This window comes from Arthrobacter sp. NyZ413, from assembly GCF_049390645.1.
Classification (GTDB): Bacteria; Actinomycetota; Actinomycetes; order Actinomycetales; family Micrococcaceae; genus Arthrobacter.
The window spans coordinates 1650537-2573282 of sequence record NZ_CP155434.1; the positions used below are offsets into that span (position 1 = coordinate 1650537).

At 63.6% G+C, this 922746-nt stretch carries 842 protein-coding genes, 11 tRNA genes, 10 pseudogenes and 1 riboswitch (2 of these 864 running past the window's edge); of the genes and pseudogenes, 404 read left to right on the plus strand and 459 right to left on the minus strand.

Annotation, left to right across the window (positions count from 1 at the left end; translation table 11 throughout):
* From ABCW42_RS07750 to ABCW42_RS07760, 3 genes are all read left to right on the plus strand, one after another.
* On the plus strand, positions 1-688 hold the 3' portion of the coding sequence (locus ABCW42_RS07750) for a lysophospholipid acyltransferase family protein (protein ID WP_423184835.1). It extends 11 nt beyond the left edge of the window; the window shows 688 of its 699 coding nt (coding positions 12-699); the start codon falls outside the window, past its left edge; it ends in the stop codon at positions 686-688.
* 10 nt (positions 689-698) lie between these two features.
* A complete protein-coding gene (der, locus tag ABCW42_RS07755; RefSeq protein ID WP_133206925.1) occupies positions 699-2246 on the plus strand; it encodes a ribosome biogenesis GTPase Der in 1548 nt (515 codons plus the stop codon).
* A 127-nt stretch (positions 2247-2373) separates the two neighbouring features.
* A tRNA-Pro gene (locus ABCW42_RS07760) sits at positions 2374-2447 on the plus strand.
* A 62-nt stretch (positions 2448-2509) separates the two neighbouring features.
* Here ABCW42_RS07760 and ABCW42_RS07765 read toward each other — a convergent pair.
* A complete protein-coding gene (locus ABCW42_RS07765; RefSeq protein WP_423184294.1) occupies positions 2510-3754 on the minus strand; it encodes a tyrosine-type recombinase/integrase in 1245 nt (414 codons plus the stop codon).
* On the minus strand, positions 3744-4430 hold the full coding sequence (locus tag ABCW42_RS07770) for a helix-turn-helix domain-containing protein (RefSeq protein WP_423184295.1): 687 nt from the start codon (positions 4428-4430) through the stop codon (positions 3744-3746). The genes ABCW42_RS07765 and ABCW42_RS07770 overlap by 11 nt, the downstream gene beginning before the upstream one ends.
* A 73-nt stretch (positions 4431-4503) precedes the next feature.
* Between ABCW42_RS07770 and ABCW42_RS07775 the strand changes: the two genes are divergently transcribed.
* The 11 genes from ABCW42_RS07775 (at position 4504) to ABCW42_RS07825 (ending at position 12431) form a co-directional block, all read left to right on the plus strand.
* Complete coding sequence (locus ABCW42_RS07775; protein WP_423184296.1) at positions 4504-4779, plus strand: helix-turn-helix domain-containing protein; 276 nt, start codon at positions 4504-4506, stop codon at positions 4777-4779.
* Positions 4779-5030, plus strand: a complete 252-nt coding sequence (locus ABCW42_RS07780) for a hypothetical protein (protein WP_423184297.1) — start codon at positions 4779-4781, stop codon at positions 5028-5030. The genes ABCW42_RS07775 and ABCW42_RS07780 overlap by 1 nt, the downstream gene beginning before the upstream one ends.
* 106 nt (positions 5031-5136) lie before the next feature.
* On the plus strand, positions 5137-5430 hold the full coding sequence (locus tag ABCW42_RS07785; protein ID WP_423184298.1) for a hypothetical protein: 294 nt from the start codon (positions 5137-5139) through the stop codon (positions 5428-5430).
* Positions 5431-5518: 88 nt separating this feature from the next.
* Positions 5519-5785, plus strand: coding sequence for a hypothetical protein (locus tag ABCW42_RS07790; RefSeq protein WP_423184299.1), 267 nt, complete (start codon positions 5519-5521; stop codon positions 5783-5785).
* Complete coding sequence (locus ABCW42_RS07795) at positions 5782-7053, plus strand: DUF3631 domain-containing protein (protein ID WP_423184300.1); 1272 nt, start codon at positions 5782-5784, stop codon at positions 7051-7053. Before ABCW42_RS07790 ends, ABCW42_RS07795 begins: the two co-directional genes overlap by 4 nt.
* 202 nt (positions 7054-7255) lie before the next feature.
* Entirely contained in the window at positions 7256-7420 is a 165-nt protein-coding gene (locus ABCW42_RS07800; RefSeq protein WP_423184301.1) for a hypothetical protein, read from the plus strand.
* Entirely contained in the window at positions 7417-7632 is a 216-nt protein-coding gene (locus ABCW42_RS07805; RefSeq protein WP_423184302.1) for a hypothetical protein, read from the plus strand. Before ABCW42_RS07800 ends, ABCW42_RS07805 begins: the two co-directional genes overlap by 4 nt.
* A 113-nt stretch (positions 7633-7745) precedes the next feature.
* A complete protein-coding gene (locus tag ABCW42_RS07810; RefSeq protein ID WP_423184303.1) occupies positions 7746-7985 on the plus strand; it encodes a hypothetical protein in 240 nt (79 codons plus the stop codon).
* On the plus strand, positions 7982-8173 hold the full coding sequence (locus tag ABCW42_RS07815) for a hypothetical protein (protein ID WP_423184304.1): 192 nt from the start codon (positions 7982-7984) through the stop codon (positions 8171-8173). The genes ABCW42_RS07810 and ABCW42_RS07815 overlap by 4 nt, the downstream gene beginning before the upstream one ends.
* 298 nt (positions 8174-8471) lie before the next feature.
* Positions 8472-8789 (plus strand): P27 family phage terminase small subunit, encoded by a 318-nt coding sequence (locus tag ABCW42_RS07820; protein ID WP_423184305.1) that lies wholly within the window; start codon positions 8472-8474, stop codon positions 8787-8789.
* Positions 8790-9470: 681 nt separating this feature from the next.
* Complete coding sequence (locus ABCW42_RS07825) at positions 9471-12431, plus strand: phage tail tape measure protein (protein ID WP_423184306.1); 2961 nt, start codon at positions 9471-9473, stop codon at positions 12429-12431.
* An 18-nt stretch (positions 12432-12449) separates the two neighbouring features.
* On the opposite strand, the gene ABCW42_RS07830 is transcribed toward ABCW42_RS07825, so the two are convergent.
* The gene (locus tag ABCW42_RS07830) at positions 12450-12746 is read right to left on the minus strand and encodes a hypothetical protein (protein WP_423184307.1); all 297 of its coding nucleotides are present in this window, start codon (positions 12744-12746) and stop codon (positions 12450-12452) included.
* 171 nt (positions 12747-12917) lie between these two features.
* Here ABCW42_RS07830 and ABCW42_RS07835 point away from each other — a divergent pair, with 171 nt between their 5' ends.
* Both ABCW42_RS07835 and ABCW42_RS07840 read left to right on the plus strand, forming a co-directional pair.
* Positions 12918-15086, plus strand: a complete 2169-nt coding sequence (locus ABCW42_RS07835) for a hypothetical protein (RefSeq protein ID WP_423184308.1) — start codon at positions 12918-12920, stop codon at positions 15084-15086.
* Between the two features lie 10 nt (positions 15087-15096).
* Positions 15097-15576 carry a retropepsin-like aspartic protease gene (locus tag ABCW42_RS07840; protein ID WP_423184309.1) on the plus strand — a complete coding sequence of 160 codons (480 nt, stop codon included), beginning with the start codon at positions 15097-15099 and terminating at the stop codon, positions 15574-15576.
* 16 nt (positions 15577-15592) lie between these two features.
* On the opposite strand, the gene ABCW42_RS07845 is transcribed toward ABCW42_RS07840, so the two are convergent.
* From ABCW42_RS07845 to ABCW42_RS07855, 3 genes are all read right to left on the minus strand, one after another.
* Positions 15593-16012: a hypothetical protein gene (locus tag ABCW42_RS07845; protein ID WP_423184310.1), complete on the minus strand. Its 420-nt coding sequence runs from the start codon at positions 16010-16012 to the stop codon at positions 15593-15595.
* Positions 16013-16124: 112 nt separating this feature from the next.
* Positions 16125-16538: a hypothetical protein gene (locus tag ABCW42_RS07850; protein ID WP_423184311.1), complete on the minus strand. Its 414-nt coding sequence runs from the start codon at positions 16536-16538 to the stop codon at positions 16125-16127.
* Between the two features lie 545 nt (positions 16539-17083).
* The gene (locus ABCW42_RS07855) at positions 17084-17422 is read right to left on the minus strand and encodes a hypothetical protein (protein WP_423184312.1); all 339 of its coding nucleotides are present in this window, start codon (positions 17420-17422) and stop codon (positions 17084-17086) included.
* Positions 17423-17669: 247 nt separating this feature from the next.
* Here ABCW42_RS07855 and ABCW42_RS07860 point away from each other — a divergent pair, with 247 nt between their 5' ends.
* Positions 17670-17924: a helix-turn-helix domain-containing protein gene (locus ABCW42_RS07860; protein ID WP_423184313.1), complete on the plus strand. Its 255-nt coding sequence runs from the start codon at positions 17670-17672 to the stop codon at positions 17922-17924.
* 296 nt (positions 17925-18220) lie between these two features.
* Here the strand turns inward: ABCW42_RS07860 and ABCW42_RS07865 are convergent, their stop codons facing one another.
* Together ABCW42_RS07865 and ABCW42_RS07870 are read right to left on the minus strand one after the other, a co-directional pair.
* The gene (locus ABCW42_RS07865) at positions 18221-19351 is read right to left on the minus strand and encodes an IS1249 family transposase (RefSeq protein ID WP_423184314.1); all 1131 of its coding nucleotides are present in this window, start codon (positions 19349-19351) and stop codon (positions 18221-18223) included.
* A gap of 387 nt (positions 19352-19738) precedes the next feature.
* Positions 19739-20194 (minus strand): MarR family winged helix-turn-helix transcriptional regulator, encoded by a 456-nt coding sequence (locus ABCW42_RS07870; RefSeq protein ID WP_133206151.1) that lies wholly within the window; start codon positions 20192-20194, stop codon positions 19739-19741.
* A gap of 173 nt (positions 20195-20367) precedes the next feature.
* Here ABCW42_RS07870 and ABCW42_RS07875 point away from each other — a divergent pair, with 173 nt between their 5' ends.
* Positions 20368-21591: an MFS transporter gene (locus ABCW42_RS07875; protein WP_423184315.1), complete on the plus strand. Its 1224-nt coding sequence runs from the start codon at positions 20368-20370 to the stop codon at positions 21589-21591.
* A gap of 66 nt (positions 21592-21657) precedes the next feature.
* Here ABCW42_RS07875 and ABCW42_RS07880 read toward each other — a convergent pair whose 3' ends face one another.
* Positions 21658-22554, minus strand: coding sequence for a DNA-formamidopyrimidine glycosylase family protein (locus ABCW42_RS07880; protein ID WP_423184316.1), 897 nt, complete (start codon positions 22552-22554; stop codon positions 21658-21660).
* A gap of 164 nt (positions 22555-22718) precedes the next feature.
* On the opposite strand from ABCW42_RS07880, the gene gcvH reads away from it, so the two are divergent.
* The 5 genes from gcvH (at position 22719) to ABCW42_RS07905 (ending at position 25804) form a co-directional block, all read left to right on the plus strand.
* Positions 22719-23105 (plus strand): glycine cleavage system protein GcvH, encoded by a 387-nt coding sequence (gene gcvH, locus ABCW42_RS07885; protein ID WP_423184317.1) that lies wholly within the window; start codon positions 22719-22721, stop codon positions 23103-23105.
* 143 nt (positions 23106-23248) lie between these two features.
* Positions 23249-23728, plus strand: a complete 480-nt coding sequence (locus ABCW42_RS07890; protein WP_133206155.1) for an FHA domain-containing protein — start codon at positions 23249-23251, stop codon at positions 23726-23728.
* A 20-nt stretch (positions 23729-23748) separates the two neighbouring features.
* A complete protein-coding gene (locus ABCW42_RS07895; RefSeq protein WP_423184318.1) occupies positions 23749-24465 on the plus strand; it encodes a MerR family transcriptional regulator in 717 nt (238 codons plus the stop codon).
* Positions 24465-24968, plus strand: a complete 504-nt coding sequence (locus tag ABCW42_RS07900; protein ID WP_133206204.1) for a bifunctional nuclease family protein — start codon at positions 24465-24467, stop codon at positions 24966-24968. The genes ABCW42_RS07895 and ABCW42_RS07900 overlap by 1 nt, the downstream gene beginning before the upstream one ends.
* A 242-nt stretch (positions 24969-25210) precedes the next feature.
* A complete protein-coding gene (locus ABCW42_RS07905; protein WP_133206157.1) occupies positions 25211-25804 on the plus strand; it encodes a MerR family transcriptional regulator in 594 nt (197 codons plus the stop codon).
* A gap of 125 nt (positions 25805-25929) precedes the next feature.
* Here ABCW42_RS07905 and ABCW42_RS07910 read toward each other — a convergent pair whose 3' ends face one another.
* Positions 25930-26748 carry a ParA family protein gene (locus tag ABCW42_RS07910; protein ID WP_423184319.1) on the minus strand — a complete coding sequence of 273 codons (819 nt, stop codon included), beginning with the start codon at positions 26746-26748 and terminating at the stop codon, positions 25930-25932.
* Between the two features lie 313 nt (positions 26749-27061).
* Here ABCW42_RS07910 and ABCW42_RS07915 point away from each other — a divergent pair, with 313 nt between their 5' ends.
* The gene (locus tag ABCW42_RS07915) at positions 27062-30457 is read left to right on the plus strand and encodes a pyruvate carboxylase (protein WP_423184320.1); all 3396 of its coding nucleotides are present in this window, start codon (positions 27062-27064) and stop codon (positions 30455-30457) included.
* 82 nt (positions 30458-30539) lie between these two features.
* Here ABCW42_RS07915 and ABCW42_RS07920 read toward each other — a convergent pair whose 3' ends face one another.
* Positions 30540-32348 (minus strand): AMP-dependent synthetase/ligase, encoded by a 1809-nt coding sequence (locus ABCW42_RS07920; protein WP_423184321.1) that lies wholly within the window; start codon positions 32346-32348, stop codon positions 30540-30542.
* Between the two features lie 183 nt (positions 32349-32531).
* On the opposite strand from ABCW42_RS07920, the gene ABCW42_RS07925 reads away from it, so the two are divergent.
* A complete protein-coding gene (locus tag ABCW42_RS07925; protein WP_423184322.1) occupies positions 32532-33647 on the plus strand; it encodes an ROK family glucokinase in 1116 nt (371 codons plus the stop codon).
* A 26-nt stretch (positions 33648-33673) separates the two neighbouring features.
* On the opposite strand, the gene ABCW42_RS07930 is transcribed toward ABCW42_RS07925, so the two are convergent.
* Genes ABCW42_RS07930 through ABCW42_RS07940 form a run of 3 tightly spaced genes read right to left on the minus strand, consistent with a single transcriptional unit; the run spans position 33674 to position 35794 of the window.
* Positions 33674-34204: a hypothetical protein gene (locus ABCW42_RS07930; RefSeq protein ID WP_423184323.1), complete on the minus strand. Its 531-nt coding sequence runs from the start codon at positions 34202-34204 to the stop codon at positions 33674-33676.
* Complete coding sequence (locus tag ABCW42_RS07935) at positions 34197-35009, minus strand: alpha/beta hydrolase (RefSeq protein WP_423184324.1); 813 nt, start codon at positions 35007-35009, stop codon at positions 34197-34199. Before ABCW42_RS07935 ends, ABCW42_RS07930 begins: the two co-directional genes overlap by 8 nt.
* Positions 35006-35794 (minus strand): alpha/beta hydrolase, encoded by a 789-nt coding sequence (locus tag ABCW42_RS07940; RefSeq protein WP_423184325.1) that lies wholly within the window; start codon positions 35792-35794, stop codon positions 35006-35008. Before ABCW42_RS07940 ends, ABCW42_RS07935 begins: the two co-directional genes overlap by 4 nt.
* 101 nt (positions 35795-35895) lie before the next feature.
* Here ABCW42_RS07940 and ABCW42_RS07945 point away from each other — a divergent pair, with 101 nt between their 5' ends.
* Complete coding sequence (locus tag ABCW42_RS07945) at positions 35896-36705, plus strand: lysophospholipid acyltransferase family protein (protein ID WP_423184326.1); 810 nt, start codon at positions 35896-35898, stop codon at positions 36703-36705.
* A 73-nt stretch (positions 36706-36778) separates the two neighbouring features.
* A complete protein-coding gene (locus ABCW42_RS07950) occupies positions 36779-38194 on the plus strand; it encodes a class II 3-deoxy-7-phosphoheptulonate synthase (protein WP_423184327.1) in 1416 nt (471 codons plus the stop codon).
* Between the two features lie 102 nt (positions 38195-38296).
* Here ABCW42_RS07950 and pknB read toward each other — a convergent pair whose 3' ends face one another.
* Positions 38297-40360 carry a Stk1 family PASTA domain-containing Ser/Thr kinase gene (gene pknB / locus ABCW42_RS07955; protein WP_423184328.1) on the minus strand — a complete coding sequence of 688 codons (2064 nt, stop codon included), beginning with the start codon at positions 40358-40360 and terminating at the stop codon, positions 38297-38299.
* 74 nt (positions 40361-40434) lie between these two features.
* Complete coding sequence (locus ABCW42_RS07960; RefSeq protein ID WP_423184329.1) at positions 40435-41799, minus strand: LysM peptidoglycan-binding domain-containing protein; 1365 nt, start codon at positions 41797-41799, stop codon at positions 40435-40437.
* Here ABCW42_RS07960 and ABCW42_RS07965 point away from each other — a divergent pair.
* Together ABCW42_RS07965 and ABCW42_RS07970 are read left to right on the plus strand one after the other, a co-directional pair.
* Positions 41744-42064 carry a hypothetical protein gene (locus tag ABCW42_RS07965; protein ID WP_423184975.1) on the plus strand — a complete coding sequence of 107 codons (321 nt, stop codon included), beginning with the start codon at positions 41744-41746 and terminating at the stop codon, positions 42062-42064. The genes ABCW42_RS07960 and ABCW42_RS07965 overlap by 56 nt on opposite strands.
* On the plus strand, positions 42057-42410 hold the full coding sequence (locus ABCW42_RS07970) for an Rv2175c family DNA-binding protein (protein ID WP_423184330.1): 354 nt from the start codon (positions 42057-42059) through the stop codon (positions 42408-42410). The genes ABCW42_RS07965 and ABCW42_RS07970 overlap by 8 nt, the downstream gene beginning before the upstream one ends.
* Positions 42411-42523: 113 nt before the next feature.
* Here ABCW42_RS07970 and ABCW42_RS07975 read toward each other — a convergent pair whose 3' ends face one another.
* Together ABCW42_RS07975 and ABCW42_RS07980 are read right to left on the minus strand one after the other, a co-directional pair.
* A complete protein-coding gene (locus ABCW42_RS07975; protein ID WP_423184331.1) occupies positions 42524-43615 on the minus strand; it encodes a polyprenyl synthetase family protein in 1092 nt (363 codons plus the stop codon).
* Positions 43612-43899 carry a hypothetical protein gene (locus ABCW42_RS07980; protein ID WP_423184332.1) on the minus strand — a complete coding sequence of 96 codons (288 nt, stop codon included), beginning with the start codon at positions 43897-43899 and terminating at the stop codon, positions 43612-43614. Before ABCW42_RS07980 ends, ABCW42_RS07975 begins: the two co-directional genes overlap by 4 nt.
* Here ABCW42_RS07980 and ABCW42_RS07985 point away from each other — a divergent pair.
* The 24 genes from ABCW42_RS07985 to dnaE all read left to right on the plus strand — a co-directional run bounded on the left by ABCW42_RS07985 (position 43898) and on the right by dnaE (position 71302).
* Positions 43898-44143 carry a hypothetical protein gene (locus tag ABCW42_RS07985; RefSeq protein WP_423184333.1) on the plus strand — a complete coding sequence of 82 codons (246 nt, stop codon included), beginning with the start codon at positions 43898-43900 and terminating at the stop codon, positions 44141-44143. The two genes, ABCW42_RS07980 and ABCW42_RS07985, sit on opposite strands and share 2 nt — an antisense overlap.
* A 189-nt stretch (positions 44144-44332) precedes the next feature.
* On the plus strand, positions 44333-45535 hold the full coding sequence (dinB, locus tag ABCW42_RS07990; protein WP_423184836.1) for a DNA polymerase IV: 1203 nt from the start codon (positions 44333-44335) through the stop codon (positions 45533-45535).
* A gap of 236 nt (positions 45536-45771) precedes the next feature.
* Entirely contained in the window at positions 45772-46134 is a 363-nt protein-coding gene (locus ABCW42_RS07995; RefSeq protein WP_423184334.1) for a DUF3040 domain-containing protein, read from the plus strand.
* A 396-nt stretch (positions 46135-46530) separates the two neighbouring features.
* A complete protein-coding gene (gene mraZ / locus ABCW42_RS08000) occupies positions 46531-46962 on the plus strand; it encodes a division/cell wall cluster transcriptional repressor MraZ (RefSeq protein WP_423184335.1) in 432 nt (143 codons plus the stop codon).
* Positions 46963-47162: 200 nt separating this feature from the next.
* Positions 47163-48161: a 16S rRNA (cytosine(1402)-N(4))-methyltransferase RsmH gene (gene rsmH, locus ABCW42_RS08005; RefSeq protein ID WP_423184336.1), complete on the plus strand. Its 999-nt coding sequence runs from the start codon at positions 47163-47165 to the stop codon at positions 48159-48161.
* Entirely contained in the window at positions 48158-48850 is a 693-nt protein-coding gene (locus ABCW42_RS08010) for a hypothetical protein (protein ID WP_423184337.1), read from the plus strand. The genes rsmH and ABCW42_RS08010 overlap by 4 nt, the downstream gene beginning before the upstream one ends.
* Before the next feature lie 42 nt (positions 48851-48892).
* Positions 48893-50689, plus strand: a complete 1797-nt coding sequence (locus tag ABCW42_RS08015; protein ID WP_423184338.1) for a peptidoglycan D,D-transpeptidase FtsI family protein — start codon at positions 48893-48895, stop codon at positions 50687-50689.
* A gap of 118 nt (positions 50690-50807) precedes the next feature.
* Positions 50808-52451 carry a UDP-N-acetylmuramoyl-L-alanyl-D-glutamate--2,6-diaminopimelate ligase gene (locus ABCW42_RS08020; protein WP_423184339.1) on the plus strand — a complete coding sequence of 548 codons (1644 nt, stop codon included), beginning with the start codon at positions 50808-50810 and terminating at the stop codon, positions 52449-52451.
* 6 nt (positions 52452-52457) lie between these two features.
* A complete protein-coding gene (locus ABCW42_RS08025) occupies positions 52458-53948 on the plus strand; it encodes a UDP-N-acetylmuramoyl-tripeptide--D-alanyl-D-alanine ligase (RefSeq protein WP_423184340.1) in 1491 nt (496 codons plus the stop codon).
* The gene (mraY, locus tag ABCW42_RS08030) at positions 53945-55054 is read left to right on the plus strand and encodes a phospho-N-acetylmuramoyl-pentapeptide-transferase (protein WP_423184341.1); all 1110 of its coding nucleotides are present in this window, start codon (positions 53945-53947) and stop codon (positions 55052-55054) included. The genes ABCW42_RS08025 and mraY overlap by 4 nt, the downstream gene beginning before the upstream one ends.
* Complete coding sequence (gene murD, locus ABCW42_RS08035; protein ID WP_423184342.1) at positions 55036-56637, plus strand: UDP-N-acetylmuramoyl-L-alanine--D-glutamate ligase; 1602 nt, start codon at positions 55036-55038, stop codon at positions 56635-56637. Before mraY ends, murD begins: the two co-directional genes overlap by 19 nt.
* A gap of 2 nt (positions 56638-56639) precedes the next feature.
* Complete coding sequence (ftsW, locus tag ABCW42_RS08040) at positions 56640-57947, plus strand: putative lipid II flippase FtsW (RefSeq protein ID WP_423184343.1); 1308 nt, start codon at positions 56640-56642, stop codon at positions 57945-57947.
* A 6-nt stretch (positions 57948-57953) separates the two neighbouring features.
* Positions 57954-59060, plus strand: a complete 1107-nt coding sequence (gene murG, locus ABCW42_RS08045) for an undecaprenyldiphospho-muramoylpentapeptide beta-N-acetylglucosaminyltransferase (RefSeq protein WP_423184344.1) — start codon at positions 57954-57956, stop codon at positions 59058-59060.
* Positions 59057-60430: a UDP-N-acetylmuramate--L-alanine ligase gene (gene murC / locus ABCW42_RS08050; RefSeq protein WP_423184345.1), complete on the plus strand. Its 1374-nt coding sequence runs from the start codon at positions 59057-59059 to the stop codon at positions 60428-60430. Before murG ends, murC begins: the two co-directional genes overlap by 4 nt.
* Positions 60423-61262: a cell division protein FtsQ/DivIB gene (locus ABCW42_RS08055; protein ID WP_423184346.1), complete on the plus strand. Its 840-nt coding sequence runs from the start codon at positions 60423-60425 to the stop codon at positions 61260-61262. The genes murC and ABCW42_RS08055 overlap by 8 nt, the downstream gene beginning before the upstream one ends.
* A 196-nt stretch (positions 61263-61458) precedes the next feature.
* Entirely contained in the window at positions 61459-62688 is a 1230-nt protein-coding gene (gene ftsZ, locus ABCW42_RS08060) for a cell division protein FtsZ (protein WP_423184347.1), read from the plus strand.
* A 56-nt stretch (positions 62689-62744) separates the two neighbouring features.
* Positions 62745-63473 (plus strand): polyphenol oxidase family protein, encoded by a 729-nt coding sequence (locus ABCW42_RS08065; RefSeq protein ID WP_423184348.1) that lies wholly within the window; start codon positions 62745-62747, stop codon positions 63471-63473.
* The gene (locus ABCW42_RS08070) at positions 63466-64215 is read left to right on the plus strand and encodes a YggS family pyridoxal phosphate-dependent enzyme (protein ID WP_423184349.1); all 750 of its coding nucleotides are present in this window, start codon (positions 63466-63468) and stop codon (positions 64213-64215) included. The genes ABCW42_RS08065 and ABCW42_RS08070 overlap by 8 nt, the downstream gene beginning before the upstream one ends.
* Positions 64216-64304: 89 nt before the next feature.
* Entirely contained in the window at positions 64305-64835 is a 531-nt protein-coding gene (locus ABCW42_RS08075) for a cell division protein SepF (RefSeq protein ID WP_423184350.1), read from the plus strand.
* 100 nt (positions 64836-64935) lie between these two features.
* Positions 64936-65223 carry a YggT family protein gene (locus ABCW42_RS08080; protein WP_423184351.1) on the plus strand — a complete coding sequence of 96 codons (288 nt, stop codon included), beginning with the start codon at positions 64936-64938 and terminating at the stop codon, positions 65221-65223.
* Between the two features lie 165 nt (positions 65224-65388).
* Positions 65389-66066 carry a DivIVA domain-containing protein gene (locus tag ABCW42_RS08085; RefSeq protein WP_133206189.1) on the plus strand — a complete coding sequence of 226 codons (678 nt, stop codon included), beginning with the start codon at positions 65389-65391 and terminating at the stop codon, positions 66064-66066.
* Positions 66067-66158: 92 nt separating this feature from the next.
* Positions 66159-66782 (plus strand): signal peptidase II, encoded by a 624-nt coding sequence (lspA, locus tag ABCW42_RS08090; RefSeq protein WP_423184352.1) that lies wholly within the window; start codon positions 66159-66161, stop codon positions 66780-66782.
* Positions 66775-67701 (plus strand): RluA family pseudouridine synthase, encoded by a 927-nt coding sequence (locus tag ABCW42_RS08095; RefSeq protein ID WP_423184353.1) that lies wholly within the window; start codon positions 66775-66777, stop codon positions 67699-67701. Before lspA ends, ABCW42_RS08095 begins: the two co-directional genes overlap by 8 nt.
* Before the next feature lie 43 nt (positions 67702-67744).
* Positions 67745-71302 carry a DNA polymerase III subunit alpha gene (gene dnaE, locus ABCW42_RS08100; protein ID WP_423184354.1) on the plus strand — a complete coding sequence of 1186 codons (3558 nt, stop codon included), beginning with the start codon at positions 67745-67747 and terminating at the stop codon, positions 71300-71302.
* Between the two features lie 10 nt (positions 71303-71312).
* On the opposite strand, the gene ABCW42_RS08105 is transcribed toward dnaE, so the two are convergent.
* On the minus strand, positions 71313-71771 hold the full coding sequence (locus ABCW42_RS08105; protein WP_423184837.1) for a flavin reductase family protein: 459 nt from the start codon (positions 71769-71771) through the stop codon (positions 71313-71315).
* 169 nt (positions 71772-71940) lie between these two features.
* On the opposite strand from ABCW42_RS08105, the gene ABCW42_RS08110 reads away from it, so the two are divergent.
* The 3 genes from ABCW42_RS08110 (at position 71941) to nrdR (ending at position 74513) form a co-directional block, all read left to right on the plus strand.
* Positions 71941-72468, plus strand: coding sequence for a hypothetical protein (locus tag ABCW42_RS08110; protein WP_423184355.1), 528 nt, complete (start codon positions 71941-71943; stop codon positions 72466-72468).
* Positions 72469-72477: 9 nt separating this feature from the next.
* Positions 72478-73851 (plus strand): histidinol dehydrogenase, encoded by a 1374-nt coding sequence (gene hisD, locus ABCW42_RS08115; protein WP_423184356.1) that lies wholly within the window; start codon positions 72478-72480, stop codon positions 73849-73851.
* Positions 73852-74012: 161 nt separating this feature from the next.
* Positions 74013-74513: a transcriptional regulator NrdR gene (nrdR, locus tag ABCW42_RS08120; protein ID WP_423184357.1), complete on the plus strand. Its 501-nt coding sequence runs from the start codon at positions 74013-74015 to the stop codon at positions 74511-74513.
* 135 nt (positions 74514-74648) lie between these two features.
* Here the strand turns inward: nrdR and ppgK are convergent, their stop codons facing one another.
* Both ppgK and map read right to left on the minus strand, forming a co-directional pair.
* The gene (gene ppgK, locus ABCW42_RS08125; RefSeq protein ID WP_423184838.1) at positions 74649-75452 is read right to left on the minus strand and encodes a polyphosphate--glucose phosphotransferase; all 804 of its coding nucleotides are present in this window, start codon (positions 75450-75452) and stop codon (positions 74649-74651) included.
* 74 nt (positions 75453-75526) lie between these two features.
* Entirely contained in the window at positions 75527-76405 is an 879-nt protein-coding gene (map, locus tag ABCW42_RS08130; RefSeq protein ID WP_423184358.1) for a type I methionyl aminopeptidase, read from the minus strand.
* Positions 76406-76504: 99 nt separating this feature from the next.
* On the opposite strand from map, the gene ABCW42_RS08135 reads away from it, so the two are divergent.
* Positions 76505-76669 (plus strand): SPOR domain-containing protein, encoded by a 165-nt coding sequence (locus tag ABCW42_RS08135; protein ID WP_133206197.1) that lies wholly within the window; start codon positions 76505-76507, stop codon positions 76667-76669.
* A gap of 4 nt (positions 76670-76673) precedes the next feature.
* On the opposite strand, the gene panB is transcribed toward ABCW42_RS08135, so the two are convergent.
* The gene (gene panB / locus ABCW42_RS08140) at positions 76674-77576 is read right to left on the minus strand and encodes a 3-methyl-2-oxobutanoate hydroxymethyltransferase (protein WP_423184359.1); all 903 of its coding nucleotides are present in this window, start codon (positions 77574-77576) and stop codon (positions 76674-76676) included.
* 191 nt (positions 77577-77767) lie between these two features.
* On the opposite strand from panB, the gene glnA (ABCW42_RS08145) reads away from it, so the two are divergent.
* From glnA (ABCW42_RS08145) to ABCW42_RS08155, 3 genes are read left to right on the plus strand one after another with little or no spacing between them, the layout of a single operon-like run.
* Positions 77768-79108 (plus strand): type I glutamate--ammonia ligase, encoded by a 1341-nt coding sequence (gene glnA / locus ABCW42_RS08145; RefSeq protein ID WP_133206199.1) that lies wholly within the window; start codon positions 77768-77770, stop codon positions 79106-79108.
* Between the two features lie 9 nt (positions 79109-79117).
* Complete coding sequence (locus tag ABCW42_RS08150) at positions 79118-82129, plus strand: bifunctional [glutamine synthetase] adenylyltransferase/[glutamine synthetase]-adenylyl-L-tyrosine phosphorylase (RefSeq protein ID WP_423184360.1); 3012 nt, start codon at positions 79118-79120, stop codon at positions 82127-82129.
* Positions 82130-82147: 18 nt separating this feature from the next.
* Complete coding sequence (locus ABCW42_RS08155) at positions 82148-82690, plus strand: GNAT family N-acetyltransferase (protein WP_423184361.1); 543 nt, start codon at positions 82148-82150, stop codon at positions 82688-82690.
* Between the two features lie 70 nt (positions 82691-82760).
* Here the strand turns inward: ABCW42_RS08155 and glnA (ABCW42_RS08160) are convergent, their stop codons facing one another.
* Positions 82761-84185 (minus strand): type I glutamate--ammonia ligase, encoded by a 1425-nt coding sequence (glnA, locus tag ABCW42_RS08160; RefSeq protein ID WP_423184362.1) that lies wholly within the window; start codon positions 84183-84185, stop codon positions 82761-82763.
* Between the two features lie 316 nt (positions 84186-84501).
* On the opposite strand from glnA (ABCW42_RS08160), the gene ABCW42_RS08165 reads away from it, so the two are divergent.
* Positions 84502-84939 carry an RDD family protein gene (locus tag ABCW42_RS08165; RefSeq protein WP_423184363.1) on the plus strand — a complete coding sequence of 146 codons (438 nt, stop codon included), beginning with the start codon at positions 84502-84504 and terminating at the stop codon, positions 84937-84939.
* 98 nt (positions 84940-85037) lie between these two features.
* Here the strand turns inward: ABCW42_RS08165 and ABCW42_RS08170 are convergent, their stop codons facing one another.
* From ABCW42_RS08170 to lipB, 3 genes are all read right to left on the minus strand, one after another.
* On the minus strand, positions 85038-85802 hold the full coding sequence (locus tag ABCW42_RS08170; RefSeq protein ID WP_423184364.1) for a DUF4191 domain-containing protein: 765 nt from the start codon (positions 85800-85802) through the stop codon (positions 85038-85040).
* 153 nt (positions 85803-85955) lie between these two features.
* The gene (lipA, locus tag ABCW42_RS08175; protein WP_423184365.1) at positions 85956-86975 is read right to left on the minus strand and encodes a lipoyl synthase; all 1020 of its coding nucleotides are present in this window, start codon (positions 86973-86975) and stop codon (positions 85956-85958) included.
* Positions 86972-87640 (minus strand): lipoyl(octanoyl) transferase LipB, encoded by a 669-nt coding sequence (gene lipB, locus ABCW42_RS08180; protein WP_423184366.1) that lies wholly within the window; start codon positions 87638-87640, stop codon positions 86972-86974. The genes lipA and lipB overlap by 4 nt, the downstream gene beginning before the upstream one ends.
* A gap of 195 nt (positions 87641-87835) precedes the next feature.
* Here lipB and ABCW42_RS08185 point away from each other — a divergent pair, with 195 nt between their 5' ends.
* On the plus strand, positions 87836-89572 hold the full coding sequence (locus tag ABCW42_RS08185) for a serine/threonine-protein kinase (RefSeq protein WP_423184367.1): 1737 nt from the start codon (positions 87836-87838) through the stop codon (positions 89570-89572).
* Between the two features lie 13 nt (positions 89573-89585).
* On the opposite strand, the gene ABCW42_RS08190 is transcribed toward ABCW42_RS08185, so the two are convergent.
* Positions 89586-90485: a TIGR01777 family oxidoreductase gene (locus tag ABCW42_RS08190; protein ID WP_423184368.1), complete on the minus strand. Its 900-nt coding sequence runs from the start codon at positions 90483-90485 to the stop codon at positions 89586-89588.
* A gap of 83 nt (positions 90486-90568) precedes the next feature.
* On the opposite strand from ABCW42_RS08190, the gene ABCW42_RS08195 reads away from it, so the two are divergent.
* On the plus strand, positions 90569-94111 hold the full coding sequence (locus ABCW42_RS08195; RefSeq protein ID WP_423184369.1) for a S41 family peptidase: 3543 nt from the start codon (positions 90569-90571) through the stop codon (positions 94109-94111).
* A gap of 75 nt (positions 94112-94186) precedes the next feature.
* On the opposite strand, the gene ABCW42_RS08200 is transcribed toward ABCW42_RS08195, so the two are convergent.
* The 5 genes from ABCW42_RS08200 to ABCW42_RS08220 form a co-directional block, all read right to left on the minus strand.
* On the minus strand, positions 94187-94615 hold the full coding sequence (locus ABCW42_RS08200) for an OsmC family protein (protein ID WP_423184370.1): 429 nt from the start codon (positions 94613-94615) through the stop codon (positions 94187-94189).
* A 140-nt stretch (positions 94616-94755) separates the two neighbouring features.
* Positions 94756-95127 carry a hypothetical protein gene (locus ABCW42_RS08205; RefSeq protein WP_423184371.1) on the minus strand — a complete coding sequence of 124 codons (372 nt, stop codon included), beginning with the start codon at positions 95125-95127 and terminating at the stop codon, positions 94756-94758.
* A 122-nt stretch (positions 95128-95249) separates the two neighbouring features.
* Positions 95250-97016, minus strand: coding sequence for a 2-oxoglutarate dehydrogenase, E2 component, dihydrolipoamide succinyltransferase (sucB, locus tag ABCW42_RS08210; RefSeq protein ID WP_423184372.1), 1767 nt, complete (start codon positions 97014-97016; stop codon positions 95250-95252).
* A 107-nt stretch (positions 97017-97123) separates the two neighbouring features.
* Positions 97124-98506 (minus strand): dihydrolipoyl dehydrogenase, encoded by a 1383-nt coding sequence (gene lpdA / locus ABCW42_RS08215; protein WP_133202716.1) that lies wholly within the window; start codon positions 98504-98506, stop codon positions 97124-97126.
* A gap of 234 nt (positions 98507-98740) precedes the next feature.
* The gene (locus ABCW42_RS08220; protein ID WP_423184373.1) at positions 98741-100261 is read right to left on the minus strand and encodes a leucyl aminopeptidase; all 1521 of its coding nucleotides are present in this window, start codon (positions 100259-100261) and stop codon (positions 98741-98743) included.
* Between the two features lie 319 nt (positions 100262-100580).
* Between ABCW42_RS08220 and ABCW42_RS08225 the strand changes: the two genes are divergently transcribed.
* The 4 genes from ABCW42_RS08225 (at position 100581) to ABCW42_RS08240 (ending at position 105943) form a co-directional block, all read left to right on the plus strand.
* Positions 100581-101519 carry a proteasome assembly chaperone family protein gene (locus ABCW42_RS08225; RefSeq protein ID WP_423184374.1) on the plus strand — a complete coding sequence of 313 codons (939 nt, stop codon included), beginning with the start codon at positions 100581-100583 and terminating at the stop codon, positions 101517-101519.
* 35 nt (positions 101520-101554) lie between these two features.
* Positions 101555-102913 carry an MFS transporter gene (locus ABCW42_RS08230; protein ID WP_423184375.1) on the plus strand — a complete coding sequence of 453 codons (1359 nt, stop codon included), beginning with the start codon at positions 101555-101557 and terminating at the stop codon, positions 102911-102913.
* Positions 102914-103059: 146 nt separating this feature from the next.
* Positions 103060-104328 carry a DUF4192 domain-containing protein gene (locus ABCW42_RS08235; RefSeq protein WP_423184376.1) on the plus strand — a complete coding sequence of 423 codons (1269 nt, stop codon included), beginning with the start codon at positions 103060-103062 and terminating at the stop codon, positions 104326-104328.
* A gap of 298 nt (positions 104329-104626) precedes the next feature.
* Positions 104627-105943 carry an RNA polymerase sigma factor gene (locus tag ABCW42_RS08240; protein ID WP_423184377.1) on the plus strand — a complete coding sequence of 439 codons (1317 nt, stop codon included), beginning with the start codon at positions 104627-104629 and terminating at the stop codon, positions 105941-105943.
* Positions 105944-106260: 317 nt separating this feature from the next.
* Here ABCW42_RS08240 and ABCW42_RS08245 read toward each other — a convergent pair whose 3' ends face one another.
* Positions 106261-106482, minus strand: a complete 222-nt coding sequence (locus ABCW42_RS08245) for a DUF7455 domain-containing protein (protein ID WP_133202710.1) — start codon at positions 106480-106482, stop codon at positions 106261-106263.
* A gap of 222 nt (positions 106483-106704) precedes the next feature.
* On the opposite strand from ABCW42_RS08245, the gene ABCW42_RS08250 reads away from it, so the two are divergent.
* On the plus strand, positions 106705-108813 hold the full coding sequence (locus ABCW42_RS08250; protein WP_423184378.1) for a DNA gyrase/topoisomerase IV subunit B: 2109 nt from the start codon (positions 106705-106707) through the stop codon (positions 108811-108813).
* Between the two features lie 77 nt (positions 108814-108890).
* Here ABCW42_RS08250 and ABCW42_RS08255 read toward each other — a convergent pair whose 3' ends face one another.
* On the minus strand, positions 108891-109880 hold the full coding sequence (locus ABCW42_RS08255) for a M56 family metallopeptidase (RefSeq protein WP_423184379.1): 990 nt from the start codon (positions 109878-109880) through the stop codon (positions 108891-108893).
* 6 nt (positions 109881-109886) lie between these two features.
* The gene (locus ABCW42_RS08260) at positions 109887-110273 is read right to left on the minus strand and encodes a BlaI/MecI/CopY family transcriptional regulator (protein WP_423184380.1); all 387 of its coding nucleotides are present in this window, start codon (positions 110271-110273) and stop codon (positions 109887-109889) included.
* 274 nt (positions 110274-110547) lie between these two features.
* Here ABCW42_RS08260 and ABCW42_RS08265 point away from each other — a divergent pair, with 274 nt between their 5' ends.
* From ABCW42_RS08265 to cydD, 3 genes are read left to right on the plus strand one after another with little or no spacing between them, the layout of a single operon-like run.
* Positions 110548-112149, plus strand: coding sequence for a cytochrome ubiquinol oxidase subunit I (locus ABCW42_RS08265; protein WP_423184381.1), 1602 nt, complete (start codon positions 110548-110550; stop codon positions 112147-112149).
* A 20-nt stretch (positions 112150-112169) separates the two neighbouring features.
* On the plus strand, positions 112170-113261 hold the full coding sequence (cydB, locus tag ABCW42_RS08270; protein ID WP_423184382.1) for a cytochrome d ubiquinol oxidase subunit II: 1092 nt from the start codon (positions 112170-112172) through the stop codon (positions 113259-113261).
* A 3-nt stretch (positions 113262-113264) separates the two neighbouring features.
* The gene (gene cydD, locus ABCW42_RS08275) at positions 113265-116753 is read left to right on the plus strand and encodes a thiol reductant ABC exporter subunit CydD (RefSeq protein WP_423184383.1); all 3489 of its coding nucleotides are present in this window, start codon (positions 113265-113267) and stop codon (positions 116751-116753) included.
* A 4-nt stretch (positions 116754-116757) separates the two neighbouring features.
* Here the strand turns inward: cydD and ABCW42_RS08280 are convergent, their stop codons facing one another.
* On the minus strand, positions 116758-117840 hold the full coding sequence (locus ABCW42_RS08280) for an NAD(P)H-dependent flavin oxidoreductase (RefSeq protein WP_423184384.1): 1083 nt from the start codon (positions 117838-117840) through the stop codon (positions 116758-116760).
* An 8-nt stretch (positions 117841-117848) separates the two neighbouring features.
* A complete protein-coding gene (locus tag ABCW42_RS08285) occupies positions 117849-118367 on the minus strand; it encodes a DinB family protein (RefSeq protein WP_423184385.1) in 519 nt (172 codons plus the stop codon).
* Between the two features lie 125 nt (positions 118368-118492).
* On the opposite strand from ABCW42_RS08285, the gene ABCW42_RS08290 reads away from it, so the two are divergent.
* Positions 118493-118873 (plus strand): VOC family protein, encoded by a 381-nt coding sequence (locus tag ABCW42_RS08290; protein ID WP_423184386.1) that lies wholly within the window; start codon positions 118493-118495, stop codon positions 118871-118873.
* 15 nt (positions 118874-118888) lie between these two features.
* On the opposite strand, the gene ABCW42_RS08295 is transcribed toward ABCW42_RS08290, so the two are convergent.
* Positions 118889-121435: a DNA gyrase/topoisomerase IV subunit A gene (locus tag ABCW42_RS08295; RefSeq protein WP_423184387.1), complete on the minus strand. Its 2547-nt coding sequence runs from the start codon at positions 121433-121435 to the stop codon at positions 118889-118891.
* A 54-nt stretch (positions 121436-121489) separates the two neighbouring features.
* Between ABCW42_RS08295 and ABCW42_RS08300 the strand changes: the two genes are divergently transcribed.
* Genes ABCW42_RS08300 through ABCW42_RS08315 form a run of 4 tightly spaced genes read left to right on the plus strand, consistent with a single transcriptional unit; the run spans position 121490 to position 126885 of the window.
* Positions 121490-124183 carry a GNAT family N-acetyltransferase gene (locus tag ABCW42_RS08300; protein WP_423184388.1) on the plus strand — a complete coding sequence of 898 codons (2694 nt, stop codon included), beginning with the start codon at positions 121490-121492 and terminating at the stop codon, positions 124181-124183.
* Positions 124184-124227: 44 nt separating this feature from the next.
* Positions 124228-124956, plus strand: a complete 729-nt coding sequence (locus ABCW42_RS08305; protein ID WP_133202699.1) for a DUF5998 family protein — start codon at positions 124228-124230, stop codon at positions 124954-124956.
* Positions 124956-126182, plus strand: a complete 1227-nt coding sequence (locus ABCW42_RS08310) for an alkaline phosphatase family protein (protein WP_423184389.1) — start codon at positions 124956-124958, stop codon at positions 126180-126182. Before ABCW42_RS08305 ends, ABCW42_RS08310 begins: the two co-directional genes overlap by 1 nt.
* Entirely contained in the window at positions 126175-126885 is a 711-nt protein-coding gene (locus tag ABCW42_RS08315; protein ID WP_423184390.1) for a thymidine kinase, read from the plus strand. Before ABCW42_RS08310 ends, ABCW42_RS08315 begins: the two co-directional genes overlap by 8 nt.
* Positions 126886-126892: 7 nt before the next feature.
* On the opposite strand, the gene sepH is transcribed toward ABCW42_RS08315, so the two are convergent.
* A complete protein-coding gene (gene sepH / locus ABCW42_RS08320; RefSeq protein WP_423184391.1) occupies positions 126893-128431 on the minus strand; it encodes a septation protein SepH in 1539 nt (512 codons plus the stop codon).
* Between the two features lie 296 nt (positions 128432-128727).
* Between sepH and ABCW42_RS08325 the strand changes: the two genes are divergently transcribed.
* Complete coding sequence (locus tag ABCW42_RS08325; RefSeq protein WP_423184392.1) at positions 128728-129027, plus strand: DUF4193 domain-containing protein; 300 nt, start codon at positions 128728-128730, stop codon at positions 129025-129027.
* A gap of 14 nt (positions 129028-129041) precedes the next feature.
* Here the strand turns inward: ABCW42_RS08325 and ABCW42_RS08330 are convergent, their stop codons facing one another.
* Positions 129042-129539 carry a DUF3093 domain-containing protein gene (locus ABCW42_RS08330; protein ID WP_423184393.1) on the minus strand — a complete coding sequence of 166 codons (498 nt, stop codon included), beginning with the start codon at positions 129537-129539 and terminating at the stop codon, positions 129042-129044.
* Between the two features lie 96 nt (positions 129540-129635).
* Here ABCW42_RS08330 and dut point away from each other — a divergent pair, with 96 nt between their 5' ends.
* The 4 genes from dut to ABCW42_RS08350 all read left to right on the plus strand — a co-directional run bounded on the left by dut (position 129636) and on the right by ABCW42_RS08350 (position 132123).
* Entirely contained in the window at positions 129636-130148 is a 513-nt protein-coding gene (gene dut, locus ABCW42_RS08335; protein WP_423184394.1) for a dUTP diphosphatase, read from the plus strand.
* A gap of 109 nt (positions 130149-130257) precedes the next feature.
* Positions 130258-131001, plus strand: a complete 744-nt coding sequence (locus ABCW42_RS08340) for a DUF3710 domain-containing protein (RefSeq protein WP_423184395.1) — start codon at positions 130258-130260, stop codon at positions 130999-131001.
* On the plus strand, positions 130994-131347 hold the full coding sequence (locus ABCW42_RS08345; RefSeq protein WP_423184396.1) for a hypothetical protein: 354 nt from the start codon (positions 130994-130996) through the stop codon (positions 131345-131347). Before ABCW42_RS08340 ends, ABCW42_RS08345 begins: the two co-directional genes overlap by 8 nt.
* Entirely contained in the window at positions 131344-132123 is a 780-nt protein-coding gene (locus ABCW42_RS08350) for a DUF3159 domain-containing protein (RefSeq protein WP_423184397.1), read from the plus strand. The genes ABCW42_RS08345 and ABCW42_RS08350 overlap by 4 nt, the downstream gene beginning before the upstream one ends.
* Here ABCW42_RS08350 and ABCW42_RS08355 read toward each other — a convergent pair.
* Positions 132096-132824 (minus strand): potassium channel family protein, encoded by a 729-nt coding sequence (locus tag ABCW42_RS08355; RefSeq protein ID WP_423184398.1) that lies wholly within the window; start codon positions 132822-132824, stop codon positions 132096-132098. The genes ABCW42_RS08350 and ABCW42_RS08355 overlap by 28 nt on opposite strands.
* Positions 132821-133495 carry a potassium channel family protein gene (locus tag ABCW42_RS08360; protein WP_133202690.1) on the minus strand — a complete coding sequence of 225 codons (675 nt, stop codon included), beginning with the start codon at positions 133493-133495 and terminating at the stop codon, positions 132821-132823. The genes ABCW42_RS08355 and ABCW42_RS08360 overlap by 4 nt, the downstream gene beginning before the upstream one ends.
* A gap of 109 nt (positions 133496-133604) precedes the next feature.
* On the opposite strand from ABCW42_RS08360, the gene ABCW42_RS08365 reads away from it, so the two are divergent.
* From ABCW42_RS08365 to ABCW42_RS08400, 8 genes are all read left to right on the plus strand, one after another.
* Positions 133605-135581: an APC family permease gene (locus tag ABCW42_RS08365; protein ID WP_423184399.1), complete on the plus strand. Its 1977-nt coding sequence runs from the start codon at positions 133605-133607 to the stop codon at positions 135579-135581.
* Positions 135578-136966, plus strand: coding sequence for a class I SAM-dependent RNA methyltransferase (locus ABCW42_RS08370; RefSeq protein WP_423184400.1), 1389 nt, complete (start codon positions 135578-135580; stop codon positions 136964-136966). The genes ABCW42_RS08365 and ABCW42_RS08370 overlap by 4 nt, the downstream gene beginning before the upstream one ends.
* 143 nt (positions 136967-137109) lie before the next feature.
* Positions 137110-139923, plus strand: coding sequence for an aconitate hydratase (locus ABCW42_RS08375; protein ID WP_423184401.1), 2814 nt, complete (start codon positions 137110-137112; stop codon positions 139921-139923).
* A gap of 148 nt (positions 139924-140071) precedes the next feature.
* Positions 140072-142045 carry a 1-deoxy-D-xylulose-5-phosphate synthase gene (gene dxs, locus ABCW42_RS08380; protein ID WP_423184402.1) on the plus strand — a complete coding sequence of 658 codons (1974 nt, stop codon included), beginning with the start codon at positions 140072-140074 and terminating at the stop codon, positions 142043-142045.
* 32 nt (positions 142046-142077) lie between these two features.
* Positions 142078-142638, plus strand: coding sequence for a hypothetical protein (locus ABCW42_RS08385; RefSeq protein WP_423184403.1), 561 nt, complete (start codon positions 142078-142080; stop codon positions 142636-142638).
* A gap of 30 nt (positions 142639-142668) precedes the next feature.
* On the plus strand, positions 142669-142884 hold the full coding sequence (locus ABCW42_RS08390; RefSeq protein WP_423184404.1) for a hypothetical protein: 216 nt from the start codon (positions 142669-142671) through the stop codon (positions 142882-142884).
* Between the two features lie 39 nt (positions 142885-142923).
* Positions 142924-143901, plus strand: a complete 978-nt coding sequence (locus tag ABCW42_RS08395; RefSeq protein ID WP_423184405.1) for an aldo/keto reductase — start codon at positions 142924-142926, stop codon at positions 143899-143901.
* Entirely contained in the window at positions 143898-144968 is a 1071-nt protein-coding gene (locus tag ABCW42_RS08400; protein WP_423184406.1) for a nucleoside hydrolase, read from the plus strand. Before ABCW42_RS08395 ends, ABCW42_RS08400 begins: the two co-directional genes overlap by 4 nt.
* Before the next feature lie 43 nt (positions 144969-145011).
* Here the strand turns inward: ABCW42_RS08400 and ABCW42_RS08405 are convergent, their stop codons facing one another.
* The 9 genes from ABCW42_RS08405 to ABCW42_RS08445 form a co-directional block, all read right to left on the minus strand.
* Positions 145012-147162 (minus strand): 3-hydroxyacyl-CoA dehydrogenase NAD-binding domain-containing protein, encoded by a 2151-nt coding sequence (locus ABCW42_RS08405; RefSeq protein ID WP_423184407.1) that lies wholly within the window; start codon positions 147160-147162, stop codon positions 145012-145014.
* Positions 147159-148403: a thiolase family protein gene (locus ABCW42_RS08410; RefSeq protein ID WP_423184408.1), complete on the minus strand. Its 1245-nt coding sequence runs from the start codon at positions 148401-148403 to the stop codon at positions 147159-147161. Before ABCW42_RS08410 ends, ABCW42_RS08405 begins: the two co-directional genes overlap by 4 nt.
* 151 nt (positions 148404-148554) lie before the next feature.
* Complete coding sequence (locus ABCW42_RS08415) at positions 148555-149883, minus strand: HRDC domain-containing protein (RefSeq protein WP_423184409.1); 1329 nt, start codon at positions 149881-149883, stop codon at positions 148555-148557.
* Between the two features lie 69 nt (positions 149884-149952).
* Positions 149953-150621 carry a DUF3000 domain-containing protein gene (locus ABCW42_RS08420; protein WP_423184410.1) on the minus strand — a complete coding sequence of 223 codons (669 nt, stop codon included), beginning with the start codon at positions 150619-150621 and terminating at the stop codon, positions 149953-149955.
* A gap of 58 nt (positions 150622-150679) precedes the next feature.
* Entirely contained in the window at positions 150680-151792 is a 1113-nt protein-coding gene (locus ABCW42_RS08425; protein WP_423184411.1) for a threonine aldolase family protein, read from the minus strand.
* 9 nt (positions 151793-151801) lie between these two features.
* The gene (locus ABCW42_RS08430; RefSeq protein WP_423184412.1) at positions 151802-152599 is read right to left on the minus strand and encodes an SDR family NAD(P)-dependent oxidoreductase; all 798 of its coding nucleotides are present in this window, start codon (positions 152597-152599) and stop codon (positions 151802-151804) included.
* 2 nt (positions 152600-152601) lie between these two features.
* A complete protein-coding gene (locus ABCW42_RS08435) occupies positions 152602-153966 on the minus strand; it encodes a DUF6421 family protein (protein ID WP_423184413.1) in 1365 nt (454 codons plus the stop codon).
* Between the two features lie 175 nt (positions 153967-154141).
* Positions 154142-154633, minus strand: a complete 492-nt coding sequence (gene msrB / locus ABCW42_RS08440) for a peptide-methionine (R)-S-oxide reductase MsrB (RefSeq protein WP_423184414.1) — start codon at positions 154631-154633, stop codon at positions 154142-154144.
* Positions 154634-154646: 13 nt separating this feature from the next.
* Positions 154647-155138, minus strand: a complete 492-nt coding sequence (locus tag ABCW42_RS08445; protein WP_423184415.1) for a hypothetical protein — start codon at positions 155136-155138, stop codon at positions 154647-154649.
* Positions 155139-155296: 158 nt separating this feature from the next.
* Here ABCW42_RS08445 and ABCW42_RS08450 point away from each other — a divergent pair, with 158 nt between their 5' ends.
* Entirely contained in the window at positions 155297-156511 is a 1215-nt protein-coding gene (locus ABCW42_RS08450) for an alpha/beta hydrolase family protein (RefSeq protein ID WP_423184839.1), read from the plus strand.
* A 43-nt stretch (positions 156512-156554) separates the two neighbouring features.
* Here ABCW42_RS08450 and ybaK read toward each other — a convergent pair whose 3' ends face one another.
* From ybaK to ABCW42_RS08465, 3 genes are all read right to left on the minus strand, one after another.
* A complete protein-coding gene (gene ybaK / locus ABCW42_RS08455; protein ID WP_423184416.1) occupies positions 156555-157049 on the minus strand; it encodes a Cys-tRNA(Pro) deacylase in 495 nt (164 codons plus the stop codon).
* Between the two features lie 9 nt (positions 157050-157058).
* Positions 157059-157514: a SufE family protein gene (locus ABCW42_RS08460; RefSeq protein ID WP_205754078.1), complete on the minus strand. Its 456-nt coding sequence runs from the start codon at positions 157512-157514 to the stop codon at positions 157059-157061.
* A gap of 75 nt (positions 157515-157589) precedes the next feature.
* On the minus strand, positions 157590-158513 hold the full coding sequence (locus tag ABCW42_RS08465; protein WP_423184417.1) for a sulfurtransferase: 924 nt from the start codon (positions 158511-158513) through the stop codon (positions 157590-157592).
* A gap of 204 nt (positions 158514-158717) precedes the next feature.
* On the opposite strand from ABCW42_RS08465, the gene zapE reads away from it, so the two are divergent.
* Positions 158718-159755, plus strand: a complete 1038-nt coding sequence (gene zapE, locus ABCW42_RS08470) for a cell division protein ZapE (RefSeq protein ID WP_423184418.1) — start codon at positions 158718-158720, stop codon at positions 159753-159755.
* Between the two features lie 60 nt (positions 159756-159815).
* Here the strand turns inward: zapE and ABCW42_RS08475 are convergent, their stop codons facing one another.
* The 9 genes and pseudogenes from ABCW42_RS08475 to ABCW42_RS08515 all read right to left on the minus strand — a co-directional run bounded on the left by ABCW42_RS08475 (position 159816) and on the right by ABCW42_RS08515 (position 163841).
* Positions 159816-161030: a benzoate/H(+) symporter BenE family transporter gene (locus ABCW42_RS08475; RefSeq protein WP_423184419.1), complete on the minus strand. Its 1215-nt coding sequence runs from the start codon at positions 161028-161030 to the stop codon at positions 159816-159818.
* 160 nt (positions 161031-161190) lie between these two features.
* A pseudogene (locus ABCW42_RS08480) lies at positions 161191-161398 on the minus strand (antitoxin).
* Positions 161399-161501: 103 nt separating this feature from the next.
* Positions 161502-162910, minus strand: a pseudogene (locus tag ABCW42_RS08485) (amino acid permease).
* A 196-nt stretch (positions 162911-163106) separates the two neighbouring features.
* Positions 163107-163182: transfer RNA gene (locus ABCW42_RS08490), tRNA-Gly, on the minus strand.
* Positions 163183-163237: 55 nt separating this feature from the next.
* Positions 163238-163312 (minus strand) — tRNA-Val (locus ABCW42_RS08495).
* An 86-nt stretch (positions 163313-163398) separates the two neighbouring features.
* A tRNA-Gly gene (locus ABCW42_RS08500) sits at positions 163399-163471 on the minus strand.
* A 55-nt stretch (positions 163472-163526) separates the two neighbouring features.
* Positions 163527-163601, minus strand: a tRNA-Val gene (locus ABCW42_RS08505).
* Between the two features lie 40 nt (positions 163602-163641).
* Positions 163642-163712, minus strand: a tRNA-Cys gene (locus tag ABCW42_RS08510).
* Between the two features lie 56 nt (positions 163713-163768).
* Positions 163769-163841, minus strand: a tRNA-Gly gene (locus ABCW42_RS08515).
* Positions 163842-164103: 262 nt separating this feature from the next.
* Here ABCW42_RS08515 and ABCW42_RS08520 point away from each other — a divergent pair.
* Positions 164104-164178 (plus strand) — tRNA-Val (locus ABCW42_RS08520).
* 70 nt (positions 164179-164248) lie between these two features.
* On the opposite strand, the gene acs is transcribed toward ABCW42_RS08520, so the two are convergent.
* From acs to ABCW42_RS08535, 3 genes are all read right to left on the minus strand, one after another.
* The gene (gene acs, locus ABCW42_RS08525) at positions 164249-166228 is read right to left on the minus strand and encodes an acetate--CoA ligase (RefSeq protein ID WP_423184420.1); all 1980 of its coding nucleotides are present in this window, start codon (positions 166226-166228) and stop codon (positions 164249-164251) included.
* A 2-nt stretch (positions 166229-166230) separates the two neighbouring features.
* Positions 166231-166956 (minus strand): acetate uptake transporter, encoded by a 726-nt coding sequence (locus ABCW42_RS08530; RefSeq protein WP_423184421.1) that lies wholly within the window; start codon positions 166954-166956, stop codon positions 166231-166233.
* A 171-nt stretch (positions 166957-167127) separates the two neighbouring features.
* Positions 167128-168276, minus strand: a complete 1149-nt coding sequence (locus ABCW42_RS08535) for a diguanylate cyclase (RefSeq protein WP_423184422.1) — start codon at positions 168274-168276, stop codon at positions 167128-167130.
* Positions 168277-168428: 152 nt separating this feature from the next.
* On the opposite strand from ABCW42_RS08535, the gene ABCW42_RS08540 reads away from it, so the two are divergent.
* The 14 genes from ABCW42_RS08540 to hisF all read left to right on the plus strand — a co-directional run bounded on the left by ABCW42_RS08540 (position 168429) and on the right by hisF (position 180106).
* Positions 168429-169310: a cytochrome gene (locus tag ABCW42_RS08540; protein WP_423184423.1), complete on the plus strand. Its 882-nt coding sequence runs from the start codon at positions 168429-168431 to the stop codon at positions 169308-169310.
* Positions 169311-169361: 51 nt separating this feature from the next.
* The gene (gene def / locus ABCW42_RS08545) at positions 169362-169928 is read left to right on the plus strand and encodes a peptide deformylase (protein ID WP_423184424.1); all 567 of its coding nucleotides are present in this window, start codon (positions 169362-169364) and stop codon (positions 169926-169928) included.
* Complete coding sequence (gene fmt, locus ABCW42_RS08550) at positions 169925-170845, plus strand: methionyl-tRNA formyltransferase (protein ID WP_423184425.1); 921 nt, start codon at positions 169925-169927, stop codon at positions 170843-170845. The genes def and fmt overlap by 4 nt, the downstream gene beginning before the upstream one ends.
* A complete protein-coding gene (locus ABCW42_RS08555; protein ID WP_423184426.1) occupies positions 170842-172389 on the plus strand; it encodes an RsmB/NOP family class I SAM-dependent RNA methyltransferase in 1548 nt (515 codons plus the stop codon). The genes fmt and ABCW42_RS08555 overlap by 4 nt, the downstream gene beginning before the upstream one ends.
* Positions 172390-172471: 82 nt before the next feature.
* Positions 172472-173134, plus strand: coding sequence for a ribulose-phosphate 3-epimerase (rpe, locus tag ABCW42_RS08560; protein WP_133202661.1), 663 nt, complete (start codon positions 172472-172474; stop codon positions 173132-173134).
* Between the two features lie 81 nt (positions 173135-173215).
* A riboswitch (FMN riboswitch) is annotated at positions 173216-173370 on the plus strand.
* Positions 173371-173454: 84 nt separating this feature from the next.
* Complete coding sequence (gene pnuC, locus ABCW42_RS08565; RefSeq protein ID WP_423184427.1) at positions 173455-174153, plus strand: nicotinamide riboside transporter PnuC; 699 nt, start codon at positions 173455-173457, stop codon at positions 174151-174153.
* The gene (gene ribD / locus ABCW42_RS08570) at positions 174150-175298 is read left to right on the plus strand and encodes a bifunctional diaminohydroxyphosphoribosylaminopyrimidine deaminase/5-amino-6-(5-phosphoribosylamino)uracil reductase RibD (RefSeq protein WP_423184428.1); all 1149 of its coding nucleotides are present in this window, start codon (positions 174150-174152) and stop codon (positions 175296-175298) included. Before pnuC ends, ribD begins: the two co-directional genes overlap by 4 nt.
* The gene (locus tag ABCW42_RS08575) at positions 175298-175936 is read left to right on the plus strand and encodes a riboflavin synthase (RefSeq protein WP_423184429.1); all 639 of its coding nucleotides are present in this window, start codon (positions 175298-175300) and stop codon (positions 175934-175936) included. Before ribD ends, ABCW42_RS08575 begins: the two co-directional genes overlap by 1 nt.
* Positions 175937-176007: 71 nt before the next feature.
* Positions 176008-176628: a 3,4-dihydroxy-2-butanone-4-phosphate synthase gene (ribB, locus tag ABCW42_RS08580; protein WP_423184840.1), complete on the plus strand. Its 621-nt coding sequence runs from the start codon at positions 176008-176010 to the stop codon at positions 176626-176628.
* Positions 176625-177326 carry a GTP cyclohydrolase II gene (gene ribA / locus ABCW42_RS08585; RefSeq protein ID WP_423184430.1) on the plus strand — a complete coding sequence of 234 codons (702 nt, stop codon included), beginning with the start codon at positions 176625-176627 and terminating at the stop codon, positions 177324-177326. The genes ribB and ribA overlap by 4 nt, the downstream gene beginning before the upstream one ends.
* A 55-nt stretch (positions 177327-177381) precedes the next feature.
* A complete protein-coding gene (gene ribH / locus ABCW42_RS08590; protein WP_423184431.1) occupies positions 177382-177867 on the plus strand; it encodes a 6,7-dimethyl-8-ribityllumazine synthase in 486 nt (161 codons plus the stop codon).
* Between the two features lie 157 nt (positions 177868-178024).
* Entirely contained in the window at positions 178025-178288 is a 264-nt protein-coding gene (locus ABCW42_RS08595) for a phosphoribosyl-ATP diphosphatase (RefSeq protein WP_018778638.1), read from the plus strand.
* A gap of 117 nt (positions 178289-178405) precedes the next feature.
* On the plus strand, positions 178406-179266 hold the full coding sequence (gene hisG, locus ABCW42_RS08600; RefSeq protein ID WP_133202654.1) for an ATP phosphoribosyltransferase: 861 nt from the start codon (positions 178406-178408) through the stop codon (positions 179264-179266).
* A 63-nt stretch (positions 179267-179329) separates the two neighbouring features.
* Complete coding sequence (hisF, locus tag ABCW42_RS08605; RefSeq protein ID WP_423184432.1) at positions 179330-180106, plus strand: imidazole glycerol phosphate synthase subunit HisF; 777 nt, start codon at positions 179330-179332, stop codon at positions 180104-180106.
* A gap of 140 nt (positions 180107-180246) precedes the next feature.
* Here hisF and ABCW42_RS08610 read toward each other — a convergent pair whose 3' ends face one another.
* Entirely contained in the window at positions 180247-180891 is a 645-nt protein-coding gene (locus ABCW42_RS08610; RefSeq protein WP_133202743.1) for a TIGR03085 family metal-binding protein, read from the minus strand.
* 89 nt (positions 180892-180980) lie between these two features.
* On the opposite strand from ABCW42_RS08610, the gene hisI reads away from it, so the two are divergent.
* The 11 genes from hisI to pyk all read left to right on the plus strand — a co-directional run bounded on the left by hisI (position 180981) and on the right by pyk (position 196287).
* Entirely contained in the window at positions 180981-181421 is a 441-nt protein-coding gene (gene hisI, locus ABCW42_RS08615) for a phosphoribosyl-AMP cyclohydrolase (protein WP_423184433.1), read from the plus strand.
* Positions 181422-181479: 58 nt separating this feature from the next.
* Positions 181480-183060, plus strand: coding sequence for an anthranilate synthase component I (locus ABCW42_RS08620; protein WP_423184434.1), 1581 nt, complete (start codon positions 181480-181482; stop codon positions 183058-183060).
* A complete protein-coding gene (locus ABCW42_RS08625) occupies positions 183057-183662 on the plus strand; it encodes a Trp biosynthesis-associated membrane protein (protein WP_423184435.1) in 606 nt (201 codons plus the stop codon). Before ABCW42_RS08620 ends, ABCW42_RS08625 begins: the two co-directional genes overlap by 4 nt.
* Before the next feature lie 90 nt (positions 183663-183752).
* Positions 183753-184025, plus strand: a complete 273-nt coding sequence (locus tag ABCW42_RS08630; RefSeq protein ID WP_423184436.1) for an HGxxPAAW family protein — start codon at positions 183753-183755, stop codon at positions 184023-184025.
* 2 nt (positions 184026-184027) lie between these two features.
* Complete coding sequence (gene trpC / locus ABCW42_RS08635) at positions 184028-184846, plus strand: indole-3-glycerol phosphate synthase TrpC (RefSeq protein WP_423184437.1); 819 nt, start codon at positions 184028-184030, stop codon at positions 184844-184846.
* A 111-nt stretch (positions 184847-184957) separates the two neighbouring features.
* Positions 184958-186370: a tryptophan synthase subunit beta gene (gene trpB / locus ABCW42_RS08640; protein ID WP_423184438.1), complete on the plus strand. Its 1413-nt coding sequence runs from the start codon at positions 184958-184960 to the stop codon at positions 186368-186370.
* Entirely contained in the window at positions 186370-187194 is an 825-nt protein-coding gene (trpA, locus tag ABCW42_RS08645) for a tryptophan synthase subunit alpha (RefSeq protein WP_423184439.1), read from the plus strand. The genes trpB and trpA overlap by 1 nt, the downstream gene beginning before the upstream one ends.
* Before the next feature lie 19 nt (positions 187195-187213).
* Positions 187214-188401, plus strand: a complete 1188-nt coding sequence (lgt, locus tag ABCW42_RS08650) for a prolipoprotein diacylglyceryl transferase (RefSeq protein ID WP_423184440.1) — start codon at positions 187214-187216, stop codon at positions 188399-188401.
* A gap of 262 nt (positions 188402-188663) precedes the next feature.
* Entirely contained in the window at positions 188664-193277 is a 4614-nt protein-coding gene (gene gltB, locus ABCW42_RS08655) for a glutamate synthase large subunit (RefSeq protein WP_423184441.1), read from the plus strand.
* The gene (locus tag ABCW42_RS08660; RefSeq protein ID WP_423184442.1) at positions 193270-194727 is read left to right on the plus strand and encodes a glutamate synthase subunit beta; all 1458 of its coding nucleotides are present in this window, start codon (positions 193270-193272) and stop codon (positions 194725-194727) included. The genes gltB and ABCW42_RS08660 overlap by 8 nt, the downstream gene beginning before the upstream one ends.
* A 57-nt stretch (positions 194728-194784) precedes the next feature.
* Entirely contained in the window at positions 194785-196287 is a 1503-nt protein-coding gene (pyk, locus tag ABCW42_RS08665) for a pyruvate kinase (protein WP_423184443.1), read from the plus strand.
* A 262-nt stretch (positions 196288-196549) separates the two neighbouring features.
* Here pyk and ABCW42_RS08670 read toward each other — a convergent pair whose 3' ends face one another.
* Positions 196550-197155 carry an ANTAR domain-containing response regulator gene (locus ABCW42_RS08670; protein ID WP_133202642.1) on the minus strand — a complete coding sequence of 202 codons (606 nt, stop codon included), beginning with the start codon at positions 197153-197155 and terminating at the stop codon, positions 196550-196552.
* A 195-nt stretch (positions 197156-197350) separates the two neighbouring features.
* Between ABCW42_RS08670 and ABCW42_RS08675 the strand changes: the two genes are divergently transcribed.
* The 5 genes from ABCW42_RS08675 to ABCW42_RS08695 all read left to right on the plus strand — a co-directional run bounded on the left by ABCW42_RS08675 (position 197351) and on the right by ABCW42_RS08695 (position 202587).
* A tRNA-Leu gene (locus ABCW42_RS08675) sits at positions 197351-197432 on the plus strand.
* Positions 197433-198423: 991 nt separating this feature from the next.
* Positions 198424-199380 (plus strand): LysR family transcriptional regulator, encoded by a 957-nt coding sequence (locus ABCW42_RS08680; protein ID WP_423184444.1) that lies wholly within the window; start codon positions 198424-198426, stop codon positions 199378-199380.
* A gap of 179 nt (positions 199381-199559) precedes the next feature.
* Positions 199560-200240, plus strand: a complete 681-nt coding sequence (locus ABCW42_RS08685) for a 4-carboxy-4-hydroxy-2-oxoadipate aldolase/oxaloacetate decarboxylase (RefSeq protein WP_423184445.1) — start codon at positions 199560-199562, stop codon at positions 200238-200240.
* Between the two features lie 255 nt (positions 200241-200495).
* The gene (locus tag ABCW42_RS08690) at positions 200496-201824 is read left to right on the plus strand and encodes an MFS transporter (RefSeq protein WP_423184446.1); all 1329 of its coding nucleotides are present in this window, start codon (positions 200496-200498) and stop codon (positions 201822-201824) included.
* A gap of 94 nt (positions 201825-201918) precedes the next feature.
* Entirely contained in the window at positions 201919-202587 is a 669-nt protein-coding gene (locus tag ABCW42_RS08695) for an RraA family protein (RefSeq protein WP_423184447.1), read from the plus strand.
* A 124-nt stretch (positions 202588-202711) separates the two neighbouring features.
* Here ABCW42_RS08695 and ABCW42_RS08700 read toward each other — a convergent pair whose 3' ends face one another.
* From ABCW42_RS08700 to ABCW42_RS08750, 11 genes are all read right to left on the minus strand, one after another.
* Positions 202712-202993: an ArsR/SmtB family transcription factor gene (locus ABCW42_RS08700; RefSeq protein WP_423184448.1), complete on the minus strand. Its 282-nt coding sequence runs from the start codon at positions 202991-202993 to the stop codon at positions 202712-202714.
* Position 202994: 1 nt separating this feature from the next.
* Positions 202995-203840 carry an alpha/beta fold hydrolase gene (locus ABCW42_RS08705; protein WP_423184449.1) on the minus strand — a complete coding sequence of 282 codons (846 nt, stop codon included), beginning with the start codon at positions 203838-203840 and terminating at the stop codon, positions 202995-202997.
* Positions 203840-205036, minus strand: a complete 1197-nt coding sequence (locus ABCW42_RS08710) for a CaiB/BaiF CoA transferase family protein (RefSeq protein ID WP_423184450.1) — start codon at positions 205034-205036, stop codon at positions 203840-203842. The genes ABCW42_RS08705 and ABCW42_RS08710 overlap by 1 nt, the downstream gene beginning before the upstream one ends.
* 143 nt (positions 205037-205179) lie before the next feature.
* A complete protein-coding gene (locus ABCW42_RS08715) occupies positions 205180-206475 on the minus strand; it encodes an MFS transporter (protein ID WP_423184451.1) in 1296 nt (431 codons plus the stop codon).
* Between the two features lie 277 nt (positions 206476-206752).
* Entirely contained in the window at positions 206753-207640 is an 888-nt protein-coding gene (locus ABCW42_RS08720; protein WP_423184452.1) for a LysR family transcriptional regulator, read from the minus strand.
* Between the two features lie 144 nt (positions 207641-207784).
* Positions 207785-207994 carry a hypothetical protein gene (locus ABCW42_RS08725; RefSeq protein ID WP_423184453.1) on the minus strand — a complete coding sequence of 70 codons (210 nt, stop codon included), beginning with the start codon at positions 207992-207994 and terminating at the stop codon, positions 207785-207787.
* A 90-nt stretch (positions 207995-208084) separates the two neighbouring features.
* The gene (locus ABCW42_RS08730; protein WP_423184454.1) at positions 208085-208957 is read right to left on the minus strand and encodes an amino acid ABC transporter permease; all 873 of its coding nucleotides are present in this window, start codon (positions 208955-208957) and stop codon (positions 208085-208087) included.
* Positions 208954-209634 (minus strand): amino acid ABC transporter permease, encoded by a 681-nt coding sequence (locus tag ABCW42_RS08735; protein WP_423184455.1) that lies wholly within the window; start codon positions 209632-209634, stop codon positions 208954-208956. Before ABCW42_RS08735 ends, ABCW42_RS08730 begins: the two co-directional genes overlap by 4 nt.
* A 28-nt stretch (positions 209635-209662) precedes the next feature.
* Positions 209663-210508 carry a glutamate ABC transporter substrate-binding protein gene (locus ABCW42_RS08740; protein WP_423184456.1) on the minus strand — a complete coding sequence of 282 codons (846 nt, stop codon included), beginning with the start codon at positions 210506-210508 and terminating at the stop codon, positions 209663-209665.
* Positions 210509-210547: 39 nt separating this feature from the next.
* Positions 210548-211276, minus strand: a complete 729-nt coding sequence (locus ABCW42_RS08745) for an amino acid ABC transporter ATP-binding protein (RefSeq protein WP_423184841.1) — start codon at positions 211274-211276, stop codon at positions 210548-210550.
* Between the two features lie 69 nt (positions 211277-211345).
* On the minus strand, positions 211346-212023 hold the full coding sequence (locus tag ABCW42_RS08750; RefSeq protein ID WP_423184457.1) for a 4-carboxy-4-hydroxy-2-oxoadipate aldolase/oxaloacetate decarboxylase: 678 nt from the start codon (positions 212021-212023) through the stop codon (positions 211346-211348).
* Positions 212024-212472: 449 nt separating this feature from the next.
* Between ABCW42_RS08750 and ABCW42_RS08755 the strand changes: the two genes are divergently transcribed.
* Positions 212473-213618 (plus strand): pyridoxal phosphate-dependent aminotransferase, encoded by a 1146-nt coding sequence (locus ABCW42_RS08755; protein ID WP_423184458.1) that lies wholly within the window; start codon positions 212473-212475, stop codon positions 213616-213618.
* 128 nt (positions 213619-213746) lie between these two features.
* Positions 213747-214241, plus strand: coding sequence for a TetR/AcrR family transcriptional regulator (locus ABCW42_RS08760; RefSeq protein ID WP_423184459.1), 495 nt, complete (start codon positions 213747-213749; stop codon positions 214239-214241).
* A 122-nt stretch (positions 214242-214363) separates the two neighbouring features.
* Here the strand turns inward: ABCW42_RS08760 and ABCW42_RS08765 are convergent, their stop codons facing one another.
* From ABCW42_RS08765 to ABCW42_RS08795, 7 genes are all read right to left on the minus strand, one after another.
* The gene (locus ABCW42_RS08765) at positions 214364-215725 is read right to left on the minus strand and encodes an MFS transporter (RefSeq protein ID WP_423184460.1); all 1362 of its coding nucleotides are present in this window, start codon (positions 215723-215725) and stop codon (positions 214364-214366) included.
* Between the two features lie 316 nt (positions 215726-216041).
* Positions 216042-216743, minus strand: coding sequence for a GntR family transcriptional regulator (locus ABCW42_RS08770; RefSeq protein WP_423184461.1), 702 nt, complete (start codon positions 216741-216743; stop codon positions 216042-216044).
* A gap of 102 nt (positions 216744-216845) precedes the next feature.
* Complete coding sequence (locus ABCW42_RS08775; RefSeq protein WP_423184462.1) at positions 216846-217793, minus strand: TAXI family TRAP transporter solute-binding subunit; 948 nt, start codon at positions 217791-217793, stop codon at positions 216846-216848.
* Positions 217790-219292: a sensor histidine kinase gene (locus ABCW42_RS08780; RefSeq protein ID WP_423184463.1), complete on the minus strand. Its 1503-nt coding sequence runs from the start codon at positions 219290-219292 to the stop codon at positions 217790-217792. Before ABCW42_RS08780 ends, ABCW42_RS08775 begins: the two co-directional genes overlap by 4 nt.
* A 2-nt stretch (positions 219293-219294) precedes the next feature.
* Complete coding sequence (locus ABCW42_RS08785; RefSeq protein ID WP_423184464.1) at positions 219295-219951, minus strand: response regulator transcription factor; 657 nt, start codon at positions 219949-219951, stop codon at positions 219295-219297.
* A 107-nt stretch (positions 219952-220058) separates the two neighbouring features.
* Positions 220059-223250 (minus strand): 2-oxoglutarate dehydrogenase E1 component, encoded by a 3192-nt coding sequence (locus tag ABCW42_RS08790; RefSeq protein WP_423184465.1) that lies wholly within the window; start codon positions 223248-223250, stop codon positions 220059-220061.
* A gap of 96 nt (positions 223251-223346) precedes the next feature.
* Positions 223347-224507, minus strand: a complete 1161-nt coding sequence (locus ABCW42_RS08795; protein WP_423184466.1) for an acyl-CoA dehydrogenase family protein — start codon at positions 224505-224507, stop codon at positions 223347-223349.
* Between the two features lie 218 nt (positions 224508-224725).
* Here ABCW42_RS08795 and ABCW42_RS08800 point away from each other — a divergent pair, with 218 nt between their 5' ends.
* The 5 genes from ABCW42_RS08800 to ABCW42_RS08820 all read left to right on the plus strand — a co-directional run bounded on the left by ABCW42_RS08800 (position 224726) and on the right by ABCW42_RS08820 (position 231677).
* Positions 224726-225292 (plus strand): MaoC family dehydratase, encoded by a 567-nt coding sequence (locus ABCW42_RS08800; RefSeq protein ID WP_423184467.1) that lies wholly within the window; start codon positions 224726-224728, stop codon positions 225290-225292.
* A gap of 17 nt (positions 225293-225309) precedes the next feature.
* Positions 225310-226164, plus strand: coding sequence for an HpcH/HpaI aldolase/citrate lyase family protein (locus ABCW42_RS08805; protein ID WP_423184468.1), 855 nt, complete (start codon positions 225310-225312; stop codon positions 226162-226164).
* On the plus strand, positions 226157-226717 hold the full coding sequence (locus ABCW42_RS08810) for a CoA transferase (protein WP_423184469.1): 561 nt from the start codon (positions 226157-226159) through the stop codon (positions 226715-226717). Before ABCW42_RS08805 ends, ABCW42_RS08810 begins: the two co-directional genes overlap by 8 nt.
* Positions 226718-228811: 2094 nt before the next feature.
* Positions 228812-229738, plus strand: coding sequence for a GIY-YIG nuclease family protein (locus ABCW42_RS08815; RefSeq protein ID WP_423184470.1), 927 nt, complete (start codon positions 228812-228814; stop codon positions 229736-229738).
* 475 nt (positions 229739-230213) lie between these two features.
* Positions 230214-231677 (plus strand): HIRAN domain-containing protein, encoded by a 1464-nt coding sequence (locus tag ABCW42_RS08820; RefSeq protein ID WP_423184842.1) that lies wholly within the window; start codon positions 230214-230216, stop codon positions 231675-231677.
* Positions 231678-231750: 73 nt separating this feature from the next.
* Here the strand turns inward: ABCW42_RS08820 and ABCW42_RS08825 are convergent, their stop codons facing one another.
* A complete protein-coding gene (locus ABCW42_RS08825) occupies positions 231751-232323 on the minus strand; it encodes a DUF6036 family nucleotidyltransferase (RefSeq protein WP_423184471.1) in 573 nt (190 codons plus the stop codon).
* Positions 232320-232931, minus strand: a complete 612-nt coding sequence (locus tag ABCW42_RS08830) for a type II toxin-antitoxin system Y4mF family antitoxin (RefSeq protein WP_423184472.1) — start codon at positions 232929-232931, stop codon at positions 232320-232322. The genes ABCW42_RS08825 and ABCW42_RS08830 overlap by 4 nt, the downstream gene beginning before the upstream one ends.
* Before the next feature lie 549 nt (positions 232932-233480).
* On the opposite strand from ABCW42_RS08830, the gene ABCW42_RS08835 reads away from it, so the two are divergent.
* Both ABCW42_RS08835 and ABCW42_RS08840 read left to right on the plus strand, forming a co-directional pair.
* The gene (locus ABCW42_RS08835) at positions 233481-233609 is read left to right on the plus strand and encodes a hypothetical protein (RefSeq protein ID WP_423184473.1); all 129 of its coding nucleotides are present in this window, start codon (positions 233481-233483) and stop codon (positions 233607-233609) included.
* Positions 233610-234676: 1067 nt separating this feature from the next.
* Positions 234677-234973: a helix-turn-helix domain-containing protein gene (locus ABCW42_RS08840; protein ID WP_423184474.1), complete on the plus strand. Its 297-nt coding sequence runs from the start codon at positions 234677-234679 to the stop codon at positions 234971-234973.
* A gap of 56 nt (positions 234974-235029) precedes the next feature.
* Here the strand turns inward: ABCW42_RS08840 and ABCW42_RS08845 are convergent, their stop codons facing one another.
* The 3 genes from ABCW42_RS08845 to ABCW42_RS08855 are packed head-to-tail and all read right to left on the minus strand — an operon-like array spanning position 235030 to position 237734.
* A complete protein-coding gene (locus tag ABCW42_RS08845; protein WP_423184475.1) occupies positions 235030-235365 on the minus strand; it encodes an EthD family reductase in 336 nt (111 codons plus the stop codon).
* 9 nt (positions 235366-235374) lie between these two features.
* Positions 235375-236268 carry an arginase family protein gene (locus ABCW42_RS08850; protein WP_423184476.1) on the minus strand — a complete coding sequence of 298 codons (894 nt, stop codon included), beginning with the start codon at positions 236266-236268 and terminating at the stop codon, positions 235375-235377.
* Complete coding sequence (locus ABCW42_RS08855) at positions 236265-237734, minus strand: purine-cytosine permease family protein (protein WP_423184477.1); 1470 nt, start codon at positions 237732-237734, stop codon at positions 236265-236267. The genes ABCW42_RS08850 and ABCW42_RS08855 overlap by 4 nt, the downstream gene beginning before the upstream one ends.
* A 133-nt stretch (positions 237735-237867) precedes the next feature.
* Here ABCW42_RS08855 and ABCW42_RS08860 point away from each other — a divergent pair, with 133 nt between their 5' ends.
* The 3 genes from ABCW42_RS08860 to ABCW42_RS08870 all read left to right on the plus strand — a co-directional run bounded on the left by ABCW42_RS08860 (position 237868) and on the right by ABCW42_RS08870 (position 240762).
* Complete coding sequence (locus ABCW42_RS08860) at positions 237868-238848, plus strand: helix-turn-helix domain-containing protein (protein WP_423184478.1); 981 nt, start codon at positions 237868-237870, stop codon at positions 238846-238848.
* A gap of 115 nt (positions 238849-238963) precedes the next feature.
* On the plus strand, positions 238964-239710 hold the full coding sequence (locus ABCW42_RS08865; protein ID WP_423184479.1) for an SDR family NAD(P)-dependent oxidoreductase: 747 nt from the start codon (positions 238964-238966) through the stop codon (positions 239708-239710).
* Between the two features lie 11 nt (positions 239711-239721).
* Positions 239722-240762 carry an NADH:flavin oxidoreductase/NADH oxidase gene (locus tag ABCW42_RS08870; protein ID WP_423184480.1) on the plus strand — a complete coding sequence of 347 codons (1041 nt, stop codon included), beginning with the start codon at positions 239722-239724 and terminating at the stop codon, positions 240760-240762.
* A gap of 80 nt (positions 240763-240842) precedes the next feature.
* On the opposite strand, the gene ABCW42_RS08875 is transcribed toward ABCW42_RS08870, so the two are convergent.
* Complete coding sequence (locus ABCW42_RS08875) at positions 240843-241787, minus strand: helix-turn-helix domain-containing protein (RefSeq protein WP_423184481.1); 945 nt, start codon at positions 241785-241787, stop codon at positions 240843-240845.
* A 121-nt stretch (positions 241788-241908) separates the two neighbouring features.
* Between ABCW42_RS08875 and ABCW42_RS08880 the strand changes: the two genes are divergently transcribed.
* Positions 241909-242253, plus strand: a complete 345-nt coding sequence (locus ABCW42_RS08880; protein ID WP_423184482.1) for a hypothetical protein — start codon at positions 241909-241911, stop codon at positions 242251-242253.
* On the opposite strand, the gene ABCW42_RS08885 is transcribed toward ABCW42_RS08880, so the two are convergent.
* Both ABCW42_RS08885 and ABCW42_RS08890 read right to left on the minus strand, forming a co-directional pair.
* Positions 242237-242761, minus strand: a complete 525-nt coding sequence (locus ABCW42_RS08885) for a MarR family winged helix-turn-helix transcriptional regulator (protein WP_423184483.1) — start codon at positions 242759-242761, stop codon at positions 242237-242239. The genes ABCW42_RS08880 and ABCW42_RS08885 overlap by 17 nt on opposite strands.
* Before the next feature lie 87 nt (positions 242762-242848).
* Entirely contained in the window at positions 242849-243949 is a 1101-nt protein-coding gene (locus ABCW42_RS08890; protein ID WP_423184484.1) for an NADH:flavin oxidoreductase/NADH oxidase, read from the minus strand.
* Positions 243950-244185: 236 nt separating this feature from the next.
* Between ABCW42_RS08890 and ABCW42_RS08895 the strand changes: the two genes are divergently transcribed.
* From ABCW42_RS08895 to ABCW42_RS08930, 8 genes are all read left to right on the plus strand, one after another.
* Complete coding sequence (locus ABCW42_RS08895) at positions 244186-244695, plus strand: nuclear transport factor 2 family protein (protein ID WP_423184485.1); 510 nt, start codon at positions 244186-244188, stop codon at positions 244693-244695.
* A gap of 152 nt (positions 244696-244847) precedes the next feature.
* Entirely contained in the window at positions 244848-246425 is a 1578-nt protein-coding gene (locus ABCW42_RS08900) for a sugar ABC transporter ATP-binding protein (protein ID WP_423184486.1), read from the plus strand.
* Between the two features lie 50 nt (positions 246426-246475).
* Complete coding sequence (locus ABCW42_RS08905; RefSeq protein ID WP_423184487.1) at positions 246476-247501, plus strand: ABC transporter permease; 1026 nt, start codon at positions 246476-246478, stop codon at positions 247499-247501.
* A gap of 48 nt (positions 247502-247549) precedes the next feature.
* Entirely contained in the window at positions 247550-248665 is a 1116-nt protein-coding gene (locus ABCW42_RS08910) for a sugar ABC transporter substrate-binding protein (protein WP_423184488.1), read from the plus strand.
* 79 nt (positions 248666-248744) lie between these two features.
* Positions 248745-249500 carry an SDR family NAD(P)-dependent oxidoreductase gene (locus ABCW42_RS08915; RefSeq protein ID WP_423184489.1) on the plus strand — a complete coding sequence of 252 codons (756 nt, stop codon included), beginning with the start codon at positions 248745-248747 and terminating at the stop codon, positions 249498-249500.
* Between the two features lie 17 nt (positions 249501-249517).
* The gene (locus ABCW42_RS08920) at positions 249518-250021 is read left to right on the plus strand and encodes a nuclear transport factor 2 family protein (RefSeq protein WP_423184490.1); all 504 of its coding nucleotides are present in this window, start codon (positions 249518-249520) and stop codon (positions 250019-250021) included.
* Between the two features lie 41 nt (positions 250022-250062).
* Positions 250063-250902, plus strand: coding sequence for an NAD(P)H-binding protein (locus tag ABCW42_RS08925; protein ID WP_423184491.1), 840 nt, complete (start codon positions 250063-250065; stop codon positions 250900-250902).
* Positions 250899-251402: a nuclear transport factor 2 family protein gene (locus ABCW42_RS08930; protein WP_423184492.1), complete on the plus strand. Its 504-nt coding sequence runs from the start codon at positions 250899-250901 to the stop codon at positions 251400-251402. Before ABCW42_RS08925 ends, ABCW42_RS08930 begins: the two co-directional genes overlap by 4 nt.
* 267 nt (positions 251403-251669) lie before the next feature.
* Here the strand turns inward: ABCW42_RS08930 and ABCW42_RS08935 are convergent, their stop codons facing one another.
* Entirely contained in the window at positions 251670-253145 is a 1476-nt protein-coding gene (locus ABCW42_RS08935) for a glycosyltransferase family 87 protein (RefSeq protein ID WP_423184493.1), read from the minus strand.
* 112 nt (positions 253146-253257) lie between these two features.
* Between ABCW42_RS08935 and ABCW42_RS08940 the strand changes: the two genes are divergently transcribed.
* Positions 253258-254475, plus strand: a complete 1218-nt coding sequence (locus ABCW42_RS08940) for a molybdopterin-dependent oxidoreductase (protein ID WP_423184494.1) — start codon at positions 253258-253260, stop codon at positions 254473-254475.
* Complete coding sequence (locus ABCW42_RS08945) at positions 254475-254987, plus strand: hypothetical protein (RefSeq protein WP_423184495.1); 513 nt, start codon at positions 254475-254477, stop codon at positions 254985-254987. Before ABCW42_RS08940 ends, ABCW42_RS08945 begins: the two co-directional genes overlap by 1 nt.
* Here ABCW42_RS08945 and ABCW42_RS08950 read toward each other — a convergent pair.
* From ABCW42_RS08950 to ABCW42_RS08985, 8 genes are all read right to left on the minus strand, one after another.
* Positions 254948-255712: a methyltransferase domain-containing protein gene (locus ABCW42_RS08950; protein WP_423184496.1), complete on the minus strand. Its 765-nt coding sequence runs from the start codon at positions 255710-255712 to the stop codon at positions 254948-254950. The genes ABCW42_RS08945 and ABCW42_RS08950 overlap by 40 nt on opposite strands.
* Positions 255709-256416, minus strand: a complete 708-nt coding sequence (locus tag ABCW42_RS08955; RefSeq protein WP_423184497.1) for a TIGR04282 family arsenosugar biosynthesis glycosyltransferase — start codon at positions 256414-256416, stop codon at positions 255709-255711. Before ABCW42_RS08955 ends, ABCW42_RS08950 begins: the two co-directional genes overlap by 4 nt.
* Complete coding sequence (locus ABCW42_RS08960) at positions 256413-257234, minus strand: glycosyltransferase family 2 protein (protein ID WP_423184498.1); 822 nt, start codon at positions 257232-257234, stop codon at positions 256413-256415. Before ABCW42_RS08960 ends, ABCW42_RS08955 begins: the two co-directional genes overlap by 4 nt.
* Positions 257235-257312: 78 nt before the next feature.
* Positions 257313-258377, minus strand: coding sequence for an NAD-dependent epimerase/dehydratase family protein (locus ABCW42_RS08965; protein ID WP_423184499.1), 1065 nt, complete (start codon positions 258375-258377; stop codon positions 257313-257315).
* On the minus strand, positions 258374-259327 hold the full coding sequence (locus tag ABCW42_RS08970) for an MTAP family purine nucleoside phosphorylase (protein ID WP_423184500.1): 954 nt from the start codon (positions 259325-259327) through the stop codon (positions 258374-258376). Before ABCW42_RS08970 ends, ABCW42_RS08965 begins: the two co-directional genes overlap by 4 nt.
* A gap of 46 nt (positions 259328-259373) precedes the next feature.
* Positions 259374-259547 carry a hypothetical protein gene (locus ABCW42_RS08975; protein WP_423184501.1) on the minus strand — a complete coding sequence of 58 codons (174 nt, stop codon included), beginning with the start codon at positions 259545-259547 and terminating at the stop codon, positions 259374-259376.
* A 164-nt stretch (positions 259548-259711) separates the two neighbouring features.
* Positions 259712-262960: a fibronectin type III domain-containing protein gene (locus ABCW42_RS08980; protein ID WP_423184502.1), complete on the minus strand. Its 3249-nt coding sequence runs from the start codon at positions 262958-262960 to the stop codon at positions 259712-259714.
* Between the two features lie 560 nt (positions 262961-263520).
* A complete protein-coding gene (locus ABCW42_RS08985; RefSeq protein ID WP_423184503.1) occupies positions 263521-264018 on the minus strand; it encodes a hypothetical protein in 498 nt (165 codons plus the stop codon).
* Between the two features lie 210 nt (positions 264019-264228).
* Here ABCW42_RS08985 and ABCW42_RS08990 point away from each other — a divergent pair, with 210 nt between their 5' ends.
* Positions 264229-264480, plus strand: coding sequence for a hypothetical protein (locus tag ABCW42_RS08990; RefSeq protein WP_423184504.1), 252 nt, complete (start codon positions 264229-264231; stop codon positions 264478-264480).
* Between the two features lie 25 nt (positions 264481-264505).
* On the opposite strand, the gene ABCW42_RS08995 is transcribed toward ABCW42_RS08990, so the two are convergent.
* The 7 genes from ABCW42_RS08995 to ABCW42_RS09025 form a co-directional block, all read right to left on the minus strand.
* Entirely contained in the window at positions 264506-265231 is a 726-nt protein-coding gene (locus tag ABCW42_RS08995) for a potassium channel family protein (protein ID WP_423184505.1), read from the minus strand.
* 31 nt (positions 265232-265262) lie between these two features.
* On the minus strand, positions 265263-265958 hold the full coding sequence (locus ABCW42_RS09000; protein WP_423184506.1) for an AfsR/SARP family transcriptional regulator: 696 nt from the start codon (positions 265956-265958) through the stop codon (positions 265263-265265).
* Positions 265959-266141: 183 nt separating this feature from the next.
* Entirely contained in the window at positions 266142-266399 is a 258-nt protein-coding gene (locus ABCW42_RS09005; protein WP_423184507.1) for a hypothetical protein, read from the minus strand.
* 269 nt (positions 266400-266668) lie between these two features.
* Positions 266669-266983 carry a protealysin inhibitor emfourin gene (locus tag ABCW42_RS09010; RefSeq protein ID WP_423184508.1) on the minus strand — a complete coding sequence of 105 codons (315 nt, stop codon included), beginning with the start codon at positions 266981-266983 and terminating at the stop codon, positions 266669-266671.
* A gap of 7 nt (positions 266984-266990) precedes the next feature.
* Positions 266991-268037 (minus strand): M4 family metallopeptidase, encoded by a 1047-nt coding sequence (locus ABCW42_RS09015; RefSeq protein ID WP_423184509.1) that lies wholly within the window; start codon positions 268035-268037, stop codon positions 266991-266993.
* A 322-nt stretch (positions 268038-268359) separates the two neighbouring features.
* On the minus strand, positions 268360-269715 hold the full coding sequence (locus ABCW42_RS09020; protein WP_423184510.1) for an MFS transporter: 1356 nt from the start codon (positions 269713-269715) through the stop codon (positions 268360-268362).
* Positions 269712-270989: a lyase family protein gene (locus ABCW42_RS09025; protein ID WP_423184511.1), complete on the minus strand. Its 1278-nt coding sequence runs from the start codon at positions 270987-270989 to the stop codon at positions 269712-269714. The genes ABCW42_RS09020 and ABCW42_RS09025 overlap by 4 nt, the downstream gene beginning before the upstream one ends.
* Positions 270990-271162: 173 nt before the next feature.
* On the opposite strand from ABCW42_RS09025, the gene ABCW42_RS09030 reads away from it, so the two are divergent.
* Positions 271163-271927, plus strand: coding sequence for an IclR family transcriptional regulator (locus ABCW42_RS09030; RefSeq protein ID WP_423184512.1), 765 nt, complete (start codon positions 271163-271165; stop codon positions 271925-271927).
* Positions 271928-272127: 200 nt separating this feature from the next.
* Here ABCW42_RS09030 and ABCW42_RS09035 read toward each other — a convergent pair whose 3' ends face one another.
* Together ABCW42_RS09035 and ABCW42_RS09040 are read right to left on the minus strand one after the other, a co-directional pair.
* The gene (locus ABCW42_RS09035) at positions 272128-273231 is read right to left on the minus strand and encodes a hypothetical protein (RefSeq protein WP_423184513.1); all 1104 of its coding nucleotides are present in this window, start codon (positions 273229-273231) and stop codon (positions 272128-272130) included.
* Complete coding sequence (locus ABCW42_RS09040) at positions 273197-273631, minus strand: hypothetical protein (protein ID WP_423184514.1); 435 nt, start codon at positions 273629-273631, stop codon at positions 273197-273199. Before ABCW42_RS09040 ends, ABCW42_RS09035 begins: the two co-directional genes overlap by 35 nt.
* A gap of 602 nt (positions 273632-274233) precedes the next feature.
* Between ABCW42_RS09040 and ABCW42_RS09045 the strand changes: the two genes are divergently transcribed.
* On the plus strand, positions 274234-274875 hold the full coding sequence (locus ABCW42_RS09045; RefSeq protein ID WP_423184515.1) for a VC0807 family protein: 642 nt from the start codon (positions 274234-274236) through the stop codon (positions 274873-274875).
* Positions 274876-275158: 283 nt separating this feature from the next.
* On the opposite strand, the gene ABCW42_RS09050 is transcribed toward ABCW42_RS09045, so the two are convergent.
* On the minus strand, positions 275159-275422 hold the full coding sequence (locus ABCW42_RS09050; RefSeq protein WP_423184516.1) for an SHOCT domain-containing protein: 264 nt from the start codon (positions 275420-275422) through the stop codon (positions 275159-275161).
* Positions 275423-275937: 515 nt separating this feature from the next.
* On the opposite strand from ABCW42_RS09050, the gene ABCW42_RS09055 reads away from it, so the two are divergent.
* Positions 275938-276648, plus strand: a complete 711-nt coding sequence (locus ABCW42_RS09055; RefSeq protein WP_423184517.1) for a cytochrome b N-terminal domain-containing protein — start codon at positions 275938-275940, stop codon at positions 276646-276648.
* Entirely contained in the window at positions 276645-277598 is a 954-nt protein-coding gene (locus tag ABCW42_RS09060; RefSeq protein WP_423184518.1) for a hypothetical protein, read from the plus strand. The genes ABCW42_RS09055 and ABCW42_RS09060 overlap by 4 nt, the downstream gene beginning before the upstream one ends.
* Positions 277599-277731: 133 nt before the next feature.
* On the opposite strand, the pseudogene ABCW42_RS09065 reads toward ABCW42_RS09060, so the two are convergent.
* The 4 genes and pseudogenes from ABCW42_RS09065 to ABCW42_RS09080 all read right to left on the minus strand — a co-directional run.
* Positions 277732-277881, minus strand: a pseudogene (locus ABCW42_RS09065) (inorganic phosphate transporter); the annotation flags it as partial.
* A gap of 82 nt (positions 277882-277963) precedes the next feature.
* Complete coding sequence (locus ABCW42_RS09070; RefSeq protein ID WP_423184519.1) at positions 277964-279595, minus strand: ABC transporter permease; 1632 nt, start codon at positions 279593-279595, stop codon at positions 277964-277966.
* Positions 279592-280530, minus strand: coding sequence for an ATP-binding cassette domain-containing protein (locus tag ABCW42_RS09075; protein ID WP_423184520.1), 939 nt, complete (start codon positions 280528-280530; stop codon positions 279592-279594). The genes ABCW42_RS09070 and ABCW42_RS09075 overlap by 4 nt, the downstream gene beginning before the upstream one ends.
* Before the next feature lie 20 nt (positions 280531-280550).
* The gene (locus ABCW42_RS09080) at positions 280551-281411 is read right to left on the minus strand and encodes a universal stress protein (protein WP_423184521.1); all 861 of its coding nucleotides are present in this window, start codon (positions 281409-281411) and stop codon (positions 280551-280553) included.
* Between the two features lie 142 nt (positions 281412-281553).
* Between ABCW42_RS09080 and ABCW42_RS09085 the strand changes: the two genes are divergently transcribed.
* The 3 genes from ABCW42_RS09085 to ABCW42_RS09095 all read left to right on the plus strand — a co-directional run bounded on the left by ABCW42_RS09085 (position 281554) and on the right by ABCW42_RS09095 (position 284279).
* On the plus strand, positions 281554-282225 hold the full coding sequence (locus ABCW42_RS09085; protein WP_423184522.1) for a response regulator transcription factor: 672 nt from the start codon (positions 281554-281556) through the stop codon (positions 282223-282225).
* Complete coding sequence (locus ABCW42_RS09090; protein ID WP_423184523.1) at positions 282222-283505, plus strand: sensor histidine kinase; 1284 nt, start codon at positions 282222-282224, stop codon at positions 283503-283505. Before ABCW42_RS09085 ends, ABCW42_RS09090 begins: the two co-directional genes overlap by 4 nt.
* A 174-nt stretch (positions 283506-283679) precedes the next feature.
* The gene (locus ABCW42_RS09095; protein ID WP_423184524.1) at positions 283680-284279 is read left to right on the plus strand and encodes a pyridoxamine 5'-phosphate oxidase family protein; all 600 of its coding nucleotides are present in this window, start codon (positions 283680-283682) and stop codon (positions 284277-284279) included.
* On the opposite strand, the gene ABCW42_RS09100 is transcribed toward ABCW42_RS09095, so the two are convergent.
* On the minus strand, positions 284193-286646 hold the full coding sequence (locus ABCW42_RS09100) for an HAD-IC family P-type ATPase (protein ID WP_423184525.1): 2454 nt from the start codon (positions 286644-286646) through the stop codon (positions 284193-284195). The two genes, ABCW42_RS09095 and ABCW42_RS09100, sit on opposite strands and share 87 nt — an antisense overlap.
* A 9-nt stretch (positions 286647-286655) precedes the next feature.
* Complete coding sequence (locus tag ABCW42_RS09105) at positions 286656-289064, minus strand: phosphoketolase family protein (RefSeq protein WP_423184526.1); 2409 nt, start codon at positions 289062-289064, stop codon at positions 286656-286658.
* A 205-nt stretch (positions 289065-289269) separates the two neighbouring features.
* Here ABCW42_RS09105 and mgtA point away from each other — a divergent pair, with 205 nt between their 5' ends.
* Entirely contained in the window at positions 289270-291918 is a 2649-nt protein-coding gene (gene mgtA, locus ABCW42_RS09110) for a magnesium-translocating P-type ATPase (RefSeq protein ID WP_423184527.1), read from the plus strand.
* A 12-nt stretch (positions 291919-291930) separates the two neighbouring features.
* Here the strand turns inward: mgtA and ABCW42_RS09115 are convergent, their stop codons facing one another.
* A complete protein-coding gene (locus ABCW42_RS09115; protein WP_423184528.1) occupies positions 291931-293103 on the minus strand; it encodes an acetate/propionate family kinase in 1173 nt (390 codons plus the stop codon).
* 149 nt (positions 293104-293252) lie between these two features.
* On the opposite strand from ABCW42_RS09115, the gene ABCW42_RS09120 reads away from it, so the two are divergent.
* Entirely contained in the window at positions 293253-294110 is an 858-nt protein-coding gene (locus ABCW42_RS09120; protein WP_423184529.1) for a universal stress protein, read from the plus strand.
* Positions 294111-294187: 77 nt separating this feature from the next.
* Here the strand turns inward: ABCW42_RS09120 and ABCW42_RS09125 are convergent, their stop codons facing one another.
* From ABCW42_RS09125 to ABCW42_RS09140, 4 genes are all read right to left on the minus strand, one after another.
* Positions 294188-294724 carry a flavodoxin domain-containing protein gene (locus tag ABCW42_RS09125; protein ID WP_423184530.1) on the minus strand — a complete coding sequence of 179 codons (537 nt, stop codon included), beginning with the start codon at positions 294722-294724 and terminating at the stop codon, positions 294188-294190.
* Positions 294725-294981: 257 nt separating this feature from the next.
* Entirely contained in the window at positions 294982-296883 is a 1902-nt protein-coding gene (locus ABCW42_RS09130) for a heavy metal translocating P-type ATPase (RefSeq protein WP_423184531.1), read from the minus strand.
* An 80-nt stretch (positions 296884-296963) separates the two neighbouring features.
* A complete protein-coding gene (locus tag ABCW42_RS09135) occupies positions 296964-297428 on the minus strand; it encodes a pyridoxamine 5'-phosphate oxidase family protein (protein ID WP_423184532.1) in 465 nt (154 codons plus the stop codon).
* 61 nt (positions 297429-297489) lie between these two features.
* Positions 297490-297957, minus strand: a complete 468-nt coding sequence (locus tag ABCW42_RS09140) for a pyridoxamine 5'-phosphate oxidase family protein (RefSeq protein ID WP_423184533.1) — start codon at positions 297955-297957, stop codon at positions 297490-297492.
* Positions 297958-298136: 179 nt separating this feature from the next.
* Here ABCW42_RS09140 and ABCW42_RS09145 point away from each other — a divergent pair, with 179 nt between their 5' ends.
* A complete protein-coding gene (locus tag ABCW42_RS09145) occupies positions 298137-299855 on the plus strand; it encodes a GAF domain-containing protein (protein WP_423184534.1) in 1719 nt (572 codons plus the stop codon).
* Between the two features lie 17 nt (positions 299856-299872).
* Here ABCW42_RS09145 and ABCW42_RS09150 read toward each other — a convergent pair whose 3' ends face one another.
* Both ABCW42_RS09150 and ABCW42_RS09155 read right to left on the minus strand, forming a co-directional pair.
* On the minus strand, positions 299873-300559 hold the full coding sequence (locus tag ABCW42_RS09150) for a response regulator (protein WP_423184843.1): 687 nt from the start codon (positions 300557-300559) through the stop codon (positions 299873-299875).
* A gap of 260 nt (positions 300560-300819) precedes the next feature.
* Positions 300820-301434 (minus strand): response regulator, encoded by a 615-nt coding sequence (locus ABCW42_RS09155; protein ID WP_423184535.1) that lies wholly within the window; start codon positions 301432-301434, stop codon positions 300820-300822.
* 354 nt (positions 301435-301788) lie between these two features.
* Between ABCW42_RS09155 and ABCW42_RS09160 the strand changes: the two genes are divergently transcribed.
* The 6 genes and pseudogenes from ABCW42_RS09160 (at position 301789) to ABCW42_RS09185 (ending at position 309309) form a co-directional block, all read left to right on the plus strand.
* The gene (locus ABCW42_RS09160; RefSeq protein ID WP_423184536.1) at positions 301789-304395 is read left to right on the plus strand and encodes a PEP/pyruvate-binding domain-containing protein; all 2607 of its coding nucleotides are present in this window, start codon (positions 301789-301791) and stop codon (positions 304393-304395) included.
* Positions 304396-304651: 256 nt separating this feature from the next.
* Complete coding sequence (locus ABCW42_RS09165; protein WP_423184537.1) at positions 304652-305122, plus strand: universal stress protein; 471 nt, start codon at positions 304652-304654, stop codon at positions 305120-305122.
* A gap of 119 nt (positions 305123-305241) precedes the next feature.
* A pseudogene (gene ppsA, locus ABCW42_RS09170) lies at positions 305242-307535 on the plus strand (phosphoenolpyruvate synthase).
* Between the two features lie 185 nt (positions 307536-307720).
* On the plus strand, positions 307721-308155 hold the full coding sequence (locus ABCW42_RS09175; RefSeq protein ID WP_423184538.1) for an Hsp20/alpha crystallin family protein: 435 nt from the start codon (positions 307721-307723) through the stop codon (positions 308153-308155).
* Positions 308156-308307: 152 nt separating this feature from the next.
* A complete protein-coding gene (locus ABCW42_RS09180) occupies positions 308308-308772 on the plus strand; it encodes a pyridoxamine 5'-phosphate oxidase family protein (RefSeq protein ID WP_423184539.1) in 465 nt (154 codons plus the stop codon).
* Between the two features lie 111 nt (positions 308773-308883).
* Positions 308884-309309, plus strand: a complete 426-nt coding sequence (locus ABCW42_RS09185) for a pyridoxamine 5'-phosphate oxidase family protein (protein ID WP_423184540.1) — start codon at positions 308884-308886, stop codon at positions 309307-309309.
* Positions 309310-309414: 105 nt separating this feature from the next.
* Here the strand turns inward: ABCW42_RS09185 and ABCW42_RS09190 are convergent, their stop codons facing one another.
* Both ABCW42_RS09190 and ABCW42_RS09195 read right to left on the minus strand, forming a co-directional pair.
* Positions 309415-310167, minus strand: coding sequence for a glucose 1-dehydrogenase (locus ABCW42_RS09190; RefSeq protein WP_423184541.1), 753 nt, complete (start codon positions 310165-310167; stop codon positions 309415-309417).
* Between the two features lie 41 nt (positions 310168-310208).
* On the minus strand, positions 310209-310538 hold the full coding sequence (locus ABCW42_RS09195) for a DUF3040 domain-containing protein (RefSeq protein WP_423184542.1): 330 nt from the start codon (positions 310536-310538) through the stop codon (positions 310209-310211).
* A gap of 391 nt (positions 310539-310929) precedes the next feature.
* Here ABCW42_RS09195 and ABCW42_RS09200 point away from each other — a divergent pair, with 391 nt between their 5' ends.
* From ABCW42_RS09200 to ABCW42_RS09210, 3 genes are all read left to right on the plus strand, one after another.
* The gene (locus tag ABCW42_RS09200; protein ID WP_423184543.1) at positions 310930-311937 is read left to right on the plus strand and encodes a zinc-dependent alcohol dehydrogenase family protein; all 1008 of its coding nucleotides are present in this window, start codon (positions 310930-310932) and stop codon (positions 311935-311937) included.
* Positions 311938-311994: 57 nt separating this feature from the next.
* Positions 311995-312624, plus strand: coding sequence for an AAA family ATPase (locus ABCW42_RS09205; RefSeq protein WP_423184544.1), 630 nt, complete (start codon positions 311995-311997; stop codon positions 312622-312624).
* Positions 312625-312733: 109 nt separating this feature from the next.
* A complete protein-coding gene (locus ABCW42_RS09210; RefSeq protein ID WP_423184844.1) occupies positions 312734-313726 on the plus strand; it encodes a phosphate acyltransferase in 993 nt (330 codons plus the stop codon).
* Positions 313727-313902: 176 nt separating this feature from the next.
* Here the strand turns inward: ABCW42_RS09210 and ABCW42_RS09215 are convergent, their stop codons facing one another.
* The 4 genes from ABCW42_RS09215 to ABCW42_RS09230 form a co-directional block, all read right to left on the minus strand.
* Positions 313903-314772, minus strand: coding sequence for a universal stress protein (locus tag ABCW42_RS09215; RefSeq protein WP_423184545.1), 870 nt, complete (start codon positions 314770-314772; stop codon positions 313903-313905).
* 232 nt (positions 314773-315004) lie between these two features.
* Positions 315005-315889: a universal stress protein gene (locus ABCW42_RS09220; RefSeq protein WP_423184546.1), complete on the minus strand. Its 885-nt coding sequence runs from the start codon at positions 315887-315889 to the stop codon at positions 315005-315007.
* A 37-nt stretch (positions 315890-315926) separates the two neighbouring features.
* Complete coding sequence (locus ABCW42_RS09225; protein ID WP_423184547.1) at positions 315927-316370, minus strand: pyridoxamine 5'-phosphate oxidase family protein; 444 nt, start codon at positions 316368-316370, stop codon at positions 315927-315929.
* Positions 316371-316501: 131 nt separating this feature from the next.
* Positions 316502-317569: a zinc-dependent alcohol dehydrogenase family protein gene (locus ABCW42_RS09230; RefSeq protein ID WP_423184548.1), complete on the minus strand. Its 1068-nt coding sequence runs from the start codon at positions 317567-317569 to the stop codon at positions 316502-316504.
* Positions 317570-317884: 315 nt separating this feature from the next.
* On the opposite strand from ABCW42_RS09230, the gene ABCW42_RS09235 reads away from it, so the two are divergent.
* Positions 317885-319270, plus strand: a complete 1386-nt coding sequence (locus ABCW42_RS09235; protein ID WP_423184549.1) for an MBL fold metallo-hydrolase RNA specificity domain-containing protein — start codon at positions 317885-317887, stop codon at positions 319268-319270.
* Positions 319271-319408: 138 nt separating this feature from the next.
* Here ABCW42_RS09235 and ABCW42_RS09240 read toward each other — a convergent pair whose 3' ends face one another.
* The 6 genes from ABCW42_RS09240 to trxA form a co-directional block, all read right to left on the minus strand.
* Entirely contained in the window at positions 319409-319804 is a 396-nt protein-coding gene (locus ABCW42_RS09240) for a hypothetical protein (RefSeq protein WP_423184550.1), read from the minus strand.
* A gap of 179 nt (positions 319805-319983) precedes the next feature.
* Positions 319984-321654, minus strand: a complete 1671-nt coding sequence (locus ABCW42_RS09245) for a SulP family inorganic anion transporter (RefSeq protein WP_423184551.1) — start codon at positions 321652-321654, stop codon at positions 319984-319986.
* 35 nt (positions 321655-321689) lie between these two features.
* Positions 321690-322145 (minus strand): universal stress protein, encoded by a 456-nt coding sequence (locus tag ABCW42_RS09250; protein ID WP_423184552.1) that lies wholly within the window; start codon positions 322143-322145, stop codon positions 321690-321692.
* A 98-nt stretch (positions 322146-322243) separates the two neighbouring features.
* The gene (locus tag ABCW42_RS09255) at positions 322244-322666 is read right to left on the minus strand and encodes a hypothetical protein (protein WP_423184553.1); all 423 of its coding nucleotides are present in this window, start codon (positions 322664-322666) and stop codon (positions 322244-322246) included.
* 6 nt (positions 322667-322672) lie between these two features.
* A complete protein-coding gene (locus ABCW42_RS09260; RefSeq protein ID WP_423184554.1) occupies positions 322673-323143 on the minus strand; it encodes a pyridoxamine 5'-phosphate oxidase family protein in 471 nt (156 codons plus the stop codon).
* 62 nt (positions 323144-323205) lie between these two features.
* Positions 323206-323658, minus strand: a complete 453-nt coding sequence (gene trxA / locus ABCW42_RS09265) for a thioredoxin (RefSeq protein ID WP_423184555.1) — start codon at positions 323656-323658, stop codon at positions 323206-323208.
* Positions 323659-324219: 561 nt separating this feature from the next.
* On the opposite strand from trxA, the gene ABCW42_RS09270 reads away from it, so the two are divergent.
* The 3 genes from ABCW42_RS09270 to ABCW42_RS09280 all read left to right on the plus strand — a co-directional run bounded on the left by ABCW42_RS09270 (position 324220) and on the right by ABCW42_RS09280 (position 325877).
* On the plus strand, positions 324220-324582 hold the full coding sequence (locus ABCW42_RS09270; protein ID WP_423184556.1) for an SPW repeat domain-containing protein: 363 nt from the start codon (positions 324220-324222) through the stop codon (positions 324580-324582).
* Between the two features lie 165 nt (positions 324583-324747).
* Positions 324748-324909: a DUF3040 domain-containing protein gene (locus ABCW42_RS09275; RefSeq protein ID WP_423184557.1), complete on the plus strand. Its 162-nt coding sequence runs from the start codon at positions 324748-324750 to the stop codon at positions 324907-324909.
* A gap of 116 nt (positions 324910-325025) precedes the next feature.
* A complete protein-coding gene (locus ABCW42_RS09280) occupies positions 325026-325877 on the plus strand; it encodes a universal stress protein (protein WP_423184558.1) in 852 nt (283 codons plus the stop codon).
* A gap of 211 nt (positions 325878-326088) precedes the next feature.
* Here the strand turns inward: ABCW42_RS09280 and ABCW42_RS09285 are convergent, their stop codons facing one another.
* The 3 genes from ABCW42_RS09285 to ABCW42_RS09295 form a co-directional block, all read right to left on the minus strand.
* Positions 326089-326766: a hypothetical protein gene (locus tag ABCW42_RS09285; RefSeq protein WP_423184559.1), complete on the minus strand. Its 678-nt coding sequence runs from the start codon at positions 326764-326766 to the stop codon at positions 326089-326091.
* Between the two features lie 84 nt (positions 326767-326850).
* Complete coding sequence (locus ABCW42_RS09290; RefSeq protein WP_423184560.1) at positions 326851-327237, minus strand: hypothetical protein; 387 nt, start codon at positions 327235-327237, stop codon at positions 326851-326853.
* Positions 327234-327737 (minus strand): GyrI-like domain-containing protein, encoded by a 504-nt coding sequence (locus ABCW42_RS09295; protein ID WP_423184561.1) that lies wholly within the window; start codon positions 327735-327737, stop codon positions 327234-327236. Before ABCW42_RS09295 ends, ABCW42_RS09290 begins: the two co-directional genes overlap by 4 nt.
* 330 nt (positions 327738-328067) lie before the next feature.
* Between ABCW42_RS09295 and ABCW42_RS09300 the strand changes: the two genes are divergently transcribed.
* From ABCW42_RS09300 to ABCW42_RS09325, 6 genes are all read left to right on the plus strand, one after another.
* Complete coding sequence (locus ABCW42_RS09300) at positions 328068-328649, plus strand: hypothetical protein (protein ID WP_423184562.1); 582 nt, start codon at positions 328068-328070, stop codon at positions 328647-328649.
* Between the two features lie 341 nt (positions 328650-328990).
* Entirely contained in the window at positions 328991-330421 is a 1431-nt protein-coding gene (locus ABCW42_RS09305; RefSeq protein WP_423184563.1) for a ferredoxin reductase family protein, read from the plus strand.
* On the plus strand, positions 330418-330912 hold the full coding sequence (locus tag ABCW42_RS09310) for an FMN-binding protein (protein WP_423184564.1): 495 nt from the start codon (positions 330418-330420) through the stop codon (positions 330910-330912). The genes ABCW42_RS09305 and ABCW42_RS09310 overlap by 4 nt, the downstream gene beginning before the upstream one ends.
* A gap of 364 nt (positions 330913-331276) precedes the next feature.
* Complete coding sequence (locus tag ABCW42_RS09315; RefSeq protein ID WP_423184565.1) at positions 331277-331747, plus strand: DUF805 domain-containing protein; 471 nt, start codon at positions 331277-331279, stop codon at positions 331745-331747.
* 43 nt (positions 331748-331790) lie between these two features.
* Complete coding sequence (locus tag ABCW42_RS09320) at positions 331791-332336, plus strand: flavodoxin domain-containing protein (RefSeq protein WP_423184566.1); 546 nt, start codon at positions 331791-331793, stop codon at positions 332334-332336.
* A gap of 23 nt (positions 332337-332359) precedes the next feature.
* On the plus strand, positions 332360-332662 hold the full coding sequence (locus ABCW42_RS09325; protein WP_423184567.1) for a hypothetical protein: 303 nt from the start codon (positions 332360-332362) through the stop codon (positions 332660-332662).
* A gap of 425 nt (positions 332663-333087) precedes the next feature.
* Here ABCW42_RS09325 and ABCW42_RS09330 read toward each other — a convergent pair whose 3' ends face one another.
* Positions 333088-334953: a hypothetical protein gene (locus tag ABCW42_RS09330; protein WP_423184568.1), complete on the minus strand. Its 1866-nt coding sequence runs from the start codon at positions 334951-334953 to the stop codon at positions 333088-333090.
* A gap of 185 nt (positions 334954-335138) precedes the next feature.
* Positions 335139-336308 (minus strand): alkaline phosphatase family protein, encoded by a 1170-nt coding sequence (locus ABCW42_RS09335; protein WP_423184569.1) that lies wholly within the window; start codon positions 336306-336308, stop codon positions 335139-335141.
* Between the two features lie 203 nt (positions 336309-336511).
* On the opposite strand from ABCW42_RS09335, the gene ABCW42_RS09340 reads away from it, so the two are divergent.
* The gene (locus tag ABCW42_RS09340; RefSeq protein ID WP_423184570.1) at positions 336512-337444 is read left to right on the plus strand and encodes a glycoside hydrolase family 16 protein; all 933 of its coding nucleotides are present in this window, start codon (positions 336512-336514) and stop codon (positions 337442-337444) included.
* Positions 337445-337500: 56 nt separating this feature from the next.
* On the opposite strand, the gene ABCW42_RS09345 is transcribed toward ABCW42_RS09340, so the two are convergent.
* Genes ABCW42_RS09345 through ABCW42_RS09370 form a run of 6 tightly spaced genes read right to left on the minus strand, consistent with a single transcriptional unit; the run spans position 337501 to position 344917 of the window.
* Entirely contained in the window at positions 337501-337923 is a 423-nt protein-coding gene (locus ABCW42_RS09345) for a hypothetical protein (protein WP_423184571.1), read from the minus strand.
* On the minus strand, positions 337913-339808 hold the full coding sequence (locus tag ABCW42_RS09350) for a hypothetical protein (RefSeq protein ID WP_423184845.1): 1896 nt from the start codon (positions 339806-339808) through the stop codon (positions 337913-337915). The genes ABCW42_RS09345 and ABCW42_RS09350 overlap by 11 nt, the downstream gene beginning before the upstream one ends.
* On the minus strand, positions 339808-341955 hold the full coding sequence (locus ABCW42_RS09355; RefSeq protein ID WP_423184572.1) for a glycosyltransferase: 2148 nt from the start codon (positions 341953-341955) through the stop codon (positions 339808-339810). The genes ABCW42_RS09350 and ABCW42_RS09355 overlap by 1 nt, the downstream gene beginning before the upstream one ends.
* Complete coding sequence (locus tag ABCW42_RS09360) at positions 341952-343040, minus strand: hypothetical protein (RefSeq protein ID WP_423184573.1); 1089 nt, start codon at positions 343038-343040, stop codon at positions 341952-341954. Before ABCW42_RS09360 ends, ABCW42_RS09355 begins: the two co-directional genes overlap by 4 nt.
* The gene (locus ABCW42_RS09365) at positions 343033-344058 is read right to left on the minus strand and encodes a glycosyltransferase family 2 protein (RefSeq protein ID WP_423184574.1); all 1026 of its coding nucleotides are present in this window, start codon (positions 344056-344058) and stop codon (positions 343033-343035) included. The genes ABCW42_RS09360 and ABCW42_RS09365 overlap by 8 nt, the downstream gene beginning before the upstream one ends.
* On the minus strand, positions 344051-344917 hold the full coding sequence (locus ABCW42_RS09370) for a glycosyltransferase family 2 protein (protein WP_423184575.1): 867 nt from the start codon (positions 344915-344917) through the stop codon (positions 344051-344053). The genes ABCW42_RS09365 and ABCW42_RS09370 overlap by 8 nt, the downstream gene beginning before the upstream one ends.
* 456 nt (positions 344918-345373) lie before the next feature.
* Between ABCW42_RS09370 and ABCW42_RS09375 the strand changes: the two genes are divergently transcribed.
* Positions 345374-346180 (plus strand): AfsR/SARP family transcriptional regulator, encoded by an 807-nt coding sequence (locus ABCW42_RS09375; RefSeq protein ID WP_423184576.1) that lies wholly within the window; start codon positions 345374-345376, stop codon positions 346178-346180.
* Between the two features lie 9 nt (positions 346181-346189).
* Here ABCW42_RS09375 and ABCW42_RS09380 read toward each other — a convergent pair whose 3' ends face one another.
* The 4 genes from ABCW42_RS09380 to ABCW42_RS09395 are packed head-to-tail and all read right to left on the minus strand — an operon-like array spanning position 346190 to position 348953.
* The gene (locus ABCW42_RS09380) at positions 346190-347899 is read right to left on the minus strand and encodes an ABC1 kinase family protein (protein ID WP_423184577.1); all 1710 of its coding nucleotides are present in this window, start codon (positions 347897-347899) and stop codon (positions 346190-346192) included.
* Between the two features lie 4 nt (positions 347900-347903).
* Entirely contained in the window at positions 347904-348440 is a 537-nt protein-coding gene (locus tag ABCW42_RS09385; protein ID WP_423184578.1) for a PadR family transcriptional regulator, read from the minus strand.
* A complete protein-coding gene (locus ABCW42_RS09390; protein ID WP_423184846.1) occupies positions 348433-348699 on the minus strand; it encodes a hypothetical protein in 267 nt (88 codons plus the stop codon). The genes ABCW42_RS09385 and ABCW42_RS09390 overlap by 8 nt, the downstream gene beginning before the upstream one ends.
* 14 nt (positions 348700-348713) lie before the next feature.
* On the minus strand, positions 348714-348953 hold the full coding sequence (locus ABCW42_RS09395; RefSeq protein WP_423184579.1) for a fumarylacetoacetate hydrolase family protein: 240 nt from the start codon (positions 348951-348953) through the stop codon (positions 348714-348716).
* A 203-nt stretch (positions 348954-349156) separates the two neighbouring features.
* On the opposite strand from ABCW42_RS09395, the gene ABCW42_RS09400 reads away from it, so the two are divergent.
* Together ABCW42_RS09400 and ABCW42_RS09405 are read left to right on the plus strand one after the other, a co-directional pair.
* On the plus strand, positions 349157-350296 hold the full coding sequence (locus ABCW42_RS09400; protein ID WP_423184580.1) for an acyltransferase family protein: 1140 nt from the start codon (positions 349157-349159) through the stop codon (positions 350294-350296).
* Positions 350297-350536: 240 nt separating this feature from the next.
* The gene (locus ABCW42_RS09405) at positions 350537-350788 is read left to right on the plus strand and encodes a hypothetical protein (protein WP_423184581.1); all 252 of its coding nucleotides are present in this window, start codon (positions 350537-350539) and stop codon (positions 350786-350788) included.
* A gap of 383 nt (positions 350789-351171) precedes the next feature.
* On the opposite strand, the gene ABCW42_RS09410 is transcribed toward ABCW42_RS09405, so the two are convergent.
* The 7 genes from ABCW42_RS09410 to ABCW42_RS09440 form a co-directional block, all read right to left on the minus strand.
* The gene (locus ABCW42_RS09410) at positions 351172-352443 is read right to left on the minus strand and encodes an ABC transporter permease (protein WP_423184582.1); all 1272 of its coding nucleotides are present in this window, start codon (positions 352441-352443) and stop codon (positions 351172-351174) included.
* The gene (locus ABCW42_RS09415; RefSeq protein WP_423184583.1) at positions 352440-353369 is read right to left on the minus strand and encodes an ABC transporter ATP-binding protein; all 930 of its coding nucleotides are present in this window, start codon (positions 353367-353369) and stop codon (positions 352440-352442) included. Before ABCW42_RS09415 ends, ABCW42_RS09410 begins: the two co-directional genes overlap by 4 nt.
* 309 nt (positions 353370-353678) lie before the next feature.
* The gene (locus tag ABCW42_RS09420) at positions 353679-354209 is read right to left on the minus strand and encodes a hypothetical protein (RefSeq protein ID WP_423184584.1); all 531 of its coding nucleotides are present in this window, start codon (positions 354207-354209) and stop codon (positions 353679-353681) included.
* 363 nt (positions 354210-354572) lie between these two features.
* On the minus strand, positions 354573-355388 hold the full coding sequence (locus tag ABCW42_RS09425) for a hypothetical protein (protein WP_423184585.1): 816 nt from the start codon (positions 355386-355388) through the stop codon (positions 354573-354575).
* Between the two features lie 297 nt (positions 355389-355685).
* Positions 355686-357851 carry a bifunctional polysaccharide deacetylase/glycosyltransferase family 2 protein gene (locus ABCW42_RS09430; protein ID WP_423184847.1) on the minus strand — a complete coding sequence of 722 codons (2166 nt, stop codon included), beginning with the start codon at positions 357849-357851 and terminating at the stop codon, positions 355686-355688.
* Positions 357852-357853: 2 nt separating this feature from the next.
* Positions 357854-358372, minus strand: coding sequence for a hypothetical protein (locus ABCW42_RS09435; RefSeq protein ID WP_423184586.1), 519 nt, complete (start codon positions 358370-358372; stop codon positions 357854-357856).
* 61 nt (positions 358373-358433) lie between these two features.
* Entirely contained in the window at positions 358434-358652 is a 219-nt protein-coding gene (locus tag ABCW42_RS09440; RefSeq protein ID WP_423184587.1) for a hypothetical protein, read from the minus strand.
* A gap of 491 nt (positions 358653-359143) precedes the next feature.
* On the opposite strand from ABCW42_RS09440, the gene ABCW42_RS09445 reads away from it, so the two are divergent.
* Positions 359144-359872 (plus strand): GAF and ANTAR domain-containing protein, encoded by a 729-nt coding sequence (locus ABCW42_RS09445; RefSeq protein ID WP_423184588.1) that lies wholly within the window; start codon positions 359144-359146, stop codon positions 359870-359872.
* 9 nt (positions 359873-359881) lie between these two features.
* Here ABCW42_RS09445 and ABCW42_RS09450 read toward each other — a convergent pair whose 3' ends face one another.
* From ABCW42_RS09450 to ABCW42_RS09470, 5 genes are all read right to left on the minus strand, one after another.
* Positions 359882-360280, minus strand: coding sequence for an L-rhamnose mutarotase (locus tag ABCW42_RS09450; RefSeq protein WP_423184589.1), 399 nt, complete (start codon positions 360278-360280; stop codon positions 359882-359884).
* 209 nt (positions 360281-360489) lie between these two features.
* Complete coding sequence (locus tag ABCW42_RS09455; protein ID WP_423184590.1) at positions 360490-361431, minus strand: 2-hydroxyacid dehydrogenase; 942 nt, start codon at positions 361429-361431, stop codon at positions 360490-360492.
* Positions 361432-361561: 130 nt separating this feature from the next.
* Complete coding sequence (locus ABCW42_RS09460) at positions 361562-362311, minus strand: SDR family oxidoreductase (protein WP_423184591.1); 750 nt, start codon at positions 362309-362311, stop codon at positions 361562-361564.
* A gap of 101 nt (positions 362312-362412) precedes the next feature.
* Complete coding sequence (locus tag ABCW42_RS09465) at positions 362413-363801, minus strand: MFS transporter (protein ID WP_423184592.1); 1389 nt, start codon at positions 363799-363801, stop codon at positions 362413-362415.
* A 231-nt stretch (positions 363802-364032) separates the two neighbouring features.
* Positions 364033-364434 carry a MerR family transcriptional regulator gene (locus ABCW42_RS09470; RefSeq protein WP_423184593.1) on the minus strand — a complete coding sequence of 134 codons (402 nt, stop codon included), beginning with the start codon at positions 364432-364434 and terminating at the stop codon, positions 364033-364035.
* A gap of 178 nt (positions 364435-364612) precedes the next feature.
* On the opposite strand from ABCW42_RS09470, the gene ABCW42_RS09475 reads away from it, so the two are divergent.
* Positions 364613-366112, plus strand: a complete 1500-nt coding sequence (locus tag ABCW42_RS09475) for a SulP family inorganic anion transporter (protein ID WP_423184594.1) — start codon at positions 364613-364615, stop codon at positions 366110-366112.
* A 117-nt stretch (positions 366113-366229) separates the two neighbouring features.
* On the opposite strand, the gene ABCW42_RS09480 is transcribed toward ABCW42_RS09475, so the two are convergent.
* The 8 genes from ABCW42_RS09480 to ABCW42_RS09515 form a co-directional block, all read right to left on the minus strand.
* Positions 366230-367918, minus strand: coding sequence for an APC family permease (locus ABCW42_RS09480; protein ID WP_423184595.1), 1689 nt, complete (start codon positions 367916-367918; stop codon positions 366230-366232).
* A gap of 300 nt (positions 367919-368218) precedes the next feature.
* Positions 368219-369859 (minus strand): GMC family oxidoreductase, encoded by a 1641-nt coding sequence (locus ABCW42_RS09485; RefSeq protein WP_423184596.1) that lies wholly within the window; start codon positions 369857-369859, stop codon positions 368219-368221.
* On the minus strand, positions 369860-371356 hold the full coding sequence (locus tag ABCW42_RS09490; RefSeq protein ID WP_423184597.1) for an aldehyde dehydrogenase family protein: 1497 nt from the start codon (positions 371354-371356) through the stop codon (positions 369860-369862). It abuts the gene before it with no gap.
* The gene (locus ABCW42_RS09495; RefSeq protein ID WP_423184598.1) at positions 371353-371484 is read right to left on the minus strand and encodes a hypothetical protein; all 132 of its coding nucleotides are present in this window, start codon (positions 371482-371484) and stop codon (positions 371353-371355) included. Before ABCW42_RS09495 ends, ABCW42_RS09490 begins: the two co-directional genes overlap by 4 nt.
* A gap of 163 nt (positions 371485-371647) precedes the next feature.
* The gene (locus tag ABCW42_RS09500) at positions 371648-372238 is read right to left on the minus strand and encodes a TetR/AcrR family transcriptional regulator (RefSeq protein ID WP_423184599.1); all 591 of its coding nucleotides are present in this window, start codon (positions 372236-372238) and stop codon (positions 371648-371650) included.
* 155 nt (positions 372239-372393) lie between these two features.
* On the minus strand, positions 372394-373020 hold the full coding sequence (locus ABCW42_RS09505; RefSeq protein WP_423184600.1) for a TetR/AcrR family transcriptional regulator: 627 nt from the start codon (positions 373018-373020) through the stop codon (positions 372394-372396).
* 111 nt (positions 373021-373131) lie between these two features.
* Entirely contained in the window at positions 373132-373506 is a 375-nt protein-coding gene (locus ABCW42_RS09510) for an SPW repeat protein (RefSeq protein ID WP_423184601.1), read from the minus strand.
* A 96-nt stretch (positions 373507-373602) separates the two neighbouring features.
* Complete coding sequence (locus ABCW42_RS09515; RefSeq protein WP_423184602.1) at positions 373603-374022, minus strand: hypothetical protein; 420 nt, start codon at positions 374020-374022, stop codon at positions 373603-373605.
* A gap of 205 nt (positions 374023-374227) precedes the next feature.
* Between ABCW42_RS09515 and ABCW42_RS09520 the strand changes: the two genes are divergently transcribed.
* On the plus strand, positions 374228-374506 hold the full coding sequence (locus tag ABCW42_RS09520) for a putative quinol monooxygenase (RefSeq protein WP_423184603.1): 279 nt from the start codon (positions 374228-374230) through the stop codon (positions 374504-374506).
* A 74-nt stretch (positions 374507-374580) separates the two neighbouring features.
* Here the strand turns inward: ABCW42_RS09520 and ABCW42_RS09525 are convergent, their stop codons facing one another.
* The 7 genes from ABCW42_RS09525 to ABCW42_RS09555 form a co-directional block, all read right to left on the minus strand.
* Positions 374581-376467: an alpha-amylase family glycosyl hydrolase gene (locus ABCW42_RS09525; protein WP_423184848.1), complete on the minus strand. Its 1887-nt coding sequence runs from the start codon at positions 376465-376467 to the stop codon at positions 374581-374583.
* 187 nt (positions 376468-376654) lie between these two features.
* A complete protein-coding gene (locus ABCW42_RS09530) occupies positions 376655-377332 on the minus strand; it encodes a response regulator (RefSeq protein WP_423184604.1) in 678 nt (225 codons plus the stop codon).
* Entirely contained in the window at positions 377329-379983 is a 2655-nt protein-coding gene (locus ABCW42_RS09535) for a DUF4118 domain-containing protein (protein WP_423184605.1), read from the minus strand. Before ABCW42_RS09535 ends, ABCW42_RS09530 begins: the two co-directional genes overlap by 4 nt.
* A gap of 75 nt (positions 379984-380058) precedes the next feature.
* Positions 380059-380670 (minus strand): K(+)-transporting ATPase subunit C, encoded by a 612-nt coding sequence (gene kdpC / locus ABCW42_RS09540; RefSeq protein WP_423184606.1) that lies wholly within the window; start codon positions 380668-380670, stop codon positions 380059-380061.
* A 9-nt stretch (positions 380671-380679) separates the two neighbouring features.
* A complete protein-coding gene (gene kdpB, locus ABCW42_RS09545) occupies positions 380680-382815 on the minus strand; it encodes a potassium-transporting ATPase subunit KdpB (RefSeq protein WP_423184607.1) in 2136 nt (711 codons plus the stop codon).
* Complete coding sequence (gene kdpA / locus ABCW42_RS09550; protein ID WP_423184608.1) at positions 382812-384479, minus strand: potassium-transporting ATPase subunit KdpA; 1668 nt, start codon at positions 384477-384479, stop codon at positions 382812-382814. Before kdpA ends, kdpB begins: the two co-directional genes overlap by 4 nt.
* Positions 384480-384485: 6 nt before the next feature.
* Positions 384486-384584 (minus strand): potassium-transporting ATPase subunit F, encoded by a 99-nt coding sequence (locus ABCW42_RS09555; protein ID WP_423184609.1) that lies wholly within the window; start codon positions 384582-384584, stop codon positions 384486-384488.
* A gap of 410 nt (positions 384585-384994) precedes the next feature.
* Here ABCW42_RS09555 and ABCW42_RS09560 point away from each other — a divergent pair, with 410 nt between their 5' ends.
* A complete protein-coding gene (locus ABCW42_RS09560) occupies positions 384995-386971 on the plus strand; it encodes an amino acid transporter (protein ID WP_423184610.1) in 1977 nt (658 codons plus the stop codon).
* 672 nt (positions 386972-387643) lie between these two features.
* Here ABCW42_RS09560 and ABCW42_RS09565 read toward each other — a convergent pair.
* From ABCW42_RS09565 to ABCW42_RS09585, 5 genes are all read right to left on the minus strand, one after another.
* Positions 387644-389503 (minus strand): polysaccharide deacetylase family protein, encoded by a 1860-nt coding sequence (locus ABCW42_RS09565; RefSeq protein WP_423184611.1) that lies wholly within the window; start codon positions 389501-389503, stop codon positions 387644-387646.
* Between the two features lie 348 nt (positions 389504-389851).
* Positions 389852-390343 carry a hypothetical protein gene (locus tag ABCW42_RS09570; RefSeq protein ID WP_423184612.1) on the minus strand — a complete coding sequence of 164 codons (492 nt, stop codon included), beginning with the start codon at positions 390341-390343 and terminating at the stop codon, positions 389852-389854.
* A gap of 99 nt (positions 390344-390442) precedes the next feature.
* Positions 390443-390610 carry a hypothetical protein gene (locus ABCW42_RS09575; protein ID WP_423184613.1) on the minus strand — a complete coding sequence of 56 codons (168 nt, stop codon included), beginning with the start codon at positions 390608-390610 and terminating at the stop codon, positions 390443-390445.
* Between the two features lie 463 nt (positions 390611-391073).
* Positions 391074-392054: a LysR substrate-binding domain-containing protein gene (locus tag ABCW42_RS09580; RefSeq protein ID WP_423184614.1), complete on the minus strand. Its 981-nt coding sequence runs from the start codon at positions 392052-392054 to the stop codon at positions 391074-391076.
* Between the two features lie 142 nt (positions 392055-392196).
* A complete protein-coding gene (locus ABCW42_RS09585) occupies positions 392197-393594 on the minus strand; it encodes an MFS transporter (RefSeq protein WP_423184615.1) in 1398 nt (465 codons plus the stop codon).
* A gap of 377 nt (positions 393595-393971) precedes the next feature.
* Between ABCW42_RS09585 and ABCW42_RS09590 the strand changes: the two genes are divergently transcribed.
* Both ABCW42_RS09590 and ABCW42_RS09595 read left to right on the plus strand, forming a co-directional pair.
* Positions 393972-394235 carry a hypothetical protein gene (locus tag ABCW42_RS09590; protein WP_423184616.1) on the plus strand — a complete coding sequence of 88 codons (264 nt, stop codon included), beginning with the start codon at positions 393972-393974 and terminating at the stop codon, positions 394233-394235.
* A gap of 56 nt (positions 394236-394291) precedes the next feature.
* A complete protein-coding gene (locus tag ABCW42_RS09595; protein WP_423184617.1) occupies positions 394292-395263 on the plus strand; it encodes a 5'-3' exonuclease in 972 nt (323 codons plus the stop codon).
* 150 nt (positions 395264-395413) lie between these two features.
* Here the strand turns inward: ABCW42_RS09595 and ABCW42_RS09600 are convergent, their stop codons facing one another.
* Together ABCW42_RS09600 and ABCW42_RS09605 are read right to left on the minus strand one after the other, a co-directional pair.
* Positions 395414-395746 carry a cupin domain-containing protein gene (locus ABCW42_RS09600; RefSeq protein ID WP_423184618.1) on the minus strand — a complete coding sequence of 111 codons (333 nt, stop codon included), beginning with the start codon at positions 395744-395746 and terminating at the stop codon, positions 395414-395416.
* Positions 395747-395789: 43 nt separating this feature from the next.
* Entirely contained in the window at positions 395790-396038 is a 249-nt protein-coding gene (locus ABCW42_RS09605; protein ID WP_423184619.1) for a hypothetical protein, read from the minus strand.
* A gap of 312 nt (positions 396039-396350) precedes the next feature.
* Here ABCW42_RS09605 and ABCW42_RS09610 point away from each other — a divergent pair, with 312 nt between their 5' ends.
* Together ABCW42_RS09610 and ligD are read left to right on the plus strand one after the other, a co-directional pair.
* Positions 396351-397061 carry a hypothetical protein gene (locus tag ABCW42_RS09610; RefSeq protein WP_423184620.1) on the plus strand — a complete coding sequence of 237 codons (711 nt, stop codon included), beginning with the start codon at positions 396351-396353 and terminating at the stop codon, positions 397059-397061.
* A 186-nt stretch (positions 397062-397247) separates the two neighbouring features.
* The gene (ligD, locus tag ABCW42_RS09615) at positions 397248-398306 is read left to right on the plus strand and encodes a non-homologous end-joining DNA ligase (protein WP_423184621.1); all 1059 of its coding nucleotides are present in this window, start codon (positions 397248-397250) and stop codon (positions 398304-398306) included.
* A gap of 92 nt (positions 398307-398398) precedes the next feature.
* Here the strand turns inward: ligD and tal (ABCW42_RS09620) are convergent, their stop codons facing one another.
* The 3 genes from tal (ABCW42_RS09620) to ABCW42_RS09630 all read right to left on the minus strand — a co-directional run bounded on the left by tal (ABCW42_RS09620) (position 398399) and on the right by ABCW42_RS09630 (position 403325).
* Positions 398399-399520 (minus strand): transaldolase, encoded by a 1122-nt coding sequence (tal, locus tag ABCW42_RS09620; RefSeq protein ID WP_423184622.1) that lies wholly within the window; start codon positions 399518-399520, stop codon positions 398399-398401.
* 161 nt (positions 399521-399681) lie between these two features.
* Positions 399682-401358 carry an APC family permease gene (locus ABCW42_RS09625; protein WP_423184623.1) on the minus strand — a complete coding sequence of 559 codons (1677 nt, stop codon included), beginning with the start codon at positions 401356-401358 and terminating at the stop codon, positions 399682-399684.
* Entirely contained in the window at positions 401355-403325 is a 1971-nt protein-coding gene (locus ABCW42_RS09630; RefSeq protein WP_423182713.1) for a primary-amine oxidase, read from the minus strand. Before ABCW42_RS09630 ends, ABCW42_RS09625 begins: the two co-directional genes overlap by 4 nt.
* A 702-nt stretch (positions 403326-404027) precedes the next feature.
* On the opposite strand from ABCW42_RS09630, the gene fdh reads away from it, so the two are divergent.
* The 3 genes from fdh to nrfD all read left to right on the plus strand — a co-directional run bounded on the left by fdh (position 404028) and on the right by nrfD (position 409563).
* Complete coding sequence (gene fdh / locus ABCW42_RS09635; protein ID WP_423184624.1) at positions 404028-407363, plus strand: formate dehydrogenase; 3336 nt, start codon at positions 404028-404030, stop codon at positions 407361-407363.
* A 107-nt stretch (positions 407364-407470) separates the two neighbouring features.
* Complete coding sequence (locus ABCW42_RS09640) at positions 407471-408478, plus strand: 4Fe-4S dicluster domain-containing protein (protein ID WP_423184625.1); 1008 nt, start codon at positions 407471-407473, stop codon at positions 408476-408478.
* Positions 408475-409563, plus strand: a complete 1089-nt coding sequence (nrfD, locus tag ABCW42_RS09645) for an NrfD/PsrC family molybdoenzyme membrane anchor subunit (protein ID WP_423184626.1) — start codon at positions 408475-408477, stop codon at positions 409561-409563. Before ABCW42_RS09640 ends, nrfD begins: the two co-directional genes overlap by 4 nt.
* A 15-nt stretch (positions 409564-409578) precedes the next feature.
* On the opposite strand, the gene selD is transcribed toward nrfD, so the two are convergent.
* A complete protein-coding gene (selD, locus tag ABCW42_RS09650; RefSeq protein WP_423184849.1) occupies positions 409579-410574 on the minus strand; it encodes a selenide, water dikinase SelD in 996 nt (331 codons plus the stop codon).
* Positions 410575-410647: 73 nt separating this feature from the next.
* Between selD and ABCW42_RS09655 the strand changes: the two genes are divergently transcribed.
* The 3 genes from ABCW42_RS09655 to selB all read left to right on the plus strand — a co-directional run bounded on the left by ABCW42_RS09655 (position 410648) and on the right by selB (position 413911).
* Positions 410648-410742: transfer RNA gene (locus tag ABCW42_RS09655), tRNA-Sec, on the plus strand.
* Between the two features lie 37 nt (positions 410743-410779).
* Positions 410780-412111 (plus strand): L-seryl-tRNA(Sec) selenium transferase, encoded by a 1332-nt coding sequence (gene selA / locus ABCW42_RS09660; protein ID WP_423184627.1) that lies wholly within the window; start codon positions 410780-410782, stop codon positions 412109-412111.
* Between the two features lie 3 nt (positions 412112-412114).
* Positions 412115-413911, plus strand: a complete 1797-nt coding sequence (gene selB, locus ABCW42_RS09665) for a selenocysteine-specific translation elongation factor (protein ID WP_423184628.1) — start codon at positions 412115-412117, stop codon at positions 413909-413911.
* Positions 413912-413934: 23 nt separating this feature from the next.
* Here selB and ABCW42_RS09670 read toward each other — a convergent pair whose 3' ends face one another.
* Positions 413935-415446 carry an SLC13 family permease gene (locus ABCW42_RS09670; protein ID WP_423184629.1) on the minus strand — a complete coding sequence of 504 codons (1512 nt, stop codon included), beginning with the start codon at positions 415444-415446 and terminating at the stop codon, positions 413935-413937.
* Positions 415447-415791: 345 nt separating this feature from the next.
* On the opposite strand from ABCW42_RS09670, the gene ABCW42_RS09675 reads away from it, so the two are divergent.
* Complete coding sequence (locus ABCW42_RS09675) at positions 415792-417009, plus strand: amidohydrolase (protein ID WP_423184850.1); 1218 nt, start codon at positions 415792-415794, stop codon at positions 417007-417009.
* A gap of 70 nt (positions 417010-417079) precedes the next feature.
* Here the strand turns inward: ABCW42_RS09675 and ABCW42_RS09680 are convergent, their stop codons facing one another.
* Both ABCW42_RS09680 and ABCW42_RS09685 read right to left on the minus strand, forming a co-directional pair.
* Positions 417080-418099 (minus strand): sugar phosphate isomerase/epimerase family protein, encoded by a 1020-nt coding sequence (locus tag ABCW42_RS09680; RefSeq protein WP_423184630.1) that lies wholly within the window; start codon positions 418097-418099, stop codon positions 417080-417082.
* Positions 418096-419283 (minus strand): Gfo/Idh/MocA family protein, encoded by a 1188-nt coding sequence (locus ABCW42_RS09685; protein WP_423184631.1) that lies wholly within the window; start codon positions 419281-419283, stop codon positions 418096-418098. Before ABCW42_RS09685 ends, ABCW42_RS09680 begins: the two co-directional genes overlap by 4 nt.
* Positions 419284-419431: 148 nt before the next feature.
* On the opposite strand from ABCW42_RS09685, the gene ABCW42_RS09690 reads away from it, so the two are divergent.
* Complete coding sequence (locus ABCW42_RS09690) at positions 419432-420484, plus strand: LacI family DNA-binding transcriptional regulator (RefSeq protein ID WP_423184632.1); 1053 nt, start codon at positions 419432-419434, stop codon at positions 420482-420484.
* 84 nt (positions 420485-420568) lie between these two features.
* Here ABCW42_RS09690 and ABCW42_RS09695 read toward each other — a convergent pair whose 3' ends face one another.
* Genes ABCW42_RS09695 through ABCW42_RS09710 form a run of 4 tightly spaced genes read right to left on the minus strand, consistent with a single transcriptional unit; the run spans position 420569 to position 425159 of the window.
* Positions 420569-421006, minus strand: a complete 438-nt coding sequence (locus tag ABCW42_RS09695) for a VOC family protein (RefSeq protein WP_423184633.1) — start codon at positions 421004-421006, stop codon at positions 420569-420571.
* Positions 421003-421944, minus strand: coding sequence for a glucose-6-phosphate dehydrogenase assembly protein OpcA (locus ABCW42_RS09700; protein WP_423184634.1), 942 nt, complete (start codon positions 421942-421944; stop codon positions 421003-421005). Before ABCW42_RS09700 ends, ABCW42_RS09695 begins: the two co-directional genes overlap by 4 nt.
* The gene (zwf, locus tag ABCW42_RS09705) at positions 421941-423506 is read right to left on the minus strand and encodes a glucose-6-phosphate dehydrogenase (RefSeq protein ID WP_423181453.1); all 1566 of its coding nucleotides are present in this window, start codon (positions 423504-423506) and stop codon (positions 421941-421943) included. The genes ABCW42_RS09700 and zwf (ABCW42_RS09705) overlap by 4 nt, the downstream gene beginning before the upstream one ends.
* Positions 423507-423521: 15 nt before the next feature.
* Entirely contained in the window at positions 423522-425159 is a 1638-nt protein-coding gene (locus ABCW42_RS09710) for a glucose-6-phosphate isomerase (protein ID WP_423184635.1), read from the minus strand.
* Positions 425160-425683: 524 nt separating this feature from the next.
* Here ABCW42_RS09710 and ABCW42_RS09715 point away from each other — a divergent pair.
* From ABCW42_RS09715 to ABCW42_RS09725, 3 genes are all read left to right on the plus strand, one after another.
* Positions 425684-426178 carry a flavin reductase family protein gene (locus ABCW42_RS09715; protein WP_423184636.1) on the plus strand — a complete coding sequence of 165 codons (495 nt, stop codon included), beginning with the start codon at positions 425684-425686 and terminating at the stop codon, positions 426176-426178.
* Between the two features lie 605 nt (positions 426179-426783).
* Positions 426784-428019, plus strand: a complete 1236-nt coding sequence (locus tag ABCW42_RS09720; protein ID WP_423184637.1) for an MFS transporter — start codon at positions 426784-426786, stop codon at positions 428017-428019.
* Positions 428020-428027: 8 nt separating this feature from the next.
* Entirely contained in the window at positions 428028-428243 is a 216-nt protein-coding gene (locus tag ABCW42_RS09725) for a hypothetical protein (protein WP_423184638.1), read from the plus strand.
* 247 nt (positions 428244-428490) lie between these two features.
* On the opposite strand, the gene ABCW42_RS09730 is transcribed toward ABCW42_RS09725, so the two are convergent.
* On the minus strand, positions 428491-428637 hold the full coding sequence (locus tag ABCW42_RS09730; protein WP_423184639.1) for a hypothetical protein: 147 nt from the start codon (positions 428635-428637) through the stop codon (positions 428491-428493).
* Between the two features lie 303 nt (positions 428638-428940).
* On the opposite strand from ABCW42_RS09730, the gene ABCW42_RS09735 reads away from it, so the two are divergent.
* The 4 genes from ABCW42_RS09735 to ABCW42_RS09750 all read left to right on the plus strand — a co-directional run bounded on the left by ABCW42_RS09735 (position 428941) and on the right by ABCW42_RS09750 (position 434571).
* Positions 428941-429237 (plus strand): putative quinol monooxygenase, encoded by a 297-nt coding sequence (locus ABCW42_RS09735; RefSeq protein ID WP_423184640.1) that lies wholly within the window; start codon positions 428941-428943, stop codon positions 429235-429237.
* Between the two features lie 59 nt (positions 429238-429296).
* Positions 429297-430703, plus strand: coding sequence for an LLM class flavin-dependent oxidoreductase (locus ABCW42_RS09740; protein WP_423184641.1), 1407 nt, complete (start codon positions 429297-429299; stop codon positions 430701-430703).
* 114 nt (positions 430704-430817) lie between these two features.
* Positions 430818-433997 carry an ATP-binding protein gene (locus tag ABCW42_RS09745; protein ID WP_423184642.1) on the plus strand — a complete coding sequence of 1060 codons (3180 nt, stop codon included), beginning with the start codon at positions 430818-430820 and terminating at the stop codon, positions 433995-433997.
* Between the two features lie 85 nt (positions 433998-434082).
* Positions 434083-434571, plus strand: coding sequence for a riboflavin kinase (locus ABCW42_RS09750; protein WP_423184643.1), 489 nt, complete (start codon positions 434083-434085; stop codon positions 434569-434571).
* 39 nt (positions 434572-434610) lie between these two features.
* On the opposite strand, the gene ABCW42_RS09755 is transcribed toward ABCW42_RS09750, so the two are convergent.
* Positions 434611-435036: a MaoC family dehydratase gene (locus tag ABCW42_RS09755; protein WP_423184644.1), complete on the minus strand. Its 426-nt coding sequence runs from the start codon at positions 435034-435036 to the stop codon at positions 434611-434613.
* A 258-nt stretch (positions 435037-435294) separates the two neighbouring features.
* Between ABCW42_RS09755 and ABCW42_RS09760 the strand changes: the two genes are divergently transcribed.
* From ABCW42_RS09760 to ABCW42_RS09770, 3 genes are all read left to right on the plus strand, one after another.
* Positions 435295-435942: a GPR1/FUN34/YaaH family transporter gene (locus tag ABCW42_RS09760; RefSeq protein WP_423184645.1), complete on the plus strand. Its 648-nt coding sequence runs from the start codon at positions 435295-435297 to the stop codon at positions 435940-435942.
* Positions 435943-436078: 136 nt separating this feature from the next.
* Positions 436079-436384, plus strand: coding sequence for a hypothetical protein (locus tag ABCW42_RS09765; protein WP_423184646.1), 306 nt, complete (start codon positions 436079-436081; stop codon positions 436382-436384).
* Positions 436385-436496: 112 nt separating this feature from the next.
* The gene (locus tag ABCW42_RS09770; protein WP_423184647.1) at positions 436497-436802 is read left to right on the plus strand and encodes a hypothetical protein; all 306 of its coding nucleotides are present in this window, start codon (positions 436497-436499) and stop codon (positions 436800-436802) included.
* A gap of 72 nt (positions 436803-436874) precedes the next feature.
* Here ABCW42_RS09770 and ABCW42_RS09775 read toward each other — a convergent pair whose 3' ends face one another.
* From ABCW42_RS09775 to ABCW42_RS09800, 6 genes are all read right to left on the minus strand, one after another.
* On the minus strand, positions 436875-438062 hold the full coding sequence (locus ABCW42_RS09775) for a VWA domain-containing protein (RefSeq protein WP_423184648.1): 1188 nt from the start codon (positions 438060-438062) through the stop codon (positions 436875-436877).
* Positions 438059-440428 carry a DUF5682 family protein gene (locus ABCW42_RS09780; protein ID WP_423184649.1) on the minus strand — a complete coding sequence of 790 codons (2370 nt, stop codon included), beginning with the start codon at positions 440426-440428 and terminating at the stop codon, positions 438059-438061. Before ABCW42_RS09780 ends, ABCW42_RS09775 begins: the two co-directional genes overlap by 4 nt.
* Positions 440429-440431: 3 nt before the next feature.
* Positions 440432-441538, minus strand: coding sequence for an ATP-binding protein (locus ABCW42_RS09785; protein WP_423184650.1), 1107 nt, complete (start codon positions 441536-441538; stop codon positions 440432-440434).
* Entirely contained in the window at positions 441535-442977 is a 1443-nt protein-coding gene (locus ABCW42_RS09790; RefSeq protein WP_423184651.1) for a DUF5691 domain-containing protein, read from the minus strand. The genes ABCW42_RS09785 and ABCW42_RS09790 overlap by 4 nt, the downstream gene beginning before the upstream one ends.
* The gene (locus ABCW42_RS09795; protein WP_423184652.1) at positions 442974-444104 is read right to left on the minus strand and encodes an SWIM zinc finger family protein; all 1131 of its coding nucleotides are present in this window, start codon (positions 444102-444104) and stop codon (positions 442974-442976) included. The genes ABCW42_RS09790 and ABCW42_RS09795 overlap by 4 nt, the downstream gene beginning before the upstream one ends.
* A 270-nt stretch (positions 444105-444374) precedes the next feature.
* Positions 444375-444938: a TetR/AcrR family transcriptional regulator gene (locus tag ABCW42_RS09800; RefSeq protein ID WP_423184653.1), complete on the minus strand. Its 564-nt coding sequence runs from the start codon at positions 444936-444938 to the stop codon at positions 444375-444377.
* A gap of 79 nt (positions 444939-445017) precedes the next feature.
* On the opposite strand from ABCW42_RS09800, the gene ABCW42_RS09805 reads away from it, so the two are divergent.
* Positions 445018-445899, plus strand: a complete 882-nt coding sequence (locus tag ABCW42_RS09805; RefSeq protein WP_423184654.1) for an SDR family oxidoreductase — start codon at positions 445018-445020, stop codon at positions 445897-445899.
* Positions 445900-445938: 39 nt separating this feature from the next.
* On the opposite strand, the gene ABCW42_RS09810 is transcribed toward ABCW42_RS09805, so the two are convergent.
* From ABCW42_RS09810 to ABCW42_RS09820, 3 genes are all read right to left on the minus strand, one after another.
* Positions 445939-446292: a hypothetical protein gene (locus ABCW42_RS09810; protein WP_423184655.1), complete on the minus strand. Its 354-nt coding sequence runs from the start codon at positions 446290-446292 to the stop codon at positions 445939-445941.
* A 277-nt stretch (positions 446293-446569) separates the two neighbouring features.
* Positions 446570-446968 carry a CBU_0592 family membrane protein gene (locus tag ABCW42_RS09815; protein ID WP_423184656.1) on the minus strand — a complete coding sequence of 133 codons (399 nt, stop codon included), beginning with the start codon at positions 446966-446968 and terminating at the stop codon, positions 446570-446572.
* Positions 446969-447107: 139 nt separating this feature from the next.
* Positions 447108-448163 (minus strand): DNA polymerase IV, encoded by a 1056-nt coding sequence (locus tag ABCW42_RS09820; protein ID WP_423184851.1) that lies wholly within the window; start codon positions 448161-448163, stop codon positions 447108-447110.
* 196 nt (positions 448164-448359) lie between these two features.
* On the opposite strand from ABCW42_RS09820, the gene ABCW42_RS09825 reads away from it, so the two are divergent.
* Positions 448360-448833, plus strand: coding sequence for a DUF805 domain-containing protein (locus tag ABCW42_RS09825; protein WP_423184657.1), 474 nt, complete (start codon positions 448360-448362; stop codon positions 448831-448833).
* Between the two features lie 88 nt (positions 448834-448921).
* Here the strand turns inward: ABCW42_RS09825 and ABCW42_RS09830 are convergent, their stop codons facing one another.
* The 3 genes from ABCW42_RS09830 to ABCW42_RS09840 all read right to left on the minus strand — a co-directional run bounded on the left by ABCW42_RS09830 (position 448922) and on the right by ABCW42_RS09840 (position 451094).
* Entirely contained in the window at positions 448922-449950 is a 1029-nt protein-coding gene (locus tag ABCW42_RS09830) for a Gfo/Idh/MocA family protein (protein ID WP_423184658.1), read from the minus strand.
* Positions 449951-450038: 88 nt separating this feature from the next.
* Positions 450039-450860 carry a sulfurtransferase gene (locus tag ABCW42_RS09835; protein WP_423184659.1) on the minus strand — a complete coding sequence of 274 codons (822 nt, stop codon included), beginning with the start codon at positions 450858-450860 and terminating at the stop codon, positions 450039-450041.
* A 75-nt stretch (positions 450861-450935) separates the two neighbouring features.
* On the minus strand, positions 450936-451094 hold the full coding sequence (locus tag ABCW42_RS09840) for a DUF1059 domain-containing protein (RefSeq protein ID WP_423184660.1): 159 nt from the start codon (positions 451092-451094) through the stop codon (positions 450936-450938).
* Between the two features lie 64 nt (positions 451095-451158).
* Here ABCW42_RS09840 and ABCW42_RS09845 point away from each other — a divergent pair, with 64 nt between their 5' ends.
* The 3 genes from ABCW42_RS09845 to ABCW42_RS09855 all read left to right on the plus strand — a co-directional run bounded on the left by ABCW42_RS09845 (position 451159) and on the right by ABCW42_RS09855 (position 454473).
* Complete coding sequence (locus ABCW42_RS09845; RefSeq protein ID WP_423184661.1) at positions 451159-451911, plus strand: AfsR/SARP family transcriptional regulator; 753 nt, start codon at positions 451159-451161, stop codon at positions 451909-451911.
* A gap of 259 nt (positions 451912-452170) precedes the next feature.
* Complete coding sequence (locus ABCW42_RS09850) at positions 452171-452317, plus strand: hypothetical protein (protein WP_423184662.1); 147 nt, start codon at positions 452171-452173, stop codon at positions 452315-452317.
* Positions 452318-452652: 335 nt separating this feature from the next.
* The gene (locus ABCW42_RS09855; protein ID WP_423184663.1) at positions 452653-454473 is read left to right on the plus strand and encodes a glycoside hydrolase family 15 protein; all 1821 of its coding nucleotides are present in this window, start codon (positions 452653-452655) and stop codon (positions 454471-454473) included.
* A 15-nt stretch (positions 454474-454488) separates the two neighbouring features.
* Here the strand turns inward: ABCW42_RS09855 and ABCW42_RS09860 are convergent, their stop codons facing one another.
* From ABCW42_RS09860 to ABCW42_RS09875, 4 genes are all read right to left on the minus strand, one after another.
* Positions 454489-455031: an Hpt domain-containing protein gene (locus tag ABCW42_RS09860; protein ID WP_423184664.1), complete on the minus strand. Its 543-nt coding sequence runs from the start codon at positions 455029-455031 to the stop codon at positions 454489-454491.
* A 50-nt stretch (positions 455032-455081) separates the two neighbouring features.
* Entirely contained in the window at positions 455082-455729 is a 648-nt protein-coding gene (locus ABCW42_RS09865; RefSeq protein WP_423184665.1) for a signal peptidase I, read from the minus strand.
* Positions 455730-455983: 254 nt separating this feature from the next.
* A complete protein-coding gene (locus ABCW42_RS09870; protein ID WP_423184666.1) occupies positions 455984-457207 on the minus strand; it encodes an RNA polymerase sigma factor in 1224 nt (407 codons plus the stop codon).
* A complete protein-coding gene (locus ABCW42_RS09875) occupies positions 457204-457533 on the minus strand; it encodes a YciI family protein (RefSeq protein ID WP_423184667.1) in 330 nt (109 codons plus the stop codon). The genes ABCW42_RS09870 and ABCW42_RS09875 overlap by 4 nt, the downstream gene beginning before the upstream one ends.
* Before the next feature lie 221 nt (positions 457534-457754).
* Here ABCW42_RS09875 and ABCW42_RS09880 point away from each other — a divergent pair, with 221 nt between their 5' ends.
* From ABCW42_RS09880 to ABCW42_RS09895, 4 genes are all read left to right on the plus strand, one after another.
* The gene (locus ABCW42_RS09880; protein WP_423184668.1) at positions 457755-462569 is read left to right on the plus strand and encodes an NAD-glutamate dehydrogenase; all 4815 of its coding nucleotides are present in this window, start codon (positions 457755-457757) and stop codon (positions 462567-462569) included.
* 34 nt (positions 462570-462603) lie between these two features.
* Complete coding sequence (locus tag ABCW42_RS09885) at positions 462604-462957, plus strand: TraR/DksA family transcriptional regulator (protein WP_423184669.1); 354 nt, start codon at positions 462604-462606, stop codon at positions 462955-462957.
* 108 nt (positions 462958-463065) lie between these two features.
* The gene (locus ABCW42_RS09890) at positions 463066-464526 is read left to right on the plus strand and encodes an MFS transporter (RefSeq protein ID WP_423184670.1); all 1461 of its coding nucleotides are present in this window, start codon (positions 463066-463068) and stop codon (positions 464524-464526) included.
* 29 nt (positions 464527-464555) lie between these two features.
* Entirely contained in the window at positions 464556-467198 is a 2643-nt protein-coding gene (locus ABCW42_RS09895; RefSeq protein ID WP_423184671.1) for an ABC transporter, read from the plus strand.
* Positions 467199-467231: 33 nt separating this feature from the next.
* Here ABCW42_RS09895 and ABCW42_RS09900 read toward each other — a convergent pair whose 3' ends face one another.
* The 3 genes from ABCW42_RS09900 to ABCW42_RS09910 are packed head-to-tail and all read right to left on the minus strand — an operon-like array spanning position 467232 to position 469676.
* Positions 467232-468368: a Vms1/Ankzf1 family peptidyl-tRNA hydrolase gene (locus ABCW42_RS09900; protein WP_423184672.1), complete on the minus strand. Its 1137-nt coding sequence runs from the start codon at positions 468366-468368 to the stop codon at positions 467232-467234.
* The gene (locus ABCW42_RS09905; RefSeq protein WP_423184673.1) at positions 468365-468637 is read right to left on the minus strand and encodes a hypothetical protein; all 273 of its coding nucleotides are present in this window, start codon (positions 468635-468637) and stop codon (positions 468365-468367) included. The genes ABCW42_RS09900 and ABCW42_RS09905 overlap by 4 nt, the downstream gene beginning before the upstream one ends.
* 31 nt (positions 468638-468668) lie before the next feature.
* On the minus strand, positions 468669-469676 hold the full coding sequence (locus ABCW42_RS09910) for a DUF2795 domain-containing protein (protein WP_423184674.1): 1008 nt from the start codon (positions 469674-469676) through the stop codon (positions 468669-468671).
* A gap of 318 nt (positions 469677-469994) precedes the next feature.
* On the opposite strand from ABCW42_RS09910, the gene ABCW42_RS09915 reads away from it, so the two are divergent.
* Positions 469995-471293 carry an Nramp family divalent metal transporter gene (locus ABCW42_RS09915; RefSeq protein ID WP_423184675.1) on the plus strand — a complete coding sequence of 433 codons (1299 nt, stop codon included), beginning with the start codon at positions 469995-469997 and terminating at the stop codon, positions 471291-471293.
* A gap of 26 nt (positions 471294-471319) precedes the next feature.
* On the opposite strand, the gene ABCW42_RS09920 is transcribed toward ABCW42_RS09915, so the two are convergent.
* From ABCW42_RS09920 to ABCW42_RS09930, 3 genes are all read right to left on the minus strand, one after another.
* Positions 471320-471946 carry a dihydrofolate reductase family protein gene (locus ABCW42_RS09920; protein WP_423184676.1) on the minus strand — a complete coding sequence of 209 codons (627 nt, stop codon included), beginning with the start codon at positions 471944-471946 and terminating at the stop codon, positions 471320-471322.
* 32 nt (positions 471947-471978) lie between these two features.
* Complete coding sequence (locus ABCW42_RS09925) at positions 471979-473292, minus strand: alkaline phosphatase family protein (protein WP_423184677.1); 1314 nt, start codon at positions 473290-473292, stop codon at positions 471979-471981.
* 86 nt (positions 473293-473378) lie between these two features.
* Entirely contained in the window at positions 473379-473663 is a 285-nt protein-coding gene (locus tag ABCW42_RS09930; RefSeq protein WP_423184678.1) for a hypothetical protein, read from the minus strand.
* Positions 473664-473847: 184 nt separating this feature from the next.
* Here ABCW42_RS09930 and ABCW42_RS09935 point away from each other — a divergent pair, with 184 nt between their 5' ends.
* A complete protein-coding gene (locus tag ABCW42_RS09935) occupies positions 473848-475257 on the plus strand; it encodes an APC family permease (protein ID WP_423184679.1) in 1410 nt (469 codons plus the stop codon).
* A gap of 33 nt (positions 475258-475290) precedes the next feature.
* On the opposite strand, the gene ABCW42_RS09940 is transcribed toward ABCW42_RS09935, so the two are convergent.
* Both ABCW42_RS09940 and ABCW42_RS09945 read right to left on the minus strand, forming a co-directional pair.
* Positions 475291-476877 carry an AMP-binding protein gene (locus ABCW42_RS09940; protein WP_423184680.1) on the minus strand — a complete coding sequence of 529 codons (1587 nt, stop codon included), beginning with the start codon at positions 476875-476877 and terminating at the stop codon, positions 475291-475293.
* A 100-nt stretch (positions 476878-476977) separates the two neighbouring features.
* Complete coding sequence (locus ABCW42_RS09945; protein WP_423184681.1) at positions 476978-477556, minus strand: histidine phosphatase family protein; 579 nt, start codon at positions 477554-477556, stop codon at positions 476978-476980.
* Between the two features lie 162 nt (positions 477557-477718).
* Here ABCW42_RS09945 and ABCW42_RS09950 point away from each other — a divergent pair, with 162 nt between their 5' ends.
* Genes ABCW42_RS09950 through ABCW42_RS09960 form a run of 3 tightly spaced genes read left to right on the plus strand, consistent with a single transcriptional unit; the run spans position 477719 to position 480947 of the window.
* Positions 477719-478888 (plus strand): Gfo/Idh/MocA family protein, encoded by a 1170-nt coding sequence (locus ABCW42_RS09950; protein ID WP_423184682.1) that lies wholly within the window; start codon positions 477719-477721, stop codon positions 478886-478888.
* Positions 478888-480102, plus strand: coding sequence for a dihydrodipicolinate synthase family protein (locus ABCW42_RS09955; RefSeq protein ID WP_423184683.1), 1215 nt, complete (start codon positions 478888-478890; stop codon positions 480100-480102). The genes ABCW42_RS09950 and ABCW42_RS09955 overlap by 1 nt, the downstream gene beginning before the upstream one ends.
* Positions 480099-480947 carry a sugar phosphate isomerase/epimerase family protein gene (locus ABCW42_RS09960; protein WP_423184684.1) on the plus strand — a complete coding sequence of 283 codons (849 nt, stop codon included), beginning with the start codon at positions 480099-480101 and terminating at the stop codon, positions 480945-480947. The genes ABCW42_RS09955 and ABCW42_RS09960 overlap by 4 nt, the downstream gene beginning before the upstream one ends.
* A gap of 441 nt (positions 480948-481388) precedes the next feature.
* Here the strand turns inward: ABCW42_RS09960 and ABCW42_RS09965 are convergent, their stop codons facing one another.
* The 3 genes from ABCW42_RS09965 to ABCW42_RS09975 form a co-directional block, all read right to left on the minus strand.
* Entirely contained in the window at positions 481389-482783 is a 1395-nt protein-coding gene (locus ABCW42_RS09965; RefSeq protein WP_423184685.1) for an MFS transporter, read from the minus strand.
* Between the two features lie 314 nt (positions 482784-483097).
* Positions 483098-485200 (minus strand): DUF6807 family protein, encoded by a 2103-nt coding sequence (locus tag ABCW42_RS09970; protein WP_423184686.1) that lies wholly within the window; start codon positions 485198-485200, stop codon positions 483098-483100.
* A gap of 171 nt (positions 485201-485371) precedes the next feature.
* Positions 485372-486436: a LacI family DNA-binding transcriptional regulator gene (locus ABCW42_RS09975; protein ID WP_423184687.1), complete on the minus strand. Its 1065-nt coding sequence runs from the start codon at positions 486434-486436 to the stop codon at positions 485372-485374.
* A 158-nt stretch (positions 486437-486594) separates the two neighbouring features.
* Here ABCW42_RS09975 and ABCW42_RS09980 point away from each other — a divergent pair, with 158 nt between their 5' ends.
* Positions 486595-487140, plus strand: coding sequence for a methyltransferase family protein (locus ABCW42_RS09980; RefSeq protein WP_423184688.1), 546 nt, complete (start codon positions 486595-486597; stop codon positions 487138-487140).
* On the opposite strand, the gene ABCW42_RS09985 is transcribed toward ABCW42_RS09980, so the two are convergent.
* On the minus strand, positions 487141-487995 hold the full coding sequence (locus ABCW42_RS09985; protein ID WP_423184689.1) for a ribonuclease Z: 855 nt from the start codon (positions 487993-487995) through the stop codon (positions 487141-487143). It lies immediately after the preceding gene.
* Between the two features lie 125 nt (positions 487996-488120).
* Here ABCW42_RS09985 and moaA point away from each other — a divergent pair, with 125 nt between their 5' ends.
* Positions 488121-489164, plus strand: a complete 1044-nt coding sequence (moaA, locus tag ABCW42_RS09990; RefSeq protein ID WP_423184690.1) for a GTP 3',8-cyclase MoaA — start codon at positions 488121-488123, stop codon at positions 489162-489164.
* Between the two features lie 7 nt (positions 489165-489171).
* On the opposite strand, the gene ABCW42_RS09995 is transcribed toward moaA, so the two are convergent.
* The 9 genes from ABCW42_RS09995 to ABCW42_RS10035 form a co-directional block, all read right to left on the minus strand.
* Entirely contained in the window at positions 489172-489528 is a 357-nt protein-coding gene (locus ABCW42_RS09995) for a YegP family protein (protein WP_423184852.1), read from the minus strand.
* 218 nt (positions 489529-489746) lie between these two features.
* Positions 489747-490211, minus strand: a complete 465-nt coding sequence (locus ABCW42_RS10000) for a GatB/YqeY domain-containing protein (RefSeq protein ID WP_423184691.1) — start codon at positions 490209-490211, stop codon at positions 489747-489749.
* 17 nt (positions 490212-490228) lie between these two features.
* A complete protein-coding gene (locus ABCW42_RS10005) occupies positions 490229-492355 on the minus strand; it encodes an ABC transporter permease subunit (RefSeq protein WP_423184692.1) in 2127 nt (708 codons plus the stop codon).
* Positions 492356-492374: 19 nt separating this feature from the next.
* Positions 492375-493598 (minus strand): sugar ABC transporter substrate-binding protein, encoded by a 1224-nt coding sequence (locus ABCW42_RS10010; protein WP_423184693.1) that lies wholly within the window; start codon positions 493596-493598, stop codon positions 492375-492377.
* A 287-nt stretch (positions 493599-493885) separates the two neighbouring features.
* A complete protein-coding gene (locus ABCW42_RS10015; protein WP_423184694.1) occupies positions 493886-494470 on the minus strand; it encodes an HhH-GPD-type base excision DNA repair protein in 585 nt (194 codons plus the stop codon).
* Positions 494471-494487: 17 nt separating this feature from the next.
* A complete protein-coding gene (locus tag ABCW42_RS10020) occupies positions 494488-496647 on the minus strand; it encodes a glycogen debranching N-terminal domain-containing protein (RefSeq protein ID WP_423184695.1) in 2160 nt (719 codons plus the stop codon).
* A 126-nt stretch (positions 496648-496773) separates the two neighbouring features.
* The gene (locus ABCW42_RS10025) at positions 496774-497829 is read right to left on the minus strand and encodes a zinc-dependent alcohol dehydrogenase family protein (protein WP_423184696.1); all 1056 of its coding nucleotides are present in this window, start codon (positions 497827-497829) and stop codon (positions 496774-496776) included.
* A gap of 39 nt (positions 497830-497868) precedes the next feature.
* Positions 497869-498249 (minus strand): VOC family protein, encoded by a 381-nt coding sequence (locus ABCW42_RS10030; protein ID WP_423184697.1) that lies wholly within the window; start codon positions 498247-498249, stop codon positions 497869-497871.
* A 42-nt stretch (positions 498250-498291) separates the two neighbouring features.
* Positions 498292-498516 (minus strand): hypothetical protein, encoded by a 225-nt coding sequence (locus ABCW42_RS10035; protein WP_423184698.1) that lies wholly within the window; start codon positions 498514-498516, stop codon positions 498292-498294.
* A gap of 239 nt (positions 498517-498755) precedes the next feature.
* Here ABCW42_RS10035 and ABCW42_RS10040 point away from each other — a divergent pair, with 239 nt between their 5' ends.
* Genes ABCW42_RS10040 through ABCW42_RS10050 form a run of 3 tightly spaced genes read left to right on the plus strand, consistent with a single transcriptional unit; the run spans position 498756 to position 501840 of the window.
* A complete protein-coding gene (locus tag ABCW42_RS10040; protein ID WP_423184699.1) occupies positions 498756-499586 on the plus strand; it encodes an oxidoreductase in 831 nt (276 codons plus the stop codon).
* 36 nt (positions 499587-499622) lie between these two features.
* Positions 499623-500591, plus strand: a complete 969-nt coding sequence (locus ABCW42_RS10045) for an aldo/keto reductase (protein WP_423184700.1) — start codon at positions 499623-499625, stop codon at positions 500589-500591.
* A gap of 43 nt (positions 500592-500634) precedes the next feature.
* Complete coding sequence (locus tag ABCW42_RS10050; RefSeq protein ID WP_423184701.1) at positions 500635-501840, plus strand: low temperature requirement protein A; 1206 nt, start codon at positions 500635-500637, stop codon at positions 501838-501840.
* Here the strand turns inward: ABCW42_RS10050 and ABCW42_RS10055 are convergent.
* From ABCW42_RS10055 to ABCW42_RS10070, 4 genes are all read right to left on the minus strand, one after another.
* Entirely contained in the window at positions 501837-503246 is a 1410-nt protein-coding gene (locus ABCW42_RS10055; RefSeq protein WP_423184702.1) for an aldehyde dehydrogenase family protein, read from the minus strand. The two genes, ABCW42_RS10050 and ABCW42_RS10055, sit on opposite strands and share 4 nt — an antisense overlap.
* Positions 503247-503336: 90 nt before the next feature.
* Positions 503337-503867: a hypothetical protein gene (locus ABCW42_RS10060; RefSeq protein ID WP_423184703.1), complete on the minus strand. Its 531-nt coding sequence runs from the start codon at positions 503865-503867 to the stop codon at positions 503337-503339.
* A gap of 30 nt (positions 503868-503897) precedes the next feature.
* On the minus strand, positions 503898-505403 hold the full coding sequence (locus ABCW42_RS10065) for an APC family permease (protein ID WP_423184853.1): 1506 nt from the start codon (positions 505401-505403) through the stop codon (positions 503898-503900).
* A 2-nt stretch (positions 505404-505405) separates the two neighbouring features.
* Positions 505406-507322: a primary-amine oxidase gene (locus ABCW42_RS10070; protein WP_423184854.1), complete on the minus strand. Its 1917-nt coding sequence runs from the start codon at positions 507320-507322 to the stop codon at positions 505406-505408.
* 134 nt (positions 507323-507456) lie between these two features.
* Between ABCW42_RS10070 and ABCW42_RS10075 the strand changes: the two genes are divergently transcribed.
* Positions 507457-508068 (plus strand): TetR/AcrR family transcriptional regulator, encoded by a 612-nt coding sequence (locus ABCW42_RS10075; protein WP_423184704.1) that lies wholly within the window; start codon positions 507457-507459, stop codon positions 508066-508068.
* Between the two features lie 23 nt (positions 508069-508091).
* On the opposite strand, the gene ABCW42_RS10080 is transcribed toward ABCW42_RS10075, so the two are convergent.
* A complete protein-coding gene (locus ABCW42_RS10080; RefSeq protein WP_423184855.1) occupies positions 508092-509150 on the minus strand; it encodes a LacI family DNA-binding transcriptional regulator in 1059 nt (352 codons plus the stop codon).
* 101 nt (positions 509151-509251) lie between these two features.
* Between ABCW42_RS10080 and ABCW42_RS10085 the strand changes: the two genes are divergently transcribed.
* From ABCW42_RS10085 to ABCW42_RS10105, 5 genes are all read left to right on the plus strand, one after another.
* Positions 509252-509383, plus strand: coding sequence for a hypothetical protein (locus tag ABCW42_RS10085; RefSeq protein ID WP_423184705.1), 132 nt, complete (start codon positions 509252-509254; stop codon positions 509381-509383).
* Positions 509380-510546 carry an L-rhamnose isomerase gene (rhaI, locus tag ABCW42_RS10090; protein WP_423184706.1) on the plus strand — a complete coding sequence of 389 codons (1167 nt, stop codon included), beginning with the start codon at positions 509380-509382 and terminating at the stop codon, positions 510544-510546. Before ABCW42_RS10085 ends, rhaI begins: the two co-directional genes overlap by 4 nt.
* 3 nt (positions 510547-510549) lie before the next feature.
* A complete protein-coding gene (locus ABCW42_RS10095) occupies positions 510550-512583 on the plus strand; it encodes a bifunctional aldolase/short-chain dehydrogenase (RefSeq protein ID WP_423184707.1) in 2034 nt (677 codons plus the stop codon).
* A 56-nt stretch (positions 512584-512639) separates the two neighbouring features.
* The gene (locus tag ABCW42_RS10100; protein WP_423184856.1) at positions 512640-514100 is read left to right on the plus strand and encodes a rhamnulokinase; all 1461 of its coding nucleotides are present in this window, start codon (positions 512640-512642) and stop codon (positions 514098-514100) included.
* A gap of 116 nt (positions 514101-514216) precedes the next feature.
* Positions 514217-514654 (plus strand): hypothetical protein, encoded by a 438-nt coding sequence (locus tag ABCW42_RS10105; protein WP_423184708.1) that lies wholly within the window; start codon positions 514217-514219, stop codon positions 514652-514654.
* A gap of 37 nt (positions 514655-514691) precedes the next feature.
* Here ABCW42_RS10105 and ABCW42_RS10110 read toward each other — a convergent pair whose 3' ends face one another.
* From ABCW42_RS10110 to ABCW42_RS10125, 4 genes are all read right to left on the minus strand, one after another.
* A complete protein-coding gene (locus ABCW42_RS10110; RefSeq protein ID WP_423184709.1) occupies positions 514692-514940 on the minus strand; it encodes a hypothetical protein in 249 nt (82 codons plus the stop codon).
* Between the two features lie 140 nt (positions 514941-515080).
* Positions 515081-515443: a hypothetical protein gene (locus ABCW42_RS10115; RefSeq protein WP_423184710.1), complete on the minus strand. Its 363-nt coding sequence runs from the start codon at positions 515441-515443 to the stop codon at positions 515081-515083.
* Positions 515444-515518: 75 nt separating this feature from the next.
* Positions 515519-515980, minus strand: coding sequence for an Hsp20/alpha crystallin family protein (locus ABCW42_RS10120; RefSeq protein WP_423184711.1), 462 nt, complete (start codon positions 515978-515980; stop codon positions 515519-515521).
* A gap of 369 nt (positions 515981-516349) precedes the next feature.
* The gene (locus tag ABCW42_RS10125) at positions 516350-517033 is read right to left on the minus strand and encodes a hypothetical protein (protein ID WP_423184712.1); all 684 of its coding nucleotides are present in this window, start codon (positions 517031-517033) and stop codon (positions 516350-516352) included.
* 152 nt (positions 517034-517185) lie between these two features.
* On the opposite strand from ABCW42_RS10125, the gene ABCW42_RS10130 reads away from it, so the two are divergent.
* The 4 genes from ABCW42_RS10130 to ABCW42_RS10145 all read left to right on the plus strand — a co-directional run bounded on the left by ABCW42_RS10130 (position 517186) and on the right by ABCW42_RS10145 (position 519442).
* Positions 517186-517578: a nuclear transport factor 2 family protein gene (locus ABCW42_RS10130; RefSeq protein ID WP_423184713.1), complete on the plus strand. Its 393-nt coding sequence runs from the start codon at positions 517186-517188 to the stop codon at positions 517576-517578.
* A gap of 68 nt (positions 517579-517646) precedes the next feature.
* Entirely contained in the window at positions 517647-517955 is a 309-nt protein-coding gene (locus ABCW42_RS10135) for a hypothetical protein (RefSeq protein WP_133204259.1), read from the plus strand.
* Between the two features lie 77 nt (positions 517956-518032).
* Positions 518033-518380 carry a VOC family protein gene (locus tag ABCW42_RS10140; protein ID WP_423184714.1) on the plus strand — a complete coding sequence of 116 codons (348 nt, stop codon included), beginning with the start codon at positions 518033-518035 and terminating at the stop codon, positions 518378-518380.
* 51 nt (positions 518381-518431) lie between these two features.
* Positions 518432-519442 (plus strand): isopenicillin N synthase family dioxygenase, encoded by a 1011-nt coding sequence (locus ABCW42_RS10145; RefSeq protein ID WP_423184715.1) that lies wholly within the window; start codon positions 518432-518434, stop codon positions 519440-519442.
* A 44-nt stretch (positions 519443-519486) separates the two neighbouring features.
* Here ABCW42_RS10145 and ABCW42_RS10150 read toward each other — a convergent pair whose 3' ends face one another.
* The 15 genes from ABCW42_RS10150 to ABCW42_RS10220 all read right to left on the minus strand — a co-directional run bounded on the left by ABCW42_RS10150 (position 519487) and on the right by ABCW42_RS10220 (position 533847).
* The gene (locus ABCW42_RS10150) at positions 519487-520443 is read right to left on the minus strand and encodes a sugar kinase (RefSeq protein WP_423184716.1); all 957 of its coding nucleotides are present in this window, start codon (positions 520441-520443) and stop codon (positions 519487-519489) included.
* On the minus strand, positions 520440-521141 hold the full coding sequence (locus tag ABCW42_RS10155; protein ID WP_423184717.1) for a bifunctional 4-hydroxy-2-oxoglutarate aldolase/2-dehydro-3-deoxy-phosphogluconate aldolase: 702 nt from the start codon (positions 521139-521141) through the stop codon (positions 520440-520442). The genes ABCW42_RS10150 and ABCW42_RS10155 overlap by 4 nt, the downstream gene beginning before the upstream one ends.
* A gap of 14 nt (positions 521142-521155) precedes the next feature.
* Positions 521156-522541 (minus strand): MFS transporter, encoded by a 1386-nt coding sequence (locus ABCW42_RS10160; RefSeq protein ID WP_423184718.1) that lies wholly within the window; start codon positions 522539-522541, stop codon positions 521156-521158.
* 46 nt (positions 522542-522587) lie between these two features.
* Positions 522588-523649 carry an NAD(P)-dependent alcohol dehydrogenase gene (locus ABCW42_RS10165; protein ID WP_423184719.1) on the minus strand — a complete coding sequence of 354 codons (1062 nt, stop codon included), beginning with the start codon at positions 523647-523649 and terminating at the stop codon, positions 522588-522590.
* Positions 523646-525181, minus strand: a complete 1536-nt coding sequence (locus ABCW42_RS10170) for a mannitol dehydrogenase family protein (RefSeq protein ID WP_423184720.1) — start codon at positions 525179-525181, stop codon at positions 523646-523648. Before ABCW42_RS10170 ends, ABCW42_RS10165 begins: the two co-directional genes overlap by 4 nt.
* 2 nt (positions 525182-525183) lie before the next feature.
* Entirely contained in the window at positions 525184-526401 is a 1218-nt protein-coding gene (gene manD, locus ABCW42_RS10175) for a D-mannonate dehydratase ManD (protein ID WP_423184721.1), read from the minus strand.
* Complete coding sequence (locus tag ABCW42_RS10180; RefSeq protein ID WP_423184722.1) at positions 526398-527378, minus strand: 2-hydroxyacid dehydrogenase; 981 nt, start codon at positions 527376-527378, stop codon at positions 526398-526400. Before ABCW42_RS10180 ends, manD begins: the two co-directional genes overlap by 4 nt.
* 2 nt (positions 527379-527380) lie before the next feature.
* Entirely contained in the window at positions 527381-528370 is a 990-nt protein-coding gene (locus ABCW42_RS10185) for a LacI family DNA-binding transcriptional regulator (RefSeq protein ID WP_423184723.1), read from the minus strand.
* A 330-nt stretch (positions 528371-528700) separates the two neighbouring features.
* The gene (locus ABCW42_RS10190) at positions 528701-529054 is read right to left on the minus strand and encodes a YegP family protein (protein ID WP_423184724.1); all 354 of its coding nucleotides are present in this window, start codon (positions 529052-529054) and stop codon (positions 528701-528703) included.
* A 204-nt stretch (positions 529055-529258) separates the two neighbouring features.
* A complete protein-coding gene (locus tag ABCW42_RS10195; protein WP_423184725.1) occupies positions 529259-531151 on the minus strand; it encodes a transketolase in 1893 nt (630 codons plus the stop codon).
* 53 nt (positions 531152-531204) lie between these two features.
* Positions 531205-531471, minus strand: coding sequence for a GlsB/YeaQ/YmgE family stress response membrane protein (locus ABCW42_RS10200; protein ID WP_423184857.1), 267 nt, complete (start codon positions 531469-531471; stop codon positions 531205-531207).
* A gap of 349 nt (positions 531472-531820) precedes the next feature.
* On the minus strand, positions 531821-532555 hold the full coding sequence (locus tag ABCW42_RS10205) for an SRPBCC family protein (protein ID WP_423184726.1): 735 nt from the start codon (positions 532553-532555) through the stop codon (positions 531821-531823).
* Between the two features lie 57 nt (positions 532556-532612).
* Positions 532613-532999, minus strand: a complete 387-nt coding sequence (locus tag ABCW42_RS10210; protein ID WP_423184727.1) for a hypothetical protein — start codon at positions 532997-532999, stop codon at positions 532613-532615.
* A 72-nt stretch (positions 533000-533071) separates the two neighbouring features.
* Positions 533072-533632 carry a DUF6328 family protein gene (locus ABCW42_RS10215; protein WP_423184728.1) on the minus strand — a complete coding sequence of 187 codons (561 nt, stop codon included), beginning with the start codon at positions 533630-533632 and terminating at the stop codon, positions 533072-533074.
* Complete coding sequence (locus ABCW42_RS10220) at positions 533629-533847, minus strand: hypothetical protein (protein ID WP_423184729.1); 219 nt, start codon at positions 533845-533847, stop codon at positions 533629-533631. The genes ABCW42_RS10215 and ABCW42_RS10220 overlap by 4 nt, the downstream gene beginning before the upstream one ends.
* Positions 533848-533958: 111 nt before the next feature.
* Between ABCW42_RS10220 and ABCW42_RS10225 the strand changes: the two genes are divergently transcribed.
* Together ABCW42_RS10225 and ABCW42_RS10230 are read left to right on the plus strand one after the other, a co-directional pair.
* Entirely contained in the window at positions 533959-534939 is a 981-nt protein-coding gene (locus ABCW42_RS10225) for a cation diffusion facilitator family transporter (protein ID WP_423184730.1), read from the plus strand.
* A gap of 44 nt (positions 534940-534983) precedes the next feature.
* Positions 534984-535424, plus strand: a complete 441-nt coding sequence (locus tag ABCW42_RS10230; protein WP_423184731.1) for a hypothetical protein — start codon at positions 534984-534986, stop codon at positions 535422-535424.
* An 87-nt stretch (positions 535425-535511) separates the two neighbouring features.
* On the opposite strand, the gene ABCW42_RS10235 is transcribed toward ABCW42_RS10230, so the two are convergent.
* The 4 genes from ABCW42_RS10235 to ABCW42_RS10250 form a co-directional block, all read right to left on the minus strand.
* Entirely contained in the window at positions 535512-535769 is a 258-nt protein-coding gene (locus ABCW42_RS10235; protein ID WP_423184858.1) for a DUF6458 family protein, read from the minus strand.
* Between the two features lie 190 nt (positions 535770-535959).
* Complete coding sequence (locus ABCW42_RS10240) at positions 535960-536112, minus strand: hypothetical protein (protein WP_423184732.1); 153 nt, start codon at positions 536110-536112, stop codon at positions 535960-535962.
* Positions 536113-536207: 95 nt separating this feature from the next.
* Positions 536208-537074, minus strand: a complete 867-nt coding sequence (locus ABCW42_RS10245; RefSeq protein ID WP_423184733.1) for a class II glutamine amidotransferase — start codon at positions 537072-537074, stop codon at positions 536208-536210.
* A gap of 26 nt (positions 537075-537100) precedes the next feature.
* Positions 537101-538501 carry a glutamate decarboxylase gene (locus ABCW42_RS10250; RefSeq protein WP_423184859.1) on the minus strand — a complete coding sequence of 467 codons (1401 nt, stop codon included), beginning with the start codon at positions 538499-538501 and terminating at the stop codon, positions 537101-537103.
* A gap of 424 nt (positions 538502-538925) precedes the next feature.
* Here ABCW42_RS10250 and ABCW42_RS10255 point away from each other — a divergent pair, with 424 nt between their 5' ends.
* The 6 genes from ABCW42_RS10255 (at position 538926) to pdxS (ending at position 545557) form a co-directional block, all read left to right on the plus strand.
* Entirely contained in the window at positions 538926-540524 is a 1599-nt protein-coding gene (locus ABCW42_RS10255) for a S53 family peptidase (RefSeq protein WP_423184734.1), read from the plus strand.
* 107 nt (positions 540525-540631) lie between these two features.
* Entirely contained in the window at positions 540632-540913 is a 282-nt protein-coding gene (locus ABCW42_RS10260) for a YegP family protein (RefSeq protein ID WP_423184735.1), read from the plus strand.
* A 253-nt stretch (positions 540914-541166) separates the two neighbouring features.
* Positions 541167-543176: a threonine--tRNA ligase gene (gene thrS / locus ABCW42_RS10265; protein WP_423184736.1), complete on the plus strand. Its 2010-nt coding sequence runs from the start codon at positions 541167-541169 to the stop codon at positions 543174-543176.
* A gap of 30 nt (positions 543177-543206) precedes the next feature.
* A complete protein-coding gene (locus ABCW42_RS10270; protein WP_133204238.1) occupies positions 543207-543815 on the plus strand; it encodes an HIT family protein in 609 nt (202 codons plus the stop codon).
* On the plus strand, positions 543808-544437 hold the full coding sequence (gene pgsA / locus ABCW42_RS10275; RefSeq protein WP_423184737.1) for a phosphatidylinositol phosphate synthase: 630 nt from the start codon (positions 543808-543810) through the stop codon (positions 544435-544437). The genes ABCW42_RS10270 and pgsA overlap by 8 nt, the downstream gene beginning before the upstream one ends.
* A gap of 193 nt (positions 544438-544630) precedes the next feature.
* Positions 544631-545557 carry a pyridoxal 5'-phosphate synthase lyase subunit PdxS gene (pdxS, locus tag ABCW42_RS10280; protein ID WP_423184738.1) on the plus strand — a complete coding sequence of 309 codons (927 nt, stop codon included), beginning with the start codon at positions 544631-544633 and terminating at the stop codon, positions 545555-545557.
* 148 nt (positions 545558-545705) lie between these two features.
* On the opposite strand, the gene ABCW42_RS10285 is transcribed toward pdxS, so the two are convergent.
* Both ABCW42_RS10285 and ABCW42_RS10290 read right to left on the minus strand, forming a co-directional pair.
* Positions 545706-546458: a type 1 glutamine amidotransferase gene (locus tag ABCW42_RS10285; RefSeq protein WP_423184739.1), complete on the minus strand. Its 753-nt coding sequence runs from the start codon at positions 546456-546458 to the stop codon at positions 545706-545708.
* Positions 546455-547750, minus strand: a complete 1296-nt coding sequence (locus ABCW42_RS10290) for a MurT ligase domain-containing protein (protein ID WP_423184740.1) — start codon at positions 547748-547750, stop codon at positions 546455-546457. The genes ABCW42_RS10285 and ABCW42_RS10290 overlap by 4 nt, the downstream gene beginning before the upstream one ends.
* A 112-nt stretch (positions 547751-547862) precedes the next feature.
* Here ABCW42_RS10290 and pdxT point away from each other — a divergent pair, with 112 nt between their 5' ends.
* The 9 genes from pdxT to ABCW42_RS10335 all read left to right on the plus strand — a co-directional run bounded on the left by pdxT (position 547863) and on the right by ABCW42_RS10335 (position 557761).
* The gene (gene pdxT / locus ABCW42_RS10295) at positions 547863-548564 is read left to right on the plus strand and encodes a pyridoxal 5'-phosphate synthase glutaminase subunit PdxT (protein WP_423184741.1); all 702 of its coding nucleotides are present in this window, start codon (positions 547863-547865) and stop codon (positions 548562-548564) included.
* Between the two features lie 3 nt (positions 548565-548567).
* Entirely contained in the window at positions 548568-549326 is a 759-nt protein-coding gene (locus tag ABCW42_RS10300) for a YebC/PmpR family DNA-binding transcriptional regulator (protein ID WP_423184742.1), read from the plus strand.
* Between the two features lie 46 nt (positions 549327-549372).
* Positions 549373-549951, plus strand: coding sequence for a crossover junction endodeoxyribonuclease RuvC (ruvC, locus tag ABCW42_RS10305; RefSeq protein ID WP_423184743.1), 579 nt, complete (start codon positions 549373-549375; stop codon positions 549949-549951).
* A gap of 89 nt (positions 549952-550040) precedes the next feature.
* A complete protein-coding gene (gene ruvA, locus ABCW42_RS10310; protein WP_423184744.1) occupies positions 550041-550685 on the plus strand; it encodes a Holliday junction branch migration protein RuvA in 645 nt (214 codons plus the stop codon).
* Positions 550678-551772, plus strand: a complete 1095-nt coding sequence (ruvB, locus tag ABCW42_RS10315) for a Holliday junction branch migration DNA helicase RuvB (protein ID WP_423184745.1) — start codon at positions 550678-550680, stop codon at positions 551770-551772. The genes ruvA and ruvB overlap by 8 nt, the downstream gene beginning before the upstream one ends.
* Before the next feature lie 190 nt (positions 551773-551962).
* Positions 551963-552346: a preprotein translocase subunit YajC gene (gene yajC, locus ABCW42_RS10320; RefSeq protein WP_423184860.1), complete on the plus strand. Its 384-nt coding sequence runs from the start codon at positions 551963-551965 to the stop codon at positions 552344-552346.
* 106 nt (positions 552347-552452) lie between these two features.
* Positions 552453-554207, plus strand: a complete 1755-nt coding sequence (secD, locus tag ABCW42_RS10325; protein ID WP_423184746.1) for a protein translocase subunit SecD — start codon at positions 552453-552455, stop codon at positions 554205-554207.
* The gene (gene secF / locus ABCW42_RS10330; protein ID WP_423184747.1) at positions 554207-555220 is read left to right on the plus strand and encodes a protein translocase subunit SecF; all 1014 of its coding nucleotides are present in this window, start codon (positions 554207-554209) and stop codon (positions 555218-555220) included. The genes secD and secF overlap by 1 nt, the downstream gene beginning before the upstream one ends.
* Positions 555221-555367: 147 nt before the next feature.
* The gene (locus tag ABCW42_RS10335; RefSeq protein WP_423184861.1) at positions 555368-557761 is read left to right on the plus strand and encodes a RelA/SpoT family protein; all 2394 of its coding nucleotides are present in this window, start codon (positions 555368-555370) and stop codon (positions 557759-557761) included.
* 17 nt (positions 557762-557778) lie between these two features.
* On the opposite strand, the gene ABCW42_RS10340 is transcribed toward ABCW42_RS10335, so the two are convergent.
* The 3 genes from ABCW42_RS10340 to ABCW42_RS10350 form a co-directional block, all read right to left on the minus strand.
* Positions 557779-558393 (minus strand): hypothetical protein, encoded by a 615-nt coding sequence (locus ABCW42_RS10340; protein WP_423184748.1) that lies wholly within the window; start codon positions 558391-558393, stop codon positions 557779-557781.
* A gap of 100 nt (positions 558394-558493) precedes the next feature.
* Entirely contained in the window at positions 558494-559975 is a 1482-nt protein-coding gene (locus ABCW42_RS10345) for a DUF349 domain-containing protein (protein WP_423184749.1), read from the minus strand.
* A 63-nt stretch (positions 559976-560038) separates the two neighbouring features.
* On the minus strand, positions 560039-560854 hold the full coding sequence (locus tag ABCW42_RS10350) for a peptidylprolyl isomerase (RefSeq protein ID WP_423184750.1): 816 nt from the start codon (positions 560852-560854) through the stop codon (positions 560039-560041).
* Between the two features lie 205 nt (positions 560855-561059).
* On the opposite strand from ABCW42_RS10350, the gene hisS reads away from it, so the two are divergent.
* The 3 genes from hisS to ABCW42_RS10365 all read left to right on the plus strand — a co-directional run bounded on the left by hisS (position 561060) and on the right by ABCW42_RS10365 (position 565178).
* A complete protein-coding gene (hisS, locus tag ABCW42_RS10355) occupies positions 561060-562418 on the plus strand; it encodes a histidine--tRNA ligase (protein WP_423184751.1) in 1359 nt (452 codons plus the stop codon).
* A 117-nt stretch (positions 562419-562535) separates the two neighbouring features.
* Complete coding sequence (gene aspS / locus ABCW42_RS10360; RefSeq protein ID WP_423184752.1) at positions 562536-564326, plus strand: aspartate--tRNA ligase; 1791 nt, start codon at positions 562536-562538, stop codon at positions 564324-564326.
* 84 nt (positions 564327-564410) lie between these two features.
* A complete protein-coding gene (locus tag ABCW42_RS10365; protein ID WP_423184753.1) occupies positions 564411-565178 on the plus strand; it encodes a GNAT family N-acetyltransferase in 768 nt (255 codons plus the stop codon).
* Positions 565179-565201: 23 nt separating this feature from the next.
* Here the strand turns inward: ABCW42_RS10365 and ABCW42_RS10370 are convergent, their stop codons facing one another.
* Positions 565202-565909: an acVLRF1 family peptidyl-tRNA hydrolase gene (locus ABCW42_RS10370; protein WP_423184754.1), complete on the minus strand. Its 708-nt coding sequence runs from the start codon at positions 565907-565909 to the stop codon at positions 565202-565204.
* A 40-nt stretch (positions 565910-565949) separates the two neighbouring features.
* On the opposite strand from ABCW42_RS10370, the gene ABCW42_RS10375 reads away from it, so the two are divergent.
* The 27 genes from ABCW42_RS10375 (at position 565950) to ABCW42_RS10505 (ending at position 594992) form a co-directional block, all read left to right on the plus strand.
* The gene (locus ABCW42_RS10375) at positions 565950-567428 is read left to right on the plus strand and encodes a replication-associated recombination protein A (RefSeq protein ID WP_423184755.1); all 1479 of its coding nucleotides are present in this window, start codon (positions 565950-565952) and stop codon (positions 567426-567428) included.
* A gap of 171 nt (positions 567429-567599) precedes the next feature.
* Positions 567600-568226, plus strand: a complete 627-nt coding sequence (gene rpsD, locus ABCW42_RS10380; protein WP_133204218.1) for a 30S ribosomal protein S4 — start codon at positions 567600-567602, stop codon at positions 568224-568226.
* A gap of 145 nt (positions 568227-568371) precedes the next feature.
* Positions 568372-568746, plus strand: a complete 375-nt coding sequence (locus tag ABCW42_RS10385; RefSeq protein ID WP_423184756.1) for a DUF948 domain-containing protein — start codon at positions 568372-568374, stop codon at positions 568744-568746.
* 87 nt (positions 568747-568833) lie between these two features.
* On the plus strand, positions 568834-569046 hold the full coding sequence (locus ABCW42_RS10390) for a hypothetical protein (RefSeq protein WP_133204313.1): 213 nt from the start codon (positions 568834-568836) through the stop codon (positions 569044-569046).
* Positions 569047-569196: 150 nt separating this feature from the next.
* Positions 569197-571875 carry an alanine--tRNA ligase gene (gene alaS / locus ABCW42_RS10395; protein WP_423184757.1) on the plus strand — a complete coding sequence of 893 codons (2679 nt, stop codon included), beginning with the start codon at positions 569197-569199 and terminating at the stop codon, positions 571873-571875.
* A 2-nt stretch (positions 571876-571877) separates the two neighbouring features.
* Positions 571878-572468: a Holliday junction resolvase RuvX gene (gene ruvX, locus ABCW42_RS10400; RefSeq protein WP_423181187.1), complete on the plus strand. Its 591-nt coding sequence runs from the start codon at positions 571878-571880 to the stop codon at positions 572466-572468.
* Positions 572465-574195 carry an endolytic transglycosylase MltG gene (mltG, locus tag ABCW42_RS10405; RefSeq protein ID WP_423181188.1) on the plus strand — a complete coding sequence of 577 codons (1731 nt, stop codon included), beginning with the start codon at positions 572465-572467 and terminating at the stop codon, positions 574193-574195. Before ruvX ends, mltG begins: the two co-directional genes overlap by 4 nt.
* On the plus strand, positions 574192-575046 hold the full coding sequence (locus ABCW42_RS10410; protein WP_423181189.1) for a shikimate dehydrogenase: 855 nt from the start codon (positions 574192-574194) through the stop codon (positions 575044-575046). The genes mltG and ABCW42_RS10410 overlap by 4 nt, the downstream gene beginning before the upstream one ends.
* A 26-nt stretch (positions 575047-575072) precedes the next feature.
* A complete protein-coding gene (aroC, locus tag ABCW42_RS10415; protein WP_423181190.1) occupies positions 575073-576275 on the plus strand; it encodes a chorismate synthase in 1203 nt (400 codons plus the stop codon).
* A 53-nt stretch (positions 576276-576328) separates the two neighbouring features.
* Positions 576329-576838, plus strand: a complete 510-nt coding sequence (locus ABCW42_RS10420; RefSeq protein ID WP_423184862.1) for a shikimate kinase — start codon at positions 576329-576331, stop codon at positions 576836-576838.
* Positions 576835-577926, plus strand: coding sequence for a 3-dehydroquinate synthase (aroB, locus tag ABCW42_RS10425; RefSeq protein WP_423181191.1), 1092 nt, complete (start codon positions 576835-576837; stop codon positions 577924-577926). Before ABCW42_RS10420 ends, aroB begins: the two co-directional genes overlap by 4 nt.
* Entirely contained in the window at positions 577923-578444 is a 522-nt protein-coding gene (locus ABCW42_RS10430; protein WP_423181192.1) for a tetratricopeptide repeat protein, read from the plus strand. Before aroB ends, ABCW42_RS10430 begins: the two co-directional genes overlap by 4 nt.
* 178 nt (positions 578445-578622) lie before the next feature.
* On the plus strand, positions 578623-579186 hold the full coding sequence (gene efp / locus ABCW42_RS10435; protein WP_133204210.1) for an elongation factor P: 564 nt from the start codon (positions 578623-578625) through the stop codon (positions 579184-579186).
* Positions 579186-579596 (plus strand): transcription antitermination factor NusB, encoded by a 411-nt coding sequence (gene nusB, locus ABCW42_RS10440; RefSeq protein WP_423181193.1) that lies wholly within the window; start codon positions 579186-579188, stop codon positions 579594-579596. The genes efp and nusB overlap by 1 nt, the downstream gene beginning before the upstream one ends.
* A 194-nt stretch (positions 579597-579790) precedes the next feature.
* The gene (pyrR, locus tag ABCW42_RS10445; RefSeq protein WP_423181194.1) at positions 579791-580372 is read left to right on the plus strand and encodes a bifunctional pyr operon transcriptional regulator/uracil phosphoribosyltransferase PyrR; all 582 of its coding nucleotides are present in this window, start codon (positions 579791-579793) and stop codon (positions 580370-580372) included.
* Positions 580369-581397 carry an aspartate carbamoyltransferase catalytic subunit gene (locus ABCW42_RS10450; protein ID WP_423181195.1) on the plus strand — a complete coding sequence of 343 codons (1029 nt, stop codon included), beginning with the start codon at positions 580369-580371 and terminating at the stop codon, positions 581395-581397. The genes pyrR and ABCW42_RS10450 overlap by 4 nt, the downstream gene beginning before the upstream one ends.
* Positions 581397-582758: a dihydroorotase gene (locus ABCW42_RS10455; protein ID WP_423181196.1), complete on the plus strand. Its 1362-nt coding sequence runs from the start codon at positions 581397-581399 to the stop codon at positions 582756-582758. Before ABCW42_RS10450 ends, ABCW42_RS10455 begins: the two co-directional genes overlap by 1 nt.
* Positions 582758-583276, plus strand: a complete 519-nt coding sequence (locus tag ABCW42_RS10460; protein WP_423181197.1) for a hypothetical protein — start codon at positions 582758-582760, stop codon at positions 583274-583276. The genes ABCW42_RS10455 and ABCW42_RS10460 overlap by 1 nt, the downstream gene beginning before the upstream one ends.
* The gene (gene carA, locus ABCW42_RS10465) at positions 583257-584552 is read left to right on the plus strand and encodes a glutamine-hydrolyzing carbamoyl-phosphate synthase small subunit (protein WP_423181198.1); all 1296 of its coding nucleotides are present in this window, start codon (positions 583257-583259) and stop codon (positions 584550-584552) included. The genes ABCW42_RS10460 and carA overlap by 20 nt, the downstream gene beginning before the upstream one ends.
* Positions 584552-587860 (plus strand): carbamoyl-phosphate synthase large subunit, encoded by a 3309-nt coding sequence (carB, locus tag ABCW42_RS10470; protein ID WP_423181199.1) that lies wholly within the window; start codon positions 584552-584554, stop codon positions 587858-587860. Before carA ends, carB begins: the two co-directional genes overlap by 1 nt.
* Positions 587853-588719 (plus strand): orotidine-5'-phosphate decarboxylase, encoded by an 867-nt coding sequence (pyrF, locus tag ABCW42_RS10475; protein WP_423181200.1) that lies wholly within the window; start codon positions 587853-587855, stop codon positions 588717-588719. Before carB ends, pyrF begins: the two co-directional genes overlap by 8 nt.
* A 140-nt stretch (positions 588720-588859) precedes the next feature.
* Complete coding sequence (mihF, locus tag ABCW42_RS10480) at positions 588860-589186, plus strand: integration host factor, actinobacterial type (protein ID WP_423181201.1); 327 nt, start codon at positions 588860-588862, stop codon at positions 589184-589186.
* Between the two features lie 60 nt (positions 589187-589246).
* Positions 589247-589819, plus strand: coding sequence for a guanylate kinase (gmk, locus tag ABCW42_RS10485; RefSeq protein ID WP_423181202.1), 573 nt, complete (start codon positions 589247-589249; stop codon positions 589817-589819).
* 39 nt (positions 589820-589858) lie between these two features.
* A complete protein-coding gene (rpoZ, locus tag ABCW42_RS10490; protein WP_078109003.1) occupies positions 589859-590119 on the plus strand; it encodes a DNA-directed RNA polymerase subunit omega in 261 nt (86 codons plus the stop codon).
* A 26-nt stretch (positions 590120-590145) separates the two neighbouring features.
* On the plus strand, positions 590146-591399 hold the full coding sequence (gene coaBC / locus ABCW42_RS10495) for a bifunctional phosphopantothenoylcysteine decarboxylase/phosphopantothenate--cysteine ligase CoaBC (RefSeq protein WP_423181203.1): 1254 nt from the start codon (positions 590146-590148) through the stop codon (positions 591397-591399).
* 111 nt (positions 591400-591510) lie between these two features.
* On the plus strand, positions 591511-592740 hold the full coding sequence (gene metK, locus ABCW42_RS10500; protein WP_423181204.1) for a methionine adenosyltransferase: 1230 nt from the start codon (positions 591511-591513) through the stop codon (positions 592738-592740).
* A 119-nt stretch (positions 592741-592859) separates the two neighbouring features.
* Entirely contained in the window at positions 592860-594992 is a 2133-nt protein-coding gene (locus ABCW42_RS10505; protein WP_423181205.1) for a primosomal protein N', read from the plus strand.
* Positions 594993-594995: 3 nt separating this feature from the next.
* On the opposite strand, the gene ABCW42_RS10510 is transcribed toward ABCW42_RS10505, so the two are convergent.
* Genes ABCW42_RS10510 through ABCW42_RS10525 form a run of 4 tightly spaced genes read right to left on the minus strand, consistent with a single transcriptional unit; the run spans position 594996 to position 598934 of the window.
* The gene (locus ABCW42_RS10510; protein ID WP_423181206.1) at positions 594996-596081 is read right to left on the minus strand and encodes a glycosyltransferase family 4 protein; all 1086 of its coding nucleotides are present in this window, start codon (positions 596079-596081) and stop codon (positions 594996-594998) included.
* Positions 596078-597025, minus strand: coding sequence for an alpha/beta fold hydrolase (locus ABCW42_RS10515; RefSeq protein WP_423181207.1), 948 nt, complete (start codon positions 597023-597025; stop codon positions 596078-596080). Before ABCW42_RS10515 ends, ABCW42_RS10510 begins: the two co-directional genes overlap by 4 nt.
* A 10-nt stretch (positions 597026-597035) precedes the next feature.
* Positions 597036-597917, minus strand: a complete 882-nt coding sequence (locus ABCW42_RS10520) for an aldo/keto reductase (protein WP_423181208.1) — start codon at positions 597915-597917, stop codon at positions 597036-597038.
* 54 nt (positions 597918-597971) lie between these two features.
* Positions 597972-598934, minus strand: coding sequence for a sugar-binding transcriptional regulator (locus tag ABCW42_RS10525; RefSeq protein ID WP_423181209.1), 963 nt, complete (start codon positions 598932-598934; stop codon positions 597972-597974).
* A gap of 167 nt (positions 598935-599101) precedes the next feature.
* Here ABCW42_RS10525 and ABCW42_RS10530 point away from each other — a divergent pair, with 167 nt between their 5' ends.
* From ABCW42_RS10530 to ABCW42_RS10560, 7 genes are all read left to right on the plus strand, one after another.
* Positions 599102-600889, plus strand: coding sequence for a glycerol-3-phosphate dehydrogenase/oxidase (locus ABCW42_RS10530; RefSeq protein ID WP_423181210.1), 1788 nt, complete (start codon positions 599102-599104; stop codon positions 600887-600889).
* 174 nt (positions 600890-601063) lie between these two features.
* Complete coding sequence (locus tag ABCW42_RS10535; RefSeq protein ID WP_423181211.1) at positions 601064-601813, plus strand: MIP/aquaporin family protein; 750 nt, start codon at positions 601064-601066, stop codon at positions 601811-601813.
* 57 nt (positions 601814-601870) lie between these two features.
* Positions 601871-603385, plus strand: coding sequence for a glycerol kinase GlpK (glpK, locus tag ABCW42_RS10540; protein ID WP_423181212.1), 1515 nt, complete (start codon positions 601871-601873; stop codon positions 603383-603385).
* Positions 603386-603689: 304 nt separating this feature from the next.
* Positions 603690-606218: a leucine--tRNA ligase gene (leuS, locus tag ABCW42_RS10545; RefSeq protein WP_423184863.1), complete on the plus strand. Its 2529-nt coding sequence runs from the start codon at positions 603690-603692 to the stop codon at positions 606216-606218.
* A gap of 57 nt (positions 606219-606275) precedes the next feature.
* Entirely contained in the window at positions 606276-607298 is a 1023-nt protein-coding gene (locus tag ABCW42_RS10550) for a DegV family protein (RefSeq protein WP_423181213.1), read from the plus strand.
* A 111-nt stretch (positions 607299-607409) separates the two neighbouring features.
* Entirely contained in the window at positions 607410-608303 is an 894-nt protein-coding gene (locus tag ABCW42_RS10555) for a helix-hairpin-helix domain-containing protein (RefSeq protein WP_423181214.1), read from the plus strand.
* Between the two features lie 18 nt (positions 608304-608321).
* On the plus strand, positions 608322-610067 hold the full coding sequence (locus ABCW42_RS10560) for a ComEC/Rec2 family competence protein (protein WP_423181215.1): 1746 nt from the start codon (positions 608322-608324) through the stop codon (positions 610065-610067).
* A gap of 35 nt (positions 610068-610102) precedes the next feature.
* Here ABCW42_RS10560 and ABCW42_RS10565 read toward each other — a convergent pair whose 3' ends face one another.
* Together ABCW42_RS10565 and ABCW42_RS10570 are read right to left on the minus strand one after the other, a co-directional pair.
* Entirely contained in the window at positions 610103-610258 is a 156-nt protein-coding gene (locus tag ABCW42_RS10565) for a hypothetical protein (protein ID WP_423181216.1), read from the minus strand.
* A complete protein-coding gene (locus ABCW42_RS10570; protein WP_423181217.1) occupies positions 610255-610542 on the minus strand; it encodes a hypothetical protein in 288 nt (95 codons plus the stop codon). The genes ABCW42_RS10565 and ABCW42_RS10570 overlap by 4 nt, the downstream gene beginning before the upstream one ends.
* Positions 610543-610928: 386 nt before the next feature.
* Between ABCW42_RS10570 and ABCW42_RS10575 the strand changes: the two are divergent.
* The 3 genes and pseudogenes from ABCW42_RS10575 to ABCW42_RS10585 all read left to right on the plus strand — a co-directional run.
* Positions 610929-610985: pseudogene (locus tag ABCW42_RS10575) on the plus strand (hypothetical protein); the annotation flags it as partial.
* A 20-nt stretch (positions 610986-611005) separates the two neighbouring features.
* Positions 611006-611740, plus strand: a complete 735-nt coding sequence (locus tag ABCW42_RS10580) for a hypothetical protein (RefSeq protein ID WP_423184972.1) — start codon at positions 611006-611008, stop codon at positions 611738-611740.
* A gap of 34 nt (positions 611741-611774) precedes the next feature.
* A complete protein-coding gene (locus ABCW42_RS10585; protein WP_423181218.1) occupies positions 611775-612134 on the plus strand; it encodes a hypothetical protein in 360 nt (119 codons plus the stop codon).
* Positions 612135-612250: 116 nt separating this feature from the next.
* Here the strand turns inward: ABCW42_RS10585 and ABCW42_RS10590 are convergent, their stop codons facing one another.
* The 4 genes from ABCW42_RS10590 to ABCW42_RS10605 all read right to left on the minus strand — a co-directional run bounded on the left by ABCW42_RS10590 (position 612251) and on the right by ABCW42_RS10605 (position 615661).
* Positions 612251-612892 (minus strand): hypothetical protein, encoded by a 642-nt coding sequence (locus ABCW42_RS10590; RefSeq protein WP_423181219.1) that lies wholly within the window; start codon positions 612890-612892, stop codon positions 612251-612253.
* 572 nt (positions 612893-613464) lie between these two features.
* Positions 613465-613683, minus strand: a complete 219-nt coding sequence (locus ABCW42_RS10595; protein ID WP_423181220.1) for a DUF2283 domain-containing protein — start codon at positions 613681-613683, stop codon at positions 613465-613467.
* 1176 nt (positions 613684-614859) lie between these two features.
* Positions 614860-615192 carry a hypothetical protein gene (locus tag ABCW42_RS10600; RefSeq protein ID WP_423181221.1) on the minus strand — a complete coding sequence of 111 codons (333 nt, stop codon included), beginning with the start codon at positions 615190-615192 and terminating at the stop codon, positions 614860-614862.
* Between the two features lie 85 nt (positions 615193-615277).
* Entirely contained in the window at positions 615278-615661 is a 384-nt protein-coding gene (locus tag ABCW42_RS10605; protein WP_423181222.1) for a hypothetical protein, read from the minus strand.
* Between the two features lie 452 nt (positions 615662-616113).
* Between ABCW42_RS10605 and ABCW42_RS10610 the strand changes: the two genes are divergently transcribed.
* Positions 616114-616482, plus strand: a complete 369-nt coding sequence (locus ABCW42_RS10610) for a hypothetical protein (protein WP_423181223.1) — start codon at positions 616114-616116, stop codon at positions 616480-616482.
* Positions 616479-616760 (plus strand): putative quinol monooxygenase, encoded by a 282-nt coding sequence (locus tag ABCW42_RS10615; protein ID WP_423181224.1) that lies wholly within the window; start codon positions 616479-616481, stop codon positions 616758-616760. Before ABCW42_RS10610 ends, ABCW42_RS10615 begins: the two co-directional genes overlap by 4 nt.
* A 479-nt stretch (positions 616761-617239) precedes the next feature.
* Here ABCW42_RS10615 and ABCW42_RS10620 read toward each other — a convergent pair whose 3' ends face one another.
* Together ABCW42_RS10620 and ABCW42_RS10625 are read right to left on the minus strand one after the other, a co-directional pair.
* Positions 617240-618820: a molybdopterin-dependent oxidoreductase gene (locus ABCW42_RS10620; protein ID WP_423181225.1), complete on the minus strand. Its 1581-nt coding sequence runs from the start codon at positions 618818-618820 to the stop codon at positions 617240-617242.
* A gap of 234 nt (positions 618821-619054) precedes the next feature.
* Positions 619055-619729, minus strand: a complete 675-nt coding sequence (locus ABCW42_RS10625; protein ID WP_423181226.1) for a fasciclin domain-containing protein — start codon at positions 619727-619729, stop codon at positions 619055-619057.
* Positions 619730-620383: 654 nt separating this feature from the next.
* Here ABCW42_RS10625 and ABCW42_RS10630 point away from each other — a divergent pair.
* Positions 620384-621109, plus strand: coding sequence for an ANTAR domain-containing protein (locus tag ABCW42_RS10630; protein WP_423181227.1), 726 nt, complete (start codon positions 620384-620386; stop codon positions 621107-621109).
* 366 nt (positions 621110-621475) lie between these two features.
* On the opposite strand, the gene ABCW42_RS10635 is transcribed toward ABCW42_RS10630, so the two are convergent.
* Positions 621476-622177: a TetR/AcrR family transcriptional regulator C-terminal domain-containing protein gene (locus ABCW42_RS10635; protein ID WP_423181228.1), complete on the minus strand. Its 702-nt coding sequence runs from the start codon at positions 622175-622177 to the stop codon at positions 621476-621478.
* Between the two features lie 279 nt (positions 622178-622456).
* On the opposite strand from ABCW42_RS10635, the gene ABCW42_RS10640 reads away from it, so the two are divergent.
* From ABCW42_RS10640 to ABCW42_RS10655, 4 genes are all read left to right on the plus strand, one after another.
* A complete protein-coding gene (locus tag ABCW42_RS10640; protein ID WP_423181229.1) occupies positions 622457-622708 on the plus strand; it encodes a hypothetical protein in 252 nt (83 codons plus the stop codon).
* Positions 622709-623034: 326 nt separating this feature from the next.
* On the plus strand, positions 623035-623622 hold the full coding sequence (locus tag ABCW42_RS10645) for a molybdopterin-dependent oxidoreductase (protein WP_423181230.1): 588 nt from the start codon (positions 623035-623037) through the stop codon (positions 623620-623622).
* Positions 623573-624370, plus strand: coding sequence for a ferredoxin reductase (locus tag ABCW42_RS10650; RefSeq protein ID WP_423181231.1), 798 nt, complete (start codon positions 623573-623575; stop codon positions 624368-624370). The genes ABCW42_RS10645 and ABCW42_RS10650 overlap by 50 nt, the downstream gene beginning before the upstream one ends.
* Positions 624367-624699 (plus strand): DUF6510 family protein, encoded by a 333-nt coding sequence (locus ABCW42_RS10655; RefSeq protein ID WP_423181232.1) that lies wholly within the window; start codon positions 624367-624369, stop codon positions 624697-624699. Before ABCW42_RS10650 ends, ABCW42_RS10655 begins: the two co-directional genes overlap by 4 nt.
* Positions 624700-624730: 31 nt before the next feature.
* On the opposite strand, the gene ABCW42_RS10660 is transcribed toward ABCW42_RS10655, so the two are convergent.
* Both ABCW42_RS10660 and ABCW42_RS10665 read right to left on the minus strand, forming a co-directional pair.
* The gene (locus ABCW42_RS10660; protein WP_423181233.1) at positions 624731-625024 is read right to left on the minus strand and encodes a hypothetical protein; all 294 of its coding nucleotides are present in this window, start codon (positions 625022-625024) and stop codon (positions 624731-624733) included.
* Between the two features lie 197 nt (positions 625025-625221).
* Entirely contained in the window at positions 625222-626136 is a 915-nt protein-coding gene (locus ABCW42_RS10665; protein ID WP_423181234.1) for a LysM peptidoglycan-binding domain-containing protein, read from the minus strand.
* A 473-nt stretch (positions 626137-626609) separates the two neighbouring features.
* On the opposite strand from ABCW42_RS10665, the gene ABCW42_RS10670 reads away from it, so the two are divergent.
* A complete protein-coding gene (locus ABCW42_RS10670; protein WP_423184864.1) occupies positions 626610-627416 on the plus strand; it encodes a nuclease-related domain-containing protein in 807 nt (268 codons plus the stop codon).
* A 147-nt stretch (positions 627417-627563) separates the two neighbouring features.
* On the opposite strand, the gene ABCW42_RS10675 is transcribed toward ABCW42_RS10670, so the two are convergent.
* From ABCW42_RS10675 to ABCW42_RS10690, 4 genes are all read right to left on the minus strand, one after another.
* Complete coding sequence (locus tag ABCW42_RS10675) at positions 627564-627950, minus strand: hypothetical protein (protein ID WP_423181235.1); 387 nt, start codon at positions 627948-627950, stop codon at positions 627564-627566.
* 264 nt (positions 627951-628214) lie between these two features.
* Positions 628215-628682, minus strand: coding sequence for a hypothetical protein (locus tag ABCW42_RS10680; RefSeq protein ID WP_423181236.1), 468 nt, complete (start codon positions 628680-628682; stop codon positions 628215-628217).
* Between the two features lie 678 nt (positions 628683-629360).
* On the minus strand, positions 629361-630671 hold the full coding sequence (dctA, locus tag ABCW42_RS10685; RefSeq protein WP_423181237.1) for a C4-dicarboxylate transporter DctA: 1311 nt from the start codon (positions 630669-630671) through the stop codon (positions 629361-629363).
* 59 nt (positions 630672-630730) lie between these two features.
* Positions 630731-631867, minus strand: a complete 1137-nt coding sequence (locus ABCW42_RS10690) for a PrpF domain-containing protein (protein WP_423181238.1) — start codon at positions 631865-631867, stop codon at positions 630731-630733.
* Between the two features lie 132 nt (positions 631868-631999).
* Here ABCW42_RS10690 and ABCW42_RS10695 point away from each other — a divergent pair, with 132 nt between their 5' ends.
* The 3 genes from ABCW42_RS10695 (at position 632000) to ABCW42_RS10705 (ending at position 635809) form a co-directional block, all read left to right on the plus strand.
* Positions 632000-632932 (plus strand): LysR family transcriptional regulator, encoded by a 933-nt coding sequence (locus tag ABCW42_RS10695; RefSeq protein ID WP_423181239.1) that lies wholly within the window; start codon positions 632000-632002, stop codon positions 632930-632932.
* Positions 632933-633411: 479 nt separating this feature from the next.
* Complete coding sequence (locus ABCW42_RS10700) at positions 633412-634140, plus strand: DUF72 domain-containing protein (RefSeq protein WP_423181240.1); 729 nt, start codon at positions 633412-633414, stop codon at positions 634138-634140.
* Positions 634141-634735: 595 nt separating this feature from the next.
* Entirely contained in the window at positions 634736-635809 is a 1074-nt protein-coding gene (locus ABCW42_RS10705) for a DUF2235 domain-containing protein (RefSeq protein ID WP_423181241.1), read from the plus strand.
* A gap of 741 nt (positions 635810-636550) precedes the next feature.
* On the opposite strand, the gene ABCW42_RS10710 is transcribed toward ABCW42_RS10705, so the two are convergent.
* The 4 genes from ABCW42_RS10710 to ABCW42_RS10725 are packed head-to-tail and all read right to left on the minus strand — an operon-like array spanning position 636551 to position 639553.
* Entirely contained in the window at positions 636551-637393 is an 843-nt protein-coding gene (locus tag ABCW42_RS10710) for a substrate-binding periplasmic protein (RefSeq protein WP_423181242.1), read from the minus strand.
* A complete protein-coding gene (locus ABCW42_RS10715) occupies positions 637390-638100 on the minus strand; it encodes an amino acid ABC transporter permease (RefSeq protein ID WP_423181243.1) in 711 nt (236 codons plus the stop codon). Before ABCW42_RS10715 ends, ABCW42_RS10710 begins: the two co-directional genes overlap by 4 nt.
* On the minus strand, positions 638097-638753 hold the full coding sequence (locus ABCW42_RS10720) for an amino acid ABC transporter permease (RefSeq protein ID WP_423181244.1): 657 nt from the start codon (positions 638751-638753) through the stop codon (positions 638097-638099). The genes ABCW42_RS10715 and ABCW42_RS10720 overlap by 4 nt, the downstream gene beginning before the upstream one ends.
* Positions 638750-639553 (minus strand): amino acid ABC transporter ATP-binding protein, encoded by an 804-nt coding sequence (locus ABCW42_RS10725; RefSeq protein ID WP_423181245.1) that lies wholly within the window; start codon positions 639551-639553, stop codon positions 638750-638752. The genes ABCW42_RS10720 and ABCW42_RS10725 overlap by 4 nt, the downstream gene beginning before the upstream one ends.
* A gap of 355 nt (positions 639554-639908) precedes the next feature.
* Between ABCW42_RS10725 and ABCW42_RS10730 the strand changes: the two genes are divergently transcribed.
* On the plus strand, positions 639909-640292 hold the full coding sequence (locus tag ABCW42_RS10730; protein ID WP_423181246.1) for a RidA family protein: 384 nt from the start codon (positions 639909-639911) through the stop codon (positions 640290-640292).
* A gap of 189 nt (positions 640293-640481) precedes the next feature.
* On the opposite strand, the gene ABCW42_RS10735 is transcribed toward ABCW42_RS10730, so the two are convergent.
* The 5 genes from ABCW42_RS10735 to ABCW42_RS10755 are packed head-to-tail and all read right to left on the minus strand — an operon-like array spanning position 640482 to position 645322.
* On the minus strand, positions 640482-641321 hold the full coding sequence (locus tag ABCW42_RS10735) for a polysaccharide deacetylase family protein (RefSeq protein ID WP_423181247.1): 840 nt from the start codon (positions 641319-641321) through the stop codon (positions 640482-640484).
* A gap of 19 nt (positions 641322-641340) precedes the next feature.
* On the minus strand, positions 641341-642477 hold the full coding sequence (locus tag ABCW42_RS10740; RefSeq protein ID WP_423181248.1) for an acyl-CoA dehydrogenase family protein: 1137 nt from the start codon (positions 642475-642477) through the stop codon (positions 641341-641343).
* Positions 642458-643678: an NAD(P)/FAD-dependent oxidoreductase gene (locus ABCW42_RS10745; protein WP_423181249.1), complete on the minus strand. Its 1221-nt coding sequence runs from the start codon at positions 643676-643678 to the stop codon at positions 642458-642460. The genes ABCW42_RS10740 and ABCW42_RS10745 overlap by 20 nt, the downstream gene beginning before the upstream one ends.
* A 25-nt stretch (positions 643679-643703) precedes the next feature.
* Positions 643704-644465 carry an SDR family NAD(P)-dependent oxidoreductase gene (locus ABCW42_RS10750; protein ID WP_423181250.1) on the minus strand — a complete coding sequence of 254 codons (762 nt, stop codon included), beginning with the start codon at positions 644463-644465 and terminating at the stop codon, positions 643704-643706.
* The gene (locus ABCW42_RS10755; protein WP_423181251.1) at positions 644450-645322 is read right to left on the minus strand and encodes a citryl-CoA lyase; all 873 of its coding nucleotides are present in this window, start codon (positions 645320-645322) and stop codon (positions 644450-644452) included. Before ABCW42_RS10755 ends, ABCW42_RS10750 begins: the two co-directional genes overlap by 16 nt.
* Positions 645323-645449: 127 nt before the next feature.
* Between ABCW42_RS10755 and ABCW42_RS10760 the strand changes: the two genes are divergently transcribed.
* A complete protein-coding gene (locus tag ABCW42_RS10760) occupies positions 645450-647174 on the plus strand; it encodes a PucR family transcriptional regulator (protein ID WP_423181252.1) in 1725 nt (574 codons plus the stop codon).
* Positions 647175-647291: 117 nt separating this feature from the next.
* Here ABCW42_RS10760 and ABCW42_RS10765 read toward each other — a convergent pair whose 3' ends face one another.
* Genes ABCW42_RS10765 through ABCW42_RS10785 form a run of 5 tightly spaced genes read right to left on the minus strand, consistent with a single transcriptional unit; the run spans position 647292 to position 651675 of the window.
* Positions 647292-648347: an NAD(P)H-dependent flavin oxidoreductase gene (locus ABCW42_RS10765; RefSeq protein WP_423181253.1), complete on the minus strand. Its 1056-nt coding sequence runs from the start codon at positions 648345-648347 to the stop codon at positions 647292-647294.
* On the minus strand, positions 648344-648781 hold the full coding sequence (locus ABCW42_RS10770; protein WP_423181254.1) for an acyl-CoA thioesterase: 438 nt from the start codon (positions 648779-648781) through the stop codon (positions 648344-648346). The genes ABCW42_RS10765 and ABCW42_RS10770 overlap by 4 nt, the downstream gene beginning before the upstream one ends.
* Positions 648774-649688 (minus strand): nitrilase-related carbon-nitrogen hydrolase, encoded by a 915-nt coding sequence (locus ABCW42_RS10775; RefSeq protein ID WP_423181255.1) that lies wholly within the window; start codon positions 649686-649688, stop codon positions 648774-648776. The genes ABCW42_RS10770 and ABCW42_RS10775 overlap by 8 nt, the downstream gene beginning before the upstream one ends.
* A complete protein-coding gene (locus ABCW42_RS10780; RefSeq protein WP_423181256.1) occupies positions 649685-651235 on the minus strand; it encodes a class I adenylate-forming enzyme family protein in 1551 nt (516 codons plus the stop codon). The genes ABCW42_RS10775 and ABCW42_RS10780 overlap by 4 nt, the downstream gene beginning before the upstream one ends.
* The gene (locus ABCW42_RS10785) at positions 651205-651675 is read right to left on the minus strand and encodes a MaoC/PaaZ C-terminal domain-containing protein (RefSeq protein WP_423181257.1); all 471 of its coding nucleotides are present in this window, start codon (positions 651673-651675) and stop codon (positions 651205-651207) included. The genes ABCW42_RS10780 and ABCW42_RS10785 overlap by 31 nt, the downstream gene beginning before the upstream one ends.
* Before the next feature lie 261 nt (positions 651676-651936).
* On the opposite strand from ABCW42_RS10785, the gene ABCW42_RS10790 reads away from it, so the two are divergent.
* The 3 genes from ABCW42_RS10790 to ABCW42_RS10800 are packed head-to-tail and all read left to right on the plus strand — an operon-like array spanning position 651937 to position 654399.
* Complete coding sequence (locus ABCW42_RS10790) at positions 651937-652734, plus strand: aspartate/glutamate racemase family protein (protein WP_423181258.1); 798 nt, start codon at positions 651937-651939, stop codon at positions 652732-652734.
* Entirely contained in the window at positions 652735-653946 is a 1212-nt protein-coding gene (locus ABCW42_RS10795) for an NAD(P)/FAD-dependent oxidoreductase (RefSeq protein WP_423181259.1), read from the plus strand.
* Positions 653947-653979: 33 nt separating this feature from the next.
* On the plus strand, positions 653980-654399 hold the full coding sequence (locus ABCW42_RS10800; RefSeq protein WP_423181260.1) for an acyl-CoA thioesterase: 420 nt from the start codon (positions 653980-653982) through the stop codon (positions 654397-654399).
* A 451-nt stretch (positions 654400-654850) separates the two neighbouring features.
* Here the strand turns inward: ABCW42_RS10800 and ABCW42_RS10805 are convergent, their stop codons facing one another.
* From ABCW42_RS10805 to ABCW42_RS10830, 6 genes are all read right to left on the minus strand, one after another.
* A complete protein-coding gene (locus tag ABCW42_RS10805; protein WP_423181261.1) occupies positions 654851-656314 on the minus strand; it encodes an aminobutyraldehyde dehydrogenase in 1464 nt (487 codons plus the stop codon).
* Entirely contained in the window at positions 656311-657813 is a 1503-nt protein-coding gene (locus ABCW42_RS10810; RefSeq protein ID WP_423181262.1) for a GMC family oxidoreductase, read from the minus strand. Before ABCW42_RS10810 ends, ABCW42_RS10805 begins: the two co-directional genes overlap by 4 nt.
* Before the next feature lie 138 nt (positions 657814-657951).
* Complete coding sequence (locus tag ABCW42_RS10815) at positions 657952-658239, minus strand: hypothetical protein (protein ID WP_423181263.1); 288 nt, start codon at positions 658237-658239, stop codon at positions 657952-657954.
* A 562-nt stretch (positions 658240-658801) separates the two neighbouring features.
* Positions 658802-660163, minus strand: a complete 1362-nt coding sequence (locus tag ABCW42_RS10820) for an APC family permease (RefSeq protein ID WP_423181264.1) — start codon at positions 660161-660163, stop codon at positions 658802-658804.
* Positions 660164-661639: 1476 nt separating this feature from the next.
* Complete coding sequence (locus ABCW42_RS10825) at positions 661640-661900, minus strand: hypothetical protein (RefSeq protein WP_423181265.1); 261 nt, start codon at positions 661898-661900, stop codon at positions 661640-661642.
* A 102-nt stretch (positions 661901-662002) separates the two neighbouring features.
* Complete coding sequence (locus ABCW42_RS10830; protein ID WP_423181266.1) at positions 662003-662626, minus strand: TasA family protein; 624 nt, start codon at positions 662624-662626, stop codon at positions 662003-662005.
* Between the two features lie 228 nt (positions 662627-662854).
* Here ABCW42_RS10830 and ABCW42_RS10835 point away from each other — a divergent pair.
* Both ABCW42_RS10835 and ABCW42_RS10840 read left to right on the plus strand, forming a co-directional pair.
* A pseudogene (locus ABCW42_RS10835) lies at positions 662855-663133 on the plus strand (aldehyde dehydrogenase family protein); the annotation flags it as partial.
* Positions 663134-663216: 83 nt separating this feature from the next.
* On the plus strand, positions 663217-663537 hold the full coding sequence (locus ABCW42_RS10840) for an aldehyde dehydrogenase family protein (RefSeq protein WP_423181267.1): 321 nt from the start codon (positions 663217-663219) through the stop codon (positions 663535-663537).
* Here ABCW42_RS10840 and ABCW42_RS10845 read toward each other — a convergent pair.
* Positions 663513-663746 (minus strand): annotated as a pseudogene (locus ABCW42_RS10845) (DUF4193 family protein); the annotation flags it as partial. The gene ABCW42_RS10840 and the pseudogene ABCW42_RS10845 sit on opposite strands and share 25 nt — an antisense overlap.
* Positions 663747-664583: 837 nt before the next feature.
* Positions 664584-664946: a carboxymuconolactone decarboxylase family protein gene (locus ABCW42_RS10850; protein WP_423181268.1), complete on the minus strand. Its 363-nt coding sequence runs from the start codon at positions 664944-664946 to the stop codon at positions 664584-664586.
* A gap of 129 nt (positions 664947-665075) precedes the next feature.
* On the opposite strand from ABCW42_RS10850, the gene ABCW42_RS10855 reads away from it, so the two are divergent.
* The 7 genes and pseudogenes from ABCW42_RS10855 to ABCW42_RS10885 all read left to right on the plus strand — a co-directional run.
* The gene (locus ABCW42_RS10855) at positions 665076-665972 is read left to right on the plus strand and encodes a helix-turn-helix transcriptional regulator (protein WP_423181269.1); all 897 of its coding nucleotides are present in this window, start codon (positions 665076-665078) and stop codon (positions 665970-665972) included.
* Between the two features lie 2 nt (positions 665973-665974).
* On the plus strand, positions 665975-666961 hold the full coding sequence (locus ABCW42_RS10860; RefSeq protein ID WP_423181270.1) for an aldo/keto reductase: 987 nt from the start codon (positions 665975-665977) through the stop codon (positions 666959-666961).
* Positions 666962-666984: 23 nt separating this feature from the next.
* The gene (locus ABCW42_RS10865) at positions 666985-667419 is read left to right on the plus strand and encodes a cupin domain-containing protein (RefSeq protein WP_423181271.1); all 435 of its coding nucleotides are present in this window, start codon (positions 666985-666987) and stop codon (positions 667417-667419) included.
* Positions 667416-668273 (plus strand): aldo/keto reductase, encoded by an 858-nt coding sequence (locus tag ABCW42_RS10870; protein WP_423181272.1) that lies wholly within the window; start codon positions 667416-667418, stop codon positions 668271-668273. The genes ABCW42_RS10865 and ABCW42_RS10870 overlap by 4 nt, the downstream gene beginning before the upstream one ends.
* 19 nt (positions 668274-668292) lie before the next feature.
* The gene (locus tag ABCW42_RS10875) at positions 668293-668664 is read left to right on the plus strand and encodes a DUF2255 family protein (protein WP_423181273.1); all 372 of its coding nucleotides are present in this window, start codon (positions 668293-668295) and stop codon (positions 668662-668664) included.
* Positions 668665-668691: 27 nt separating this feature from the next.
* Positions 668692-669058, plus strand: a pseudogene (locus ABCW42_RS10880) (putative PEP-binding protein); the annotation flags it as partial.
* Between the two features lie 50 nt (positions 669059-669108).
* Positions 669109-669234 (plus strand): annotated as a pseudogene (locus ABCW42_RS10885) (HPr family phosphocarrier protein); the annotation flags it as partial.
* Positions 669235-669445: 211 nt separating this feature from the next.
* Here ABCW42_RS10885 and ABCW42_RS10890 read toward each other — a convergent pair.
* The 11 genes from ABCW42_RS10890 to ABCW42_RS10940 all read right to left on the minus strand — a co-directional run bounded on the left by ABCW42_RS10890 (position 669446) and on the right by ABCW42_RS10940 (position 682397).
* A complete protein-coding gene (locus ABCW42_RS10890; protein ID WP_423181274.1) occupies positions 669446-670837 on the minus strand; it encodes an MFS transporter in 1392 nt (463 codons plus the stop codon).
* Between the two features lie 282 nt (positions 670838-671119).
* Positions 671120-671524, minus strand: a complete 405-nt coding sequence (locus ABCW42_RS10895; protein WP_423181275.1) for an HAD family hydrolase — start codon at positions 671522-671524, stop codon at positions 671120-671122.
* Between the two features lie 274 nt (positions 671525-671798).
* On the minus strand, positions 671799-672998 hold the full coding sequence (locus ABCW42_RS10900; RefSeq protein ID WP_423181276.1) for an FAD-dependent monooxygenase: 1200 nt from the start codon (positions 672996-672998) through the stop codon (positions 671799-671801).
* Between the two features lie 5 nt (positions 672999-673003).
* Positions 673004-673126, minus strand: coding sequence for a hypothetical protein (locus ABCW42_RS10905; protein WP_423181277.1), 123 nt, complete (start codon positions 673124-673126; stop codon positions 673004-673006).
* A gap of 41 nt (positions 673127-673167) precedes the next feature.
* The gene (locus ABCW42_RS10910) at positions 673168-673485 is read right to left on the minus strand and encodes a hypothetical protein (RefSeq protein WP_423181278.1); all 318 of its coding nucleotides are present in this window, start codon (positions 673483-673485) and stop codon (positions 673168-673170) included.
* A gap of 113 nt (positions 673486-673598) precedes the next feature.
* Positions 673599-674357 (minus strand): SDR family NAD(P)-dependent oxidoreductase, encoded by a 759-nt coding sequence (locus tag ABCW42_RS10915; RefSeq protein ID WP_423181279.1) that lies wholly within the window; start codon positions 674355-674357, stop codon positions 673599-673601.
* A 307-nt stretch (positions 674358-674664) separates the two neighbouring features.
* Complete coding sequence (locus tag ABCW42_RS10920; protein WP_423184865.1) at positions 674665-676305, minus strand: thiamine pyrophosphate-dependent enzyme; 1641 nt, start codon at positions 676303-676305, stop codon at positions 674665-674667.
* A 159-nt stretch (positions 676306-676464) separates the two neighbouring features.
* On the minus strand, positions 676465-677982 hold the full coding sequence (locus tag ABCW42_RS10925) for an amino acid permease (protein WP_423181280.1): 1518 nt from the start codon (positions 677980-677982) through the stop codon (positions 676465-676467).
* Positions 677983-678079: 97 nt separating this feature from the next.
* A complete protein-coding gene (locus ABCW42_RS10930; RefSeq protein ID WP_423181281.1) occupies positions 678080-679012 on the minus strand; it encodes a glutaminase in 933 nt (310 codons plus the stop codon).
* Entirely contained in the window at positions 679009-680607 is a 1599-nt protein-coding gene (locus ABCW42_RS10935; RefSeq protein WP_423181282.1) for a PucR family transcriptional regulator, read from the minus strand. Before ABCW42_RS10935 ends, ABCW42_RS10930 begins: the two co-directional genes overlap by 4 nt.
* Positions 680608-680873: 266 nt before the next feature.
* Positions 680874-682397, minus strand: a complete 1524-nt coding sequence (locus ABCW42_RS10940; RefSeq protein ID WP_423181283.1) for an amino acid permease — start codon at positions 682395-682397, stop codon at positions 680874-680876.
* Positions 682398-683094: 697 nt separating this feature from the next.
* On the opposite strand from ABCW42_RS10940, the gene ABCW42_RS10945 reads away from it, so the two are divergent.
* Positions 683095-684192, plus strand: a complete 1098-nt coding sequence (locus tag ABCW42_RS10945) for a D-TA family PLP-dependent enzyme (RefSeq protein WP_423181284.1) — start codon at positions 683095-683097, stop codon at positions 684190-684192.
* A gap of 155 nt (positions 684193-684347) precedes the next feature.
* Here the strand turns inward: ABCW42_RS10945 and ABCW42_RS10950 are convergent, their stop codons facing one another.
* From ABCW42_RS10950 to ABCW42_RS10980, 7 genes are all read right to left on the minus strand, one after another.
* On the minus strand, positions 684348-685676 hold the full coding sequence (locus ABCW42_RS10950) for an MFS transporter (protein WP_423181285.1): 1329 nt from the start codon (positions 685674-685676) through the stop codon (positions 684348-684350).
* Positions 685677-685776: 100 nt separating this feature from the next.
* On the minus strand, positions 685777-686157 hold the full coding sequence (locus ABCW42_RS10955; protein WP_423181286.1) for a RidA family protein: 381 nt from the start codon (positions 686155-686157) through the stop codon (positions 685777-685779).
* Positions 686154-686888 (minus strand): hypothetical protein, encoded by a 735-nt coding sequence (locus tag ABCW42_RS10960; protein WP_423181287.1) that lies wholly within the window; start codon positions 686886-686888, stop codon positions 686154-686156. Before ABCW42_RS10960 ends, ABCW42_RS10955 begins: the two co-directional genes overlap by 4 nt.
* Positions 686881-687873, minus strand: coding sequence for a membrane dipeptidase (locus ABCW42_RS10965; protein WP_423181288.1), 993 nt, complete (start codon positions 687871-687873; stop codon positions 686881-686883). The genes ABCW42_RS10960 and ABCW42_RS10965 overlap by 8 nt, the downstream gene beginning before the upstream one ends.
* Positions 687870-689588 carry a hypothetical protein gene (locus ABCW42_RS10970; protein ID WP_423181289.1) on the minus strand — a complete coding sequence of 573 codons (1719 nt, stop codon included), beginning with the start codon at positions 689586-689588 and terminating at the stop codon, positions 687870-687872. Before ABCW42_RS10970 ends, ABCW42_RS10965 begins: the two co-directional genes overlap by 4 nt.
* Positions 689589-689590: 2 nt before the next feature.
* The gene (locus tag ABCW42_RS10975) at positions 689591-690862 is read right to left on the minus strand and encodes an aldehyde dehydrogenase family protein (protein WP_423184866.1); all 1272 of its coding nucleotides are present in this window, start codon (positions 690860-690862) and stop codon (positions 689591-689593) included.
* Positions 690781-691032, minus strand: coding sequence for a hypothetical protein (locus ABCW42_RS10980; RefSeq protein WP_423184973.1), 252 nt, complete (start codon positions 691030-691032; stop codon positions 690781-690783). The genes ABCW42_RS10975 and ABCW42_RS10980 overlap by 82 nt, the downstream gene beginning before the upstream one ends.
* A gap of 128 nt (positions 691033-691160) precedes the next feature.
* Between ABCW42_RS10980 and ABCW42_RS10985 the strand changes: the two genes are divergently transcribed.
* Entirely contained in the window at positions 691161-692066 is a 906-nt protein-coding gene (locus ABCW42_RS10985; protein ID WP_423181290.1) for a LysR family transcriptional regulator, read from the plus strand.
* A 154-nt stretch (positions 692067-692220) separates the two neighbouring features.
* Here the strand turns inward: ABCW42_RS10985 and ABCW42_RS10990 are convergent, their stop codons facing one another.
* The 3 genes from ABCW42_RS10990 to ABCW42_RS11000 form a co-directional block, all read right to left on the minus strand.
* Entirely contained in the window at positions 692221-692433 is a 213-nt protein-coding gene (locus ABCW42_RS10990; RefSeq protein ID WP_423181291.1) for a hypothetical protein, read from the minus strand.
* A 101-nt stretch (positions 692434-692534) separates the two neighbouring features.
* Positions 692535-693092 (minus strand): 2-oxo-4-hydroxy-4-carboxy-5-ureidoimidazoline decarboxylase, encoded by a 558-nt coding sequence (locus tag ABCW42_RS10995; protein ID WP_423181292.1) that lies wholly within the window; start codon positions 693090-693092, stop codon positions 692535-692537.
* Between the two features lie 440 nt (positions 693093-693532).
* Complete coding sequence (locus tag ABCW42_RS11000; protein WP_423181293.1) at positions 693533-694699, minus strand: cytochrome P450; 1167 nt, start codon at positions 694697-694699, stop codon at positions 693533-693535.
* A gap of 529 nt (positions 694700-695228) precedes the next feature.
* On the opposite strand from ABCW42_RS11000, the gene ABCW42_RS11005 reads away from it, so the two are divergent.
* The 3 genes from ABCW42_RS11005 (at position 695229) to ABCW42_RS11015 (ending at position 698186) form a co-directional block, all read left to right on the plus strand.
* Complete coding sequence (locus ABCW42_RS11005) at positions 695229-696326, plus strand: tyrosine-type recombinase/integrase (RefSeq protein ID WP_423181294.1); 1098 nt, start codon at positions 695229-695231, stop codon at positions 696324-696326.
* 5 nt (positions 696327-696331) lie between these two features.
* Positions 696332-696664 (plus strand): helix-turn-helix domain-containing protein, encoded by a 333-nt coding sequence (locus ABCW42_RS11010; protein WP_028275137.1) that lies wholly within the window; start codon positions 696332-696334, stop codon positions 696662-696664.
* A gap of 181 nt (positions 696665-696845) precedes the next feature.
* The gene (locus tag ABCW42_RS11015) at positions 696846-698186 is read left to right on the plus strand and encodes a hypothetical protein (RefSeq protein WP_423181295.1); all 1341 of its coding nucleotides are present in this window, start codon (positions 696846-696848) and stop codon (positions 698184-698186) included.
* 23 nt (positions 698187-698209) lie between these two features.
* Here the strand turns inward: ABCW42_RS11015 and ABCW42_RS11020 are convergent, their stop codons facing one another.
* The 8 genes from ABCW42_RS11020 to ABCW42_RS11055 all read right to left on the minus strand — a co-directional run bounded on the left by ABCW42_RS11020 (position 698210) and on the right by ABCW42_RS11055 (position 705160).
* Positions 698210-698857, minus strand: coding sequence for a hypothetical protein (locus ABCW42_RS11020; RefSeq protein ID WP_423181296.1), 648 nt, complete (start codon positions 698855-698857; stop codon positions 698210-698212).
* 357 nt (positions 698858-699214) lie between these two features.
* Positions 699215-700753 carry an amino acid permease gene (locus ABCW42_RS11025; protein WP_423181297.1) on the minus strand — a complete coding sequence of 513 codons (1539 nt, stop codon included), beginning with the start codon at positions 700751-700753 and terminating at the stop codon, positions 699215-699217.
* A 53-nt stretch (positions 700754-700806) separates the two neighbouring features.
* Positions 700807-701652 carry an alpha/beta fold hydrolase gene (locus ABCW42_RS11030; RefSeq protein ID WP_423181298.1) on the minus strand — a complete coding sequence of 282 codons (846 nt, stop codon included), beginning with the start codon at positions 701650-701652 and terminating at the stop codon, positions 700807-700809.
* A 52-nt stretch (positions 701653-701704) separates the two neighbouring features.
* Complete coding sequence (locus ABCW42_RS11035; protein WP_423181299.1) at positions 701705-701992, minus strand: hypothetical protein; 288 nt, start codon at positions 701990-701992, stop codon at positions 701705-701707.
* Positions 701989-703161 carry a pyridoxal phosphate-dependent aminotransferase gene (locus ABCW42_RS11040; RefSeq protein ID WP_423181300.1) on the minus strand — a complete coding sequence of 391 codons (1173 nt, stop codon included), beginning with the start codon at positions 703159-703161 and terminating at the stop codon, positions 701989-701991. The genes ABCW42_RS11035 and ABCW42_RS11040 overlap by 4 nt, the downstream gene beginning before the upstream one ends.
* Before the next feature lie 57 nt (positions 703162-703218).
* Positions 703219-703836, minus strand: a complete 618-nt coding sequence (locus ABCW42_RS11045; RefSeq protein ID WP_423181301.1) for an RraA family protein — start codon at positions 703834-703836, stop codon at positions 703219-703221.
* The gene (locus ABCW42_RS11050; protein WP_423181302.1) at positions 703833-704492 is read right to left on the minus strand and encodes an RraA family protein; all 660 of its coding nucleotides are present in this window, start codon (positions 704490-704492) and stop codon (positions 703833-703835) included. The genes ABCW42_RS11045 and ABCW42_RS11050 overlap by 4 nt, the downstream gene beginning before the upstream one ends.
* Entirely contained in the window at positions 704492-705160 is a 669-nt protein-coding gene (locus ABCW42_RS11055) for an RraA family protein (protein WP_423181303.1), read from the minus strand. Before ABCW42_RS11055 ends, ABCW42_RS11050 begins: the two co-directional genes overlap by 1 nt.
* A 237-nt stretch (positions 705161-705397) precedes the next feature.
* On the opposite strand from ABCW42_RS11055, the gene ABCW42_RS11060 reads away from it, so the two are divergent.
* Genes ABCW42_RS11060 through ABCW42_RS11070 form a run of 3 tightly spaced genes read left to right on the plus strand, consistent with a single transcriptional unit; the run spans position 705398 to position 707262 of the window.
* Positions 705398-706213, plus strand: a complete 816-nt coding sequence (locus tag ABCW42_RS11060; RefSeq protein WP_423181304.1) for an alpha/beta fold hydrolase — start codon at positions 705398-705400, stop codon at positions 706211-706213.
* Positions 706213-707121 (plus strand): LysR family transcriptional regulator, encoded by a 909-nt coding sequence (locus ABCW42_RS11065; RefSeq protein WP_423181305.1) that lies wholly within the window; start codon positions 706213-706215, stop codon positions 707119-707121. Before ABCW42_RS11060 ends, ABCW42_RS11065 begins: the two co-directional genes overlap by 1 nt.
* 39 nt (positions 707122-707160) lie before the next feature.
* On the plus strand, positions 707161-707262 hold the full coding sequence (locus tag ABCW42_RS11070; protein WP_350224076.1) for a hypothetical protein: 102 nt from the start codon (positions 707161-707163) through the stop codon (positions 707260-707262).
* Between the two features lie 62 nt (positions 707263-707324).
* On the opposite strand, the pseudogene ABCW42_RS11075 reads toward ABCW42_RS11070, so the two are convergent.
* A pseudogene (locus tag ABCW42_RS11075) lies at positions 707325-708491 on the minus strand (IS110 family transposase); the annotation flags it as partial.
* Positions 708492-708795: 304 nt separating this feature from the next.
* Here ABCW42_RS11075 and ABCW42_RS11080 point away from each other — a divergent pair.
* On the plus strand, positions 708796-709095 hold the full coding sequence (locus ABCW42_RS11080) for a hypothetical protein (RefSeq protein WP_423181306.1): 300 nt from the start codon (positions 708796-708798) through the stop codon (positions 709093-709095).
* A 182-nt stretch (positions 709096-709277) separates the two neighbouring features.
* On the opposite strand, the gene ABCW42_RS11085 is transcribed toward ABCW42_RS11080, so the two are convergent.
* Genes ABCW42_RS11085 through ABCW42_RS11100 form a run of 4 tightly spaced genes read right to left on the minus strand, consistent with a single transcriptional unit; the run spans position 709278 to position 714029 of the window.
* Complete coding sequence (locus ABCW42_RS11085; protein ID WP_423181307.1) at positions 709278-710138, minus strand: hypothetical protein; 861 nt, start codon at positions 710136-710138, stop codon at positions 709278-709280.
* The gene (locus tag ABCW42_RS11090; protein WP_423181308.1) at positions 710135-711163 is read right to left on the minus strand and encodes a TniB family NTP-binding protein; all 1029 of its coding nucleotides are present in this window, start codon (positions 711161-711163) and stop codon (positions 710135-710137) included. Before ABCW42_RS11090 ends, ABCW42_RS11085 begins: the two co-directional genes overlap by 4 nt.
* Positions 711154-713268, minus strand: a complete 2115-nt coding sequence (locus tag ABCW42_RS11095; protein WP_423181309.1) for a Mu transposase C-terminal domain-containing protein — start codon at positions 713266-713268, stop codon at positions 711154-711156. The genes ABCW42_RS11090 and ABCW42_RS11095 overlap by 10 nt, the downstream gene beginning before the upstream one ends.
* A complete protein-coding gene (locus ABCW42_RS11100; protein ID WP_423181310.1) occupies positions 713265-714029 on the minus strand; it encodes a TnsA-like heteromeric transposase endonuclease subunit in 765 nt (254 codons plus the stop codon). Before ABCW42_RS11100 ends, ABCW42_RS11095 begins: the two co-directional genes overlap by 4 nt.
* 491 nt (positions 714030-714520) lie before the next feature.
* Here ABCW42_RS11100 and ABCW42_RS11105 point away from each other — a divergent pair, with 491 nt between their 5' ends.
* From ABCW42_RS11105 to ABCW42_RS11115, 3 genes are all read left to right on the plus strand, one after another.
* A complete protein-coding gene (locus ABCW42_RS11105; protein WP_423181294.1) occupies positions 714521-715618 on the plus strand; it encodes a tyrosine-type recombinase/integrase in 1098 nt (365 codons plus the stop codon).
* Positions 715619-715623: 5 nt separating this feature from the next.
* Positions 715624-715956, plus strand: coding sequence for a helix-turn-helix domain-containing protein (locus ABCW42_RS11110; RefSeq protein WP_028275137.1), 333 nt, complete (start codon positions 715624-715626; stop codon positions 715954-715956).
* Between the two features lie 181 nt (positions 715957-716137).
* Entirely contained in the window at positions 716138-717478 is a 1341-nt protein-coding gene (locus tag ABCW42_RS11115; RefSeq protein WP_423181295.1) for a hypothetical protein, read from the plus strand.
* Positions 717479-717501: 23 nt separating this feature from the next.
* On the opposite strand, the gene ABCW42_RS11120 is transcribed toward ABCW42_RS11115, so the two are convergent.
* Complete coding sequence (locus ABCW42_RS11120; RefSeq protein WP_423181296.1) at positions 717502-718149, minus strand: hypothetical protein; 648 nt, start codon at positions 718147-718149, stop codon at positions 717502-717504.
* A 273-nt stretch (positions 718150-718422) separates the two neighbouring features.
* Between ABCW42_RS11120 and ABCW42_RS11125 the strand changes: the two genes are divergently transcribed.
* The 3 genes from ABCW42_RS11125 (at position 718423) to ABCW42_RS11135 (ending at position 722269) form a co-directional block, all read left to right on the plus strand.
* On the plus strand, positions 718423-719190 hold the full coding sequence (locus ABCW42_RS11125) for a TnsA-like heteromeric transposase endonuclease subunit (RefSeq protein WP_423181311.1): 768 nt from the start codon (positions 718423-718425) through the stop codon (positions 719188-719190).
* Complete coding sequence (locus tag ABCW42_RS11130) at positions 719187-721223, plus strand: Mu transposase C-terminal domain-containing protein (RefSeq protein ID WP_423181312.1); 2037 nt, start codon at positions 719187-719189, stop codon at positions 721221-721223. The genes ABCW42_RS11125 and ABCW42_RS11130 overlap by 4 nt, the downstream gene beginning before the upstream one ends.
* 158 nt (positions 721224-721381) lie before the next feature.
* The gene (locus ABCW42_RS11135) at positions 721382-722269 is read left to right on the plus strand and encodes a TniB family NTP-binding protein (protein WP_423181313.1); all 888 of its coding nucleotides are present in this window, start codon (positions 721382-721384) and stop codon (positions 722267-722269) included.
* Here ABCW42_RS11135 and ABCW42_RS11140 read toward each other — a convergent pair.
* Complete coding sequence (locus ABCW42_RS11140; protein WP_423181314.1) at positions 722188-722706, minus strand: hypothetical protein; 519 nt, start codon at positions 722704-722706, stop codon at positions 722188-722190. The two genes, ABCW42_RS11135 and ABCW42_RS11140, sit on opposite strands and share 82 nt — an antisense overlap.
* A gap of 59 nt (positions 722707-722765) precedes the next feature.
* Positions 722766-723356, minus strand: coding sequence for a TetR/AcrR family transcriptional regulator (locus ABCW42_RS11145; RefSeq protein WP_423181315.1), 591 nt, complete (start codon positions 723354-723356; stop codon positions 722766-722768).
* A 90-nt stretch (positions 723357-723446) separates the two neighbouring features.
* Here ABCW42_RS11145 and ABCW42_RS11150 point away from each other — a divergent pair, with 90 nt between their 5' ends.
* Positions 723447-724283 (plus strand): oxidoreductase, encoded by an 837-nt coding sequence (locus tag ABCW42_RS11150; protein ID WP_423181316.1) that lies wholly within the window; start codon positions 723447-723449, stop codon positions 724281-724283.
* A 519-nt stretch (positions 724284-724802) separates the two neighbouring features.
* Here the strand turns inward: ABCW42_RS11150 and ABCW42_RS11155 are convergent.
* A complete protein-coding gene (locus tag ABCW42_RS11155; protein ID WP_423181317.1) occupies positions 724803-725450 on the minus strand; it encodes an MBL fold metallo-hydrolase in 648 nt (215 codons plus the stop codon).
* 592 nt (positions 725451-726042) lie between these two features.
* On the opposite strand from ABCW42_RS11155, the gene ABCW42_RS11160 reads away from it, so the two are divergent.
* Positions 726043-727125, plus strand: a complete 1083-nt coding sequence (locus ABCW42_RS11160; RefSeq protein WP_423181318.1) for a hypothetical protein — start codon at positions 726043-726045, stop codon at positions 727123-727125.
* An 8-nt stretch (positions 727126-727133) separates the two neighbouring features.
* Here ABCW42_RS11160 and ABCW42_RS11165 read toward each other — a convergent pair whose 3' ends face one another.
* The 3 genes from ABCW42_RS11165 to ABCW42_RS11175 are packed head-to-tail and all read right to left on the minus strand — an operon-like array spanning position 727134 to position 731835.
* Positions 727134-728105, minus strand: a complete 972-nt coding sequence (locus ABCW42_RS11165) for an NAD-dependent epimerase/dehydratase family protein (protein WP_423181319.1) — start codon at positions 728103-728105, stop codon at positions 727134-727136.
* On the minus strand, positions 728102-730789 hold the full coding sequence (locus tag ABCW42_RS11170; protein ID WP_423181320.1) for an alpha/beta fold hydrolase: 2688 nt from the start codon (positions 730787-730789) through the stop codon (positions 728102-728104). The genes ABCW42_RS11165 and ABCW42_RS11170 overlap by 4 nt, the downstream gene beginning before the upstream one ends.
* Positions 730783-731835 (minus strand): 3-oxoacyl-ACP synthase III, encoded by a 1053-nt coding sequence (locus ABCW42_RS11175; protein WP_423181321.1) that lies wholly within the window; start codon positions 731833-731835, stop codon positions 730783-730785. Before ABCW42_RS11175 ends, ABCW42_RS11170 begins: the two co-directional genes overlap by 7 nt.
* 261 nt (positions 731836-732096) lie before the next feature.
* On the opposite strand from ABCW42_RS11175, the gene ABCW42_RS11180 reads away from it, so the two are divergent.
* Genes ABCW42_RS11180 through ABCW42_RS11190 form a run of 3 tightly spaced genes read left to right on the plus strand, consistent with a single transcriptional unit; the run spans position 732097 to position 735219 of the window.
* Positions 732097-733083: an ATP-binding cassette domain-containing protein gene (locus ABCW42_RS11180; protein WP_423181322.1), complete on the plus strand. Its 987-nt coding sequence runs from the start codon at positions 732097-732099 to the stop codon at positions 733081-733083.
* Positions 733080-734702 carry an ABC transporter permease gene (locus ABCW42_RS11185; RefSeq protein ID WP_423181323.1) on the plus strand — a complete coding sequence of 541 codons (1623 nt, stop codon included), beginning with the start codon at positions 733080-733082 and terminating at the stop codon, positions 734700-734702. Before ABCW42_RS11180 ends, ABCW42_RS11185 begins: the two co-directional genes overlap by 4 nt.
* A gap of 46 nt (positions 734703-734748) precedes the next feature.
* A complete protein-coding gene (locus ABCW42_RS11190; RefSeq protein ID WP_423181324.1) occupies positions 734749-735219 on the plus strand; it encodes a GbsR/MarR family transcriptional regulator in 471 nt (156 codons plus the stop codon).
* A gap of 1 nt (position 735220) precedes the next feature.
* Here ABCW42_RS11190 and ABCW42_RS11195 read toward each other — a convergent pair whose 3' ends face one another.
* Complete coding sequence (locus tag ABCW42_RS11195) at positions 735221-735853, minus strand: LysE family translocator (RefSeq protein ID WP_423181325.1); 633 nt, start codon at positions 735851-735853, stop codon at positions 735221-735223.
* Positions 735854-735964: 111 nt separating this feature from the next.
* Between ABCW42_RS11195 and ABCW42_RS11200 the strand changes: the two genes are divergently transcribed.
* Positions 735965-737497: an LCP family protein gene (locus ABCW42_RS11200; RefSeq protein ID WP_423181326.1), complete on the plus strand. Its 1533-nt coding sequence runs from the start codon at positions 735965-735967 to the stop codon at positions 737495-737497.
* 129 nt (positions 737498-737626) lie between these two features.
* Here ABCW42_RS11200 and ABCW42_RS11205 read toward each other — a convergent pair whose 3' ends face one another.
* The 3 genes from ABCW42_RS11205 to ABCW42_RS11215 all read right to left on the minus strand — a co-directional run bounded on the left by ABCW42_RS11205 (position 737627) and on the right by ABCW42_RS11215 (position 739103).
* Complete coding sequence (locus tag ABCW42_RS11205) at positions 737627-738046, minus strand: VOC family protein (protein WP_423181327.1); 420 nt, start codon at positions 738044-738046, stop codon at positions 737627-737629.
* Between the two features lie 108 nt (positions 738047-738154).
* Positions 738155-738628 (minus strand): VOC family protein, encoded by a 474-nt coding sequence (locus ABCW42_RS11210; RefSeq protein WP_423181328.1) that lies wholly within the window; start codon positions 738626-738628, stop codon positions 738155-738157.
* A gap of 103 nt (positions 738629-738731) precedes the next feature.
* Complete coding sequence (locus tag ABCW42_RS11215; protein ID WP_423181329.1) at positions 738732-739103, minus strand: VOC family protein; 372 nt, start codon at positions 739101-739103, stop codon at positions 738732-738734.
* Positions 739104-739246: 143 nt separating this feature from the next.
* On the opposite strand from ABCW42_RS11215, the gene ABCW42_RS11220 reads away from it, so the two are divergent.
* On the plus strand, positions 739247-739645 hold the full coding sequence (locus tag ABCW42_RS11220; protein WP_423181330.1) for a DUF3054 domain-containing protein: 399 nt from the start codon (positions 739247-739249) through the stop codon (positions 739643-739645).
* A gap of 59 nt (positions 739646-739704) precedes the next feature.
* Positions 739705-739986, plus strand: coding sequence for an Lrp/AsnC family transcriptional regulator (locus ABCW42_RS11225; RefSeq protein ID WP_423181331.1), 282 nt, complete (start codon positions 739705-739707; stop codon positions 739984-739986).
* Between the two features lie 34 nt (positions 739987-740020).
* On the opposite strand, the gene trpD is transcribed toward ABCW42_RS11225, so the two are convergent.
* Complete coding sequence (trpD, locus tag ABCW42_RS11230) at positions 740021-741079, minus strand: anthranilate phosphoribosyltransferase (protein ID WP_423181332.1); 1059 nt, start codon at positions 741077-741079, stop codon at positions 740021-740023.
* A 112-nt stretch (positions 741080-741191) separates the two neighbouring features.
* On the opposite strand from trpD, the gene ABCW42_RS11235 reads away from it, so the two are divergent.
* From ABCW42_RS11235 to ABCW42_RS11250, 4 genes are all read left to right on the plus strand, one after another.
* Positions 741192-741866 (plus strand): cytochrome c oxidase subunit 3, encoded by a 675-nt coding sequence (locus ABCW42_RS11235; RefSeq protein ID WP_205754216.1) that lies wholly within the window; start codon positions 741192-741194, stop codon positions 741864-741866.
* Positions 741867-741951: 85 nt separating this feature from the next.
* Positions 741952-742740 (plus strand): c-type cytochrome, encoded by a 789-nt coding sequence (locus ABCW42_RS11240; RefSeq protein ID WP_423181333.1) that lies wholly within the window; start codon positions 741952-741954, stop codon positions 742738-742740.
* A 99-nt stretch (positions 742741-742839) separates the two neighbouring features.
* On the plus strand, positions 742840-743910 hold the full coding sequence (locus tag ABCW42_RS11245) for a Rieske 2Fe-2S domain-containing protein (protein WP_423181334.1): 1071 nt from the start codon (positions 742840-742842) through the stop codon (positions 743908-743910).
* A complete protein-coding gene (locus ABCW42_RS11250; RefSeq protein ID WP_423181335.1) occupies positions 743888-745561 on the plus strand; it encodes a cytochrome b in 1674 nt (557 codons plus the stop codon). The genes ABCW42_RS11245 and ABCW42_RS11250 overlap by 23 nt, the downstream gene beginning before the upstream one ends.
* Positions 745562-745726: 165 nt before the next feature.
* On the opposite strand, the gene ABCW42_RS11255 is transcribed toward ABCW42_RS11250, so the two are convergent.
* A complete protein-coding gene (locus tag ABCW42_RS11255) occupies positions 745727-746518 on the minus strand; it encodes a GntR family transcriptional regulator (RefSeq protein WP_423181336.1) in 792 nt (263 codons plus the stop codon).
* A gap of 163 nt (positions 746519-746681) precedes the next feature.
* Here ABCW42_RS11255 and ABCW42_RS11260 point away from each other — a divergent pair, with 163 nt between their 5' ends.
* A complete protein-coding gene (locus ABCW42_RS11260) occupies positions 746682-746975 on the plus strand; it encodes an HPr family phosphocarrier protein (RefSeq protein WP_423181337.1) in 294 nt (97 codons plus the stop codon).
* A gap of 99 nt (positions 746976-747074) precedes the next feature.
* Here ABCW42_RS11260 and ABCW42_RS11265 read toward each other — a convergent pair whose 3' ends face one another.
* From ABCW42_RS11265 to ABCW42_RS11285, 5 genes are all read right to left on the minus strand, one after another.
* Positions 747075-747476 (minus strand): cytochrome c oxidase subunit 4, encoded by a 402-nt coding sequence (locus tag ABCW42_RS11265; RefSeq protein ID WP_423181338.1) that lies wholly within the window; start codon positions 747474-747476, stop codon positions 747075-747077.
* The gene (gene ctaD, locus ABCW42_RS11270) at positions 747473-749194 is read right to left on the minus strand and encodes a cytochrome c oxidase subunit I (RefSeq protein ID WP_423181339.1); all 1722 of its coding nucleotides are present in this window, start codon (positions 749192-749194) and stop codon (positions 747473-747475) included. The genes ABCW42_RS11265 and ctaD overlap by 4 nt, the downstream gene beginning before the upstream one ends.
* A gap of 10 nt (positions 749195-749204) precedes the next feature.
* A complete protein-coding gene (coxB, locus tag ABCW42_RS11275) occupies positions 749205-750077 on the minus strand; it encodes a cytochrome c oxidase subunit II (RefSeq protein WP_423181340.1) in 873 nt (290 codons plus the stop codon).
* 184 nt (positions 750078-750261) lie between these two features.
* Positions 750262-750648, minus strand: a complete 387-nt coding sequence (locus tag ABCW42_RS11280; protein WP_133205284.1) for a HesB/IscA family protein — start codon at positions 750646-750648, stop codon at positions 750262-750264.
* A 206-nt stretch (positions 750649-750854) separates the two neighbouring features.
* On the minus strand, positions 750855-752282 hold the full coding sequence (locus tag ABCW42_RS11285; RefSeq protein WP_423181341.1) for a dipeptidase: 1428 nt from the start codon (positions 752280-752282) through the stop codon (positions 750855-750857).
* Between the two features lie 120 nt (positions 752283-752402).
* Between ABCW42_RS11285 and ABCW42_RS11290 the strand changes: the two genes are divergently transcribed.
* Complete coding sequence (locus ABCW42_RS11290; RefSeq protein ID WP_423181342.1) at positions 752403-753002, plus strand: DUF3043 domain-containing protein; 600 nt, start codon at positions 752403-752405, stop codon at positions 753000-753002.
* Between the two features lie 99 nt (positions 753003-753101).
* Here the strand turns inward: ABCW42_RS11290 and ABCW42_RS11295 are convergent, their stop codons facing one another.
* Positions 753102-754169: a quinone-dependent dihydroorotate dehydrogenase gene (locus ABCW42_RS11295; protein ID WP_423181343.1), complete on the minus strand. Its 1068-nt coding sequence runs from the start codon at positions 754167-754169 to the stop codon at positions 753102-753104.
* A gap of 69 nt (positions 754170-754238) precedes the next feature.
* Between ABCW42_RS11295 and ABCW42_RS11300 the strand changes: the two genes are divergently transcribed.
* From ABCW42_RS11300 to ABCW42_RS11310, 3 genes are read left to right on the plus strand one after another with little or no spacing between them, the layout of a single operon-like run.
* Positions 754239-755918 (plus strand): FAD-binding dehydrogenase, encoded by a 1680-nt coding sequence (locus ABCW42_RS11300; RefSeq protein WP_423181344.1) that lies wholly within the window; start codon positions 754239-754241, stop codon positions 755916-755918.
* 9 nt (positions 755919-755927) lie between these two features.
* The gene (locus ABCW42_RS11305; protein ID WP_423181345.1) at positions 755928-756935 is read left to right on the plus strand and encodes an alpha/beta hydrolase; all 1008 of its coding nucleotides are present in this window, start codon (positions 755928-755930) and stop codon (positions 756933-756935) included.
* The gene (locus ABCW42_RS11310) at positions 756932-758005 is read left to right on the plus strand and encodes an alpha/beta hydrolase (protein ID WP_423181346.1); all 1074 of its coding nucleotides are present in this window, start codon (positions 756932-756934) and stop codon (positions 758003-758005) included. Before ABCW42_RS11305 ends, ABCW42_RS11310 begins: the two co-directional genes overlap by 4 nt.
* A gap of 62 nt (positions 758006-758067) precedes the next feature.
* Here the strand turns inward: ABCW42_RS11310 and ABCW42_RS11315 are convergent, their stop codons facing one another.
* From ABCW42_RS11315 to leuA, 3 genes are all read right to left on the minus strand, one after another.
* Positions 758068-758886, minus strand: a complete 819-nt coding sequence (locus ABCW42_RS11315) for an isoprenyl transferase (protein WP_423181347.1) — start codon at positions 758884-758886, stop codon at positions 758068-758070.
* A gap of 2 nt (positions 758887-758888) precedes the next feature.
* A complete protein-coding gene (gene recO, locus ABCW42_RS11320; protein WP_423181348.1) occupies positions 758889-759638 on the minus strand; it encodes a DNA repair protein RecO in 750 nt (249 codons plus the stop codon).
* 84 nt (positions 759639-759722) lie between these two features.
* Positions 759723-761462, minus strand: a complete 1740-nt coding sequence (gene leuA, locus ABCW42_RS11325) for a 2-isopropylmalate synthase (RefSeq protein ID WP_423181349.1) — start codon at positions 761460-761462, stop codon at positions 759723-759725.
* Positions 761463-761713: 251 nt separating this feature from the next.
* On the opposite strand from leuA, the gene ABCW42_RS11330 reads away from it, so the two are divergent.
* A complete protein-coding gene (locus tag ABCW42_RS11330; protein ID WP_423181350.1) occupies positions 761714-763666 on the plus strand; it encodes a M13 family metallopeptidase in 1953 nt (650 codons plus the stop codon).
* A 99-nt stretch (positions 763667-763765) separates the two neighbouring features.
* Here ABCW42_RS11330 and ABCW42_RS11335 read toward each other — a convergent pair whose 3' ends face one another.
* The 5 genes from ABCW42_RS11335 to ABCW42_RS11355 all read right to left on the minus strand — a co-directional run bounded on the left by ABCW42_RS11335 (position 763766) and on the right by ABCW42_RS11355 (position 769239).
* Positions 763766-765334 (minus strand): LCP family protein, encoded by a 1569-nt coding sequence (locus ABCW42_RS11335; RefSeq protein WP_423181351.1) that lies wholly within the window; start codon positions 765332-765334, stop codon positions 763766-763768.
* Between the two features lie 72 nt (positions 765335-765406).
* The gene (gene era / locus ABCW42_RS11340; RefSeq protein ID WP_423181352.1) at positions 765407-766369 is read right to left on the minus strand and encodes a GTPase Era; all 963 of its coding nucleotides are present in this window, start codon (positions 766367-766369) and stop codon (positions 765407-765409) included.
* Positions 766353-767684 (minus strand): hemolysin family protein, encoded by a 1332-nt coding sequence (locus ABCW42_RS11345; RefSeq protein WP_423181353.1) that lies wholly within the window; start codon positions 767682-767684, stop codon positions 766353-766355. Before ABCW42_RS11345 ends, era begins: the two co-directional genes overlap by 17 nt.
* On the minus strand, positions 767681-768154 hold the full coding sequence (ybeY, locus tag ABCW42_RS11350; RefSeq protein ID WP_133205270.1) for an rRNA maturation RNase YbeY: 474 nt from the start codon (positions 768152-768154) through the stop codon (positions 767681-767683). The genes ABCW42_RS11345 and ybeY overlap by 4 nt, the downstream gene beginning before the upstream one ends.
* Positions 768151-769239: a PhoH family protein gene (locus tag ABCW42_RS11355; protein ID WP_423181354.1), complete on the minus strand. Its 1089-nt coding sequence runs from the start codon at positions 769237-769239 to the stop codon at positions 768151-768153. The genes ybeY and ABCW42_RS11355 overlap by 4 nt, the downstream gene beginning before the upstream one ends.
* Positions 769240-769651: 412 nt before the next feature.
* Between ABCW42_RS11355 and ABCW42_RS11360 the strand changes: the two genes are divergently transcribed.
* Complete coding sequence (locus ABCW42_RS11360; protein WP_423181355.1) at positions 769652-770521, plus strand: GerMN domain-containing protein; 870 nt, start codon at positions 769652-769654, stop codon at positions 770519-770521.
* Between the two features lie 62 nt (positions 770522-770583).
* On the opposite strand, the gene ABCW42_RS11365 is transcribed toward ABCW42_RS11360, so the two are convergent.
* From ABCW42_RS11365 to hrcA, 3 genes are read right to left on the minus strand one after another with little or no spacing between them, the layout of a single operon-like run.
* On the minus strand, positions 770584-771360 hold the full coding sequence (locus ABCW42_RS11365) for a 16S rRNA (uracil(1498)-N(3))-methyltransferase (protein ID WP_423181356.1): 777 nt from the start codon (positions 771358-771360) through the stop codon (positions 770584-770586).
* 2 nt (positions 771361-771362) lie between these two features.
* Positions 771363-772493, minus strand: coding sequence for a molecular chaperone DnaJ (gene dnaJ, locus ABCW42_RS11370; protein ID WP_423184867.1), 1131 nt, complete (start codon positions 772491-772493; stop codon positions 771363-771365).
* A gap of 59 nt (positions 772494-772552) precedes the next feature.
* The gene (gene hrcA, locus ABCW42_RS11375; RefSeq protein WP_423181357.1) at positions 772553-773566 is read right to left on the minus strand and encodes a heat-inducible transcriptional repressor HrcA; all 1014 of its coding nucleotides are present in this window, start codon (positions 773564-773566) and stop codon (positions 772553-772555) included.
* A gap of 201 nt (positions 773567-773767) precedes the next feature.
* Between hrcA and ABCW42_RS11380 the strand changes: the two genes are divergently transcribed.
* Positions 773768-774628, plus strand: coding sequence for a DUF3097 domain-containing protein (locus ABCW42_RS11380; protein WP_423181358.1), 861 nt, complete (start codon positions 773768-773770; stop codon positions 774626-774628).
* 101 nt (positions 774629-774729) lie between these two features.
* Complete coding sequence (locus tag ABCW42_RS11385) at positions 774730-775143, plus strand: DUF4870 domain-containing protein (protein WP_423181359.1); 414 nt, start codon at positions 774730-774732, stop codon at positions 775141-775143.
* A gap of 62 nt (positions 775144-775205) precedes the next feature.
* Here the strand turns inward: ABCW42_RS11385 and hemW are convergent, their stop codons facing one another.
* Both hemW and lepA read right to left on the minus strand, forming a co-directional pair.
* Positions 775206-776435 (minus strand): radical SAM family heme chaperone HemW, encoded by a 1230-nt coding sequence (hemW, locus tag ABCW42_RS11390; RefSeq protein ID WP_423184868.1) that lies wholly within the window; start codon positions 776433-776435, stop codon positions 775206-775208.
* Between the two features lie 63 nt (positions 776436-776498).
* Positions 776499-778352 carry a translation elongation factor 4 gene (gene lepA, locus ABCW42_RS11395; protein WP_423181360.1) on the minus strand — a complete coding sequence of 618 codons (1854 nt, stop codon included), beginning with the start codon at positions 778350-778352 and terminating at the stop codon, positions 776499-776501.
* A gap of 146 nt (positions 778353-778498) precedes the next feature.
* On the opposite strand from lepA, the gene ABCW42_RS11400 reads away from it, so the two are divergent.
* Positions 778499-779038 carry a type II toxin-antitoxin system PemK/MazF family toxin gene (locus ABCW42_RS11400; protein ID WP_423181361.1) on the plus strand — a complete coding sequence of 180 codons (540 nt, stop codon included), beginning with the start codon at positions 778499-778501 and terminating at the stop codon, positions 779036-779038.
* 170 nt (positions 779039-779208) lie between these two features.
* The gene (gene rpsT / locus ABCW42_RS11405) at positions 779209-779469 is read left to right on the plus strand and encodes a 30S ribosomal protein S20 (protein ID WP_423181362.1); all 261 of its coding nucleotides are present in this window, start codon (positions 779209-779211) and stop codon (positions 779467-779469) included.
* Between the two features lie 145 nt (positions 779470-779614).
* Here the strand turns inward: rpsT and holA are convergent, their stop codons facing one another.
* Together holA and ABCW42_RS11415 are read right to left on the minus strand one after the other, a co-directional pair.
* A complete protein-coding gene (gene holA, locus ABCW42_RS11410) occupies positions 779615-780631 on the minus strand; it encodes a DNA polymerase III subunit delta (RefSeq protein ID WP_423181363.1) in 1017 nt (338 codons plus the stop codon).
* A 214-nt stretch (positions 780632-780845) separates the two neighbouring features.
* Complete coding sequence (locus ABCW42_RS11415) at positions 780846-781730, minus strand: MBL fold metallo-hydrolase (protein WP_423181364.1); 885 nt, start codon at positions 781728-781730, stop codon at positions 780846-780848.
* A 158-nt stretch (positions 781731-781888) separates the two neighbouring features.
* Between ABCW42_RS11415 and ABCW42_RS11420 the strand changes: the two genes are divergently transcribed.
* The 3 genes from ABCW42_RS11420 to ABCW42_RS11430 all read left to right on the plus strand — a co-directional run bounded on the left by ABCW42_RS11420 (position 781889) and on the right by ABCW42_RS11430 (position 784434).
* The gene (locus ABCW42_RS11420) at positions 781889-782476 is read left to right on the plus strand and encodes a TetR/AcrR family transcriptional regulator (RefSeq protein WP_423181365.1); all 588 of its coding nucleotides are present in this window, start codon (positions 781889-781891) and stop codon (positions 782474-782476) included.
* Between the two features lie 331 nt (positions 782477-782807).
* Positions 782808-783512, plus strand: a complete 705-nt coding sequence (locus ABCW42_RS11425; RefSeq protein WP_423181366.1) for a phosphatase PAP2 family protein — start codon at positions 782808-782810, stop codon at positions 783510-783512.
* A gap of 169 nt (positions 783513-783681) precedes the next feature.
* Positions 783682-784434, plus strand: coding sequence for a dienelactone hydrolase family protein (locus tag ABCW42_RS11430; protein ID WP_423181367.1), 753 nt, complete (start codon positions 783682-783684; stop codon positions 784432-784434).
* A 115-nt stretch (positions 784435-784549) separates the two neighbouring features.
* Here the strand turns inward: ABCW42_RS11430 and ABCW42_RS11435 are convergent, their stop codons facing one another.
* Positions 784550-785473 carry a LysR family transcriptional regulator gene (locus ABCW42_RS11435; RefSeq protein WP_423181368.1) on the minus strand — a complete coding sequence of 308 codons (924 nt, stop codon included), beginning with the start codon at positions 785471-785473 and terminating at the stop codon, positions 784550-784552.
* A gap of 198 nt (positions 785474-785671) precedes the next feature.
* Here ABCW42_RS11435 and ABCW42_RS11440 point away from each other — a divergent pair, with 198 nt between their 5' ends.
* From ABCW42_RS11440 to ABCW42_RS11470, 7 genes are all read left to right on the plus strand, one after another.
* Complete coding sequence (locus ABCW42_RS11440) at positions 785672-786025, plus strand: CBU_0592 family membrane protein (RefSeq protein ID WP_423181369.1); 354 nt, start codon at positions 785672-785674, stop codon at positions 786023-786025.
* Positions 786026-786176: 151 nt separating this feature from the next.
* Complete coding sequence (locus ABCW42_RS11445) at positions 786177-786593, plus strand: hypothetical protein (RefSeq protein ID WP_423181370.1); 417 nt, start codon at positions 786177-786179, stop codon at positions 786591-786593.
* A 167-nt stretch (positions 786594-786760) separates the two neighbouring features.
* The gene (bioB, locus tag ABCW42_RS11450; protein ID WP_423181371.1) at positions 786761-787786 is read left to right on the plus strand and encodes a biotin synthase BioB; all 1026 of its coding nucleotides are present in this window, start codon (positions 786761-786763) and stop codon (positions 787784-787786) included.
* A 217-nt stretch (positions 787787-788003) separates the two neighbouring features.
* Positions 788004-789329, plus strand: coding sequence for an adenosylmethionine--8-amino-7-oxononanoate transaminase (locus tag ABCW42_RS11455; RefSeq protein WP_423181372.1), 1326 nt, complete (start codon positions 788004-788006; stop codon positions 789327-789329).
* An 8-nt stretch (positions 789330-789337) separates the two neighbouring features.
* Positions 789338-790468 (plus strand): 8-amino-7-oxononanoate synthase, encoded by a 1131-nt coding sequence (locus ABCW42_RS11460; RefSeq protein WP_423184869.1) that lies wholly within the window; start codon positions 789338-789340, stop codon positions 790466-790468.
* Positions 790465-791148, plus strand: coding sequence for a dethiobiotin synthase (gene bioD / locus ABCW42_RS11465; RefSeq protein ID WP_423181373.1), 684 nt, complete (start codon positions 790465-790467; stop codon positions 791146-791148). The genes ABCW42_RS11460 and bioD overlap by 4 nt, the downstream gene beginning before the upstream one ends.
* Positions 791145-792302: a cytochrome P450 gene (locus tag ABCW42_RS11470; protein ID WP_423181374.1), complete on the plus strand. Its 1158-nt coding sequence runs from the start codon at positions 791145-791147 to the stop codon at positions 792300-792302. The genes bioD and ABCW42_RS11470 overlap by 4 nt, the downstream gene beginning before the upstream one ends.
* 132 nt (positions 792303-792434) lie before the next feature.
* Here the strand turns inward: ABCW42_RS11470 and hxlA are convergent, their stop codons facing one another.
* Complete coding sequence (hxlA, locus tag ABCW42_RS11475; protein WP_423181375.1) at positions 792435-793058, minus strand: 3-hexulose-6-phosphate synthase; 624 nt, start codon at positions 793056-793058, stop codon at positions 792435-792437.
* A 65-nt stretch (positions 793059-793123) separates the two neighbouring features.
* Positions 793124-793723, minus strand: coding sequence for a 6-phospho-3-hexuloisomerase (gene hxlB, locus ABCW42_RS11480; protein WP_423181376.1), 600 nt, complete (start codon positions 793721-793723; stop codon positions 793124-793126).
* Positions 793724-794400: 677 nt separating this feature from the next.
* On the opposite strand from hxlB, the gene ABCW42_RS11485 reads away from it, so the two are divergent.
* Positions 794401-796332 (plus strand): primary-amine oxidase, encoded by a 1932-nt coding sequence (locus ABCW42_RS11485; protein ID WP_423181377.1) that lies wholly within the window; start codon positions 794401-794403, stop codon positions 796330-796332.
* A 111-nt stretch (positions 796333-796443) separates the two neighbouring features.
* Positions 796444-797202, plus strand: a complete 759-nt coding sequence (locus tag ABCW42_RS11490) for a DUF5134 domain-containing protein (protein WP_423181378.1) — start codon at positions 796444-796446, stop codon at positions 797200-797202.
* Between the two features lie 206 nt (positions 797203-797408).
* Here ABCW42_RS11490 and ABCW42_RS11495 read toward each other — a convergent pair whose 3' ends face one another.
* The 5 genes from ABCW42_RS11495 to ABCW42_RS11515 form a co-directional block, all read right to left on the minus strand.
* A complete protein-coding gene (locus ABCW42_RS11495; RefSeq protein ID WP_423181379.1) occupies positions 797409-797555 on the minus strand; it encodes a hypothetical protein in 147 nt (48 codons plus the stop codon).
* A 332-nt stretch (positions 797556-797887) separates the two neighbouring features.
* Positions 797888-799114, minus strand: a complete 1227-nt coding sequence (locus ABCW42_RS11500) for an MFS transporter (RefSeq protein WP_423181380.1) — start codon at positions 799112-799114, stop codon at positions 797888-797890.
* An 83-nt stretch (positions 799115-799197) separates the two neighbouring features.
* Positions 799198-800670 (minus strand): aromatic amino acid ammonia-lyase, encoded by a 1473-nt coding sequence (locus tag ABCW42_RS11505; RefSeq protein ID WP_423181381.1) that lies wholly within the window; start codon positions 800668-800670, stop codon positions 799198-799200.
* Between the two features lie 190 nt (positions 800671-800860).
* Positions 800861-801541 carry an IclR family transcriptional regulator gene (locus ABCW42_RS11510; RefSeq protein ID WP_423181382.1) on the minus strand — a complete coding sequence of 227 codons (681 nt, stop codon included), beginning with the start codon at positions 801539-801541 and terminating at the stop codon, positions 800861-800863.
* A gap of 289 nt (positions 801542-801830) precedes the next feature.
* Positions 801831-802295 (minus strand): phage tail protein, encoded by a 465-nt coding sequence (locus ABCW42_RS11515; RefSeq protein WP_423181383.1) that lies wholly within the window; start codon positions 802293-802295, stop codon positions 801831-801833.
* 171 nt (positions 802296-802466) lie between these two features.
* On the opposite strand from ABCW42_RS11515, the gene ABCW42_RS11520 reads away from it, so the two are divergent.
* From ABCW42_RS11520 to ABCW42_RS11535, 4 genes are all read left to right on the plus strand, one after another.
* Positions 802467-803603, plus strand: a complete 1137-nt coding sequence (locus tag ABCW42_RS11520) for a type III polyketide synthase (protein WP_423181384.1) — start codon at positions 802467-802469, stop codon at positions 803601-803603.
* Positions 803603-804331, plus strand: a complete 729-nt coding sequence (locus tag ABCW42_RS11525; RefSeq protein ID WP_423184870.1) for a class I SAM-dependent methyltransferase — start codon at positions 803603-803605, stop codon at positions 804329-804331. The genes ABCW42_RS11520 and ABCW42_RS11525 overlap by 1 nt, the downstream gene beginning before the upstream one ends.
* Positions 804324-805466 (plus strand): FAD-dependent oxidoreductase, encoded by a 1143-nt coding sequence (locus tag ABCW42_RS11530; protein ID WP_423181385.1) that lies wholly within the window; start codon positions 804324-804326, stop codon positions 805464-805466. The genes ABCW42_RS11525 and ABCW42_RS11530 overlap by 8 nt, the downstream gene beginning before the upstream one ends.
* 82 nt (positions 805467-805548) lie before the next feature.
* Entirely contained in the window at positions 805549-806226 is a 678-nt protein-coding gene (locus ABCW42_RS11535; protein ID WP_423181386.1) for a peptide deformylase, read from the plus strand.
* A 23-nt stretch (positions 806227-806249) separates the two neighbouring features.
* Here ABCW42_RS11535 and ABCW42_RS11540 read toward each other — a convergent pair whose 3' ends face one another.
* A complete protein-coding gene (locus tag ABCW42_RS11540) occupies positions 806250-808271 on the minus strand; it encodes a S9 family peptidase (protein ID WP_423181387.1) in 2022 nt (673 codons plus the stop codon).
* Positions 808272-808339: 68 nt separating this feature from the next.
* Here ABCW42_RS11540 and ABCW42_RS11545 point away from each other — a divergent pair, with 68 nt between their 5' ends.
* The 4 genes from ABCW42_RS11545 to ABCW42_RS11560 all read left to right on the plus strand — a co-directional run bounded on the left by ABCW42_RS11545 (position 808340) and on the right by ABCW42_RS11560 (position 811527).
* The gene (locus ABCW42_RS11545) at positions 808340-809194 is read left to right on the plus strand and encodes a methyltransferase domain-containing protein (RefSeq protein WP_423181388.1); all 855 of its coding nucleotides are present in this window, start codon (positions 808340-808342) and stop codon (positions 809192-809194) included.
* 106 nt (positions 809195-809300) lie between these two features.
* Positions 809301-809762: an NfeD family protein gene (locus ABCW42_RS11550; RefSeq protein WP_423181389.1), complete on the plus strand. Its 462-nt coding sequence runs from the start codon at positions 809301-809303 to the stop codon at positions 809760-809762.
* 99 nt (positions 809763-809861) lie between these two features.
* Positions 809862-810914 carry an SPFH domain-containing protein gene (locus ABCW42_RS11555; RefSeq protein WP_423181390.1) on the plus strand — a complete coding sequence of 351 codons (1053 nt, stop codon included), beginning with the start codon at positions 809862-809864 and terminating at the stop codon, positions 810912-810914.
* A 265-nt stretch (positions 810915-811179) separates the two neighbouring features.
* Complete coding sequence (locus tag ABCW42_RS11560; protein ID WP_133205872.1) at positions 811180-811527, plus strand: RNA polymerase-binding protein RbpA; 348 nt, start codon at positions 811180-811182, stop codon at positions 811525-811527.
* A 103-nt stretch (positions 811528-811630) separates the two neighbouring features.
* Here ABCW42_RS11560 and ABCW42_RS11565 read toward each other — a convergent pair whose 3' ends face one another.
* The 18 genes from ABCW42_RS11565 to ABCW42_RS11650 all read right to left on the minus strand — a co-directional run bounded on the left by ABCW42_RS11565 (position 811631) and on the right by ABCW42_RS11650 (position 832511).
* The gene (locus ABCW42_RS11565; protein WP_423181391.1) at positions 811631-812377 is read right to left on the minus strand and encodes a polyprenol monophosphomannose synthase; all 747 of its coding nucleotides are present in this window, start codon (positions 812375-812377) and stop codon (positions 811631-811633) included.
* A gap of 443 nt (positions 812378-812820) precedes the next feature.
* Complete coding sequence (locus ABCW42_RS11570) at positions 812821-814482, minus strand: amidohydrolase (RefSeq protein WP_423181392.1); 1662 nt, start codon at positions 814480-814482, stop codon at positions 812821-812823.
* A gap of 31 nt (positions 814483-814513) precedes the next feature.
* Positions 814514-817411, minus strand: coding sequence for a DEAD/DEAH box helicase (locus ABCW42_RS11575; RefSeq protein WP_423181393.1), 2898 nt, complete (start codon positions 817409-817411; stop codon positions 814514-814516).
* Between the two features lie 24 nt (positions 817412-817435).
* The gene (gene tatC, locus ABCW42_RS11580) at positions 817436-818230 is read right to left on the minus strand and encodes a twin-arginine translocase subunit TatC (RefSeq protein ID WP_423181394.1); all 795 of its coding nucleotides are present in this window, start codon (positions 818228-818230) and stop codon (positions 817436-817438) included.
* A 62-nt stretch (positions 818231-818292) separates the two neighbouring features.
* Positions 818293-818553, minus strand: a complete 261-nt coding sequence (gene tatA, locus ABCW42_RS11585) for a Sec-independent protein translocase subunit TatA (RefSeq protein ID WP_423181395.1) — start codon at positions 818551-818553, stop codon at positions 818293-818295.
* A gap of 35 nt (positions 818554-818588) precedes the next feature.
* Positions 818589-818939, minus strand: a complete 351-nt coding sequence (locus tag ABCW42_RS11590; protein WP_423181396.1) for a hypothetical protein — start codon at positions 818937-818939, stop codon at positions 818589-818591.
* A gap of 9 nt (positions 818940-818948) precedes the next feature.
* Positions 818949-820952, minus strand: coding sequence for a helix-turn-helix transcriptional regulator (locus ABCW42_RS11595; protein WP_423181397.1), 2004 nt, complete (start codon positions 820950-820952; stop codon positions 818949-818951).
* Positions 820953-821047: 95 nt separating this feature from the next.
* Positions 821048-821443 (minus strand): FKBP-type peptidyl-prolyl cis-trans isomerase, encoded by a 396-nt coding sequence (locus ABCW42_RS11600; RefSeq protein ID WP_423181398.1) that lies wholly within the window; start codon positions 821441-821443, stop codon positions 821048-821050.
* 48 nt (positions 821444-821491) lie between these two features.
* Complete coding sequence (locus ABCW42_RS11605; protein ID WP_423181399.1) at positions 821492-822448, minus strand: FKBP-type peptidyl-prolyl cis-trans isomerase; 957 nt, start codon at positions 822446-822448, stop codon at positions 821492-821494.
* A gap of 109 nt (positions 822449-822557) precedes the next feature.
* Positions 822558-823922, minus strand: a complete 1365-nt coding sequence (gene pafA, locus ABCW42_RS11610) for a Pup--protein ligase (RefSeq protein ID WP_423181400.1) — start codon at positions 823920-823922, stop codon at positions 822558-822560.
* Position 823923: 1 nt separating this feature from the next.
* Positions 823924-824631: a proteasome subunit alpha gene (prcA, locus tag ABCW42_RS11615; protein WP_423181401.1), complete on the minus strand. Its 708-nt coding sequence runs from the start codon at positions 824629-824631 to the stop codon at positions 823924-823926.
* Between the two features lies 1 nt (position 824632).
* Entirely contained in the window at positions 824633-825442 is an 810-nt protein-coding gene (gene prcB, locus ABCW42_RS11620; RefSeq protein WP_423181402.1) for a proteasome subunit beta, read from the minus strand.
* A gap of 77 nt (positions 825443-825519) precedes the next feature.
* Positions 825520-825723 carry a ubiquitin-like protein Pup gene (locus ABCW42_RS11625; RefSeq protein WP_423181403.1) on the minus strand — a complete coding sequence of 68 codons (204 nt, stop codon included), beginning with the start codon at positions 825721-825723 and terminating at the stop codon, positions 825520-825522.
* A gap of 133 nt (positions 825724-825856) precedes the next feature.
* Entirely contained in the window at positions 825857-827473 is a 1617-nt protein-coding gene (dop, locus tag ABCW42_RS11630) for a depupylase/deamidase Dop (RefSeq protein WP_423184871.1), read from the minus strand.
* A 50-nt stretch (positions 827474-827523) separates the two neighbouring features.
* Positions 827524-829338 carry a proteasome ATPase gene (gene arc, locus ABCW42_RS11635; RefSeq protein ID WP_133205885.1) on the minus strand — a complete coding sequence of 605 codons (1815 nt, stop codon included), beginning with the start codon at positions 829336-829338 and terminating at the stop codon, positions 827524-827526.
* Between the two features lie 100 nt (positions 829339-829438).
* A complete protein-coding gene (locus ABCW42_RS11640; protein ID WP_423181404.1) occupies positions 829439-830491 on the minus strand; it encodes a tRNA (adenine-N1)-methyltransferase in 1053 nt (350 codons plus the stop codon).
* A 118-nt stretch (positions 830492-830609) separates the two neighbouring features.
* Complete coding sequence (locus ABCW42_RS11645) at positions 830610-831737, minus strand: site-2 protease family protein (protein ID WP_423184872.1); 1128 nt, start codon at positions 831735-831737, stop codon at positions 830610-830612.
* A 42-nt stretch (positions 831738-831779) separates the two neighbouring features.
* The gene (locus tag ABCW42_RS11650; RefSeq protein ID WP_423181405.1) at positions 831780-832511 is read right to left on the minus strand and encodes an HAD family hydrolase; all 732 of its coding nucleotides are present in this window, start codon (positions 832509-832511) and stop codon (positions 831780-831782) included.
* Between the two features lie 120 nt (positions 832512-832631).
* Here ABCW42_RS11650 and ABCW42_RS11655 point away from each other — a divergent pair, with 120 nt between their 5' ends.
* Positions 832632-833537: a PAC2 family protein gene (locus tag ABCW42_RS11655; protein WP_423181406.1), complete on the plus strand. Its 906-nt coding sequence runs from the start codon at positions 832632-832634 to the stop codon at positions 833535-833537.
* A 51-nt stretch (positions 833538-833588) separates the two neighbouring features.
* On the opposite strand, the gene mshC is transcribed toward ABCW42_RS11655, so the two are convergent.
* Positions 833589-834869, minus strand: coding sequence for a cysteine--1-D-myo-inosityl 2-amino-2-deoxy-alpha-D-glucopyranoside ligase (gene mshC, locus ABCW42_RS11660; RefSeq protein ID WP_423181407.1), 1281 nt, complete (start codon positions 834867-834869; stop codon positions 833589-833591).
* Between the two features lie 16 nt (positions 834870-834885).
* Positions 834886-835719, minus strand: a complete 834-nt coding sequence (locus tag ABCW42_RS11665; RefSeq protein WP_423181408.1) for an undecaprenyl-diphosphate phosphatase — start codon at positions 835717-835719, stop codon at positions 834886-834888.
* A 52-nt stretch (positions 835720-835771) separates the two neighbouring features.
* Between ABCW42_RS11665 and ABCW42_RS11670 the strand changes: the two genes are divergently transcribed.
* A complete protein-coding gene (locus ABCW42_RS11670; RefSeq protein WP_423181409.1) occupies positions 835772-836704 on the plus strand; it encodes an aldo/keto reductase in 933 nt (310 codons plus the stop codon).
* Positions 836705-836778: 74 nt separating this feature from the next.
* Here the strand turns inward: ABCW42_RS11670 and ABCW42_RS11675 are convergent, their stop codons facing one another.
* Positions 836779-837051 carry a hypothetical protein gene (locus ABCW42_RS11675; RefSeq protein ID WP_133205892.1) on the minus strand — a complete coding sequence of 91 codons (273 nt, stop codon included), beginning with the start codon at positions 837049-837051 and terminating at the stop codon, positions 836779-836781.
* Between the two features lie 39 nt (positions 837052-837090).
* Between ABCW42_RS11675 and ABCW42_RS11680 the strand changes: the two genes are divergently transcribed.
* On the plus strand, positions 837091-837324 hold the full coding sequence (locus ABCW42_RS11680) for a DUF5703 family protein (protein WP_133205893.1): 234 nt from the start codon (positions 837091-837093) through the stop codon (positions 837322-837324).
* Positions 837325-837367: 43 nt separating this feature from the next.
* Here ABCW42_RS11680 and ABCW42_RS11685 read toward each other — a convergent pair whose 3' ends face one another.
* Both ABCW42_RS11685 and ABCW42_RS11690 read right to left on the minus strand, forming a co-directional pair.
* Positions 837368-838525: an acyl-CoA dehydrogenase family protein gene (locus ABCW42_RS11685; protein ID WP_423181410.1), complete on the minus strand. Its 1158-nt coding sequence runs from the start codon at positions 838523-838525 to the stop codon at positions 837368-837370.
* A 48-nt stretch (positions 838526-838573) separates the two neighbouring features.
* Positions 838574-839878 (minus strand): M20/M25/M40 family metallo-hydrolase, encoded by a 1305-nt coding sequence (locus tag ABCW42_RS11690; protein WP_423181411.1) that lies wholly within the window; start codon positions 839876-839878, stop codon positions 838574-838576.
* 299 nt (positions 839879-840177) lie between these two features.
* Here ABCW42_RS11690 and ABCW42_RS11695 point away from each other — a divergent pair.
* A tRNA-Leu gene (locus ABCW42_RS11695) sits at positions 840178-840260 on the plus strand.
* A gap of 208 nt (positions 840261-840468) precedes the next feature.
* On the opposite strand, the gene ABCW42_RS11700 is transcribed toward ABCW42_RS11695, so the two are convergent.
* From ABCW42_RS11700 to ABCW42_RS11710, 3 genes are read right to left on the minus strand one after another with little or no spacing between them, the layout of a single operon-like run.
* The gene (locus ABCW42_RS11700; RefSeq protein ID WP_423181412.1) at positions 840469-841380 is read right to left on the minus strand and encodes a MaoC family dehydratase; all 912 of its coding nucleotides are present in this window, start codon (positions 841378-841380) and stop codon (positions 840469-840471) included.
* The gene (locus ABCW42_RS11705) at positions 841377-842729 is read right to left on the minus strand and encodes a 3-oxoacyl-ACP reductase (protein ID WP_423181413.1); all 1353 of its coding nucleotides are present in this window, start codon (positions 842727-842729) and stop codon (positions 841377-841379) included. The genes ABCW42_RS11700 and ABCW42_RS11705 overlap by 4 nt, the downstream gene beginning before the upstream one ends.
* Positions 842730-842734: 5 nt before the next feature.
* Entirely contained in the window at positions 842735-844105 is a 1371-nt protein-coding gene (locus tag ABCW42_RS11710) for an acetyl-CoA C-acetyltransferase (RefSeq protein WP_423181414.1), read from the minus strand.
* A 131-nt stretch (positions 844106-844236) separates the two neighbouring features.
* Here ABCW42_RS11710 and ABCW42_RS11715 point away from each other — a divergent pair, with 131 nt between their 5' ends.
* On the plus strand, positions 844237-844929 hold the full coding sequence (locus ABCW42_RS11715; protein WP_423184873.1) for a TetR/AcrR family transcriptional regulator: 693 nt from the start codon (positions 844237-844239) through the stop codon (positions 844927-844929).
* A 35-nt stretch (positions 844930-844964) separates the two neighbouring features.
* Positions 844965-847067, plus strand: a complete 2103-nt coding sequence (locus ABCW42_RS11720; protein ID WP_423181415.1) for an acyl-CoA dehydrogenase — start codon at positions 844965-844967, stop codon at positions 847065-847067.
* A gap of 142 nt (positions 847068-847209) precedes the next feature.
* Here the strand turns inward: ABCW42_RS11720 and glgA are convergent, their stop codons facing one another.
* Entirely contained in the window at positions 847210-848427 is a 1218-nt protein-coding gene (gene glgA, locus ABCW42_RS11725) for a glycogen synthase (protein WP_423181416.1), read from the minus strand.
* Between the two features lie 105 nt (positions 848428-848532).
* Here glgA and glgC point away from each other — a divergent pair, with 105 nt between their 5' ends.
* Positions 848533-849915, plus strand: coding sequence for a glucose-1-phosphate adenylyltransferase (gene glgC, locus ABCW42_RS11730; RefSeq protein ID WP_423181417.1), 1383 nt, complete (start codon positions 848533-848535; stop codon positions 849913-849915).
* 111 nt (positions 849916-850026) lie between these two features.
* A complete protein-coding gene (locus ABCW42_RS11735) occupies positions 850027-851478 on the plus strand; it encodes an SDR family NAD(P)-dependent oxidoreductase (RefSeq protein WP_423181418.1) in 1452 nt (483 codons plus the stop codon).
* 15 nt (positions 851479-851493) lie between these two features.
* Here ABCW42_RS11735 and ABCW42_RS11740 read toward each other — a convergent pair whose 3' ends face one another.
* The 3 genes from ABCW42_RS11740 to ABCW42_RS11750 form a co-directional block, all read right to left on the minus strand.
* Positions 851494-852345 carry a transglutaminase family protein gene (locus ABCW42_RS11740; protein WP_133205904.1) on the minus strand — a complete coding sequence of 284 codons (852 nt, stop codon included), beginning with the start codon at positions 852343-852345 and terminating at the stop codon, positions 851494-851496.
* Positions 852342-853268 (minus strand): alpha-E domain-containing protein, encoded by a 927-nt coding sequence (locus ABCW42_RS11745; RefSeq protein ID WP_423181419.1) that lies wholly within the window; start codon positions 853266-853268, stop codon positions 852342-852344. The genes ABCW42_RS11740 and ABCW42_RS11745 overlap by 4 nt, the downstream gene beginning before the upstream one ends.
* A gap of 72 nt (positions 853269-853340) precedes the next feature.
* A complete protein-coding gene (locus ABCW42_RS11750; protein ID WP_423181420.1) occupies positions 853341-854897 on the minus strand; it encodes a circularly permuted type 2 ATP-grasp protein in 1557 nt (518 codons plus the stop codon).
* A gap of 171 nt (positions 854898-855068) precedes the next feature.
* Between ABCW42_RS11750 and pepN the strand changes: the two genes are divergently transcribed.
* A complete protein-coding gene (gene pepN / locus ABCW42_RS11755) occupies positions 855069-857681 on the plus strand; it encodes an aminopeptidase N (protein WP_423181421.1) in 2613 nt (870 codons plus the stop codon).
* A 74-nt stretch (positions 857682-857755) separates the two neighbouring features.
* Here pepN and ABCW42_RS11760 read toward each other — a convergent pair whose 3' ends face one another.
* The 8 genes from ABCW42_RS11760 to ABCW42_RS11795 form a co-directional block, all read right to left on the minus strand.
* Positions 857756-858853 carry a lipoate--protein ligase family protein gene (locus ABCW42_RS11760; protein WP_423184874.1) on the minus strand — a complete coding sequence of 366 codons (1098 nt, stop codon included), beginning with the start codon at positions 858851-858853 and terminating at the stop codon, positions 857756-857758.
* Positions 858854-858931: 78 nt separating this feature from the next.
* Entirely contained in the window at positions 858932-859189 is a 258-nt protein-coding gene (locus tag ABCW42_RS11765; protein ID WP_009358283.1) for a type B 50S ribosomal protein L31, read from the minus strand.
* Between the two features lie 215 nt (positions 859190-859404).
* Complete coding sequence (locus ABCW42_RS11770; RefSeq protein WP_423181422.1) at positions 859405-859890, minus strand: hypothetical protein; 486 nt, start codon at positions 859888-859890, stop codon at positions 859405-859407.
* A gap of 120 nt (positions 859891-860010) precedes the next feature.
* The gene (locus ABCW42_RS11775) at positions 860011-861432 is read right to left on the minus strand and encodes an MFS transporter (RefSeq protein ID WP_423181423.1); all 1422 of its coding nucleotides are present in this window, start codon (positions 861430-861432) and stop codon (positions 860011-860013) included.
* Positions 861425-861865 (minus strand): MarR family winged helix-turn-helix transcriptional regulator, encoded by a 441-nt coding sequence (locus ABCW42_RS11780; RefSeq protein ID WP_423181424.1) that lies wholly within the window; start codon positions 861863-861865, stop codon positions 861425-861427. Before ABCW42_RS11780 ends, ABCW42_RS11775 begins: the two co-directional genes overlap by 8 nt.
* Before the next feature lie 90 nt (positions 861866-861955).
* Entirely contained in the window at positions 861956-862804 is an 849-nt protein-coding gene (locus ABCW42_RS11785) for a TrmH family RNA methyltransferase (protein WP_423181425.1), read from the minus strand.
* 7 nt (positions 862805-862811) lie between these two features.
* Positions 862812-863597 carry a sulfite exporter TauE/SafE family protein gene (locus ABCW42_RS11790; RefSeq protein WP_423181426.1) on the minus strand — a complete coding sequence of 262 codons (786 nt, stop codon included), beginning with the start codon at positions 863595-863597 and terminating at the stop codon, positions 862812-862814.
* Between the two features lie 30 nt (positions 863598-863627).
* Positions 863628-864413 (minus strand): ABC transporter ATP-binding protein, encoded by a 786-nt coding sequence (locus ABCW42_RS11795; protein ID WP_423181427.1) that lies wholly within the window; start codon positions 864411-864413, stop codon positions 863628-863630.
* A 125-nt stretch (positions 864414-864538) separates the two neighbouring features.
* Between ABCW42_RS11795 and serB the strand changes: the two genes are divergently transcribed.
* On the plus strand, positions 864539-865432 hold the full coding sequence (serB, locus tag ABCW42_RS11800; RefSeq protein WP_423181428.1) for a phosphoserine phosphatase SerB: 894 nt from the start codon (positions 864539-864541) through the stop codon (positions 865430-865432).
* Between the two features lie 86 nt (positions 865433-865518).
* Here serB and ABCW42_RS11805 read toward each other — a convergent pair whose 3' ends face one another.
* Entirely contained in the window at positions 865519-866268 is a 750-nt protein-coding gene (locus ABCW42_RS11805; protein ID WP_423181429.1) for an SDR family oxidoreductase, read from the minus strand.
* A gap of 158 nt (positions 866269-866426) precedes the next feature.
* The gene (locus ABCW42_RS11810; RefSeq protein WP_423181430.1) at positions 866427-867152 is read right to left on the minus strand and encodes a beta-ketoacyl-ACP reductase; all 726 of its coding nucleotides are present in this window, start codon (positions 867150-867152) and stop codon (positions 866427-866429) included.
* A gap of 175 nt (positions 867153-867327) precedes the next feature.
* Here ABCW42_RS11810 and ABCW42_RS11815 point away from each other — a divergent pair, with 175 nt between their 5' ends.
* The 5 genes from ABCW42_RS11815 to ABCW42_RS11835 all read left to right on the plus strand — a co-directional run bounded on the left by ABCW42_RS11815 (position 867328) and on the right by ABCW42_RS11835 (position 870009).
* The gene (locus ABCW42_RS11815; RefSeq protein ID WP_423181431.1) at positions 867328-867882 is read left to right on the plus strand and encodes a DUF3099 domain-containing protein; all 555 of its coding nucleotides are present in this window, start codon (positions 867328-867330) and stop codon (positions 867880-867882) included.
* The gene (locus ABCW42_RS11820) at positions 867879-868166 is read left to right on the plus strand and encodes a hypothetical protein (protein WP_423181432.1); all 288 of its coding nucleotides are present in this window, start codon (positions 867879-867881) and stop codon (positions 868164-868166) included. Before ABCW42_RS11815 ends, ABCW42_RS11820 begins: the two co-directional genes overlap by 4 nt.
* Entirely contained in the window at positions 868167-869021 is an 855-nt protein-coding gene (locus ABCW42_RS11825; protein ID WP_423181433.1) for an SURF1 family protein, read from the plus strand.
* Positions 869005-869490, plus strand: coding sequence for a YbaK/EbsC family protein (locus ABCW42_RS11830; protein WP_423181434.1), 486 nt, complete (start codon positions 869005-869007; stop codon positions 869488-869490). Before ABCW42_RS11825 ends, ABCW42_RS11830 begins: the two co-directional genes overlap by 17 nt.
* A 75-nt stretch (positions 869491-869565) precedes the next feature.
* A complete protein-coding gene (locus ABCW42_RS11835; RefSeq protein WP_423181435.1) occupies positions 869566-870009 on the plus strand; it encodes an SRPBCC domain-containing protein in 444 nt (147 codons plus the stop codon).
* Positions 870010-870038: 29 nt separating this feature from the next.
* Here the strand turns inward: ABCW42_RS11835 and abc-f are convergent, their stop codons facing one another.
* Positions 870039-871637: a ribosomal protection-like ABC-F family protein gene (gene abc-f / locus ABCW42_RS11840; RefSeq protein ID WP_423181436.1), complete on the minus strand. Its 1599-nt coding sequence runs from the start codon at positions 871635-871637 to the stop codon at positions 870039-870041.
* Between the two features lie 342 nt (positions 871638-871979).
* Between abc-f and ABCW42_RS11845 the strand changes: the two genes are divergently transcribed.
* Genes ABCW42_RS11845 through ABCW42_RS11855 form a run of 3 tightly spaced genes read left to right on the plus strand, consistent with a single transcriptional unit; the run spans position 871980 to position 874023 of the window.
* Positions 871980-872618 (plus strand): biotin transporter BioY, encoded by a 639-nt coding sequence (locus tag ABCW42_RS11845; RefSeq protein ID WP_423181437.1) that lies wholly within the window; start codon positions 871980-871982, stop codon positions 872616-872618.
* A 17-nt stretch (positions 872619-872635) separates the two neighbouring features.
* On the plus strand, positions 872636-873391 hold the full coding sequence (locus tag ABCW42_RS11850; RefSeq protein WP_423181438.1) for an energy-coupling factor ABC transporter ATP-binding protein: 756 nt from the start codon (positions 872636-872638) through the stop codon (positions 873389-873391).
* The gene (locus ABCW42_RS11855) at positions 873388-874023 is read left to right on the plus strand and encodes an energy-coupling factor transporter transmembrane component T family protein (protein ID WP_423181439.1); all 636 of its coding nucleotides are present in this window, start codon (positions 873388-873390) and stop codon (positions 874021-874023) included. Before ABCW42_RS11850 ends, ABCW42_RS11855 begins: the two co-directional genes overlap by 4 nt.
* 1 nt (position 874024) lies before the next feature.
* Here ABCW42_RS11855 and ABCW42_RS11860 read toward each other — a convergent pair whose 3' ends face one another.
* From ABCW42_RS11860 to ABCW42_RS11895, 8 genes are all read right to left on the minus strand, one after another.
* Positions 874025-875254, minus strand: a complete 1230-nt coding sequence (locus ABCW42_RS11860) for a thiolase family protein (protein ID WP_423181440.1) — start codon at positions 875252-875254, stop codon at positions 874025-874027.
* 4 nt (positions 875255-875258) lie between these two features.
* Positions 875259-876674 (minus strand): class I adenylate-forming enzyme family protein, encoded by a 1416-nt coding sequence (locus ABCW42_RS11865; RefSeq protein ID WP_423181441.1) that lies wholly within the window; start codon positions 876672-876674, stop codon positions 875259-875261.
* Between the two features lie 239 nt (positions 876675-876913).
* Complete coding sequence (locus ABCW42_RS11870; protein ID WP_133205929.1) at positions 876914-877246, minus strand: metal-sulfur cluster assembly factor; 333 nt, start codon at positions 877244-877246, stop codon at positions 876914-876916.
* Between the two features lie 14 nt (positions 877247-877260).
* The gene (sufC, locus tag ABCW42_RS11875) at positions 877261-878055 is read right to left on the minus strand and encodes a Fe-S cluster assembly ATPase SufC (protein ID WP_423181442.1); all 795 of its coding nucleotides are present in this window, start codon (positions 878053-878055) and stop codon (positions 877261-877263) included.
* A gap of 38 nt (positions 878056-878093) precedes the next feature.
* Complete coding sequence (locus tag ABCW42_RS11880) at positions 878094-878450, minus strand: non-heme iron oxygenase ferredoxin subunit (protein ID WP_423181443.1); 357 nt, start codon at positions 878448-878450, stop codon at positions 878094-878096.
* Between the two features lie 25 nt (positions 878451-878475).
* Positions 878476-879789, minus strand: a complete 1314-nt coding sequence (sufD, locus tag ABCW42_RS11885) for a Fe-S cluster assembly protein SufD (protein WP_423181444.1) — start codon at positions 879787-879789, stop codon at positions 878476-878478.
* Between the two features lie 2 nt (positions 879790-879791).
* The gene (gene sufB, locus ABCW42_RS11890; protein WP_423181445.1) at positions 879792-881267 is read right to left on the minus strand and encodes a Fe-S cluster assembly protein SufB; all 1476 of its coding nucleotides are present in this window, start codon (positions 881265-881267) and stop codon (positions 879792-879794) included.
* A gap of 11 nt (positions 881268-881278) precedes the next feature.
* The gene (locus ABCW42_RS11895) at positions 881279-882091 is read right to left on the minus strand and encodes a helix-turn-helix transcriptional regulator (protein WP_423181446.1); all 813 of its coding nucleotides are present in this window, start codon (positions 882089-882091) and stop codon (positions 881279-881281) included.
* Between the two features lie 108 nt (positions 882092-882199).
* Here ABCW42_RS11895 and ABCW42_RS11900 point away from each other — a divergent pair, with 108 nt between their 5' ends.
* Genes ABCW42_RS11900 through ABCW42_RS11910 form a run of 3 tightly spaced genes read left to right on the plus strand, consistent with a single transcriptional unit; the run spans position 882200 to position 884929 of the window.
* The gene (locus ABCW42_RS11900) at positions 882200-883165 is read left to right on the plus strand and encodes an ABC transporter ATP-binding protein (RefSeq protein WP_423181447.1); all 966 of its coding nucleotides are present in this window, start codon (positions 882200-882202) and stop codon (positions 883163-883165) included.
* A complete protein-coding gene (locus tag ABCW42_RS11905) occupies positions 883162-883938 on the plus strand; it encodes an ABC transporter permease (RefSeq protein ID WP_423181448.1) in 777 nt (258 codons plus the stop codon). Before ABCW42_RS11900 ends, ABCW42_RS11905 begins: the two co-directional genes overlap by 4 nt.
* Positions 883939-883984: 46 nt before the next feature.
* The gene (locus ABCW42_RS11910) at positions 883985-884929 is read left to right on the plus strand and encodes a COX15/CtaA family protein (RefSeq protein ID WP_423181449.1); all 945 of its coding nucleotides are present in this window, start codon (positions 883985-883987) and stop codon (positions 884927-884929) included.
* A 216-nt stretch (positions 884930-885145) separates the two neighbouring features.
* On the opposite strand, the gene ABCW42_RS11915 is transcribed toward ABCW42_RS11910, so the two are convergent.
* A complete protein-coding gene (locus tag ABCW42_RS11915; protein ID WP_423181450.1) occupies positions 885146-886108 on the minus strand; it encodes a heme o synthase in 963 nt (320 codons plus the stop codon).
* A 518-nt stretch (positions 886109-886626) separates the two neighbouring features.
* Between ABCW42_RS11915 and tkt the strand changes: the two genes are divergently transcribed.
* From tkt to pgl, 6 genes are read left to right on the plus strand one after another with little or no spacing between them, the layout of a single operon-like run.
* On the plus strand, positions 886627-888744 hold the full coding sequence (gene tkt, locus ABCW42_RS11920; protein WP_423184875.1) for a transketolase: 2118 nt from the start codon (positions 886627-886629) through the stop codon (positions 888742-888744).
* Positions 888745-888789: 45 nt separating this feature from the next.
* Positions 888790-889908 (plus strand): transaldolase, encoded by a 1119-nt coding sequence (gene tal, locus ABCW42_RS11925; RefSeq protein WP_423181451.1) that lies wholly within the window; start codon positions 888790-888792, stop codon positions 889906-889908.
* 5 nt (positions 889909-889913) lie between these two features.
* Positions 889914-891545, plus strand: a complete 1632-nt coding sequence (locus tag ABCW42_RS11930) for a glucose-6-phosphate isomerase (RefSeq protein ID WP_423181452.1) — start codon at positions 889914-889916, stop codon at positions 891543-891545.
* 15 nt (positions 891546-891560) lie between these two features.
* Complete coding sequence (gene zwf / locus ABCW42_RS11935; RefSeq protein ID WP_423181453.1) at positions 891561-893126, plus strand: glucose-6-phosphate dehydrogenase; 1566 nt, start codon at positions 891561-891563, stop codon at positions 893124-893126.
* Positions 893123-894046 (plus strand): glucose-6-phosphate dehydrogenase assembly protein OpcA, encoded by a 924-nt coding sequence (locus ABCW42_RS11940; RefSeq protein ID WP_423181454.1) that lies wholly within the window; start codon positions 893123-893125, stop codon positions 894044-894046. Before zwf (ABCW42_RS11935) ends, ABCW42_RS11940 begins: the two co-directional genes overlap by 4 nt.
* An 8-nt stretch (positions 894047-894054) precedes the next feature.
* A complete protein-coding gene (gene pgl / locus ABCW42_RS11945) occupies positions 894055-894873 on the plus strand; it encodes a 6-phosphogluconolactonase (protein ID WP_423181455.1) in 819 nt (272 codons plus the stop codon).
* Here the strand turns inward: pgl and ABCW42_RS11950 are convergent.
* The 16 genes from ABCW42_RS11950 to ABCW42_RS12025 all read right to left on the minus strand — a co-directional run bounded on the left by ABCW42_RS11950 (position 894826) and on the right by ABCW42_RS12025 (position 913529).
* The gene (locus ABCW42_RS11950) at positions 894826-895221 is read right to left on the minus strand and encodes an RNA polymerase-binding protein RbpA (protein WP_423181456.1); all 396 of its coding nucleotides are present in this window, start codon (positions 895219-895221) and stop codon (positions 894826-894828) included. The genes pgl and ABCW42_RS11950 overlap by 48 nt on opposite strands.
* A gap of 127 nt (positions 895222-895348) precedes the next feature.
* A complete protein-coding gene (gene secG / locus ABCW42_RS11955) occupies positions 895349-895606 on the minus strand; it encodes a preprotein translocase subunit SecG (RefSeq protein WP_423181457.1) in 258 nt (85 codons plus the stop codon).
* 45 nt (positions 895607-895651) lie between these two features.
* Positions 895652-896467, minus strand: a complete 816-nt coding sequence (gene tpiA, locus ABCW42_RS11960; protein ID WP_423181458.1) for a triose-phosphate isomerase — start codon at positions 896465-896467, stop codon at positions 895652-895654.
* An 84-nt stretch (positions 896468-896551) separates the two neighbouring features.
* Complete coding sequence (locus tag ABCW42_RS11965; RefSeq protein WP_423181459.1) at positions 896552-897778, minus strand: phosphoglycerate kinase; 1227 nt, start codon at positions 897776-897778, stop codon at positions 896552-896554.
* A 9-nt stretch (positions 897779-897787) separates the two neighbouring features.
* Complete coding sequence (gene gap, locus ABCW42_RS11970; protein ID WP_423181460.1) at positions 897788-898798, minus strand: type I glyceraldehyde-3-phosphate dehydrogenase; 1011 nt, start codon at positions 898796-898798, stop codon at positions 897788-897790.
* A 297-nt stretch (positions 898799-899095) separates the two neighbouring features.
* Complete coding sequence (locus ABCW42_RS11975) at positions 899096-899719, minus strand: superoxide dismutase (protein WP_423181461.1); 624 nt, start codon at positions 899717-899719, stop codon at positions 899096-899098.
* Positions 899720-899828: 109 nt separating this feature from the next.
* A complete protein-coding gene (whiA, locus tag ABCW42_RS11980; protein ID WP_423181462.1) occupies positions 899829-900809 on the minus strand; it encodes a DNA-binding protein WhiA in 981 nt (326 codons plus the stop codon).
* 9 nt (positions 900810-900818) lie between these two features.
* On the minus strand, positions 900819-901835 hold the full coding sequence (locus tag ABCW42_RS11985) for a gluconeogenesis factor YvcK family protein (protein ID WP_423181463.1): 1017 nt from the start codon (positions 901833-901835) through the stop codon (positions 900819-900821).
* On the minus strand, positions 901835-902758 hold the full coding sequence (rapZ, locus tag ABCW42_RS11990; RefSeq protein ID WP_423181464.1) for an RNase adapter RapZ: 924 nt from the start codon (positions 902756-902758) through the stop codon (positions 901835-901837). Before rapZ ends, ABCW42_RS11985 begins: the two co-directional genes overlap by 1 nt.
* A gap of 70 nt (positions 902759-902828) precedes the next feature.
* Complete coding sequence (gene uvrC / locus ABCW42_RS11995) at positions 902829-904871, minus strand: excinuclease ABC subunit UvrC (protein WP_423181465.1); 2043 nt, start codon at positions 904869-904871, stop codon at positions 902829-902831.
* Positions 904872-904979: 108 nt separating this feature from the next.
* The gene (locus ABCW42_RS12000) at positions 904980-905648 is read right to left on the minus strand and encodes a lysophospholipid acyltransferase family protein (RefSeq protein ID WP_423181466.1); all 669 of its coding nucleotides are present in this window, start codon (positions 905646-905648) and stop codon (positions 904980-904982) included.
* Positions 905635-906351 (minus strand): HAD hydrolase-like protein, encoded by a 717-nt coding sequence (locus tag ABCW42_RS12005; RefSeq protein ID WP_423181467.1) that lies wholly within the window; start codon positions 906349-906351, stop codon positions 905635-905637. Before ABCW42_RS12005 ends, ABCW42_RS12000 begins: the two co-directional genes overlap by 14 nt.
* A gap of 98 nt (positions 906352-906449) precedes the next feature.
* Positions 906450-909377 (minus strand): excinuclease ABC subunit UvrA, encoded by a 2928-nt coding sequence (gene uvrA, locus ABCW42_RS12010; RefSeq protein WP_423181468.1) that lies wholly within the window; start codon positions 909375-909377, stop codon positions 906450-906452.
* A gap of 65 nt (positions 909378-909442) precedes the next feature.
* Positions 909443-909823 (minus strand): GntR family transcriptional regulator, encoded by a 381-nt coding sequence (locus ABCW42_RS12015; protein ID WP_423181469.1) that lies wholly within the window; start codon positions 909821-909823, stop codon positions 909443-909445.
* Entirely contained in the window at positions 909820-911700 is a 1881-nt protein-coding gene (locus ABCW42_RS12020; protein ID WP_423184876.1) for an ABC transporter ATP-binding protein, read from the minus strand. The genes ABCW42_RS12015 and ABCW42_RS12020 overlap by 4 nt, the downstream gene beginning before the upstream one ends.
* An 89-nt stretch (positions 911701-911789) precedes the next feature.
* A complete protein-coding gene (locus ABCW42_RS12025) occupies positions 911790-913529 on the minus strand; it encodes an ABC transporter ATP-binding protein (RefSeq protein ID WP_423181470.1) in 1740 nt (579 codons plus the stop codon).
* Positions 913530-913790: 261 nt separating this feature from the next.
* On the opposite strand from ABCW42_RS12025, the gene ABCW42_RS12030 reads away from it, so the two are divergent.
* From ABCW42_RS12030 to ABCW42_RS12040, 3 genes are read left to right on the plus strand one after another with little or no spacing between them, the layout of a single operon-like run.
* Entirely contained in the window at positions 913791-916337 is a 2547-nt protein-coding gene (locus ABCW42_RS12030; protein WP_423181471.1) for a DEAD/DEAH box helicase, read from the plus strand.
* Between the two features lie 23 nt (positions 916338-916360).
* Positions 916361-916861 carry a GNAT family N-acetyltransferase gene (locus ABCW42_RS12035; RefSeq protein ID WP_423181472.1) on the plus strand — a complete coding sequence of 167 codons (501 nt, stop codon included), beginning with the start codon at positions 916361-916363 and terminating at the stop codon, positions 916859-916861.
* Complete coding sequence (locus ABCW42_RS12040) at positions 916812-918182, plus strand: alpha/beta fold hydrolase (RefSeq protein ID WP_423181473.1); 1371 nt, start codon at positions 916812-916814, stop codon at positions 918180-918182. The genes ABCW42_RS12035 and ABCW42_RS12040 overlap by 50 nt, the downstream gene beginning before the upstream one ends.
* A 120-nt stretch (positions 918183-918302) precedes the next feature.
* Here the strand turns inward: ABCW42_RS12040 and ABCW42_RS12045 are convergent, their stop codons facing one another.
* The 4 genes from ABCW42_RS12045 to coaE all read right to left on the minus strand — a co-directional run.
* Positions 918303-919337, minus strand: coding sequence for a TerC family protein (locus tag ABCW42_RS12045; RefSeq protein WP_423181474.1), 1035 nt, complete (start codon positions 919335-919337; stop codon positions 918303-918305).
* 139 nt (positions 919338-919476) lie between these two features.
* Positions 919477-921564 (minus strand): excinuclease ABC subunit UvrB, encoded by a 2088-nt coding sequence (uvrB, locus tag ABCW42_RS12050; RefSeq protein ID WP_423181475.1) that lies wholly within the window; start codon positions 921562-921564, stop codon positions 919477-919479.
* Positions 921565-921593: 29 nt separating this feature from the next.
* A complete protein-coding gene (locus tag ABCW42_RS12055; RefSeq protein ID WP_423181476.1) occupies positions 921594-921923 on the minus strand; it encodes a hypothetical protein in 330 nt (109 codons plus the stop codon).
* 9 nt (positions 921924-921932) lie between these two features.
* Positions 921933-922746 carry the 3' portion of a dephospho-CoA kinase gene (coaE, locus tag ABCW42_RS12060; protein WP_423181477.1) on the minus strand. 416 nt of this gene lie beyond the right edge of the window, so only the last 814 of its 1230 coding nucleotides appear in the window; its start codon lies beyond the right edge, outside the window; the stop codon is at positions 921933-921935.

The window sequence follows — 922746 nt, forward strand, 5'->3', positions numbered from 1 at the left end:
CCGGCCTGTGGGCTGGCTCCTTGACCATGCCGTGTACAGGACCGTCGTCACCGGTCGTTCCAACGTTCCCAGGTCCGGCCCGGTGATATTCGCGGGCAACCACATCAGCTACCTCGACGGCCCTGTGATGTTCGGCGCCGCCCCGCGGCCGATGCACGTCCTGGTCAAGAAGGAAATGTTCGCCGGGTTCCTTGGCCGCGTGCTCCGGGCTTCCGGGCAGTTGCCGATCGACAGGTCCGGGGACCGCGCGGCGCTCCAGCGCGCGAAGCAAGTGCTCGACGCCGGCCGTTGCGTAGGGATTCTTCCCGAAGGAACGCGGGGGAGTGGAGCCGTAGACAGTATCAGCAACGGGGTCGCCTGGCTCGCGATGGCTTCGGGAGCGACGGTGATTCCCGTTGCCATCCTGGGGACGCGGACCGGCGACGAACACCGGGATTCCATCCCGGAACTGAGGCGGCGCCTTCACGTCAGTTTCGGGGCGCCCCTCAGCGTGAACCGCAAACATGGCGAGCCAGGGCGTGTTTCAATGGACAGGGCGGCGGCTGAGATCCGCGCCGCGCTGGCTGGACATATCCAGGAAGCCGTCAGGACCACCGGTCGGCAGCTTCCCGGGGTGGTTTACGGCCCCCTCGCGCCAACGCAGCCCCGCCACCAGGAAGTAGCCGGGATCCCGGCAGATCACCACTAAGGAAAGTGCAATGAGCGATACGACTCACAAGTCCGGCAACATCGAAGCCGGCGACGACTACACGCCCAGCGGCACCGACCAGGTGGCTGAAAACCTCGCCGCCCTGGACGACGACGAAGCCGAGCTCCGCGCCGCGTCCCTTCGCGCAGGCCTGGACGACTACGACCTCGACGAGGACGACGCCGCGCTGCTGAGCGGACTCTACGACGACGAAGGAGAGGCCGGTCCACTCAAGCTCGATCCCGTCCTTGCGATCATCGGTCGCCCCAACGTCGGCAAGTCAACCCTCGTGAACCGTATCCTCGGACGCCGTGAGGCGGTCGTCGAGGACACGCCCGGCGTCACACGGGACCGCGTCATGTACTCGGCGCATTGGAACGGCCGCAACTTCACCATCGTGGACACCGGCGGATGGGAACATGACGCCAAGGGTATCCACGCACGCGTCGCCGATCAGGCCGAGATGGCCGTGGAACTCGCGGACGCGGTGCTATTCGTGGTTGATTCCGCGGTGGGCGCCACGGCAACGGACGAGCGCGTCATGAAGATGCTCCGCCGGTCCAAGAAGCCCGTCATCATGGTGGCCAACAAGGTTGACGACTTTGCACAGGAGGCCGATTCGGCCGCGCTGTGGGGCCTCGGTTTCGGCGAGCCCTACCCGGTGTCCGCGCTCCACGGCCGCGGTGTCGCCGATCTCCTTGACCATGTCATGGACACCCTCCCCGAGTTCTCGGCGGTGGAAAGCGTCGAGCGCTCAGGCGGTCCCCGTCGCATTGCCTTGATTGGCCGGCCGAACGTCGGCAAGTCCTCCTTGCTGAACAAGCTGGCAGGCACAGAACGCGTCGTCGTGGATACCCTTGCGGGCACGACGCGCGATCCCGTGGACGAGTTCATCGAACTCGGTGGACGCACGTGGAGGTTCGTCGACACCGCCGGCATCCGTCGTCGCCAGCACATGGCCCAAGGCGCGGACTTCTACGCATCACTCCGCACGCAAGCCGCGCTCGAGAAGGCGGAGGTCGCCGTCGTTCTCCTGGCTGTCGACGAAGTGCTCAGCGAGCAGGACGTCCGTATCCTCCAGCTCGCCATTGAGTCAGGCCGTGCCCTCGTCCTTGCGTTCAACAAGTGGGACCTGCTCGACGACGAACGCCGCCGCTACCTCGAACGGGAAATCGAGCAGGACCTGGCTCACGTGGAGTGGGCGCCGCGCGTCAACATCTCTGCCAAGACCGGTTGGCACAAGGACCGCCTGGTGCCCGCCCTCGACGTTGCCCTGGAAAGCTGGGACAAGCGCATTCCCACGGGACGCCTTAACGCGTTCCTTGGCGAACTGGTCGCCGCGCACCCGCACCCTGTCCGCGGCGGCAAGCAGCCCCGCATCCTCTTCGGCACGCAGGCATCCAGCCGCCCGCCGAAGTTCGTGCTGTTCACCACGGGCTTCCTCGACCCTGGATACCGTCGATTCATCACACGCAGGCTCCGTGAAACCTTTGGCTTCGACGGCACGCCGATCGAGGTCAGCATGCGTGTGCGTGAAAAGCGCGGCAAGAAGCGCTGATTGAGACGGGCATCACAGTCGACAAGGGCGAGGTTGTCATTGAGAGCCCCGAACATCGTGTAAGCTTTTTGAGGTGGTTCGGCCGGACTGCTTAGATGAGAATCTAGGCGGAGAACGGCGGAACTGACGGGCTGTAGCGCAGCTTGGTAGCGCACTTGACTGGGGGTCAAGGGGTCGCAGGTTCAAATCCTGTCAGCCCGACCGATAAAAACCGCTCTAACACTGGGAAGTAACCCCGTGTTGGGGCGGTTTTTCTTTTGCCCTCAGGTCGAAACCGGGGCTTGTGAGTGCAGTGTGTGTGCACCAGCCTTTTTTGCAGGCACCAACGCGGCGGCGTTCTCGGCTGCATTCCTGGACGCCGACCCGATCAGGTGCCCGTAGATGTCCGACGTGATGCTGATCGAACTGTGACCCAGACGCTTGGATACCACGGCGATATCCACCTCTGCCGCGATCATCAGTGAGGCGTGCTCGTGGCGCTGGCCCTTGAACGTCAGCTTCGGCAAACCTGCCTTCACTCGCAGGCTCTCAAACAGACGTGTCGCGTACTGAGGTTTCAGCGGTCGTCCGTCCTCCATCGTGAACACGTAGCCGCTGGGGGAGTAGGCCTCCTGCCCTGCCTCCTGTTCTTCCTGCTGCTTTATCTGCCACCCGATCAATGCGCCCGTGGCGCGGTCATCGAGGTCCACCGTGCGCTGGCCGGCATCCGTCTTGGTGCCCTTGTCCACAATCCGCCCATCGGCCTGGACTCTGTTGTTCCTCACTGCGATTGTCCGCGTGGGAAGGTCAACATCAGCCCAGCGCAGACCGATCAGCTCGCCGCGGCGCATGCCCGTGAACATTGCCAGCTCGAACAGCGCCCCGAGCCGGTGGGTAGCCGCCACGTCGAGGAAGTGACCGACCTGGGCAGGTTCCCACGCCTGTACCGGCTTCTTTTCCACCTTCGGCAACTCCAGCTCGGTGGCAGGGTTGTTCTCGATGCGCTGGGACCGCGCAGCGGCCCTCAGGGAGCCTTGCAGCACGGCAGCTATACGCCGAACCGTGACAGCCCCTCTACCGGCCCCTGAGAGGCCCCTGAGGAAGTCGTTGAGGTGGTAGCGACGGATGTCAGACAGCAGCATCCGGGACAGCTCAGTGCCCTTAATATCATTCTTGATATACCGGGCGTAGTTGTCGTAGGTGGTTGCCTCCAGGCCCTTGCCCGTCACCTTGTGACGCTCCAACCACCCGTCCAGGTAGTCCCCGTAACGCTCCGTTGACCGCTTCACATAGGTGCCCTGGTCCAAGGATCTGGCTACCTTGTTCCGGGCCTCGCGTGCGGCCTTCTGCGTCGGGAAACCAGCCTGCCTGACCTGCCGGCGCTTGCCTGTTGCCGGATCCACGCCCGCGGCCACGTAGAATCCCCACGTGCCGTGCTTGGGATCTTTCGCGAGCTGCGGGCACCTCGCCCCGTACTGCTTCTTGTTCTCATCTCGGCACCCGCAACGCCGGAAAATGTCATTCGCCACTCTCAATCCTTCCCTGTTCTGCCATCTGTCTGGCAATCGCCTCTGCTCTAGCCAACATTTCCTCTTTCCTTGCGGCACTGGCCCGCTGCCTTTCAACTTCCGGAACCTTTTCCCGATAGCGCTCCAGGCAGTCGAGCGCCGTTTCAACGTCGATCGGAATTTCACCTTCGAGCTCGCCTAGAAGATCTGCGGCCTGTTCCCACCCGACGATGCTCAACTCCGAACGTTTGTCATCCTTCGAAAACCGCTCTTCCAACACGAGTCTGAAGGCCGCTTGAACAACGACGCCTTCTAACTCCTGTCGGACTACGTCATATCTCACAGCCTGCTCACAGACAGATTCCACGATCAGTTCATACTCGTGACGGACCTGCTTTGAAATCTTGAGGATGGTTTCCGCTGCGGCGAGGTCGCGATGTGCGGAGGTGACTTCCTCGCTTGGGGCATAACCGCCCCACAGCTTTTCCACGGGGATTTTGAAGACCCTGGCGTAGGCCAACATCTCTTTGATGGTGGCTTTGCGCCCGCTCTTCTCCGTTTTCTGGATAGCGCTCGGGTGGATACGAATGCCCATCCCCATAAGTTTTTGTGCCAAGCCCTCGTAGGTCAGGCCGGCATCGGTTCGTAATCGTTCAAGGTTTACGGCAACCATCTCTTCGGGAGTCGGCAACGCCATCGGGGGCTCCTAACATCGGTTTTTCAGTTTCGGAAAAAGTCTAAGCGGAAACGGGTTGCACATCAAGGAAACCATGAGCTACTATCGGTATATCGATTACGGTAAACGAGTAACCCGAAAGAGGTTGAAGATGACCAGCTACTCACCAGAGGTCGAGCACATCCTCGGCAAAGCCACCGCAACGGTGGACGAGGTGGCCCTAATCATGGGTATTGGCCGCCGACAGGCCTACGAAGCCGTTAACCGCGGCGAAATCCCGTCGATTCGACTTGGGAACCGGATCCTGATCAGTACCCGCGTTATCAATCAGATCCTTGACCACGGAACAGTTTCCGCACTGGTGGCCTGATGTCCACCGTGGTCCGCAGCACGACTGGAACCGCGCCCATTGAGTTCGATCTCATCGGCCCCAACCAAGTTCTCATCCGGCGCGAAGACGCTTCGCAGCAGATCTACCGCGTTAGCGACCTGCTCGCGGCACTCAACGCCATCCCGCGGACAGCGGCAGAAATATGGTCGTCCGCCTACTGGCACGGCACCAGCCACCAGGGACCACTGAACGACGCCATAGTCGAAGCACGAAACCCCTACAGGATTTAGCTCAAACCAGAGTTAAAACAAAAGCGGTTCCAGATTGCTCACTCTGGCAAGTGAGAATCGGAACCGCCAAACAAATTGATTACCAAACCCGATAGGTCTCATCAAAATGTCTACTCACATCAGCGTAGCTGAACTCGATCCCGAAGTCCACGAAGAACAGAACGCAGTCCCAGACGGATACCAACTGAACTTCGACAGCACCGACCCAATTTGGGAAGGCCCAGCAACCGAAGGCGCTTGGGCGCGGTGGTACTACGACCGCGGCATAGTCGTTGAAGTTCTCATGAATAACGGGAACACGATGATCGCAGTGCCCATCGACAAAGCCAGAGAGCTTCACAGGAACCTTACCGGGATCCTCGAAGTCATGGGTGAACTCGAACCAGCATACGCAGCATGAAATCAGCCGGCGCGGAGATGAGCGCCCGCGCCGGCACCACCCAGGAACCAACCCCGAACGTCCACAACAGACCTTTAGGACAGCCCCTATGCTCGCGAACCCCGTGTTTCGCATCGACTTGGCAGACTACCCTGCCAACCGCTCCTACGACTTCACCGAACTTGAACGCCAAATGCGCTGGGCGCTCCAGTCGCTCCCCACAGGCGCAAACGTCCGCCTCATCGTCCACAAATACAAGCCAGCAGGTGAACTCAGTTGGCTGCGCACTGACCTGATTATTCAGATTGAGGCAACCGACCCAACCGTTATCGCGGAATGGATGTCGGCCCTGACCCCTAAGGCAGCCGCCGCATGAACAACAAGTTTGCGCCCCTTGCCGAAGACGAATACATGCCGGCTGATCCATTCCACCGGGTCTATCCCGTCGGTTCGTCGGTTCAGTCGGTTCCGTCGGTTCCGTCAGGTACCCCGGCGACGGAACCGGTAGCCGCAGTACTCCGCGACCTGAGGGCGCAATTCCAGCGATACGTCGCGGTGATGGATGACCTGGACCTGGACCTACTTACTCTGTGGACATTCCACACGCACCTTGCCTTTGAAACTTACTCAACCCCTCGCCTGCAACTAGATTCGACAATGCCGGGATCAGGGAAGACGACCGTCCTGGAACACCTTGCCCGGTACTGCCTGAACCCCATACAAGCGGCGTCCCTCTCGTCCCCAGCCCTACTCACCCGCATGCTGAATAACGGACTGCGGACAATCCTTATCGATGAGGTTGACCGCTCACTTGATCCCAAGAAGGACGGTGTAGGCGAACTCATCGCCGTCCTGAACTCTGGCTACAAGCGCGGCGCAACCCGCCCCGTACTTGTGCCAGACAAAGGGGGTGACTGGAAGGTGGCTGAGATGTCCACGTTCAGTCCCGTTGCAATGGCCGGCAATGCGCCGGCGCTGCCCGACGACACGAAGTCTCGATGCATCAGAGTCTTGCTCATGCCTGACCTCTACGGGGTTGTTGAATCCTCCGACTGGGAAGAAATCGAGGAAGACGCCCAAGCGCTAGCGGCGAGGATCAGCGATGCCGCGGATAGCGTCCGCGACTTCGTGAAGACAGTACGCCCGGAACTCCCGGAAGGGTGCATCGGACGTATCAAGGAACGATGGAACCCGCTCAAGCGCGTAGCTGCGGCTGCGTCCGCCGAGTGGGAAGCGGTGGCGGACAAACTCATCATCCGCGACATCGCGGAAGTTGAGATGGACAAGGAAGACGGCCTGACAAATCTTCCGCCAGCGGTCATCTTGCTTCAAGACATCGCGCAGATATGGGGCGCTGACCGTGTGTTCGTTGCAAGCACGATCATCGTTGACGAGTTGGTTGAGTACAACCCGGGAATGTGGGGGCAGTTCAGCGCCTACGGGAAGGTTTTGAGCGTGCAGCGATTCGGCAGGATGCTGGTCCAAGCATTCAAGATTCACTCAACCCGGCAGGGCGATTCAAAGCGCGGATACTTTCGGCACCAGTTCGATGTCGCTTTCCGTCGGATGGGACTGACACCCCCTCCGGGAACCGACGCGACCGACGGAACCGACGAACCGACGGCCTTCGGAGGTATTCGATGACTGACGCGGAACTTGCTGAGTATTGGAAACACCAAACGATCCACTGGCGGAACCTCGCGCTCAGGTATCACCAGGAACTCCTTGCCTCGAAGAACACCCCCGAGAAGCAGCACGGGCGCACCACACTTCACCGCGACCCCACCGGACACCAAGCCGCGGCAAACGTAGACCGCCAGCGCAAGAACAGAAAGGCAGGCCAACCATGGCCGGATACGACTACCAGCCACACACCATCGAACGCTGGGACTGGCCAGCCCAAGCAACCATCTGGCGGCAAAGAGCCGAACACGAAGCCCGGCGAGCTGCCTATTGGCAGGCCCGTTACGAAGCCACACAGCAACCCCACACGGCCACCGAGGACGCATGACCACGACGAAGGTATGGCCACGGCCAACAGCCCCAAAGTTCGTACTGACCGCAAAGCCTTGGACATGGCATTCCGGTGACGGGCAAGAACAAGGCGTCGCCGTAGTCCTCAAACCCAACTACCTTGTTCAATTCATGACCCCAGACCAGGCAATATCCCTCGCTGACGCCCTTGTGGATGCGGCAGAAACCAGCACAACAGAGGAAAAGTAAATGCCTCAGAAACACGACAAGGGGTGGCAGAAACGCCACGCCCGCAAACTCGCAGCCAGAATCGGCCGCACCAACAACCCAACCCGACGCCACAAGAAAGAAGTAGCCCCGCAATGACCGACATCAACATCCAACTGCAACCCAACGACGTCGCCTACAACAACAACCGACTGAACGACTTCTTCCGCGAACAAATCAACAAGCTCCCTACCGTGAACAACAACGGCAACGTCATCGACCCCAACGCGCCAGCCGACCACACGGAAGCACGCGCCGCGGAACAACGCATGCAAGACATCGCCCAAGCCACCCTGGAACACCGCGTGAAAGACACCCCGAGGACGCAACAATGAACGGCGCACAGAAGAAGCACACCGTACGCATCGTCCAGGTAGGCGCTCGTGTGCTCGCCGTCTGCTCCGCGTGCAACCCCGAAGTAATCACAGATGGGCCAAACCTCTCATGGGCAGTAGCCGCAGCAGCAAGGCACGCCAAAGAGACAGGCGGCGTATACACAGATCCGCGGCACCTCATCGCCTAACGATCAGGTAAGCGGAACAAGTAACGACACCATGCAGAGGCGGCTCGGTCACCCCCGTGCCCGAGCCGCCACCAGCCCCCCCCTACCCACAGCCGACACAGGGGGTGGGGGGTGGACCCCCTACGAGGGGCCGGATAGGGACGCGCCGGGGAGGGCAGTTTCCTGCGACGCACGCATGGCGCTCCATTTTTGGGTTCCCCGCCCCCCGGGTTGGTTGATTTCTAGGAGATTTTTGATGGGAAAAGTTAGAGCGCCGAACGGGTTGAACGCTCGCGGTAAGGCATTTTGGGCTCAGATCATGGAGGAAATCGAGCTGGATCCTGCTGAGCTTGAAGTGCTCAAGGAGGCGTGCAAGACGCTTGATGAGATTGATGCGTTGAAGGCAGCGGCTGACGAGTTGGGGCCGATGATCAAGGGCAGCACCGGCCAGATGGTAGTGAATCCGGCCCTGTTGGAGATCCGCCAAGCGAGGGCTGCTTTTGAACGGATGGTGAAGGCGATGGCCTTGCCGTCTGAGGAGGAAGATAACCGCCCTGCTTCGGAAGGGGCTATTTCTGCGGATGCGCGGAAAGCGGCTCAGGCTCGGTGGAGTCGTAGGGGCAGGCCACGTGGCTAGGTGGCGCAGGGAACGCGGGCCAGTCAGCGACGGGTACCCGGTTTCGATGATCCCGCATCATTTCCGCCCACCGGGCAAGTTCCGGTGCTTGATGGTTGAGACGGAGAACGGCAGGGTCTTCGACGCCGCGAAGTCCGCACGGCTAAGAGCTGATAACGAGGCTTGTTTGGCCTTCTGGCAAGAGTGGCGTGCCAAGCAGGGGTTCGGGGCCAACGATCCCCGGTACGGGGCGTTTGTTGACGATATTAAGAGACGTGCTCGTGAGGCTTTCGATAAGGACTGGGCGCGGAATGGCTAGGTGGCGGCAACGAGCCGCTCCCGTGGACGGAGATGTATTGCCGCGCGATTTGACGGTGCTTGGTGTTCGGGTTGCGAGCGTTGGCCTGTTCGATGCTTTCACCATTCGATGCCCTGATGGCCGGCTGGGGCTTGATCCGGCCTTGGCTGCGGTCCAGCAAGAGGAACAGCGGGAATACTCCCGGCTGCTGCGTTCTTGGTGCGGATCAAAGGGCATTGACATGGCTTTCCACGCACGTGACTCCCGATTCGAGGGACTCCTTGACCGGAGCCGGATGTTTTGGCGGCTCTGAGTCGGCCCAATAACTGAAGAGGAAGACCATTTAGTAGCCCGCTCAAGACGGGCTTTTTTGTGCCCGAAATCGGGCTGGAAGAAGGATTTTCATGGCGAACGACCATGTGATTGATGTCAAGGTCAGGGCAGACACCACTGACTTATCAAAAGGCCTGAACCAGGCTGGGCAGGAACTCAACAAGGCGGGTTCCGGGTTCTCGAAGTACGGGACGGACGCCGCCAGCGCGGCCAAGCAGACCGAGTCATTTGCGCAGAAGAACAAAGCTCATATGGAGTCCGTTGGTAAGGACGCCATGATCATGGGTGGCGCTCTCGTGGCTGGCATCGGTGTTGCTGTCGCCGCCTACTCCGAGTTTTCTTCACGCATGGCTCAGGTTCAGTCTTTGTCTCACGCTTCTGCGGCTGAGATGAGCGTCTTGGCTGATCAGGCACTCACCCTGGGCACAAACTTCGGGTTGTCCGCGAATGATGTTGCGGACGCTGAGATTGAACTGGTCAAGGCCGGTGTGTCGGTCAAGGACATGCTGGGCGGGGCGCTCCCGGGTGCCCTTGCGTTGGCTGCTGCCGGTCAGATCGACGTTGGGCAAGCCACTGAGATTGCCACCATTGCGCTTACCCAGTTCAACTTGCAGGGCAAGGACGTTCCACACGTCGCTGACCTGCTCGCCGCCGGTGCTGACAAGGCCCTTGGTGGCGTCAAAGAACTGGGGGACGGCCTCAAACAGGGCGGTCTTGTCGCCTCCCAGTTTGGCCTGTCGATTGACGACACAGTTGGTACCCTTTCGGCGTTCGCGAACGCCGGCCTGTTGGGATCCGATGCGGGTACGTCCATGAAGACGATGTTCCTGGCGCTCGCCTCGCCGTCGAAGCAAGCCGCTAACGCAATGGCTGAGGTTGGCATCAACGCCTATGACACCTCGGGCAAGTTCATCGGCGTGACCGAGCTGGCGGGCCAGTTGCATGACAAGCTCGGGAACCTTTCGGACGCTCAGCGTAACGCTGCCTTGTCTACGATCTTCGGTTCTGACGCCATGCGTGCGGCATCCGTTTTGATGAAGGAAGGCCGGGACGGGATCCAGAAGTGGATCAAAGACGTGAATGATCAGGGGTTCGCGGCCCAGCAGGCGGCGGGCAAGATGAACTCCCTCAACGGTGACTTCAAGAAGCTGCAAGCCGCTGTTGATACCGGCCTGATTCAGATGGGTGCCGCGTCGGACGGTTTCCTTCGCCCGGTCATTCAGAACGTCACGGAGGCTGTCAACGCGTTCAATAGTCTCCCGGAGCCAGTGAAGGCCGGTGGGTTGGCTGTCGCTGGCCTGACCGGTAGTGGGTTGCTGCTTGGCGGGATGCTGCTGACAACCATCCCGAAGGTCTACGAGACAGTGAAGGCCGTGCAAGCTTTGGAACAAGCCGCGCCACGCACCGCAAGCGCTTTGGGGACGATTGGCAAGGCTGCTGCTGCCGTGACAGCCGCTATGGCCGCTATCGGTGTCGCCAGCGCCGTCATGGACGCGAACAGCGCCCATGCCAAGAGCGCGGACGAGTCTGCCCAGTCCCTTTTGAAACTGAATCAAGCCGGGGCGCAGACGAAGGACATCTTCAACAAGGATTTCTTCGACAATGCGAACCGCAAGTTTGGGCTGTTCCAGGAAAGCGACATCAACGGCGTTGGTGAAGCTTTGAAACGGGTGAACTCGCTGAACTTTGGCGACACGCTGAACGACGCCTTGGGGTCAACCATCCTTCCCTTCGCGAACTATCAGGTGAAGGAGCTTCGCAAGTCGATCTCCGGGATTGACGATGCCATGTCGTCAATGGTGAATTCCGGTAGTCCCGAGGCGGCTGCGAACGGTTTCAAGCAGATCGCGGCTGAGGCCCAGAAACAGGGCGTATCCGTGGAGAACACGGCGAAGTCGTTCCCGCAGTACATGGATTCGCTGCGGAAGCTCGCCACGGGCATGCAGGTGTCCTTGACTGACCAGGAGTTGTTGAACTGGGCGCTGGGGCAGACTCCCGCGAAGATGTTGGCCGCACAGGCCTCGACTGAGGGTCAAGCGAAGATGGCCGAGGTTGCGAAGCAGGCTACCGAGGCCCAGGCGAAGGCCCTCGATGATCTGGGTATCAGCGCGAACGGAACGATTCTGAACCTCGACAAGCTTGTTACGTCGATGATCAACTCTGGCCTGATCAGCCTGTCTCAGCGGGACGCGATGCGGAACTTTGAGAAGTCCCTCGATGACCTTGACGCGAGCATTGCGCAGAACGGTAAGACGCTGGACATCACGACTGAGAAGGGCCGGAACAACCAGGCCGCGTTCGATGCCATCTCAAGCTCGGGGTTGAAGGCTGCTGAGGCGATGGCTAAGAACGGTTCGTCTCAGGAGGAAGTGCAGCAGCAGCTTCACAACACGTATGCGGATTTGATTGCTGCGGCTGGGAAGTTCGGTATCACGGGTGACGCGGCTGACACGATGGCCCGTCAGGTGTTGGGCATCCCCAAGGGCGTGAACATTGACACTGCGATCCAGAATTACGCCGATTCCATGGCGAAGCTCCAAGCCGTGAATGCCGCGGTCAACAGCATCACGAATTACAAGGAAGTCGCGATCCACGTGAACTACACGGAGTCTGGGACTGCTGTTCGTGACAGGGCAGCTGATGCTGGCTGGGCTGGGACGAGCGTTCAGGCTTCCGCGTCTGGTGGTGCTGTCTACGGTGCAGGGCCGAAGGGTGTTGACTCTGAGCGGTTCCTGCTGGCCCCCGGTGAGCACGTCCTGACAGACAAGGACGTGGACGCGATGGGCGGTCAAGAGGCTGTGTACGCGTTCCGTAAGCAACTCCACAACGGCGGGACGCGTCCCTTGTATGCGGCCCCGGCCCCAGCGGCCCCAGTGGTGGCTTCCGGAGCTAATGCGGGTGCTTTGCCTGACGTGAATGTCTTCATCGGGAATGAGGCGATTGATCCCCGTATGGTCCGTATAGCCGAGAACGTGTCAGGGGCAGCTCTCACTGCCGCGAATCGGGACGCAGGCCGGCGACCCTCCCGGTAGACCATGGGCCGGGGTGCGCTACCCGGCTTCGGTGGATGCAGTCTCCTCGGTTGCATTCACCGGCGCGTTGGCCACAAGGTAGTCAACCCCGGCGGCGAGGTTGTAGAGGCCGGTTGCGAGGGTGAGGGCACCCAGGATAAGCAGTCCGATCCCGGGTCCCAGCAGTGTCATGCCGGGATGCGTGGGCTGCGCGTACTGGCTCACGACTTCTGTTGCGTTCATGACCGCCCCAATCGGGGCCATGGTCACGCCGGCAATGACAGCGAGCGTACCAATAGCGAGATATACGGCTGACGAGCCTGGCTTTCTGTTCATGACCGAAATCATAAAGAGCTTCGGCCATGAATCAAATAGGGGAATCGCGAAAAAGGTACCGGCGAGTGCCGTTCCGCTTTCAACCCAAAAAATCCAAGTAGCACCACTCAATTCCGCCTATTTCGACGCATAATTTTCCACCCTACTAATGACTCAAAGGAGTCTTTTGTTATGACTGCATATGCAGACGGCCCCCTCGGGGGCACCCCACTCACCGCGGCCAATCTGAACCGTGACTTCAACGCCCGCCCCGCGAAGTGGGCGGCGAACACCCCTTATATTGGCGGGACTGACATTGCTATCAGCCCGTCCGGTGATCTTGTTTCGTGCACGGTTTCCCACACTTCGGGCACGTCGTATGACGCCATGAAATGGAAAGCGAATGCCCCATACGTGGACGTTGACGCCCAAAAGTTAGGATCCGACCCGGACGACACCCTTTCGTGGCAACGCGCGGTGAACATCGCGATTGTCTCAGGCGTAAAGCGCGTTTTGGGAAAGTCTCCTGTTTACAACTGTTCAGCACCGATCAACTTCGTCGGCGCTACAGGGCTCGTGATCGAAGGAGCCGGCATTGCCGCTACAGTCATCAACGCCTCCGGATCTTCCACCCCGATGGATGCGTTGTTCTACACGTCGGGCGCAGCTTCCGATGTGATCATCCAGCACATGACCATCAAGGGAACGACGGTTGACGATGTGACCGCGCCACGGCGGTCAAGGACTTTCACAGGACCGGGGCTGAACTCTGGAGTTGTCGCTTATGGCGATTTCAACCCGCACAATACGGGCGCGAGTGCTGTCCGCAACATCCGGCTTCGCCACCTCCGCATCCAAGGAACACGCGGCCTGCCGTTCCAGTTTGATGGCGTGCGAGGATATGCCCAAGCGATCGACGTTGAAACCGAGTTGACCATGGATGGCGGCTGGGTATCCTGCGAAACCGTAGTCTTCGATCAGCTTCGTTCCTACAAATCGGCTGACAACGGGTTCTCCATATCCCGCGACTGCAAGCGTGTCATCGGCGGAAGCGTCTACGTTGAATTGGCAGCCTATTACGGGCTATGGCTCTCCGGGTTCATCGTCAACAACGACACTACCGACCTCGGCCCAACGAACTTCATCGTAGACACCGTCAACGTGAAAAATGTTGGCCTCGGCGGCTTGAAACTAGACGATGCCCCAAGCAACGGGCGTATCAATAACGTGCTTGTGGACGGTGTATCCCGTGGCACCACAGACGGCCCATCTCCCGCTGGCGGCATCGGCGTCCTGATCGGCGGCTACCCATCAACCAGCAGGTCCGCGCCAACAAGCTTCGCGTCCCAAATCAGTATCGGCTCGATGCTGTTGATGAATTGCCAACGCGGTGGTGTGCTCGTGACCGGGGCGACAGATATTCATCTTGGCGACGTCCAGGTCATCAACGCCGGAAGCCAGTACAAGGAAGACGGGACGACCGTCATCTCATCCAGTGACAACACCCAGAACTTCGGTGTGTCTCTGGACTCGGCCAACCCGGGAACGGTCACCCGGCCATTCGTCAGGAACCTCCGTGTGGTCGATAACCGCGGCACACCGTATACAAACTTCCCGATCTATCTGACCGGAGCTGTCAGCCCCGGCTACGCCAATGTTTCCGCAGTGGGAGCCCGCCAAACGTTCTTCTCGGACAACATCACGGAAACCTTCAACGGGTCGAAGGTCTTTCAGCTCCAGGTGAAGGACGTCGGCGGCGCTACCGCTGGAAGTAGCGCCGCTACGGGCACCGTTCTCGGTTACGACTTCAACGGTGCCGCGGGTTCGACCCGGACGCACCGAATAAAGACCGCAGCGGTTGACAGGTGGGGCTTCGGAGGTGACGGCACATCAGAATCTGGGAGTAACGCCGGTACTGACTGGGTGCTCAACAGCTATGACGATTCCGGGGCTTCTCTTGCCACGCTTGTGCGCATGACCCGACTTGGAGCAGTGACTCTTGGCGTGACGGGGAAATCAATCACGATGAACGCCAAGATCGTCTCCGCTTCGTCATCGGTTACCGGTATCACCGCAGGCGCGCAGGCTTCTAGCGCCGCTGCCGGCGGTAATGGAGCGAATGACATCGCTGGCACGCTAAACGCCACGGCGGTTGCATCGCCATCCGCCGGAACGTTGGTAACCGTCACCTTCGGCACCGCCTACGCCACGACCCCGCACGTCGTACTGACCCCGCAGAATGCGGCCAGTGCCTCGTGCCAGCCGTACTTGACCCGATCCTCAACGGGATTTAGCATCGCCTGCGCCACAGCGCCCGGCGCCAGCGCTTCACTGTCCTTCGACTACCACGTGATCGGTTAGGTGCGGCTTGTTGTCAGACCAGCTTGCTAAGGTCGGATTTATGATAAACGCCGAGGGCTACTCCAAATCACCAGTTATTCGCGGAACGATTCAGAACGAAGGATGCTACGTTCAAGTCCAAGTCGGGCCGCTGGTGGAGGGGATGGGCGAGTCCCTTATCGAGCGGTCATATTCGGCCGTGGCGCTGATTGACACGGGCGCGGCAACTTCGATCATTTCGCGAAGAGCAGTTCAGGCCCTTGGTCTCACGCCGAGTGGTGTCTCCGGCATGACGACAGCCCACTCGAAGGGACTTCCAGTGGAAGCTCCTCACCATAGGGTCTGGGTTGTGTTCGAGAACGGTAGCGCAGTTGGAACTACCGCTGTCGAAGTGGACTTCGGCGCCCGAGACGATCTCCAATTCATGATCGGACGTGACGTTCTTGATTTCGGGAGGTTCGTATACCGAGGAAAACAGAATGAGTGGATCCTTGACTTTTCGGCTTCCTAGGAACCCCAGGTGACGTTTAGGGGCTCGGCGGGCTTTGGTAGTTGATCTGAATACCAGGGCCGCCAGTATCACTGATGGTGTTGGATGACATGTCCCATCCGCTGAAGTGCCCGCTGTTTTGCGGCCCTCCACCTGGAGTCGAGAGCTTAGCCATTTCCTCGGTGTGATGATCGACAATTTGGCGTAGCTCGTCGGTTGCCGATGCTAGCGCCATCTGGTCATTCCGGTACAGGCGGTACCCGCCCACGGCCAGAGCGATGCATACAACAAGGTTGGCGGCAATGAAAACGACGTACGGGGCCAGCTCGGCATGGTTTGCCCATGTCAAGATCCCAGGGATTCCGAGCAATCCGAACAGGCTGGACAGCCAGGCAACCGGTTTGTCGGCTATCGCTCGAAATCCGCATGGAAGGCTCAGTCGAAGGTACTTGATCATAGCCCAAGCATATGGGTCTATGAGACCGGTTAAGTGCGCACGGATAAGGCGTCTCACCCTTTCACATGTTAGGCGCCTTATCCCTGGTTAACGGTTCTTGGCAGCGGCCAGATTATGAAAGTGGAATTCGGGCCAGGGTTTGGAACAGTTCGTCATCTTCAGGCCCATCGGTGAGCGGCACGACAGAGTACAGTAAGTCCACGAATTCGGCTTCCGGCGCCACTTGCCCAAACCTGTAGTCGTGGAAGCTGTAAAGCCCGTTGCTGGTTGAGCTACCGCCCGGGTGCTCGTGCATATTGCCTAGCGAATCAACCAAACGGAAGGCTTGGAACTCATCTGAGGGTATTGGAGTTGCAGGGAATGCAATCAGGACCCTCGTCATTTTGTTCCAAATCTCAATGCTGGTCACATAACCGCGGGCCTGATGTCCCCCTGCACGTACGACGAACTCAGGATTCGGTACGACGATTGTCCTCTCGTGTACCAATGTCTGGGCGTCTTCTAGAAACTCCTCGACTTCGCTCATTTCTCCTCAATCTGTAGATGTCTCGAAGGGCACGATGCCCCTTCTCCAAGACCAGCAATTCAGCTCACTATATGTCGCGGGCCGACGTTCCACGTAAGATCCGATAAGCGCCCGTAGCCAATGCCGCGCGAGGCGTCGTATCCTTGCCTTCCTAGCAGTCAACATGAGGGGGCAACATCATGGCCGCGCAAGTCGAGTACCAGCTGCATAAAGCATCCGGAAATCAGCACTACTACTGGCGTGTCGTATCTACTGGCAATAACAAGGTGCTCGCAACCAGTGAGACATATTGGAACAGGGACGACGCCATACGAGCGGGAAACCTCGTTCGCTTGAACAGTGGATCCAACGCTGACTTCAAGGACCACACGTAGTAGGGCACACGAAAATACGCCCCCAGCGGTGACGGTGACTATTTGTCTTTGGGTCCCTGCTGGGGGATCGTAGTGCTATACGTGTCGACCACGGGGCCGCTACCGGCCCCGTGGTCGAGCGTTATCAGAGATACATTTTAGGCTTCTTGCCTTTGAGTGAATAACTATGCATCACTGATGGATCGTCCCACCCAGCTTGTCTTTCACCGCGTTCGCATCCCCGAGGGGTGCCTTAACTATCCAATTTGGGCCGACCACCATGACCGCATCAGGAGAGCCTTCCTGAATCTTGATCTGCCTGTCCCGGGCCGCGGTCGTGCCGTAAATGGCAGCCCAGCCGTGCATGCCGCATGTGCGGTATTCGCTTGAGCCATCAGAGAACTGTTGAAGGTCGCCTTCGCACTTCAGCCCGCTTGATTGAACGGCACTAATCAGGCCGTCCAGGTTGCGGTAAGTGGCGTCCTTCTCAACGGTTGCTGCGCCACATCCCGCCGTCATCATGATGACCAAGGCTGACGCCCCGGCCACCCCCAATATCTGTCTCATAGCGCCGATGATAGGGGAGCATTGGGCCGATTAAAAGAGTCCTGCATAGAAAACTGTTAATGAGACGATTTAGGAATCACTAAACTATTAGCCTGCTATGCGGTAGGATTGCTATATCAACCTTGGTTCGGTTGATGTTTCAGGCATTGGTTGGGGCGTTCACTCTGGAAGCAGGGTGGGCGCCCCTTCTGTGTTTCGATACGATTTGCTGATGGAAGAGCTACGCCTTCTCGACATGAAGCAACTGGCCCAGATGTTCAAGATCAGCCGCTCGCACGCGTACCGGCTCAAACAGGAACAGCAATGGCCACACGTCCTGCTCGGCACTCAGATCCGCTTCACCTTGGACGACGTTAGAGCCATCCAGGAAATGAACCATAAGCCCGCGAAGGATGCGCCACGCGGCCCACGCATCGGCACCGGGGCGACGAAGCGGCCACGCATACCCAAGCGGACTGACAGGTGAGTGCACTTGTGTGTGCACCCTGCCGGAAAGGCGCGAAAATCTGAGGATCCTGGAGGATACGCACTCTCCCTATATATAAGGTACGAGGCCACCATATCCACCCACCGGATAGTAGGGGATATGGTGGCCTCGTTACTGGGGGTCAAGGGGTCGCAGGTTCAAATCCTGTCAGCCCGACCGCAAGATACGGAAGTAACGTCCCGGAAACCTATCGGTTTCCGGGACGTTTGCGTTTAATGCCTGACGCCCCTGGAAATGAGGGTTATAGGACAAAACGTGTGTAAATCCCGGGCGCGTCATGTGCGGCCTGCCCATCCTTTGCGGGTCCAGAGGCCTTCTTCGGCGATGAGGCCGGTGCTGTAGAGCTCAGGGCCTGGGTTCTGTTCGGTCGGTGCCGTGGGTGTGGTCTTGGCGGGGCGGTAATGATTGGTCTTGATGAGTTTGGCCGGTGGCAGCGGCTGCTCGCTGTGGAGGTAGAGGTACCATTCGATCGCGCGTTTGCGGTGCTCTTCGCTCATTCCGGGGTGTGCTCGGAGGAGTAGTCGGAGTTGGGCGTTGGTGCCGCCTTCAATGCGTTTGGTGGTCGAGGCGATCTGAAGGCCTGCGAACTCGGTGCGCAGGTAGGTGAACAGCGTCCCGGCCTGGCTGAGTCGTTCCAGGAGCCGGTATGCCTTGCGGAGCCTGTCATGGGTGTACCACCAGGCCTGATTGGCCCTGACCCATCCCGGCACGACGGCGGTGCCGTTTCGGTAGGTGCGGGCTTTGACCAGGTGCCCGTGGCTCTGGTGCCAGTCATTGAGCCCGCCTAGCCACGCGGCGGCTTCGGACGCGGTGGTGATCCTCGTCAATGCCGGCCCGAGCCGCAGCAATGCCTTGCCTGCGTCGGTCCGGGGCCGGCCAGTCAGGTAGGTGCGGACATTGCGCTGGACGTGGACCAAGCAGCGTTGGACCGCGGTCTCACTCCAGCACTCGGACAGGGCTGCTGCGATTCCGGAGCCACCATCGGTAATCACGACGGTGGGGGCCGGGAACCGGCCGAGCAGGGCAGCCCACGCGGCCTTCTTTTCGGTGTCGCACCACTGCCAGCCGAGCACGTGATCCCCAGCGACAGCGATCAGGCAGCACCACGAGCCCACGTAGATCCCGTCGACCTGGATCTGGTCATGGATCTCGCCGGTGACCGGGATCTCCGGGGCGATGTTCCAGCACCACGAGGTGCGGCGCCGGAAGGACCTTGCCGTTCCGAAGGAGGTCGCGGATGACTGGCTCGACGTGCCCAGTAGCCAGTCCAGGAACGCGTCCAATTCCGCACGCCGGCTCACGTCAGGACGTTCACCCGAACGGCTCGCCCCGCATTCCAGGCACCGGTATCGCTGCTTGCCGGCAGCTGTCTTGCCGTTCCGAACCAGCGCACGACCACAAATCAAACACTCCAGAGATATGCAAGCACCCCAGCCACACTAAGCTTCAAAAGCTTAGCTACCTCTAATTTCCCGCGCGCTCACTGGGAAGCAAGCCCCTCCCATACACACGTTTTGTCCTATAACCCAAATGACGAGCGACACTGGAATTCCGGTGGCGTCAGTAGATCCGGGCGGCGTCAATCAAGAAGTGTGTCGTGTACGCGCACCGCAGATGCCGATCGCCAGAAACGAAGCAACGGTCCTATGCAACTCGAGTCCAGCGTGGTCAAAAAGGTCTGATGCGGTGCGCCCGCGACGCGCAAACTTCTCCGCGACGCGCGGAAGGACCCGCGACACAGGTATTCCGCCAGCGCCAGTCCATTTCCGCGTCGCAGGTCCTTTGGGGTGTCGTCAGGCGGAGTGAACGGCCTGCAGTGCGCCGAGTGCCTTGACCAAAGGCTCGAGCTCCGGGACCGATTCTGCGGCCGCCAGCGATTCCGCGAGTGTTTCGTCGTGCACGGGCCGGGCGGCAAGGAGGAGCTTCTGGCCGGCATCAGTGAGTTCGGTATAGATCCCGCGGCGGTCGTCGGCACATAGGATCCTGGTCAGCAGGGCGCGCTCCTCGAGCCTGTTCACCAGCCGCGTGGTTGCGCTGCTGGACAGGGCTGTCGCCCTGGCAAGCTGCTGCATCCTCATGTGCCAGCCGTCCTGCCGGCTGAGAGCGTCCAAAACGGTGTATTCGACCACTGAAAGCTCCACGGCCGACTGCAACGCCTTCTCGAGTGCCGTCTCGATGTTCCCGTGCAAGGCTGCCAGCGTCCGCCACCCCTGCGCCCGCACCTCAACGGCGTCGTCCTTGATGCCCATGTCCTGCGTATCTCCTGCCGGTCGATAAAGAAACCAGACGCATCGAAAAGTAGTTGCTTGCGCAATTACATGGCGTGTGCAACTATATATGCAGCGTCTGCAACTAATATTCTACGGCTCTCGGCGGCGCACTTCCACTCTTACGGGAATCCATCCCCCTCAAGGAGCACAACATGCCAGCAGGGTTGATCGCCCTAGCCCTCGGCGGGTTCGGTATCGGCCTGACCGAGTTCGTCATCATGGGCCTCTTGCCTGAGGTCGCGACAGAGTTCAATGTCAGTGAGGCCGCTGCCGGCTGGTTCATCACCGGCTACGCCCTGAGCGTCGTCGTCGGGGCCCTTCTTGTCACGGCCGCGGTGACCCGCTTGCCCCGGAAGCCAGTGCTGATCGGGCTCCTGGTCCTCTTCATCGCGGGCAACTTCCTCTGTGCGATCGCTGACAGCTACCCGGCCATGATCGTCGGTCGCGTCGTCGCCGCGCTTTGCCATGGAGCTTTCTTCGGCATTGGATCGGTGGTCGCGGCGGGCCTCGTGCCCGCGAACAAGAAGGCCGGAGCCATCGCGATCATGTTCACCGGCCTGACCGCCGCCAACGTTCTCGGAGTTCCGTTCGGGACCTTCCTTGGCCAGAACCTTGGCTGGCGTTCCACGTTCTGGGCCATCACCATCATCGGGGTCGCGGCCCTCGTGGGAATAGCCGTAATGGTTCCGCGGGCCAAGGACGACGCCGTCGCGAACAGCGTGCGCAGTGAGTTGCGGGCTTTTGCGTCGGGCCAAGTGTGGCTTTCCATCGTGGTCACGATCCTTGGCTTCGGCGGCATGTTCGGCGCCTTCACCTACATCGCCTTTACCTTGACTGATGTCTCGGGATTCGACCCCCACGCGGTGCCTTGGCTCCTGGTCCTTTTCGGTGCCGGCCTGTTCGTCGGGAACATCGCGGGCGGCAAAGCGGCGGACAAGTCCATCGACAAGGCGCTCGTGGCGATCCTTGCCGGCTTAGCGCTGGTCCTGGTGTTCTTCGCGCTCACCGCTGCCAGTCCCGTGGCTACGTTGTTTTCGCTGGCGCTCATGGGTGGCTTCGGATTCGCGACCGTTCCCGGATTGCAGATGCGCGTGATGCATTTTGCCGCGGCGGCACCAACCCTGGCCTCCGGGGCGAACATCGGAGCTTTCAACCTGGGCAATGCCCTGGGCGCCTGGTTGGGTGGCGTCACGATCAGCATGGGCTTGGGATACACCTCTCCCATTTGGGTAGGCGCCGCCATCACCATTTCCGCGTTGCTTGTCATGATCGGAGCCGCGTCAGCGGCCCGGCGCGGGGAAGCAGCGCGGTTGGCTACCGTGCACAAAGCAGCTCCCGACGTCGGACGCGATCCTGCCGCCGTACCGGCCCCCTGAGTGCCGGGCGCCTAAGGGAGACCTGCCGGAGCCCGCCGCAACTATCGCGGCGGGCTCCGTGTGCGCTCAGGCGACCTCGCGGGAACCGCGCTTGACCAGAACCTCGCCGTCGGTTTGGCAAGTAGGGCAGTACTGCAGTGAGGTCCCCACGAACGCAACCTCCCGGATGGTGTCCGAGCAGATGGGGCATGGCTCTCCCGTCCTTCCGTGGACACGCATGGAGGATTTCTTGGCAGCCTTCAATTCGCCGGGGTGCAGGCTCGTGAACTCCTGGACGGCGCCTGAGAGTATGTCTTTCATGGTCGTGTAGAGGAGTCGGAGCGCCTCTTGATCAAGCGAGGACGCGGCAACGACGGGGGACAGCTTCGCTGCGTGAAGGATTTCATCGCTGTAGGCGTTGCCGATTCCCGCAATGAGCTTCTGGTCCTTGAGGAGTCCCTTGACCTGCTGCCGGTGGGTGAAGAGTTTGCTGAACTCATCGATTCCGAAGGCGGGGTCGAGCGGTTCCGGACCCAGTTCGGCGATGCCCTTTACTTCAGTGGGGTCCTTGACGATGAATATGGTCAGTCCCTTCCAGGTGCCGGTATCGGCAAGTATGACCTGATAGCCCCGGTCGTCGTTCTCAAAGCCGAACCTGGCCGCAAAGTATCCGTCGGGGGAGGGGGCGTCCTCGCCTGGCTGCGTATCCGAGAACGTCAGCCAACCGGCCTTCGCGAAGTTGACCACCAAGAACAGTGGTCCCGGGTTGCCTGCTTCGGGGAGTCCGTCGGGCGCGATCCTTACGATGATGAACTTCCCTTGCCTGCCCACGGACTCGACCGTTCGCGCGATGAGCGATTCAAACGGGACAGCTGAAATCTTCAAGGCAAACTTTGACGGCAGGAGCGCGTCGGTGATCCTGGAACCGGATAGCCGCGCGTCAAGGAATGTAGCCAAGGCAGTGATTTCAGGCAGTTCCGGCATGATCGCGCTCCTTCGACGGCGTTGCGGGAATATGCGTTGCGGACCTCGCAACCCATCATCCCAGAGACCTGTGGGGAGCGGGACCGGATGTGCTTATACTTTCAGCGGTGGCCGGAAGCCCGGGCCGCCCTCGTGGTCCTTAACGTACCGATGAAAGGCGACTCATGAGCAACATTCCTGCCGATCTTTCCTACACAGCCGAACATGAATGGGTCAGTGCCCCCAATGCGGACGGCGTCGTGCGCGTCGGCATCACGGATTTCGCCCAGGACGCCCTCGGGGACGTCGTCTACGCCCAACTGCCCGAGCCGGGAACGACGATCAAGGGCAACGACGTCGTAGGCGAGGTTGAATCCACGAAAAGCGTGAGCGATATCTACGCTCCGGTCAGCGGCGAGGTCATCGCCCGCAACGAGGCCCTCGACACCGACTCCGCCTTGATCAACTCGGATCCGTACGGTGAAGGCTGGCTGTTCGAGGTCAAGCTTTCGGAAGCGGACGCCATCGAGTCTTTGCTCAGTGCATCAGAGTACGAACAACAGGTAGGCTAAAAGGTATCTGGCCCGCCAAGCTGGTTCTTCCTTTCCTGGGAGGGCGGCAGCGGCGGGCCAGCGGCCCGTTGTGGCCCGGGAGGACCGGGCAGATGCGTAGCCGGCGGTCGGGGACAACTGTCGGCGGATTGAGGAGGATTTCCATGGTTGGCGGCGAGCAGAACCAAGCCCAAGGCGAGTACGGTGCTGGAGAACAACCAACGTCGGAGACCACCTCAATCCACCTCACGCCGGTGCGCCACCACGATCAAGGTGTCCGCCCGTCCTTGGCACCCGAAGAGCGCGCAGCGGTAGAGGCACTGCCTCCTGGATCCGCGCTGTTGATTGCCCACAGCGGCCCGAACGCCGGGGCCCGGTTCCTCCTGGACTCGGACACTACGACGGCGGGCCGTCACCCGGACGCCGACATCTTCCTGGACGACGTCACGGTTTCGCGCAAGCACGTCCAGTTCCTGCGCACCCCCGAAGGGTTCGAAGTTGTTGACACGGGAAGCCTCAACGGCACCTACGTCAACCAGGACCGCGTGGACAATGTCCTGCTCAAGAACGGCAATGAGGTCCAGATCGGCAAGTTCCGACTCACCTACTACCTGAGCCCTGCCCGCGCAGCAGGCCAGGACTGATTCCGGGGACGCCTGTGGCAATGGCCCAGCCGGAACGGCGCGGACCGCAGGTCCTCAATATCGGGGAGGTCCTCGCCCAGCTCAGCGACGACTTTCCCTCGATGACGGCTTCCAAGATCCGGTTCCTGGAGGAAAAAGGACTGATCAATCCGAAGCGCACGCCGGCGGGATACCGCCAGTATGCGGAGAGCGACGTCGAGCGCTTGCGTTTCGTCCTGGCTCTCCAGCGGGACCAGTACCTTCCGCTCAAGGTGATCAAGGACTATTTGGACGCGATCGACCGCGGCGAACGTCCTGAAAACCTGCCGCCCGGGGTCACGGTGTCTCCGCGCATTGTTTCGGACGAACTTGCGGCCGAGCTGCAGGGGCGGGCCCGCGCATTGAGCGAGGAGCAGCTTCGGGCCGAATCCGGTGCCAGCGTTCCCCTGTTGCAGTCCCTCCTCAGCTTCGGGCTTATCAGCCACGTTAATGGCAGGTTCGACGAACACGCGCTGCAGGTGGCCCGGGCCTGCGTCCAGCTTGAGGGCCATGGATTGGAACCGCGGCACCTCCGGCCCTTCCAAGCCGCAGCCGATCGCGAGTTCGGCCTCGTAGAGCGGGTTGTGGCCCCTTTGACGTCCCGCAAGGACGCCGCATCGCAGTCGCGGGCCGCTGAAGCCGCCCGCGAAATCAGCGAACTCTGCCTTAGCCTGCACCGTGCCCTGGTGCAGGACCGGATCTCCCGTATGGACGCATGATGATTGAAGTCGAAATTGTCGGAGTCCGGATTGAGCTGCCCTCAAACCAGCCGCTTGTTCTCCTTCGCGAGATGCACGGCGAACGGCATGTGCCGATCTGGATCGGAACGCCTGAAGCCAGTGCGATTGCTTTGGCCCAGCAGGGCGTGGTCCCGCCGCGGCCGATGACCCATGACTTGCTGATCGACGTTGTCGAGTCCCTTGGGCACTCGATCATCAGCGTCAACATCGTGGCGGTGGAGGACAACATCTTCTATGGCCAGCTCCAGTTCGACGACGGAACCGTAGTAAGTTCGCGGGCTTCGGACGCGTTGGCTTTGGCGTTGCGGGCGAAGTGCCGGATCTGGTGTGCCGACGCCGTGATGGACGAAGCCGGGGTCAGGATTACCGAGCACGACGAAGGCGAAGAGGCCGAGCCGGGTCCGGACGTCGATGAAGAACGTGAGTTGCGGCGTTTCCGTGAGTTCCTGGACGACGTGGAGCCGGAAGACTTCGAAGGCTGACCCGCCGCTAAGGTTAAAGTGGAGGGTGAAAGTCTCGACACGATCCGAAAATGGTTCGCACGTCTTTGACCTGAGGCCCTTGCACGCCTAACGTCGAAGATATCAAGTTCCCGTTGCATCCAGGACCGCCGCGCGTCACACTGAAAGGTGCGCACGCGTTGAAATTACACGGTTGCTCTTTTCTGACCGTGTTGTGCGCCTCATGCAACATCCCCAGGGGAACTTCGGACAAGGAGGGTCACGTGAGTCCCAAAGGCGAAGCAGGCGAGCTACGGCAGGCCTCGGCTGGCATTGCCGTACCCGCAAGTGGTGCCCAGGGCCTGCTTTTCACCGAGGACCTTCCGGTCCTGGATGAAGATGCCGGCTACCGCGGTCCCACCGCTTGCAAGGCCGCGGGCATCACCTACCGTCAGTTGGACTACTGGGCCCGCACCGGACTTGTTGAGCCTGCAGTGCGCGGTGCCGCTGGCTCCGGCTCGCAGCGACTTTACGGTTTCCGGGACATCCTGGTCCTCAAAGTGGTCAAGCGACTCCTGGATACCGGCGTTTCCCTTCAGCAGATCCGCTCTGCGGTTGAGCACTTGCGTGAGCGCGGAGTGGAAGATCTGGCGCAGATTACGCTCATGAGCGATGGCGCAAGCGTCTATGAATGCACGTCGGCAGATGAAGTCATTGATCTCGTGCAGGGCGGCCAAGGCGTCTTCGGCATCGCAGTCGGCCGCGTGTGGCGCGAAGTCGAGGGGAGCCTCGCAGCCCTTCCCAGCGAACACGCGGTGGAGCAATCCTTTCCCGACGACGAGTTGAGCAAGCGCCGGTCTGCCCGCCGGACCGGCTGAACGCCGTCGTGATTTCCGCGCAGGATCCCGCGCAACACAAGACGTGAATGAAGCCGCCTTCTCCGGAAAGCGGCTTCATTGCGTTGGGCACGATTCAGGCTGGGAGCCTGGAAGGAGGAGACGGCTCAGCGTTGGCGGCGTTCGCGCGTACCGTTGTGGGCCGCGAGCATGTTTTCCAGGAGCGTGTCGAACAGCTTGGCGGTGTTCTTTGCGGAGTCGCCCGGCCAATGGTGCACGGCGTGGGCCGCGCCCTGGATCTGCTGCCAGTTCGCTTGTTCCGGAATGTGGGGAGCCAACAGCAGGTCCCCGAACATCGATTCCATCTCGGCGAGCCTGAAACTGTGCTCGGACGAAGTCGGCCTGACGCGGTTGGCGACGATGCCGCCGGGGGCCAATTTCGGTGCGAATTCCTGGCGGAACAACTGGATGGCGCGCATGGTGCGTTCGGTTCCGGCCACGGAGAACAGGCCAGGTTCGGCAACCAGGACCACACGGTCGCTGGCGCCCCACGCCATGCGGGTCAGTCCGTTGAGGGAGGGAGGGCAATCGACCAGGACCAGCTCGTACTGCTCAGCGGGTGCCAGGACCGAAGACAGCCGCCGGAGGTCGCGGCGGCCGAGGTCGGGCCGGTCGTAGATTCCGGTGTAGGCGGATCCGATCGCGACGTCGAGGGCAGAGGGTTCGCCGTTGCGGCGGGCGTGTTCTACCCAGCCGCTCGTAACGACGTTCTCGGGAAGCTTCGCTTTGCGGGGGTTCTTCAGCATGCGGCCGATGTCGAGCTGATCGCCGGCCTGGACGCCGAGGGCAGTGGTTGCGTCGGCGTGGGGGTCGAGGTCCACAACAAGGGTTGGGATGCCTGCAGTCAATGCGGCCGAGGCTAGCCCAGTGGTTACGGATGTTTTTCCTACGCCGCCCTTGAGGCTGCTGATGCTGACTACTTGCACTTGAAAACCCAAAACCTAACGCCGGTTACCGTGTCGCGGTGCTTCTGTTCCGATGAGGCCGGAACCGGGGCTCTGCCGCCGCCCTTCAACATCATATGTGGAGTCGCCGCAGATTCCCGCCTTATCCGCTCCGAGGGGCTTTGATCTCCGTTACTTCCCAAGTCCCATAGCACGTGTATCCGGGCCGTGCGCGAATGTACACTGCTCGTGACGATTCTCTATGTGACCGTCAACACAAAGATTTGTATTTGTGTGTGGAGGTCTTACACACTGTGACCACCGACCGTTACACCCGCAATGATGCAGGAGAAGCATGTTTTCCAAGATTCTGGTGGCTAATCGCGGCGAAATCGCGATCAGGGCCTTCCGCGCCGGCTACGAACTCGGCGCAAAAACGGTAGCGGTCTTCCCGCATGAGGATCGTAACTCGATCCATAGGCAGAAGGCCGATGAGGCGTACCTGATTGGCCAGCAAGGCCATCCGGTTCGTGCCTACCTGGATGTAGACGAAATTGTCCGCGTCGCCAAGGAAGCGGGTGCGGACGCGATCTATCCGGGCTATGGGTTCCTTTCGGAGAACCCGGACCTCGCCCGGGCAGCCCAGGAAGCGGGAATCACTTTCGTCGGCCCGCCGGCCGAAGTACTCGAGCTCGCGGGCAACAAGGTCGCTGCGCTTGAGGCCGCCCGCAAGGCAGGCGTACCGGTCCTGAAGTCGAGCGCGCCCTCCCGGGACGTCGACGAACTCATCGCTGCCGCGGACGAGATCGGCTTCCCCATCTTCGCCAAGGCTGTTGCCGGTGGCGGCGGTCGCGGCATGCGCCGCGTGGAAACCCGGGAAGAACTTCCGGAAGCCCTGCAGTCGGCAATGCGCGAAGCGGACGCGGCGTTCGGCGATCCCACGATGTTCCTCGAGCAGGCCGTGCTGCGCCCCCGTCACATCGAGGTCCAGATCCTGGCCGACGCCGAGGGCAACGTCATGCACCTCTTCGAGCGCGACTGTTCACTCCAGCGCCGACACCAGAAGGTCGTCGAAATCGCGCCGGCTCCCAACTTGGACGAATCCATCCGCCAGGCCCTGTACCGGGACGCCGTTGCCTTCGCCAAGGCACTCAACTACGTCAATGCCGGTACCGTTGAATTCCTCGTCGACACCGAAGGTGCCCGCGCCGGCCAGCACGTGTTCATCGAGATGAATCCGCGTATCCAGGTGGAGCACACGGTCACCGAAGAAATCACCGATGTGGACCTGGTCCAGGCCCAGATGCGCATCGCGTCGGGCGAGACCCTCGCGGACCTCGGCCTGAGCCAGGAGTCGGTCTCGGTCAAGGGCGCAGCCCTCCAGTGCCGCATCACCACTGAAGACCCCGCCAACGGCTTCCGCCCCGACGTTGGACGGATCACCGGTTACCGTTCCGCCGGTGGTGCGGGCGTGCGTCTCGACGGCGGTACGGTCTACTCGGGTGCCGAGATCAGCCCCCACTTCGACTCCATGCTGGTGAAGTTGACCTGCCGCGGACGTGACTACCCGGCCGCCGTCGCCCGTGCCCGCCGTGGCCTTGCCGAATTCCGGATCCGTGGCGTGTCCACCAACATTCCATTCCTGCAGGCGGTGCTCGCCGATCCGGACTTCATCGCCGGCAACGTAGCCACCGACTTCATCGACAAGCGTCCGGAACTCCTGAAGTCCCACGTCTCCGCGGACCGTGGAACCAAACTGCTCACCTGGCTCGCCGATGTCACTGTCAATAAGCCCAACGGCGAACTCAAAGTCCACACTGATCCGGCCATCAAGCTTCCGAAGATCACCGGTCCGGTCCCGAGCTCCGGCTCGCGGCAGAAACTGAAGGAACTGGGACCCGAAGGCTTCGCGAAGGCGCTTCGCGAGCAGCAGGCTGTGGCCGTCACGGACACCACGTTCCGCGACGCCCACCAGTCCCTCCTCGCCACACGCGTGCGCACCCGGGACCTCGTAGCGGCCGGCCCCGCAGTCACGGCGCTCCTCCCGGAACTCTTGTCCGTAGAAGCCTGGGGCGGCGCCACCTATGACGTCGCACTGCGCTTCCTTGGCGAAGACCCGTGGGAACGTTTGGCTGCGCTGCGCAAGGCGTTGCCCAACACGTGTATCCAGATGCTTCTGCGCGGCCGCAATACGGTCGGCTACACGCCGTACCCGGAAGAAGTGACAGAAGCTTTCGTCAACGAGGCGGCCGCCACCGGCATCGACATCTTCCGGATCTTCGACGCGCTCAACGACGTCAACCAGATGGCTCCCGCGATCCGCGCCGTGCGCGCCACGGGCACGGCAGTGGCTGAAGTCGCCCTGTGCTACACCGGCGATCTTCTTGATCCGAACGAGAAGCTGTACACGCTCGACTACTACCTGGACCTCGCCCAGAAGATCGTCGACGCCGGTGCCCACATCCTCGCCATCAAGGACATGGCCGGCCTTCTTCGCCCGGCCGCGGCAGCCAAGCTTGTGACGGCCCTGCGTGAGCGCTTCGACCTCCCGGTCCACTTGCACACCCACGACACCGCTGGCGGCCAGCTGGCCACCCTGCTGGCGGCCGTGGATGCCGGTGTGGACGCCGTAGATGTCGCCTCCGCATCACTCGCGGGAACCACCAGCCAGCCATCCGCATCCGCCCTTGTGGCCGCGTTGGCACACACTCCGCGCGATACCGGCCTGAGCTTGGCCAGCGTGAGCGCCCTGGAACCGTACTGGGAAGGCGTGCGCCGCGTCTACGCTCCGTTTGAATCCGGACTCCCGGGTCCCACCGGACGTGTGTACCAGCACGAGATCCCGGGCGGCCAGCTGTCCAACCTTCGCCAGCAGGCCATGGCTTTGGGACTCGGCGAACGCTTCGAGGCCATCGAAGACATGTACACCGCGGCGGACCGCATCCTGGGCCACCTCGTGAAGGTGACTCCTTCGTCCAAGGTGGTGGGCGACCTCGCCTTGCATCTTGTGGGAATCAACGCCGATCCGGCCGACTTCAACGAGAATCCGCAGAGCTACGATATCCCGGACTCCGTGATCGGCTTCCTGTCCGGCGAGCTGGGAGATCCTCCGGGAGGATGGCCGGAGCCGTTCCGGACCAAGGCCCTCCAAGGACGCAGCATCAAGGTCCGCGACGTGGAACTGAGCGCCGAGGATAGTGCGGCCCTCAAGGGCGATTCCAAGACGCGCCAGCGGACATTGAACCGCCTCCTCTTCGAGGGGCCCACCAAGGACTACCTCAAGAGCGTCGAAACCTACGGCAACTTGTCCGTGCTCGACACCCGCGACTACCTGTACGGTCTCCAGCTCGGGGCCGAGCACGTCATGGAGCTGGAAAAGGGCGTCCGCCTGATTGCCTCCCTCGAAGCTGTCTCGGAACCGGACGAAAAGGGCATGCGCACCGTGATGTGCAAGCTCAATGGACAGTCCCGTCCCGTGGTTGTCCGCGACAAGTCGGTTGTCAGCAACGTGAAGACCGCGGAGAAGGCCGACCCGTCCCAGCAGGGCCACGTCGCGGCTCCGTTCGCGGGCGCCGTCACCGTCACGGTGAAGCCCGGGGATGCCGTCAATGCCGGCGACACCGTTGCCACGATTGAGGCGATGAAGATGGAGGCTTCCATCACGACGCCGGTAGGCGGCACGGTCTCGCGCCTCGCCATCAACAAGGTGGAACAGGTCCAGGGCGGCGATTTGCTGATCGTCGTCGATTAGCGTGACGTCCCCGGCAGGGGACACAAAGGAGGGGTCTTGGGCTTCACAGCCCAAGACCCCTCCTTTTCGTTTGACGGCAGATTCAGGACGCTTTCGGAGCCGAGTACATTTCCTCGATCACGGCGTCGAAGTCTTTCAAGACCTGTGCCCGCTTGACCTTCAAGGACGGCGTCAGATGGCCGGACGACTCAGTGAAGTCCGCAGGGATGATCCGGAACGACTTAATCGCCTCGGCCTGGGAAACCGACTGGTTTGCGCGGTTGATCAGTTCCTGGACTGCCGCCCTGACTGTCGCGTTCTCCGTGGCGTCCTCGACGCTGGTGGATGTGGGAAGGCCGTGGCGCTCCAGCCAGCCCGGCAATGCTTCCTCGTCCAAGGTGACGAGGGCACCGATAAACGGCCTGTTGTCGCCGATCACCAGGACCTGGGAGACGAGGGTATCTGCCCGGATCTGATCTTCGAGGAGGGCCGGCACGACGTTCTTGCCGCTCGCCGTGACGATGATCTCCTTCTTGCGTCCTGTGATTTTCAGGAAGCCCTGTTGGTCCAGTTCGCCGATGTCGCCCGTACGGAACCACCCATCGACGAATGTGTCCGCGGCGAGGTCTTCCCGCTTGTAGTAGCCCTTCATGACGCAGACGCCCTTGGCGAGGATTTCGCCGTCGTCGGCAATCTTGACCGCGTTGCCGGGCAGCGGCGCCCCGACGGTGCCGATCTTGATCAGGGACGGGGTGTTGACGGAGATGGGCGCGGTGGTCTCGGTGAGTCCGTACCCTTCGAGGATCTGCAGTCCGATTCCGTGGAAGAAATGGCCCAGACGTTCGCCGAGGGGACCTCCGCCGGAAACGGCGTGGTGGACGTTTCCGCCCATCGCGGCACGCAGTTTTCCGTAAACGAGCCGGTCAAAGATCGCGTGCTTGAGCTTCAACGCGATTCCGACTGAACCCGCTTGCCGCGCCTTGGAGTATGAGATCGCCGTGTCCACGGCCCGGTGGAAGATGGCTCCCTTGCCGCCGTCTTCGGCCTTCGTGAGGGCCGAATTGAACACCTTTTCGAAGACGCGGGGGACGGCGAGGATGAACGATGGCTGGAAACTCTGCAGGTCCGACAGCAGGTTCTTGATATCCGGAGTATGCGCCACTTGGGCACCGGCCGCGACGGCCAACACAGAAATGAAGCGGGCAAACACGTGGGCCAACGGAAGGAACATGATGGTCTTGGCATTTTCGTTGACCACGTCCCCGAGTGAAGCCAACGCGTTCTCCGAGAGCTCCACGAAATTCCCGTGCGTGAGCTCGCACCCCTTCGGACGGCCGGTGGTGCCGGAGGTATAGATGATCGTGGCGACGTCGCTGAGGATGGCGCGGCTGCGGCGGCTTTCGAGCTCCTCGTCGCTGACGCCCGAGCCGGCGTTGCGCAGGGCGTCCAGTCCGTCCCCGAGCTGCCAGACGTTGGTCACGGCCTCAAGGCCTTCGGCTGTGACGGCCCGCCAGATGACGTCTTCGTGGTGGGCCGATTCGGCGAACGCCGCAACCGCTCCGGAATCGCCGAGGTTCCAAGCCACTTGGGACGGCGATGACGTTTCGTAGATCGGCACCGAAATTCCGCCGGCGAACCAGATGGCGAAGTCCACCAGCGACCAGTCATACCGTGTCCTGGACATGATGCCGACGCGATCTCCGGGCTCCACGCCATTGGCGATCAATCCCTTTGCCAGGGCGGAGACATCCTGGAGGAACTCGACCGCCCGGACGTCCTGCCATAGGCCCGCGGCGTCGAGGGTCGCGAACAGTGCAGGATTGGAAGGGTTGGCGGCCTGACGGATCACGAGGTCCGTGATGTTGGTTTCGGGGGCAACATTTACGAGGGGCGGAACACTGAATTCACGCACGATAGCTCCTTCGATATCAACAGACCATTGCGGGGCTGCTCTAACTCTATACGGCCCGGTCAGGGGTGTATCGCAGTTCACCGGCCAGAGTTACTGGTGAGTAACTTTACGGGAAGTGTCCTGTTCCTCAAAGAGGCCGGCGCCATGTCCTGACAAATGCCGCTCTCGGAATATGATGTCCACATGCCTCTCAACCCACCCAACGACCACACCCCATCAAGAGTTCGGGAGGTGTCCTGGCCGGGATCCGGATCGGCGCTCCGCCGCTTGGCCCGCAAGAACGGCGGCCAGCGCGGGGAGGCGGTTCCCTGGGCTGCGCGGCGCGCGCATCTCGGACGCCGGGGCCTGGCCATCGGGATCGACATTGGCGGAACCAAGGTGGCGGCGGGCGTTGTTGATCCCTCTGGCCAGGTTGTCGAGGAAGCACGGCGATCCACCCCCGGGAACGACGCGCGCGCCGTCGAACGGGTGATCGTCGAGCTCGTCCAGGAACTCGGAAGGAACCACAGGATCGCTTCCGTCGGGATCGGGGCCGCCGGCTGGATGGATCTCGACGGCGGCACGGTGCTGTTCAGTCCGCACCTCGCCTGGCGTAACGAGCCGCTGCGTGAAAACCTCCAGAGCCTCCTGCGGCGGCCCGTGCTGGTAACCAACGACGCCGATGCCGCCGCCTGGGCTGAATGGCGCTTTGGTGCCGGCCAGGGGGAGAGCCGCCTTGTCTGCATCACGCTCGGCACTGGTATCGGCGGGGCAATGGTCATGGACGGTCGGGTGGAACGCGGGCGCTTCGGTGTCGCGGGAGAATTCGGGCACCAGATTGTGGTCCCCGGCGGGCACCGCTGCGAATGCGGCAACCGGGGATGCTGGGAGCAATACGCGTCCGGCAACGCCCTCGGAAGGGAAGCCCGGGAGTTGGCGCTGCGGAACTCGCCGGTCGCCTACGAATTGCTGAAAGCAGCCGGTGGCTCCGCGGAGGACATCACCGGGATCACAGTGACTGAACGCGCGAAGGCCGGGGACGCGGCGTCGAAAGAACTCTTGGAGGAAGTCGGGCATTGGCTTGGACTGGGCCTCGCCAACCTCGCCGCCGCGCTGGATCCGGGAACGTTCGTCATCGGCGGGGGACTGTGCGACGCCGGTGAGCTCCTGGTCGGTCCTGCCCGCGCTTCATTCGCCCGCAACCTCACGGGCCGGGGTTTCCGGCCGACGGCCGACATCAAACTCGCCGCCCTCGGTCCCCGGGCGGGAATGATCGGCGCAGCCGACCTCTCCCGCGTCAGCGGCAGGATGCGTGGCTGACCCGAAGCCCGCGGTGCGGTGCCTGGTCAGACGCGTGCGCCGTCGTCGTTGTCGTCTTTTTCCTCGGGGAGCTTCATGATGAGGTACACCACCGAGCCGAGGAACGCCGCCAGGATGCCCATGACCGCGAGCAGCGGCGCGGAACGCCAGAACATGGCGGTGAACAGCAGCGCGATGGGTCCACCGACAGCGCCGAGCCACGCTAGCATGGTCATCGGTTCGGTACCGGCCAGGCTGGGAGGCTCTTCCGGTACGAAGCCGCCGTCGTCCTCTGCGCCGTAATCGCGCGGGCCCGCAGCTCCGCCGGCTTCCTCGTCCACGGACTTCGGCTCCTCGGCTGCCTGCCTGGACAATCCAAGCGGGTCGAAGTCCCTGAAGGAACGGGGCGCGGCGGAGTTCTGGTCCGGGCGGCGGCCAGCGGCGTCCTCGGGTGGCAGCGGCTCGTCCGGCGCCGTGGACGGCATCGATTCGAGGCGCGCTACGAGATCGAGCCAGACGGCGTCGTCGTCGTTATTGGCGCTCTGGTCCGCGGAGTCCGGCCCTGGCCTGTTATTCATGGCGTGAATCCCGGAGCTCGGAACCGGACGGGGAACGGCCGGCATCTGCGCCGATCCTGGCCATCGTCTTCTTGATGAATTCGGCGGAACCGCGGAAGATCTCCGGGGCGTCGTTGTCGAGGGTGGCAACGTGGTAGCTGTTTTCGAGGGCGGTGAATTCCAAAGGCGCAGTGACGCTTTCCTTCAGTTTCCTGATGCTGAGATCGGAAATGACGTGGTCCACGGTGGACCGGAAGACCCGGACGGGCGCGGAAATGCGGGGGAGGAGAGCCAGCGTGTCCTTGTACAGTTTCTTCAGTTCGTGGGCGGCCGCAACCGGAGTCCTCGGGTAGGCGCCCTCCTCGACGCCCGGCTTGCGGATGTCATTCGCAATGGCCGGCGTTGTTTTCATCACGTATTTGAGGGCGCCGACAATTGCTGACCGGGGGTCGTCGATGACCAGCCCGGGATTGACGACGACGGTACCGGCCACCGGGCGGGTGGCCGCGATCCGGAGGGCAAGTGTTCCGCCCATGGACAGGCCGGCGGCGAAGACGAAATCGCATTCGGACTGAAGCTCGAGATAGGCGGCATCGACTGCGTTGTGCCACTCTTGCCAGCGGCGCGTGGACATGTCTTGCCAGCTCGTCCCATGCCCCGGAAGAAGGGGCAAACGGACGGCGTACCCTTCGGCCGCTAGATACTCGGCCCAAGGGCGCATGCTGTGCGGACTGCCCGTGAAACCGTGGCTCATCACGACGCCGACGCGCGGGCCATCGCCGGTGGAAGTACTGGCGTAGGGCGAAGGATCAGGGAGAGTGTTCATGATGACTCCGAGGCTACTCTGTTGGCGGCATGCTGGAGGAAAAATCTGGAGGATTCGGCAAGTATTGTGGGTGCGTCCACGTCGAGGGTTGCAACATGCCCGCTGCGGGGCAACGTGACAACCTGGAAGTCCCGCGAACCGAGGCGGCGCCGGATCATGGACAACGAGCTCGGTGGCACCACGCTGTCCCGGGCCGACGCGAATAACAGCGTCGGGGCCGAGACCGCCGGCAGTGACCGGTAGCTGGACCGGAAGAGTTTCTTGAGTTCGTGCACGGCTGACAGCGGGGTCCGGGAGTAGTCGCCGTCGTCCGTGGGTGTCGCCGTCGGTTCCTGTTCCTCGACCGGGGCGGTGGTGCGCATGAAGTGCTTGAGCGCGCCGACGTAGCGGACACGGCGGTCGTAGAAACTGAGTCCGGGGTTGACCACGGCGACGCCGGAAACCGGATGCCTTGCGGCTACCCTCAGCGCCACCGCGCCGCCCATCGACAGGCCGGCGACAAAGCACGAAGCCGTCGTTTCGGCGAGGGCAAGGTAGCTCGATTCGAAGGCGCCATACCAGTCGTGCCAGCTGGTGCGGGCAAGGTCCTGCCAGTCCGTTCCATGGCCGGGCAACAAGGGGACGTCCACCGCAAAGCCCTGGTCAGCCAAATATTCGGCCCAGGGAAGCATGCTGAGCGGGCTGCCGGTGAAACCATGGCAAAGGGCTATTCCCGTACCGGCGTTGGGCCCGTGGCCCGGGTAGTGAAAAGGGCCGATGGCGCCCGCGACACCGCTTTCCGTCATGAGTACATCGTGTCACTGTTCGGGACATTTCTCACTGGAGTAGGGTGTCTTCTGGGCGCGGACGGGATGCCGCGCAGAGTCCGCCCGCGAGAGGAACCGACGTGTTCTATTGGGTCATGAAGCGGATCTTCCTGGGTCCGATCGTCAAATTGCTGTTCCGGCCGTGGATCAAAGGCCTCGACAATATTCCCCATGATGGTGCGGCGATTCTCGCGTCGAACCATTTGTCGTTTTCGGACTCGATTTTCATGCCCTTGATGGTGCCGCGGCCTGTGGTTTTCCTGGCCAAATCCGAATACTTCACCGGCACGGGGCTCAAGGGCAGGCTGACTGCGTTGTTCTTTCGGCTCACCAACCAGTTGCCGATGGACCGTTCCGGCGGCGCGGCATCGGAGTTGTCCCTTCAGGCTGGCAGGGACATCCTGACGGGAGGAGGGCTTCTGGGCATCTACCCGGAGGGAACACGCAGCCCGGACGCGCGGCTTTACCGCGGCAAGGTCGGGGTCGCCAAACTCGCGCTCCAAACACGGGTCCCCGTGGTTCCGGTGGCCATGATAGGAACCGAGAAGGTCCAGCCCATCGGCAAGAGGCTGCCCAACATCCGGCGCATCGGTATCATCTTCGGCCAACCCCTCGACTTCAGCCGCTATTACGGGCAGGAGGAGGACTACGCCGTTCAGCGGGCAGTCACCGATGAGGTCATGTACGAGCTCATGCGGCTCTCGGGGCAGGAATATGTGGACGAATACGCCGCCGTCGTCAAACAGCGGCTCGCGGGCCAAAGCACAACAGCGGTGTCCGCAAAGGAGCAGACTCGGGGCGGTACGGATTCGGCGGCCGGGCCCGTCCCGGCCGATGGCGCTCCGGCGGATTCCTTGCCGGACGACGACGGCGACACGCCGGTGCCGTAAGTGTGACGGCCTGCCCGTTGCTGGTTACGGGGGCCGTGCGCAGAACAGTGGACAAGGCAATTAGGCTTGGAGGGTGACTGAGTTATCCGCAAACCCCGCACCGCCTGTAATCAGCCCGCTGGCCAGCCCCATGACCAGCACCGCGCAAAGCGGCGCGGCAAACTATCCCGGCTTGGACGACTGGCGGCAATTGCCTATCTCGCAGCAACCCACGTGGTCCGATTCCGCCGTTTTTGACGCCTCGGTCAAGGAACTTTCCGTGCTTCCGCCGCTGGTTTTCGCAGGCGAAGTGGATGTCCTGCGTGAGCGCCTGGCCGCCGCGGCCCAGGGCAAGGCGTTCTTGCTGCAGGGCGGGGACTGTGCCGAGACGTTCGAGGACGCGACGGCGGACAAGATCAGTGCGCGCGTCCGCACCATCCTCCAAATGGCGGTGGTGCTCACTTATGGCGCCGCAATGCCTGTCATCAAGATGGGCCGCATGGCCGGGCAGTTCGCAAAGCCGCGGTCTTCGAACGATGAGACCCGCAACGGCGTGACGCTTCCCGCCTACCGGGGAGACATCGTCAACGGCTACGACTTCACCCCGGAGTCCCGCGCGCACGACGCCAGCCGCATGCTGAAGGCGTACCACACCTCGGCTTCCACCCTGAACCTTATCCGTGCTTTCACCCAGGGGGGCTTCGCCGATCTTCGCCTGGTCCACCTGTGGAACAAGGGCTTCACGGAGAACCCGGCCCATGCCCGTTACGAGTCCCTCGCCCGGGACATCGACCGTGCCATCAAATTCATGGATTCCTGCGGCGCCGACTTCGAAGCGCTCAAGCGAGTGGAGTTCTTCGCGAGCCACGAGGCATTGCTCCTGGACTACGAGCGCGCCTTGACCCGGATCGACTCCCGTACTGGACTTCCCTACGACACGTCGGGGCACTTCCTGTGGATCGGCGAGCGTACCCGCGAGCTCGACCACGCCCACGTAGACTTCCTGTCCCGTGTCCGGAACCCGATCGGCGTCAAGCTCGGTCCTGGCACAACGGGCGATGATGCGCTGCGGCTGATCGACAGGCTGGATCCGAACCGCGAACCGGGGCGGCTCACGTTCATCACCCGCATGGGTTCGAAGAACATCCGCGAGAAGCTGCCGGCCGTCGTCGAGAAGGTCACGGCGTCCGGCGCACAGGTTCTCTGGGTCACGGATCCGATGCACGGCAACACCGTCACCTCGCCGAATGGCTACAAAACCCGCAACTTCGACGACGTCGTGGACGAAGTGCGCGGCTTCTTCGAAGTCCACCACGGTTTGGGCACGGTCCCCGGTGGCTTGCACATGGAGATGACCGGCGATGACGTCGCTGAATGCCTCGGCGGTGCGGACCCGATCGACCAGGACGCGTTCCTCGACCGCTACGAGTCCGTGTGCGACCCCCGCTTGAACCACATGCAGTCCCTGGAGATGGCATTCCTGGTGGCTGGAGCCCTGGCGCGGCCATAAGGGACGCCACCCATAGTTCCAGCAGGCAATGGTGCCAACAGTAAAGGCGATCCGGAGGATTCCGGATCGCCTTTACTATTGGGCTTCCAAGGCATTGTGCTTCTACACCACCGTCAAGGTAACGGTGGATCCTTCCGGCGCGTCCCTGTCCACTGGGTTTTGGTCGCGTACTGTGCCGAAGAACCCGCCCAGGATGTTGTTGACCTTGACGTCGAAGCCGAGTGATTCCAACGCCTTCCGGGCGGCATCGGCCTGCTTGCCGATGTAGTTTGGAACGTGCACTTGCTTCGGACCCTTGGACAACGTGATCGTAACCGCCGCGCCGCGGGTGAGCGTTCCGTTGGCGGGGGACTGGCTAACTACCGACCCCGACGGGACTTTCTTGTCGAATACCGGGTCCGGGGCGATGGTCGCGGTCAGCCCGGCGTTGGTGATCGCTTGCACGGCGGCCTGCTGGTCCATGCCGCGGACGTCCGGCACGGGCAGGGGTTGCGGGCCCTTGGATACGGTCAACGACACCTGGGTACCGTGGCGTACCGACGTGTCCTGGGCGGGCGACTGCGAAACGATGGAGCCTGCCGGCACGGTATCGTCATACTGCTCCGTTACCTTGCCGAGCGTCATTTCGGCATTGCCCAAGGCGTTCTTGGCTTGGTCCAGCGTCAGGCCCGCCAAAGCCGGAAGCGGAAAAAGTTGCGGTCCCTTGGACACGAAAAGCGCCACCGGTTGGAATTTCCGCACGACCTGGCCCGAAGCCGGTTCGGTTCCTACAGCCAAGCCGGCTTGCACGTCGTCGTCGAACACATCCCTTGGTTCGGATTGGAAACCGGCGGTCCGAAGCAGTTGCTGGGCCTCGGCGACTGTCTTGTTCTTCGTGTCCGGAATAGTTCCGGGGGAACCGGGTCCCATGCCGAAGAACCATCCCGCGGCGCCGGCCAATATTGCGAGGACAATCACGACGACGATCCAGACGATGGCGCGGCGCCGGGGATTTCCTTCGCGCAAGGTCCGCGACGGAGTCGCCGCGGCACGCAGGCGGTCCTTTTCCTCTTGCCGGGCAATCCGCTTGAGGTCCCGTTTGCTTGGCAGCGCATCCTGCCGGTCCAATTCCCCGGTGTAAACCGCTGCGGGGGGCAAGGACGACGGCATCACCGTGGTCGGGTTGCGCTGCCCGGAGATGATATCGGTCGGGCGTCCGATCCTTTCCAAGGTCTCCGTGCGTCCGTCGTCGAAAGGAGCAACAATGGCGGTTGCCGCTGCGGTCCTCGGTTCCGCGTTCACGACGGCGGCCGCCGCGGCAGGCGGGTTGAGGTCCAATTGTGCGTCGCTCAGGGTTGTCCGGATGTGCCGCAATTCGGACAAAAGGGCCGAACCGTCCACCGGACGGTCGTCCGGCTCCTTGGCAGTACACCACTGGACAAGTTCGTCGACGTCGGCGGCGAGTCCGGGAACAGCGAGCGACGGCGGTGCGACCTCGGCGTTGACGTGCTGGTAGGCGACCTGGATGGGAACATCGCCGGCATAGGGCTGCTTGCCCGTGAGCATTTCGTAGAGCATGATGCCCGTGGAGTAGATGTCGCTCCGGGCGTCCGCGGGCTTCCCGAGGACCAGTTCGGGCGCCACGTAGGCGACCGTGCCGATCAGGGCGCCGGTGCTGGTGTTTGCGGTGACGGCCCGCGCGAGTCCGAAATCGCCGACCTTGATTCGACCGTCTTCGGCTATCAGCACATTTTCCGGCTTGATGTCGCGGTGTATCAGGCCTGCGGCATGGGCGGCCGCGACGCCTTCGATAACGGGGTCGATGAGTGCGAAAGCCAGCCGTGGGGGGAGCGCCTTCTTCTCGTTGAGGACATCGCGAAGGGTATGGCCCTTGATGTACTCCATGACAATGTAGGCAATGTGGCCGTCTTGTCCTTGGTCGAGGACACCGACCACATGCGGGTGGGACAGGCTGGCGGCGGCCCGGGCCTCGCGCTGGAGGCGATCGAGGAAATTCTGGTCGTTGGCCAAGTGGGGATGAAGTACTTTGAGCGCGACATCGCGGTCGAGCCGCTCGTCGGTGGCGAGGTACACGGTGGACATGCCACCGCCCGCAAGGCGTGAACGCACCAGGTAGCGCCCGTCCACGCGGGATCCGATGAGATGGTCCGAAACTTGTTGCTGCACCCTTCGATCCTAGTTGAGCAAAAAAGAACGGGCCCGAACCATCGATGGATCCGGACCCGTTTTTACAGCTGGAGTCAGCTGAACTTCTTTTGGAGTGCCTTGATCGAGGCGACGTACGCCTTCGTGTCGTCGTACATACCGTGCTTCTGGACTGAGTATTGGCCCTGGTAGTAGCCGGCGATTGCGTTGTCCTCGTCCTTGCTGGTGCTGACAAGGGCGCGGATGATCGCGATTCCGGCAGTGACGTTGTCATAGGGGTCGAGAAGGTTGAGCTTGCGGCCCACCAGATCCGAAGCCCACTCGCCGGAGGATGGAATCACCTGCATGGTGCCGATGGCGTTCGCGGGCGATACCGCGCGCTGGTTGAAACCGGATTCCTGGTAGGCGAACGCCATGGCCAGGGACGGATCGACGCCCATGCGCCGCGCCGTGTCCGCAACGATACCTTTCATCTGGGCTGTGCTCGGAACAGGTGAGGCGTTGAGCAAGGCCTTGTTCGCATTGGCGGAACTGACGACCGCCGCAGGGTAGGTGTAGCCGAGGAAGGTGCTGGGGACCAGCGGGGCGGCGGGAGCCGGGGCCTGCGCAGGGCCGGAGGCACCGGGGATGGCGAGCTTTTGCCCCGGGTAGATGATGGTGGACATAGACAGGTGGTTCGCCGAGAGGAGCGATGAAAGGGATACTCCGAGGCGTGAAGCGATGCCGCCCAGCGTGTCGCCCACCTTGATGGTGTACGCGCCCGGTCCGGCCGGGGCCGGTGCGGAAGGAGCAGGTGCCGCGGGGGTGGACGGCACCGACGCAGGTGCCAAGGTGATTCCGCCGTTGCCGCCGTTGAGCTTGATCTGCTGGCCGGGGTAGATGATCGACCTGCCGTCGAGGCCGTTCCATGCGAAGACATCGGACAGGGCCACGCCGTTGCGGGCGGCGATGGCGCTCAGGGTGTCGCCTGATTTGACCGTGTAGCTTCCCGACGACGGGCTTGCTGCCGGGGTCGCCGCGGCGGGGGTGATCGATGCCGGAGCGAGGGTTCCGGAGCCGCTCAGCTTGATCTGCTGGCCGGGGTAGATGATCGTGGTGGCCGTCAGGCCGTTGAGCTGGAGGACGGTGTCCGTATCAAGCCCGTAGCGGGCGGCGATACCGCTGACGGTGTCGCCGCGGACAATTGTGTACGTGTCAGGGACGCCAGGCGCCATTGGCTGCACCGACGTCGGAATGCTGGCGGCAACGGCCGAGGCCGGAATGACGTTGGCGGCAACGGAGGCCCGGGCTTCCATCGCGGCGGCCAGTGTAGCCGGGATGCGCTGGGGCTGGGGCGCCGGGAGGGCGGAAGCCGGTTGGGCAATCGCCAATGAGGAGAGCATGACGGCGGGCAGGGCCGCTGTAGTGGCCGCAATTATTGGCATGCTCGATGTCTTTTTGGGCGAGCGCAGCGTCGTCATGGGAGCAGTCCTCATCTCAGCAGCGGGTTTGGGGAAAGCCGCTGCTGCCAGTGATACCAGTGTTACTAAAGTGAACAGTGATCCAGTTGTTATCGATGGTACAGCTGATACAGGTGATACAAATGTGATCAATGCGAATCTCTCATACTTTTTGATTCCGCACAAGAAATCCCGGTTCGGGACAAATGGCGGTTCCAAATCCGACGGGACGGCAAACCGGCTAGGCGGGAAGTGCAAGCCCGTGGCAATCTTGTTTCGTGAGTAATGTAGAAAGCCTCGTTTCCGATTGGTTGCCGCTGCCCGACGTCGCAGAGCTGCTGAACGTTCCAATCACCAAAGTCCACGGTCTCTTGGATGAACGTGCTGTGGTCGCGGTAAGGGTCGGGGAGCGGAACATCCGTTCAATTCCCGCCCTTTTTATTCAGGATGGCCATGTCGTGGACAGCCTGAAGGGCACAATCGCCGTGCTGGGCGATGCCGGGTTTACGGATGAGGAGCTGGTTGGGTGGCTCTTCACCTCGGACGATTCGCTGGGCGGACGCCCCATTGATGCGTTGCGTGAGGGCCGCAAGACTGAAATCCGGCGCCGGGCGCAATCACTGGCCTGGTAGTTGGCACCCGGGCTAAACACGTTAAATACGGAGGTGGCGGCAGGAAACTGCCGCCGCCTTTTCATTTAACACAGGGCGGTCATTTTACTTTTCTTGTGTTGTTAGGCAAGAGTTCATGCCGCCCGGCTGACAGCCGCCTCTGCCAGTTGGCGCAGCGCCGTGAGCGGCAGCTCCGTCAGTGGAAGGCGCTCAAGCGCCTCGAAAGCTTGGTTGCTGAGTTCGTCGATCAGTGATTCGGTAGCGTCAAGGGCCCCGCATTCCACGATGATCCTCCTGAGTTCGGCCACTTCGGCCTCGCCCAGGTCCTGCCTGCCAAGCATCGTGTCCAGGTACGTCGAATCGGCTGGATCCGCCTGGTTGACTGCGTACCCGACCAGGACGGTCCGCTTGCCTTCCCGCAGGTCGTCGCCGGCAGGCTTCCCGGTGGTCCCGGGGTCGCCGAAGACGCCCAGGATGTCGTCGCGCAACTGGAAGGCTTCACCCAGCGGCAACGCGAAAGCGGAGTATCCCTGCAAGAGTTCATCGCTGGCACCAGCCAACGCACCGCCGAGTGCCAACGGGTGCTCGGTTGAGTACTTTGCCGACTTGAATCGGATGATGGATTGGGCCCGGTTCACGGCGCCGGCCCTGTCGCGGACGGGCCCGGCGACTTCCTCCAGGATGTCCAGGTACTGTCCGGCCATTACTTCCGCACGCATGAGGTTGAAGATCCGCCGCGCGGTGGTGCCGGAGGCCGCCCTCCTGCCAATCTGCGTGAACACCTCTTCGCTGAAGGACAAGCACAAATCCCCGGTAAGGATCGCGGCAGCGTGGCCGAACCGCTCACTGTCGAGCGCCCAGCCTTCGCTTTCGTGAAGTTGGCTGAAGCGCTTGTGGACGCTCGGACCTCCGCGCCGCGTATCCGAACGGTCGATGATGTCGTCATGGATCAAGGCCGCGGCTTGGAAGAGTTCCAAGGCACAGCCCGCCGTGATGATATCGGAGTGGGCGGGCTCGCCGCCGGCTCCGCGCCAGCCCCAGTAGCACATGAGCGCCCGAAGCCTCTTGCCGCCGGTCACCAGGCTGGTGATGGAACCCATAAGCGGGGCGACGTCGGGCGAGATAGTGGCCATGGTGCCTTGCTGCCCGCCCAGGAAGCCATGGAGGTTGGCTGCGACGTCGGAGACAAACTGGCCCTGTTCGGCACGAATGCTTCCTGCCGTCACTTGATGGACCCCGGTGCGACGTTTGCGCCGATGGTAAAGGTGGACTTCCCCGCGTTTTCGACCACTGAGATGTTTACTGTTTCACTGTCTCCGCGAAGGAAGTCCTTCGACCTGATGGTTCCCACCGTGCTGCCTGGAACTTCCTTGAAGCCTTGGGCCGTGAAGGCCGACGTATAGAAGGCCACGACGGCGTCGGCCGGCGCGGCGATGGTACCGACCAGCGCGACCGAGGCAGGAGAGCTGTTCTTGTCGAAGCTGCTGGATTCGACTGCGGCCTGCGGCATGAGAGGAATCAACTGCTGGGGGAAGCCCGGCACCAAGGACCCGACGGAAGCGGACGCCCCGGCCGTTGCAGAGGAAGAACTCGTGGCCTGGGGGCTTGCCGAAGGGCTCGAAGGCGAAGCCGATGTTGGTGCCGAAGACGCGGGCGCCGGTACTTCCGACGGAGCGCTGGAGGTCGGCATCCCCCCGCACGCGGAGAGGCTCAACGCGACCCCCACGGCCACTAATGCCAAGGTGGCGGGTTGAGGCTTTCCAAAGAGCTTCACAGGGATTTCCTCCTGGGGACGACGCCGGATGCTGCCTCCAGTTTAGGTGCCGGACGCAGCCTCCAGTTTATTCAGTACGGCGGCATAGGATTTCCATGTGAGACCACATGCGGAGGACAGCGGGCGCGGCGCCGGTCCCGACCCCGCAGCCCTCCCCGGCCCCGCCGCTTTGAGGGAGCTCAGGCGGACCAGCATCCTGCACGTAGACATGGATGCCTTTTTCGTCTCAGTCGAATTGCGCACACGTCCCGACTTGCGCGGGAAACCCGTGATCGTGGGCTTCCCCGGAGAGCGTTCCGTCGTGTTGTCCGCATCCTACGAGGCCCGCTCGACGGGCGTGAGGTCGGCCATGCCAATGGCGAACGCCATGCGGCTGTGTCCCGCGGCGATCATCATCGAACCCCGCCACGGCGTCTACTACGAGGTCTCACGGCAGCTGATGGGAATCTTCGAATCCATCACCGACCTCGTCGAGCCCTTGAGCGTGGATGAAGCGTTCCTGGACGTTGGCGGCGCGATCCGGAGGCTCGGGCCGCCGCTCGAGATCGGACACCTGATCCGACGCCGGGTTGCGAGCGAATTGGGGATTACCGCCTCCGTGGGAATCGCGGCAAACAAATTCGTGGCGAAGATCGCGTCCACGCGCTGCAAGCCGGACGGCATCCTCCTCATCGAGGCCGGGCAGACCTTGGCGTACTTGCACAGCCTTCCCGTCAGTGCCCTGTGGGGTGTCGGCGCGAAAACCGCAGACGTCCTTGCCAGGCTCGGTATCCGTACTGTGGCCGATGTCGCCGCCACCCCGCCCGCATACCTGAAGAAGGTCCTCGGAGCATCCGGGGAGCACGTCCACAGATTGTCCATGGGCATGGACCCGCGGCCAGTAACGCCAGTCCGCTTGGAAAAGAGCATCGGTTCGGAAGAGACGTTCTCGGTGGACACTTGGGACGATGCACTCCTGCACCGCGAATTGCTTCGGCTTTCGCACCGGACCGCCTCGCGTCTGAGAAATGCCGGCATGCTCGCCCGGACGGTCGCCTTGAAGCTCCGCTATGCGGATTTCTCGACGATCAGCCGCAGCAAGACCGTACAAACTCCAGTGGACAGCGCCCAGTTGATCTACCAAGTGGCAAGTCAATTGCTGGCCTCACTGGGGCAGCGGCCCATGAGCGTTCGCCTTGTTGGTGTCCGTGCTGAACAGCTTGAACCGGCCCAGCAGACTTCGTTGCAACTCAGCCTCGACCGCAGGGACGACAACTGGCGTTCCGCCGAGCAAGCACTCGACAAGGTGGCAGAGCGGTTCGGGAGCAAAACCGTCCTGCCGGCGCGCCTTCTCGAACCCCAACCCGGCCCTGACCGGCCGGAGGTCCCCTGACCCCCGGAACGGTGCCTCGTGCGGCCCCGGCGTGTCTTTCAGAACAGCGGCCAACAAACTATCCTAGAGATACACAGATTTAGACCGTCTGGATAAATTGCTCCGCCGTGTCTGTTCCGTGCGACCGAGTTCACAAGACGAGGTCTCCGGGAACCTTTTAACGGATTCGTCCGTTCAAGGGAACAGAGGCGACGGCCGTGGCGTATTCAGGCGCTGGCCGACTAAAGGAGGTCGCGATGCCCCTCTCGGAGCACGAACAGAAGCTTCTCGAGCAACTCGAAAAGCAACTGCATGAGGACGATCCAAAGTTTGCCAATTCAATGGGCTCGGACCCCATTCGCTCATGGTCCACCAGGCACATCGTTATTGGCGTTCTAGGCACTATCGTCGGAATCCTCTTGTTGTTGGTAGGTGTGTCCTTACAGAACATCTTCCTCGGTGTGTTGGGCTTCGTTGTCATGGGGGCCGGTGTTTACTTCGCAACCTTGAGAAGGGCTGCGGTCGGCAAGACGAAGAGCGCCAAACCCGGCAAGAGCCGGAACTCGTTCATGAGCAACCTCGAGGAGCGCTGGGACGAACGGCGCCGCGGCGAGGAATAATCCCGGCGACGACTCTTTGCAGGGACAATCCGACGGCCTCACGGTGAGCAGGTAGCCAAGACCTCCACAATCCTCCACCCCGCTCTCGTCACGAAGCGAAAAGACCCGAACTTCGGGTCTTTTCGCTTTTAACCCGCCTTTTGGCGGCGCTGGGCACCGTAGTCCGCCACTTCCGTGCCGCCGTCGCGCCCGCTACGGGGACAGGGCCGAAATGCCCTCCACTTCCACCCACTCCCGCAATGGCCTGTGTTTTCGCGCACCTGGGGGCGCAAGTGGGGTCGAAACACGCCGGATTGCGTTGACTGTGGGGGCTTGTGGAGTAAAGTGGAGCGCGTAAGAGGGTAGTGGCGGCATGGGGCAGTTGCAGGCACCTTTGACAGACGGGGCGGTGGACCAGTGTTTCTGGGTACACATTCGCCGCGGCTGGACGAGAAGGGCCGAATCATCCTCCCCGCCAAGTTCCGCGAGGAACTTGCTGACGGTTTGGTTCTCACCAGGGGCCAGGAGCGTTGCATCTACGTCTTCAGCCAGCGGGAATTCGAACGTATTCACGAGTCCATGCGGGAGGCCCCCATCTCCTCCAAGCAGTCGCGCGACTACATCCGGGTTTTCCTGTCTGGAGCCTCAGACGAGGTACCTGACAAGCAGGGGCGCGTGACGATTCCGCCGGCGCTCCGGACGTACGCAGGTCTCGATCGGGAATTGGCGGTCATTGGCGCCGGGACCCGGGCTGAGATCTGGGACGCCCACGCTTGGGAGGAATACCTGGCCGAGAAGGAAGCCGCTTTCTCGGAGACCGACGACGACAACCTCCCCGGTTTCATCTAGAAGCCGGACCCCGGAAGTACCACGGTTTCTTGGACGGGATCTCCAGCCGCCCATCGCAGTGTTTTCCTGGCTCACCTTCCCCGGAGCCAGGCGGACCCTGCGATAGGCGCGGATGGGGATCCGGCCCAAGAAGCCAGAATCCAACGCAAGAAACTTGACCGGCACACGAACCCAAACTGGCGAAGCACTGAGGAGGCCGCATGGATGAGCAAAGCACGCCCAAGCCGACCTCCGAGCGACATGTACCGGTACTGAAAGACCGGTGCATCAATTTGTTGGCACCAGGTTTCGAAGCAGCCCGCAGCCGTGGCGAAACCCCCGTAGCCATCGATGCGACGCTGGGGATGGGCGGGCACTCGGAAGCAATGCTCCAGCGCTTCCCGGACCTGCATCTCGTGGGGATCGACCGTGACGAGGAAGCCTTGGCGCTCGCAGGGGAGAGGCTGGCTCCTTTTGCGGCCCGGACTGATCTTGTCCATGCTGTGTACGACGAAATCGAAGACGTCCTTGACGATCTCGGTATCCCGGCTGTGCACGGCATCCTGATGGACCTTGGTGTGTCGTCCCTGCAATTGGATGAGCGGGAGCGCGGCTTCGCCTATTCCTACGACGCTCCGTTGGACATGCGGATGGACACCAGCCGCGGCCAGACTGCCGCTGACGTCGTCAACAACTATTCCGAGGAAGACCTTGTGCGGATTATCCGCGCATGGGGCGAAGAGAAGTTCGCGGGCAGGATCGCGAACCGCATCGTGTCGGCACGCGCCGCCAAGCCGTTCACAACCACCGGCGAACTGGTCGAGCAAATACGGGGCGTTGTCCCGGCCGCAGCGGCGAAGTCCGGCGGACACCCTGCGAAGCGCACGTTCCAGGCATTGCGGATCGAAGTCAACGAAGAGCTCGATGTCCTGGAAAGGGCCGTACCGGCTGCGCTCTCGGCCACGGCCATGGGAGGACGCGTAGTGGTGATGTCTTACCACTCGCTCGAGGACAAGATCGTCAAGTCCGTCTTTCAGTCCCGGTCCAAGTCCTCCGTGCCCCTGGGTTTTCCCGTGGAGCTGGAGGAGCACAAGCCGGAATTCAAGACCTTGACCAAAGGCACGGAAGTGCCGACGCCCGAAGAAATCGCCGAAAACCCGCGAGCCGCATCCGCCCGCCTGCGGGCCGTGGAACGCATCAAAGCGAGGAGAACAGCATGAGCACCGCCGCCGCGAAGAGCCTGCCCACCACGGTAGGCAACACCGCGCGTGCCCTGCCCGTCCCGGGTCCGGAACGCGAAACCCCCCGCAAGTCCCGGACCCCGCTCTCGCTCGTACGAAGCGCCCCCGGAAGGCGCCGGACTCCGTTTGTGGTCTTTTGCTTTGGCGTGCTCGCTGCAGCCTTGCTGACTGTGCTGGTGCTCAACATCTCCGTTTCCACCGCGCAGTACGACCTCGTGACGCTCAAGAACGACGCCGCGTCGCTGACTAAGCAGAACCAGGACCTGACGCAGCAGGTACAAAGCTTCCAGGCTCCCCAGAACCTGGCGGCCAAGGCCACGGCACTGGGAATGGTACCTTCCACGGTGACGGGCCAGATCGATTTGAACAGTTTGGCGGTCACAGGGAAGGCTACTCCCGCGGCGAAGGGGCAGGATCCCGGAGCCGTCATCCCGGCTCCTGCGCTCGGAGGCCAGCCGAGTGCAGTTCCTTCGGCACCCGCCAACGATTCGTTGGATACCCGCAAGCCCGCGGCGGCAACTGATCCGACGTCGAACCCGTCGAAGGCGCCGGCAACGCCGACAGCCCCCGCGGCAACGCCTGCGGCTCCCGCCGCTCCTGCGCCGCCGGCCGTGGACCTGCACGGTGGATCGGTCCCCGCTCCGCAGCAGAAGGTGCCCGGACAGTAGCGTCCACCCGACCTGACCAAGGGTAAACAGCGAGGATTCAACGTGGTGCAAAGTACCGGCAAATCGAAAATCAAGAGAACGCCGGCGGCGAAGAAGCGCCTGCGCATCGGCCTCGGCATCATGCTGACGTTGTTGCTCGTGGTGGGGGGAAAGTTGTTCCTCGTCCAAGGCCTGGACGTCGGCGGGATGGCTGAAGCCGCATACAAGAACCGATTGACCACCACCATCCTGCCGGCGGAGCGAGGCAAGATCCTGGACGCGAACGGCACTGTCCTTGCAAGCAGTGTGATCCGCTACAACATCGTGGTGGACCAGACCGTCAATACCAACACCTCGGATTTCTCGCGGTACAACGCCCAAACCCAGGGCATCGACAAGATTTCCCGCTCGCAAGGAATATCGGAACTCGCCAACGTCCTGGGCATGGACGTGAACCAAGTCACCCAGGCCGTCACCGGCGACAAGAAGTACAACATCATCGCCAAGGAAGTGAAGCCCGAGGTCGAAGACCAAGTTGCGCAACTCCACATTCCCGGCGTCGTGTCCGAAGGCACCAGCAAGCGGGTTTACCCCAACGGGAGCGTAGCCGGGGGAGTGATCGGCTTCCTCAAGGACGGCACCACCGGCCAGGCAGGGCTGGAGCAGACCCAGGATGACCAGCTGAAAGGCACTGACGGAAAACGTGTGTTCGAGATCGGCGCCGACGGCCTCCGCATCCCCGTGGCGACCGACCTGCTGACCCCCGCGGTCAACGGCAAAGACGTCAAGCTGACGCTCAACACGGATATCCAGTACTTTGCGCAGCAGGCCGTCCAGACCCAGGTCAACCAGCTCAACGCGGAGTGGGGTTCGATCGTCGTCGAGGACATCAAGACCGGGAACATCATCGCCATGGCGGACACGAACGCCCCCGACCCCAACGATCCCGGCAAAGTGGCAGCCGCGGACCGCGGCGTGCGATCGGTGACTGCGGCTTACGAGCCCGGTTCGGTGGAGAAGATGATCACGGCCGCGGCTGCGATCAATGAAGGCAAGTCCAGTCCGTTGGACACTTTCACGATTCCCCCTGCGGTCACTATCGATGGGCAAACCTTCACGGACGCATTCGACCACGGAACCGAACAGCGGACCCTTGCCGGCATCCTTGGCTATTCCATGAACACCGGCACGGTGATGGTAGGCAGCCGTTTGACCAAGCAGCAGCGCTTTGACTACCTCTCGCGGTTCGGCATCGGCCAGGCTCCGGACATCGGTTTGCCGGCCGAAACGACCGGCATCCTGGCCACGCCGGATCAATGGGACGAGCGCCAGCAATACACCGTGCTGTTCGGCCAGGGCGTCTCACAGTCCACCCTCCAGACTGTCCGGGCCTACCAGAGCGTAGCCAACGGCGGCGTGATGCTCCAGCCCCGGCTCATTGACGGCTACATCGGTGCCGACGGAGTCGAGCAGAAAGTGCCGGCCCGGGATTCCCGGCAGGTTGTCACCAAGGAGACCGCGCAACAGGTCCGGGACATCCTTGAGAGCAACGTCACTGAAGGCGAAGTGAAGGACGCCGCGATCGATGGCTACCGGGTAGGTGCCAAGACCGGCACGTCCCAGGCGCCCCGTGAGGACGGGCTGCCCGGCTTCGACGGTTACACCGCGTCCATCATTGGCATGGCCCCCATGGACGATCCCCGGTTCATCGTTGAAGTTGTCGTGCAGCGGCCGAAGGGCAGCATCTACGGCATTACGCAGGGCCCGATTTTCCGGTCTGTCATGGGCCAGGTCCTGCGTACCTACAACGTGCCGCCATCCACGGGAACCCCGGTGAGGTTCCCGCAGTACGCCAAGTAAGTCAGATTCGCCAAGTAAGCTTGTTGGGCATCTGTCCGGCCACACCACGATCCAATGCGCCGCTTCCGGGAGCGATAGTTCCTGCGCGGCCAGATTTACGAGCACCAACGGAGACCCCTTGTCAGAGCAGAATGACGACGTATCGATCCCCGCTGGGAATCCGCCGGCCGCGGACAAACCGGCGTTCCGCCCTGCAACGGTCGCGTCCGTTCCGCTGGCGGCCATTGCCGACAGCCTGGGGATCGTCCTGCCGGCAGACTCAGGCGACAACACCTCGGTAACCGGCGTCTCCCTCAACTCGCGCACGGTTGAACCCGGAGACCTCTATTTGGCATTGCCCGGCGCTGCCCGGCACGGAATCGACTTCGTCCAGGAGGCCGTTGACGCGGGGGCAGTTGCAATCCTGAGCGACGAGCACGGCGCCCGCCAGCTGGCGCTCAGCGATTCGCTTGCGGTTCCGGTGCTCGTCGTGGACGACCCGCGTGCCGCCGTCGGGCCTGTCGCTGCCCTCGTCTACCGCAGCCAGCCGGAGGATGGACCGTCTCCCACGCTTTTCGGTGTCACGGGAACAAATGGCAAGACGACCACAACCTACTTCATCAACTCGCTCCTCCGTTCGCTCGGCAAGACGCCGGGCCTGATCGGGACGATTGAGATTCTGGCTGGTGGAGCACCCATCCCGAGCCTCCTGACCACCCCGGAGTCCACGGACGTCCACGCGTTGCTCGCGCTCATGAGGGAACGCGGCTTGGAAGCGGCTTCGATGGAAGTCTCATCGCACGCGCTTTCCTTCCATCGTGTGGACGCGGTGACCTTCGACGTCGCGGGTTTCACCAACCTCACGCAGGACCACCTGGACCTCCACGGAAGCATGGAGGAATACTTCAGGACCAAAGCCGAACTCTTCACGAGTACGCGGGCGCGTTCCGCCGTCGTAACCGTCGACGACGAATGGGGACGGCGGCTCGCCGCGGAGGCCGGGATTCCGGTGACTACCTTGGCGGTTGCGCCCGGCACGGAAGCCGACTGGATTGTCGCGGCGGCCGCTCCGCGCGGACTTGGAACGGATTTCGAGTTGCGGAACAGCGATGGCACCGTCCTGCGCGTCCACACCGGCCTGCCCGGCGATTTCAACGTCGCCAACGCAGCCCTTGCGACCACCATGGTGCTCGCCTCCGGCGTCGACGTCCAAACGCTGCAGGATGCCCTGGACGCCTACGATCCATTCACCGTTTCCGTTCCCGGGCGGATGCAGCTGGTTTCGGACGCACCGGCGTCGGTGGTTGATTTCGCGCACAACCCGGACGCCCTCGCGAGGGCGCTCGAAGCAGTACGTTCGACGGAGCCGGATTCGCGTGTCATCGTTGTTTTCGGTGCCACCGGCCAGCGCGACCAAGGCAAACGGCCGACCATGGGCGCCATCGCCGCACGGCTTGCCGACGTCGTTATCGTCAGTGACGACGACCCGCACGACGAAGACGCGGCGACCATCCGTGCGGAGGTCCTTGCCGGAGCCCGCGCTGCCCACGAGAGCGAGCACCTCGCCTGCGAAATCCTTGAGGCGTACCCGCGGGATGCCGCCATCCGGCGCGCGGTGGAGCTCGCTACCGAGAAGGACACCATCCTGGTTGCCGGCCGCGGTCACGAGGTGTGGCAGGAAGTCAAGGGAGTCAACCTTGCCCTCGACGACCGGGTGGAGCTTCGTGCGGCCTTGACAGCCAGGGGATTCAAGGTTTCCACGAACGAGCGGATAGAGTCCTAGACCGAGATGATTGCACTAACAGCGGCGGAAATCGCCGATATCACCAAGGGCCGACTGGCGGCGGACCCGGGCATCGCTCCGGCGTCCGTGGTCACCGATTCCCGCGAGGTGGTTGCCGGATCGATGTATGTGGCCAAACCGGGGGAAAACGCCGACGGCCATGCCTACGTTGGCGCGGCATTCGCGCGCGGCGCCGTCCTGGCGCTCACTGAGCGTGAGGTCCTGGACGAGGGCGGGGTGCCGTATCCCACCGTCGTGGTTGAGGACGCCGTCCTCGCCATGGGTGCGCTGGCTGCGGAGTCCGTGCGGCGGATCCGTGCGGCCCGCGAAACCCGCGGCGAGCAGTTCACCGTCATCGGAATCACCGGTTCGGCAGGAAAGACCACCACCAAGGACCTGCTCGCGGGGATTCTCTCCCGGGCCGGCGCCACAGTGGCGCCGCAAGGTTCCTACAACGGTGAAATCGGTGTGCCGTTGACTGTCTTCGGTGCGGACTCCGGCACCCGCTTCCTCGTGATCGAAATGGGCGCGACGGGCATCGGCCACATTCAGTACCTCGCCGACATGGTCAAGCCGGATATCGGTGCGGTCCTTGGCGTGGGCACCGCTCACGCCGGCGAATTCGGTGGCGTGGAAAACATCGCCAAGGCGAAGGGCGAACTCGTCGAAGCGCTCGGTGAGGACGGCACCGCCGTCATCAACCTGGACGACGCCCGTGTAGCGGCCATGATCACGCGAACCCGTGCAAAGGTCCTGGGCACGACGGCGACCGGTTCCGCCGGCGCTGCCGTCGAGGCGAGGAACGCCGATATCAGCGAAAGCGGCCACCCGGAGTTCGACCTCGTCCTTCCCGACGGCGGTCCTTCCCACCCGGTGCGCAGCAAGCTCATCGGCGCACACCACGTCACCAACCTGTTGGCCGCCGCGGCGGCGGCTTTCGCGGCCGGTATTTCCGCGTCCGAAATCGCCACTTCCCTCAGCGAGCAGTCGCCCGCCAGCCGCTGGCGCATGGAACGCACGGAACGCGCGGACGGCGTCACCATCATCAACGACGCCTACAATGCAAACCCCGAATCGATGCGCGCGGCACTCCGGACGCTTGCCGACCTCGGCCACGGGCGCCGCACGTGGGCGGTCCTGGGGGCGATGCTGGAACTTGGCGAGGAGTCGATCCGCGAACACACCGCCGTAGGCACCCAGGTGGTCCGGCTCAACATTTCCAGGCTCGTCGTCGTAGGACGCGAAGCCCGGGCGCTCTATATTTCGGCAATCCAGGAAGGCTCCTGGGGCAACGAATGCAGCTTCACCGAGACAGCTGACGAAGCATACGAACTGCTTCAGGCCGAACTCCGGCCCGGCGACCTTGTCCTGTTCAAATCGTCGAACGGGATCGGACTTCGCCATTTGGGCGATCGGATAGCATTACCCCCACAAGCCGGGACAAGTGCGACCACCGCGGCTGAACCTGCCGCCAATGAAGGGAACGAGCTGCTGTGATTGCACTGTTGGTCGGCGCCGGCGTCGCCCTTTTGGTGGCGTTGATCGGCACCCCGCTCTTCATCCGCTTCCTCGTCACCAAGGGCTATGGCCAGTTCATCCGCGACGACGGACCCACCTCCCACCACACCAAGCGCGGAACTCCCACTATGGGCGGAACCGTGGTGGTCGCGGCCGTGCTGATCAGCTACGGCGTGACCCACCTGATCATGTGGATGATGAATCCCAGGTCGCCTGGGCCGTCCGCTTCGGGTCTCCTCCTGCTGTTCCTCATGGTGGGGATGGGATTCGTGGGCTTCCTGGATGACTACATCAAGATTTCGAAACAGCGCAGCCTTGGCCTCAACGCCAAAGCCAAGCTGATCCTGCAGGCCTTCGTCGGCATCGCCTTCGCCATCCTGGTACTGAACTTCCCGGACCCAAGCGGCATTACGCCTGCTTCCACGCACATTTCCCTGGTCCGGGACATCCCTTGGTTGAACCTGGCATTCGGCGGCACCATCCTTGGGGCGATCCTCTTCGTCATCTGGTCCAACTTGATTGTCACCGCTGCGACCAACGGCGTGAACCTGACGGACGGCCTGGATGGCTTGGCTGCCGGCGCATCCATCATGGTCTTCGGCGCGTACACGCTGATGGGAATCTGGCAGAACAACCAAGCTTGCGGTTCTCCGCGCGAGGCCGGAAGCGGCTGTTACACCGTGCGGGATCCGCTTGACCTGGCACTCCTCGCAGCGATCTGCAGTGCCGCGCTCGTGGGCTTCCTGTGGTGGAACACATCGCCGGCGAAGATCTTCATGGGGGACACCGGTTCCCTCGCGATCGGCGGAGCCGTAGCCGGGTTCGCCATCCTGTCCCGCACCGAGCTGTTGCTGGGCATCGTCGGAGGGCTGTTCGTCCTCATCACGCTCTCGGTGATTATCCAGGTGGGGTATTTCAAGATCAGCAAGGGCAAGCGCGTCTTCAAAATGGCACCGCTGCAACATCACTTCGAGCTCAAGGGCTGGCAGGAGATCACGGTGGTTGTCCGGTTCTGGATTCTCTGCGGACTGTTCGTAGCCGCGGGCCTCGGTATTTTCTATGCTGAATGGGTGGTGCTGCTATGAGTGAAAATCCGCAATCCAAGCCTTCGTCGAATGACCGGCTTAAGGACCTTGTCAGTTGGGACTCCGATTGGAAGGGCCTCCGCGTGGTGGTCACGGGCATCGGCGTCTCCGGATTCGCCGCCGCCGACACGCTGATTGAGCTGGGTGCCCGCGTGGTGGTCGTGGACGCCGCGACGAGCCCCAAGGCGCTCGCCCAAGCGGACACCTTGAAAATCGTCGGTGCCGCCGACGTCCTCCTTGGTGAAGAGGCAGTCAAGGTTCTTCCGCTTGTTGACGACGAGAAGGCCGAACTGGTGGTGACATCGCCCGGGTGGCGCCCGGACCAATCCCTTTTGGCAGCTGCGAAGCGTGCCCACGTTCCGGTGTGGGGCGACGTCGAACTCGCCTGGCGGGTGCGGGAGCGCAAGGGCCGCAAGACGGCTGACTGGCTCACGATCACCGGGACCAACGGCAAGACCACCACGGTCGGCATGACCGAGGCAATGCTCCAAGCAGCGGGACTGAAGGCGATCGCCGTCGGCAATGTCGGCACGCCCATCCTCGACGCCCTGCGCGATCCGGTGGAGTATGACGCGTTCGCTGTGGAGCTCTCCAGCTTCCAGCTGCACTGGAGCGAATCCTTGTCCCCGGTGGCGAGTGTGTGCCTGAACGTCGCTGAAGACCACGTCGACTGGCACGGCTCGTACCAGTCCTACCTGGCGGACAAGGCAAAGATCTACGAAAACACGCAAAAGGCGTGCATCTACAACGCCGAGCAGATCGAGACTGAACGGATGGTGGAAAACGCCGACGTCGTCGAGGGCTGCCGTGCCGTTGGCTTCACCACTGTGACTCCCGCTGTCAGCATGCTTGGCGTGGTTGAGGGACTTCTCGTGGACCGCGCGTTCATCGAGGAACGCCGTACTTCGGCGGAGGAGCTTGCCTCGTTGACGGACCTCGGTGCGGCTGCACCGCGCCACATGGTGGCGAACGCACTCGCCGCTGCGGCGCTTGTGCGGGCCTACGGAGTGGACAGTACGGCAGTGCGCGAAGGGCTCAGGAACTACCTCCCGGGCGACCACCGGATCCAGGCCGTGGCCAAGCAGGACGGCGTGCTCTGGATCAACGACTCCAAAGCGACCAATCCGCATGCTGCCGCGGCTGCGTTGTCGGCGTTCGAGAGTGTCGTGTGGATCGCCGGTGGGCTGTCCAAAGGCGTCAACTATGACGAAATCGTCAAAAACAACGCCAACAGGCTCAAGGCCGTGGTCCTGATCGGCACGGACACTTCGGACTTGGAAGCCTCCCTCAAGCGACACGCAGCGGATGTGCCCGTAATCGGGCAAGCGAAGGGCGACACTGAAAGGGTGGAGTCCGCCGATGCAGCCGGTGCCGCCGCGGAACAGTCACCGATTTTCGGCGACACTGTGATGGCACACGCTGTCCAGTCGGCAGCAAGGCTCGCCAAGTCCGGCGATACCGTGCTGATGGCCCCGGCGGCTGCCTCCATGGACCAGTTCACTTCCTACGCTCACCGTGGCGATGCTTTCATCCGGGCAGTGCGCGATCTTGTGGAAGGCCAGGCACAGACCACCGAGGAGTAACAATGGTCAGCACGCCCACGCGTACCGGTCCCGGGAAGTCCCGGTCCGGGGACGCAGCACCTGTTGGACGCGCGGCCGGCAATGCTCAACCCAGGAAGTTGATTTCCCGCCTTCGCAGCGGAGTTTCCGGTTTCTGGTCGACCCTCGAGGGATCGGGCAAGTCCCGGAGCAACTCGACGTATTACCTCGTCCTCGGCGCGTCCCTCGCGCTCACGGCGATCGGGATCATCATGGTCCTCTCCGCGTCCAGCGTCGAATCGATCGCTGCCGGCGAGTCGCCGTACTCGCTCGCCGCCAAGCAAGGCATGTTCGCGGGCTTGGGCATTGTCCTGATGCTTGTCCTTTCCAGGATCAACGTCGTGTGGCTGAAAAGGTTCGCATGGCCCGCAGTCATACTTGCCGTCGCTTTGCTGCTTCTCGTCCTCGTGATCGGCAAGAGGGTCCTGGGCAACCAGAACTGGATCGAGGTGGGCGGCTTCACTTTCCAGCCTTCGGAGTACGCCAAGTTCGCGCTCGTGCTGTGGATGGCCACCGTGCTGTCCGTCAAGGCGAAGCTCCTCGACAAGTGGACGCATGCCTTGGTGCCGATCGTCCCGGTCGCGGCCATCATCATTACCCTGATCGTCCTGGGGCACGACCTCGGTACCTCGTTGGTGGTCATGCTGATCATGGCTGCCGGATTGTTTTTCGGAGGGGTCAACCTCAAGCTCTTCGCGGCCGCCGGGGGATTGGCCGCCGCTGCCGCCTTGGTGCTGGCTCTCACGAGTGGAAACCGGATGTGCCGCATCACCGCCTGGATGGGGCAAGGCTGTACCGGCGCGTCGGACATCGGCTTCCAGAGCGAACAAGGACTGAGCGCCCTCGCGTCCGGCGGATGGCTGGGCGTCGGGCTCGGCCAGAGCCGCCAGAAGTACCAATGGATTCCGGAAGCGCACAACGACTTCATTTTCGCCGTGATCGGGGAAGAACTCGGCCTCGTGGGTACCCTGGTGGTCCTCGTGCTTTTCGCCTTGCTCGCCGTTGCCATCTACCGGATTGTCAGCCAGCAGGAAGACCTGTTCGCCCGCGTGCTCGGCGGCTCGATCATGGCATGGATGCTCGGCCAGGCTGCGATCAACATGGCCATGGTTGCCGGCCTGCTTCCGGTGATCGGCGTTCCGCTGCCATTCATCTCGTATGGCGGTTCGGCGCTGGTGATGTCCTTATGCGGCGTGGGCGTAGTGTTGTCCTTGGCCCGCGCCCAGATGGTCCCCGCCAAATCTTCCAAACCGCGCAGGTGGCCTGCGAAATTTGCACGAAAGCGTACATAGCACTCCATGAATTCCCAGCCCAAGCCATTGTCCGTGGTCCTCGCCGGGGGCGGGACCGCCGGACACATCAGCCCCTTGCTGGCCATCGCCGATGCCATCAAAGCACTACGGCCCGACGCCGCGATCCTTGCCGTGGGCACCCCCAACGGAATGGAAACCCGTCTCGTGCCCGCTGCCGGATATGAACTGGCAACTATCGACCGGGTCCCTTTTCCCCGGAAGCCCTCGTTGGACCTGGTGAAGTTGCCGGGCAGGCTCGCGAATGCCGTGAAGCAAGCCGGCCGGATCCTCGATGACGCCAAAGCGGATGTCCTGCTGGGCGTCGGCGGGTATGTCTGTACTCCGATGTACCTCGCGGCTTGGCGGAGGAAGATTCCGATCGTCATCCATGAGGCGAACACCCACCCCGGCCTGGCGAACCGCGTGGGTGCGATGTTCACCAAGCACGTCGCAGTCGCTTTTCCGGACACGCCGTTGCGTCACGCCCGGCATGTCGGCATGCCCATGCGCACCGCCATCGCAGCCCTCGACAGGGAGGCTGGCCGCGGACCCGCCAAGCAATTGCTCGGGCTGGATGCCGATCGTCCGGCGCTCATTGTCACCGGCGGTTCGTCCGGCGCCCAAAGCATCAACCGCACTATTGCAGGTGCCGTCACCGCCTTGGCGGACGCCGGGATCCAGACTTTGCACATCACCGGCCGTGGCAAGGCAGTGAAGAACGACGACGGTGCTCCACTTGCCGCCGACGGCTACCGCCAAGTGGAATACGTCGATGGCATGGAAAACGTGTACGCGGCCGCGGACGTGCTCCTCGCCCGCTCGGGGGCGGCGACGGTCAGCGAGGTCGCCGCCGTCGGACTCCCGGCGGTTTTTGTTCCTTTGCCCATCGGCAACGGCGAACAGGCCAAGAACGCTTCGGCGTTGGTCAATGCGGGCGCGGCCCTCCTTGTTGACGACGCCGCGTTGAGCGCCGAATGGATGCAATCCGAACTGATCCCCCTGCTCACGGACCAGGCCCGCCTCGCGGATATGGCCGACAAAGCACGCCGGCTTGGCGTGAGAAATGCCGATCAGCGGATGGCTGATCTTGTCTTGGAAGCGGTGTCCGAATGACCCAACCCGTTGTTGACCTCGAATCCCTCGGCCGGGTGCACTTCATCGGCATCGGCGGAGTGGGGATGTCGGCCGTCGCCCGTATCATGGTGGCCCGCGGCGTGACGGTGAGCGGTTCGGACGCCAAGGACTTGCCCGTCATGCGGGACCTGGAGTCCGCAGGCGCGCGGATCGCCGTCGGATATGCCGCATCGAACGTGGGCGACGCCCAGACTGTCGTCGCCGGTTCGGCCATCCGCGCCGATAACCCGGAACTCGAGGCGGCACGGGCGGCCGGCCTTCCGGTCCTGCACCGTTCCGAAGCCTTGGCCGCGACAATGGGCCAGGACCGGGTGGTAACCGTAGCCGGGACGCATGGAAAATCCACCACGACGTCAATGATCGCGGTCTTGCTGAAGGAAGCGGGCCTGGACCCGTCCTTCGCGATCGGCGCAAACGTTCCCTCCCTCGGAGTCAACGCCGCCCACGGCACCTCGGACATCTTCGTGGCCGAAGCGGACGAGTCGGACGGCTCCTTCCTCAATTACCGGCCGCTGCTTGCCGTCGTCACGAACGTTGAAGCCGACCACCTGGACTATTACGGGACGGCGGAAGCGGTTTTCGCCTCCTTCGACAAATTCGCCGCGCTCCTGCCGGCCAACGGTGCGTTGTTCGCTTGCGCGGACGACGGCGGCGCGAGGGCCCTCGCCGAGCGGACCCGTGCTGCGGGCAGCACCCGGGTGCTGACATACGGTACCGCCGACGACGCCGACATCCGACTTCACGACGACGGCCCGGGAGCCGTCTGGCTTAGCGTCGCCGGAGAACGGCACCGCCTGGAACTTAAGGTCCCCGGACGGCACAACGCACTCAACGCAGCCGCCGCCGTCGGGGTCGCCGTCGAACTCGGCGTGGCTCCCGGAGCGGCGGTGGCCGCCTTGGGCAAGTTCACAGGCGCCTCCCGCCGGTTCGAGTTCAAAGGGCAGGGGAGGGGGGTGCGCGTCTACGACGACTACGCCCACCACCCCACCGAGGTCCGGGCCGCATTGTCCGCCGCGCGTTCGGTGGCGGGCGACTCAAAGGTGCATGTGCTCTTCCAGCCCCATCTGTTCTCGCGGACGCGGGAGTTCGCCCAGGAATTCGCCGAAGCGCTCGGTGAAGCCGATACCGCGCTCGTCTTGGACATCTACCCCGCGCGCGAGGACCCGATTCCCGGGGTGACAAGCACACTCATTACGGAACGCCTCAAGACCGGCAGGCTGGTGGCCGGCGGGCAGGAGGCCCTGGACGCGGTCCTCGCTGCGGCCGGTGACGGCGACGTCGTGCTGACGGTCGGGGCCGGCGACGTCACGGCTTACGGGCCCCGAATCGTGGAGTTGTTGGGTGGCTGAAACCCGGAAGCCCACTTTCAAGCCGAAGGCCGGTTCGCGGCCGGGCGTCGTCAGCGCTGAACGGAGCGTTGACGAACCCGTCGTCGAACCGCCCAAGGAGGCTGGTCCGAAGGACAGCAACGTCCTCGTTTTTCCCGAGCCGAAGGGACGCAAGCGGCGCCGCACGGTATTGACCGTGCTCGCGGTCGTTGTGGTCCTGGTCGCGGGGATCATTGTGGCAACGATCTATTCTCCGGTGTTTGCCGTGCGCACAGTGACCGTGGACGGCGTCAAGATGCTCCAGCCGGTGGCCGTGCAGCAAGCCTTGGCTCCAATCAAAGGCAAACCCTTGCCGCAAATCAACGACGCCGAGATCGCCACCCTTCTCAAGCCGCTGGTCCAGGTGCGTTCGGTGACCACCGAGGCCCGTCCGCCGTCGGAACTCCGGGTCCATGTGGTCGAACGCGTGCCGGTGGCGCTCGTGAAGAACGGCGACGCGTACATGCTGGTCGACGTCGATGGCGTGCAGTTGGGTTCGACCCCCGATTCTTCCTCGGTGCCCTTGCCTATCATCGATGGCCAAGGCACCAACCCGGATCTCTTCAAGGCGATCACCGCCGTGCTGGCGACGTTGCCCTCCGACGTCTTGGCCAAGATGGCCAGCGCTTCGGCGACGTCACCTGACGCGGTCCAACTCAAGCTGAACGACGGGAAGACCGTAGTGTGGGGAAACGCGGACGAAAAGGAGTTGAAAGCGCGCGTCTTGGAAGCGTTGATCAAGGCCCCCGTGAATCCGAAAGTTCCCGTGAACGTCTACGATGTGAGTGTGCCGCGGCACCCGTTCACAAAGTAGCAATCAAGGTGTGAAGGGCTATTTTGGGTACTTTGGACGACACGCGGGAGCGGTCATTGAATGTACGATTCATAGCCCATACCGTCGCATAAGAGTTACTTGACATAACTATAACCTTCAACTAGAGGGTTAAGGTCCAAGAATTCAAGTTGGACTCGATCTGTTTCGAAATAGGACAAAGCAAGGGGCACGAAACGTGGCAGCACCGCAGAATTACTTGGCCGTCATCAAGGTCGTCGGCATCGGCGGCGGTGGCGTGAATGCAGTTAACCGAATGATTGAGGTCGGCCTTCGCGGCGTCGAGTTCATCGCCATCAATACCGATGCCCAGGCTTTGCTCATGAGTGACGCGGACGTCAAGCTCGACGTCGGACGCGAGCTCACCCGTGGCCTGGGTGCCGGCGCCAACCCCGACGTCGGACGCCAGGCCGCCGAGGACCACGCCGACGAAATCGAGGAAGTCCTTCGCGGGGCGGACATGGTCTTCGTGACGGCAGGCGAAGGTGGCGGAACCGGTACCGGCGGTGCCCCCGTCGTGGCCCGTATCGCGCGTTCGCTCGGCGCGTTGACGATCGGTGTGGTCACCCGGCCCTTCACCTTTGAAGGCCGCCGCCGTGCCGGCTCCGCAGAGGCGGGTATCGACGCCCTCCGCGATGAAGTCGACACCCTTATCGTCATCCCGAATGACCGCCTCCTGTCCATCAGCGACCGCAACGTCTCCGTCCTGGACGCTTTCCGTTCCGCTGACCAGGTCCTGCTTTCGGGTGTCCAAGGCATCACGGACCTCATCACGACCCCCGGCCTCATCAACCTCGACTTCGCCGACGTCAAGTCCGTCATGCAGGGTGCCGGTTCGGCGCTCATGGGCATCGGCTCGGCCCGTGGCGAAGACCGTGCGGTCAAGGCGGCGGAGCTCGCCATTGCATCGCCCTTGCTGGAAGCGTCCATCGACGGCGCCCACGGCGTGCTGCTGTCCATCCAGGGCGGCTCGGACCTGGGCCTGTTCGAAATCAACGAAGCCGCGCGGCTCGTTCAGGAAGTGGCCCACCCCGAAGCGAACATCATCTTCGGTGCGGTCATTGACGACGCTCTCGGCGACGAAGCCCGCGTGACCGTCATCGCTGCTGGATTCGACGACGTCAAGGCAACATCGCCGTCCATGAACCAGTCGTCCTCCCAACAGGGCCAGCACCAGGCGGCTGCGGCTCCCGAGCGTCCTGCTGCCGCGGCTGCGGCTCCCGCGTACCCGGCTCCGCAGCACGTGGGCGCCGGCGTGGGTGCCTCGGGCCTGAGCAATTGGGGCCAGCAGCGTCCTTCCGCGTTGCCCGCCGACTCAGGGTTCGACGTCGACCTTCCGGCCGTTGTCGAACCGGACCTGTCCGGCAGCCGCACCGACGACCTCGACGTGCCGGACTTCCTGAAGTAACAGACCTTCGTGAAGCAAGCAGCGGGTATCGGGTAGTCCAGGAGAGTCAGTAAGCAGTGTTTTGGTGGCGAAAAGAAGTGCGACCGGGCGTCTCGGTCGCCTTCTCGGATGCTGATGCGGGAAACCTCGCACTGCACGTCGCGGACGATCCCGACGACGTCGCGGTGCGCCGGGTCCGGCTGGAAGAAGCGGCCGGACTTGGCCGACGGCATTTCCAATACATGAACCAGGTTCATGGCAATGCCGTGGAGTTCATTCCGGCCGGGGGAGTGACGGATGGCGCTCCCACTGCGGACGCGTTGGTGTCGACCGGCCAGCCCCTCGCGGTCATGGTGGCCGACTGCGTCCCTGTCGTGCTGGTCGGTGACATGCCGGAAGGCGCCGATGGTTCGGACAGCAGCCCTCCGCCTCCTGTTCTTGCGGTTGTCCACGCCGGCAGGCCTGGAGTGGCCGCCGACGTCGTATCCGTCGCCGTCGCGGAGATGCGAAACCGAGGTGCCGCGCGGATCAGCGCGTGGCTTGGCCCTTCCATTTGCGGTAGGTGCTACGAAGTTCCGGAACAAATGCGCAAAGACGTTGCGGAGGTAGTTCCGGAGGCTTGGGCCACCACATCCTGGGGGACACCGGCGCTCGACCTGCCAGCAGGCGTCCGTGCCCAATTGCAGTCCCTCGGCGTCACGGTCGAGTATTCGGGGGATTGCACCCTTGAAACCGCCGGGCTCTTTTCCTACAGGCGCGAGGCCGGCACCGGTCGCTTCGCAGGCTTGGTGTGGACCCATGACTGAGCCAACGCCCGGCGTGGACTCCGTCGGCACCGATCCGAGGACTGCCGAACTTCGGGACCGGCTGGCCGCGGTCCGCCGGAGGATCGCCGAGGCAACCCGGGACGCGGGACGCGGGGATGAACCGCGGCTCATTGTCGTCAGCAAGTTCCACCCGGCCGCGGATGTGGTCCGGCTCGCCTCCCTCGGCGTCGCTGATCTGGGTGAAAACCGCGACCAAGAGGCCGGAGCGAAGGCCGCTGAGCTCTCCAACCTTGACCTGCGATGGCACTTCATCGGCCAATTGCAAAGCAACAAAGCGAAGTCCGTGGTGAAGTACGCGCATTCCGTGCAGTCCGTTGACCGCGTCCAGCTTGTGGCAGCCCTAGCGAAGGCGATCGAGCGCCGGCAGTCCGAGACCGGCCGTCCGGACCTTGAGTGCTTCATCCAGGTAAGTCTCCAGGACGACGGCGGTGAGCACCGCGGCGGTGCGGCACCGGCCGACGTCGGGCTTCTCGCCGACTCGATCGCTGCCGCAGCCGGCCTGCGGTTGGCAGGCGTGATGGCTGTCGCGCCACTTGGCGTGCCGCCGGAGGCCGCTTTTGACAAGCTTGCCGCTATTTCCGAAGAATTGCGCCGATCACATCCGGGCGCCGGGGCCATCTCGGCGGGGATGAGCCAGGACCTTGAAGCCGCTGTCAGATTTGGTGCGACACACCTGCGAATTGGCTCGGATATTCTCGGATCGCGTCCGCCCGTGGGGTAGCGTCAAAGTATTCGAAGCGACGGGCCGGGGTTTTCTGCTATGCCAAGTCACGGGCGGCCCGCCCACTGCAGACACGATAGGAGTCCAGCATGGCTGGCGCACTGCGCAAGACAATGGTTTATCTTGGGCTCGCCGATGGCGAAGATCACTACGAGTCTGAACAGCACGTGCAGCAAGTTGAAGAGGAACGGCCTGCAGAGAACGATCGCGAAGAGCGACGCGCCCCCGCACCTGTACGTGAAGTAGTTCGTGAAGTCCCCCCAGTCGCCGAAGAGGAATACCGCGCACCCGTGACACCTATCAAGCGTGCGGCATCGAGCCGTGAAGAAGCTTCAGGCCTGAAGCAGATCACCACAGTCCACCCGCGTTCCTACAACGACGCCAAGATCATCGGCGAAAGCTTCAGGGACGGCATCCCCGTGATCATGAACGTCACCGACATGGGAGAGGCAGACGCGAAGCGCCTCGTCGATTTCTCTGCTGGTTTGGTGTTCGGCCTGCACGGCAGTATCGAACGCGTCACCAACAAAGTCTTCCTGCTGTCGCCGTCATACGTTGAAGTCCTCGGTGACGACAAAAAGACCGCCGAGTCCCAAGCGTCGTTCTTCAACCAGAGCTAGTCCAGTTACAAAAGATGCCAGGCAGAGCGATCTGCCTGGCATCTGTGTTGCAATAGAGGGACCGACCGAACGTGGCGAACTAGGAGATCTGAGCTAAACCGTGGGCATTGTTTTCGGCCTTCTCTACATCGCACTGCTGCTTTTCCTGGTTTCCCTCGTCATCAGGCTCGTATACGACCTGGTGCAGATGTTTGCGCGCCAGTGGCGGCCGCGCGGCGCCGCCTTGGTGGCGGCACACGTGGTCTACTCCGTCACAGACCCGCCCTTGAAGCGAATTCGCCGGCTCATTCCGCCATTGCAGCTTGGGGGCATGTCGCTGGACCTGGCATTCCTGATTGTGTTCATCATCGTCGGCATTGCCATGGGATTCGTATACTCGCTGGCGTAGGCCTTCCACAAGGCTTTGCGGGCGCGGCCGTGACCCGGTTTGCGCGGCGCAAATCCTCCAAGCCAACACGATGGTGTTGAATTGGGGGAATCAGATGATATTTAGGTACCGTAGTTTTGAACGGCCGGAAGGCCTACTGACTAACTAGACCAACGAGGTGACCAGATGGCTTTGACGCCAGAAGACGTTGTCAACAAGCGCTTTCAGCCGACTAAGTTCCGCGAAGGCTACGACCAGGACGAGGTCGACGACTTCCTCGACGAGATCGTCGTCGAGCTGCGGCGTTTGAACCAGGAGAATGACGAGCTTCGCAAGAAGCTCGCCGAAGGTGGAAACGCTGTCCCCGCTGTAGCCGCACCGGCACCCGTTGTCGAGAAGGTTCCCGCCGCAGCCAAGGCCGAAAAGGAAGCTCAGGCAAAGGCGGAAGCCGAAGCGAAGGCAGCCGCCGAAGCCGAGAAGAAGAAGGCGCAGGCTCCGGCTCCCGCAGCGACCCCCGGCGTCGGTTCCCCCTCCGCCGAGTCCGCAGCCGGCCTCCTGGCCATGGCCCAGCAGATGCACGACAAGCACGTTTCCGATGGCCAGCAGCAGAAGGAAAAGATCATCGCCGAGGCGCAGATCGAAGCCTCGAGCCTTGTCAACGACGCGCAGGACAAGTCCCGCAAGATCCTTGGTGCCCTCGAACAGCAGCGCTCCGTCCTCGAACGCAAGGTAGAGCAGCTTCGCGGCTTCGAGCGCGACTACCGCTCGCGCCTGAAGGCATACATCGAAGGCCAGCTGCGTGACCTGGATGCCCGTGGCTCTGTTGCGGCCCCCGAGGTCGGCGAAGCAGCCGCAGAGGTCTAGCAAGTATTCTGAAAGCCGGTGGCTGGGGATTCCTCGGCCGCCGGCTTTCGCCTGTTAAGGCGCCAGAAGCCACGGCCACGAATGAAAGTACTATGAGCGAAGAACAATCAGACGGCACTGCAGAGCCAGTCCGCATCAAAGCCCACGTTTGGCGTCCGGCATTGCTATGGGTCTTCGCGGGCTTTGCCGTTTTCGCCTACGTCTTTGACCAACTGACCAAACTTTGGGTCACAAGCACCATGGTCGAGGGCGAGCGGCTCCCCGTGCTGCCGCCGCTCCTGCACTGGTACTACATCCGCAACTCCGGAGCGGCGTTTTCGATCGGCGAGAACGTCACGTGGGTTTTCACGATTGTCATGGCAGCTGTGTCCGTAGTGATCTTGTTCCAGTTGCGCCGGCTCGGCTCAGCCTGGTGGGCACTTGCCTTGGGCTTGCTGCTGGGCGGTGCCCTCGGAAACCTTACGGACCGGCTTTTCCGTGAACCGTCCTTTGCCATGGGCCACGTGGTGGACTTCATCCAACTGCCCAATTTCGCGATTTTCAATATTGCCGACTCCGCCGTCGTTTCCGGCGTCGTGATCATTTGCCTCCTGACCCTGCGGGGCATCGGGCTGGATGGTTCCCGCCACCATTCCGCCGCTGCTCCGGATTCCGCGGCTCCGGATTCTTCCGGGAGCTTGCCGGCCAAACGGGACGGAGAACCGGACGATGCCTGAGCGCTTCCTGGTACCTGAAGAGCTTGGCGGAGCCAGGGCGGACGCGGGACTGGCCAAACTCCTGGACATTTCGCGTTCGGCCGCTGCTGTCCTCATCGCCGAAGGCAATGTGATGGTGTCGGCAGCTGTGGTCGGAAAATCAGCGAAACTCGTTGCCGGTTCCGTCCTGGAAGTCACCGTTCCCGAACGCCGGGATCCCTTGGAAGTCGTGGAGGAAGTCGTGGAAGGCCTGAACATCCTGTTGGACGATGAGGACTTTGTCGTCATCGACAAGCCTGTTGGCGTGGCTGCGCACCCGTCGCCGGGCTGGGTGGGGCCCACCGTCGTCGGGGGCTTGGCCGGGGCCGGCTACCGGATCTCCACGTCCGGCGCGCCGGAGCGTGCCGGAATCGTGCATCGGCTCGACGTCGGAACGTCGGGAGTCATGGTGGTGGCCAAGAGCGAACACGCGTACGCGGTGCTCAAAAGGGCCTTCAAGGAACGCACTGTGGACAAGGTGTACCATGCTGTGGTCCAAGGCCTGCCGGACCCTCTCGAAGGAACCATTGATGCGCCTATCGGACGCCACCCGGGGCACGACTGGCGCTTCGCCGTCGTCGAGGACGGACGTCCGTCCGTGACGCACTACGAGGTCCTCGAAGCGTACGGCAAGGCGACCCTGGTGGAAGTTCACCTGGAAACCGGGAGGACGCATCAGATCCGGGTGCATTTTTCCGCCTTGCGGCATCCCTGCGCGGGCGACCTGACTTACGGGGCGGATCCCCGGCTTGCCGCCAACCTCGGACTCACCAGGCAGTGGCTACATGCTCGCCGCCTTGGCTTCAACCATCCACGTACGGGGGATTGGATTGAAGTTACCAGCCAGTACCCCGCGGATCTCCAGTTCGCGCTGGATCTCCTGGAAAGCGGCAACGCCTGATCAACACCCTGCGGCACAGGAAGGCTCCCGATAGACTGTCGTGGTGACTTCCAGCAATGACTCGTTCGTCCACCTCCACACCCACACCGAATATTCCATGCTGGATGGTGCTGCCCGGCTCACCGAATTGTTCGATGAAACCGAACGTCTGGGCATGCCCGCCCTCGCCACCACGGACCACGGGTACCTGTTCGGCGCCTTCGATTTCTGGAAGAAGGCTACCGACAAGGGCATCAAGCCCATCATCGGTGTGGAAGCGTATGTAACGCCCGGGACGGCGCGTGGGGACAAGGAACGCGTCCGTTGGGGCGACGAGAGCCAGCGCAAGGACGACGTCTCCGGTGGTGGTTCATACACCCACATGACGTTGCTGAGCTACAACAACGTGGGCATGCGCAACTTGTTCCGGGCATCGTCCATTGCCTCGCTTGATTCGGTGTTCGGAAAGTGGCCGCGCCTGGACCGGGAATTGCTGAACACCTATTCCGAGGGCCTGATCGCCACCACCGGCTGCCCTTCCGGTGAGGTGCAGACCCGGCTTCGCCTCGGCCAGTACCGTGAGGCCCTTGCTGCGGCCTCGGAGTTCCGCGACATCTTCGGCGCCGGGAACTATTACTGCGAACTGATGGACCACGGCCTGGACATCGAACGGCGGGTCACCGGCGACCTCCTGCGCCTGGCGAAAGAGCTCAACCTGCCGCTCGTCGCCACCAACGACCTCCACTACACCCACGAGCACGATGCCAAGGCGCATGAAGCCTTGTTGGCGATCCAGTCCGGTTCAACCCTCCTGGAACCGACCTACGATAACGGCGGGTCCCGCTTCGCGTTTTCCGGAAGCGGCTACTACTTGAAGTCCCCCCAGGAGATGCGGGAGTTGTTCCGCGACTATCCTGACGCGTGCGACAACACCTTGGCGATCGCCGAGCGCTGCGAAGTGTCCTTCAACACGGGGGCGAACTACATGCCCCGGTTCCCTTGCCCGCCGGGTGAGGACGAGACGTCGTGGCTCGTCAAGGAAGTGGCGAAGGGCCTCGACTACCGGTACCCCCAGGGCGTTCCGGACAAGGTGCGCAAGCAGGCCGACTATGAACTCGACGTCATCACGTCGATGGGATTCCCCGGCTACTTCCTGGTGGTTGCCGACTTCATCAACTGGGCGAAGAACAACGGCATCCGGGTAGGCCCGGGCCGTGGTTCCGGTGCGGGTTCCATGGTGGCGTACGCCATGCGCATCACCGACCTCGATCCTTTGGAACACGGCCTCATTTTCGAGCGGTTCCTCAACCCGGACCGTGTGTCCATGCCCGACTTCGACGTCGACTTCGACGATCGCCGCCGTTCCGAAGTGATCGACTACGTCACGCGGAAGTACGGCGACGAGCGCGTCGCGATGATTGTCACTTACGGCACCATCAAGACCAAGCAAGCGCTCAAGGACTCCTCGCGGGTCCTCGGGTATCCGTTCAGCATGGGCGAACAGCTCACCAAGGCGCTTCCGCCGGCGGTCATGGCGAAGGACATTCCGCTCGCGGACATCCAGAATCCCGAGGCGAAGCGCTACAGCGAAGCCGGAGATTTCCGCCAGCTCATCAGCACGGACCCCGAAGCCGCCAAGGTGTTCGAAACCGCGCTGGGCATCGAGGGCCTGAAGCGCCAGTGGGGCGTCCACGCCGCCGGCGTCATCATGTCCTCGGATCCCATCATCGACGTCATTCCGATCATGCGCCGCATCCAGGACGGCCAGGTCATCACGCAGTTCGACTACCCGACGTCTGAAGGCCTCGGGTTGATCAAGATGGACTTCCTCGGCCTGAGGAACCTGACGATCATTTCGGACGCCTTGGAAAACATCAAGATGAACCGCGGCGTGGACCTCGACCTCGAGAACCTGGCCTTGGACGATGCCGCGTCCTATGAACTCCTGGCCCGCGGCGACACCTTGGGTGTGTTCCAGCTCGACGGCGGCCCCATGCGGTCGTTGCTGAAGCTCATGAAGCCCGACAACTTCGAAGACATTTCGGCCGTGCTGGCTTTGTACCGTCCGGGTCCCATGGGTGCCAACGCGCATACGGACTACGCCCTCCGCAAGAACAAGATCCAGGACGTCATCCCGATCCACCCGGAGCTCGCTGAGCCGTTGGAAGACATCCTGGGCGGGACATTCGGCCTGATCGTGTACCAGGAACAGGTCATGGCCGTGGCCCAGAAACTGGCCGGCTACTCGCTTGGCCAAGCCGACATCCTGCGCCGTGCCATGGGTAAGAAGAAAAAGTCCGAACTGGACAAGCAGTTTGCCGGTTTCTCGCAAGGCATGCAGGACAACGGCTACTCCGCTGACGCCGTGAAAACCCTGTGGGACATCTTGCTCCCGTTCTCGGACTACGCCTTCAACAAGGCGCACTCGGCCGCGTACGGGGTGATCTCGTATTGGACGGCGTACCTGAAGGCGCACTACGCGCCGGAGTACATGGCGGCCCTGTTGACGTCGGTGGGCGATGACAAGGACAAGTCTGCGATCTACCTCAACGAGTGCCGCCGCATGGGCATCACCGTGCTTCCGCCGGACGTCAACGAGTCCAGCCTCAACTTCACGCCTGTGGGAAGCGATATCCGCTTCGGCATGGGCGCCATCCGCAACGTCGGCGTCAACGTGGTGGAGGCGATGGTGGCGGCCCGCGAGAGCGAAGGCGCCTACGGTTCGTTCAAGGACTTCCTCATGAAGGTGCCCGCCGTGGTCTGCAACAAGCGAACCATCGAATCCCTCATCAAGGCAGGGGCGTTCGACTCCCTCGGCCACCACCGCCGAGCCCTGGCGATGGTCCATGAGGAAGCCATCGACTCCGTGATCACCCTGAAGCGCAACGAAGCGATCGGACAGTTCGACCTCTTCGCCGGGATCGATGACCAGGAGCCGCAAGCCTCCTTGAGCACCGAGATCCCGGACCTGCCGGAGTGGGAAAAGAAGGACAAGCTCGCCTTTGAGCGGGACATGCTGGGGCTTTACGTCTCGGACCACCCCTTGCAGGGCCTCGAGGGCCTCTTGAGCCAGCATGCCGAGCAGTCCATCACCTCGATCCTTGGTGAAGACGGACCGCACGACGGCGCCATCGTCACCATTGCGGGCATGATCACCTCACTAAGCCGCAGGATCGCGAAAGCAAGCGGCAACGCTTATGCGCGGGCTGAAATCGAAGACCTCGGCGCGTCGATCGAGGTCATGTTCTTCGGCCAGGTCTATGGCCCGATCGCTTCGGTCCTGGCGGAAGACCTCATTGTCGTGGTCAAGGGCCGCCTGCAGCGGCGCGACGACGGCGCGGTGACTTTGAACTGCATGGAGCTTTCGGTTCCCGACCTGAGCGAGAGCACAAGCGGTCCGCTGGTCATCACGATGCCCACGTACAAGGCCACGGAAGCGGTCGTTACCGACCTCGGCGATGTCTTGAACACCCACCGGGGCAACTCGGAGGTAAGGCTGCATTTGCAGGGCGATTCGAAAGTGGAAGTCATGGGCTTGCCGGTGCACTTGCGCGTGAATCCGACGCCCTCGCTCTTCGGGGACCTGAAGGTGCTTCTGGGACCCACTTGCCTGGACGGGTGACCCGCCCGGGTCAGATTTCGTAGTCGAGCGGGACGGGTTGGCTGTAGGAACCGGAGTGGTAGAGAAGGGGAGTGTCGTCGTCGCCGACCAAGCCGTCGACAACTTCCACCACTACGATCGCGTTGTTCTCGAAGGACAGCCGCATCTGGATCTTGCCGATGAGCCAGCCCGCCACGTTCTTCAGGACCGGCACGTCGAAGGGACCCGGTTCCCAATGGTCGCCTTCGAACCGTTCCTGCGTGCGGGAAAACCGGTCGGCCAGTGCCTGGTTCTCGCGCCCGAGCATGTGCAATCCGATGTAGCTCGAATTGGCTATGGCCGGCCAGGAACTGGAACTGCGGGACATATTGAAGGTGAACCGTGGCGGCTCCGCGGACAAGGATGCCACCGACGTCGCTGTGAAGCCGAATGGTTTGCCGTCCAGGTTGGCAGTGATGATGGCGACTCCGGCGGCATGCCGACGGAACATTTGCTTGAACGTGGCTTCAAAAGCCGATCTGTCCAACGTCACTTTGACCGTTCTCCTGCATAGCCTTTTGCCATCAAATGGTATTAACGCCCGTGCCTTCAGCGTATTCCGCTGCTGCGCCGTGCGGCCGCGTATTGAGCGTCCGGAAACGTTTGTTAATGTTTGTGTCATGACCAAGCAGACACCAGACCTTCTTGAGTCCGCGCCAGCCACGGACAGCCGGGACCGTAAATGGTGGTTGTGGCTCGCGGTACCGGCGGCATCCGGGATCGCTCTGGGACTTGCTTGGTGGGTATTGGCCCCCGGTGGGCTCAACCTGGTCTCCGGAAACCACGCACTCGCGGATCCAACCGATTCCGATGGCCGGCTACCCCGCGACCTCGTCCTGGCCGGACTCTGCCTCCTTGCCGGCTGTTTCACGGCCATTCTCCTTGACGCCCGGATCCGCAAGCCGGGCCAAGGAGCGCGCGTCATACTGGCGGTAGTGGGCGGCCTCGTCGGCGCGCTCGTCGCCTGGCAAGTGGGCCTGCTCTCAGCGCAATGGTGGGGGCCGGCGGCCAACGGTTCCGACGGCTTCTCCCTGCGCGCGACGGCGGCCCTCCTGTTGTGGCCTGGTGCGACGGCCTTGGTCTCCTTCCTCCTGACTCTTTTCGGCCTGATGGGCAGGCAGCCGGAGGAACAGCGGGATGCCCCGTAAAATGGTCGGGTGACCATTTCTTCCGAGAACACGACCAACGCTGCTTCCCGCCCCGTGGACTTCCGCCGCATCGACCTGCGCGGACGCTCGCTCACCTTGGCCGAATTGCGTGCCGCTGTGCCGCGGGCCAAGCATCAGACGATGGCGGACGCCGAACAGAAGGTTCTGGACATCATTTCGGCCGTCCGTTCCCGGGGTTTTGCGGCATTGGGTGAATTGGCCCTGGCCTTCGACGGCGTTGAACAATCCCACCCGCGTGTGCCGGCCGCTGCCCTTGCCGACGCCTTGGAAAACCTGGATCCGGCCGTCCGTGCCGGCCTCGAGGAGTCCATCAGCCGCGCGCGGCGCTTCGCCGAAGGCCAAAAGCCCGCAAACGTCGATGTGCAATTGGGCGATGGCGCCGTCGTCAGCCAGAACTGGGTCCCAGTAGGCCGTGTTGGCCTGTACGTCCCGGGTGGCCTGGCGGTCTACCCTTCCTCCGTGATTATGAACGTAGTTCCCGCCCTTGCGGCGGGGGTGGCTTCGATCGCGCTCGCGTCGCCGCCGCAGAAGGAATTCGGCGGCTTGCCCCACCCCACGATCCTCGCGGCTGCGGCACTCCTGGGGATCGACGAGGTCTATGCCATCGGTGGCGCACAGGCCATTGCCTCGTTCGCCTACGGGATCCCCGGCGCCGACCATGAGTTGCCGATCGAACCCGTGGACGTCGTGACTGGTCCTGGGAACATCTTTGTTGCCACGGCAAAACGCCTGGTGAAGGGGGTCGTCGGAATCGACTCCGAAGCCGGCACCACTGAAATCGCCATCCTTGCTGACGCCTCGGCGCACCCCGCCCTCGTGGCCGCCGACCTGATCAGCCAGGCCGAGCACGATCCCAAAGCGGCATCTGTCTTGATCACGGACTCCGAGGAACTCGCCGCCAACGTCCAGCGTGAGCTGGCGTATCAGGTGGGAACCACGAAGCACGCCGAACGGGTCGCCACTGCCTTGTCCGGCCCCCAGTCCGGCGTCGTGTTGGTGGACGACGTGGACCAGGGCGTTGCGGTGTGCGACGCCTACGCTGCGGAGCACTTGGAAATCATGACGGCGGACGCAGCCGCTGTAGCTGCCAGGATACGCAATGCGGGTGCCATTTTCGTGGGGAACTACAGCCCGGTCAGCCTCGGGGACTACTGCGCGGGCTCGAACCACGTCCTGCCCACGAGCGGTACCGCTGCGTTCTCTTCGGGTCTCAACGTGACAACCTTCCTGCGCGCGGTCCAGGTGATCAACTACAGCAAGGATGCCCTTGAAGAGGTGAGCAAGCACATTGTGAGCCTCGCGGATGCCGAAGACCTTCCGGGTCACGGTGATGCCGTCAAGATCCGTTTCAGGGGAGCCTGAACCACTACATATTGGGTGGTCACCACTACATATAGTAATTACAGTCTTGGCATTAGGACTGGAATCGCCGTAAACTGGTGCCGGAAGTCATACTTCCGGCACTTTTGCGTCCGCGGCCGGTTCCGCAACAGCAGCGCCGGAACCGAGCAAGGGAGGCCAGCGTGTATTGTCCGTTCTGCCGTAACCCTGACTCGCGCGTTGTTGACAGCCGGATGGCCGAGGACGGGTCAGCCATCCGTCGTCGGCGTCAATGTCCTGAATGTGGACGCCGGTTTACCACTGTGGAGACCACCAGCCTGTCCGTGATCAAGCGTTCGGGCGTGGGGGAGCCGTTCAGCCGGATCAAGATCATCAACGGTGTCCGCAAGGCTTGCCAAGGCAGGCCGGTCACCGAAGACGACCTCGCCATGCTGGCGCAGGAAGTGGAAGAGAACATCCGTTCTTCCGGTGTAGCCGAAATCAATGCCCATGAGGTCGGGTTGGCTATCCTTGGGCCGCTCCAAAAGCTGGACGAAGTCGCCTATTTGCGTTTTGCCAGCGTCTACCAGGCCTTTGAGTCCTTGGAGGACTTCGAGGCCGCTATCTCGCTCCTTCGCCATGAGGCTGCCAGCGCGGCCAAGGGCGGCTCCAACGGCAAGAGCTCGGAAAAGAGCCCCATCTAGCTCCGGTGGTGGCAGCGGAGGGGAAGCCGCAACCACCACCGGCCTTCTTTCGCACCCGCCGCGGTTCGTTTCACCGCGTTGCCGGGTGCCGCCGTCGTACGTTGGATGACGACGACGGCCCGTTACGTTACCGTGCTACTTGGCGATCTTGTGGTGGAGCGCGATGTCGAGCGCAGCGCCCACGATCCCGGCGTCGTTCTTCAGCTCCGCCGTGACGATCGGCGTCAGAAGGGACAAGTGCGGGAAGTATTCATCCGAACGCTTCGAAATGCCTCCGCCGATGATGAAGAGTTCGGGGGAGAAGAGGAACTCGACGTGGGAGAGGTACCGCTGCAGCAATACGCTGTAGTCTTCCCAGCTCAGTCCGTCACGCTCGCGTGCGACGGCGGATGCTTTCGTCTCGGCGTCGTGGCCGTCGACTTCGAGGTGGCCGAGTTCCGCGTTCGGGACCAGTTGGCCGTTGAAGATGAACGCCGAACCGATGCCTGTGCCGAGGGTGATGACCAGGACGGTGCCGTCGACGCCTTCGCCGGCACCGTAGCGGGCCTCGGCGAGACCGGCCGCATCGGCGTCGTTGATGACCTTGACCGGCCGGTCCAATCGCTTGCTGAGCAGCGAATCGATATCAGTGTTGAGCCAGGACTTGTCCACGTTCGCGGCGGAACGCACCACGCCGTGCTGGATGATTCCGGGGAACGTCACGCCCACGGGAGATCCGGGGGCCGGCGCATCCGGCCGGGTGGACAAATCCTCGACGATCTGCGCGATGACCTCGGCGACAGCTTCCGGCGTGGACGGCTGCGGCGTCAGGATGCGAAGACGGTCGCCGACCAGCTTGCCCTTCTTGAGGTCGACGATGCCGCCCTTGATGCCGGTGCCACCAACATCAATGCCGATCAATGGTCCGTGCTTGTGAAACTTCTCATCCTTCTTGGTCAATGCGTTTCCGTTCATGGCAGGAGGGGTGGGCATGGTTCAGCAGGCTAATGCTGCCAAGTGACCTTCCGGGGTAGCTATGGAAGGGTCAGTATTTCGGCGCCGGTCTCGGTGACCAGCAGGGTGTGCTCAAATTGTGCAGTCCGCTTGTGGTCGCGGGTGACGACTGTCCAGTCATCGGGCCACATGTCCCATTCGACGGTGCCAAGGGTGAGCATCGGCTCGATTGTGAACACCATTCCCGCCTCGATCACAGTGTTGTACGCGGGCGCGGCGTCGTAGTGGGGAATGATCAGGCCGGTGTGGAATGCTTCCCCGACGCCATGGCCGGTGAAATCGCGGACCACGCCGTAGCCGAACCGTTTCGCATATGACTCGATCGCCCGGCCGATCACGTTGATCTCACGTCCGGGGGCCACCGCTTTGATGGCCCGGTTGAGCGATTCCTGTGTCCGTTCGACCAACAGGCGCGACTCCTCGTCCACATCCCCGACGAGGAAGGTGTAGTTGGTGTCGCCGTGGACGCCGTTGATATACGCCGTGATGTCGATGTTGATAATGTCGCCGTCCTGGACCACCGTGGTGTCCGGGATGCCGTGGCAGATGACCTCGTTGAGCGAGGAACATAACGACTTGGGGAAACCCCGGTACCCCAGCGTGGACGGGTAGGCATGGTTGTCGAGGAGGAACTCGTGCCCGATCCGGTCGAGCTGGTCCGTGGTCACTCCGGGGACAATGTGCTTCCCGACCTCGACAATCGCCTGTGCCGCGATCTTTCCGGCAATGCGGATCTTCTCGATGGTCTCGGACGATTTGACCTCGGAACCCGTGAACTTCGCCGGGCCCGGTTTGCCGACGTACTCCGGGCGCGGGATGGACGCGGGTACGTCCAGCCGCGGGCTGACGGTTCCTCGGGTAAGCGTGCCGGTGGGTGCGGTCGGAGCGGGAGAAGGCATAGATTGATCATATAAGGGACGCACGAGACGCAAGTAACAAAGGCGGCCAAGAGCCAAGTGGCGCGGCCTAGGTTACGGCGGGTGGGCTGAGGAGGAAAAGTGGCGGAGTACTGGTACAACGTCAAGACGCACCAGGTCGAAGAAGACGCGTTGTCTGATTGGACACAACTGATCGGACCCTACAAGACGCGCAAGGAAGCGGAAGAGGCCCTGGAAAAGGTCAAGGCCCGCAACGAAGCCTGGGATAAGGACGACGAGGACTAAGTCCTCAGAATGAGTGCTCCGGCCCGGGGAACTGGCCGGACCTGACGTCGTCGGCGTAGGACTTTGCCGCGTCGCTCAGTGTCGTCCGAAGGTCTGCGTATTGCTTGACGAATTTGGCCATCTTGCCACCGCGCAAGCCTGCCATGTCTTGCCAGACCAGGACCTGGCCGGTAGTTGCGTTGCCGGCGCCGATCCCGATCGTGGGGACATCGATCGCGGCGTCGACGGCGGCCGCAGTTTCCGCCGGGACCATTTCCATCAGGACCGAAAAGGCGCCCGCGTTGGCGAGGGCGACCGCGTCCTCGATGAGGCGGGCAGCGTCGTCACCGCGACCCTGGACCCGGTAACCGCCCAACGAGTGTTCGCTCTGCGGGGTGAAGCCAATGTGCGCCATCACCGGAATGCCCGCCTGGACCATTGCCCGGACAGTTCCGGCGTAGAAAGCGCCGCCTTCGATTTTCACTCCGTGGGCGAGGCCCTCCTTCAGGAACCTCACTCCAGTTGCTACGGCTTGTTCCGGTGATACCTCATAGCTGCCGAAAGGAAGGTCGGCCACAACCAGGGCCCGTTTGGCGGAGCGGGACACGGCACGGCACAACGGCAGAAGTTCGTCCACAGTTACCGGGAGGCTGGTTTCGTTGCCGAACACGTTGTTGGAGGCGGAATCGCCAACTAGCAGGACGTCGATGCCGGCTTGGTCGAAGATTTCAGCGGTGTACTGCTCGTAGGCGGTCAGCATCGCAAAGCGCTCGCCCTTGGCCTTGGCTTGCTGGAGGTGGTGCGTGCGAACCCTGGCAACGGGCTTTGGAGCGAGTGCGCCCGCCGGGTTTCCCGCCGTGGGTCCGGTCCCGTAAGGGGCAGGGACTTCTGAGGGCATGCTGGAATCGGAACTGTTGCTTGGGGCCATGAGTAGAGCGTATGCGGTGGCGGCCGTCCTAGCCACCGGAGCGAACGACGGCCGGGCATTTGTAAACGCTGTGTTACGCGGATCTGCTGTGCCGCCATTCCGGCCCAATGCTTAGTAGAGTGAATGCTGAGTTGCCGTCGGCGTTAATGCGTGAACCGACGGCCTGGACGTTGACCCGGAAAAGAGGCCCCATGGACCGCCAGCAAGAGTTCGTTCTGCGAACTATCGAAGAGCGTGATGTGCGCTTCGTACGCTTGTGGTTTACCGACGTCGTCGGTTCCCTGAAATCGGTCGCGCTGGCTCCCGCGGAAGTAGAAGGCGCCTTCGAAGAGGGTCTGGGTTTCGACGGTTCCGCTATTGAGGGACTCGCCCGCGTGTTCGAATCCGACATGTTGGCCCAGCCCGATCCCTCCACTTTCCAGATCCTGCCCTGGCGCGGTGAGACCGAGCAGACCTCCAGGATGTTCTGCGACATCCTCACTCCGGACGGCGAGCCATCCGCGGCCGATCCCCGGAATGTTCTTAAGCGCACGCTAGCCAAGGCGGCGGACATGGGGTTCACGTGCTACACGCACCCTGAGATCGAGTTCTACCTCTTGAAGTCCCAGGACCTCGATCCCAATGGCGTTCCCGTACCGGTCGACGAAGGCGGGTACTTCGACCACGTGCCCGGCGGCGTGGCCCAGGATTTCCGGCGTACCGCGGTCACCATGCTTGAGTCCGTGGGGATCTCCGTGGAGTTCAGCCACCACGAAGGTGGGCCGGGCCAGAACGAGATCGACCTTCGCTACGCGGACGCCCTCCAGACGGCGGACAACATCATGACGTTCCGCACGGTCATCAAGGAAGTGGCACTACAGCAAGGCACCTACGCCACCTTCATGCCAAAGCCCTTCACGGACCACCCGGGGTCCGGCATGCACACGCACTTCTCCTTGTTCGAAGGCGACACGAACGCCTTCTATGAAGCGGGGGCCGAGTTCCAGTTGTCACGCAGCGCCCGGCAATTCATTGCCGGCATCCTCCGGCACGCACCGGAATTCACTGCCGTCACCAACCAGTTCGTCAATTCGTACAAGCGGCTCTGGGGCGGCGGGGAAGCTCCGAGCTATTTGAGCTGGGGCCACAACAACCGCTCCGCGCTGGTCCGTGTTCCCCTGTACAAGCCGGGCAAGGGCCAGTCCGCCAGGATCGAATACCGTGGCATCGATTCGGCCACGAACCCCTATCTTGCTTACGCCGTGCTGCTTGGCGCCGGCCTTAAGGGCATCGAGGAAGGGTACGAGCTTCCCGCCGCCGCCGAAGACGACGTCTGGTCGCTGACCTCCGCTGAACGCAAGGCGATGGGCCACGCTCCGCTGCCGGCGAGCCTTCATGATGCCATCCGGGCCATGGAGGATTCGGAGCTTGTGGCAGACATCCTTGGCGAGCAGGTCTTCGACCACTTCCTGCGGAACAAGCGCGCGGAATGGCAGGACTACCGCCTCCAAGTCACGCCTTACGAGCTCAAGCGCAACCTCGGCATTCTCTAGACCGTGAGTGTGAGCCTGGCCCGCCGGCTCATCTCGGCCGGCTTCAGCGATCTTGAGAAGGGTGAGCGGTTCCTGGCTGCGCCTGAGCTCGAGGGCATTGAGCAGGAAACGATCTTTGCCGGCTTGCACCTCAGTGCCAACCCGGACACCGCACTCCAATCCCTCGTCCGGCTCATCGAGAAGCACCCAAGCCTCAGGCAACTGGCGGGGGAGGACACGGACCGGAGCGAGCCGCTTTACCGCTTGCTCGGGGCGTCGGAGGCTTTGGGGGAGTTCCTCATCCGGCATCCGGAACACCTGGACGTGTTCGACGTCCGTGCCAGTCCGGAGCCCATGCCGGCCGACGCCGGTGAGTTGAGGATGAAGCTGCTGCGTTCCGTCCAGGCCGACCCCAACTCGCCCCGGCCTGTTGCCGGAATGACAGGCGCGGCCGCGTACGCTGCCCTCCGGACGGCCTATCGGCGGGGCCTCACCGAGCTGGCCATCAAGGACTTGTGCGCAGCGAGCCCCCAGGACTTCATGCCCGCGGTGGGCGCCGAGCTGGCGGACCTCGCCGGCGCGGCGATCGAAGCCGCTTTGGCGGTAGCCAGGGCCGAAGCCGCCGGTTCCTTCGACGCCGCCGAAGTTGCCGCCGTCGGGCTCTCTGTCATTGGCATGGGCAAATGCGGCGCCCGCGAACTCAACTACATTTCCGACGTCGACGTCATCTACGTCATTGAAGCGCCCGGGCTCGAGGACGCCAGGGCGGCGACGATCGGAACGGTTCTGGCAGCCGGTATTTCCCGCGCCATTTCCTCGACCGGAACCGAACCCGGGCTGTGGGAAGTCGATGCGAACCTTCGACCCGAGGGGAAATCGGGTCCGCTGGTCCGGACCCTGCCGTCGCACTTGAGCTATTACGCGAAATGGGCTGAAAGCTGGGAATTCCAGGCGCTCCTCAAAGCACGGACCATCGCCGGCGACAAAGACCTCGGGGCACGCTACGAGCAGGCCGTCCAGCCCCTCGTCTGGGCTTCGGCGGGCAGGGAAGGCTTCGTGGAGTCCGTTCAAGCCATGCGGCGGCGGGTCACGAACAACATCGCGCCCGCCGAAGAACAGCGCCAAATCAAGCTGGGTCCCGGTGGGCTTCGCGATGTCGAATTCACAGTCCAGCTCTTGCAGCTCGTTCACGGCAAATCGGATGAGACATTGCGTTGCCGCGACACCACGTCTGCGATCTCTGCGTTGTCCGCGGGCGGTTACATTGGCAGGGTGGACGCTGCGGCCTTCGACGCGGCCTATCGGTACTTGCGTGTCCTGGAGCACCGAATCCAGTTGTTCCAGATGCGCCGCACACACTTGATGCCCACCAGCCAGGAGTCCTTGCGGTTCCTGGCCAAAGCGGTTCTCGGACCGTTTTCCACCGGCCGGCCGCACCCTGACGCCCTCGTGGAGACCTGGCAGAAAACCAAACGCTCAGTGCGGGAGCTTCACGACCGCATCTTCTACCGTCCACTCCTGAACACTGCCGCGAAGCTGAGCACCGAGGACGCCAAACTTACCCCGGAAGCAGCACAGGGGCGCCTCGCCGCACTCGGCTACCGCGACCCGCAGGGCGCAATGCGACACATTGAAGCGTTGACCGCGGGCGTGAGCCGCCGGGCCGCTTTGCAGCGGCAGCTTCTTCCCATCCTTCTCGGCTGGCTCGCCGAAGGCGTGGATCCCGACGCCGGCCTGCTCGCCTTCCGCCGGGTCAGCGAAGCCCTGGGCACCACCCACTGGTACCTCGGGATGCTACGCGACTCCCAGGCGGCGGCCGAGCGGCTTTGCCACATGCTCTCGAACTCCCGATTGATTGCCGACCTCTTGGAGGTTTCACCGGAATCCGTCGCCTGGCTGGGGACGGACAAGGACCTGATACCCCTTGGCTTCGAGGCCCAGTGGCAGGAAATCCAATCAAAGATGTCTCGCCACGCCGAGCCCGAGAACGCGATGCGGCTCATCCGGCTCATCCGCCGTCGCGAGATCCTCCGGATAGCCATCGCGGACAGCTCCGGGCTCGTCGAACAGGACGCAGTGGGGACCGCCCTGGCCGACGTCGACCGGGCGGCGGTTCTGGGCGCCCTCCACGTTGCCGAAGGCATCGTCTCCGCGGAAGGACCACTCAAGACCCAGGTGCTCGTAGTCGCGATGGGCAGGCAGGGAGGGCGCGAAATCGGCTACGGCTCGGACGCCGATGTCATGTATGTCCACCGGGCACTGCCGGGGGTGGGCGATGATGAAGCGCAGCAGCAAGCACGTGCCATCGTGGGACACATTTCCACGTTGCTGACCCAGCCCCTCAAACCGGCCATCCGGGCTGAGCGGGTCCTGACAGTGGACGCGGATCTTCGCCCTGAGGGGAAGAACGGCGCCATGGTCCGCTCCATCGAGTCTTACGCGGAGTATTACCGGCGGTGGTCGCTCATCTGGGAAGCGCAAGCGCTGCTGCGGGCACAACCTATGGCCGGGTCCGATGCCGTGGCGACGGCATTCCTCCGGCTCATCAATCCCATCCGCTACCCGGATTCGCTAGCCGACACCGATGTCCGGGAAATCCGTCGAATCAAAGCCCGGGTGGAATCCGAGAGATTGCCCCGTGGTGCCGATCCCGCGCGGCATGTGAAGCTTGGCAGGGGCGGACTGAGCGACGTTGAGTGGCTGGTGCAGTTGCTTCAACTTCAGCATGCAGCTAAGCACCCGCAACTCAGGACGACGTCAACCCTGGAAGCCCTTGACGCAATCCGCACCCTGGGACTCATACCGAAGGGCGAAGCAGCCCTGTTGCGCGAAGCGTGGCGCCTCGCTAGCCGGATCCGCTCAGCGAACGTCATTTGCACGGGCCGGTCTTCCGACGTCCTGCCGGCCTCGAGGCGGGACTTGGAATCGGTGGCCCGCTGGTGCGGCTACGCCCCCGGGCAGGCCCGAGTGTTCGAAGAAGACTACTTGCGTTTAAGTCGTCGGGCACGGGCGGTGTTCGAAAAGCAGTTCTACGGCCAGTGAAATCGCCAGGCACTGAGAATGGCTGAGATAGTGTGGCTGATTCCCCTGAAGGGCATTGACGACGATGCGCTAGCCATCAAGCTGGGCGAGGCCGCCAAGATGGAACTGGCTCCGGGCCAGGAAAGCTTCGTCGGCGACCCCTTCAAGATGATGTTCGCGGGCCTCCAGGATGACAGCCGGCAGCCGTACCTCATTGAGGCGGCCGGTGCTGCCGTCGGCGTCCTCACCTTGCAGTCGGGAGCCGCCACCCTCGCGGGGTGGCCCGACGACGGATCGGCCTGGTTGCTGCGGGGCTTCGTGATCGACCGTCGTCGCCAGGGGAGGGGCCTGGGCTCCGCAGCGGCGGCCGCCGCTGTCCGGGAATCGCTGAAGCTGACAGCCAGGCTGGGCGGCGGCCAGGCCGGCGTCGTACTCTCCGTCAACGAAGCGAATCCGGCAGCCCGTTCCGCGTACGAAAACGCCGGTTTCACCGAGACCGGCCGGTTCTTGGGCGGGTCCGCCGGACCACAGAGGACGATGTATCGGGCCTTCGAGGTTCCGAGGCGATCGGGCACCCGTTGAACGACTTAAACGGCAGTGGCTCCCACCGTTGGGTGGGAGCCACTGTTCGTGAACCGGCGGCGGTCAGGGACTAGACGCCGTAGTAGAGCTCGAACTCGTAGGGGTTCGGGCGCAAGGAGAGCGGGCGGATTTCGTTCTCGTACTTGTACTCGATCCAGGTGTCGATCAGGTCCTGGGTGAACACGCCACCGGCCTGGAGGAACTCGTTGTCCTCGCGCAGGGCATCGAGGGCTTCCTCAAGCGAACCCGGAGCCTTGGGGATGTCCTTGGCTTCCTCGGCGGGGAGCTCGTAGAGGTCCTTGTCGATCGGTGCCGGGGGTTCGATGCGGTTGCGGATGCCGTCGATGCCGGCCATGAGCTGTGCAGCGAAGGCCAGGTACGGGTTCGAGGCGGGGTCCGGAGCGCGGAACTCGATGCGCTTGGCCTTCGGGTTGGAACCGGTGATCGGGATGCGGATACCGGCAGAGCGGTTACCCTGCGAGTAAACCATGTTGACCGGAGCTTCGAAGCCCTTGACCAGGCGACGGTACGAGTTGACGGTCGGGTTGGTGAAGGCGAGGACTGCGCTGGAGTGCTTCAGCAGGCCGCCGATGTACCAACGCGCGGTGTCCGAAAGGCCGGCGTAACCCTTCTCGTCGTAGAACAGCGGCTCGCCGTTGCTCCACAGGGACTGGTGGCAGTGCATGCCCGAGCCGTTGTCACCGAAGATCGGCTTCGGCATGAAGGTTACCGACTTGCCGTATTCCCATGCGGTGTTCTTAATGACGTACTTGAACTTCTGCAGGTCGTCAGCAGCGTGCACCAGGGTGGTGAACTTGTAGTTGATCTCAGCCTGGCCGGCGGCACCGACTTCGTGGTGCGAACGCTCGACCTCGAGGCCTGCTTCGTCCAAGGCGATGCACATGGCGTCGCGGAGGTCGGCCTGGTGGTCAACCGGGGCAACCGGGAAGTAGCCACCCTTGAACGGGGTCTTGTAGCCGAGGTTGCCGCCTTCTTCTTCGCGGCTCGTGTTCCACGGAGCTTCAATGGAGTCGACCTTGTAGAAGGAACCCTGCGGGGAGGACTCAAACTGTACGTTGTCGAAAACGTAGAACTCGGCCTCGGGGGCGAAGAACGCGGTGTCCGCGATGCCGGTGGAAGCGAGGTAAGCCTCAGCCTTCTCGGCAACACCGCGGGGGTCGCGGTGGTAAGGATCGCCCGTACGCGGGTTCACGATGGAGAAGTTCAGGGCGAGGGTCTTCTCGACGCGGAAAGCATCGATGAAAGCCGTGGTGACGTCCGGGATGAGCTGCATGTCAGACTCTGCGATGCCCTGGAAACCGCGGATGGAGGATCCGTCAAAGAGCTGGCCGTTGACGAAGAAGTCAGCGTCGACGCTCTTGGCGGGCACGTTGAAGTGCTGCTGGACGCCCGGAAGATCGGTGAAGCGGATATCGACGAACTTAACGTCTTCGTCTTTGATGAACTTGAGGACTTCGTCCGCAGTCTTGAACATCTATGCTCCTATCGCATACAGGTAACGGGCACTCAGGCCGTCTGATCCAGCGCAAACCGGTGGCAGGAAAACAAAAAAGCATCCCTGTTGCGGTGGCTGGCAACTTTTACCACCCTAGGGAAAGGGGATTTCCCGGGGGTGTCAGTATTGTTTCGAGCAGGTTACAGAACCACCTGCGATGTTAACGCTACTGGTCTATCGCGTGGACGGTCCATGTCATTCCTCTATGTGGTCCTCGCCCGTGAAATCGGGCAATCAACTTGCCCCGGTCCAATGCACCGTCAAACCGGCCTTGGTGAGGCATTAAGCTTGAAATGTGGTAGATCGCAAAGACCTTGGTTCATGGCTTACAGGGCCGGACACATCCGGAATTTCCAAATATCCGGGGGAACGGCTTGGCTTGCCCGAATCGGGTCCGGGCTCCATGGCCCGCGCCGGCAGGCGGATCCTGGCGATCTGCATCGACTGGGTTGTCGCCCTGGTGATCAGCAACTTCGCGTTCGGCGGAAACCAGTGGGCCACGCTTGCAGTTTTTGCCGTAGAGCAAATCCTCCTTATCGGCACTCTTGGTTACAGCATCGGACACAGGGTTGCGGGAATCCACGTAGTGCGACTCGGCGGCTATCCTGCGGGTCCTCTGGCGGCATTCGTGAGGACGCTCCTGCTGTGCCTCGTGATCCCGGCCGTGGTTTTCGATCCCGACCAGCGCGGCCTTCACGACAAAGCCATGAACACGATCCTCATCCGCATGTAGTTCCGCGGGATAAGAGAACCGCCCGGTTCCCAAACGCCAGAAATGCTTTCTGGTCGGCTTGGGAACCGGGCGGTTTCTAGTTTGTTCGTGTGGATGCGTTAGCGTCCGCGGGCTGCCTTGCGGTCCGGGCGTGCCTTGTAGGGGTCGATGCCCTTCGGGATCGGGAGCCGCGTTCCGAGCGAGGAGATCCGCTTGCTGACTGCGCTGACTTCCGTTTTGGTGAGCTCGTTCTTGTACTTGTTCATGGTCTTTGCGATCTGGCTGATGGGCACCTGGCCTTCGCCGCGGCCACTCTCGATCACGTGGACAGTCACGTTCGGAAGGATGCGGGAAAGCTTCTTCCGCTCGGCCTCGGCGAGCGGCTTGACCCGGTGCGAAGGTCCCTCAGTCACCAGGACGACGCCGGGACGGCCGATTGCGCGGAAGACGGCGTCCTGGGTGCGCGGGTTGACGGCAACGGGCTGGTCTTCAGTGATCCAACCGCGGCGCAGGGTACCCAAGGCAGCACCGGAAGCGCCTGGCTGGTTCTCGATCTGGGCGAACGCGGCACGCTCTGCTCGGCGCGAGAGGATGAATACAGCTGCCAGCAAGCCCAAAGGAATGCCGATGATCAGGCCCGTGATCCAGTTGTTCAGGATGAGGCCGATAATAAGGCTGATTGCAACAACGCCGAGGAACGCCAGCAGCATGAGCCACTCGACAATCGGGTCATTGCGGCGGGTCATCTTGAAGACCTCGCCGATCTGCTTCAGCTGGCTCGGCTTCTTGGCCTTGGCTTCCTTGGGCTTGCGGGAAAACAAGCCGCGCTTGGGAGCGTCGGCAGCCGATGTTGTCGACTTGCTGGAATCAGGGGATTTCGCCATAGTTCCTTAATTCTACGTGATTTGCGACAAAGGACCGGACTCCGGATTTCTCCGGTATCCGGTCCTTTGACTGTGCTTTTGCAGGCGTCACGCGGCGGGCTGTTTATCCGCGCTTCTCTTATACATGCACCGCGCCCTTATACGGTCTTTGCCCTACGCTCCGTGGTTGAGGAGGGTGCGGGCTTCCTGGCGGGTGGTGCCGGAGTCCTGGATGCCGTCGGCGATGTGGGCAAGATGCGCGGGGATGTCGCGGCCTTTTTTGCGCATGGCGGTGGCCCAGAGGCGTCCGGCGCGGTAGGAGGAGCGCACGAGGGGTCCGGACATGACGCCGAGGAAGCCCAGTTCTTCGGCTTCGGTGGCGAGCTCGACGAATTCCTGGGGTTTGACCCAGCGGTCCACGGGCAGGTGGCGTTCGGAGGGGCGCAGGTACTGGGTGATGGTGATCAGGTCGCAGCCGGCCGCGTGCAGGTCCGCGAGGGCTTCGGAGATCTCGGCGCGGGTTTCGCCCATGCCCAGGATGAGGTTGGACTTGGTGACCATGCCCAGGTTGCGGCCCTGGGTGATGACGTCCAGGGAGCGGTCGTACCGGAACGCGGGGCGGATGCGTTTGAAGATGCGGGGCACGGTTTCGACGTTGTGCGCGAATACTTCGGGGGCGGAGTCGCAGATCGCGGCGATGTGCTCGGGGTTGCCGGAGAAGTCGGGGATGAGCAGTTCCACGCCGGTGCCGGGGTTCAGTTCGTGGATTTTGCGCACGGTTTCGGCGTAGAGCCAGACGCCTTCGTCTGCCAGGTCGTCGCGGGCGACGCCGGTGACGGTGGCGTAGCGCAGGTTCATGGCCTGGACGGAGCGGGCGACCTTGGTGGGTTCGAAGCGGTCCAGGGGGGAGGGTTTGCCGGTGTCGATCTGGCAGAAGTCGCAGCGGCGGGTGCATTCGGAGCCGCCGATCAGGAAGGTTGCTTCCTTGTCTTCCCAGCATTCGAAGATGTTCGGGCAGCCGGCTTCCTCGCACACGGTGTGCAGGCCTTCTTTTTTCACCAGGTTCTTCAGGCCCACGAATTCCGGGCCCATCTGGACCTTGGCCTTGATCCACTCGGGCTTGCGTTCAACCGGGACGGCCTTGTTGCGCTGCTCGACACGCAGCAACTTACGGCCTTCAGGTGCCAGGGTCACTGGATTGCTCCTTCGGGGCTGGAGACGAGTGCTTCTTCGTGCTTGTTGAACTCTTCTTTGAAGCGTTCAACAATATCGGCCGGGTTGATGGTCCGGCCGGTTTCGATGGACATGGTGGTGACGCTCGCGTCGGTGATGCCGCACGCGATGATTTGTGCGTAGGGGGCGAGGTCGTTGCTGCAGTTGATGGCCACTCCGTGCATCGTGACGCCGTCCAGGACGCGGATGCCGATCGCGGCGATCTTGCGGTCCGGGCCTTTGTCGTCGGCAAGGACCCATACGCCGGCCCTGCCCTTGACCCGCGTGGCCTTGATTCCGTAGTCCTCCATGATGGCGATCATGACTGCTTCGAGGCGCTCGACGTAATCGCGGATTCCGGCGCGGTTCTTCAGCTTGAGGATGGGATAGGCGATCAACTGCCCAGGCCCGTGCCACGTCAGCTTGCCGCCCCTGTCCACGGGCACCACGGGCGTGCCGTCAAACGGGCGTTCGTGGTCTTCCGTGAGCTTGCCGGCAGTGTAGACGGCAGCGTGCTCGAGGAGCAGGACAGTGCTGGGTTTCTCGCCGGCAACAACCTTGTTGTGGAGTTCGCGCTGGATGTCCCAGCCCTGCATGTAATCAACGAAATCCGGGGCAAGACCCAGCTGTGAAAACTCAAGAGTCATGGGCACAAGCTTAGACCCCGGTGGACGCAGGCCATGATTTTGTGGTCAAGCTCTCAGTCGTACTCGGCTGGATGGCGATCCTCGATCACGTCCTGTGGATAACTTCTGCGCCAATTCGGGAATTCCGGTATCTCTTGAGTCATGGATACTCTTTCGCCGGGGCCGAATAGCCAGGACCACGCAGGAAGCTCCTCAATGCCAGTGGATACGCCCCAGCCTGAAATACCCGGATTCGTCCTGGTCCGGGAACTGGGGCGGGGAGGCCATGCCACCGTCTGGCTCGCTATCCGGCAGCGTACGGGACAGAACGTCGCTGTGAAGTGCCCCTTGAGCGGATGGATGGAGCGCATGGATGGTTCGGAGCTGCCGGAAACCGAATCGCCGATGTCGCGGGAAGTAGGACTTCTGTCCCGGCTGGACCACGAGCACCTCGTGAAAGTGCATGGCACAGTGCAGCTGGCCGGGGCCTTCGACGGCGCTTTGGGCCTGGTCATGGACTACGCCGGTGGGGGTTCACTGGGCCAGCTGGTGTCCAGCAGGGGACGCTTGACCGTGGGGGAGACAGTGACGATCCTGGCTCCGATAGCGCAGGCCCTGTCATACCTTCATCGCCAGGGTTTGACCCATTCCGATGTCGCACCCGGAAACGTCCTCTTTACTGCCCAAGGCAAGCCGCTCTTGGCGGACCTGGGGATGTCCCGCATGTTGGGTGACGCCACCGGCGTTCCGGACGTGGTCACGCCTGGATTTTCAGATCCCGCCCCCTCTGCCGAAGGGCGCCCGGAGCTGGAACCCGAACGGGATACCTATGCCCTCGCCGCGCTTGGCTGGTATTGCCTCACGGGCTCCGCCCCGAATATTGCCGACAAGCGGCCACCGCTGACCCTGCTCGTGCCGGAGGTGCCCGCAGCGCTCTCGGCGGCTTTGGAGGCCGGCCTGCATCCGGACCGGCAGCAACGCCCCACAGCCGCAGAGTTGGGCGTCGCGGTGTATAGGAGTGCTGCCGCGATGCCGGTGGACTTGTCCAACTCGGTACACGAGACCGTGATTCCGGATCTGATAACGCGTCGGGCGACTTCGAACCGCGAGGGGGCTTGCCGCACGATGTACCGCAGTATCCGGACCCGACTTTCAGGACAACGAAGGAATCCGGCCCACACCCGGTTGACCCGTAAATCCCGGGACTCGGCCCCGGGCCGCCGGCCGTTCGGTCCGGAGGCAATGGGTCGCGGGGCACCTCGTCGTGGGGCACCTCGTCCTGCGGCACTGGGCCGGCGGGTAATGGGTCGTGTGGTACTGGGGCGGGGGGTGCTTGGCCTGGCGGTGCTGGTCGCGCTCGGGACGGCGACCCTGTGGTGGACGGGGGATAGGGGAACCGAGGCGGGGAATCCAGGGCAGGACCCGACGTCGGTCCCCGCCTCTTCGGAGCGACCCGCGGAGAAGCCGCTGCCGGATAACGGTTCGAGGAACAGCGACGGCCCGGCAGCAAGCGCCGGCCTGCCACACGGCATAATCGAACGGATTCGAGGGGAGGACCCTGTGGAAGCCCTCCGCGCCTTGTCGGAGGCCCGCGATGCGGCGTTCAGCACCGGAAGGGTCGAATTGCTCGAACACGTCAATGTGGAGGGCTCTGCCGCTGCCGCCGCGGACCGGAAGATCGCGGACGGGCTGGAGGGCGCGGGTCTGGTCCTTGCAGGATTTTCGTCGAGCCTGCCCTCCATCCAAGCGGAAAGTCCTCCCGTCCAGGATCGCGCAAACCTTGCCGTCACCGTGGAAACCTCCGCCTACGAGGAGCAGGACCGGGCAGGAAAAGCGGTGCGCTTGGTTCCGCCCGGCAAACGGCAAAATCTCAAAGTGGTGTTGGTCCGTGTATCGGGCGCGTGGCGCATCAGTGAGATCCTGGCCAGTGAGATCCTGGGCAAGGACTCATAGCTGGCTTCCGCGATTACTTGCTGTTGCCGGCCACCCAACGTGCAGCGTCCGCCAAGGCCGGATGCTGCCAGCTGAACCCGGAATCGGCCAGACGCGCCGGTTCCATGCGCTGGTTTGCGAGGACAAGTTCTTCAGCCAGATGGGCACCCAAGGCAAGCTTGAGGGCGGGCGCGGGAACCCGTAGGAAGGCCGGCCGGTGGAAGGCCGCGGCAAGCTGGGCGACGATCGCATTGACGTCCGCGCTTTCGGGAGCGCAAACATTGACCGGTCCTTCGATTGACGAGACGAGCAGGTGTTCGAGGGCGGCGACTTCATCCACGAGGGAGATCCACGGCCAGTATTGGCGGCCATTGCCCAAAGGCCCGCCCACGCCCCACTTGAGGAGGGGCAGGAGCGGCCCCAATGCTCCGCCGTCGGCGCTCAGTACGACGCCCGTCCGGGGAGTTACCACCCGAACCCCAGCGGGAGCCGTGTGGGCGGCAGCCTCCCAATCGACGCACAATGCCGCCAGCATCCCCTTGCCGGCTCCGGAATCCTCGCGAAGTTGAGTGATGCGTGAGCCACCGTAATATCCGGAAGCGGACTGGCTCAGGAAGGTGGTTGGCGGAGTATCCAGGCGTCCCATGGCAGCGGTCAGGGTCTTGGTGGCCAGCAAACGCGAATCCTTGATTTCCCGGATGCGCTCTTTCGTCCAACGACGGTCGCCTATGCCCGCGCCGGAGAGGTTGACGACGGCGTCGGCTCCGTCCAACACGGCCTCATCCAATCGTCCGGCAGCAGGATCCCAACTCGCTTCTCCCGGGTCCGCAGCCGGGCGGCGAACGAGCCGGACGACGTCGTGCCCCCGGGCAAGCAAGTGTCCGGACAACGCGGTCCCGATAAAACCCGAAGCACCCGACATCACGATTCGCATGCCTCATCTCATCATGGCGAGCGTCACTTCGGCACTCCGGCAGGCCTCAAAAGGCTTGCTTCTCCTTTGGTTATGATCAAACAATGACCTCCTCCAGCTACTTCCGTTTCCCGCACGTGCACGGTGATTTGATCACTTTCGTTGCCGAAGACGACGTTTGGATCGCGCCCGTGGCCGGAGGCCGCGCGTGGCGGATTTCAGCCCAGCAGTTGCCTGCCCGCAATCCGCGGTTCAGTCCGGACGGTACGAAGCTCGTCTGGACCACTGTTGCCGGCGCAGCACCCGAAGTGGTGGTGGCAGACGTCGACGGCGGCGGGTACCGGCAGTTGAGCTACTTCGGCCACAGCACTACTCGCGTCAAGGGATTCACGGCATCCGGGGATGTGGTTGTCACAACCGCGTTCGAACAGGCCGAAAGCCGGCACACGCACGCCTACGCGTTGCCCCTCGAGGGAGGTCCCGCCGTCGAACTTCCCTTCGGGCCCGTGGAGTCAGTGGCGTTCGGCCCGGAAGTGGGGGACGAGCGCCCGGTTGTCCTGGCAAGCGTCCTGTCCCGCGAACCTGCTTGGTGGAAGCGCTACCGTGGCGGCACGGCCGGAAAGCTGTGGATCGACGCCGATGGCAACGGCGAGTTTGCCCGCCTCCTCGCCGATGTCGACGGGAATCTCGCGGACCCGATGTGGGTGGGTGACCGTATCGCGTTCCTTTCGGACCACGAGGGCCATGGGAACCTTTACTCGGTTCGCCCGGACGGACAAGAGCTGCGCCGTCACACCGACCACGAAGATTTCTATGTACGCCATGCTGCGAGCGACGGTAAACGGGTCATTTTCGAGTCCGCCGGCGAGCTTTGGATGCTTCCCTCGCTGGATGCCGACGCCGAAGCGGAGCGTGTGGAGGTCACGCTTGGATCAGCGTCGCAGTCGCGCCGCCCGACCCCGCTCAAGGTGGCAACCCACCTTGGCGACGTGGTTCCCAACGCGGCTGGCTCGGCCAGCGCCGTGGAGTCCCACGGAACGATCCATTGGCTGCGTCACAAGGACGGGCCGTCGCGGGTCGTTGAAGCGACTCCCGGTGTGCGCGCACGGTTGCCGCGGCCCCTTGGCGACGGCAGGATCGCCTACGTAGCCGACCATGACGGCGTCGAGTCCATCTATGTCAAGAGGATCGTGCCGGGCGCCGCGCAAGCCGCGGCCGCTGCTGCTCCCCGGAAGTTCGTCGCCGGGCCCGTCGCCGGGCCGATCACCGGGCCTGGCGAGGGTGCACAGCAGGAAACGGGCGAGGCTTCCACGATCCCCCTGCCGCGGCCCGTTTCGGCCTCGGCAATCGCGGGCCAGGCGGCAAGCACTGTACCCCCGGAGACGCACTCGGCGCCCGAGTCGCAGCCCGACAACTCCACGGAGGCTCCCGCAGAGCGTGTGATCCCGGAACCGGCTGCAGCCACGGCGGATCCCGCGGATGAGGTGCGGATCGGATTCCCTAAGCCCGTCCGCGCAAGCACCCTCGAGGCCAGCCCTGACGGTCGATGGCTCGCTGTGGGGACCGCCTTCGGGGATGTCTACCTGGCGGACACGCTCGACGGTACCTTGGTGCCCGTCGTCAGCGTGGGGGACGGCAGTATCGAGAACGTAGCGTGGTCGCCCGATTCGCAATGGCTTGCCTGGTCCGAGCCTGTGACCTCCTTTGGTTCGCGCAGCAAACTGCGCCTGGCGAATGCGGGCCGGCCCAGCGACGTCGTCGATGTCACTGACGGAAGGTTCTGCGATGAATCGCCGGCCTTCACTCCTGACGGGAAATTCCTCGCGTTTCTGTCGAACCGCAGCTTTGACCCCGTCTATGACGGTCATGCCTTCGACCTGTCCTTCCCGAGCCCGATCAAGCCGTACCTCGTGGCTCTCGCGGCAGACACGCCTTCTCCGTTCGGTCCCGCGGTGGACCGCTTGGAAGAGGACGACGCCGGAGCTTCCGCCGACGGGAACGCCGACACCAGCGCTGTGGCACCGGTCCGGGTGGATCTGGACGGTTTGTCCCTGCGGGTAGTCAGCGTGCCGGTGCCGCAAGGAAATTACTCAGCGCTTTCGGCCACGCCGGGCGCGCTGTTGTGGCTCGACACCCCGCTCTCCGGCGTCACTGGCGATGGACGGGGAACAGTGCAGGATAAAGCGCCGGCGCCGTCCTTGGTCCGATACGACCTTTCGAAGCTGAAGCAGTCCACCTTGGTCACGGCACTCGAACGCTACCGCGTCTCCGGAGACGGCAAGAAGCTGGTCTATGTCAATGACAGGCAGGTAGTGGCGGTGCCCGCAGCTGCGAAGGCCGACGAGGACTCGGGCGATCTCGTCAAGGTTGAACTGAACCGCATCCGGGTCATCATGGATCCGCTGGCCGTCTGGGGCCAGGCATTCGACGAGGCGTGGCGGCTCCAGCGGGACTTCTTCTGGACCGCGGACATGGCAGGGCAGGATTGGGAATCGGTCTACCGGCGGTACCGTCCCGTCGTCGAACGCCTCGGCTCGCACGACGACCTGGTGGACCTCCTGTGGGAGCTCCACGGCGAACTCGGCACCTCGCACGCCTACGTGCGTCCGAAGGCCGTGGGTGAGCCCGGCAGCAACGGACAGGGCCGCCTGGGTGCCGACCTCACGTTCACGGACGCAGGATGGAAGATTTCGCGGGTCCTGGCCGGCGATACTTCGGACCCGTTGGCGAACTCGCCCCTCACACGGCCTGGAGCCGATGCGAAGGTGGGCGACGTCATCCTGGCGATCGACGGCGTCGGGCTCTCTGCGGAACGGACACCCGCCAAGCAGTTGGTCGGCGCCGCCGGCCGCACGGTGGAACTCACCATCCTGAACGGAACCGGACACGGCGCCGCGGCAGGCAAGCAGCGCCGGATCGCGGTGGTTCCCGTGAAGGACGAAGAACGCCTGCGCTACCAGGAATGGGTGCACGCGAACCGACGCACAGTGCGGGAAGCTTCGGACGGAAAGTTCGGATACCTGCATGTGCCGGACATGATGGCCAATGGTTGGGCGCAGCTCCACCGGGACCTCGATACTGAGACCGCCTTGGACGGGCTGATCGTGGATGTACGCCGCAACCGGGGTGGCCACACGTCCCAACTGGTGGCCGAATTGATCGGGCGCAAAGTGACAGGGTGGAGCATGCCGCGCGGCGAAAAGCCGCGCACTTATCCGCATCATGCGCCACGAGGACCGGTCATCGTCCTTGCCGACGAATTCGCCGGTTCGGACGGAGACATCATCACCCAGGTGTCCAAGCTGCGGGGGATCGGCCCCGTGATCGGTACACGCACCTGGGGCGGCGTCGTGGGCATTGACAACCGCTTCTCGCTCGCTGACGGCACCGGCGTGACCCAGCCGCGGTACGCCACCTGGTTCTCCGGCGGTATCGGCTGGAGCGTCGAGAACTTCGGGGTCGAACCCGATATCGAAGTAGTGTTCCCGCCCCACGCCTACGCAGCCGGCATCGATCCCCAGCTTGAATACGGCATCGGCGCCCTCAAGGAGATGGTCCAGGAATTGCCCACCGACCGGCCACCTTTGAGGCAGGGCTACCGTACGGTGCGCCCGGACGCCTTGCCGGCCCGGCCGCAGAACCGCTGATCCAGCGGTCCACATGAAAAATCCCCGCCATTCCGGAAGGAATGGCGGGGACTTCGTGCTTCTGGAGTTGTTCCGCTAGGAAGCGAGCGTTGCGTCCAAGGTGATCGGAGTTGCCTTCAACGCTGCGGAAACCGGGCAGTTGACCTTGGCGTCGTCAGCCAGCGACTGGAACTCTTCCTCGGTGACGCCGGCGATCTTGGCGACGAGGGTCAGGTGGATGCCGGTGATGCCTTCACCGGGCTGGAAGGTGACGTCGGCCTTGGTGTTGACCTCTTCCGGGGTGAAGCCAGCGCCCGCGACGCCGTTGCTGAACGCCATCGAGAAGCATGCGGAGTGTGCTGCCGCGATGAGTTCTTCCGGGCTGGTCTTGCCTTCTGCCGACTCTGCGCGAGCCTTCCACGTGACGTCGAACGTTCCGAGCCCGGAGCTGTCCAGGGACGTGTTGCCGGCGCCTTCGATCAGGTTGCCGTTCCATACGGTGTGTGCGGTGCGTGTTGTAGCCATGTCCACTCCTCAGCGTCGTTGCGAATCGGCATCCAGGTGCGGGATGCCACCGGGTTCAATCCTAGGGATTCGACGGCGGCCCTGCACGGCTTGTCCGCTCTCAGAGGATTATGACCGTAGGCTCGCCGGGTTGCCTGAAATTACTGCCAGATCGTGGCAATGGCGATGTTGATCAGGGCCAGTCCGCCAACGCCGTGGGCCAAACCGGTGGAGACTGCTTCGCCCTTCTTGACCTTGCGGGAGCCGATCACTGCCATCACGGCGACCGCTAGGCCGATGGCGAACTTGATGCCAAGCTTGACGTAGTCGGGTTCGTCGAAATGGGCCGGATCTTGATTGTGGAGCACCGGCAGGACACCCATCATGGCAATACCGGTGATCAGCTGGACGAAAGCGCCGTCGCGCTGGCGGGGATGGACGGTGGGTTGCTTCATCGTGGCGATCCAGTAACCCACGATCATGGCCGCGCCAACGATGTGCAGGAACAGCAGGACGCTAAAGAGAATACTCATGGCTTTAGCTTAGCCAGAATCTTCTACGTGCCGTAGCAAAGCCACGGCCGAACATGCGCAGACGAAAGGGGCGGGCCACGACGTTTCCCGTCGTGACCCGCCCCTCGTCATTGTCAAGCGGACTAGAGACCCAGGTCCGCTTCGAAGGCACCTTCCTCCAGGCGGGCCCGGAGGGTCTGCAGGAAGCGGCCTGCATCGGCGCCATCGACCAAGCGGTGGTCGTAGGTCAGCGAGAGGTACATCATGGAGCGGATGGCGATCGAGTCGTCACCGTTCTCGTCGGAGACCACGACGGGGCGCTTGACGATCGCACCCGTGCCCAGGATGCCCACCTGCGGCTGGTTGATGATCGGAGTGTCGAACAGCGCGCCCACGGAGCCGATGTTCGTGATGCTGAACGTTCCGCCGGACAGCTCGTCGGGACCGATCTTGCCCTGGCGGGTGCGGCCCGCGACGTCGGCAATCTTGCCGGCGAGGCCCGCGAGGTTCAGGTTTCCGGCGTCGGAGATGACGGGAACCAGAAGGCCCTTGTCGGTATCAACCGCAATCGCGAGGTGTTCCGCGTTGTGGTAGGTGATTTCCTGCTTGTCCTCGTCGTACGCCGCGTTCAGCTTGGGGTGCTGCTTCAGCGCTTCGGCAACAGCCTTGGCGATGAACGGCAGGAACGTGAGCTTGACGCCGTTCTGGGCTTCGAAGGTGCCCTTCGCCTTGAGGCGGAGCTTGGCGATCTTGGTCATGTCGACCTCGTGCACCTGGGTCAGCTGCGTCGAGGTTTCGAGGGATTCGCGCATGCGGCGGGCGATTACCTGGCGGATGCGCGGAGCCTTCTCCACGGTTCCGCGCAGCGAGGAAGCTGCGACGGGGGCTGCAGCCTTCGCCTGGGTCGCCTGGCCGGCCGGAGCGGCGGCGGGAGCCGCTGCTGCCTTCTTTGCCTCAGCGGCAGCCAGAACGTCCTGCTTGCGGATTCGACCGCCGACGCCGGTGCCTGTCACGGTGCTGATGTCCACACCGTTCTGGTTGGCGAGCTTGCGGACAATGGGCGTGACGTAACCGGACTCGGAGGAGGCCGAAGCAGCGGCAGGCGCGGCCGCGGGAGCCGGTGCTGCAGCTGCGGGAGCCGCGGCGGGGGCCGGTGCAGCCGGAGCCTGTGCAGCAGGAGCTACCGCGGGGGCTGCCGGCGCGGGAGCGGATGCTGCCGGTGCTGCCGGCGCGGGAGCGGATGCTGCCGGTGCTGCGGGAGCCGCTTCGGGTGCCGGCGCCGCAGCGGGGGATCCCGAGCCGATGACGGCGAGAACCGAGCCGACCTCGGCGGTATCGTCTTCGTTGACGCGGATTTCCAGAAGCGTTCCGGCTACCGGGGAAGGAATCTCGGTGTCTACCTTGTCCGTGGACACTTCGAGGAGTGGCTCGTCAACTTCGACAGTGTCGCCGACGGCCTTGAGCCAGCGGGTGACCGTGCCTTCGGTGACGCTTTCGCCGAGTGCAGGGAGGGTTACGTCGTGACCCTCGGCCGGAGCGGAAGCTGCGGCGGGAGCAGGGGCTGCCTCAGGTGCGGGAGCGGCTTCGGGTGCCGGTGCTGCTTCCGGGGCCGGTGCGGGGGCCGCAGGCGCTTCTTCGGCGGGTGCGGCTGCCGGAGCCGCAGCGCCGTTGCTGCCGCTGCCGATCCGAACCAGGGGAGCGCCGACCTCAGCGGTCTCGTCTTCGGCTACGAGGATTTCCTCGATGATGCCGGCGATCGGAGACGGGATTTCGGTGTCTACTTTGTCGGTGGAAACCTCGAGCAGGGGCTCGTCGACTTCCACTCGATCACCAACCTGCTTGAGCCAGCGAGTGACGGTGCCTTCGGTGACGCTTTCACCGAGGGCGGGCAAGTTAACGGATTCAGACATGTCGTCCCCGTTCTCCTTATTGATCTTTAGTGCGGATGAGTATTGCCTGCTGGGTCCTGTGCCCGCAGTTCGTGCGGGCACAGGACAGGTGTATCGAGTGCCGGAACCTAGCCGTGCAGCGGCTTGCCCGCGAGGGCAAGGTGGACTTCGCCGAGGGTCTCGTTCTGGGTCGGGTGCGCGTGGATGAACTGCGCGACGTCCTCCGGGTGTGCTTCCCAGTTGACGATGAGCTGCGCTTCACCGATCTGCTCGCCCATGCGGGACCCGATCATGTGGATGCCGACGACCGGACCGTCCTTCTGGCGGACAACCTTGACGATGCCGCCGGTGCCCAGGATGGAGCTCTTGCCGTTCCCGGCAAGGTTGTATTCCTGCGTCTGGACCTGGTCCTCGCCGAACTTTTCCTTGGCACCCTTTTCGGTGTAGCCGACGGTGGCGATTTCCGGCTCGCAGAAAGTGACCTTCGGGATGTTGACGTCTTCGACGACCACGGGCTTGAGGCCGGCGATCTCTTCGGCGACGAAAATGCCCTGCTGGTATCCGCGGTGGGCCAGCTGCACGCCGGGAACGATGTCGCCCACTGCGTAGATGTTGCCGACGCCGGTGTGCAGGCGCTCGTTGGTGATGACGAAGCCGCGGTCGATGGTGATGCCCGCTTCTTCGTAGCCAAGGTTCGCGGTGACCGGGCCGCGGCCGACGGCAACCAGGAGGAGGTCGGCTTCGAATGTCTGGCCGTCAACCAGGGTGACCTTGACGCCGTTCTCGTTCTGCTCGACGCCTTGGAAGAAGACGCCAGTGCTGAACTTGATGCCGCGCTTCTTGAAGGCGCGCTCCAGGTTCTTGACGATCGCCGCGTCTTCGTTGGGGACGAGGGAGGGCAGCCCCTCGACGATGGTGACGTCAACACCGAAGGACTTCCAGACAGAAGCGAATTCGACGCCGATCACGCCGCCGCCGAGGACGATGACGCTCTTGGGGATGTAGTCCATGGTGAGGGCTTCGTCGGAGGTGATCACGCGGCCGCCGATTTCCAGGCCAGGCAGGGAGCGTGAGTATGAGCCGGTGGCGAGGACGATGTTCTTGCCCTTGTAGGCAGTGCCGTTCACGACCACGGTGTCAGTGCCCTGCAGCTTGCCTTCGCCTTCGATGACCGTGATGCCCTTGGACTTGATGAGTCCCTGCAGGCCCTTGTACTTGCCGGCGACGATTCCGTCTTTGTAGGTGTTGACAGCGTTGATGTCGATGCTGTCGAGCGTGATGTTGACGCCGTACTTCGAGGCGTCACGTGCGTGGTCGGCCAGCTCGGCCGAGTGCAGGAGTGCCTTGGTGGGGATACACCCGTTGTGCAGGCAGGTACCGCCAAGCTTGGCCTTCTCAACGAGGCCGACGGTGAAGCCAAGCTGAACGGCACGCAGAGCTGTAGCGTAGCCGCCGCTGCCGCCGCCGAGTACCAGGATGTCGAATTCTTGCGCAGTTGCCTGATCGGCCACTAGGACGCTCCCTCGCGTGAGCGATGACACGCGGTTACGCGTCATCTGGTCTTGGAACTTGTACTGCCGCGATTATGTCAGCACCCAAGTTCCCTTGCATTTGTGACTACCGTGGTTCACCTTAGCGAACCACCTATCCATGCTCCACCCTGCCGAGGCTTTTGTGGGGCGCTTGTGGCCAGACTCACGTCGGACCGTGGGGCCGATCATGGACCGGCCCCTTTGCAGGCCGGTTCAGGCCGTCGCCAGGACGTCTTCGACGTACGCGAGCAGTGTTCTGACCGTACAGCCGGTCCCTTGCTTCGGTGTGTAGCCGTAGGCGCCGCCGTTGTTGAACGACGGACCGGCGATGTCCACGTGGGCCCAGGGGATTTGCTTGCCTTCGTTGTCCTTGCCCACGAACTCGCGCAGGAAGACCGCCGCGGTCATCATGCCGCCGTGGCGTTCGCCGATGTTGGCGATGTCGGCAACCTGGGAGTCCAGGCTCGCGCGCAGCTCTTCCGGAAGCGGCATCGGCCACACAAGTTCGCCTGCCCGGTCCGCGGCGGACTTGAGGGCGGCGGTTACGGAGTCCGACCCCATGACGCCCGCAGTGCGGTTGCCGAGTGCGATCAACTGGGCGCCGGTAAGCGTTGCGACGTCGATGATGGCGTCGGGTTGCTCAAGGCTCGCTGCCACAATCCCGTCGGCCATGACCAAGCGGCCTTCCGCGTCGGTGTTGAGGACTTCGACGGTCTTGCCGCCGTAGACGGTGAGGACGTCCGCGGGACGCTGGGCCGCGCCGGACGGCATGTTCTCCGCGATGCAGAGCCACGCGGTCACCTTGGCCGGCAGGCCAAGTCCCGCTACGGCCAGGACCGTATTAAGTACGACGGCGGCGCCCGCCATATCGCTCTTCATGTCGCCCATGCCGAGGGCCGGCTTAATCGAAATACCGCCGGTGTCGAACGTGATGCCCTTGCCCACGAGCGCGATCTTCTTGGTGGCCTTTGCGGGCGCATATTCCACCTTGACCAGTCGCGGCTGGCGGGTGGAGCCCTTTCCGACGCCGAGGATGCCGCCGAAGCCTTCCTTTTCGAGGCGCTTTTCGTCCCAGACGGTCACCTTGACCGGAAGGCCTTTGGCGAGTTCTTTGGCTGCATCGGCAAAGGACTCGGGGTACAGGTGGCTCGGCGGCTGGTTGACGAGGGTGCGCGTCGCGTTGACTGCGCGTCCAACGAGGAGCGCCCGGTCCAAGGCGGGCTGGACCGCGCTGCCATCGAACGCGGTGTAAATCCGGACCTTCCCGACCGGGTCCTTGAGGCCGTCCTTGCTCGAACGGTGCTCAGTGTAGGAATACGAACCAAGGGTGGCACCCTCGGCGACTGCCGCGACGTCGGCGAGGGACGCCGTCGGGAGCGCCAGCGTCACGGAGTCCAAGCCGGCCAGCTGGCGGACAGCGGATCCCGCCGCCCGGCGGAGGGCCTCTTCGGTGAGGGGCGCGTCGTCGGCGACTTTGCCGACGCCGGCCAGCACCAGTACTCCGGCGCCCGTCTCCGGAATGCCCGGGAGGCGGTGCACCTGGTCGGCGGCGCCCGTGATGCCGAGGATCGACAGCGACGCCGAGAGGGACTCCGCGTTTTTCGCGCTCAGCGGGTTCCTCAGCAGCATCGGCCCGTCAGCGCCCTGTCCGACGCCCACTACTAGTGCGTCGCTCGGCGACTTTTTCAGGTCCCGGGCAATCGTGCCAAGGGTAATGTCTGTAGTCTTCACCACGAGGATCCGTCCTCATTTCTCTCTGCATGGCTTTGCCGGGCTGCATGTTCGGCGCCCGGCCTGGTACCCCGCCGCCTGTCCGCTTGCGACAACGACGGCGGTTGCTTGGGTCCGCACACGGCGGCACGTCTCGATCGTAGTCTGTCCGCCGCCGCGGAAAGCAATTAAATGAGAGTTGCAGCACATAAGTGGCAGGAATGTGCGGCTGGCTTCCCGCGTTGTACCAATACATGGACCGTAGCCGGCCGCCCATGGCGCCTGCCGTGGCGTGCAGCCCCGCGATCCTCCTGGAATTTTGCAACTGCGAAAGGAACATGCCGTGTTTGAACGGATTTCCGGCTCACTCCTTGACCCTGAGTCGCTCTACGCGAGCAACATCGAGCTCTTCCACAGTCCCGAAACCAAGGGACTCAACATGCTCATGGGGTTCACCGGGTTCGCCGATGCCGGTCATGTAGTCCAGCAGATCAACCGGGAACTGCTGGATACCCTCGACGTCGAAACCGTGGCAGTGTTCGATGCCGACCAGCTCATCGACTACCGGACGCGGCGGCCGCACATCACCTTCGTCGAAGACCACCTGGAGGATTACAAGGCTCCGCAGTTGGCACTTTACAAATTGAGGGACGGCCTGGGTGAACCGTTCCTGCTGCTCGCCGGATTCGAACCCGACCTCCAGTGGGAGCGCTTCGCTCGGGCCGTCGTCGGGATCGTGGAAGAACTGGACGTCAACCTCGTCACGTGGATCCACTCCATCCCCATGCCGGTCCCGCACACCCGTCCCGTCGGCGTCACGGTCCATGGCAACCGCCCGGAACTGATCGAGGGTATTTCGACGTGGAAACCCACGGTGCAGGTTCCCTCGGCCATCGGCCACATCCTCGAACTGCGTCTCAGCGAAGCCCAGCGCAAGGTGGCCGGCTACGTCATCCACGTTCCGCATTACCTCGCCGACGCCGAGTACCCGCAGGCAGCCGTGGCCGGCCTCGAATATCTCGGTGCCGCAACATCGCTGATGCTGCCTACCGACCGCCTCCGAGAGGCGGGCAGGGAAGTCGGCCGGCAGATCGCCGAACAGGTCGAGGCGTCCGAGGACGTCCAGGAAGTGGTGTCGAAGCTGGAATCGCGGTACGACGACAAGGCAGAAGGGACAGTCCGCCGGTCGTTGCTCGCCGACGAAAACGATGAACTTCCCAACGCAGAGGACCTCGGAGCGGCGGTTGAGGCGTATCTCGCACGAAAAGATGCGCGTCCATAAAGCAGCTTTAATCGTCCTCCGGGCATAATGGAGGGGTGAACGCACCCCGCGCCTGGCTTATTTGGACGATTGGGGTGCTCGCCTATCTAGTGGCGGTCGCCCAGCGCACATCCTTTGGTGTTTCGGGACTTGAAGCAACTGAACGGTTCCATGCCAGCGCCGCCGCGATCTCCTTCTTCACGGTGCTGCAGTTGCTCGTTTACGCGGGGCTCCAGATCCCGGTCGGCCTCCTCGTGGACCGTTTCGGCTCGCGAGTGATGATTTCCTGCGGTGCCGTGCTGATGGGCCTCGGCCAGCTCCAATTGGCCTTCGCGGATGCCGTTCCAGGCGGAGTGCTCGGCAGGGTCTTCGTCGGGGCAGGCGACGCCATGACCTTCGTCTCGGTGATCCGGCTGGTGCCGATCTGGTTCGCTCCCGGCCGGGTCCCGCTCGTTACCCAGTTGACCGGCATGTCGGGCCAACTCGGCCAGCTCATCAGTGTGGTGCCGTTCGCGCTGGTCCTTCACACCGCCGGCTGGACCACGGCCTTCCTCTCGTTGAGCTCCTTGTCCGCGCTCGCCGTCGTGCTCGTGGTCGCCCTGCTGAGGGACGCTCCGCCGGGCCACCCGCCGCGTGAGAGTGCACAAGGACTCCGGGCGACCGGCGTGACCTTGGCGCGCGCTTGGCAGCAGCCCGGTACGCGGCTAGGCCTCTGGAGTCACTTCACAGTGCAGTTCAGCGGAAATGTCTTCGCCATGTCATGGGGCTACCCGTTCCTTGTCTCAGCGCAGGGCCTGAACGCAACCACGGTTTCCGCCCTGATGGGTTTGTTCGTGGTGACCAGCATTTTGGTGGGACCGCTATTCGGTACCTTCGTCGCACGGCACCCCATGCGGCGATCGGCCATGGTCCTCCTGATTGCGGCAGCGACCGCCATCGCGTGGGCCGCCGTTTTGCTGTTGCCCACACGGGCTCCTTTGTGGCTGTTGGCTCTCCTCGTGGTGGTCCTGGCGGTCGGCGGTCCGGGATCGATGATCGGCTTTGACTTCGCCCGGACCTTCAACCCCTCGCATCGGATCGGCACCGCGACCGGGATCGTCAACGTGGGTGGTTTCCTCGCGGCGCTCCTGACGATCTATTTGGTTGGCGTGATCCTCGACGTCCTCCACACGAGCGGTTTCTCGGGCGGGGAACTGTACGGACTGGCACCGTTCCGCATTGCCCTGAGCGTGCAGTTCCTGTTTTTGTTGGTAGGTGCCGTCCTGATTTTGGTGACACGTCGAAAGGTCCGCCGGCAGATGGCCGCCCAAGGCGTCCATGTACCTCCCTTGCTCGTTTCCTTGGCACAGCAGCGGCGACGCCGGGTCGAACTGCGTCGGGAACGTCTGGCAAAGCAGCGAAGCACTGCTCCGTAATTCGGACCAGCCGGTTTCCGGCTTCGACCACTCGACCGCGGGCGGCTGGTTCGCGCTTTTCCTCCACACCACGGAGATTGCTGACTTTGTCCACATAGGGCAGTCGGGGACTGCCGGCAATGTTGTTCGTTGCGGATGCTGGAGCCATGACAACAGACAACCGCGTTACCGTTGCCGGGGCCGAGGACATCCTGGGCTTCATTCCACATATTCTGGGGCGCTGGCCCAAGGAAAGCCTCGTGGCCCTTACTTTGCGGGGCCGCATACTCGGTGCCACACTTCGCGTGGACCTTCCGAGCGAAACTTCCGACGACCTACTCCAGGCTTACACGCGGAAGATCACTGAATACCTTGATTCCGACCACGAAGCTGACGGAGCACTCCTTGCGGTCTTTTCGGACGATGGCTGGAACGATGGCACGGTCGTCCGCCGCCATCGTCCGGTACTGGAAGCCCTCGAACTGAGCCTTGCCCGCAGTGGCCTGCCCTTGCGTGATGCCTGGCTGATCGGTGCCGATTTCTGGCGCAGCGCTTTTTGCAATGATGAGGAATGCTGCCCCTCTCCCGGACGGCCAGTGGATCAGATACGCGACAGCAGGCTCAACGCGGAGATGGTTTTCCGGGGCAGCAACGTGAACACACCCCCTCTCCAGGGGCCGGGGGAGCAGCCCGCGAATGATCCGGAGTTCATGGCGTTGGAAGAGGCAGCACTTGAGGCCATGATGAAAATCTGGCAGGACGAGAACGCCTTCGAAGATGTCCTGGATGCGTGGACGATTGTCCTCGATACCGGCGTTTCCGAACAGGTGGAAGCGGATGTTGCGGTGTTTCTTCGTGCGTCCCTGCGCGTTCCTGCCTGGCGTGATGCAGTAGTTGTCCTGGCCGCTGCCGGTAGGGGCGCGGCCCGTGGGGGTGCCCAGGCCTTCAGGTTCTTTCAGGACAAAGGCGAACGCGGCGAGCCGCTTGCGGTTCCTCCGGCACTGCGTCCCTCTCCGGCGTCGCCCGGGAATGCCCCTCGCACACCCGGAATGCCGCGCACCTCGACGGCGGCCCGCGGTCCGAAGCGGTCCCGTACGGTTGATATAGACGCATTGCGTTATGGAGAGGTGCTTCTGGGGGCATATCCCGAGAGCCCCTTGTGGCACCGTTTGACTGTTCTCGACCACGCTCTCTCGGTCCTTGCCAGGCATGGTGGTGGTGAGGCGCGGGCAGCTGCACTCACGCTCCGGGGCTGGATCCAGTGGTGCCGGGGCAGCGGCTCGTTCGCCGTCGAGTTCCTGTCGCAGGCTGACTTCGAACATCCCGGTTACCGTTTGGCTGAGCTTCTCAATGAAGTGGTGAGGCGTGGAACTGTATGCGGGTGGGCCAGGAAACGGGCCTCCGCATGGCCGAAGTTTGGTGGGGCCGTCGCATGACTGGCCGGCCCGCGGGCCCCGACCGACGATGAATCCAACGCGACACCGTTGCCCACAAGGCGGCCGCCAACGACGCCGGGAAGGCAAAACCGTGAGACAATGGATGCCGAGACCCGGTTGGGTCCGCGTTTTAAGTGTTCGAAGTTCTCTGTTTCAGGGAACAATAAGGCGTCACCGGGAGTTTTATCTAAAGACTTTGCGGTCGGCGATGGCACTTGATGGTGATCGCGGACTTGACAGGGTCATAGTGGTGTTACCCCCATGGTGATTCCACAGACCGCCGCTAGAAAGGTTTTCTGTGACCCCGTCTCCCGCCGAGAAGGAACCCGCCGCCCAGGCTGAATTGACCGCCGAAGAGAAGCAGGCGGCGACCACTGCAAAGCGTGCGGCAACGCGTGTTGCCGGAACTTCGTCTGCAGGTGCAGACAAGCCGGCACCCAAGAAGCGCGGGCCCAAGCCCGGCGCCAAGGCCGCTGCTGAAGCCGCCAACAAGTCGGCCGGCGTCGACGACGATTCCGAAGATGATGAGGACGTCGAGGAAGATTTCGACTCCGTCACTCCGGACGAAGCGGAACTCACCGAGGAAGTCGAAGAGGCCGACGACAGCGAAGAAACCAAGAAGCCGGCTGCCACCGGTTCCGGTTTCGTCTACTCCGACGCCGACGACGACGACGCTCCCGTCCAGCAGGTCATGTCGGCTGGCGCCACGGCGGACCCCGTCAAGGACTACCTGAAGCAGATCGGCAAGGTCGCCTTGTTGAACGCGGAGCAGGAAGTCGACCTCGCCCTCCGCATCGAGGCCGGTCTCTTCGCTGAAGAGAAGATCAACGCCGACGACGGCTCGATGGATGCCAAGCTCAAGCGCGAGCTGGAATTCATCATCCACGACGGCAAGCGGGCCAAGAACCACCTCCTCGAAGCCAACCTGCGCCTCGTGGTGTCCCTGGCCAAGCGCTACACCGGACGCGGAATGCTGTTCCTGGACCTCATCCAGGAAGGCAACCTTGGCCTGATCCGTGCGGTCGAGAAGTTCGACTACACCAAGGGCTTCAAGTTCTCCACCTACGCCACGTGGTGGATCCGCCAGGCCATTACCCGTGCCATGGCAGACCAGGCCCGCACCATCCGCATCCCCGTGCACATGGTGGAAGTCATCAACAAGCTGGCCCGCGTCCAGCGGCAGATGCTTCAGGACCTCGGCCGCGAACCTACGCCTGAGGAGCTTGCCCTCGAGCTGGACATGACACCTGAAAAGGTCGTTGAAGTCCAGAAGTACGGTCGTGAGCCCATCTCCCTGCACACCCCGCTTGGTGAAGACGGCGACTCCGAGTTCGGTGACCTCATCGAAGACTCCGAGGCCGTCGTTCCGGCCGACGCGGTGAGCTTCACCTTGCTTCAGGAGCAGTTGCACTCCGTTCTGGACACGCTTTCCGAGCGCGAAGCAGGCGTGGTTGCCATGCGCTTCGGCCTCACGGACGGCCAGCCGAAGACTTTAGACGAAATCGGCAAGGTCTACGGAGTCACCCGCGAACGTATTCGTCAGATCGAATCGAAGACGATGTCCAAGCTGCGCCACCCCTCGCGGTCGCAGGTTCTGCGGGACTACCTCGACTAAAGCAACACCGGCGCGTCCCCATGGGCATGCGTAGGTGATCCGGACCCCCGGACGAACTGAGAGCAATTCAGATCGTCCGGGGGTTCGTTGCGTCCAAGCGTTTATTGTGTCCGGGGGTTCGTTGGTTGCAGGGCCCCTTGCGCTGAGCCCGGCCCGGGGCGGCGCATCCAGCCATGGTGCTGCTTGCCTATAAAACGGCTTTCCCATGCAAAAGCGGCTGGACCCCCTCCATCCGGAGGGGGTCCAGCCGCTTGCTTCAAACCTGTCGCTGTGAAGTTGTGTCAGCCGGACATATCGTCCTGGCATGCCGCGGACGGCTAGTCTGCCAGGACGGCTTCCTTCTCCTGAAGGCGGCTGGTTTCGTCGTGCCAGTCCGAGGCCAGGGGACGCAGTTTGGCTTCAACTGCACGGGCGTGGTGGCCGCAGAAAAGCAGCTCACCGCCGGAGGACTCGAGTACAACGCGGACATATGCCTGGGCCCCGCAACGGTCGCACCGGTCGAGTGCATTCAGTGTGCGGTCTGCAACTGCTGTTGTCATGTTCGGCCTCCTTAGTAGTTCTGTGTACCCATATAACCAGCATTCGAACCAAAACCATGGCAAAGACGGGTCACGTTCGCTGTCCGCGTATCACATCTAGGTAACACGGGGAAGTGGCGTCCAGCACGGTTGGGAGTGGCAGCACGCCTCATGGTCTTCATGCCACTAACCTAGGAGGAGCTTTGTTCTACCCCTGTTACACCCCGAAGGAGCGCCCAGCCCGTGGCACCGAGTTCTGAATACAACGCCCGGCACCTTTCAGTCCTGGAAGGCCTGGAAGCGGTCCGCAAGCGCCCGGGCATGTATATCGGATCCACCGACTCGCGCGGCCTCATGCATTGCCTTTGGGAAATCATCGACAACTCGGTGGACGAAGCGCTTGCGGGATTCGGGCACGATATCCAGATCATCCTGCACGCGGACAACTCCGTGGAAATCCACGACGACGGCCGCGGCATTCCCGTGGACGTCGAACCGAAAACGGGACTCACCGGCGTCGAAGTGGTCTTCACCAAGCTGCACGCCGGCGGTAAGTTCGGCGGCGGGTCGTACACCGCGTCGGGCGGCCTCCACGGCGTCGGCGCTTCAGTGGTCAATGCCCTCTCGTCCCGGCTCGATGTGCAGGTGGACCGCGGAGGCAAGACCTACCAAATGTCGTTCCGGCGTGGCGAGCCGGGCCGGTTCAAGGACACGTCATCCAGGCCGGGCCCAAGTTCCGTGTTCGAACCGTTCGTCGAGAACTCTGTCCTCGACGTCGTCGGAAAGGCCAAGCGGGGCGTGACCGGAACCCGGATCCGGTACTGGGCGGACCGCCAGATCTTCACTCCAGACGCGAAGTTCTCCTACGAGGATCTGACAGCGCGTGCTCGCCAGACGTCGTTCCTGGTGCCCGGCCTCAAGCTCACGGTGCGCGATGAGCGCCGGCTTCCCGGCACTCCGGGAGAGGCGGGGCCGCACGAAGAGGTTTTCCATCACGATGGCGGCATTTCCGAGTTTGTCGACTTCCTTGCGGTCGACGCCGGAGTCACCGATGTCTGGCGCCTCCACGGTGCCGGTAAATTCAAGGAAACTGTTCCGGTGCTGGACGAAAACGGCCACAGCAAGATCGCCGACGTCGAACGCGACTGTGAAGTGGACATCGCCCTCCGGTGGGGGATCGGCTACGAAACCACTACGCGCAGCTTCGTCAACATCATTGCCACGCCCAAAGGCGGAACGCACCAGTCCGGCTTCGAACAAGCGCTCCTGAAAACGTTCCGCAAGGCAGTGGAAACCAATGCGCGCAAGCTCAAGGCCGGCAACGACAAGATCGAAAAGGACGACATCCTCGCCGGCCTGACTGCGGTCTTGACGGTCCGCTTGGCCGAACCCCAGTTCGAAGGCCAGACCAAGGAAATCCTGGGCACATCCGCCGTCAAGGGAATCGTCGCCAAGGTGGTCGAGGAAGAAATCACCGCCCGCCTGAACTCGGCCAACCGCAACGACAAAGCCCAGTCCACCCTCCTGCTCGAAAAAATCGTCAGCGAGATGAAGTCGCGCATCTCGGCCCGCGTCCACAAGGAGACGCAGCGCCGAAAGAATGCGCTCGAAACTTCGTCGATGCCCACCAAGCTGGCCGATTGCCGCACCGACGACGTCCAACGCTCCGAACTTTTCATCGTGGAAGGCGACTCGGCGCTCGGCACGGCCAAGCTGGCGCGCTCATCGGACTTCCAGGCGCTGCTGCCGATCCGAGGGAAAATCCTGAACGTGCAGAAAGCTTCCGTGGGGGACATGCTCTCCAATGCGGAGTGCGCCGCGCTCATCCAGGTGGTGGGCGCAGGTTCGGGCCGAAGCTTCGACATCGACGCCGCGCGCTATGGCAAGGTCATCCTGATGACGGATGCAGACGTCGACGGCGCGCACATCCGCACGCTGCTGCTCACCCTGTTCTTCCGGTACATGCGCCCGATGATCGATGAGGGCCGGGTTTACGCGGCTGTCCCGCCATTGCACCGTGTCGAGGTCATCAACGCCGGCCAGAAGGCCAACGAGATGATCTACACGTACTCCGAGGCCGAACTGCATGTCCTGCTCGCACGGCTTGCGAAGGAAGGCAAGCGGTACAAGGAACCCATCCAGCGCTACAAGGGCCTCGGCGAAATGGACGCGGAGCAATTGGCCGAAACCACGATGGATCCGCGGCACCGGACGCTTCGCAAGGTGGGGATCGAAAACGCGAAGCAAGCGGAGGAGATCTTCGACTTGCTCATGGGTTCCGATGTGGCGCCCCGCAAGGACTTCATCATCGCGGGAGCTTCGGAGCTCGACAGGGAACGCATCGACGCCTGAGCCGGGGAGGCCCTGAGCCCGGGATGCCCTGAGCCCGGAGGCTCGGAGGCCCGGAATCCGGGATGCCTGGGCTGGCCTCAGCCCAGCAGGCCGGGCACGATCAGCAGTCCGGTCGGTACTGCCAGCAGCATGGCCGAAGCCGCGAGCACCAAGGCGCGCAGTCCGGACGGAAGCGGGGGCTTGGGTGAGAGCAGGCGGCTGACGCGTGACGCCGTCGTACGCGGCGAGTCGGCACCGCCGGTTCCGCTCATGTTGCGGTCCCCAGGTTCCATGCCGCCGGCCCGGGATACGGGCAAGGCGGCCTCCGCGGGGCGGGCGGAGCCGCTCGCGACGATCGCGATCGCCTTGATGAGGGTTACTTTGCTCTCGGTGCGCAGCGCGGCGTCGTCGGCGAGCATCTCGATCAAGGAGTTGACGGCCACCTGGGCGAGCCGGGTGGTGGGGAACCACGGGAGTGCCTGGCGCCATGCGGCGAACGCCCAGAGCAAGAGGTCGTGCCGTTGGCTTAGATGGGCGTTTTCGTGGATCAGGACAGCCCGCAGTTCGTCGGGTTCCAGGGCCGCCATCAAGCCATCGGACAGAACGGTGACTGAGCGCGCACCACCGGGAAGGCAGTAGGCCACGGGGGAGTCGTGGTTGATTACCACCGTGCCCGGGCCGTCGTCGGACGGCGAGGCGAGAAGCATGAGGAGTTCCCGGTGGCGCCGCCGTTGCCGCTCAATCTTCACATAGGTCAGGAGAAGGGTGAAGATGAGGTGGGCGCCGAGGAGCGCCGCAGCGGACAAGGCGAACAGGTGCCAAAAACCAAGGGCCGTGGTGGGCTCATTGTGGAGCACGATGCCGGTGAGGGCTCGCAGGCCCGCAATGAGGTTGTCTCCGATTGGCTCAAGTCCGTAGACAAGCATTGCCCCGATCATCGAAAGGCCACCGGCAAGCGCGATCGCCTGCCACAGGACCATTGCCATGAACGGTGCCCGCGCCGGCCACTCCGCGCGCGACAACAGGACTGGAACCGGCCACGCCAGTACCAATGCAAGGACCGCCAAAAAATATGAGGTCCAAAACATGGGTGGTTAGTTTTTACCGAGCAGTTTGCGTAACGTGGCGGCTTCGCTTTCGCTGACGGAACCAATGAACCTGGCCAGCACCGCTTCGCGGTCCGGCGCGGATCCGAGTGCCTCATGCATGAGGTCGGCTGTGTGGTCCGCGCGGCTCGAAACGGCTTGGTAGCGGTGCGGGCGGGTGCCGCGCTCACGCTCCACGAGGCCCTTCTTCTCGAGGCGGGACAGGACGGTCAGGACCGTGGTGACCGCGAGGTCCTTGCCTTGGTGTCCTGCAATGCCGTCGGTGGCAGCAGAATCCTGTGCCAGGAGGTCGCGAAGTGTATTGGCTGTAGCAGCCTCCTGGCCTGCCCAGAGCAAGTCCATGACTGCCCGTTCCAGTTCACCAAGACTTGCCATCAATGCATCCCTTACTTTCCGCAAGTCCCGCTTTCTCCGCGGGCTGGAGGGAGTGCGACGATCCAACATTCCACGTTCAATCTACCGCTTTTCCGCCCGTGATTCTACGTGAGGTAGAACAAGGCGCCCGGCGTGTCGTTGCGGGTTTGCTACGCCGCTGGAAGAGTGGTGAAAACACTGCCCGGGGTTTGTTCTACACTGTGTAGAACAAATAGTTTCTACGCAATGTAGAAAATGGACGCCGCGAGCGGGCGGCGGAATGACGAGGACAGCCATGGACGCCTTGGAAATCGCACGTTGGCAATTTGGAATAACGACGGTTTACCACTTCATGATGGTGCCGTTGACAATCGGGTTGGGACTTGTCGTCGCGGTCATCCAGACCCTCTGGTACCGGACCGGCAAGGTCGAGTACCTCCGGATGACCAAGTTCTGGGGCAAGCTCTTCCTCATCAACTTCATCATGGGCGTCGCCACCGGCATCGTGCAGGAATTCCAGTTCGGTATGGCCTGGAGCGAGTACAGCCGCTTCGTTGGTGATGTCTTCGGGGCCCCCTTGGCGTTGGAGGCGCTCCTGGCGTTCTTCGTGGAGTCAACCTTCCTTGGGCTGTGGATTTTTGGTTGGAAGCAGCTCAAGCGCGGCGTCCACCTCGCGTGCCTTTGGATCGCCGTGATCGGTTCGTTCCTCTCCGCCTACTTCATCATCGTGGCCAACTCCTGGATGCAACACCCGGTGGGCGTGCAGATGGTCAACGGACGCCCCGTCATGACCGACGCGTGGGCGGTCTTCACCAACAACACAGCCCTGGTGGCCGTGCCCCACACCCTCTTCGGAGCCTTGGCGGTGGCCGGCGGATTCCTGCTGGGAATCGCCTGGTACCACTTGTGGCGGCGCCGCCACGACGGCATCGACACGGTGGACGCCGACGGCCGCGCGGTTGCGGGCGAAGCGAACATTCCCGGCCGGGACAAAGTGGATTACAAAGTGTGGATCCGCTCGCTCCGGATTGGCGCGGTGGTTGCCATGATCTCCTTCGCAGGAACTGCCGTCACCGGCGACCTGCAGGGAAAGCTGATGTTCCAACAGCAACCGATGAAAATGGCTGCGGCTGAAGCTGCTTGCCATGACGGCACCGGCTTCTCCGTCCTGAGCGTGGGCAACCTCGGCTCCAAGAACTGCAACGACATCGTCGCCGTCATCGAGGTTCCGGGCATCCTCTCGTTCCTGGCCAAGGGTGACTTCAACACCGAGGTCAAGGGCGTCAACAGCCTGTTGGACGAATACAAAGCCAAGTACGGCACTCACGTTCCGAACGATCCCATCTACGGCGACCGTGCCGGGCAGGAAATCCAGTACGTACCCGTCATGGAAGTGACCTACTGGGGCTTCCGGATGATGATCGGATTCGGTGGAATTGCCGCATTCGCCGCTTTGCTTGCCTTGTGGGTGACCCGCAAAGGCGTGGTGCCGGAGTCCCGCTGGCTTATGCGGCTGGCGGTCTTCGGGATCCTCGCCCCCTTCGGGGCCAACGCGGCCGGCTGGATCTTCACCGAAATGGGACGGCAACCGTTCGTGGTGGCACCCAACCCGGACGCCAGCGGCATCGACCAGGTCTTCATGTTCACCGCGGCCGCGGTTTCACCGGGCGTCTCCGCTGGCGAAATCATCACCTCACTGGTGGTCCTCGGTTCCATCTACGCCGTTCTCCTGGTGGTAGAAGTCCGGCTTTTGGTCAAGTACACAAGGGGCGGCGTGGCCTCCGCGATGCCTGAGCTCGCCGAAGCGCATGAAAGCAAGAAGAAGGACGACGACGGCACCCCGGGTGCCCCGGGCGAGCCCGGCGGTACCGACGACGTCCTGGCATTCGCCTACTAGGAAGCAGAGGGATCTTTCGAATGGAACTGTTGCCTACTATCTGGTTCATCGCCATCGCCGTCCTCTGGACGGGCTACCTCTTCCTTGAAGGTTTCGACCTCGGCGTCGGAATGCTGATGAAGCTGTTTGCCCGGAACAACACGGATCGGCGCGTGCTCCTCAACACGGTCGGTCCTGTGTGGGACGGGAACGAAGTCTGGCTGCTGACCGCCGGTGGCGCCACGTTCGCCGCGTTCCCGCGCTGGTATGCCTCGCTGTTCTCAACGCTGTATTTACCCCTCCTGATTGTCCTGGTGGCCTTGATCTTCCGGGCAGTAGCCTTCGAATACCGCGGCAAGGTGGACACGGAGCGGTGGCGCACAGTGTGGGACTGGGCTATCGCCCTGGGCTCGTTCGTCGCGGCCTTCGGTGTGGGGGCGGCCCTCGCGTTGACCACCACGGGCCTTCCGATCAACGCGAACGGCGACCGCCAGGGCGGTCCCTTCGCTTGGTTCAACGGTTACGCCGTACTCGGCGGCCTCGCTGTAGCGGCGTTCGCCCTGGCGCATGCATTGGCGTTCCTGGCCCTCAAGACCGACGGCGAGGTGCGGCACCGCGCGCGCCGCTGGTTCGTCCGCCTGGCACCGTTCGCACTTCTCCCGTTCCTTGCCTGGATGGTGGCTGTCCAACTGCTTTCGGGCAAGCCGTGGACATGGCTCCTCGTCGTCCTGGGAATCGTCGCCGCCGGCGCTGCCTGGGTCCTTGCCCGCCAGGGGTCCGAGGGCAAGGCCTTCGGAGCGCTCGGAGCGTTCCTGGTGTGCGGAACGGCGTCCATCTTTGGAGCGGCCTTCCCGGTGGTCATTCCCTCGACGCTCGACCCTGCCTTCGACCTCACCGTTTCCAATGCTTCGTCTTCCGCCTACACCCTGGGGCTCATGAGCGTCGTCGCGGCGATCGGCCTGCCGCTCGTGATCGCCTACCAGGCCTGGACCTACTGGGTGTTCCGGCGGCGGGTCAGCGCTGCGCACATTCCGGCTGCGCACGGCTTCCTTCCGGCGATTGCCGCCAAGGTACTGGTCGACAAGGGCGCACCAGGGGCTGCTGGCGGCGCCTCGGCCGGCTCTGCCGAGTAAGCCATGAAACCCGAACTGCCCGCCGGTCCGGCCACCCGATCCGCGCTGTACCTCCTCGGCCTGCTCTCGACTCTGAAGGCCCTATCCCTGATCCTGATCGCCCAGTCCATCGCAGGCATGCTGTCCGGACTGGCAACAGGCTCAACCGGCTGGCGGGAGGGCCTCATCTGGGGCGCTGCGGGTGCGGTCCTGCGATCCTTGACGGTGTGGGGCCAGGGCGTTGCGGCCCGACGGGCGGCGCTGGGGGTCAAGGAGGAGCTGCGCTCGCGGCTTCTTCAGCGCGCACTCGGCACCGGCGCTGCGGGCAGGGTGGGAGACGTGAACGACGGCGGCCTCGCGGTCCTCGCGACCCGCGGACTTGATGCGCTCGACAGCTATTACACGCAGTACCTGCCGGCCTTGGTCAATTGCGCGGCCGTGCCCCTGCTCCTGGGTGTGCGGATCCTCTTCGCTGACTGGGTCAGCGCAGTGGTGGTGGTCTTGACGCTGCCCCTGGTCCCGTTGTTCATGGTCCTGATCGGCCGCCACACCGAGGACCGCGTCCACGAAGCCCAAGCAACGCTGAGGAGGCTCTCGGGACACATCCTGGAGTTGGCCAAGGGGCTTCCCGTGCTGGTGGGATTGGGCCGTGCACGCGAACAGCGGCAAGCCCTCGAGGACCTCTCCGAGGAATACCGTTCACGGACCATGGGAACACTGAGGATCGCCTTCATGTCGGCCCTCGCCTTGGAGCTCATCGCCACGATCTCCGTGGCCGTGGTGGCTGTCTTCATCGGCGTCCGCCTCGTCGCCGGCGACATGGGGCTCGAAGCTGGAATGCTGGCCCTCATCCTGGCGCCGGATTGCTACCTTCCGCTGCGTGAGTTGGGGACCGCCCATCACGCCAGCGACGACGGACGAGAGGCACTGGGCGCCGCCAACTCGGTCTTGGACGCTCCGGCGGGACGGGAGCTCAGCTCTTCGGACAGCGGAAGCATGAGCCGGACGGACGGCGTCGTGGTCAGTGGACTATCGGTGACATACGCGGGGAGGGAGGTTGCCGCCGTCGGGCCCGTGGACTTCCATGCGCCGGCGGGGGAGATCACAGCCTTGGACGGCCGGAGCGGTTCCGGCAAGAGCACCATCCTGGGCGTCCTGGCGGGCACGATAGCCGACGGGCCGCAGGCCGGCATCAGCGGTTCCGTCGCGGGACTCGGCAGCGGCGCGGTCGCGTGGGTTCCGCAGCATCCGGTCATGGTTGCCGAGACGGTGCTCGATGAAGTGACCCTTTACCTCAATGGCGGCAGGACGGCGTTTGCGTCCGGGGACGGGCCGTCGACGCAAGAGCCCGGGCCGGCCGTCGCCATGGATTGCCTGCGGCGGGCAGCGGCGGACCACTTGGCCTCAAAGCATCCTGCCGAGCTGAGCCCTGGCGAATTGCGGCGAGTGGCCATCGCACGCGCTTTGGCGCGCCTCAACGCGGGCGCCACGATCCTGCTCCTCGATGAACCGACCGCGCACCTTGACCCCGCCTCCGCCGAGGCAATCCGGGAAACGCTCGAAGGGCTCCACGGAGCGGCTACCGTCATTCTGGTCGCTCACGACGCCGCCACGAGGAGGCTTGCCGACCACGTCGTGGAGCTCGACGGCGGTACGGCGAAAGCGGGCGGCGTTCGGGCTGCGGCAGGCAGCGGCCAGCCGGGCGCAAGCGATGACGCCGGCACATCCGCCAGCCCGAAGGGTAGCTCAGCCGACGAAACGCACCAGCGCGGTTCCCGGGCACGGCAAGGAGTCCCGTCGGCACTCGGCACCCTCGCCCGCGTGCTCGCTCCGGTACGCTACAAGTTCGGCGGAGCCGTGGCGATCGCGGCGCTCGCGTCCATGTTCGCTGTCGCCTTGTCCGGCCTCTCGGGCTGGCTGATCATCCGGGCAAGCGAGCAACCCCCCATCCTGTACTTGCTTGCCGCCATCGTGGGCGTGCGCTTCTTCGGCATCGGCCGGGCGGCACTGCGGTACTGTGAGCGGCTGCTCGTCCACGGCGCGGCCTTCGCCGCGATGACAAGGCTGCGCGGCGCACTGTGGGCGGCCCTGAGCGCGCGGGCGCTGTCCGTCCGCAGGCTCCTTCAAGGGGGCAACGTGCTCGGAGCAATAGTCGACGACGTCGACACCCTGCGCGATCTGCTGCCCCGCGTTGTAGTGCCGCCGCTTACCGCGCTCGTCGTCGCCGTGTCAGGCGTCGTAGCTACTGCGCTCCTGGTTCCCGAGGCGGTTCCAGCCGTAGTCGTCGCCGCGGTGATCGGCCTGGTGGTGGCCCCGGCGCTCGCCGTCCTGGCCGATCGAAATTCGGCCCGGGCAGAGCAGGGACTGCGATCCCTGGTCCTTCATGATGTTGCGTCAGCCCTCGACGCGCGTGCCGAGCTGAGCGCCAACGGGGTGGGCGGTGCGGTTCTGTCGTCGGTGACCAAGCGTGACAACGCCGCAACCGCGGCGGCGCAGCGTTCCGCGTGGGCAGAGGGCGTCGGCCAGGGCGCGACGGTGCTCGCTTGCACCCTCGCGGCCTTGGCGGCGGGCATGCTCGGCGCTTCCCCGGTGCAGTCCGGCAGCATCGCACCCGCGGTGCTCGCCGTCGTCGTGCTCTTGCAGTTGGCTCTCGTTGAGCCCTACGGCGCCGTGGTGTCGGCAGCCCGCCAGGCGCCCGCCCTGGTTTCGGTGCTGCGGCGCGTGGCTATCGTCGATACTCCGGCGCAGCCGGCCAGCGGTTCAGGTCCCGACGCCGGTGTGCTCGGCGGCGGCCTCATCGCCCTCACCGACCGCCCGGACGGCGCTCCTGGGCTGGTACTGGATTCCCTCGAAGCGTCGTGGCCGGGAAGCGGGCCGGTGTTCACCGGGCTGAGCGCCGACGCAGGTCCCGGGCGCTGGCTTTCCGTCACCGGTCCGTCCGGCTCGGGCAAGACTACGCTCTTGTCTGTCCTGCTGGGGTTCCTGCCGGCCTCTTCCGGGGCCGCGTACTTGAGCGGGAACGCTGCGTGGTGTCCGCAAGAAGCCCATCTCTTCGACTCCACGATCCGCGGTAACTTGCTGCTCGCACGCCCGGCCGGCCGCAAGCCGAACGAGGATGACATGTGGCAGGCCCTGGGCTCGGTGGGTCTTTCCGGACTGGTGAATGGGCTTCCCGCCGGGCTCGATAGCCGAATCGGTCCTTCCGGTTCGTTCCTCAGCGGGGGCGAGCGCCAACGGCTTGCCATGGCCCGCACGCTCCTGAGCGGGGCGACCGTGCTGCTCCTTGACGAGCCCACGGCGCATCTCGACGCCGAAGCCGCGAGCCTCCTGATGGCCGAACTTCGCCAAGGGCTTCGGCACGTCACAGTGGTCCTCGTGACGCACAACCCGGCGGACATCGGCCCTGACGACAACCGGCTCGACCTTGCCATATACAAGCCCGCGGCCGGCGAAAAAATCGCCGACGGCGACACTCACGTTCACGAGCTCACGGCTCCGGTGCGTTTGCCCTAGCCAATTAACTGCCGAGCCGCGCGAACACCTCGTCCACGGAGGTGACCAGGGTGTCCATCAACCCGCGTGCGTCGTCCTCCCGTATGAGCGGCGACGACTGTCCAGCCCAGAGCGACATCAGTTCAGGCACCCCCGCCGCCGTCGCGGCTGCCCGGAATTTGCCGGTGAGCCAATTCTGGACCGGGAAGGGTGCGTGCGCCCGGGGATCGGTGAGTTCGGACGTGACCCGGTTGGGGACGCCGCGAGCCAGGCGGCCACTGAAGGCCCGGGTCAAAACTGTATGGCCGGCGTCGGGACCGCGAAGTGCCTCACGGTGCACGGGACTCGCCGCGGACTGGCGCGTCGCGAGGAAAGCAGAGCCGATCTGGATAGCATCCGCGCCCAAAGTCAACGCGGCGGCTACCCCGCGGCCGTCGGAAATACCCCCGGCGGCGATCACGGGAACAGACACGGCATCCACAACCTGTGGCACAAGTGCCATGGTTCCCACAAGGGAGTCCTCCGGGGCACGCAGGAAGGAAACCCGGTGACCGCCGGCTTCCAGGCCGGTAGCAACGATTGCATCGACTCCGCCGGCGTCAAGCGCGACCGCCTCCTCCACCGTCGTCGCTGTTCCGACCACCACGATGCCATTCCGCCGTGCCTCTTCAATGACCGAGGAGGTTGGAACACCGAAGACAAAGCTCAACACGGCCGGTTCCGCGTCTATCGCGGCCTGGATCTGTTCAGCCGGGTCCGGAAGGTAGGTGGCCGGCTGGGTAGGAGGCTCTACGCCCACGAGCTCGAAATACGGCCGGAGGACGTCGACGTAGGCAGCGAAAGCAGCGGCATCCACTGCCGGCGGCACTTCGCCCTCGATCGGAAGCCAGATGTTCAATCCGAACGGCTTCCCTGTGGCCTCCCTGAGCTCGCGGGCCGTTTCGCTGATCCTTGCGGGCTCATATCCGTAGAGGCCATAGGAACCGAGTCCGCCGGCATTGCTGACTGTAGCCGTGAGCTCTATGGATGACAGGCCGCCGAACGGGCCAAGGACAATCGGCAGGTCGACGTTGAAAAGACGGGTTGCCCGCGTGTTCTTCCAAGGCATTGGTGCCCCTAACCGTCGACGTCGTGCAGGTGGTGAACGACGTCGTGCAGGAAGTACTGCGAGAACGTCAAGACGGTGAATGTGGAACCGTTGCTGCGTACACCGGTCCGGGGCCACTCGCTTTCCGAAACTCCCGCGAACGATGCCGCGATCTGTTCGCCTTCGGAAAGCAGTTGGGTGGAAACCTCTGCCGGGTCCGCGGCTGAGTAATTACCGTCGATCGCTGCCTTGTCCTGGTCCCAATCCGCGAAACGGGCATCCTCCTCACGCAGCATCAGGCCCAAGCGCTGGTCGAAGAGGGTGAAGACGTCCCGCACGTGGCACGCGTACTCCAACGGAGACCAGGTGTGCTCGTTCGGGCGGATGTCCACGTCTTGCCTGCGGAGTACAGCCCGCCAACGCGGCAGCATATTCAACACTGATCCCGGCACGGTCGCCGGGGTGACGGTGGCGGCGTCGAAGCCACATTCGGGGCAAGGCGTGGACAGGACCCAGGTCCAGTCTTTGTCATCGGGAATGATCGGCATGGAAGTAGTCTAGGACCCCGGTTGACGATCCTCTCCTGAGCCGGATGAGCATCCGCGACCCCATTACCACGCGAGGCATCAGGAGTAAAGTTAGGTGCTGGGGAAGCCTGGAAAGTGGGATTGCCATGATTAAGGATCTAAACGTCGCTGGAGTGCTCCCGGCCAGTGACCTCGCGCGCGCCCGCGATTTCTACCGGGACAAGCTCGGCCTCGAGCCTGAGAACCCAGAGGCCTCGGACAACCTGATGTACAAGTGCGCAAACGGAACTGCCTTCTTGCTCTACGAGACACCCAACGCCGGAACAGCGAAGAACACCCAATTGGGATGGCAGAGCACCGACCTTGACCAGGACATGGCCGACCTCAGGGCGCGCGGAGTCGTTTTCGAAGAATACGACTTCCCGGGCCTGAAGACCGAGAACGGCGTGGCCACCATGCCAAGCGGCGAAAGGGGAGCCTGGTTCCTCGATACCGAGGGAAATATCCTCAGCATCTCCACCATGTAGCTGGGGAAGCCGTCATCACTCGCTAGCGACGGCTTCGGAGTCATTTCCTTCGCCCCACGCCATGCTCGGTCCAATGGCCTCCACCGGCTGGGAGAGGGGAACGCCGGAGCCGTCCCGACGGCCATGCTCATGTGGGAGGGCCCGCGCCACTCCTGCGCTGGACGCCGCCTTCGCAGGTCCGTGGCCCACCCATCCGAGCAACAAGGTGTCTTCGCCCTTCAGGAAGCGGTGCGCACGCACCCCGCCTGTTGCACGGCCCTTCGCCGGGTACTCGTCGAACGGCGTGACTTTCGCCGTGCCCGGAGCCGTCCCCGGCAACGCCCCGTTGCTGCCTGCTATCGTCACGACGACGGCGGCAGGGTCGTCGGCGCGAACCACGCCGAAGTGGATTACGTCGTCGCCCGCGCCGAGCTTGATTCCCGCCATCCCGCCGGCGGTGCGGCCCTGCGGGCGGACCGCCGAAGCACCGAAGCGCAAAAGCTGGGCGGAGCGGGTCAAGAAGACGAGGTCGACGTCGTCATTCACCGCAGGCTCGACACCCAGCACGGCGTCGTTGTCCTTGAGCGAAATGATTTCCCAGTCCTCGCGGTTCAACGGATAGTCCGGCTGGACGCGCTTGACGACGCCTTGGACTGTCCCGATGGCCAGGATGGCATCCAGGGGGACAAGGGCGACCAGCGTCTCGCCCTTCAGCAGCGTGATGAAATCCCTCGCCGCCACGCCGCCGGCGAGGTTGGGCAGGCCGGACACTGGCGGCAATACCGGCATGTCCATGACCTGCACGCGCAGCATGCGGCCCAGGGAAGTGACCGCGCCGATCTCGCCCCGGGCGCTCGTCTTGACGACGGAGCGGTAGACATCGTGCTTGCTTCGCGGGCCGGATTCAGCGAGCGGCTCCTGGTGCGGAGTGCGGGCTATCTGCCCCGAGGTGCTCAGAATGGCCCAGCAAGGATCATCCGCGATTTCGAGGGGGAGGGCCGCAGCCTTGCCCTTGCCCGCAGGCACGGCGGCCGCCAGCGCCGCAGCAACGGTCGGGGAGACGGCCTCGGACTCGAGCAGGACGGTCCGGCGCGGGGTGCCGTATTTTTCGGCGATCTCTGCCAATTCTCCGGACACGAGTTCGCGCAGCAGGACATCGGACGCGAGGATCGCTTCGAGTTCTTCGATTTCGCGGCGCAGTTCTTCCTGCTCTTTTTCAAGTTCGATGCGCGAGTACTTGGTCAGCTGCCGCAGGCGGAGTTCGAGGATGTAATTCGCCTGGATTTCGGAGAGGTCATAGATGGACATCAGGCGTTCGCGGGCCGCGGACGCCTCGTCCGAGGACCGGATGATCTGGATGACTTCATCGATGTCCACGATTGCGACGAGCAAGCCCTCCACCAGGTGGAGGCGGTCCTTTTTCTTGCCAAGGCGGAACGCGGTGCGCCGGCGCACCACGGACAAGCGATGGTTGACATAGACCTGGAGGAGCTGGAGCAGGCCCAAAGTCTGCGGCTGGCCGTCCACCAGCGTGACGTTGTTGATGCCGAACGAATCTTCCATCGGCGTGAAGCGGTAGAGCTGTTGCAGGACCGCGTTGGGATTGAAGCCGTTCTTGATCTCGATCACGAGCCGGAGACCGTGCTTGCGGTCCGTCAGGTCGATGACGTCGCTGATGCCGCTGAGCTTCTTGGCATTGACGGCGTCCTTGATCTTCTCGATCACCTTTTCGGGGCCGACCATGTAGGGCAGTTCGGTGACCACGAGCCCGGTGCGGCGGGCCGTCAGTTGCTCGATCTCCGCTTTGGCCCGGGTCTTGAACGAACCACGTCCTGTGGCATACGCGTCCCGGATCCCGTCCAAACCGACGATGCGGCCGCCGGTCGGGAGATCCGGTCCCGGGACAAAACGCATGACGTCTTCCAGGGTGGCGTCGGGATTGGCAATGAGGTGCCGTGCGGCAGCGATGACCTCGACGAGGTTGTGGGGGGCCATGTTCGTGGCCATGCCCACCGCGATCCCGGTTGTTCCATTGACAAGCAGGTTGGGGAACGCCGCAGGAAGGACATCGGGCTGGGTGAGCTGGTTGTCGTAGTTGGGGACAAAGTCCACGACGTCTTCGTCGAGGTGCTCGGTCATTGTCAACGCCGCCGCTGCGAGCCGCGCTTCCGTGTAACGCGGTGCCGCCGGACCGTCGTCGAGCGAGCCGAAGTTGCCGTGCCCGTCGATCAAAGGCAAGCGAAGGGAAAAGTCCTGCGCCATGCGCACCATGGCGTCATAGATGGCGGCGTCGCCATGCGGGTGCAGCTTTCCCATGACTTCGCCCACCACGCGTGCACTCTTCACGTGCCCGCGGTCCGGACGCAGGCCCATGTCGCTCATCATGTAAAGGATGCGCCGCTGCACGGGCTTCAGGCCGTCGCGCGCATCGGGAAGCGCGCGCGAATAAATCACCGAATACGCGTACTCCAGGAAGGAGCCTTCCATTTCGGAAGTTACGTCGATATCGATGATGTTCTCAGTGAAGTCCCCGTCCACAGCCGGAGCCGTGCTTGTACGGGAAGGACTTTGGCTGCGTGCCATGGAGTCGGTGGATCCTTAAAACGTGTACTGCGGAAGTCTTAGTAGGCTAAGCCTATGGTGGATCAGCCTGGCGCCAGTGTATATCCGGAATATTGGGAGGCCGATGTCGTTCTCCGCGATGGCGGAACTGCCCACCTGCGGCCCATCTCCCCGGACGACGCCGACGCCCTCCAAGCATTCCACACCGCGCAGTCCGAGACCTCCATCTACATGCGCTTCTTCACTTTCAAGTCCAGGCTGACAAGCAAGGAACTACGCCGGTTCACCGAGGTGGACCATAAGGACCGCGTCGCTTTCGTCATCACGGTAGGCGGCGAAATCATCGGCGTCGGCCGTTACGACCGCTTGGACAATCCCACCGAAGCCGAAGTGGCCTTCAACATTTCCGACAACCAGCAGGGCCGCGGCATCGGCTCCATCCTCCTCGAACACCTCGCGGCGGCCGCGCGGGAGAACGGCATCCGCCGCTTCACCGCGGAGGTCCTGCCGGAAAACCGCAAAATGCTCAGGGTTTTCGCCGACGCCGGCTACGAACTCGCCCGCAAGTTCGACGACGGCGTCGTCAGCGTCGACTTCAACATCGACCCCACCGAAAAATCCCTCGCGGTCATGGAATCGCGGGAACACCGCGCGGAGGCGCGCAGCGTGCGCGACTTGCTGGCGCCGTCGTCGATCGCTGTTGTGGGGGCGAGCCGCCGCTGGGGGACAATAGGGCACCAATTGCTCGAACACATCCTCGAGGGCGGGTTCAAAGGCGCCGTCTACGCGGTCAACCCCGAGGCATTCGAACTGGCCGGAATGAAGTCCTTTGCCAGGATCGCCGATGTCCCGGGTCCGGTCCACCTTGCCGTCATCGCCGTCCCGTACGAAGAAGTGCCGCTCGTCGTTGACGAATGCGGTGCTGCCGGCGTCAAGGGCATCGTGGTCGCGACCGCGGGATACGCGGACGACGGCGAACAAGGCTTGCAGAGGCAACGCGCCTTGGTGCGCCGCGCCCGGTCCTTCGGGATGAGGGTGATCGGTCCGGAATCGCTCGGCATAGTCAACACAAATCCGGAGGTTTCCCTCAACGCTTCCATGGCACCGGGGCTTCCCCGCCGTGGGGGATTGGGCCTGTTTTCGCAATCCGCGGCAATCGGCGTCTCCGTGTATGCCGCGGCGATCCGCAGGGGCCTGGGCCTCTCTTCCTTCCTCTCGGCCGGAAACCGGGCCGACGTTTCCGGCAACGACGCCATGCAGTTCTGGGAAGACGATCCCGACACGGCCGCGGTGGGACTGTATTTGGAATCGATCGGCAACCCGCGCAAGTTTTCGCGGCTGGCGCGGCGGCTTTCACGCAGCAAGCCCGTCATTGTCGCCAAATCGGACGTCACGGGCCTCAGGCTTCCCCCGGGGCACGTGGTCAGGACAACGCAAGCGCCGGCCGCGGCCTTGGACGCGATGCTGCGCCAAGCCGGCGTCATCGCGGTCGAAACCATCGAACAACTCATGGACGTGGCCCAGATCGTTTCCAGCCAACCGTTGCCGAAAGGCCCGGCGCTCGCGGTTTACAGCAACTCCGCGGCATTTGGGAAGGTGGTTGCGGACAACGCAGCCCCCCATGGCCTCGTCGTTGACCGGATCGTGACTGACGCCGGGCTCGACTCCGGAAAATCCGTAGCCCGAGAGCGGTTGCGGAGAAGCCTCAGCGAGAACCTGGCGGAGCAATCGGTTGACGCGGTAGTGGCGGCGATGGTGCCTTCCCGCAGCCTCACCATGGAGGAGATCGCGCGGGTTCTTGCCGAGTGCGCAGCGGAGGCGGGAAAGCCCGTGGTGGCGGCTTTCACCGGAATCCTCGAGCCCTCGGTACAGCTGGATTGCCTGCTTGCGCCGGCGGGAGACTCCGGGCCGTCGCTACCGTGCTATTCGAGTGCCGGCAGTGCCGTGGCCGCTTTGGCTGCCGTGGTGCGCTACGCGAAGTGGCTTGACCGCGACCAAGGCATGTTCGTGGAACCGCGCGGCTGCGACCGCGAGGGAACGCGGGAGCAGATCGAGAGGCTCCTCGCATCGGTCCAGGGAGAACAACTTGTGCGGCTCGACGACGGCGAGTCGGCCGAACTGCTGGCGCGCTACGGCATTGCGGTGGTGCCGTCGGTCGTGTTCGGCGGCGACGATGACGCCGTGGCTGCCGCCGGGCGGCTTGGTTGGCCGGTGGTGCTCAAGACAACCGATCCTGCCCTGCGGCATCGCCTGGACTTGGGAGGCGTCCGCCTCGACATTGAAGACGCCGATTCCCTGCGGCGGGGGATCGCGCAGATGCGCAGGGCCCTTGAACCCTATGGCTCTCCTGCCATGGAAGTGCAGGCCATGGCGCCGGTAGGGCAGGCGTGCACCTTCCGTGCCATCGAGGATCCGCTCTTGGGCCCCGTGGTCTCGTTCGGCCTCGCGGGGGATGCGGTGAACTTGTTGGACGACTGGGCCCACCGGGTTCCGCCGCTGTCCGTGACCGACCTCCATGACTTCATCCGGGCACCCCGCGCGTCGCTGAAACTGTTCGGCTACCAAGGCCTTCCCGCCGTCGACGTCGCAGCCCTAGAGGACCTCGCGGCGCGGCTCGTCAAGCTCAAGGACGAACACCCCGAAATCGCGCTGGCGGAATTCAACCCGGTCCTGGCCGGTCCCCAAGGCGCCAAAATCCTCGCTGCAGAGGTGTGGATCGGAAACGCCGCCCAGCGCACTGACAGCGCCCGCCGGGCGATGCTTGGCTGACCACGCGGTTATGAAGTGCCCGGCCGATCTGTGAAAATGGGGTCATGAGCTCGAAGTCCCCGACGCCTCCGTCCGGCCCGGCTGCCACCGGGCACCATGCAGCACACAACCACAGCTCGCAGGGGCAGAGCCTGGACCAGGCACTTCAGCGCGCAGGGTTTTATCCCGTCCTCGTTGCGGACGTGGTCGCCGACGCATTGGACGGGCGGGACTGCCTCGCCCATCTTGTGCACCTGGAAACCCACTTCGACCGCGCCGAGGTCAGGCGCCACATCACGGTCCTGGTCCTTACCGAGGACATGCTGGTGATCACGCACGTCGACGACCAGCAACTGGACGAGGCCGGCGAACAGATTGTCGCCCAGATCTCCACTGAATCCGTGCCTGTCGCACAGATCCGCTCGGTTGTCTTGAGCTACATGTACGCGCAGCCGCAAAACTACACGCCAAGCGACCCCGTCAGGGAACTGACCCTCTCCATCGCCTGGTCCGGCGGCCAGCGCGTCGACGTCGGCCCCGCCAGTTGCGGCGACCCGCAATGCGAAGCCGACCACGGCTACACCGGCACTATTTCCCAGGAAGACATCGTGCTGCGGATAAGCTCGGAGGCCGATGGTCCCCGGGCTGTCCAGGACGCCAAGATCTTCGCGAGGGCTTTGCGGGCCGTCAACACCGGCACTCCCGCACCTTCAGCCCACACAGGCACCATTTCCGCGCCGCGGCTCCGTTCAGGCGTCTTTGGCAACCGGCAGAACCGGGGACACCAGCGCTGATGGCGAATCCGCACGCGGCACAGGAAGCCGCGCCAATCGAAGCCGCCATTTCCGAACTTCCCGCCGCGCCACTGTACGGCAGCAGGACAATTGGCGAGGTCCTGGGCAGCGCCGCCGCAAGCATGGGTGTGCCAGGCTTCCGGAACACGTTGGATTTGCCCTCTTCGCAGCGCGTCTGCGTCGTCCTGGCCGATGGATTGGGCCGTAACCTCCTCAAACAAAAGGCCGCCCACACCCCGTTCCTGAGGTCCATCGTGAATTCGGGTCAGGGGTCCGTTCCCGTGTGGCTCGACTCGGCGTTCCCCTCCACTACGGCGTCTTCCCTAGCCAGCCTCGGAACGGGGCGCACGCCCGGTGAACACGGAATGGTGGGGTACGACGTCCTGGATCCGGCCCAGGACAAGGTGGTCAATCTCCTCGGCAATTGGGATGCCGGCGTGGATCCCCTTGATTGGCAGCCGTTCCCGACGATCTTCGAACGGGTGGCCGCCGAAGCCGACGCGATCACTGTCAGCTTGCCGCAATTCGGCGACTCGCCCATGACGCGGGCGGCGCTTCGGGGAAGCCGTTTTGTGGGCGGCAACTCCTTGCATGCCCGCACGGCCGCGGCCGGGGAAGCCATGGCCGCCGGCTCGCGTTCCCTCATGTACTTCTACGTCAATGAGCTCGACAAGGCCGGGCACCGTTACGGTTGCCAGTCCGAGCGTTGGGAACACCAGCTCGAGGAAGTCGATTCAACAGTCAAGAGGCTCTCATCCTCGCTCCCCGCGGGCACCACCATCCTCCTCACGGGCGACCACGGGATGCTCGACGTTCCGGAGTCCCAGCGGATCGATTACTCGGCTGATGCCGCGCTCATCGCGGGAGTACGGCACACGGCGGGCGAACCACGCATGGTCCACCTTTACCTGGAACCTGATGCCGGCGAAGCGCATAGGGCGGCACTGATCGAAGCCTGGCGTGGCCGTTTCGGTGAGCGCATTTGGGCCTTCACCCGGGAGCAGGCAGTGGCCGCGGGATTGTTCGGCGCCGTGCGCCCGGAAGTCTTCCCCCGGATCGGTGACGTGATGATCGCCGCGAGGGACACCCTGGCGCTCTATGACGTCCGCCGCGTCCGCCCCACGGCCATGGAAGTCGTCGGCCAGCATGGATCGTTGACGAAGGCCGAGCGGGAGGTGCCGCTGATCTGCTTCCAGGCGGGGGGACGCAAAGGCAGCCGTGGCTGAACTGATCTTCTTTTCCGGAACCATGGACTGCGGAAAGTCCACCCTTGCGCTCCAGATGGACCACAACCACAAGGCGCGCGGCCGGGGCGGCGTCCGCTTCAGCCGCAATGACCGGGCTGGAGCTTCCGTGATCTCAAGCCGGCTTGGCCTCCAGACGGACGCCGTGGAAGTCGATGACACTACCGATTTTTGGGATGAGGTGGTCCGGCGCCGTACGAAGGGGCTCCGTGTTGACTACCTCATTTGCGACGAAGCCCAGTTCTATTCGCCGGTCCAGGTCGACCAGTTGGCCCGCGTCGTCGACGAGATGGACGTCGATGTATTCGCCTTCGGAATCACCTCGGACTTCCGGACAAAGTTGTTCCCCGGCTCGCAGCGCCTCGTCGAGCTCGCCGACAGGGTGCAGGTCCTGCAGGTCGAAGCGCTCTGCTGGTGCGGCCGCCGTGCCACCCACAACGCGCGCACCGTGGACGGCATTATGGTGGTTGAAGGCGAACAAGTAGTGGTGGGCGACGTCGCCATGGATGGCACCCCGAGCGAAGAGCCAGTGTTGGAAACGACGGCGCCCGTGGTCGGGTACGAGACGCTGTGCCGCCGCCACTACATGCGGCGCGTGACGGCGCACGGGGCGAACCTCATGGCGAGCCGGGACCAATTGCTGCCGTTCGACGTCGACGCCTGCCTATGGCGCGGAACGCATTGAACGCCGCTTAGTCTCCGCGGGTTCCGAAAACGATCTCGTCCCAGCTGGGAATGCTCGAGCGCTTGGGGCGTGACGGCTGGCGTTCTGCAGCCGGGGCATCGGAAGGGTCGTCGCCGTTGCTTGCGTCCGGCGTCGATGTCTCCGCGGAGTCGTGGTTAGTGGCAGGGGAGGCCTTCAGCCAGGAATCGCCAATCCCGCTGCGGGCAGTCCGGGCGTCGTCGCGCTCACGGCGGGAGGCGCCGCCCAGCAGTTCGTCCAGCCCTGCCCGCTGCGACGATTCCGGGGCTTCGTCGGCGTCGTGCGAAGGGGCTTCGTTGGCTTGCTTGTCCTGGGCCGGCTTTTCGTGGGCAGGCTTTTCGTGGGCGGATCGCCCGGCGGATTGGGCCGCGTCCTCGCGCTTTCCCCGCAAGACGGTCACGGGGCGCAGGGGACCCGGAATGACGGTGACTTCCCGGGTGTCGGTGCTGACGCCCTCATGCAGGTGCAAGGAATTGCCGTCATTGTCCTGATGCCGGGGTGCCAGGCTCAGCCTCGACAACATGGCTGCCCGTGCGTCGCGGCGGGTCTGCGCGGGGTCCGCCTGGGCGGGTTTGCCCGTCCCTGCATCGACAGGATCCTCCTCGGCCGCATCCTGGTCCGCGGCCGAGGTGTCCATAGCCGGCTTTTCCGAGGGTGTCTCGTCGTCGTCGGATCGCGGATGGGCTGCCGGCACCCCGCTGCTCAGGAGCAGGGCCAAAGCGTCATCGCTGTCCTCGTCAAGGCCCAGCCGCTGCCCGCGGCGCGAACGCAGCATGTCGAGGAGTCCGTCAGCCTCCCTCGAGGCCGCCGCGGCGGATGCAAGGGCGGTGGTCTCGGCGTCGACTTCGAAATCGAACGGACGATCCACGACGGCGGCGAGGCGCCTGGTGGGAACGGGTCCGTCCAGGGGCTCGAGCTCACTGAGCTGTTGCGCCCAGCGGTTGGCGTTATGGAGGGACTTGCGTGCCGGATTGAAGGTCCACATGGCCGGCGGTTCTTCGCCGATGCTTTCAAGCTCGCCCGGCTTGGTGTCAAAGCGCGCGACGACGGTCCACGTGCCGTCGGTGCGACGCCACGAATCCCATTCGACGGATGAAGAATCGATGCCGTGGGCAGTCAGGCGGTGCGCCACCATGGCACCAAGGCTTGCGGGTTCGTCGCCAAAAGCGGCACGGTACGCATCATGGCCGGGTGCGGGGGCTGCGACTTCGACCTTGCGGGCTTGCTCGGCGATGTATTCCCGTTCGGCGAGCACGGGGCCTTCGTAGCGTTGCACGTTGGCCAGGGGCATCCCGGACAGATCCGCGACTTCCGCCGCTGTTGCGCCGCTGCGGATGCGTGATTGGATATCGCGCGGAGACATGGCGACAGGAGTGATGGATGCGCGGGCGGCCACCTGGGCAGGCGTCCGGCTCGCGGCAACGCGCAGTGCCTCGTCGATCGGAAGCTGGAACATCTCGCCGCCGGTTCCGCTCAACAGGAGATGTCCGCCGTCATCATGGACGCCAACCAGCCGTAGATCCCGCATAAAACCCTCCACCATGGCATATCTGACATTCGAAACTCTGCCACCCGGTGGGGCCTTTTCCTACTAGGACAAAGGGCGTGCCGCGAATTTCCGCGATTTTCCGGTTGCCGGCCGGTGGAGGGGGCTCCACGGGCTCTGGACTTTCGCATCGGCCGGGAGGACAATCTGGCCGTTGCCGGGCACAAAAAGACAGCCTGCGACGTTACATCCTTAGATCGGAGCAGGCTCCGGTCTACCCGACTGCGGGCCCCCCAATCAACAGCAGCACCCACCAAGGGAGAACGAAGAAGAGAACCATGGCAACGGACTACGATGCCCCTCGGAAGACGGAAGAGGACGCCAGCGAGGACTCGATCGAGGAACTCAAGACGCGTCGGACCGAGAAGCAGTCATCGGCGGTCGACCTCGACGAGACCGATCTCGCCGATGCCTATGAACTTCCCGGTGCGGACCTGTCGAGCGAAGAGCTCCTGGTCCGCGTCCTGCCGGCACAGGCGGATGAGTTCACCTGCTACAGCTGCTTCCTCGTCAAGCACCGCTCACAGATAGCGCGGGAAAAGGACGGGCACCTTTACTGCAAGGAATGCGAAAGCTGAAGCGTGCCCAAGTCCTAGGCGGATGCCTTGTCCAAGAGGGCCTTCAAGAGATCATCGGGCCGGCGGGTGGAAGCGAGCCAGTAGGGAGTGCGGTCGGCGGGGTCGGTGATCTCGATCCGTACTACGGGGTCGATCCAGCCGCGGAGGCAAAGGTAGGCAAGCCCGTTCAGCCGGGTGCCGCGCTCTGCCGTGGCTTCGTCTTTGCGGAATGCCGCGACGGAGCCCACGAATTCCCGCTGGATGCTGGCACGGCCTACTTGGACAGTGTCCCTGTCCACGATGATCGACGGAGTGGACAACACCAGGAGTGAAGTCATGACCGCGAAAAGGACAATGGCGGCAATGATTCCGGCGGTGATGCTGATGGGCGCAAGGATGAGGATACCCGCGGAGGACAAGCAAACCACAACAATCCAGATCCACACAGACGGCCACAACTTCTCCGTGAACAGGGCGTCCGCTCCATTCGACGAATGGTTGGAGGCGGGTGCGGCTGGAATCGATTCAGGCATGCAACAAGCTTATCGGGAACGAGAGCCTCCCAATGACGCTTCCCCGCACCCGGCGGGAATCCGGACAGCAACCAGCGGACGATAGAATAAGGGACTGTGAGTCACGAGACAGCAGTAGCAAGCCCAGCAGCCCCCGCCGTCGACTACGGCGCCCCGACCCTCCAGGTCCAACTTAAAATGCTCGACGCCGGACTGGAAGTTCCGTCGTACGCGCACCCGGGCGACGCTGGAGCGGACCTCCGCGCACGAGTGGACGTCACGTTGGCTCCAGGGGAACGGAAGCTCGTCCCTACCGGTGTCTCGATCGCGTTGCCCAATGGATTCGTGGCCTTGATCCACCCGCGTTCGGGACTGGCCACCAAGCATGGACTCACGGTAGTCAACGCCCCCGGGACGGTGGATGCAGGGTACCGAGGTGAAATCTCCGTGACGCTTTTGAACACGGACCAAAACCACGCCATCGAGCTAAAGCGCGGCGATAGAATTGCACAAATGGTGATCCAGCGCGTCGAATATGCGCAGTTCGTCGCCGTGGAGGAACTTTCCGACACGGCGCGCGGCACCGGCGGCTTTGGATCCACAGGCGGCTTCGCGCCGCCCGCGAGTTAACCACGCCCTCGGCAATCGACCCGCAAGGAGCAGGTTGCCATGTTGTCCGCGCGTTACCGGGCGGCCTGCGGTTTACTGGGGGATGGACCACTACTAAGGAGACAAACCGATGCTTTTTGGGCGCGGAAAGAAGTCCAAGGCCAAGCAGCCCGAAGACAACGGTGCCGGTGACAACGGTGCTAAGGAGGCCGCCGAAACGGTTGAAAGCGGAGTTGCCAAGGGCGATTTCCGCCTGTCGAAGGGACCGCTGGATGCGAGCGAAATCGACAGCCACGACGGCTACGTGGATCTCGGTTCCCTGCTGATCGAACCTTCAGAGGGCCTTCAATTGCGGCTTGAGGTAGAGGAAGCAACCCAACGGGTTGTCGCGGTCACGATGGATCTCGATGGCTCAAGCCTCCAGCTCCAGGCGTTTGCCGCTCCCCGTTCGGAGGGCCTTTGGGACGAGATCCGCGAGCAGATCGGCCAGTCCGTCGCGAGCCAAGGCGGCGAGGTGGAAGAAGTCCCCGGCGCTTTCGGCACCGAACTCGTTGCCAAGCTTCCCACTGAAGCAGCCGACGGCGGCCGGGGATTCCGGGCTGCCAGGTTCATGGGAGTGGACGGACCCCGCTGGTTCCTTCGCGGCGTGATCGGTGGCCCGGCAGCCTTGGAGAAGGACGCCGCGCAAAACCTCGAAAGCCTCTTCCGCAAAGTGGTGGTCATCCGCGGTGAGAACCCGATGCCGCCACGCGAACTCCTCCAGCTGAGGTTGCCGAAGGATGCTGCCGTCCCCGGACAGCACGGCGTCCCGGAAGAAGCCCATGAGGAATTGCGGCGGCCTGAGCGCGGCCCGGAGATCACCCAGATTGGCTGACAAAGCGGCTCGCCCCCTGGCTGAGCAGGGCGGTTCGGTGCCCCGGCCATTGACCGACCTTCCGGCGCGGGGGAGGGTCGCCTGCATCGGCTTCATCGATTCGGTGACCTACGAGCCCGCCAGCGAGCAAGCCCACTTCTCGGCGATCGTCGTCGACCGGGTGGTGCACAGCGGCGAGGGCGGCCCTTTGGCCCGGTTGCGGGTCATCTGGCTCGGCCGCCGCAAAGTACCCGGAATCGAACCGGGGACAATACTTCGCCTTGAGGCAATGGTCACCGTCAGGGACGGAATGCCCACCATGTTCAACCCGCGTTATGAAATCCTCTCCAGGCAGGAGCATCAATGACCGTCTCCAACGGACCCGGTCCGCACGAACAACCTGCGCAGGAGCAACCTGGTCCGGACGATACGCGTGCCGCAACACCCAGCATTGCCGATCTCGCCGCGGGTTACGCGGAAAAGGCGGGCCTTCAGAGGAATGCCCACGGCCACGTGGATATCCTCAAATCCGCGGGCGGTGTCCAAGGCCTCGCCGAGAGCATCGTGCCGGGACTCGTGTTCCTGGTCGCCTTCATGGTGACGCGCGATCTTCCGGCTTCGCTGGTCGCAGCCCTTGCGGGAGCGGCCATCTTCACGGTGGTACGGCTGGTCCAACGCCGTCCGCTGACCCAGGCTCTTGCCGGGATTGCCGGCGTCGCCATTTCGGCGTGGCTCGCCAATACCACGGGGAAGGCGGAAGACTTCTACGTCCTTGGCTTTTACACGAACATTGCCTACATCGTCGCGATGGTGGTGTCCATTGCCGTCAAGTGGCCGATTGCCGGCCTGCTGTTCGGCTTCGTACGGAACGAGGGGTTCGACTGGCGCAAGGATGCCGAACGGCTCAGGGCTTACAGCATCGGTACCTGGGTGGTCATCGCGGTCCTGGCATTGCGGCTCGTTGTCCAGGTGCCGTTGTACTTCATGGGTGACGCGGGCTTGGCCGCGCTAGCCACCATGCGCCTGATCATGGGCGCCCCGTTGTACATCCTTGGCCTTTGGATTGCCTGGCTTCTGACCCGGCCGGCGCCGGGCCAGAAGCGGAACCGGGCGGTTCAGCCGTCGAATCCGTCGTCGGACTGATCCGCGTATTCTCCTTCGACCTCAACTGAGCCGTGGTCGGCGGCCGACGGCGCCAGGAGGGCCCTGAGGCTGTCTTCCGCCGCGATGGTGGTGACGAAGAACAATTCGTCGCCGCCGTCGATCACGTCGTCGCGGCTGGGCGTGATGGGGGCGTGGTCGCGCAAGATGGCCACGAGGGCAGAGTCTTCGGGCCATTCGATGTCTCCCACGGTGCTGCCGATGATGTGGGAGTCGTGCGGGACCGTGAATTCCACGAGCGAGGAGACGCCGGTCTGCAGGGTCAGCAGGCGGACGAGGTCGCCGATTTCCACGGCTTCCTCCACCAAGGCCGTCATGAGCTGGGGCGTGTTGACTGCGACGTCGACACCCCAGGAATCGTTGAACATCCAGTCGTTCTTGGGGTTGTTCACGCGGCCCACCGTCCGGCCAACGCCGAACTCGGTCTTTGCGAGCAAGGACACCACGAGGTTGACTTTGTCGTCACCGCTCGCGGAAACGACGACGTCGGCTTCGTCCAGTTTCGCTTCCTGCAGCGTGCTCAATTCACAGGCGTCGCCGACGAGCCAGCGGGCGCCCCGGAGGCCGCTGCGTCCGATGACCTCGGGCTTGAGGTCGATCAGCATGATTTCGTGGCCGTTGGCGAGCAGTTCCCGCGCGATCGATGAACCGACGCTGCCTGCTCCGACGATGACGACTTTCACTCAGACTCCTTGGCGGGTGCGCCGGCGAGGATGCGGGCCACCTCGTCGCTGCGGTCCAGATTCAACATGGCGTGGACGGTATCGCCTTCCTGGTACGAGGTTCCGGGCTGCGGCAGGACGCCTTCACCGAAACGCGTGAGGAATGCGATCCGGATTCCGGAAGCGGCTTCGATGGCTGCCAGGGACCTGCCGATCCAGCCGTCGTTCAGGTCCACTTCGGAAAGGACCAGGCGGCCCGAAGGCTCACGGTAGTCTCCGGCCAAGTGTTGTTCCGGAAGGATGCGCCGCAGCACCTGGTCCGCGCTCCAGCGGACGGCGGCGACCGTGGGGATGCCAAGGCGCTGGTAGATTTCGGCACGGCCGGGATCATAGATCCGGGCAACCACGTGCGAAACGTGGAACGTTTCGCGGGCAACGCGCGTGGCGAGGATGTTCGAGTTGTCACCGCTGGAGACCGCGGCGAAAGCGTACGCTTCCTCGCAACCGGCCTGCTTCAGGGTGTCGCGGTCAAAGCCGACGCCGGTCACCTTCCTGCCGGTGAATCCGCTGCGCAGGCGACGGAAGGCACGGTCGTCCTGGTCGATGATTGCCACGGAATGTCCCGCGTCTTCCAAGGTGTGCGCCAACGTTGCGCCCACGCGTCCGCAACCCATGATCACAAAGTGAGCCACGGTCTCTCCTTACACTGTTTATGCATGCCGCTCGGTAAGACTCTACCGGGGGAAGTCGCTGAAGGCAGTCCGCCATGACATCGCGTTCGATTCAGAGTAGCTTTGCGGAGTGCTGACAATTCTCAACGCTGTGAAGCGGGTGTTGGTGGGGCGGCCGTTCCGTAACGACCGGTTGTCCCATACGCTGCTTCCGAAACGCATTGCGCTGCCGATTTTCGCCTCGGACGCCTTGTCGTCGGTGGCATACGCCCCGGACGAGATCCTCTTGACGCTGGCTTTGGCCGGCGTCAGCGCGGTGTCCATCTCACCGCTGGTGGGCCTCGCCGTGATGGTGGTTCTCCTCACAGTCGTTGCATCGTACCGACAGAACGTCCACGCGTATCCTTCGGGTGGCGGCGACTACGAGATCGCGAACGTCAACCTTGGGAAGTTCGCGGGCCTGACCGTCGCCGCGGCGCTGCTTGTGGACTACGTCCTCACCGTGGCTGTGTCGATGTCTTCCGCGGCCGCCTACCTGACAACGGCCATTCCGGCGCTCCACGGGGAACAAGCGGCCATCGCAACAGTCGGCGTCATCATCCTCGCGCTTGTGAACCTGCGAGGCATCAAGGAAGCCGGCAATGTCTTCGCCGTTCCTACCTATATCTTCATGGTTTCCATCCTGGGCATGACGCTCGTGGGCATCTTCCAGGCCGTCACGGGCAACCTCGGCCAGGCTCCGTCGGCGGCCTTCACCATCGTTCCGCAAGAAGGCTTCGACCAAGGACTTGTCGGTTTGGCGGGAGGGTTCCTGCTGCTTCGGGCGTTTTCTTCGGGCGCGGCCGCCTTGACAGGTGTCGAAGCCATCAGCAATGGCGTGCCCAACTTCAAGAAGCCCAAGAGCAAGAATGCGGCCACCACTTTGCTGCTGCTGGGCGCCATCGCGTCAGCCATGCTCGCCGGCATCATCTACCTCGCCAATGCCACCAAGGTCCACATCGTGATGGACCCGGCAAAGGAGTTCCTCCTTAATGGGCTGCCGGTCCCCGAGGACTACATCCAGAACCCCGTCATCAGCCAGATCGCGCAGACCATCTTCGGAGCGGGTTCCATCCCGTTCTACATTGTGGTGGCCGCTACGGGCGTGATCCTCGTTTTTGCCTCCAACACGGCGTTCAACGGCTTCCCTGTGCTCGGCTCGATTCTGGCGCAGGACGGGTACTTGCCGCGCCAGTTGCGCACCCGCGGCGACCGGCTCGCATTCAGCAACGGCGTCCTTGCACTCGCCACGGGGGCCCTTGTCCTGATCATTTCCTTCAACGCCGATGTCACCAAGCTGATCCAGCTGTACATCGTTGGCGTCTTCATTTCCTTCACCATGAGCCAGTTGGGCATGGTCCGGCACTGGGGCCGCGAGCTCAAGCTTGCCCGGGACAAAGCCGTCCGCCGGAGGATCCTGAAGTCGCGCACCATCAACGGGCTCGGCTTCGGAATGACGGCGCTCGTGCTGACGATCGTGCTGATCACCAAGTTCGAACAAGGCGCCTGGATCGCGCTCCTGGCCATGTTCGTGCTGTTCCTCATCATGTGGAGCATCCGGGCCCACTACGACAATGTGGCCAAGGAACTCGCGGTGGACGAGGACTCCTCGCCGCGGGCGTTGCCTACCCGGGTCCACGCCGTTCTCCTGGTCTCCCATGTCCGCAAGCCGGTACTTAGGGCCCTGGCCTACGCGAGGGCGTCGCGGCCTTCCCGGCTCGATGCCATCATCGTGGACATCGACCACGAAGAAACGGCCCACACAGTCGAGGCGTGGGACAAGCTGGACATTCCCGTTCCGTTGACGGTCCTCGCCAGCCCGTACCGGGAAACAGTCACGCCCATCCTGGACTACGTCAAGAACATGAAGAGCGAATCCCCGCGGGACTTGATCGTTGTCTACATCCCTGAATATGTCGTGGGCAAGTGGTGGGAACAGCTTGTCCACAACCAGACCGCACTGCGCATCAAGGCCCGGCTCCACTTCGAGCCCGGCGTCATGGTGGCGAGCGTCCCGTGGCAATTGAAATCCTCCGAAGAAGCAAAGGCACTGCAGGACACCCAATGACCCACCCGAGCAGCACGGATTCCAGCCTGCCCGATTCCCAGGCCTCCACCGACCTCGTGGTCGACGTCGGCCCGATCGCCCATGGCGGCCACTTCGTCGCCAGGCACGAGGGACGGGTGATCTTCGTTCGCCACGCCGTTCCAGGGGAGAAGGTCAGGATCCGCCTCACCGATTCCGGCGAGGCGTCGCGTTTCTGGCGTGCCGACGTCGTCGAGGTCCTCGAAGCATCGCCGGACCGGACGCGCCATTTCTGGAGCCTCGCCGATTCCGTCGCGGCCTGGCGCAAGGGCGGTCCGCCCGTCGGCGGCGCCGAGCTGGGCCACGTGACGCTGCAGCGGCAGCGGCAACTCAAATCAGAAGTTCTCGCCGAACAGTTGAAGCGGCTTGCCGGCGTCGAACTCCACGTCGAGGTTGAAGCCGCCCGCGGCGGCGATCCAGTGCCCGACGACGGCGATCGCCTTGATGAGGCCGGCCTCGGATGGCGGACGCGCGCCAGCTTCGCGGTCACCCCCGAAGGCCGGTTGGGGATGCACGCCCACCGTTCCGACGTCGTCATTCCGGTGCACGAGATGCCGCTCGCGCTCCCCGCGATCAATGAGCTTCGGTTGTGGGACGTCGACCTGCGGGGGATTTCGAGGGTGGAGGTGGCGGCGCCCGCGAACGGGTCGCGCCCGCTCATCCTGCTCGCGCCGGAGCCGGGAACCGATGCCAAACGGCTCAACCGCATTCTGGCCCAGCTTCCGCATGACTCGTCAGTGGCGAGTTTCGATCCGGTGCGTGGCGAGGTGTTGCAGCTGCGGGGCCGCACCTGGGTCCAGGAATCGGCTGCCGGCCACGAGTACAGGGTTACGGGGGAAGGTTTCTGGCAGATCCACAAGGATGCCCCGGAGGCGTTGGTCGGGGCCGTGACCGGTTTCCTCAACGGTGGCGGGTACCTCGGTCCGGGATCGACTGTGGCTGATCTCTACGCCGGTGCCGGACTGTTTACCGCGCCGCTGGCGGAGGCCGTGGGCGTTACCGGCTCGGTCTTGTCAGTGGAGGGCTCGCCCGGCACGAGCCGCGATGCCCGAAAGAACCTGCACGGCGAACCCCACGTGGAAATCGTCCAAAGCAAGGTTGAACGGGTCCTTCGCCAGCGCCCGCGCACCTTCGATTCCCTGGTGATCGACCCGCCGCGGGCAGGGGCGGGCAAAGCGGTTGTCAGCCAGCTCATCGACTCCGGTCCACGTGCCATCGCGTATGTGTCGTGCGATCCCGCGTCCTTCGCACGTGATTTGGGCTACTTCCGCAACGGCGGCTGGCGGCTCGAATCGCTGCGGGCCTTCGACTTGTACCCGCATACGCATCATCTGGAGACTGTTGCGTTGCTGGTGCCTGCGGCATAGCCCACATACGATGGTGGTGAAGTTCCCATGTCGCGTTCCAGTTCTCCACCGACCGGCGGCATTTTGCTTAGCTTAGGCATACCTAACTAGCTAGCGGTCACCCGCGCGACAAAGATGAAAGCTGTTGCGAGAGGAGTCCTGCCATGAGCACTGTGGACAGCTTCGGTTCCAAAGGCGTACTGAATGTAGCCGGCACCGATTATGAAATTTTCCGGTTGAACTCCGTTGAAGGCGCAGACAGCCTTCCGTTCAGCCTCAAGGTATTGCTTGAAAACCTCCTGCGGACTGAAGATGGGGCCAATATCACGGCTGACCACGTCCGCGCCCTGGCCGGCTGGGACCCGGATGCCCAGCCCGACACCGAGATCCAGTTCACTCCCGCCCGCGTGATCATGCAGGACTTCACTGGTGTTCCCTGCGTCGTTGACCTCGCCACGATGCGCGAAGCCATCAAGGACCTTGGCGGCGACCCGAAGCGCGTCAACCCGTTGGCTCCCGCCGAGATGGTCATCGACCACTCCGTGCAGATCGATGTCTTCGGCAACTCCGGTGCGCTGGAGCGCAACATGGAGATCGAGTACCAGCGCAACGGCGAGCGGTACCAGTTCCTCCGCTGGGGCCAGACCGCATTTGACGACTTCAAGGTTGTCCCTCCGGGAACGGGCATTGTCCACCAGGTCAACATCGAATACCTGGCACGCACCATCATGACCCGCGAAGTGGACGGCGTCCTTCGCGCCTACCCCGATACCTGCGTCGGCACCGACTCCCACACCACCATGGTCAACGGCCTGGGTGTCCTCGGTTGGGGCGTTGGCGGCATCGAAGCCGAGGCTGCGATGCTTGGCCAGCCCGTGTCCATGCTGATTCCCCGCGTTGTCGGCTTCAAGCTTTCCGGTTCCATTCCGGCAGGCGCCACCGCTACCGACGTCGTCCTCACCATCACCGAGCAACTGCGCCAGCACGGCGTGGTCGGCAAGTTCGTGGAGTTCTACGGCGAAGGCGTCGCGGCCGTGCCTCTGGCAAACCGCGCGACCATCGGTAACATGAGCCCCGAATTCGGTTCCACGGCCGCCATGTTCCCGATCGACGATGTCACCCTCGAGTACCTGCGCCTGACCGGCCGCTCCGAGCAGAACGTCGCGCTCGTCGAGGCCTACGCGAAGGAACAGGGCCTGTGGCACGATGCTTCGCGCGAGATCAAGTTCTCCGAATACCTTGAGCTTGACCTGTCCACGGTTGTGCCGTCCATTTCCGGCCCGAAGCGTCCGCAGGACCGCATCATCCTGTCCGAGGCCAAGGCCCAGTTCCGGGACGACCTGCGCAACTACGTGAAGGAAGACCTGGCCGACGGCAGCCTGGACGAAGCGATCGACGAGAGCTTCCCGGCCTCCGATTCGCCGTCGTTCACCGCCACCGCGACCCACTTGTCCGACACCGCCCCGCACGCCCACGGGCCGAAGACCAACGGCCGTCCGTCGAACAAGGTCAGCGTCACCACGGCTGATGGCCGCGAGTTCGAGCTCGACCACGGTGCCGTGTCCATCGCATCGATCACCTCGTGCACGAACACCTCCAACCCCTCGGTCATGCTGGCCGCCGCGCTGCTCGCCCGCAACGCCGTGGACAAGGGCCTTACCTCGAAGCCTTGGGTCAAGACCTCGGTGGCTCCCGGTTCCAAGGTAGTGACTGACTACTACGAGAAGTCCGGCCTGACCCCTTACCTGGAGAAGCTCGGTTTCTACATCGTGGGTTACGGTTGCGCCACCTGCATCGGCAACTCCGGTCCGCTCGACGCCGAAATCTCCGAGGCCATCCAGGCCAACGACCTCTCGGTCACTGCTGTCCTGTCCGGTAACCGCAACTTCGAAGGCCGCATCAACCCGGACGTCAAGATGAACTACTTGGCTTCCCCGCCGCTGGTCATCGCGTACGCACTCGCCGGAACCATGGACTTCGACTTCGACGCCGATGCCCTGGGCCAGGACCAGGACGGCAACGACGTCTTCTTGAAGGACATCTGGCCGAACCCGGTGGAAGTCCAGAAGGTCATCGATTCCTCCATCGACAAGGAAATGTTTGCCCGCGGCTACGAAGGCGTCTTCGACGGCGACGACCGCTGGAAGGCACTCGACACCCCGGCCGGCGATACCTTCGCTTGGGATGACAAGTCCACGTACGTCCGGAAGCCCCCATACTTCGAAGGCATGAAGGCGCAGCCGGAGCCCGTTTCGGACATCACTGGTGCCCGCGTGCTCCTGAAGCTGGGAGACTCGGTCACCACCGACCACATCTCCCCGGCAGGCTCGTTCAAGTCGGACACCCCGGCCGGACAGTACCTCCTGGCCAATGGCGTAGAGCGCAAGGACTTCAACTCCTACGGTTCGCGCCGTGGTAACCACGAGGTCATGATTCGCGGCACCTTCGCGAACATCCGCATCAAGAACCAGTTGCTCGACGGCGTGGAGGGCGGCTTTACCCGCGACTTCACCCAGGCCGACGGGCCCCAGGCGTACGTCTACGACGCCGCGCAGAACTACCAGGCTGCCGGTACTCCGCTCGTTGTCCTCGCGGGCAAGGAGTACGGTTCCGGTTCGTCCCGCGACTGGGCTGCCAAGGGCACCGCGCTCCTTGGCGTGAAGGCTGTCATCGCCGAGAGCTATGAGCGTATCCACCGCTCCAACCTCATCGGAATGGGCGTCCTGCCGCTGCAGTTCCCGGCCGGCGAGTCTGCCGCGTCCCTTGGCCTGGCGGGCACCGAGACCTTCTCGGTCGAGGGTGTCACCGAGCTGAACAACGGCAACACCCCGCGGACCCTCAAGGTCACGGCAACCGCGGAAGACGGTACCGCCAAGTCCTTCGATGCCGTCCTGCGCATCGACACCCCGGGCGAAGCGGACTACTACCGCAACGGCGGTATCCTGCAGTACGTCCTGCGCCAGATCTCCTCGAAGTAGGGTTCGCAAGCGTAGTTTCGCCTGTGACAAGGCGATAGCCACAGCCCCGGCTGGTCTTTGACCGGCCGGGGCTGTAGCTTTGTCCGCGGCTTAGTGCGGCCAAGGCGCTAAAGTTGTATAGCACGTCAACAACCCTAAGGAGGGGCCGTTGGGACTTTTGGAGACAATCCGGAATCCGCAGGACCTAGGCAAACTGACCAACGAGCAGTTGGAGCAGCTTGCCGGCGAGATCAGGACTTTCCTCATCACCAACGTCGCTCAAACGGGTGGACACTTGGGCCCGAACCTCGGCGTGGTGGAACTCACCATGGCCATCCACAAGGTTTTCGATTCCCCCCGCGACAGCATTGTTTTTGACACCGGACACCAGTCGTACGTTCACAAGCTGCTGACCGGGCGTCAGGACTTCAGCACGCTACGGCAACAGGGCGGCTTGTCCGGATACCCGGATCGCGCCGAATCCGAGCATGACATCGTGGAAAGCTCCCACGCCTCGTCATCTCTGTCATGGGCGGACGGTATTTCCCGCGCAAGGCAACTGAAGGGCGAAAACGATCGCTGCGTCGTCGCCGTCGTGGGTGACGGGGCGTTGACGGGCGGCATGGCGTGGGAGGCCATCAACAACATCGCGGCGGACAAGCGCCGGCGCGTAGTCATCGTCGTCAACGACAACGGCCGCTCGTATGCGCCCACTGTCGGCGGACTGGCTGACTACCTCGCGTCGCTGCGGCCCACCATCGACTCTTTCCGTGCGACGCCCGCCTACGAGGTGGTGCTCGACTGGTGGAAGAAGAGGCTGCAGCAGGGCGGACCGATCGGCCAGTTCACCTACAAGAGCCTGCATGCCATGAAGAAAGGCATCAAGGACTGGTGGGCACCGCAGGGGATGTTCGAAGACCTTGGGATGAAGTACATCGGCCCGGTCGACGGCCATAACCTCAAAGCGCTTGAGCATGCCTTGTCCACGGCCCGGAACTATGGCGGCCCGGTGATTGTGCATGCCATGACCGAGAAGGGCCACGGCTACGCACCGGCCCTGGCCAACGAGGCAGACCAGTTCCATGCTGTGGGCGTCATCGATCCGGAGACCGGCGAGCCCACACAGGTTGGCGGCGCACGCTCGTGGACGTCGGTTTTCGCGGAAGAAATTGCCGATATCGCCGACGAACGCGAAGACATCGTGGGCATCACCGGGGCCATGCTGATTCCCGTGGGATTGCACACGTTCGCGGAACGGCACCCTAAGCGCGTCATCGACGTCGGAATCGCCGAACAACACGCCCTCACCTCAGCAGCAGGCATGGCGTTTGGCGGACTGCATCCCGTGGTCGCTATCTATGCGACCTTCCTCAACCGGGCGCTCGATCAGCTCCTCATGGATGTTGCCCTCCACAAAGCAGGCGTGACGGTTGTCCTGGACCGCGCCGGCGTCACCGGGCCGGACGGCGCCAGCCACCATGGCATGTGGGACATGGCGATGGTCCAGATCGTCCCCGGGCTGCATCTCGCCGCTCCACGCGACGCAAGCCGCTTGCGCGAGGAGCTTCGCGAAGCGGTCGCCATTTCCGATGCCCCCAGTGTGGTCCGCTTTTCGAAGGGCAGCGTCGGAAACGAGGTGGAGGCGATTGAGCGATTGTCCGACGGCGTCGATGTCCTGGCGCGTCGTCCGGCCGGATCCACGGAGAACGACGTCCTCATCGTCAGCGTTGGCGCGATGTCCGAGCTCGCTTTGGATGTTGCCGCCCGGCTCGGTTCGCAAGGCATCAGTTCCACAGTGGTGGATCCTCGCTGGGTCCTGCCCGTGCGCAAGTCGATCATCGCCCTCGCGGCGCGGCACCGCTTGGTTGTCTGCATCGAGGACGGCGTTCGTGCCGGGGGCATTGGTTCCCGGATCCGCCAGGAGATGCGCGCGGCCGGCGTGGACACCGCCCTCAACGAGGTGGGGCTTCCGGTCGAGTTCCTCGACCACGGAACCAGGAACGAAGTCCTTGAACGCGTCGGGCTTACCGCGCAACAAGTAGCGCACGACGTCGTCGCCCAGGTTCTGGGCACGAAGGTACCGTTTGCGCGTCCCCTGCCGGGACAGGAGCACCCGAGCACGGGCAGCCTCCCCAAGTTATGAGCCAGGATGCGATCGTCCAGGAAGGGAACCCGATGAGCGGAATTATCCGCACTTACAAGCGCGATGAGGATGCTGTCCTGCATTTTCGTGAGGCGTGGTACGACGACGAATTCAAACAGTTCGTCGTCAACCACGGGGTCGTCGGGCACCAGAGCCGCACCGAGGAATCCGACGTCGAGGACGATGACTCGGTGGAAGGCCTCATGGCGGCATTTGCGGCCCAGTGCGGAGAAGATGGCTATGCCGAGATTCCCGACGCAGAGCAGTTCTGGGTAGTCGCCCAGATCGCGCTGAAGACGAAGGACGGCACGGAGCGCGACCGCTACCTCGAACGGAAGGCGAAGGCTGCGTTGGCTAGTGAACTCGCGTGGCGGGGCCTTGGAGTGGTGGACCGTTCGGAAATCGCCGATTCAAAGCTCAACATCTTCTGCCTCTGCCCCGACGTGAACAAGGCGGTGAACGCCATCAAGGTCTGCATCCGCGGCGAGGACCTGGATTTCACCAAATTGAGCATCGCGGCTTCCCCGCATGGCGCCCCCGGTGAATTCAAAGTCAAGCATTCGCCGAAAACGGGTGCCGGCTTTACTCTCTAAGGACCACACCACTTCCTGGAAGGGACAACCATGGCTCCCAAGAGCAATTGGCCTGGCCACACTCCACTTCCGAAGGGTTTGTCCGCTCCCGCCCGTCGCGCGCTTGCCCATGAGGGCTTGGAAACCCTTGAACAGCTTGCAGAGTTCGGCGAGCAGCGGGTAGCGGCCCTGCATGGCATGGGTCCGAAAGTCATGGCCCAACTGCTGGAAGCCATGGAGGAAGCCGGAATTGCCTTCAGCTCATGAGCGGCGAGGCGGTTCCGGCCGGCGTTGTAGGGTGAATTCATGACTGAATATCGCCGCCTTGGACATTCCGGATTGACCGTCTCCGTTGTTGGCTTGGGGTGCAATAACCTCGGCCGCGCCAACACGGCAACAGAATCGCAGGAAGGCACGAACGCGGTAGTGCACGCGGCGCTGGACGCCGGCGTGACGCTTTTCGACGTCGCCGATGTCTACGGCCGCGAACCCGGCTTGAGCGAGGTCATGCTCGGGAAGGCGTTGAAGGGCCGCCGGGAAGACGCCATCGTGGCGACAAAATTCGGCATGGACATGCGCGGCGCCAACGGGAACGATTTCGGTGCCCGCGGATCCCGCCGCTACATCATCCAGGCGGTCGAGGCATCGCTGCGGCGCCTCGGGACCGAGTGGATCGACCTCTACCAGTACCACACGCCGGATCCCATGACGCCAGTGGAAGAGACCCTGGCCGCCCTTGACGAGCTCGTGTCCAGCGGGAAGGTCCGGTACATCGGCCATTCGAACCGGGCCGGGTGGCAAATCGCGGAAGCGGAGTACGTAGCGCGCATCCAGGGCGGGCCACGGTTCATTTCAACCCAGAACCACTACAACCTCCTGGATCGCCGCGCGGAACTTGAGGTATTGCCGGCAGCCCAGGCGTTCGGTCTCGGCGTCCTGCCGTACTTCCCCCTGGCCAACGGACTGCTCACGGGCAAGTACTCGCCCGGCAATGCTCCAGCGGGTTCGCGCTTGAGCCACACGCGGACCAACATGGTGGACGACGCCGACTGGGTACAGTTGGGCCGTTTCAGCCAGTTCGCGAAGGACCGGGGTTTGAGCGAATTGCAGGTGGCATTTTCCTGGTTGGCGGCACAGCCCGCGGTGTCCAGTGTGATCGCCGGAGCGACCCGACCGGAACAAATCCAAGAGAACGCGGATGCCGTGCGCTGGGTTCCGACGCCGGAAGAGCGCGCCGAGCTGGACGACATCTTCCCGGCATCGCCCAAGGTCGCTTTGTTTTGAGCGAAGAGAGGGCGACGGCGGCAAGCGGGCAAGCGGAGGCGGTCAGCCTCCTGGTGGATTGCGATACCGGCATCGACGACGCCCTGGCGTTGGCTTATTTGTGTAGCCTTCCGAACGTCGACCTCGTTGCGGTCAGCAGTACACCGGGGAACGTGGATGCTGAACAAGTGGCGCGGAACAACCTCGCGCTCCTTGAGCTGTGCGGCCGGCCCGGGGTTCCTGTGGCCATCGGTGCCCGGGCGCCCTTGCGGATCCCCTTGGTGACGACGCCGGAAACCCACGGTCCGTTCGGTATCGGTTACGCCGAGTTGCCGGAACCGCACGGACAGATCCAGGCCGTCGACGCCGTCGAACTCTGGATTGAAGCGGCCCGGTCGCGGCCGGGGGAGCTGACCGCACTCCTGACGGCGCCGCTCACCAATTTCGCCCTTGCCCTGCGCGCCGAGCCGATGCTGCCGGAACTGTTGCGCGGCGTCGTGATCATGGGCGGCAGCTACTTCTACCAGGGCAACACCACGCCCACCGCAGAGTGGAACACGCATGTCGACCCGGATGCGGCAGCCGAGGTGTTTGCTGCGTTTTCGGGTCTTCCGGAAGAGCGCCTGCCGGTTGTGTGCGCCTTGGAGAGCACTGAAAGGATCGAGCTGCGGCCGGAACACGTGGCGGCTTTGGCTGCGCGAGCCGGTTGTGAAGAACCGGAACTCGTGGCGCCGGAGCAAACGGAGGGGCGGCGCAGTAGGGCTTCCAACGAGCTCGTCAGGCACCTCAGCGACATGCTCCGGTTCTATTTCGAGTTCCATCGGCGCAACGGGCAAGGCTATGCTGCACATGTCCACGACTACTTCGCCGCGTCGGTCGCCGTCGGCACCGCGAGGTACCGGACGCGTACAGCGACGGTGCACGTGGAGACCGCATCGCCAAAGCTCATCGGTACCACTGTCGCCGATTTCCGCGGACTCTGGGGTGAGCCGCCCAATGCGCGCATCGTCGTGGAAAACCACCCGGCGGAGGCCTTTGACGAGCTGGTCCGATCGGTGGGCGGCCTTGGCCGTCGGCTGGATGCCTGAGGCCAAGGCCGCCGCGGGTCCGGTCGCTAGCTACTGACGGCGGCTAGGCAGGAACCGGGCGAGAGGCAACGCCCGGTGCGTGGAACCGCTTGCCGTTGATCCTTTCCGAAGCGCCAACCCGGTCCAGGTAAGGGGTGATCCCGCCGAGGAACATCGGCCACCCCGCACCGAGGATGACGCAAAGATCGACGTCCTCGGGACCGGCCACCACGCCTTCAGACAACATGAGGCCGATTTCCTGGGCCAAAGCGTCCTGGGTACGGCGCAGGACGTCCTCCGCCGTCGAGGGCGTGGTGCCGAAAGACATGAGGGACAGCGTCTCGGCAGGAATGACGGGCACCCCGTCCGGACCAGGGACCCAGAGTGTCTTCACGCCGTTGTCGATGAGTTTCTTCAGGTTCCCGGATATAGGGAACCGATCCCCGAAAGCGGCGTGGAGGGATTCCTGGACATGCTGGGCCACGGGCAGCCCCACCATCGCGCTCAGCGTGAACGGGCTCATGGGCAGGCCCATCGGGCGCAACGCCGAATCTGCGACGTCGGGCGGGGTCCCTTCATCGAAGGCCGCGATCACTTCGCCCATAAGCCGCAGCAGGATCCGGTTGACCACGAACGCGGGCGCGTCCTTGACCAGGACGGCCGTCTTCTTGAGCGCCCTAGCGAGTTCAAAAGCCGTGGCCAGCACGGCGTCGCCCGTTTGCGGAGCACGCACCACTTCCAGGAGCGGCATGACCGCGACGGGGTTGAAGAAGTGGAAGCCGAGCAACCGCTCCGGATGTCGGAGTCCGTCTGCCATCGCGGTGACCGAAAGCGATGAGGTGTTGGTGGCGAGGATGCATTCGGGGGAGACGATGGCTTCCACCTCGGCGAAGACCTGCTTCTTGACCGCGAGTTCTTCGAAGACAGCCTCGATGACGAAATCGGCGTCGGCGAACGCCTGCTTGGAAACAGAACCGCTGACGAGGGCCTTGGCCCGGTTGGCCGCATCCGCGCTGATTCGCTTCTTGCTGAGCAGTTTGTCCACTTCGGCATGGACGTAGCCGACGCCTTTGTCCACTCGTTCCTGGTCGATGTCCGTGATGACCACGGGGACTTGGAGCCGGCGCGCAAACAGCAACGCGAGCTGGCTCGCCATGAGGCCAGCCCCGACGACGCCGACCTTCGTGACCGGGCGTGCAAGCTTCCGGTCCGGTGCGCCGACGGGGCGCTTGGACCGTTTCTGCACGAGGTCCAGGAAAGCGTAGACCGTGGACCGGAATTCATCGCTTTGCATGAGCACGGCAAGCGTTTCGCATTCCAATGTTGCGGATTGCGCGCTGTTCATTGTCCGGTTGGCCTCAAGGATGTCCAGGACTTTCCCCGGCGCCGGCGAAGCATTCGACGTTTTGGCCTCGACGAACGCCCAGCCCGCCGCCACGGCTTGTGCCCACCGCTCCGCAACGGCCGGATCAGACGGATCCACGGCATTCTTCCGTTCCGGTGCGGTCTCGCCGGAGATCACTTTCGCGGCCCAGGCGATGGATTGCTCGAGGAAGTCCGCGGGCTCGAACATGGCGTCGGCGATTCCAAGCTGGAAAGCCTCGGGCCCGCTCAAGGTGCGGTTGTTGCTTAGCGGGTTCTCGATCATGACCTTGACCGCGTTCTCGGGCCCGATGAGCCGCGGAAGGATGTAGACGCCGCCCCAGCCTGGCACGAGGCCGAGGAATGCCTCCGGCAATCCGATGGCTCCGCCGCCGCTGGATACGGTGCGGTAGGTGGACTGCAGTGCGATCTCGAGCCCGCCGCCGAGGGCGAGGCCGTTGATGAAGGCGAAGCTGGGAACTCCCAGCCCGGCGAGCGTCCCATAGACATCGTGGCCAAGTTGCGCCATCCGTAGTCCGTCCTCGCGCTCTTCGAGCCTTTTGACCGCGGACAGATCGGCTCCGGCCACGAGGAAGTAGGGCTTGCCCGTCACGCCGACGCCCACGACCTCACCGCGCGTTGCGCGCTCTTTGAGGCCCTCGAGAAGGGTCCCGAGCTCGACGAGGGTGTTTGGTCCCAGCGTGGTGGGTTTTGTGTGGTCCAGGCCGTTATCCAGCGTGATCAAGGCGAATGTTCCTCCGCCTCCGGGCAATTCGATGTCCTGGAGGTAGGAGTGCGTCACGGTCTCGTCGGGGAACAATCGGGCCAGTTTCTGGAAGTCGGCGGCGCTCATGCTGTGGCTCCTGTGGTTTCGACGGCGGCGTAGTGCGGGTTCTCCCAGATGACCGTGGCACCCATGCCCAGGCCGACGCACATGGTAGTGATTCCGTAACGCACCGAGGGATCCTCCTCGAATTGGCGGGCGAGCTGGTTCATGAGCCGGACGCCGGATGATGCGAGGGGGTGACCGACGGCGATCGCGCCACCGTAGCGGTTCACGCGCGGATCGTCGTCGGCTATTCCGAAGTGGTCCAGGAAGCTCAAGACTTGGACCGCGAACGCCTCGTTGATTTCGATCAGGCCAATGTCCTCGATACCCAGCCCGGCGTTCTTGAGGGCCTTTTCAGTGGCGGGGACCGGTCCGATGCCCATGACTTCGGGTTCGACGCCGGCGAAGGCATAGGACACCAAACGCATTTTCACAGACAGCCCTAGTTCTTCGGCCGCTTCGGCGGACGCGAGGATGGCCGCCGTCGCGCCGTCATTCAAGCCCGCGGAGTTGCCCGCGGTGACGCGGCCATGGGGCCGGAAGGGGGTGCGCAGCTCCGCGAGGTCGGCCACGGTGGTTCCAGGCCGGGGTGGTTCATCCGCGGTGTTCAGGGTCCAGCCCTGGCCGGGCTTCATTGTGGCGACGGGAACGAGGTCCTGCTGGATCCGGCCGTTCCCGTATGCCGCGGCAAGTTTCCCTTGGGACGATGCCGCATAAGCGTCTGAGCGTTGCTTTGTGATGGCCGGGAAGCGGTCATGCAGGTTCTCCGCTGTATTGCCCATGTTCAAGGCAGTGGGATCCACTATGCGTTCGGACATGAAGCGCGGGTTAGGGTCGGCTCCTGCTCCCATGGGGTGGTTTCCCATGTGTTCTACGCCGCCGGCAATGACGACGTCGTACGCGCCGAAGGCGATGCCGCTCGCCGTCGTGGTGACTGCAGTCATGGCCCCGGCGCACATGCGGTCGATCGCGAAGCCGGGGACGCTGCGAGGCAGACCCGCGAGAAGCGCGGCGGTGCGTCCGATCGTGAGTCCTTGGTCGCCGGTCTGGGTGGTGGCCGCGATGGCGACTTCGTCGATGCGTTCGGCAGGCAGGGCAGGGTTGCGGCGCAGGAGGTCGCGGATGCACTTGACCACGAGGTCATCGGCGCGGGTGCCTGCGTAGATACCTTTCTCTCCCGCTTTGCCGAACGGAGTCCGGACGCCGTCAACGAAGACGACATCGCGAACAGTCCGCGGTGGCGCGCTGTTCCGGTTATGGCTCATGGGCGTGCTCCTCGTCAGGACGGGGTGACGGCATGCCAATACCGGCAGCCGCTGTCATGGACGCCATGTTACTCGCGGGTAACATATGCTGCAAGGATGCGGAGCGTATGGACACGGAGCGTATGGACACGGAGCGTGCGAGGCCTGGAAGTCAGCCTCTCGTCGCCTGGCTCCTGGACTCTTTGGGTGGCAGCGGTTGCGGATTCAGGGTCGCTTCCGTGATGATCGGCGCCGTGATGGCGATCTGCCATTCGCGCGCACCCAGTGCGCGCAGTTCCTCGGCCACGGATTCGACCGTGACGTCCAATGGCGGACGCCACAACACCCGCCGGAGATAGTCCGGAGTCAGGAGGTTCTCCACCGGAAGCTTGAGTTCGTCCGCGGCCGCCTGCAGCCGCGGACGAGCCGTTCCCAGGCGGGCTGCGGCGTCGGCATCGCGGTCCGCCCAGACGCGGGGCGGCGGGGGAGCGTTCGTGGGGAGGTGGAGCGGTGGGAGGTCATCGAGGGTTCGGGCAGTTGCGATGCAGCGCAACCAACGCGGCGCTTCCCGCTGGGCTGCCCGCCCGTGAAAGCCCTTCGTGGCGAGGAGTTGCGGAACAGTGGCAGGCATGGCCTTTGCCGCTGCAACCAACGCGGAATCGGGAATGAGCCTGCTTGGTGCGACGTCCCGCTTGCGCGCGAGCTGGTCGCGTTCGAACCACAGCTCCCGCACGGCAGCCAATTGGCGACGATCGCGGATCTGGTGCAGCCCGGAGGTCTTGCGCCACGGATCCACCCGTGGCGCGGGCAGCCCGGCTGCGAGGATTCCGGCGAACTCCTGCTCCGCGAACTCAAGCTTTCCGTCCTCTTCCAGGAGCTCGATGAGTTCCTCGCGCAGTTCGGCGAGGACTTCGACGTCGAGGGCCGCGTACCGGAGCCAGGGTTCAGGAAGGGGGCGGGTGGACCAGTCCGCCGCCGAGTGTTCCTTGGCCAGGCCAAAGCCCAGGAGCTGCTCGATGACGGCCGCGAGGCCGACACGGGGCAGGCCGGCCAAACGCGCGGCGAGTTCGGTGTCGAAGAGCTTGTCGGGCCACATCCCCAGCTCGGCCAGGCATGGAAGATCCTGCGTCGCGGCGTGCAGGATCCATTCGACGCCGTCAAGGGCGTCGTTGATGATGTGCAGGTCGTCAAACGGTTCGGGATCGATCAGCCAGGTTCCTGCGCCGTCGCGCCGGATCTGCACCAGGAAGGCGCGCTGGCCGTACCGGAATCCGGAGGCGCGCTCGGCGTCGACCCCGGCGGGGCCGCTGCCGGCGGCGATGGCGGCAGCGCACCGTTCGAGTCCGGACAACGTGTCGATCACGAGGGGTACGCCCTCTCGTGGCACATCCAAGTCGATGACCTCGGGAATCCGGCCTTCAAAGCCGTCCACGATGATGTGCGGTGCGGGATCAGCGGCCGGGTCGCCGGCCGTGGTTGGTTCCAGGTTTTCAGGGGTCATGGTGCCTTCAGTTTACCGACTCTGATCGCGGCCGGTCCGTGCGCGGGTTTCGAAGCCCCGCGCGGCGTGTCACGTCAGCCGCCGGTGCGGCAGCGGAGTGACACCCGGAGGCAGGGGAGGCAGCCCCGCGAACATGCACACCATGTCGCACCACGCCTCCAGGTGGGCCTGTGCATCCGAAGAGGCCGGGGTCCAGGAAGCACGGAGTTCGATGTCGATTGTCTCCGGCCGTTCGGCCAACGTCCCGAAGCTCTCGGAGAGGATGCGGGTGGCCGTTCCGCCGGCCGCCCGGTATTGCGCGGAGTGGTTTTCGAGGGCGTCCACCAACCACGTCCAGGCGACCGAACCGAGCATAGCGTCGTTGCCCATGTCGGCGTCCAATTGTGCTCGGATGTAAGTCACGATCCGGAACTCGCCGTCCCAGACGGCCGAGCCTTCCGGATCGTGCAGCAGGATGAACCTGCCGGTGGCGAGTTCTTCGTCGTCCTCGTCCCCGGCGCCCGAGGTACCCCGAAGATTCTCCTTGGAGAACGCCATCGCTGCCGGGCCGTGGACTGGGGTCCGGGCAGGTCGGGTTGAGCTGCTGAAGACTTCCGCGCCCAAGGCCACGGCGAAGGGTGCCAGGCGCGACGGTGCCGGTATTTCAGCAAGCTTCAACTCACTCCGGCACTGTGCTTTTCGTAGTGTTCCCAACGCATGCAAGAACTCCGCGGGAACTTGTGCAAGTCCGTTCACCATCGCAGATTATGTGTCCGGGGCGGCGAAACCATGAAGCCACGCCGCCCCGTCACATGCCCTATGCCCGGGCCAGTTCGCGCTTGATCGCGGCGACGAAATTGTCAATATCCTCTTCCGTGGTGTCGAACGAACACATCCAGCGCACTTCCCGGTTGGCTTCGTTCCAGTCATAGAACTTGAACGAGGAACGCAGCCGGTCGGCAACCCCGGCCGGCAGCACTGCGAACACGCCGTTCGATTCGGTGGCTTGAGTGGGTTCGACGCCGTCGATGGAATCCACCGCGGTCCGCAAGCGGGAAGCCATGGCGTTGGCATGCTGCGCCGAACTGAGCCACAGGCCCGACTCCAGGAGCGCGATGAACTGGGCCGAAATGAAACGCATCTTGGACGCCAGCTGCATGTTCATCTTGCGGAGGAAAGTCAGTCCATGGGCAGCTTCAGTGTTGAGTGCAACCACCACTTCACCGAACAGGAGCCCGTTCTTGGTCCCGCCGAAGGACAAAATGTCCACGCCGGCGTCGCGGGTGAAGTTCCGCAGGGGAACGCCGAGGTGGGCGGCCGCGTTCGCGAGCCGGGCGCCGTCCATGTGCAGCTTCATGCCCTTGGCGTGGATGTGGTCGGCGATCGCCCGCACTTCTTCGGGGGTGTAGCAGGTTCCGAGTTCCGTGGTTTGGGTGATGGACACCGCGAGCGGTTGTGCCCTGTGCTCGTCCCCCCAGCCCCACGCCTCACGGTCGATGAGTTCCGGGGTCAATTTTCCGTCCGGGGCAGGAACTTGGAGGAGCTTGATCCCGCCGATCCGTTCCGGGGCGCCGTTTTCGTCCATGTTGATGTGGGCCGTCGAAGCGCAGATCACGGCTCCCCAGCGCGGAAGCAGCGATTGCAAGGAAAGGACATTGGCCCCCGTGCCGTTGAAAACGGGGAAACACTCAATGCCAGTCCCGAAGTGCTGCTCCATGACTTCGTGGAGCCGTTCCGTGTACTGGTCCTCGCCGTAGGAAACCTGGTGGCCCCCGTTTGCCGCTGCCAGGGCGGCGAGGATTTCAGGGTGGACGCCCGAATAGTTGTCCGAGGCGAATCCGCGGACGGAAGGATCGTGAAGTCGACCCTTGGGTTCGGAATCGAGGGCGGCAGGGACTTCCTGAGTTGTGCTCGTCACTAGTTCATTCACGCTTTCAGTCTATTTCGCAAGGTGGAGGCGTTGTCCGTTCAGTTCCGCCGCCGGCTGGTCGAATAACCGGAGCGCCGCCGTCGCCAGTTCTTCGACGTCCGTGTATCCCGGGAACTTCCGTTCCGGGTGTTCTTGCCGCATGGCGTCGTCCACCAGCGCTTTGACGACAAACACGACGGCGGCACTGTGCTGTTCGGTACTGCTGTGCTGTTCGGTACTGCTGTGTTGTTCGGTACTGCTGTGTTGTTCGGTACTGCTGTGTTGTTCAATTCCCGGTCCGCCGGCCTGCGCGCGGTGGAATCCTTCGGCGACGGCCATGGTCCAGGTTTCCGCGGCTGCCTTGGCCGCGGCGTAACTGGCTGCTGCGGCGGTCGGTGCCGCGACCGTCGTCGAACTCACCATGGCGAGACGCCCCACGGGCGATGCCTCAAGGTCGCCATAGAACACGCGTGAGACGTTCCTCAGCGTGGTGACGTTGCTCTGTTCAAGCGCGTACCAGTCCTCGTCCGACTGGTCCTCGATTCCCGAAGCACCGCGCCATCCTCCGACCAAGTGGATGACGCCGTCGACCGATCCCGCAGAGCCCCTGACGGCCGCGGCCAGTTCACGCACCGAATCCAAGCTGCTGAGATCGAACGAAAGGGCCTCGACGCCGGGGCCGGCCTGCATTGCTGCCGCCTTGATGCGCACATCATCCGAACCTACGGTCGTGACCCGGTGCCCGGCGCGGGCGAACGCGCGGGCCACGGCGATGCCGGAGGCGGAACTGCCTCCCGTGATGAGGATGTTGAGCTTGTCCGCGGTCATGGTCACTCCGTCGTGCCCGTGATGCCGCTGGTGGATTCAATGACCGGCCGCATCTTCTTCTCGAGTGCTTCGTAGAACATTGAAAGGGGGAATTCGTCGTCGAGCACCTGGTCGGTGAGGCCCCGGGGCGGCCCGTCCAGGGGAAGCGCTGCCGGGCCTTTCGCCCACGTCGAGGCCGGGTGGGGAGTGACCGTCCCGGAAATGAGTTCGTAGGCCGCAAGCCAGTGCGCCGCCTTCGGGCGGTCGATCGAGCGCCAGTACAGTTCGTCGATCCGGGCGCCGAGTTCAATTACGACGTCGGCCGCTTCGTCCCAGTCGATGCTGAGTTTGCTGTCGGTCCAGTGCAGGACGTGATGCTGGTGCATCCAGGCGAAAAGGAGCTGGCCTCCCAGACCGTCGTAGTTGCGGACACGGTTGCCCGTGATGGCAAAGCGGAAAATGCGGTCGAAGATCACGGCGTACTGGACGAGCTTGGCGTGGCGGCGTGCATCAGCCGGCGCTTCGTCATCCTTTGAGATACGAACCGACTCGCGGAACGCCGTCAGGTCGCAGCGCAACTCTTCCAGCGAGTAGAGGAAGTACGGCATGCGCTGCTTGATCATGAAGGGATCGAACGGCAGGTCGCCGCGCATGTGCGTGCGGTCATGGATGAGGTCCCACATCACGAAGGTGCGTTCCGTGAGTTCCTGGTCATCAAGGAATTCGGCGGCCTCGGCCGGCAATTCGAGCGAAGTGGTTTCGGCGGCTGCCTTGAGGACGCGCCGGAAACGCGCGGCCTCCCGGTCCGCGAAGATCGCGCCCCACGTGAAGGCGGGCGTCCGGCGTACGGCAACTGTCTCGGGGAACAGCACGGCGGAGTTCGTGTCGTATCCCGGAGTGAAATCGAGGAACCGGATGGGGACGAACAGCTTGTTGGAGTACTCGCCGGCCTCCAGGCCCCCGATGAATTCGGGCCAGATCACCTCGATGAGGACAGCCTCCACGTAGCGGTTCGCGCTGCCGTTCTGCGTGTACATGGGGAACACGACAAGGTGCTGGAGCCCGTCTTCGCGGTTCTCCTGCGGTTGGAAGGCGAGCAACGAATCGAGGAAATCCGGGACGCCGAAACCGGCATCGCCCCACCGCCCGAAATCCTTGACCAGGAGATCGAGGTACGTCGCATCGTGCGGGAACGCGGGAGCGAGCCTCTTGATGGATTCCATGATGGTGCCCGTGTGTTCACGCGCGACCGCGTGGTGCGCCGGATCCTGGATGGAACCGTCTTGGCTTTGGAATTCCTGCAGTGCGGTGGCGGCGGACTTCAGGGCGAGCCAATCCCGGTTGTCCGACGTGATGCGCGGGCGGGCGATGGTTGCGGTGGTGGTCATCGTCGACGGTGCCTTTCCTCAAATTGTTGTTCTGAGGTGAGCGTAACAAGGGAACAGATGCCCTAATCCAAAAGTGGGTCGAGCATAAGAAACTGTTGCTCATGATGTTCCGGCGACGTCGGAAGGTCCAGCCGGAGGAAGGCTGGACCTTCCGGGGATGCGGCGTCGGGAAGCGCTACTGCCCCGCAGCCGTCTCGATCAACCGGAGGGACACCGAATTGATGCAATACCGCTGGTCAGTGGGCGTTCCGTAGCCTTCGCCCTCGAACACGTGGCCCAAGTGGGAATCGCAATTGGCGCAGCGGACCTCCACCCTTTCCATGCCCAACGTGCGGTCGTGCAAGTACCGGACCGTGCCTTCGGCCAGAGGCGCCCAGAACGACGGCCAGCCACAGTGCGAATCGAATTTCTCATTGCTTGTGAAGAGTTCCGCGCCGCATGCCCGGCACTGGTACACACCGGCCGTATGGGTGTCCCAATATTCCCCGGTGTACGGGCGTTCGGTGCCCGCCTGCCGAAGGACCTTGAACTCCTCGGGGGTAAGCTCCTCACGCCATTCGGCTTCGGTCTTTTCCACGCATTGCTTGTCCCGCGGCAAATCCTGGTGGGGAACGTCGGCCAGTGGATCCGCAGCTTCGAAGTACTTCCTGTTATCTGCAGTGCTCATGCTCTCTCAACGCTTACGAGTCGCCGATAAATCCCGAACCCGCATAAAGATGCAGGACCGGCAAGCCAAGCTGGTCCTGGGCCTTGTTGGCCCAGTCCGTGTGGAAGGTGTCGGCGATCGCATGCGGACGGGTGACCACCACAGCCTGTGCCGCGTCCAAAGCCTTGACCTTCGAGACCAAGCCGGCAACGGCGCCGCCGTCGACGATTTCCCCCGTCACGCCGCCACCGAGGCCGCCAAGCGCCGCCAGCGAAAGGGACAGCGCCTCCGCCGCGTGTGTCCGTTCCTTCTGCGGGTCCGGCGCCTGTGCAACCAGGTCCCGGAACGCCTTCGCCACTTCAAGCATCGACAGGTTCTCGAGGAAGTCCACTACGAGGTGCCGCTCCGTATTCGCGGGGACCAGGACAACCAAAGGCGCGTCGCCGTCGTCGAGCAATTTGGCAATATTGACGCGGTCTTCCGGGCCGAGGGGCTCTTCCGTAAGTATGACGATTGGATCACTCATGGCTACAGAGTAGACCTGAGTACGCCAAGTGGCACGCATGCCTGCACCGAGCACGCATCGGCACCGGGGACAATGGTGACATGGCATCCATTCCGCGAGTCGCACGGGTCCGGTCAACACCGGGCCTTGCTGCGCCGAACGACGTCGACCTCAAGAAAATGCCGCTGGCCAAGTGGGCCATCGCTGGAGTCGTCGTCGGCGGCGGGATCGCGGGGCTGCTCGGTGCCGGGTCTTCGGCGCTCGCCGCCTATTTCGCGCGGCGCATCATCACCCCCTCCGTGCGCGAATCCGACCAGGAAGTACTGGCGGTGGTACGCGGCGATACCGGGCTCCAGGTCATCCTCGCGGCCACTCCGGACACCACGGCAGACGGCATCTTCAGCTTGTTCTTCGCCGGTGGCAAGGGATTCGCCCGGATCGGCAGGATTACGTCCTATTCGCCTGCCGAGCGGACCGTGCAGCGGGAAGTCGAGGAGGTCTACAGCGGAGACCTCGCGACGGCGCGGCGTGGCTGGTGGAGCGGGGCGGTCTACGATTCCCCTGCCGCGCTCGGCCTCGAGTCGGAAGAGGTGCAGATCGACGTCGACGGCGGCAAGGCCCCCGCCTGGCTGGTCCGCTCCGAAGCCGGCAAGACAGCGAAGGTTTGGGCCATCATGGTCCACGGCCGCGGTGCCACGCGCCTTGAAGGTCTCCGCTCCCTGCGGATCGCGGGGGAACTGGGGCTCGACAGCCTGCTGATTTCCTACCGCAATGATGGGCTGGCGCCTTCCGCAAGCGACGGCCGCTACGGGCTCGGCTCAACTGAATGGCACGACGTCGATGCCGCCATCGATTTCGCCCTCGCCCAGGGTGCCCACGAGGTTGTCTTGTTCGGCTGGTCGATGGGCGGGGCGATCTGCCTGCAGACCTCGGACCTGTCCCGCAACCGGCACCTCATCCGCGCGATGGTCTTGGACGCCCCCGTGATCAATTGGGTCAACGTCCTCGCCCACCATGCGCACATCAACCGGATTCCCTACGCGGTGGGACGCTACGGGCAATTGATGCTCGGCCATCCGCTTGGCCGTCGCCTCACAGGGCTGGCCGCACCCGTCGATTTGAAGGCAATGGACTGGGATACCCGGGCGGTGGAGCTCAGGACCCCGACGTTGGTGATCCATAGCATCGACGACGAGTACGTTCCCTACGGCCCTTCGGCAAGCCTCGCCGCGAAGAACCCGGAAATGGTCACTTTCGAGCCTTTCCACGGGGCCAGGCACACCAAGGAATGGAACGTGGACCCGGAGAAGTGGGAACAGGTGGTACGGTCCTGGCTTGCCCCGCACCTACAGCCCCGGAGCGGTCCGCCATCGGTTGACGACTGCCAGCAGTGAGTCCAGTGGCACCGCCGGGCCGGAGTGATCAGGCCCGCGTTCCTTAGTGGTTGCTCCCGATCGGCGCGGTTTGTGCGCCAGTGAGCTTGATGAGATCGGCCGGAGCCAGTTCGATGTCCAGGCCGCGCCTTCCCCCGGACACGAGGACCGTGCCGAACGCCAAGGCTGATTCGTCCAGCACCGTAGGGGAGGACTGGCGCTGGCCCAACGGCGAAATGCCGCCCAGGACGTAACCGGTGCGCCGCTCGGCTGCCTTGGGTTCGGCCATGGCCGCCTTCTTCGACCCCAGGGCCGCGGCGATGGCCTTGAGGTCCAGTGTTCCGCTGACCGGAACGATCCCGACGGCGAGCTTTCCATCGACGTCAACCATCAGGGTCTTGAACACGCGGGCCGGATCGATTCCGAGGACCTCCGCGGCCTCAAGCCCGTAACTCGCTGCCGAAGGATCATGGGTGTAGGGGTGCAGCGTAAAAGGAACACCGGCCGCAGCCAGGACGGCTGTAGCCGGCGTTCCTTGCGAAGCCTGTTTCCTGGCCATCGTCGCCGTTCAGTTGAGCAGTCGGTCCGCCGCGGCGACCTTGCGTTTGATCCGTCCCAACATCGCCGTCATGCCGCGCATGCGCAGCGGAGTGATGGCTCGGGTCAGGCCAAGCAATTCCGGCATGTCGTCCGGAACCGCCAGGATCTCAGCCGCGGTAAGCCCATCGAGTCCTTCGTGCAGGACCCCGGCGAAACCGCGTGTGGTGGGTGCTTCGGGCGGTGCCTTGAAGAACAAACGGTAGGCGACGCCGTCGGCGTTCCTTTCCTGTTCGATCGTCAGGAACAGCGGCGATTGGCACTCGACAACCTGCTCGAGGAGTTCGGGGTGGTCCAGCAGTCGCTCGGGCAGCGCCGGGAGGCCCCGGGAGAACTCAAGCAGGAGTTGAAGGCGGTCCGGCTCCGTCAGTGCCTGGAAGTCATCGACAATTTCCGCCAGCGCGGCGGGCAAAGTATTGGTACTCATCACTTCCAGCTTACGCAGATCCGGGGCACTTAGTCCCCGGATCCCGTAATATGGCGAGGCCCTGGAGTCCGGGCCCTACTTTCCGACGAAGGCCGGGATGGAGCCGCGTTCGGCGCCCTTGGCGATCGGTACGCGCACGGCGTTGCCCCACTCGGTCCACGAACCGTCGTAGTTGCGGACGGTGTCGAAGCCGAGCAAGTACTTCAGGGCGAACCAGGTGTGGCTGGAACGCTCGCCGATGCGGCAGTACGCCACGACGTCGTCACCTTCGGTGAGGCCTGCTTCGCCAAGGTACAGGGCCTCCAGTTCGGCGCGGTTGCGGTACGTGCCGTCCTCGGCCGCGGCGCGGGCCCACGGAATGGATGCCGCGGTGGGGATGTGGCCGCCGCGGAGCGCGCCCTCTTCCGGGTAGGCCGGCATGTGCGTCCGCTGACCCGTGTACTCTTCCGGCGAGCGGACGTCGATCAGCGGCTTGCCCAAGTGAGCGAGGACGTCGTCCTTGAAAGCGCGGATCGGGGAGTCGTTGCGCTCGACGACGGGGTACTCGCCGGCCGAGGGCTGCGCGACGTCGGTGGTGATTTCCCGGCCTTCGGAGATCCACTTGTCACGGCCGCCATCCAGGAGCCGGACGTCCTCGTGGCCGAAGAGCGTGAAGACCCAGAGGGCGTAGGCGGCCCACCAGTTGGACTTGTCGCCGTAGATCACCACGGTGGTGTCGCGGGAGATGCCCTTGGCCGCTGCCAGCGCCGCGAAAGCTTCGCCGTCCACGTAGTCCCGGGTGACTTCGTCATTCAGGTCCGTGTGCCAGTCGATCTTGACCGCGCCGGGAATATGGCCGGTTTCGTACAGCAGGACATCTTCGTCGGATTCGACAACAACCAGATTGCCGTCATTAAGGGCACCGGCTTCAATAGCTGCGGCAAGCCATTCGGTAGACACAAGCCGCTCGGGGTGGGCATAAGCGGCGAACTTCTCGTTCTGTTCAACGGGGTAGGACATAGGTATGGCCTTTCACAGACAACGGTCGGCGCCGGGCCTTGGGCGTGTTCCGTTGCCCGGCATGAACCCCACATTATCGAGGCCGCAAAACTATCGCTTCCTGCGGTTCACATGGTGACATATGTCCTTCATCACGTGTCCGCCGGTGCTGTGGCATTGCCCGGTATTCTTGCTGGGGACTTACGACACGAAGAACGGACCACCTTGGTACAAATCGAACAGCTCGCAGCGCGAACCCCGGCGATCTCTGTGGATGAGATCCTCAAGGGTTTCCATCCTTCGCCGCGGTTCGGTGACGTCTCTTTCACGAGCTATCGGCCGGATCCGAACCAGCCGAGCCAAGCGGAAGCCGTCAAGGCTCTTGAGGCATTCGGGGCAACAGTCGGCTCAAGCGACGGCGAAGGGCTGTTCAAGCGTCTGTTCGGAAAGAAGGCCAGCGCACGGGCGGGCATATACCTCGACGGCGGATTCGGCGTCGGCAAGACGCACCTCCTCGCGTCGCTGTGGCACTCCGCTCCCGGGCCGAAGGCCTTCGGAACGTTCGTCGAGTACACCAACCTTGTGGGCGCGCTGTCCTTCCGCAAGACGGTTGAAGCGTTGAGCAGCTACAAATTGGTGTGCATCGACGAATTCGAGCTCGATGACCCGGGTGATACCGTGCTGATGTCCCGCCTCATGCGCGAACTCGCCGACGCCGGAGTGAAGCTCGCTGCCACGTCCAACACCCTGCCGGGTTCGTTGGGCGAAGGCCGTTTTGCCGCCGTCGATTTCCAGCGGGAAATCCAGGTCCTCGCGGACCAGTTCGACGTCGTCCGGATCGACGGCGAAGACTTCCGCCACCGCGGCTTGCCCGCCGCCCCTGCGCCATTGAAAACAGACGAACTGAAGCACCGCATGCAAGCGGAGTTCGACGGCCGGACCGTCGCCGTGGATGATTTCCGGGGCCTGATCGACCACCTGGCCGGCGTTCACCCCAGCCGTTACCGCAAGCTCATTGACGGGATCGACGGAGTGGTCTGGCGCGACGTCGAAACGATCACCGAGCAGGCCGTCGCCTTGAGGTTCGTGGTCCTTGCGGACCGTTTGTACGACAAAGACGTCCCGATCCTCGCCAGTGGAGTTCCGTTCGACAAGCTCTTCACCGAGGACATGATGACCGGCGGATACATGAAGAAGTACTTCCGCGCCGTCTCGCGCCTCACGGCGCTGGCGCGTGAAGGCCAAGTCCACGAACCGTCCTGAACACGAACCGTCTTGAACACGAACCGTCCTGAACACGAACCGTCCTGGGCGGCGCGGCTCCTAATTCAGTGATTCCCGGGGCTTGAGAACCTGGCGCACCAGTATTCCTGCGGCAAGTGCCCAGAACGCGGCACCGATTCCCCCGAAACTGAGGCCCGAGGCAGCCACCAGGAAGGTTACTGAGGCGCCGATCCGTTCCTCTGCGACCGCCAATGCCGACGCAATTGCCGAGGCCATTGTGCCCAGGAGGGCCAGGCCCGCCACTGCCTCCAAAAGGCCCGGGGGAGCGGCGGCGACGACGGTCACGAGGGCTGCGGAGAAGGCCGCGAGCACAAGGTACGCCAAGCCCGAGGTGAAGGCGGCGATCCAGCGGCGGCTCCTGTCCTCGCCCGCTTCGTCACCTGCCGCCAAAGCTGCACTCAACGCGGCAAGGTTGATCGCATGCCCGCCGAAGGGAGCACCAAGAACGGTGCCCGCACCGGTCACCAGCATGGACGGACGCCATGGGACGGTATAGCCGAACGACTTGAGTACAGCCGTTCCGGGAATGTTCTGGGACGCCATGGTCACCACGAACAGCGGCAACGCGATACCGGAGGCCGCGCCGAAGGTGAATGACGGCGTCGTCCAGTGCAGTTCCGGCAGGAGCCGGTTGGCAGGGATCGCCGCTCCATTGGCCACGATGTAGATCCCGATGACGCCAAGGGCCACTATGAGTGCCGCAGGCACCGACCAGCGCGGAGCGAACTTCATCATGATGAGCCAGCTCAGGATCACCGGGGCGACCAGCAGGGGAGCGGTGCCGAGGGCCTTGAATGGGGCAAGGCAGAGGGACAGCAGCACGCCGGCGAGCATCGCCTGTGCAAGCGCAGTCGGTATCATCTCCATCAGCCTGCCGAGGGGCGGAACAAGGCCGGTCAGGACGATCAGCACCCCGGCGATCAGGAAAGCGCCGACGGCGGCCGGCCATCCGCCGTCGGGCACTCCCGCGCTGGCGAGCAATGCGGCGCCCGGCGTCGACCACGCGAGCGTGACCGGAAGGCGGGAGCGCCACGAAAGCCATAGGACGCCGACCCCGAAGGTGAGTGTGAGCGCGAGGAGGCCGCTCGCTGCTTGCTCCTGCGACGCCCCGACAGCCTTGAGCCCGGCGAGTACTACGGCAAAGGAGGAAGTGAATCCGACCAGCGCCGTGACGATCCCGGCGACGAGGGGACGGGAGAGCTGAAGGGAATGCGACTCACGCGGTTGTCTTGTGTCAAGGGGTGACGCTGGCATAATCCCTCACGTTACCGGAGGTGCGGCACCGGCACCGGCCGGTTTAAACGCCGAGGGCACCGGCGTCGCCTCGCGGCGGGACCGGTGCCCCGTTGACGTTACTGTTCCAGGCGCTCAATCCGGAGAGTCCGGATATGGAGCCTCATCCGTGGAGGGAGCTTCAGGCCGAAGCCTTGCTTGCGTCACCTTCGAGGTTGCCCACGAAATCAGAAGCGGCACCTTGAACTGCACCTACTTGCCCGGCGAATTTTCTGCCGGACTCGTCGTCGATGAAATCTCCGACCTTATTCGATGCCGTCCTTGATGGCTTCTTCATTGCCGCCAATGAGGTCCTGAGCTTTGCCCTTCAGATCGTCAATTAATCCCACGGGCACCTCCCTTCAGTCGCGGAGCCAGTTCGCTCCTCCGTTTTCGATCCTAACTCCGGACCTCGGGGGTGCCAAGGCCTGCCCGGACGAAAGGCTTTCGCTATCAGGGAACCTGGTGCCGGGGACTACCCGGGTTCATGAGCGAATGTCGGCGGCCGTAGCTGAAGTAGATGGTCAGGCCGATGACCAGCCAGACGACGAACCGCAGCCAGGTCTCCCAATGTAGTTGGACCATGAGGAACCCGGAGGCGAGGACGCCGAAGGCCGGGACCACAGGCATGAGCGGCAGCCTGAAGGACCGCGGAGCCTCCGGTTTCGTGTAGCGGAAGACGATCACGGCGAGGCATACGACGACGAACGCGGCGAGGATGCCTATGTTGGTCAGGTCCGCGACGGCCTTGATGGGAAAGACGCCGGCGAGGCAGGCTGAGGCTATACCCGCGATCCAGGTGACGCGTTGCGGAGTGCCGTGCCGGTCCGTAGCGGCAAACCACCCGGGGAGCAGTCCGTCGCGGCTCATCGAGAACCAGACCCGCGTCACGCCCAGGAGGAACGTGAGCATGACGGTCAGGATCGAGAGCACCGCGAACACGGAAATAATTGTGGCGATTATCGGCAGGCCCACTCCGGTGAAGGCGGATGCGAACCCGGCCGTGGGGTTGATGTCCTTGTAGTTCTGCATGCCCGTCAGAACCAGCGTGGCCGCCACGTACAGGAGCATCGCGATGATGAGGGACAGCACGATCGCCTTGGGCATGTGCTTCTTGCCGTCGGTTGCTTCCTCGGCCGCAGTGCTCATCGCGTCATATCCGAACACCGCGAAGAAGACAGTTGCCGAGCCCGCGAGCACGGGGCCGAATCCGCTCGGCATGAACGGCGTGTAATTGTTCGTGTTGATGTAAAAGACGCCGAGGCCGATGATGAACAGGATCAAGGTGACCTTGATTGCCACGGCCACGAGTTCGAACCGGCCGAACGCCTTGGTCCCGCGGCTCAGGATCCACGTGACAAGCAAGCAGACAAGGATGGCCGGCAGGTTGATCACGCCGCCTTTGCCCTCGTCGGCAGTCGATGTCATCCAGGCGGGCATGTGTATCCCGATTCCGGACAGGAATGCGTCAAAGTAGCCGGAGATGCCGATCGCGACGACGGCGACGATCGCGGTGTACTCGAGCAGCAGGTCCCAGCCGATGAACCAGCCGATGATCTCGCCCAGGGCGACGTAGCCGTAAGTGTAGGCCGAACCGGCGCGGGGATCATTCCAGCAAACTCGGCGTAGGAGAGCGCCGCGGCGGCGGAGGCCAGGCCGGCGACCAGGAACGAGACCAGGACAGCCGGGCCGACGCCCGGAGTGTCCGTGCTTCCGTGGGCGACGAGGCCGGCGAGGGAGAAGATTCCGACGCCGATGATGCCGCCGACTCCGATGGCCGTCAGTTGCCATAGGCCGAGGCTTTTGAAAAGCCCGCTGTTCTTGCTTTCCTCCTCGATCTCGTCAATCGGCTTTTTCCGCATGATCGAACGGGCGAGCGTTTCGTGGTCCACGGGTACTCCTCCTCTCGGTGGGGGGGACCTGGATGTCTGAAGGTAAGTATGCGAGCTAAATCGCAAGGGAAACAGTGGTTTCTTTTATTGCGTGGCCCGAAAACGCAAAAGCGGCTGGAAATAAAAAAGCGGCTCCGGGGAGCCGCTGTGTAAAACGTGGATTTTATGGAGCGGACGACGAGATTCGAACTCGCGACATCCACCTTGGCAAGGTGGTGCTCTACCAGCTGAGCTACGTCCGCATGATGCCTGACCGGCTATTGCCGGGTGTGCATCAACAAGCAAGTTGCCTTGCTCTGGTGGGCGATACTGGGATCGAACCAGTGACCTCTTCCGTGTCAGGGAAGCGCGCTACCGCTGCGCCAATCGCCCCGATCCGGCTGATGTGGCCGGTCGGGTTCCGGATGCTTAAGGACCCGGTCTTGAAAAACGGCCCTGTGGTGGGCCGTAAACAAGCGAGCGGACGACGAGATTCGAACTCGCGACATCCACCTTGGCAAGGTGGTGCTCTACCAGCTGAGCTACGTCCGCATGATGCCTGACCGGCAATTGCCGGGTGTACATCAACAAGCAAGTTGCCTTGCTCTGGTGGGCGATACTGGGATCGAACCAGTGACCTCTTCCGTGTCAGGGAAGCGCGCTACCGCTGCGCCAATCGCCCAAAGCAAACCGGTATGGACCGGAAACCAAGGTTCTCACCGAGGTGGGTACGGGATTCGAACCCGTGTATACGGCTTTGCAGGCCGCTGCCTCGCCTCTCGGCCAACCCACCGTGTAAGCACGATTCCTGGTGGATCCAAGAAGTCCATGCCGTGACAGTGTCCTGCGAGCGGACGACGAGATTCGAACTCGCGACATCCACCTTGGCAAGGTGGTGCTCTACCAGCTGAGCTACGTCCGCATAGTCTTAGTTCGGCGACCTGTCCGCAGGGGGCATTCCGTCGCTTTCCGACGAGTAAAAACTCTATAGGAGGTTCCGGGAAACTCCAAATCGATTCTTCCGCGCGGGGTGGCGAGGGCTCGAGTTCCTTGCAATAGCGCGGATTTTTTGAGTTACACGTTTGTGATTCACCGCCATTCGTTGTCTGGTTTGCGCCCGCCGTTGTTCGTGCGTTTTCCCGATTTTTGAATTCCGGCCGGGGTCGGTTAGTCTTCTTGTGCACGGGCGATTGGCGCAGTGGTAGCGCGCTTCGTTCACACCGAAGAGGTCACTGGTTCGAACCCAGTATCGCCCACCAGGAAAAGAACCCCTCCAGTCGATATCGGCTGGAGGGGTTCTTTGCTTCCTGCCAGTGTCCGCGGCCCGGCCTATTGTCGACGTTCCGCATCGCCGGGCATGCCCGCCTTGATCCGGTCCATCACCGAGGAATCGGCGAGGGTGGTGACATCACCGATCGGCCGGTCCTGGGCTACGTCCTTAAGCAACCGTCGCATGATCTTCCCGGAGCGGGTCTTCGGCAGTTCCGGCACCACCATGATCTGGCGCGGTCGAGCGATCTTGCCGATTTCCTTCGCTACATGGTCGCGAAGCTCCTGGACAACCTCAGGTCCTCCGTCGCCCGCTTCGCTGCGCAGGATGACGAAGGCAACGATTGCCTGGCCGGTGGTTTCGTCGGCGGCCCCGATGACGGCGGCTTCCGCGACCTTCGCGTGGGAAACAAGGGCCGACTCGATTTCCGTCGTCGAAAGCCGGTGTCCGGCAACGTTCATCACGTCATCTACCCGGCCGAGGAGCCAAATATCCCCGTCTTCGTCCTTCTTCGCCCCGTCCCCCGCGAAATAGAGGCCTGGAAAGCGCGACCAGTAGGTATCGACGTAACGGTCGTCGTCGCCCCAGATGGTGCGCAGCATGGAGGGCCACGGTTCCCGTAGGACGAGGTAGCCCCCTGCCCCGTCAGGGACGGGGCTGCCGGCGTCGTCCACGACGTCGGCCACGATACCGGGAAGTGCCTTCATGGCGGCGCCCGGTTTGCCCGCCGTAACTCCGGGCAGGGGACTGACCAAGATGGCTCCCGTCTCTGTCTGCCACCATGTGTCCACCACCGGGGTCCGGTTGTGCCCGATGTTCTCGCGGTACCAGATGTATGCGGCGGGGTTGATCGGTTCGCCGACTGTGCCGATCAAGCGGAGGCTGCCGAGGTTGTACTTGGCCGGGATCTGTGCGCCCCACTTCATGAACGTGCGGATGGCAGTCGGGGCGCAGTAGAGGATCGAAACTTTGTATTTGTCCACGATTTCCCACCAGCGGCCCTGGTGGGGAGTATCCGGCGTGCCCTCGTACAACACGGAGGTGGCTCCGTTGGCCAGCGGCCCGTACACGATGTAACTGTGCCCGGTAACCCAGCCGATGTCCGCGGCGGTCCAGAAAATGTCCGATTCCGCCTTCAGGTCGAAGACGGCCCAGTGGGTATAGGCGCATTCGGTAAGGTAGCCGCCAGTCGTGTGGAGGATGCCTTTGGGCTTGCCCGTGGTCCCCGAGGTGTACATCACGTAGAGGGGATGTTCGGCGTCGAAATCTTCGGCATGGTGTTCGGTCGACGCTTGGTCCACCGAGTCGTGCCACCAGATGTCCCGGCCGGGCGTCCAATCGATGTCCTGCCCGGTGCGCCGGACCACCAGGACATTGCGGACATCGGGACAGTCCAGCAGGGCTTCGTCGACGGCGGATTTCAGCCCGACAACCTTTCCGCGGCGGTAGGCGCCATCGGACGTGACCACGACCCGCGCGTCGCAATCATGGATCCGTGTTCGGAGGGCATCCGCGGAGAATCCGCCGAAGACCACCGTGTGCGGGGCGCCGATCCGCGCGCACGCGAGCATTGCCACTACGGTCTCCGGAATCATGGGCATGTAGATAGCCACCCGGTCGCCGGCTTTGACCCCCAGGTCGGTCAGGGTGTTCGCGGCCTGGCAGACCATGTCCGTGAGCTGGGCGTAGGTGATCGTCCGGGTGTCTCCGCCCTCACCTTCGAAGTAGTAAGCCACTCTGTCGCCGCGCCCGGCCGCGACGTGCCGGTCCAGGCAGTTGGTGGCCGCGTTTAGCCTGCCTCCCACAAACCACTTGGCGAATGGCGGGTTGGACCAGTCCAGGACCTGCGTCCATTCGCGCGACCAGTCCAGCCGCCGTGCTTGTTGTGCCCAGAATGCCAGCCTGTCGCTCGCGGACGCTTCATAGTCCGACGACGTGGCGTTGGCTTGGGCTGCGAATCCGGCGTCCGGTGGAAAGCGCCGGTGTTCGTGCAGGAGGTTTGCGAGTGTCTCCTCGGAAGCGTCTGGTTGTGTGGCCATCCTTACCGACGCCCCACCGAAAGCACGGTTCGCTTGAAGGTGGAGTTTGCCACCACCGCGAGCGAGCAATACCAAGCAATGAGGGCGGTGATGATGCCCAGCCAGCCACCCAGCATGGTCAATCCGCTTGCAGCCGTGAATGCACCGATGAACAGGGCGATGAAAGTAAGTGTCAGGAAGACGAAGACGGCGAAGACGCCCATACTGACGCGCCAGGAAGCAATGGTCATGTATGCCGTGAAGATTGCCCAGCCGAGGAGATAGAGTCCGACCGCCTTGCCGGCGTCGGCGGCTGGAAGGTTCGCAGCCGTGAACTGGCTCAAGAACCAGAAGGACAACCAGAATGCGCCGTATGAACAGAAGGCCGTAGCGCCGAAGACGTTGCGGTTTGCGAATTCCCAGATGCCGGCTCCGAACTGGGCGATGCCGCCGTAGAACAGGGCTAGGCCGAGCACTACCGGTTCGTCCGCTTTGGGAATGAGTCCCGCGTTTATTGCGCTCAACACAAATGTGGTCATCGCAAAGGCACCCAGGCCAAGCGCCGCAGGATCGGCGAATGCAGGAACGATGCCTGCCTGTGCCGATGCCGTGTTGCTTTGTGCACGTGCCGCAGGATCGGCGCCTGCCTGTGCCGATGCTGTGTTGCCTTGTGTTGGTACGGGCGTTTCAGCCCTGCGACCGCTCCCTGCCGGGAAAGTTCCCGCTGCGGAAGTTGATTCGACACTCATGGTACGACTCCTTGGTCCGCACCAGCACCATCGCTGGTGACTTATACCAGAGTACACCTAGCTTCGCAAGGGAATACTTGTCGTAGGTTGTGGTAAAGGTCACTACACTATGTGACTCAAGTCACATACATTGTCGGCCGGCGATGGCCGTAAGCGGCCGTTCCGCAGGCATCACGCGCGCCGGCCCGCCCTCACCACGCGGTTCCTTCCGAGCGATTTTGCCTCATACAAAGCAGCGTCCGCGGCCGCGATCATCGTGGTGAGGTCGACGGCGTCGGCGGGACTTGAAGCGACTCCGTAGCTGACGGTCGGAAGCTGCATTTTGTCGAGGCTTTCTGTAGCTGCCAGGGCGCGGCTGATGTCGGCCGCGATGCTCTCGGCCCGTTCCTGCGTCGCTCCGGGCAGGAGCAGGATGAACTCTTCGCCGCCGTATCGACCGACGACGTCGGTGGCCCGCACGGATTCGGTACAGGCATCGGCAAACGCCTTCAGGGCGGCGTCGCCGGCCGCATGCCCGTAGACGTCGTTGATGGCCTTGAAGTGGTCAAGGTCGGCCAGGATCAAGGAGGCAATGGATCCCGTCGCCTGCAGGCGCTTCAATTCCTTGGCTGCGAGGTCAAGGAAGGTGCCGCGGTTGAGCAGGCCCGTGAGGTTGTCGCGGGCGGCGCGTTCGCTGAGCCCGTTGATCAGTTGGTCGTTGCTGAGCGCGGTCATGCTGAACGAGACAGCGACAAGCAGCACCAATGTGACCAGGCTTGCAATGGATGGGCCGAAGTACAGTCGGAAATCCGGTCCGGATTGTCCTTCCGCGAGAAACAGCACCCAGCGGCCGAAATAGTAGGTGGCGAGGAACCCGGCGGCGATGGCCATGGATTTGTGGACATGGGAGTAGCTGGAATCCAGGCGCCAAAGATCCAGTGAAGCAAGGCCGATTCCTACAGTCATGAACCCCAGGTACGCGAGTCCTCCGGACCAGGTGTTGGTGCCCGGTCTGTCCAAGAGCGAAGCGAACACCGTAACGGCGCAGGCGGCGGCGAGTTGCCATCGGGGTGCCGGGAGCATCCGCAGCGACCTCGCACCGGCCCAGACGCTGAATGCTCCTCCCACGAGCAGCGCGTTTCCGGACGGGTTCGCCCACACTTGGTGCGGCGTCCCGTTGAGTAGAAACGCGGAGTTCCCCGTGAGGAAGAACAGAAGGGCGATGCACCACCAGCCGTTGTAGGCCGATCGTGTTCGGCGGAAGGACGCGTAGAACAGCACCAGCAGGGTGAGAGCGACCACGCCAAGTGCAACTCGCAGCGTTGTTATATCGAGGACCATTATTCGCTCCCGTAGCCAAAGACGAGACCAATTATGGCATCGCTCGTCGAACAATGCGCCCCATCATTCACGACAGTCCCATTCGTTACACGCGCAGCGGCGGAGCAGTGGTCTGGCCGTTCACTGTCAGGGGTATGTGAAAGAGTTTTCCTATGACAGATCCACTGCTTGCCCATGCCACTGAGTACGGCCGGATGTATGCCCGGTCCACTTCGGAAACCTTCTCGGTGCCGTCCATCACCACGGTGATCGGGCAGCAGGCCCATGACCTGGACGGTTGGTTCGGTTACATGGGGGCCAGCAGCCTCGCGAAGGATCCGGAACTCCCGCAGCATCTTTCCAGTCCGGCGAAGATGCGGCAGGCGGTCAATAAAGCGGCCAAGGCAGCCGAAGCCTATCGGGACGATGCCGCCCGTCGCGGCGACCGGGTCCACGGCTATTGCGAGCAGGTCGCCCTTCGCGCGCTCGGACGTCCGCATCGGGTGGACGAAGCACGCGCCGAGCTCGTTTCGAACGGCGAGGAAGCCTTTGCCGCCCGGTTCGACGAGTGGTGGGAGTTGTATCGGGTTGAACCGATCGCACCGGAGATCACCGTATGGAACGCGAGCGTCGGCTACGCGGGTACCTTGGACCTCGTCGCCAAGATCGGCGGCCGTGTGTGCCTCATCGACTACAAGACCAAGGGAACCACGCGCGATGGAACCGTGAAGCCCCTCGACAACAAAGTGGTCATGCAGTTGGTGGCGGGCATGAAGGCGGAAGAGAGCCTTGTCGATCCCGTGGCAGGGGAGTGGGAACCTTGGCAATACGGAGAGAATCCGATCCTGCTTGCCGTAGCCATCGGTGAAACCGAAGTGCGTCCGCAACGGGCCAACCCGGATGTCCTCAAGCGTTACTGGTGGAAGTTCTGCGCCTTGAAGAGGGTGTGGGAAATGTCTGCCGACGTCTCCTCGGCGGGAACGGCCCTGCTCCCGGTTGCTCCGCCGTCGTACCCTGCCGCCGCCGCAGTGGCAGGCTCCACTAAACTGGCTTAGCTCCCTCGTTGCGGGGGATCGAAGTTTGCCGATCGTGAGGAAAGACAGCAGATGGCCATTTTGAGTATCCGTATCATCGGCGACCCCGTTCTCCGCACGGTTGCCGAGCCAGTCACGGAATTCGGACCTGAGCTGGCCAAACTCGTGTCGGACATGACCGAAACCATGGAAGACGTGGATGGCGCAGGCCTCGCGGCCCCCCAGATCGGTGTGAGCCAGAGGGTCTTCACCTACCGTATTGGCGGGGTGGAAGGCCACATCATCAACCCGGTTCTGGAGAACAGCGAAGAATTCCAACCGGACGAGGTGGAAGGCTGCCTCTCCATTCCGGGCCTGGCGTTCCCGGTCCGGCGTCACCAGACCACTCGGGCCACCGGCGTCGACCTCAACGGCAATCCGGTGTCCATCGAGGCGGAAGGCATGCTTGCGCGGTGCTTCCAGCATGAGACTGACCATCTCGACGGAATTCTCTTCACGGACCGTTTGGAAGGCGAGGACCGGAAAACCGCGTTGAGGGCGATCCGTGCAGCGGACTACCACTCAGTCACCGAACAAACCACGGCCAAGCGCGCCACGACAGTTGCGTCGAGTTTCGGCAGCTTCGGGGTTGCCGAGTGAGGGTGCTCTTCGCCGGCACTCCCGCGGTTGCCGTTCCATCGCTCGAGGCTTTGATCGGGGCCGGTTTTGACGTCGTTGCCGTGCTCACCAGGCCGGATGCGCCTACCGGCCGCAAGCGGATCATGACACCGTCTCCGGTTGCCGCGCGGGCATCGGAGCTCGGCATCGACCTCATCCATGCCTCAAAGGTGGATGCTGGCGTCACGGAGCGGATCGCCGGCTATCAGCCAGATGTTGCCGCGATAGTCGCATACGGCGGGCTCATTCCGAAGGCCGCACTCGGAGTGCCACGCCATGGCTGGATCAACCTCCACTTTTCCCTGCTTCCGGCTTGGCGGGGCGCGGCACCGGTGCAGCGCTCGGTCATCGCAGGTGACGACGTCACGGGTGCTGCGACCTTCCTCTTGGAGGAGGGCCTGGACACCGGGCCTGTTTTCGGCACCCTGACCGAAACCGTGCGTCCGGAAGACACCGCAGGTGATTTGTTGGAGCGGCTTTCGCTGAGTGGCGCTGTCTTGTTGAGCCAGACGCTCTCCGCCATCGACGCCGGCAAGGCGGCTCCCCAGCCCCAACAAGGTGACGTCTCACTCGCCCCGAAGCTGACGCTCGACGACGGCCGGCTCGACTGGAGGCAACCGGCCCTCGCGATCAACCGACGGTCCCGCGGTGTCACGCCGGAGCCGGGGGCGTGGACCATGCTGGATGGACAACGGGTCAAGCTGGAACCCGTGGCCATGCGCCCCGATGTCCGCGACCTCGCGCCGGGCCACCTCAGGGCTGAGGGCCGGAACGTTTTGGTCGGGACTGGATCCCACGCGGTGCAACTTGGCCGGATCCAGCCTGCGGGCAAGAAAATGATGCCGTCGGCCGATTGGGCCCGTGGTTTGGCAACACCGGAAAACGTGGAGTTTGAATGAATGAGTCAGGCCGGCGCGGCCCCAATACCGGCGGAAACCGTGGGGACGGCCACAACAGCCGCGGTGCCCGCGGCGAAAGCCATCGCAACGCCCAAGGACGCGAACGCAACCGGGGCCCCCAGCGCGGTTTCTCGGCCAATGCTCCGGCCCAGCGAACCCGCCGGGCCGATCCCGCGAGGCTGGTGGCGTTCGAGGTCCTTCGCGCAGTCGCCTCGGAGGATGCGTACGCGAACCTGGTCTTGCCCGCGCGGATCCGCCACCACCATCTGGACAAACGCGATGCCGGCTTTGCCACTGAACTGAGCTACGGGGCCCTGCGTGGCCAAGGCACGTACGACGCCGTGCTCGCGAGGTGCGTCGACCGTCCGCTCTCGAAGCTCGATCCCGCGATCCTGGATGCGCTCCGCCTTGGCGCGCATCAACTGCTTGCCATGCGCGTCCCCGCCCACGCCGCCTTGGACCAGACCGTCGGCCTGGCCCGTGCCGTCATCGGAGCCGGTCCGTCCTCCCTTATCAACGCCGTGCTGAGAAGGGTCAGCGCGAGGTCGTTGCCGGAGTGGCTCGATTACCTCCTGGAGGACGAATCGGACGAGACAAGAATTGCTTCGATCCGCCACGCCCATCCGGAATGGATCGTCCGGGCGCTGCGCCAGTCGCTGGTCGCCCATGGGCGCCCTGCAAACGAAATCACTGAATTGCTCGACGCCGACAACGCCGCCCCCGTGGTGAACCTCGTGGCTCTCCCGGGAATAGGCAACCTTGACGAAGCATTCGAAAACGGTGCCACGGCCGGCGAACTCGTCGCGGACTCCGCGTTGTCCAGCGGAGGCGACCTTGGCCGTATGTCATCCATCCGCGAAGGCACCACACGGGTCCAGGATGTCGGATCGCAGTTGGTCGCGCGCGCCGTCGTCGGAGTCGAGCTCGGATCCGCGACCGGGAAGGGCGAGAAGTGGCTGGACCTATGCGCCGGCCCCGGCGGCAAAGCCGCGCTCCTTGCCGCGCTGGCCCACCGGGAGGGGGCGACCCTCCTGGCCAATGAACCAGCAGAACACCGGGCGAAACTGGTCCGCCAGGCCCTCGGGGCCGTTCCCGGCGACACATGGACCGTTCGCGTCGGCGACGGGCGCGACGTCGGCAAGGAGCAGCCGGGGACGTTCGACCGGGTTCTCGTAGACGTTCCATGCAGCGGCCTCGGTGCGTTGCGACGCCGGCCTGAGTCGCGCTGGCGCCGGACGCCCAAGGACCTCGCCGATCTCGGTCCTTTGCAGCGTGAACTGCTCAACTCGGCCATCGACGCCGTGAAGCCAGGCGGGGTGGTGGCTTACGTCACCTGTTCGCCGCACCCGGCGGAGACCACCGCCGTCGTGGGCGATGTCTTGCGCAAACGGACCGACGTCGAACAGATCGACGCCGGAGCCGCCTTGGATGCCGTGAGCCTCACCGGTAGCCTCGGCGCCGGGCACGAGTTGTCAGCCCAACTTTGGCCGCACGTGCACAGTACGGACGCGATGTTCCTGGCCCTCCTGAGGAAGAAGCCGTAACCTTCAGCGGCCATCCCCGGCCGATAGCCGCCCGCGCCTAAGCTGGAACGGCGAGACCGACACCAACCCAGAGGGAACTGCCTTGACCCAGTGCTGCATCAACCCGAGCATCCTTTCCGCGGACTTCGTGAACCTGGAAGCCGAGCTGAAAAGGATCAGCAACGCCGACGCCGTGCACGTGGACGTGATGGACAACCATTTTGTCCCGAACCTGACACTCGGCCTGCCCGTCGTGGAACGGATCCAGGCGGTCAGTCCCGTTCCGCTGGATGCCCACCTGATGATCGCCGACGCCGACCGCTGGGCACCGTCCTACGCGGACGCTGGGGTGGCTTCGGTGACATTCCACGCTGAAGCTGCGATCGCTCCCGTCAAGCTCGCCCGCGAACTGCGCGCCCGCGGCTCGAAGGCGGGGATGGCGCTCCGCCCGGCCACGGCCGTGGAGCCGTATTTGGACATGCTCGGCGAACTGGACATGCTCCTCATCATGACGGTCGAGCCCGGCTTCGGGGGGCAGTCCTTCCTGGACATCACGTTGCCGAAAATCCGTCGGGCACGGGCTGCGATCGACGGATCCGGCATCGGCGTCGCATTGCAGGTCGATGGCGGCGTCACCGAGGAGACCATTGTCCGGGCGGCCGAGGCGGGAGCGAACGTCTTCGTCGCGGGCTCCGCCGTCTATGGCCATGACGACCCCGCCGCGGCTATTGACCGGCTGCGCGCGGCCGGCGTGGGCGCAATGTGACAATAATGACGCACAGGGCTGCAGCCAGGCGGGGGAATACATTGTCCGCGCCGCCGGTTGTGGCACAATAGCAAACACACATTACGTGCTCCGGGGTCGGTGTAATTCCGAACCGGCGGTGATAGTCCGCGACCCGCGAGCCATAGCGGTTCCTGCAAAGGAGCCGCGAAGGCGGACGGTTGAACTGGTGGAATTCCAGTACCGACAGTTAAAGTCTGGATGGGAGAAGCACGTACAGTCTTGGCTCGGCGCCTTGCGCGCCTAGTCCTAAGCTGTCGTACACCCCCGGAGCCATCGCGGCATTCGAGGGAAGGAACGGCATGGACTTTCTGCGATGGCTCTTCGAAGCACAGATTCCCGTTGGCGGATCTGTTTTGGTGCTTCGTGAAGTGCTAGGCAACATCTTCGGGCTCACCAGCGCCTTGGGCGGCATGCGCCGCAAAGTCTGGGCATGGCCTATCGGAATCGCGGGCAATCTGCTCCTGCTCACGGTCTTCCTCGGCAACGTCTTCGGTACGGCTTCTCCGGCAACCCTGTGGGGTCAGGCCGGACGGCAAGTCATGTTCATCGGTGTTGCCGTTTACGGCTGGTACCGCTGGAGGCAGGGCCTTCGATCGGCTTCCCAAAACCGGGCCATCGTGCCGGGCTGGGCGAGTCCGGCTGCCCGAATCCTTTTGGTGGCAGCCATGTTCGCCGGAACTGCGGCACTGACACCACTCTTCGCCTCACTGGGCTCCTATCCGCCAGTGTGGGCGGATGCCTGGACGTTCATGGGGTCGCTACTGGCCACCTACGGAATGGCGCGCGGTTGGACCGAGTTCTGGCTCATCTGGGTTGCCGTGGACATCGTTGGAGTGCCGCTCCTGTTCAGTGCGGGGTACTTCGCCAGCGCGTTCATGTACCTGTTTTACGGTTTCTTCACGCTGGCTGGATTCTTCGTCTGGTGGCGGGCTGATCGACGTGAACGCACATCGCGAACCGGTGGCCTCGAGCCGACACCGGCAGGAGCCATGCCATGAGCGAGTCCATTAACGTGGCCTTCTCAACAGCGGAATCAGAGGCCATGGAAGCCGCTCTGCACGTCGCGCTCAGGGGACACAGGGGTGCCAATCCGCTGGTCGGAGCCGTTGTGCTCGGAGCGGACGGGAAGCAGTTGGTCACGGGATACCACCGTGGCGCGGGCACCGCCCACGCCGAGGCGGACGCCATAAACAACGCGCAAGCAAAGGGCCTGGACCTTCGCGGCACCACCATGGTGGTCACCTTGGAGCCGTGCAACCACACCGGCAGGACCGGCCCTTGCGCGCGGGCCATTATCGACGCCGGAATCTCGCGTGTGGTCTACGCCGTCGACGATCCCCATGACCGTGCCGCCGGTGGTGCCCGCACGTTGCGGGCGGCCGGCGTCGACGTGCAGTCCGGCCTCGGCGCCGAGGAAGCCCACGCGCTGAACCGTGAGTGGTTTGCCGCGGTCGGAGCCAGGCGTCCGTTCGTTACGCTCCACATCGCCCAGACCCTCGATAGCAGGATTGCGGCCACGGACGGGACGAGCCAGTGGATCTCAAGCCCGGAATCCCTTGCCGACAACCATGGTTTGCGCAGGTTGATCGACGCGATCCTGGTAGGCACGGAAACAGTACGGGTGGACAACCCCCGCTTGACGGCCCGGGAACCCGACGGCCGGGAATCCGAAAGCCAGCCCCTTCGGGCGGTCATGGGATTGCGGGAAATTCCCGCCGATGCCGCAGTGCGCGGAACAGATGGAAAATTCGTCCATTTGCGCACCCGGGAGCCGGCGGAAGCCTTGGATCTGCTTTTCGCCGAGGGCGTCCGCCACGTCATGGTGGAGGGTGGATCCCGCATCCTCAGTGCGTTCCTCGCGGCCGGACTTGTGGACGAGATGATCATCTATCTCGCGCCGACCCTGCTGGGCTCAGGCAAAGCTGCCTTGGGGGACCTCGGAATTTCGACCCTGGCCGAAGCCCAGCACTGGACCTGGGACGACGCAGCCGGCGGCGCGGTCCATGCCCTGGGGCGGGACCTTCGCTTGCATCTGCGATCCGGACCAGTTGACGGAAACAACCCCGCGTGGACCACGTCCCGCGACCACAACAAGCCACTTCCGGGCAAGGATGCCACGGATTCCACCACAGGAGGACACTGATGTTTACCGGAATCGTTGCCGAACAAGGCACCGTCCTGTCCGTCGAACACGAGGGCGGGACGAGCGCGACCCTACGCCTGAAGGCACCGACCACCACGGAAGGCCTCGCGCTGGGCGGCTCCATCGCCGTCAACGGAGTATGCCTGACGGCCACGGAAATCGACGGCCAGGAATTCAGCGTCGACGTCATGGGCGAGACCCTCGTGCGCACCACTATCGGCGAACTCACCGCTGGCGACACAGTCAACCTTGAGCGCTGTGTCCAGGCCGGCGGCCGCTTGGACGGCCACGTCGTCCAAGGGCACGTGGACGGTGTGGGCGAGCTTCTCGAGCGTGAATCCCTCGGAAACTGGGACCGTCTTCGGTTCGGCGTCCCGGCCCCGTTGGCCCGCTACATCGCCGAAAAAGGATCGATCGCCGTCGACGGCGTTTCGCTCACCGTTACGGCAGTCAGCCCGGCGGCTGAAGCCAATCCGTGGTTTGAAGTGGGCCTCATTCCCACCACGCTGGATGAAACCGGGCTGGGCGCGAAAGCCGCAGGAGGCAGGGTAAACCTCGAAGTCGACGTCCTCGCCAAGTACACCGAGCGACTGCTGTCCTTCCGCCCGACCGCGCAGGCAGAGGAGGCCGGACTGTGAGCGCCGAACATAACCAGGGCACTACCGCGGTGCGTCAAGGCCTGGATCCCGTCCAAGCGGCCGTCCAGGCGATGGCCGCAGGACGACCCGTCATTGTGGTCGACAACGAGGACCGCGAGAACGAAGGCGACATCATCTTCGCCGCCGAGCATGCCACGCCGGCGCTGATGGGTTGGACGATCCGCTACAGCTCCGGTGTCATCTGTGTTCCCCTTGAGGGCGCCCGGGCCGACGCCCTCGCGCTTCCCCCAATGGTCTCGGTCAACGAGGACGCCAAAGGCACTGCCTACACTGTGTCTTGTGACGCGGCTATAGGAGTGAGCACCGGCATTTCGGCCACCGATCGGGCCTTGACGGCGCGGATCCTGGCCGATCCCAGCAGCACTCCGTCTTCCATCACCCGGCCCGGGCATATTTTTCCGCTTCGGGCCGTTAATGGGGGAGTGCGTGAACGTCCGGGGCACACGGAAGCGGCGGTTGACCTTTGCCGGCTTGCAGGCCTTGCCCCGGTGGGCGTGATCGCCGAGTTGGTGCACGACGACGGTGAAATGATGCGACTGGACAGCCTCCGGGAGTTCGCTGCCGAGCACGGGTGTCCTCTGATCTCGATTGAGGACCTCGTAGCTTACGTAGCGGCTTCGGAAGGCGGGGACCAGGCGGCAATTCCGGCAGTAGACGAGGAGCAGCGATGACCACATCGACAAAGCACGACGGCGGCAGCGCGACAGGTGCCCCCCATCCGGTGAGCGGTGGACCGGTAGTACAGTTGCCCACCGCTTTCGGCGAGTTCGTGGCCCAGGCATGGACCGACCTCGTAACCGGCGTCGAGCATTTGGCGGTCAGTTCTCCCGTCGCGCCCCGGGCAGGCAGGGCCCCCTTGGTGCGCTTGCACTCCGAATGCCTCACGGGCGACGTTTTCGGCTCCTACCGCTGCGATTGCGGCGAACAGCTCGCCTACGCGTTGGAGCTCATCGCCGAAGAAGGCGGCACCCTGCTCTACCTGCGCGGCCAGGAAGGGCGCGGCATCGGCCTGGCGAACAAGATCAAGGCCTACGCCCTCCAGGAGGCTGGATTCGACACCGTAGAAGCCAATGAACAATTGGGCCTCCCGGTCGATGCGCGTTGCTACAAGGCCGCCGCCCAGATCCTGGCCGAAATGGGCCTTCATGAGATCCGGCTCCTGAGCAACAACCCGGACAAGCAGAACCGGCTGGCCCAGGCAGGCGTGAAGGTTGTTGAGATGGTTCCCACCGAGGTTCCGTCCCGCGAACAGAACCTGCGCTACCTGCAAACCAAGAAGGACCGCATGGACCATCGCCTGACGCTTGGCGAAACCGAGCCCGCCGGCACCCATGCCAGTGGCACGACCTTTGATCACGAACAAGACTGAAGCGCATCCTCAAGACTGAGCTGCACTCCCACAACGAACGGACTATCGCACACCCATGAGCGGACACGGCGCCCCCACCATCGACTTGACCACCCTCAATCCGGAGGACACCCGAGAGCTTAAGCTCGCCATAGTGGCAGCCAGCTGGCATACCCAGATCATGGACGGGCTGCTGGACGGAGCCTTGCGCGCAGCGAAGGAAGCCGGCATCGCCGAGCCGACTGTGCTGCGCGTTCCGGGCTCCTTCGAGCTTCCCGTCGCCGCCGCACGCCTCGCCCCGCACTTTGATGCTGTTGTGGCGCTCGGGGTGGTCATCCGCGGTGGCACACCACACTTCGACTATGTGTGCCAGGCGGCGACGTCGGGCCTCACCGACGTGAGCGTTCGCACCGGCGTGCCGGTTGGCTTCGGAGTCCTCACCTGCGACAACGAACAGCAGGGCCTGGACCGCGCCGGTCTCGAGGGGTCCTCGGAAGACAAGGGTCATGAGGCAGTCACCGCCGCGCTTGCCACGGCCCTGACCCTCAAGCAATACAGCTAAGCGGTCGACGAAAGGGATGTGGCGGCCCCCGTTCGCGGCATCGCTACCACGTGCGAAGCATCGAGCCGGGAGGTTTATTGTGTGTTCGATCACATCCCTTTCGTCATTCAAAGTCCCGACAGGCGGTCATCTGCCCGGAGCAAGTAGGCTGTAGGGCGTGAAGAATTTCGAGACGCTGTTCGCCGAACTCAGCGAAAAGGCAGCGACCCGTCCGGCAGGCTCCCGCACCGTCGCCGAATTGGACTCCGGAATCCATGGCATCGGCAAGAAGGTCGTGGAAGAAGCAGCCGAAGTCTGGATGGCGGCAGAATACGAGTCCGATGAAGCCGCAGCCGAGGAAATTTCCCAGTTGCTTTACCACCTTCAGGTCCTGATGCTAGCCAAGGGTCTGAGCCTGGAAGACGTTTACAAGCATCTTTAGCCACGTCCGCCCTGCTGCGATCCACCATTGAAACAGGACCGTACGCAGGCCTCCAGCGTGGCCCGGAGCCCTTGATTGTTTGAAACTTCCCCTTCCATTCCCAAGAAAGACCCCATAATGCTGCGAGTAGCCGTCCCCAACAAGGGATCCCTATCAGAAGCCGCCTCCGCAATGCTGTCCGAGGCCGGATACCGCCAACGCCGCGATTCCCGCGAGCTGGTCATGGTGGATCCGGACAACGACATTGAGTTCTTCTTCCTCCGTCCCCGCGACATCGCGGTTTACGTTGGCCAAGGAACCCTCGACGTCGGCATCACTGGCCGCGACCTCCTGCTCGACGCGCAAGTCGAAGCCGAAGAGTTGCTTCCGCTCGGTTTTGCTGCCTCGACGTTCCGCTTCGCCGGCCCGGTCGGCGACTTCAGCGGCGTCGAGCAGCTCGAGGGCAAGCGCTTGGCGACCAGCTACGACGGCCTCCTGCGCGACTACCTCGCCGAGCGGGGTGTCAAAGCCAAGGTCGTCCGCCTCGACGGCGCCGTGGAATCGTCCGTCCGGCTCGGCGTCGCAGACGCGATTGCCGACGTCGTTGAGACCGGAAACACGCTGAAGGCAGCCGGCATGGAGATCTTCGGCGAGCCGATCCTGAAGTCCGAGGCCGTCCTGATCCGCCGCACTGGCGAGGGCGGCGCCGCGAATGGCACTGCTAAGGAAATCGACGTCCTCATCCGGCGCCTGCAAGGCGTTCTGGTAGCCCGCCAGTACGTGCTGATGGACTACGACATCCGCAAGGACCTGGTCGAGGAAGCGGCGTCATTGACGCCGGGCCTGGAGTCGCCCACTGTATCGCCCCTGCGCGACTCCGACTGGGTTGCGGTGCGCTCGATGGTGCCGAAGAAGGAGACCAACCGGATCATGGACGAGCTTTATGACCTCGGCGCACGAGCCATCCTGGTCAGCAGCATCCACGCCTGCCGCATCTGACCTGCCGGTTGGCGGCGGTGGGCCGCACCGCGAAGAACACACGAGACGAATCCAGGAGTAGCAATGGCTGTAGCAGTCCGGGTCATCCCATGCCTTGACGTCGACGCGGGCCGTGTGGTCAAGGGCATCAATTTCGAGGGCCTCCGTGACGCCGGCGATCCGGTTGAACTGGCCCATCGCTATGACAACGCGGGTGCCGACGAACTCACGTTCCTCGACGTCACCGCATCGTCCGGCAACCGGGAAACCACTTTCGACGTCGTCCGCCGAACCGCCGAAGAGGTCTTCATTCCGCTGACGGTCGGCGGGGGAGTACGCGGCGTCGCGGAGGTGGACAAGCTCCTTCGCTTCGGCGCGGACAAAGCCTCCATCAACACGGCGGCTGTTGCGCGTCCGGATGTCATTGACGAGATCACCAGGCACTTCGGTTCGCAGGTCCTCGTGCTGTCGGTGGATGCCAGGCGTACGCGGCCGGGCTCGGAGCCCACGGCATCGGGTTTTGAGGTGACCACCCACGGAGGCCGTCAAGGCACCGGGATCGACGCGATCGCCTGGGCCAAGGAAGCCGCTGACCGTGGAGTCGGGGAAATCCTCCTGAACTCAATTGACGCCGACGGCACCAAGGATGGTTTCGACCTTGAGCTCATCCGCCTCGTCCGGGCGACAGTCCGGATTCCGATCATCGCCTCCGGTGGCGCCGGGGAGCCAGCGCATTTCCCACCGGCAGTCGAGGCCGGGGCCGATGCGGTCCTGGCGGCCTCCGTGTTCCACTTTGGACCGGACGACATGATGGCCCAGGTCAAGGCCGCGATCCGCGGCGCGGGCTTCCTGGTCCGTTAGGCACCGTCCGTTCGGCAGTGTCCGTTAGGCACCGTCCGTTATGCACTGCCACACGAAACTGACCCGGTGTCCGGAGCCTCGAGGGGCTCCGGACACCGGGTCGGTTGACGTTTAAGGACCGGCTCCTGTTTGAAGGCTGCCTATAGTCCGACTTCGGCCGACTGGAGCAGCGCGACGGCGTCAGGCTGGCCTTCGAAGGTCACCAGGGCGTGGTGGGTGCGACCGTGGGCGTGCATCAACAGCTCACCCGGTTCGCCCACAATGGCGACAGACACTGGAGCGCGCTTGGCGACATGGCGTGGACCGGTGGGGCGGACCAGTACGATTCCGAGGTCAACGCCCCGGTAGAGGATAGCGGCGCGCTTGATCAGTTCATCCCACAGGGCGTCGGAGTATTCTTCGTCGAGCGCGCGCGGCGCCCAACGGTCTCCTGCGCGGCGGATGTCTTCCGTGTGCACGAAGTACTCGATCAGGTTGGAGGACTCGTCGAGGGCCTTGATTTTCAAGGGAGACAAAGGAGGCGGCCCGGAGCGGAAGGTGTTGACCAGCTCGGCGTAGTCTTCCGCGGTCTTGAGCTTACCGGCCAGTTTTGCCGTGGCTTTGTCGGAGGCCTTCGCGAGGCTCTTGACGAGCAGCCCGATGCCGACTGCGGCCTTCCGCTCCCGCAAGTACAGATGCGCCGCGAGATCCCGTGTGAGCCACCCTTCGCAGAGCGTGGGGGAGTCAGGTCCGGCCGCCAGGAGTGTTTCGGCCAGTACTTCGCGGGAGGGTTCGACGAAATGCATCACTTGTGAAACTAGCACGAGACGCGCTCTGTTGCGCACTGGAACCGCCGCTGAATTTCGGCTCTCGGAGAGGCACTAGACTTGATCTGATGTCTGAGCAGTCAACACCCCCAGTCGGTCACTCCGCCAGCACCCTTGCCGCGCCCTCGGCGGGGTCCGTCGTCGAATCCGGTAGTCCGCTCCCAGCGGAACTGGCCACCGCGCTGAAGCGCGACTCCGCCGGCCTTGTGGCGGCGATCATCCAGCAGTTCGACACCAATGAAGTCCTGATGCTGGGCTGGATGGACGATGAAGCCTTGCGCCGGACCCTGACCTCCGGGCGCGTTACCTTCTTCTCGCGCTCCCGGCAGGAGTACTGGCGCAAGGGGGACACCTCCGGGCACTTCCAGTACGTCAAGTCGGTGGCCTTGGACTGCGACGGCGATGCGCTCCTGGTGCGCGTCGACCAGGTCGGAGCCGCTTGCCACACTGGTACGCATACTTGTTTCGACGGCCGGAGCCTCGCAGCCGTAAAAGGCGAGCGGGACTAGAATCCAAAACCCGAAATTCACTCAGGCAGCACACAAGAAGAGGCGGAGAACACAAACCATGCAGGACCTTGGAATCATCACCCCGGGCCTGGAGGAGTTCCGCGAACTCGCCGCACACAACCGGGTCATTCCTGTCCGGCTCAGGGTACTGGCCGACGCCGAGACCCCCATCGGTCTTTACCGCAAGCTGGCGCAAGGCCAACCCGGAACCTTCCTCTTGGAATCGGCAGCGGTCGGTGGCGCCTGGTCGCGTTACTCGTTCATCGGAGCCCGTTCACGGGCCACGCTGACCAGCAAGGATGGCCAAGCGCACTGGATCGGCGAGCCGCCCGTCGGCGTGCCGGTGAATGGAAGTCCCGTGGACGCCGTCCGTGACACGGTCGCCGCTTTGCAGACCGACCGCTTCCCGGACTTGCCGCCCTTCACCTCGGGACTTGTCGGTTTCCTTGGGTGGGAAACGGTCCGGCACTGGGAGAAGCTGACGAGTCCGCCCGAGGACGACCTCCATTTGCCGGAGATCGCCTTGAACCTGGTCACGGACATGGCTGTCCACGACAACATGGACGGAACCGTTTTGTTGATCGCCAACGCGATCAATTTCGACAACAGTTCCGAGCGCGTGGACGAAGCCTGGCACGACGCCGTTGCCCGGGTTAAGCGGCTCCTCGACCAAGTCAGCACTCCGGTAAAACAGCCGGTCTCAGTGCTGCAGTCCGCCGCGCTCGACTTCGCGTCAAGCGTGCAGGAACGTTGGGATGAGCAGGAGTACTTGAACGCGATCGATCGCGGCAAGGAAGCGATCGTCGACGGCGAGGTGTTCCAGGTGGTTATCTCGCGCCGCTTCGAGATGGAGTGTTCCGCGGATCCGCTCGATGTCTACCGGGTGCTGCGCAACACAAACCCCAGCCCGTACATGTACTTGTTCCGTTTGGAAGATGCAGACGGCCGGGAATACACGATTGTCGGGTCTTCGCCTGAAGCCTTGGTCACCGTCACCGGCAACGAAGTGATCACGCACCCGATCGCCGGATCGCGGCCGCGTGGCAAGACAGTCGAAGCCGACAAAGCCCTGGCTTCCGAGCTGCTTGCCGACCAGAAGGAGCGCGCCGAGCACTTGATGCTCGTTGACCTCTCCCGGAACGACCTGTCCAAGGTCTGTGTTGCGGGCACAGTTGATGTCACGCAATTCATGGAAGTCGAGCGGTTCAGCCACATCATGCATTTGGTGTCCACCGTGGTGGGGGAGCTAGCCCCGGACGCCAAGGCGTACGACGTCTTGAAGGCGACCTTCCCGGCAGGCACCCTTTCAGGTGCGCCGAAGCCGCGCGCATTGCGACTCCTCGATGAACTCGAGCCGCACCGCCGAGGCATCTATGGCGGCGTGGTGGGGTACCTGGACTTCGCGGGCGACATGGACATGGCAATCGCCATCCGCTCGGCGCTTCTACGCGACGGCCGGGCGTACGTCCAGGCCGGCGGCGGAATTGTGGCTGATTCGCACAAGCCGACCGAGGCGCTGGAATCCGTCAACAAAGCTGCGGCACCCTTGCGTGCCGTACACACCGCGGGATCGCTCCACGATGTCTCACCGGAGTCAGTGTCCGCCGGTCCCGCCGACGACGGAGAACCTGCCTCGTGACTGCTGCCGGCCACCGCACCACCGCCGCCAAGCCCCCGCTGTGGGCACGCAAGGCCAACATTGTCTTGGCCCTGGCTCTTCTAGCCCTCGCCGTCGTCGGGACGACGACGCAAAGTTGGATCGACGTACGCCTCGACCCCGCGGCTGCGGCAAGCGCATACCTCCACGTACAAGGCAGTAAGGCAGCTACAGCTGTCACGGCCTTGGCGATCGTGGCCCTGGCCGGTGGCCTGGCGTCCTCGATTGCCGGAAAGGTGTCGCGTTGGGTCATAGCCGCGATCGTCGTGCTCGCCTCGGCGGGCATCGTTGTGGCCGCCGCCCTCGTGGTCGCCGGCCCCCTTGCCGCGGCCCAAGGAACTATCGCCGCAACCACCGGTATTTCAGGAGGACAGGCAGGGGCGTCTTTCACGGTCTTTCCTGTCCTGGCCCTTGTGGCCGCAGTTCTGCTGGCGTTGTTCGGGTGCCTTCTTCCTTTCGCTGGCCGCTATTGGAAGGGCCGCACCAAATACGACGTCGCGGGCCGGGCAGCCGCCGCGGGTTCCGGACCGGTCGACGAGATCGACAGTTGGGACCGCCTCTCGCGCGGAGAAGATCCTACGTAAGACTCATCCGCCCGTGACGTCGGACGATGTCCCGGGCGCCGCCAATAAATGGCAGAATGTAAGCAGTATTCATCCCGAGGAGATTTTCACATGAGCAAAACCACTGTGTCCGCGAGCAATGCCCCTGCGACCGAGGCGAGCCACGGCGACGCAATCGGCCACGGCAACAGCCCGGCAGCGTGGACCTGCGTGATTGTCATGCTGGTTGGCGCACTGGTTTGCGCCATCGCCTTTGTGATTGCCAGTACCCCCTTCTTCATTGGCGGAGCGGTGGTCATGGTGATCGGCTTGCTCGCGGGCTGGGCCATGCGCAAAGCCGGCTACGGCGTTGGCGGCAGCAAGCTGAAGAACGCCGGCCACTGACTGTGACTGTTCTGGATGACATCATCGTCGGTGTCAAGGAGGACATGGAGGCGCGCCGCCGCCTCGTCGGACTTGACGAACTGAAAGCGCGTGCGGCTGACACCGCGCCCGCACTGGACGCATGGGCCGCCTTGGGCGGCCCGTCGGCCAGCCGTGCCGATCTGAAGGTCATCGCAGAAATCAAGCGGCGCAGCCCGTCGAAGGGCGACCTCGCCAGCATCGCAGACCCTGCTGAACTTGCGCGGCAGTACGCCGACGGCGGTGCATCCGTGATCAGCGTCCTCACCGAAGAGCGGCGCTTCAATGGCTCCTTGGCGGACCTGGACACCGTGCGTGCCGCCGTCGGGATCCCGCTCCTGCGCAAGGACTTCACGGTCGATGAGTACCAGATCTGGGAGGCCCGTGCCCACGGTGCCGACCTCATCCTGCTGATTGTCGCCGCGCTTTCCGACGCGCAACTGCGGGAATTCAGCGTACTGAGCCACGAGCTCGGCATGAACGTGCTGGTGGAGACTCACACGCCCGAGGAAATCGAGCGCGCGGCCGCGGCCCAGGCACGGATCATCGGCGTGAACGTCCGCAACCTCAAGACGCTCGACGTCGACCGTTCGCTTTTTGCCTCGCTCTCCGGGAGCATCCCTCCCGGAGCGGTAGTGGTGGCGGAGTCCGGCGTGCGGAACGCCGACGACGTCGCGCACTACGCCGGTAACGGCGCCCACGCGATTCTGGTCGGCGAGGCGCTCGTGAGCGACGCCACCCCGCGGGAACGCATCAGTGAATTCAAGGCAGCCGGAGCCGCTGCCATGGCAGTCAGGACCTGAGACCAGCCAGATGTCTTGCAGCGAGGCCGGACCGACGATCGACATTACGGCCCGCTGCTGCCCTGCGGCTCCTGGAAAACTCAACTATCAACTGAACAGGACGGTGAACTGATGGTGGACGCGCCAACAGCGAACTCGGAAGAGAATGCGGCCGACGCATTCCTGCATGGCGGAGCCTCGCTGCGCAACGCGACTGGGCCGTACTTCGGCTCGTACGGTGGACGCTGGATGCCCGAGTCCCTCATCGCAGCCCTCGATGAAGTGCAGGACACCTTCGAGAAGGCAAAAGCCGATCCCGAGTTCCTCGCCCAGTTGAAGGACCTCAACAAGAACTACTCCGGCCGCCCGTCGCTACTCACGGAAGCGAAGCGCTTCTCCGAACATGCCGGCGGCGCGCGCATCTTCCTCAAGCGGGAAGACCTGAACCACACGGGATCCCACAAGATCAACAACGTGCTCGGCCAGGCGCTCCTCGCCAAACGGATGGGCAAGACCCGTGTCATCGCGGAAACCGGCGCCGGACAACATGGTGTGGCCAGCGCAACCGCGGCAGCTCTGCTCGGCCTGGAATGTGTTGTCTACATGGGAGCTGAGGACTGCCGTCGCCAAGCCCTCAACGTAGCCCGGATGCAGCTCCTCGGTGCGACTGTCGTTCCCGTCACCAACGGTTCGCAGACGCTGAAGGACGCCATCAATGACGCCCTGCGGGACTGGGTTTCCAACGTGGACACCACCCACTACCTTCTTGGCACGGCCGCGGGGGCACATCCGTTCCCGGCCATGGTCCGCTTCTTCCACGAGGTCATCGGCGATGAGGCACGCGCCCAGATCCTTGAGCAGACCGGAAAGCTCCCCGACGCCGTGTGCGCCTGCATCGGCGGCGGTTCCAACGCAATCGGGCTCTTCCACAGCTTCCTGGACGACGCCTCGGTGAAGATCTACGGCTTCGAAGCCGGCGGTGAAGGCGTCGAAACCGGCCGCCACGCCGCGGCCATTACGCTCGGACGCCCCGGCGTCCTGCATGGCGCCCGCTCGTACCTCATGCAGGACGAAGACGGCCAAACCATTGAATCGCATTCGATTTCCGCGGGTCTGGACTACCCGAGCGTCGGTCCGGAGCACTCGTACCTGGCGGACATAGGACGAGTCACCTACGAGCCCATCACGGATACCGAGGCCATGGACGCCTTCCGCCTGCTGTGCCGGACGGAAGGAATCATTCCCGCCATCGAGTCCTCGCACGCCCTCGCGGGAGCCATCAAGGTGGGCCACCGCCTCACCGAGGGCAAGGAGAACCCGGGCGACACGACCATTATCGTCAACCTATCCGGCCGCGGCGACAAGGACGTGGAGACAGCGGCGGCCTGGTTCGACATGCTCGACGAGGACGGAAACGTCAAGGGGACTACCCTTTCCACCCGCAAGCCCAAGGGGCCGACGGAGCGCGCTACCGGCGAGGCAAGCGCCACCAGCGACGAAGCAATCCCGGCGGAAGCCGAAGCGGCAGGCAAGGACCAGAACTGATGACTGAGCAGATCACAAGCAAGTCCGCGGCCGCCATCGACCGTGCCAAGGCGGAGGGCCGTGCTGCCCTGATCGGCTACTTGCCGGCCGGATACCCCGACGTCCAGTCCAGCATTGACGCCGGCATCGCGATGGCCCGGAACGGTGCGGACCTCATTGAGATCGGCATCCCGTATTCGGATCCAGTCATGGATGGTTCCGTCATTCAGGCCGCGACCACCGAGGCCATCGCCAACGGTTTCCGCGTGGCGAGCGTCTTTGATGTCGTGGCAGGCATTACCGCAGCCACCGATGCCGCCGTGCTGGTCATGACGTACTGGAACCCGGTGATGCGCATGGGTGTCGACGAGTTTTCCCGGAGGCTGGCCGAAGCCGGGGGAGCCGGGCTTATCACTCCCGACCTCATCCCGGATGAAGCCTCCGAGTGGTTTGCGGCTTCGGACAAATACGGACTGGATCGCGTCTTCCTCGTTGCCCCGTCGTCCACTCCGGAACGGCTTGCAATGACGGTGAAGGCGAGCCGCGGATTCGTTTACGCCGTTTCGATCATGGGCGTCACCGGTACCCGGGCATCCGTCAGCAGCAGCGCCGAGAAGGTCGTGGCGGACACGCATGCGGCAGGCGCCGAGCGGGTTTGCGTCGGACTTGGGGTGTCCAATGCGAACCATGTCCGTGAGATTGCCGCGTATGCGGATGGCGTCATCGTGGGAACCGCGTTGGTGGCGGCCATACGCGATGGCGGGGTTGACGCCGTCGCGCAGCTCACCAAGAACCTCAGCGCCGGCCTTGGCCGGGCGGCAGCTCAGAACACGACGCAAGCCTAGAAAAGGAAAAGCGTAGACCATGCAGAGCCTCCTCCACGCCGCGGCACTTGCTCCCATGAGCATTCCGAGCCCCTCATGGTCGGGATTCGATATTCCGCTGCCGTGGGGGAGCCTGCGCATCCACGCCTATGCGTTGTGCATCCTGCTCGGGATTGTTTTGGGGCTCTGGTTGACTGCCGTGCGCTGGAAGCGCCGGGGCACTCCCGAGGGAAGCTTGTGGGACATTGCCATCTGGGCGATCCCGTTCGGCATTGTGGGCGGCCGTCTTTACCACGTGTTTTCGTCTCCGGACGCCTACTTCGGTCCGGGTTTCAACGGCACGGGTGACCTGTCCCTGATTCCGCAGATCTGGCGTGGCGGCCTCGGTATTTGGGGCGCCGTGGTCTTGGGCGTGGTGGGTGCCTGGTTCGGCTGCCGTCGCTCGGGCGTGAAGCTCACTGCATTCCTGGACGCAGCTGCGCCCGGATTGCTGCTTGCCCAAGCAATCGGGCGCTGGGGCAACTGGTTCAACCAGGAACTCTTCGGTGGACCGACCACACTGCCTTGGGGCCTCAAGATTGACCCTTCGAGCCCTAATTTTCCGGCCGGCATGCCGAGCGACACCTTGTTCCACCCGACCTTCTTGTACGAATCGCTGTGGGACATCATCGGCGTCGTTATCCTCCTGGTTCTCGACCGCCGTTTCCATTTCCGTCGCGGCCGGCTTTTCTGGCTCTACGCGATCTACTACACGCTTGGCCGTGTCTGGATTGAAGCACTCCGCATCGACGACGCTGAACAGATCAACTTTTTCGGGATCACGGCGCGCCTCAACGTGTGGACGAGCATTATCGTCTTCGTCGCCGCGCTCATCATTTTCATCGCCTTGACCCTCCGGGGGCGGCCGGTACCGGATTCGGCCTACCTGACGGGCCGGGAACCAGCGGCTGCCGCGGTCGAAGAGGCACCTTCGAGCCAGGAAGACGATGAGAGAAACAGCACAATTGTGACCGACGAAACAGGCCATGATACGGACCCGCCTGTCTCGAATAGTGGTGCACATGGTAATCTCCCCAATAACCAAAGCGATCTGGGCCATTCTGCTGAGAGGACCGAAAAGACTGAGGAGTCAGATTCCGGCGACACGTCGGGCACCGACCCCCAATCTGCCGGCACCGCCGCAGGGAGTGCCTCCGGATCCGGGCCGGAAGCTGGTACCACCAAGTAGCCAGCGCTACGGCACAGGGGCACCGGGTTACCGCCCAGGGCCCCCGGCCACAGCGTCGTGGCATCCTTGGCAGTTCCCCGGCAGCACACAGAGGCTCCCGTGGTCAAGCCTGGGCCATAGGCATTCGTAACTGTTCGTTGGGTCTTGCCTGCTGGCCTACAATTTCAAGTAATTAGCGCTTTGTTGTGCCCGTCACACGGCAGACAAGGTGGGGCCAGCGTTGTCCCTTCCATTCGCACTATCTCGAGGAAGGACGTCTTCAATGACCCGTCTTCATAACCCAAGTTGGTCCGCCACAGACGAACCGCAGGGCGTTATCTCTCCATTCAAGCGCTTCGCCGCGCTCCCGGAAGGCCAGGGCCTCTACAACCCTGAGCAGGAAAAGGACGCATGCGGACTCGCGATCATTGCCACGCTGCGTGGCGAGCCCGGCTACGACATCGTTGAAGCGGCCCTGATTGCGCTGCGCAACCTTGAACACCGTGGAGCCGTGGGTGCTGACGAAGGCACCGGCGACGGTGCGGGCCTCCTCATGCAGGTTCCGGACGAGTTTTTCCGGGCTGTCACCGAGTTTGAACTGCCTGCCCCTGGACAGTACGCCGTGGGTACGGCGTTCCTGCCCGCTGAGACCCGCGAAGCAGAAACCGCCAAGGCCGGTATCGAGGCGCTTGCCGCTGACGAGGGCCTGACCGTCCTCGGCTGGCGCGAAGTTCCGGTGGTAGCCGACCTCGTCGGTGCCATGGCGCGTGCCTGCATGCCGTACTTCGCCCAGCCCTTCTTTGCTTCCTCCACGGGCGAAACGCTCGAGCGCAATGAGCTGGATTCCCGCGCTTGGCGCATCCGCAAGCGTGCCCAGAACAAGTTCGGTGTCTACTTCCCGTCCCTGTCGTCACGCACGATCGTGTATAAGGGCATGCTGACCACCGCGCAGCTGGAGCCGTTCTACCCGGATCTTTCGGACAAGCGCTTCAAGACCAAGCTGGCCATTGTCCACTCGCGCTTCTCCACGAACACCTTCCCTTCGTGGCCGCTCGCCCAGCCTTTCCGCACCATCGCCCACAACGGTGAAATCAACACCGTCAAGGGCAACCGCAACTGGATGCGCGCCCGCCAGTCCCAGCTCGCGAGCCCCCTGCTGGGTGACTCGCCGGAAGAGCTGTACCCGATTTGTACCCCGGGAGCCTCCGACTCTGCGTCATTCGACGAAGTCGCCGAGTTGCTCTGGCTTTCCGGCCGTCCTATCACCCACTCGATCATGATGATGATCCCCGAGGCCTGGGAAAACCACGCCACAATGGATCCTGCGCGCCGTGCCTTCTACGAGTACCACTCGCTGCTCATGGAACCGTGGGACGGCCCTGCCGCCGTGTCCTTCACCGACGGCAGCCTGGTCGGCGCGACGCTAGACCGCAATGGCCTGCGCCCTGGCCGGTACTGGATCACCGAGGACGGGCTGATCGTCTTCGCTTCCGAGGTGGGCGTGATCGACGTCGAACCCGCCAAGGTGGTCAAGAAGGGCCGCGTCTCTCCCGGCAAGATGTTCCTCGTGGACACCGAAGCCGGCCGCATCATTGACGACGCGGAGGTCAAGGCCGAAGTGGCCGCAGCCAACCCTTGGGCCGAGTGGCTCAAGGACAACCTGATTGACCTCAAGGATCTCCCGGAGCGTGAGCACGTGCTCCACACTGCGGCGTCCGTCAACATCCGCCAGCGGACTTTCGGCTACACCACGGAAGAGCTCAAGATCCTCCTCGGCCCTATGGCCCGTACCGGTGCCGAACCGCTTGGCGCCATGGGTTCCGACACCCCGGTGGCGGTGCTGTCCAAGCGACCGCGCTTGCTGTTCGACTACTTCGTCCAGTCTTTCGCGCAGGTTACCAACCCGCCTCTGGATGCTATCCGCGAAGAGCTCGTAACGTCGCTGACCTGCGCGATCGGTCCGAACGGCAACCTGCTCGACGTCGGACGAGTCCGCCAGCCGCAGGTTTCGCTGCCGTTCCCCGTGATCAACAACGACCAGCTCGCGAAGATCGCAAACATCGAGAACGCCGACGGCGACAAAGTGGCCATGAAGGTCCGTGGCCTGTACCGCCCCGAAGGCGGCGAGGCAGCCCTCCGTAGCCGGCTCACGGAAATCTGCGAGCAGGTTTCTGGTGCGATCAACCGTGGCGTTCAGTACATTGTGCTTTCCGACCGCGACTCCAACGCACAGTGGGCACCCATCCCGTCGCTCCTGCTGGTGAGTGCCGTGCACCACCATTTGCTGCGTAGCGCCAACCGCACCAAGACCGCCCTGGTGGTTGAGGCCGGCGACGTGCGCGAAACGCACCACGTGGCAGTGTTGATCGGGTTCGGCGCCGCCGCTGTGAACCCGTACCTGGCCATGGAGTCGGTCGAGCAGTTGATCAGCACCGGCGAAGTTGTCGGAGTGACCCCCGAAGACGGCGTCTACAACCTGATCAAGGGCCTCGGCAAGGGCGTCCTCAAGATCATGTCCAAGATGGGCATCTCCACTGTGGCTTCCTATACGGGTGCCCAGACGTTCGAGGCACTTGGCCTGTCCCAGGAATTGGTGGACGAATTCTTCTCCGGCACCCACTCCCAGTTGGGCGGCGTCGGCCTCGACGTCATCGCCGCCGAAGTTTCGGCGCGCCACCAGATGGCCTACCCGGACGGTGGCATCGAGCAGCCGCACCGTCCGCTGCTCGGCGGCGGTGAATACCAGTGGCGCCGCGACGGCGAGCCGCACCTGTTCAACCCGGAGACGGTCTTCCGCCTGCAGCATGCCACGCGGGAACGCCGTTACGACATCTTCAAGTCCTACACCAAGGGCATCGACGACCAGTCCGAGAACCTGATGACCCTTCGCGGCCTTCTCAAGTTCAAGGGCGGCATCCGCCCGGCCGTGCCGCTTGAAGAAGTCGAACCGGTGTCGAGCATCGTCAAGCGGTTCTCCACCGGCGCAATGAGCTACGGCTCCATCTCCAAGGAAGCCCACGAGACCCTCGCCATCGCCATGAACCGACTGGGCGCAAAGTCCAATACCGGTGAAGGCGGCGAGGACGTTGACCGCTTGCTGGACCCTGAGCGCCGCTCCGCCATCAAGCAGATCGCTTCCGGTCGTTTCGGGGTGACCAGCTTGTACCTGACCAACGCCGAGGACATCCAGATCAAGATGGCCCAGGGCGCCAAGCCCGGCGAAGGCGGCCAGCTCATGGCACAGAAGGTCTACCCCTGGGTAGCCCGGACCCGCCACTCTACCCCGGGCGTCGGGCTCATTTCCCCGCCCCCGCACCACGACATCTACTCGATCGAGGACCTCGCCCAGCTCATCTACGACGCCAAGCGGGCCAACCCCTCTGCCCGGGTTCACGTCAAGCTCGTTTCGGAAGTCGGGATCGGCACGGTGGCGTCCGGCGTCACGAAGGCGAAGGCCGACGTCGTGCTCGTTTCGGGGCACGACGGCGGAACCGGCGCCTCGCCGCTGAACTCGCTCAAGCACGCTGGTGTTCCGTGGGAGCTCGGCCTCGCCGAGACCCAGCAGACCCTCATGCTGAACGGGCTCCGCGACCGCGTCGTGGTCCAGGTTGACGGCCAGCTCAAGACCGGCCGCGACGTCGTTATCGCCGCGCTGCTGGGCGCCGAGGAATACGGTTTCGCGACCGCGCCCCTCGTTGTTTCCGGCTGCATCATGATGCGCGTCTGCCACCTCGACACCTGCCCTGTCGGCGTCGCCACCCAGAACCCCGAGCTGCGTGCGCGCTTCAACGGCAAGCCTGAGTTCGTGGTCAACTTCTTCGAGTTCCTCGCGGAGGAAGTGCGCGAACTCCTTGCCGAGCTCGGTTTCCGCAGCCTCGAAGAGGCAATCGGCCACGCCGAAGTGCTGGATACCCGCGGTGCAATCGATCACTGGAAGGCCGAAGGACTGGACCTCGATCCGATCCTGCACGGCCTCGAGTTCGACGACGACGTTCCGCTGCGCAACCTCACGGGCCAGAACCACGAGCTCGACAAGCACTTCGACCAGCGCCTCATCGGCATGGCCGCCGAGGCGCTGAGCGACCGCACGCCGGTGAAGATCTCCGTTGACGTCATCAACACGGACCGTTCCGTTGGAACAATGCTCGGACACGTCGTCACCAAGACGTTCGGTGTGGACGTGCTCGCGACGGACACGATCGACATCACGCTGAAGGGAACCGCAGGGCAGTCCCTCGGTGCGTTCCTTCCGGCCGGGATCACACTGCGCATGTTCGGCGACTCAAACGACTACGTCGGCAAGGGCCTTTCCGGCGGACGGATCATCGTGCGTCCGGACCGCAGCAACGTCTTCCAGGCGGAGCGCAATGTCATCGCCGGCAACGTGATCGGATACGGCGCGACGAGCGGCGAGATGTTCCTGCGCGGCCAGGTAGGCGAACGCTTCCTGGTGCGGAACTCAGGTGCGACGGCCGTCGTCGAAGGCATCGGTGACCACGGTTGCGAGTACATGACCGGTGGCCAGACGCTGATCATCGGCCGTACCGGCCGTAACTTCGGCGCCGGAATGTCCGGTGGCACAGCCTACGTGCTGGACCTCCAGCCCGCCCGGGTCAACAAGGAGGCACTGGATTCCGGTGACCTGCAGTTGCTGGAGCTCGACGCCGAAGACCGCGACATCGTCCACGGCCTGCTCGTCAAGCACGTCGAAGAAACCGAATCGGTCCTCGCGGGCCGCTTGCTGGAGAACTTCGATGACACGGCTGCCCGCATCACCAAAGTCCTGCCGCGCGATTACGCCGCAGTCCTGCAAACCCGTCTCGACGCCATCGAAGAGGGCCTTGACCCCGACGGCGAAGAAGTATGGTCTCGAATCCTGGAGGTAACCGGTGGCTGATCCACGCGGATTTCTGAAAGTCCGGCAGCGCGAGACGCAGCCACGCCGTCCCGTTCCCGTCCGCATCATGGACTGGAAGGAAGTCTACGAAGCGCAGGACAAGGGCGTGCTCAAGAGCCAGGCCGGGCGCTGCATGGACTGCGGCGTCCCGTTCTGCCACCAAGGCTGCCCGTTGGGCAACCTCATTCCTGAGTGGAACGACCTCATGTGGCGCGGTAAGGGCGAAGAAGCGATTGAACGCCTTCATGCCACGAACAACTTCCCGGAGTTCACGGGGCGCCTTTGCCCCGCACCCTGTGAAGCGTCCTGCGTCCTTGGCATCAACCAGCCTGCCGTGACCATCAAGCAGGTCGAGGTTTCGATCATTGACGACGCCTTCGAGAACGGCTGGGTCCAGCCGCTTCCGCCGACGCGTCTGTCAGGCAAGACGGTCGCCGTCGTCGGCTCGGGCCCCGCGGGCCTCGCAGCTGCCCAGCAGCTGACGCGCGTCGGCCACACGGTTGCCGTGTACGAGCGCGACGACAAGATCGGTGGATTGCTGCGCTACGGCATCCCCGACTTCAAGATGGAGAAGGAACAGGTCGACCGCCGCGTCGATCAGATGAAGGCCGAGGGCACCAGGTTCCGTACGGGTGTCGCCGTCGGAACCGACGTTACCTGGGAACAGCTGCGCCGCCGCTACGATTCCGTGGTGATCGCCACCGGCGCAACCGTGCCGCGCGACCTCCCCATTCCTGGCCGTGACCTCGACGGTATCCACTTCGCCATGGACTACCTGGTGCCGGCCAACCGCGTGGTTGCAGGCGAAACGGTGGAGGGCCAGATCGACGCGAGGGGCAAGCATGTTGTGATCCTCGGCGGCGGCGACACCGGAGCCGACTGCCTGGGAACCGCCCACCGCCACGGCGCGGCATCGGTCACCACCCTTGCGATCGGCAAGCAGCCGCCGCTTGAGCGTGCCTCCCACCAGCCTTGGCCCACGTTCCCGACACTGTTCGAAGTAGCCAGCGCCCACGAAGAAGGCGGCGTGCGGACCTACCTTGCTTCGACCGTGGAGTTCGTTGGCGAAGACGGCAAGTTGACCGGAGTCAAGGTTGCCGAGACGGAGTTCGTGGACGGTAAGCGTCTGCCGAAGGCCGGCACGGAGCGGATCATCCCGGCCGACCTCGTGTTCCTGTCACTCGGGTTCACCGGTGCGGAACCTTCGGGCATAACCGAGCAGGTCAACGCCGAATTCGATGGCCGCGGCAACGTGGCCCGCGACGGCTACTACATGACCAACACCGAGGGTGTGTTCGTGGCCGGCGACGCCGGACGTGGCCAATCCCTGATTGTGTGGGCGATCGCCGAAGGCCGCGCATGTGCCGCGGCCGTCGATAAGTACCTCATGGGCAGCACCATCCTGCCCGCGCCGGTGGCTCCCACCGACCGGGCAATCGCGGTCCTCTAAGGACCGGCGCACTACGCTTTCCCCACTCCAACAGCAGCACACTACTAGGGTAGGTATATGAGACGCGCAAAAATCGTGGCAACGTTCGGACCGGCAATCTCCAGTTTTGACAACACCCTCGCGGTGCTGGAAGCCGGCGTCGACGTCGCCCGCATGAACATGAGCCACGGCGACTACTCGGTCCACGACAACACGTACGAGAACGTCCGCAAGGCTTCCGCCCAGCTTCACAAGCCCGTTGCCATCATGGCCGACCTCCAAGGCCCCAAGATCCGCTTGGGCCGCTTCGTGGATGGTCCGCACGAGCTGTCGGTCGGCGATACCTTCACGATCACCACCGAGGACGTTCCGGGCACGAAGGACATCTGCTCCACCACGCTCAAGAGCCTGACCGAAGACGTCAACGTCGGCGACAGCCTGCTGATCGACGACGGCAAGGTCGCCTTGCGCGCCATCGAGGTCGACGACGTCAAGGTGGTCGCCACGGTGACTGTGGGCGGTTTTGTCTCGAACAACAAGGGCATCAACCTGCCCGGTGTCGCAGTCAACGTTCCCGCACTGAGCGAAAAGGACGAGGACGACCTCCGCTGGGCCCTCAAGCGCGGCGTGGACATGGTGGCGCTGTCCTTCGTCCGTGACGCCGCGGACATCACGCGTGTGCACGAGATCATGGACGAGGAAGGTCGCCGCGTCCCTGTCATCGCCAAGATCGAAAAGCCGCAGGCCGTGGACCAGCTCCACGAGATCATCGATGCCTTCGACGCCATCATGGTTGCCCGTGGCGACCTCGGCGTGGAACTTCCGCTCGAAGAGGTTCCGATCGTCCAGAAGCGCGCCATCGAACTGGCCCGTCGCTGGGCCAAGCCGGTCATCGTTGCCACCCAGGTCCTCGAGTCCATGATCGACAACCCGCGCCCGACCCGTGCAGAGGCATCCGACTGCGCCAACGCAGTGCTCGACGGTGCCGATGCAGTGATGCTGTCCGGCGAGACCAGTGTTGGAAAGTTCCCGATCGAGACAGTCAAGACGATGGCCCGGATCATCGAATCCACGGAAGAGCACGGCCTTGAGCGCGTCCCTCCGCTGGGGACCAAGCCCCGGACCCGCGGTGGCGCGATCACGCGTGCCGCCGTCGAAATCGCCGACCAGCTGGACGCGAAGTACATCTGTACCTTCACCCAGTCCGGTGACTCGGCCCGTCGCTTGTCGCGCCTGCGTCCCGTCAAGCCGGTGTTCGCTTTCACGCCGCTTGAGCACGTGTGGAACCAGCTTGCACTGACCTGGGGCATCCAGCCCGTCCTGGTCCCGATGGTCGGCCACACGGACGCCATGACTGCCCAGGTGGACCGCAGCCTCCTCGAGATGAAGATCGTGGACAACGGCGACCTCGTGGTCATCGCGGCCGGTTCCCCTCCAGGACAGGCCGGCTCCACCAACTCCCTCAAGGTGCACAAGGTTGGCGACCTCGCGGATACCTCCCGCGTGGAAGAAGCCGCATCCCGCAGGGAAAAGCTTGGCCCGTGGCCGGAAAAGAAGAAGAAGATCAAGGTCAAGTCCTGATCTCTTTCCTGAGACCGTGCATGGAAGGCTCCGCCGTTTGAACTGCTCCCGGAAGTTGGACTGAGAAATCAGTTCTGACTTTCGGGGAGCAGTTCAGTTTGGCGGGGCCTTCTTTGTTTGTTTTGCTTCGCGGGCATCCGGCCGTGGCCGCAGGCCGTAGGCCCTAGGCCGTAAGTCAACAGGCTTGGAGGCCGTGGCCTTGGTCGCGGGCAGCAAAAAGGCGCCCGCTTCGCGTGGAAGCGGACGCCTTTGGCAGCGAGTGCTAGTTGACCTGGTTGATGATGGTCTCCGCAACCTCGCGCATGCTGAGGCGACGGTCCATGGAGGTCTTCTGGATCCAGCGGAACGCTTCCGGCTCCGTAAGGCCCATCTTGGTGGTCAGGAGGCTCTTGGCGCGCTCCACAAGCTTGCGGGTGGCAAACTGCTCCTGGAGGTCCGAAACCTCGTTTTCAAGGGCTTTGATTTCCTCGTGGCGGGACAACGCGATCTCGATGGCCGGGATGAGATCCGCTGGCGTGAACGGCTTGACGACGTAAGCCATGGCGCCAGCGTCGCGTGCACGTTCCACGAGTTCCTTCTGGCTGAAGGCCGTCAGCAGGACAACCGGGGCAATCCGGGCCTTGACGATCTTCTCCGCTGCTGTGATGCCATCCATAACAGGCATCTTCACATCCATGAGGAGCAGGTCCGGCTTCAGTTCCTCTGCAAGCTGGACTGCCTTCTCTCCATTGTCGGCTTCTCCGACGACGTCAAAGCCTTCGCCCTTCAAGATCTCGATGATGTCCAGGCGGATGAGCGTCTCATCCTCTGCGACAACTACACGGCGGGCCGGCTGGGCTGCTGGCTTGGACTCCGTCTGTTCTGACACGGGATCTCCTTCAAGACGTACGGCGGGTTCAAAACCATCTTAGTTGTACCCGAACGTTGCATATGATTTGTTGCCCCGTGGGGCCGTTTCTGAATTTAGCCGAAGTCCATGTAGAGTAGTTTCGCGCACTGCGACAAGGAGCGGCGGGTTCTTCGAAGAGCCCGACGTAGGTTAGTTTTGTTCCAGTGTTTCCGCGCCCGAGTGGCGGAATTGGCAGACGCGCCGCACTCAAAATGCGGTATCGAAAGGTGTGTGGGTTCGAGTCCCACCTCGGGCACAGCATTCCCCCTCGTCAGAGGGGTTTTTGCTTTAACGTGTGTACAAAGCTTGTGGTGGCGTCCCTCTGACGCTAGGTTGGCGGGCTTTGGCCTGGCCGCCGCGGTGGCCTATTCAGGTGCGTGGGTGGCGGGTTCAGGGTCCTGGCTGGTGGGCCCTCCGCCTGCTCTGGGTGGGGTTTTGCGGTTCCTCGTTCCGGTTCTGTCTGGTTGGTCGTGGATGGCCAACACCGGTTCATGGTTCGGGGTTCCGGGTACGACATGACGAAACCGACTTTGGCGCGGAAGTCCCCTGGAGGGCTACTTCGAGTCCTGAGGGGGAGCTGTGCGTGTCGGTTTGTCCTGCCAAAGGGGGTGTGGACAGTGTCCACACTTACGTCTGCTTTATGGAAGTGCCGCGGTCGTTCGCACCTGGGCCTTTCAACGTGCATGCCCAATGGAGGTGCGGCTCGGAGCTACATGCGGTACTGCCCCGGGTCCTGTCGACGTCTTGACCTAGCGAGCTGATCCTCGTGAAAGGACTCTGGGAGGCCCGTGGCTTGCGCGAGCAGTACACCGACGACGCCACCCTGGGCGGCGACGCCTCGGACGTGCTGGCGGGATCGGCGAAATGACGGCGGCGTCGTTGCACGCGGTGTAGCTCACGCTCGACGGGTTGCTCGCGGACGTGATTAATCCAGGCAACGGGTTGCCCACGCCCGTGACGTCCAAAACTCGCCGCCTCCGCGGACCAGTTGCTCAGCTACGACAAATTGTGCGCGATGGTGGGGGATTCGCATTGCGCGGACTGGCAGGCGCACTGTCGGAAGTTCAGGGCATTTACCTCGTACTTGGTGCCGCGGGATGCGAATCCGACTTCGCGCTGCACAGCCGCCGCAGCCAGGGCTCCGCCGTGGGGATCTCGGCCATGACACCCGAGGGTGTGGGAAGTGTGTGGCGAGCTTACTCGGCGGAGGGTTCCTGCTCTGGGAGCTTTGTTGCACGATCATTAGTGTGAGCGGGATCGCCCGTACAATCCCGCCCGAAAGCAAGGAGTGCACTGTGCCGACACGGATCAGTTTCGCAAATCTCGAGGTCTTCCTGACTGTCGTACGCAGCCCGACGATCAGTCAGGCAGCGGAGAAGTTGAATATCGCTCAGCCAGCACTCAGCCAGCAACTTCGACTGCTCGAACGCAGACTCGGCGTGACCCTGTTTGAACGCGATGCACGACCATATCGGCTCACCGAGGCGGGGCTGCTGCTCAAAGACGAAGCGGAACAGTTGTTGTCCGACTTTAATGAGCTCGTCGAACGCCTTAGGGGAGTATCTACGGGAAAACGTGGCCGCCTTCGGATCGGCTTTACGCGATCCGCCATGTATGGAGTCCTGCCTTCCGCGGTCCGGGCGTTCACAGATTCGTACGGCGATGTGGAACTCCAGCTGCACGAGATCCTTACGGAAGATCAGCCAGAGGCCTTGCGATCCGGCCTCATTGATCTGGGAATCGGGCGGGATCCCTCAGCGTCTCCACAAATCGCACAGGAGGTCCTCCGGCGTGAGTCGCTTGTCGTTGCGGTTCCTCCAGGGCACCGGTTAGCAGAAAAAGAGCGAGTGCACTTCCCTGCACTTGATGGGGAAGCATTCATCTTGTTCCCCAAGAGGGAATCCGCCAACTTTCCCGCTCGAATCACGGCTCTCTGCCGAGAGGCAGGGTTCGTGCCGAACGTGGTGCATCAGGCGTTCGAAATCGATTCTGCGCTCGGTCTGGTCGCCGCAGGATTGGGTGTCACCCTTGTTACCGCCGGCCTCGCGGCCCACGGAAGATCGGACGTCCGCTTCCTGCCTCTCGACGACCTTCCCGCCGGGGCAGGCACGGAGCTGGTAGCACTCACAGTCCAAGGCTCCCGGCGCCCCTTGGTCGAGGCAATGCTCGCACAATTAAGAATGTCGCCGCCGTCGGGTTCATAAGCGCCAACGTATGAAAACAGTGAAATTCCATCTTGGACGGAGAGCCCAGCGGGGGGACACGATAGAAAGCATTCCGGGAACTTCCCTCCCCTCTAGGCGCGGCACCCTAAAGCTCATGTGCCGTGCAGGCAGACACCGTATTCAGAAGGAGACTAGGCATTTAGCCGATCCCAATGCCAATGACACAACAACACTCGGATCCGGCAACTGAAGCCGGGGCGATGGACGTCACCCAAGAACAGCTGCAACGCCTCCAAGAGCTTGGAACCGCCACCGTGTACGAGGCGCAGGGTCAGCGCGGATCCATCGCGTCGGAAATCCGGCCCATCGATCCGGCCATGAAGCTCATCGGGCCGGCTTTGACCGTGAACACCAAGCCTGGCGACAACCTCATGCTTCATCAGGCCGTTCTCATGGCAAGGGCCGGAGACGTCCTTGTCGTTGATGCCAAGGGATTTACTGACGCCGGTCCCTGGGGCGATGTCCTGACCCTTGCCGCCCAGCAGGCAGGCATCGCTGGACTAGTCATCGACGGCTCTGTCAGAGACTCTGAAGCCATCATAGACGCCGGCTTCCCGGTCTTCTCCCGGGGCATTTCCATCCGTGGAACCACCAAAGTCGATCCAGGCAAGGTGGGCGGGACCATCAACCTCGCCGGCACCCCGGTCGGGCGCGGCGACATCATCATCGGCGACCGCGATGGCCTCGTCGTCGTCAAATCGGGGGAGGTGCTCGAGTCACTGCAAAGGGCCGAAGCGCGGGAGGCAAAAGAGGAAGACTACCGGCGTCGTATCGCTGAAGGTGCCTCCACCGCCGAACTCCTTGGCCTGCTACCGATTCTGCAGCGATACGGATGGTAGCTGCTTTTGTTCAATCCAGCGGCTGCTCTCAATCTCACACAGCGCTTTCAAATAGAGAAGCAAGACACCGCAACAAGGGTTGAGCGGTTCGAGCACGGCATTCCTGCGTTGCTAACTTAACCCTCTCGCCTGGGCTAAGACGCCTAAATGCTTAGCCCATCCGGGGAACTCGACACTCCCTCCCCAAAATCTGATATTGCCCAGGGCAAGGACGCCCTCAAGACATAAAGAACAGCCAAAGGAGACTGATCTTCGATGACCATTTTCGCTTCGTCCGCTTCACCGACCCGACCTACCCGCGTTAGGTGGAAGGGGGGTGCCATTGTTTTCGTTCTTTGCTTCGTCGCCTACCTCGACCGGATCGCCTTCTCAGTATCAGCCAGCCCAATCATGAAGACGCTCGGCATCGATCCGGTCCAGTTCGGCGTGATCACTACCTTGTTCAACATCGGCTATTTCCTATGCCAAATTCCTGGCGGTATGTTGATTCGTCGCATCGGACCCCGGAAGGCGATGGCCCTTTCAATCCTGGCTTGGTCGATCTTCACGGCCTGCACCGGACTCGCGAACTCGTTCGTGATGCTGGCCATGACGAGGTTCCTGTTCGGAGCCGGAGAGGGTCCGGTGTTCACAGCCGCCAACAGTTTCTTTGCCAATTGGTTCCCGTCGCGTGAGCGGGGTAAGGCAAATTCGCTGATGAATGCCGGCGCGTTCCTCGCTCCTGCCCTAGGTGCCATGCTGCTCGTACCTGTCATCACGGCTTTAGGGTGGAATTCCCTGTTCTTCGTCTGCGCCGCCATCGGCGTTTTAGCGTGCGCTCTGTGGTACTTCTCCGTGTCCGACCGGCCTGAAAATAGCTCGAAACCGAACGAGTCCGAGCGCACGCTGATCAATGCAGACAGCGAGAACGCTGCCGAAGCCAATTCACGGGTGCCGTGGCGGATGTTCTTGAAGCAGCGGTCCTTCTGGACCATCGCCTTGGGATTTTTCGGCACACTGTGGACGATTCAATTCTTCATCTACTGGCTGCCCTTCTACCTTGAGGCGGAACGCCACGTTCCATTCGCCCAAGTCGGCGGCTACACGAGCATTTCTTTTGTCTGCATCACAATCAGCGTTCTCTTTGCCGGCGCTCTCAGCGACGCCATTTTGAAACGGACCGGGTCCCGGTTCCTTTCCCGCAACCTCGTCGCCATCGGGGGTCTGGTGCTAGCTGCGGCCTGCCTGGTCCTCAGCACAACTACCCAAAACCCTTTGGGAACGGTCCTGTGGTTGAGCGTTGCCCTCGGTGGAGCCGGTTTTGCCCAGACGTTGTCTTGGACCATGGCGACTGACATTGGCGGACCGTTCACGGCGACCGTGGGCAGTTGGATGAACACTTGGGGCTTTATTGCCGCAGCAATCGTTCCAACCGTGGCGCCGCTCATCGCAAAGCAATTCGGTTGGACCGAAGTGATCCTCCTCAACGCTGGGGTGATTGTCCTTGGCATCATCGGCATTGCACTGACGAAGACCAGCGAACCGCTCCTTTCGAGGCGGCAAAGCTCGCACATCTCCGCTCCGGAGGCCACATCAACCCGATGATCGAAGGACCTGCGTGCCTGGATGTGAGCCACTCAGGGAACCCGATGAGACCACACGCAGAATGCGTTTGGTAAGAACCAAAAGAAGGAAAACGATGAGCACCACAATTGCAGCCGATATTGTCACCCGGCTCGCGGCACTGCCGACCGCCACGATCTCCGACGCCCTGGACTCCCTTGGCATACAGGGCACCCTGTATGGGATTGCACCGTTGGCGTTTGATTTCCGCGCAGCCGGACCAGCCTTCACCGTGAGGTACGAACCGGCTCGAGAGGAGCGCGGCAGCGTCGGGGATTTTCTCGACGACGTTCCGCCAGGAGCAATCGTGCTCATCGACAACCAAGCCCGGACCGACGTCACTGTGTGGGGCGGCATTATGACCGAGATTGCAGCGGCCCGGGGGATAGCGGGCACAGTGATCAACGGCGTCTGCCGCGACGTGTCCACGTCCCTTCAACAGGCCTACCCTCTTTTCAGCCTCGGCCGGTATATGCGTACGGGTAAGGATCGAGTGCGGCTCGTATCTGTAGGATCTGGACTGACAATAAACGAAGTGCAGGTCTCACCGTCCGATATCATCTGCGGCGACGCCGATGGAGCACTGGCCGTTCCACACGCGTACGCAGAACGCATAGCCGATATCGCAGAGCGGATCGAGGAGATTGAGAGCAAAATCATCGCTGCGGTCAAGTCTGGATCCACGTTGGTTGGTGCACGCCGGGACTTTGGTTACCACGACTTACAATGGAAGAGTCATGAATGACGGCTGGAGCATGTTCGGGAACCCGTCGCACCCGTGCATCTTCGAAAGCCTGAGCAGCCGCTGAGCCCGATTCCTAAGCAGCAGCAGTTTCCAAGGCAGCGCTCATGTCGTAAGCTCCGACCCGCTATACGAGCTGCAGTGTCGACTTAATGGAAGACGGGATTGAGTAGATCCGGTTGCGTCCTTTGGGCTCTGAGGTAACCAGACCGAGTGCGTGGAGGTGGGCGAGGTGATTCGATGCCGTGCCCGGTGCAATGCGCAAGGCTTTCGCGATTTCCGACGGTGACCGGGGTCCTTGAAGCAGTGTTTTGAAGACTCTGCTACTCCCGGGGGAGGCAGCAAGTTTCATTCGTGCGTGGGATAGCACCGCATCCTCCTGGTCCCTTCTGACTTCGGGGTCGTTCATTCTAAATAGGGGCGTTGGCCAGGGAGCCGCGCAGCGCGTTCGCCTGAATCAACTCCACAAATCTTGCTTCAACCTCGGCGTTGATTTCGTGACCTAGCCCTGCCACTAAGTAGAGGTCAGAGCCTTCAATCTGTTCACTGATGATGATGCTGCCGTGGTAGTCGAGGAGTTGGTCGGCCTTGCCGTGCACAACGAGGGTAGGAATGTCGACCCTGGCGAGGAGATCGGTCCGTGACCGCGACCGGCCGATCGCGGTACGCTGCCTGCCGATGGCCTCGGCGTCGATGCCGCGGTCCCACATGATGCCTCCGAGCTCGCGAAGCCACTGGACGTCTCGTGGGAACCGGGTTGAAGCGCAGGCTTCCTCATTAATGAGGTAGATGTCTGCAGCCTCCTCACGCGTGGTCGGATTCGGGAGTGAATCGCGCACTTTGCGGAGGTCGGCCCCCCTGTTGTAGGTTCCGTACTCTGGGCTCGTGTATAGGAGGCCGAGGCTCAGAATGCGCTGACCATGGTCAATGGCCATCTCCTGGGCGATCATTCCGCCCATGGACTGGCCCACCACGTGCGCGGCAGGAATTCCGAGCGCGTCCAGGAACCCGACAGTGTCCAAGGCAAGGTCCCGGAGGTCGTATTCCACTCCGGGGAACTTTTGAGAGCCGCCAACGTCGCGGTTGTCTATCGCATAGACCCTGAAGTTCAGGCTTGCGAGGCGCTCCCTGAATCGGAGCCGCCATCCAATCAGCTGGGCGCCAGTTCCATTGAGGAGGATGAGCGGTTCCCCGCTTTCGGGGCCAATAACCTCGTAGGCGAGAGTCGTTCCGGTGGGGGTTGTTGCATGTGGCACTAGATTACTTCCATTTCGAGGGAGGGCTTGGGGTCGCCGGAGCGAGAATTAAGCTGCCGAGCGAAGCCGATTTCAGCCAGGATAGAGTCCGTGTGTTCGCCCAATGCGGGGACCGGATCAAGCCGAGCCTCAAATGACTGGAATCGGGCGGGCGGCGTCATCACGCGGACGGGACCGTGGGGCGAGCCCACGTTTCGCCACTTGTCGCGGGCAGCCAGTTGCGGATGGGCTGAGAACTCCGCCATGTCGCGTATTCTCGAGTTGGCTATTCCAGCATTTTCGAGTTCAGCGAGAACGTCTTCTGTGTGCCGGGTCCGGATCTTTTCGGCGATGATTCCGGTGAGTGCCGCAGTGTTTCGCACACGGTCGCTGTTGGTGACGAAACGGGGGTCGCTTGCGATGAATGGAGCGCCGAGTACACGTTCGCAAAAGCGGTGCCATTCGCGTTCGTTCTGGACGCCGAGGAAGACGGTCCCGTCGACCGTCTCAAACGGCCCATATGGTGCGATCGTCGCGTGGGCGGCACCGGTGCGGGGCTGCTGGATGCCACCATACTCGGCGTACAAATACGGCTGGGCCATCCACTCGCCGAGCGCCTCCAGCATGGATACTTCGATGATGTCCCCGAGGCCTGTATTTTCTCGGGCTAGGAGTGCGGTGAGGATTCCTGAGTAGGCGTACATTCCGGCGGATATGTCAGCAATGGAGATTCCAACCTTTGCCGGCTCGTCTTTGGTGCCCGTGACGCTCAGCAGCCCGGCCTCGCATTGAATCAGCAGATCGTAAGCCTTTTTGTCCTGGTAGGGGCCGCCGGATCCGTAGCCTGAGATGCTTGTGTAGATGAGCCGGGGGTTGAGCTCTAAGGCGTCGTGGGCGCCGATGCCGAGGCGGTCGACGGCGCCAGGGGCGAGGTTCTGGACGACCACGTCGGCGCGCAGGAGCAGCTGACGTGCCGCCTCGCGCCCGTGCTCGCTCTTTAGGTCCAGCACAATGCTTTCTTTGCTTCGGTTCAACCAAGTGAAGTAGCTCGATTGTCCGTAAACTGTGGTGTCGTAGTCCCGGGCGAAGTCGCCCGTGTCGCGTTCGACTTTGATCACCCGGGCGCCGAGGTCGGCCAATTGCCGTGTGGCGAACGGTGCTGCGACCGCCTGTTCAAAGGTGACGACGGTGATGCCGTCCAGAGGTTTGGCGTTCATAGTCTGGGAACTTATCCTGTCGGAGCGGGGGTGTGGGGCTTCCCGCTCAATGTTTTATTCTGTGCGACAGGGCTGCGCCGGTGGCTTCTTGCTTGGCTCCGGCGCAGCCTCGTGTCACGCGTGCTTGAGTGCTGGTGTCCTCGTCAGCGGATATTGCGGATCGGGATGACCGCTAGGCCTGCCAGGAAGGCAACGACAGTGCCGAAGATGAACAGGGATACGTATCCGCCGGCGAAGGTGATCAACAGACCGGCGATTGCCCCGGAGATCAACTGGGGAGCTCCGGTCGCAACCGATAGCAGACCCATATCTCGGCCCTCGCTGTCCCGGTTGGGCAGGACGAGAGACATGAGGGCGAAGTCGACCGCAAGATAGGAGCCTTTGAAGAAACCCACGAAGAAGGCGAAGACGACCATTGCGGTCCAAGTCGGAAAGAAGACCGGGATGAGGCTTGCCAGACCCATACCGACGGCAGCGATGCCAACAAACATCTTGCGGCGCTTGAAGACGTCTGCGAGCCAACCGGAAAGTGCCGCCGAACCGATCCAGGCAAGGGTGTTGATGGTCACCAGAATTCCGATGCCTACTGCTGCGCTCTGACCGGGAACGTTCTGGACGCCCACGCGGTCCTGAAGCGTGTACAGCAGGTAGCCGTTGATTACGAAGTAGGCAAGGTAGAGCAGGAAGCGGCTTGCGAAGGCATAACGGAAATTCACGTGTGAGAAGCCGCTGAAGAATTCGCCAACCCGTCGGATAACTGAGTGCTTCTCCTTCACAGGGCGGGGCTCGGTGTACGGACCTTCCGGAGCGAAAAAGACCAGAAACATTGTCGCCGCGACGAGGAAGGCCCCAAGGGAAATATAGGCGACTTCACGCGAGACCTGTGCCACGTAGTTGACGCCGAGAAGGATGCCTAGTGGCGTTCCCATGCCGATAACTGACGAAGCCAAACCTCGCCGGGCAATAGGGACACGGTCAGGCAGTATAGCAGCCCACACTCCCTGGTAGAAGTTCGCAGCGAACCACACTGCCGCGTAGACGATGGCCAGCGGCCACAGGAAGTTCATCAATCCCATGATGACCACGAGGATGGCACTTGTGATACCCGAGGCGAGCAGCCATGGCGAGCGGCGTCCGAACCGGCCACGGGTCCGGTCTGAAACGGCGCCGCCGATCGGTAGCGCGATCAACGAGGTGACGGCGGAGATTGCGGTAATGATCGCAAGGTTGGCCACTTTCTGCTTAGGGTCGATCTCTTGGACCTGAAGGGGGATCAGCACCTGCTGGATGCCTTGGTAAAGGGCATACATGCCGACAGTGGCAGGCAGGACGCCGGTCAGGAGACGGCCCATTCGGGTCTTCCCGGCCACTGTTGGCTCAAGCGGGGTGTCTGCTTCTGCGCGGGTGGCCAAGGTGGCCTCGGTTGTTTGATCGCTCATTATTGTTGTTCCTCGATTCGCTTCGTCATTGGACCGTTGAGGAAAGGCATCTAGCAGGGTCTTACCGGGGTGGTGGTAGCGAGATTATGGAGCACGATCCCAGGTTCGCGGGTGTTTGTCTTCGCGCCCATCTCTGCTTCTGAAACCTTCATTGGTCTTTGTTCGAGAGTAGGGGTGCGAGATTGTCAGGACAAATGATCATTTGGTATGGAACCATGCACAGCACGTATCTATAAGGGCAAATCCATGCAGGAGTAGGCGATCGGCGTATTCGACGTTATGTGAGTTGGCCCATTCGTGAGCGAACAAACTCGGCGAACCTCTTGACTGCCGGGTTCTGCATCTCTCCCTTTCGCCAGGCCAGGCCGATGGGACGCTCAGCGCCGTCGTCGGTCAGCGGGACGTATGCGACCTCGGGCCTCGGGGCGCCCTCTCTTGGTCGGGGGACGATGCCGACGCCGAGGCCCGCTGCTACGAGTCCTTCGATCGATGGGATTTCCATAGTCTCCAATGCCACGACGGGATGGAGCCCGTGAGCATCGTAGAGGGCGTCGATCAAGTGGCGCATGGCGAAATGCGAGCGTAGGGTCACTAGGGGTTCTCCCGCGGCGTCAGCTACTGAGATGGTCTCCCGGGCGGCGAGGGGATGGTTCGCCGGGACCGCCATGGTCAATGGTTCGACACGCAGTACGTGCCATCCAAGGTCGTCGGCATCGGGCCGGGGTCCTGTAATGGCCAGGTCGACGCGACCGCTTCTGAGATGGCCGACCATTTCGTGGGCCGCAGCCAGTTGGAGCTCGTAGCGGGCTTTAGGGGCAATGGAGCGGTAGCGGCGTATTATTTCCGGCGCGAACCAAACGGCCATCGAATGCAGGACAGCGAGGCGGATGATTCCGCTCTCGGGGTTGCGGAGTGCATCGATTTCCTTGGTTGCCCGGTCGAGGGATTGGAGACTTTCGCGGGAACGCTCCAGGAAGATCTTTCCGTATTCGTTGAGCCGAAGGCGACGCCCCGTGCGGTCGAAGAGTGGTGCGCCGACTTCGTTCTCCAGCCGCTGCAGAGCCCTGGTCAGTGTGGGCTGGGTGACGTTGAGCCTAGCGGCAGCCGCAGTGACGTTTTCGATTTCGGCGAGGGCCACGAACCAGCGCATTTCGTCTGTGTTCACACAGCTAATCCTACTCGACGTGTATAAAATGGGCCGGGTCCATGCGCTGTGTGTATGTGGCGCGCTTCGGACGGCGGGGCGTCTGGGTGGCTTCGGAACAGCGAGTCCGCCCACTTTGGATGCGACCGGGCGCCACGGCGCTCGTCAGGCGCGCCACCTTTGGGCAGGCGTCAGTTCAAGGACGAGTATCCAGTGGACAGGCTTGCCATTAACCGGAGGGATGAGCTCTCCCTGATGCAGGTAGCGGTACGGTTTGGGGTCGCCGTCGGGACGCCACCAGCCACTGGCGGGTGCATGGTGGCCGGTCAATGCGCTGACCGTAGGCGTGGTGGCGCTGGTAGGTGTGGGAACCACAGGGACTCCTTTCTAGACGGGGCGCGGCGGTAAGGCTCGACGGCGGCGCGCGCACCAAAAGTGGGAAGCGCCGCCGTCGACCGCGGAGACTTATAGGGCGGGTACGGCGACCTGCTGCTCCGACGCTTTGACGAGCGTCTTGCGTCCCTTGCGCAGCCTGTTTTCGGCGGTGATGGCGAATTGGGATAGGGCGAAGTTGATGGTGATCATGACGCCGGCTACGACGAGGAGTGCGGGGATGTAGTTGGAGTAGGCGGAGCCGGCTTGGATGCCCTGGCGGACTGCTTCGACATAAGTGATTTGGTAGCCGAGGGCGGTGTCTTTGAGGGCGACGACGAGTTGGGCGACGATTGGGGGAAGCATGGCAGTGATGGCCTGCGGAAGCAGGATCATGCGCATTGTTTGGCCATTGCCCAGGCCCAGGGCGATGGCTGCTTCGTTCTGGCCCTTTGGCAGGGCGTGGACGCCTGCTCTGACGATTTCGGCGATCACGGCGCCGTTGCAGAGGGTCAGTCCGGTGACGACGGCGGCCATCGCGAGCTGGGTGGAGGGGAAGAGGGAGTAGTTGGCGAAGACCTGGAAGCAGAAGATCATCAGAATCAGCAGGGGCATGGCGCGGAAGAATTCCACGATGGCGGTGCACGTGTGGCGGATCCATCGGGTGTGGGCCATGCGTCCGACGCCAAGCAGGATGCCGAGGGCGGTAGCGAGGACGACGGCCAGTGCGGCGGCCTGGAGGGTTCCGGTGATGCCGGGCAGCAGGTAGGTGCGCCACATGTCGGCGGTCAGAAAGGGCGCCCATTTCTCGGGGGCGAGCTGGCCTTTGCCAGCCAGGGCGGACAGGACCCATGCGGCGCCGGCCGCGAGGCCGGCGAGGCAGGCGGCGCTGATGATGAGGTTCAGGGCTTTGCCGCGGGGGCCGGGTTCGTCGTAGAGGTTTTTCAGTCCGGGTTTGGTGCTCATGTTCGTACCGCCAGTTTCTTGCTCATGTAGCTGAAGGCCGCGCCGGTGGGCAGGGTCAGGCACATGAAGCCAAGGGCGAAGATCAGCCCGACCACTATCAGTGCGGAGGTGTTTTCGATGACTTCCTTCATCAGTAGCGCCGCTTCGGCGACGCCGATGACCGAAGCCACGGTGGTGTTCTTGATCAGGGCGATTAGGATGCTGCCCAGCGGGCCGATCACGGCGCGGAAGGCCTGCGGCAGCACGATGTAGCGCAGTCCCTGGGTGAAGCCCAGGCCCAAGGACCGGGCGGCTTCGGACTGTCCCAGCGGGATGGTGTTGACCCCGGCGCGGATGGCTTCGCAGACGAACGTGGCGGTGTAGAGGCTGAAGGCGAGAACCGCCAGACGGAAGGAACTGTCTGTGATCGAGGTCGGGGACTTCGGATCAACCAGGGTGATGCCCAGCTGTTGGGCCAGGCCGAAGGACGCGAACAGCACCACTAGTGTCAGCGGGGTGTTCCTGACAATGTTCACGTAGACGGTCGCCATTGTGCGCAAAGCCCAGACCGGCGAGACCCGCATCGCGGCCAGCAGCGTGCCCAGCACCAATGACCCGACCGCGGATAACCCGGCAAGCTGGACTGTGCGAGCAAACGCCGTGACCAGCTGGCCACCATACTCTGTAAGAATTTCCATCAATCAACTCCGGATTCCTGAGGTGTTTTTAGTACCTGTTCACGGCAGGTGCCGCGGGCGGCTGGTATCCGGAGGGGCCGAGATTCTTTTCAAAGGCCTTGGCCCAGGATCCGTCCTTGATCATGTCCTCGATCGCGTCATTGATCTTGGCTCGGCCTGCGGTGTCGTCCTTCTTCAGCCCGATGCCGTAAGAGTCCTTGGTGAATGGCTTGCCAACGACCTTGAGCTTGCCCGCGTTAGTTGCGGCGTAGCCGGCAAGGACGATGTCGTCGGTACTGATGGCGTCAACGGCGCCGGACTTGAGCGCTTCCACACAGGCCGCGTTCGTGTCGTACTCCTGCAGTTGAACATCCTTGCTGTAGTTTTTCTTGATGTTCTGCGCTGGGACGGATCCTGCGGTCGAGCAGAGTTTCTTGCCGCTATTCAGGGATTCCGGACCCGTGATGTCGGTGGTGTCAGCCCGGACCAGCAAAGACTGTCCCACTGTCAGGTAGGGGCCGGCGAAACTGATTTTCTCCTTGCGGGCGTCGTTGATGGTGTAGGCGGCGACGATGTAGTCCACTTGGCCGTTCTGGATGAGGTTTTCGCGCTGCGCAGTGGGGGCTTCCTGCCACTTGATCCCGGATTCCGGGACCCCGAGCTTGCCGGCGACGTACTTGGCGACGTCGACATCGAAGCCGCTGAGGCTGCCGTCCGGGTTCTTCTGGCTGAGGCCGGGTCGGTCAAAGACAATACCAATGGTCAGTTGGCCGGCTTTCGCCTTGGCCTCCACACCTTTTGCTTCGCTGCTGGCCGCGCCGGCGCAACCGGTGGCGGCGCCCGCGACGATGAGTGCCACGGCGGGCAGGGCAACGAGGGACTTGAGTTTCATCATGGATTCTTTCTGCGCTACTGGGCGAATGGTTGCCACGAATCAGTGGCTGAGGATTTTGGACAGGAAGTCGCGGGCTCGTGCTGATGCGGGATTGGTGAAGAACTGTTCCGGTGTGGTGTCTTCCAGGATCTGGCCGTCGGCCATGAAGACGACGCGGTCAGCGGCGCGTCGGGCGAAGCCCATCTCGTGGGTGACGACCAGCATGGTCATTCCGCCTTTGGCCAGGGATGTCATGACGTCCAGGACCTCGGTGACCATTTCCGGGTCCAGGGCCGAGGTGGGTTCGTCGAAGAGCATGACTTTCGGTTCCATGGCCAGTGCCCTGGCAATGGCCACGCGTTGCTGCTGGCCGCCGGAGAGCTGTGCGGGGAGCTTGTCGGCCTGGTTGGCGATGCCCACCCGCTCCAGCAGGGCCATGGCCCGGTCGCGGGCTGCCACCTTGGAGATTTTGCGCACCTTCTGCGGTGCCAGCATCACGTTCTCCAATATGGTTTTGTGGGCGAACAGGTTGAACGACTGGAAGACCATGCCGACGTCGGCCCGGTATCGGGTGAGGGCCTTGCCTTCCTGGGGCAGTGCCTTACCGTCAATGGAGATCGACCCGGTATCGACGGTCTCCAGCCTGTTGATCGTCCGGCACAGCGTCGACTTGCCGGAGCCAGAGGGTCCAAGGACGACGACGACTTGGCCGCGGGCGATCCCAAGGTCAATGTCGCGCAGGACATGCAGGGGACCAAAGTGCTTGTTCACTCCCTGAATGGAGATCATGATGCTAGGCCCTCCTGTCTCGGCTTCGCGGTCGATGATCGTTTCCGGGTTCTGTGAAATAGTCATGGGTCACCATCCGTAGCGCTGAAGGGTTGGGAGCAATCCGAGGAGCTCGGCAGTGGAGACGCCGTCCATGATCCTGCGCCGGAACGCCTCTTCTTTGGCTTCCCGTTCTTCCGCCGACTGAAGTGTCTCGGCGACTTCGTCGGCCTTGACCACGACCAATCCGTCGCGGTCGCCAAGGATGATGTCTCCGCGCTGCACGGTGCTACCCGCAAGGTTGATGGCGCCGCCGATCGAGCCGGGGTCGACCTTGGTGGTCCCGCGAATGGAGATCCCTCGGGCGAAAACCGGGAAGTTCGCGTTGATGATCGCTTCGGAGTCGCGGATGGATCCGTCGATAACCAGCCCAGCGATTCCAGCGCGTTGGGCGGCCAGGGTGAGCACATCGCCCCAAGGGCCTGCGTCAGTGAATCCCTTTGCGTCTACCACCAACACGTCACCTGGCTTGGCCATGAGGACGGCCTGATGAAGCATAAGGTTGTCAGCCGGGGTGGTGTCCACCGTCAAAGCGGTGCCGACGACTTTCATGTCCGGGTGGATTGGCCGGATCTCCGAGGCGATGGATCCCCTTTGACCCTGGGCCTCGTAGACGGTCGCCGTTCCCAGCTTTAGCAAACGCTGAAACTGCTTGGTGTTAGCAACCCCGCTTGCCAGGGCGTCGTAGTGTTCCTGAGTTCTTGTCATTGGGATCGGCGCGATGCCTGGTCTCCTTCTGGTTTGCGACGGCGGACGGGAACCGGGGTCTGGCTGGGCGGCGTTGGGGTAATCCATGCCGCGGCGGCTGATGGCCGCAGGCTGCCGTCCTCCTCACATCGGTTGTTGATCCTTTGTTCGATGAGCGATCTGCGCATCATCCGGACTGTCTCCTTGGATTGGGTTTGGGCGAGACCCACACACTTCGTTGTGCCTTGCATCACACTAAAGCACATTGAGAGAGCACTCGCAAGTACGAGTTTGCTCGCAATATATTTACCAGTCAACGAAGATCTGGAGGATTTACGACGTCGAAACAATGGACCGCTTGCGGCAATACTGCCGAAATATCTCGACTGATCCGCGTTTTCCGTGCGGCCTTGCCAACTTGCGACTGCTGTCTTAGTTTAGGAGGGTATCCCCAAATATCTGGAGAAGCCTTGAACTTGTATCGCGCATCAGCAGCCATCGACCGCGTTGTCGCCACCTCCCTCCGTCCCGTCGGGGGAGCGGTGCCGATTGGGGCACTTTCCCTCTCGATGGGGGAGCCTGATTTTGATACCCCGCCCGAAATCGTCGAGTCCGCCGTCGAAGCACTCCATGGAGGCTGGACCCACTATGGGGATGTAAACGGTGACCCCGAGCTGCGGCAGCACATTGCTGACGAGGTTTCTTCGGTGTCCGGGAAGGCCGTGAGGCCGGAATCCGTCCTTGTGACACATGGTGGAACGGCGGGCATCACGGCGGCCATTTTGGCGACTGTCGATCCGGGAGAGCGGGTCGTCATTCCCGAACCCACCTATTCCCTTTATCCGGATGCCGTGCGGCTGGCAGGAGGCGTTCCGGCCTTCGTGCCCACGAAGCCTGACAACCAGCTTGATGTGCCCGCCGTGCTCGAGGCGGCCAAGGGCGCCCGATTAATCACACTCTGCAATCCGGTCAATCCCACCGGTGCCGTTTTCAGCAAGCGTTCGCTTGAGGAACTCGCCGAAGGGCTGGCAGGCACAGACACCTTGGTGTTGGTTGATGAGGCATACGCCCATCTTGTGTATGACGACACTTTCGTTTCGTCATTGACGATCGAGTCGTTGCAGGAACGCTTGGTCTATTGCCAGACTCTGTCCAAAACGTATGCGATGACGGGGTGGCGGATCGGCTACATCGTTGCGCCACCGGAGCTCATCGATTCGATCCGTGCCGTGCACAGGACCATGAACAGTGCAGTCAATGCCGCGGCGCAACGCGCATCGCTGAAGGCGCTCCAGCTGGGTCCGGGAATTTCCTCGAGCATGCTTGACGCTTACAGAGAGCGGCGGGACTACGTTGTGGAACGCCTGACGAACATCCCTGGAGTGGAGTTCACCGAGCCGAGGGGAGCGTTTTACGCCTTCTTCCGGTATCCCCAGGCCCTCCCGTCCCCTGAAATGCTGGACCGCTTCAAGGAATATGGGGTGATCTTGCGAGCTGGTAATGAGTATGGGCCTTCAGGGGAGGGGCACTTGAGGCTGTCCTTTGCCGCAGATCTCGATACCCTGAAGACGGCCCTTGATCGCATTGAACAAGGAATATTGGAGATACAGGGGTGACTGTCCTGGCTGCTGAACAGCTTTCAAGCCCGCCGTCCGTGCGGAGTCGTCGAGACACCGTCCGAAACAAACGGCGACTCCTCAATGCTGCCGGAGAACTTCTGCGTGAGGATCCGCAGAACGCTTCCATGCCTGCGATTGCGGAGAAGGCCCAGCTTTCAGTAGCCACCGCGTACCGTTATTTCCCGACATTGGAAGAGCTCCACAAGGAGTATCTGCACGGTGTCCTGGTGAACCTGCGCGACTTCAGCCTTGGTTCCCCATTGCACGGAAAAGCCCTGTTTGAGGATGTGGTGGCCCGCCACGTGAAACTGCTGGAGACCTACGGCCCGGCCATGATCCAACTCAGGTCCCGGGAAGGCTTCCTCACAAGGCTCCACCGTGGCGACGAAGTGATAGGTACGCTCCACGAGGCATGGGAGCGCCCCGTGCGGGAGGTTATTAGGGAGCTGGGACTCTCCGAGGGGCTTATTGAGTTCGCCCTCATGTTCTGCAACTCTCACTTTGATCCCCGCGAAGTGGACGACCTCTTGAAGAATCGCGGGGGCCTCAGCGAAGCCGCCACTATCAGGATGCTCGTCAACGCGTTTTACGGTGCCCTCAAAGGCATGGCCGAAAGCTAGGCGTTGAGTCCCCAAGGCGGCTGGTTCCGTGCCCTGCGAAGCCCACGGAACTGACCCGGATCTTTAACAGAACGAAGGGCGTCCCCCGGCTGTTGCCGGGGGACGCCCTTCGGGCTATCTGGTTACCGCTGACCTGAAGTGGCGCCTGCGGGGCTGAATGACGATTCGTCGTGGACGACAGGTTCCGCCTGGGCCGTCGGCGGGAGGTCTGGTTCCAGCTTGGAGTTTATCGAGGGTTCCTTGACCATCACCGCAGCGAGGAGGGTCAGCGCGATGCAGGCTGTGACGTACCAGAAGAACATCGATTCGAGCCCGGCCTGCTTCAGGGCGAGTCCGATGGGCTCGACGGTTCCGCCGAAGGTCGCAGCCACCAGTGCGTGGGGCAGGCCAACGCCCAGGGCGCGCACCTTGGTCGGGAACATCTCGGCTTTGATGATCGAGGCGCAAGCTGTGTAGCCAGAGACGAATACCAGGCAGATCATCATGAGGCCGAAGGCGGCGAAGACGTTCGTGGTGTCGGCCAAGATGGTCATAACAGGGACCGTGATGATCGTTCCCCCGATGGAGAAGAAGAGCATGACCTTCCGGCGTCCGAAGCGGTCTGAGAGGCCGCCGGCGAGGGGCTGCAGGAACATGAAGACGAAGAGGGCGAAGAAGCTGATGACGGAAGCGTCTTCCTTGGCGATACCCGAAGTGTTGACCATGTATTTCTGCATGTACGTGGTGTAGACGTAGAAGCCGACGGTCCCTCCGATGGCTAGTGCAAAGACGGCGATGAGCTGCTTGGGGTATTGCATAAGGGCGCGCAGGGAACCGACAGGCTTTCCGGATGATGAGGCTTCCGCTTCGCTCCGGGCTTTCTCCTGCTTGTAGTGCTCGGACTCGTCCATGGTGCGTCGCAGGACCATGGCGAGCAGTCCGGCCACGGCACCGATGACGAAGGGAACTCGCCAGCCCCACTCACCCATCTGCTGCGGGCTGAGAATGCGTTGCAGCAGGATCATCACCAGGAGCGCGGAGAGCTGGCCGATGATGATCGAAACGTACTGGAAGCTGGAGAAGAACCCGCGTCGGCCAGGGGTAGCCACCTCGGAAAGGTACGTCGCGCTGGATCCGAACTCGCCGCCGACGCTCAGGCCTTGGAGTAGCCGCGCCGCGACGAGGAGTATGGGGGCAGCGATGCCGATCGAGTCGAAGGAAGGTGTGAATCCGATTGTCAGCGAGCCCGCGCTCATCAACAGGACTGAGGCTGCAAGGGCATTACGGCGGCCATGACGGTCGGCATACATTCCAAGCAGCCAGCCGCCTAACGGCCGCATCAGGAAGCCGACGGCGAAAACGGCGGCGGTGGACAGCAACTGGGCAGTCGCGTTCCCGGTCGGGAAGAACGTGGCTGCGAAGTAGATACTGAATGAGGCGTAGACAAACCAGTCGTACCATTCGATCAGGTTGCCCAAGCATCCCTTGACAACATTGCTGACCACGCGGGGTTTAGCCGGAGCTGAGGCTTTTTAAATGTTCATGTGAACTCCTTCGTTCTTGTCCGCGACGCGGGCTCGTCCTACATTCGCCGCGGGTTCGGGGCTCCTGCCCATGAACTACTTTCAATGTGTCTCAGCTCACCTAGCCCTGAATAGGAGAATTGCGATTTCTTAGCCGTCCCTTAAGACGATTCTTCAAACGGGTTCCTGCGCACTGGACACAAAGAAAAAGCCGGGTTCGCACCCAATCGCGAACCCGGCTTCTTGCCGGTAGTCAGGAAGAGCCCTTCCGAGGGGATGCTGACGCGAGCCGTCGGCTTTAGACGTGTGCGAGCCCCTGCGCCTCGTCGCCGGCGTCCGCACTAGCGATCCGCTCATCGAAGTGGGCCGCCAGTAGTTCCCCGGAGTGCATCAGGTGCTCTTCCATCTCCCGACGGGCCGTTTCGGCATCGCCGGAACGTATCGCTTCAAGTAGTTTGGCGTGATCGTCCACAGTGGCCTTGGGCCATCCTTCGATACTTGAATAGAAACGACGGGGAACGTATCTGGATACGAGGCCCATAGCCCAGATGATTTTTCGGGAATTGGCCAGAAGATTGATCTCGCGGTGAAAGGCATGGTTCTTCTCTTCCAGCGAGGCATCGTCATGCCGCGCTGCCGCTGCAATGAGTTCATGGTGCAACGCGTCCAGTTCGGCCAGGTCGCCTTCCGACGCGTTAAGCGTGGCCCGCGCGGCGAGCTCGCCACCGATCAGCGCCTGGACTCGGAAGATGTCCCGGATGTCCTTACCCGTCAGGGGTGCCACCTGGAAGCCTTTCCGTGGCACGAGCTCAAGGAAGCCCTCCACCCTCAAGGATTGGAGGGCCTCCCGGACAGGAGTACTTGAGATCTGGAGTTCTTCGCCCAATACCTCGGGGCGGACCTGCGCTCCGGGTCGGAGGCTGCCGGACATGATCAAAGCGCGTATGTAGGACGAAGCCTCGTCACTTAGTTGCGGGCGGACGCGCTTGGGCTCATTCATGGTTGTGTCTCTTTCTGCTTGCTGCAATCCAAATTACGGCATCAGGCGCGAAGATTGGCGGCTGCCTGATGATCTACGCGCGAAACCATGCGCAGCCGCTCCCTAACCGTGATGACGCTTGTACGCTTCCGCAGCCCCCGGATGGAGCGGGACCCCAGAGGTGTAGATCAGTGAGCGGGTATCCAGGTACTGCATGCCGGACGTGCCGGGCGGAACGAGTTCTGAGGATTTGCGGATCAGGATGTCGACCACGCGGTTGACAACCTCACTCGGCAAGTCCGATCGGGCCAGAAGGAGTGTTGCAATGCCAACGGAACCTACCTCGTTTACCGATGCGTAGAGACCTTTCGGGAGTGTCACCGGCTGGTACACCGGCCCGTACTGGCCCTGCAGGACCTGTTGCTCGGCTGAGAGGTCCAAGAGCCGGATGCCGGAGGATGGGCCCCCTCGGCTGGTATCCATTTCGGGGTGGGGTACCCCGCCGGCGAACAGGGCGGCGTCGACATCACCACTGGCCAATGCGTCCAGGACACCGGTAATCGGAATCGAACGGATTTTCACTTTAGATTCGTCGACGCCCCCGGCCTGGAGCACGAGGTGCCCTGCCCTTGTTGTCGCTGAACTTCCCCCGAGGCTGATAGTGCGTCCGCGCAGGTCCGAAATTTTCCGGATGGGCGACGCGGCCGGGACGGCGAACTGCAGATAGTTCAGGTAGAGGCGCCCCACTGCCCGTAGCTTATCGCGCTCAGTCATAGCGACGTCGGCCAGCACCAGTGCCTGGTCTAGCTCCCCGGCCATGATGCTGCGGAGGTTCTCGACGGAACCACCCGTGATCTTGGGATCGAGTGTGAAACCGACGTCGGAACGGGCCACCCCGCCCGAGAGCGACTGCCCGAAGTCGTAGAAAAAGCCGTGGTTTTCAGCCGTGCCCAGACTGAGGCTGCGTCGCGGTTCCCGGCAGCCGCCAAGCACCAGTACGGTTGCTGTGGCAGCCAGTCCGGCGAGTATCCGGCGTCGTGTTGTCGTATTTGTTCCAGAGGCTCCTGTCATGGCTGCAGTCGCTTCGCGGAAGGTCTGGAATTGCCCGAGCCGCTTACGGATGCTTCACCATGGGAGGGGACTGACAGAATGACGGTGAGGCCGCCACCAGGTGTTTCCTCAGTCATTACACGGCCTCCGTTGCGTTCAACAAGGGCTTCCACGATGGCCAGCCCCAGGCCAGTGCCGCCTGGCACCTGGTCTTCCTCGGGCGGCATCTCCTTGGGTGTCCCTCGATAGAACCTTCTCGTGATGAGCTTTAGATCGCTTGGAAGGACTCCTGCGCCATCGTCGGCGACGGTGATGACGACACGGCCCTGCGGCGCGCCGGCGTAGGCGTCGGAGGCCAATGTGATCCTCACCGTCGTTCCTGCTCCGGCGTACTTGCAGGCGTTGTCCAGTAGCACATCGAGGGCCTGTTCAAGGTCAGCGGAACTTATGCCGGCGACGAGTTCGCCAGGAGCGTCCAACACCTGGATGGTGGTGCCGGAGGCGTTGGCAGTTTCGCGCCAGAACTCGGCCCGCTCGAGGGCGACCAAGTAGGGGAGAGCGGGCTCGCTTGAAGGGCCCGGTGCGCGGGGTGTTTCCGCCACGGAGAGCGTCAGGAGATCGTCGAGGATTTCCTCCAGGCGGAGCGTCTCTCCCAAGGCCCGACGGTAGCTCTTCGTGCCCTCGCTTTGTACCTGCGGCCCTAGCAGGTCCAAGCGCAACTGCAGCGCCGTCAGCGGATTCCGGAGCTGGTGCGCCGTGTCAGCGACAAGCCTGCTTTGGGCTTCAGTCGACGTGTTGACGGTGGTGGCCATCTTTTCGAAGGCCTTGGACAGTTGGCGGAATTCAGGTGGTCCGCCCTGATTGGAGCCGGGTAGTGCCGGGGCCCCGTCGCTGGACGCTGTGGCAAAGGGGAGGCTGTCGGTGAGTTCCTGCATGCGGTGGCTGACATTCTCAAGGGGTCGCAGTATCCATCTGCTGACGGCAACCGCCAGGATGCCGAATCCGGTTACGGCAGTCAGCGAACCCAAGCTGATCAGGATCCACACCCGGACGATGTCGTTCCGCGGGCGCTCCGTGGACGCAACGATGACGACGGCGCCGTTGACTTGCGCGCCCGTTCCGATGGGCTTGGCGAATACCACTGTGCGCGGACTCCACGGGGTGAGCAGTTCCAGGCCGGAGGAGCGTTCGTTCCGCAAGGCGCGCCCGACGGCGGCGGAAACCTCCGGATCCCCCAGACTTGTGCCCACGGCGTGCGAAGGGGCGCCCCTCGTGGAGACGAAGGCCACCGCGTCCCCATAGAGGTCGTTGTAGGCGGCGATCTCCTCACGGAGTAGGCCAGGGCCAGCGTTGCGCACGTAACCGTCTGCCAGGTCCGCAAACCGTTGCAGGTCGGCGTCGCGGCTGAGGACGAATTCACGTGTGCGCAGGTCCGCGAACGACGCCGCTAGGGGAATAGCGAAGCCTGCCACCACGATGGCGCCGAGGATGGCCAACACGAGGAGGAGGCGCGTTCGCATGCCTACCCGATCCAGCGGTAGCCGAAGCCACGGATGGTTTCGATCAGTGAACGCCCGATCTTGGCGCGCAGCGCTGTCATGTGGACGTCCAAGGAACGAGAGACTGCAACGAAGGCGTCACCCCAGACCTGATCCATCATCTGCTGGCGGCTGACCGCGGCGCCGGGATTGTCGACCAACACGGCAAGGAGTTGGAATTCCTTCGTTGTCAGCGGTACCGGCCTTCCTGACACGTACAGTGATCTTGCTGAGAGGTCGACGATCACGTCATCGAATTGGCGAAGTTGTGGGGCGATTTCCGTCGGGCGTCGGGACCGTCTGCGGATGGCTTCAATCCGCGCCAGTAGCTCCGTGATCCTGGCTGGTTTGACGAGATAATCGTCGGCGCCGTTCCGAAGGCCGCGGACCACGGATCGTTCATCGTTGCGTGCGGTGAGAACGATGACCGGAACGGCCGAAACCTGGCGGAGATGACGGAGGACTTCAATTCCGTCCATGTCCGGCAACCCGAGATCCAGCAGAACAATGTCAAAGTCTGGATGCCGGGTGAGGATTTCGGCGCCGCGGGACATGCGGTCGGCCGTTATCCGGTTTGCTTCGAGGGCGTCGATCAGCGCGCTGGCCACGCCGTCGTCGTCTTCCACGACACCGATACGCATGCTTTGACTCCTTTCGCCGACCAAGCGGTGCAGGGGGTCCCTGCACCGCTTGCCTGCGCTTGTGGTTACTCTAGGGCGGTCCGGCCAGCTGAAAGAGCCGTCGGGGCCTAGCCGATCCGGTAGTCGACGGCGCCGGGCTGGGCGGCCGTCGATAGCAGCCGTTCCTGGGCTGCCTTGTGTTCGGCAGAGTAGCCTTCCGCGGGCGATGCCGCTTCGGGCCGGCCCACGAAACCCAGCCGGAAGCGGCTGAGGCCCATCTTGAGGAGCTTCGGCAGGACGTAGCCCCACGCGCCCATATTTTCAGGCTCTTCCTGGACCCACACAATTTCTTCCAGTCCACCGGCCGCGGCGACCTCGCACATGATTTCCTCGTGCGGGAACGGGTACAGCTGCTCGAGGCGAAGGAGCCTGACGCCGTCGCCCAGGCGTGCCTTAACCTCGACGCCGACCTTGCCGGAGCACAGCAGCAGGCGACGGGCCTCGGCGCTTGAAGCACCGCTGGCTAGGACAGGGCGGAAGGTCGCCGCCGTGAAGTCTTCAACAGGCGACTTAGCGGACTCGGCCCGAAGGAGGGACTTCGGGGTGAAGATCACGTGGGGCCGCGGTTCGTCCATGGAAGCTGCAGAGACGAGCGCTGAGAAGTACTGCGCCGCCGTCGTCGGAATGAGGATTCGTGAGTTGTCCCGGGCCGCCAGTTGGAGGAAGCGCTCAAGGCGGGCCGATGAGTGTTCCGGACCTGCGCCTTCCCAGCCGTGGGGGAGCAGGGCCACGAAGCGGCTTTCCCGGCCCCACTTGTCACGTCCGGCCATGATGAACTGGTCGAAAATGACTTGGGCGACGTTTACGAAGTCACCGAACTGGGCCTCCCAGAGTTGCAGTGAGTCGGTGTTGGTCCGGCCGTAGCCATACTCGAATCCCACTGTGGCAACTTCGGTCAGGGGAGTGTTCGCTACCAGGAACGGAGCGTCTCCGAAGATCAACCGTTTGGCCTTGCCGCCGGTTTGCGAGTCGTGGACAACGATGTGCCGGTGGCTGAAGGTTCCCCGCTCCACGTCTTCGCCGGTGAGGCGCAGCGGCACTCCGGCTTTGTTGATGAGCTTGAGCGCCAGCAATTCCGCCTGCCCCCAGTCGATGAGGAAGTCCTGGGCGCGCAGGGAACGTCGTTTGTCGAACTGGCGCATCAGCTTGGGGTGGATTTCGACGTCGTCGCGGGATTGTTCCGCAGCATCCAGGACTTCGGAGATCCACCGTGCGCTGACATCCCTTAGTTTCTCCTGTACGCCGGGCCGGGCCTCGAACTCCTGCGTAATGACGGAGTTGAGGTCGAAGACGCGTGCTTTTTCGAGTGCGCTGACCAGGCGCTCCTTGGCTATGGAGCGTGTTTCGGAGACATATGTGTCCGTCATTAGGCCTGCGGCTTCAAGCGAGGAGGCGTATATCTCGTGGACGGGAGGGTGCTGGTCGATATCGCTGTAGTAGACAGGCTGCGTGTAGCGGGGTTCGTCCGTTTCGTTGTGCCCGTGGCGGCGGTAACCCTGGACGTGGATCACGATGTCCGTTCCGAAGCGCTCGCGGTAGTCGAAGGCGATTCTCGCTGCCACGAGGTTGGCATCGACGTCGTCTGCGTCGGTGTGGATGACGGGGACGTCGAAGCCGCGGATGACGTCGGACGGCCATGCCGTCGAGCGCAGCTGGAATGGGGTCGCCGTGAAACCGAGCCTATTGTCTTGGACGATGTGGATTGTCCCGCCGACGTCGTAGGGCTCGAGCCGCTGCAGGTTGAAAGTCTCGTAGACAACGCCCTGTCCCGTAAAGGCTGCGTCGCCGTGAAGCAGCAAGGGGAGCACCTTGCGCTGCGCCTCTTCGCGCGATAAGCCAGCAGCCACGAGCTCGTCCTGCTTTGCCCTCGCGGCCCCGAGTGCGACCGGTGAGACGAATTCAAGATGGCTGGGGTTCTGCTCCAGCATGACACCGATGGACGCGCCCTCGGTGTCGGTGAAGCGGCCGGATCCGCCCAGATGCTGCCGAACGTCCCCGGAACGTGCCAGCGCCGTGGAGCGGGCGGTGGGGAGGAACTCCGCGAGGATCCTTTCCATGGGCCAGTTCAGGATGTGGGCCATGATGCTGAGCCTTCCGCGGTGCGCCATGCCAAGGACCGCATCCGAGTAGCCATTTCCTGCTGCCTGTCCGGCCATCTCGGCCAGAGCCACCACCGAGGACTCAAGCCCTTGGACCGAGAGGGTCTTCTGTCCCAGGAACTGAGTCTGCAGGTAGCTCTCGAAGACGTCGATTTCCGTTGAGAGGCGCAGCGCCTGGAGCCGTCGCTTTGCTGCGGGCTGGGGAGTACCGTGCCGGATAAGGTCAGCGAGCCAGCTGCGGGCTTCGGGGTTTGCGAGGTGCGCGAATTCGACCTCGACGCCGTTGGGCAGCCAGGAACCTTCGTCGCGGGCACGTACGGGCTCCATCCGGGCAACGGCGGCGCTGCCGTTGCTGTTGAACTCCGCAAGCCGCACGTCGTCGTCAGCGTTCACGGACGCCTGAACGTGGAGGATCGGGTCAGGCTCGTTCTGCAGCATTTCCTCCGCAAGCTTGGCCAGGAACTCAGGTGAGCGAAGAAGTTTCTCCACGCTGCCCAGGAACATCCCCGAGTCTGCGCCCTGGATGGCACGGTGGTCGTAGGTGGATGACAACGTAAGCACGGGGTCCACGGGATGCGTGGCAGCCAGGGTTTCCAGCCCGGCAGGGATGCCGATAGCACCGGCGGCCACGATGATGCCGGGGCCTGCCGGAAGAAGCGGAACGCCGGTGGTTGACCCGAAGCGTCCGGTGCTGGTGAGGATTAGGGTGGCGCCCCTCAGGTTCGCCACTCCGATGGTTCCTGACCTGCACTCGTCGGAAAGCTGGCCAAGCCGCTCCACCAAAGCAGGGAATGTCAGGCTGGCGGCATCCTGGATGACCGGCACCATGATGGAATGGCCGGCGGCAGTCTCGACGTCGACGGCGACTCCGAGGTTTACGGTGCCTTCTTCCACGAGTACGAGGTCCGAATCGACTGCTTCGATTCGCCGGCGCACGGCTGGTACCTGGTCCTGGGCGGCGCGGGCCATCGCACATGCCAGTACGGCGGCGATCGGGACGCTGAATCCCTGGCTGCGGAGCCGATCCCGCCAGTTCATCAGTGCGGAGACTTCAAAAGTCCTGATGGTGGAGGCGGTGGGGATGCTGAGGCTGGCCTCCATGTTTCGCGCCAAAGCAGCGCCCCGTCCCTTGAGTACCTTGCGTGTGTCGGCTGGGCTCATTGGCTCAGGGTCTGTGGGATTAGGGCCGGGAGTCGTTAGGTTCTGATACATGTTCTGTGTCCTTCGGTGCTCTGGATTCGTGGGGTGCCGGTTGCTTCAGTACGAGCGGGGGAGGCCGAGCACCTTGTGGGCGACGAAGTTCTTGATCATGTTGTTGTTCACCGGCGCCACCTGGAACATACGGGTTTCGCGGAACTTGCGTTCGACGTCGTATTCGTCCACAAAGCCGTATCCGCCATGGGTGTCGAGGCAGGCGTTTGCCGCGGCCCAGCTGGCTTCAGAGGAGAGGTGCTTGGCCATGTTGGCTTCGGCTCCGCAGGGCTTGCCGGCGTCGAAGAGTCGGGCTGCCTCATAGCGCATCATGTCGGCTGCGCGGACCTTCATGTACGCGTCGGCGATGGGGAACTGGACCCCCTGGTTGGTGCCGATCTTGCGTCCGAAGACTTCGCGGGAATTGGCGTAGGCCACGGCGCGGTCGGTGAACCAGTACCCGTCACCCACTGCCTCGGCGGCAAGGAGTATGCGCTCGGCATTCCAGCCGTCCAGGACATAGCGGAATCCTTTACCAACTTCTCCGACGACCGCGGTGGCAGGGACGCGCATGCCCTGGTACCAGATCTGGTTCGTCGCGTAATTGAACATGGTCCGTACCTTGGCGACTTTCAGGCTGCCCGGCTGCTCCTCCCGGACTTGGCGCAGGTCCACCAGGAAGAGCGTCAGGCCTTTGGTCTTGTCGCCGCCCTTGGTGGAGGTCCGTGCCAGGACGAAGGCGAGATCGGACTCCTCAATGCGGCTGGTCCAGCTCTTGTGGCCAGTGATGATGAAGTGGTCACCATCCCGGACGGCTTCAGTCTCAATGCTGGTCGTGTCCGAGCCTGCTTTGTCCTCCGTGATGGAGAAGGCCTGCAGGCGTAGCTTTCCGGCTGCGATCTGGGGAAGGTATTCGTTCTTTTGGGCGTCGTTGCCGTGCCGGAGCAAAGCCCCCATGGTGTACATCTGAGCATGGCAAGCGGCCGAGTGGCCGCCCGACTTATTGATTTCTTCCATGATGACGCTGGCCTCGCTAAGGCCCAGGCCAAGGCCGCCATACTCCGTGGGGATGAGGGCTGAGAGCAGACCTGCCTCGGTCAGGGTGTCCACGAACTCCTGTGGATAGCGGCGGTTACGATCGGTCTCCCGCCAGTATTCGTCCGGAAAGCCGGCGCAGAGGGTGCGGGTCTGTTCCCGCAACTTCTCAACAAGGGTTTGGGCGGTCATTGATTGCTCCTTAGGGTAGCTGGCTAATTCTTCGTTGGTAGCCTCTCTTCGAGAATACAGAATATATTCAATGGAAGGCAAGATCGCCTCGCGTCAACCACCACATCAGATTGCACCAAAAAGTCTTGACATTACGAGGCAAACCGAGCTTCCCTTGATGTTGTACATAATATATTTATAGTAAGAGAAGGCGATCTCATGATCGAAGGAGACAAATCATGACAGGAACCCAATCACCGCTCCCCGCCAGGGAAACCCGCGTAGTCCCGGGATGGACAGGGCGACTGTTTGAGGACTTCAATGTTGGCGACATCTACTACCATCCATTCGGGAAGACCGTCACCGAGGCCGACAACCAGACATTCACCCTGGTCACCCAGAACGTTGCCAAGACCCATATAGACCGGAACTTCGCTGCGGCCACAGAGTTTGGCGTGCCCTTGGTCAACTCGACATTCACCTTGGCACTCGTTACGGGGCAGTCCACCATCGATCTGTCCATGAACGTGTTCGCGAACCTGGGGTGGGACGAAGTCAGGATGCCCAACCCCGTCTTCGAAGGCGACACCATCTACTCACGGTCGAAGGTCCTTTCCGTCCGGGAATCCAAGTCTCGGAGCAACCTTGGCCTGGTCACAGTGGCCACCGAAGGCTACAACCAGGACGGCAAGATCGTGATCAGCTACCGCAGGACTTTCATGGTCTATCGCCAAGGCCACCTGCCGAGCGTCGAGTCCACCCGCCCTGACGAGTCCACCCTTCCAGACAACGGGGACTTCCAGTGAGCCGGCAAGGTTCTACGTTGGCTGGCGCTGCCGGTCAAGAGCTCGTCGCGTCGGCCGTCACCGCACTGTTTGTTCCCGGTGACCGTCCGGAACGCTACATCAAAGCCGCAGCGTCAGGGGCCGACGTCGTCATCATCGATCTCGAGGACGCAGTGGCTGTCGACAGCAAGGCAGCGGCGCTCGCCGCCGTCGTGGGCGCGTTAAGATCCGGTGACGTGCGCGCCGTAGTGCGCGTGAACACCTGGGATTCGCAAAGCCATGCAACGGAGATTGCGGCGCTGCAAGCCCTAAGTGAAGTGGACGGGCACGGTTTGCTGGGCATCATGCTACCCAAGGCGGATGATCCTGACAGTGTCGTGCAACTGCGCGACCGATTCCCGAAAGAACTGGCCCTGATTCCATTGATCGAGTCTGCAGCCGGTGTGGTCCACGCCTTGGAGTTGGCGCAATTGGCGGGTGTTACCCGGCTGGCTTTCGGCGCGATTGACTTCGCGTTGGACATCAACTCTTCTGGAGACGATCGATTCCTGGACCACGCCCGCTCTGAACTGGTTCTTGCCTCGCGGTCGGCCGGAATCTCCTCACCGCTGGACTCGCCCTGCGCGGAGCTCCAGGACCTGGAGCGGATCTCCGAATCCGCCCGCCTCGCCCGAAACTTCGGCTTCGGCGGGAAGCTTTGCATTCATCCTCGGCAGATCATCCCGGTGAACACAGCCTTCGAGCCAACCGAGGAAGAGCTGGCGTGGGCCCTCTCGGTCGTCGGCGCCGAAGGTGCGGCGACACAGGTAGCTGGACAAATGATCGATCGTCCCGTCACCGAGCGGGCCAAGCGCATCCTCAAACAGGCAAGAATCGGAGATCTAGATGCCTAAGCCGGCTTTGGAGGGCATTACGGTCATCTCACTCGACCAGGCGGTGGCGGCCCCGTTTACCCGGCCATTCGAAGAACAGGACGGCACGGTCTTTCTAGGCATCCAGAACGACCAGGAATGGACCGTTTTCTGGGCAGAAGTTCTTGAACGCCCGGACCTTGCCCTGGATGCCCGCTTTGCAAACAACAGCCTGAGCGTGACGAATCGCGCCGATCTCCACGAGGCGATCAATGCCGACCTAAGCCAACGAACGACTGCCACAGTCATCGCCAAACTTGATGCCGCGGGCATCGCCAACGCCCAACTAAGGGGCATACACGGCTTTTCGGCGCATCCGCAGCTGGAGGAAAGAACCCGCTGGCGGGACGTCGAGTCTCCTGCTGGTCCGTTGCCCAGCCTGATTCCTCCCGTTAAGTCCCGTGAGGTAGACATTTACATGGGAAGGGTGCCGGCCCTCGGCGAGCACACAGATAAGGTCCACGCCGAGCTTGGGATGTCGGGGATATCGGGATCTCAGGAGCCCGTTCCAACAATGGGGCGGTCGGGGCTGTGACGCCCGCAGCCAAGCCTTCCGTGAGGGAGGACTGGCATCGGCTCGTTGGCGCCGTCGTCGAAATCCGACTGCACGGTGAGCTGGTACGCGTTGGCAAGGTCGAGCAGGCGACTGCAGACTCATCCATACTTTGGATCGAATCGGACGCCCGCGAGCCAAGGACGTTGTTTGACAAGACGCTCGGATACCGGGTCAGCGTGCATTATCCCTTCGGGCTAATTGCCACGTGATACCCCGTACAGAGTCAGGCACCTTTAGAGGATGAGTGAAACTGTCTCAGGAACTTGACGTGTGCCCGCGGCCGTCGGCGGTTTCCTGTGCGCACTGGATGAAATGTTCGGTGAGGTCTCTGAACCTTCGGCACCACAGACCAGGGACAGGCGCCACTAGCTCATCCTGGTAATCGGGTGAAATCGCCAAGGAAGCCATACTGTCCGCCCTTGAAATCCGCCCTGTCCGCCGGTCCTTCTTCGGCTGCCAAGGGGTGTGTACCGGGTAATGCCACCACAAGCGGTCACGGCGCAAGGACGCGGACTTTGGTCCCTTGCCGGAGCCGGACTGGTGGATGGTCGCCAGGTCCAGCTCGCGGCGAAGTAGCCGTTCCCACCAGTTGTGTGTCGATCTTCGAGACCTGAATTTGGGTGAATTTGGTTAATTGGAGAATCCGGGTGAATTTGGTGGATTTTGGACGATGGTTCTCGTGTTCGTTGGATTCGCGCCACTGACGGGTCCTTCGGGGTAGACGATCTGCGACGGGAGGGCGGCATCGAAGACGCGGTGGAGCATTCGCGCGTGCGTGGAGAGTGCCGGCCACTGCGGAACGAAATTGATGACCAAGGCCAGGTCTGGCGAAGGTGGTAATCCGTGGCAGCCAACTGGTCGACGTCCGCCACACGTTTACTCCATGGAAGCGATGAAAGACGATGACATTTCACGGCCTTGATACTGGTGGGAAAATCGCTAGGTTCCGCGGATTTTCCCACGAAGACTAGCCGTTCACAGACAACAAAATGCCTCCCGTGAGAAGACGTCCAGCGGAGCGCCGTCCTGATCGAGCAACACTTGATTCGACGGTAGGTCCAGTGGGCGGGATTCCAAGCTGATTCTGGGAATTTGCATGCGGTTGACGGGGAGTCTGGAGGGCGAGATTTGGGGTGTGTACAACGTACACACTTTTGCCGTCGGACTGCGTCGTACATCGGCCGGACTGGCCCGTACTCGGCATGTTTTCGGGAGTTCCCTTTGTTTCCGCGGCCTGGAATGCGGTTCGAGTCCCACCTCGGGCACAGCATTCCCCCTCGTCAGAGGGGTTTTTGCTTTAACGTGTGTACAAAGCTTGACAAGTGCCTCTGACGCTTGGGACGCGGGCTGGTGCCTGGCCGCCGCGGTGGCCTATTCAGGTGTGTGGGTGGCGGGTTCAGGGCCCTGGCTGGTGGGCCCTCCGCCTGCTCTGGGGTGGGGTTATGCGGTTCCTCGTTCCGGTTCGGTCTGGTTGGTCGTGGATGGCCAACACCCGTTCATGGGCCGGGGGTTCCGGGTACAACATGATGAAACCGGTTCTGGCGGGAGGTTTCTTTGGACAGCTGCTTCGAGTCCTAAAGGGGAGTGCTGTTCCTGTCGGTTTGTCCTGCCAAAGGGGGTGCGCACAGTGTCCACACTTAAGTCTGCTTTTTGGATGTGCCTATGGCGGTCCGCCCTGAGTCTTCGACGTACCCGCCCTCAATGCACCTCGAAGCACGGAGCTACATGAGGGGACTGTTCCGGGTTTTGTTGACCGCTTGACCTAGCGAGCGGATGCTAGCGAAAGGATTCTGAGAGGCCCATGGCTTGCCCAGGCAGTACGCCGCCGACGGCACGTTGCGCGATGACGCGTCCGGCGGGCCGCCGGGATCGGCGGGGGTCGCCGGGATCGGCGAACAGACGGCGCGTCGTTGCTCGCGGCACACGGCACGCTCGACGAGTTGCTCGCGGCCGCGGTGGCTTCAGCCAGCAGACTGTGCGCCCGTGAGGTCTAAACTCGCCGCCTCCTAGGCAAGCTATTACGACACCCGGGGGTAGCGCGGGCTGCTTCGCTTCAAGGCATAAGGTAATCCCATGTCTGATCTGCAATCCCTTGTCCTCGACGTATCCAGGGAAGCCGCGCCTGCCACGAGCGCGTCCCTCACCCTTGGTCATCTTCTGGCGAGCATGGGCGCAGATCATGTGGGGCCGATCCAGGTGAAGGATGTCCTCGTTATCCGCCACGCCTTCAAGCCAGGCGATCCGGTCCACCTTCACGGGCCGGAGGCTCTGACCCGGGGGGCCGTCGTCGAATACACCCGGGTCCAGTGGCCTGGGCAGTTCGCCAAGAAGCCGCCGCGGTACTGGGTGATACTAGTTGCCGACGGAGGGCGCCGCTCGCGCCTATTTGGAGTCCTCGAGAATTATGGTGAGGTCCAGCGTACGGACGCTGAAATCCATTTCGACTTGCGCCCGAGTAATTTCCTGTCTCCTCTGGTTGGCCGGCTGGTTGTTGAATGGGGCGTCAATACCCAGGCTTGGTATTGGTACGGGGAAACGGCGGCGAAACTGCCTGTGTTGGAGATCGCAGACCGGGAAAAGGTCCCCTTCCCCGGCTTTGACAATGTCCTGCTCACGTATCACGAGTTGTGCGAGATGGTGGGGGATTCGCGTTACGCAGACTGGCAGGTGGCCTTGTCGGAGGTTCAGGGCATTTACCTGATCACGGACTCCACTAACGGAAAGCAGTACGTCGGAAAGGCCGACGGCGCTGAGCGCATCCTCGGCCGGTGGAGAGCCTATGCACGAGACGGTCACGGGGGGAACGTCGCGCTCCGCCAGCTTGCCTACGACACCGCGGTTGGGGAGGCGACAAGGACTAAGAAAGACTATGCCAGGCACTTCGTCTTCAGCCTTCTGCGCGTGTTCGGGCCCAGCACACCGTCATCAGAGGTGGACCTGGCCGAGTCCCATTACAAGGACGCCCTGATGACACGCAAGTTCGGCCTCAACAGGAACTGATCGAGCCAGCCGTCACCACTCTGACCGCGTGCGACGACGCGACGACCGCGGAATACCTCGACCCCCACAGAAAACCGCAAGATTCCGCGGAAAGTCAGGACGTCATAAGCCGTTGGCGGACAATGAAATAGGGTGTTCCATGACGGGAGGCCAGGAGTTCGAATCGCTCTTTCTCCGCAGACAAGACAGGCGATGAGAGCGTCCCTTTTGTGTCTCAGACGGCTCCAGCCCGTTCATGACTCCCTGAGGCTTAGAATCTCCCTTACGGGGACAAACGCGTCCTCGTGTTTGCCTACTTTGGGGGTGCGAGTTGGGTTTCCGTTACCGCAAGTCGAAGAGCTTCGGGCCTGTGAGGATCACGGCGTCGAAGCGCGGGGTGAGTGCGAGCATCGGGGCTGGCCCGTTCCGGGTGACGAAGTCCACGACGGGCCGCACGACGAGCACGGCGAGGATCCCCGGAACGGGCGTCTCGTACGTGAGCACCAGTTCGAGCCGCCGCCCGGCCCGGAAGTCTGCTGCGCGGGCGTCTCGACCGGCCCGCCCGAAGACCGCGCGTCAGATCATCAGCGACGAGACGTGGCGGGAGTTCCTCGCCGCCGATGGGACAGTCCCCGCGTCGAAGTTCCAGCGTGACTTTGTTCGCGCGGCCGTCGCGCGCGCGACGGGCAAGCGCCCGAGCCTGATGCACTTGACCCTGGGACAGGCCGCGCGCGTGCTGGAGTGTGTCGGGCAGAGCCCGGCGAAGCTGACCGCCGGCGGGCGCGGAGTCCCGGGGATGGAGAAGGCCGGGACATATGCGCAGTGGACTTTGTTCGGGCTGCTGGTGCTGGTGGTGACGGTGTCCTCGCCTGCGGGGTTCCTGCTGGCCGCGGGGATCATCGGGCTGATGTTCCTGTTGCGGAAGCGGCGCCGTGCCCGGCAGGCGTGGGAGGACGCGACCTGGACCGCGAGTCCAGCCGGCGCCATGCAAAGAACCGCGGTTCCACATGTCCAGATTGAGGCACCGGCGAATCACGCCCCGCCCCAGCAGATCGCTTTTGATGCTCAGGCACCAATTTCGCCAGTAACCCGGCCCCGTTCCCCAAGCCAACGGCTGTATCGTGTGTGTCTGGGCCGTTCGGAATGGCCGAACGTCGAAGTTGTGGGCGAGCACGCGTACAGCAAGGCGATCAAAGCCGCGCTCCGCGCCAACGAGGCGCCGACCGCCATAGGGCGCGACGGTGAAGCCGAAGGCGTACCGGTCGAACTCGTGGCCGAGCCGGATAATCCGTATGACGTGAATGCCATTAGCGTTCGTTGGCGGAATCTGGTCCTGGGCTATCTCAGTCGTGAGGACGCGATCCGCTACACGCAACCGCTCAGAAGAATTATTGCCAGCGGGTTCACCGCGGCTACGTCGGCCCGCATCTGGGCGTACGACGCCGGCGATCAGCTCCAGGCCCGGGTAACCGTCGCCCTGCCGGAGCCGGAGCTGATCGCGCCGCTCAACGGGGCCCCGGCGGGCGTGACCACTCTTGTCCCGTGGGGATCAGCGATCCAGGTCCTCAAGGAAGGGGACCATTTCGACGTCCTGTGCAATCACGTGCCACCGGAAGGGGTCGGCCTTCTGCTCGTCAGTCTCCACAAGGCGACCCGCACGCTAAAGAACGGCACGGAGCGTCCATTTGTCGAAGTCCGGCTCGACGGCGAACGGGTCGGTGAGCTCAGCAACGTCACCTCCGCGCATTTGCTGCCGCTTCTCGAGCACACCGAGACCATCGGGGAAACCGCCCTCGCATACGCAAAAATCACCGGTTCGGCCCTCGCTGCCCAGCTCGTTCTGCACGCCGCCAAGGCCACCGAAATCAGTGACGACTGGCTATCCGACAGCCCGCACCCCGCACCAAGGCTCCTACCATGGGCCACGGAATATGACGTCCCGCCCGCTTGCTCCACATAGGACTTACTCGACATAGGAGATGCCGGACACGGATCCCATCAAACAGGACGGATACTCGACGGGAAATCGAAGGTCATGTCGGACTGTCCGGCCCATTCTCCGGTTCGAGGGTGGTGGCTGCGTCGAGTGCGTCGTCGACGACTATGAGGTAGTTCTCCCGGCCCGCGGCCAAGGGGATGGAGTAGTCGCCGTATTTGTTGTAGGCGAGGTCGACGGCGGTGTCGGCGTCGGTGATGTTGAGCCGGCGAAGGAGCCGGGCGATATCGAGGGTGTCCTTGTCGCGCTCGGCGGCGATTTTCATGGCCAGGAGCGTTTCGGTGTCCGCGGCCTGGATCGTGAGCCCGTCGGTTTGTTCCAGGGTCACCCAGGTGGCGTTGTCGGGTATGAAGGCTGCTGCGCTGGAGTTCAGCCAGCCGGGGGAGAGGTCGTAGTCTGCGGCCATTTCCGTGACGACGGCGTTGACCGCGGCGGGGTCCGCGTAACTGGCGTCGATGTCGGCGGTGGGGCGGTTGCCGATTCCTTGGAGAATGAGCGCGGCGCCCCCGACGAGTTTGACGTCACCAAGGACACCTTGGGCCTGCAGGCGCCTGCCGAGTTCGTGGAGGAGGGCGCGGATTTGATCAGCGGTGAGTTCGCCTCCGTTCATGCGGTGGCCAGGCTGCGTTCGCGGATGAAGACGTTGAGTGCGGCGAGTTCGGCGGGTGTTTCGGACATGGTGAGTTTCTTCATGGGTTCCCTGACGCTCCGGAAGGACTCGGCCGGCATCCATGCTTCGTTGAGGGCTTTGACGCGTTTGGTCCAGGACGGTGCGGGTTGCCCGAGCTGGTGCGCGGTGTAGTTGGTGATCCCTGCCAGGGCGGCGGACCAGTGCGGGTCCTTGAGCCGGGGGCTGCGTTGAAGCAGCGGCCGTCCGGCGTTGAGGGATGCTGTGGCGTAGTCGGCGAGCATCTTGATGGCGAACTCGAAGTCCCGCGAGCCGATCAGCTGCGCGAACGTTTCGGCGTAATCCCGCCTCGCCGGGTCGTAGTCTTTGCCGTGGGGGATAGGATCGGTGGCGGTGAGGTTCAATCCAAGGGTGTGGAGGACGGCCATGGTCTTGCCGAGTTCGGCCCGTTCGTGGCCTGCCTCGAGGTCAACGATGAACTTCCGTGAAACACCACTGGCCTCTGCGAGCGACTGTTGTGAAAGACCGCGTTCCTGGCGCCGGGCGCGGATGATCGCACCGGCCGCGGCGGGTGTGTCGATGTTGGTCATGTTCGTCAAACGTCCTCCTTCACCATTCCATTATGGCACCGAATGGTGTCAGCAATGGCATGTCGAAGTTGTTCGTCAACGAACCATATTGCTTGATGCGTTGGTGCTATCGGGCATGGATATGAACCGGTCTCTTCCAGAAGACAGCGTCCGTCAGGCGGGTCAGTCGGCGGACGAGGCGCACGCCCCCAAACCGGACGGTGTCCGTCAAGGGCCCGAGTTGGACCCTCATTGTCACGGCCGTGGTCCTGATGTCAGTGCTGGCTTGGACTTCGTGCTGCGGTACGATGCGGGGTTGTTGAAGCGTCTTGAGGAGGCTTGAGCTCGCGGCTCGGGCCGGCTCCGGAACGGGATGCAGAAAGGAGGCATCGTGGTGGCGAAATCATTAGAGGAACTCTTGACCAGGCGGCCTGTTGACATTGTTGCTGTCGGCGCCCATAAGAAGCACCTGCTCGATGAGGTCCGGGCGTACCGGCTTCGGGAGCTCCGTGAGGCATCCGACCTGACGCAGGTCGAGTTGGCTGCGCGTCTGCACGTCAGTCAGAACAGGTGTCCCGGATCGAGCACGGCGACATTGACCGCGCCCAGGTCGACACGCTGCGAAAGTATGTTGAAGCGGTCGGTGGCCGGCTTCGTATCGAGGTTGAACTCGGCGACGAACGGATCCAGATCGCCTGACCCGGCGACCCGTTCCTGAACCTTTGAACACCTTGGTCCTGTTGGGACCAGTTTAGAAGTGGGAAAGAGGGGGTGTGTACAACATACACACTTTTGCCGTCGGATCGGGCCGTACATCGGTCGGACTGGCTCGGATTGGCTATGTTTTCGGGAGTTCCCTGAGTTTCCGGGGCCCGGAATGCGGTTCGAGTCCCACCTCGGGCACAGCATTCCCCCTCGTCAGAGGGGTTTTTACTTTAAAGTGTGTACAAAGCTTGACAAGTGCCTCTGACGCTGGATTGGCGGGCTGTGGCGTGGTCGCCCCGATGGCCTATGAAGGTGTTTGGGTGGCGGGTCCTGGCTGGTCGGCCCTCCGCCTGCTCTGGGTGGGGTTATCCGGTTCTGTCTGGTTGGTCGTGGATGGCCAACACCTGTTCATGGTTCAGGATTCCGGGTACGACATGATGAAACCGGCTTTGGCTCTGAAGCTTGTTTCGAGGGCTACTCACGGCGGCAAGGGGGAGCCGTGCCTGTCCGCTTGTCCTGCTAAAAGGGGGTGTGGACAGTGTCCACACTTACCTCTGCTTTATGGAAGTGCCTTGAATGTTGCGCCCCTGAGCCGTCAACGTACATGCCGTCAATGCACGTTCGGGCTCGGCGCTACGGATCTCCATGGAGACTGCCCTGGGTGATGTTGACTGCTTGACCTAGCGAGTAGCGAGCGGATGCCCGTGAAAAGATTCTGAGGGGCCCATGGCTTGCCGGAGAGTACGCCGACGACGGCACGCTACGCGGCGATGCCTCGGCCGGACTGTCGGGTGTCGCCGGGATCGGCGAGCAGGCGTCGGCGTCGTTGTTCGCGGTGGCGGTGAACAGCCTATGCACGAGATTCCGCGGACTTTCAAGACCACACAAGCCGTCCGCCGACAACGCGTCGACCCGTGAGCAGAGGCCAGGGGTTCGAATCTCATCCTTCTTACGGCAGCCTCGCTGCGGGAACTCGCTGAACTCGACACACCAGTTTCCGTCGACGGAAACCTCCCGATCGCAGTCTCAACGCCGTAACTTTGGCAACAGCGGCGGTCGATATGATTTCCGCAAGCTGCGCGTCTGACTCTTCACGTAATAGTGAACTGCGGGGCCATGACGCTCTGCTGCACGTATTTTCTCGCGGAGGGACAACGCCCGCAGCCTTCATCAGGGGAGTCCGCCTGGAGGAGGCAGCGCGTCTGCTTTCGTCACACCATCATCGCGATGTTCTGCTTTTTGAGGTCGCACTGCGCCTCGGCTTCGCCAACGCTACGACCTCCACCAGGACTTTCAAACAGGTCCATGGATTGGTGCCCTCTGAGTATCGGGCCGCGGTCGCGAACGTTGATCGGTAGACGGTCGTCGCCGTTGCCAGGTTCTGTCGCGGCAACGGCGACGACTGCTTTTGGTTCTAGCCGCGGTAGGTGCCGAGCTCAGCCAAGGGGATCGTGAGGACCGACGGCCAGTCCATGAAGCGGCCGGTGTCTTCGTCGAGGGCCGTGCCCTCGGGGCTTTCGAAGGCAGCGGCTGCTGCCTCTTCGTTCTCGAAGGTGTATTCCGAGAACGCGGCATAGTCGATTGCGTCCGCGCCGCGGTAACCGTCCTTGAGGATGCGCGTTTGGCGGTAGGACACCAGCCCAGGAAGCCTTTCCGCGAACGGCCTGTGGACTTCCGTGTAGTGCGCGTAGAACTGCTCGAGCGTAATCCCGGGCTTGGGCCGGGTCAGGAACGCGAGCGTGTAGGTCATGTGGTGCTCCTAGGAAGGGAATTCGATTTTGCCCAGCAGGTCCTGGAGGGCCAGGACCTGGCGGGGAAGGTATTCGGCCACGGTGAGGGCGACGACGTCGGCCTCGCCGTGGAGGGCAGCGATGGTCTTTGCGACCGCGTCGCGGGACAGGCCCTGTGGCTCCATGCCGAGGCCGAAGATGACGTCGCTGCTGTCAATGACATCCACGTCCAAGTGGATGGCGACCTTCGAGCATCCTGTGGACTTGAGCCATGCGATGAGGCCGTCCGTTCCCTGGTTGAGCTCGGCGGGCGGGAAGGTGGTGAGCCCCCAGGCTTCGACGTTCGGCAGCTCGTCCTCGGCCCATGAGTGCAGGCCGGCCAATGCCACTCGCGACGGGTGGATGGTTGCGGGAAGCGCCTTGAGCACGTCGGGGTCTCCGTGGCCGATCAGGTGGGAGATCGCCATGGCGTGGTAGCCGTCGTAGTTACTTTCAGGCAAGGTGCAGTCGGGATGGGCGTCGAACCAGACGACGGCAAGATCGGCCCCGTACTTGGCTGCGAGGTGGCTGAACGGGGCGACGCTGACCGAGCATTCCCCGCCGAGGGTGGTGACCCGGTCGGGGTCGGCGTCGCGGAGGATGCCGAGCGCGGACCGGAGCTGGTCGATGACGACTTCGCGTGCAAAGACGCCCCGGTCAGCGCCGAGGGTGGGCGAGTAGGGAGCCACCGGGACGACTTTCGTCCGTTGGCCGGCTGCCTCGGGGACGAGTACGTCCAGGATGCGGGTGCCCACGGAGTAGCCTGTCTGGGCTGTGGGGAGCGGAAGTTCAGGTGCGAGGGTCCCGACGACGTCCGGCGCCGCACCTTGCCATTGCGGCCAGAGCAGGCGGAGGGTGCGCTGTCCTGGGATGTTGTTAGTCATGCCGAGAGGTTTCCTTCCATTGATTCGGTTGACGCGCGGGCCGCGCTGGGCGGCTCGCCGAGTGTGTTGAGCGGGGCCGCCCTGACTGCGTCGAACTCTGTAGAAAGGTCACGACGGCGCATAAAGAGCAGGTAGGAGCACGAGGCGACTGCAAGTCCAACGGCGAAGGCGATGTCCGCGCCTCCAAGTGCCGAGGCGGCGGGGCCGGTGTAGATCGCGGTACTGAAGAAGGGGATCATTGCGAGGAATCCGAGGGCGTAGCTGATCATGCCCTGGATGCCCCAGCGTCCGTAGATCCCGCCGTCGGAGCGCATGATGTCGCTGATCGAGTACACGCCCCGCCGGACGATGTAGTAGTCCGTAAGGTTCACCGCCGTCCAAGGGATGAGGAAGTAGCCGAGGATACTCAAGAACGCGTTGAATGCCGGGAGGAAGTCAGCCGGCAGCAGGAGCGTGGCGCCAATTACGACGACGCCTGCCGCAACCAGCGTGACGGCCCGGACCGCGCCGGACGACTTCAACGGGCGGAATGCCTCGAAGGCGCTCAGGAGGGAGACACTGCCACTGTAGAACGACAGGGAGCACGTGATGAGGCAGGAGATGACGGCGACGGCCATGGACGCGGCGCCAATGCCGAATCCGAACCTGTCGCCCATGTCCCGGATCGCCGCAATAAGGTCGGCTCCCTGGGGCGAGGCGAGCGCAAGTCCGGCGCCGAGGGCTTCGAGCCATACAGCGGAGAGCAGGGTCCCTCCGAAGACAGCGCCGGAGACCGCCCGCCCGCTTGTCTTGAACGGAAGGTAACGCGTGTAGTCCGATACCATCGGCGCGATCGCGATCTGGTACATCGCCGCCGCGCCGAACTGGGCCAGGAACGCGGCTGGCACGAAGGGGCTGTTTTCGATCAGGGAGCCGATCGGGAGCACGACGGCGGCAGCGACGGTAAGGAGCACGAGGTTGGCGAGCGTGATGTAGGAGGCAATCTTCTCGACCCGCAGGAGGAGGCTGTATCCGACGATTGCGAGGACGACCGCGGCTGCGCCGATGACGACGTCGTAGAGGGTTGTCTGGTCGACGGTGACGGCGGAGAGCGAGGAAGAAGCTGTTTGGATGAAGAAAATGGCGAATCCGAATTGGACGATCGTGACGGCCGAGAGGGGGAGGACGGCGCCGCGGGAGCCGAACTGGACCCGGGACTGGATCATCTGTGGCAGGCCCATGTGTGGTCCCTGTGCGCCATGGAAGGCCTGGAACAGGGTGCCGAAGATGCTGCCGACCACCACCGCGATCCATGTCCAGGACAAGCCCAAGCCCATCGCAGGCCCGACTGCTCCTGTGAAAAGCGTGATGAGGGTCGCGTTGACCATGAACCAGAACTGAACCTGTGTGCGGACCGTGCCGTGCCGTTCAGATTCCGGGACGTAGTCGAACGACCGTGATTCGACGATGCTGTCGCGTTGCTGCATGGGAACTCCAAATGATGAAAGCAGTATGCGTGTTGGGGTGATGAAACGCTACGGCTGTCCGGACTCCGCGCCTCGGCAAATCCTGCACGGCTTCCTCGGCAATCCGTGCAGGGCCGTCGGTATAATCGTGAAGATGATCGAGTACCGCGCGCGGTCCGCGGGTGCGTGGGAAGCGCTCTGCATCGAACAATTCCAACTCTGCAGCGTTGACTGGGCCGCTCCGTCCTTCGGAGCAGGCATCCGCGCGACTGCCGACATCCCGGATTTTTCCCTTCACCTTGTGGACTCCGGCCCTTTTGGGGTGTCCCGGAGTCCCGTGCATGCGAGGCGTCACGATTCCGACGACCTGATGGTGGTGTTCCAGGATCACGGTTCGGAAGGCAGGGTGGAGCACCGCGGCGAGCGTGCGGTGCTCGGGCCGGGCGACGCCGTCCTGATTGACACCCGGCGGCCGTACGTCTTCGATTTCCCCGCTCCCGTCAAGCAGACCGTGCTGAAGATCCCGCGCGCGACGGCGGGCAGGCTCGACGCCGAAGCCGGCCGCGTGGTCAGCGCCTTTGGAAGTCCGCTCGGCAAGGTCTTGCGGGTCATCTTCAGGGAATTGGCAGATCTCGACGGCGGAGTGGCCGCGGGCCCGTCGTCCGGCGGGGATGCCGGGATGAGAACAAGCACGCACGCGATCGAAAAAGCTTCGATGACCACTGCAGCAGTCGACCTACTCGCCGCCATCTATGCCGCGGATCCATCACGCAACGCCGGGCTCTTGGGGCACGAGGCACTGCTCAAGTCGGCGCAGGACTTCGTCCGCGCCAGGTTCCATGATCCGCAGCTGAGCCCAATCCTCATCGCCCGGCACCTGAGTGTGTCGCCGAGGCTCGTTGCCCAGATCTTCTCGCGCGCAGGAACCAGCCCGGCGGCCTACATTCGGGATGTCCGCCTCCATGAGGCCGCCCGATTGCTCCAATCCCGGAGTTATCGCGATGCCCCGATCTTCAACATCGGGCTGCGCGTGGGTTTCCCTGAAGCCACGACCTTTACGAGGGCTTTCAAGCGGTTCCACGGCGTGGTCCCGTCCGAGTTCCGGGCGGCAGCAGCCGACGCCCGGACGGCCTGATCCGGAGATAGTAAAACCCTTGACTATCGGTGCTGTGGAGACGTAGTCTCCAACAGACAACTCATTGCGGAGTGGCGTCAGTCCTCCGCGAAAGCCGAATGGAATGGAGGACTCTATGTCCGAATTGTCCGGGAAAGTCGCCGTCATCACGGGAGCAGCACAAGGGATAGGGCTCGGTATCGCGAGCGTCCTTGCAAAGCGCGGCGCCGCCGTCGTCGTCACCGACCTCGACGGCGAGCAAGCCAAGATCGCCGCCGATGAGATCGTGGCAGCCGGCGGGACTGCGATAGCGGTCCAGCATGACGTCAGTGACCTTACCGCGGCCGAAAGGATCATCGAGCGGGCCCGCACGGAGCTCGGTTCGTTCGATATCTGGGTCAATAATGCCGGCGTCGCCATGCAGAAGCCGTACGACCAGGTCACTGAGAGTGATTGGGACTTCATTAACAGCATCAACGCGAAATCGACCTTCTTCGCAGCCCAAGCCGCGGGCCGGGAATTCGCGAAGCAGGGAGCGGGCCGCATCATCAATGTCGCCTCATTCTGTGGCAAGCAGGCGATCGAGGAATACGCCCCCTACAACGCCTCCAAGTTCGCGGCCATTGCGATCACGCAGACCCTTGCGCTTGAGCTGGGTCCGGCCGGGGTAACCGTCAATGCTGTGTGTCCGGGAGTCGTCAAGACGCGACTGTGGGACGGACTCGACCCGGAGCAATGGGCCAAGCAGGAACAGAAGATCCCGCTCCGCCGCGGCCAGACCCCCGAGGACATTGGCGAGGCGGTCGCATTCCTCGCCTCGGACCGGGCGAAGAACATTACGGGGGCCAGCATCCCGGTGACCGGCGGCCTGTCGATCTGGTGAGCGGTGACGTCGTGAGTACTTTGTTTGAGCCGCTGACCATCCGGGGCATGACCACCAGCAACCGCATCGTGATGTCCCCAATGCTCATGTACATGGCAGCCGAGGACGGCATCGCGAGGGACCTGCATCTGGTGCACTACGGCGCAAGGATCCTGGGCGGCGTTGGCCTCGTCATGACCGAAGTGATTGCCGTGTCCCCCGAGGGGCGGATCAGTTCATCGGACCTTGGCCTGTGGGACGACGGGCAGATCGAGGGCCTGGCACGCATTGTCCAGTTCGCGCATGAACACGGCGCGGTGATGGGGGCCCAATTGGCCCACGCCGGCCGGAAGTCGAAGTCCCAGGACCGTGGCGTCGCGCCGTCGGGCATAGCCTACGAAGGCCTCCCGGTCCCCGAGGAATTGGCCATCGCGGACATCGACCGCATTGTCGAAGCGTATGGCCAAGCTGCTCGCCGTGCGGCGTCGGCGGGCTTCGATTGCCTTGAATTGCACGCCGCCCACGGCTATCTCCTGCATGAGTTCCTGTCTCCGATATCGAACCAGCGGACGGACGAATACGGCGGGTCGATCGAGAACCGATCACGCATCGTCCAGCGCATCGTGTCCGGCATCCGCAATGCCGTGCCGGAAAGCATGGCGTTCCTTGTCCGGCTTTCCGCGGAGGATGTGGTGGACGGCGGCCTGACCCGGAAGGAATCGTCCTGGCTCGCTGCGCAACTCGCCGAGCTAGGCGTCGACCTGTTTGATGTCTCGAGTGGAAACGTGGACCCCGGCTACGGCGCCGCCGTGTTCCCGGGCTACCAGGCGAACTACGCCCGGGAATTGAAGGAACAGCTCGGCGTGAAGACGGCGGCCATGGGATCGATCAGCAGCCCCGAGCTTGCCGAGTTCATCGTCTCCAGCGGCGCTGCGGACCTGGTCTTCGTTGGGCGGGCCCTGCTCCGTGATCCGCACTGGGCCTTGAATGCGGCGCGCGTGGCGGGCGTTGAGCCAGCCCTGGCTATTCCCACCTATGCCCGGGCCACCGGCCCGTACGAGCGCGGGTTCTGACGAGCGCGGTTTTCTTCAGGAGCAGCGAACGACGGCGGGAGGCGGCGGGGTGATCCCGGCGCCTCCCGTTGTCGTTGAGGTCAGCCGGCGCCTTCGGCGGGTGTCCACCGACCGTAGGCACGGGCCTCGTTGGGGGCCATCCCGAACTCCCGGCGGAATGCCCGGGTCAGCGTCGGGTAATTGGTCACGCCCCACCGCGCGGCGATATCCGATGCCGTGAGCGTAGCCAGGGCGGGATCCGTCAGGTCGTCGAATATGCGTTGGAGCCGCGCCTGCCGGACATAGGCTCCGGGCGTCGAGTCTGGCCCGAACAAAGTGGCCAGATGGCGGGGCGAAATGCCGTGGGCCTTCGCCACGGATTCCACGCTGAGTCCGGGGTTCGACAGATGGGTGTGGATATAGTCCTGCACGAGGCGCCGCTGGGCCTCATGCGAAACGGACGCGACCGGCACGTTTAGCGCACCTAGCCCGCTGAGGGCACCCCTCAGCAGGTCGAACGCCGCAGCAGCAAGCCCTTCGGCCTCGCCGGAAGGAACTTCCTTCGAGACGAGTTCTGCCGCAAGGGCCGAGAGGTGCCTGATCGCAAGGGAGCTGCCCGGAAGCAGTAGGGTCCGCACCTCGTTGACCTTCGCACCCGCTGCGCGAATGGACGCAGCCGGCAGGAGGAAGACGAATTGGTGGGAGTCCTGGGTCATCTTGACCTCGTAGGGCTCCGAGGGATCAGCGATGGCGGCCGACCCGTTCTCGAGGAGCACTTGGCGATCGGCTTGGCGCATCACTGCGCGGCCCGCGTGCTGGAAAAGGACCAGGATATTGTCCGATGGTTCGATTCGGACCAGCCGTTCGGTCCTCTTGAGGTGATTCGCTCCTACTTGGATTTCGGACAAGCGCATTCCGCGTGGGAGGTCGGTAGTCTTGATCGACCCTTCGAAGTCGGGCGGAGACGCGTTCATCAGGAGCGGGAAATAGGCGTCACTTACGCACTCCTCCCAATCCTCGGGATTGTTGATGCGGAGAGGCTCCATTACTCCATCCTACGTGGGAGTGTCAACCGCGGGTGGCTGGAGTGGCTCCCTGTCATTTCCTGCACGTCACTTACCAATACCTGCACGGCACCCCCATCGAGGCGCTTTCCGATCCAGAATCGTGAACACAGAGTCCGCCCGAATCATCGACCAGGAAATCCCAGCCATGCACAACGTCGTCATGAACATCCCCTCGATCCCGGGGACTACGCAGGATCAATTCGAATCGGTCTGCCCCCGGGTTTTCATATCCCTCGTGGCGTGCCTTCCAGGGCTGGTCCGAGCCGACCACCAGCGGATCGGACCCGGGGAAGACGGGGCCTTCCACGTACTGTCCTCACTGATCTTTCCAAGTGAGTCGGAGGTGCGCTTTGCGCTTTCGTCCATGGAATGGGTGGAGTTGCTCGACGAAACTGCGGACACCCTCGATTGGGACGCCATGCAATGGACTAGTCCCGTCGGCTGACCCAATCAGACTGCGCCGTCCGCCCCAATTTCCTGAGCAGTCCTATCAGCGTCGCGAGATCTTCGCTCTCAAGGGTGCGTGCCCACTTTTGCTCCTGGAGGTTGTTCGCCTGCAGAGACTCCTCAAGCGTGGCTCGCCCTTGCTCCGTGAGGGACAGGACAATTTTGCGTTTGTCCTGCGCGTCGGCGGTCCGCTGGATCAACCCAAGGCCGTCCAGGGTGTTCGTGAGGCTCGAGACTGCCGCGCGACTCATCCCACTTTGCGCAGCGGCGACCTTCGATTCCATTTCGCCGCCCACCCAGATGGTGAACAGTAGGCGGAAGGCGGGCCAGCTGAGTCCGCGTGGGCGGTGCACCGTCGATTCGAGATCGTAGGTGAGGACGTTCGCCACCCGATGGAGCAAAAGGCCAAGGTGCATCGCGTCGGCGTCCGTGGAGGGGAAGCGCTCCTTCGTCAGCCGGACCGCGATGTCCGTCATCGCAAGTGAATCAAGAGCTTCTGCACTCACGGTATCCCTCATGTCCTGAAACTCTAGCAGTCCGGAAATGGCGTGGATGACCCGGCCTCACCGTGGGCCACCCACACGCGCAGCGTCTTAGCTTTCCCGGCGTGACCGGTAAGTCGCTCCCTTGTACTGGCGAGTCCAGTAGTCAATCTCCTCGCCGAGTTCATGGGCGGCGCGCAGCGCGAAATGCGGGTCGCGGATCATTTCCCTGCCCAGCATGACCGCTTCCGCCTGGCCGGAAGCCACGATCGCTTCGGCTTGAGCCGGCGTCGTGATGAGTCCGACGGCAGCGACGGACACCTCGCCGATCTGGCCAATGTGTTCGGCGAGGGGAACCTGGTATCCGGGTTGCACGGAGATGAAGATTCCGTCAAGGATGCCGCCGCTCGAAATGTCGAAGAAGTCCGCTCCGGCCTCCCGGGCCCAGGCGGCGACCGTTGCATTTTGGTGCTCGTCCCACCCTCCATCGACCCAGTCAGTCCCGGAGAATCGGACGAAGAGGGCGAGCTCGTCACCGATCGCGGCCCGGACCGCCTCGACAATCCGGAGGAGGAGCCGCGCCCGGTTCTCGAGGCTGCCACCGTACTGATCGCTACGCTCGTTGCTGAGCGGCGAGAGGAATTGGTGAATGAGGTAGCCATGGGCGGCGTGGATCTCAACGACGTCGAAGCCCGCCTCTTTCGAGCGGCGGGCCGCCGTTGCGAAATCTTCGACCACCTTGTCGATGCCCTGGATGTCCAGTTCCCGGGGCACGTCGAATCCCGGATAGGCCAACGCTGACGGGGCCACCGTCTGCCAGCCACCCTCGGAGGCAGGCTTCGTCGTGCCGCACTTGTCGGTGAACAGCTTGTAATCGGAGCCCTTTCGGCCCGCATGGGAGAGCTGGATGCCTGCCGAGGCGCCTTGGGAATGCACAAATTTCACGATGCGGGCCCACGCTTCAGCCTGCTCCTCGTTCCAGATCCCGGTGTCTTCACTCGTGATCCGTCCCTCCGGGCTCACTGCGGTCGCCTCGGTGAAGATGAGCCCGGCTCCACCGGAAGCAGTCTGGCCAAGGTTCACCAAATGCCAGTCATGGGGCACTCCATCGTGCTCGTCCACCGAGTACTGGCACATGGGGGACACCCAGATCCTGTTGCGGATTTGCGTCTTTCGAATGGTCAACGGCTTGAAAAGGGGTGAATTAGGCACGTGGATCTCTCAGGAATGGGGGGTGATTGATTGCGCTCCTGCGCCCACCCAAAGTAGCGCCGGCAAAAGCAGGTAGTCAAGAGTTTTACTATTTGCCCTTTTCCTCTTGCGCGCACCTTGTCGCGGTTGTACTGTGATCGGCATAACAGTAAAGGCTTTTACTAGTTGCCCGCCCCCGTTCCATCTGGACTAGGTGGAACACCCGGGCAACTGGAGCAATCGATGAGGAGTCAAAGATGACTACTGATGTTCAGCAAACCCCGCTCCCTTCGTGGGGAAGGACAAACGGCTTCGTCGCGTTCGGTGACACGCAGGCAGCCCTCGACGACTCCGCTGTCGCCGACCGGCTGAGGATCCTCGATGCCTTGGACCGGTACGCATGGTCCTATGACGAGCGCAACATCCCGGCACTGGAAAATGGGTTCACCGAGGACGCCGTGTGGGAGGGATCGGTGGCCGGGGAATTCGCAATCGACCCGATCAAAGGGCGCCGGCAGATCTCGGAGTGGCTGCAGGGGCACATGGCGGCCCAGCGGGACCAGCGCCGCCACAACATCCTCAACGTGGTCTTCGTTTCCCAGGAGGAGCGGACGGCTGAGTTGATCGCGTACTTGCTGCTGACGTCGGCCAGCGCCGGCAAGGTGGACGTCGTGACCACCGGCTTCTACCGGGTGAATTTCGCCAAATCGGACACCGGTGCCTGGGAAATCGAGTACATGTTCGGCGGCTTCGACGCACCCTTCTAAACGACGTTCTTAACCGAAAGCCTTCATAGACAATCCGCGCGCGTCCAGCGCCCTGCGGTTTCCACGCTCTACATCGCCACGGCTTCGGCCCGACTGCCGATGCCTTCCTTTAACGACCCCAAAAACCCCACTTATATCGGAAAGAGGCCTCCATGGTCACGCAGGACACTGCCGTCCGTGTCGCGACTGATGCGCTGCGGATTTCGAAGCTATCCAAGACATTTGCCGGTCAGAAGGCTTTGGACAACGTGTCGTTCTCCGTCCCGCGCGGAAACATCACAGCCCTCCTGGGCATGAACGGATCCGGCAAGTCGACCCTCATCAAGGTCCTTGCGGGTGTCTATCAGCCCGACCCTGACGCTGGCCTGACGATCGGCGGCGCGGAGATGGCACTACCGATGACTCCACGCAGCGCCCACGACGCGGGCTTGCGATTCCTTCACCAGGACGTTGGCCTGGTGGACAGCCTCACGATCGCGGACAACTTTGCATTCGTCGATCGATTTCGGGCTCCAGGAGTGTTGGGGCCCATCAGCAAACGCCTTCAGCACGAGCACGTTGCCGCGACACTCGGGAAGTTCGGCATCGAGCTTCATCCAGGGGTGCTCGTCGGCTCTCTCAACCCCACCCTGCGTACCATGGTCGGTCTCGCGAGGGCGTTCCAGGACGAGGAGGAATCAGGCCTGCAGGCATTCGCAAAGAACGTCGTTGTCCTAGACGAACCAACGGCTTCCTTGCCGGTCGAGGAAGTTGACACCATCCTGACCTCACTGGAGGAGCTCAAAGCCAACGGCGGAACCGTGATTTACGTGAGCCACCGCACCGAGGAGGTGAAGCGGATCGCGGACCAGCTCGTGATCCTCCGCGACGGCAAGCTTGTCGCCGATGAGCCGATCGCTGAGATGACCGTGGATGACATCGTGGGCCGCGTCGTGGGCAAGCGACTCGTGAAGGCCGCGATCCCGCGGAAGGGCGAGAGGCAGGGCGACGTGATCCTGAGTGGGCGGGGGATCTCCGGGCAGCGGCTGCAAGGCGTGGACTTTGAGGTCCGTTCCGGCGAAATCGTCGGCGTCGCGGGACTCGTGGGCTGCGGACGGAGCGAGTTGATCCGCATCCTCGCCGGAGCCCAGAAAGCAACTTCTGGACACATGGAGCTGGCCGGGAGCAGCTATACGCCCGATTCACCTGCAGGAGCGATCGCGGCCGGGGTCACCTGCGTTCCACAGGAACGGCGCCGCGAAGGGGCAGTGCTACCGATGACCGTGGAGGAAAACATCACCCTCGGCCGACTCAAGGCGTACAGCCGGAACGGAAGCCTCGACCGACGCAAGGAACGCGAAGGCGTCCTGCGCCTGATCGCACAGTTCTCGGTCAAGCCCGCTGACCCTGTCAAAATGATCGGCTTGCTCTCGGGTGGAAACCAGCAGAAGGTCGTTGTCGCCCGCGCCGCGGGCTTCGGCGGCCGGGTGCTCTTGCTCGATGAGCCCACCCAGGGCGTGGATGCCCTGGCGAAGCAGGAGATCGCCAATATCGTCCGCGAACTGGCAGCCCAAGGCCTCGCTGTAGTGCTGGCCTCAACCGACTTCGAGGAGTTTGTCGGGCTGTGCGACCGCGTCCTTGTCCTCGATCGTGGCCGGCTCGTTGCCGAAGCCGCGGGGGACGACATCAGCGAGGAGTACCTTGCACTCCTTTGCGCCCAGCACGGGTCCGCGCGGGGAACCGCGGCATGAGCCAGGTAACCGCGCCGACCTCCTCAACAGACACACCCCAGAAGGACACAATGAGCACCACCAGCACGGCGGAGACAGACCGTCCCGCACCAAAAGTCCCCGCACCCAAGGCCAAGAAGTCCAAGCCCGACCTCGGCACCGTCGCCACTTCCTACGGGGTGATCATCTTCCTGATCCTGATGATCGTTGTGTTCTCGGCCCTGTTGCCGGAAACGTTCCCGACCTTCGACAACGCCAAAGCGATCCTGTCGGACCAGTCCATTCCGGTCATTCTCGCCCTCGCGGCGATCCTGCCGCTGGCGGCCGGGGAATTCGACCTGTCGCTCGGGGCGGTTCTCGGCTTCAGCGCGATCACCGCCATCGCCGTCTCGAACGTCGGTGCCCCGCTGCCCGTGGTGATCCTTGCCTGCGTGGCGGTGGGCGCCGTCGTCGGCACCGTCAATGCTGTCCTGGTAGTCAAGGTGGGCGTGAACGCATTCATTGCCACGCTCGCCTCGGCCACGATTCTTTCGGGACTGAACCTCCTGGTCACGGGCAGCTCCCTCCTGGTGCTGGGTTCGGACGCTTTCGGCGCCCTCACCGTCACCAGGGTCTTCGACCTGCAAGTCGTCCTCGCCTACGCGATCGTGCTCAGTCTTGTTCTGTACTACGTGATGGAAAAGACGCCTTTCGGCCGGTACGTGCGCGCCACGGGAATGGGCCGGGACGCAGCGCGGCTCAGCGGGGTGCGGGTCGACCGGTACCTCTCGGCGTCGTTCATCGCTGCAGGTGTGCTCGCCGCGCTCGCCGGCGCCCTGCTGGCATCACGGGGTGGTACGGCGGCGCCGACCCTTGGCCCGGAATTCCTGCTCCCGGCCTACGCGGCCGCATTTTTGGGTGCGACCACGATCAAGCCCGGTTACTTCAACGTCTGGGGCACGGTCATCGGCGTCGTGCTTCTCGCTGTCGGCAGCAACGGCCTGACCCTGCTCGGCGCCCAGACCTGGGTGACCAACATCTTCAACGGCGTCGCCCTGATGGTCGCCGTCTCCGCTTCGGTCCTCGTCGGCAAACGCCGCCGGAAGGCCGCTCACTAGCACGTCTCCAAGCACCGTCCACCCAACCCCATTCCTGAAAGGGATACCATGATCCGCTTCACTCGCCGCACTGCCCCCTGGGCTGGAGCAGCCATCGCGGCCCTCGTCGCACTCACCGGCTGCGGAGGCTCCCCGGGCGTAAGCAGCGCGGCCGGAAACAACGATGTTTCCGCCGCAAAGAAGGTTCTGAGCGATGCGCAGGCCAAAGTCACCAAATTCGATTTCCCCACCGAACCAGTGGCCGCCCCCAAAGACAAGCTCGTCGTCGGCATTCCCTGCTCCTATGCCGCGGAAGGCTGCAAACGCGGAGTCGACGCCGTCGCCGAAGCTGCCAAGGCCCTCGGTTGGCGCTACCAGATGATCGACCCGGCAGGCGACCCCGATAAGATGCGCGCAGCAATCCGGACGGCCGTGCAACTCCACGCCGACGGCATCTTCCTCGGTGCGACACCCCCTGCGGTGGTAAAGGCCGACGTCGCAGCTGCCCGGGCCGCCGGGGTAAAGGTCGTGAACATGTACGAACCCGCGCCCGACGGTTTCGCGGATGCAAACTCCATCCAGGACCATGTCCAAGCCGGGCGCTGGAACGCTGCCTACCTTGCAGTAGCAACAAAGGGCGGGGCAAAGGTGATCTCAGTCAACGACCCCGAGTTCGAATCCGTGGTCGAGTGGCACCAAGGCTTTGTGGACGGACTCAAGGAGCTCTGCCCGAGTTGCCAGGTGGTGAAGGACATCAACTTCCAGATCGCCAACCTCCAAACGACGGTTCCGACCGACTTCCAGGCGACCCTCCAAGCGAACCCGACGGCCAACGCAGTCTGGACCGCATACGATCCGGTCGCCCTGGCCATCAGCCCCGTGATCAAACGCTCTGCCCAAAGCGGCAAAATCTCTGTCGTCTCCCACAACGGCGACCCTGCCGCGCTTCAGGCAATCCAAGCCGGGGACCAGCCGTTCAAAGCCACCGTTGCCTACAACATCGAGTGGCAGTCCTACGCCGCCGTCGACCAGATGATCCGCCTCTTCAACGGCAACCTCCCTGACAGCCTCAAAACCGTCAACGTCCCGGAGAAGCTCATCAGCAGCGAAAACGCGACCACTGTCCCGTGGGACGGCGACCTCGACTGGAAGAGTGCCTACCTCAAGCTGTGGAAGCTCAGCTAGCGGTTTTCGCCCCAAACCACAACCAAGAACCGAAACGGCCGCCGCTGCGGCGGCGGCCACTCAAGAAGGAGGAGCAAGCATGGGCCGTCTCAATGGAAAGGTCGCGCTGATCACTGGCGCCGCGGGTGGACAGGGCGCGGTCGAGGCCGAGCTGTTCGCCCGCGAAGGTGCGAAAGTCGTCGTCGCCGATATCAACGAGGAAGGGGTCGCCGCCGTCGTCGATCGCATAGACCAGTTTGGCGGTGAAGCCCTAGGCATCGTCCTGAACGTGACCGACGACGAGGCATGGGCTGCCGCGATGGAACAGATCCGGGCCAGTTTCGGCGGTCTCGATATCCAGGTCAACAATGCCGGCATCCTTTCGCTGGAGGGGATCGCGAAAATCGAACGCGCCGAGTGGGACCGGGTCATCAATGTCAACCAGACCAGCGTCATGCTCGGACTCAAGCATGGCGCAGCGCTGATGCGCGAGGGTGGCACGGGCGGTTCGATCATCAACCTGTCCTCGACATATGCCCATGTTGGCAGTGGTGCCGCCGTCGCGTACCAGGCAAGCAAGGCCGCGGTATTCATCATGACCAAGACCGCCGCCGTCGAATTCGCTCCAGACGGCATCAGGGTCAACTCCGTCGCCCCCGGCATCATCGAAACTCCCATGACCCGCGAAGTGCTCGCCGCCGCCGGCCCTTCCCACCCGGACATCACCCGCACCCCGCTCCAGCGCGCCGGCCAACCCCACGAGGTCGCGAATGCAGTCCTTTTCCTGGCGAGCGACGAAGCGTCCTACATCACGGGCGCTGAACTCCTCGTCGACGGCGGACGCACCATCACCTGAACTAGAAAGGCATTCCGATGACCACTATCATTCCCGAAATCTGCACTCCGGCCTGGGCGCACACAGCCGGCGTGATCGATCTCCAGCCCGTCGCCGCAGTTCCCGCAGACTTTACGACCCTTGCCGACCGGGCCATGATCCAAGAGACCGCGGCCCGCTACGCCGTCGCTTATGACGAAGGCCGTCTCGACGTCATCAAGAGCCTCATGACGGAGTCCACGGTCTTCTCCAACCGCGTCGGCGAGGGGGAGACAAGCAGCCAAGTGGGTCGGCCGGTCGTGCTGAAGTGGCTAGGGGAGGTCATGCAGTCCCAGTCCGACCAACGCCGGCATTTGTTGGGAAGCCTCGTGATCGAGCGGCTCACGGCCGACGAGGCAACCGTCGTCACTTATACCGCCATCTACGGCATCGAACGCGAAGCAAAGCTCGTGACCACCGGGATGTACATCTTCAAGATGGTCAAGCACGACTCCCGGTGGCTCATCGACGACACCCTTGTTGCCCTCGACCGGCCGTTCTAACAAACCGGCCGTTCTAACAAATATCAACCCAAGGAGAATTCATGAAGATTGCGGTAATTGGCGGTACCGGGAAGGTCGGCCGCCTGGTGATAGACCGCCTTCAGGACTACCAGGTCAGGGCACTTGTCCGGACAGAGACGGCGGCAGCCGGTCTGCGGGAGCAAACGGACGCTGAACTTGCCCACGCGGATCTCGACGAACCGTCGACCCTCGGTCCAGCCCTTAAAGGCATCGATACGCTTTTTATTGCAACGCCGTTCCATCCGCAGCAGACCTCGCGGGAGCTTGCCGCCGTCGAGGCGGCCGAGGAGGCAGGCGTGTCGCGTTTGGTCAAGGTGTCGTCCTACGCCGCGGGCGTCAGGCCCACCGTCCCGAGCGCGGCAGCCCACATCGCGGTCGAAGCCCGCCTCCGGCGTTCCACGATGCAGTGGTCGGCCCTGCGGCCGGACTGGTGGCTCGACAACATACTCACCCAACTGGACCACGTCCGCGAGGGTGAGATCTTCTACCCGGCGGGATCCGCCGTCGTCACCGCAGTAGATGCCAGGGACCTGGCCGACGTTGCAGTTGCCGAAATCGTCGCCGATGTCCCGGCAGGGGGAAGCCTCATCCTGACCGGGCCCGAATCGGTGACGCTGGCCGAGGTCGCCGAACGGCTGGGCCGCGCCGTGAACGCGCCAATGGTCCTGCGCGATGACGTGGCACCCGACTGGCCGGACTACTACGCCGAAGGAATGCGCAGGCTTTTCGCAAGTTATCGGGACCGTGGTTTCGCGCCGCGCACCCACATTATCGAAGAAGTACTCGGCAAGCCGGCCCGCTCAATCGAACAGTTTGCCACCGAGGTCCTCCAGCCCGCTCTATCGAAGGCAAATCCATGACCGCAACGACACCTGACACCTGCACTCCAGGCTGGGCCCACAGTGCAGGAGTCCTTGACCTCCAAACCGTCGGAACCGTGCCTGCCGATGTGGGCGCGCTCGCCGACCGGCTTCTTGTCCACGAGACAGCAGTACGATATGCAGTCGCGTATGACGAACGCAGGCTGGACGTCATCGAAAGCCTCCTGACGGAGTCGGCCAGCTTCTCCTACCAGTTCGGCGAAGGGCCATTGCACAATCAAACCGGGCGCGACAACGTAATTGCCTGGTTGGACGGGGTGATGCAGTCCCAACCGGACCAGCGCCGTCATCTGGTTGGGAACTTTCTGGTCGAGCGGCTGACAGTTGATGAAGCAATCGTTGTTTCATACACGGCGATCTATGGCATCGATAAGGAAGCGAACCTCGTCACCACAGGCGTATACCTCTTCAAAATGGTCAAACGGGACAACACCTGGCTCATCGACGAAGCCGTCGACGCGCTCGACCGGCCGTTCTGACCTCGTTGATTGACGCCCTGGCGAACTCGCTCGGGTGCTCCCGGCCACACCTCGGCGGTCATGGACGGCACGACGCCCGCTCTAACCGCGTCTTTGGGAGCGCCCCTGCGATCCATGATCTGTGACGGGGTCGGTGAGCAGATGGTTTTTCGATCGCGCCGCATAAGCCCGCCGAAATGTTGGCGATGTTGTTGCCGGCATGGTTCGGAGTTCCGCGGCCCGCTGATGATCCGGCAACGCGGGCGAGGGGCCTTTCGCGTTCGACGTCTAAATGCGGGGATGTGCACCGCCGAGCCGCCGTCTCACCACCGTGGCAACCACCAGGAGCACGACGACGGCGCCCAGCCCCAGTCGCGCCGCGAGCTGGCCATAGGGTTCACCCCCGGTGAAATACATCAGGGCCAGCACGGGAGCTATGGCGGTGAACTCGTAACGACCGCTCAGCACCACGAACGGCAGGAGCAGCAGCGCGTACCAGGGGTAGCTGGGCGAGACGATCAGCAGTGTTCCTCCGACCATCAAGACCTGCCCGTTCCAAGGCTGTACGCCGTCGGTGGTCCGCCACACGTAAAAGGCCACGCAGAGCAACAGCACCACTGCGGCTGGCACTGCCCAACTGACCGGGAGCACCAGCTTCAACAGGGTGAAGCGCGGGCTGTCCTGCCCGTCGTACCCCTCCGAACGAAGGTATTCGGGCAGATAGCCCAAAACAGCCCAACCGCTGGCGAGGAGGTAAGGTACGTACGCCACGGCAAACGTGGCGACGGCGGCGGTGACGAAGCGGACTGGCCGCCGGTACAGCAAGGCCGGGACGCTGACCACAGGAATGAGCTTCGTGGCCACTGCCGCGCCGAAGGCGACTCCGGAACCCAGTGTGCGTCCGCCCACGAGCAGTAGCGCCGCCGCCAAGGCTAGGGCGGTCCCCAATGCATCCACGTGTGCACCGTTGACTGCTTCAAAGGCCACCAGCGGGGACCAAGCCCACCACACGGCTTGGTGCGCGGGCCTTCCGGTGCGGCGCAGGAACGCCAGCAATGCCACCGTTATGGCCACGCTGAGCAGCAGCCCGGCCGCCTGGAAGGCGATGAACCCGACCTCGGAACCAGGGAGGAGCCGCACGGCCAGGAAATAGAGCTCTGCCACCGCCGGGTAGACGGTGGGCACGGCGGGCCTGTTGATGGCCGTGCACAGAGTGCTCCCGCCGGGAATGTTGGTAGTAGTCTCCGTGCCGGTCGGGAAGGGATTTGTATGGCAGGTTCCGTCCGGTCCGGCGTCTTGGAACAGCCAGGCTGGCCGCAGCGGCTTGAGCGCCTCGTCCGCCGGAACGTGCGCATATGGGGAGATTCCGGCTTTTTGGACGATGCCGTCCCACGCATAGCGTGCGGAGTCGTTGCTGGTGGTCGGCGGTGCGGCGATCGCGGCGGCTCCCACCAATAGCGTGCCCAGGAGTACGACGGCGGCCGCGTACCGCGCGTGGATCCGGCGCGCCACCAAGGCTGCCGGGATGAAGACGGTCCAGGCGGCCAGCGCGCCAACGGGGGACACCCACTCCGCGGCTGGATCGTTGGTGACCGTCCACCAGATGATCCCGGCCAACAATGCGACCAGAGCCAGTGCCACCGCCGCGGCCACAGTACCGGTCTGCAGAGGCCGTATTCCCGGCGAGCTGCTCCCGGACGAGCTGCTTTCGACTGGGCCGGACTCGTGGCGTCCAGGCGCGCGCCGGGGTGTTGTTTCGCCCACCCCTCGATCCTGCACCACTTGCGGGCTGGCGGGCGATCAATCCAAGGGACTGTTTGCCTTTCGTAAGGTCTGGACCGGGACGACGGGAGGTTCCTGGTGGTCTGATCGAGGTATGGACAGATTGACCACTTTCCTCCAACGGCGGATGGAAGCGGTGAACGGACGGTTCTCCTCGCCCTTGCGAAGCAGGCGGCTAACAGTGGTGCTGGGCCGTTGGCTCGGCCTTGCCTTCACTGTTTGCTTCTTGACCGGGCTGTTCAGCCACCTTCTGCAGGATCCGCCGGCCTGGATGTTTTTCCCTACCCGCCCCGTGTGGCTGTACGTGGCTACGCAGGGCATCCACGTCACCACCGGGATAGCTTCCATCCCGCTCCTGGTAGCCAAGTTGTGGTCCGTGTATCCCGAACTCTTGCGTTGGCCCCCGCTGAAGTCCGTGGTGCACGGCTTGGAACGGGCCTCGATTGCGCTTTTTGTGGCTTCTTCGCTGGTGGAAGTCACCATCGGCCTGCTCAACAGTTTCCAGTGGTATCCCTGGCCGTTTTCCTTCCGCGATGTCCACTATTGGCTGGCCTGGGTCATCATCGGGTCTTTGGCACTTCACATCGCTGTCAAGATGCCCCTCATCCTGGCCCATTGGAGCCGTCGCTCGGACGGGACCGCTATCGCCGCGGAGACTGAAACGGGAGCGCCGGACAGCAAAACCGTTCCGGTCACCGCGAAGGTTGGAACCGGGCACGGCTGGAGCCGCAGGGGGTTCCTGGCGGCAATCACCGCCGGCACCGGCGTCGTCGTCTTGACGACTGCGGGCCAGTCCTTCGCCTGGCTGTCGGGCCTGAACGTCTTCGCGCCGCGCCGAATGGATACCGGCCCGCAGGCCGTCCCCATCAACAGGACCGCGGCCCAGGCAGGCGTGGCGGACGCTGCGCTGGCCCCCGACTGGGTGCTGACCGTGTCCGCGGGGCCGGTGCAGAAGACTTTCACGCTGGCGCAGCTCGCGGCCTTGCCGCAGTACAGCTACGGATTGCCAATAGCGTGCGTGGAGGGCTGGAGCCAGGGAGCCCAATGGCGCGGTGTCAGGATCCGGGACCTGATGGCAACGGTGGGCGCGCCGGTGGATGCCGAGCTGCAGATCTCCAGCATGGAGAAAGGCGGAGTCTACGGGCGATCCTTCATGCCCGCCGCGTACAGCCAGGACGAGCAGACATTGCTGGCGCTCGAGCTCAACGGCGAACCCCTGGACCTCGACCATGGCTATCCGGCGCGGATCATTGCACCCGGCCGCCCGGGGGTCCTGCAGACTAAATGGGTGCACAAAGTGGAGGTGATCTGATGCGGTTGCCCTTGCTGACTCCGTCGGCGCCCGGTAAACGCGGGACTGTCTGGTGGGTCCGCGCAGCCTTGGGTGCCTTGGGCCTGGCAGTCCTCGGTTATGCCCTCTTCGGATTGCTGGCCAACGTACCGCCTGTGCAGCTGGTCGGTGTGGCGGTCTGGCTTGCCGTGGCGTTGTTGGTGCACGACGGCCTGCTGGTTCCGTTGACAACGTTGGCCGGCGGCGGCTTGTCGAGGTTGACGTATGGGCTTGGTCCGGTTCAACAGGGGATCGTGCGAGGGGCCCTTCTTGTGGGGGCGTTGGTGACGTTGGCGGCGGCCCCGCTGATCCGTGCCCAGCAAGTGCTCCAGCCAACAGGGCCGGGCAGCGGCGCCAACAGCACCGTCCTGCAGGGAGACTATCTGCTGGCCCTGGTTGTCTTCTGGGTGGTCCTGGCGGTGGCCGCGGCGACTGTTGTGGCCGCCGTCGGGCTCTACGGCCGTCGTTCCAAGGTCAGAAAGACCCGGCCCTGAACGGTCCGGGCGGCCACGGCATCCAGCCCCGCCCGGGCGGCGTGGAAGGCGAGCGCTTTCGCGCCGGCACGGGCCCAGGGAAAGGCCGCGCTGGCACGTCCGTCTGAATCCTCCAGTACCGCCAAATAGGCCACATCGAGGAAATCCGGGGCTTCGGCCTCCGCCAGCACTTGGCCGTCCGGGGCGAGCAATGAGGCAACTCGCTCCAGTAGCGCCCGGATGTTTCCGCCGATGCCGATATTGCCATCGAGCAACAGGGCCGAACCCCAACCTCGCTCGTGCGGGACAGGGTCAAAGATGGAGCCCAGGATGGCCACACCGCCCCGGTCGGTGGCCAGCTTCACCGCGGCCGGGCTCGAATCGACGCCCATGGATGCCAGGCCCAATTCCTGCGCAGCTTCAAGCATCCGGCCTGGGCCGCAACCGACATCGAGGACTGGCCCACGGAGGGTGCGAAGCAGCTCGCGTTCGCCCGCGGTGGCCGGGGCGGACCAGCCGAGCATGTTGAAGTGGACGGGCCCGATTGACTCTTGCAAGCCTGGTTCCGGACGCAATGTCAGGCGCCCCAGGCCGAGGGGCAGGTTACGGGCGTAGGGCTCGTGCCCGCCCTGTCCAAATAGAGCCTGCCCAAATAGTGCCTGTCCAAACAGGGCACGCGTGCGGAAGCCCGGAGCAAAAGCGTCGGACCGGACGCCGCGATCTCGGTGGACTGTGTGGATGCTCATCGCAAGGAACCCCATGAAGTGGGTGCGGCCGGGGACGGCACCCCAAATGGCATGCCCGCCGCCGGCAATCCCATGCTCGCGCGCTTCACGGCGAGGGCAAACCGGGTTCCGCTGCATGCCTGCGCGGCAGCCACAGCATCGGCAAAGTAGTCCACATCCCTCAGGACCGGAAGCAGTCCTACGTCCAGGCCGGCACCGGTTAGCCGGGCCAATTGGCGGGTGCCGGTTTGAGGGGTGGACATGTCCACCCCGCGGACCAGACCGCCGTCTGGCCGGTACAGGCCCAGCGCCCAGAAGCCGCCGTCCGACGCCGGGCCGAACCACGCGCCGCGATGCGGCCCCGAAGCTGGAGTTGCCCAGTCCGACAGCAGCGGGGCCAACTGCTCCCGGCTTAGCTGGGGCGTGTCCATGCCCAGAATCAGCAGGGGACCAGCCGTGAGCAAGCAGATTGCCGCCAGGCGTTCGTCGAGGCCGCCTGAGCCTTGGGCGGATACTTCAAAACCAGCAGCGTCCCTTTTATGCGGCGTGCCGTCAAACACGAGCAAACGCCTTGCCGCCGGAAGGGATCGCACTGTTTCCAGCGTCTGGCTCAGGCTGGTTTGGGCCAAGGCTGCGGCCTGCTCCGGGGTGAGCGGGGGAGTAAGGCGCGTCTTGACTCTGCCCGGGCGGCATTCTTTGGCAATGACGGCGATGGTGAGATTCACGGCTTCGCTCCGTGGGCATCGGCCGGTGGTCGAACGGCTTGTCCTTCACGCGCCGTCCCCGGAGTATGGAGGGACGCGGTGGCCAGCTGGGTCCCCATGTCTCTGAGGGCCGTGACGGTTCCACGGAAGGTCCCCGTGACCTTGGACTTCCCCAGTCGCGGAGCATAGGCGACCGGAACTTCGGCCACGCGCCAACCGTCGCGATGCGCTTTAAGGAACATTTCCAGCGGGTAGCCGCTACGTCGGTCCTTGAGGTCCAGGCCGAGGAGTGTGCTGCGCCGGGCAATGCGAAGGGGGCCGAGGTCAGTGACAGGGATCCCCGTTAGCCTGCGCAACCGCAGGCTCAGAGCCATATTCGCCAGGCGGGCGTGGATCGGCCACGCACCGCGGGCCGGACGCCGGGCGCCCAACACCAGATCGGCACGGCCTGTGCGCACGAGCTCAAGCATGGGGGCCAATTGGGCGGGGTCCAGCGAACCGTCGCAATCGCAAAAGGCCACAAACTCCGCCGTGGCCGCGAGCAGTCCGGCATGCGCTGCCGCGCCAAAGCCGCGCCGTGGTTCGTCGACGACGGTGGCCCCCAGACTGGCGGCCAGGGCGCCGGAGCCGTCGGTTGATCCGTTGTCCACGACGATCGCGCGGTATCCGGGCGGTAAAGCTCCCAGCACCTCTGGAAGAGCCGAACGTTCGTTGAGGCATGGCAACACCACGTCCACGAGCGCGGCGGGTTCACCGCCGTCGTCGGCCGGTCGGTTGGGAATGCCGGCCATGACCCTTTCATCGTGCGGACCGCGTGAACCGCTTTGCTCTTTCTCCACCCTTTGACCGTAGAATCCACAGGCCCGGTGCGACAGGCGGAATTCCTTACGGAACCGGGACGTTTGCCCTTCTACGCCTTAGCCCTGATCCCCGCGTAGCGGTGCGGTGGCGAACTCGCGCATTCCGTCTTCAAAGCCATGGCTGGGGATCCATCCCAGCTCGGCCCGGGCCCGGGCGGAGCTGGCGGTGATATGACGGACGTCGCCTAGCCGGAATTCTCCGGTGACCACCGGCTCGGGTCCCCGGGCAAAATAACTCAGGACTGTCGCCACCTGCCCTACGGTGTGCACCTCTGAGGCGCCGATGTTGTATGCCCTCAGGCTGCCCGAGGCAATCCGGCCTCCCACCAACGCGTCAATGGACAACAGATTTGCCTCGGCAACATCCCTGACATGGACGAAACTGCGGCGCTGGCCTCCATCCTCGAAAACCCGCACTGCCTCCCCCCGGGCCAGCGCGGAGCGGAACAGGCTGGCCACGCCCGCGTATGGGGTGTTCTTGGGCATCCGCGGACCGTAGACGTTGTGGTACCGGAGCGCGACGGCGGTGCCCCCGGTTGAGCGCGCCCACGCGGAAGCAAGGTTCTCCTGCGCCAATTTGGAGGCTGCGTAGACGTTCCGCGGATCCATCGCCGCGTCTTCGCCGACCAGGGCCGGCAGCAGCAGTTCGCCGGTGGCAGGGTTGCGGGGCTCGAAGATTCCGTGCTCCAGATCCTCCACCAGACGCGTGCCGGGCCGCACCGGCCTGCCTGCCGAATCGGTGTAGGCGCCCTCACCGTAGACCACCATGGACGAAGCCAGGGCAAGCTTATTAATGCCGGAGGCGGCCATACCCGCCAGGAGCACAGCCGTGGCCAGATCGTTGTTGCGGACATACTCCGGAGCGTCGAAGAAGTCCACGCCGAGGCCCACTTTGGCGCTCTGGTGGACGACGACGTCGACTCCCGCCAGCGCTTCCGCCACGGCGGCTGGGTCTCCGACGTCGCCCACCAGCAGGGGCACGCCCGGCATTCCAGGCGGCCGATGAGGGTGCACCGCCGGATCCAGTGAATCCAGGATCCGGACCTCCCAGCCGCGGGCCACCGCGGCTTCGACGACATGGCTGCCTATGAAACCCGCCCCGCCGGTAACCAGAATCCTCACGAACCTGTTCGTTTCTGGCCGTCGCTGGCGTGGCCGGCCGCGTTCATCACGGTGGACACCGCTGCCGCCGGCATGAGCGCCATACGCCACGGCCCGACGTCGTCCGCTGGCTCCCCGGCGGCCATCTCCGCGGACACATTCCGCACCGCGTGGGACAGTACCGCGAGGATCCGCGGTTGTGCCGCCGCCAGGCGGCCCAGCACCAGTTCCGCCGTCACGGGTTCGGAGCCGTCGTGCCCGGTATCGGCGTCGGTAATGAATGCCAGCGCGGCGTAGTGCATGTTCAACTCGGCCGCGAGCATCGGTTCCGGGTATTGGGTCATGCTGATCAGATGCGCGCCGGACTGGACCAAGGCAGCGGACTCGGCCTTGGTGGAAAATCGCGGACCATTGATCACGGCCAGGGTGGCCGTCCCGGCGAAGTCTTCCCCCTGGCGCTCCAAGGCCGCGATGAGGGCGGAGCGCAACGGTGCGCTGTAGGGCTCGGCGGCGGGCAGGTGCTGTACCCCGGCGGCCAGCGCGCCGTCGTAGAAGGTGTCCGCCCGGCCCCACGTCTTATCCAGGACCTGATCCGGTACGGCAAAAGTGCCGGTTCCGTGGCTGGAAACCAGTCCGCCCACGGCCGCGGAGGAGATAACAGCCTCCACGCCCAGGCTCTTGAGGGCCCAGAGGTTGGCACGGTAGTTGATCTGTTGCGGGGCGACGCTATGCTGGCGGCCGTGCCGGCTCAGGAATGCCACCACAGGGCCGCCGTCGTCGCCGTCACGGCCGCCGGGGCCGTCCGGTGCCGCCAGCCGAGCGACCGTGACGGGACTGGAGGGAGGCCCGAACGGCGTCGGGATGTCGAGCGTGTCGAGCACGACGGCCCCTGGCAGTTTGTACAGGCCGGTGCCGCCCATGATTGCAATCCGTGCGCGGTGTTCTGGTTGGTTTTCCGGGAGCAATGACATGACCCCATCATGCCAATGCGGGCCCGCGCGGTCGCGGGTGGAATCCTTACGTGTCCGGAACGAGAGTGTGGCCTGGCGGAGCGCGGCCTGAGCCCTCGTCGTCGATCTGCAGATAGCTAAGTCCGGTCACATCGTGCCGGCACCATGCGGGAGTCTCCACTAGGCGGAGCAGCACGCCCTCGCTGGAGGTGGGGCGGACCACGATTCCCGTGGGCCGCATCCTCGCGTTGGGAACGCCATCATTCCAATCCAGAGGGAGTTGGTGAAATTAGCCGAGCCCGGCCCGACCCGGTCAACTGGTCCAGTTTACGTTCACGTATTGCTTGGAGGCGGACGGCGCGTGACTGCCGGGGGCCCATGAAAGGGTTCCCGCTCCCCGCGGAATCAGCCGTTGGTGAGGGTGACGTCGTCGAGGTACATCCAGGTGTCGTCGGCGGGGGTGGATCCGTCGAGGTGGACGTTGAACCACAGGGTGATGGTTTGGCCCTTGTACGCGGACAGGTCCGCGGTGAGTTGGGTCCAGGTGCCGTTGTTGTTGCAGAGTTTGAACAGGCTGGCCAGGGTGGTGCCACTGGTGGTGCGGACCTGGGCTTCCATCCAGTCGTACGGGCAGGCATTGCCGGTGCACGCGTCCTCTTGGGAGTGCGGCTGGTACCAGAACGACAAGGTGGAGGTTCCCGTGGCAGGGACGGTGATGGTCTGGGACAGGCTGCTGTCGCCCAAGGGCTCCGCTCCGGACGCCAGGCCCAGCAACGCCGAGCCGGTGCCGGTATGGGCCACGGTCGAAGCGACAGGTGCCCGGACGCCTCCTGTGGTCCAGGAGGTGAGGCCTGATTCGAACCCGCCGTTGGTGATGGTTGAGCTTGTTGTCCCTGTGGTCGGTGTGACCGGTGCCGACGGCGTCGACGCGGGCGACGTGCCCACCGCGTTTGTTGCCGTGACGGTGAACGTGTAGGCGGTGCCGTTTGTCAGTCCGGTGACGGTGGCCGTCGTCGCGGGCGGGTTGCCGGTTACGGTGACCGGGGTCAGTGCCGTGGTGCCCGCATGCGGGGTGACAGCGTAGGAGGTAATCGCCGAACCGCCGTTGTTCGGCGCGGTCCAGGACACGACGGCGGATCCGTTACCCGCCGTCGCGGTCACCCCGGTGGGAGCCGCGGGTGCCGTCGCGGTGGTTTGGGTGTTGGTGAGGGTGACGTCGTCGAGGTACATCCAGGTGTCATCGGCGGGGTTGGCGCCGTCGAGGTGGACATTGAACCAGAGGGTGATGGTTTGGCCCTTGTACGCGGACAGGTCCGCGGTGAGCTGGGTCCAGGTCCCGGAATTGCTGTTGAGTTTGAACAGGCTGGCCAGGGTGGTGCCGCTGGTGGAACGGACCTGGGCCTCCATCCAGTCGTACCGGCACGTAGTGGTGTTGCAGGTGTCGTCCGCGGTGTGCGGCTGGTACCAGAAGCTCAGCGTGGAGGTTCCGGTGGCAGGGACGGTGATGGTCTGGGACAGGCTGCTGTCACCCAAAGGCTCCGCGCCCGAGGCCAGGCCCAGCAGCGCCGAGCCGGTGCCGGTATGGGCCACGGTGGAGGCAACAGGGGCCCGGACGCCTCCGGTGGTCCACGAAGCGAGCCCTGATTCGAAGCCACCGTTGGTGATGGTCGAACTTGTTGTCCCCGTCGGCGTGACCGGTGCCGACGCCGCGGACGCAGGGGAGGTGCCGATGGCGTTGGTTGCCGTGACCGTGAACGTGTAGGCGGTGCCGTTCGTCAGCCCGGTGACGGTCGCCGTCGTCGCGGGCGGGTTGCCGCTCACGGTGACCGGGGTCAGTGCCGTGGTGCCCGCATGCGGGGTCACGGCGTACGAGGTGATCGCCGAACCGCCGTTGTTCGGCGCGGTCCAGGACACGACGGCGGATCCGTTACCCGCCGTCGCAGTCACTCCAGTCGGAGCCGCAGGCGCCGCCGCTGCCGCCATCGGTGTGACCGGTGCCGACGCCGCGGACGCGGGCGACGTGCCCACCGCGTTGGTTGCCGTGACGGTGAACGTGTAGGCGGTACCGTTTGTCAGCCCGGTGACGGTCGCCGTCGTCGCGGGCGGGTTGCCGGTCACGGTGACCGGGGTCAGTGCCGTGGTGCCCGCATGCGGGGTCACGGCGTACGAGGTGATCGCCGAACCGCCGTTGTTCGGCGCCGTCCAGGACACGACGGCGGATCCGTTACCCGCCGTCGCGGTCACCCCCGTAGGAGCCACAGGCGCCGTCGATCCGGCCGGCGTGACGTCGATCATGGAGTAGTCGTCCGTGGTGATGGAGCCGTTGGATTGGATGTTCAGCCCGTAACTGATACCGGATGCGCCTGCCGGAAGGGCGGGAGTGGTCCAGGTTATTTGCGTCCAGTTGCTGCTCGCGTTGAACAACGGGCTTGCGGTCCAGTAGGTCCAGTACCCGGTTCCGATGCGGTAATAGACCTCGAATTGGGTGATGACGTTGGATTTGTACCAAGCGCTGAGCTGATAGACATGGCCGGGAGTGCCCGTGGGTGAGCAGCCGCCAAGGTCCAGGGCAGGCAAGAGTTTCGCGTCACCACTGACATAGCCGCTCATCGTCAGCAATTCGGCATTGTTGCCGGTGTGGCCGGGCGAGACGACGGAAAAGCTTGGCGTATTGGTGCCGTATCCGCCCGCTGCCCAGCACTGCGGGATGCCACTGGTAAGTGTTTCCAGGCTGGGGTTCTGGATCATGTTGGTGCCTTGCGGGGGCGGCGGTGGCGCGGCAGGGCCAAGGACGGCTGGTTGGACTGCGCCGCCGATGACTTGGTCAACGGTCTTCACGGCAACGCTGCCGGCGCTCTGTTGTTGGGCCAGCCATGAGGCGAATTGGTTGAACAGGGTGGGGCTGATGGTCAGGGTCGGATCGGTGTTTGTGGCGATGTGGTGGAACGTCAGTTGGACCCAGCCACCGCCGGCGGCCTGGGCCTTGGTCACGCTGTTCTCCAGGTTCTGAAGGGTCCAGGTGCTGTCCACTTCCTCGGGCGCCGCGGTGTCATAGGCGTTGGCGGGTGGGATGCTCTCAGCGGCGGGCAGACCCGGGTCATCCTTGCTGTAGAGGTCACCGAGCCCGCGTGCACTGTTGAAGCCGCAATTCTTCACGATGGTCTGCACAGTGGCATTCTGGTCAGCGAAGGGGTAGGCGAAGCTGGTGACTTTGAAGCCCATGTTCATCAGGGCGACCCGGCCGTTGCAGACCTGGCGCGTCACCTCATCCGAAGTCAGGTTGATCAGGTCCGGGTGGGTGACCGTGTGACCGCCGATTTCGTTGCCGTCGGCTGCCAGTTGCTGCAGGTTGGCCGAGGTCAAGTAGCTTGGCTGGTCGATCCACCCGGAGACGGTGTAGAAGGTGCCGTGAAGGCCAAGGTTCTTCATCGTGGCGGCAGCAGTCAACTGATCCGCGTTGCTGTCATCGAAAGTCAGTGAGATGACGGTATTGGCGGCGGCATGGGCGGGAACACCAAAGCCCGTCAGGACAGCAAGGACCATCGCGGCACAGACGCCGGCAGCCTTCCACCGGCCGCCGGTATGGCTCCCGGCTGCTTCCCTGCGCCGCGCCAGCTCTATCCGGGTTCGAAGGCATCCCCAGGTGGAAAGCATTTCACTCACTGTCCAATCAACGGCGGAGAAGGCGGCCAAGCATGGGGTGTCCCCCACAAGGCATGCGCTGACAATACGCGGCTCGTCCGATGACGTCGCGAGTGTGCTTCACCCGGTTGCGGTTCCGGGTCGGGCGGTGAGTAAACCAGGAATGGTTAACCAAGCGGCGCCATGCCCGCGATCAGCGAACCGGCATCGGCTTCCGCAGCGTGGTTGACGGAGCGGGAAGGCGGGGGCGGCTTTGCGCAGCCCGGAGAGGCCATTCCGGCGGAAGATGTTCTTCCCGTACCCAGGGCCGGTCAGGGATTTCCCCGCGCGACGGCGCCGAGGATGAGCGAGGCGTTGACCCCGAAGCCGGCAGCCCGAGGCGTCCTGATGGGGGAGCCATCGCTTCGAGCACAGCCGCGGTGCTGGTTGTCACCGCGTTGGAGATGATCACGCCGAGAACCGTCAGGTTCACCGCCGCGCAGAAACCGGCACCGGCCCGTCCTATTACCGGCCAAGCCTATGCCGTGGACCTCGACTCATTCGCCATGACCGAAGGTGCAGGAGTCACGTTGCTAACGGGACAACGGTGTCCAGCCGCCGGTGTTGGTGGGTACCTGGACTGCCTTCTTCGACCGGAGGACTTGGATTGAGCGCATAATGATGACCACATTCGAGGCAATTCCGGCGAAGTGCAGGGTGCTGCCCGCCGAAGCGGACTCAGCGAGCATCGCCACGACGGCGATGAAGACAAGACCCGAGACGACGATCGTGGCGATCACCGGGACGGACGAGGCGCTTCGCCGCGCGACGATACCCCAGACGCCCACGGCGCAATAGGCAACGGCGACGAGGCAGTAGGCCGCGATGATCAGCACGGCAGCGGTCATCCCGCCCTCGCGGATGTAGCCGCCGTCGGCTTCGACGCTGTTGACCACCCGGATGACCGAGGCGATATTCAGGTAGGCGACAAACGCGGTGGTGGCGGCGAGGATCAGACACGCGATACCGACCGAGACACGCCATCGAACCGAGCGCTGTGCGTCAAACGGATTGGCGAAGCCAGTCGCCAACGGTCACGACAGCCCCGGCGGGGGGCCATGGCCTGTGCTGAGCCGGGAAGGCTGACTGCGGTGACGGCTCTTGTGAGGTCTGGTACTGGTTATCCACGGCGGTTGCTCCTGATTGAACTGATAGGAGCATGCACAGCCCGGCTCCCCCCAACAGCAGGAGCATACTCTTGATCATCGGGGACATGCGGCAAATCAGGCAAAATCCGCAAGGTGATCATTAGGGGTGAGGTGATGGCTCCCGGAGTGTTCTTTGGCCTCCTGGTAATTGCCGGGGGACTTCTTAGCTGGGTGGTCGCACGGCCCCTGGCGCGTCAGGCTGCGAAGATCCGGACGTGGTTTTCGGCCAGTGCCGATCTTGTGTGGTGGACTGTGCGGGGCACCACTCAGGTCCGCGTCGTGGCGGTCATCTGGATTGTCCTTGGCTCCGTGATTGTTGTCCTCAACCTGATGTCCGGTCTGTAGGTTCTGCCATTCGTAGGTTTCGACTTCATTCCATTGATTTGGAATCGAGCAGGGCGGTGAGGCGCTCGACTTGCTCGGAGAGTCGGACGACCTCGTCCCGCAATGGCGCGTCTGCTGCCTCGACTTCCGCCGCTGTCTCGCTAGCGACCTGTTCGACCAGCCACGAGGCTACCGACGCGGTGACTACACCCAAGACGGCGATGCCTCCGATCATGAGGCCGGCAGCCACGAAACGCCCGAGCATCGTCACGGGGTAGTGATCCCCGTAGCCAACCGTTGTTATCGTCGTCAGCGCCCACCACAGGGCGTCGCCGAAGTTGGTGATGTTGGACCCGGGTGCGTTCTCTTCGGCGTCGAGGACAGCCAGCGCGCCGGCGTAGGTCAGGAGGACGGCCGAGCCGAGCACGTAGGTGACGATGCGGCCACGCAGCGCGTTCCCGGCCGCGCCATGGAGGACCCTAAGGAGGGTCACCAGCCGAAGCAGGCGCAAGGGCCTTAGGACGGGGAGGGCCAGTATGGCAAGTTCGTGCAGGTTCCGTATGAACCACCGCGCCTTGGCCGGGGCCAGAGCCAAGTTCGCAAGGTAGTCAACAACGAAGAGCGCCCACGTTATCCAGACGATCGCCTCGATCGGGCCGGCAGCGCGTTCAGGCACATTGCCGATGACCTGGACGGAGTAGGCAACGACAAAAAGCACGGCGGCAATGACAAGAGGCCACTCAGCATAGCGGCGCCAGAGGAGTTGGGTCATGAATGCATCGTAAAGTGCCGCGCACGCGGGACTATCCGAGTAGGCTTCGCACGGCATCCGAGGGGTCGAGGTCCATTTCCGCTTTCAGTTTCAGCCGGTACTTCTCGAAGGCGTGGAACGCGGCGGCAGTGTTGCCTTGCTGTATCTGGGTTTGGATGAGCATCCCCACGGCGCTTTCGTAGAGCGGTTCAAGGTCCAGGGCTGCTTCCAACGCTTCGACTGCGTCTTCATACGCGCGGCGTGCCATCAGGGCTTTGGCGATGGTGTGGAATGCGTGGAGCCGGTCCTGGTGCAACCTGCCCTGTTCGTAGACAACCCAGTCGTCGTACCAATCCGGGAGCAAGTCGGCGTGCCGCAAAAGATGCAGACACGAGGCCACGTTCCCGTCGGGCCCAACTTCGCGCAGTTGCCGGATACGGTTCCGCACCCCATGGAGGTCGACCTCGACGGATTCGCTGAGTGCGAGTACCGGTCCGTCAACGGCCAAGAGGCCGGGGGCCTGTTTTGACACAAGATGCACGCTAACGCGTAGGCTTTCGAGAGCGTTCGGCTCGGAATGCTCCGGCCAGAGCAGACCCGCGAGATAGCTCCGGCGTCGTGCGCCGTAGATTGCCAGGGCGGTGATGAGCCGTTGCTGCCTTGCTGCCAGGTGGACGACAACGCTGTCCCTGCGAAGTTGCCACGTCTGGAGCAGCGTCAATTGGAAAAGCCGGCTGTCGCCGCCCATGAGCCCACCCCCCAACCCCGCACGCACCAGAAAGCCGGAGCAGATCTAGCAATGACTTTCCGTAGTCGGCCAAGTGAAGTCAATGCCGGAGGCGTTTTTAACTAGTCCCGGAGGAAGAATGTCTTCCCACTAGGCCCGTCCGTTCCTTTAGGCAACAACAGAACCTTGCAAACCAACCACGATTCAGCGTGGGTGAGTCGGGTCGCTCGGGATGTCCAGCCACTCTCGCACGGCGTTAACGACGTCGGCCGGAGTTGCGAAGTAGCTCATGGCTGGTTCGCCGTCGTCCTGCTTCCGATAGGTCAGCCGGGCTCGGAAACCTGAGCCCGGGCCTGCCTCGCTCCAGATGTGTATGACCAGCGTGCCCGTCGAAGGTGCCGCCGGGATTGCCCGACTTCCTTGGTCGTCGGAAGCCTCTGCCGGACGATCGTTGTTGGTCATTGCGCTTGCCTTGCTATCGATGTGCGGCCACCAACGTGATGGACGGCGTGGACTCCTTTGTCGGTGTGCTGATCCTTTCGCAAACGGGTCAGGATTTCGTCTGTTTTCGCGCAAGTTTGAGTAAAGATCGGACGCGACCGGCGCCCGGCAGGATCGCTGGTTGTTTGGCCGGCACGGTGGCCCGGTTTCTCCGGGAGCAAGAATCAACAGTGGGCCACCATGGGCGCCTGTTGCGACCGGCTCTCCTGCGCCGGGCGCGGCCGTTCCGGTCAAAGGGGCTCGGCTCGCCGTGCCAGGGTCTCGACAAGCGGCCGGACCACCTCCGGCATCGTCGCGTCAGACCAATGGAAACTCCGGCGCTCCCCGCCACGCGATATCTGCACGGTATGGGTGAACTGATCGGGCGCCGCAGGCGCTTTGTCCGGCTCGGCTGTAGAAGGGGTACCGACGCCGGAGGAACCGCCGAGCAACTCCGCGGCGATAGTCAGAACGTCGTCTGGCAGATCGGGCTCCGCGGCCTCTGCCGCCATCGTGATTCCGGCGATCCCGCCGGAGCGTTCATACCTGATATGCAGTTTGTCCATGGGCGGCTCAGCGGACCGGGACTTTGACGGCATCCCACGCTGACTTGACCGCGTCTGATTCAGCACTGCCCGCTCCGTAGCGTGTCCGTGCTGCCCGCAGGGTAAGAGCCGCGAACGAGCTGAAGGTCGCGTTCGGCCGCAGCCGGGGATCGGTGATGGTGTCGTACCAGATCTGTCCGGCCGCCTCCCACGCGGTGCCACCGATCGCCGTGGCGACGAGGTAGAACGCATGATTGGGAATACCGGAGTTGATGTGGACGCCGCCATTGTCGGACGCCGTCTGGACATAGCCGTCCATCGTCGCCGGCTGGCGGTCGTACTGGTTCGCGGTTCCGGGCGCCTTCATGGAACGGAGCGCGGGCGAGAGCAACGGCCCGACGATATCGGCGCCGATGAGCCAGTCTGCCTCTTCTGCGGTCTGTCCCAGGTGATACTGCTCGACCAGCTCGCCGAAGACATCCGAGCACGACTCGTTGAGAGCACCGGACTGCCCGGAGTAGATCAGGTTCGCCTCATGCTGGGTCACTCCGTGGGTGAGCTCATGGCCGATGACATCAGTGCCCTTGGTCGTATCAGTGAGTGTCTTGCCATCGCCGTCGCCGAAGAACATGTGCCCGGCGTTGTCCCAGAACGCGTTGTCGTAATCGGTGCCGAAGTGAACCAATCCTTCGATCGCCATGCCCTGGCCGTCGATCGAGTCACGGTGGAAGATGTCCCAGTAGAGGGCGTACGTGTAACCGAAGTTGTCATGGGCCTGGTTCACCGATGGATCAGCGGTCGGCGGGTCGCCTTCGGAGCGGACAAGGGTTCCCGGCGTCTGGTCACTGGAATGCGCCTGATCGTAGATCCTGCGGGTGGGGGAGCCGCCTCCCGTCGCCAGCGCCAGCGTGGCAGGCAGGGCGATGGTGCGGGCGGCTATCTCCGCCCTGGCGGTCCGGAGGCCTTGGTCGATCGCCAGAGTGGACAACAGCGCATCGCGCTGCTCGGATTCGGTGCGCGCCAGCTCAATCAGCAGATCAGGCGGGACAATGCAAGCAAGCGGATGGCGGGTCATGGCCGGCCCCAATCCGCGAAGGACGTAATTTCATACATGGCGATCTCCTTTACAGGCTGTTCTTCTCCTTCGCAGCCGGCTCACCAGCGGGCGATTGCTTGAGCCTGAAGCCGCCGCTCACAAGGCAAGTGATGGCGCCGAACGATTGTGCACCTTAAGGCGTTACCGCGCCGTTATCGACCTTCTCCATGTCGATCAATCGGGGATGTCCTTGCATCGGGCAACTCGAAGGTTGCTTTCTGCCCGTGTCTCAACACGAGGGGAGGCAGAACCGCGTGCTCCGCTGGTTCTGCCTCCCGTCTGGTTGTGCTCCTGGGGCCGGTCAGTGCGTCGCTGCCCGGTGGCGTTCAGTGTGCTCGGGTGTTTTGATCTCCTCGTCGACTGCTGCGAGCGATTCGGTGCGTGTTTCGGGTGCCCAGCGCCAGCAGACGAGGGCGCCGATGACGAGAACGGCGACGCAGGCCGTGAGGGCGGTGTCAATGCCGGCGCCTGCGACGACGACGGGGAGCAGGAAGGTGCTTCCTGCTGATCCGAGGCGGCCGGATGCGGTGGCGACACCGACCCCTGAGGCGCGTAGTTCGGTGGGGAACAGTTCGGGCGGGTAGGCGAATTCGAGGTTGGCTGCCGCAGAGAGGACCAGGGCGAAGGAGGCGAACAGAACGACGGCCAGGACAGGGCTGACGGAAGCGAACAGGACCAGCCCTGCCAGCAGGGCTGCGCCGAGGATGAAGCTGCCGATCAGGAACGCCCGGCGTGAGATCTTGTCGATGATCAGCATGCCGACGATGGCTCCGACGAGCAGGAACACGTTGTAGGCGGCACCGGCTGCGAGCTTGCCGGACACGCCGAGGGCTTCCATGACCTGGGGTGCGAAGGTTCCCAGGGCGAAGTAGGGGATGACCTGGCAGACGTAGAACACTGCACCGACGATGGTCCGTTGCCGGTACTGGGCAGAGAACAGAATGGCGAAGCCTCCGGACCGGTTGACCGGGCCCGTGGGAGGAGGCGCGACGTTGGGGCCGACGTGGCGGCGGACGACGTCGGCTGCTTCGGCAAGGCGTCCGTGCCGGGTGAGCCACAGCGGTGATTCGGGGACGCCGAGGCGGAATCCGAAGATGATGAGCGCGGGGGCGGCGCTGACAAGGAGCATCCAGCGCCAGGCGTCGGGCCCGATGTCGGAGAGCAGGAACCCGGCGAGGTAGGCGATGACGTATCCCAGGGCCCAGGCCACGGCGAGGAAGCTCATCAGCCTGCCGCGGAAGTGCCGTGGTGAGTGTTCGGTGACCAGGGACTTGCTGACCACGTAGTCAGCGCCGAGGGCGATGCCCAGCAGGAGCCGGAGGACGAGGAGCTGCCAGGCGTCCTGGACGAAGAACTGCAGGGCCGAGAGGATTCCGAAGGCCAGCATGTCCCAGCCGAAGATCCGGCGGCGGCCGATCCTGTCGGCGATGGGGCCGGTGATGATGGCTCCGAGGAAGAGTCCGGCCAGCGTCGCCGCGCCGAGCAGGCCGATCCAGAGCGGGGTCAGGTGCAAGGCTGCCGTGGCCGAGGCCAGGACGATGCCGACGATGCCGAGGACGAACCCGTCGCTGAACTGGCCGCCGGTGCCGGCGACGGCGACGCGGATGTGGAAACGGGTCAGCGGGGCGTCTTCGTAGGCGATCTGTTGGGTGCTCATCGGGTTGCCTCCGTTCCGGTGGTGCGGGCCTTCTTGACTTCCTGGGTGGTGGCGTCGTAGCCGTTTTCTGCGGCCATGAGGACCCATCGGTCGAAACCGGCGTTGATGTTTTCGTGGAGTCGCCGGCCGTCCCAGGTCAGGTCCTGGATGCATTTGCGGGCGAAGGTGCCCGCGCTGGCGGTCAGGTCGTCGAAGATATTCAGCAGTGCGTCGACGATGACCGGTTCCATGATGTTTAGCTCCAGTTCGCCGGCGGCGACGGCGCATTCGACGGTGTGGGCGGCGCCGCGGATGCGGTAGCTGAGCTGCATGACGAATTCCGGGATGACCGGGTTGATCTTGCCGGGCATGATCGAGGAGCCTGCCTGGACCGCCGGGAGAGTGACTTCACTGATCCCTCCCACGGGGCCGGAGGACAGGAACCTGAGGTCCGCGGCGATTTTGGCCATGGTGATCGCCGCCCGGGCTCCCGCGGATGCGATCGCGGCGTAAGGATCAAGATGGGCCAAGGCATCGACGAGATCCGCTGATCCGGTCAGCTGCCGTCCCGTGGCGTTGCTCAGCTCCTGCACGCAGAGCTCACGGTAACCTTCCGGGGCTCCGATACCGGTTCCCAGGACCGTGGCCCCGATCGGAACCGAATCCAGCTCCGTTGTTGCTGCCCGGAGCCCCTCGGTGACCCGGCGGATGGCTGTGGCGTGGGATCGGTGCGTTTGACCCACCGTGAGGACGACGGCATCTTGAAGGCAGGTCCGGCCAAGCCGCTGGGTGGTGTCATACTCTGAGGCCTTGTCATCAAAGGCCCGGGCAAGAGCAGTCAGCGCTTCCAGCGGCTTCTCGGACAGTTCCCGGATGCTCAAGGCCATGGCCGTGGGATAGGTGTCGTTGGTCGACTGGGACGCGTTGACGTGATCGTTCGGGTGGACAGGCTCACCGGCGATCTGTGATGCCCGGGCGGCGATGACTTCGTTGAAGTTCATGTTCGTCGTGGTCCCGCCGCCGCCGAGAACCAGAGCGGTCGGGAACTGGGTTGCGTGCCGGCCGGCGAGGATCTCGGCACACGCAGCCTCGATCGCCTGTGCGATGTCGGGCGTGAGGACGCCGAGCTTGGCATTGGACCGCGCCGCTGCGGCTTTCACCAAAGCATAATTCCGCACGAAGGCGGGCACATCTGCCACGGTGCGGCCGGCGGTGCCGAAGTTGTCCACTGCGAGGTTCGACTGCTTACCGTACAAAACCTGGCCGCTGGACGTCTCTGTCTGAAGGACCGTCATTTCTAAACCTTTCCAGTGATGCGTACCACAATGCATCGACGGTACGGCCGCCTGATCATGTTCCCGGCAACATGTTGCTGCTTGAACAACATAACTTCGCTTTTTCCCTATGTTCGGCAAAGCTTGAGCAGGGAACGAGTTGCTGTGACAACAACAAATGAAGGAGTGCCGGCATGGGCGATAGTGCGGCGGAACGGGTGGCGGCACTGCTGCTGGCGTTCGAAAACCCGGGACGGGCAGGAGGGGAGCACTCGGTCAGCGAACTTGCCAGGGCGGTGGGCAAGGAGCGAAGCCAGGTCTCACGGATGCTCAAGGCCCTCTCACGCAGCGGCCTTGTCGAACAGGACCCGGACCGGCGCACCTACCGGCTGGGATGGAACCTGCGCATTCTGTCCACCGGCGCAGGAAACTACCCGCTCGTCCAGGCAGCCAGGCCGGCCCTGCAGGCCCTGGTCGCGAAAACCGGGGAAGTAGCCCTCCTGTCCGTCCAGGAAGGCAACCGGTCCCTCACAGTCCTACGCGAAGAATCACAGCAGTCCCTCCAGGCCGGCGGCTGGGTCGGACGCCGGTCCCCGATGCACTGCACAGCCTCCGGACGGGCCCTGATGTTCGACTTCGACGACGAACACATCGAAACACTCACCACCGCCGACTTGGAAATACCCACCTCGGCCTCCGGTGCGCCGAAGAACCTGGCTGCGCTCCTGCAAAGGATCCGCCTCGAGCGAGCCAGAGGCTACTCCATTGCATCCGAAGAAGTCGAAATCGGACTCACCTCCATCGGAGCGCCCGTCCGTGACCGCATGGGCCACATCGCCGGCGTGCTGAACGTCTCCGCACCCACATCCCGGATCATCAACCGAACTGACTCAATCGGGCACCTGCTCATGAACGCATCCAAGGCCATCACGCAGAACCTCGGATCGCGCCGGGTCTAACGGGTTCCATGCAAAAGATGAGGGTGGATGGGCGAACTGCGCGTAACGCGCCCGATTCGAAAGCGTGTCTCGCGAAAACAACGCCTTACGAGACAACCGTGCTGTAGGTGGGGCGGCGTCCGGTCAAGGATCCTCGGGGGAACCCAACCTGTGCCTAAACCGGCTTGACGTGGCTTGACACCGGAGGTTTCCAAAGCCACTTACGCACGGTTCGTGCTACCGGCAGTGGCCGCGCCTGGCGGCGGAAGGAGGTCCGCATGGTTGCGCGCGTAAACCCGGGCCCGTCGAATGCGGACGGCGTAGATCGGGATGATGGTGACGAGTGCGATGACCAGGAAGGCGGAAAAGCCAAGCTGGAAGGCGTCTACCTGCCCGGAAATAAGGTGTTGCACCTGCTGAATTCCGAGCCCCAGATACAGCAGGATGAGGTAGCCAAGCATGAATGAAAGCGTGGTCGGGATGACCGCAGCGTATTTCGCGGCGGCGACCTGCTCGCTCTGATCCAGGTCGAGTTTTTTATTGCTCAGTACGACCTTTGCTACTTTCCGTATCGTGCCGAGGTCGCGGCCGACTGCGTCACGCAGGCGCCGACTTAACGGCAGGCTGACAATGACACATGCGAAGCCAGCGGCCAACAATGCGAACGCCAACGCGACGAGCGCTTCCACACCGGGCCGTGAGTCCCCTTTGTTGCTGTCGATGAATGCGCTGAAAACCATAAGCGCCACCGCAAAGACGACAGCGAACGTGATTGCGACAACCGCAATCTTCCGCCGGATCTCCTTCCGGGTGATCGGCGCCCACCTTGACGGCTGCGGGTGAGTTTCATCATGGCGAAGGAGGAAACGACCGATGAGAAGGCTGATGCCGGTAAGCGCGATTTCACCGGCAATGAACAGGACGGGAATCCATGCAGGTAACTGCGCGGCCACCGTATAGGCAATGATGGCGATCGCACCCAGGAATTCGAGCCCTATCACCACCCGCAGCCACCGTTTGTAGAACCTCTGGCTTCCCTCCGTTCTCGTCACGTTCCAGTTGGAGGTCAATGAACCGAGCGTTAGCGGTCCGTAAATCATCACGGTAAGCGCGAAGCTCGCCAATAACTGCAGTCCGGTGGAGTGGTGCGGCGAGAGGACAAAGATCAAAACAGTTCCGCCGAGCATTAAGCCGGTTGCAATAACCAAGGAAAATATAAAGGCGAACACTTTCAAGATGAAGCCTTTCGTCAGCCGCACCGTGCGGGATTTCGGATCCGATACGGGATTCTTATGTGGCGGCGTTTGGTTTGCGGGGCCATCCATGCATCATGATGTTGGCGAGAGAACTGCCGATACCGCCGCCCAGTCCGGCGTAAAGACCTCCGCTGAAACCGGTGAGGTCGCTGAATCCCCACGCCACGAGAAGGGATAGCAGCAGGGGCGGAACAAGCAGGACCCCACGGCGAACCCACAATTGCTTTCTGACAGGTTCCGGAGCCTTAAGTGAGAAGACAGCCAAAAGCACAAAGAGAACAGGCATCAACAGCGCAGGGATCATCCACGCCCGCAATGGCCACCAGCGCCACAGCCCAGCGCCGGCCATCACGAACAGAACCACCAAAGCCACACAAGCTGCGACAAGGATCACCCAGTGCAAGCGCGAGACTCGAAGTCGCTCAAGGGCCCGGGCGAGTAGAGCAGATTCTTCCTCGTCGTTTGTCATCGCGGCCGACTCAGCAAACGGGCCGGCGGGAATGCCTGCGTCGCGGACCAGTACCCATGATCGTTATGGCATTCATTCGTGTTCCCCCAATCGTCGCGACGCCACGGAGCCCGCGGAGGTTACCGGCAAAGGCATGCCCGAACCACGCCGGCATGTCCTCCCGCAACCCGGATCTCCCGCAACAATCAACTGGTCCCACCATAGATAATCAGCAAGCTTCGTAACTAGAGTGTTCGCTACCTGCACAGACCGTGCAGGCCGGAAGAACTCTGCCTGTTGACGTGGCTTCCAACCCGGACCTAGCATGGCGGTGCCGGAGAGTGAACTGTTTATTGTGAGCGTAAGGGAAGCCGAATCGGCGGCTCCGGTGGTCACCGGTTCCAGCGAGGTACCGGTGACGGTGATTGCCCCGGACCGGGCCAGCGGAACGGCTCGGTGTCCGGAAACGGCCCTCGGCTTTGCCTCGCCGGGCCCGGGAAGCGGATGGCACGCCTCGCGATCGAGCTGCCGACTTGGTGGTCGTTGATCGTCTTGATGGAATGAATGCTGAAGCCGGTGCGCTGCTGCAACAGCCCGCATACGGAAATGGATGGAGCACCCCGATGAACGCTGGGCAGGCTTCAGGACAGGAACGTCCCGTGTTGATGATGCGTACGCTGGTCCGCGGTCTGGCATGGGACGTGGGGCTGCCGCTGGCTGTCTACTACGTTCTGCACCTGGCCCGCGCCACCGACTGGGCAGCGCTGCTGGCGGCGACCGGAGCCGCCGGCTGCCGGTTGTTGTGGACCGCGTTGAAGCGGCATTCGCTGAACCCGTTTGCCATGCTGATGGTCATTGTTTTCGGGCTCGGCCTCGTTCTGTCTTTCCTCACCGGCGACCCGCGGTTTCTCCTGCTCAAGGATTCGGCCATCACCGGTGGGCTGGGTATTTCATTCCTCGTTTTTGCGGCCTTGGGACATCCCCTGACCGTGGACGCGGTCAAGACTTGGAGGCCCGAACGCGCCGCCGACATCGACCGGGACTTCCACAGCAATCCGGCGGCGCACCGCTGGCACCTGAAGGTCTCCATAGTCTGGGGTGTGGGACTGTTTGCGGAAGCCGGCACCAGGGCCGTCCTGGTCTACCTGCTGCCTATTGATGTCATGGTCGGGCTTTCCGCCGCCCTAGCGGTGATCGCTTTCGCTGCCCTCATCGCCTGGACTATCCGGGACCGGAAGCGACAGCAAGCAGCGTGGTCTCCCTGACGGCGGTGCCCCTGCCGGTTCTGACGATGAACGTCAGTCAAGTGCCAGCCGGGCGATGGTTTTGATGGGGCCGTGCTCGGATGGTCGCGACCTGGGGCCTGTCCCGCAGGAAGGTGGAGGACGAGAAGCTCGTGCGGGAGATATCCCGGGTTCGTTACGGTGAAAGACACTTGGCCGTGCTGAACCGAGGTCTTGTCCGCGGACAGCTGCATGGCTCCGGGCATCATCGGGGCGCCCAACATACCCCTGCGCATGTCCGTCTCGGATGCCCTGCCCCTTCGCCTCACGGCCTGTGCCTGAGGGCTTCGAGGCGGGCTTTGTATTCGGTTTCGTCGATCTCGCCCCGGGCGAACCGCTGGCTGAGGATCCGCTCCGGGTCATCGTGTCCCGGGCCCGGCGGGTAGTGCCCGCCCCAGCCGTCCCAACCGGTCCTTGTCCTGCGGAGAAGGACAAAGACGAGAAGGGCGACGCTTCCCCAGAACAGGAGCATCATGATGCCCATGACCGCCCAGCTCCAGACACCCCAACCACCGTAGCCATACATCATTTCGTGCTCCTCTCCTCATGACCAAGTCTCTGTCTTGCGCACGCCTTGGGGCAGGGTCTTTGGACTCGGGACGGCCCGCTGCGGAGCTTCCGTGCGGTTTGGATGGCTGCACGGCGCGGATTGGGTATTCGTGCAGCGTGAGGTCCCCTTGCCGTCCTCTTCCGGGTTCATGCCCCTGGCCTGGAAGAAAGGCCCCCGTCTTTTCCTGTGGTGGGTCCTTGGACCCTGCCGCAGGGGACCTGGCAGGACAACAATCTGAGCTGGGTGGATATGCGGTCCGATGGGCGGATCCGGTCCATTCGGAGTGTCGGTTCGATGGCGTGATTCGTCAGTGAATGGAGGCGGAAGGCAGAGATGGGCGGATTCGCAGTGAGAGCCGCGGTCCAGGCTGAAGGGATGTACGTGGGCTGGGGGGATTTTCTGATCCAGCTTGGCAATCTGATTGTCATCGCGGCGATGGTTGTCTTGTTCGTTTTGGCCCTGGTTCTTCCGTTCCCCCGCGGAAGGGGAAGAAAATGACCGCGGCGAGTGATTCTTCGGGCCAGGTTGAGCGTTACTCGACCTGGACGGGCAGGACTCGCGGCTGGTTGCTGCGGCGTATTCCGCCGGACAAGTTGCTGCCGGAAGATCAGCCGAGCTACGTGTCCTCCTGGATTTACGTGTTTGGCATGGGGGCGATCGCGTCCTTGGCCTACGTCATCGTCTCCGGCTGTGTTCTGGCACTGAACGGTCCTGCCTGGTACCACGTGTCCGGTCTGGGCCATTTCATCAACAGCACTCATTTGTGGAGTGTTGAGCTTTTCTTTATGTTCATGGTCGTCCATTTGTGGGGGAAGTTCTGGATGGCTGCCTGGCGGGGCGGGCGTGTACTGACCTGGATCACGGGGATGATCGCGTTCGTCGTTTCGATCGTGACGGCTTTCACCGGCTACCTGGTGCAGACTAACTTTGACTCGCAATGGATCGCGTTCCAAGCCAAGGATGCCCTCAACGCCGTCGGTGTGGGCGCGTGGTTCAACGTGGCCGACCTGGGACAGATACTGATGTGGCACATCACCCTGCTGCCATTGGCCGTTGCCCTGGTCGTGGCCTTCCACGTTGTGTTGGTACGCGTGCACGGGGTGGCGCCGCCCCTGGACGCCGCGGCTGGCGACGCCCAGCTTCGGGGCACCGGGGCCGCGGAATCCGCGCCCGACCCGGCCTCCGGGGACGTAGGCCGGCCGTGAGAACAAAGAGGCGGCAGGAGTCCGCAGGCCGGAGCGAAGAGCTGGCCCGCATGCCGTGGCGCGGCCGGACGCTGGAGTATGACCTGTTCAAGGAACTCACCATTGCCATGATGGTCGTCGGGTTGCTCGTGCTGGGGCTGTCGGCTGTCGTCGGCTCACCGGATGAACCTGGTGTCACCCTCAAATCGTGGGCGACGGCGGCACCGGCAGACTTCGTGGCAACGGCGGCTGCCGAACTGGCCGGCACCAGCGACACGGCCGGGTACGGCCCGCCCTACAACACGACATCCGATGCAACGCAAAAACTGGGTCCGATCGACCTCCAGAATCTCTCCGGTGCACGCATCCCGATCGACACCGCCAACGACTTCGTCATCGCACCGCTGGCGACGCTGCCCGAGCCCCCGGCCGCGATCGCTGACTGGACCGGCGCCACTGACGCCCAGCGCAGCGCCTGGGCAACGGCGTACACCGACGCCCTTGACAAAGCACCGGACAACGACCCCGCGAAAGTCGCCGCAGGTGACTACGGGCCGGTGCCCGCGTTGACCGGGGCCTTGCTGGCTATGGCCCGGCAGGGAGCCCTGGACCCGGTGCTGAACAGCAAAGGATCCTTCTACAACGCCAACTACACCGCAAGCATCCTCTTCCTGGGCGACGGCAAATACTTTCCCGCCATGGCCGATGCCCAGCATCTGACCGGAGACCAATGGGGAATGATGAACGAGACTGGGAACTACCCGGGCCAGTCCTGGCTCTGGCTGTTCTCTCTGCTGTACCAGGTCGAGCCGTTCAAGTCCTCGCCGAACGCCGACGTACTGGCAGTCTTCACGATGGCCATCCTCACCCTGCTGCTGACCCTGGTGCCGCTGATCCCGGGGCTAAGGTCCCTGCCCCGGTGGATACCGGTACACCGCCTGATCTGGCGGGACTACTACCGGCGGCGGTAACCCGCAACGAGCCCCGTTCGTCTTTTGTCTTCCTCGGCACCCGGTTCACGGAACGCCGGACAGGTTCGCCAGCACGGCCCCGGGCCAAATCAAGCACTGCATGGACCCCGGGCGCCGCTGGTGCCTGTTACTCGACTGCGGCCAAGGCAACGGCGGTTTTTGGCTTGATGGCGCCGGTCGCTATAGGTGTCGCCATCGCATTGGCGGTGTCGTGAAACCCGTTTGTGAAGTCGAAAAACAGCGCCAAGGAGATGACCAGCACCACCATCACGGTGAGATCCATGCCGAAACCAATCTGAACGTTGAAACAGCCAAGCCGTGGAGGACAAGGGTTCTTCGATGTGCCATGCACACACCCTCGGACGCTATGCCGGTGTGAGGTCGCGGGTGCGGAACCGTTGGACGCCGAGAGCGGCGAGGACGATCGCCGTGCTTGAGAGGACAAGGATGGGCAGCAGGGTGAAGTCTTCGGCGGGTATTCGCGGGACTGCGCCGAAGGGCGTGGATTTGATGAAGTCGTCGGACAGCGAGAATAAAGGACCGAACGTGGCAATCAATATGCAGATGCCGTAGAAAGCCCAGGAAACGCTGAGGCTCTGGCGGGGCAGGAAGCCGTCGAGGAACAGCAGAACAGCCATCATGAACAGGACCGCGGGCCAGTAGGCGAAGGTGGCAGCCGCCAGTTGCGGTCCGGTGGCCGCGCCGTTGGACGACGCGCCGGTAAGATAGCCGCCGACGATGAGCATCAGGGCGGAACCGGCTGCGGCGACGAGGATGTGGGCACTGAGCCAGCGGAGGCGTGATAGCGCGCCGGCGAGTTGGGATTCCAATCGCCCTGTGGCCTCCTCATTGCGTGCGCCGGACAGGCTTTGCACCGCGAATGCTCCAGCCAGCATGCCGTTGAATAGCACGAAGATACCCAGCACGCCGTCGAGCATGCTGTGGGAGCTGCCGACAAACGACTTGGCAAACGGATTCGAGGGGTCCAAGGCTGTGGTCATGGCCTGGGCGACGCCGCCAAAGAACAGCCCGGCAACGATCGCGCCAGCCAGCCAGCCGATGAGCGTTCCACGTTGAAGGCGCAGCACCAGGCCCACGGGTTCAACCAGAAATCCGGAAGCCCTGGATGGGCCGCGCGGTTCGGTGAGCAGCCCTGAGCCGAGGTCGCGACGGGTTTCGATGCGCAAGGCGATTGAGCATCCGAGCACAGTCAGTGCCAGCAGTGCCAGCAAGGGCCACCAGTTGTCCTGCCCGAAGGCCCGCATGTTTTGTGCCCATCCAATCGGCGAGAGCCAGCTGAGCGCAGCCACGTTCGTTCCCTCCGCCTGGACGTCTGCCGCGGCCCGGATGAGGTAAAAGACAGCGAGCACAGTCACGGCAAGCGAGTTTGCGCCGCGGCTGGTGGAGGCGACCTGGCCGCAGATCGCGGCGATGCCCAGGAACGCCAGTCCAGCCCCGGCGATCGACGCGCCCATGATCAGTGAACCGGCCATGGGCAGCTTTTCGCTGAGGCACAGGAGGGAGATCAGCACACCAACGAGCACATTGAGGCCTCCGACGACGGTGTAGCCTGCCATGCTGAAGGCATGGCGGCCCAGTACCGAGGACCGGAGCAGCTCTGTCCGTCCGGCTTCTTCATCGGCCCGTCCGTTACGGGTCAAGAGAAAGATGGAGGCGAAGCCCAGGGCCAATGCCAGGGTCATCCAGATCTTGATGACGAGGATCCCGCCCAGGGAACCTGCCGCATAGGGAAGGCCTGTCATCGCCGCAACTGCCGGATTGTTGGCTACCTGGGCATAAGCGTCCCTGGCTGCCTGTGTCGGAAAGGCCTGTTGCTGTGAGTCGTAGACCACGGGAATCATGACCGCCAGCACGATCGCCCAAATGGACAGGCGCAACCAATTGCGGCGCAGCACGAACCACACCATGGCACCGAACCCCGTCATAGGCCCGGACGGTGCCCCACCGGCGTCGGCAAGGCTTCTCGTGCCGTTCATCGCCGGCCTGCTGCCTGCGTCGTCTGCGTGACTTTGGTCTTCCCGATCCCGCCGTAGTGGCGCAGGAACAGGTCCTCCAAGGAGGGCGGGCTGGAGAGCAGCGAACGGGGAGAGTGAGTTGCTATGACTGAGAGCACGCCGCCAAGTTCGGGTTCGCCGACCGTGAAGGTGGCCTTGTCGCCGTCGACCGCCAAGTCATGCACGCCGGGGACGGAAGCCAGGATCGTGCCGGCCTGCTCCAGCTCCACGGACACCGTGGCGCGGCGCAGGTGCCGGAGTTCACTGAGCAGGCCGGCCTCGACGGTGCGGCCCTCCCGGATGATGGTCACCGTGTCGCACAGCTTTTCCACCTCGGCAAAAATGTGGCTGGAGAGCAGGACGCTGCGCCCCTGGGCCTTCACCTCCTGGATGCACTCGGTGAACACCTGTTCCATCAGCGGGTCCAGCCCCACGGTCGGCTCGTCAAGGATGAGGAGCTCGGCGTCCGACGCCAGGCCTGCAACCAGGGCCACTTTCTGCCGGTTACCCTTTGAATAGCTGCGTGCTTTCTTGGAGGGGTCCAGTTCGAACCGCGCGAGCAGGTCATCCCTCTTGGCCCGGTCCACTCCGCCGCGAAGATGGGAGAGGATGTCGATGGCCTGGCCTCCGGTGAGGTTCGGCCACAGGCTTACTTCGCCGGGCACGTAGGCGATGCGCCGGTGCAGGGTTACGGCGTCCTGCCAGGGATCGCCGCCCAGAAGGCGTGCTCTGCCGCCGTCGGACCTCAAGAGGCCGAGGAGGATGCGGATGGTGGTCGACTTGCCTGAGCCGTTGGGTCCAAGGAAGCCCGCGACTGTGCCTTGCCGGACCTGCAGGTCCAACCCGTCCAGGGCTGTGACGTGTCCGAATCGCTTGACCAGTCCGGCGACGTCGATGGCCAATGTTTGTGACGACATTATTCTTCCTTGGCTTGCTGCTAGTCCGTATGTTTTACCCGGCGTACCCGGGTGATGATCGTCGGACAGGGCAGGGACCTGAGCACGGTATGGGCGGTCGATCCCATCAGGAGCCGTTTGAAGCTGCCCCGTCCGCGGCTCCCCAGCACGAGCAACCTGGCGTCGGCCGCGGCAAGCTCGAGCGCTTTGGCTGGTTCGTTGGTGGAGACCAGGGCTTGGCGGACCACCAGATCGGGGTAGTTTTCGGCCAGACCCGCGACGGTCTCGGAAAGGACCATTCTTTCTTCCTCCAGGACGGCCTCGTCAATGTCGGGGGCGGGCATGGCGCGCAGAAGGTGCGGCGCGACGGGGGCGGCGTGGACCACTGTCAATTCCTGCCCGTCACGGTCCGCTTCGGCCGCGGCGAAGAACACGGCTTGCGTCGATTCTTCGGAACCGTCAACGCCGACGACGACGCCGCTGCGGGCTGCCATGTCCTGGTGCCCGACCACCGCCACTGGGCACTGCGCCACGGAGGCGATCTGCAGGGCCCGGTCGGCTACAGGGCCTCCCGGCCAGCTGTGCCCGGTTCCGATGACGACCATCGACGCTGCCTTGGAGCGTTTCCTGAGTGCGAACCCGGGGCTACCGGAAAACAGCAGGGTGTTTACCTCAACGGAGGGTTCCAGTTCCCCCGCGTAGCCCGCGGTCTTGCTGAGCAGTTCGAGTGCGGTGGCTCTGACCACCGCGCTCGAGGCGAACGACTCGTCTATCCATCGGATGTCGACTGCGTGCACGAGCAGCACGGGCAGTCCCTGCCGGGCCGCGCGGTCCATGGCCCAGGCCAAGGCGGCCCGGCTTGCATCGGTGTCAACGACACCCACAACGATTGGCTTCTTCATGACTTGTCCAACCTCCATGAACGGTGGCCCCGCTTTCAGGGGGCGTGTGGGACCAGTTTGCGCCGCGCCGGACCAAGCCGGCAGGGCCGGAAGTCCCACAGTCGAAGCTAATGTCATCGGTTCCGACGCCTATACTCCGACTATGAATGAGTTGAGGCCGCGCGTTCTTTTGGTTGAGGATGACGTGCAGCTTCGAACGATGCTGGAGGAGCTGTTCACCGGTGAGGGTTACGAGGTTTCGAGTGCATCGGATGGACAAAAGGGCCTGCACCTGGCTTTGACCGGGGAGTTTGACGTGCTGGTCCTGGACCGGGGCCTGCCGGTGATCGACGGGCTGAGCCTGCTGACGAAGCTGCGCAGGGAGGGCGTCGGGACGGCGGCGCTCATACTCTCGGCCCTGGGCAATCCGGCAGACAGAGTCGAAGGACTCGACGCCGGCGCCGAGGACTATCTTTCCAAACCCTTCGATGTCGATGAACTTCTGGCGCGTTTGCGCGCATTACGACGTCGGCACGCCGCCACAGCTGCGACACTGCGGATTGCCGGTGGTCGCTTCGACGTGGAGTCGCGCAGCGTCGTCCGCGACGATGGGTCCATTGTCGAGCTTTCGGAACGGGAGGGCGCCTTGCTGGAGGAGCTCGCCCGCTGGCCGAACCGGGTGTTCGGCCGCGACGAGATTCTTGAGTACGTTTTTCCGAACGCCGAGGAAGCGGGCGTCGTCGACACCTATGTTCATTACCTTCGGCGGAAGCTCGGACGCGGCAGCGTGCGGACGGTCCATGGCCTCGGCTACAGGATCGGCACGCTCGCATGAGAGGCACGGCCGAGGATGAGCTGCAACGCTCCTCCTGGCGGCTTGCCCTCCAGACCGGGGCGTTGCTCATCCTGCTGCTTGTCGCGGTCGCCGCATCGGTGCTGTTGATCGTCAGCACCACCCAGGCCTCGGCAGCCCAACGGCTCCTGAGCACCGCCACAGAGCACGTGGATTCGGTACAGGACGCCCCGGCCGGGACCCACCTGGCGATATCCAAGCAGGGCGTCTTGACGGTCTCTGCGGGAATGCCCGCGGGGCTGCCCGATCTGAAGGCAATCGAAGCTGTAGGCACAAGTGGAGTCACCGCCCAGGAGGACGTGTCAATAGGCGGCCGCTCTTACATTGTCCGTACCGCGGACGCCGGCGGTCAGGTCGTCCAGGCGATATTCGATCGCCACGAGAACCAGGAGGAGCTGGACCGGCTGGCACTTGCGCTGCTGCTGACATGCGGGGGCGCCGTGGTGCTGGCCAGCCTCCTTGCAGTGTGGTTGGCACGGCGCGCCATGGGACCAATGGCCGAGGCACTCGACCGGCAGAGGCGATTTGTTGCAGATGCAAGCCATGAGTTGCGCACACCCCTGACGTTGCTGAGCATGCGCGCACAAATGCTGAGGCGCCGACTGGCATCTTCATCGCTTCATGACCCCCCGCGGGACATCGAGGCGGACGTGTCCGCCATGATCGAGGATTCGCGGTCGCTGACCCGGTTACTGGAAGACCTGCTCATCTCGGCCGATTCCCGGCCTGTCGAGCACACGGAAGTTGACATCGTGGCCTTGGCGGACGGCATGGTCGAGTCCTTTTCCGTGGTCGCGGCGCAGAAGGAGGTCGCCGTTGAACGAAGCGGCGTAGCCGGCCCCGTTGTGCTGGCTGGCGCACCGACTGAGCTGCGTAGGCTATTTGTGGCGTTGCTGGATAACGCGGTCCGCTTCGCCCGGTCACGGGTGGAGGTGCAGATTTCCACTGACGCGAGGGCGCTTGTCATCTCGGTGGTCGACGACGGCCCGGGATTTTCCGCTGACATCCAGCAGCGGGCCTTCGAGCGCTTCGCAACTGCGCCCGCGACCCACGCCGAGCCAACGGACGGTTCAAAGCCGCGCCACTACGGGCTGGGACTTTCGCTCGTCGCTGAAGTCGCTGCTCGGCACGGCGGCCGGGTGGACATCGGTACGCACCGAGCAGGTGGCGCCGTCATCGTACGTTTGCCGATGGTCCCGCGAAACCGCGGACACGTTCCTGCAATCGGTCCACTGGTTTCCAGGCTTCGAAGAATGTTCTAAGAACGCGGATCCAGCATTGCGGCATGTTCAGATCACGGCCCGCCGCGGCGCGGGAGGCCAGATGACGGCCCTGGCCGGATCAGGGACAAATGCGGCACAGGTTCTTTGGTCCCGGCACGATACCGGGCCTTTGGGCTCTGTGCTGGCGGCCCGCGGCGGCGTAGCTTCGTCACCATGAGAAGAGAGCCGGCCACGCCCGAATCGGAAGTCCTTGAACCACGCGAATGCTGGAAACTGCTGCAGGGTTCCTCGATAGGCCGGCTCGGCGTGTGGGTGGAGGACCACCCCGAAGTCTTTCCGGTCACTTTCAGGGTCGACCACCGCACCGTCGTCCTGCGTTCCGGGGACGGGACCAAGCTGCGCGCCGCGCTGGGTGGAATGCCTGTCGCGTTCGAAGCTGACGGGATGGTGCCCGCCTCCCGAATGGCGTGGAGCGTCATGGTCAAAGGCTCTGCCAGTGAAGTTACGGTAACGGATGAATTCCTCGACAACGTGGGACTGATGCTGTTTCCTTGGGAGCCTGGGAAGAAGGACCACTTTGTCCGTATCGTTGCGACGGCGATCACCGGGCGGCGCTTTACCTTGGAGCGGCAATTGAGCTGGTGGAATGAGCTGGACCGGGTGACAAGGACAGGAGCGGACTGGCCCGCCGCTGTCGTCGACGAAGCCAATGCTAAGAATCCACGGCTAACGCAAGGAACGCCGGCGTCTGTCCAAGGACCGCCGGCCGCGCAGCCGGGCCAGGAGCCCCAGGGCGAGGATTCCTCCACATGAACTCGCCAGTGCAGCCGCGAGAAGATCGTCCGGCGGCCACTCCAGGGCGAAGAAGTCCCGGAAGAGCGGGATAACAAGCATCAGGACCAAGCTGGCGTACATCGCTGCGATGATCCCTGCCCGCCTTACATCAAGGGGGCGCGAAACGACTGCCAGGATCCACAGGCCCGTGAGCGAGAGCGCCAGGACCGAACCGGTCCGTGTGGCCGCGACTGTGTAGCTGCCGGCATGAGCGGCGTAGAAGTTTACGCCGAAGACAGCGGCGGCGACAATGATCCCGGCAGGAATGGAAAAGGCGAGTGAACGTTTGAGGAAGCCGGGGGTGTAGCGTCGGGCGTTGGGCATAAGTGCGAGGAAGAATGCCGGGATTCCGATGGTGAGGCCATCCGTGGCCGAGAGCTGGCGGGGGAGGAACGGAAAGTCCCACAGCAGTGATCCGAAGGTGACGGAGAGGGCAAGGGCGTAGGCCGTTTTGGCCAGGAACAACACCGAAACCCGTTCGATGTTCGCAATGACGCGCCGGCCTTCCGCTACTACCCCGGGAAGCCGGTCAAAGCGCCCGTCCAGGAGAATGAGGCGGGAGACGGCCTTGGTGGCTGCCGCGGCTGTGTCCATGGCGATGCCGAGATCCGCGGTTTTGAGGGCCAGGGTGTCGTTGACGCCGTCGCCGGTCATTGCGACGGTATGGCCGGCCCGCTGCAAGGCCAGGACCATGTCTCTCTTCTGTGAAGGTGTGACTCTCCCGAACGCTATGTTGTCTTTCAGGACTTCCGTCAGCATTCCCGGGTCGCTCGGCAGTTGACGTGCGTCGTATCCGGCTTCGGCGGGGAGGCCGACGGCCCGGGCAACGGCGGCAACCGTACGGGGGTCGTCGCCGGAGATGATCCTCAAGTCCACACCTTGGTCCTGGAAGAACGTGATGATCCGGGCGGCGTCCGGACGGATCCTTTCCCGGAAAGTCAGCAGGCATACCGGAGTGCAGCCGGTGGGTGTCTGCATATGGCTGCTGTCGCCAGGGGGAAGCAGAGCGGGCGTGTGGGCCAGGACCAAGGTTCGCATCCCGGCGGCAGCCAGCGGGGCCGCGGCGGCACGAGCTGAAACCGCCGGTTCGGTCCTTGCGTCCAGGACTGTTTCCGGGGCTCCCAGTATCCACGTGCCGGGGGCGTTTTGGTCCGCCCCGAAACTGGCCCCGCTCCATTGCCGGGCTGAGGAAAAGGCCACAGTGGAGACCGGCCGAAGGCCGGGGCTGAGCGGAAACCGCTCGGCCAGGCATCGGGCGGTGGCGTTGGCATGCGGGTCTGAGCCAAACCAGCCCAATGCCTGTTCCCAACCCTCCACAGTGGTTGTCCCGGTCGGGTGGACGGCGTCGAAGACAATCCGTGCTTCGGTGAGGGTGCCGGTCTTGTCCAGGCAGAGCATGTCCACCCGGGCGAGGCCTTCAACCGCTGCCAGTTCCTGAATCAGGACGTTCTTGCGGGCCAGGCGAATGCCGCCGACCGCGAAAGCGATGCTGGTCAGGAGCACCAGGCCCAGCGGGATCATCGCGATGACCCCGGCGACTGCTCCGACTGCGGCCTTGCTCCAATCTCCTGTGGCCAGAGCCCGCTCCCAGCCGCCGTTGGCCTGCATCTGACCGTTGACCATGAGGAGCAGGACGGGAGCCAAAAGCCAGGAAATCCACCGGAGGATTCTGTTGAGGCTGTTCCGGATCTCGGAGTTGACCAGGGAGAATCGTTTTGCCTCGGCGGTGAGCTGACTGGCATACGATTCGACGCCGGCACGGACTACCCGGGCTGCGCCATGTCCTGAGACGACGGCTGAGCCGGAAAGAACGTCGGAGCCTGGTTCCTTGGGCGCGGGAGCGGACTCGCCCGTGAGCAGGGATTCGTCAATCTCCAGTCCGTCGTCATCGATGATGACTGCGTCCGCGGGTACCTGGTCGCCGGGGCCGAGCAAGAGGACATCGTCACGGACGATGTCGCCGACGTCGATGGAGCGGCTGGTACCGTCACGGAGCACCAGGGCGTGCGGGGCGTTGAGAATCGCGAGCCGGTCGAGGGATCTCTTGGCACGGTATTCCTGCACGATGCCGATGAAGACATTGCCGACGGCCGTGAGGCCGAACAGGGCATCTTTCCACTGTCCGAGGAGAAGCAACAGCACGAAACTGCAGCCCACGATGGCGTTGAACAGCGTCAGAAGGTTGGCCCGGAGGATCTGCCACATGGTCCTGCTGGCAGCGTCGGGGACCCTGTTGTCCAGTCCTGCTTCCGTGCGGGCCAGCACCTGCGCGCCCGTCAACCCTGTTTCGAGCCAGGTGCTGGTCAGGTCGAGGCCCGGCTCGTTCGGGGCTTGTTGGTTGCTCATGGCTCGGCGTTAGGGCAGGGGAGGTGTCCAGGCCCAGTCCCGGATCTCCGGGAGGTCTTCGAAGTGCTCGCGGATGTACTGCGAATGCGCCTCAAGCTGCCGGCGGCAGAAGCCGGCGAGCCCATCCGCGCCGGCGATCTGCCGGCGGACACGGTGCAATACTTCCAGGACCAGGTGGTAGCGGCTCATGTTGTTCAGCACCACCATGTCAAAGGGTGTGGTGGTGCTTCCTTGTTCGTTGTAGCCGCGGACATGGAACCTTTCGGGGCGCGGTCTTCCGTGCAGGAGCTGGTGCAGCGCCCGGGCGTAGCCGTGCCAGGCCATGATGACTTCCCCGTCGGCGGTGAACAGCTCCTCGAACTTTTCATCCGACAGGCCATGGGGGTGGGTGTCCCGTGGCGGGAGCACCATGGCATCCATCACGTTGACAACGCGGACCTTGAGTTCGGGAAGATTCTTTTGCAGCAGCCAGGCTGCTGCAAGGGTTTCCTGGGTGGGGATGTCACCGGCACAAGCCATGACGACGTCGGGCGTTTCCTCCGCGCCGGCCGGCGCCTCGTTGCCCGCCCACGACCACACGGATGCGCCCGCGGCGGCATGCTGCCTGGCCTCCTCAAGCGTGAGGTATTGCAGGTGCGGCTGTTTATCCACGACCACCAGGTTCACATAGTCGGTGCTGCGCAGGATGTGCTCGGCTGTGACGAGCAGCGTGTTTGCGTCCGGTGGCAGGTAAACGCGGGTGACGGTCCCCGAAAGGGCCAAGACGGTATCGATCAGTCCGGGTCCCTGGTGGCTGAAGCCGTTGTGGTCGTTGCGCCAGCAGGTGGACGTCAGGAGGATGTTCAAGCTCGGGACAGGTGGCCGCCAATCAAGCTCGCGCGCGTGTTGAAGCCACTTGGCGTGCTGTACCGTCATTGAAGCGCTCACCATGGCGAAAGCCTCGTAGCTGGCGAACAGTCCGTGCCGGCCAGTCAGGAGGTAGCCCTCCAGCCAGCCTTGGCACAGGTGTTCGGAGAGGACTTCCATGACCCTCCCGCCCGGTGAGACGTGGTCTTCGGCCAAGACGTGTTCTCCGTCCTTGGCAGGTTCCATGAGGCAGCGGTCGGTGGCTTGGAAGACGGCATCGAGCCTGTTGCTGTTGGTTTCGTCCGGGCAGAAGAGCCGGAACCGCGGATCCGATGCTGTAGCGGCATAGATATCCCGGAGCAGTTCCCCCAACGGCCTGGTGGTTTCGTGGAGGACGGACCCGCGTGGCGTCGCCGGCAGGGCATAGTTCCCAAGCGCGGGGATCGCCAACGGGGTGGGCGCCCCGCTCCTGCCGGCGGGTGTTGCACCCATGCGAAGATCGCCCTTCGGCGAAAGGGCTGCCAGTTCGGGGACGAGCTTGCCGGTGTCGTCGAAGAGGGTTTCCGGCCGGTATGAGTGCAGCCAGGACTCGAGCAGGGCGAGGTGTTCAGGATTCTCCTTCACACCGGACAAGGGCACTTGGTGGGATCGGAAGGTTCCTTCCACCGGGAGTCCGTTGACCTCTGCCGGCCCGGTCCACCCTTTGGGCGTGCGCAGGATGATGGCCGGCCATCGTGCCGGGCCGTGCGCACCGCGGGTGCGCGCCTCGGTTTGCAGCCCGCGGATGCCCGAGTACGCGGTGTCCATCGCCGCTGCCAGGGCGCGGTGGATGCGCAGGGGATCGTCGCCGGAGACCGTGACCGGATCCCATCCGTGGGCCTTGAGCAGGGCCTCCACGTCGTTGTCGGATTTCCGCCCGAGGACGGTGGGCCCGGAGATCTTGTGCCCGTTCAGATGGAGAATCGGAAGCACGGCGCCGTCCCGAGCAGGATTAAGGAAGGAAGGTGCCTTCCAGGATGCTTCCAGAGGGCCGGTCTCGGCCTCGCCGTCCCCGATGACGCAGGCGACGATCAGCCCCGGGTTGTCCATCGCCGCGCCAGTGGCGTGCATCAGCGAGTAGCCGAGTTCGCCGCCTTCGTGGATGGAACCTGGAATGGCAGGGCCGACATGGCTCGCGATCCCGCCCGGCGTGGAAAACTGCCGGACGAGTCGCCGGAGTCCCTGGACATCCATGCCTATTTTGGGGTAGACCTCGGAGAAGGTGCCCTCAAGGTAGACGTTGGCGACGACGGCGGGGCCGCCGTGGCCGGGGCCCGCGACGAAGAGAACTTCCGCCGAGGTTCGTCTGATCAAGCGGTTCAAATGGGCGTAGATCAATGAGAGTCCGGGGCTGGTTCCCCAATGCCCGAGAAGCCGTGGCTTGATGTGGCCAGGCAGGAGCGGCTCCCGGACGAGGGGGTTCTCCTGGAGGTAGATTTGGGCGACCGTGAGGTAATTTGCCGCTGACCAATACCGGTCAAGGAGCGTAAAGTCCTCGCCCTTGGCTTCCGGGGCCGCGGTTGCTGATTCCATGGGAGTGCCCTTCCGGGGAGTCGACTGCATGCCGAAAGCACGGGTGCCTGGCGCCTGGACTTGTCTGCTTACACAGTGCCAGAGCCGTCGCGCCAGGGTTAGGGCCTTTGGGCCCTAGGCCATGGGTTCGGTGCCATCGGAGAATGACCGTGGACAGGCACGGAAACGTGCCCTCATACCGGGGCCTTTGGCGGAAGGAGCGCTAGTGCAGCTACTTCGCGCACAGCCTGCGGGGGTTGTTCCGGATACGACTATGTCCGAGGCTGCACGGATGCCCGGCGGCGAGGTACTTGCGCGACTCGGATCCGGTCCGACCGGACTGACCAAGGGAGAGGCAACCCGCCGTCGGGCGCTTACGGGACCCAACGCGGTCCGGACCCACCGCGCCAACCCGTGGATGGTCTTGGCCCGGCAGTTCCGCAGCGCCATCCTGCTCCTGTTGATCATCACCGCCGTGCTGTCAGTCTTCCTCGGCGATGCCGCCAACGCGGTGGTGATCGGTGCGATCCTGCTCCTGAGCATCCTTCTGGGGTTCAGCAGCGAATTCCGCGCCGAACGGGCCGCGGAGGCCCTGCATTCACGGGTCACGCACAGCGTCGTGGTCCTGCGTGATGGCGCCCGGACCATGGTCCACGTGGTTGACCTGGTTCCGGGCGACGTCGTACTGCTGACGCTGGGCGCTGTGGTGCCCGCCGACATCAGGCTGTTGAGCAGCGAAGACCTTCAGTGCGATGAGGGCATCCTGACGGGCGAATCGCTCCCGGTCGGAAAGGACGCCGCTGCCGTCGCCGGTCCGGAAAAGCCCGACGACGGGCAGGGTTGCGTGTTCATGGGCACCGTGGTGGCCGCCGGAAGCTGCAGCGGTGTGGTGGTGGCGACAGGCCCACGGGCCGAATTCGGCCGGATAGCGGCCGGCCTGGGAACCCGGCAGCCCCGGACGGAGTTCCAACAAGGCCTGGCGCGCTTCTCCTTCTTGCTGATGCAGGTTGCCTTCGCGCTGACCGGCCTGATTTTCGTGGCGAACCTCCTGCTCGCGCGGCCGATAATCGATGCACTGTTGTTTTCCCTGGCGATCGCCGTCGGCATCACACCGCAGCTCCTGCCCGCAGTAGTCAGCACGTGCCTCGCCGCCGGCACCAGGGAACTCGCCCGCCACCGGGTCCTGGTCAAGCGTCTGGTGTGCATCGAGGATCTGGGAGACATGGACGTGCTGGTCACCGATAAGACCGGCACCCTGACCGAAGGGCAAATCACCTTCCAGCGAGCCATACCGATCGACGGGAACTACACTGAGGAAGACCTCGTGACCCTGGGCTTGCTCGCGACCGAGGGAGTCTACGGGCACCGCCCGGCTTCGATCGGACAGAACCCCTTGGATGCCGCATTGTGGCAATCGGCCGCGGCCGCCTCCTTCGACCCTGAGCCTTACGCACGGCTCGATACGCTTCCCTTTGACCATCACCGACGGCGGGTCAGCGTGCTGGTCCGCAAGGGAACCGGACCCGCGCAATTGATCTCCAAGGGCGCACCGGAAGACGTCCTGCGTCTTTGCACGGGCACTCCTCCCGGGGCCATGGCCGAACTGCAGGAGCAGTTTGATGCGGGATCGAGGGTCATCGCAGTCGGCGGCCGGCCCGCGCCCGGCCGGGCAAGCCTCACAGTAGGCGATGAGCAGGAACTTGCGCTGGCTGGATTCCTGGTATTCCAGGATCGAACGAAATCCACTGCTGGAGCTTCCTTGAAGCAACTGGCGGACCTAGGAGTCGCCGTCAAGATTGCTACCGGAGACAACGCCAGCGTTGCCGGGAAGATCTGCACCGACCTCGGACTGCCCTCTGGCGGAACCCTGACGGGTGAACAGGTGGAAGGCCTTTCCGATGCGGAGCTCATCGTCGCCGCCCAGGAGTGCGGAATCTTCGCAAGGGTCTCGCCCGAACAGAAAGCCCGGATAGTCCGGTTGCTGCGCTCCGGCGGCAGGGCGGTGGGTTTCCTCGGCGATGGTGTCAACGATGCGTTGGCCCTGCACCAGGCGGACGTCGGAATTTCGGTGGAAACGGCCACCGACGTGGCTAAAGACGCTGCCGACATCGTCCTGCTGGACAAGGACCTCGGTGTCCTGGCAGAAGGTGTGACGGAAGGGCGGAGGATCTTCGCGAACACGATTAAGTACGTGCTCATGGGCACTTCCAGCAACTTCGGCAATATGTTCAGCGCCGCTGTCGCCTCCGCCGTCCTGACTTTCCTCCCGATGCTCCCGGGCCAGATCCTCCTCAACAACCTGCTCTATGACACCGGTCAGCTGGCTATTCCCGGTGACCGCGTCGATCCGGAGCAACTCCACGCTCCCGCCCATTGGAACATCGGATTCATCCGGCGGTTCATGGTGGTTTTCGGGTCCATCAGTTCCCTGTTCGACTTCGCAACGTTCGCGATGATGCTCGTGATCTTCCAGGCCGCGCCAGGGGAGTTCCGTTCAGGATGGTTCATGGAATCCATTGCGACACAGACCTTGATTATCTTCGTGATCCGTACCCGCCGGATCCCGTTCTTCCGCAGCAGGCCATCGATCGGATTGGCCGCAGCAGCAGGCGCTGTCGTCGTCGGCGGGGTCTATTTGCCGCTCTCGCCCCTGGCTTCAGCACTGGGATTCGACCCACTGCCTGCCCCCTTCTTCCTGGCACTGTTGCTTATGCTCGTCGCTTACCTGGGCCTGGTTGAACTGGCAAAGAAGTCCTTCTTCGCCACGGTTGCCCCCGCCGTCCCTGTGCCGCTTGGACGCGCTGCCGGCCACCACATCCACCGCCGGGCGGCACGCTTCAGCGCTGCCACGCCCAAGCGGATGCTGCGTCCGTGACGGAAAAGACACTCACCCGTCGCGGTTTCGAACCGTCGCTTCTTCCGAGCTGATCACCGCTGCTGTTGCTTCCGCGATGGCCCGTTCCTCGTCGCACGGCACTACCAGGACAGGGAATTTTGAGCATTCGGCGCTGATGGAGCGGATGGTGGTTTCCACCGACCGGTTCCTTTCCTCGTCGATGCAGAAGCCAAGAGGTTCGAGCAGGGACATCACCCGCGACCTGAAGGGAGCCGAATGCTCACCGACGCCACCGGTAAAAACCAAGGCGCCGGCCCCGCCCACAACCATGGTGTAGGCCGCGACATACTTGGCGAGCCGGTAGGCGGCCATGTCGATGGCGAGGACAGCCCGGGGGTCACCGCGTTGCGCGGCGTCCTGGACTGTGCGCATGTCGGCTGATCCGGCCAGACCCAGGAGGCCCGCCCTATGGTTGAGCAGCTCCTCCACCTCATCCGGGCCGAGGCCGCGGCGCTGCAGGAAAGTGACCACGGACGGGTCGAGGTCACCGGACCGCGTTCCCATGACGAGCCCCTCCAGCGGCGTCATCCCCATGGACGTGTCGACGCTGCGGCCATTCTTGACCGCCGTCACCGAGGCACCGTTGCCCAGGTGTGCGACGACAGCATTCAGCGAGCCGACCGGCAATGCGAGGAACGCCGCAGTGTCGCGGCATGCGATCTCGACGGAAATCCCGTGGAAACCATAGCGCCGGATTCCGTACGTCCTGTAAAGGTCCTCCGGAACGGCGTAACGGGCGGCAACCTCGGGCATGGTCTGGTGGAATGCCGTGTCGAAGACGGCAACCTGTGGCGTGTCCGGCCACCGGACTGCAGCTGTCCGCATGCACGCTGCGCTGGCAGCGTTATGGAGCGGCGCCAACTCGGCGAGTTCGCCGATGGCTTCGATCACATCCCGGGTGACCCGGACCGGCGCACTGAAACGTCCGCCGCCATGCACCACTCGGTGGCCGATGGCGTCGGGGTGCACGCCGCCGGAGCTCCTCCGAATTGCCAGTTCAACCTCGTCGAACGCAGAACCGAAGAAGCCGGGATCAGGCTGTCCCGACGGCAGTACGTCAACCACCCGGTCAAGCAGGAGCCCCGGGACCGTTCCGGGTGCTCCGACGTGCCGCACTTGGTACTTCAAAGACGAGGAGCCAGGATTCAGCACCAGGATAAGCATGGGCATGTCCTTTCGCCCGGGCCACATAGCCCCTGCAGCATATTCCCGCACGTGTGACGTCCGCGAGGGTCTTCCGGCCCTAGCAATCCACAAGTGCCGCCAAAGAAACTGGAGTAAGACCGCAAATTTCGTGGAGGGCGTGCAGGCTCGTGAAGAAGCAAATTCTTGTTGGCGTGAATGGCTCGGCCGTGGCCAGCAATGCGGCGGATTGGGCAGCGGAGCGAGCCCGGGATCGTGGCCTTCAACTCAATCTGTTCAGCACAGTACCCGAACCCTGGTCCTATCCCGATCCGGGCCGCCATGAGACGGCAAGGGCCCAGGCCAGGAACCTGCTCAGAAGCGAAGCAAAGGGGCTCGTCGAGCTGAATCCGTCCCTGGACATCGTGACCACGCTCGGTTCCGGAGAGCCAGCCGAAACCATGCGCACACTCAGCGCTGACGCTGAAATGGTCGTGGTGGGCACCGATAGACACGCAGACAAGCACGGCGAAGGGTTTGGATCTGTCAGTTTCCAAGTGGCCGTCATCAGCCACTGCCCGGTCGTGGTGGTTCCCTTGGCCTCGGGGCATCCTTCATCCGGCGTCGTCGTCGGCATCGACGGCTCCGACGATTCGGACGTCGCCCTCGAAAGTGCTGCCAGTGAGGCCCAAAGGATTGGTGAGGAGCTCGTGCTTGTCCACGCCGCTGGCAAACCCGGCCCGGAAGTTCCAGGGAGCCCCGCCCAGGGGGCGCCTCCCGACGCAGGGCTCGATGGGTACTTCCTGCTTTCATCGTCGGCTGAGGGGCTCGCCGTGCGGTATCCCGGCTTGGTCGTACGCGAAGTCCTGGATCTTGAGCGCCCTCCGGCCGAAGCGCTCCTTGATGCCAGCGCCCACGCACGGCTGCTGGTCATAGGCTGCAAGGGACGAGGCGGGGCCCGCGTGCTCGTCGGCTCGGTAGCCCAGCACGTGCTCCTCAACATCCAGTGTCCGACGTTGATAACCCGCCCGGCCCTGGACCCGGCTTAGTCCCCGGATCCGTCGGAGCCGGGGGTCCCGCAAGGCCACGCGGGCAGCTTGTGCGCCCGAGGGAGCGAACCGGGCCGCTAAGCCGTCCGTGGATTGGATGCACCAGGCTCGGCGAGCCGGGCCGCAATCACGTCCGTCCATGCGTCGATCGCCGCCCAATCCCGCAGATCCCCGAAGCGGCCGCCGGCGAACCGGAACAGGACCCTGAGCAGCACCGGCATCTGACTGGGCCGATAGACGCCGGAGAAGACTCTGTGGCCGTGAAGCGGTACCTTGCCGGAGATAACTCCCGCAAGACGTTCCTGTTGCAGTACCGCCCCGCGCCTGCGAAACGGCCTAGGCAGGGCGTCAGCCATCCCTACACTGAACGCCCAGACGGGTCGTTTAGCCAGTTCGTCAGCATGGCGGGACAGGAAGTGCAAAGCCGAGGGAAGCCATGCCTGGTTGTGGATGGCGCTGCCGATCACCACAGCCTCGTAGCCGGCAACGGACTCGATCTCCGCCACGGCCCGGCACTCGACCCCGCCCGGTATCCCCGTCAACCGGGAAGCCACTCGCTGGGCAACCTCCTTGGTGGACCCCAGCGCGCTCGCGTAGGCAACAAGAACAGTCATGACGAAACCTCCCATGTTTCTTCGGTGTACGTTGCAGGCAATGTGCCAACAAGCCTCAGGTGTTGTCGGTGTCTTGGGCCAGGGGAAAAACGGGACAGCGGGAATGCACAGCGCACGCATGGCCCACGGAACTTGGCTGATTCCTCCAATGACGCGGTGAACTTGTTGATCCCCGGTTCCACGCTTGAAGAGAGAAAGAGGTCTGACGTACCCATGCAGGCAATGGCCTCCAACGGGGCGGCGAGATGCTCCGCCAGTCAATCGGGAGGGGATCTGTATGATGCCGACCGCTCAAGGGCGGCATGGGAGCCTGCTCCAGGATGCTCGGCGGCGGGCATGCGTCCGGGCCCCAACGCCCGGAGGGCGTTCAGGATCGTGGCAAGATCGACCAGTTCCTGAAGGAGGGCACCGCCCACTGCGGGGATGAATCCGTAGGCGGCGGCGGCCATGAGTCCGATGCTGAGAAGGATGCCGGTCCAAATGCTGCTGCGAGCGATGTGGATCGTGTGCCGGCCGATGTCCACGGCGACAGCGACTTTGGACAGGTCATCGAGCATGATGACGACGTCGGCCGATTCGCTCGCGGCTGTTGCACCTTTGGCGCCCATGGCGATGCCGACGTCGGCTGCCGCGAGGACTGGTGCGTCGTTGACCCCGTCGCCGACCATCATCACGGGGCGATCCTTCAGTTCGGCGACGGCGGCGACTTTGTCCTCAGGGAGGCAATTTGCCTGGATCCGGGTTATCCCTGCCTCGTCCGCGATATGTGCAGCGGTCGAGTGGGTGTCTCCGGTCAGGAGCATGGTCTCCCGTACGCCGAGGCTTCGCAATCGGTCCAAGGTGGCCAGTGCGTTCAACCGCAAGGGATCGCTCATGATCAGCGTCCCGGCGAAACGTCCGTCCACACCGACGTAGATCCCGAGTTGACCGGCGGCCAGCACAGCCTTCTCCAAACCGGTTGTGGCTGAGTCCACGAAGGCGGCTTTCCCGACCACCACAGTGTGGTCACCGCACACGGCCGTGACACCCTGGGTCGCGTGCTCGTTGGCGCTGCCGACGTGGAGTAGATGCAGGCCGCGCGATAGCGCGGCTTCAATCACAGAGGCTGCCAGCACATGGGAGGAAGACTGTTCAGCGGACGCCGCCAGCTGGAGCAGCCGGTCAGGGGACAGCCCCGGGGCCGAGGTCAACTGAACGTCTTGCAGAGTTGGACGGCCTTGCGTGAGAGTGCCGGTTTTGTCGAAGACGGCCGACTTCACGCGGGCGAGCTGTTCGAGGGTGCCGGCATTCTTGATGATGACCCCGGCATGGGCTGCCCTGCTGGTGCCGGCCAGGAATGCCACCGGAGCTGCGATCAGCAGCGGACACGGCGTCGCGACGACCAGCACCTGGGCAAACCGCTCCGGATCGTGACTGATGTACCAGGCGATTCCTGCCAGGAGGAAGGCAAAGACAGTGAAGGGTACGGCATACTGGTCTGCAAGTCTCACCGTGGGGGCCCGGCTGGCCGCAGCTTCCTGGACCAGGGCCACGATCCGGCTGTACTGGGAGTCAGCGGCAGTCGCTTTTGCGAGCAGGCGGACTGCGTCTTCGCCGTTGACGGAACCGCTGAGCAGCGTATCGCCCCCGAGGTGTTCGACGGGAAGGCTTTCGCCGGTCAGTGATGATTCATCGAAAATCCCGGCCGCCGAAAGCAAGAGTCCGTCCACGGGGACGATTTCGGAGGGTTTCACAAGCAGAGTGTCTCCGGCACGCACCATCGCCACCGGAACCTCTTCCCACGACTTGTCCGGGCCCTGGCGATGAGCTGAGCGCGGAGCCCGTTCCAGGAGGGCCTGCAGCTCCCGGGTGGCGCGACCGTGGGCAAATTCCTCCAGCGCGTCTCCTCCCGTGAGCATGAGCACGATGATGAGGGCGGCAATGTATTCCCCGACTGCAAGGGTACTGGCGATGGCTGTTACAGCCAGCAGGTCGATACCCCAGCGACCCCGAAAGAGGTCCCGGAACATGGACGCCGTGCGGTACGCGGCCATGGCCAACGCAAAGACAGTTGCCGTTCCCTGTGCGGCTGCCGGCTGTCCGAAACCCAAGAGAACACCGACAAGCGCTCCGGCGAAGAGCGTGGCCGCTACAAAGGGAAAACGAAGAATCGTGGCCATCGGATCCGCTGCCTTCGAGGATGTGCAGGTCTGCCCCGCAGATGGTGGTAACGATGCGGACGACGGCCTCGACCGGAAGGTCAGTGGAACAGTTCTGTCCGGGCATCCCGCACGGGAGTCCTCCAGATATCCGGCCGTGTGGTCGTGAAACGGCGCCCGGTGACGGAGTACAGGTTCAAGCGCAGATAATGGGTCTTGCTGCCGGGTTGCCACGGGTCCAGGCGCAGGGCATCGGCGGCTTCTACTTCCTGCCGGTCGACGATAATGCGGGCCTCGCCGCGGACGACGACACTCCAGGCTTTTGCGGTGTCAGCATCGAAGCCGTCGATCTCCAAGGCGCAAGGATCGCGCATCGAACTCCAGAACTTCGTGCCGGCGCCCGTCCGGAACACGATGGACCCGCGGTCCACGACGTAGTTCACGGGGAAGATATCAGGGTGGTTTTCGACGATGACCGCCAGCCTTCCCACCGTGCTTTGCCCGAGCAATTCCAAACATTCCTCGGGAGTGAGTTGTTCAATCGCGTCTGGTGCTTGAGGGTTCATACGGCTGACGCTACCGGTGCCCGCCCGTCGTCGTTAGGGGCTTTAGGCCCATGCGGGGCAATCATTCAAGGCCTGCACGGGTGGCATCATCCAAGGGGCTCCACCAGGTCAGGGGCGGGGTCACCTTGAAGCGACGCCCCGTGATCGACGTCGGCACAATACGGACAAAGTGGTCTTTGCGCCCTGCCTGCCAAGGGAAGAGAAGCAGCCCGACTGTATCCATGACTTCATGGGTGAGTTTGATGGCAACGGCCTGCCCTTTGACGACAACGCTCCAGGCGACCCCGCTGTCCGGGTTGACCCCGTCCGCTTCCAAGGCCACCGGCGTCTCGCCCAACGCCAAGTGGAGTTTGGTTCCTTCTCCTGTCCGGAAGACCAGGCTTCCGTGATCCACCTTGTAGTTGATGGGAAAGATGTCCGGATGGTCGCCTGCCCATACGGCAAGGCGCCCCACTGATACACCGCGCAGGAGCTGCCAGCACAGATGGGCTTCCAGAACTTCTGCTTCCGGGGCTGGAGTGTTCGTCATGTCCTTGACGATACTTGCGGCTTGATCGGGGAAACAGGGCACAAAGACCCCGTATGGGCCATGTGCCGGATGTCTCTCTGGATGAAGGGAAGTCTCCGGGAGTAGTCTTGCATCGGATGAGCCACCGCCTGGGTACGGTGTCCCTTCACCTTTGGTCGTCATTGTTCGGGAGGCGGTTGATGAACGGCTCTATTCCGGACCTCGAACGGGCTGAGCACCTGCACACCACAGGCATACGCGTCGAAGATCTGCTCAGGGACTTCCTGGCCCGGGCCGGAGAACTCTTGGACGCCCAGGAACATATGCGCGGACTCCTGGAGGCGGTGGTCGCCGTCGCCGAAGACCTTAGCCTCGAAGCAGTACTGGACAGGGTCGTCACGTCGGCGTGTCGCCTGTTGCATGCCCGCTACGGCGCGCTGGGTGTCATCGGTGAGAACAAATCACTAAGCCACTTCGTAACGGTCGGCATCGATGATGATCTGGCACGCCGCATCGGTCCTCGGCCGACCGGCCACGGAGTCCTTGGACTGCTGATCACCGAACCTGCACCCCTTCGCCTCCATGATTTGCGGGAGCACCCGAACTCATACGGTTTCCCCGAGAACCATCCGCCCATGAAGTCTTTCCTCGGCGTCCCGGTGCGGGTCCGTGACAAGGTCTTCGGCAACCTATACCTGACCGAGAAAGACGGTGGAGGCGACTTCACCCCGGAAGACGAGGACCTCGCCGTAGCGCTGGCCGCCGCGGCCGGCGTGGCTATCGAGAATGCACGCCTGTATGAGGATGCCCGGCGCCGGGCATCCTGGCTTGAGGCCTGCATGGACGTCACCGGCCGGATGCTCGCGGATGACCGGACGGTCGAGCCTGAACAGACGGCATTGGACCTGATCGCGGAGCGGGCGCTTCAGGAATCGGGGTCCGAGCTGGCCTTGATCCTGGTCCCGGACGGTGGCGTGGGATCCTACGGGGTGGCCGGCGTCGGAGGGCAGGGCGGCGCCGCGTTCACCGGACGCGTCCTGCCCATGGATTCTCCTGAAGTCAGGGCCGTCGCCGCCACCGGCACACCTGCCTGCATCGATGATGCGGCCAGCATCCTCGGTCCTGATGGAGGGACCCTTGGAAAACTTTTGGCAATCGACCTGAGCGCCCAAGGCGCACACCACGGACTATTGCTGATGGTCCGCGCTCAGGGGACAGGGCCTTTCCCGAAGACCGATGTGGAGATGGGATCCGTCTTCGGCTCACACGTCGCCCTGGCGCTGGAACTTGACCGGATCCACCGCCTTCGCGAGCAGTTGGTGGTTTTTACGGACCGGGACCGCATCGCCCGGGATCTGCATGACGTTGTCATCCAGCGGCTGTTTGCGGCCGGGCTGAGCATCCAGAGTCTTCGCCGGTTCACGAACGGCGAGGAACCTGCACTGTCCAGGATCGATGCTGTGACCGCGGAATTGGATGAGACGATCAGGGATCTGCGCAATACCATCTACTCCTTGCGGGCGAACTCGGGTGACCAGGAACTGCTGAGCAGCCGAATCCTGCAGTCCGTCCGCAACGCTACGCGGTCCCTCCCGTTCGCCCCGCACCTGACCCTCACCGGCGCCGTCGACTCCGTCCTCGATGACGAGACCGTCATCAACACCCTCGCTGTCATCTCGGAGGGACTCAGCAACGCCGTCCGCCACTCCGAAGCACAGGAAATCCGAGTTGCCGTATCGGCCGCCGACGGCAGACTGACGCTTTCCATTGACGACAACGGGAAAGGTAACGGCCACCCTGGTTCCGGAAACGGGCTGGCGAACATGGAACAACGCGCTCAGAAGCTGGGCGGCACCTTCACGCTTACCAGCACGCCGGGGAAGGGGACCTCGTTGGTGTGGTCGGTACCCGCCTTCTGATCCTTTCAGCGGATGGTTCACGGCCCCGCCTCTGGGCCGTGGGTGATGTAGACGGCCGCCTGGGTGCGCCGTTCGAATCCCAACTTGGCCAACATGGAGGAAACGTAGTTCTTCACGGTCTTCTCGGCCAGTAGCATCTGATCGCCGATCTGGCGGTTGGTCAGGCCCTCGCCGACCAGTTCCAGCACCCGGCGTTCCTGGGGCGTCAGTGAAGCAACCCTGGGATCCAGCCGCTGAGGTTCCGTGAGCCCCTCGATGATTCGTGCTTTCAGGCTGGCATCAAACAATGATTCGCCCCGGGCGGCCCGGCGTAGGGCATTCAACAGGTCCGTGCCGCCGATTTCCTTCAGGACGTAGCCTGCGGCTCCGGCCAGAACGGCGCCCCGCAGGGCCTGTTCGTCGTCGTAACTAGTCAGGATCAAGCAGTTCAGCGTGGGGTCGACGGAACGGACGTCACGGCACACTTCGATGCCTGTCCCGTCCGGCAGCCGGGCGTCAAGGATCGCCACATCCGGGCGCAGAGCGGGGATACGGCGCGCGGCTTCCTCGGCGGACCCGGACATGCCGACCACCTCAAAGCCTTCGGATTCCAAGAGTTCCTGGAGTCCGCGACGGACAAGCTCATGGTCATCGAGAACATAGACACGGATTGCATCGGCGCCGGACGCCCCGCCGCTGTCTCGGGGTAGTGCTGGGTGACCCATCATCCTCGATCCTCCTGTCCATCTTCACGGCCGGCGGCGCCGGACCATGTCCCGCCGGCCCCATCGTGGTTGCCCGGCTATGTCATTGTTCCCGGCGCCTGCCAGGCAAACAAGGGCCGAAATACCCGGATACTAGGGTCGATTAAACCGGAATGAGCCATGACCTTAGCCCGACGCAGTCAGCAGCAGCACCGGTGTTAGCTGGGCTGTGCCCTGAAGGCGATAACGTATGCGCGCGGGGAAGGTGCTTTGAATATCGGTCACGTCTCGGCGGTGAGCGTTCTACTTGTACCGATACCGAGCTTCAGCAGCACCGAGGAGACTAGATCTGAAACGTGTGCCGCCGTGAGTTGGGAGTAGAGCGTGATTTGTCGGTTGGTCAATCCTTGCGACATTAGGGCCAATACCTCGCGCTCTTGAGGCGTGGCCCTCAGCCATGGAGACGAAGACAATGCCAGCAGGTCCTTCGCAGCCCGTTGCCTGGCGTCCGGTCCCAGCAACGGATCTCCGGAGGCCGCCGCCCGGATCGCTCCTACCAATCCAGCAGCATCCCGGGCTTGCTTGAAAACGTAGCCCGTAGCGCCGGCCAGTACCGCGGCCCTTTCGGCTTTCTGCTGATCCCATCCAGTCAGGAGCAAACAGTGCACCGAAGAAACACTGTTTTGCACATCACGGCTAACCTCGATGCCCGTGCCATCCTGAAGAATGTCTTCAATGATTGCAACGGTTGGATTCAGCCGTGAAATAAGTTTCAGAGCTTCTCGTGCTGATGCTCCTTCACCCGCGACCTCCAACCCGTTCGATTCACACAGCTCCTTGAGACCCTGACGCAGCAAGACATTGCCACTGACAATGAATATCTGGAAGGGAGGCACAGGGACGGAAACTTTGACTGCGTATCCACTTAGCGCATTCATGGCACTCTCAGATCGGTTGGTGATCCTCCTATTTATTCACTGTCTGTCGGACCCGGTTAGGGTCAAAAGTCCGGGGCCTTCGTGCGACGGCGACGCCGCGGCGGCTGGAGTGCGTGGGGGTGCGGTCTGCGGTTCAAGAACCGTCGTAGACCGCTCCGGCCCGGCGACTTACCCTTGGGGTGTGGGCATCGAGTATTGGACCTGTGTATCGCGCAAAGGATCGGGTAACGCTCCGGGCAAGGGTCTGGGATCGCTTCGCGTCCTTGGTTCTTTCGCGCACCGGATGTGACACCGGGGCGCAGGAGGCACGGAATGTCACAGGAATATACGCTTTCCTTGGCTGATCCGCGGGCAACGCTCGAAAATGTCGGCGGCAAGGGTGCCTCGCTTGCGCGACTTGCCGGCTGGGGTTTGCCCGTGCCGGACGGGTTCCACGTCACGTGCGAGGCATACAGGCGCTTCGTCGCTGACCACGACCTTGGGCCTTCGATCATGGCGGCGCTCAGCGCCGTGGACCCTTCGCGGCCATCCTCGTTCGAGGATGCATCGACAGTGATATCCGGGCTGTTCGGCAAGGCTTCGATGCCACGGGAAATTGCCGTGGCGATTGCCCTCGCCTATGCTCGGTTGCCCGAGGGCGCAGCGGTTTCGGTGCGCTCGTCGGCCACTACGGAGGACCTGGCAGGGACATCTTCCGCTGGCCAGCACGTGACCCTTCTCAACGTGCGCGGAGAGGAGGAACTGCGGGAGGCCGTGGTCTGTTGCTGGGCTTCCCTGTGGTCGGCTCGTGCGATCTCATACCGGCTCGAAATGGGTGTGGACCAGAGATCGGCGTCAATGGGGGTGGTGGTCCAGGTCCTGGTGGCCTCGGAGGTTTCGGGGGTGCTGTTCACAGCCCATCCCGCTACTGGTGACCGGGAAGAGTTGGTCCTCAATGCTAGCTACGGCCTCGGGGAAGCGGTGGTGTCGGGCGTGGTGTCGCCGGACGTCGTCGTGGTGGACAAAGCGAGCCTCGCGGTGAAAATGGCAGCGCTTGGGTCGAAAGAGGTGGCCGTCGTGGCGGCGAAGGAGGGCACGGCCACCGAGTCCGTACCGCCGGATCGCCGCGGGCGTCTGGCGATCACAAACCAGGAAATTCGAGACTTGGGGGACCTGGCCGTTCAAGTGGAGAAGCAGTCCGGAGGCGTGCCCCAGGATCTCGAGTGGGCGTTTGCCGAGGGGCGCTGCTGGCTCCTTCAGGCCCGGCCGATGACGGGCTTGCCGCCTGCCCCGCTCACAAACGTGCGTTGGGAGCCGCCCATACCGGGCACGAAATGGATTCGCCGCCAAGTGGCCGAGAACATGCCCGAGCCCCTGTCCCCGCTCTTCGAGGAGCTCTACCTTGGCGAAGGGATGGAATTGGCGATGAAGAAGGACATGGAGATGCTGGGATACCCCGGTGCCGTCGCCGACACGGGCCTGCCCTCCTACGCCACGGTGAACGGGTATGCGTACCTGTGCGCCAGCTTCACCATGAACTGGAGGGGCCTGCTGAAACTTCTGGCCGCCCTTGTTGGGGGAAAGACAATGCGCGCGACCTTTGTTGAGGCGATCCCGTACTGGCGGGACGAGGTCCTGCCGGGGCATCTGAAGACGGTGGAACGGTGGAAAGGGCTGGACCTGGCGTCTGCACCGGACCAGCAGCTCCTGGACGGGATCTGCGAGCTCGATCGTTCGGAGGCTGTCTATTGGGGCAGCACCACCCTCGTCCTGGCCGCGGCGAAGAACAGTGACGCGTTCCTCGACCGCTTCCTTGCCATCGCGATCCCGGGTAGCGGCCTGAACAGTGCGCTCTTCCTGCGTGGTTTTCCGTCGAAGGCCCTCGAGGCAGAGGTGGAACTGCAGGCCATCGCCAGGCAGATCCGCGCTTCCGACGAACTATGCCAGCTGGCCCGGTCGACCCCCGCCCGGAGACTGCCCGATGCCCTGAAGGCAAGCTCCGCCGGCAGCGTCGTGGCGGAGCGGCTCAAGCTCTACCTCGATCGTTACGGCCACCAGGTCTACAACCTCGACTTCGCGGATCCGACCCAGGCCGAGAACCCGGTTCCGGTCTTGCTCAGCCTGAAGACCGAGGTACAGCAACCGGGGTTGGACTTGAGGGTGCGCCAAGCGGAGATTGCCGGCGACCGCGAACGCTTGGTGCAGCGGACTGCTCGCTCGTTGGACCCCTTGCGTCGCCGTCTGTTCCTGAAGTTCCTGCGGTGGGCACAGAGCTACGCACCATACAGGGAAGAAGCTCTCTTCTACATCGGTTCCGCGTGGCCGGTGCTCCGCCGGTTGGCGCTGGACCTGGGGCGGCGATTGGTCGCGGCCGGCTCCCTGCACGCTCCGGCAGACGTGTTCTATCTTCAGTCAGGAGAGTTGCGGGCGGCCAGTCACGCCCGCGCGGCAGGGCAGGCCCGCCCCGACCTCGCCCGGTTCGCCACGGAGCGCCGCGAGCTGCGGGAGTCTCGAAGACGCCTGCACCCGCCCGCGGCAGTACCACCTGCCGCGAGGTGGAAATTAGGGCCCCTCGATTTGTCCGGCTTTGAGACCCAGAAGAGGAACCTCGGGGAAGGCCCGAGCCTTAAGGGCTTCCCCGTAAGCCCGGGACGGGTCACTGCACCGGCCAGCGTGATCCTTTCACCCGGCGACTTCGACTCGATGATGCCCGACAGCATCCTTGTCTGCCCTACGACAATCCCCGCTTGGACGCCTCTCCTTGCCCAAGCGAAGGGCCTGGTCACGGACATCGGCGGAGTGGCTGCGCACGGCTCCATCATTGCCCGTGAGTACGGCATTCCGGCGGTGATGGGGACAGGCAACGCCACCCAAAGGATAGTCAGCGGCCAGCTAGTGACCGTGGACGGAGTCTCCGGCACAGTAACTTGGACCGACTAGTTCTCGATCAGGATGCAGGACCGCTGTCTCTATGTTGCGTCCGTCTGTCACCGGCGCCGACGGTGCTGCTCAGTTGGGCTGACGAGCCTGCGGGCCGTGGTGATCCGGGGCCTGCCCGTTAGACCGGGGCTATGGTGCCGGGCGGCCGGTCAGTCGCTCGGGCGGCTGCGAATCCTGGTCCGTTATGAGGTGTCCCGGGTCAATTCCATGACCTTAGCCCCTAGCGCGCACTGAAATGCGCACAGAGTCTGGAAACATGACTACGAAAGCGCATGCTCGGCGGATCATCGTTGGCGTCGACGGATCAGAGTACTCCTCGAATGCACTCAAAATGGCCGGACGAATGGCGGCGACCTTTGATGCGCCGCTCGAGGTTGTCACCTGTGTCGGAATGTCCGACTTCTATCTGGCTGAGCACTTGGACCCCGGCTTGGAGCAATACACCGGAAGGCTGAGGGACGCCGCCGCACGGCTGGCTGATGAGGCCGTGGAAAGAGCCTTCGGAGCCGCGCCGCCTGCCAATGTCAGCGTCAGCGTGCGTGTTGGTTCCCCGGCCAGGATCTTGGTCGAGGAGAGCAATGATGCCCAACTGCTTGTCATCGGCCGGCACGGCAGCGGCGGTTTTCTTTCCCAACCCATCGGCTCCGTGAGCAGGGCGTGTGCTGCGCATGCGCACTGCCCGGTCCTGCTGGTGGACCAGGCGCCATCGGAAAACAGCCACGATTGAGCGCCGGGGTGGTGGGTCATATGGGTTCTCCGAATGTCCTCTGGCTTGAGGACGTCGATACGTCGAACATTCCGGACGTCGGGGGGAAAAACGCGTCACTGGGTGAACTGATCCGATCCATGGCTGAAGAGGGGATCCGCGTGCCGGGCGGCTTTGCGACGACGGCGGCAGCCTTTCGCCGCTATGTGGACGTCAACGCACTGGCCGATCGGGTGCGGGAGGTTCAGAACGAATACCACAACGGGCGGTTGAGCCTTCGGGACGCCGGTTCGTCCATGCGGGCAGCGATCCTGTCAGGGGAGTTCCCGACCGATATCGCCGAGGAGATCCGCTTGGCGTATGGTGAGCTTGCGCGCCGGGCCGGTAGCCCGGAGCCGGCCGTCGCGGTCCGCAGCAGTGCCACTGCCGAGGACCTGCCGGACGCCAGCTTCGCCGGACAGCAGGAGACGTTCCTGAATGTCCGTGGTGAACAAGCCGTGTTGGACGCTTGCCGTCGATGCTACGCGTCCTTGTTTACTGACCGGGCGATCAGCTACCGCGAATTGACGGGATATTCAGAGCTGGAGGTCTCGTTGTCCGTAGGTGTCCAGCTGATGGTCAGGTCGGATGTGGGATCGTCCGGGGTCATGTTCTCCCTCGATCCGGAAACCGGCTTCCCGCGGGTTGCGGTCATCAGCGCCAATTGGGGGCTCGGCGAAACCGTTGTCCAAGGCTCGGTCAATCCGGACAAGTACATGGTTTTCAAGCCTCTTCTGGTGCGCGGCACTTATGCTCCGGTGATCGAAAAGACCAAGGGCTCCAAGCTGCGCAACTCATCTACGCGCCGGACGAAGCCGCGGGAACCGCCATGACCGACACCTCGGAGGAGGAGAGAAGGTCATTTGTTCTCGAGGAAGCGGACATCATCACCCTTGGAAAATGGGCCGTCCGGATCGAGGAGCACTATGGACGTCCGATGGATATGGAGTGGGCGAAGGACGGCAACTCCGGTGAGCTGTTCATCGTCCAGGCGAGACCCGAAACGGTCCACTCCCGTGAATCAAACCCGTTATTCACCACCTACCGCCTAGTTGAAGACGGATCCCTGTTGACCGAAGGATCAGCGATCGGAAACGCAATTACCACAGGTGAAGCCTGCGTGATCAAAGACGCCTCCGGCATCGAACGGTTCGTCGATGGTGCAATCCTGGTTACCGGGCAGACTGATCCGGACTGGGTACCGATCATGAAAAGGGCGTCCGCCATCGTGACGGACCGTGGAGGGGTCACCAGCCACGCGGCGATCGTGAACCGCGAGCTGGGTATCAACGCGGTCGTCGGGACGGGAACGGGGACCGCGGTCATATCGGACGGCCAAGCGATCACGGTCTCGTGCGCCCAGGGAGATTCCGGCCGCGTCCATGACGGGCTGTTGGCATACGAAAGGGAAGAAACGGACCTGGGCACACTGCCCGACCTGTCTACCCGGCTCATGATAAACATCGCCGACCCGGCAAACGCCTTCAAATGGTGGCGGTTGCGCGCCGACGGTGTGGGACTGGCCCGCATGGAATTCGTCATCAACGACCTGATCCGGGTCCACCCCATGGCGCTGGTCTACCCGGAACGCGACACCGACGCCGGTGAACGGGCAGTCATCTCCGAGCTGGCACACGGCTACTGCGAGCCGGCGGACTACTTCGTTGAGACTCTTGCCACCGGCTTGGCGAAGTTGGCGGCGGTGTTCCATCCTGCACCGGCCATTGTCAGGTTCAGTGACTTCAAGTCGAACGAGTATTCCCGTCTCGTCGGTGGTGCCGCTTTTGAAATTGCCGAGGAGAACCCAATGATCGGGTTCCGCGGGGCCTGCCGCTACTACGACCCACGCTACCGGCCCGGTTTTGATTTGGAGTGCCGGGCGATCAAGCGCTTGCGGGAGTTTTGCGGCTTCAGGAACGTCGTAGTCATGGTGCCCTTCTGCAGGACGGTCGCCGAAGCGGACCGCGTATTGGCCGTGATGGCTGAAAACGGCCTGGCCAGAGGACAGGAAGGCCTTGAAGTTCACATGATGTGCGAGGTTCCATCCAACGTTGTCCTTGCCCGCGAGTTTGCCGCCAGGTTTGACGGATTTTCGATCGGATCCAACGACTTGACGCAGTTGGTCTTGGGGGCCGACCGGGTTTCGGCGGACCTCGCAGCTCTGTTCGATGAGCGGGATGACGCGGTCAAGGCAATGATCCGGGAAGCCATCGGCAAAGCGCACGAAGCAGGAATCAAGGTGGGGATCTGTGGTCAAGGCCCCAGCAACCATCCGGACTTCGCGGCATTCCTCGTCCAGGAGCGGATCGACTCCATTTCCTTGAACCCGGACTCTTTCGTCCGAGCCGTGCCGGTGATCGCGCAAGCGGAAACTGACGTGGTGCGGACGCCCTGATTGCGGGAGCAGACGTGTCTTCAGTCGCCGCGCCGGTGATTTTTCCCCGATCCTGGGGGAAACGGTGCCGGGATCCGCCCGGATCCGGCGGTTCCTTCGGAGGGGTCATCCGGTCCTGCATTCTTTGATTTCCGTCCCCGCAGCTTAGGGGACAAGATCCGTTGTTCACAGAAAGGAATTTAGTCGTGAGTGATCTGCTGAGGTGGTCGCCGTTCGAGCGGCGTTCACCATTTGACCTGATGGAGCCGTTCCGCCGGCTCTTCGAAAGCGATGCCGAGAAGTCCTTGATCCGGGTGGAGGAGGAGGTCAAGGACAATGTCCTGACCGTCCGCGCCGAAATGCCGGGCGTCGACCCCGACAAAGACGTTGAAATTTCAGTGTCCGACGGGCAGCTGCACATCCGGGCAGAAAGAAATGAGAAGTCGGAGCAAAAGGACAACGGAAATTACCGTTCCGAGTTCCGCTACGGTTCCTTCTACCGCAGCGTCTCTCTGCCCAAGGGCGTGAATGAAGAGGACATCAAAGCAAGCTACAAGGATGGCGTCCTGGAGGTCAGCGCCCCCATTCCAAGCACCGACGCCGACACCAAGACCCAGAAAATCCAGGTAGAGCGAGGGTAGTGGGAATATCAGGAAGACGAGCCGGCAAGGTCAGGCCAGCTGCAGCCGGACCTGCCCCAGGCAGGAGCCTGCGCCGTTGCGGGCCTGCCGGCTCACTTCACCACTGCCGTTGCCCTATATTCAAAAACTCCGGAAGGTTTAGGCTCTGCACCATGAACACCCCTGATCAACAAGACGCGGCAATCGGTCCGGAAACGCACGAACTGAGCACGCATGAGTGCTGGAAATACCTGAGATCATCATCGGTCGGCCGGGTCGCGGTGGTCGTCGGAGAGCACCCGGAGATCTTTCCCGTCAATTATGTACCGGACGACGACTCGCTTGTCTTCCGGACCGGCCCCGGAACCAAACTGGACGCCGTGCTTCGGGGAAAGCCGGTGGCTTTCGAAGCCGACGGAATGAACACCTACGGGACCATCGCGTGGAGCGTGATGGTCAAGGGGACGACCGCGGAGGTACAACGCCTGGATGACCTGCCTGTCCGGCTCCCCGAGCCGTGGGAAGAAGGCGGAAAAGAACATGTGATCCGGATCCTGCCAAGCCAGGTGAGCGGGCGACGTTTCGTGATCGCTCCGCCGGGGAGTTGGTGGAATCCCGCCGATGGCAATTCGGAGTAACTCGCCGGGGTGTGACTTTCGGCCCTGTCTTCCCGCATGGATGAGGACAAGACTGATCCCACAGCGGGCAGCTTCCCCGGAAGGCCGCCGTCGACCAGTCAGGAGGAGACAATGGAAAGTGACGAACGTCCGGGAACGGTTCTGACCGACGACCAGTCCTGGGAGGTGCTGCAGCGAAGCTCGTACGGCCGGCTCGCCGTGAGTGTGTCGGGCAGGCCTGACATCTACCCCATCAACTTCATCGCCCACAACGCGGTGCTGCTCATGCGCACGAATCCAGGCACCAAGCTTGCAGGGCTCACCGTCAATGACCGGGTCGCTTTCGAAGTCGACCATGTGACGGACGAGGAGGCATGGAGCGTGGTCGTCGAGGGAACGGCAAGGGTGATCGTGTCCCAGTCCGAGATTGACGAGGCGGACAGGCTCCCGCTCAAACCATGGATCCCCACGCGCAAATACACCTATGTCGAGATCACCCCGACCCGGGTCAGCGGCCGGCATTTCGAGCTGGGGGAGGAGCCGGAGAGATACTTCTGAAGCTTGATTGCCCGGACACCAGGCCGACGGGTCGCGCCCGGGAATCCCGGTGTCCGCACACGTCACAGCTCCGGCGTAATCCGCGGGGCCAAAATCCGCGGGGCCTCAGCCCCGGCTTTGCCCGGGAGGGGTCACAGCACCGGCTGTGTCGCCGCCGTCGATCACGAACTCGGCCCCGGTGACGAAGGAGGATTCATTTGACGCCAGATACAGGACGAGGTCGGCGATTTCGCCGGGGTGGCCCTGCCGGTTGAGTGCTACCCGGCTCATGTCCATCTCCATGCCGGCCGTCATCGGGGTGGAGATCACGCCAGGGTGGACGGAATTGACCCTGATGCCGTAGCGGCCAAGATCGAGCGCAGCGCTCTTGGTCAGTCCCCTGACCCCGAATTTTGACGCAGTGTATCCCGGGATTGCTTCATAACCGCGGATGCCGGCGATGGAGGAGATGTTGATAACGGAACCCCCCTTGGATTGCTTCAGGGCGGGGATGGCGGCTTTGATGCCGTTGAAAGTCCCGGTGAGGTTGACGGTGATGACGCTGTTCCACTGCTCCAGCGTGTAGTCCTCAATCGGGCCGAAGTTCACGATCCCGGCGTTGTTCACCAGGATGTGCAGCCCTCCGAAGGTGTCGACGGCGGCCCCCACCGCTGCTTCCCAGTCCCGGGGACTGGTGACATCGAGATGGACGTAGACGGCGCCCGATCCCATCCGTTCGGCGGTGTCCTTGCCTTCTTCGTCAAGGACATCACCAATCACAACCCGTGCCCCTTCACCGTGCAGCCGGGAGGCAACGGCGGCTCCGATGCCGCGGGCGCCACCACTGACCAGGGCTACTTTGTCAATGACTCGTTCCATCTGATGCTCCTCGTTTGTACGTGGTCGTTGTGACAGGGTGGTCAGGACGAGGCCACAGGCCCGTTTTCGTCCGTGACGCTGCCTTCCCGGAATGCCCCTGACAGGCGGCCGCGGATTCCCAGGGAGAGCAGGTAGGCGCCCGTACCCATGACGGTGAAGCCGAAGATCCCGAGAAGCGGGACCCGTGCCGCGATGCCGGCCAGGAGGACCATCGAGCCAACCAACAGGGCGAAGCCGCCCTGCACGGCACCATGACGCGGACCAGAGCGCAATGTACTGGAACTGAGTTTTGCCGCGAGACGGGGATCATCCTCGCGCAATTGTTCCGCGAGCAGCCGAAGCTGACGCTGTTCGTGCTCCGTAAGTGCCATCGGTTCCTCCTCAAAAGATGGCGTGCGCCGCGGCCGGAAGCCGTGTGGACGTTGCGCTGGTTCGGTGCTTATGTTCCAAGAATGGGCGAATCGGGCTGCCCGCGTTAGGGCCGAAAGTCACTTGGCTTCCAGGCACCGTGCCGGAGCCCCCGAAGTTCGCCAGCGGCCGCCCAAAGGGCGTGAAGAGCGCGCCGCCGCCGATGGCGATCCTTGTCCGCCCGCGGCGCCCGGCGGCGGGGAACCCTCCAGAGCGCTGCGGGTCTTTCGGCTCTGGTGTACGCCGGGTTCGATGTCCATTCTGGTAGGAGCAACGCTGCGGGCCGCATCCGGGAACCTGTGGGTTCGATAGCTGGTCGTGCCCGGCGTATCCCGACGCCTTGAGGAGGCAGATATGCGCGCATGGTGGGTCGAGAATCCAGGGCCGATTGCAATGAACCCGCTGCTGGGGGGCGACCGGCCGGATCCGGTCCCCGGCCCCGGCGAGGTCTTGCTGAAAGTCTTGGTTTGCGGCGTGTGCCGCACGGATTTGCATCTTGCCGAAGGTGATCTTCCGCCCCGGCGGCCCGGTGTCATTCCCGGCCACGAGGTGGTCGGCGAGGTGGCCGCCCTGGGGGAGGGCAGCGCACGGTTTCGGATAGGTGACCGGGTGGGCGCGGCCTGGTTGGGCGCAACCTGCGGTTCCTGCCGATTCTGCTTGGAGGATCAAGAAAACCTCTGCCTCACGCCCCGGTTCACCGGTTGGGACCTGGACGGCGGGTACGCGGAATTGATGAGAGTCAACGAAGCCTACGCTTACGCGATCCCCGATGTGTTCAGCGACGAGCAGGCTGCACCGTTGTTGTGCGCCGGAATCATCGGATACCGGGCCCTCAGAAGGGCCAATGTCCCCAAAGGTGGACGTCTGGGCATTTATGGCTTCGGCGGCTCCGCCCACCTCGCCGCGCAGATCGCGATCTTCGAGGGCATCGAGGTCTATGTGATGACGCGCTCGGAGAAAGCACGTCAATTGGCTCGCGGGTTGGGGGCCTCCTTCGTTGGGGATGCCCGCGAAGAGCCACCTCGGGCCGTTGACTCGGCGATCTTGTTCGCTCCGGCCGGTGATCTGGTCCCCGTTGCGCTGCGGGCTTTGGAACGTGGCGGCACCTTGGCCATCGCAGGCATTCACCTCAGTGACATTCCTCCGCTTCATTACGCCGAGGAACTCTTCAATGAACGCCAAGTGCGCAGCGTGACGGCAAACACCCGCAAGGACGGACAGGAGTTCATGCAGCTCGCCAGCCGGATTCCGATGCGCCCGACCACCACGGCCTACCCCTTGGCAGAGGCGAACAAGGCCCTGCTTGACCTCGCCGAGGACAGGATCACCGGCGCCGCGGTCCTGCAGCTCGGACAGCACTAAGGGACACCGGCCACGGGGAACCGGCAGACCGTCGCCGTCGCGCCTTGAGGAGAGAGATTGGAAGGTTCCCAACGCCCGAACGGGGGCGACATCCCTGCGGGAGTCTATGTGTGCGGGACTGCTCCGGGCTCGGGCAAGTCACTGGTGTCCCTCGGCCTCATGGATGCCATGCATCGTCGCGCAGACAGTGTGGGCTTCTTCCGCCCGATCGTCGGCGTCAAAGATCCGAATAGCGACCCCATGGTTGCCTTGATGCGGAGCCAATACAAGCTTGACCCATCCGTGTGCGCGGGAGGCGTCGCCCTCGCGTCTGCCCGCAGCCCGGGGTCGGGAAAAGCCAATGACGTTCTGGCCGGAGCAGTGGAGCGGTTCAGCCGGTTGCGTGTATCCGCGGATGTCGTAGTTGTGGAGGGTTCTGATTTCGCAGGAAACGACACAGCGATGGAGCTTGCTTTCAACGCTCGCCTGGCAAATAACCTCGGCCTGCCCGTGCTGGCCGTTGTGGGTGCCCGCGGCCTCTCTTTGAACGAGACCGTCGAGGCCATTTCCGTTGCGGGGGAACTATTTGACTCGGAACACTGTCCATTATTGGGAGTTATCGTCAACAGGGCCGATCCTCTGTTGGTGGACACGCTCGCAGACGCTCCGGTCCACGGTGCAGGAGTGCCCGGGCTACGTGATCCCTGAAATCGATGAGGTCTCGCGGCTTACGGTCGGGGAAGCGGCAACTGGATTGGTACCGTTCGGCGCAAGGATGGATCTCGATCGCGACGTGCGCCACGTCAACGTGGCAGCCATGAATACGGCCAACTTCCTCGGCAGACTGGAAACCGGGGACTTCGTCATCGTCCCGGGTGACCGGGCAGACGTCCTCATTGCCAGCCTTGCGTCCGCACTCACCCAGGGGTCACCCGTGCCGGGCGCCATGGTCCTGACAGACGGGATTCAGCCCGACCCCGTGATCCGGTCCCTTCTTGAAAAAGCGCCCTTTCCCGTCTTCACGACGTCCCGGGACACCTATTCCACGGCACGGGCATTGTCCGCAGTGCGCAGTGAGTTCCATGCCGGACAGACACGCAAGATTGCCGCAGCACTTGGCGCCTTGACAAGGCACGTAAATGAGGCGGACGTGCTTCGACGCCTGGCTTTGCCGCGTCCGGTCACCACCACCCCGTTGCGTTTCATGCATGAACTGATGGAACGCGCCCGGAGTCATAAACGCAGGATTGTCCTGGCGGAGGGGGAAGATATCCGTGTGTTGCGCGCGGCTGAAATTCTGCTGCGCCGCGATGCATGCGAGCTTGTTGTTCTAGGCGATGTGGCGGGGGTTCGAGAGCTCGCCGCAAGCCACGGCCTCGACGTGGGAGACCTGGACATCGTTGATCCAACCCACTCAGAACTGACGGAAAGCTTCGCCCAGGGGATAGTCAGGACCCGGCATCCGGGTCTTCCCGTCGAGGGGCCGATTCAATACGATGCCGCCCTGGACGCCACCATCGCCGCGTCCAAGCTCCCCTCGCCTTCCACTGTCGCCGGTCAGGCCACCGTCTTCGTCTTCCCCGACCTGAACACCGGAAACAACACGTACAAGGCTGTCGAGCAGTCGGCCGGTGCCATCGCCGTCGGCCCCATACTGCAGGGGCTGCGCAGTCCGATCAACGACCTCTCACGTGGATCCAGCGTTGACGACATCGTCAACACCGTCGCAATAACGGCGGTGCAGGCCCAAAGCAAACCAGGCGCCGGCTCGCCCATGGTGGAAAGGCGAGTCGGCATCAATGACAGGTGAGAATGTCTTGACCCGCGGGCTTCGCGGCTGCGTCGGGCCACTTTGCCGCCGCGATCCGGGTGGTCGGCGCACCGGACGCAGCGGCGGGCGCAGGATGCCCGACGGCGGCTGGGACCTGGGTGCCGGCGCCTGCCCGGCACCCGGGGCCACGATGGCAACGGTGTTAGGGCTTTCGGTCAGGCTTCCTTGCGGTTGCGCTTCCCGAAGGGGATGACAACGGTTGGGCACTGCAGATGCGCAAGAACACCATGGGCAGTCGAGCCCAGGAGTAGCCGTTTGAACCCTCCGCGTCCGCGGTTCCGCACAACCAGCATGGATGCCTGGGAGGAAGCATCCAGCAGAGCCCGCACGGGCCCATGCTGGGGATCGATTACTTTGTTGATCTTCAGGTCGGGATAAGTCTCGCTCAAACCCGCAACGGATTCGGCAAGCACAAGTCGCTCCTGTTCGTCCTTGATCTGCCTCATGCTTTCTGTGGTCAGGCCGGCGTCCGATAGCCGTTCGGGATCACTGTACGCATGGACGACTGTGAGTTCTTCGCCTTGCCGGTCGGCTTCCGCAGCTGCAAAGGCCACAGCCTGCAGGGCTTCTTCCGATCCGTCCACTCCGACAACAATTCCGCTTCGCTTATTGAGGTCCTGGGTTCCGACCACAGCTACCGGGCATCTGGCAGCCGCTGCCACCTGCAAGGCCCTGTCCGTAAGGGCACCGCCCATGTGAGCGCTTCCGGAACCCACCACCAGCATCGACGCCTTCCGGGAGTACTTCCCCAACGAACCACCGACACTTCCATTCAAAAGGCTGGTCGTTACTTCGACGGCGGCGTTCTCCCTGGTGTCAACGGCTGTGCGCTCCAGCAGCTTTTCTCCGGTCTCCCACAGAACCCCTTGCCAGGACCGGGGCTCCGCGAACCAGCGATCGTCAACGACATGGAGAAGCACGAGGGGCAGCTTGGCCTTCTTGGCCCGCTGTGCGGCCCAGTCCACGGCCGCCTGGCTTTGGACGGAGTCATTGATACCGACAGCAATTGCATGTGAGTCTTTCATTTCTGCCTTCCAGGTCGATTGGTCAACGGCCGGAATTGCTGCGGTACCTACCCATTTCCCGCGGCGCCGTTCCGGTTCCCAGCTTGATGGGTTCCTGCATGGGTTTGTAGGGCCGAAAGTCACAAATACCGCGCCGATTGCTCCACTCATGAGAACTCCTGACAGGGTTTCCAGCACCTACCGGCATCCGGAACCCGACTGGAGACCAGTGGCAAGGCAGGCCCCGGCTATTTCACTGCGGCTTCACTGCGGCGACCCGTTCCCGGACCAGGAGCACAGGGCATTTCGCGTGGTGCAGTACTGCGTGGGCGGTTGAGCCGACAGTGCCGCGGATCATTCCACGCCCTTTCGTGCCGAGGACCACGATGGAGGCATCTTTGGCCTGCGCCAGGAGCGAACCGGGAATGGAGGCTCCCGTGACGGCACGGGACTGGATGTCGAGACCAGGGAAGGTGCCACGGGCAACACGCTCGGCTGAGTCAAGCAATGTCCGGACCTCGGTACCGGGATTGTCTTGGGATGTGGCGGGTCGGGCGGCGGCAATGCCGGGAAGGCGGAAGACCTTGCGGACGTGTACCGCCTGGAGCGGTACACGCGATAGGGCGGCCAAGGTGCATGCGTGACGGAGGGGTGATTCCCAATCGTCGATATCGAGTCCCACCACTACAGGGCCGTCCGGGTGTTCTCCTGCGCGGACGACGGCGACCGGGCACTCGGCGGTGGCTGCGAGGTCGAGGCTGACGGAACGGATGAGCAACCCCATGAACCCGCCCGCACCCCTGGTCCCGACCACGAGCAGTCCGGCCGTGGACGAGAGGTCCCTGAGGTGCTCGGCGGCCCATCCATAAAGCAACGTTGAAGTGACCGCCAATTGCGGGGCGTCTGCGTGGATCCTCTCGACGCCGTCGGCCAGGATGTCCTCGGCCGCGCGTCGAAGCCCGCTGCCTGCAATACCCGGTACCGGTCCAAGATCATGTGTCAGTGCCGGCCACAGCGTGCTGTGGACGAGGTGCAGGGCCCAGCCGCGCAGGACAGCCTGGCGGGCCGCCCATCGGAGGGCGGGGACAGCTTCGGCGGAACCATCGTAACCGACGAGGATTTCTTCGGGGGCGTCCATGATGTTCCCTTATCGGAGGACTTTGGCGCACCCGGAGTCATTCCAGATGGACGTGCCGTCCAGTAACGTCACGTGCTGCGATTTGAATGAAGAGGTTCCGTGCTCCGCCGGCCCAAGGCTCGGCCATGCTCTTGCCCCACAGACGAGTCAGGAGTTTCGGGTCCTCAACCCTTGAGGCGGGACCGCTTACGAGGACGGACCAGCCCTCGCTGCGGTCGGTGCGCGAGTGGTCCACCTGGAAGGACGATTCGGAGGCAGGGACGGCCTCGCTGATGGATCCGTCGTCGGCTGTGCGGAAGTACACGCACTCGCCGTCGACAACATAATTCACGGGCAGGATCACTATTCTGCCGTCCCGGACGAAACCGAAGCGGCCGGTGGCCCCGGACCGCAGCAGCTGCCAGCATTGCTGTGCGGTGAGTTCATCCGAGACGTGCAGTCCGCCGACAACACGACCTGTTTCCATGCTTGGAAGAGACATCCTTGCTCCTTTATCGGGGATCCTCTACAACGGAGGGCGGCCAAACGGGCCTGTTCCTGAAGGTTACGGAGCGCCCGGATTCCGCAGTAGGGCCAAAAGTCCCGCTGGCCGACGGTCCGGCCCCGGCGCCGTCAGGCCTGGAAAGCACGGCTTAGGACGACCTTCAGGGCGTGCGTTTCGGCCGCCCGGGAGAACGTGTCGTAAGCGTCTTCGATCTGGCTGAGGCCGTAATGGTGGGTGGCGAACTTTTCGGCGGGGATCTTATGCTGGGCCACGAGCCGCAGGAGCATCGGGGTTGTATTGGTGTTGACGAGTCCCATGCTGATGGTGATGTTGCGGATCCAGAGATCCTGAAGGCGCAGCTCAACGGGTTTGCCGTGCACTCCGATGTTGGCAACGTTCCCACCCGGTCGTACCAGTTGCACAGCCATGTCGAAGGTGACCGGAAGGCCCACGGCTTCGATGGCTACATCTACTCCCTCTCCGTCCGTATGGGACGTGACAGTGTTGATCCACTCTGGATCGTCGGGGTTCACGGTCGCCGTTGCACCGAACTCCCGGGCCCGGGTCAGCCGCCCCTCGTCGGGGTCGATGGCGATGATGGTCGCGGCCCCGTGGAGGCCCGCGGTGGTCATTGCCGCCAGCCCGATGGGACCGGCTCCGACGACGGCGACGACGTCACCTGGCTTGATACGTGCGGCCTGGACCCCGATTTCGTATGCCGTGGGCAGAATGTCCGAGAGCATGACGGCTTGCTCGTCGGTGACTTCCGGTGGCAGCTTGTACAGGGAATTCTCGGCGTAGGGGACACGCACGTACTCGGCTTGGGTGCCGTCGATGAGGTGCCCGAAAATCCATCCGATTCCGGCTTGGCCTTCCTCCCCGGAACAATGGGAGTAGAGGCCCTTCTTGCAGTTGGCGCAGTGGCCGCAGGACTTGATGCATGAGATGAGCACGCGGTCCCCGGGGCCGAACGCGGTAACGGAAGAGCCGGTTTCGGTGACCGTTCCGACTCCTTCGTGACCGAGGACGCGGCCCTCTTTGACAGCTGGCACGTCGCCTTTGAGGATGTGCAGGTCGGTCCCGCAGATGGTGGTGGTATCGATGCGCACGATTGCGTCGGTGGGCCGGACGATGGCAGGGTCCGGGACATCGGTCCACGATTTGTGACCTGGTCCGCCGTAAACGAGGGCTTTCATGGCCGGTCCTTCCTGAAGTGCATCCTGTCTGTGGCCGGCCCGTGAGGCGGTCCTTGCAATAGTTCGGCGCAGGTGGCCGGACTGCGGCCTGAATGCGGAGCCTGGTCGTGGTGATCGTCCAGGAGGTAGACACGGATCGGTGCCTGTTCGTGTCATTGTTGTCGGCCAGTCGGGGGTCGACAAGGGTCGAAGGGCCCGGGTCGGCGTGGTGACTTTCGGCCCTGTTTGGACAGCGCCTTTGCGCTCATCCTTGGAGAACGGGGAGCCTGACGCTTGGGGTGCTTCGGGCCAGTTTCCATAGCTCAGGAGATCAGCATGAACAGCAACCACCCGGCCCGCCTGCGGTTCCTGGGCGCGACGGATACCGTGACCGGCTCCCGTTACCTCATTGAATCCAACGGCGCGCGGATCCTGGTGGACTGCGGGCTCTTCCAAGGCTACAAACGCATCCGCGACCGCAACCGGGTTCCGTTTCCCGTCCCGCCCGCGAGCATCGACGCCGTCCTGCTCACCCACGCACATCTGGACCACTCGGGGTACGTTCCCGCCCTCATCCGCGATGGCTTCACCGGTCCCGTCTACGCAACCCACGGGACCAGCGAACTGTGCAAGCTGCTGCTGCCGGACAGCGGCCACCTCCAGGAAGAAGAAGCCCGTCATGCAGATCACCGGGGCTCCTCCGTCCACGTGCCGGCGCTTCCCCTGTATACCGCCGAAGATGCCGTGATCTCCCTCGATTCCTTCGAACCCCGCGAATTTGATGTCCCGTTCGAACTGGCAGACGACATCGAAGCAACGTTCCTCCCCGCAGGACACATTCTCGGGGCAGCGCAGATTCACCTGGCCGTCCAGGGACATTCCGTTCATTTCACCGGTGACCTGGGCCGTGTCGATGATCCGCTGATGTTTCCGCCCCGCGACCTGGAAACCACCGACATCCTGGTGACCGAATCCACCTACGGCAACAGGAGGCATCCTGAGCAAAGCCCGGAGGCCGAGCTCGGTGCGGTCGTATCCCGGGTTGCCAAACGCGGCGGCGTCATCCTGATCGCGGCTTTCGCGGTGGGCCGGGCAGAAACACTCATGCTCCACCTTTCAAGGCTCCGCCGCAAAGGCTCGATTCCGGACATCCCGATCTACCTCAACAGTCCGATGGCCGTCGACGCGTCCTACATGTACCGGCAGCACCCGGACGAACACCGCCTCCAGGTCGATGAGTTCGAATCAATGTACAAGACGGCCATCATGACGCGCACCGCTGACGATTCGAAGCTGCTGAACCTGAGGGGAGGCCCGATGATCATCATCTCGGCCAGCGGCATGATCACCGGCGGCCGGATCCTCCACCACATCGAAGCATATGGCCCGGATCCGAGGAACGCCCTGGTTCTCAGCGGATACCAGGCTGGAGGAACACGGGGCGCTTCCCTTGCTGCGGGCGCCACGGAGCTGCGGATCTACGGCGAGGATGTCCCGATCCGTGCCGAAGTGGTGCAGATCGAAGGATTCTCAGCCCACGCCGACAGCGACGGACTCATCCTATGGATGCATTCAGCGGCGCAGGCGCCCCGGATGACCTATGTCACCCACGGCGAGGCGGACGCCTCGGATGCCCTGCGTGCCCGGATCAAAAGGGAACTGGGCTGGGACGCAAGAGTCCCGGAATACCTCGAAGCAATCCGCCTGGATCAACCTCGTTAGAACCACAGGCGGTCCTGATACCATTTGCTTTGGCGAAGCCCCCGGCCTTCCTCGAGGGGCCCCTTGATTCGGGCTGCTCCCTTGGCGGTCAGACTGCTTTGGTGCAATGAAGCCGGGCCGGCCTTGACAGGCTGGCCCTCAGCCCATCACTTGGTGGTTGACCCATTGTTCCAGCGGAGGCACCAACAGCAGGACTGCCACGACGCCGATCATCAAGATGTGCACGAAGGCATTCCAGGCCGTCGTCCCGATGGTCTCGCCGCCGCCGACCGCGGCGAACCAGTATGGCGCGAGGGTGAGGAGCCCGAGTCCTGCCGAGCCGAGTGCCGCGTACTCCCACCAGTTCCATCTGGCGAACAGAGCCCACGTTGCGGCGCAGAACCCCAGGACGGTCAACAGGCTGAGGCCCAGCGTCAGGCCCCACAAGCTCCCGGATGTCAGTACTCCCCGGGCCGCGAAGGCAGGGGCGAGCCACAGCCAGCTGCTGCCGGCCGTGAGGAGGGCGATGCCGCCGAGGGCACGAAGAGTGAACATTTCTACCTCCGGGTTCCAAAGTTCCTGCCTCAATCCTCGCCACCATCCGGCTCTTGCCACAGGGGCGAATGGCCCTGTGTCGCCGCGCCGGTATGCACCACCATGCCGTCGGGAATCGTTGGCGACCTCCGGAACGGTTTCCTGGCATATGTCATCGCAACCTAGGGCAGGACACGTTGTCAGGACTGCCGCTGGATGGCACGGACGGCCGCGCTGACCGTCGGGTGGAAGTGTCCCGGGCCGAACCGGGCTCCTGCGGCGAAGTGCAGCAGACGGTCTTTGACGGGTCCTTTGAGTTCGGCGAACACAAGTTCGATGCCGCGGCCGGCCAGCCATTCGTCGAGGGCGACCAGTTCATCCATCGCCGTAATGTCAATGCCCGTGATGGGTTCTGCCGCCAGCACGAGGTGCGTGGTGCCCAGCGGAGCCCGTTCGATGAGCGTGCGGATGAAGGCCGAGAAGACCTCGGCGTTGGCGAAGAACAACGGGGCGTCAAATCGCGCGAGCACCATGCCCTGGACCCGCTGGCCCTCTGGGTGCCTTGAGAGGTCGTGGTACCCGGGAACGTCCTGGATCGCGCCGAGCTCGGCGGTATATGGATCCCACGCACGGCGGATGAAGCCCAAAAGTGCAAGGCCTACCGCGACAAGGATCCCCGCCAGCACACCCACGGTAGTGACGGCTGCGAAAGCGATAAGCATCAACAGGGATTCGGATCGGCTCATCCGGACAAGCCGGCGGATGGCACCGGTATCGATGAGGCCGGTCGCAGCGGCCAGGACCACCGCAGCCAGCGTGCTGTTGGGCAGATACGCAGTCAGCCCCGGCGCCAACAGCATGAAAGCCAGGACAAGCACTGCCCCGACGGCGCCGGTGAGTTGGGTCTTGGCGCCAGCCTGGAGTGCCACGGGAGTCCGTGATGCGCTGGCCGAGACCGGGAAACCGCCGAACAAGCCGGCCGCCGCATTCGCGGCCCCGAGCGCCGCCATTTCATGATTTTCCGAGATCTTCCGGCCTTCCCGCGACGCGAGCGCCTGGGACAGTACACCCGTGTCGGCGAACACCATCAAGGCGATACCTGCAGCAGCCGGAAGCAGCACGGCCGCATCCGCCCAGCCCACCCCGTCCAGCCTGGGTGAAGGCAGCCCATGCGGGAGGCCGCCGACGACGTTCACCACTGCCTGCAGTCCCATTGCTGCCGTTGCCACGCTCGAGGCCACGACGGCCAGCAGCACTCCCGGTATGCGTTGGCTTGCCAGCCGCGGGATCCAGATGAGCGCGAGTGATCCCAGGCCTATGCCCATCGCGTAGAGGTTGGTTCTGCCGGAGATGATTTGGGACGCGACTGCCGCCAATTTCTCCCAGGGTGTGCCTTCCTGTGTCGGGAGGCCTAGCAATGTCGGCAACTGTGACGAAGCCACGACGAGCGCGATTCCCTGCAGATAGCCCAGGCGGATGGGGGTGGACAGGAGACTGGCCACGGCCCCTAGATGAAGAGTTGCGCCGACGAGGAGCACAGCGCCGATGAGCAGGGCGAGTAGTCCGGCCAACGCGGCAACCCGCCCGGCACTGCCGCCGCCCAAGGGCAGGACCGCTGCTGCGATCATCGGGGCCAGGGCTGAATCCGGTCCGAGGACCAGCACGCGGGAAGGTCCTACCAACGCGTAGGCAAGCAGGGAGAACACCGTTGCGTTCAAACCCATGGCTGGCGGAAGGCCTGCCGCCTGTGCGTAGGCCATGCCGGCGGGAACCAGCAAGGCAAAGAGAGAGGCGCCCGCGACAACGTCGTGACCCAGCCAACGAAACCGGCCGCTGCCGGACGGTCGTGCCTGGTTCAGTCTTTGAAACACGTCCGTCCCATCACAGCGCAGGGTCGAGGACCCTGTCAGGCGCCTGGTTGGTTCTTCTCCGGAGCATGGACAACCAGGACCGGGCAATGTGCGTGGGCGACGCACGCCCAGCTCACGGATCCCAGGAGGAGCCCGCCGAATCCGCCGTGTCCCCGTCTGCCGACAACAATCATGTCAGCTTCCTTGCTGGCTTCGATCAGCTCTTGCCGGGCATGGCCGTGAACGAGGCGGGATTCAACATTGTCCGGGAGGTCTGGACCGAAAGCAGTTTCCAAGGCCTGCTTGAGGATTGCAGCCGCCGCTTCTTCGAATCCGTCGATGCCCATTGCCACGTAGCCGCCGTAGACCTGCGGAAACTCCCAGCACGCTGTCGCCACAAGCCCGGAGCCCAGGGGCAACGCGATCTTCTGGGCTTCCCGGAGTGCCTCGACCGAGGCATCGGAACCGTCTACACCAACCACAATCCGGCCTGTTGATGCCGCACCTTCCATATCCTTCTCCTTCCGCGGGCAACCGCATCCGTTACGCCGTCGTGGTGCTCATGCGCTCCGGGGGGGCAATCGTGCCGCAGCCCGGAGCAGGCCTGGCGTCACTCCGGTTCGGTGAGGTTGTCGATCATCTTCTCCAATGCCCGGACGGTTCTGTCGTACTCGCCTCCCGCAAGCCCCTGCACAGTTGCATCACGTACTCCTTCGAGGTCTTCACGGGCCCTTCGGTACTCCGTGCGTCCGGCGTCGGTGAGCCGGAAGACTCCGCCCTTCTCCGCGACAAGTCCACCGCTGAGCAGCGGTTCCAGAAACACGTCCGAAGACTCACGGGTCGACTGGTCGGGGAAGGACGCCATCGCTTCATCGAGTTGCCCAAGCGTGCTCTGTGTCGCGGCCAGGACGCTGAGCAGCCGCCACTGGCCCCGGCTGAGCCGGTGCAATTCGAGAACCGAGGTGAACCTGTCCTCGATCAGTTTGTCGAGGGTTTTGAGGAGGTGTCCGAACGGCTGGGTGGCGGCTGGCATGTGGCCTCATTCCATTCCTGCGCGCGTCGCGTCATTCATCGATGTCCGCCACATCATCGCCGGTGTAAGGGTGTACCGCCTGCCCGTCACTGCTTCAGGGTAGATTCTGAACAGCTGGTCCTGGCCGATTCCCTGCCAGGGGAAAAGGGAACGGCTCACCGAACCAAGGTCTTTGTCCGTGGACGGTGCTTGAACTGCCGTTCCCTTCACGACGACGCTCCAGGCCATGCCGAACTCAGCGCTCACCGAGTCGGTTTCCATGACGACTACGGCCTGGCCCTTCATCGCGTCTGTTTTTGTTCCTTCCCCGGTGAGGAAGACAAGGGTGTCGTTTTCCACCTTGTAGTTCACGGGAAAGATCTCGGGCCGGCCATCAATGACCACACCCAGCCTGCCGACAGCAGTTTCCTGAAGGAGCTTCCAGCACTCTTCGGGATCGCGTATTTCCGGTTCTGGCACCGCGTTCTTGTCAATCATGTGGCGATCCTATGGCTGCCGCCGGGCACTCAACAGGGCACAAAGTCCCCTGCGTGACGGACTCAGGTGCTCCCGGGGACCTTGTGGTTCCGGGAGAGTGCGCCATCAATCCATGCGCGCAGGGCCGCTGCCGGCGCGGCCCCCGCCTGGCGTGCAATGAGCTTGCCGCGAATCAGGATCATGAGCGTGGGTACGGCTTGGATGCCGAAGCGCCACGCGAGATGGGGGGAGTGGTCCACATCGACTTTGACAAGTTTCACGCTCCCGGCCCGTTCCTGCGCCAATTGATCGAGCACCGGACTGACTGTCCGGCACGGGCCGCACCAGACCGCCCAGAAGTCGACAAGCACGGGAAGGGTTCCCGCTTCGGCGACCTCAGCGAAGTCCGCGTCGTCGGCCGTGACGATCCACGGCAACGGGCGATGGCAGTGCCCGCATCGCGGTACGCCGTTGGCGCTGGATGGAATCCTGTTCGGCTTTGCGCAGTGCGGGCAGTTGGTGATGTTTTCCGTCATTCCGGCCGGCTCCCGGGCGGCGGGCCGGCCGGCGCAACGAGGCTGGTATTGGCCTGCGCCCGTTCCCGATGCTGTGCTCCCGCTTCACGCGCGCAATGGTCGCAGCAGTAGATGCCTTCGTCGGTCTCGACGCCGTGGCCCAATACCCGGCAGCCACAATGCTCGCACGCCGGTGCCATCAGGTGGATGGCACATTCGAAGCTGTCGAATGTGCCTGTCTGGTCACCCCTGGTGATCGTGAATGTCCTCGCAAAGTCGTTTCCGCAAACATCGCATCGTGCCATCGTGGTGTCCTTTCATGCCGTCCGGCGGAAGTGGTTTGGCGGCCTGGGTGCGCCCTCGGTTTCCTTCAGCACGGTTCTGTCATTGTCGTCGGCCGGTTGGGGGTGGACAAGGGCCGAAGGGCCTGGGTGGTGCGGTGACTTTAGGCCCTGTTTGGAGGGGTTCTTTGTGCTCATTCTTAGAAAGCGGGGGAGTTGACGCCTGGGGGCGTCGGGACCCGTTACGGCGCGGCCGGACGGGGCACAACAGCTAATTACCTATCAGAGGAGCATGGTTTAGATGAAGAAGTGGACGCGTTGGCAGGATTGGACGGTCGTTGCCGCGGGCGCTTATGCCGCGTTGTCGGTCTTGTGGACGGCCCAAGGCGGTGCGTCGGTGGCGTTCATGGTGACGCTTGGGGTTTTGCTGGTTGCCGCGGCGGTGACCAACCTGGCGGTGCCCGGTATGCCGGTGGCGGAATGGGTCCAGGCTGCGGTGGCCGTCGTCCTGCTCATTGCGCCATGGATTGGAGGCTTTGCCTCGATGACCGGTGCGGCCTGGAGCGCGTGGATTCCCGGGGCCATTGCCTTGGTGGTCACGGCATTGGCCATCAAGCCAAGCACGGAAGAATACCGTCACCATCATGTGATGACCGCCCCGTAGCCGGCCGCAGGGGGCGCCCAAACAGTCCGGGCGCCCCTGCCTACGGCAGGAATCGAGGGAACCTCGGGTCAAAGGGAACCCGGCCGGCAGGCGGGAGTCCCCGAACTCCTTGAAGCAGCACGCGCTGGACGCTGTTTCCACCACCACAGCCAGAGGAGGTTGATCATGGCGCTGTCCGAACGCGAAGAGAAAGCGTTGATGCAGATGGCCGAGAACCTGGAACGCGAGGACCCTGCCCTTGCTTCGTTCCTGCGCGGGTACGACGACGGCAGGCCGCCTCGTCATCCACCTGACCCGTTTGGCTGGAACAGCGCAGATCCAGGCTGAACTGATTGAAGACACCGCGACCCGTCGTCGAAGGACTACCGTGACGGTTCAATGCGGTCAGGGGGAGCTGGGGAGAGAACAGTCTCGTGTCCATTCGGGAAAAGGAGGACAAGACCGTGAACGGTCCAATCGTCGTCGGTATTTCCGACTCGGCAGCCAGCGAGCCCGCGTTGGTGTGGGCAGTGCGTCGCGCGGCACGGTTGAAGGTGCCGGTTTTGCTTGTCCACGCCATCGATGACCGTTGGATGTCTCGGGCGTTGGAGTATACGGAGCCGGTCAGGACGGCAGGGTTGGAGGTGCTGAGCAAGGCCAAGGCCCGTGCTCAAGCAGTGGAGCCGGACGTTGACGTAGAAACACTGCTTTTTGCCGGTAGTACCGGTATGGCCCTCCGCGAGCGTTCAAAGGGAGCATCATTGGTGGTGGTCGGGCCGGGGCATGCCTGGCCCGGCGGGCCTGTGACGGACCGGGCGCTGCAGATCGTGGCGGTGTCCAAGTGTCCGGTGGCAGTGATCGGGAGCCAGGACCCGGCCGGACGGCACGGGGTGGTCGTCGGGGTTGACGGGTCCGAGGAGTCCGCCCGGGCCGTATCCTTCGCCGCTGCCGAAGCCGACCGTGACGGCCAGGACCTGACCGTTCTGTCCGCACTTCGTTTGCCGGTAGTGAGCGGGGTCTCCTGGGGCACGGTCATGCAACCGGTTCTGGCTGAGGAACGACGGGTCCTTGCCGAGTCGGCTGCCGGCCTGGCCGAGGACTTCCCCGACCTCGTCGTCCGGCAGGTTCTGGTGTCCGACAAAGATCCGGAGGATGCTCTGGTCGACGCCGCCTCGCACGCCAAACTGCTCGTGCTTGGCAGCCGGGGGAGGGGAAGTTTCAAACGCCTGCTGTTGGGTTCAACGGCCCACGCAATCCTCAGGAATTCTCCTTGTCCGACCATCATCACCCGCGTGCGGAAAGTCCGGAACGCCTGATGACCGGCGCCGCCGCCCGGTCGAGCACGGCGTCCCGCGTCGGATCTTCAGCGACGCCGCCACAACACCCGGAAGAACGCCTGAGAACCTTGACACAGTAACCCCGCGGTGTATGTGGAAGACCACCCCCGGAGACCGCAGCAGTGACGGTTCGACCGGCATCACCGAGTCAGCACGGGCGGGCGACCGGGTGAATGTGCCCGTCACACGCCTACTTGAGGCTGAGGACGTCGTCGATCGGGCGGCCGTTGACGAATACAACCGCACGCTTTGCACCGGCTGCGGTCACAGCGGTCTGCTCGAGCTGCGCTTTCGCCCGCGGAATATCACATACCCCGGCGAGCATGAACTGCCCCTGAAGGTAAACCGTGATGGTTGTGCCATCGAAGGTCCCGCCGAGGTAGGTCAGCGTGGACTGGTAGAGCACGTTCACGAGCCCCGACTGCCCAAGCGTTCGGCTGCGGTTGGCGAGCAGGGCATTGATGCTCGGCCCCACTTGGTCCGTGAAACGGACCGGTGCAGTCTTCGTCGCCACGAGGCTGTCGCCGCATCCGATCATAGGACCGGATACGCCATTGTCCCCCACTGCCACATAGTAGACAGTCAGCGGTGCAACCTGTTCGGGCAGGCCGGTCGGCGTCGGCTCCATCGTTTCGCCTGGGCCCGGTGTCGCGGAGACCGGCGCCGTGCCCGGTGTTGCAAGGGTCGGAGACGTGCCGGCAGTCGCGGACATGGATGGGCTCGGGCTTTCCAGTGCAGACGGATACGCCGCAGAGGACGAGGAAATCGTCGGGGAGGGGCGTGGGCCGGGACCGAAGCAGCCGGAGAGCGCCAGCAAGACACCAAGTCCGACGGCGGCAATTACGGATCGTTGTGTGATGGCCATCATGACCCCCTCAGGTGTGCGCCGACAGCCCGGGATGGCTGGGTGTTCACGGCTGCGGTCTCGTTCGTTCCCGGTTTTGATTTTGAGTCAGGCCATCTGCTGTTTGTCGTGAAGTATGCGCAGATGGCACGGAACTCCGGAGGGGTCGGCTGTGACGGGAAGAAAGCCGGCCTCACTGACTTGCTCCAGCCGGGCCAGGGCGTCGCCCGTTGTGCGCGCCAGGGCCAAGTCCACCGAAATGTCAGCTCCGGGGACTGCCACGTTGATCCTCCGTGCCAGGATGTAGATGGCCTGCAGGCTTTGTTCCGTGACGTGTCCGCGGACGATGAGACAGGCTGCAGGCTTGCCGGGTTCGAGTTGGACCACGACGTGCAGCTTTCCGCTGGATTGGCGGTGGATTTCGTGTGCCTTGGTTGCACCATGGTGGTTCGTCAGTCCGTGATGGATGCCGGTTTGAATGCGTAAGGATTTCATGGTTCCGGCTTCGGAGAACCTTGAGCCGCGGGGACTATCGGCCAAACGATTCGGGTTTGCCATGTCGCCGGGTCCGGTTCTTTTTCGGGATCGCTCAGATAGAACTCCCACATGCTGTCCGAAGGGGTTTTGCCTTCCGCGCTCATTCGCTCAAGGATGAGTGCATACGTCTGTTGAATTGTGTCGTAGGGTCCTTGGTGCATGTCCTCGAACGCTTCGGATTCCGGAAGCTTGCTGGCAAGCATGTCACCGGCGTCGGCGAAGTCCGCCGTGATCGGAAAGCCTGCTTCGACGTCAACCGCCCCGGTCGGCTTGCCGTGGTACAGAGCGAACGGCGGTCCGGTGGGATTCGCGTTTTGTGCCTGTGCAGCTGCCATGACAGCGCCAAAGGCGCGGCCGAAAAAGTCGGTCAGTGCACTCATCGGGACATGTTCGTGGACGACAGCGGTGTGCTGCTCCCGGGTCCGGATGAGCGGGGGCTGTGGATCGATGGTGACCATACGCCCAGAATTGCGGTATCAGGCTTCACGGCAACAGGGTCGAAGGACCCTGTTCGACCTCGAACGCCCGGACGCGGCGTGACCTTTGCTTTTCGCGTCACTGGTGCCGCGCTTGACACCCGACCCGCATCAATCGTCGGAATCGCCGTGACTTCCGCGTAACAGTTGAATGCGCGGCACACGGGTTCTCCTGGCGGTTGGGGCATCATCGGAGCCACGGTTGAATCGCGCCCGGTGTCCTTGTTGGCCTGAGCCGGGCAGGACTATCTTGGAACTACTTCAGGGCCGTGCTGGGACGGCCGCCGGTGACAGGTCTCGCCGAGGTACGTCATGAGTTATATCCCGGTCAGCAGACGCACCATCAGACGGCATCGTGAATCCGAGCGAACCACAAGGCGGCTTGTGGCCGCCCTGTCCGTTGCCGCCGTCGTCATTTGGTTGCTGTCCGTGACGGTGTCAACGGTGGTCCACGTGGACAGTTTCGTCTTTAATGTCAGCGTCGTCTTGCATGACCTGTTCCTCGTCGTAGCCTTTGGTTCGATCATCCTGGTGGACTGGCACGGCTTCCTGTGGCTCATCGGCAAGCGCCAGCTGGCTGAGACCATACGGCTCGACGGCGCGGCAACTCCGCTGATCTGGGCTGGCCTTGCGGGTTTGCTGGCCACTGGAGCCTTCCTTGGCCCGCACCTGAACAACCCCATGACTGAACTCAAGCTCGCCGCAGTCCTTGCGCTCAGCCTGAACGGAATCATGCTCATCCCCCTCATGAGGCGGCTCGCCCGTCTGTCCGCCAAAGCGGTGTTCATGGACCTGACGTCCGGCCAACGGATACACCTGCTGTCCTGCCTGGTGATTTCCCAGGTGTGCTGGTGGACGGCGATCATCATCGGATTCATCAACGCGACGACCTGACAAACGGGGGGCTTGTTGGATCGCGTGGTCGGCCGGGCAGCGGACGTTGTCCGGACGCAGCCGATCGCCGCGCGGAGTCACGGAGGGACGCAGTGGAGAGCCTGGCCCGCCAGTGATGCGGGCGGTACCGGGGCCGGCTCATGACGGAATTGGCGGGGCTCTTGCGGCCGAGGTCGCTGCACACCACGGAGGCAGGGCGAAGACCGGCGTGGAGACGTCCGGGGGGCAATGGTTATGCTGCCCCGAACGGGGCAATAAGCAGCAGCGGCCCCGAGGTGTCCGGATCGTTACCGGCCAGGCTTGGAAGAATGTTCTTAGAATCCGGCTTTAGCATTGCCGGCATGGACAGTCCACACGCCACCACGAGGGCACGGCAGCCGCGCCGGCCCACCGGGCCACGGCTGGTGCCGCAACGCGCGCGCTATTTGCGTCGGGCACGTTTGGCGGACCTGCTGGAAACGGTCCTCTGGTTGTCTGTGGCCGTTGTCCTGGCATTGTTCCTTGCCGACAACGGGCTTGCGGGTTTCAGGAGCGTTCCAAGGGCCGTGACGGCTGCCGGGATCATCGCCGGATTGGTCGGCGCTGATCTCATGCTTGTTCAGCTTCTTCTGGCCGCGCGGGTTCCGGTGATCGACCGGGCGTTCGGCCACGACCGGGCCTTGCTGGTCCACCAGCGGATGGGCAAGCCGGTCTTTTACCTCATTTGTTCGCATGTGCTGCTGCTGTGGATCGGTTACGGGCTGACGGAGCGAAGGAACGTGTTCGCCGAGGCCTGGGAGATGTTTACCTCACTGCCGGACATGAAAATCGCCTATCTGGGGTTTGCGTTGCTCACCGCCGTCGTGGTCACCTCGCTGGTCCTCATCCGGAGGAAGTTCTCCTATGAAGCCTGGCATGTGGTGCACTTTCTTGGCTATGCCGCGGTGTTGGCGGCCTTGCCGCACCAGTTCAGCACCGGAGAACTATTCGCGGACGGCACGCGGGCGCGCTACTACTGGATGGCGCTCTATGCCGGTGTTGCCGCGGCCCTGGTCATCTACCGGTTCCTCGTCCCGATAGTGCGTACACTCCGCCACGACCTGCGCGTCAGCAGCGTCACTGCCGAGGCTCCCGGTGTGTACTCCATCGAGATGACCGGACGTTCCCTCGCGGACCTGAAGATCCGCGGTGGACAGTTTTTCATCTGGCGGTTCTGGTCGCCCGGGCTATGGTGGCACGCCCACCCCTTTTCCCTCTCGGCCGCTCCTGGTTTCCTTCGCCTGAAAGTGACCGTGCGTGAACTCGGGACGGGAACCGCAGCGCTGGGCTCGTTACGGCCCGGCACCAGGGTCAGCATCGAGGGCCCTTACGGGATCTTCACGGACCGGGCCCGCACCACACGCAACGCTGTCGCCGTCGCAGCCGGGATCGGTGTTACACCCGTCATCTCGCTGCTGGAACAGGGCGATTTCGCGCCGGGCGAGATGACAGTGATCGTCCGGGCACCGAACGAAAAAGGCCTTTACCTGTACCAGGAACTCGAGAAACTCTGCATCAAGAAGTCCGCGGTGCTCTACGTCCTGCTGGGCCGTCGGGCAAAGAAAGGCCATGACAGCTGGTTGCCCGCCCGGGAAGCCAGCCACGGCATGAGCCTGTCCACCATTGTCCCCGACATCCGCGACGCGGACGTTTTCGTGTGCGGGCCACCGGACTGGAGGGACCTCGTGGTCCAGGACGCACAACGCGCCGGCGTGCCGAGGTTCCGGATCCACTACGAAAGGTTCAACTGGTGAGAGCACGCAGCGCTGTCGTTGCCGGGCTGGCGTCCGCCGCCGTCCTGCTGATCGGCTGGCACGCCGGAAACCAGGCAGCCTCCACACCCGGCCGCTCTGCAACGGCAAGTGCCGTTCCGCCTCCGGGCACCCGAACACCACGACCGGAAAGCTCCGGGCCGGCCAGCGCCGGCCCGACCACGCCCGGATCGTCCGGGTCGGCTGCCAAAGACGGAACGTTCGACGGCAGCCAGATCCAGACCCGCTACGGCACGATCCAGGTACAGGCCGTGATCACCGGCGGCAAAATCGCCGACGTCGTTGCCCTGCAGATGACCGACGTGGGCTTCCGCTCCGGAGAGATCGACCAACAAGCCGTGCCCATGCTCCGCTCCGAGGTCCTCTCCAGCCAGTCAGCCAACGTGGACACCGTCGGAGGAGCAACCTACACCAGCGAGGGATACCTCAACTCCCTTCAGGCCGCACTCGACTCAGCGAACTTCAAGGGATAGCCGGCACGTACATGACGGGAGCAGGTCCTTGCGGTCTGCCAGAAGCCCGCCGCCGGCCCGGCGAGGACGAGGCAACACTTCCAGGCTCCCTGCCGGAGCCCGCTGCCAGGCGATTCCCGTCGTCCCGAAAGACCTGCAGGCGGTGTGCGCGGTCGACCCCCGTGAAGCCACCCCGCCGACGGCTTCCCGGCACCCGCAAGGTGGTGGTGCCGGCCATGGGGATTGCAGCGGGTTCATTGCCAAAAGGGTCGGCAGGATCCGCGCCGGCGGGGGCCGGGCGAAACGGGGACCTTGTGCCCTGCACTGGCTGGCTCGCCGGCGCCTACCATGGCGGTGTCCCATACTCGGCAGAAGGGTGTGACCGATGTCCGGCTACCAGCCTCGAAATCTTCCTCCGGGCGGCGTTCCGCTCGAGTTGCCCTTCTACGGGGCTCCGCCGGTCGAATCCGTCACACGGTTCTGGAAGAAGTACGCAGTCTTCCACGGCAGGGCGAGCCGCAGTGAGTATTGGTGGTGGGTTCTCGCCTCAGCCATCGTCTCCGGGCTTATCAATGCCGCCAGCGCGACCGGGAACGGCAGAACCGGCGCCTCGGCGGCACTTGGCGGCGTGTGGTTCCTGGCGACCGTGGTGCCTTCGCTCGCTGTAGCCGCCCGGCGCCTGCACGACGCGAATCTGAGCGCCTTGTTCCTGCTTCTTGCCCTCCTTCCGGTGCTCGGCTGGGTCGCTCTCCTGGTGATGGTGCTTTTGCCCGCCCATCCCGCAGGTCAGCGCTTCGACCGACCGGCATACGTTTATCCGCCGTACCCGCAACAGCCATACCCGCCTCAGACCTGAGTGATTGATCCCTACATTCAGGGGATCGGCCAAAGGAGCCGAAATGAAGAGAATTTTCATCACCTATGGCACGTCCGAAGGACAGACCGCGAAGATCGCAGACGTCATTGCCGACGTGCTCCGTCATCTCGGCCACGAGGTGACGGTCCGTGAAGTGGCGGAAACAGGAAACAGGATGCCGGCCGGCTACGACGGCGCTGTGATAGGCGCCCCCGTCCATCTGGGCAAACATGACAAGCATGTGATCGATTTCGTGAACGGGAACCTGGACATCCTTCGGGGACTTGCCTCCGCCTTTTTCTCGGTCAGCCTTGCCGCCCATGGCGATCCGGCCGACGCGCAGCGTTACCTCGAACAGTTCGAAGATGAAACAGGATGGCGGCCGAATAGGGTCGGCGTTTTCGCCGGCGCCCTTCCCTACACGCACTACGGGATCATTAAGCGGTACGTGATGAAGGCGATTGCGGGCAGCAAGCCCGGCGATCTGGGGCGCGACATCTCTCGGGACTACGTATACACGGAGTGGGACGACGTGAGGAAATTCGCCGAAGACTTCGCGGCCGGACTCGCTGCAAGACCATTGGACTGAACGAGAGGCCCAAGAACCTTCTGGTGCAGGCGCAGATCAGTTCACTGTGCCTTCCGGGACGGCGCCTTCGGCCGGCGCTGGTGGCGGCGAACCAACCGATGCAATCTGAACCCGGGGGTATGCAAAACTGCCCGAAGGCGCCGCGGCCCCGAAATGGGCGGCGGGAAGAAGGCGGGCAGAAGCTGTTCAAACTCCAGCAGGAAGACGACTCAATACAGCTCAAGAATCGTTTCCAGGGCGCGCATGATTCCAGCGTCGTCGTGGGGATGGTCGGCGACTTGTACCGGCTCGACGACGCACTTGAAGGATCACGTTCCCGGGAATGAGCCCGATGCCGATGGCGACGAAGGCGAGATCCATGGCGACGAATAAGTGCGTGCAGTTTGATGCCGAAGCAACAGCCCATCCGCTCGCCCCAAGGTCACTGACGACGTTCGTGCAGTAGTTGTGGGGCTGAGGGCCGGCCTAGTCATAGTCGACGGCCCACCCGAACACAAAGAACAGCGAGGCGGCCTTGGCGGCCCAGGAACCGACCATTATGGCGTGAATCGTTGAACAGTGGGATTACCACCTTCTGACCAGCCGTCGAGCAAACCGATTGCGCTCCTGAAACCGCTCATGGCAATGACTGGAGCCATTTCGACGGCGATACGCGCACCTCAGCGGGACATGCCGCCTCAGGTGCGTAGACAGGGGTCCGGGCCCGGAACAAATCCGGACCCGGCTTGGTGCCTTTCCCCGGAGTGGGTGGTCAGTTGCCGGAGAGGTAGTAGCCAGCCACGTCGGCGATGAACTGGGTCGGGCCCGAGGACCGGTTGAAGAGCATGACTTTTCCATCGGCTCCTACCGGCACCACCACGAGGTTCGGAACGATTTGCCCCGCGCTGAAGTTCACGTTCGACGCGTTCGGGACGGCTGTTCCGGAGGGGTAGGCGGTGGCGAATCCGAAGGACGCCGGGTTGGCCACCGTCAGGTTGAAGACGACAGCGGAGACTTTCGCGGGGATCCCGTTCACCCCGGCGACCTGGAAGGATACGGTCGAATCGGTCCCGGCTGCAGCGGAGGTCCGGGTGTCCAGGAACCGGGCGGGGGCCATCGGCTGGAAGGAACCGGGAGTGTTCGGAGTGCCGGTCAGGTAGTAGCCGGAGACGTCGGCGAGCAATTGTGTGGCGCCCCCGGAACGGTTGTAGAGCGTGACTTTTCCGTCGGACCCGACCGGGACGGTGACCAGGTTGGGCACGATTTGCCCGGTGTTGAAGTTCACATTGGATGCGTTCGGGCGGGCGGTGCCGGAGGGGTATGCGGTGATGAATCCGAAGGAATCGGCCTGGGCGACGGTGAGGTTGAAGACGACGGCGGAAACGTTGGCCGGGACGCCGTTGACGCCACCGACCTGGAAGGACACGCTCGAATCGGCAGGGACTGCGGCGGCGGTCCTGGTGTCCAGGAACCGTGCGGGCGCGATGGGCTGGAACGCGCCCGGGTCGCTTGCCGTCCCTGCCAGGTAGTAACCGGACACGTCGGCGACCAGCTGGGTGGCGCCGGAGGAACGGTTGTAGAGGGTCACTTTTCCGTCGGACCCGACCGGTACGGCTACAAGGTTCGCCACGATCTGCCCGGTGTTGAAGTTCACATTGGACGCGTTCGGGCGGGCCGTGCCGGAGGGATAGGCGGTAATGAATCCGAAGGACTTGGCTTCAGCCACCGTGAGGTTGAATACGACGGCGGAGACATTGGCGGGTATGCCGTTCACGCCGGCAACCTGGAATGAAACGGTGGAGTCCGGGGCGACAGGCGAGGAACTCCGCGTATCTAGGAAGCGCGTGGGTGCGATCGGGATGAGGGCGCCAGCGGCCGCGGCAGTGCCGGTCGTTCCGCCGACCTTGATCACGAGATCGTCAATATACTCGTCGCCCATCTGCGTCAGATGCTCAGCTCCGAGCTGCACCGCTGAGACGCTGGTCGCGGTGGTGACGACCTGGTTGCTGGAAAAGACGGAGGTGCCGTCCAGCCACACTTCAACGGTGGAGGCGGCCCCGTTGGCGATGACATGCATGCCCACGTGCTTCCAGGCGCTCAGCGGTATCGAACCGGGGACCAGTTCGGTGTAGTTGAAGCCGGTGGATGATGTCACCCTGAGCCACAGCTGGCCGTTGCTGTTGTAACGGTAGATGTCCACGAACCTGGTGGTGTCGAAGAAGAACCGGAAGTAGGGGACATCGTTTCCGGCGACGCCGGCGGTGGTGATGTTGAACCAGGCGTCCGCGTAGACATCGTTGGAATTTGCCGGGAGCGTGGTCACGAGGTTGGCCAGCGAACCCGGGTCTGTCGTCACATGCAGGTGGGCCGAACAGGTTCCTGTGTGCGCTTGTGTGTTGTCGATGGTTGCCGTCCCGGTGGTTCCGGTGTTGACGGTAAACCCGGACAGCGTGCCGGATTCGAAGTTGTTGGCCACGACCGTTGTCCCGGGGTAGGAGTTCGTCGGTGCCGGGGTACCGGTTGAACAGGAGGTCGGCGGGGGTGCGGATGCCGCATGGGCTGGCGCGGAGACAAAGGTAAGCGCCATGACGGGCACGGCGAGCATATTGATCAAGCCCAACCTCAGCAGTCGTTTCACTGATCTGTCCTCCTGTTTCGGGGCCTAAAGGACGTCAAGCGTCGGCGTCCAGGCGGCCCGGGACCCGTCGGGGTGCCCGGATCAAGGACTCCGAACATGACATTGAGAAGCCATGGCACCATGACGGCGGTTACAGGCGCGTTACCGGCCGGCTATGTGGCGGGGAGACCGGCTGCAGTACGGTTTCAGGGGAGGCGGTTATAGACGTCCCGCCCGAAAGCGTGTTGGCCGACTGCTCCGGCGTAGCCGAGGCGGGGTAGGGAGAAGATGTCTTCGACGGACGCGAGCAGCCCGTACTGGTTGTACATGGTATCGGTGCTGGAGCCCGGATTGGTGAAGGGGGAAAGCACCAGCGCACCGACGAGGCCGCCGGCGGTGCCGCCTGGAAGGCCGGAAGGCCCGGTTTCGTTGCCGTCCGCTTCGTCGAAGGTGATGATGAGCGTGCCGTCCTTCAGGTACGCCGGGGAGTTGAGGATGGCCGGAACCTGTTCCTTCAGCCAGGCGTCGGCACTGACCAGTCCGCCCGGTTCTCCGTCGACGCAGGGGCTGTCGTGGCCGTCGTGGCAGAGGTCGGGACTGATGTAGGCAAGGTCCGGGGTTGTCGCGATGTTTTGCAGGTCCGTGGCGAGGTTGCTGTAGTCCACGACGTTGTTTTGGCAGTCCGGGGAGGAAGTGATGCTGCTGAAATAGACGAACGGGTTGTGGCGGGTTGCGTACTGGTCGTTGACTTTGGCGTTCTGCGCATCGTCCCGGGCTCCTGGTTCCGGGTGCCGGCAGGGGGTGCCCATGTCTTCCATGTATGCTTTCCAGGTTTTGCCCGCCGAGCTGAGCTGTCCGGCGACGGTCGGGACGGACGCGGGGTACAGGCAGCCCGTTCCGAGGACCTGTCCGGGGTCGGCGGTGCCTGTCTGGGTGAACGGGGCGTACGTGGTGCAGTCATTGCGTGTCATCGGGTTGGATCCCTGGCCGGAGATCTGGGCCAGGTAGTTGGGGTTGGAGTGGTGGGCGATCCCGTAGTAGCGGGTGAGCAGGACGCCCTGGTTGCGCAGCGTCCGGGAGAGGTAGGGTGCGGCCGAATCCGGACCCCAGGTCTTGGCGTAGCTTTCGTTTTCCAGATTGATCACGAAGACGTGCCCGATTTTGCCGGTCGCGGCCAGGGCTGTGGCGGCGGGCGTCGTGGCAGATTGCGGGGCAGGGATGGATGTGGTGGCGGAGGGCCGGGGGACCGGCCCGCCGCCGTCAGCCGGACCCTCGCACGCCGTGGCGAGGACAGCGAGGACGGCGGCGAGCACAGGTACCGCCCGCAAAGGCCCGGCACCGCGCGATCTTGTGGCGGACTTCATCGTTAATTTCATCAGATCCGGTTCCCTCCCGAGCCTTTCGGACACTGTGGCACACGGCGCTTGGCCGGGACATGGTGGCCGGCTTCGGGTTCCCTGTGAATCAGTGGACCCGTCTGCCGCTGCTGCGCCTCCTGGACTGCCGGGGCGCGGGGCGGCCCGGCAGGAAAGCGGCCCGGGCCTTGTTCCGGCCCGGATCTGCCAGCACACTGGGTGCCATGCACAAGGACGGACAACGCAGGGGAAAGGGCGTCGGGACTTCCCGTCGGGCGCACACAGCGATCGTGCTTGTCGCGGCGCTGGCCCTGATCCTGAGCGGATGCGGTGCCGGCGGGCCGACGGGTCCCGCGCCCTCCGTCGCACGCGGGACGGGCGCAGATACGCCGAGCAGCCAGGCGTCGTTGCGGGCACAACCGGACCCGCGGATGCCGGTGGGGGACCTGCCCGGATGGCGGCAGGTCTTCACCGAGGATTTCACTGCCGGGAACGTGCCGGTGGGGAGTTTCCCCGGTCCTCTGTACAGCGCGAAGTGGAGCGTCAACTATGGCGACGGGACCCCGGACACGGCCGGTCAGCGCGGCGGCGGCAAATCCGGGTACTATCCGTCCAAGGTGCTCAGCGTCAAAGACGGTGTCCTGGATATGTATCTGCACAGTGAGAACGGTGTCTCGATGGGGGCGGCGCCCGCTCCGAAGCTTCTGCCGACCAACGGCCGGCCCTATGACAGCATGTTGTACGGGCGGTATTCGGTCCGGTTCAGGTCCGAAGCGTTGCCCGGGTTCAAGACGGCGTGGCTGCTGTGGCCCGACAGCGGGGTGTGGCCGCGCGACGGGGAGATTGACTATCCGGAAGGCGATTTGTCCAAGACGTTCTACGGAGCCGTCCATCAGGCCGGGTCCGCCAACGATATCTCCCACGTCATCTCCTCGGGAACGGCATTCACTTCCTGGCATATCGCGACCACCGCATGGAGCCCGGGCAAGGTTGAGTTCTTCCTTGACGGCGTGTCGATCGGGGCCAGCACGGCCGGCATTCCCGCCGGGAGGATGCACTACATCCTGCAGACCGAATCGTGCCTGACAGGCTGCCCCGCGCCCGCCACGGCCGGGCATGTGCAGGTCGATTGGGTGGCAATCTGGGCGAAAGAGTAGACGCACCATCGGCCTGAGGTCTGCGGGGATGGCTTCACACAGGAGTACAGGCGGGGTCAGAGCCTGGATCGTCGCCGGCCCGTCCTTGACATGACGGCGGACGCCGGCCCCGTTCTCCGGAAGCGTCTTTCGGCCGCAGCAAGCGCCCCCAATGTCATCACAGCCAGGCAACAGACCGCAGCCGACGGGTACCAGAAACCGGTGAAGAGCATCGCCGTCGCGAGCAGGATCGCTACGGCAAGACTGAAGCTCACCGCTATCGCCACGGCCAAGGGGAGCACACCCTGCCTGGTTCCTTTCCGGATCCGGGTGGCTTTCAGGACGAGGATGAGCGCGGTTCCGGGACCCGCGAGCAAGAAGGGCCCGATGACGGCAAGGCGGAGGGCCTCCGGTCCGGCGAACGAGAGCGGGATCGCCGACAGTGCCGTTGCGGCGACCAGGGCGCTGACCATGCCGGCGTTGCTGTGCTCAGATGCCATTGGGTACTCCTGGCAGGTGGTAGATCACTCCGCCGGCATTGCGGAACTCCAAGGTCCAGCCGCCTTGGAGGGCACACCTGTCGACGAGGTGGTCCAAACCCTCGGCGGGTCCGGTATTGAGTATTTCCGCGGCGCGGATCTGGCTTGCGGTGACCATCAGGTAGGCGCCCGTGGACGGGACAAGTCCTGTAATCGATGCGCAGCCCGTCGGCGGGTCGCTTGGTTTGGCCGGTTCGGCCGGGAGGAGAGTCTCATAGCGGTACCCGGCGTAGCCGCTGAACCTCCATGCCGTGTCGTGGACTGCTTCGATCAGGACCGAACCGTGGGGAGCGGTCGCGTACAGCCGGCCGGCCAGGGCGATCTCGTCCGGGGTGAAAGTCTCGATGGCGTCATTGCCGTACCGCGTGGCGACGGTGCCGGTGGCGATGACGGACCCGAGCAGCAGCAGCGCGCCCATGCGGCGCGCGCCCGGCAGTTCGGGGCCGTGGGGAAGTAGTGGAAGGACGAGAAGGCAGGCGGCGAAGGGCAGGCCGAAAAGGTAGATGCGCAGCAGCAGCTCCCCGCCGTAGGACTGGAGCGGGAACATGACAAACGGCGCCGCGGTCCCCACGGCGGCAGCCAGCCACGGCCTGTGGGACCGCCTTCCTTGCAAGGCGCCCAATCCGGCGAGGAACCAGATGACGGCTGCCTCGACGAGGCGGGAGTACACGATGAACTGATGGGCCGGGCTGCCGCCCACCCTGTTGAGCAGCGAAGCAGAGGCTGCGGCATTGATATTGCCCACCGACCCGAAAAGGGTATGCAGGTGGCCGAGCAGGAAGGGCGTGGCTGCAAAGACCAGCCAGCAGACCGGAAAGAGAACGGCGAGGACCGGCAGAAACCGCAGGCGGCTGTTTCCGCTGAGGGCCAGCAGCACCAGGACAGGGATGGCCGCGAAAGGCGTGAGCTGGTGGGCGACGGTCATTCCTGCCAGCAGCACGACGCAGACCGCGGCGAGGGTGATGTTGGCGTTCCGCGACAGCTCCAGCTTCACCGTTGCCGTGCGGCCCCTTTCGACGCGGCGGACCAAGGCACGGATGCGCCTGGAGTACCTGCCGGCAGCTTGGCTTGGCCACCCGGGGAAGGCCGTCAGGACGCAGGCGAGCAGGGTCAGCATCAGCAGCAGGGCGCAGGCCTGGGGTGAGAGGTAATCCTGCCCCACCCAGCTTGCCAGATAGAACATCCACACGCCTGCCCAGGCCTGCCTGGGGCTGGATGTCAGCCGCAGGGCCAGCGCCAGCAAGGCGGGCAGGAGCAGGACATTCACGCCGACCGGCGCCCACGTGGCAGCCCACGTCAGGTCATGGACACCTGTGGCATCGGAAAGCATCGCCAGAAGACCGAAAAAGCCCGGCCAGTTGAAATAGGCATCTAGCTTCCGGTCCAGGCCCCCGGACTGCGAAATGTAATCGGTGATGCCCAGATGGCGGTAGCTGGCCTCCAGACGGGGCAAACCGTGAATGATCGGATCGGCTCCGTGCAGCACGATGATCAGGACGAGGAGCTGAACGACGAGAAGCCAGGGGCGAAGAACCTTCAGGCCCAGAGAACCGGTGAAACCGGCCAGGCTCAGGCCCAGGGCAACAAAGTAGGCGGCCGGCAGCACCTGGATCAGGCCGGCGCCGCCGATGTCCTGCACGTTCACGGTCTTCAGCGCCCACACACCCAGGATGAGCGCGGCCGCCGCCATTGTCGCGAGCATGACCGGGGCCCTGGGATTTCCCCGGTCCGCCAGGTGCCGCGCCGGTCGGGGCGCTGTCGGACCGGTCCCGCTGATCGCGGCAACGCCGGCGTCGGATCGGTCCACCCGGCGGGTGGAGGGCTTCCAGGGGCTTTGGACCGCCATCACTGCGCCGGCACTCCGTGCGTGCGCGGTCCGGCTGTCCGCTCATCATTGCGGCTGCCCGGAGCCGCAGGCACCCCGCGGGCAATGCGGTGAAGCCGGCCCGCCGCGATCAAGGCCGCGGCCAGTTGGGCCGCCAGCCAGAGCACGGAGATACCGGTGAGGCCAAACTGCTGTGCCATGGCCGGGGCCGGTGCGAGCGCGAGGAGGCACGCGGTGAGCGCGACGATCGAGGATTCGGCCAGTCGGCCGGTGGCGCGGCACACCCCGTAATAGACTTGGGTGACACACGTCAGCATCAAAGCCGGGACCAGGACCGGAAGAAGCACCCAGGTCGACGCGTAGCGCGGTCCCAGCAGCGGCAGCAGCAGCCACCCGCCCGCCATCAGCAGCACCCCGGCCAGGGCTGTGAGGAACAGGCTCATCCGCAGGCCCCTCAGGATCAGGCCCGGGCGCGGAAAAGGTATGCTGCCGGAGGTGCCCGCGGCGATGGCTGCCTGGAGAGAATAGCCCGCCGACTGGGGCACGAAGAAAACCGCCGAGGAAAGCATCCACACGACGTACCAGGCCGCGGCGGCCGAGGTGTTCAATGCCGCGGCCACGACCAGGGGAAGAACATAGCCGGGGGCACGGTCGGCGAGCATCAGAGCATACTGGCGCAGCCCCGGACCCAATACCTTCACCGCTTCGCGGCCGTTCAGCCGGGTCCAGTCCGGAGCAGCGCCGGAGCGACTGAGCTGGCGGACACCGAACACGACACTGGCCAAGGCGCCGACGGCCACCGGGGCAACCACAGCGGCCGGATCCCGGTAGCCGATGACCACGAACACTGCCAGGGTGCCGAGCTGGAACAGTGCCTGGACGAGGCTGCGGATCAAGGCCCGGTCGGAGCGGGCCTGGGCCACGGCGATGTGGTCAAGCTGATAGGCGGCCGCAGCCAGGAGCGCCGCGGCGAAAAACGAGGCTGCCAGAGCCGGATCCGTCCACGCCGTGCCGACGCCGGAACCCAGCAGGGACGTGACCAGGACCAGTGCGCCGGCACCGAGAAGCGACGAAAAGACCACCGCCGCCATGCTGGCCGGGATGAGGGCCTTCCCGCAGTCCTGCCGGGCCGGCAGCAGGTTCAGGGTTGCCGGTCCGATACCGAGCATGCCCAGCTGCACCGTCAGCAAGACAGCGGAGACCACGGCAGATGCGAGCCCCAGCCGGTCCGGAGACGTGGCAAGGGCAGCCACGGCCCAAAACAGCAGCCCGGCCGCCATCGGTGCAATCCGGGCTGCGGCCAGCCACATAGCGTTCCCGCCCAGGGAAAGCCCGTCCCCGGGACGTTTCAGCAAGGTGGCGCACATCGCGCGGTAGTTGTGAAAGGCGAAGCCGGCCCAGTACGGCAGGAACTTCGGGGCCGTGGCCAGGGAGATCACCATCCCGCGCGCGGTGGCCAGCAGGGGCAGGAAAGCCAGCCACCCTGCCCGGCGGGGATGCTTGCGCATGGTCCGTGCGAGGCCGGACCCGTCCTGGAGCCACTGGTCCTGGGCGTACGCGAAGCTGTCGGCAAAGCGGTGCCTGACAAAGGTCGTGGCCGAGACCCCGATCCGGTACCCGGCGTCCTCGAGCCGGATCCGGAGCTCGATGTCCTCCCCGGACCGGAAGCTTTCATCGAAACCGGCCTCGAGCAGCACGTGACGGCGCATGAGCGAAGCGCTGACCCCGAACCATGAGCGGACCCTGCTGTGGTTGTGGTGCCAGGCAAGGGCCGCTCCCCAGTAGCCCGGGCCGTCGGGCTCGCTGACGAGGCCGAACTGCAGACCGTCGAAACCGCCCGCGGTGAATTCGTCCTTCAGTTTTTCCAGCGCTCCGTCCGGCACGATGACATCGGCGTCAATGAGCGCTACAAGGTCGGCGTGTGCTGCCCTGGCGCCAAGCATGCGCGCCGCGGGCAGGCCGCGCCCTTCGTCGGAGATGACGACAGCTCCCAACGAACGGGCAATCTCGACGGTGGAGTCCCGGGAACATCCATCGACGACAATGACTTCGCGGGGATTCTGGGCGAGAACAGACCTCAGGCATCCGTCCAGCCAGTCCGCCGCGTTGCGTGCCGGGATCACGACCGAAATGTCCAGGACGCCGCCGGACCGGGCGTGCTTGCTCATGCCAGGCCGTCCACCAAGGACGTGACCGTGGCCGAGACATGATCGGAGGTCCGGTCGGCCGACCACGACGCGGGCAGGCGCAGCAGGTAGCACGGCACCTCGCCCAGGCCCCGGGCAATGACGGCTGTCTTTGCGGCGAAGTGTTCGCCAAGGGGTACCAGCCCCGTGGCGCCGAGCGCCTCGATGAGCCGCCGCGAGACCGTCGGCAGCTCCGAATGGAAGTTGCCTACGATCCTTGATGACATCCAGGCGTTTGAGCGTCGTTCCAGCCGGGCCTCCGAGTCGTCGTACCGTTCGAGGAAGACCGCCAGACGGAGAGATGCCGCCTGCGCGATCTTGTCCGTTCCGAACACCTCGGCAGGATGGACCATCCGGTGTTCGGGGGACCATCGGCGGGTGAACGCGGCGGTCCGTGGATATCTGACGATCACCGGATGGACTGCGGTGGCCAGGTTGCTCACGGTCGAGGTCAACCAGCCCGGTGCCAGGGGTTTGCGGACCCCTTGGAACAGCTCCGGATAGATCGGCCGGTGGTGGGGTTTGATGAACATCGGTTTCGCGTAAGACAGCAGATTGCCCCGCCCGGTCAGGAACGCCCAATCATCGGCCAAGAAACCGACCCCTGGCATCGCCATCAGTTTTGCCACCGTGCTGGTCTTCCCGACGCCGCCCCATGCCGGGAGCAGGACACCGGAGCCCCTGAAGTCGACCATGGCAGCGTGGACCATCGCTGTGTCCTGCCGGATGCACAGGTGGTCCAGCAACGGCACGACCGCCGTCAACAGTTCTCCGGGCCCTTCGACGGCGAATCCGCGGTCGGTCCGTACTATCCGTACCCGGTCCTCCGGGAGGAACAAGGAATCGTCCGTGTACCGGTAGGCATCCTCGGCGCGGGATTGGGCAGGGACCCTGGTGATGGCGCCGCCCACCTCCAGCTGGACCGCCGAGGCAGAAGGCCCGAGGAAGGGCCCGAGCATATCGCGCAGCTGCGCCTCGCCCGGCGTGTCCGGGGCGACAGTGACCGCAACGCGTCCGTGGATATCAAACACGGCTGCCGGTGAGAGAACGATCTGCGGGCTAGTCATTGCTGCCGGCCTCCGCTGTGTCGGTCCTGATGCGCCTGTAGAGAAAAACACTTCCGGACGGCCGCCGCGGGGACGACAGCCGCCAGAGGCTGTGCAGATAACCGACGGCCGTAACAGCGAGGACCACCGTCACGACACCGGCCCGTGCGATGCCAGCCGGCCCCTCGCCCTGCGCGCTTGAACGGAGTCCCCGGAGGACTGCGCGGGGCAGAACACGCCGGACGTACCGGCGTTCCGGTCCAAGGATCTCCGAACGGCGCAAAAGCCGGGTGACCTGGGCTTTCGACACACCCTCGGACCATGCCCGCGCCACGATGTAGCGCAGGGTGCCACGGCTGGCGGGGACGTGATGCAGCACCACGGCCTCCGGTTCGTAGACCACCCTGGTGCCGGGGGCGTTGATTGAGGCCCGGATGCACATCTCGGTCTCCTCGCAGCCCAGCGGACGTGCCCCCTGCCGGCCCAGGGAGGCATTGAAACCTCCGACCTGGTCAAACACCTCGCGGCGGAAGGACATGTTCGCGCCGATGACGTTGCGGACCTGCGTCGCGACCCGCGGCAGTCCTTTGTAGGTGCACCCCACGATCCAGTCAAGTTCTTCCGGGAAGTGCGCCGGCCTGCCGGACTCCCACACGGGTTCAACCCGTCCGCCGATGGCCAGCACATCCGGATCGTCATAAAAGGGAACGAGCCTGGCCAGCCAATCCGGGGTTGCTTCCGCATCATCGTCCAAGAACGCGACAATCTCGCCGGTGGCCGCCTGCACCCCGGTGTTCCGGGCACCGGAAAGACCGGGCGGCCCGGAATTCTCGACTACCTCGATCCCGGTCACGGCCTCTGCCAGACGAAGGTACAGGCCCCTGTTGTGGTCAACGACGACAACGACCTGCTCCGGTGGTCGCGACTGCGCCAGTACCGAGCCGATCCCGCGCAGCAAAAGCTCCCACCGGGCCTCGGTGAAGCAGCAGATCACGATGCTGACGCCGGGTCCTTCCGTGCTTGCGTGTATCTCAGTCATCGCCGACCACCGCCAGGACCGTCTTCGGATCCGTCGGGATATGCGGAAGCCTCAGATCCGGGTAGCGGTATTTCACCCGCCGAAGGGCTTCCGGCCGCGCCCCGGCCGTGGGAGCGTCCCATCCGAGGCACTCACGGGTCAGCGTGCGCAGAACCCGCCATCCATCGTGGAAGGTCTGAAGATTGGAATTGCCGGAGATGCGCGTCAGCTCATGGCTCGGTACCTCGGCGATCCGCAGGCCGGCCTGGGCCGATCGGGAAATCAGCTCCGTCTCGATTTCGAACCCGTCGGACTGGAGCTCGAGAATGTCCAGGCACTCCTTGCGGAACGCAATGTAGCCATAGCAAAGGTCCGAGAAATTGCAGTGCAAGGCCCTGTTCGCGAGCCTCGTGAGTGCCCGGTTGCCCAGGTTCCGCAAGCGGGTCAGGTCATCCGATCCGCCGCCGGTGACATAGCGGGAGCCTTTGACGAAGTCGTAGTCGTGCTGCAGGGGTGAGACGAACCACCCGATTTCCCTCGGGTCCATGCTTCCGTCCGCGTCCAGCATGACGATGATGTCCCCGGTTGCCGCGGCGAAACCGGCCCGCATGGCGGCTCCTTTGCCGGCCTGCAACTCGTTCACCACGACGACGTCGAAACGCAGTGCGCGGGCGACGTCGATGGTCATGTCCTCGGACCGGCCGTCGACGACAATCACTTCGTCGACGTACGAAGGCATCCGCCTCAGAACCCACGGAAGATTCAGCGCCTCATTCAACGTAGGGATCACCACACTGATGGAGGCTGCCGGGAACGAGGCCTGCGCGGCCGCAGATGCCGGCTTCCGCTCAGCAGCCCGTTCCAGATGTTCGATGGACAAACAACCCACCCCCATCCATCGGCGTAAATGAATACCGGCAACCAGGTGACACGTGTGGCGCTTCCGGGCCGGGCCGGCGTCGGGAAGGCGCGTCTGCGTAGCTCATGACCGAACCTCAATCTCACTGAGGGCTGCTGCACCAGGACAGGTGCGGTAGGCACGAGCTTGAAACCGCGCCCGTTACAGCCCTGTTACAGAAATTGCCTTAAGCGCCGGGCTGCAGTCTGGCACGGACGGTACGGAAACCGGGTGATTCACGCATCCCGAATGCAAGTATCGGATGGGCGTGTCAGTAAATTAGGTTGCCTAAGACAAGTATCGAGTACTCGCGTCCTGCGAGGCCCGCCGGCCATAGTGTCTGAGCATCGACCGGAAGCGCGCCCGGCGGACCCACACGACTAGCTCTGCATAGCTGGCGGCTGCAGAAGCTATCCGACGTACACGGGGGTACAAGACGTGGCTACAAGGCAAGAGCCCGAATGGTCGTTGAGCCTGCTCAACGGGTGGACCCTGACCAGGGCCGGCAAACGGCAAAAGGTTGCTCATCGCCAGCAACGCCTGATCACCGCGCTTGCACTTCTCGGAGAGCGGCCGCGCAGTTTTTTGGCCGGCCTCTTGTGGCCGGAATCCTCCGAGGCCCAGGCTTCCGTCGGCCTGCGGGTGAGTATCTGGCACGTCAGCCATGAACTGCCAGGACTGCTCGATCAGGAGGAAACCGGCGACGATTCCGTCCGGCTCAGCCCGGAGGTGCGCATCGACATCGCCGACCTCGAGCGCGAGCTGCGCATCCCGGCGTCGGACCGGCCGGATGTGTATCTCCGCTGGGAACGATTACGGAAGGCGGAGCTGCTTCCCGGATGGTACGAAGACTGGATCCTCGCCGAGCAGGATCGTTTCCGCACCATGCGGACCGCGGCCCTCGATTCGCTTGCCGAGTACCACCTACGTCAAGGAAACGCCGAGGGGACAAAAGCCGCTACTGCCCTGGCAATCGCCCTGGAGCCGTTCCGGGAATCGTCGCACCGCCTGCTCATCCAGGCGCACCTAGCCACCGGAGACCTGGTATCCGCACTCGACATCTACCGGGGGTTCACGGTGGGATTGCGACGCGAATTCGGCGTGGACCCGTCCCCGTCGCTCGCCAGGCTGATCCACCACGCGGTAGGCGCCAGCGGACGTCAGCATCCGTTCGGTGGCCTGCCGTTCAGCCAGATGTATTCCGACGGCCACACCCTGGCGACCGACCGGAGGCTGATGGAGTGAACCCCCGCATCATCGGCGGCGCCCCACCCACAGTCCATGAAGCAAAGCAACCGCCGATGCTGCCATCAGCACATTGCCAAACACTGTGTCGTCCGCCCGCACGATGGCACCGGAGATGAGCAAGGCACCAAAAATCACCAGCGACGCCAATTGGCGGGTCACGCGAGTGAGCCGGGACACCTGCTGCTCGAGTCGCGGGTTGGCCACGGAAATCGGACCTTCCTCGATGCGGGCGAGTAGCCCGTCGACGCGTTTGGGCAGATTCAAGGCGATACCAGCGGCGTCGAACGCTTGCTGAGCCACCTCTTGCACGATGTTCCCGCGCTCGTCCCGCATCAGCTGTGCTGCGTACGGCTCGACAGAATCCCACAAATTGAACCGGTCGTCCAATGAACTGCACACGCCCGACGTCAGCGACATCGCCCGGATGATGAGGAGGAAGTTCTCCGGCAATTGGAACGGCAACGAACGAATCACATCGCCGAATTCCACTGCGAAATCACGGAACTCTTTCGGATCCACTTCGCGCAGCTCGGCAAAACCCATGCCACCGAACCTGGCGAAAAGGTTGGTCATCGCCCGCTCAAGCCCGGCCGAGTCAGTCGACGGCACGAGCACACCCAAGTCCTTGATCGCCGCCACCAGACCCTTGCCGTCACGCGACGCGGCTGCAATCAGCAGCTTCCGCAGGCCGCTGCGCGTCTTGGGTGGAACTTCGCCCATCATGCCGAAGTCAATGAATGTCAGCTTCCACGGATGCTCGGCGGATGAATCTTCAACCGGAGTGATGAAGATATTGCCAGGGTGCGGATCGGCGTGGAAAAAGCCATTCGTGAATAACTGGTCGAACATGACGGAAGCGAAAACCGGAGCGACCCGTACGGGGTCGATGCCCGCTGCGCGAAGCGCCTCCGAGTCAGTGATCTTGATCGCCGTGACATCTTCCAAGGTGAGCGCCCGGCGGGTGGTCCGCTCCCAAACGACGCGGGGCGCAGCTACCCTGCGGTCATCGGCGAAGTCAGCGGCAAAGCGCTCAGCATTGGCCGCCTCATTCATATAGTCGATCTCTTCCAGGCTCGTCTGCGAAAACTCCTTGATCAAGGCGGGAACGTCGGCACGATTGGCGACGAGGCGGATACGGCTGAGCCAGCCGCCCACCTTGCGCAGCGCAGCCAGGTCGACGGCGACGATCGCGTCGATTCCCGGGCGTTGCACCTTTAAGACGCCGCTGTCGAGCCCGGTGTCAGCTGCGTCGTCAGGGCGCAGTTGTGCGCGGTGCGCCTGGCCGAGGGACGCGGCCGCAATGGGTGTCTCCTCGACCGCTACGAACGCCGCATTAAGCGGTACCCCCAGCTCCGCCTCCGCCAAGGCCCGGATTTCCGGGAAGGGGACGGGTGGTACTTCGTCCTGCAGCCCTTCCAGCTCCGAGGTTATTTCGGGGGGAAGTACGTCGAGCCTGGATGACATGAACTGGCCGACTTTGATCATCAGGCCGCCAAGTTCAACCGCGAGTTGATGGAAGCGCTGTGCGAAGCGCCGCATTCTCCTGGTACGGGTGCGTTCGGCAATCCGGCCCAGCCCAATTCGCGGCAGGAACAGCTCGAACCACCAGGTCACGGCCAGATGCCACGCTGCGAAACGCAGGATTCGTCGGTAACGGGCACGCGAATTCCCGGCGCCGGGCACCGGGTCTGCCCGGTCGCGTCGAACCGACGTCACCCCGTCAATCCTGGGCGAGGATCGAATAGAGCCGACGACGAGCCTCGTCGAGCACTGTAACGGCCTCCTGGACCTGCTTTGGCGTGCCGGTACGAGCCACCTGGCCCACGATTTGCGCAAGCTCGACGCCGGCTTTGGGCAGTGCTGCGAACCCGGTGCCTGATCCTGCTGACTCCCATAGCGACGACGGATCAGCACCCGCCACTTCCTCGCGGCCGGCCTCGGTCAGCGAGTAGATTTTGCGGCCATTCGATTCCTCGGCAGTGAGGAGCCCCTCGTCGGCCAACAATTGAAGGGTCGGGTAGACAGAGCCGGCGCTCGGCTTCCATTTGCCACCGCTGCGCTCCTCGATTTCATGGATGACCTGGTAGCCATGCATCGGCTGCTCCGCGAGCAGGGCGAGCACCGCCAATCGAACTTCACCGCGGCCCACTCGGCTGCCCGAACGCTTCTCAAATCTTGAGCGGAAATCCTCAACGGCCTGCCAGACGCCGTCAATATTTCCTGCTCCAAACCCGCCTGCCGGGAACGAATCATGCATTTCGCGTTCCTCCGTCAATCGCGAACGATGTACAACGATATTCAACGATATGCCTGGATGTGCACGAAAACCTATAGACTCGGGCCGCCGGACGATATTGAGCGATATACGCCGTGCTATCGCGTTGGGCCGGATGTTGTGTGGGCCGACGTCGACGGCTAGGGCCTTTGGTCATTCCGTGGAGGCCGGCCCTTGATGCGGAATAGGCTGTGAGGTCGGGGTTGGCCGAGATTCCTTCGATAGAGCCGATGTTGATGATGACGGCGGCTTTTGCTAGGTGGTGACCCGGACGCGGTTGGTGAGCTTACCGATCCGTTCGATTTCGACGGTGACTTCGTCCCCCTCTTTGAGGCCGACTGGCGGGTTGCGGAAGATACCGACGCCGGAAGGGGTGCCGGTAAGGATCACGTCGCCTGGTTCAAGGGTGGCGGTTTGGGAGACATAGCTGATGATGTCGGCGACGCCGAAGACCATCTGCGCGGCGAAAGACCACGGCCTGTGTCTGATCCCCAATCGTGCGCGGCACAGGGGTTTTCTGCGACTTCCAGTCGCGACGTGAAGCACGGTGAATGTGACATACCTAACATCGGGGCGCGAATATACACGAGTAGATCTGCAAGCGTAAGCTACATACATATGTGACTTTTTGTGTGTTTTCTTTCGATTTTGCTCAGGTCGGGGGCATGGCTTTTGAGTCGTCGAGATGGAGAAGGGGCATGTTGGGCGCGACCCGGAAGATCCAGCACCAGCTGACCGTGACCCGTTCGCTCGGTGAGGCACTGCGTGGACGGGGAAACTCGCTCAATGCGCTGCGACTTGTTTTCGCGGCATGTGTGATTGTTTCGCATGCCTGGTGGCTTGGTGGCTACGGCCAGGAACCTGCGTTGTTCGGGATCAAACTCGGCACGGCAGGCGTCATGGGCTTCTTCGCGATCTCCGGATACCTCATCGCGATCAGCGCCGAGCGGTCGACAACGCTTGAATATGTCACCGCACGGGCCCTGAGAATATATCCCGGTCTGGTGGTGTCCGCGCTGCTTGTGGCGTTCGTCGCGGTCCCGATCGGCGCCCTCATCACCGGCGGACGCTACAGCCTTTCAGAGGCAATCGTCTTCCTGGAGGCGGCCCTTGCGCTGCTTATCGGGGTCATGAATACGCCACCGATCGGGACCTCCCTGCTCGGAAACAACGACCGCTTCGACTGGGATGGCCCATTGTGGACGTTGACCTGGGAGACATTGTGCTACATCCTCATCGGCGTCGTTGTCTTCCTGGTCCGACGGCGGTCTCCTGACGGGAACGGGACCGACGCCGCCATCCTGTGGCTGTTCGCAGCGGCGACCGGCGCCGTCGCAGGCAAAATCATCGCCGGCGGCTTCGGAGCTAACCGGACCGAATTTGTCCTGCCATTAATCGCACTCTTCATGGCCGGCGCTCTTCTGGCCAGGATACGGGATCGCATCAGGACGGGCGTGCTGCCGTGCCTGCTCGCGGTGGTGGCCGTGTTGGGTGCCTACTTCACAGGCTTTGGTCCGGCCCTGGCGCCACTACCTTTCGCCTACGCAATCCTCTCGATCGGCTCCCTGCCCGTCGCATCCAGGATAGGGTCACGCCACGACATCTCCTACGGCGTCTACATCTATGGGTGGCCCCTCCAGCAACTGCTGGCGACCCTCAGGCTGCCCTCCCACGTCTCTCCATTGGTGTTCGCCGCTGCCGCGCTGGTCCTCGTCTGTCCGTTTGCTTACCTGAGCAGTGCCATGGTCGAGAAACCGGCACAGCGTCTCTGCATGCGATTGCTCCGGCCAGCGCACTTTCGTCCGGGCGGCTCGAGCTCGGATAGCGGGGCGTCATGACAGCGCTTGAGGAGTGTGGCCCCTTTTCCGACTTCAGCGCAGGAAGCTGCCGGATTCTTGGGCGTCCACTAGCGGTGGCCCTCGCCGAATTTGCAGAGCTGGCGGGAATATGACTCGCAAATTCAGCGTAATGTCAGTAGTCCGTAACAGCGGACATTGAATCCGGGCTTCTTGATTATCATGAAAGCCGTCGCACCCAAGGCGGGCTGACCGGCTTGGGCAATCACGGGGGGAATTGGAATGGGTGAACCGCAGCGGGATAATTTCCCGGAAATACCTGATGACTTACCCGAGTTGCTTGCCTCGTCCGGTACGAATGATGACAATCTGGTGACGCTCCGTGCGCAGGCACAGGAGATAATCGATCAAATTCTGAGCGGGACTGATCCCGGCGGTGAGAGGGTCCGGGCGAAATTGAGGCTGTGCGTCTTCCGCCATCCTGGGCGACCGGACCAGGCGCTCCTCGAGCATCTTCTGAACCGCAACAACTGACCACTATTTCAAGGCAGCCCTCAATGTGGGGCACTGTGCCAGATCCACCAAAGCTTGGTGTCGGGAGGCAGCCGGTTTGCAGGTCAGGGGTGGGTGCCGCCCGGGTCGTCCGGGTTGCGAGATCGGTCACGAGGAACCTGGCGGCGATGACGACGACGGCGACGACCAGCCCGAGCGCCGACATGACTAGCGCTTCGAGGACCAGGAAGAACAGCCCCCAGGTGAGGGCCGAGGCGTTGATGTCGTGGCCCCAAGCGGTGCTGAGGTTGAGCGCGATGGCTCCGGCCGCACCCGAACTGGCGCCCAGGCAGGCGTACCGGCGTGTCAGGCTTCCGCAACCCCAGCAACGTCCCGGCGTGTTTGTGCTCGTTGTTCCGGTCATCTTATTTGCCGGTGAGTTCGGGTGGGGTGCGGCGGAGGGTTTTGGTGATGGAGAGTTTGCTGGAGTACTGGATGGATCCGTAGCGGAAGAGGTGGACGGCCAAGCGGAGGACGAGGATGCCGAGGATGAACAGCTCGGCGATGACGATGATGGCTTCGGTGGTGTTCAGGGTTCCGAAGCCGTTGCGGAGCATGGCGGTCACGGGGGCGGAGAGGGGGAAGTAGGTGAAGGCTTGCACGACGGCGGAGTGCGGGTCACTGAGGATGAGGCTGATCGCGTAGAACGGGACGAAGATCAGGGCCATGAGGGGTCCGAAGATAACCCCGGCTTCCTTCGCGGTGGGCATAATCGCGCCGATTGCGACGAGCATGGCGGTAAACAGAGTGAACCCGCCGAGCAGAAGGAGCGCCCCCACCAGGAGCGGCCCGGGTTCGAAGACCAAGGCGGACAGGTCGACGTCGGGCAGGGCTAGCCGGTCCCTGAAGAAGGCGTAGCCGATCGCGACGGGGGTGAGGAACACGCCGATCTGGACGAGTCCGACGAGGAAGAGCGAAATGATTTTCCCGACGATGAGCGTGGTTGGGTTCAGGGTGGTCAGGATCATCTCGGTGACCCGGTTTTCTTTTTCCTCCAGGGTGGAGTTCAGCATCTGGCTGGAGAGCAGGATGATGCTCACATAGAACAGCACCAGGAACATCAACGGCGGCAGGGCGGTGCCGAAGCCGCCGGCCACCTGCCCGTTTCGGAAGGTCTGGGTGTCGACGGTGACGTTCCCGCTAGCAGCCGCGGTCAGCACGGGGGATCCGATCCTGGCTTGGGCGGCGATGGTGAGGAGTTGCTTGGCGACGGCTTCGTAGGTGTTGTCCGCGAAGATCCCCTTGTCAGCGCCGTAGACCTTCACATGTTCGGTCGCCGGGTTGGCAGGGTAGGCGAAGAACGCGTCGGTGCGGCCGGCCTTCACGTCCGCCAGGGCGGTGTCCGGGTCGGTGGCTTTGTGCCCGCCCATGGCCGTGGCCACGGTGTCGGGGATGATCCCGGACGCGTCCGTGTACGTGAAGGACAGGGTCGCGTTCTTCTGCGCCTCCGAGGTGGCGCGGGTGGAGGAATTGCTGGCGAACACCAGGGTGAAGATGATGGCCATAACCACAGGGATCGCCAGGGTCGCGATCCAGAAGCGGCGTTTCTTGATGGTGCGGATGAATTCGAAGCCGACCACGGTGCCGAGGTTGTGCCGGCCCAGGAAAGAAGCGGTTTTGGTGGGGGTGGTGGTCATGTCAGGTCCGCCGTTTCCTTGCCGTAGACCCGGATGAATATTTCCTCCAGGGATACCCGTTCGGTGGTGAAGGACCGCACCGCGACCCCGGACGTAACCAGTTCGCGCAGCACCGCTGTCTCGTCTGCCCCGTTCCGCGGCGCCAGATTCGCGCTGCCGACGTCGGCGGCCGTGACCTCGTACAGGTCCGAGCCAGGCAGGGGACCGGTGTAGGTGATGCGGTAGAGGGTGCCGCCGAACTGTTCCTGGACCTCGGCAACGGTGCCGTAGGCACGGGAGATGCCGTCCTTGAGCAGGATCACCCGTTCACAGAGCCGTTCGACTTCCTCCATCTGGTGGGTGACCATGATAACCGTGGAACCGGCGAGCTTCTGTTCTTCGATGATGTCCATCAGCAGCCGCCGGTTTACGGGGTCGAATCCCTTCGTCGGCTCATCCAGTATCAGCAGCTCGGGATCGTTCATGATGGTCACGCCCAGCTGGATCTTCTGCTGCTCACCACCGGACAGCTTGTCCAACCGGGTCGACGCCTTGTCTGCGAGTTCGACCCGGTCCAGATACTCCAGGGACCAGGACCGTGCCTGTGCTTTGGAGAGTCCTTTGAGCCGGCCGAAATAGACCATCACGTCCAGGACGGATTCCTTCTTGTACAAGCCGCGCTCCTCGGGAAGATACCCGAGCCGGACACCGTCGCGGGGTTCAAAGACCTTCCCGCCGATATGCAGCACCCCGGCCGTGGGCTGGTAAATCCCCAGCAACGCCCTCAGCGTGGTGGTTTTGCCCGAGCCGTTGCTGCCCAGGAACCCGAACGTTTCCCCGGTCCGGACGTCAAACGATAGATCCCGGATGACCCGTGTGTCCCCGAAATCCATCATGAAATTTTCGATATGCACCAATGGCTCAGTAGCCGCGCCCCCCGCAGTCATGCACACACTCTAACCGGGAGGCAAGACTCGCCGCACGCGATTCGAGGGAGTGCGTCCAGAGGACGCGCCTGACCCGCGCAGCGAGAACGGCAAGCGTCTGGAACTGATCCCCATCCCCATCATGGGGCTGGTGCCGCAGCCTGCGCTGGAAGACCCGGACGCCGATCGGGTTTGTTCCGCCCTGGCCGCGGCCGCCCTGGCTCGTTGAGCAAGTTGAACGACTGCGCTACCCACAGCTCCGGGCGGCGGTGAGGATCACGCGGCATCGCGACCCGACCGGACGCATTGAATTCGCGAAACGCCGGAGGTCTACGCAGCCGGGATTTTCTTGAGCCGGAGGATGCCGAGGGTCCAGACGCTGACGAGCGCGTGAAGGAAAGTCCACATGACTTTCACCGGCCTGAACGGGGGACCGCTGATAAAGAGCATGACGAGCACGATGGACACCGTGGAGACCACGATGGCCGCGATCAGTGGTGACCGACCAGTGCTTTTGAGGGTGGCGAGGTTCCAGATGCCGATGATCACACCGGCGAGTGAGACCACCGTGAAGGCCACGAACACGATGATGACGCCCGTGATCCACCCGGCCGCTGGCGGCATGCCCGCAGCGCTGTCGTCCTGCATTTGCCCGACGAGGCTCGCCGCGGATGCGAGTGTGAATAACCCGGTGGCCCCACCGGTGAGCAGCTGGAACAGCCCCATCCAAAACCGCCAATGCCGCGACCGGGAGGCGTTGCGGGGACTGAGCGCAGGCTCATCGATTGTCCGGAGCGGGCGCACATGAAGCAGCTCTACCGCGTCGGTCTCATCGGTCTGCGGTTGTGTTTCCTGGTCCAAATCGCGTCCCCTTCGCGTGCGGCAGAGACCATCCACACGGGCCCCACACGGAGTCTACCTTCGGCCGCGATGGCGAGCATGCTCCTTTCACGCAGGGCGGTTTCGAGCTTGCCGGGGAGGGCAGCGCGCGCGGCGGATGCGGCCGCCTCGTTGACCGCGACCGGGGACTCCATGATGCGGGCAATTCGACGGCACCACCGGCTACGAGCGAAGTGTCCGCAACCTGACCTGGAGCTACGCGGCGTTCCTCTCCGCGCTGCGGGCCGGACCGTGGTCCCCTGACTGAGCTGTTCCTCCGATCCTGCTGTCCGGAAGTCGCGGACGTCGAAGTACGACGTCTCGTGTTGCCGGTGTACGGGGTGCTCAGAGGTTAGGGGGGAATGTGTAGCTTGAAGGGATTTTCACCGGAGCGGTGCCGTGGATCAGGGCGATTTCGTCTTTCGGGTGCAGGAAGACTGAGCCCACGCTGGTGGCCTGCCCTTTGCCGTTGATGAAGATTGCCCACTCTTCGGCCGGGAGGCCCCCGATCGCGCCGGTGTCGGAGAGTACCCCCCATTCCTGCAGGACCTGGCCCAAGGTGTAGCGCTGACCTGGGGTTTTGGTTTGGATGTGGAGGATTCCGGACGAGTCCTGCGTGCGCAACGGGGATCTGGAGCCGCTTTGTCCCTCGGCAAGGTTGGCAAACCCGATCCCTGCCGGCACGGTCACGGCTTTGCCGTCGACGTAGACGTCAAGGTGGGAGTGGAAATGCTCAACGCTTCCTTCATCCATGCTCAAGGGCAGGCCTGCCGCGCGGATCCGGTCCGCAGCGCCAGGGTGGATGGCCCACGGGGTTTCATATGCCACGTCCGCAGCGGAGCCGGCAGATCCGGCGGCGGCAGCTCCGGCGGCTGCAGGGGAGCCGGCGGCTCCGGCGGATCCGGCGGCCGCAGGGGGCGGGCCGGCCCAGAGCAGCGTACTGGCGATCGGTCCGACCCAAAACGACAAGGCAAGGACGACGCCGGCCAGGATCATGAACGGCAAGCCGTGGTTGCGGCCGGGACCAGTCGGTTTCACGGTGTTGCCTCGTGGCGGGGGAGCGGTCGCGGGGATTTCCGTGCCGGCGCCCGACTGCTGGAGCCGTGGCTCGTGCCGTGTGTGAACCCGGTTCAGCTTGCGTGCCGGACGGGAGCTGCTCATGGTTCCTCCTGTCCCCATCTGTATCTACACGCACCGGGTCAGTCCGCACCCGATGCGCCAGCGTAGGCTCCGTGGGATGGTCTCCACACGAGTAACAGGCACTCGATTTCAGCCACCCGGGGATCATCAAACACGCATGTAACACCTGTCCCACAAGCCCACTGCCCTACCCGCCGACCGTGACCCGCGCGGGGTCCACCGGGGGGGCGGCACGCCGCCGGGTGCGCGATCACCTCCCGTGGCCGGTGAACCCGCGGTGTTTTTTGGGTTTCCGTGCCGGCGGGGGATTGTTTGGCGTTAGCTCTGGTTTTGGGCGGGTGGGACGCGCAGGCTGCCGTAGCGTTCCATCCGGTGCCAGCGCAGATGTACTCCGGCCAGGGCGGTGACGACGGACTGGATGACGACGAGGTACATGAGCTGGCGGTAGACGAATTGCTGCAGGGGCAGTGTCCAGAGGGGTTTGAGTGGTTCGTTGTCGAGCCGGAAAGCGTAGGCAGCCATGAAGAACTGCACCAGGAGGAAGCCCAGCCAGAGCGCAGCGATCCGTATCGGGTCGAGGAACACAAGGCCGTAGATGGCGAAAACGTCGACGATGGGCGCGAAGAGCGGCAGGAGGACCTGAAGCACGAGCAGGTAGCCGAGGCCGCGCCGGCCGAGCTTCCCGGCCTGCCCGCCCTGGAAGATTGCGCCACGGTGTTTCCACATGGCTTGGAGGGTGCCGTAGCACCAGCGGTAGCGCTGCTTCCACAGCGCGCCAAGACTCGCCGGCGCTTCGGTCCAGGCCCTGGCGTCGTCTTGGTACACCACGCGCCAGCCGGCGCGGCACAGTGACATGGTCAGGTCTGTGTCCTCAGCGAGCGTGTCGTCGCTGACCCCGCCGATCCGCAGGAGGGCGTCGCGGCGGAAGGCGCCGATGGCGCCCGGGACCGTTGGCATGCACTCAGCGAGATCGAACAGCCGGCGGTCCAGGTTGAACCCGACCACGTATTCGATGTGCTGCCAAGCGCCCAGGATCCCGCCGCGGTTTGCCACTTTGGTGTTTCCCGATATCGCTCCCACACGTGGATCGGAGAACTGCTGGATGAGCGCAGAGACCGTGTCGGGCTCAAAGACGGTGTCGCCGTCGACCATGACCACGATCTCGTGGGAAGCGAGGCGGAGGCCGGCGTTGAGGGCCGAGGGCTTTCCGCCGTTCTCCTTCCGTACCACCCGCACGTTCGGCAGGCCGAGGGCCTCGGCAAGATCGGCGGTGCCGTCGGTCGAGCCGTCATCGACCACGATGATCTCCACTGGATGGGTCGATGCGGCGATGGACCGCACGGCGGCCTGGATCCCGGCCGATTCGTTGTAGGCCGGCATGATCACAGTGACAGGGTCTGTGATGTCCGGGCGGATGGGTACCTGCGTACGACGGCGGCCCCGGCCGGCGGCCTTGATGCGCCGGGCGGCGCGCCGGTGCCGGGCCGCAAAGCCGATCACCAGGACAGCGCGGACGACGGTCACGACGCCTGCCGCCACCAACGCCCAGGAGATCGCGGTGACTGCCCAGTCGCTCAGCCGCAGACCCCAGACGAACGCCGTACCGCTGAGCTGCTCGGCGGCGGAGGCGGCCTGCATGCTCGTGATCCCTATCGCCTGACCCACGGTGGTGACGCGGAAGCCTTGGTCCGCGAACGTCGTCAGGCTCGCGTCGAGGGCGGCGACGGTTTGCGCGCGGTCTCCTCCGCCGTCGTGCATCAAGAGCACCTGCCCTTGGGTGCCGGACGGTGCGAGGTTTTTTTCGATCGCCGGCACCCCGGGTCGTTGCCAGTCCTCACTGTCTTTCGTGGTGAGGACGGTCAGGTAGCCCTGGTTCGCCGCTGCCTGCATCGCCGCCCACGTCCCGTCCGTGACGGCGTCGTTCTCTGAGCTGTACGGCGGGCGCAGGAGCGTGGCAGCCTTACCGGTGATTCCGGTGAGAACTTCCTGGTCGCCCTGCACCTCAAGCTGCCGGCGCCACGCCGGCGCGCTTCCGAGGTCGGCATGGGTCAGTGTGTGCACCCCGATCTCGTCGCCGTCGGCGATGATGCGCTGGACCAGTTCGGGGTGCTCGATCGCGGCAGAGCCGACGATGAAGAAGGTTGCGCGTACGTGGTGTTTTTCGAGGACATCGAGGATTTCGGGCGTCCACACGGGGTCAGGACCGTCGTCGAAAGTCAGGGCAAGCGTGTGGTCGGGAGGGCTGGCCGTGCGGACAACACCGTGACGGGAGTCAACCAAGGGTCCGCCGTGGGTCACTGCGTCCGGCACCGCGGCGGCAGAGTCGCTTGGAGAAACGGAATCGTTTCCGATTCCCGCCAGGTGGTGCAAATACCCCTGCACGGTGAGGGCGAGACCGACCGCGAACAGCACGGCCGTCAGGACCACCCAATGAGCCCTGACACGAACAGGTACGGGCTCCGTGCCCTGGTTCCGGCGTGGCATGCTCACGGGTGCGCCGGTGCCGACGGGTGCGCTGTCCGGCCTGGGGCGGAGGCGCTCTTGCCCGGAGACGTGGTGCCCGGCACGGTCGCCGGCGCGTTCGACGCCGCGGGAGCCGTGGGAGCTGTGTGGTCAAGGACCGGGCTGCTGAGGGACGGTGCTGCGGGGGCGCCAAGGACCGGAGCCGTAGGGGCGGGAACAGCGGCCCGTGCCAGGGGTGCTGCTGCGGGGGAGTCAGCGACCTCCGGCCCGGCCGCACCGGAGGCCGGCGCGGGAACGGATGGGGGAACATCACGCGCGGCAGGAGGCGCGGGAGCGGCAGGGAAGGGAAGAAATGGGGCAGCCATGTTCGGGCCGCCGATCAGTGCGACCAGCAGAAGGGCGACATACCCGGCGACGACGGCCAGCGCTCCAACCCCCGCAAGCTTCAGGCGCCGCAGACGCCGGCCGGACGCATCGACGAAAACGGGTACGGGCGAAGCCGCGGAACTGTGGTGAGCGGGTGGTTCTTCCAAAGCTGCCATCGGGCACCAACCTTAGAGGATCCCCCTCGCCCTTCCCAAAACACGGTTACCCAGGAACCTGTTATGCCGGGTTTTCGCGGGTGGTGCCGAAGGGGACGCTTGGGTCGAGTTCGAGGGTGAAGTCCCAGGGGGAGTGGCGGGTGATGAGAATTCCGCGGTCTTGGTACAGGCTGGCCTGGTGTTGGAGTTGTGCCTCTGCTTGGCTGAGCTGTGTGTCCAGGTCCGCGGGGTCGGAGACGTGGATGGTGCACCGGTCCTTTGCGGGTGCTGAATCGTTCATGGCGCCTTCTTTTATAAGGTGTGTGGGCGGCGGGTGATTGCCTGGAAACGGACAAGCGAGGTGCCCGCGGCGGGCTGTTGCATTTGTACGAATAAAACCGGGCGTACTTGAGCGGTTGTCTATCCCCGTAGGTCCGCCCGGGAGCTGTTTGCGGTCTTCGGTGTCTGAAGGTGGGTGCCCGTCCTGTGGTTGTGGCTTTTGCGGGGGAGCCGGGGTCCGTTTGTTGGATGCGGGCTCTGGACAGGAGTTTCGGGGCGGCAGGGGAGTGCAGCTTCGATGGTGCGCAGTCGGTGGAGCTTGGTCGCACCTGTGCGTAGGATGAGCCGGTGCCTCGTGATTGTCAAGGGGACACCGGGGGGGTAGTGGTTCGGTGCGCGGCCCGGCCGGGCGGGGCGGTTTAGCCACGCCACGGTTCGCTTGGCCCCCGGCCTTTCCAGGGTTGTTTGATAACCAGGAGCGCGGAAGAACACGAACGATTTACCATGATGGTCATGGACCCTGCCGAGCATATTCTTGACCTTCACGACTTGGTGACCGGCACTGCCGACATCAAGGGCATCCTGGACGGGGTGACCCGGTTCGCCTCGGCCGCGGTAGCGCAGGCAGCAGGGGAAGAGATCGACTGCGCCCTGACGTTGCGCCAGCGGAAGCGGACCGCCACTGTTGCCGGCAGCAGCGAGAAGGCCATCCTTTTGGACGTCATCGAACAAAACCTGGACCAGGGCCCGTGCCTGGATGCCCTGGATCGCGGAAGCCCGGTCCTGCTGGCCGACGTCGGGACGGACACCAACTGGCCGCAATATAGCCGAGCCCTGGCCGAGGCCGGGTGCCGGTCCGCGTTGGGTGTCCCGATGGACCTGGGTGAAACGTCGGAAGCGGTGCTGAACTTCTTCGGGCCATGGCCGGGCGTGTTCACCCAAGGTGTCATTGACGCCGCCACAACGTTCGCCGACGTTGCCGGAAGCACCCTGCGCCTGGCGATCCGGATTGAAACGGTCGAACACACCAACGCCGACCTGAAAGCCGCAATGGCCAGCCGGTCCGTGATCGACACCGCGGCCGGGATCATCATGGCCCAGAACAGGTGCACTCACGCCGAAGCCGTCACGATCCTGACCACGGCCTCCAGCCACCGCAACCAGAAACTCCACGACCTCGCTGCTGAGATCGTCGCAACCCTCAACGGCGGAACCGGAAACCCGATGCGGTTCGAAGACTAGAGGCGGTACTTAGCGGCGTGGAACTTGTCCGGGACGGCCCGCGCCGGCTGCGTCACGTGCCGCGGTTAGTTGCTGTTCAAGGTTGAAGATTTCTTCCAGGGGGAGGAATGATTCATCGGGCGGGCTTTCGAGGCCGTCGAACAAGTCGGCCATTTCGGCTTGCCAGCGCGTGTTGACCTCGTGGGCTGCCATCCGGGCCGCCGCGGCGGTGAGGCTGTCTGTTTCGACGTAGCCGATGAGGAGTCCGTCGGGTGCGAGGAAGAGCGAGTAGTTGTGCCAACCGGTGGCCTCGAGGGCTTCGAGCATCTCGGGCCATACGGCGGCGTGCCTGCGTTTGTATTCGTCGATACGGTCCGGGTGGATCCGTTGCTGAAAGCAGATCCTCCGACGCGCGGGGGTCTCGTTCATGGTGCTCCTGGTGGGTGATGCGGCTTGGATGACTCCTGCATGCCCCGAACGGCTGTGTTTGGCATCCTTGCCTCATTTTCTGAATCGTTTCATGCCGCGACTCGCTTCACACCTTAGAGCGTGCCTCCGCTCGCGTCAACAGTTGGTGGCGCGGCCGTTGCTGGCGCATCCTCCTCAGGAGCCAGCAAGGGCCGGTGTGTGCTTCGCGGTTAGAAGGGGCCCTTCTGGACGAGGTTGGCCGGGGTGCGTCCATCGGCGAGGGCCGCGAGCTGGCTGGCCAGGAGCCGGCGGATACGGGGTTCGAAGGCGGAGGCGTTCCCGCCCACGTGGGGCGTGATGAGCGCATTGGGGGAGTCCCACAATGGGTGGTCGCGGGGCAGGGGCTCGGGGTCGATGACGTCGAGTGCGCAGTGCAGGCGTCCTGAGAGCACCTCGGCAGTCAGGGCGTCGGTGTCCACGACCGGCCCTCGGCCGACATTCACGACCAAGGCCCCGTCGGGCAGGGCGGCCAGGAGGGTGGCGTCGATCAGGTGGTGGGTGGCGTCGCTGAGCGGCGTGACGGCCACAACTACGTCGTGGTTCGGTGCAAGGTCCCGCAGTTCCCCTATACCGTGCACCCGGCCCTGGGCGTCCGTGCGCGGGCTGCTGCCTACGCGGGTGAGCGCGACCTCGAAGGGTTCGAGCCGGCGGGCGATCTCGGTGCCGATACCGCCGACGCCGATGAGGAGGACCCGCCTGTCGGCCAAGGAGGGGCGGCGGACGGGGCGCCAGTCGCGTTCCTGCTGGGCGCGGACGGCGTCGTCGATCCCGCGGAGCTTTGCCAAGATCAGCCCGACGGCGAGCTCGGCGGTCGCGGCGGCGTGAACCCCCGAGGCGTTCGCGACGCCGGCACCCGGCCCGGCGGCTTCCCTGATGCCGTCGAAGCCTGTGGACTGCGCCTGGACGAACTTCAGGTGCGGGACCTTGGTCAGCTCGGACAGGACCTCGCCGGCGTTGAGGTAGGGGAGGATGACGGCGTCGACCGCGTCGAGGCTGCCGTCGGCCGGGGCAGAACGCATGTCCCAGACGATGCCCTGCAGTCCGGGCGGCAGGGGCGAGAGCCCGGAAAGGGTTTCCGTGTCGGGGAAGGAAACAGTATGGACGATCTGCATGTGGGCACCATTCGTAGGTAGTGAAGGCGATCAGGGTTTTTCGCTCGCGCGGGGCAGCCTGGCCGAGGACACCCGCTGTGTCGAGATGCCATATCCCGTAGGGAAAGGAGGCCTCGACCTTTCGTGCTGTTCAGCGCCGGTCGAAGGTGAGGCCGCCGGGAACCTGGAACGTGGGCATTAGTTCAAGCATGCCGACGTTGACGTGGCGCGGGGTTTCGATCGCGTAGTCCAGGGCGTTGACGATGTCGTCCGTGGTCAGCGATTCGTAGCCTTCGTAGTAGGTCTTCCACGCCTCTTCCATGGCCTCGGGGCTTCCGCCCATGTTCCGGCCGAAGATTTCGGTCTCGACACGGCCCGGGCAGATCTCGGTGACGCGGATCCGCTTTCCGACGGTGTCGTTCCGCAACTGCCGGGAAATCTGGTGCACGGCCGCCTTCGTCGCGTGGTAGGCGGTGTGCCCGTAGAAGTTGTACAGGCCGGCGATGGAGCTGATGTTCACGACGTGGCCGAGGTCGCGCTCCACCATTCCGGGCAGGACCAGGCGGGTGAGCTGGAGCAGGCCGCGCAGGTTGACGTCGATGAGTTCGTCAATGTCCGCCTCGGAAGAGTCCAGGATGTTCCCGGGCCGGGAGACACCGGCGCAGTTGACCAGGACATCCACCTCTAGTCCGCTCACGACTGCGGTCAGCGCGGCGGTGTCGGTCAGGTCGACCACGTGCGGGATGGCACCGGTTCGTTCGGCCAGTTCGGTGAGGCGCTCCTCGTTGCGGGCCAGCGCATGGACGGTCAGGCCCCGCTTGGCGAGGCGCTCGGCGATCGCGGCACCCATACCGGTTGACGCTCCGGTGACGAGGGCGGTGTTGTAATCGGCGAAGGTCATTGCTTCTCCCGGGGACGGATGTGGCTGTGCGCTCACCGCACGGCCCTGTGGTTGCTGTGGTCAGTGGTGGATTCCCTCGCTGCGGGCGGGGCGGGTTTTTGTTATTTTTCCGTGGCGGGGTTGGTTGTGAGGTTGTGTGTGGTGGCGGTTGGGTAGGCAGCGACGGCGGTTTTTTCTTGTTCGCTTTGGTGTAGTTCGTCGAGTTCTTTGAGGGTGTATTTGCCGGTTTCTTTGGCGGTGAGTGCGGAGATGCCGGCGAAGAGCATGAATCCGAGTGCGACCATGGAGGGGCCGGTCCATCCTTTGAGGTCGGCGCCGGCGAGTGCGGTGGCGAGGACGGGGCCGATGACGCCGGAGATGGCGAAGCCGATTTGGGTGCCCAGGGCGAGTCCGGAGACGCGGAGGCGGCCGGGGAACATTTCTGCGAAGAAGGAGGGCCAGGAGGCGTTGACCATGGAGTAGAAGAAGGAGTAGTTGATGATGCCGAAGAGGAAGATCAGGGTCCAGTTGCCGGTGGTGATGGACCAGAGGTAGGGGACCATGGTGATGCCGACGCCGATGGTTCCGCTGAGGAACATGGTTTTGCGGCCGATTTTGTCGACTAGGAATCCTGCCAGGGGGGTGATGGCGAGGGCGATCACGGCGGAGACGGTGGTTGTCAGGAGCATGGTGGGTTTGTCGAGTTTGTATCCGGCGGTTCCGAAGGCGACGGAGAAGGTCTGCATCATGTAGCTGGTGCCGGCGATGAGTGCGCAGAAGATGATCCGGAGTACGGCGCGCCAGTGGAAGCGCAGGAGGTGTTTGAGGGGGGTGATGTTTGCTTTGGTGGCTTGGGCCTGGATGAATTCTGGTGGTTCTTGGACGTGGCGGCGGATGAGGTAGGCGGCGACGACGACGAGGGCGGAGAACCAGAAGGGGAGTCGCCAGCCCCAGCTGAGCAGTTGTGCCGAGGGCATGGCGGAGATCGGGATGAAGACCAGCAGGGTGAGCAGGGTGCCGGAGGCTGAGCCCAGGGTGGTGAAGCTTGCGATGAATCCGCGGCGGTGGTCCGAGGCGTGTTCCAGGCTCATGGTGATGGCGCTGGGTTGTTCGCCGGAGAGGCAGAGTCCTTGGATGACGCGGATGGCTACGAGCAGGATTGGTGCGAGGGAGCCGATCTGGGCGTAGGTGGGCAGGCAGCCGATCAGGAAGGTGCAGCCGCCGATGCCGAACAGGGTGAGCATCATGACGAATTTGCGGCCGTAGCGGTCGCCCATGGGTCCGAGGATGAGGGAGCCGAGGGGGCGGACGGCGTAGCCGACGGCGAAGGTGATCAGGGAAAGCAGGACGCTGATGCCCGTGGGTAGTTGGGGCGAGAAGAAGAGGACGTTCAGGATCAGCGCCGACGAGGTGCCGTACACCGCGAAGTCGTAGTATTCCAGTGTCGTGCCGATCCAGGCGGCGATTGCCGCCCTGGCCGGGGTCTTCTTTGGAAGTATGGTTTGGGTCATTTCGTCTCCATGGCGATGGGTGAACAGCGGCCTACCGGTACACGCGGGCTGCGGAAAAGAGAGTTCGAGCGTGAACTCCCTCGAATGACCATCGTGTGCTTTACGGCTTGCCGACTGGTCTCAGACATCAAAGTAACGTTTGAGGCGTGGGTCACACAAAGACTGTTTTGATGTGCCAACATAGCGATCCCTTATGGCCAGTTCCTTCGCAAGACGGCAGACGCTGGGTGACTACCGGGCTCGGAGGAGCTCGATGAACTCGTCGGCCATCGATATTTGTTCCTCGAGTTTGGCCCGGCGCTCCATGGCCTGTTCGATGAAACCGTCAAGTGCGGCACGGACCGCGAGATTGGCCGAGCCCGTATTGGCTGCCTCAAGGCTGTCAATGATGCGCAGAAGCTCGGCCATTTCCTCCAGCGCGAAACCGAGCGGCTTCATTCTGCGTATCAGCATCAGGCGGGTGAAATCGCGCTCTGTATAAAGTCGGAAGCCGCCCACGGTGCGGCCTGAAGGTTTGAGGATACCGACGTCGTCATAGTGGCGGATGGTCCGCAGCGACATCTGCGAGCGGCCTGCCAGCTCGCCAATGTGCATGGTCGCGACGACCTCTTCCGCCGTCATCTCTTTCGTCATGGCACCAACCTAACTCAACCCTTACGTTAAGGTAGGGTTGTCGCGGACTTGGAATTTCCGGTCCGCTCTTTCCCCTTCCGTTGGCGGTCACGCAAGGTTGGAAAATCCTGCGCAATGGGGCGCTCACAACGTCACCGCCAGCCGCCCTCCCCGGAGAGCCAAGCCATTGGAGCCGCACTTGGCAACGCCCGAAAGCCAACCCATTGTCCATAACCAGGTCACGGTGCTGGACGCCCTGCGTTCACCGCGGTTGCTTTCCCGCGAAATTCTCGCGGGCATGGTCACGACCCTTGCCCTGATCCCGGAAGTCATCTCATTTTCGATCGTGGCTGGAGTGGATCCGATGGTCAGTCTCGTCGCGTCGATTGTCCTGACGATCACAATGTCGGTCCTGGGCGGACGCCCGGGCGTCATCACGGCGGCAGCCGGGTCCGTGGCCCTCGTCATCGCCCCTTTGGTCCACGAATACGGCGTCCAATACGTACTCCCGACTGTGGTTCTTGCCGGGATCATCCAGATCGTCTTCGGCTTCGCAGGCCTTGCCAGGCTCATGCGGTTCATTCCGCGATCTGTGATGACCGGATTCGTCAATGCCTTGGGCATCCTGATATTCACCGCCCAGGTTCCGCACATCCTCAACGTTCCTTGGCTGGCCTACGTCCTGTTTGCCCTCACGCTCGCGATCATTTTCCTCGTCCCGCGCTTCACGACGGTGGTTCCCTCACCCCTGGTGGCGATCATCATCGTTACCGCGGTCGTTATCATTGCCGGCCTCGCCGTGCCGAACGTCTCGGACGAAGGGTCCCTGACCGGTTCGCTTCCCGGCATCACGCCATTCGTTGTCCCGTGGGATCTGGCGACTCTGCAATTGATCTGGCCCACCGCTTTGAGCGTCGCCTTCGTTGGGCTTATGGAGACCTTGCTGACCGCGAAACTCGTCGACGAAATGACCGAGACTCCTTCCCACAAAGGGCGCGAGTCCTGGGCCCTTGGCGTCTCGAACATTCTCGGCGCGTTCTATGGCGGGATCGCTGGCTGCGCGATGATCGGCCAGACCGTGCTGAACGTCAAAACAGGACGCGCCCGCACCCGCATCTCCACAGCCGTCGCGGGCCTCTTTCTGCTGGCTTTGGTCACGGGCCTCAGCACGGTCATGGAACAAATCCCGATGGTTGCACTCGCGGCAGTCATGATGGTCGTCGCCATCACGACCGTTGACTGGCACAGTGTCAAACCCTCAACCCTGAAACGGATGCCGCTGCCTGAGACTACCGTGATGGTCGTTACCGTCACGGTAGTCGTCCTCACCAACAACCTGGCCACTGGAGTGATTGTCGGAGTCGTGCTGGCTATGGTCCTGTTCGCGCGACGCGTTGCCCACGTCATCATAGTCCGCCGCACTGTTGCAGCCGACGGCGCCGTCGCGCACTACGAGATAAGCGGGCCCCTGTTCTTCGGTAGCAGCAATGACCTCGTCGACAAGTTCTCCTACTCCCAGGATCCAGGCCGAGTCACCATCGATCTAAGCCGGGCCCAGATTTGGGATGCGTCATCAGTCGCGGCGCTGGACTCCATCGAGAGCAAATACAACAGCCACGATGTCACCGTGAGCATTGAAGGACTCGACGAACGAAGCACCGGATTCCACCGGCGCCTTACCGGCTTGTTCAACACCTAGGTTCAGCTTCTGCCAGGAACGCCGCCTGGCGAGTCCGACGAACGGTGACTACCTGATCTGCTTCATGCAACAAGAACGTCCGGGTGCCTCAGCACCCGGACGTTCTTGTTGCGAAGCCTATGCCCCTTTGTTTGATGCGACGGCGTCAACTGCCAGTGCATCCGGAATATCGTTGGTTATGTCGGCAGATGCAACGCCAAGGCCAGGCCGGACAGGATCCGGCGCAAGCTGCACGGTTTCAGAAGCTTCGCTCCGCGCCGAGCCAGCTGTTGGATTGACTGGTACCGTGGCGGCGTGCTCGGCGAGGACTCCGGTCTGGTGCCTGATCTTGAAGCGGTACAGCAGGAACCCTCCTACGGTGACTGCGGCGACGAAGATGACCCCGCCCCACTGCAGGTACCACTCGAACGGCGGCACCGAGTTGTAGATTTCCGTGCGCGGCCAGATCAAGTTCAGGGTCATGGCACCACCCCACAGGACCGCCAGGATGTTCACGGGCAGCCCCCATTTGCCCATGCTGAATCCGGCTTTCGAACCATCATCGAGCAGCGGCCACTTCCGGGCGAGCCGTTTGCGCAGCATGGGAACGGTGACCAGCAGGTAGGACAGGTAGATCAGGACGATGCTGATGCTGGAGAGAATCGTGAAAATCGCGGGCTGCGTAATGTTGACCAGCAACGGAATCACGGCCAGGATGCCGATCACGATTGCTGCAACTGTAGGGGTCTTGCGCACCGGATCCACCTTGCTGAGCTGCCGGCTGAAGGGCAGGTTGTTGTCGCGCGCCATGGCGAACATCATGCGGATGGCGGCGGCGTGGACGGCCAGTGTGCAGACCACCACGGCCACCACGATGCACACGAGGAACGCCTTGCCGAAGGGTCCCCCGAGGACGGCGAGCACGATGTGCTGCAGGCCGCCGTCGGCAGCTCCCAGCTTGGGGTCGCTGAGGTCCGGCGCAGCCAGGATGCCGAAGAGCAGGATCAGCCCGCCAAGCAGGAAGGAAGCTGTGACGGCCCGCAGAATGGCTTTCGGTGCAGTGCGCTTTGGATCCTTTGTTTCCTCCCCGAGTGAGCTGGCGGTATCGAACCCGTACATGACATATCCGGAAGCCATGGCGCCAATGAGGAACACGCCGAAGAAGCCGAGGTCGTGGCCTTCGCCGAATCCGGCAGTGTTGAAGAAGACCTCCGGGCCCCGCACCACGTGCCATCCCAATGCGAGGACCAGCAGCACGGCCGCGATCAGCTCGACGAAGACGCCGATGCTGTTGATTCGGGTCATGAGCTTCACGCCGAACGCGTTGATGAGGGTGGAGATGGTGATCATGATGGTGGCGAGCAGAACCCCGTTGAGGGCGAAGTCGTAGGTGCCGGTGCCGTCGCCGACGATCTGGAAGCCGGACCAGAGCTGAGGCAGGGTGATCTGCAGGGCCAGTGCCACCGACCCCAGCGTCATGATGGACGACAGCAACAGCAGCCATCCGGCCAGCCACGCAGAGGTCCCGGAGGCGAGCCGTTTGGCCCAGTTGTAGACCGAGCCGGCAACGGGGTAGCGGCCTGCCAGTTCGGCAAAGCACAGTGCCACCATCAGTTGGCCGACGAAAACGAGGGGCCAGGACCAGGCGTAAGCCGGCCCGGCCATGGAAAAACCAAAGTAGAACAGTTGAAATACACCGGTAAGGATGGAGATATAGCTGACGCCGGCGGCGAAGCTGGCGAATTTGCCGATACTCCGGTCCAGGGTCTGGGCATAGCCGAATTCGTCCATGCCGCTTGAATCAGTACTCTTGTTGGGTTCCAACATCTGACCTCCTAAGTCAGAAAAGCATGTTGGTGATTTCCCGGCGGCCCCCATTGGACGCAGGGAAATCACACTGCTGAATCGACGGGCGAGTACCGCGTTGCAGTGCCCGCCAGTCGCCCCCATGGCTTATGGCTAGCCGCCGAAGATTCATGGACACACGCCGCCTGACTCCGTTGTGTGCGGCGTGGTCCATATGTGCGGGCTAGTCGGTGGTGAACCTGTGTTCAAGGCTTGTGAATGAACAGATGTTCAATGGTAATCGCGCCTGGTTGTGGCGATTTATGTGAAGCCGGCAGCCGATCAGGCAAAGACGGCGCGGAGTTCTGCCTCCGCGGTCAGGGATTCACAGGCTTGGTTGGAGCGGATGAGGTCCGCGCAGCGTTCCCCGATCATCATGACGGTGATATTGGGGTTGACGGTGACGTGCTCCGGCATGACCGAGGCGTCCGCGACGCGCAAGCCGGTGACGCCCTTGACCCTCAGTTCGGAGTCGAGCGGCGACATGATGTCCTCGGCCGGGCCCATGCGCACAGTGCCGACGGGGTGGTACACGGTGTTGTGCGTCTTGCGGATGTAGTCCTGCAGCTCCTGGTCGGTCTGGGCCGCAATGCCGGGAGACAGCTCCCGGCCGGTCCATGCGGTCATTGCCGGCTGGGCAGCGATTTCGCGCGCCTTGCGGATGCCGGCAACCATGACGCGCATGTCGTGGCCCTCGGGATCGGTGAAGTACCGCGGGTCGACCATGGGCTTGTCGCGGAAGTCGCGGCTGCGCAGCCTGACGGTCCCGCGGGAGCGGGCATGGGTGACATTCGGGGTAAGGCTGAACCCGTTCTCCGTGGTGGGGTAGCCGTGCCGAAGGGTATTCATGTCGAAAGGGACAGAGCCGTAGTGCATCATCAGGTCCGGGCGGTCCAAGCCGTCTTCGGTGGGGGTGAAGATGCCGATTTCCCACCATTGGGTCGACGCCTGCACCATTGGCTGCTTGGCTTCGAACTGCACGACGCCTTCGGGGTGGTCCTGGAGGTGCTCGCCGACGCCGGGGGAGTCGACCAGGACTTCGATGCCGTGTTCGGCCAGGTGCGCGGCCGGGCCGATCCCGGAAAGCATGAGCAGCTTGGGCGAATCGATGGCGCCGGTGGACAGGACCACCTCGCGGCGCGCTGAGAGCCGGAAGGTCCGGCCGAACGCCGAATCCACGACGTCGACGCCGGTGCACCGCTTGTCCGCATCGAACACTAGCTGGCGGGCACGCAGTCCGGTGAGCAGGGTGAAATTCGCGCGCTCGACGATCGGGTGGATGTAGGAAACCGAGCTGGAGGATCGGGTCCCGTCCGCGCGGCGGTTGATCTGGAAGAAGTTGGCGCCGTTGACCACCGTGGTGCCGTTGTTGAACTTCGCACGGGGAATGCCTGCTTGTTCGCAGGCGTCCAGGAGCGCCACGCCGGCCGGGTCCGCCGGGGGCACGTTCATGAGGTGCACGGGACCGGAGTCGCCATGGTGCGGCGCGTCCGGGCCGGCGTCCTCGTTCGTTTCCAGCCGCCGGTACAACGGCCAGGCGGCCTCGGCGTTCCAGCCTGTGGCGCCGTATTTGGATTCCCACTCGTCCAGGTCTTCGCGCGGGGCCCAGAACGCGATGCAGGAGTTGTGGCTGGAGCAGCCGCCCATGACCTTCGCGCGTGCGTGGCGCATGAAGGAGTTGCCGTTCTCCTGCGGTTCGATGGGGTAGTCCCAGTCGTAGCCTGATTCCAGCAGTTCCATCCAGCGGTCCAGCTGCAGGATCTCGGCTTTGCCGCGGTCGTCCGGCCCGGCCTCCACCAGCGCCACGGACACGGCCGGGTCTTCGCTTAGCCTCGCGGCGACCGCGGCGCCGGCGGATCCGCCGCCGATGACGATGTAGTCGAACTCCCGGTCGTTGAGGTCCTCGATGTTGTCGTAGTGCATCTAGTTCTCCTTGCTGTTGTCAGCGAACCAGCCGGTGACCTGCGGGCTGGTGTTCTGGTAGATGTGTTTGGCTTCCTGGTATTCAGCCAGGCCGCTTGGGCCCAGCTCGCGGCCGACGCCGGACTGGCCGAAGCCGCCCCACTCGGCCTGGGGAAGGTAGGGGTGGTAGTCGTTGATCCAGACGGTGCCGTGCCGCAGCCGGCCCGCCACGCGCTGCGCCTTGCCCGCATCCTGGGTCCAGACGGCACCGGCCAGGCCGTAGACGGTGTCGTTGGCGGTCGCCACGGCCTCGTCCTCGCTTCGAAACGTCTCGACGGTTACCACCGGGCCGAACGCTTCATCCACGACGACGGACATTCCCCTGCGCACGCGGTCCAGGACGGTCGGCTGGTAGTAGAACCCGGCGTCGTACTTCTGCCCGGCAGGTGCCTCGCCGCCGCACCGCAACCGCGCGCCCTCCTCCACGCCGCGCTGGACGTAGGCATGGACCTTATCGCGGTGGGCTGCGGAAATCAGCGGCCCGGTTTCGGCCGCTTCATCGAAGGGGCCGCCAAGGCGGATCTCCTGTGCGCGCCGGACCAGCTCGTCGACGAAGCGTTCGGCGATCGATTCCTCGACCACCAGCCGCGCGCCGGCGGAACAAACCTGTCCGGAATGCACAAACGCGCCATTGAGCGCATTGTCGACGGCGGCGTCGAAGTCCGCGTCGGCGAACACCACGTTGGGGTTCTTGCCGCCGAGCTCCAACGCGATCTTCTTGACAGTGCCGGCGGCGGCCGCGGCGATCCGCTTGCCGGTCTGCAGCCCGCCGGTGAAGGAGACAAGGTCGACGGCGGGGTGTTCCGAGAGCGGTGCGCCGGCCTCCGCGCCGGGCCCGGTGACGAGGTTCGCAACGCCGTCGGGAAGGCCGAGATCCTGCAGCAGCTGCATGGCCAGGATAGCGGTGGACGGAGTCAGTTCGGAGGGCTTGAGGACGAAAGTGCAGCCTGCGGCCAGCGCGGGCGCGATCTTCCAGGCTGCCTGGAGCAGCGGATAGTTCCATGGCGTGATCAGGCCGCAGACGCCCACCGGCTCGTAGGCAATGCGGCTGACGACGGCGGCGTCGCCGGCGTCGACAATGCGGCCCGCCTGCTGCCCGGCGAGCCTTCCGAAGTATTCGAAGCAGGCTGCGACATCGTCCATGTCGATCCGGCTTTCGATGATCCGCTTTCCGGTATCCAGCGACTCGGCACGGGCAAATTTCTCGCGGTGTTCGCGCAGTCCTGCGGCCACCTTGAGCAGGAAGGCGCCTCGCTCGGGCGCCGGGACCGCAGCCCAGACGCCGGAGTCGAAGGCCTCACGGGCCGCAGCTATGGCGCGCTCGGCATCTTCCCGGCCCGCTTCGGAGACCGTGGCGACCAGTTCGCCGTCGGCCGGGTTCCGGATTTGGCGCACTGAGCCGGATCCGGCCGGCTCCCACGAGCCGTTGATGAACAGGGTGGATGCGGTATCGGTCATAGGGTCTCCTCCAGTAGGACGGCGAGGGATGGCTGCCGGTCTCCCACCCGGCGTTGGGCGGGATGGTTTCGACGGCCTGGCTCGATGTGCTTGGCCACGCGGAACTGGTCCGGTGTGGCGTAAGTCATACATGCAGGTTAGTAGAGTTTGAACAAGTGTTCAAGGGTTCGCATGAACAAATGTTCAAACTTCGCTCGGGCTTAGGCGGAACGGTAGAGGGGGCTCGGGAGGAAAGAGCTGGAAATGGCCTGCCAGCCGCGCGGGTAAAAGGTCCTTCGGCGGGTGTGGGCTTTATTCTGCAGGAGCGAAGGCGATGTGCTCCGTGCGGGCGATACTTCTTTGGATGGCTTCTTGGTCTATGCCGAGGAGCGAAGTCAGCCACATGCCGTTTTGTATGACGACGATGTCGTCGGCTCGCCGCCTGCATTCATCCCGGGAGAGCTCGGGTTTGGCGCTTCCGATCAGCGCCGCGAGCCCGTCCAGGTATCGGTCGAACGCGGCCGCGTTGATCATCGCAAAATCCTCGTCGGCTTGCGCGAGGGCCCAAAGATGGAGACGCAGGGACAAGTACCGCGTTGTCAGGAGTTCCGCGGCGGCAACCCGCTTGAGGGCCTTGCGTAGCTGATCGTCCGCGGACGAAGTGGGGTCGGGCGCGACGAGCATGAGGTCGTGTTCGTCCATTCGCTGCAGGGCAGCCCGGATCAGGCTCGACTTGTCCTCGTAGTAGTAATTCACCAGTCCAAGGGCGACGCCGGCCTCCCGCGCCACGGCGCGCATGTTGACGCCTGAAATGCCGTGGCGCGACAGCAGGTCCAGTACGGCTTCGAGAATGCGCGACTGCCTGCCGAGCTGTTCGCCGGAGTTAACGGTGCTTGTATCCACCCGGCCAGACTATTGGGAAACCCAGGCTGGTGCATCTCGCTGACCAGCGAAGTCACAGAGCGCGGCAAATTCGGCCCGGTGTCCCTTGTAGCTCGGTGTCCCTTGTATCCGGGGGCGGCTGAGCCGTTTCCCGATGCGAGGCACGTCGGCTGCGTTCATGAAGCCAGAACGGCCGTGGCGCCGCGCAGGCTTGCTGCGAGGGCGAGGGCGATGGCCTTGAGTTGTTCCTTGCCTCGGCGCGGGAGCCCGTCAAGATCGGAAAGCCGGTCGTCGGTGGCTGAGGAAAAGATGGCGCTGACCCAAGCGGTAGCGCAGGCCTTGATCCGCTCGGCATCCGCGATGTCGGGAAGGCATTTGCGCAACACCGCGGCGGTATCGCGTTCCAGGCCCGTTCGGAATTTCCGTAGTTGGGCACGCACGGTCGGGTGCGTGTCAGCCTCGCGCCAGAGGATCACACGAAGAACGATGGATTTGTGATCGCTGAGGTTCAATGCGTCCAAAGTGCCGATGAGTCCGGCTGCGGGGTCTCCAGGAATTGCCAGCCGATCGGTGTCCAGCGGCATGGCGGGCAGACGCTCGGCCATGAGGGCCACCAGCAGATCGGATTTGACCGGAAAATAATAGAAGAGGAGACCCTTCGCGACGCCGGCGGATTTGGCGATCAGGGCCGTCGAAGTGCCCTTGAATCCGTGTTCGGCAATGAGGTCCTCGGCGCAATCCAAGATCAGTGTCCGGGCATCGCCGCGGGCATCAAGGTTTTCCGGTCCCTGAACTGTTCTCACTGTGGCCTCCGTTGTTTGCAATGCGGTCTAAGGGGTCGGAGGAATCCAGGCCCCTTAAACGGATTGCTGTGGGCATGGCACTCGGACAAGGGGGCCGGTGTCATGCCATGTTTATGCGGCTGCTGGCCGGTGGTGCTGGCCTTCGTGCATCTTCATGACCGAGGGCAATGCCCAGGCCGTGGCGATGATCGTGACGGCGCCGCACACAAAGGCGGTGATTGCCATTCCGGTCATGCCGGTGAATCCAAGCACCCACGGTGCGACAAAGAGCAAGATTCCCAAAACTCCTTGGGCATATTCCACCGAAAGCAGTCGCGGCATTGCCAGATCGGCCAGTCCGGCAAGGAGTGTGAGAACACCCAGCACGATCAGTGTTGCGGTCGTCTTTCCAGTGGTCGGTGTCCAGATCGGCGCTAAGGCGGCGTACAAACCAGCGGCCACTGCCACCCAGTTCTGCCATTTGGTCCACGGCTTCATCAAACTCATCTCCCTATGAATAGTTCATTGGCAATTCCGGTCTACGCCTGATTGACCGCCCGGTCAATAGGCCAAGCAGGGGCGGCAGATCGGGCAGGGCGGGCCTCACTGCGTCGGTGCATCCTGTGGCCGCCCTGCCGTTTCGAACAACAAGACCAAGGACATGTAACCGACGAACATGATGGACGCGGCGGTGATTCCCAGGAATTGCCGCAGGCCCGCTGTCGAGGGCACGTAGAGGGTCGCCGCCACGACGAAGCCGCCGAGCGTCAGCCACCTCCATGGCCGTTTGGAGAGGGCCAGGTCTTTGTGGCGGCCGGAGAAACCCACGACCCATGCCCGGCGAAGCGTGATGACGGCGGCCACGGCTGCGGCGACCGTCGTCAAGATGAACTCGCCCCGGTACAGCACCGCCTGGATGACGACAAGGACCCAGGCGGTCCCGACCATCAACGCAGAAGCGAGTGCGAGAATCCTGCGCGTCGTCGTCCCGGGGGCATTGGCGGACGATGAAAGCTCTGTCATGGGATCCGGTCCTCGTGCCGGGCGCTGTAGTTGGCGAAGACTTCAGGATCCCGCCGCGCGTAGCGGAGTGCCTTGCGCCGACGAAGCTGGCGGCCACCCGCAGCCTGGATCCAAGGTGATATTCGGACATGAAAATGGCGAAGACAAGAGGGATTGGTACCTGACTTCGAGCTCACGACCCCGGTTTGTGCGGGAGGATGGGGCGATGACTGAAGTTCACCTCAGCGGACAGCTTGTGTGCAGCGACACGAACGAGCTTGCCGCCGTCGTCCTCCACCTCCCCAACCATGTCGCGCTGACCCGTGCTGAAGCCGGGTGCATCTCCTTCCATGTGTCCCGCACCGGGAATCCCTTGGTGTGGCAGGTGGAGGAGCGGTTCCGGGACGCAGAGGCGTTCCATGCCCACCAACACCGGGCAACGAACAGTGATTGGGGCCGGGCCACCGCCGGGATTGAACGCCGTTACACGGTCGAGGGGCTCTGAGTAAGCAGCTGCCGGTCAGGTTCCGGGCTGCCGCGGGCACGGCACGTGGTGCCGCGCCCGCGACGTGTTGACGGTCAGTGGACTGGCCGGGTCCGAAGCCAGGCGAATTCCTGCGGGGGGAGCGTGATGCCGTCCGTTAAGGGGATTGTCCGCCCTGTCAGAAGGTCGACGGCGCCGCTTTCGAACCCGGAGAGCGTCGCGGTAGCGATGTGCTGTGGGGTATCCGCGAAGTTCGCAAGGATGAGGACGGTGCAACCGTCACCGGGTCGCTGGTAGCCCAGGACATGCCGGTTATGCGTGGTGAACCCAACGAGCCGGTTCCCCGAGAGTTCGGGCGTCTTCGCCCGAACCTCGAGCATCTTCGAAAGCCGTGAGAAGATTTTTCCTGCCACCGTGGCCGGGTCATGGCGGTGTTCATAGGGTTCGGCGGGGTATCGGGGCCTGTGGACCCAGCGGCTGTCGGCCTCATGTCCGGGTTCCAGCGCGTAGCCGGCGTCGTTGAGTTGACCGACCTCATCGCCGAGGTAGATGAGCGGGATCCCGCCTGTGGTGAGGGCGATCGAATGGAGCAACATGATGCGGCGTATCGCCTCGGCAGGGTCGACCTCGAGCCCGCACAGGGATGCCGTTGTGCCCGAGATCCGGCAGTCTCCCGTGCGCGGGTTGTCCTGGAAGGGCACACCGCGGGCGAAGCTTCCCGGAAACCGGTTCGTGTAGAAGGCGTTGAGGAAGCGCCGATGGTCGAAACCGTTGATCCCAAGCTCCTCGGCGTCCTCGTCCGCGAAGGTCCAGCCGATGTCATCGTGGCTGCGCACGTAGTTCACCCAGGCGGTGCCGGCAGGGAGATTGTGGCGGCGCTCGAGGGCTTGGGACAGCAGCGACGCGTCACGGGTGGCCAGCGCCTCCCAGCCGAGGGCCATCTCAAGTGGATTGTAGGAAAGCTGGCATTCGGCGGGGTCGATGTACTGGATGACTTCGTCCGGGTGGACGATGGCCTCGGATTTGAACAGCAGCGACGGCGCGGCGAGACGGCACACGGCATTGAACGCCTGGAGCAGCACGTGCGCTTCAGGCAGGCTTTCGCAGACGGTGCCCAGTTGTTTCCAGATGAACGCCACGGCATCCATGCGCAGGACCTCGACACCCTGGTTTGCCAGGAAGAGCATTTCGCCGGCCATGGCGCGGAACACCGCCGGGTTCGAATAGTTCAGGTCCCATTGGAACGTGTGGAAGGTGCACCAGACCCACCGCCCGTCCGGCTGCTGCACGAAGGATCCCGGGTGGTCGTCCGGGAAGATCTCCCGCACGGTGCGTTCGAAAGCGTCAGGCATGGTCCGGTCGGGGAAGATCCAGTAGTAGTCGGAGAACCCGGGGTCACCCTCGGCGGCGCGCCGGGCCCATTCGTGCTCGTTCGAGGTGTGGTTGAAGATGAAGTCCACCACAAGGCTCACACCGTTGGCCCGCAGTTCCGCCGCCACCTCCCGCAGCTCGGCCATTGTCCCGATTTTCGGATCCGTTTGGCGGTAACTCGAGACAGCGTAGCCGCCGTCGGAGTTCGGTTCCGGAGCCAGGAACACAGGCATGAGGTGAAGGTAATTCAGGCCGAGCTCCCTGAAGTAGGGAATGCGGGATTTGAGGCCAAGGAGATTTCCGGCGTAGCGGTCCACATAGCAGACGCCGCCGAGCATCCCTTGCGCCTGGAACCAGTCAGGATCCGATTCCCGCCGGGCATCGAGGTCCTTCAGGTCCGCGGGCCGGTCCTGCCAGGACAAGGCGCAGGCGGCCACCAGGGACGCAAGGTGCCCGGTCCAATCCTCCCGCTCTCCGTAAAGTGAACGGAAGAGCCGCTCCAGCTCGGGGAAGTGTTTCTCGAACCGTCTGCCGAAGTCTTCCCACGCCGCTCCATCGCGGTGAAGCCCCGGAACCGATTCGAGGAAATCAAAGACCTGCCGCCCTGTCATCTGGCCGTCGCTAACCTTGCCTTCCACAAGACCTCCTTGGCTTGAAATTCGAATAAGAACCGTCTGGTCCTGCGACCGGGTCAGGGTGCGTCGGTCTGTGTCGCGTCATTCACCGTATGACCTGCGCCACATAATGTGCAAGCGCTTACATAAATGACCCGCCTCTATTAAGGGAGTGACGGTATGGTCAGGGGATGAACCGGTAGCCGATTCCTATTTCGGTAATGAGGTGCCTGGGGTTGCCTGGTTCGCGTTCGAGCTTGCGTCGGAGCTGCACCATGTAGACGCGCAGGTAGTTGGCTTCCGTGGAGTAGGCCGGACCCCAGACTTCATTAAGGAGTTGCTGCTGGGTGATCAGTTTCCCGGGGTTGCGGACGAAGAGCTCCAGAATCCGCCATTCGGTGGGGGTAAGGCGGACGTCTTGCCCGTCGCGGGTGACCCGGCGCATGGACAGGTCGGCTGTGAACGAGTCGGTGACGAGCACGGGTGGTTCTTCGCCGGTTTCCGTCGTGCGGCGCAGGATTGCGCGGAGGCGGGCCAAGAGTTCGTCGAGCCCGAACGGCTTGGTGATGTAGTCGTCGGCGCCGGCGTCGAGGGCGTCGACTTTGTCGTCGGAGCCGTGGCGGGCGGACAGGACCAGGATCGGCACGCTGCTCCACGACCGGAGCCTGCTGATGACGGCGGTTCCGTCCATGTCCGGCAACCCCAGGTCAAGGATCAGGGCCCCGACCGGGTGCCGGGCGGCTGAGCGCAGGGCCGATTCGCCGTCGGGCGCGGTGGCCACGGTGTAACCGTGGGCCTGCAGGGTGATCTTCAGCGCTTTGACGATGTGGGGATCGTCGTCCACGACCAGGACGCTGCTCATCTCGCCTTCACGGGGGCGCCGCCCGTAGCGTCCGACGGCGGTGTGTGGCGGCGTTCGAACATCACCGATTGTGCCTCCAGGGGTGCTTGCGCTTCTTCGTGGGGGAATGGCGCCCCGGTGGACAGGGGCAGCCGGATGACCATGGTCAGCCCGCCGCCCGGGGTTTCTTCCGCGGTGAGTGTCCCTCCCATGGCCTCGGTGAATCCTTTCGCCACGGCCAGTCCAAGTCCAACGCCGGTGGTCGCCGGGACGTCGTTGAGCCGTTGGAACGGTTGGAACATCCTGAGCACGCTTTCGGCGGGGACCCCTTGGCCGTGGTCGATGATGCGCAGTTCCCCGGACGGTTTGCCGTCCAGGCTCGTGGAGCTGAGTCCGCCGGCGGCACCAACGAGGACGACGTCGGAATCGGGTGCGTATTTGAGGGCATTTTCGACGATGTTGGCGATGACGCGTTCCAGCATCCCGGCGTCGGCGTCGATCTCGGGCATATTTCCGGGAAGGTCCACGCGCACCCGCCCGGGCGGGACGCCGTGCAGGGCGGCCGGGATGACTTCATACCAGCGCACTGGCCTGATGAGCGCATTGACTGAGTCGGAGGTGATGCGGGACATGTCCAGCAGGTTCCCCACAAGGACGTCGAGCCGGTCGGAGCATTCGTCGATGGTTGCGAGCAGTTCCTGTTCCTCCTCCGGCGTGTAATGGACGGTGCTTTGCCGCAGGCCACCGACGGCGAGTTTGATGCCCGCCAGCGGTGTGCGCAGGTCGTGCGACACCGCGCGGAGTATCGAGGTGCGCATGGTGTTGCTCTCGGCAAGCCGCCGGACTTCACGACGGCTGGCCGCCAATTGCCGGCGTTCGAGCTGGGCCGAAAGATGCGCGCCAAAGGCGCCGAGCAGTCTCCGGTCGCTGGCTGGCAGGATGCGGCCGGAGAGGACGAGCCGGGTTCCGGCGTCGAGCTGTTCTGTGTTGTCGCCGCCGTCGGGAGAGATCGACGCCGTATCCCCGGCTTGGGCGAGAAGGCGCCACGTGCCGATTCCGCCGGTATTCCGGGCAACGGAGCCGCCCGTTACCCGGAAGAGCGCGGCCCCGCGCATCTGGAAGACGTCGAGCGCCTGTTTCAGGAGCCCTTCGACGGTGTCTTCGGCTGCCGACGCTCCGCGGGTAAGGTCTCCGAGGGTGGTGGCTTCGGCGCGTGCGCGGGCCGCTTCCTTGGATCGCCTGGCCGAGACATCGACGACGGCGGCCACCGCGGCCGAGACCCCGACGAAGACCAGCAGGGCCAGGATGTTCTCGGGGTCGCTGATGGTCAGCGTTCCCACAGGCGGGATCGAGAAGTAGTTCACCAGCAGGCTGCTGAAAAGCGCGCCAAGCAGCGCTGGCCACAATCCTCCGACCAAGGCCACGGCCACTGAGCCGGTCAACTGCACGAGCACGGCCGTAGCGATGTTGTGCGAAGGACTCACAGCGAGGAGAAGCTGCAGGGCAACGGGGAGGAGGATGGCCATGATGAAGCCGGTCACCACACGGGTGCGGCCCAGGTCTCCTTGCCGGGTCCGGTCGACGCCCCGGCCACCCAAGGGATGGGAGACCATATGGACGTCGATGTCCCCGGAGTCGCGCACTACCCGGGTGCCGATTCCCCGCCCGGCCAGCCTCGCCACCAGGGAGCGGTGCCGGGAAATTCCGACGACGATCTGGGTTGCGTTCACGCTGCGGGCAAAATCGAGCAGGGCCTTGGCAGGGTCCTCGCCGGCTACCGTGTGGTAGCTTCCGCCCAAGTCCCGGACCAGCAGACGTTGGGCTTCGAGTGCCTGTGGCGATTCCGTGGCGACTCCGTCGGCGGCCCGGACGTGCACGGCGAGCAGGTCTCCGCCGTTGACACGTTTGAGGATCCGGGCCGCCCGGCGGATCAGGACGTCCCCTTCAGGCCCGCCCGTGAGGCCAATGACGATCCGTTCGCGGGCCGGCCAGCTCGCATCGATCCCCCGTTCCGAACGGTACTTCGCGAGTCCTTCGTCCACGCGGTCGGCCAGCCAGAGCAGGGCCAATTCGCGCAGTGCTGTGAGGTTGCCGAGACGGAAGTAGTTGGAGAGCGCGGCGTCGATCTTGTCCGCCGCATAGATCTTGCCGTCGCCCAGCCGTTGCCGCAGCAGCTCCGGCGAGATGTCCACAAGGTGGATTTGGTCGGCACGCCGCACGACGTCGTCGGGCACTGTTTCTGCTTGCCGGACGTCGGTAATGGCGGTGACAACGTCACCAAGCGACGCCAAATGCTGCACGTTGACGGTGGAGAGGACGTTGATGCCTGCATTGAGCAGTTCCTCGACGTCTTGCCACCGCTTTTCGTTGCGGCTTCCGGGGATATTGGAGTGGGCGTATTCATCGACGACGGCGATGGCCGGCTTGCGTGCCAACACGGCGTCGACGTCCATCTCGTCGAACGCCGTGTCCCGGTAGGCGATGGTGTGGGACGGGATGACCTCCAGGCCGTCGATCAAAGCGCGGGTGTCGCTGCGCCCGTGATCCAGGGCGAACGCCACAGCGACGTCTTCACCTCGTCCGCTCAGCCTGTGCGCCTCTTGGAGCATGGCGTACGTCTTTCCGACGCCGGGAGCGGCCCCGAGGAAAATGCGCAGCGTTGCCCGTGCCATGTGGTCATTCTTTCACTTGTTGAACGTGTCGGTTCCTTGCCGCGAGCCGGTGCCTCGCAGGGGAGGCTGTTGCGCTCATTTGGCCGGTGCCGCTGTTGCAACGTCCAGGTTCAGTTCCGTGACGTTGACGGACGGCTGCCCCAGGAAAGCCTCCAGCCCGGTGACGGTACGGCGGTCAACCATGGCCTGCACCGCCGAGGGACTCAGCCCATGTGCTTTTGCCACCCGAGGCACCTGAAGGCGGGCGTAGGCGGGGGAGATCTCCGGGTCCAGCCCGGAGCCGCTGGCCGTCACGGCATCGGCGGGGACGTCGGACTCCTTGACGCCCTCGGCGGCGGCGATGGCTGCGCGGGCCGCCTTGACGGCGTCGAGCAGTTTGGGGTCATTTGGCCCTAGGTTGCTGGCGGCGGATGCGCCCGGGTCCCATTTGGCTGCGGACGGCCGTGCGTGGAACCACAAAGGGCTCTGGGTGCCGGAGTTGTCCGCTGAGACCTGCGCAATCAGGGCCGAAGCAGCGGGCTTTCCGGCCGAGTCCTTGATGATCGAGCCGTTTGCCTGGAACGGCGCGATTGCCTGGCCGATTCCGAAGATTGCCAGCGGATAGAGCAATCCAAGGACGACGGTAGCCAGCAGCAGGAACCGCAGCGCGGTCCACGCCTGGCGGAGGTAACCGGGAAGGGTGTTCATAGTGGTCTCCTAGCCGATGCCGGGGATGAGGGAGATCAGCAGGTCGATGAGCTTGATCCCGATGAAAGGCGCGATGAGTCCGCCGAGCCCGTAAATCAGCAGGTTCCGCGCCAAAGCTTGGTTTGCCGAAACAGCGCGGTATTTGACGCCGCGCAGCGCGAGCGGAACAAGGGCGATGATGATCAAGGCGTTGAAGATCACGGCGGACAGGATCGCCGAGGACGGCGATGCCAGGCCCATGATGTTCAAGAGGCCAAGCCCCGGGAACGTCCCCGTGAACAGCGCCGGGACGATGGCAAAGTACTTCGCGACGTCGTTCGCCACCGAGAACGTGGTCAGCGCTCCGCGGGTGATCAGTAGCTGCTTGCCGATGCCCACAATGTTGATCAGCTTGGTGGGGTCCGAGTCCAGGTCCACCATGTTGGCGGCCTCCTTCGCGGCCGGAGTCCCCGAGTTCATGGCGACCCCTACGTCCGCCGCTGCCAGCGCAGGGGCATCGTTGGTGCCGTCACCGGTCATCGCCACGAGCCTGCCGTGTGACTGCTCGTCCTTGATGACGGCCAGTTTGTCTTCCGGAGTGGCTTCGGCAACGAAGCCGTCGACGCCGGACTCCGCTGCGATCGCCTTGGCCGTGATGGGGTTGTCGCCCGTGATCATCACCGTCCGGATGCCCATCCGCCGCAGTTCGGCGAAGCGGGCATGCATGCCCGGCTTGACCACGTCGGCAAGGTGGACGGTCCCGAGGACCCGGGCTCCGCCGTCGTGCGCAATGCCGGCAACCAACAGTGGGGTGCCGCCTTGAGCGGAGATTTCCTGCACCTTGTGATCGACCTCGGCGGGCGTTTGGCCGCCTGCCTCTGCGACAAACCTGGCGACGGCGGCTGCGGCGCCCTTGCGGATCTTCCGGCCGTCAAGGTCCAGTCCGCTCATGCGGGTGCTGGCACTGAACTCGACCACAGCGAAGTCTTCCGAACCCTTCACGAGTTCGGCCAAGTCCGGTCCACCGATGCCCTTTTCCTCTGCAAGTTCCACGATTGAGCGGCCTTCGGGCGTCTCGTCGGCCAGGCTGGAAAGCCGGGCGGCTTCGATGAGTTCCTCCCGGTCGACGTCGTGCGCCGGGAAGAAGTTGACGGCGCGGCGGTTGCCGTAGGTGATGGTGCCGGTCTTGTCGAGCAGGAGCGTCGTGATATCTCCGGCCGTTTCGACGGCGCGGCCGGACGTGGCCAGGACGTTGTGTTGGACCAATCGGTCCATGCCGGCAATGCCGATTGCCGGAACGAGCGCACCGATGGTGGTGGGGATCAGGCAGACAAGCAGTGCCACCAGGACAATCGGCGACGGCGTTGCGCCCGCGAGCGACGCGAACGGGGCCAGGCTCATGGTGACCGCGAGGAACACGATGGTCAGGGAAACGAGGAGGACGTGGAGGGCGATTTCGTTGGGGGTCTTCTGCCGGACGGCGCCTTCGACGAGTTTGATCATGCGGTCGATGAACGTTTCGCCCGCCTCGGCGGTGATCCGGACGGCGATGCGGTCCGAGAGGACTTTGGTGCCGCCTGTCACTGAGGAACGGTCGCCGCCGGACTCGCGAATGACGGGTGCTGATTCGCCGGTGATCGTGGATTCGTCCACGCTCGCCAGGCCTTCGATGATCTCGCCGTCGGAGGGGATGACGTCCCCGGCTTCGCAAATAACGACGTCGTTCTTCCGCAGTTCCGTCCCCGGAACCTCCTTGAGGGTGCCATCCGCGAACCGAAGCCTGGCAACCACGCCAATCCGGCTGGCGCGCAGGCTATCTGCCTGAGCCTTGCCACGGCCTTCCGCGATGGCTTCGGACAGCGTTCCGAAAAGCACGGTCAGCCAGAGCCAGACCGTCACCGCGATGCTGAAGACCGCCGGTTTGAGGATGCAGATGACTGTGCAAAGGCCCGCCCCGACCAGGACTGTGAACATCACGGGGGAGTGGATGATCTGGCCGGGAGCAAGCTTGCCTACGGCAACGGGCAGGGCAGTGCGGAGGCTGGCTAGGTCAAGTTTGGCCGGTGCCTTGGTGTGGTGCTTGTGTTCCCCGGGCGTGCCCAGGGGATTGCCGTCCGCGTAAGTCTGGGCGGTGTCCTTGGCGAATGCCGTGCCGGACTTGGTCATTTGAGGAGTCCTTCTGCGAGGGGGCCCAATGAAAGGGCCGGGAAGTAGCTCAAAGCGGTCATGATGACCGTGACACTGAGCAAGAGGGAACCGAAGAGCCAACCATGGGTCGGGACTGTGCCGGACGACGCCGGGATCTTGGGTTGTTTTGCCAAGGAACCCGCCAAGGCCAGCACCAGCACGATGGGCAGGAACCTGCCGAGCAGCATGGCAAGGCCCATTATCGTGGACAGGTACGGTCCCGAGGTGGTGATCCCTGCAAAGGCCGAGCCGTTGTTGTTCGCCGCCGATGTGAAGGCGTAGAGCACTTCGCTGAACTGGTGCGGTCCCGTGGCAGGAGCGTTGGCCACGGCATCGGGCAGCAGGACTGTGACCCCGGCGGTGGCCAAAACGATGACCGGGGTCACCAGGATGTACATCGCGGTGAGCTTCATTTCCCGCGGACCGATCTTCTTGCCTAGGAATTCGGGGGTGCGGCCCACCATGAGCCCGGCGATGAACACCGAAACAATGGCAAGGATGAGCAGGCCGTAAAGCCCTGACCCGGTGCCGCCCGGGGCTACCTCGCCGAGCATCATGTCGACCATGGCCACGCCGCCAGCCAGGGGCGGGAGGGAATCGTGCGCGACATTGATGGCGCCCGTTGAGGTCAGGGTGGTGGCCGTAGCAAAGATGGCACTTTGGGCCGCGCCGAGGCGCTGTTCGAAACCTTCGCCCAAACCGCCCGCGGCTGCCGTCGCGGTACCTTGAGCGCCGGAAACAGCCCAACCCATCAGGACCGTCGAAGCGAGCCAGAGCGTGCCCATGGCACCTGCCACCGTGTAGCCCTGCCGTTGGTCACCCACCATGCGGCCGTAAGCGTAGGGCAAGGCAGAAGGGATGAGCAGGATCAGGAAGACCTGGAAGAGGCTGGTGAAGACGTTCGGGTTCTCGAACGGGTGGGCGGAGTTGGCATTGAAATAGCCGCCGCCGTTGGTGCCCAGGATCTTGATGGCTTCCTGGGATGCGACCGGACCGCCGGGGATCGTCTGTGTGATACCCGCTGCCTGGTTGGTGACATCGGTGGACCAGAAAGTCTGTTCGACGCCGCCGATCAGCATCGCGATCGCCGCGAGGACAGCCATCGGAAGCAGCACGCGGAAAGACGCACGGGCGAGGTCCACCCAGAAGTTCCCCAGCCTGTCCGTGCGGGTTCGCGCGATGCCGCGGATAAGTGCCACCACCACCACGATTCCGACGGCGGCAGACAAGAAGTTCTGGACGGCCAGCAGGCACATCTGCACGAAGATGCCCATGGTGGTCTCAGGGGTGTAGACCTGCCAGTTGGTGTTGGTGGCAAAAGAGATGGCCGTATTCATGGCGGTCCACGGATCTACGCCAGGCAGGGAGTTGCTTCCGGGCAGGACGCCTTGGAGGCGCTGGAGCAGGAAAACCACAAGGATGGATACCGCAGAGAAGACCAGGACGCTGCGCAGGTAGATGGACCAACCCTGTTCCGTGTTTTTGTCGACTCCGGCCAGCCGGTAGAAAACCATTTCGACCCGCGTCGATTTAGCGCCTTCAAATACACCGGCGAGATAAATGCCTAGCGGTTTGTGCGCCAAAACCAACAGCAGCAAAAGGACGGCCACCTGGGTGATGAAGGAGGCGGTGTTGAAAACCATGCGGGATCACCACTTTTCCGGATGGATCAACACGGCCAGAAGGTAAACGAAGAGACACAGGCCCGCAATAAACAGAACCGCCCACATGACGACGTCAGCGCTCATTGCCCGTTCACCGGCCCGTCGCCGTCGACAATTCTTCCCAAGAGGTGGGCTATCCACATCACGATCCCCATGGACACCACGAAGATTCCCACAACAGCCAGGTCGGCCACTGGAACGTCCTTTCATCCGCGCCCCGTTTGCGGGGCTGCTGCCAGTCAACTCCCCGTCAGATGGCGAAAAGCGGTTCCTAACAGTTCCTTAATACGGGTGGGGGCGATCTTGACGTGGTTTTAATACCGACGCCGGCAGGCCGTGGCATGCTCCGAAACGAAGCCGGAGACCTGCATCGGTGCCAGCCTTTAGCCTTCCGACGCCGGCGTTAAGGATTCGTCAAAAAGCGCTCCGCCCGGCTGCGTGCGGTGTTACGTTTCAGCAAGATAGTGGTTTCCGTGCGCTGAAAGGGACATCTTGTGACGACTTTGAGCAGGCCTCCGGCGGATCCATCCGCCCCGCGGCCGTCAGGCATGGCGAGCCTGCGGACCTGGTTGTTGTTCGGGTTGCAGGACAGCAAGGGCACCCACCAAGGACCGGGCGCCGTCAGCGATACCGGCCATAAAAAGCATTCGTGGTGGCAGGTCATGTGCCTGACCGGCGTGGACTACTTCTCGAGCCTGGGGTACGCGCCGGCTATCGCGGTGCTGGCCGCCGGGGTGATTTCCCCGATCGCCACGCTCGTCCTGGTCGGCCTGACGTTGCTGGGCGCCCTCCCGGTCTATCGCCGGGTTGCCGGTGAAAGCCACCGCGGCGAAGGATCAATCGCCATGCTCGAGCGGCTGATGCCGCGCTGGACGGGCAAATTGTTCGTCTTGGTGCTGCTCGGTTTCGCCGCGACGGACTTCATGATCACCATGACCCTCTCCGCTGCCGACGCCACCGCCCACCTGATCGAGAACCCGATCGCACCCGGATGGCTGCAGGGACAAAACGTCGCGGTCACGTTGTTCCTGCTGGCGCTGCTCGCCGCCGTGTTCCTGCGCGGGTTCAAGGAAGCCATCGGTGTCGCCGTGGTCCTCGTCGTCCTGTATCTGGGCCTGAACGTCGTGCTCGTGCTGGTCACTTTCACCCAGGTCGTAGCTCATCCGGCCGCGGTCACCGATTGGTGGGGAGCGCTGTCCGCCTCGCACGGTAACCCGTTGATGGTGGTCGGCATCGCCCTGCTGGTGTTCCCCAAACTGGCCCTGGGCATGTCCGGCTTCGAGACCGGCGTCGCGGTCATGCCGCAGATCAAAGGCGCGCCCGGGGACACCGACGAAAAACCGGTGGCACGTATCAAGGGAGCCCGCAGGCTCCTTACCACGGCCGCGGTGATCATGAGTTCGTTCCTGCTTACCACTAGCTTCATCACGGTGGTGCTGATCCCGGAACCCGAATTCCAGGCCGGCGGCCAGGCGAACGGACGTGCGCTGGCCTTCCTGGCACACGAGTACCTCGGAGTCGGGTTCGGCACCGTGTATGACTTGAGCACTATCACGATCCTTTGGTTTGCGGGGGCCTCGGCCATGGCAGGGCTGCTCAACCTCGTGCCCCGGTACCTACCCCGCTACGGCATGGCCCCGGAGTGGGCCAAGGCTGTGCGTCCGCTCGTTCTGGTGTTCACCCTTGTCGGGTTCCTTATCACCTTTCTCTTCAACGCCGACGTCGACGCCCAGGGCGGCGCGTACGCGACCGGTGTGCTGGTCCTGATGACCTCCGCCGCTGTCGCCGTGACCCTCTCGGCCCGCCGGGCACGGCAGCGCAAACGGACCATCGGGTTCGGGCTGATCGCCGTGGTGTTCATCTACACCACCATCGCCAATATGTTCGAACGCCCCGAAGGCCTCCGGATCGCCGCCATCTTCATTGCCGGCATCATTGTGATTTCCCTGCTGTCCCGGATCATGCGCTCCTTCGAACTGCACGCCACGCACGTCCGCCTGGACCGGCAAGCCCTCGAATTCCTCACCGATGTGCAGGACGGCCCACTCGCCGTGATCTCCCACGAACCCTTGCGCATCAGCCGCGAGGCCTACCAAGCAAAACTCAATTCAGCGATCGAAGTCAGCCACCTTCCCCTGGACCGGGAAGCACTGTTCCTTGAAGTCATCGTGGATGATTCCTCCGATTTCGAAACCGAACTTGACGTGCGCGGCGTGAACAGGCACGGCTACCGCGTCCTGGAAGTACACGGCCCGGTCGTGCCCAACACCATCGCCTCGGTACTGCTCCACATCCGCGACGTTACCGGCCTCATGCCCCACATCTACTTCCGCTGGACCGAAGGCAACCCCATCATCAACCTCCTCAAATTCCTCTTCCTTGGTGAAGGCGAAATCGCACCGGTCACCCGCGAAGTCCTCCGTGAAGCAGAGCCCGAGGTTACCCGCCGTCCGTGGGTCCACGTCGGCTGACCCGTTCGGCGGATCTGACCCGTTCGGCGGACCGGTGCTTCAGGCACATCGCACCGAAGAGCAAGGCCTGGCCCGGACCGCCGCTCACGTATCGCACGTCCCGACCCGACGGTCGCTCACGTATGACCGCACAAAGGGGAACGCTCGCGCAGATCCGGGCGGGCCGCCGTCGGGCTGTGCTGAGGTCAGTCCGTGGCACATCCATCGCCTCGGCCGCGTACGCGCCTGAAAGTTCACACAGCCCACGTCGCAGTTCGTCAAGGGCGGTCGCCGCTGCCGCGTCGGCGGATCTCCTTTCTGGCCAGTACGGAGACGCGAGCCCAGCACATCGCAACGAGGATCCATGCGGCCGTCTGCCATCCGGGGAACCACAAAAGAGCCACAACCATGCTGCCTATGCCGAGTACGAAGCTGATGCCCTCAAGCCAGCGCAGATCGGCGGTGGACTGTCTCGGAAATTGCGCTGCGGTCCGAATCCAGGCTCTCAATGCTTTGAGCATGACGCCTTGTCTTTCGTTGAGATGGCCCGATCATACGACCGCGCAAGCGCGCGCACACGGTGTCATCTACATGCCCTGAACAGCCGCTCGGAGAACTGACACAAGCCGCCGCCCGGGTCAGTTCTCCCGTTCTGTCAGCGGCTTGGATTGCCGGGTCCAGCGGTCTGTTGAGTTACAGGGGTGGCGCTCCGACGGCGTCGTACATCGCGTAGTCGTCCGTCGTGAGTGTTCCGTTGCTGAACAGGTTCAACCCGAAGCTCAGTGCGGTGGCCCCGGCGGGGACTGCCGCCGTCGTGAAGCTGGCCTGCGTGTAGGTGCTCGCCGCTGGCAACCACGGCCCGGACGTCCAGTACACCCAATTGCCGGAGGCGTCCCGGTAGTACACAACGAACTGTGTGACAGCGGTTGAGGTGTACCAGGCCCTGAGCGAATACGTGTGGCCCGCAGTGGCTGCCGGAGCGCACGTGCTGTTGTCCAGGGTGGGTAGCAGTTTCGCGTCGCCGCTAACATAGCCGGTGACAGTCACCTTCTCGGCCTTGGTTCCGGTGTGTGCCGTGGAGACGGTGCTGAAGGCTGCGGTGTTGGTGCCGTATCCGCCTGCCTGCCAGCAGAGCGGGAAGCCTCCCACGCCGGCTGTTTCAAGGCTCGGGTTTTGGACCAGGTTGCCACCCGCGGGAGGCGGCGGCGGTGGCGTCGGTGCGGTGCCGACGTCGAACATCGCGTAGTCGTCGGTGGTGATGGTGCCGTTGGTCTGGATGTTCAGGCCCCAACTGATTCCTGACGCCCCGGCCGGCAGCGGTGGCGTGGTCCAGGTGGCCTGGGTCCAGTTCGTTGCCGCGCCGATCAGCGGACTTGCCGTCCAGTACTGCCAGAACCCGTTACCGATCCGGTAGTAGAGCTCAAACTGGGTCGCCGCCGTCGACTTGTACCAGGCCTTCAGCTGATAGGTATGCCCGGGGGTTCCGGTCGGCGAGCAACCGCCCAGGTCCAAGGCCGGCAGGAGTTTCGCGTCCCCGGACACGTAGCCGGTCATCGTGAGTCGTTCGGCGTTCTTGCCGGTGTGGCCGGGGGAGACAACGGCGAAGGCAGCGGTGTTCGTGCCGTAGCCGCCGGCTGCCCAGCATTGCGGGATGCCGCTTGTCAGTGTTTCCAGGCTGGGGTTTTGGATCATGTTGGTGCCCGGTGGTGGCGGTGGCGGGACTGCCGGGCCCGGGACCGCGGGCTTCTGGGTGCCGCCGATGACCTGGTCCACGGTCTTGACCGCGACGGTACCGGCTGCCTTTTGCTGCGCGAGCCAGGTCGCGAACTGCGTGAACAGGGTGGGGGTGATGCTCAGTGTCGGGTCCGTGCCGACGGCGACATGGTGGAAGGTCAACTGGACCCAGCCCCCGCCGGCCGCCTGGGCGTGAGTTACCTCGTTTTGCAGGTCCTGCAGGGTCCAGGTGCTGTCTACCTCATCCGGGGCCGCGGTGTCGTAGGGGTTGGCCGGAGGAATGGTTTCCGCCACAGGAAGTGTCGCGGAGGCAGGATCCGGGGCGGCAATGTCACCCAATCCCCGGGCACTGTTGAACCCGCATTGCTTCACCAAAGCCTCCGTGGCCGGATTTTCGGAAGCGAAGGGGTAGGCGAAACTGGTGACTTTGAAGCCCATGTTCATCAGTGCGACACGGCCGTCACAGATCTGGCGTGTTGATTCGGCGGTGGTCAGGGAGACGAGGTCCGGGTGGGTGACGGTGTGGCCTCCGATCTCGTTGCCGTCGGCGGCGATTTGCTGCAAGTTCGCAGTGGTCAAGTAGGTGGGCTGGTCGATCCATCCGGTGGTGATGAAGAAGGTGCCGTTCAGTCCCAGGCTCTTCATGGTGGATTCGGCGGTCATCTGGTCCGCGTTGCCGTCATCGAATGTCAGGGACACCACGGTGTTCGCCGCGGCCTGCGCCGGCGCGGCGAACACCGTCGCCCCGAGCAGCCCGGCAAACACCAGTGCTGTGCTGCCAAAGGCGGTCCAGCGTTTCCATAAGTTCGTGGTCCTCATTACTAACTCCTCCCCAGTCGGCGGTTAATACCCCGGCAGCCGGGTGACGGTTCATTGCTGTTCCAGGTGTGCGCCGCTTGAAAGGGACGTCCTGCCTGATTCCAGCGACGGCACTGAGAATTTGTGTTTTTGCACACTCGTGCGGGATTCGTTCGCCCTCGCGTGCACTTGCGAGGCTACGACTGTCGGTGGCCGTAGGAACGAGTAGCCGGCACTTGTTCCTTCCTGCGCCTGCGTTGGGTACTCGTTTTGATGTAGCTAGTTAGTCAGTCCACGTGGCGCTTGTTCGTGCCCGTACGGATGGCAGCGGCACAGTCATCGGCCGGGCCGTCATCGTTGAAGGGGCCGCTACCCTGCGCGGCGCAGAAGCAAAGCTACCCGGCCAAGCAGTACGTCCTTGAAGATTCCCTCGGGGTATTCGCTGTAAAAGTCTCCGTTGACGGCATGGCTGAGCACGAGATAGGGCTGGTCGTCCTTGTCGTAGTACTTTTTGACATTGCCGAAGCCAAGCTCAAAGGTGGCCGGTCCAACAGAACTAAAGATCTGGACCCAGTCGCTGGTTATCACAGGTTTTGTGTCGAAGCTGGCGGGACATGTATCGGCCTCCCAGGGATGGTGGGTCCATTCCTTGCGCCAAAGACCCCCACCGGTGTCGATGTGGAATCCGGGGAACAGCTCCCACCCGTCTGCTGCTTTCGACGGGCGATAGGTGCCGAAGATTCGCTTCCAGGCCGATTCAAAAACCTGTTCGGGCCAGACTTCGATTGGTTCGGTCGGAACGCCTCCCTTATCGAGGGTTTGAGCGGCGTCAGCGAACATTGCGCAGGCTTCGTCAACCAAGCGCTCAGCTTCGAGGCAGGACGGCGTCCTGGTCTCGTCTGCGAATCGCGAGTCGTATTCTTTTTCCAGTCCCATGGCATGATCCCGGTTCGGCGCTTGTCATTCTTCGGTTTCGTGATTCTTGCGCTCGGTGAGAATCTCGGAGAGCGCAGCTATGTTGGCACGCACTTGCCGTGCGTATGCTTTGTTCGCGAGCACGTCGGCGACGTGGCCGAACACTTCCTCGGGTGGGACCGGGATGACTATGCTCTCGTCGGTGATGGGCATTGCTTCTCCTTCCTCTGAAGGCTTCCCTCGAAGGGGCTGAAGCGTACGATCGCGTGCCGTGCGGGCGAGGTGGCGTGCTGCATTGCCCGGAAATGGGGCACTCGTCGATGATGGGTACTTGGTTGGCGCGCCCGTACGGGCAAGATGCGGTGTACCCCCAGGCGGTCTCCGCGCAGCAACGCGAGTCAAATAGACCCTGACCGGCCTAAGGTACCACCGGGCGTAGAGACGACACCAGATGTCGACGCGGCCGGAGGGAATGCGGGAAAGTTTGATCAATGCGGGAAAGCCCGACGACGACGCCACCTGCCAGGCGGCGAGCTCGCCCACCAGAGCGCAGGGGATAGCTGCTGGCGGGTACTGCGACGCCGTCCGCGGCCGCTCCGCCAACACCTGCCAGCAACATCTCTGCGGATTCCACCGGGGTGTGACTTCCCGCCACGGGCGGTCCTCTCCGGCCTTGCTAAAGAAGGACTTGTTCAGGCGGTGAACTGAGGTACGCCACACCGCCAGCGGGCGCTGGCTTGTGTTGGAATTGTGCCAACAGCTGCTCATGAAGCATTTCCCGGAGGATCACAAGCACTGCAGAGGCGGCTTCGGAGAGGGGATCATGATTGGCAGTGCACAATGCGATTTTGCTTTGCAGTGACGGACTGATGATCCGATGTGAGGTGAAACCCTGCCCCGGGAACAAAGCCTCGACTGCCGACTTGGGGAGCACGGTAGCTCCGAGGTTGGCGCGGAGGAGGCTGCCCAGTGACGGTAGTGAGCCGACTTCGCCGACGAGGCGCAGGTCGAGGCCCTTTTCACGCCACACCGTCTCCACTAGTTGTCGGATTGTGTGATCGCGGCCGGGAAGAAACACCTCGACCTTTGAGGCTTCTTCTGCCGTGACTGTTCCATCTTCCTGGGTTGCGATCTCTATACCCGGGTTGGTTACTAGGTGGAGGTCCTCGACGATCAGGGTGGTAAATCGAACCCCACGGGCTTCGCTTGGCTCATAGATAAGCGCCATGTCGAGCTTGCCGCTTTTCACCGCTTCGCTCAATGCTCCGCCGACGCTCTCTGTCAGGTGAAGCGAAATGTCGGGGTAGCGCTTCCTTACCTCTTGGACGATTCGTGGCGTGAGGCTCGGGACGATGCTGTCTGGCGCGATGGCGATTGAAACGTGGCCCGACGGTGCGCCTCCGGCTTTGGCGATGTCTTGCCGGGCTTCGTCGACCAGGCGAAGAATCGTCTGGGCGTGGCGGTAAAGGGTGTGGCCGGCAGCGGTCGGTTCAATGCCTCGTTTGCTGCGAATAAGCAGCCGCTGCTTGAGTTCTTTCTCAAGGACTGAAACCTGTTGGCTGAGCGCCGGTTGGGCGACGTGGAGAGCCGATGCTGCCTTCGTGATACTTCCGGCGTCCACGATCCTGACAAAATACTCCAACTTCCGCGTGTCCACGGTTCCCTTCCCTGACCCGGCCGATTGCCGCCCGGCTTGTATAACGTTCACCGAACGGCGGCGGCCAGCTGCCCATTGGCCAGCTGGCCGCCGCCTGTCGCCGTCGTCATGGTCAACCATGGCTCAGGCTGAGGAGTATCCGTTACTTCTCCGCGGCAGGCTCAGCTGAGAGATCGTGTGTTGCCCTGGCGGGGGCTACGGTCGCGGCAGCGACGGCGGTTTTTTCTTGTTTGCTTTGGTGTAGTTCGTCGAGTTCTTTGAGGGTGTATTTGCCGGTTTCTTTGGCGGTGAGTGCGGAGATGCCGGCGAAGAGCATGAATCCGAGTGCGACCATGGAGGGGCCGGTCCATCCTTTGAGGTCGGCGCCGGCGAGTGCGGTGGCGAGGACGGGGCCGATGACGCCGGAGATGGCGAAGCCGATTTGGGTGCCCAGGGCGAGTCCGGAGACGCGGAGGCGGCCGGGGAACATTTCTGCGAAGAAGGAGGGCCAGGAGGCGTTGACCATGGAGTAGAAGAAGGAGTAGTTGATGATGCCGAAGAGGAAGATCAGGGTCCAGTTGCCGGTGGTGATGGACCAGAGGTAGGGGACCATGGTGATGCCGACGCCGATGGTTCCGCTGAGGAACATGGTTTTGCGGCCGATTTTGTCGACTAGGAATCCTGCCAGGGGGGTGATGGCGAGGGCGATCACGGCGGAGACGGTGGTTGTCAGGAGCATGGTGGGTTTGTCGAGTTTGTATCCGGCGGTTCCGAAGGCGACGGAGAAGGTCTGCATCATGTAGCTGGTGCCGGCGATGAGTGCGCAGAAGATGATCCGGAGTACGGCGCGCCAGTGGAAGCGCAGGAGGTGTTTGAGGGGGGTGATGTTTGCTTTGGTGGCTTGGGCCTGGATGAATTCTGGTGGTTCTTGGACGTGGCGGCGGATGAGGTAGGCGGCGACGACGACGAGGGCGGAGAACCAGAAGGGGAGTCGCCAGCCCCAGCTGAGCAGTTGTGCCGAGGGCATGGCGGAGATCGGGATGAAGACCAGCAGGGTGAGCAGGGTGCCGGAGGCTGAGCCGAGGGTGGTGAAGCTTGCGATGAATCCGCGGCGGTGGTCCGAGGCGTGTTCCAGGCTCATGGTGATGGCGCTGGGTTGTTCGCCGGAGAGGCATAGTCCTTGGATGACGCGGATGGCTACGAGCAGGATTGGTGCGAGGGAGCCGATCTGGGCGTAGGTGGGCAGGCAGCCGATCAGGAAGGTGCAGCCGCCGATGCCGAACAGGGTGAGCATCATGACGAATTTGCGGCCGTAGCGGTCGCCCATGGGTCCGAGGATGAGGGAGCCGAGGGGGCGGACGGCGTAGCCGACGGCGAAGGTGATCAGGGAAAGCAGGACGCTGATGCCCGTGGGTAGTTGGGGCGAGAAGAAGAGGACGTTCAGGATCAGCGCCGACGAGGTGCCGTACACCGCGAAGTCGTAGTATTCCAGTGTCGTGCCGATCCAGGCGGCGATTGCCGCCCTGGCCGGGGTCTTCTTTGGAAGTATGGTTTGGGTCATTTCGTCTCCATGGCGATGGGTGAACAGCGGCCTACCGGTACACGCGGGCTGCGGAAAAGAGGGTTCGAGTGTGAACTCCCTCGTATGACCATCGTGTGCTTTACGGCTTGCCGACTGGTCTCAGACATCAAAGTAACGTTTGAGCTATGGGTCACACAAAGACAGTTTTTGTGTTCCCACATAGCGTTCAGTTATGTCTGCTTTTCAAAAGGCAAGAGACGTTGGACCCTGAAACCCGGGTAATGGCCATCCATAGGAAAGGCTTATCCGGTCATTTCACTTTCATCTTATTCAGTGCCGATATCGTTGCCTACCATTGAGTTGCAGACCGGTTTTTTGATCACGGGACCCGCCAACGCAGCGCAAGGAAGCCTGGAATGAAGAAGTTAAGCAGCATCGACCGGGAACCGGGTAATTCCCAGGGCGCGATGGTCGTCGGCATTGGGTCTCATTGCCCTGCGAATGGTTTGTGGCGGCCCCTTGGATCGTCCGCCGAAGCGATTTTCGTCTTCGAGGGCAGCATCATGCCTGCGCACGACGGTGGAAGCGCCATGTGGACCCTGGTTGACGCGGGGGACAGATCGCGGGGCGGGGGAGTCCCGGCACTGGATCCGGAACCGAGGGGTGACGGAGAGGCGTGACCTTGGATTGACCTGCGGTGCTGGCGAACCGCCGATTGCGGATGTAAGGATCGCTTATGGCCAGCCTGATGCTCCTCGATACCGCGTCGTTGTACTTTCGCGCCTTCTACGGCGTTCCGGATTCGATCCGTCGGGCCGACGGCACGCCCGTGAACGCCGTTCGGGGCCTATTGGACATGATCGCGCGGCTCACCACCGAGTACGGGGCGACGCATCTGGTGGCGTGCTGGGACGACGATTGGCGTCCTCAGTGGCGGGTGGACCTGATCCCGACGTATAAGTCTCACCGGGTCGCGGAGTTGGTGGCGGGGGCGCCGGACGTCGAAGTGGTGCCGGACGCGCTTGAAGCGCAGATTCCGCTGATCCGGCGGGTGCTCGGTCTCGCCGGTATCGCCGTCGTCGGGGTTGCCGGACATGAGGCCGACGACGTCATCGGCACTTACGCCAGTCGCGCCGGGATACCCGTGGACGTTGTGACGGGCGATCGCGATCTCTTCCAGGTCGTCGACGACGCCTGCCAGGTGCGGGTCATCTACACCGCTCGGGGTATGAAGAACCTCGAAATCGTGACCGATGCCGTCGTCGTCGGCAAGTATCGCGTGCTGCCCGAGCAGTACGCCGATTACGCGACGCTTCGCGGCGATGCATCCGACGGGCTCCCGGGTGTTGCCGGAATCGGCGAAAAGACTGCGGCGTCGCTGCTCGCAGCGTACGGCACCCTGGACGAGTTGCTCGCGGCGACGGCCGATGGGAGCAGCGGACTGTCCGCGCCCGTGAGGTCGAAACTCGCCGCAGCCGCCGACTATCTTGCCGTCGCGCCCGCCGTCGTGAACGTTGTAAAGAACCTCGCAGTTCCCACTCTTGGCGAGGCCGGCGCTTTGCTGCGTCCCGTCGTCGGTGATTCGCGCGCCCAACTCGAAAGCCTCGCCACGGAGTGGAACCTCGGCGGCTCAGTGAAACGATTGCTCGAAGCCCTCGACCTCCGTCAGCAACGAGACGATATGCCGGATCATCGTCAAAACGACTGAGTCCGCGAGAGTCGGCGCGTACGGCGGTCGTCGTCGTAGCGCTGCAGTTCGGGGCCGAACGGCTCGGTCATCTGTCGAGCCGGATGCAGCTGCGTTGCCTCCGGTTGCTCCCGCTGAAGGATGGGCATGCGCCTCAAACCCTCCGAGTGTTCAGCGGCGCTTGGCGACCGACAGCAAGAGTACGGAGTCCTCATGGGCCTGCAGTCCGTGCCTTGAATCGGGCACGATGAGCAGATCGCCCGGAGAACCGTCCCAGGAATTCTCCCCGGCAATGAGGGTCACCCGCCCTTCCAGGACGTAGATTGTCGCCTCGCCCGGGTTCTCGTGCTCGTCCATGACCGCTCCGCCGCGCAGCGCGATGATCGTTTGGCGCATGATGTGCTCGTGGCCGCCGAAAACGGTGTCGGCGCTACGCCCGCTCGAGGCTCTCCGGGCCGCCTCCAACTGGGTCCGTGCCAGCGCCGTCAGTGACATCTTTTTCACATTGCTGTCCTCTTTTTTGCAGCTACACGGTGCCTTCGGCGGTTCAGTCGATAAGGACTCGGTCAGCGGCCCACGCGCGGGCCATGGTCATATCGAGCTCGGAAGCGACCGGCCCCTGTCCGAAGTAGGCGTTATAGCTCGCTGCTGGGTCGGGTGAACCCTGCGCCCAGCTGGTTGCCAGATCGTCGTAGGCATCGGCGATGCGTGGATCGTCCGCGCTGCACCCGAGATCGTTGGCCAAAGCGAGCAACAGCTCGTCCCTCGTGTACTTCAAGTCATCGAAACGCGCCATTGGACGTCCCTTCACTTACTGGGTAGCCGTCTCAATTGCGGCCGCCGATGATTCATGGTGACGCCAGAAGCCTGCATAGGGAAGATGAATTGGTTGTTAGTTTGCTTTGAACCAGGGGAGCCCGCTGGAGCAAGTCCGACGTCCAAGTGGAGGACACTCTATTTAGGAAGCCTACTGATTATGTACTGTGGCAACCATCACATCCATTACTGTCCGGGTTCGGTGTACGCCATGGCTGGCCGGGGCGGTTATGGCATGACCACGCCGGTCATCCCCGGGCAGGTCGTGCCACCATGACAAATGGGGTTACAAATGAAGAAGACAACAGCACTTATCGGACTCCTGTTCGCTGCGTCAATGGCGCTCGTTGGATGTGGAGGTTCGACAAATGCCGGAAGCTCTGCCGCTCCGTCAACTCCAACACCCACACCGACGCTCAGCCCGAAGACCTACACGAACGAGGAACTTGCTTCGATCATTGCGGGGTTGAAGGACGAGCAAGGAAAACCGTTGACTGTGGTGCCCGCTGCACAGATTGACCAAGGCTTGATGGCCGAGAAGCAGTTGCTGCAGTCCGCCGTCATCACGCCTCCGGCTTGTGCCGCCGTGGCGAACACCAATGCGCAAGTCCCCGACGGGGCAACGTACGCGGCGGGGCAGAGCCTTTCGGCGGCGGACAAGAGCGCCACCGTGATCACCGCCCTGGCTGTGAAGGATCCGGCTGTGTTGTCGGGCCAGACGAAGAAATCCACTGACGCACTGTCGCAGTGCTCGACGTTCACCATCGAGGCCGCAGGGCAAAAGATCACTACCCAGATCCAGCCATTGACGGAAAAGACGAACGGCGATCAGTCCATGGGCGCGCTGATGACCCAGGTCCTGCCTTCAGGGCAGAAACAGATCACGCTTACCGTGACAGGAGTGAAAGGAAATCTCGGGGCTACCGCGATCAAGACCGGCGCCGCCGTCACGGCAGACTCGGCAGCAGAACTGGTCAAGCTGGTCAACGCCGTCCTCGGTTAATGGCGTTGTGCTGATTACGACGCGACGGCGGTACCCCCGCGCAACTCAAGCCTTGCCCGGAAAGCCGCAGGGCCGCCGTCGTCGTCTGACCTAAAGGTTCGCGCAGCAGCGCGACCGCTCGGATCTGCCCATCGCTGAAGTGTTCCATAGGCTGACGGATCCGGCCTGGCGGGGTAGGTTGTCCCCATGGCGAGCGAAGCAACTACCTTCACCGTTGACGGACCCAACGGCCCCCGTGAGGTTCGGATCTCCAGCCCAAGCCGGGTTCTCTGGCCGGAATTGGGCCTGACGAAGCTGGATCTGGCACACTATATCGCCGAAGTCGGTGATGCGTTTATTTCCGCGAATGGCGACCGCCCGGTCTCGCTGCAGCGGTTTTCGGACAATATCGACGGCGAGCAGTTCTTTTCCAAGAATCCCCCGAAGGGGACACCCGACTACATTCGGTCCGTGAAGGTGGTTTATCCAAGCGCACGCTCCCACCCACAACTTGTCCTCGACGAGCCGGCGGCGGCTGTGTGGGCCGTGCAAATGAACACTGTTGTCTTCCACCCGTGGCCTTCGCGCGCGGAAAACCCGGACAATCCGGATCAGTTGCGTATCGACCTTGACCCCCAGCCGGGCACGGACTTCGACGACGCCATCCCCGCCGCCCTGGAGTTGAGAAAGGTGCTTGATGAGGCCGGGCTGACTGCGTTCATCAAGACCTCCGGCAACAGGGGACTGCACGTCTACGCCCCGATCAAGCCGACCCGGGAGTTCCTGGTGGTACGGCACGCCGTTATTGCCGCCGCCCGCGAACTGGAGCGGCGCATGCCGGACAAGGTGACCACCAATTGGTGGAAGGAGGAACGCGGCGAGCGAGTGTTCCTGGACTTCAACCAAGCCAATCGCGACCGCACGATAGCAGGTGCATACAGCCCGCGTGCCCTGCCGCACGCCCCGGTATCATGTCCGATCACGTGGGACGAACTGGAGAAGGTCCATCCCAAGGACTTCACCATCCTCACAGTTCCAGACCGCCTCAAGACCGTCGGCGATCCGTGGGCGGACATGAACGCGGAGCCGGGCGACATCGACACGCTGATGGAATGGTGGGAGCGCGACGTCGGCTCCGGGCTTGGGGAGCTACCTTTCCCACCGGACTACCCGAAGATGCCGGGCGAGCCGCCTCGCGTCCAGCCGAGCCGCGCGCGCAAGGACGGCGAAACGTCCGAAGCGCGCACGGACTTAGGAACGGATTAAATGACGAACCGTCGTCGGCCGCGCCATGGATTGCGCGGCCGACGACGGCGGCATCAGTGCGTGCCTGCTGAACAGCGGGGATTCGGGTCGGGTCAGGCGGCCCTGCGTGCGGCGGCGAGGGCGCCTTCGACGTCGGCGAGGAGTTCATTCCAGGAGGCGACGAACTTGTCGAGGCCTTCGGATTCAAGCAGTGCAACGACGTTGTTGTAGGAGACGCCGAGGTTTTCGAGCGCGGTGAGGACCGTGTTTGCTTTCGTGTACGTGCCAGTAAGCGTGTCACCGGTGACGACGCCGTGGTCGAAAGTGGCGTCGAGGGTCTTTTCCGGCATGGTGTTCACGACGCCGGCGGCAACCAGTTCGGTGACGTAGAGGGTGTCCGGGTAGGCGGGGTCTTTGACTCCGGTGGAGGCCCACAGCGGGCGTTGCGGGCGGGCGCCGGCTTCGGCAAGTACGGCCCAGCGCTCGGTGGAGAACAGCTTTTCATAGGCCTGGAAAGCCAGGCGGGCATTGGCAAGGCCTGCCTTTCCTTTGAGGGCTTTGGCTGCGGGGGTGCCGATTGCGTCCAGGCGCTTGTCGATCTCGGTGTCCACGCGGGAGACGAAGAAGGAAGCCACGGAGTGGATCTTGGACAGGTTGTGGCCGTTGTCCTTCGCCAGTTCGAGGCCGGATTGGAAAGCGCTGATCACCGCGCGGTAGCGCTCGAGGGAGAAGATCAGGGTCACGTTGACGCTGATGCCCTCGCCGAGCACTGCGGTGATCGCCTTAAGGCCCTCCAAGGTGGCAGGGATCTTGATGAGGACGTTGTCCTTGTCCACCTTCTTGTAGAGGTTCTTCGCCTCGGCAATGGTGCCGTCGGTGTCCCAGGCGAGGCGGGGGTCAACCTCGATGGAGACGCGGCCGTCAACGCCGTTGCTCGCTGCCGCGATCGGAGCGAACAGATCGCACGCGTCGGCGACGTCGGTGGTGGTGAGTTCGGTGATGGTGTCCTCAAGGCCGGCGCCTTGTGCAGCGAGTTCCGCGATCTTCGCCTTGTAGTCGTTGCCGGAGGTGATCGCGGCCTGGAAGATCGACGGGTTGGTGGTCACGCCGACGACGTTCTTTTCGTCGATGAGCCTTTGGAGGCTGCCGCTGGAGAGGCGCTCACGCGAAAGGTCATCGAGCCAGATGGAGACGCCGGCGGCGGAAAGCTGTGCGGTGGGAGTTGCGTTGGTCATGTCTTCTGCTACTTCCTCTGGGAGATTGTGGCCAGTTGACGGCTTGCGGCCGGTGCCGCGGGATGCCCTGGGGGGTTCGTCCCGCGGCACCGGCCGCTGAGGGTTTGCTTCGCTACGTAGTACCGCCCGTGACCGGGAGCACCGTTCGCGGAGCAAGGTGCTTAGGGCACTTCCTGCTCACGCTCGAGCTCGCGTTCCAGCTCGAGTTCGTCGTGCAAGGTCAGTTTGCCGTGTGTCTGGCCAAGGGCCTTGGCAACGCCGAGCTCGACCGGGCTCAGGTCGGTGATGTCTTCTTCGTCCAGGCGAGGACCGAGTCCGTCTTCGCCCATGGCGACGTGGCCGATGGTTTCGTATTTGAGGGGGTTGGTTTTGCGTAGGTAGAGGGCTTGGGCGACGCCGGCGAGGAAGAGTGTGGCGGTGATGTAGGGGATGAGTTTGAAGAGCAGGGTGGAGGCTGCGGGTCCGGCGGCGGTGTCGAGGTTGGTGATCATCATGATGACGACGCAGACCATTCCGATTCCGCCGAGTATCGGGGCGGCTTTGGTGCGCCAGGGGTTTTCGTGCGGGTGGTGGTGGCGGAAGTAGTTGTAGACGGCGGCCATGGTGATGGTTTGCACGATGAGCAGGGAGAAGGTTCCCAGGACGGCCAGGATGGTGAACAGGTCCGCGTAGGGGTCCTGGTTGAGGGCGAAGAATCCCAGGATCCACAGGATCGCGATGCCGGTCTGGATGAACGAGGCGATGTGCGGGGATCCGTGTTTCTTGTGGGTTTTGCCGAGGATGCCGGGCAGGACTCCTTCCCGTCCGAGGGAGTACATGTAGCGGGCTGCGGCGTTGTGGAAGGCCATGGCGCAGGCGAAGGAGCCGGTCATCATGAGCCATTCCATGACCAGGACCCAGCCGTGGCCGACGAACACGTTGGTGGGGTGGAAGAACATGTCCAGCGGGTTCGCGCTTTGGGCCAGGGCGATCGCGGTCTTGGCGCCGTTGCCGGCGACGGACATCCAGGAGACGAAGGTGTAGAACACGCCGACGCCGGTGACGGCGATCATCGTGGCGATCGGGATGATCTTGCGCGGGTTTTTGGATTCCTCCCCGTACATCACGGTGGATTCGAACCCGGTCCAGGACCAGAACGCGATGAACATCGCCAGTCCGGGTGCGGCGACCTGCAGGCCGTTGGGCAGGAAGACGTTGGCCGGGTTCAGGGTTTCGGGCATCAGCCCGTCCGGGCCGCCGCCGTGGAAGAGCACGCCGAAGGCCATGATGGCCAGGATCGCGATCTCGGTGAACAGCAGCAGGGTCAGGATTTTCGCGGCCATGCTGATCTCGAAGTAGCTCAGGGCCCCGATCGTGATCAGCCCGGCCAGGGCGAACACGACCCAGTTGATGTCCAGGCCGAGCTGGTCCTTGAAGGCCAGTTGGCCGAAGTAGGAGAAGATCCCGATGATGCTGGCTTCGAAGACGATGTAGCTGAAGGTGACCATGTACCCGGTCCCGAGGCCGAACACGCGTCCCAGGCCGCGGGAAATGAACCCGTAGAACGCGGCCGTGGAGGTCACGTAGCGGGCCATCGTGACGTAGGCGATCGCGAAGACCGACAGGATCACGGTGGCCCAGATGTAGGTTGCCGGGGTCCCGGTGCCCACGCCGAACCCGACCGAGATCGGCACGTTGCCGCTCATGACCGTGATCGGGGCCGAGGTCGCCACGGCCATGAACACCACGTCCCACAGGCCCAGGGTGTTCGCTTTCAGCGCCCCGGCCTTGGCCCCGGGCCTGGCCGCCCTGGTCCCGGCGCTGGTCCCGGTGGCGGGGGTGCGGCTGGTGGTGCTCATGCCTGGGTCCCGTGCTGGTGGTCGGCGTGGCTGCTCAGGCAGTGGGAGCCTTCGGCGGCTTTGTCCGAGGGCAGATCCAGGGTGGGGTTTTCGTCGAAGAAGCCGTAGGGCTCGATGAAGAACCCGGTCATCTGCTTGGGCATCACGGGCCAGTCCTCGATCCGGACCACGTGGTTCAGGCCGAAGGAGTGCCACATCACCAGGTCCTCGTTCACGATCGATTCGTCGGCCTCGATGTAGGCCGGGAGCCCGTCATTGCTCAGCAGCGCGCTCTGGTTCGGGTATTCCCCGGCCGGGTAACGCTCGCCCTCTTCGTACTTGGACACCCAGATCGTCTTCGTCGCGAACGGTGCCCGCTTGGTGACCCAGTTGTTCGGCTTCTTCTTCATCAGCACCGGGTCGGTGGGCATGATCCGGTACGCGGTGTTTTCCCCGACCTTGTTCGTGCGCGATTCACTGGCCACCATCCACCAGCGGTGGGCCAGCGGGTCCGCTTCACGGGCCGCGGCCTTCTCGGTTTCCAGCAGGGTCCGGCGGGCGTAGAACGGGCTGACCATCGGGTCATCGGTGTCCTCGGCGACGGTCTCGACCTCGAAGACCGAGTTCTTGTCCCCGTCCAGCGCCCAGTCCAGGCGGGCGTTGAAGATGTGCTCGTGGATCGGCGCGTACAGCCCGTCGGTGTTCAGCAACTGCCCGTACTTCGTGGTCTCCCCCGGGGCGATGCCGCCGGTGGACAGGATGCCGGTGGCCTTGATCTCGAACTGGATCGTGCCGTCCAGGTGCAGCGTCCAGTAGAACGCGTACTCATAGTTCGCCACCGTGACCACGAACGAAACCACGAGCTTGCGACCGCGCCGGGTCTGGGCATCGTTGGTCCGGAAGTCCCAGTGCTTCCACTCCAGCCCGTCGTCTTCCTCGTGCAGGCAGATCGCGTTCGTGATCGTGTACGGCTTGCCGAACGAATCGACCAGGTTCGCGTCGAAATACTGGATATCACCCAGGCAATCACACCCCAGCTCCAGCGAGTTGGTCATGTACCCGAAGTTGTACTCCCCGGCATCGAACGCGTTCTTCTGCTGCTGCGAACGGCTCGGCGGACCATACGGCACCACCATCTCCGTCAGCGACGCACGGTGCAGGATCGGACGCAGCTCGCCCTTGTCACGGAACCCGACCTGGTGCAGCACCAGACCCTCACGCGGAGTGAAGCCCAGATCAAAGGACCAGTTCAACCACTCCACATGATTGCCCTCGACCGTGAAGTTCCGGCCCTGCGGGAAGGAAATCTCGATCGGCTTGATATCCGTCCGGGCCGGACCCACGAAATCCGGATGGTAGTTGTTCTTCTCCATCGGCACGTGCAGGAACCCGTCATCCTCAACACCGATGACCTCCTGCTTGTTCAAATCAACCAGGACCGTGAAGTCCTCCATCGGATGCGCATACGGGTTATCGTTCGGCTCCAACCGGGTGAACATCAACGCACGCATGATCCGCTTGCCGCCCTGGTCCTCACCCCAGTACCCGATCGACCACGGCTCGGCACACACCAGGGACATGTCCGTGATGCCACGCTTGGCCAGCGCCTCCCGCACCAGCGGCGACGCGACCACCGCGGCCTCGCACTCGGCAAACTCATCAGCCATGATCGGCGGCTGCGTCCCGGCCGGCAACTCCACCCACCGGGTAATCGTGGACGAAGCCACATCCACCACCGCCTCATACGCCAGGTTCGTCGCACGGTCCACCAACACCACCTCGGCCTCACGGGCGTAAGTACCAGCCCGCAACGCCGCCTTGCCCGGCTCATGCAACGACACACTACTGAACCGGAAACTCTCCCCGGCCGCCGGCCCCGACTTCAACACACCAACAACCCGCGCCAACTCATCACGCGACAACTGCTCAAACGGACGGGCACCAGCCCCCGCAACAGCCCTACCCGCTTCAGTTTCTTCGATGGTCATGAATAACTCCTTGCTTCTCTTTCGGGATTATCCGGATGCGAATAATTGCTCACCGCATTTATCTATTCGGCGCCGAAATACCCATGGCTAATTGAGGATCACTTTGATGGGGGGCCAAGATTCGGACTTGGCACCCTGGAGGAACACGCGCTGATGGTCCGGGCCGTTACGGATAATTCGTGGTTACCTCACGTCGGCCGCTTTGCTTGGCGCAGCAGCTGGCATCCCTGCATTTCCCGAGTTCGGCTGTACGCCTGGTGGGCGCCCTTGGCGTCATGTCCTCGACCTCGTTGGGGTCAGTCAAGCTCTCCTTTGAGTGCGACTGCGTGTCGAGTATTCGGTATCTGCAATTGTTGCTCTGCTGCGAGTCGGTAAATCTTTCTGTCTGCTGTGCATACGAGAGTACCGGGGTTAATGACATTAGCGCGAGAGCATTTTGTGAGAAATTAGGGTCGAATGTTTCTCACGTCGTGTAACATGCCGGAAACATTAGCCAGTATCGCCATGCGACTATCCGTTGAGACTGTTTGGGGTCGAATCGCCCATCCGAACGGGTACTTCCGAGGAGCGTGCCGGAACCCGCGCCCATAGTTGCTGAGCTCTGGCCAGGCGGACGCCTGGTGAAGGACAACCCGGGAGGGACGCCGCTTGAGAGGAAAATTGTCCTGTCACTCGTGCCTTGCTTTGGGATATGCTCCTGAAATGGCGCCGCGAAGTTTTCTTCAATGGCCGGTCGTCCGGCAAGTAAGCTCAGGCGATCTTCTGGGCCGTGGGCCGTCCGTCACGTCATCAAGGACAAAGGCGATCGCCTCGAGGACATCCACTGCTGACCGGGTTGTACAAAGCGTGTGCCCGTATTGTGCCGTTGGTTGCGGACAGCGCGTGTATGTCAAGGACGAAAAAGTGGTCCAGATCGAAGGCGATCCGGATTCTCCCATTTCGCGTGGTCGGCTATGTCCGAAGGGCTCGGCAAGCGAGCAGTTGGTCAACTCTCCGGGACGGCAGACGCGCGTGCTTTACCGTGCCCCACGCTCCACGCGCTGGGAGTACCTGGATCTGGAGACCGCAATCGACATGGTTGCGGACCGGTTCATCGAGACGCGCCGCAGGACGTGGCAGCAAGAGGACGGGCACGGCCGGCTTTTGCGCCGGACGATGGGCATTGCCTCGCTGGGCGGGGCAACCTTGGACAACGAGGAAAACTACCTGATCAAGAAGTTGTTCACGGCTGCCGGGGCGGTGCAGACCGAGAACCAAGCCCGTATATGACACTCCGCCACGGTTCCCAGTTTGGGAGCCTCGTTTGGACGCGGTGGTGCTACGCAATCACTGCAAGACATGGCAAACGCCGATTGCATCATCATTCAGGGTTCCAACATGGCCGAATGCCATCCCGTGGGATTCCAGTGGGTCGCCGAGGCGAAGGCCCGCGGGGCGAAGGTGATCCACGTCGATCCCCGTTTCACGCGTACTTCCGCGGTGGCGGACAAGCACATTCCGATCCGCGCAGGCTCTGACGTTGTCCTCTTGGGCGCGCTCATCAACTACGTCATCAGCCACGACCTCTGGTTCAAGGAGTACGTCACCGCATACACCAACGCTGCCACCCTGGTTCACGAAGATTTCCGGGACACGGAGGACCTTGGCGGACTGTTCTCCGGCTTCGACCCGAAGACCGGAGCGTACGACACCGCGTCATGGTCCTATGCCGAAGAGACTGGCGACATTATCGATGAGCCCGGCCCCGGCGCGGAACATGGCTCCGGTGCTTCGGCCCGTGCGGCTGGTGACCAATTCGGCAGCGGCGGCCCGTCCTTGGAACATGCCCAGGTGCACCGGGACGATACCTTGCAGGATCCCCGGACCGTGTTCCAGATCGTCAAGCGGCACTACTCGCGTTACACGCCGGAGATGGTGCGGGATATGTGCGGCATCGACGCGGCGGACTTCGAGTACCTGGCCCGTACGATTACGGAAAACTCAGGACGCGAGCGGACAACCTGCTTCGCCTATGCCGTCGGCTGGACCCAGCACTCGCTCGGAACGCAGTTCATCCGGGCTGCAGCCATCCTGCAACTCCTCCTCGGAAACGTGGGGCGGCCGGGAAGTGGAATCATGGCCCTGCGCGGCCACGCCAGCATCCAAGGTTCCACGGACATTCCGACCCTCTTCAACCTGCTTCCCGGCTACCTTCCGGTACCAAGCGCCGGTAGGCACGACACCCTCAGTCAATACCTGGATGCAATCGCATCGAAGAAGCAGAAGGGCTTTTGGGCCAACGCCGATGCCTACACCATCAGCCTGTTGAAGGCGTGGTGGGGTGATGCCGCCCGCGCGGAGAACGACTGGGCTTACGATTACCTTCCGAGGCTGACGGGGGCGCACGGCACCTATGAGACCGTGATGGGCATGCTTGAGGACAAGGTGGAGGGATACTTCCTGCTTGGACAAAATCCGGCGGTCGGCTCGGCCCACGGCCGCATGCAAAGGATGGGCATGTCCCATTTGAAGTGGCTGGTGGTACGCGACCTCAACCTCATCGAATCGGCGACGTGGTGGAAGGAGGGCCCGGAGATTGAATCCGGGGAACTTCGGACCGAGGACATCGAGACTGAGGTGTTCTTCATGCCGGCAGCAACCCACGTAGAGAAAGCGGGCTCGTTTACGCAGACCCAGCGGCTGCTGCAGTGGCGCCACCAGGCGGTCGCGCCGCCGGGGGAGTGCCAGAGCGAATTGCAGTTCTTCTATGAGCTTGGCAAGCGGATCCGGGCAAAGCTCGCCGGCTCGGACGATGAACGCGATCGTCCGCTGCTTGACCTGACCTGGGACTATCCCACGGACGAGCACGGCGATCCGGACGCTGAGGCGGTGCTTGCCGAGATCAACGGCCGGTACCTTGACGGCCCTGACGCCGGCAAGCCGCTCTCCGCGTACACCCAGCTGCGTCCAGACGGCTCGACGTCGGCAGGCTGCTGGATCTACACCGGTGTGTACGCTGACGGCATCAACCATGCCGCCAGTCGAAAGCCCGGCCGTGAGCAGGGACCTGCGGCTCCGGAATGGGGCTGGGCCTGGCCCGCCAACCGCCGGATTCTCTACAACCGGGCGTCAGCGGACCCGGAGGGTAGGCCGTGGAGCGAACGGAAGAAGTACATCTGGTGGGACCAGGAGCAGGGACGGTGGGTCGGAGACGACGTGCCCGACTTCCCGGTTGACCGGGCCCCGGGCAGCCACCCAGATCCCGACCTTGGCGGTCCGGCCGCACTCGGCGGAGACGACCCCTTCATTATGCAGGCCGACGGTAAAGGTTGGTTGTTCGCGCCCACCGGCCTCGTCGACGGTCCGCTCCCGACCCACTATGAGGCTCAAGAGTCGCCAGTGGCCAATGCGCTGTACAGGCAACAGCAGAGTCCTGCCCGGCTCGTGTTCCCCCGTGCGGACAACCTGAGTGCGCCAAGCGCCGGTGCAAGTGGCGTGGACGTATATCCATTCGTCTTCACCACATATCGGCTCACGGAGCACCATACGGCCGGCGGGATGAGCCGCTGGTTGCCATACCTTTCGGAGCTGCAACCGGAAATGTTCTGCGAGGTGTCACCCGAGCTTGCCGCTGAACGCGGCCTTGAGCCCAACGGATGGGCAACGATCATTTCGCCCCGCTCCGCCATCGAGGCGAGGGTGCTTGTTACCGAACGGATGACACCTCTGGTTGTCGGCGGCCACACTGTCCATCAGATCGGGTTGCCCTATCACTGGGGCGTCGGGTCGAACGCCGTGGTCAGCGGGGACGCGGCCAACGATCTGCTCGGCGTGACGCTGGATCCGAACGTCCAGATCCAGGAGTCGAAGGTGGCGTCCTGTGATATCCGCCCGGGCAGGCGGCCCCGCGGCGCGGATTTGCTCGCTTTGGTGGCTGAGTACCAGGCACGTTCCGGAGCGACGATCGCGACCGGAAACAGCGCTGTGACCGATCCGGCCGCGGAAGGCATCGGCACGGAAGACACGGGCCAGGACGGCAGCGCCGAGGGCGGACCGTGACGATGGCCGAGACGGTTGCCGCCGTAACTGAAGCACATTTCGCCGCACCCGGACCGGCCCTGCCTTTGGGCAGGGTTCCGGGCGCCGACTCGAGCTTGGAGGACTAGATGGGCCAGTTGTCCGGACCGACCGATCCCACTGTCGATGCCCATTGGGAGCACAACCATCCGCGCCAGGGGTTCTTCACGGACACCTCCATCTGCATCGGGTGCAAGGCATGTGAGGTGGCGTGCAAGGAATGGAACCACAATCCGCTCGACGGAAACCTGGAGTTGCTCGGATCCTCCTATGACAACACTGGCGCGTTGGGCGCGAGCACGTGGCGGCATGTCGCCTTCGTCGAGCAGGGCCAGGAACGGATTTCGGAGGCGCGGGAATCGGGGCGCGCCCTCGTCAACCTTGGCATGCCCCGCATCGGCCCTCCCGTTCCGGCTGAGGCTCCGCTGGACTTGTCGGAGGTCGATACGACGCCGCCGGATACGCCCGACTTCCGCTGGTTGATGTCCTCTGACGTTTGCAAGCATTGCACGCACGCGGGATGCCTGGACGTTTGCCCCACTGGCGCGCTCTTCCGAACGGAATTCGGCACGGTAGTGGTGCAGGACGATGTGTGCAACGGCTGCGGAACGTGCGTGGCCGGATGCCCATTCGGAGTCATCGAGCGCCGCAGCGACGGGACAGCCGCCGTCGCCGCCCAGCGGGAGGAACAGCACGCAGGACATCCGGCGGTCCCCAACGTCGGCGTCGCCCAAAAGTGCACGCTGTGTTACGACCGGCTGCTCACCGACGAGACACCCGCCTGCGCCAAGGCGTGCCCGACGACGTCCATCAAGTTCGGCGACCACGTGGACATGGTGCAGGCGGCCCGGGAACGGGTGGCCGAGCTTCACGCGAAGGGACTCACGGAAGCGCGGCTTTATGGCGCGAACGAGCTCGACGGCGTGGGCGGAACCGGATCGGTCTTCCTCCTCCTCGACGAACCGGAGGTTTACGGACTCCCGCCGGACCCTCGAGTGCCCACGGCCGACCTGCCGCGAATGTACCGGCGCGCCGGCGTCGCTGTGGCGGGCATGCTCGCGGCAGCTGCGGTGGCCTTCCTGGGAGGACGGGCGTGACCCATTCTGAATTTGACAGCTTCCGGCCGCCGGAGCCCGCACGCCGTCACCGGCCCGGTGAAAAGCGTGGCCCGGGCCGTCGCGGGAATGGTGACGGTTCCCGGGAAATGCCCATGGTTCCGGAGCCGGAATTCACCTCCTATTACGGACGACCGGTGGTCAAACCGGCTCCGTGGGGCGACGACGTCGCAATCTACCTGTTCCTGGGCGGCGTCGCAGGCGGATCCGCCCTGCTCGGCCTCGGCGGCCAACTGACCGGACGGCCGACGCTTTGCCGGAATGCCCGCCTGAGCGCATTAGCGGCAGTGAGCCTCGGCGCAGTTGCTTTGGTGAAGGACCTGGGCAGGCCGGAACGATTCCTGAACATGCTCCGCACCTTCAAGGTGACCTCGCCGATGAGCGTAGGCTCATGGATTCTCAGCGCGTTCAGCGCCGGCACGGCAGTCTCAGCCGCGGCGGAAATCGACCGGATCAGCGGGATGCGCCTGCCGCTGGGCCCGTTGCGGACAGTCCTGCAAGCAGTCGAGGGGCCGGCGGGCATCGAGGCCGCGCTGTTCGCCGGACCGCTCGCCGCATACACGGCGGTCCTGCTCGGTGACACGGCCACGCCGACCTGGAACGCCGCGCATGAGGAATTGCCCTTCGTCTTTGTCAGTTCGGCCGCCCTCGCATCTGCGGGACTCGCGATGATCACGACGCCGGTGGCCGAGGCGGGTCCGGCCCGGAAGCTTGCCGCGTTGGGCGTAGTGGGCGACGTGGTGGCAATGCGGGTCATGGAACGTCGGATGGATCCCGTGGCGGCCGAGCCCCTGCACGAGGGCAAGGCAGGCGCCATGCTCAAATGGAGCGAGCGTTTGGCCGCCGCGGGTGGCTTGGGGGCCCTGCTTGGAGGACGGAACCGCATAATTGCCGCTGCGTCGGGACTGGCGTTGCTGGGCGCGTCGGCTTTGACGCGGTTCGGCGTTTTCGAGGCCGGGCTAGAGTCGGCGAAGGATCCGCGGTACACGATCGAGCCCCAAAAGAAGCGCCTCGCCGCACGGCGCGCGGCTGGCATTGTTGACGACGCGATCACTACCGCCAAGTGACCGGCGAGCGGTGATTCAGCGAATTTCGATGCCTTGCCCGGCTGTGGTGTGGCCGATCACGGGGTGCCCGGGCAATTCGCCGACCACAAGCAGTCCGCCGGAGGTCTGCGCGTCGGCAAGAAGGAGCAGATCGTCTTCGGTGATCCCGGGCCCGGCCTGCAATTGCGGCCGGACCCAATCGAGATTGCGCCGGGTCCCGCCGGAAATAAAACCATCCCGCAGTGCGTGCCGCGCGCCGTCGACAAGCGGTACCTCGTCCAAATCGATCACTGCTCCCACTCCCGAGGCACGGACCATCTTGTAGAGGTGTCCCAGCAAACCAAAACCTGTCACATCGGTGGCTGCCTGCACGCCGGCCGCCACCGCGGCCTCGGAGGCGTCGCGGTTGAGGCTTGCCATCGTCGCCACGGCTTCGGCGAACACCTCACCGGTCTGCTTGTGCCGGTTGTTGAGGAGTCCGACGCCGATCGGCTTGGTGAGCGTGATCGGCAAGCCGGGCTTGGCGGCGTCGTTGCGCATGAGCTGCTCCGGACGGGCGACGCCGGTAACCGCCATGCCGTATTTCGGTTCCGGATCGTCAATGGAATGCCCGCCGATCACGGGGCAGCCCGCCTCCGAGGCAATGCTCAGACCGCCGCGGAGGACCTCGGTCATCAAGTCCGGCGAGAGCACGCCGCGGGGCCAGCCCAGGAGGTTGATTGCCATGATGGGGCGGCCGCCCATTGCGTATACGTCGGAAAGGGCATTGGCCGCCGCAATCCTGCCCCAGTCAAAGGGATCGTCCACGACGGGAGTGAAGAAATCGGCGGTGGAGAGGACCGCCAGGTCCTCGCGCACCAGGACCGCTGCCGCGTCGTCGCCGCTATCCAGGCCGACCAGCACGTCCGCGCCCGATTGGCCGGTAAGGCCGCGAACCGCTTCTTCGAGCTCGCCGGGTGGTATCTTGCAAGCGCAGCCCCCGCCGTGGGCGTAGGCAGTCAGCCGGGGCGCGTCGAATGCGCTGTGATCCATGGCCGGAATAGACGTTCGGGCGTCACTCATTCGCCTAGCGTACTCCCGTAGGCAACCTGCTATATTGAGGCGCGGTGGCGTCCGGGTCCTGGTGGGCTCCCCGGTCTTCAAAACCGGTGAGGCCGAGCATCTCGGCCTGGCGGGTTCGATTCCCGTCCGCCACCGCCAACCACCGGCAGGCAATGCCGCTGAGCGAGGAGGGGCTGTGGACCACGTCGATCCCCGCCGCCTGATTCCCCGCACGAATGAGTTGCTGGAACTCCCAGCCGTCCGCGAGGCCGGGACACGGTTGAACGGACGCGTCATCCGCGATCTCGTACAGCGGTACCAGGAGCAAGCGCGGCGGGGTGAACTCGCACCCGACCAAGTGGCACCGGCCCTTTTGGCCGCCGTCGCCTCGCGGAGGGCGACCACCCTGCGCCCGGTTCTGAACGCAACTGGCGTCATAGTCCACACCAACCTCGGACGCGCCCCGCTTTCTGCCGGCGCGATCGAAGCAGTTGTCGCAGCCAGCGGCTACGTCGACGTCGAGCTGGATCTCGGGGATGGCGGCCGCTCATCCCGGGGCGCCGGCGCCCGGGCCGCATTGCTCGCAGCGTGTCCCGCCGCCGAGGACGCCCTGGTGGTCAACAACGGGGCCGCGGCACTGGTACTGGCAACCACAGCACTTGCCGCAGGCCGGGAAGTCGTGGTGAGCCGCGGCGAACTTGTCGAGATCGGCGCGGGCTTCCGGCTGCCGGACCTCATCACCTCCACTGGCGCAAAGCTCCATGAAGTGGGCACCACCAATCGCACTCACTTGCGCGACTACGCAGCCGCCGTCGGGCCTGACACCGGTTGCGTTCTCAAAGTCCACCCCAGCAACTTTCGCGTCGACGGGTTCACCTCCGCTGTTCCATTGGACGAGCTGAGCCCGCTGGCAAAGGAAAGCGGGATACCCCTCGTGGCAGACCTCGGGAGCGGGCTGCTGGCCCCCGATCCGCACCTGCCGCACGAACCCGACGCCGCCACCGCCCTGGCGAACGGGGCCGACGTCGTTACCGCCAGCGGCGACAAACTGCTGGGCGGTCCCCAGGCAGGTCTGCTGCTTGGACGCAAGGAAATCATCACCCAATTGGCTCGCCACCCGCTCGCCCGGGCAGTCCGGGCCGACAAGCTCGCGCTCGCAGCGCTTGAGGCGACTATTGCCGGCGAACCGCCGCCCGTCGTCGAGGCGCTGCACGCCGACGTCGGGCAGTTGCGGCGCCGTGCGGACAGCCTCGCCCAAGCGCTCGGGGTACCTGTTGTGGCGCACGAAGGCAGGGTTGGCGGCGGAGGCGCCCCCGGCGTGGCCCTGCCCGGATGGGCGCTCCGGCTTCCTGAGGGAGTCGCGCGACTTCTGCGGGCCGGTGACCCGGCCGTGCTTCCTCGCGTCCACGACGGTTCCTGCCTGGTCGACCTGCGGTGCGTGCCCGAAGGCGACGATGAACGGCTGCTCGGCGCGGTCCGGCAGGCATTGGCGGCCCTTGGGGCTGCGGGTGACGGAAGGGCTGGCTGAACCGTGCACGTCGTCGCCACCGCCGGACACGTCGATTCCGGCAAGAGCACCTTGGTTCGCGCCCTGACCGGAATGGAGCCGGACCGCTGGGAGGAAGAACGGCGCCGCGGGCTCACCATCGACCTCGGGTATGCGTGGACCAGGTTGCCGTCCGGACAGGATGTTGCCTTCGTGGACGTGCCCGGGCATGAGCGATTTCTCGGCAACATGCTTGCCGGAATCGGACCGGCACCCGTGGTCTGCTTCGTCGTCGCCGCAGACGAGGGCTGGCAAGCGCAGTCGAGCGACCACCGGGACGCGGTTGCCGCGCTCGGAATTGAACACGGCGTCGTCGTCCTGAGCCGCGCCGACCGCGCGTCCCGGGAACGGATCGGCGAGGTGCTCGCAAGGACCCGTGCTGAGCTGGCCGGGACCGGCCTGCATGATGCGCCGGCGGTCACCGTGTCCGCCGTCGACGGCACCGGCCTGGCTGACTTGCGTGCAGCGCTCGACGGCGTCCTGGCCGGCGTGCCTTCTCCCACGACTTCCGGACGGGTCCGGTTGTGGGTGGACCGCTCATTCACCATCACGGGTTCCGGGACCGTCGTGACCGGGACACTGGCCGCCGGGACGATCGCCCAAGGCGACCGGCTGCAGATGCTCGGACACCTTGACTCCCGGCCCGTCGTGGTCCGTGGCCTGCAAAGCTGCGACAGTTCTTACCCCTCGGTGGGGCCCGTCAGCCGGGTGGCGTTGAACCTGCGCGACATTTCCGCGACGGATATCCGCCGCGGCGACGCGCTGGTGACACCCGATGCTTGGCCTACAACCGGAGTCATCGGTATCCGGCGGACCACCGGTGTGTCCTACACCGAAGCGCCGGAGCAACTCATGGTGCACGTCGGGACCGCGTCGGTACCCGCGCGGCTGCGTGCCTTTGATGCCGACCACGCCAGGCTCGTCCTTGACAGGCACTTGCCGCTGGTACTCGGCGACCGCCTGGTGCTGCGTGACCCGGGAAGCCGCCTGGTGCTGGGCGGCGCTCGCATCCTCGACGGCGACCCGCCCGCCCTCCGACGGCGCGGCGACGGCGCCCACTGGGCGGAGAGGCTCACAGGCATGGATCCGGCAGGGGACGTGCTCGGAGAAGTAGCGGCCCGCGGGGCGGTGCAGGAACAACATCTGCGGCGGCTCGGGCTGCTGTCCGGGCACGACGGCGAAATCCCCGCCGGTGTCCGGGCCCTAGGGGAGTGGTGGGTACATGACCCTGTCCTCGAGGCGTGGCAGCAAAAGCTGAACCGCGCAGTTCGGGCGCTGCAGGAGCGCGACTCTTTGGCCCCGGGCCTTTCCATGGGTGCGGCCAGGGACCTGCTCGCGTTGCCCGATGAGAGGTTGCTTGCCCACGTCATCCGCGGTGCGGGACTGGAACAGGACGGCGGCCACGTCCGGTTGCCAGGCAGTCAAGGCGACCTTGGCGCCGTCGAACCGGCAATCGCCGAGCTGGAACGCAGGCTTGCCGCACATGCGTTCCATGCCCCGGAGTCCGATCAGCTGGCCGCCTTGGGCCTCGGCGCCCGGGAACTCGCTGCCGCCGAACGCGCGGGGCGCGTGTTGCGGCTGCGGGACGGAGTGGTGCTGCTGCCTTCGGCCCCGGCTTTTGCCATGCGTGCCCTCGCTCGCCTGGAGCAGCCTTTCACCACAAGCGAGGCACGACAGGCGTTAGACACGACACGGCGGGTCGCGGTTCCACTGCTCGAACATCTCGACTCCCGCGGCTGGACCCGTCGATTGGATGCCGGGCACCGGACGGTGGTGCGGTGACCCGGGGTGGGGCCAAGGCAAAGTCAGAGGAACAAGGACAGCAACAAGGTCAATCCGAATCCCAGTATGGAAATGATGGTTTCCATGACTGACCAGGTCTTGATTGTTTGCCCGACCGTCAGGCCGAAGTATTCCTTGACGAGCCAGAAGCCGGCGTCGTTGACGTGCGAGAAGAACAGCGAGCCGGCACCGATTGCGAGAACTACCAGGGCTAGCTGAGCTGGCGCCAAACCCGTTGCCAGGGGTGCGATGATACCCGCGGCCGTCACGGTCGCAACCGTTGCGGAACCCGTGGCGAGGCGGATCAGTACGGCGATGATCCATCCGAGTACCAGCGCCGACAAACTGGCAGCGACGGCGATCTTGGCGATCGCTGTGCCCGTACCGCCATCCACCAGGACCTGCTTGAAAGCGCCGCCAGCGCCGACGATGAGCATTACCCCGACGATCGGCAGGAGGCTCTGGCCGATCTTCGTCGTCAGGGTTGAGGCGGAAAAGCCGACCGATGTGCCGAACGTGACCATGGCGAGGAGCACCGCAACGAGCAATGCGAACACCGGGTCGCCGATGAAGTCCAGCAAGGGCTTGACTGCGGCGGATTTGTCTACCCAGATGTCTGCCGCGGCTTTGATCAGCATCAGCACCAACGGGGAGAGCAGCGTGACCAAGGTCCACGCAAAGGACGGGCTGCGGGTGGCGTTCGGGTCCTGTGCAGTACCGCGGGGCACCTCGCCGTGTTCAACGTCCGTGCGTGCACTGCGGGCACCGGGCCCGCCTGCCCGGGCGTTCGCGTCGGATGCGACGGTGACGGCCAGGCCGGCACCTGCAGCCCCGATCGGGACCATCCGGGCGGCGAGGCGGCCAAACACCGGACCGGCGATGATGACGGTCGGAACAGCTATGAGCAGACCGAAGGCAAGAGTCACGCCGACGTTGGCGTGCAGGATGCCGATCGCCGCGAGCGGCCCGGGGTGCGGCGGGATGAACCCGTGGAGCACTGACAGGCCAGCCAGGGCCGGGATCCCAAGGCGCATCGCCGCGCCTTGGGAGCGGTGCACGGCGAGCATTACCACCGGGATCAGCAGGACAAGCCCGATCTCGAAGAACATGGGGATGCCGATGATTCCTGCGATGAGCGCCATTTTCCAGGGCAGCGTTGCCGGCTTCCCGTGGAGGAGGGTGTCCACGATCTTGTCGGCACCGCCGGAATCGGCCAAGAGTTTGCCTAGCATGGCTCCCAAAGCGATGAGGACACCGACGTATCCAAGTACCCCGCCAACGCCGTTTTCGTAGGACGTCGTCACTTTGTCCAGGGCGATCCCGGAGGCAATACCTACGAAGAGTGCGCCGATGCTCAGCGCCAGGAATGCATGGATCTTTGCCCAGACGATCAGCAGGACAACTATTGCGATACCGATGGCCGCCACAATAAGCACCTGGGTGTCATGGCCGGTCCATGGCTGATGCATCGCGTCTGTTGTGGCGTCGGTGGCGACCCCGGCGAGGGGCCTGGTGAGGATGGAGATTCCGTTCATGGTTCTCGTCCTGTTCCGCCCGGCTATGCGCCGAACTTGCTACTGCGGATAATGCCCGACCCGGCCTGGCCGGTCCTGGGGCTCCATGGTGCCCATCTTTGCAGTGCTGGAGTCTCACTTCCATAGAGAACCCGGAGTTTGTGTACAGCTCGCACCCGTTAAGAGCGGCCTTAAGGGGTGCGAGCTGTACACAAACCCGGGGGAAGAGGGGGTGTCAACGGAGTTCGCCAAGGATGGATTCGAGGGCAAAGTGCTGGGATCCTTGGAACTGTGTAAGGCTCCGACTCCAAGGGGCACCACACGCCCGGCCTCCAAGAAGGAGAGATTCGCGTGAGCAGCCTGGATATGGTTTTGGCCGGACTCGATGCCGAACTTGGCTGGCTCCGGGACGTTTACTCCGATCTCCATCGGCATCCCGAGCTGAGCCTCCACGAAAGCCGGACATCGAAGCTCGTCGAGGAAAGGCTCGCCGCATTCGGCTATTCCGTGACACGCATCGGAGGCACCGGCGTCGTAGGCGTCCTGGAGAACGGACGCGGTCGAGCGGTCCTCGCGCGGGCGGACACGGACGCTCTTCCCGTCGCCGAGGCGACGGGGTTGCCGTATGCGTCGGAGGTCGACGGCGTGATGCACGCGTGCGGGCACGATATGCACGTCAGCGCTTTGCTCGGCGCGGCGAAACTCATGGCTCACGGGCGTAACGCATGGACAGGGAGCTACACGGTCCTGTTCCAGCCGGCCGAAGAGGTGGGCGCGGGCTCAAAAGCAATGGTCGACGACGGCCTCGTCGCGAAAGTGCCGCGGCCCGACGTCGCATTCGCCCAGCATGTCATGCCGATCGCCGCGGGAACGATCGCGACGACGGCGGGCCCCGTCCTCTCGGCCGCGGACTCGCTGCGGATCACCGTATACGGGAAGGGTGCGCACGGCTCGATGCCGCATATGTCCATTGATCCGGTGGTGCTGGCCGCGTCGATCGTGCTCAGGCTGCAGACGATCGTTTCGCGGGAGACGAAGCCGGGCGACTTCGCCGTTGTGACTGTAGGAGCGCTCAACGCAGGAACGACGTCGAACATCATCCCTGACCGCGCAAGGCTCCTGGTGAATATCCGGACTTACGACAATGGAGTCCGGGCAACCGTGCTGGCTGCGATCGAGCGGATCGTCAGGGGCGAGTGTTTCAGTGCGGGCTCGCCGAGGGAGCCTGACTTCGAGTTTTACGATCAGTTCCCTCTGACCAACAACGATCCCGCTGTGACGGACAGGGTGACGGCGGCCTTCGCGGCCCATTTCGGGTCCGGCGCCGTGGTCCCCGCTTTCCGGCAGACGGCTTCCGAGGATTTCAGCCGCATTCCCGATGCTTTCGGAGTTCCGTATACGTTCTGGCTCCTGGGCGGCGTCGACCCTGCGTTGTACAAGGCCGCCCTTGCGAAAGGCACGGTTGCCAAGGACATTCCGGCCAACCACTCGCCGTACTTCGCGCCCGTCATCGACCCGACGCTGTCGATCGGCGTCCAGGCCCATGTTGTGGCCGCGCTTTCCTATCTCGCCGAAGGTAGGTAGGCGCGGAGACTGCTAATCACAGGTGGATGCCGCCGGAAACCATCCGGCGGCATCCACCTGCCGGCACACCCTACGCGGTCAGGTTGAGTGATTCGGTGAGTGCGGTGTCGGCGTCTTTGAGGACTTGGGCTGCTACTTGGAGTCCTTCGATGCGGCCGAGGGAGGTGTCTTCGTGTTCGATGTTGACCAGCATGCCGGGGTCGACGTCGTGGAGGGCGCGGAGGAATTCGGTCCAGTAGGCGGTGTCGTGTCCGCGGCCGAGGGCGACGAAGTCCCAGGCGGAGTTTTTCGGCCATTCGTTGGCCCATTCGTTCCCGCCGAGGTTCGTGCGGTTCTCCTCCGGGGTGAGCCGGCGGAAGCTGTTGTCCAGGACCCCGTAGAGGGCGGCGTTTGCGGTGTTGACGCGGACGTCTTTCGCGGCGGCCTGGAAGACCAAGGAACCGAGTTCGCGGACGACGGCGACGGGGTCCATTTGCTGCCAGAACAGGTGGGAGGCGTCCAGTTCGACGCCGACGTGCGTGGCGCCGGTGAGGTCGATCAGTTTGTGGACGTCGGCGGTGTTGAACACGATGTTCTGCGGGTGCAGTTCCAGGGCGACCTTGACGCCGTGGTCCGCGGCGAGCCGGTCGGTTTCGCGCCAGAAATCGGCGGCGATGCCCCATTGGTAGTCCAGAACATCCAGGGCGGCGGAGTTCCAGGCATTGACCACCCAGTTGGTGACGGTGGCGCCCGGTTCGCCGCCGGGCAGTCCGGACATGGTCACCACCCGGTTCTGGCCGAGCCGTGCTGCGAGGCGGATGGAGCGGCGGATGTCTTCGGCGTGCTTGTGGCCGATTTCGGGGCGGGGGTGCAGGGGGTTGCCGTTGCAGTTCAGTCCCGCGATGGCGACGCCGGTGCCTTCGAAGATGCCCAGGAAGTCATCCCGGGCGGCATCGCTTTCGAGGATCTGGTCCATGGTGGGGACGTGGGTGGCAGGGAGGAACCCGCCGGTGTTGATTTCGATGCCCGTCAGCCCCAGGTCCGCGATGACCTTCAGGGCTTCGGGCAGGGAGCGGTCGTGCAGGATGGCGTTGTAGACACCGAGCTTCATAGCGTGATCTTCTTTCCGTTGTTCAGGGCGGATGCGGCGACGGCGTCGAGCAGTTCCATGTTGCGTACGCCTTCGTCGAAGGTGGCGCAGCGGGGCAGGGATTCGTTTTCGGGCAAGCCGGCGATTTCTTCGAGGAAGGCCCTGGCCTGGTAGCCGAAGGCGTCGTTTTGGCCGAAGCCGACCTCGGGAGCGTCCATGGCCAGTCCACCGGCGATGTAGGGGTGCCCCGGGCCCAGGATGACTTGGCGGTAGCCGTTTTCGGTGCCGGTTCCGTCATTGAGGAAGAGTTGGATTTCGTTGGGGCGGCGCTGGTCGAATTTCGCGGCGCCGTTTTCGCAGAACACTTCGAAGTTCAGGCTGTTGGCGTGCCCGGCCGCGACGCGGGATACTTCAAAGCTTCCGGCGCCGTTCTCGAATTCGGCGTTGAACGCGGCGTAGTCATCGTTCTCGACTGGTTCGAAAGTGTCGCTGACCGCGGCGTGATCGTGGCCCATCACGGCGCCCAGGGGAAGGGACCGTTTGCCGATCACAGTGCTGAGCCGTCCGCCGCTGATGGAGGTGATGTCCCCGCACAAGAATTCAGCCACGTACGTCAGGTGGCTTCCGACGTCGGCCAGGGCACCGGAACCCGGGCCGCCCTTGTAACGCCAGCTCATCGGGGCGGCGGGGCTGAAACCGTAATCGGTCCAGTACCGGCCGCTGAAATGCAGCACGCTGCCCAGCACGCCGGTGCGGATCAGTTCGCGGATGTACGCGATCCCGGGCGTGCGCCGGAACGTGAAACCGATCCGCGCCAGGGTGCCCCGCGCCTCCGCGGCCCGGGCAGCACCGGCCATCGCCCGCGCATCCTCCAACGTGTCCGACAGGGGCTTCTCACACAGTACGTGCTTCCCGGCCGCCAACAGGCCCTCGACCACTTCACGGTGGAGGGAGTTCGCGATCACCACGCTGACGACGTCGATATCCTCCGCTTCCGCGATCGCCTGCCACGAGGTGTCATGACGCTCGTACCCGAACCGCCGCGCCGCGAGGGAACCGAACTCGGTATTCACATCCCCGATCGACACCAGACGCAGGGGCGGCAAAACAGGGTTGTACAGGGTCGACGCCGTGCGGTACGCCGCCGCATGCGCCTTACCGGCCATTCCCGCGCCGATCACGGCGATTCCGAGGCTCTCAGCCATTGATTTCTCCTTCGAAATTCACGCGGGGCCCTTACCCGTCGTGGAGATTTTGGAGCGCTGCAATTTGCGCTGGTTCGAGGTTAGCTTTGTGCGTATGTCCTGTCAATATCGGGCTACTATTCTTTATGAGATGCAAGGAGGATCAGGCGTGAAGCCGACGAAGAGTTCCAAATCCCGCCGCCCGACGCTCTATGACGTGGCGAAGCGAGCGGCCGTCTCACCTTCGCTGGTGTCCTTGGTGCTGCAGAACCCGTCCAAAGTGAGCGACAAGAGACGTGCGGCCGTCCAGGCGGCGATGTCAGAGCTGGGTTATCGGCCGAGCCGGGCGGCGGCAACCCTCGCCAGCAGCCGGACCCACAGCATCGGCCTCGTGATCGACGACTACAGGAATCTGTGGTTCGTGGATTTGCTGCGTGGCATGGAGTCGGTCCTCTCCGAGCTCGGTTACCAAGTCACGCTTGCCGACTCGAGACCGGGAGCGGACCGCTTCAAGGAAGCTGTCGACAATCTGCTGTCCTTGCACGTGGAAGGGCTGGTGATTGCGGCCGATTCGAGCGACGCCACGCAATCGGGTTCGCCGGCATCCGGTCCTCTGGCCGCCGGTTCCTGGGTCCCGACGGTGGTCGCCGGATGGCGTACGGGCCTTCCCCCGGATGCCGACCTCATCACGAACGATGACGACGGCGGCGGGTCAATGGCCGTGCAGCATCTCCTCGATCTTGGGCACACCCGGATCGGTCATGTCTCCGGGACCGGCGGCGCGGCGGCTCACCGCCGGGAGGGCTACCTGAGGCGCATGCTGGACGCGGGACTGGCCCCGAATGTCGTGGGGGAGGAAACGGGCACGTCTGAAGAGGACGGTTATTCGGGAGCCAGTTGGCTGTTGGACCATTTTCCGGAAACCACTGCGATCTTCGCTGCCAACGACACCATGGCGCTTGGCGTCCTTGCCGCCCTGAAAGTGAGGGGCCTTTCCGTTCCCGGTGACGTATCTGTGATCGGCTACGACAACTCTCCGCTGGCCAAGTCGCGGTATCTCGAAATCACGTCGGTGGACAATCGAAGCGATCTTGTTGGAATCGCTGTGGCTCGGGCGCTGCTCGAGCGCATCCAAGACGCTAGTGTGCAACCGCGAAAAGAGCTTATTGAACCTTCCCTCGTGGTTCGCGAAACCACGGGCAGGGCCCGGAACGTCGGTTAGCTGCGGGCGCCGGCTTCCGGGTTGCCCTGGACCGTGACCGTTCGGACCTGTTCCTGCGTTGCCTTGCTGACGAAGGGCTTCGCCTCAGCCTTTCTTCAGCTCCTCGGCGAGCATCACGATGATGCCGCTGGGACCGCGGAGGTATGTGAGCTTGTAAATGTCCTTGTAGTTAGCCACGCCGCGAAGCGGATGGCAGCCGTGCTTTGCGGCTATTTCCAAGGCTTTTTCGATGTTCTCAACCGAGAATGCGACACGGTGCATGCCGATCTCATTGGGGCGGGTGGGTTCCGTCTCGATCGCTTGGGGATTGATGTACTCGAAGAGTTCAAGGCGACCCTGGCCGTCCGGAGTTTGAAGCATGGCAATCTTCGCGTGGTTGCCGTCCAGGCCAACGGCAGTGTCCGTCCACTCGCCACTGACCGTGTCGCGACCGACGACGGTGAGCCCAAGGTCGGTGAAAAAGGCGATGGTTGCGTCGAGGTCGCGAACGGCAATCCCTACGTTCTCGAGTCTGATTGTCATGGGTTGCACGCTACCGGATGAAAGGACGGATGCGGCACTAAGCATTTTTGGACTACTTCTCCGAAGACGTCGTCGGGGTCGAGGCGGCGGAGTTCTTCGGCGAGGCAGTCTTTGAGGTTGCGTCGTGGGAGGGAGATTCGTTGGGCGGGTTGTCCTGGTTGGGTGAGTTCGGCGATGGTGAGGCCGGGGCGGATGAGTTGGATGTCTCCGGTGGCGCGGCTGAGGCGGACGCGGCGGATGCCGGTTCCGGCGGGGTCGGCGACGATGTGGACGGGTGCGTCGAGGAAGAGGGTGAGCCAGGCTGCGAGGAGCAGGGTGCTGGGGGAGTCGGAGGCGCCTTCGACGGCGATGGCGGTGACGGGGGATTCGTCGACTTGGTCCAGGGCGGCGGCGAGTTGGAGGCGCCAGTTGGTCAGGCGGGTCCAGGCGAGGTCGGTGTCGCCGGCGCGGTAGGTGTTCCGGATCCGGGTGAGGGCGGCTGCGGGGTCGGGTTCGTTGGCGGAGTCGGTGATGCGGCGGTGGGAGATGCGGCCGATGGAGGTTTCGCAGGCGTTGTCGGGTGCTCCGTGGGGCCACCAGGCCACGATGGGTGCGTCGGGCAGGAGCAGTCCTGCGACGAGGGATTCGTTTTCTTTGGCGAGGGATCCGTAGCCGCGCAGCACGATCACTTCGGAGGCTCCGGCGTCGCCGCCGACGCGGATTTGGGCGTCGAGCCGGTCGGGGGCTTCGCTGCCGGCGTCGGCGAGGACGATGATCCGGCAGGGGTGTTCGCGGCTGGCCTCGTTGGCTGCCTCGATGGCTTCTTCTTCCAGCCCGGATTTGGTGACGACCACGAGGGTCAGGACGCGTCCGAGGGCGATCACGCCTCCTTGCTCGCGCAGGGAGGTGATCTTTTTGGAGATTTTGGAGGTGGTGGTGTCGGGCAGGTCTACGATCATGGCCTTCTCCAGGTTCGTCCGTCGCGGGCTAGCAGTTCATCGGCGGAGGCCGGGCCCCAGCTGCCGGGGGCGTAGGGTTCGGGTTGTTCGTCCAGGCCGGCCCAGTAGTGTTCGAAGGGGTCCAGGATTTTCCAGGATTCTTCGACTTCCTGGTGGCGGGGGAAGAGCGGTGGTTCGCCCAGGAGCACGTCCAGGATGAGGCGTTCGTAGGCTTCGGGGCTGGACTCGGTGAAGGAGTGGCCGTAGCCGAAGTCCATGGTCACGTCGCGGACTTCCATCTGGGTGCCGGGGACTTTGGATCCGAAACGGATCGTGGCGCCTTCGTCGGGCTGGACGCGGATGACCACGGCGTTCTGGCCGAAGTCGTCTTCGCCGTGGCCGCGGAAGAGCAGGTTGGGTGCGCGTTTGAACACGACGGCGATTTCGGTCACGCGCCGTCCGAGGCGTTTGCCGGCGCGCAGGTAGAACGGGACCCCGGACCAGCGGCGGGTGTGGATGTCCAGGCGGATCGCGGCGTAGGTTTCGGTTTTGGAATCGGCCGGGATGCCTTCTTCTTCCAGGTAGCCTTGGACGAGTTCCCCGCCTTGCCAGCCGCCGGTGAACTGGCCGCGGGCCGAGTGGGTGGAGAGGTCTTCGGGCAGCCGGACGGCGGCGAGGACTTTTTCCTTCTCGGCGCGCAGGTCATCGGCGTTGAAGGAGATGGGTTCTTCCATCGCGGTCAGGGCCAGCAGTTGCAGCAGGTGGTTCTGGATGACGTCCCGTGCCGCGCCGACGCCGTCGTAGTACCCGGCCCGGCCGCCGGTGCCGATGTCTTCGGCCATGGTGATCTGGACGTGGTCGACGTAGTTGGCGTTCCAGAGCGGTTCGAAGAGCTGGTTCGCGAAGCGCAGGGCCAGGATGTTCTGCACGGTTTCCTTGCCCAGGTAGTGGTCGATGCGGAAGACCGCGTCGGCCGGGAACACGGACTCGACGATGTCGTTGAGTTTCCGGGCGGATTCCAGGTCGTGGCCGAAGGGTTTTTCGATGACCACGCGCCGCCATTGCCCGTCCCCGGCCTGGGCCAGGCCGTGTTTGGACAGCTGCCGGCAGACCTGCTCGAAGGCTTTGGGCGGGATGGAGAGGTAGAAGCCGTGGTTCCCGCGGGTCCCGCGGGTCTCGTCGAGTTCGTCCAGGGTCGCGCCGAGGCGTTTGAAGGCCTGGTCGTCGTCGAACTCGCCCTGGACGAAGCGGATGCCTTCGGAGAGCTGGTTCCACACGGCCTCATCGAACGGGGTGCGGGAGTGGGCCTTGACGTTGTCCTTGACCTCGTTCGCGAAGTCCTCGTTGCTCCAGTCCCGGCGGCCGAAACCGACCAGCGCGAAGCTGGGCGGCAGCAGGCCCCGGTTGGCGAGGTCGTAGACCGCGGGCATGAGTTTCTTGCGGGCAAGGTCACCGGTGACTCCGAAGAACACCAGCGAGGAAGGTCCTGCGATGCGGTTCAGGCGCCGGTCCCGCGGATCCCGCAAGGGGTTGCGGTGGCTGGTCTTGGCCGTGGGGCGGTAACCGTTTTCAGTTTCTGGCATGTCTGGGTTTGTGCCTTAGCTTTCGAGCGCGCTGGCCTGACCGGCCAGCGCGGCGACGATGTCCTGGAGCTGGGCGACCCCGGCTCCACGGTCCGTGAGGTGCAGCCGCAGGACCGGACGGCCGTGGTCCTGCAGGACCTGGGCGTCACCGGCGGCCTGGGCCGTGATCAGCTGACCGAACGTGAACGGGCGCTCCGGGATGGCGATATCACCCTGCGCGGCGGCGGTGACCTGCAGGAACGACCCGATCGCCGGGCCGCCCTTGTGGAACTGCCCGGTCGAGTGCAGGAACCGCGGACCCCAGCCGAACGTGACCGGCCGGCCGCTGACACCGGCGAGCTCGTCACGGATGATTTCCAACGGGGCGTACGCGATCCGGTCGAAATAGGCCTGCACGCTCAGGTACCCATCGGTACCGAGCCCGGCCAACAGCGCTTTCACGGCGTCCTCGGCCGTTGCCGCGTCGCCTAGCCACGCACCGGCCCGGACCTCGATCGCGCCGTCGACGAAGTTCGCCGGGGTCGGTTCCGGGCGGGCGTCCAGCAGCCCGCGGGCGGCGACCTTGGCCGCTTCCACGTCGGGCTGGTCAAACGGGTTGATGCCCAGCAGCCGGCCCGCGACAGCGGTCGCGAACTCCCACACCAGCATCTGCGTCGGAAGCCCGCCGGCGATCGCGGCCTCGTTCGCGCCGAGCACGGCATCGGTGTCCGTACCGACGAGCCGGACCACCAGCACGTCCGCCGCGCCGCCGCTGACCTCCGGAGCGGACGGCCCGGCAACGACCGGCAACACCCCCGTGCCGGACTTGCCCGTGGACTCGGCAATCAGCTGCTCGGCCCAGTCGGCGAAACCGGCAATGCCCGACCCGTCCTCAACGATCACGATCTTGTTCCGCAACGGCGTGGTACCGCCCAGCGCGGCACCCAGCCGCAGACCGATGTTCTCCGTCGAGTCCTCGTTGAGGAATTCCGCGGCTTCCTCGGCCTCGTCCAGGAACGCCTGGATATCGACCCCGGCCAGCCCGCACGGGACCAGGCCGAACGCGGTCAGCGCCGAGAAACGCCCGCCCACGTTCGGGTCCGCGTTGAACACCGCACGGTACCCGGCCTCCCGGGAGGCCGTATCCAACGGCGAACCCGGATCGGTCACCACCACGATCCGGGACTTCGCGTCGATACCGGCCTCGGTGAACGCCTGCTCGAACACCCGCCGCTGCGAATCGGTCTCCACCGTGGAACCGGACTTGGACGACACCACGATCGCGGTCTCGGCGAGACGGTCCGCCAACGCGGCACCGACCTGTTCCGGGTCGGTGCTGTCCAGCACCGTCAGCTCGACGCCAGCAGTACCGGCAATAACCTCCGGAGCGAGCGAGGAACCACCCATCCCGCACAACACAATCCGGGAAACCCCTTCAGCCCGGAACGCATCCCGGAGCTCAAGAATCCCCCCGACCAGGGCCCGGGAAACGGTTGCCGCCTCCACCCACCCCAAACGGATGCCCGCCTCGGACTCCGCCTCAGGACCCCACAACGAGGCATCCTTCGCGAAAATCCGTGTCGCAACCCGGTCCTCCACAAGTGCCGGAACATGCTCCTCGATGGCCCGCTGCGCAGCACCACTGGCGAGGGATGCTACGGCGGAGAAGGCCATCTGACGAGGATGATAATTTCCCGACAATCTCAGCGGTGGCGCTATGCGCATCGTGCTCGCGGTCGGATTCACGTTTCTCCCTTCGGAAAGATCACCTCGCCATGCATCAGCAGGGAGCGCTCTCTTGCTTGACTGTGCGGAATGGAACAATGCAGGGATTCTTGCGGCATTGTTCCAGCCAGTATTGATGAGGCGGCAAGTCACGCGTATCCGTAACTATTACGGATTTCTCCACGGGACCGGGCACTGATGGCAGTCGACCGCACCAAACCTCGCGGGAAGCACCAACCGAAATGGCTTCCGACCAATGTTCATTCACTCCGTGGTTGCTCCCGTGGAGAAATCCGTGATTGCCACGGATGTAAGGCTCTTGTGATGCAACCCACACTGAGAGGGCGGTGGTGCACAAGCCCGAATCGATTCCAAGCTTCGTGGGTGCGGTGCCGCTCCCGGTCTCGGTGAGCCTTACTTGAGGCATCAGCCACTAGACGCCGGTCCCTAAGAAACTATTGAAAGGAACGGTCATGACGACTCAAATTGCTGACGAAAGTCTCCTTAAGGACGCTCTGTCCCAATTTCCCGCGGGAGTGGTTGCACTCTCTGCGACGGTCCAGGATGAACGCCAGGTCCTCGTTGCATCGTCGTTCTCTGTTGGCATCTCACATGAACCGCCGCTCGTACTGTTTTCGGTTCAAAAATCCTCATCGACCTGGCCCAAAATCAAGGACGCTCCTTTCATCGGCGTATCCGTCATGGGAGAGGACCACCATCCCGTTTGCCGGCAGCTCGCATCGCGGGATAAGACCAAACGTTTCAACGGAGTAGAGACAGTCTCCGGCGAGCGGGATGACCTTTACATATCCGGGTCACCGCTTTGGCTGACGTGCTCTATTCACAGGGAAATCGATGCTGGCGACCACATTCTGATCTTGTTGCAGGTCGAAGATTTCCGGTCCCATAGTGTGCATAAGCCGTTGGTGCTCCACCGTTCGACCTTTGGCCGGCTGGATCCCCTCTGACCCCGTCCAGCACATCATGTTGACTGTCCAAACAACCATGGAAGTTGCCGGTACGAAGACAAGCGCGAAGCAGCTTGACGTTTTGCTCACCTGGAGGGGGAGGGTAGGGCTCTTTAAACGATCGAGACACTCTTCAACGGCTAGTGTGCCGTGGCAGTTACTCTCATCGCCCCAGCCTGAGCGAACCTCTGAGGATGATGAATTGCTGCATTGCATACAGCTACTACATGGTGGGGCCGGCCTGACCGTTCGTGACATTCTTACGATTCAGGCTGGTCCGACGATCGAGTTGGTTCATGGTTCGCGATGCACTTCCCATTTCGTCTACGAAGTCGAAACCAATCACCGGCGGTTGGCGCTGGGTCCGGGGTATTCGGTGTATCGGTGGGTGAAGCGACAGAAGGTTGGACGGTTCGATGGTGGTGCTGACTGGCTTGCCCCGATATTGGAAGCGGCCACGAGCACTAGTCGCGGACCGGTCCCCGGTGGCGGTGGAACGCCGGACGTTGAAGCCTGATGCGGACAAGACGCTAAGGCAGCTTCCTCAAAAAACGTATAACCCCAAGATGAGATGAAAGTCTCCGCCCGAGTGACTAAGGATCCGAATGACGCTTCAACAAGAAACACTGCCTATCCCACGAAAGCGCTCCAGGACCACATCAATTGCGCTGATCCTGCTGTGCCAAGTCCTGACATTGGCCGTGTGGTTCGCTTCGACTGCGGCTTTGCCCAGTATCGCCACACTCGAACCGATCTCCGGTGCGCGGATGGCCGCAATGACCAGTATCCTCCAGGTCGGTTTTGTGCTGGGCGCCCTGCTCAGTGCATTGCTCAATTTGTCGGACAGGTTTGATCCCCGGAATCTTTTTGCCATTTCTGCAACGGCAGCTGCGGCCACGACGGCAGCCCTGCTTGTGGTCCAACCGGTGGGAAACATGGCGCTGATCCTCCGGTTCGCCACAGGCATTTCCTTGGCGGGCATCTACCCCGTGGGTATGAGGATGGTTGCAAGCTGGGCCAAACATGACCTCGGAAAGCTGGTTGGCCTCTTGGTTGGAGCGCTGACCATTGGGTCCGCCCTTCCCCACCTTTTCACGATTGGCGCAGCATGGGACTGGAAACTGGTTTACGCGGTTTCATCGGTTGCTGCCCTGTCCGCGGCGGGCTTGGTCAAGCTGGTACAGCTGGGGCCAGGATTCACCAGAGCTCAACGTTTTGATCCGCACGTTGCGAAGGCCGCGTGGCTCAAGCGGCCCGTTCGCTTGGCCAACCTCGGATACCTGGGACACATGTGGGAACTGTACGCGATGTGGGCATGGATTGGAGCTTTCTTCCGCGCATCCTTGCACGCCCAAGGAATCGACCAACCGGGGCTTGCTCCCGCTGCTACATTCCTTGTCATCGCGGCTGGTGCATTGGGTGCAATGCTCGGCGGACGTTTGGCAGACCGGTACGGTCGCACGGCTGTCACTATCTGGTCCATGGCGATCAGCGGCGCGTGCGCACTTTCGGTGGGGTGGCTGTTTGGCGGTCCACCGCTGCTCATACTCGCCGTGGCCGTTGTTTGGGGCATATCGATTATTGCCGATTCTGCCCAGTTTTCAGCATGCGTTGTGGAGCTATCACCGCCGGAGTCAGTGGGAACCATGCTGACCATCCAAATATGCATGGGCTTTGCCGTCACGCTCGTCACGATCCAGTCGATGGACTTTGTCGTCAGCAACTTTGGCTGGGGGATCGGATTCACGATGCTCGCCGCGGGCCCACTCTTCGGTTGCTTTGCCATGTGGTTGCTCAGGCGGGACCCGGCATCTCATGCGCTTGCGAATGGTAAAAAGTGAGGCGATAGATGAGTAGCCAAGCCAGGGAACAATTGGAAGTCCGAGTCACTGAAGCAGGCCGCCTGTATGAACTGCTCGACGACGCCGAAGCTATGCTTCGTCGGGTAGCGACTCCGGATCGGTACGCCGGCATCCTCGTCACCCGACATGAGCCGGGCCGCTACACATTCGAACTCAGCGACGCGGTCCCATTCGGAGAGACCCGCGAAATAGTCCTTTCATAATGATTACCCCGTGTTCGTGGAACACGGGGTAATCCATGCGGCCGGCGCGATCAGGCGACGTCGGCGTCGTCTTGATTGCTGAGTATGTGCCGGATCTTGGCGAGGTCGAGGGCCTGGTTGCCCCATTGGACTTCCAGTTCATGCAATGCACGGCGGCAGTTATCACACACGGCGGATCCCTCCGCTGAGCGGGTTCGGGCACGGGGCGGGAGTCGTCGTCGACATCGCAATCACATCGCCCAGGCCCTCAGCGCCGGAGGTCCGGCGTACCGGGCAAGCACGTGAAAAAGACCGGCTGCTGGACCGGCGCCAACGGCACCACGAGCCACTGGCCTCCGTAGAATTCCACGTAAGAATCCGCGGGACATGTTGCGTAGGCTTCTTCTCTTGTCATGTCGATTGTCCTTCTCTTCTGTGTTGAACTGCCGGAAAGGTTTGCCGCCGGCTCGATGTCTCTTCAGTGTGGGTTGCATCACACGGCCTTGCATCCGTAGCCGTCACGGATTTCTCCACGGGAGTAGGCACTTAAAAAGCCCGGAAATTCGCAGCAAATGGTCGACGGCGGCATTGTGGGTTGTGTCCGGGTGAAACACCGTGGTGAATTCCGTATTGAGCACGGATGTAGGCCTCTGTCCGCTGAACATAGGTTGGCACTGTGATCGGCGTCATAGGGACGCTGAAGTGATGGAGGCAGATCATGTCGAATTCAGTGGGGTTGTTAGTGACGCTTGAGGCGAAGCCGGAGAAGTCGGGCGAGTTGGCCGATTTCCTCCAGTCCGCCCGGAATCTGGTGGTTGCCGAGCCCGACACGTCCACCTGGTATGCCTTCCAGATCAGTGCTGATCGTTTCGGAATTTATGACACGTTTCCAGGCGAGGACGGCCGACGGGCGCATCTCGCCGGAAGCGTCGCCCGGGCCCTCGGGACAAAGGCCGGCGAGCTCCTCGCCACTCCACCGGTGATCCAACCCGTGGCGGTCCTGGCTTCCAAGTAATCCATGTCCGTGAAATCACTCTTCGCCGATATTTCCACTCATAGAAAAAGGATGTAAGCATGACAAATCAACAGACCTCCAAGAAGCGCATGATCCTGAACGCTTTCGACATGAATTGCGTGGGGCACCAGAATCCGGGAATGTGGGCGCATCCTGATGATCAAACCCACCGCTATAAGGACGTCGATTACTGGACCGACCTGGCAAAGCTCCTTGAACGCGGAGGATTCGATTGCCTCTTTATTGCAGACGTTCTTGGTTTCTACGATGTTTATGGCGGCTCTCGCGACACCGCTCTCCGTACTGCAGCGCAGGCGCCCGTAGGTGACCCAGCCATTCCGGTGGCCGCAATGGCTGCGGTCACTGAAAGGTTGGGCTTCGGTGTGACGAAGTCCCTGACGTACGAGCTTCCGTACTCCTTCGCGAAGACCATGACCACGCTGGACCACATCACAAAGGGACGGGTTGCATGGAACATCGTGACGTCCTACCAGGCAAGTGCTGCCCGCAATCTCGGGCTCGACAACCAGATCCCGCACGACGAACGCTACGCGGTGGCCGACGAGTTCATGGAGGTTTGCTACAAGCTGTGGGAAGGGTCGTGGGAGGAGGATGCAGTAGTCATTGATAAGGACAAGCGCATCTTTACCGATCCGTCCAAGGTCCACGACATCAACCATGAGGGGAAGTACTACAAAGTACCCGGTGCCCACCTCGGGCAGCCGAGCCCGCAGCGCACTCCCTTCCTGTTCCAAGCCGGAACGTCTTCCAAGGGCATGGAGTTCTCCGGGAAGCATGCCGAAGCAGTGTTCGTCATCGGCACAAGTCCCGAGGAACTGCGGCCGACTGTCGACAAGGTCCGCCAGCAGGCCGCCGCGGCAGGAAGGGATCCGCGGAGTGTGAAGGTCATTGTGATGCTGACCCCGATCACGGCGCCGACCGACGAGGAAGCACAGGCCAAGCTGGAGGATTTTTATCAGTACGCGGACACGGATGCGGCACTGACTCTCTTTGGCGGATGGACCGGGATTGATATGTCGTCGGCTCCGGCAGATCAACCGCTTGAGAGCATTGAAAGTGACGCTATCCGGGCAATGATCGACATGCTGACCCGCGTAGACAGCAAGGTTGTCTGGACCAAGGAACGGCTCGCGAAGTGGCTGTGTATAGGCGGATTCAGTGCCTCAGTCGTTGGATCGCCGGAAACGATCGTTGATGAAATGGAGCGGTGGATGGAAATCGCGGACGTCGACGGTTTCAACCTTGGCCGCGTCATCGCACCCGGGACGATGGCGGACTTCGTCGAACTGGTGGTTCCTGAGCTTCGCAAGCGTGGCCATGTCCCGCAGGACCCGGCTGCGGATGGCGTGATGACGCTGCGAGAGCGGCTCACGGGCCATCCCCGCCTCTCTTCGGAGCACCCGGGCGCTGGGTACAGGATGGGTGCCGATGCGTTGATTTCGTGATTGCCGGATCGCTCTTCAGGGGGCTCTGCTAATAGCTGCTGCCGGCGGTTACCGGAGTGGGGATCGGTGGCCGCTGGCAGCCCAGGCCCGGCGAACGCACTTAACTCGCCGTGAATGCACCTAGACTATTTTGATCAGATCGAACTGCCCATGACACCGTTGATGCCTCACGGTTGTTGTGGAGTTGACCTGCCACACTCCGGGGGTTCAGAGAGGAATCCATCAATGCCGGCAGATTTTTCGCAAGCGAAGTCCGGGTCGTTTCGTGACAAGGGGATCACCTCCAGGGAATCGGAGGTACTTCAGGCAGTTCTCAACCATCTGGCGAATGCCGAAATTGCCGCAAGCCTGGGTATCAGCGTGCGAACTGTGGAAAGTCATGTCTCGAATCTCTTGACCAAGTTCGACGTCGCTGACCGATCGGGTCTCGTAGCCGCCGTGCGGGCCCACGACGACGCCGGTCCGGTGCGGATCGAGGCCCCGCCCTCATTGCTAAGGATGGCCAACGCCGGTGAATTTGTGGGCAGGTTTCCCGAGCTTCAGCAACTGCACGATGAATGGGGGAAAGTAAAAGGGGGTGCGCAGCGACTTGTATTGGTCTCGGGCGATCCGGGCATCGGAAAGAGCAGGCTCGTTGCTGAGTTCGCCCGTCAAATATCGGACAACGACCATCCATTGGTGATTTACGGACGTTGTGATGAGGACGTCGCAGGACCCTTTGAAGCGGTCGGGCACGCCCTCGCTCCCTATATCCGCGCGTGGGAACCCGGGCGCCTGGCGGGGGAACTTGGCGACCTGGCCGCAGAATTGGGCAGGATTATTCCAAATTCCGGTATTCCCTTGCCGAGGATTCCCCTTGATGCGACCCGCTCGGATCCCACGATCACCCGGCTGCGGCTGTTCGACGCCGTCACCCGGGTCCTCCGCCATGCTTCCAAATCCTCTGCGATGTTGATCGCAATTGACGACCTCCACTGGGCTCCGGAGCCAACACTCTTGCTGCTCAAGCACCTTATGCAGGTTGAAGTACTTGAGCGTACCCTCATTGTCTGTAGCCTTCGCTCCGGTGAAGTCTCTGACGCCCTGATCGAGTTCATAGGGGACTTGCGGCGCGACGCGACGCCGATTCAAATCCAGCTGGGCGGACTGCACACCCAGGAAATAGCCCAGTTGTTGGGCTCCGACGTCGGATCAGTTCCGCCGCGGGAGGATATTTTTCCTGAAAGCGTGGCCCATGAAATCTTCACTGAAACCCGGGGAAACCCGCTGTATGCCGGAGAGCTGATCCGCAGCCTCGGGGAGGACGGTGGACTGAGGCCGGCAGGCAAGACGGATGTGCCGCACGGAGTCAAGGACATCGTTGCAGCGCGTGTTCGGCGACTTAAGCATGACACGCAAACATTGTTGGGGATGGCGGCGGTGTTGGGCCAGGAATTCGAATTGAGTGTTCTGCAGCGAATCGCCGGGATTGATGATCGCACGCTTTTGGAAGGTGTGGAGGAAGCGACGCAGGCGCAGCTTTTGTATGACGTCACCGGCATTTCTCCCGGCGCAGTGGAGCGTTTCGAGTTCGTCCACGCAATTGTGCGAAGGGCAATCATCGAGAACATATCGGCGGCACGGGTGCGCCGGATACATGCGGCTGCGGCGTCCGCCCTGGAGCACCTGTTTCCGCATGCTTTGGAAGAGCGGGCAGACGAGATCGCCCGGCACCTGGTCCAGGCAGGCCCGATCACGGATCGCCAGAATATTGTGCGCTACCTGACAATGGCCGGACGGGCCGCACTTAATAGCTCCGCAGCGGAAGAAGGTCTTCGCTATCTCAACCAAGCCATGATGTTCATGGACACCGCACAGGCTTTCGACCGTGCCGAACTGTGGTTCCAGCGTGGATTGGCGTTGCGGACAGTAGGGCGATGGCCGGATTCGGTGGCTTCGCTGCGTAGTGCGGTGGACATCTATGCCGAACTAGGGGACGTCAACGCAATTTCACGTACGTGCAGTGCTGCAAGCCACACGATGTTCTGGTTTTTCCGGATGCATGAGGCGACTGATCTAGCCCTTTACGGCCTCAAGATGCTCGGCAGCTACAACGGCTCTGAACGGGGAAGGCTGCTTGGCGCGTTGTCTTTTGTCCACGCTTGGAGTGGTGAGTACGAATCCAGTGCGGCCAATATCCACGAAGAATTGGATATTGCATCCCGCTTGGAAGACACGGAACTTCGAGGGCACGGATTGGCCATGCGCACTATGCAGCTGCCTGCTTTCCTGGAACACGGGGAAGCAGTCTCGGCGGGCTATGAAGCGCTGGAGATACTGCGCCATTCAGATGATGCCTGGACTTTGACAAGCATGCTTGGGTTCTTGAACTACGCCCTTGTTGGCCTGGGCCGGCTCGATGAAGCCCGCGCGGTCGGCGCCGAGCTTGCTCCCATTGCCGTTCGTGTGGGCAATTATGCCGCCCAACAGCAGCACACGCGCATGAACGCGATGATTGACTTCTTCCAGGTCGGAAGCCCGGTGGCCCTTGAGAAATTTGCGCGAAGGGATTTCTCGTTTTGTCACGCAGTCGGACTTGCAACCCTTGAACATTCTCTTGCTTGGCTTGGCTTGGCCAAATTCCTGGCCGGCGAATGGGAGGAAGCCAAGGATGCCTATTCTGCGGCGCTCGACGAGGAGGCAAAGACGGCCATGGTCGGATGGGGTTGGTCGGCCCTGTTCGAGGTGCTCGCATACATGGGTGACTCCAAAGCAGCAATTGCGTTGCTTGCGAAATATCGAAACACCCTTCCAACGCTTGGCCAAGCCAACACTTGCGGTTCATGGGTGGCGGCGCTGACGGCGGTTGAAGGTTTGGTGATTTTGGGAGAGATGGAGCAGGCTGCGGAATTGCTGCCGGCCATTGAAGAGTGCATTGAACGCACCGGTGTTGTCTGCGTCGAATTCCGCGGTGGCCGGTTGCTGAAGCGTTCAGCTGCGATTGCCGCCGCCGCTGCAGGTGATTGGCTTCGGGCTGAACGGTACTTCCGCGAGGCCCTTCATGACGCAGAGAGCATTCCCCATGTTGTGGAACGCGCCCACACCTTGAGGTTCTACGGGAAAATGCTCCTTCAATCCGGAGGTGGGGCCTCGCCCGAACGCGCGTTGAAGTACCTGCATGAGGCGCGTGCCGCATATATGCAATTGGCAATGCCCCGTCACGTTGCTCTCTGCGACGTGGAGATGCAGGCGCCCCGGTCCTCGAATAAGGTCGCGGGGTCCGTCGAAGGCACGCCATTCAAGATTTCCCGATAATTCAGAATCCGGCGATCAAGCTGACGCCAGCTTGCCAATCCAGGAGAATCACGTGAAAAAAGACCCATTGCAATCGAATGCGCCCGTGCAGACCTTGCCATTTTCGCAGCGGCAGGACGGTGACTTCCTCAAGGTCACGGGCGTGGTGGACCACGGAGACCATCGTGGACGGCTTCTCGGATTTCCGACGGCCAATATCGCCGTCCCGGAAGAAACGGTGCCCAAGGGCGTCTGGGCAGGTACGGTCCATATAGGCCCCCTGTTTCGCCGTTCGCTACACGTTGCTGCCGTGTCCGTCGGCGACCGCCCTACCTACTACTCCCATGGCCACCGACTGCTTGAGGCCAACCTTCTGGACTTCACGGGGGACCTCTACGGGAAGACAGTCGTGGTGACGTTGCGAAGCCTCATTCGTCCGCAGCGAAAGTTCTCCGGCACGGACGAACTAGTGGACCAGATCCAGGACGACGTAGCGCAAGTGCGGAAATGGGCGCTGGAAGCAGGACTCGGCGGATTCCTTGGAGAAGTCCAGGAGCCGGAGTTGTCTAAATCCATTGGCGAGCGCCGGCCTTAGTTCGGGCCTCGTTCTTTCGGGCGCTAGGCGCCGTCAAGATCAATCATCGATTGCGCCGAGGTCCATTGTGTAGCAGACGGCAGTGCCGTCCAGGACCACTATGCCGTCGTCCCGGACAACCCAGGTCCGGAGCTTGGTGATCGGTTTGTCTTCGCGGGTTTCCGTGACTTCGACGTGTCCAGTGATGACATCCCCGGGGCGCACAGGCGCCTTGAAATCCCAATTGACGTTGAGGAATACCGTGCCCGGACCGGGCAGCTTCTCCGCGACGACGGCGTTCAAAATAGCGCTCGTGACTCCGCCTTGCACCACGATCCCGCCAAAGCGCGAGTTTTGCGCCGACTTCAGGTCGTAGTGGATCGGATTGCGGTCACCGCTGATTTCTGTGAATAGCTCGATGTCCCGGGCTGTGATGTTCCGGGATAGCTGGGCGGATTGGCCAACTTCAACTCGCGTGCGGTTCATGACTGCGCTTTCTGATAGCACGGGGGCCGCGGCTGACCCGGGCCGAGTGTGTTATCAGAATTGCGGTTGTCAACACCGAGGTCAATCCGTGCCGTCCTCCGTGGAGAAATCCGTAATGGCCACGGATGCCCAATATTTGTGACGTAATCCACACTGAGAAAGAGGTTGTCGTCCATCTGGAACCCTCCCTCGATCTTTTTCGGAACCCCTGTTTTCCAAACAATGCAGTTCCCTTTATGGAAAGGAATAAACCCTGCCATGCCCAATACGTCTGTTATTGACGACCTGTCCTTTGCCGTCACTTCCCAAGAGCTTGAAACGCCGTCCGGCCCCCTCGCAGGCACACCCGGCATAGTCGGAATCCCCATGGCCGTAACCGGGGCGTTCGGTCTTGGCCTGGTCAACACCGGCTTTGTTCCGGCGAGTGCAGCCGCGGTCGCTTTGCCGACGGCGGTCGCCGCCTCGGCGGTCGGCCTGCTGTTGGCAACGGTCTGGGCCTGCGCGCTCGGCCAGAACGCGTCGGCCGGTGTTTTCGCGCTGTTCTTCGGCTTTTTCGCGAGCTACTCTGCCTTATCACTCGGACTTATCAATGGTTGGTACGGCATTACCGCCGAACAAGCCGTGAATGCCCAATCGCTTTGGTTGATTTGTTGGCTCTTCGCGTTCGCCTTGCTCACGCTTGTGACGCTACGCCTCCCGTGGACCACTACGCTCATGCTTGTGTTCGTTGATGCCGCACTCGTGCTGCTGCTTATCGGCACCGTGGACAACAACGCCAGCATGATAAATCTCGGGGGCTGGTTTACCTTCGCTTTCGTCGCCGTGGCCGTTTACCTGTATGTCGATGTCATGTGGAGCCAGACCGGGGGCCGGGGATTGCCCCTTGGGAAACCACTCGTGCGCTGATTGGGCGGGGCGGGGCCTGCGGCAGGAAACTCCTTGCAAGGCCTCGCCTAAACCGGCTTCCGGGCGTAATTTTGCCTTGTGCTCACTGGCGTGATCATCGTCACTTTTAGAACGCAGTCCATAGGAGGTCGTGGCCATGTCCGTCATCATCACAACCAAGGTGTCCGGTGATACAAACGCATTCACCAAAGCGCTCGAGGAACGTGCGGATGAGTTCCGCGCATGGGGCGAGCGGGGCAGGGCCGCCGGCGCTCTCCATCATCAGTTCGGAATTGGCGACGGGTTTGTCCTGGTGGTCGATGAATGGGAATCGGTGGACGCGTACCAGAAATTCTTCGGTGATTCCGAGATTCAGGCGTTCATCGGATCCGTCGGTGGTGACCCGAACGTGGCCCCCGTGACGACGGTAGGGGAGAGCGTCGACTCTTCGGACAAGTTCTAGCGGGAGCTTCCCGAATTCCGGCCCCCAAGATACTAAGCCTGCTTGGTATCCCGGCCTTCCAAGGGCTACGGTGGTGGTAAGGCCAAGCCAGCAAAGAGCAGGAGGCAAGGACATGAACCACCCCAAGGAAGAGCCGGAGGCCGGATTCGTCATTCCCGATCCGTCCGAGGTACGCGAAGATCTCCCAGGCGATGCAGGCGACGAGGCAAACGTGATCCGCTTCAGCGAGGAACAAGCGTTGATCGAGGAACAGTCACGCGGAATCCGCCCGGACACCTACAGCGTCCCGGCCGGCGAGCCGACCATGGATGAAGCCCGCGGCAACATGGATTTGTCGGACCGCAGTGAAGGTGGCGACGGTACGGGCCCGGAAGATGACAGCAGCGACGACGGGCTGCACGGCGGCGCGGAATCCTGAGCGGAATCCTGACATCGCTCTGAGGCGGGCAGGCTCCGCATGGCCCACCCCGAACGGGCCATGCGGAGCCTGCTACCTTTCGTGGCTAGTGGGAATGTCGTGCGAAGCGGCCCAATCGCCCACGTCACGGCGTTCTATTGCTGCCGCCATGAGTTCCGGGAACAAGTCGGGGGTGCAGGCGAAAGCGGGGACTCCGACGCCGGCAAGGCTCGCGGCGTGGTTTGAATCGAACGTGGGGTGGCCATTGTCGCTCAGGGCCAACAGCGCGATCATGGTTGCCCCCGATCCAACTATCGTGGCGGCCCGCCGAAGCATTTCTTCGGCTATTCCGCCTTCGTAAAGGTCGCTGATCAGGACGAGGATCGTCTCTCCCGGCCGGGTGATCTGCTCTTGGCAGTAGGCGAGCGCCCTGTTGATGTCGGTGCCTCCGCCGAGTTGAACGCCGAACAACACATCCACGGGATCGTCCAGGTCCTCGGTCAGGTCCACCACCTCGGTGTCGAAAACCACCAGGCGGGTGCGCACGGACTTCAGTGAACTGAGCACTGCGCCGAAGACGCTGGAGTACACGACTGATTCGGCCATCGAGCCTGACTGGTCAATGCAGAGGATGATTTCGCGCTGGATCTCGGTGCTGCGCCGTGCGTATCCGACCAGCTGTTCGGGCACCACCGTGCGGTAGTCCGGTTGGTAATGCTTGAGGTTGGCCGCGATGGTCTTGTTCCAGTCGATGTCCCGATGCCGGGGCCTCCGGGTCCGTGCCGCGCGGTCCAGTGCTCCGGACACCGCTTGGATCGTCTTGGCCCTCAGGCGGTCCTCAAGCTGGCGGGTCACCGCGCGGACCACTGCCCTGGCGCTCTCGCGTGATTGTTCCGGGATCACCCGGCCGAGTCCGATGAGCGTGCTCACGAGGCCGATATCGGGCTGGACGGTGCGAAGCATTTCCGGTTCCAGAAGCAGGTGCCGCAATCCCAGCCGATCCATGGCGTCGGCCTGCATTACTTGCACCACCGACGACGGGAAGTATCCCCGGATGTCGCCGAGCCACCGCGCCACCCGGGGACTGGAAGCGCCCAGGCCGCCAGGCCCTTTCCGCGGTGCGTCGTACAGGTCTTCCAGCGTCTTGTCGCGTCGGGCGTCGGCAGCGGAGAGCAGCACACCCGAGCCATCGGCCCTTGTGATGCCGTCCGCGTCCTCGCCGCCGAGTACCAACCTCCAGCGGGCGAGCCGGTCACGTGTTTCGGGATCCGCGTCCGTCACGCGACCTCCTCCCATCCGAGATAGCGGGCCATGGTACGGAGCGCCGGCCCGGCGGAGGTGAGGTCCGCGGTTGGTTCGGCAGCCTGGGTGATGTCTGCCGCACGGCTGACTTGCTCGCCGATTTCCCGGCGTTCCGCGCGGCTGAAGGCTGAAAACGTCCTGCGCAAGAGCGGCAGGACGTCGTCGAACGCGTCGTCCTGGACTCCGGCGAGCCAGCCGTCGACGATCTGGAGAAGGTGATGGTCGTGGATCAGGAGGACCGCGTCCCCGGACAGGAGTCCCTCAAGCCAGGCCGCGGCCTGCGGCGCCGGCGTTGCGACCGAAAGCCGGCGGCTAAGCCTCCCTGCGACGTCGTCCCTTTCCACCAGGCCCGCATCAAGCAGCAGCCTTGTTGCGCGGCCGGCGACGGAACCGTGCAGCCGGTCCGAGCGTGCGACGGCGGCGAGGGCTTGGTGCCAGTCGTCCAGTGGCAATTCGGGCAACAGGGACAGGCCGTGTTGGGCCGAATCGATGGCGCGTCGCATGGCGAGCGCGGCGTCGTCATCCAGGCCGGCGCAGGCGATCGGGAGGCCGACGCTGGCGCGGACCACGGTGGCGTCCAGAATCTTGCGCACGTCCGTGACATCGACTCCGCGGACGTTTCCGTACCTGCACGTTTGGGCGAGCGGAGCAATTGTCTTGAGCAGGGCCGGGATGTCCTGCTGGAGCGCGGTTTGCTGCGCAAGGACGTCCGTCACCGCGCTGATTCCTTCCGGCAGGTCCGCGAGGAGGCAGGTGGCGAGCAGCTCGCTGAGTTCGGCCAGGTCCGCTGCGTTCCCGGCACGGTCGGACACGCATGCCGCAGCCGCTGACGCAATTGTTGTGCCGAAGCGGCTGGCTTCCACGATGGCCACGGAGAGTTCCGGCTTCCATTGCAGTGCCCAGGCTTCCTTGAAGGTGCCGGTGGTGCGGCCGGTGTCGTAGGGTGTGCCCCAGTCCACTCCGAGCAAAGAGAGCCGGTGTAACAGGACTGAACGGGCAAGTTGGCTTGGTTTGCGCAGGTCGATCGCCACGATTTCTTCCATTGCGCTTGCTTTCAACCGCAGCTTGCGTTGTGCCGCGGTGATGTCCGCCGCGAGCGGCACTGCCGGTGCTGAATCGGGGACGTTCCCCAGTCCCGGTCCAACGGTGAGTTCGCGGTACACGAGCTCCAGGGGCAATGGTGAACCATCGCATAGGACGGATTGGGCGGCGTCGTCCAATTCCGCCAGTCCGGGGCTCGGCCGTCCGCGTACGGCGGCGAGGGCGTCCGCCATCCGGTTGGCCTCCACCACCGAAGCGGTGGAAGCGTCGAGGTCTTCCTTGCGCAAGGCGCGGGCCACTCGGACGAGCCACGTGGTGGATACATCCACGGTTTCATCTTGGGCGGACCAGTGGGCGAATAGGTGTTCGTACCAGCCGGGAGCGGTGACACCGGCACCGTAACCGCTGCGCCGGCTCAGCCGGTCGGATGTCCACGGGACCCATGTCACCGCGACCTTGGCTTTCGGTAAATTGGCGAGAAGCCTGTTGTCGGCGGAGGCGGGAGGGAAAGCAGCGGGCATCAGCGCGGGGGTATGGTAAGCGCCGCACACCACCGCGATCCGCTCGCGTCCTTCCCTGATGACGGAGCGCAGGATTCGCCGCATCGCCGCTTCCCGGCGCTGGTTCTCGACGACGTCCGGGTGGTTGGCGGGCCTTTCGTCGACGGCGCGGATTTCGGCGATGGCCTCGGCGACGGCGGCAAACCGGTCGAGCGGCCCGGCGTTGCGGTGTTCGACGGCGTCCTCCCACCAGCGCTCAGGGTCGCTGTATCCAGCGGCTTCCGCAAGAAGGGCGATCGCGTCCGGGCGATACGGTTCGGGCGGCGACCCGCCCGGCTCGGCGGCCGGCGACTGACCAAGGTCGGCCGGCCCACCGCCGTCGTCACCGGACGGCGGCACAGAAGACGACGGCGGCACAGAAGACGACGGCGGCACTGAAGACGGCTGCGCGCCTACCGCTTCTTCAGTCTCGTTTTCGGTCCGGAGCGCGAAGGCGTTTGCCGCCGGCAGGTCGATCGCCCGCACCTCGGCGCCGACCGAAAGCGCCCAGCGGATCGCCACCCACTCAGGCGAGAAGCTGGCCATGGGGTAGAAGGACGCGAGCCTGGGTTGGTCGACGGCGTAAATCAAGCCGGCCACGGGTGGCTGCATTTCGGCGTCGGCGACGAACGGCAGGACCTGGTCGAGTTCAGGCGGACCTTCGACGAGCACCGTGTCCGGCCGGAGGACCGCCAGGGCTTCAGCGACTGAACGCGCCGATCCGGGTCCGTGGTGCCGGATTCCGAGGACATGGACCTCCGCCATTGCTCAGTTCAACACCTCAAGGTCGCGGCAGGCCCGGTAGAGGTCTTTCCACTCGGGACGGTTCCGGACCACGGTTTCCAAGTATTCCTGCCAGATCACGCGGTCCTGGACGGGATCTTTGACCACAGCGCCAACCAGGCTTGCGGCGACATCGTGGGCCCGTACGGTTCCGTCACCGAAGTGGGCGGCGAGTGAAAGCCCGTTCATCATGACCGATATTGCTTCCGCCGTGGACAGGGTGGCCGAGGGCGACTTCAAGGTGGACCGCCGGTCTTCCGTGACGCCCGCGCGGAGTTCCCGCATGACTGTCACCACGCGGCGGATCTCGGAGAGCGCCGCCAGATCGGCGGGAAGCTCCAAAGCAGCACCAAGGCTTCGGACCCGGGTGGCGACGATCTCCACTTCCTGGTCGAGGCTGTCCGGGAGCGGCAGCACCACCGTGTTGAAGCGTCGCCTCAGCGCGGAGGAGAGATCGTTGACGCCCTTGTCCCGGTTGTTGGCGGTTGCGATGACGTTGAAACCCTTGCGCGCCTGGATTTCCGCGTTCAGTTCGGGAATGGGCAGGGTCTTTTCGCTGAGGATCGTGATGAGGGAATCCTGCACGTCTGAAGGAATCCGGGTGAGTTCCTCCACGCGGACCAGGCTGCCTTCTTCCATGGCCCGCATGACCGGACCGGCAACGAGCGCAGCCCGGGATGGGCCGTCGGCGAGCAAGCGGGCGTAGTTCCAGCCGTACCGCAGTGCCTCTTCCGGTGTTCCGGCGGTGCCCTGCACCACCAGGGTGGACGATCCCGAGACGGCGGCGGCGAGGTGTTCGCTGAGCCACGTCTTGGCCGTTCCCGGAACACCGAGCAAGAGGAGTGCACGGTCGGTGGCGAGTGACGCAACGGCGATTTCGACCAGTCGTGCCGAACCCAGGTACTTCGGGCTGATCGAAGTACCGTCCGGGAGGGTGCCGCCGAGGACGTAGGTGGTCACGGCCCACGGCGACAGCTTCCAACTGGGTGGCCGGGGCCGGTCGTCGACGGCGGCGAGGGCCTCCAGTTCCTCGGCGTAGGCGTCTTCGGCATGCGCGCGAAGGACCGTAGCGGTGTCTTGGGCATCGGTCATCGGAAAGCCTCCGTCAGGGATTGTCGGAATGATTGGTATTGGACAACGTCGCTGAGCAATCGACGACGTGCGGCGTCTTCGGATTTCTCAAGGCGGCGGCACTTCTCCGCAACATCCTGCGGCAGGGCCATGGGCAGGACGGCCGACAGCATCGCCGCCAGGGGACTGCCTTCCTTGGCACAGACGCGCTCCAGCACGGCATCGGCCAAGCCGGAACCCCAGGGCCGGGGGAGTTCGCCCAGCAGTGGTACGAGCAGCGACGGCTGGACGGATCCGGCCCGGAGATACCTTTCGAGATAATGTTCACGCTCGTCGGGTGGCAAAAGACCCAGGAGCCGCGCGTCTTGTCGGCTCTCAGTCAGGGCACGCACCCACTCAAGGTCACCGCGGGACGCGGCAACGGCGGCTATCGAATCGACGACGCGCTCTTCTCCGGCAAGCTGGGTGAGGGTTGCCGCCGGCCCTTGGCCGCTCGCCGTCGTCCACACGTCCAACGGCGCGCCGCGGATGATCGCGTGGAGTCGTGCGAGCCGGTTCGGCTCTCCCGCGCGCGGATCCGGTGCGATCCCGTCACGAAGTCCCGAGGCGTCCGGCGCGGGCGGCAGGTCGATGTCGATTTTCTTGCGCAGGAATCCTTTCGAATGAATCAACGGCTGCAAGCGGGCGGCCATGCGGCGGGCGCGGGCGCTTTCGGGGAGCCGGTCGAGGAGGTCCGTGGCAGCCTCCCGCACGCCTTTCGCTTTGTCGTCCAAGGCGCGCTCCAGCAATCCTTCGTCGTCGCTGTGGAGTTTGGTGGAGAGGGCAGCCAGGTGGGCCGCGCGTTCGCGTGCGCCGAGGCTTTCCCAGTGCAGGTCCAGCTCATCGCGCGCGGTAGCGGGGTCGTTGAACCGGAGCTGCGCGAATTCGGTCAGGGCTTCCGCGCCCGCCAGTTCAGCCCAGTGCCTGATCCGCGGCGAAAGCGGGGCGGAATTGGCGCGCCCCAGGTCTTGGAGCCACCGTCCGCGGACTCCGATGGACGGATGCAAATGCTCGCCGATGGCGGGTTTTGTTTTCGCGAGGGAGAGGAGGGCCGGCAGCAGCCTGTGCGGAACCCTCCGTCCGGATGCTTCGGCGAGGTGCAGCCAGTCCGCCACGAGCTGGTTTCGAAGTTCCGTGCCGACCGGAGGCTGGTTGAGCAGGAGGTCGAGCAGCCGGGCTGCCTCGCTGGACGCTTCCGGCGTCTCGTCCGCGGATGCGGGTACCGGCGCGGCTGGCTCCGTTCCGACCAGGTGCCGGGCTGCGCGGGTGGCGACGTCAGCCAAGGCTGCTTGGTCCAGCAGCAGCTCTTCGGGGGACTGTCCTTCGGGCGGCCGGAACCCGAGGCTTGAGGGTGGAGGCGGTACGGCGTGCCGGGCCGTGCCTATGAGGGCCGAAGTCCGGATTTCGGCCAACCAGCTCATGGAATCACCACCGCGTGGTCGACGACGACGGACAGGGGCCGTACACGTCCGTCCTCGAGTTCTCCGAAGACGTCGACGGGGTGGCCTCCTGTGAGCGCCAGGAGCGAGTCCAAGGGCGCGTCGACGAGGGGGAGCGAGTTCCCGGATCCGTCCAACAACCAGCCGGAGCCTTCGGGGCAGACACGGACGCCACCCAGTAGCACCGGGTGGCGTTCGCGCCACGGAGAGAGGGCCACGGCGGCCGATTCCGTTTCCAAAGCTTCGGAAATAGTGCCCACTTCGCCGAAACTTGTGGCCATGCCCCGAGGTGCGAGGGACGAGGTGAACCTCGCGCGTCGGGGTTCGGAGCCGGGGTACCGCGCCACGGTTGCGTCCACGAGTGCCCCCGCCAATTGCGGCGTCGCGAGCGCCTCGCCGCGCGCTGCGAAATCGAGGACGACGACGACCGTTCCGTCGGGCGCGCGGAGCCAGGTCCGCTGTTGCTGGATTCGCCCATCATCACCCCGGTGGGCGCCAAGTACGAGCCAAGGACCGGCCAGCGCTTCGGTACCTTGGACCTCGGACGACGGCACCGTCCAGCCAAGCGCTATCCGGAGGTCGGCTAGTTCGTCGGGGGCCAGCTGTCCGCGGATTCCCCAGGCCTTGGTCAGGGACCACCAGCGTCCTGCGCGCAAGAGCAGATGATCGGCCCAATCGGCGCGGGCGTGGACGTCCGAACCCATCGCCCGGACCTGTTCCGCCAAGCCGGGAAGCTGGGCATCTACCAAGCGCGCTGCCACGCCGTCCCACCAGGAATAGGGTTGGTTCCGTGCGGCGGCGAGCCCAGTCCGCACCAAGTCCGTCAACCAGCGTGCAAAATCGGCGATTCCCGCGTCCATGAGTTCCACACGCTGGGCGAGGCGCTTGGCCTGGGCTGCGGGGTCTACCGACCGCCCGGATTGCCGTTGCCCACGGGAAGTGGCGCGGTCGGCCCGTTGCTCCGCCCATTCCCGGGCATAGTCCGCGGCGTCCGTCCCGGCGTCGGCTGCCTCGCCGCGTGCCCACATGAGGAGCAGCGCCAGCGCGTGCTTGCAGGGGAACTTTCGGCTGGGGCATGTGCATCGGTACGCGGGTGCGTTGACGTCCACGCTCACTTGGTAGGGGGTTTTACCACTGCCTTGGCATTTGCCCCAGACAAGGACATCGTTGCTGCCGGTTTCCGACCACGGCCCCGGCCGGGCCAGCTTCCGCGCCGCTGCGAGCGAAGATTCGTCGGGCGCGGCTGCGGCGACTCTCGCTTCGTTCCAACCCCCATGGGGGATATTCTGCCTGATGCCCTCAACCGGGCGCTGGTAACCGTGCGGGCGGCGTGGCGCACGCCGGGCGGTCCGGCGCCCCGCACTGGCCCGGCGCGGACCCTAGCCTTCGAGGAGGGCGGCAAGTTCGGCCATTGCGGCGCGAAACACATCCACGAGATCGCTGTCTTCGTCTCGGTCGAGCCAGGCGCCGACGGCAATCCGCATCCCCATGACGCAACTTTCCGCGACCAAGGTGGACGCCATTTTGTCCGTCCCGCGCTCCTGCAGTACCGCGGCGATGGCATCGACCAGTTCGCCGTGCTTTGCAAGGTCCCGTTCGCGGAGGTCGGCACTTCCGGAGACTACCTCGCGGCGGAGTTTTGCGTGCGCGCGGCTTTGTTGAATGAGGCGGCACCGTTCTTCGACAGCCAAGCGGGTTGCTTGGATGGCTGTCGCTTCCGGCGGCGCCTCCCGGATGCTTGAGGCGAATTCCAGTGCGACTTGCTCCATTCCGTGGAACGGTACTTCCCGTTTGTCCGAAAAGAGCCGGAAGAAGGACCGCTCATGCATCCCGGCCCGCCCGGCGATCTCGGCACCAGTAGTGCGTTCATATCCTTGCTCGGCATAAAGCTCGAATGCGGCCTGCGCGAGGCGTCCCCGCGCGTCCGGCTCCCAACGTCCCATGTCCACCATTTTAAGCGATAGCACTGACTGCCATGGCTTGCTAGACTGATAGCAGTCACTGACATCAGAGGAGTTTCGCATGAGGGTATTTGTCACGGGAGCCTCCGGTTGGGTGGGTTCCGCTGTTGTCCCCGAGTTGCTCGCCGCCGGGCACGAGGTACTTGGCCTGGCCCGTTCCGACGCTTCAGCGCTCAAGCTTGAAGCCGCGGGTGCCTCAACCGTACGGGGAGGCCTCGATGATCTGAAGGTGCTGCAGGATGCCGCCCGTTCCGCGGATGCTGTGGTGCATCTGGCATTCCGCCACGACTTCTCCGACTTCGCCGCGGCTGTGGCGGGCGACGCGGAGGCGGTGGCTGCGTTCGGCGAGGTACTGAAGGGGACCGGGAAAGCTTTCGTTGTCACCTCCGGCACGCCGCCCGTGCCGGGCAGGCCCGCGACGGAACAAGACAAGGCGGCCCCGGACACCATGGCCGCCGGGCGTGAAGCGGTCTCGGACGCAGCGCTTGCGCTGGCCCGCGAGGGAGTGCGGGTCTCGGTGGTACGTTTGCCGCGATCGGTGCACGGCGACGGCGACTCCCACGGCTTCGTCGCTCGACTGGCCGGAATCGCCGTAGAAAACGGAGTGGCCGGATACGTTGCTGACGGGAGCGCCCGCTGGCCCGCGGTGCATGTCCGCGACGCTGCGCACCTCTACCGGCTCGCCGTCGAATCGGCGCCGGCCGGTTCGGTGTTGCACGCAGTCGGTGACGTTGGCCTACCGTTGCGGGAAATCGCCGAAGCGCTCGGCCGCAGCCTGGGCTTGCCAGCCGGGCCTGTCGACGCCGGATCGCTGGGATTCCTTGGAGGGCTCGCCTCGATCGACCAGCCGGCGACGGCGGCGCTCACGCACTCGGTCCTTGGATGGGAACCGCGGCACCCGGGACTGATCGCCGATATCGATGCCGGGTTCTATCGCTCTTGAGCCGGGTGGACGCCGACTCATGCGAGGAAGCAGCGCGGGTCAAACCTGGGCGGCAAGGTCATGGCTTGTCAGGCTCAGGTAGACCGTTCCCTCCTCGACCCGCGTGATCGCATCGGCAGCTGCGTACCAGCCGCTGGTCCAGAAACCATGAGTATCGATCTTGATGTACCCCGCGTGGAACAGCCGGCGTGCCATCACTTCAGGGACTTTCGGCTCCTTGCCGAAGATGGAGCTTAGTCCGAGGTTGATCAGGTCTTGCTCCGAGGCGGTGACGGATTCTTCGTAGAGTTCCGCTTTTTCGTTCGGCGGAACGATTTTTTCGACGGTGCCGATTTCCTTCCCGGCCAGATCAACAACCCGCATTCCCTTGGACACGGATTCCAATACGTCCATGATCGTCTCCTCAGTCCGCCGGCGAGGACGCTGCTTCAGGTGCCACACCGGACGATTTCATTACGGCACCGTTGGGGCCGACGGTCAAGAGGCCAATGTGCCCGTTCCAACCGGCCGATTGGTTCGCGTTCGTGCTGAACCGTGAGTGGCTGCAGGGCTAGGGGCCCCAAGACATCAGTCCTGAGGGACGCGAGGAACTCTGCGCGATCGGCTTTACGGCTCTTTGAGTCCCCGATTCAGGTTGCCGTGCCGCCGATAACGACGGCGGGACGGCAGCTCACGCCTGCGGCAGGACCCGGGAGTTGGCCGTGCCGTGGTGGGCGTCGCCGTCGCCGTGGACCGCGGACGAGATGGCCTCGACAACAGCAAGTTGGCCCGTGGTGTCAGGGACGCCTGGGAACTGCACCTGGGGAGCTTCCTCGGTTGCTTCAGCCGGGACTTTTCCTGATTTCATGCGCAGGAGGGCTATCAGGGAAATGAGGAACCATGCGATGTTGGTTACCACCGACGGCCACGCCCCGTGGACGGAGCCATTGACGATAAAAGCGCACGCACCCACCAGGTTCGCCGCCTGGAAGCGCCGGCCGGTCTTCAACCAGCCCATGGAGACGGCCAGATACGCGGCCAGGATGAGGACGGCACCAAACCAACCGGCGATTTCCCATAGAACGTCCATGGTTGCCTTTCAAAAGCGGGGCACGACATGCAAGCACTGTGCGGGAGGAGAAAGATATATCTAATATATTAGTTGCGATGGAGGGGACTTGTTGCCTTGCCCGCAGTCATTCTCGTCACAGACATTTGGCGTGTGGGGCTCACCATCCGCTGCGGGTCGGAGTATGTCCGGCCCTGGCATCCTCAGGCATCGCCATTTCGGCCCTCAGCCCCAGGAGGCGGATGGGTCGGCCTGCTTCGATTGCGGCAGCGAGGTCCAAGGTCCGGGCGAGGATGGTTTCCGGGTCGAAAGTCTCCGGAATCTTCCTCGCATGCGTCTTGGTGACGAACGGTGCGTACCGGACCTTGAGGGTCAATCCGATCACCGGACGGCCTTCGGCGGCCACGTCTTCGAGGACCCGCGCCGTCAGTTCCCTGACGGCGTTGTCCACTTCGGCGGGTTCTAGCAGGTCGCGCTGGAACGTGGTCTCGCGACTGTGCCCGTGCGGAACCCACGGCGTGTCGTCCACTTCGCTGGCGCCGTCCCCCCGCCCAAGCTGCGCATACCAAGGTCCCATCTTGGGCCCGAATTCCGGCACAAGCTCCTGGGGATCGACGGCGGCGAGTTCGGCCACCGTGGTGATGCCCAGCTTTGAAAGCCGCGCGGACACCCGGGCCCCGACGCCCCACAGCTCTTTGGTGGGACGATTGCCCATCACATCAAGCCAGTTGTCCGAAGTAAGGCGGAAGACGCCGGCCGGCTTGCCGAAGCCGGTAGCCACCTTGGCGCGGACCAGGGTATCGCCAATTCCCACGCTGCAATGAAGTTGCGTCCGCTCGAGGACCGCGGCCTGCAGTTGCCTGGCATAGGCTTCCGGGGACTCCGTTTCGATGCCCACAAAGGCCTCATCCCAGCCCAGAACCTGAACGACGGCGCCAGGCTGCTCGCGCAGGGCGGCCATCACGGTCTCGGACGCAGCGAGGTAGGCCTCATGGTCGACGGGAAGGATCACGGCGTCGGGTACTTTCCGGGCCGCAATGCGCAGGGGCATTCCGGATCCGACCCCGAAAGCCCTGGCCTCGTAGGATGCGGTGGACACCACCGCGCGTTCCGTCGGATCGCCACGGCCTCCAACGATGATGGGTTTGCCGGCGAGCTCCGGCCGTCTGAGCACTTCCACAGCAGCGATGAACTGATCGAGATCGACGTGCAGCACCCACCTGATTCCGCTCACGGCACCAGTGTGCCCGAAAGTTGCCTTCCAGGCACCAGGCTTCCGCAGCGTACGACGGCGGCCGGGAACCCGCCGTCGTACTCCGACACGCCGTCCCGATTTCACCTTCAGGACAACTTGGTGGCGGTTTTGGACCCCTACGATAAGGCTCGTCAATTGTTCCTATGAAGGAGATCCTTTGTCATACCAGCAGCAACAAGCTACCCAAGCCGGTGGCACCGTCCCGCTGTGGGCGCCGTACTACGGCGCTCCCATCGGTGAGGCAGCTCGCCGGTTCTTCAAGAAGTACGCCACGTTCACCGGCCGGGCCAGCCGCAGCGAATACTGGTGGTGGATGCTCATCTCTACAGTCGTGAGCCTCGTTCTCAACATCATCATGTCTGTTGCCGGCTCTGCCGGTGCTACCGTCAGCGACTCGGGCGCCGTGGTTCCGGGTCCCGGTGCCGTGATCGGCGTCGTACTCCTTGTCATCTGGGGCCTGGCAGTCATAGTTCCGTCCATCGCCCTCCTTGTCCGCCGCCTGCACGACGTGAACTTCAGCGGATGGATGGTCCTCCTCGGCCTTGTCCCGGTCCTCGGGGGACTGGCCCTGTTCATCTTCACGATCCTTCCGTCGAAGCCGGAAGGGCAGCGTTTCGACGTTCCCGCCTGATAAGCGGATACGCAGTAGCAACAAAGGGTCGCCGGCAGCTTGCCGGCGACCCTTTGTTATCGACTGATGTTTCCGAAAAGAAGCCGGGTCAGCGCACTCCGCTGCTCGAACGGGGCGCGTATTCGGCTGCCCGGTCCTGCGCCCGCGCGGTCGCGTCGAGTGCCTGCAGGACCTGGGCATTGTTGGCGGCGTCCGCGAGATCGTAGCGGAGCGGTGTGCCGTTGAGGACACTGTCGGCAAAGTGCTCGCCCATCCGCACGAAATGGTTTTCGCCCTTGACCTGGTGGTAAACCGGGTCCCGCCCGAAGTGGTGTTCCTCCAGGACCGAATCTTCTTCGAGCAGGCTGAACGGATTCTCGAGGTAAAGCCGACCCTCGGTTCCCGTGACCTCAAGGAAGTTGCGGCGCTCAAGGTTCACGCCGGTGTCAAAGAGCGCTGTTGAACCTCCAGGGAAGCGAAGCATGCCGGCAATGCTGGTGTCGATCCGTCCTTCATCGTTGGCATCGCGGTAGTTGCCGAAGGCAGCAACATGTTCCGGCTCCTCCGAAGTGACCATGCGGGACACGTTGACGCAGTAGCAGCCGGTGTCGAAAAGCGCCCCGCCGCCGAGGCCGGTGTACCAGCGGATGTTGTCGTCCCCGCCCGCATCGAAGGAATGGGCGACGTGGATGAACTTCAAGGCGCCCACTGCGTTCGCGGCCAGCAGTTCCTGAAGCTTCTCGAAGCGCGGGTGGAAGCGGTACATGAAGCCTTCGAGGACCTTCAGTCCGGTCTCGTCAGCCTTGCGCGCGATCGTCTCGCACTCGGACGCGCTCATCGCCAGCGGCTTTTCGCAGAGCACGTGTTTGCCCGCGTCCAATGACTTCAGGATCCATTCGAGGTGCAGGGTGTTGGGCAGGGGTATGTAGACGGCGTCGATGTCCGGTGAGGCAAGCAGTGCCCCATAGGAACCAAATGCCTGCGGGATGCCGTGCTTGCCGGCGTACTGCCGGGCCTTCTCTTCGGTGCGGGAGGCAATGCCCACCACTTCGCCGTTCCTCGTTGCCTGCAACGCCGGAATTGTCTTGCGGACGATACGCGCGCTGCCCAGGATGCCCCAGCGCAATTTTTCGCTCATCAAACTCTCCTTCTGCAACCAATCCTGCCGAGAAGTGTACTAACGGGCGGCCGGGGTGGCTCCTACCCGAATGGAAGCCCCGGCAACGCTACGCATTCGTGGCGATCTTCCCGGTTTCGACCGGGGTGTCCGCGCTCAAGCCCCATTCGGCCCAAGACCCGTCATATACACGAACCCGCTTACGGCCCAGGATCTCGGTCAGGACGTACCAAGCAGTTGCTGCGCGACCGCCGACCGTGCAATAGGTGATGAGCTCGTCCTCTTCCTCAAGTTCCGGCACGGGCATCGCCCGGAGCAGCTCCTCAACCGGGAGGAAGGCGCCACGTGCATCGTAGAGCTGGCCGAACGGCAGGTGTACCGCCGTCGGGATGTGTCCGGCGCGACCACCCGGCTCCATTCCGCCGGAAGGCCAGAACCGATCGCCGACGAACTCGGCCTCGGATCGGACATCGAGGACCGTGGTTCCGGTGCGGCCGATGGCCTGGCGCACCGCAGGCAGGTCGGCGAACAGTCCGGCGTCGCGTTCGGCCAATGGAGGGATCTCCATCTCCTGCTGAAGGGATTCCGTGCTGCACGGATAGCCTTCGGCGGGCCAGGCGTCGCGTGAGCAGTTCAGGATGTGGACCTTTGCGTGCCCGTAAAGCTTCAGCAGCCAGTATCCAAACGCCGGGGCGTATCCGTAACACACCACCGTGGTTTCCGGCCCAATGCCGGAATGAGTCAATAGCCGTTCGAAAGCGGGTTTGCCGACCGGACGATACCGCTCGTCCTTGAGGTCGGCGTAGATGTTCCAGAGTGCCGCCCCGTCAATATGCCACTGATTGTAGGCAGCCGCCGAAACGTCGATTTCAACGGCGCGGACCGTGGGATCGTCGAGATGATTTGCCAGCCAGATGGGTTCGATGAGCATGTCCTCATTCTCCGCGGGCACCATTGGCCCCGGCTTGGCCCCACATTGGCGGTACCTTGGCGTCAACGGCGCCGCCTATTCCACTTCGATCCACCCCAGCAAATCCTCGGGACTGACCGACCGCGACAGGGCCGGATGGTCACTCGCGATATGACCGCGGATGGCCCCCACCACGTCCTCGTCGGTTTCTCCGCGGACAATGAAACCACATTCGCAGCGGATGAGCTTCGCCATGATGGACCTCCCAAACGTGGTGGCGCCTCCTCGGAATGACGAAGCCCCATGCGATCATGGTGTCATGACGGTGCAGCCAGGTCTGCGTCTCCAGATCTGCGGGCCGCTGGTCGTGGAAAAGGACGGGCTCCGGCTCGACCACCTGCTGCCCGGACGCCAAGGACGCCTCCTTTTCGCATACTTGGTGGTGAACCGCCATCGCCAGGTTCCCCGCGATGAACTCGCCGAAGCACTGTGGCGTTCACCCGAACCGGCTGCTACCGACGCCCGCCTCAATCCGCTCCTCTCCAAGTTGCGCCACATCTTCGGTTCCGACGCCGTGAACGGACGCGTCACCGTGCAGCTGCACCTTCCGGGAGCCTGGATCGACCTCGAGGCCGCCGTCGAGGCTGTCCATCGGGCCGAATCGGCCGTCGCGCAACAAGACTGGGCGCGAGCCTGGGGGCCGGTATTGCTCGCGCTGTTTGTGGCTGAACGCGGCTTCCTGCCCGGGGAGGACGCCGAATGGATCGACCAGACGAGAAATCAGCTCCGTGAAATCCACTTGAGCGCCTTGGAATCCTATGCTGCCGCCGAACTCGGCATCGGTGGCGCAGAAGTTGCAGGAGCCGTTCGTGCAGGGCGTAGGTTGATCGCGCTTGATCCCTTGCGCGAGAGCGGGCACCGTTACCTGATGCAGGCGCTCGCAGCCCAGGAAAACGTGGCCGAGGCCCTCGCGGTCTACAGTCGCCTGTCCACTCTTCTTCGCGAGCAACTCGGGGTCTCGCCCAGCCCGGCCACGCGCGCTCTCTACCAAAGGCTCCTCGACCGGATGTGAGCCGTGCGCACCACGCCCGGCAAGCGCATTCCGAATGTTACAGGCATGTTTCCAATATGTTTCACGCATGTAAACTACTTTGGTAATTCAGGCCCCTCAATTTCTCATGAAAATATCCCTGAATACCTCGTGCTGGAGAATTCCCTGACGTACATTTGTTGTGGAAGGAATGCAGGTAACTGGGATCACAAAGCCAGGACTTGGCAGTTCTGACATTGGAAACCAGCCCCTCACCGGGCCTATTGTGAAAGGAACGACGATGACACGCGAAGAAGCATTCGCACGGTGCACCTCGGACTCGTATGTCGAGTTCTACGGCGGCCGGTGGCTCGTAGTGCCGTTCGCCCAAGTGGAGCAGCCGCTGTTCTTCGTCTGCTCTCCGAGGGCCCTCCGCAGCAGCCTCTAGTGTCCGGTAACACCTCACGCATTGGCGGAAGTCCGAGCGGTCTTCGGCCAAATTCGGAGCATTACCCTCAACTACTTTGAAAATTTGGGATTCCTTTATTTGGGTTATTCCCAGCGTCCGTTCGACGACGAACCGGCGCACTTAAAGATCCTGGCGGGAGCGTCCTCGCAACCAACGCTCCCGCCGGGAAACCGGTTCTCAAAAAGAGAATTAGGGTGGCGCAAACGGCGCGATTGGACCCGGTGGCCGGCCCGCGAACCAGGCAAGCGTTGCATACTCCGAACAGCTCCTTCACGCCCCTGCCGTGCGCAAAGCAGTTGTGCTTTAGTAAAGCCATGGCTGCTTCCATCGAGGACTACGCGCTGTTGTCGGATCTCCAATCCGGGCCGCTCATCTCCCGATCCGGGAGCATCGACTGGCTCTGCTTCCCGCGATTCGACTCACCGTCGTTGTTCAGCTCTTTGGTAGGGCTCGAAAACCATGGGCGTTGGCTGCTGGCCCCCGGGCATCCGGAAGCCGTTGTGGAAGAGTGGCGCTATATCGATTCGACCTTCGTGCTCGAAACAGTCTGGAGGACACCCACCGGAGTAGTCCAGATCACCGATTTCATGCCGGTAGGGCATACCGGTTCATCCGTGCTTCGCCGCGTTACCGGGCTCGAAGGACAAGTGGGGATGTACCAGGAGCTCATCATCCGGCTCGGGTACGGCACGGTGGTGCCTTGGACAAGGCGGATCCAGGACGGAACATTGCCCCAACGGATGGTTCTTCTCGCCATGGCCGGGCCGGACGCAGTCGCGCTGAGGGGGCCACATCTTCCGGAAGCCCACGCGCACGGACATTCAGGTGAATTTACTGTGGCGGCTGGCGAGGTCGTCGACTTTGAATTTACGTGGTTCCCATCCCATCGCCCGGTCCCTCCCGCCGTCGATATTGACGCTGCCTTGGAACAGTCCATCGACTACTGGTCGCGATGGGCCAGCCACTGCCGCTCCGATGGTCCCTACGGAGGCGCGGTGAAGCGTTCCCTCCTGGTACTGCGTGCGCTGACGAATTATGAGACGGGCGGCATTGTCGCAGCCCCCACAACGTCGTTGCCGGAAGAGTTCGGCGGACCGCGGAACTGGGATTACAGGTACTGCTGGCTCCGCGACGCGGCACTGACCCTGGAATCCATGCTCACCCACGGCTACGAGACCGAGGCCCTGCAGTGGCGCAACTGGCTGCTGCGGGCGCTTGCAGGTGATCCGGAAGATCTACAGATCATGTACGGAATTGCGGGTGAACGCGAGCTGCCGGAACGGACCCTTGACCATCTGCCGGGTTACCTGGACTCACGGCCGGTCCGGGTCGGAAACGCTGCGGTGGCCCAGTTCCAGGCCGACGTCGTGGGGGAGGTGATGGTGGCGCTCGAAAGGCTGCGCCTCGCGGGAGGCAAAGAAGACCATTTCTCCTGGACGCTTCAACAGATCCTCCTGGGATTCGTCGAGAAGCACATTGATGACAAGGACTTCGGCCTGTGGGAAATGAGGGGAGAGCCGCAATATTTCACGCACTCCCGGGTGATGATGTGGGCCGCTTTCGATTGCGGCATCAGGGCCGTCCGCGACCATGGCCTGGCCGGGCCGGCAGATCATTGGGAACGCTTGCGTGAGCGGCTGCGTGCGGAAATCCTGAGCGAGGGTTTCGATACGAAGATCGGGTCGTTCACGCAAACCTACGGTGGCGGACAGGCCGACGCAGCCTTGCTCGTGATACCCCAGGTGGGCTTCCTGCCGTACAGCGACGAACGGATCCTCGCAACTGTTGCGCGGCTGGAGGAGGAACTCCTCACTCAGGACGGGCTCCTTTTGCGCTATCGCACCGAGACAGGAGTGGACGGGCTCACCCCCGGGGAGCATCCATTCCTTGCTTGCTCCTTCTGGCTGGTTGAGCAATATGCCCGCACGGGACGAATGGCAGATGCCAAGGACCTGATGGACAAACTGGTGGGATTTGCCAACGAGCTGGGCCTGCTCAGTGAGGAGTACGCCACCAAGGAGGAACTCATGGCCGGGAATTTCCCCCAGGCGTTTTCGCACCTGGCGCTTGTGCGGGCCGCAGACGCAATGCACGGGATCGATCTTCTGAGCCTTGCTGCCGAAGAGCCGTCCTGATTTCCAAGTGCATCGTCAGTCGGCGGTGCTCCCGAGTGCATTCACCAGTTCCGCCAAGTGTCGCCTGACCTCTTCACCGGCCGCAGCCGCGCCGGCGTGGTCCGTCCTGTCGAGGGCATCCTCGAGCCGGGCACAGTGCTGCTCCATCCGAAGCGCCCCGACCATCGCGGAGCTGATCTTCAAGCTCAACACGGCATCCATGGCTTGGTGCCTGTCGCCGCGGTCCAACGCCCGGACGATCCGTTCCACCCGGGCGGGGAGCATCCTCGCGTAACTCGTGGCGAAGCGGCGGGCTGCCTCGGAATCGTGCAACTCGCGTGCCAGCCTTTGGAGGGCTCCGTGGTCCAGGGCTGGAGGCAAGGCTTGCCTTGACGCGATACGGCGGCGGTGGCGGGTGAGCCTGCCAAGCCGGAACGAACCCAGGAACAGCCCCGACAGGGCGGCCGCCGTCCGCCAGCCGAGCGCGTACGCGCGCAACGCGGCACGCAAGGACCGGATTGAAGGCGCCAGGACGGAGCCGAATGTCGTCGTATGCTCGGTGCTCCGTGTTGTGCGCAAGGTCGGCGGCTTTCTTTCAGGTTCTGTGGACGGAATCGGGTGGTGCTTGGTCAGGCCGAGTGGTTTGCTTCGGTGGCGGTGTTTTCAGGCTTTTTGCGCCAGATGGAGGCCAGGAGCATGATCACGACGGCGGCGGGGGCGCCATACATCAGGACCTTGAGGACCAGGGGGTCGCGGAGGGCGCGGATGGCGTTTCCGAGGTGGGGGATGGTGAAGATTTCGCGGTCGACCGTCGGGGTGGCGAGGGTGGCGGTCCAGGGGTCGGCGCCGTTGTTGGCGTCGCCTTTGGTCTGGACGGTGGCGGTGCCCTGGCTGTTGACATCCAGTTTCACGATCCGGTGCGTTTCGACGCGTTGGTCCTGTACAGGGATGTGGTACGTGATGATGTCCCCGACCTTCAGTTCGGAGACCGGAACGGGTACGGTGACGACGACGTCGCCGGGGTTGATCAGGGGAGACATGGAGCCGGTGAGCATGGTGGAGGTCTGGTAGCCCAGGACGCGGGGTCCGACGGCGAGGAACAGGAAGGCTGCGACCGCGGCGACCATCACCACGGTCGCGATGACGTTGACCATGGCCCGGAGCACTCTCGCTACGGGTCCGCGCTTACGGGAACTGCCCGCGCCGGATTCCGGGGCCGCCGGAGCAGCGGCGTGGCGGGGGACCCGTTGTGCGGGACGGTCCAATGTTGCGGTCATGGCTGCAGTCCTTGTCCTGTGGGGGCGTCAGGTGGCTGTGTTGCTGGTGATTCCACAGTGGTGCAGCAGTTTTAGGACGGTGCAGGGATCCGGTCAGGGTTCCATCAAGTTTGCTTAAAGATCCGCTCAAGGCCTTCCCAAGCCCCCACCGCTCGACGGTGGCTCACGCCACGTGTGCGGGGGCGCCCCAAAGGCGGGTCATAGCTGCGCAGGCGTTTGGGGATTCCCGGCTGGATGTGAGCGGGCGTCGTGGCTTACTTGAGTTGTTCGCGCCGCCGGGTCAGGTGGGCGGTTTCAGCGTCGTTGCCGGGCAGGCGGATGGCTTCGCCGTAGGCCGCACGGGATTCCTCTTCGCGGCCCAACCGGCGAAGCAGCTCAGCCCGGGTTGCGTGGAAAGCGCGATACCCGGCCAAGCTTCCTTCCAAACGACCGACTATTGCTAGCGCCGCTTCCGGGCCATCCAGCTCAGCGATCGCCACGGCACGGTTGAGGGCAACGATCGGCGAGGAATCCCGAAGGACGAGTTGGTCGTACAGGGCCACTACCTGCGACCAATCCGTACCCCGTGCATCGCGGGCTGAAGTGTGTACGGCATTGATGGCCGCGAGGATTTGGTAACGTCCCGGGGCCGCTCCGGAAGCCAAGCGTCCACGGACCAACCCGTGCCCCTCAGCAATGAGTGTTCTGTCCCAAGCCTGGCGGTCCTGCTGATCGAGGGGGATGAGTTCGCCGTCGGCGGAGACCCTGGCGGTGCGGCGCGCTTCGATAAGCAGCATGAGTGCCAGCAGTCCGGCAACCTCACCGTCTTCCGGCATGAGCGCGTGGAGGAGCCGGGTAAGGCGGATAGCCTCGGCCGTGAGGCCGGGACGGAGGGGATCGGTACTTGGACCTGTTGCCAAATACCCCTCATTGAACACGAGGAAGAGGACCGTGAGCACTCCGTCGACGCGGAGGGGGAGATCTTCGGCGGAAGGTACGCGGTAGGGAATGCGGGCGTCCGCGATCTTGGCCTTTGCCCGGGTGATCCGGCGTCCGATCGCATTCTCTTGGGCAAGGAATGCCCGTGCGATTTCGGCTACGGTCAGGCCGCCGAGCATGCGCAGCGTCAAGGCTACGCGGGCTTCCATGCCCAGTGCCGGGTGGCAGCAGGTGAAAATCAGCCGGAGCCGGTCGTCGTCGATCGTCCCGGTAGGCGCGGCGACGTCGTCGTACAACATCAGTGCTTCCTTATGTTTGTCCGTGCGTTTGGCTTCGCGTCGCAGCCGGTCGAGGGCTTTGTGATTCGCCGTTGTGGTGAGCCAGGCGCCGGGGTTGGGCGGCACGCCGCCGGCAGGCCAACGCTCGACGGCGGTGGCGAACGCCTCGGCAGCGGCCTCTTCGGCGATGTCGAGATCTCCAAAGCGCCGGGCCAGCGAGGCGACCACCCGTGCCCATTCCTTGCGATGGGCGTGGGCGATCGCCTCCCGCACGTCCGTCATGGCTGCAGGACGGGGCGCACCTCGACCTTTCGGTTGCACGCCTTTGATCCCTCGGCCGCCAACTTGAGGGCGGCGTCCAAATCGGGTGCCTCCATGATCCAGAAGCCAACGATGAACTCTTTCGTCTCCACGAATGGTCCGTCAGTGAACACGGGCACTTCGCGCCGGTTGTCGACGACGGTCGAAGATTCCGGCGCGGCGAGTCCGGCGGCAAAGACCCAGTTGCCGTCGGCGATGAGCTGGTCGTTGAACACGTCGATTGCGGCTTGTTCGCTGCCGGTGGCGAAGTCGGTGTTGTCGTTGATTACTGAAACCAGGTACTGCATTCGAATCATCTCCTTTGGCGGGCCGCCCCGGTTGGACGGCTTCCCAACTATCCGACGAACAGCTTTGCCCCAATCCGACACTACGTCCGGAAATTTTTCCACGTTTTTCGGGGCCCGGCTCTCTGGACGGTCGTTGTGCCTGCCGCCATGATGGATGGAAGCGGGAGCCCTCGGTGCTGTCTGCATCGGGCTAAGTCACCCCGCGGTGGAGGTGCGGTGGCATGGCTGACATCCCCTTTCCAGCGGAACGCGGCAAATCGGTTATGCCCGGAGTGAGCGAGGCTTTCCTGGCAGGCTACTTCGCGCAGCTTTCGGAGGAGGACCTGCACGGCTATGGCGCCGAGGCGCTTGATGCGTGGGCGCGCCACCACCTCGAGTTGGCGTCCGCGCGCGAACCCGGCCGGGCCGCCGTCGGTATCTTCAATGAACTGGACGCGAGCATCGTGGCGATAGTGGCGGACGACCTTCCCTACCTGGTCCACTCCATCACGGCGGAGCTGGGCCGGGACGACTCGCCGATCCGCTTGCTGGTGCACCCGACGTTCCGCGTTTCCCGGGATGAAGTGAGCCACGCATTGATCGAAGTTGATCCTGTTTCGTCTCCCGGCAACGGCGCGGAGGGGAAAAACATTGCCAACGAGGTCTGGTTCGCGGCGGAAATCGGCTTGCTCGCGGACAGTGCCGCGGTGGCGGAAATGACGGACCGGTTGCACCACGTTTTGGACGATGTGGCGATGGTGGCCGCTGACGCCGCCGGCATCCACAGCCGGGTAGCGGAAGTCATTGCTTCCACGCCGAAACTTCCCCGCGGCGCCGTGCCGCCTGCGGAACACGTCGCGGGTTTGCTCCAGTGGCTCGACCACGGCAATTTCGTGTTCCTCGGCTTTGAGGAGCTCACGACGGCGGATGGCCGGGGGCCGCTTTCGGTTCGGCCGGGCACTGGGCTGGGATTGTTGAGGAACCCGGAGCACGACATTCCAATCAATGAGGCTTTGACCGGTGAAGCTTTGAGGATCGCCGCGTCCGGGCAGCGGTCTACGGTCCTGAGGCACTCGTACCTCGATGAGGTGCGTTTGACCGAGTTCGCTCCGGACGGGGAAGCCGTGGGCGCACTGCGGTTCTTGGGCTTGTTTACGCCCGGTGCCGCGCACCAATCCGTGCTGAGGATCCCGATCATTCGTGAAAAGGTCCTTGCCGCGTGCGAAACCCTCGGCGTACCGCTCCGGTCCCACCGGGGTGAGGAACTGCTCGCCCTCCTGGAGGCGTTTCCGCGCGAAGAACTGTTCCACACAGGCGTGGACGGGCTCACGCGGCTGGCGGGCGACATGCTCCGTGCGAGGGTGCAGCAGAAGCCGCGCGTCTTCCTCCGGATGGATGAGCCCCGCCGGCTTGTCTCGGCCACGGTGATGATTCCGCGCCGCCAGTACAGCACTGCCGTCCGCCTCTTGATGGAACAGCAACTGCGGCATGTCTTCAAAGCGGGGTCGGTGGAGTTCGATGTCCGGCTGACCGGACTTCCGGTCGTCCTGGTGTTCTTCCGCCTTCGTACCGCTGCCGTGGCGCAGACCTCGCTTGCAGGGATCTCCGACGAGCAGGAACGAGCGCTCGAGCGGCGGCTCGTCTCCGCCGCCCGACCGTGGTCGGATGGACTCGAAGAAGCCATCCGCGAGCGCTTTCCCGCCAGTGAGGCGAGCCGGTTGTCGGCGTCGTGGTTGGACGCGTTTCCCGCGAACTACCGCGCGGAACATGAGCCGGAGTCCGCCGTCGGGGACATCATCAATTTTGAGAGGTTCGACGGCGGTGGCCCGGAGGGGAGTCCCGCTGCGGATCCGCTGTTGACGGTTTACCTCAGGCCGGAACAGTTGCCCGGCTCGAGCGGGGAAGTGGAACGAGCGGCACGGATCCGCCTGTATTTGACCAGGCCAAGAAGCCTCACCGAGATCCTTCCATTTCTGCACGACCTTGGCTTGGAGGTCCTGGACCAGAGGCCGTACGAGGTGCGCCGCCCAAACGGGAAGGACATGTTCCTCTATGACCTTGGCGTGACATATCCAAGCGGAGTGGATCCCGAGGCCACTAGCGGGCTGATGGCGGAAGCGTTCGCTGCGGCAATGCAGGGCAAGATCGAGTCCGACCGGCTTGATGCGCTGGTCATTCGGGACCGCCTGGGCTGGCGCCGCGTGGCAGTGCTGCGCGGCTATGCGAAGTACCTCCAGCAATTGGGGCCAAGCAATTCGTATGGCTTTATCGTGGACACCCTGGTGGGGAATGCCCGGGCTACCCGTGCGCTCCTGGAGTTTTTCGACGCCAGGTTCGCGCCGGGATCCGAACCGGAGGCCCGGGCTGAGCGCACAGGGACGGCCCGGCAAGAGTTGTTGGCGGCCATTGACGACATTCCGGTCCTGGACGCGGACCGTTTGTTGCGCACGTTCATGGAGTTGGTCGAAGCGACGCTACGCACGAACTATTTCCTCCACAAGGGCCACATGAGTTTCAAGATCGACGTCGGCTCGGTTGCCGCGGCACCGCTGCCGCGTCCGGAGTTCGAGATCTGGGTGTATTCGCCGCGCGTCGAAGGGGTTCATCTCCGTTTCGGCGCGCTGGCACGGGGAGGGCTTCGCTGGTCCGACCGACGCGAGGATTTCCGCACGGAGGTGCTCGGCCTCGTCAAAGCCCAGAACGTGAAGAATTCGGTGATTGTTCCGACGGGCGCCAAAGGAGGATTCTTCCCGAAACACCTCGCCGACCCCCTCGTGAACCGCGAAGCGTGGTTTGCCGAGGGCCTTGAATGCTACCGGATCTTCGTCAGTGGCCTCCTGGACGTGACAGACAACCTGGTGGTCACGGACGACGCGGAAAGGGTGGTGCCGCCGGAAGGCGTGGAGCGTTACGACGGGGACGATTTCTACCTTGTGGTGGCCGCGGACAAAGGCACCGCGACGTTCTCGGACACGGCCAATGAGTTGGCGCTCTCCTATGGATTCTGGCTGAACGATGCCTTCGCTTCCGGTGGATCCGTGGGGTATGACCACAAACAGATGGGAATCACCGCACGCGGAGCATGGGAATCCGTGAAGCACCATTTCAAGGAACTCGGGATCGATCCGCAGGAGCAAGGGATCACCGTGGCCGGGGTCGGTGACATGAGCGGCGACGTGTTTGGAAACGGCATGCTCCTCTCGCCGCACATCCGCCTGGTCGCGGCCTTCGACCATCGCCACATTTTCCTGGACCCGGACCCGGACCCGGCAGTTTCCTTCCGCGAACGGGAGCGGCTGTTCCGGCTTCCACGATCGTCGTGGGCCGACTACGACCCCTTGCTGATCAGTGCCGGCGGTGGTGTGCATTCCCGCGGATTGAAGGCGATAGATATCAGCGATGAAGTCAGGGATTGCCTGGGCTTGGATCCTGGTGTCCGTGCGCTCGCGCCTCAGTCGCTCCTGCAGGCGATCCTCAAGGCGCCGGTGGACCTGCTCTACAACGGAGGGATCGGGACCTATATCAAGGCATCGACAGAGGCCAACGCCCAGGTGGGGGACAAAGCCAACGACTCCATCCGCATTGACGGCTCGCAGGTCCGCGCACGGGTTGTGGCAGAGGGCGGAAACCTTGGAGTGACCCAGCGAGGCCGGATCGAGGCGGCGTCGGCCGGCGTCCTCATCAATACGGACGCGATAGACAATTCGGCCGGGGTGGATTGCTCGGACCATGAGGTCAATATCAAGATCTTCATCGACCGCATGATTGCGGCACGGAAGATGGGCGCCGCGGAACGGACCGGCTTGTTGCAGTCCATGACCGAAGAGGTAGCGCGCCTTGTCCTTGCAAACAACGCCGACCAGAACGTCCTCCTTTTCAACGACCGGCACATGTCCCCGGAACTTACGCCCGGGTTTGAGCGCTTCATGGACTGGCTGGAAGCCGCGGGCGGGTTGGACCGTGACTTGGAGGCGTTGCCGAGCGACGAGGAACTGCAGGACCGGCTGGATGCGGGCAAGGGCTTGACTGCGCCTGAAATGTCGTTGCTTGCTGCCTACGCGAAGATCGAGCTCGCCAAGGAACTCACCGCGAGCGATTTCGCTGACGACCCTTGGTTCGGACGTGTACTGCGCGCTTACTTTCCGGAGCAGCTTTCCGAACGTTTCGACGTCGAACTCGACTCCCACCCGCTGCGTCGCCAGATCATCTGCACCATAGTGGCGAACGACATGATCAACCTGGGCGGGATCACGTTCGCGTTCCGCGCGATCGAGGAAACCACCGCCAGCGCCGCTGCCCTCGCCCGGGCTTTCGTGGTTGTCCGCGAGGCCTACGCCTTGCAACAGTTCGTGGACGGGCTGGCCGAACTACCGCCCGGGATGCCCAGCGGACACGTGGTGGAGGCGACTCGGCCGCTCCGGCGGCTCCTTGACAGGGCTACCCGCTGGTACGTGACCCACGACCACCGGGACCAGCCCGTCGAGGTGGCAATGAAGCGGATCATGCCCACCTTGGACCTTCTGCGGAACCGGACAACGGAATTCCTGCGAGGCTCGGACCGTGAGCGCGCCAACGCGCGGCTGGCCCACTGGAACGACGCCGGGATGCCGCCTTGGCTGGGCCGCCGCGCCTCCGACCTGTTGGAAAGCTTCTCCCTCCTCGATATTTCGCTGGTGTCCGAGCAAGTCGATGAACCCCTCACCACGATCGCCGAGATGTACCACACGGTGATTCACGCTTTTGGCGTCGGCATCCTCCTGCTGCGGATCACGGACCTGCCGCGCGGGACCAGGTGGGAAGCCCTTGCACGGGCGTCCCTTAGGGACGACGCTTATTCCGCCGTCGTGGAAATTACCACTTCCGTCATGCGGTCCACGCCCGGAAGCGATCTCTCCGGAGCCTCAGCCATGGATCGCATCGAAGCGTGGGAGCGCGGACGCGAGGAACACCTCGGCCGGATCAAGAGCACCTTCGCCGAGGTCACGCAACCGGGCCGGGTGGACATTGCGTCCATTGCGGTAGCACTGAAGCTCTTGCGGACGTTGGCGCAGCGGTGACAGTGCCGGGACGTCCACGATAGCCTTGCAATCCATGGAAAATATTGAGCGGTTCCGGCTGCTACTCGAGGAAGAGCGGGACCACAAGCAGGCCCTCCTAGCTTCCCTTCGCCAGGACATCGTGTCAGTCAGCGTGGCCCGGCAGGATTCGAACGTCGACGACGAACACGATCCCGAAGGCAGCACGATCGCGTTCGAGCTCTCCCAGGCCTCGGCTCTCCTTGAGCGAAGCAAGTCCGGACTGGAACAGATCGAGGCCGCCCTGCAGCGGATCGTCGATGGAAGCTACGGAACATGTGCCGTGTGCGGGTCCGCCATTGCGGAAGGGCGGCTTGAGGCGAGGCCGTGGACGCCTTTCTGCATCGACCACGCCTCCGGCAGGTCCTGACCACAGACAAATTACCGGGACTATTTCGGCGACCGGGACGGTTATGCCGTCGGGGACGGAACAGCATGCATGCACTGTGCTGAAGTGGACTAGGGAAAACGAGGTGCCATGGTGGCAGAGGCCGGCGGGGGAGTAGGTTTCCGCTCCGAGCGGGGTCCCATCCTGATTGCCCTGATGCTTTCGACAGGGCTGGTGGCCATCGATTCAACCATCGTGGCCACGGCGGTGCCGTCGATTGTGCACGACGTCGGCGGGTTCACTTCCTTCCCCTGGCTCTTTTCGGCATATTTGCTGGCGCAGGCAGTCTGCGTTCCTGTCTACGCGAAGCTGTCAGACGTTCTTGGCCGGAAGCCCATCATCTTGGGTGGCATCGCCCTGTTCCTGCTCGGTTCGATCCTCTGTGGAGTGGCGTGGAGCATGCCGGCCCTCATCGCATTCCGGGTGCTGCAGGGCCTCGGGGCAGGCGCTGTCCAACCGGTGGCTATCACTATTGCCGGCGATATCTACACGTTGAGCGAGCGGGCGAAGGTGCAGGGTTACCTCGCCAGCGTGTGGGCCGTGTCCTCCGTCGTGGGCCCCACGCTCGGTGGCGTTTTCTCGTCCCTCGGAATCTGGCGCGGGATATTCCTCGTCAACATCCCGCTATGCCTCTTGGCCGGATGGATGCTGATCCGGACGTTCCATGAGAAGATCGAGCGCACGAATCACAGGGTCGACTATGGCGGCGCCGCCCTCCTGACGACGTCCCTCAGCCTGATCATCCTCGGGGCCCTTGAAGGTGGCCAGGCGTGGGCCTGGAACTCGTCCATCAGCGTGACCGTCTTTGTGGTCGGAGCGCTGCTGCTGGGCGCCTTCGTCTTCGTTGAGCGAAGGGCCGCTGAGCCGGTCCTCCCACCGTGGGTGGTCTCACGGCGCCTCTTGGTGACCACGGCCATGATCTCCTTCGGCGTCGGTGCGGTCATGCTCGGATTGACCTCGTATGTTCCCACTTTCCTTGAGGGAGCATTGTCCACCTCCCCGATCCTGGCTGGACTCGCGCTTGCGGCATTGACCATCGGCTGGCCGATCAGCGCGTCGCAGGCAGGTCGCTTCTATCTGCGGATCGGCTTTCGCCGGACCGCGATGATCGGCGTGACGCTCGCCGTCCTTGGCTCTGCCGTCCTTGCCCTGACCGCGCACACTCCCAACATCCTGCTGGTGGCGGCCGGGTGCTTCATCGTGGGACTCGGCCTCGGACTGGTAGCCACCCCAAGCCTCATCGCGGCCCAGTCCAGCGTGGAATGGAACGAACGCGGCGTTGTTACCGGGACCAACCTTTTCGCCCGTTCGATCGGAAGCTCCCTTGGCGTCGCAGTTTTCGGCGCGGTGGCAAACGCGATCTATGGTGCCAGCCCTGGCGGTGAAGCCGATCCGCGGGCAATCGTGGCAGCTTCCGCCGCAGTGTTCCTGGCTGTATTGATCAGCGCCGTGCTGACTGTGGCGGCCGTCTTGGCAATGCCGGCAAGCATTGGAAACAGCCAGGCAAAGGAAACCGAGGCGGCGTCCAAAACGCGGTCCCCGCAAGACTAGGACCGCTGTCAGCCGATACAGTCGCTTGGATGCCGAGTACCCAGACCGTTTCCGAGCTGCCCATCGAGGCGTTGATTTCCGTGCCAAGCGACATAGCCGCGGACGGCTACGTCAGGGTGCGGGGCGCCCGCGAAAACAACCTTCGCAACGTGGACGTCTCAGTCCCGCGCGACGCGATAGTGGCCTTCACCGGCGTCTCGGGATCAGGGAAATCCTCGCTGGCCTTCGGCACGATCTACGCCGAGGCCCAGCGCCGGTACTTCGAATCCGTAGCTCCGTATGCCCGACGCCTCATCCAGCAGGGACACAATCCCAAGGTGGAGATGATCACGGGCCTGCCGCCCGCCGTCGCGCTCCAACAGCGGCGCGGCACGGCCAGCAGCCGCTCCACGGTAGGGACGGTGACAACGTTGTCCAACTCGCTCCGCATGCTTTTCTCGCGCGCGGGCAGCTATCCGGCCGGTGGCGGCCCGCTGGACTCGGATGCGTTCTCTCCCAACACCGCGGCCGGCGCGTGCCCAGAATGCCACGGCCTGGGTGTGGCACATACCGTGACCGAAGCCTCGATGGTGCCGGATCCATCATTGAGCATCCGGGACGGAGCCATTGCCGCCTGGCCTACCGCATGGCAGGGCAAGAACCTCCGCGACATCCTCATCCATCTCGATTACGACGTCGATACCCCTTGGAGCAAGTTGCCGAAGGAGGACCGCGACTGGATACTGTTCACCGAGGAGCAGCCGGTGGTGGAAGTCATGCCCGAGCGCGACCGGGTGGAGAAACCCTATAAGGGCAGGTTCTGGAGCGCCCGGAGCCACGTGCTGCATACTTTGGCCCATTCCAAGAGCGACACCCAGCGCGAGCGGGCCCTCCGCTTCATGGAATCCGGGCCTTGCCGGCAATGTGGCGGCAGCGGCCTGACGCACGAGGCTCTCGCCGTAACCTTCGCGGGCAAGACCATTGCCGAGCTCAACGCCGTCCCGTTGGCGGAACTGGCCGAGGTGATCCGCCCCACGAGCGAACTAACGCACGCGGGCACCGCGTCCCGCAAGGCGCCCTCGGGTGAAGACAACGAGATAGCAGTCGCAATCACGCGCGACCTCCTCCAGCGGATCACGGTGTTGCTGGACCTGGGCCTGGGATACCTCGCCCTCGGCCGGGCGACGCCCACATTGTCCCCTGGGGAAATGCAACGGCTCCGGATCGCCACGCAGCTTCGCTCCGGGCTGTTCGGGGTGGTCTACGTGCTGGATGAACCCTCCGCCGGCCTCCACCCTGCCGATGCCGAGCCCCTCCTGGCGGTGCTTCAACAGCTCAAATCCTCCGGCAACTCGGTGTTCGTGGTGGAGCACAACATGGACATCGTCCGCCACGCGGATTGGCTTGTGGACGTGGGACCGAAAGCGGGAGAACAGGGCGGCAACGTGCTTTACAGCGGCCCGGTAGCCGGCCTCGCAGCCGTTGAGGCCTCCCTTACGCGTCCATTCCTTGCCGTTGAACCGGGTGTGGGTGGTTCGGTGGACCCCGACGACGGCGAGGACCCCGACGGCGCTCATCGCACGGGCCCTAGCGGCGAACGTGATGGGACGGGAAGCGACTCGACGGGACACAACTCGACGGGACGCGGCAGGACGCCATGTTCGTGGCTGGAACTCAGCGACATCACCCGGCACAACCTGCGCGGCCTGGACGTGTCTGTGCCGTTGCGGGTCCTGACTGCGGTAACCGGTGTGTCCGGTTCGGGAAAGTCCACGCTCGTCAGCCACGTCCTTGCCGATGTCGTGGGCTCAGGACTGCACGGGGACGGGTCGCGCGAATCAGGTCCCGTTGCCGCGCCCACGGTCGGTGACGTCGCGGGTTTGCACCACGTGGATCGCCTGGTGACCGTGGACCAAAAACCGATCGGTCGCACGCCGCGGTCAAACCTTGCCACCTACACCGGCCTGTTCGATGCCGTGCGGAAGGAGTTCGCCGCGACGGACGAAGCCAAGGCCCGAGGCTACGGAGCCGGGCGATTCTCTTTCAACGTGGCCGGCGGGCGTTGCGAGATATGCCAAGGTGAAGGGTTCGTCGCCGTCGAATTGCTGTTCCTGCCGGGCAGCTACGGCCCGTGCCCGGAATGCGGCGGTTCCCGCTACAACCCGGAAACCCTCGAAGTCCGGTATCACGGCAAGACCGTGGCCGAGGTGCTGGGCATGACGGTGGATTCTGCCAGCGGGTTCTTTGCCGACGTTCCAGCCGTTGCACGCAGCTTGCAGACCCTCCGGGAAGTCGGTCTGGGCTACCTCCGGCTCGGTCAGCCCGCCACCGAGCTGTCCGGCGGTGAGGCGCAGCGCATCAAACTTGCCACCGAACTGCAGCGGGCCCGCCGCGGGCACACGATGTACCTGCTCGACGAGCCCACCACGGGATTGCACCCGGCCGACGTCCGGCTGCTCATGAAGCAGCTCCAGCGGCTCGTGGATTCGGGAAACACCGTGGTTGTGGTGGAACACGAAATGGACGTGGTGGCCGCGGCCGACTGGGTCATCGATCTCGGACCCGCCGGCGGGGACAAGGGTGGCAAAGTGGTCGCCGCCGGAACGCCTGCGGTAGTCGCAGGTTCGAGCGAAAGCCGGACAGCGCCGTACCTCTCGGCAGCAGTGCGCCGGTTCATGAACCGGCTGGACTGAACTAACAGCCTCCTACCAACGGCGTTGAGCCAGTTAACCGGCCGGTGCTGCCGGTCCGCTTGCCCAGCGCAGCAACGCCGCCAGCTCCACGCCGTCGGGCATGACGCCGTTGGGTACCAGCAGGACGCTCGCGTCCGTCAGGGCCGCCGCGCGCAGCAAGGCAGTGGTCGCCGGGACGGAACCCACGACGTCGGCACCGAGAGCCTGGTCCTCGGACGTAGCGAGCCACGGCTCGGACCCCAACGCAAGAAGCCTGCGCTCGGACAGGGCTCGGTCGTTGAGGATGAGCACGTCTACTTGGGCTTGCTGGAGCGCACCCACCACCGCCCCCAGGCCGGTAGCCGACTCAGGATTCGCTTGCCCTTCCTGTTCAGCGAACCGCTCGACCAGCCGCTGCTGCTCTGTGGCCCATTGCTCAGCAACAAGCTGCTCGACTTGGTCATCCAGAGCACCGGGGTCGGCTCCGCCCGTATGCGTATGGGAGTCCACGGTGCGGAGCAAAGTACGGCTCGCGTCGGCGAGTTGCTCTTGGACGAGTCCGCGTGCCCGGACATCCCCCGCCAGGATGAGCAGCTTGGCATCGGAATCGCGCACGACCCGATCGATTTCCGAGGCGAGTTCGCCGGCATTGCGCCGCCAGATTTCTTCCGTCCTGTGCTGGTACTTGCCTTGCGACCGGCCGCCGCCCGGGACCTTTTTCAGGTTTTCGCCGGAACCCTCGACGGCTTCCGTCACGGCTGCTTCCCGCGCACCGGCGTAATGGAGCCGAATTTCGCCGCCGTCGCGGGAAGCCTCCACAACCACGTACGGGTACTCTTCCATGCCATGCTTGAGCAGCGGGAGCAGGTCCGGTAGCTGTTCCACTTCGATCTTCTCCGGTGCAACTAGCCGTCCGGGCAGGAGTTCGTTCAACTCGACGTTTCCATGCCGTACCAAGACAAAGCGCGAAACCGGGGACGGCTCGCCGTCCGCCGGCATGAGTGCTTCCTCGACCGCTTTGATGTCTTCCTTGCTTGCTCCTTGTCCGGCGAGCGCGTCGCGGGTATTTCCGCCTCGGACGTCGCCGGCTTCGAGAGTATCCACCGTGCCCGTTCCTGCGTCAACGTAGGCGAGCACCCAAGGACCGTCCTTTCGGTAAAGTTCTGCATAGTGTGCCAAGCGCGTGGTCATGTGTCCGCCGTCCGCCCGTCAGGATCTTCCTCTTCGTCAGGATCTTCGCCTAGATCTCCGGCTTCGGCGCCGCGCGTGTTTTCGGGTTCCGCGCCACCCCTGCCTACAGCGTCCCGGACCTCGGCAGAATCGGTGTCGTCAGGGAACGGTTCTGTCTCGCGCCATTCCTCCGCGTGCGCGGGCTGCCTGTTCTTCACCATGCCCTGGGTTTCCTGTTGCATCTTTTCGTCCAAGTGCGGGCTGTGCTTTGTGTTGCCTCGTTCAGCCATGGCTTTCCTTCCTTTTGGAGCCGGATACCGATCAGGTGCCTGAGATTGCTTCGCTCACGTCCGTCGGGCCCCCGTATTCCTTGTCGGGCAAGTTCTGCAACGCCGCGATGGCGTTTTCGTCCGCGCCGGAGGCCTTGGCCCGCGCGATAAGTGTTTCCCTGTTCGTGGGGTAGTCGATCCCGCCAAGGAATTTTTGTATTTGGATGGGATTGGGAGCTTCGTTCATGACGGATGTTTCCTTTCTTTCGGTGTATTCGTCATATGCCTGGACGTTCCGGTCCGGGATGGTGGTCGGTGCCTCCAGATGGACGGCACCCGATGGCAGGATTCCAGCCCCGCCGTACATTTCCATCACCCGCCATTGGGCCAGCACGTCTTCGCCGGCATGGGTCTGCGGAATGTCCGTCCAGAACCGGAAGCCGCCTGCTTCCTTCAGCGCCGACGTCCTGTACATGACGCACCCTCCAAGCCAGGCGATCCGGTAGGCAAGCCATTGGCCTGCCCGGATACCGAGATCGGCGCTCAGGTGGACCAGGTTGGCCGCGCTATGGAGGGGCCACCGCTGGAAGGCGTCGGTATCCGGCCTGATCCGTTCGGGTTCAATCGGACCATTCCAAGGAGAGAAGTTGGATGCCTGTTCCGGCCTTTTGTCGGCGATGTAGGAGAGCCCCTGGGGTGCCATGCCGACGAACCCGCACCCCAGTTCTTCCAGTGCTGCATCGAGGCGTTTCAGGCTGTCCGGCTCAAGCCACACGTCGTCGTCGAGGAAGAGGACATTCTCCGCTTTGGCTTGGTCGAGCATGAATTGGCGGTGCTCCGCCATTCCCTTGCGCGGCACATGCTTGAGGAGTTCCACGACCCGTCCCTGTGCCCTTAGAACCCGAACCATTGCTGCGACTGCGGGCGACGTCCACGCAGCGGTGACCGATGACTGGTCGCTGATGACTACCCGGAAGTCGGGCGAGGATTGTGCGGCCAGGCCTGCCAAGGTCACTGCGAGTTCTTCGTTGCGTTCGAATGTCGGAATGAGAACGTCCACGGTGGCGGCGCTAGTATTCCGGTCGGCAACGCCCCAGTGGGACGACGGACGGAGCATCGCAACTCCTAACGGGTTTGCGAAATGTGCATTGTCGCGTGCTTCTGGCTCAGGGACGGGGATCCCCGGCGGTTTGGCTGGCCGGCCTCAACCTCAGAAAAACTGGCTCAACCTCTAGATAATAAGCATACTGATCATTTTGGGGCATGCATACCCCCCGCGGGACCGGGCTGCCCTCAATGTCAAGCAAGGCCTATGCGATCGCCGTAGTCTAGCTGTTAAGATCATCAGTAGGCTTAGTATTTATCGTTCGGAGGTGCCGTGCGTGCTAAACGTCCGCTTCTGATGCGGTTCCTCGGCATCCTCGGTCCCGGCCTGGTGACCGGAGCGGCTGACGACGACCCCTCGGGCATTGCCACCTACGCCCAGGCCGGCGCAGCATTTTCCAACGGTATGCTCTGGGCCGCTCCGCTCACCTTGCCGCTCATGATGGGCGTGCAGGAGATTTGCGATAGGACTGCGCTCGCCACCGGCGAAAGTCTCGGAACATTGGCTCGACGCCGGTTCGACCAGAAGCCGCGGATTGTGATCGGTATCCTGACCCTCGCCCTGTTAGGGGCAAACACACTGAGTTCCGCGGCCGACCTCATGGCTGTGGGACAAGGAATGCAGATGCTCGGCGCGGGTCCCGACCACCTCTGGAGCGCCCTGGCCGGCATCGGCATAACCGTGGCCTTGATGGCGGGCGGATTCAATGTCATGGCCAAGATTTTCAAATGGCTTTGCCTCACGCTGCTTGCCTATATCTGCGTGCTGTTTGTCTCGGATATCGATTGGCCGGACGTGCTCAAAGGCCTGCTCGGGCTGGACTTCCACTTCAGCCTCGATTACCTGGGCTACATTGTCGCAGTCCTCGGAACCACGATTTCGCCATATTTGTTCTTCTGGCAAAGCGCCCACCGCGTGGAGCAGCTTCGGGCAGAAAACGACCGCGGAGATGGCGCGGTCAGTCTGGACGACCGGCCCGAGCCTTCCGCGAGGAACAAGCTCCGCGCCGCACGGGTCGATGTTTTCACCGGCATGTTCTTTTCCGTATTGGTGATGTTCGCGATCATGGCCGCGACCGCCGCGACCGTGGGAAGGCACGGTGGCCAGATCAGTTCAGCCGCCGATGCCGCGAGGGCACTCGAGCCAATTGTCGGACCAGCGGCGAAATTCCTCTTTGCGGCGGGTTTCGTGGGATCTGGAATCCTAGGAGTCCCCGTCCTGGCGGGCTCCGCTTCTGCCGGTTTGGCCGGTCTCCTGGGCAAAGAATGGGGGATCGAGCGCAGTGTCCGGCGCGCACCCCAGTTCTATTCACTGCTCGGCGTTGCAACTCTCGGGGGAGTGCTCATCACGTTTTTCGCCGAGGACCCGATCAAGCTCCTCATCCTGAGTGCGATCATCAATGGCGTGGCCGCGGCCCCGTTCCTCATCGTTACCATGCTGATTTCGGGCGATCGGAAAATCATGGGCGACTACCGCAACGGAAGGCTCGCCGCTACGTTCGGATGGGGAACCACCGTCATCATGGTCGTGACGGGCTTCATCGGAATCTGGGTGGCGGCCACGGGAAGCTGAGCCTGCCGGCAGCCGACCTCCCGTTGTCAGGCTTCCCCACGCTCCCCTTCGATATCGACGCCGGTCACCGGGATTCCCGCGCGCTCGTAGACGAGCCAGATCGCGCCCTTGGGAAACGCTTGCGGCGGTTGCGCGAGCGAGAAAGCGGCAGGAACCGTGCCTTCCGGGAAGATCCTCTTGCCGGTGCCCAAAGTTACCGGGTACAGCCAAAGGTTGAGCCGGTCGACGAGTCCTTCCGCGAGGAGGGTCTGGAACAAGTCTCCACTTCCAATGACGTGGGTCTCCTCGTATTGCCCGCGGATTTCCCGGACTTCCGCGGCGACGTCCTGCAAAACCGTGGTGCCGGCCCACCCGGGATCCTGGAGCGTGCGCGACGCCACAAACTTGGGTACGGCATTGAACTTGACGGCGATGGGATCGTCCGCGGCGGCGTTCGGCCAAAAACCAGCAAAGATGTCATAGGTTTTGCGGCCGAGGAGCAGGGCATCGAGGCGCTGGATTCCCGCGACAATGATGTCCCCGCCTTCCTTGTCGAAGTAGTGTCCTTGCCAGCCGCCAAACTCGAATCCGCCTTCGCGGTCTTCGTCCGGGCCACCGGGCGCTTGATACACCCCGTCGAGGGTGCTGAACAGGTCGACGACGATGATTCCCATGGTGTGTGCTCCTGTGCTTGGAGGGGTGGCGGCTAGGGCAGGGCTAGAAGTTCATCGTGAAGCTGTTGCAGGTGCGAGGGTTGGGTCGCGATGATTCGCGGCGTCATGGGAGGCGGTGGAGCCTGGACACCCTCAAGCGGGTCGTCGGTCCGGGGAGCCGAAAGCGTCAGGACGGCTCCGACGTCGGGCGCGGCGGCATCCCGGCGCGTGAGGGGCGGCAGCCCCCAACGGTGCTCCACCGTGGCGAGAATGCTGGTGTGGTCCAGCGGAACGGGACCGTCGGCCCGGAAAACTGTGCCGGGCGGGATGAGCGGGCTGATGAGGACTGTGGGGACGCGGGGTCCGAAGCGGGTGAAATCGAATCCGAATTCACCCGGTGATCCGTCCGGCGGCGTAGCGCCCCATGGCGGGGCGACGTGGTCGTAGCAGCCGCCATGTTCGTCATAGGTGATGACGAGGAGGGTAGAGTCCCAGTCCGCACCGTCGCGGACGGCACGGTACGTGTCGAGGAGGAGTTGTTCGCCGAGCGCCACGTTGTAGTTGGGGTGCTGGCTGTTGCCTGCGGCGGACCAGGCGGGCTCGAGGAACGAATATGCGGGAAGGCGTCCCGCTTTGGCGTCGGCCTGGAAGTCCTTGAAGTAGCCAAAGTTCGACGCCGGAGCGTGCCGCGTGTCGTCAAAGTCCAGTTTGGTCAGTGGAGACGCGGTTTCACCGTAGATTTTCCATGGGATTCCGTGGTTGGTGAGCTGCCCGAAGATGCTTGGCACCGTGAATCGCTTGGATTTGTCATCGAGGTTGCCTTGGCTCGTCCCGGCACACGTGAAGGCGCGGTTGGGCATCGTCATGGTGGGGGCCGAGCAGAACCAGGCGTCGCATACGGCGAATCCCCTCGCCAAGGCTGAGAGCACGGGCAAAGTGTCCGGGGTGTAGCAGCCCATGATCATGCTTTCGGCGGTTCTCGGCACGACGTGCCAGCCTTTGGCGAGGTTGTCCTTGATGGCCTTCGCGTAGTTGGTGACGAAACCGGTCATGGGAGCGATGGCTCCGGTGGCAGGAGCCGCCGGGTGGCCGAAAAGCTGGTCGTTGGTTGCCTGATAGCCTTCGCCGGGGTCGGCGCCGGGCATGAAATACACATTGGGCGTCGAAGGCGTCAGTCGGTACACGGTGACGGGTTTGCCGTCGCTGCCAGGGCAGGACTCCGTACCGTCCAGGCCGTCGAAGGAGTGGCCTTGCGGTGAAACATTGCCGGCATCGGCGTAGAGGAAGCCGAGCATATGGTCGAATGAGCGGTTTTCCAACATGAGGACCACGATGTGTTCCACGGCGCCGAGACCTTGTGCCGCCATTGCGACCATCCCCTAGGAAGAGAGTTCCTGCCAGTGCTGAACAGTCTCCCACTCGCCGGCCCTCGTGGCTATGCCGACGTGCGGAGTCAGGTGGTTTCGAGGCGCTTGCGCAGTTGCTCGGGGTAGTCCTCGTAGGCGGCCGCGATGTCTTCGAGGTCGATCATGGGCGGGAAATCGAGGACGGGCTGGTGTTCGGCAAGGAAGCGGGCGGTTTCCTCCACGATGCGCGTCCCGTCCGCCTCGGCAAGTCCAAGGCCCTCCAGGTAGTCGGGGTCGGTTCGGAAGAGGGACTCCACGGTTGAGCCGTCCGCTTCCGCACGGACGGCATACTCGTTCTCATTCACCATTTCGATCTCGAAGATGTTGTCCATGGTTGCAGCGTACGCCGGGGGAGCGGGCAGTTCGAAGCACGTTGGCGGGTTTCGGCAAAAGTGCATCAAGCAGCTGGGCGTCACATGTTGACTGTGACAAAACTCACCGCTTTAATAAATGAACGACATTCATTTTGGTCATCCGCGCCGTTGCGGCTCCGGGGCCCGAAAACTGAGGATACCCATGACCCCTCCTTTTGAAACTGACGCACCCGTCGCCGGAATTGCGGCCGGCCACGTGTTTCCGCATGCGGGCCTGGAAGGGCAACCGGCTACGGAAGGTTGGCGCCGGGTCCTCGGAGTTCCCTCGCTGGTGCTGCTGGGCTTGGTCTATATGGTGCCTTTGACGATTTTCAGCACCTACGGAATCGTCGTGGAACTGACGGGAGGCCGGCTCTCGGCCGCTTACGCCGTGACTCTCGTGGTGATGCTGTTCACCGCGCGTTCGTACGGCCGAATGGCCCAGGCCTTCCCGTTCGGGGGATCGGCCTACATTTACACGGCACGGTCATTTGGTCCGGCGCTGGGCTTCATGGCGGGCTGGTCGCTGCTGCTCGATTACCTTCTGCTGCCGATGATCAACTACCTGCTGATCGGCATCTACCTGAATGCCGCTTTCCCGATCGTTCCGCCATGGCTGTTCATGCTCGTTTCCATTGTCGCCGTGACTGCGCTGAACATCCTCGGCATAACCGCCATCGCCAAAGCGAATTTTGTGGTGGTCGGGCTGCAGGCGTTGTTCATCGTGCTCTTCGTGGGCATGGGGTTGTCTTCCATTGCCGGGACCGGCCACGTCGACCTAATGGCGCCGTTCACGGGGACCGGAGGGGCCGAGGGCATTTCGCCGGTCCTGGCCGGATCCGCCATCCTGTGCTTGTCCTACCTGGGATTCGACGCCGTCTCTACCTTCGCCGAAGAAACCAGGAACCCCACCCGGAACGTTCCCAGGGCGATCATGCTCACAACGGTGCTGGCAGGCGTGATCTTCCTTGGGCTTGCCTATATCAGCCACTTGGTTCATCCCGTCAGCACTTTCGCCAATGTTGACTCCGCAGCCAACGATGTTATTGGTGCTGCCGGCGGCAACCTCCTCGTGGCCTTCTTCACTGCCGCGTACATCGCTGGAAGCCTCGGCTCCGCCCTGACGTCCCAGGCTTCGGTCTCACGGATCATCCATTCCATGGGCCGCGGACGGGTCTTCCCTGCGGCGCTGGGCCGGCTGCACCCGCGCTTCGGCACGCCGGTCCTGCCGATCATCCTCACATCCTGCGTTTCCCTGCTGGCGCTCGTGCTGGACCTCCTGACGGTTTCCTCGCTGATCAGCTTCGGGGCACTGGTTGCGTTTTCGGCAGTAAACGTCTGCGTGATCAAGCACTACTTCTTCGACCGGAAGGCCCGGGGCTTGAAGGGAATGGTCCAGAACCTCGTGCTGCCCGCTGTCGGCTTTGTGCTGACCGTGTGGCTGTGGACGAGTTTGAGCGGCCTGTCCATCACGGTTGGACTATGCTGGGCCGGTTTGGGACTGGTGTACTTGGCTTTCCTGACGCGCGGCTTCCGTCGTCCGGCGCCGCAATTGGAGTTGGACCATGCCTGACGGGGATGGCGCCACTTTGCGCGGCAAGCCGCCTCAGCGTGCGCGCAATTCGCGGCGGAGAATTTTCCCTGACGCCGATTTGGGAACGGCATCGACAAATTCGACGAAACGTACGCGCTTGAAGGGCGCCGCGTGCTCGGCCACGAACTCCATGACGTCCTCGTCGCCCAATTGGGCCCCGGGCTGCCGGACGACGAAAGCCTTCGGTACCTCATCGCCGTCGTCCGCTTGAACGCCGATCACCGCTGCGTCTGCTATCCCGGGATGGGAAAGCAGGAGGGCCTCGAGTTCGGCAGGCGCGATCTGGTAGCCCTTGTGCTTGATGAGCTCCTTGAGCCGGTCGACGATGGTCACGACCCCGTCCGCGGTTACGGTAGCGACGTCGCCAGTGCGGAGGAAGCCATCGGGATCGATCGTGGCGGCGGTGGCGTCCGGCCGGTTGAGGTAGCCGAGCATGACCTGCGGGCCGCGCACCAGGAGCTGCCCACGCTCACTTTCCCCTTCGTCCGGAAGCGGGATTTCTGCCTCGCTTGTGATGTCGAGGAGTTTGCATTCGGTGTTGGGAATCGAGAATCCCACGGAATCGAGGGGGAGGTTGCCCGCCCCGATGAGCGGAATGGAATGCGATACGGGACTGAGTTCGGTCATGCCGTACCCCTGGAGCATCACGCACCCGAGGCGGCGTGCGACGGCGGCCCCGAGTTCGCCGTCGAGCGGCGCCGCGCCGGAGACGACCACCCGGACGGATGAGAGATCGTACTCCTCAACCAATGGATGCTTGGCGAGTGCAACGGCGATGGGCGGTGCGATGAACAGGTAGGTGCAGCGGTGGTCCTGGGTCAGGCGGAGGAATTCCGCGAGCTCGAACTTGGGCATGGTCACCAGCTTCGCCCTTTTCGCGACCGCCAAGTTGAGCAGGACAGTAAGTCCGTAGATGTGGAAGAACGGGAGGACAGCGAGGAGCACGTCGTCGGCGTCCAGGCCGAATCCTTCACTTTGCGCCACATTCGCAACAAGGTTGTACTGGCTCAGCATGACTCCCTTGGGCGTGCCGCTGGTGCCGGAGGAATAGGGAATCACGGCGGCGGCGTACGGATCGACATTCACGTCAGGGGCGGGGAAGCCTGCGCTAAGTGCATCAGCCAGGGAGGGATGCCCGACAGCGGCGCCTTCCGTGCCGCCGTCGAGCACCACGAGCCGCTCCGGCGGGATTCCTGCCGCGGAAGCGGCGGACTCAGCCTTCCCCAGCAGTGGTGAGATGGTGAAAATCCACGAGGCACCTGCATCGGCGAGTTGCCCGCTGAGCTCCTCGGCGGTGTACAGGGCATTGACGGTGGTGACAACCGCGCCGGCCCGCAGGATCGCGTGGAACGCGACGGCGAACGCGGGGACATTGGGGCAATACAGGCCGATAGTGGTGCCTGGTCCGGCGTCGTGCTCCGCTAGCCATCCTGCGACGGCGTCGATCTGCGCGACGAGTTCGCCATAGTTCGTTTCAGCTCCCGTGGTTCCGTCCACGAGGGCCACCCGGTCCTGCCCGGCGTTGCCTAGGCCGTCGAAAAGATATTCGTACAGCGTGGCCTCAGGGATCCTGACATCCGGGAACGGGCTGGCGAACATGGCGGCTCCTTCAGCGCTCGACGGCGGATCTCGCCATCGTGCGTCCATTACACCGGCTGCCCGGGGAAGGAACAAGGGTTCGTCCAAGCGGCGGGTGCCCCTAGACGGTGGTCATGACCCGTTCGCCGTTGAAGTACTCGAGCTGCCAGCCCTCCGCAGAATCGTAGTGCGCGAGGTTGAAGGCGGCGTTCTCGATGCTTGGCAAGTCCAGGCCGACGGCGCGGTCGAGGCTCGCCCGCAAGAGGGTGCCGTGGGCGAGCACCAGGATGCGCTGGCCGCTGAATTCGGACGCGAGGGCCTCCAAGGCAGCCAACCCGCGGAGTCCGGCATCGCCTTCGCTTTCGGCGCCGCGGAAGCCGCCGGGAATGCGCAGGGCGTCCAGCTCGGGTCCGTCCTGCAAGCCTTCCGCCGGTCCAAAGGCCCGTTCGGTGAGTTCGGGGATCCGGCGGCGGACGGTTTGCCCGAGCCCGGTTGCAATGATGTCCGCGGTTTCCGCGGCCCGGCTGAGCGGCGAGGAGACGATCACGTCCCATTCGTACTTGGCCAGGACGGCGATGGCTTCGCGGGCCTGGCTCCGTCCGACGTCGTTCAAGGGAATGTCGGTGCTGCCCTGCAGGCGGCGTTCCGCGTTCCAGTCGGTCTGGCCATGGCGAACGAGGGCAAACGTCGTAAGGGTCATGTCTTCCATTCTGCCTTGGACGTGGTCGAACTCGTGAAACGGGTGGCCTTAGGAGGTGGGAATGCGCTTGCCAACGAGCATGGCCTGGTGCATCATTGATGCATTGGGAATGCGCTTTCCCACCTGACAAACCAACCATTGCTCACTCACCGTGGAGGACTCATGGGCTTCGAAACAAGGACGATTCGTATTGCGATGAACGGCATTACCGGGCGGATGGGTTACCGGCAGCATTTGCTGCGGTCGATCCTGCCGATCCGGGATGCCGGCGGATTCGTGCTGGAGGACGGGACCCGCGTTCAGGTGGAGCCGATTCTGGTTGGCCGGAACGAGGCGAAGATCCGCGAACTGGCGGAACTGCACAAGGTTTCCGAATGGACCACGGACCTGGATGCTGTGATCAACGATCCCACTGTTGATGTCGTGTTTGACGCCTCGATGACGAGTCTGCGTGCCGCGACGTTGAAGAAAGCCATGCGCGCCGGGAAGCACGTGTTCACCGAAAAGCCCACGGCAGAGACGCTTGAGGAAGCTATCGAGCTGGCCCAGATCGGCAAGGAAGCCGGGGTGACCGCGGGCGTGGTGCATGACAAGTTGTACCTGCCGGGCCTGGTGAAGCTCCGCCGGCTCGTGGACGAGGGGTTCTTCGGCCGGATCCTGTCGATCCGCGGCGAGTTCGGGTACTGGGTGTTCGAGGGCGATGTCCAGGCGGCGCAGCGTCCGTCGTGGAACTACCGCAAGGAAGACGGCGGCGGCATGACCACGGACATGTTCTGCCACTGGAACTACGTCCTGGAAGGCATCATCGGGAAGGTCAAGAGCGTCAACGCGAAGACCGCCACGCACATCCCGGTCCGCTGGGATGAGCAAGGCAACGGTTATAAGGCAACCGCGGATGATGCATCCTACGGAATTTTCGAACTCGAGACCCCGGGCGGGGATGAGGTCGTTGGCCAGATCAACTCCTCCTGGGCGGTGCGGGTATACCGTGACGAGCTTGTGGAGTTCCAGGTGGACGGCACGCATGGTTCGGCCGTGGCGGGATTGAACAAGTGTGTTGCGCAGCAGCGTGCGCATACCCCGAAGCCTGTCTGGAACCCGGACTTGCCGGTCACCGAATCCTTCCGCGACCAGTGGCAGGAAGTCCCGGCGAACGCGGATCTGGACAACGGTTTCAAGCTGCAGTGGGAGGAATTCCTGCGCGATGTTGTTGCCGGGCGCGAGCACCGTTTCGGACTCCTTTCGGCCGCCCGCGGCGTGCAGCTGGCCGAACTCGGCCTGCAATCCAACAACGAACGCCGCACCATCGACATCCCGGAGATCGTGCTCTGATGACCTCGCTGATACTTCCGAACCACGACGGCGGCACGCGCGTCTACACTCTCTCAGCGTCCCGCTCGTGGGCTAGGCCGACGGCGCCGTTGACGTCCCGGCGCGCCTACGCGGCCGCCCACGTCATTCCGGAGACGACGGCGGACAACACCCCCGGCGCCCCGGCGCGTTTGGACTGGGACGCCACGCTGGGCTACCGGCATGAGCTGTGGTCCTACGGGCTTGGCGTCGCCGATGCCATGGACACCGCCCAGCGGGGCATGGGCCTGGACTGGGCCGCGACCCAGCAGTTGATCAAACGGACCGGGGCCGAGGCCGCGTCCGTCGTGGCCGCCGGGAACCCTGCCACTGCGGGCAAGACCGTCCAGGACCTCGTGTCCTGCGGGGCCGGCACGGACCAACTGGACCTTGCCACCCTTCCGGCAGGTCCCGCCGGGCTGAAGACAGTCCTGGAAGCGTACCGGGAGCAAATGGCCGTGGTCGCCGAAGCCGGGCCGAAGGTCATTCTCATGGCTTCCCGCGCCCTCGCGCAGGTCGCGAGGGGTCCCGAGGACTACATGCACGTCTACTCCACGCTCCTTGCCGAAGCGGAACAGCCGGTCATCCTGCACTGGCTCGGCACCATGTTCGACCCCGCCCTGGCAGGGTATTGGGGCTCCGACGACATCGCCGAAGCCACCGCGACCTTCCTTTCCCTTATCCGCGCACACGCCGGCAAGGTGGACGGCGTGAAAGTCTCGCTGCTGGACGCGTCCCACGAAACCGCCCTGAGGGCTGCCCTTCCGGACGGCGTGCGCCTCTACACTGGTGATGATTTCAACTACCCCGAACTCATCGACGGAGACGGAACACGTCACTCCGACGCGCTGCTAGGCATTTTTGCCGCGATCTATCCCGCGGCTTCGGTGGCGTTGCAGAAGTACGACGCCGGCGATCCCGCCCGGGCGCGCGCGATCCTCGATTCCACCCGGGAGCTCGGAAAGCACATCTTCAGCGCCCCGACGTTCTACTACAAAACGGGCATCGCGTTCCTGTCCTGGCTCAACGGCCAGCAACCCGGTTTCCAGATGGTCGGCGGACTGCACTCCGGCCGCTCCGTAGTTCACCTTGCCCGCACCTTCGAACTCGCCGACCAGGCCGGCCTCCTCCGGGACCCCGCCCTTGCCGCGTTCCGCATGTCCGACTACCTGCGCATCAATGGAGTGAACTCATGAACACCTCGCCGGACTTCTCGCGGCTCTCGCTGAACAGCGCCACCACGAAGAAATGGACGCTGGCCGAAGCAGTGGAAGGTTGTGTCCGCGCAGGTATCCCGGCCATCGGGCCGTGGCGGGACATCGTCTCCGGCGCCGGCCTGGACAAGGCCGCAAGACTGATCAAAGAGGCGGGGCTGCGCGTTTCCTCCCTGTGCCGCGGAGGCTTCCTTACCGCGGCGGACCGGGAAGGGCAGGCGGCCGCCTTGGCCGACAACCGTGCGGCCATCCTTGAAGCAGTCGCCCTCGAGACCCAGGAGTTGTTCCTGGTTGTCGGCGGGCTGGCGCCGGGGGAGAAGGACGTCGTCGCGGCGCGTCAGCGCGTTTCGGAGCGGCTGGAGGACCTGGTTCCTTTCGCCGTCGAGCACGGTGTCCGCCTGGTCCTCGAACCGCTGCACCCGATGTACGCTGCGGACCGGGCGCTCATTTCCACCCTCGGGCAGGCGCTCGACCTCGCCGCACCGTACGCCCCGTCCGCGGTGGGTGTCGCCGTCGACACCTTCCACGTCTGGTGGGATCCGGAACTCAAGGAGCAGATCCAGCGGGCCGGCCGTGAACGCAGGATCGCCTCCTACCAAGTCTGTGATTTCAACGTTCCCATCGCCGCCGACGCCCTCTTATCCCGCGGAATGATGGGCGACGGCGTCATCGACTTCGCGACGATCGGCACCTGGGTCAGGGACGCCGGCTACACCGGAGACATCGAAGTGGAAATCTTCAACCAGGACATTTGGAACGCCGACGGCGATGCCGTGCTGGAAACCATGAAGCAACGCTACGCGGACCTCGTCCTTCCCTACGCCTGAAAACCCCTTCCCAAGCGGTGCCTGCCCTCCACGGGCAGGCACCGCTTTTTTCGTGAGCGGAGCGGGTATACGCGTCACGCCGCGCACCTTTTTGGCCTTCCACTGGCAGCTTGCCCCTGGATTTCCGGACTTTCTTGTCCACCCGAGGGGCCAAAAACCTGAACCGCGTGACGCCCGACGCCCACGCATGGCACTCACCGAGCCAGCTAACGAGGGGCGACTAAGTTGCCTCACCCGGCGGCCTTGAGGTTCCGGAGCGTTCCGGCGACACCGCTTCATGGCGACGGCGGTACTCGGGTAAGTGCGACGGCTGGATGGAGGAACGGGAGCATACGCGCACGGATGCGGATGGGAATGGTCGTGGCACGGCGGAAGGTCCGGGTCCGATGCGTGATCGGACCCGGACCTGACGGGGATATGGATGTCGTGAAGCCTCGCGTCCTAGCGGACGCCGGCCCTGAGCCGTTCGTACTCTTCGCGGGGGACGGGCGTTGCGTCCGGCTTGCCCAGGTCATTGAGCGGGATGCGGTGGGTCTCACGGGCAGACCATGCCGCGATGGCCCCGACGATGGTGATTCCGAAGCAGATGGATCCGATGACGAAAGGAACATTCGCGGATCCGGGAGGAGCCACTGCCGCGAAGATGCTCGGCAGGAAGGCCGTGATCAGCAAGCCGATGTTTTGCGAGATCGCGAAGCCGGTGACGCGGGTACGGGAGGGGAAAAGTTCCTGGAAGAAGCTCGCGAACGTGGCGTTCCAGACCTGGTACAGCATGCCCCACATCAGGATGGCGAGGATGATGGTGAGCACCACGTTGTTTTGGCTGACTTCATAGAGGTAGGCGTAGGCCAGGACGCCTGAGCCCAGGGAGCCGACGATCATCAATGGCCGGCGGCCGAAGCGGTCCGAGAGGTTGCCGAACCACGGGATGAGGGCAAGCGCGATGACGTTGGCGATGACCGGGATCCACAGGTAGACCGTGGTGCTCATGCCGACGTGGTAGCCGGGCTGGGTGGCGTATGCGGCCCCGAAGACGGATACGGTGACGCCCACAACGTTGACGAGTGTCATGCAGACGGCCCGTACAACATCGAGCCAGCTCTCGCGGAGAACCTGGAGGATAGGAGTCCGGGCGATCTCGCGGTGGGCCTTCTCTTGTTCGAACACCGGCGTTTCTTCGACACGGCGCCGGATCAGGTAGCCGGCGAAGACCACAACTGCGCTCAGGATGAACGGTACGCGCCAGCCCCAGGCCTTGAATGCTTCGCTCGAAAGCGTGGCTGAAAGCGGGATGAAGACGGCGGCGGCAATGATTTGTCCGGCTTGTGTTCCTTGGAGGGCGAAACTGGCGTAGAAACCGCGGCGGCCGAACGGGGCATGTTCCACGATCATGGCGCTCGCTCCGCTCAACTCGCCCGCCACGGCAAATCCTTGGATGAGGCGAAGCACCAGCAGCAAGATCGGCGCCCACAGCCCCACCTGATTGAAAGTGGGCAGAAGGGCCACTGCGAAGGTCGAGGCGCCCATCATCAACATGGCGAGGACCAGGACGTTCTTTCGCCCGTGCTTGTCGCCCCATTGCCCCAGGACGAAAGCTCCGATCGGGCGGGCGACGTAGCCGACCGCGTAGGTGCCGAGGGAAGCGATCAGTGCGACCGTCGGATTGCCTGCCGGGAAGAAGATTCCGGGGAAGGCGAGGGCTGCGGCCTGGGCGTAGACGAACCAGTCGTAGTACTCGAGGGCGCTGCCGATCCAGCCGCTGGCAGCGGCTTTCTTGGTCGAGCTGGACTGCCGCGGTCCGGTTGAACTCGGCTGGTTTCGAGTTGCGCTTTTCATGTGGTCCTCCTTTGGACAAAAGCTGTGTGGGGCGGCCCCGTCGTTGGGGCGCCGCTGGCGGAAGGCGAAGCGTCTGGCGCCGTAAGGGTCTGTGGGGGAAGGCTGCTCGCTAAGCCCCTGGACTTGAATCCCGAAGACTCGTGGAATGCGCTTTCCAGCTCGTCGCTATTCAACGGTAGGGTGTCGCTGGTCACATGTCAACAGCTGGTTGGAAAGCGCGGAATCCGGGGAATTCCAGGGCGTCCGGGAGCCGGGCAGCACGGAATGCCGCACGCCTCAAGGCGCGCGAAACAGGGGTTCCAAGGTGGTCGCTGTCAGTTGCGGCCCGGCGGCGTTCCGACTTGACCACCCGTCCCGCCCTGCGCGGAAACCAGGCCGGCCGCGTCGTCGGGGGAAACCTTGCCGTCCACTATCCAGGCGCTGAAGGAGCGGGCAACGGACTCGCCGGCCGCAAGCTCGATCGCAGAGTCCCACGCCAAGGCCGAACCGACCCCTGGATAATCCGAGAGGCGGACGAACCACGGATCCGCCGCCTCTGGCGGGGCCTGAAACACCAGGCTGGCAGGCCCGTCCCGGAACTCTGCCGTCCAGGCCAACCATGGCGCTGCCGAGCCGTGGACGTCGGCTTCTCCATGGCGTTCGGACGTGAAAACGTCCGGACCTGCACAGGGCGGAAAGCGCCAGAATAATCCGCCGTAGCCGCTGCCGTCGGCGCCATTTGGCCCTGGTCCGCTAAGCGAGGCATCGACGACGGCGGTCAGCTCGGTCGTGAGGTCCAGCCGCCAAGTGCGGCCGTCCACTATGCGGGCATCTATTCGACGGCGTTCCCTGAGGAGTGCGCGTCCGTCGGCGCCCCGCCACGACAGATGCTGGTGGAGGATGCCGTCGCCGGACTCACTGGATATCTCCACGATCCGGCCATGGTCAGCGCGTTCTTCGTAGCGGCCGGGTGCACGCCGGTAGGTCTTGCCGCCCCAGAAGTTGACGCCGTTGACGTCCTGCAGGGCAATGCCTGCGCCGAGATGCCACGGGTGGTCTGCGGGCAAGTGGTCGGTGACTGCCACACCCGCGAGCGAACGCACAGGATGCAGGTAGGGGCGGGGGGACAATCGCTCCGCGACGACGGTTCCGTTGCGGAGCGTAACCAGCGCGTTCCTGTCGAGCGCGTCGCCTCCGGGTGTCCCGCCGTCGTGATTGCGGACGGGCAGCACGGTAGTGCCCGGGACGGGACGCGCCCACGGCACGGCGAGCTCGCTGAAGGTGGCGTGGGCCGCCGTCGCGCGCTCCAGCGCGTCCTCAATCCCCGTGACCACGGCGCGGGCAGCATCGCCTTCACCCACCCACGTGAGGTACTCCCCGGGAATTTCTGCAGGCGGTTCGGCGGTCCGGATGGCTTCGACGACGCGCATGAAGGCGCCGCTGTCCTCGAGGCCGCTCAGCAGCGCAGCCCCTTTGTCCTGCGTGGCTTCCCGGTTCCGCAAATACTCCAGCAGGTTCTCGGTGAGGTCGTCCCGGCCGAACGACTCGTGGCGCACGCCGCCGGCTGAGCTGACCGTGAGGCGGTCCTCGGTGTAGTGGAACACCGCCGTGCCTTCTGTTCCCTGCAGGGTGATGAATGGTTCCACGGACTCTCTGGCGCACAACGTGAGCGCGCAGGTTATGGGAAGGCCGGCGGACGTGCGGATCCGGATGACCGACGTGTCGTCCGACTCGATCCGGTTGGCCCTGTAGAGATCGGTTTCCACCGAGGCGACGTCGTCCACGGTCCGCGCTCCGGCGATGTGCAGTGCCGTGGCGATGGCATGAGCCAGGGGGTTCGTGGCTACTCCGTCCACGACGTCGACGCCGTCAAGGCTCCGCTTGCCTGCCCAGCGGGAGCGCTTGTAGTAGGCGCGGTCCCGCACCCAGCGCCCGGTGGCCGAAATGCCGATGACCGCGCCGATCTCTCCGGAGCTGCGAAGTTCGTCGATCGCCTTGAAGGCGTGCGAGCCCAGGCTCTGAAAGCCCACCTGGATGCTCCTGCCGGCAGCGCTGGCAGCTTCCCGGAGGCGGTCGAAGTCGGAGAGGGACGCGACCGGCGGCTTTTCCAGGTAGAGATCGGCGTGGGGGAGCGCGGCGAGTGCCAGCGGAGCGTGGGTCTGGATCGGCGTCGCGATGATGACGAGGTCGAGGCTTTCGGATTGTGCCAACAAATCGTCCGCTGTGCTGAAGACGGCGGTCCCTTCCGGCAGGGTTCCGGCGGCTGGAGGATTCGGGTCGGCCACGGCAACGAGCCTTAGGATTCCGGCGGACTGGAGCCTGGCGAGGTTGTCGAGGTGGTGTTGCCCGAATCCGTGTACCCCGATCAGGGCCACCCGGAAGGGGCCGCTGCGGGATCCTGGGCGATGGTGAAGGCTGGTTGAGGCGGTTGTATCCATGGCTCTCCTGTTGGGGTGGCGGTTCGTGGATAACGGCTGGTAATCGGGTGGGCAAGCGCATTCCAATGAAGTGGATCACATCATCCTAGCGCTTTGACGGCAGCAATGGAACGATTCAAAGAAGCTGTTTGGTTTATGCCCGTAGGGCGGTGCCCGACGGCGGCGATTGCCTTAGGCGGGAAGGGTCTCCGTGCTGCGGCGAAGGGTGACGACGCCGGTTACCGGCGCTGCGTCGCTGGTTTCGGACCAGCCGAGGCTGCCGAGGGTTGCGAGGCGTCCGATGTCTTCGAGCGGGAGGCTTACCGTGGTGAGGGCCGGGCGGAAATCGCGGAGTGTTTCGATGTCGTCGAACCCGGCGATGGCCGCGTCCTGCGGGATGCTCAAGCCCTGTTCGCGAAGCGCGGCAACAGCTCCGATGGCCATCACGTCATTCACCGCGAACAAGCAGGCCGCGGGTTGATTCGACGCCGGGCCTTGGCTTGCCTTGATCCGGCCTGCGATCTCGAGTCCGGCCTGGTACCCGCCCGCGCGGTCAAAGCCAGTGTGGATGACCTCGGCCTTGGGCAGTCCCGCGGCGCGCAAGCCGCGTTGGAAGCCCCGGATGCGGTCATCGGAGGTCAGGAGACCCTCGGGACCTGCGATGATGACGAATTTCGCCGTGTGCTGCGCGGCCAGGGTGCGGGCGAGCTCCGCTGCGAGCTCTTCATTGGGAACAGGAACCACGTGGTAGCCGTCGGCGGAAGCGCCCACCACAGGATGGCCGACGATGCCTACTTTTCCGCCGTTGCCGCAGTAGCGGTCGAGTTCCGCCGCGAGCTCTTGGTTGTCCTTGGCGTCTTGCGGCCGGGTGGAACGCGATCCCACGATGACTATGGAATCGGCACGCCGGGCGGCGAACGCCCCGACTGCGGCTTGCTCGTCGGCGGGAGTGCCGCTTGTGGTGGCGAGCAGGACCATTTTTTGGTGTTCCCGGGCCGCGTTTTGGACGCCGCGGGCTATGGTCGAAAAATAGGGGTCCGCGATGTCGTGGACAACCAGGCCAATAAGTCCCGAACTTGACCTCGCCAGCCCCTGGGCCTGCGCATTGGGGATGTAGCCGAGGGACCGTGCGGCTTCCTTGACCCGCTCGGCGATCTCAGGCCCTGGGGTCCTCGCCGAACCATTGAGGACCCGCGACGCCGTCGCCGGCGATACCCCCGCCCGGCGTGCCACTTCGGCAAGCGTGCTTGCAGCCAATCCAAACTCCTTTGTCCGTTTGCCAGTCCCGGCCTATAAGCGGGAAGGCTCGCTCAGGCAACAGCATATCCGCCGGGGAAAACGCTTGCCAGAAATCCTGCGTTGGGCCTTCGCGCCGGGCCTTGCCCAGGCCGGGGACTCGGCGAAGAATCGTGGCCATGAGCGGATTCGTGGATTCGAGGAGCGAGAGGCGGCGCGCGGCCATTGGCACGGCCGTATTTGCAACGGCGCCGATGGCGGTGACCGTGCTTGGTCCGTGGCTTCTGACCCGGTGGAAGGTGCGTCGGCCCGTTCCCGGGGGAGTGCCTGCCCAAGTGGCCGGTGCCGTGATGTTGGTAGGAGGCGCTAGCGTGATCGCCAATTCGTTTGTCCATTTCGCCGTGGAAGGCGTTGGCACGCCCGCGCCGTTTGCCCCGCCGAAGCATTTGGTGGTGGGCGGGTTGTACCGCTTCGTCCGCAATCCGATCTATGTTGCGATTGTTGCAGCGGTCGCGGGTCAGGGCTTGCTGCTGGGCCAAGCGAAGTTGCTGGGGGTGGCAGCGCTTGGCGTGGTTCCGGTGGCCGTCTTCGTGAGGTTCTACGAGGAGCCGGCTTTGACCCGGAAGTTCGGTGCGGAATACACCATGTACAAGGAAAACGTGCCCGGTTGGTTGCCGCGCCTCACGCCTTGGCGGCAAACCGTTCCGAAAGATGACGCGGCCTAGCTAGCGCGCCGGATAGGGAATGCGGTCAAGATCGTTGGCCGCGAGCACCACCGCATCGCGTGCGCGGCCGCGGGCCTGCTCGGCGAGTGGGCCGACATCGGGGTAGCGCGAGGAAAAATGGGTAAGGACCAGGATCCGGGCGTTCGCCGAGCCAGCCAGTTCCCCGGCTTGCCCGGCCGTGAGGTGCCGGAATCGCGAGGCGAGATCGGCGTCGACGTCGCTGAAGGTGCATTCTGCCACAAGCAGGTCCGCCCCGTCGGCGAGTTCCTCGGCGCCCGCGCACGGGGCGGTGTCCATGACGAACGCGAAGCTTGGACTTGGATGCGGCCCTTTCGCATCCGGCCCGGCATTCCCATCCGGTACCGCGTTCCCATCAGGTTCCGTGCAGCGATACCCATAGGTTTCGATCCGATGTTCCAGCGCCCTGATATACAGCCCCGGAGCGATAGGTTCGGCCGCCCGGTGGCCGGGACCGTTGTGTTCGAGTCCTCCATAGGCAAAGCCGCCATGCGGATGAAGGCGGAGATCCACACCCGGAGAGGCAATGGACACGAGGGCGCGCACGGTCTCTTCCCCCGAAGCGGGGTAGTGGAGGTGGACGGGATGGTCCACCTTGTCGAGCGCCATGCGGGACAAGACCCCGGGCAATCCGTAGCAGTGGTCGCCGTGGACATGCGTGAGGCAGATACGGGTGATCCGTGAGGTGTCGACCCCCGCCAACAGCATCTGGCGCTGCGTTCCTTCTCCGGGGTCGAAGAGGAGGTCTTCGTCGTGGCGGCGCAGCAAGTATCCGTTGTGGTTGCGGGTCCGCGTGGGGACCTGGGAAGCGGTGCCGAGGATGAGCAACTCGCGCATGCAGTCCAGTCTGCCACTCGATCGCGACGACGGGAGGCCCCATTGTGGGGGTCCGCAGCCGGGCATAGGGTGGAATCATGGGCGGGTACTTCTTCCCGTCGAGGCAGGCTTAGGGCAGGCGTTGCATGGACGTTGATCCGATCGTGGACACTTTGCGCCGGCCACTGCGGGATTTGAGGATTTCCGTCACCGACCGCTGCAATTTCCGCTGCGTGTACTGCATGCCCAAAGAAATCTTCGGCCGGGATTTCGCCTTCATGCCCAAGGACCAGCTCCTGACCTTCGAGGAAATTGCCCGGCTCACCTCCATCGCCGTCGCGCACGGAGTGCGGAAGATCCGCCTCACGGGCGGAGAACCGTTGCTGCGAAAGGACATTGAGGATCTTGTCCGGATGCTGGCAGTGTTGCGCACACCCGCGGGCGAAGCACCGGATATCGCCATGACCACCAACGGTTCGGTCCTCGCGCAGAAGGCGCAACTCCTCAAGGATGCAGGCCTGAATCGCGTAACGGTCTCCTTGGATTCCCTGCGCGAGAAGACCTTCCAGTCGATGAATGACGTCGGCTATCCCGTGTCGAAGATCCTCCACGCAATGGACGTTGCCCGGGACGCCGGCCTCGGACCGGTCAAGATCAACATGGTGGTCAAGCGGGGGAGGAACGACCACGACATCCTCGACATGGCCAGCCACTTCCGGGGAACCGGATTCATCCTGCGGTTTATCGAATATATGGACGTTGGCACCTCCAACGGCTGGAAATTGGACGAGGTAGTGCCTTCCGCGGAGGTCCTGTCACGCATCAACACGGTCTTCCCGCTGGAACAAGTCCCGCCCAACTATCCCGGCGAAACGTCCGACCGCTGGCGCTACAAGGACGGCAGCGGTGAAATCGGGGTCATCTCAAGCGTCACGCAAGCCTTCTGCCGCGGTTGCACCCGCGCCCGCCTCTCGGCGGACGGCAAGGTGTTCACCTGCCTCTTTGCAACGGCTGGCACCGACTTGCGGGCCCTGTTGCGCGGCGGCGCGTCCGACGTCGAACTCTCCGCAGCGCTGTCAGCGCTCTGGGGTGGGCGTGCGGACCGCTATTCCGAACTCCGCGGGGCGCGTACGCCCGGCCTGACTGACCCAACACGCCGCCGGATCGAGATGTCCTATATCGGCGGGTAAGCGTTCCTTACGCTTCAGCCATCGCCGTGCACGGCGCCTCCACCAATGCCCCTGTGTGCCACGGGCGGCCGGTACGTTCCCGTGGCGGAAGAGGATGGTGGCGCGATTGCGGAACGGGTAGCGGCGGCAGCACCGCGGCGCTCGACGGTTGCCGGGTTGATGCCGCCGCCGGGGTCCCGTGGACGGGGACTTCCGGGCACAAATCGGTGATCAGGCCCATCCCGGCATATTCCCGCACATCACTGATGCCTACCACAGCGGCGGGCTTGTCGGGGAAAGACCTTGAGACGGCCACCACGGTCCCGTCCGGAGCCTTAAGCCTGAACCTGAAGCTCGTGTCCTCGTCGATAAAGAGTTCAAACATACCGGCCACGTAAATCCTCCTGAACTGCGGGCGCCTGGCGACGCCCGGTAGGTCTCGCCGGGTCCAGGGCGCATCGTTGCGCCCCAGTCGTCTTAGTCCGGCAGTTGGATCATTTGACTCACGGTGGGTGATGCCCGCCACAGTGTGATTAACCACCATACGGGTATGAGCGTGGGCTGGCTAGTGCACGGGGGAATGGCTCTGAGCATTCCTTCCGCCTAGGCGAGCCGGTTCCGGACGATCTCACTGACGGCCTTGCCATCGAAGCGGCCAGCGACCTTCGCCGTGACGGGCTTCATTACGGCGCCCATCTGCCGGCCCGAGAGCTCCTGGCCTTCGGCCTTGAGCGCCGCGACCACCTCATCGACGATGGCTTCGACTTCAGCCTGGGTCAACATCGCGGGGAGGTACGCCTCGATCACCTCGGCTTCGGCGATTTCCGCTTCGGCGCGCACCGTTTCTCCAGCCTCCGCGTAGATCCGGGCGGTGTCATGGCGCTTGGCGGCCTCCTTCTGCAGCAGGGCAGTCACCTGCGTGTCGTCCAGCTCGATGGGTGCCCTGCCGGACTTCTCACGCGTCTCAATCTCGCCCAGGACATTGCGCACCGTGGTGAGCGCGGTCTTGTTGCCGTCCCTCATATGGACAACGACGTCGGCGTGGAGGCGTTGTTTCAAGGTACCCATGGTTGTTTCCTCTCCTTTTACGACTGTGCACGGCCGCGGCGGGCGACGGCGTCGATCGTCACCGCAGCGACGAGAACCAGCGCCGTGACAACGTACTTTGCCGGCGCACTGTAGCCCTGCAGTCCCATCCCGTTGTCGATCGCCGCGATCACCAACCCGCCAAGGACCCCGTGCAATACCTTGCCCCGGCCACCGAAAAGGCTCGTGCCGCCGATTACGGCGGCCGCCACGGCGTAGAGGACCAGCGTGCCGCCGTCGTACGAAGTAGAGACCGAGCGGAGCCGGGACGCATAGACGACGCCGCCTATGCCTGCCGTGAAGGAGGCGAGCATGAACGCGAGCGTACGGATGCGCGCGAGGCTGACGCCGGCCCGCCGCGCGGCCTCGGCATTGCCGCCGATAGCGTAGACGTAGCGACCGAACCGCGTGCGGCCCAGCAGCAACGTCCAGGCGGCGAGGACTCCGAGGACAACGAGCAGCACCCACGGCACACCGCTGATCTCCACCAAGTTGCCGCGGTTGGTGTTGCACAACCAGACGACGGCGATCCCGGCGGCGAGCACGCCCGTGATCTTCAGGGCGCTGACACTTGCGGGCGGCGCCACCAGCCCGCTCCTGCGCCGCCGGGCGTCCCGCAGCCACGTCCAGGCGCTGAACGCGCCGGCGACCAGCAGCATCACGATCCAACTGGTAACCGGACTCAGGTTTCCACTGGCGATGTTGTTGATCACGGTGTCATTGATGGGCACCACGCCGCCGCTGCCGAGGATCACCAGCATCACGCCCAGCCAACCTAGCTGGCCGCCCAAGGTGACAACGAACGAGGGCAAGCCGAGGCGCGTGATGATGGTGCCGTGGAGGAGCCCGATCGCGGCACAGGCAACCAGGCCGATGCCGATCGCGGCCCACCACGGCCAACCGGTGGACTCCTGCACGAGCTCGGCCATGATGACCCCGCCCACGCCGCCGACGTATCCGATGGAAAGATCGATCTCTCCGAGCAACAGCACGAACACCTGGCCCATCGCGAGCAGCATGAAGACCGAACCTTGAATGAGCAGGTTCACCAGGTTGCCGGCAGTCAGGAAATTCGGATTGAGCGTTTGGAACAACACCGAGATCACGAGCAGCCCGCCAAGCACCGGCAACACTCCACTTTCGCCGGCTCGGATCCGCGCCAGCGCTGCCCGAAAGTAATCGGGGAGTGAGGTGGCGGTGATGTCCGGATTCAGGGCCAGTTCGGCGTTCCGCGCGGCAGCCGCCGTCGTCGGCTCATCTTTCGGGGCAGGCGCTTCAGACGGGAGGGGCTGGGTCGCCGCCGCGCGTTCCGGCAGCGTCGACGGCGGGGTCTGCGGCCGTGTCCGTTCGGAGACGCCGGTGGTCATCAGGTCCACGACGGTCAGGCGGTCAAGTTGCTCTACCGGTTTAACCTCAACGAGCCGTCCAAGCCTGAGCACCGCGATGCGGTCGGCCACATGGAACACGTCATTCATGTTGTGCGAGATGACGATGACGGCGACCCCGCGCTCCGCGAGTTGCCGGATCAGGTGCAGGACCACCTCGGTCTGGGCCACACCGAGGGCTGCGGTCGGTTCGTCCATGATGACGAGCTTCGAGTTCCACAGGACGGATTTCGCGATCGACACGGACTGGCGCTGCCCACCGGACAACGACGCCACCGGCTGGCGGATCGACCTGACCGTGGTCACGGCCAGGCCCTTCAGCGTTTCGCGCGCGGTGATCTCCATGCTTTCCTCATCAAGGAGAAGATGGCGTAGGCGCTCGCGGCCCAGGAACAGGTTTTGCACGATGTCGAGGTTGTCGCACAACGCCAGATCCTGGTAAACGGTCTCGATTCCAAGCGCTGCGGCCTCATGCGGCGAGTTCAAGCGAACTGGCCTGCCCTCCCAAAACAGCTGGCCGTCGTCGGGGGCATGGATGCCGGCAATGCACTTGATCAGGACGGATTTGCCCGCGCCGTTGTCGCCGGCGAGTGCGGTCACCTTCCCGGTCGGCACTTCAAGGGTCACATCGACCAAGGCCTGGACCGGCCCGAAATTCTTGTCGATATCGGCCAAGCGGAGCAGGGGACCGGCCTCGGTGCTGGCCGGACTCCCTGCCCTCGATGGCGTCTCAGGAATCACGCTGTTTCCTTTTGGCGAACTACTGGATACCCGCAGCGGTGCACGCGTCCTTGAGCTGCGTAATGCAGAGGGCGGGGACGCTCACGGCGCCATCCTTGACCACCGTGTCAGCCATGTTCTTCGTGGTCACCCACAGCGGGGTCAACAGAACCGATGCGACGTCGCTCTTGGCTGTATCGTCCGTAGTCTTGCCGTTCAGCAGGGTTGAAGGAATGCTCATGCTCGCCCGGAGGTAGAGCGCTGCCGCGGCGGCGGCCTGGGCCTCGAAGTAGATCGGCTTGTAGACCGTTCCGCATTGGTAGCCCTTCAGGATGTTCTGCAGTCCGGACAACGACGCGTCCTGACCGGTGGTCGGGAAGGTCTTGGCTGGAACCTGCTTGCTCTGGAGGTAGGCGATCACTGCGTTGGCGTTGTCATCGTTGGGCGTGACCACGGCATTGATGTCCGGGTGGGCAGTGTACTGCTGGGCGAAGGTCGTCTGCGCCACCGATGGCGTCCAGGTGCCGGCGGGTTCGCCTGCATTCACGTACTCGTTACTGTCGAAATGCGGTTTGAGCACTGCGTTGTAGCCCTGAGCGAACAACTTCGCGTTGTTGTCGGTCGGGTCGCCGTCCATGATCAGGACGTTCGGCTTGGAGACCTTCCAGTCACCGATGCAGGTGACTTCGCCCTGCCCGATCAACTGGCCCACTTTGACGTTGTCAAAGCTGACGTAGGTCCGGTCCTTCGCGCCTCCCTTGACGAGCCGGTCGTAGTCGATCACTTTAACGCCGCGGGCGGTGGCTGCAGCCTCGATGGCGGCGCCGGATCCGGAGTCGAGGGCGTCGACGAGCAGGACGGACGCTCCGGCCGTGATGTCTGCCTCGGCCTGGGTCTGCATGGTGCTTGCGCTGCCTTGTGCATTATCGATCTTGAACTTGCTCGCGTCCAGGCCGGCCGCTTCGAAGGCCTTCTTCAGGTACGGAGCGTCAAAAGTGACATATCGCGCGGAGGTGGTGGTATCGGGAAGCAGGACGCCGATCATGCCCTTGCCTTGCGATGCGAGGGAAGTGAGTTGCTTCATTGCCGAGAAGTCCGCCGTGAACGCGTCCGCTGAAATCTGCGGGACGGCTCCGCCGGAGCTTGTGGTGCTGGGGGCGGACGGGGTGCTTGGGCTTGAGCAGGCGGCGAGCGCCGTGACGGCGAGGGCTGCAATGAAGGTGGTTCCGGCGCCTCGGGCCGGGACCTTCATGTGCTTGAACATTTCTTTCCTTCTCATGACTTGCGGAATGCAGGCCAGACGGCGGGTCGCGATCTGAGCGCTGCCGCCCGGGGCGCAGGACGACGCTGGAGATCGAGGCGATTCACGCCGGGTGTGCCGGTAAGTCAGCAACGTGCTGGCTGGGAATCAAGGTCCAGGGACGCGAGATTACGGGATCCTTTCCAGACGAACGTGCCGGTACTCCCGGCACGTTCGTCAATATGTTCTATGACTACGTTCTAGACCCGAAGTTTGTGCTTATCAAGGCTTCGGACGCGGGAGTTGCCGCCTTAACCCTTAGACGCTTTCGCGGCTTTTGCGGCCGCTTTGGCCGCCTGCTTGGTTGCCCGGACTTTCGCGAGCGACTCCGGGTCCACGATGTCCGCAACTGAGGCAAAGGAGCCTTCGAGGCCGTAGGATCCGGCGGCTTCCCGCCAGCCTTCGGCTTGCAATCCGCACTGCTTGCCGAGCAAGGCCAGGAAGATCTTCGCCTTCTGCTCGCCGAACCCTGGCAGCTCCTTCAACCTGCGCAGGACTTCGCCGCCGTCCGGGTTGTCCCGGGTCCAGATGGCAGTGGCATCCCCACCCCAATCGTGATGGACCGTCTCGGCAAGGGCCTGGACCCGGCCGGCCATCGAACCCGGGAACCGGTGGACTGCCGGGGTTTCCTTGAAGATTTCGATGAATCCTGCGGGATCGTATTCGGCTATCGTGGCCGGATCGATGGATCCGATGCGGGTTTTGATTTTTTCGGGCCCGGCGAACGCCGATTCCATGGTCACCTGCTGGTCGAGCAGCATGCCCGTGAGAAGGGCAAACGCGTCATCGCCGAGCAGCTTGTCGGCTGCGGCATCGCCGGTGATGTGCAGTTCCATGGATCATTCCTCCGTCGCTATTGGGTCTTTCCCAGCCCGGCTTCCGCTACGAGCTCGGTAAGCCACGGCCGGTGCTCACGGTGGAATACTATTCCCTCGGGCAATCCCTGCACTGTCGGTTCGGACCCGGTGATGTCGATGGTCATTCGGCCGCCTGCCATCGGGGCGTTGGTGATGTGGAGGTCCCCGTAGGACTCCGGCAGGACCGGATCCATCCAGAATCCGCCGCGGGACACGTGCGCGTCGTACCTCATGAGGCTTGTCACCAGCATGATCGGGGTGGTCGCGGCCCAGGCCTGCGGCGAACACGCCGTGGGATACGGCACGGGCTCGGCGAGTTGCCCACGGTCGAATCCGCAAAAGAGCTCCGGCAAGCGGCCATTGGAGTAGTCGGCAGCCTCCAGGAGGGCCGTGGCGATCCTCTGTGCTTCTTCGATGTAGCCGTAGCGGACGAGTCCTGCCGCGATGATGGCGTTGTCGTGCGGCCATACGGATCCGTTGTGGTAGCTGGCAGGATTGTACGCTCCCATGTTGCTGGCCAGGGTGCGGACGCCCCATCCGCTGAACATCTCGGGCGACATGAGGCGTTCCACTACCTGGGGGACTTTGTCGTCGTCGATGATGCCGTGCCACAAGCATTGCCCCATGTTGGAAGCGCATGCGTCGATGGGCCGTTTCTTGCCGTCGAGGGCGACGGCGAAGTAGCCGCGGTCAGGAATCCAGAATTGTTCGTTGAACCGCTTCTTGAGCTGCGCAGCCTCCTCGGTGAGCCGGGCTGCCAGAGGCGCGTCACCGGCGTCGTACGCCATCCACGCGCGCGAAAGCAACGCCGTGTACACCAGCGCCTGCACCTCGCACAGGGCGATCGGCGGCTCCGCGAGCGTCCCGTCGGCAAAATTGATGCCGTCCCACGAGTCTTTCCAGCCTTGGTTGATAAGCCCTTGATCGTTGAGGCGCGCGTACTCGACGAAACCGTCGCCGTCCTTGTCGCCGTATGTCCGGACCCAGTCCAACGCCCGGTCGGCGTGCGGCAGCAGCGCGGCGATTGTGTCCTTGGCGAAACCCCAACGGCTCACCGATCCGAGCGTCATCACAAATTGCGGAGTGGCGTCGACGCTCCCGTAATAGACGGATTTGCCGCCCAAGGCCAATCCGGTGGACACGCCAAGCCTGACCTCGTGCAGGATCTTTCCGGGTTCCTCTTCGCTCATCGGATCCACGACTTTCCCTTGGCGTTCGGCCAAAGTCTGCAGTGTTCCGAGGGCCAGGGAAGGATCCACGGGGAGGGCCATTTCCGAAGCCCACAGGGAGTCGCGTCCGAACAGCGTCATGAACCACGGCGCCCCGGCCGCCACCACAATCCGCTCCGGGTGGGCCGGATCCTCGATGCGGAGCGCGCCCAGGTCATCGTAGCTTCGGCGCAAAGTCCGTTCGATCGATCTGTTGCCCATGTGCAGCTTGGGGATCTTGGCGACCCATTCCTGGCGGCGCCGGTCGCTCGGCGACAATTCGCCCGCGGTCTGCGCCGCGAACCGGCCTTCGGGTTCCGCCTTGTCCGCGGTGAACGGCGCCACACGGAGCATCGTGCTCCACTCGCCGTGCGGCGGAACAAGGACCTGGTAGCTGAGGCCATCATGCCCGACGGCGGCAGCACCTCCCGTAACCACGATTCCCTTGCGCACGTCATGCCACGCAGCGCTGATAGTGAGCGAGTCCGCATCCGCGACGCGCGATTCCTTCCAGCGCCGCTGGACGCGTGCCTCCTTTACTTCGAAGAGGTCCGCGAAATCAGACTCCGCGCCGATGGCAACCGTGCATTCCGCCGGGGCAGTGGAATAGTTCCTGACGGTGATCTCTTCAACGATGCCCCCGCCGACCTCCCGGAGCCGCTCCACGATCAGGTGGCTGTCCGCATACCCCTCGGAACGCGGGACACGGCCGATGAACAACGCCCGGTAGGGTTCCTTGGTCTCAGCGGTCAACGCTTCGAGGCGTTGGCCGTTGACCGTGAGGTCCCAGCGGGAAAGGATGCGTGTGTCTTCGTGGAAGACCCCGTGCGGTTGCTCCGGATGGATGTCTCCGTTCGCCGAGGAAATGCAGAAGGACGAGCCCTCCACCAACGTGATCGTGCCGGCTCCTACTGGTCCCGCGGCCGTGTCCGCGTTCCATCCAGCCATCCCTGCTCCTTCAACGATGAGGACCGGGGCGGCGCCGAAACCGTGCCGAAGGACGTTCGCCGCCGCACTCTGCTGGATAGACGCTACGCCTGCGCACCCTTCGACGAAAGGTGCGCAGGCTCGCTGTCAGGGCTCGAGGAGGACCTTGATGGCACGCCGTTCATCCATGGCGCGGTAGGCCTCAGGCGCTTCCTCGAGCGGCATCACCGAGTCGAAAACCCGGCCCGGATTGATCTTGCCGTCGAGCACATCGGCCAGGAGCTCCGGGATGTAGGTGCGGGCCGGCGCCATCCCGCCCGACACGGAGATGTTGGTGTCGAACAAGTAGCGCGGCGGAATCTCGGCTCCACCCGTCGGAACGCCCACGAAACCCAAAGCGCCGCCCGGACGCACGCTGTGCAGGGCTTGTTCCATGGATTCCTTGGTCCCGACGCATTCGAGGACCGAATCGGCAAGGACGCCGCCCAGGAGTTCACGCACCTTTGCCACGCCGGCTTCGCCGCGCTCCTCGACGATGTCGGTGGCCCCGAACTCGCGGGCGATGGCCTGGCGATCGGCATGCCGGGACATCGCGATCACGCGCTCGGCGCCGAGCCGCTTTGCTGCCAGCACTCCACAAAGTCCCACGGCGCCGTCGCCAACCACGACGACGGTCCGGCCGGGACCGGCTTTCGCGGCCAGGGCGGCGTGGTGTCCGGTGGCCATTACATCGGACAGCGTCAACAGGCTGGCACGCAGGGCATCCTCCGGTTCCGTGACGCCGGGAACCTTGACCAGCGTGGAATCGGCCAAGGGGACCCGGACGGCTTGGCCTTGGCCGCCGTCGATCGCGTGCCCGGTGTCATCCTTGCTGCCCCATCCCGCCAAATGGTCGCACGCCACGGTGACGCCGTTGAGGCACTGCGGACACTCGCCGCAACTCACCACGAACGGCGCGATTACGAAGTCCCCGACAGCCAGGCCCGTGACGTCCTCGCCGACGCTTTCGACCGTCCCGATGAACTCGTGTCCGATCGCAGTCGGTCTCCGAACTTCCCGCACGCCCCGGTATGGCCAGAGGTCAGAACCGCACACGCAGGCGGCCGCGACTTTGACCACCGCGTCCGTGGGAAGCTGGACGGTCGGGTAGTCGCGTTCTTCAACGCGGATGTCGCCGGGGCCGTGGATGATGGTGGCGCGCATAGTGTCTCCTCACGTGGTGGTAGCTGGGCTGGGTCGAGTCTAGTCCTGGTGCAGCTGGATGAAGTTTCCGCAGCCGTCATCGAAAACGGCAGTGACGCCCATCGGCCCTTCCGCCGGGTCAGCTTGGAATTTCACGCCCGCGGACACGAGGCGGTCGTACTCAGCGCGCACATCCGGCACGCCGAAAACGATGGCCGGCAGGCCGGCGTCGTACACGGCGTTCATGTAGTCGGAGCCGATCGGATTGTCGCTGGGTTCCAGGAGGAGGCCCACGGCGCCTTCGCCGGCTCCGGGGTCCTTGATGATGAACAAGTTGTATTCGGGCATTGCCATGAGGGTGTCAAAGCCCAGGGTCTCCGTGTAGAACGTGTGGGCTGCTGCGGGGTCTTGGACGTGGATGCTGCACATTTTCAGTCTCATCCCCCTAAGCTACCGGCACTCGGACGCAGATGCAGCGGCTCCCTACATAAGCCACTGCACGGAGACATTCATTGACAGCAGCGCATTCGTCAAAGGCGCAAGTACAGCCTTGTCTGCTTCCATGCGGCGAAGCGTCTCAAGGAATTCATCCATTTGGGCGGTAGTGAATCCGCCCTCCCGAAGCTGCCGGATCACCAGGTCCTCGTTTTGCTTACGGGTGTTGCTGAACCTCGGATTGACTTCCAACGGCAACGTTTCCGAATTCACGGCGTAATGCCACCCCTCGTTCCCCCACGCGCACGGGCCACCGTACGCCAAAAACATTCTCGCATGGCAAATGCTACTATCCCCGGGAGTCCATGAACGGGCAAGGAACCGGGGGGTGCTGCGATTACCTGTACCGGCAGCATCTCCCGCAGCTCCGGAAACCGGAGTTTCCTTAAGGCGTAACAAATCGGTCACCCGCATTGCCAGGGCGCATCGTCGCCCTCCACGAAAGGAAACCCATGTCCACCTGGCTCATTACCGGATGCTCCACAGGCCTCGGCCGGGCGCTCGCCCGGACGGTCCTCGCCCAGGGCCACAACGCAGTCATAACCGCCCGCGACGAAAACACGCTGCAGGACCTCGCGGCTGAATATCCCGAAACTGCGCTCGCGGCCTCCCTCGACGTCACTGACCGCGGACAGATCAGCGACGTCGTCGAACGTGCCCAAGGGCGCTTCGGCGGTATCGACGTCCTCGTGAACAACGCCGGTTACGGCTACCGCGCTGCGGTTGAGGAAGCCGCCGACGCCGACATCCGGCTCCTGTTCGACACGAACTTTTTCGGCGCGGTGGACATGATCAAGGCGGTCCTTCCGGACATGAGGTCGAAGCGTTCGGGTGCGATCCTCAACATTTCCTCGATCGGGGCCCGGATTTCGCCGGCAGGATCCGGGTACTACTCCGCGACGAAGGCAGCACTCGAAGGCTTGTCGGGATCCCTCAACAAAGAGCTTCGACCGCTCGGCATCACGGTGACCGCGATCGAACCGGGAGCGTTCCGCACGGACTTTGCCGGGCGCTCGCTCACCCAGTCGGCAACAGCGATTGACGACTACGCGGAAACCGCCGGCAAGCGCCGCAAGGAGAACGACACGGTCCACGGCACCCAGCCGGGAGATCCGATGAAGGCAGCCGCGGCGATGCTGTCCGTGGTCGAAAGTCCAAATCCGCCGTCGCTCCTGGTTCTCGGCCAGGACGCTTTCGATGCTTTTGCCGCAGTGGCGGATGCGCAGCGGGACGAGCTGGACCAATGGCGTGAAACAAGCCTCGGTACGGGCCTTGACGCCTGACCGGAATACCCGACTGGAACCCGCAAGGAGAGACCAATGGAATATACGCGCCTCGGGAAATCAGGCCTGAAAGTCAGCCGAATAACACTCGGCTGCATGAGCTTCGGAGACACAAGCCGCGGCTTCAATGAATGGGCGCTCGGCGACGAGGAAGCAGAGCCGCTTTTCCGGCAAGCCGTTGAGCTCGGAATTACGTTCTGGGACACCGCAAATGTCTACGGATACGGTACGTCCGAAGAAATCGTCGGGCGCGCCATCAAGAAATACACTGGTCGCGAGGACGTCGTCCTCGCGACCAAGGTCAATTTCAAGATGCATGAGGGACCCGGTGGCTCAGGACTGTCCCGCAAGGCGATCATGGAACAAATCGACGCTTCCCTGGGCCGCCTCGGCACAGACTATGTGGACTTGTACCAGATCCACCGCTTCGACCCGGAAGTACCGGTCGAAGAAACCATGGAAGCCCTCCACGACGTCGTGAAGTCCGGCAAGGCCCGGTACATCGGGGCGTCCTCGATGTGGGCGTGGCAGTTCGCGAAAATGCAGCACGCCGCCGATCTTCATGGCTGGACCAGGTTCATTTCGATGCAGAACCAGTACAGCCTGGTCCAGCGGGAGGAAGAACGCGAAATGTTCCCCCTCCTTGCCGATCAGGGCGTCGGGAGCATCCCGTGGAGCCCGCTCGCCAAAGGAAGGCTCACCAGGCCGTGGGGCGAACACACCAAGCGCGCCGATACCGATCCTGTCCAGCGTCGCTTCTTCGGTGATGAAGACCAACCGATCGTCGCCGCCGTGCAGCAGCTCGCGCAGGAGCTGGAAGTGCCGATGGCGCAGCTCGCCCTGGCGTGGGTGCTGCGGAATCCGAACGTTTCAGCGCCCATCGTCGGGGCGACAAAGAGCCACCACCTTGCCGACGCGGCGGCCGCATTGGACATCAAGCTGACGGACGAGCAGGCGGAGTTCCTCGAAAAGCCTTACAGGCTGCGTTTGCCCACGGGGTACTGACCCGATTGCCAATAGCATTGGCCCATGACGGATAAGTTCAGCAATGGATGAGTCTTCGGCTTCTGCCGAACCGGCGCACGAAACGGCCCGGGATCCGGGCCGTGTGCATTGGATGGAGCTGTTATTCGACCTCGTCTTCGTGGCTTTCGTCGGCCAGCTTGCCCGGGGGATCCACGGCAACCCGGGATGGTCCGAATTCGGCACGTACGTCTTGCTCTTCTTCCCGGCGTGGTGGGCCTGGGTGAATATTGCGTCCGTCGTCAACCTCCTGCCACGGCTGTCGTCGCGGGCACTCGGAGTGGCGATGCTTGCGGCCATGGCGTCTGCCGGCGTCATGGCCGCGGCCGCGCCTGCCGCTTTCGGGGAGCGGGCGTGGGCGTTTTCACTCGCGAATGTCGCCATGCGGATTGTCCTCTTGGTTCTTTGGCTCCATCAGCATCGGGAGCACTCGGACGAGGCCCCTTGGCGGATTTGGATCTACAACTGCGGAACTGCTGCCCTTTGGCTGGTGGCGTCATTCCTTCCGTTTCAGGCCGCGGTGGTTTTGTGGGCGGCAGCCATCGTCATCGAAGCGGGCATGGCATTCCTCGGCGGACGCCTTTGGCCCGAGCGGGGTATCAGCGGGATCAACATCGAGCACGCGTCTGAACGGCTTGGCCTGTTCGTCGTCATAGTCCTCGGCGAGAGTGTCTTCACCATAGTCACCGAGGCGTCCGATGACTGGGGCGCCTCCGCGGGATTGGTGGCCGCACTCGGCTTCCTGATCGTAGCGATCCTCGGCTGGGCATTTTTCCAGTACGGAACGGGCGCCATGACGGCGGGGCTTGAGCGATTGCAGGCGCGGGCCGACTTCGCCGGAATTCTCCAGACCACGCTTTTCCTGCCGTTCCTCCTGGTCATAGGGGTAACGGCCATCGCCGGTGCCATCGCCACCGCCATCCCGGACCCCTTCGGGCACCTTCCGCTGGGCTCGGGAATTTCGCTCGGTGGCGGGATCGCTCTTTTCTACGGATGCAACGCGATCGTCACGGTGCGCTACGGCCGTTCGCCGCGGTCCGTGCTGCCGTGGGCGCTGCCTTCCGTTGTCCTCGCCGTCACCCTCATTCCGGTGAGTACCGTGGTGTCCGGGACAGTGCTCCTGGCCATGGCCGTATTCCTCTTGCTCGCCGTCACCGGATACGTGGAACTGCAGAGGCGGCGGCACAGGCGTTGTGCCTCGGTGCCGCCGCCTCTCATGCCCCTGGGCTAGCCGTTGATGATTTGTGGTGTGCCGAGGTGTTTGAGGCCTTCGGTGCCGAATTCGAGGCCGTAGCCGGATTGTTTGGCGCCGCCGAAGGGGATGCGGGGGTCCACGGCGCCGTGTTTGTTGATCCACACGGTCCCGGCCTGCAGCCGGGCGGCGACGTGGCGGGCTTCTTCGGGGTTCGGGGACCAGACGGAGGCCCCGAGCCCGACGTCGAGGGCGTTGGCCATTTCCACTGCGTCATCGACGGTGCTGTAGCGGATGATGGGCAGGGCGGGGCCGAATTGTTCCTCGGTCACGAGCGGGTTGGTGTTCTCGATGTCCGCGACGAGGGTGGCGGGGTAGAAGTTGCCGGGCTGGTCCGGGTCGGGGTTGCCGCCGGTGAGGATGCGGGCGCCGGCGTCGCGGGCGGCGTCCACGAGGCGGGTGACGATCTCGTATTGGGCGCGGTTCTGCAAGGGTCCGAGGACGTTGTTTTCGTCCAGGCCGATGCCCATGGGCATGGACCGGGCGACGGCGGTGAGCTCTTCACAGACGGCCTCGTACAGGGAGTCGGGGACGTAGAGGCGTTTGAGGGCGGCACAGGTTTGGCCGGTGTTGATGAACGCGCCCCAGAACAGGTCCTGCGCGATCGCTTTGGGGTCGGCGTCGGGCAGGATGATGCCGGCGTCGTTGCCTCCGAGTTCCAGGGTGAGGCGTTTGACGGTGTCCGCGGAGGAGCGGATGATCGCCTTGCCGGTGGCGGTGGAGCCGGTGAACATGATTTTCCCGACCCCCGGGTGGGTGGCGAGGGCTTCGCCGACGTCCCGGCCGCCGGAGACCACGGTGAGCAGCCCCTCGGGGAGTTCCTCGTTGAGGACCTTGACAAGGGCGAGGACGGACAGGGGCGTGTGTTCGGAGGGTTTGACCACCACGGTGTTGCCCATGCGCAGGGCGGGGCCGATCTGCCAGACGGTGATCATCATGGGCCAGTTCCAGGGCCCGATCGCGCCGACCACCCCGATCGGCCGGTAGTGCAGCACGGCCCGGGTGGCGCCGTCGTCGACCACTGTCTCCGGTTCCAGGGGAGTGGTCGCGGCGGCGCGCAGCCACGCCGCGCACGCGCCGACTTCGAAGCGGGCGTTCGGGCCGTTCAGCGGCTTGCCTTGCTCGCGGGAGAGCAGCCGGGCGAGTTCCTCGGCGGAGCGTTCGACGGCGTCGGCGGCCTTGAGCAGCGCCGCGGACCGGGCCTCGTGCCCGGCCGCAGCCCAGGCCGGCTGCGCCGCAGCCGCGGCCGCGACCGCGGCATCCAGGTCCGCAACGGTGTGCACCGGTGCCTGGCCCACCGGCTCACCGGTCGCCGGATCAAAAATCGTGCGGGTTTCGCCTGTGGCGGGTGTGATGGAAGAGAGAAGGGCGTCGTAGGTTTCCAAGGTTCTTACTCCACTCTGAGTTGGTTGAATCTGTCGGCCGGTATGGCCTCGGATGGCGGTTCTAGGTAGCGGGTGACAGCATCATGAGGATCACAGCATCATCAGGAGCATGGCCCCGAGGGCTCCTGCGGAGGAAAGCACTTCGATCGGCTCGCACTGGCGCGGTTTAGCGGGCGTGTTGCCGCTGGGCAGGACCTGCCGGGCGACCATGAAGATCGAGTACGCGATGACCGCCCCCGCCAGGGCGAGGGCCAGGCCCGGATTCACTCCGCCCATCGCGGCGTGGGAATGGGCTTGGTGCAGCGTACTGTTTGGCGCGGCGGTGAGGCTGGTGACGAGGATGGCGAACATGGCCAGGATCGAAAGGGAACGGTGCCTTTCCATGTCGCCGCGACGCGCCTTGGGCAGGAGCACCAGTGGAAGCGGGGAGGCTACGAGCAGGAGCAGCCCCCACACAACGCCGGGAAGGAGGCCGGGCCCGATGGTCGTGTCCGCCATGGCCACCAGCATGAGGGCCATGGGTCCCCACTGGCTGAAGTTCCGGATGGCTCCGGTGCGCATCGGTCCCCAGATACCCAGGGCACAGCAGCCCAGCATGACGGTGGTGAGAATGGTGTGCATTGATTCGCCGTTGATCGGGGCCGGAGCCGCTCAGTCTTCTTCTTCGCCGAGGTGCACGGCGTCTGGGGTCTCTTCGCCGTGGCCGATCTTCTTGTAGATCGCCGGTCGGCTTCGCCTCAGCCGCAGCGCCCAGGCAATCCCGGCCAGGCCGGGGACGATGATCGTGGCCGGCAGGATGAACGTCACCGCATTCGTCTGGTCCTGTCCCAGGAGAACGTTGAAGTTGACCAGGATCAGGACGAAGATCGCCGCGAGGAGCACGAAGCCCAATGCCGGGGCGATCATGCGGGTCCACATTCCGGCGTCGTGCCTGTTTTTGCGGAAGAATCCGATCACGGCCAGGGAGACGACGGTCATGAGGAGGACCAGGCCCATCGCGCCGTCGTTGGTCAGCCACGTGAACATGGTGAGCACCGGGTAGAGGTCGCCAAGGCTCGAACCGGTCCCGGCGATCGCGAAGCCGACGGTCACGATGACGGCGATGATCGTCTGGGCGAACGATCCCGCGTAGGGCGCACCGCTATGGTTCCTGACTGCGCCAAGCTTCCGGGGAAGGACCTGTTCCCGTCCCAGCGAGAAGAAATACCGTGCGGCCGCGTTGTGGAAGCTGACCAAAGCGGCGAAGAGGCTGGTGACGAAAAGCAGTCGTGCGAGGTCTGCAAGCAGGATGCCCGCGTGGTCGCCCAGGAACCCGAACATCAGGTCCGGTCCCTGCTTGGCCGAGGCGTCGACGACGGCGGACGGTCCGGTTCCGACGGCCATGGCCCACGATGAGACGGAGTAGAACAGAGCGATGATGGCCACCGCTGTGTACGTTGCCCGTGCCACGGTGTGCTTGGGATCCTTGCTTTCCTCGCCGTAGATCGCCGCGGATTCGAATCCCATGAACGCTGCGATTCCGAAGGAGAAGACCGCGCCGACGCCCGGAACGAAGAGGCTCTGCGGCGTCAGCGGTGCTCCGCTCACGCCTTCCGGTGCCACGACGAAGGACACGACGTCGTAGATGATGACTACCAGGAATTCCAGGCCTACGAGGATCCCGAGGACTTTCGCGGACAGGTCCACACGGTTCACGCCGAGGAACGCGACCACGGCGATGCACACCAGGACGGGAACCCACCACGGGACGGATATCCCAAAGCGTTCGTTGAGCAAGTTGGAGACAGTGAAGCCGAAGAGTCCGTAGATGCCCACTTGCATCAGGTTGTAGGCCATGAGCGCCACCATCGAGACGCCGACGCCGACCGGTCTTGATATTCCCTGGGATACGTAGGAATAGAAGGCTCCGGCGTTGACCACGTACCTGCTCATGGCGGCGTAGCCGACGGCGAAGATGGCGAGGGTCCCGCCTAGCAGGAGGAAGGACAGCGGCACGCCCGTGACGCCGGTGACGCCGAACGTCGTCGTCACCCCTCCCGCAAGAACGGTGAGCGGCGCGGAAGCGGCGATGATCATGAAGGTCACGGCCGGAACGCCCAGGCGGCGTCGATGGTGGTGCTGGTGTTGCGTTTCGATCGACTCCTTTCCTGCTGTCATGCTCATTTTTGGGCCTCCATGTGGCAATGGCCACCCTCTTCACGCTTCGCGGCAGGAACATCGAGGACCGGGCTGCGGTCGAAGAAGCCTTCGGGGCGGAGTTTGAAGCCGACTGTGTCCACGGGCATGATGGGCCAGTCTTCCGGGCGGGGGTAATGGGTCAATCCGAACGTGTGCCAGACGACGATGTCCTGGCCGTCGATGTCGCGGTCCGCGGCAATGTAGGACGGCAATCCGGCGCCGCCGGAATTCTGGTTGACGAAATCGCCGCTGGGGTAGCGTTCGTCCTCGTGGTGGCGGGTCACCCACAAGTCCTTCGTGGCGAAGGTGGCGCGCTTCGCGATGGACGATTCGGGATCTGCCAGCAACATGGGATGGCCTTGGCCGTGCAGCTTGTAGGCGACCGGCTCACCCAAGCGGTTGAGGGACTCCGGATTCGAAATGATCCACGCCCGTCCGGCTGCCATGTCCGATTCGCGGACGGCTTCGGATTCACGGGTCAGGACAGTACGACGGCGGGTGAAGGCGTTTCCACGCTCGTTGCCTTCTCCCATGGGAACCCTCACGGCGTCTTCTTCCTCGACCCTGTTGCACAGGCCGTCGACGGCGAAGTCGAGGCGTGCGCTGAAGAGGTGCTGGTGGAAGGGGGCGCCGAGGCCCGGAGCCAACTCCGAGGCGTAGGGGTATCCTTTGCCGGGGTGGGCGCTTGTGAAGACAACGCCGGTGGCCTTGGCTTCGAATTCGATGGTGCCGTCGAGGTACAAGTACCAGTAGAAGCCGTAATCGTAGTTGCCGATGGTGGTGAAGAAGCTGATGACAAGCCGGCGGTTGCGGCGGGTGTAGTTCACTCCGCTCCAGAAATCGCTGTGCTTGGCGAGGATGCTCCAGTCTTCCTCGTGCATGCAGATCCCGTTGCGGATTTCGCGCGGACGTCCGAAGGCGTCGCTCACCACGGGGCTGAGGTACGTGATTTCGCCGAGGCAATCGCAGCCGAGCTCCAGCGAGTTGGCGTACTGGCCAACGAGGTATTCGCCCGTGTCGAAGTAATTCTGCCACGAACGCACGGGTGAGGGGTCGCCGTACGGAACCACCATTTCGGCGATGGAAGCGCGCTTGAGGATACTGCGGCGGCGATCGCCGTCGTCGAACGCTATGTTGTGGAGCACCACGCCTTCGCGGACATCGAACCCGATGTCGAGGCTCCACTTCTCCCATTCCACGTGGTTGCCGTCCGTGAGCTCGAAGCTCGGACCCTCCGGCTGGGTGATGTGGATGGGCTTCTGCGTGGTGCGCAGCGGTCCCGTCAGTTCAGTATCGGTGAAGTTGCCGTGCTCGGCGGGAACCGGAACAGGCCCGAAGTCCAGGACTTGGTCGACTGTCTTGCTGACGACGTCGATGTACGCGACCAGGCCATCGACCGGGCGGGCCCATGCGCTGTCTTCGGGGAATTCCTGGACGAAGGCGAGTCCGCGCAGGATCCGGCGGCCCTTTTCCTCGGGGTACTCGAACACACCCGCAGAGAGGGGAGCGACCCTGACCTTGGTGACGTCGAGGTTCCTGTCGGCAAGCGCCTTGAGCCAGCGTTCGTCCTTGGCGAGGATTTCCTCGACGATTTCGAATTCCTCTTCGATGACGGGGAGTTCGCCGGTGACGGAGGTGTCGAGGTCGATCTTGGAAAGTACGGTTCCGTGCGTTACGGAGGCGACGACGTCCCTGGCTTCACCCGTGACCACGTCGTGGAGGAAGACCCGGAACCGCCGGTCCGCGACGTCGGCGTCACGTGCGGGATCAAGCAGGCCGAGGTAGGCGACCCTGGTGGATTCGGCGAAGAGTCCTGCCTCGGCGAGGATCGCGGTGACCGCCTCGACGTCGGCCGGGCTGGTCAGGGCGTAGGGCGACAGGGCGGCGCCATCAACCATTTCGGCGATTTCGGGTGAGGAAGTTGTGCTCATGGAAGGCCTTTGTGAGTGGCGGTTTATTTTCTATGTTTGTAGAGAATAACATCGTGTAACCTGAGTCACAACGGTTGTAGAAAAAAAGATTTGGGGAACGCGTGCCGAAGATTGTCGACCACGAGAAGCGTCGGCTTGAACTGGTCGAAGCCACGTGGCGGATCATTGCCACGAGGGGAATCGAGGGGGCCACCATGCGCGAAATCGCCATGGAGGCAGGCTTCGCGAACGGTGCGCTGAAGCCTTACTTCCCCACGAAGGACGATCTCCTGACGTTCGCCTTCGCCCACGTCTTCAACCAGACGAATGCCCGCATGTACAGTGCGACTTCCGGCCTCAGTGGGCTCGCGGCCTTGCGGAGCTACTGCCATGAGATCCTGCCACTGGACGCCGAGAGGCTCAACGAAGCCCGTATTGCGATCGCCTTCTGGCAGCGCGCTCTGACCGACCCCGCCAAGGCGGCCTTGCACGATTCCTCCATGGAGCAATGGCGGGAATCGCTTTTCGCGAGGCTTCGCGAGGCACGCGAGCTCGGCGAGCTAAAAGAAGGGCTCGACGACGACGACCTCGTCGGCGCGATCATGACGTTCGTGCTCGGCGCCCAGATCACGGCCACCTTGACGTCCGAACACCATTCGGCGGACCAGTTGCGGTCCCAGTTGGAGACCTATATCTCGCTCATATCCAATGACGTCGTGGCCGCCGAGGGGTAGCATCACCTGGCTGGCCTGCGCTGTCAGTTTGAAAGGGCGTGGGTTTCGGTGTGTTGTTCTGCCGGGGCTGCTGGTCCGGCAGTGCTGCGCCGGATGACGAGTTCGGGCGTGAAGGTGATGGCTTGGTGCTTGTGCCCGGCGTTGCCGAGGTCTGCCATGAGCAGTTGGATTGCCGAGCGGCCGATTGCTTCCGCGGGCTGCCTGATGGAGGAAAGCGGTACGACGGCGGATGCTGCGAAATCGATGTCGTCATACCCGATGAGGGCCACGTCTTCCGGGATGGCCAGGCCGTTCATCATGGTGATGGATTGCATCACTCCAAGGGCCAGGAGGTCGTTCGCGCAGAAGATTCCGTCGGGAAGATCGGCTTTGTCCCGGGCGGCGAGGCTGTCGCCGATGCGCCGGCCGGCCAGGACGGATTGCGCCCCGGAGTCGAGCACTTCGAGGGTTGCCCCGGGCGTGTCGTCAACGGCGCGACGGGCACCCGCCAGTCGGTCTGCGACCTGGGCGAGGTGCAGGGGTCCGCCGACGAAGGCCAGGTGCCGCCTTCCCAGGTCGAGGAGGTGTTGCGCGGCGAGGAAGCCTCCGGCGTCGTCATCGACCGAGACGGAACTGTAGCGTGATTCGTCCGCCCGGCGATCCACCAGGACTGTGGGTATGCCGCGTTCACGGAGGTTGTCGATGCGGTCGAGGACGTTACCGACGGGGGAGATGAGCAGTCCTTGCACGGCTTGCTCCTGGAACAGGTCGATATAGTGCGATTCGCGTGCGGAGTCCTGGCCGCTGTCGCCCAGCAGGACCGCGCTGCCGTGCGCTTCGGCTGCGTCTTCGGCGGCCCGGGCGATGGCTGTGAAGAAGGGGTTGCCGACGTCGAGCACCACGACGCCGATGGTGCGGCTGTGCCCCGCGCGCAGTTGGCGGGCGGCGTCGTTGCGCACGAAGCCGAGTTCATCGATGGCCTGGAGCACCTTGTTCTTCGTGCGTTGGGAGACCCGGTCCGGGTTGTTCAGGACATTGGAGACCGTACCGACGGCGACTTCCGCCAGGTTGGCCACATCCTTGATGCTGACCGAGCGCTGCATCCGCTTTCCTGCTTTCTGCTTTTCAGTCCCTGTTGACACGTTCCTTCCTCAAGGGTACTTTGAATCGTAACAATGAATCGTTTCAAAGTTTGAATCGATAGATGGATTTCGAGGTGGATGCCAAGGCAAGGACACTTGCGAAGCCGCAGAACCTGGAACTGCTTGCGGCGGCCCTGTCACCGGGTCGCCGCAAGCGAAACTCGCTGACTTTAGCCAAGAAGGACACACCATGAACAGTTTTGAGTCGGTTTTGGACCGTTTGGGGGATCTCGCGATTGAGGTTCCGTCCTGGGCCTACGGCAACTCGGGCACCCGCTTCAAGGTGTTCGGCACGCCGGGCACCCCGAGGACCATCCAGGAGAAGCTGGCCGATGCCGCGAAGGTCCATGAACTGACAGGGCTGGCGCCGACGGTGGCCTTGCATATTCCGTGGGACAAGGTAGATGACTACTCGGCGCTGCGTGAATACGCCGAGGGCCTGGGTGTTGGTTTGGGGACGATCAACTCCAACACCTTCCAGGACGATGAGTACAAGTTCGGTTCGCTGACCTCCTTGAACGAGTCGGTGCGCCGCCGCGCGATCGACCACCACCTGGAATGCATCGACATCATGCACGCCACCGGCTCCCGGGACCTGAAGATCTGGTTGGCGGACGGCACCAACTACCCGGGCCAGGACGACATGCGGGGCCGCCAGGATCGCCTTGCCGAGTCTTTGCAGGAGATCTACGCGGCCCTGGGCGAGGCGCAGCGCCTGGTCCTGGAGTACAAGTTCTTCGAGCCAGCTTTCTACCACACCGACGTTCCGGACTGGGGCACCTCCTATGCGCAGACACTCGCCCTGGGTGAGAAGGCGTTCGTGTGCCTGGATACCGGCCACCACGCCCCGGGGACGAACATCGAATTCATCGTGATGCAGTTGCTGCGCCTGGGCAAGCTCGGGTCCTTTGACTTCAACTCCCGCTTCTACGCCGATGACGATCTGATTGTCGGGGCGGCAGACCCGTTCCAGCTGTTCCGCATCATGCATGAGGTCATCCGCGGGGGCGGGTACGGGCCGGAGTCCGGCGTCGCTTTGATGCTGGACCAGTGCCACAACCTGGAGGAAAAGATCCCGGGCCAGATCCGCTCGGTGCTCAACGTGCAGGAAATGACGGCCCGCGCATTGCTCATCGACACCGAGGCGTTGGGGGAAGCCCAGCGGGCCGGGGATGTGCTGGCCGCGAACGCTGTGTTCAACGATGCGTTTTACACCGATGTCCGCCCGGCCCTGGCCGAATGGCGCGAATCCCGCGGCTTGCCCGCCGATCCGCTGGGTGCGTTCAAGGCCAGCGGGTACCAGAAGAAGATCAACGAGGACCGCGCAGGCGGCCGCCAAGCCGGATGGGGCGCATAAAACGTGAACACGACTGTTGAAGAGCTGATTGCCCGGTCCAACCGCCTGGGCGCGGAGAAGCGGAACACGAACTTCGCCGGCGGAAACACGTCCGCGAAGGGCGTCGAGAAGGACCCGGTCACCGGCCAGGACGCCGAACTCCTCTGGGTGAAGGGCTCCGGTGGCGACCTGGGCACGTTGACGGCGGCGAATCTCGCGGTGCTGCGCCTGGACCGTCTCCAAGCGCTCAAGGATGTTTACCCCGGCGTCGAGCGTGAGGATGAGATGGTGGCCGCGTTCGATTACTGCCTGCACGGCAAAGGCGGCGCCGCGCCGTCGATCGACACCGCCATGCACGGGCTGGTCGACGCCGCGCATGTTGACCACCTGCACCCGGACTCGGGCATCGCGATCGCCACCGCCGTGGACGGGGAAGCCCTGACCTCCAAGATCTTCGGCGAGAAGGTCGTCTGGGTTCCGTGGCGCCGTCCCGGTTTCCAGCTGGGACTGGACATTGCCGCGATCAAGGAAGCGAACCCGCAGGCCATCGGCACCATCCTGGGCGGCCACGGCATCACCGCGTGGGGCGCCACGAGCAAGGACGCAGAGACCAACTCGCTGTGGATCATCGACACCGCCGAAACCTACATCAAAGAGAACGGCAAGGCCGAACCCTTCGGCGCCAGACTTCCCGGCTATGCCGCCCTCCCATTGGACGAGCGCCGCGCGAAGGCCGCCGCGTTGGCGCCGGTGATCCGCGGCCTGGCGTCCACGGACAAACCGCACGTGGGGCACTTCAGCGACGACGAACGCGTCTTGGAGTTCCTCGAAGGCGCCGAGCACCCGCGCCTCGGGGCGCTGGGCACCTCGTGCCCGGACCACTTCCTGCGCACCAAGGTCAAGCCGCTCGTCCTGGACCTGCCCGCCGACGCCGGCGTCGAGGAGAGCATCGCACGCCTCAAGGAACTGCACGCCGCGTACCGCCAAGACTACCAAGCCTACTACGACCGCCACGCCGACGCCGATTCCCCGGCCCTGCGCGGCGCGGACCCGGCCATCGTCCTGGTCCCCGGCGTCGGGATGTTCTCCTACGGCAAGGACAAGCAGACCGCACGGGTCGCCGGGGAGTTCTACCTCAACGCGATCAACGTCATGCGCGGCGCCGAGGCCATCTCCGCCTACGCCCCGATCGAGGAATCCGAAAAGTTCCGCATCGAATACTGGGCCCTCGAGGAAGCCAAGCTCGCCCGGATGCCCAAGCCGAAGTCCCACGCCACGCGCATCGCTTTGGTAACCGGCGCGGCGTCGGGCATCGGCAAAGCGATCGCCACCCGCCTCGCCGCGGAAGGCGCCTGCGTGGTCATCGCCGACCTCAACCTGGACAATGCGCAGGCCGCCGCAGCCGAACTCGGCGGCGCGGACGTTGCCATCGGCGTCCAGGCGGACGTCACCGAGGAAGCCCAGATCGCCGCCGCCATCCAGGAAGCCGTGCTGGCCTTCGGCGGACTGGACCTGGTGGTGAACAACGCGGGCCTGTCCATCTCCAAGCCGCTGCTGGAAACCACGGGGAAGGACTGGGACTTGCAGCACAACGTCATGGCCAAGGGTTCGTTCCTGGTGTCCAAGGCCGCGGCCAAGGTCATGATCGAGCAGGGCATGGGCGGGGACATCGTCTACATCTCCTCCAAGAACTCCGTGTTCGCCGGCCCGAACAACATCGCCTACTCGGCCACCAAGGCAGACCAAGCGCACCAGGTGCGCCTCCTCGCCGCGGAACTGGGCGAGTACGGGATCCGGGTCAACGGCATCAACCCCGACGGGGTGGTCCGCGGGTCCGGGATCTTCGCCGGCGGCTGGGGCGCCAAGCGCGCCGCCGTGTACGGGGTCGAGGAGCAGGAACTGGGCAAGTACTACGCCCAGCGCACCCTGCTCAAGCGCGAAGTCCTGCCCGAACACGTAGCCAACGCCGCCGCCGTCCTGACCAGCAATGAACTCTCCCACACCACCGGCCTGCACATCCCGGTGGACGCCGGCGTCGCGGCAGCGTTCCTGCGATAGGCCGCACCGTGACCAACCCTGCACCAAGCAGCACCGCCCCGGCCACCACCGGGGCGGTGCCCTCACACCACCACACCAACCAGGTGTTCGCCGCCGTCGATATCGGCGCGTCCTCCGGACGGGTCATCCTCGGCCGCCCCACGGGCGGGACGGTGTCCCTGGAGACCGTGCACCGCTTCCCCAACGGGGTCACAGAGTCCGACGGCGGCCTGCACTGGGACTTCGACGCCCTCTTCGCGCAGGTCCTCACCGGCCTGACGGCTGCCGCTTCCGTGGCAGAAGCCACCGGCGAGTCCATTGCCAGCATCGGCATCGACACCTGGGCCGTGGACTACGGACTGGTCAACCAATCAGGGGAGCTGCTCGCCCAGCCCTTCAGCTACCGGGACGACCGCAGCCGGGCCGCGGTTGCCCCGGTCCACGCCAGGATCGATCAGTCCCGGCTTTACGCCACTACCGGGCTGCAGTTCCTGGCATTCAACACCATCTACCAGCTCGCCACCGAGAAAAACCTTCACGGCCTCCAGGCCCTGCTGATCCCGGACCTGATCGCGTTCCAGCTCACCGGACAGCGACGCACCGAGGCCACCAACGCCTCCACCACCGGCCTCTTCGATGCCGTGACGGGGGAGTGGGCCACCGGATTCCTGGACGTTCTGGGCCTGCCACGGGACCTCTTCCCGGCCCTGGTCCAACCCGGCGAAACCATCGGCACCCTGTTGCCCGGCATCGCGGCCCGCACCGGACTTCCGGCGGACACGAAGGTGGTCGCGGTCGGCTCGCACGACACCGCCTCGGCCGTTGCCGCGGTCCCGGCCACACAGGAGGGTTTTGCCTATATTTCTTCCGGGACCTGGTCCCTGGTCGGCGTCGAACTCGACCATCCCGTCCTTACCGAGGCCAGCCGCCAAGCGAACTTCACCAACGAACGCGGAGTCGACGCCACCACCCGGTACCTGCGCAACGTCGGCGGACTCTGGCTCCTCAGCGAATGCCAACGCATCTGGGCCGCCGAAGGTTACGCCCCACCGTTGCCCGGCCTGCTCGAAGCCGCCGCGGCCCTGCCTCCCGGCGGGCCGGTGATCAACGCCGACGACCCCGCCTTCACCGCCCCAGGCAACATGCCCCACCGCATCCGCGCAGCCGTCCGCAACACCGGCGACGTGCTCCCGGACCGCCCTGCCGCCGTCGTGCGCTGCATCATGGACAGCCTCGCCGCCGGCTACGCCCGCACCCTCGCCGACGCTGAACGGCTCACCGGGCGGTCCGTGAAAACCGTGCACATCGTCGGAGGAGGATCCCAAAACACCCTCCTCTGCCAACTCACCGCCAACGCCACCGGAAAAACAGTCATCGCGGGTCCTGTGGAAGCCACAGCCCTCGGCAACATCCTCGTCCAAGCCCGCACCGCCGGAACCATCACCGGCGGCCTGAACGAACTACGCCGCACCGCACGCGCGAGCACCCACGCCACGCATTACGAGCCACATCCCAGCCACGCCCTCCACGGAAACTGAACCTGCCTCTGCCTTGGCAGGTCGGCTTCCCTCCGATACCTGTCGTGCCGGAAACAGCCTCGATAGACTTAAAGGGCGCCGAAGCGACGCGAAGTGCTTGCAGGAAAGGCACGGCCATGACAGAGAACACCGGCGGCGACGAACCCATCGAAGAGGCGAACCACGGCACGCTTGAAGAACCCGAACTACGTGGAAGATACGTCGAAGGCGACTACGGAAAGACGGGAAGGGAACCGGGCAGGCACTCGGACGACGAAGAAGGGCAATATGGTGAGGGAGATTACGGCGCCGCTGGCAACCTAGGCGGGTTGCCCGAGCCGCTGGGTGACCAAGCCAAGGAATCCGGACGGTACGCACGAGCCGACCTCGGTGTTGCTGGATCGCTTCCCGGGCGCACGGCCGAATCCGAAATCGGCCGATACGCCGAAGGCGACTATGGTTCGGATGGAACCGTCGGACCGTTGCGGACGGCGGATGAACAACCTGCCCGCGGGACGGCGGACAGCGATGAAGAGCACGCCAGTAAAGAGCGCGATGAAGCGGACGGCGCCTGACGGCACTGGCCAGGAATAAGGTGCCGGCCAGGATTAGCTAGCCGGTCGCCGTCGTCTCGGTCCGGTGTGTACCGGCCCCGGCTTCCGATTGGCCATGGATGAATCTGACATCCTCGGCGGAAAGGCTGACTTGGCCGTGCTGGTCCGCATCGGGAGTTATTCCGGTTGCCCGATGGATGATTTCGGCTACGGTGCGCGGGAGAACCACGCATCCGGGGTTGTTTAGCAGCCACTGCTTCGTTTCGGGCGCAAGTTGGTCCCAGTGGTCCTTGATGTTCAGCTCCATGACGACGCCTCACTGAGTAGGTGCAGAGAAGAGTCCGGCGGGGGCCGGGTAATGTCGGTCGAAACCGATGCCGGAAGCGTAATTAGGATATGTGGCGTGCCTGGGAATTCACAGGCACGCCGTATGAGGCGTGGGTACCTTCAGCCGGACTTTTCCGTATGTTCATCCAACCGGGCGAGGAGGTCGCCCAAAGCCTCGCGGATGTCGTCGTGGTCGTACTGGCCGGCCCGGCTTTCACCCGAGATCACGGCGCAACGATGAACCTTCTTGAAGTCTCCATAAGGGAACTTGTAGCGGCCCTTCTGACCCTCCGGATGATCGTCATCAACACCGAGGAACCATTTCGAGTATTCCGAGCTGCCGTTCTTGTCCAGGAACTTGTTTTGCTCGTCGGTTGATGGGGCGTGCTCGCTCCAATCATCGCGGGTGTCCGCGACCACCTTGTTGTCCCTGATGAGCCGCTTCGCATGCTGCAACGCTTTCTCGTTCAGTTTCACGGCCATGGTTATTCGACCTCCAGAGCCACGCGACCATATCGGTACTTCCAGCCTAGGTCAGTTGCTTGCGGTGTGGAACCGCTAGCCGACATAGTCCTCCGGCTCTTGTGGCGGCTGGGTCGTGGTGCGCCCGCTTGTGCGAACCACTCGGATTTTCGTGGCCTGCGGCTCTGACTGTTCCGGAAGTTCGATGCGGATATCGAGCACCCCGTCTTCGTACGTCGCCGCGATGCTGTCCTGGTTCACGCCGCGTGGCAACGGAATGCTCCGTGAGCGTTTGCCATAGCGGAATTCGCTGCGGTACCCCATTTGGCCCGCGCGCTCGGTGTTTTCCTCCCGCCAGGCCTGGACGTGGAGGGTGTCGTCCGTGACGCTGATGTCCACATCCGATTCCGGGTCGATTCCCGGCAGTTCCACCCGGATGACCAAGGTGTTTCCTTCTTGGTATTGCTCCACGCGAAGTGACCCATCGCTTTCGCCTTGGAGGAAGCGCCGGACAGGCTCCGGAACTTCAATTCCACTATGGCGGAGAAAGTTGTCCATGATGATCTCCTGATGTGTGCCGACTTGCGACCGGATCCGGACGAGGGCCGGAACCGGCCATTCCCATGGAAGAAAAACTACCCTTCCCGTCGTGCACTGGGTAGCCCCAGGGGCTGCTTGACGCCCGATTTGCGGCGCCGGAAACTGGGGGTAGGAGGCGGGCCGTGGAAACCCTAGCGTGGATACTCGTACTGCTCATCCCCTCGCTGGGATTCCTTGTTTTCCTGGTGGTCGTGAACATCCGGATGTCCCGTCGGAGGAAATCCTTGGGCTTGCCACCCCTGGGATTGACGCCGATCCGGTCCAAGACCCGTCACCGGAAGCATCACCGCTACGTGATAATCCATCGACACGGGCACTGACCCACAGTCAGTTCTGGTGGAAATCGGGTGCCTTGGGCGCGTCGAGTGCGCCGGCAACTTTCTCCTCAAGGGCGGCCACAGTGGTTTCCGGCAGCACAATGAGCCCGTCCAGTTCGCGCCGGGCACGCTTATACGCTGTCTGCCGCTCCGCCGGCGTGGCAGCCGAGTCGGAAGCGATCCTGAGCAGCTTCCGGGCCGTCGCCAGCCGCTGCCGTTCGGGCTCCGAAAAGTTGCCGTCCTTGATGCGTTTGGCTTCCCGTTCAGCCACGTCGAAAGCCAGTTCGAAGTTGCGCACTGCCGCGCGGTACTCGGCGAGCCGGGCCGCCGTCGTGATTTCTCCCGGGGCAGCCGGACGCAAGCCATCTGCTTCGCGCTTGGCGCGCAGGAAGTCCACGGTGAGCGGCTCCCGCACGTCCGACATCACCGGGAAGTCAATCAGTTTCCCGACGTCAAGCTCGTAAGAGAGCCACCGCTGGTTCACTGCGTCGTGAGCCTCCCGCAACCTGAGCACTTCGGATTGGCTCGCTTGCTCTGCCTGGGCCGCCTGGTTCTTGAGCCGGTATAGCTCCACCCGACGGCGGTGCCGCCGTTCGCTGGCGCGTGACCACGAGCGGGCCCAGCCGCCGGCCAATCCGCTCAGGGGAAAGATCAACCACCAATTGTGGCTGACAAAATCGAAAAAGGGCTGCACGGACTCATCGTCCCACCGGTCCGTACCGTGCCTCAAGGTCGGGGCATGCTTGGCAGATCATTGCCCATTTCCATCGACACGCATCCGGGGCAGGAATAGCCTTAAGCCGTCCCTTTTTGATCGACGAGGACTAGCGAAGAAGGTGTCCACACATGGGTGCTGAGGAAAACGTCGAACTGGTTCGGCGCGGGTACGAAGCGTTCAATTCAGGGGATTTGGCGACACTCAGCGAGCTATTCGCGGAGGACGCAGTTTGGTACGTCGCCGGCAGCGGCGTACTTTCCGGGACCAAACAGGGCCGCGACGCCATATTGGCCTACTTCGGCGAATTGGCAACACGCTCCCAAGGGTCCTTCAAAGCGACGGTCCACGACGTCGTCGGTGGAGAAGACCACACCATCGCAATTCAGCAAACCCACGCTGAAGCCAACGGGAAGACCCTGGATCTGGGAACCGCCATTTCCTTCGTCCTCCGCGAGGGAAAGGTTGTTGAAGGAAAGGAATTCTTCGAAGACACCGCTATAGCGGACAGCTTCTGGACCTGAGCAGTCCGTGGAGGAATACAAACACCCGCACTATTTTTGATCACCCGCGTTATCTATAAGGAGCAGACATGGAAGGGACCCCATACGGAGTGGTCCACTTTTTCCCGGGAGGCACAAAGGAGCAATACGAAGCCTCTATCGCCGCTGTTCACCCCGGCGAGGGACTCTTGCCCGAGGGCCAGACATTCCACGCTGCCGGACCTTCGGCCGGCGGTTGGACCATCATGGCCGTCCATGAGTCCAAGGACAGCTGGGAGAAATTCCGCAACGACATCCTGATGCCGCGCATGCAGGCCGGCATCGAAGGTGGTTTCGAAGCGCCTCCGGAAGAAACCGTCATCGACCTCTACAAAGTCCTCACCCTGACAATGGCGTGATGGGCTGAAAAGCCGGGAGGCCGCCGTCTTAACCGGCCGGCGGCCTCCCCTCAACAACAACGGAAAGGCAACGGCGGATGACAGCCAAAGTCAACTACTTCGAAATCGGTTCCTCCGATCCCGGGGCCGTAAGGGGCTTCTACGGGCCCCTTTTCGATTGGAGCTTCGGCGAGTCCTCGCCCGCCGGTTACCAGATGGTCGACGGCGACAAAGGGGGCCTGTGGGACACCGCGTCGATGGGTGGAACTTCGTGGGCGATTTTCTACGTCCAAGTCGACGATGTGAACGCCGCGATCGCCAAGGCCGAGTCGCTCGGTGCACGGGTCGCACTTCCGTATGTGGACAACGGCGCGATCGAGTTTGCGCATCTTCTCGATCCCCAAGGCAACAGGTTCGGTGTGTGGCGACCCAAGCAGGCTGAGTAGGACCACGGCGGAAGACGGCCCCTGCGGCCGTGAACGAAAGGAATTGGCACATTGACACTCGACACACTGCCCGTACTTGATTTCTCGCGCCTGAAGGCCGGAGCGGAAGAGGCCGCCCGGTTCCGTGACGAGCTGCGCGACGCCATGCACGAAGTCGGTTTTCTCTACCTGGCGGGCCACGGTATCCCGCAGGAACTGACGGACTCGATGCTTGAGGTCTCGCGACGCTTTTTCGACTTGCCCGAAGAGGAGAAACTCGCTGTAGAGAACGTCCGAAGCCCGCAATTCCGCGGCTACACGAGGGTCGGCGGGGAACTCACGGACGGCGCGATTGACTGGCGCGAACAAATCGATGTCGGCGTCGAGCGTGAAGCTGTGCCAACCGGGCCGGGAGTGGCCGACTACTGGCGGCTGGAGGGACCGAATCTGTGGCCCGGCTCACTGCCGGAAATGCGCGGGATCGTCTCGGAATGGATGGAACGCCTGAGTGCCGTCTCGCTCGAGCTCCTCAGGGCCCTCGCACTTTCCCTCGGGGCGCCCGAGGACACGTTTGACGCTGCCTTCGCCGCGCGCGCCTTCCCGGTTCTCAAGATCGTGCGTTATCCAGGGGAATCCAACCCCGAACCAAAACAGGGAGTGGGTTCACACCGCGACGGCGGTGTCCTGACACTGTTGCTCGTCGAGCCCGGGAAGGGCGGCCTCCAAGTCGAGTACGAGGGACAGTGGATCGACGCTCCGCAAGTCCCGGGAACCTTCGTGGTCAACATTGGCGAAATGCTGGAGCTCGCCACGAACGGCTATCTCAAGGCGACCCTCCACCGGGTGATCTCCCCACTTCGAGGGACAGACCGGATTTCAATCCCCTTCTTCTACAACCCCGCGCTCGACGCAACAATGCCCCAACTGGCCGTCAGCGAAGAGTTTCAGTCCAAGGCCCGCGGATTGTCGGTGGATCCGACCAACAGCCCTATCCTCGAGACCTACGGCGACAATGCACTTCGCTACCGCATCCGGGCGCACCCGAACGTCGTAGAGGAGCATCACTCGGATCTCGTTGGCTAGGGGCCTTGATCCGGCTGGCGCGGGCGGTCAGCACCAGCCGCGCATCAGCGGCTGACCGGTTCGTGGTGTGCCAGGAGGCCCAGTTCGTCGCGGCGCGGCAGGCCTTCCCAGTCGCCGGGGACCAGGCACACGAACGCTCCGGACTTCGCGGCTGTCAGCAAGCGCTCCACGGGCCCGAGTCCGGCCACGAACTCGGCGAGGTACCCCGCAACGAACGCATCCCCCGCGCCCACCGTGTCGATGGCTTCGATGGGGTGGGCTTCCTGCAGGTAGAGATTCCCGTCGATAAGCGCAAGCGCCCCGTCCGCGCCGAGTTTGATGACTACTTGCCGTGGACCCATGGCAGCGATGCGCCGTGCTGCCTCTTCTGCGTCGCTGGCTGTCCCGACGGCGATTTCAGCTTCTTCAAGTCCGGCGAACACAATGTCCGCGAGCGGGATGATCTCCCGGTAGGCGCTCCCGGCGGTGCCGGCGTCCCAGAGTTTGCTCCGGTAGTTCAGGTCGAAGGAGACGGGAATCCCGGACTCCCGTGCGACGGCCACGGCATCCTTCAATGCCGCAGCCGCCTGCGAAGAGAGAGCCGGCGTGATGCCGCTGGTGTGCAGCAACGCCGCGTCGGCAACCAGCCGCGGGTCAACGTCGTCGGGGGCAAGCCGTGAGCCCGCACTACCGGAACGGTAATACGCAACCTTTTGGGCAGTAGGCGTGCGGCGCTCCTTGATCATCAACCCGGTGGGAGCCTCGGGATCCACTGTGGCGCGGACATCAACGCCCTCGGCCCGGATTTCCCGTTCGACCAACCGGCCGAGCGAGTCGGCTCCGATCCGTCCGCACCAGACGGCCTGGACGCCGAGGCGTTGAAGTCCGATTGCCACGTTGGATTCGGATCCTCCGATCCCGACGCTCATGGTGGCGGCGTGGGCAAGCGGTCCGGCTTGGTTTGCAGCCATGAGCGCCATGGTTTCCCCGAAAGTGACAACGTAGGGCTCGGCGCTCATCATTCGCCTCGCGCTTCCTCGACAAGGCTCCGGACGCGGTGTGCGCGGGCGGTCAGGTCCCGCAGGTCCCCGCCCTTGAAGGCATCCCCGAGGAGCGGACCGCCAAGGCTGACTGCCAGGGCTCCGGCTCGGATCCAGGCCGGAACATCCTCGACGTCGATGCCGCCGGACGGCACCACCTGGAGTTCCGGAAACGGTCCGCGAAGCTGGTTGATGTAGCCGGGTCCCACGGTCGAAGCGGGGAAGAGCTTGACCGCCGTCGCTCCCGCTGCCCATCCGGCGTTCAGTTCCGTCGGCGTCAATCCGCCCGGGAAGACGGGAACCGCGCGTTCGGCGCAGAGTTCCACGATCTCCGGAACCATGACGGGGGTGACGATGTACGAGGCCCCGAGATCGAGGGCAGTGCCGGCTTCCGCGGCCGTAGTCACGGTCCCGACGCCGATCTCCACCTCGTCGCCGAACCGGTCGAGGAGGCGGGGCAGCTCATCCCATACTCCCGGTGTGCTCAGCGTCAATTCGGCGCTGAGCACACCGCCCTCGCAGAGCGCGCCGATGACAGGCGCGTAGTGCTTGGCGTGCAGCGCCCTCAACACTGCGACCACGCCCGTGGTGCGGAGGATCGTGCTGGGAGCGGGCCGTGCCGGCGCGCACCGTGCGGCGGGCTGCGTGGCGGGCGATTCCCGCAAGTTGGTCTGGGACATGGGGTTCCTTCGGGTTACTTGGTGTCGACTACGGACAGTTCGCCGTCGGCTACTTCAGTGGCCGGAAAAGGATCGTGGCTGGCATCCTGCGGAGCGGTGAGGTCTCGGTTGAGGGTTTCGGGGCTCATGCGCGTGGCGACGAAGCTGATGAGCATTGTCGCCGACATGTAGATGGCCACCGGAATCCAGGAGTTGCTGAACGCGCCCAGCAGCGCCGCGCAGATCATCGGTGCGATACCGCCGCCAATGATGGAGGAGAACTCGCGGCCGAGAGTGACGCCGGCGTACCGGTAGCGGCTCCCGAAGACTTCGGGGAAGTAGCTCATGTGCACGCCGACGACGCCTTGGCATGCCAGGACGAAGCCGACCACAATCACCAGGATGATGGCGACCGGCGAGCCGGTGGTCAGCAACAGGAACGCCGGGGCGGGGAAAAGGACCAGTACACCGGTAATGAGGGAGACGACGCGCCGGCGGCCGATCTTGTCCGAGAGGACTCCGAACGAGACGGCGGCCACGCCGCCGCACAGGGAACCGATGAGGAGGACCGGAGGGATGAACTTCGGATCGGTGCCGACAACTGTGATGAGGTAGGACGCCATGAACACCTGGATCGTGTAGGACTGGGTGCTGACGCCGAGGTTCATCAGGATGACCCGCAGCACGTTCGCCTTGCCGTGTTTCGCTACTTCCTTCAGCGGTGCCGGGGGTTCCGTGTGGGCCTGCTTGATCTCTTCGAATACGGGGGATTCGTCCAGCTTGCGCCGGATGACGAGGGCCGCGATCGTGACGAAAATGCTGGAAAGGAAGACCAGCCTCCAGCCCCACGTCAGCATGTCATTCGGTGCGAGGGACTGGGCAGCGATCCAGACGAGCGCTCCCAACGCCGTGCCAGCCGCTGCGCCGACCATGATCAGCGAAGCAAGCTTGCCGCGCGTCCCGGGAGCAGCCGATTCGGTGAGCAGGGTCGCGCCGCCTGACTGTTCGGCGCCGGCACCGAAGCCTTGCGCGGCCCGGCAAAGGCACAACAGGACCGGGGCAAAGAGGCCGATCTGCCCGAAGGTCGGCAGCAATCCGATCGCAAGGGTCGCACCGCCCATGAGGAGGAGGGTGACAACAAGAACCCATTTGCGGCCGAGCCGGTCACCGAAATGCGAGAAGAATATGCCGCCAAGGGGACGGAACAGGAATCCGACGGCGAAAGTCGTGAAGCTCGCCAGGAGGGCTGCGGCAGGGGAAACGTTGGGGAAGAACAGCTTGCTGAAGACCAGCGCCGAAGCCGTTCCGTAGATGACGAAATCGTAGAGTTCCAGCGTGGTGCCGATGAGGCCCGCGACGGCGGCCTTCCGGACTTTGCCCTGATCCACCGGGGCGGGAGGCAGGTTTGCTGCAGAGGTCATGTCCATACTCCTTTGAATGGATGTCCTGTGGCCGGGGTAGGCCGGGTCAGTAAGTGATGAGTACCTTGAGGTTGGTGGGGTCGTTCACAGGGGCGGTGAGAGCAGCTGCGCTGTCGGAAAGCGGATAGCTTGCGGTGACGACTGCCTGCAGGTCCACCGTGCCGGCGGAGGCGAGCTCGATCGCCGTCGGGAAAGCGTTCGCGTAACGGAATGCGGTCACGAGGTCGATTTCGTAGCGTTGGAGGAATCCAAGCGGGACGCCGTCGACGGTCGGCCGGGCCTGGCCCACTACAGTCGCCCGGGTAGCCGGGGCGAGCGCCTGGATCCCGTCCGACAGGGCACGGGCATTGCCGGAGCATTCGATGAAGCGGTCCAGGCCCTTGACGCCGGCAGAATCCAGGTCCTGCTTTGCCGTGTTGACGGTCCGGGTTGCGCCGAACTTGCCCGCGACGCCCAAGCGGTGGTCGTTGACATCGGTCACAATGATTTCCCTCGCTCCACGGGAGGCCGCTACTTGCGCAACGAGCAAGCCGATCGGTCCGGCGCCTGTGATGAGCACCTTATGCCCGGCTTGTACCTGCGCGCGTTCGACCGCCCAAACAGCGACAGCCAGCGGTTCGATCGCCGCACCGATTTCTGCCGGAACGCTGTCAGGCAGCACATGGAGTGCCGCCTCCGGAACCACAACGTGCCGGGCGAACAGCCCGTCCGTGGGCGGGGAACCAAAGCACGTCCCGGCGGCGCACACGTTGTACCGGCCTGCCAAGCACGCCGCGCACTCATGGCACGGCAGCGCGGGTTCGATGACGACGGCGGTGCCCACGGCGATGCTTGCCAGCTCACCTCTTGCAACGACCACCCCGGCCCCTTCGTGTCCGAGGATGGTCGGCTGGCGGAGGACGTTGACCCCGTTGCGGCCCTCGGCGTAGTAATGCATGTCCGAGCCGCAAACGCCGCCGGAACGCATTTCGACCAGGACCTCACGGGGACCGATGGGCTTGAGCGGCTTCTGTTCAATACGGAGGTCTCCCGCGCCATGCAGGACGGCAGCTTCGGTGCTGCTCGGCAGCACGGTGTGCGGGGGATGTGAATATGTCTGGGTGGTCATGGGGTGCCTTTGCTGGTAGCAAACGGGGAAGCGTGGAGGAGGTCCGCCGAACTTTCCGCTTCGGCCACAGCAGCCAGCGGACCATGCGCGTGCAAGGTATCGATGAGTTCGCCAGTGCGTTCGATGAAGTCGGCACGGGCTGCAAGCTCTTCGCCGAGCAAGTGGTGCTTTGCCAGCACCCGTTCAGCCAATTCACGCCCCGAGCTGGACCGTGCCGCCAGTCCGGCGAGCAATGCCCGGGCTGGATCGTCCATGGCCGCCGCATGCTTCCCGGCATCGAAGCCGGCAAGCGGGGCGACGCACGTGAGGTAGGCGGCGGTGGTGAGGGCAAGAAGGTGCGGCATCCGGCCGGCGTCGAGCATCTGGAGCGCCGGAACCGGGATCCGCTGCCTCAGCTTCACCGAACCATCCGAGCCCACCTGGCTGCTCCGGTGCCCGAGGGCAGTGTTCCGCCAGCGGGAGAAAAGCTGCTCCTCGTAGGCATCGACGTCAACATCGGCAGGCACGGACACACTCGGGAGGTATTCCCCGCGGAGAACCGAGCGCGCCGCCTGCTCAATGAAGGGGTGGGCCACCGAGTCCGGGATGGTTGCCGCCCCGCTCAGCGCACCAAGATAGGCGATCAGGGAGTGGGTGCCGTTCAAGAGCCGGACCTTTAGTTGCTCGTACCCGGCCACTTCATCCGAGAACACAGCCCCGCCCGCCTCCCACGCAGGGCGCCCGGCAATAAAGTCGTCCTCCACAATCCACATAGTGAACGGTTCGGCCGGAACCGGAATCCGGTCCGAGTAGCCGCAGCTGCCGGCCACAAGCCGCCGGTAGTGCTCAGTAGTGGCCGGCACGATCCTGTCCACCATCGACGACGGGAACGTCACCCGGGCGTCGATCCAATCCAACGTCTCAGCAGCCTCCTTGCCCGGCAAGCGGGACGCGAACTCGCGGACGAGCCGCCGGGTGTGGTGCCCGTTGTCTGCAAGGTTGTCGCAGCTCAGGATCGTCACCGGTTCACCGTGGGTACGGGCCCGCTGCTGGAGGCCGCGTACGATCTGCCCGATGGGCGTACGGGGACTCCCGGAAACCAACAGGTCGTGCTGGACCGCCGGATCATTCAGGTTCAAGGATCCGGTGGCAGGGGAGTACGTGTATCCGCTCTCCGTCACCGTCAATGAGACGATCCGTGTCTGCGCGGCACCGATGGCCGCGCGGAGCCGCTCCGGGTTACCAGCAGCCGTGAATGCCTCCGAATGGACACGCGGAACCGAGAACGCAGAGCCCTCGGGGGAGATCTCGACAACGGTGTAGAGCATGTCCTGCGCTCGCAGGGCGTCGGCGATTGCGGAGGAACGGTTGGACACGCCGATGATTCCCCAGTCCCCGCCGTGGGCCTCGATGGCGGAGTCCGTGTAGACAGCCTGGTGTGCACGGTGGAAGTTTCCGAGCCCGAGATGGACGATTCCGGGAGCGGGCGCCGAGGTCCGGCGGAGGATCCCCGGAGTACCGGAGTTCAGGGGCGTGATGCTCGGGGTGCCCATGTTCACCAGTCCTTCATGGCGCCGTCGAGTTCCCGGGCGATCGGGAGGTATGCCTGCGCGTAGGGGAAACGGGCAGCGGCTTCTTCGTCCACTTCGACGCCGAGCCCGGGCTCGTCGCCGGGGTGCAGGTAGCCGTCCTCGAATCGGTAGCTTGGGCGGAAGACTTCGGAGACCAGGGGGTCGTATCCCATGTATTCCTGGATGGCGAAGTTGCTCGTGGCGAGGCCAAGGTGCAGGGACGCCGAGAGGTTGATGGGGGAGACATCGGAGGGTCCGTGCGGCGTGCCCTTGACCTGATAGACCTCCGCGAGGGCCAGGATCTTCCTGACGTGGGAGATGCCTCCAGCGTGCACGACGGCGGTGCGCACGTAGTCGATGAGCCGTTCGGTAATGAGCAACTCGGCATCCCAGACGGTGTTGAAGACCTCGCCGATGGCGAGCGGGATGGTGGTCTGCTGACGCAGCGTGCGCAAGAGGCGCTGGTTCTCGGCAGGGGTGGCGTCTTCGAGCCAGAACAGGTCCACGTCTTCGAGGGAGCGGCCGAGCCGGGCAGCTTCGGTGGGGTTGAGCCGGTGGTGGACGTCGTGAAGGAGCTTCAGTTCCGGTCCAACGTGCTCCCGGACGGCCGACAGGATCTTCGGAGCGTGCCGAAGGTAGGCGGACGTGTCCCAGTCTTCTTCGACCGGACCTGCGCCGCGGCCTGCCGGCTCATAGCTTGAGGCGCCCTTGGTGACGCCATACACCGTGTCGAGTCCCGGGACACCGGACTGCGCACGCACTGCCCGGAATCCTTGTTCGCGCCGCCGGTCCACTGAATCAAGCAGTTCGGGGAGGTCCCAGCCGGTTGCGTGAGTGTAGCTAAGGATCTTGTCGCGGGCAGCGCCGCCGAGGAGTTGATAGACCGGGACACCGAGGGCTTTTCCCTTGATGTCCCATAGTGCGAGGTCGATAGCGCCGATTGCCGCCATGGTGACCGGCCCGCGCCGCCAATACGCCCCTTTGTAGAAGTATTGCCAGGTGTCTTCGATGCGGTCCGCATCCCTTCCCAACAGGGCCGGGGCAAGGTGGTCCCGCAAGTAGCTGGCGACGGAAAGTTCGCGCCCGTTCAAGGTGGCGTCGCCCCAACCGGTGAGGCCGTCGTCGGTGGTGATCTTGAGCGTGACGAAGTTGCGGCCCGGGCTGGTTACCAGGACGTCGACGTCGACGATTTTTCGGGTCATCGGGAAATCACTACATTCTTCAGTGGTTCGTTCTTGGCAAGTCGGGTGATGTTTTCGGCGATTTCAAGGGCGCGGTTGCGGAAAGTCTCCGCGGTCACTCCGGACGAATGCGGAGTCATGACGATGTTGTCCAGGCGGGCGAACGGGAGGCTTGACGGCTCGCCGCGCCCGTCGGTGCCGGGGTATTGGTACCAGACATCGATCGCGGCGCCTGCGATCCGGCGATCCTTCAGCGCTTCGTACAGGGCGGTTTCGTCGACGACGGGTCCGCGCGCAATGTTCACCAGGAGTCCGTCCGGGCCGAGGTCATCAAGTTCGCCTGCGCCCACGAGGCTTGTGGTTTCCTGGCTCAGGGGGATGCTGACCACCAGGGTGTCCGATTCGCTCAATGCCTCGCCAAGCCGGTCCGTGGTCCCGGCCCACCGCAAGCCGTTTGCTTCCGCGTTGGTGTTGCCACTGCGGGTGATGGCTATTCCTTCGGCCCCGAATGCCTTCAGTAGCCGCCAGGCAGCCCCGCCGATGTGCCCGAACCCGAGGAAGGTCACTACGGCGCCCCGGAGCGTCTCCGGCTGACGGACGGTGGGTGAATACACGGACGAGGACCAGACGCCGCTTCGAAGCGCGGCGTCTTGGCCGATCAAGTTGCGGCGGAGGGCCACGAGGACCGTGGCGATGTGTTCGGCGATGGAGTTTTCGTGATGGAACGTGTTGGCGCAGACGGCTCCGGGCGGCAAGGCGTCCGCCTCGATCCCGTCGTATCCGGCACCACCAACATGGACAAGACGCAGGTTGACCGCGGCTGCACCCATGGCACCCGTGAAGCGCGGACCCACGTAGACGTCGGCATCTTTCAGGTCCGTGAGTACGGCGTGTTCGTTCCAGCTGTCATGCCAGGATGCGAGTGATCCATCGGGGAGCGATGCCTCAAAGAGGGCGCGATGGGGCATCAGGTTGGGGTCTGCGATGACGATTCTCATGGCTACTTTCCCTGGAGGGCTTGTTCGGCGGTGCGGGCGGCAAAGGTGGAACCGCGCACGATGAGTTGGGAGCTAAGGTGTACGGCTTCGGTTGCCGTCGGTTTTCCGGACATCTGCTCAAGGAGGAGTTCGAGGCTGAGGGCGCCGCTTCGGTCGATCGGGACCCGCACCGAGGTGAGCCCGGGCTCTGCGGCGGCCGCAATGTCGAGATCGTCGATGCCCACCACACTGATGTCTTCAGGGCAGTGGTATCCGAGCGTCCGGGCGCCGGCGAGCATTCCGATGGCGACGAGGTCGTTGTACGCGATGACCGCGGTGGCACCGCTGGCGACGACCGACGCCGCAGCGGCCAGGCCGCCGTCGACCGTTGCGTTCTGGTTGCCTACCGTCACGAGTTCGATGCCCCAATCGGCACAGAAGCGCGTGATGGCGGCAAGTCGCTGTGCGTTCGCCCATGATGAGGCAGGGCCTGGGATATAGGCGAGTTTGCGATGGCCAAGCGCGTGGAGATGCTCGATCGCCTGGCGAATTCCCTCACCGGCTTCCATCAGCACCCTTGCTGCGTGTTCGGCCTCGCCGTTGATGACAACCAGGGGAACATTTCCGGCTACGTCGTGGATCTGTGCGGAAGGCAGGCGCGGCGAGCACAGGATAACGCCGTCCACTCCCGTTGCCAACGACTCCAAGTGCGAGCGTTCCCGCGACGAAGACTCAGACGTGTCGGCGAGAACCATGCGATGCCGGCCGTGCCACGCCTGATCTTGGATTGCCTTGATAAGCGCGGCGAAGACGGCGTTGGAGACGTCCGGGACTATGACGCCGAACGTCCGGCTGCCGCTGATTCCAGGAACGTCGTAGCCCAACTCCTCGGCGGCCGCCATGACTTTCTGGCGGGTCTCCGCGGCGAGCCTTCCGGGATCTCCGAACGCCCGTGAAGCCGTTGCCAGGGACACTCCCGCCAGCTTTGCGACGTCGGTGAGTTTTGCCGGCATTTGTCCTCCAGTTGCTTCGTTGAAACCTTGCAGTACAAGTATGGAAAGACTTGTACAAGTTTGTCAACGATTTTCATGGAGTTGCACGCCGGAATTGCACAGACACACCGGAATTGCACAGAGGAGTTGCGCGGAGAGATGGAATCGATATCGCGCCCCACCGGGCGCGTGCTGTGATTGACTCCCGAAGAGTGGGAGAATTACAAGTGGTTCCAGTCGGCCGGCGGCGCATCTCGCCTGCTGAGACCCAGGTGAGTCCCCCAGTGCGCCGTCGGTCTTCAATGCCTGGGCAGGTCTCGTCGGGATGGGACAGGTTCGGGGGTTTTGCCGCTACGCGGCGCCTGTCCATCTCGCTATTGCTGCGGCACGCCGAAGCTTCTTGGGGCGCGCGTGCGCGTGTTCATCAACGGCGCGTCCTTCAACCTTGAGCCGTGTATCGCAAGCCTCTGATACGACGGCGGGTCCAACGCTACGTGGCACCGTGGGCCTGGCTACTGCCGGCTGCGGACAAAGGTCGGTCACCAAGCCTGTTCCGGCGGACTCGCGCGCGTCGCTGATTCCGGCCGCGACTCCCGCTTTGTCCGGGAAGGCAGCCGAGACGGCGATGACCGCCCCGTTCGGAGAAATGAGCCGGAACCTGAAGAGGGAGTCCGCGTCTACGAATACTTCGAATGTTCCAGCCATGATCAACCTCCGGGTTCGGGTGCCCGCATTCCGGCTGCTGCGCCGGGAAGCAGGCTGGCCGCATCGCTGCGCACCTTGCCAACTGTCGTGGAATCCAGTGTGCGCGCCGGATGTAACGCCCTGATGTCCAGGCGCGTTAAGCCCGTGTAAAACCTAACCAACCACCCCAATAGCCGGGTGGCGGATAGGCCGGTGGGCAGGCCGTCAGGCGTTGGCCAGGCCGCGGGCAGCCGCGACGATGTGGCGCGCCGAAATTCCTGCCGCGTCGAGCAACTCGGCCGGCTTTCCGGAGCCAGGCAGGCCCGTGACCGAAAGCAGGGCAACGTGGAGTTCCGGAGTATCCGGACCGGCGAGGGCCTCGAGGACTGCAGACCCAATGCCGCCCTGCGGGTAGTGGTCTTCGGCAATGACCAGCCGGCCTCCGGTGTCGCGGCAGGCTTGGCGGACGGTTTCGACGTCGACCGGCTTGACTGAGTAGAGGTCGATCACGCGGGCCTTGATTCCGGAAGCGGCCAGTTCATCGGCGGCTGAAAGGCACTCATGGAGCGTGACTCCGGCGCCGATGAGTGTCACTTGGTCGTCCGGGCTTGCACCATGGACCTTCGACCCGCCTATCGTGAAGTCTTCCTCGGGCCCGTAAATGACCGGGTATGCACCTCGCGTAGCGCGGAGGTAGGAGATTCCCTTCGTGTCGGCCATGGCGTTCACGAGGCGTGCGGCGGAAGGGGCGTCTGCCGGGTACAGCACGGTGGAGCCGTGCACGGCCCGCATCGCGGCGATGTCCTCCAAAGCCATCTGCGATGGCCCGTCCTGGTCGATTTCGACGCCGGCGTGGCTGCCGACTAATCGGATGGTTGCCTCGGAGACCCCCGCCATCCGGATGAAGTCGAATGGCCTGGAGATGAGGAAGGCCGCAAAACTTGCAGCGAAGGCGATGTATCCGCGGACGGAAAGCCCCACAGCGGTTGCCACGAGTTGTTGCTCGGCAATGAAGACTTCGAAGTAGCGTTCGGGCGCGGCGTCCTTGAAATCGCCGGCGTGCGTGGAGTTTCCTACCTCGCCGTCCAGGACCACGACGTCGGGCCGCGCGGAGAGCGCCGACACCGCGGCCCCGAACGCCGCCCTTGTGGCGACCTTGTCGCCGATATCCCAGCGCGGGAGGCTCACGTCCGGATGGGTGCCTTGCGCTATCGCGGCCTCACCGCTTTCCGGCTTGAGGGTGCTGACGCGTAGGTTCGTAGGCCCGCCCAGTGCTGCGACGGCTTTTTCGGCCATGTCGTCCGGGAGCGCTTTGCCGTGCCAGCCATTGCGGTCTTCGACCTCGGGGACCCCTTTCCCCTTGATGGTCTTGGCCAGGATGACTGTGGGAGTGTCCCCATCGCTTCGGGCGTTGCTGAGGGCGTCGTCTATTTGGCCGAAGTCGTGGCCGTCGATCACGATCGCCCGGGCTCCGAAAGCCTCGACCCGCTTGGCATAAGCTTCCATGTCCCATTGAAGTTCGGTGGGGCCGTCCTGTCCGAGGCGGTTGACGTCCACAATCGCGGTCAGATTGCCGAGCTTGTAATACGCGGCTTTGTCGATGGCCTCCCAGATGGAGCCCTCGGCCAGTTCGCTGTCACCGCACAGGACCCAGGTGTGGAATGGGAGCTTATCGAGCGAGCGGCCGGCGAGGGCCACCCCGACGGCGACCGGCAGCCCCTGCCCCAGGGAACCGGTCGCTACGTCTACCCAAGGAAGGGTCGGCGTGGGGTGGCCCTGCAGCCTCGCTCCGAATGTCCGGTAGGTATCGATGAGTTCATCTTCATCAACCACACCCACGGCCCGGTACATCGAATACAGCAGGGGAGAAGCGTGCCCTTTCGAAAAAATGAGATGGTCATTGTTCGCCAGGGAGGGGTCGTTCCAGTCGTAGTGCAGATGACGGGTGAGGAGGACCGCCATGACGTCTGCCGCCGACAAGGACGACGTCGGATGCCCCGACCCCGCTTTGGTGCTGCACCTGATCGAGTCGACGCGCAGCTGCGTGGCCAAAGCCTTGAGCTCTTCGGAATCCGTGCTGGCCAAAGGCCCGGGTTGAACGGTGGCGTCTTGAGTCATGTCGATCTGCCTTTCTTGGCGTCAGGCGGGTCCCTGCCCAGTCAGGGGACTGGCTAAACCCTTCTTCTATTGCCCACGAGCGCCCCGTAAATCAAGAGGACGATCACTGAGCCTACGATGGCGAGAATCCAGGTCCGTATGGAGAAGAACTCCTGCAACCCCCCGCCGAAAATCAGGCCTCCGATCCAGCCGCCCAATATCGCGCCAATGACGCCAAGCAGCATCGTAATCAGTATGCCTCCGCCTTGCCGTCCGGGGATCAGCGCTTTTGCGATGGCGCCGGCAAACAAGCCAAGAATCAGAAATCCCAGGAATCCCATGTCCAACCCGCTTTCTTCAGTCGTTGATTAGTAGCTACCCGTCCGCGTCCCTAGCTCAGGGTCACGGGTGGTTCTCCCGGTGGCCGTGTGGGCGGGAACGGCGTAGGCGGGAACGGAAGATCCGGGTCCGGCTCCGGGACCGGAGACGGACCCGGTTCAGGGAAGGGCACCGGATCCGGCGTGCCTGGCCGCGGTCCCGGCTGCGGCTCCCGTCCCGGGGGAGGGACGGGAGTGGGACCCGGTTCCGGCAGCGGCACGGGCTCCGGGGTCGGCGACGGTCCTGGTTCCCGGGTGGGGTCCGGGTCGCGCGTCGGGTCCGGGCCTCGCGACGGGTCCGGAGGGAACTCACTCATTCTTTCGGCCGCCCGCCGCCACGGTCCTCGTCGACGGTGTAGTCACCCTCGAGGTCTTCGACCGGTACGTCCCCCACCCGCTCGGCGCCGTAGTCGCCTTCGGTGTACTGCCCGCGTCGCAAGTCCTCGTCCGCCAGTGCGCGATCTGAAGGTTCTGTGGTGGGCTCGGTCGTCGGTTCCGCCGGATCCGTGTCCGCAGCAGCCCTCAGGTCGGGGTCGATGGGGGGCAGCGTCGAAGTGCTGCCAAGGCCAGCCGTGAGTCCAGTGTCCTCAACATCGCCGGCGGCTACCGTGCCGCGCCACGCACCGGTCTCGCCGCCGCGCTTTTCGATGAAATCCTTGAACTTGTCCAAGTCCGCCGCCACCCGGAGGTCGTCAACGCCCACCAAGGAGCCTGCCTTTTCGGCGAACGTTTCCGGTTCCCATTCGATGTCCACGCTCACGCGGGTGCGATCGGCGCTTAAGGGCTCGAAGCGCACGGAGCCGGAGTTCCGCGGCCCGTCGATGCTGGCCCAGCTCACCAAGGAATCGGGCACCTGCTCGAGGATTTGGGCGTTGTAGTCCCGCTTCACGCCTCCGACGTTGGTGGAGAAGTGCAAAGCGGTCTCGTCGATCTGTTCGACGGCTTCCACCCCCTTCATGAACTCCGGGAATGACTCGAACTGGGTCCATTGGTTGTAAGCAACGGACACGGGAACTTCTACATCGATTGTTTGGTTGACGGTGCTCATTCTCTTTGCTCCTTGCGTCAATTCGCTTCGTGCAGCTTGAGGGTTTCGTTGCGGCTCCTAGCCCGCGTCGAACCGTTCGCCGTCGTCGTCCTTGGGCGACTTTTCTTCCGGCAACCCAGTCGCATCGCCCTTCGGTTCCGAGGAAAACGGTCGCTCTGGTTCTTGCTCGGCGTTCGACCCGTCAATGTCCGCATCAGCCGAGGGGGCGTCCACTGACTCTTCCTGCGCCGAACCTTGCTTGTCGCCGCTTCGGTCCTGCGGGCGCCCGCTGCTTTCGCCGGTTGGTTGGCCAGTGGTTGATTGTCCGGCGGTTGATTGTCCGGGGGTTTCCTGTTCCGGAGTAGGCGTTCCGTAGCCGCCCGCCCCTTGTTCCTCTGTGTGGTGCGTGTCCATGTCCATGGTGACCTTTCCGTGGTGGTTGATCATGCTGGCTTGGGAATTCATGGATTCAAGGAATCATCAGCCTACTTAGTAACTTCACTGAACCCCTAGGCTAGGCAGGACCGGGGTCCGGAATCAAGGTTCCCCGCGATCGGAGGGGTCGATTTGCTCAGGATCCTCGGAAACCCGGATCCTGCCTGGGGACCAGGACAGTACCGGGTACAGCAGGACCAGGACGGCGAGAACGACGACGACCCCCACGCCCACCGCCAAACCGGCATCCTGCCCCAGCGCCACGCTGAAAATCAGGCCCGCACAGCCCGCGATGAGCAATGCCACGCAACCGACAACGATTTTCACGATCCTGTTGCCGGCAGCCACCAGCTTGTCCTTCACGTGATGCCGGAATAGGCGCCGATGGAGGCTGACGGGAACCAGCATGAGTCCCGTCGTGAGGGCGGCCAGCACCACGAGCGCAAGGAACCACCACTTTTCCGCTTCCGTGAGGACGCCGAACCGCTGCTGGAAGGGGAGGGTGAGCAGGAAGCCGCCGATGATTTGTGTGCCGGTTTGCAGCACACGCATCTCCTGGAGCAATTCGTTCCAGTTGCGGTCCATCCGCTCGTCTTTTGTCTCGCTCCTGGTGTCCATGAATTCGGCCGGTTCAAGCGGCCATTCATTCTCCTGCCGGCTCATGACGGCTTGGGCAGCTCGCAGCCCGTCAGGGGATTCAACCCCATGTAGTTCAATGGGCCCGCAACGATGTTGAGCGCGATCGTTGCGACCTGGGAACACTGCGCCGGTACCGCGCGATAGTAGCCGCGCTGACCGGCGGCTACCGCTCCCACTATGAGCCAAATGACGATGATCAGCCCGAAAATCGATCCTAAACGCATCTTTTCATCGACCAACCTCTCATCGATTCCGGATATCATAAGCTTACTTATAAATTTCTCTGTGCCATAGGGCTAGCGATCGACGGCTCGAACCGATGACCGTGGACGCTGGATACGGTGGGTTGTATGGGCCAATCAAAGAAGGCCGGCTTGTCATTGACATCACTCGCGACGGTCATCTTCGCTTTCATCGCAAATCTTCTGGTTGCCGTCGCCAAGACAGTGGCGGCCTTGATGACCGGCTCCGCCTCCATTGTTGCCGAGGCGGCCCATTCGTGGGCCGACACCGGAAACCAGGTCTTCCTCCTCGTCGCCGAGAGGAGATCGTCCAGGCAGCGTGATTCTTCCCACCCGATGGGCTACGGGCGCGAAGCCTATGTGTGGTCGATGTTTGCGGCGTTCGGGCTGTTTACCGCCGGGGCGGTGGTGTCGGTCATGCACGGAAGCCAGGAACTGATCTCGCCCGAACCCGCCAGTGATTTCGGGCTTGCCTACGCCGTGCTGGGGATTTCCTTCGTACTGGAGGGTATGTCATTCATCCAGGCTTTCCGCCAAGCCCGCGAATCCGCGAAGCTTTTGGAGCGCGGCACATTGGAGCAGGTGCTCAAGAGCTCAGACCCGACCATGCGTGCTGTATTCGCCGAAGACAGCGCTGCGCTCATCGGCCTGGGGATCGCGTTCCTCGGTGTCCTGCTCCATCAACTTACGGGTTCGCCCGTGGCGGATGCCCTCGGTTCGATACTTGTGGGCATCTTGCTTGGCGTCATCGCAGTGGTCCTCATCGACCGCAACCGCCGCTTCCTCGTGGGGCAGGCCGTCACCCCCGCGCTCAAGAAGGCAATGGCCGGTCGGGTCCTGGAACACCCCGACATTGATCGGATGACCTACCTGCATTTGGAATTCGTAGGCCCCCGCAGGTTGTACCTGGTGGCGGCGGTGGACATCAACGGGGACCTGAGAGAGCACGAGGTGGCCGTGGCTCTTCGCCGCGTGGAGCGCAGCCTGGAGGAGCAGGACATTGTCGAGGAAGCGGTATTGACGCTGGCTACGCCCGATGAGGACGCCCTGACTTTCGAGGGCGGAGCATCATCGGCAATCGTCGAGTAGCGGAAAGCTGCGCGATGTGAATAAAACAACAAGGGAGTACTGAAATGAACGGGCAGATCTGGATCTGGATCGTCGTCGCGATCGTGGTCATTGTTGTGATTGTAGTTATCGCAATTTTGTTCGGACGGCGCGCGAAAGCCGCCGTTGACCGTCGACGCGCCGCTGACCTTCGGGAACGCGCCCGCACCGACGCGGCGGGAGCCCACGAACACAGCGCCCGGGCGGCTCGGGCCGAGGCTGATGCGCTGCGTGCCGAAAATGAGGCCGAACGCCTTCGCAACGAGGTCGCCGAGCGGCAGGAAGCCGCCGACAAGGCTGACAGGATCTCGAAAGAGCGGCTTCGGCAGGCTGAGGCGCTCGATCCGGATGCGGGTAACGCTCCGGACGAGCGCAATGGCAGGGACGAGCGCAATGGCCGGGACGAGGGTAACGATCGGAATGTCGACAGCCGAAGCGGCTTGCGGCACGGTCGGCGCGAGGATTAGCGGCAATCGAGGATTAGCGGAAATAACGACGCCGGGCCGTCCCGCCGAGCGCGGCTCGACAGGACGGCCCGGAAGACGCCGTGAATGCTAGATGCCGTCTTCACGCATTTCGTGACGGGTGACGGTGTCGCCGTTGGCGGGGTCGGCGAATCGCCGGCTTTCGCTGACCGTGCGCTGCCTACGGGGCGCTGCGAATACCAAGGACAAGATGACTCCCAGCACACCTGCTCCCATCAGGATGTAGCCGACGACGGTTTGATCGATAAATGGAATAAGGCCGGGCGTGATCGCAAATGCCAGGATTGCACCCAAGGCAATCAGGAAAATCGAAGAACCGATATACATAGTCAATGCTCCTTCGGTCGATGCCGGACATTTCTGCCGACGGTTCCCCATACGGAGTGGCCGCCTTGGGCCGCTAGGCGACTACAGGTCCCATTATTGGCACTACTAAGTATGCTTAGCAAGTGTCGAGTGAAATTCCGCCACCATAACGGTTGAAAAAGGAGTCAAAGCCGAACTGCAGATCCGGACTTCAGAAGATCCGGAAATCGCCCGCGTCTGCATTCGCTGACGGGTACACTACGGGCTCCCGTCCCAACTCAAGCAGGACGTCATTGATGGTCAGCTGCCCGTCCAGTTGCACCACCGGTACGAAAGCCGGCTCGGATTCCACATCGGCGGTCATGCTTCGATCCTATGCGTGACAACGCAGGAGACGGTGAAGAACACGCGGACCACACCGGTAGTCACCGGCCATTCACGATCCTCTACCGAGAACACTTACGAAATTTGTGAAGCGGCAGCGGACGGCGACAATTCGGACAACGTGAGGCGACGCGCAGGAGCCTCCGGGAATGGAAAAGTGAACTCCACCTCCAAGTCCGGGCCGACGTGGACAAACGCGCCGGGGTCCAACGCATTCCAGCCCGGATTCCCATCCATCGGTTCGGTGGCAACCAGAACGTGGCCCGACCGCGAAAGGTCTCGGCTATGGGCGCGTATCCGCGGGCTCCGCGCATCCAGGGGATCCTCGCCGTCGGGATTCGCCGGCGGGCGCCTCAGCAGGTACAACTGGTGCGAGTCCGGGTATCTCACGGCCCAAAGATCCGTAGCCGTCGTCAAGATAAAATTCAAACTCAAGACGGGCAGTCGGGCCGCTACCCACGTGACCGCCTCAACGACCCCTTTCCCCACATCACCGTCCGAGCGCCGGATTTCAGCCGTGATCAACGCGAAGAGCCGCTCGCTGTCCGTCTGGCCCAGCACCAGATCGCCCACGCCATACTCAGCCAAGCGGCGGTCCAGCACGGCGAGGCCCGAGAAGGCGCCGTTATGGGCAAAGAGGCGCCCGTCTTGCTCGAACGGGTGCGTATTAACCAAGGTGTGCGCGCCAGTGCTCGCATACCGGACGTGGGCAAGGAAGGTTGTGCTCTTAAGAACCCGGGCCTCGCGCGCAAAAGCGTGGTCCTCCCAGGCAGCCAGCGGCTGCTTCGCGACGTGCGGATTCCCCTCGGCGTCGAACGTGCCAATGCCCGCACCGTCCGGCTCCCGCTTGCTTTGGTCGGCAAGGCTGTCCGGAGCGTCCAGCAGCCAGAAGGTGGCCCGGACAGACTCGGAACCGGCATGCAATCCAAACATTCGGCACATGGCCTGCCTCCTTGCTTCGCGGTGCCTTAGTGATGAAACGCGGGGGTCTGCCCGTCGGCAGGCATAGGTGCCAAGAGGCTGTCCAAATAGGCAACTTCCTTCTTGAGGTCAGTCAAAAAGCTCGACGCGAGATCGCGCGTGAAACCATTGCGGACAACAATCCGCTGCACGGTAACCTCACTCAGGCTTGCCGGCAGTGGATAGGCAGGAACCAGCCACCCATTCATCCGAAGCCGCTCGGAGAGGTGGTGGAGATTCCATTTGTCCGTATACCCCTCAGTCAGCCGCCAGGCAAAGACCGGGATGTCCGAACCCTCGCTCAACAACGTGAATGCCTCCAGCGCCCCGATTTCCGCCGAGAGGTACAGTGCCACATCCCGGGAAGTAGCTTGGACGGAACGGTAGCCTTCGAACCCAAGCCGCAGGAACAGGTAATACTGCAAGAGCACCTGCGCGCCGGGACGCGAGAAGTTCAGGGCAAAGCTGGACATGTCCCCGCCAAGATAGCTCACATGGAACACGAGGTCCGCCGGTAGAGCGTGCCCGTCGCGCCAGACAATCCACCCCAAGCCCGGATATACCAATCCGTATTTATGACCTGACGTGTTGATGGACGCAACCCTGGGCAAGCGGAAATCCCACGAAGTCTCCGGCTGAAGGAACGGCGCGACCATGGCGCCTGAAGCTCCGTCTACATGGATCGGAACATCGAATCCGCGCTGCGCTTGGATCTCATCCAACGCGGCCGCGATTGCCGCGACGGGCTCATACGCACCCGTGTAGGTCACACCCATGATCGCGACCACACCGATCGTGTTCTCATCCACGTATTGATCGAGATCATGGCCGTCAAGCACAGGATGCTCCTGGGAGATCGGCACATACCTCGCTTCGACATCCCAATAGTTGCAGAACTTCTCCCAGCAAACCTGGACTGCCGAACTGAGCACGAGGTTAGGCTTGTCGGCTGGCAACCCGGCGGCCCGACGTGCGTGCTGCCAGCGGCGCTTCAGCGCCAAACCGCCCAGCATGCACGCCTCCGAGGAACCAATGGTGGACGTGCCCACCGCCTTTTCGGGGTCGGGAGCATTCCACAAATCGGCCAGCATGCGCCAACACCGGGTCTCAATCAGCGCCGTCTGGGGGTACTCATCCTTGTCGATCATGTTCTTGTCGAACGTCTCCGCGTAAAGCCTTGATGCTTCCGGCTCCATCCAGGTTCCGACGAACGTCGCCAGGTTCAAACGCGAGTTCCCGTCCAGCATCGCCTCGTCATGGACAATCTGGTACGCGGTCGAGGGAAGCGATTCCCCCGCCGGGAGAGTGAAGCGAGGGAAGATGGTGGACTCGCCCGGACGGCTGAATACGGGGTTGAGCTCCACCGCTGTGTCTGTTTCATGGGCCGATGTACGGTATGACCTGTTAATGGTGTGCTCCTTTGACTCGCCGGGGCGTTCACGGTTGCAACGGCAGGGCCTGCCAAAGCCCTACGCTACCGCTGCCGGCAGCCGCGCCCAAGGCTTTCCACCGCCACCAACTTCCCTAGGGCATGGTGGCCGCGGGCCTGCCGGATGCATAATCTCAAGTGGGGCCGTGCCGGTCCCGACTGCCAGGCCCAGAGAGGTCTCCTCATGGCGAGCAGAAGAGCGCAGCGCGATCGCGCGGCGAGGGGACGGGGGCCCCGGACGCCGGGCGAATTTCCGTCTCCTCTGCCGCGTCCCGCCCGGGCGCAAGAAGCACCGCCTGAATCCGGAAAGTCCCACGACTACCCGGTCCTTATGTAGCGCGCACCTTAGGTGACGCGTCCAGCCGCGGACAGGACCCCGGCGCGGCCCAAGGCTAGGAGAAGCAGTGTCCAACCAGAACAGCCCCGAAACCCCCGATCAAGAGGAACCACGGAAGGTCCCTTTGCCGGGATCCGAGAGAGAGCCGGCCCCGGGCGCCCGGGATATCCTCGGCCCCGTCGATCCCGCCCGCCGGATCGAGGCAACGGTCATCCTCCGGCGGCAGGAAGAGATGACGGAGGTTCCGTCCACTCCCATTTCGAAGGACGAATTGGCGTCGCGGTACGGAGCATCAAGCGAGGATCTCGACCTTGCAGTGCGGACCTTTGCGGGGCTTGGGCTGGATATCGCCGACGCCGACGCCGCCAGCCGCAGGATCCGGCTGGAGGGCACCGTGGAACAGTTAAGCAGCGTCTTCGGAACCTCCCTTGACGAGATCACAAGCCGGGCACCTGACGGCAACGCAGTCACGCACCGGCACCGCACCGGGGGACTGCACATTCCCGAGGTGCTGGATGGCGTCGTGGTGGCCGTACTTGGCCTCGATGACCGGCCGCAAGCCAGGGCACAATTCCATGCGATCCCGCTGGCTGCGACAGGTACGAGCTACACCCCGCCGCAGTTGGGAATGATCTACAACTTTCCGAGCGATACCGACGGCAGCGGCCAAGCCGTAGCGATCCTGGAACTGGGCGGCGGATTCGGGCAGGCGGATCTCGACGCCTACTTCCAAGGGCTCGGCATTCCGACGCCGGACATCTCGGCCGTGGGGGTTGACGGCGGAGCCAATCAACCCGGGCAGGATCCATCGGGCGCCGACGGGGAAGTCCTGCTCGACATCGAAGTGGTGGGAGCACTGGCCCCGAAGGCAAGCATCGTCGTCTATTTTGCGCCCAATACGGACGCCGGCTTCCTGGACGCGATCATCGCGGCATCCCACGCGAGCCCCGCGCCCGCGGCGATCAGCATCAGCTGGGGCCAAAGCGAAGACGCCTGGACGGCCCAGGCCCGGACGGCCTTCGACCAGGCGATGGCGGATGCAGCGGCCCTCGGCGTCACCGTCACCGCGGCGGCGGGGGATAACGGAAGCGCCGACGGCGTAACGGACCATCGCGACCACGCCGACTTTCCGGCGTCGAGCCCGCACGTGCTCGCCTGCGGCGGCACCCGGCTGGCAGCGGACGTCCAAACCGGCGCGATCAGCTCGGAAACCGTATGGAACGATGGCCCGAACTCAGCCACTGGCGGCGGTTACAGCGACGTCTTCCCTGTCCCGTCCTGGCAAGCCGGGGTTGCCGGGCACGCCAAGCACAAACCCGCGCCCAGGAATTCGGGCCGGGGTGTGCCCGATGTCTGTGGTGTCGCAGATCCGCAAACCGGCTACCGCGTGCGCGTCGACGGAAAGGACATGGTGATCGGCGGAACCAGTGCGGTGGCGCCCCTCTGGGCCGCGCTGATCGCCCGCTTGGCGCAAGCCAGCAATCGCCGGTTCGGCCTCATCCAGCCGCTCCTCTACCAAAACGGGGCCAATCCGGCGTCGGGCTTCCATGACATCACTGTCGGTTCCAACGGAAGCTACCGGGCGGGGGTGGGCTGGGATCCGTGCACAGGCCTGGGCAGCCCTGACGGGAAGGCACTTCTTCAGCTGGTCCAGTCCGCATCCTGAATGATCGATGGTGGACTGAAATGGCAAAATTCTGCTGCCATCGGTCCCCATCGTCAGTAGACTGACTAATGTCCTTTACAACCGCTGGTTTCAAAGGAGGCTAGGCAATGGCTGGATATTTTGAATTGGTCGACGCGCCTGACGGCATGTACAGGATTGCATTGCGGGACGGCAACGGCGATATTTTGGCGATGACAACCACCTTTCCCACCAAACAGGCGGCAGTGCGCGGGATTTCCACTGTCAGGGAGATCGCCGGTACGGCTCTCATCAAGGACCGCAGTCACGGTCAATGGAGTTCTTCCCTCGAACGGCAAGTCCACAGGCAGCACCTGCACCACACGCCGGCTTGGCGGACGCACGAGCTACGGAAGGCCATGAGCAGCTGACGGGCCAAGCGCCACCAGGGGACTCCACGCTGTGGGGTCCCCTTCTTTGTCTGCCGTTCCCGTTCGTCGCCGGCGGCTACGCTGTCGACAGCCGCCCCGGGGCGGCGCCCGAAATACCTTCGCTGGTTGAGCGAAACCCCTTGCCGTGGCGTGCTTTGGCGGCCCCAGCCGGAGCGGATACGATGGACGATGGCTGGCTGTGGTCCCCGTACGCCACAAGCTATGAAGCCTTATCAATGAATAGGAGACACCCGTGTCAGATGCCCAGCAGATCACCCTCATCGTCGATGGCGAAGAGACCAAGGTGACGGAAGGGACCACCGGCGCGGACCTCTTCTTTGAGCGCCGCGAAGTTGTGGTGGCCCGCGTTGGCGGCGAGCTCAAGGACCTCGACCAAGTGCTGCCTGAAGGCGCCACGGTCGAAGGCATCACCATCGATTCGCCGGATGGACTGAACGTCCTCCGCCACTCCACCGCGCACGTTATGGCCCAAGCTGTGCAGCAACTGCGCCCGGACGCCAAGCTTGGCATCGGTCCGTACATCACAGACGGCTTCTACTTTGACTTTGATGTCGCAGAACCGTTCACTCCGGAAGACCTGCGCCAGCTCGAAAAGATGATGCAGAAGATCATCAACCAGAACCAGAAGTTCGTGCGTCGCGTGGTTACCGAGGACCAGGCCCGCGTCGCCATGAAGGACGAGCCGTACAAGCTCGAACTCCTGGGCAAGAAGAACGACGCCGGGGACGCCGGCGAGGGCGTCAACGTCGAGGTGGGCGCGGGCGATATCACTATTTACGACAATGTGGACCGCAAGAGCGGCGACGTCGTCTGGTGCGATCTGTGCCGCGGACCGCACTTGCCCAACACCAAGCTGATTTCGAATGCCTTCGCGCTGACCCGGTCCTCGGCAGCCTACTGGCTCGGCAACCAGAACAACCAGCAGCTGCAGCGGATTTACGGCACCGCCTGGCCCACCAAGGAAGCTCTCAAGGCTTACCAAGACCGCATTGCCGAAGCCGAACGCCGCGACCACCGCAAGCTCGGCGCCGAACTGGACTTGTTCTCGTTCCCTGACGAACTCGGCTCCGGCTTGCCGGTGTTCCATCCCAAGGGGGGCATCATCCGCAAGGCGATGGAGGATTACTCGCGCCAGCGCCACGTCGACGCCGGCTACGAGTTCGTTTACACGCCGCACATCACCAAGGGACACCTGTACGAAGTCTCGGGCCACCTCGACTGGTATAAGGACGGCATGTTCCCCGCGATGCACGTGGACGCGGAGCTCAATGAGGACGGCACCGTGCGCAAGCCCGGCCAGGACTACTACCTGAAGCCGATGAACTGCCCCATGCACAACCTGATCTTCCGTTCACGCGGACGTTCCTACCGCGAGTTGCCCTTGCGGCTCTTCGAGTTCGGTTCTGTGTACCGTTACGAGAAATCCGGCGTTGTCCACGGGTTGACCCGCGTCCGCGGAATGACACAGGACGATGCCCACATCTACTGCACCCGCGAGCAGATGAAGGACGAGCTCACCAACACCCTGAACTTCGTCCTTGGCCTGCTCAAGGACTACGGGTTGGATGACTTCTACCTTGAGCTGTCCACGAAAAACGAGGACAAGTTCGTCGGTGACGACGCTACCTGGGAAGAAGCCACCCGCACCCTCGCCGAAGTGGCGGAAGCCTCCGGACTGGAATTGGTCCCGGATCCGGGCGGAGCCGCGTTTTACGGACCCAAGATTTCGGTGCAGGCAAAGGACGCCCTCGGACGCACCTGGCAGATGTCCACCATCCAGCTCGACTTCAACCTCCCGGAGCGGTTCGAGCTCGAGTTCCAGGCTGCCGACGGCACCCGCCAGCGCCCCGTGATGATCCACCGCGCCCTGTTCGGTTCGGTGGAGCGATTCATGGGTGTCCTCACCGAGCACTACGCCGGCGCGTTCCCGGCCTGGCTCGCTCCGGTGCAGGTGGTCGGTATTCCCGTGGCCGAAGCGTTCAATGACTACATGTTCGACGTCGTTGACCAGCTCAAGGCGGCAGGCATCCGCGCGGAGGTGGATATTTCCTCGGATCGTTTCCCGAAGAAGATCCGCACAGCCAGCAAGGACAAGATCCCGTTCGTCCTGATCGCCGGTGGCGAAGACGCAGAGGCCGGGGCAGTATCGTTCCGCTTCCGCGACGGTAGCCAGGACAATGGCGTTCCGGTCGAGGAGGCGGTCCGCCGGATCGTGGATGCGGTCAAGAACCGCGAGAGCTGACCAGGCGGACGACGACGGGGGCGGACAACAGTGCAGGAGTACACGGGCGTGACAGCTGACTATCCAGGCGATGCCGAAGTGACCGACGACTTCGGCCTCGCCGGGGTTCCCGATGCCTTCCAACGCCTGTGGACTCCGCATCGCATGGCCTACATCAAGGGCGGTCCCCAGCAGTTCAAAGACCAGGACGACTGCCCGTTCTGCGTAGCGCCCGGCCGCACTGACGAGGAATCCTTGATCGTGCACCGAGGCAAGAGCTGCTACGTAGTCCTCAACCTGTTCCCCTACAACCCGGGCCACTTGCTCGTGTGCCCGTACCGGCACGTCCCGGATTACACGGACATCACGGTTGAGGAAACTGCCGAAATGGCCGAGCTCACGCAGACGGCCATGCGGGTGCTCCGGAAAGTCGCGAACCCCAGCGGCTTCAACCTGGGCATGAACCAAGGGGTTGCCGGAGGCGCCGGAATTGCCGCCCATCTTCATCAGCATGTGGTCCCGCGTTGGGGCGGCGACGGGAACTTCTTCCCGATCATCGCGCAGACGAAGGCCATCACCCAAACCCTCGCCGAGGTCCGGGAGCAGGTAGCCGATGCTTGGCCGGGGGAGTCCGCTGCGTCCGGGGAGCCGGATGCTTAACCGGCACGCCCGCGGTTTTTTCACCGGATTGTTCTCGCCCATGGCCAGGTTCCTGCTGAGGGTGGGGGTGTCGCCAGACGCCGTCACCGTCGTCGGGACCGTGGGCGTCGTGGTCGGCGCCCTGACGCTCTATCCCATGGGCCAGCTCTGGTGGGGCTCATTGGTGATCACTGTGTTCGCGCTTTCCGACGTCTTGGACGGCATCATGGCGCGGGAACGCGGACGCAGCGGACCGTGGGGTAACTTCCTGGACTCCACTTTGGACCGGATCGCGGACGGTGCCATTTTCGGCGGCGTCGCCATCTGGTTCTTCACCGGCGGCGCCAACCGGGCAACCGCCATCGCGGCGTTGGCCTGCCTCGTGCTCGGGATGGTGGTTTCCTACGCACGTGCCAAGGCTGAATCGTTGGGCTTCTACGCCAACGTCGGCATCGCCGAGAGAGCCGAGCGGCTCATATCGGTCCTGCTCGTGACCGGTCTGACGGGTCTCGGACTGCCTCCTGTCGTGCTGCTCGTGACGCTCGCCGTCCTCTCTCTAGCGACCGCCGTCACCGTGGTGCAACGGATGGCCGCCGTCCGTCAACAGGCTTTGGCAGCCGTCGACGGCGGGAAGCCGGCGTAGCGGTTCAGCGCACCTTAATCGGGTTGGCCGGGAGGGCTTATGTCCTCCCGGTCTTCGAATTCTGCACGCCCCGCACAGGGGACTAGTATTGAAGTTACTTGGTCAATGTGACCTGGAAATCCGGTGTGCGCAGCGCGTGGCCCTGTCCGTGTGCGCCCCGGCCAAGGTCGTCTATCTACCCATAGGGGTTTTTGTGTCTACACCTGATGTAAGCAACGAAGCCGGTTCGTCCGCAGCCAGCGTCACGGGCAGCAGCCGCGTCAAGCGCGGTATGGCGGAGATGCTCAAGGGCGGCGTCATCATGGACGTCGTCAACGTCGAGCAGGCCCGCATCGCCGAAGACGCCGGTGCCGTGGCGGTCATGGCGCTCGAGCGTGTTCCCGCGGACATCCGCGCCCAGGGCGGCGTGTCCCGCATGTCGGACCCGGACATGATCGATCAGATCATCGGTGCCGTGTCCATCCCGGTCATGGCCAAGGCCCGCATCGGCCACTTCGTCGAAGCGCAGGTCCTGCAGTCTTTGGGCGTGGACTACATCGACGAATCCGAGGTCCTGACCCCGGCCGACTACACCCACCACATCGACAAATGGAACTTCACCGTTCCCTTCGTCTGCGGTGCCACCAACCTCGGTGAGGCGCTGCGCCGCATCAACGAGGGTGCTGCGATGATCCGTTCCAAGGGCGAGGCCGGCACCGGTGACGTGTCCAACGCCACCACCCACATGCGCCAGATCCGGGCGCAGATCAAGAACCTGACCTCCCTGCCCGAGGACGAGCTCTACGTCGCGGCCAAGGAACTGCAGGCCCCGTATGAGCTCGTGAAGGAAGTTGCCGCCACCGGCAAGCTCCCGGTCGTGCTGTTCACCGCCGGCGGCATCGCCACCCCGGCCGACGCCGCGATGATGATGCAGCTCGGCGCCGACGGCGTGTTCGTCGGCTCGGGCATCTTCAAGTCCGGCAACCCGGCCCAGCGTGCGGCCGCCGTCGTGAAGGCCACCACCTTCTACGACGACCCCGACGTCATCGCCAAGGTCTCCCGCGGCTTGGGTGAAGCCATGGTCGGCATCAACGTCGAGGAAATCCCCGAACCCCACCGCCTGGCCGAGCGCGGCTGGTAACACTCGGCGCTAACGCCTCAGTAGTACGACGGCGGTGGGCTCACCTCGAAAGGGGGCCCACCGCCGTCGTCGTTTGTGTACAGATCACACCCTTTAAAACGCCCTTTAAGGGGTGTGATCCGTACACAAACTTAGCGGTGGGTTGCGCCTAACGCGGCCGGCGTGCCGCGTGCTCGCGCGCGAGGCGGGCGAAGTCGTCGTCGGGATTCCCGGGAACGAAGGTTCCGTACTTCCGTTCGACGGCGGTGCGGATGAGGAAGTCGGCGATTGCGGGGTTCTTTGGCAGCAGGGACCCGTGCAAATAGCTGGCCACGACATTCCGATGCCGCGCACCTTCATGGCCGTCCTTGCTGTTGTTTCCCGCCCCTTTGGATACCGTGCCTAGGGGCTCGACGGCGGGTCCCAGGGTTGTCTGGCCGCTGTGGTTTTCGTAGCCCAGGATTTCGCCGAATTCCGGCGAGGTCAGCGTGACGTTGCCGATGAGGCGTTCGTCGGTGCCCACTGTCTCGATGTCCAGGATGCCGATCCCCGGGATGACCGGTCCCGCCTTCGTCTTGAAGAATTTGCCGAAGAGCTGGTAAAGCCCGCAGATGACCAGCATGGGGGTGCCGTCTTCGGCCATTCCACGAAGCTGGTCTCCCCGGGCCAGCAGGTCGTCCTGGATCACGGTCTGGCCGCTGTCTTGGCCGCCGCCGCCAAGAATGATGTCAACGTCGTCCGGAAAGTCGTCGCCCACGTTGTATTCGAGGAGTTCCGGCGTGTATCCGTGCCATAGCAGCCGTTGCCGCAGGACCAGCGCATTTCCCCAGTCGCCATAGATGTTCATGTCCCGCGGATACAACTGAAGGACACGGATGGTGCCCTTGCTGGCTTCGTGCGTGGCGCCGTCGGCCGGGTTCATGAGACCACCTCCACCGTGGTGATTTTGGCGAGTTCACGACGAATCGCGAGCATCGCCGTATATGTGCAGAAAATCCGCTTGGGCTTGCCTGCCGAACCGCGGATGAACCCGGCCAATGCGGCTGGGAGGTCGGTGTCCACCGAAGAGAAACGGACGTCGTCGTACTGGAGCCGGAGGGCCATGTCGTAGGCGCGGACACCGGAAACAACGTCCACGCCGCCCTCGCGCAGGGAGTCGAATTCGACGTCCCAGAGCCAGGACATGTCCCGGCCGTCGGCATAGTTGTCGTTGATGGCGATCATGGAGGCATATCCCTCGGCGGGGAACGACTTGAGTCCGAGCCTGAAACCGCTCGGGTTCTTGACCAGCACCAACTCAAGCGGTTGGCCGTCGACGGTGAGGCTCTCGCCGCGGCCGAAGGCCGGCGCCACTTCGGACAGCGCCTTGACCAGTTTGGCGGCGTCGCCCGGTTTTCCGGTGGCGCCGGTGATGCTCCGGGCAAGGACCAGCGCGGCGGCGGCATTGAAGATGTTGTAGACGCCCCGGAGCTTCATGTGGGTCGTGACCAGCGTGCCGTCGAACTCGAAATCGGCGTCGTCGGCGCCAACGCGGCGGAGTACGACGTCGGCCGCCTCCGCAGCGGGAACGTCACCGTTGGCTCCGGTTCCGGAGGCTGCGGTGCGCATGTCGTCGTCGTTCGGGAAGGTGCTGCGAAGCGACTCGTCGAGTCCGAAGTACAGGACTTCGGGACCGTCCACGGAACCCGCGATCCGGGCAACCCGGGGGTCCTCCCGGTTCAGGACGACGGTTCCGGTGGTCCGTTCCGCGATGCGCTGGAGGAGCAGCGCCGTGGTGTCGATCTCCCCGAAACGGTCCAGCTGGTCCCGCAGGACATTGAGGAGCAGGCAATAACGGGGAGGCACCTTGTTCACGAAATGCACAGCGTGCGCTTCGTCGAGTTCAAGGACCGCGACGTCGGCATCCAACCTTCCGCGCCAGTCCACCTCGCCGAGGAGGGCCGCTGCGACGCCGCGCGTGAAGTTGCTGCCGGTCCGGTTGGTGAAGACCTTCAGGCCTTGGCTTTCGAGCAGTTCCACCACCATTTTTGTGGTGGTCGTCTTGCCGTTTGTGCCACTGACGACGGCGACTCCGTGGGGGAGCGAGGACAGGGTCCGCTGCATGAATGCGGGGTCGATCTTTTCGACCACGAGTCCTGGGAAAGCCGACCCTCCGCCGCGAAGCCGGGACGCGGCCCGGACCAGTTTGCCGAGCGGAACGCTGTACGAAAACATGCTCTGTAATATATCCCAGTCGAGGCATGGAACCTTTGCCGGCAAGCTCACGGCGGGCCGTCCGGACTACTCGGACGCGGGCCGGGTGGCGGCTGCGCATTATGATGGTCGAATGACCATTCCCCTTTCCGAGGCGTCCTCGCGCGTGGGCTCCGGCCTTCGCATTGGCGTCCTCGCACTACAAGGCGACTTCCGCGAGCACCTCCACGCCGTAGAGGCCGCCGGCGCGACCGGTATCGGCATCCGGCGGCCCGCTGAGCTCGACGACGTCGACGGCCTGATCATTCCCGGCGGCGAATCAACCACCATCGACAAACTCGCGCGGATCTTCGAGCTCGCGGACCCGCTTCGCAAGCACATTGCGTCGGGGCTTCCCGTCTATGGTTCCTGCGCCGGCATGATCCTGCTCGCGAACGACATCGCCGACCCCGCGACGGACCTGGCCGGAAACCCCCAAGAGACTTTCGGCGGACTCGATATCACGGTTCGCCGAAACGCCTTCGGACGGCAGCGCGAGTCCTTCGAAACCGACCTTGATTTCAAGGGGTTGGAATTCAGCGCCGGTGAACACGGCGTGGATCCCGTCCATGCTGTTTTCATCCGCGGCCCCTGGGTGGAGCGCGTCGGCCCCGGCGTCGAGATCCTTGCGCAGGTTGAACCGGACAAGGCCACGCACACGGACACTTTGCACGGGTTGGCTAGAATTGTGGCAGTACGTTCGGGCCAGTTGCTCGCCACCTCCTTCCATCCGGAAGTGACGGGGGAAAAGCGCGTGCACGAACTATTCATTCGAATGATCAGAGGAGAAGCGTAAAGCATGTCAGGCCACTCCAAATGGGCGACCACCAAGCACAAGAAAGCCGTCATTGACGCAAAGCGTGCAAAGTCGTTCGCCAAGCTGATCAAGAACATCGAAGTTGCCGCGCGCATGGGTGGACCGGACCTTGCCGGAAACCCGGGCCTCGAACTGGCCGTCACCAAGGCGAAGAAGACTTCCGTCCCGAACGACAACATCGACCGCGCCATCAAGCGCGGGGCCGGGCTCACCGGCGAAGTGGTCGACTACACGGAAATCATGTACGAAGCCCGCGGCCCCCAGGGCTCGGCCCTCCTTATCGAGTGCTTGACGGACAATAAGAACCGTGCGGCTTCCGAAGTCCGGCTCGCCATTTCCCGCAACGGTGGCACCATCGCGGACCCTGGTTCGGTCAGCTACCTCTTCACCCGCAAGGGCGTCGTCAACCTGCCCAAGAACGGCCTCAGCGAGGACGACGTCCTGATGGCCGTGCTCGACGCCGGTGCGGAAGAAGTCAAGGACAGCGGCGAAAACTGGGAAGTCCACTCGGAGCCGACGGATCTCCAGGCCATCCGGGACGCGCTGAAGGAAGCCGGCATCGAGTACGAAACCGACGAAGCCGAGTTCGTTCCGTCCATGCAGGTGGACCTCGACCTGGACGGTGCCAAGAAGTTCATGAGGCTCGTTGACGCCCTCGAAGACCTCGACGACGTCCAGAACGTCTACACCAACGCAGACATGAGCGACGAAGTCCAAGCTGCCCTCGAAGCAGCGGAGTAGCAGCCTTCCCGCGAATTCTGTTTGATCACAACCTGGAGGCCCGGAATTGACTCTTCGTGTATTGGGAGTCGACCCGGGCCTCACCCGTTGCGGCATAGGAGTGGTCGACGTCGAACGCAACAGGCGCGCCACCATGGTCGCGGTGGGCGTGGTGGGCACCTCGCCCGAACAACCGCTGGACCAGCGGCTCCTGGTCATCGCCGAAGCGATCGACGAGTGGCTCGACCTGCACAAACCCGACGTCCTCGCGGTGGAACGGGTCTTCTCGCAATTGAACGTGAGTACCGTCATGGGGGTGGCCCAGGCGTCCGGCGTCGTCATCGCCGCGGCGGCGCGGCGCGGCATTCCGGTGGCGCTCCACACGCCGTCCGAAGTCAAAGCGGCAGTCACCGGAAGCGGCAGTTCAAACAAGGAAGCCGTGACCAAGCTCATCACTAAGATCCTCCGCCTCGACTCCCCGCCGCGGCCGGCTGACGCAGCGGACGCGTTGGCGCTAGCTGTAACTCATGCCTGGCGGGCTGGCAGCGGAGCGGCCGTTGCGTCAACTGGTCCGGGAAACAGCAGCCTCACTCCGGCCCAGCGGGCGTGGGCCGAGGCCGAAGCGAAAGCGCGCCGCGTCCGTTAAATGTCCGCCGCCCTTGCTAGGGTATTCGTAGATATGTTCGGATATCCCGCGAACCACCAGGGTGCGGGGCAGTTTTCAGGAGCCGGGTCTTGATCAGTTTTCTCCGCGGAACCGTGGCGCATGTAGGCCTTTCCACGGCCGTCATCGACCTCAACGGTGCCGGAATGAGCGTTTACGCCACACCGCAGACCCTCAGCCACCTCCGTGTGGGCGACGAAGCAAAACTGTTCACGTCGCTGATCGTCCGCGAGGACTCCTTGACGTTGTTCGGATTCTCCACTGATGACGAACGGGAAGTCTTCGACGTCCTCCTGAGCGTCAGCGGCGTCGGCCCGCGGCTTGCCCTCGCCGTGCTTGCTGTCCATGAGCCCGAATCCATCCGGGTGGCCGCCCATTCCGGCGACGCCAAGTCCTTCACGAAGGTTCCGGGCATCGGACCGAAGGTAGCCGGGAGGATCGTGCTCGAGCTTGCGGGCAAGCTCGTGCCGCACGGCACGGCGCCCGGTACCACTCCCGCCGTCGCGGCTGAATCTGCTTGGAAGCCGCAAGTGGTGGCGGCCATGACCAGCCTCGGTTGGTCGGAGAAAGACGCGAACGGCAGCATCGACAAAGCGATGGCGGATTCCCCGGAACTCGCGGACGCAGGCAACGTCGCACAGATCCTGCGGGCAACGCTGCGCTGGCTCGGCCAGGACGGCGCCCGCGCCGGAAACAAGGTAGGCAGCCGTGGTTGAACAATCGATCGTCTCAGGGGGAGAGGAGCCCGAGGAACGCGTTATCGAGGCCGCCCTCCGGCCAAAGAACCTTCATGACTTCGTGGGCCAGCACCGGGTTCGAAAGCAACTCGCGCTCGTTCTGGAAGCATCAAGGATGCGCGGCAGGAGTGCTGACCACGTCCTGCTCTCGGGTCCTCCAGGCTTGGGCAAAACCACCCTTTCCATGATTATCGCGGCTGAGATGAATGCGCCTTTGCGCATCAGCAGCGGGCCCGCGATCCAGCATGCCGGAGACTTGGCAGCCATTCTCTCCTCACTTTCCGAAGGTGAAGTCCTTTTCCTCGACGAAATCCACCGGATGTCCCGGCCCGCGGAGGAAATGCTCTACATGGCCATGGAAGACTTCCGGGTGGATATCGTCGTGGGGAAGGGCGCAGGGGCAACAGCCATCCCGCTCGAGCTACCGCCCTTCACCTTGGTTGGTGCCACTACCCGGGCCGGGCTTCTTCCCGGGCCTTTGCGGGACCGTTTCGGTTTCACCGGCCACCTTGAGTTCTACACAGTCGAAGAGCTCGAACTGGTTTTGCGCCGTTCCGCCGGGATGCTTGACCTGAAGGTCAACTCGGCCGGTTTCAGCGAGATCGCGGGGCGTTCACGCGGAACTCCACGTATCGCCAACCGTCTGCTTCGCCGCGTGCGCGACTGGGCGCTGGTCCACGGTATCGAGCAGATCGACGCCCGCGCCGCGTCCGCCGCTTTGGATATGTACGAAGTGGACCAGCGCGGTCTCGACCGCTTGGACCGCTCCGTCCTGGAAGCGCTGATCACCAAGTTCAACGGTGGCCCCGTGGGCCTCTCAACCCTCGCGATCGCCGTCGGGGAAGAACCGGAGACAGTTGAGACGGTGGCTGAACCGTATCTCGTCAGGGAAGGCCTCATGGGAAGGACGCCACGCGGCAGGATCGCGATGGCTTCAGCCTGGACGCATCTCGGCTACGCAGTACCGGCCGGCGTGTTCGGCCAGGATCCCCTTGCCCTCTTCGAGGTCGACGACGCCCTCGAAGGCGCCGAGGCCGGGGCCGAAACCGTCGACAATGGGCTCTAGCACGCCCCTTTCAGCTTAAGCATCTAGACTGGTATGAAACTCGGCACGTTCGAGTCCATGGTTCCGTGCCCGCTCGTGGGAGCATTGGGCGGCCACGTGGGGAAAAATCCCACCATCGACGGATCCACCGGGCAGACGCCGCCGTGAAACCTAAAACGTATGCAAAGAACGGAACTTCCCTGTGGATCCAATGACAATCCTGTTGTTCGCCATGCTCGCCGTCTTCATCTTCATGATGTTCCGCCGGAACAAGAAGACGCAGCAGCAGCAGGCCAAGCTGCAGTCCCAGTTTGCTCCCGGTGTTGACGTCATGACCAGCTTCGGGCTCTTCGGCCGGATCGTCTCCATGGACGACGAAGACAACAAGGTTGTCCTGGAGCTCTCTCCCGGCAACCTTGCGACCGTGCACCGCCAGGCTGTCACCAAGATCGTCGAGCCCACCGAAGAAGCCGCCGTGGATGTTCCGGACGATGCTTCGTCGCTGACGGAAACGGATGCCGACGCGCCGGCCGATGCTGAGACGCCGGACGAAACCCTCAAGCGCCTCAACGACGAGGGCAAGAAGGACAGCTAGTTCCGGCCCGCGTCAGCCGCGGGAAGAGTTCTACGGCAATGAACTGCCGCCGGCCTGCGCTCGAGCGCACGCCGGCGGCTGTTCCGTCATCAACAGGAAGATGAACATGGCACGAAAAGGCCGCAAAGTACCAGGCCGCAGGGTCCTGCTCTGGCTTGTCGCAATATTCGCTGTACTCACAGCCGTCCTCGGGGGCGGAGTGGTCACGGGTAAGGCGAGCTGGGCTCCCAAGCTGGCGCTTGACCTCGAGGGTGGCACGCAGATGATTCTTGCCCCTAAGGTCGAGGGCTCTTCCGGGATCAACCAGGACCAGCTCAACCAGGCCGTGGCGATCATCCGCCAACGTGTGGACAGCTCAGGCGTTGCCGAGGCGGAAATCACCACCCAGTCCGGCCAAAACGTTGTGGTGAGCCTCCCCGGCACCCCCAGCGCGGAGACCCGGGCCTTGATCCAGGCTTCCGCGGACATGAACTTCCGGCCTGTCATCACTACTGGTGACCCCGCGGCCGTTCCTGCCGCATCTCGGACCCCGGACGCAAGCCTTCCGAAGCCTACGGCCGCACCGACCAACGCCAGCGATTCCAACTGGGTCACCGCGGATGTCTACAAGGCATTCGAAGCCTTGGACTGCGCCAATCCTTCACAGGAGAAGCAACCCCGTTCCGATCCCGCGAAGCCGCTGGTGACGTGTGAACCTGCCACGTCCACCACGCCTGCGGTCAAGTACATACTTGGCCCCGTGGAGGTCAAAGGCCAGGACATCGTGTCGTCCTCGTACGATCCCGTCCAAGGTGCGCAGGGTTCCGTGACCAACGCGTGGGGCGTGACCATCACGTTCGACGCCAAGGCGACGCAGACCTTCAAGGACGTCACCCAGAGGCTCAACCAGTTCTATGTCGCGTCGCAGTCGTCGGGCGGCAACGACCCGAAGGCGCAGTTCGCCATTGTGCTGGACGACCAGGTTATTTCGGCTCCTCGCGCACTCGCCGTGATCACTGACGGCAAGCCCCAGATCACCGGCAATTTCACGCAGGCTTCGGCAAAGGCCTTGGCAGACCAGTTGCGCTACGGCGCACTGCCGATCAGCTTCAACATCCAGTCGGAGGAACAGATCTCCGCCACCCTCGGCGGCGATCAATTGCGGCTTGGCCTCCTGGCAGGCGTCATCGGCCTCATGCTCGTCGTGGTCTACTCGCTTTTCCAGTACCGGGCGCTGGGTTTCGTGACGATTCTTTCGCTTGTGGTGGCCGGTGGCCTTACCTATCTCGCGATCGCGATCCTGGGTTGGACGGAAAATTACCGCCTGTCACTTGCAGGTGTTGCCGGCCTTATCGTTGCCATCGGCCAGACCGCCGACTCCTTCATTGTGTACTTCGAACGCATCAGGGACGAATTGCGTGAGGGCAAGGGCCTCGTGTCCGCCGTCGAGAACGGCTGGAAGCGTGCCAAGCGGACGGTGCTTGCATCCAAGGCAGTGAACCTTCTTGCAGCCCTGGTGCTCTACTTCGTTGCCGTTGGCAACGTGCGCGGCTTCGCGTTCACGCTTGGCCTGACCGCCGTCGCCGACCTCGTGGTTGTGTTCATGTTCACCCACCCAACCCTCCAGCTCCTCGCCCGGACGAAGTTCTTCGGCGAGGGCCACCGTTTCTCGGGCCTGGATCCAGAACGGCTCGGTGCCGTCCCGCTCTACCGGGGTGCCGGCCGGCTCCGGACGCCAGGCGAGAAGCCCGTCGTCGTCCGTGCCCGCAACACGGGCGCCGCAGCGGAGGCCGAACGCCGGATGACCATTGCGGAACGCCGGCTCGCTGAACGGCAGGCGCAGCTGACTGGTTCTTCCAACGGAACCAAGGAGGAGAAGTAATGACCACGAGCTTCGCAAAGTTCGGCAACGAGCTCTACACGGGCGAGCGCTCCTACAACTTCGTTTCCAGCAAGAAGATCTGGTTCATCATCGCCGCGCTTGCGGTGGCGATTTCGATTATCTTGCCGGTGGTCAAGGGCGGCTACAACCTCGGGATCGATTTCCGCGGCGGCTCTGAATTCACGGTTTCAAACGTCAAGACCACCAACCCTGGCGTGGGTGAGAAGGCGGTCCATGACGTCGTGGCCGGAGCGATTCCACGCGTCGCCAACGTTGCCGGCAACACCATGCGTATCCAGACCGACAAGCTGAGCGACGACGAAACCGTCAAAATCAAGGCGGACCTCGCCAAGGCATACGGCGTGACCGAGAACGAGGTTACCTCCACGTTCATCGGACCCACGTGGGGCCAGGACGTCACGAAGCAGGCACTGATCGGCCTCGCGGTTTTCGTCGGATTGGCCGCACTTTTGATGGCTTTGTACTTCCGCACATGGAAAATGTCCGTCTCCGCCCTGGCCGGCATGCTGGTCACGATGTTCAGTACAGCCGGCGTCTACTCGTTGAGCGACTTCGAGGTGACGCCGTCGGCCATCATCGGCTTCCTGACCGTCTTGAGCTACTCGCTGTATGACACGGTGGTGGTCTTCGACAAGATCCGCGAGAACACGCACGACATCTACACGTCCAGCAGGCGTACTTTCGCCGAAGAGGTCAACCTGGCGGTCAACCAGACGCTGGTGCGGTCCATCAACACCATGATGGTCGCCGTGTTGCCGGTTGCTGCCATTCTCTTCATCGGCGCAGGCCTGTTGGGCGCCGGTACGCTGCGTGATCTCTCGCTCGCACTATTCGTGGGTATCCTGATCGGAACTGCCGCCACGATCTTCATCGCCGCGCCGCTTTACGCCTGGCTGCGCCAAAGCGAACCCGAGCTCGTCAAGCAAGCCAAGAAGGTTGCGAACCGCCGTGCCACGGCCGCGAGTTCAAGCTCGGAAGCCGCCGCCGTCTAGCCTGGTTTCTCCCGGAGGGCCGGTCACCACGTCAAAGTGGTGACCGGCCCTTTATGTTTACTCCTCCGTCATGTGGGCATCTGTTCTTGGACAGGTCACCGGCGGGAATAGACTGGGAGAATTAAGTCAGTCATGAGAGGTGCACTTGTGGAGGAACGTACGACGTCGGCGCCGCCGGCGGGTGGCGAAGGCGGTTTCGGCCGCGTGACGAGCACGCCATCTACAGCCATGGGCAGCACCGCGGGCGGAGTGCCCGTGGACAGCCCGGGCGCGCGTCCCACCTTCCCAGGGAGGCGTGAACGGACACGCTCCCGGTTGGCGAAGCTCACAGGCCGCGGGATCAGCACTTACTCTCCAATCCTCGAACCCCTCCTTCGGACCGTCCGCGCGAACAACCCCAAAGAAGACCTCGACCTCATCCAGCGGGCGTTCACCGTTGCTGAGCGCAGCCACCAAGGACAGAAGCGCAAGAGCGGCGACCCCTACATCACGCACCCTGTGGCGGTGGCCACGATCCTGGCCGAGCTCGGCCTGACGGGCACCACCCTGGCCGCGGCCCTGCTCCACGACACTGTTGAAGACACCCCCTACACCCTTGCGGACCTGACCCGGGACTTCGGCCCCGAGGTAGCGATGCTCGTGGATGGCGTGACCAAGTTGGACAAGGTGCAGTTCGGAGAGGCCGCCCAGTCGGAGACCGTGCGCAAGATGGTTGTGGCCATGGCCAAGGACATCCGTGTCCTTATGATCAAGCTTGCTGACCGCTTGCATAATGCGCGCACGTGGCGGTTCGTTTCGGCGGAGTCGTCGTCCCGTAAAGCACGTGAAACCCTTGAGATCTTTGCGCCGCTGGCGCACCGCCTTGGGATGAACACCATCAAGTGGGAGCTCGAGGATCTCTCGTTTGCCGCCTTGTACCCCAAGGTGTACGAAGAAATTGTGCGGATGGTGGGGGACCGTACCCCCGAACGCGAAAAGAGCCTCAGCGTTATCCGTAACCAGATCGCCGAGGACCTCCGGGCCGCCCGGATTAAATCGACCATCACCGGACGCCCCAAGCACTATTACTCGATCTACCAGAAGATGATCGTCAGGGATAAGGACTTTGACGACATCAACGACCTCATGGGCGTGCGTGTCCTCGTGGATACCGTTCGTGACTGTTACGCGGCCCTTGGAACACTCCACTCGCGGTGGAACCCCTTGCCAGGACGGTTCAAGGACTACATCGCCATGCCGAAGTTCAACATGTACCAGTCCTTGCACACCACGGTCATCGGCCCTGGCGGAAAGCCGGTGGAGATCCAGATCCGGACGCACGAGATGCACCGCCGCGCGGAGTACGGTGTAGCCGCCCACTGGAAGTACAAAGACCAGCCAAACCGAACCGCAGTCGGGCCGGGAAGCCCCAAGGACGGCGACATGGGCTGGCTGCGTTCCTTGGTGGACTGGCAGCAGGAAACCTCTGATCCGGGCGAGTTCCTCGATTCGCTCCGCTTCGAGATCAACGCCCGGGAAGTCTTCGTCTTCACCCCGAAGGGCGAAGTCATGGCCCTCCCCGCGGGGTCCACTCCCGTGGACTTCGCATATGCCGTCCATACTGAAGTTGGCCACCGCACCATCGGTGCGCGCGTCAACGGCAAATTGGTGCCGCTCAACAGTGAGCTCAACCACGGCGACTGGGTGGAGATCTTCACCTCCAAAGCCGAAGGTGCCGGCCCGAGCCAGGACTGGCAGCACTTCGTCAAGAGTGCCCGCGCGCGGAACAAGATCCGTCAGTGGTTCAGCAAGGAACGGCGCGAAGAAGCGATCGACCGGGGCAAGGACCAGTTGACCCGCGCGATGCGCAAGCAAAACCTCCCATTGCAGCGCCTCATGACGCACGACGCTTTGTCCGCCGTCGCGGAGGAGTTCCACTACGTTGACATATCCGGTCTCTACGCCGGGGTAGGGGATGGGCATACGTCGGCCCAGTCCGTCATGGAAAAGCTCATGGAGCACCTGGGCGGCCACGAAACTCCCGACGAGGACCTGGACGAAGTCAGCATTCCCTCGCAGGTCCAGAAGGCACGCTACTCGGATTCCGGCGTCATTGTCCGCGGGGTCGGAGACGTCTGGGTGAAGCTGGCCCGTTGTTGTACGCCGGTGCCCCCGGACCCCATCCTCGGTTTCGTCACGCGAGGATCCGGCGTTTCGGTACACCGCACGGACTGTACGAACGTCGCCGGTCTCCGGGACCAGCCCGATCGCATTGTGGAAGTTGAATGGGCTCCTACGCAATCCAGCGTCTTCTTGGTGGAGATCCAGGTGGAGGCGTTGGACAGGAAGTCCCTGCTCTCGGATGTCACGCGTGTCCTTTCGGAAAACCACGTCAACATCCTTGCCGCGTCCGTGCACACCTCGAGCGACCGGGTGGCGATCTCCCGCTTCGCTTTCGAGATGGGCGACCCGAAGTACCTGCACCATGTGCTTAGCGCCGTGCGTAGGATCGACGGCGTCTTCGATGTCTACCGGACCACGGGCAACCGCCGACGAAGTTGAGTACGCGAGCCTAAGCGTCATGCGGCGGTCTCAACAACACGTGCCAAGGCAGCGAGCTTCCGTAGCGCCGCTTTCTTGAAGGGAACCCGGGGAGAAGCTTCGACGGCGAGGGTAACAAGCCGAAGGCGGACGCCGAGGTCCTCCATTGACAGGATGGACTTCAGCGCGGGCAGGGCCCTGTCCGGCTCGACATGCAGCGCCACGTCCACTGCCGTGCGGAGGGGGCTTGTGACGAGCAATCCGCCAATGCTGACCACGTCCATCTGGCCCAAACGGACTTCGTGCAAAATGCAATCTCTGGTGGAGCGGAGGCTCGATATGCGGTGCTTGGCGTCCACGAGGAGCGAGAGCCGTTCCGGAGCTTCGGCACAACCGTAAATCCAGGCAGCCGTCATGCGTCCGGCGATTACTTTCGTTCGGATGCGGTCCGGGACGAGCAGAGCAGCCGCACGGGCCCGAAGACGTGGAGTGATCGCCGGCCACGAAGGAACGTAGCTCTTCCCATGGAGCGGTTGCAGCACGCCGTCGGCAGCCATCGACTGAAGCTCAGCCCAGGTGAAAAGCGCGCCGGGTGCGTACAGTTCGTGGGTCCGGACGTCGTGTTGTCGCGCGAGAGGGAATGCGGAGGCCATTCAGCAATCATCGCGTGGCCGCCAAAAAGAGAACAGGCCCCGTAGCCGTTATGTGGATAACCGCTACGGGGCCTGTCCGCAGATAAGCCTTGGACTCTAACTAGGCGAGGTCGCTGGCAGAGCGCTGGATCTGGTCGAGCCAGGCTTGGCGGGCTTCAAGGGCCTCGCGGGCATCCTTGATGCGGCGCTGGTCTCCAGCCTTCTCCGCCTTTTCAAGGTCCTCCTTCAAGCCGGCGATGGCTGTTTCCAACTGCGAAAGCGCGCTGTTGGTGCGTGCCTTCGTCTCGGGGTTGCTCCGCCGCCACTTGTCTTCTTCGGCCTCGCGGACGGCGTCTTCGACCTTGCGAAGCCCGGCTTCGATCCGCCCCATGTCGGCGCGAGGCACCTTTCCGGCCTCTTCCCAGCGGTCGCGGATTGACTGCAAGGCTTTCTTTGCTCCCGCGAGGTCCGCAATCGGCAGGAGGGCCTGGGCCTCGGCAATCAGCTCTTCCTTCACGGCAAGGTTGGCCGTGTACTGCTGGTCGATTTCATCGTTGGCGGCCTGGCGATTGTTGAAGAACACGTCCTGGGCGGCCCGGAAACGCAGCCAGAGGGCGTCGTCGTCCTTGCGGCTGGCCCGCGGCGTCGCCTTCCACTGGTCCATGAGCCGACGGTATTCGCCGGCGGCAAAACCCCAGTCCGTTGAACTGGAAAGGGCTTCGGCTTCGGCGATGAGCTGTTCCTTGGCGACCTTGGCAGCGGAATTGGTGCTGTCCAGCTGGGAGAAGTATGCGCGGCGGTGGCGGTCGAATACCGTGCGGGCCGAACGGAACCGCTTCCACAGGGCGTCCTCATTGCTGCGCCCGAGGCGGATGCCGTTCTTCTGGGCGGCCTTCCAGCTTTCGAACAGTTCATTCATCCGGGCACTGGAGGTCTTCCACTGGACCTGGGCGGGGTCCTGGGAGGCGATCGACTCGGCCTCGGCGACGATCGCCTCACGTGCGGCGAGTTCTGACGAGCGAGCGGCGTCGTGCGCGGCCTTCTCCGATTTTTCCAGCTCGGAAATCTGTCCGGCCAGCGTATCCAGCCGGGCTTCCGCGCCGCGGATGTCACCTACCATGTTGCGCTCAGCCAACTGCTCCCGCAGGTGGTCGACAGTCTTCTGCATGTCCGTGGCGGGGGCCTTGGACTCCACACGGTGTTCCATCAGGACGATTTGCGCAACGACGTCGTCGTACTTCCTCGCGAAGTACGCCAAGGCCTCGTCGGTGCTGACACCGGGGTACTGTCCCACAGGCTGCTCTTCGCCGTCGATGGTCAGGAAGACGTGGCCGTCACCTTCGGCGCGCCCCCATTTCGACGCCTCAGCGAGCGACACCGCCGTAGGCTGTGGTGCCGGTGCCGCCGGAATCACACTGGCGGCGGGCTTAGGCCGCGCGGCGAAGGCCGCGGGGGACGGGCGTGGCGCCGTGGAAGCAGGATTCGGGGCAGGCTCGACGGCGTCGTCCGCCGCGGCGGGCGCCTCAACACCGGTTTCGGGTGCCTGGATTTCTTCGTCCTTGGCCACTACTGCAGTTTCGTCGGATTTCTGACTGTCTGTCACCGCTAAAAGTCTTTCGCTTGGAGGGATTACTAAGGTAACGCCGCGAACCGGGATCCGGGCTGTTTACTTCAGAGAAAACGAGTCTATCGTGACAGGTGCCACAGGGGAGCCGTCAGTTGCGCTCGAGCCGGGATTGTTGCCCGCTTGGGCGATTTTGTTAATGACATCCATGCCGCTCGTCACCTTGCCGACAATCGTGTATCCGCCGGCGGAGTCCGCGGGGATGACGGTGTCCTTGTACACGATGAAGAATTGGTGCCCGTTTCCGTACGCGTTGCCGCTCGTCCTCGCGACGGCGATGGTGCCGGCGGGGTACTTGTTGTCAGGCGGGGTGTTTTCCAGGGGACCCCAGTGGAAGTTGGGATCGTCCGTGGTGTCCGCGCCCTTCGCGCCGCACTGCAGGACGGAGAAGTTGTCGGCGGTGGTCAGCCGGGGGCATGTGAGCCCTTTGTAGTAGTCCGCATCGGTCAGCGACTTGAATACAGCCGCCGCCTGCGGCGCCGTGGTGCCGTCAATTTCGACGCCCACTTGCCCGCCGTTGAGGCTCAGCGCGCCGGTGAAGGTCTTTCCCGCAGCGGTATTCGCGTTGGGTATGCCGGCGCTGTTCGCGGAGGGAGCGGCTGTGGCGGACGGTGACGCCGAAGCCGACGGCGAACTCAGGCCGGCCTGCGCGGCGGCGTAGTCCGATTCGCTCGGGTTCGAGTTGAAGACCGTGAGTTGGAGGACGACGGCGACAATCACCGCAGCGGCCCCGGCGCCGATGGCGATGATGTTGTCCCGGCGGCGCCGCTTGCCCTGGGCTTGCCGAAGCTCCCGTTTGGCTTGCATTTGCTTGATGCGCCGTTTGGCTTCACGGTTCTCCCGCGGCCTTGTAGCCAAGAGTCCTCCTGGTTGTCTGGACATGTTCCATCGCAACCGGTCCAAAGCCAGCGGCCGCATTGGATGTGCAGGCGACCGAAAGCATAAACTGACTGCCGCACATAGTTTATGCATGACTGGCTGGACGCCCGCCTTATCCCGCGCCTGAATGGCGTGGATCGTGGCGGCGGCCAAAGCAAGCAATCGTTGAGGAGAACATTCCACCATGGCTCGTACCGCCTCCCTGTCCGGATTCCCCGAGTGGCTTCCCCAGGAGCGGTTGGTGGAACTGCATGTGCTTGACACCTTGCGCAAGACGTTCGAGCTGCACGGATTCGCGTCGATCGAGACCAGGGCCGTCGAAACGGTAGGCCAGCTTCTCCGCAAGGGCGAGATCGATAAAGAGGTCTACGGACTGAGCCGCCTGCAGGAAGACGACGACGCTTCCGGCGGCGAGGGTGGGAAGTCCGACAAGGGCGATCCCAATGCCTTGGCCCTCCACTTCGACCTCACCGTGCCCTTCGCGCGCTACGTCGTGGAAAACGCGGGATACCTCGCCTTCCCCTTCCGCCGTTACCAGATCCAAAAGGTCTGGCGGGGGGAGCGTCCGCAGGAAGGACGCGCCCGCGAGTTCACCCAGGCTGACATCGACGTCGTGGGCGACGGCGAATTGCCGTTCCGCTACGACGTTGAAATCGCCCTCGTCATCGCCGAGGCACTTAGCGCCCTTCCCATCCCGGACTTCCGCTTGCGCATCAACAACCGCAAGCTGGCCGAAGGCTTCTACCGTGGCATCGGCCTCACGGACACTCCCGGAGTCCTGCGCAGCATCGACAAGCTCGAGAAGATCGGCCCTGAGAAGGTCGCCGAGCTACTCAAGAGTGAACTCGGAGCGTCGGACGAACAAGCATCACTTGCACTGCAGCTCGCTGCCATCCGCTCGGAGGACACGTCTTTCGTGGAACAGGTCCGCGCCCTTGGCGTGAAGGATGATTTGCTCGAGGAAGGACTCAACGAACTCGAACAGGTTATCGAGGCCGCCGTGCAGCGTGCTCCCGGCAAGGTGCTTGCCGACCTCAGCATCGCCCGCGGCCTGGATTATTACACGGGCACCGTCGTCGAAACCGTTCTTGTGGGACACGAGCAGCTTGGCTCGATTTGTTCGGGCGGACGCTACGACGCCCTCGCCAGCAAGGGCAACCGCAAGTTCCCCGGCGTCGGTCTGTCGATCGGTGTGACCCGCTTGGTCTCCCGCATCCTCAGCCAGGAGTTCGCGACGGCGTCACGCTCGGTACCCACTGCGGTACTTGTGGCGTTGAACCACGATGACAGCTGGTCAGCCGCGCAGGACGTCGCGGCCCAGTTGCGTGGGCGGGGCATTGCCACGGAGGTTGCGGCGAAGGCTGAGAAGTTCGGCAAGCAGATCAAGTTCGCCGACCGCCGAGGCATCCCCTTTGTCTGGTTCACGGACGACGACGGCAAGCACCAGGTCAAGGACATCCGCACCGGAGAGCAAGTGGATGCGGATCCGGCCAGTTGGGAACCGCCGGCCGAGGACCTCCACGTCCGTATCACCACTGCTTAGGCACCACGAGCCAAGGGACGGAGCCACGGACTTGGCGGCGGCCGTTCACCCCTGCGGGTAAACTCGAACGGGATCGCGTTGCAACGATCCGCTGAAAATCATGTTGAAAGGAATGCTGTGCTGCGCACACATGACCTCGGATCCTTGCGTTCCGAACACATTGGACAGACCGTCACCCTGGCAGGCTGGGTAGCCCGCCGCCGCGATCACGGCGGAGTGGCCTTCGTTGACCTGCGTGATGCGTCCGGCGTCGCCCAGGTGGTCGTCCGCGAGGAAGAGGTCTTCCACGGCCTGCGCAACGAGTACGTCCTCCAGATCGTAGGCACCGTCAACCAGCGTCCCGAAGGCAATGAGAACCCGCATCTCGCTACGGGCGAGATCGAGGTCATCGCGGAGAAGGTTGTTGTCCTCAACACTTCCGAGCCGTTGCCGTTCCAGATTGACGAGCACGTCGAAGTCGGCGAAGAAGCCCGCCTCAAGCACCGTTACCTTGACCTCCGCCGTCCCGGCCCTGCCAGGAACCTCCGCTTGCGCTCTGAAGCCAACCGGATCGCCCGGGAACTGCTGCACCAGCGCGGCTACATCGAGATCGAAACGCCGACCCTGACCCGTTCGACGCCGGAAGGCGCCCGCGACTTCCTGGTCCCGGCGCGTTTGGCGCCGGGTTCCTGGTACGCGCTGCCGCAGTCCCCGCAACTTTTCAAACAGTTGCTACAGGTGGGCGGCTTCGAGAAGTACTACCAGATCGCCCGCTGCTACCGCGACGAGGATTTCCGTGCCGACCGCCAGCCGGAGTTCACGCAGTTGGACATCGAGGCGAGCTTCGTCGACCAGGACGACATCATTGAGCTGGGCGAGGCCATCGTCAAGGCGCTTTGGCAGCTGATCGACGTCGAAATCCCGACGCCTATCCGCCGCATGACCTACCTTGACGCGATGGCCAAGTACGGCTCGGACAAGCCGGACCTGCGCTTCGGCCTCGAGCTTACTGAACTGACCGAGTTCTTCAAGGACACGAACTTCGGCGTCTTCAAGGCACCGTACGTCGGCGCCGTCGTCATGCCGGGCGGCGCTTCCCAGGCCCGCCGTGCGCTGGACGCCTGGCAGGAATGGGCGAAGCAGCGCGGCGCCAAGGGCCTGGCCTACGTGCTCTTCAAGGAAGACGGCGAGCTTGCCGGACCGGTTGCCAAGAACCTGACCGACGCCGAGCGTGAAGGACTGGCCGATGCCGTCGGCGCGAAGCCCGGCGACTGCATCTTCTTCGCCGCCGGCGAGAAGACAGCTTCCCGCGCTCTCCTCGGGGCAGCCCGCGTGGAAATCGGCCACCGCACCGGACTGATCGATCCCAAGGACTGGGCGTTCGTCTGGATCGTTGACGCACCGATGTTCGAGCCCGCCGCTGCCGCGGTCGCTTCCGGCGACGTCGCCGTGGGCGCGGGCCAGTGGACGGCCGTGCACCATGCTTTCACTTCGCCGAAGCCGGAGTTCCTGGACACCTTCGACAAGGACCCGGAATCCGCGCTGTCCTACGCCTACGACATCGTGTGCAACGGCAACGAGATCGGCGGCGGTTCGATCCGTATCCACGAGCGGGACGTCCAGGAACGCGTTTTCGAGCTCATGGGCCTTGACAAGCAGGATGCGGAAACGAAGTTCGGCTTCCTCCTCGAAGGCTTCAAGTATGGCGCCCCTCCCCATGGCGGCATCGCGCTCGGCTGGGACCGCGTAGTGTCCCTCTTGGCGGGCGTCGACTCGATCCGCGACGTCATCGCCTTCCCGAAGTCCGGTGGTGGCTTTGACCCGTTGACCGCCGCCCCGGCGCCCATTACGCCGCAGCAGCGCAAGGAAGCCGGCGTCGATTTCAAGCCTGAGGCCAAGCCGCAGGCGTCGGCGCCCAAAGCCGGCTAAAGCAGGACCCTAAATCGTGAGGCCTCCGCAATAGCGGAGGCCTCACGCGTCCTTGGGGTTGAACGGATTGATATCGAGGAGCCGATGGATATCGAAGAATTGATGGACCGGGCATGGCCGGCTCCCGAGCGTGAGGACAGCGGGGGCTGGGTCCTCCGGGCGGCCCGAGGCGTTACCCAGCGGGCGAATTCGGTGTGGCCCCGGGAATCCGTTGAGGACCACGGAGCCGCCTTGCGTATGGCGACGGAATGGTACCGCTCCCGGCGGCTGCCGTTGATCTTCCAGGTTTTCGTGGGCTCCCGGAGCGCCGCGCTCAACACGGCTTTGGACGTTCAAGGCTTCACGAGGCAGTCAGAAACTCTGATCATGGTGTCCCGGGACCCGTCGCCGAAACTCGGGGACGGAAATTCGGACGCCCCGACTACTGCCATAGAGATCGGTGACGAACCGTCCGAGGAATGGCTCCGGTTGTGGTGGTCGGTGGACGGCCGGGGCGGGGACGCGGAGCTCGACGTCGCCCGCTCGATCCTGACGGGATGCCCGTCGTTGTACGCACTGGTGAGGGACGACGACGGCGACCCGGCCGCCGTCGGACGCCTCGCCATGGTGGACGGCAAGGGAGGCATCTATTGCATGGCCACCCACGCCTGGCGCCGGCGCCGCGGGTACGCCGGACGGGTTCTGGACGCGCTCATGGCAGCGGGCAGGGACCGGGGCCTGGAAGAATTCTGGCTGCTCGTGATGGCCTCGAACGCGGGTGCCCGTTCGCTTTATGAAGGTGCGGGTTTCGAAGAGCATGGCCGTTACCTTTACCGGCAAGCGAGGCCCCGGCGCAGTTTGAGTGGCTGCTGACGTTTCAGCGCCAACGGCGGAAACTACAGCGGCGGGTCCGTGATTTTGATCCGGACGGAGCACGCGTCGGCTGCAGCCTTGCGTAGTACGGTTGCAGTGGGATCCGCGACGGCAAGGAACGGTAATTGTTTCCGGGTTGCGTAATCCTTCAAAGCCGGCGATTCCAGGACCGTGCCTGCGAGGGCGGAGTCGCCTCCCAGCACGAGGTATTCGAAAACGTTACCGGCGAAGATCGCGGCCGTATGGCCGGCCACCGCCTCCGTCAAGGCGTTTGCCTGGTTTTCGCGGCGCCGGGCAAACCGCTGCTGGGATGACCCGCCGGCCGAGGACCGTGACTGCACGTATCTGGAGCCGACCTTGGACGTGATGAGTTCTCCTCCGCTGGCAATTCCCACCGCGTAACCGCCGCGGCGCACCAGGATGATTCCCAGGCGCCTTTCCTGCGATGCGAGCGACGCCAATCGTTCAATCGCGTCAGTGCCTCGGCCTGGCCGCCCGTCGACGGGCCACGGCGCCCGCAGGAGGGCAGTCGCGCCGTCGGCCGCGCGCAGATGCACAGCGCCGTCGGCCGCGCGCAGGTGCACAGCGCCGTCGTCGGCGTGTTCCTGAACCGCGCCGTGGCTCGCGGCAAAACGCTCCAACCAGCCGCACAATCGCGGGCCAGGGATGAAGGCAGTCCGTTCTGCCGGTTGCTGTTGTCTTTCGTTCGAGCCGGATGCCCGAGCCGCCACGTGATGTCTCCTTCCGAGGATTCATGAGTAGCCTATCCATGTGGAAGATCTCTTTGGTGCCGGCGCGGACAGCGACGACGACGCCGACAACGACGCGCTGGATTTCGGGCGGTCCGACGACGTGTATTCGGGGACGAAGCGGGCGGCTTCGCAGCGGAGCCCCTTGGCGGTCCGGATGCGGCCGCGGACGCTTGACGACGTGGTGGGCCAGCAGCATTTGCTGGGCCACGGCTCTCCGTTGCGGCAGCTTGCGGCGGGTGCGGACGCGGCTGGTCCCGCTGGACCGAGTTCAGTCATTCTGTGGGGGCCTCCGGGAACAGGGAAGACGACCCTCGCGCATGTCATTGCCCGGGGAACCGGCCGTAAGTTTGTCGAATTGTCGGCCATCACGGCGGGCGTGAAGGACGTGAGGCGCGTCATGGACGAAGCCTTGACCGCCCGCGACTTGTACCGGACCACCACCGTGCTGTTCCTGGATGAAATCCACCGGTTCAACAAGGCCCAGCAGGATGCCCTCCTTCCGGGCGTCGAGAACCGGTGGGTAGTCCTGGTGGCGGCGACGACGGAAAACCCGTCCTTCTCCGTGGTGTCGCCTTTGCTCTCGCGTTCCTTGCTGCTGACGTTGAAGCCGCTGACGGATTCGGACATTGAGGGACTCCTGCAGCGGGCCGTCGCCGATGTGCGCGGTTTGGCCGGGGGAGTGGAGCTTACGCCGGAAGCCCTCGATCACCTCGTCCGGTTGTCCGGTGGCGACGCCCGCCGCGCCCTCACGGCGCTTGAGGCTGCTGCCGGCGTCGCGTTCGGGGATCGGGTCGACGACGGCGGCACGGCCGGGGAAGTCGAGGAGGAGGGCCTCGCCGGCGACGGCGCCCCGGACGCGCCGGTCGTCGTCGAACTCCGCCACACCGAGCGGGCGTTGGATTCGGCCGCTGTTCGCTACGATCGGGCGGGCGACCAGCATTACGACGTCGCCAGTGCGTTCATCAAGTCGATCCGTGGTTCGGATGTCGATGCTGCGTTGCACTATTTGGCGCGCATGCTGGAAGCGGGCGAGGACCCGCGCTTCGTCGCGCGGCGCATCGTCATCTCGGCCGCTGAAGACATCGGCATGGCCGACCCAACCGCCCTGCAGACTGCGGTCGCCGCCGCGCAGGCGGTTCAGCTGATCGGTATGCCCGAGGGGCGGATCATCCTCGCCGAAGCCGTTGTCCATTTGGCGACCGCCCCCAAGTCGAATGCCGCCTACATGGGCATCAACCAGGCGATCGCCGATGTGCGTGCGGGGATGGGGACGGGAATTCCCGCGCACTTGCGGGATGCCCATTACCAAGGCGCCAAAGGCCTCGGCCACGGCAAGGGGTACAAGTATGCCCATGACGCTCCCCATGGTGTGGCAACCCAGCAGTATGCTCCGGACGACCTCGTGGGCCGCGACTATTACGTGCCCACCGCCAACGGCGCCGAAAGGGACATCGCTCCGAGGCTTGAACGGTTGCGCCGGATCATCCGGGGCAAATAGTCGCCGTGCTAGGATGGATGTTTGTCTGGCAAGGCGCGGACGCACAAACCATCACACTTCCCGTGGGTTGGGCTGTGCCCTGCGCCCAGTAGCAAAAGGCAGCGGTTGGCCGATGCTCTCCCTCATGGAGGCCAGTAACACTGACACACCGCAGTAATTGGAAGGACACAAGTGGCTAACAACACTCGTGCTCGCCGTACCGCACGCCTTTCGCGTGCACTCGGCATCGCTCTGACTCCCAAGGCCGCCAAGTACATGGAGCGCCGTCCGTACGGCCCCGGTGAACACGGTCGCGCCCGCAAGAAGCAGGACTCCGACTACGCCGTTCGTCTGCGCGAGAAGCAGCGTCTGCGCGCCCAGTACGGCATCCGCGAAGCCCAGATGACCCGCGCCTTCGAAGAAGCGCGTCGCACCAAGGGCCTGACCGGTGAAAACCTGATCGAGCAGCTCGAAATGCGTCTCGACGCCCTCGTTCTGCGTGCCGGCTTTGCCCGCACGATCGCCCAGGCCCGCCAGCTGGTTGTGCACCGCCACATCCTGGTTGACGGCATCCGCGTGGACCGCCCGTCGTTCCGCGTCGGAGAAGGCCAGCTCATCCACGTTCACAGCCGCAGCGAGACCATGGCTCCGTTCCAGGTCGCCGCAGCGGGTGCGCACCGCGATGTCCTGCCCCAGGTTCCCGCCTACCTGGACGTCAAGCTTGACGCCCTGCAGGCACGCCTGGTTCGCCGCCCGAAGCGCTCCGAGGTCCCCGTGACCTGCGAAGAGCAGCTCGTCGTCGAATTCTACGCTCGCTAAATTCCAGAGCGCCTACAAGAAGCCCGTGGCACGCGCCGCGGGCTTCTTTGTATGTAAGGTACTTGGGGGGAGCCGCACTGCGCCGGGTGCGCGGAGCCGGACGGCAGGACCACCGCAACGCAACAACGCTAGGAGATGAGTGCCCATGACTGGTGGCGATATTGCAGGACTGATCGCAGCCGGAGTTTTTGCGCTCCTTGTGCTGCTGCTCGCCGTGCCGATCCTCAAGCTTGGCCGCGTCTTCGATGAAGTCCGCACGTCCATCCGTTCCTTGAGCGATGGCGCAACGCCGCTCATGGATGAAGTCACTGCCACTGTGTCAACAACCAACCAGCAGTTGAAGAAGGTGGACGGCATCGCTTCGAACGTCTCGGACGCGTCGGCGAACATTTCGGCGCTGTCCTCGCTGGTCGCCGCAACTGTGGGCTCGCCGCTCATCAAAGTGGCCGCATTCAGCTATGGGGTGCGTTCGGCACTCGGCAGTCGGCGCAAGCCCGGCAGCGGACGCCGAAGCCGCTGATCCAAGCGACACCCCAAGCAGGACCGTCGCAGGAATACCGTAGTCAGGAACACCGTAGTCAGGAACACCGTGAAAAGAATCGTCTGGATGGGTATCGGCGTGGCTATCGGGGTCATCGCCTTCCGCAAGATCACCGAGGCTCAAGCCAACATCGGGCCTGACGGCCTGAACCGCGCAGTCGGTCGGCTTGCCGACGGCATCTACGACTTCGCCGATGCCGTCCGCGCCGGAATGCAGGAACGCGAGGGCGAGCTCCGATCGGCGCTTGGCGTAGTGGAAGCCGGCCCCGGCAGCCACTAGCCCCGCCGGTTTGGCCATTCGCGGAGCCGGGGGCCGCGGTTCGCCCAAGCGGGCTTGGACAAGGCAGAATTAGAAGCTGTGGCATCGGCAACTGCCAGTGCCGCGCACGAACTCATGTGCAGTGAATTGAGAAGGGTAAGTAATCAGCTAATGAAGTCGCAGGAGATCACCAAGCGCTGGGTGGACTTTTTTGTCAGCAAGGGCCATACCGCCGTTCCCTCCGCGTCGCTCGTATCCAGCGACCCTTCCCTGCTCTTCACTGTGGCCGGCATGGTTCCCTTCATCCCGTACCTCACCGCACGCGAAGAGCCCGCCTTCAGCCGCGCCACCAGCGTCCAAAAGTGCATCCGCACCGGCGATATCGAGGAAGTCGGAAAGACCGCCCGCCACGGCACGTTCTTCCAGATGTGCGGAAACTTCTCGTTCGGCGACTACTTCAAGGAAGACGCCATCAAGTTCGCCTTCGAGCTGCTCACCAAGAGCGTCGACGACGGCGGTTACGGGCTGGACGTTGAACGCCTCTGGGTCACGGTCTATGAAGAAGACGACGAAGCCCAGGAATTGTGGCTGAAGAACACCGCCATCCCGGCGTCGCGCATCCAGCGAATGGGCAAGTCCGACAACTACTGGTCCACCGGCCAGCCGGGTCCTGCCGGCCCGTGCTCGGAGATCTACTACGACCGCGGACCGGCCTACGGTGCCGAAGGCGGCCCCATCGCGGATGAAACCCGCTACGTCGAGATCTGGAACCTGGTGTTCATGCAGTACCAGATCGAAAACGTCCGTTCGAAGGTCGATTTCGACATCGTCGGTGAATTGCCCAAGAAGAACATCGACACCGGCCTCGGCATGGAGCGCCTGGCGATGATCCTGCAGGGCGTCGAAAACATGTACGAGACCGACCAAGTGCGGCCGGTCATCGACAAAGCATCGGAATTGTCCGGCAAGGAATACACGTCCGCCGAAACAGCTGACGATCCGCACCACACGGACGATGTCCGCATGCGCATCGTTGCCGACCACATCCGCTCGGCGCTCATGCTCATTTCGGACGGCGTCTCGCCGTCGAACGAAGGCCGCGGCTACGTTCTTCGCCGGCTCATCCGGCGCGCAGTCCGCGCCATGCGGCTCCTTGGCGTCGAAGAAGCGTGCCTCCCGCACCTCCTTCCTGCGTCCCGCGACGCCATGAAGGGCGTCTACCCGGTGGTCGAGACCGATTTCGACCGCATCAGCCGCATTGCGTACGCCGAAGAGAAGGCCTTCCTCCGCACCATCGCGTCGGGCACTGCCCGCCTCGAAGAAGCCGTGGTGCTCTCCAAAGCGGCAGGCAAGCCCCTCTCCGGCGAAGACGCCTTCACTTTGCACGACACCTATGGTTTCCCGATCGACCTCACTCTCGAAATGGCCGAGGAAGCCGGATTGACGGTGGACGAAGCCCAGTTCCGCAGCCTGATGCAGGAGCAACGCCAGCGTGCCCAGGCCGATGCCAAGGCCAAGAAGGGCGGCCACGCGGACGTCTCGGCCTTCCAGGAGCTCCTGGCGGAAGGCGAGACCGTCTTCACGGGCTACACGGAACTGGAAGGCGAAGCCCGCGTTCGAGGACTCCTCAGCGCAGGCCGCCGCGTGCAGCACGCGTCCACGGGCGATGAAATCGAGCTAGTGCTCAACGAGACCCCTTTTTACGCCGAGGCCGGCGGACAGTCTGCCGACACGGGCCTCATCACGGGTGACGGTTTCGTCGTCGAGGTCCTGGATGTCCAGCGTCCCATCAAGGGACTGAGCGTCCACAAGGCGATCGTCCGCGAAGGTGAGATCGCTTCGGACGCCCTGGTGCTCGCCGCCGTCGACCGCGAACGCCGCCACGCTGCCGAGCAAGCCCACACGGCCACGCACATCGTGCACGCAGCGTTGCATCAGATCCTCGGTCCCGAAGCCACCCAGCGCGGCTCGTTCAACAAGGCCGGGTACCTGCGTTTCGACTTTGCCTGGGGCGAGGGCTTGAGCGCTGCCGCCAAGTCCGAAATCGAAGAAGTCTCCAACATCGCCATCCGCAACCACTTCCAGGTGGACACCAAGGTTATGGGCCTGGCTGAAGCCAAAGCCCTTGGCGCCATGGCGCTGTTCGGTGAAAACTACGGCAGCGAAGTTCGCGTGGTGGAGATCGACGGCGCGTGGTCGCGCGAGCTCTGCGGCGGCACGCACGTTGCCAACACTTCTTTGATCGGCAGCCTTTCCCTGCTCGGCGAGCAGTCGGTGGGCTCCGGAAACCGCCGTGTGGAAGCCTTCGTCGGCCTGGACGCCTTCCGTCACCTGGCCGCCGAACGCGCCCTCGTCACGGAGCTCACGGAAATGCTCAAGGTGCCGTCGGGCCAGCTTGCAGACCGGATCTCGAGCACCTTGGCCAAGCTCAAGGCGACTGAGAAGGAACTTGACCGCCTCCGGAAGGAACAGTTGGCCGCAGCTGCCGGAAACCTCGTGGCGACCGCCCAGGACGCTGCAGGGGTCCGTGTAGTGGCCCACGACGCCGGCCTGGTCGGGGGAGCGGACGACCTCCGCAGCCTCGCCATGGACCTGCGGAACCGGCTTGGCTCGGACGCGTCAACGGTCGCAGTTGCCGGCGTGAGCAACGACCGTCCGGTGATTATCGTGGCAACAAACGAAGCTGCCCGTGACGCAGGCGTCAAGGCGGGTGCGCTTGTGCGCGTGGCCGCCGGAGTCCTCGGCGGTGGTGGCGGCGGCAAGGACGACGTCGCCCAAGGTGGCGGATCCGACGCCGCGAAGATCGCACCGGCCCTTGCGGCTGTTGTGGACGCGATCGCCAAGCGCTGATCTTGGAGGATCTCACGAGCAGCGGCGCCTACCCCCGGGGTACAAAACTGGGGGTAGACGTCGGCACCGTCCGTGTGGGTCTCGCAATCTGCGATCCCGACGGAATCCTCGCGACGCCGTTCAAGACCGTCACGCGGGATGCCAAGAAGAATTCCGACGTCGGGTACATTGTCCGGCAAGTGGAGGAACTCGGGGCTGTGCAGGTTTTCGTCGGTCTTCCCCGCACCATGAAGGGGGAAGAACGGTCGTCCGCGGCCATGGCGAGCGAGTATTCGGAGCTCTTGGCGGAGGAGTTGCAGCGCCGCGGGATGGACGTGCCGATCAACCTCGTGGACGAACGGCTCACCACCGTGACGGCGCACCGCAACCTCCACGAAGCTGGCATGAGCAGCAAGGCCCATCGTAAAGTGGTGGATCAGGTTGCCGCTGCCGGAATACTTCAGCACGCGATCGACATGCAAAAAGCCAGAGGAGCAGATGTGGGCCGGCGCGTGCATGCGCCTACGCCACCCCAACACACTGACGGTGCCAACGCACCACTGCCCGCCTCCGGCATTGATCAACACTCTCCAACGAGGGGAAGACAATTGTGAGCCCGGTCAACCACGACCCCTCCAACGACGTATCGGAAGAGCGCACCAAGCCTCTGACACGCCGTGAAATCCGTGCCAGGGAACGATTCCTGGAGACCCAGAACCAAGAGGTATTGCCTCCGCCGGTGCCAGTGCACATTGAGGCGCCGGCTGCCGAGGAGCCCGCGAGGCAGTACGCCGCGCACGGCGCCTCCGGAGCCCCGTTGCAAGAGCACCAGGATGCGGCCGCCGCCCCCCAAGCCCCGGTGCGGGCTCCCGAGCCTGCTGCCGAAGAGCCCGGACCGGTTGAAGCCGCACGGGTTGAACCTGTCCCCGAGGCATCCGCCCCAGTGGAAGGGGCTGCGGACGAAATCCACCCCGCAACCGTCCACGACGAAGACTTGCTACAGGCGCCCAACGAGGCCCATCCAGCCACGGCCCACTTCGCTGCTGTCCATCCCGACGAAGCGAGCCATCCCGACGCCATCCATGCCGACGAGCTGCACTCGTTCGAAGCGGTACCCGGCGACGAATTCCACGATTTTCCTGCGCATGACGACGGCCTCGGGCAGGAATTTACCGAACACCAGGATCCCCAACACCAGGACCCCGTGTTCTACGAAGTCCATGACGAGAACGATCCCCACAGCATCATGGCCGCAGCAACCCCCGTGCCCAAGGCAGCGTCGAAAAAGGTTCGCCGCCGCCGTCGTTTGCTCGCACTCCTCCTGACCCTCGCGGTATTCGTGGCCGCAGTCACCGTCGGTGCCCAGTTCCTCAAGCCGCTGCTCGGGATGGACAAAGTAACCGACTACCCGGGCCCCGGCACCGGATCCGTTACCGTGACCGTGGCTCCGGGCTCCGGCCCCAAGGCAGTCGCGAACCAGCTCCAAGCCCAGCATGTGGTGGCAAACGCCGATTCCTTCCTTTCCGCGTTCTCGGCTGCCGGCGGCGAACTCTCGCCCGGCGACTTCACCTTCAAGACCGAGATGAAGAACTCCGACGCCGTTAACATCCTCCTGAACAAGGACGCCTCGAAGGTCATGTACTTCGCACTCAGTGCCGGCTTGCGCATCGGTGAGTCCTTGGACGCCATAGCCCAAGGTTCGGGCATACCGGTTTCCGAGCTCACGGCACTGAGCAATTCGCCGGCACAATTCGGCGTCCCGTCCCAGGCGAAGAACCTCGAAGGCTTCCTGGCACCGGGCGAGTACCGTTTCCCGCTCGGAACATCGGGCAAGGACATCCTCCAGAAGCTCGTCTCGTCGACGCTCGACGAATTGAAGGCGCAGGGCGTCACTGATCCGGTCAAGCAATACCAGACCATCACCGTGGCGAGCATCGTCCAGGCAGAAGGCGGACAGGCCGATTATGGCAACGTCGCCGGGGCAATCTACAACCGGCTCAAGCCCGGCAACACGGAGACCGCCGGCCTGATCCAGTCGGATGCCACTGTCACCTACGGCCTGGGTACCAAGACGCTCCACCTGACCGATGCCGAGAAGGCGGACAAGAGCAATCCGTACAACACCTACGCGAACGTCGGCTTGCCGGTCGGTCCGATCGGTTCCCCCGGCAAGACTGCCATTGACGCTGCGGCGAAGCCGACGCAGAACAACTACCTGTATTGGGTGACCATCAACTTGGACACCAAGGAAACGAAGTTCTCCAGCACGTTGGCTGAGCACCTCAAGTACGTTGACCAGTACAACGCCTGGTGTGCGGCCAACCCGGGACGGTGCGTGTGAGCAGACGTGCTGCCGTCCTGGGGCACCCGATCAGCCACTCGAAATCACCTGCCCTGCACCGCGCTGCCTACAGGCTGCTTGGGCTGGACATCGAATACTCGGCCATCGACGTGACGGTTGCGGGCCTGCCGGCCTTCATGGCGGGGCTCAAGGTTGAGGACAATTGGTGCGGGTTGTCCGTCACCATGCCCCTCAAGACGGCGATGGTGGAGGAAGTGGACGAGGTCCGCGGCGCCGGCGCGCACCTCGGCGTCATCAACACGGTTGCCTTCGAGCACACCGCGCAGGGCGTTCGGCGCGTGGGCCACAACACGGACGTCGCGGGCATTGTCGAGGCCGTGCGGAATGCCGGTGTGCGTGACACCCCGGTTTCCGCGATCCTCGGTGGCGGCGGAACATCCGCCGCAGCGATCGCGGCCCTGGGCGAGTTGGGCGCAAGCCATGTTGACGTCTACGTGCGCGACGCCGGACGTGCCCTCGAAGCGAAGGCCGCGGCCGCCGCCGTCGGGCTTTCCTTCGACCTGCGGCCCCTTGCCGATGCCGCCAAGGGAATCGCGACATCAGACTTGGTGATCTCAACGCTTCCGCCGCGGGCCGCGGACGGCATTGCCGAAGAATTCCAGCAAGGGCACGACGGCGGCACCGGGGTGTTGCTCGACGTCGCCTATGATCCTTGGCCCAGCCGGATCGCGGAAGCGTGGCAGGCACGCGGCGGGACCGTTGTTCCCGGGCTGGAAATGCTGCTTTACCAAGCCGTTGAACAGATCCGTTTGTTCTCCGGCGCCGACGTCGGGGCTGACGTCATAGATGTGATGTGCGACTCAGTCGGGCTTCCCCGGCGGGTCTACTAGGGGCCTTACATGGCAGGATTGGATATATGTTGCGTTGGTTGACTGCCGGTGAATCCCACGGACCGGCACTGCTCGGAATTGTAGAAGGCGTCCCCGCTGGCGTGGAACTCACCAGCGAGGAAATCCGCGACGCCTTGGCGCGCCGCCGTCTAGGCTACGGCCGCGGCGCCCGGATGAAGTTCGAGCAAGACGAAGTGACCATCCTGGGCGGAGTCCGTCACGGAGTCACGCAGGGTGGGCCCGTCGCCATCCAGATCGGCAACACCGAATGGCCGAAATGGGAGCAGATCATGTCCGCGGACCCGGTGGATCCGGAGATCCTCGCAGACCAGGCCCGCAATGCTCCCTTGACCCGGCCACGGCCCGGCCACGCGGACTTTACAGGCATGCAGAAGTACGGTTTCCCGGAAGCACGTCCTGTCCTCGAACGCGCGAGTGCCCGCGAGACCGCAACCCGCGTCGCCTTGGGCACGGTCGCCGCTCGTTTCCTGAAGCAGCTCGGCATCGAGCTCGTGAGCCACACGGTGTCCATCGCGAGCGTCACGGTACCTGAAGGACGCCCGCTTCCCGTGCCGTCCGACGTCCTCGCGCTTGACGCCGATCCGTTGCGGTGCTTCGACCGCGAAACGTCCAACGCCATGGTGTCCGAGGTTGACGCGGCCCACAAGGAAGGCGAAACCCTTGGCGGCATTGTCGAAGTCCTTGCCTACGGCCTTCCGCCGGGACTCGGCAGCTATGTCCATTGGGACCGTCGCCTCGATGCCCGTTTGGCCGCTGCGCTCATGGGCATCCAGGCAATCAAGGGCGTCGAGGTCGGAGACGGCTTCCTCACGGCCGCCCGCAGGGGTTCTGCCGCCCACGACGAAATCGTCAAGGACGAAACCGGCAGGATTGTCCGCAAGACCAACCGGGCCGGCGGCATCGAGGGCGGCATGAGCATCGGCGAGGTTCTTCGCGTACGCGCGGCCATGAAGCCCATCGCCACCGTTCCGCGCGCCCTGAAGACCATCGATGTCAGCACTGGTGAGGCGGCGAAGGCCCATCACCAACGCTCCGACGTCTGTGCCGTCCCGGCCGCGGGTGTGGTGGCCGAAGCCATGGTCGCACTCGTGCTCGCCGAAGCCGTAGCGGAGAAATTCGGCGGCGACTCCGTTGCCGAAACAGCGCGGAACCTTCGCGGTTACCTGGACAACATCCCGGCGACCCTGGACTCGGTCGGCCACGAGTGACCCACGGTATCACCGGCACCGGATTCGGACCCCCTATCGCCTTGGTTGGTCCGATGGCCGTCGGCAAGTCGGTCATCGGCCACCAGCTCGCGCAACAACTGGGCGTCCCTTTCGTCGATACCGACGCCGTCATCGTTGAGAACCACGGCACCATCGCTGACATCTTCGTCGGCCGTGGTGAGCATGCGTTCCGCGAGATCGAAGCCCGGACAGTGGGCCGCGTCGTCGAGGAAGCCGCGGGGAGTGGCGCGGTCATTTCGCTCGGCGGCGGGGCGGTACTCGATTCCGGTACGCAACAAATCCTGGCCGGCTGCACGGTCGTCTACCTGGAATGCGATTCGGCAACCGTTGCCGAACGCATCGCACGAAACACAGGCCGGCCGCTCCTGGCCGGCGACGGCATGGCACGCTGGGAGGCGCTGTTTGCCGCCCGCCGACCGGTCTATGAACGTTTGGCGGACATCACCGTCGACGTCCGGTCCGGAACCGTGGCGGAAATCGCCCTCCACCTGGAGGAAAGGCTGCGTGACCACGCGGCCTTGAAGGAGGAAGTTCAGAAATGAGCAACGACGCAACTGTCATCAAGGTCACCGGCCAGTCCGCCAACGAGAACTACGACGTCGTAGTAGGACACGGTCTCCTCGGCGGCCTTCCGGAAAAGCTGGGGGAGCGCGTCAGGCGCGTCCTGGTCGTTCACCCACGCGCCTTGCGCCTCACCGGTGACGCCGTCCGGGCGGATCTGGAAACGGCCGGGTTCACCGCCGTCACCGCCGAGATTCCCGACGCCGAAGAAGGCAAGCATATCCAGGTCGCCGCCTTCTGCTGGCAGGTCCTTGGCCAGAACGACTTCACCCGTTCCGACGCCATCGTCGCAGTCGGCGGCGGTGCGGTGACGGACCTGGCCGGGTTCGTGGCCGCCACGTGGCTGCGTGGCGTCAAAGTCATCCACATGCCCACGAGCCTCCTCGGTATGGTGGACGCATCTGTCGGAGGCAAGACCGGAATCAATACCGCAGAGGGAAAGAACCTGGTCGGTTCCTTCCATCCGCCCGCTGCCGTCCTCGCGGATCTTGACACGCTGCAAACGCTCCCCAAAAACGAATTGATCTCGGGCATGGCCGAAGTCATCAAGTGCGGATTCATCGCCGATCCGGCCATTCTCGACCTCGTTGAAAACAAGCCCGAGGAAGTGGCCGACCCTGGTTCGGCGGTCCTGCGGGAACTCATCGAACGCGCCATAGCGGTCAAGGCGAAGGTCGTTTCCGAAGACCTCAAGGAATCCGGACTGCGGGAGATCCTGAACTACGGCCACACGCTCGGCCACGCAATTGAACTCGTGGAGCGCTACTCATGGCGCCACGGCGCCGCCGTCTCGGTCGGCATGATGTTCGCGGCTGAACTCGCCCGCAGCGTTGGCCGCCTTTCCGATGCCGACGCCGACCGCCACCGTTCGATTCTTGAAGGGCTGGGACTGCCGATCACCTATCGCCGGGATCGCTGGCAGGGCCTGCTCGACGGCATGCGCCGCGATAAGAAGTCCCGCGGTGACCTCCTGCGCTTCGTCGTCCTCGACGGGATCGCCAAGCCCGGGATCCTCGACGTCCCGGACACATCGCTGCTCTTCGCTGCCTACCAGGAGATTGCATCATGACGACCGAAACCTTCAGCAGCGTCAGCGACTGGCCCACAGGCGGCTTCCCGGGCGTTCGAACCAATCCGGACACCCTTTTGCCGCACATCGTCAATGAAGAGGCGATGCAGTCGGCGCTGGCCGATTCGCAGGATCCCGCGGACCGCATCATGGCCCTGATCCTTGAAGGCCACCCCGGCGAAGCCGCCGAATTGCTGGCCGAGGCGCGCTACAACGATCCCGAATCGTTCAAGCTGCGGATCTTCGAAGCCGAATTGCACCGGGCCACCAACCGTTGCGACCGCGCTGTGGAGCTGTTCCGGCAGTTGCTGGGCGAAGTCCATGGCACGGGCCGGGAAGCCGTTGTCCACCAGTACTTGGGCCGGGCATACTTCGTTGCCGGGAACCCGGTGGCAGCGGCGGAATCATTCACGAAGGCCTTGGACATCCGGGTCGCCTCGGCCGCGGACGCGTCCTTGATTTATGCCTCGGCAGTAGCCCTGCAGCGCGCACGCAACGTCCTCGAACTGGCATCCTGACGTCCTTCGGCCCGCCTGGATTGCAAGCGCGGCGGGCCGATCTCATTTTGCCGGTAGAATGGACTTTGGATTTTTGACAAATACGCGCTGGCGGCCGTCATGGCACGCCGGATTGGCATAGACGGCTGGACGCTACGAAGCTAGCAAAACCAGTGAGAGAAACCAGAGGATAGTACTAGTGGCAACCACAAATGACATCAAGAACGGAACCGTGCTGAAGCTCGAGGGCCAGCTCTGGAACATCATCGAGTTCCAGCACGTCAAGCCGGGCAAGGGCGGCGCGTTCGTGCGCACCAAGATGCGTAACGTCATGTCCGGCAAGGTGGTCGACAAGACCTTCAACGCCGGCCTCAAGATCGAAACCGCCACGGTTGACCGCCGCGACTACCAATACTTGTACCAGGACGGCGAAGACTTCGTCTTCATGGACACCTCGGATTACGACCAGATCCACGTTTCCGGCAACGTCGTGGGCGACGCCACCAACTTCATGCTGGAAAACCAGATGGTCAACATCGCCATCCACGAAGGCACGCCGCTCTACATCGAATTGCCGCCGAGCGTGGTCCTTGAGATCACCTACACCGAGCCGGGCCTGCAGGGCGACCGCTCGTCCGCCGGCACCAAGCCTGCCACGGTCGAAACCGGCTACGAGATCCAGGTTCCGCTCTTCGTTGAGCAGGGCACCAAGGTCAAGGTCGACACCCGTGACGGCAGCTACCTGGGCCGGGTCAACGACTAGTGAGCGCCCGTGGTAAGGCCCGTAACAGGGCCCTCGAAATTCTTTTCGAGGCGGAACAGCGTTCCGCCTCCGCTTTCGAGGTCTTGAAGGCCCGCCGGGAAAAGACCGACCTCGTCGTCAATCCGTACACCACCGATATCGTCGAGGGCGTGGTTGCGATGCAGCAGACCATCGACGAGTTCCTCCAGACGTACGCGCAAGGCTGGACCTTGGAGAGGATGCCGGCGGTTGACCGGATCATCCTGCGCATCGGGGCTTGGGAACTGCTCTACAACGACGACGTCCCGGACGGCGTCGCAGTGAGCGAAGCCGTGGCACTGGCCAAGACCATGTCCACCGATGAGTCGCCTGCGTTCATCAACGGCCTCCTGGGCCGCCTGCAGCAACTGAAGCCTTCGCTCCTCGCCTAGTCCAGGCAATGGCACTAAGCCATTAGGCACTGACAAAAACCCCGGCTGGGCTCCAGCCGGGGTTTTTGTGTGAGCGAAAACGCATTGGCCGGGGCCTCGGCGCGCCGGCCAATGGCTCCGCCTGTGATAGTTTTGAAAAGCAAATGTTCCTTTTTTAATTCCGTCCCGTGAGGCGGGGAAAGGGGAGACGAGCGATGACTGATGTCGCCGCGCCGGTGCCGTCCCGGGTTGTACTCAACCACGCGGATATCGACCGTGCCCTCACTCGTATCGCCCATGAGATCCTCGAGGCCAATAAAGGTTCCCAGGATCTTGTCCTGTTGGGCATCCCGCGCCGCGGATATCCGCTGGCCGTCAGGCTGGCGGAAAAGATTGCCGCCGCCGATCCCTCCGTCAACGCCTCGGCCATCGTCGGCCAACTCGACGTCACGATGTTCCGCGACGATCTCTCCCACCAGCCCGCCAGGCCGCCGTATCCCACGAAGCTCCCGTTGTCCGGAATCGACAACAAGGTAGTTGTCCTCATCGATGATGTCCTCTACTCCGGCAGGACCATCAGGGCAGCCCTGGACGCGATCGTGGACCTTGGCAGGCCCCGCAGCGTCCGCCTGGCCGTCCTGGTAGACCGTGGCCACCGCGAACTCCCCATCCGCGCGGACCATGTGGGCAAGAACCTACCGACTTCTTCTTCGGAGAAGGTCAGGGTCCGGCTAGAAGAGTTCGACTCCGTCAACGGACAGCCCGTCAATGAAGTAGTGATCGAGGCCGGCGCATGAAACACCTGCTCTCCACCGAGAACCTCAGCGCCGCCGACGCCATCCGGATCCTGGACACCGCCGAAGAAATGGCCGCGGTGGGGGACCGCGAAGTCAAGAAGCTGCCCGCCTTGCGCGGGCGCACCGTGGTGAACCTCTTCTTCGAAGACTCCACCCGGACCCGCATTTCCTTCGAGGCGGCGGCAAAGCGGCTGTCCGCTGACGTCATCAACTTCGCCGCGAAGGGTTCATCGGTATCCAAGGGGGAATCCCTCAAGGACACTGCCCAAACCCTTTCGGCCATGGGCGCGGACGCCGTAGTCATTCGCCACTGGGCCTCGGGAGCCCCGCACCGGCTTGCCGCCACGGACTGGATCGATGCCGCCGTCATCAACGCCGGCGACGGTACCCATGAGCACCCGACGCAGGCGCTGTTGGACGCCTTCACGATGCGCCGCCACTGGACCAAGCTCCACGGTTCAGAATCAATCGGCGCCGACCTCAGCGGCATGCGGGTCGCGATCGCGGGCGACGTCCTGCACTCGCGGGTTGCCCGTTCCAATGTCTGGTTGTTGCGCACCCTCGGAGCAGACGTCACGTTGGTGGCGCCCCCCACGCTGCTGCCGATCGGCGTCGAGCACTGGCCTTGCAAGGTCAGCTACAACCTCGACGAAACACTGGAAGCCGGCGTCGACGCCATGATGATGCTACGGGTCCAAGGGGAACGGATGAACGCCTCGTTCTTCCCGTCCACCCGCGAGTATTCACGGCGTTGGGGCTTCGACGATGCCCGCCTCCGTGCCCTCGACGAGCTCGGGCTCAAGGACACGATCATCATGCACCCCGGGCCGATGAACCGCGGGTTGGAGATTTCGTCCGCCGCCGCCGATTCGCCGCGCTCCACAGTGCTGGCCCAGGTCCGGAACGGTGTTTCGGTCCGCATGGCCGCCCTCTACCTGCTGCTCTCCGGGGACACCCGCGAAGCGGCCACCACGTCCGGCGCAGCCGGTACCAATGCTGCCCGTTCCGAGAAGGAGAACAACTGATGACCGAGACCGCTTCAGGCGCAAGCACCGGAACCTTCCTGATTCGCGGCGCGGCTATCCTCGGGGGAGGCGCCGAAGACCTGCTGATCCGCGACGGCGTGATCGCGGAGCGAGGCACCGGGCTTTCCGCTGAGGGCGCCACCGTGATCGAAGCCGCGGGACTCGTTGCGCTTCCTGGCATGGTGGACATCCACACCCATCTGCGCGAGCCCGGCCGGGAAGACGCCGAAACCGTGGAAACCGGCACGCGCGCGGCGGCGCTTGGCGGCTACACCGCCGTCCACGCCATGGCCAACAGCAACCCCGTCGCGGACACGGCGGGCGTCGTCGAGCAAGTCCACTCCTTGGGCCGCGCTTCGGGCTGGGTGGATGTGCGCCCCGTCGGCGCGGTCACGATCGGCCTCGCCGGTGAGCAGCTCGCCGAACTCGGCGCCATGGCCGATTCCCGCGCTCAGGTCCGCGTCTTCTCCGATGACGGAATCTGCGTCCACGATCCCGTGCTGATGCGCCGGGCCCTGGAGTACGTCAAAGCCTTCGACGGCGTCGTGGCCCAGCATGCGCAGGAGCCGCGCCTGACCGCAGGGGCCCAGATGAACGAAGGGGCCGTCTCTGCCGTCCTCGGCCTCGCTGGCTGGCCGGCGGTCGCGGAGGAGAGCATCATCGCGCGCGACGTCCTCCTTGCCCAGCACGTAGGATCCCGACTGCACATTTGCCACGTGTCCACCGCCGGCTCGGTGGAAATCGTCCGCTGGGCGAAGTCGCGTGGGATCAACGTCACTGCCGAAGTGACTCCCCACCACCTCCTGCTCACGGACGAACTCGTCCGCAGCTACGATCCCGTCTACAAGGTAAACCCGCCCCTGCGCACGGCCTCGGACGTCCAAGCACTCCGGGCCGGGCTCGCTGACGGCACCATCGACGTCATAGGAACGGACCACGCACCGCATCCGAGCGAACACAAGGAATGCGAGTGGGCCCAGGCTGCCATGGGCATGACGGGACTCGAAACTGCCCTTTCGGTCGTCCAGGAAACCATGATCGAGACGGGCCTGATGACTTGGGCGGACTTCGCGCGGGTCACCTCGACGGTTCCGGCCGCCATCGGCCGCGTGGCAGATCAAGGCCGTCCGCTTGAGGCCGGCGAGCCCGCCAACGTCATCCTGGTCGACCCCGCTGCCCGCTGGACGGTCGACCCGAACAAGATGGCGACCATGGGCCGTAATTCGCCGTTCGCGGGCAAGGAATTGCCCGGAGCCGTCGTCGCGACCTTCTTCAAGGGCCATCCGACCGTGCTGGACGGCAAGCTCAACACGCCGTACCGCTACGCAGCTGATGCGGCCGGCGCAGGCAGCAGGAACTGATGGACAGAATCCTTCCGGGCGTGCTCGTCCTCTCCGCGGCCGTCGTCGTCTTCGCGCTGTTCGCGCTTGGGTGGCGCAACCGGCTCAAGCGGCAGTACGACGTCGAACGCCTTCCGACGGTGCCTGAGCGCCTCAGTCCCGCCGGCATCGTGGCGGAGGGCCAGTACGTGGCCACCACGACGGCGGGTGACTGGCTTGACCGGATCGCGGTCCAAGGCCTGGGCTTCCGCGGGAACGCGGAATTGAGCGTCCATCCTGAAGGCGTCCTGTTCGACCGCGCCGGAAACGATCCGTTGTTCGTTCCCGCGGACGCTGTGACGGAATGCCGCACCGCGAGCGGGATGGCCGGAAAATTCGTCGAAAAGGACGGACTCGTTGTCGTGAGTTGGAAGCTTGGACAACGTGAACTCGACACCGGATTCAGGACCAAGCAGGCCGCCGACAAGCAACCCCTCCTCGAAGCACTTCAAGAATTGATCTCTGCAGCCCCCCAGGCAGATGCCGATAGTGGAAAGTAACAAAGTGACGGACACCAACGCAGTGACGGATGAGACAGTGACAGCGAAAGAAACGACAGCCACCGCGAATACCCCAGCGGAGTCCACCGCGGCCGTGCTGGTCCTCGAAGACGGACGGATGTTCCGCGGCCGCAGCTACGGCGCTACCGGCGTCGCCCTGGGCGAAGCGGTTTTCGCCACCGGCATGACCGGGTACCAGGAGACCATCACGGACCCCTCTTACGCCCGCCAGCTCGTGGTCCAGACCGCGCCGCACATCGGAAACACCGGCGTGAACAGCGAAGACGCCGAGTCGCGCCGCATCTGGGTGGCTGGTTACGTGGTCCGCGATGCGGCCCGCCGTCCCTCCAACTGGCGTTCCGAGAAGTCCCTCGACGACGAACTGGTCGAACAGGGCATCGTCGGCATCCAGGCTGTGGACACCCGTGCCATCACGCGCCACCTGCGCGAGCACAAGACCATGCGCGCTGGAATCTTCTCCGGCGAGGCCGCGAACGCCACGGACAAGGAACTCCTGGACGCCGTCCTCGCCAGCGCCCCCATGGAAGGTGCCCGCCTGGCTGAAGAAGTGAGCATCGACGAAGCCTACGTCGTCGAACCCGCCGACCACGGTTGGGACGGCGATGCGAAGTTCGATATCGCAGCAATCGACCTCGGAATCAAGGCCATGACGCCGGCCCGCTTCGCCGAGCGTGGCGTCCGCGTCCACGTCCTTCCTGCGACGGCGACGCTCGAAGACGTCAAGGCCGTCAACCCGCACGGCTTCTTCATGTCCAACGGTCCGGGCGACCCCGCCACCGCGGACGCCCAGGTGAAACTGCTCCGTTCGGTGCTCGACGAGAAGCTGCCGTACTTCGGCATCTGCTTCGGTAACCAGATCCTCGGCCGCGCCCTTGGCTTCGGTACGTACAAGCTGAAGTACGGCCACCGCGGCATCAACCAGCCGGTCATGGACCGCCGCACGGGCAAGGTGGAGATCACCTCGCAGAACCACGGTTTCGCCGTCGACGCCCCCATGGATGGCGCCACGCTCGCTCCGGAAGAGCGCTTCGGCCGCGTGGAGGTCAGCCACGTCAGCCTCAACGACGACGTCGTCGAAGGCCTTGCCTGCCTCGACATCCCTGCGTTCTCGGTCCAATACCACCCCGAAGCCGCGGCAGGCCCGCACGACGCCGCGTACCTCTTCGACCGCTTCATCGCGCTGATGGAGACCACGAAGAACGGTCAGGACGCCACCCAGACATCGAACTCCGCGAAGAACGAGGACACCAAGTAATGCCAAAGCGTACAGATCTCAAGAGCGTCCTTGTCATTGGTTCCGGCCCCATCGTCATCGGCCAGGCGGCCGAATTCGACTACTCCGGCACCCAGGCCCTCCGGGTCCTGAAGGAGGAGGGACTTCGCGTCATCCTCGTGAACTCCAACCCGGCCACCATCATGACGGACCCCGAGTTCGCCGATGCGACCTACGTTGAACCCATCACGCCCGAGGTAGTCGAGAAGATCATCGCGAAGGAACGCCCTGACGCTGTCCTGCCAACCCTGGGCGGCCAGACAGCCCTCAACACGGCGATCGCGTTGGACAAGAACGGCGTGCTGGAAAAGTACAACGTCGAGCTCATCGGTGCGAACATCGCCGCAATCGAACTTGGCGAGGACCGCGAGAAGTTCAAGGGCGTCGTGGAACGCTGTGGTGCGGAATCCGCCCGCAGCCACATCATCCACACCATGGACGAAGCGCTCACGGCGGCGGACGACCTCGGCTACCCCATGGTTGTCCGCCCGTCCTTCACCATGGGCGGCCTGGGCTCCGGCTTGGCGTACAACGAAGACGACCTCCGCCGCATCGTCGGCCAGGGCCTGCAGTACAGCCCGACCTCCGAGGTACTGCTCGAAGAGAGCATCCTCGGCTGGAAGGAATACGAACTCGAGATGATGCGGGACAAGAACGACAACGTCGTTGTCGTCTGTTCCATCGAGAACTTCGATCCCGTCGGCGTCCACACGGGCGACTCCATCACCGTGGCTCCGGCCCTCACCCTGACCGACCGCGAGTACCAGCGCTTGCGCGACATCTCAATCGCCGTAATCCGCGAGGTCGGCGTCGACACCGGTGGCTGCAACATCCAGTTCGCCATCGAACCGGACACGGGACGCGTCGTCGTCATCGAAATGAATCCGCGCGTTTCGCGCTCGTCCGCGCTGGCGTCGAAGGCAACCGGCTTCGCCATCGCCAAGATCGCCACCAAGCTTTCCCTCGGCTACACGCTGGATGAAATCCCGAACGACATCACGCAGAAGACCCCTGCGTCCTTCGAACCGACGCTCGACTACGTCGTGGTCAAGGTTCCGCGCTTCGCGTTCGAGAAGTTCCCGGCGGCAGACAACACGCTGACCACCACCATGAAGTCCGTGGGCGAAGCGATGGCCATGGGCCGCAACTTCACCGAGGCCCTGCAGAAGGCCCTCCGCTCGCTTGAGCAGAAGGGTTCGCAGCTGGACTTCAGCCACGTTCCCGAATGGGAAGTTCCCGAGCTCGTGGAAGAGGCCAAGCGCCCGACGACGGACCGCCTCTACCAAGTGCAGCGCGCCTTGCTGGGTGGTGCTTCGGTGGAGGAGCTCTATGCCGCCACGAAGATCGACCCTTGGTTCCTCGACCAGCTGCAGCTGCTCAACGAAACCGCCCAGGAGATCAGCAAGGCCGGTGCCCTGACCGAAGCCATGCTGCGCAACGCCAAGCGCCATGGCTTCTCCGACGAGCAGATCGGCGCCCTGACCCACAACCCCGAGGCCGTGGTCCGCGGGGTCCGCCAGGCCTTGGGCATCCGTCCGGTGTACAAGACGGTGGACACCTGTGCCGCCGAATTTGCCGCCTACACGCCGTACCACTACTCGGCGTACGACGAAGAGGACGAGGTCGGCCTGCACTCCAAGCCGTCAGTCATCATCCTCGGCTCCGGCCCCAACCGCATCGGCCAGGGCATCGAATTCGACTACTCCTGCGTCCACGCCTCCATGGCGTTGCGCAAGGCCGGATACGAGACGGTCATGGTCAACTGCAACCCGGAAACCGTGTCCACGGACTACGACGTCTCCACGCGCCTGTACTTCGAGCCGCTGACCCTCGAGGACGTCCTCGAAGTCATCGCGGCAGAGGAGCGCACCGGCGGAGTGATGGGCGTGTTCGTGCAGCTCGGCGGCCAGACCCCGCTCAAGCTCGCACAGCAGCTTGCAGACGCCGGCGTACCGATCCTTGGAACCTCGCCCGAGGCCATCGACCTCGCCGAGCACCGTGGCATGTTCTCCCGCGTACTTGACCAGGCTGGCCTCATCGCGCCGAAGAACGGCACCGCTGTCTCCTTCGAGGACGCAAAGAAGATCGCGGACGAAATCGGCTACCCCGTCCTCGTCCGTCCGTCCTACGTGCTCGGCGGCCGCGGCATGGAAATCGTCTACGACGAAGCCAACCTCTCGCGCTACATCGCCAACGCCACGGAGATCACTCCGGACCACCCGGTGCTGATCGACCGCTTCCTGGAGGACGCCGTCGAAATCGACGTTGACGCACTCTTCGACGGCACGGACATGTACCTCGGCGGCATCATGGAGCACATCGAGGAAGCCGGCATCCACTCCGGTGACTCCGCGTGCGTGCTTCCTCCGATCACCCTTGGCAACAACGTGATCGACCGCGTGCGCACGGCCACCCGCGCCATTGCCGAAGGCGTAGGCGTCCGGGGCCTCATCAACATCCAGTTCGCCTTGGCCTCCGACGTGCTTTACGTCCTCGAAGCCAATCCGCGCGCTTCACGCACCGTGCCGTTCGTCTCCAAGGCGACCGGCGTCCAGATGGCGAAGGCCGCTGCCCTCATCGGTACCGGCGTCACCATCAACCAGTTGCGCACGGCGTACAAGATGCTTCCGGAGACGGGCGACGGCTCCACCTTGCCCCTTGACGCTCCGGTAGCTGTGAAAGAAGCCGTGCTGCCGTTCAGCCGCTTCCGGACGCCGGCCGGCAAGGTGGTGGACTCCCTGCTTGGACCGGAAATGCGCTCGACCGGTGAGGTCATGGGTATCGACAAGCACTTCGACACCGCGTTCGCCAAGAGCCAGTCCGCGGCTAACAACGCGTTGCCCACCGAAGGCAAGATCTTCGTTTCCGTCGCCAACCGGGACAAGCGTTCCGTGATCATGGGCGTCAAGCGTCTTTCGGACCTCGGATTCGAAATTGTTTCCACGGGCGGCACCGCCGACGTGCTTCGTCGCAACGGAATCCAGGCGAGCCCGGTCCGCAAGGTTGCCGAGGGCAGCAGCGCCGAAGGCGAGGGCACCATTGCGGACCTCATCGTCGCCGGCGAGATCGACATGGTCTTCAACACGCCGTCCGGCGGCGAAGCACGCAGCGACGGCTACGAGCTCCGCGCGGCGGCTACATCGATCGGCATCCCCTGCATCACTACGGTTGCGGAGTTCAACGCCGCGGTCCAGGCCATCGAGGCGCTGCGCACGTACGCGTGGTCCGTGACAAGCCTGCAGGAACATGCCAGCAACCTCAAAGCGTCGGCCGAGGCCGTCAATGCCTGAGGTTGCCAAAGCCGCCGCACAGGGCCGGGAGCCGTTCGGTTCCCGGCTGGCGGCCGCCATGGCCGCCCGCGGCCCGCTGTGCGTCGGCATCGACCCGCACCCGGGGCTCCTGGCTGATTGGGGATTGAACGACGACGCCGCAGGGCTCGAGCGCTTTTCCCTCACCGTCGTGGAGGCTGTGGCTTCCCTCGCTGCCGCGGTGAAGCCACAGGTGGCGCTTTACGAGCGCCACGGCTCGGCCGGGATGGCGGTGCTGGAACGGACCCTTGCGGCCGCGTCCGACGCCGGCGTGTTGAGTATTGCCGACGCCAAGCGCGGGGATATCGGTTCCACCATGGCTGCCTACGCCGATGCCTGGCTGCGCGACGGTTCCGCCTTGGCCGCGGATTCGGTGACCCTGAGTCCTTACCTCGGTTTCGAATCGCTCCGGCCGGCACTTGACCTCGCGGCGGAGCATGGCCGCGGTGCCTTCGTTCTCGCCCTGACGTCGAATCCGGAGGGCAAGTCCGTCCAGCACGTCGGTGGAGCGGAATCGGTGGCCCGCCGGATTGTTGAGGCCGCCGCGGAGGAGAACCGCCGGTACCCGGGCACCATGGGCTCGGTGGGCCTCGTGGTCGGAGCCACGATCGGCAGTGCGCTCGAGGAGCTCGGCCTGGACCTGGGTGCGGTTCGCGGACCTATCCTGGCCCCGGGGCTTGGGGCCCAAGGCGCTACGCCGGCAGACCTGCGCGCAACCTTCGGCGATGCATACAGTGCGGTCCTGGCAACTTCGAGCCGTGGAATCCTCGCGGCCGGGCCATCGGTGGCCGGACTGCGTTCCGCCACGGAGGCGACCCGGGACGGCCTGCTGGAAGGCTGAGACTGGGCGCAATGCGTCGGGCTGTCGACCAGAAACTGTTCGATAAGCCGGGCGCATTGCGCTAGGTGCTGGCCACACGGTAGCTTCGGGAGCAGTCCAAACTGCTCCGCACTTGATGCCGGCCAAAGGGGGATGCGTCAATGACGTTGAAAGCGTTGTCTCCGCAGGAACGTTCGGACGCCTTGGAAAAGGCGGCAAGGGCGCGGGCGCGGCGCGCCGCAGCCAAGGAACAGCTCCGGCACGGCGAACTTGGGCTTGCCCAACTGATCAAGTCCGCGCAGGAGGACGAGGCCATAGCGCGGATGCGGGTTTCCGAGCTTCTCGAAGCGGTACCGGGCGTCGGTCCGGTACGGGCCCAGGCGATCATGGCCGAGATCGGAATCGCGTCCTCGCGCCGGCTCCGTGGCCTTGGGATCCACCAATCCCGGTCGCTGATAGATTTCATGGAAGACAAATACAGTGTTTAGCGCCTTCGGCAAGGGCCAGCAGCCTCGGCCGAAGTGCAGTGACTCTTCATAAAGGACGATGTGAGCAAGAATCCGGGACTGACCGTCCTCGCTGGCCCTACTGCTGTAGGCAAGGGAACCGTATCCACGTATATCCGGGACAATTACCCCGAAGTCTGGCTTTCGGTCTCTGCCACCACCCGTGCCCCGCGCCCGGGGGAGAAGGACGGGGTTCACTACTTTTTCAAGTCTGCCGAGGAATTCGACGGTTTGGTCGATGACGGCCAGTTGCTTGAGTGGGCAGTAGTCCACGGCAAGAACCGTTACGGAACACTGCGCAGCACGGTTGAAGCGGCAATTGCCGAGGGCAAATCGGTCCTTTTGGAGATTGACCTGCAGGGAGCCCGCCAGGTCAAGGCAGCCGTGCCGGATGCCAACTTCGTCTTCCTGGCCCCGCCCAGCTGGGACGAGATGGTGCGCCGCTTGGTGGGCCGCGGCACCGAAACCCCGGAGGAACAGCAGCGCCGGCTGGAAACCGCTAAACTGGAACTTGCCGCTGAACCGGAGTTTGACCACACCGTCATCAATGACGACGTACGCCGGGCAGCGGACGAGCTTGTTTCACTCATGGGGCTTACCCCGCACCAGCGCTAAGCGCTAGCACTTGTCAGCCCGCTAGAATTTGGAGATTTCGTGTCCACGAACCTTGAAGGCATCATCAACCCGCCGATCGATTCGCTGCTTGCTGCTGCCGATTCGAAGTACGGCCTGGTGATCTTCGGCGCCAAGCGCGCGCGCCAGATCAACGCCTACTACGCCCAGCTGCACGAGGGCCTCTTCGAATACGTTGGCCCGCTGGTCGACACGAAGCTCAACGAAAAGTCGCTGTCCATCGCCTTGCGCGAGATCAACGAAGGCCTGCTGGTTTCCACCCCGATCGAGCCCGCAGAGTAAAAAGACAGCCTGTTGACGGAGGTCAAGTGCGCATAGTCCTCGGAGTCGGGGGAGGGATCGCAGCCTACAAGGTTGCATCGCTCCTCCGGCTTTTTACTGAGGCCGGACACCATGTCACGGTCATCCCCACCGAAGCGGCCAGCCGGTTCGTCGGCGTAGCTACGTGGGAGGCCCTCTCGGGCAACCCCGTGAGCAACAGCGTGTTCGACGACGTCGACAAGGTCAACCACGTGCGCCTCGGCCACGAGGCCGACCTCATCGTCGTCGCTCCGGCGACGGCGGACCTGCTCGCCAAGGCAGCCACCGGACAGGCAAGCGACCTGCTCACCAATACGCTCCTCATGGCCCACGGCCCGGTGCTGTTCGCTCCTGCGATGCACACCGAAATGTGGCAGAACGCGGCTACCCGTGCGAATGTCGAAACCTTGCGCAGCCGCGGCATCACAGTCCTCGAACCGGCAGTCGGTCGACTCACCGGTCCTGATTCCGGTCCGGGCCGGCTTCCGGAACCCGAAGCGATATTCGCTGCCGCCATTGCGCTGGCGGGCGATACTGCTGCCATTGGTTCCAGCGACGCCCTGGACTCAAAGCCCCTCGCAGGCCGCACTGTCACAATATCCGCGGGAGGGACCCGGGAAGCCCTGGACCCGGTGCGTTTCCTGGGCAACCGGTCATCGGGCAAGCAGGGCGTGGCCCTTGCCGCCGCAGCCCTCGAAGCGGGCGCCCGGGTCACCTTCCTTGCGGCCCACATGGATGTCCCGCCTCCATCGGGTGTCGACGTTGTCCGGGTTGAATCGGCCTTGGAACTGCGAGACGCCGCATTGGAAGCCGCCTCCGGCTCCGACGTCGTGATTATGGCTGCCGCAGTGGCCGATTTCCGTCCGGCTGAAGTGTCCGACACGAAAATCAAGAAGAGCAACGGAGACGACGCTCCCATACTGCACCTCGTGCAGAACCCGGACATTTTGCATGAACTGGTCGAACGGCGGAACGCGGACAAAGGTTCGCAATTGATCGTCGGCTTTGCCGCGGAGACGGGAGACGAGGACGGCGACGTCCTCCAGCATGCCACCGCCAAACTCAAACGCAAGGGCTGCGACCTCCTGGTAGTCAACCAAGTCGGTGTAGGGCGGGTGTTCGGCCAGGACGAGAACTCTGTGATTATTCTCTCCGGCAACGGCGCCGCCCCGCAGAGCGCTTCCGGCACCAAAACGGACGTGGCCGCCGTCGTGGTTGACCGCATCAGTACGGAACTCGGGCGCGTGCGGCCGGCCACGTAAGCGCGCCCATTCGTTAGCCGCGCGCCCATTCATTAACACAGGGAACGACCGTTCCTTAGCACAGGGACACACGGCGGAAGCCGGTTGCCCCCAACCGAGTAAGGTAGTCGAGTGACTTTACCGCTGCACCATGAATCCCACGGAACCCCGTCCAAGCTCCGGCTCTTCACCTCGGAGTCGGTAACTGAAGGTCATCCGGACAAGATCTGCGACCAGATCAGCGACGCCATCCTCGACGCGCTCCTGGCTGCGGATCCGGAGTCCCGGGTCGCAGTGGAGACCATGGCTACCACCGGACTAGTGCACGTCGCCGGCGAAGTGACCACGGACGCGTACGTGGAAATCCCGCAGATTGTCCGCGAGACCATCCTTGGGATCGGCTACGACTCGTCGGCCAACGGTTTCGACGGCGCCCGTTGCGGCGTTTCCGTGTCGATCGGACAGCAGTCCAACGACATCGCGGGAGGCGTCTTCAACTCCCTCGAAGCCCGCGAAGGCCGCCAGGAGGATGACTACGACCTCCAGGGCGCCGGCGACCAGGGAATCATGTTCGGATACGCAAGCGACGAGACGCCGTCGTACATGCCCACCCCGATCTGGCTCGCGCACCGCCTTTCGGAACGCCTCACGGAGGTCCGCAAGAGCGGCGAATTGGCATACTTGCGCCCGGACGGCAAGACCCAGGTGACGGTCGGATACGATCGCGACCGCCCCGTGTCCGTTGAAACCGTGGTCATTTCCAGCCAGCACGCCGAAGGCACCCACCTTGACCAGTTGCGCGCCGACCTCGCCGCGCACGTCATCGATCCGGTCCTGGCTGTGTCCAACCTGGACATTTCCCACGTCGCGAACATCCTGAACCCCGCCGGAGCTTTCGTTATTGGCGGTCCCGTGGGTGACGCCGGACTGACGGGCCGCAAGATCATCGTCGACACGTACGGCGGCTTCGCCCGCCACGGCGGCGGTGCTTTCTCCGGCAAGGATCCTTCGAAGGTGGACCGTTCTGCGGCCTACGCAATGCGCTGGGTGGCCAAGAACGTCGTGGCTGCCGGCCTGGCCAAGCGTGCTGAGATCCAGATCGCTTATGCGATCGGCCAAGCGCGGCCGGTGGGTACCTACGTTGAAACTTTCGGTACGGAGACAGTTGATCCGGCCAAGATCAGCGAAGCTATCTCAGAGATCTTCGACCTCCGTCCCCGGGCAATCATCGATGCCCTCGACCTCAAGCGTCCCATCTACGCCAAGACTGCAGCGCATGGCCATTTCGGCCGCGACGAGCCCGACTTCACTTGGGAACGGCTGGACCGGGTTGACGAACTCAAGGAGTTCTTCAACGCCTGAACCCTGCGTCCGGGGGATGCGGCCGGGACAAAAATGTCGGTGGTGCATGCTTGGCTTGGTACAAGGATGAGCAACGGAACCGGATTTGTCTCCGGCCGGTACCCGGGGAGGTGGCACGCATGAGCGAGGACCCGCTGTTTGCCCTTGCCGCGTCTCATGGTCCTGCGCGGCAACCATCCCTCCTGCAAGGCTTTCCCGCGAGGGCAGGAACAGGTCCGGCCCTCGCGGAAAACAATCCCGTGGCGCGCGTCGTCATCGAATCTCCTCTGCCGCACCTTGACAGGCCTTTTGATTACAGCGTCCCCGCCGAACTGGACGACGCCGCGCTGCCGGGCGTGCGCGTCAAGGTGCGGTTCAGTGGCCAGGAACTCAACGGTTACGTCGTGGACCGCGTGGAGTCGTCGGAGGGCGGTCATTCGCTGTCCCCGCTCCTCAAGGTGGTTTCACCGGTGCCGGTGTTGCCGCCTCCCATGCTCGAACTCGCGTCGAGCGTAGCGGCACGCTATGCCGGAACGCTGAGCGATGTCCTCCGAACAGCTATTCCGCCGCGGGTGGCACGGCTTGAGAAATTGTTCCTCGCCGGTGATCCGCTCGGCGACGACCCCGTTGAAACTCCCGGCGTCACCGTCAACCCTTCCGCGGCAAATCCGGCACACGCGGCGTGGGCTTCCTACACCAACGGTGCTTCGTACCTGCGCCATCTCGCCAGCGGGGGCTCGCCCCGCGCCGTGCTGACGGCGATGAAGGGGTTCGGACCTACGGCCTGGCCCGAACTCGTGGCCTCCGCCGTGGCGGCAGTCCGCTCCTCGGGGCGGGGCGCCGTCGTCGTGGTGCCCGACTACCGCGATCTTGACCGCATGGAAGCGGCGCTACTCACGGTACTGCCTGCCGAGGACGTGGCGCGGTTGACTGCCGACGACGGCCCGACGCCCCGATACAGGAGCTATCTCAGGCTCCTGAGCGGGTCTGCCAAAGTAGCGGTGGGGACGCGTTCCGCGGCCTACGCTCCCGTTCAGGATCTTGGCCTCGTGGCGTGTTGGGACGACGGCGACGACCTCCACATCGACCAGCGCGCACCGTACGCCCACACCCGGGAGATCCTGCTGCTTCGTTCGGAACAGGAATCCGCGGCGTGCCTCATGGCCGCCCACAGCCGCAGCACCGAACTTCAGCGGCTCGTCGACCTCGCTTGGGCCGTGCCGGTGGAAGCTCCGCGCTCCGTCGTCCGCGCCAACACCCCGCGCGTGCTTAGCACCGCGGACAGTTTCGAACAGGAGCGGGATCCGCTGGCGCGAATCGCCCGCTTGCCCGGTGCGGCCTGGCGGGCGGCCAAGGAAGGCCTCGAGCGCGGCCCCGTCCTGGTCCAGGTGGCCAGGGCCGGCTACGCGCCGTCGTTGGTTTGCGAAACCTGCCGGGAACCGGCCCGCTGCACCCACTGCCAAGGACCCCTCGCCGTTGCCGGGCAAACGGCTCCTCCCCAGTGCCGTTGGTGTTCCGTCCCGGCCCCCGATTGGCGTTGCCGTTCATGCGGGAGTGTCCGGCTGCGCAAGGGGGCCAGCGGCGTCCTCCGGACGGCAGAGGAGCTGGGCAGGGCGTTTCCGGGAAAGCCCGTAGTGACGTCCTCTGGTGACCAAGTCAAGGCGTCCGTGAACGATTCCCACGCGCTCGTGGTCGCAACCGTGGGAGCCGAACCCGTGGCCCGCGGTGGATACGCTGCGGCACTCCTCCTGGACGGCAACTCGTTGCTGCGCAGGGAAAACCTACGGTCAGGCGAGGACACGCTGCGCCGGTGGTTCAACGCGGCGGCCCTTGTTCGTCCGGCGGATGAAGGCGGCCTGGTGGTAGTCACGGCTGACGACACCACTACGGCAGGCGCGCTGGTGCGGTGGGATCCGGCAGGTTACGCCGCACGCGAGCTGTCACTCCGGCAGGAACTCCAGTTGCCGCCGGCCGTGCGGATCGCGTCCGTCACCGGCCAGCGCGCCGACGTCGTACACTTCACGGAAAGCCTGGCGAAGGACATCCAGTTACGTACCGTCGGCCCCGCACCCGTCATTCTTGCGGCAGTCCAACGGGAGTCCCCGCGGTCCCCGGGCCAAGACCACGAGGCCGACGTGCGCACGTTGTTCTTCATCCCGTACGGGCAGGCAGCCCACGCCACTCGGACGATGCGCGCCACGAAGGCTGCCAGCGCGGCGAAACGCACTTCCGGCCCCGTCCAATTGCGGCTCGACGGAGTTGACGTCCTGTAGCGCCTAGTTTTCCTTCCGACGCCGGATCGCAACCACTTCTCCGGCAACCGCCAACAATTGGCGGGCCGACTCATCCCAGGTGAAATCTGACGCGCGCTCCACGGAGCGGCGCGACGCCGCTTTCCAGACATCATCGTCCTCCAGGGCACGGACCGCTGCTGCAAATTCGGCAGGGGACTCCGCATCCACGTAGCTTGCGGCATCGGCTCCGACTTCGCGGAAGATCGGGATGTCGCTCGCGATCACAGGAGTGCCCAACGCCATGGCTTCAACCAGCGGCAGGCCGTAGCCTTCGGCCTTGGACAGGCTGATGAGTGCGGTGGTCTTGAGCAGCAGCGCGTCGTATTGCGCATCCGTGACACCGTTATGAAACTGGACCTTCGCCCCCTGCGGGACCAGGACTTCAAGTTCCGCGCGGCGTTCGGGCGTGATCCGGCTCAGGAGGTGCAGGGTGAATCCGGGTAGTTCAGCCATGCCGCGGATCATGGTCTCCACATTCTTGTATGGCATGAACGAACCCATGTAGAGCAGCGATTTCTCTGCTCCGCCGTCGGGATTCCGGGGTGTTTGGCCTGGCTGGGGTGCGTTGCCCACGATACGGACGGGCCGCCGGGTCAGCCTGAATTTGGCCATGAGGGACTCGGTGGTGTGGCTGATGGTGGCGACGACGTCGGCCCGGTTGAGCAGGAGGCGCTGCGGCCAGTACGCCTTGTGGTAGAGCCGCCAGAGCACGCGGACGGGTGCCGGGAGGAACCCGGGAGGCGTCGGGTGCTCGTAGTAGATGAGGTCGTGAAGGGTCAGGACCAGGCCATACTTCCGCCCGATGCTGCCCATCGTCTGCATCGGGCACACGACGACGTCGGGTTTCAGCTTGTTGACCTCGCGGGCGACGAACAACTCAAGCGGGGACAGCGGACTGCTGATCTCAACGTAAGGGACGTCCGGCAGGAGCGCGAGTTGGCGTTTGTCGCTGATGAGCATGGTGACATCCGCGATCTTTGACGTCGCCGCGATGAGGCTCGCTCCATAGCGGCTGATGCCGTCATGGTGGTCCGTGCGGGTGAAGCGGGCGTCGATGACGATTTTCACGCGGGGTGTTCCTCCAGGAAGCGGCGAATGGCGGCGGCGGCCGGCGCCGGTGTCTCGTAATGGATCAAATGCCCGACGCCGGGAATCACTTCCAGCGCACCATCGGTCAGCAGTTCCACCAGTTTGTGCTGGTCACGGAGCAATGCGATCTCGTCCTTTTCGCCGGCTACCAGCAAGACGGGGAGGTCCAGTTGGCCGGCGACCTCGCCGACGTGGTTGGAGACCGAGGCCCGGAAGGATTCGAGAAGGCTTGCGCGGTCCGCGAAAGCCGAGAAGTAGGCATCGTGTTGGCCGTGCACGAAAGCACGTAGTTCCTTGTCCCGGGTCTTGGCCATGGTGGCGCTCATGATCCGGACAATGAGCCGGCTGCGCAGGAGTGCCAGTCCCAAGCGGCGCGGGAGCTTTGCGGAGGCCTGGTAGTAGAAGACCGCAAGCTTGGTCATGATGCCTTTGGGTCCTTCCAACGCGGGCGCTGCGATGGGATTGACCAGGATGAGCGGCCGGATGGCTCCCGGGTTGGCTGCTGCGAAATGGCTGGCAATGATCGATCCGAAGGAGTGCCCCAGGAGCACGGTGTCGGGGCCGAGTTCCAGGGCCGCCATGAAGCCGGTGATGAACTTCCCGAAGCGTTCTACTGTGTGCGGGTCGCCGGCAAACGGTTCCGAACTGCCGAAGCCCGGCAGGTCCGGCATGATGACCCGCATTTCGGGAAGGTGGTCCACCACCCGGAGCAGGCCATGGTGGTCGCCGCGGAAACCGTGGATTACCAGGATGGTCCGCGTCGCGGGAGTTGTGGTCACCGGTTCATAGCACCAATAGGCCACGTTGCTGCCGTCAAGGTCGATGTCCGATGCCTTGGTCCTGTTGGCCAGGCTTTTGCTGAAAAACTCCTTCGGGGAGGTCTGTTCGGGTTCGGGGGAGTGGTTGTTGTCCACTTGTTCCATTCGGCGGGTCCTACGTGACGTTGTCCGGGTGTGACCCCGTGCGGTGGTGACGTTCGAGGGCGGCGAGTCCGTCCATGTCGGCCGGTTCCAGTTGGAAGCCGAAGACGTCGAAATTCTCCTGGATCCGTGTTGCGCTGCTGGCTTTTGGAATCACGATGTTCCCGAGTTGGATATGCCAGCGGACGACGATCTGTGCGGCTGTCTTTCCGTATTTGCCGGCGAGGGCGCGAATGGCCGGATCGTGAAGGACCTCGCCGCGGCCCAAGGGGCTCCAGGCCGCTGTATGGATCCGCAGTTGTTCATGCAAGGTCCTGAGCCTGGGTTGCTGCAACCACGGGTGCAGCTCGATTTGGTTGACTGCGGGGACCACTTCAGCCTTTTGCATGAGTGCCTCCAAGTGGGCGGCCTGGAAATTCGATACCCCGATGGCACGGACCCGGCCCTCCCGGTACAGGGTTTCCATGGCACGGTAGCTTTCCTGGTACAGGCCGCGCCCCGCGCATGGCCAGTGGATCAGGTAGAGATCGACGTAATCCAAGCCCAGGCTGGCCATGGAGGCGTCGAATGCCCGCAGCGTAGCGTCATAGCCTTGGTCGTCGTTCCATACCTTCGTGGTGACGAACACGTCTTCGCGGGAAAGCAGGTGTGTGCCTTCCCCGGAGCCACCCGTCTGTCCATCAAATGCGGCCGGCGGGATCACTGCGCTGCCGATGCCGCGGCCCACGCCGGACTCATTTCCGTACATGGCCGCGGTATCGAAATGCCTGTAACCGGCGCCAATGGCGGTCGCCACGAGGGAAGCGGCGTCGGCCGGCGGCACTTTGTAAAGCCCGAATCCCAACTGGTCAATCATGACTCCATTGTTGAGACTGAGCCTGGGCGAGGGTTTCATAGCCTTGACTTTACCTACCTCTGCACCGGGAATGTCCAAGGAAGTGCCAAATGGTCAGGATGTGCCATCGAAACTCACGAGGCGTTTGGCCGTACCTTCGTCAACAATCAAGTCGGTCGCCAGGCGCGCGTTGAGGGCGCCGCGCAGGCCGTTGATTTTGGACGCGCCGGACACAACGCAGATGCGGCGCCGGACCTGCCGCAATTGCTCGTGGCTCGGTCCGGTGGAACGTTCGTTCAAAGTGATTCCATCCGAAGATCCGTCGGCCCGGAAGAATACAGTGGCAACATCGCCCACCACGTCAGATCCCGCCAACAAGTTGAGATCTGTTTCGTCGAGGTAACCGCCGGCATAAACGTGGCTCGGATAGTCCGAATCGACGGATCCAACGCCGAAGATGGCAATGCCCATGTGCGCTTGGAGATCGAGCACGCGCTGGACGCTTCGTTCATTCCACATCGCGGTCTTCGTGGAGGCGTGGTCGAAGAATGCGGGGACGGGAAACTGTTCCACCCGCGCGCCGTAGGCAATGCCGAAGCGCCGCATGATGTCACTGGCGTAGGTTATGCCGGTTGTCTGCATGTTCCCTGCGCCATTAAGTTGCACGAAAGTGCTGTCGTGCGTGATCTTGCGCGTCAAGTGCCTGCTGACGGCACTGATCGTGGCGCCCCAGGCAACGCCGATGATGGCGTTCGAATCGACGAGCGGCCCAATGGTCCTGGCCGCCTGGATGGCCACTCTTTCCAAGGTTTCCGCCTCATTGAGCGTCTCCAGGACGGGCACCACATGCGCGTCGACGCCGTAGCGGCTACGGATCAGGCGCTCGAGTTCCGGCGCCGAATCGAACGGACTGCGGATCTGGACCTGTACCAGTCCTGACTCGCGCGCCGAGGACAAGAGGCGGGAAACGGTTGAACGCGAGGTCCGCAATTCCCGCGCAATCGCGTCCATCGTGAGGTCTTGAAGGTAGTACATCTGGGCTGCCCTGAGGGCATCCGAATGCCGTGATCGTGCCATCGCTGTTCCGTTTCAATCCGGTAGGGTTCCGATTTTGCACGTTTGTGCAAATGGGTTGATTTCATTTTCCACCCCTTCCAAGAATAGTTGTGCACGCAGCACCGCCACGTGACGCAGTGCACATCCGAAACCCGGCACCACCACAACCACAGCCCAAGGGAGCAGTTTTGGGACACAACAGCTTTTCCGGTTCCGCAGCGGGAACACATCGAACCTCCGCGTATGCCCTTCGCGAGCGGCCGGCGGCCCAGGTGCTCGTGATCGGCGGTGGCATCAACGGCGTCGGAACCTTCCGCGACCTCGCCCTCCAAGGCGTGGATGTCGCGCTGGTTGAGCGCGGCGACTACTGCCAGGGCGCGAGCGGGGCCTCGTCGCACATGATCCATGGCGGAATCCGCTACCTCGAAAACGGCGAATTCCGCCTCGTGCAGGAATCGGTCGTGGAGCGCAACCGGCTCCTGAAGATCGCACCGCATTACGTGAAGCCCCTGCAAACGACCATCCCGATCTTCAGCACCTTTTCGGGAATGCTGTCGGCACCCATGCGCTTCCTCACGCACAAGCAAGGCAAGCCGAAGGAACGCGGCGCCTTCCTCATCAAGCTCGGATTGAGCATCTACGATTTCTTCTCCCGCGACGGCGGCAGCGTCCCGCGGCACCAATTCCGCGGCCGGGAGAACGCCCTGGCCGAACTGCCCCGCCTGCACCCGGGCATCAAGTACACCGCCACCTATTTCGACGCGTCGGTCCACAATCCCGAACGATTGACCCTCGACGTGCTGCAAGACGGCGAAAAGGCCGGCACAGGCAGCGCCTTGCCGGGAGGCAGCGCCCGGGCAAGCAATTATGTTTCGCTCGTCTCAATGGACCCGGCCGCCGGCACCGTGGTGCTCCGGGATGAACTCTCAGGCGAGGAATTCACGTTCCGGGCGGACGTCATTGTGAACACCACGGGCGCCTGGGTAGACCAGACCAATGCTGCAATGGGTTCCGCGACCCGGTTCATGGGAGGGACCAAGGGATCGCACATCGTCCTGGACCACCCTGAACTCCTGGCGGCCTGCAACCGCCGTGAAATATTCTTCGAACACACCGATGGGCGGATCGTCCTCATCTACCCGATGGGCGACCGGGTCCTTGTGGGCACCACGGATGTCGATGCCGACATGTCAGAGGACGCCGTGTGCACTGAGGCCGAGATCGACTACTTCTTCGACCTCGTCGGTCACGTCTTCCCTTCGATCTCCGTCAATCGGGACCAAATCGTCTACAGCTTCGCAGGCGTCAGGCCCTTGCCGCGCCACGATGAAACCCAACCCGGATTCGTTTCCCGCGACTACCGCATCGAACGAAGCGAGCGCCCAGCTGCGGGTGCCACGGCCGCGCCAGGCGGCAAGGCCGCCGTCGTGCTCTCCCTGGTGGGCGGAAAGTGGACGACATTCCGCGCCCTTGCCGAGCACCTGGGCAACGACGTCCTCCGCGAACTGGGCATGGAACGGAAGACGACTACGGCGAAGCTCGCCATCGGGGGCGGCGTCGGCTTCCCCACCACCGAAGACGGGGTCCAGGACTGGATCAAGGAGCACATGGCGCCCGGCCTCGACGCCCGACGGGTGGAAGGCCTGCTGACCCGGTACGGAACCCGGGCAGAGGCGGTCATCGCCTATCTCACGGCGGGCGAGGACCGGAAACTGCGTTCCACTGACGAACTGAGCGTCCGGGAATTGGAGTTCATGGCCGCGAACGAACAGGTCGGCCACCTCGTGGACGTCCTCATCCGCCGGACGTCGTTGGCGTTCCGCGGACTCGTCACTGGCGAGCTGCTCAATGAGGTCGCAGGCGTGCTTGCGGGCGAACTTGGCTGGGAACCGGCCCGCTGCGACGCCGAAATCGAGCATGCCCAGCATGTTCTACAACACTTCCATGGCGTGACTGTTCACAGCCTCGTCTCGTGAACGTAATGTACGTCACAACAGCTTGATTGTCCGGACCACAAAGCCCGGACACAAGGGTTGTGGTGCCCCGCTTTGCCGCCGGGCACCACAACCGGTACGGCGCCTCCGAACGTCGGACCAACGGCCCCCAACAAGTGCGAGGGGCCGACAACAGAAGAAAATGAGGAGTCAAAGATGTCTCTCGGAATTGTTTTCCTTTCCGAAGTATTCGGAACCGGCATGCTAACCCTGCTGGGCTGTGGCGTCGTTGCAAACGTTGCGCTCAAAGGCACCAAGGGCAATAACGGCGGATTCCTGATGGTGAATTTCGGCTGGGGCATTGCTGTCTTCGCCGGTGTCTACGTAGCGGCCATGTCCGGCGCGCACCTGAACCCTGCGGTGACCCTTGGCCTGTTGGTCGACGGCAAGGCGGAATTCGCGCCCGGTGTGGCGGTCAGCGCGGCCTCGACATTCACCTACTTCGGCGGCGAACTGCTCGGCGCTTTCCTGGGTGCCGTGTTCGCCTGGCTCGCGCACAAGCAGCATTTCGACGTCGAGCCGCTCCCGGCAAGCAAGCTCGCCGTTTTTTCCACCGGGCCGGCCATCCGCTCCTACCCGTGGAACCTCGTCACCGAAATCATCGCCACGTTCGTCCTGGTCTTCGTGATCCTGACGTTCGGAGGCACCCCGTCCGGCCTCGGCCCGCTCGCAGTGGCGTTGCTCGTCGTCGGCATCGGCGCGTCCCTCGGCGGCCCGACGGGCTACGCCATCAACCCGGCCCGTGACCTCGGCCCGCGCATCGCCCACGCGGTCCTCCCGATCAAGGGCAAAGGGTCCAGCGACTGGGCCTACTCCTGGGTTCCCGTGGTCGGACCGCTCCTGGGCGGAACAATCGCCGGCCTCGTTGCCCACGGGCTGCCGATCATGGCAACCGTCGCCAAGTAGAACCAAGCTCCGAACAACACTTAAATTCCGCACCACCAACCAGACAAGGACGTCACAATGTCGCAATACGTCATCGCCATCGACCAGGGAACCACCAGCTCGCGGGCCATCGTCTTCGACCACTCGGGCAACATCGTCTCCACCGGCCAGATGGAACACGAACAGATCTTCCCCCAGGCCGGCTGGGTGGAACACAACCCCATCGAGATCTGGGACAACGTCCGGGAAGTTGTCGGCTCGGCATTGTCCAAAGCCAATCTGACCCGGCATGACATCGCGGCCGTCGGCATCACCAACCAGCGGGAAACCGCAGTCGTGTGGGACAAGAACACGGGCCAGCCGATCTACAACGCCATAGTCTGGCAAGACACGCGGACCCAGCCGATCGTGGACGAGCTCGGGCGCGACGGGGGAGCGGACCGGTTCAAGCAGAAGGTCGGCCTGCCACTCGCCACCTACTTCTCCGGAACCAAGATCAAATGGATCCTGGACAACGTCGAAGGTGCGCGGGCCAAAGCCGAAGCCGGCGACCTCATTTTCGGGAACACCGACTGCTGGGTCTTGTGGAACCTGACCGGCGGAGTCGACGGCGGAGTGCACGCAACGGACGTCACGAACGCTTCCCGCACCATGTTCATGGACCTCGAAACCCTGCAGTGGGACCAGGACATCCTTGACGCCTTTGGTGTGCCGGCATCGATGATGCCCGCGATCAAATCCTCATCCGAGGTCTACGGAACGGTCCACACCTCCCAGTTGCTCCGCGAAGTCCCCGTCGCCGGAATCCTGGGCGACCAGCAAGCCGCCACTTTCGGCCAAGCCGCGTTCCAGCCCGGCGAAGCGAAAAACACGTATGGCACGGGCTGCTTCCTGATCTTCAATACCGGAGAGGAAATCGTCCACTCGAAGAACGGCCTGCTGACCACCCTGGGTTACAAGCTGGGCGACGCCAAACCCCATTACGCGCTGGAAGGTTCCATCGCCGTGACTGGCTCCCTGATCCAGTGGCTCCGGGACAACCTCAACCTGATCAGCTCCGCACCCGAGGTCGAAACCCTCGCCGCCGGCGTCGAAAACAACGGGGGTGTCTACATCGTTCCGGCGTTCTCCGGCTTGTTCGCACCATACTGGCGAGCCGACGCCCGTGGAGCCATTGTGGGGCTGACCCGATTCGCCAACAAGGGCCACATCGCCCGCGCGGCGCTGGAGGCCACCGCCTTCCAGACACGCGAAGTGCTCGACGCCGTCAACGCGGACTCGGGCGTTCCGCTGACAGAGTTGAAGGTCGACGGCGGAATGGTCGCCAACGAGGCGCTCATGCAGTTCCAGGCCGACATCCTGGGCGTCCCGGTTGTCCGTCCGAAGGTGGTTGAAACCACGGCGCTCGGGGCCGCGTACGCGGCGGGGCTCGCCGTCGGATTCTGGAAGGACCTCGGCGAGTTGAGCGCGAACTGGGGCGAGGACAAGCGCTGGGAACCGCAGTTGCCCGCGGAAGAGCAAGAGCGGCAGTTGCGCCTCTGGAAGAAGGCTGTCACCAAGTCGATGGACTGGGTGGACGACGACGTGAGGTAAGTTCTGCCGCTCCGGAGAGGTTCTCCTCACCTGTTTCGAGGGGGCGGCCCCTGCCCCCTCGAAACCTGCCTCCCTCGCCACTGCGCGGGTCACCTCCCTGGAATCCCAGTCCGCTCACTGTGGTGCGCTAGAGTAGGTTTATGCGTGCGATCCTTCTGCTTAGCTAGCCGCCCGGTTTTATCGATAGGTTCTATCGAACACCGAGCGGCCGCCCCTCCTTGCCGAGGGGCTTTTGTGTGTCCGGGACTTTCCGGAACCTGCGGCAGGAGGCAAAACCGTGATGGAAGAACAGAAGAGGGCAGCAGTGAGCGTTCAGCCGGAGACAGACACCGGAGCACAGTCAACCGTGGCAGGTGAAACGCCCGAGGAGGGCGTCTACAGCTTTGCGGCGATGGAGGCCAAATGGCCACAGGTCTGGGAAGACCTCAAAGTCTTCACTCCTCTCGACGACGGATCGCGCGAACGGCGCTACGTCCTGGACATGTTCCCCTATCCGTCCGGCGACCTCCACATGGGCCATGCGGAGGCCTTCGCGATGGGCGACGTCGTTGCACGGTACCTGCGCCAGAAGGGCTTCGACGTCCTGCACCCGATCGGCTGGGACTCCTTCGGCCTGCCCGCTGAGAACGCGGCCATCAAGCGGAATGCCCACCCGAGCGAATGGACCTACGCGAACATCGACACCCAGGCGGCGTCGTTCAAGCGCTACGCCATCTCCGCGGACTGGTCCCGCCGCCTGCACACCTCGGACCCGGAGTACTACCGGTGGACGCAGTGGCTGTTCAAGCGCTTCTACGAGCGGGGACTGGCCTACCGCAAGGATTCCCCGGTCAACTGGTGCCCGAAGGACCTGACCGTCCTCGCGAACGAGCAAGTGGTCAACGGCGCTTGCGAACGCTGTGGAACCCCGGTGACCAAGAAGTCCCTGAACCAGTGGTACTTCAAAATCACGGAGTACGCCGACCGCCTGCTGGACGACATGTCCGAACTCCAGGGACATTGGCCCGAGCGGGTACTCGCAATGCAGCGCAACTGGATCGGCCGCTCCGAAGGCGCCCACGTGCGGTTCCGCATCGAAGCCACGGACACCAGGGCCGAACGCGAGGTCACCGTGTTCACTACCCGCCCCGACACCCTGTACGGTGCGACGTTCTTCGTTGTAGCCGCGGACGCCCACTTGGCCCTCGACCTTGTCACGCCAGAACACCATGATGACCTGATGGCCTACCGCGAACGGGTCAAGGCCCTCTCGGACATCGAGCGCCAGTCCACCGAACGCGAGAAGACCGGCGTCTTCACCGGCCGCTATGCCATCAACCCGCTCAACGGGGAAAGGCTTCCTGTCTGGGCGGCCGACTACGTGCTCGCCGACTACGGCACCGGCGCCATCATGGCTGTCCCTGCCCACGACCAGCGCGACCTCGATTTCGCACGCGCTTTCGACCTTCCAGTGCGTGCCGTGCTCAACACCGGCGGGGAGGACCCGGCAGAAACCGGCGTCGCGACCGCCGGCGAAGGCACGCTCATGAACTCCGGCGATCTGGACGGACTGTCCAAGGCCGAGGCCATCCCGGCTGCCATTGAGATCCTCGAGAAGCTCGGAACAGGGGAGAAGTTCGTCAACTTCCGCCTGCGCGACTGGCTCCTGAGCCGTCAGAGGTTCTGGGGTACCCCGATCCCCATCATCCATTGCGCGGAGTGCGGCGAGGTTCCCGTGCCCGACAATCAGCTGCCGGTCACGCTTCCCGAAAACCTGCGTGGCGAAGCATTGTCGCCGAGGGGGACCTCCCCGCTCGCTGCGGCCGCGGAATGGGTCAACGTGGAGTGCCCCAACTGCGGAAGAGCTGCCCAGCGCGACACGGACACGATGGACACCTTCGTTGACTCCTCGTGGTATTTCCTGCGTTTCGTTTCCCCGCACTACACGGAAGGTCCGTTCGATCCGGCAACGATCAACGACTGGATGCCGGTAGGCCAGTACGTCGGCGGCGTGGAGCACGCCATCCTGCACCTGCTGTACGCACGCTTCTTCACCAAGGTCATCCACGACATGGGTCTCCTTGAAGCCGATGAGCCTTTCAGCGCCCTGCTCAACCAGGGACAGGTCCTCAACGGCGGCAAGGCCATGAGCAAATCGCTTGGCAACGGCGTGGACCTCGGCGAGCAACTGGACAAGTTCGGCGTGGACGCCGTCCGCCTCACGATGGTCTTCGCTTCGCCGCCGGAAGACGACGTCGACTGGGCGGACGTCTCGCCGTCGGGCTCCGCGAAGTTCCTCGCCCGGGCGTGGCGCCTCGGCCAGGACGTCGCGAGCGAACCCGGCGTCGACGCAGCCACGGGCGACCGCGCCCTTCGCACGGTCACACACCGCACCATCGCCGACGCCGTCGAGCTTCTTGACAACAACAAGTTCAACGTCGTCGTGGCCAAGCTGATGGAGTTGGTCAACGCCACCCGCAAAGCCATCGATTCGGGTGCGGGAGGCGAGGATCCAGCAGTCCGCGAAGCGGCCGAGGCCGTGGCTGTCATCCTGAGCCTCTTCGCTCCGTACACGGCCGAGGACATGTGGAACCAGTTGGGGCACCCGGCCTCGGTAGCCAACGCAGGTTGGCCGGCACACGATCCGTCACTCCTTGTCCAGGACACGGTGACGGCCGTCGTGCAGGTCCAAGGCAAGGTGCGCGACCGGCTGGAAGTCTCGCCGGATGTCAGCGAAGAAGCATTGCGCGAACTCGCCCTGGCCAGCGAGAATGTCCAGCGGGCGCTCGATGGCCGCGGGATCCGCACGGTGATCGTTCGCGCACCTAAACTGGTCAACATCGTTCCCGCGTAGCCGGGAATCCGGCCGCCGGCACCCGCCGGCGGCCGGCCAGCAGCCCAGGAGGCACCGTTGACGGATCGCGAACCACCAGCCTGGCTGTGGCTCAGGGACCGTTTATCGCGCCTCCGCCAGCCCACGACGCCGGCACGCGGCAATGCGGAACCGCTCCCGATCGTGGTGCGCACCGCCGTCGTTACCGATTCGGCGGCCGCCCTTCCGTCCGATTGGGTCAAGCCGTTCGTGGCTGACGGACGGCTCGCCATCGTACCGATGCCGGTCATGGTGGGCGAAGAGATTTACGGCGAAGGCGAAGACGACATCACCGAAACCCTCTCGTTGGCTCTGGCCGCCGGAGCTTCGGTCAAAACGTCCAGGCCGTCCCCGGGCCAGTTCGAGCAGGCATATCTCGCAGCCCACCGGCGCGGTTTCGAGTCAATTGTCTCCCTACATATTTCTGGAGGCCTGTCCGGGACGGCAGACGCCGCCAGGCTGGCCGCCCAGCGCGTATCCATTCCCGTCGAAGTTGTCGACTCACGCACCGTCGGGATGGCGCTCGGCATGGGCGTGCAGACAGCGCTCCTCGCCGCAGGAGCGGGCCTGGCGGCATCGGACGTCAAAGCCCTCGCGGAAGAGAGGCTGGCGGGCACGAAGGTCTATTTCTATGTTCCCAGCCTGGAGCAGCTCCGGCGTGGAGGACGGATAGGCGCAGCCGCATCACTTCTCGGCGCGATGCTGTCAATCAAGCCGATCCTGGCGGTCGACGATGGAAAGATCGTTCCGCTGGAAAAAGTTCGCTCGGCGGCCCGGGCCATCGCGCGTCTCGAAGAAATCGTCGCGGCAGACGTCAATTCGCGTCCCGCCGGCGAGGCGCGGCTCGCTGTCCACCACTTCGGAAACGTGGACGAGGCCGAGAAGCTCGCATCACGGCTGACAGAGGACTGCAGTACATGCCCGGCGGTCCAACTCAGCGCGCTTCCCGCCGTGCTGGCCGCACACGCGGGACTGGGAGTCCTTGCAGTGGTCGTCGGCGCAGGTGAGCAAGCCACGCCGGAAGACCCGTCGGCTCCGGAATACTGGTCTCCGGACTACTAAATCGGCGCATAGTCGACCCGTCGATTGGATCCAATGGCGGGCGTCGCGATGTTGTCCACATACGGCAGGAGAGGCCTGCCCATCACCTTGGGGCGGTTCTAGGCTCGGGATATGCCACGCAGAAAGGGTGCCGTCTCGGCCTACGACGCCGCCCAAGCTGCACGGAATCGCTTCGCTGCCCGCCTCGGGGTCGATGTCGGCGTCCCGGCGCTGCTGCCCTTGCCCGTCCATGCCGGAAAAACCCTGGCAGAACCTCGGCACTACGGCCCGGAGACGGAACCATCCGTCGATGACCCCGACGCGATTGTCGCGGAGCCGCAGCGTCCCCTAAGGGTCCGGTGGCGTACGCCGTGGCGTGTCGCGGCAATCCTCGCAATTCCTTGCCTCGCACTGCTGGCTTGGTTTGGCTGGAAGGCCTTCGCAGCGCAGCCGGCCTCCGAGCCCTTGGTCAGGAGCTCGTTGGCTGGCCGCGCCGCCAGTGCGACGGCGAACGCGACTGCAGCAGGACCAACTGGATCGGAAGGTGGTCAACAAGTCCTGGTCCATATCGCTGGCGCCGTCAAGAATCCCGGGGTCGTCAAGCTCGCCGCCGGGTCCCGCATTTCCGACGCGATCGAGGCCGCGGGAGGACCGCTGCCGGGCGCTGAGATCGATACTTTGAACCTTGCGGCCGTGCTGGAAGACGCCAGCAAGATCCATGTGCCGAGGGCAGGCGAAGCCGTCCCCGCGCCCACCACAGGGAGCACTACCGGGCACGGCGGCCCAAGCGACGTCACCGCGGGCGGAAGCAAGGCAGGCGGAGCGGGTTCCGGTACCAAACTCAACCTCAACACTGCTACCGCCGAAGAACTCGACGCATTACCGAAAGTCGGGCCTGTCCTGGCTAAGCGGATTGTCGAATGGCGACAAGAGCACGGTCCGTTCGCGGCCGTGGAGGATCTTGATGCTGTGGACGGCGTGGGTCCCAAAATGATGGAAACCTTGCTTCCCTTGGTGACGGTCTGACGTGGTTGGACATCGGCCATGAGCGCACATCACCGGCGGGAACCCGACCATCCCGCGAGCAGATCCCTGTTGACCGTCGGCCTTGATCGGAGCCGCGTCGATTTGCGGCTTGTCCCATCGGCGATGTTCACGTGGACTGTGTCCGCGGTTTCGGCGTTCCTTCCTGCATCGTGGAGCATGGTCCTCAGCGTCTCAATGGGCCTCGCAGCTGGCGTTTTACTTTTTGTCCAGCGCAAACTCGTTGTTCGGGGAGGCGCTGTTTTTCAACGCGGTGTGCTGTCCGACCAGGGGAAATCGCGAAAATCCTTGCAGGATGGCTTCTCCCGCATTCCGCGTTCCCGCCGCAGGACGCTTCCTGCCACCTTCGCGATGGCGTGTTTGATGGCCGCTTCAGTTGCCGCCCATGCCGCGGCTGATTCGAGGCCACGCGAACACGGAGCGGTTGCCAAAGCTGTGGAATCCCGTGGCCCGGTTGTCATCCACGCGATCATCACCGGTGAGCCCCGCGAGTTGGCGCCCGATTCACCGGGACCAGGCCGATGGGCCGTTGAAGCGGAGATTATCGACCTGGCTGCAAACGGCATGCTCAACCGGTCCAGGACAAAAATACTGGTCACAGGAGGTGACGGCTGGGGCCAAGTGGTGCCTGGCCAAGTAATCAGGACCGCGGGAAAACTGAAACCGGCGTGGCCGGGCCAAGTCGAGGCCGGAGTGCTTGCGGCATCAACGGGACCCCTTCCTCCCGATCTTCAACGCCGCCACGAAGCGGAACAAGACAACCCGGTAAACCCTGCTTGGTTAAAGGAGCAATTCAGCGCCGCCGCCCAGTGGTTGAGCGGTGACGCTGCCGGCCTGATGCCGGGGATGGTCACTGGCGACACCTCACGCCTGGATGAGAGCCTTGAAACGGCCATGAAGACCACCGGCACCACGCATCTTAATGCTGTCAGTGGTTCGAACTGCAGCCTGATTTTCGGTGGTTTGGTGCTGCTCGCGAGGCAATTGCGGCTTCCGCGGGCCTTGGCCGCGGCAGGGGCCCTTGCAGGGCTCGGGGTCTTCGTGGTGATGGTCGGCCCCGATGCGAGCGTCCTCAGAGCGGCAACAATGGGTGCCATCGGGCTTGCATCCTTGAGTGCCGGCAGGCGTGGCCGAAGCCTTGGCTTCCTTTCCATGGCGATCACCTCACTGCTCATCCTGGATCCTTCGCTTGGGATTAACGTGGGCTTCCTCTTATCAGTCCTGGCGACCCTGGGGATCATCCTGCTGGCACGGCCGATCGCTTCCTGGGCGCCGGCATGGGTACCACCCTGGCTGTCCACGGCCTTTGCGGTGCCCTTGGCAGCCCAACTCCTCTGCGGCCCGGTCATCGTTGCCCTGCAGCCCACGTTCTCGACCTACGCCCTGATCACCAATGTGGTAGTTGCCCCGTTCGTCGCACCTGTCACGATCCTCGGTACCATCGCGCTTCCATTGGTCCCCGTGCTGCCGTGGCTGGCAGCTGGTCCGCTGGCCGTAGCCGGGGCAAGCGCGGGAATTGTTGCCGCCGTCGCGAGGTTCTTCGCCGCCCTTCCCGGCTCAGCCCTGCCATGGCCCGAGGGCGCTACGGGAATCGTCACCATGACCCTGACCTCGGCCATCACAGCCGGACTGGTTTGGACGGCATTCCACCCCGACCGGGTCCGCGGATCCGTCGTCGCAATGCATGGGCGGATTGTCCTTCTGATAGCGGCGACCGAAACAACCAGGCGCCGGCGAAGAGTATGACTCCCGCGCCTTGGATCCTGAACCGACCGGGGATCTCAAACCACCGACGTGATGGCAAGAACTACCACGGCGTCCCTGGCTGCAGGCACCAGAAATGAGAGGCGCGTGGTAATCCGCCATCGGTACCCGGCCATCGGCTGAATCGGCAGGTACGGCGAATCTGCCGGCGGAACAACCTTGATTGGCGTCACGTTCCTGTCCTTGGGATTTCCTCCCCTGAGGGCCAGGTCGTATATCCCAAGGCCCTTTCCTTCCGGTATTTGGGCATGGCCATGAAAGCCGCACCGGCTATGACTGCGAGTTCAAGAAACAAGAGTGCGGCGAAAGAGTAAAAGAGCCACTGCGGAAACCAGGTGCTGTTCGCCGAGAACGCTCCGACAGCGAAGAACGGCAGTGTCCCGTACAGGACCCAGGTCGTATAGAAGGTGACGATCCGGAATGTCCTGCCGCCGGCTGCACCGGCATGGACGACCACTGCGCCCGCGGTATCACCCGCACGGCATCGCAATTCTCCGTGCCATGGCCGGCCTGCTCCATTGTCATTTTACTCCGCGAATCGGGGCTGGATGTCCGGGCTCAAATCTATCGCCTCGACTTTCAGGCAGCTGGGACCCTTAGTCTGCCTTTCGCGAGAGATCTCTCGGACGCCGAGCGAAACGTAGTTTCCTCTCGGCGGGATGCCTTTCACGGGGAAAATGCCCAGAAGGCCGCACCCTTTGACGGGCCGGGGAGCATGTACAGCGCCTGTTTGCATTCTTCACTTCACGACTTGACGCGGACCCGTGTAAATCCGCGGCCGCGGGTTTACGATCAGCGAAGGTCTCGTTTCGTCGGGCCGCCGTGTCGAAAATCGGAAGGGAGATGGACGTGAACGCACCCGCAGGCTGGTACCCGGCCCCCTTCAATGCGCCGTATCTGCGCTACTGGGACGGAATGCAATGGACCAGCCTCAGGGTCATCCGGGGCTCAGGCGCAGGAACACCGGCTGGACGATCGTCGGATTCAGCGCCCTTGGACTCGTGGTGTTCTTCGTGGTTGTCGGATCGATCGGTGCCGCCCTCAACTCCACAGGTTCCGGGACAGCCGCCGGGCCAACGCAGGGGAGCGCAGTGTCAGCAGCCCCGTCCGCGGCGCAAGCCCGGCCCACACCGCCCCCGGCTCCGGCGGTCGCGACCCAGACCCTCACCGGCGCGGGCGACGACGTGCAGAACATCGACCTGAAAGGCCATCCCGCGATTGTCGCATTCTCCTGCCCGGGATGCTCAGCGAACACCGTGCTGAAAACCAACGGCGAGGACTCGCTGCTCGTCAACGCTATCGGCCCCTGCACGGGCCGCCACATTATCGACACCCGCTCAACGTCGAACACGACCCAGCTCATCGTGAACGCCAACGCGCCCTGGACGATCACCGTGTCGGATGTGTCCACGGTCAAGAAATCCTCTGGCCCGGTCAGCGGGCACGGGGACGAAGTCATCTACATCGCCGACAAAACCTCGAAGGCGGCGATCGCGAACACGGGCCAGAGCAACTTCGCCGTGACCGTCTACACGGATCCGTTTCCTGACCTGGCCGTGAACGAGATCGGCTCCTACAAAGGCACCGTCGCGCTGGCCGGCCCGACGTTCGTCCAGGTCGAATCCGACGGCGATTGGTCCATCACACCCCAATAGGTCTTACGTGGCATCGCGGGAGAGGCTTGGCACAATGGCAATCCGATACCTTCCTGCTGTCGCAGTGGTGGCAGCCCTCCTGATGGCCTCAAGCGGATACGCGCCGCCGCAGAATGAGGTGCAGGCAACTTCTACGCCTACGGGTCCGGCTGTGGCCTACTCACTTCTCACCCATTGCGGCATCTCCGAAGCGAGGGTGGGGCAGACGTATTTCTTTGCCGACAAGCCGCTGGACGACGGCAACGGCAATACACCTTCGGGCTGGGGCAATACGTACCAGGAGGTCACCATGACTGTCGAGGGTCAGAACGCGGTCTTCCGTGACGACCGCGGCCACAACGTCACCGTCAATGCATGGCCCGGAGCCACGGGTTTCCCTCGAGCCTGCTCCTGAGCGCAGCCCACGCGACGGAATCAATGACCTGCCTTCTCGCACTGGCCATGGTTCCGCAAGACCTGACGCGGAGCCACGATACGGTACCTGCAGTGTCGGTGGCGGTGGCGGCCTGGTTAAACCGATGACCGTGGATCTTCCAGCGTCCGGATCGCTTTTTCGTTTGCTTTGACCCCTGCTGGTTGTAGACCAATTAATCCGAGAGATTGGATCCGCCACGTCAGTGATCGGTCTGGGCCTTCATTGAGCAAGGTGGTCTCGAGTTGATAACTTGTCATGCCGAAGTGCCGGCGTTGCAGCAACGTCGTCGGTCCGACCGATCCACGAGGTACCAAAGCCACTTCGACGGGAGCTATGACGCCCTTCCAAATTGAGATTCCGCTTGCTGAGATCAAAATGATCGGGTTTGCGAGGGCGATCGAAACAGGCTCCCCGTTTGCCGAATAGGGCGTAAGTGCACGCAGAAACGTCGAGTCTACTCTCGCGATGAAAGCAGTCCCGTTGTGAGCCAACGGCAGCCGCATGACGAGGCGTCGGGCACGAAGCTTCATGACTGAGAATGTCCATGTCACGAGTACCATGAGGCAACTCGTCCAGAGGGCAACTGTCGAGAAGATGAGTAGGTTTTGGCTCGCCCGATCAGGATTTGCAGCAGTTTGCGCGAGAATCCTGAGGGCTGCAGCGAGCGTCAGGAAGAGGCCGAGCGGTGAAAGGCGTAGCCAGGAACGGCGTCCGCTTCGTTGTCGAGTTTCACTCATCTGCTATCTCATTCCCCAATTGGGGCGGTTCGGCCAGTCATTGAATGAAGTCGCCCATGCCACCCTGTCTGCTGCAAACCCTAGCGCGCCGGCAACCCGTGGAAGCAATTTCACGTGCTTTGCCGCACTTCGGACGTCCGCTCCAACCGGAGCAGTCACCGCGGCCAGCACGGGTAATCGACAGGAAATGGACTCCGCTCGGCGACGCAATCAATCACGGTGCCGGCGTCGCCCAAGGCCATGCTGGTTAGGTCGCCGATTGCGCCCCCAAGAGCCCATCCATCCACCGACAAAGGCTCCTGCCCCAGGGGCTAACAAGGCGGCTGCACTCAGGCCAAGGCTCACATCCTGGCCATCCGTGCTATTCGCCCAGCTGCGGAATTACGCAAAGAGGTTGTCCGTGTGGAGTCCGCGCGCGCCGGGGCCAAGCGGGTCGGGCGACTTTAGCGGGTCGCCAGCGACCTAGCCATAGGGCGAGCGGGTGAGCGCTGCGAGCGGGTCGGTCGAAATGAACTGGCTGGTCGTTGGGTCGTAGTAGCTGGCGCGGAGGTAGTAGAGGCCGGTGTCGGAAGTCAGCACTTTGCCTCGTCCAACACATCCTCTGTCAGCATTCTGCTCGCGTCCATGATCTCAATGCCAATGAGCCGACCGTTGGCGACGAAGTCGAGATTGATCATCCCTCGGACTTCGACAGGATCACACAGATACGTCCTGGCGACGCCACCCGCGCGGATCTCATCTGCAAGGTAGATATAGGCCGCATCGGCTTCGGAGTCGAATTTGATTTTCATTGTGACGCCGCTTCAGGTTTTGAATGTAGTTCGGGGATCGGTAATCGCGGGGCGCCGAACCCGCGGCCCAGCGCCAAGGGCCAAATTGGAGCGACGAGTTTGGGGAAAAATGGAGGCCCAAAACCGCGCTTCCAACAGAATCAGGGTCATTTCAGGGGAAACTTGCCGCCCACGATGATCCTTCGTGTTCCGCTCTTTTGCGAAGTTCAAGGCAGGACGCTGGAGAAGACTCGACAGTCTCGAGGTCTCGTTCAAGGGCTGAAAGAGCAGTCCGGACAATTTCGATCTGCAAGACTTTTGCTGTGGTGGCCGACACGTCAGGCTTGTAAACCGTGAGCTCCTTATCGTCTACGGGCTGCAGGACGGCATATTCGGCGGCATCGTAGACTTGTCGGGCTGCCCAGGCGGCCTCCTGGGGGTCGTTCTTGATCCACGTTCTGCCCGTAGCCCGACTCGAAGACCCACTCTCCCTCAAAATCAGTAGGAGCCATCGACGCAGCAAGTTTTCGGGCCTGTGCCGGAACGCCGACTGACTGCGCATAGCGCTCGAAGAGGGGGAAGAGCCGTTGGGCGCCTGCCGCGGCGAAAGCAGACTTCTCCCAACGGTCCAAAGGCTCCAGCCTCGCCAACAAGGCGGATTCGTCATAATTTCGCATTTCAGCGTCGACTCCCTCCACCTCGAAACCACCGGGTTACTTTGCCCTCTCCGTCGCAAGCTTGGCCGTATTCGCGCAGGGCTCACTTTCAAGCGTCCAAGTTCGTAAGCGTCACCACGTATCAGTCGTCACCCGTAATCTCGTTCACGTCGATCGAATCTGGTTGAAGTCTGTGAAGATGTTGAACTCGACTTCCAATAGAGGCAACCTACCTCACGTTTATTCGTACGATGGCTTCGGGTTCAAGCCCTCTCAACTGCCAGCCTACGTATGCTCCCGGAGTGCGATTCGAGCTACTGTCGGCATATCCAACGGACGCACCTGCCGACTCCTTGAATACTGCCATCGGAGCCTCATGCCGATCAAAGCCCGCCTTCGTCGGAAGGCCCGAGTTCTCCATGTTCGCGGCACGCCTTGCCGCGGCCCCAGCAGGGTCGTAGGTGATACAGAAGCTGTTCCCGCATGCATCACGCATATGTTCAGCACCAGCCCTGTATCCTGAGATGGGCAGCCCGCGCCGTTACGGAATTCGGTCGTCATACTGGACCGGGTAGCCGAGCTCTTTCGCGGCGTCGAGGACATCGAACGGCCACTGGGTCAGAAACGCCCAGGGCATGATCTCCTCGGCGAGGAAATTCACCCGTCCCCAGGGATCCAATGTGTGCATACGGCCCGGGTAGACGGCCCGAATGACCGAACGCTCGAGGCGCCAGGGACCGAAGCAGCGTGAGAGCCAACGGAATCTCATCCGGAATTCAAGGTGGGATGGCTCGATGGTGAGCACGACCCAGGGACCCAGGATCCGGGGCATGACGCCTGGTCTTACCAAGCCGCCATTGAGCACTTTCGTCATTCGGTCACTTTCAAATAACGCTCGTTTAATCCAGTATCCTTCCTGGAATCCATGGCAGCGGGACTACAGAGATCAAAACGCGCGGTCATCGGATCGGATCGTCGTACCGGACCGGGTAGCCGAGCTCTTCCGCCGCTCCCAGGACACCCTCCGGCCATTGAGCCATGAAGATCCAGGGCATGTTCTCTTCGGCGAGGAAGTTGATCCTGACCCACAGGAAGACGGGGTGCGTACCGCCCGGATAAACGGCCCGGACGGCGGAACGCTCGAGCCGCCAAGGGCCGAAGTGGCGTGCCCACCATCGGGACCGGGGCCGAAATTCAAGCGCTGAGGCGCTCATGGTGAGGATGGCCCACGGTCCTTCGATCCTGAACCGGCCGGGGATCGCAAAGCCGCCCCTGAATTCGTATTCGATCGGGCTACCCTCGGATCTCTGTCGGTCTGTCCCGGTGACGTCTTGCCCGCTCATTTAGCCGGTCCCCTCAGAGGCCATCGAACATGAGGATCAGAACGAGATTGGCGGCAAAGAACAATAAGATCGCGGCCACGACGAGAATGGTCGGGGCCACCACGATCACGGCGGTGAGAGGAATACATCCAACCCTCAACTAGCTTCAGCATTTCGACTCCATCAGAAGACCAAAAAGAACCAACCGAACAGCACACATGCTGACTCCCCGGATATTCGATGTACCCCAGTGCGAGACCGGACCCGACGCCGGGTCCAGGGTGATAATCGGACCTGGGCACCGTCTTTGACAAGAGCAAGCAGTACCCGTCTTTTCGGGCTGGTGGTCCGCAGAGGAGCCCGAAGATCAAATGAACACAAGAAGTGCAGGGATTTTGACGGTCACGCGGACTCTATGACAATTGGCAGCGAACCGGCTTGACGGCGCAGTCATCCCGGGAGAGGGTTGGCGCATGGCAACCCGGTGCGTTTATGTCATCGCCGCGGCGGCAGCGGTAATGTCGGCTTTGAGTGGATGCTCGGAGCGTGCGGCCCTGAACAACGCTGTCCCATCGACTCCGACATCCACCGTTTCCGCTGTCCCTTTCACCCTGCTCACGCACTGCGGCATTCATGAGGTCAGGGTGGAAGACACTTTCTACGTGGCCGACCAGCCGTTGGACGACGGCAATGGTAATCCTCCTACAGGATGGGGCAACCCAGTCCAGCAGGGCACCATGACAGTGAAGGGCGGAACGGCAGTTTTCCGCGACGACATCGGCCATACTGTGGCCTTCCATGAACGGCCAGGGGCCACAAGCTTCCTTCGAACGTGCTCGTGACGATCGAAGTTCACCTCAGCGGGCAGCTTGTCTGCGTCGACATGGACGAGGTGGTGTCCTTCGTCCGGCACCTCCCCATCCACATCGCCTTGACGCGCGCCGAGGCCGGGTGCATTTTCTTCAATGTGACCCGCACCGGGTATCCGCTCCTGTGGCAGGTCGATGAGCGGTTCCACGACGACGAGGCCTTCTATGCCCACCAGGACGGGGCAGCGAACAGTGATTGGGGCCGGGCCACTGCCATGATAGAGCGCCGCTACACGGTCGAAGGTCTCTGAGCTTTTGAGCATCGTCCGCGGTCCCTGTCCTGTCTTATCCCACCAGGCAGCGACAGCCGTGACGGGGCAACAGCCGAAAGCCGGCTCGGTCATCATCCGGGAAGGGGGAAATACAGAACGGGATATTTGTAGCGGGGTGAACGGCGCGGGCGTCGAAAGAGACCGCGGCAGAAACCTGCCTACGTCGAACTAGGTGTGCCGGCTGCGGCGACGGTCCTCGTCGTCTTTCTGGCTTTGCGACGCTGAACCGCGGTTCTGTCGGGCATGATGCCACTACACCTGTGGTTCGCTGCACGCGACCGGCCGGGTGGTGCCGCCTGCGGCTTCTGTCGAATACCCGGTCATCAAGATGGATTCGGACGACCCGTCCGGTCAGTCCTGGATGGACGCCTCTTTGGCGCCAGTGGGGGCACCAGCCCTCATCGATAATGCCTCTCGGGGTCTTCGCTGGGTGCGGGTCCTCGTGCATAGCTGGACGGTTACTGCACCGTGACCATCACTGACTGCCAGCCGGAGGCTCCATCGGGCACCGGATCTGCGCGTTGGCCGGTCTGGACTTGCCCGGTGCCGTCGGTGGCCCTGACCTTGATGTAGTGCGGGCCGGGCGTGGCTTCCCATTCGTAGGACCATTGCCTCCAGGTGAGGGTGGAGGCCTCGGTGGAGAGCGCGGCGTCGGCCCACGGGCCGTCGTCGATCTGTATTTCCACTTTGGTGATGCCCCGTGTCTGGGCCCATGCCGTACCGCCGACGGCGACTTTCCCGGCGGGTATTTTCGCGAAGGACCTGGGCACTTCCACGCGGGCCATGGTTTTGATGGGGCCGTGCTCGGACCAGCCGCGGTTGGTCCAGTACGCTTTTTTGTCGGCGAACCGGGTAACTTCCAAATCCACCACCCACTTGGTGGCGGAGACGAACCCGTAGAGACCCGGTACGACCATCCGGACGGGGTAGCCGTGCTCGAGCGGCAGCGGTTCCCCGTTCATGCCGATGGCCAGCATCGCGTCCCGGCCGTCCTGCAAGACTTGAAGGGGAGTGGAGGCGCTGAAACCGTCGATGGAGGTGGAGAGCACCATGTCTGCACCGTTTGTCGGTTTCGCCCGGGCAAGGACGTCGCGGAGGGGAAGGCCAAGCCATCTGGCGTTTCCGGCGAGGTTACCGCCAACCGGGTTGGATACACACGTCAAGGTGACATGCGCTTCGATCAGGCTGGCGTCCAGCAGGTCCTGGAAGGTGAGGATTACCTCCTGCTCCACCAGCCCGTGGACGCGCAGCTTCCAGTCGTTGACGTTGATTTCCGGGACGCTCAAAGCGGTGTCGATCCGGTAGAACGCGTTATTGGGCGTCAGCCACGGCGTTACGCCCGGCACGGGTGACTGGACTCCGGCCGGCACCGGTGCTGCAGCCCGTGCCGGCGACGGCAGGCGCAGCGCTTCCCGTGCCTTGGCGACATTGCTGCGCGCGGCGCTGAGCAGCCGCCCGCCCGCGGCGGTGACCCCGGCCGCCGCTGCCGTGATACCGGCAGCAGTAATGAACCGGCGGCGGCTGGTCCTCCGGGCCTCGTCGTCGCCGTCGGGGTCTATGCCAGCGGGAGCTTCCGGCGAGGCCTTCAGCGCCCACAACGGCACCATGAGGCTGCGCAGGACCACGATGCCGGCGCTGGTTCCCAGCACCGAAGGGACGGCGTCGGTAGCCCCCACCCCGGCCCGGGTCACGACGCAAGCCACAATCACTGCGCCCATGAACAGCACGCCCAGCACGCCCAGCGCCCATCTCCGGTAGGCAGTCACGCCCAGGACACAGGCCAGCACCGCGATGGTCACGCCCATGCCTGCAAACAGCGCAGCCTTGTCGTTCGTGCCGAACGTGGCGACCGCGAAATCCTTCAGCCAGGGCGGCGTGAAGTCGATGAAAGTCGACCCCAGAGCGAACAGCGGGGTCGCCCTGGCTGTGAAGAATGCGCCGATCAGTTCCGCAACAGAAAGCACGACGGCGGCTGACACCACGCCTGCCAGGGCGGCCATACTGTCGGGGCCTTTGGACCAGGTTCCAGGCTTTGTCATGTTGATGATTCGGAGCCGCCGGGCGCACGGACTGACGGGACGGACGAGAAAAACCCGTCGCCCTGTTGGACCAGGCATTCCAAACCGCGTGGCGGCGAAAGAATCCTTTAAAAGCCCTCAGGGCCTGAGCGCGGTGCAGTACCGTGCTCAGGCCCTGAGGGCTTTTATTGGTCCGGTCAGTTTTTCGGGTTGACCAGCAACTGTCTTCCGCGTCGCTACGGGGTAGGGGCCCGGTTACTTGGGCATGAGGACAGAGTCGACTAGGTAGACGGTCGCGTTCTTGGTCTTCACCCCGCCGCAGATGACATTGGCGTTGTCTACCTTGAGGTTGTCGCCGCTGCCCGTGACAGTGACGGTGCCGCCTTCCACGGTGGTGTGGGCGCCGGCGATCTTGTCCGGTGTGATCTGGCCGGGTACCACGTGGTAGGTAAGGATCTTGCTCAGGAGCGCGTCGTCGGTCTTAAGGGTTGCAATAGTGGCCGGGTCGACCTTCTTGAAGGCGTCGTCAACCGGTGCGAAGACGGTGAATTCACCGCCGTTGAGGGTGTCGACCAGGTTGACCTTGGGGTTGAGCTTGCCGGACACCGCCGCCGTGAGCGTAGTCAGGAGCGGGTTGTTGGACGCCGCGACGGCCACCGGGTCCAGAGCCATGCCTGCCACCGACCCTGCGCCGGTGGGAACCTGCTGGGCGTAGGCGGCGCAGCCTGGACCGACCAAATTCGCCGCAGGGTCCATGCTGCCGGACGACGCGCTGGCCGGGCTGCTTGATGACATGGTCGGTGCCGGACTGGAAGCAGCGGGCGCGGAGGAATTGGAGCTGGTGGCTGATCCGCCACACGCAGTCAGGCTGAGCAGTGCGGCGACGGCAACGCCTGCGAACGTCATGGTCGGGCGCTTGAATGTCTGCATCTGAATTCTCCTTGAGTAGTTGGTACTTCACAGGACCGGATCAGGGGCTCACTTTCGTAGGTTCTTCGCCACCCGTTCCGGCGCCTCACCCCCTATTCGGCTCAGGCAAGGAGGTGGATGGGTCAAGGGCGATAGAAGTTTCACGGGCCGTACGCTGTTCGGAGTAGGCGCACCTCGCGCCTACTCCGCCTCCGGTCATGGCACTCATGGAGATAAGGCGGTTTTCGGGGATCGAAACCGGCCGACGTGGCCGGTGAGTTTGCCTGGTACACCTCATCTAATATCCGAACAACTCCGGGCACTGAATCGGCGTGCCCATCCTTCCGTCCATTGCGACGTCGTCGTACCGGTACCCGGAAGGCAGACCCCAGACCCCGCCAGCCATATCCGACGTGCAGGCGAACCAAGTCAAGAAACGTATGAGGTCACCGGCGTTGGTGCTGGAGTACTCCCGATGGACCATCCGGCGGATGGCGATCCGGCGAAAATCCTCCGTTGACGGCCTCGAGAGACCACAGTTCTTGAAGCCCTCGTCGACCCAGGCCATCACGTTCCCGCGGCGGATTCCTTCCTATAGTGAAGGTCACGGCCCCGTTCCGTACCTTGTGGCCCGGGGGTCGTGACGCCGAGGCTGACCGCTTCTAGGATGGTGTTGTGAACGCGGATGAGCACAACGAGGATTTCCAGCGATTGCACCGGCTGATCGCGGGGGCCGGCGACGTGAAGGGGTTCCTCGAAGGCATCATCCGCTACGGTTCGACCACGCTGAGCCGCATGACCGGGACTTGGGTCGAGTGCGCGGTGACGTTGCACCGGCGCGGGTTCAGTGCCACCATCGCGGGCAGCAGCGACACTGTGAGCCTGCATGACGGCATCGAACAGGCTTTGGGCGAGGGTCCCTGGCGGGAAGCACTTTCCACCGGCAAACCGGTCCTCCTTGCCGACACCGACGCGGACGATCGCTGGCCGGAACTGTCCACGAGCCTTGCCGGGGCCGGTGTCCGCAGTGTGCTGGGCGTTCCATTGGACTTGGAGGAGGACGCCTCAGCGGTCTTGAGCTTCCTAGCGGAAGAGGCGGGGTTGTTTAACCCCGACATCGTCAGTGAGGCGACGGTCTTCGCGGACATGGCAGCCCAGGCCCTGCGCCTGGCCGTGCGCATCGCGGCCGCCGATACGCTCATCGATGACCTGAAAAGCGTGATGGAAAACAGGATGGCCATTGACGTGGCAACCGGAATCATCATGCAGCAAAACAGCTGCAGCCGGCACGAAGCGGTCGAAATGCTCCGCAAAGCCTCCCAAAACCGCCACCGGAAGCTCCGCGACGTCGCCGAAGACATTCTTCACCACCGGACCGAAGTCAACGAACCAGCATCCTGACCCCTTCCGAGGCACCTTCATTGCGCCCGGTGGAGTCGGCCAGGCCAATACGCAAAGACGAGCATCGGCCCTGCCGCCTGGAACCGGCGCGGGGGCAGTCACCCCCGGCCGTCCACCCCGACGTGGAATCTTCTGCGGAATTCGGGAAATCAGATCCGGAACCAGGAGGACCAACCCTATGGCGTCCGCAGGAACCGCAAGGGTCAGGGGCCAGGAGGCGATCGAGTTCCCAGGGATGTCCGCATAGGGCGGGAGGCCGTCGTCGGGAGCGTCCACCTCGACACAATCGACCCGGGGCCGCCAGCGGGCCGCGTTAGCCCTGAAACCGGCACGCCCAAGGGAGCTGCCGGGCCGGGTCAGTGAGCCTCAGGTGTAGGCTTCGGTGGTGTCCGCGAGCTGATGGCCGAGTCCGGCGAGCAGGATGTCCAGGCCTTGGTCGAGTTCCTGTTCGCCGTCGTAGTCGAGCAGCTCGGGGGCGAGGCGGCGCAGGTGGGGGAATTCGCGCAGGGGAAGGCGATGGAGCCCGAGCCGCAGCAGTGCTTCGTTTTCGTCCGGGTCCGCGATCAGTTCCTGGAGCTCGTTGAGGATGTGGCCATAGAGGAAGCCGTAGAAGGCACGGTAGACGTGCAGGGCGTCACCGGGTGCGAACCCTGCCCGGATCAGGATCTTCAGGATCTGCTCCAGCGGACGGAGCGTCCCGGCCGGGCGCAGGCCCAGCGGGGTGGACAACGGTCCTGTCACGAGCAACGGCACGACGTTCGGGTGGCGCAGGCAGACGCGGCGCATTTCGTGGGCCATCCGGCGCAGCTGGGCCTGCCAGTGTGTGTCGTCCTCGAAGACTTCCACTTCCTCCAGGACGAGTTCGGCGACACCGGCGAGAAGTTCCTTCCGGTTGGCCGCGTGCCGGTACACCGACATCGGATCACGGCCCAGCGCCTGCCCGAGCCGACGCATGGTCAAGGCCTCCAAGCCGTGCTCGTCCACGAGGTCCAGCGCAGCGCCCAACACCATGGAGCGGTTCAGCCGGCCGCCATTGGGACCGGGTGTGGCCGTCGTTGACAGTTCCATGTCGCAGCTCCTCGCGGTATCCCAGTAAAAACCCTTGCGCCGGATACGCTGTATGTCTACAGTGTAGATAGGAGATCGATCCGACGGGATATAACTACAGTGCAGCCGCGGAGGACGGATTTTCACCGCTTAGCGGAACCGTTGGCGGGGTTCTGCATCGCATGGACCCTGCCGCCATTTTCGGCACGAAACCCCGTTGCGCCCTGATCTGCGGGGGCGTACCACTGCACGACCAGCCAGCCTGGGCAGTTGCAGCACCCTTCCACGGAAAGGCCACCCATGGCCGTTTCACACTTAGGCCGTTTCCTCGCCGAAGCCACCATTCCCGACCCCGATCGCTGCCTGGGCGAATCCCAGCTGTACGGGCTGTACCTGAGCTGGTGCTTCCTGAACCTGTGCGACCCGGTTTCCGAGGCCGCATTCCAAAAGGGCATGGCCCGGCACGGCATCCGCCCCTGGGCGCCGGGCCTGTGGAGGACCGGGCCAGCGGCGACAGACTACATTCTCCACAGCTGCCCCCTCCTGCCCTGACCATTCTTGCCCTCTTCCCTGCGCTGCGTGTTAATTGCCAACGTCGCGGGTGCAGCAAAGACTCGCTATAGTCTGCGGGCTTTACGAAATGGCAGCCGTTGTGCTCGGTAGCCTCCAAGGTGACCGTGTCGACGGCGAAGAACCAGCGCTGCGACCGCAACCGAGGAGTGAGTCGGCGTCGGCGAAGTATCCGCACGGATCCGGACGCGTTCATCCAGAAACCCGGTCAGTCACTCGACCGGTGTTCTGGACCGCGCCCCGGGGTTGTCCTATGGTTAGGGCATCAACGGTCGTTGGCCGGTTGGGCTCCACTGCGGAGGTGCTTCATGGGTATCGTTTCTTCCGGTTTTCATGGACGGGGTTCCGGGAATACCGCACTGCCTCCGGGGCAGCATGAAACGCGGGACTTTCCCGTTTTGACGGCCGGGCCGGCGCCGTTGATCCCGCTCGCGGAGTGGGAGTTCTTCATCGCGGAGAATGGCCGGCGGCTGTCGTGGTCCTGGGATGACTTCATGGCCCTGCCCCAGGATGAGATCACCAAGGACATTCACTGCGTAACCAGCTGGTCAAAACTGGGAACGGTGTGGCGTGGGGTGTCGTTGGATACGCTTTTCGACGGCATGGAGACCACGAGCGGGTTCGCCATTGCCCATTCCTACGGCGGCTACACCACCAATATTCCGGTCCGAGATCTCCTGGGGTCCAAGGCGTGGGTGGCCTGGGAGTTCAATGGCGGACCCCTGGAGCGCGCCCACGGCGGCCCGGCACGGCTTTTGGTGCCGCACCTGTATTTCTGGAAGAGCGCCAAATGGATTCACGGCCTGGAACTGACAGGTGCCGAGGTACCGGGCTTCTGGGAATCGAATGGCTACCACCTTCATGGCGATCCTTGGCGCGAGGAACGCTACTCGTGAGGGACATTCCTTGAGCACGGTATGGCGTGTTGCCGATGTGGTCGGCGGAGACTTCGAGAACGCCACGGCCCGGACCGTCAGGTTGCGGGTGGATGGCCTCTCGGGGCATCTTGCCGGTCAGCACATTGACATCCGCCTTACCGCCGAGGACGGATACACCGCCGTCCGCTCCTACTCGGTCGCGTCGGCGGACATGAACGGGCATCTGGACATCACCGTCGATGAACTGCCCGACGGCGAAGTGTCGCCGTATCTTGTCAGGGACCTTGCGGTCGGGGACAAGCTGGAAATCCGGGGCCCGGTGGGCGGATGGTTTGTTTGGCGGCCGGGCAACATGAACCCGGTGCAGCTGATCGGAGGAGGATCCGGCGTGGTGCCGCTGATGTCGACGATCCGCGCCCACCAGTCCTCCGGCAATGACTCACCGTTCAGGCTGCTCTATTCCCTCAAGTCACCCGAGGCAGCGCTTTACCGCGACGAGCTGCACCGCCTGGAGCGGGAATCAGCCAAGCTGATGATCGAGTACGTCTACACGCGTTCGACGCCGGAGGGCTGGCCTACCGGGCCGGCCCGCCTGACCTCGGAGACCCTGTTGGGCAAGATCTTTCCGCCCGGGGAGAATCCGGACGTGTTTGTCTGCGGGCAGACAGTTTTCGTGGAGACCGTCGCGGACTGGCTGGTAGGGGCCGGTTATTCATCTGAATCGATCAGGACCGAACGGTTCGGCGGAACGGGAGGTACCCGGTGAACGGCCCCGATAACTTTGCCGTCCCGGATCCCGGGAACCGGGACATCGCGGCGGCACCCCACGACCCGGTCCTGCATGTGGACGGGAACGCCGCGGCCGGTGCGCTGTCCGAAGTGTTCCGCATCGACATCGTCGCCGCGCTCGGCCGCTGCAGGCATTGCGGCTCGGTGAAGGCTGTTGGCGAGGCCATGGTCTTCATCGACGCACCGGGCATCGTCGTGCGCTGCCGGGACTGCCAGGGAGTTCTGCTGCGGCTGGTGGAAACCCCGACACGGTACTGGCTGGATCTGAGCGGCCTGAGCTACCTCGAGATCGACCGCGAAGATTAGACCGGGAGCACCGGTCCGGTCCCCGGGACGATCAGGCTTCCGGTCCTGCCGTCTGGAAGTTGTGGACGTCGAAGTAGGACATCTCCGGCGGTTGGATGCCGAGCTCCGCGGTGACAGGGCCGAGCGTATTCTGGTAAAACTCATCGGCTTGCTCACGGGTCTGCCACACGTCGACGATCCGGGCCCCGTCCTCGGTGGCCGCGACCCAGTGGAACAACCCTCCGGCGGCCCCGGGGCCGCGCGGTGCGAGTCCGATGCGCTCCACGACTTTGTCGTAGTCTTCGAGTTTGCCTCCGGAGAAATCCATGATTACTGCAATGGCCATGACAGACCTCCAATGGATACCGCGGCCGGTGAATCCGACTGACAAGTGGCACGGTACGCCGGGCCACATAACCGGTCAATATACCGACCGGGGCGCGAGCATGGTTCCAATGACGCTTCGGACCTACCTGGCCGGAACGAGCCATGTGGCAGCCCGGGCCGTGTCCGCTCCATCCGCAACAGATGAGCCGACAGGGCTTACTTGTGCATGGGCATGTTCAAGGCAAGGCTGATGGTCTGGCCCGGCACGAACTCTCCGGAGGCTGTGTCGGCAAATGCGTACCAGACCGGGTCGACCCCTGCGAGGGGGCGGTTGGCCGATCTGAGGTCGCTCACGCCGAAACGGAACGAAACCCGGCTTTCGGTATCCCCAGGGGCGGTCGTATAGGTCGCCGGGATCCCGTCTGCATCGACCGTAAAGGTGCCTTGGGCGCCGTCGATCTTCAGATCGCCCGGGATCAGTCTCAACCTGACGCCTGCAGGGATCGGCTGGCCTGCTGCAAGGGACGGGTTGTACTGCAGCAGCTGGTCCGTGGTGGACCGGAATTTGTAGCCGAGACTGTCGAAGGAGTCACCGTCGACAGTCGTGTAAAAGACAGCCTGGCCGAAAGAATTGGTCACAATTTTTCCCGTGCCGGACCGGCTGTCTACCGGATTCTTTTGCAGCTGGATATGGTTCCCGGCACGGACAAAGTAGGTGTTGCCCTTCTCGTACGCGTAAGGGACCTTGTTCGCTTCGGCCAACTGCTCCTCGGTGATTCCGAACCGGTACGTGATCCCGCCGAGCGTGTCGTTGGCTTCAATGAGGTAGCTGGTCGGGATGCCGTCCGCGTCGAGAGTTGCCGTTCCCCGTGCCCCGGGAACCGGCCCGGCAGCGGGGATGAGGCGAAGCTTCGTCTGCGGAGCCAGCCCGGTCCCCGACTGCAGTCCGTTGAATTGCGCAAGGTCTGCTTCGGTGATGCCGAACGCGTCCGCCACCGTGACAATGGTGTCTCCCGGGACGGTCGTGTAGTAATCCACGTTGCCAAACGAATCCACAATGGTCGGACCCGCCAGGGAAAGCTTTCCGGTCCCGGCCGATGCCGTGCCCGCCGCGGCCGCGGCAGGCGTCACCGTCCGAGTGGACGCCGGGCCGTCCGTGCACCCCGCCAATCCCGCTGACAACACCACGGCCAGGACCGCGACGAGACGGCCTGTTGACCGGCGATTCCCGTACCTTGAACCCAAACCCGCCCCGACCATGACATACCCCCATCGCTCCGACGGCGGAGCGTCTGTCCGAATAAACCAAAACCGAGCATAAAGGACGAATGTTTACCTCAGCCAACCGGGAGAGGCGTGAGCCTGTTCCGTTGATGAGCGGGGTATCGCCCAGCATCAAACCAGTGCACGTTGCCCATCGGATGGAGTGCAGGGCGTTGACGGTACTTCCGCCTGATCAGAAGCGAAGGAGCGCGGCACACCCGGATATCGCGTGCCATGGGTGAGGATGGAGCCATGGCACAGCGCATCCGCGGTCTAACAGTGGTGATTCATCAACGGACTGGGTCGGTTTCGAGGATCCACCCCATGAGCTCATGAAGCAGATGAGGCTCCGGTTTGCGGGAGTGTGCCGGCTGTGCGGCATCTCGCTTCCGGCCGGGACGGAAGCGATCTATGAGAGCGGGACGAAGAGTGTCCGGTGCCTGGAGTGCCCGGGTGTCACGGAGGCCCAGCCTCGCAATGCGGAACCAAGCGTCCAGCAGCCGTTGGCCAGGGAGTCCGGAGTTGCCGGCTCATCCGCCCGGCGTGAATACGAGCGCCGCAAGGCGAAGGACGAGGAAAGGCTACGCAGGAAATGGGGCCGGCTCGGCGGCCTCGCAGTTGCCCTGTCTGATGAGCGCCAAAGCACCAAGGCCTGGGACCGAGGCGCGATCGGTGAGGAACGTCTCGGCGTCGTGCTTGATGCCCTTGCCTCTGAGGGCTTAGCCGTCCTTCACGACCGACGGATCCCCGGTACGAAAGCCAGCATCGACCACGTCGCCATCACGCCCGCCGGTATCTGGGTGATCGACGCCAAGCGGTACAAGGGAAGGCCCGAGCTGAAAATCGAAGGCGGCATCCTCCGTCCGCGCGTCGAGAAACTCCTGGTCGGCAAGCGTGATTGCACGAAACTGGTCGATGGAGTGCTCAAGCAGGTCGACGTCGTGCGCGAGGTGACCGGCGATGTACCGGTCACCGGGGCGCTGTGTTTCATCGACGCCGACTGGCCGCTGATCGGGGGTGCCTTCCCGACCCGTGGCGTACAGGTGCTCTGGCCAAAACGGCTGGCCAAAGCACTGGTGGAACAAGCCGGCGACGTTGATGTGGCGTCGACGCGTGACCTGGTGGCCGGCAGGTTTCGGCCTGCGTGATGCCGGTAATCGATGCTCGAACATGTTCGAAAACACGGCAGGACCGCTATCCGGGACCGTTATTCAGGGCCGGCAGCCTTGACCTGCAGTTTATGGAGCGGTTTGATGTGTCTGGTCGATGCGCGGGATGACCGGCAGAGGGCAAACTCAACGGGCATCGTGCGCCGCATGCTGCGGTGCCGGGAAGAACGTCCGGACAGGCAGGAGGAGGCCTGTCAGCGACAGGACGATGAAGAAGATTTGGTGGATGTGGTCTGTGCCGGGCGGGAGATTTCCCAAGAGGTGGACCAGCCAGAACACGGGGTAGAACCAAAGTGCGTACCACGCCCACCGTTCGGTTCGCCGGTACGGAACCAGGACGATCAATGCACCGAAGAAGCCAAACCCGATCGAAGCGAGACCGTCCGCACGATACAGGGCGGCGTCTTCACCGCTCGGAACCACAACGGCCACGACACCAAAAAAGAGGATGGCCAGGCTGACGATCGCCAGGCAGACCCAGCTGATCCGCATCATCGGCTGGACAGCGCGCACGAAGTCACCCTATACCGTGTTTCCCTTGAGAGGCCCGGGCCTGTCGTTCCGAGGGCAAACGTCAAAACGCCGGCCCGGAGGGTCTGGTGTTTGGTCTTGTCCAGCATCATCACATGGAACTTAGGCGGGGCCGGTCCGCGCGGCGAAGTGACAAGGGAATGGGCCACCCACCACGTCGAGGATCATGCGTCCGTAAGTTGTCCGTAAGGCGAGTCCATCCACGCGCATGCCGTTCATCGGCCTCATTGTTTGGCCCAATCGACGTCATGCTGCTCTGGACCGCGGGACTGATGGGTCCCCATAGTTGACGCCGATCGACCGGCCCCGTGCGAAGTGGCCGTTGGCGATTTCGTTGAGTTCGCGGTTGCTCTTCCCAGGGTTGGCCAGCCGGATCCACTCGGAGTCCCACTCCTGCATGTCCCGGATGCGGCGGACGTGTTTGGCAGCGCGCATCTTGTCAGCGAAATCATCAACGACGGCGGCCGGGCCGGCCGGTTGCATGACCGGTCGGCGCTGGGGCGGGGGAGCTGGCTTTGGAGCGCCCACCTTGGGCGGACGCGGCGGGGCAGCAGCGACGCGGACCAGTACAACGGTCAGCGCGACCACACCGAGAGCGATCAGAATAACCCACCAGTACTGGATGAGGAGTACGAGCACGATGAGGGCGAATAGCGGGCCGCACCCGAGGGCACCGGCGCCCGCGCTACGTGAGCGACGACGTTTGCTTGCCATGATGCAGGATCCCACCTGGCGCAGACAATGGGAATGGGCAGAAGCGTGTGAGGGCCCGGCGGCTTGGTTCCATGCGCCGCTTCCCGGACGCGAGCCTCGGCATGCTGGTTCAGATCCGCCGAATCTTCCGACCCACCTCCAAGCTACGAACGCGGATTCCGGATCGAGCAACAACTCCGGACACACCCGTCCATCCTTCGGTGTGGACCCGACGTAGTTGCTCCGTCTGCGTTGTACGTCGCTGCCATGACGAGCGCGGGATGCAGCCGCCAGGCCCGCGCGTTGCACTGACGACGCCGACCCTTACCTGCCGGGCGGCCTGTGCGTTGGTGACCAACCGATGGTGACTCGAGGGATGAGCTGCGCTTGGGCGTCGCCCCGGCTCGTCGACCATTCCATATGCCCCAAATCTCCGGGGAGCAGGCCGGAGGTGTTTTTGGAGCGGTGAAGGAGGCAGGCACCTTGGGGTGCCTGCCTCCTTCTGTTGTTGTGCCCGTTGCCGCACCCGTCTTTCGGGTTTCCTGTTGCGTTGGATTGCGGAGGGACACTATCGCCGGACGGGCCGGCAGTTTGTGGGGGGTCGATGGTGTTGGTGTGGCCGTTTGCTTTGCTTCGGGTTTGTCAAAGCGGGTCCCGTGCCGGCCGGCACCGCGCGGCAGTATTGGCCGCGTCGATGCTTCAGTGTGCGAGGGCGGGTTCGGTGAGTTTGATCGTGTCCGGTTCAGTTGGCACGTACCCGGTTTTGAGTTCAGCGTGGAGCTTTTCGATGTCGAGTTCGTGTTGCCATTTGGCGACGGCGACGCAGGAGACGATGTTGCAGACGGTGCTGGTCAGGGCACGAGCTTCGCTCATGAAGCGGTCGATGCCGACGATGAGGGCGACGCCGGCGATAGGCAGGGTAGGCATGACTGTCAGCGTCGCGACCAAGGCCACGAAGCCGCTTCCGGTCACGCCGGCTGCGCCCTTGGAGGTCAGCAGCATCATGCCGAGCATGAGCAGGATCTGGCCCCAGTCCATGCGGATGTCGCAGGCCTGGGCGATGAACATGGAGGCCAGGGTGAGGTAGATGGCTGTCCCGGTGAGGTTGAAGGAATATCCAGTGGGTACGACGAGTCCGACGACGCTGCGGTCGCAGCCTATCCGTTCCAGTTTGGACAGCAGTCGCGGGAGCACGGGTTCGCTGGAGGAGGTGGCGAGCACGATGAGGAATTCGTCCTTGAAGTAGCGCAGGATTTGCCAGAGGCTGAAGCCGGTGATCTTGGCCAAAATGCCCAGGCCTACGGCGACGAAGAGGATGCAGGCCGTGTAGAAGGCAAGGATGAGCATGCCGAGGTTTCCGATGGAGTGCGCCCCGTATTTGCCCACGGTAAAAGCCATCGCTCCAAAGGCGCCCAGGGGAGCGACTTTCATGATGTAGCCGAACATGATGAACAAGAGCTTGTTGAAACTGTTGACAACGTTCAGGGCCTGTTGGCCGGGGCTGCCGAGTTTGCTGAACGCGAAGCCGCACAGCAGCGCGATGACGAGCACCGGCAGGACCTCGCCGTCGGCGAAAGCTCCGACGAAGGTCGTGGGGATGATGCTGAGGACGAAGTCCGCGGGATTGTTGCTGGGCAGCTGGTTGGTGTATTTCGCGGCCACGGACGGGTCGAGGTGGGCGGTGTTGATGTGCATACCAACCCCCGGTTGGAACAGCATCACCGTGGCCAGTCCCAAGGACAGGGCCAGGGCGGTGAGAGCGTAGAACAGCCCCAGTGAACGGGCCAGGGTCGGGCCGACCTTCTTGGTGTCGGTCAGCGAGGTGATGCCGCCGACGATGGTGCAGAATACGATCGGCGCGATCATGAATTTCACGAGTTTGACGAAGCCATCGCCGACCGGTTTCAGGGAGGAACCGAGGTCGGGCCACAGTGATCCGACGAGGACGCCGAGCGCGACGCCGATGAGTACTTGGACGTAGAGGTGTCCGAGGATGGATTTGATCTTCATTGAACAACTTCCTGGGTGAGCGGCCCTATCCAAGGATGACAGGGCAGGAGTGGCGCGGGCTAGGCTGTCAGCCCGGCTGCCTGGGCGACGTCGATGTCGGCCGTGGCAAGGTGCCGGGCGGCGCGGTGAAGGGCAACTTCTTTGATGGTGCCGTCCGTGTCGGTGAGGATTTCGGTGGTGATGACCCCTGCAGGTGTGCCGATCCTTAGCAATCGGGGAATCCCGGGGGCGTGGGCATGCCGGGCCGTCTGGGCTACTACCGAGCCGGGCAGTGCGGCGGCAAGGGATACGGCCACGGCCGAGGTGAGTCCGATGGCCGGGTGCGGGGCAAGCATCGAGAGCATGCGCACCCGGATGTCGTGACTTTCGGCAGGGACGAGGGTTCCGTCGGCAGCGGTGTAATTGCCGGGGCCCGCCACGACGCCGACCTTCGGGACTGCGTTCTGCGGAGGATCTTCGGGCCTGCGCAGCCCCATCATCAGGCCGGCCGACGCCCTGGCTGCGATGAGGGTGGGCAGGTGCGCTGAAAAGTCACCGGCCATGTTCGACATGTCGATGCCGGCCTCCCCGGCCGCGATGAGCGCTGCGGGGGCGCCGGCGTCGACCAGCGTTACCGTCACCGTGCCCGCCACTGACGGAAGGTCCTCTGCCACCTTCCCCGTCGGCAAGAGCGCGCCGGTACTTTGCCCCCAGGGGCCGTGGAACGACAGGCTGACCGGGACTCCCGCGGCCCGGCTGCCCGGGACCCTGGCCAGACCGGATCTGGGGATCTCACCACCGGGGGTTGGAACGGCGCCGCCGAGTACCGCCCCGGTGTTGAGGTTGCGCATCCTGACGGCCGTGATGCCGTCCCGGGGAGCAACGATGCCGGACTGGACGGCGAACAGGGCGACCGCCGTGGCGCAGTTACCGCAGTTGGAGCCCAGCTCCACTGTCGGATCGCCAATCCCGACCTGGGCGAAGAGGTAGTCCAGATCCGCCTCCCCTCCGGGCGTGGCCCAGACGACGGCGGCCTTGGAGGTCGTCGAGGTCCCGCCGCCGACGCCGTCGAGCTGCCGGGCATCCGCCGCGCCGAACGCATCGGCCAGCAAGGTGCGGATTTCCTCGCGGCTGCCGGCATGGGGCGACACATCCTCGGCGTCAAAGAGCCAGCACTTGCTCGTTCCGCCCCGGTACCAATGACCACGCAGTCCCACGATTTTCTCCCTTAAGTCTCCAAGTAGATGCTGTGCACTTCACAGCGCCTGCATTTCTACGATCCGCGACCTGAGCCTTCAGCACAATCACAAGAAAGTCGATCCCTTTTTACTTTTGCTAAACTCGGCTTCATGGCAGATCTCGATCTTCACCGTCTCCACCTGCTTCGTGAGGTCGGCCGTTCCGGTTCACTGACGTCCGCAGCCAGCACGCTGTCCTTCACCACGTCGGCCGTTTCGCAGCAGATAGCGAAGCTCGAACATGAAGTGGGAGTCGCGCTGGTCGACCGCCACCCCCGGGGCGTCGCACTCACCGAAGCCGGCCACGCCCTGCTCGGGTATGCCGAGCAGATCGACAGGACCATCGAAGCCGCCCGCGCGGAGATGGCAGAGTTCGCCGGACTGCGCCGCGGGCAGTTGCGGATGGGAACCTTTCCCACCGTGGGCGCTTCCCTCATGCCGGATGTCGTTCTCGCTTTCCGGGCCCGCCATCCGGACGTCGCGGTCACCGTGATCAGCGCGCGGCGGGACGGTCTGCTCGAACGCCTGCGCCGGCGGGACATCGAACTGACGCTGCTATGGGACTACCCCTGGCAACAAATCAATGACGAAGACCTGGCCCTGGTCAGGCTGATGAACGACCCCACGGTGCTGCTCGTGCAACAAGACCATCCTGTCGCCGGGCGCCGGTCCGTGCCGATTGAAGCCTTGCAGGACCAGGAATGGATCGTGCGTGACGAACACCCCGTGGCCGATGTCCTCCAACGCGTCTGCAATAGTGCCGGTTTCGAGCCCCGCATCGCCTTCGCCGCGAACGACTACCAGGAGACCCAAGGCATGGTCGCCGCCGGCATCGGCATCGCCCTGGCCCCCCGCCTCGCCCTAAGCGCCCTGCGGCCAGACGTCGTCGCTGTCCCCCTCTCGGATGCCCCCCAGCGAAGAATCCTCCTCGCCCACCTCGCCAACCGCCGGCTCAGCCCCGCAGCCCAACAAGCAACAGCCGTATTCCAAACCACAGCGAAACGCCACACACCCACAGGACGCACGGGACCGAGCTCGTCCTGATCGAACCCGGATTGTCATGTTTTCATCGTCCGACCCCCCTCAAATTGCCGAGCCGCTCCGGCCTCGTCTGGTGGAGCATTGCGGCGATGATGATAGTCAGGGCCGCGACAATCCGCAGCCTGCAAAGGCCGTCTTTTCGTGGCGGCGTGCCGTCATCCTGTTTTTCTTGAGGTTCACCGTTGTCGTGGTTCCCGGCGCGTTGGCTTGTAGCCGATTGTTCCGGATTGGTGCGTGAAGTCCTTGGTCGCGTCGCTGGACGCCAGGAGCGAGGACTTGGTTGCTCCTCGGCCTCTCCGCTCCGGGCAAGCAGCCTTCGACCTCGAGGTTTACGTGTGGCTGGTCGCGGCCAGGCCGAGCATCGGCACGCGGTGGATCAACTGGCCCTGCTCACCCGGTTCGGCTTCTTCTCAGTGTCCTAAGCTACTGAGCAGGGGCGTGGACCACGGGCCTTGTGCACGCGATATCGGGATGGAGCCAGGGTGCGAACTCACATTGGGACGTCTGGGTGGAGCTACGACCATTGGGAGGGTGTGCTTTACCCACCGGGGACTGCATCCAGCAGCAGGCTTGCTTACTACGCTCAGCAGTTCGATACGGTGGAACTCAATGCGAGCTTTTATCGCTGGCCTCGCGACGCATCCTTCGCCGCCTGGCGGAGCCGGCTTCCCGAGGGGTTCGCACTCTCGGCCAAAGCCGCCCGGGGACTGAGCCATGGGAAGCGGCTATTTGCTCCAGAAGTCTGGGTCGACCGGCTTAAGTCTGCGTGGCACGAACTCGGTGACCGTCGCGGGGTCCTCCTGGTGCAGCTTCCTCCGGGAATGGAACGCGACGATGAGCGGCTGGCATATTTCCTGGCCCTGATTCCCCAGTGGATGAAGGTCGCCGTCGAATTCCGTCATCCGAGCTGGCACGAAGAGAGTGTCTACGCGCTACTTGAGAAGTACGGAGCAGCATACTGCGTCATGAGCGGAGCGCACCTCCCATGTGTCCTTCGGGCGACAGCCCCGTTTGTTTACGTGCGGATGCATGGACCGGACCACCATAATCTGTACGGCGGTTCATATCCTGAGAAGGATCTGCGTTGGTGGGGGGAGCGGATCGGGGAATGGGAATCATCGGGCAAGGAAGTCTTCGTCTACTTCAACAACGACGGCGGCGGAAACGCCGTCCGTAACGCCTGGACCCTCCGCTCGCTCATCGACAAATAGCATCCGGGTGCATTTCTTTAGGCATGAGCCTGCTTTTCGTTTTCGGTGCCCGATTCGGAGACGGACCTAAGTGACGGCCCCTGGCGAACGGGACGATCGTGCGGTCGACGTTGATGCCAAACCTATGAAACAAGTGCCCCTGTCGGCCCGTTCGGTGGCGTCGACATCCGCGGAGCGGCCCTGTTCGAAACCACGCTGACCAGGATGGCGACCCATCCGGAAGACCACGGTAGGGCGGCCGGGCGGAAACTCCTGACCGCACTCGGCGTCACAAACTCTCACCCGATGCACTGGTTAACTGGAATTGTCAATCGGGTGACATTATTCTTCTCTTTACTTATCTGTCGATTGGACTTAGCGTGCTCGACAGGCCTTGTCATCCGACGATCGGAGTGGAGCATGCCCGGATAAAAGCGCACCCCTGAGCCCCCATGAAGTGCCGGAAAGATGGCGGCCGTCCCCACAATCCCCTGACTGTGAAAGTGCAGGCAAGCGGGCCGAAAGCCGTACAGCCCAATACCGACATACCCATGTAGTTGGCGTGCCGCGTCGAATCAAGTCCACCTAAGTCGGTTTTTCCAGCTGAGGAGGAGCAATGCCCAAACGTCTCATAGTGTGCTGCGACGGAACCTGGGCGACCCCGGACCAAACCGATGACGGACGCCCATGCCCGACCAACGTCACCAAACTCGCGCTCGGGATCGACAGCAAGGGTGCCAACGAAACCGGCGGCAAGATCGAACAAAGGGTCTTCTACCACCGAGGCGTCGGCACCGGGCGGCGGGACCGCCTCGACGGAGGCGCCTTCGGCGCAGGTCTCTCCCGCGACGTTCTCGCCGCCTACCGGTTCATACTCGAGAACTATCAGCCGGAGGACGAACTCTTCCTCCTTGGCTTCAGCCGGGGCGCATACACCGCACGCAGCACGGCAGGACTCATCAGGAACGCGGGCATTCTTCGCCGCCGTTTCCGAAGTCGCGTCCACGAAGCCTATGCCCTTTACAGAGACCGCACGCCCACCACGAACCCCCGGGCCGTCGAGGCGACTTTATTCCGCCGCTCCTACTCCCACGAGACCCGCATCCGCTGCATAGCGGTCTGGGATACGGTAGGCGCCCTGGGAATCCCTCTTACTGACCTACCGGGAGTCGACGTCTTCAACCGCCGCTGGCAATTCCACGATACAAACCTCTCGACCACCGTGGACCACGCCTTCCAAGCCCTCGCCATCGACGAAAGACGCAAGCCGTTTGTTCCGAGCATCTGGCACCAGCAGGATGACGCCGGTGAGCAGCAACTCGAGCAAGTCTGGTTCGCCGGCACCCACGGAGACGTTGGCGGAGGAAACCTGAACTCCTCCTTGTCCGACCTCGCCCTGATGTGGATGGCCGATCGTGTCCAGTCCTGCGGGCTGGCGTTCCAGCCGAACGCCTTTCAGGGTGCCTTGCAGTTCGGACCTGGCTACACCGTTGACGTCGATCCGGATGTGACCGGTCCCATACACCAATCCCGGAGCGGGTTTTGGAAACTCCTTCCAGCCTACATACGGCCGATCGGGCTACAGGATCCCGCCCATGAACGCGTGGCACCTGCCGCTTTGGAACGATATGAAACCGACTCCGGCTATCGTCCGCCGAACCTGACCAGCTACCTGGACCGGGGTTCATGATGCCTGTCTGCTACCCACCCTGAGCCGAGAGCAAGGTCCACGTCTCCCTAATACGCATCTGCGCTGCAATCAGGACAGATGTGACGGGTACTTCACCACGGTAGGCCCGACAGCCAGGGGTCTCCCTTTCGCGAATGCTCTCCGGATCGTCAAATTGTCGTGGTCACATAGAGACTGCATTCTTTTCCTATAAGTTTCTGTCCTTCAAGTTTCATCGAGGTATGGCCGTGGGTACTTCGGAGGTCATTGGTGTCCCCGATCGGCAGCAGGATCCTTCAACCTTTGGTGTCACACGAAGGAAAGCGGGGACCAACGTCAGTTCAACGCCCCCCAAGGTAGTGATTCACCGTCAACCATTCCCACACGGGAACTGACTACGTGGGTACAGCGCTGGTGCTCTGGCACCCGGGACTTGGCTTCGGATCGTCATGGCCAGTCTTTCCATGCTTACCCCCGGTGCTGCAGGGAGCACAGCCGGGCTGGTCCTTCTTGCCATGGTGCCGGGCTTCTTGGCCGTCGTGGCCTGTTCGAGGAGTAGAAAGAGTGCGACGAGACGCATACACCGGGTACGTGGCGCCCTCGCGCCGCTCGTTGCAGCATCTAGTCCGGCCGTGCTGTCGCTCAGCTCTATGACGCCACCTTTCAAGAGTAGTGCGCGCGACGGTGGCCTGCGGACGTAGTCGTCCGCAGGCCACTCTCATCTTCCGGCCGGGTCTTTGTTTGCGTGTACGTCCCAGGCGGTTAGCTCCTGGGCGGGTTCGCCTGGCTTGGATCGATGTTGAACTGCTTGAGGATCTCGGCAAGCTTGCCGGTGTCGCGGAGCTTTTGGACGTACTTGTTCAGGGCTGCAGTCAGGTCGTCGTTGCCCTTTGTGGTCGGAAACGACGTAACTGCAGGCCGTTCGGTGGCCGCTATGATTTGGGTCGGGTCGGCCTTGACGTAACTGAGACCAGCTCCCGGAGACTTCGAGGTCCGGTAGGCGGCTTCGTTGACAGCCATCAGCGCAACGTCGATCCGGCCGGCCTGAAGGTCCTGGTATACGGCGTCCGGTGACTGATAGAGCTTGGCGTTGTCACCGGCCCACTTGGTGAGGTCGTCGACCCAGAGGTATCCCTGTGTTGTACCGATCTTCTTGCCGGCGTAGTCCTCGATCCTGGCGGAGGGGTTCTTGGCAACGAGGACGACAGGGTCACCATACATCGGGTCGGTGAGATTGACGACCTTGGCGCGTTCCGGAGTCGGATACCATCCGCCCGCGGCGAGGTCAGCCTGGCCGCCCTTGACCGCTTCGATGACGCCTGCCGCCGGCAGCGTCTTCACATCCGCGGTGAGGCAGTTTGCCGTAGTAAACCCTTCGAGGATTTTCCCTTCGACGCCGTCCATTGTTCCGCCTTGGTACGTGAATAGCGGAGGGTAGTCGGGTCCGACGACAGTCAGGGACTTGTCGTGGAGGGTCTTGAACTGGGATTCCGGAGTGCAGTTGGTGGTGGCGGCTGACGACGAGCCCGAGCTGCAGCCTGCAAGAAGGCTGGCTGTGACTGTGAGTGCGGCGCCTACGGCCGCGGCGCGTATGGTGAGCTTCAAAAGTCTTCCTTCGGTTGGGGTTGAACGGTGTCGGTGGTGATTTTCAGAGCTCGCACTGGGCGGACTCTGTTGTCCCGCCGGCTCAGATGCTCGGCCAGCAAGGCTAGGGGAATCGCGATCGCTGCGTAGAGAACTGCAGCGAGGGCGAGCATGTCCAGGTATTGGAAGTTGGTGGTGGCCAGGACGTACGCCCGGCTCAGCAGTTCAGGGACTGCGAGGGCGAAGGCCAATGATGTCGCCTGAAAGTAGATGACGGCCCAGCCGAGCAGGGGCGGGACGATGATCTTGAACGCCTGCGGCAAGATGACCCGGCCCAGAATTACCGGACCGGACAGGCCGAGGGCCTTGCCGGCTTCGCCTTGTCCGGTCGGGACGGCAAGGATGCCCGTCCGGAACACCTCGGCGGTGTAGGAGGCGAAACTGACCCCCAGGGCCAGCATCGCCGAGGGCATGGCATCGAGGGTGAGTCCGGTCTGGGGCAGTCCGAAGTAGACGAGGTAGAGGAGCACAAGGGCCGGGACTCCCCGGCCGACCTCGACAAGGCCCGTCACTGCGTACCGCAGTAGTTTCGTCTTCAGGGATGTGCCGAGGGCGAAAGCGAGGCCCAACGGCAGACCGATGGCCAGCATTCCTGCGGTCAGCTGGAGGCTGAATCCGAGGCCCGGCAGGAGGTCGATGAGGAACTGGTACCAGCTGTCGTTACTCATACCCGTACCGCCCAGGCCGCTGCTGCCTTCTCGCCGAGCCAGCGGCCCAGAGCGGCCACCGGAAGACTGATCATCAGATAGACCGCCCCTGCGGCAATGAAGACGAGGAGGCCGTCCGCTGTGCGCTTGCTGACGGCCAAGGCCATGGCGGTGATGTCCAGAGCCCCGATCACGGAGGCAACCGCGCTGTCCTTGATGAGGCCGATGAAGTATGCGATGGACAGGGGGATCACAGCGACGAGCGCCTGAGGGGCGGTGACGTTCAGGAACGACGAGGCTTTGGACAGAGACAGCGCGTGGGCGGCCTCGGTTTGCCCGGCCGGAACAGAGGTCAGGCCTGCACGGTAGATCTCGGCGATGTACCCTGCCGAGATCAGACTCAGCCCAAGGATCGAGGCATTCATGGTCGTAAATGTGAGCTTGTACTGTGCAAGGCCGAAATAGATGACGAAGAGCCAAACGATCGGGGGCACGCCGCGAACGATCTGGATATATGACCCGGCGAGGACGCGGAGCACAGCCGAAGGGGAGACCCGCGCGAGAGCGACAGGAATCGCGATCAGTGCGCCCAAGGCGAAGCTGGATATGGTGAGGGTCGCAGTCGTCCCGATGCCATTCGCGATGGAGAATAGTGCCTGGGCATCCGGGGTCATCGGTCAAGCACCGCCTTTAGGAATTTGCGGGTGCGTCCGTGCTGCGGTTCCCTGAGCACGGCTGAGGGGTCTCCCTGCTCGACGATGACTCCGTCAGCCATGAACACAAGATGGTCAGCAACGTCTTCGGCAAAGTGCATCTCGTGCGTGACTACGATCATCGTCATCCCGGTTTCCGCCAATTCCCGCATGACGGCCAGCACTTCCGCTCCCAGCTCGGGATCAAGAGCGGAGGTCGGCTCGTCGAAAAGCATGATTTGTGGGTCGAGTGCCAAGGCTCTGGCGATGGCAATCCGCTGCTGTTGGCCACCGGAGCATTGGGCGGGTTTGAAGTCTGCTTTGGTATCCAAACCGACCCGCTCCAAAAGGTAGTGGGCTCGTTCACGTGCTTCATTCTTGTCTCGGCCAAGTGCCTTGATCTGTGCCAGGACGATGTTTTCCACAGCGCTCAGGTGCGGGAAAAGATTGAAGGACTGGAAGCACATTCCGACTTTGCGGCGAAGAGCCATAAGCTCCGAAGCGGTCGGCTTGGCAGAACGGACAGCAGGGGACCCCTCGATCAGGATTTCTCCGCTGCTTGGCGTTTGAAGGTGGTTGAACGTCCTCAACAGGGTGCTCTTGCCAGAACCACTCGGCCCGATAACGGCGCATACTTCCCCTTTGGCAACACCCAGGGAAACGTTGTCCACCGCACGGTGGCCGCGAAAGTCCACCGTGATGTTTTGGGCTTCAGCGGCAAAATCTGTGGGCGGCTGTTGAGGGCGTGTACCGGAGCCGTGGGGCAGGGCGGTGTCCATCATTTAGTGCCTTTCGAAAGGTGCCGCACGTCAGGGGCGGCTCATTGCTTGAACACTAGGTCTGTGGCCCAAGCCACCGGAACTGGAAAACCTCAAAAATCGTCCTGCCCTGCATCAGCGGTCTTCTGAAGTTTTTCAGCCACTTCCCAGGAAAACTTGTCCTGAGCCAACCTGTTGAGGTTCGTATCGAGGCGAGGTCTGGGGGTTGAGCCACATCGGGGACAACGGTGCTCCGAGGGATGGAGCCGCAGACCCCCTGCGAGGACGTGCCGATGGCGACCAGCTCAGGTGCGACGTGCAATGCCACTACAGCACCGGTCCTGAGACAGACTGACCAGCAACGTTCGGAAGGAACATTTTGTACAAGGAAATCAACACGGAAGCGGTTCCCCGTGGGAAGAACTACAGTCATGCGGTCCGCGCAGGCGACATCATCTTCACCACCGGCCAAGTCCCCGTGGACTCTAACGGCGACACAGTTGGAACCGATCTGCTCACCCAGGCGCGGCAGGTTTTTTCGAACCTCAAGGCAGTGCTCTCGGAGGCCGGAGCGGACCTCAGCGACGTCGTGAAGACGACGATGTACCTGACCGACGTCGAAGCCGTGGGGCAGCTCGCCGGCCTCCGGGAGGAAGTGTTCGGTCCGGTCCGGCCAGCCAGTGTCGCTATCGAAGTGCCCAGGCTGTGGGACCCGGAACACCTTATCGAGATTGATGTCATCGCGGTCACGGAAACCACCTGAATGGCTAAAGGAGGCCGGCAACGCTGAAGCGTTGCCGGCCTCCTACATATTCGAGGGACCTTCGCGCCGGGCGGATTGTCCCTTGTATTGACGGCACGCCGCCCCGCGGGTTGCAGGATGTCGATCCTGAAACCCGTATGCCTGACTGCAGCTTCGGTTTTTAGCGGACGCGGACCGGCCTGACTTTCGCTAGTCCTGCCAGCAGGACGCGATTTGCGACAAAGGTGCCAGCCACACGCCGTCATGGGAGCTGACGTGGTCCAGGAATCGTTCGAGCATGAGCAGGTGGTGCCCTCGACCAATGGTCTGGGGATGCAAAGTGAGCGCATAGACGCCATTGGGAACACGGTCATAGGCAAAATCAAACAGATCGGTCCATCTGGCCAGGACATTGTCGGTGGAAGCCATGCCCACGCTGCGTGGGAGATTCTCCAGCGGCGGGAAATCGTCCAAGTACCAGGAGACAGGTATCTCCAGGATGGGGCTCGGCGGCCCGAAGACATTGCCTTCCTCGCGGCTTTGGCTGATGACCGGCCTTGGCCTGTATGGCTCGAAGTCCCGTCCCATCAGCGAGGAATCCCACGAGAATTCGAATTCCTCCAGCAATCCCAGGGTCGTGTCGGAGAAATCCCACGCGGGAGAACGATAACCTGTTGGCCGGCGGCCGAGCAGCCGCTCATGCTGGGCGATCTGCAACTCCATCAAGCGCCGTTCTTCGGCGGCCTCCAGCTTGGGAATGTACTCGTGGTAAACCCCGTGCGCGGCGATCTCATGACCGTGATCCACGATGTCCTGGCATTGCCGCCTGAACGTCTGAATGGTGTGCGTCGGAATACACCACGTCGTTTGTATGTCGTATCGCTGGAAGGTCTCCAGGAGACGCGGCACACCTACTTCGGCGCCGAATTCACCGCGTGAAAGGAAGGACGGGGACGCCGTTCCGAACGACCCCATCCACACGCTGTGGGCGTCGAAATCGGCGCTGATTGAGACGGCAAGGTTTTTTCCCTCGGGCAGGACAAGGCTCACTTTTGGCTCCAGCTCGGTGTCAAATCCATGTCAGATCCTTTTCTCCGCGCACAATACGTGTTCCGATGAGGGCATTGAGCACGCCGTTGGCTCCTTCGCCCGCGAGGAAGAGGGCGGCGTCGCGGAGAATGCGAGCGAAGCGCAGTTCCTCCAAATAGCCGTTTCCGCCCGCCAGCTCCATGGCAACCAGGGATGCCTTTACCGCCGTTTCGGAGGCGAAGACCTTCGCCGAGGACGTCTCAAGGTCACGCCGGCCGCCCCTTTCCTTGGCCTGGGCTGCGCCGAGGGTAAGCGCCTTGGCCGCAGCAAGGGCGGTGGCTACCTCGGCAATCCTGGCCTGGACAGCGGGCATGTCTGCGACAACGCCCCCGAATGCCTCCCGGCGGTTGATGTAGTCAACGGCGTTCCATAGGGCGCTCCGTCCGACCCCGACCGCCGCAGAGGCGACGGCGAGCCGACCCACTTCGAGGGCATCCATGACCTGGGCGAAGCCGTGACCGGCCGTCCCGCCGACGAGGCGGTCGCCGGGAATCACAATGTCGTTGACGCTCACTTCGCACGTTTCGATTCCTTTGCTTCCTAGCTTGGGAAGCCTGCGCTTAACCTCCCACTCGTCCCGGTGGAGCATGAAAAGCGATAAGCCAGGTTGGCCCTTGGACCATGGCGACGTCCGGACAAGGATCATCATCGCGTCGCTGTGGTCGGAGTGGGTGATCAGAGTCTTCTGTGCGCGAATGGACCAGTCGGTGCCGACACGGGTGGCTGTGGAAGTGACGGCCTGGAGGTCCGAGCCGGCGTGCGGTTCGGTGAGCCCCAGGCATGCGAGCAAATCTCCGGAAAGAAGCCTCGGGAGCCACTTCTGCTTCTGCCGTTCGGTTCCGTGGTGCTTGAGAGTCCAGACGGAGGAGGTGTGCGCGTTGGCGATGGGGATGAGGCTGAGCCATCCACGCGCGAGTTCCTCCAAAGCGAGGCAGTAGGTGGTGAGGCTACGTGTACTGGCCGAAAAAAACCCGATGTCCTTCATCATCGCGACGAGGGACCCAGGGTACGTTTCTGCCGCGTCCAGTGCATCGGCGGCCGGAATGACCTTCCGGTCGACGAATTCGGTTACTTGTTTGAGGAATTGCTGATCCGGTTCAGGCAGATCGGGCAGCATAGAGTGGGTCGCTTTCTTCGCTCAGACCGGCGCGCCTGGCCGAAAGCGGTTCCAAAGCTGTCGCGGGCTCTTCGCCGGCGACGAGTTGGGCGGCGACTTCGCCTCCGCTAAGTCCGGTGGCGACACCGGCGCTGTGTCCTGTGTTGAGGTATAGCCCCTCAACCTGATCAATGATGGGAAGGCCGTCCTTGGTCTCGCCGACAATGCCTGCCCAGAGCCCGGTCACGCCGAGCTCTCCGTACTCGGGGCGCCGCTGGAGAATGGAGTCGACCATTGTCCGTGAGGCGTCGAGGGTAATGTGCGGGTTGAGGGAGTTGGCGAGATCGAGAGTGTGGCCGATGTAGAGATTGCCCTCGCCTCCTTGGACGACGACATCCTCGTACCCTGGCTTTCCCGGAGCCGTGGTGGGGCCGAAGGCTTCGGCCCGGAAGGACTTGACGGATTTGAGTGGTCTGACGTACCCGGCGCCCAAAGGGCCCCGGGACATGACGGGAAGCTGGGCGCGGATAGGCTGCGTCATCAGGAGACCGACCCTGACGAGGGTGAGAGGTACCGTTATGCCCTCGGAGTCCAGGTTCGCAGCCCAGGGGCCCGCACACCACACCACTCCGCCCGCGGCAATGTTGCCACGGACAGTGCGGATCCCGGTGACGGCGTCGCCATTCCGGATCAGGCTAAGAGCGGCCGTATTCTCGTAGACCCGCACGCCAAGCCGTCGGACGTGCTGGCCCAGGCCTTTGACCAGCTTCGAGGTGCTGAGCTTTGCATCTTGTGGGCAGTACAGCGCACCGATGGCGGATCCCGGGATGCCGGGGGCGAGATTGCGGGCTTCATCGGCGCTGATCGTCTCGGTTTGGATGCCGGTGGTTTCCCGCTCGGAGGCATACTCGGTGAGGATTTGTCCTTGCTCTTCGGTTTCGAAGAAGAAAAGCCCGCCCGAGGTCGTGTAGTCGAAGGTGGCCCCGAGTTCGCTCTCAAGTTCTGCAAGCATGCCCATGCTTTGCCGTGCGAGCTCAAGCTCGGTTCCGGAGCGCATCGACTGCAGCCAGAGGCCTCCGGAGTTCCGTCCGGAGGCCCCGAAAGCGAGGAAACGCTGTTCAACGAGGACGACGTCGTAGCCGCGTTTGCTCAGCGCGTATGCGGTGGAGATGCCGGTAATACCGCCTCCGACGACGACGATGTCCGCCCGGTCCAGGTTCATGTCCGATCCTTTGCCACAGGGCACGCTATGTGGCGTGCCAGCCTCCGTCTACATGGATTGTCTGTCCTGTAATGTACGCCGCTTGCGCACTGGCCAGAAACACAACAAGCTCGGCCACCTCTTCGGGCTGGCCCGGGCGTTTGACCGGGATGAGGAAATCCATGAGCTCGGGGCTGGCGCCCACGCCGCGGTTCATGTCCACCAAATGCCCCAGGACTTCCCCGGAATTGGCCCGGATGTTGGTCGCGGTGACGCCCGGCGCGACGACGTTGGCGGTGATTCCCCGCGGTCCGAGGTCAACGGCGAGCCGACGCGTCATGCCTTCGATTCCTGCCTTGCTTGCCACGTAGGCGAGCCCGTCGGCGGAGCCGTGCCGGCCCGCGACCGAACCGATGTTCACGATGCGCCCGGAGCCTTCCTTGAGCAGCGCCGAAGCAGCTTTGCAGCCGTTGAAGCAGCCGGTGAGGTTGACGTCGATGACGCGCTGCCACAGTTCAGGGCCGGTCTCGTCGATTCCAGCGTACCCGTCGAAGACACCGGCGTTGTTGACGAAGACGTCGAGCCCTGCGTCTCCGGCGGCGGCCTCTGCGAAGGCCTTCACGGCGTCGAAGTCCGAAACGTCGAGGACTTGAGTGTGGACGTTACCCTCGACCGCGGCTTTTGCTTCCGCGAGCCGGGTCTCCGAAACGTCGCCGATGTAGACGGTGTCTCCCTGGGCGGCGAAGGCTGCGGCAATGGCGCGGCCGATCCCCGCTCCGGCACCTGTGATGGCTACTCTGCGCCCCATCCGGATGCGTTCCTTTCCTGTTCGAAGTTTCTTGTGGGCACGTCATAGTGTGCCGTCGCGTCCGGGACGACCCGGATCGGTTTTCCGGCCCTGAATTCTTCGGCGACGTGGGCGATGACCCCCGGTAGGGTCGAGAGCACGGCCAGGCCGGTTGTCTCTTCGGGGGAGAACCCCATCTCGACGAGGACCAGGCCCATCATTCCGATGTCGTTCAGGACGATGGATTCCTTGCCGGGCAGGCGGGTGAACGCACGGTGGATCTCTTCGAAGAATTCCGCACGCGGGCCCCAACGGCCTGAGGCGACTGCTTTCTCGCGCAGCTTTTGCGCTCTGGGGTCGGTGTACCTGAAGACGGGATGGCCGAGGCCCGGGATCCGTTCCTTGTGGGCGCGCATCTCTTCTACGATCCGCTGCGCGAGTTCGGCAGGGTCGCCGCCCTCCGCCTCGAGCCGGGCGTGGGCGTCGAGGCAGAATTTGGCTGTCTCGGACGGGTCCATGGTGTTCTTTCCGATGCCAAGGACACTCGCTGCCAGCGCGGCGGCCATGTTGGGGTTCGCCGAGGCGATGTAGCGGGCGGCCACCGTTCCGGACTTCTGAAGGGAGTAGTCGAGAATTGCGGAGAGCACGGTGTCGAGCAGGTCTGTCTCGGCCGGGGTGGGAATGCGGTCGCGGATCATGAGGTAGACGGCGGCCGAGAACGGGAGCCGCCCGATGATCTCTTCAAGGTCGAAGCCACGGATGTAGACCTTCGAATCCGTGACTCGACTGACCGATGTCGTCCAGTACGGCGGTGCGTGCACCGGTTCGTCCTTCAGAGCACGGGCCGGAGCCGTCTCGGCTGTGGGGTTCGGGTTCATGCTCTGAGCCTAGAACCCGGCACTCCCATCTGACATTGGTAGATTTCCGATGATACAGCAGGAAGTTCATTGGATTTCCTGCCGGATTCGTTACTGAGCGATATGGGTCGAATTTAGAATCAGTTGTATGCACGACGCTCAGGGCGCGACGTCCTCCCCGCTGACCCCGACCCCCATTACCGGTTCGGGTGATGGGTTGTGCACTCTCGGTTACCTTTTGACCCATCCCGCCCTGCAGCTGGTACCCATCGAATGCTGGCCTGCCAGTCGATCCAGGGTGGTTGAGTCGGCGCAGATCATCGTGGGAATGCGTGATCTTGACGGTCTGGGGCGCAACGAGCTCGCGCTCGTGGTGGGTACCGTGCCGAGCAGTGCTCAGGAGGCTGCAGACCTTGCGGCGAAGGCGGCCGAGGTCGGTGTCGCCGCCGTCGCGCTGCCGGAATCCTATGATGGGGCGTTCCGTCAGGACCTCGTCGGTGAGCTCTCGTCGAGGCACGTGCCCGTGCTGGAGGTTCCACAGACCACCCGGTATGCCGACCTCATCGATACTGTGAACAGATTCCAGACGAGTCCGGACGCCGTCCGCTTTAACAAGATGCTCACGATGCAGCAGTCCCTCGTCGCCTCTCTCGGCCCGGAAGAGCCGGTGCCGACGCTTCTGGCCCGTCTTGGCAGGATCAGCGGAGGCGGTGTCGGGCTGGTAAGCGCGTCCGGTGAAGTCCTTGGTTCGGAGGGGGTTCTTCCTTTCCGCCTCCTGCTGGAGGAAATCGGGGGGTCCCGATTCCCGGAGGCGGAGGTCCGGGCCTCGGGGTGGAATGCCCTGGCGGTAAGGTTCGACGAGACGGCCTCCAGACCGGCAAGATGGCTGATCGTCGGGGGCCGCCGGGAGGGTTTTGTCTCCTCCTTCGTCCGCGCGGCAGCACGCGTCGCCGCATCGCTAATCGACGCCGCCGACCGGATTGATGCCCTGGTCGCCAACCAGGACCAGGCTGTCCGCAGCTCGGTCCTCGGGCAACTTCTGGAGCTGAAACCCTACGACAACCCCGACGTGTTGGCTGAGCGGGCCGCTTCCCTGGGACTTGTCTTCGCCCGCGAGGTCCGCGTCCTGGACATTGTCCGCTTCGGTCCCAAGGCCAAGGGGAATGCGGCGCAATCCCTCGAGGAAAGGATCAGCCGCGCCCTGGTCCGTGTGGGCGCGAACGCACTCGTGTGCCGGCGCAGGACGAGTGCCGCCGTGCTTGTCGAGGCAGAACCGGCCGTCAGAGACCAGGCACTGGCAGTTCTGCTGGCGGAGGACAGTGGGCTTGTGGTCGGGCTCGGGCGGGCGATCTCGCATGTGCGGGAAGTCAGAGAGTCCCACTACGATGCCGTCCTTGCCCTCCAGCAGGCCCGCCTCCAGCCGGGGACCCGGGTCTTCGGTTATGACGACTTCAAATTCACGACCCGCTTGATCGCCCACGTCGGCCTGGAGAGGATGGCCGAGTGGTCGCGGGACCTGATCGGGCCCCTCAGCGGTAAACCGATCCTCCTGGAGGGCCTGGATGCATTCTTCGAGGCCGAGCTGGATGTGATGGCCGCAGCGAAGGCCTTGCACATTCACCACAACTCATTGCGCTATCGCCTGCAGAAAATCGAGGAGCTCGTGGGCGGATCCTTGCGCTCTCCTGAGGTCATCGCGTCGGTTCAGCTGGCACGGATGGCCGAGCGGGCCACTGCGGCGGCCGACGTGGGCCCGCGCCGGCTCATTGCTCCGAAAACCGGGATCGCGAAGGAATCGGTGGCCTCGGAGAGTCCGGTCGAGGGTTCGGATGCGGAATCGTTCACGGGGTTGGGGGCGATCCTGCCCGACTGACAGAGCGCGAGCCTTGGATGAGAAGAATCAAAAAGGAGAAGGCAATGGCGCCGCACCAACAAAGGTGCGGCGCCAACGTCTTCTCTTCCGGCCTGCCATGCAGGTCCGAAGTTGGTGCTAGTGCCCGAGGTTGCCGGCAAGCCGGCGCAGGATTTCCTCCGCTTCGTGGACCATGCCGCTGACGATTTTCCCTGCGGGCAGGATTTCCCGGACGGTCTGGATGCCTTGGCCCGCAGGCATCATGCCCGTTGTGAGGTCGCCGTCCTGGTACCCGGTTTCGACACGCGTACCTGCGACAGCGTACTGGGCCGGGAAAGCTGCGATCTGTTCGGTGCGTCCTTCCCATTCCGACGTCCAGTCGTTGCGGAAGGCTCGCAGAGGCTTGCCGGTGTAGGCCCTGGTCAGCACGGTGTCGCGGCTCTGTCCCTCGACCACGCGCTGTTTGAAGGCATCGTGCCCGTAGGCCTCCTCGGACGCGATGAACCTCGTTCCGACCCAGACACCATCGGCGCCCAGGGCGAGTGAGGCGGCCAGGCCGCGACCGTCGCTGATACCACCGGCTGCTGCGACCGGTACGTCGACGGCGTCGACCAGGCCGGGAATGAGCGCCATCGTTCCGACGTGCCCGGTGTGTCCGCCGCCCTCGGTGCCTTGACCGATCAGGAAGTCGGCTCCGGCGTCCGCTGCCGCTTTCGCCCTGCCGATCGAACCGCACAGGGCGCCGACCGTGATGCCCTTCCGGTGACACCTTCCGATGAAGTCAGCCGGCGTCGCAAAGGTCAGGATCACCACCGAGGGGGCCTGCTCCATCACCACATCGATCTGCCCCTGCACCGCACCCTTGGTCAGCAGTGCTTCGACTCCTTTGAGCTTGCCGCGCTCGGAAGGGTCGAGATTCTCCCAGAGTTCGCGCACGGGGGCCCAGCTGCTTTCGTCCTCCGATGTGAGCACATCCGGAAGTAGCAGGTTGACGGCAAAAGGTTTGTCGGTGCGCTGCTTGATGTCGGAGATCTCGGCGTCCAAGGCCTCGGGCATGAAACTCACTCCGCCCAGGCATCCCATGCCGCCGGCGTTGCTTACTGCGACGACGAGGTCGGCTTGCGCCACCCGCGCCATGCCGGCCGAGAGGACCGGGTGTTCGATTCCGAGCAGTTCGGTCAGTCGGGTCTTCATTGTTCTCCTCCAGGGATCGGCTCCAGGGCGCGTGCGGCCCGGAGCGAATCGGCGATGCGGGACGGGATGGGACGCGAGGCGGCCTTTTGCGGGTCGACGTTCACGTAGACACTTTCGACCCCGCAGATAACCTCTTGGCTGACGAGCATTTCGAAGTCAAGCACGAAGCTCGACGTGCCAACGCGTGAGCATCTGACGTGCACGTCGACGAGGTCGTCGAGGCGCGCCGGCCGACGGAACGCGAGAGTAGAGGTGACGACGGAGGGGTCGAACCCCTCCCGGAGCATCACCGGATAGGGCCAGCCGAGGTTCCGGAAGAACTCTGCCATCGCCACGTCGGCGTACTCCAGGTACCTGGAGTTGAACAGGAACTCCTGCGGATCCGTTTCGTGGTACCGGACCCGCATGGTGTGGACGAAGCTGCGGTCAGACACCCTGTCTCACCCGGTCCGCACGGATCTGCCGGTACAGCTCCGGTCGGATGTATTTCAGCCCCGGGGGTTCCGGGGTCGACCGGGACGCAGCAACAAGCGCTGTATCCAGCTCTGCAAGGATGAATCCTTCCTCCCGGTTGTCCTGATGTGCGGCCAGGACCCCGTCGTTCACCCCGAATGTCCTGTCCAGCGGGGTCGCGATCATGGCAAAACCGGTGCAGTGCAGGGGCGAACCCACGGGGAACCCGTTGCTTCCCACCAGCGGGGCGACCGCCACATAGAGCTGGTCTTCCATGGCCCGCGCATGGGCCCCGTACCGGACCCGGTTCGACCCGCGGCTGTTCCAGGTCAGCGACGGGGCAAGGATCAGCTCGGCGCCTTCCAGGGCAAGTTCGCGCGACACCTCAGGGAATTCAATGTCGGCGCAGATTTGCAGTGCGACTCGGAAGCCGTTGACGTTGAACAAGGAGACCCGGTCGCCGGGCGTGATGCCCATGGCCCGCTCGGGCGGGGTCAGATGGAGCTTGTCCTGCGCGTCCACCCTGCCGTCCGGATGGAAGAGGTAGGCGGTGTTCCGAAAGCTTCCGTCCACGTGGAGTCTGATGTTGCTGGCTCCGGCGATGACAGTCCCGGACTGCCGGGCCAGGTCGGACATCCGGTCGACATAGTGGTCAGCGATCAGGGGGAATAGTGTGCGGTACACCTCGTCCACCCTGTCAGGGCTGAGCTCGGCGCTGTCGGGGTGGCTGGCGAGCAAACCTGTGGTCACCAGTTCGGGAAGGAGAACCAACTCAGCGCCCGCGCCCGCCGCCCGCTGGACGAGATCCGACACATGCTCGAAGAATACGTCCAGCGAAGTCTCGGGCCGGAGCGCGAACTGCGTTGCGGCAATCTTCAGGCGCGTCACGCTGCGGCTCCCGTCGTCTGCAGCTCGACCTTGAGCTGCTTCCGGTCCACTTTCCCCGTCCGGCTGTTGACCGGCAGCGATTCGACCGCGACGAAAGTCCCTGGCACCTTGTACCCTGCCAGGCGTGCGGCGCAGAAACCCTTCATCTCGTCAGCGTCCATTGACAACCCTCGTTGCATGACCAGTGCAGCGGCAACGAGCTCGCCGTACTTCTCATCGGGCAGGCCGACGACGGCGGCACTGCGCACGGACGGGTGTGAGGTGAGTACGGCCTCGACCTCCGCGGGGGAGATGTTGCTTCCGCCGCGGATGATCATGTCCGACAGGCGGCCTACAACGAAGACGTACCCGCGTGAGTCCACGCGGACGAGGTCACCTGTCCGGTACCAGCCGTCATCTGTGAGGGCTTTGCGGGTTTGCTCCGGATTTTTCCAGTATCCGAGGAGTTGCGCCGGACCCTTCCAGAGGGCTTCGCCGGTGGCCCCGGGATCGACCTCTTTACCGTCAGGGTCCAGGACCTTCATCTGGCTGCCCGGGGCGACCTTGCCGGAGGATCCCGGGACCGGGAGAGGGTCCTCGTAGGGGTCGTAGGTGACGGCAGGGAAACATTCGGATGCTGCGTAGACGTCATGGACCGGGCAGCCGGTGAGATCGACCCACCGGGCAAAGGCGTGCTCGTTGCGGGGCTCGCCGCCTGAAATGCAGAGGCGCAGGTCGGGCAGGGGGAGCGTGCCGCGTTCGGCCAGATGGTCGACCAGTTTGACGAACATCGTTGTCACTCCGGCCAGGAACGTCCCGCGCAGCCGGTTGAGAGCATCGAGGATGAGCTCCGGTTTGGTCCGGGACAGCACGATTACCGTGCCGCCGGCGACCATGGTGGCCATCGAGGTGGTCACCAGCCCGAAGGCCCAGGCCATCGGCAGGCAAACGACGGTGCGGTCAGCCGGTCCAAGGTGCCACACCGAGGCGTAGGATTCCGCAGCACCCTGGAGGCCGGCGTGGGAGTGCATGACAGCCTTCGGAGCGGCCGTGGAGCCGGAGGTGTAGCAGATCAGTGCCAGCGCTTCGGGATCGACGTCGACCTCAACCGGCAAAAGTGATTCGGTGCGGGCGGGTACGCCGCGGAAGTCGTCGTTGGAGACCGTGAGGATCGGCAAGCCATGGGCCGCGCCTCCGATTGCGCCTTGTGACCGCTGGTCGGCGAGGATGAGGGAAGCCTCCGAGTGCGAGAGAGCGTAGGCGATCTCCGCTGTGCTTGAGGATGCGTAGAGCGTGGTCAGGACAGCCCCGACCCGCCAGACCCCGAAGGCGGCGGCAAGGTGAGCGGCGGAATTGTCAGCCATGAGCAGGACGCGGTCGCCGCGTTGCACTCCTGAATCGATGAGTTTGGCGGCCAGGGCATCCGTGGCGGCGTCGAGGTCCCTGTACGTGACGGTGATGTCGTGGTCGAGGATGGCTGTGCGATAACTGTCCTCGCGTGCCCGCCCACGCAGGGTGTCGGAGAATGTGCGGCCCATCATTGTGCCCGCTTGAACATAACGAGCCACTGGCCTTCCTGACAGACCTCGTCCTTCTGGTTCAGGACTGCCACGTCGAAGGTGACAACACCACGGTCAGGCTTCGAAGACGAAGGCTTGAGCGCGGCGACAGACTGTTCGACCCTGATGGTATCTCCAATACGCACCGGCCCCCGGAGGTTCCACTGCATGCCGAGGAACGCGATGGCCGTGCCTTCCTTGATCCCGAGCCGGGACTCGAGACCGGTGGCGACGGCGAACACGCCAGGCCCGTGGAAGATCCGACCCCCGAATTGGGTGCGCTTCGAGTACTCCTCGTCGGTGTGGAGCGGGTTGAAGTCGCCCGAAATACCTGCAAACAACACCACGTCCGCTTCGGTGATGGTCCGAGCAGGCGAAGTCCACGACTGCCCGATCTCAAATTCGTCGAAGAAGAGCCCCGTGGCGCCTTGCACTTTCGTTTCCGTCATTTCCTGTGTTCTCCCAGTCTCTGCCGGCTTCCGCCGGGGATGATCATGTCCATTGCCATATTGATCCCCTCCTCGCTCGGGGGCCATTGGGCAGATCCCCAATACCGGGTCATCTCTTCATGAGAGTTACCAAAGACAGTGAAACACCAGGTCGCAGCCTTAGGGCAGCAATCCTGCCTGTCGGCACAACTCCAAATGTTCCACGGCTCTCTCGGAACTATCCCTATTCATTGCCGGCACGGCGGAGCATAGCCTCCTTGCATGAAACCATTGCGTATCTGCTTTCTTAACCCTTTCGGGACGGACTCGTACGACGACCTGATCCTGGAGGTCCTCAGATCCTCCCTCCGCGATACCACCGAGCTCGACATCTGGCATCTGAAGGCCGGGCCCCGAAACCTTGACTACTATGCTCCCAAGCAGGTCGTCGAGGTCGAGATCCTCCGCGCCGCCAAGGCTATCGAGGCCGCCGGCTATGACGCCCTCGTCATCGGCTGCCTGTACGATCCGGCCCTCACCGAAGTCAGGGAACTGATCAACATCCCCGTCATCGGACCGCTCGAAGCCTCCACAGCACTCGCGCGCATGTACGGCCACCGATATGCCATCGTCACGGACCACCACAAGGCCGTCCCGGAGATCGAAGACCGGCTCCGGATCTACGGAACCGACGCCAACTGCCGCCGCGTTGAAGCTGTCGGCTGGTTTGTCGATGACATGGTCAAAGACACCGATTCCTGTGCCACCGACACCTACACGGCCGTCAAGGAAGTCATGAAGAGCACGGGTGCAGAGACGGTCCTGATCGGCTGCACGATCGTTTCGGCATGTTATGAACTGGCGGTTCAGCGGGGACGAAAGGAGCTCGGGGAGCTTTCGGTCATCAACCCGAACCTCATTGCAGTCAAGACTGCCGAAATGTTCGCCGAGATGAACCGTGCAGGCCAATACCGGATCTCCCGCAAGGCCTACTACCAAAACCTCGAAGACCACGACCCTGAAGAAGCCGCTGACAACGCAAGCTACTTCGAAACCGACATCTACGAAAGGATCAGCTAAGTGTCCAGCTCCGTACTCGTTGTCGGTGGAGGCCTTGTCGGCACATCCACCGCGTACTTTGCCGCCCGTGAAGGTCTCAACGTCACCTTGCTTGAGCAAAAGCACGTCGCCTACGGCGCGTCCGGCCGCAACCCGGGCTTCGTCTGGCTCCATTGCCGCAACCCCGGGTGGGCGCTCGATGTATCCCTGAAGGGCCGGGACCTTTACGACCAGCTACGCCATGACCTGCCGGTCCCGTTCGAATTCCGGGCAGAGGGAGGCCTGATCTACTTCCATGACGACCGCCAGGAAGCCGTCTTCAAGGAATTCGTCGCCGCGCGCCAAGCCGACGGGCTTGATATGAGCCTGATCGACGGCAAAGAAGTGAAGTCCCTGGTAGGCCCCGTCCGCAACGACGTCGTGGGCGCGAGCTTCTGCGCGAACGATGCACAGATCAACACCCCTACCGTCGTCGCTGCACTTGCCGCCGGCGCACGCGCCGAAGGGGCCCGCCTTCAGGAAGGCGTCACCGTCACGAAGCTGATCGTGGCCGATGGCCGTGTCATCGGTGTAGAGACGAATGAAGGAAATTTCTTCGCCGACACCGTTGTCATCGCGACTGGTGCATGGACCCAGAAGCTGATGCAGGCCAGCGGCTACGACGTTCCCGTGGGGCGTGAGCGTCTGCAGATCATGGCGACCAAACCGCTTCCCCGCCAGATACGTCCCGTGGTGTACGGGCCTAACGCCACGAAGGCATATTCGCTGTTCCGCAACCTGCCCAGCTGGGACGACGAACTGTTCCGCAGCCGTATCGAGGAGGAGACAGGCTTCTCCCTTCTCACCTTGGCCTCTCAGCGCGCGAACGGCGAAATCCTCATCGGCTGCCCGATGGACTACCCGGGAGACGTCGACCTTTTCCCCACCCTCGGCGGCTTGAGCGCCCTTACCGAGGACATCCTCGCAGACTTCCCCGGTCTGCGGGGAGCCGGCATCGACAGGGTATGGGCCGGCGTGCTTCCGTTTACTTCGGACATGGTCCCGATCGTTGACGAGATCTTCCCTGGGCTCATCGTCGGGGCAGGCCACGTCTTCGGGAACTCCTCAGGTCCGATGACGGGTAAGCTCATCAGCCAGATGCTTCTCGGTGAGCAGCTGGAAGTGGATATGACCGAAGTCCGGTGGAACCGGGAACTCGACCCGGTCATCCCCGGCCATTCCGTCCAGTGGTGACCGCTTTCCCGAATTAGGTCCGCGTCAGGAGGAATGGTGGGTACTGTTTATGAGCGCAGCCACAGGGTCGTGCTCGGCGACGTTGACACGGCGGGCGTGGTCTACTTCGCCAATGTCTTTCGCTGGCACGAGCAAAATTTGTCCGAATGGTTGGCGCAGGCCTTTGAGCCGCTCGGAAGCATTCTGGCACGGGGGTCTGCCCTGCCGGTGGTTGCCTGCTCCGCCGAATTCCCCGGGACCATCCACCAGGATGACGTCCTCACCCTTGAATCCTGCATTGCGGAGTTGGGGACATCCTCATTCCTCTTCCGGACGGCGATGGGCAACGGGCCGTCACCGGCCTGCGTTGTCGAAACCAGGCACGTCTGGTGCGAGCGGAATGCCAATGGAGGGTTCGTCTCGAAGCCGCTGCCCGGCAGCCTCCTCGCCGGGATGGATCACCTGACGAAATAGGCGAAATCACACCAAAAGGCTGGATGGCCGCGGAACCAACCGCGGCCGTCCAGCCCTTTTTGGTTTCTCCAGGTCCTTCGATGAAAGCAGGCGCGCGGAGATGGTGCCCGGTGGAGTGCATTTGCAGGCGCGCTGATCTTCGACGGTAAACGGTCCGAGTGCCGGCACCGGTCGAGGCGGACAGACGAACCACCGCAGACAAGTAACGTCACCGCCCGGGACCGTGGCCGGACAGTGGGCAGGCGTGGCGAGGCTGTCCCGTCTACCGCAAAATGACCGAACCGGTTTGGAGCGAAATGGCGGCTTGATTTCGATCAGACCCGGCATCTGACCGGTCAAGTGGAAATCGTCTGAGACGACCTGATCGTGCTGGCGTCGCTTTCGGCCTGCAGTAAAACGTGTGCAAAAAGGAGAGGAGGCCACCATGGCCTCCTCTCCTTTTCTTGTGTGACTAGTGTGAATCCCTGATCAGTATGTGCTTGGTTTGTGAGTATTCATCGATCGAATGCGCCGAGAGTTCCTTGCCGTAGCCGGACTGGCCGAAACCTCCGAAGGGCATTTCGGCGACCGTTGTGAGATGGTCGTTCACCCAGACAGTTCCGAAGGAAAGTCTCTTTGCGAGCCGGAATGTGCGGGACACGTCCCGGGTCCAGATGCTCGCCGACAGCCCGTAATCGACGTCGTTAGCCCATCCGAGCATCTCGTCTTCGGAACTGGCCCGTTGGATGGTCACCACCGGTCCGAAGACCTCCTTTTGGATGACCTCGTCGGTTTGGGACAGACCGGCAAGTACTGTCGGTTCGATGAAGAATCCCGGACGGGACATGCGGCTTCCTCCGGCCAGGACGGTCGCGGATGCACGTGAGCGGTCGATGAAGCCGAGGACCCGTTCGAGCTGTCGCTCGGCGACCAGCGGGCCGATTTGCGTTGAAGGGTCACCCGGGTCGCCGACGCGAAGCCTCCTGACATGCTCGACGAATCTGCCCGTGAACTGCTCGTAGACCGAGTCGTGGACGATGATCCGGGAGGCTGCTGTGCAGTCCTGTCCGGTGTTCGTGAACCCGGCGATTGCCAGATACTCTGCGGCGTGTTCGATGTCGGCATCTTCGAATACCAGGACGGGGGCTTTGCCGCCGAGTTCGAGGTGGACGCGCTTCAGCGTGGCGGCGGCCGCGGCAGCGATCTTCTTGCCCGTGGAGCCGTCGCCGGTGAGGGATACCATCCCGATACCAGGGTGATCAACGATCGCCGCGCCGGTGGATCCGTCACCAAGAACCACGTTGAGCACTCCCGGAGGCAGCACCGATTGGGCAATGCGCGCGAGGGCAACCGTCGTGTACGGGGTCAGCTCGGAAGGCTTCAAGACGATGGTGTTGCCGGCTGCCAGTGCCGGACCGATTTTCCACACCGCTTCGAGGAGCGGGTAGTTCCACGGCGTGATGAGTCCTACGACGCCGATGGGCCCACGCATGAGAACCGAGGTGGTACCGCGCTCATACTCACCCGTGGGGGTTCCATCACCTGTCCGGGCTGCACCGGCATAGAATCGCAGAAGATCCACGAGCAACGGAAGTTCCTCCCGGGCGTTCGCAATCGGCTTGCCGACATTCCAGCTTTCAGTGGTTGCCAGATCATCGCTCGCAGCGCTTACCTTGTCGGCGAGGGCGTTGAGGTATTCGCTTCGTTCGCGTGGGGTGGTCTTCCCCCAGTCTTCGAAGGCCCGCCGCGCGGCACGGACCGCCCGGTCGACCGTTTCGCCGTCGGCAACGGGCGACAGGTCGACTTCGAGGCCGGTCGCTGGATCGACTATGGGAAAGGTGCCTTCGGATGTGATCCACCGTCCGTCGACAAAATGAGCCAGTTCGCCGCGGGTGGCGTTGGTGGGGGAGTCCTGGTACCGGACCGGAGCGGTCATGCGTTATCCTCCTTGATCAGGTCTGCTGCCCGGGCGCCAATCATGACGACGGTCATGTTGGGGTTGACGCGGACAAGCTCCGGAAAGATCGACGCGTCAGCGATGCGGAGCCCGTCTACTCCCCGTACCCGCAGGCGCGGGTCGACAACCGCTGTGGGGTCCTCGGCTGCGCCCATCTTGCAGGTCGCGCTGGGGTGGTACACGGTGTTCGAATAGCGCCGGGCGAAAGCGCCCAGTTCCTCGTCGCTCTCGAGCTCCGGGCCCGGGGCGACTTCTTTGACGATCCAGTCCTTGAGGGCTTCCGTCTTGGCGAGGCGGCGGGCCAGACGAATGCCTTCGACCAGGAGTTTCTCGTCCCGGCCTTCCGGATCGGTGAAGTAGCGCGGATCGATGATGGGCTTGTCTTTGGGGTCGGCCGAGGCAAGGCGGATGGTGCCCTTGCTGGCCGGACGCGCGACATTCGGGGCGAAGGTGAAGGCCCTCGGGGGGCTGGGCAGTTCATCGAACGGCTCGGTGTGGAGCCAGTAGGTGAAGTGGCCGATGGTGACCTGGATGCTGAACTCTCCCTCATCAAGGACATCGGCGTACATGCCAAGGTCGAGCCCGTTGATGCTCTCGCCCGCGTCCTTCGCGGATTCCCAGATCACGGGGGTTTCGATGTGGTCCGAGAGGTTCGAGCCGACGCCGGGAAGGTCCTGCACGACGTCGATGCCGAGTTCCTTGAGATGCTCTGCGGGCCCGATACCGGAGAGCATGAGTAGCTTTGGCGTGTCGATGGCGCCCGCGGAGACGATGATCTCGCGGGTGACGTGGAAGGTTCCCTGATTGGTCTCGACGGCGACGGCCCGGCCGTTTTCGACGACGATCCGGTGGGCGAGGGTCTCAAGCTGGAGGTGGAGGTTGCCCGGCAGCTCCGCGGTCGGGTAGAGGTAGGCCACTGCCGTGGAAACGCGCACGCCGTCGTCTTCGTTCAGAGACACCCAGGAGATGCCTTCGCTGTAGTCGCCGACCGTATTGTCGATCGTTTTGAATCCTTGCTCGTTTGCCGCTTCGATCCACGCGTTGGACAGCTCCGCGTTCTGGGTGACCTTGTGGACCCGCAGATCCTTGAAGACTTGGTCGAAGTAAGGACCTACGCTCGCGGCATCCCAGCCTTCGGCGCCCAGTTCCGCCCAGCGATCCATGTCGGCGTCCGGTGCACGCAGTGCCCAGCTGTCGTTGTGGGAGCTGCACCCGCCAAGCATCTTCGCCCGGCTCAGCCGCAGGAGTGAATTTCCCCGCTCCTGCGGCGTGATCGTGTAGTCGTAGTCGTACTTCGGGTTTCCGACGAGCGCCAGGGACTCCTTAAGAAGGAGTACTTTCGGGTCATCCTCGAATGCCGGACCCCCTTCGATCAGACACACACTGACATTCGGGTCCTCAACGAGTCGGCGGGCTAGAGTCGCGCCAGCGGAGCCGCCGCCGATGATGATGTAGTCATAAGATCGATTGCTGTTCATGGAAATGTGGCCTTACTTTCTGCGCAGAATTGGCTGCTGTGCTCGGACACGGCGAAAACGATCTGCCGTGTGGGGTATGCGTCCTTCGGTCGGTGTAATGACACTAGGCCTCAGGGAAATCACGTTGAATGGGAATATTTATGACTCTGCCGACGACGCGTAGGAAATATTCCGGTCGTCCGCCATGGAGGGTTTCCCGGCATCCGGCTCTCGATGACTGCGGTTCACCTCGAACCGCTCGAATTCGATGATCCTGCGGATCCCGTCATCGCGCACGATCCAGAACAGGTCCATCGTGGGGTGGACCTCGGCCACCTCGCCGGAGAAGTGCAACACCCCGTCTTTACGGGCTTCGACCAGGTCTCCGGCGAGGATATCCTGGCTTCGAAACAGCTTGTGCGGAGGACGGATCTCAGCTTTGTTCATGGTTGGATTTCGATTCTAGGAGGCGCAGGCGAACTCAGGAGAAGGCATGCGCCGGCCCGGCCTTCTGCGGTGGGCATGGACAATTGGAGATTGACAAAAGGTGCGTCCCGCAGCGGTCTCGGCTGCGGATCGCCAGAGCCGGCAGTAACGACGTGGCTTGTCTGGTTGGCGCCCGAGCGAGCGCTAAATCCGCTTCCTTTGGGCAGCGGCGGTACGCCCGAAGGACTCTCAAAGAAGGTCCTCCTCGCATCATCTCAGGCACGGAGGACCCCGTCTGGTGAACAACCTGGTGCGACTACAGACCCTGACCGGTGCTGCGATTTTCAATGGACGCCACCCAGCTGCCGACAGTCTCCATGAACGTTTCGCGGAGTTCGTAGTGAGGACCGTGCGGTCCGCCACGGAAGATCTCCACGACGCCGTCCGGCGGAAGTGATGCATAATGTCCGGCCGAACCAGGGGTGCACGTATCAAATTCCCCCGCGGTAACAAGGATCGGAACAGTAATTGACTTCAGGAACTTTTCGCCGTCAAAGCCACGGGCCGGGATTCGATACCATGCCTACTTGCCCGGATCCGGGACCATATCGCCGGCGTCATCGCGACCGATTCTCGCGTACACCTCCGGCCGGCGTTTCCGGTACACGGCCGCCATGATCATGCCGACAGCGATGAGGCCGAATATGACCGCCAGAAGGACCCATGTAATCCAGCCATCCGTCCCGGTGAGAAGACCGAAGTTCATGATGCCCAAAACCATCGCAATGGCGAGAAAGACGAACGCGACTCCGCTGGAGAGGGCAGGCCAGAGGGTGCGGCCTCGAGCCCGGTTCTTGACGAGGTAGACAGTGATCGCGAGTGCGGCGATGACGATCAGGATTGTGAAGGCGAATGCGTATATACCTGAAAGTCGGGCATAGGCAGTGTCGCCATCGATTCCGGCGAAGAGGGCGATGCCAACCGCTGCCAGGATGCTGACGGCAATTGAAGCGCGGTGCGGTGAGCCATGGCGTCCATGAACGCGGGCCAAGGACTTGACGAGAACACCGTCGGCACTGAGATTGAACAGGTACCGCGAGACGATATTGTGGCTGGCGATCGCCAAGGCAAAGGAACTCGTCATGAGCAAAGTCGTCGCCGCATAGTACGCCGCGGTTCCGGTGAACTGCTTGACGCTGTCGCTGGACGCTCCAACAAGGTTGTTGTTCAGAACGTCCATGATGGCGTTCGCGCCGTATGAATTGATGAACACCCATGCGGTCAGTGAGTAGAGGACAGCCAGGATTGCCACCACCGCAAACGTCGCACGGGGGACCGTCTTCTCGGGGCGCTTGACCTCGTCCCGGAAGATGACTGTCGCTTCGAATCCGCCGTAGAGACCGATGCCGAAAAGGAAGGCGATACCGATGGATCCGCTGAAAATATTCAGGGGCTGGAAGCTGTCGAGTCCAAAACCGTGCGCGCCGCCCTTTGCCATGACGGAGATGTCGTACGCGATCATCAGGAGCAGTTCGAGAGCCAGGAAGACTGTGAGGATCTTGGCGGAGAAGTCGATGTTCAGGTAGCCGAGAACCGAGACGATGACGAACATGACGCCGCCGTAGAGCCACCACGGAAAGTCCGGTCCTCCGAGGACGTCATGGATGAGCGACTGGCTAGCTACTCCACCAAGGGCGTAGGCGGAGAGATTTGCGGCGTAGTAGCAGATCATCGCCGTGTATCCGGTTCCGAGCCCGACGACCTTCCCGAGCCCTGCCGCGGCGTAAGTGTAGAACCCGCCTGGCTTCGGGAGACGCAGACCCATCGTGACGAGGCCGACGGAGAAAAGGGCTGCGATTATCCCGCAGACGATGAACATGGTGGGTGTCCCGATGCCGTTGCCCAGAAGGATTGCCACGGGAATAAACCCGAGGAAGACCACCATGGGCCCGTTGTATGCGAGAACCGTGAAGACGAGATTTAGAAAACCGATATTTCCCTTGAGATGGGATTCGGCGGCACTTGGCGCAGGGCCTACACTAGGGTCGGACAGCGTCTTGGACATCGGGGAACGCTCCTGTAGTTCGGATGTACTTGGGCAAGCCGTAGAACGTTGCTGGGGGGCCGCAGTTCTGCGGTGGCCTCGACAATGAGGCTTTTGCATGTAATGACGGTAGGCGGCAGCACCTTCGCCAACTATTGGCAATTCTCCGAATCACAATCATCCACGTTGTGACGTGACCAAGATCTCCCCGTTGTCATAGCCGCGAACGAGCAGGCTACGGCGGTCGACGCTGTATGCGAATTGCACAAATAGCTACCACGACTGTTTGTAGCCGCTCCTGAACCGACTCGGGTGGCCACCCAAACCGCGGTCTGAGTCCTCGATAGGAAGCCGAGCTGGGCTATTCGAATGTCCGTCAACGGTGCGTGCCCGAGAATACCAAGCGATCGTTAGATTTCTTTTGCCCGCTGGGTCGCGGCCCAGCCCACTCCGGGCGTATAAGGCAGGCTCGATCGCGCGAAGATCGGGCATGATGACGAGCGACGGCGGGGAACTCAGGCTGCACAGCAGAGGCAAGCCGCCGGCAGAGGCAGCCTAAATGAATCCCGCCGGCGCTGGTTCGATGTGGCTGGACCAGTCATCGGCCAAAGGTTTACCAGAGGTTCAGGACCATCTTCGCGGTCGCGACCACGAATCCCGCAGCCGAGATCCAGACCCTGGCAATCTGCTCTGGCGGGTTCAACGAGGGCTCGACGGCGGCGCGCCGGACCGCCAGACAAGTGCGATCTTGCCTAGGAATCGTTGAGTTTCTGCGTATCTTGCACCCATACATGTTTCAACGATCACTGGCGCGAACGCGAGGTTCTTCGACGCCCTTCCCGGCTCAGCCCTGCCATGGACCGAGGGCATAACGGGAATCATCACCATGACCTTGACCTCGGCCATCACAGCGGGACTGGTTTGGACGGCATTCCACCCCGACCGGATCCTCGGATTGTCCTCCTGATAGCGTCCACCGAAACAACCGAGCGCCGGCGGAGAGTATGACTCCCGCGCCTTGGATCCTGAACCGACCGGGCATCTCAAACTCGCCTCGGAAAAGCACTCCCTCAGGTCACCTCAGGGTAGCTCACGCTGAGGGTGGCTGGATAGGGCAACGTCGGCCACCGACCCTAATTTCAAGGAACAAGAGTGTGCCGGATGGATAGAAGAGAACAGCGATGATTCGCTGCTTATCAACACGATCAGACCCTACTCGGGCCGCCACAGTATCGGCACCCGTACGCCGTCGAACGCCCCAAAGGTCATTGTGAACGCCAACGCGACGTGGACGATCATCGTGTCGGAGTCGGGACGTTGGCGCCAGTCGGGTCTATCAAGACGAAGTTGTGGGAAGTTGCCCGGCGGAGCTGATCGTCAAGCCGGCATCGTGTCGATGGCCTTGTCGTCATCGTCCTTGTCCGGGGTCTGGTTGATCCGTTCGATCCGGGCCGGGAGCATTCTGGTGTACGTTGCGGCGAATCGGGCGGTGGCGTCGGTGCCGGGCATGTCGCCGGCCAGACGCCGGAGTGTCTGGTGGTCCGGGACCGGGTGAGGGCGTTCGGGTTCGTTTCGCCGATGGAGGGGCGGGACGTCCGGCCAGATCATTGCCGGCACTTCGTGTGGGAGGTGCTGCATGGTTTGTGCATGGAGAGTTGGCTTTCTTTGGGGTCCGGTGCTTTCAGGTGGAGCGCCCTCCGCCGAGGCGGGAGACTACGGCGGAGGGCTGATCAGGGGGTACTACTGGTCGGTGGCCGTGCGCTGGGTGCCGGTGAAGGTGAACCCGACCGTGCTGCTCAGGATCTGGAAGGTGTTGTCCGCAGTCGCCGGGAGGGTCATTGTCACGCGGAGGCTGTCGGTGTTGCCCGCGGCCAGGGAGGACAGGTTGGACAGGGCCATGTTCGCGCCGATGACGGCGTGCGAGGCCAGAACCGTGCTGGTGGTTCCGGAGCAGGTGTAGGTGTAAGCGGGGGTGGCGCCGGCTTCGACCCAGCCGGTGGAGCACCTGTCCACGACCACCTGAAGGCCGTTGGTCGCGTCGGAGTCCAATTTCGTGCTCGTCGTGGTCGTAGCGGTCGTCAGAGTGATGGCGGAGAGGTTCTGGTTGCCAGCCGCGTTGGACAGGGTTACCGCGCGCTGGATCGTATCTCCCGGAACTAGGCCAGCGGCGGCGACGGAAAGGCGGTTGGTGGCTCCGGTCGCGCCGAGGGCGATGTTGACGGTTCCGGATCCGACGGCGGCGCTGGCCGACGTCGACGACGTGAAGGCACCGTAGGTGCCCAGTCCTGCGACGCCGGCGGAGGTGCCGACGAGGGCCAGGGAGGCGATGACCTTGCCGGTGGTGGTTTTCAGGTTCAGACCCATGATCGTTGTCCGTTTCCGTGTGGTCCGTGGTGGCTGTGCTTTCTGTGTTGCTGTTGATTCCACGGTGGTGCAACGGGTTTAGGACGGTGCAGGGATCAGGTCAGGATTGCATAAAGGTTGCTTAAAGATCCGCTCAAGAGGCGGGTCGCCTCACCCGGTCCATGTTGGTTTCGGACGGCTGGCCAGGCTGTTCGCTGGAGCGCGGACGTGGGCATTCTGGGTTCAGCGATGTGGTCGGGCCGGGTCTTCGCGAATGGCTTGCAGGTGGGCGGTAACGGCACCACCTGGGTCTTTCGTCCTGCGGATCCCTCCGGGGTTGCTGGCGTGATCACCCAGTTCAACGATCCGCCGATTCTTGCGGTCCGGTCCGTGGCACCGGCCCTTGCCCTGGGTAACGCCGTGCTGCTGAAACCGGATCTGAGGATGAGCCTCGGCGGGGGAGTCGCCGTCGTGCGCGTGTTCGTGGAAGCCCGCCTGCCCGAAGGCCTCCTGCAGCCGCTTCCCGGCGGACCGGCCGTGGGCGAGGCCGCCGTGAGTGCCCGGGAAGTCAGGACCATCTCCTTCACCGTTCCACGGAGGGCGGCTGGAAGGTGGCCCAGCTCGCAGCCCAGCACTTCAAACGGGTTCTGCTCGAGCTCGGAGGCAACAGCGCCCAGATCGTGCTGCGCCCGGCCGACGTCGAGACCGCCGCCGCGGCCGGAGACCTGGGCTCCTTCCTGCATCAGGGCCAGATCTGCACGTCCACCAATAGGCACCTTCTCCACGAAAGCCTGGCGGACGACTACGCCGTCGTGCTCGCCGAGAAGGCACGGGCGCTGAAGGTCGGCAATCCGGCCGCCGATGACTTAGCGGGTAACCCCGGTTCCTTAAGGGGTTACGGGTCCGGTCAGTCTTCACATTCGATGCAGTAGGCGTGCCCTTCCTTCTCGCGCGCGATCTGGGACCGGTGCCGGACCAGGAAACAGGAGTAGCAGGTGAATTCATCATTGGCCTGGGGGATGACCTGCACGGTCAATTCCTCCGGGATGAACTCGCCGCCGGGGCCGTCCTTGTCGAGCCCGTCAGCCTGGTCAAGGTCCAATACGATGCTCCGGGCATCCGGCGCGTTCGCCGAGGGCATTACCCGGCCCTGGGCGGTAAGACGATGGAGCCAATGATGACATCGACGGCCAGTTCATGATCACAGGGGATGCGGTCACGGCCGAGCTCATCGCGCACTGTCCGCTTTTATCTGAAAAACCGGATAAAAGCAGCCGGCTCGGGGCCCTTGGCTTGTAGGGGAGGGGTCCGTCGGCAGGGGCGGCAGTGGTGCCGCCTGTTCCACCCCCGGGGGCCAGCGCGCGTCAGGGATTGGAGAATTCCGTTGGTTCCGGGTTCTGGAGCTTCTCCCGCTGCTGGCCCCGTCCGGCAGCTGGCCTGCTGGCCAGGCTAACCCACCTCCGGCCGGTGGTCCTTGCCATGATTGAACAGCATTCCGACCCCCGGCCGCGCGAGTGAGGCCTACTTAAAATTTCCTCGGGGAGCGCTGTGTCCGGGCCTGCCTGAGGCTTGGCCTGATTAACGTCCCGGCCCCGGTCCCGATGAGCGGGACCGGGGCTGGTTGAGGCCTCGAAAGGACCCAGATTGTTAGGGTACGAGTGGGTTGGCGCCTGTGAAGGCCTTGTCGAACGCGAACGTCGCGCCGGAGGTGGCATCGGTGATGGTGACGCCGGAGTACACGACGCTGGCGAGGGTCACGGTTTGCCCGCTGGGGCAACTGAAGCCCAGGTCCGAGGCATTCGGCGCGGCAAGTGTCAGTGCTCCATTGATGGACCCGTGTTGGTCAGCCGTGAAGGTTCCCGCCCGCGCTGGCCCGGGATTGAGTGGTGGTCTTGTTTGATCCCGAGGAAAAGTCCTTCAAGCCGACCGGCCGGTTGTCGCAGCCGACGTCAGGACGAGCGTCGAGGCCTCCGGCCGTTCAGCGGTCAGGAGAAGCGCGGGCCCAGTCTTCGTCCTCGATGATGTTCTTCAGCACGGTCGTCGCGCCCATGCCGTTGGGCCAGCCGGTGTAGAACGAGAGCTGCAGGAGTGCTTCCTTGAGTTCGTCGTCGGTGACGCCGTTCCGGCGGGCGAAGCCGAGGTGGAATTTCAGCTGGTCCATCTTGCCCGTGGCCGTCAATGCGGCGACGGTAATCAGGCTCCGGTCGCGTTTGGAAAGCCCTGCCCGTTCCCACACTTCGTCGAAAAGGACCTTGTCGGTGTAATGGACCATTCCCGGGGCGAAGTCGCCGAATGCGTTCTTCCCACCGGTCCAGCCGGTTTCCTGCTCGTCGGTGCTCATGATCTCTCCTTGGCGTAGTTTCGCGGATGCCCCCATTCCATCGCTCCCGCCATAGCAGAGGGAGTCTCTAGTGAAGGGTGTACCAGCAGGGACTCCCACCGCGGCCATGGCCGAAATAGCGTTGTCTGCATGAACAGCAGGGACGAAGCACGCCAGTTCCTCATGTCCCGTCGTGCGAACATCAGCCCCGGGCAGGCCGGGCTGGCGGTATCGGGCCACCGTCGCGTCGCGGGCTTGAGGCGGGGCGAGGTCGCGATGCTCGCGGACGTGAGCCCGGAGTACTACGCCAAGATCGAGCGTGGCAATCTCGTAGGAGTCTCCGACTCTGTACTGGAGTCGGTCTCCCGGGCGCTTCAGCTCGATGACGCCGAGCGCGAGCACCTGTTTGATCTGGCCCGCGCTGCGAACGGCGGTGCGCAGCCCGTGCGCCGGCGCAAGCCGAGGACGTGGGTGGCGAGGGAGAGCTTGACCCGCGCGTTGGACGTCATCGTGAACGGCCCGGCATTCGTACGCAACGGGCGAATGGACATCTTGGCGACCAACGCCCTGGGGCGCGCCTTGTATGACGAAGTCTTCGACGGTCCCGGGCAGGGGAACCTCGCCCGGTACTGCTTTCTCGACGAGCGGGCCAAGGTGTTTTACCCGGACTGGGAGGCGGCCGCCGACGTCACCGTGGCGATCCTGCGCACGGAGGCCGGTCATGATCCCCGCGACAAGCAGCTCCACGACCTTGTCGGAGAGCTTTCCACCCTCAGCGATGCGTTTCGCAAGCGATGGGGCGCACACAACGTGCGCCGCCACGGCTCCGGTACAAAAGACTTCCACCACCACGAAGTCGGCGATCTCACCCTCAGCTACGAGGGTCTGGAACTCACCGCCGAGCCGGGGCTTTCATTCCTCATCTACACCGCTGAGTCCGGTTCGCCGAGCGAGCAGCGGCTTCAGCTGCTGGCGAGCCTCGCCGCCACTGTGACCGCGTCGCCGTCGCGGCACTTGCTTGACGACACCACTACTAGGAAGGACTGATCATGCATGTCAGAACACTTGGCCAGGGCCTGGAGGTCTCCGCGATCGGGCTGGGCACAATGGGCATGTCCCAAAGCTACGGGCCCAACCCTGGCAGCAGGGAGGAGATGATCGCAGTGCTGCGCTCGGCCGTTGAGGAAGGCGTGACGTTTTTCGACACGGCTGAGGTCTACGGCCCGTACGTCAACGAGGAGCTCGTCGGTGAGGCGCTTGAGCCGGTCCGCGACCGGGTGGTGATCGCCACCAAGTTCGGTTGGGACATCCGGGATGGCAAAAGCGTCGGCCTGGACAGCCGGCCCGAGCAGATCCGCCGCGTAGCCGAGGCGTCCCTGAAACGGCTCCGAACCGAGGCGGTCGATTTGTTCTATCAGCACCGCGTCGACCCCGACGTGCCGATCGAGGACGTCGCGGGTACGGTTGGTGAGCTTGTCGCCGAGGGCAAAGTGAAGCACTTCGGCCTGTCGGAGCCTTCAGCGGAGACTATCCGAAAGGCACATGCGACCTTCCCGGTCACCGCCGTCCAGAGCGAATACTCGCTCTGGACACGCGATCCCGAGACGGAGGTACTGCCGACCCTGGCCGAACTCGGCATCGGCTTCGTACCGTTCAGCCCGCTCGGCAAAGGCTTCCTCACCGGCACCGTCAACTCAGCCACGGCATTTACCGAGGGCGACGTCCGCAACCGTGTCCCGCGGTTCCAGGCTGAAAACCTGGCCGCCAACCAGAAGCTCGTCGACCATGTAAAGGGCCTCGCCGAGGCGAAGGGCGCGGCGCCAGGCCAGATCGCCCTCGCCTGGCTACTCGCGCAGCAGCCTTGGATCGCACCGATTCCCGGCACCCGAAGCACCGGGCGGATCCGGGAAAACGCCGTGGCAACCCAGGTCGCGCTGTCCGCCGACGAACGCTCCGACCTCGACAGCCTTGCCCGGCGCATCGGCGTGCACGGCGACCGCTACAACGCCGAGCACATGAACTACGTCAACCGCTGATCGCAGCAGAGGGAATAACGACAATGACTGACAACGAATTTGACCAGATCTTCCCGCTCGGGGAACCCAACGACGCCTATGCGCAGTATTTCACCGGGCAGAGCTACCTTGCCCCGCTCACCTCGGGGAGCGTGCCCGTAAGCAACGTGAGCTTCGAGCCGGGCTGCCGCAACAACTGGCACATCCACCACGGCACCGCAGGCGGCGGCGACCAGATCCTGATCTGTACGGCGGGCAGCGGTTGGTACCAAGAGGAGGGCAAGCCCCCGGTCAGCATGGAGCCGGGAACGGTGATCCGGGTGCCCGCCGGCACAAAACACTGGCACGGCGCGAAGGCCGACTCGTGGTTCTCGCACGTCGCCTTCATCACCCCGGGTGAGGGTGTCAGTAATGAGTGGCTCGAGCCCGTCACCGTTGCCGTGTACGGGGCGCTGCCGAAGACTGGAGATAACGCATGAGCATCCTGAACGAAAACTACACACTGTCCAACGGCGTCGAGATCCCCAAGCTCGGACTCGGCACCTGGTTCATCGACGACGTTAAGGCTGCTGATGCGGTGAAGGCCGCGATCGGGATCGGCTACCGCAACGTCGACACCGCACAGGCTTACGGCAACGAACGTGGCGTCGGCGAGGGCATCCGCACCAGCGGCGTCGCGCGCGAAGAGCTGTTCCTCTCCACCAAGCTGGCTGCCGGGATCAAAGACTACGACGGCGCGGTGGCCGCGATCGACGGGTCGCTGCAGACGCTGGGCCTGGACTACATCGACCTGATGCTGATCCACTCTCCGCAGCCGTGGGACGACTTCCGCGGCGGCGACTACGCCGACGGGAACCGCCAAGCATGGCATGCCCTGGAGGATGCGCACCAAGCCGGCAAGATCCGCTCGATCGGGGTGTCGAACTTCCTGCAGGAAGACATCGAGAACATCCTGTCCACCGCGACAGTGGTTCCACAGGTGAACCAGCTCCTTGTTCACGCGGGCAACACCCCGGCGGACCTGCTGGCCTACTGCGCGGGCAAGGACATCCTGGTCCAGGCCTACTCGCCGATCGCGCACGGGGAGATCATGAAGAATGGCGTGGTTCAGGCGATGGCCGGCACGTACGGCGTGACCGTACCGCAGCTGTGCATTCGTTACACCCTGCAGCTGGGCTCTGTGTCCTTGCCGAAGACCGCGAACCCGGAGCACATGCGGTCCAACACCGAAGTCGACTTCGAGATCTCCCAGACGGACATGACCGCCCTGCGGGACCTGGATGCCAAAGACTACGGTGACGCCACCGCGTTCCCGGTGTACAGCGGCAAGTAGGCAGGAGGACGAAGAACGCATGACCTCGTGGACCACTGAGCAGCTCGAGCAGATCGGCACCACCGACGACTTTCATATTTCTCCCTACCGCGATGACGGCAAGACGCCCGGCACGCCGACCTGGATCTGGTCCGTCGTCGTCGACGGCGACGTGTACGTCCGCGCGTACAACGGGACCGCTTCCCGCTGGCACCGGTCCGCGCTGACGCAAAGGGCCGGGCGCATCCGGGCCGGCGGCGTCGACGCTGAAGTCGCGTTCACCCCCGTGGACGGCGAGATCAACAACCGCATCGACGCAGCGTATGCCAGGAAGTACGCAGGAAGCCCGTATCTACCGCCGATGATCTCGGCGAGGACCCGCGCGGCCACTGTGCGCGTCGACCCGGAGTAGGGTTCCAAACTTCTGAACTCTGATCGGGCCGGTCTGTGCGCCGCGGCGGGTCTGAAGACCCATGGCGTCATGGTGGAGGTCCCATCCGCGGCGCCCACTGCCAGCAGCGTCCTGCAGGAGGTGGAATTCACTTCCATCGGCACCAATGACCGGACTCATTATGCGATGGCCGCGGACCGCATGCTCGGCCCGCTGGCGGGACTCAACGCCCTTGGCAGGCAGCCGTGCTGCGCCTTGTCCAGCTGATCGTCGACGGCGCGAAGTCGGCCGGTGACAAGGCCGTGGGCGTCTGTGGCGAGTCCGCCGCGGATCCTGCACTCGTCGTCGTCCTGGCAGGTCTGGGGTGACCACGCTCTCCAGGACCGCTCGTTCGCTGGCCGCTCCGGCCTGCCTATTCTGGCCGGACCCGACCTGTCGAAGCACCCTGGATTACATCTGACCCTCATCGATACATTTCCTGAAGGAGAACCCAGGCCAGAACTCAAAGCCGTTGTCGCCAGCCGCTCCGGCCTATACGCCCGTCCCGCCGCAATCTTCGCCGAAGCCGCCGCTGAACTGGAAGCCGAGGTCCGCCATCTCCCTGGACGCCGTCTGATACTTGCAGGAGTGCGCAATGCCGGACGTTACGGCATTGGGCGCTCCTGAGTCCGGAGCCAGATTGGCGACCCTCCAGCTCCGATCGCGGCCACACCTGGAGACTCCCCGGTGAGGACAGAACGCCCTGCCCTACCGGGACGGGAACGTTGTGTCCTCGGCCACAGTTGGAGCCTCCTCATTTGGTCTAGTGGTGTGTCACAGGCCTGGGGATGAACAGGCAGGCCACGGCTGCGAGGACCAGGGCGGACGCGGCGATGGTGAAGCTTACTTGCATCCCGGAGATGAAGCCTGCCGGTGAGGCGAGGAGGCTGCCGAAGACGGCGATGGCTACGGCGCCGCCGACTTGACGGAAGGTGTTGAACACGGCGCTGGCAGTGCCGGCCCGCTCCGCGGGGACGCTTGCCAGGACTACTGAGGTGATCGGGGGCATGGCGGTTGATCCGCCGAGTCCGTTGAGGATGAGCAACGCTGCGACGAGCGGGGGAGAGCCGAGCGGTGCCGTGAGCAGCAGCGCCGTGAGCCCGGTGGCCATGGAGGTGAGCCCGAGGACGGCGGGAACGCGCGGGCCGAACCGGTTCGCGAGTCTGCCGCTGAGTATGTTGCCGGTGATGCTGAACGCCGAAGAGGGCAGGAACACCAGGCCGGCCAGGAGCGGGGGCAGGCCAAGATGCTGCTGCAGGAACAGGCTGACGGTGAAGACGCTGCCGAAGTTCCCGACCATGAATGCGAAGCCTGCCGTCAGGGAGATCCGCATACCGGCGGGGGCGAACAAGCTCAAGGGCATCATCGGGTGTTTCACGCGGGCCTGGATCAGGAGGAATGCTGCGATGCCCGCGGCGGCGATGGTCAGGACGAAGAGCGGTCCGGGGCCGAATCCCTGGGACCCTCCGGTGATGAGCCCGTACATCAACGCGGTCAGGGCTGTCAGTGACGCGGCCTGACCGGCCCAGTCGAACGGTGTTGGCCGTACGGGCGATTTGGTGACCCTGGCCACCAGCACGAGCATCGCGATGCACGCCGGAAGGTTGATCCCGAAAACCAGACGCCAGTCCAGGGTGGTCAGCAGACCCCCGACGGAGGGACCCACTGCGCCAGCGATGGCGCCTCCCACGGCCCAGAACCCCAGCGCATGGGTGCGGCGTACCGGATCCGGAAAAGCCTCGCGGATCAGCGCCATCGAAGCCGGCAGCATAACCGCCGCACCCGCGCCCTGGAAGACCCTGGCGGCGATAAGGATGCCGAGAGTGGGTGCTCCCGCGCATGCGAGCGAGGACAGGAGGAAGAGCGCGATTCCCCATGCAAGTGCGCGTTTGGCGCCGATCCGGTCTGACAGGTTCCCGGCAAAGAGCAGCAGCGACGCGAAGGTCAACGTGTACGCGTCGATGATCCACTGCTGCCCGGACGTGTCGCCACCGAGCTCGCGCCTGATGCTGGTCAGGGAGACGTTCACGATCGTGATGTCCAGCGTGATCAGGAAGAAGCCGAGAGCGCACAGCAACAGCGTGGTCCGAGCACCTGCCCGGTCCGGAAAGCCAGGCGTGACCGGCCGGGTCATGGTGGGGTCAGACTGGGTCACGGATTTTCCTCTCGGGACGTCCGGGCAGACGATGAACATGGCCAGAGCGATGCCCACCGTTGGTAAGGCATTCCGTGACCGGTTGTATCAGTTTCCACCCTTCAGGAAGGGCCAAGAGAGTTCCTGACAATACCCCCCTTGCCCAGTACCTCCCTCGCGCCGGCCTCGTACCCAATGTGGGTTTCAACGGTGGGTGACGGGTTGCCGGGGGCGTCGTCTCGAATCGCCAAGCAATGTGAGATGTCCTCAATCGCCGGTGATACGAGGCGGTAACGGGCCTGGTCAGATGAGCCCAAGTCCGGTGAAGGCTCCGACGAGTCCTTCCGCCCGTGGGCCGGGAGTCGTGCGGTCGGCGATTGCGACAAGCTCGGGAAGGGATCCTTCGATCGCGATGCCGACGCCTGCGAGGGCGATCATTTCCAGGTCGTTGGCCCCGTCGCCGATGGCTACGGTGTTTTCGCGTGCAATGCCGAGACGGGCCATGACGACAGCGAGCCCGTCCGCTTTGCTGATCCCACGCTGGTACAGTTCCCCTGCATGGCGGCCCTCGTCGGCCACGGAATTGGCCACCACCGCGATCTCGCCGCCGATCTCCCCGGCCAGGGATGCCATGGTTACCGGCGAATCAAAGACGGAAACCTTGGCGCACCGGGCAGCACCCGGGTTGAGCTCATGATCCCGGATCATAGCCGCCGTAATCGCGCGAACGAAAGGTCCCGCAATGGGCTGGCTGGCCGCGCCCCCAATGCCTGGCGTCTCAACACGGTTCGGCCGAAAAGGCGTTATCAACAGAGGCCGCCTGAGGATCAGCGAGAGTACAAATCTTCAGCGCGGTCCCGCCGTTGTGCCCATGCCATGACTGTTTTGGGCCGATGCCGGCGGCCCGGAGTGCGGGGTTTCCGGACGCCGGTAGCGGATCGGAGGTACTGCCGGCGCATGGGCGGCACCAGCCTGGCGGCGGCTAAGGGTAGTTCTTGAGTTTCATTGAATCGGCCAGGCGCAGGCCTTGGTTGCTAAACCGGGCGGCGGCCCGGGCCAGTCGGACGGGAAGACGGGATACCAGCCGGGTGCCGTGGACGAGCGCCCAGACTTGTGTCTTGTTCGCCGGGACAAGGATCCGCGCCGTGTGCCGGGCCAGGGAGCGGCTGCCTTGCACGTAGGCGAGCATTTCACGTTCAGCGGCCGGGAACGCACGGCTGTAGCTATTGCCGGCTTGGGTGAGTTCGCCGGCAAGGACGTAGGCGCCGACGATGGCGAGGCTGGTGCTTCCGCCCACCACGGCTCCAGGGCAGTACCCGGCGTCCCCGACAAGCGTGACCCGGCCGCGGGACCAGGTCTCCAAGGACAGTTGGGTGATGGCGTCGAAGTAGAAAGCATCAGAGTTTTCCAGTTCTTCCAGCCAGAGGTCGACCTGGCTGTCCAGGCCGTCGAACGCTGCCCGGAGCAGGTTCTTTTGGGCGGGAACATCGTGCCGGTCGTATTCCGGCTGATTTTCTGTGCGGAACAGGAACAGGGCCCGGGCATCGCGGAGGTGCCTGGCGCTGTAGGTGGCCGCGAGCCGGCCGACGTCCAGGTAGGCAATGATGCGGCGGTCGAGCCCGAGCACCTTGGGCAGGGAGAAGACAGCCAGATTGGCGCCGAGGAATGAGCTGTACTGCTCCTCCGCGCCGAACACGAGTCGCCGCACGTTCGAGTGCACTCCGTCGGCGCCTACGATCACATCGAATGTCCGGGGCGGGGCATGGTCGAAGCTGACCTCCCCCGTGTCGGGGGAGACAGCGGTGATTGTGTCCCCGAAGAGGTATTCGACGTCGTTGCCGGTGGCGGCGGTCAGGATCGCGCTCAGGTCATCGCGCATGATCTCGACGTGACGCTCTGAGATGGCATGGACGAACCGTTCGATGTCCGCCTCGAGGGGCCGCTTCAACCCCGGCGCGAAGAAGATGCCGCTGGTAGTGCCCGTCTCCCTGGCCAGGACCTCGGACAAGACGCCCATCCGGTCCAGGATGTTCAGGGCCGGTGTGAACAGGTCGACCGCGTGGCCGCCCGTCGTTCGGGGCCCGGACGCACGCTCGATCACCGTCACTGAATGACCGGCACGACTGAGCCAGTAAGCCGCCATCGGGCCCGCGATACTCGCCCCCGAGATCAGGACACGCACCGGACCTATGCCCCTTGGCCATGCGGCCGCGGGGCATCACGGTCCGCTCGTTCGAACGCTTCCACCGCAGCTGTCCACGCCTGCGCGATATGGAGCGGGCCGCTGTCCTCGATAACTGACTGCGCCATGGGGACCACCTCACTCAAAGCATAAACCGGGCCGCGCCGACCTATCCGGATGGTCTTTCCACCCACGCCTCGGTACCGGAAAGTGGACCGCCGGCGACCGCCGCCTGGGTGCAGCCCCGAGCTTTCTCGGCCCGGGGCGTGCCGAAGCGTGCCAGCACAAGGTCCGCCACGGCCAGGCGGGCCGTCGGGGCCATCGCCAGCGCCCAGAGGCGCCCCCAGTGCGGGCCGTGACGGTCCACCACGACCTTCAAAACCACCGACGCCAGCCAGGTAACAGCGATGACGGCACTGAAAGCGACCGCCGTCCGGAAGGCGCGGGACACGAGAACCAGCAGGACCACACCAGCCACGACCGACACCAGAACCGTTGTATGTGGGAATCGTTCCGGCCGGAAGATTCCTGTGTCCGTGGTGTGCGCCGCCGTCGTGGCATTGAACCGGCGTGTCAGTTCTCCTGCTCGGAACCCTTTTCCTACCAAGGAACGCGTGTGCCGTCCCAAGACCAGAGGGCCCCCGTGGGGCCATCGTCCGGGATGAGCGCGAGACGAACGGCTCCCGTGGCGGCCTCGGCGGGGTCGCCGCCGACGGACATACCCGCAATGAGATTGGTGCGGCGCAGACCTGGCGCCAAGGCGTTCAACTTGATCTGCTCGCCGAGAGCCTGAGCCGTCAGTAAGGTGACGGCGTTGACCGCGGTCTTCGAGCCCCGATAAGCCAAGCCACCGCCTTTTACCCGTTCCCAGTCGAACTGCGGGTTCGGCCCGCTGTTCCAGGTTAGTGATCCGGTTCCGCTGGATACGTTGACGATGCGGGGGTGCGCCGACCTCCGTAACGCAGGCAGGAACCCCTGAGTGACGGAAATGAGGCCGAAGACATTTGTCTCAAACGCGACCCGCAACTGCTCAAGGGTGGTGCCGTTGATGTCTTCGCCACCGGGGTTTACTCCCGCGTTGTTGACCAGGATGTCCAGCTCGCCGACCTGCTGAACCGCCGCAGCGACCGACGCCGGATCCGTGACATCGAGTTGCACGACCCGCACAGCAGAGCCAAGTTCTTCCGCAGCCTGCTGTCCCCTATCGAGATCGCGTACCCCGATCCACACGGTCACGCCGTGGTCGAGCAATTGCCGCGCCGTCTCGAATCCGATGCCGCTGTTGCCCCCGGTCACCAGCGCGACTGAGCCCGGCTCGGGTGGATGAATTTCGACAGGAAGACGGTCCGTGTTTGTCATGATGCCCCTAGCCAGCTCCAACGATCTGGTTAGAACGCTACCCCACGTCCAACCATCGCCCGAAGTATTCAAGTCCTGGTGGGCAACCCCGGAAGAGCGACAAGGGACTGGCCAGCCAATGTGCCGGTCAGTCCCTTGCCTTGTCCCGGCCCTTTGAGTGTTGGCACCGGTTCGCCCCAGAACCTGAACTGGCGTTTGCCCCTCGGCGGAATCAAGGACGGGCGTCCGAAAGCGCGAATCGGGGCTGTGAGAAACCGCCATTACATGGCGGGCACGACGTCGGGTATGCCCCTCGTCCTCTTTTCCGTCAGGTGGTTGCGTGGTACGCCATGACCCGCTGTTCGACAACAAGATGGATGAGGGCAAAGACATGGTCATTGTCGATGGCCGCCAGGGCCGCGTCCAATGCCGCCGGAACATCCTTGTCCTGGGTGACGGTGATGCCGAAACCGCCAAAAGCCGTGGCCATCATGCCGAAGTCCGGGTTTTTCAGTTGCGTGCCGGACACGCGCCGGGGGTAGTGCCGTTCCTGGTGCGTGCGGATGGTGCCGTACTCGCGGTTGTCCATCACGATGACCAGCGGCGTGGCACCATACTGGGCGGCGGTGGCGAGCTCCTGGCCGTTCATGAGGAACTCGCCGTCGCCCGCGATGGTAACTACCCGTCGTCGGGGTTCGGCGAGCGAGGCCGCGACGGCGGATGGGATGGAGTAGCCCATCGAGCCGTTCCGGGCGCTGATCATGGAGGCGTAACGGCGAGTGGGGAAGTACCGGTGGGCCCAGTTGGTGTGCTCGCCGGCACCGAAGGTCACCAGCGCGTCCTCTGTCAATCTGGGGACCAGGTTCGCCATCAAGGTATCCATCCTGGCCGGCCCGTCAGCGGGAGTGGGCGCGGGCAGAGCGGCAAATGATTCTTGTTCCGCCCTCATTCGGCCCGTCCACGCCTTCCATTCCTCCTTTACTTCCAGTTCGATTCCTGCCAAGCTGCGGACGAAGGCCCCCGGCTTGGCCAGGATTTGCCTCGAAACAGGTCCCGAACGGCCGCGCAGGGAAGGGTCCACCGTGACGAGGAAGTTCTTCTTGCTCCAGTCCTGCCGGCAGACGAATCCATCCGTAATGACGTCGCCCGGGACTGTCCCGACAAAAACCAGCAGGTCCGTCTCCTCGAGCAAGTCGTAGGTGGGGCGCGGTCGGCCATACCCGATGGGCCCAACATAGGAGGGGGAGTCGAAAGGGACCGTTCCCTGGGTACGCCATTCCGCGGCGGCTGGAATATGGTGCCGCTCGAGCCAGTCAGTCAGTTGCTCAGCCTCGGACGGGGTCCAGTCGTTGCCGCCGGTCACGAAGAGCGGTTTGTTGGATGAGGCCAAGGCCGCCTTCAGGGCCTCGGCGTCGTCGCTGCCCATCCCGCCGGCCGCCACCGGGATGGCCGGGTGGATGGCCGGATCCACGAATTGCCGGAGGATATCCTCCGGCAGACCCACCACCACCGGCCCCGGCCGGCCACTCATCGCGGCAAATATTGCCTCTGCAACGATCTCGGATGCACGCTCGGCATGGTCCAGGACCATGACGCGTTTGGCGCCCGTATCGAACCATGCCTTGATGTCGAACTCCTGGAACGCTTCACGGTCCCGGTGGGCGAACGGAATCAGGCCCACGAACAGGATCATCGGCGTCGAGTCCTGCCAGGCAGTGTGGAGGCCCACGTGGGCGTTGGCGGCGCCCGGGCCCCGGGTGACCATCGCAACCCCGGGCAGCTGGTTCATTTTGCCTTCAGCCTCGGCCATGTACGCTGCGCCGCCTTCGTGGCGGCACACGATGGTTTCTATCTCCGAGCTGTGCAGACCGTCCAACACATCGAGGAAGCTCTCGCCGGGAACCACGTAGGTTCGTTGCACGCCATGGGCTGCAAGTGAATCAACAATCACGTGCCCGGCGGATTTCATGGCCGGTACTGCGGAGATGGAATCGCGGCGGGAGCGGGGGAGCTTGTGTTCAGGGGACAGTCTGGTTTCGTGAGGGACGTCGGTTGGGATCAGCGTAGACTGGGGCTTTTTTGTCATGGGCTTTCTTTGGTTGGCGGGGCTGTTTGTGAACTGCGGGTTTTATTTCAAAGGCGTTGGGTTCGCGATGACTGGGGTGCTTCCGGTGTAGCCGTCGCGGGCCGCGGCGAGTTCGTGGATTTGTTTGCGGCAGGCGTACCAGCCGGCCACGATGAGGATGCAGGCGATCGCGGTTACCAGCATGGTGAGGGGTGAGTCGATGAAGACCATGACCAGGACGCCGGCCAGGAACAGGATGGAGAGGTAGCCGGTGTAGGGGGCGCCGAACATCCTGAAGGACGGGCGCTTGAGCCAGCCTTTGTCCGCCCAGCGTTTGAGTTGCAGCTGGCACAGGACGATGGTGGCCCAGGTGACGATGATGCCCACGGATGCCACGTTCAGCACGATCTCGAACGCGTCGGAGGGTACGAGGTAGTTCAGGGGCACGCCGAGCAGGGACACGCCCGCGGTGATCGCGATGCCGCCGTAGGGGACGCCGGCTTTGTTCATGCGCTGGGCGAATTTCGGTGCGGAACCGGCCACGGACATCGAGCGCAGGATGCGGCCGGTGGAGTAGAGGCCGGCGTTCAGTGAGGACAGGGCCGCGGTGAGGACCACGAGGTTCATGATGACGTCCACGCCCTGGATGCCGATGTGCCCGAAGAAGGTCACGAAGGGGCTGATGCCCTTGACGTAGGAGGTGTACGGCAGGAGCAGCGCGAGCAGGATGACGGAGCCGACGTAGAAGACCGCGATGCGGACAACCACCGAGTTGATGGCCTTGGGCATGATCTTCTCGGGGTTCTCGGTCTCGCCCGCGGCGGTTCCGACCAGTTCGATCGAGGCGTAGGCGAACAGCACGCCCTGCATCAGCAGGATCATGGGCACCACGCCGGTGGGGAAGATGCCGCCGTGGTCGGCGAGGAGGCTGAAGCCGACCTGCTGGCCCGGGACCGGGGTGCCGAAGACCACGAAGTAGGTGCCGATCACGAGGAACGCTATCAGGGCGGCCACCTTGATGAGCGCGAACCAGAATTCCAGTTCGCCGAACACCTTGACCGAGATCAGGTTGAGGCACAGCACCAGCACCAGGGCGATCAGGGCCCACGCCCACTGCGGGACCACCCCGATCCACGGGACGTACTTGCCGAAGAAGTTCATGTACAGCGCGGCGGCGGTGGTGTCCACGATGGTGGTCATGGCCCAGTTGATCCAGTAGAACCAGCCGGACACGAACGCGGCCTTCTCGCCGTAGAACTCGCGGGCGTAGGAGACGAAGGATCCCGACGACGGGCGGTGCAGCACGAGCTCGCCGAGGGCGCGCAGGATCAGGAACGCGAAGAAGCCGCAGACCGCGTACGCGATGACCAAGGACGGTCCCGCGGCGTTCAGGCGCCCGCCTGCTCCCAGGAACAGGCCGGTACCGATCGCACCGCCGATCGCGATCATCTGGATCTGCCGCGGCTTCAGGCTCTTGTGGTAACCCGTGTCTTCGGCGTGGAGGAGCTTTTCGGTAGCGTGCGCTTGCTTTGGGACCGTGTGGTGGAGAGCAACCTCGACATTGGGGTTGTTGTTGGGCATGGATTTCCTTTCGATCCGGGCACAGGTCTGCCCGGTTAGGGGAATCAAGTGGAAGAACGGATGCCGCCCGTGGCCGGCGGGTATGGCTAAGAGCGGACTAGAAAACCGACCAGCCGGTGCGGTCGGACAGCTCGGCGAGAGCTGCGGTGCCGGCAAGGGAATTGCCTTTGGTGTCCAGGCGGGGACTCCAGACACAGATGGCACACTGGCCGGGAACGATGACCAGGATGCCTCCGCCCACGCCGCTTTTGCCGGGCAAACCGACGCGGTACGCGAATTCTCCTGCTGCGTCGTACATGCCGCAGGTCAGCATGATGGAGCCGATGCGTTTGGCCTCGCTGCGTGTCACCACCGCCCCAGCGGCGCCGCGGCCCTCCTGGGCGAGGAAGAGGCCGGCTTGGGCGAGCTCCCTGCACGTCATCATGATGGAGCACTGGCGGACGTAGTTTTCCACCACCGACTCCGCAGATCGCCTGAGATTGCCGAAGTCTTTGAGGAAGTGGGCCAGGGCCAGGTTGCGGCTGCTATTGCACAGTTCGCTGGCCGCCGCGGCCACATCGATGAAGGGACCGCCTGGTCCGCTCTCTGCGGTGAGAAAGTCAAGAAGTGCTGCGGCGGCATCGGGGGTCTGTTCCATCAGGTGGTCCGTGACCACCAGGGCACCGGCGTTAATGAAGGGGTTCCGCGGGATGCCGTGTTCCACTTCCAGCTGGACCAAGGAATTGAAAGCAGTGCCGGAGGGTTCGCGCAGCACCCGGGACCACAGGGCTCCCGGGCTGTCCCGGCGCAGGGCCATCGCAAGGGTGAAGACCTTGGAGATGCTCTGGATGGAAAAAGGGACATCGGCGTCTCCTGAGCAAAAGACGTCCCCGGCTGCGGTGGCGACCGCAATTCCGAATCTGCTGAAGGGAACGCCCGCGAGGGACGGGATGTTCGCCGGTACGGAACCGGATTCCCTTTGCGGTCTGTGGTTGGACACGATGTCATCGAGCATCGGTCCCAACGGCGGTGCATCCAGTGCTGTGGTCATTTCCTGCCCTGTAGGTCGTTGTGCCGGCCGGCCCATTCATGGACATGCAGCAGTGCCACCAGCGCGTCACGGGGATTGCCGAAGTCCAGGCCTGTGACCCGGGCGGCCTTGCTGATCCGGTAGTAGACGGTGTTCTTGTGAAGCGCCATCCGTTGGGCGCATTCAGCGACGTCGAGCGAACAGTCGAAATAGACGCGCAAGGTTTCGGCGAGTTCGGCATCATCGCGCATGAGGGCTGACAGGCTGCCGTGCCGGAACGTCGAGGATGTGAACCTGTGGAGTGCGTCACGGAACAGTATCTCGGCTTCAAAGTCAGCCACTGTCGCCACAGAGGCGTCACGGGATGTACCCACGCACTCGAGGAGGGCCTCGGTGATCGGAGTGACCGAGTGCAGGCTCAGCAGATCCGGAGCCACCGGCCCGACAGCAGCGAAGGGGCTGATGCCCAGATGCCTGGCTGCGTCCCGGATAACGGATTCGGCCAGGCTCCGCAGCCCCTGTTCGGCCGTAGCGGACAGCAAACCCGGAACAATGACGGCAGTGTCCCCCTTGAATTGCCCGACGACCGCGGACGCCTTGTAGGCAGCGGCATGGATCGAGGCCAGGCTGGCAAGCTCGCCATGCTTCAATGCCGCGTCATCGGCCTCGCTGTCCGCCTGGGACATACCTATCAGTATTAGTGCCGCCGGGCGCTCCGCAGGGATTTTTCCGCTTCGGGCAGTCGCAGCGGCCTCCGCTGCACCGGAGAGGATCCTGGCAACGCGGTCCTCACGCATGGGCACGGACTGCTGATTGCGGTAACGGATGAGTTCGGCTGAGGCCCGGGCCGCAGACCCCGTCAGTACGTAGTCGACATCCGGGCTGAAGCCGTCCCCGGTTTCCTGAAGCCAGATGTAGCCCATGATCCGGTCACCGGCAAACAGCGTTATCGCCACCCGTTCCCTCAGCCCGTCCTGCGGCCTGGCCGGAACACGCACCGGCAGGCGTGTTCTGTGCAGCTCACGGTAGGCGCCGAGATCTTTGAGCAGCAATTCGTACTTCCGAGGGCCCCGCCGGGCCAGGATGGACGCCTTACGCAGCTCGTCGATGTCGTTCGACACCGTTGAGTAGGCCAGGACCTTGTTGGCCGCATCCTCGATGACCACGTGACTTGAGGTCAGGCGCGCGGTGGTCTGGGCAATGGCGAACAGATCTTCTTCCAGAAGCGTCAGCACTTCGCTGGGGTAGCTTCGCGGCTGGATCCTGTCCTTGGCGATGGAAAGGAACCGGTCCCAATCGGCGCCCGGATCCACGAGCAGCAGCCCGGTACCGGCGGCGCCCAGCAGTTCCTCCGCCTCGGTCAGCTCGTCACGGATTCCCTTGACCGCGACAACCAGGGGCGGGTTCCCGAGGAGCCGGCGCAAGGCCGGCAAAGCCGACCGGCCACGGACGCCGATGAGCAGGACGAAGGCTGCACCGGCGTCGGAGGCTTCATCGTCCGCATCCACGATCAGGAACTTTTCCACCGCCGAACGCCCGGCGGCGGGCCGCATGACGAGGGTGGCGAACCCTAGAGGGAAGTCCGAAAGGATATCATCCACCGTAACCGCGGCCATGGCTTCCTTCTGCGTCGATTCCGCCGGACGGCTCTGTCCGGTCACCTCATCGTAGCGAGCAGATATTCCGCAGAATATGTGTCCAGATCCAAATTGCCTGCAAGGTTTTCAGGTGCTGGCCCAATACTGAACGTGGGAAGGAACAGGAGACCCCGTACGGAGAACGTCCGGCCGCACTGAGCTCCATCCCCAAGCTGTGGTGACCCGTCATCGTTGACAGGTCACCACAGCGTTATCCTCGACTGGTCTTACTGGTGCTCCCGCAGTCAGGAAACGGACTCGGACACCCTTGCGAAACTTGGGTCATTGCCCCGCATTTCCCTTTCGTTGCCGCCGTACGGGGGTGCATCATCCAGATCCTCGGGGGCTGTGAGGTCCATCTTGAGCAGGGGCACCATCTTGGATTTGGTGACGGTCCGGTGGCCGAGCCACAGGAAAAGGAAGATGGGCAGCGCGGCATAAGAAGAGAGCACTTCCACGACCCGACCGGCCAGCACGGCGTCGTAGTTTTGTCCCGCGATCACCACAATGAGCAGGGCGAATGCCAGGAGTGGGCCGATCGGGAACAACGCGGCTCTATAGGGCAGATCGCCGATCTTGTTGCCTTGTGCGAGGAAACCGCGCCTGAAGCGGTAGTGGGATACGGCGATGCCAGCCCAGACGATGAAGCCGCAGAGGCCGGACATGTTCAACAGCCAGGAGTAGGCCACGCCTTGACCCACGATCGCGGAGAGGAAGCCGAAGAGGCCCACGGCCGCGGTGGCCAGAAGTGCGGGGATCGGCACGCCGCGCGTATTCGTACGGCCGAAGATTTTCGGGGCCTTCCCGTCCCGGGCCATGGCGTAGAGCATGCGGGTTGATGCATAGAGGCCGGAGTTACCGGCTGACAAGATGGCGGTCAGGATCACGGCGTTCATCAGGGCGGCAGCGAATGCGATTCCGGCACGTGTGAAAACGAGGGTGAACGGGGATACTGCAACGTCGGCTTCGTCGGAGGCCAAGAGGCTTGGATCGTTGAACGGGACCAGGCAGCCGATGATGAAAATGGCGCCGACGTAGAAGATCATGATGCGCCAGAACACCGTGCGGATGGCCTTGGGTACTTCGCGGCGGGGGTTTTTGGCCTCTCCTGCGGCTACGCCTACCAGTTCGGTGCCTTGAAAGGAGAACCCGGCGATCATGAAAACCGAAATGACGGAGACCCAACCGCCGTGGAATACGTCTCCAGGGTTTTGCCAGTTGGTCATTCCCGGGGAGTTTCCGCCGAGGACGCCCAAGATCATCAAGACGCCGGCGATCAGGAAGATCACTACTGTTGAGACTTTGATGAGTGACAGCCAAAATTCCGATTCACCGAACGACTTGGCCGAGAGGGCATTAAGCGCGGTCAGCACCACTAGAAATGTCCCGGCCCACACCCAGCCGGGGACCCCTGGAAGCCAGAAGTCCATGACGATCCCTGCCGCCACCAGTTCGGCGGCCACGGTGACGGCCCAGTTGAACCAGTAGTTCCAGCCGATGGCGAACCCGAAGGACGGGGAGACAAAACGCGTGGCAAAGGTCTGGAAAGATCCGGCGACCGGAATCTTCGCTGACATTTCGCCCAAGGACTGCATCAGGAGGAACACCATCATTCCTACCAACGCATAGGCGAGCAAAGCCCCTCCGGGGCCTGCCTGGGAAATCGTGCCGCCGGAGGCGACGAACAGCCCGGTACCGATGGCGCCGCCGATGGCGATCATCTGCAAGTGCCGGCTCCCGAGTCCGCGTTTGAGTTCGTTCGAGCTCATGTCGATGGCGGGTTCTGCTCCAGTTGCCGGTGAAGATCCGCTGGGCGCCGTCGCCTCAGCATTGCTTTTTTCGGAAGTTCCCAGCATCGCCGTCATGCCATGCCGCCGACGGTTGCCGTGCGGGCGTCGTCCGCCGATCCGCGCAAACGGTTTTTCAGACGTCCAGGCTCGACGGCCCTTTCGCCTTTGTGAACAAGGAAAGGATGTCCCATTGGTCCTCCAGAAGGGATAGCAGCGGTATTTGGCTTTCCGGTGGGCCCGACCGGGAAGGGCGTGACCCAGTTAACACCCAAAGGAAGGGGGAATCATTCTGTTGCGGAGGAAGGAAGGGAAGACTTGTCCTGCCCGCTATTTAGGTCACTTCGAGCATTAGAGTTGCTAATTCATGCGCGTAATAGGTAAAGAATGTCTTGCTTGTTTGGTAGGGCTTCAGCATCATTCCACCGTCGACAAATGCGCAACTCCTCCAAACGGGGACCGAGTGTCGCGATTGATGTCGCAAAAAGCCAGTTGGACCGCGCTCAAGCCGTAAGCCTGATCCGTTAGATGATTTGCTCAAGCTGACCTCCGACGCTGGATCAGAAAGCCAAGCAAGAGGCCTGGCATGGTCTGCGATTCCAACGGGAAGTGATACGGCCTGTTGGATGCCTCACACGTAGACTTCTGGGGTGCCCGGCCTAAAGAAAGAGAACCAGCGATGAAGATCCCCGAAGAAGTCGACACCCCGGAGATCCTGATCGACAGGGACGTACTCGAGCGGAACATTGGACGCATGGCTGCCGCCGTCCAAGCCAAAGGTCTGAAGCTTCGACCGCACGTGAAAACCCATAAGATAGCCGAAATTGCGCAACTGCAGCTGGCGGCCGGGGCAGTGGGTATAACTGTGGCTACTTTGGGTGAGGCTGAAGTCTTCGCGGACCAGGGAGTCAGGGACATCTTCATCGCGTATCCCCTGTGGGTCGGCCCCCGGCAGGCCGAACGGCTGTGCCGGCTCGCTGCCACCACCAGGATCGCAGTGGGACTGGATTCAGCGGAAGCAGCCCGGGCCATGGCGGTATCCCTCGGCAAAGCAGCCGGTGATATCGATGTGCTCGTGGAAATCGACAGCGGGCATCATCGCAGCGGAATCGCACCCGCGGCAGTCGTCGGCGTGGCCCAGGCCGCAGAGCGCGCCGGCCTTTGCGTCAGGGGAGTGTTCACCTTCCCGGGGCACAGCTACGCGCCGGGTATGCCCCTGAAAGCAGCACACGAGGAGCAACTGGCGCTAGGGCAGGCCTCGGACCTTCTTACCCAGGCGGGGTTTGAGGTCATCCAGCGCAGCGGCGGATCAACCCCAACCGCCACGCTCACCGGCGATTCCGTTGCTACCGAGGTCCGTCCCGGCGTCTACGTCTTCGGCGACGCCCAGCAAATGGAACTGGAACGGTGCGCGCCTGAGGACATTGCACTGACGGTTGCAGCGACCGTTGTCAGCCGGCACGAGGGCGACGAGATCATACCGCGCCGGGTCATCCTTGACTCAGGCAGCAAAATCCTTGGCGGAGACCGGCCCGGCTGGACCACCGGTTTCGGGCGGCTGCTCGACTATCCGGACGCGCGAATTACGGCGCTCTCGGAACATCATGCGACCGTGGTCTGGCCCGAGGAAGCCGGGTTGCCGGCTCTTGGAGAGCGAGTGCGCGTCATACCGAACCACGTGTGCGTGGCAGTAAATCTCGTTGATGACATCACGGTCACCAGCGACGGGCAGATCGTGGACCGCTGGCGGGTAGCCGCACGCGGAAAAAACAAATAAAGTCTGCGGAAACGTTATTCATCCCTTCACCGACCTTTCACGCTCCGCGAAATTCGCCAGCTGATGAATAGAGCGGCGGCGAAGTACCCGGACGCGCGCAAAGCGGATCAGCCGTTCAGAGGGAACGGCTGATCCGCTTTTTTAGTGGGTCGTGCTCAGCTGTGGAGGGCTGCTGCCTGTTCGAGGTTCTGGCCTTTGGTTTCAGGGGCCATGAAGAAGCTGACAGCCGCGCCGAGGAGCGCGATGCAGGCGGCGATCCACGTTGTTCCGGAGAGTCCGAGGTGGGCCAGGGCCAGCGGTGTGGCGAAGGTCCCGATCGCGGCGCCGATGCGGCTGGTTCCGGTGCAGAGCCCGACGGCGGTCGCCCGGACTTTGGTGGGGAACAGTTCGTTGGGGTAGATCCATTCCAGGATCGAGGGGCCGCCGTTGAAAGTGGCATAGAAGGCGAATGCGAGCGCGATCAGGGCCAGGGGTGCGTTGGGGAAGACGGCAAGGAACATCAGGCCGACTCCGGAAAGGATGAAGCCCCAGATCAAGACGGGCCGGCGGCCGAGTTTGTCGACGATGAGGAGGGCGACGATGTTGCCGATGAGGAAGAACAGGTTGATCAGGCCGTAACCAATGTTTGCTTCGTCACCGGATTGCAGGTTGAAGAGGGCCAGGATCTGGGGTCCGAAGGCGTAGATCGAGAAAAGTGTGACGATGGTGCAGGTCCAGAAGATGGAGATGAAGACGACCCGGTGCAGATAGCCGCCGGTCAGGACGAGCTTGAATGCCTTGGCGGTGCTGAGTTTTGCCGCGGTCGGGTCGTGTGCGGTGATGCCGTCGAGGGTGGCGCCTTCACCGATGGTTTTCTTCAGGATGTCCAGGGCTTCCTGGTGGCGGCCTTTGCCGACGAGCCAGTGCGGCGATTCGGGGATGGTGGCCCGGGCGATGAGGATCAGAACGGCCGGCACCGCCGAGGACAGCAGCATCCACCGCCAACCGTCTCCCAGGGAGAGGAGCCAGTAGCCGACGAAGGCCGCGACGGTCGCGCCGACGAACCACATGGCATTCAGGCCGCCCAGGAGCCGTGCGCGCCAGTTCTTGGGGACGAATTCGGCGACGAGCGCGGTGGCGATCGGGTAGTCGGCGCCAACGGCAATGCCGATGAGCAGCCGCAGGACGAAGAGCTGCCAGGGTTCCTGGACAAAGAACTGGGCGACGGAGAACACGATGATGGCCATAAGGTCGATGGTGTACATGAGCTTGCGGCCGATTTTGTCGGTGATGTTGCCGAAGATGAGGCCGCCGAGGAAGACGCCGACCAGGGCGGAAGCGCCGATGAGCCCGTTCCACCAGTCGTTCATCTGCCATGCGGGGATGATTTGGACGAGGGCGATGCCGATGATGGCCAGGATATATCCGTCGAGGAACGGGCCGCCTGAGCTGAAAAGGGTGAGGCGTTTGTGGAAGGCGTTCAGCGGCGCTGAATCGATGGTCATGTGGGACGTTGCTGCTGGTGCTTGGGAAAGCATGGTGGTTCCGATCTGGGAGGAGGGAAAGCGACGTTGGTAACCCAACAGATCCGTGGCGGGGGTGTGGTCAGAGCGCTTTGGCTGCGACCGCATCGATCTCGATGCGTTTTTCGCCCCTGAAACGGGCCACTTGGACGGTGGTCCTGGGAGGCAGGGGGTATCCGCTGAGCCTGGTGAGGTAGGCGGAGTTGTAGTCATCAAATTCATCAAGGTCGGCCAGATAGACGGTGAGCTTGAGGAGGTGGGACAGGCCGGACCCTGCTTCTTTGAGGGCGGCTTCGAGGTTGTCAAAGGCCTGTGTCACCTGCTCGGCAATGTCGGCGTCGACAGTGCCGTCGTCGCGTGCAGGTATTTGCCCGCAGAGGTAGATGATGCCGCCGGCGGCGGCGGAAGCGGAGTAGGGTCGGGGTTTGCCGTCTGTGAATTGGGTCCGGGTGATGATGCTCATGCGTCCGGCACCAGGTATTTCCGGGACATCTGGTACATGTTTTGCCAATCTTTTTCACGCATTGTCAGGGGTTGGGGCCCGATGGTGCTTTTATCAGGATTCGTGGCGGCAGGTTCCGGCAACGCCACGACGACGGTGCTGCTTCCGGTGGTTGATGGGATGACGCCAGTGACCGCCTCCAGCGCCGGAGCGGGGGATAGGACGCCGTCGCGGACGGTTAAGTAATCGGTCTTATCGTCGTTGCGTTGGGTCCCGGCCGGATTGGTGATGGCGATGATGATTTGGCGGCCTCGGGCGGCAGTGTTTCTGAGCACCAGATCGGTCCAAAGAAGTGCCGGGATACGCACATCCGATGTGCGGGCCGCGGCCATCTCGCCGGCCGGGGCGTCGGTGACGAGGTCAAAGAGTTGGAGCGCGGTCCGCAGGCCCGGTTGCCCGGCGCTCTCAATCTCACGCAGAGTGCCTCCTGCCCATGAAACGTCGGTGGCCGCCGTCGGACGGGCCGGTGCTGCCCAGTCCGCGTCGAGCAGTTCTTCAAGGAGGCGGAGACCTTCGTGTTCTTCGGCTTGGGCACGGAGGACTGCGAGCGCTCCTTCCTGGGCTTCGGCCGGATCCGCGCCGGCAGCGCAGAGGGAGCGGAAGGCCGCTTCCTTGATTTCGCGGGGCTGGACGGCGATGCTGCAGTCCGTTTGCAGCCCGCAGGAGGGCGTGTTGTTGATGGCGTCAGACATGCGCGTGTTCCTTCGTTGTGTCCATGACTTCTGCGAACAGCCGGGCCCAGTTGCCGCCCATCACGGCTTTGATTGTGTCGCCGGTGAGGCCCGCTGACGCGAGGCCGTCGGTAAGCCGGGGAAAGTCCGAGGGGCCCCGGAACCAGTCCGGCCACTGCGGCCAGGTCGGTGCGTTCTGTGGGTCGCTTGGTTGCCAGCGACCGTTGCGGAGCCAGCCGACGAAGTCCTGGTTCCAGCCGCGGGTGCAGTCGCTGCCGATACCCACGCTCGTTGGACCATATTGGTCGACCATGCGGGCGACCATCGTGCAGAAATTCTCGACGGTGATGTGTTCACCGCCGCTGACGGTGGGGTAGAGGCAGCAGCCGATGACGCCGCCGCGCTCCACCAGGGGCTGGATGACGTCGTGGGGTTTGTTCCGTGGTGTGTCAAAGAACCAGAGCGGGTTGGAATGGGTGATGGAGACCGGTGCTGAGGATGCGTCGATGGCGTCGCGACTGGTCCGGTATCCGACGTGGGAGAGGTCGATGAGCATTCCGACCCGGTTCATCTCTTCCACGATCACCCGCCCGTAGCGGGTCAAGCCGGCGTCCTCGGTTTCGAAGCAGCCGCTGCCGATCAGGTTCTGGTTGTTGTAGGTCAGCTGGGCGATCCGCACGCCGAGCCGGTGGAAGATTTCGACGTAGCGGTAGTCGTCTTCGAAGGGGCTGGCGTTCTGGAATCCCAGGAAGACTGCGATCCTCTCCTGCTGTTTCGCGGTGTCGATGTCGGCCCCGGTCGAGGCGAGGAATACCAGGTCCGAGTTGCGGTTGACGAGGTCCAGCCATTGGCCGACGGAGCGGAGGGTGTCAGCGGCGTTTTCCCAGACGGCGCAGGTTGCGTTGACGGCGCTGACGCCCCCGGTGCGCAATTCTTCGAGGACGGGGCGGCTCCAGTTGTTGATCTGCAGGCCGTCCACGACGGTCAGTTGCTCGTGCAGGCTCATTGTTCCGGGCCTTTCGGTGCGGTGGGGAAGAGCCAGTCGTCCTCGTCCGTTCCGTGGTTGATGTCCACTGCACGGGGCGCTCCGCTGAACAACGTCACGCGCAGCCAGTCCGTGGACTGCGGGCTGAAGTTGTTCATCCCGTATGTGGCCAGCTGGAAGCGCTGGGTGCTCAGGGGCAGGAAACCTCCGTCGATGAGGTTGTCCTGCAGTTCTCCGTATAGAAGGGGTCGTGTCTGCTGGACCCGTGCGGCGGCGAAACGGTGGCCTGGGTTGGCCAGGAGGAAGTCTGCGATGCTGTGGTGGGCCGGGTAGGCCTCGAGGTCCGCGGCAAGTGTGTTGATCCGGCGGGCAATATCCGTGCAGTGCTCGGCCGTACCCGCGGGCCGGGTTGCGCGCAGTGCGCGGCGGGGCTCTTCGTTGGCTGCGGAAGAGAACCAGTAGTAGCGGCTCGCCTCCGGATCGGTGAAGTCGTAGCGCCGGGCCCAGGCGTAGTTCGTCTCCAGCAGTTTCTTTAGTTCCCGGCAGCGCATGGCCGGCTCGAACGGCATGGTGCCGTCCATTCTGAGCAGAGACTCGGCGTCCTCGTCGAAGTCGGTACGCAGTTCAATGACGATGGAAGCAAAGATGCCCCGGGCCTCCGCACTGAGGCCCGCAGCCTTCTCATGCAGGCGCGCCAGGACCGGCGAAGGTTCCGTCGCGGCGGCCATGTGGGTCCGTAGCTCTTCGAGGAGTTGCTGCAACTGGTGCCGGATGGTGTCGGTGGGAAGGAACGGAACGGTGTTGAGTGCGTGTTTCTCCGCGAGGTGGCGGTCCGCCTTGGCGAGCAGTTGCGCGACGCGGGCAAGGTCCGGATCATCGGGTGCGTAGTGCTGTCCGAGTCCTGCGGCGAGCGGAATTTCCCGCATCCGGCACCAGGCATCCAGAAAGTCCGGGTGGTTGACCACGAACGGGACCATGCCCAGCCCGGTGGCGTTGCCCAGTCCAAGGTAACGGCCCCACGCTTCATCCAGCGGGACCGCGGTCGTGCCGGCCGAGGCAGCCTTGGCGCGGGCGACATGCTCCACCATGTCCATGCTCAGCTCCCGCAGCAGCCAGGCGGCCAGCATCTGGGACCGGTACGGCACGGCCAGGGGATGGTCTGCGGGGATGTCCGTGAATTCCTTGAGCCCGAATTTTCCGTTGCCGTAGAACGCCGTGCTGCGGATCAGGTATGGGCTGGGGCCGATCGTGTCGACGTCGGGCTGGAATCCGGAAGCCAAGCAGTCGCTGACGTAGTCAAAGAAGCGTGCGCTTCGGTTCGCCCGGGTCAGAATGATGGTTTCCGGATCTGCCCGGCCGCGTTCCTGGACGGGGACATTGACCCGCAGTTGCGCTTCGCGCTCGGGTGTGAGGTTTCCTTCTATGAGGGCCGCGGTGACGTCCCATGCGTCGGCGATGACCCGGTCGGTGCGTTCGCTTTCGGCCAGGGTGCTGCAGAAGGCGATGAAGGTCAGCTTCCGGCCTTCGGCCTCCACGGTGTAGACCGCAGTGCCTTGGGCATCGTCGTCGAACTCCATGCGGTTTCTGGATACGGACCATCGCCGGGCCGCGGCGCGGCGAAGCATGGTGCGGGCAAAGCTGTGCCGGGTGGCCCAGGCACCGTTCATATCGGCACCGGAGAGCACGTCCTCCGGCGCACGCAGCTCGTGCGCGGTTCGCTCATCCTGAAGAGTCATGCTCATGCCTTCTCTGGCGCCAGTCGGAAGTATGCGGTCTTTTCGTGGGTGAAGAACGCGGCGGCGGCGGCGCTGTTCTGTTCCCGTGGACCGGCAAAGGTCGAATCCTTCATGCCGCCGAAGGGCGCGTGAAGTTCAGACCCCGTCGAGGGCGCATTGATTTTCACCAGACCGGCGTCCAGGTAGCTCACGCACCGCCGGGCAGCTCGCTCATCGCTGGTGAACACCGCAGCGGTCAGACCGAAGTCGGTGGTGTTGGCCAACGCAATGGCCTCATCAAGCGTCGCTGCGCGAAGCACGGTGACCACAGGGCCGAAGACTTCCTCGCGGCAGATCCTCATCGATGCCGGCCCCGTCAGTACGGTTGGCCGGACATAGTGGCCCGCTGCGGCCGGTGCCGGAGCCTGGGCGAGAATTACCGCGCCTTCTTTTACGGCCTGATCAATCGCCGCGTTGATTTCATCGCGGGCTGGGGCCGAAACAACCGGGCCGACCTGCACCGACGGGTCAGTGCCGGGGCCAAGAAGGAGCGCTTCGACTTTCTCCTTGACCCTGTACAGGAATGCCTCGTGCCCGTCTCCGACAAGGATGATCCGCCGGGTGGCCGTGCACTTCTGCCCGGTCGACCCCATCGCGGCCTGGACGACACTGCCTGCGGCAAGTTCAACGTCGGCATCGGGCAGCACCAGAGCGGCATTGTGCCCGCCAAGTTCCATCTGCAGTTTCGCGCCTCGCCCGCAGACAATTCCACGGATGTGGTGGCCGACCGGCACCGAACCGGTAAAGGTCACCCCGGCCACCGACGGATCGGACACAAGCTCGGAGCCCAAGTATCCGGGACCGAGAAGCAGGTTCGCGACACCGGCGGGCACACCCGCCGCGGCCAGGATGTCCATCAGCAGCACCGATACTCCCGGTGTGTGACTGGCCGACTTCCAAACTACCGTGTTGCCGTGCAGCAGGGCAGGAGCGATCTTCCATGCCGGGATCTGCAGCGGGAAATTCCACGGTGTTATCACACCGACGATGCCCAACGGGCGCCGCACAGTGAGGATTCGCTCGTCAGGGTTGCTCGAGGGATATTCGGTACCGACCGGGTTCCGGGCCGAGCCCGCGTGATAATCGAACGTGTCCGCGGAAGCATCGACTTCCAGCCTGGACTCCGCCAGCGTCTTGCCGTGCTCCGCCGTCATCATCTGCGCCAGCTCTTCAGCGCGTTCCCGGATGAGCGCGGCAGCAGTTGACAGGATCCGGCCACGGGCCAGAATCCCCAGCCCGGGGCCGCCTCGGCGGCCGCCTGGATGGCTTGCGACAGCTCTGCCGAACCGGCCTGGTGATACGTGGTGACCGCTTCCTCCGGTGCCGACGGATTGAACCGTGACACGGCGTCTCCTGTCCCTTCCACCCACCTTCCGTTGATGAAGCTGCTGGCGGGCCTGGTCATGACGGGCATTCTCGAACCTCTTGGTGTTTGTTGATCTGTGGCTGTCCCCACGATCAACGGTAGACCCGCGAAGTCATTCACTGAAGTATCTATTTGGCGCTGATCAATATGTGTTTAGTCTTGTTTGTATGAATCTTCGCCGTCTTGAACTGTTCGTCGCCGTTGCCGAAGAATTGCACTTCAACCGGGCCGCCGAGCGGCTGCACATGGCCCAGCCGCCCCTGAGCCAGCAGATCCGCAAACTCGAAGAGGAGTGCAAGACCCAACTGTTCGTGCGCAATTCCCGCAACGTCCAGCTCACTGCCGACGGTGAACTGCTCCTTCGTCACGCCAGGAAGCTCCTGACCCAATACGGGACCATGACCGCAGCCCTCCGTCAGGCCCACGACGGCGAAATCGGCAGGCTGCGTCTTGGCTTCGTTTCATCGGCAGCCATATCAGCGCTTCCGCCCGTCGTACGGGACCTCCGGTCCAATTGGCCCGGCATCGACCTCGAACTCCGCGAGGAAACTACCGACGCCCAGATCGAACTCATCACCGCAGGAGCACTTGACGCCGGAATCGCCCGCGAAGTCCAGACCGTGCCAGGCCTTAGTTCAGTGCTCCTGCAGAACGAACGCCTCCTACTCGCCCTGCCGACAGATCACCGCCTGGCAAGCAACAGTGCAGTCGCTCTGGCAGACCTCAAGGGCGAGCGATTCATCGCTTTCCCGCGGAACAGAATCTCACGCCTCTTCGATCACATCGCCGCACTGCTTCACGCCGCCGACGTCGAATTCGATCTCGCCCAGCAAGCAGTCCAGTTCCCGACCATTCTCGGCCTTGTAGCCGCCCACCTGGGCATCGCAGTGGTTCCGGAATCCCTCCGCGCCTACGCCATCCCCGGCCTCGCCTACCTCAACATCCGGGACGCCAGCGCCATCTCCCGGGTCAGCCTGATCTACAACAACGACGCGGCAGACTCGCCCCTCGTCGCCAAAGTCAGACAAGCCTGCCAAAACACCATGGGAACCGTTGGCCTATCTAGTAATTGACCCGCCTCCGACCGTCATGTGTTCGGACGCCACTTCCGCGACCAGCGAACCGTTCGGCTTGCCGCTCCAGACCGGGTCGCCGGAGTAACGGTGGTCTCAGTCGGCGACCGAACCGGACGGGCGGGCCGTGATTTGCGTGTCCTCTCCGGCGAGGCTAATCGCGACAGCGGCGCCGACGCGGCTGCCGTGCGGCGGCCGGGAGCACCTGCTGACCTGGGTTGGTAATGCTGCCGGCCGAGAAGATTCCGTCGACGGCGGTGGCACCCATCGCATCGACGTCGATCACGTCGCCCATGCCCGTCGAGTGCGGAGCGGGGTGCAGCCCAAGCCCGGCGAACGGCTCGATGCGGGCGTGGAACCGCGGCAACGAATCACCCTCGCGGCCAACGCGGGGTGTTTCCCCAGTTTTGGTGCTGGGGAAACACGCCAGTTGTTTCGGCTTCCGTGACTGGCCGGTCGGACGGGCGGTTAGGCCTCGGTGAGGGCGGCCTCGGGATCGTCCAACTCTTCAACTAGCCTCGTAAGGCGAATGGCGACCAGTTTGCGCAATTCCTCCCTGATGGCGTCGCATTCCGCTTCGGGCGAGTTCGTCAAACGCGTGTGGAGCGCGGCCAGCATCTCATCGTTCGTCAGTCCTGTGGCGCTGATGAGGAAGACATGGCCGAACTTTGCTTCGTAGGCGTCCTGGGCCTGGTTCAGGGCCTGAAGGGCTTCATCGTCCCTGTCCATGCGAGCGGATTCCTGCTTGGCCCACCGTAGCCGCCGACCGGTGAATCCGTCGTGGCGGGATCCCAGTCGCCTCAACCCGACGTGAGCGGCGACCACGTTGGCGTCGCTTAGGGCCGTGACAGATGAGAGTGCCTTCTCGATCAGGTCTTCGAAGTCACTGAACGGCCTTTGACGGTCAAGGTCGATTGCCCAATCCTCCACGGGAAGGTGGCACAATTCGGGCAATACTTTGATGAACTCTTCACGGGGAAGGTCGTTGAGCCGTGTGACTCCGTGCATTCCGGCAGAAGTATTCAAGACAGTTTCCTTTCGTTATCCCGTATGTTCAGAACGGGTATTGAGCTCGAGGGAGCAGCCGTGCTTCACGTGCAAAGCTCGGTATTCCCTATACGCAAGCGAGATCATCTCGTAGTTGTTCAGCCGCGGTGGGGAGCGCTACCGGAAGCGGGTCCTCTGCTGCGCTATGCCTCCGGTTCGCCGCAATGGTGCCCCTCTGATTCCCAGGTACACGAAGCGTCTCACGCGGACTGTACAAAAGTCCATACTTTCGTAAGACGTCTTATGAATATTAGGCCTTCCGGCCCCGGACATCAGAGCGCCTTCCCGGCTCGAGGAGAGCAGGACGAATGAGCGCAGATCGCCCTTGGCGGCTTAGACGGCTGAACTATACTGCCAGCACAGTCCGGATCGGACTTGCATGGTCATACCGCGGGTTAGTGAGCCGTGGCGCCTCGCGATCAGGCTGTCTGCCATCTGGCGGGGAGGTTCTTTAGCCCGTAGACGATTGTGCTTTCCATCCTTTCGAGGCGCGCTCCCGGTTCGAGCATCAGCCCGGGCAGCCGGGACAGGATGGCTTCAAGTGCAATCTTTGCTTCCAGCTTTGCAAGCGGGGCACCGAGGCAGAAGTGAACGCCATGGCCGAATGCTAGATGTCGGATCTGATTCCGGTCGATGTCGAACTGGGTCGGCCTCTGGAATTGGCGCTCATCGCGGTTTGCGGAGCCTATCCAAGCCACGAGCGGAGCGCCCGCTGGAATCTGAACCTCGCCTAGGGTGGTATCTGCGACCGTCACTCGGTACATGGACTGGACTGGGGACCGGAAGCGGAGCACTTCTTCGATTGCCTGGGGGAGCAATGACGGCTCGGTGAGTAACCGTTCGATCGTGCCGGGGACTTCAGTAAAGCAAAGAACCGCGTTGCCAATCAGATTGGTCGTTGTTTCGTTGCCGGCGACGAGCAGCAGAGCGCAAAAACCCAGCAGTTCGGCCACGCTCAGTTTCTGCCCGTCAATCTCGGCTGCGAGAAGGTTGCTGATCAGGTCGTGACCCGGCCGATGCCGGCGTTGTTCGATCAGGTCCAGGAAGTACCCGGTCATTTCCTTGTTGGTGAGGTGGTGGTTCTCATTCGTCGCGCCGGTTCTCGTTTGGCTGACGATGACATCGGACCATTCCTTAAAGAGATCTCGGTCATGGGCGGGTATACCCATGAGTTCCGAGATCACGATAACCGGCAAGGGGTAGGCCAACTCCTGGATCAAGTCCGCTGTTCCGCGGGAAGCGATCCCATCCAGAAGCTCTTTCGTGAGCTGTGATATGCGGGGAGCAAGCGCGTCCACAGCTCTCGGCGTGAAGGCTTGGGTCACCAAGGAGCGTAATTGCCGGTGTCGCGGGGGATCGGTGGTGATCAGGCTGGATGCGAACAGTTGACCGGTCTCGGACGGATCGTCGCCGCCCAACCGTGAGGAAAACCTGGCATGTTCGGACAACACCCGCTGTACGTCGTCATACCGGAAAACGTGCCAACTCCCCGTTTGTTCGTCGTGAAAGACAGGTGAGGCTTCCCTCAATCTGGCGTAATGGGGAAAAGGATCCAGCGAATACTCGTTGGCCGGAACGAAGTCCATGGCTGGCCTCTCTGCTGAGTCCCGCCGACTTATCGGCCGGGCCGAACCGTCGGGCCCTCGGGTTGATGGACCGTGGGACCCTGAGTTTATCCGCTGCTAGCACCGCACGTCAGTAGGGCAAGAGATTTTCTGCCCGGACCCAGTGAGGCTTTTGCCAGTGAGTTCTATGACCTTGCGGAAAGGTCCGATTCGTCACGGCATGGGAGTTCTCGCAACTGCTTCTACTCCCGTGGTTTAAACGCCGATAAAGGTGATTCAGTCAAGCAGAACCGTGATTATTGCATCTGATGCATGATCACCTTTCTTTCCCCCATCTCTTCCTGCGTGGATCGCCTGGATGCCGGAACTGCCCCCTGACCTGCGGTAATGCCGCTTCTGCTGCCGATCTCAGCCACGCCTCGGGTGTTTGGCGTGTACCCAACGCGACCTAAAGGAATTGTCCGAGACGGGCCCTGACCTGCGGATTTGCGCCGATTCTGCATTAATTGCATGATTCATTCATCCAATGCAATGTCAGAAGGGGTTTGTCGTGGCAGTTGATGCAGCGGGTCGTGTGCTTGATTTCGGCCCTGTGCGGTTCCTTCATCCCGAGGACCATGTGTTCACGCAGATGCTCACGGGCTGGCGTAACCAGCAGTTGAGCAGGAACCTGGCCTTCGGCACCATCGAGTCGAGGGAACGGCTCGTGACGCGCTTCCAGGAATCGACGAACGAGTATCCCTGGCACTGGACGCCGGCCCATGTTGACGAATTTTTCGGGGATCTTCGCAGTCTGAAGCACGCAGCCCAATCGACGATCCGGTCCTATCAGGCCGCACTGAGGGCGTTCTGCGCCTACGTGGCTTCCCCGGAGTACGGCTGGGACCGTGTCTGCGAACAGCATTTCGGGACTCATCCGGTCCAGGTCTGCTTTGACTGGAACACAGCCGTCCACGCCCAAGCCGGCGAGTCCTCCCCCAAGCGCCGGCCGTTCACGCAGCGGGAACTCCAGGACTTCTTCGACCGGGCCGATGATGAGGTCGACCGGATCGCCTCGCTGGGCCGCAAGGGCTGGCTGCCGGCTTACCGTGACGCGGTCCTGTTCAAAGTGGCCTATTGCTGGGGTCTGCGCCGCAATGAGGTCCGCCACCTGCAGACGGTGGACTTCGGCAGGAATCCGCACGCCCGTGAGTTCGGCAAATACGGCGTGCTTCAGGTCCGGTACGGAAAGGCCATGAAGGGGTCTCCCCCGAAGCGCCGCAGCGTCCTGACGGTATTCGACTGGTCGACGGAGATCGTGGCCGACTGGCTCGAACGCGGGCGCCCCCACATGACGGACGGACTGGACCTGTTCCCTTCCGAACGCGGCACGCTGGTTTCCGAAACCGCGTTGAACCGCCGCTTCAACCGGTACTGCGAAGACCTGGGCCTCTCCCCCGGGCTGGACATCCACTCGCTGCGCCGTTCCTACATCACCCACTTGATCGAGTCCGGCATGGACGCCTTGTTCGTCCAGCACCAGGCAGGGCATGAGCATGCCTCGACCACGGCCCTCTACACGTCCGTGTCGAGTGACTTCCGGGTCAAAACCCTGCGCCGCGCCCTGGACTCGACCGTCAGGGCCGCACTGGGCGGAATGGAAGACTAATCCCTATGAAACGAGAGATCGACTACCGGTGGCGGCTCGCCGAACTCATGGCAGCCCGCGGAATGCACAACAGCACCGACCTGAGCCCACTGCTAAAAGAACGCGGCATCGAACTCTCTGCCTCCCAGGTATACCGGCTCGTCACCCAGCGCCCGGAACGCGTTTCACTCATGATGGTCGCCGCCCTCTGCGACATCTTCTCCTGCGGACCCGAGGACCTGGTCACCGTCACGGCAACAGATGCCAAGGTCCGTAAGGTCGCCTCCGACGCCAACGTCGTGGACCTAAACAAGACCATTCGGCCCAAACGCGCCCGCGTGATCCGCGATGACGGCTGACATCACGCCGCGCCCTATCGTGCGGGGCCGCCCTCGCAACGCAGGGACCTTCACGTGTGACCGGTGCTCAAGGACGGCCGGCAAACACCGCGCAAGCTGGCCCGAAGGCAGGATCTGCGGGACCTGCTTCACGATTGCCATGCGCACTCACGGGTCGTGCCCTGGATGCGGCACGGACCGCATGCTCCCCGGCCGAGCCCTTGCCCATGGCAACAAGCCCATCTGCGTCGATTGCGCGGGCATCACCCAGGACTACCAATGCTCGCGCTGCGGCACGGAAACCGAGCACTACCGCCAAGGCACTTGCGCCCGCTGCTCGCTGCGGGACGACCTCACAGTGCTACTCCGCATTGAACAGAGAAGTGCGGAGGCCGAGACGGCGGCGGCGAAATTGCTCACGGCCCTCTGCGGAGCCCAACGCCCCGAAAGCATCCTGAGCTGGCTTCGCGACGCCGGCGTCAGAGACCTCCTCGAACGGATTTCCACCGGCAACATTCCTCTCAGCCACGAGGCGCTGGATGGAGAACCGAACAGCAAGCGCGTGGAACACCTACGCAGCCTGCTCACCCACCACAAACTGCTCCCGAACCGCGACCATTACCTCGCGCTCTTCGAACGGTGGCTCGCCAGCAAGCTCGAGGACATCGACGACCCCGAGATCCGCCGGCCCGTCGAATCCTTCGCCCGCTGGCACCACCTGCGCCGCATCCGCAGCCTCTCCGGGGACGGGAAACCCACCCGCGGTCCCGTGCACAATGCCAAGCAGGAAATCACCGAAAACATCAAATTCCTGACCTGGCTCAAATCCACCCACGGGCGGGCGGTTGCTTCCTGCGTCCAAGCCGACGTCGACGCCTGGCTTGCCGCCGGCCCCACCACCAGGCACGCCATCCGAACATTCTTCGTCTGGGCTGTCAAGAACCGGACCTGCACCAACATCGTCATCGGATTCCGGCAGGCCAAGACCGTGCCACTGCTCACCCAGGGCCAGCGGCTCGCCATGCTCAAAGCCTGCCTCACCGACAACATCGACACCCTGCACTACCGGGTCGCCGCCACTCTCCTGCTGCTCTACGCCCAGCCAGTCGTGAAGATCGCCGCGATGAAAAGCACCGACGTGATCATCACGCCCGACGGATTGCGTCTGTCTCTCGGCGAAGGCGACCCTGCACCAGTACCGGAGCCGTTCGCGTCACTGCTCACCGAACACTTGGCGGCACGCCCCAACATGCGCACCGGCAGCAGCTCAGGCAGCGAATGGCTGTTTCCCGGATACCGGCCCGGGCGACACATCCACCCCAACACTCTCATGGAGCGTCTCCGGGAACTGGGCATCGACCTCCTGGGCGCACGGAACGCATCCCTCCGCGGGCTCGTGAAGGAAGTTCCCGCCCCGCTCGTCGCCGAAATGCTCGGCTACAGCTATCAGGTCACGCAGAAACATGCGGCCGCAACAGCGGAACCCTGGTCCCGATACTCCCGTGCGCCCTCGACACCGCAGTGGCACGACGCCACCCCGTAATCGGGAACCAGGACGGGACCCAATCACGGATTCCGGGCGAACCAGTCCGAGGCCTCCATGGGTTTCGCTTTCGGCCGTCCCACTTGATCAACGACAGGGACCCAAGTCTTGTCGGGCACGTCTTCTGCGAACCATTCAAAGGCCCGAATCGTCGGGTGGGCCGCGATTGCCGCCGGGTCCGTACTCGACAGAGCAACTGCCCTGATAAGCAACAATTCCTCCAGGCACGGCGCTTCAAGGAGTGGGCCAAACCCGGAGAGACCCTTCATCGATCCGATCTCCAAGCGCTTGAGGTGGACAAGGCCAGCGAGTGAAGGCAGTGACCGTACCTGCGGTAAACCATAAAGGCTAAGCAGCCGCAGGCTTGCCTGAGCGCCCAGAGCAGACAGGTCATGCAGGCCGCGGATCTGGTTGACGGCGAGGTAAGTCAGGTTCGAGCAGCCATTGACCACGTCAATTGATGTTCCGGAGCCCCCTCGGATGTCCAACCACTGCAGCTGCGGCAGAGACGACAAGAAGCCCTCGGGGATTTTTACTGCCCAGAGCGTTAGGCGCCGGACACCCGAGAGCCACTCGACATCCGAGAGGTCGAGTGATGCGTGGTCGATCCACACGTCATGCTCCGAGCGCCATTTGGCAGCAGACTGAGCGGATCTTCGTTGGGCAACCATGACCCGAGTATGTCGCATAGCCCCGTTGAACCACGATACTGAGGCTCCCGGTGAGTCTCGTCAGTTGCGATTAGTACCAAAACGAATATGCATGGTTACCAGTAGTCATCGGGTCATACTCGAGGGAACAGAAACCGTGGGACGATCCGTTGCTGCACGCCGCGCTCCGACGCCTTGTCCGCGGGGGATTTCCGGGGCCAACGAGATGCTGCCGGAATATCTGCACCGCTCGGAATACCATCTGATGTCCATTTACCTTTACGGCGAGGGCGCAGGGGCTGGGGCCGGGGGTGCGGCGGGACGGCAGGGGTTGCCCTGCCCGTCCCGGCGCGCTGGACGGTGAAGGGGTTTGTGGCCCTAGCGTTCCGGCCGGTTTGCCACCACGGGGAAGCTGCCGGTGTGGCCCTGCCGTTCCCGGGCGGCGGCGTAGATTCCCTTGCGGGCGGCGAACCATCCGGCTATAAGCAAGGGGATCACGATCAGAAGGGAAGCCAGAACCCAGCGGCCGGTTTCGGAGAATCCCATGGATGCCAGGACGAAGACCAGGAAGGCCAGCGTCAGCCACGCTGTGAACGGCGCGCCGAAGAGACGGAAGCCGGGCCGGACCAACTTCCCCTCCCGGGCCTGCCGGTGCAGCTTCATCTGGCACAGGATGATCGTGGCCCAGCATCCGATGATGCCAAGGGCTGACACTTCCAGGACGATTTCAAACGCCTGGGACGGAACCAGCGCGTTCAGTCCCACTCCGAGCAGCGTCAGCACGGTCGTGAGCAGAATTCCCCCGTAGGGGACGCCGTTGGCGCTCATCCGGGCGGTGAAGCCGGGGGCCGAGCCGTTCAGCGCCATGGAGCGCAGGATCCGGCCTGTGGAGTAGAGACCTGCGTTGAGGCTGGACAGCGCGGCGGTCAGGACGACGAAGTTCATGATCGACGCTGAGGCGATGCCGGCCTCGGGGTTGCCGAGGTGCGAGAAGAAGGTGACGAACGGCGATTCGCCGGCCTTGTAGGAGGTGAAGGGCAGCAACATCGACAGCAACACCACCGAGCCCACGTAGAACACGGCGATCCGCAGGACGACGGTGTTGATGGCTTTGGGCATGACCTCGGCCGGTTTGGCGGTCTCACCGGCGGCCGTGCCGATCAGTTCGATGCCGGCGTAGGCGAAGATGACGCCGCTTGCGGCCAGCAGGGGAGCAATGCCTCCGGCGGGGAAGAACCCGCCGTTGTCGGCGATGACGCTGAATCCGGTCGGCCCGGCATCGGTGGCCGAGCCGGTAAGGATGAAAACAACGCCGATGATCAGGAACCCGACCAGGGCGAGGATCTTGACCCGGGCGAACCAGAATTCCATCTCGCCGAAAAGCTTGACCGATACCAGGTTCAGGGCAAGCACGACGACCAGCGCGATCAGGGCAAGCGCCCGTTGCGGGGCGGCCTGGAGGGGTTCCCAGTACTGGGCCCAGAACTTGAGGTAGAGCGCGGCGGCGGTGACATCGACGATGGAGGTCATGGCCCAGTTCAGGAAGTACAGCCAGCCCGCGGCGAAGGCCATCTTTTCTCCGTAGAACTCGCGTGCGTAGGAGACGAAGGAGCCGGACGAGGGGCGGTGGAGGACGAGTTCACCGAGGGCGCGAAGGATCAGGAACCCGAAGAATCCGCAGACGGCGTAGACAAGGATGAGCGCCGGGCCGCTGTTGCTCAGCCGGGCCCCGGCGCCCATGAACAGGCCCGTGCCGATCGCCCCGCCGATGGCGATCATCTGGATTTGCCGGGGTTTCAGGGTCTTGTGGTAGCCCTGTTCCTCGCTGGAAAAGTCGCGGACAGCGTTGCTGACGTCGCCGGTGAGCTCCCGCTCGTTTTCCAGTTCGTCGGCGCGGTCGTGGTGAGGTGCTTTCATTCAGTTTTCTCCGAAGGGATTGTGCCGGCACATCTTTGTGCCGGACGGGTGGCTCATGCGCGGGCGGTCTCCGTAGCGGGAGAGGGTTCCTGGGCTCCTGCCTGGAAAGCGGCGATTCTGCGCCACATTTCCGGTGCGTTGGAGTACATGGGGAAGTGGCCGCTGTGCGGGATCTCCGCCAGGACAACCCCGTGGGAGGCCAGGTGGGCCAGGTAGCTGAGGGACTTGTTTTGCTCGCCGTACATGAACATCCGGGGCAGCGGCAGGGCCAGAAACTTCCCCATGAGGTCTGCGTTGTCCGAGAGATCCACCATCGATTCAAAGATTCCCCGGACTGCGCGGGCCCGGACCTTGTAGCGGACGCTGGTGGCATACAGCGGGCTCGAGTAGAAGGGCGCGGACCAGTTCCGGGAGATGAAGTCCTCCAGGAACTGGTCCGGGTCCTCGTCCGGGTGGAGGAAGATCTGCCGGCTGAGGAAACAGTCTTCCGGTGCGACGTTGCCCTCGATGTCGGTGAAACTTGCCACCATGGCGGGATGCTGGTGGGCGAGCATCAGCGAAGTCAGCCCGCCCATGGAGTGGCCAACCAGGTCAAAACGTTCGATCCCCCGCTGTGCCAGCGCTGCCAGGGCTGTCTTGACCAGGAATGGGATGGATATCTTCTCCAGGTCTGAGCATTCGGATTCCCCGCAGCCGGGGGCGTCATAGGCGAAGATGGGCCTGCCGGCGAATGCCGGGTGGAGCGCGACGTCGGCGTAGTCCTCTTTGGTGGAGCCGAAGCCGTGAAGGAACACAATGGGAAGCCCGGAGCCTTCCCTGCTGATGCAGGAGAGCCGGACCTCGGTTCCGTCGATCGTCAGCGGTATCCGGTGCCGGGTCAGAGTGGTGGTGATGGTCAAGAACTTTCCTTCGCTTGTAGAGCTTTGCGGGGGGTGGTTGCGGGGCCGCTGTTTATCCCAGTGCGGGTGCGCGCCGGAGCAGGGGTTGCAGGTCGCGCGGGCTGATCCAGGCCTCATACCCGTCGTTTTTCGAGTAGTAGCGCCGTTCATGCATGGGGTCGCTGTCGAGCCAGAGGGCGGACGAGTCGGGCATGACCATTTCCACGACACCGGCCTGAACGATGTTGCCGTGGCGGCGGATCATAATCCGGCCTCCTGTCAGGGCGGCCCAGTCGTCGTACCGCATGCTCCGTGGCCCGTCCAGGTGGGTGGCGGCGCTAAAGAGGTCCCTGCGTTTCATGCCAGTTCCTTAATGGTTGCTGCGAAGCGCGTCAGGCCTTCGGTGAGGCTGTCGACGTCAGTGGCGAAGGAGATGCGGATGTGCCCTTCCCCGGACGGCCCGAATTCACTGCCGGAGCGGACCAGGACGCCGCCGGCCGCAAACCGGGCGGTCAGCTCGTCGGAGGTGAGGGTCGAGTCGATCCTGGGGAAGGCGTAGAACGCTCCCTGGGGCGGCAGCATGGAGACGCCAGGCAGCCCTGACAGGAACTCCACGACGATATCCCGGCGCTGCTGGTAGGAGGCCGCAGCTGCCTGAAGTTCAGCCTCGGAGGTTTCCAGGGCAGTGAGGGCAGCGTCCTGGATGAAGGTGCTCAGCGGCCCGTTGATGGTGCGGTGGATGGTGTTAACCCTGTTGGCGAGTTCAACGGGGGCCACGACATGGCCAAGCCGCCACCCTGTCATGGCGTAGGTCTTGGAGAAGGTGCTGCAGCAAATGACCTGGTCGCGTACCTTCGCCAGGGTGAGGGCGGAGGTGAACGTGCCGCCGTCGAAAGTGATATCGGCGTAGGCCTCGTCGGCCAGGAGCAGCAGTCCGGGGTTGTCCTGAAGGAGCTCTTCGAGCCGGCGCAGGTCGGCATCGGGGTAGACGCGCCCGGTGGGGTTGCCGGGGTTGCACAGGATGACCATCCTGGCCGTGGCGGCTTCCTGCTGAAGGGTATCCAGATCGAGGGAGCCGTCGGCGCGGTTGGGGATCCAGACGACCTCTGCGCCGATCAGGGCCGCGTGGTCGCCATACAGCGAGTAGGTGGGTTCCGGGATCAGGATCCTGTCGCCAGGATTGACCAGGGCGAGCATGGTCGCGGCGAGCCCTGCGCTGCCGCCGTGGGTCAGGACGATCTCCTCGGACATCGTGGGCCGGCCGTACTTGGCGGTGGTGTGCGCGGCGATGGCGTGTTGCAGTTCGGGGGAGCCTGCCATGGGTGCGTAGCGGGTCCGGCCGGAGGCCAGTGCCTTGGTGGCGGCTTCGACGATGGGAGCGGGGGTGCCGGAGTCCGGTTCGCCCATGGCCAGGGAGATGGCGCCGGGTTTGCCGGTGCCAAGGGTCTTGGGGCGGCGGCTGCTGCTGATGATGCGTTCCACGGCGGTGGATCCGGCCGTGCGGGGGCGTGGCGTTACTGCAGTTTCCATGATGTCTTTCGCCTGCGGGCCGGGGAAGGGGGCACCTTCCCCGGCGCCGGTGATGGGTTAGCGGGCGGTGAAGGTTCCTTCTGCGCGCAGGTTGTAGAGCTCGAGCGTGGACTTGCCGGCACGGATCTCGGCAATGATGCGGTGTTCGTCGGCGACGCGCTGGTCGGCACGGCTGATAATGGCGGCGGCAGAGTCCTGGGGCAGCACGACGACGCCGTCGGCGTCACCGACGATCAGGTCGCCGGTGTGGACGACGATGCCGCCCACGCGGACGGGGGAGCGCAGGTCTCCGGGGTAGTCCTTGACGGTCCCGACGACGGTGACGTGCCGGGAGAAGACGGGGAAGTTCATCGCGCCCATTTCCTCGGAGTCGCGGACGCCGCCGTCGACGACGAGCCCGGCGATGCCGCGGTGCTGGGCGGCGACGGCGAGCACTTCGCCCCAGTGGCCGTAGGCGGCACCCTGCAGGTCGACGACGAGGACGCTGCCGGCGGGGGCGGCGAGGACGGCGTTGTGCAGGGCGAGGTTGTCCCCGCCGATGCCCCGGACGGTGAACGCCGGGCCGGCCACTTTCGCTCCGGGCCATGCCGCCTTCAGGCCCGGGTCGCAGGCGCACGGCAGCTTCGCCGCTTCGTACAGGGTGGCTGCAGAGTGCCCGCCGGCTGCGTTGGTCATCCTTTCCTCCACTGCAAGTCGTGGTAGCCAAGGTCGGCCCGGGCCTGAACCAGGGTGGAGCCTGTCTTGACGACTTCGATGATGCGGGCTTCGACTTCCTCGATGCGTTCGGCGATCTCTGCGATTTCTTCGGCGCGGGCGGCCGGGACGGCGAGGGCGCCGTCGGCGTCGCCGCAGATGATGTCCAGCGGAGAGATCTCGACGTCGTTGATCGTCACCGGGGCGTTGACGGCGGTTAGCCGGACGCGGTCCTTGCCGGTGCGCATGAACCGTCCGCGGCTGAACAGCGGGTAGTCCTGCCGCAGCGCGGCGTTCAGGTCGCGGCAGACGCCGTTGATCACAGTGCCGCCGATACCGCGGGCGGCGGCGATTTCGGTCATGATGCCGCCCCAGACGGTGACATCGGTGCGGGCGTGCTTGTCGATGAGGACCACGGCGCCAGGCGGGACGTCGTCCAGGAAGTCACCCACGCTGCCGCGCTCGGACCCGGCAGGTTCGTACTGGACGGTGAAGGCCGGTCCGCCGACCCGGAAATCGTAGGTCAGCGGCGCCAGTCCGTGCAGGGTGCCATGGATGCCGAGGGAGTCCATGGCGTCGGAGATGGACGCGGTGGGGATCTCCTTCAGGCGGCCGGCGATGTCTGTAGTGGTATTCATCAGTGTCCTTCGGTGGTTCCGGCCAGGCGCGCGTCGCGCATGGCTTCGTGGAGCGCCACGCCGGCGCGCAGGTCCGCGGCGATGCCGCGTTCGCGCTCGGCCACGGCCTGGGCTTTTTCCAGGACTTCTTCTGCATGGGCGCGGGGGACGACGACGACGCCGGTCTCGTCGGCGAAGACGACGTCTCCGGGGGTGACGGTGACGTTGCCCAGCCGGACGGGCTCGCCGGTGGATTTTTGCTGCAGCCGGCCCCGGGCAGTTGCCGGGATCCGTCCCTTGGCGAACACGGGGAAACTCATTTCGCGGGCTTCGTTGACATCCCGGCAGGCGCCGTCAGCCACCACGCCGCGGACACCGTTCAGGGCAGCGCCCAGGCTCAGGAGCCCGCCCCAGCACGAGACGTCGGTGCGGCCTTCGTTGTTCACCACGATGACGTTCTCGTCGGTGGCGGCGGCAACCGCGGCGGAGCCGATGTGCGCACCGGAAGGACCTGGAAAGTACGGCTCAAGCTGGACGGTGACGGCAAAGCCGACAATCTTGGGGTGGCCCCAGACCGGCAGGAACCCGGCCTGGCCCGGCGGGAGACCCAGGGCATCCAGGGCGTCGGAGACAGCTGCGGAATCAAGCTCCGCGAAGCCCTCCAGAAGGGCACTGTTGGAAGTAGTCATGTATCAAGTACAACTCCCTCCTGCACTATAGTGAAGGTCTAAATACCTATAGTTGATAGACGAAGAGCGACTAGATCGCCGTCTGCTAGCATCAGATCGCGTACCGAAGGCGACAAGGGGGCAGCCGCCGGGCCGGACGACGAAAATCATGGGCCCTCGACGGGCGCCGGCATGCTGACGGATGGGGCGTTGGCCCCCGCGGTGCCTGGCCGGATTTGGAAAAGAGGGATTGTGGACGTGGCTTCCGCCGCTGACGGGACGCAGCTTCAGTGGACGGTCGAAGGAGAAGGCGAACCGCTGCTTTTGATTGCCGGTCAGGCCACTGCGATGGCGGAGTGGGCTCCCGCGGCGGCGCTGGCACAGCACTTCCGGGTGATCCGCTTCGACCATCGCAGGACCGGGGGCAGCGGCAGAGGCGACGCCTGGCGCTACACCACCCGATTCTTCGCGGCCGATGCAATCGCGGTCCTGGATGCAGCGGGCGTTGAGGCCGCGCATGTGTATGGCCACTCGATGGGCGGCCGGGTTGCCCAGTGGCTTGCCATCGATCATCCGGCCCGGGTGCGGACCCTTGTTCTTGCCTCGACAAGTGCTGGCCGCAGCGGCGAAGGCGCGGACCAGGAGGCCACGGCCGCCCTGATCAGCGGTGACCTGGAACGGATGAGTCCGTATTTTTTCGATCCTGGCTGGGCGGCCGAAAATCCTGACGCCGTCGGCACGTTCTTTGACTCCGGGGCCTCCGCGTGGGCAAAGACATGGCATTTTGCGGCCAGCAAGGCCCGTGACGCCGCCACATCCCTAGCGCTCATCAAGGCGCCGACGCTCGTTCTACACGGGACCGATGACCGGCTCGCACCGCTGGCCAACGCACACCTGCTCGACCGGATGATTCCGCATGCCACCCTGGCCAGGATTCCTGGCGCCCGCCATGGAATCCACCTCGATCACCCGGAAACCGTGGAGTGGATCCGGCAGTTCGTCGACAGACGACGCCGCTGGCGCAGCCCTGCGGTCAAGGACCTGCACGCAACACCGGGGGATGGTTCGATCTGATGGTGGAAGTACGACAGGCGCGGTACTTTATTGCCGTTGCCGAAGAACTGAATTTCAGCCGCGCTGCTGCCAGGCTCAGCATGTCGCAGCCGCCCCTGAGCCAGGCCATCCTCCAGCTGGAACGCCAGCTCGGCACCACGCTCCTGACCAGGTCCAGCCGTACCGTGCTGCTGACCGATGCGGGGCAGGTGTTCCTGGACCACTGCCGCCAGCTTGTCGGAGCGTCGGAGCGTGCACGGGAAGTGGCAGCCCTGGCCAACGGCGGCCTTACCGGCACCCTGCGCATCGGTGCGGTGACCTCTGCCTTCGAAGAGGTGCTGCCCGGCATACTGCAGCGGTTCCGGGCATCCCGTCCCCTCGTGGAACTGCATGTCCGCGAGATCGACTCGCATCATGGCCAGGACGCGCTGGATCGCCGCGAGCTGGACGTGGCAGTGATCCGCCAGGCGGTGACGGGCAGGCGCCTGCGCTCGGTGCCTTTGCGGCGGGACCACTTCGTGGTTGCGATGCCCGAAGGCCACAGGCTTGCGGGGGAGGGGGCGATCGGTCTTGCCGAGTTCCGTGATGAGCCCTGGGTCTGGCTGCCGCGGCATATCTCGCCGGACTATCATGACGAGCTAGTCGCGGCGTGCCGCCAGGCAGGGTTCAGTCCCGAGGCGCAGCACTACGCCAACTCGATCAATTCCCAGCTGGCCATGGTCCGGTGCGGGCTGGGCGTGACGCTAGTTCCCGAATCATCGGTCCTGCATCAACCCCGCGGCCTGGTGTGGCGGGAACTGCGCCGGCGCGTCGACCTGGTCGAGCTGTCCGTCGTTGTCCGGGCCGAAGGCCAGGAACCACTCGTTGACCACTTCATCGCCTGCTCGGAAGCGGAAAAGACCGGCAGCACGCCCTCCGATACGGACTAATACGAAAGTAAGGTCCGTCAGGCTGCGGCGGCAGGGGTGATGGTGACGTTGAAGCCGAGGCTGTTGAGCTTCTTGATGGCGTTGTTCTTGGCTTTGATCGGGTCCAGGCGGGTGAAGTGGTCGGCGCCGGGGTCGGCGTAGCATTCGCCGTCGGCGAGCATGTGCCAGACGGCTGTGATGATGGAGTGTTCCAGTGCGACGGTGGCTTTCATGGGTCCGCGGCGGGCGGCGACGCGCCAGTATTTTGCGGCCAGATAGGTGTCCTTGCTCCGGGAAGCGGACATGGCCGCGATGCCCAGGGCGCCTTTGAGGTATTTGTTGCCGGGCAGGATGTGGGCTGACTTGATCCGTCCGGCGGATTCGTTGGCGCCGGGACAGACACCCGTCCAGGAAGCGAGCCGGCCGGGAGTTTCGAAACGGGACATGTCCGCGCCGGTTTCTGCGATGATCACGTCGGCGACTTTGAGCGAGACTCCGGGGATGGTGGCCAGGAACTCCCTGGCGGCACGAAAGGGCTCCATCGCTCCCTCGATCCGTCCGGTGAGCGCGTCGATGATGCGGGACTGGGCATCGATCTGGTCCAGATGCAACCGGGCCATGAACGCGTGATGGTCTTTGAAGCGTCCGGTGAGGGCCTCCACGAGCTCGGGGATTCTTGAGCGGAGGGTGCCTTTGGCGAGGCAGGCGAGGACCTCCGGGTCGCGTTCACCACTGACGAGAGCTTCGAGCATAGCCCGGGACGAAACACCGGTAAGGTCCGAGACCACGGAGGAGAGCTTGATCCCGGAGCCTTCCAGAAACTTCTCCAGACGCTGGATCTCGCGGGTCCGGTCACGGATGGCAATGGCCCGGGCCCTGGTGAGGTCCGGCAGTTCCCGGATCGGTTCGGGCGGGACGAACGAGGCCCGAAGCAGCCCGTGCGCGCCCAGCTGAGCGAGCCAGGCCGAGTCGGAAACGTCGGTTTTGCGGCCCGGGATGTTCCTTGCGGCCTTGGCGTTGACCAGCATTACCGGCAGCGTCTCTTCGAGGAGATAGAAGAAGGGTTTCCAGTAATCGCTCGTGGCTTCCATGACGACCGTGGTGACGTGCTCGCCTTCTAGGAAGTCCCGCAAGGCAAGGATCTGGCCTGTGGTTGCGCCCCACGTTGTGACCGTGGAGGTGTAGGTTCCGGCCCGCGGCCCGGGCAACCGGAGACAAACCTTCGCGTCACGCTTGGAAATATCCATTCCGGCAGCCCGCTCGTGCACGATATCCATGACTGCTCCTCCTGACACCTTGACCTCGTCATGTCGGCGTCCACCGCAGCAGACACCTCCATGATCTGCCCGAAACCTCATCCGCGGCCATAACCCAAGGCGAGGCAACCGCATACTTTCTCTCACCACGGCGCGACAGCGACGCCGAACCGCTAGCCCGCACAAAAATGATCCGCCGGGTCGGGGAGCCTGGATTTCGGCGAGCCCCGACGCCGTGGTCCGGATGTGTCACGTCGCATGAGAAGATGTCCCGTCTCAAATAAGTTGGACCACATCGCCTCGGAAATGCGCGGTTTGGATCAACTAAAGTGAGACAAGTTTTCCGATTTGTCTCACTTTAGTTGACCCAAACCTTCGAATCCTGTCGTTGACTTCACTCCAGCCGCGGTTGAGCCACCTTCTAGCTAGTGTTTGAACAATGGACGAGCAAACGCGAGTTTCGATCGAGTTCCTTCGCGAGGCGTTGGATGTTCTACTCCGACACCTTGAGGAGGTTCAGGGCCCCGAAGTGCGGCTTGAGAAGGAATACTTCTGGTCAATCCCTGAGGAGCGGCTTTATGACGTCTATACGGAGCCGTCATCGTTCAGCATCGGTCAGTTGACTGAGTGCATCGCGAATTTACAGGGTATGACCGCCGACCCTGAAGGGGCCGTGTCATATGGCCTTGTGTGGATTGCCGATGTGCTGAGGGCCGTCGGTCAAACTGTCGTTCGGTGAGGCTCATGCACCTAGGCCTGAAGGGGTTCCAGGGCGCCGTGTCGATCATCAAGGCATTCGATTGGCGGTCTCCACGCTTGGCCGTTTTCTGCTCACGAAATGGTCACCCGGGGTGCGGGGCCAGCAGATTGTTGCGACCAAGGATCGGGTACCGTGTGATGGCTATCCATGGCCAGAGTCGATCATCGCGGCTTGGATGCATTGATGGCGACCGATCCGCGGAACCCGGGTAGCCAGTCGGTGTGCATCCAGTCCCGCAGGGGGTCTGAGGCTCGACGTGGTTGCCAGCCGTCCGTGACTTCAACGCTGATGCGGTCCAGGAACTGGTCGGGGTGGCGCGAGTGGGCGATTTCGGCCCAGCGGGGCGAAGCCATGGCCGCGGTGAGATTGACGATGGACGGGTAGAGCGAGGCTGCCATGACGGCGTGGCTGTTGGCATGCCTCGGCTGATTGGCGGCCAGGGTGTCGTATATGTCCGTGGCGGCAGTGAAGTGGTGGAACTGGTCATACCAGCGCCAGTTGATGACAGCGGCAATGTGGAAGGCTTTGCGGACTCCGGAGCGTCCGTGCCGTGTGATGAGGTTCCTGTGATGGTGCCAGGCTGTGGTGATCTCGGGGCTGTCGCGGATGGACAACTGGTCCGTGACCCCTGTGACACCGTCTCCAAGCCAGAGGCGATGGCGCGGGCAGATGACCTGTTCGTGGGTGCTGTAGATCTGAACGAAGCGGCCGGCGCCGCGGGCAAGGGTGCAGCGGTGGCAGGCGACGGTGTGCGTTGTGCGGATGGGGCGTCCGGTCAGTTTTTGCCGCAATGACCGGGCGGGGTCGTGCAGGCCAAGCTGGGGCATCGCCAGCTCTAGTACGGTCTGGTCGCAGTTCGTCCATGCGGCAAGGCTTTCGATCCATGGGCGGCGGTTGCGCTTCAAGAGGGTTCTGAGCTGACCCGGGCGGAGGGCGTTGGCGGTTTCGAGCCTCCGAATGAAGGAGGGCGTGGTCTCGTCTCGGTAGGGACGGACGGGCAGGGGTAGTGGCCGGGGTGTCATCGTGCGGACGGGGTGGTCGTGGCGGGTCGGGGTGCGAGGGATTCGGCCGCGTGGTCGATGCTGGTCTCGTTGAGTAGTTCGCGGTCGATCTTCTCGGTGCCGGTGAGGATGGCCATGATGGCGGCTTGGCGGATCAGGTGGGAGAGGCTGCTGATGCTGCCGCCGGTGCGGTAGTGCAGATGCTGGGCTTGGGCGGTGAGGGTGCCGGGTTCGTGGTCGTGCAGGCGCAGGCCGTTTTCGAGGGTGGCGACCAGGGCCTGCCATTCATCGGTGAACGGGAACGGGCCGGTTGTCTTGAGAACGGAGCGGGCGGAAATCTGCCGTCCGCGGAGACCGGTGAACAGTCCGGAGTTTTCGACGTTGATGCCGGCGTAGACGAAAGTGGCGGGCATGTGTTCGGTGAAGTATTTGAGATGGTCGGACATGTCTTCGCCGGCGCTGGTGGCCAGGTTCAGGTTGTGGATCTCGTCCACGATCACGAGATCTGTCTTGGCGTCTGTGAGGACCTGGCAGACGGCGTCGGCGATGTCGGTGACGTTCTGGCGGGGGCGTTGAGGCAGTCCGAGGAAGTTGGCGAATTCGCTGGCCAGTTTCCGGGGTGAGCCTTTCGGTGGGGTGGTGATGTAGACGACGGGGATGCGGTCCTGTCTGGGGTATTTGCGCCGAATGAGGAGTTCGTGGGTTTTGCCGAGGAGTTTGATGGCCGTGGTTTTGCCGGATGCCCAGGGGCCGGAGACGACCAGTCCGCGCCGGGCGCTGATTTCGCGTTGGTTGAGCATCATCAACAGACGGCCCTGGTTCGTGATGGAGCGCACGGTTGAGGTTTCCACGATCACCAGTTCGGAGTGGTAGCTGATCCGCTGCTCGTCGTAGCGTTCACGCTGGGAGGAGCTCATGGCCGCCAGAGTTGCGGGATCGAGCGGGTCGATCGTGGGCGCGACGGAGGTAACGAAGCTCCGCCAGCCCTGCAAAGTTGTGGTTGGCGCCCGACTGGTGCTTGGGAGTTCTGCTGCTTCTACCACCATTCGTCGGCCCTTTCCTGAGGGTTATAGATTCTCAGCGGAATGATCTTGGCCAGCTTTTCGGGCTGGTCCGACTGTTCGTCTCGCGCCTTGGAGGGCCCTGTTTCAAGATCGGGGTCCGTGCCGTTGCGGGATTGTGTGGCCTCTTGGGCGGGCAGGGTTCGAGACGGCGCTTCGCCTGCCCTGCTCCGGGCGATGGCGCGGCGCACTTTCTTGGCTGTTATGTGGGGGTTCGGGGCTGCGGGAGATGCGCGGTCAAGAAGATTGTCGACGGCGGCTTTGATCGTTGCCTCGGACGGACTATCGGTCCCGCGCCCGGCGACTATTTGCCGTCCAAGTTCCCAGATCGTGTCGCCGAATGGCTGTGGACTGGCCTGGAGTTGCCGCCAGAACGCGGTGATCCAGCCACTGCCATGGTGGTTGCGGACCCAAACGCGGGAGACGTCGTAGGGGTCGTAGCGGACTTCCCAGAGCTGTCTGAGGGCCTTCATACCGGACGCCTGGCCCCGGTAGGGATTGAGGTCTGCGCTGTCGTAGATCCGGTGGCGGATTTTGATGCCATAGCTGTTAATGACGCGGGTCACGGCTGGGAGCAGCTCGATATAGTGCTCCGCGTCCAGTGGGACGGGCACGTAACCGGCGACATTGAGCAGGGCAGCGTATTTTTCGTTCGGGCTGAGGATTCTGCCCGGGGTCAGCGGGTCGCGCAGCCCTTCGTGGGGCCGGTTTTGCCATGCGGTGATGATCCATTCGTCCAGGAGGTCCTGCAGCTCGAGCAGGGAGAAAACGGCCTGGAGGTCGGCGTTCTTGCCGCGGCGTTCAACGGAGGAACCGAGGTAGCCGGTGACGTACTGGGCAAACAGCGTCCCCACGGATTGCAGGGTCCGCTCGATGATCGGTTTGTCCGTGGGGGTGTCGGGGTGGGCCGGTTGGAAGCTGATTCCCAGGCTTCTGCAGGCGTTCTTGAAGGTGTGGGATATGTAGGCCTTGCCGTGGTCGCAGACGATGGTTTCGGGCATGATGATCGGTTTCACTGCCGCGTTTTGCAACCGGGCATCGATGGAGCGCATGGTCTGGTAGGGGAGTGCAGAGGCGGCCATGGACACCGCTTCGGACCAACCGGGCCGCATCGTTTCCGGGGTGACGCAGCGGGCCAGCAGCAAGGCAGCGTCGACGGCTTTCGTGGATGGTCTCAGCACGGCGGCGGGTATGCTGCGGGTGGCCACGTCGACGAGTGCGGTGAGCTCGACGCGTCCGGTGATTCCGTCCTCGAATTCGACGGCGATGTCCAGGGGAGTGGAGTCGATCTGCATCAGTTCACCGGGACGGACGGGGTGGACGGCTCCGAACGGTCGGTCGGGCTGCTGGGAGAGTGTTCGTCGGGTGCGTGCCGAGCCGGTGGCATGGCGGCCCTGCGCCAGTTTCTTGACCAGGCGGTGGAATGTTGCCCGTGATGGGATTTCCACGTCGCTTCCGTGCTCGGCCTGAACGTGCTTTTCGACATCCCGCCGGATGCGGTCCATGGACCCGGAGGACTGGTCCGTGTTGTGTTGCAGCACGATGGTGAGTGCATCGATGAAGCGTTGGTCCACTTGTCCGGCAGTCGGTGTGCGGCGGACGAGGCGCTGATCAACCAGGCCGACGATGCCCTGGGTTTCGTAGGCGCGGGTCAGCCGCTTGAGCGTGCTGAGGCTTAGAGGATTTCCCGTTTCCTGGAGTTCGGCTTCCTTGGCCAGCAGCCGTTGCCGCAGAGATCGTGAACTCACGTCGTAGTCCCGGCGGGGCCGGGTCCCTGGTTCGGATCCGGCTGGAACGCCGTCGAGGACCTCCGTGATGTGGTTCTCCAACCAGTGCGCCCGATCTTTGGCCGGGGCGGGCAGAGCCTCGAAGATCTTGGATTCGCCGAGACCTCTGCGGCGAATCACGTCAATGCCGATCAGCTTGAATGACTTGTCGGTAAGGAGCGTCGTCATCAGGACGTTCAGTGGTGTCTCCTGGCCGGCCCTGAGTTCCGCGATCTCTCCGTTCAGGGCGGCGAACACGTAGTCTTTGCCGTCGAATTCGACCCGATCTCCGAGGCGGAGTATGCCCGTCTTGTGTGTTGTCACGGCTTTGCTTTCAAAGTCACTTCAGAGTCGTGGCCAAGAGTCCGGGACCTCAGCTCGGTGGTGAACGTGCCGTTCCAGAGCAGATGAAACAGCGTCGGCAGCACGGTCACGGGGTGACCAACGGCAGCGCTCAAGTGGTCGATTGTCGTCGGACCGTCGTGCAGGCATTCCTGCATCGCATGGGCATGGGCAGGATCCAGGCAACGCGGATGTCTGTAGCCTGACAACCAACGAAGGTTGGCAACGAAGGCCCGGGGGAGTCCGCCGACTCTTCTGTAGCCCCAGCCGACTGAGGCACAAGCGGACTCCGTGGCCGTGAACACCTCCTGATCACGCTCACGAATGCGCTCATCCGGGCGGACATCAACGACGAGGGCAGTGCCATCACTCAGCCGTGCGAAGTAATCCGGTATATGCCAGCGGTGCCCGCCGTCGAGCTCAAAATCGAGGCGGAATGGTTGTGAGGCGATGCCCACGACGGCGGGATCGAAGTCAAGGGCAAGTAGATGGTCCCGTTCCAACCAGGACTCGTAGCCAACCAGGCGGGCATTGGTGGCGCACCAGAGCAGACCGGTGAAATTGCGCTGTCCTTTGAAGGACGGGAGCACTCGGGCAGGCGAATAATCCTGGAACGGCAACCACCACGCCGCGTCAAGCGGTTGAGTCGTCAAGGAATCGGATTCGTACTCGCGCGCAGAGACACGGCACACGCTGGAAACGTAGCCCAAATCCTGCCTGACCGCTGACGAAGAAGCCGCCATGGGCCAACTGTAATGAGACAGAAACCACTAATGGGTCAACTGTAGTGAGACACGCCGCATAGATGGACTAACTGTGGTGAGACAGATTCATCTAATGGCCCATCTGTAGTGAGACTGCGCAACGTTAGATGAGACAGGACAGAAGAGCCAGAAAGTCCCCGTGGGACGTTTTCGCCGGGCCTGCGACTCCCGTACTTTAAGCGCCGATAATCTACATTATGTCAAGTAGAACCGTGATTATTGCATCTGATGCATGATCACCTTTCTTTCCCCCATCTCTTCCTGCGTGGATCGCCTGGATGCCGGAACTGCCCCCTGACCTGCGGTAATGCCGCTTCTGCTGCCGATCTCAGCCACGCCTCGGGTGTTTGGCGTGTACCCAACGCGACCTAAAGGAATTGTCCGAGACGGGCCCTGACCTGCGGATTTGCGCCGATTCTGCATTAATTGCATGATTCATTCATCCAATGCAATGTCAGAAGGGGTTTGTCGTGGCAGTTGATGCAGCGGGTCGTGTGCTTGATTTCGGCCCTGTGCGGTTCCTTCATCCCGAGGACCATGTGTTCACGCAGATGCTCACGGGCTGGCGTAACCAGCAGTTGAGCAGGAACCTGGCCTTCGGCACCATCGAGTCGAGGGAACGGCTCGTGACGCGCTTCCAGGAATCGACGAACGAGTATCCCTGGCACTGGACGCCGGCCCATGTTGACGAATTTTTCGGGGATCTTCGCAGTCTGAAGCACGCAGCCCAATCGACGATCCGGTCCTATCAGGCCGCACTGAGGGCGTTCTGCGCCTACGTGGCTTCCCCGGAGTACGGCTGGGACCGTGTCTGCGAACAGCATTTCGGGACTCATCCGGTCCAGGTCTGCTTTGACTGGAACACAGCCGTCCACGCCCAAGCCGGCGAGTCCTCCCCCAAGCGCCGGCCGTTCACGCAGCGGGAACTCCAGGACTTCTTCGACCGGGCCGATGATGAGGTCGACCGGATCGCCTCGCTGGGCCGCAAGGGCTGGCTGCCGGCTTACCGTGACGCGGTCCTGTTCAAAGTGGCCTATTGCTGGGGTCTGCGCCGCAATGAGGTCCGCCACCTGCAGACGGTGGACTTCGGCAGGAATCCGCACGCCCGTGAGTTCGGCAAATACGGCGTGCTTCAGGTCCGGTACGGAAAGGCCATGAAGGGGTCTCCCCCGAAGCGCCGCAGCGTCCTGACGGTATTCGACTGGTCGACGGAGATCGTGGCCGACTGGCTCGAACGCGGGCGCCCCCACATGACGGACGGACTGGACCTGTTCCCTTCCGAACGCGGCACGCTGGTTTCCGAAACCGCGTTGAACCGCCGCTTCAACCGGTACTGCGAAGACCTGGGCCTCTCCCCCGGGCTGGACATCCACTCGCTGCGCCGTTCCTACATCACCCACTTGATCGAGTCCGGCATGGACGCCTTGTTCGTCCAGCACCAGGCAGGGCATGAGCATGCCTCGACCACGGCCCTCTACACGTCCGTGTCGAGTGACTTCCGGGTCAAAACCCTGCGCCGCGCCCTGGACTCGACCGTCAGGGCCGCACTGGGCGGAATGGAAGACTAATCCCTATGAAACGAGAGATCGACTACCGGTGGCGGCTCGCCGAACTCATGGCAGCCCGCGGAATGCACAACAGCACCGACCTGAGCCCACTGCTAAAAGAACGCGGCATCGAACTCTCTGCCTCCCAGGTATACCGGCTCGTCACCCAGCGCCCGGAACGCGTTTCACTCATGATGGTCGCCGCCCTCTGCGACATCTTCTCCTGCGGACCCGAGGACCTGGTCACCGTCACGGCAACAGATGCCAAGGTCCGTAAGGTCGCCTCCGACGCCAACGTCGTGGACCTAAACAAGACCATTCGGCCCAAACGCGCCCGCGTGATCCGCGATGACGGCTGACATCACGCCGCGCCCTATCGTGCGGGGCCGCCCTCGCAACGCAGGGACCTTCACGTGTGACCGGTGCTCAAGGACGGCCGGCAAACACCGCGCAAGCTGGCCCGAAGGCAGGATCTGCGGGACCTGCTTCACGATTGCCATGCGCACTCACGGGTCGTGCCCTGGATGCGGCACGGACCGCATGCTCCCCGGCCGAGCCCTTGCCCATGGCAACAAGCCCATCTGCGTCGATTGCGCGGGCATCACCCAGGACTACCAATGCTCGCGCTGCGGCACGGAAACCGAGCACTACCGCCAAGGCACTTGCGCCCGCTGCTCGCTGCGGGACGACCTCACAGTGCTACTCCGCATTGAACAGAGAAGTGCGGAGGCCGAGACGGCGGCGGCGAAATTGCTCACGGCCCTCTGCGGAGCCCAACGCCCCGAAAGCATCCTGAGCTGGCTTCGCGACGCCGGCGTCAGAGACCTCCTCGAACGGATTTCCACCGGCAACATTCCTCTCAGCCACGAGGCGCTGGATGGAGAACCGAACAGCAAGCGCGTGGAACACCTACGCAGCCTGCTCACCCACCACAAACTGCTCCCGAACCGCGACCATTACCTCGCGCTCTTCGAACGGTGGCTCGCCAGCAAGCTCGAGGACATCGACGACCCCGAGATCCGCCGGCCCGTCGAATCCTTCGCCCGCTGGCACCACCTGCGCCGCATCCGCAGCCTCTCCGGGGACGGGAAACCCACCCGCGGTCCCGTGCACAATGCCAAGCAGGAAATCACCGAAAACATCAAATTCCTGACCTGGCTCAAATCCACCCACGGGCGGGCGGTTGCTTCCTGCGTCCAAGCCGACGTCGACGCCTGGCTTGCCGCCGGCCCCACCACCAGGCACGCCATCCGAACATTCTTCGTCTGGGCTGTCAAGAACCGGACCTGCACCAACATCGTCATCGGATTCCGGCAGGCCAAGACCGTGCCACTGCTCACCCAGGGCCAGCGGCTCGCCATGCTCAAAGCCTGCCTCACCGACAACATCGACACCCTGCACTACCGGGTCGCCGCCACTCTCCTGCTGCTCTACGCCCAGCCAGTCGTGAAGATCGCCGCGATGAAAAGCACCGACGTGATCATCACGCCCGACGGATTGCGTCTGTCTCTCGGCGAAGGCGACCCTGCACCAGTACCGGAGCCGTTCGCGTCACTGCTCACCGAACACTTGGCGGCACGCCCCAACATGCGCACCGGCAGCAGCTCAGGCAGCGAATGGCTGTTTCCCGGATACCGGCCCGGGCGACACATCCACCCCAACACTCTCATGGAGCGTCTCCGGGAACTGGGCATCGACCTCCTGGGCGCACGGAACGCATCCCTCCGCGGGCTCGTGAAGGAAGTTCCCGCCCCGCTCGTCGCCGAAATGCTCGGCTACAGCTATCAGGTCACGCAGAAACATGCGGCCGCAACAGCGGAACCCTGGTCCCGATACTCCCGTGCGCCCTCGACACCGCAGTGGCACGACGCCACCCCGTAATCGGGAACCAGGACGGGACCCAATCACGGATTCCGGGCGAACCAGTCCGAGGCCTCCATGGGTTTCGCTTTCGGCCGTCCCACTTGATCAACGACAGGGACCCAAGTCTTGTCGGGCACGTCTTCTGCGAACCATTCAAAGGCCCGAATCGTCGGGTGGGCCGCGATTGCCGCCGGGTCCGTACTCGACAGAGCAACTGCCCTGATAAGCAACAATTCCTCCAGGCACGGCGCTTCAAGGAGTGGGCCAAACCCGGAGAGACCCTTCATCGATCCGATCTCCAAGCGCTTGAGGTGGACAAGGCCAGCGAGTGAAGGCAGTGACCGTACCTGCGGTAAACCATAAAGGCTAAGCAGCCGCAGGCTTGCCTGAGCGCCCAGAGCAGACAGGTCATGCAGGCCGCGGATCTGGTTGACGGCGAGGTAAGTCAGGTTCGAGCAGCCATTGACCACGTCAATTGATGTTCCGGAGCCCCCTCGGATGTCCAACCACTGCAGCTGCGGCAGAGACGACAAGAAGCCCTCGGGGATTTTTACTGCCCAGAGCGTTAGGCGCCGGACACCCGAGAGCCACTCGACATCCGAGAGGTCGAGTGATGCGTGGTCGATCCACACGTCATGCTCCGAGCGCCATTTGGCAGCAGACTGAGCGGATCTTCGTTGGGCAACCATGACCCGAGTATGTCGCATAGCCCCGTTGAACCACGATACTGAGGCTCCCGGTGAGTCTCGTCAGTTGCGATTAGTACCAAAACGAATATGCATGGTTACCAGTAGGACTCTGCGTATTGCATCTGATGCATGATTTCGCCCGCTTCCCATCCGTGCATGTCCGGTCTCAACATAGTTGTCAGTTTTCTCATCTAATCGGTCAGCCTGCGCGATTATGCCTGTTGTCTCATCTAACGTGTCAGTGCGGGTGTAGGTGGACTGAGGTCATTGCCGGTGAACGCGACCGGTTCGGTGCGCGTGCTGGGCCGTTTCGAAGCGGGCATGCTCGACGCTGCGTTGTCGGACGACGTTGCTTCGGAGCGGTTCGAGTCGGCGCTGCCGGTGCGTTCGTTCTTCGCCTGGCCGGGCAAACGCAACTACGAGGGCTCGTGGTGGTCCAGCACCGTCCGTGCACACGTGGGTTTCGAAAGCCTTCTCGAACGGGAGTTCCTGATGTCCGCCGACTACGACAAGGACGTCGTCGGGATTTCCTCGCAGCCCTTCGCACTGCTCTGGCCGAAAGGCACTGAGGGCGCGCGTGGGCATGTCCCGGACTTCTTCCTCCGCCTCGCCGACGGCACCGGACGGGTCGTGGCCGTGCGCCACCCGGATCGGCTCGCGTCCGCCCAGCGGCAATCCAACCTGACTCGCGAGGCATGCGAGCAGGTCGGCTGGGAGTACGAGGTGTTTACGGGGCTCAGTGAACCCCTCGCGTCGAATATCCGCTGGCTTGCCGGCTACCGGCAGGACCGTTTCGCTCCCCCGGCCTCGGCGATCCCAGCGATCGTGGAGGCATTCTCGCCGGCAACATCGCTCGCCGCCGGGGCACGCCGGGCTGCCCGCCTGCTCAAACTGGATTTCTCAATGGCACAGGCGTACGCAATGAACCTCGTATTCACGGGATCGCTCGACGCCGATCTGCGTCGGCCACTCTCCCTGGACGCGACAGTGTCCCCAGTGCAAGAGTTCGCGCAAGGCACGGAACTGGAGGCAGTCTCGTGAAATCCGTGCGGCTGTTCGACTTCCTTCAGTTCGACGGCGCCTCGTGGCAGGTCGTCGCGCAGGACGGGGGGGAGCTCGCTTTGAAGAATCTCGCCACGGACCGGATACGGCGCGTGAGCGTGGCCGAGCTTCTCTCCGACGAGTCATACCTTCCAGACTCCCCCGAGCGGCTGCCGTCCCTGGACACCGCCGCCGTGCTGGAAACCCTGGACGCCGATGCGCGCGAGCAGGTCGAGTTCCTTCACCGCCATGTCCATGAGGTCCTCAATGGGACACCGCCGAATGCCGCACCCGGAAGCGCACCGAAACCCGGCTACGATCTGGCCAACCATCTCGGTGCCCGCATCGCGGCGAAGCTGGACGAACTGGCCACAGCGGGGGTGGTAATGACCGAGCGGACGATGTTTAGGCACATCGCCGCCTATCGGGACAAGGGCATTGCCGGGCTTGCCGACGGACGCACTCGTCGCCCGATGGGCACCGGTGCCCGCACCGACCCGCGGATCATCGCACTGCTCGAAGCCGAGATCGCACGGCAGGCCGAGGCCTCAACCGGCACCAGATCACGTGCGGAGGCCCGTGTCCGGGCCGCGGCCGCCCGGGAAGGTATTCCGGTGCCGTCCCGCGCGACGCTCTACCGGCTCATGGCCCAGATCGAAGGGGCCAGGCACCCGTTCGGCAACGCCACGACCCGCAGGACACAGGCCAACCGGCCCGATCGATCGTGGGGACGCCAAGCTCCTTCCCGCCCCGGGGAGTTGGTGGAGATCGACTCCACTCCCCTGGACCTGATGGTCATCTGCCCAGACGGAACCGCCAGCAGGGCCGACCTGACCGTTGCCCTCGACATCGCCACACGCACGCCGCTCGCGGCAATCCTGCGGCCGGTCTCCACGAAAGCGGTCGACGCCGCGGTGTTGCTGGCCCGTGCCATGACGCCGTTGCCGATGCAGCCCGGGTGGGACGCGTCGCTGGCCTACTCGCGCTCCGTGCTGCCCCAAGGAATGCTCCCCGGAGACGAAGAGGTCCGCTCGAGCATCGCCGCCAAGCCGGTCATCGTGCCCGAGTCGATCACGGTGGACCGCGGCAAGGTCTTCGTCGGGTCGACTTTTACCGCCGCCTGCGAACGGCTGCAGATCAGCATGACCAAGGCTGCCCCGCGCACCCCGACGGACAAGCCCCACATAGAACGGTTCTTCGCCGGCGTCAACACAGGGTTCACCCAGTATCTGGCCGGCTATGCCGGCCCGAACGTGGTCCGGCGGGGCACGGACCCAGCAGCCGAGGCGAGGTTCACCCTCGCCGAAGTGCAGAACCTCCTCGATTGGTGGCTCTTGGCCGTGTGGCAGAACCGCCCGCACCCAGGACTGCGGCACCCCGCCATGCCGAAGAAGGACCTCACCCCGAACGAGGCCTTCGCCGCCTTGGCCAGCGTCGCCCCCCAGGTCCCGGTCGCCCTCACCCGGGACGACTACATCGCCCTTCTGCCTGTCGAGTGGCGCTCGATCCAGGCCTACGGAATCAACTTCCACGGGCTGCACTACGACGCCCCTGCCCTGCACGAGTACCGGGGTGTGTCTTCCCGGCTCCCCGCCCCCGCGAACGGGCGATGGGAGATCCGCTACGACCCCTACCGAATCCAGTCCATCCATGTCCGAGACCACCACAAGGGCGTCTGGATCGAAGCCGAATGGACCCTTGCCCGGCACCTTGTGGGCCCGTTCTCACTCGACGTCCTCACCGCCGCGAAAAAGGCTATCGGCCGGCGGGACGAGAACATCCCCGGCAAGGACCTGCTCGCAGAAGTCAACCGCATCATGACCGCCCCGGCAGGACGTGCCGAGACACAAGCCGCCCGACGCGCCAACTCCGCGCCCGCAGCGGTGCCGGACACTGCGCCGCCTGCGCACCTCGCCCCAGTGCCCGAAACACCCAAGCCCGAGGCCTCACCCCAGCACGCTGACGCAGTGGCGCTGGCTGCGGGTCCGCGTCCGCGTCGTCATGCCCGCCGTATCGATCTTCTGGAGGACTGAACCATCGCGACCCCCGACTCCCTGACCGCCTGGCGCCAGTTCGTCAACCACGCCCCGATCGAGCCGGAGCGGCTCTCCCGCAAGGAGCTCAAAGCACTCTCCCCGAGGAGAAGGACGCCTACGACCGGGAACGCTTCGGCTGGCTGGCGGCCGACACCGTGCTGGAGACCACGGACACGCATGCGCTTACCCGGCAGACCAGGATCATCCTCGCGCGCAACGCGGCCACCACCGCCACGGCTCGGCGAGGGCTCGCCGTTTCCGGGGCAGCCGGGATGGGCAAGTCCACCGCCGCGCTGCTGATCGGCAAGCGCCATGAGAAAGCCGAGCGCAGGCGCCTTGATCGTATCGATGACGTCTCCTTCGCCCCGGTGGTCTATGCCGTGGTCCCGCCAGCGACCACACCCAGGATGCTCATGCAGGCCTTCGCGAACTGGCTCGGCCTCCCGGTGCCCCAGCGGTCAACCGCGCAGTTGGTCACCGAGCACGTCGTGGGTGTGCTGCGCACCTTGGGGACATCGCTGGTGATCGTGGACGAAGTTCACAACCTGACGACGAACCGGCAGGCCGGCGCCGAGGCGGCCAGCGCCCTCAAGCAGTTCGCCGACCGGCTGGATGCGACCTTCCTTTACGCCGGGATCGACCTGCCCACCACGGACCTGTTCGCCGGGGACATGGGGAGGCAGATCAAGGCCAGGATGATCATGCATCAGATGCGCCCCTACGGGAACGGATCCAAGACAGACCGTGAGGCCTGGACCGAGCTTGTCCTGGGGGTCGAGGACCTCCTCCCGCTTGCCGAGCACGATCCCGAGTCCCTCGCCGGGGAAGCCGCTTACCTGTGGGACCGCACCGGCGGGAGCATCGGCGGCCTCCGCGCCCTCCTGTCGGACGCGGCCATCGGAGCGATCATCGACGGCACCGAGAAGATCGACCGTCGCCGCCTCCAGGCCACGGCTACTGACTACGCCGCCGAAGAACACCACCTCACGCGTGCGGCCATGTCCTCCGGCAGCGGCAAGCGCGGGCTGAAGCGGGCCCAGTGACGATCCAGCCGCTCCCCGTCCCCACCAGGATCTTCGGCGGCGAGGGCTTGATCAGCTACGCCTCCCGCCACGCAGCACGCAACGGCACCACCGTCGAGGAGATCGAACGCCCCCTCCACGAGACCAAGGCCATACCCAAGCCCAGCCACCGCCGGACCCGGGAACGACTGCAGGCCTGGCGTGACCTCGGCGCCCTCCACGAGAGCGCCTTCGCAACGACTGAGTTCAACAAGGCCCGGCACGTCCAGGATGCCGATATGGGTCCGGAGAAACGTGCCTTTACTCTCGAGGAGCTGCAGGCCTTCTTCGACCTGGCCGACCTTGAAGTCGAACGGATCATAAACTCCGGACGCAAGGGCGCTCTTGCCGCGTGGCGTGACGCCGTCGCCTTCAAGACCGGTTACGGTTGGGGGCTTCGGCGCGACGAACTCCGTCACCTCGGCCTCGTCGATTTCTCCCGCAACGTCAAGGCTCCATACTCACCCACCGGCGTAACTCACCTTTGCCCAACTTGTTCGAGATCAATCCGGGCGGCGTCGGCAGTAAGGCATGGCAGGACCAGCGCGGCCCACCGCTCACGGACCGGCTCTTCCTGGTCCAAAGGCGCACCTGAGATCAGGATGTAGATATCGGCAACGGTGAGGTCCTGCCGGATCTGCCCGGCTGCGATTCCCATGGCGATGAGTTCAGACATCGCCGCCGCGGCACGGGACTCGTCGACGCCGGGAGCAGCACCCAAGGCGGGAGCTGCGGATTTCGCGGCCTCATTGATCGCGGAGATCCGGACGACTTCGCGCAGGAACTCAACGATGACAGTCACCGGTGAGGCGCCGCGCCGGGCGCGATCCAGGGCGCCTTCAGCCTCGGTCGTGATCTGCTCGATGTATTCCGCGAGCACGGCGCCCACCAGGTCGGTCTTCGTCGGAAAGTGCCGGTAGAGTGTTCCGACCGCCACGCCGGCAGCCGCAGCGATGACCTCCATTCCTACGTCCGGGCCTTGGGCGGCGATTTCCGCCCGGGCGGCGTCGAGGATCTTTGCACGGTTGCGTATCGCGTCGGCGCGCATCGGGCGCTGTTGGGTGGTCACGAAAAATTCTCCTGCCGGAACTTGCGCGAAAGTGAATGTCGGTTCATCATTTAAGTGAACCAAGATTCATATTACTAGAGGGGCACAAACATGACCGCCAAAACCGCACTCGTCACCGGCGCGTCCTCCGGGATCGGGGAAGCGACGGCCAGGAAGCTGCGGGCCCTCGGCTTCATCGTCTACGGGGCCGCACGACGCACTGATCGGCTGAAGGGCCTTGCCGCGGAGGGAGTCCGTCCCCTGGCGATGGATGTCACCGATGATGCATCCATGCAAACCGGCATCGACCGGATCGTCGCCGAGACCGGCAGGATCGACGTCCTGGTCAACAACGCCGGTTATGGCTCCTACGGTGCGCTCGAGGACGTCGACATCGACGAGGGTCGCCGCCAGTTCGAGGTCAATGTCTTCGGCGCGATGCGGCTCGCCCAACTGGCCCTGCCGCATATGCGTACCCAGGGTTCAGGCACGATCGTGAACATCACGTCGATGGGCGGGAAGATCCATACTCCGCTGGGCGGCTGGTACCACGGCACGAAGTTCGCACTTGAGGCACTCAGCGACTGCCTGCGCCTCGAGGTGAGGCCGTTCGGGATCGATGTCGTGATCATCGAGCCCGGCGGCATAGCGACCGAGTGGGGCGGAATCGCCGCGGACCTCGTTCAGGAGACCTCCGGGAAGGGCGCCTACGCTTCGCAGGCAGAGGCCGTTGCAAAGTCGCTGCGGTCGGAAGCGAACAGCAACCGTAACTCCCCGCCGTCGGTCATCGCCGACGCGATCGGGAAGGCCGTAACCGCGTCGAAGCCGAAGACGCGCTACGCGGTAGGGTTTGGTGCGCAGCGACTCATCGCCGCGCGCGGGCTGCTCAGCGACCGTCAGTTCGACGCGCTCATTAGCCGCGCGGTGGGCATGCCGCGCAACCAGTGAGCATTTTCATTAGTTCGCTGGGGGCTTGTCCATTCACGACCCCGTCACTTGCCCCCTACTGCGTCTGGATCGCTGACGGCGTCTTTGGTTTCACCGACCAGTTCCGCATCCAAGCCGGCCCCGAGGTTACCGCCGCCGGGCGCCACCACAAGACCCCATCACCGCCACGCACGCCCCGCAAGCCGCAAAGCCCATCGTCGAGGCCCTGCTCTACCCTTACTCATCAACGTCACGGTTCTGGGCCCCGATCGCCCCTTCACGCAGCCAAAGACTCTTCCTCGAATGGATCAGTGTTGAAGCCGCCGACGATAGCTTCGACCCGTGCGGCACTGGCTGCACGCCGACTGGCACCCGGGAATCCGCGTATTGGACGCGATCCGTCGATTTACCGCTCGATGATTAACCTGAGCTGTGAAGAGCCACGGCGCGCGTACGCGCATCCCTGTTTCCACAGAAGGCCCCGCCGGGGGTTCGCCAAAGGGAACCTCCCGCCGACGGCCTGAAAATTCCTTCCTCGAATCATCTGGAGGTCCATTTTCCGCCGACGAGGCGCCCGGCACGCAACTCGGGAAAATGACAACCCACACCAGTGTCGCCGGACGCATCCTTCTCCCGAAGGATGCGTTCACGCGTCGAGCGGGCCAGCACGGGGTCAAAGTCGCTCAGCACCGCCCAATCGACCTCGGTCACCTGTTCTGCACAGTACAGGGTGTCCCCAAGAATGAGGGCCCGTTCGGGGCCGTCGTGCACGGCGTACACGGAGTGACCCGGGGTGTGTCCTGGGGCTGCGATGCGAGTGACGCCTGGTGCGATTTGTCCATCTTCGGTCAACAGCGTGACACGGCCACGTTCTGCGAGGAGTCTCAGTCCCTCACGAACAGGCTTTTCGGGAGCCAACTCGGCATCGTCCCGTTCCATGAAGTACGCCCAGTCGTCGGCCCCCATCAGAACCTGGGCATTGGGAAAGACGATCTCGCCGTTCACATCCACAATCCCACCCACGTGGTCCATGTGAAGATGCGTCAGCGCGAGCAGGTCTATGTCGGCCGGCTCGAACCCGTACGCCTGGAGCTGGCGAATCAAATTCCCTCCGACCAGCAGCCCGTATCCGTGCAAGTCGTTCGGCCCGACGCCGGAATCAATCAGCGTGGTGGTTTGCCCAGGCACGAGAAACGCCCCGACTGGAAGGCGCGCTGGCCCAATATGGGCGTGGAGGGCCTCTGCACCTGCTTGCGGATGTGAGAACGCACACACCCGCTTATCCAGTTATTTAGTTGACACTTCAACTAATATTTGGAGCCTCCTGGCAGGTGGCTGTCCTGTCTCAGTTTTGTTGGCCAGCTCGCAACTTACCTGGCCATCTACGGTTTTCCGGGGTTGTCTCAGTTAATATGGCCACCATGGATGCTGTCAGCCGCTGAGGTCGCCGCCTTCGAACATGACGGACGAGACCCTGTGTCGGCGCATGGAGGGGCGGATGGCACATGCGCAGCTTTCTGGCGTTCTTGCATCGCTCGGGCCTGAGCGGGCCCTTCCAGCGCCGGCATTCGTCTCGCGGCCGGGCGAGCGAAACTCCGATTCCATACGGAATGGCCAACTAAATTGCGACGGTTGCCACCCCGTCCGTCTCAATTTATCTGGCCAAACCACAGGTCAGCATGGCCAAGTAAATTGAGAACGGACAGTGCATCACGTTGGATGAGACGGGACAGTAAGACCGCCTCTCCCCGCGCAGGGCGGCTGGATCTAGTGTGGTGCTATGGACGCCACAGCAGCACACGCTTTTGCGGTTCCGCCGGCATCGGTTCATCGTCCCACCACGGCCGTTGAAGACGTCATCACGCTCGTTGCCGGCGTCTGGCTCCTGACGGGAACGTATGTAGACGGCTGGGCTCACAACAACCTTCCCGATCTGGAGACCTTCTTCACTCCGTGGCACGCGATCCTTTACTCGGGCTTTGCCGTCAACGCGCTCTGGATTGCTTCCTTGACCTGGCGCAGGCATAGCCCCGGCATGCGGTGGATCGAAGCTGTTCCCGCCGGGTACGGAGCCGCGGCCGCCGGGGTCATCCTCTTCCTCGTCTCCGGCGCGGGCGACTTCGCCTGGCATTCGGTGTTCGGCATCGAGCATGGAATCAAGGCGCTGTTCAGCCCGTCCCATTTGGGGCTGGCCACAGGCGGCTTCCTCATCCTCGGCGCCCCGTTCACCGCCGCATGGCACTCCCCTGCACGATCATCGCCACAACGGCTACCCGCCGTCGTGAGCGCCATGCTTTCCGGCATGGTTGCGGCATTCATTCTTCAAGAGTTCGCGGTGTTCGCCCGCCACGGACTCATCCAGACCTACGCTGCGGTCCCCGGGACACCACCTGCGGTGACGAGTCCGACGTCTTCGGGCATCATCATCTCCTTGGCATCGTTCTTCGTGTCCACGGCCACGTTATTCATGCCCGTCCTCCTGTTGTCACTTCGTTGGCGCCTGCACCCCGTCGTGCCCGCAGCGATGACGCTGCTCCCCTCTGTTGCCCTGCAGATCATGGTTGCATTGCGCGACGCATGGCTTGTGCCGGCGGCCCTGGCCGGTGCATTCCTCGTTGCCGTCCTATGGGCGGTCGTCCGCCCCGCCCCGGACCGTCCAGCGCGGTTGATGATCGCAACAGGCCTGTGCCCCGTCGTGTTCTGGGCCCCGTACTTCGCCGGGGTCGCCATCCATGACGGAACATTGAGCTTCTCCCCCGAAATCTGGGGCGGCACGCTCACATGGACCGCCCTCGAAATGCTGGCCCTCAGCGCCCTCACACTCAAAATGAGGACAGCAGGAAGCATGATGGCGCGCCTGTAACTGAACCCTCACCGCGACGAGTAATACTCCGCCAGCTTCGCAAGTCCTTCATCAAGGGACACAGCCGGAGCCCAGTCAAGAAGCTCACGGGTTTCGCGCTGGTCAAACCAGTGTGCGGTGGAGAGTTGCTCGGCGAGGAACCTGGTCATAGGCGGCTCTTCCTTGCGCCCTGCCCAGGTCCAAAGCCTCTCCACCACTGCGCCGGCTGACCGTGCCACAACGCCCGGCACGGCCCAAGACGGCGCCTGGACTCCCCCGGCGGCGCAAATGCCCGCCAGCAACTCACCGACCGGGCGCGGCTCGCCGTTACTTACAACGACGGCCCTCCCATGGACATGGTCCATGCGATGCAGCGCGGCGACGATAGCCGAGGCGGCGTTGTCCACATAGGTGGTGTCGATCAGGGCCGCACCGGCGTCGAGCAGCGGCAGTCGGCCACGGCTGGCCCGGGCCAGGACCCGTTCCACGAGCTGGGTGTCCCCCGGGCCCCAGACGACATGCGGCCGTACCGCTGCAACCCGGAAGCCCGGAGCGTCCGCTGCCAACGCCAACAGTTCAGCTTCGGCCTTGGTGCGGGAATAGTCGCCGTGCGCGTGCTTAGGGTCGGCCGGCTCCGCGCCCAGTCCGGCGATTGCGGCGCCCGAGTTAGCCACAGACGGAGAGGAAACAAATACCACGTCGCGTACGCCGGCCGCACGGGCCCAATGAAGCAGGCGACGGGTTCCTTCGACGTTTACCTCATCAAACTCAGCCGCTCGGCCCGTGAATGAAACCTTCGCGGCCAAGTGGATGATTGCTTCTGCGCGGTGAACTGCGAGCCTGACCGCTTCATCGTCGGTGACGGAGCCGCGCAAGTCCTTAGCGCCGTCGACCCCTGATGGCCGGCGCTGGAACGTCGTCACGGCATGGCCCTGCCGCACCAGTAGCCGGGCCACTTCGCTGCCGAGCAACCCGCTGGCGCCGGTGACGAGGACCCTCATGGCTTCCCCGGACGGCCGCCGGCGAGCACCCGCGTCGCCCAACGTGACAGCCGGGCCCTGTCGATTTTGGCGTTATGGCGGATATCAGTGGGTTGCGTGGGAACAACAAGAACGGCGGAAACATCGACGCCGGCCTTCCGCGCTGCCTCGCGGACCCGCCCGGCGAGCTCCGGCGCAGCGGGTCCGGCTTTGCGTGCGGGAGGAACGGTCTCGACGACGGCGACCACGGCTTGCGTCCCTGCCGGACCGACCCCGGCGATGGCAGCCATCCGAACGCCGTCCAGTCTTTCGATGGCCTGTTCGGCGCCAACAGGCGTCACCACACCGCCCGGTGCCGTCACCACATGCGCAAGGCGTCCCTCCACCCAGAGTCGCCCGGCGGCGTCGAAATGCCCGACGTCACCGGTACGGTGCCAGCTAGGAATATCGGCGCTTGCCTCCTGGGTGAGCCAGAGCCTGTCGTAAGCTTCTTTGACGTGTGCGGCGTTGACCACGATTTCGCCGGTCACTCCCGCCTCCGTCACCAGGCGCGAGCTTGGCGCCGTACCGTCCTCCTTCAGCGGGACGACGGCGATGCGCGCCCCATGCACAGGTGTCCCCACGCACACGCCATTGCCCGCTCCCCTCACGGTGCCGGCAGTCCTGTCAGCATCGGCGGCCTGAATTTGTTCAAGGCCGATGTCGGTGACGGGCAGCGCTTCAGTCATCCCGTACGGTGTGTGCAGCGAAGCCCGCGGCAGTAGCCTTTGCGCCTCCGCCAGGAGCGGTTCCGGGACGGGCGCTCCCGCAGACAACAGCAACTCGACGCGAGCCAAGGCCTTTTGCCCGGCCCCGTTCAGGCCATCCCGGGTCGCAAGGACGTTCCGCAAAGCCGCTGGCGAAGCAAAAACAACCGTGGCGTCGATGGCCGCGGCAGCGTCCGCCAGCGCTCGGGCGGTCAAAGTGCGGGGCGCAGTGACGTCCATGGCCGGCGTCACCGAAACCGCCCCAAGCGCCGGGCCCAATAAGGCGAATGGAGCGAAACCGGCCACAAGCCTGGCACCCGGACGGATCCCGAACGTTTCGGCCACGGTATCCCGCATTGCGGATAGCTGCTGGTGGGTATAGACCACGCCTTTGGCCGGTCCGGTCGAGCCGGACGTAAAAAGTACCGCGGCTGGCAGTGCTGGGTCCGAAACATGCGTTGTCGTCTCCGAACCGCGTCCGGAACCTTGCCGGGCGAGTGCTGCGAGGGACGTCTCGACGCGCAAGGCCCGACGGCGGGCGGGCGGGAGGTCCCGTACGCTGATCCGGCGTCCCGGCCAGCCGAGTACCGACGCCGCGGCCAGTGCTTTGTCGATCCCGATGATGAAATCAGGGGTAGCACCTTTCACGGCGCGGCTCAGGCCCCTGGTTCCCAGTCCGGCGTCGGCCACTACCACCACCGCGCCGAGCCGCAGGCAGGCGTAAAGTGCGACAGTCAGGTCCACTCCAGGCGGAACCATGAGACTTACCCGGCTACCGCTCTCCACGCCGGTTTCCCGCAATCCCGCGGCGAGGTCCAGGACATTCCTCTCCAGCTGCTGCCAGCTCAGTGAACGGGATACTGTGCCGTCCGGGGCCATTTCCGCGACGGCGGTGTCCCCTCCGGCCGACCCGCTGGACTGCTCGGTGAGGAGGTCCCAAAGCGGCCTGAATCCCGCCAGTTCGGACGCGTCCCGCTGCTTCCCGTCGTCATTGATTGTGGTTTCCGTGTTCGGCGGATCGCCGTCACCGGCATTTCCGTCGGCTAGCCACTGGAAAACCGGTGTGGCGATATCGCGGTCTTCGGCCACGAGATGCCCGGCGCCTTCGAAGCGGTGCACTTTCGCATGCGGGAGTCGGCCGATGAGGTCCTTGAGGTACCGGTCTGAAAAGATGGGGTCCCGGGGTCCCCAGAGCATCAGTGCCGGGACCTTCAACCCGCGTAACCCTTCCGCTACGCCGCCGAGAGCGGCGTAGCTGGGATGGGAAGCGTCGACGGGAATATCAGCGACAAAGTTCCCCACCCCTGCCCGACGCCGGGCTCCGCGGTACGGCGCCATGTACGCCTTTCGGACGTCCGGGGACAGCGTGGGTTTCGCAAGCGAGTGGGTCACCCGCAGAAAGGCGTCCGACGTCGTGGTTCCCCACCCGTGCACCGCTGGGTGCAGGGCCAGCCGCAGGGCGGGCGGAATTTCCGAATTGGACGGCTGGTGGACGGCTGTGTTGGTCAGCACCACGCCGGCGAGCTGGTCCTGGTGCGCCAAGGCCCAGCCCAGGCTGATTACCCCGCCCCAGTCGTGGCCTACTGTCACCACGGGCCCCTCGAGGCCCAATTCGTCGGTGAGGTCACCCAGGTCGTTGATCCTGTCCGTCAGGCGACGGAACGTCCCGGTGCGCTCCGAGTAGCCCATGTCCAATTGGTCCACGGCAATAACGCGCCACGGATGTGCGGCGTCCGATCCGGCGGCCAGCAGTGTCCGCCACAGATACGACCAGGTCGGGTTTCCATGTACGCAAAGCAGGGTTCCCTTGGAAACAAGGCCACGGCGGGCGAGCTGCGCACCGTTATCCAACAGGTGCCAGTGCCGATTTGTACCGGGCGCGTCGACTGCGGATGTGGACCTCACCTCGATTGTCCGGGACCATTCCGGATCGACGCCTGGCCAATTGGTGCCTACCAAACGATTTCCACCATGCCCGTGTTCAGCCCGGAACCAACGCCCATGCACAAGATCCGGTCGCCGGCGGTGAGTGATTGCGCCTCGGATGCAAGTGTCATGGGAAGCGAAGCGGGGCCAACGTTGCCCCAGTGCGGGAAGGTTATCGGAACTTTGTCCGGATCCAGATCAATGGCCTGAATGATCGCCTGCGTGTAGGCATTGCTGACCTGATGGGTGACATAGCGGTCCATCGTGGCCCAGTCCCATTCCGGCTGGGCTTCATGCCAGGCCTCGACAACGAGCTGCAGACCGCCGTCGAGCAGGCCTTTCGTGTCCGTGGCCATGCCGTCGATCCCACCGACGCATAATTCGTGATGTTCGGTACCGGCGCGCATTACTCCCCCGACAAGCCTGTGCGCTCCGGGGTGCTCATCAGATGGGCCGAGGACGGCGGCCGCAGCCCCGGATCCGAGCGTGAGTGTGGCAAACTCCCGATTGAAGTCTTCCCTCGTTGTCTCGGGCCTCTGCAAACGTGCCAAGGTGGCTTCCTGGGTGCCCTGGGAGTCCTCGCCATTAACGATGACGGCGTACCTGATCTGGCCCGAGTCGATCATGTTGGCCGCCAGAATCAAGCCGTTCACGAAGCCGAGGCAGGCGTTCGCCAAGTCGAAGTTCATGGCCGACGACGGCAGGCCGAGTTCGTGGTGTATCTTCACCGCGACCGACGGTTCAAGGTTGCGGCGCGTGACCGAGGTGTTGATCAACAGCCCGACTTCAGACGCTTCGACGCCGGCTTCCGCCAGGGCCTTCGCACCAGCCTCGACGGCGGCGTCATCGAACGATGTCCCCGCCGCCCACCACCGGCGCTGCGTTATTCCGGCAACTCGCTCAAGCAGGCGCGGCGGGAACTTCAGCCGCTGCAGGGTCGATGCCAACCTGCGATCGAAATCCGTGGAACTCACAATCCTCGGAGCCTCGACACTGCTAACCGAGAGCAGCGCGGTGTTCCTATGCCGGAAGGATGCATTCCCTGCCAATTCAAGCCCCTGTTCGTTTCCGTCCTGCATTCATGCGGTGACTTTACCCATAAGTGCAAGCTCACAAACTTAAACTATGCATGTGCAAGCCCGGATACCCGTAATTACGGTTGCCCTTCGGCGCCGCGGTGATGGCGAACTTGGGATTCGCTGCCCGCTTGGTCCATGCGGTCAACGTTAGGACCCGACGTAACGTGGCGTGCAAGCTCCCGAAAACGGGACCTTTCCAAGGGCATTAAGAATTCGTTAAGAACATTCACAATTTTGTGAATCGAGCGTAGCGTGCGAACCATGAACACAGTGATTGAGGCCCGTGGCCTTGAGAAACGTTTCGGCCGGATCCGCGCGCTGGACGGCCTTGACCTCGCAGTCAACGCAGGAGAGGTGCATGGTTTCCTCGGCCCGAACGGCGCCGGCAAATCAACCACCATCCGCGTGTTGCTTGGTCTTGCCCGGCCGAGCGGTGGCAGCGCGACCGTCTTCGGCCAGGATCCCTGGAATGACGCCACCACTCTTCACCAGCGCATCGCCTATGTCCCCGGCGATGTCAGCCTGTGGCCCAACCTCTCAGGTGGCGAAGCGATCGATCTGCTCAGCAGGCTTCGCGGCGGCACTGACAACAAAGCCGCGTACGCTGCGCGGAAGGCACGGCTGATCGAAGCCTTCCAGCTTGATCCATCCAAGAAGGGCCGTTCATATTCGAAAGGCAACCGCCAAAAGGTGGCGCTGGTAGCGGCATTTGCGTCCCCGGCGGACGCCTACATCCTCGACGAACCCACGAGCGGGCTGGACCCGCTCATGGAGGGCGTCTTCAACCAGGAGATCCGCCGTGCAGCGTCGGAAGGCGGCACGGTTCTCCTCTCCAGCCACATCCTTTCCGAAGTCGAACAACTCTGCGACCGCGTGAGCATTATCCGCGCCGGCAAGACAGTCGAGTCCGGAACGCTGGCGGAATTGCGGCACCTGACGCGAACGGAAGTGTCGTTCGCCCGTAACGGACTGACCGAAGCGGAGCTTGCCAGCATACCCACAATCCATGACCTGGCAGTGGTCAACGGACGGGCACATTTCACAGTGGACAGCGATAACGTCTCGCCGGTTCTGCGGGCACTCACGGATCTCGACGTCAAAGGACTCAGGGTGGCACCGCCGTCGCTCGAGGAACTGTTCCTGAGGCACTATGGCGACGAAATACACCCTGCCGAAGCATCGTCCGCTGAGCTTCCGGGCCGCAGGGCCCGACGGCGGGCGGCAAGTAAGGTGGCGGGCTCACGATGAGCACTGTGGTCACCCTGTTCCGGCAACGGTTGCGCCGCGACCGCTTGCAGATGACTATTTGGATAGCCGGTATCGGGCTCCTTGTCGGGTTCTCGGTCTCAGCTGTGAAACAGAGCTACGGTGACGCGGCGGGCCGGCAAAACATCCTGGAACTTGCCGTCGCCAATCCCAGCATCCTCATGCTCCGCGGCACCCCCGAGGGCAGCGGACTTGACCAATTCATCTTCTTTGACATCTTTACTTTCATCGCAGTGCTGGTAGGCCTGATGAGCACCTTCCTGGCCGTCCGGCACTCGAGGGCCGAGGAAGAATCAGGACGCGCCGAGCTCCTCGCCGCGACTCCCGCAGGTCGTACCCTGCCCACGGTCGTCACCGTCGTCTATGGTGCAGCTGCCAATCTCGTGGTGGGCCTCGTTGTCGCATTTGCCTTTATCGCAGGCGGCCTGGATGACGCGGGGTCCTTCGTCGCGGGCTCGGCGACGGCCGCCGTCGGACTTTCCTTCCTCGCCGTCGGACTCTTCGCCGCCCAGCTCATGCGCACGTCCCGCGGCGCAAACGGAGTAGCCGCGGCCGCCGTAATGGCCGCCTACGCGGTTCGCGGCATTGGCGACGCATTGGGTACGCCGTCGGCCGACCACCTCCACACGACCGTGGCGTGGTGGAGTTGGATTTCCCCGATCGGCTGGGCCCAACAAACCCTGGCCTACGACAAGAACACCCTCACGCCGTTGCTCTTGAGCCTGGCCTTCGCTGCCGTCCTGCTCGTACTCGTCTTCAGCCTTCAAGCCCAGCGTGACAGCGGCGCAAGCTTGCTCGCAGGGCGCCCCGGACGAATGGAGGCCCGCGGATCCTTGTCGAGCTCAACAAGCCTCGCTTGGCGGCTTCAGTGGCCGACCGTTGTGGGCTGGTGTGCCGGCAGCGCCTTCGCGGGCATCTTGACCGGCACCTTGGCGCACGCAGTCGCCGGCGCTGCAGACGCTGACCCGAACATGGCAAAGATCATGTCGAGCCTCATCCCTGGCGGAAAAGGCTCCCTCGTGCAACTGTGCATCTCCGCCATTTTTGTGATGGTAGGAATATTAGCGGCGGCGTGCGCAACCCAGGTGATCATCCGAATGCGCCAAGAGGAGGTGGCAGGAACCGCCGAACAAGTGCTGGCAACGCCGGTATCCCGGAACCGCTGGCTGACGGGATACCTTGTGGTCGGCACAGCGTCGATCATCCTCGTGCTTCTCAGCGGCGCGATAACGTCCAGTGTGAGCGCGCTCGCGGTCGGCGACACGTCGGCACGCATTGGAGATTCCTTTGCCGCGGCAGCGGCGCAGTTGCCGGCAGCACTGGTGTACCTCACGGCCCTGGCCTTGGTGTTCGTCGCGTTGCCGGGCTGGACCATTGGCTTAAGCTGGACCCTGCTTGGCCTCGGGACGGTATTTGGCCTGTTCGGCGGGCTGGTGGGAATGCCTGATTGGCTACGGAATTTGTCTCCGTTCACCCACTCCCCTGTTCCCGTCGGCACCTCCACCGATTGGAGCGGCGGGATATGGATGCTGTGCATCGCAGTGGCAGTCGGCGCCGTGGCGGTAGCGTCAATGCGTCGGCGCGAACTGAACTCCGCTTAGCCCCCGTGACGTGAATTGGAACCTACGGGAGAGATAAGAGCACAAGATGGCACGGGACGAACGAACGATTCGCGAGGCGGCCGAGCAATCGGCCGCCATCCTTAACGCGGCAGGCATGCCGAAGATGCCTGCGCGGGTCCTCATGGCCCTCACCGTCGCTGAAGACGGCGGCCTCACGGCGCTTGAGCTGGGCGAAGTGCTCGGGGTGAGTGCGGCCGCGATCTCCGGCGCCGTCCGATACCTGCAATCGATCGCGATTGTTCGAAGGGTTGCCCAGCCCGGGAGCCGAAGGGACCGCTACGAAGTCCCGCCCAACGCTTGGCAGGCAGCGTTCGCACACGAACGCCCGATTTATCGGGCCTTGGCTGACCTCGCAGACACCGCCACGGCCGCAATCGGCAACCAGGACTCCACGGCATTTGGGAGGCTGGACGAGATGGCGGCTTTCTACAGGTTCCTGGACGCACGGATGCCCCAAATCATGACGGAATGGGAACAGCAGAGGAACCGCAGGTGACCTAGCTGTTCGCCGAGATGGCGGTCCCAAGGCCAAGCGCTGCAAGGATCCCGGCGGAGGTGCGTTCCATTGCCTTGGTGACGGACGGCTTTTTCAGCCAGAGAACCGCCTTGGTGGCCACGAGGGACAAGACTCCGAGATAGATCATCGAAACGGCGAAGTCTATGACCCCGAGCAGCATAGTCAAGCCAAAGGACGCATCCCCCGTCGGCAGGAATTGGGGAACGATGGCAAGGAAAAACAGCCCAACCTTCGGGTTGAGCATGCATGAGAGCAAACCCGCCAGGAAGCTTGAGCGAATTGAGGAGTTCTTCACGGCGCGCTCGCCGTCCAACCGCCCGTGCTGTATACGTCGGCTATTGATAAATGCGGTGACGCCGAGGTAGACCAAGTACAAGCCACCCACGATTTTCACTATCCGGTACGCCTCGGCGGATTGTTCCAGCAAAGTCGCCAAGCCGACGCCCACAAGCGCCGCCCAGAAGATGCTGCCGAGGGACGAACCAAACGCGGCAGCCAGGCCGGACCGGGCATTCGAAAGGCTGTACCTCAAGACCAGGAACGAGTCGGGCCCGGGGGTGAGTGCCAAAATTGCGCACAGCCCGATGAATGCCGCCAGCGAGGGGAAAGTCATTGTCCTATTCAATCACCGTAAGTGTGCTATAGGATTCGACGTTCGGCCCTTTCCCAGACCCCACGGCTACAATGGGGCCGTCCGTTGTTCCCCCTGGAGAGGTAGTCCCTTTTGGTAACTCCCCATGATGCACCCAACCCGGATCCGAGCCAGACAGGACCCGTCGGCTATCCAGGTCAGGGCAAATTGGCCGTCCGCAGCCGCCGGCGATTCAGCTTCCGCAATGCGCCACGCTGGTTCAAGATCACCAGCGCCGTAGTTGCCGTACTGCTGGTGGCAGTAGTCGCTTTCGGCGGGTATTGGGTGTGGCGGCTCCAGTCGAACATCTCAAAATCCGCTTTGGGAGCCGGAGGAATCAGGACGGAAGGTCCGGTCGACGACAGTAAGGACCGGCTCCAGATCCTCGTCCTGGGCACCGACACGAGAAGCGGCAAGAACGGGCAATTCGGTACCGTGGACCAATCGTCCGGTTACGGTCAATCCGACGTCATGATGCTAGTGGACATCTCGGCGGACAATAACCACGTAAACGTCATCAGCTTTCCGCGGGACCTCCTGGTTGATGTTCCGGCTTGCACTGACAGCAAGACCGGCCAGCACTATCCCGAACGGCAAAATGCCATGATCAACAGCGCGATGGCTGAGGCCGGAATCGGCTGCGCCGTCGACACCGTGAACAAGCTGACAGGCCTGGAAGTCGACCACTTCATGATGGCCGACTTCAACGCCGTAACGGAACTCTCGAAGGCAGTCGGAGGCGTGGACGTTTGCGTCAGCTCCGCTGTGGACGACCCCGAATCAGGACTGCATTTGCCCAAGGGCACTTCGCAGGTCGAAGGAGACCAGGCCCTTGCCTTCCTTCGGACCCGGCACGCGTTCACGGACGGCGGTGACCTTGGACGAATCAAAGCCCAGCAGTCGTTCCTCGGCTCCTTGGTGCGGAAGCTCAAGTCCGAGGGGACGCTGAGCGACCCGCAGAAAATGCTGGGCATTGCAGATACGGTGACGAAGAACCTCACCGTCGACGACGGGATCGCTTCCGTTCCCGCCCTGCTGACCATCGCTGGCAGGCTCAAGAACATCGACCCCGCCAAGGTCAACTTCATCACCGTGCCGAATGTGCCGGCAGCGTCCGACCCCAACCGCCTCGACCTCGACGAACCGGCGGCAAGCAACTTCTTCGCTGCGTTGAAGCAGAGCGCCGATCTTAGCCAGCCGGCCCCGAGCGCGGCACCATCAGCGGCCCCCACCGCCACCGGGACTCCGGCAGCTCCCTACAGCAAGGCCTTGCAGCCGGTCACGGTAGCCAATGGAACAGGCGTGAGCGGGAGGAGCCAGGAGATCGGAACGCTCCTCTCAAACGCCGGTTTCACCAAGCTGTCCCGGATCCAGGCTGAAACACGGGCGCAGACCATGGTCTACTACGGTGCCGGGTTTGCCGATGTCGCCGCGGATGTCGCTGCGATGTTCGGGCTGCCGGCGTCGAGCGTTCAGCAGGTCGACGCTGTGCAGGGTGTCCAGCTCTATGCGGGGCAGGACTTCGCCACAGGCGACAAGCCGACACTCCCCGCTGCCAAGCCCAGCGACGTCGTCAATCAAACCGCGCAGGACCAGACCTGCCAGGCAACCAACCCGCTCGGCTAACTTTTCGATTCAGCCGAATAAGGGGCGCCCCCAGTTCCGCGCTGCGGACCTGGGGGCGCCTTTGTTGGTTCCAGTCCCCGACGGGGACGATCCCGACGGCGGTTCCTTCACCGCCGTCGGGCTACTTGCCTATTCGGAACGCTCTCCGGACACATTGACAAGCCAGGCAATGCCGAACTTGTCCGTCAGCATTCCAAAAACGTCACCCCACGGCGCCTTCTCCATCGGGACAGTCACAGTTCCGCCGTCGGCGAGTCCGTCCCAGTACCCGCGGAGTTCGGTCTCGTCTTCGCCGCTCAGCGAGATCGAAATGTTGTTCCCTGGGTTGTACTCCATGCTGTTCGGGGTGTCCGCGGCCATGAGGACCATTCCATTGCCGATGGTGAGGGCCGAGTGCATGATCTTGTCGCCTTCGGCAGGGTCTTCGCTCGCATGGAATTCAGCAAAAGTGCTTTGCGTCAGCTCTCCGCCGAAAACGGATTTGTAGAACGCCATGGCGTCCTTGGCGTTGTCGCGGAAGCTGATGTACGGGTTGAGGTTCGTGGGCATTGCATTTCTCCTCAGGGTTGTGGCAGCCGGATGAGCTGCCTTGTGGTCATGCTAACAGCGCCCGATGGACGCAGCCACGGGCGATGCATCCTTGCGTCCTCTTGGTTTTCAGGCGCCGTCGTAGGCGCTCTGGAGGGCGGCTATGTCCAGCTTCTTCATCTGCAGCATCGCGGCCATGGCGCGTTGCGCGCCGTCGGGATCCGGGCCCGAAAGAAGCTCCGGGAAGATCTTCGGCACGATCTGCCAGGACAGTCCGAACTTGTCCTTGAGCCAACCGCATTGGCTTTCCTCGCCGCCGTCGGTCAGCGCATCCCAGTAGCGGTCCACTTCTTCCTGGGTATCGCAATTGACCACGAGCGAGACGGCTTCGGTGAACTTGAACATCGGGCCGCCATTGAGGGCCAGGAACTCCCTGCCCTCTATCTCGAACTCAACGGTCACTACTTGTCCGACCGGTCCGGGACCGGCATCGCCGCTCCGCAGGACCTTTCCGATCGAAGAACCAGGGAACAGCGTTGTGTAGAACTCCGCGGCTTCCCCGGCCTGGGAATCGAACCACAGGCACGTAGTGATTTTCTGCATAATGAATGTCCTTCCATCCCGCCTGACCGGTCTCCAGTCTCCGGCTTCGGTCTGAACGCTAGTCGGGGTCCACCGCGGACACAATGCCCGCAGCGGCGTCTGCTCAGCCCCGTTGGTAGCGGGTCACGAGGCCCAGGGTGTTGCCTTCACTGTCTTCGATGAACGCCATCCATTCGTCGGTTCCGGCCGGTCCCAAACTGTTGTCGGAATGCCGGTGGACCAATTGGGCGTCCTGGAGGATCCGGGTACCCCGGGTCCGGAATTCATCGAGCAAAGACCGTACATCAGCCACGTCCAAGTAAATCAACGCGGTCGGCGCGCCACGGTCCAGCAGGAGCCGGGTACCGTCCAGGTCGAAGAACAGGAGTCCGGGCGGATCGAACCTGCCGCTCGGCTCGGCGTCGAGCAACCGGGAGTAGAAGTCCGACGCGCGATCCAGGTCGACCGCTCTCTGGGCAACTTGGATCAACTTCACGTCGGCCTCCGTATCGCAGTTCCGGATTCAAGGCTTGCAGGTGCGCCACGGGGGCACAAGGGCTTTGCAGGGCCGGTTCCGGCTTCGGTTCCAACCAATGCCCGGTTCGAACTCGACCGGCCCGGCGGGATAATGTCGATTCCATGCCTGCTGCCAAAACCGCTGTTTCGCGCTCCGCCCTTTTCGCCGCCGTGGCCGACGCCGTCCTCATCCTGATCTTTGCCGCCATCGGCCGTGATGCGCACCAGCGACCGGAAGTCATCGCCGGCGTTTTCGCCACAGCGTGGCCCTTCCTTGCCGGCGCTGCTGTCGCATGGCTGGTGGTGCGCGTGTGGCGTGCGCCGTTCTCCCTGTGGCCAGCCGGGGTCGCTGTATGGATTGGAACCGTCGCGGTCGGGATGATCCTCCGGGCGCTCACGGGGCAGGTCGTTGTCATTGCGTTCATCATCGTGGCGTTGATCAGCCTTGCGATCCTGCTCCTGGGATACCGCGCCGTGATTGCCCTCGCGGTGCGGTTCCGTGCCCGGACGCCCCGGACCTAAGGGCCCGTGGATGCACTAGGCTTGCAACGTCCGCTGCCGCACTCCGGAAAGGCCTCCCAGTGATCACCGCTTTTGTCCTGATCAAGACCGACGCTTCGCGCATCCCTGAAACGGCCGAGGAGATTTCCGCCATCAAGGGCATCAGCGAGGTCTACTCGGTGACGGGTGAATGGGACCTCATCGCCGTGGCCAGGGTGGCAAAGCACGAAGAATTGGCGGACGTCATTGCGGACCGGCTCTCCAAGGTGCCCGCCGTGGTCCACACAACCACCCACATTGCCTTCCGTGCCTACTCGCAGCACGATCTCGACGCCGCGTTTTCCCTGGGTTTCGAGCAGTAGTCCTCCCCGCGCTGCGTGATTGCCAGCGCAGCGATCAGCTTTGGCTGAGCGCCACCCATGTTTCCAGCACGCGGTGAGCGGCGCCGGAATCGATGGATTCAGCCGCGCGCCGCAGCGCCGACTCCATGCGTTCCAAGAAGGGACCCTCGGCAGCGATGTCGAAGGCAACCAGGCCGGCAGCGGCGTTGAGCAGCACGGCGTCGCGGACCGCGCCCGGCTTGCCGCCGAGAATTTCGCGTACGACGGCGGCATTCGCCTTTGCGTCCCCACCGCGGAGGTCCGCTACGGTCGCCGGGGCGATTCCAAGATCCGATGGCGAGAATGACAGCTGCTCCACCTGACCGCTCCTGATTTCCCAGACTGTCGACGGCCCTGTGGTGGTCAGCTCGTCCAGTCCGTCTTCCCCGCGGAATACCAAACCGCGGCTGCCGCGGCGAGCCAGGACCCCGGCAATCAGTGGTGCGATCGTGGCGTTGGCCACGCCCACGGCCGACGCCTGTACATGTGCGGGATTGGTCATGGGACCAAGGAAGTTGAACGCCGTCGGGATTCCCAATTCCGCCCGCACCACCCCGGTGTGGCGGAACGACGGGTGGAACACCTGAGCGAAGCAGAAAGTGATTCCCGCCTCCTCGGCATTGCGGGCAACGCGGTCGATCGGCAGGTCGAGCCTGACGCCCAACGCCTCAAGCACATCGGCGGAACCCGACGACGACGTCGCCGCCCGGTTGCCATGCTTCACCACGCGCGCACCCGCGCCGGCCGCCACCAAGGCCGCCATCGTGGAGATGTTGACAGTGTTCAGCTGATCGCCGCCGGTGCCCACGATGTCCAGCTTCTCGCCCGGGATGTTCACCGGGTTGGCATTGGACAGCATGGCCTCGACGAGGCCGGTCACTTCTTCGACAGTCTCCCCTTTGGCCCTGAGGGCCACGAGGAAACCGGCAATCTGGGACGGGGCGGCTTCTCCGGACATGATGGTGTTCATTGCCCATGCCGTGTTCTGGACGGAGAGGTCCTGGCCCTTGAGCATCGCGGAAATAAGTCCTGGCCACGAGTTGCTTGCCTGCTGTGCAGTTGCCTGTGAAGTCACGACTTGATGCTAGCGATCCACACCGCTCCGTGACCAATGCGAAGCAGTCCGGGAACTTTTCCGCGCGATTTCGCGTGTTTGTAGAAAAAGTCCCCCCAAAAGGCGGTTTGCATTGGGAAGTCCGGACTTTTATAGACATAATGTCCTTGTGACATCTGCGACCCATGCCCCCAGTACCCCGGCGCACCCGACGCTGAACCGCCCCAACTTGGTATCCGTTGGAACCGTTGTGTGGCTTTCCAGTGAGTTGATGTTCTTCGCCGGTCTCTTTGCCATGTACTTCACCCTGCGCTCCACTTCGGGCGCCCTGTGGTCTGAAGAAACCAGCAAGCTCAACTTCCCGTTCGCGCTCGTGAACACGATCGTCCTCGTGGCCAGCTCCTTTACTTGCCAGATGGGCGTGTTCGCTGCCGAACGCCTTGAACCTCGCCGCCGGGGCGGTCTACTGCAGATCACCCGCTGGGGGATGACCGAGTGGTTCATCCTGACGTTCCTCATGGGCTCATTCTTCGTTGCCGGCCAGACCACCGAATACGCCATGCTCACTTCGGAGCATGTCACCCTCTCGGCCAACGCCTACGGCTCCTCGTTCTACATGACTACGGGCTTCCACGGCCTGCACGTCATCGGCGGCCTCATCGCGTTCCTCTTCATCATCGGACGTGCGTACGCTGCCAAGAAGTTCGGACACTTTGAAGCGACTTCGGCAATCGTCACCTCGTACTACTGGCACTTCGTGGATGTTGTGTGGATCGGCCTCTTCCTGGTCATCTACGTCCTGAAGTAGCCAGCACCGGCTCTTTCCACAAGAGCATGAATTTTAAAGAAGCGGCTCCCGGAGCCGACGCAGTCTCGAAAAAAGGAACCACCACGTGAAGGCACTCTCGCAGAAGCGACGTCATCCACTGGCAGCAATTGCTTTGCTGCTGATGGGACTCCTCGTCACTGGTGGGCTTTACGCCGTTGCTACAACGGTCAACCAAGCGAAAGCAGACACCACTACTGCCAGCGCGAGCGACGTCGCGGAAGGTGGCAAGCTTTTTGCCGCCAACTGCGCCACTTGCCACGGCATGGGTGCCGGCGGATCCAAGGACGCCCCGTCGCTCATCGGCGTGGGCGCAGCCGCGGTTGACTTCCAGGTTGGCACCGGCCGTATGCCCATGCAGATGAACGGACCCCAGGCCCAGGAAAAGCCGCGGCAGTTCAACGACCAGCAGACACAGCAGCTGGCAGCATACGTCGCCTCCCTCGGCGCCGGCCCGGCAATCCCTGACGCCTCCCTGCTTGACGCAAACGGGGATGCTGCCAAAGGTGGCGAGCTCTTCCGCACGAACTGCGCCATGTGCCACAACGCCGCAGCTGCCGGCGGTGCTTTGACCCGAGGAAAGTTCGCACCCGCACTTGCTGGCGTGACACCTCAGCACATCTATGAAGCCATGTCCACGGGTCCGCAGAACATGCCTGTCTTCAACGACGCCAACATCTCTCCTGAGGGCAAGCGCGACATCATCACCTTCCTGAAGAAGATCGAAGCGAATGGCTCTCCGGGCGGCGCCGACCTCGGCTCGCTGGGTCCGGTCTCGGAAGGCCTCTTTGTCTGGGTTGCAGGCCTCGGCGTCATCATCGCCTTCACCATTTGGCTGACGTCGCGCACGTCGTAGCACACACCCGCACCACCAGCTTCTGCTGTCCCCACAGCAGTTTTGAATTGAACACTAACCCGGCTCCGCCGGGACAACGAGAGAAGGATGAGGCGAATTATGGGCAACCATAGTGACGGCAGTCCGAACCACTCGGGCACCGTAGCTACGGCTGGTCAGAATGCTGTGGAGAAGTTCCAGGATCCTGGACTTCCTCCGCACCGTTTGCGCCTGGCTGACACGGACCCGAGAGCCGCAAAACGAGCCGAACGTCAGGTAGCCATCTTGTTTGGCATCTCCGTTATCGGCACGGTGATCTTCCTGGTGTCGTACTTTGCCATCGACCTGCACACCGATGGATCGATCGCCACGATCCGGACCCAGAACCTGCTCCTGGGTCTTGGCACCGCGTTCGCGATGTTGGGCATCGGTACCGGCATTGTCCACTGGGCCAAGGCCCTTATGCCGGACCACGAGGTCTCGGAAGAGCGTCACGCGATCCGCACCGAGGAAGACCGCCAGGCAGCCGTGCGCATCGTCGATGACATCGTCGAGGAAACCGGCATCAAGCGTCGCCCGCTGATCCGCAACACGTTGTTGGGCGCTGTCGCCTTGGCACCGCTCCCGGCTTTGGCCGTGTTCGGCGACCTCGGTCCGCGCCCGGACGACAAGCTTGCACACACCATGTGGGCACCTCAGGACGGCAAGCTCAAGCGCCTCACCCGCGACCCCGACGGCACACCGATCAAGGCATCGGACGTCACCATCGGCTCCGCGTTCCACGTGATTCCGGAAGGCCTGAACGAACTCGCCGAGGGCAAGCTGAGCGCCAAGGCCAAGGCCGTGGTTTTGCTCATGCGCCTTAACCCCGAGGACCTGACCATCTCCAAGGGCCGCGAAACCTGGAACTACAACGGCATTGTTGCGTATTCCAAGATTTGCACCCACGTCGGTTGCCCTGTCGCCCTCTACGAGCAGCAGACACACCACCTGCTGTGCCCGTGCCACCAGTCGACCTTCGACCTCACCAAGGAATGCAAGGTCATCTTCGGCCCCGCCAGCCGTCCGCTCCCCCAACTGCCCATCTCGGTAGACGCCGAGGGCTACCTCGTTGCGACGAGCGACTTCAAAGAACCTGTAGGACCGAGTTACTGGGAGCGTGACGAGCATGAGCGCCTCATCAACAGCTGAAGTCCCCTTCACGGCCAAGACCAAGGTCGGCCGCATCACTGACTTCGTTGACCAGCGTGTCGGCGGATCCGGTATCCTGCGCGAGTTCGGCCGGAAGGTCTTCCCGGACCACTGGTCGTTCATGTTCGGTGAGGTGGCGCTGTACTCCTTCGTCATCCTCCTGATGTCCGGTACCTTCCTGACGTTCTTCTTCGACCCGTCCATGGCGGAAACCCACTACCAGGGTTCGTACACGCCCTTGTACAACGTCGAGATGTCGGTAGCGTACAACTCCTCCCTGAACATTTCCTTTGATATCCGCGGCGGCTTGTTCTTCCGCCAGGTCCACCACTGGGCGGCCCTGCTGTTCGTGGCGTCGCTTGGCGTCCACATGCTGCGCGTGTTCTTCACGGGCGCCTTCCGCAAGCCGCGCGAAATGAACTGGGTGGTTGGTGGTGTCCTGCTGATCCTGGCGATGGCCGAAGGCTTCACGGGCTACTCCCTCCCCGATGACCTGCTTTCCGGCAACGGCCTGCGGATCATTGACGGTGTCATCAAGTCAATCCCGGTGATCGGTACGTACATCTCGTTCTTCCTCTTCGGGGGCGAGTTCCCGGGAACCGCGATTATCGGACGCCTCTACGTGCTGCACATCCTCCTCGTGCCGGCGATGATCTTGCTGATGATCGTCATCCACCTCTTCATGGTGGTTGTGCATAAGCACACCCAGTACCCTGGCCCGGGCCGCAATGACGGCAACGTCGTCGGCTACCCGCTTGGTCCGGTTTACGCAGCGAAGGCCGGTGGCTTCTTCTTCATCGTGTTCGGCGTCGTCGCACTCATGGCCGCCATGTTCACTATCAACCCGATCTGGAACTACGGTCCTTACGACCCCTCCCCCGTGTCGGCAGGTACACAGCCTGACTGGTACATCGGCTTTGTCGACGGCGCATTGCGTTTGATGCCTGGTGTCGTCAATGACTTCCACTTCGAGTACATCATTTTCGGCCACGTGCTGACGCTGAATGTGCTGCTGCCCGCGCTTGTTCCTGCCGGCATCATCTTCACGGTGCTGTTCACCTACCCGTGGATCGAACGCTGGATCACCAAGGACGACCGTGAGCACCATGTGCTTGACCGTCCACGCAACGCTCCGACCCGTACCGCTATCGGCGTCGCAGGTTTCACCTGGTACTGCGTGATGTGGGCTGCCGCTGGTTCCGACCTCATTGCAACGCACTTCCACGTTGCCCTGAATGACGTTACTTACTGGCTGCGTGCGTTGTTCTTCCTCGGACCGGTGTTTGCGTTCATCGTGACCAAGCGCGTGGCTTTGGCACTCCAGCGCAAGGACCGCGAAATCGCACTGCACGGCCGCGAGACCGGTCGTATTGTGCGGCTGCCCCACGGAGAGTTCATCGAGGTACACGCCCCGCTGAACGACTACAAGCAGTACAGGCTCGTGGGCTTCGAATCCCCGGTTCCGCTGCCTGCAGAACCGAACGAGCATGGCGTCGTAACCCGCAAGGAAAAGCGACGCGCCGCTCTTTCCCGGTGGTTCTTCGAAGACCGCGTCGCACCCGCAACTCCGGCTGAGCTGGCAGCAGCTCACAGCCACGGCCACCACGAGGCCATTGAGTCCAGCGAAGAGCAGAGGACTTTGAGCCACTAGCTTCCGCTGACACCAACGAGAGAGGGTCCCATCCATCGGATGGGACCCTCTCTCGTCTTCTTTATGTCCGATTGCACGAAAAGTTGCCGAGTGACATCGGCTGTCTCCCGATACCACTGGTCCGTCCGGCTGGAGACCGTAACCACGGCATCCAGGCGGACCGGACTAGTGGTTACGGTAGCCCGTGGCCTGACTGCGTGTGGACCGAACTCCTGGCCGCTGGAGAGGAACCCACAACTTATATCGGTCGGCCCTGTAGTAGGACACGGAATAGTCCACCATGGAACGTGCGACGAAGGCGTGGCGCTGGATTTTGAGCAACGGCGTACCGACGTCGACGTTCAAAAGACGCGCGGTAGACGGAGATGCTGCCGTTGCTTCGATCATGTCTTCACCCCACTCCATGACCAGGCCATATTTCTCGCTCAGGACGTTGTAAAGCGATGTTGGCGGTGCCTCGTCAAGAAGCCCGGGTACCCGATGCGCCGGGATAAAGTTCTCGTCCACGCTCATGGGCTCATTGTCGGCAAGGAGGAGCCGCCTGAAGCGGACCAATGGGGTTCCCTCCTCCAGCTGGAGTTCCCGTGCCAAGAACGCACTCGCGGCAATCTGCTCGAAGCTCAGGACCTTGGCAGCGGGCACCATCCCGCGGCGCTGCATCTCTTCGCTGTACGAGGTCAGCTTCACCTGAAGGTCAAGTTTCGGCTTGCGGACGAACGTGCCAAGTCCGACGACCCGTTCAATGACTTCCTCGCCGACAAGCGCGTCGATAGCTTGGCGAACGGTCATCCGCGCCAAGCCGAAGCGTTCAGAAAGGTCCCGCTCGGACGGTAACGCGGCGCCCGGCCGGCACGATTCGCCGATATAGGCGCGCAAGATTTCCCGGAGCTGTATGTAAATCGGAGTTCCGCTTTTGCGGTCAATCTCCCCCACTATCCGGGAAGCCTCAGCAGGCATGACAGTCTTCGGTCAAGAAGATTTCCATGGATCAAGGGTATGCCAAACCGGGCGCAGGTCTAGACCAGCTGGGTAAACAAAACTCGCATACGGTTCCCGGCGCTAGGCTTGTAGGGATAAAAATCGCAGTCGGCGTGAGGCCGTCCGAGTCAAAGGAGCCGGTTTGCCCGAGCATAGAGCCATTGTCGCCGCTGAGATCGGCCTTCACGCGCGTGCCGCCGCAGTCTTCGTGCGGGAGGTGACAGCGACCGGACTTCCCGTGACTATTCGCAAACCCGGCCAGCATTCAGTCGATGCCCGGTCCCTCCTTGAAGTCATGACCGAAGACTTCGGGCACGGATGCGAGGTGGTCCTCTCGGTCGCTGGAGAGGCTCTCCCGCCGGGCCGATCCCTCGACGATGTCGCTATTGCCCTCAAGGCGCTCACGGCTGTCCTGGAGGCCGTAGAAGGACGCTGAGCGGCAAACCCAACGATGGCAGGCCACTCTCGACGTCTCAAACAAAACAGCGGAGGGTCCCACCACAATGGTGGGACCCTCCGCTGTCGCCCGTTGCTACTAGTGGGCGTGGTCTCCGCGGCTGTATTCGAAGACCCAGCCAACCAAAGCCACAATCGCCAGGCCAGCGGCAACGAACGTGATCCAGAAACCAACTGCCAGGCCAAGGAAGCCGCCTGCGCACGCCAGGCCGAGAACCATCGGCCACCAGCTCCAGGGGCTGAAGTGGCCCTGCTCGCCGGCGCCTTCGTGAATCTCAGCGTCGGCGCGGTCCTCGGGACGCATGCCCACGCGCTTACCGGTGAAGCCGAGGTAGGCGCCGATCATGCCTGCAAGGCCACCGACAAGGAGGATGCCGAGGATGCCGACCCATTCAGTCCAGTGGGTCAGCAATCCGTAGACTATTGCGACCGGCACGAAGAAGAAGGTGCCTGCTCCGAAGATCCATGATTCGACTCTCACTTGGAAGTGTCCTCCTGCTCAGCGTTGCCGAGCAGGCTTGCTGCTGGCTTCGGAATATCGATGGTGTGGCTCTGCGCCAATTCCGGGTGGTGCAGGTCCAAGGCAGGACGCTCCGAACGGATGCGAGGCAACGAAGTGAAGTTGTGGCGCGGCGGCGGGCAGGACGTGGCCCACTCGAGCGAAGCGCCGAAGCCCCACGGGTCGTCAACTTCGACCTTCTTGTTGCTTCGCCACGTGATGTAGACGTTCCAGAAGAACGGCAGCAGAGAGGCACCAAGTACGAAGGATGAAATCGTGGAGAACTGGTTCATCCAAGTGAAGCCGTCCTGCGGCATGTAGTCCGCGTAACGACGCGGCATACCCTCGACACCGAGCCAGTGCTGGATCAGGAAGGTTCCGTGGAAGCCCAGGAACAGGAGCCAGAAGTGGATCTTGCCCAGGCGTTCGTTGAGCATCTTGCCGGTCCACTTGGGCCACCAGAAGTAGAACCCTGCGAACATCGCGAACACAACGGTGCCAAAGACCACGTAGTGGAAGTGGGCGACCACGAAGTAGGAGTCCGAAACGTGGAAGTCAAGCGGCGGCGAAGCCAAGATGATGCCCGTAAGGCCGCCGAAAAGGAAGGTGACCAGGAAGCCGATGCTCCAGAGCATGGGAGTTTCAAAGGTGATCGAACCCTGCCAGAGGGTGCCGATCCAGTTGAAGAACTTCACGCCGGTGGGAACCGCGATCAGCATCGTCATGAAGGAGAAGAACGGCAGGAGTACGGAACCCGTGACGTACATGTGGTGTGCCCACACAGTCACAGACAACGCGGCAATGGCAATGGTCGCGTAGACAAGGCCCTTGTAGCCGAAGATCGGTTTGCGGCTGAAGACCGGAAAGATCTCGGACACGATGCCGAAGAACGGCAGCGCGATGATGTAGACCTCGGGGTGGCCGAAGAACCAGAACAGGTGCTGCCAGAGGACGGCGCCACCGTTTTCCGGATCAAAGATGTGAGCACCGAAACGGCGGTCGGCACCCAGCGCGAACAGTGCCGCGGCGAGCGGGGGGAACGCCATGAGGACGAGGATGGCCGTGACGAGGGTGTTCCAGGTGAAGATCGGCATGCGCCACATCGTCATGCCAGGAGCGCGCATGCAGATGATGGTGGTGATGAAGTTGACCGCACCAAGGATGGTACCGAAGCCGGAAAGGGCCAGGCCGAACACCCAGAGGTCGCCACCAACCCCGGGAGTGAAGGTGGTGTCGGACAGTGGCGCATAGGCGAACCAGCCGAAGGAAGCTGCACCCTGCGGGGTGATGAAACCGGAAACCGCAATGGTGGAGCCAAAGAGGAAGAACCAGAAAGCGAGGGCGTTCAGTCGCGGGAATGCGACGTCCGGGGCCCCGATCTGCAGAGGCATGATGACGTTGGCAAAGCCGGCGAAGAGCGGCGTCGCGAACATCAGCAGCATGACTGTGCCGTGCATCGTGAAGAGCTGGTTGTACTGTTCCTTGGTCTGCAGGATCTGCATGCCCGGTTCGAACAGTTCCGCGCGGATGAGCAGGGCCATCACGCCGCCGAGGCAGAAGAACACGAAGGACGCGATCAGGTACATGTACCCGATGGTCTTGTGGTCAGTCGAGGTGATCCAGTTGACGACGATGCGCCCCTTGGATTTCGGTACTACCGGAGCCTCAAGAACTCCGGCGGATTGAGTATATGTAGCCACGTCGCTTCCCTTAGTTCTTTTCGTTCAGGTTCGGGTTGCGGTCGTACTTCGAATCGAGGAGACCCGTGTTGCCGCTCTGGCGAAGCTGGTCCATGTGTGCCTGGAATTCAGCGTCGGAAACAACCTTCACGCGGAACAGCATCTCGGAGTGGTATTCACCGCAAAGTTCGGCGCACTTGCCGTCATAGGTTCCCTCCTTGGTGGGGGTCAACCTGATGTAGTTGGTCTTGCCGGGGATCATGTCGCGCTTCTGCAGGAAGGCTGGCACCCAGAAAGAGTGGATGACGTCGCGGGAGTTGAGCTCAAGGTCAACCGACTTGTTGACCGGCAGGTACAAGGTGGGAAGCTTGTCCTTGTCTACGTTGTTGCCCGTGAGGTGGGCTTGGACGCCTGCCTCGTGCAGGTCCTCGGAAATAACCGAGCCCTTGACGTAGTTGAAGTCCCATGCCCACTGCTTGCCGCGGACGTCGATTGTCACGTCGGCAGGCTGCGAGCGGTCATCGATGGCACGCTGGTCCTGGTCGGTGAAGTAGAAGAACACCAAGACCATGAACAGCGGAATGGTCAAATAAAAGACCTCCAAAGGGAGGTTGTAGCTCAGCTGCTTGGGGAATCCCGTGGTGCCTTTGCGGCGGCGGTAGGCGATGACGCACCAAATGATCAAGCCCCAGGTGATGACGCCAACGGCCAGGGCGGCGATCCATGAGTTGACCCAGAGGTCCATGATCCGATCAGTGTTACTGGTAGTCCCACGCTCGGTGGGCAACCAGCCCTTCGCTGCCTCTGGTGAACATCCGGTCAAAGCCAACGCGCCGGCTAGTGCCAAGCCAGTGATCGAGATGATCTGTTTGCGTCGGCTGCCGGTTCGGTTCTGCGAACTCACAGACGGCCCTTCCTCTTGTTGCTGCAGCCCGGCCGGCCAAAACCCCACCGGGCACACTAAAGTTTTACTACCCGATGTAGAGCTTACCGCCCCCAAGCGGTTTTCGCAGACATGTCGGCCCAGTGCGTCGGAGCGGGTTTAAACCCGTTCCTGAACTGGGCCGACAGTGCGCGAAAACCCCGGGTTAGTGGAACGAATCGCCGCAGGCGCAAGACCCGCCGGCGTTGGGGTTGTCAATGGTGAAACCCTGCTTCGAGATCGTGTCTTCGAAGTCGATGCTGGCACCGCTGAGATACGGCACGCTCATCTTGTCGACAACAACTTCGACGCCATCGTAGTCGCGGACAGCATCGCCGTCGAGCAAGCGCTCGTCAAAGTAAAGCTGGTAGATCAAGCCGGAGCAGCCGCCGGGCTGAACCGCGACCCGAAGCCGCAAGTCCGTGCGCCCCTCCTGTTCGAGTAGGCTCCGGACCTTGCCTGCAGCGACGTCGGTCAGCATGACCTCGTGCTCGGGAAGCTCGCCGCCGGCGACCTGCGCTCCGGTGCTGTTTTCGTTGGTTGCAGTGCTCATTGGCCTACCTTCTTATGAAGCTCTTGGCAGCCGCGCGTCCGCGCATTCTGCCCTTACCCAAATACGTGCGGGTTATAGCTACATGCTACGTCGAGCCGACGCATAGCTATAACTTCTAACGTAACCGCGGGGACACTTGCCTTGTTCCCGGAACAGGCCCCCGGGGCGTCCGGGGTAGCGCCGACAGCCCGGCGTTTCGAGCTGTGTCACAGCCCTCCGGCGTTCAAGCGGGCCAACATCAGGGCTTCCGCCAGCACGGCGTTCCGGAAGTCGCCGATGTGGAGCGACTCGTTGGCGCTGTGGGCGCGGGAATCGGGGTCCTCAACACCGGTCACAAGGATCTGCACGTCCGGATAGGTCTCGGTCAAGTCGGCGATGAACGGAATGGAGCCGCCGATCCCCATTTCCACGGCCGGCACTCCCCAGGCCTCTCCCAGCGCCCACATGGCGATCCGCGCAGCCGTCGATGCAGTGTCCGTGGCAAACGCGTTGCCCCGCTCCCCCGGGGTGAAGGTCACCCTCGCTCCGAACGGTGCGTGGATCTTGACATGCTCTTCCACGGCGTCCATGGCGGCGTCCGGATCCTGCCCGGGCGCGAGCCGAAGGCTGAACTTGGCCCGGGCCGCCGGGATCAGGGTGTTGGAGGCGACATCGACGGCGGGTGCGTCGATTCCAATGATCGAAAGGGCAGGCTTGGTCCACAAGCGCGAAGCGAGGCTGCCGCTTCCGGCGAGCCGGACGCCGTCGAGCACTGATGCGTCGGAACGGTACTGCTCCTCGTCGATGTCCTCGACCACGTCGTCCTTCCCGACCAGTCCTTCGATGGCGACGCTGCCGTCGTCGTTATGCAGGGTGGCAATCAGGCGCGACAGCAGCGTGGGGGCGTCCAGGACCGGGCCGCCGAACATGCCGGAGTGCACGGCGTGATCGAGGACGCGCACCTCGAAGGTGCCGTCCACCAAGCCGCGCAGGCTGGTGGTGAGGGCCGGAACTCCGACCTTCCAGTTGCTCGAATCGGCGACGACGATCACGTCCGCCGAGAGAAGCTCGCGGTGGGTTTCGAGGAACCTCCGGAACGTCGGCGAACCGGCCTCTTCCTCACCCTCGAAGAACAGGGTCACGCCGAGGCCGAATTCGTCGCCGAGAACCTGGGTGGCAACGGCGTAGGAGGCCAAGTGCGCCATGATTCCCGCTTTGTCGTCTGCGGCTCCGCGTCCGTAGAGGCGGCCGTCACGCTCCTCCGCCACGAACGGTTCGGTGTTCCACAGCGTCGAATCGCCCGGCGGCTGGACGTCATGGTGCGCGTAGAGCAGGATGGTCGGCTTGCCGGGGGCGGCGAGGCGGCGGGCCACGACGGCGGGGCCCCCGGGAGTGCCGTCCGTTTTGTCGCATCGCAATATTTGCACGTCGGCGAAACCTGCCTCGCGCACGAATTCCGCAACGGTCCCGGCGCTTCGCTCAAGTTCCGCCGGGTCGAAACTGGGCCACGCGATGCCGGGGATGGACACAAGGGTCTTCAGCCGTTCCATGGTGTGGTCGAAGGTGGCGTCTACGGCAGACTTGAGCGCATCCACGTTGATGGTGCCGGCGCCATTTGAGAAGGTCTGCGGGATCTCCGCATTCATTGAAGTCATGGCCCAAACACTACCGTCGCCACCTGTGCCGGGGAACGGGTCCCGACGGCGTGGCGGGGTCAATCCGCCATTGCGGGCCGCCTCGACTTCGGGAAGGTTCCTGAGAGGTATTCTGTAGGGGTGTTTGGACGTAAAAAGGATGAGCCGAGCGCTCAAGAGTCAGTAGGTCAGCTTGCGGCCGATGCGCCCCTGAAGAGTGCAGGTGCCGGCAAAGGCGCACCCACACCTAAGCGCAAGGCGCAGGAAGCTGCCCGCAAGCGGCCTTTGGTACCCACGGACCGCAAGGCTTCGAAGGAAGCCGAGCGGGTTGCGGTTCAAGACCAGCGCCAGAAGATGCGCCAAGCACTTGACACCGGTGACGAGAAGTATCTCCCGGTACGTGACAAGGGCCCGCAGAAACGCTACGCCCGCGACTTCGTCGACGCCCGGTTCAGTTTGGGCGAGTACCTTATGTTCGGTGCACTGTTGTTCGTGGTGATCTCGTTCGTCATCCCGTCGGGCAGCGAAACCCTCAGCTATGTGCTGATCGCCTTCTGGGTGATGTTCATCGCCGTTTTCCTTGATGTCCTGCTCCTCTCCCGCAAACTGCGGAAGGGACTGGCGCAGAAATTCGGCGAAGTGGAACGCGGCACGGTTTGGTATGGCAGCATGCGGTCCTTGCAGTTCCGCCGCCTTCGCCTGCCCAAGCCCCAGGTCCAGCGCGGCCAGTACCCCTCATAAGGCCGAGACCCCAACCATTCGCCATCGCGTGGCAGTGGATAGCAAAGCTACGAAAAAGACCCTGGACCATTCGGTCCAGGGTCTTTCCCGTATTGCCAGTTAGCGACGCCGCTTCGCGAGGCCCCTGTTGATCCCGGCTGCCCAGAACGGTCCTTCGTACAGGAACGCCGTGTATCCCTGCACAAGCGTCGCGCCGGCGTCGAGTCTTTCCTGGACGTCGTTGGCGGTTTGAACCCCTCCTACCGCGATGAGCACCAGCTGCTCCCCCACAGCGGCCTTGAGCCGACGGAGTACCTCGAGCGAACGTACTTTGAGCGGCGCGCCGGAGAGGCCGCCCGCACCGCATGCCTCCACCTTGCCGGGATCGGACGCCAGCCCTTCCCGGCCGATGGTGGTGTTCGTGGCGATAATGCCATCTAACTTCAGGTCCAAAGCCAGGCGCGCGACGTCGTCGATGTCTTCATCGCTCAGGTCCGGCGCGATCTTGACCAGCAACGGCACGTGGCGTCCGGCGGATTCGTCCGCCGCGTCACCGACCGCCCGCAAGAGGGGGCGGAGCGTCTCGACGTTCTGCAGCAAGCGCAGTCCGGGAGTATTCGGTGAACTGACGTTCACCACCAAGTAGTCGGCCGCCGGCGCGAGGCTTCGGGCACTGACGAGGTAGTCCGCCACTGCGTCGTCGAGTTCGACGACCTTGGTTTTCCCGATGTTGACGCCGATCACCGGACGCACGTCCGAGTGTGACCGTTGCAATGCGGCACGAGCCGCCTTTAGCCGGGGGGCGACGGCCGCGGCGCCGTCGTTGTTGAACCCCATCCGGTTGATCACGGCCTTGTCTTCGATGAGGCGGAATAGCCGCGGTTTCTCATTGCCCGGCTGGGCCTGGCCGGTGATGGTACCGACCTCCACGTGTCCGAAGCCGAGGTCCGCGAGGGCTTCGATGCCGTGGCCTTCTTTGTCGAAACCTGCCGCCAGGCCGAATGGAGAAGGGAAAGTCAGGCCAAGTGCCTCCGTGCGCAAGGAGGGATGTGGCGCTGTCATCCGCGCCAGGATCCGGCCGACGCCCGAACGGTGTGCAAGGCGGATCGCCTGGAAACCGATCTTGTGGGCTTTTTCGGCATCCATCCAGGAGAAGGCAAGCTTGAAGAAGGTGGGGTAAACGCGCATGCTCCTAGTTTTCCGGTTTCACTGCCGCGCAACAAACCGGGTCGGGTTACCCGGCGGTAGCATGTACGGATGTCGAGCATTCCAAGTGGTGCACTTCACCCCACGGCACGCATTGAGGCCGACGTCGTCGTTATCGGAGCGGGCCTCTCGGGGTTGGTCGCGGCCTCGCACGCTTATGCTGCGGGCAAACGCGTAGCGATCCTCGATCAGGAACCTGCCGCATCCATAGGCGGGCAGGCGCATTGGTCGTTCGGCGGACTCTTCCTGGTCGGTTCCCCGGAGCAGCGAAGGCTGGGTGTCCGGGACAATGCGACGCTAGCCTTGGAGGACTGGCTCGCTTCCGCGGCATTTGACCGGACCGAAGACTCATGGGCCAAATCATGGGCCGAGGCTTATGTGGATTTTGCCGCGGGAGAAAAGCGGGCCTGGCTTCACAGCCTGGGAGTCCGCTTCTTCCCCTTGGTGCAATGGGCTGAACGCGGTGGGTACGGCCCGCAAGGCCACGGAAATACAGTTCCAAGGTTCCATGTCGCGTGGGGCACCGGTCCGGGAGTGGTGGAACCTTTCCTGGCAAAGGTGCGTGAAGGCCTTGCCGATGGCAGGGTAACCCTGCATTTCCGGCACCGTGCCACGGCGATTACGACGACGGCGGGCCGGGTGACCGGGGTGAGCGGTGAGGTCCTCGAGCCCTCATCGGCCGAACGCGGAAACGCTTCCTCGCGAACCGCCGTCGGGCATTTTGACGCGACGGCCGGCGCGGTTGTGGTCACGACGGGCGGGATCGGCGGAAACCATGCGAGGGTCAGGAAGCAATGGCCCGGTGGCGAAGCGCCGGAGGAGCTCCTGAGCGGTGTGCCGGCCTCCGTCGACGGCGACTTCCTCAGCGCAGCGGCAGCAGCCAGGGGGAACCTCATCAATGGCGACCGCATGTGGCACTACCCCGAAGGAATCCACAACCACTCTCCCATCTGGCCGCGGCACGGCATCCGCATCCTGCCGGGCCCGTCCTCCCTGTGGCTGGATGCGACCGGACGGCAATTGCCCTCCCCGCTGTTCCCCGGCTTTGATTCGTTGGGAGCCCTGAGGCATATCCTCGCAAGCGGCCATGCGCAATCCTGGTTCGTGTGCAACCGCACGATTGCCCTGAAGGAATTTGCATTGTCCGGTTCTGAACAGAACCCGGACCTCACCGGGAAGGACCTTCGGCTCCTGGGCGCCCGTCTTCGATCAGGGAATTCGCCCTTGCAGGCATTCCTGGACCACGGCGCCGATTTCGTTCAGGCAAGAACCCCCGCAGAGTTGGGTGAAAAGATGAATCTCTTGACCGGAACAGCGTCGATCGACCCAAGCGGGTTGGCTTCGCTCATCCGTGACCGCGACCGTCAAGTGGTTTCAGGACTCGGAAAGGATCCACAGCTCGCGGCCATCCGTTCGGCGCGGCGCTTCGCCACCGATAAGCTCATGCGCGTCGCACCTCCGCACCGGTTCGAAGACCCGCGGCACGGCCCCCTCCTCGCCGTTCGGTTATCGGTCCTGACGCGAAAGAGCCTTGGTGGACTTCAGACCGATCTCTTCTCGCGTGTTCTCGACATGTCCGGTGCTCCGGTTCCCGGCTTGTACGCCGCTGGTGAAGCCGCCGGATTCGGCGGAGGCGGAATCCATGGATACCGTGCGTTGGAGGGAACATTCCTTGGCGGTTGCCTCTTCTCCGGACGGGCGGCCGGGCGTGATGCCGCGGCTAGTGTCTAAGCTGTTCCCATGGAGTGGCAGACCGACATCCTCGGCGCAGACTTCGAAAGTTACGCATTCGAGGCAGCCGGACCCGACGGCGTGGTCCGTCGCGCCACGCTGGTCCGCCACGTTCCGCAAGGAATGCCGTCGGCCGCTCCCACGCCAAATGGTTCAGTCCTTTTCCTGCACGGCTGGAGCGACTATTTCTTCAACGTAGCCTTGGCAGAGTTCTGGACCGGCCTGGGGTTCCGCTTCTACGCGCTGGACATGCACAACCATGGACGCAACCTCCGGGCGGACACCCCGGGTGGCTACGTGGAACACCTTGACGATTACGACGCCGAAATTGCCCAAGCCATCGAGATGATCCGCTCAGAGGAGAAGCTCAAAGGCGGGAGCGCTTGCTTGACCCTCATGGGACATTCAACCGGCGGCCTGATTGCCTCGTTGTGGGTCAGCAGGTATCCGGGGATCGTCCAGTTCCTCGTCCTTAACAGCCCATGGTTGGAAATGCACGGTAGTTCCGTGGTGCGGCGGGCAGCCCAAACCATGGTCAGCCCATTGGCATGGCTCCGCCCGAGGACGATCCTGCGCTTGCCTGAGCGTGGGTTCTACTACCGCAGCATCAGCAGTTCCGCCGAAGGCGAGTGGACGCTCGACGACAAATACCGCCCTCCCCTGGCATTTCCGGTTCGTGCCGGATGGCTCAGCGCCGTCCTCAGTGGGCACGCAAGAGTCGCCCGTGGGTTGCGAATCGACATCCCCATCCTGGTCCTCATCTCCGGATCCAGCGCGAACGGAATGATCTGGCAGGAATCAATGCGTCATTCGGATGCGGTGCTGGACGTCAACACGATGGCCCTCCGGGCCATGACTCTTGGGCGGTCGGTCACCCTGGAGCGTGTGGAAGGCGGACTCCATGATGTGTTCTTGTCAGCCGGTCCTGTCCGGGCCGATGCCTATGCGCGGCTGGGCCGCTGGGTCCACGGATACATTTGCGGCCGCGAGCATCAACACATCCAGGAAACGCCGTGACCACAGAGCTGGGGTTGCCGTTGTGGCAAGAAGATTTCCTGGGGTTTGGATTCGAAACGCTCGAGTTGGAACTTTTGCCCGACGACGAGGGACCGGTTTGCGCGACGCTCGTCCGGCATGTGCGCAAGGATGCTCCGTTGTCTGCCCCGCATGGCCTCCTGGACAGCCTGACGGCTTTTACCCGGCGCAGGCGCCGGCGCGACGTTCCCGTTACCGAAGGTCCGCCGCGGGTTGTGTTGTACATCCACGGCTGGGCCGACTACTTCATGCAGGCCGAACTCGCCGAATTCCTCACGGCCTCGGGATTTCATTTCTACGCCGTTGACTTGCGCAAGTTCGGCCGGAGCCTTCGCACAGGGCAGACTCCCGGCTACGCCACCGACTTGTCGGTCTACGACGAAGACCTGGACGCGGCGATACTCGCCATCCAACAGGACCTCCGTGAGCGGACCGGAAACTCGGAGGCTCCGACCATCCACATGATCGCGCATTCACTGGGCGGCTTGATCGCCGCGCTGTGGGCAAACCGGAATCCAGGCCGGATTGCCACGCTGACGTTGAACTCGCCGTGGCTCGAGCTCCAAGGAAGCAGCCTTTTCCGCAGCATCGCGATGCACTTGGTGGAGCCATTCGCCCGGACGGACCCGAAGCGTCCGTTCCGTTTCCCGGAGATGCCGGCCTATTGGCAAAGCGTGAGCAACCAAGCCCACGGTGAGTGGACCTTGGACCCCGTGTGGCGGCCGAAGGCTTCCTTCCCCATCCGCGCGGGATGGACGAAGGCCGTCCTCGCCGGGCACGCCGCCGTCGAACGCAAGCTCAACATTGACGCGCCGGTCCTCGTCCTGCTTTCCGGACGCACCCGGATACAGGCCGAATGGAGTGCCGACCTCATGCGGGTCGACGCCGTCATCGACGTTGAGCAGACGGCGCGCCGGGCGCTGGGCCTGGGGCGGAGGACGGCCGTTTTCCGCTACCCCGGCGCGCTCCATGACGTCTTCTTGTCACGGCGCACCGTTCGGCAGCAGGCTTACCGGGATGTCGCCATTTGGCTCGCGTCCTATCCGGACTGACGGGCGTTCCTGGCGCGGGCCACCGGCGCCCTACGTTTGAGTGCCCTTAAAGAGCCTCCCGTTCAGCGCGGGGTTGCGGCGTCGACGGCACCGCCGTAGCGCCGGTCCCGTTTCGCGTAGATCTCGACGGCGTCCCACAGGGTGCGACGGTCGACGTCCGGCCACAGGGTGTCCATGAACACGAACTCCGCGTACGCGGACTGCCACAAAAGGAAATTGGACAGCCGCTGCTCGCCCGAGCTGCGGAGGAACAGGTCGACATCCGGGAGGTCCGGCTCGTCCAAATACTTCTGGATGGTGCGCTCGTTCACCGAGCCGGGCTTCAACCGGCCATCGGCTACGTCCTGTGCGATCGCGGCGACGGCGTCGGCGATTTCGGCGCGTCCGCCGTAATTAACACACATGGTCAACGTGCAGGTGTCGTTGCCGCGCGTGAACTCTTCGGCTTCCTCGAGTTCCTTGATCACCGACCCCCACAGCTTCGGACGTCGGCCGGCCCAGCGAATCCGCACTCCCCAATCGTCGAGTTGGTTCCGTTGGCGACGCAGCACGTCCTTGTTAAATCCCATGAGGAACCGCACTTCCTCCGGAGAACGGCGCCAGTTCTCAGTGGAGAAGGCGTAAACGCTGACGTATTTGATGCCCAACTGGATGGCGCCGGCCATGACGTCAAGCAACGCGGGCTCACCCGCTTTGTGGCCCTCAATGCGCGGCAGTCCCCGCTGGTTGGCCCAACGACCGTTACCGTCCATGACGATTGCCACATGCTGCGGAATCAACTCTGCAGGTATGACCGGCGGCTTGGCGCCGGAGGGATGCGGGTACGGAGCCGTCACCGGACCCTTGCGCGGTACTGTCGTCTTCTTTTTTCCCAGTGCCACTATCAGCTTCGCTCCACATGCTTGAGGGATTTCAATGCTCGTTCCAGGTGCCATTGCAGGTAACTCGCCACCAGGCCGGCCGCTTCACGGCGGTGCGGGCTTCCCGATACGTCCGCCGTCGCCCAATCACCCGTCAGGAGCGCACCCAGCAAGACCACCGTCTCGGGCGCCGGTGCGGGCGAACCCGGTGGCCGGCAATCATTGCAGATCATCCCGCCCAGGGGGGCGGAAAAGGCCGTGTGCGGCCCGGGTGCTCCGCACCGCGCGCAGTCGGTGAAGCTTGGAGCCCAACCTCCCGTCGCCAAAGCCCGAAGGAGGTATGAGTCGAGAATCAGTTCCGGCGGGTGGTCCGCACGGCTCAATGAGGCGAGTGCCCCCACAAGGAGGTTGTACTGGGCGGTTCCCGACTCGGCGTCGGCGTCGGTCAGCTTTTCCGCCGTTTCCGTCATGGCGGCTGCGACCGTATAGCGCGTGTAGTCCGACGCGATCGAACTACCGTAGGCTCCCTTCGCCACGGCCTGAGTCACCACGTCCAAGGTACGGCCGGAAACCAACTGAAGGTCTGCCACCATGAATGGTTCGAGGCGGGCGCCAAAGCGGCTGCTGGTTCGTCGAACACCTTTGGCCACCGCACGGACCTGGCCATGATGCTTGGTCAGCAGGGTGATGATGCGGTCGGCTTCGCCCAGCTTATGGGTGCGGAGCACGACGGCGTCGTCCCGATAGGAACGGGCTGCAAAGGAATTGGCCACAGTTAATCTTCGCACCACGCCGGACGGAGTCGGGTCCGCCGTTACCGCGCGGCGCCCAATTGGTGGACGCCGCGCGGTCGAGGGCTAGGCCCGGACGGCCCTGATCGCCCGGTTGACCGCGGAAATCACTGCCTTCAGGGCCGCGGTGCTCGTGTTGGGGTCGATGCCGACTCCCCACAGGACGCGCTCCCCCACCGCGCATTCGACATACGCAGCCGCGTTGGCGCTTCCACCTTCGGACAGTGCGTGTTCCGTGTAGTCGAGGACTCGGACGTCCACTCCGTCTTCGCGCAGGATGCTGAGCAGCGCAGCGATAGGACCATTGCCGGTTCCCGTCCGTTCAACCACGGTTCCGTCCACCCGGAGGGCCGCGTGCAGCGTGAGTTCGCCGGACTCGTCGGTTTCGGTCCGGATCGCGCCCAACGAGTACCGGCCCCACTGCCCTTCGGCCGTGCTCGCAGGCAGGTACTCGTCCTGGAACATCGCCCACAGTTGCGGGCCGCTGACCTCGCCGCCCACGGTATCGGTGCGGTGCTGGATGACGCCGGAGAACTCGATCTGCGCGCGGCGCGGCAGGTCCAGGCTGTGTTCGTTCTTGAGCAGGTAGGCCACGCCGCCCTTGCCGGACTGGGAGTTGACGCGGATCACGGCCTCGTAGCTGCGGCCCAGGTCCTTGGGGTCGACGGGCAGGTACGGAACCTGCCACATGAAGTCATCCACGGCCTTGCCGGCTGCGGCGGCGTCCTTTTCGAGGGCTTCGAAACCCTTCTTGATGGCGTCCTGGTGGGAACCGGAAAAGGCGGTGAAGACGAGGTCTCCGCCATACGGTGACCGCTCCGGGACAGGCAACTGGTTGCAGTACTCCACCGTGCGCCGGACTTCGTCGATATCCGAAAAATCGATCATTGGATCAATGCCTTGGACGAACATGTTCAGGCCCAAGGTGACGAGGTCCACGTTTCCGGTCCGCTCGCCGTTTCCGAAGAGGCAGCCCTCAATGCGGTCCGCGCCGGCCAGGTAACCCAGCTCCGCGGCTGCGACGCCTGTGCCGCGGTCGTTGTGGGGGTGCAGGGAAATGATGATGCCATCGCGCGGGTGCAGGTTCCGATGCATCCATTCAATGGAATCCGCATACACGTTGGGAGTCGCCATCTCCACGGTTGCGGGCAGGTTGATGATGACCTGCTTGTCCGCCGATGCCTCGAAGACGTCGGCGATCGCGTTGCAGACCCTGGCGGCGTATTCGAGTTCGGTGCCCGTGAACGACTCAGGCGAGTACTCGTACGTGATGTGGGTGTCAGTCAGCGTCTCTTCGTACTTCTTGCAGAGGCGGGCACCTTGCAGGGCGATGTCCAGGATGCCGTCCTCGTCCTGGTTGAAGACCACGCGGCGCTGCAGCACCGAAGTCGAGTTGTAGAGGTGGACGATGGCCTGCTTGGCACCGACCAGTGATTCGTAAGTGCGCTCGATCAGGTGTTCGCGTGCCTGGGTCAAAACCTGGATGGTGACGTCGTCAGGAATGTGGCCGCCCTCGATGAGTTGGCGCACGAAGTCGAAGTCGGTCTGCGATGCCGACGGGAATCCGACTTCGATTTCCTTGTAGCCCATGTTGACCAGCAGCTGGAACATTTTCAGCTTCCGGGCGGGGCTCATGGGGTCGATGAGTGCCTGGTTGCCGTCACGTAGGTCCACGGCGCACCAGCGCGGGGCCTTGGTGATTGTCTTGTCCGGCCACGTGCGGTCCGCCAGTTCCACTTTGATCTGGTCCTGGAAGGGGACGTAACGGTGAATGGGCATTCCGGAGGGCTTTTGTGCGTTGCGCATGACTTGGGGCCTTTTCTCTAAATCCAGATGGAAGATTGGCCGGACATAGCAAACTCCGCAGCGAGGGTTGGCCTAGCGAATGTTCGCTTTCGAGGCCTCGCCGCGGCAGCTAAAGAGAAGCATTCCTGCACGCACCATTTCACAGTAACACGGGTGCGTATGATGACAGTGAAATACCTGAAGCAACGTCCACTATGCAGACGCGGCGACGGTGGGGAACCAGCTGCGCTGCGTCGTCCGAAGGAGTTCATGTGCCACAATCGGGGATTACTCTGTCCAACATCGATGAAAGCGTTCGGCCCCAGGACGACCTCTACCAGCACGTCAACGGCGCGTGGCTGAAGTCAACCGTCATTCCCGACGACCGTCCCTTGGAAGGAACCTTCACCGCCCTGCGCGACGGTTCCGAACTCGCAGTTCGGGCAATCATCGAAGAGGCCGCGGCCAAAGGCGAGGAAGCCAGCGGCATCGAGCGGAAGGTCGGAGGGCTCTACAGCAGCTTCATGGACGAAGAAGCCACTGAAGCCAAGGGCCTGGATCCAATCCGTGGGCGCCTTGACGAGGTTTTCGCCACCACCTCGCCGGCTGAAGTCGTCGCACTGACCGGCCGGCTTTTCCGTTCCGACGTCTCAGGGCTCTTCTCGATCTACCCGGCACCCGACGCCGGGAACCCGGACCGCGTCCTCCTGTACATCGGGCAGGGCGGCCTGGGCCTTCCGGACGAGTCCTATTACCGTGAGGAAAAGTTCGCGGACATTGTGGCCGCCTACGAAAAGTACGTCGCCAAACTATTCGGTTTGGCAGGCATTCCCGACGGCGATGCTGCCGCTGGCAGGGTTGTCGCGTTCGAGAAGGCTCTGGCTTCCTTCCACTGGGACAACGTCACGCTGCGCGATCCGCAAAAGACCTACAACCTCAAGACCGCGGACGAGGGCCGGGAACTCTTCCCCTACTTGGACTCCTGGTTCGACGCCGCCCGGATCGGGGAAGAGAAGTTTGCCGAGCTGGTTGTGAGCACTCCGGACTTCTTCGCCGGTGCCGCTGCCCTGGTCGGCTCGGAACCCTTGGGAACCTGGCAGGAATGGCTCGCCCTACGTGTGCTCAACGCTGCCGCGCCCTACTTGTCATCCGTCTTCGTGGACACCAACTTCGACTTCTACGGCACCACGCTGAGTGGCACACCCCAGAACAAGGACCGCTGGAAGCGAGGTGTCGCCGTCGTCGAAGCCGCCCTCGGCGAAGCCGTGGGACAAATCTACGTGGAGCGCCATTTCCCCGAAGGATACAAAGCCCGGATGCAGGTCCTCGTGTCCAAGCTCATTGAGGCGTATCGCCAAAGCATCACCGCGCTCGACTGGATGGGCGAGGAAACCAAGGCCGAAGCCTTGAAGAAGCTCGAGGCATTCCGGCCAAAGATCGGCTTCCCCGACGAGTGGATCGACTATTCCGCCGTCGAGATCGACCCCAACGACCTTTTGGGGAACGTCGAGCGGGCGCATAATGCCGACGTCGACCGCCACCTCGACGAGGTCGGCAAGCCTGTCGACCTGAACAAGTGGCTCATGACGCCGCAGACCGTCAACGCGTACTACCACCCAATGCTGAACGAGATTGTCTTCCCGGCCGCCATCCTGCAGCCGCCTTTCTTCACCGCTGATGCGGATGACGCCGTCAACTACGGCGGCATCGGTGCCATCATCGGCCACGAGATCGGCCACGGGTTCGACGACCAAGGCTCCCAATTCGACGGAAGCGGGGCCCTGCGGAACTGGTGGACCGAAGCAGACCGCAAGGCCTTCGACGAACTGGCAGCCAAGCTCGTGGCCCAGTTCGATGCCCTTGCCCCATACGCGGCCCCGGACCACAAGGTCAACGGCAAACTCACGCTGGGCGAAAACATCGGTGACCTCGGCGGGCTGACAATTGCGTACAAGGCCTACCTCCTGAGCCTCGACGGCGCGGAACCTCCCGTTTTGGAAGGCCTGACCGGACAGCAGCGCTTCTTCATGTCGTGGGCTGCCGGCTGGCGCCAGGTGATCCGGTCCGAGGAAGCCATCAGGCGGGTGGCCACCGATCCGCACTCCCCCAACGAGTTCCGGACGAATGCCATCGCCAAGAACCTCGATTCGTACCACGAGGCGTTTGCCGTCGAAGACGGAGACGGGATGTGGTTGTCGCCCGAGGACCGCGTCAGTATCTGGTAGCGGATCAGCGACGCAAGAGCACCATAGTGCGCCATGCAAAAGGGAAGGAGGGCGGTTGCCCTTCCTTCCCTTTTTGCTTGGAAGCGTTCGCCGGCCAGCCTACCTCGCGATGTTGTAAGGATTGACTGCCTGGCACTTTGAGTCATTGGCTGTCTGCTTGACGACGTCGGCCGGAACCGAGGCGACCCCGTACTTGGTGCCGGAATCGAAGTCTGTGCCGATGTAGACCTGCACTCCCGCAACGCCGGTGGCTGGCTCGATTTGCGAAGCCGGAATTCCCAGCATGTTTGCAACATCCGATGCGACGTCCGCATTACCGGCCCCGTAGTAAACGACGGTCTTGCCCACACTGGCAGCGAGGAAGTGGCCGGCTTTGGTGAAACCACCGGAAATCAGCGCCGAGGCAATTTCCTCGCCGCGGGAGGCTATTCCGGTGCCGTCGGCGACGTTGACCGTCTGGAGGGCTTTGTCGTACGCCGGAGCTGCCGGGGTACTGGGCACGGGCGCAGCGTTGGACGGTGGCGCGGACGGCGAGGCGCTGGCGGTCGGGGCTGCGGTAGCTCCCGGGTTGGTGAGGTCCAGGTTCGCCCTCATGGCCGCGAACAACTGGGTGGCCTGCGGTTGAACCAGTTGGAGCCTGTTGGGATCGATCGCGGCAGGCTCCGTGGGAACCGAGACGAACGCAACTTTTGAAAGGTCAACGTCCTTGAGCCTGCTGCCGATCGTCAGCAGCGCCTGTACGGAGGCCAGGCCATCGTCCACGGTCAGGTTCTTGGTCACGACGTCGGCGATCGACAGAAGGCTTTGCGGATTGGCGAGCGTGCCGTCCGACCTGATCTTGCGCGTCAGCGAGGACAGGAAGCCTTGCTGGGCCTGGATCCGGCCGAGGTCGCTTCCATCGCCAAAGCCATGGCGGGTGCGCAGGAATGCCAGGGCCTGCTCACCTTGGACCTTGGACGTGCCCTTCGGCAAGCGGAGTCCTGAATCGGGGTCGTAGACGGCGTCGCTCACGCAGACATCCACCCCGCCCACTGCGTTGGAGAGTTCCTTGACGGCGTTGAAGTCCGCCATCATGAAGTGGTCGATTTCCAGTCCGGTGAGCTGGTTCACAGTGTCCACGGCACAACCGATACCGGCTTCTGCCATGGCCGAGTTGATCATCACGTTCGAGTGCGCCGGGAAGACCGTGTGGGTTTTGGGATCTGTGCATGACGGTACGTTCACCAGGAGGTCACGGGGGAAGCTGGTAAGGCTGACCCGCTTGTTGTCCGCGGAGATATCCAGGAGCATCATGACGTCCGATTGGCCGTAGCCTGTGGAGTCCTGCGCGGAACCATACTCGGAATTCTTCCCGTCCCTGGTGTCGGAGCCGAGAATGAGGATCTGCAAACGGTCGGTGGCATCGTTGACAGCGGCCTCCGTCCGGACGGCACCGGCCGTCAAAGGGGCCTTGCTGATGTTCGACTGCAAGCGGTACACCCAGTAGGCGGCGAAAGCGATTCCGCCGACGACGAGGATGGCCACCGTCGCTGCCGAAATCCTGAGCCAGAGCGGAAGCTGCTTGAGAGCGTTCATGTGGCGGGGGGTGCCGGGGGCTTCCCCGTGGCGTGCACGGCCGTGGGCACCTATGGTGCCGGGCTCGTCCACGCGCGCATCGCGGCGTCGCACTACTCGCTGAACCTTTCCTCGGAAAATGGGATTCGCACCATTTTACGAGGCGCAACTGGGAAATTCCCGTAGCTAGAATCCCAGCTTCACAAGTTGCTTCGGGTCGCGCTGCCAATCCTTGGCTACTTTGACGTGGAGGTCCAGGTAGATCCGGGTTCCGAGGAGGGCTTCGATCCCCTTGCGGGCATTCGTGCCCACCTCGCGCAAGCGGCTTCCGCCTTTTCCGATGATGATGGCCTTTTGGGACGGACGCTCAACGTAGAGGTTGACGCGGACATCGAGCAGCGGGTTGTCTTCCGAGCGGCCTTCGCGGGGAACAATCTCCTCAACGACGACCGCCAAGGAGTGGGGAAGCTCGTCGCGCACGCCTTCCAAGGCTGCTTCGCGGATGAGCTCCGCCACCATGACGGCCTCGGGCTCGTCCGTCAGCTCCCCGTCCGGGTAAAGCGGCGGAGAAGGCGGCATGTGGCCGATGAGGACATCCGCTACGGTGCTGACCTGGAAGCCGTCGGCCGCAGACACCGGAACGATGTCCGCCCAGCCCTGATCGCCGAGGACTTCACGTCCGAGTTCCGCCACCGCCAAAAGCTGCTCGGTCAACGCTTGCCGGTCCACGAGGTCGGTTTTGGTCACGATGGCGACAACCGGCTTGCGTCCGACGGCGGCGAGCTGGGCCGCGATGTACTTGTCGCCCGGCCCGATCTTCTCGTTGGCGGGCAGGCAAAAACCGATGGCATCCACTTCGGAAAGGGTGTCGGCTACGAGGTCGTTCAGCCGCTTGCCAAGAAGGGTGCGCGGACGGTGCAAGCCCGGCGTGTCGACAAGGATCAGCTGGGCATCGTCGCGATGGACGATCCCCCGGATGGTGTGCCGGGTGGTTTGCGGTTTCGCGGACGTGATCGCCACCTTTTGGCCCACCAAAGCGTTGGTAAGGGTCGATTTGCCGGCATTCGGCCGCCCGACAAGGACAGAGAATCCTGCGTGGAAGCCACCAAAGTCCTGATCGGCGTCGAGCTTCTTATTGTGCTTGCTCACGTGGAACTCCCTGTTGCGTTGTGTCGCCCTCGTCGAGAAGGTCTTCAAGGTCAGTGTCTTCTTTTGGAATGGCTGCCGCAATGATATGGCTTACCCGGTTCCGCCGGCCTTCCAGCCTATCGGCTTTGAGGGAGATCCCGCTGATTTCCACGGCGCTGCCCACGATCGGTACCTTCCCGAGCGCTTTGGCCATGAGGCCGCCAACGGTGTCCACCTCGTCGTCGTCGAGGTCGATATCGAAAAGTTCCCCAAGGTCATCGATGCTCATCCTGGAGCTGACACGGTACCTTCCATTGCCAAGGTCGATGACTTCCGCGGCGGTTGCGTCATATTCGTCCACGATTTCGCCGACAATCTCTTCGATGAGGTCCTCGAGCGTCACGAGGCCGGCCGTTCCGCCGTATTCGTCGATGACCACGGCAACATGGGTGGATTCCTGCTGGAGTTCGCTGAGGAGATCGCTGACCGGCTTGGATTCCGGCACGAAGCGGGCCTCCCGCACGAGGGAATCGACGTCCTGCCGGGCGGAAGCCTGTTCAGGGCGGTGCAATGCCGCGGCAACGTCCTTCAGGTAGAGGATGCCTCGGATCTGATCGGCGTTCTCTCCGATGACCGGGATCCTCGAATAGCCGGAACGAAGGAACAGGGCCATCGCCTGCTCCAGGCTCGATCCGGAGTCGATGCTCACGATGTCCGTGCGCGGAACCATGACGGAGCGGACCAGCGTATCGCCGAAATCGAAGACGGACTGGATCAGTTCCGCCTCGCTGTCTTCGATCATGTCCGACTCAGTGGCGCGGTCCACGAGTTCACGGAATTCTTCTTCGCTGAAGAAGGCGTCATCGCCGCTCGGCGCCCCGGGAGCAACCGCGACGCCAATGGCCACCAACCATGCCGGAATGGGGCCGAGGATCCAGCAGAGGAACCTGATGAGCGGGGCCGAAAAGCGGACGATCCCCGCGGAATGGGCACGTCCGAGCTGCCGTGGAGAGACGCCGACCAAAACGAAACCGATAACGGCCATGATGCCGGTCGCCGCCAGCCCGGCCAGCCAGACGTTGTCCAGGAGGCTGCTGACGACCACGGCTACGGCCACGGCGGCCGCCATCTCGAACCAGATGCGCCAGAACCTCAGGGCGCGAATGTGGGCGACGGGTTGGGCGAGGATGCTGCGCAGGGAATTGCCCCTGCTTTTGACGATGGCTTGTTCTGCCTCATGTCGTGGCAGAAAGTTGAACGCAGCCTCCGCCGCGGTCAGCAAAGCGACGAAACTCAAGAACACCAACGCCATGCCGACCAGGATGATCGAGGTCACTGCATAGTCTCCATGGGGGCGTCCTTACCGAGGAACGCGGAAAGCAGCTCACGCTGGAGGCCGAACATTTCTTCCTTCTCCTCCGGTTCGGCGTGGTCGAAGCCAAGGAGGTGCAGGATTCCATGGGTGCAGAGCAGGAGCATCTCGTCTTGCGTCGAATGCCCTGCGTTTCGTGCCTGCACCTCGGCTACTTGGGGGCAGATTGCGATGTCCCCAAGCATGCCTTGGGGAGTCTGCTTACCGGGAGTTCCCGGCGTCAATTCGTCCATGGGAACGGAGAGGACATCGGTGGCGCCGGGTTCGTCCATGAGCTCGATGTGGAGCTTTTCCATGGCGGGTTCGTCCACGAGAAGGATCGATAGTTCTGCCTGCGGGTGGATGTAGAGGCGTTCGAAAATGAATCGCGAAAGCGTCACCAATTGCGCTTCGTCGACCTGGACGCCGGATTCGTTGTTGACTTCGATGCTCATCGGCGTTCTCCCCGTTTGTCGTGCGTGGGCGTGTGCTGTGCACGTACCCGGTGTTTTTCGTCCCAGCGGCTGTACGCGGAGACGATGTCGGCCACCAAGCGGTGACGGACGACGTCGGACGCGTCCAGCATCGTGAAGTTCACGTCCTCGATTCCGCTGAGGATCTCCTCGACGATGCGAAGGCCTGACGTGGCGCCGAAGGGCAGGTCCACCTGCGTGATGTCCCCCGTGACGACCATCTTGGAACCGAAACCAAGCCGGGTGAGGAACATCTTCATTTGTTCGGCAGTGGTGTTTTGGGCTTCATCGAGGATGATGAATGCGTCGTTGAGGGTGCGGCCGCGCATATACGCGAGGGGAGCTACCTCGATGGTTCCCGCTGCCATCAGGCGCGGAATCGACTCGGGATCGATCATGTCGTGCAGTGCGTCATACAGCGGACGCAAGTACGGGTCGATCTTGTCGCTCAGCGTTCCGGGCAGGAAGCCGAGCCGCTCCCCCGCCTCGACGGCGGGTCGCGTGAGGATGATCCGGCTGACTTCCTTGAGCTGCAGGGCCTGGACCGCTTTGGCTACCGCGAGGTAGGTCTTGCCTGTGCCGGCAGGCCCGATGCCGAAGATCACGGTGTTGTCGTCGATGGCATCGACGTAGCCCTTTTGGTTGAGGGTTTTCGGCCGGATCGTCCTGCCTCGGCTGGAAAGTATGTTGTGGGTCAGCACCTCTACGGGGTTCTGCAAGGTTTGGCTCCGCAGCAGGGAAACGAGCTGCTGCAGGACATCAGGCGTGATGACGGTTCCCTTGCGGACAAGGCCGCGCACTTCCTCCAGGAGGCGCATGATCCGGGGAACATCGCCGGAAGGACCGCTGAAGGAAAGCTCATTGCCCCGCACATGGAAGTCGATTTCCGGGAACTGGGCTTCGATGTAGCGCAAGGCTTCGTCATGGCTGCCGAGCGTCTGAACCATCTGATCAGAGTTGTCGAATACAACAACTTCCGTCCGGGCGCCCGGTACTGAGTGTGGAAACTCGGCCGGACCTGTATCAACACTGCCGGCCCGCGGCCGCCCGTTCAATGATTCTGTCATAGTGCTGGCCTTGCGGCCTGTGCTCCTCCGGTTTGGTACGTGTGCCTCGATGTTCTTCTCGAAGTCCCGTTCGCCGGATGGGCCTGCATTACGGGCTCCGAAGTGATTTCAATCCTACGCCAGCCACTGTCAATGCCGCGCCCGGGGGACGCATCCGACCCCTTTGATATCAACTCCGCATCGGCCACGTATCAATCGGGTTGCAGTTAGTAGGCAGGGCGTCGAAATGCCGATGTCCGCCGTGGAGACTGTGACAAGCTGATTTGTGGGCAAAACAGCCCGGCTCCCCGTTTTTGCGGAGACGCTATTCCCGCGCCCCGGCGCCCGACGAGCAGGAACCATCATCACAAGGCCAGCCGAATGTCCCCAGGCCCGGAGCAAGCGGAAGCGTTCCGCCGCGCTTGCGGGCTCCGTGGTGGCTGCCCTTTTGCTGACGGGGTGTGTCGCCGAGCGCAGCGGTCCAGGAACGACGACGAATCCTCCCTCCTCATCGGCCCTCCAAGCCGCTCCGGCCAGCAACGCTCCCCTTGAAACCACCCAGGCGTCGAACAAGGTTCCCGTGTACTGGATCGGCAAGAGCGACAACGATACCTACCTGTACCGTGAGTTCCGTGACAACCCGGGCAATGAAAATCCGATCACCACCGCCCTTCGGATCATGATGTCCCAGAAACCGCTTGACCACGATTTCTTCACCCCGTGGCAAAACCCGAGCGACCTCGCCACCTCCATCTCCGGAAAGAACGTGGTCACTGTTGACGTTTCGCGCGATGCGTTCAATTCAAACCTCGACGCCGACGCGGCGCAGAAAGCGGTCCAACAACTCGTCTACACTGCCACCGCCGCCGCGGCCAGCGCAGGGTTGATCGACACAAGCCAACAGATCCAGGTCACCATCCTCGTTGACGGGCACACCAACTACATGGCATTCGGCCAGGTCAAACTCGGGGATCCGATGGTCCGGGATGCCTCGGTAGTAGCTCCGGTCTGGATCATTGATCCGCAGGAGGACATCACGCTGGCCTCGGGCCCCGTGAAGTTCAACGGCCGGAGCACGGATCCCTCAAAGAAACTGCACTGGCAGATCCTGAAGGAAAACTCCAATGGCGATAAGTCGTCCTACTTGGCAGGGCAGACTTCGGCATCGAATGCTCCCGATCAAGGCGGGATTTTCAGCTTCACAGTGGGCCTTGGAACCGGCCGATATGAATTGCGGGTCTCCATGGTGGGCGCCAACAATTCCGACGTCGGCACGGACACCCGTTCGTTCAACGTCCGCTAGCCGCCGCAAACGCGGCAGGCGGGTTGCCGCCGTCGTGGTTCTTTTCCCGAAACCGGCTTCAGCTACCAGCGGCCGAGGATGTCACTCGCCAGGACGACGGCTGCCGGTCCCGCCGTCGATGAACGAAGGACGTGGTGGCCCAGCAAGGCCGTAACCGCTCCGGCGTCACTCAATTTAGTCACTTCGCGGGGCGAAATGCCGCCTTCCGGTCCAACGATGAGCAAGACCTCGCGCGCCGCCCCGGCACCGCCATCCGAAGCCCTGCCGTTCCAGTCTTCCAGGACATCGCGCAAGGGGCGCTTCGCGTCTTCGTGAAGGATGATCGCGAGGTCGGCAGCGGCAACTGCCGACGCCAGGCCGGAGCCGTCGACGGCGGCACGAACCTCGGGAATCCAGGCGCGCCTTGCCTGCTTGGCGGCCGCCGCGGCTACCGATTGCCACTTCGCGTGCGATTTCGCGGCCCGCTCCCCCTTCCAGCGGACAATCGAACGCTCGGACTGCCACGGAATCACAGCGTCAATCCCGAGTTCTGTCGCTGTTTCGACGGCAAGCTCGTCGCGATCGCCTTTCGCGAGGGCCTGCACCAAAACAAGCCGGACCGCGGGCCGCGGCTCTTCCCGCACATCGGCGGCAAGTACCGTGAGGCTGCCCTGGGCCGCCGCCGTGACGCTTCCCACGAGCCGCGTCCCGGCGCCGTCGACGATATCGACGCTTTCGCCTACTTCAAGGCGCTTGACCGTCACGGCATGCTTGGCCTCGGAGCCGTCGAGCACGAAGGAATCACCCGGCCGCAACCCGTCCAGGGTTCCCTCCGGGGTGAAAAATACGGGGTTGCTCACCGCTACAGGTTACCGAGCTTGTCCCGGAGCTTGGCGAACACACCGCCGCTCGCCACGAGCTTTCCCTCGGTGAACTGCTCCCCTCGCAACTTGGCGAGTTGGCGAAGCAGGTCCTCTTGGGCGGCGTCGATCTTCACCGGCGTTTCGACGTGCAGGTGCACCTTGAGGTCTCCCCGGCCGTAGCCGCGAAGGTGCGTGACGCCGAGCCCGCGCAAAGTAATGACTTCGCCTGCCTGTGTTCCAGCCTTGACGTCGATCTCCTGGGGACCATCGAAGGTATCCAGCTGAAGCTCAGTGCCCAAGGCCGCGGCTGTCATGGGCACGCTCAGGGTGGCGTGGAGATCGTCGCCTTCACGCATGTAAGTGGCGTCCGCGTTGACCCGGATCTCGATGTAAAGGTCGCCCGGAGGGCCGCCGGCCGGGCCTGCCTCGCCTTGCCCGGAAAGCTGGATCCGGGTGCCGGTAGCCACGCCTCCCGGAACCTTGACGGTCAAGGAGCGGCGACTGCGGATGCGGCCTTGGCCGCTGCACTCATTGCAAGGATCCTTGATGATCGTGCCGAAGCCTTCGCAGGATCCACAGGGGGCGGCGGTCATGACCTGTCCGAGGATCGAACGCACCGCGCGCTGGACCTGGCCGGATCCGCCACAGATGTCGCAGCGTTCCGGGTGGGTGCCCGGGCGGCAGCAGGATCCTTCACACGTGGGGCAAACCACCGCGGTGTCCACTTCAAGCTTCTTGTTCACACCGAAAACTGCTTCGCGGAGATCGATGCGGACACTGATCAATGCGTCCTGGCCCCGTCGCACGCGAGACGCCGGTCCGTGCATGCCCCCGCCGCCTCCGCCGAAGAACGTGTCGAAAATGTCCTGGAAGGCGAATCCCTGGCCGGCGTAGCCGCCGCCAAAGCCGTTGTCCGTGCCGTTTTCGTTGCCCGTGGCGTCGTAGACGCGGCGCTTCTGGGGATCGGAGAGGACTTCGTAGGCGTGCGTGACGGCTTTGAATTCCTCAGCGGCGCCTTCCCCCGGGTTCACGTCAGGGTGCAGCTTCCGGGCGAGCTTGCGGTAAGCCTTCTTGATCTCCTCGCCTGTCGCTTCCGGCGAGACGCCTAGAACGTCATAGTGGCTGCTCAAAGTCGTTTTCTCTTCCTTGTTGAACTGCGTTTTCATGCGAACGGGGTTTCCGTGGAAACTCAGCCGCCCAGAATCCGGGAAAGGTAGCGCGCGACGGCACGCACTGCCGCCATGGTGTTGGGGTAGTCCATCCTCGTAGGCCCAAGAATGCCGATCTTGGCGCTGCTGTCCGGACCGTAGCCCGTCGCGACCACGGAGGCCTCGGAAAGACCGTCATAAGGGTTCTCGCGGCCGATGCTGACAGTGACACCCCGCGGGTCTTCGGCCATGTCGGAGAGCAAGCGCAGCATGACCACCTGTTCCTCGAGTGCTTCGAGGACGGGGCCGATGCTCAGCGGAAAGTCCACGTTGGAGCGGGCCAGGTTCGCGGTTCCGGCCATGACCATGCGATCGTCCCGGCTCCTGTCAGCCAAGCGCTCCAAGCCGTGGGCAAGGGTGCCGGCCAATCCGCGAAGGCCAGGCGGGCACAGCGCGACAACCGACGGCAGGACCTGCGCCATGAGGTCCAGTTGTGATCCTGCGATGCTTCCGAGGAACCGGGCGCGCAACGTCATGAGGTCTTCGTCCGAGGTATCCGCGCCGGATTGGACGACGCCCTGTTCAACCTTGCCGGTATCGGCGATCAGAACCACGAGAACCTGGCGCGGTGCCAAGAGGACAAACTCGATGTGGCGTACGCGCGCGCGGCTGATGTGCGGGTACTGCACGACGGCGACCTGGTTGGTCAGCTGCGAAAGGAGCCGGACCGTCCGCTCAAGGATGTCTTCGACGTCGTCCGGTCCCGCAAGCAGGGAATGGATGGCGCGCCGCTCAGCTGCCGAAAGGGGCTTGACCTCGGAAATTCGATCGACGAACAGGCGGTAGCCCTTGTCAGTGGGTATCCGCCCGGCACTGGTGTGCGGCGCAGCGATAAGGCCTTCTTCTTCCAGGAGCGCCATGTCGTTACGGATGGTGGCGCTCGAGACGCCCAGATGATGGCGTTCCACCAACGCTTTGGAACCGACGGGCTCGCGGGAGTGGACGTAGTCCTCCACGATGGCCCGCAACACTTCAAGCTTGCGTGGCTCGCTCACTCCCCACCTCCACTCAGTGACCCGGTATTCGACAACGGGTATTCAACCATTAGCACTCAACATGCCCAAGTGCTAACAAGTCTAGTATGAGCCACCGCGTTGTTAGCATTGGTACCGCTTGCGGCGAACATGATTCCCGCGCGATCCGGCGGAAATGTTCCGGATCCCGATCGATCCCTAGCGCAAAGTGGTGTGAAGACCGTGTCGTATGACAATTGGGGCCCGCAGGACTTGGCAAAGCCAACCAAACGGCAATTACGCGAGGTTCCCGTGGAGCGGGGAATGGTCCTCGAGGATGTCCAGTCCGGGTGGGTCGGCGCCGTGACAAGGATCGAAAAGTCCGGCGGCATGCACGTTGTCGTCTTGGAGGACCGCAGGGGGAAGAACAAATCCTTCCAGCTCGGTTTCGGGTTCCTGCTGGACGGGGAACCGGTGAAGCTCTTGCCTCCGGCACCACGCGCGGCCGGCGCCGCGGCGCTGCAAGCGGGCCGCACGGCGTCGGGATCGGTTCGGGTGGCGGGCCAGCGCGCCCAGGTCGCGAAAGCGAGCCGCATCTGGGTCGAAGGAAAGCACGACGCCGAACTGGTGGAGAAAGTCTGGGGAGACGACCTCCGCGTGGAGGGAATCGTCGTCGAACCCCTCCACGGCGTAGACGACCTCAAGTCTGCGATTGCGGATTTTTCCCCCGGCCCGGGCCGGAAGCTGGGCATCCTGGTCGATCACCTCGTCCCGGACTCCAAAGAGTCCCGGATCGCCGCCGACGCAATGACGCTGCCGGGAGCCGCGGGAAATGTCCTGATCGTCGGCCATCCCTATGTGGACGTCTGGCAAGCCATCCGACCCAAGGTCCTGGGAATCGAGCAATGGCCCACCGTCGCACGCGGCACGGATTGGAAGACAGGGATCCTGAAAGCGTTCGGCTGGCCGCATGAGACGGCCGAGGATATCGGGCTTGGCTGGCAAAAGCTCCTCGGCGCCGTGAGGAGCTACGCCGACTTGGAAGCGTCCCTCCTGGGCCGGGTAGAGGAAGTCATCGACTTCCTTACCGCACCGGCTTCCTGATCGCCATATGCAGATTCTGCCGGTTTGGTCCACTGATTTCGTGCCGACCAAGTATTCTGGGACAGCAACACCGCACCAACAGATACCCGAAGGAAGAAACAGTGGCAGACAACGCTCCTGACGAACGGGACGCCTCCGCGGGCCAATCCCAGTACCACGGCGTTCCTGCCAATGCGTTGCCGTTGACGGCCACGGAGGACCGCCAATGGGCAACTCTCGCGCACTTCGGCGGAATCCTTGGCTGCGTGCCTTCGCTCTTGATCTACCTGATCTTCCGTGAGCGCGGGCCATTCACGGCACAGGAATCCAAGGAAGCGCTGAACTTCAGCCTGCCGCCAACACTTGCCGCGGTACTCGCCAACCTCCTGGTCATGCTCCCGGTGGTCGGAAACGTTTTCGCGGTCATCGCGACGGGCATTTGGGTAGCCCTGACGTGCTTTTCGGTATCCGCGGGAATCCGCGTCAACCACGGCCAGCCCCACCGCTACCGCTTCAACCTCCGCTGGATCAAGTAGCGCAAGAATGCCGGCTCGGTGGCACCAGTCCTTGGGGCGGTGCCACCTGCTTGCGGCTTGATTCAGTCCGGGAGGATACGACGCACAACCGCGTCAGCCAGCAAGCGTCCTCTGAGTGTCAGGACCAAGCGCCCTTGGAAGGCTGCCGCGGGTTCCACCAGGCCATCGGCGATCAGCCCGGCCACAGCATGGCGACCGACTTTGTCCAAGGCATCAACCGCGAGGCCGGAGCCGAGCCGCGCCTCCAGCATGATGCGCTCCACTTCCCGCGTTCCGGCGTCGAGCGTTTCGCGTCCGGCCGCGGGTGACACGCCTTCCCCTAGCCGATTGGCGTAGGCGGCGGGGTGTTTGACATTCCACCAGCGGACGCCGCCGACGTGCGAATGGGCGCCGGGGCCGATGCCCCACCAGTCGTCTCCACGCCAATACGCAAGGTTGTGCCTGCAGGCCTGCTCGGGAGAACGCGACCAATTGCTGACCTCGTACCAATCCAGGCCGGCCTCGCTGATCAGCTGATCGGCGAGTTCATACTTGGCGGCGTGGTCGTCGTCGTCGATCTGCGGAACTTCTCCGCGCCGGATCTGGGCTGCCAACTTGGTTCCGTCTTCGACGATGAGCGCATAGGCGCTGATGTGGTCCGGCTCATAGGACAGGGCCGTTTCCAAGGACGTCCGCCAGTCCGCCATGGACTCGCCTGGAGTTCCGTAGATGAGGTCGAGGCTCACTGCAAGGCCCGCGTCGCGCGCCCATTGGACTACCAGCGGAACCCGGCTTGGTGTGTGCGTGCGGTCCAGGACTTTGAGCACGTGCGGCACGGCCGACTGCATCCCGAAGGACACCCTGGTGAAGCCGGCGTCCGCGAGCAGCTGGAGCGATTCGGGGGTCACCGAGTCGGGGTTGGCTTCGGTGGTGACTTCGGCTCCCGGCTCGAGGCCCCACCGCCCGACGGCGGCACTGAGGATCCGTGCGAGGTCTTCAGCAGGCAGGAGCGTGGGAGTGCCGCCGCCGAAGAACACGGTGCTTAAGGGCCGTTGCGGCAGACCCGAAGCGTTCAGCGCGCGGGACGCGAATTCCAATTCCGAGACTGCCGTCGCCGCATACGCCGCTTGGGATGCCCCGCCGCCGAGCTCTGTGGCCGTGTAGGTGTTGAAGTCGCAGTAGCCGCAGCGCACCGCGCAGAACGGGATGTGCACATAGAGCCCGAACTTGCGCGACCCGACGCCGTCGAGCACCTGCGGCGGCAGCAGGCCGTCCGCAGGTGCCGGATCGCCGAGCGGCAAAACGCTAGGCAAAGTGTCCTCCATGTGCCCGTTCCTCGCAGCGCGGCTGCCCGGCGGTGTGGGCGACGAACCGCATTACTTCTTGGCCTTGTCCTTCGATTCGTCCGTGGTCAGGGCTGCGATGAACGCTTCCTGGGGGACCTCGACCCGGCCCACCATCTTCATCCGCTTCTTGCCTTCCTTCTGCTTTTCCAGAAGTTTGCGCTTACGGGTGATGTCACCGCCGTAGCACTTGGCAAGGACGTCCTTGCGGATTGCCCGGATGCTTTCCCTCGCAATGATGCGCGATCCGATCGCAGCCTGGATGGGCACCTCGAACTGCTGGCGCGGAATGAGTTCGCGCAGTTTGGTTGTCATCATGACGCCGTACGCATACGCCTTATCCCGGTGGGTGATGGCACTGAACGCGTCAACCTGCTCGCCTTGGAGCATGATGTCCACCTTGACGAGATCGGCGACCTGTTCGCCGTCGGCCTTCCAGTCAAGCGAGCCGTAGCCGCGGGTTTTCGACTTGAGGATGTCGAAGAAGTCGAACACGATCTCGGCAAGTGGAAGGCGGTAACGGATTTCCACCCGGTCTTCGGAAAGGTAGTCCATGCCACCCATGACTCCACGCCGGCTTTGGCACAGTTCCATGATGGCGCCAACGAATTCGTTGGGAGCGAGGATCGTGGCCGACACCATCGGTTCGCGGACTTCGGCGACTTTCCCTACCGGGTACTCGCTGGGGTTCGTGACGTGGACAACCCTTTTGTCTTCGAGCGTTACTTCGTATTCCACGTTGGGGGCCGTGGAAATAAGGTCCAGGTTGTACTCGCGCTCGAGCCGTTCACGGGTGATTTCCAGGTGCAACAGACCGAGGAAGCCAACGCGGAAACCGAAGCCAAGAGCGGCCGAGGTCTCAGGTTCGTAGATCAAGGCGGCGTCGTTGAGCATCAGTTTCTCCAACGCGTCGCGGAGTACCGGATAATCCGTGCCGTCCAGCGGATAGAGGCCGGAGAAGACCATCGGCTTGGCGTCCGCGTAGCCGCTCAAAGACTCGGCAGCAGGCTTGGCCTGGTTGGTCACGGTATCGCCCACCTTGGACTGGCGAACGTCCTTCACGCCGGTGATGAGGTAACCGACTTCACCCACGCCAAGGCCTTTGGAGGGAGTGGGCTCCGGGGAACTCACTCCGATTTCCAGCAGCTCGTGGGTTGCCCTGGTGGACATCATCTGGATCCGCTCGCGCGGGTGCAGCATGCCATCCACCACCCGCACGTACGTGACGACGCCCCGGTAGGTGTCGTAGACGGAGTCGAAGATCATGGCGCGGGCAGGCGCGTTGGCATCGCCCACCGGGGCGGGGAGGTCGCGGACGATCTTGTCCAGGAGTTCCTCCACGCCAATGCCCGTCTTCCCCGAGACGCGCAGTACGTCCTCAGGGTCCCCGCCAATGAGGTTGGCGAGTTCCGCGGCGTACTTCTCCGGCTGTGCGGCAGGAAGGTCGATCTTGTTGAGTACCGGAATGATGGTGAGGTTGTTCTCCATCGCCAAGTACAGGTTGGCGAGAGTCTGGGCTTCAATGCCCTGTGCCGCATCCACCAGGAGAATCGCGCCTTCGCACGCAGCGAGCGAGCGGGAGACCTCGTACGTGAAGTCCACGTGGCCGGGAGTGTCGATCATATTCAGGGCATAGCTGGTTCCGTCGAGTTCCCACGGCATGCGGACGGCTTGGGACTTGATGGTGATGCCGCGTTCCCGTTCGATATCCATGCGGTCCAGGTACTGGGCCTTCATGTCGCGGGGCTTGACGACGCCGGTGAACTGCAGCATGCGGTCGGCCAGGGTCGATTTGCCGTGGTCGATGTGGGCGATGATGCAGAAGTTCCGGATGATGGCCGGATCTGTCGCGGCGGGCACCGGTGCGGTGCGGGCCATGGGAGACACGCAGGGTCCTTACTGTCGACACTCACACGGCTGAACCCCGGACCGATGTGAACCAGCCCGGCACGTGCCGTTTATCTGAACCTATAGTCTCCCATGAAGATGGCGCCGCTTGTGCATTGTGATACGGCCGAAAGTACGGTGGTGCCATGGCGTCAAACAAAAGCTTGCTCGGCAGGCTCCTCAAAGGTTCCTTCGGCTACCTTCGACGGATCGCGGGATCCCCTGCCGGAACACGGCCCGCAGCAGCGCCCGGCCGGGGTGCGGGGGCCGGCGTCGGGCACGGTACGCGGCCCTATCCGGGCGACTTCCGTGGCCGCGTCTCGCCGCGCTACTCCCCCCGGCCCGACGGGAAGCCCGACCCCGGAGAGATCGTCTGGTCGTGGGTCCCCTATGAAGAGGACCACTCGCAAGGGAAGGACCGGCCGGTCCTCCTGATAGGTCACGACGGCGGGTGGCTGCTGGGGCTCATGCTCACCAGCAAGGACCACGACAACGGGCGGCACGCGGACGACTACGTGGACATCGGCGCAGGTCCTTGGGATCCCCGCGGACGCGCAAGCGAGGTCAAAATCGACCGGATAATTCGGCTGGACCCGTCGTCCGTACGGCGGGAAGGCGCTGTCCTGGACAAGCGGACATTCCAGCTCGTGGCCCGCGGTCTGGGCGCGCGACACGATCCCGCCTAGCTGGAATATCTGTGAACAGGCGCCGGGTCTGCTAACATTTATGGCTGTGTGTCCGTGCAGGTCGACGGGCACTCATGGTTGGCTGCCATAGGCATCCCCACGCCGCTCAGTCGATGGCCAACCTGACAACCCTCTAGACCATTTCCGCATTAACAAGAGAGTTCACACACGTGGCTAATATCAAGTCCCAGAAGAAGCGCATCCTCACCAACGAAAAGGCTCGCCTGCGTAACAACGCTGTCAAGTCTGAGCTGAAGACGGCCATCCGCGCCGTCAACACTGCCGTTGAGTCCACGGACAAGGAAGCCGCTACCAAGGCTCTTGTTGCTGCCAGCCGTAAGCTGGACAAGGCTGTCAGCAAAGGCGTTATTCACAAGAACAACGCTGCAAACCGCAAGTCCGCGATCTCCAAGAAGGTCAGCGCACTCTAAGGTTTTCCAGTTCGACTGAGCTGAAAGCGAGGCCGGTACCCGACGGGTACCGGCCTCGCTTGTTTAACGGCGCTGCGGCGCTGCGGCGCTGCCAGGGTGGCGACCAAGGGGCGACACAGCCCGGGCCCGGTGGCCGGGCTGCGGTTCAGCGGCCCCTGGCCGACGTGGCGATGACAGTCACTGCGTGTTCGACGGCGTACACCGGATCCCGTGAAAGGCCTTTGACCTGCGCATCCGCCTCCGCGGTGACCTGGATGGATCGGATCAAGCCTTCAGGAGTCCAGCGCCGGACGTCCCGCTGGGCCTGTTCCACAAGCCAGGGTTGCATTCCAAGTTGCCTGGCAATCTGCGCCGACGAGCCCTGTGCTCCAGCCACCTTCGCGAGGGTGCGAAGCTTGGCCGCAAGCGCGGCAACCAGGGGCACCGGATCCACCCCGGTGGCGAGAGCATGACGGAGGCTTGATAGGGCGAGCGGGCCGTTACCGGCCATGGCAGCATCTGCCACCTTGAAGGCAGTGGCTTCCACGCGTCCCCCGTAGTAGCGCTCCACAGTTGCCGCGTCCACCGCAGTTGTGGAGTCGGAGATCAGCTGGCTGCAAGCCGCGGCGAGTTCGGAAAGGCTGGTTCCTACCGCGTTGACGAGGGCTTGGACCGCCTCGGCGTCAATACGCCGGCTCCCGGCCTTGAACTCAGCCACGACGAACGCCGTCTTCTCGGCGTCCTTCTTCAGCGGTTGGCAGTCCACAACGGGCCATCCCGCTGCCTTGATCGCGTCCAGGAGCTTCTTGCCGCGTACGCCGCCGGCGTGGCGGAGAACCACGACGACGTCGTTCTCCGGCTGCGCAAGGTAAGCCAATGCGTCGGCGAGGAAAGCATCGTTCATCGATTCCAAGCCTTCGATTTCGATGAGTTTCGCTTCGTCGAACAGCGACGGGGACACGGCCATCGAAAGCGTGCCGGATTCGTAGCTTCCGGCATTGAGCTTGGTAACCTCGACGTCCGGCGAGACCGCACGCACTTGAGAGCGGATCTTGTCCATGGCCCGGATTCCGAGGTACTCCTCCGGGCCGGTGACCAGTACGACGGCGGACGGAGCGGCGTCCCTCCAACTAACGGTATTTGCCGCGGGAGTTTTCGCCTTGGAGGCCTGGGCAGCAGCCAATGTCGCTTCCTTCCAGATGGTTTTCGCAGAGTCCCAGTCTCCCACGTTGAGCAACCCGCGTGGTGATGGCCCCGACCACGCCGCCCACGGCCGGCTACGCGCAACAGCGCGCGTGTCTCCGGCATGACGCGGACCAATTGCGACGTAAGCAGTGCTTGCAGGCAACGCTATCTATCCGGCGTGTCATCCTCGTCATCGCGAGCGGCCGGTACCATTACGCATCGGTCCCCAACGTGTATCCATCGCCATCCCGGCGGAGTATTCCTCCCAACGGCAGGTGTGAGGCGTAGAACCAGGTACCGGAATCGGCGTAATGGTCGAGAATCTTCTGGCGGGTCGCGGCGGAGGCGACTCCGTCGACGCAGAGCGCGGTGGAGACGTCGGGCCGGCGGAGCTGCAGGGGGTGGTGGAGTAGGTCGCCGGTGAGTATCACCCGCTGTCCGGCGTCTGCGATCTCGACGATCTGGTGCCCAGGCGTGTGTCCGGTGGCCGGGATGACATGGATGCCTTCTACAAGTTGAAGTTCGCCGTCAATCGGGTCGAGGACATCTGCCTGGGCCAGCGGGGTAATGCAGTCCCGAATGTGTTTTTGTGGCAGGGAACCCGGGCCGCTGAAGTGCTCGATGTCTGCCCGGGGCACCAGATACCGGGCCTTGGGGAAAGTCGGGCGCAGCATGCCGCCCTCGTCAAGCACCGTGTTCCAGCCGACGTGGTCGTGGTGCAGGTGGGTATTGACCACAGTGTCGATGGCGTTGATGTCGATGCCGGCGTCCGCGAGTGATGCGAGCCAGCGTGACTCGAAGCCGCGCATGCCTTTGCCACCAAGGGTCTTAGGACCACCGAGGCAGGCGTCGACCAGGATCGTGCGGTCCGGACCGGTGATCGCGAAACCTTGCGAGGCGAGCACGAGCATGCTGCGGTCCGGGTTCGACGCGTCGTCGCCGAGCTCGTTGAGGAGCGTTTCGAGGTCCTCTGCTGGTAGCGACGGAAATGCAGCGTGGGCCGGCAACGCCGGGCCGATGGCATCGATGATCGGGGTGACAGTCCAGCGGCCCACGGTCACGGGCGCAGGCTGGACATCGGGGTTGTTGAAGGACATGGCGAGGCTCTCCTGTCAGGCGCGACTATGAGGTTTATCGAACACTCTGTTTGGTATCATTCATAGTGTTCAGCAACGCTGTTCACCATCGACAAAAAGCGGAATGCCGGCCGGTACTGGACACGCCGCAGGACATCCGTGCCGAAACGAGGCGAAAAGTGACCCGGGAAGACCGCCGCGTCCGTCGCACCCGGGCTGCGCTCACCCAAGCGCTGCTCGTGCTCATGACTACGAAGAGCTACGAAGCAATCACAGTGCAGGATCTGATCGACCGCGCCGACGTCGGCCGCTCCACGTTCTATGCCCACTTCGCGGATAAAGACGAGTTGCTCGATGAGTCGGTTGAAGTGCTCCGGGCCATGGTCGAAGAACCCGGCGTCCCGCACCGTCCTACGCGGGGGCAGCCATTGCCGTTTGCCACCATCTTCTTTCACCACGTCAGCGATCAGCGCGGGCTGCTCAGCGCACTCCTCGGGCACGGGGCGTCAGGTACCGTCACGGTGCGTCTCGAACGTGTGTTGCAGGAAACCGCCGAAGCGCAGCTGCGGGCATTGATCAAGCCTGGCCAGGCGCAGGCCGTCCCTCTCGAACTGCTCGCGCGCGCCGCAGTAGCCAGCTGCCTCGCCTGCCTGCGCTGGTGGATCGACACGGGCTTCAACAACACTCCCGACGAGCTCGACACCATGTTCCGCGAACTCACCACCCCGGTCGTCGGTCGCGTACTCGATCCACATCACGACTGGTGACCGTGCCTGGGCAAATCGACGAGTAGCCTTCCTACGACTTTTCGGTCCTGCTATTCCAACGGCCGCTCTTATCCGCAAGTCCAGAGCACGTTTTGACCGTGCTGGTCGCCGGCTGCAAATATTTTGTAAGGATCCTGCCCGGAAACCGGGACGGCGGAGGCTTATTCCGTGGCCAGTCCTCGGGTGCTGACTGTCGTCCTTAGTGTGGGGCACTGCTCAGGCAGCAGCGCCCCCTTCGTCCGGCGTTGCTTCACCAGGGCTTGCCGGCCCGGGAACCGCCTGCGGTGGCGGCTTGGCGGAGAGAACTTTTGCGAAAGGCGACAGATACCCGATGACGGAGCACAGTACGACGGCGGCGCCCACCACGGACATGGGAATCTTCCGGCCGGCACGATTCCCTTATACAACGGTTCTGGTGTCGGTCGTGGCCGGTGTGGTGCTGCTGATTTTCGGGTTGATCATGAAGGCCCATCCTGCGGACCTGCCCGTGGTGAGCGCGTTGAACCGCCTGCACACCGGGGCGTGGGGTGCGGCGACGGACGGTGTCTACAAGCTGCTCAGTCCTTTCCCCGCCGTCGTGCTTACCGCGGTCCTCTCCGGTGTGGTGTGGGTCGTGTCCCGCGCCTTCCGGACGGCGGTCGCTTTCGGTGCGGTCATCGCTGTTACCTGGCTGCCGTCGGTGGTTTTGAAGGTCGTGGTGGACCGGCCACGGCCCGCACTAGGCGCGCTGGTCCACCCGTTCGCGCCGTTGCAGACCGACGCCTCCTTTCCCAGCGGTCACACCACCTTCGTGGTCGCGCTGACCGTCACGGCCTGCTTCCTGCTCCGCGGCACGCGCTGGGTCCGCCCCACGGCAATAGCTGGTGCGCTGGCAACCATCCTCATCGCACTGGCGGTCATGGCGAACGGGCTGCACTACCCCACCGACGTGCTCGCTTCCATCCTCTGGGCGCTGGCGATGGCCCCGACGGCCCGCCTGATCGTGGCGGACCTTGTGCTGGCACGCTTCGGCACGCCCCGCCGCCGGGCCGCGTAAGCCCGGGGATGCGCCCAGGCGGCGGTCGCCGGGCCCGTCAGGCTTGAAAGCACTCCCCTGTCCGTATCCCCTGCGGGCCGGACATCTCGATAGCCTGACGCGAGAGCTCTCGGCGACACTGTTCGCCAGCGGGCGACGTGTCGCCCGTACCTTCCGATATTGTGAGCCCATGCCCATCGAGATTCCCGCCGCTGAAGGCATCGCCGAGGCCTTCGTGGCCCGCCCGTCCAACGCAACCGGCCAACCTGTTCAGGGTGTCATTCTCTACATGGACGCTTTCGGCCTGCGCCCGCGCATCCAGGAGATGGCCCAGCGCATCGCAGACTGGGGCTACGTCGTGCTCGCCCCCAACGTCTTCTACCGCGATGGATCCATCGCCGAGCTCGCCCCGGCCATGGACATGTCCACCCAGGAAGGCAGGGAGGCTGCAGGCAAGGCAGCCTTTCCCCGGGTTGGCCGCCTGACGCCGGACAAGGCACTGCCGGACGTTGATGCGTGGGTTTCCGCGCTGACCAGCCTCGACGATGTGGCGCCGGGCCCCATCGGTACCACTGGTTATTGCATGGGAGCCAGACTTGCGGTCCGGACGGCAACATCGCACCCGGAGGTGGTGGCAGCATGCGGCGGCTTCCACGGCGGGGGCCTGGCAACGGACGAGCCTGACAGCCCGCACCTGGGACTGGTAAACGCCCGTGCCCGCTTCGTGTTCGGCCATGCTGACAATGACCGGAGTATGGGTCCGGACGCCGTGGAACGGCTCGGCTCGGCGCTGAAGTCCGCAGGTCTTGAGGCGTCCAATGAAATCTACGCCGGGGCACCGCACGGCTACACCATGGCGGACACCTCGGCCTTCAATCCGGAAGCCACCGAGCGGCACTTTCAAGAACTGAGGTCCCTGCTCGACGCGACCCTGAAAGCCTGAGCTTCGATGGCGAAGCCCGCCTCGGCGTTGTGACGGCTCGGAACTAACTCGGGAGATAGCGTTCCCCCGGCTTGGTCCGGCCGGAACTGGACGGTCTGAGACGAAGTAATTGGATTCAGGATCCAGCCCGGGTGTCGAACGCGGCAGCGGACTCTCGTAAAAGGCGAGCCACAGTATCCACTGGAAGATTGGTTGGCCTTCTACGGTCGAAACGTCGTAGGGCGATGTGCCTGGTCCCCAAACCGGGAACGTCCAGGATGTCCACCTGGTCCTGGACAATGCCCGTCAAAGCCAAGGTGGGTACGATTGCGATGCCCTCGCCGGCCGCGACGAGGGCAAGTGCGGTGAGCGTGTCCTGGTACTGATGGATGGTTTGAATCTGGATTCCGGTTGAATGCCGGAGGCGCCCCAGCACGGCCGCGTTGGCTGCGGACTGTTCGACGCCCAACCACGGAAGCGGCAGCCGACTGAGGTCAATATTGTCGATGGTGAGCAGGGAACCTGCAGGGACAACCAGTTTCCATGGTTCATCCAGGAGAGGTTCCTGAATCATTCCGGCCGAAACCGGATGCTGCTCCCCCGTGGTCGAGTCCAGTTCAACGACGACGGCATCCAACTGACGCTGACGAAGCAGCCGCATCAGCGCTGGAAAGTCGTCTTCGACAATTTGAAGCTGCAATTGCGGATATTGCCTTCGCCACTCGGGAAGACGCGGGACGACAACTGTTCGCATGAAGCTGGTGAAGCCGCCCAGCCGGACGACTCCTGCTATCCTTGCCTCGCCTTGCATGCGAGCCTGGGCGACGCTGAGGGCACGTTCTATCTCTTCCCCGGCTTCCGCGAGCGACAAGCCAGCCTGCGTTAAGACAGAGCCTTTGGGTGTACGGAGGACCAGCGGGTGGCCGACCTCGCTCTCAAGTTTGTTGAGCTGCTGCGATACCGCCGAGGGAGTAATCCTCAGCTCATCGGCAGCCGCCAGAACGCCGCCCGTTCGGGCGATCGCAAGAAGGACAAGCAGCCGGCGAGGATCCATCTCCATGTTAAGCGATTCTAAATGCCGGATTCAGAATAATGCAATTGAACTAAAGTGATTACGTCGAAATAATAAAGGCGAACCGGGAATTCACTCCAGAAGCGATTGGCACTGAGTGCAGCGCTTTATTCCCTATATCCACCTGTATCCAGTTGCAGCCGGCCAGAGCGACCGGCGGGCTGCCCAACCCGCGAAAGGACTCGTATGGAAATGCTGTGGGAAATTGTCGGTTGGGCCGGGGCCGCTGCGATGCTCAGCGCCTTCATGGCGGTGTCCATGTGCTGGATCAAGGCGGGGAAAGGCTTCCAGACCGTGAATCTCTTCGGTTCTTGCGCTTTCATTATCAACGGCACCATCCATGGAGCATGGCCGTCCGTAGCCACAAATGTCGCCTGGTTCCTTATCTCGGCAATCGCATTTCTTCGCATGCGCAGCAAGGAGCCGGCTGCCGCTAACGGTCCTGAAGTAACAGAAATCCCGGATGCCGGCATCCAAATCGCGATCGGCAACCCCCACGGAGCACCTTCCGCGCCCCGGCTAGGGAGCTCCGTGTGTTAAACGCCTGGCGTATCACGGCGGTATCCGTCGGCTGAGGGCTTCTATCTCACGAATTCGTTGCGCCAGCCGGCGTGATGGGCTCCACATCGAACGCCAACCCATGCTCGCTGCTCCTCTTGCACCGTTCATGGGGTCAAGCTAACTTGACCCCATGAATGGTGATGCGGCGTCTGTCGAGCAAGCACTTAACAGCGGTGATATCCACGCTCTATTAAAAGTGTGGGAAGACTTCAACCGCGGCGAGACGTGGCGCGAGGCCTCTGCCTCCGGCAGCGATCAGGTGCGAGCGTCCGCAGCACACTTCCTTGCTGAGGTATCGGAAGTCGCGGCGCTCGAGGCGTTGCGTGCCAACGCGAAGGCCGTCGAACTGCTCACCGCCAGGCGCTGGTACGTTATCAAGTCCGCACGGGAAGCCGGCGCCACATGGGCCCAGATCGGCGAAGCATTGGGAATCACCAAAGAAGCCGCCCATGACTTCTACAGCCGCAAGATCGAAGAGCAGGAAGAACCGGACCCTCACCACGTAGCCGCAGCAAGAGCGGTCCTGGAAGACGCCAAGGAAAACTAGCCCGGGGTCCCGCCCAAAGGCCAGGAGCGCAAACGAATTGCTTGAGAACCGGGCCGGCGGGCAGAACCAAAAGCGGCGTCCAGGTGAATTAGTGTCCAAATACCTTGAGGTCGTTTTGTAATCACTCGACAAAATCGGGCGATCTGCTCGCGGATACCGTCTAGTGCATGACGACCGAAGCAACCCAAGAAGCCACTGGTTACGCCATCCTTGACCTTGCGAGGGAGCAGGTCCTCGGACGAGGCGAAGGGCTGACGGAACCCCAGCTTGTTGAAATCCTCCAACTAGCGGACGACGCGATCCCGGCCGCCCTGCAACTTGCCCATGAGGTCCGGCTAAAGCACTGCGGCGAAGACGTGGAGGTGGAGGGCATCATCTCCATCAAGACCGGCGGCTGCCCGGAGGATTGCCACTTCTGCAGCCAGTCGGGACTGTTCGACTCCCCTGTCCGCGGCGTGTGGCTGGACATTCCGGAGCTCGTGAAAGCAGCCAAGGAAACGGCCGCGACCGGAGCCACCGAATTCTGCATCGTCGCGGCAGTCCGCGGCCCCGATATCAAGCTCATGAACCAGATCAAGTTCGCGATCGAGCGCATCAATGCAGAAGTGGACATCAATATCGCGTGTTCGCTGGGCATGCTCGCCCAGCGCCAGGTGGACCAGCTGGCCGAATGGGGTGTGCACCGTTACAACCACAACCTGGAAACGGCCCGCAGCTACTTCCCCGAAGTGGTCACCACGCACAGCTACGAGGAACGCCTCGAAACCTGCGCCATGGTCAAAGCTGCCGGAATGGAGCTCTGCTGCGGCGCCTTGATCGGCATGGGCGAATCCCTGGAACAACGCGCCGAACTCGCGGCCCAGCTCGCCGCCCTTGAACCTCACGAAGTTCCACTGAACTTCCTCAATCCCCGTCCTGGCACGCCGCTGGAAAACCAGGGAATCATGGACGGCAAGGACGCCCTCCGGGCCATTGCGGCCTTCCGCCTCGCAATGCCCCGCACCGTCCTGAGGTACGCTGGCGGCCGCGAGCTGACCCTCGGTGACCTTGGCACCCGCGAAGGACTGCTCGGCGGAATCAACGCCGTGATCGTCGGGAACTACCTCACGACTTTGGGCCGCCCTGCCACCGCTGACCTCAATCTGCTCGTAGAGCTCAATATGCCCATCAAGGAACTGCAGAAATCGCTGTGACCGCCGACACCCTCTACTGCGGCCATTGCGGCGGCGAAGCGTCCGGCGACCCGGCCGATCAAGTCGGGAACCCGGCGTCGGACGCTCACAACAGTTGCCGGGAGCGGTTGGCGATGGAGCCGCCCAGGTACTGCGCAACGTGTCGGCGCCGGATGAAGGTCCAGGTCACGCCCTCGGGCTGGACCGCGGACTGCTCCCGCCACGGACGGAAGGAACCATGACCTCGCTTATTGAGCGCGACCGGGCCAGCCTGTGGCACCCGTACGCGCCCGCGTCCGGAACCCTGCCGCTGTGGGAAGTGGAAGCGGCCGACGGCGTGGCGCTGCGGCTGCGAGACGAGGGCGGGCGCGTGCACGAGGTGCTTGATGCGATGTCCTCATGGTGGTCGGTAATCCACGGGTACAGGCACCCGGTGCTTGACGCTGCCGTGCAGCGGCAACTCACCTCGTTCAGCCATGTCATGTTTGGTGGCCTGACGCATCAACCGGCCGTGGACCTCGCGGAGAAACTCGTGGCCATGGCGCCCGGAGACCGGCTGGAGCGGGTGTTCCTGGCCGATTCGGGATCGGTGTCCGTCGAGGTCGCTTTGAAGTTGGCGGTGCAGTTCCAGACAGCTTCGGGGCGTCCGAAACGGCAGCGGTTCCTCACCGTGCGGGGCGGATACCACGGGGACACATTCGCGGCCATGGGCGTCTGCGACCCGGAGGACGGGATGCATTCGGCTTTCCCTGGCCTGCTGGCCGGCAACGTCTTCGCGCCTCGGCCCCCGGCAGCGGCAGACGCGACCCCGGCGACCATCGGGGCGTGGCGGGCGGAGATCGGGAACCTGGCATCCGCACATTCAGGCGAGCTTGCGGCAATCATTGTGGAGCCTGTCCTGCAGGGCGCCGGTGGCATGTTCGCCTACCCGCCTGAGTGTGTGCGGGTCCTGCGGGAACTCGCCGACCACCACGGCTTGCTGCTCATTCTCGATGAGATCGCGACCGGGTTCGGGCGCACGGGGGAACTCTTCGCGGCGGACCACGCTGGAGTGGTTCCGGACATCATGTGCGTCGGCAAGGCCCTGACCGGTGGCTACCTCACGCTGGCCGCGGTCCTGTGCACAGGCGACGTGGCCCGGGCAGTGTCGCACTCCGGTGCTGGTGCCTTGCTGCACGGACCCACCTTCATGGCCAACCCGTTGGCGTGCGCGGTCGCCAACGCCAGCTTGGAATTGCTGCAAGACGGTGATTGGCGCTCGGACGTTTCCCGTGTGGGTGCCGGGCTCGCGAAGGGCCTGGCCCCGGCCTTGGAGCTCGACGCCGTGACTGACGTCCGGACCATCGGCGCCGTGGGCGTCATCGAGTTGCGCGACGCCGTGGACGTCGCCGCGGTCACGCGCACCGCCGTCGAACACGGAGTCTGGGTGCGCCCCTTCCGGAACCTCATCTACGCCATGCCGCCCTACATCAGCTCAGCCTCCGATGTCGGGTCCATTGCCTCCGGGATGGTGGCCGCGGCAAGCACCGCCGCTGACACGGCGCAGCAAAAGGTGTTGATATGAGCAGATCCATGACGCGCTGGCTGGAACAGCAGGCCGCGGTCCGTGCGCGTCGCGGACTGGCGCGGACACCGTTGACCCGCGGACCAGGCGAGCGGGCCATCGACCTTGCGAGCAACGATTACCTGGGCCTCGCCCAGGACCCGCGCCTTGCCGAAGCCGTCTCGGCAGCCGCGCACCGGTGGGGCACCGGCGCCGCGTCCTCCCGGCTGGTCGCCGGCACCACGGAACTCCACGTCGAACTCGAGCGTGAACTAGCTGCCCTCGTCGGGGCCGAAGCCGGGCTCGTGTTCTCCTCCGGATACCTGGCCAACCTTGGGATCACCACTGCGCTGGGCGGTCCAGGCACGTTGATCGTGGCGGACGAACACTGCCATGCATCATTGATTGACGGCTTCCGGCTCAGCCGCTCGGCCGTGGAAACTTTCGCACACAACGACGTTTCCGAGGCGGACCGGCTACTGCGCAGGCACACTCAACCGCGGGCCTTGATCGCCGTCGAATCGATCTACAGCGTGCGCGGCGATTCCGCCCCGTTGGGAGAGCTGATCGGCCTGGCCGAGGAGCACGACGCCGTTCTGCTGGTGGATGAAGCCCACGGCGTCGGGGTGGCCGGAACCGGAATACAACAAGGGCATGGGTGTGTCGCGGGAACCGCGCTGGCAGGCCACCCGGGCGTTGTGGTCACCGCAACATTGTCCAAGGCCCTCGGCAGCCAAGGCGGGGCAGTGCTTGGCTCGGCCCTGTTGCGTGAGCACTTGGTCAACCGTGCACGGAGCTTCATTTTCGATACCGCCCTGGCCCCGCCGGCAGCGGCAGCCGCGCTCGCCGCCGTCGGGATCATCCGGCAAGAACCGTGGCGCACCCAAGCCGTTCACCATAATGCCGCCCGCCTGGCCGAGCACCTGAGCCTGGACCCTTCCGCTGGCGCCGTGCAATCACTTCGAATGTCCTCGCCCGAAACCGCTGTGGCAGCAAGTCGTGCCGCGGCGGCCGCCGGAGTGCGGATCGGCTGCTTCCGGCCACCCTCCGTCCCCGACGGCATCTCGCGCCTGAGGCTGACCGCCCGCGCGGACCTGACCGATGCCGACCTTGACCACGCTTGCGCAGTGCTGCGCGACATCCTGGAGAGAACACCATGACCCTTCCGCGCATCATCCTGATCACCGGCACCGATACAGGCGTCGGAAAGACCATCACGACGGCGGCCCTCGCCGCCGTTCTGCAGCGGCAGGGGCGCTCCGTAACGGTTTACAAACCTTGCCAAACCGGTCACAACCTTGGGGATTCGGATATCACCGAGGTGGTCCGGCTGGCAGGACCGCTCGCGGCCGAAACCGGCATTGTGCTCGGCGAACCCCTCGCACCGGTGCCCGCTGCTGCGCTCGATCGCGTGGTACTGCCGCCCCTGGCGGCCCATGCCGAACGCATCCTGGACCTGGCTTCCGAACACGACCACGTCCTCGTCGAAGGTGCCGGCGGCTTGCTGGTTGAGTTGGATCACGACGGCGGCACTCTGGCCGCGTTGGGCGCTGTCCTGGGCAACCAGGCCGGCTTCGTCGTGGTGACCCGGCCGTCGCTGGGCACCTTGAACCACACAGCATTGACGCTTGAAGCGCTGGAGCGCCGACGCCTGGACGTCACGGGGGTCGTATTGGGCGGATGGCCGGACACTCCAGGACTCGTGGAACACACCAACAGGGCAACCCTTGCTTCATGGTCCGCGCCCTTCCTCGGCGCCCTGCAAGACGGGGCCGCACGGCTGGATCCGGCCGTGTTCCGCGAACGGGCGGCTCTGTGGCTTGAAGAGGTCGCGGCATGAGCGCGGCAGCCGCGTGTCCTTACACGGTGGTGCGGGACCCGGACACCGTCCGTGACATCCTGCACCGGCCCGACGACTTCAGTCCGGCCAACGCTTTGCTGGCCGTCACTCCCCTGAGCGGTCAAGCGCTCCGCGTGTTGCAGAAGGCCCGCTTCGCCCTGCCACCCGTTCTGGCCAGCAATCCCACGGCGTCACATGCGGGCATCCGCAAAGTCGTCGCGGGTTTCTTCACTCCGGCCAAGGTGGCCGCGATGGAACATCGTATTCACCAACTTGCCCGCGAAGCTGCTGAGGCCGCGAAGGTTCGCTTGGCCGCCTCAGGACAAGTGGACCTGGTTCAGGCCGTCGCCGCCAACCCTCCGGCCGTGATCATGATGGAAATGCTGGGGCTGCCCGTCCGGGACCTGGCACAGCTCAAGGCCTGGAGCCTGGACTCACTCGAGTTGTTCTGGGGTTGGCCGGATCCCGCGCGGCAACTGGTACTCGCCCACAGCGCGGCCGCCTTCTACGCTTGGTTGCGTGAGCTCGTCCTGGACGCCGTGACGGCCGGGTCGGATGACGAACCTGGCGCCCCGAACCTGTTCCGGGCCCTCGCGGACCACGGACTGACCATCCCGGAGATCTGCTCACTTGGATACTTCCTGCTCATCGCCGGCCAGGAGACCACCACCCAGCTCATCAGCACCACCCTGTTCCGGCTCCTTGAGGGCTCGCGCGGCATGACCTGGGAAGAAGCATCGTCCGGCGCCAGGGCCAGGGACATCGTGCGGCACATCCTCGCTACAGAATCCTCCGTTCCGACGTGGAGGCGCGTCGCAGTCCGTGACACTGAACTCGCGGGACAGGCTGTGTCCGCCGGCGACGAGATCCTCATGGAGCTGACCGGAAATCACGGCTTCCCGTGGCCTGCGGACAGCGGCCTTTCCAGCGTTTCAGGCGGCACTGGACGGGCGGGACCCACGCCCTTCGGACTGGCCTTCGGTTCAGGCATCCATCGCTGCCTCGGAGCGAAGCTCGCCGAACTGGAAACCGCCATCATCATCCAGGAAACCGCGGCGGCCCTCCCGGGCATCAGGCTGGACGAATCGGCACCGGAATGGCTGCGTCTGCTGTCCTTCCAAGCACCCCGTATGGTAGTTGCCCACGGCGCCTAAGCCAACCCGCAGTCCTCGTTGAGGCGGCCAAGGCTCCTTAGCCATAGTTAAACCTGAACCATTGTTAAAGCAGTCTCGTCCCGCAGCCGTGGGAGGCTACGGGACGAGACTAATCATTCAGTTGTCCAAGGACTAGACGATGGCGGCGCGGAGTTCCTTGGCAGCCAGGGCGGGGTCAGCAGCGCCGTAGATGGCGCCACCGGCGACGGCGACGTCGGCTCCAGCCTTCTGGACGTCCGTGATGGTAGCAAGCTTCACGCCACCGGCGACGGAGAACGGAACGCGAGCCTTTTCGCCGGCAGCCAGGAGGCCGTTGAGGTCGAAGCCGGGCTTGGCCTGCTCGTCGAGGCCAGCGTGCATCTCAACGAACTTCGCACCGAGGGCGTGAACTTCCTTGGCGCGGGTGACCTTGTCTTCGACGCTGATGAGGTCAACGACAACACCCTTGTTGTGGGCCTTGGCAGCCTTGACAGCACCGGCGATGGTGGAGTCGTCAGCGGTACCCAGAACGGTCACGAGGTCGGCACCGGCCTTGAACGCGATGTCGGCTTCGAGTTCGCCGGCGTCCATGGTCTTCAGGTCGGCGAAGACGACCTTGTCCGGGTGGGCGTTCTTGACCGCGGTGATGACCGAGAGGCCCTCAGCCTTGATCAGCGGGGTACCCAGTTCGATGATGTCGACGTGCTCGGCAACCTTGCCGGCCAGTTCGAGGGCAGCTTCGGTGGTCAGGAGGTCGATGGCAACTTGGAGTTTCATGATGTTGTTTCTTTCTCTAAGGGAACTGCTGGTTTGTGTGGAAAATGAGGGTCCCGAAAGGGTTCTTACTCGAGGTTGGCGTGGCGCAGCCACAGCTCCTCGGCCGGGGTGGCGACGTTGTCCCAGAGCGACTGGAAGATCGCTTCGGTGGCGACGAAGAGGGCCTGCTCGAAGAGCGAACCGGCGTACTGGCGCGAAACGCTGGAGCCGTGGTCGGTCTTCTGGGCGGCGGGGATGACCACCACGGCGTCGGCCAGGCCGGCCAGCGGCGAGTCCGGATTGGTGGTGAACGCCGCGATGCGCGCTCCGGCCTTGGCTGCCGTCTCGGCGGACTTGACCACACCGGAGGTCGTTCCCGAGCCGGAAGCCACCAGGAGCACATCGCCGGAGCTGATGGCGGGGGTGGTGGTGTCGCCTGCGACGTGGACGTTCATGCCCAGGTGCATCAGCCTCATGGCCGCCATGCGCAGGACCAGGCCGCTGCGGCCCGCACCGGCAACGAATACCCGGCCGGGGTGGCTGAGCATGCTGGCCAAACGGGCAACCTGCTCCTCGTCGATCTTCGCGGCCGTAGCCGAAATCTCGTCCCTCACGAGGGACAGATTGCGGACAATGTCACTTGCGGTACTCTGCGCACTGCGCGGTTCACCGGCTACCGAATTCACAAATAATCCCTTCGACTTGACCGCGCGCCGTAGCGGCCACACGGAAACTTGAGGTCGAGATCCATACTCCCGAAACAAACGGGCAGGGGTAACACTGATTTCTGACAGTTCTGACTACCCAATCGGATGGGGGTGGACTCCAGGGACCACGACGCCGACCTGGAAGCACCCGGAACAATATGGATCGCAGAAAGAGGCTGGTAGATCGAATGAAATCAGTTCGCGCGTCGAATGTTCAGCTTCGGTTTGCCGTGCCGAACCCGGGCGATGGAGCCGCAACTGACGGAGAAGCAGCTTTTCCCCGATTGTTTCCGGCATGTTAACCAGGGCAGGAAAATAACGCACTGAATTTCTCAAGTAAATATCTAAAAAACGCTCGCCTAAATGAATTCCCTCACGTAGTTTTGCTGCATGAAAGGAACGCAAGTGACCGGCATCACGCTGGCCAGGCCCAGCGCAGGGCCCGGCCGCCAGCCGAATCACTCGCACTAACGAACGAGCAGTTCCAGTAAGTGGAACTGGCGGGAGTTTCCCACACCCTTTGTGCCCGTCAGCCCCGTCGGCAGCACAGCCGAACAGCTGGGCACCGAACACCCTTTTTCCGAAGAGGCCGCGATGGCGGCTGTCTCTGGCCTGGGTGTTTGTCCTGATTTTTGTATCTAGCTAGGAGTGGAAGTATGACCATCAACAATGAAGTGGAATCTGCCGTGGGTACGGCGCATCCTTTGGATCCTTTGTCGCGGGCGGAGATTTCGCGGGCCGTGGCTATTTTGAAGGAGGGTCCGGCTGCTGCGGAGTCGTTCCGGTTCGGCAGTGTGGAGTTGCGCGAGCCGGGCAAGGCTGAGTTGCGGGCCGGTGCCGCGGTGGCGCGGGAGGCGGATGCGGTGTTGATTGACCGTGCGTCGGGGGCCGCGTTCGAGGCCGTGGTGGACCTGGACGGGGGCCTGGTGTCCTCCTGGACGCAGCTGGCCAAGGGGGTGCAGCCGCCGTTCATGTTGGATGAGTTTGATGAGTGCGAGGTCAACTGCAAGAAGGACCCGCGGGTGATCGAGGCACTGGCCAAGCGCGGCCTGACGGACCTGGACCTGGTGTGTTTCGAGCCCTGGAGTGTGGGCTGGTTCGGTGAGGACGCGCAGGGCCGGCGCCTGATGCGTGCCCTCGTGTTCGTCCGGGACGAGCCGGATGATTCCCCGTACGCGCACCCGATCGAGAACCTGGTGGTGATCTATGACCTGTCCTCCGGTCAGGTCGCCCGGATTGAGGACAACGAGGCGATCCCGGTCCCGGCCGCGCGGGGTAATTACCTGCCCAAGTACGTCGGGGAAGCCCGGACGGATCTGAAGCCGATCTCCATCACCCAGCCCGAGGGGGCCTCGTTCACGGTCACCGGCAACCACGTGCGCTGGGCGGACTGGTCCTTCCGGGTCGGGTTCACCCCGCGTGAGGGCCTGGTGCTGCACCAGCTGAAGTTCCGTGACCAGGGCGTGGACCGCCCGGTGATCAACCGTGCCTCCCTGGCCGAGATGGTCGTCCCGTACGGGGACCCGGCCCCGGTACAGGCGAAGAAGAACGCGTTCGACTCGGGCGAGTACAACATCGGCAACATGGCCAACTCCCTGACCCTGGGCTGTGACTGCACCGGGGAAATCAAGTACTTCGACGGGATCACCACCGACTCGCTGGGCAACCCGCTCACGATCGAGAACGCGATCTGCATGCACGAAGAAGACGACTCCATCTTGTGGAAGCACTTTGACTTCCGTGAGGGCACGGCCGAGACCCGCCGGAACCGCAAACTCGTGATTTCCTTCATCGCCACGGTCGCGAACTACGAATACGCGTTCTACTGGCACCTGTTCCTGGACGGGTCCATCGAGTTCCTGGTCAAGGCCACCGGCATCCTGTCCACCGCCGGGCAACACCCGGACCAGAAGAGCCCGTACGGCCAGACCCTGAACAACGACGGCCTGTACGGCCCGATCCACCAGCACATCTTCAACGTCCGGATGGACTTCGAAGTCGACGGCGTGAACAACTCCGTCTACGAAGTCGACACCGTGATCCCGGAACACAACCCGACGTTCACCGCGTTCAAAGCCGTGGACCGGCTCCTGGAAACCGAACAAGCAGCCATCCGCAAGGCCGACACGTCCAAACACCGGTTCTGGAAAATCGTCAACCACGCCAAGAAAAACATCGTGGACGAACCCGTCGCGTACCGGCTGATCCCGGACAACGCGATCACCCTCGCCGCGGACGACCGCGCGCACGTCTCCCAACGCGCCCAGTTCGCCCGGAACAACCTCTGGGTCACCCCCTACACCCGGGACGAACGCTTCCCGGCCGGGGAATACCCCAACCAGTCCACCGGCGGGGACGGACTGCCCGCCTGGACCCAAGCCGACCGGAACATCGTCGATCAAGACCTGGTCGTCTGGTACACCTTCGGCATGCACCACGTCGTCCGCCTGGAAGACTGGCCCGTCATGCCCCGGCAAAACATCGGGTTCATGCTCGAACCCCACGGCTTCTTCAACCAAAACCCCACCCTGAACCTCCCCACCGAAACCACCACCACCGACACCGGACACTGCAGCACCGGCAAATAACCCCCTGCAGCAAAAACCAGTAACACAATCTTCGGTCCCCGGCGCTGACACCCAGCGCCGGGGACCGAAACCATCCCAGCCACAAACCTTTTTAGTTCCCTTAGTGAGGGCGTGATCCGCGTGTTCGAAATCCCCGCAGTCTCCTGGGCCCTCACGGCCGTGCTGTCCACCGCCGGCGCCTACCACCTCTACCTCGCAGCCCGCGCCCGCCAGGCCACGGACCGCATCAACGAAGCCCTGCACGCCCTCATGCACGCCGCCATGGCCGCCATGATCTGGAACCTCGCCCCCGCCGCCCTCCTGGCCCAGATCGGCATCCTCACCGCCGCCGCGCTCTGGTTCACCCTCCAAGCCATCGCCCGCCCCGAATACAAACTCCTCTGCACCGGCACCCAAGGCCGCATCACCTGCGCCTACCACGCCGCCACCATGGCCGCCGCCGCGCTCATGCTCACCATGATGAACACCCCCACCACCGCCACGGGAACCAGCGGCACCGGAACCACCGGCACGGGAACCACCGGCACGGGAACCACCGGAACCACCGGCATGCCTCACATGAACATGGGAAGCATGGGCGGCATGGACATGGGCTCCATGCCCATGAACCACCACACCACAACAGCCGCCGCCGGCACAGCCGCAGGCAACCCCCTCACCACGCTCTTCACCCACCAAAGCGCCCCCGCCCTCATCCTGGCCATCCTCTTCGGCACCGCAGCAATCACCTTCACCACCCTGCTCCTACGCCGCACCCCCACCACCGGCCACACCAAACACCACAACAAACACAACAACCGCACCAAACACGCCCTCGAAGCCACCGGCGCCGCCACCATGGCCCTCATGTTCGCCACCATGACCAGCTAAACAAAACCTGGGGACCCCAACGCTGCCCGCACGGACAGAGCGAGACTGGCCAAGCTCTTCACGCAGGTTCATTTCGTTGAGGAAGAACGCGTCCGAGGAGTGACGCGTAAGAGCCCGGTTGTTAAAAGTACGCAGCCAGCCCGCCTGCATGGCGGGCTGGCTGCGTCGGGGATTGGGACGAAATCTAGCGGACCTGGAGTTCGGAATCAGAGAGCGCCGCGAAGCGCGCGTGGCGAGCACACGAAGAACAGCGGCTGTTCTACCTGGGCGAAAGGCACAACGATCCATCGACCACCGTAAAACTCGACATACGAGTCGGCGCCGCACTTTGCGAAGGCTTCTTCGCGCGTCATAGCCGTTTCTTTCTCACTCGACATTTGCACCATCAGGGCCCAAACCATTGCGTCACTTCACCTCGAAGCCCGACGCTTGGATTCCGGCCGCCTAATCTTTTCACTTTCAAAAGTACGTCCGTCCGTACGCCACATCGAGCCCTTTATGCAAATTTCCTTGAGAAATTGCGTAGGCTATTTTCCCAATTTGGTTAACATACAGGAAACCTGCCTGAAATGTTTCTGAAATATTTGTCCAGCGTCGCTCCCGGCTCCCGTCGCTCCCCCAAGCCGGCCACACATCCCAATACGGGGACCGGCCGTTGTGCACTCGGACGCTGCTGAACGGATACCTAGACCAACTGTTCCCGTTTGGTTTCCGGAGCCCAAACTACCGTTACGAGTAGTCCGAGCAAGAGGACGCCTGCAAGCCAGAACATCGATACTGGAATCCCCCAAGCGTCCAGGCTCAAGGGAAGGAAGAAGGTTCCGATTGCGGAGGCGATCCGGCTGATCGCATTGACCAGGCCTACCCCCGAGGCACGGACTTCCGTGGGGAACAATTCGGGCGGGTAGACCTGCGTGATGTTGGAAGCTCCGGACATCACGAAGGTGTAGATGGCGAACGGCACCATGATGAACAGGGCCGGCAGGTCTGCCATGGCGCCAAGTGCCGCGAGGGATACTGCCAAGACGAGGAAGGTCCAGATCGTAAATGCCCGCCGCGGCAGCTTTTGGACGAACCATAGGCCCACCACACCGCCTGCCAGAAGGAAGAGGTTGATGACCAGATTCTGCAGGTCGGCATCGTCAATCTTCAACTGGCCCAGGATCGTTGGCACAAACGTGTAAATGGCGAAGTACGGCAAGACCTGCGCGCTGTAGAACAAGGAGCCGAAGGCGGTCCTCCGCCACATTTTCTTGCTGAAGAGTTCACGGTAGCTCCCCGAGCCGGAACTAACCTCGAACTCCTCCGGGTTGAGCTCCACTTTCAGGTGCTTGCGGACGATTTCCCGTGCTTCATCAACACGACCCTTGCTGATCAGCCAGCCCGGCGATTCCGGCGTTCCGATCCGCACGATCAAGACGACGACGGCCGGGATGAATCCACTGGCCAGCAACCATTTCCATGCCTCGGGGTCACTATTGGCGTAGGTGCTCAGGATATTGGCGATGACATAGCCCACAGTCCACAGGACGGTGAGGGACGCGAGCATTAGCCCGCGATGGCGCCTCGGCGCAAATTCGGAGAGCAGGGTCGGCCCCACGGCATAGTCGGCGCCGAGCCCGAATCCAATGAGGAGTCGAAGCACGAAGAGGATTTCAACGTTGGGTGACCAGAACTGCGCGAGGGAGGCGGCGGCAATGAGGGCGAAGTTCAGGACGTAGACGCGCTGCCTGCCAATGATGTCGCCAACACGGCCCAGGCAGAGGCTGCCGAAGAAGAGTCCGATCAGGGCGGAACTGGCAAGCATGCCTTGCCAAAACCCGTCCAGGTGCATCTGGGTCGAAATCGCAGGCAGGACTCCGCTGATGATGCCCAGCGCATAGCCGTCGGAGAAGTTCGCGCCAAAAGTCATGGCCGTAACTTTGAGGTGGAATCGGTTGAGGGGGACTTCATCGAGATTCGGATATAGCTTGTTTGTCCTGGTAGTCGACATGGTTAGTCCTCCCATCCCGTCAACAAGTTGATGTGCTGTATGGCGCGTTCAAGGTCTTCGCCGAGCGAACGGTCCTTTGGATCTTCGATTGCCAGCAACAGCCGGGCTCGTTCGAACTGATCTCCCAAGGGCGTCCCCGGTATTGGTGGCCTGCCTTGGAGGAGTACGGCGCGCGTAGCGGCCAACAGTTCACAAGCGAGGACTACCGTCGCGGCATCCAAGGATGTTTCCAGCTGTTCGACGGCCTGCGTGGAGAAGCTCGCATGGTCCTCGGTTCCGCGCGAAATGACCACCGATCCCAGCGTTGCCGGTTGGGCGGATGAACGGAGCCTCGCCAGCGCCGCCGCAGCGTTGTATTCAAGGAGCATGGTCCCGCTGCTGCCGGGCTCGCCGGCTGCGAGGAAGGTATCAAGGCCTGTCATCTCCGGGTTGGAAAGATCATTCAGCCGGGCCAACGAGAGGTGGGCCACGCTGGACAGGGCAAGTTTCGTGTGGTCCAAGGCCAACGCCAATTCGACGGTATGGAAGTTCGCATTATGGAACACATCCCGGCCCTCAACGCTGACAAGCGGATTTTCGGCAGCAGCATTCAATTCTGTGTCCAATATCCCGGTCAATAGGTCCAGCGCGTGTTTTAGTGCGCCCGCTACCTGCGGCATCGCGCGGAAACCGTAGGAGTCCTGGACCCGTTGCCCGTCCCAAGCGTGCCCTGACAACAAAGCGCGCATGTCCCGGGCAACGGCAACCTGTCCGGCGTGTGGACGAGCCCTGCCGACCTCCGGCGAATATGCTTCGATCGACCCGCGCACGGCAAGTAAGGACGTCGCTGCGATGGCCTCGTAGGCTGCCAACCATTCATTCAGCCGCTCTGCGACCAAGCAAGCCCGCGCGATCGTCATGGCATTGGTCGAAATGAAGGGTAGTGCGTCTCCTTCATGCGGCCACCAAGTGGACTCGGCGTGCCCATTGTCCAGTTCGGCTTCCCCCATGAGTCCCATGGCTATTTCTCCAAAGGCGCTCAAGTCGCCAGTACCGATCGAGCCATAGGAATGAACAACGGGAAGGTTTCCTGTGTTGAGGACTTCCGCGAGTGCCTTTGTTATTTCCGGGTGCATGCCGGCGCCGCCCCGCAGTATCTGGTTCAGCCTCACGAGGATCCCTGCGCGGACCTCGGTTGCCGAAAGCCGCGGGCCGGAGCCGGTCGCATGGCTTCGAAGAAGGTTGACGTCTTTGTCTCCCCGGGGACCCTCGACCCGGATGCTTCTATTCGCACCTACGCCCGTAGTGCGGCCGTATACAGGCCGTGTTTCGGCTGCGTTGTTGAGCGCAGCCCAGGATTGTGCGACGCGGTCGGCACCAACGCCATCGACCTGTATGTCGCCGCGGGTCCTCGCGAGTTCTACGAGTTGCTTGCAACTCAACTCCGGGCCGCCCAGCATGGTGGCACTCTTGGCGAGGCTCTGCTGATTAGTCATTTCACCAACCGTCCTTGGTTCGCTTCGAGCGTCGTTGCGTCGAAGCCTGTGTTGATTGATCAGGTATTCGTATGGATCGGTCCGTCGGCGGACCCTAGGGACCGGACCACTGGCGCGCCACCCACCCGAAATGCGGTCGCCCGGCAGGGGCAAGGTACGCACCCGTCGGGCACCGAAAGTCAGCCGAACATCATGAGGAGAGGGCCGCCGTCGGGACGCCGGGTTCGTGGGACAGCCCGGAAGAAAGGCTCCCAGCGGTGGCTGCAAGCAATTCGCCGTACCGGGCAACCAGGACTTCGTTGAGCCGGTAGCTGGGGATGACAAGGCTCAGTGCAGCCACCACGCGGCGACCGGACAAAACAGGCGCTGCGATAGCAGTCACATCTGCTTCGACGCCCTTTTCGACAACCACATACTCTCCGGGCGCGACGCGTCCAACAAGCGCCTCGCCCGCAGCCGTGCCGGCCAGCGGGATCGTGCGCCCGACCCAACTCGTATGGCGCACGGAATGGGTGCCTTCGATAATGCTGATATAGATCGCGGTCTCCCGAAATCCAGGCACACTCAGGTAGGTGGATTCGCCCGTGTCACTGACGAGCGCTTCCATATCGGCTTTGCAGTAATCGATCAGCGATTCCTCGCTTAGTGCCGCGGCACCGAGCTGCATGATCCGGCGTCCCGGGCTGTAGAGGCCTTCCTCCGTCTTTTGGACGAAGCCCTTTGCCTCCAGCGTGCGGAGCAATCGCAAAGCCGTGCTCGCCGACAGGTCCGTGGCCCGGGCGCAATCGGCCAGTGTCATCCCCCGGGTGTCGCAAACAACCGCGAGCAGGTCGATTGCCCGGTCTACTGTGCGGGTGGATGTCTCGCCCATGCTGGTTCCTCTCATCCTGACCGACTGATTGTCATCAGGCGTGTGTCAAGTATCACAGAGGCGTTCCATTAAGTAAAATGTGATTGCCATCTAGTGACAAGGTCAGTCATGCAGGAACGAAGCGCGGGCGACGTCGGGTACGAACCACGGGCGGCTCCAGCACTTAAATGCCGACGGCGGAGGACTCCGGCCATCGCCGGTCCCCCGCCGTAGATCTGCAGGAAGCGTTCGGTTCGGCGCCTCCCCGCCCGCCGTTCGGCGTCGGGGTGGCGGCAAGCCTAACCCTGAATCAGTACTGGCCCTTGATCACAAAGTAGGATCCGCGGATCTCCCCTGCGAGCTTCGACTTTTGCCGGGCGAACTTAAAGCTTGACGCCAATTCCCCGGGAACCTCCATCCCTTGGGAAAGCTTGAATCCCACTGCGCGCTTCCCGCCGTCTTCGATGGTATACATCACATTGATTGACAGGCCGGATTCGTAGAAAAGGTAGGCCATCCGGATCCCTTCGACCTCGAACGCGGTCGCCTCGAGCGGAGGGGAGGCTATGACGATGTTGCGCTCCTCGGAAAGGATCCGAGTCACCCAATCGACCGTCTCCGGAGCCTCTTTCGCGGGTTCCACGGTAAAGACGTGGTTGTACTTGTTCTTGAAGTAACGCGCTTCATTGGCCCGCAACCCGGCCAGTGCCTCCGCAACTGGAGAAGACTCCAAGCCAACGGTGGACACGTTCGTGAAGTCAACGGCGTAACTCATGTACCCTCCTGGTCATTATTCTTCGGACGTCGTCGCAAGGTAGACGTTACGCTACGCCCCGAATGACGCAGGCCAGGCTCTCTGTTCCGGCGCCCACCATCATCGCGTGGAATCTGCACGGAATCCGTCAGCCGCCATTGTCAACGCCACCTTCGTCGCCAAGAATGAAGCATGCCGGTTTACGTGAGGTCCCTGGAAACTGCCGTACCGCCCACCGTCCTGGTCCAACCCGAGGCACGCGACGTTTTCGCCTCCCAGCCAGGCCTGACCCGGCTCGGCTCACGACTTGTCAGGACCTGCTTCGACTCCGCGGCCATCGACACGCGCTTCACCGCCGTAGCCGAACTGACCCTGGACAGCAAGGTCGAAAATCCGGCCTTCTTCGACCCCCGTACCGGGCAGGTCCTGAGTCCCAGCACCAAAGTCCGCAACGAGATCTTTGCCGTTGAAGCCACCAAGTTGTTCATCGAAGCCGCAAAGGCGGCCATCGGCAAGTGCCCGGATATCGACCTTCTCGACATCACCCACGTCATCACCGTTTCCTGCACCGGGTTCTTCAACCCGGGCCCCGACTACAAGGTGGTCAGGGCGTTGGGCCTCAGCCCCGCAGTCCAGCGGTACCACCTCGGCTTCATGGGTTGCTACGCGGCATTCCCGGCGCTGCGCGCGGCCCGGCAATTCTGCCAGGCCGATCCATCAGCCGTCGTACTGGTGATTTGCGCGGAACTTTGCTCACTGCACGTACGCACCTCGAATGATCCGGACACCATCATGGGTTCGGCGATCTTCGCGGACGGCGCGGCGGCCGCCGTCGTGACGTCCCGTGAGCCGGAAGGACCGGACCCGGCGATCAGGCTGGACCATTTCGAGACCGTCCTGACCCCGGTGGGCGAAGAAGCCATGGCTTGGAACATCGGAGACGAAGGCTTCGAAATGGTGCTCGGAACGTACGTGCCGCACATCATCGAAGAGCACATCACCGGCGCACTGGAGCCGTTGCTCGCCCGGGCTCCCGCATTCGCCGGACGCCCGTACCAGGACATCACCCATTGGGCCATCCATCCCGGCGGACGGAGCATCCTGGACAAAGTGGAGTCGAAACTCGACCTCAGGGAAGAACAAATGCTCCCCGCCCGGGAGGTCCTTCGGAATTTCGGAAACATGAGCAGCGCAACGGTGCTTTTCGTCTTGAAGCACATTCTCGAACAAGCCCCGGTGGAACGCGAAGAACCCATTTGCTCCATGGCATTCGGCCCGGGCCTCACTGTGGAGACGGGGCTCTTCACTAGGATCTCCCCTTCCTTGTGATGGTCGGGTTTCCCGGGTTCGGCGACTTCCTCCGAAAGCGCGACGCCCTCGCGGTCGAGGACATGGACCGCCCGGACTGCGAACCCGGGCGCCTCAACCGGAGCTACGCGCGGTTCCACCTTGTCAACGCGGTGGTTTCAGGCTGGAAGGGCACTTACGCGTCGCACATCAGGCCGCTGCTGACGACCTCGGAACCCACCACGGTGCTCGACATCGGGTGCGGTGGCGGTGACGTCGCAAGAAACCTGGCCCGCCGGGCCGCCAAGGATGGCTTCCGCATGGAGATCACGGCAATCGATCCCGATGAGCGCGCCTTCCAGTTCGCAAGCTCGGCTCCTCCGGTCGAAGGAGTGACGTTCCGCCAGGCGTTCAGTTCGGAGCTCGTGTCGGAAGGGCTGCGTTTCGATATCGTCATCTCCAACCACGTCCTGCACCATTTGACCCCGCAGCAACTCGCCGCACTTCTTCGTGATACCGAACAACTGTGCGGACGGCTAGCCTTACACAACGACCTCAAGCGCAGCCGAATTGCGTACGCGCTGTTCTGGGCTTCGTTCTGGCCGCTCGGGTTCGGTTCATACATCCACAGCGACGGGCTCACCTCCATCAAGCGCAGCTACACAATGCCGGAACTCCAAGCCGCCGCTCCCCCGTCCTGGACGGTGGAACGCTCCGGTTCCTGGCACAACATGCTGGTCTATCGCGTCGGAGAGGCCCCCGATGTTTGACGTTGTAGTTGTTGGAGCCGGTCCCGTCGGCCTGTACATGGCTGCCCTCCTTATGCGTGAAGGCCACCGGGTAGCGGTCCTCGAAAGACATATCTCACCGACCCGCCAGACACGGGCGATCGGCATCCACCCGCCGGCCTTGGCGGCACTCGACTCTGTCGGCGTCGCCGCCCCCTTGGTTTCCTCGGGAGTCCGCATTACGCGCGGGGCCGCTTACAGTGGGGGCCGCAAGGTGGCGGACATGGATTTTGCCCGCCCGGCTTCGGAATACCCTTTCATCCTTTCCGTGCCGCAGTACCTCACCATCGAAGCCCTCGAGTCGAGGGTCTCCGAGCTTGGCCCGCTGGCGCTCCACCGCGGCGTGCACGTTGAGGAAGTAGCCGACGACGGCGGGACGTTGCGTTTGCGGGGCCGGTTCCGGGACGCTCCAGTGGAGTTTCGGAGCCGGTTCGTCGTCGCCGCCGACGGAGTGCATTCAGCGTTGCGCGGAGGACTCGGGCTCGAACCACGTTTGCGGACCTATCCCGACTACTACGTCATGGGAGATTTCCGCGATGAGTCCATTTTCGGCGACACCGCTGTCCTCTTCCTCGAACCCGGAGGGATCGTGGAATCCTTCCCGCTGCCGGGCGGCATCCGGCGCTGGGTAGTCCGCCTTGGCACATCCTGCCCGGAACCAACCCCCGCCAAGCTTGCTGCCCTGATCCGGAATCGGACGGCCCATGCGGTGGATTCATCGAGCAACACCATGATCAGTGCATTTGGTGTCACTTCGCGCCTGGTTTCCCGCATGGTCCACGGCCGGATCGCTCTGATCGGGGACGCAGCCCATGAAATCAGCCCGATCGGCGGCCAGGGAATGAACTTAGGCTGGTTGGACGCTGCCGCCCTCGCTCCGCTTGTCAGCACCGCCTTGCGGACCTCCGCGAACCGGCCCATCCCAGCCGAAATCGCGCAATTCGAACGGTCCCGGCAAAGAGCTGCGAAGAAGGCGATCTGGCAGGCCAGCGTGAACATGGCGTTGGGCAGGCCCCTGCACCCTAAAGTGCTCAATGCGCGGAATGCGATGATCGGCCGCGCCATCACCTTGCCGGTCTTCTCCGAATTGGTGGCCAAGCGCTTCACCATGCATTAGCCACGGGAACCCCGCGCGGCCGCCTCACCAGGGCCAGGGCCGCATTGAACGGCCACAGTACAAAGCGAACTATGCTCAAGCCATGGAGTTCTCGACCCGCCCCTTGACCGTCGGCCCGGAGACGCCTTTTACTGCGCCGCAAATCCGCGACGTCATACAGCAGATCCTGGCAACAGAAGGCCTCCCCGCCATCGTGCAAGTCGGCCATCCGGTACTCCGGCAGCGCGCAGCACGTTTCGATGGCCAGGTCGACGACACAGAACTTGTCCAGCTCATCGAGCGCATGCGGGACGTCATGCATGCCGCTCCGGGCGTCGGCCTGGCTGCCCCGCAATTGGGAATTCCGCTTCAGCTTGCCGTTTTGGAAGACCGCTTCGACGTCGATCCGATCGCCTCGGAAGCCCGCCAGCGCACGCCTCTCGGCTTTTTCCCGATCCTGAATCCCACGTACGAACCTACCGGCACGTCGACGGCGTCGTTCTATGAAGGCTGCCTGTCCATGCGTGGATTCCAGGCCGTTGTGACACGTCACCGGGATGTCCGCCTGAACTACCAGCGTCCCGACGGAAGCACAGCTTCCGGGGACTTCACCGGATGGCAAGCCAGGATCGTCCAACACGAAACCGACCACTTGCACGGCGGCCTGTACTTGGACCGGGCCGAGCTGCGCTCGCTGTCAAACGACAGTGAATACAGGACCAATTGGGCGTATCCCGGAATCGAGGAAGCGCGCCTCGGCCTGGGCTTCCTCGACTCCTGACGAGGCCCGGCCGGTAGTTCCGCTTAGGCTCCGTCCTTGGAGGCCGGATTGGCCGCAGACGGCAGATGCTTGGCCCACCAGGAAAGAACGTGCTCGAACCTTTGCTTCCGGTGGTGCGGCGTCCCGGAACGTGACAACTCGTGGTCTTCTCCGGGAAAGAGGAGCAATGCCGTTTCGACGCCTTGCGCCTTCAGCGCGGCGAAATAGCGCTGCCCCTGTTCGACAGGGCAGCGAAGGTCGTTTTCGCTGTGGATCACCAACGTGGGCGTCCGGACCTTCCCCACGTTGGCCATGGGACTCTGGGCAATCATCTGCTCCGCCGAGCCACCGGTGTATTGGCCACCGAAGAACCAGCCAATGTCTGAGGACCCGGTGAAGCTCACGGGATCGAGGAATCCCCGCTCCACAATGGCGGCCCTGAAACGGTGCTCGTGCGCGATGACCCAGGCGGTCAAATAGCCACCGTAAGAGCCTCCCATGATGCCCACGGCGTCGCGGTCCATGACGGGAAAGGCTTCCAACGCACGGTCAAGGAATGTCAACACATCCGCCATGTCCACGGTGCCCATCTTTTCCTTGATGGCTCTCCCGTGTGCCTGCCCATACCCGGCAGATCCGCGGGGATTGCACATCACGACGGCGTAGCCCGCCTCGGCGTAGACCTGGGCTTCGTCGAAGAAAGCTCCGGTGTACTGGGCGAACGGACCGCCGTGGATGCTGAGGAGGACCGGGTGCGGACCGTGGCCTTCGGGGAGGACCACCCACCCGTGGACGGGGTATCCGTCGGCCCCGGCGGCGGTAAGTTCCTTTGGCTCAAAGATTGTTGATTCGTCGCGAAGCGCTTTGCCGAATCCTGTGAGCAAACGAAGTCCTTCGGGTTCCAGGATGCCGAGTTCTCCCGGACTTAACGCATCGCCCACGGTGACGGCCACCGCGTCCCCTCCGACTGACGCGCCCAAGACCACCCGTGACGCGTCGACGAGCACTTCGGTACCGCCGTCGGCCGTCCACTTGATCAGTTCAACGCCGCCGCGCTTGGTGTTGAACGCGAGAACCCCGTCAGACCCGGAGCGTTCAAGGCGACCGGCGGAAAAATCCTGGTTCTCGACATCGCTGAGCAACGTGGCCTGCCCGCCCCTGGCGGGCATCACGTAGAGCCCGGTATTCCTCGCAACGAAATCCAGGCCGTCGTCGCCGAGGTCCTGCGCGGTAAAGAACAGGTGTTCGCCGTCGTCGGATTCGCAAACGTCGTGGACCGCTTGAGCCGGCGAGCCCGGCCGCACCGCGACTGGCTCGCCGCCAGTCGCCGGGACGCGATACATCCCGGAGGCGATATCGGCGTCGTGCCCTTCATGGAGGGACGCGATGAAGTACACGCTCGCACCGTCCCGGCTGAAGGACGCAACAGTGTGGTCCGAACTGCCGAATGTCAGTTGCGCGGCCACCGGCAGCAAGCCGGACGCGTCGGAACCGGTGTCCTTCGCGGCCCTGCCTACCGGTGCCACGTACGGTTCGGATCCGGGATCGGGGATCTCGACCACGAACAGCTGCGCCGGCTTGTCCGCCGTATATCCGAGACCGTTGAGCCGGTACTGGTTGTCCGTCACGAGCCGCGCGTCTTCGCTTCCAGCACCGACGCCGTCGGTGGTCCCGTAACGGCCGTCTTCCGGAACGCGGGCCGAAAAGACAATGCGAAGCGAATCCGGGGCCCACGAAAACTCCAAGACCCCCAGTTTTTGGTCCGTCACCGCCTGCGGCTCACCGCCCTCCGCTTCAACGATATGCAGTTGGGGCTTGCCATCCGGAAGCGAGCGAAGGAAGGCCAATACCTTGCCGTCCGGCGAAAACCGAGGGGCTGTATCCCGGAAGCCGCGGGTGATCCGTCGAGGCGGAACCGCGGGGTCAAAATTGACGCTCCAAAGTTGGCCCACGTACGCGTCCGCGGTGAAGTCGGGGCGGGTGACAGAGACAACCGCGCGCGTGCCGGAGGGGTGGGCGGCCGGGGCGGAGACGGATTTCAAGAGGGGTAGCTGATCGGCTTTCACGTTCGTGAGCCTAGCTGCCGACCCTCCAGGGCGGCGGGCGCCACTCCGCCCACCGTAGGATTATCCATATGCTTTCCGATGCCGTCACTCGCCTGCGATGTCCCGTCTGCCAAGGCTCTTTCGACGCAGTTGGTACGGCTCATCTTTCGCTGAAATGCACCTCCGGCCACAGCTTCGATGCCGCCAAGCAAGGCTATTTCAACTTCCTGACGGGAAAGGGAACGGTCTTCGAAGCCGACACGGCCGAGATGGTCGCCGCTCGGAACGACTTCCTGGGCGCCGGCCACTACAAGCCCTTGGCCGAGGCGCTCGCGAAATTGTCCGCACCGGCATTGGAGCAACCAGGAGCAACCATCCTGGATTCGGGTACCGGTACCGGCCACTACCTCCGCGCTGTGCTGGACCTCGCCCCTGCTGCGGCAATTGGCATCGACATTTCGAAATTCGCCCTTCGCAGGGCGGCCAGGCTGAATCCAGAGGCCATCAACCTTGTCTGGGACATCTGGCGTCCGCTCCCGCTCGCCGAGCATTCGGTGGACGTAGTCACCGTGGTTTTCGCCCCGCGCCATCCCGCGGAATTTGCCCGCGTGCTCCGTCCATCAGGTCGCGTGATCGTGGTGACCCCCCGGCCTGGCCACCTTGCGGAGATTGCGCAGCGGACGGGAATGCTGGCCATAGAGCCCGGGAAGGACGAACGCTTGAGCGAGTCGATGCGGGAGTTCTTCGTGCAGGAGGAATCCCACGGCCTTGATATCGAGTTGATGCTCAGCGCGCGCGACGTCGCCGATGCCGCCTTCATGGGGCCGGCCGGCCACCACCTGGAGCGCTCAACGCTGCTCGCGTCGATGGACGGTGAGGGGGCCGTCCAAGCCACCGCGAAGTTCACCGTCACGGCCTTCCGGGGGCGCGGAAAAGGCGCCTAACGGGAAGCGCCGCGCCGGGCTACGATGGAGAAACAGGCACCTGTGATCATGCCGATGCAGTCCGGATCGGACTGGCTGGCGCTTCAGGTCCGGAACAGGGGGAACGATGTTCGAATGGCTTGGCAGCAACTGGTGGGCCTTATGGCTCACCGTCTTCCTGGCGTTCGCCGTAATTGAAATGCTCACGCTGGGCCTCTTCTTCATCATGCTCGGCGGCGGGGCCCTGGCTGCCGTCGTCGCCGACCTCGCGGGCGCGGACTTGTGGCTGCAGGTGGTGGTTTTCTGCATCGTATCCCTGCTCATGATCGCTTTTGTCCGTCCCATCGCGTTGAGGCACCTCCGCAAAGGGCCGGCCGAACAGCGCACCAACGTGGATCGCCTGATCGGCCAGCCGGCACTGGTGATGGAACCGGTCAGTGCCACGGCCGGCCTCGTCAAGATCGGTGGAGACGTATGGAGCGCCCGCAGCGCGGGCAACGTCATCGCCGCGGGCGAGACGGTACAGGTCGCCAAGATTGAAGGGGCGACGGCGGTAGTCACCTCACTTGCCGAAAACAGCCCGCGCTGAGTCCCGCGCGATAGCTTTCCGAACCGTGCGAATACCGGGAACAGGCGGTTTCGCTCCAAAGCCAACATCACGTGATTAGTTGGGGAATGAAGGAGATGTATGGATAGCTTGGGAGGATCCGCAGCAGCGATCGTGCTGCTCGTTCTCGTCATATTCGTAGTTATTGTATTGGTCCGCTCGATCAGGATCATCCCTCAAGCACGCGCCGGCGTCGTGGAGCGCCTGGGCAAGTACCAGCGCACGCTCAATCCCGGACTGACCATCCTGATCCCCTTTGTAGACCGGCTGCTGCCGCTGTTGGATCTTCGCGAGCAGGTTGTTTCCTTCCCACCGCAACCGGTGATCACCGAAGACAACCTGGTGGTGTCCATCGACACCGTGGTCTACTTCCAGGTCACGGATCCGCGCGCGGCGACGTATGAGATCGCCAACTACATCCAGGCCGTCGAACAGTTGACCACCACTACCCTTCGTAACGTGGTGGGTGGGCTCAACCTGGAAGAAGCCCTCACCTCGCGTGACCAGATCAACGGGCAGCTCCGCGGCGTCCTGGACGAAGCCACCGGACGCTGGGGCATACGTGTTTCCCGGGTGGAGCTCAAGGCAATCGACCCGCCCCACTCGATCCAGGACTCGATGGAAAAGCAGATGCGGGCCGAACGTGACCGGCGTGCTGCCATCTTGACCGCTGAAGGCACCAAACAGTCGCAGATCCTCACTGCGGAAGGCCAGCGGCAGGCTGCGATCCTTGCCGCCGAAGGTGACGCGAAAGCCGCCATCCTCCGTGCCGACGGTGAAGCGCAGGCCATCCAGAAGGTGTTCGACGCCATCCATAAGGGGAATCCGGACCAGAAGCTCCTGGCCTACCAATACCTGCAGACCCTGCCGAAAATCGCTGAGGGAACGTCCAACAAGCTGTGGATCATCCCGAGTGAGGTCGGTGAAGCCCTCAAGGGAATCGGAGGTGCGTTGGGCGGTGTCGACGGCGGAGCGGGAGTTGCGGACCTGTTCGGTGGCGCCGGCAAGCCCACGGCCGGACTGACAGAACCACCTTCCGCTGTTCCGGTGGCCTCAGGAGCATCAGCAACCGCGACGTCGGCTTCCAGGCACGCTGAATCGCCTCCCGGTCAAGCCAGCCAGCAGGGCGAATAGCAAGGATGTCGGGAAGGGATCGGCCGCGGCCGGTCCTTTCCTTTATCCGCCAACGTGGCCTGCACACCCCTCCTTTTTGTCCTCTTACCTTGCCTCCGCGTATAATGGTGTATTTGTCCGGCCGGTTCAGTCCGGGCGGAACATTTACGCTTGGTCAGGCGTTTCATCTATTGATGCAACGTGTGCATACAGTAGCCCGGGCGGCGTCCAGACGACGTCCGGCTAGCGTGGAGCCTGGCTCCGCGGACAGATAGAGGGAGTAATCATGAGCGATCGCAGCCTGCGGGGCATGCGTCTTGGCGCCCAGAGCATGGAAACCGAATCCGGTGTGGAGCCGGCACCTCGTCAGCGGGTTGAATACCGTTGCGCCGACGGGGAGCAGGTCTTCGTGACATTCTCTTCCGAAGCCGAAATTCCCCCTGTCTGGGTTTCGAAAACCGGCAAGGAAGCGCTTTTGGTTGATGGTGAACGCCCGGTGGACAACAGCGAGAAGGCCGTGCGCACGCACTGGGACATGCTTCTCGAGCGCCGCAGCCTCCCCGAGCTGGAGCAGATCCTCGAAGACCGCTTGAACATCCTGCGTGAACGCCGCGGAGAGCGCCGCTCGGCCTAATCGCGCATTCGACGCACAAAACAAAGACAAGGTCCGCACCCGTTCAGGGTGCGGACCTTGTCCTTTATCAAATCCAGTGCTGCGGGCTTTCTCCGGGGACGCGCTACTTCGAGACCGCGGATTTCTTCTTCCCGGTCAGCTTTTCCCAGCGCGCGGCCAGGCCCCATTTGGTGACGTTGATCATGGCCTCAACCACGATGTTGCCGCTCATCTTGGAAGCGCCGAGTTCGCGCTCCACGAACGTAATGGGACGTTCGACGATCGTCAATCCGAGCTTGGCGACGCGCCACGCCAGATCCACCTGGAAGCCGTATCCCACGGACTCCACGGCATCGAGGTTCAGCGCCTCGAGCGTGCTCCGCCGGAAGGCCCGGTAGCCACCTGTGATGTCTTTGACCTTCATGCCAAGCATGATCCGCGAGTAGGTGCTTCCCGTCCGGGAAATCGCCTGCCGGTAAAGGGGCCAGTTGACCGTGCCGCCACCGGGAACCCAGCGCGAACCCATCGCGAGGTCAGCGCCGTCGTTGATTGCTTCGAGCAACAGCGGCAACTGCTCGGGCTGGTGCGAACCATCTGCGTCCATCTCCACGAGGACGTCATAGCCGGCCGCCATGCCCCACTTGAACCCGGCAATGTACGCGGCCCCGAGGCCCTCCTTGCCCTTGCGGTGCAGGACATGGACCTGGCTATCCTCGGCTGCAATGCCGTCGGCGAGTTGTCCCGTGCCGTCAGGGCTGTTGTCGTCGACAACCAGGACATCCGAAGCGGGCACGGCCGCGCGCAGGCGTCCGAGCGTCTTGGGCAGCGATTCCAGCTCGTTGTACGTGGGGATGATCGTCAGGACACGCAAGAAGAGGCCTTTCCTTAAGGGAAGCGGTCAGTGAGCCGGAGAAGCAGCGAGGCTGGCATTCAGGCGCAACTCTCCATTATAGGGCGACTTTTTCGACCATCCCGCGCTCGTGTGGCGCCGGCCACAAGCAGGCTCGGCAACTCGTGGCCGCGGGCAGGTCCACCGGCCCAGGTCCAGTGCCGATCCCCGTTCCATCCCGGGACCGAACCGTTTTCTGCTGCGCGGCGGACCTGCCCACTACGAGTGCCGCGGTTCGGGAAACGCTGCGGCCGACGCGTCGCGCCGGCTGCACCGAACCACGGCCAGACAACCGGGTACTAGCTGTGGCAGCCTGTTGAGCCTAAATGCTACGGGCTTAACAATTCCTGTCAACCGTGCCTTGACCTGCGGATTCTCCCGAACTCGCAGGTCAAGCGGCCTTCAAGGCGAGCGGTTCTTTTTGACTATGACCGCAATGCGCCATTGGCGAAGAGCTCGCGGCCCTCCCGAACGGTCTGCAAGCACACGGGATCGCTCCCGCTGTCGAGCGCGGGCAGAAGGGGCGTCCGCGCACGCGGATCCGTCGACCACGACTGCACCCTGTCATCGGCCACCTGGACCATGAGTTCTTCGACTTCCCACACGGCGAAGCTCGCCGGTGCGCCCGGAACCAATTGCCCCAGGAGCGGGTTCCGCTGCCTGCTGGCCCGCCAGCCTGCACGCGTGTGGCCGAGGAAAGCGGCACGTGCTGAAATGCGTTGCGCAGGGTTGCTGTGCTCCAAGCAGGCCCTGACGCTCGACCAAGGCCGCAGCGGGGTCACGGGGCTATCGCTTCCAAAGCACACCGGTACGCCCTCCGAATAGTAGGACGCGAAGGGATTCATGGTGGTGCTCCGGGTGCCCAGGCGTTGCTCGTAGAGCTTCCCGGCCCCTCCCCAGGCGGCGTCGAAGGCGGGCTGCGCGCTCACCGTAATAGAGTATTTGGCAAGCCGGGCGCGATCCTCGGCGTCCGCCATCTCCACGTGCTCAAGGCGATGCCCTGCGGCACGAACGCGTTGCTCACCCACTTCCGCGGCGGCCTGGTCCAAGGCGTCCAATGCAGCCTTCAGTCCGGCGTCGCCAATCACATGGAAGCCGGCTTGGATGCCGAGCGTCGAACAAGCCGCAATATGGCGCGCCGCTTCATCCACTGACAGGTACAGCCCGCCGCGCTCACCAGGCGCATCCGCGTAGTCCTCGCTGAGAGCCGCCGTCCTGGATCCGATGGAGCCGTCGATGTTCAGGTCACCGGCCAGGCCGAGGACAGGAACTTCCAGGCGCCCGAGGATCTCCGCGGCGTGCTCGGTCGATGAGGCGAGCTCGCCCCAGTATGGCAATACCTCGGGCAGTGCCTCCGGTCCGCCGTTCCATGATGCCGAGAGCCGTAGGTCGTCGATGCTGCACAGGTGTGGGGCCGCCATTTCGGCCATAGCGACATAACCGTTCGCCGCTGCCTCACGGAGGGCAAGTTCCTGATAGCGTCGACGCTCGCCTTGCGGCATCTGCCGGGCCTGCAGGCGCGAGGCATTGTGGGCGGCCCGCAAGACCCTCGCTCCGCCGTCGTGCCCGTCCATCCCCTCGATGCCCGCCGCGGCCGCGAGCGACGACGACACCAGGCCGGAATGGGCGTCGACGCGTGCGAGGTACACCTTGCGGCCACCTGCGGCGCGTTCAAGTTCATCCTGCGTGGGCAGGCTGGCGTCGTCCCACAGCGATTCGTCCCAGCCGTTCCCGAGCACCGTTCCGTCAGAACCAATGGTTGCGGCGGCGCGGGCGACGGCGTCAAGCAGCTCGCGGGCCGAACGCACCTCGGCCAGTTGCAAAGAATCAGCCGCGATTCCCGTCTCGCTGAGGTGCACATGGGAATCGACGAATCCGGGGGCGAGCAATGCGCCGCGGAGGTCGATGATCTCCATCGAGGAATCGGCGACCGAGCTCGCGGCCTGCTCCGAACCAACCCATGCGACCGTATCGCCGTCCACAAGCATGGCGGTCGCGAACGGATCCGCAGCGGTATAGACGGAGCCGTTGCGGTACATCGTGACCTTGCGCTGAGGCATGTCGGCGGGAAGGCCTGGAAGGGTCATGGAGTTACTCCTAGGTGGAAGCTGCAATGGATCAGGCGACGTTGGAATACGCCACGACGCCGCGCCGGACAAGGTCGATCGCCTCACGGCAGATTTTGGCCAGGCGGCGTTCGAGTCCGGGAATCTTGGCCATCTGGTCCAGCAAATCGATTACCTGCTTGGCCCAGCGCACAAAATCGCCTGCCGCGAGGTCCGTTCCGCTCAGGACCTCCTGGAGGTGCCGGCCCTTGGCCCATTTGAAGATCGGCCACACCAACCCGAGCTCGGGCTCCGCCGTGAGGGGCAGGCGGTTTTTGTCTTCGATGTCTTCAAGGACGGACCATTCCTGGACCACAATGTCCACCGCCGTCTCGAGTGAAACAGACGGCATCTTGGGACGCAGGCCGCGGTCGTCCCGCTTGGCTTGGTAAACCATCGTGCTCGCCAGGGCGGCGAGCTCTGCGGCATCGAGATCCTTGATGGCTCCCTGTCGAATGGCTTGGGAAATCAGGAGGTCCTTCTCGCCGTAGATGCGCCGAAGGCGCTGGCCGTCCGCGCCGATGGCGACGTTGCCGCCGTCGGACGCCTGGATGTAACCGTACCCGGCGAGGACGTCGCACACCCGGTCGAAGGTCTTCGCGATCGTGTTGGTGCGTCCCTGGATCTGCCGTGCGAGGCCATCGGTTTCATGGCGGAGCTTCCACCACCGTTCGGCCCACCGGGCGTGGTCTTCGCGCTCGCTGCATCCATGGCAGGGATGGGCACGCAGGGCCCGCCGCAGGTCGGCGATCCTCTTTTCCTGGTCCGGCAGGTATCGGGCACGGCCGAAGTCCTCGTTCCTGCTGGACCCGCGCGCGGGCGGGCGGCCCTCGCGCACGGCGTTCCGCATGGCTGAGGCGAGGTCCCTGCGGGACTTGGGCAGCTTGGCGTTGAACGACTTCGGGATGCGCACCCATGACACCGGAGAGACCGGTCCGTCGACCTCGTACACGCCGATTCTGTGCATCTGGTTGTCTTCGGAGAGCACTGCCGGACGCGGTTCACGCGAGTTTGAGTCGCCATTGAGTACGACGGCGTAACCCGGCGTCCGTCCGCCGCTGACCTTGACGATGTCCCCCGGCATGAGCCGTGCGAGCGAGTCGACGGTGAGGGATTTGCGCGCCCGGGACGTGCTCCTGGAGGCCATTTGCTCGGCGTCGCTGAGATCGCGACGGAGCTTGGCGTATTCAGTGAAGTCGCCGAGGTGGCACTTCATGGACTCCGCGTATCCCGCCAACGATTCCTCGCGGCTGCGCACTTGCCGTGCCAACCCCACCACGGAGCGGTCCGCCTGGAACTGGGCGAAAGAGGATTCCAGGATCTGGCGCGCCCGGGTTCGGCCGAACTGGGCTATCAGGTTGATGCTCATGTTGTACGTGGGCCGGAAACTTGAATTCAGCGGATAAGTCCGCCTTGACGCCAGGCCGGCTACGGCGGTCGGGTCGGTTCCCGGTTGCCACAAGACCACGGCATGGCCTTCGACGTCGATTCCACGCCTGCCCGCGCGGCCCGTCAACTGCGTGTACTCCCCCGCGGTGATATTCACGTGGGCCTCGCCGTTGAACTTGTCGAGCTTCTCCAAGACAACGCACCGGGCCGGCATGTTGACGCCAAGCGCGAGGGTCTCCGTGGCGAACACGGCCTTCACCAGGCCATCGGCGAAGAGGTTCTCGACCACTTCCTTGAAGGTCGGCAACAGACCGGCGTGGTGGGCGGCGAGGCCTCGAAGGAGCCCGTCGCGCCAACTCCAGAAGCCCAGCACATCAAGGTCGTCGGCCGGAATCTCGCGGCTTGCCTCGTCCACCCTCGAGGCTATGATCCGCTGTTCACGCTCGGTGGTGAGCCATAGCCCCGCGGCGGCACATTGCGCCACCGCGCCGTCGCAGCCAGCGCGGGAAAAGATGAAGGTGATTGCGGGGAGGAGTCCTTGCCGGTCCAGGCTGGCGATGATCTGGGGACGGCTGGCCTTCCGCACGGGACTGCGCTGTTCCCCGGAACCGGAATTGCGCTGCCGGTCCTGCCCTCGGCGGTTGCGGCCGCCGTGTCCGTACCGGGCCCGGGAGTTCATTTGGCTCTCCGCCCTGGCCATGGACAACAATTCGGGGTTGACCTCGAATTCCTTCTGGCGGGAATTCCGGTCCTTCCCAGCGGACACTACCGGCACGCTTGAACCAGGTTCCGGGGCGCCGGGCGCGATCTCGTCAAAGCTCGTGTCCCCGGCAAAGAGGTCCACGATTTCGCGGCCGACCATGACGTGCTGCCACAAAGGAACGGGGCGGTGCTCGGAGACGATGACGTCGGTGTGCCCGCGCACGGTGTCCAGCCAGGCACCAAACTCCTCGGCGTTCGAGACCGTAGCGCTGAGGGAAACCACTTGGACCTCGCTGGGCAAGTGGATGATCACTTCTTCCCACACAGCACCCCGGAACCGGTCCGCGAGGTAGTGCACCTCGTCCATCACCACGTAGCCGAGGTCGCCGAGTGTATCCGAGTCAGCGTAGAGCATGTTCCGCAGGACTTCGGTGGTCATCACTACAACGGGCGCTTCACCGTTGATCGTTGTATCCCCGGTCAGCAGCCCGACGTTCGACGCACCGTACTTCGCGGACAGCTCGGAGAACTTCTGGTTGCTCAACGCCTTGATCGGCGTGGTATAGAAAGCCTTCAATCCCCGCTCGAGCGCAAGGTAGATGGCGAACTCGCCGACGATCGTCTTCCCTGCACCTGTCGGGGCCGCGACCAGCACTCCCTTGCCTTCCTGGAGGGAGCGGCAGGCCTCACGCTGGAAATCGTCGAGCTCGAACTCCAGGGACCGGACGAAAGTGCCGAGGTACGTTTTGGCTTCGGCACTCCGCTCCGCTGCTGCTTGGAACGCTTCTGAGGGCGAGAGTGCCCCGGAATTGGAAGACATGCTTCAAGCCTAGTGGCCGGAAGGCTACAGGTTCTCCAGATCCGAGGCGGGAGTGGCGACGTCCGCCGTGGCCTCCGTCTCAGCCGAGACCTTGGCCTGGCGGCGCACACGGCGTTTGTCGTTGATAAGGCAGATTCCAATGGCAGCAAAAAACAGCAAAAGCATGGGTACAGCCAGGTAGAACATGCTCATGGCATCAGCACCGGGTGCGGCCATGGCCGCAAACAGGCATACGAGGAAGACGGTGATCCGCCAGCTCTTGAGAAGTCGCTGGCCTTTGACAATGCCGGCCATATTCAGGCCTACCAAGACGACCGGAATCAGGAAAGCAACACCAAACGCCAGCAACAACCGGATGACAAATGCGAGGTACACATCCGCACTGATGAAGTTTGAGCCTCCTTGCGGAGTGAACTCGGTCAGGACCCGGACAGCATTCGGAAGGACGAGCCAAGCCAGCACGACACCGCCAATGAAAAGGGGCACTGCAGCGGCAACGAACGACAAGGCAAGCCGGCGTTCGTTCTTGTGCAGTCCGGGCACGATAAATGCCCACAACTGGTATATCCATACCGGGCTGGCGATGATGACGCCGAGGAACACTGAGACCTGGATCATCAGGTCGAAGGAACTCGCAACCCCGTCGAAGTTAAGCGCAGCTTGCCTGCCGTGCTGCTCGTTGAGGTCCTTGATGGGCTTGACCAATGCTGCTAGAAGCGGCTGGTAGACAATAAAGCCCACAATGGTCCCGAGGATGACGGCGATCGCAGCTTTGAAGAGCCTGTTCTTCAATTCCTTCAGGTGATCGAGCAGCGCCATCCTTCCTTCAGGATTGGCTTTTCGATTATTCACTTGCACCACGTGTTCGCATACACCACTTGTCAGAGACGAGTGCCCGGCGGAACGTCAGTCTCGCCGGCGTTCTTGCTTTTCTGGTCCGGGTGACCGACTACCTTGCCCTCAACCGGTTCGGTATCGCCGCTCGCGTCCGTTGATCCGTCCTTCTTCATCTCGCGAACCTCGGACCGGAAAATGCGCATGGACTGGCCGAGGCTCCGCGCCATGGAAGGCAGCTTAGGAGCCGCAAAGAGCACCAGGGCCAATACGACGATGATGACGATATGCCAGCCTTCAAGCCTCATGTTGGGAAGTCCTTTCGTTGGAATACATCCTACGTCTAACTGAATTCGATGTCGTGCAGGGACTGGGGTTGGCCCCGTTCCGCTTTGCGCTTGACGCGCCTCTGGCGACGAACTTCCCGGCGGGAGGCCTTGGCCGTCACGTAATCATGACGCATCTGCTCCGGTGAGGCAAAAACGGCCGCACCGAACACCTTCGGCGACGGAACGCCGTCGTCCCCTACCGGCAGGGAGGGGTGCAGGGGGCGCCCCAACTCCTCCCCCGCGGCACTCAACTCATGGAGCATCGCCATGAACTTCCGGAACAACCGTATGCCCATGAAAACGTAGCAAAGCAACGTCACAGCAATCAGGGCAACCCACAAAAGGATCCAAGTCCACCAAGGCATCTGTGTAGTCTATCCAGCCTTCATCCGGTACTGGCCAAGCGCCGCTTCCAACCACGCAAGCGAGGCGTCGGCCAGTTCCTTGGGATCGAGGATCCGCACGGCACCGCCATGCTGGGCAACGAACATGGGCAGCCAGTCCGCGTTGCCGAACCTGACCTCGGCGAGCAACCCGCCGTCGGGAAGCGCCGCCGTACGTTCGGCGTAGTAGTCATCCGCCAGGCCGGCGCCTTGGCGGGTCAAGTGCAGGACCACGACGACGTCGTCGTCGTTCGGCGTGTAGAGCTTCACCGGGGTGCTCGCTTGGGCCTCCGCGCCCGTGGAAACCCGGTGCCCGTTGGGGGCGATTTTCTCGATCCGGTCCAAGCGGAAATTGCGGAGGCCGGCTTTGCTGTGGCAATACGCTTCGAAGTACCACGTGCTGTCCAGCGAGTAGAGGCGCCGGGGGTCGACATCCCGTTCGGAGACGGAGTCGCGTTGCTGCGAAAAATAGCTCAAGTGCAGCTGGCTCCCCTCCTGGATCGCCGTAGTGATGACTTCGAAGGCTGAGGCTTCAGCGGGAGCCACCGGCGGCACGGCGACGGCGGCTCCCAATCGTCCCGCTTCGCCGGCCGCGCCCGTGAGCTTCAACGTCACGGATTCCAGGGCCCCGCTTTGCTCGTCCTCGGACAAGCCGCCCTGGGCGGGCAGGCCGTTCAGCGTAGCGAGGCCGGTCAGCAACGCGCACGCTTCGTCGACGCTGAATCGGATGGGCCGGTTAAGTTCGAGATGCTCCCGGATGTAAACGTGCTCGTTTTCCCAATCAATATCGAACAAGTCGTCCGGATAGCCCTCGGGCCGTCCCGAGCAGATCAGGATTTTCAAGTCCTCGATGAGCTCTTTGCGGCTTATCCCGAAGCGGTCCGCCACCTCCTGGATGGGCAAGCCCTGGTTATGGACCAGGAACGGGACCAATTGCAGCATGCGGCTGAGCTGGTCCTCGGACGTGCGCTTGCGCGCCCGGGGCGCGGGACCGGCATCGGGAAAACGGATTTCGACGTCGGGAGCCGCCGCGAACGCGGCCGCACCTTCGAGGCGGCGAACGACGGCGTCCCGCAACTCGGGCGGGCCGACGACCCCCACGTGGGGACCGTAGGAAGCGAGTTCCTCGGCGAGCGACTCGGTGTCCCGGAACAGCACCGAAAGTCCATCCCTCCCCGGCCCGGAGGCAAGACTCGTGGTGTCTACCGCGCGCTTCCGCAGCCCAAGCAGCCGGCCTTCGGCAACTTCGAGGGAGGCCTCCTGCAAGGGAAGCTCGTTGAGGCTGTCAAGCTCGGCCCGGGTATCAAACCCGGAGGGAATCTCGCAATGGTCCCGCGCCTCGACGTGGACGTCAGTGGTCATGCGGGACAGGCGGAAGAAGCGTTTCGCCTTCCGCTCCCGGTCGAAACCCACGAGGTACCACTGGCCGAAGCGGCTCCCGAGGCCCCAAGGCTCCACGATTCGGTCTTCTTCCAGGCCGGTACTGGCGGCCCTGTAGCCGAAACTGACGGGATGCTTGCCGTTCATCGCGCCAATGATGTCGTCGAACGCCTGGCCCGCCGGCTTGATGCGAGGCTGGACGCCGGCAGGAAGTTCGACGTCGGCCAGGCCCCCGGATGCCTGCAGCTTACGCAGCGCGCTTGCGGCGGCGGAGCCGAGCGCGGCGCGTTCCCACAACTGTGCCGCGAGGAGGAGGACCGTCCCCTCTGCGGGAGTCAGGTGCACGTCCGGAAGGGTGTTGGATTCCTTGCCGATGCGGTAACGCGTGGACGCGGGATCGTCGGAGCCAAGGCCTTGCTCGAGGATCGTCTCGATCTCGAAGCCGAACTGCTTCAAGTCCGCCTTGTCCCGTTCAAACATGCGGCCGAAAGCGGCGTCGCCGTCTCCGGCCGAGTGGTAGACCTTCTCCCTGAGGACGGCCCGGGACAGCCCGTATTTGGTGTCGAGCAGCGCAATGAGCAGGTTCAGGAGTCGTTCGGTACGGGAAGCGGACACGAGGGCAACGTTACTAAACTCCGCGGTTAAAGGCAGAAAGCACGTCTGCGGCCGGATTTCTCCGGCTGCGGACGTGCTTTCCAGCGGTGTGGAAATTAGCGGACTGCGACGAGGTCCACGACGAAGATCAAGGCCTCGTTGGGCTTGATGGCCGCACCGGCACCGCGGGAGCCGTAAGCGAGCTCGGACGGGATCTCCAAGCGGCGGCGCCCGCCGACCTTCATGCCGAGCAGCCCCTGGTCCCAACCCTGGATGACCTGGCCGACGCCGACGCGGAAGTCCAGCGGAGCGCCGCGGCCCCAGGAGGCGTCGAATTCCTCGCCGGTGGACCATGCGACGCCCACGTAGTGCGTGGAAACGGTGTCGCCTGCCTGGGCTTCCTGCCCGTCACCGACGATGATGTCCTTGATGACGAGCTCGGTGGGAACGTCGCCCTCCGGGAAGTCGATTTCCGGCTTCGTGCGGTCATAGTCACGCTGACCAAATGACATGGATACTCCTCAAATAGTTTGAAACGCGTTGGCGATGCTCAGAACAGGCTAGTAGGCGCCAAGGATGTCGACAACAAAGACGAGGTCTCCCACCGGCTGTCCGCTGCCGGGCGTCGCATCCGGGTAAGCCAAGGCCTTCGGGATGACAAGGAGCACGCGGGAGCCAACCGTCTTGCCCGTGAGGCCCTGGGTCCAGCCCTTGACCACGTTGGTGAGAGGGAAGGTAGCAACGCCCTTGTGGCCGAAGCTGTCATCGTAGCTCGAATCGAACGGCTTGCCATCGGACAAAGTCACGCCGACATAGTTGGCCATGACGGTGCTCGTTGCCTTGACGACATCGCCCTTGCCCTTGATGAGATCCTGGGAAATCAGGCTAGTGGGCGGCTTCACGCCAGCAACGGAAATCTGCGGAACCCCATTGTTATCCACCTTGACGGTAGGAAGTCCGGCGGGAGGAGTGACGACGTCGCCCTCGGGCTTGTCCAGGGCCTTGGGCGCATCCTTCGCCGACACGATCTTAAGCACGGCCAATTGGGCCGAAGTGGCCGGCGTCTCACCGGAAGCCGCGGTGCCGGGAGCCGCGAACGCCAGGTACGCGCCCACCTTCGCACCGACGAGGGCGTTGTATATGATCTCGTTGCCGCTCTTGAAGGTGTCGTTGAGTTCGAGGGGCTGTGGACCGTTCGGGAAGGAATCGTCGACGGTCTTGCCATCCTTGCCGTCAACAGTCACGTAAGACATGCCGACAATCTGGCCGGCCTTTACTTTGTCGCCGGTGCCGTCATTGATCAACTTGATGGTCGGTTGGGAGACGTCCAGGGGCTTGGTGAAGTCCAGGCCCGGCGCCTTGTTGTCGCCGTTGTCGGTGATTTTGAGGGAATCCAGCTTGGCCACATCGCCGGAGGACTGGCTGGTCGGTTCGGCGGATGGTGCCGGTGCCGGGCTTCCTCCGCAAGCCGTAAGCAGCAAGATGGCAGGGATGAGAATTGCTAGAAGACGTCGCACACACTGAACTTTCGTCGGGGCAAAAGGAGAGCATGGCCGTGCTTTGCCCGGCCATGCGCGTAAAGGCCTTCTTAAGGCCAACCTCCAGAATAGCGGGTGAAGCTGGGAGTCAGCCCATCGAGTCCAGCAGGGCATCCACCCGTTCGTCAACGCTACGGAACGGATCCTTGCACAGGATCGTCTGGTGGGCGCGATCGTTCAGCTTCAAATGGACCCAATCCACCGTGTAGTCGCGTCCGAGTTCCTGCGCCCGGCGGACAAAATCGCCGCGGAGTTTGGCCCTGGTTGTCTGGGGCGGCGCGTCAACCGCGTCCTTGATGTCGGTATCCGCCACGAGACGGCGGGCAGCGCCCCTCGATTGAAGCAGGAAGAAAAGGCCGCGCTTGCGGGAGATGTCGTGGTACGTCAGATCCAATTGGGCGATCCTCGGGGAATCCAAGCCGATTCCATGGCGGCGCATGTAGCCGTCCATCAGCTTCTTCTTGATGGCCCAGTCGACCTCGGTATCCACTCCGCTGGAGTCGCCGCTCTCAATGGCGTCCAGCGTCCGCTCCCACAGGTCCAGGATGAGCGGGACGTGTTGGTTATGGGCACCGTTCGACGCCACAAAAGCGCTGACTTTGGACAGGTACTCCCTCTGGATGTCCAGGGCCGTCAACTGCCGCCCGTTGGCCAGCCGTACCAACGCCTTGCCGCTCAGGTCGTGGGAGATCTCACGGATGCTGCGGATGGGGTTCTCCATGCGCATGTCGCGCATGATCACGCCGGCCTCGATCATCCGCAGCAGCAAGTCCACGGTTCCCACCTTCAACAACGCGGTTGTTTCGGACATGTTGGAATCGCCCACAATCACGTGCAGGCGACGGAAGAACTCGGCATCTGCGTGTGGTTCGTCCCGGGTGTTGATGATCGGCCGGGACCGGGTGGTGGCCGATGACACGCCTTCCCAGATGTGGTCGGCCCGCTGGGAAAACGCGAAGGTGGCTCCGTGTGGAGTCTTGAGGACCTTGCCCGCACCGGCGATCAATTGACGGGTGACCAGGAAGGGAATCAGGATCTCGGCGAGCCGGGAAAACTCGCCGCGCCGCGGGATGAGGTAGTTCTCGTGGCTGCCATAGGAGTTTCCGGCCGAGTCGGTGTTGTTCTTGAACAGGTACACCGTCCCGTTGAAACCTTCCGCCGCCAGGCGTCCCTGTGCCTCCTCGACGAGGTCGTCGAGAATAAGCTCGCCCGCCCGGTCATGGGCTATCAGCTGGGCAAGGTCATCGCACTCCGCCGTCGCGTATTCGGGGTGGGAGCCCACGTCAAGGTACAGCCGGGAGCCGTTGGTGAGGAAGACATTCGATGACCGGCCCCAGCTCACCACCTTGCGGAAGAGGTACCGAGCTACTTCTTCAGGGGCGAGGGGCCGGGAGTCCGGACTCGAATAGGAAATGCCGAATTCGGTCTCGATGCCGAAAATCCTTTTGTCCATGTCAGGCCTCCCCTGTCAGCAGCTGCGTGATTTCTTCCGCCCGAAGACGCCGGAAGGCGCGGCGCGATCCACGTCCGCTCTCGGAGCTTCGATCCAGGACAGCGGCCTCGACGGCGGTACCCGGCAAGGCGTCCACTTCCTTGTCCGTGGCCAGCGCCTTGACGGCCAGCCGCAATACATCCGCGAGGCCAAGATCCGCGTGCCACCCGGCCGCAACTACCCCGGCGACCTGCTCGGCCACGCCGCCCATCACCACGAAGCCGTTTTCGTCCGCGATGGAACCGTCAAAGGTCAAGCGGTAAAGATGGTCCTGCTCTTGGGTGCGCCCCACTTCAGCGACGGCCAGTTCCACTTCGAACGGCTTCTGCTCAGCGGTGAAGACCGCGCCCAGGCTTTGGGCGTAGACGCTCGCCAGTCCGCGGGCGGTGACGTCCTCACGGTCATAGGAGTAGCCGCGGACATCCGCGTAGCGCACGCCTGCTTGACGAAGGCTTTCGAACTCGTTGTACTTGCCGACGGCCGCGAACGCGATTTTGTCGTAGATTTCCCCGATCTTATGCAGGGAGGGCGAGGGATTCTCCGCGACCAGGGCAATTCCGTCAGCGCCGCTGATCACGACGACGGAGCGGCCCCGGGCGATGCCCTTCCGCGCGAAATCCGCACGGTCCTTCATAAGTTGCTCGGGCGATACGTAGAACTGCTGTGTCATCTCAGGCCTCCCGTCCGGCAACTGCACGCGACTCGACAATGGATTCGGCAATCGCGGCCAATTCCCGTTCGGAGATCCGGCGGGCACCGGCGCGATTGACCGTGTAGACAACTGGCCAGAGTTGGCGGACCGGATCCGGGCCGCCCGTGGCCGAGTCGTCGTCGGCGGCGTCGTAGAGGGCTTCCATCGCGACGGCGACAGCTTCGTCCTCCGTGAGGTTCGGCCGCCAGAGCTTCTTCAGCGCGCCTCGCGCGAATACGGAGCCGGAACCCACCGAATGATGCTCTATTTCCTCGTATCGTCCGCCAGTGACGTCGTACGAGAACAACCTGCCCACGCCGGACACCAGATCGAAGCCCGCAAAGAGCGGGATCACTGCGAGGCCCTGCATTGCCATGCCGAGGTTGCCGCGGATCATGGCACCCAGGCGGTTGGCTTTGCCGTCCAGGCTGAGAAGGGTTCCTTCGATCTTCTCGTAGTGTTCCAGCTCCACCTGGAATAAACGGATGATGTCAATGGCAAGGCCTGCGGTGCCGGCGATCCCAAGGACCGAGTATTCGTCGGCCGGGAACACCTTCTCAATGTGCCTGCTGGCGATGACGTTCCCCATCGTGGCGCGGCGATCGCCCGCTACCAGGACGCCGCCGGGATAACTGAGCGCCACAATGGTGGTCCCATGCGGCACCGGCGGGATATGTCCCGCCGGCAGCGCTTGATTGAAGGGAAGGAGTTCAGGCCGGGAGCGTTGCAGATGCTCGGTAAACGAAGACGTTGCCTGGGTGGCCAGATGGCCGGCTGCTGGATCCTGCATTGCTGCGCTCCTTCGACTCTGACGTCCGATGCCCGGCGGCCTCGCGCCGACCGGGCCTTTGGATTAGCTGGGGTTTGTTACTGGCCGCCTTTTTGCACGAATGCCCGCACGAATTCTTCGGCGTTGGACTCGAGGACGCCGTCGATTTCGTCCAGGAGGTCATCGACGCCCTGCGTCGCGACTGACGCCTGTGCTTCCGGTGCCGCGGGTGGCGCCTCGGGGACGTCGGTTTCGACCTCAACGTCCCGCGATTGCGGTTGCTGCTGCTCCTGAGCTGCCATTTCCTTCTCCATTCTGTCCATCCCCCGCCGAGGGGACTTCCTGTAATGCCATACTGCCACGCAGGAGGCCGCGCCGCTGCGGTTTTTACGGTTTGCTTGCGAGCCGCGGTGACGGCCCGCCCGACTCACCGGTTCAGGCCGGCGGGGCCTGATCCAAACCGAGCAATTCCCGAAGAAAAGCCCCCGCGGTATCGTGCTTCCGGAAGAGCTGGCCCGTCAGCGCCTCGGTGCCCCGGAGCGGTTCACGGGTGGGAACCCGCTGGAGCTTTCCGATTCCCGGGACGTCGAAAATGACCGAATCCCAGCTCGCGCCGACAACGTCCTTGCCGAAGGTCGAGACGCACATCCCGCGGAAGTACGCCCTGGTGTCCGACGGCGGTTCGAAGACTGCCCGGGCGATAGTGGCGTCGTCGACGAGTGACTGCATGCGGCCGCGGGACAGCAAGCGGTAATACAGCCCCTTCTCGGGCCTGACGTCGGACCATTGCAGGTCCACAAGGCCCAATCGTGCGTCGTTCCACTCAAGCCCGTCACGGTTCCGGTAGCCGTTCAGGAGGGACATTTTGGCAAGCCATTCGACCGACGACGCCGCAGCCCCGGGATTGCTCCCCAACAGCGCCAAGGTGGATTCCCACCTGTCCAGGACCTCACGTGTATGCCCGTCGCCGGTGAAGGCGTCCGAGACGCCCGTCTCCTGGGCAAGTTTGGCCGCGGCCTCGTAGTACATCCACTGGATGTCCAACGCCGTGACCCGTCTGCCGTCGAGCAGCTTGACGGTCGCCGTCAAAGATGTGTCGTGGCTGATGGCCTGAAGGGCGGCCACAGGCTCGTGGACCTCGATCTTTGGCGCCTTCCCGGCTTCGATGAGGCTCAGCACCAACGCCGTGGTGCCGAACTTCAGGTAGTTGGAGACTTGGCTCAGGTTGGCGTCGCCGATGATGACGTGCAAGCGCCGGTACTTGTCCGCAGTGGCGTGCGGTTCGTCCCGGGTGTTGATGATCGGGCGCCTGATGGTGGTTTCCAGCCCTACTTCGGCCTCGAAGAAGTCAGCCCGCTGGCTGACCTGGAAGCCGGCGCCGGAGCCGTCCTGGCCCCGCCCGAGCCTGCCTGCGCCACAGATGACCTGCCGTGTGACGAAGAACGGAGTCAGGCCCCGGACGATCTCGCCGAACGGGACCGAGCGGGGCATGAGGTAGTTCTCATGCGAGCCGTAGGACACTGACTTGTTGTCGGTGTTGTTCTTGTACAGGTTGATTGCCGGCAAATCGGGATCCGCCGCGACCTTCCGTACGGTGGCCAAGGCGACGAGGTCGCCGGCGGCATCCCACGCAACTGCATCGCGGGGATTCGTGACCTCGGGGCTGGAGTATTCCGGATGGGCGTGATCCACGTACAGGCGGGCCCCGTTGCCGAGGACCATGTTCATCAGGAGCGAGCCCGATTCGTCACCGCCGTCAGCTTCGAGTTCCTGCCGGCCGTACGCCAACGCAACGGCTTCGGCGTCGAGCACGGGCGGCCTGTCCGTCAATTGGCTGGGATCCGCCGCGCTGCGCTCAAGGGTCCAGCCGCGGGCATCGTGCAGCGGTTCCTCGTCCGTATAGTCCCAGCGGGTTTCGGCGCCGCCAGCAGCCCGTTGGCGGGTGAGGTTGGCATACGCCTGGATGATGCGCGCAGACATCATCGTGGCGTTCGCCCCGGGAGCCGAGGGCGCGTGGATGCCGTATTCGGTTTCCGAACCCATGACCCGCATGGCCCCGCCCGCGGGGAGTTTCTCCGAGGGCAGGGCTTCCGGCCGGGCCGTCACAGGTATTGGCCGGTGTTGGGAGTCGTTTCGATCGACTTCCCGGGCTCCTGGCCGGCTTTGCCCTGGACGATGGTGCGGATATAGGTGATGCGTTCACCCTTCTTCCCGGAGATGCGCGCCCAGTCATCCGGGTTGGTGGTGTTCGGCATGTCCTCGTGCTCGCGGAATTCGTCGACGACGGCTCGCAGGAGGTGGTCGATCCGCAGCCCCTTCTGGTGGGTGAGCAGGAGATCCTTGATCGCGTACTTCTTGGCCCGGTCCACGACGTTTTGGACAACGGCGCCGGAGTTGAAGTCCTTGAAGTAGAGCATCTCGGTGTCACCGTTGGCATAGGTCACTTCGAGGTACTCGTTCGACTTCTCCGTGGAGTACATCGCTTCTACGGTCCGCTGGATCATGGCGTCCACCGTAGCCTGGACGTCTCCGCGGTGCTCGGCGAGGTCCGTCGGATGGAACGGGAGATCGGTGGTGATGTACTTCGCGAAGATATCAGCGGCTGCCTCGGCATCGGGCCGCTGGATCTTAACCTTCACGTCCAGTCGCCCGGGGCGGAGGATCGCGGGGTCGATCATGTCTTCGCGGTTTGACGCGCCGATGACGATCACGTTGTCCAGCCGTTCGACGCCGTCGATCTCGCTGAGGAGTTGCGGCACGATGGTCGTTTCGACGTCGGATGAAACGCCTGTGCCGCGCGTGCGGAACAGGGAGTCCATCTCGTCGAAAAACACGACTACCGGGCTACCGTCCGAGGCCTTTTCGCGTGCCCGGGCGAAGATCAAACGGATGTGGCGCTCAGTCTCGCCGACATACTTGTCCAGGAGCTCGGGACCCTTGATGTTCAGGAAGTAGCTCTTCAGGTCCAGGTTGCCCGCCCGCTCGGATGCCCTGGCAGCCAATGAATTGGCTACGGCCTTCGCGATGAGGGTCTTTCCGCAACCGGGAGGACCGTAGAGCAGGATGCCCTTGGGTGCCTTGAGTCCGTGTTCGCGGTACAGGTCAGGGTGCAGGAACGGAAGTTCGACGGCGTCGCGGATCTGTTCGATCTGCGGCCCCAGGCCACCGATGTCCTCGTACGTTATGTCCGGGACTTCTTCGAGGACCAGGTTTTCGACTTCCGCCCTGGGCACTTTCTCAAGGGCATAGCCGGTACGCGAATCGAGCGACAAGGCATCGCCGACGCGCAAGCGTTCCTTCTGCAAGGCGCCCGAAAGCCGGACGACGCGCTCCTCGTCTGCCCGCCCGACCACCAAGGCGCGGTCTGTGCCGAGCAGTTCCTTGAGCGTTACGAGTTCTCCCGCGCGTTCGTAGCCCAGTCCGGTCACCACGAGCAGCGCCTCGTTGAGGAGGACTTCCTGGCCCACCGCGAGGTGGTTGATGTTGACCAAGGGGCTGACGCCCACCCTCATCTTCCGGCCGGCGTTGAAAATGTCCACCGATTCCTCGGTTGCCGCCTGGCCGGTGCTGCCCGCTGTGGGCTGGCGCCTGGGGTTGATCTGCAGGATGGTTCCAAAGCTATAGGGCGGTTGTCCGTCCTGTTCGAGCGCTCCCTTGAGGCGCAGGATTTCGGCTTTGGCCGTTTCCAGCATGTTTACGAGCTTGGTGTTGTTCTGCGTGGCGGTGGCCAACTGGCGGTCGATATGGCGAAGTTTGTCGCGAAGGATGTTTATTTGGCGTTCCGCGACAGTGAGTTCGCCGGAGTCCTCCACTGGTTGGACTACTCCGCCTCCATGCCCCACTTTTCCTTCAGCCACAGCCTTGTTCGATGACTCTTCAGGTGTTGAGCGCCCGAAGTCATTGTTCGACGTATCCACGAAGCATCAGCTCCTTCCGCTTTCTATAAATAGACCTTAGCCCTCAAAAGCGTTGTGAAACCTGTGACATTCGGAATACCGGCCAGTTTGTGATCTTCGGCTACTGCCCCGGCGCGGGGTCATCCTTGACGTTCGTGCCGGCAATCGCGTCCCGGGCCGCGCGGCGCAGTTTCTTGTCCGACACGGACCGCTCCCCCACGGCGCCGGGTGTCCACGCGTTCAGGTCCTCTTCGCTGAACTCGGTCTTGGACGGGCGTCGCTTCACGGAAATACCCGTCACGCCGTCGGCAAGCCGCCGCGTCACGAGGAGGAAACCAGTATGGGCCACCATCCGGTGGTCTGGCCGCACGGCCAGGCCCTCAAGGTGCCAACCGCGGACCATGGACTCCCACGCATCCGGTTCGGTGAAGCGGCCGTCGGCACGGATTGCCTCGGCGGTGCGGGAAAGCTGCGTGACGGTTGCGACGTAGTTGATCCAGACGCCGCCCGGCGCCAAGACCGTCGCAACGGCGTCGAGGCATTCCCAAGGGGCGAGCATGTCAAGGACCACGCGGTCGACGGATCCCGGCTTTTCGCTGCGGACAACTTCTTCCTGGAAGTCGCCCAAGGAGATTTTCCAGGCAGGGTGCGGGCCGCCGAAGATCGTCTCTACGTTGCCTCGGGCGATATCCGCGAACTCTTCGCGCCGCTCGAACGAGTGCAGGTAACCGCCGTCACCGATGGCCCGGAGCAGGGAGATCGACAGGGCGCCGGACCCGACTCCGGCCTCGACTACGCGGGCACCGGGAAAGATGTCCGCCATGGTGACGATTTGCCCGGCGTCCTTCGGATATACCACCGCGGCACCACGCGGCATGGACAAGACGAAGTCCGAGAGCAGCGGACGCAACGTCTGGTACTGCTGCCCGATGTTGTTGGCCACCACTGAGCCATCTACCTGGCCGATGATTTCATCGTGGTTCAGGAAGCCCCGATGCGTGTGGAAGGCTCCGCCTTCTTCCAGCGTAATGGTGTTCATCCGGCCGCGTTCGTCCGTGAGCTGGACCCGCTCGCCGACACGGAACGGTCCCCTGCGCCGGGCAGCGCCGGTCGGCTGGATGACGGGTTCGGCGATGCCGGTTGCCTTGTGGTTGGCGGCGGTTTCGCTGCTCATGGGTGGTTCCTCGCTCCTGTACGGCTGGGCCGTCAATTGTTGCCGTAGTTGCTGCTCGGTGCTGCGCTCTGCCGGCCGGGTTAATTCGCGACCGGCAGGTAACTCTACCGGCAAGCTCCTAGGGGCGCCCGCTCCGCCGGGCTTCTTTACCTGTAATGGCTGTCACTACGGTTTGCTGCCGCAGGAGGCCCGTCACGACGCCGGCATCGTCCACCACCGCGTACTCGCCACCGTTGAGTTGGGCCAGGTATTGGATGAGTTCCTGGCCGCTCGAAGTCCAGGGCACGTAGGCACCGTCCGCGAGCGGCGTGGAAACCGCTGTGACGAAGGTCCCGTAGATCTCCGACGGCGGCACAGCGGCGATGGCGGCCGGGTCCACCACCCCTTGCGGTCGGCCATCCGGCGCGCAGATCACGACGGCGGGAAAACCGTGGGGAGCCACGCTCAGGACATCCGCAACGGTTGCTGAGTTGGGAATCCCGACGGCGGGTTCGGCCAGGGCGGCGGCGCTCACCAAATGCACGCGGCTGCGAAGGGTCGCGCTATTGATGGCCCCGGACGCCCCCATCCACAAGAAGCTGCAGACGAGGAGGGTGACAAGCAGCAAGCTGAGGTCCGGCGAGTTGCCGCTCAGCAAAGGCAAGGCGAAGAACCACACGACCAGGACAACGACGATGACCCGGCCTGCCCATCCGGCAGCAATCGTTCCTTTTTCCTGGCTGCCCGTGGCTTTCCAGACGGCAGATTCCACAAGGCGGCCGCCATCGAGGGGAAGGCCCGGGAGTACGTTGAACACGCCGATCAGGAAATTTGCCCACATGAGGATATTCGTCAAGGTGTCAGCGACCCCAGTGAATACCCCCGCCGCCAGCAAAAGCCAAGCCGCCCCCGCGAGCACAAAGTTCGCGACCGGCCCGGCCAAGGCAACAACGACTGAACGACCTGGGGACGCAGTGTAGCTTTCGAACTGCGTGTGGCCGCCCCAGAGATTGAGCACGATCTTTTCGGTAGGCCAATTGAAGGCCTTAGCGCTCAAGGCATGGGCCAATTCGTGGACCAGCACGGAAATCGCCAGGAGCAACGCGTACGCGAACGCAACAAAATACGCACCGATCCCCAGGAAGTGGTTGCGCAACAGCAACGCAGGCCCGTAAACAATCACCGTGAACGCTGCAATGATGAACCAGGAGTAGGCCAAATAGACCGGGATGCCGGCGATCCGGCCAAGGGGGATGCCGTCCTTCATGCTTCCGCGGGCCCTTTGGCCGGCGTTTGGGGGAATGCTCACTTACTTCGCCTGTCCGAGGAGGGCGCCGGCAAGAAGGCCGGCCGCTGCGCGCTCGGCAACAAGGGCTTCGAGATCTGCGACACCCCTGCCCTCAAGGGTTTCCCATGTGGTCCGGCGGGGATCTTCCGGGAGGGGCATCTGGTGCGGAATGCCGACCGTAACCACACCTGAGGCGATCGCGGCCGCTACTCCGGGCACGGAGTCCTCCAACGCGACGCATTGTCCGAGCGCCAGTTCAGCATCCGTCATGCGAAGCCGCTCCACAGCGGTGAGGTAGGCCTCCGGATCGGGCTTGCCGCGGCGGACCGTATCTCCAGTCACAAGGAATTCGAAGTAGGGCTTGGGGAGGCTGGCTACCACTTCCCTGGCCATGGGCCCTTCGGACATCGTCACAAGGGCGCACCGCACCCCGGCTTCGTAGAGTGCGTCGAGCAACTCGCGGGCACCGGGCCGCCACGGTACCTCCGTACGGATGCACTCGATGACGCGGGCACTTAGGGTATCGACAATTTCACGCTTGCCAAGGTTCACGCCGGCGGCCTGCAGGATGCCGGCTGAATACATCAAGGACTGACCTACGAGTTGCATGGCTTGCTCGTGGCTCCACATGCCCCCGTACGACTCCACGAGGCTGCGCTCCGCGGCGATCCAATACGGTTCGGTGTCGACCAGCGTGCCATCCATGTCCCAGAGCGCGGCTTTAAGGAGGGGCTGGCTGGATGAGGCATGCATGCCATCAAGTCTACGTGGAAGGAAGGTACGCATTTGCCGGTCTACGCCCGCGGCGAAGGACAGCCACGCGGTTCCCTTAACGCCATGCACGGTTGCCGGACTTGGACGTAGGGTGAGTGGATGAACAGTTTGGACGGAGCCCCCGACGGACAGGCCACTTCCCCCGAACCCGGGAGCCTTCTGGTTCCCGTCCCTGATGGTCAGCGCATCACCGTGATGCTGGCGGCGTTCGAAGGTTGGAACGACGCCGGCGAAGCAGCGAGCGACTCCCTGCACTACTTGAACAAGTTGTGGCAGGGAAAGAAGGTTGCGTCCGTTGATGCCGACGACTACTACGACTTCCAGTTCACCAGGCCCACGGTGCGGCGCACCGCCACCGGAGCCCGCAAGGTGAAATGGCCCTCCACCCGCCTTTACAAAGCCAGCGTTCCGGACAGCAATGTCGATGTAGTGATTGTGCTCGGCACTGAACCTTCCTACCGTTGGCGCGCTTACACAGCCGAACTCCTGGTCCATGCCGAAGCATTGAAGGTGGACTACGTTGTGCTCGTCGGCGCGCTCCTGGCCGATGTTCCGCATAGCCGCCCGATCCCCGTCAGCACCACCACGGACGACAACGGCCTGCGGCAACGCTTGAACCTGGAAGCTTCCCAGTACGAGGGGCCTGTGGGCATTGTCGGTGTCCTCGCCGAGTTTGCGCTGCTGGCCGGGCTTCCCACTGTTTCGCTGTGGGCGGCCGTGCCGCACTATGTTGCCCAGGCGCCCTCGCCCAAGGCTCAATTGGCCATCCTGAACAGGATCGAGGACCTGCTGCAATTGCCGCTGGATACCCATGCCCTGAGCGAAGAATCCGAAGCCTGGGAACGTGGCGTGGACGAACTCGCCACCGAGGATCCGGAAATCGCGGCATACGTCCGGCAACTCGAAGAGGCCAAGGACACCGCGGACCTGCCCGAGGCGAGCGGCGAGTCGATCGCACGCGAGTTCGAGAGGTACCTGAAGAGAAGGGGCAAGGAAAAGCCCTGACGGCTTGGCCGTCAGGGCTTGCCCTGTTCCACCGCGCTTCCCGGGACCCGTCTAGAGTTCGACGCCGAGCAGGGCGTTAATGGCGTCGCTCACCAGAGCGGCGTCCAGGGCGCATCGCTTAGCGTCCGGTGAGGACAGGGCGTTTTCGGCCCAGGCGTCGATGGCGGCAAGCGCACCTGGCGCGTTGAGGTCGTCGGCGAGTTCGGTGCGCATGCGGGCAAGGAGTCCGGCGGCCGATCCTTCGGGGGCGGCATCACAGGCCGCGCGCCACGTGCGTAGCCGGTCCTTTGCCTGCGCGAATCCCTCGTCGGTCCAGGACCAATCCGAGCGGTAGTGGTTTGCGAGGATCGCGAGCCGAATGGCGGCGGGTTCTTCACCCGCGGCGCGGAGTTTGGACACAAGCACCAGGTTGCCCTTGGACTTGCTCATCTTTTCTCCGTTCAAGCCGACCATGCCTGCGTGGGAGTAGTGCCGCGCCAACGGAACACCGCTAAGGGAGTACGCGTGCCCGGCGCCCATTTCGTGGTGGGGGAAGATAAGGTCCGAGCCGCCGCCCTGCACGGTGAATGGCGCGGGCAAGTACTTCTGGGCGATGACCGTACATTCGATGTGCCAGCCGGGTCGTCCATCTCCGAGGCTCTCCCCCGGCCAACTCGGTTCGCCATCGCGGGCCGCGCGCCACAGGAGCGGATCCAAGGCGTTCCGCTTGCCGGCGCGGCCGGGATCTCCGCCGCGTTCGGCGAAAAGTTCAAGCATGTCCACTTCGCCGAGTCCCGAGATGTCCCCGAGGGTCCAGGAGTCAGGGCTGTCCGATTGCTTGCTGGCGGCTTCGACGTCATAGTAGACGTCGCCGTCGGGCTCCCCGTCGCTTCCGCGGACGCGGTATGCGAGCTCGTCGGCAATGAGCTTTTCGATGGCGGGAACGATCATCGGGATCGCTTCAACGGCGCCGATGTAATAGTTCGGGGCAAGGACGTTGAGCGCGTCCATGTCCGAATGGAAAAGTTCGATCTGGCTTGCCGCCAGTGCGCGCCAGTCGACGCCGGTGGCCGTCGCACGTTCCAGGAGGGGATCGTCGATGTCGGTCACGTTCTGGACGTAGGCGACCCGCTGGCCGCTGTCCCGCCAAGCACGGTTGAGGAGGTCGAAGGCCACGTAACTGGCCGCATGTCCCATGTGGGTTGCATCGTACGGAGTGATGCCGCATACGTACATCGACTGCTCACTGCGAGGTTCGATGTCCACCATAGAGTTGAGCGCCGTGTCGAAGAGCCTCAGGTTCGGCATGTTGCCGGGCAGTTCGGGAACAGGGCGGGAGATCCACGATTTCACAGCCTCAACACTAGTGCTAGGCGCTGATGACATTGAAACCGAGCAAAAGGTAGAGGGCCAGGCCAAGGAGAATCCGGTACCAGACGAAGACGCGGTAACTGTGGGTGGAAACGAACCTGAGGAACCAGCCGATGATGATGAATCCCACCACGAAAGCGATGACGGTGGCCAACAGAGTCTCGGGAAGGCCGAAGGGCCCGCTGATTCCTTCTTTCGCGAGCACTTTGTACAGCTGGTACAGGCCACTGCCGAAGACGGCGGGAATTGCCAGCAGGAAGGAATACCGCGCGGCCGCCTCCCGTGTGTAGCCCATGAGCAAGCCCGCCGTAATAGTTCCGCCCGAGCGCGAAACACCCGGGATGAGGGCCATCGCCTGGGCGAGTCCGTAGAGGATGCCGTGCTTGTAGCTCAATTGCTTCAGTTCCCGTTCCTGGCGCCCGACGGCGTCGGCGACGGCGAGGATCATGCCGAAGACAATGAGCATGGTGGCCACGATCCACAGGCTGCGAAGGACGGATTCGATCTGGTCCTGGAAAAGCAGCCCAAGCACGATGATCGGGAGGCTGCCGAGGATGACCAGCCATCCCATCCGGACGTCGGGGTCGTCCTTTGAGACTTTGCCGCGCAACGAGTCGAACCACGCGCCGACGATCCTGACGATGTCCCGCCAGAAAAAGACGATGACGGCCGTCTCCGTGCCAAGCTGGGTAATAGCCGTGAAAGCGGCTCCGGGATCCGCCGCGTTCGGTAGGAACGAACCGACGATGCGCAGGTGGGCGCTTGAAGAAATCGGCAGGAATTCGGTAAGGCCTTGCACGAGGCCAAGGAAGGCTGCTTCTATCCAGTTCACGTGAATAGACCCTACGTCATGAACAGGTCGTTCTCCCCGTAAGCTATCTGCTATGCAGCAGCGTTACGTCGGCAATAGCGGACTCCGGGTGTCCACCCTCACTTTGGGCACCATGTCATGGGCGGAAGAAACAGACGAGCAGGACGCCCGCGAGTTGGTCCGTGACTTCCTCGCCGCGGGCGGCACCACGATCGACACCGCGGCCTCGTACGCGGGCGGCCGGGCCGAGGCGCTCCTCGGTTCCATGGTGGGTGACATCGTGGCACGTTCGGAAGTGGTGATTTCCACCAAGGCGGGCGTCTCGACGTCGGACGGCCGCCGCAGCGTCGACGCTTCCCGGGGCGCCATGCTGTCCGCGCTTGACGCCAGCCTCGCGCGGCTGGGGACGGACTACGTCGACCTCTGGTTCGCGCATGCCTGGGACGGAAATGTCCCTCTCGATGAAACTCTCTCGGCCCTTGACCTCGCCCTGCGCTCGGGCCGGGCACGGTACGTCGGAATTTCCAATTACAACGGCTGGCAGACCGCCAAGGCCGCGGCTTCGGCCGGTTTCACCATCGTCGCCAACCAGTCCGAATATTCCCTTGTCAACCGCAGCGCCGAAGGCGAGCTGATTCCAGCAGTGGAAGACGCCGGGTTGGGCCTGATGGCCTGGGGTCCTCTTGGCCGCGGCGTGCTCACCGGAAAATACCGGGGGCAGATTCCAGGCGAGTCACGCGCGGCGGAAACCCGCCTGGGCGGCTACGTCGAAAAGTACCTCGACGGCGGGTCCACCCGAATTGTCGAAGCCGTCGCGATGGCTGCCCGCGGACTTGGCCGTTCGCCGTCGGACGTCTCGCTGGGCTGGCTGTTGTCCCGCCCGGGCGTTTCTACCGCCGTCGTGGGGGCACGGACAGCCGTGCAGCTCAAGGAACTGCTCGACGCGCAACTGACACCGCTGCCCACGGAAATCGCGCGGGCGCTGGAAGACGTTTCCGCGTTCTGAGGTTGTCGCGTTCCGAGATTGTCGCGTTCCGAAATTGTTTGGGGCATCTCCAGGACGCTACTGGCGGCCGACCTTCATTGGTCCAGGATCTCCAGTTCGTCCTCGTCGAGGAGCTCGTTATTGTCCTCGTCCTGATCCTCTTCATCGTCGTCAAACACCTGCAGGGGTGTGACTTCCGAGTAGGCCTCGTATAGTGAGTCCTCATATACCTCGAAGGCATCGGCGACAGCGAAAAATGCTGCCTCCACTGTTGGATCGCCTTCGCCCCGGCGGGCGGATGCGGCTACCAGATGCTCTTCCAGAGCGGCTGTCAGTGACTGAAGCGCGACACGCGGATCGATGCTCATGACTTCACGTTAGCCCGAAAAAGACGAAAATGGAGAGGGATGAGAGAACAATTTCTGAGCAGTTCGGTGGAGCGCAAGAGGGACTACGCAAGGCAGTATGAGTACCTCGTACTGACGGTCAGCCCTGACGATTCCTTGCCCGAGGCCCGGCGTCGCCTCGCCGAACATTCCGAGTACGGCAAGTGGGAACTGGAGCGCAGCGTCCTCTACATTGGCGGTGGACGGCGGTTCTGGTTGCGTCGCAAAGTACTCAACGTCCAACGCACCGTTTAGCCACGTTCAACCTCTTCAGTCACACTCAAGCTCGTCCTGAAGTTCAGTTTTCGAGCGGGCCAAGCCAAGCGTTGGCAACGGTCGCGTGCGCGGATTCATCGTTGGACGGGTGGAATATCCCCGCGAGGACATCCCGGTACAGGCGTTCAAGCTCGGAACCGTTGAAGTAGGCCGATCCCCCGGAAACCCGGATTGCGGTGTCAACCATGGTCCGCGCGTTCTCCGTTGCCCGCACCTTGAGTCCCACGAATTTCGGGAACCACTGGGCCCCGTGGTCGACCAAGGCATCGACATCGTTGGCTACCGAAGACAACTGCGCCTGGATGCCGTCCAGGGCCATGGCGGCGTCGGCTATCTTCCAGCGGATGTCCGGGAGTTGCGAAAGGCTCCGTCCACCGTTCTTCGCCGAGGTTCGGCCTTTTGCTGCTTCAACTGCCAGGTTCAAGGCACGTTCGCCGATCCCCGTGTACACGGCGGCCAGCAGGGTCTCGAAACACGCGAAAATCGCAAAGATCAGCGCATCCTGGTTCGGCCCCACCGGCAGCTTGCGGAAAATCCTCTCCGGCGGAGCCACTACCCCTTGGAGGAGGGTCGTGTTGGATTGGCTGGCCCGCATGCCAAGGGTGTTCCAGTCGCTGAGCGTCTCATGCCCCGGGGCGTCGCGGCCGATGAAGCCGAAGACCAGTTCACCGTCCCCCTCACGGGCGGTTTGATCCTTGCCGAAGATCCCGAGCCGGGTCCACGCAGGAGAGAGGCTGGTGAAGATCTTGCGGCCGGTGAAGCGGTAACCACCGCCCTCCAAAGGTTCAGCGAGCGTTCCTGAGTCGAAAAGCATCGAATCGTTTCCGGGCTCGGAAATCCCGAAGGCGAAGATCTCGCCGCGGCCTGCTTCATCGAGGACGAATTGGAGCGAGTCGTCTCCGCGGGCGGCGAGGATACGTGCGACGCCGGTCCAGACGAGATGCATGTTGACGGCCAGCGCGGTGGCCGGGGCAGCGGCTGCCAGCCGTTTCTGGAGCGCCGCCGCGCCGGCAAGCCCGAGGCCCGCACCGCCGTCGGACTCCGGAACGAAGATCTTCAGGTAACCGGCCGCGGCCAGCTCCCGAAGATCCTCGTTGAAGAACGAGTTGTCCCGGTCGTAGCCCGCCGCGCGCGCGCGGATAGGTTCCAGCAGCGCGTCCGGCAGGATCCCGTCGGGCACTGTTCCTCCCTAGGTAGTGGTCAATAGGCCTGGTAGTGGTCAATAGGCCTAGTAGTTGGTCAACAGGGTGTTCAGGACCTTCGCACCGAACTTCAGTGAGTCGGCCGGAACGCGCTCGTCGACGCCGTGGAACATGCCGGTGAAGTCAAGCTCGTCCGGGAGCATCAGCGGGGCAAAGCCATAGCCGGCGATGCCGATCTTGCTCAAGGACTTGTTGTCGGTTCCGCCGGACAGTGTGTACGGCAGGACCTTCGCTCCCGGGTCCTCCGAGTGCAGGGCATCGATCATCGCGTCCACCAGGTTCCCGGCAAACGGCACTTCAAGCGACACATCCTTGTTGACGTAACTGATTTCCACCCCGTCTCCGGCAAGCTGCTTGATGGTTTCGAAAACGAGCTCCTGCTGGCCGGGCAGCGTACGGCAATCCACGAAGGCTTCGGCCGATTCGGGGATGACGTTGTGTTTGTAGCCGGAGCGAAGCAGCGTCGGGTTTGAGGTGTTTTGCAACGTGGCGCCGACGAACCGGGCCACCGTTCCGAGCTCCTTCAGGAGGATATCCGGGTTGTCGGCGTCGAATTCGACGCCGGTCAGTTCAGTGACGCCGTCCAGGAACTGGCGGGTTGTGGGCGTCAGTTCCACCGGCCACTTGTATTCGCCGATGCGGGTGACTGCCGCGGCGAGGCGCGTGATGGCGTTGTCCGTGTTGATCTGCGAGCCATGGCCCGCACGCCCATGGGCGAGCAGGCGCAGCCAGGACAGGCCCTTCTCCGCCGTTTGGAGGAGGTAGGTCCGCTGGCCGCCGATTGTCGCCGAGAAGCCGCCGACTTCGGAAATCGCTTCGGTTGCGCCGTCGAAGAGTTCGCGCCGGTGTTCGACGGCGTATCGCGCGCCATAGTCTCCGCCCGCTTCCTCGTCGGCGAAGAAAGCGAAAATGATGTCCCGCTTGGGCTTGCGTCCTGTCCGGGCGAAATCGCGCAGGACGGAAAGGATCATCGCGTCCATGTCCTTCATGTCGACGGCGCCGCGTCCCCAGATAAGCCCGTCCTTCAGTTCTCCGCTGAAGGGATCCACCGTCCACTGGTCCTTGAGCGCGGGAACCACGTCGAGGTGGCCGTGAACCACGAGGGCGTCAGCGGAAGGGTCCTCCCCCGCCAGGCGCGTAACGACGCTGGCCCTGCCGGGAGCGGACTCGAAGATCTCGGCGTCGAGTCCCACTTCGCTGATCAGCCCGGCGGTGTACTCCGCCGCCAGGCGTTCCCCAGGGCCGGAGCCGTCCCCGAAGTTCGAGGTGTCGATCCGGATGAGTTCCTGGCAGATCCGGACGACTTCGTCCTCGGGTCGGATATCAGTCATGGGACTCTCCTTGCTCGCTGAGGTTCACGGATGCCGGCCGGCCGCGCCGCCGATTGGCGGCGCTCCCGCACACTTCCTTCAGCCTACCCACCGGGCGTCGGTTTCGGCCGCGCTTTCCCGCGTTTTGGCGGCGTTCTCCAGTCGACCGGTCACGGCCTCGCAGAGCAAATTGCGCGCCGGACCACGCCGGTTGAAGCCCGATTTTTTTATTTCCCGGAAACCGTGTTAGAGTTTTTCTCGCTGCTTCGGAGGAAAGAGAAGCGCTGAAAGGCGCAGAACGAACGCTCCGAACACCACCTGCGCGGGTGGCGGAATGGCAGACGCGCTAGCTTGAGGTGCTAGTCCTCGCAAGGGGGTGGGGGTTCAAGTCCCCCTCCGCGCACAAATGCAAGGCCCGGAATCATTTCGATTCCGGGCCTTGTTTGTTTAATACGAATTTCCCTCCGCACAGAAAATTGCGGCGTTCATCACATTCATTAAATTGCATTACCCGCAATTCATGCCATTTGCGTCTTTGACCCGAAAAAGGTGACGGCGGCCACTCGCGCGAGTGGCCGCCGTCGTACTCTGCATGCGGGTCTTGACCGCGCCTAGAGCCCGGTGACGGACCCGCTGAAGTGCTTCCTACCGCTCCGCGGATTCCACGCAACGTAGTCCGAACGCTGCCAACCGCCGGACGCCGAGTGGACCGTAGCGATTTCCAAAGCCACGCGGGCCGGGAGAAACACCGGCGCCTCGAAGCTCACGTCCCACCGGAAGGCCTCCCCTTTGACCGATCCGACGTCCGCCAGCGCCCGTGAAGCGAGGTACATGCCGTGCGCGATCGATCTCCTAAGTCCGAGCGCCTTCGCGGACAGCATGCTCAAGTGGATCGGGTTGTAGTCCCCGGACACCGTGGCGTAACTCCGGCCAGTATCGACGCCGAGCTGCCACTCGGCCGTCGGAGCGGGCGGAGTAAACTCCCACACTGCGCTGCCCGTCCCCGGCTTATCGATGCCCGGCAAGAACACCCCTTTGGCCAAATAGTTCGAAACGCCCCGCCAAACCAGGCTTCCGTCATTGCTCGCGCGGACCTCCGCGACGATGTCCACCTGCGTCCCGGCGCGATGCCCGCGCATGTCCTCAGCCCAGGAGCGGATGTCTAGCAGCTCACTGAACTGAATCGCACGCATCTGCTCCACGCGGTTGCCCAAGTGGATCATTCCCAGCAACGGGAGCGGGAAGTCGTCACGGTTGAGGACGCTCATGGCCACGGGAAACGCGAGGGCATGGATGAATCCGGCGGGCATGGCATCGCTGGCGCTTTCGCCGATGAGGTGCTGGTAGGCCGTGAGGTTGCCGACATCTGCGCGCACCCCATGCACCTCATGCCGCCCGGGAGGAAGGCTGTTGAGACCCTGCGTCCCGAGCAACCTCCGTCGCGCGGCCGTCGCAGCCGCATTCACATACAGCTTGGACAAGGACGGCAACTCATCCAGGATCAGCGCTGGCTCCGGACTCATGCACCCACCAGGTTCTGTCCGCAGACCCTCAGCACTTCGCCCGAGATGCCGCCCGCCGCGTCCGAGGCGAGGAAAGCTATGGCTTCGGCGACGTCGTCGGGCCTGCCGCCCTGCTGGAGGGAATTGAGCCGTCGCGCAACCTCCCTTGTGGCGAAGGGAATCCTGGCCGTCATCTCCGTCTCGATAAAGCCGGGCGCCACCGCATTGATGGACCCGCCGCGTTCGGCCAGCAACGGCGCCGTGGCGCGGACCATTCCTATCACTGCGCCCTTGGACGCCGCATAGTTGGTCTGTCCCCGGTTGCCCGCGATGCCGCTCGTGGACGCGACGGAAACGATCCGGGGAGATAAACCGTGCGGGTTCGAAGCCAAGACTGCCTCGTTGATACGCAATTGCGCTGCGATGTTTACGCCGATCACCGCGTTCCAACGGTTCTCGTCCATGTTCGCCAGGAGCTTGTCCCGGGTGATCCCGGCATTGTGAACCAGGATGTCCAGGCCCCCATGGCGTTCCAAGGCGTGGTCGATGATCCGCCTCCCAGCGTCCTCCGCCGTAATGTCCACCTGCAGGGCGGTGCCATGAACCTCGTTGGCGACCTGGGCGAGATGGTCCCCCGCCGCCGGGACATCGACGACGACGAGCCTCGCCCCATCCCGGTACAGCGTCCGGGCGATCGCGGCACCGATGCCTCGCGCCGCGCCCGTAACCACCGCAACCTTGCCCGCGAGCGGATGGTCGGGGTCCGGCGGCAATTGCCCCGCATCCCTGGCAACCGTCAGCAACTGTCCATCCACGAAGGCCGAGCGGCCCGAGAGGAAGAATTGAAGCGCCCCCAAAGCACTTGGGCTCACTGCACCAACACCGTCAGCCAGGAGGATCCCGTTGGCTGTTGCACCCGCCCTGAGCTCCTTGGCCAGGGACCGCAATAGTCCGTCGACGGCCTGGCGCGCTGCCGCGACGGCCGGAAGGCCCCCGGAATCAGGCTTACGGGACACTGTGACCACCCGTGCGCTGGGCGCGAGGTCGCGAAGGGACTGCGCCGCCGTCAGGACTGGCTTCGCGAGGTCGTCAGGATGTCCGACGTCATCAAGCACCAGGATGATCGCCCCGAGTTTTTCCTTGGGCAGTGCGTTGCGCCGCACGTCCAAGCCCCAAGCTGCAAGCTCGGAAGCCAGTTCGTCCGCTCCGTGCGCATCCAAGCTTCCCGTGCCCAGAACCAGCACCGGCCCCGGCACCAGGGGCGATCCAGGGGCGTAGCGCCGGAGACGCGCGGGTTGGGGCAATCCAAGCCTCTTGGCAAGGTCCTTGCCAATGCCATGGCTGACGAACTGCGTGTACTTGTCCGACATGCCCGCTACCGTCCTTCCGGCGCGGTGTAGGCCTCGAGGATGGCCACGACGCCCTGTCCGCCGGCAGCGCAAATGGAAACCAGTCCGCGGGCCGGCCGACCGTCTACCAGTCCACGGTGGTGAAGCATCTTGGCAAGCGACGCCACAATCCGTCCGCCCGTAGCGGCAAAAGGATGCCCTGCGGCCAGCGACGAACCGTTCACGTTCAGCTTGGCGCGGTCGATCTTGCCAAGGACGCCTCCAAGACCCAGCCGGGTGCGGCAGAACTCGTCGTCTTCCCACGCAGCGAGCGTGCTGAGGACAGTGCCGGCGAAGGCCTCGTGGATTTCGAAGAAGTCGATGTCCTCGAACGACAGCCCGTTGCGCTCAAGGAGCCGGGGCATGGCGAAGACGGGCGCCATCAGCAGTCCATCCTTGCCGTGGACGAAATCGACGGCGGCCGCTTCGCCGTCGACCACGACAGCAAGTTTCGGCAGCCCGCGCGCGTCGGCCCACTCCTCCGTGCCGAGAAGGACGGTTGATGCGCCGTCAGTCAACGGCGTGGAATTACCCGCGGTCATGGTGGCCCCCGTGCCGAGGCCCTTCCCGAAGACGGGTTTGAGGCTCGCAAGCTTCTCCATCGACGTATCGGGGCGGAGGTTCGAATCCCGGTTCAGTCCGCGGTACGGCGTGATGAGGTCATCGAAGAAGCCCCGCTCGTAGGCAGCGGCGAGATTGTGGTGGCTGTTATATGCAAGTTCGTCCTGGGCCTCACGGGCGATCTCCCACTGCGCAGTGGTCAAAGCCTGATGCTCTCCCATGGAAAGGCCGGTCCGCGGCTCTCCCGTATTGGGGGCGTCCGGAGCGAGGTCCTTGGGCCGGAGCCGGGCGAGCACCTTGAGCCGCTCGGGCAACGTTTTGGACCGGTTCAGGTCCAGCAGGATTTCCCGGAGGCCTTCGCTGACGGCGATGGGCGCGTCTGAAGCAGAATCCACGCCACCGGCGATAGCGGAGTCGATCTGGCCGAGCTTGATTTTGTTGGCGAGGCCCAGGACCGTTTCCAAGCCGGTCGCACATGCCTGCTGAAGGTCGTAAGCAGGAGTTTCAGCCGAGAGCGCGGAGCCAAGGACGGCTTCGCGGGTGAGATTGAAGTCGCGCGAGTGCTTCAGGACAGCACCGGCCGCAACTTCGCCGATCCGCTCGTCCTGAAGTCCGAAACGAGCGATCAACCCATCCAGTGCCGCCGTCAACATGTCCTGGTTGGACGACTTCGTGTAGGCGCCACCGGTACGGGCAAAGGGAATACGGTTGCCGCCCACCACAACGGCCGGACGCAAGGGTTGCTGGCCACCGGACGTCTGCTGTGGTGCGCTCGCGGATTGCTCTTGTGCGGGCATGCGCTTCTCCTCAATGTGTGTTCGGGTTACCGATACCCAGCGTACTTGATACGCTGGGTATCGTGAACATTCCCAGTCCAGCGTTTTCCACCGCGCGCGGCGCAGCGGTTCCACCGGCGGCGGACGGCGCGATACCCGCGGTCGGGATTGCCGCCGTCGACCGCGAGGGTCCCACCGTCGACGGCCGGACCGCGCGCTGGCAAGCCCATCGCGAGGAACGCCGCCGCACGCTCATCAAAGCCGCACGCAAGGCCGTCCACGCCTTGGGCAGCGACGCCTCCATGGAGGACATCGCATCCGCTGCCCGCACCTCGAAGTCTGTCTACTACCGCTATTTCGGCGACAAAGCAGGACTTCAGCAAGCTATGGGCGAGGTGGTCCTTGGGCAGATGCAGCGACGCATGAAGGAAGCAGTGGAAAGGGCCCGGACACCCAGGGAAGGCCTGCTTGCCATGGTGTCCGCCTACTTGCAGATGGCCGAGTCCAGCCCCAACGTCTACGCCTTCATCACGCGCCTTTCACCGGCGGAACCATCTGCCCAAGACGCGATCGCCTCCTCGGGAGCCCTTGGCCACTTCTTCGAATCGATCACGGCGATGATTGCCCGGCCCATCCGCGAAAGCCTGGGGACGGACGCCCTTACACTGATCGAATACTGGCCGACGGCGGCAATCGGGCTCGTGCGGAATGCAGGCGAAATGTGGCTGGGAAGCCCCTCGTCACCGGCCAAACCGGACCAGGAAACCATGGCCGCACGCATCACCGACTGGCTGTGCGTTGGAATCGCCCCTGAACTCACCATCCCCGCCGCCACCGGCAAATGACTCACCAGTTACACGGAACCAACGAAGGGATCACCATGACTGAAGTAGCGGACCGAACCTCCTCCGGCACTCGGGAGCCGGCCGGCACCCCGGCAGCCGCGCACGCTGGCGGCCCTTCCGTGGATGTTGCGGAACTCGGCGAGCTGCTTCTGGGCAAGTGGGCCGACGTGCGGCGCACCGCACGCGAACTCGCGGGGCGCCCCGAGGTACACAAGATCGAAGGACTTACCCACACCGAGCACCGCAAACGCGTCTTCGGGCAGTTGAAGTACCTTGTGGACAACCGCGCCGTACACCGGGCGTTCCCCGAACGATTGGGGGGCTCGAGCGACCACGGCGGCAACATCGCCGGTTTCGAAGAACTGGTCACCGCGGATCCTTCGCTCCAGATCAAGGCCGGGGTGCAGTGGGGGCTGTTTGGAGCCGCCGTCATGCACCTCGGAACGCAGGAACACCACGACGCCTGGCTTCCCGGAATCATGAGCCTGGACATTCCCGGCTGCTTCGCTATGACCGAAACGGGCCACGGTTCGGACGTCGCCAGCATCTCCACCACCGCCACGTACGACGCAGCAACGAAGGAATTCGTCATCAACACCCCCTTCCGCGCGGCCTGGAAGGACTACATCGGCAACGCGGCGGAAGACGGCCTGGCCGCCGTCGTCTTCGCCCAATTGGTGACGCAAGGCGTCAACCACGGTGTCCACGCGTTCTACGTTCCGCTGCGGGACCCGGACACCAAGGAATTCCTGCCGGGAGTGGGCGGCGAGGACGACGGCGTCAAGGGCGGCCTCAACGGCATCGACAACGGCCGCCTCCATTTCAGCGAAGTCAGGATCCCGCGCACCAATCTCCTCGACCGCTACGGCGCCGTTTCCGTGGAAGGTAGATACAGCTCCCCGATCGCCAGTCCGGGCCGCCGGTTCTTCACAATGCTTGGCACCTTGGTGCAAGGGCGCGTATCGCTCGACGGCGCCGCGGTCGCGGCGAGCAAAGTAGCGCTCGCAACCGCTATCCGCTACGGATCCGAAAGGCGCCAGTTCCACGCGTCGTCAACCCAGGAAGAAGAAGTCCTCCTCGACTACCAGCGGCACCAGCGCCGTCTATTCACGCGCCTCGCCACGACGTTTGCGGCGGGGTTCGCGCACGAGCAGCTCCTGGAGAAGTTCGATGACGTCTTCTCCGGCCGCCACGATTCGGACGCCGACCGCGAAGACCTGGAGACCCTCGCAGCCGCCCTCAAGCCCTTGAGCACGTGGCACGCCCTCGACACCTTGCAGGAGTGCCGCGAGGCATGCGGCGGCGCAGGGTTCCTCATCGAAAACCGCTTCGCGTCACTGCGCGCGGACCTCGATGTCTACGCCACTTTCGAGGGTGACAACACGGTATTGCTGCAGCTCGTCGCCAAGAGATTGTTGGCCGACTTCGCCAAGGAGTTCCGGAATGTCGACTTTGGTGTCCTCGCCCGCTTCGTGGTTACCCAAGCGGCCGGGGCGGCATTCCACCGCACCGGACTGCGGGCGGTGGCGCAATTCGTGGCAGACACCGGATCCGTCCAGAAAGCCGCCGTCGCCCTGCGTGACGAGGGCGGGCAGCGCACCCTGCTGGCGGACCGGGTGCAGTCGATGGTCGCGGAAGTAGGCTCGGCGCTCAAAGGGGCGAACAAGCTGCCGCAGCACCAAGCTGCCGCACTTTTCAACCAGCACCAGGACGACCTGATCGATGCGGCACAGGCCCACGCCGAACTGCTGCAGTGGGAAGCGTTCACGGAGGCCCTCGGGAAAATTTCCGATCCGGGAACCAAGCAGGTCCTGACCTGGCTCCGTGACCTCTTTGGCCTCTCGCTCATCGAAAAGCACTTGTCTTGGTACCTCATGAACGGTCGCTTGTCGATGCAGCGGGGCCGGACTGTAGGGGCTTACATCAACCGCCTCCTCGCCAAGATCCGGCCGCATGCCCTGGACCTCGTGGAATCCTTCGGCTATGGACCCGAACATTTGCGGGCGTCTATTGCCTCCGGATCGGAGAAAGGACGGCAAGACGAGGCACGCATCTACTTCGAAGCGCAGCGCGCCGAGGGAAAGTTACCCGCCCCGGAAAAACCACATCGTGCGGTTAAGGGAAGCAAATCCACTTAAGGAATTCCCCTTATCACACCGCAGTGCTAAAGCGGTGAATATTCGGCCAATATTCACCGCTGGCGCCCGCGCCAAACAACTACGGCGACAATTCCCGCGGGGGGGATTGTCGCCGTCGTCGTTGCCGCTCATTGCGGTGAGGCTAGCCCGCCTGCTCGGCGGAGGCACCGAGGACCGAACGGTATACGTCGAGCGTGGTCTCCGTTATCGACTCCCAGGAGAAATGCTGCTCGGCCCGGATCCGGCCAGCGGCACCCATTGCCTTCGCTCGCTCCGGATCCGAGACAACCTCATTGAGGGCCGCGGCAAAATCGGCAACGAACTTCTCCGGATTCAACGGAGTTCCAGTGCCATCGGTGACTTGCTCCAGTTCCACGAGGAGGCCGGTTTCACCGTGCTGCACCACCTCCGGAATACCTCCGGTCGCACTGGCGACTACGGCCGCGCCACACGCCATGGCCTCAAGGTTGACGATTCCGAGAGGTTCGTAAATGGAAGGGCAAGCAAAGGCCGTCGCATGGCTGAGGACCTGAATGAGCTCGTGGCGGGGAAGCATGCGCTCGATCAGCAGCACACCTTCGCGCTTGTCTTGCAGATCTTCGATAAGGCGCGCGGTTTCCGCGGCGAGCTCCGGCGTGTCGGCCGCGCCCAGGCACAGCACCAACTGAACGTCCGCCGGGAGGCTTGCGGCAGCCCTCAGGAGGTATGGAACACCCTTCTGGCGGGTATTGCGACCGACGAAGACCACGCTCGGCTTAGCGGGGTCGATGCCGAGGGCGCGTACCGCGTCCTCCCCTTCGTCCCGTTGCCACATGTCGACGTCGATCCCGTTGTGGACCACGCGGACCTTGGCGGGATCGACGTCGGGGTAGCTGCGCAGGATGTCCTGGCGCATGCCGTCCGAGACCGCGATGATCGCGGCCGCCGCCTCATATGCGGTCTTCTCCACCCAGGACGACAAGGCGTAACCGCCGCCGAGCTGCTCTGCTTTCCAGGGGCGGAGGGGTTCCAGGCTATGGGCACTGAGCACATGGGGGATGCCATGCAGCAGGGATGCCAAGTGTCCGGCCATGTTGGCATACCACGTGTGGGAGTGGACCAGGTCCGCTCCGGCGACGTCCGGAACAATTCGCAAATCCACGCCGAGCGTCTGGACTGCGGCATTGGCCGAGCCCAGATCTTCCGGGGTGGAATACGACGTCACGGTTGCCCCGTGGTAGCCCGCATCGCGGGGCGCGCCGAAGGCTCGCACCTGCAGGTCCACATGCTTTGCCAAGACGCGGCTGAGCTCGGCAACATGCACTCCGGCTCCGCCATAGATTTCGGGTGGAAATTCTTTAGTCACAATGTCTACGCGCACGCTACCTAACGTAGTCCTTCCGGAGTATGTGTTCTAGTGTGAAAGAGTCCGGCAACCCCGGGCTTTTTCGGGGGGCTACAAAGACGTACAGGGAGAGCAAGCACCATGGCGTTGAAGAAAGTATTGTCAATTGTGTTGGCTGGCGGCGAAGGAAACCGCCTCATGCCATTGACGGCAGACAGGGCAAAACCTGCCGTGCCGTTCGCGGGGGGGTATCGATTGATCGATTTCGCTCTCTCGAATCTGGTCAATTCCGGGTATCTCCAACTCGTTGTGCTGACGCAGTACAAGTCGCACAGCCTTGACCGCCATATTTCCGAGACGTGGCGCATGTCCACGCAGCTTGGAAATTACGTGGCATCCGTTCCCGCGCAGCAGCGTGTCGGGAAGAGCTGGTTCCTCGGCAGCGCCAACGCCATCTACCAGTCCCTGAACCTGATCCACGACGCCAATCCGGACATCGTCGTCGTCGTCGGGGCAGACCACGTGTACCGCATGGACTTCCAGCAGATGGTCCAGCAGCACATCGCGAGCGGCGCCAAGGCAACCGTCGCCGCTGTCCGCCAGCCGCTGAATATGGCCAACCAATTCGGCGTGATCGAGGTCGACAAGAACGATGCCCAGAAGATCTCGGCCTTCGTCGAAAAGCCGGCCGAGACCGAAGGCCTCGCTGCCGATCCCACCCAGTTCCTCGCCTCGATGGGCAACTATGTCTTCGACGCCGACGCCCTGGTGGAAGCACTTCGCATTGACGCGGAGCGACTGGACACCAAGCACGACATGGGCGGGGACATCATCCCCTACTTCGTCGGCAAGGGTGAAGCCGGCGTATACGACTTCACCCTCAACGACATTCCCGGCTCGACGGAACGCGATCGCACCTACTGGCGCGACGTAGGTACCATCGACTCGTTCTACGACGCCCACATGGACTTGATCTCGCCGGTGCCCGTGTTCAACCTGTACAACTCGGAATGGCCGATCTACACCCGCCAGAGCATCGCTCCGCCGGCCAAGTTCGTCCGCGGCGAAAACAACACGATCGGAACCGCTCTGGATTCGATCGTGGCCAGCGGCGCCGTGATTTCGGGAGCCATCGTGGAAGGGTCCGTCCTTTCCAACGATGTCTACGCCGAATCGGGCAGCCGGATCCAGGACTCGGTACTCATGGACAAGGTCCGGGTCGGGGAAGGTGCCGTTGTAAAGCGTGCCATCATCGACAAGAACGTCAAGATCCCGGCCGGAGCAACCATCGGACTGGATGCCGAGTTCGACCGCTCCCGTGGCTTCAAGGTCACGGAGTCCGGCATCACGGTGCTCGCCAAGGGCCAAGTGGTACCTGAACCGGATGAGTCTGAACTCGCCATGGCCGCCGAATACCGCCGCTCCCTGCCGGACGCCATCAGGACCGCGACGGAAGGATTCGCCGGCCTCCGGGAAGCCGCCGAACACGTCACCCGGAGCCAGGCCTCGTCCGTGGAGGTCTGACCCCGGCGAACAACCCGCTACGCAAACTCCCCCGAGCCTCCCCGGCGGCCAAGGTCACGAGCCTTGGCCGCCGGGGAGGCTTTGCCGTTTCCACACTGTAAAATCGACCCAATGAGCACCGCCGATTTGACGCCTGAAGAGATCCAGGCCTGCCTCAAAGTCCTGAACACCATCCACGCCTATGACGAGGAGCACCCCGACTACCTCGCCGTGCGGCGCGCCACGGGAAAGATGTTCAAGGCAGTCAAGCGGCATCGCCGGGTCACCAAGAGGGATGCAATCGCCGAAGCCGACCGCGCGGTACTCGCTTTGACCGCGACGGCGGCTCCGGACAGGATCGACGACGAGACCCGCGGCAACAAGCTCGAGTCCTCGGCGACGGGCGAAATTGCGGGCCATCTCCTCCGCTCAAGGCCCTGCTACATCTGCAAGCAGCATTACACACAGGTGGATGCGTTCTACCATCAGTTGTGCCCGGAGTGCGCGGCATTCAGCCACAGCAAGCGCGATGCCCGCACCGACCTCAGCGGACGCCGCGCCCTCCTCACGGGCGGCCGTGCCAAGATCGGCATGTATATCGCCCTCCGCTTGCTGCGCGACGGCGCACACACCACTATTACCACCCGTTTCCCGAAGGACGCGGCCAGGCGCTTCGCAGCGATGGATGACAGCGCGGATTGGCTCCATCGGCTCAGGATCGTGGGCATCGACCTCCGTGATCCCGCCCAGGTCATCGCACTGACGGATTCCCTCAACCAAGCGGGTCCCCTGGACATCATCATCAACAACGCCGCGCAGACCGTGCGGCGCTCCGGCAACGCGTACAAACCGCTCGTCGACGCCGAAGACGAGCCCTTGCCGCAAGCTCTCCTCGCAGGCAATGGCGGACCGGAGCTTGTCACGTTCGGCCACGCGCACGACAAACATCCCTTGGCCATAGCCCACAGCGTCACCGAACACCCCGTGCTGGCCGGAGACGCCATCACTTCCCTTGCCTTGTCCACCGGTTCGGCATCGCTTGAGCGAATTGCTTCCGGCACCGCGATCGACGCTGGCGGCCTTGTTCCGGACCTCGCGACGATCAACAGCTGGACCCAGGTAGTGGACGAAGTCGATCCGCTTGAGATGCTCGAGGTCCAGCTCTGCAACGTCACGGCCCCGTTCCTCCTGGTCAGCCGGCTCCGCGGCGCCATGAAGCGTTCCACGGCACGCCGCAAGTACATTGTGAACGTCTCGGCCATGGAAGGGCAGTTCTCCCGCGTGTACAAGGGACCGGGGCATCCGCATACCAACATGGCGAAAGCGGCGCTGAACATGATGACGCGGACCAGCGCGCAGGAAATGCTGGACACGGACGGCATCCTCATGACCGCCGTCGACACCGGATGGATCACCGACGAACGTCCGCACTACACCAAAGTCCGGCTCATGGAGGAAGGCTTCCACGCGCCCCTCGACCTCGTGGACGGCGCTGCACGGGTCTACGATCCGATCGTCATGGGTGAACAGGGCGAAGACCAGTACGGCGTGTTCCTGAAGGACTACAAGCCCTCCCCCTGGTAGGAATTCTCCGAGGGGTCAGGTGAGGCGGGTGATCTCCACCGAGACGGTCAGGCCCGAGCCGCCGCCCCCGGACAGGATGCCCTTCAGAGGAGGAACGTCCCGGTAGTCGCGGCCGCGGGCGACAGTCACGTGCAGGTCGCCGGCCGGTTTGTGGTTTGTCGGGTCCCAGCTGCGCCATTCACCGTCCCACCATTCCAACCACGCGTGCGATTGTCCGGCGACAGTCTCGCCGATCTCTGCCGAGGGCCGCGGGTGGATGTAGCCCGACACATAGCGGGCCGGAATCCCGCGGCTCCGAAGGGATCCAATGGCCAAATGGGCCAGGTCCTGGCAAACGCCCTGGCGCTGGTTCCAGGCCTGCTCGGCATTGGTGGTAACTCCCGTGGTGCCCTTCACGTAGCTCATTTCGCCACGCATCCATTCAAAAACGGCCATCGCGGTCTCGTGCGGGTTCTTGCCCTCCACGACGCCTGGAAGGATGCCGAGGACCTCGTCTCCGGGGCCGCTGAGCTGGGATTGCGGGATCCAGTCGCTGAAGCGGTCGCGCACTTCATCCGACGCCAGTACATCCCACCCGACGATTTCCTCGTCAAGGGCCACCCTTTCCACGCGATGGACCTCGACGGTGGTGGTGGCCACGACTTCGAGGCGCTCGTGGGGAACCTGCATGTCGAAAGCCGTCACGCGGGTGCCCCAATAGTCGCGGTAAGTGCTGACTGCAGCCTGCGAAGGCGTGATCTTCAAGGAGGACTCCAGGACGACCTGTTGCGGGTCGGTCAGCGGAGTCATTCGTGCCTCGTTGTAGGACAAAGTCACCCGGCGGTTGTACTTGTACGCCGTTTTGTGGATGATGCTCAGCCGGGTCATGAAACTTCTCCCACCCAGGCCAGTTCATCCGCCTGATTGAAGTACTTACGGGTAATTGCGTCGGAAGCCTGGGCCACGGCTTTCTGGACCCGGTCCATGTGTTCCGGCAGCTCGGACATGAGGTCGTCCGTGCGGTGGAACTCAAGGAATGTCCGGGCCTGGCCAACAATCCTGCGGGCATCGTTGATGAAGCCCACGCGCTGGGCCGTGGGGTCGAGCTTGGAGAGGCACTCGTCGGCGTCGCGGAGGGCGAACACGATGGAGCGTGGGAACAGCCGGTCAAGGAGCAGGAACTCCGCCGCGTGCTGGTCGCCGAACGCGGCCCTGCGGGTGCGCAGGAACGATTCGTAGGCGCCCGCGCAGCGCAGCATGTTCACCCAGGACATGCCCGCGGACAAGACATCGCGCGTGGAGAGCATTCGCGCAGTCATGTCTGCCCGTTCGAGGGAACGGCCCAGGACAAGGAACAGCCAGCTTTCGTCGTGGCTGACTGTGGTGTCGGCAAGACCCCTCACCATCGCAGTCCGCTCCAACACCCAGTTGCAGAAGCGGTAGGTACCCACAACGTCCTTACGGTGCTGGTTCAGCCCGTAGTACGTGGTGTTGAGGCTCTCCCACAATGAGGACGACACCGTCTCGCGGGCCCGGCGGGCGTTCTCGCGCGCCGCTCCCAGCGAACCCGCAATCGAGGTTGCGCTGGTTTTGTCATAGGCGAGGGCGTTCAGAAGTTCCGGCAGGCCAAAGTCCTCGCTCTGCGGGCGGGCGCCCATGACGGCGAGGAGTTCCCTTGCCACACTGCGCTGTTCTTCGAGCGGCAAATGGTTCAGGCGTTCCAGGTGGACGTCCAGGATCCTGGCGGTACCATCGGCACGCTCCACGTAGCGGCCGATCCAGAAAAGAGATTCAGCAATACGGCTCAGCATGCGGCTGTGCCTCCTTAGGGTCCTGCGTTGTGGCGATCAAGGTATCCAGTCCGGTCACTGTCGCGTGACGGGTCACTGTTGCTGGTCCGATTGGCGGTCGCGCCAATTGCTTTCGACAGGCCAAACCGAGATTTGTTCGCGCACCGTGATGGTGGATCGCGGCAATTCGGCCGACGGGATTTGCGGCGAATCCGACAAGACCCAGGTATCCTTCGAGCCGCCGCCCTGGGACGAGTTCACAATAAGCGAGCCCTCCTTCAGGGCCACGCGCGTCAGGCCGCCCGGAAGCACCCAGACGTCCTCGCCGTCGTTGACCGCGAACGGGCGCAGGTCCACGTGGCGCGGTCCGAAACGGTCGCCGGAAAGCGTCGGCACCGTGGACAATTGCAGCACCGGCTGCGCAATCCAGCCACGAGGATCGGCCAAGACGCGCTTCCGCAAGGCATCCAGTTCCTCCCGCGAAGCATCGGGACCGATCACCAGGCCTTTGCCGCCCGACCCGTCCACCGGCTTCACCACTAGTTCCTCGAGCCGGTCCAGGACCTGCTCACGGGCCTCGTCCTCCTCCAGGCGGAACGTGTCCACGTTTGCGATCACGGGCTCTTCGTGGAGGTAGTAGCGGATCAGATCCGGAACGTAGGAATAGACGAGCTTGTCGTCGGCGACGCCGTTGCCCACGGCATTCGCGATGGTGACGCCACCGGCCCGCGCTGCATTCACGAGTCCCGGGCATCCCAGCATGGAATCCGAACGGAACTGCAGCGGATCCAGGAACTCGTCGTCGATCCGCTTGTAGATCACGTCCACGCGCTGCTCGCCGGCAGTGGTCCGCATGTACACGCGGTTGCCACGGCAGATGAGGTCGCGGCCCTCGACGAGCTCCACGCCCATCAGTCCTGCCAAGAGGGTGTGTTCGAAGTAGGCGCTGTTGAACACGCCCGGAGTCAACACGACGACGGTCGGGTCGTCGACTCCCGACGGCGCCGTCTTCCGAAGTGCCGACAGGAGCCTCCGCGGGTACTCCTCTACCGGTCGCACGTGCTGCTGCCCGAACGCCTCGGGCAAGCCCTTGGCCATCGCCCGCCGGTTTTCCAACACGTACGACACGCCCGAAGGAACACGGACGTTGTCTTCCAGCACCCTGAACGTCCCCGCGGCATCGCGGACGACGTCGATACCCGAAACATGGACCCGTACGCCGCCCGCCGGCTCGAAGCCATGCACTGCCCGGTGGAAGTGTGCGCTGGTGGTTACGAGGGCACGCGGCACGACGCCGTCGGCGACAACGGCCATCCGGCCGTAGACGTCATCAAGGAACGCCTCCAATGCCCGGACCCGCTGCGCAACGCCCCGCTCCAGGACATCCCATTCGTCAGCAGGAATGACCCGGGGCACGATGTCCAGCGGGAACGGCCGCTCCTCCCCGGCATAGTCGAAGGTGACACCCCGGTCCAGGAAGGTCCGCGCCATCGACTCGGCACGAGCACTCACGTCCGCAAGTGACAACTCGCGGAGCGCTCCTTCCACCTGGCCGTACGGCTTCCTGGCAATGGTGCCCGGCGCGAACATCTCGTCGTAGGCGCCGGAACGGACGGCGGCCTCGGAGTAATCCCGGAATAGCTCTGACATGGGATTCAGACAATCACCTTTTCGATTACGGACGCATTTCGCGTCCTGCGTGTTGCACCAACGCTGGGTCTGTCAGCTGCAAATATACCGGGCCACGGGGCGACGCGGCTGGAGGCTGCCGACGTCAACCTTACGCTCCGGGCCCTACCTTGCCCGTGATTAGATTGCTGAGTGTCAAATCACAACTTGTCGCGCACCGAGGCCGCCACCCGTTCAGCCCTTGTCACCACCCACAGCTACGACGTCTCACTGGACGTCCGCCAGGCAACAGACACCGGAGTGTCTGGATACACAAGCCAGAGCGTCATCACGTTCTCCGCGGAACCTGGCTCCTCCACCTTCCTCGACTTCATCCACGACGGCGTGCACAGCGTCTTCCTCAATGGAAAGGGCCTGGTCGTCTCCGAAGTCGTGGACGGCAGCAGGATCAACCTCCACAACCTCCTGGCCGAAAACCAGGTCACGGTGACGGGAACAGCCCTCTACAGCCGATCCGGCGAAGGGATGCATCGTTTTGTCGACCCGGCCGACGGACTGTGCTACCTCTACACCCAATACGAGCCAGCGGATGCCCGCCGCGTGTTCGCGAATTTCGAACAGCCGGATCTGAAGGCCGAGTTCACGTTCCACGTCATGGCCCCCTCGGGTTGGCAGGTGGCCTCGAACGGAGCCGAGGTTTCGCGGGCCCCGCTGTCAACCGACCCGGACACGAGCCGATGGGACTTCGCGCCCACCAAGCGGATTTCCACCTACATCACCACCGTCCTCGCAGGCCCCTATTTCCGTGCGACGGACCACTGGACCAAAACGTTCGACGACGGAACGACCCTTGAGGTCCCCCTGGCCCTCTACTGCCGCTCATCCATGCGGGAGTCCTTCGATGCAGACGCGCTTTTCCAACTGACGAAGAACGGCCTGGACTTCTTCAACGAGCTCTTCGACTACCCCTACCCTTGGGGAAAGTACGATCAAGCCTTCGTTCCCGAGTACAACCTCGGCGCCATGGAAAATCCCGGCCTGGTGACCTTCACCGAGAAGTACGTCTTCACCTCGCGTGCCACCGACGCCCAGTACCAAGCCCGGGCCAACACCCTTATGCACGAGATGGCACACATGTGGTTCGGCGACCTCGTCACCATGGCGTGGTGGAATGATCTGTGGCTCAAGGAATCCTTCGCCGACTACATGGGAACGCTCGGAGTCGACAAAGCCACGCACTGGGACAGCGCCTGGGTCAACTTCGCTAACAAGCGCAAATCCTGGGCCTATGTGCAAGACCAATTGCCCACCACCCACCCCATCGTCGCCGACATCCCGGACCTCGAAGCGGCCAAGCAGAACTTCGACGGCATCACCTACGCAAAGGGCGCGTCCGTCCTTAAGCAATTGGTGGCCTACGTGGGATTCGAGGCGTTCATTGAGGGGTCGCGCCGTTACTTCCGGGATCACGAGTATGGCAACACATCGCTGGGCGATCTCCTTGGGGCACTCAGTGCCGCATCTGGCCGCGACCTCGCGACGTGGGCCCGCCAATGGCTGCAAACGTCGGGAATTTCGACCATCGCTGCCGACATCAGCGGAGACGGCGTACTCATGGAGTCGGTGGCCCTCCGCCAGGATTCGCTCGACCCGATCACCGGCAAGACCGAGCACCGACCCCACAGGCTGCGGATCGGCCTGTACAACCCGGACGATCAAGGTCGGCTGCTCCGCACCGAAGGCATCGAAGTGGACGTCGAAGGCCCTGAAACAACAGTCGAGGCGCTCGCAGGCAAGGAACGCCCTGCCCTGCTGCTCGTCAACGATGACGACCTCAGCTACGCAAAAGTCCGCCTCGACGCCGTATCCGAGGCGACTGTGCGCTCAGCCCTGGACCGTATCAGCGATCCCATGGCCCGTGCTTTGTGCTGGACAGCCCTTTGGGATTCGGCGCGGGATGCGGTGACCCCGGCGGCGCTGTACGTTGCCGCCGTCGAACGCTTCGCCCCGGCCGAATCGGGAATCGGCGTGCTCCTGAACGTCCTCGGGAACGCCGTGACCGCCGTCGAACGCTACGTCCCGGTACCGCAGCGCGGGGCCGTCCGCGCCAGCCTGTTGGACACAGCCGCCCGGCAACTGCGTGCGTGCGAACCGGGTTCTGACCAGCAGCTCGCATGGGCCAGGACCCTGGCGGAGTTGTCGCGGAGCGACGACGCCTATGCGGAGCTCCTCCGGGGCATCCTCTCCGGAAGGGTCACCGTGGAGGGCTTGGCCGTGGACGCGGACCTTCGCTGGAGTTTGTGGCAGGCCCTTGCCGCCAACGGGGCAGCCGACCTGGCAGAACTGGACGCGGAACTCGCCAAGGACCGTACAGCGGCCGGCAGCGTAGGCCATGCCCTTGCTGCCGCCGCACGTCCGGATGCCGCGGTCAAGACTGCGGCATGGGATGCCGCGCTCAACGACGCGAGCCTCTCGAACGACATCCTTGGTGCGACGATTGCCGGGTTCTCCCTTGCGCCGTCGGGACTATTGGAAGGCTTCACCGAACCTTATTTCGATTCCTTGGAGAACGTGTGGCGCTCCCGGAGCATCGAAATAGCTGCCCGGATTGTCCGCGGCCTGTATCCCTCGGGGCAGGACCTTCCCGAAGGTATGGCCCCCGCGGACCAGCCGGTGCTGCGGCGGACGGACGAATGGCTTGCGACCCATGCCGGCGCTCCAGCCGCGCTGCGCCGGATCATCATCGAGCAGCGGAGCCACCTGTACCGTGCCCTGGCAGCGCAAGCAATCCAGGGAACCGAGTAGCTGCACTTTGCTTAGCTGCACTTGCCCTGCTGCACTGGGATTATTGCACTGGGATTGTTGTAGTGGGCAAGTGCTCAGGGCACCCGGTGCAGCCATTCCCCAGTACCGAACTTTGACTGGACCCGCTCCCGGGCGATCGCCAGTTCGACGTCGGTGACGCGTGACTCTTTGGCGCCGTAACGCTCCATGAAGACTTCCTGCATCGCCTTGATGATCTCTGCCCGCGCCAGGCCCGTCTGCCTCCGAAGCGGGTCCACGCGCTTCTTTGCGCTGCGGGTGCCCTTGTCGGAGAGTTTCTCCTTGCCGATCCTCAAAACGTCCACCATCTTGTCGGCGTCGATGTCGTAGCTCATGGTGACATGGTGCAACATCCCGCCGTTCGCGAGGCGTTTCTGGGCGGCTCCGCCGATCTTGCCTTGATCCGTCGCGATGTCGTTGAGCGGGACATAGAAGGCCGAGATGCCCAGCTTTTCCAGGGCTGCCATGACCCAAGCGTCAAGGAATGCATAGGAATCGGCGAAACTGATGCCGTCCACAAGGCTCTGCGGGAGGTAGAGCGAATAGGTGATGCAATTGCCTGCCTCCATGAACATCGCTCCCCCGCCGCTGATGCGGCGGACCACTGTGATGCCGTGGCGCGTGACGCCGTCGGGATCCACCTCATTGCGGTACGACTGGAAGCTGCCGATTACCACGGACGGCTCTTCCCAGTCCCAAAAGCGCAACGTCGGATTGCGGAGGCCGGAGCCGACCTGTTCCGTGAGGACTTCGTCCAGTGCGACGTTGAGGTGCGTGGGAAGGACCGACGGCGGGATGACTTCCCAGTCGTGGTCCGCCCAGCCGCTGGCCTTGGAAAGGGCCCGCCGGACCGTAACCGCGACAGCGTCGGCGGAGAAGCCGAACAGGACCGCGCCGCCCGGCAACCCGTCGGTGACAGCAGCGGAAATCTCGCCCGGCGTCGAACTTTCCGGCAGGCCGGTGAGCGCCTGGTTGATGGAGAGCAGCGCTTCATCCGGTTCCAGGAAGAAGTCGCCGCTCAAGGAAACGTTCTCGAACCGCCCATCCACGACGTCGAGGTCAACCACCACCAGCTTTCCGCCCGGGACCTTGTACTCGCCGTGAAGGGAACCGTTCTGTTGCAGGGAAACCGCGCTGGATGTCATGGTCTCCATCCTGCCCGAAAACACGAAAACCCGCCCCCGCCATGGTGGCGGGTACGGGTTTTCGTGAAAGCTTGGAGGTGAAGTTGGTTACTTCTTGCCGCCGAAGCCCTTGAAGCGGGCGTTGAAGCGCTCGACGCGGCCTGCGGAGTCCATGATGCGCTGCTTGCCCGTGTAGAACGGGTGCGACTCGGAGGAGATTTCGACGTCGATGACCGGGTAGGTGTTGCCGTCTTCCCACTCGATGGTCTTGGAAGAGGACACGGTGGACTTGGTCAGGAACTTGACGCCGGAAGCGAGGTCGTTGAATACAACAGCTTCGTACTTCGGGTGGATATCAGACTTCATAATGGGACCTTTGTTCGCGCAGCTGGATTTTGCCAGTTGCCAGGTATGAATGGATTCGGTCCGTGTGCCTGTTTGCCCTTCCATGCGACATGCCGCTCGGAAACGTTATTCGGGTCCCGGACCAACAGTCAATCATAGCGGAAACGATGCTCCGCAACGAATTGGCTGCTCCGCATCCTCTGCCGTGCGCGAACACGGTGGCTGGTCAGAGAGTTTCAGTCAGGGTTTTCCGCCCGCGCCAGCAAGGCTGCACGCGCGCCCGGTCCGGCGGGTGCACGGGTCACGTCGACGGCAGTGAATTCGACGTCGAATTCTCCTACCGGCCAGCTGATCACACTGTGTACGAACGAAGAATCATCACTTACCGTCAGCTCGTCCCGGAGTATTTCGTAGGCGGTGCGGGATCCGCTGCCGAATCCGGGTTCAATGATCGTCAGGCGCGCGCCGCTGTACTGGAGGACGAGCCATTCGTAGCCCACCTTGTTGTCGCCTATAAGGAAACGGAGTTCCACCACATCGGGCTGGAGCTGGCGGAGAGTGTCGATCACTGCGTCCTGGATATTGAGGTCCAGGACTAGTTCGGCACCGGAGTGTAGACGGGAGCGCACGGCGTGCCGAGCCTCGCTCCACTGCAGCCATCGTTCGTCTTGTTCCTCCCAGGAAAGATCTCCCGCGAGTGCTTCCCGAGTCAACCACCGCATCGGCATCTCGCAAGTATACGTTCGGGCAGGCGGCAGAGTAGGAAATATCTTCTCCAACGTCAGGGGCTGGTAGGGCGGCCTGGAGCGCGGGCATGGACACAAGTGAAGCGGAGCAGCGGCTTAGCTTTTGACAGCGTCAGATCGGCCCTGGACTGAGCGGCGGGTGCGTGTCCGGAGTTTGTGGACGAGCAATGCGATGAAGACCACCGCGCAGAGGGCTGCCCCGATCGCGAATGTCGCGCTGATTCCGGCGCCAGTGGGGTGAAGATCCAGCGCCATGTTGGCTGCGAGAACCGCGCCCGCGACGGCGGTACCGAACGAGCTTCCCACGGTACGGAGGACCTGATTGAAACTCACCGAACTGCCGAGTTCCTCGGTGGCGACGCTTCGGGCAATCAACGCCGGCATCGCGGCATAGCTGGCACCCATCCCCAGGCCGAACACCAACATCCCGGTCAGGATCTCCCACAGTCCTGTGTGGGCGAAGTACAGGAGCAGCCCCGCCACTGTCATCATGCCGGCCCCGGCTGGTAGGAGGCCCGTCAGGCTGATCCGGTGCGAGAGGCGGCGGACGAGTCGATTGGCTCCAAAGCTTCCTACCGATAGCGGGAACATCACGAAGCCTGCCCAGAAGACGGGCAGCGCGATGCCGTAGCCGGTATCGGCAGGCGCCTGGGCGACGAGGCTGGAAATCGAAAGGCCGATGTACATCGCAGCGCCCAGTCCGACTGCCGTGCAGTTGGCCAGCAGCACTTCCCCGTTGCGCAGTACCCGAAGGTTGATGAGGGGATGCTCGGTCTTCAGCTCGGCCCCGATCCAGGATGCCAGGACGGCGGCCGCGAAAATCATGGTCCCGATAGTCCACGGTGAACCCCACCCCCAGTTCGGCCCTTCGCTGATACCCAGGAGGAAAGCGCCCAGGCCAAGACCAAGCAAACCCGCGCCGGTGAAGTCGAAGGGGACGCGGGGGGCGTGTTCGTCAGGGCCCGCGGGCACGGCACGGAGGACGACAACGATGGCGGTGACCACGAACAAAGCGGCGAACCAGAATGCGAACCGGAAATCGAAGAGTCCCGCGATGATTCCGGTCAGGGGGTAGCCGATTCCGATGCCGGTGGAAACGGTCACCGACAGGCTGGAGATCGAGAACTGCACCTTGTCCGCGGCGACGTAGCGGCGGGCGAGGGCGATGGCCACCGGAACGATCCCATAGCTCAGGCCCTGGAGGGCTCGTCCGATCAGGAAAACCGTGAAGTTCGGTGCCGCAGCGGCGACCACCGATCCGGCGAGGATGATCGACAATGACCACAACAGGAGCCGCTTCTTGTGCGGTCCGTCACTAAGCCGACCCATGGCCGGCGTCGCGATTGCGCCGACCAGAAGGTTGATGGTGAGCATCCACTGTGCCGTGCTGACCGGAACATCCATCTCGCGGGAAATAGTCGGCACCAACAACATGCCCAGCGAGCTTACGATCGCCGTGGACAGCGCCGCGTACACAAGAGCCGGGATCAATCGCGAGGGTGCCGTGGGCTCAGTCAACGGGTGCGTCCGATCCGAGCTTGCGAAGAACCGGGATCGCATTTTCGAGCGTCCTCCGCTCCTCGGGTGTGAGCCGTTCCATGATGGCCTGATCAAGCCACCCATGACCGGCCGCGGATTCCTGGACCAGCTTCTGGCGACCCGCGTCAGTGAGCTCGATCCAGACCCTTCGCCGATCCTCCGCGTCGGGCACACGCGCCACGAGCTCCAAACGTTCTAGTTCACGCGCGGCGAGCGAAATGGCCTGAGGACTCACGCGCACCACCGCAGCCAATTCCGTAGTCGATGTGCGCCCGTGCTCTGCCACATGCCGTAACACGCCCAGCTTGCCTGAGGACAGCGTTCGCTCTGCAGTCAGCCTCCTCAAGAGCGGAAGCAAGGTATCAAAGAGAGAACGGGCCATCGCACGGGCCCCTGATATTTCGCCGGTCACCCACCAACTATACAAGCAACTTGATCAAGCAACTTGCGTACTTTCGGCACTCCCACGCGGGAATCCAATCGCCGATCTAGTCACGCGCCATCACCGCGTCGCATAAAACGCCACAGCCGATGACGCGGCGACATTGAGCGAATCCACGCCGTTCATCATCGGAATCGTCACGCGTGCGTCGAGCAATTGATCGGTCTCCGGCTTCAGCCCATCGCCTTCGGTACCGAAAACCAGCACCAGGTTCCGGTGATCCTGGGCCACCAACTCATCGAGAGTGATGGCTCCCTCGCCCAAAGACATGCCGGCCACAAAGTAACCCGCCTCTTTCAGCTGTTCGATTCCAGCCGGCCAGGCATCGATCCGCGTCCAAGGCACCTGGAAAACCGTGCCCATGCTGACCCTGATCGAACGGCGGTACAACGGATCAGCACATTGCGGCGTCACCAGCACGGCGTCCACGCCAATCGCTGCTGCTGACCGAAACACAGCTCCTATGTTCGTATGGTCGGTCAAATCCTCCAACACCGCGATCCTGGACCGATGCGGAGCAGTCTCCATGAGCGAAGGATCGCTACGCCCGCGGTGCGCACCGGCCAGGAGTTCCCCGAGGGGCACGGGCGCCGGGCGATGCATGGCCGCCATGGCACCGCGATGAAGATGGAACCCCGTTATTTTCTCAAGCAACTCGGCCGTGCCGATGTAGGCAGGGACGTCGGGGAAGTCCCGGAAGACGTCGTCGAGATCGTCCAGCCATTTTTCGGCGAGGAAGAAGGAGCGAGGCTGGTGTCCGGCAGCGAGGGCCCGCCGCAGTACCCGGGACGATTCAGCAATGTACATGCCTTCGGCGGGTTCACGCAGTTTGCGGAGGTGCACGTCCGTCAATTGGGTGTAATCGGAGACGCGGGGGTCATCCGCGGTTTCAAGGTAGTGGAAGGTCACGGGTTTCCTATTTCAGCAGGTTGGCGATCATGAAGCCCAGAGCCACGACGCCAAGGGCGAAGATCACGATCCGCAGTGCGAGGGGTTTGAGTCGCCGGCCCACTTTGGAACCGACGAAACCGCCGATCATCGAGCTGACGGCGATGACGGCCACGACAGGCCACTCAATGCGGCCGAACGCGAACAAGATGTACGAACACGCCGCCACGACGTTGACAGCCAGGACGAGGATATTCTTCATGGCGTTGGCGTTCTGGATGGTGCCGGTCATGAAGACACCCAGGATGCCCACGAGCAGGATGCCTTGGGCCGCAACGAAGTAGCCGCCGTAGATACCGGCCAGGTAGACCAGCACCACCAGGGTTGCTGCATGCCGTTTGTCGTGAATGGCATGTTCCGGGTTTCCGGCGCGGTTCTGCACCCAGAGCTGCAGCCTGGGCTGGAAGAGCACCATGAGGAGCGCCACGACTATCAGCACCGGAGCGACGTAGTAGAACACCTTCTCCGGAAGGTGAAGCAGAAGCCAGGCACCGGTAATGCCGCCCAGGATGGAAGCAGGCAAGAGCCGCAGGAGCTGCCTTCCCCGGCCCCTCAACTCATGCCGGTAGCCCCAGGCCCCGGTCATATTGCCCGCCACGAGTCCCATTGCGTTGCTGATGGTGGCAGTGACCGGTGCGTAGCCCAGCGCAATGAGGACGGGAAAGGTCACGAGCGTGCCGGAGCCCACCACGCTGTTGATGGTTCCGGCCCATAAGCCCGCGAAAAAGACCAGTAAGCCGCTGAGGATCTCCACTGCTGGCAGTTCCGCTTGGCGCAGCCGCGCCTAGCGGCGCGCGGTAGCGGTGTAGCGGCCTGAGTTCTCCGTCACGTCCAACGGGAGGCCGAAAGTGCTGCTCAAGTGCTCCGCGGTGAGGACCTCTTCGATCGGACCGGCAGCAACCACTACGCCTTCGCGAAGCAACATGGCGTGGGTAAAGCCCGGCGGCACTTCCTCGAGGTGGTGCGTCACGAGCACCATGACGGGAGCGTCTTCGTCGCGGGCGAGCTCGCCGAGTTTGTGGACCAGTTCCTCGCGCCCACCGAGATCAAGCCCGGCAGCCGGTTCGTCCAGCAGGAGAAGTTCGGGATCGGACATGAGGGCGCGGGCGATCTGCACCCGCTTCCGCTCGCCTTCCGAAAGGGATGCGAAGGTCCGGTTGAGGAGGGGGCCCATCCCCCAGTCATTGAGAAGACCGAAGGCGCGGCGCTCGTCGTCGCGCTCATAGCCCTCGCGCCACCGGCCGGTCACCCCGTACGCCGCGGTGACCACGACGTTGAGGACGTTCTCGTGTTCCGGAATGTGTGTGGCCAGCGCCGCGGAGGACAGGCCGATGCGCGGACGGAGCTCAAAGACGTCAACGCGGCCGAGCGTCTCGTCAAGGATCCCGGCACGGCCGCTGCTCGGATGCATCCGGGCAGCGGCGATCTGCAGCAGAGTGGTTTTGCCTGCGCCGTTGGGACCAAGGACAACCCAGCGTTCGCCCTCATTGACTTCCCAGTCAATTTTGTCCAACAGGGTCTTAGTGCCTCGGACAACGCTGACGGAAGCCAATTCAAGAACATCACTCATAGGAGTAGACACTAGGACAAAAACCGGAGCGATGGATAACCGGAACTTCGGTCACACTAGTCGGGTCCACAACGCGGCGAAACAGGAGTTCTGGAGGGCGTTCCGCGCTGGCTAAGATTGCAGCCATGAGTTCGAACTTGGCCGCTGTCAGCTACGGCGTGAATATGTCCCCCTCGGAGCTTGAACACCTGCGCACCACGCTCGAAGAATCAGGTGCTTCGATCACGTCGGAGTCACAGTCAGGGGATGGCCGGTTCGGTGTGCACACCATGGGCCTCGCGGTGGATTGGACTACCGCCGCCGACCTGTCGGGCATCCGCCACCGGGTTGCCGAGGCTTCCACCCCCGGGATGGATACCGCCATCGTGCCCGAGGCCCTGCGCACCGCCTCCCGCAAGTTCCTCATCATGGATGTCGATTCCACGCTGATCCAGCAGGAAGTCATCGAACTGCTCGCAGCCCACGCCGGAAAGCGCGACGAGGTAGCCGCGGTGACGGAGGCCGCCATGCGGGGAGAACTGGACTTCGCCCAGAGCCTCCACGCCCGGGTGGCGGTGCTGGCCGGACTGCCGGCCGCCGTCGTCGACGCCGTTCGCGCCGAAGTCCGCTTGAGCGAAGGTGCGGCTGATCTCGTCGCGGCCTTCAAATCCGGCGGCCACGCAGTTGCTGTAGTGTCCGGCGGCTTCAACCAGATCCTGCGGCCCATCGCGGAAGAACTCGGGCTGGACTACTGGATCGCGAATGAACTTGAAATCGTTGACGGCGTCCTGACCGGCAAGGTCCTGGGCGACGTGATCGATCGCGCGGCCAAGGAGAAGTACCTCCGCGAATGGGCGGCAGCGGAAGGGATCGACCTCGAGCACACCATCGCCGTGGGCGACGGCGCCAACGACCTCGACATGCTGGGGGCCGCCGGAATCGGTGTCGCTTTCAACGCCAAGCCCGCTGTCCGCGCCGTCGCGGACACCGCCGTCAATATGCCGTACCTCGATGCGGTCCGGCATATTGCAGGCGTTTAGGCGGCGTAGCGAACATCACAAAAGCAAATGCCCTGGACTGAATAATTCAGTCCAGGGCATTTCACACCGCTTTTGATGGCTAAAGGCTAAGCGCCCTTGCCGAAGTAGTCCGCGCCGCCGACGTACTCGGTGTGGCCGCTTTCCACGTCCGCCGTGACCATCTTGGCCACTTCGGCCGCGAATTCTTCGACGGAATACAGCTTGCCCGCCTCGGCCCTGCGGGCTTCAATGGCGCCCGGGTTGGAACGGTCAAGAAGCGTCGCCGTGACGGTGCCCTCAATCATGTCGCCGGAAACCACCACGAGGGAGATGCCCTTCTCGGCGAGGCTCGGCAGCAGTTCGCGCAGGGCATCTTCACCGGCGCGCTTGCTCCGCGCTACCGGCTCGTATTCCGGCATGGTCGGGACGGTGCCGATGAAGTGAGCCTGGTGGCTGGTGACGAAAACCACACGGGAGCCCTCCCGCATCTGCTCGGTCGCAGCCTTGAGCATGTTGACCTGCGCGTCACGGTTCAGCTTGAGGGCGTAACCCTCTTCCATGCCGGACTCCATGCCGCCGGAAGCGTTCAGCACCAGGACATCGAGGGAACCGAACTCCTGGATGGCCGCGGTGGCAAGCGCCTGCACGCCTTCCTGAGTGGTGAGGTCCGCTCCGACAGCAACCGCGCGGCCGCCGGCGGCCTGGATGTCGCCAACAACCTTGTTCGCCCGGGGCGCCTTTTGGCGGTAGTTGACGACGACGGCGGCACCCTCGCCCGCCAGGATCTTGGCAACTTCCGCGCCGATGCCGCGCGAAGAACCCGTGACGATCGCGGTCTTGTTGTCCAGCAGTCCCATTCGTGCTCCTTCATTCAAAACGTTCAATTTGTTCGATACGTCCAATTACTGTTAGCCCAGTCTCTATGATGCCAGCGGCATTCCTGGTTCCGACTGTAGGCTTCCCACAAAGAACGGGGCATGGCTGGGGTGGCCGCCCACGATTCCCGTGGCGCGGCCTAGTGGCCCATACCCAAGCCGCCGTCCACCGGAATGACCGCTCCGGAGATGTAGGCAGCCTCGTCGCTCGCAATCCAGCGGACTACGTTCGCCACTTCCGAGGCTTCCGCGAAGCGGCCCGCGGGAACGCTTGCCAAGTACGCCTTCTGGGTGTCCTCGGAAAGTTCGGCCGTCATGTCCGTGTTGATGAACCCGGGAGCCACCACGTTGGCCGTAATGCCGCGGCTGCCAAGTTCGCGCGTCAGCGAGCGGGCAATGCCCACCATGCCTGCCTTCGAGGCCGAGTAGTTGATCTGGCCCGGTGCCCCGTAAAGGCCGGAGACCGAAGAAATCAGCACCACGCGTCCCTTGCGGAGGCGGATCATTCCCTTGGAGGCGCGCTTGATGACCCGGAACGCTCCAGTCAGGTTGGTGTCAATGACCGAGGTGAAGTCTTCTTCGCTCATGCGCAGGAGGAGTGTGTCCTTGGTGATTCCGGCATTCGCCACCAGGACTTCGACGGGACCGTGGGCAGCTTCCACTTCCTTGAACGCCGCATCGAGTGAAGCCTCGTCGGTGACGTCGGCCTTGACGCCAAGGATGCCTTCGGGAAGGGGCGTCTCGCTGCGGTACGTCACGGCAACCTTGTCCCCATTGGCGAGGAAGGACTCGGCGATGGCCAGGCCGATGCCGCGGTTTCCACCCGTCACGAGGACGCTCCGGCCGGCTGATACTGCTTCAGGCATGCTTTTCTCCAAGGTTCCGCGGCAGCACGTTGCCGCTTGAAAGTGGGTGATTTCCTCGATCGATCTTAGCTGGCAGGAGGCCCGCGCCCCCTGCAGCGCGCCCCGGCGCGGTTTGGGCGCCCCCGTTCCATGGTGAGAGAATTGAGGGAAGCCGTTGGAGCGTGATGAATCAGTCGTGACAAGAGACAACAGTCCCCTGGATGTGCCGGGAGGTCCGGACGCCGTTTCCGGTGACCCCGTAGTACATAGCATTACCGACGCCGCTGCCGCCCACTCGGACGATATGCGCGAGCGGATGATCAAGTATGCCGTGGCCATGGGCATCCGCATGGTGTGCATCATCCTGATCTTCGTGGTGGATGGCTGGTTCAAGATCGTTGCGATTGCCGGCGCGGTGTTCCTGCCGTGGATCGCCGTAGTGATCGCCAACGGCAGCGACAAAGCCGAGGTGCATAGCGACGCATTGTTGGACTATGTGCCCGCCGGCGAGCTGGAGGCTCCCGCGACCGAGGAATCCCAGGGTGAGGCCTCGACCGTGTTCGAGGGCGAACTGGTCGAAGAAGAGACCGGCGCCGCCTCGACGAGTCCCAAACAGGACGACACCAAGCAATACACCCGCCACAACGACGGCACCCGTCAGGAGAACGACTTCCCGGGAGAAGGACAACCCATTCCCGCCGGGGACAAGCACACGTATCCGCATCGCGGAAGAGAACAGGCGGCTTCATGAACATCTTCGCAATTGGCGGCCCGGGCGTCGACGACGGGCAGGAAGCCGGCAGTGGCGTGCCCAAGGCGATGTGTTCGCGCAAGGGCTGCCGAGCGGACGCGACGTGGCAGCTCCTGTGGAACAACCCCCGCATCCACACGCCCGACCGCCGCAAAGCCTGGCTTTCCTGCGGCGAGCACCGGGACTGGCTCGAGGACTACCTGCAAACCCGGGGACTCTGGAAAGAAACCATTCCGTTCGATAGCGGCGACAACGAAGCCGCTGCTGCAGGCGAGGTCCGCTGAATGTACCGTTTTCTCTTCTCCAGCAAATGGCTGGGCTATTTCGTCCTGGCCGCGATCTTTGCCACCGGCTGCGTCTTCCTTGGCCGCTGGCAAATGGACCGCCGGGCCGAGACGTTGGCCGAGATCAACCGTGTGGTCAACAACTATTCGGCCACGCCCATTCAGTTCGCCGCTGCTAAGCAGCAATTCCAATCCTTGAATCCGGAAAAAGAATGGACCCAGGTGGAACTGCATGGCCATTACGAGGTTTCGGACGAACGCGTTGTCCGCAACCGTCCCCTCAACGGCCAGCCTGGCTACGAAGTCGTGGTTCCGTTCCGCCTGACGAGCGGAGAGGCAGTGATCGTCGACCGTGGATGGCTGCCTATCGGAAACAACACCCCGGGACATCCCGACAGTATCCCGGCTCCCCCCTCAGGCGAGGCGACCGTCGTCGTACGCTTGCAGGCCTCCGAACCCAATCTGGACCGTGGCGTGGTCGAAGGCCAGTTGGCGTCCATCGACCTCCCCTCCTATGCCAAAGAGCTGAGTTACCCCATCATGACGGGCGCGTATGGACAGCTCGCTACGGAGTCTCCAGCAGTGCAGCCCATGCCGGCTCCTTTCGCCATGCCCTCCACCGACGAGGGGACGCACCTGTCCTACTCGCTGCAATGGTTTGCCTTCGGCGTGCTGATGTTCGTCGCGTTCGGCTACGCGGCCAAGCAACAGGCGCGCAACGCCCAGATCGATGCCGAGGACGAGGACGAGGAGATCAGCGCCACCCCGCGTCGGAAGGCGCCCGCCCCCCGGAAGTCGAAGCGGCCCACCGCCGAAGAAGAGGAAGACGCCATCCTGGATGCGCAAGGCTACTGACACGATTCCGGCTCCCGTCCGCAACGTGAAATCGGCGCTCGTTGCCGCCGGCGCCCTGGACACAGTGCGGACATTCGAGGACAACGTTCCGACGGCGGCGGCCGCGGCCGCGATTCTCGGCTGCGACGTTGCGGCGATCGCCAACAGCCTCGTCTTCGAACTTGACGGCGCTCCCTTGCTGATCCTCGCCAGCGGAGCCGCGAAAGTGGATACGGCCTTGGTCGCGGCTACCTTGGGATCCGCGAAGATCCGCCGCGCAAGCCCTGCCTTCGTCCTGGAGCACACCGGGCAGGCGGTAGGTGGCGTCGCACCGGTGGGCCACCCCCAACCGATCCGCACCCTCCTGGACCTATCGCTCGAAGGACACGAGCTTCTCTGGGCGGGAGCCGGCGACCATTATTCGATGTTTTCCATCACGTACAGCGAGCTCCAACGCATCACGTCCGCGGAACCCTTGCGGGTCCGCTGAGGCGACGGCAAGCGCCCGCGATTGATGGGCCTTGCACCCGTTGATCTCTTCACGGCTCCCGCTAGGCTGGGTGCCATGGCTGAATTCACGTACGTCACGTACATCGAAGGAACCCCTGATCGGATCTGGACGGCGCTGACGGACGCCGCACAGAGCGCCGAGTACTGGGGACACGCGAATGTTTCAGATTGGAAGTCCGGTTCCCGCTGGGAACACCAACGCACCGACGGATCCGAAACGGCTGACGTCGTCGGAACCATCCTGGAAGCCACGCCGCCTACCCGGCTCGTGAATACGTGGGAGGATCCGGCCAATCCCGGCCTCGGGAAGCCCGACGTCGTCACGTTCACCATCGAGGCCCATGACGGCGTCGCCAGGCTCACCGTCCACCACCGGAACATCGCCGACGACGAGCAACTCGCCATCGCGAGCCACGGATGGGCGGCGGTCCTGTCCAACCTGAAGAGCTACATAGAACTCGGCCGTCCGCTTCCCCATGCGCCGTGGGAGATGCCGTAGCCGGAGAAGCAACAGCCGGCAAGGGCCACTTAGGCGAGGGTGATGAGGTCGAGGTAGTCAGCGCTCCAATGGTCCTCGACGCCGTCCGGGAGCAACACAACCCGTTCCGGGTTGAGCGCTTCGACGGCGCCTTCGTCGTGGCTAACAAGCACGACGGCGCCGGAGTAGTTCCGCAGGGCGCCCAGGATCTCCGCGCGGCTGGCGGGGTCGAGGTTGTTGGTGGGTTCGTCAAGGAGGAGCACGTTTGCGCTTGACGCCACGATGGTCGCGAGGGCCAGGCGCGTCTTCTCGCCGCCGGAAAGCACTCCCGCCGGCTTGTCGACGTCGTCACCGGAGAAAAGGAAGGAACCGAGGATCCCGCGGACTTCAGCGTCTTTCATGTCAGGCGCGGAGGAGCGCATATTTTCCAGGACGGTGCGTTCGTGGTCCAGGGTTTCGTGTTCCTGGGCGTAGTAGCCCACTTTGAGTCCGTGGCCGGGAAGGATATCCCCGGTGTCCGGCTTGTCCACGCCGGCGAGCATCCTCAGCAGAGTCGTCTTGCCCGCGCCGTTGAGGCCAAGGATGACCACTTTGGATCCGCGGTCGATGGCGAGGTCCACGTCCGTGAAGATTTCCAGCGAGCCGTAGGACTTGCTCAAGCCCTCCGCGGTGAGCGGAGTCTTGCCGCAGGGAGCGGGATCCGGGAAGCGCAGCGCGGCCACGCGGTCGTGCTCGCGAACGGCCTCCAGCCCGCCCAACAGGCGTTCGGCACGCTTGGCCATGTTCTGCGCGGCGACTGCCTTTGTGGCCTTCGCACGCATCTTGTTGGCCTGGTCCATGAGCACCTGGGCCTTCTTTTCGGCGTTGGCCCGTTCCCGTTTGCGGGCGCGTTCATCGGTTTCACGCTGCTGGAGGTACCGCTTCCATCCCATGTTGTAGAAGTCGATCTGCGCTCGGTTCGCGTCCAGGTGGTAGACCTTGTTGACCGTGGCCTCGAGGAGTTCGACGTCGTGGCTGATCACGATCAAGCCGCCTTGGTGGCTCTTGAGGAAGTCGCGAAGCCACGAGATGGAGTCAGCGTCCAGGTGGTTGGTGGGCTCGTCCAGGAGCAGGGTTTCCGCGTCCGAGTACAGGATCCGGGCCAACTCCACGCGTCGGCGCTGGCCACCGGAAAGCGTCTTGAGCGGCTGGTTGAGGAGCCGGTCCGGCAGGGCGAGATTGTAGGAGATCGCCGCCGCCGCAGCTTCGGCAGCATAGCCGCCGCCGGCGAGGAACTCGGCTTCCAAACGGTCGTAGCGGTTCATTGCCTTGCGCTGGATTGCAGGGTCTTCGCTGGACATGTCCGCTTGTGCTTGCTTCAGCTTGCCCACCACGACGTCAAGGCCGCGGGCAGAAAGAATCCGGTCGCGCGCCAGCTGCTCCATATCCGGAGTGCGCGGGTCCTGGGGCAGGTATCCGATTTCGCCACTGCGGGTCACCTTGCCGGCGGCGGGAAGTCCCTCGCCGGCGAGCACGCGAGTAAGGGTGGTCTTGCCCGCGCCGTTCCGGCCGACCAGCCCGATCTTGTCCCCTTTGTCTATCCGGAAGCTGACCTGGTCCATGAGCAGCCGGGCGCCGGCGCGCAGTTCGAGTTCCTGGACGGTAATCACTTCGGAAAATGCCTTTCAACGGGGAACACCCACCGCGCCGGAATCCACGGCGCTGCAAAGGTGGAGGGGCCGCAAGAACAGCCTGGTTAAGTCTACTGGCAGGGCAGCCGACTCGCGTCACCCGCCCTGTGGTGCCCGCACATCCAAGCGACGGCCGGCCCGTTTGGCGCGTTCCGCGCGCCGAAATTGTGGGACCGCCCCAAGGGTCTTTGCCGTGCATTGTGGCACCGCGACAAAAAGCACCTCCGGGTTCCTCAGTAACCTCGAAATGCAGGATATCCCTGTGACCACCCCGGCCTACCCGGGCCACCCACCACCCGCGCCCCCAAAAAAGAGGACTCCATGAGCAGTACCGAAGCCGCACCCGCGAAACGATCCCCTCAACGCATTCGCTGGACCTCCACCGACATCGGCCTCATTGCCGTATTCGCGGCCTTGGTTGCCGTCTCGGCCGTTGTTCCTGGAATCCCGGTCGGTGCTTTGGGCGTCCCGATCACCATCCAGACCCTCGCCGTCATGCTCACCGGCCTCGTCCTGGGCGGCGGGCGGGCCTTCGCCGCCGTCGGGCTTTACACCCTCCTTGGTTTCGCCGGCCTTCCGATCTTCAGCGGCGGCCGCAGCGGCCTCGGTATCCTCGCGACGCCGTCCGCCGGATACATCATCGCTTTCCCGCTGGCTGCTGCCGCGGCCGGCTGGTTGGCGGCGCGCATCGTCTGCAAGACCAACAAGTACCGCACCGTGTTGCTCTTCGCCGCGGCGATGCTCTGCAGCATCGTCCTCATTCACGGGCTCGGTGTGGTCGGCTTCATGGTCAACGGCAAGTTCGACTTCGCGAAAGCGTTCCTCGCCGACCTCCCCTACTACCCTGGCGATACCATCAAGAATGTCCTTGCTGCCGTGATCGCCGTTGCCCTCCACAAAGCGTTCCCGGACATCCTGGTCCGCCGTGCTCGCCGCGCGAACAACACAACCTCGAAGTAGAACAGAAGAAGCAACACGTGGGTTCCATCATTCTCGACGCCGTCTCAGTAAGCGTCTACGAGGACGAGCACTCTTCGCCCAAGGCCTTGCTCCAGGACGTCTCCCTGGAACTCACTGAGCAGCGCATCGCCGTCATCGGTGCCAACGGCTCGGGGAAGTCCACCCTGCTCCGCTTGCTCAATGGCCTCGTGCCTCCGAGCCAAGGCACTGTAAAGGTGGACGGAGCCGACACCGTTGCCGAGGCACGGAAGGTCCGCAGCCAGGTCGGATTCGTGTTTACAGACCCGTTGTCGCAATTGGTCATGCCCACCGGGCGGGAGGACGTCGAGCTTTCCCTTCGGCGTTCCATCAAGAACCGCAAGGAACGCGCAACCCGAGCGGAATCCGTCCTTGAGCGGTTCGGTCTCCTGCCGCTGGCCGACCAGAGCATCTACGAACTCTCCGGCGGCGAACGCCAACTGCTTGCCTTGGCTGCCGTACTAGCGGTGAATCCGGCCGTCCTGGTCCTCGACGAACCGTCAACGCTCCTGGACTTGCGCAACCGCGAACTACTGCGGCGCACGCTCGCGGACTTGGAGCAGCAGATCATCCTGTCCACCCATGATCTCGAGCTCGCGCTGGAAGCGGAACGGGTCCTGGTGGTGGATGGCGGAAGGATCGTGTTCGACGGCGGGGCGACCGACGCCGTCGAACATTACCGTGCGCTGTGCTCGGCGGCGGTCGAGGCTCCCGCTCCGCGAAACCATCCACGGAACCAGATGCAGGCGCCATGAGGCGCCGCGGAGTCTTGATCCCGCACTACGTGCGCGGCGACTCGGTGGTGCATCGCACGCCGCTGTGGTTGAAGTTCCTGCTGGTTGCCGCCTGCGGTCTAGCGTCTTTCCTCATTGTCGATTGGCTCGTCTCGGCAGTAGTCCTGGCGATCATGTGTGCACTTTTCCTGCTGAGCGGTGCAGGTTTCAGGCGGCTCATCCGCGCTGTCTGGCTTGTGACGCCGCTCCTCGCGGCAGTAGGAGCGTTCCAGTGGTGGCAACTCGGCGGACCCGTTGCGGCCAGGATTGTCCTCAACGTGCTGGTTTGCGTTGTTGCGGCGTCGGTCCTGACTGCCACCACCCCTGTCCAGGCGCTGCTTGACGGCGTGGTGGCGCTTTCGAAGCCTTTCCGCCGTTTTGGCGCGGATCCGGAGCGCTTCGCGTTGACCATCGCCATCATGCTGCGGAGTATTCCGTTCATTGCGGGGGCGTTCAGCGATGTCCGCGACTCGGCACGTGCCCGCGGGCTCGAGCGCAATCCGCGCGCCTTGGTTCTCCCGGTATTCATCACCACGGTGGCGTATGCACGCCAGACGGGCGATGCCCTGGCCGCGCGCGGTTTGGGCGAAGCAGAGGATTACCCTCTCGATTGAGCTACGGCCACAATTCCTGCAGTCGCGCGTAGCGGAAGAGGGCCGCCGTCCCCATTCCACCGGCGATGCTGATCATCGCCAACGCCGTGGCCGCCTTACCGGCTTGTCCTTCCGCGAGCGTGCGGGCTTGCGCCAGGAGCCGGGTCACCAACACGGCCCCTGAGGCCCCGTACCCGTGCCCCAAGGCCAGCGCGCCGCCGTCGAGGTTGGCCAGTTCGGAGTCGACGCCCAAGGCATCAAGGCACGCAATGGCTTGCGCGGCAAATGCCTCATTGAATTCGATGAGGTCGAGATCAGAGGCGCCGAGCCCGCGTCCTGCAAGCAGCCGTTTTGCCGCAACGGAGGCGCCAATGCCCAGCAACTCCGGGCGGACACCCGCGGTATCGCACCCCAGCACCAGCAAGCCGTCTTCGGCGCCCAAATCGCGTGCCCGCTGCAAGGACGTGATCACGACGGCGGAAGCGGCGTCCGCGTCGAAGCATGAGTTCGCCGCGGTGACGGTGCCGGCCTGCACGAACGCCGCGGGAAAACGCGCCATGAGCCGGGGAGTCAGCGATGCGCGCGGGCCATCGTCCTCCCGCACCATAGCTGCCCCGGCACCCAGGGGGACGATTTCCGGTACGAACGTTCCGGCTCCCCTCGCGGCCACCGCGCGCTTGTGGCTTCGCAACGCGAATTCGTCCTGCCGTTCGCGGCTGATTCCATACTCCCGGGCCACGTTCTCGGCAGCGACGCCCATGTCCGGATCGCCGAACTCCGGCGGAACGAAGCTTGCCCGGGCGTAGAAGTGCGGCTCGCCGTCGGGATCCGGGTTTCGACGCGCCCGCAATGGCGCGGTGCTGATGCTTTCCACGCCTCCGGCCAGGTAGATGCCGTTTCCCCCGGCGGCCACCAGTCGGGATGCCAAGGCGATCGCATCCAGGCCGGAGCCGCATTGCCGGTCCACAGTGAGTCCCGGAATATCGACGGGAAGCCCCGCCTGCAACGCCGCGTACCTGGCCAGGTTTCCCCCACCGCCCACGGCGTTTCCAATGACGACGTCGTCGACGTCCGAATCGGGCACACTTGCGTCGTCAAGGATCGCCCGCAGGACCGGTGCGAGGAGGTCCTCCGCCCGCAGGGCCTTGAACTGTCCGTTTGCCCGGCACACGGGTGTCCGCCGGGCGGCGATGACGACCGGCTGCCTGGCAGGATCCACCCCCGGGCCGCCACTCGCGCTGGCGTGAGGCAAACTGCTAGGCAAGGGGTTTCGCCCGTGAATCGTTGTTCTTGATCCAGTCCAGGAAGATCTGTCGGCTGACTTTTCCACGGTCCGTCACCGGCAACTCTGACAACGCGAAATACTGCAGTGGCCGCTTATCGCGCGCGAGCAAACCGTCCAGGCCGGTCTTCAGCTGCATCGCCGTCACGGAACCATACGCGGGAAGAATGCCCGCCACTACTTTCTGGCCACGCACATCGTCCATCATGCCGGCCGCCACCGCCGCCGAGACCCCGGGAATCGACGCAAGCGCCAACTCCACCTCGTGCGGATAAACGTTCTTGCCTGCGGTGATGATCATGTCCGATCGGCGCCCGAGGATGTGCAGGACCCCGCCATCCAGGTAGCCTTGGTCCCCGACTGTAAACCAGCCATTGAAGCAGCGGAGCGCCTGGCCGTCGTCACCCCACAAGTATCCGTTGCTGACCATTCCGCTGCGTACGCTGATGTTCCCATGGACTCCCGGCGGCAGTTCCGAGCCGCCGTCGTCCAGGATCTTGAGTTCGACGCCGGGAAACGGGCCGCCGATTCCAGTCCCGCCGGCGTCGAGCGGCTCCCCCGCGGCAAGGCGGGTTCCGGAAACGAAACTGAGCTCGGAGGCGCCGTAATACTCGAAGATGGCGGCGTTGGGCGCCCAACGGCGGGCGGCTTCCAGCGTGCGGGAATCCAGCTTCGACCCGGCGCAGATGATGCTGCGCACGCCCGAAGCATCCACTCCTCCCACGAGGCCCCGCTCACTCAAGAGACGCAACATGGTGGGGGCCAGGACGAGGCGGGTGACGCCGTCGTGGCTGATGGCTGCATGAGCATCACCGACGTCGAACGTCTCCAAGGTGTGGAACGCCGCGCCGGCGTAGAGGCATTCGGACAGTGCGTAAAGGTTCAAGCTGGCAGACAGCGGCCCTGGCGCCAGCGTCTTGTCCTCCTGCCCAAACCCGAAAAACTCGATGGAGGCCTCAAAGGAAACCTGCCAGGATCGCCGGGAACGGGTGAAGGCCTTGGGAATGGACGTGGTTCCGGACGTCAGGCCGATGAGGAACGTGCTGCTTGGAGCGCCATCGGCCAAGTCCCCTGTTCGGCCGTCCTCTCCGGCTTCCCGGCCGGAAACGGCCGTTTGGTTGATCCTCTGCGACACGTCATCGATCATCGCCTCGGGCCACAACGGATCGAGTACCGCGCAGCTTCTTCCGCCCGCGACGGCCGCGGTGTAGGCCGCAACGAACTCCACTGAGTTGTGTTCGGCGAGGATCGTCGTCGAACCAGTGGCGGGCAGCCGCAACACCGCGGCATCCCGGAGCCCGGCCCAGGTGAGCCGCTTGCCGCCGACGACGACAGCGGTGTCGTCGGGGCGTTCATCGGCCCAAAGCTGAAGTTTATCCAAGAAAGGCATCACCGAATTTTAGCGCCCGGCCCACCATCCCGGCCTCTCTATGACGGACAATGTGGGACCACGGGTTTCATTGACGGGCCTGGATTCGGTGGGCGCCACTCGAGTTTGTGTACAGCTGACGCCCCTCAACGGCCGGTTTAAGGTGTGTCAGCTGTACACAAACTCCCCGGATTAACGCACGACGACGGCCGGTCGCCTTCGCGGGAAGGCAACCGGCCGTCGTCGTGATGGTTGATGCGTCAGATGTTGAAGCCGAGGGCCCGCATCTGGTCGCGTCCGTCCTCGGTGATCCGCTCGGGACCCCATGGCGGCATCCATACCCAGTTGAGGCGCCAGTCATCCACGATGCCGTCGAGGGCCTGGCCGACCTGCTCTTCAAGCACGTCGGTCAACGGACAAGCGGCTGTGGTCAGCGTCATATCGATGAGCAGCGCGCCGTCTTCCTCGGAGTACTTCAGACCGTACAGCAACCCAAGGTCCACCACGTTGACACCGAGTTCGGGGTCAATGACATCCTTGAGCGCCTCCTCGACATCCTCGAGGTTGGTGCGGGCCGCATTGATTTCGGTCATGGCGGGTGTCCTAACTAGGCCTGCGCTGCAGAGGCAGCAGCAACGCTTGCTGCGCCGGCGCCCTTGGCGTAACGGTCGTAGCCTTCTTCTTCGAGGCGGTCAGCCAGCTCCGGGCCGCCTTCTTCGACGACCTGGCCATCAACGAACACGTGGACGAAGTCCGGCTTGATGTAGCGCAGGATCCGGGTGTAGTGGGTGATGAGCAGGGTGCCCATGTTTCCCGTCGCGTGGGCGCGGTTGACGCCTTCGGAGACGACCTTCAGGGCGTCGACGTCCAAACCGGAGTCGGTCTCGTCGAGCACCGCGAACTTCGGCTTGAAGAGTTCGAGCTGGAGGATTTCCACTCGCTTCTTCTCACCGCCGGAGAAGCCCTCGTTGACGTTGCGCTGTGCGAAATCGGCGTCGATGCGCAACTGCTGCATGGCGGCCTTGACGTCCTTGGTCCAGGTGCGGAGGGCCGGCGCTTCGCCGTCGATCGCGGTCTTCGCGGTACGCAGGAAGTTGGTCATGGTGACGCCCGGAACTTCAACCGGGTACTGCATGGCCAGGAAGACACCTGCACGGGCGCGCTCGTCCACGCTCATGGCCAACACGTCTTCGCCGTCGAGCGTGATGCTGCCGCTCGTGACGTTGTAGCGCGGGTGGCCGGCAATGGTGGACGCCAGCGTCGACTTGCCCGAACCGTTGGGACCCATGATCGCGTGGGTCTCACCGGTCTTGATGGTCAGGCTGACGCCTTTCAGGATCTCCTTGGTTCCCTGCTCCGTCTCGATGCTGACGTGCAGGTCCTTGATCTCAAGAGTTGACATGCTCTTCTTTCTTTCGTAAGTCTTCAGGCACTTGGCGCTCAGTAGTTTTGTACCGAGGCGCCGTTCACAACGTTGGTCACGTCCACATAGACGTCGTCGCCGTCGAGGCTGACGGCAAAGACGGGGACGGGGTCATAGGCAGGAAGCTGCAAGGGCTGTCCGGTGCGGAGATCGAACTGGGAGCCGTGCCCCCAGCATTCGATCGCGCAGCCTTCGACTTCACCCTCGGAGAGCGAAATGTCCGCATGCGAGCAGGTGTCCCCGATGGCATGGATGCCACCCATCGAGTCCTTGACGATGGCTACGGGGTAGTCATCGATCAGGATGCGCAATGCTTGCTTGACCTGGATCTCGTTGGCATTGCACACCAGTTCGCCCTGGGGCTTTTCGCTCATAGTCCGTTTCCCTGCCTGGCTCGTATTAGTTGTCGCTCGCGGCGAGTTCGCGCTCAACAGCTTCCGTCAGGCGCTCTTCGAGGGCCGGAACCTTGATCTGCTGGATGATCTCGTTGAGGAATCCGCGGACCACCAGGCGGCGGGCAACGTCTTCCGGGATTCCACGCGCCATGAGGTAGAACAAGTGCTCGTCGTCAAAGCGGCCGGTGGCGCTGGCGTGGCCGGCACCTTCGATCAAGCCGGTCTCGATTTCAAGGTTCGGCACAGAGTCCGCGCGTGCACCGTCAGTGAGGACCAGGTTGCGGTTGGCCTCGTAGGTGTCAGTGCCTTCTGCCTCCTTGCGGATCAGCACGTCGCCAACCCAGACCGTGTGTGCGTTGCGGCCCTGGAGCGCACCCTTGTAGAGGACGTTGGACTTGCAGTTTGCTACCGCGTGGTCCACAAACAGTCGCTGCTCGAGGTGCTGGCCGGCGTCCGCGAAATACAGACCGAACATCTCGGCCTCGGCACCGGGTGCCGTGAAGCGGGTGGACGGCGTCAGGCGCACGAGGTCGCCGCCAAGGCTGACCACGATGTGCTTGAACTTGGAATCCCGGCCCAGCTTGGCCTGCTGCGAGGAAGCGTGGACGGTGTCGTCGTTCCATTCCTGAAGCGAGATAACCGTCAGTTCGGCGCCGTCTTCCACCAAGATTTCGACGTTTTCCGAAAGCGTCGCGGTTCCCTGGTGGTCAAGGACGATCCGAGACTTGGAGAAACGCTCGGCCACGATCACGATGTGCTGGGCCGCTGCTTCCACGGAAGTTCCGGTGAGCAACACGGACACTTCGCCGTCGAGCTGCTGTTCAGCCTTCACGGTGATGACGGTGGCATCAGTGAAGTGCTCCCACGCGTTGGCGGAAACGCGGTCCTCGGGAATCGCGGCAAGGCCGATGCGCTTGTCTTCGCGGCCGACCGTTTCCACGACGACGCCTTCCGGAGCGGTAACCGAGACAGACGGAGCGGCGCCGGAGAGCGCCTCCGAGTGAAGGCCGCGGAGCCTCTTGAGCGGCGTAAAGCGCCAATCCTCTTCCAAGCCGGTGAGCGGCTTGAAGTCGGCTAGCTTGTACGACGTGAGGCGGCCGGCACGCGAGCTGTCGGGAATACCGACGCCGCCACCGTGGGAGTGGCTCTTGGCCGAGGCACCGGCAAGGGGACCCGACGACGGGGCCTGTTCGGCCGTCGTCGGGCTCGTGCCAGTGTTCATCGGCGAGAGGTTCTCGCCTTCTTCGGTGAAGCCGTCGATAAATGGCTGTGCCGAGGGCGCGCCGATGCGGGCCTTTTCAGTAGTGATTTCAGTCATTGCTAACCGACGGATCCTTCCATCTGCAGTTCAATCAGGCGGTTGAGTTCAAGGGCGTATTCCATCGGCAGCTCGCGGGCAATCGGCTCGATGAAGCCGCGAACGATCATTGCCATGGCTTCGTCCTCGGGCATGCCGCGGGACATCAGATAGAACAGCTGTTCCTCGCTCACCCGGGAAACGGTGGCCTCGTGGCCCATCACCACGTCATCCTCGCGGATGTCGATGTAGGGGTACGTGTCCGAACGGGAGATTGTGTCCACCAGCAGGGCGTCGCAACGCACGGTGTTGGCGGAGTGCTTCGCACCCTCGCGGACCTGGACCAGGCCGCGGTACGCTGCACGGCCACCGCCGCGAGCTACGGACTTGGAAATGATGGAGCTCTTGGTGTTCGGCGCGATGTGGACCATCTTGGAACCGGTGTCCTGGTGCTGGCCTTCGCCTGCGAACGCGATGGACAGGGTTTCACCCTTGGCGTGCTCACCCACGAGGTAGACAGCCGGGTACTTCATGGTGACCTTGGAACCGATGTTGCCATCGATCCACTCCATGGTTCCGCCTTCTTCGCAAATGGCGCGCTTCGTTACCAGGTTGTACACGTTGGTGGACCAGTTCTGGATGGTCGTGTAGCGGACGCGGGCGCCCTTCTTCACGATGATTTCCACCACTGCGGAGTGGAGCGAGTCCGAGGTGTAGATCGGAGCCGTGCAGCCTTCGATGTAGTGGACGTACGAGTCCTCGTCGGCAATGATCAGCGTCCGCTCGAACTGGCCCATGTTCTCGGTGTTGATGCGGAAGTAGGCCTGCAGGGGGATCTCGACGTGAACGCCCTTGGGGACATACACGAAGGAACCGCCGGACCACACGGCCGTGTTCAGCGAGGCGAACTTGTTGTCGCCCACAGGAATGACGGTGCCGAAGTATTCCTGGAAGACCTCAGGATGCTCCTTGAGGGCGGTATCGGTGTCGAGGAAGATCACGCCCTGCTTTTCCAGGTCCTCGCGGATCTGGTGGTAAACAACCTCGGACTCGTACTGTGCCGCAACGCCGGCGACGAGGCGGCTGCGCTCCGCTTCCGGGATGCCCAGCTTCTCGTAGGTGTTGCGGATGTCCTCGGGAAGGTCTTCCCAGCTCGCGGCCTGCTTCTCGGTGGACCGCACGAAGTACTTGATGTTGTCGAAGTCGATGCCGGAGAGGTCGGCGCCCCAGGTGGGCATCGGCTTGCGATCGAAGTACTTCAGGCCCTTGAGGCGCAGGTCAAGCATCCATTCCGGCTCGCTCTTCTTCGCCGAAATATCGCGGACAACCTCTTCATCGAGACCTCGACGCGCGTTGGCGCCGACGTCGTTCTTGTCAGCCCATCCGTATTCATAGTTGCCAATACCGTGCAGCTCGGGATTCTTCTCCAGAATCTCCGAGATCACAGCACCGTCAGCCAGCGCTTTCTCTGCTGTTCCTTCAGCTAATTGACCCGTCATCACGGCCTTTCTTACTGATTGTTGGATTCGACATGGGCACCGGCCGGACGTCCGGGAAATCCGAGGGATTCCCTGGCCGCTGGCCTGCCCGTTGGAATATGGGTGGTGCAGACGTGTCCACCCTGGGCAAGGGTGGAGAGCCTGCGGACGTCGACGCCGACCAAGCGGGAAAACAGCTCGGTCTCGGTGTCGCAGAAAACGGGGAATTCCGCAGCGAGTTGCTGGATGGGGCAATGGCCCTGGCACAACTGCACGCTCGAAAGCGATGCGGGCAGCGGCGCCTTGGCGGCGATCGACGCTGCTGAAGCGACGTAGCCGTCCCTTGTCAGCGCCTCGGACAATGCCATGGCACGGGCTGTAATATCGGATCCGGCGCGGTCGATCTCGGGCGCGTAGCGCTGTTCCATTTCAGCGAAGCGCTCAACCACGTAGTCCTTGACGGCGCCCTCGCCCGCGAGGTCGCGAAGCCGGCGCAAAGCCGAACTTGCGATGTTGAGGTAATCATCGCCGAGCTTGGACTGACCCTGCGAACTCAGGACGTACCTGCGCGCGGGGCGGCCCGCTCCCGCCCCGGCCCGGGCAACCCGCTTTACTTCGATGACACCCGCGCGTTGCAAGTGGTCAAGGTGGCGGCGGACCGCTGCCGGCGTGAAGCCAAGCATGTCCCCAAGTTCGGCAGCGCTGATCGGGCCGTGTTCCAACACCGCGTTCAGCACGCGGTCGCGGGTCCGGTCTTCGGCCTCGGCTACGCCGGCGGCATGACCGCCAGGCACGGGCTCGACGGCACCGTGCCGCACCGCGGGCACAGAAACAGAACTCCTCATGGAATACACAACACAATCATGTCGTAATTTACTCCCGCCATCCAGTAAGGCAAGGCTGACCTGCCTGCCCACCAAACCCACCCCTACTACTTCACGTAGAATATTCTGGTGCGATCCCCCGAATCCCCCGTCCTCACCATCGAAGGACTCATCAAGGACGTCGGCCCGCTGGCTTCACTTGACGGCAAGATGCTCCGCGTCGTGGGCGGACTGTCCTTGTTCGCCGAACGCGGCCAGATTACCGCCCTGCTGGGCGCCAACGGAGCCGGCAAGACAACAACGCTCGAGTGCGCGCAAGGGCTGCAGAAGCGCACCGGCGGCCATATCGGGCTCCTCGGCGAGGACCCGGACTCCGCCGGAGCCGGACTGCGCTCCCGCGTCGGCGTGATGCTTCAGGACGGAGGCTTGCCGCCGTCGGCCCGTCCAATACCGCTTCTCCGCCACATTTCCGGCATGTACGAAAACCCGCTGCCCCTCGAACCGCTCGTCGAACGCCTGGGCATCGACACCTTCGCCCGCACCGGCGTCCGCCGGCTGTCCGGAGGACAGAAACAGCGGCTCTCACTGGCAGCCGCCCTGATCGGAAACCCGGAAGTCCTCTTCCTGGACGAGCCCAGCGCCGGCCTCGACCCCCAGTCCAGGCAGATCGTCTTCGAGCTCATTGCCGAATTGCGCGACGCCGGCATGGGCATCATCCTGACCACCCACCTGATGGATGACGCCCAGAGGCTCGCCGACTACGTGTACATCATCGACGCCGGACGCAATGTCGCCGAGGGCACCGTGGCCGAATTGCTCAGTCACGGCCACGACGCCATGGACGGGATAACGGAACGTACGCTGTACTTCGACGCACCGGCTGGCCTCGACATCGCCGGAGCCCTCGGCAGCGAAGTGAGAGTTACCGAAAGCCGCGCGGGCAGTTACGCGGTATCCGGAACACTGACTCCACAGCACTTGGCAAATCTCACGGCATGGTGGGCAGCGAAGGGAATCATGCCGGTGTCGCTTCGCCTGGAAGCCCGCAGCCTCGAAGACGTTTTCCTGGACATCTCCGGAAGGGACATCCGATGACCAGCCCATTGCCCGTGCTCGAGACCAAGCACGCGGGCCCCGCTCCCCTGTTTCGCCGGATCCTCCTCCAAGGCCGCTACGAGACCATCACGATGATCCGGAACGGCGAACAGCTGATCCTCGCGATCATCCTGCCGCTCCTGGCGCTCGTCGGGCTCACTGTCACACCGTTGCTCGACGGCCTGGGAAACAGCCGCGTGGACATCGCCGTGCCGGGCATCCTCGCATTGTGCGCCATGTCCACCGCATTCACGGGCCAAGGCATTGCCACCGGTTTCGACCGCCGCTACGGAGTGCTGCGCTTCCTCTCGACCACGCCGTTGGGACGGACGGGCCTCATTGTCGGAAAGATCCTGGCCGTCCTTGCGGTGCTGGTCCTCCAGGTCGTTATCGTCAGCGTCGTTGCCGCCCTCCTTGGCTGGCATCCGCGTCCCGAAGGTTGGCTGCCCGGATTGTGCCTCCTGGTATTGGGGGCGGCAGCTTTCACCGCGCTCGGCTTGCTGGTAGCCGGCACCGTACGGCCGGAAGCCACCCTTGCCATCACCAACCTGCTGTGGATCCTGCTTGGTGCCCTCGGTGGAATCGTGGTCCCGGCGGAACGCCTGCCGGCGCTGGCCCAAAGCATCGTGCACTTCCTGCCCTCCGGCTCTTTGGGCCAATCGCTCCGCGACGCTTTCCTCCACGGCACCGTCTCGTTGCCCTACGTGGTGGTATTGCTGCTGTGGACCATTGTCCCGGGGGCCGCCGCCGTCCGATGGTTCAAATGGAACTAAGAACCCGTCGCACCAGCCCGAGTCGAGACCAAGAATTGAGAAACCTGTGAGCACGGCTTTCCGCCTTCCAAAGACCTTCCAGCAACTCGCCGCCAAGTTGCCGACGGAAGTCAACAACACCGTTCGCAGGCTGGCAATGTTGTCGCTCATTGGCCAGACGGTCCTCGTGGTGACGGGCGGCGCCGTCCGGCTGACGTCCTCCGGCCTCGGCTGCCCGACGTGGCCGCGCTGTACCAGCGGTTCCCTCGTCAACACCCCGGAGATGGGCATCCACGGCTTCATCGAGTTCGGGAACAGGACGCTCACCTTCGTTTTGGCCGCCATTTCGGTGCTCACCCTGGTTTACCTTTGGAACCTCCGTAAAGAGCGCCGCGACCTTTTCCTCCTGGCTCTGGGCCTGCTCGCCAGCATTCCCGCACAGGCGATCATCGGCGGCATTACCGTGCTCTCCAACCTGAACCCGTGGGTGGTGGGGCTGCATTTCCTCGTCTCCATGGCCCTCATCGTGTTCTCGACGCTCCTCGTCAATCGCGCCTACGGCCGGACCGGACGCTTCATGACGCGGCAACTGCCAACGATTCCGGGCGCCATTGCTCCCGTCATGACTGCCGTGGCGTTCTTCTCGGCGGTCGCCGTGTGCCTCGGCGTCATCGTGACGGGTGCGGGACCCCACGCCGGCGACGCCAACGCACCCCGCAACGACCTCGACTGGGATCTCGTCTCGCACATTCACGCCGTTCCGGCATACCTGATCACCGCGGGAACCTTGTTCGCTTGCTACATCGCATTCCGCAAAGGAATCAAAGGCTTGTTCCGTTCAGCCGCACTGATGCTGCTTGCCGTAACCGTACTTCAGGCCGTCATCGGCTTCACCCAGTACTACAACGGCATTCCCGCACTCCTCGTCGGGGCGCACATGCTGGGCGCCGCCTTGCTCATGGGCGCCGCAACCAACGCGGCCGACGTCGCTCGTTTCAGCCCGAAGGGCTGACCGCGCAAAGCCCTGAAGCGCCCGACGACGGAAGCCGGCTTCCGCCGTCGGGCGCTCCTTTTCGGGCCGGACAGTTTGCAGTTCAGGGGAGTCCAGGCCGTTCAGGGCGGACCGCCCGGACCAACGAAGAAGCCCTCGTCCACATGGAAACATGTGGACGAGGGCTTCTTCGTTATGCAGTCACTCCATGTGGCTGGACAACCGGCCCGGCGAGGTTCAGCCGCCGATGATGGGCGAACCGATAAACGGATCAACTGCCAGCGCGATGAAGAGCAAGGTCAGGTAGCTGATGGAGCCATGGAACACCTTCATGGCCCCCTTGTTCGAGACGTCGCCGCTTTGGGCCCGGTTGTAGAGGGCATGCGATTCGTACAGGAACCATGCACCGGCCAGCACTGCCACGATGGTGTAAAGCCATCCTGCGTGTCCAACCGGCACCATGAGCAGGGAGCAGGCAACCATGGCCCAGGCGTAGAGGACCACTTGGACGGAAACAACCTTGGCCCCCGCAATCGCACCCAGCATCGGGACGTTGGCGTTGCGGTAGTCCTCGCCGTAGCGCATCGAGAGAGGCCAGTAGTGCGGCGGAGTCCACAAGAAGATCACCATGAAGAGCACGACGGCGGGCCACTCGACGGTGTTGGTCACTGCCGCCCAGGCGATCAGGACGGGGAAGCATCCGGCTGCTCCGCCCCAGACGATGTTCTGGGCGGTGCGGCGCTTGAGGATCATCGTGTAGATGACGACATAGAAGACAATCGCGCCCAAACCAAGCCAGGCGGACAACGGATTGGCCCCGAACCACAGAATGGCAATGGACGCTGCGCCGAGGATCCAAGCGAAGACAAGGGCTTCGCGAGGGGTGACTTCTCCCGTCACAAGGGGCCGGTTCTCGGTTCGGTGCATCAACTTGTCGATATCGCGGTCGATGTAGCAGTTGAACACCCCGGCGCTACCGGCGGCGAACGCGCCTCCCACGAGGGTCGCAAGGATCAAACCGATGGAAGGGAACCCGCGCTGGGCAAAAATCATGGTGGGCAGGGTGCTGACCAACAGCAGTTCGATCACCCGCGGTTTGGTCAGTGCCAGATACGCCTTGAACTTACGGGACAGTCCGGGCTTCCCTGTAGTCGGGGACGCATTGAGGGGCGTATCTGTTGTGCTCACGTTGGCAGTCACTCTGTTCTTTGCTCCGGGTTCTCGCAGCGGCGGCACCCCATCGATCAAGACGCCGCGTCACTGCGCGCGCGTTGGCAACCCAATAGTCGGCAGCCCAGACGTCATGTAAATCCGGACGCGTTTGGATACCGTGGTTCGATCGAAGGCGCACTCACCGCTGGTGGCCTCCAAATATCATACCGTGGCGGATCCGGGGGCTTGGCACTCGAAACTTTCCTTTGTTTCCGAAAGTTCACCGGGGCTTTGGCGTCTCCGTGATTCATAAATCGGAATTTGCGTCCACTTTTTGAGATTCCCGCCAAAAAGGGCCGAAAATCGGGCTAAGCTGTCTGGAGATCAGCACACGCAGGTTTCTGAGAAAGCGTATTCTCAGACGTGCATGTCTGGATGATAGATCAACGTTTCAATGGTGAACGGCTGGTAGATACCTCGCAGCGGGCGCCATCTCGTACCCCATGCGTGCCAAGTCCGCATCACTAGCCGTCAGCACAGAGAGGGGCTCGGTTTACGTGCCACATTTGGAAGAGCAAGAACTGTCCTGGACCAGCGTGGACCAGCGTGCCGTGGACACGGTGCGTGTTTTGGCCGCTGACGCTGTGGAGAAGGTCGGCAACGGCCACCCGGGCACGGCGATGAGCCTCGCCCCGGCCGCCTACCTGTTGTTCCAGAAGCTGATGCGCCACGACCCGAAGAACCCGGACTGGATCGGCCGTGACCGGTTCATCCTCTCCCCGGGCCACAGCTCCCTGACCCTGTACATCCAGTTGTTCCTCTCCGGCTACGGCCTCGAAATGTCCGATCTGGAGGCCCTGCGTACCTGGGGTTCGCTGACCCCGGGCCACCCGGAATACAAGCACACCGCGGGTGTGGAAATCACCACCGGCCCGCTGGGCCAGGGCCTGGCCTCCTCGGTCGGCTTCGCGTACTCCCAGCGCCGCCAGCGCGGCCTGTTCGACGCCGACGCCCCCGCCGGCACTTCCCCGTTCGACCACACGATCTGGGTCATCGCCTCCGACGGGGACCTGCAGGAAGGCGTGACCTCCGAAGCGTCCTCGCTGGCCGGCCACCAGGAACTGGGCAACCTCGTGGTGGTCTACGACGAGAACCACATCAGCATCGAGGACGACACCGACATCGCGTTCACCGAAGACGTCCTCAAGCGCTACGAATCCTACGGCTGGCACACCCAGCGCGTGGACTGGACCAAGACCGGCGAGTACGTCGAAGACGTCCAGGAACTCTACTCCGCGCTGCTGGCGGCCAAGGCCGAAACCTCCAAGCCCTCGATCATTTCGCTGCGCACCATCATCGGCTACCCGGCCCCGAAGAAGCAGAACACCGGCAAGATCCACGGCTCCGCCCTGGGCGCCGAGGAAGTCGCCGGCCTGAAGGAAGTCCTCGGCTTCGACCCCGCCAAGTCCTTCCAGATTGACGAAGAAGTTCTGGCGCATGCCCGGAAGGTCCTGGACCGCGGCGCTGCTGCGCGGACTGAGTGGCAGTCCTCCTTCGAGGCGTGGCAGACCGCCAACCCCGAGGCTGCTGCCCTGCTTGAGCGCATCGAAGCCAAGAAGCTCCCGGTCGAAATCGACGCCGCCCTTCCGACGTTCGAAGCCGGCAAGGATGTTTCCACCCGTGCCGCGTCCGGCAAGGTCCTGAACGCCCTCGGCCCGGTCCTGCCCGAACTCTGGGGCGGCTCCGCCGACCTCGCCGAGTCCAACAACACCACGATCGAAGGCTCCCCCTCGTTCATCCCGGCCTCACGCTCCACCGAAGCATGGAAGGGCAACCCCTACGGACGGGTCCTGCACTTCGGTATCCGTGAGCACGCCGCGGCCTCGATCGTGAACGGCATCAGCCTGCACGGACGCACCCGCGCGTTCTCCGGCACCTTCCTGATCTTCTCCGACTACCAGCGCCCCGCGATCCGCCTCTCGGCGCTCATGGGTGTCCCGTCCCTGTATGTCTGGACGCACGACTCCATCGGCCTGGGCGAAGACGGACCCACCCACCAGCCGGTCGAGCAGCTCTCCACCCTGCGTGCGATCCCCGGCCTGGACGTCGTCCGCCCCGGCGATGCGAACGAGGTAGCTGCCGCGTGGAAGACCATGCTGGAGAACCACGAGAACCCCGCAGGCATCGTCCTGACCCGCCAGAACATCCCGACCTACGCCCGTGGGGAAGGCGCAGCCGACGGTGACACCTTTGCTTCCACCGCCGGTGTGGCCAAGGGCGGGTACGTCCTGGCCGAAGCATCCAGCAACGGTGCCACCGTCCCGGCGCAGGTGCTGCTGATCGCCACCGGTTCCGAGGTCCAGCTGGCCGTTTCGGCCCGCGAGGCCCTGCAGGCCGAAGGCATCCCCACCCGCGTCATCTCCATGCCGTGCGTGGAATGGTTCACCAAGCAGGACGCCGCCTACCGTGAGTCCGTGCTCCCGGCAGCCGTGAAGGCCCGTGTCTCGGTCGAAGCCGGCCTGGCCCTGGGCTGGAAGGAATTCGTCGGCGACGCCGGCCGCTCCATCAGCCTCGAGCACTACGGCGCCTCCGCGGACTACAAGCGGCTCTTCACCGAATTCGGCATCACCGCCGAAGCCGTCACCGCCGCCGCGAAAGACTCCCTCGCGAGCCTCGGTAACTAACTCCGACCCGCCTGCAAGCAAACAGATTTCCAAGGAGATAGAGAAATGACTACGACTCCCACCCAGCAGCTCTCCGCCGCCGGCGTGTCCATCTGGCTTGACGACCTCTCCCGTGAGCGCCTCGCCAGCGGCAGCCTGCAGAAGCTCATCGACGAAAAGAACGTCGTCGGCGTGACCACCAACCCGTCGATCTTCCACGCCGCGATCACTTCCGGCAGCGACTACGACGCCGTGATCTCCGCTGAAGCCGCCAAGGGCGCTTCCGTGGAGGAAACGATCTTCGAGATCACCACCACCGACGTCGCCGACGCCTGCGACCTCTTCGCTCCGATCGCTGCGGCGACCAACGGCGTCGACGGCCGCGTCTCCATCGAGGTGGACCCCCGCCTCGCCTGGGACACCGACGGCACCATTGCCGAAGCCAAGCACCTCTACAAGAAGGTCGCCAAGGACAACGTCCACATCAAGATCCCTGCCACGCTCGAAGGCCTCGCGGCTATCACAGCAACCCTGGGCGAGGGCATCAGCGTCAACGTGACCCTGATCTTCTCCCTCGAGCGCTACCGCGCCGTGATCAACGCCTTCCAGTCCGGCCTCGAACTGGCGAAGGAAAACGGCCACGACCTCTCCAAGATCCACTCCGTGGCCTCGTTCTTCGTCTCCCGCGTGGACACCGAGATTGACAAGCGCCTGGACGCGATCGGCACCGAGGAAGCCAAGGCCCTCAAGGGCAAGGCCGGCGTCGCCAACGCCCGCCTCGCCTACCAGGTCTACGAGGAGCTGTTCTCCACCGAGCGCTGGGCCGTGCTCGCCGAAGCCGGTGCCCGTCCGCAGCGTCCGCTGTGGGCTTCCACCGGCGTGAAGGACCCGGCGTACCCGGACACCCTCTACGTGACCGAACTGGTTGCCGCCGGCGTCGTGAACACCATGCCGGAAAAGACCCTCGACGCCACCTTCGACCACGGCGTGGTCACCGGCGACACGGTTTCCGGAACCTACGAGGAAGCAAACACTGTCCTGAACGCCCTCGAAGGCCTGGGCGTCTCCTACAACGACGTCGTCGCGATCCTGGAATCGGAAGGCCTCGACAAGTTCGTCGCCTCCTGGAAGGAACTCCTCGCCGACGTCGAAGGCGCCCTCGCCTCTGCACGGAAGGCTTCCTAACACAGATGAGCACTCTCAGCTATGACGCCAGTGGTGCTGCGCAGCGGGCCATCGAGGAGCATGTTCCGGCACTTGTGGAGGACCGGGTTGCGACACGGATTTTCGCGAAGGATGCCTCGTTGTGGGGTCCTGAGGCGGAGTCCGAGGCGGGCATCCGTTTGGGGTGGGTGGAGGCGGCAACCGTTTCCCGGGCCCTGGTCGGGGGGATTCTTGAGCTCCGGGATGCGTTCCGGGCTGAAGGGGTTTCCCGGATTGTGTTGTGCGGGATGGGTGGTTCCTCGCTCGCTCCGGAGGTTATTGCCGGTACTGCTGGCGTCGAGCTGACGGTGCTGGACAGCACCGACCCGGAACAGGTCGGTGCCGCGTTGGCGGACCGTCTCGCCGAGACCGCGATCGTGGTGTCGTCCAAGTCCGGTTCCACGGTGGAGACCGATTCGCAGCGGCGGGTGTTCGAGCAGGCTTTCACCGAGGCCGGTATCGACGCGAAGTCCCGGATCGTGGTGGTGACCGATCCGGGTTCGCCGTTGGATACGGCCTCCCGGGAGGCCGGGTACCGTGCGGTGTTCAACGCGGACCCGAACGTGGGCGGGCGTTTCTCGGCGCTGACCGCGTTCGGTCTGGTCCCGTGCGGGCTGGCCGGGGTCGATATCCAGGCGTTCCTGGACGAGGCCGAGGAAGCCGCGGAATTCCTCAACGAGGACTCGACGGAGAACATCGGTCTGCGGCTGGGTGCCGCGCTGGGCGGTACCACGCCGTTGCGGAACAAGATCGTGATCGTTGAGGACGGGTCGGGCATTGCCGGTTTCGCCGACTGGGCCGAGCAGCTGATTGCCGAGTCCACGGGCAAGTCCGGCACGGGGGTGTTGCCGGTCGTTGCCGGGCCGTCCGCTCCGGAGGTCAGCGGCGGCGCGGCGGACGTGCTGGTGGTCCGGCTCGTCGGTACGGACACCGATGCCGTGCTCGGCGCGAACGAGGCCGCGATCGCCGGCGGGCTTGCCACGCAGATGCTGGTGTGGGAGTTCGCGACCGCTGTCGCGGGCCGGCTGCTGGGCATCAACCCGTTTGACCAGCCCGACGTGGAAGCGGCCAAGGTCGCCGCCCGCGGGCTGCTGGACGCCCGCCCGGAACCGACCCCGGCGAACTTCGTCGACGGCGCGATCGAGGTCCGGGCCGGTGCGTGGCTGGGCGACGCGGCAACGGCCGAGGACGCCGTGAAGGCGCTGTTGGCCGGGCTCGGTACCGATGGGTACCTGAGCGTGCAGGCCTATTTCGACCGGATCGCGTACGCCCCGTTGGAAATCATCCGTGACGAGCTCGCCGGTGTCAGCGGCCGGCCGGTCACGTTCGGCTGGGGTCCGCGGTTCCTGCACTCGACCGGGCAGTTCCACAAGGGCGGCCCGGCGATCGGGTCGTTCCTGCAGGTCACGGCCGCCGCGCAGGGTGATATCGCCATCCCGGAGCGCCCGTTCACGTTCGGTCAGCTGATCACGGCCCAGGCCGCCGGTGACGCCCAGGTCCTGCAGGACCACGGCCGTCCGGTCCTGCGGCTGCACCTCACGGACCGTGGAGCCGGGGTCGCCCAGCTCCAGGACATCGTCGCCGCGCTGGCCGGTCAGGCCAGCGCGCTCGAAAGCTAAGGCACAAACCCAGACATGCCAGAAACTGAAAACGGTTACCGCCCCACGGCCAAGACCAGCCACCGCAACCCCTTGCGGGATCCGCGGGACCGGCGCCTGAACCGCATCGCAGGACCTTCCTCGCTGGTGTTCTTCGGAGTCACCGGTGACCTTGCCCGCAAGAAACTCATGCCCGCGGTCTACGACCTCGCCAACCGGGGCCTGCTGCCGCCCAGCTTCGCGCTGGTCGGTTTCGGCCGCCGGGACTGGAGCAACGAGGACTTCGCGAACGAGGTCAAGGACAACGTCAAGGCCCACTCCCGCACCCCGTTCGATGAGGCCGTGTGGAACCAGCTCTCCGAAGGCATCCGCTTCGTCCAGGGCGAGTTCGACGACGACCAGGCCTTCAAACGCCTCGGCGCGACCCTGGACGAACTCGACGAGACCCGCGGGACCCGCGGGAACCACGGCTTCTACCTCTCCATCCCGCCCAAAGCCTTCGAGCAGGTCTGCCGGCAGCTGTCCAAACACGGCCTGGCCCAGGCCGGGGACGGGCAATGGCGGCGCGTGGTCATCGAAAAACCCTTCGGCCACGACCTGGAATCCGCCCGGAAACTCAACGACATCGTCGAGTCCGTGTTCCCGGCCGACGCGGTCTTCCGCATCGACCACTACCTGGGCAAGGAAACCGTCCAGAACATCCTGGCCCTGCGCTTCGCGAACCAGCTCTTCGAACCGCTCTGGAACGCCAACTACGTCGACCACGTCCAGATCACCATGGCCGAAGACATCGGCACCGGCGGCCGGGCAGGGTACTACGACGGCGTCGGCGCGGCACGGGACGTCATCCAGAACCACCTGCTGCAACTGCTGGCCCTGACCGCGATGGAAGAACCCATCTCCTTCAACGCCGATGACCTGCGCGCCGAGAAGGAAAAAGTCCTCGCCGCCGTCCGGCTGCCCGAAGACCTCTCCACCCACTCGGCCCGCGGCCAGTTCACCGGCGGCTGGCAAGGCGGGGAACTCGTCCAAGGCTACCTGGAAGAAGAAGGCATCCCGGCCGATTCCAAAACCGAAACCTACGCCGCGATCCGCCTGGACATCCACACCCGCCGCTGGTCCGGGGTCCCGTTCTACCTGCGCGCCGGCAAACGCCTCGGACGGCGCGTGACCGAAATCGCCGTCGTGTTCAAACGCGCACCCAACCTGCTCTTCCGCGGCCACGGCGAAGACGACTTCGGCCAGAACGCCGTCGTCATCCGCGTCCAGCCCGACGAAGGCGCCACGATCCGCTTCGGATCCAAAGTCCCCGGCACCCAGATGGAAGTCCGCGACGTGACCATGGACTTCGGCTACGGCCACTCCTTCACCGAGTCCAGCCCCGAAGCCTACGAACGCCTCATCCTGGACGTGCTCCTGGGCGAACCACCGCTCTTCCCCCGCCACCAGGAAGTCGAAGAATCCTGGAAAATCCTGGACCCCTTCGAACACTACTGGGCCGGCCTGGACGAACAACCCGAACCCTACGCCCCCGGCAGCTGGGGCCCGGCCTCCGCCGATGAACTGCTAGCCCGCGACGGACGAACCTGGAGAAGGCCATGATCGTAGACCTGCCCGACACCACCACCTCCAAAATCTCCAAAAAGATCACCTCCCTGCGCGAGCAAGGAGGCGTGATCGCCCTCGGACGCGTCCTGACCCTCGTGGTCGTCACCAAATCCGGGCTGGAAGAAGAAGCCATCGAGGCAGCCAACGAGGCCAGCCGCGAACACCCCTGCCGGATCATCGTCCTCGCCGACGCCGGCAGCGAAGCCCCCGACCGGCTCGACGCCCAAATCCGCGTCGGCGGAGACGCCGGAGCCTCCGAAGTGATCGTGCTGCGCGGCTACGGATCCCTCGCCAAAGAAAACGAATCCCTCGTCGCAGGACTGCTCCTGCCCGACGCACCCATCGTGGCCTGGTGGCCCCACGGAGCACCCGACAACGCCTGCGAAACCTCCATCGGCCGCATCTCCCACCGCCGCATCACCGACTCCGCCAACGAACCCGACCCCGCAGCCGCCCTCACCCGGATCCGGAACACCTACCGCGCAGGCGACACCGACCTCGCCTGGACCCGCCTGACCAACTGGCGCCTCCAACTCGCCGCCGCCCTGGACCAAGTCGACGAATCCCCCGTCACCGCCATCGCCGTCGAAGGCGCCTCCGACTCCCCCAGCACCCTGCTCCTCGCAGCCTGGCTCACCCTCTTCCTCGACGCACCCGTCCACATCGTCGCCGACCCCGCCGGAACCGGCATCCGCCGCGTCCGCCTCAGCCGCGCCACCGGAGACATCCAACTCATCCGCCCCGGCCTCACCATCGCCGAACTCACCCAACCAGGACAACCCGCCCAACGAATCTCCCTCCCACGACGCAACCTCAAAGACTGCCTCGCCGAAGAACTCCGCCGCCTCGACCCCGACGACGTCTTCGGAGAAGTGATTACTATGGGACTGCCCCGAACGAATAGCAAGGAGTGACTGTCCCAGTGAGCGCTGACCCCAGAGTAAGCATCCATCCCAACTCCGCTGTCCTGATGGCCGCAATCGCGGCCCGGCTGATCACCAAGCTGGTGGACGTCCAGGACAAGCACGGTGAAGCGACTGTGGTCCTCACCGGAGGAACCGTCGGTATCGGCACCCTCAAAGCGGTTGCCGAATCTCCCGCGGCGCCCGCCGTTGATTGGTCCCGCGTGAACTTCTGGTGGGGTGACGAGCGCTTCGTGGAGAAGGACAGCTCCGATCGGAACACCGTGCAAGCCCGTGAAGCGCTGCTTTCGGCGCTGCCGGTGGACCCGGATCGCGTGCATGAGCCCGGTTCCACCGACGGGTTTGCGACGGCTGAGGACGCCGCAGCGGACTACGCAGCCCGCCTCAAAGCGGCTGCGGAGGCCGAGCATGCCGCGGACACTTCGGACAATCGGCCGGAAGAGGCCGGGGAACTCCCCCGGTTCGACATCTTGCTGCTCGGGGTTGGCCCGGACGCACACATCGCTTCCCTTTTCCCGGAGCAAGCGGGCATCCGGGTCAAGGATCGGACGGTAGTTGGAGTAGAAAACTCCCCGAAGCCGCCACCCTCGAGGATTTCGCTGACGCTGCCGGCCATCAACTCCGCCCAGGAGATCTGGATGGTCGTGGCGGGTGAAGACAAAGCCGGTGCGGTGGGGCTCGCCCTTGCCGGCGCCAACCCGGTCCAGGTACCTGCGTCCGGCCCTGTGGGCCGTTCACGCACCCTGTGGCTCATTGACGAGAACGCCGCCTCACGCGTCCCCCAGCAGCTCATCCGGAAGGACCCTGCGGGCGCGTAGCCGCTCAAGCGCTCCAGCCAGGACGATCTCAGCGTCTTGGCTGGAGCGTCTTTCTTTAACGTAGTCCAGGTGGCTTTTGAAGATCTCCTCATCCGCCCGTTCGAAGTTCGCTTGGCCTTGCTCGCGCGCAGCGACCAATCCACATTTTGGACAGTCCCACCGGAGCGGAATCTGGTCCTCCGGCAACTTAACGAAAACAAGCCGCGTCTCGTGTCCCTTGGCGCACCAATAGGGAACACGAATACGCGGCAAGCTATCGCCAACTACAGAGTCGGATTGGTTTCTAGGCTCTGAACCAGCCGTTACGCCAGCACGTGTGCCTCGGAATCCAGAAGTACCGTGAACCATCGTCGATCCCCTTGAGAGTCGGCTACGTGGCGTGGAACGCCATGAAGGACAGTTTAGTGCGGGGATGTGAACGACGGGAGTCTTGCATATCGACCGATTCCGTCTCCGGAAGGCCGCCACCAGGACTTTAAGAGTCTCCGCCTGAAGTGAAGCGCATGATGAGGCCAAGTCCGATGATCACGACACCCCAGGTGCAACCCAGGACGATGGTAAAGCGGTTGAGGTTCCGCTCGGCAACACCGGAGGAACTAAGACCTGAGGTCATGCCGCCGCCGAACATGTCGGACAAACCGCCGCCACGCCCCTTGTGCAGGAGAATGAGCAGCGTCAGCAGAAGGCTGGTGATACCCAGCAGAATCTGCAGAATGACTTGGAGAACGTCCACGACGGCCTTTCAGGAGTATGGAAACGGAGCGGAACCCGAGGCGGACTAAGCCGCGTTGATGTGGCTCTCGAACCTCACAATGTTAGCAAATTCAGCGGGATCCAAGCTCGCGCCTCCCACCAGCAGGCCATCGACGTCGGCCTCGGCCATGATGGCGGCAGCATTGTTTGCCTTCACCGAACCACCGTAGAGGAGGCGGGTCTTGGCAGCGACGGCGTCGTCGAACAAGGAAGCGAGTTCGGCACGGATGGCTGCGCACATCTCCTGTGCGTCTTCCGGACCTGCCACTTCGCCCGTGCCGATGGCCCAAACGGGCTCGTAGGCGATGACAAGTTCTGCTGCCTGTTCAGCCGTCAGTCCTTCAACCCCGGCGCGCAGCTGGGCCAGGGTGTGTTCGACGTGTGTTCCGGCTTGGCGGATTTCAAGTCCTTCACCGACGCAGAGGACGGGGGTGACCTCATGACGGAAGGCAGCCTTGACCTTGGCGTTGAGGACTTCGTCGCCCTCGTTGTGGATGGTCCGGCGTTCGCTGTGGCCGACCAAAACGTAGGCACAGCCCAGCTTGTTCAGGAACTGGCCCGAGATGTCACCGGTGTATGCTCCGGAGTCGAACTGCGAAAGATCCTGGCCGCCGTAGACAACTTCCAGTTCGTCGCCCTGGACCAAGGTCTGCACGCCGCGGAGGTCGGTGAATGGCGGGAACACCGCTACCTCAACCCGGCTGTAGTCATGCTTGGCGTCGGACAGGGTCCAGGCAAGCTTCTGCAACAGGGTGATGCCCTGGACGTGGTCCATGTTCATCTTCCAGTTGCCGGCAATGAAGGGTTTGCGGACGAAATTTCCGTTGGCAGAAGTTGTCACGTGTGCTCCAAAGGTTTGCGTTGAGAAGGAAACCGGCGGGATGCGCCGCTCAACAAAGGGGTGCGTCCCGCCGGCCGTAATGCGTTAGCGGTCCAAAACGCTCAGACCAGGAAGATCCTTGCCCTCAAGGTATTCCAGGCTGGCGCCGCCGCCGGTGGAAATGTGGCCGAACTGTGCGTCGTCGAAGCCAAGGGTCCTGACGGCCGCGGCCGAGTCCCCGCCCCCGACTACGGTGAACGCGGATGCTTCGGTCAAAGCCTGGGCGATGGCACGGGTGCCGCTCGAGAAGGCTTCGAATTCAAAGACTCCCATGGGACCGTTCCAGAACACCGTCTGGGCGCCCTTGATCTTCTCGGCGAAGGCCGCAGCGGATGACGGTCCGATGTCCAGGCCAATGCCCGATGCTCCGAACGAGCTGTCTTCGATGGCGTCCGCACTGGCAACTTCGTGTTCGGCGTCCGCGGCGAAACGGCTCGCGACTACGACGTCCGTGGGGATGACGAAAGTGGTGCCGACGCTCGCGGCGCGCTTGAGGTAGTCCTGCACCACCGGAATCTGGTCCGCCTCGAGCAAGCTGCCCGCCACCTTGTGGCCGGCGGCAGCAAGGAACGTGAAAAGCATCCCGCCACCAACAAGGATCGTGTCCGCCTTGCCGAGGAGGTTGTCGATCACGGCGAGCTTGTCCGAGACCTTGGACCCGCCGAGGACCACGACGTACGGACGCTGGGTATCAGTGGTCAGCTTGCGCAATACCTCAACCTCGGTGTGCACGAGGTCGCCTTGGAAGGAGGGAAGGCGGGTCGCGACATCGTAGACGCTGGCGTGCTTGCGGTGGACGGCGCCGAAGGCGTCATCCACGAATGCACCGTTTTCGCCAGTGAGCGCAACAAGCTCATCCGCGAAGGCGCCACGCTCCGCGTCGTCCTTGCTGGTCTCGCGGGCATCGAAGCGCACGTTTTCGAGAACGAGGACATCGCCGTCGCCGAGGGCCGCGGCCAGATCCTTGGCAGACTCGCCAACGGTGTCCTCCGCGAGCTGCACCTTGAAAGGTGCGAGCTCGGCCAGGCGGGCCGCGGCGGGCTTGAGGGAGTACTTGGGATCCGGGGCGCCTTTGGGGCGCCCAAGGTGGGCGGTGACGAGCACGCGGGCACCGGCGTCCGAGAGCTTTTCGATGACCGGAAGGGAGGCCTTGATGCGGCCGTCGTCGGTCACTGTAGAGCCGTCGAGCGGCACATTCAGGTCACTTCTGACGAGAATGTACCGCCCGCGGACACCTTCAGCGATCAGTTCGTTGAGGGTGTGAGAAGTCATGTGTCTACCCTAGCCCAGCTTGGATGCGACGAGCTCCGTGAGGTCGACGAGGCGGTTCGAGTAGCCCCATTCGTTGTCATACCAGGACACAACCTTGACCTGGTTGCCAATGACCTTGGTCAATCCGGAGTCGAAGATCGAAGAGGAGGCGTCGCCGACGATGTCGGAGGACACGATCGGGGCGTCAGTGTAGCTAAGGATGCCCTTGAACTGCTCGGACTCCGAAGCGGCCTTGAGTGCTGCGTTGACTTCGGCAACGGTGACCTCGCGGGAAACCGTGACGGTGAGGTCGGTGGCGGAACCAGTGGGGACCGGAACGCGGATGGCGTAGCCGTCCAGCTTGCCCTTGAGCTCCGGAAGGACGAGGCCGATTGCCTTGGCAGCGCCGGTGGAGGTCGGAACCATGTTGATGGCGGCGGCGCGTGCACGGCGGAGGTCGCCGTGGGGGCCGTCCTGCAGGTTTTGGTCGGCGGTGTAGGCGTGCACCGTCGTCATCAAGCCACGCTCGATGCCGAAGGCGTCGTTGACGACCTTGGCCAGCGGACCGAGGCAGTTGGTGGTGCAGGAAGCGTTGGAGATGATGTGGTGCGCGTCGGGGTCGTATGCCTCGTGGTTGACACCCATGACGATCGTGATGTCTTCGTCAGAAGCGGGAGCGGAGATCAGGACCTTCTTGGCACCGGACTCGATGTGCTTCTTCGCTGCAGCTGCCTTGGTGAAGAACCCGGTGGACTCGATGACGATGTCGACACCCAGTTCTGCCCACGGAAGGTTCGCGGGGTCACGCTCGGCCAGGACCTTGATGATGCTGCCGTCGACAACGATGTTGCCTTCCTTGACTTCAACGTCCTGGGCCAGGCGGCCGCCGACGGAGTCGTACTTCAGCAGGTGGGCAAGGGTCTCGGGACTCGTGAGGTCGTTGACTGCAACGATTTCGAGGTCCGCTCCCTGGGCGAGTGCTGCGCGGAAGTAGTTGCGGCCGATGCGGCCAAAGCCGTTGATACCAATACGGGTGGTCACTTTTTCAGTCTCCTTGGTGCTCTTGCAAGCACACCTAGTGAGTCGGATCTTGATTCCAACTAACAATTCCCGCACGTCATTGGGCAGAAGTGATTATCAGATCGGAGGGCGACCAGCCACATTGCTGAAGGCTAACCGCCTTCCGTGACCCATCTTACGTTTAACTACGTCTGCCCCCGCAACTGCGGGGGCAGACAATCCGGTATTTGGGCGAAATTCACCTGAATGTGAAGTTTGTTACACACATGTGTAGCGCACGTCACTCACCGGAAACAGGCGGCAAAAAACGCCCAAGGACTAAAGAACGATCAGTCCGGTGGCGTTTGCGCGGGCTGCTTCGAAGCGCTTGGCGACGTCGGCCCAGTTGGCAATGTTCCAGAACGCCTTGACGTAGTCAGCCTTGACGTTGACGTAGTCCAGGTAGAACGCGTGCTCCCACATGTCCAACATCAGCAGCGGAGTGGTTCCGACTGCTACGTTGCCCTGCTGATCGTAGAGCTGCTCGATGACGAGGTTGCCACCGATGGGCTCGTAAGCCAGGAACGCCCAGCCCGAACCCTGCAGGCCGAGGGCCGCAGCGGAGAAGTGGGCGCGGAAAGCGTCGAAGGAACCAAAAGCGTCGTCGATCGCCGCTGCCAGCTCACCCTCGGGCTTGTCGCCGCCGTCCGGGGAGATGTTGTTCCAGAACACGGAGTGGTTGATGTGGCCACCGGTGTGGAACGCGAGGTCCTTGGAAAGACGGTTGACGTTGGCGAAATCGCCTTTGTCACGCGCTTCGGCAAGCTGCGCCAGGGCGTTGTTGGCACCGGCGACGTAGGCGGCGTGGTGCTTGCTGTGGTGCAGCTCCATGATCTTCGCCGAAATGTGCGGCTCAAGCGCTGCGTAGTCATAGCCGAGCTCGGGCAGTACGTACTCTGTCACGAAATCCTCCAATGTAGTGGACCTGGGTCCGGTTGGTAACTCTCGTTTTCTTCATCCGACCGGGCAGACCGGCCGGAAACCTAGCCATGACGATTCTAGGGCGGGTGCCCTACTCGTCCATCATTTCAGGAGTCACATTCGCCTCAGTGCCGGGGATGCCGAGATCGCCGGCACGCTTGTCGGCCATCGCGAGCAAGCGACGGATCCGGCCGGCGATGGCGTCCTTCGTCATGGGCGGATCGGCGAGGCGGCCCAGTTCGTCCAGGCTCGCCTGTTTGTGCGCCACCCTGAGTTCTCCTGCGTACTTCAGGTGGTCCGGCACGTCGTCTCCCAGGATCTCCAAGGCGCGGTCAACCCGCGCTCCCGCGGCGACTGCGGCCTGCGCGGAGCGGCGCAGGTTGGCGTCGTCGAAGTTCGCGAGGCGGTTGGCCGTGGCACGGACCTCCTTGCGCATCCGGCGCTCTTCCCAAACCATGAGGGCGTCATGGGCGCCCATGCGCGTCAACAGCGCAGCGATGGTGTCGCCGTCGCGGATCACCACGCGGTCCACGCCGCGCACCTCCCGCGCCTTTGCCTGGATGCCGAGGCGGCGGGCGGCGCCCACCAAGGCGAGGGCGGACTCCGGGCCGGGACAAGTGACCTCGAGGGACGAGGAGCGCCCGGGCTCCGTCAGCGAACCGTGCACGAGGAAAGCGCCACGCCACACGGCTTCGGCGTCAGAAGCGGAGCCGTTGACGACGGCGGAGGGCAGCCCGCGCACCGGCCGTCCCCGGCCGTCCAGCAGCCCCGTCTGGCGGGCGAGGGCTTCGCCGTCGCGCACTACCCGCACGACGTAGCGGCTCCCGCGGCGCAAGCCGCCGCCGGAAACGACGATGATCTCGCTCTGGTGCCCGTAGACTTCGGCGATCGCGGCGCGCAGGCGCCGGGCGGTCGAGGCGAGGTCCACCTCGGCCTCGATGACGATGCGGCCCGAAATGATGTGGAGTCCCCCGGCAAAACGCAACATGGCCGAGACCTCGGCCTTGCGGACGGACGACTTTTTGATATCCAGACGGGAAAGTTCTTCCTTGACCGATGAGGTCAGTGCCATCGCGTGTTCCTAACTATTCCCGAAAATATCGTGATACGCCGATGCCAGGCGCAGCGGGTCATGGACTGGACGGCGGCTCGACGCCCCCACTTTACCCAAGACCACCTCCGCACCGATCATCCCGGCGGCGCGTTCGAACTCCTTCAGGTCCGAAATCGAGGAAGGGTCGGCGAGGACCACGTCAACGCTGAACTCCGGAGCGTACGAGCGAAGAGCGTCCAAATGGTCCGCCGCGGACATACCGGAGGTTTCCTTCGTGTCCATGGCGAGGTTCATTGTGAGGCAGCGCTTTGCCGGCGTGTTGCAGAGGGCCTGGCGCATTTCAGGGAGCAGCAAGTGCGGCAGGACCGAGGTGTACCACGAACCCGGCCCGAGAATAATCCAGTCCGCAAGCTCGATGGCCGTCAGCGCTTCGATGCACGCCCGGGCATCTTCCGGAAACAGCCGGACGTTTTCGAGGGAACCCGCGACGGCGCACTTGGCTTGGCCTGTGACCTTCTGGAATTCGTACCCTCCCGTAGGCAAGGGCACCCGGACATCGCCTTCGATGTTCAAGGGCTGGGTCGACATCGGCAGGACCTGGCCACGTGCGCCCAGGAGGGCACCGGCCCATTTGAGCCCCGCAACGGCGTCGCCAAGCAGTTCCCAGAGGGTGACGATCAGGAGGTTGCCCATTGCGTGGTCGTCGAGCGAACCGTGGCGTCCGCTCGGAGTCTTGAAGCGGTGCTGCATGACGTCGCGCCACGTGCGGCCCCAGTCGGTGTCGTCACAGAGGGCACTGAGCGCCATCCGGAGATCGCCGGGCGGCAGGACACCGTACTCTTCGCGCAGGCGCCCGGAGGAGCCGCCGTCGTCCGCTACCGTGACGATCGCGGTGAGTTCGGAGGTCAACAACCGCAACGCGGACAACGATGCGGACAGTCCGTGTCCGCCGCCAAGCGCTGCGACGGTAGGGCCTTTTGCCGGTTGGCTGCCCGGAGTCCCCTTCGGCGGAATGAGCGGAAGGGGGCCGGTCAGAACACCCATTACTCCCGTCCCAGATCGCGGTGGCTCGTTGTGACCGTGACCCGCGGATACTGCGCGAGGCGTTTGGAGAGTTCGACCGCGACCGCGACCGAGCGGTGCTTCCCGCCGGTGCAGCCCACCGCGATCGTTGCGTAGTGCTTGTTTTCAGTCCGGTATCCTTCGAGCACCGGTTCAAGCGCAAGGACATAGCGGTCCACGAATTCCTTGACTCCGTCAGCGTTCAAGACGTAATCGCTGACGTCGGCGTCCAGTCCCGTGTGCGGCCTGAGTTTGGGAACCCAGTGCGGATTGGGAATGAAGCGCGCGTCCGCCACGAAGTTGGCGTCGACGGGAAGGCCGTACTTGAAGCCGAAGCTCATGACGTTCAAGCGCACCGCGACAGGGCCGGTATCGGTGAACAGTTCTGTAATGGCCGTGGCGAGGCCGTGGACGTTGTATGTGCTCGTGTCCAGGACGACGTCGGCCGATTCCCGCAGTTCCTTCAGGACATCCCGCTCGGCGGCGATGCCGTCGAGGATGCGCCCTCCGCCTTGGAGCGGGTGAGGGCGGCGGCCTTGCTCGAAGCGGCGGACCAGGACGTTGTCACTCGCGTCGAGGAACAGGAGGCGGAAGGTGATGCCGCTCGCGCTCAACGCACCGAGCGCCGTCCTGATGTCCGTGAACAAACCCTTGCTGCGGACATCGACGACGACGGCCAGCTTGGGGATCGATTGCGGCGCGTGGGAGACGATGTCCGCGAGGGTCCCGAGCATTTGCGGCGGAAGGTTCTCGACAACGTACCAGCCGTGGTCCTCCAACGCGTCCGACGCCGTGCTGCGGCCTGCACCGGACATGCCAGTGACCACCAGCAGTTCCGCTTCGACAGGCTTGACGGGGATAAGGCCGTCCTGCTCCGCGCCGGCTGCTGCCACTGACTCTGACATCTAGTGTCCCCGTTCCTGAGATAGTCCAAAAGCCGGGCCGCCTGTGGCAGCGGCCCGTTACTTACCCTAGCTAATATTCGAGGATTTCGCCGGTGGTCATGTTCACGGCAGGGGCGGCTTCTCCGGAGGCGCCGGCCACCGCGAGATGGCTGACGACGGCTTCCGCCAAAGCGGGACCGATCCCCTTGGCGGCGGTAAGCTCGCTCGCGGTGGCCGCCTTGATTTTCTTGAGGGAACCGAAGTGGGCCACGAGCGCCTTCCGCTTGGCTTCGCCCAGCCCGGGGACGCCGTCGAGCGCCGACACCGTCATGGCCTTGCCGCGCTTTTGCCGGTGGAAGGTGATGGCGAACCGGTGGGCTTCGTCACGGATCCGCTGCAGCAGGTAGAGTCCTTGCGACGTGCGCGGCAGGATCACCGGGAAATCGCTGTCGGGAAGCCAGACTTCCTCAAGCCGCTTGGCCAGGCCGACGACGTAGACGTCGTCGATCCCCAGCTCGGACAGCGCGCGGGCCGCCGCGTTGACCTGGGGCTGACCGCCGTCGACGACGACGAGGTTGGGCGGATAGGCGAACTTCGCCTTGGTCGGAACAGCCGCGTCAGCGGAGCCCTCGGGGGTCCCGTCTCCGGCGCCGCCTTCGGTCACGCCGTCTGCAGAGGACGACGGCGGTCCGGCCGGATTGGGCACTTCGCCGGACGTGGGAGGCTGTGCCGATTTGTCCTGCAGGTAATGCCTGAACCGTCGCGTCAGGACGTCGTGCATCGCCGCGGTGTCATCCGTTGCGGCGGCGCCGGCGATTGAGAACTTGCGGTAATCGGACTTCTTGGGGAGCCCGTCCTCCACAACCACCATCGATGCGACCACGTTCGTTCCCTGGACGTGGGAGATGTCGAAACATTCGATCCTCAGGAGCGGCACGGGAAGCTCGAGCGCCTCCTGGAGCTCCTGGAGGGCCTGGGAACGTACCGTGATATCGCCGGCCCTACGGACCTTGTGCAGCTTGAGAGCCTGTTCTGCGTTCTCGCGAACCGTGGACATGAGGGCGGCTTTGTCTCCCCGCTGCGGCACCCTGATGTCAACTTTGGCTCCGCGGAGGCCGCCGAGCCATTCGACGAGTTCGTGGTGGTTGCTTGGTGTTTCCGGGACCAGCACTTCGCGCGGGATCCGGCCTTGGTTTTCGCTGTCTTCGCCGTAAACCTGCAGGAGGAGATGCTCGATGAGCTCCGGAGTGGTGGCATCCTCGACTTTCTCCACCACCCAACCACGTTGGCCGCGGACTCGTCCGCCCCGGACATGGAAGACCTGCACGGATGCTTCGAGGTCGTCGTCGTGCAAGGCGAACACATCGGCGTCGGTGTCTTCGGAAAGGACAACCGCGTTGCGCTCGAATACCTTGCGCAATGCCGCGATGTCATCGCGGAGACGGGCCGCCTGTTCGTAGTCGAGCTCGGCTACGGCCGCCGCCATCTCCTTCTCGAGCCGCCGGATGAACTTGCCCGCTTCACCTCCCATGAAGGAACAGAAATCCTCGGCAAGCGCGCGGTGCTCCTCGGGGGTGACGCGGCCGACGCACGGAGCGGAACACTTGTCGATGTAGCCCAGGAGGCAGGGCCGGCCGCTTGCCTGGGCGCGCTTGAGCACGCCGGCGCTGCAGCTGCGCACCGGGAAGACACGCAACAAGGTATCCATCGTTTCGCGGATGGCTCCGGCTGTGTACGGACCGAAATAGCGGGTCCCCTTGCGGCGCTCTCCGCGCAGGACCTGGACTCGCGGAAGCTTCTCCCCCATGGTGACGGCGAGGTAGGGATACGTCTTGTCGTCACGGAATACGACATTGAACCGAGGGCTGAATTCCTTGATCCAGGTGTATTCAAGCTGCAGGGACTCAAGCTCGCTTCCCACCACAGTCCACTCGACGCTGCTTGCCGCATGCACCATGGCATGGGTCTTCGGCAGCAGGCCGGCCGGGTTGGCGAAGTATGAGTTCAGCCGGGAACGCAGGTTCTTCGCCTTGCCGACGTAGATCACACGGCCGTGCGGATCCCGGAACCGGTAGACGCCGGGGGTCGTGGGGATTTCTCCCGTTTGGGGTCGATAGCTCGCTGGATCTGCCACAGATCAAGTCTAATAACCGAAGCTTGCTGCCATTGCACGCCGGCGCCAACTGGCCCGGCCGCGACCGCCGGTTGAGGTGCAAGCCGCACGAGCGTCGGAAAAAGCCTGCTATTCCGCGGACTTGCTTTGGTTGTAGCTCGTCGAGCGCTCTTGACCGCTCAACGCTGCGATGGCGTCCATGATCTTGTCCGTCACTTCGCGGCGGGCCGGCAACGAGTGGTCCGGACCGGTCTTCTCGAAGTACAACGGCTCGCCCACCTTCATGATGAAGTGCTGGGGGCGGACTGTGTTGCGGTCTACCGGCTGCAACTGGTCCGTTCCAATAAGTCCCACAGGAATAACAGGCGCGCCGGTCGTCAACGCCAACCAGCCGACACCTGTACGGCCGCGATAAAGCAGGCCGTCGCGTGAACGCGTCCCCTCGGGATAGATGCCTATGCCCCTGTTGTTCTCAAGGATGTCCAGGAGGGTCTTGAGCGCCTGAACGCTTGCCGCCTGTTCTCCGCGTTCAACCGGGATGGAGCCAACGGCCTGGAAAAAGGCCTTCATGGCCCGGCCTTTGAAGCCCTTGGTTGTGAAGTACTCGGCTTTGGCGAAGAAGGCCACGGGTCGAGGCATCAGCGCCTGGACGATAACGCTGTCAAAGAACGACAAATGGTTCGGAGCCACGATGAACGGGCCGTCCTTGGGAACGTTTTCAAGCCCGACGACGGTGGGCCGGCACGTGCCGGAAATCAGTCCTCGCGTAGTCCAACGGATGACATCAAAGGCTTCCATCGTTCTGCACCTCACTCAGTGCCGCCGCGCGGACAGCGTCAAGTTCCTCGATCTTCTTCAGCAGCTGCGCCGTGGTGTCCACCACCGCGACGGCCCCCGCCATCTGAAGTTCGCCGTCGGGCGCAAATCCCCAAGTGACGCCGATGCAGTCAAGTCCGTTGGCCATGGCGCCGGCAACATCCTGGTGCCTGTCCCCCACCATCACGGCCGGCTGGCACTTCAGGGTGGCAAGCGCCGCACCCACGATTTCCACTTTTCCGGGAGCCGTGTTGGCCGCCATGGATTCGTCGTCCGAGGCGCCGCAAATGGAGACGAAGTACTCGGCGATCCCGTGATGCTCAAGAACGGTGCGCGCCAGGCCTTGTGGTTTTTGCGTGGCCACCGCGACGGGGCGACGGGAGAGCGCAAAGAACTCCAGCAGTTCATCGATGCCGGGGTAGAGCCGGCTTTGACCGATACCCACGGAACGGTAGTAGCTGCGATAGATGTCGATAACCTCGTCGACCTTCGCGGCGGGAACCCCGGCAATGTGCTCGAGGGAATCGCTGAGCTTGGGTCCCACCATGGAATCGAGCACCGATTGTTCGGGGATTGGAAGGCCGAGTTCACCCAGCGCAGCGGCGATTCCGCCGGTTATTCCGCCTGCAGGATCGACAAGGGTGCCGTCCAGATCGAAGATTACGGGCACCATTGTTTGAGTCACCGGGTTAGTTTCTCACGAGTTGAGGCATGCCTGAAACTCACATGCCGGCCGGGGAATACATTGGCAACCATTGAATATTCCCCGGCGCAAGCTCCCGACTAGCCCAGAATTTCCGCGAGGAACGTGGCGGTATGGCTCTCCGAAGACTTTGCCACTTGTTCGGGCGTGCCGGTTGCCACGATCCGGCCACCGCCGGAACCGCCGTTGGGACCGAGGTCCACGATCCAGTCGGCGGACTTGATGACATCGAGGTTGTGCTCGATGGTGATCACTGTATTTCCCTTGTCCACCAGTCCCTGCAGGACCAGGAGCAGCTTCCGGATGTCCTCGAAATGCAAACCTGTGGTGGGTTCGTCCAGGACGTAGACGCTGCGGCCGTTCGAGCGTTTCTGCAATTCCGAAGCAAGTTTCACCCGCTGCGCCTCACCGCCTGACAGCGTGGTGGCGGGCTGTCCCAGCCGAACGTAGCCCAAGCCGACGTCCACCAGGGTGTTCAAGTGCCGGGCGATCGGCGTGAACGCCGCAAAGAACCCCGCTGCCTCTTCAATGGGCATGTTAAGGACGTCGGCGATGGTCTTGCCTTTGTAGTGGACCTCGAGGGTTTCCCGGTTGTAGCGCGCACCGTGGCACACTTCGCACGGAACGTACACATCCGGCAGGAAGTTCATCTCGATCTTCAACGTACCGTCGCCGGAGCAGGCCTCGCAGCGTCCGCCCTTGACGTTGAAGGAGAACCGGCCAGGTTGGTAGCCGCGGACTTTTGCTTCAGTGGTCTCGGCAAAGAGCTTACGGATGTTGTCGAACACGCCTGTGTACGTGGCCGGGTTGGAACGCGGAGTCCGTCCGATGGGACTCTGGTCCACATGGACCACCTTGTCGAGGTGCTCAAGCCCCATCACGGACTTATGCCGTCCGGCCACCTGCTTGGCACCATTGAGCTTGTTGGCGAGCACCTTGTACAGGATCTCGTTCACCAAGGTGGACTTTCCCGAGCCACTCACGCCGGTGACAGCCGTGAAGAGGCCAAGCGGGAAGGTCGCGTCGACATTGTTCAGGTTGTTCTCGCGGGCACCGACGACCTTCAGCTCGCGCTTCTTGTCGTACTTGCGGCGCTTCGCCGGAACGTCGATCTTCCGCCGGCCGGACAAGTAGTCGCCCGTGAGCGAATCCTTGTTCTCCAACAATGCCTTGTAGGAACCGGAATGGACCACTTGGCCACCGTGTTCACCGGCACCGGGTCCGATGTCCACCACCCAGTCGGCCTCGTGGATAGTGTCCTCGTCGTGTTCGACGACGATCAGGGTATTTCCGAGGTCACGAAGGCGGGTGAGCGTTTCGATGAGCCGGCGGTTGTCCTTCTGGTGCAAACCGATGGACGGTTCGTCAAGCACGTACAGCACACCTACCAGCCCGGAACCGATCTGCGTCGCCAGGCGGATGCGCTGGGCTTCACCACCGGACAAAGTTCCGGACGGGCGCTCCAGGTTGAGGTATTCAAGACCGACGTCGAGCAAGAACGTGAGCCGGGCCTGGATCTCCTTGAGCACCTGGTGGGCGATCTGCGCCTCACGTTCGGTGAGCGTGAGGCCACCGAGGAACGCGGCGCATTCACGCATGGGCAGGGCCGAAACCTCCGCGATGGACTTCCCGTTGATCAGTACCGACAGCGACGCCGGGTTGAGCCGGGCACCGTTGCAGGCGGGGCAAGGAATCTGCCGCATGTATTCTTCGTAGCGGTCGCGGGCCCAGTCGGAGTCCGTTTCGCCGTGCTTCCGGTGGACATACTGGATGGCGCCTTCGAATCCGGTGCTGTACTTGCGCTCGCGCCCAAAGCGGTTGCGGTATTGGACCACCACTTTGTGGTCCTTGCCGTGCAGCACCGTATTCCGGACATCCTTCGGCAGCTTCTCCCATGGCGTGTCCATCGAGAAGCCAAGCTCGAAAGCGAGCCCGTCCAACAGCCTGTTCCAGTACTCCGTGGTGGCTGTACCCAACGACCACGGCGCGATGGCGCCTTCGTTCAAGGAAAGCTCCGGGTTGGGGACGACGAGTTCCTCGTCAACCTCAAGCTTGGTGCCGATGCCACTGCAGGCTGCGCAAGCGCCGAACGGGTTGTTGAAGGAGAACGAGCGGGGTTCGATCTCGTCGATGGCCAAGGGGTGTTCGTTCGGGCAAGCAAGGTTCTCGGAGAACGCACGGATCCGGGCGGGATCTTCCGCGTCGAAGTCCACGAATTCGACCAGGACCCGGCCCTCGGCGAGGCCGAGAGCCGTCTCGATGGAGTCGGTGAGGCGCTGGCTGATCCCCTCCTTGACCACCAGCCGGTCCACCACCACTTCGATGGAGTGCTTGAATTGCTTGCCGAGCTTGGGCGGATCGGTCAATTGGACGAGGTCGCCATCCACGCGCGCCCGGGAGTAGCCCTTCGCGCTGAGCTCCTTGAAGAGATCAACGAATTCGCCTTTGCGTCCCCGCACCACCGGGGCGAGGACCTGGAACCGGGTGCCGGCCTCGAGTTCCAGCAATTGGTCGACGATCTGCTGCGGTGTCTGCCGGGTGATGGGCTCATGGCACACCGGGCAGTGCGGCCTGCCGACGCGGGCCCACAGGAGGCGCATGTAATCGTAGATCTCGGTGATGGTGCCCACCGTGGACCGGGGATTCTTGCTGGTGGACTTCTGGTCGATGGAGACGGCCGGGGAAAGACCCTCGATGAAATCGACGTCGGGCTTGTCCACCTGGCCGAGGAACTGGCGGGCATAGGCCGACAATGATTCCACGTAACGGCGCTGGCCCTCGGCAAAAATGGTGTCGAATGCCAGGGACGACTTCCCGGACCCGGAAAGTCCGGTGAAAACGATCATGGCGTCCCTGGGAAGGTCGAGATCGACATTCCTGAGGTTGTGTTCGCGGGCTCCCTTGACGACGAGGCGCGACAGATCGTGCCGCACGGGCAGGTCAAGCTCCTGTGCGGAGATGCTTGTGAGGGATTCGACGGCTGGTTCTTCAGCTACGGCTTTAGGCACCCACTAATGCTAATCGAAAACTTCTTCGAATTTCCATGCGGCCCTTGCTTACCCGCGGACTGGCGTCAATCGGCGTCGTAGGCCGCGGCCAGAAGCTGCACGGCCTCGGCGAAACTGGCGCCCTGGGCCTTGGCCGCCGCCGAATAGTCTGCTGCAACAGCCGCCAACGCGCTCCACCGGTCGTCCCGCGCACACACGACTGTTCCGTTGCGTCCACGGGTGGCCACGACACCTGCGGCTTCGAGTTCTTTGTATGCGCGGGCCACAGTATGCGGAGCTACGTCCAACTGCTCGGCCAGGCCCCGAACGGCCGGAAGCCGCGTTCCAGCAGGCAGTGCTCCGCTGTCGGCGAGTTCGATGATCCGCAGCCGCAGCTGCTCGTACAGGGCGACAGTGCTCGACTGGTTCGGGCGCCACGATCCCGGAAACCCGGCCGACGCGCTCATGATGCCTCCCTCGCCCGTTGGCTCGAACGTTGTCCATTGGCGTGGCTCGCGCGATGCTTGGCAGCACGGGCCGGCACCGCAGCGAACTCGCCGTCTCCCATGGCGAACTGCGCGTCGTGCAATCGGGCGTAGTACCCGCCCAGCTCCAACAGCGTTTGATGCGTTCCGTGTTCGACGATCCGTCCATGGTCCATGACGAGAATTAGATCAGCGTCGCGGATAGTGGACAAGCGGTGCGCAATGACGAAGGACGTCTTGTTGCTCCGAAGCCTGTGCATCGCTTGCCGGATCAGCACTTCGGTCCGGGTATCCACGGAGCTTGTGGCTTCATCCAGGATCAGGACGGGCCGCCCCGAGAGGCGCGCGCGGGCAATGCTGAGCAATTGCCGCTGCCCTTGGCTCAAGGGTTCGCCGCCATTGCTGAGCATCGTCGAGTACCCGTTGGGCAGCGAACGGACAAAGTGGTCCACGTGGCTGGCTTCCGCGGCGGCGACGATGTCCGCCTCGCTGGCTCCGGGAAGGCCATACTCGATGTTCTCCCGGATGGTCCCGGTAAAAATCCACGGATCCTGGAGGACGACGCCGAAGTTCCGGCGAAGCGAGTCCCGGTCCATTCCGGCGGTATCCGCGCCGTCGATGGTGATCCTTCCGGCGGCCGGTTCGCGGAAGCGCATCAGCAGGCTGACGAGGGTGGTCTTGCCGGCACCCGTGTGTCCCACGATGGCAACGGTTTCGCCGGGCTCGACCCTGAAGGTCAGGTCCTCGATGAGGGGCGTCTCGGGCCGGTAGCTGAATGAAACGTGCTCAAACGAAACCTGCCCGGCGGTGATTTCAACGGCATCCGCGGCTCCCGGGACGCCGCGCCCCGCGGCAGGGGCGCCAGTGCCGACGTCGAACGCTGCTTTGGGGCGGACGGCGGCATCCGCTCCGGTCCGCAAACCGGACCCGGCGTCACCCGCGAGTTCCGGCGCGTCCAAAAGCTCGAAGACCCTGCCGGCGGACACCGCACAGGACTGAAGCACCTGCGCCATACCGCCGATCTGGCCCAGCGGCTGGCTGAACAGGCGATTGAACTGGATGAACGCCTGGATGCCGCCAATGCTCATGGCGCCGGCAAGGAACTGCAGGCCTCCCACGATGGCGACTCCCACGTAACTGGCGTTCGAGACAAATGCCATGAGGGGAATGATCAGTCCGGAGGCAAACTGGGCCTTGGAACTGGCGGAGTACAGCCCCTCATTGTGCACGGCGAAACGCTTCGCCATCAGTTCCTGGGCCCCGAAGAGCTTGATGGTCTCGTGGCCAGTGGCGGTTTCCTCCACCAACGCGTTGACGTCGCCGGTGGCCTCCCACTGCCGGACAAAGTGCTTTTGGGACCGTCGCGTCACGACCACCGAGGCCAGCGCGGACAGCGGAACCGCCATGAGCGAGACCAGTGCGAGCACCGGCGAGAGAAGCAGCATCATCCCCAGGGAAGCGATGACCATCAACGTGGACGTCAGGAGCTGGGCAAGAAGCTGGTTCAGTGTTTGCGCGACGTTGTCGAGGTCGTTGGTGGCCCGGCTGAGAACGTCGCCCCGGGCCTGCCCGTCGTAATACGAGACGGGGAGGCGGTGCAGCTTCGCTTCCACAGCCTCGCGAAGATCATGCGCAAGCAGTTGGACGGCCCTGGCGTTGAGTCGGCCCTGTGCCCAGCTGAGCAGGGCCGAGCCCGCGTACATCAAGGCGGCCACGAGGAGCAGGGTGACGAACCGGCCGGTGTCGAACCCGGCACCGAACACTGTGTCCGCAATAACGTCGGTTGCGTCGCCGAGGATCTTGGGAGCAGCGACGTTGAGTGTGACGAAGCCGCAAATGCAAAGAATCGCCGCCGTCATGATTCCGCGGGCGGGCTTCAGGAGGCCGGCGAGCCGAAGAAGTGCCCCGAGCGGCTTCTCCGAGCTGGTCCGGCGCGTGTTGTCGCTGCTCACGCGGATTCCGTTTCCAGCTGGGAGGCAACAATCTCCCGGTACACCTCGGAAGAATCCAACAATTCATGGTGGGTTCCGTGCGCCACCAAACGGCCCTCGTCAATGACCAGGATCTGGTCCGCCGAGACAATAGTGTTGACCCGCTGCGCGACAATCAGCACGATCGCTTTGGCCAGTTCCGGTTCGAGGGCGTCCCGCAGCCGTGCCTCCGTCACGGTGTCCAGGGCGGAAAAACTGTCGTCGAACACATAGACCGATGCCGGCCTCAGGATAGCCCGGGCGATGCTCAAGCGCTGGCGCTGGCCACCGGAGAAGTTTCCACCGCCTTGCGACAACGCGGTGTCCATGCCATCCGGAAGCTGGGCGACGAAATCGGCGGCTTGGGCCGTCTCAAGCGCGTGCCACAACTGTGCATCGCTGGCGGAGGGAAGCGACAGCCGGAGGTTCTCCGCGATGGTGCCGCGGAAGAACCAGGACTCCTGGGGTACGACGGCGATCTTCCGGCGCAAAGTCGCCAGCGGAATAGTCGCGGTATCCCGGCCATCCAGCGAGATCGTTCCGCTGCTCGGGTCAAGCAGCCGCGGCACAAGCGCCACAACGGTCGACTTGCCGCTGCCGGTTGCGCCGATGACCGCCGTCGTGGTTCCCGGCAGCGCCGTGAACGTCACGCCGTCCAATACCCGCGCCTCTGCCCCCGGATACGCGAAGGAGACGTTGTCAAAACACAATCCCGGACACGGCCCAACGGCCGCGCCGGTCTCCGCCGGGCGCTCTGAAAGAACATGTTCGGACTCCGTCGCGAGCACCTCGGCGACGCGTTCCGCGCTGACTGTGGCGCGGGGGGCGGTACTCAAAACGTACATCGCCATCATGATCGCCAGGAGGATCTGCATGATATAGGCGATGAACGCCGTGAGGGCACCCAACTGCATCTGTCCCGCAATGATGCGGTGTCCGCCGAGCCACACCACTCCGGCCGACGAGAGGTTGACGACGATCATCACGAGTGGGAGCATCGCGGCGACAATCCGGGCAGAACGGAGGTTGTTCGTGGTGAGGGCTTCGTTTGCGGTCTCGAAGCGCCGTATCTCGACCGGCTGGCGGACGAACGCCCGGATGACCGCCGTCCCAAGGATCTGCTCACGGATCACGGAATTAATCCGGTCCACGAGGCCTTGCCCTTCACGGTAGAGGGGAACGAGGCGGCGGACGATCAAAAGCATGATGGCCAGCAGGACAGGAATGATGGCAAACACGATCCAGGACATCGCCACGTCCTGTTGGACCGCGAGGATCACGCCACCGATTCCCATGACCGGCGCGGCAACCAGCATGCTGAAGACGAGCACCGTTATGTTCTGCAACTGCAGGACGTCGTTCGTAGTCCTCACCACAAGGCTGGCGGGACCAAAGGCCGCGACATCCTGGTCGGGCAAGAAATGGATCTTGTCGAACAGCTCCCGCCGGAGCCCGCGACCCACTTTCATGGCCACGACGGCGCCGAGGTAGCCGGCCACGACGGCGGCGAGCACCTGGACGACGGTGAGCACCAACATCCATGTGCCCAACCTCAGGATTACGTCGCTGTTCCCGGCGACCAGTCCGTCGTCGACGATTTTCGCGTTGATGGTGGGCAGCAGGAGCGTGGCCGCAATCTGCACCAACTGCAGGAGGACAATCGCGAGGACGTGGGCCTTGTGGGGGGCAAGGCGCCGCAGCAGGAAAGATGCCAGCACTTCGCCTCCATTCGTTGGTCTCCGCGCGAACGGACTCCGAACGATGCCGCCTCGCGATCGCGTTGTCATTCTAATTCAGAAACTACCGGGAAACCCCGCACTTCCTGGTCTTTCGGATCGTCGCGGAACTCTTTCGAATAGTCGCGGAACCGGCGCCTGCCAACCGGTTCATGTCACCGCGAGGACCATCGGGAAGCACTTCCCGGGCCGCGCCCGGACCGCCTCGAAGACATGCCCGCGTCCCCACTAAGCTGGAAGGCAATGAAACTTCTTGAGCAGCTCCCGGAAACCTTCGACGCCGGACCGCGAGGGGGCGGCGTGGATCCGGACGATGTCTACACGCGGTTTGTCGAATGGACGGAAAGCCGCGGACTGCAGCTGTACCCCGCACAGGACGAAGCCATCATGGAACTGGCCTCGGGGTCGAACGTCATCCTGGCCACCCCGACAGGCTCCGGAAAATCCCTCGTGGCGATTGCCGCGCACTTCGAGGCCATGGCGCGGGGGATGCGCAGCTATTACACAGCGCCCATCAAGGCGCTGGTTTCCGAGAAGTTCTTCGCCCTGTGCGAGATCTTCGGGGCCGAGAACGTCGGCATGATCACGGGAGATTCCGGCGTCAACCAGGACGCGCCCGTTATTTGCTGCACTGCCGAGATCCTTGCGAACATCGCTTTGCGCGAAGGCAAGGAAGCCGAACTCGGAACCGTGATCATGGACGAGTTCCATTTCTACTCCGATCCACAGCGTGGCTGGGCCTGGCAGGTCCCGCTGCTCGAATTGCCACAGGCGCAGTTCCTGCTGATGTCAGCCACCCTGGGCGATGTCAGCCGCTTTGAGGCCGGGTTGACCGACCTTACCGGACGGCCCACCGCCACCGTCAGCTCGGCGGAACGGCCCATCCCCCTGAATTACTACTACCAGGAGACCCCAGTCCACGAGACCCTTGAGGAACTCCTGAGCACCAAGCAGGTTCCCGTCTATGTAGTCCATTTCAGCCAGCTCGAAGCAATTGAACGTGCCCAGAACCTCATGAGCATCAACATGTGCACGCGCGAAGAAAAGGACCGGATCGCCGAGCTCATTGCCGGTTTCCGCTTCGCCGCCGGTTTCGGCAAAACTTTGAACCGCCTGGTCCGCCACGGCATCGGCGTCCATCACGCCGGCATGCTGCCCAAGTATCGCCGGCTCGTGGAGCAACTGGCCCAAGCGGGCCTCCTGAAGGTCATTTGCGGGACCGACACCCTCGGCGTCGGAATCAATGTGCCCATCCGCACCGTCCTCCTGACCGCCCTGAGCAAATACGACGGCGTCCGCACCCGTCTGCTGAACTCCCGTGAGTTCCACCAAATCGCCGGACGTGCAGGCCGGGCAGGCTACGACACAGCGGGAACGGTGGTGGTGCAAGCGCCGGAACACGTCGTGGAAAACGCGAAAGCCCTTGCCAAGGCCACCGCGAAGTTCGGCGACGACCAACGGAAACTGCGCCAAGTGGTGCGGAAAAAGCCGCCGGAAGGATTTGTTTCCTGGGGCGAGCCGACCTTCAACCGCCTGGTCGAATCGGTGCCGGAGCCGTTGTCGTCGAGTTTCACCGTCACCCACGCCATGCTGCTCAACCTGATGGAACGTCCCGGCGACCCGTTCGCCGCTGCGCGACGCCTCTTGACCGAAAACCACGAATCCCGGCCCGCCCAACTTCAGTTGATGAAAAAGGCCCTCGGGATTTACCGTGAGCTGCTTGCGGCCGGCGTAGTGGAGCGTATCCCCGGGAATGAACAGGAAAGGGAAGGCCGTTCCGTCCGGCTGACGGTCCACCTGCAGGCGAACTTCGCGCTCAACCAACCGCTGTCCCCGTTTGCGCTCGCGGCGCTGGAACTCCTGGATCCGGAGTCGCCGTCGTACGCCTTGGACGTGGTGTCGGTGATCGAGGCGACCCTCGAAAAGCCCCGCCAGATCCTTTCCGCGCAGCAGAAGAAGGCGCGCGGTGAAGCAGTCGCCGCGATGAAGGCGGACGGCATCGACTACGACCAGCGGATGGCGATGCTCGACGAGGTCAGCTACCCGCAGCCCCTCGCGGACATCCTTGGCGAAGCATTCGAGGTGTACCGCAAAGCCGCACCGTGGGTAGGCGACTTTGAACTTGCCCCCAAATCGGTGGTCCGTGACATGTACGAGCGCGCCATGAACTTCGGCGAATTCGTACAGTTCTACGGATTGGCCCGTTCGGAAGGCATCGTGCTGCGGTACCTGGCCGACGGCTTCAAGGCGCTCCGCCAGACCGTCCCGCAGGACGCACTGCGCGAAGACCTCGAGGACCTTGTAGCGTGGCTGGGCGAACTGGTCCGCCAGGTCGATTCGAGCCTCCTGGACGAATGGGAGGAACTCACCTCGGGCGAAGCTCCGACGCCGCACGACGCTCCTCCTCCCCCGCCGCCGTCGCTGACGTCGAACATCCGGGCCTTCAGGGTCATGGTCCGAAACGAGATGTTCCGTCGCGTCGAGCTCTTCGCGGACGAGGACGCCACTGCGTTGGGCGAGCTCGACGGCGGTAGCGGCTGGGATGCGGAGCGTTGGGAAGACGCCTTGGACGACTATTTCGACGAACACGACGACATCGGCACGGGTCCCGATGCAAGGGGTCCGGCTTTGCTCATGATCACCGAGGAAGCAGGCAAGTGGCGCGTGCGCCAGATCTTCGACGACCCCGCGGGCAACCACGACTGGGGCATTTCCGCGGAAGTCGACTTGGCAGCTTCGGACGAGAGCGGAACCGCGGTGGTTACTGTCACCGACGTCAACCGGCTCTGAGTCCCTCCTAGTAAGCTCGATCCATGAGTGTTATCCGGCCTGCCATTGTGTCCGACGTCCCCGCGATCCTGCAGATGATCCATGACCTTGCGATCTACGAGAAGGAGCCCGACGCCGTACGGAACACTCCGGAGAAGCTCACCGAGGCGCTCTTTGGCGAGAATCCGCGGGTCTTCGCACACATGGCGGAAAACGCGGCCGGCGACATCCAAGGCTTCGCCCTGTGGTTCCTGAACTACTCCACGTGGGAAGGTGTGCACGGCATCTACCTCGAAGACCTGTACGTCTCGCCCGACGCGCGGGGGCTAGGCCACGGAAAGGCGCTCTTGCAGCACTTGGCGGGGATCGCCGTCGAACGCGGCTATGCAAGGGTCGAATGGAGCGTCCTGGACTGGAACGAACCGTCCATCGGCTTCTACCGGAGCCTCGGTGCCGAACCGATGGACGGCTGGTCCACGTTCAGGCTCAGCGGCGATGCCCTTGGCACTTTCGGCAGCGGCGACAGGGTCCTGGCCCGTGGCTGAGCCAGCGACGCACACGATCCGCGCACGGCACGAGTTCCGCGGCATCCGGACCGCCGAGCACTTCTTCACCGTCCCGCTCGACCATTGGCCTGAAGCGGGCGCCGCGGAGCCGACGGAAGAAATTACTGTTTTCGCCCGCGAATTCGTCTCCGCCGAACATGCGCCCGACGACGTCGAACGGCTCCCGTGGTTGCTCTTCCTCCAAGGGGGACCCGGCGGTCGCGGAACGCGCACCACGTCGCTTTCAGGGTGGATGAAGGCGGCCGCACGTCACTTCCGCATCCTGATGCTCGACCAGCGAGGCACCGGGCTCTCCACGCCGGCCGACCGTAATACGCTGCCGCTGCGAGGGGATGCCGCCGCTCAGGCGGGCTACCTCACCCACTTCCGGGCGGATTCGATCGTTGCCGATGCCGAGCTCATCCGGAAGACCCTTCGTGCGGATCCCTGGACGGTCCTTGGACAGAGCTTCGGGGGCTTCTGCGCGCTGACATACCTGTCCTTCGCTCCGGAAGGACTCCGGGAAGTGCTCATCACCGGTGGCCTGGCCCCGCTCCACGGACCGGCAGACCGCGTGTACCGCGCAACCTTCCAGAGGGTGGCTGCGCGGAACACCGAATATTTCAGCTGGTATCCCGAGGACCGAGACGTCGTGTCCCGCATTGCGCGGCATCTTGAAACGAAGGCGGAATTCCTTCCGAGCGGCGAACGCCTGACCTCCGAGCGCTTCCAGATGGTGGGGTCGTTCCTCGGCGGAAACACCCGCGTGGATGCCCTCCACAGCCTCCTCGAGGACGCCTTTTGCCCTTCGCCTGAAGGCGAACGCCTCTCCGACCCCTTCCTGGAGCAGGTCCACGGCTTGGTGTCCCGGGGGTCCAATCCGCTCTATGCCGTCCTGCACGAGGCCATCTACGCCCAATCGGAAGCTACCGAGTGGGCGGCATGGCGTGTGCTGGGGGAATTTCCGGAGTTCAAGCCCGAAGCGGAAGAACCGCTCCTGACCGGCGAAATGGTCTACCCGTGGTATTTCGACCAGGACCCGGCCCTGGTCCCCCTTCGGGAAGTGGCAACGATCCTTGCCGAGAAGAGGGATTGGAAGCCGCTCTACGACGTCGCCCGCTTGGAAGCGAACACGGTCCCCGTAGCGGCCGCCGTGTACCAAAACGACATCTATGTGGACTTCGACTTGTCCATGGAAACCGCGGCAACAGTACGCGGCCTGCAAACCTGGACCACCGCCGATTTCCACCACGACGGCATCGGCGAAGATGGAGACGGAATCTTCAATCGCTTACTGGGGATGGTCCGCGGGCAGAGCTGAGCCACGCTGAGGCGGCGACGGCCAGGACCACGAACGCGAACACACCCCCGGAGCATGTCCCCACACGGCGGGAAGCCCCGGCCACTCACGTGTCCAGGGCTTCCCTGTTGCCGTAGGCCGCTAGTGGCCGGAGACTTTGTGCATGCTCTTGCGGGAGTCTTCCTCGAGCCGCGCGTCCAGCTTGGATTTGCTTGCGGCCGGGGTCAGGAGGCTCGCGACGACAGCAACGACGATAGTGCCGACGATGACGGCCAGGGACGCGTACGTCGGGATCTCCGGAGCCCATTCAATGTGCTGGCCTCCGTTGATGAACGGCAATTCGTTCACATGCATGGCGTGCAGAACCAGCTTGACGCCGATGAACGCCAGAATGACCGACAGAGCGTGCTTGAGGTACACGAGCCGGGTCATGAGTCCGCCGAGCAGGAAGTACAACTGGCGGAGGCCCATCAGGGCGAAAATGTTGGCCGTGAAGACGATGAACGCGCTTTGGGTCAGGCCGAAAATAGCGGGAATCGAATCGACGGCGAACAGGAGGTCCGTCATGCCTATGGTTACGAAGACGATCAACATGGGCGTGAAGACCTTCTTGCCGCCGACCACGGTGCGCAGCTTCCCGCCGTCGAACTTCTCCGACATCGGGACCACGCGTCGAAGGCGGGAGATAAGCGGATTTTCGGACGTGTCTTCTTCGTCTTCACCGTGGTCCGTCGCCTGCTTCCACGCGGTCCAGAGGAGGAAGGCGCCAAAGATGTAGAAGACCCAGCTGAACTGCTCAATGACCACTGCGCCGAGGCCGATGAAAATGCCGCGCAGCACCAGGGCGATGATGATGCCCACCATCAAGACCTCCTGCTGGTACTTCCTGGGTACCGAGAAGCGCGCCATGATGATGATGAAAACGAAGAGGTTGTCGATGCTCAGGCTGTACTCAGTCACCCAGCCGGCGATGAACTGGCCACCGTGCTCCGGACCTGCGAAAGCGAACATTGCACCAGCGAATACCAACGCCAAGGCAACGTAGAACGCCACCCATAGGCCGGCTTCCTTCATGGAAGGTTCGTGAGGACGTTTGAGGACCAAGAGGAGATCGACAAGGAGGATGATGCCGAGAAGGACGAGGGATCCGATCTCAAACCAAGCAGGAAGTTCCATTAAAGAACCTTTCGAGGATACGCCGAAACGGCGTAAGTCTCTCCGGCTTGAGGCCCGCTATGCCCGGCGAGGCGTCTGTGCCTTGCGTGTTGACGTACATAGCGCTTGGGATACTCCCCTACGTAGGCTCAACTTTACCTTACGCGTGACCCGCCGATTGCATCTGGCGTAGTTCGCGCTTGAGCTCTCCCACTTCATCGCGGAGCCGGGCCGCAACCTCGAACTGCAGTTCAGCCGCGGCTCCGTGCATCTGTTCGGTCAGTTGTTCGATGAGCCCGACGAGGTCTTCGGCGGGAGCGGCTGCGAGGCCGTCGCGCCGCACCGTCGCTGCTCCCTTCCCCTTTCCGCCGCGACCGGTCTTGCCTGATGCCGCAAGCAGCTCCCGGGTGTCGGCGTCTTCACGCGCAAGCTGGTCCGTGATGTCGGCGATCTTCTTACGCAGCGGCTGAGGATCGATTCCATTGTCCGTGTTGTACTTCACTTGGATGGCTCGGCGGCGGTTCGTTTCCTCGATCGCTTGCGCCATCGAATCGGTGATGCGGTCCGCGTACATGTGCACTTGGCCGGAGACGTTCCGGGCAGCACGGCCGATGGTCTGGATGAGGGACGTCGACGACCGGAGGAAGCCTTCCTTGTCCGCATCCAGGATGCTGACCAGCGATACCTCGGGGAGGTCGAGGCCTTCCCTCAAAAGGTTGATGCCGACCAGGACGTCGAAACTTCCCAAACGGAGCTCGCGGAGCAGTTCCACGCGCCGGAGGGTATCGACGTCGGAGTGCAGGTATTGCACTTTGACGCCATGGCCGAGGAGGTAGTCCGTGAGGTCTTCCGCCATGCGCTTGGTGAGTGTGGTCACCAATACGCGTTCGTCCCGTTCTACACGCGTACGGATTTCGCCAAGGAGGTCGTCGATCTGGCCCTTCGTGGGCTTCACGATCACTTCCGGATCGATCAGGCCAGTAGGACGGATGATTTGCTGGACGTAACCGTCCGCCTTCCCCAGCTCATACTTGCCAGGTGTCGCGGAAAGGTAGACGGTCTGCCCGACGCGTTCGAGGAACTCGTCCCATTTGAGGGGTCGGTTGTCCATTGCGGACGGCAACCGGAAACCGTGATCCACCAGCGTGCGCTTGCGGGACATGTCGCCTTCGTACATGGCACCGATCTGCGGAACGGTCACGTGGGATTCGTCAATGACCAGGAGGAAATCATCCGGGAAGTAGTCGAGAAGGCAGTGCGGCGCGGTGCCCGATCCGCGACCATCAATGTGGCGGGAGTAGTTCTCGATCCCGTTGCAGAACCCCATTTGCTGCATCATTTCGAGGTCATACGTGGTGCGCATGCGCAGGCGCTGGGCCTCGACGAGCTTGTTTTGGCCTTCGAGCGCGGCGAGCCGCTCCGCGAGTTCGGCCTCGATGGAAGTGATGGCGCGGGACATCCGCTCCGGTCCCGCGACGTAGTGGGAAGCCGGGAAGATATACATCTCGGTTTCCTCGCGGATGACGTCCCCCGTGACCGGGTGCAGCGTGTAGATGTTCTCGATCTCGTCCCCGAAAAACTCCACGCGGACGGCCAATTCCTCATACATCGGAATGATCTCCACGGTGTCTCCACGCACCCGGAAAGTGCCACGGTGGAAGTCCATGTCATTACGCGTGTACTGCATCGAGACGAACTTGCGCAGGAGCTGGTCCCGATTGAGCTCGGCGCCCTTGGTGAGGGTGACCATTCCCGCGATGTATTCTTCCGGCGTGCCGAGGCCATAGATGCAGGAGACGGTAGCCACCACGACGACGTCCCGGCGGGTCAGGAGGCTGTTCGTCGCCGAGTGCCGCAGCCGCTCCACTTCCTCGTTCACGGAGGAGTCCTTCTCAATAAAGGTGTCCGTCTGGGGGACGTACGCTTCGGGCTGGTAGTAGTCGTAGTAGGAGACGAAGTACTCGACGGCGTTGTTCGGCAGCAATTCCCTGAATTCGTTGGCCAGCTGCGCAGCAAGGGTCTTGTTCTGGACCAGGACAAGCGTGGGCCGCTGGACCTGTTCCACGAGCCATGCGGTAGTGGCGCTCTTGCCCGTACCCGTGGCACCGAGGAGCACAACATCCTTCTCACCGTTGTTGATGCGCTCGGTGAGCTCCGCGATGGCGGTCGGCTGGTCTCCGGCGGGCTTGAATTCGCTGATGACCTCGAACGGCGCTACGACTCGGTTGATCTCCTGGGCAAGGCTCATGAGTCCAATGTACCCCTGCCCGCGGACAGTTACGGTCCGCGTTTTCGGGAGGCTCTGCCGCCCTTTCCGGGGCCGGTCCATGTATCGTCCAAACGCCCGATGATCGAGCGGAACATCCTGGCTCCGAACAGCACCGCAGCCACGAGCCACATCAGCCAGGCGAGCCAGAACGCCGTCGCGGGGACAAGTACCCGCCACGTGGCCGGCCGCGCTTCCGCGACGAACTCGTCCCGACCGCCCGCGAGGAACCAGAGCAAGGCCGCAGCAGCCATGAGTACGACGCCGGTCCAGGCCAACCAGCGGACAGCGCCACGGCGCTGCCCCTCAAGGTGGCGAACGATCCGTTGCTCGCGGGTCATGCGGGCCGCCTAGCTGTACTGGCCAGGGACGTTGGAGTACGACGGCGGTTCCCAGCCCGCGCGTTTCGCCCACGCGTCCATGAGCGGCCACGCCACCTCGGTGAACCACGGTTCCTTGGCGTCCGCATAGCCGGCCGTTCCGTGATCGGACATGTACGCCTGGGCGAGTTCCCTTTTCAGCCCCGCATACGCTTCCCTGGACTCCGGATTCGCCCGAAGCCAATCGCGGAAGAGCAGTGCGTAGCGCCAGCCCGGGCTCCCAAGGACGCGCACATGGACGTTCGCGGGACGACCGGGGTCGGCATTCCCATGCAGTCGCTTGATCCATGCCGAGGGATCCAGTTGGGGTGGTTTCGGAGTGTCGTGGTCCATTGACTCGCACAAGGGAAATCCTGCGGCGCCGAGGGCGGGAGCCAGGCGATCTGCCGCTTCGAGCGAAGAGACCGTGACTTGGAGATCGATGACGTCCTTCGCGGGAAGCCCTGACACTGCCGTGGATCCGATATGCTCCGCACTAAGTACGTCCGGCGACGCCTTCCGGATCCTCGCGAGCAACCGCTCCGCCTGCACCGGCCAATCAACGTCCGGCGATGCCAGCACTGGTCCGCCATCCCGGGGTGCGGGGTGGCCCGACGCGAGATTCCGGGCAAACGGTTCGAGTCGTTCCACCCACAATTTGTCGATGAGGTCCCGAACGTCCTCGACGCTTCCGGAATTGTCCACCACGATGTCCGCCGCGGCCAGCCGCTCGTCCCTGCCGGCTTGCGCGGCCATCCGGGCGACGGCCTCTTCGGCGCTCATGTTGCGGATCGACGTCATGCGC

What these genes read in the sequence shown, in the direction of transcription:
- ribB (WP_423184840.1), top strand. Translation starts at nt 176,008, where the DNA reads ATGGCCGCAGGACGACCCGTCATTGTGGTCGACAACGAGGACCGCGAG.
- ABCW42_RS10925 (WP_423181280.1), bottom strand. Translation starts at nt 677,982, where the DNA reads ATGCCCAACAACAACCCCAATGTCGAGGTTGCTCTCCACCACACGGTC.
- ABCW42_RS09565 (WP_423184611.1), bottom strand. Translation starts at nt 389,503, where the DNA reads ATGAGGACCACGAACTTATGGAAACGCTGGACCGCCTTTGGCAGCACA.
- glnA (WP_133206199.1), top strand. Translation starts at nt 77,768, where the DNA reads ATGGACCGCCAGCAAGAGTTCGTTCTGCGAACTATCGAAGAGCGTGAT.
- rhaI (WP_423184706.1), top strand. Translation starts at nt 509,380, where the DNA reads ATGAACAGTTTTGAGTCGGTTTTGGACCGTTTGGGGGATCTCGCGATT.
- ABCW42_RS09940 (WP_423184680.1), bottom strand. Translation starts at nt 476,877, where the DNA reads ATGTTCGCCAGCCCGTTCCCGGATGTCAGGATCCCTGAGGCCACGCTG.
- ABCW42_RS09950 (WP_423184682.1), top strand. Translation starts at nt 477,719, where the DNA reads ATGGGCTTCGAAACAAGGACGATTCGTATTGCGATGAACGGCATTACC.
- ABCW42_RS07790 (WP_423184299.1), top strand. Translation starts at nt 5,519, where the DNA reads ATGCTCGCGAACCCCGTGTTTCGCATCGACTTGGCAGACTACCCTGCC.
- ABCW42_RS08840 (WP_423184474.1), top strand. Translation starts at nt 234,677, where the DNA reads ATGATTTCCGCAAGCTGCGCGTCTGACTCTTCACGTAATAGTGAACTG.
- ABCW42_RS10920 (WP_423184865.1), bottom strand. Translation starts at nt 676,305, where the DNA reads ATGAAATCCGCCGGGCACGTGATTGTTGATTCACTTGCAGCCCATGGC.
- sufB (WP_423181445.1), bottom strand. Translation starts at nt 881,267, where the DNA reads ATGACGGGTCAATTAGCTGAAGGAACAGCAGAGAAAGCGCTGGCTGAC.
- ABCW42_RS11035 (WP_423181299.1), bottom strand. Translation starts at nt 701,992, where the DNA reads ATGAAACGCAGGGACCTCTTTAGCGCCGCCACCCACCTGGACGGGCCA.
- ABCW42_RS10950 (WP_423181285.1), bottom strand. Translation starts at nt 685,676, where the DNA reads ATGACCATCGATTCAGCGCCGCTGAACGCCTTCCACAAACGCCTCACC.
- ABCW42_RS09385 (WP_423184578.1), bottom strand. Translation starts at nt 348,440, where the DNA reads ATGCATGATTCGTTCCCGGCAGGCGGGTTTGGAGCAGGAAATATTGAC.
- ABCW42_RS07915 (WP_423184320.1), top strand. Translation starts at nt 27,062, where the DNA reads ATGTTTTCCAAGATTCTGGTGGCTAATCGCGGCGAAATCGCGATCAGG.
- ribH (WP_423184431.1), top strand. Translation starts at nt 177,382, where the DNA reads ATGAGCGGACACGGCGCCCCCACCATCGACTTGACCACCCTCAATCCG.
- ABCW42_RS10150 (WP_423184716.1), bottom strand. Translation starts at nt 520,443, where the DNA reads ATGATGAGCGCCGAGCCCTACGTTGTCACTTTCGGGGAAACCATGGCG.
- ABCW42_RS11195 (WP_423181325.1), bottom strand. Translation starts at nt 735,853, where the DNA reads ATGACTTTCCCCTCGCTGGCGGCATTCATCGGGCTGTGCGCAATTTTG.
- ABCW42_RS08900 (WP_423184486.1), top strand. Translation starts at nt 244,848, where the DNA reads ATGGTCACGCAGGACACTGCCGTCCGTGTCGCGACTGATGCGCTGCGG.
- ABCW42_RS10810 (WP_423181262.1), bottom strand. Translation starts at nt 657,813, where the DNA reads ATGAACAGCAATCGATCTTATGACTACATCATCATCGGCGGCGGCTCC.
- tatC (WP_423181394.1), bottom strand. Translation starts at nt 818,230, where the DNA reads ATGGCGCTGCTCGATCACCTGAAGGAATTGAAGAACAGGCTCTTCAAA.
- ABCW42_RS10385 (WP_423184756.1), top strand. Translation starts at nt 568,372, where the DNA reads ATGACTGGTGGCGATATTGCAGGACTGATCGCAGCCGGAGTTTTTGCG.
- ABCW42_RS09025 (WP_423184511.1), bottom strand. Translation starts at nt 270,989, where the DNA reads ATGACGGTCCTTCAGACAGAGACGTCCAGCGGCCAGGTTTTGTACGGT.
- ABCW42_RS08305 (WP_133202699.1), top strand. Translation starts at nt 124,228, where the DNA reads ATGAGCTCGAAGTCCCCGACGCCTCCGTCCGGCCCGGCTGCCACCGGG.
- ybaK (WP_423184416.1), bottom strand. Translation starts at nt 157,049, where the DNA reads ATGGCCAGGAAACAGGCTTCGCAAGGAACGCCGGCTACAGCCGTCCTG.
- ABCW42_RS11795 (WP_423181427.1), bottom strand. Translation starts at nt 864,413, where the DNA reads ATGAGTGATGTTCTTGAATTGGCTTCCGTCAGCGTTGTCCGAGGCACT.
- ABCW42_RS08540 (WP_423184423.1), top strand. Translation starts at nt 168,429, where the DNA reads ATGACAGATCCACTGCTTGCCCATGCCACTGAGTACGGCCGGATGTAT.
- ABCW42_RS09460 (WP_423184591.1), bottom strand. Translation starts at nt 362,311, where the DNA reads ATGACCTTCGCCGATTACAACACCGCCCTCGTCACCGGAGCGTCAACC.
- ABCW42_RS07800 (WP_423184301.1), top strand. Translation starts at nt 7,256, where the DNA reads ATGGCCGGATACGACTACCAGCCACACACCATCGAACGCTGGGACTGG.
- ABCW42_RS07935 (WP_423184324.1), bottom strand. Translation starts at nt 35,009, where the DNA reads ATGAACACTCTCCCTGATCCTTCGCCCTACGCCAGTACTTCCACCGGC.
- ABCW42_RS09415 (WP_423184583.1), bottom strand. Translation starts at nt 353,369, where the DNA reads ATGACTGCGGGGGGCGCGGCTACTGAGCCATTGGTGCATATCGAAAAT.
- ABCW42_RS09115 (WP_423184528.1), bottom strand. Translation starts at nt 293,103, where the DNA reads ATGCTTATCCTGGTGCTGAATCCTGGCTCCTCGTCTTTGAAGTACCAA.
- ABCW42_RS10815 (WP_423181263.1), bottom strand. Translation starts at nt 658,239, where the DNA reads ATGAACAAAGCTGAGATCCGTCCTCCGCACAAGCTGTTTCGAAGCCAG.
- ABCW42_RS08995 (WP_423184505.1), bottom strand. Translation starts at nt 265,231, where the DNA reads ATGACCCAACTCCTCTGGCGCCGCTATGCTGAGTGGCCTCTTGTCATT.
- ABCW42_RS09315 (WP_423184565.1), top strand. Translation starts at nt 331,277, where the DNA reads ATGTCCGGCTACCAGCCTCGAAATCTTCCTCCGGGCGGCGTTCCGCTC.
- murD (WP_423184342.1), top strand. Translation starts at nt 55,036, where the DNA reads ATGGGTGGTGCTGCTATGAGTGAAAATCCGCAATCCAAGCCTTCGTCG.
- ABCW42_RS10650 (WP_423181231.1), top strand. Translation starts at nt 623,573, where the DNA reads ATGGCTACCACCTTCATGGCGATCCTTGGCGCGAGGAACGCTACTCGT.
- ABCW42_RS09510 (WP_423184601.1), bottom strand. Translation starts at nt 373,506, where the DNA reads ATGAGTTTGATGAAGCCGTGGACCAAATGGCAGAACTGGGTGGCAGTG.
- ABCW42_RS10580 (WP_423184972.1), top strand. Translation starts at nt 611,006, where the DNA reads ATGGACCAGCCTCAGGGTCATCCGGGGCTCAGGCGCAGGAACACCGGC.
- ABCW42_RS11835 (WP_423181435.1), top strand. Translation starts at nt 869,566, where the DNA reads ATGGCTGAATTCACGTACGTCACGTACATCGAAGGAACCCCTGATCGG.
- ABCW42_RS10215 (WP_423184728.1), bottom strand. Translation starts at nt 533,632, where the DNA reads ATGAGCCGGCAGGAGAATGAATGGCCGCTTGAACCGGCCGAATTCATG.
- ABCW42_RS10515 (WP_423181207.1), bottom strand. Translation starts at nt 597,025, where the DNA reads ATGGAACAAGTGGACAACAACCACTCCCCCGAACCCGAACAGACCTCC.
- ABCW42_RS08915 (WP_423184489.1), top strand. Translation starts at nt 248,745, where the DNA reads ATGGGCCGTCTCAATGGAAAGGTCGCGCTGATCACTGGCGCCGCGGGT.
- ABCW42_RS09965 (WP_423184685.1), bottom strand. Translation starts at nt 482,783, where the DNA reads ATGAAAAGCGCAACTCGAAACCAGCCGAGTTCAACCGGACCGCGGCAG.
- ABCW42_RS09490 (WP_423184597.1), bottom strand. Translation starts at nt 371,356, where the DNA reads ATGACCGATACCGCATCCACCCTGTTCATCAACGGCTCGTGGGAGCCG.
- ABCW42_RS10140 (WP_423184714.1), top strand. Translation starts at nt 518,033, where the DNA reads ATGACAGCCAAAGTCAACTACTTCGAAATCGGTTCCTCCGATCCCGGG.
- ABCW42_RS11495 (WP_423181379.1), bottom strand. Translation starts at nt 797,555, where the DNA reads ATGACGCGCGAAGAAGCCTTCGCAAAGTGCGGCGCCGACTCGTATGTC.
- ABCW42_RS09920 (WP_423184676.1), bottom strand. Translation starts at nt 471,946, where the DNA reads ATGGGAATCATCGTCGTCGACCTGTTCAGCACCCTCGACGGGGTGTAT.
- ABCW42_RS11805 (WP_423181429.1), bottom strand. Translation starts at nt 866,268, where the DNA reads ATGGGACTGCTGGACAACAAGACCGCGATCGTCACGGGTTCTTCGCGC.
- ABCW42_RS12015 (WP_423181469.1), bottom strand. Translation starts at nt 909,823, where the DNA reads ATGAGCGCGTCGGCCGGGTTTCCGGGATCGTGGCGCCCGAACCAGTCG.
- selD (WP_423184849.1), bottom strand. Translation starts at nt 410,574, where the DNA reads ATGGATCACAGCGCATTCGACGCGCCCCGGCTGACTGCCTACGCCCAC.
- ABCW42_RS08450 (WP_423184839.1), top strand. Translation starts at nt 155,297, where the DNA reads ATGCCGCTGGCCAAGTGGGCCATCGCTGGAGTCGTCGTCGGCGGCGGG.
- ABCW42_RS10535 (WP_423181211.1), top strand. Translation starts at nt 601,064, where the DNA reads ATGTCTCTCGGAATTGTTTTCCTTTCCGAAGTATTCGGAACCGGCATG.
- ABCW42_RS11220 (WP_423181330.1), top strand. Translation starts at nt 739,247, where the DNA reads ATGCCTGCTGCCAAAACCGCTGTTTCGCGCTCCGCCCTTTTCGCCGCC.
- ABCW42_RS11735 (WP_423181418.1), top strand. Translation starts at nt 850,027, where the DNA reads ATGAGCACCGCCGATTTGACGCCTGAAGAGATCCAGGCCTGCCTCAAA.
- ABCW42_RS08945 (WP_423184495.1), top strand. Translation starts at nt 254,475, where the DNA reads ATGCGGTTGCCCTTGCTGACTCCGTCGGCGCCCGGTAAACGCGGGACT.
- ABCW42_RS09840 (WP_423184660.1), bottom strand. Translation starts at nt 451,094, where the DNA reads ATGGCGAAGCTCATCCGCTGCGAATGTGGTTTCATTGTCCGCGGAGAA.
- ABCW42_RS11295 (WP_423181343.1), bottom strand. Translation starts at nt 754,169, where the DNA reads ATGCGCGTTTACCCCACCTTCTTCAAGCTTGCCTTCTCCTGGATGGAT.
- ABCW42_RS08875 (WP_423184481.1), bottom strand. Translation starts at nt 241,787, where the DNA reads ATGGAGCCTCTCCGCATCAACAATCCCGAGGATTGGGAGGAGTGCGTA.
- ABCW42_RS09215 (WP_423184545.1), bottom strand. Translation starts at nt 314,772, where the DNA reads ATGAAAGACTCACATGCAATTGCTGTCGGTATCAATGACTCCGTCCAA.
- glnA (WP_423184362.1), bottom strand. Translation starts at nt 84,185, where the DNA reads ATGTTCAAGACTGCGGACGAAGTCCTCAAGTTCATCAAAGACGAAGAC.
- ABCW42_RS08770 (WP_423184461.1), bottom strand. Translation starts at nt 216,743, where the DNA reads ATGAATGAGCCCAAGCGCGTCCGCCCGCAACTAAGTGACGAGGCTTCG.
- ABCW42_RS09930 (WP_423184678.1), bottom strand. Translation starts at nt 473,663, where the DNA reads ATGGACAACATCTTCGAGATCGAAATGGTGAATGAGAACGAGTATGCC.
- ABCW42_RS09885 (WP_423184669.1), top strand. Translation starts at nt 462,604, where the DNA reads ATGGAAAATATTGAGCGGTTCCGGCTGCTACTCGAGGAAGAGCGGGAC.
- ABCW42_RS07845 (WP_423184310.1), bottom strand. Translation starts at nt 16,012, where the DNA reads ATGATCAAGTACCTTCGACTGAGCCTTCCATGCGGATTTCGAGCGATA.
- ABCW42_RS09470 (WP_423184593.1), bottom strand. Translation starts at nt 364,434, where the DNA reads ATGACGAAAGAGATGACGGCGGAAGAGGTCGTCGCGACCATGCACATT.
- ABCW42_RS08710 (WP_423184450.1), bottom strand. Translation starts at nt 205,036, where the DNA reads ATGAACGCCAAACCTCTGGACGGCATCACCGTCGTCACCTTTGAACAG.
- leuA (WP_423181349.1), bottom strand. Translation starts at nt 761,462, where the DNA reads ATGCGCAACGCACAAAAGCCCTCCGGAATGCCCATTCACCGTTACGTC.
- ABCW42_RS11680 (WP_133205893.1), top strand. Translation starts at nt 837,091, where the DNA reads ATGAGAGAACAATTTCTGAGCAGTTCGGTGGAGCGCAAGAGGGACTAC.
- ABCW42_RS10715 (WP_423181243.1), bottom strand. Translation starts at nt 638,100, where the DNA reads ATGAGTAACGACAGCTGGTACCAGTTCCTCATCGACCTCCTGCCGGGC.
- ABCW42_RS09815 (WP_423184656.1), bottom strand. Translation starts at nt 446,968, where the DNA reads ATGGACGTTCTATGGGAAATCGCCGGTTGGTTTGGTGCCGTCCTCATC.
- ABCW42_RS07820 (WP_423184305.1), top strand. Translation starts at nt 8,472, where the DNA reads ATGGAGGAAATCGAGCTGGATCCTGCTGAGCTTGAAGTGCTCAAGGAG.
- ABCW42_RS07995 (WP_423184334.1), top strand. Translation starts at nt 45,772, where the DNA reads ATGCCCCTCTCGGAGCACGAACAGAAGCTTCTCGAGCAACTCGAAAAG.
- ABCW42_RS09575 (WP_423184613.1), bottom strand. Translation starts at nt 390,610, where the DNA reads ATGCCCATCACCGACGAGAGCATAGTCATCCCGGTCCCACCCGAGGAA.
- ABCW42_RS08285 (WP_423184385.1), bottom strand. Translation starts at nt 118,367, where the DNA reads ATGCCGATCATTCCCGATGACAAAGACTGGACCTGGGTCCTGTCCACG.
- ABCW42_RS09790 (WP_423184651.1), bottom strand. Translation starts at nt 442,977, where the DNA reads ATGAGCTGGTTGGCCGAAATCCGGACTTCGGCCCTCATAGGCACGGCC.
- ABCW42_RS08860 (WP_423184478.1), top strand. Translation starts at nt 237,868, where the DNA reads ATGATCGAGTACCGCGCGCGGTCCGCGGGTGCGTGGGAAGCGCTCTGC.
- ABCW42_RS11285 (WP_423181341.1), bottom strand. Translation starts at nt 752,282, where the DNA reads ATGACTTCAATGAATGCGGAGATCCCGCAGACCTTCTCAAATGGCGCC.
- ABCW42_RS10590 (WP_423181219.1), bottom strand. Translation starts at nt 612,892, where the DNA reads ATGAGTGAAACTCGACAACGAAGCGGACGCCGTTCCTGGCTACGCCTT.
- ABCW42_RS08190 (WP_423184368.1), bottom strand. Translation starts at nt 90,485, where the DNA reads ATGCGAATCGTGATGTCGGGTGCTTCGGGTTTTATCGGGACCGCGTTG.
- lspA (WP_423184352.1), top strand. Translation starts at nt 66,159, where the DNA reads ATGAGCGAAGAACAATCAGACGGCACTGCAGAGCCAGTCCGCATCAAA.
- ABCW42_RS10420 (WP_423184862.1), top strand. Translation starts at nt 576,329, where the DNA reads ATGGCCGTCGGCAAGTCGGTCATCGGCCACCAGCTCGCGCAACAACTG.
- mihF (WP_423181201.1), top strand. Translation starts at nt 588,860, where the DNA reads ATGACGTTGAAAGCGTTGTCTCCGCAGGAACGTTCGGACGCCTTGGAA.
- ABCW42_RS10865 (WP_423181271.1), top strand. Translation starts at nt 666,985, where the DNA reads ATGACTGACAACGAATTTGACCAGATCTTCCCGCTCGGGGAACCCAAC.
- ribA (WP_423184430.1), top strand. Translation starts at nt 176,625, where the DNA reads ATGACCACATCGACAAAGCACGACGGCGGCAGCGCGACAGGTGCCCCC.
- ABCW42_RS08370 (WP_423184400.1), top strand. Translation starts at nt 135,578, where the DNA reads ATGACCCACCCGAGCAGCACGGATTCCAGCCTGCCCGATTCCCAGGCC.
- ABCW42_RS11010 (WP_028275137.1), top strand. Translation starts at nt 696,332, where the DNA reads ATGAAACGAGAGATCGACTACCGGTGGCGGCTCGCCGAACTCATGGCA.
- ABCW42_RS10010 (WP_423184693.1), bottom strand. Translation starts at nt 493,598, where the DNA reads ATGTTCAAGCACATGAAGGTCCCGGCCCGAGGCGCCGGAACCACCTTC.
- ABCW42_RS09735 (WP_423184640.1), top strand. Translation starts at nt 428,941, where the DNA reads ATGTCGAATTCAGTGGGGTTGTTAGTGACGCTTGAGGCGAAGCCGGAG.
- ABCW42_RS08260 (WP_423184380.1), bottom strand. Translation starts at nt 110,273, where the DNA reads ATGGCAAGTCTTGGTGAACTGGAACGGGCAGTCATGGACTTGCTCTGG.
- ABCW42_RS08800 (WP_423184467.1), top strand. Translation starts at nt 224,726, where the DNA reads ATGACAGGAACCCAATCACCGCTCCCCGCCAGGGAAACCCGCGTAGTC.
- ABCW42_RS08155 (WP_423184361.1), top strand. Translation starts at nt 82,148, where the DNA reads ATGGCTGAGATAGTGTGGCTGATTCCCCTGAAGGGCATTGACGACGAT.
- ABCW42_RS09365 (WP_423184574.1), bottom strand. Translation starts at nt 344,058, where the DNA reads ATGACTGAGATACACGCAAGCACGGAAGGACCCGGCGTCAGCATCGTG.
- ABCW42_RS07980 (WP_423184332.1), bottom strand. Translation starts at nt 43,899, where the DNA reads ATGCCGCAGGCCGCAGTCGAATCCAGCAGCTTCGACAAGAACAGCTCT.
- ABCW42_RS09465 (WP_423184592.1), bottom strand. Translation starts at nt 363,801, where the DNA reads ATGACCCAAACCATACTTCCAAAGAAGACCCCGGCCAGGGCGGCAATC.
- alaS (WP_423184757.1), top strand. Translation starts at nt 569,197, where the DNA reads ATGAAGTCGCAGGAGATCACCAAGCGCTGGGTGGACTTTTTTGTCAGC.
- ABCW42_RS09865 (WP_423184665.1), bottom strand. Translation starts at nt 455,729, where the DNA reads ATGACCGCAACATTGGACCGTCCCGCACAACGGGTCCCCCGCCACGCC.
- ABCW42_RS09710 (WP_423184635.1), bottom strand. Translation starts at nt 425,159, where the DNA reads ATGGCCTTCTCCGCCGTAGCATCCCTCGCCAGTGGTGCTGCGCAGCGG.
- ABCW42_RS09970 (WP_423184686.1), bottom strand. Translation starts at nt 485,200, where the DNA reads ATGGATACAACCGCCTCAACCAGCCTTCACCATCGCCCAGGATCCCGC.
- gcvH (WP_423184317.1), top strand. Translation starts at nt 22,719, where the DNA reads ATGAGCAACATTCCTGCCGATCTTTCCTACACAGCCGAACATGAATGG.
- ABCW42_RS10555 (WP_423181214.1), top strand. Translation starts at nt 607,410, where the DNA reads ATGCCACGCAGAAAGGGTGCCGTCTCGGCCTACGACGCCGCCCAAGCT.
- ABCW42_RS09400 (WP_423184580.1), top strand. Translation starts at nt 349,157, where the DNA reads ATGTTGGGCGCGACCCGGAAGATCCAGCACCAGCTGACCGTGACCCGT.
- ABCW42_RS08465 (WP_423184417.1), bottom strand. Translation starts at nt 158,513, where the DNA reads ATGTCCTACCCCGTTGAACAGAACGAGAAGTTCGCCGCTTATGCCCAC.
- ABCW42_RS10110 (WP_423184709.1), bottom strand. Translation starts at nt 514,940, where the DNA reads ATGGAGCTGAACATCAAGGACCACTGGGACCAACTTGCGCCCGAAACG.
- glpK (WP_423181212.1), top strand. Translation starts at nt 601,871, where the DNA reads ATGTCGCAATACGTCATCGCCATCGACCAGGGAACCACCAGCTCGCGG.
- ABCW42_RS08085 (WP_133206189.1), top strand. Translation starts at nt 65,389, where the DNA reads ATGGCTTTGACGCCAGAAGACGTTGTCAACAAGCGCTTTCAGCCGACT.
- ABCW42_RS10970 (WP_423181289.1), bottom strand. Translation starts at nt 689,588, where the DNA reads ATGACTCTTCAGGATGAGCGAACCGCGCACGAGCTGCGTGCGCCGGAG.
- ABCW42_RS10300 (WP_423184742.1), top strand. Translation starts at nt 548,568, where the DNA reads ATGTCAGGCCACTCCAAATGGGCGACCACCAAGCACAAGAAAGCCGTC.
- ABCW42_RS09960 (WP_423184684.1), top strand. Translation starts at nt 480,099, where the DNA reads ATGAACACCTCGCCGGACTTCTCGCGGCTCTCGCTGAACAGCGCCACC.
- ABCW42_RS11065 (WP_423181305.1), top strand. Translation starts at nt 706,213, where the DNA reads ATGGTGGAAGTACGACAGGCGCGGTACTTTATTGCCGTTGCCGAAGAA.
- ABCW42_RS12035 (WP_423181472.1), top strand. Translation starts at nt 916,361, where the DNA reads ATGAGTGTTATCCGGCCTGCCATTGTGTCCGACGTCCCCGCGATCCTG.
- ABCW42_RS10805 (WP_423181261.1), bottom strand. Translation starts at nt 656,314, where the DNA reads ATGACCGCTCCGGTCCGGTACCAGGACTCCCCCACCAACGCCACCCGC.
- hxlA (WP_423181375.1), bottom strand. Translation starts at nt 793,058, where the DNA reads ATGAAACTCCAAGTTGCCATCGACCTCCTGACCACCGAAGCTGCCCTC.
- ABCW42_RS10895 (WP_423181275.1), bottom strand. Translation starts at nt 671,524, where the DNA reads ATGATCCGGGATCATGAGCTCAACCCGGGTGCTGCCCGGTGCGCCAAG.
- ABCW42_RS09610 (WP_423184620.1), top strand. Translation starts at nt 396,351, where the DNA reads ATGAAGAAGACAACAGCACTTATCGGACTCCTGTTCGCTGCGTCAATG.
- ABCW42_RS11870 (WP_133205929.1), bottom strand. Translation starts at nt 877,246, where the DNA reads ATGACCGAAATCAATGCGGCCCGCACCAACCTCGAGGATGTCGAGGAG.
- ABCW42_RS10430 (WP_423181192.1), top strand. Translation starts at nt 577,923, where the DNA reads ATGACGACCGAAACCTTCAGCAGCGTCAGCGACTGGCCCACAGGCGGC.
- ABCW42_RS11070 (WP_350224076.1), top strand. Translation starts at nt 707,161, where the DNA reads ATGGTGACGTTGAAGCCGAGGCTGTTGAGCTTCTTGATGGCGTTGTTC.
- ABCW42_RS09895 (WP_423184671.1), top strand. Translation starts at nt 464,556, where the DNA reads ATGCCGAGTACCCAGACCGTTTCCGAGCTGCCCATCGAGGCGTTGATT.
- ABCW42_RS09980 (WP_423184688.1), top strand. Translation starts at nt 486,595, where the DNA reads ATGAGCGGATTCGTGGATTCGAGGAGCGAGAGGCGGCGCGCGGCCATT.
- ABCW42_RS10050 (WP_423184701.1), top strand. Translation starts at nt 500,635, where the DNA reads ATGGATGAGTCTTCGGCTTCTGCCGAACCGGCGCACGAAACGGCCCGG.
- ABCW42_RS09050 (WP_423184516.1), bottom strand. Translation starts at nt 275,422, where the DNA reads ATGATGTATGGCTACGGTGGTTGGGGTGTCTGGAGCTGGGCGGTCATG.
- ABCW42_RS08810 (WP_423184469.1), top strand. Translation starts at nt 226,157, where the DNA reads ATGCCTAAGCCGGCTTTGGAGGGCATTACGGTCATCTCACTCGACCAG.
- ABCW42_RS08845 (WP_423184475.1), bottom strand. Translation starts at nt 235,365, where the DNA reads ATGACCTACACGCTCGCGTTCCTGACCCGGCCCAAGCCCGGGATTACG.
- ABCW42_RS10955 (WP_423181286.1), bottom strand. Translation starts at nt 686,157, where the DNA reads ATGAGCATCATCACCCGGACCCAATTCACAGACGGCAAACCCCGACCC.
- ABCW42_RS11165 (WP_423181319.1), bottom strand. Translation starts at nt 728,105, where the DNA reads ATGAGGGTCCTCGTCACCGGCGCCAGCGGGTTGCTCGGCAGCGAAGTG.
- ABCW42_RS10745 (WP_423181249.1), bottom strand. Translation starts at nt 643,678, where the DNA reads ATGAACCTGGACCGGGCGGACATCGTCGTCGTCGGAGGCGGTATTACC.
- ABCW42_RS09425 (WP_423184585.1), bottom strand. Translation starts at nt 355,388, where the DNA reads ATGAGCAGCTCCCGTCCGGCACGCAAGCTGAACCGGGTTCACACACGG.
- ABCW42_RS09285 (WP_423184559.1), bottom strand. Translation starts at nt 326,766, where the DNA reads ATGATGGCCATCACACAACGATCCGTAATTGCCGCCGTCGGACTTGGT.
- carB (WP_423181199.1), top strand. Translation starts at nt 584,552, where the DNA reads ATGCCAAAGCGTACAGATCTCAAGAGCGTCCTTGTCATTGGTTCCGGC.
- ABCW42_RS08740 (WP_423184456.1), bottom strand. Translation starts at nt 210,508, where the DNA reads ATGATGAAACTCAAGTCCCTCGTTGCCCTGCCCGCCGTGGCACTCATC.
- ABCW42_RS09305 (WP_423184563.1), top strand. Translation starts at nt 328,991, where the DNA reads ATGGACAGTCCACACGCCACCACGAGGGCACGGCAGCCGCGCCGGCCC.
- ABCW42_RS11280 (WP_133205284.1), bottom strand. Translation starts at nt 750,648, where the DNA reads ATGAGCACTGCAACCAACGAAAACAGCACCGGAGCGCAGGTCGCCGGC.
- ABCW42_RS09080 (WP_423184521.1), bottom strand. Translation starts at nt 281,411, where the DNA reads ATGAAGAAGCCAATCGTTGTGGGTGTCGTTGACACCGATGCAAGCCGG.
- ABCW42_RS11185 (WP_423181323.1), top strand. Translation starts at nt 733,080, where the DNA reads ATGAGCACTGTGGTCACCCTGTTCCGGCAACGGTTGCGCCGCGACCGC.
- prcB (WP_423181402.1), bottom strand. Translation starts at nt 825,442, where the DNA reads ATGCAGGATCCAGCAGCCGGCCATCTGGCCACCCAGGCAACGTCTTCG.
- ABCW42_RS11845 (WP_423181437.1), top strand. Translation starts at nt 871,980, where the DNA reads ATGAGCAGTACCGAAGCCGCACCCGCGAAACGATCCCCTCAACGCATT.
- ABCW42_RS09030 (WP_423184512.1), top strand. Translation starts at nt 271,163, where the DNA reads ATGGGCGATAGTGCGGCGGAACGGGTGGCGGCACTGCTGCTGGCGTTC.
- ABCW42_RS12000 (WP_423181466.1), bottom strand. Translation starts at nt 905,648, where the DNA reads ATGGAAGCCTTTGATGTCATCCGTTGGACTACGCGAGGACTGATTTCC.
- ABCW42_RS11025 (WP_423181297.1), bottom strand. Translation starts at nt 700,753, where the DNA reads ATGAAAGCACCTCACCACGACCGCGCCGACGAACTGGAAAACGAGCGG.
- ABCW42_RS07785 (WP_423184298.1), top strand. Translation starts at nt 5,137, where the DNA reads ATGTCTACTCACATCAGCGTAGCTGAACTCGATCCCGAAGTCCACGAA.
- tal (WP_423184622.1), bottom strand. Translation starts at nt 399,520, where the DNA reads ATGACCAACGCAACTCCCACCGCACAGCTTTCCGCCGCCGGCGTCTCC.
- ABCW42_RS08970 (WP_423184500.1), bottom strand. Translation starts at nt 259,327, where the DNA reads ATGTCATTGCTCCCGGAAAACCAACCAGAACACCGCGCACGGATTGCA.
- ABCW42_RS11085 (WP_423181307.1), bottom strand. Translation starts at nt 710,138, where the DNA reads ATGACACCCCGGCCACTACCCCTGCCCGTCCGTCCCTACCGAGACGAG.
- ABCW42_RS09230 (WP_423184548.1), bottom strand. Translation starts at nt 317,569, where the DNA reads ATGAAAGCCCTCGTTTACGGCGGACCAGGTCACAAATCGTGGACCGAT.
- ABCW42_RS10705 (WP_423181241.1), top strand. Translation starts at nt 634,736, where the DNA reads ATGCCCAAACGTCTCATAGTGTGCTGCGACGGAACCTGGGCGACCCCG.
- ABCW42_RS08385 (WP_423184403.1), top strand. Translation starts at nt 142,078, where the DNA reads ATGAGCGGAATTATCCGCACTTACAAGCGCGATGAGGATGCTGTCCTG.
- ABCW42_RS11015 (WP_423181295.1), top strand. Translation starts at nt 696,846, where the DNA reads ATGCTCCCCGGCCGAGCCCTTGCCCATGGCAACAAGCCCATCTGCGTC.
- ABCW42_RS08330 (WP_423184393.1), bottom strand. Translation starts at nt 129,539, where the DNA reads ATGCCTGAATCGATTCCAGCCGCACCCGCCTCCAACCATTCGTCGAAT.
- ABCW42_RS11560 (WP_133205872.1), top strand. Translation starts at nt 811,180, where the DNA reads ATGAGCGATCGCAGCCTGCGGGGCATGCGTCTTGGCGCCCAGAGCATG.
- ABCW42_RS08760 (WP_423184459.1), top strand. Translation starts at nt 213,747, where the DNA reads ATGCCTGCGATTGCGGAGAAGGCCCAGCTTTCAGTAGCCACCGCGTAC.
- ABCW42_RS10200 (WP_423184857.1), bottom strand. Translation starts at nt 531,471, where the DNA reads ATGGGATTCCTGGGATTTCTGATTCTTGGCTTGTTTGCCGGCGCCATC.
- ybeY (WP_133205270.1), bottom strand. Translation starts at nt 768,154, where the DNA reads ATGAGCATCGAAGTCAACAACGAATCCGGCGTCCAGGTCGACGAAGCG.
- ABCW42_RS11255 (WP_423181336.1), bottom strand. Translation starts at nt 746,518, where the DNA reads ATGCCTGCTGAGGCTTCCCGGATAGTGGGGGAGATTGACCGCAAAAGC.
- ABCW42_RS11865 (WP_423181441.1), bottom strand. Translation starts at nt 876,674, where the DNA reads ATGCCTTTCTTGGATAAACTTCAGCTTTGGGCCGATGAACGCCCCGAC.
- ABCW42_RS09250 (WP_423184552.1), bottom strand. Translation starts at nt 322,145, where the DNA reads ATGGAAGGTGCGGCATCAACAGGCCGGATTGTGGTTGGTGTAGACGGT.
- ABCW42_RS10230 (WP_423184731.1), top strand. Translation starts at nt 534,984, where the DNA reads ATGAACGGGCAGATCTGGATCTGGATCGTCGTCGCGATCGTGGTCATT.
- ABCW42_RS12040 (WP_423181473.1), top strand. Translation starts at nt 916,812, where the DNA reads ATGCCCTTGGCACTTTCGGCAGCGGCGACAGGGTCCTGGCCCGTGGCT.
- carA (WP_423181198.1), top strand. Translation starts at nt 583,257, where the DNA reads ATGCCGATAGTGGAAAGTAACAAAGTGACGGACACCAACGCAGTGACG.
- ABCW42_RS09140 (WP_423184533.1), bottom strand. Translation starts at nt 297,957, where the DNA reads ATGACGAACACTCCAGCCCCGGAAGCAGAAGTTCTGGAAGCCCATCTG.
- ABCW42_RS07985 (WP_423184333.1), top strand. Translation starts at nt 43,898, where the DNA reads ATGAGAGGAATCAACTGCTGGGGGAAGCCCGGCACCAAGGACCCGACG.
- ABCW42_RS12055 (WP_423181476.1), bottom strand. Translation starts at nt 921,923, where the DNA reads ATGACCCGCGAGCAACGGATCGTTCGCCACCTTGAGGGGCAGCGCCGT.
- ABCW42_RS10185 (WP_423184723.1), bottom strand. Translation starts at nt 528,370, where the DNA reads ATGCCGGCAAAACTCACCGACGTCGCAAAGCTGGCGGGAGTGTCCCTG.
- ABCW42_RS07925 (WP_423184322.1), top strand. Translation starts at nt 32,532, where the DNA reads ATGCCTCTCAACCCACCCAACGACCACACCCCATCAAGAGTTCGGGAG.
- ABCW42_RS10045 (WP_423184700.1), top strand. Translation starts at nt 499,623, where the DNA reads ATGGAATATACGCGCCTCGGGAAATCAGGCCTGAAAGTCAGCCGAATA.
- ABCW42_RS08555 (WP_423184426.1), top strand. Translation starts at nt 170,842, where the DNA reads ATGAATGAGTCAGGCCGGCGCGGCCCCAATACCGGCGGAAACCGTGGG.
- ABCW42_RS09845 (WP_423184661.1), top strand. Translation starts at nt 451,159, where the DNA reads ATGACGGTGCAGCCAGGTCTGCGTCTCCAGATCTGCGGGCCGCTGGTC.
- ABCW42_RS10040 (WP_423184699.1), top strand. Translation starts at nt 498,756, where the DNA reads ATGTCCACCTGGCTCATTACCGGATGCTCCACAGGCCTCGGCCGGGCG.
- ABCW42_RS08435 (WP_423184413.1), bottom strand. Translation starts at nt 153,966, where the DNA reads ATGACCACCACCGCAACCATCGCCCGCCCGCGCATCACGTCGGACAAC.
- ABCW42_RS10760 (WP_423181252.1), top strand. Translation starts at nt 645,450, where the DNA reads ATGCACGACGCTCAGGGCGCGACGTCCTCCCCGCTGACCCCGACCCCC.
- ABCW42_RS09235 (WP_423184549.1), top strand. Translation starts at nt 317,885, where the DNA reads ATGAACAGCAACCACCCGGCCCGCCTGCGGTTCCTGGGCGCGACGGAT.
- ABCW42_RS11710 (WP_423181414.1), bottom strand. Translation starts at nt 844,105, where the DNA reads ATGCCCGCACAAGAGCAATCCGCGAGCGCACCACAGCAGACGTCCGGT.
- kdpB (WP_423184607.1), bottom strand. Translation starts at nt 382,815, where the DNA reads ATGACCAAGTCCGGCACGGCATTCGCCAAGGACACCGCCCAGACTTAC.
- ABCW42_RS08415 (WP_423184409.1), bottom strand. Translation starts at nt 149,883, where the DNA reads ATGACCCCTGAAAACCTGGAACCAACCACGGCCGGCGACCCGGCCGCT.
- ABCW42_RS12030 (WP_423181471.1), top strand. Translation starts at nt 913,791, where the DNA reads ATGAAACTTCTTGAGCAGCTCCCGGAAACCTTCGACGCCGGACCGCGA.
- ABCW42_RS09345 (WP_423184571.1), bottom strand. Translation starts at nt 337,923, where the DNA reads ATGGCATCTGAGCACAGCAACGCCGGCATGGTCAGCGCCCTGGTCGCC.
- moaA (WP_423184690.1), top strand. Translation starts at nt 488,121, where the DNA reads ATGGACGTTGATCCGATCGTGGACACTTTGCGCCGGCCACTGCGGGAT.
- ABCW42_RS07930 (WP_423184323.1), bottom strand. Translation starts at nt 34,204, where the DNA reads ATGAATAACAGGCCAGGGCCGGACTCCGCGGACCAGAGCGCCAATAAC.
- ABCW42_RS11175 (WP_423181321.1), bottom strand. Translation starts at nt 731,835, where the DNA reads ATGCAGGACGGAAACGAACAGGGGCTTGAATTGGCAGGGAATGCATCC.
- ABCW42_RS11000 (WP_423181293.1), bottom strand. Translation starts at nt 694,699, where the DNA reads ATGGACTTCGTTCCGGCCAACGAGTATTCGCTGGATCCTTTTCCCCAT.
- cydB (WP_423184382.1), top strand. Translation starts at nt 112,170, where the DNA reads ATGGAACTGTTGCCTACTATCTGGTTCATCGCCATCGCCGTCCTCTGG.
- ABCW42_RS10115 (WP_423184710.1), bottom strand. Translation starts at nt 515,443, where the DNA reads ATGGCCGTGAAACTGAACGAGAAAGCGTTGCAGCATGCGAAGCGGCTC.
- ABCW42_RS08395 (WP_423184405.1), top strand. Translation starts at nt 142,924, where the DNA reads ATGACTGAATATCGCCGCCTTGGACATTCCGGATTGACCGTCTCCGTT.
- ABCW42_RS11965 (WP_423181459.1), bottom strand. Translation starts at nt 897,778, where the DNA reads ATGACTTCTCACACCCTCAACGAACTGATCGCTGAAGGTGTCCGCGGG.
- ABCW42_RS08715 (WP_423184451.1), bottom strand. Translation starts at nt 206,475, where the DNA reads ATGAGCGATCAAACAACCGAGGCCACCTTGGCCACCCGCGCAGAAGCA.
- ABCW42_RS10520 (WP_423181208.1), bottom strand. Translation starts at nt 597,917, where the DNA reads ATGAAACCCTCGCCCAGGCTCAGTCTCAACAATGGAGTCATGATTGAC.
- manD (WP_423184721.1), bottom strand. Translation starts at nt 526,401, where the DNA reads ATGACCCGAAAAATCGTCGACGTCGACGTCCTGGTAACCAGCCCGGGC.
- ABCW42_RS11675 (WP_133205892.1), bottom strand. Translation starts at nt 837,051, where the DNA reads ATGAGCATCGATCCGCGTGTCGCGCTTCAGTCACTGACAGCCGCTCTG.
- rapZ (WP_423181464.1), bottom strand. Translation starts at nt 902,758, where the DNA reads ATGTCAGAGTCAGTGGCAGCAGCCGGCGCGGAGCAGGACGGCCTTATC.
- ABCW42_RS10365 (WP_423184753.1), top strand. Translation starts at nt 564,411, where the DNA reads ATGGATATCGAAGAATTGATGGACCGGGCATGGCCGGCTCCCGAGCGT.
- ABCW42_RS11590 (WP_423181396.1), bottom strand. Translation starts at nt 818,939, where the DNA reads ATGCCTTGGTGGACTTGGATCCTTTTGTGGGTTGCCCTGATTGCTGTG.
- ABCW42_RS07960 (WP_423184329.1), bottom strand. Translation starts at nt 41,799, where the DNA reads ATGACGACGCTGCGCTCGCCCAAAAAGACATCGAGCATGCCAATAATT.
- ABCW42_RS08390 (WP_423184404.1), top strand. Translation starts at nt 142,669, where the DNA reads ATGGCTCCCAAGAGCAATTGGCCTGGCCACACTCCACTTCCGAAGGGT.
- ABCW42_RS10980 (WP_423184973.1), bottom strand. Translation starts at nt 691,032, where the DNA reads ATGACCAGGCCCGCCAGCAGCTTCATCAACGGAAGGTGGGTGGAAGGG.
- sepH (WP_423184391.1), bottom strand. Translation starts at nt 128,431, where the DNA reads ATGCGGGATCTACGGCTGGTTGGCGTCCATGATGACGGCGGACATCTC.
- ABCW42_RS10635 (WP_423181228.1), bottom strand. Translation starts at nt 622,177, where the DNA reads ATGGAACTGTCAACGACGGCCACACCCGGTCCCAATGGCGGCCGGCTG.
- ABCW42_RS10680 (WP_423181236.1), bottom strand. Translation starts at nt 628,682, where the DNA reads ATGGCAAGCAAACGTCGTCGCTCACGTAGCGCGGGCGCCGGTGCCCTC.
- ABCW42_RS08795 (WP_423184466.1), bottom strand. Translation starts at nt 224,507, where the DNA reads ATGACCGCCCAAACCCTTGTTGAGAAGTTGCGGGAACAGACCCGCACC.
- ABCW42_RS09135 (WP_423184532.1), bottom strand. Translation starts at nt 297,428, where the DNA reads ATGAACCCTCAAGCACCAGACGCGATTGAACAACTCACTCCCGAGGAA.
- ABCW42_RS10985 (WP_423181290.1), top strand. Translation starts at nt 691,161, where the DNA reads ATGAATCTTCGCCGTCTTGAACTGTTCGTCGCCGTTGCCGAAGAATTG.
- ABCW42_RS09300 (WP_423184562.1), top strand. Translation starts at nt 328,068, where the DNA reads ATGAGTTATATCCCGGTCAGCAGACGCACCATCAGACGGCATCGTGAA.
- ABCW42_RS07795 (WP_423184300.1), top strand. Translation starts at nt 5,782, where the DNA reads ATGAACAACAAGTTTGCGCCCCTTGCCGAAGACGAATACATGCCGGCT.
- ABCW42_RS10850 (WP_423181268.1), bottom strand. Translation starts at nt 664,946, where the DNA reads ATGAGCACCGACGAGCAGGAAACCGGCTGGACCGGTGGGAAGAACGCA.
- ABCW42_RS09220 (WP_423184546.1), bottom strand. Translation starts at nt 315,889, where the DNA reads ATGGACGCCCCCGAAGAAATCCTCGTCGGTTACGATGGTTCCGCCGAA.
- ABCW42_RS08325 (WP_423184392.1), top strand. Translation starts at nt 128,728, where the DNA reads ATGGCAACGGACTACGATGCCCCTCGGAAGACGGAAGAGGACGCCAGC.
- ABCW42_RS07810 (WP_423184303.1), top strand. Translation starts at nt 7,746, where the DNA reads ATGACCGACATCAACATCCAACTGCAACCCAACGACGTCGCCTACAAC.
- ABCW42_RS11190 (WP_423181324.1), top strand. Translation starts at nt 734,749, where the DNA reads ATGGCACGGGACGAACGAACGATTCGCGAGGCGGCCGAGCAATCGGCC.
- ABCW42_RS10160 (WP_423184718.1), bottom strand. Translation starts at nt 522,541, where the DNA reads ATGACCTCTGCAGCAAACCTGCCTCCCGCCCCGGTGGATCAGGGCAAA.
- ABCW42_RS08975 (WP_423184501.1), bottom strand. Translation starts at nt 259,547, where the DNA reads ATGCGGCCCACGGGAATCGTGGTCCGCCCCACCTCCAGCGAGGGCGTG.
- ABCW42_RS08105 (WP_423184837.1), bottom strand. Translation starts at nt 71,771, where the DNA reads ATGTTCCGTCGGCATGCCGCCGGAGTCGCCATCATCACTGCCAACCTG.
- bioD (WP_423181373.1), top strand. Translation starts at nt 790,465, where the DNA reads ATGACCCTTCCGCGCATCATCCTGATCACCGGCACCGATACAGGCGTC.
- ABCW42_RS10020 (WP_423184695.1), bottom strand. Translation starts at nt 496,647, where the DNA reads ATGGCTGGATGGAACGCGGACACGGCCGCGGGACCAGTAGGAGCCGGC.
- ABCW42_RS07900 (WP_133206204.1), top strand. Translation starts at nt 24,465, where the DNA reads ATGATTGAAGTCGAAATTGTCGGAGTCCGGATTGAGCTGCCCTCAAAC.
- zwf (WP_423181453.1), bottom strand. Translation starts at nt 423,506, where the DNA reads ATGCCAGAAACTGAAAACGGTTACCGCCCCACGGCCAAGACCAGCCAC.
- hisS (WP_423184751.1), top strand. Translation starts at nt 561,060, where the DNA reads ATGGCTCGTACCGCCTCCCTGTCCGGATTCCCCGAGTGGCTTCCCCAG.
- ABCW42_RS10225 (WP_423184730.1), top strand. Translation starts at nt 533,959, where the DNA reads ATGGGCCAATCAAAGAAGGCCGGCTTGTCATTGACATCACTCGCGACG.
- der (WP_133206925.1), top strand. Translation starts at nt 699, where the DNA reads ATGAGCGATACGACTCACAAGTCCGGCAACATCGAAGCCGGCGACGAC.
- ABCW42_RS10015 (WP_423184694.1), bottom strand. Translation starts at nt 494,470, where the DNA reads ATGGAACTGCACATCACCGGCGATGCCGCAGCCGACAAGCTGCTCGGC.
- ABCW42_RS09210 (WP_423184844.1), top strand. Translation starts at nt 312,734, where the DNA reads ATGAATACGGCCAACTTCCTCGGCAGACTGGAAACCGGGGACTTCGTC.
- ABCW42_RS09275 (WP_423184557.1), top strand. Translation starts at nt 324,748, where the DNA reads ATGGCGCTGTCCGAACGCGAAGAGAAAGCGTTGATGCAGATGGCCGAG.
- ABCW42_RS10000 (WP_423184691.1), bottom strand. Translation starts at nt 490,211, where the DNA reads ATGGGTACCTTGAAACAACGCCTCCACGCCGACGTCGTTGTCCATATG.
- ABCW42_RS09785 (WP_423184650.1), bottom strand. Translation starts at nt 441,538, where the DNA reads ATGACCGATGCCCAAGACACCGCTACGGTCCTTCGCGCGCATGCCGAA.
- ABCW42_RS08170 (WP_423184364.1), bottom strand. Translation starts at nt 85,802, where the DNA reads ATGGCGAAATCCCCTGATTCCAGCAAGTCGACAACATCGGCTGCCGAC.
- whiA (WP_423181462.1), bottom strand. Translation starts at nt 900,809, where the DNA reads ATGGCACTGACCTCATCGGTCAAGGAAGAACTTTCCCGTCTGGATATC.
- ABCW42_RS09760 (WP_423184645.1), top strand. Translation starts at nt 435,295, where the DNA reads ATGCCCAATACGTCTGTTATTGACGACCTGTCCTTTGCCGTCACTTCC.
- ABCW42_RS11625 (WP_423181403.1), bottom strand. Translation starts at nt 825,723, where the DNA reads ATGGCAGCTCAGGAGCAGCAGCAACCGCAATCGCGGGACGTTGAGGTC.
- ABCW42_RS09770 (WP_423184647.1), top strand. Translation starts at nt 436,497, where the DNA reads ATGAACCACCCCAAGGAAGAGCCGGAGGCCGGATTCGTCATTCCCGAT.
- ABCW42_RS09445 (WP_423184588.1), top strand. Translation starts at nt 359,144, where the DNA reads ATGGACCCTGCCGAGCATATTCTTGACCTTCACGACTTGGTGACCGGC.
- ABCW42_RS11400 (WP_423181361.1), top strand. Translation starts at nt 778,499, where the DNA reads ATGGCGTCAAACAAAAGCTTGCTCGGCAGGCTCCTCAAAGGTTCCTTC.
- ABCW42_RS10790 (WP_423181258.1), top strand. Translation starts at nt 651,937, where the DNA reads ATGAAACCATTGCGTATCTGCTTTCTTAACCCTTTCGGGACGGACTCG.
- ABCW42_RS08695 (WP_423184447.1), top strand. Translation starts at nt 201,919, where the DNA reads ATGAGCACCACAATTGCAGCCGATATTGTCACCCGGCTCGCGGCACTG.
- ABCW42_RS08205 (WP_423184371.1), bottom strand. Translation starts at nt 95,127, where the DNA reads ATGAGTATTCTCTTTAGCGTCCTGCTGTTCCTGCACATCGTTGGCGCG.
- hisF (WP_423184432.1), top strand. Translation starts at nt 179,330, where the DNA reads ATGGCTGTAGCAGTCCGGGTCATCCCATGCCTTGACGTCGACGCGGGC.
- dctA (WP_423181237.1), bottom strand. Translation starts at nt 630,671, where the DNA reads ATGAAGATCAAATCCATCCTCGGACACCTCTACGTCCAAGTACTCATC.
- ABCW42_RS10800 (WP_423181260.1), top strand. Translation starts at nt 653,980, where the DNA reads ATGGTGGGTACTGTTTATGAGCGCAGCCACAGGGTCGTGCTCGGCGAC.
- ABCW42_RS09740 (WP_423184641.1), top strand. Translation starts at nt 429,297, where the DNA reads ATGACAAATCAACAGACCTCCAAGAAGCGCATGATCCTGAACGCTTTC.
- ABCW42_RS08420 (WP_423184410.1), bottom strand. Translation starts at nt 150,621, where the DNA reads ATGGTGAACGGACTTGCACAAGTTCCCGCGGAGTTCTTGCATGCGTTG.
- ABCW42_RS09480 (WP_423184595.1), bottom strand. Translation starts at nt 367,918, where the DNA reads ATGTTGGAACCCAACAAGAGTACTGATTCAAGCGGCATGGACGAATTC.
- ABCW42_RS11520 (WP_423181384.1), top strand. Translation starts at nt 802,467, where the DNA reads ATGCCGGTTTACGTGAGGTCCCTGGAAACTGCCGTACCGCCCACCGTC.
- glgC (WP_423181417.1), top strand. Translation starts at nt 848,533, where the DNA reads ATGGCGTTGAAGAAAGTATTGTCAATTGTGTTGGCTGGCGGCGAAGGA.
- ABCW42_RS09485 (WP_423184596.1), bottom strand. Translation starts at nt 369,859, where the DNA reads ATGCACTACGACAACATCGAGGACCTCAACGACCGGGAGTTCGACTAC.
- ABCW42_RS08950 (WP_423184496.1), bottom strand. Translation starts at nt 255,712, where the DNA reads ATGAGCATCCACACAGTCCACCGAGATCGCGGCGTCCGGTCCGACGCT.
- map (WP_423184358.1), bottom strand. Translation starts at nt 76,405, where the DNA reads ATGCCTTCTCCCGCTCCGACCGCACCCACCGGCACGCTTACCCGAGGA.
- ABCW42_RS10620 (WP_423181225.1), bottom strand. Translation starts at nt 618,820, where the DNA reads ATGACAAAGCCTGGAACCTGGTCCAAAGGCCCCGACAGTATGGCCGCC.
- ABCW42_RS11820 (WP_423181432.1), top strand. Translation starts at nt 867,879, where the DNA reads ATGAACATCTTCGCAATTGGCGGCCCGGGCGTCGACGACGGGCAGGAA.
- aroC (WP_423181190.1), top strand. Translation starts at nt 575,073, where the DNA reads ATGTTGCGTTGGTTGACTGCCGGTGAATCCCACGGACCGGCACTGCTC.
- ABCW42_RS09435 (WP_423184586.1), bottom strand. Translation starts at nt 358,372, where the DNA reads ATGGCAGCTTTGGAAGAACCACCCGCTCACCACAGTTCCGCGGCTTCG.
- ABCW42_RS10155 (WP_423184717.1), bottom strand. Translation starts at nt 521,141, where the DNA reads ATGTCCCAGACCAACTTGCGGGAATCGCCCGCCACGCAGCCCGCCGCA.
- ABCW42_RS11550 (WP_423181389.1), top strand. Translation starts at nt 809,301, where the DNA reads ATGTTCGAATGGCTTGGCAGCAACTGGTGGGCCTTATGGCTCACCGTC.
- ABCW42_RS09320 (WP_423184566.1), top strand. Translation starts at nt 331,791, where the DNA reads ATGAAGAGAATTTTCATCACCTATGGCACGTCCGAAGGACAGACCGCG.
- lipB (WP_423184366.1), bottom strand. Translation starts at nt 87,640, where the DNA reads ATGACTCTTGAGTTTTCACAGCTGGGTCTTGCCCCGGATTTCGTTGAT.
- ligD (WP_423184621.1), top strand. Translation starts at nt 397,248, where the DNA reads ATGGCGAGCGAAGCAACTACCTTCACCGTTGACGGACCCAACGGCCCC.
- ABCW42_RS09515 (WP_423184602.1), bottom strand. Translation starts at nt 374,022, where the DNA reads ATGACAGAGCTTTCATCGTCCGCCAATGCCCCCGGGACGACGACGCGC.
- ABCW42_RS10740 (WP_423181248.1), bottom strand. Translation starts at nt 642,477, where the DNA reads ATGCTGCCCGATCTGCCTGAACCGGATCAGCAATTCCTCAAACAAGTA.
- ABCW42_RS07895 (WP_423184318.1), top strand. Translation starts at nt 23,749, where the DNA reads ATGGCCCAGCCGGAACGGCGCGGACCGCAGGTCCTCAATATCGGGGAG.
- ABCW42_RS09270 (WP_423184556.1), top strand. Translation starts at nt 324,220, where the DNA reads ATGAAGAAGTGGACGCGTTGGCAGGATTGGACGGTCGTTGCCGCGGGC.
- ABCW42_RS10025 (WP_423184696.1), bottom strand. Translation starts at nt 497,829, where the DNA reads ATGCGCGCCACCATCATCCACGGCCCCGGCGACATCCGCGTTGAAGAA.
- ABCW42_RS09195 (WP_423184542.1), bottom strand. Translation starts at nt 310,538, where the DNA reads ATGGCACTTACGGAGCACGAACAGCGTCAGCTTCGGCTGCTCGCGGAA.
- hisI (WP_423184433.1), top strand. Translation starts at nt 180,981, where the DNA reads ATGTCTGAGCAGTCAACACCCCCAGTCGGTCACTCCGCCAGCACCCTT.
- ABCW42_RS11740 (WP_133205904.1), bottom strand. Translation starts at nt 852,345, where the DNA reads ATGACCCGGCTGAGCATCATCCACAAAACGGCGTACAAGTACAACCGC.
- ABCW42_RS10965 (WP_423181288.1), bottom strand. Translation starts at nt 687,873, where the DNA reads ATGAGCCTGCACGAGCAACTGACCGTCGTGGACGGCCTGCAGATCAAC.
- lgt (WP_423184440.1), top strand. Translation starts at nt 187,214, where the DNA reads ATGCAGAGCCTCCTCCACGCCGCGGCACTTGCTCCCATGAGCATTCCG.
- ABCW42_RS11545 (WP_423181388.1), top strand. Translation starts at nt 808,340, where the DNA reads ATGCTTTCCGATGCCGTCACTCGCCTGCGATGTCCCGTCTGCCAAGGC.
- ABCW42_RS07860 (WP_423184313.1), top strand. Translation starts at nt 17,670, where the DNA reads ATGGAAGAGCTACGCCTTCTCGACATGAAGCAACTGGCCCAGATGTTC.
- ABCW42_RS09085 (WP_423184522.1), top strand. Translation starts at nt 281,554, where the DNA reads ATGAATGAGTTGAGGCCGCGCGTTCTTTTGGTTGAGGATGACGTGCAG.
- ABCW42_RS11690 (WP_423181411.1), bottom strand. Translation starts at nt 839,878, where the DNA reads ATGACTGATATCCGACCCGAGGACGAAGTCGTCCGGATCTGCCAGGAA.
- ABCW42_RS09730 (WP_423184639.1), bottom strand. Translation starts at nt 428,637, where the DNA reads ATGACAAGAGAAGAAGCCTACGCAACATGTCCCGCGGATTCTTACGTG.
- ABCW42_RS11640 (WP_423181404.1), bottom strand. Translation starts at nt 830,491, where the DNA reads ATGAGCAGCGAAACCGCCGCCAACCACAAGGCAACCGGCATCGCCGAA.
- ABCW42_RS12020 (WP_423184876.1), bottom strand. Translation starts at nt 911,700, where the DNA reads ATGACGGCGGCGATTCTTTGCATTTGCGGCTTCGTCACACTCAACGTC.
- ABCW42_RS08280 (WP_423184384.1), bottom strand. Translation starts at nt 117,840, where the DNA reads ATGCCTTGGAAGAACACGCGGGCAACCCGTCTTTTCAACGTCGACCTG.
- ABCW42_RS07890 (WP_133206155.1), top strand. Translation starts at nt 23,249, where the DNA reads ATGGTTGGCGGCGAGCAGAACCAAGCCCAAGGCGAGTACGGTGCTGGA.
- ABCW42_RS09000 (WP_423184506.1), bottom strand. Translation starts at nt 265,958, where the DNA reads ATGGGCGGCGACAGCCGGCTTTTCCAATTGACGCTGCTCCAGACGTGG.
- ABCW42_RS08825 (WP_423184471.1), bottom strand. Translation starts at nt 232,323, where the DNA reads ATGAACGGAGGCGAACTCACCGCTGATCAAATCCGCGCCCTCCTCCAC.
- ABCW42_RS09145 (WP_423184534.1), top strand. Translation starts at nt 298,137, where the DNA reads ATGAACGGCTCTATTCCGGACCTCGAACGGGCTGAGCACCTGCACACC.
- ABCW42_RS09185 (WP_423184540.1), top strand. Translation starts at nt 308,884, where the DNA reads ATGGAAAGTGACGAACGTCCGGGAACGGTTCTGACCGACGACCAGTCC.
- ABCW42_RS09040 (WP_423184514.1), bottom strand. Translation starts at nt 273,631, where the DNA reads ATGACAAACGACGAGGAAGAATCTGCTCTACTCGCCCGGGCCCTTGAG.
- uvrB (WP_423181475.1), bottom strand. Translation starts at nt 921,564, where the DNA reads ATGAGCCTTGCCCAGGAGATCAACCGAGTCGTAGCGCCGTTCGAGGTC.
- ABCW42_RS08460 (WP_205754078.1), bottom strand. Translation starts at nt 157,514, where the DNA reads ATGAGTACCAATACTTTGCCCGCCGCGCTGGCGGAAATTGTCGATGAC.
- ABCW42_RS09800 (WP_423184653.1), bottom strand. Translation starts at nt 444,938, where the DNA reads ATGGGACGTTGGGAGCCGGACGCGCGGGGACGCCTCGCGCAGGCCGCA.
- ABCW42_RS10290 (WP_423184740.1), bottom strand. Translation starts at nt 547,750, where the DNA reads ATGTTTTCGTACAGCGTTCCGCTCGGCAAACTGGTCCGGGCCGCGTCC.
- ABCW42_RS11555 (WP_423181390.1), top strand. Translation starts at nt 809,862, where the DNA reads ATGGATAGCTTGGGAGGATCCGCAGCAGCGATCGTGCTGCTCGTTCTC.
- ABCW42_RS10750 (WP_423181250.1), bottom strand. Translation starts at nt 644,465, where the DNA reads ATGGGGCGCAGAGTAGCCATCACAGGTGCCGGAGCGGGGATCGGCCGC.
- ABCW42_RS10195 (WP_423184725.1), bottom strand. Translation starts at nt 531,151, where the DNA reads ATGACTCAAGACGCCACCGTTCAACCCGGGCCTTTGGCCAGCACGGAT.
- ABCW42_RS11855 (WP_423181439.1), top strand. Translation starts at nt 873,388, where the DNA reads ATGAGGCGCCGCGGAGTCTTGATCCCGCACTACGTGCGCGGCGACTCG.
- ABCW42_RS08010 (WP_423184337.1), top strand. Translation starts at nt 48,158, where the DNA reads ATGAGCACCGCCGCCGCGAAGAGCCTGCCCACCACGGTAGGCAACACC.
- ABCW42_RS09700 (WP_423184634.1), bottom strand. Translation starts at nt 421,944, where the DNA reads ATGATCGTAGACCTGCCCGACACCACCACCTCCAAAATCTCCAAAAAG.
- ABCW42_RS09495 (WP_423184598.1), bottom strand. Translation starts at nt 371,484, where the DNA reads ATGACTTACGCCACACCGGACCAGTTCCGCGTGGCCAAGCACATCGAG.
- ABCW42_RS11110 (WP_028275137.1), top strand. Translation starts at nt 715,624, where the DNA reads ATGAAACGAGAGATCGACTACCGGTGGCGGCTCGCCGAACTCATGGCA.
- ABCW42_RS08925 (WP_423184491.1), top strand. Translation starts at nt 250,063, where the DNA reads ATGAAGATTGCGGTAATTGGCGGTACCGGGAAGGTCGGCCGCCTGGTG.
- ABCW42_RS10285 (WP_423184739.1), bottom strand. Translation starts at nt 546,458, where the DNA reads ATGAACCCGGCCGACGGCGCCACGCACGAAGCCAGCAAGGGCACCATC.
- ABCW42_RS09745 (WP_423184642.1), top strand. Translation starts at nt 430,818, where the DNA reads ATGCACCTAGACTATTTTGATCAGATCGAACTGCCCATGACACCGTTG.
- ABCW42_RS10560 (WP_423181215.1), top strand. Translation starts at nt 608,322, where the DNA reads ATGAGCGCACATCACCGGCGGGAACCCGACCATCCCGCGAGCAGATCC.
- ABCW42_RS10915 (WP_423181279.1), bottom strand. Translation starts at nt 674,357, where the DNA reads ATGACAAACACGGACCGTCTTCCTGTCGAAATTCATCCACCCGAGCCG.
- ABCW42_RS09755 (WP_423184644.1), bottom strand. Translation starts at nt 435,036, where the DNA reads ATGAACCGCACGCGAGTTGAAGTTGGCCAATCCGCCCAGCTATCCCGG.
- kdpC (WP_423184606.1), bottom strand. Translation starts at nt 380,670, where the DNA reads ATGAACACCCTTCCCGGTTACCTCCGCCAGGCGTGGACCGCGCTGCGG.
- ABCW42_RS11880 (WP_423181443.1), bottom strand. Translation starts at nt 878,450, where the DNA reads ATGAGCGAAAAGCCCCAGGGCGAACTGGTGTGCAATGCCAACGAGATC.
- hisG (WP_133202654.1), top strand. Translation starts at nt 178,406, where the DNA reads ATGCTGCGAGTAGCCGTCCCCAACAAGGGATCCCTATCAGAAGCCGCC.
- ABCW42_RS08690 (WP_423184446.1), top strand. Translation starts at nt 200,496, where the DNA reads ATGACCATTTTCGCTTCGTCCGCTTCACCGACCCGACCTACCCGCGTT.
- ABCW42_RS10625 (WP_423181226.1), bottom strand. Translation starts at nt 619,729, where the DNA reads ATGCAGACATTCAAGCGCCCGACCATGACGTTCGCAGGCGTTGCCGTC.
- cydD (WP_423184383.1), top strand. Translation starts at nt 113,265, where the DNA reads ATGAAACCCGAACTGCCCGCCGGTCCGGCCACCCGATCCGCGCTGTAC.
- sufC (WP_423181442.1), bottom strand. Translation starts at nt 878,055, where the DNA reads ATGTCAACTCTTGAGATCAAGGACCTGCACGTCAGCATCGAGACGGAG.
- ABCW42_RS09130 (WP_423184531.1), bottom strand. Translation starts at nt 296,883, where the DNA reads ATGGCCACGATTCTTCGTTTTCCCTTTGTAGCGGCCACGCTCTTCGCC.
- ABCW42_RS08730 (WP_423184454.1), bottom strand. Translation starts at nt 208,957, where the DNA reads ATGAGCACCAAACCCGGACTGAAAAACCTCTACGACGAACCCGGCCCC.
- ABCW42_RS08535 (WP_423184422.1), bottom strand. Translation starts at nt 168,276, where the DNA reads ATGGTCCTCGATATAACAACGCTGCGAGTTGCACTTGGCGTGGTCGCT.
- sucB (WP_423184372.1), bottom strand. Translation starts at nt 97,016, where the DNA reads ATGTCTGAATCCGTTAACTTGCCCGCCCTCGGTGAAAGCGTCACCGAA.
- ABCW42_RS08700 (WP_423184448.1), bottom strand. Translation starts at nt 202,993, where the DNA reads ATGAACGACCCCGAAGTCAGAAGGGACCAGGAGGATGCGGTGCTATCC.
- ABCW42_RS11020 (WP_423181296.1), bottom strand. Translation starts at nt 698,857, where the DNA reads ATGGTTGCCCAACGAAGATCCGCTCAGTCTGCTGCCAAATGGCGCTCG.
- ABCW42_RS09855 (WP_423184663.1), top strand. Translation starts at nt 452,653, where the DNA reads ATGGCTGCTTCCATCGAGGACTACGCGCTGTTGTCGGATCTCCAATCC.
- ABCW42_RS09100 (WP_423184525.1), bottom strand. Translation starts at nt 286,646, where the DNA reads ATGAGCAACCAACAAGCCCCGAACGAGCCGGGCCTCGACCTGACCAGC.
- ftsW (WP_423184343.1), top strand. Translation starts at nt 56,640, where the DNA reads ATGGTCAGCACGCCCACGCGTACCGGTCCCGGGAAGTCCCGGTCCGGG.
- ABCW42_RS07850 (WP_423184311.1), bottom strand. Translation starts at nt 16,538, where the DNA reads ATGAGCGAAGTCGAGGAGTTTCTAGAAGACGCCCAGACATTGGTACAC.
- ABCW42_RS09160 (WP_423184536.1), top strand. Translation starts at nt 301,789, where the DNA reads ATGTCACAGGAATATACGCTTTCCTTGGCTGATCCGCGGGCAACGCTC.
- ABCW42_RS10390 (WP_133204313.1), top strand. Translation starts at nt 568,834, where the DNA reads ATGGGTATCGGCGTGGCTATCGGGGTCATCGCCTTCCGCAAGATCACC.
- ABCW42_RS08095 (WP_423184353.1), top strand. Translation starts at nt 66,775, where the DNA reads ATGCCTGAGCGCTTCCTGGTACCTGAAGAGCTTGGCGGAGCCAGGGCG.
- ABCW42_RS10695 (WP_423181239.1), top strand. Translation starts at nt 632,000, where the DNA reads ATGGCAGATCTCGATCTTCACCGTCTCCACCTGCTTCGTGAGGTCGGC.
- ABCW42_RS08185 (WP_423184367.1), top strand. Translation starts at nt 87,836, where the DNA reads ATGCCAGTGGATACGCCCCAGCCTGAAATACCCGGATTCGTCCTGGTC.
- panB (WP_423184359.1), bottom strand. Translation starts at nt 77,576, where the DNA reads ATGGCCCCAAGCAACAGTTCCGATTCCAGCATGCCCTCAGAAGTCCCT.
- prcA (WP_423181401.1), bottom strand. Translation starts at nt 824,631, where the DNA reads ATGACACAGCAGTTCTACGTATCGCCCGAGCAACTTATGAAGGACCGT.
- ABCW42_RS08350 (WP_423184397.1), top strand. Translation starts at nt 131,344, where the DNA reads ATGACCGTCTCCAACGGACCCGGTCCGCACGAACAACCTGCGCAGGAG.
- ABCW42_RS08290 (WP_423184386.1), top strand. Translation starts at nt 118,493, where the DNA reads ATGATTAAGGATCTAAACGTCGCTGGAGTGCTCCCGGCCAGTGACCTC.
- ABCW42_RS08375 (WP_423184401.1), top strand. Translation starts at nt 137,110, where the DNA reads ATGAGCACTGTGGACAGCTTCGGTTCCAAAGGCGTACTGAATGTAGCC.
- ABCW42_RS11300 (WP_423181344.1), top strand. Translation starts at nt 754,239, where the DNA reads ATGTCGAGCATTCCAAGTGGTGCACTTCACCCCACGGCACGCATTGAG.
- ABCW42_RS10905 (WP_423181277.1), bottom strand. Translation starts at nt 673,126, where the DNA reads ATGGCGCAGTCAGTTATCGAGGACAGCGGCCCGCTCCATATCGCGCAG.
- ABCW42_RS09880 (WP_423184668.1), top strand. Translation starts at nt 457,755, where the DNA reads ATGGCTGACATCCCCTTTCCAGCGGAACGCGGCAAATCGGTTATGCCC.
- ABCW42_RS08910 (WP_423184488.1), top strand. Translation starts at nt 247,550, where the DNA reads ATGATCCGCTTCACTCGCCGCACTGCCCCCTGGGCTGGAGCAGCCATC.
- ABCW42_RS11530 (WP_423181385.1), top strand. Translation starts at nt 804,324, where the DNA reads ATGTTTGACGTTGTAGTTGTTGGAGCCGGTCCCGTCGGCCTGTACATG.
- ABCW42_RS10105 (WP_423184708.1), top strand. Translation starts at nt 514,217, where the DNA reads ATGACAGAGAACACCGGCGGCGACGAACCCATCGAAGAGGCGAACCAC.
- ABCW42_RS08235 (WP_423184376.1), top strand. Translation starts at nt 103,060, where the DNA reads ATGACAACAGACAACCGCGTTACCGTTGCCGGGGCCGAGGACATCCTG.
- sufD (WP_423181444.1), bottom strand. Translation starts at nt 879,789, where the DNA reads ATGACTGAAATCACTACTGAAAAGGCCCGCATCGGCGCGCCCTCGGCA.
- ABCW42_RS07805 (WP_423184302.1), top strand. Translation starts at nt 7,417, where the DNA reads ATGACCACGACGAAGGTATGGCCACGGCCAACAGCCCCAAAGTTCGTA.
- ABCW42_RS09720 (WP_423184637.1), top strand. Translation starts at nt 426,784, where the DNA reads ATGACGCTTCAACAAGAAACACTGCCTATCCCACGAAAGCGCTCCAGG.
- ABCW42_RS09190 (WP_423184541.1), bottom strand. Translation starts at nt 310,167, where the DNA reads ATGGAACGAGTCATTGACAAAGTAGCCCTGGTCAGTGGTGGCGCCCGC.
- ABCW42_RS07875 (WP_423184315.1), top strand. Translation starts at nt 20,368, where the DNA reads ATGCCAGCAGGGTTGATCGCCCTAGCCCTCGGCGGGTTCGGTATCGGC.
- ABCW42_RS09850 (WP_423184662.1), top strand. Translation starts at nt 452,171, where the DNA reads ATGACACGCGAAGAAGCATTCGCACGGTGCACCTCGGACTCGTATGTC.
- ABCW42_RS10070 (WP_423184854.1), bottom strand. Translation starts at nt 507,322, where the DNA reads ATGGTTGATGGCGCCGCCCTGTCGCCCTACGCCCTGACCAGCCCGGCC.
- ABCW42_RS10120 (WP_423184711.1), bottom strand. Translation starts at nt 515,980, where the DNA reads ATGGACAACTTTCTCCGCCATAGTGGAATTGAAGTTCCGGAGCCTGTC.
- ABCW42_RS09015 (WP_423184509.1), bottom strand. Translation starts at nt 268,037, where the DNA reads ATGACCCGCCATCCGCTTGCTTGCATTGTCCCGCCTGATCTGCTGATT.
- ABCW42_RS11460 (WP_423184869.1), top strand. Translation starts at nt 789,338, where the DNA reads ATGACGCGCTGGCTGGAACAGCAGGCCGCGGTCCGTGCGCGTCGCGGA.
- ABCW42_RS09455 (WP_423184590.1), bottom strand. Translation starts at nt 361,431, where the DNA reads ATGCAGATCGTCCATACTGTTTCCTTCCCCGACACGGAAACCCTTTCC.
- ABCW42_RS09335 (WP_423184569.1), bottom strand. Translation starts at nt 336,308, where the DNA reads ATGAAATTAACGATGAAGTCCGCCACAAGATCGCGCGGTGCCGGGCCT.
- ABCW42_RS10595 (WP_423181220.1), bottom strand. Translation starts at nt 613,683, where the DNA reads ATGAAAATCAAATTCGACTCCGAAGCCGATGCGGCCTATATCTACCTT.
- ABCW42_RS08025 (WP_423184340.1), top strand. Translation starts at nt 52,458, where the DNA reads ATGATTGCACTAACAGCGGCGGAAATCGCCGATATCACCAAGGGCCGA.
- ABCW42_RS09530 (WP_423184604.1), bottom strand. Translation starts at nt 377,332, where the DNA reads ATGAGCAGCGTCCTGGTCGTGGACGACGATCCCCACATCGTCAAAGCG.
- ABCW42_RS11100 (WP_423181310.1), bottom strand. Translation starts at nt 714,029, where the DNA reads ATGGCGGCTTCTTCGTCAGCGGTCAGGCAGGATTTGGGCTACGTTTCC.
- ABCW42_RS09055 (WP_423184517.1), top strand. Translation starts at nt 275,938, where the DNA reads ATGACCGCGGCGAGTGATTCTTCGGGCCAGGTTGAGCGTTACTCGACC.
- tal (WP_423181451.1), top strand. Translation starts at nt 888,790, where the DNA reads ATGACTACGACTCCCACCCAGCAGCTCTCCGCCGCCGGCGTGTCCATC.
- ABCW42_RS10640 (WP_423181229.1), top strand. Translation starts at nt 622,457, where the DNA reads ATGGCCGTTTCACACTTAGGCCGTTTCCTCGCCGAAGCCACCATTCCC.
- ABCW42_RS10960 (WP_423181287.1), bottom strand. Translation starts at nt 686,888, where the DNA reads ATGTCTGACGCCATCAACAACACGCCCTCCTGCGGGCTGCAAACGGAC.
- ABCW42_RS09780 (WP_423184649.1), bottom strand. Translation starts at nt 440,428, where the DNA reads ATGGCGGAGGTCCATGTCCTCGGAATCCGGCACCACGGACCCGGATCG.
- ABCW42_RS11770 (WP_423181422.1), bottom strand. Translation starts at nt 859,890, where the DNA reads ATGCGGTGGTTGACTCGGGAAGCACTCGCGGGAGATCTTTCCTGGGAG.
- ABCW42_RS09875 (WP_423184667.1), bottom strand. Translation starts at nt 457,533, where the DNA reads ATGCAGTACCTGGTTTCAGTAATCAACGACAACACCGACTTCGCCACC.
- ABCW42_RS10235 (WP_423184858.1), bottom strand. Translation starts at nt 535,769, where the DNA reads ATGTATATCGGTTCTTCGATTTTCCTGATTGCCTTGGGTGCAATCCTG.
- ABCW42_RS11600 (WP_423181398.1), bottom strand. Translation starts at nt 821,443, where the DNA reads ATGTCATTTGGTCAGCGTGACTATGACCGCACGAAGCCGGAAATCGAC.
- ABCW42_RS11765 (WP_009358283.1), bottom strand. Translation starts at nt 859,189, where the DNA reads ATGAAGTCTGATATCCACCCGAAGTACGAAGCTGTTGTATTCAACGAC.
- ABCW42_RS10245 (WP_423184733.1), bottom strand. Translation starts at nt 537,074, where the DNA reads ATGTGCCGAATGTTTGGATTGCATGCCGGTTCCGAGTCTGTCCGGGCC.
- ABCW42_RS11245 (WP_423181334.1), top strand. Translation starts at nt 742,840, where the DNA reads ATGGGCAACCATAGTGACGGCAGTCCGAACCACTCGGGCACCGTAGCT.
- ABCW42_RS10030 (WP_423184697.1), bottom strand. Translation starts at nt 498,249, where the DNA reads ATGAGACTGAAAATGTGCAGCATCCACGTCCAAGACCCCGCAGCAGCC.
- ABCW42_RS11160 (WP_423181318.1), top strand. Translation starts at nt 726,043, where the DNA reads ATGGACGCCACAGCAGCACACGCTTTTGCGGTTCCGCCGGCATCGGTT.
- ABCW42_RS08895 (WP_423184485.1), top strand. Translation starts at nt 244,186, where the DNA reads ATGACTACTGATGTTCAGCAAACCCCGCTCCCTTCGTGGGGAAGGACA.
- ABCW42_RS11425 (WP_423181366.1), top strand. Translation starts at nt 782,808, where the DNA reads ATGACGGAGCACAGTACGACGGCGGCGCCCACCACGGACATGGGAATC.
- ABCW42_RS09450 (WP_423184589.1), bottom strand. Translation starts at nt 360,280, where the DNA reads ATGAACGAGACCCCCGCGCGTCGGAGGATCTGCTTTCAGCAACGGATC.
- ABCW42_RS11645 (WP_423184872.1), bottom strand. Translation starts at nt 831,737, where the DNA reads ATGAAGGACGGCATCCCCCTTGGCCGGATCGCCGGCATCCCGGTCTAT.
- ABCW42_RS08745 (WP_423184841.1), bottom strand. Translation starts at nt 211,276, where the DNA reads ATGATCTCCATTCAGGGAGTGAACAAGCACTTTGGTCCCCTGCATGTC.
- ABCW42_RS11470 (WP_423181374.1), top strand. Translation starts at nt 791,145, where the DNA reads ATGAGCGCGGCAGCCGCGTGTCCTTACACGGTGGTGCGGGACCCGGAC.
- ABCW42_RS11090 (WP_423181308.1), bottom strand. Translation starts at nt 711,163, where the DNA reads ATGGTGGTAGAAGCAGCAGAACTCCCAAGCACCAGTCGGGCGCCAACC.
- ABCW42_RS11120 (WP_423181296.1), bottom strand. Translation starts at nt 718,149, where the DNA reads ATGGTTGCCCAACGAAGATCCGCTCAGTCTGCTGCCAAATGGCGCTCG.
- ABCW42_RS08785 (WP_423184464.1), bottom strand. Translation starts at nt 219,951, where the DNA reads ATGCGTATCGGTGTCGTGGAAGACGACGACGGCGTGGCCAGCGCGCTG.
- ABCW42_RS11830 (WP_423181434.1), top strand. Translation starts at nt 869,005, where the DNA reads ATGCGCAAGGCTACTGACACGATTCCGGCTCCCGTCCGCAACGTGAAA.
- ABCW42_RS07770 (WP_423184295.1), bottom strand. Translation starts at nt 4,430, where the DNA reads ATGGCGTTGCCGACTCCCGAAGAGATGGTTGCCGTAAACCTTGAACGA.
- ABCW42_RS10210 (WP_423184727.1), bottom strand. Translation starts at nt 532,999, where the DNA reads ATGAATTCCCAAGCCAGCATGATCAACCACCACGGAAAGGTCACCATG.
- ABCW42_RS09070 (WP_423184519.1), bottom strand. Translation starts at nt 279,595, where the DNA reads ATGAACGGCACGAGAAGCCTTGCCGACGCCGGTGGGGCACCGTCCGGG.
- ABCW42_RS11455 (WP_423181372.1), top strand. Translation starts at nt 788,004, where the DNA reads ATGACCTCGCTTATTGAGCGCGACCGGGCCAGCCTGTGGCACCCGTAC.
- ABCW42_RS11055 (WP_423181303.1), bottom strand. Translation starts at nt 705,160, where the DNA reads ATGACTACTTCCAACAGTGCCCTTCTGGAGGGCTTCGCGGAGCTTGAT.
- ABCW42_RS11440 (WP_423181369.1), top strand. Translation starts at nt 785,672, where the DNA reads ATGGAAATGCTGTGGGAAATTGTCGGTTGGGCCGGGGCCGCTGCGATG.
- ABCW42_RS09835 (WP_423184659.1), bottom strand. Translation starts at nt 450,860, where the DNA reads ATGCTCATCGAACCCATCTGGCTGGCAAATCATCTCGACGATCCCACG.
- ABCW42_RS09360 (WP_423184573.1), bottom strand. Translation starts at nt 343,040, where the DNA reads ATGACTAGCCCGCAGATCGTTCTCTCACCGGCAGCCGTGTTTGATATC.
- ABCW42_RS10610 (WP_423181223.1), top strand. Translation starts at nt 616,114, where the DNA reads ATGGCAACCCGGTGCGTTTATGTCATCGCCGCGGCGGCAGCGGTAATG.
- ABCW42_RS11445 (WP_423181370.1), top strand. Translation starts at nt 786,177, where the DNA reads ATGAATGGTGATGCGGCGTCTGTCGAGCAAGCACTTAACAGCGGTGAT.
- trpB (WP_423184438.1), top strand. Translation starts at nt 184,958, where the DNA reads ATGGTGGACGCGCCAACAGCGAACTCGGAAGAGAATGCGGCCGACGCA.
- ABCW42_RS08920 (WP_423184490.1), top strand. Translation starts at nt 249,518, where the DNA reads ATGACCACTATCATTCCCGAAATCTGCACTCCGGCCTGGGCGCACACA.
- ABCW42_RS09670 (WP_423184629.1), bottom strand. Translation starts at nt 415,446, where the DNA reads ATGAACGGAATCTCCATCCTCACCAGGCCCCTCGCCGGGGTCGCCACC.
- ABCW42_RS11745 (WP_423181419.1), bottom strand. Translation starts at nt 853,268, where the DNA reads ATGCTGAGCCGTATTGCTGAATCTCTTTTCTGGATCGGCCGCTACGTG.
- ABCW42_RS09830 (WP_423184658.1), bottom strand. Translation starts at nt 449,950, where the DNA reads ATGAGCGAAAAATTGCGCTGGGGCATCCTGGGCAGCGCGCGTATCGTC.
- ABCW42_RS10830 (WP_423181266.1), bottom strand. Translation starts at nt 662,626, where the DNA reads ATGGGTCTGAACCTGAAAACCACCACCGGCAAGGTCATCGCCTCCCTG.
- ABCW42_RS09630 (WP_423182713.1), bottom strand. Translation starts at nt 403,325, where the DNA reads ATGACCATCGAAGAAACTGAAGCGGGTAGGGCTGTTGCGGGGGCTGGT.
- secF (WP_423184747.1), top strand. Translation starts at nt 554,207, where the DNA reads ATGACCACGAGCTTCGCAAAGTTCGGCAACGAGCTCTACACGGGCGAG.
- ABCW42_RS11115 (WP_423181295.1), top strand. Translation starts at nt 716,138, where the DNA reads ATGCTCCCCGGCCGAGCCCTTGCCCATGGCAACAAGCCCATCTGCGTC.
- ABCW42_RS10725 (WP_423181245.1), bottom strand. Translation starts at nt 639,553, where the DNA reads ATGATGGACACCGCCCTGCCCCACGGCTCCGGTACACGCCCTCAACAG.
- ABCW42_RS10260 (WP_423184735.1), top strand. Translation starts at nt 540,632, where the DNA reads ATGGCTGGATATTTTGAATTGGTCGACGCGCCTGACGGCATGTACAGG.
- ABCW42_RS09150 (WP_423184843.1), bottom strand. Translation starts at nt 300,559, where the DNA reads ATGGGTCACCCAGCACTACCCCGAGACAGCGGCGGGGCGTCCGGCGCC.
- ABCW42_RS08310 (WP_423184389.1), top strand. Translation starts at nt 124,956, where the DNA reads ATGGCGAATCCGCACGCGGCACAGGAAGCCGCGCCAATCGAAGCCGCC.
- ABCW42_RS09810 (WP_423184655.1), bottom strand. Translation starts at nt 446,292, where the DNA reads ATGGACGTATTGGAATCCGTGTCCAAGGGAATGCGGGTTGTTGATCTG.
- ABCW42_RS09260 (WP_423184554.1), bottom strand. Translation starts at nt 323,143, where the DNA reads ATGATTGACAAGAACGCGGTGCCAGAACCGGAAATACGCGATCCCGAA.
- ABCW42_RS10340 (WP_423184748.1), bottom strand. Translation starts at nt 558,393, where the DNA reads ATGGCCTCCGCATTCCCTCTCGCGCGACAACACGACGTCCGGACCCAC.
- aroB (WP_423181191.1), top strand. Translation starts at nt 576,835, where the DNA reads ATGAGCAACGACGCAACTGTCATCAAGGTCACCGGCCAGTCCGCCAAC.
- ABCW42_RS08980 (WP_423184502.1), bottom strand. Translation starts at nt 262,960, where the DNA reads ATGCTTTCCACCTGGGGATGCCTTCGAACCCGGATAGAGCTGGCGCGG.
- ABCW42_RS09890 (WP_423184670.1), top strand. Translation starts at nt 463,066, where the DNA reads ATGGTGGCAGAGGCCGGCGGGGGAGTAGGTTTCCGCTCCGAGCGGGGT.
- ABCW42_RS10930 (WP_423181281.1), bottom strand. Translation starts at nt 679,012, where the DNA reads ATGACCACAGCACTGGATGCACCGCCGTTGGGACCGATGCTCGATGAC.
- ABCW42_RS09870 (WP_423184666.1), bottom strand. Translation starts at nt 457,207, where the DNA reads ATGACGGACGTGCGGGAGGCGATCGCCCACGCCCATCGCAAGGAATGG.
- ABCW42_RS11485 (WP_423181377.1), top strand. Translation starts at nt 794,401, where the DNA reads ATGACCATCAACAATGAAGTGGAATCTGCCGTGGGTACGGCGCATCCT.
- murG (WP_423184344.1), top strand. Translation starts at nt 57,954, where the DNA reads ATGAATTCCCAGCCCAAGCCATTGTCCGTGGTCCTCGCCGGGGGCGGG.
- ABCW42_RS10765 (WP_423181253.1), bottom strand. Translation starts at nt 648,347, where the DNA reads ATGAAGACCCGACTGACCGAACTGCTCGGAATCGAACACCCGGTCCTC.
- ABCW42_RS08775 (WP_423184462.1), bottom strand. Translation starts at nt 217,793, where the DNA reads ATGACAGGAGCCTCTGGAACAAATACGACAACACGACGCCGGATACTC.
- ABCW42_RS09525 (WP_423184848.1), bottom strand. Translation starts at nt 376,467, where the DNA reads ATGACAGGGCGGCAGGTCTTTGATTTCCTCGAATCGGTTCCGGGGCTT.
- ABCW42_RS09045 (WP_423184515.1), top strand. Translation starts at nt 274,234, where the DNA reads ATGAACGCTGGGCAGGCTTCAGGACAGGAACGTCCCGTGTTGATGATG.
- ABCW42_RS08815 (WP_423184470.1), top strand. Translation starts at nt 228,812, where the DNA reads ATGTCTGATCTGCAATCCCTTGTCCTCGACGTATCCAGGGAAGCCGCG.
- ABCW42_RS10785 (WP_423181257.1), bottom strand. Translation starts at nt 651,675, where the DNA reads ATGACGGAAACGAAAGTGCAAGGCGCCACGGGGCTCTTCTTCGACGAA.
- ABCW42_RS09010 (WP_423184508.1), bottom strand. Translation starts at nt 266,983, where the DNA reads ATGGACAAACTGCATATCAGGTATGAACGCTCCGGCGGGATCGCCGGA.
- ABCW42_RS11050 (WP_423181302.1), bottom strand. Translation starts at nt 704,492, where the DNA reads ATGAATACCACTACAGACATCGCCGGCCGCCTGAAGGAGATCCCCACC.
- ABCW42_RS10170 (WP_423184720.1), bottom strand. Translation starts at nt 525,181, where the DNA reads ATGGGCACCCCGAGCATCACGCCCCTGAACTCCGGTACTCCGGGGATC.
- ABCW42_RS09410 (WP_423184582.1), bottom strand. Translation starts at nt 352,443, where the DNA reads ATGACCACCACCCCCACCAAAACCGCTTCTTTCCTGGGCCGGCACAAC.
- ABCW42_RS09200 (WP_423184543.1), top strand. Translation starts at nt 310,930, where the DNA reads ATGCGCGCATGGTGGGTCGAGAATCCAGGGCCGATTGCAATGAACCCG.
- ABCW42_RS11080 (WP_423181306.1), top strand. Translation starts at nt 708,796, where the DNA reads ATGGACGAGCAAACGCGAGTTTCGATCGAGTTCCTTCGCGAGGCGTTG.
- ABCW42_RS10450 (WP_423181195.1), top strand. Translation starts at nt 580,369, where the DNA reads ATGAAACACCTGCTCTCCACCGAGAACCTCAGCGCCGCCGACGCCATC.
- ABCW42_RS07830 (WP_423184307.1), bottom strand. Translation starts at nt 12,746, where the DNA reads ATGAACAGAAAGCCAGGCTCGTCAGCCGTATATCTCGCTATTGGTACG.
- ABCW42_RS11250 (WP_423181335.1), top strand. Translation starts at nt 743,888, where the DNA reads ATGAGCGCCTCATCAACAGCTGAAGTCCCCTTCACGGCCAAGACCAAG.
- ABCW42_RS11505 (WP_423181381.1), bottom strand. Translation starts at nt 800,670, where the DNA reads ATGACTAATCAGCAGAGCCTCGCCAAGAGTGCCACCATGCTGGGCGGC.
- ABCW42_RS08075 (WP_423184350.1), top strand. Translation starts at nt 64,305, where the DNA reads ATGGCTGGCGCACTGCGCAAGACAATGGTTTATCTTGGGCTCGCCGAT.
- ABCW42_RS10455 (WP_423181196.1), top strand. Translation starts at nt 581,397, where the DNA reads ATGACCGAGACCGCTTCAGGCGCAAGCACCGGAACCTTCCTGATTCGC.
- ABCW42_RS10085 (WP_423184705.1), top strand. Translation starts at nt 509,252, where the DNA reads ATGGATTTCGAGGTGGATGCCAAGGCAAGGACACTTGCGAAGCCGCAG.
- ABCW42_RS10755 (WP_423181251.1), bottom strand. Translation starts at nt 645,322, where the DNA reads ATGAACCCGAACCCCACAGCCGAGACGGCTCCGGCCCGTGCTCTGAAG.
- ABCW42_RS08630 (WP_423184436.1), top strand. Translation starts at nt 183,753, where the DNA reads ATGAGCAAAACCACTGTGTCCGCGAGCAATGCCCCTGCGACCGAGGCG.
- rsmH (WP_423184336.1), top strand. Translation starts at nt 47,163, where the DNA reads ATGGATGAGCAAAGCACGCCCAAGCCGACCTCCGAGCGACATGTACCG.
- ABCW42_RS11705 (WP_423181413.1), bottom strand. Translation starts at nt 842,729, where the DNA reads ATGTCGGACAAGTACACGCAGTTCGTCAGCCATGGCATTGGCAAGGAC.
- ABCW42_RS11535 (WP_423181386.1), top strand. Translation starts at nt 805,549, where the DNA reads ATGGAGTTCTCGACCCGCCCCTTGACCGTCGGCCCGGAGACGCCTTTT.
- ABCW42_RS09090 (WP_423184523.1), top strand. Translation starts at nt 282,222, where the DNA reads ATGAGAGGCACGGCCGAGGATGAGCTGCAACGCTCCTCCTGGCGGCTT.
- ABCW42_RS08930 (WP_423184492.1), top strand. Translation starts at nt 250,899, where the DNA reads ATGACCGCAACGACACCTGACACCTGCACTCCAGGCTGGGCCCACAGT.
- ABCW42_RS10130 (WP_423184713.1), top strand. Translation starts at nt 517,186, where the DNA reads ATGGGTGCTGAGGAAAACGTCGAACTGGTTCGGCGCGGGTACGAAGCG.
- ABCW42_RS10460 (WP_423181197.1), top strand. Translation starts at nt 582,758, where the DNA reads ATGGACAGAATCCTTCCGGGCGTGCTCGTCCTCTCCGCGGCCGTCGTC.
- ABCW42_RS11810 (WP_423181430.1), bottom strand. Translation starts at nt 867,152, where the DNA reads ATGCCTGAAGCAGTATCAGCCGGCCGGAGCGTCCTCGTGACGGGTGGA.
- ABCW42_RS08850 (WP_423184476.1), bottom strand. Translation starts at nt 236,268, where the DNA reads ATGACTAACAACATCCCAGGACAGCGCACCCTCCGCCTGCTCTGGCCG.
- ABCW42_RS11950 (WP_423181456.1), bottom strand. Translation starts at nt 895,221, where the DNA reads ATGGTTCACGGTACTTCTGGATTCCGAGGCACACGTGCTGGCGTAACG.
- ABCW42_RS09715 (WP_423184636.1), top strand. Translation starts at nt 425,684, where the DNA reads ATGACGACTCAAATTGCTGACGAAAGTCTCCTTAAGGACGCTCTGTCC.
- ABCW42_RS10855 (WP_423181269.1), top strand. Translation starts at nt 665,076, where the DNA reads ATGAACAGCAGGGACGAAGCACGCCAGTTCCTCATGTCCCGTCGTGCG.
- ABCW42_RS08200 (WP_423184370.1), bottom strand. Translation starts at nt 94,615, where the DNA reads ATGGCTACAACACGCACCGCACACACCGTATGGAACGGCAACCTGATC.
- zwf (WP_423181453.1), top strand. Translation starts at nt 891,561, where the DNA reads ATGCCAGAAACTGAAAACGGTTACCGCCCCACGGCCAAGACCAGCCAC.
- ABCW42_RS09590 (WP_423184616.1), top strand. Translation starts at nt 393,972, where the DNA reads ATGAAGAAGTTAAGCAGCATCGACCGGGAACCGGGTAATTCCCAGGGC.
- ABCW42_RS10505 (WP_423181205.1), top strand. Translation starts at nt 592,860, where the DNA reads ATGAGCGAGGACCCGCTGTTTGCCCTTGCCGCGTCTCATGGTCCTGCG.
- ABCW42_RS09945 (WP_423184681.1), bottom strand. Translation starts at nt 477,556, where the DNA reads ATGACCCTTACGACGTTTGCCCTCGTTCGCCATGGCCAGACCGACTGG.
- ABCW42_RS09985 (WP_423184689.1), bottom strand. Translation starts at nt 487,995, where the DNA reads ATGCGCGAGTTGCTCATCCTCGGCACCGCTTCCCAGGTCCCCACGCGG.
- ribD (WP_423184428.1), top strand. Translation starts at nt 174,150, where the DNA reads ATGAGCGAGTCCATTAACGTGGCCTTCTCAACAGCGGAATCAGAGGCC.
- ABCW42_RS09180 (WP_423184539.1), top strand. Translation starts at nt 308,308, where the DNA reads ATGAACACCCCTGATCAACAAGACGCGGCAATCGGTCCGGAAACGCAC.
- ABCW42_RS11500 (WP_423181380.1), bottom strand. Translation starts at nt 799,114, where the DNA reads ATGACTTTTGGCGCGAACTTCTCCGACGGCTATGCGCTGGGCATCATC.
- ABCW42_RS10165 (WP_423184719.1), bottom strand. Translation starts at nt 523,649, where the DNA reads ATGACCACCCAGACATATTCACATCCCCCGCACACCGTGCTGCCGAGC.
- ABCW42_RS08410 (WP_423184408.1), bottom strand. Translation starts at nt 148,403, where the DNA reads ATGAGCCATAACCGGAACAGCGCGCCACCGCGGACTGTTCGCGATGTC.
- ABCW42_RS09240 (WP_423184550.1), bottom strand. Translation starts at nt 319,804, where the DNA reads ATGTTCACTCTTCGTGCCCTCGGCGGCATCGCCCTCCTCACGGCCGGC.
- ABCW42_RS08750 (WP_423184457.1), bottom strand. Translation starts at nt 212,023, where the DNA reads ATGACAAGAACTCAGGAACACTACGACGCCCTGGCAAGCGGGGTTGCT.
- dop (WP_423184871.1), bottom strand. Translation starts at nt 827,473, where the DNA reads ATGCGGGTCATGGGTTCGGAAACCGAATACGGCATCCACGCGCCCTCG.
- bioB (WP_423181371.1), top strand. Translation starts at nt 786,761, where the DNA reads ATGACGACCGAAGCAACCCAAGAAGCCACTGGTTACGCCATCCTTGAC.
- ABCW42_RS11525 (WP_423184870.1), top strand. Translation starts at nt 803,603, where the DNA reads ATGGTCGGGTTTCCCGGGTTCGGCGACTTCCTCCGAAAGCGCGACGCC.
- ABCW42_RS08245 (WP_133202710.1), bottom strand. Translation starts at nt 106,482, where the DNA reads ATGACAACAGCAGTTGCAGACCGCACACTGAATGCACTCGACCGGTGC.
- ABCW42_RS08610 (WP_133202743.1), bottom strand. Translation starts at nt 180,891, where the DNA reads ATGCATTTCGTCGAACCCTCCCGCGAAGTACTGGCCGAAACACTCCTG.
- ABCW42_RS10240 (WP_423184732.1), bottom strand. Translation starts at nt 536,112, where the DNA reads ATGACCGCCGATGTGGAATCCGAGCCGGCTTTCGTACCGGTGGTGCAA.
- ABCW42_RS09585 (WP_423184615.1), bottom strand. Translation starts at nt 393,594, where the DNA reads ATGACCCAAACCATACTTCCAAAGAAGACCCCGGCCAGGGCGGCAATC.
- ABCW42_RS08575 (WP_423184429.1), top strand. Translation starts at nt 175,298, where the DNA reads ATGTTTACCGGAATCGTTGCCGAACAAGGCACCGTCCTGTCCGTCGAA.
- ABCW42_RS11670 (WP_423181409.1), top strand. Translation starts at nt 835,772, where the DNA reads ATGCAGCAGCGTTACGTCGGCAATAGCGGACTCCGGGTGTCCACCCTC.
- ABCW42_RS10645 (WP_423181230.1), top strand. Translation starts at nt 623,035, where the DNA reads ATGGGTATCGTTTCTTCCGGTTTTCATGGACGGGGTTCCGGGAATACC.
- ABCW42_RS11045 (WP_423181301.1), bottom strand. Translation starts at nt 703,836, where the DNA reads ATGACCAACGCAGCCGGCGGGCACTCTGCAGCCACCCTGTACGAAGCG.
- ABCW42_RS08300 (WP_423184388.1), top strand. Translation starts at nt 121,490, where the DNA reads ATGGTGGATCAGCCTGGCGCCAGTGTATATCCGGAATATTGGGAGGCC.
- ABCW42_RS11720 (WP_423181415.1), top strand. Translation starts at nt 844,965, where the DNA reads ATGACTGAAGTAGCGGACCGAACCTCCTCCGGCACTCGGGAGCCGGCC.
- ABCW42_RS11570 (WP_423181392.1), bottom strand. Translation starts at nt 814,482, where the DNA reads ATGACCCTTCCAGGCCTTCCCGCCGACATGCCTCAGCGCAAGGTCACG.
- ABCW42_RS09075 (WP_423184520.1), bottom strand. Translation starts at nt 280,530, where the DNA reads ATGTCGTCACAAACATTGGCCATCGACGTCGCCGGACTGGTCAAGCGA.
- ABCW42_RS08830 (WP_423184472.1), bottom strand. Translation starts at nt 232,931, where the DNA reads ATGACCAACATCGACACACCCGCCGCGGCCGGTGCGATCATCCGCGCC.
- ABCW42_RS09905 (WP_423184673.1), bottom strand. Translation starts at nt 468,637, where the DNA reads ATGGCTGAACGAGGCAACACAAAGCACAGCCCGCACTTGGACGAAAAG.
- ABCW42_RS09295 (WP_423184561.1), bottom strand. Translation starts at nt 327,737, where the DNA reads ATGGTCACCATCGATCCACAGCCCCCGCTCATCCGGACCCGGGAGCAG.
- pyk (WP_423184443.1), top strand. Translation starts at nt 194,785, where the DNA reads ATGAGACGCGCAAAAATCGTGGCAACGTTCGGACCGGCAATCTCCAGT.
- ABCW42_RS11825 (WP_423181433.1), top strand. Translation starts at nt 868,167, where the DNA reads ATGTACCGTTTTCTCTTCTCCAGCAAATGGCTGGGCTATTTCGTCCTG.
- ABCW42_RS11905 (WP_423181448.1), top strand. Translation starts at nt 883,162, where the DNA reads ATGACCAGCCCATTGCCCGTGCTCGAGACCAAGCACGCGGGCCCCGCT.
- ABCW42_RS09340 (WP_423184570.1), top strand. Translation starts at nt 336,512, where the DNA reads ATGCACAAGGACGGACAACGCAGGGGAAAGGGCGTCGGGACTTCCCGT.
- ABCW42_RS10135 (WP_133204259.1), top strand. Translation starts at nt 517,647, where the DNA reads ATGGAAGGGACCCCATACGGAGTGGTCCACTTTTTCCCGGGAGGCACA.
- ABCW42_RS11040 (WP_423181300.1), bottom strand. Translation starts at nt 703,161, where the DNA reads ATGGAAACTGCAGTAACGCCACGCCCCCGCACGGCCGGATCCACCGCC.
- ABCW42_RS08735 (WP_423184455.1), bottom strand. Translation starts at nt 209,634, where the DNA reads ATGGAAATTCTTACAGAGTATGGTGGCCAGCTGGTCACGGCGTTTGCT.
- ABCW42_RS11510 (WP_423181382.1), bottom strand. Translation starts at nt 801,541, where the DNA reads ATGGGCGAGACATCCACCCGCACAGTAGACCGGGCAATCGACCTGCTC.
- ABCW42_RS08340 (WP_423184395.1), top strand. Translation starts at nt 130,258, where the DNA reads ATGCTTTTTGGGCGCGGAAAGAAGTCCAAGGCCAAGCAGCCCGAAGAC.
- ABCW42_RS09290 (WP_423184560.1), bottom strand. Translation starts at nt 327,237, where the DNA reads ATGAAATCCTTACGCATTCAAACCGGCATCCATCACGGACTGACGAAC.
- ABCW42_RS08905 (WP_423184487.1), top strand. Translation starts at nt 246,476, where the DNA reads ATGAGCACCACCAGCACGGCGGAGACAGACCGTCCCGCACCAAAAGTC.
- ABCW42_RS08865 (WP_423184479.1), top strand. Translation starts at nt 238,964, where the DNA reads ATGTCCGAATTGTCCGGGAAAGTCGCCGTCATCACGGGAGCAGCACAA.
- ABCW42_RS08265 (WP_423184381.1), top strand. Translation starts at nt 110,548, where the DNA reads ATGGACGCCTTGGAAATCGCACGTTGGCAATTTGGAATAACGACGGTT.
- murC (WP_423184345.1), top strand. Translation starts at nt 59,057, where the DNA reads ATGACCCAACCCGTTGTTGACCTCGAATCCCTCGGCCGGGTGCACTTC.
- ABCW42_RS09900 (WP_423184672.1), bottom strand. Translation starts at nt 468,368, where the DNA reads ATGACCACGCGCTTGGCACACTATGCAGAACTTTACCGAAAGGACGGT.
- ABCW42_RS08445 (WP_423184415.1), bottom strand. Translation starts at nt 155,138, where the DNA reads ATGAGTGATCCAATCGTCATACTTACGGAAGAGCCCCTCGGCCCGGAA.
- ABCW42_RS11940 (WP_423181454.1), top strand. Translation starts at nt 893,123, where the DNA reads ATGATCGTAGACCTGCCCGACACCACCACCTCCAAAATCTCCAAAAAG.
- ABCW42_RS07835 (WP_423184308.1), top strand. Translation starts at nt 12,918, where the DNA reads ATGACTGCATATGCAGACGGCCCCCTCGGGGGCACCCCACTCACCGCG.
- ABCW42_RS08255 (WP_423184379.1), bottom strand. Translation starts at nt 109,880, where the DNA reads ATGTTTTGGACCTCATATTTTTTGGCGGTCCTTGCATTGGTACTGGCG.
- ABCW42_RS09225 (WP_423184547.1), bottom strand. Translation starts at nt 316,370, where the DNA reads ATGTCTCTTCCAAGCATGGAAACAGGTCGTGTTGTCGGCGGACTGCAC.
- ABCW42_RS10820 (WP_423181264.1), bottom strand. Translation starts at nt 660,163, where the DNA reads ATGGTGGTCTTCCTCGGGTTTATTCCCGTGGCAATCCTTCTGGGCAAC.
- ABCW42_RS08110 (WP_423184355.1), top strand. Translation starts at nt 71,941, where the DNA reads ATGACCAAGCAGACACCAGACCTTCTTGAGTCCGCGCCAGCCACGGAC.
- kdpA (WP_423184608.1), bottom strand. Translation starts at nt 384,479, where the DNA reads ATGGTTTTCAACACCGCCTCCTTCATCACCCAGGTGGCCGTCCTTTTG.
- ABCW42_RS11650 (WP_423181405.1), bottom strand. Translation starts at nt 832,511, where the DNA reads ATGCATGCCTCATCCAGCCAGCCCCTCCTTAAAGCCGCGCTCTGGGAC.
- msrB (WP_423184414.1), bottom strand. Translation starts at nt 154,633, where the DNA reads ATGAGCACTGCAGATAACAGGAAGTACTTCGAAGCTGCGGATCCACTG.
- ABCW42_RS10860 (WP_423181270.1), top strand. Translation starts at nt 665,975, where the DNA reads ATGCATGTCAGAACACTTGGCCAGGGCCTGGAGGTCTCCGCGATCGGG.
- ABCW42_RS09405 (WP_423184581.1), top strand. Translation starts at nt 350,537, where the DNA reads ATGGGTGAACCGCAGCGGGATAATTTCCCGGAAATACCTGATGACTTA.
- ABCW42_RS08070 (WP_423184349.1), top strand. Translation starts at nt 63,466, where the DNA reads ATGACTGAGCCAACGCCCGGCGTGGACTCCGTCGGCACCGATCCGAGG.
- ABCW42_RS11150 (WP_423181316.1), top strand. Translation starts at nt 723,447, where the DNA reads ATGACCGCCAAAACCGCACTCGTCACCGGCGCGTCCTCCGGGATCGGG.
- ABCW42_RS10875 (WP_423181273.1), top strand. Translation starts at nt 668,293, where the DNA reads ATGACCTCGTGGACCACTGAGCAGCTCGAGCAGATCGGCACCACCGAC.
- ABCW42_RS09095 (WP_423184524.1), top strand. Translation starts at nt 283,680, where the DNA reads ATGAGAAGAGAGCCGGCCACGCCCGAATCGGAAGTCCTTGAACCACGC.
- ABCW42_RS08405 (WP_423184407.1), bottom strand. Translation starts at nt 147,162, where the DNA reads ATGAGCGCCGCCGACTTCCAGAAACTGGCCCGATTGTTCCCCGACGAG.
- ABCW42_RS10670 (WP_423184864.1), top strand. Translation starts at nt 626,610, where the DNA reads ATGAGGCTCCGGTTTGCGGGAGTGTGCCGGCTGTGCGGCATCTCGCTT.
- yajC (WP_423184860.1), top strand. Translation starts at nt 551,963, where the DNA reads ATGACAATCCTGTTGTTCGCCATGCTCGCCGTCTTCATCTTCATGATG.
- ABCW42_RS08430 (WP_423184412.1), bottom strand. Translation starts at nt 152,599, where the DNA reads ATGACCGCGGACAAGCTCAACATCCTCATCACGGGAGGCAGTTCCGCC.
- ABCW42_RS11895 (WP_423181446.1), bottom strand. Translation starts at nt 882,091, where the DNA reads ATGAGGAGTTCTGTTTCTGTGCCCGCGGTGCGGCACGGTGCCGTCGAG.
- pdxT (WP_423184741.1), top strand. Translation starts at nt 547,863, where the DNA reads ATGACCATTCCCCTTTCCGAGGCGTCCTCGCGCGTGGGCTCCGGCCTT.
- ABCW42_RS09430 (WP_423184847.1), bottom strand. Translation starts at nt 357,851, where the DNA reads ATGCCACGCCGGAACCAGGGCACGGAGCCCGTACCTGTTCGTGTCAGG.
- ABCW42_RS08855 (WP_423184477.1), bottom strand. Translation starts at nt 237,734, where the DNA reads ATGCAGCAACGCGACAGCATCGTCGAATCACGGTCGTTCGACTACGTC.
- ABCW42_RS11415 (WP_423181364.1), bottom strand. Translation starts at nt 781,730, where the DNA reads ATGTCCTTCAACAACCCCGATGTCCAGCCTGCGCCCGTGACCGTGGGC.
- ABCW42_RS07870 (WP_133206151.1), bottom strand. Translation starts at nt 20,194, where the DNA reads ATGGGCATCAAGGACGACGCCGTTGAGGTGCGGGCGCAGGGGTGGCGG.
- ABCW42_RS09695 (WP_423184633.1), bottom strand. Translation starts at nt 421,006, where the DNA reads ATGACAATCAGACTCGAGAACGTAGGGATTGCCGTTCGCGACCTCGAC.
- ABCW42_RS07880 (WP_423184316.1), bottom strand. Translation starts at nt 22,554, where the DNA reads ATGCCGGAACTGCCTGAAATCACTGCCTTGGCTACATTCCTTGACGCG.
- ABCW42_RS09520 (WP_423184603.1), top strand. Translation starts at nt 374,228, where the DNA reads ATGACTGAAGTTCACCTCAGCGGACAGCTTGTGTGCAGCGACACGAAC.
- ABCW42_RS09805 (WP_423184654.1), top strand. Translation starts at nt 445,018, where the DNA reads ATGAGGGTATTTGTCACGGGAGCCTCCGGTTGGGTGGGTTCCGCTGTT.
- ABCW42_RS09020 (WP_423184510.1), bottom strand. Translation starts at nt 269,715, where the DNA reads ATGAGCACCCAACAGATCGCCTACGAAGACGCCCCGCTGACCCGTTTC.
- ABCW42_RS07780 (WP_423184297.1), top strand. Translation starts at nt 4,779, where the DNA reads ATGTCCACCGTGGTCCGCAGCACGACTGGAACCGCGCCCATTGAGTTC.
- ABCW42_RS11985 (WP_423181463.1), bottom strand. Translation starts at nt 901,835, where the DNA reads ATGGGTGTTCTGACCGGCCCCCTTCCGCTCATTCCGCCGAAGGGGACT.
- def (WP_423184424.1), top strand. Translation starts at nt 169,362, where the DNA reads ATGGCCATTTTGAGTATCCGTATCATCGGCGACCCCGTTCTCCGCACG.
- ABCW42_RS09925 (WP_423184677.1), bottom strand. Translation starts at nt 473,292, where the DNA reads ATGGCGGCACAAGGTCTCGGCGCCGTGGAACACATCGTGGTCCTCATG.
- pyrF (WP_423181200.1), top strand. Translation starts at nt 587,853, where the DNA reads ATGCCTGAGGTTGCCAAAGCCGCCGCACAGGGCCGGGAGCCGTTCGGT.
- trpA (WP_423184439.1), top strand. Translation starts at nt 186,370, where the DNA reads ATGACTGAGCAGATCACAAGCAAGTCCGCGGCCGCCATCGACCGTGCC.
- pafA (WP_423181400.1), bottom strand. Translation starts at nt 823,922, where the DNA reads ATGGACAAAAGGATTTTCGGCATCGAGACCGAATTCGGCATTTCCTAT.
- ABCW42_RS11430 (WP_423181367.1), top strand. Translation starts at nt 783,682, where the DNA reads ATGCCCATCGAGATTCCCGCCGCTGAAGGCATCGCCGAGGCCTTCGTG.
- ABCW42_RS09125 (WP_423184530.1), bottom strand. Translation starts at nt 294,724, where the DNA reads ATGACTGTTCTTGTTGCCTACGCGAGCGCGCTGGGGTCCACCAAGGAG.
- ABCW42_RS09675 (WP_423184850.1), top strand. Translation starts at nt 415,792, where the DNA reads ATGGTTTTGGCCGGACTCGATGCCGAACTTGGCTGGCTCCGGGACGTT.
- ABCW42_RS11180 (WP_423181322.1), top strand. Translation starts at nt 732,097, where the DNA reads ATGAACACAGTGATTGAGGCCCGTGGCCTTGAGAAACGTTTCGGCCGG.
- ABCW42_RS08530 (WP_423184421.1), bottom strand. Translation starts at nt 166,956, where the DNA reads ATGAGTGTCGAATCAACTTCCGCAGCGGGAACTTTCCCGGCAGGGAGC.
- ABCW42_RS10935 (WP_423181282.1), bottom strand. Translation starts at nt 680,607, where the DNA reads ATGGCCGCGGTTACGGTGGATGATATCCTTTCGGACTTCCCTCTAGGG.
- secD (WP_423184746.1), top strand. Translation starts at nt 552,453, where the DNA reads ATGGCACGAAAAGGCCGCAAAGTACCAGGCCGCAGGGTCCTGCTCTGG.
- ABCW42_RS09765 (WP_423184646.1), top strand. Translation starts at nt 436,079, where the DNA reads ATGTCCGTCATCATCACAACCAAGGTGTCCGGTGATACAAACGCATTC.
- ABCW42_RS09440 (WP_423184587.1), bottom strand. Translation starts at nt 358,652, where the DNA reads ATGAACGATTCAGCACCCGCAAAGGACCGGTGCACCATCCACGTCTCC.
- ABCW42_RS11575 (WP_423181393.1), bottom strand. Translation starts at nt 817,411, where the DNA reads ATGTCTTCCAATTCCGGGGCACTCTCGCCCTCAGAAGCGTTCCAAGCA.
- ABCW42_RS09995 (WP_423184852.1), bottom strand. Translation starts at nt 489,528, where the DNA reads ATGTTTGAACTCTTTATCGACGAGGACACGAGCTTCAGGTTCAGGCTT.
- ABCW42_RS08790 (WP_423184465.1), bottom strand. Translation starts at nt 223,250, where the DNA reads ATGAGCCCAGCCGACACACGCAAGGTACTCAAGGGACGGGGCGCTGCT.
- pgsA (WP_423184737.1), top strand. Translation starts at nt 543,808, where the DNA reads ATGCTTAACCGGCACGCCCGCGGTTTTTTCACCGGATTGTTCTCGCCC.
- ABCW42_RS08295 (WP_423184387.1), bottom strand. Translation starts at nt 121,435, where the DNA reads ATGGCACGCAGCCAAAGTCCTTCCCGTACAAGCACGGCTCCGGCTGTG.
- serB (WP_423181428.1), top strand. Translation starts at nt 864,539, where the DNA reads ATGAGTTCGAACTTGGCCGCTGTCAGCTACGGCGTGAATATGTCCCCC.
- ABCW42_RS11700 (WP_423181412.1), bottom strand. Translation starts at nt 841,380, where the DNA reads ATGAGTCCGGAGCCAGCGCTGATCCTGGATGAGTTGCCGTCCTTGTCC.
- ABCW42_RS11435 (WP_423181368.1), bottom strand. Translation starts at nt 785,473, where the DNA reads ATGGAGATGGATCCTCGCCGGCTGCTTGTCCTTCTTGCGATCGCCCGA.
- ABCW42_RS09035 (WP_423184513.1), bottom strand. Translation starts at nt 273,231, where the DNA reads ATGGATGGCCCCGCAAACCAAACGCCGCCACATAAGAATCCCGTATCG.
- ABCW42_RS09355 (WP_423184572.1), bottom strand. Translation starts at nt 341,955, where the DNA reads ATGAGCAAGCACGCCCGGTCCGGCGGCGTCCTGGACATTTCGGTCGTG.
- ABCW42_RS11205 (WP_423181327.1), bottom strand. Translation starts at nt 738,046, where the DNA reads ATGCCCACGAACCTCAACCCGTACATCAGCTTCCGCGACAACGCCAAG.
- pyrR (WP_423181194.1), top strand. Translation starts at nt 579,791, where the DNA reads ATGACTGATGTCGCCGCGCCGGTGCCGTCCCGGGTTGTACTCAACCAC.
- ABCW42_RS09165 (WP_423184537.1), top strand. Translation starts at nt 304,652, where the DNA reads ATGACTACGAAAGCGCATGCTCGGCGGATCATCGTTGGCGTCGACGGA.
- ABCW42_RS08620 (WP_423184434.1), top strand. Translation starts at nt 181,480, where the DNA reads ATGCAGGACCTTGGAATCATCACCCCGGGCCTGGAGGAGTTCCGCGAA.
- ABCW42_RS10605 (WP_423181222.1), bottom strand. Translation starts at nt 615,661, where the DNA reads ATGAGCGGGCAAGACGTCACCGGGACAGACCGACAGAGATCCGAGGGT.
- gltB (WP_423184441.1), top strand. Translation starts at nt 188,664, where the DNA reads ATGACCCGTCTTCATAACCCAAGTTGGTCCGCCACAGACGAACCGCAG.
- ABCW42_RS07825 (WP_423184306.1), top strand. Translation starts at nt 9,471, where the DNA reads ATGGCGAACGACCATGTGATTGATGTCAAGGTCAGGGCAGACACCACT.
- ABCW42_RS09595 (WP_423184617.1), top strand. Translation starts at nt 394,292, where the DNA reads ATGGCCAGCCTGATGCTCCTCGATACCGCGTCGTTGTACTTTCGCGCC.
- ABCW42_RS09005 (WP_423184507.1), bottom strand. Translation starts at nt 266,399, where the DNA reads ATGACCAACAACGATCGTCCGGCAGAGGCTTCCGACGACCAAGGAAGT.
- ABCW42_RS09555 (WP_423184609.1), bottom strand. Translation starts at nt 384,584, where the DNA reads ATGAGCGCTGACGTCGTCATGTGGGCGGTTCTGTTTATTGCGGGCCTG.
- ABCW42_RS10190 (WP_423184724.1), bottom strand. Translation starts at nt 529,054, where the DNA reads ATGGCTGGAACATTCGAAGTATTCGTAGACGCGGACTCCCTCTTCAGG.
- ABCW42_RS11930 (WP_423181452.1), top strand. Translation starts at nt 889,914, where the DNA reads ATGAGCACTCTCAGCTATGACGCCAGTGGTGCTGCGCAGCGGGCCATC.
- ABCW42_RS09680 (WP_423184630.1), bottom strand. Translation starts at nt 418,099, where the DNA reads ATGAAGCTCGGTGTCTACAACGCCATCCTGCACGACCGCTCCCTGCCC.
- trxA (WP_423184555.1), bottom strand. Translation starts at nt 323,658, where the DNA reads ATGACGGAAAACATCACCAACTGCCCGCACTGCGCAAAGCCGAACAGG.
- acs (WP_423184420.1), bottom strand. Translation starts at nt 166,228, where the DNA reads ATGGCCACACAACCAGACGCTTCCGAGGAGACACTCGCAAACCTCCTG.
- ABCW42_RS10525 (WP_423181209.1), bottom strand. Translation starts at nt 598,934, where the DNA reads ATGGCACGATCACGGCATTCGGATGCCCTCAGGGCAGCCCAGATGTAC.
- ABCW42_RS11305 (WP_423181345.1), top strand. Translation starts at nt 755,928, where the DNA reads ATGGAGTGGCAGACCGACATCCTCGGCGCAGACTTCGAAAGTTACGCA.
- ABCW42_RS09640 (WP_423184625.1), top strand. Translation starts at nt 407,471, where the DNA reads ATGGGCCAGTTGTCCGGACCGACCGATCCCACTGTCGATGCCCATTGG.
- ABCW42_RS11760 (WP_423184874.1), bottom strand. Translation starts at nt 858,853, where the DNA reads ATGGAGACCATGACATCCAGCGCGGTTTCCCTGCAACAGAACGGTTCC.
- ABCW42_RS07775 (WP_423184296.1), top strand. Translation starts at nt 4,504, where the DNA reads ATGAGCTACTATCGGTATATCGATTACGGTAAACGAGTAACCCGAAAG.
- ABCW42_RS12045 (WP_423181474.1), bottom strand. Translation starts at nt 919,337, where the DNA reads ATGGAACTTCCTGCTTGGTTTGAGATCGGATCCCTCGTCCTTCTCGGC.
- ABCW42_RS10870 (WP_423181272.1), top strand. Translation starts at nt 667,416, where the DNA reads ATGAGCATCCTGAACGAAAACTACACACTGTCCAACGGCGTCGAGATC.
- ABCW42_RS08685 (WP_423184445.1), top strand. Translation starts at nt 199,560, where the DNA reads ATGACACAACAACACTCGGATCCGGCAACTGAAGCCGGGGCGATGGAC.
- ABCW42_RS11750 (WP_423181420.1), bottom strand. Translation starts at nt 854,897, where the DNA reads ATGTCAGAGCTATTCCGGGATTACTCCGAGGCCGCCGTCCGTTCCGGC.
- ABCW42_RS10065 (WP_423184853.1), bottom strand. Translation starts at nt 505,403, where the DNA reads ATGACAGCAGGAAAGGAGTCGATCGAAACGCAACACCAGCACCACCAT.
- ABCW42_RS09105 (WP_423184526.1), bottom strand. Translation starts at nt 289,064, where the DNA reads ATGGAATCAGCAACCGCGGCCCCGGAAGCCAAGGGCGAGGACTTTACG.
- ABCW42_RS07815 (WP_423184304.1), top strand. Translation starts at nt 7,982, where the DNA reads ATGAACGGCGCACAGAAGAAGCACACCGTACGCATCGTCCAGGTAGGC.
- ABCW42_RS09625 (WP_423184623.1), bottom strand. Translation starts at nt 401,358, where the DNA reads ATGAGCACCACCAGCCGCACCCCCGCCACCGGGACCAGCGCCGGGACC.
- ABCW42_RS10945 (WP_423181284.1), top strand. Translation starts at nt 683,095, where the DNA reads ATGAAGATCCCCGAAGAAGTCGACACCCCGGAGATCCTGATCGACAGG.
- ABCW42_RS11210 (WP_423181328.1), bottom strand. Translation starts at nt 738,628, where the DNA reads ATGCAGAAAATCACTACGTGCCTGTGGTTCGATTCCCAGGCCGGGGAA.
- ABCW42_RS08195 (WP_423184369.1), top strand. Translation starts at nt 90,569, where the DNA reads ATGACCTCCTCCAGCTACTTCCGTTTCCCGCACGTGCACGGTGATTTG.
- ABCW42_RS10180 (WP_423184722.1), bottom strand. Translation starts at nt 527,378, where the DNA reads ATGAGAATCGTCATCGCAGACCCCAACCTGATGCCCCATCGCGCCCTC.
- ABCW42_RS10080 (WP_423184855.1), bottom strand. Translation starts at nt 509,150, where the DNA reads ATGCAGCGCTCGGTCAGCATCAAGGATGTGGCCAACCTGGCGGAAGTC.
- ABCW42_RS10940 (WP_423181283.1), bottom strand. Translation starts at nt 682,397, where the DNA reads ATGAGCTCGAACGAACTCAAACGCGGACTCGGGAGCCGGCACTTGCAG.
- ABCW42_RS10205 (WP_423184726.1), bottom strand. Translation starts at nt 532,555, where the DNA reads ATGAGCACCGTCAACCAAACAATCGATGTAGAAGTTCCCGTGTCCGTT.
- ABCW42_RS08940 (WP_423184494.1), top strand. Translation starts at nt 253,258, where the DNA reads ATGGACAGATTGACCACTTTCCTCCAACGGCGGATGGAAGCGGTGAAC.
- ABCW42_RS09935 (WP_423184679.1), top strand. Translation starts at nt 473,848, where the DNA reads ATGACCCCTCCTTTTGAAACTGACGCACCCGTCGCCGGAATTGCGGCC.
- ABCW42_RS09725 (WP_423184638.1), top strand. Translation starts at nt 428,028, where the DNA reads ATGAGTAGCCAAGCCAGGGAACAATTGGAAGTCCGAGTCACTGAAGCA.
- ABCW42_RS11655 (WP_423181406.1), top strand. Translation starts at nt 832,632, where the DNA reads ATGAACAGTTTGGACGGAGCCCCCGACGGACAGGCCACTTCCCCCGAA.
- ABCW42_RS08475 (WP_423184419.1), bottom strand. Translation starts at nt 161,030, where the DNA reads ATGCCAGCGTCACCCCTTGACACAAGACAACCGCGTGAGTCGCATTCC.
- ABCW42_RS09255 (WP_423184553.1), bottom strand. Translation starts at nt 322,666, where the DNA reads ATGCCAGCCGCCACCCAGCCGTTCGGACACCTCCTCAAAACCCTCGAC.
- ABCW42_RS10720 (WP_423181244.1), bottom strand. Translation starts at nt 638,753, where the DNA reads ATGACCCCGGATGCCCAGGCACTATTCTCCATCGCGAATGGCATCGGG.
- ABCW42_RS08780 (WP_423184463.1), bottom strand. Translation starts at nt 219,292, where the DNA reads ATGCGAACGCGCCTCCTCCTCGTGTTGGCCATCCTCGGCGCCATCGTG.
- tatA (WP_423181395.1), bottom strand. Translation starts at nt 818,553, where the DNA reads ATGAGGCTTGAAGGCTGGCATATCGTCATCATCGTCGTATTGGCCCTG.
- ABCW42_RS10660 (WP_423181233.1), bottom strand. Translation starts at nt 625,024, where the DNA reads ATGGCCATTGCAGTAATCATGGATTTCTCCGGAGGCAAACTCGAAGAC.
- ABCW42_RS10825 (WP_423181265.1), bottom strand. Translation starts at nt 661,900, where the DNA reads ATGCAGCACCTCCCACACGAAGTGCCGGCAATGATCTGGCCGGACGTC.
- ABCW42_RS09535 (WP_423184605.1), bottom strand. Translation starts at nt 379,983, where the DNA reads ATGGCACGGGCAACGCTGCGCATTTTCCTCGGGGCCGCTCCCGGCGTC.
- ABCW42_RS09605 (WP_423184619.1), bottom strand. Translation starts at nt 396,038, where the DNA reads ATGGCGCGTTTCGATGACTTGAAGTACACGAGGGACGAGCTGTTGCTC.
- ABCW42_RS10060 (WP_423184703.1), bottom strand. Translation starts at nt 503,867, where the DNA reads ATGCACACCATTCTCACCACCGTCATGCTGGGCTGCTGTGCCCTGGGT.
- ABCW42_RS10600 (WP_423181221.1), bottom strand. Translation starts at nt 615,192, where the DNA reads ATGACGAAAGTGCTCAATGGCGGCTTGGTAAGACCAGGCGTCATGCCC.
- ABCW42_RS07940 (WP_423184325.1), bottom strand. Translation starts at nt 35,794, where the DNA reads ATGACGGAAAGCGGTGTCGCGGGCGCCATCGGCCCTTTTCACTACCCG.
- pnuC (WP_423184427.1), top strand. Translation starts at nt 173,455, where the DNA reads ATGGACTTTCTGCGATGGCTCTTCGAAGCACAGATTCCCGTTGGCGGA.
- ABCW42_RS09350 (WP_423184845.1), bottom strand. Translation starts at nt 339,808, where the DNA reads ATGGCGGTCCAAAGCCCCTGGAAGCCCTCCACCCGCCGGGTGGACCGA.
- ABCW42_RS09685 (WP_423184631.1), bottom strand. Translation starts at nt 419,283, where the DNA reads ATGGCTGAGAGCCTCGGAATCGCCGTGATCGGCGCGGGAATGGCCGGT.
- ABCW42_RS09955 (WP_423184683.1), top strand. Translation starts at nt 478,888, where the DNA reads ATGACCTCGCTGATACTTCCGAACCACGACGGCGGCACGCGCGTCTAC.
- ABCW42_RS11355 (WP_423181354.1), bottom strand. Translation starts at nt 769,239, where the DNA reads ATGACAGAATCATTGAACGGGCGGCCGCGGGCCGGCAGTGTTGATACA.
- ABCW42_RS11515 (WP_423181383.1), bottom strand. Translation starts at nt 802,295, where the DNA reads ATGAGTTACGCCGTTGACTTCACGAACGTGTCCACCGTTGGCTTGGAG.
- ABCW42_RS10585 (WP_423181218.1), top strand. Translation starts at nt 611,775, where the DNA reads ATGGCAATCCGATACCTTCCTGCTGTCGCAGTGGTGGCAGCCCTCCTG.